This is a genomic window from Gordonia bronchialis DSM 43247 (genome assembly GCF_000024785.1).
Classification (GTDB): Bacteria; Actinomycetota; Actinomycetes; order Mycobacteriales; family Mycobacteriaceae; genus Gordonia; species Gordonia bronchialis.
Window position 1 is genome coordinate 3,550,154 of the sequence record NC_013441.1, and the last position, 922,746, is coordinate 4,472,899.

The following is a 922,746-nucleotide window of genomic DNA, read 5'->3' on the forward strand; positions in this document are numbered from 1 at the left end:
CTTGCCCGTCGGATTCGACGGCGAATTGATGAACATCAGCGCCGGCGCCGACGGTCCGAGTTGCAGAGTCGAATCGGCACGCACCGCGTTCGCACCGGCCAGCAACGCGCTGACCTCGTACGTCGGATAGGCGACTTCGGGGATCACGACGGTGTCCCCGGCCCCGATCCCCAGCAGCGACGTCAGCCCGGCGATGGCCTCCTTGGTGCCGATCACCGGGAGGATGCCGGACTCATCGAGACCCGTCACACCATGCCGACGCGCCAGCGACGACGCCGCGGCCCGCCGCAGTTCGACGGTGCCGATCGTCGTCGGATAGCCGGGAAACCCCGAACCGGCTGCCAGTGCGTCCCGGATCAGCGCGGGCACCGGATCCACCGGCGTCCCGACCGAGAGGTCGACGATGCCGCCGGGATGGGCGGCTGCCGCGGCCTTGGCCCCGGCGAGCGTGTCCCAGGGGAAATCGGGCAGGGATGCACTGACTCGACCCCTGAACCCGGCCTTCACGTCGGCCCCGGCCTTCACTGGAGTGTCAGTCCTCTTCGTTCATCGGCGGCAGACCCTTGATGAACGGGGCGTCGTAGTCGACCTTGCCGACCTTGCTCGCACCGCCGGGCGAACCGAGTTCGTCGAAGAAGTCGGCATTCGCGCTGACGTACGGTTCCCACTCGTCGGGGACATCATCCTCATAGAAGATCGCCTCGACCGGACACACCGGTTCACAGGCACCACAGTCGACACATTCGTCGGGCTGGATGTAGAGGGCGCGCCCGCCCTCGTAGATGCAGTCGACCGGGCACTCCTCGACACAAGCCTTGTCCATGACATCGACACAAGGCTCGGCGATGATGTACGTCACCACACTCTCCTTCGCTGGAAGACTCCGTGGGAGGCCGACGCGCTCTTCACCGCGACGACGCTCCGCTCGCGACACAAGGGCTGATTGCGCCGCAGTACGGACAGCCATCGACGTCGCCCGAGCCGAACGGGCCCTTCTGAGCGATGTGCATGGTGTCCGCCACCCCACAGTATCCGCCCAGGGGCTGCTCTCCGAAAAATCGGCCCGTCGCGACCAGGGCGAATGCAGCGCCTTCGTAACGTGGATCACACGGCACGCCCGAGCTGCCGGCGTCGGCGCTCTTTGCGATCAGCGTGCCGACAACCCTGGCCCAGCGCGACAGGGGGGTTCATCGTCGAGGCATGACCGCACACGCCGACCTGGGAATCGCGACGGCGACGGGCTCGCACTGTTGTCGGTGACGCCCACCGACCCCCTCCCGACCCCATCGCACCCAAGGAACCGTCGATGACCTCAACCCTCTCGCGTGTGCCGTCCGATCGTCTTCTGCGCGGCGGCCTCGACACCACCCGGCGTCGTAGCCATCTACCCACCCGGCTCCGGCCCGCCGACCTCCTGCGCATCACCGACCAGTGCGTCGCCGACGTCCTCGACGGCATGCACGACGCCCTCCTCCCGACGGAATGGGACCCGGTGCACCGGTGGGCCACCCGCATCCACACCGACAACGACGTGGACGTCTGGCTGATCAGTTGGACACCCGGCGAGTCGACCGAACTGCACGACCACGCCGGATCGCTCGGCGCCCTCACCGTGTTGTCGGGTTCGCTGCGCGAGTACCACTGGACGGGCGATGATCTGGCTGTGCGCATTCTCGGCGAGGGCGATCAGGCCGCGTTCCCACTCGGGTGGGTGCACGACGTGATGCGTAATCCGCCGCCGGCCGACGCCGCGCCCGCCGACGCCGAGATGTCGCCGGTCACCCTGAGCGTGCACGCGTACTCACCGCCGCTGACCGCGATGTCCTACTACGACGTCACCGAGGACGGCGCGCTTCGCCGCACCCGCACCGAGCTGACGGATCAGCCCGAATGAGCGCTCACACCTCGGTGGCGGCCGTGCCGCGGACCATCGATGACGTGCTGGCCGCCGCGCGCGCCCGGCTCCATCGTCTGCCCGCGAGCGAGGTGGCCGACGAGATCGCCGACGGCGCGATCCTGGTCGACATCCGGCCCGCCGCGCAGCGCACCGAGGAGGGTGCGGCGCCGGGCGCCGTCGTCATCGAACGCAACGTGCTCGAGTGGCGTTGCGACCCCACCAGCGATGCGCGCATTCCCGCCGCCGTCGACCACGACGTCCGCTGGATCATCCTCTGCTCGGAGGGCTACACCTCCAGCCTCGCTGCCGCCGCACTGCAGGAGCTGGGGCTGCATCGCGCCACCGACGTGATCGGTGGGTACCAGGCGCTGAGCAGACTCGACACCCCGGGCACTGCATCTGCCGATTGAGCCGGGTCGATCCCCCTGCGGGTGGAGCCGTCGCGTGCCGGTCAGGCGACCGCGGGCCAGGGCAGGCCCGCCGGTCGGGTGTCGGCGGCCAGACCTGTCGTCGGATCACTCAGTGCGGCAACGTGGTGTGCCAGGGCGGGATCGATCCACCGATCGCCGGCGAGGACATACGGCGGCTGGGCGGTGATCCGTTCGGTGAGAACGAAACCCGACGCGGCGGTGATGTCGGCCAGCACGTCGAGGTTGGGCCAGGGACGTTCGGGATTCACGTGGTCGGGTGTCAGCGGCGAGACACCGCCCCAATCGTCGACGCCGGACGCGATGAGTGCGGCACACTCCGCTGCCGACACCAGATTCGGTGGCGCCTGGATGCGCATGTCCGCACCGAGGACGATGCGTGCCACGGCGACGGTGGCGAGGAACTCGCTCATCTCGGCGTCGGGTGTACCGCGCATGGCGGTGTCGGGCTTGGCGCGGAAGTTCTGCACGATCACCTCCTGCACGTGCCCGTGGTCGCGGTGCACCTCGGCGATGGCCAGCAACGATTCCGCCCGCTCCACAAGGCTTTCGCCGATGCCCACCAGGATGCCCGTGGTGAACGGGACACCCACCGCGCCGGCATCGCGCAGCACCTGCAACCGCACCAGCGGGTCCTTGTCGGGGCTGCCGTAATGCGGCTGCCCCTTCTCGGTGAACAACCGGCGCGACATCGTCTCGAGCATCATCCCCATCGACGGCGCCACCGGACGCAGCCGGGTCATCTCGTCGGCGCTCATCACGCCGGGGTTCAGGTGCGGAAGCAGACCGGTTTCCTCGAGGACGGCCACCGCGGCGGCCCGCACGTACTCCAGCGTCGACGAGTACCCGCGCGCCGCCAACCAGTCGCCGGCCTGCCGCCACCGATCCTCCGGGCGATCCCCCAGAGTGAAAAGTGCTTCCTTGCAGCCCAGTTGCGCACCCCGGCGGGCGATGTCGACCACCTGATCGAGTTCGAGGTACATGCCCTCACCGGCGCGCGCCAGTTTGCCCGGCACCGTGACGAAGGTGCAGTAGTGGCAGCGGTCGCGGCACAACCGGGTCAACGGGATGAAGACCTTGCGCGAATAGGTGATCTGACCGGCCCGGCCGACCGCGGCCAGACCGGTGTCACGCAGATCGGCGGCGATCGCTTGCAGTTCCACCAGATCGGACCCCGAAGACGAGAGCAGCGCCGTCGCCTCGTCGAGCCCGATCGGTTCCCCGCTACGCGCCGCCTCGAGAGCGGCACGCACGGTCATCTGTTCACGCGTCATCGTGGGTCTCCCTCGTGACTCGACGTCGCCGGCACCCGATCGCCGACGCGGAACCCCCGGTGGAAAACGGTTCCGGATCGAAGGTGCCGTTGCGTTCGCGGAACGACTCCGCGGTACCCGGCCACAGCAGGGTGAGACGACCGCTGCGGGGGTCGACATACCAACTGTCGCAACCGGTCAGCCAGACCGTGGACGCGCTGCGTTCATCGATCTCCCGAGTGTAGGCCGCCTCGGCGTCGGCGCTCACCTCCAGCCATGTCGCGCCGGCGGCGTCGAGGTGATCGAGCGCGCCGAGCACATAGTGGAGTTGGGTCTCGATCATGTAGATGGCCGAGTTGTGGCCGAGCGCGGCATTGGGCCCGTCGAGTACGAAGAAGTTGGGGAATCCGCTGACGACGGTGGACGCATAGGACACCATGCCGTCGGCCCAGTGGTCGCGCAGCAGATGGCCGTCCCGGCCGGCGATACGTCCGGCGGCGGGCGGGCGGGCGGCTTCGAATCCCGTTGCCATGACCAGGATGTCGAGATCGTAGCGGCGCCCGCTGCGGGCAGTGGCCTTGCTCTCGGTGACCGAGGCGAGTGCGCTGGGCTCGAAGGTGACGTTCGGTTGTTGCAACGCCGGATAGAAGTCGTCGCTCAACAGGATCCGCTTGCAGCCGATCTCGTAGCCGGGGGTCAGCGCCGCACGTAGCTGCGGGTCCGCCACCTGGGTGTGCAGTTGTGTGTGCGCCCGGGCGCGGATCTCATCGATGTCGGGGTGGAGTCCGAGGCGCTGCCGGAAGGCTCGATCGGCGTCGCGAAGCATGTTCTCGCGCACCGCATTCGCAGTATCCGGGTCGAGCATCGCGGCACGCTCGGCGTCGGAGTAGGGGCGATCGTCCCGCGGCACCACATACGGCGGGGTGCGACTGAAGACGACGAGTTCCTCGGCAACCCGCGCGAGATGCGGAATGACCTGTACCGCAGACGCTCCGGTACCGACCACGCCGATCCGTGCGCCCTCGACCTCGAGCGCGTCATCCCATTCCGCGGTGTGCACGACCTGTCCCGGAAAGCTCCCGAGTCCCTCGATCTCGGGCAGCCGCGGCTCGGACAACCGGCCGACCGCCATCACCAGACTGCGCGCCCGGATCGCATACGTACCCGGTACCCCGGTGCCGTCACCGCAACCCGACGACGTCGTGGTGATCTCCCAAACATGCTCTGCCGCATCCCAGTTCGCGGCGCAGAGCGCGGCGCCGAAGCGGATGTGGGGCCGCAGTCCCTCGTCGTCGACGGTCTGCTCGAGGTAACGCCGGATCTCCGCCCCGCTCGGATAGACCGACCGCCAGTCGGCCGGCGGCCGGAACGAGAACGAGTACAGATGCGCGGGAATGTCACAGGCGATACCGGGATAGGTGTTGTCGCGCCATGTTCCCCCGACCGCATCGGCACGTTCGAGCACCACGAAGGATTCCCGGCCCCGCCGCGCGAGCAGGGTCGCCATGCCCAGACCGGCAAATCCCGCGCCGATGATCGCGACGTCGACCACCGGCGGCCGACGAGTCGCGGTCGCGGCCTGCACGTGCACTGCGGTCATGGTCGGACCTGCGGAATCTGCAGCAGCCGGTCCGCGGCGGGATCACCGTAACCGGTGGTCCGCTGTCGCGGCGTTCGTCCCGCGCGGTCGGCGATCGCCACGACGTCGTCGACGGTCAGCACCCGGCCGGCTTCGGCACCGGCCGCCGGATTCAGCTCACCGTCGAGTAGCAGCCCACCGATGTCGTCGGCACCACCGCGCAGGACACGGTCCACCACCGGGGCGTCGAGCTTGGTCCAGGCCACCTGCAGATGATCGATGTGCCCGAGAGTCATCAGCCGGGCGACCGCGTGCAGGGCGCGGGTCTCGCGTTCGCCGGGTCCGGCCACGGCGACACCGGCCAGATGCGGACCGGCATTGGCGGGCAGCATCGGCATCAGGATGAGTTCGGTGAATCCGCGGGTCCGTTCGGCGATGCGGTTGAGCAGGCGCAGATGGGCCACCTGCTGCGACGGGGTCTCCACGTGTCCGTACAACATCGTCGCGGTGGAGAACAATCCCGCCTGGTGAGCGGCCTCGATCGATTCGACCCACTGCGCCACCGACAGCGCCGGGGGGCCGCCGGCGAGAACGGCGCGGACCTCGTCGTCGAGGATCTGCGCGGCCGTCCCGGGAACCGAACCCAGACCGGCCGCCCGGGCGCGACGCAGATAGTCCGGCAGACCCACTCCCATCCGGGCGGCACCGTCGCGGATCTCGGCGGGACGGTACGCATGCAGATGCAGATCCGGCCCCTCAGCGGCGATCCGTTCGACGAGGCGCAGGTAGCCGTCCGGAGCTGCGTCGGCCGGGAGCGGGCCCTGCATGCAGATCTCGGTGGCACCGAGGTCGACCGCTTCGACGACGAGGTCCTCGAGACCGTCTCCGAGGGCGGCGACCGCCGCGGTGTCGAAGTTGCGGTTGACCACAAAGGTGAGACTCCGCCCGTCGGTCACCTCGGCGCGCACGGTGTCGGCGAGATCGCACAGGTCGTCGAGCTCGGCCTCGGCGGCACCGAGGAGCGTGATCGCATCCGCGTCATCGAGCGCCGACGGGTCCTGACGTGCCCGCCGCAACGCATTTCGGACATCGTCGACCGGGGCGCGGATGTCCGAAGCCCACGCACGCAGCACCATGCTCAACACCCTAGATGAGTGAATCCCGGGGATGTGACCGGCGTATTGTCCGGTGGCCCCGTCGCGTGTCCGATCCCGCTGCGTGGAGGCGCCTGTCGGAGTGTTGTTCGTTCTGAGTTCGTCGATGCGCATGGCCGCTGCTGCGCGTGCCGGCTCAATTTCAGGTGCGGTCATCTCACCTGCCGTCCCACGCACACGGACTTTCGGACAGTTCCCAGGCCTGGCGATCCCCGACGATTTCGACACGCCACCACCCGACGACGAACTGGCCGCCTGGGAAGCGCGCGGGTGAGCGCCGTCCTGCTCGATACCAACGCTCTCCTGTGGCTCGTCACCGCGCCCGAGCGTATCGCCGCACCCGCGCTGTCTGTGCTCGAGAATCCGGTCAACGAATTGTTCGTCTCCGCGGCGTCGGCATGGGAGATCGCGATCAAGACCCGACTGGGACGCCTCGACGGCACCGGAATCCTCTCGAGCTGGACGGACATGCTCGACACCACGACCGCGCACGAACTCGCGATGGATTCGGCCGACGCGATCCTGGCAGGCCGACTGACGTGGGACGACCGCGACCCGTTCGACCGCATGATCGTCGCGCTGGCAACGCTGCGCGGACTGGCGATCGCCACCAGCGACCGAACCATCCGTGCAGCAGCGATGACACCGGTCATCGTCACCGGATAGTCCACCCGATCCAGGTCAGCGCCGAGGACTCCGCGCCCGGTCGCCGGCCGGCAGCCGGCCCGACCAGATGAGTGCCGCCGGCAGTCCGCCACCCAGGAGCAACAACAGCATCGTCGGAATCGCGAGACCGGTGTCGGAGGCCAGCAAGACGTCGCCACCGGGTCCGGGTACGGCTCCGACGAACACGCCGAGCACCCAGCCGGCGAGCGGTGCGAATCGCCACGCCGACGCCGTGTACCCGGCCGCCAGCCAGAGCAGCACACAGTTCGCCAAACCGGCGAGCACTGCGGCCACCGGCACCGCCACCCCGCCGAACCGCAGGTAGGCGAACGAGAGCGAGAGAACACCGATCACCACGCCGTCGACGACGAGCAGCGCGAGCATGATCCGGTCGATCGGGCGCATCAGCCGATTCCGTCGAACAGATCCGTCTCGCGGGGACCGGCCACCGCGGCCGCATCGACCCGGATGAAGTGCTCGTGGCCGAAAATCGGCTGAACGATGTTGTTGGACAAGGCGTATTCGGTTCCCGACGGTGCGACGGTCACCTGGGTGGCGTGCGCGGCGAGCGCGGCCACCTTGCGGTCGTACTGTGTCCGCACGTCGATCTCGGCGGTCACCATCGCGTCGGGGTAGCTGGGTAGTTCGCCCGGTCCGGGCATCCGCCAGCCATCGGGTACGCGGCGGGCCGCCGCCACGAGCCCGGCCTGCAGAGCGGAGTGTTCGGTGACCGACTCGTAGACCTTGATCTGTTCCGGCCTCGACGCCGCCACCCGGGCGAGCGCGGCCGCGGTGACCTCGTGCACGAGTTTGTGGTCGGGGTGGCCGTAGGTGCCCGCGCTGTCGTAGGTGATCACGACCTGCGGGGCGAAGGACTCGAGAATGTCGGTGAGGACCCCGACCGGTTCGTCGAAGCCGGCGTTGACCAGGGCGCGCGGATGTCGGGCCGCCGCCGATCCGGCCATACCCGAGTCACGCCAGCGTCCGGCGCCGCCCAGAAACCACGGCTGCACCGGGGAACCACCGGGCGGGCTGAGCGCGGCCAGCGCACCGGTGAGCTCGCCGATCCGGAAACCACCGAGCTGATCGGCACCACCGTCGGCGACCAGTTGCGCCCACCGGTCCCCGATCACCTCACCCTCCTCACCCAGCGTGAACGTCAGCACCCGGACGTCGACGCCCTCGTCGAGGTAGCGGGCGATGGTGCCGCCGGTCATGATCGTCTCGTCGTCGGGATGGGCATGCACCAGCAACATGCGCCGATCGCCGGCCGCGGATGCGCTCACCCGATGTCCCAGGTGCCGGCCGTACCGAAGATCGAGACCTGGATCGGCCCGGACACCGGCACACCGACGACGCTCGGGGTGGTTCCGGTGACCAGGGAGTCCTGGTAGAGCGGCAGGTAGATGGCCGCACCGGCGAGCAATGGCTCGGCGATGGTCAGCGTTTCCAGCGGGTCCTCCTGCGAGAGCGCCTGACGGGCCAGCTCGATCAGCCGGGCATCACACAGTCCCGAGATGTTGCTCGCGTAGCTGTTGTCCGCGTCCGCATCGCTCGGCGCGACGCTGGTCGGGGTCGGCGGCGTGCTCAGCGACGGTTCGGTGCCCGGCTTGGGCTGGTCGCAATCCACCTGGGAGGCCAATGACGCGGCCGGCGGGACACCCAGCCCGTTCCACCCGACGACGACGTCGACGCGCTGCCGGGTCAGGGCGGTGCCGTACAGCTCGCTGTTGGGCATGGTCAACACCTGGCCGCGGATGCCCGCACCGCGCAGCTGGTCGACGATGCTCGCGGCGGCCGCTGTGGACCGCGGATCACCGCTGACCGCTCCGACGCGCACGACGAGGTCCCGGCCGTCCTTCTGGTACGGGGCGATACCCGCGGGCAGCGGACGGATCTCGCCGTCCTCGGTCGCCCCCTTCGGAGTGGGCACACCCTTGCGGTACCCGGCCTCGGCGAGCAGCCCGCCGAGCTGCGCGGGGGTCGGCCGTGGTCGGTTCACCGGGGTGTAGCCGGGATCGGACGGCGCGAACACGGTGTTGGCGTACTGGGTGACCGACCAGTCCCCCGCGCCGGCGTAGGTCGTCAGTTGCGGGTCGACCAGCCCGAGGATCGCGCGGCGGACCGGCAGCGAGGCCATCGTCGTCGTCCGGGCGTTGATGCTGATGCCCAGCGACCGCGCACTCAGATTGCGCTGGATCGTGAGGCCGGGAACCGCGGCGAGTTGGGCCTGGGTGCCCGGTCCGGCACCGAGCGCGACGACCGACGAGTCACCCGACCGCACCGAATCGAGCATCTGCGAGGTACTGCCCGCGCGGCGCAGCACGATCTGATCCAGACGCGACGGCGTCACCCAGTAGCGGTCGTTGCGTGCCAGCCGCACCTCGTCGCGGGTGGTGTCGATGCCGACGATCGCAAACGGGCCGGCCGAGACGGGCTTGCCGCTGTCCATACCGGTCTGGAATCCGGCCGGCGCGCCCTTGAGCACGTGACTCGGCAGCAGGCCGGTGAACAGTTCGCGCCACGCCGGGTAGGGCTGCGCGAAGGTCACGTTGACGACCTTGCCGCCCTCCCGGGACTGCACCGAGTCGATCAGCCGATAACCGGCCGGCGCAACCACATTGGGTTGCCGTGACATCTGCTGCCACAGGTAGCTGAAGTCGTCACCGGTCACCGGCAGACCGTCGGACCACTGGGCGTCGGTGTGGATGCGGTAGATGACGGTGAACGGACGCTGCGAGGTCACCTCCGCCGAGGTGACGAAGTCCTTCTGCAGTTCCCACCGCACACCGTCGGGCGTCTGCACGGGCGCGAATGCGCTGGGCAGCGTCATCGCGGCGATCGCGGTGGTCACCGGGCTCTGATCGGCGGCGATATGCGGATTGAACCCCGCGCCGACGGAGTCCGTCGCGACGTAGACGGTCTTCGCGTTCGGGTACTCGGTGGGCGTCGGCAACGGACCGGTATCGCGAACCGGCGGCGGCGGATCCGCCGTACACGCCGACAGCGCCAGCGAGAATGCCACCGCCACGACGGCCAGCGACCACCACCGTCGAGCGCCGGTCCTCTTCCCGGAGCGGCGCGCCCGTGTCCTCGACCTCTCCGCACGCATATCGGTCACCCCCATACAGCCTGTCCTGCGCCGCCCGGGTCCTCGGGTGCGCGGCGCACTCGCACACCCTCGCCGGACCCTGTCGCGGCGATCAGCCCACCGCCGCGTCGCGCGTCTTCGCACGCGACCGCTCGCGGGCCCGGGTCGACGCATCGAGGTGAACCTTACGCACTCGCACCACCTCGGGTGTCACCTCCACGCATTCGTCTGCGGCGCAGAACTCCATCGCACCTTCGAGGTCGAGCTGCATCGGCTTGGCCAGCGTCTCCATGACGTCGGCCGACGACTGGCGCATGTTGGTGAGCTTCTTCTCGCGGGTCACGTTGATGTCGAGGTCCTCCTGACGCGGGTTGATGCCCACGACCATGCCCTCGTAGGTGTCGGCGCCCGGCTCGACGAAGAAGGTGCCGCGATCGGCCAGCTGGATCATCGCGAACGGGGTGACCGTGCCGGTGCGGTCGCTGACCAGCGAGCCGGTGTGGCGTGCCCGGATCTCGCCGGCCCATGCGTCGTAGCCGTGGAAGACGGCGTTGGCGATACCGGTGCCGCGGGTCTCGGTGAGGAAGTCGGTGCGGAACCCGATGAGGCCGCGCGAGGGCACGATGAACTCCATGCGCACCCAGCCGGTGCCGTGGTTGTTCATGTGTTCCATCCGGCCCTTGCGGGCGGCGAGCAGCTGCGTGACGGCGCCGAGGTATTCCTCGGGGACGTCGACGGTCAGATGCTCGAACGGCTCGTGCACCTTGCCGTCGACCTTGCGGGTCACCACCTGCGGTTTGCCGACGGTGAGTTCGAAGCCCTCACGCCGCATCTGCTCCACGAGGATCGCCAGCGCCAGTTCGCCACGGCCCTGCACCTCCCACGCGTCGGGGCGACCGATGTCGAGGACACGCAGGGACACGTTGCCGATGAGCTCGGTGTCCAGACGCTGCTTCACCATGCGCGCGGTCAGCTTGTGACCGGACACCCGTCCCGCCAGCGGCGAGCTGTTGGTGCCGATGGTCACCGAGATGGCCGGCTCGTCGACGCTGATCCGCGGCAACGCCACCGGGTTCTCGAGGTCGGCGAGGGTGTCGCCGATCATGATCTCGGGCATACCCGCGACCGCGACGATGTCGCCGGCGACCGCCATCTCCGCCGGGGCGCGGTCCACGCCGACGGTGGCCAGCAATTCGGTGATCTTGGCGCGCTCCACAACCGCTTCACCGTCCACTTCACGACACCACGACACCTGCTGGCCCTTGCGCAGGGTGCCGTTGTGGATGCGGACCAGAGCGAGACGACCCAGGAAGGCCGACGCGTCGAGGTTGGTCACATGCGCCTGCAGCGGTGCCTCCGGGTCGCCCTTGGGCGCCGGCACGTGCTCGAGCAGGACGTCGAAGAAGGGGTCGAGGTTCTCCCCGGCCGGGACCTCACCGTCGGCTGGCTGCTCGGTGCTCGCGATACCGGCCCGGCCCGACGCGTAGAGAACGGGCAGTTCGAGGGCGAGTTCGGCGGCCTGCGCGGCCTCGTCGTCGAGGTCAGAGGCCAGGTCGAGCAGCAGGTCCTGACTTTCGTCGACGACCTCCTGGATGCGGGCGTCCGGGCGGTCGGTCTTGTTGACCACCAGGATCACCGGCAGCGACGCCGCGAGCGCCTTGCGCATGACGAAACGGGTCTGCGGCAGCGGTCCCTCGGAGGCGTCGACGAGGAGCACCACACCGTCGACCATCGACAGGCCGCGTTCCACCTCGCCGCCGAAGTCGGCGTGGCCAGGGGTGTCGATGACGTTGATGACGACCTCGGTGCCGTCGGGCTGACGCCGGTGCACCGCGGTGTTCTTCGCGAGGATCGTGATGCCCTTCTCGCGTTCGAGGTCACCGGAGTCCATCACCCGGTCGACGAGTTCGGCGCGTTCGCCGAAGACGCCGGACTGTCGGAGCATCGCGTCGACCAGGGTGGTCTTCCCGTGATCGACGTGCGCGACGATCGCGACATTGCGGAAATTGGGGGCAGCGGTCACTGGTTCTCTTTCGTGGATACGGCTGTGGCGGAGACTGGTGGCGGGGTCTGATCGGCATGACGTCGACGGCATGAAGTACCGACGCCACCGATCACCTGTGCATTCTCAACCAATCAGGGTATCGGGTCACCCGGTGAGAGCGCGATCACAGCACCCTTCTGGCGCGTGCTAGCCTGCCGCACATGGGCAAGGTCAATCCGGCCAAGGTGGGCTCGATGACCCCCAAAAAGAAGTGTTGTCGCTCGTCGAAGCGGTGTGTGCGCTGTCCTGTGGTGGTCAATCGGATGCGCAAGCTGGACACCTCGGACATGTCCCGCAAGCAGCTGGGCAAGGCGTTGAAGAAGGCTCGCGCGTCCTGAGCTTCGCCGAGGGCACCGCGTTTCCCCGCCGACAGCGGGTCAGCCGGGGTTCGGTGGCCCCTCGTCGTGCACGCCGCGGGCCTGAACCCCCACCGCGGCGGCGACCGCGACGATCCCGGCGAATTCGGCGGCATGCGGGACCTGAAGCAACGCCAGGAACCCGACAACGGCCGCGGTCACCGGCAGCAGCGCCAGCAGGATCGCGAATCGGGCCCGCCCGACCCGCCGCAGGATCACCTGGTCGAGGGCGTAGGGCACCGCAGTCGAGAGCAGGCCGAGCGCGAGGCCGATCCCGAGCAGACCGAGGGTTGGCGCGTCGGCGTCGAAGGCTGGCCGCAGGCCGATCGCCAGCGGCGAGGTCAGCACCGCCGCGACCAGGAACCCGGTTGCCAGGTCCTCCATACCCGAACCGCGCTGGGCCACCGCCTTTCCCAGCAGGATGTACCCCGACCAGCACGCGGCGGCGGTCAACGCGAAGCCCACACCGGCCGGCGAACCCGACCAGCGCACATCGACGATGAGCAGCACGCCCACGATCACCAGTCCCAGCGCCGCGACGTCACGTCGGCTCCGCGAACCCACCGCGGCCACCACGATCGGACCGAGGAACTCCAGTGCGACGGTAGTGCCCAGGGGCAGCCGGTCCAGCGCCTCGTAGAAAGCGATGTTCATCGCCGCGGTGATCACCCCGAACGAGCCGGCCAGCGCCAGCCGGTGCCCCGTGAACGCCGAGCGGCCGGGACGAACCCAGGCCATCAGAACCAGCGCCGCGCCCGCGATCCGCATCCAGGCCACCGCCGACGGTCCGAGCCGGTCGAACAGGACCACCGCCAGGGCGGCGCCCAGGTACATCGACACCCCACCGGTCAGCATCAGGGCGGGCGCGACCCACACCGACGAAGGAGTCCGCTGCGACGCCATCAGCCGATCACGGCAACCCGAGAACCATTGAGGCACACCGTGACGACGTCACCGACAGCCGGCAGCCCGGAGGTCATCACCTCGATCTCGCCGATGCCGGTCGCGACGCGGGCCAGGCGACCCGCCGGCAGGTCCGCGACGGTGAGCACGGTGGCCGCAACGCCGTCACCGGCCCCCGCGCCCAGTTCCACCGAGTCCGCCCGCAGCCCGATCCGATGATGTCCGTCGGCGACGTCGAGCCGCACCGAACCGAGGTCGGTGCTCGCCGTCGCGTCGACGACGTCCGCGTCGATGATGGTGCGGCACCCCAGGAATCGTGCCGTCCACTCGTCGGTCGGCTGCTGCCACAGATCCCGCGGGGATGCGGTCTGCACGATCACGCCCGCCCGCATGACCGAGATCTCGTCGGCCATCAACGCTGCCTCGGTGTGGTCGTGGGTGACGACGATGGTGGGTGTCGCGGTCTCCCGGACGATGGCGGCGATGTCGAGGGCCAGCTGGTCGCGTAGGCCACGGTCGAGGGCGGCGAGCGGCTCGTCGAGGAGCAGCAGACGCGGCCGCGGTGCCAGGGCTCGGGCGAGCGCCACCCGTTGTGCCTGTCCGCCGGAGAGTTCACCGACGCGACGATCGGCGAAACCCGGCAGGTCCACCAGGTGCAGCATCTCCTCGACACGTTCGGCGATCCGCGCCCGCGGCCATCGCCGCATCCGCAGTCCATAAGCGATGTTCGCCGCGACGGTCCGCCCGCCGAACAGTTGCCCATCCTGGAAGACCACGCCGAAGTCGCGCCGGTGCACCGCGACGTCGGCCAGGTCCTCCCCGTCGAACCGGATATGCCCGCGCGCAAGGGGTTCCAGGCCGGCGATGGCGCGAATCAGCGTCGATTTTCCGCATCCGGACGGGCCGAGTAGCGCACTCACCACCGGCCCGACCCGCCAGCGCAGTCCGTCGACCGCGGCCTCGGTGCCGTAGCGGACGGTGACGTCGTCGAGGTCGAGGAGCATCAGATCAGCACCCCGTTGCGCGGCCGGAACACCTCGACGCCGATCACCGCGATCGTCGTCGCGATCACCAGGATCATCGACGCCGCCATGGCGGTCGCCAGGTTGTCGGCTCCCGGACGACTCAATTCCGAGCCGATCAGGACCGGCAGCGTGGTGGTGTCCGCGCGACGCAGGAAGGTCGCCGCACCGAATTCACCGAGTGCCATGACGAACGCGAAACCCGCTGCGGCGCCCAGTGATCGGCCGATAATGGGCAGGTCCACGTCGACGAAGACACGCACCGGTCCGGCGCCGAGTGACGCCGCCGCGTCCCGTAGCCGCGGCGGAATGGATTCCAGCGCGGGCACCATCACCCGGATGACCAGCGGTGTCGCGATCAGCGCCTGCACGCACGGGATGACCGCGGGCGACGCCGCGATCTCGTACGGCATCGAAGCCAGGACGATCAGATAGCCGAAACCCAGTGTGACCGCGCTGATTCCGAGCGGAAACATCGCGATGACGTTGCCGGCTGCCCGGACCGGACCCCGGGACCGGTGCAACGCCAGGGCGGCCAGTACGCCGACGACCAGCGCGATGACCATCGCCAGCAGAGCGGTCGTCAGCGAGTACCGCAGGGTGTCCAGCGGCGTGATCCCGTTGACCGGGCGGCCCAGTGCGCGATATCCGGCGAGTGTCCAGTCGCCACCCGCCACCGGTCGCACCGACCGGATCGCGAGGACCACCAGCGGGCCGAGCAGGGCCACCGCCGTCCAGATCCACGCGAGGAGACTCGCCACCCGAACCCCGATGCCCCGCATCATGTTTCGGTCCGGGCCGAACACACCCGCCGAGCCCGTCCCGGCCGGGTCGGTGAACACGCGGGCCAGGATCAGCGCCGCGACGACGACCACGATCTGCAACATGGACAGGACCACCGCCTCCGGAATCCGGAAGTAGCCGATCGCCTGGGCGTAGATCTCGGTCTCCAGAGTGCGCAGCTGACCCGCGCCGAGGATGATGACCACGCCGAAGCTGGTGGAGCAGAACAGGAACACCAGCCCGCAGGCTCCCGCGATCGCCGGCAGCAGACGGGGCAGCACGACCGTCCGGAACGCGCGCAGGCGCCCGGCGCCCAAGGTGCGTGCGGCGTCGACGACCCGCGGGTCCAGTGAGCGCCACGCCGCCCCGACCACGCGCACCATCACCGCCGCATTCAGGAAGGCGTGCGCCAACACCACTGCACCGAGCCCGGATCCGATTCCGAGAAACCCCAGCGGACCGTCGAGCAGCGCACGGAACGTCACGCCCACCACGACGGTCGGCAGCACGAACGGAACCGTCACGACGACGGCGAGGATCAGTGCGGCCGTCCCACCGACTCGCGCATACAGCCAGACAATCGGGATGGCGACGACCAGCGCAACCAGCGTCGAGGCCGCCGCCTGCCCCAGAGTCATGCCGAGAAGTTCGAAAGCCTGTGTGCGCTGCAGCATTCCGGGCAAGTCACCGACCGACGACCCGCGCATACCCCGGCGGATCAGGGCGATCAGCGGCCAGGCGAACAACACCGCGATGAACACCGCCGGCACCAGCCGCAGTGCCACCGCTCCCGCGCCGCGCCCGATGCGCGCCGGTGTCACCGCCCCACAGCGGTACGCCACTGGTCCTGCCACTTCTCGGCGTTCGCCGCGATGTACTCCGGCGGCAGGCTCACCCGCCAGGCGGGCACCGGTGCCCGCTGCTGCCAACCGTCGGGCAGCGGTGTGCCGTTCTGCACCGGATAGACATACATCGAACTCGGCAGTTCCTTCTGCACCGTCTGGCTCAGCATGAAGTCGACGAGCTTGCGCGCACCGTCCGGATTGCGAGTGCCCTTGAGGATGCCGATGTACTCGACCTGTCCGAAGCAGCTGTCGAGCAACGCACTCGTGCCGGGCTGCGCGGCCGGCGACGACGCGTAGGACACCACGATCGGCTTCGGGCCGTGGCCGGTTCCGCCGGAGAACTGGTGCTCGTAGGCGTCGGTCCAGTCACCGGAAATCGTTGCCCCGCCGGCGACGACGGTCTTCCAGTAGTTCTGCCATCCGTCGCCGAGCACACCGATCGTGGTCAGCAGGAACGCCATACCGGGCGACGACGTCCGCGGGTCGAGGAGCACGGACTGCGCGGCGAACGTCGGGTTGGTGAGATCCCGGAAGCCCGTGGGCGGTGTGGCGCGACGGTCGGCGTACCAGGTGTCGTCGATGTTGAGGCATACGTCGCCCCGGTCCACCGCGGTCAGCTGATCGGCGGCACCCGGTATCGCGTACCGGGCGGCACCGTCGGCGGCGGCCGGTGGCGCATACGGTTCCAGCGCCCCGGCGTTGATCGCGCGGGAGGCGAGGGTGTTGTCGATGCCGTACACCGCGTCGGCCTTGGGCGAGCCGGGGGTGAGCGCCACCGTGGACGCCAGCTGGCCGGCATCCCCGGACTTGATGATCTTGAGAGTGAGCCCGGTCTGCTGCCGGAACGTGTCGAACACCGACTCCGGGAGTGCGAAGGAGTCATGGGTGAGCAGAGTGACCTCCGCACCCGACTGTGCGTCGTCGGCGCAAGCCGTCAGGCCGGTCACGGCCAGCACGGCGGTCGCGGCCATGATCATCGCGCCGCGCGCGGCCCGACCGGCGCGAACCCGGATGTACCCGTCGCTCATCAGACTCCTCCACGTAACGTGCCCCCACCGTCTACCGATCTAACCAGCCGTGCGGCTACCTGCACGACCTAGGCGCAGCCCGGTCACATAAGTAACAATTGCATCAATAACCTCAATAATCACAGCAACAACGTGGCACCTCTCTGGACAGTGAGCGTCGGCGGGTGCATACAATGACTCGCGACAACCCTCGGCCGGGTCCGCCATGTCAGGCGAACCGAAGCCGACGCTCCCCCGAACGTCCGGCGCCGATCGACCTCGAGCAGGTCTGGTGCCCCGACCGATAGGACAGACACCAGTGCGTTTCCCCGGGCTGCCCAGCCTGCGAACCGGCCGCGTCAACCGGTCCCGCGGGGCACGGATCGTCACCGCAACCGCCGCAGTCGCCGCCGCGTTCTCCCTGGTCCTGCCGGCCGCCGCCCACGCCGCGCCCGCGCCCCAGACACCCAAGGTGGACCAGCGCGTCCTGGACTCCCTCGGCGCCTTCGCACCGGCGATCATCGGTTCGGTTGCCACACCCGGCCCGGACGGCAAGATCAATGCCGGGCTGCTGCAGCAGGCCAAGACCATGGCCGCCACGCCGGGCCTGCCGCCGCAGGTGACCGCGATCTGGCAGTCGGTCATCGACTTCCTCGGCGAACCCGGACAACGCGTGGTGGCCCGCGAACTCCGTGCCGCCGAGCGCAAGCCAGGCGATCCGGAGATCCCGCAGGGACCCAACAAGCCGCGGATTCAGGAATTCCTGTATCCGACACTCGGTTTCGGTTGCATGGGTCCGGGCGGCAACTCTCTCGGCCGTGCCCTGGTGACCGCCGGCCCGCAGCAGGCACCGGCTCCCGGCCCGCGCCGTGGCGAGGCCGGATACGTCTACACCAGCCTCGGCACCGGCCCGGCGATCACCAACCCGGCGCGCAAACTCTGGGTGAGCTGGCTCAACATCGACACCGGCCGCACCGGCCAGACGCAGCTCAAGCGCAACCCCAAGATCAACGTCAAGGAGGGTCCGGGCACCTTCACCGCGATCGCCCGCACCGGCAAGGGTCGCGTCATCTCGACCATCTACGGCGACGTGACCACCAAGACCAAGGGTCGCGTGATCTCCTGCGGCATCGTGCCGACCATCGGTCTGGCCATCGTCTGACACTTTTCTCCATCGCGACACCCCGGCCGAACGGTCGGGGTGTCGTTGTTGTTGGTGGAGGGCGACGCTTCGGGACCGAGGATGATGGCTCGGTGATCTCCCGACGGTCGCACGCATGTCACAGCTCGGACTCACGACTTGCCGCGCACCGTGCGGCCGTGCTTCTTTTAACTTGAACAACATCTGTCACACCCGCCCCATGGGTCACGGGCGGGTTGTCTGGTTGAAGGAGACGTCATGTACAGCTGGTCGCGCCGATTCATGTCGGGGAGAGAATCGCACATCGGGTCCGTCGGGCGTCGCCGTGCCGTGCGCACGGGCGTGGCCGGGCTGGCCCTCACCGTGGCCGCCACCGTCGTACTGCCGCTTGCCGGTGGGGTTTCCGACGCCGATGCCGAACCGCTGATCCCACCCAATTCCCTGACGATGGAAGGCATCCCGTTCGATTCGGAGCTCGCCGCAGCGGTCCGCATGCTCAAGGCCGCGGGCGTGGACCAGATGGCGATGCAGGCGGCACAGGCTGTTCTGGACGCCACCGGAAAGCTGTCTCCGCAGGACATCGTCGACCGCGTCGGACAGCTGCCGCTCTCCAGCGCAGCGCGTACCCGTCCGGTTGCCACCACCGACCCGACCGCACTGCTCAAAGCGCTCGGCATCCAGACCCTCACACCGTCGGTGGCACCGTTCTGCGCCACCCCCACCGCCGACAACCCGCTCGGCCTGGTGACCGGCGGCGCCGGTGCCGTATCGGGACCGTGGCCGATGAAGCAGGACCCCCTGCAGCAGTTGGCGCCGATCCTCACCCTGATCCCCGGGGTCAAGCTGCCGGAGAAACTCAACCTGGTGGACAAGGGTGAAACCGCCTACGCCTTCGTCCCCGCGACGACCACCTTGGGCACCGGGGGCAAGATGCAGGTGGCGTGGTTCAACACGACCACGCTCCAGGGAGGCTTCGCCGACCTCGCACCCGTGACCGACAAACGCACCCTCACCGTCCTTCCCCTGCTGTCCGGCGTGCGACTGGCGCCGGTGAAGACCGGAAGCGGCACCATCTTGTCCGCGGTCTTCGGTACGGCACAGGTCGGTTCGGCCACCTGCGTCTTCCTGCCCGCCGTCGGCGTGGTCACTGCGTGAGGCTTGCGTCCGGTCACAGCGAAGAGCGAGGACGCCTACGCCGGGTGATCGCCGTGGGCCGTCGGCCGAGCACGGGCCGGGTCGCCGCGTTCGCGGTCGCCGCCGCGGCGGCCACCATCTGCGGAGCCCGCGGACCGCGGCGAGCGGCGGAGATCACCAAGCCGATCCCGATCGCGCTGCTCGCCCTCGAGGTCGCCCGCGGCACCCGGCAACGCCGCGCCGCGGACAGCCTCCTGCTGGCCGGTGTGATCGGCGCATCGGCCGCCGGTGACCGCCTCATGCTGCTCGAGGAGTTCGAGACCGAACCCGACGCCAAGGACCGCCATCTTCGTTGGGGTGCAACGCTGTTCGCCGCCGCACAGCTCTGTTACATCGCGTCGATGTGGCGGGCGGGTGCGCGGCCGGACGTGTACCTGTTGGCACCGCGACTGGCACTGCTCGGCGAATCGGCCGTCGTGATGGCGCGCCATCGGCCACGACTCCTGCCCGTCCTGGGACCGTACGGTCAGACGCTGGCGACGATGTCGGCGCTGGCCGCGGACCTCGATCGGCCACAGCCACGGATGCGGGCGGGTGGCTGGCTGTTCCTCGCCTCCGACCTGACGATCCTCAACCGCCGCCATCTGCTGGACGATCCCCGTTCGCGCACGGTCGCCGAGGCCTGGGTGCTGGCCAGCTACTTCGCCGCTCAGGGACTACTGGTCACCGGACTCGATCAGCTCACGCGTCGGGCGTGACGCGCCGGCTCAACCGGCTTTGCGGCCACCGGCACCGGGCAGCACCGCGGACAATCGGTCGGCGACGCCGTCCATCTCCTCGAGTTCCAGCCCCTTGGTCTCCTCGACCTTGCGCAACACGAACACGAACGATGCCGCCGCGCAGAAGGCGAAGAAGCCGTACACCACTCCGAGACCGAGGTTCTCCGACACCGGCGGGAACAGCATGGAGATGGTGAAGTTCGCGATCCAGTTGGCCGCGGTGCACACGCCGAGCGCCACGCCGCGCAAGCGGTTGGGGAACATCTCACCGAGCATCACCCACATCACCGGCCCCCAGGTCGCGGCGAAGAACACGACGAACAGGTTGGCGCCGATCAGCGCGATGACACCCCAGGGGTCGGCCAGCGTCAGGCATTCCTTGGTGGTGTTGCCCGCCGTGCACATGACATCGCCGACGCTGCCCGATTGCTTGTAGGTCGCCTGCGTGAACGCCACACAGGCCATGAGCAACCCGACGAACATGCCGACGGACCCGGCGAGCAGCAGCTTCTTGCGGCCGATACGGTCGACGAAAAGGATGGCCACGAAGGTCATCGCGACGTTGATGACAGCGGTGATGACCGAGGTCTGGAACGACGCGCTCTCGCTGAATCCGACGGACTGCCACAGCGTCGTCGAGTAGTAGAAGATCGCGTTGATGCCGACGAACTGCTGAAAGATGGCCAGCCAGATGCCGATCCACACCAACGGGTGCAGACCGAAGGAGTGGCCGCGGATGTCGCGCACCGATGCCGACGACTCCCGCTTGACCGTCAGTTTGATCTCTTTGACCCGCTCGAGCGGATGCGCCTCGCCGGTCACCTCCTGCAGGATGCGTGCCGCCTCCTCGTCGCGGTTGCGGCCCACCAGGTATCGCGGCGACTCCGGGATCGTCAGTGCCAGAAGGCCGTATACGACGGCCGGGATGACGCCGACGAGGAACATCCAGCGCCATGCCTCGAGTCCGAACCACAGTTCGGACGACGCGGTGCCGGCGGCGTCGGCGAGCAGAGCGTCGGAGAGCAGCGCCGCGAAGATTCCCAGGGTGATGGCGAGTTGCTGCATGGAGGCCAGCGCACCGCGATAGCGGGCCGGGGCGATCTCCGAGATGTAGGCGGGCGCGATCACCGACGCGATGCCGATACCGATGCCGCCCAGCACGCGCCAGAGGAGCAGGTCCCACACGGTCACCGTGAAGCAGGTTCCGATCGCCGAGACCACGAAAAGCACTGAGCCGAGCAGCATCACACGCTTGCGGCCCCAGACGTCGGCGAGCCGGCCGGCGAACCAGGCACCCAGCGCGCAGCCGAGCAGCGCGATGGCCACCGCGAAGCCGGTGAAGAAGCTGTTCAGGCCGAAGGTGTCCTCGATGGAATCGACGGCTCCGTTGACCACCGAACTGTCGAAACCGAACAGGAATCCGCCGACCACCGCGGCGATACTGACGCCGATGACCTTGGCCGTATGTTGTTCGGCCACTTCACGCTGATGTGCTTCCGACATGACGTGGACCTCGCCGTCCGCGGTCTCGGACTTCCCGCGAACCGGAAAGACGCAGTGCCCTTCAGGCTACTCACGCCGCGTCGTCGTCATGGCGACCTTGCGAATCGGCGTTTCGCCGGCCGACTGACGAGGTCGCGCAGCTCAGGCGGTCGCCCGTCCCCCACAGGTCGAGTACTGCGGATTGACCATCGGCACAAAGGCCATCGCGCCGATCTTCTGGTGAATGCGGAAGACCACCGGACCCGAGCCGGGATGCAGATCTGCCTGCCAGCGCACCGACGGCGCACGACCCGGGACCGTCACCGAGCCGGTGCGTCCGGTCCGCAGATTGCGCCAGGTGACCCTGACCTCGGCGCTGTACTCGAGCGCCTGGGGCTTGGTGAGGCTGTAGCCGATCAGCGAGATGGCCGGCCCGGGCAGCCCGTCGGCGGGGAACCGGATCTGGTTGAAGACGTCGACGCGCACCGGCAGCGGCCCCAGCGGCCACGGATTGGCGCTGCCGCACTTGAGTGTGGTGACCAGATTGGGTTCGGTGTACTCGGGGATCGCGCGCGCCTGCCCGCTTCCCGCAAGGGCGGCGACGGCCGCGATCAGCACACCGATCACGATCCCGATCGATCGTGTCCGCATCCGACGATTGCTATCCACCCCGTGAACCATGGAAGGAGTGTAGAAGGTCGTAGGCGCGGATCGGGCCGGGTCTGGGAGACTTGGCCCATGGCGAAACTGCAGATTGCCCAGGACGAAGCCGCCGACGAGCTGTTGTCCACCGACCCGTTCGCGCTGCTCACCGGCATGTTGCTCGATCAGCAGTTCCCGATGGAACGCGCCTTCGCCGGGCCGGCGAAGATCCGGGACCGCTTCGGCAACATCGACCCCGCCGAGATCGCCGACGCCGACCCGGACGCATTCGCCGACCTGTGCGCCACCCCGCCCGCCATCCATCGGTACGGCCGGTCGATGGCAGGTCGGGTGCAGGCGCTGGCCCGCGTCGTCACCGATGAGTACGGCGGCGACGCATCCCGTATCTGGACCGAGGCCACCTCGGGCGCCGATCTGCTGGCCCGGGTGCAGGCGTTGCCCGGATTCGGTGAGCAGAAGGCGAAGATCTTCACCGCGCTGGTCGCCAAGCAACTCGGCGTGACCCCGGCCGGCTGGACCAAGGTGGTCGGCGACTACGGCAAGAAGGGTTACCGGTCGGTGGCCGACGTGACCGATCCGGAATCCCTGCAGAAGGTGCGGGACTTCAAGAAGGCGGCCAAGGCCCGCGCCAAGGAAGCCGGTTCCCAGCGGGTGGGCAAATAACCTAGGGTCGGCTCATGAGTCAGAGTTCGTCGCACCTGCCTGCGGCCCGCCAAGGCGCCGACGCCGGGCGTGCCCTCGTCGAGGTTCCGTTCCGACTGGGTTTTGCGATCACCGGCGTCGTCCTGACGGCCGCGGAGTCGGCGGTGACCATCGCCCGCATCACCGCGAACAGCGTTCAGCACGAACTGAATCAGGCGATCGGCCTCGAGGGCGACGAGCTGGGCAGCGCCCGCACCCCGCTGGCCCTGCTGAGCCAGCTCGCCGAGCTGCTGGGCCCGGACCGTCCCTTCGGTCGCATCCTCGCCGCGGGTGGGCCACTCGAGCGGCTGCTCAACCCGGACGGGGTGATCGATCGCCTGACCGCCAAGGACGGCCTGTTGGAGAAGTTGACCGAGCCGGGCGGTCTCCTCGATCAGATGGCCGAGGATGGCGGCATCCTGGTCCGGCTGACCGCCAAGGACGGCCCGCTCGACCGCCTCACCCGCAAGGGCGGGGTGGTCGATCAGTTCACCGAGAACGAGGGCATCCTGGAGCGGCTGACCTCCGAGGGCGGGATCGTCGACAAGCTCACCGCACCCGACGGCGTGCTCGAGAAGGTGACCGCCCCCGGCGGCGTCCTGGACCGCCTCGCCGACGACGGCGGCCTGCTCGACCAGTTGGTCGGCGAAGGTGGCGCCGTGGAACGGGCGATCGCGCCCGGCGGCCCCCTCGATCGCATCAGCGAACTCACCGAGGTGATCGGCCAGCTCGCACCGACGCTGCTGGCCATGCAGGACACCGTCCACGAACTCGGTGAGACCGTCGACCTGCTCAACCAGACCGTCGCTCCGCTCGGCGGCCTCGCCGACCGGCTGCCCAAGCGCCTCACCCGCGCCAAAGGGTCGGGCGGCGCCGGCCACGGCGAACTCCCGCCGGGCGAGCGCAACGGTTATCCGCAGTCCTAAGTGGTTGCTCCGGTGGGACCACTGAGCTCGAATCGGTGGACGCTACGTCTCCGAGCCTGAACCGGGCCGCAGCGCGGCACCCACGTCAGTGATCGCGTCGGCCAATAGCCCTGCGTAGCGATCGACGTCCGGCATCACCGCGGGTGACGTGGTCACCGACAGAGCGACCGCGGTGCCGAGGCCGTGCACACCGTGGGTGAGCCCCTGAGCCGGGGACAGCGCCGGAAACCCGGTGCTGAACAACACTTTTCCGTCATCCTCGGCGTCGCCGATCGCGAAGTCGGCGGCACCGCGGTCGACGGAGGAGACGACCGTGATCCCGATGACCGTGGTCGGCCGGCGGGTCGGATCGAACTGGCGCAGTCCCCAGTGCGTCAGCAGCGGGGGCGTCGCCGCGCTCGCCTGCCGCGATGCACGGCGGGCGGGATCGGCGCCGGCCCGCCGGGCCGCGGCGATCCCATCGGCGATCCGGCGGGCACGGTCGCGCAGATCGCCCACATCGGTGTGCAGGTCGACACCGGTGTTGCGAAAGTTGTTGCGCGCCTCGGTCTCTGTGTCAGCGCCGATCGTGAGTTCGACGCCATAGGACCGATCGGGGTCGTCGAGATAGGCGGGCAGGGCGATCGAGATCGCGGTGAGAGCGGCCACGGTCACGCTGACGCCACCACCGGTCAGGTCCGCCCGGTCGACGACGAGCACGCGCAACGCTCGTCCGGCGTCCGGCTGCTCGTTGAGTGGACTCGGCGCGTAGCCCGGTGCCGTCGGCCCCCAACGGGTCGACAACCGCCAGGCGTACAGGCCGCGAGCGACCATCTCGGTGACCTGCAACGGAATTCGTGACAATCCCCAGACACTTGCGGCGATGCACGTGACCCCACGATGCACACCGGAGTCGCGGCGCAGGGCGCCGATCGGCTCGGGCGGCGCGGTGAACAACCGGCGCGCGATCTGCGCGGTGCGACGACCGTCGCCGAGTGCGTGTGCGATCTGCAACACCACAACAACGGCTCCGCCGTCACACCGCGGCGCGCCGGTCAGCGGACCGCAGACGTGCAGACGCCAGGCCGCGGCACTGGGCACCAGTTGGTCGGCCATCAGACCGGCGATATGCGTCAGGCACTCGGACCACGTCGACACCTCGGTGTGGGTACGGATTTGGCCGGCGTCGGGGTTGCGGGGAACCCAGTACGGGCGGTCGATGGTGCCGGGCAGGTCCAGGACAGCCAGGCGGAGGTCGTCGACGTGCCGGGCCTGCATGAGCAGCCGTTCGGCGATGGCGTCGAGTGAAAGTTGCGGCTCGGCAAAGCAATACACCACGAACTGGTCGTTGGAAATCGCCGACGCCGTCCAGTACGACATCGCGTCGGCAAAGGCGAGTCGCTGCATCACACCATCAGACCATGCGCCGCATACGACCACGCGGCGCGGGAAGCGTCCATTCCCGCGCCGCGTGTCGCCGAGGCGAACTCAGTTGCCGGTGAGCTTGTCCTTGATCTTGCCGGCGGCGTCCTTGACGTCCTCGACGCCATCCTTGATCGCCGAGGAGATCTGGTCGCCCTTGCCCTCGTTCTTCAGCTGGTCATCGCCGGTGGCCGATCCGGCGGCCTCCTTGGCCTTGCCGCCGAGATCCTCGGCCTTGTTCGAGATCTTGTCGTCGAGTCCCATGATGTTGTTTCCTCTCATTCTTCGGTTGTGCCGCGCCACACCAGCGGGGCGCGACGCCCATTCGGATCCTGATGGACCCGAAAAGCTTTCGGCCGCGACTTAGGCGGGTCAGCCTCGCCGGTTCTCCAGATGTACGAGCGCCTGGACGTGCAGATCCGAGCCGGGAACGGCCTTCCTGATGCTCTCCACGGCATCGCCGAGGACGCCGGCGATCTCGGCATAGGAGCGCGTCGGCCGGGCCGTGACGGTCAGCCGGATCAGTTTGCGCGCACGATCGTCCGTTGCCTTGACCGACACCTGGTCGAACATCGTGTGGCCGGCGAGGTCGTCGGCCACCGCGGCCGCGATCAATTTGGGAGCCACGGTGAGCGTGCCGCCGGCACCGCTGCCGTCCAGCGTGAGGTCGTCGACCCGACCGGGCCGGATCACCGAGGTCACCAGCCGCCAGCCCCAACAGAAGGCGATGATCGCCACTGCCACGAGCACCCACGGCCACCAGTCGGTCTCCACGAATCGAAGCACGGCACCGGCGTCGATACGCTCGACCCAGCCGGCGACCGGCGCGACGTCGGCCCGCCACAGGATGGCACCCAACCCCACGACCAGGCACAGCAGACCGACGATTGCGACCGAAACACGGTGCCACACCGCAGGTATCCGGTTCATGCGGCCACCCCTTTCACGTTGTGGGCACTGCGGCGCCGACGGCGGGTCAGGCGCACCTTGGCCGTCATCCGTCGATCCACTCCGGCCAGTACATGCTCGACGGCATGCACGACGTCGGCTCGACTCACCGCGTCGTCCCGGGTAGTGACGGTGACCCTGGCGCGCCGGCGACCGACGACCGTCGTCGCATTCTCGACGCCGGGCAGGTCGGCCACCACGGCACTGCAGCGTCGGGCGACATCGCCGGGTCGGGTCCACATGACCTCGTAGCCGGCGAGACTGATGTGAGTGCGGCGACGCGGTTTGACCGCGATCCACAGCATCACGAGGCCCGCCACCACCAGCCCGATCGCTGCCGGCCACATCCACTCCCACCAGGAGATATCGGCGATCCAGTCGGCGGCACTGTGCAGCCATTCGGCACCGTCGAGCCACCCGATGTGCACCAGCAGGTCGCGGACCGCGATCACCGCCACACCGAACAGCGCGACGCCGACGAAGGTTCCGGCGACCGCAGCACCGGGAGTGGTTGCCGGGACGAACACCGTGCCGCCGCTGATGTCGGCGGTCTTGTCGACCGTCGGCTTCGCCGTCGGCGCTTCGGTTGTCGCGGCGGGCGATGCTGTCGAGGTCGTCGAGTCGGTATCGTCTTGTAATCCGCTGGTCGTCATCGCTTCTCCCCTTCTCCATCGTCACCCTCGGTGGACGGGTCGGCGGGCGGGTTCGGAAGGTCAACGAACCCGGACCGTCGCCGTCGGCTCGCTTCTCGGGAAAGTATCTGCGCCACTGTCACATCCACGCGCGAGGGACGAAGGCCGGTCAGCCGTGCCAGTTCGTCCGCGACATGTGTCCGGACCCGGAGACAGACGTCGGTCACCGCACACGGCCATTGCAGGGCCACCGTGATCGCCACCCGCGGAGCGGCTTCGGACATGTCGACACTCGCCTGCGGATAGTCCGAACCCACCAGGGCCCGCCCGGGGGAACTCCCCCCGAGAAGCGAACCGACCGTGCCCTGATACTGCACCACGCCGTCGATGTCGAGAGCCGCAGCGGCAGCGATCTTCTCGCCGACCCGATCGGCGATCACCAATCCCCCGCGCGGATCATCGATCGCCGGAGCCGCCGTCGCGGCCGTCGCGGTGTCGATGGTGCCGACGCCGCGTTCGACGGTCGCCGGCTCAGCCACGGTTACGGCTCCGCAACAGCGCACCGAGGTCGATCGTTCCGTCGCGCTGCAGGCCCAAAGCAAGGCCGATACCACCGAGCAGCACGGCCAGGACGAACCCGCCGAAGCCGCCGGTGGTGGCGGCGATCGCCAGTAGCAGTCCTACCAACAATCCTAGAGTTGCGTTGTTGTTCATCGACTTTCACCTCGTGTTCGATCGACAATGCTCGACCCGCCGGGGGCGGCGGTGTAGGTATCGCGCTCGCCGGCGGTCTCGGTTGCGCGCGAGATGTCCTCGACGGTCACGTGCAGCGGAAAGCCGGCGACCTCCTCACCGGCCCGGCGGGCTGCGGTCGCGACCGCGCGCAGGTCACTGGTGAGGTCGACGATGATGTGCACCTCGCCGGACTCGTCGTCGAGGGCCACACCGCTCACCCGGCCTCCGGGCAGGTAGGTGGCCACCTCGCCGAAGAGACCCCCGTGTAGTCCGGTGACACCGGGTACGGCCAGCACGGCGGCCGCCACCTGCTCGGCCACCGAACCCCCGTCGGCTGAGGTCGCCGCACCGGCGACGTCCGCCGAGGCGGAGTCGTCACCGGTGCTGACCTCGTCGTTGGTCGACATCACTGCACGCGCGGGGTCTCGGAACCGGAATCGTCGTCGTCGAAGCTGATGTCGTGAACCGTGACGTTCACCTCGGTCACCTCGAGTCCGGTCATCTGCTCGATCGCGGAGATGACGTTGCGCCGGATTGCGGCAGCGAGTCGGTGGATGGCGACGCCGTAGTCGGCGACGATCGAGACGTCGACGGCCGCCTGCCGCTCGCCCACCTCCACGGTGATGCCCTGGGTGGTGCTGGCGGTGGTGCCGGGCAGCACGTCGCGCACCTTGCCGACGACGCGCTCGGTTGCGCCACCCAGATCGTGGACACCGTCGACCTCACGGGTGGCGATACCGGCGATCTTGGCGACAACGGTGTCGGCTATCGAGGTACGCCCGCGGTCACCGGCGCCTGACTCGTCGCGTCGTGCCAGCGCTCGACCCTTGGCGGTGGTCGCTTCCGCGCCCGCAGGAGGGGCATCGGTCGGGTCAGCGGCCTTCGTGGTGGTTGTGGTCTCGGACACCTGCGAACTCCTTCGTTCGTCGTATTCGCTTGCCGTCTTCTGTTGTTCGTTCGCATCAGCGCGAACTCCACGGCACACGGCGTCATGCCGATTGTCGATCCCGCATCTCCTCCGCGGTCCGTGTATAGAGTCAGTCGTAGTGAACACGAAAAGCGCACGCGTAAATTTACGTGATTCAGACCACAGCGGCGGGCTTGTTCTCGCCGAAATGAGCGACGACGATCTTGCCGGCGCCGCCGCTGTGGGCGACCAGGATGCCTTCGAGATCCTGGTGACGCGGCTGTCTCCCGGACTGCTGCGCTACCTGCGCCGGATGGTGACCGATCCGCAGATCGCCGAGGACCTGGCCCAGGACACCCTCCTGGATGCGTGGAAAGGGCTGCCCGACTTCGAGTTCCGCAGCACATTCCGCACCTGGATGTTCGGTATCGCACACCGCAAGACCGTCGACTATCGGCGGCGGCATCACGATGTGCCCACCGACGAGGAGAAGTTCGCCGATCTCGCAGCAACGGCCCCGCTGCCGGCCGACGAGGTGGAACGGCGAACCCTCATGGAGGCGCTACGCGCCGAACTGCCCAATCTGCCCGAGACCTCGCGAGCGGCGTGGTGGCTGCGCCATGTCGAAGGACTCAGCGTCGCCGAGATCTCGCGGGTGCTGCAGGTGAGCGAGGGCTCGGTGCGCGGCCATCTCCAGCGCAGCCGCAAGTTCTTGTCCACCCGGCTTGCTCCGTGGCGACCCTCGGATGGCGCGCCACCGGGCGCTCGCGAAACCGAACCCGCGAGAGACACCACGTCCATCGAGAGAGGAGGCCCCGGTGAGCAGTGACATCTACATCGAGGATTGCGACGACGATACCGATGCCTGGTTGATCGAGGCCGGGCGCTCGATCGACGAGCCGGAAGGCGACGTGCGACGGCTCGTCACCTCCATCTCCGCCGGGCTCGGCCGGGTCCGCAGGTCCGCCCGCATCCTGGACACCGACGACGAAGCCGTCGCGGTCAGTGACCGGATCGTGAAGCAGCTCATCGCGATCGGTGTCCGCAGAAGCGTCCAACGGCTCGTCGTGTTCGCGTCGATCGACGGCGACGGCCGCACGGTCGACGGTGTGCGAATCGGCCTCATCGCACGCTACGGCGACGACCTGGCCGCGCTCTCCGACAGCATCCGCGACGTGGTCGACGACGTGCTGATCGACACCATCGGCTCCGAGAGCTCAACGACGGCAAGACGCAACATCACCGTGCGATGGCAGGACGTGTACACCCGGGAGTGGCTGACCTGACCAGGCCAACCACGAGCCACCCCCCTGCTGGTTGAGCCGGCACGGTCGAGCGAAGCGAGACCGAGCCGTGTCGAAACCACCAGCGCGACAAGCCTATTCGCTTCGCCAGAGGCTTCCAGGCTCCTAGCTGCGTTCGTCGCATCTCGGCCGTCGCGCCATCAAGCAACCAAGGCCGCCACCAGCAGCCGCGGTAGCGTCTGGCTGGGTGCCGGTGACACCATCAGCGCTTGCCGGCACTCCAGGCATACGGGAGGTCGGCGCCGTTGAGCACGTGGTCACCCACCGCCTGCAGCTTGTAGATCAGCGGATTGTGCGCGGAGATGGTGCGGGCGTTACGCCAGTGCCGGTCGAAGCGGAGTCGCTCGGAGGTGATGGACGCGCCACCCACCTCGAAGAGTTCGGTCACCGCGGCGAGGACCAGTGGGATCACCACGCTCTGTGCTCGGGCGACATCGAATTCCACGCGGTCGAGCAGTTCCTCGTCCTGACCACCGGTAGCAAGCAACCGGTCGAGTTGGTCGGCGATGTCGAGAACAAGGGTTCGGGCGGCGTAGGCCGCACCGGCGGCCCGTCCGATCACCTGCTGTACCAACGGATCCTCGCGAGGCAGGTCGGCCGGGGCGTGGGTGAACGTCCGGTTGCGGTTGCGCACCCAGTCGGCGATGTCGTCGGTGGCGCGCTGCGCGATGCCCGCGACGACTGCGAGCTGCACGAGTTGCAGGTAGGACGTCGCATACGTACGGCCGGCCCCGCCGTAACCCGGCCCCAGGATGCGATCCTCGGTGACCGTCACATCGTTGAATTCGGTTGTGCCGCTGGCGGTCAGGCGCTGACCGAATCCGTCCCAGTCGTCGTGCTGGGTGACGCCGTCGGCTGCTGCGTCGACGAGCACCGACACCCGTTCGCCGTCCTTGTCGGCGGCGACGAGGATGTGGTCGGCGTACAGGCTGCCGGTGCTGTAGTACTTGGTGCCGTTCAGTTTCCACGACGACCCGTCCGGCGTGATCGAGGTCTGGTAGCGGCCGATGGCGCCGACGCCCGGTTCGGTGATCGCGTTGCCCACGAGTGTGCCGTCGGCAACGGCGCGTAGCCACTGATCGCGATCGGCACCGGGCTCGGCCAGCAGCTGGTCCTCGACAAACGACCAGTGCACCCGAAGTGCTTGCGGCAGATTGGATTCCGCGACCGCGAGGTCGATGAGCAGCCGGAACAACTGACGGACCGACGCGCCGAACCCGCCGAACTCCGCGGGCACCCGCAGCGCGCCGAATCGAGCCTCGCGCAACCAGCCCACCTCGTCGAAGGCCAGCGAGCGATCGTCCTCGCGCTGCACCGCTCCCTCGGCGATGCGCGCGAAGATGGGCGCGAAGATCTCGTCGAGCCGTTCGTCGGAGTAGCCGCCCGGTTCGGTCGACACCCCGGTGATGGCGGGGTCTGCGGATGGCGGGGTCGGGACGGTCGCGGTCACCAGGTGTCCTCTCGGATCGCTGTCAGGTCGCCGGTCAGTGTCGTCGCGGACCGGGCGTGCGACCACGGTTGCAACCGGGGTGATCACAACGTGAATCCCGCCATGATGTCGGGCTGGCGGGAAGTGTGGTCCGGTCACCGGGTAGATGTAGTGGTAACTCTCGACACTGTGCCGATGCCGGATGGCATCGTCGACATCTGGAAGGCGACATGGCAGAACTCGACTCCCTGGACCCCGACACCCCGGTCGTCGTCGGCGTCGGGCAGGCCTCCGAACGGCTCACCGACCCCGATTACGAAGCACTCGGCGAGGCCGCGCTCGCCGCGCGCGCCGTCGGGGCAGCGATCAGCGATGCGGGTGCGTCGACCGCCGCAATCGCCAACGCGGTGGACACCGTGGCCGCGATCCGGTCCTTCGAGATCTCCAGCCCCTTGTCCGCCTCACCCCTGGGGCGTCCGGACAATATGCCGCGGGCGGTTGCCGCGCGCACCGGACTGGACCCGCGGAAGGCGATTCAGTCGATCACCGGCGGACAGGCCCCACAGACCATGCTCGTCGAGTTGGCCGGCACGATCGCCGCCGGACGATCATCGGGTGCGGTCATCTTCGGCGCCGAGGTCATCTCGACGGTCCGGGACCTGATGACCAAGCCCGCCGACCAGCGCCCCGATTTCGGCGAGCAGATCGGCGGGCCGCTCGAGGATCGCGGCTTCGGGCTGCGCGGCATCACGAGTCTGCCTGAGGCGCGTCACGGCCTGCGCACGCCGATGCCGCAGTACGCCCTGCTGGAGAACGCCCGCCGCCATCGCCTCGGCCTCGACCGGGATGCCTACGCCCGCAGCATGGGCGAGCTCTTCGCGCCGATGACGCGGGTGGCGGCCGCGAACCCGCACGCGGCCGCCCCCACCGAGCGCTCGGCGGACGAGCTCGTGACCGTCACCGACTCCAATCGGCTTGTCGCCGACCCCTTCACCCGCCTTCTCGTCGCGCGCGATCAGGTCAACCAGGCGGCCGCGTGTGTGGTGATGTCGGTGCGGGCCGCCCGGGCCGCGGGTATCGACCCGAGCCGATGGGTCTTCCTGCACGGGCACGCCGCGCTGCAGGAACAGACGCTGATGGCACGTCCGGATCTCAGCACTGCTCCCGTCGCCGGCGCCGCACTCGACCATGCCCTCGCGGTCGCGGAGATCGGCCTCGACGACGTCGCCCACCTCGACATCTACAGCTGCTTCCCGATCGCGGTGTCCAACATCTGCGAGGCCACCGGCCTGCGGCCCGACGACCCCCGCGGCCTCACCGTCACCGGCGGCCTGCCGTTCTTCGGCGGCCCGGGCAACAACTACTCGATGCACGCGATCGCCGAGATCGTCACCCGGGTGCGGCAGTCTCCCGGCGACTACGGGGTCGTCGTCGCCAACGGCGGCATCCTCAGCAAGCACGCGGTCGGCGTCTACTCGACAACGCCCACCGGATGGCGCCACGACGACAGCGCCGGCATCCAGAAACGCCTCGACGCCCGCCCGGCCGTCCGTCGCCGCGACGACGCCGACGGGGACGCGATCATCGAGACGTTCACCGTGGTGCCGCACAAGGACGGACGACGCACCGGCATCGTCATCGGCCGGTTGGTCGACGCCACCGGCGCCGTCGGTGAGCGCTTTGTTGCCAACACCGACGCCGATGACACCGAACTCATCGACATCCTGGCCGCCGGCGACCCGATCGGGATGCCGATGGTCGCGCGGTCGACGCCGGAGGGGAACCGGGTCTACGCGAGTCGCGACACACTGCGCCGTCTGCACCCGCCGACACCGCCGGCGTTCCGGGATCACTACGAGCACATCGAGATCCGCCGCGATGGACACGTGCTCGAGGTGACCATCAACCGTCCGGAGGCGCGCAACGCATTGCATCCGGCGGCCAACGAGGAACTCGACTCCGTCTTCGACGCCTACTTCGCCGACCCCGACCTGTGGGTCGCGATCCTGACCGGAAAGGGCGACAAAGCATTCTCGGCGGGCAATGACCTCTCCGCCACGGCAAGTGGCGCCGCGTTCGCCGTCCCCAAGAACGGCTTCGCGGGTCTGACGTCGCGCGAGAGCCTGCCCAAGCCGGTGATCGCCGCCGTCAACGGGTACGCACTCGGCGGCGGTTTCGAGATCGCACTCGCGTGTCACCTGGTGGTCGCCGGTGACGACGCCACCTTCGGGCTGCCGGAGGTTCGGGTCGGGCTCGCCGCAGCCGCTGGTGGACTCGTCCGTCTGCCGCGCGCACTCGGCCCGGCGCTGGCCCGCGACATGATCCTGACCGGTCGCCGGCTGTCCGCGACCGAGGCAGCCGCAGCCGGCATCGTCAGTCGGGTCGCGCCGTCGGGCAAGACACTCGAGGTGGCGCGGGACGTGGCCGCCGAGATCCTCGCCGGTTCGCCTGCGGCCGTTCGGGGATCCCTGACCACGATGGAGAAGACCGCCACCATTGCCGACCCGATCGAGGCGATTCGCGCGAGCACCGCGGTGCTCGACGACCTCATCGCGAGTAAGGACACCCTCGAGGGCATCACCGCGTTCGTGATGAAGCGAACGCCCAACTGGTCGGGGACCTGAGCGGCGACGCTATCTACGCGGCCCGGTGGCCGGGTCGCGCCCGGTCAGGCGCAGGAGCAATGCCTCGGCGTCCGCTGCCGGCTCCGGGAGTAGGTGCCCGGATGCGTACTGACCCCCCGCAACGGCCTCCGGCGTGACGAGCCGCCGGGCGATGACGATCGCCGGACCGATTGCGCGCGAAGGCATCCGATAGTCGATACCGTTTGCCGCCGCGATATCCCAGGCGTGTACCAGCGCGTCCATCATGTTGATCGATGCCGCCTGGACGGCACTGAAGGTGCCGAACGGCAACCGACACCTGCGCGATCCATCACACGACGGCCACGCGTCGGCACTCGCCGCAACCGACTCGGCCAACGCACGTCGAAGTGGGGCCGGATCACCGCGCGGCGCCGGCGCTGTGCGCGGTGTATCGGTCTCGGCACGAGCGAACGACGTGAACTTGTCGGTCACGGCGATGATGTGGCCGACCACGTCGGCCACCGACCATCCCGCGCACCGCGACGGTCGGGGCCAGTCGCAGTCGTCGAGCACGTCGACGACGGCGACGAAGCCGTCGAGCGCCTCGGCCAACCGGGTTGCCTCGTCACGCATCGTCATCTCCGATCCGACCCTACTGGCTGATCGGCGCGAAATCCGACCACGCCTTCGGCGGCTCCTCCGCTCACCTGTCCCGGGTGGTTATGGCTCGTTGCGGCGGCATCAAGTCCGTTGCGTCGCTCGTCGGCCCGTTGTTCCTCGCGCTCATGCTCACGGTTGCCGTGGCCCCGATCCCGTCGTGGTTGCGCCGCAAGGGCTGGCCGACGTGGGCGTCGTTCCTCGTCACACTGGCACTGGTCTACGGCATTCTGATCGGTCTGTTCGCATCTCTGGTGTTCTCGGTCGCCCGGCTCGCGACGATCCTGCCCACTTACAGCGCCAAGTTCAACGATCTCGTCGGCGACTTCAAGAGCTTCCTCACCTCGCACGGGGTCAGCGAGGACAAGGTGCACGCCATCCTGTCGAACGTCGATTCCAGCAAGGTGATCTCGGTGGTCACCGACCTGCTGTCGAGCACGCTCAGCATCACCTCGGCACTGATCCTGATCCTCGCCCTGCTGCTGTTCATGGCCGCCGATGCCGTGGGCTACGACGACCGGATGGAGACGTTGCGGCGCACCCGGCCCGACATCGCGGCCGCGTTCTCGTCGTTCTCCCGCGGCACGCGCAGCTACCTGTGGGTGTCCACGGTCTTCGGCTTGATCGTCGCGGTCCTCGACACCGGTGCACTGGCGCTCATGTCGGTGCCGCTGCCGGTGCTGTGGGGGTTGCTGTCGTTCATCACCAACTACATTCCCAATATCGGCTTCGTCATCGGGGTGATTCCGCCGGCACTGCTCGCGTTGCTCGACGGCGGGCCGGACAAGATGCTGCTGGTCATCATCGTCTACAGCGTGATCAACGTGATCATCCAGTCGGTGATCCAGCCGAAGTTCGTCGGCGACGCCGTCGGGCTGTCGACGACGCTCACGTTTGTCTCGCTCCGTTTCTGGTCGTGGGTGATCGGCCCGCTCGGCGCGATCCTCGCCGTGCCCCTGACCATGATGGCCAAGGCACTGCTCATCGACATCGATCCGGCCACCCGATGGGCCGACGTCCTGCTGTCGTCGTCGAGTCCGCGAAAGCCCGACGACGACGCAGCCGAGAGCACGGCCACCGCTGACGATCCACCGGGTGGCGATCCAGACGTGCCGCCCGGGACCGTGGCCTCGACGCCGTGAACGCTCGCCGGTGACCTGGTTGACGGTGAGCAGACCCGGGGGTTCGCTTGTGGGGAGACATTGGGTAGATTTCTCACCACAGCATTCTGATCACACCCGTTTACAGATAGGCATCGCCCGCCATGGACATGAACTGGTCGGAGGCCGACACCGCGTTTCGCGACGAGGTCCGCGCCTTCCTCGACGAGAAACTGACGCCCGACCTGCGTGCCGCGGGCACCCTCCGGACGAGTGTCTACGCCGACCACGAGGCGTCGATGACCTGGCAGGCGATCCTGCACGAGCGCGGCTGGGCCGCACCGGCCTGGCCGGTCGAGTACGGCGGTTGCGATTGGTCGCTCACCCAGCACTACATCTTCAGCCGCGAGTCCATCCTCGCCGGCGCTCCTGCCCTGTCCCCCATGGGAATTCGCATGGTGTCGCACGCCATCATGGCCTTCGGCACCCAGGAGCAGAAGGACTTCTTCCTACCCGGAATCCTCGACGGCAGCGTGTTCTTCTGCCAGGGCTACTCCGAGCCGGAATCCGGCTCCGACCTCGCCTCGCTGTCGATGGCCGCGGTCAGCGACGGCGACGATCTGGTGGTGACCGGCAGCAAGATCTGGACCACCCACGCCGCCGAGGCCAATTGGATCTTCTGTCTGGTCCGCACCTCACGACTCGAGCGCAAGCAGCAGGGCATCACCTTCCTGCTGATCGACATGAACTCCCCCGGGGTCGAGGTGCAGCCGCTGGTGTTCGCGTCCGGTGAGCAGGTGCAGGCGCAGGTCTTCTTCGACGGTGTGCGCGTCCCCAAGAAGAACGTGCTCGGAAAGATGGACGACGGCTGGACCGTCGCGAAGTATCTGCTGGTCTTTGAGCGTGGTGGCGGCGCTGCGGCTCCGGCCCTGCAGGTCATGGCCGAGACCCTCGGACAGGACGCGGCACATGTGACTGCGCCGAACGGCGGTCCACTGTCCGAGGACCCTGCCTTCGTCCACAAGCTCGCCGACCTCAAGGTGCGCGCCAAGATCCTCGAGGTGCTCGAGTACCGGGCACTCGCCGCCATGAGTTCCGGCAAGGATCCGGGGTCGATCGCGTCGATGCTCAAGATCCTCGGAACCGAACTGAGCCAGGAGATCACCACCCTGGCGCTGGAGGCAGCCGGACCACACGGTCGCGTCTTCCAGCCGCATGCCACACGTCCGGGCGGCCCGATCTTCCAGTACACCGCCCCCACCGACGGTTACGTCAGTGGCGAAGCGTGGCAGGCCGTCGCCCCCCTGCACTACTTCAATGACCGGGCCGGCTCGATCTACGCCGGCAGCAACGAAATCCAGCGCAACATCCTGGCCAAAGCCGCTCTGGGTCTGTAAGAGGAGACGAGACTGATGGACTTCACACTGACACCCGAGCAGCAACTCCTCGCCGACGGGCTGGGCAAGTTCCTCGACGCCCGCTACGACCTGCAGGCCAGCCGTGAGGCGGTCAAGGTCGGAGCCGGATGGCAGCCCGAGATCTGGCGTGCACTCGCCGACGAACTCGGCGTCATCGGGGCCTGCCTGCCCGAGGCCGTGGGTGGCGACGACGGCGGACCCGAAGAGCTGATGGTGGTGACCGAGGCGTTGGGCCATGCCCTCGTCGTCGAACCGTTCGTCGACTCGGTGGTCCTCGGCGCACGCCTGTTGCACGCCACCGGCGCCGAGCCCGCCCTGGCCGCGGCCCGGCGGATCGCTGCCGGCGAGGCCGTGAGTGCCCTTGCCGCACTGGAGGATTCCTCCGGAGGCGTACTCTCCCGCATCGCCACGAGCGCCGACCGCGACGGCGACGGCTGGGTCATCAACGGCACCAAGGCCGTCGTCACCTCCGCACCGATCGCCGACTACCTGATCGTCAGCGCACGCACCGCGGGCGAACCCGATGACCCCGCCGGTGTCTCGCTGTTCCTACTCGAACTCGGCGACAACGCCCCGGCCGGCCTCACCTCACATCCGTTGCGCACCATCGACGATCGGGTGGCCGCCGACCTGGTGTTCACCGATGTCCGGGTACCCGCCGACGCGCTGATCGCCGAGAGCGCCATCGACCTTCTCGAACGCGCCTGGGACGAGGCGACCGCCGCGGTGGTCTCCGAGGCCGTCGGCCTGATGCGCAAGGTCTTCACCGACACCGTCGAGTACGCCAAACAGCGACAGCAGTTCGGCGTGCCGATCGGCAGTTTCCAGGCGCTGCAGCACCGCATGGTCGACATGCACCTCGAGCTCGAACAGTCGGTCGCGGCACAGTATTTCGCGATCCTGTCGCTCGACGACGCGCCCGCCGAACGTGCGGCTGCGGTCTCTGCCGCGAAGGCCACCATTTCCCGCGCGGCCCGCTTCATCGGCCAGAACGCGGTGCAGTTGCACGGCGGCATGGGCATGACCGAGGAACTGGCCATCGGGCATTACTTCAAGCGCCTCACCGCCGTCGAATACGAGTTCGGTACCGCCGACGCACATCTCGCGAGGTTCGCGGCGTCTTCCTGAGCTGAGGTTGCCCGCTGAGGTTGCCCGTTGACTCGCCTGGCGAGTCAATGGGCAACGCCCGGGCTCACCTGTCCAGCCACACCGGCTCTCGTTTCGCGAGGAACGCCCCGATTCCCTCCTGGGCGTCGCAGGTCACCGCATTGGTCGCCATGGTGTCCGACATGAGGTCGTACGCGGCATCCTCGTCGAGCTCGATCTGCCGGTAGAAGGCCTGCTTACCGATCGACACCGTCGACGCGCTCGACGATGCGATCCGGGTGGCCAGTTCGCGCACGGTCGATTCCAGCTCGTCGTCGTCGACGACGCTGCCGATCAGTCCCCAGTCCGCGGCGGTCTCGGCATCGATGGGATCGCCGGTGAGCAGCATGTGCATGGCCCGCTTGCGGCCGATCGCGCGGGTCAGGGCGACCATCGGAGTCGAGCAGAAGAGCCCGATCCGCACCCCGGGTGTGCTGAACCGCGCTGAGCGACCGGCGATTGCGAGATCACAGGTGGCCACCAACTGGCATCCGGCCGCGAACGCCATACCCGCCACCTCCGCGATCACGGGTTGCCGGATGCGGTGGACGGTCCGCATCATCTCGACACAGGTGTCGAAGACGGCCTTCTCGTCGTCGAGGGTGCGGTCGACGAGTTCGGTCAGGTCGTGTCCCGCGGAGAACGCGGGTCCCAGCGCGCGGATGATCACCACCCGCACCGCGGGATCGTCGTCGAATCCGGTCAGCGCCGCGGAGATCTCGCGCATGACCGCCGAGGACAGCGGGTTACGCCGCCGGGCCTGCGTCAGCGTGATGACGCCCAGCGGGCCGTCGACCACCGACTCAACCGCCGCACGTTCGCCGTTCGCCGTGTCGCCCGCTTCGCTGTCACTCATCGCGAGTCCTTCCAGTGGATGTCGGCCGTTATCCCACTGTGGCCCACCCGGCGGGCCCGCGTGGCCGATTCCGTGCACCCCATCCCGACCGCATCCGACGGCGACGGGAGTAGAGTGACGCGGGCCACTCGACGACCACAAGCGACGAAAGGCCACCGCGTATGACCGTCACCACCAAGCGACCGGACAGCGCCGACATCTCTTACGTCAGCACCGATCCCGACCTGCCCCCGGTCGCCATCATCGATCGCAGCCCGATGACGTTGACCAAGAAGATCATCTTCGCGGTCGTCGCTCTCATCGGTGCGGTTGCCTGGGCGATCGTCGCCTTCGTCCGGGGCGAGTCGGTCAACGCGGTCTGGTTCGTGGTCGCCGCGATCTGCACCTATGTGATCGCCTACCGCTTCTATGCGCGGCTGATCGAGATGAAGATCGTGCAGCCGCGCGACGACCATGCGACGCCGGCCGAGGTGCTCGACAACGCGCAGGACTACATGCCGACCGACCGGCGCGTGCTGTTCGGTCATCACTTCGCCGCGATCGCCGGCGCCGGCCCGCTGGTGGGGCCGGTGCTCGCCGCGCAGATGGGCTATCTGCCGGGCACCATCTGGATCATCATCGGCGCCGTCCTCGCCGGCTGTGTGCAGGACTACCTCGTATTGTCGATCTCGATGCGACGACGCGGCCGCAGCCTGGGCCAGATGGCCCGCGACGAACTCGGAGCAATCGGTGGGACGGCCGCGATCGTCGCCGTCTTCGTCATCATGATCATCCTGATCGCGGTCCTCGCCCTGGTGGTGGTCAACGCGCTCGCGGACAGCCCATGGGGCGTCTTCTCGATCGCCATGACCATCCCCATCGCGTTGTTCATGGGCGTCTATCTCCGTTTTCTCCGTCCCGGCCGGGTCAGCGAGATCTCGGCGATCGGCGTGGTCCTGCTGCTGGCGGCGATCGTCGCCGGCCGATACGTCGGCGAATCCTCGTGGGGCCACGACTGGTTCAGTCTGTCCCCGGTGGTGCTCAGCTGGTGCATCATCCTCTACGGCGTCGCCGCGGCGATCCTGCCGGTGTGGCTGCTGCTCGCCCCGCGCGACTATCTGTCCACCTTCATGAAGGTGGGCACCATCGCGCTGCTGGCGATCGGCATCCTCATCGTGCAGCCCGTGATGAAGGCTCCCGCGGTCAGCGAATTCGCGTGGAACGGCAAGGGTCCGGCGTTCTCCGGGGCGCTGTTCCCCTTCCTGTTCATCACCATCGCCTGCGGTGCCCTGTCCGGTTTTCACGCGCTCATCTCCTCGGGCACCACGCCCAAACTCCTGGCCAAGGAGGGACAGGCGCGGATCATCGGTTATGGCGGCATGCTCACCGAGTCGTCCGTGGCGATCATGGCGCTGATCACCGCGTGCATTCTCGATCAGCACGTCTACTTCGGCATGAACGCCCCCAAGAACCTCACCCAGGGCACCGCGCAGGGGGCCGCCGACTACGTGAACGGTCTCGGCGTGTCGGGTGAACCCATCACCGCCGAACACTTCGAGCAGGCCGCACAGGGTGTCGGTGAGGCCAGCATCGTGTCCAAGACCGGTGGTGCCCCGACCCTCGCGATGGGCATGGCGGACACTCTGCAGCAGGCGATCGGCGGAGAGTCGTTGCGCGCCTTCTGGTATCACTTTGCGATCATGTTCGAGGCGCTGTTCATCCTCACCACGGTCGACGCCGGGACCCGGGTGGCCCGATTCATGCTCTCCGACGGTCTCGGTAACCTGCCCGGGGCCAAGCGATTCAAGGATCCGTCCTGGCGCCCGGGGGCGTGGCTGTGCACCGTGATCGTGGTGGCCGCCTGGGGTTCCATCCTGCTGATGGGTGTCACTGATCCGCTCGGCGGCATCAACACGTTGTTCCCGCTGTTCGGCATCGCCAATCAGTTGCTCGCCGCGGTGGCCCTCACCGTTGTCACCGTCATCATGGTGAAAAAGACGCTCTACAAATGGATCTGGATACCGGCCGTACCTCTCGTCTGGGATCTGATCGTGACGATGACGGCGTCGTGGCAGAAGATCTTCTCGGCCAACCCCTCGATCGGCTACTGGGCACAGCACAGCGATTTCGTGGATGCCCGTGATCAGGGACTCACCACTTTCAAGACCGCCAAGAACGCCGATGAGATCGACGCCGTCATCCGTAACACGTTTGTGCAGGGAACCCTGTCGATCGTGTTCGCGGTGCTCGTCCTGATCGTCGCGATCGCCGGTGCCGCACTCTGTGTCAAGTCGATTCGTGCCGGTGGGCTACCGACCACCGAGGACGAGCCCGTTCCGTCGCGGATCTTCGCACCGAGCGGTCTCATCGAGACTCCCGCGGAGCGTGCCATCGAGAAGGAGTGGGCCGCTCATCATGCGCGGGAACGAACCCGAGGTGCCGATCCGCACGCCGAGTCCGCCGCCGGAGAATCCGGATGAGCCTCAATGTGCGCCGGCACGTCGCCGGAATCGGGCGCTACATCGGCGATCTGATGGGTGACCGGCACTACCAGTACTACCTCGAGCATCATCGTCGTCACCATCCCGACGATCCGCCGATGTCCGAGCGGGAGTACTGGCGCACCCGGCACGCCGCGCAGGATCGGTCGCCACAGGGACGATGCTGCTGATCGGGCTGCAAATCCTGTTGCTACTCAGGCACTCTCACGCTCGGCACGAACAAGCGCGACGCATGCCGTGACCGCCGGTTCGACGATGGCGGCAAGCGGTTGGCCGGCCTCCACCGCGTTGGCCGTCAACTCCCGGATGCCGCCCCAGAGAACGACGGCGATCTCGCGCGACATCGGCGTGATACCGGCGGCCAGCATCACCTCGGTCGAGGTGATGTCGGTGAACAGCGTGATCCACGATTCCATGGCCTCGGCCTTCATCTGCTGCACCGAAGACGTCGGCGTCGCCGCGGCACCCAGCGCCGGTAGGTCCCGAATCCAGCTGAGGGTCAAGGCGCGCCGGCTGTCGTTGATCGCCGCGTAGGCGGTCACCGCCTGACGGATCTGCGTCCGCCAGGGGGCCGCCGCGTCGATCCTGTCGACGATGTGGCGGATCGTCGCCTCGTTGGCCACGCGGAGGAGTTCGACGAAGCAGTCCTGTTTGTCGTCGAACTCCTGATAGAACGTTCGACGCGACGTCCGCGCCACCCGCACGACGTCGGCGACGGTGGAGTCGCGGTACCCGCGATCGCCGATGCAGGTGAGCATTGCGTCGAGAAGCCGGCCACGGACCGACCCATCCGTCGCCAGATCCAGCGGCGCGGCGGCTGACTCGATACTCGACATGCCTCGAGGATAAGGCCTTGTCTGCGGTGGTACATGAGCGTACCGTCCCTGGTACAGCCATGTACCAGGTGCGCGGTCCCCGAGCGCCCGTCGCACCGCGTGTCTCGCGCCCCGCCACGAGGAGAGCACCCGATGACCACCAGCACATCGACGGCCGGTCCGCAGACCCCGCCCACCGCCGCGCCGCCGGCGGTCCGGCTCCCCAAGGCGATCGCCGGCGTCGGATTCATCGCCTCCCGACGCCGCGTGCTGCGCTTCTGGCAGCGCCGCCTCGGCGACACCTTCTCCCTCGACCTCCCGATCTTCGGATCTTGCGTGATCATCTCCGATCCGACACTGGCCAAGCAGTTGTTCACCGCGGGCGACAAGGTGCACAACGTGCAACCCAACCTCGGCCGCGTTCTCGGCGACGGTTCGGTGTTCTCTCTCGAGGGCAATCAGCACCGGCTGCGCCGCAAGCTGCTCACGCCTCCCCTACACGGCAAACGGATCCGGACATACGAGTCGATCATCGAGGAGGAGACCCTCGCCGAGATCTCGACCTGGCCGACGGACCGCACGTTCGCCACTCTCGAGCCGATGATGCGGATCACGCTCAACGTGATCCTGCGTGCCGTATTCGGCGCTGCCGGAACCGATCTCGACGATCTGCGCCGCATCATCCCACCGCTTGTGGAAGCCGGATCGCGGGCTGCGACCCTACCGCCGCTGCCCCCGGTGCTGCGACGTGTCGATCCCTATCACCGGCTCGCCATCCGCCGGACGGAGTATCAGCGCGTCATCGGTGACCTCATCGCCCGCTCACGCGACGACGCGAATCTCGCCGACCGGGACGACATCCTCGCCCTCCTGGTGAGCAGCCGCTACGACGACGGTTCCCCGATGTCCGACGCCGACATCGCCGACGAGTTGCTCACCCTGCTCGCCGCCGGGCACGAGACCACGGCCACCACACTGGCGTGGGCCTTCGAGCGACTCTCCCGCAATCCCGGCGCACTCGACCGCCTGGTGGCCGAGGTCGACGAGGGTGGCAGCCAATGGCGGCATGCCGTCATCTCCGAGGTGCAGCGTTCCCGGCCGGTCATCGATCTGGCCGGTCGGCACGTGGTCGCCGACGCGCTCGAACTCGGTCCGTGGCGCATCCCGCGTGGTCGCAACGTCATCGTCGCCATCTCCCTGCTGCACGACGACAGCCGGGTGTTCACCGATCCGGAACGCTTTGATCCGAGCCGGTTCATCGACGCCACACCGTCGGCCGCCTGGCTGCCCTTCGGCGGCGGGACGCGCCGGTGCATCGGCGCCGCGTTCGCCACGATGGAGATGGAGGTGGTGCTGCGCACGGTGATGCGTGAGCTCGTGGTCGAACCGACCACCGCACGCTCGGAACGCTGGCATTCCCGCGGAGTCGCCTACGCCCCGCGCCGGGGCGGTCGCATCGCCGTCCGGCGCCGCTGACCCGGTCGCGCCGTCGACGCACCTTCTCGCAAGCCCCGGCACGGTCGCAAAGCCGGACTCGGCCCGACTTTCACGTGACGCACCGCACATTCTCGGTGTGACCTTCGTCATCTGACGCATCCCCCGCATGACCGCGAGTCAACGGCCCGACACGCCGCCGTGCGCAGGCGATTCGCCGAAACCTGCCAGCGTTATCACAGCGTTACAAATTCGGCCCAGGTCACGGATGCGACGTGACCTTTCCGTTACCAATCGCTAGCGTCGCCCTCGGTCCGAAGATCGATTGCCCGGCACCCGCCGGGTGGAGATAGGAGGAACGAAGACCATGAGCATGACGAAACTCGTCGCTCGCGCTGCCGTCGTCGGCGCGCTGACCGCTGCCCCGTTCGGCCTGCTGGCCACCACCGCCTCGGCGGACACCCACAACTGGGACGCCGTCGCCCAGTGCGAGAGCGGCGGCAACTGGGCCATCAACACCGGCAACGGCTACTACGGTGGCCTGCAGTTCACCCAGAGCACCTGGGAAGCCAACGGTGGTAGTGGATCCGCCAGCAACGCATCGCGTGAGGAGCAGATCCGGGTGGCCGAGAACGTTCTCGCCACCCAGGGACCGGGCGCATGGCCCGTCTGCGGCCAGTACCTCTGAGCATTGCTCGCACGAGCACAGCACTGAGGACGACCACCTCGGATTGACACCAGCCGGTGCACCGCCAGCCCGCGGTGCACCGGCTGTCGTCGCTTCAGCGGGTGCGATCCCCGGCAGCGGATGGAGATGCCGCGCCGGACCCGACGACGCGGGCCAGTAGCGGGAACAGCAAGACCGTGGTGGCACCGGCGGCAACCATCGTGGACGCGAGTTCGGCGTCGAGCAGGTTCCCCCGAACCGCGACATCGGTGACGGCGACGATGATCGGCAATCCGGTGGCACAATAGAGCGCCAGTTGCACCCGCTCGCGCGGGGACGCCAGATTCGCGCCGTGGGTGACGAATCGTTCGCTCAACCACACGGGTACGCCGCGCGCGAGCGCGATGGCGAGAACGAAACCGGCCCAGGTCCCGGGTTTGGCGAGGACCGCATGCACGTCGATGGCCATGCCGGACATGACGAAGAAATCGGGATGAACACCCCGAAGCCGATCACCTCCAGCGACTCGGACATCTCTGGGCCGCGCTCACCGATCAGGCGTCGCAGGATGATCCCGGCCGCGAACGCCCCCAGCACCACGTCCAGGTCGAACACCGCGGCCACCGCCATCAGCGCCACCAGCAGCAGGAACACCACGCGGACCGGGAGCTGGAAGGTCCCGCCGTTCATCTCGGTCAGCGATTCACCCAGGAACGGGATGCGTCGGATCAGACGTGCCGGCACCAACGCTGTGACCACCGCAGCAAGCCCGAACAGAATCAGCACCACCACGGCCGCCCCGATGCTGCGGCTGGTCAACAGCAGCGACATCGCCAGAATCGGGCCCAACTCCCCCACCGCACCGTTCGCCATCACCGCCCGACCGAGCGGCCGGTTCAGCAAACCGAGCTGTTTGATGATCGGCAGCAGAGTGCCCAGCGCGGTGGAGGTCATCGCGATGGCCACCCCGCGACCGTCGTGATCTCTGCCCCGGAGACCAACAGCGCGACGAATCCCGTTGCGAGTGCCAGACTCACCAGCCACGTGAGACCGGCAACCCGGGCGGGGCGACCCCCGAGCAGCCGAACGTCGAGCTCGAAACCGGCCAACAGGAACAGCATGCCGAGCCCGAGTTCCTTGAGGATCGAGAGCCCGTCGCCCGACGCCCATCCCAAAAGATGCGGTCCGATCACCATCCCGGCCACCAGAAGCAGAACCGTGTCGGGCACGTAGCCACGCGTGAGCCGGGCCGTGACGGGTGAGAGCACCGCGACGAGTGCGATCCAGAAGAGGGATTCGATCGCCGCGCCGTCGGCCGTCGCCGCAGTCGCCTCGGCCAGCACCGTCATGGGGTCATCCTGACATGACCGACGGGTACCGACAGCCCGTCCTGGACGCAAAAGTCGGGCGCGCTCGTCGGCGTTGTGCCTATCATCGGTCCCGATCGAGGGGGCGAAACGTCAGGAGCGCGGGCGCCATGGACACCACTGACACCACCGACACGACCGACACCACCGACGAGACGGCAGCTGCCACCACCGAGGACGGGGCGGTCCCGTCCACCGAGGCCGATCGCACCACTTTGTCCATGTCGCTTCTGATGACACCGGACATGGCGAACTTCGCCGGCAATGTCCACGGTGGCACTCTGCTCAAACTGCTCGATCAGGTCGCGTACGCGTGCGCGAGCCGCTATTCGCGGCGCTACGCGGTGACGTTGTCGGTGGACCGGGTCATCTTCCGCGAACCGATCCGGGTCGGTGAACTGCTCATCCTGTCGGCGTCGATCAACTACACCGGTCGCACCTCGATGGAGGTGGGCATTCGGGTGGAGACCGAGAACATCCACACCGGCGTGCGCCGCCACACCAACAGCTGCTATTTCACGATGGTCGCCACCGACGACGACGGCAAACCACATCCGGTACCGCAATTGTTGCCGCGCAACGACATCGAGGTGCGGCGCTACCAACAGGCGCAAGAACGCCGGAATGCACTGCGATCGGCACGCTGAGCACGGCGGCGCGGAATCAGCCGCTCGGCGATCGCCGCGATCCCGGCTGCTGGCGCGGCATCCGGTTCGGCGGAACCGGATACGGCACCCCGTGACCGAGCGTCCCGGTGGCCACGTTGGGTCCACAGACCAGGAGCGAATTCTTCGCGGCCGGAACCGGATCGCCGAATCGCGGACGAGCCGCATTCGGCCGCCGCGCGAAATCGAAGGCCGAGGACATATCACCGACGACGCGCCGGCGCCACGGTGTCAGGTTGGGGACCTCGACCCCGAACCGCTTCTCGATCAACCTCAACTGCGACGTGTGGTCAAAGGTCTCCGATGCCACCAGACCGCCGCGGCTGTAGGGCGAGATGACGAAACACGGCACACGATAACCGAGGCCGATCGGCCCGCGAATTCCCTTGGACGACTTCACCGCGTTGATATTGGGGACACTCACGTACTCCCCCGCGGTTCCCGGCGGCGCCGTCGGTGGCGTCACGTGGTCGAAGAAGCCGCCGTTCTCGTCGTAGCTGATGATCAGCGCGGTCTTCCCCCACACCGCGGGATTGGACGTGAGGATGTCGAGGAGTTGGACCACCCCGACGGCCCCGAGTGCCGCCGGCAGCGCCGGGTGTTCACAGGTGATGGCCGACGGGATGACCCAGGACACCTTGGGCAGGCGGTCAGCTTTGACGTCGGCGGCGAATCCCTGCGGGTAGACCGGGTCGATGCCGCGCCTCGCCAGTTCCGACCGCGGGTCGCGCGCCTGCCGGAAGCACCCCATCATCCCGTCCAGGATCACCGACGAGACCGGACCGATGTCGCGGTTGTTGTAGATCTTCCAGCTCACCCCGGCGTCGCGCAGATTCTCCGGCATGGTTCGCCACGAGTACACGAACTTCGGTATCAGCGTTGGTGTTTCGAGCAGGGGTCCACCGTGGTGACCGTCCGGGTCGATAGATGCGCTCATCCAGTACAGCCGGTTGGGATCGGTGGGCCCGAGCACCGAGCAACGGTAGTTGTCGCACAGTGTGAACGCTTCTGCCAGTGACCGGTGCACGGGGATGTCGGCGCGCTCGTAGTACCCCATCAGGCGGGCGCGTTGGCCGGGCCCACCGAGCGCACCGACATGGGCAGCCATCCGTCGTTGCGGCCGTGATTCCAGGCGGCGTGCATGCCCGCCCAGGAGTGGTCGGGGTCGTTGATGCAGTCCCCGTCGAGGTTGGCGTCGTGGCGGGTGTCGAGCCGGAACGGCAGGGTGTACCCGCTGCGGGTCGGGCCCTTGCCGGGCGCCCACCCGTACTGCTTGAACGCCGGCGACTCCTCGCCGAAACCCCGGACGCCGGAATAGGTTCCGAAGTAGTGATCGAAGGACCGGTTCTCCTGCATGAACAGGACGATGTGCTCGATGTCGGCGAGCGATCCGGTACCCGCGGGGTCGGCCGACGCGTAGGCCTTGTCGATGATCGGCGCAGCCCAGGACGTCAACAGCGCACCGCCGCCCGCGGCACTGACCGGGCGATGAACTCACGGCGGGACAACCCCGCGAACAACCCCTGCGACACGACGCGACCTCCCGCTCCACCCCGGTGCAGCGCACCGCCGGCGCGAGTCATCCTACGGTTAGCGGGCCGCTCGCACGTGCCGAACACCGCCGGCTCGTGTCAGAGCACTAGTGCGTGTCTGTTTCGCCCTTGTCGGTCTCGCCCTCGTCCGTCTTGGCGACGGGGGTGTCGAGGGCGCTCACCGCGATGCCGTACGGCAGGAATCGCACGCGGCGTGCCGGATCGGTGTTGGCCTGATTGGCGCGCAGGGCGTCGAGCTCCGTCGCGAAGACCTGTTCCACCCGGGCGCCACCGTCGTCGTCGATGACGAAAACCGCCCATACTCCCGAGCCGGTGTCGCCGGTGGTTTCCGGTTCGGCTCGGCGCCGCGTGCGGGTGCGACCGTCGTCGAAGAGCGCCGACCACGCACCCGCGCCCGCCTGTCCCTCGAAGAGCTTGCCGAACACGTCGCGCAGACCGTCGGACGCCTCCCGTGCGAATCGGTCGAAATCCTCCGGCCCGAAGTTGAACGGACCCCCGCCGGGACTGCCACTGTTGTCTGCCATCGGTCTACCTGTCTGTCGTGCTCGGATACCGCTGAACCCAGTGTCCCCACAATGCGGGTTGTGCGCCACCCACCACCGCCCACCTGCACCGTCCACCCATTCGGCGCGGGTGTCGTATTTGCACCCAGCCTGGGAGAAACCCGGCAACCGCGAGGAATGTCTGGCATTCTTCCCCGCGTGCATACGGGGGTTCGTGGTGCCGGGGTCGTCACAGCGGTGGCATGTGTGCTGTCGGTCCTCGCCGCCGTCGTCACGTCGGCGACCTGGTCACCGGCGGCCGCGGCGCCGACGACACGCGAGCGCATCGACGCCCTCGCGGGCACGTGTGTGTCGCTGCATCTGCCCGACGGCAGGCCCCTCGGCGACGCGAGTGCGCCGTTCTCGGTGCGCGCCGCCGGCGGTGGTCGTTTCCTGTTCTACGGGCGTGACGCCCGGCTGCTGACGGCCACCCCGTCGGGCCCGCCGACCCTCGTGAGGACCCCGACGATCCCCGCGATCTGGTCGGTGCGTCCGGCGTCACCCTGATCTCCGCCTCGCCGCGGCCGCGCACCCTGGTCGGCGTCCGCGTCACCCCTGCCCGTGGGTGCCGGCCGTTCCCCGACGCCGAACTCGGGGTCGTCGGCGCACCGTTCACCGGAACCGGGCCCGACGGCAACCTGCGCGGCTGCGTCGACGCGCACGCCCATCTCATGGCCGAGCAGTTTCTCGGTGGCGAACTGCACTGCGGCGCGCCGTACAGTCCGCTCGGGGTGGACGTTGCACTGCGCGACTGCCCCGACCACGGGCCCGCCGGGGTGCTCGCCGTCTCCGAACAGGTTTTGAGTCGTCCCGGCCCGCACGACACCGTGGGTTGGCCCACCTTCCGGGACTGGCCGCGGTGGGATTCCCTGACCCACGAGCAGACCTACTACCGGTGGATCGAACGCGCGTGGCGCTCGGGTCTGCGGATGATCCAGAACTACTACGTCCAGAACCGTGTGCTGTGCGAGAACTATCCGCTCCGCGATCAGCCGTGTGACGAGATGACGTCGATCCGCATCCAGCACCGCATGCTCCTCGGACTGCAGGACTACATCGACGCACAGGCCGGCGGACCGGGTCGGGGTTTTCTGCGCATCGTCGCCACCGCCGCCGACGCGCGACGGGTCATCGCGCAGGGGAAACTCGCCGTCACCCTCGGTATCGAGGTGTCCGAGCCGTTCGGCTGCCGGTCCGTCGACGGCCGGCCGCGCTGCGACCGTGGCGCCATCGATCGCGGTCTCGATGAGCTGAACCGGATGGGTATCCGGCAGGTCATCCTGACGCACAAGTTCGACAACGCGCTCGGCGGAACGCGTTTCGATCAGGGCGCCACGGGTGTCGCGCTCAACGCGGGCCAGTTGCTGTCCACCGGACATCCGTGGACCGTCGAACCGTGTCCGACGCATCAGCACGACAATCCGGTCGTGGGCTATCGGCGGGGCGTCTGCAATGTGTACGGCCTGACCGAACTCGGCGCGTACACGGTGCGCGGCATCATCGCCCGCCGGATGGTGATCGATGTCGACCACCTGAGTGTGAAGTCCGCGACGTCCGTCCTCGACATCGTTGCCCGCCAAGGGTATCCGGGGGTGGTGTCGTCGCACACCTGGACCGACAAGAGCAACTACCGTCGCATCCTGGCCGCCGGTGGGATCGTCGGTCTGTTCGCCACGCCGGCCGAGGCCGAGGCCGGCGAGGTCGGCCGCCACGGCGACATGCCACCCGATTTCATCTCGGCATGGAAAAACCTTCGTGACCAACGTGATCCACGCTTCTTCTTCGGTGTCGGATTCGGGCCCGATATGGGCGGACTCGGAAAGCAGGCGCATCCACGACCCTCCGCGTCGAGCAATCCGGTCCGCTACCCGTTCACCGGCGCCGACGGACACACCCGAATCGGCCGGCAGGTCACCGGCACACGCGTCTTCGACGTCAATCGGGACGGAACGGCCCATTACGGCCTGCTGCCTGATTGGATCGAAAGCCTACGGATTCAAGCGGGACCCGACGGTCCGCAGTTGATGTCGGACCTGTTCCGGGCGGCCGAGGCCTACGTGCGGATGTTCGCCCGCGTCGAGGCCTACCGGGGTCCGACCCGATGACGACAGGAGGGACGTCCGTGGCGGGCAGGGACATGACCGGGACGGGTCGGCAGTCATCCGCCGACGGCGCGTCGCCGGCGCGGCTGCCCACCGCGACCGTGGCGTCGTACGCGGCGGGCAGCGTCGGGACCGGCGGTTTCGGCGTACTGCCCGGACTCGTACTCGCCTACTACCTGACCGACACCCTCGCGGTTCCGGCCGTGCTGGCCGCGATCGTGGTCCTGATCCCGAAGATCATCGACGTCGCCATCAATCCGATCATCGGCGCGCGCAGCGATCAGGCGTTGGCGCACAGCGGAACCCGCAGTGCCGGCATGATCGCGGGCGCGATGGCCCTCGTGCCCCTGTTCATCCTCACCTTCGCCGCCCCCACCGCGCTGCCCATGCCCGTCGCCGCCGCATGGGTACTGATCTTCTTCTCGCTCAGCGCGGTGGCCTACAGCTTGTTCCAGGTACCGTTCGTCGCGCTGCCCGCCGAACTCACCCCCGACTATCACGAACGGACCCGGCTCGTGGCCACCCGCATCGTGGTGCTGGCCGCCACGATCCTGGTCATCGGGGCGGGCGGTCCCGCGATCCGCGACGCGGTGGGAGGTGCCGTCGGGTACCTCGCGATGGCAATCGCCGCCGTCGCGGTGATCGCGGGCGGAATGCTCGTCACCGGATTCGGTGCGGCACGCCGTTCCCGGCAGGTGACTGCGCGCCCGTCGTCGGGCGGTCACCGGGACGCGCTGGCGGCGATTCGAGAGACGCCGCGGTTCCGGAACCTGTTGGTGATCTACGTGATCCAGGCGCTCGCCAGCGCCATCATGCTCGCCGGCGCCCCGTACATGGCGACCTACATCTTCGACGACGCGACCGTGCTCACCGTCTTCTTCGTGGCGCTGGTGGCCCCGGCGATCGTGGTGATGCCGCTGTGGTCACGTCTGGGCCGGTCACGGGGCAAGGAGACCGGACTCACCGTGGCGTCGTGTCTGTTCATCGTGGGTGCGGCCGGCGCCATCGGCGCCGCCTGGGGTCCGGGATGGTGGGTGTTCGCGGCGGTGGCCCTGGCCGGCGTCGGTTACGCCGGAATGCAGACCTTCCCACTGGCCCTGTTGCCCGACGTGATCGACGAGCACGCGCAGCGTGTGGGCTCCGACCGGGGCGGTGCCATGTCCGGCCTGTGGACCGCGTGTGAGACAGTCGGACTGGCACTCGGGCCCGCGGTGTATCTGCTGATCCTCGCGGCCACCGGGTTCGTGTCATCGGCGGGTGAGGTGGCGGCTGATCAACCAGGATCGGCGCTGGTGGGCGTGGTGGTGGGATTCTCGCTGGTCCCGGCCGCACTCGTCGCGTCATCACTGCTGCTGATGCGGACGATCCGGGCCGGCGCACGGAAGGCCTTGTGACGGTGGCGAAGACGAGTTCGGGACGGACACCCGGCGACATCCTGCGCGCACTCGACACGTTGCGTGAGCAAGACGCCCCCACGCACGGCGGCCGCGTGCTGTCCTACGTCTACGATTCGGGACGGGCCGAACTCGATGAACTCGCCGCAGCCGCCATCGCGCGCGTGCAACCCGTGAACGGCCTCGATCCCACCGTCTTCCGTTCCGTCGCGGCACTGGAATCAGATCTGATCACCTTTGGCCGCAGCGTCTTTCACGCTCCCGACGCGGTGGGTACGGTGACCTCCGGCGGCACCGAGAGTTGTCTCCTGGCAGTGCGGGCGGCCCGCGACCACGCCGGTTATGCCCCCGGTAGCGGTTCGATGGTGGTGCCGACCACCGCGCACGCCGCTTTTCTCAAAGCGGCCGAGTTGCTCGGTGTCCGGCTCATCCGGCTCAGCGTCGACCCACACACCACCACGCCCACAGCGGAATCGGTGGCCGCCGCCGTCTGCGACGACACCTTCCTGCTGGTGGCCTCCGCCCCGAACTATCCGACCGGATGCATCGATCCCATCGAGGTCTTCGGTCGGGTCGCCCTCGACGCCGGTATCGCGCTGCACGTCGACGCGTGCCTCGGCGGTTTCGCCCTGCCGTGGTGGGGCGCGGACACCGAGCCCTTCGACTTCCGGGTTCCGGGCGTGACCAGTCTGTCGGCCGACCTGCACAAGTACGGGTACACACCCAAGGGTGCGTCGCTGCTGTTGCATGCCGATGCCGACCGGCATCGCGCCCAGTACTTCGCGACCACCGACTGGCCGGGCTACCCGGTGGTGAATCCCACACTGCTCGGCTCGCGCTCGGCCGCGGGGGTGGCGTCGTCGTGGGCCATCACCGAATACCTTGGTACCGAAGGCTTTGCGTCCCTCGTACACACCACGCGGGCGGTGACCGAACGCATCGGTGCCGCCATCGCCGCCATCGACGGTCTGCGCGTCCTGGGTGCGCCGACGGGACCGGTGTTCGCGGTGGCCGCCGATCCGGGTGGCGGTGACGCGGTGGATCCGCACCGATGGGCCGCCGCGGTGGCCCGTCGCGGTTTCGCCCTGCAGATGCAGCCGGCCTTCGTCCAGCCCGACGGGACCGCGCTGCCACCGACCACACACCTGACGATGACACCGGTGACCGCCACGGTCGCTGACGAACTCCTCGGCGCGTGCCGGGCCGCGGCCGACGAGGTACGCGGTGTGCCGGCGGCTCCACCGCCCACGGCATTGGCCGAGTTGGCCGCCGCGTTCGATTCCGGTGCGGTGACGGTGGCCGACGTCGCGGCACTGAGCAGTGACGAGGTGGGCGCCGCGCTGGTCGCGGCCGGGATCGACCCGGCCGATCACACCGGCGAGCTGGACATGTCGACGATCATGGCGGCGGTGGCGACGCTGCCGCGAGCGGTGACCGCCCGGATGCTGACCGAGTTCCTCGCCCGGTTCACCAATCCGTGAACGGCATCAGGCTTCTCGGCCCGCCGCCCAGTCCAGTACCCGCTCCGCCGACCACGTGGTCACAATCCGTTCGGGTGGGATCCCGAACTGTTCGGCGCGTTCGGCACCGAGCACCTTGAACTCGAGTTGCCCCGGGGCGTGGGCATCGGAGTCGATGGCGAACAGGCAGCCGATGTCGCGGGCCAGCTCGATGAGATCGTCGGGCGGATCGACCCGTTCCGGCCGCGAGTTGATCTCGACAGCGGTGTCGTGTTCGGCACAGGCCTCGAAGACCCGCCTGGCGTCGAACCGGGATTGCGCCCGCGCCCCGCGACCGCTCAGCACTCGTCGGCCGGTGCAGTGACCGAGCACGTTGACGCGCGGATCACTCACCGCCGCAGTCATTCTCGCCGTCATCGGGCCCGGCTCCATCTTCAGTTTCGAATGCACCGACGCGGTCACGATGTCGAGCCGGTCCAGCATCTCGTCGGACTGATCGAGGGAACCGTCGTCGAGGATGTCGACCTCGATGCCGGTCAAGAGCCGTAGCTCGTCGAGTTGGTCGTCGAGGGCCCCGATGTCGGCGATCTGCTGTTCGAGTCGTTGGGCACTGAGTCCGTTCGCGATCGTCAGCCGTGGCGAATGATCGGTGATCGCCAGCCAGTCCTGTCCGAACGCAGCTGCGGCAGAAGCCATCTCCCATAGCGGCGCGCCACCGTCACTCCAATCGGTGTGCGCATGGAGGTCACCGCGGAGCGCGGTGTAGATACCCTGCCCACGTTCGGTCACGGGCTTGGCGTCGGACTGCAGGACCGCCAGGTAGGACGGCAGGTCACCGGCGTCGGCCTCGACGATGACGCGCGCCGTCTTGTCCCCGATCCCGCGCACGTCGGTCAGCGAGCCGGCACGCGCCCGCTGCCGCAGTAGTTCCGGGTCCATCGCCGCGGCCACCGCGGCGGCGCGTCGGAATGCCTCCACCCGATAGGTACTTTCCCGTGCTCGTTCGAGCAGCCACGCGATCCGCGTCAGCGCCGTCACCGGGTCGACCGGCGCGGTGAGCGGGTCGAGGGGCTTCATTCCTGCGTCCTGTGCTCCTCGGATGTGCTGCCGGCGGATTCGTATCGTCGATGCAGCCGCTCGCGGACGTCGTCGGCGGTGTAGGCGTTGCGTTGTCGCTGATCGCGCACCACCAGGGCTCCTCCGGTGGCGACCCCGACCGCGCCGGCGAGTCCCAGCCATTTCCACACGTTGCGCATGTACCGAGCCTATCCCGGTGGACTACGCTGCATCCGTGCATCCCACCCGCGATTCGGCCGGTATCACGCTCGACGAAGCCCTCGACGCGACGCGGACCGGCGACATCTGGCTGTTCCGCGGACATTCGGGTCCCGACCGGGCCATCCGGACGCTCACCAACTCGCCGGTCAATCATGTGGCGATGACGGTCGGGCTCGATGACCTGCCGCCGCTGCTCTGGCACGCCGAACTCGGCGATCGGCTCACCGACGTGTGGACCGGCTCCAATCATCGCGGCGTTCAGTTACACGACGCCCGAGAGGCGCTGGAGCAGTGGATGATCCGTTACGAGCAACGTTGCTGGATCCGGCAGCTGACGCCGGAGGTGTCCGCGGCCGCGGAGGACGATCTGCTGCGCGTGATCGCCCGCCTGGACGGGACGCCGTTTCCGTCCACCGCGCGGCTCGCCGCCCGCTGGTTTCGAGGCCGGATTCCGACCAGCGTCGATGTGGTACGCGGTATCCCGTATCTCGACCGCAAGGCCCGCGAACGGCGCGCCCGCAAGGCCGGCGCCGAACGCGAACAGGTGGGTCTGGAAGCCGCCTACTGCGCGGAGGTCGTGGCGATCACCTACACCGAGATGGGCCTGCTCGACGCCGACAAGGAATCGAATTGGTTTGACCCGGGCCGGTTCTGGAGCGGTGATCGCCTTCCGCTGGCTGCACCGTTCCGGCTCGGCGACGAGGTCGCCGTGCACCGGTGACCGCGGGTCGCCCGGGTCAGGCCATCGTCGACTCGACCTCGGCGCGACTGCGGTGCGGGTCGCTTCCGAGCACGTACGACGGCAGCGTATGCGGCACGGACGTACCATCGGCCACACGTCTTCTGGCCGCAGTGAATTCGGGTGCCTCACCCATACTCGCGTGCAGACCGTTGATCGCACTCCACACCGCACTGCGCCGGGCTCGTCGTTCCACCGGGTTCGGTGGCCGGTACTGAACCAGCTGGGCGGCCCACCACGGCATGGTGTCGCGGATGGCCCAATCGACCGCGGCCTGAGCGGGATTGGTGAGATTGGCGCCGGTGGCCATCGCGCTGCCGTGGGTGAGCGCCAGGCGCGGGAGGTAACCTTCGAGACATTCGAGTGTCTCGGCCTTGGTGGCGGGGAGATCGGTACCGCCCAGAGCGTGTCCGACGCGGACGAATTCGCCGTAGTAGCAGTCCAGATCGTCGCCGCGCAACGGCCTCGGGTGATAGATCTCGTGGGCGGTGGCAATACCCCAGACGACGGTGGCGTAGTTCCAGCGCAACCAGTGCGGATCGTCGGCGTCATAGGGAAGTCCGTCGGGCCGAACACCTTTGATGGTGTGATGCATGGCCCGCACCGTGCGGGCCAGACGATCGGCGGTGTCGGTGGTGCCATAAGCGGTGCCGATGAAGAAGGCCAGCGAATGGCCCAGGCGGACATTGGCCCCCGCCGGGTCGATCCGCCCCATCGTCTCGATCCGGCCCGAACCATCCACCGGCGTCTTGGCCACCAGGCGCGAATGATGCATGCCCATCCAGAAGATGCTCGGGTCCAGACGTTCCATGTACGACGCGCACTGCAGCCCGAAGATGAGTGCGGGCGTGTGGGAATGCACGTACCAGGTCGCCGAGTCCGGGCCGAACCAGCCCGGATCGCCGACCGGGTCGTCGAAGCTCATCCCGCGGAAGAACTTGGATTTCACGTGCTCGTCGAACTTGTCGTTGAGCCACTTGCCGATGTACTGATGCGGCAGGTCGAACGGCAGCTGGATTCGGGGTCCGGGAATTCGGGGCGCGGGTATATGGGACACGGGAAGCCGGGGGGACGGGATTCTCACGACCGGCATGGTCAACGACATCGGACACCTCCTGGTGACGGGTGTCTCCAGAGTACCGTTTTGGGTACACCCGTGGCCAGACTTTGTTGGTGGCGTGCCGGATGAGCCGTATGCTGGGACGATGTCGTCGAGAGCCGATGCGGCGGTGCCCAGTACCTCCAGGTGGGCCGGGGTCCGGATGGCCGATCGTCGTGCCGAGCGCCGCACCGCGCTCATCAGAGCGGCCTTCGACCTCTTCGGCACCTCGGGCGTGTCGGCCCTCTCGGTCCGCTCGGTCTGCCGCGCATGCGGGTTCAACTCGCGCTATTTCTACGAGAGTTTCCGCGACACCGACGAGTTGCTCGGCGCGGTGTACGACGAGACCGCCGCCGAGTTGGCTGTCGAGATCGAACGCCAGACCAGCTCGGGCGACGGGACGGTCCGCTCGCGCACCCGCGCCGGCATCCGCGGCGTCCTGGAGTTCGGGTCGGCCGATCCCCGCCGCGGCCGCATCCTGTTCACCGAGGCCCGCGCGAATCCGGTACTGGCACAGCGCCGTGCGCAGACCCAGGATCTGTTGCGGGAACTCGCCCTGGCCGAGAATCGGCTCCATGAGGCCGATCCGATGACCAGCAGCGTGCGGGCCGCCCTGTTCACCGGAGCGATGGCCGAACTCGCCCAGCAATGGTTGGCCGGCAATCTCGGCGACGATCTCGACGCGGTGGTCGACGTCGCGCTGCGCCTGCTGCTCGACTGACTGCTCAGGCGGCCGGCGGGCGCACCCTGGCCAGTTCCCGGACCCCGGTCGGTCCCACGCCCCGATCGATCGCGAGAATCAGTGCGGCACATCCGATGCCAGACAGGACCAGGCTCGACGCGAACAGCACCGGATAGCCCGCCAGATCACCGACAATGCCGCCGGCGACGCCCGCGATCCCCTGCACCACCACCACAGCGCACGCCAGCAATGTGTAGTCGGCGCCGGCGTGGTCGCGTTCGGCGGCATCCATCATGAGCGTGAAGACCGCCACGGTGGCCGCACCGCCGAGGAGGTGCTCGGACAATGCGGCCGCCACGATGAGGCCGAGACCACCGGCTCCCGACGCCGCCAGCAGATACAGGCCGATACTCGCCGTCTGGGTGACACCACCGATGAGCAGTGCTCGGCGCCGACCGAACCGGTAGGCCAGCCAGCCGCCTAGGCCCCACCCAGCGCCCCCAGCGAACTCAACGCACCTTTGATCAGCGCGATCTGGCCGTCCGTGAGTCCCTCGTCGACCATGAACGGGCCGACCACCGCCGATCCCATGGAGTCGCCGAACTTGAATCCCCCGACCAGCACGATGAACACCAGCATCCCGGGCCGGCGTAGCCGGGCCCACCACGCCGGCCGACCCGACGACGTGGGTTGCGGTCGGCGTGAACCGCGGATCGAGGTCAGCCCGCGTAGCCACCACACCGGGATCGTGGCCGCCAGGAGCAGGATCGCCATCGCGATGAACAGGACTCGCCATCCGGCCAGCGAGAACAGCCAGAGCAGTCCGCCACCGCCGACGATCATCCCGATCCGGTAGGCCCCGACCTGAATCCCGTTGCCCAGCCCGCGTTGTGCCCCGGACAGCAATTGCACGGCAAGGCCGTCGGTCGCGACATCCTGCGTCGCCGAGAGCAGGTTGATCACCGCGATCCCGATGAACAACCATGTCATCGTCGACGAGAGGTCGAGCATCGCCATCCCCAGAGCGACCACCACCGAGGCGAGTTGCAGGACGATCAGCCACTGTCGGCGGGTGCCGTGCCGGTCGACGAAGGGAGCCCAGATGAACTTGAGCGCCCACGGCCCGAACAGCACGCCGGTCGCACTGATCTCGGTCAACGAGTATCCCGAGCGGCGCAACACCACGGGCACGGTCCCGGTGAAGAAGCCGTACGGCAGCCCCTGCGCGAAGTAGAGCGCACCGAGCGCGACGACAGTGCCGGCCGCGATGGTGGCCGGTCGCTGTGCGGAGGTCATGGCGACATCGTCGCAGACGGGTGGTGTCACCGCTCACGGCGCCGCGCCGGGCTCAATGATGGTCGTGGTCGTGGGAACCCGGCGCGGGGACCTCGGGGCCGTGACCGGCTCCCGGCCGCACCACCCGGATACGCTGCATCATCTCGTTGTCCTCATGGTCGGTGAGGTGGCAGTGCCACACGTATCCCTGCAGCTTCTCCCCGTTGAGACCGGTGAACACAACGTCCGGGTCGAACCCGATCTCATCGGCCCGCGGCCATCGAACGACGATGCGGGTGACCTGATTGGGCGGGCACCGCACCGTGTCCTTCCAGCCGAATTCGTAAGGGGCGGGGGCGAACATGGGGCTCGTTCGGTACCGGTCGGGGTCCGGCGTCCAGCGTGTGCCGAACAGCGGTGGCGGGTTCTCGGCGAGATAGCGCACCTTGTCGAAATCCCAGCGGCCCACGACGCGGAACTGCACGAGGTGCAGATGCATCGCGTGGGCCTGCATGGTGGCGTCGGCGTTCACCAGATCCCAGCATTCGGTGGTGCCCTGTTCGGCGTGCTCGAAGTCGCGGGTGTGGAACCCGACGTTGTTCAGGTTCATCGTGAGCACGCTCAGCCACGACAGATTCCGGGGATTGAGCGTCACGTTGAGTGTGGCCACACGGTGCCGGTCGTGGCCGGTGTGTCGTGGCGGCAGGACCGCCGGCCGGGCCGGTCCACCCCGCAGGCGCTGCGGCACGTGGCGGTAACGGCCCCGGCGCGGGCCGACGTCGAAGCGCATGACCGACCGGATCATGGTGGCGCCGTTGACCTGTCCGGCCCACGAGATCGGCATCGTGTTGATCAGCTCCACCCGCTCCCCCGCCGCCTTGGCGCCGAAGTCGACGAGGATGTCGTAACGCTCGGCAGCCCCCACGTTCAGCGCCCGCACGAGAATCGGCGCGTCCAGCAGTCCGCCGTCGGAGCCGATGACCCAGAACGGAGAGCCATCGGAGAGCGCGAGGCGGTAGTCGTTGAGCTGACTCGCACTCAGCACCCGGAACCGGTAGAGGCCGCGGTCGACACTCATCCGCGGCCAGGCTTTTCCGTTGACGACCATCGTGTCACCGCACATACCGCCCGACCAGTGGCCCGGTGCGACGGTGGGTGTGTTGTCGTAGCGCAGGTGCCCGTTGGGATAGAACAGCTTGTCGCACATGATGAGTGCGGTCTCGTACTCGCCGGCCGGAAGACCGAGTGGGTTGCCCGGCTCGCCGGTGTCCCACTCGTCACGCACGTGGTAATGCCCGGTCAGCCCGGCATAGATCGACAGCCGCGTGGTACCCATCGAATGGTCGTGATACCAGAGCGGAGCCGCATGCGGCGGATTGGTGAATGGATAGGTCACCGACCTGCCCAACCGGAACGGCGACGTCGGAAACCCGTCTTGGGCAGGATGATTCGGCGCAACGTGCAGATGAAGCACCAGCGGTGGGCGGTGCCGGTCGAGTTCGGACACCCCGTGCAGCGACGGGTCCACGTCGATGGCCATGGGATGGGTGCGCATCTGGTTGACGAAGGTGATCTGCGGCTGCTCGCCGGCACGGGTCTCGATCGTCGGCCCGTGGTGGGGCAGCCCGCCGAATCCGACGCTCGGCGCGGGGTCGAGATCACGATGGAAGCGGTGCAGCGCGCCGGCCGCCACCAGTCGTCGCGGGGACTCGATCCGCGGGAGACGCGGCAGTTCGTCGACGACGCGCGTCAGCGGCGGCGAGCGGTAGGTGAAGAACGGAATACCGGGAACCATCGGCTGCTCGTGGTTGAGCGGAGGCGAATATGGCTGCGGCACAGCCGATGCTGCACCCGGGACCACCGCCAGCACCCCGGCGGCCCCGGTTGCCTGCAGCAGCGCGCGTCGGGTGAGTGCACTGCGCAGTCCCCGGTCCGCGTCGGACCCCGTCTGTTCGCTCATCTGACCAACCATCCGCGGGCGGCGTGCGTCGTCACACCGTTGCTGACGAAGTGTAGGACAGGGTTACTGGTTCTGCTTTCAGTTTCAGGAATGGTCTCGGCGGCACACCGAATCCAGCAGCACGGCGGCGATCGCCTCGATGCCGGCCTGATCGGCGTCGTCGAACCGGGCGGGCACGGGACTGTCGAGGTCGAAAACCCCCAAGAGCTCGCCGTCCCGGATCAGCGGCACGACGAGTTCGGACCGGCTCGCGGCGTCGCAGGCGATGTGGTCGGGCACGGCAGGGCGTCGTCGACCCGCTGGGTGGTGGCGGTGCGTGCGGCGGCACCGCACACTCCCCGATCGAGCGGGATGCGGACGCACGCCGGCTTGCCCTGGAAGGGTCCGATGACCAGTTCAGTACCGTCGAAGAAATAGAAGCCGACCCAGTTGAGTTGCGGCAGTGAGTGATACACGAGTGCAGAGACGTTCGCGGCATTCGCGATCAGATCCGTCTCCCCGGCCACCAGCGCCTGGGCGGACTCGATGAGCTCGTCGTATCGATGTCTCGTCGAGCCGGCCAGCACAGGGATTTCGAAACTCATCCCACCAGTATTGCGGCTGCCGGCACCGTCCAGCGCCGGGACGCTGGGTTGCGCGCACGCCGATGCGAATATCGCCGCACCGTCACGCTCGACGGGCGATGCCCGGTCCGGGCAGGTGAACGCGCAGACCCGCGCGGATGTGTCACCATCACTATGACCGGAGCAGTCCGAAGAAAGTGCGGCGGTGGCAATCGAACGTCGTCTCAGCGCAGTGCTGTCGCTGCTCGCTGTCACCGCTCTGACGGTTCTGCTGGTGGTTATCCTGTTCCGTGGTGGCCTTCGATTCTCCTGGGTCTGGGTGGCCTTGCGCTCACCGTGGCGGGTGCTTGGTGGGCCATCACCGAGCGCACCTCCCGACGCACTGTCGGAATCATCGCCGGGCTCGCCGGGGTCGCGATCATCGGTGGGGCGCTGGCGCTCGTGCTGACGGGCGCCGAGCGGTTGCTGATCGGACTGGGCATCGCGGTGGTCCTGCTGGCATGTGCTACGGCGTGCGCGCGGTTCGCCGTGCTTCCCGATCTGCACGCACTGGATGCCGAACGCGTCGCTCGGCCGCCGTCGAAAGCGGTTCTCATCTGTAACCCCAGATCCGGCGACGGCAAGGTCGGCAAGTTCGGGATCATCGCCGCCGCAGCCGAACTCGGCGTGCGCACGATCGTCTTGGAGGCGGGCGACGATCTGGAACAGCTGGCCCGCGACGCGGTCGCCGACGGCGCCGACTGCCTCGGGATGGCCGGTGGTGACGGTTCGCAGGCCCTCGTCGCGTCGGTCGCCGTCGAACACGACCTCCCGTTCGTCTGCGTCAGCACTGGCACCCGCAACCACTTCGCGCTCGACCTCGGGCTGGACCGCGACGATCCGGTGTCGACGTTGCGCGCCTTCGCCGATGGCGTCGAACGCCGAGTGGACTATGCGACGGTCAACGACCGGCTGTTCGTGAACAATGTGTCACTCGGCGTGTACGCGACCGTCGTCGCCCAGGAGTCCTACCGCGCCGACAAAGCACGTACCGCGGCCTCGATGCTGCCCGAACTCCTCGGCCGCGATGCCCGGCCGTTTGATCTCCAGTTCACGACGCCGGCCGGCGACGAGGTCGACGGGGCGTTCGTGATCCTGGTGTCCAACAACCCCTATGCGACCAGCTTCTCCCCCGACGCGGCGACGCGGCACCGCCTCGACACCGGTCGGCTCGGGGTGATCGCCGTGTCGAGCGCCACCGGCGCCGACGCGGTCGCGCTGATGACGCTGTCGGCGATCGGCCTGCGTCGCTCGAGTCCGTTCTGGCACGAGTTCACCGCGCGAGCATTCGAGATCCGCTCGCGCGGCGGCCGCGCGGACGCCGGGATCGACGGCGAGGCGGTGCAACTCGATACTCCGCTGGTCTTTCGCAGCCATCCCAAGGGATTACGGCTGTTGGTCCCGGCCGGTAACCGGGCCGTCGCGGCCCGGCGGCAGGCGCGTGATGTTCATGTTCGTACGCTGGTGCAGATCGCCGCCGGCCGCACACCGGGCAGCCCGTGCCGGTGAGGCGGGTGTCAACTGCGTTCGCGCATCACCCCGGCGTGCCGAATGGTGCCGGAAAGACCGGGTAGTTCCTTCGGCGTCGTCCAGGTGCGCAACCCGTCGGCGCTGTCGGAGTACAGGTACTTGCCACGGGTGTAGGCGTCCAGATACATCCGCCAGCTGCCGTTGGGCAGTTGGACGACCGCGGGGCCTTCGACCAGGTGGCCCCAATTACCCGGCGCCACAAAGCGATAGGGTCCCGTCAACGACGCCGCGACGGCGTGCTGGATGGTCTTCTTTGTCTCGTTCTTGAGCAGCGCGTGATAGGTCGGCCCCACCTTCACGATGGTGGTGTCGATGTGGTCGGCCTAGATTCCGCCGAGCGGCACCGGCAGACCCCAGATCCGCAGTCCCGGGTCCAGAGCCGTCATCACGTAGGGAACAAAGCCGCCGCCCGTCGACATGGAGAGGATGACGCTGACCCGGCCACCCTCCACGAACCATTCGGGTGCCCACGCCTTGGTGGTGAACGGTGAGAGCGACGGTCCGTCACTGGAACCGGCCGACCCCGACGAACCCGGCCCGCTCGAGGAGCCCAGACCCCGTCCGTCACCCGTACCCGGCAGGAAGGCGCAGCACAGCGGCACCGGCCAGCTATAGAGGAACGTCCAGTTCACCCGATCCCGACTGCGCGCGAAGCCGATGTTCGCGCCGTCGACCGTGGTGTAGGTGATGTAGTACCACCCGTCGGTGTGGTGGAAGATGCTCGCGTCACGCACCCGCCCCGACGGCGGCGTGTAGGCGTTCTTCCGCAACACGCGGTAGTGGGTACCGTCGTCGGACTCGTAGACATCCATCGAACGATCGCTGGCGTTGCTGAAGGCGACCATGGTGTACCGCCAGCCCGTGGGGGCGGCGGCGCCGCTCCCCTGGGCGGGAATCATCAGTCCGGCGGCAGCCAGGAGTGCAACCATCACGACGGAGAAAACGACACGCCTGTTGAACTTCATGCGGGCAGTATGGCCGACATCAGGCGTATCATCCATCACTTCTGCCACTTGAGTCCCAGATTGTCATCGACGAGCAGGGCGTGATATCGATCGTCGACACCGATCTGTGCCTGGATCTCCCGAATCGCAGTGCCCAGGATGCCCCGCGACAGCAGGCCGATGCTGAGTGGGCCGGCGGAATCGGCGCCCAGGGGCGGGAGCGTTTGCAGGATCGACCGTTCGTCGTCGGTCAACTCGGCCAGCTGCCACCCGATCTCGGCTTCGACCGCTTCCCGGTCACCGGGGTGGGCCAGCGACACCGCCTTCACCGCGTAGGCCGCCGCCCCGAGCGCGTGCGCACCCATGTGCGCGACCGCGGACGCCTGGGCCACCGACCGTGCTGCCGCTGCTCCCGCCGCGGTGGTGGCGGCCCCGGCGGCCTTTACCGCGATCATTCGCTTGCCGATCTCGGCGGCGGCGGTGCTGTGCCCGGCGCTGTAGTCGCGCGTGCGTGCCACCGCATCCCGGATATCGGCCATCGCGCCGGCGTCGCCGTCGAACAGCGGGAGTACCCGCTCGGCACAGGCGATCGCCCACCGGGCGAGCACGCGGCGCTCGGCATCGTCGAGGGTCTGGATCGAGGTCATCAATCTATCGTCCCCTGCCGTCGCCCCCGCGTCTGCCGTGGCCACCAGTTCACGTCCAGGGTGATCGCGGCACACACGAGACCGCGTTGCTCGACGCCACGCGTCGGCGCCGATCGCCGGGTCACGGCAGTGAGAGGAAGTCTCGCAGCCACTGATCGACCTCTCGCATCGTGTCGCTGTCCACGACACCGATGATCGCGTGAATCCGTTCGCGCGCAATTGTTCTCGGCTGTTCGGTCATAGCGAATGTGGGCCGCTGCGGCGTGAACTCGTTCCCACGCAGGCGCACGTGATTCGGCCATCCGCGGTCCGTGGTGGTTGCGGGAAGAATGATCGCAAGACTATCGGCTTGGGCGAGAAAGATGTCGCTGGACACTACGAGCGCGGGACGGCGCCCGGCCTGCTCGCGCCCACGAGCGGGATCGAGTTCGACCCAGCACACCGTTCCTCGCCGAAGCTCAGCGGACATCGTCGTCGGCGCTCAGCGCGGTGTCCCAGCGGCGAAACTCGTCCCAGTAGTCGGCGTCCGCGCCGCGAAATGCGCGACCGAAAGCTTCCATTCGCTGACGACGTTCGTATCCATCGAGCAGGTTCTCGATCAGCCGGGCTGCCGTCATCCCACGCGCCTCGGCGTCACGGTTGATGCGATCACGCAGTTCAACCGACACTTTGATGGTCGTCGTCGCCATGCCGCACAGTCTACCGATTGGTAGACGACTGCGTCTACCAGACTTATCACCAGGGCTTGTTCATGGCCTCGACGGCAAGCTCAACCAGCAGGAGGTCAAGCCCTCAGTCGGGTCGGCCGCTGACCCGTGGTGCTCGAGTTCGGAGTTCAACTCGTCACGCAAAGCGTCCACGTCGTCTTCACGCCCGCTCGATCGGGAACCACAGCTCACACGTGGCCGTACTGAAATCCTCCGCACGCTCCAGGATCGCCACGATCGACGGTCCCGGGCGCAGTCGCCATGGGTTGGACGGGAACCACTCCGTCGCCGATGCCGCGTACGCTTCCTGCAGTCCGGCCGGGTGCGGCCCCGACGTGCGGAAGGCGACCCATGCCCCGGCATCGAGGTCGATCACGTCGAGATCGGTGGGAACCTCGGCGTCGGCGCCGACCGCCACGCCGAACAGATAGGTGAGCTCGCTACCCTCCCGATAATCGGGACCGCCGTACGCACCGCACTGTGGCGCGCCCTGCACATGCTGGTCGACCAGTCCCCACCCGTCCTCGCCGACACGCTCGGGCTGCGGATCGCCGATGTCGACGACTCGTGGAGGCAGCGTCCGGATATGGATCCGGTCCGGATGAGTACCAACCGGGCGTCGATCGTGGCCCGCTCGCGGCTGGCCAAGGATGTGGTAAGCGCTTCGGGGGCAACGCAATACGTCATCCTGGGGGCCGGGCTGGACACCTTCGCACAGCGGCACGACGGCCCGACGCAAGTCTTCGAGATCGACGCGCCCGCCACCTCGGCCTGGAAGCGGGACCGGCTCGATGCACTCGGACTGCGCGCCGCGGAACGGCTACACCTGGTGCCCGTCGATTTCGAGGCCGGCGAGTCGTGGCTGGACCAGGTGGTCACCGCGGGCCTCGATCCGGCGATACCCACCGTGGTGTCCATGCTGGGCGTGACGATGTACCTGAGTCGGGAGGCCATATCGGCGACGTTGTGCGCCGCCGCGACGCTGGCCGCGGGCTCGACGATGGTGTTCAGCTACTCGCGCCCGATCGAGATGGCACCGGCCTAGATCCGCCCGATCCTGCAGGGCGCAGCAGACGGGGCGGCGGCGTCCGGACACCCGTGGCTCAGCCTGCTGTCGCCCGACCACGCGGCCGCGCTGGCGTACGAAGCCGGCTTCGGCGACGTGGCGATCGTGACCTCGCAGGATCTGCACGACCGCTACTTCGCCGAGCGCGGCGATCAGCTCAGTCCGGTCGGCGGCGAAGACCTGGTGATCGCCACCGTGAGCACGGCGTGAGGGGTCGCCGGCCACCGATCGCGACCCTCGCCTGGACATCAGCCCGGCAGATCACACACCAGAAGATGGAAGGCGCCTCCGCCGTCCCCCCGCGCTTGTCGTCGATCTGAGGAAAACCCGCTGCGCGAATACCCGCTGCGAGTTCGTCGATGGGTCGCAACCGGAATCCATGCGTTCCGCAGCCGAACAGCCTCATGCGGTCGGCGCGACGTACTCAAACTGCAAGTCTGTCACCCGCGCTATGTAGCCAAAGTCATGGTCCGCCGCCAGGACTGTCGCGTCGTTAACGATGCCGTACCCCGCAATGATGATGTCTAACGATCCGGCCGCACGAACCATCCCCGCATTCCACAGCGCGCTTTGGATATCCAGTACCAGTGACTCGTCAGGGGCGCGTTCCAGGGGGAACCCCAATGAGATCTGCTCACGGTACCGAGCATGATCCTCGGGCGTACGGGCGCTATGACAAAACTCTAGGACCTGCGGCGGGCAGGTGACGAACAAGTCCGCGGGCGCACGCTCGATGCGCCGCAACCGGTCCGTGATCTTCGGGTCACCGGTGGCCAATCTCGCCCAGACGGAGTTGTCGACGAGGTAGTCGGTCATCAATGCTCGGGCTCGTCCGGTGGAATTACCGGCGCCCCTAGTCCTTCCGGCAAGTCATTGAGCGCGGCGATACCCTCGATCATGGTCCCCTTCTGCTTAGACGCGATGAGCCTCCTCAGCGCAAGGTCGAGCACAGCCCGATTGGATCGCTCCCCCGTCAGCTCCCTGGCCCGCTCGATCAATGCGGGGTCCAGATCGACACTTGTAACCGCCATGTGACACCTCCCCAGATCTTATATATCGAAGTATATACTTCTCGTGGTGGGAGTCGGCACCTGATCATGCTCGCGTGCCGTTGCCGCTCGGGAATCCCACGCTGGACGGGCCTACTATGCCCGCAAGGCGCTGGGAACCGTCGGCAGGCGTGCCCGAGTCGGCGAGACATGTATGTGTACAGCCTGATTGAGCCCACCGCCGCGCCATAGTGCGCCGACGCTGAACCGAGGTCAACTACACGTTGAACCGGAACTCCACAACATCCCCGTCGGCCATGACGTAGTCCTTGCCCTCCATCCGCACCTTGCCCGCGGCCTTGGCGGCGGCCATCGACCCGGCGGCGTCGAGGTCCTCGAAGGAGACGATCTCGGCCTTGATGAAGCCCTTCTCGAAGTCGGTGTGGATGACCCCGGCAGCCTTGGGCGCGGTGTCACCCCGATGGATCGTCCACGCGCGAGATTCCTTGGGGCCGGCCGTCAAATAGGTCTGCAGCCCGAGGGTGTGGAAGCCGGCGCGGGCCAGCGATCGGAGTCCGGGTTCGTCCTGCCCGATGGAGTCGAGCAGTTCCTGCGCGTCTGCATCGTCGAGTTCGAGCAGTTCACTCTCCACCTTGGCGTCGAGGAAGACGGCGTCCGCGGGTGCGATGGCGGCCTTCAACTCCGCCTTGCGGGCATCATCGGTGAGCACGCTCTCGTCGGAGTTGAAAACGTACAGGAACGGCTTGGTGGTCATCAGGTGGAGTTCGCGGACCGCCGTGTGGTCAAACGAATCCTTCTGCGAGAACAGGGTTTTGCCCGAGTTCAGGATTTCCTGCGCCTTCTGCGCGGCGGCCACGGTCTCGGCGAGGTCCTTGTTCTTGCGGGCGTCCTTCTCCAGCCGCGGCAGCGCCTTCTCCAGGGTCTGGAGGTCGGCAAGGATCAGTTCGGTCTCGATGACCTCGATGTCGGAGAGCGGGTCGACGCGGCCGTCGACGTGCACCACGTCGTCGTCGGCGAAGACGCGGACGACCTGACAGATCGCGTCGGCCTCACGGATGTTGGCCAGGAACTGGTTGCCCATCCCCTCGCCCTCGGAGGCGCCCTTCACGATGCCGGCGATGTCGACGAAGGACACCGTCGCGGGCAGGATGCGTTCGCTACCGAAGATCTCGGCGAGCCGCTCGAGACGGCTGTCCGGGAGCTCGACGACCCCGATGTTCGGCTCGATGGTGGCGAACGGGTAATTCGCCGCCAGCACGTCGTTACGGGTCAGCGCGTTGAACAGGGTCGACTTGCCGACGTTGGGCAGGCCGACGATTCCGAGGGTGAGACTCACGGGCGCCCAGTCTATCGGTCGGGGCCGCGGAGACTTCCGGGGACGTCGGCGTCAGGCCGGTTCGGCGGTGCCCGGGTCGCTACGAGGAGCCTCATCCGGCGGGTCCTCGTCGCGCACCTCACCCGCGTGGGCGGTCACCGGAGTGCCTTCGGGCGGCAGGGTTTCGCCTGCGCGCTCGGCGATCTGCTCGTTGAGGTAGCGCAGGACCACCGCGATGGCCGCCACCGCGGGAACGGCGAGGAAGGCCCCGGTGATCCCGAAGAGCGTGCCGCCCAAGGTGACCGACAGGAGCACGATCACCGCGTGCAGATCCATCGACTTGGACTGCAGCCACGGCTGCAGCACATTTCCCTCGAGTTGCTGCACGGCCAGGATGATGGCGAGCACGATCAGCGCCGAGGTGAGCCCATTGGAGACCAGCGCGATCAACACGGCCAGTGCCCCGGCGACGAACGCACCGACGATCGGGATGAACCCGCCGAGGAACGTGATGACGATCAGCACTCCAGCCAGCGGGATGTCCAGGATCACCAGGCCGATACCGATGAGCGCGGCATCGACAAAGCTGACCAGCGCCTGGGTGCGGATGAAGCCACCGAGGCTGGCCCACATCCGGTTGAGCACCTCGCCCACATGCGATCCGGTGGGCTTACCCAGGTTGCGGGCGAGCCACGGTACGAACTTCGGCCCGTCCTTGAGGAAGAAGAACACCAAGACCAACGCGCTGAAGATGGTGACCAGCAGCGAGGTCGCCGTACCGACGCCGCTGAAGACGCCCTGCGCGATCGTCGACGAACTGGACTGCAGCTTGTCGGTGATGGTGTGCACGACGTTGTCGAGTTGTTCGTCGCGCACGTTCAGCGGCGGACCCTGCACCCAATCCTGGAGCTTCTTGACACCGTCGGTCGCCCGGTTCGCGAGGTCCGGTGCCTGGTCGACGACCGACGGCACGATCGCGCCGATCACTCCCGCGAACACGCCCACCGCGACCAGCATCATGACCACCGACGCCGCTGCGGGCGGGACCCCGTGATTGCGCATCCAGCGCACCGGTGGCCACAGGATGGTGCACACGATGATGGCCAACAGAATGGGCAACAGGATCACCCACAGCTTGGCGAGCAGCCACATCACCACCCACAGCGTGGCCACGACGAGGATGATCTGCAGGCCGACGAGTGCACTCGAACGCAGACCGGCCATCATCACACTCGTCCGCGACGGGTAGGTGCGGGCGGAGTCGGGTGTGCCGACGGAATCGGTGGCGGAATCGGGAGCGTGCGCGTTGTCCGGGTTCTCGGATGAACCGAAACCGGCGGGCGTGTCTGTCACGACTCGATCCTCACACACCCGGGTCGATCACGGAATTCGTAGTAGAAGGTCATCCATGGCGTGACCATCTACTACGAGGTGCGGAACACGCGACGATCAGTGACGACGGAAGCGCTTCTCGAGGTAGCGCACCAGCGCGTTCATCGCCTCGAGTTCCAGCACGAGCGGAGTCGCGTCGGCCACCGACTCCGTCTCGGGCCGGTGGGCCGTCGGTGCGGGTTCGCCGGGCGCATCCTCGACGACAGCGCCGGAGCCCGATGGTGCGGCGACGAGTCGACGCCGCTGCAGCCGGCCGTCGGCGCGCTCGTCCGCGCACGCTCGTCTGATGGTGTCGGGCCCGTAGAGACCCATCATGAACTCCAGCCCCCACGCCGGGAACTCGGACAAAGGCAGGTCCGACGTGCGGCCGCCGTGGTGATTCGCCCCGAAAATCGGGCATCATATGGTGCCAGCGAATGTTATCTGCGTCACGATTTTCGTCCACTCGGTGGGACTCGCGGCGATGTCCGATTCCCGCCAGCACACAGGCGCGGCAGCTGACACAGTGGAGTCGTGACCATCGATCTGGAGACCACCGAGAGCGTCGCGCCGACCACGGACCTCGACTTCGACCGCTGCTACCGCGCGTTGTGCGCACGTGATGCACGATTCGACGGACAGTTCTTCGTCACCGTGTCCACCACCGGGATCTACTGCCGGCCGTCCTGCCCGGCACAGACCCCCCGGCCCCAGAACGTCTCATTCGTGCTCACCACGGCGACCGCGCAACAACGCGGGTTCCGGGCCTGCCGCCGATGCGCCCCCGACGCCGTGCCCGGTTCGCCGCGCTGGAATGCGGGCGCCGACACCGCATCCCGGGCGATGCGGCTCATCGCCGACGGCGTGGTGGAACGCGAAGGAGTCGGCGGACTGGCCGGACGCCTGCGCTACTCCCCGCGCCACCTGACGCGGGTCCTCACCGACAACCTGGGCGCCGGACCGCTGGCTCTGGCCCGCGCACATCGAGCGACCAACGCGCGCATCCTCATCCAGTGCACGACGATGCCGATGGCCGATGTCGCCTTCGCCGCCGGGTTCGCCAGTGTCCGCCAGTTCAACGACACCGTCCGCGCCGTCTTCGGCCTGACCCCCACGCAACTTCGGCGTCTGCGGGCCGCAACGCGTTCGGCCGCCGCGCCGATCGCCAGACCGGACGCGGACGGCATCACATTGCGGCTGGTCTATCGTCCGCCGTATCGGTGGTCGTGGATGCGTTGGTTCCTCGGATCGCATGCCGCTGCCGGCGTCGAATCCGTCATCGACGATGATCCCGACGCCATCACACCGGCGACGCGGTGGCGCTATCGGCGGGTGCTGGATCTGCCGCACGGGCCCGCCCTGGCCGTCGTCGAACCGTCGACCGAGGAGACCGGACCGCCCTTCGTCCGACTCACGTTGCACCACATGGACATGCGCGATCTCGGTGTCGCGGTGAACCGCATCCGACGCCACCTCGATCTCGACGCCGACGTCGCCACCGCCGAGGACGCCCTGCGGCATGATCCGGCGTTGCGTCCGCTCATCGATGCGGCACCCGGACTGCGCCTGCCCGGCAGCCTCGATCCGGCCGAGACGATCCTGCGCACGATGATCGGCCAGCAGATCAGCGTGGCCGCCGCACGCACCCACATCGACGCCCTCGTCGCCCGGCTCGGCACTCGTGTGCCCTGGCCCGACGAAGCCGACCTGCCCCCATCGGCCGTATTCCCTTCTGCCACATTCCCTTCTGCCACCGCCATCGCCGAACACGGCCATCAGGTTCTGCGCGGTCCGCGGCGGCGGATCGAGTCCATCGTCGCCGTGGCCGCGGCACTCGCCGACAAGACGGTGGAACCGCATCCGGGGTTGGCTGCGTCTGACTTACGTGCCCAACTACTCGAACTACCCGGCATCGGCCCCTGGACCGCGGCGCTCGTCGCGATGCGCGTGACCGGCGATCCCGACATCGCACTCACCGACGACCTCGTCGTCAAGCAGGCGATGACCGAGCTGGGCATCGACATCCGGTCGGTGCCGAGCTGGTCGCCGTGGCGGTCCTACGCATCGATGCATCTGTGGCGCCACCGACTGGCCGGCTCCGGCGCCGTGATCTGACCGGGCACACCGACAACCAACATCCCCCCAGAGGAGACCAAGATGACCGCAACCGAGCTCGACGACACCGCCACCGGATCGGACACCCGCGCCCGGACCGCAGACTGGGTGACGCTGTCCACCCCCGACGGCCCGTTCACCGTCATCGCCGACGACGCCGGACGGGTTCTGGCCTCCGGCTGGACCGACGACCCGGGCTATCTCGCGGTGCTCGTCAGCCCGTCGCTGCGCCCCGCCACCCTGCGCGCCGGACGTGATCTGAGCGCCATCACCGACGCCGTGACCGCCTACTACGACGGCGACCACGAAGCACCGGATGCCGTGGAGGTGGTGCAGCGGTCGGGCCCGTTCCTGGAACGGGCGTGGGAGGCGTTGCGGACGGTACGCCCGGGTGAACCCGTCACCTACACCGCACTCGCCGCGCTGGCGGGTGGGCCGCTGGCCGTGCGGGCCGCCGCCTCGTCATGTGCCCGCAACGCCGCGGCGCTGTTCGTCCCCTGCCACCGGGTCCTGCGCAGCGACGGCACCCTCGGCGGCTTCCGGTACGGACTCGAGATCAAGCAGTCGCTGCTGAACCGGGAGGCGCTGGACCGGGAGGCGTGAGCCCGCCCGACCGCTCGCCGCGGCCCTCGGCACCGAAACTGTCGGGGGTCGACGGCACCATCTACAGATGTGATCGCAACAGCTGTGGCTCTCGTGGTGGGTGTTCTGCTCGGCGCCGTCGTGGGTTGGTCGGTGCATGCCGCCCGAACCCACGGCGCCGTCGCGGCGGCGCAGGCCCAGGCCGACGCACTGCGACAGTCCCGTGAGGACGTGGCGCAGTCGTTGTCCTGGGCCACCGAGGACGCCGCCCGCAGGCAGTCGTCGGCGATCGGTTCGCAGGTGAACCACATCGTCGAGCCCCTCCGATCAACGCTCACCGCGCTGGCTGACGAACTGCGCCGGGTGGAACACAATCGAGTGGGCGCCTACGCCGGGCTGACCGAGCAGATGCGCGGCATGCACGCGGCGTCGATGGCCCTGGGTGACCAGACCCGCCAACTCGCCAACGCGCTGCACAGCTCGCACGCGCGTGGCCGGTGGGGTGAGATCGCCCTGGAGCGCGTGGTGGAACTGGCCGGGATGACCCGGCACTGCGACTTCAGCACGCAGGTGTCTGCGCAGTCCGCCACCGGAACGGTCCGCCCCGACCTGCTGGTCCACCTCGCCGGGGGCCGGACCATCGTCGTCGACGCCAAGGTGCCCCTTGACGCGTATCTGCGTGCCGCGGAGGTCACCGACCGCGCCGAGGCACAGCGTCTGCTGGCCGACCACGCCCGGGCGGTGCGCTCCCACATCACCAAACTGTCGGCCAAGGCGTACTGGACCGCCTTCGACAACACCCCGGAGATGGTGGTGCTGTTCCTGCCGGCCGAGGCGGTACTCGAAGCCGCCGCGCGCGCCGACGCCGAGCTGATCGAGTACGGCTTCGGACGCAACGTGGTCATCGCGACCCCCACCACTCTCGTCGCCCTGCTGCGCACCGTCGCGCTGGGCTGGCGGCACGATGCCATGGCGCGCGATGCCGCGGTCATCCACGAACTGGGTCTCACCCTGCATCAGCGCCTCCACAGCGTCCTGGGCCACCTGGAGAGTGTCGGCTCGTCACTGCGTAAGACCGTCGAGTCCTACAACAGTGCGGTCGGCGTTGTCGAGAACCGGCTGGGCGTCACCGCCCGCCGATTGGCCGAACTCGAGGGGCTCGGACGTGACGACGAGCCACCGGCACCGGCCGTGATCCACACCACGTGCCGGTCGCCGAGCACGACGCCGGACCCGACACCATCGTCGGGCGTTGAAGGATTTCCGCGCGCGAACCGGTAGCGTGACCATGTGCCTTCCCCACAACGAGCCGGAGCATCGCTGCCGCTGGATCAGCAGTCGGTGCTCCCGACCGTGCGCGGCCTGCCCTGGTGGGGCGCAGTTCTGCTGGCCACCGGCCCCACCGCACTCGGCGCCGTGATCGACGCGACCAGGAACGAGAGCCTGGGCGCCACGTACAACTTCTTCTACCTCGTCGGTTGTGTGGCTGCTGCGCTCGCAGTCCGGCGCCGTGCACTGTTCACGGCCGCCGCGCAGCCGCCGCTGATCGCGTTCGTGGTCAGCATCGTCACGCTGTATCAGCTGCATTCGCAGCAGGCGTCGTCGAACACCCGCAGTCTGATCGTCAAGGTGCTCATCCCGATCGCGACGAACTTCCCCTGGATGGCCGTCACCTTCCTGATCACCCTCGCCCTCGTGCTCACCCGCTGGTACCTGACCCGTAGTGAGGCCGAACGGGCCCGCCGACGACCCGGCACCCGTCGGGCCTCGAAAAGGTCGAAGCCGACGACCGCCGAGTCCGACGGTGAGACCACCGCCGGTAAGAGCCGTCCACGTTCGCGCACCCGCGGTGCCGGGGAACGACCGGCGCCGGGAACCCGCGCCAAGTCATCGACCGCGCAGCGGCCACGTAGCGCGGCGCGCCCCAAACGCATACCGCCTCGCACCGAAGCCGCCGACGCCCCGAGCGCCGGTCGGCCGGAGGACACGACCGCGGCCGGCACGCCGGTTCCCCCGCGTCCCAAGCGTGCGACCGCCGGGCAGGTGCTGCGCGAGGCGGGCCGTCAGATCGAGGGCGAGAACGCCCGTCCGTCGGTTGCGGCCGACCTTGCTCCCTACGAATCGAGCACCGAGGCCGCGCGCGGATACCCGAATACCCGGGCCCGGAACCGCAGCAGCTGAGCGGGAGTCAGGCGCCGCTCACCGCCCGGCCAGCCACTGCCCGAGTCGACGGGCGGCGGCATCCACCAGTTCCGGCCACTGCATCGCACCCTCGTCGGCACTGTCGGTGACGACCTTGACCAGCCGGCACCCCACCCCGAATTCGGCACTCACATGGGCGATGGCGCAGCCTTCCATGTCCACGAGGTCGGCGCTGCGGGCCAGTACCGCGCGATGGGCGGGATCGGCCACAAAGGTGTCGCCGGAGGCGAGGACCGTCCCGTCGCCGTCGGGTAACTCCCAGCGGTCGGTCATCTCGTAGCCCATCGCACGCAGCGCCGCGCTGCTGATGTCATGTTCGATCACCGCCGACGGTAGGAACAGCCCCGCGTGATGGTCGTGCAGCGCGCCCGCTGTCCCGATATTGATCACCTCGCGGACCGGGTCGCCGACCGACAGTTCACGGGCCAGCGCCGTCGCGGCACGGACCTTGCCGATCCCGGTGATGAGCAGACGCGAACCGGGGGGCACATACCGTGCCTCGCTGCGGGTTGCCGAGACGATCAGGACGCTGTTGACAGACACCGGCCGATTATCGCCTGCCGTCGGTCAATTGCGGCGCCCGGCCAGTTCCAGCGTGGCCCGCGCCGCACGGCCCAATTCGACTCCGTAGGACGGTCCGTGACCGGCAGCGTGCACGGCGAGCGGATGAAGCTGATGCAGGGGCACGCGGCCGCGCCACCCGTCGACGAGCGGACGGGCCGACGTGTAGGCGTCGAGAATGGTCTCGAGCAGCGGACACCCGAACAGGGCCAGCATCGCCAGGTCGGTCTCGCGATGCCCGCCGTGGGCAGCCGGGTCGATCATCACCACGCCGGCCGGCGTCCACATCACGTTCCCGCTCCACAGGTCGCCGTGTATGCGGGCGGGTGGGTCGTCGTCGTCGAAGACGCCGGCGGCGATCAGCTCGCACGCGGCCCGCACATCGTCGTCGTCGGCTGCGGTGAGGTTGCGTGCCCGCACCGCCGGCTCGCGATAGGGCAGGACTCGCTCATTCGCGTAGAACGCCCCCCAGCTGTCGTATTCGGTTGAGCTGAGCCGACGCCGGCCGATGAACTGCCGGCCGTGGTAACCCGGCGGCGGCGAACCGAACCGCGCCGCCCCGGCATCGTGCATCCGGGCCAGCGAAACCCCGAACCGTCGCGCGGCATCGACGGTCGGCCGCGCCCCCGACAACCGCACGAGTTCGATCGAGTCGTCGGTGACCGCGAGCACCTCCACCACCGGCGCCCCGGCCTGCGCCAGCCACCGCAAACCGGCGGCTTCGGCGGCAAAGAAGTCCGGATCGGCATCGGGCCGCCCGGACTTGCGGAAGGGTTCGCTCAACCCGCGTCCGTCGGGGTGGTGTCGTCGGCGGTCCGCGCGGCGCGCGCCTCGATGGCCCGGCCCGTCACCCGGGCGAGATGGTCGAAGCGGTCGTTGGCGATCCGCATCACGATCTCGTAGGGCAACGCGAATTTCCTTGCCCACCAATAGCCGAACCGGATGTCGAAGGATGTGTAGACGAGGAACCGATTCTTGCGGATGCCCTTGAGGATTGCCTCGGCGGCCTTGTCCGGGCTCACCGCGACCTTGTGGAACTGGTCGATCTGTTTCTTGACGCGCGGGTCCTCACGATCCACGCCCACGATGTCGACGGTGTTGACCAGCGGGGTGTCCACGCCGCCCGGGCACACCAGCGACACCCCGATGTGGTGGCGCCGCAGATCGAAGCGCAACACCTCTGAGACGCCCCGGATGCCGAACTTGCTGGCGCTGTAGGCGGCGTGCCACGGCAGCGCGAGCAGTCCCGCCGCCGACGAAACATTCACCAGATGTCCACCGTGTCCGCGTCGAACCATTTGCGGCACAAAGCATTCGATGATGTGGATCGGACCCATCAGGTTGACATCGACCATGGTGCGCCAGTGCCGGTGTTGCAGATTCTCCACCGTGCCCCACGCCGACACCCCGGCGATGTTCATCACCACGTCCATCGTGCCGACCTCGGCGTCGACCTGTGCGGCGAAGTTGCGGACCCAGTCGTAGTCGGACACATCACCGGCGAGGTGGTACAGCACGGTGCCGTCGGAGCGGTTGATGTCGGCGACCACCTCGTCGAGCCGGTCGGCATGCAGGTCGGTGAGCACGAGTTCGGCACCTTCGGCGGCCGCCGCGCGCGCGGTGGCCTCGCCGATTCCGCTTGCCGCACCGGTGATCAGCACCTTGCGGCCACGCAGTGTCGGCACCGGCGTGTCCATCACCAACAGATCTCTCACATGCAGATCGCGCAGTCGCATGGCCCGACCCTATCGCCTCGATGCCCGGCCGATCAGCCGATCGGGAGCTTGCCGCCGAAGAGTCCGTACACCACGGTGAGCATCGCCTTGAGCACCTGCGCGGACACGTCCTGACCCTGTCCGAGGAGCAGCGCGATGATGGCCGCCGGGTCCTTGGTGGCGAGCAGTTGCTGGATGAACGGGATGACCGAGGCCAACCCGTTGCCGTCGTCGGCCTGCGGGGTGGTGGTGGATGGCGGGGTCGTGGTGGAGCCGGGCGCGGGCGCCGCCCCGCCGCGCGCGTAGGTGAGAATGCCGTCGGTGATCGCCATTGCGTACTTCACCTGCCCGTCGCGCTTGGACAGGTTCGCCGCCTCGGTCGGATTGGACAGGTTGCCCATCTCGATGAAGACGGCCGGCGCCTTGGTGAGGTTCACCGCGGCGATGTCCGAGCGCGTCTGGATTCCGTTGTCGACACCGGCATAGTTGGCGGGCGGGAAACCCGCCTTGACGAAGGCGTCACGCATCGTCGTCGACGCCTTGCGTCCCTCGCCGGACTGCACGCGGTTGACCGTGGCATCCGGGATCGGCAACGACGGCACGATCATGTGGAAGCCCTTCTTCCCGGCGTCGGCCCCCACCGCGGTGGAGTCGGCGTGCAGACTGACCGCGACGACGGCGCCGGATCGGCTCGCGGCCGCGGCCCGCTGGTCCACGCAACCACCCCAGCCGGTGTCGTCGGGCCGGCTCAGCACCACTCGGGCGCCCTGGCTCTCCAGGCCGGCCTTGACCAGCTGGGTGATCTGCCAGTTGACGGTGTGTTCCTTGGCCCCGTTGACCCCGGTCGCGCCGCTGGTCTGGCAGTCCTTCTTACCGCCCCGTCCGTCGGGGACCTGGGCGCTGAGGTTGTGTCCGGCGGCCGAGCCCTGGTGGCCGGGGTCGAGGAAGATCGTCTTGCCGGCCAGCGCGGTCCCCCGGTCGGGGGCCGCATGCGCCGGTGAGGCACCGGTCACCGACGCGACGAGCGTCGTACCGGTCAGCAACGCGACGGTTGCGGCGGCGAGCGAGAGTCGGCGTGTGCGTCGTTTCTGGGTCATCGCAGTATCGGGCGACGGGCACGGCTACGCCCCTGGATCGCCCCACTCCCTTCACATCAAGAACATGGGCCACTCTAGCCACAGAATCAACAGTGAAACAGGGCGTGTCAGATTTGACGAATCGTCGACCAGGCACAACGGGATTTCGTTAGGGAGATGTGACCTGCGGTCGCGTCAGGCGGGCAGATACCGCGCGATCGACAGGATGCCGTGCTCGTCGTCGGGGTCGTCGGGGCCGACGACAACGTCCTCGAGCCGCCGCCGAACCTCGTCGGGGTCGAGTCCGCTCCCAATCGCCACCAGCGTCGACGACGGCGTCTCACCTTCCCATCGTTCGCGGTGGACCCGCACGAAGCCACCCACCGCATGCACCACGAACTTCTGGCGATAGCGCGGGACATCGAAATGCACGATTCCCTTGACGCGGAAACAGCCATACGGCGGACGTTCGAGAAACGCCGCGAGCCGGCGCGCGTTCATCGGCACCCGGGATTCGAAGCTCACCGACTGATAGTCCGCGTGCAGATGATCATGGCGGTGTTCGTCGACGATCAGCTCGTCGAGCGCCAGTTGTTGGGGCCCGTCGGCGTCCGCACGTCGCTCGGTCACGTCGAAGAGCAGAGCCGGATCGATCGCCGCGTCGACCGTGGCGACGAGCGGCGCCGACGGGTTCACCGCGCGCAGTTCGGCCCCGAGGCGGTCCAGGGTCGACCTATCGGCCAGATCGGCTTTGTTGAGCAGCACCAGATCGGCGATCGCGACGTGCCCGCCGAGTTCCGGGTGGCGGTCGCGGGCGGCATCGGCGTGTACCGCGTCCACCACGTAGACCAGCCCGCCGTAGCGCAGACGTGGGTCGGTGAGTCCGGTAACCATGCCGATCAACGCCTTGGGCTCGGCGATCCCGCTCGCCTCGATGAGAATCGCGTCGAGCTGCGCCGACGGCCGCGCCAGGGTGGCGAGCGCATCGGCGAGTCCGTCCCGGTCGACCGCGCAGCACAGACACCCGTTGCCCAGACTCACCGTCCCGTCGGCCTGCCCGGCGACCAGGAGGGCGTCGATGTTGACCGCGCCGAAGTCGTTGACCAGCACCCCGATCCGTGTGCCCTCGGCGCGCGCCGACCGCAGCACGTGGTTGAGCAGCGTCGTCTTACCCGAGCCGAGATATCCGGCGATCACCACCACCGGCACCGACGACGTCATCGGGCGTAGCAGTCCGGGCAGATCACCGCCAGCTCACGTCCCACGTGATCGGGATGATTGGCGATGTGCGAGGTCGGCTCCCCACATTCCGAACACGTCCCGATCACCTTGGCGTGATCGGAGAAGTCCACGCTCATCCGGTTGTCGAAGACATAGAGCGATCCCTCCCACAGACCGTCGTCGCCGTACTCCTGCCCGTACCGGACGATGCCGCCGTCGAGTTGATACACCTCCCGGAACCCGCGGAGGCGCATCAGCGAGCTCAACACCTCACAGCGCACTCCCCCGGTGCAGTAGGTGACGACCGGGCGGTCCTTGAGATGGTCGTAGGCGCCGCTGTCGAGGAGCGGCACGAAATCCCGGGTGGTCTGCGCCGGCGGGGTCACCGCGCCGGCGAACCGGCCGACCCGGGCCTCGATCTCGTTGCGCCCGTCGAAGAAGACCACGTCGTCACGGCGCTCGACGAGTTCGTGCACCTGCGCCGGCGTCAGCTTTGTTCCACCGTCGACCACGCCGTCATCGTCGACCTTCACCTCGTCCGGCACGCCGAAGGTGACGATCTCGGGGCGCACCCGCACGCTCAGTCGGGGAAAGTCGTCACCCGTTCCGTCGGACCATTTGATGTCGGCATCAGCGAACCCCGGATATTCGCGAGTGGCCCTGACGTACCGTTTCACCTGGCCGATGTCGCCGCCGACCGTACTGTTGATCCCGTGACGTGACACGATGATTCTGCCGCGCACACCGAGCGATGAGCAGACGCTGAGCTGCCATAGCCGGATCGCCTCTGGGTCGGGCAGCGGCACGAACACGTAGAACAACACGATCTTGGGGGTCGACACAGTGCAAGGGTACGGACACCCGTCGGGTCGTCGACGGCTGCGGCCGACCGTCGCTGCGAGGTTCCTCGGCGCATGCGTCGGGGCCGGCCTGGCCCTGTCGGCGTGCGGCCTGTCCACCGGAACCGACCCGTCCCGTATCGTGCTGCCGCCGACCGATGAGCTCTCGACCGAGACCGAGGCCCCCTCCACGACCAGCACGACGACGACCAGCCGCGAGGAGCGGGCCGCGAATCTCCCGAATTGGACGATCGGGCGCATCGTGTCGCTTGCACCCCGGGTCGAGAATTCGCGATTCCACCAGGGTGCGGTCACCGAGGGTTCGGCTTTGGAGGACACGTCAGGTTTTCATTTCTCGACTCCGGACGGCGCCGCGCAGTGTTCCACCGGAACCAACGGTATGGCGACACTCGCATGCCGGATCAACGGTGATCCGGCCGGGTCACGGCCGTCCGACGCGCCATCGAACTGCGACTGGGCGGGCAATCTCGTGACGCTGGACTCCGACGGTCCCGAACACGGAGCGTGTGCAAACGAGTATCCGGTGCTCTACCGCAGCACCATCGTGGACTACGGACACACCATTTCGATCTCCCGATTCTCCTGTCTCGTGGAGACGGCCGGTATGTTCTGTCTCGAATCCCGCTCTCAATCCGGATTCTCGGTCACCACAACGGGATACCACACGATTTTCGCCGCGGATCGCGCCCCGGAATCGCTCGTCGGTTTGTCCGACGACACCTCGTCGAGTCCTTCGGATGATTCGACGACGACCACCACGTCACCCACTCGCTGATCGAACACAATTCGTTCATCACCGCGAATTGGGCACCACTCTCAGCAATTGCTCATCTGAATGACGCTATGCTGTCATCCGTGCGAATGACCGCGCCCTGGGTATCGGGTTGTTCGCGTCGGGTGCCGGGGAGAACACCCTTCACGTACTTCAGGAAGAGGAATTCATGGCAAAGAAGGAAATCGTCCAGGTCATCGATGACATCGACGGCAAGGTGCTCGACCAGTACGAAACCGTCAAGTGGGGGCTCGACGGGAAGTCATACGAATTCGACACCTCCGCCAAGCATGCGCAACAGTTCCGCGACACTCTCGCCAAGTACATCACCGTGTCTCGTCCCTCCGGCCGTGTGCCGAAGAGGGTGACCGTCACCGGCGGACGGAACAAGGAAACCACCAAGGCAATTCGCGAATGGGCGATCCAGAACGGCTACGACGTCAGCGATCGCGGACGTATCCCGCAGAGCATCATCGAGGCCTTCGAAGCAGCACACTGAACCCGCGGTAGCCCGGTCACCGCGCCGGGTTGTCGAGGCTGATCCATCGAATAGGCCCGTCGCATCACGCGACGGGCCTATTCGCGTGATCGACCCCTCTGGTATCACGCGGCCGTACCTCACAGAATGGAGACATGGCATCTTCCACCTCGAGCACTGCCGCGTCCACGATCTCCACCCAGACCCGTCCCGAAACCGCCGAATTGCGTCTCGCCCTCGTCTGCTACGGCGGGGTATCGCTTGCCGTGTACATGCACGGCGTGACCAAAGAACTGTACAAATTGGTGCAGGCCTCGCGCGCCCTCGACGCTCGAGATGATCCGTCACAGGCGGAAAATCCATTCCCCTCCGACGACACCACCTCGGTCTACTTCGACACCCTGAAAACACTCGCCGACCGGCAGCATCCGTTGTCGGTGAGTATCGACATCGTCGGCGGTACGTCCGCGGGCGGAATCAACGGTGTTGCCCTGGCCAAGGGCATCGCGCTCAACGCCGACCAGGAGGGTCTGAAGAAGGTGTGGATCTCCGGGGGCGATCTACGACAACTCCTGCGGGCGCCCCGCCGGTTGCCACTCGTCCTGCAGACCGCGTGGGCGGCATGGAACAGCGCGCGGCATGGGCAGTCGCTGCTGAAGTCCGAACTCATGTCCGAGCTGCTCCGAAAAGCGTTGCTGGACATGGACCCCGACGATGACAAGCCGAACTCACCGGCGACGCTCATTCCGAAGGGCGGCAATCTGTCCCTGTATGTGCAGACGACCGATCGGCAGGGTTTCGACATCACGGTCCCCACCGGCATCGGCGGCGCGAGCCAGCGCGACCGGTGGTACTCGCAGGTCCTGCAGTTCTTCGCCTCCCACGAGGATCGCGAGCAGTTCGCCGCGCAGTACACGCGCACGTTGGCGTTCGCGGGACGCGTCAGTTCGTCGTTTCCGGCCGCCTTCGCCCCGGTCAGCGTCGAAGGGTTCGCTGGTGAACTCATCGCCGAATGCCGGCCGGGTGAGTGCACAACGGTGCACGGCCAGCAGGTGTTCCGTTACGACTATGCGGAAAACGGTTACACCGCCGACGAGCGCCTGTTTGTCGACGGCGGACTCCTGAACAACTCGCCGTTCGATCTCGTCATCGACACGATCGCCGCACAACCGGCGTCGCGGAAGGTGCTCCGCGAGTTGGTCTATATCGAGCCGGATCCCGCTCGACCTCTCGATGACGGTTCGGTCGACGATTCCAGCGGCGCCAAGTCCGGGTTCTTCGGAAATCTCTTCGCCCTCAAGGCTCCGGCGACCAGTCACAGCTTCGCCGGCGAGCTCATCGCGCTGCGTGACCTCAACCGGAAAATCGTGGAAATCGGCACGATCGCCGACCTGCAAATGGATGAGATCACCACCGACATCGTCGCCGAGATCGACGACGTCGCGCAGGACAACAACGTCGCCGACGCCGGCTTTGTCGAAAAGCTCGGCAATCAGGCGTTGGCCAAAGAGATCTCCGACCGCCTGCACTGCAAGAACGAAAAGGCCATGGGCGCAACCTGGAACACCTATCAGCGTCTCAAGGCCGTGTCGATCGCGCATCGGATCGCGACGGCGATCAACAAGAGTCAGAAGCTGCCTCCGCAATCGAGCACGGCGACCTTCGTGACCGCGGTGATCACCGAATGGGTTCATCAACTCCCCGCGTTTCGCGAGTCCAACGAGAAGGATCTCGGCGAGTTCCTGCAGGCGCTCGATACGCCCTACCGCGAACGACGACTGCTGTTCATCATCGCCGGGATCAACGAGCTCTACGGCACCGACGCCCCCGCGGATGTGCTCAACAAGCTGAAGGCGCAGGCCTGGGAGAAACTCTCCGCCACCAAGGCGGCGCCGGACACTGTGGTCGAGAAGCTCGCGGACTCCGGCCTCGTCGCCACGCTCAGTAGGTTCGTGACCGCAGTGCAGAAGGGCCGGCGAGCATCGGCACCTTTCGAGGATCCGGCCGCGTGGGCAGCGCGCGAATCTGCGATGATCGAAGACTTCGTCGGCAAGTACCGCGTGGCGATCGCCGCCGAGATCGGCGACGGCAGCACCGACCTCTGGCAGGCCTTCGCCAGCACTCTGGCGGGCGGCCCCATCGGCTCCACCGAGGAGAGCTCCGAGCAGAACCTGACTCGTCTGGCCAGCCGATACCTCGGGTTCCCCCGTTGGGACGCGATCCTGTTCCCCATCACCTCACTGTCCGAACTTCCGCAGTTCTCGCCGATACCGGTGTCGCAGTTCAGCCCGATCGCCGCGACCGCCCTGGCGCCCGAGGGGGAAGACGCGCGCAAGGAGTTTTTCGCGACCAAGCTCGCCGGGTTCGATCTCGCGCACTTCGCCGCCTTCCTCAAGACCGAGTACCGGGAGAACGATTACCTGTGGGGCAGGCTCGACGGTGCCGAACTGATTCTCGACCTGCTCAACCGGCGCATCGACGACGAGGGATCGCGGTATGTGCCGCTCGGCGACGCCTTCCGCGCCATCCTTGCCTCGGAGAAGGGACTCAAGGGGGTCGCGAAACTGCGCAAGGAGCTCGCCGGTCGCGTCGCCGAGAGATTCCCGTCCTGATCTGATCAGCGCGAGGCAAAGGGTGGTCGCGTCGGTCATCCGAGGCTTGACTGTGCGTGTTTGCATCCGAACTCGCACCAAAGGACTCATCGATGACCCGACAGCTCCACCTCGGCGGTTTCCTGATCGCCTCACCGGTCACCCATTCGCACGCCGCGTGGCGTCACCCGGTTCGGAGACAGACTATTTCGGCCCTGATCACTATCACCGGGTCGGCCGCATCCTGGAGCGTGGGAAGTTCGACTTCGCCTTCTTCGCCGACCTGCTCGCCGCTCCCGACCGGTTCGGGGGTGATCAGACCGAACCGTTCCGACGCGGCACCCAGGCCGCGGCCACCCTCGATCCCAGCCTGGTGGCGGCCAGCCTCGCCGCGGTCACCTCGCGTCTGGGTATCGCGGTCACCAAGTCCGCCACCTACTTTCACCCCTACGAACTGGCGCGGGTGTTCGGTTCGCTGGACCATCTGACCCGCGGTCGCATCGCATGGAACATCGTCACCTCCCTGACGCAGGCCGAGGCACGCAACTTCGGGCACGACGCTCACGTCGGGCACGAGGAACGCTACGCCCGCGCCGAGGAGTTCGTGTCCACCGCGATCAAGCTGTGGTCGAGCTGGGATGCCGATGCGGTGACCGCCGACAAGGAGTCCGGCATCTGGGCCGATCCGTCGAAGATCCATCCGGTGGATCACGCCGGTGCGCACTACCGCACCCGTGGTCCGCTGAATCAGCCGCGCTCGCCGCAGCATCGTCCGGTGCTGATCCAGGCCGGATCATCCGAGACCGGCAAGAACTTCGCGGCACGCTGGGCGGAGGCCATCTTCGAGATCGACCCGACGCCGGAGGGACGTCGCGCCTACTACGACGACGTCAAGTCACGAGCGGTGAACTTCGGCCGAAATCCCGACCACGTCAAGGTCTTTCCGTCGTTCATCCCGTTCATCGGGGAGACCGAGTCGATCGCCCGGGAGAAGCAGGCCTTCCACAACGAACTCGCCGACCCCATATCGGGCCTCATCACGTTGTCGGTGCACACCGACCACGATTTCTCGCAGTACGACCTCGACGCACCGGTCGAGGACGTGCAGGTCACCGGCACGCAGGGTCTGTTCGCCGTCGCCCGCCGGTTGAGCGAACGCGACAACCTGACCCTGCGCGACATCGGCAGACTGTACGCGCAGGGCGTGCTGCTCCCCCAGTTCGTCGGTACCGCAACGGATGTGGCCGATCAGATCGAGGCCTCGTTCACCGGGGGTGAGGCCGACGGGTTCATCGTGTCCAGCGCGCAGACGCCGGGAACCTTCAACGACTTCGTGGACTACGTGGTCCCCGAACTCCAGCGCCGTGGACTGTTCCGACGCGACTACGAGGGCTCCACTCTCCGTGAGCATCTCGGCCTCGGCGACGCGCACGACGACCTGCCCGCCGACATCCGTGGGGACGCCCACCAGATGGCCGGATAGCTCCTGACACCGACGAAAACTCGGGGAAGGGTTTCCTTCCCCGAGTTCTGGTTGCGTCCCCGAGAAAGTACTCGCCGACGAAACCAAGACTCGGGGAAAGAATTCCCTCCCCTGATTCTGGTCAACGGCTGGGCGACGACCCCAGGGCACTAACGATAACGGTTATCGTTTACACTAGGCGGCATGAAGGTACGCAACTCCGTCCGGTCCCTCAAGAACAAGCCCGGCGCCCAGGTCGTCCGCAGACGCGGACGGATCTTCGTCATCAACAAGAAGGAACCCCGGTTCAAAGCACGGCAGGGCTGAGCTGTCGCGGTCGATCAGACGCACGCTCGGCAAGCACGGGCAGCACCCCTTCGGCAAACCAGTACGCCTCCTCGACGTGCGGGTACCCCGACAGGATGAAGTGCGAGAAGCCCTGCTCCTCGTATTCGCCGACGAGATCGGCGACCTCGTCGTAGCTACCCACCAGGGCGGTGCCCGCGCCGCCACGGATCAGGCCGACGCCGGCCCACAGGCCGGGATGGATCTCGAGCTGATCGCGTCGGCCGCCGTGCAGTTCGGCCATTCGGCGCTGCCCCGTCGAATCCGACGCCGAGTGCAGCGCGAAGGCCGTGGCGATCTCGTCGTCGGAGATGCCGGCCAGGAGACGATCGGCCACCCGCCAGGCCTCCGCGGAGGTCTCCCGGGCAATGACGTGTAGTCGGACGCCGTATTCGAGTGTGCGTCCGCGTGTTTTGGCCCGGCGCGCCACCTCGTTGATCTTGGCGCCGGCCACCTGCGGTGGTTCGCCCCAGGTGAGGTACACCTCGGCGTGATCGGCCGCCACAGTCAGGGCGGGGTCCGATGAGCCACCGAAGAAGACCGTGGGACGCGGCTGGGGCGGCTCAGGGATGAAAGCGCCGTCGATGGTGTAGAACTCGCCGGCGAAGTCCACGGTCTCGCCGTCCCACAGCCGCGTGACCACCTCCAGGAATTCCGCGGTCCGGGCGTATCGCCGGTCGTGGTCGACGCGGTCACCGAATCGGCGTTGTTCGATCTCGTCCCCTCCGGTGACGATGTTGACATCGATTCTGCCACCGGTGAATCGCTGCAGCGTCGCAGCCTGCTGGGCGGCCAAGGTCGGGGAGATCAGCCCGGGCCGGAAGGCCACCAGAAAGCTGAGCTTCTCGGTGTGTTGAGCCGCCGCGGCGGTGGTGAGCCAGGCGTCCTCACACCATGTCCCCGTCGGTGTCAGCACGCTCTCGAAGCCGAGCCGATCCGCGGTCCGTGCGACGTCGACCAGGTAGGGCAGGTCGGGGGCGCGGTATCCCGGTGGACGCCGTTTGGTTGCCGACGCATGCGAGGCGCCGACGATGTCGCGGCTATCGCCGGCGGTCGGGAGAAACCAGTGAAAATGACTGTGCGACATGGTCGAATCCCGCCTCACGGTTGCTGGGGCGCCACGAAGTACGGCGTCAGTGCCTCGTTGTAGCGCTTGTCGGTGTAGTCGGCGAAGTTGATGCCACCCTGTATCTGGCCGGAGTCGGTGAACGCATCGGCGAGCTTCTGCTGAGATGCGATCACGGCGTCAGTCAGTTCGATCGCCGGCCGCAGACTGCGACCCTGTGCCGTCGCCGCTGCACGGGGATCGATGCCGATGGCCGCGGCGTATCGCCGAGCCCATTGCGCCGGGTTGGCCTTGGCCCAGGCGCTCGCCTTCGCGATGTGGATGACGAGCTCACGAATCGCGGTGTTGCGTTTGGGATCTGCCAGTGCACCGTTGGCCGCGATGCCGAATCCGTAGCCATTGGACACGCCCTGCGCGGTGATCAGCGTCTTGGCATGATCCTGTAGCTGCACGATGGCGGTGTAGGGATCCCAGATCGCCCAGGCGTCGACCGCTCCGGTGGTAAAGGCCGACCGCGCGTCCGCCGGTTGCAGGAACACCGGTTCGACGTCTTTGCCCGCTCCGAACATGAGATTGGCCTTCTGCAACTGCAGCAGGAGGTGTCCATGAGCCGAACTCCCCTTGGCCACGGCCACTTTCTTGCCCTTGAGGTCGGCGACCGAGCGCAACGTCGACGACGCGGGAATCAGGATCGCGTCCCCGGAGGCGTCGTTCGAGTAGGCCGACACGACCTTGACCTTGGCGTTCGACGCCGCACCGAAGATCGGCGGGGTGTTACCGGTGACCGCGAAATCGATCTTGCCCGCGGTGGCCGCCTCGATCTGCGGTGGCCCGGAGGTGAACGTCGAGAACTTCACCGCGAACGGCAGTTTCTCGAGTTCGCCGGATGCACGCAACAGAGCTTCCGTACCACCCTTCTGATCTCCCACCTGCAGGGTCAGATCGGCGAGCTGGCTGACATCGACCGTCGAGTCAGACACGGTCTCGGCGGCATCCTCACGCTGGACACAGCCGGCCAGGGTCAGGGCAATCAGCATGGTCGCGATCGCCGCGACGGCGGTACGCAGAGCAGACTTCATTGTCATCAATGGTCTTCCTTCAGAAGGGTGTTCACGAATCGGCTACGCCGAGCGCGATCAGGAGCTGGGCGCGCAGACCGGCCAAGTCGGTGCGGTCGTCGCCTCGCCGGGGCTCGGGAACGGCACGGTCGGAGACGATCCGTCCATCTGCGAGTACCACGACACGGTCGGCGAGGCGCAGCGCCTCGTCGACGTCGTGGGTCACCAACAGCGCGCCGAAGCCGTTGGTACGCCACAGGTTCAGCAACAGATCGTGCATGCTCCGTCGGGTCAGGGCGTCCAGCGCGCCAAACGGTTCGTCGAGAAGCAGGAGTCGTGGCCGCGTCACCAACGCCCGGGCGAGTGAGACTCGTTGTGCCTGACCACCGGAGAGCTGCGCCGGCCAGGCCTGCGCCTTGTCTCGCAGACCGACCTCGACAAGCGTCTGGAGGGCGCGTTCCCGGGTTGCGCTCTTGCCGACCCTCTCGCGCGTCAAGCCGAAGCCCACGTTCTGAATCACGGTGCGCCACGGGAACAGTCGGGGTTCCTGGAAAGACACCGCCGGGAAACCCGCGGTACGAACGGACCCTGCATCGGGTTCGGCGAGGCCGGCCAGCAGACGCAACAGCGTCGACTTCCCGCTACCGCTTCGACCGATGAGTGCGACGATCTCGTCGTTGCCGACCGTCAGCGACACGTCGCGCAGCACCACCGTCGAACCGTAGCTCAGGCCGACGCCGGTCACCTCCGCGGCTGGACCGGACACCGATCCGACGGAGGCGTCCTGTGTTGTGGCAGCAGCTGTTTCGTGGCTGATCGTCTGAGTCATCCCCGTTTGCCTCCTTCGCTCATTGTCGTCGGTATCGGGTGGTGTATCGCTCCAGTGCGCGCACGATGGCGTCGGTGATCAATCCCATTGCGGCATAGACGATCAGGCCGAAGATGACCTGGTCGATGCGCAGGAAGTCACGCGCGTTGTTGATCAGGTACCCCAGGCCCGAGGTGGCCGCGATCTGTTCGGCGACGATCAGGCTCAGCCATGCAATGGCCAGCGCCTGCCGCAATCCGACCAGAATCTGCGGCATCGCTGCCGGGATGATCAGCTCACGGATGGTTGTGATTCGCGAAAAGCCCAGTACCCGAGCAGTTTCCACCAGCCGCCTATCGATCTGGCGGATGGCACCGGAGGTGTTGAGATACAGCGGCAACATCGCACCCAACGCCACCAGCAGCACCTTGGGCACTTCGCCGATCCCGAACCACAGTATGAACAACGGGATCAGACCGAAGAGTGGCAGCGCTCTGATCGCCTGCATGTTGGGGTCGACCACGGCATCGGACAACCTGTTCAACCCGACCAGCACGCCGAGCCCGACGCCGACGATCACCGCGACGGCCAATCCGATTGCCGCGCGCTGCGCAGACGCCCCGATCGCGTCCACGAGTTGCCCGTCGACCAGCAGTTCCCATCCGGCCTGGGCGATCAGCGACGGCGCAGGCAACTTGTCCTGCGGCAAGATTCCCAGCGCGCTGCCCACCTGCCACAACACCAGGACCGCCAACGGTGAGCACACCCGGATACCGGTGTAGATGCGGTCGCGGCGAACCGATCTGTCGGATCGCGTGGCCGTGGACTGCGCACCGACCTCACCGACTGCAGTGGTCCCCGGGCTCGAAGTATGTTCGGCCATGGGGATCGACCGTATGGCGTCCCGGACCTCGAGCCCACCGTTGGATTCACGCTGACCGAATCGATCAGGACTACCGTTCGGTTCGCGTACCGGTGCGCGAACGCTGCCGCCTCGAACGGGCCGGTGGCCACCCCATAGGCTGGCTTCGTGACCGCCGACTCCCACCCGCAGGCGACCACCGGCACCCTGTGCGGCGTCGGCGCCTACTCGGTGTGGGGTCTGTTCCCGCTCTACTTCCATCTGCTGATCCCGGCAAGCGCGTGGGAGATCCTGGGCAACCGGATCGTGTGGACGATGCTGTGTTGCGTGGTCGTCCTCGCGGCGTTGCGCCAGTTCGGCTTTGTCCGTGGGCTGTTGGCCGACCGTCGGCGACTGGCCATGACCGCCGCGGCCGGTGTCGCCATCGCCGCCAACTGGGTCATCTACGTGCAGGCCGTCGTCACCGGGCACGTCACCCAGGCCTCACTCGGATACTTCCTCAATCCGCTGTTCACCGTCGCACTCGGCGTTCTCGTTCTCCGAGAACGGTTGCGGCCATTGCAGGTCGCCGCTGTCGTCGTCGGACTGGTCGCGTGTATCTACCTGGCCGTCGACGACGGACATGTGCCGTGGATCGCGCTGAGTCTGGCGTTCAGCTTCGGTCTCTACGGCCTGATCAAGAACCGCGTCGGCGGACACCTGACGGCGCTGCAGGGGCTGACCACGGAGACGGTGCTGCTCACACCGCCGGCGGCGATCATGCTCATCGTGCTCGCGGTACGTGATGAGAGCACCTTCACCACCGAGGGCTGGGGGCACACTCTGCTGTTGATGAGCACCGGAGTGGCGACCGCCATCCCGTTGCTGCTGTTCGCGGCTGCGGCCAGCCGCATCCCGCTGGTGTCGGTGGGACTGTTGCAGTTCATCACCCCGGTGCTGCAGCTGATCTGCGGCGTCGCAATCCTCGGTGAACACCTCAGCCCCGGACGATGGGTGGGGTTCGGGATCGTGTGGCTGGCGCTGGCCCTGCTCAGCATCGACGCCGTCCGCGAGGCAACCCAGACACGCCGTCTGACCCGACGGCGCATCGACGGCACCGCCATCTGAACCGTGGTCCCTTGACGGGTGACCCACACCCGTCCTACATTTAACCGAGTTGTTAAATGATCCGAAGGTGTCACATGGCCGCGACCGATCAGCTCAGCGTCGTCTTCTCGGCACTCGCCGACCCCACTCGGCGGGCGATCCTGGCCGAGCTGGCCGAGCGTGATGCCACGGTCACCGAGCTCACCGCACCTCTTTCCATCTCGATGCCGGCGGTCTCACGACATCTGAAGGTGCTCGAACACGCCACACTCATCTCGCGGTCACGGTCGGGAAAGTGGCGCGCGAGCCACCTCGAGGCGGCGCCACTGCGTGAGGCAGCCGACTGGATCGAGCGCTATCGGAAGTTCTGGGATACCTCCCTCGACCGCCTCGACGCCCATCTGGCCGCCATGCAGACCAACCGCGAGGAGACATGATGTACACCGGTCGCCCACAGATAGCGATATCGCGCGTCTTCGACGCGCCGCGATCGCTCGTCTATCGGGCCTTCACCGATCCGGACCACTTCGTGTCCTGGTGGGGTCCGACCGACAACGTGCTGCCGCGCAGCGAGATTGAGTTCGACATCCGCTCGGGTGGCTACCAGCGATGGACGGAGTTCTCATCTGCGGATCCCGACGTCCGGGTTCAGGTCCGCGTCGACCTCACCGACGTCACCGACGGCGAACTGCTCGACGGCCTGATGGCGGTCTCCGGCCGACTCCCCGACGGGTTCGCCCCGTTCGAGACCAGGCTCCGAGTGGAGTTCTCCGACGAGACCGACGGGCGAACCCGCCTGTCCATCAGTCAGTGGCTGCCCCGCCAGGTGACGGGCGGTGCCGAGCAGGGATGGCGAGAAGCGCTGACCAAGCTTGCAGCCGCGTTGAGTGCCACCCCCTCATCCCCTCAGAGCAATGGAGCGCAGTGACATGGCCAAGCTGATCTATGTGATCAACATGTCCCTCGACGGCTACATCGAGGACGCCACTGGCGCCTTCAACCTGTATCCGCACGACGACGAGGTGTTCGCGACCTACACCGAACTCACCAATCCGGTGGGTACGTTCCTCTACGGCCGTCGGCTGTACGAGACGATGGCGCCGTGGGAGACCGAGCCTGCGCTCGCCGCGCAGTCCGACCTCACCGCCGCCTTCGCGACCGTGTGGCAGGCAGCCGACAAGGTGGTCTACTCCACCACCCTGACCGCGTCGTCCACCACCCGAACCCGGATCGAGCCGCGCTTGGACCCGGCGTCGGTACGCGAGATGAAGCGAACGGCCACAGCCGATCTCACCATCGGAGGCGCCAACCTGGCCGGACAGGCATTCGACGCCGGGCTGATCGACGAGTGCCAGTTGTTCGTCTGGCCCAGCATCATCGGTGGCGGAAAGCCCGCACTACCGACCGGCACACGCCGGGACCTGGAACTCCTCCAAGAGCGCCGATTCGGCAACGGCGTCGCTCTTCTCCGATATCGTGTCCTGACCTGAGGCCACCACTGCTGTCAACCAGGAAGGCCGGTGTGACTCACTCTGACGCTTTCGACGAGATCACGGCGGCCATCAACTATCCGATGTTCGTCGTGACAACCCGACACCGCGCTGAACGCTCGGGCTGCCTCGTCGGGTTCGCGACGCAGACCAGCATCGACCCGCCACGTTTTCTCGTGGGCATCTCGCAGGCCAACCACACGCACGGTGTTGCCGCAAACGCCGAACATCTTGCTGTGCATCTGATTCCGCGGGACCATCTGGAGTTGGCGACTCTGTTCGGTGGCACCACCGGCGACACGACCGACAAGTTCGCCCGGTGCGCCTGGTCGGACGGGCCGCACGACCTACCGATCCTCGACGACGCCGCCATGTGGTTCGCCGGACGGATACTCGAGCGCATCGACATGGGCGACCACACGGGATTGCTGATCGAGCCCGACGCCGGCGAGGTCCGGACCGAGGCCCGCGGCCCCGAAGCCTGGGTTCGCTTCGCCGATACCAAGGACATCGAACCGGGACACGACGCGTGAATCACCCTGCAGCCGAACATCATCGCCGTATTTTTGAGCCACCTGGTGACTCAAAATACGGCGATCATGGCGTGTGCGGGTCGGCTGTTCGATCTCCGACACGAGACACTCGAATCAGGAGAAAGCGGTACGCACCAGACCTGCGATCTTCTCCAGGGTGACGTCATCGATCTCGTCGAGGTACCAGGCCGACGGTCGCAGCGTGCTGCCGGCTTCGCGTTCCACCGTGGCCTTCTCCGACAAACCCAGCGACATCACACCGTCGTCGAGCCGGAAGAACACCAGCACCGGTGTACTGCGCCCGGTGGCATAGCCCGGCATTCCGTACCAGATGCGTGGTTTGACCTTGGGTCCGGCGTTGAGAATCGTCTCGTGCAGACGCGCGCCGATCGTCGCATACGGTTCCGGAAAGGACGCGATCTTGTCCGAGACCGCCTTCGCATCCTTCGCGGTCTTGTCGGTCTTCACACTGGGCATGGTTGCCCACCTTTCTCTCGCGCCGCGTTCGCGGCATGGTGAACTCAACCGCCCCCGGTTGGGGCCGGTTGGGCAATCTCCAACGCGGACGTGTCCTGACCGTGATCAGTCCTCTCCGCGAATGTGTCAGACGAGCACTTCGTCATCGACTGCGCGAGGGCACCTATGGTGCCACCGACGAGGATATCAGGCGCTTCCGCGACACGGCCGGCATCCGGTGTTTGCGGCGCGGGCTACTCACCCCGCAACTCGGCGTGAGGAATGGATGAATCCTCGTGCAGCCAAGCATCATTGCCGTATTTCTGAGCCACCTGGTGACTCAAAGATACGGCGAACTCCTCACCGCTCGGTGACGCGCCCGCCCTCGACGCGCCAGTGCCGGTCGACGTGCACATTGGCCAGCATCCGACGGTCGTGTGTCACCAGCAGCAGTGCACCGTCGTAGGAGGCGAGTGCCGATTCCAGTTGTTCGATCGCGGCAAGGTCGAGGTGATTGGTCGGCTCGTCGAGCACCAGGACATTGGTGCCGCGGGCTTGCAGCAACGCCAACGCCGCCCTGGTGCGCTCCCCCGGCGACAGCTCGCTCACCGGCCGGTTGACGTGGTCGGCGCGTAACCCGAACTTCGCGAGCAGGGTGCGGACCTCGGCGCTGGTGAAGTCGGGGACGAACTCCTCGAAGCGCTCGGCGAGCGGCCGCGGACCGGTGAAGTGCCGACGCGACTGGTCGATCTCCCCGATCGCGACGTTGGCACTCAGACGCGCGTCGCCGCTGTCGGGTTCGAGATCGCCGAACAGCAGACGCAACAACGTCGACTTGCCGGCGCCGTTGGGCCCGGTGATCCCGATCCGCTCCCCTGCGTTGACCTGCAGCGACACCGGACCGAGAACGAAGTCTCCCCGTCGCACAACGGCATCGCTCAGCGTGGACACCACAGAACTGGATCGCGGCGCGGAGCCGATCGTGAACTCGAGGACCCACTCTTTGCGTGGTTCGACGACCTCCTCGAGCCGCGCGATCCGGCTCTCCATCTGCCGAACCTTCTGCGCCTGCTTCTCGCTGGACTCACTGGCCGCACGCCGGCGATGCTTGTCGCTGTCCGGGGCTTTGCGGATCGCGTTGCGCACGCCCTGACTCGACCATTCACGCTGCGTCCGGGCCCGGGCCACCAGGTCGGCTTTGCGTTCGGCGAACTCCTCGTATTCCTCACGCCGATGGCGTCGGGCGACCTCCCGTTCTTCGAGGAAGCTGTCGTAGCCACCACCGAAGACGGTGTTGGTGTGCTGCGCGAGATCGAGTTCGAGCACGCGGGTCACGCTGCGTGACAGAAACTCTCGGTCGTGGGATACCAGCACCACACCACCGCGCATCCCCTGCACGACCTCCTCGAGACGCGCCAGACCGTCGAGGTCGAGATCGTTAGTGGGCTCGTCGAGCAAGACGACGTCGAACCGCGAACACAGCAGCGCGGCAAGCCCGACACGCGCCGCCTGCCCGCCGGACAGGTCCGTCATGAGCGCGGATTCGGGTGCGGGCGTGCCGGTTTCGAGTCCGAGATCGACAAGTGTGGCGGCCAGACGTTCGTCCAGGTCGGGTGCGCCGGTCGCCAGCCAGTGATCGAGGGCGGCGGAGTACACGTCGGCCAGATCGTCGGGATGGGCACCGTCGGGCGGGTCGGCCAGCGCGGCGGCCGCCGCATCCATCGCCGCGGTGGCCGCGGCGCATCCGGTTCGCCGAGCGACGTAGGCGCCGACCGTCTCCCCCGTCACGCGGGCATGCTCCTGGGGCAGCCACCCGACGAAAGCATCAGCCGGAGCACGCGTCACGGTGCCCTCCAGCGGAGCGAGATCCCCGGCGAGGACCCGTAGCAGCGTCGTCTTGCCGGCCCCGTTGGCTCCGACGACGCCGACGACGTCCCCCGGTGCAACGGTGAGATCCAGATGGTCGAAGAGGACCCGGTGGGCGTATCCGCCCGCGACGTCTTTGGCGACGAGTGTTGCGGTCACTCACGCCACCTGCGGTCGTCGTCGTACCTGGCTGCGGTAGATGACGCAATCGAACAATGCCGACTGGATGATGACATCGGCGTGGAAGCTGTCAAGATCCAGCGGTCGCACATGCGGCTCGCGAATGAGGAAGTCATGCGACGCCGGACCGACGGTCTCGGCGTCGAGGACAAACGTGTCGCCACCGACCTCGGTGATGGTCGCCGTCGTCGCACCGTCCCAGGATCGGATGTGGGCCCAGTGCCGAATCCCGCAGCCCTCGATCGCCTCGATGAGGAGCCGGGCCACATACTCGTCGAAAACCTCAGTGGTGAGAGATCGCGCCGTCCGCACCGCAATGAGCGCGCTGCGATATGACACGCGGTGGCGTCGTGCATATTCGCGGGCCGCCCGCTTTTCGGCTGCATTGCTGGTCATGACCACGTAATCCGTTCTACGGCTCTGCCCGCGTTCGCACCGTATCGGATGAAAGCCACCAGACGGCAACGTCCTTCGCAGATCCGGCGGACCTTGCCCTCAACGCCGGTATCCGAAAGAACGCGGGTCTTCGGTATCCGGCTCGGGAGGCTATGCGAGTAGCACTGGGCCTGAGTCTAGCCCACCAGCGCAGGCGGACAGCCCCAGCACGGATGTGTGCTCTCCATCGGCCGAGGATTCACGAACGCTTGATGTAGAGGCCCGACCAACCCGAGATCGATCCGGTCACGGTGATGACCGGTCCTCCGCGCTCCGACGGGGCCCCGGCCTTGTCCTTGATGGAGGACCACCCCGACCGCGACAGATCCGGGTAGCGGATCTCCTGGGTGCGCCCTAAGCGGACCTTCACACTCGACGCCGAGACCTGGAGTTCCAAGTCCATGAGTGGCACACGAAACACGGCGTTGCTGAAGTCGAGGTCGGCGGTCCCCATCGAGCCGGTGACGAGTATGCGCGGCGGCACCTCCCAAACACCCCTGCGGCGCACGGTCTGCCAGTTCACGTCGAGCTGCATCGGCACGCTCGTCGCTGGTCGCGCGAGAGCTGCGGCCGGCTCGTCGGGAAACAGTGAGGCCGCGGTCGGCAGGCCGTCGACGGTAACGCGCAGCTGGCCGCGTGTGCGCGCGGCATAGACCGCACCCGACCGGTCCTCGAACGCGGTGACGTCGAGATACCCCGACGAGAAGGCATCGTTGAGCAGTCCGATGGCACGTTCCCGTTCTGGGTTCCCTACCAAGATGTCGTCTTTGTCGGTTTCGCCCATGGTCAACATGGTAGGGGTGGCCGGCACTGGCCGGCCGGGCTCATGCCGCGGGCAGAAAACCTGTCGCGGACGATGCCCGCAAACGACTACCGTCGCCGCCATGGGAACGCTCTACAGTGCGCCGTCGTCGGCGCGCAACACGAACATGGGTCGGCTGCGTCGCGCCTGACGGCGCGACGACTCATTGTCTTTCTCGCGCCGTCGACCGAGATGTCCATGCACCTCGGCCGCGAGATCATCGCCGTGTGCGGTTCATTCGCCGCTGCTGGGTTGCGCCACGTCACGATCCACGCTGGAGCGCACCGTGCCCACTTCCTCGTCACATGGCGGACGCCATGAGCTCGGACAGAACTTCCTCGTCCACCAGCCCACCATCCAACGCATCGTCGATCTCATCGACGCCACCGACGGGCCCATCCTCGAGATCGGCTCTGGCGGTGGCGCGCTCACCGCGCACCTGGCCGCCCTCGACCGGCCGCTGACCGCCATCGACATCGACGCACGCCTCATACATTCTCTGCGACAGCGGTTTCCACACATCAACGCGCTGCATGCCGATGTGCTCACCCACGTCATCGACGCGCCGGTGGTCGTGGGCAACATTCCGTTCCATCTGACCAGCGCCATCCTGCGACGACTCCTCGGCCATGACACGTGGACCGATTCCGTTCTGCTCGTGCAGTGGGAGGTGGCACGACGCCGAGCGGGGGTCGGGGGTGCCACCATGATGACGGCGCAAGCGGCGCCGTGGTTCGACTTCGCGCTACACGGCCGTGTTCCGGCCCGCGCCTTTCGACCGGCGCCCACCGTCGACGGCGGAATCCTCACCATCGCACGCCGTCGCCGGCCGCTGATCGATCCCCGCGACCGACGTCGCTACGAACGTTTCGTCGGTGACGTCTTCACCGGCCGGGGCCGTGGCATCGCAGCGATCCTCCGTCGCCACGCCGACGGCCGGCGGGTCGCCGACGCCTTGCGTCGCTCCGGAGTCGGACCATGGGCGTTGCCACGCGATCTTGATGTCGCACAATGGGTTTCGCTGTGGACCACCATCGGTAAACGATGATCGCGGGACCGTGCGGGTCACTTCAATGGGTCGGCCGCGTTGTTCTCACCGCGGAAAGGAGCACACGCTGTTCGGACGGCGCGATGCGATGCCACCGGGAAGTTGACGACGCGCTGCGCGTTCGGCCGCGGCGTGTGTCGGCTGGGCGCCGCGCGGAACGTAGACGTGGGTGTCGGGGCCGGCCTGCACATAGCGACTCTCGACGTCGGCCATCCGCAACCGCGGATTGTCCGCGAAGGGGTGGCCGGCCGGAACGGCGAGTCGCTGCGACTCGCTCATGAGTGGCTCGTGATCGAGACTCGTGGTGTCGAACGGTTCGACGACGATCGCCACGTCGGCGTCACCGGAACGCAGCAGCCCGGCCTGCTCGCGCCAGCCGGTGAACGCGATCTCGACGGGAACCGCCGCGTGCTCAGCGCGGTACACCGCGAGCACATCCTCCAGCAGGCCGCCTTCGACATCCGCTTTCACGGCGAGGACCAGTGGACTGTCCGCGGCGTCCGCCCGTCGTCGGGCACGGTTCGTCGCGGCGTCGAGTGCGAGGAGTGCGTCTCGCACATCCCCGAGCAACGATGCACCCGGCTCGGTGAGGACGACATGCCGGGTCGTGCGCTCGAACAGGCGAACCCCGAGTTCGGCCTCGAGTCCGGAGATGGCGCGGGACAGGGCGGCGCGATGCCCACCCGCTCGGCGGCCCGCGCGAAGTTGAGTTCCTCGGCGACCGCAACGAAGTAGCGCAGCGGCCGAGACTCCACCTGATTCATACCTTCAGGGTAATGACCAGGTCCGAGCCGGTCCTTCTCATCGTGACGCCGCCGCGCCAGCATCGAATCATGATCGTGATAGCCACTCCCACCGGCACCATCGGCGCCGCAGTTGCCGAATCCCTCAACGCCGCCGGCCAGGCGCTACGACTGATCGTTCGCGACCCCGCCAAGCTCCCGCCGCGCCTAACGCAGCACGCCGAGGTGGTGGTGGGCTCCCACAATGACCCGGCCGTGCTCGATCAGGCCCTCACCGGAGCCGATGCCTTGTTCGTCGTGGTACCGCCGGATTTCCGGGCCGACGACGTGACGGAGTACTACCTCGGCTTCGCACGGCCGATCGCCGACGCCGTCCGGGTCTCCCGCGGGTCGTCGCCGTGTCGTCGTTGGGTCGGGGCTTCACGCAACCCGCAGGCATGCTGTCGGCGGCCTGGGCGATGGACGGCGTCCTCGAATCCAGCGGCGCCGCCTACCGGTCGCTACAGGCGGCGTTCTTCATGGAAAACCTTCTCCACCAAAGCGATTCGATCACCACCGGAACGTTCACGATGACGGCCGATCCGGATTCCGAGGTCGCCACCGTGGCCTGCAGCGACATCGCAGACGCCGCGGCCACGTTGCTCAGCGATGCGACGTGGACCGGGTCGCAGGGCATACCGATCCGGGACCCGCACGATCACACGCCCCGTCAGCTGGGGCAGATCATGTCCGAGGCGCTGCGACGATCCGTCGTCTATCGGCAGAGCACGTTTGCCGAGTACCGCGAATCGTATGCAGCCCACGGGGCGAGCCCGGCAACCGTGCAGGGCCTCGTCGAGATGGCCGAGGCTCAAGCCGCCGGGGTGTATCCGCCCGCTGACGGCAATGGGAACGGCACGACGTTCGCCGAGTGGTGCGCGACGGTGCTGACCAGGGCGGTCACAGCTCCCGCGGCGTCGAGGTGACCGCACTCACCTTGTTGGGGCGCACTCGTGGCGGCACCGGCCACGGTGTCGATTCGCGCAGGTAGCCAACCGCCTGTTCACCGACCATTGCAGCACGGGATAAGTGCAACACTGGTCCAGTGGCAAACCTGACGATCACCGTCGACGATGAGACATTGAAGCGGGCACGCATCCGCGCCATCGAGCGCGGCGAATCGGTGAATCGGTATCTCGCACAACGCCTTGCCGAGTACGCGGCAAGCGCCAGACGCGAGCGCGCGGTAGCCGACTTCGTTGGCCTCTCGCGCGAGCTGAGCGGAACCTCGGGCGGTACCGGATGGACCCGCGAAGAGCTCTACGACGCCGCAACCGAAGCCGATCGGTGACCCTCTTCCTCGACACCAACCTCATCGCCTACCAATTCGACGACAGCCTTCCCGGGAAGCAGTTGCGCGCGCGAGAGGTGTTCATCGCGGATGCCACCAACGCCGTCACAGCGCCCAGGTCCTCATCGAGTTGCATTCGGTACTCACCCGCAAGCTGGGGCGGACGCGGGACGAAGTCGCGCGTGTCCTCGATGCTCGGGCAGACGGCGAGCGAATGACGCCAGGCCGTCGCCCGGATAGTCACCCCCCGCCCAGTTCGAGAAGCGACATGCCCTGCTGGGTGAGCCGAAAGCGCAACGGTTTCCTCGTCACCGTTTCAATGATCCCGGCGTCGTCCAGGCGCTGCAGCCGTGGGCGGGCGAACTGATTTGATCGACCCATCGCGTCGGCCAGGGTGCTCATCTTGACGGCGCGGTTTGGATCGATGTGGTGAGCCTGGCCCAGGGTGAACAGGATGGAAGCGATATCGCCGGACTCCACGGGCGGCGGCGACTCTCGATCGAGTCCGACGTTCAGCGGAAACTGTTCATCCTCGACCAGAACGCTGACCCGAACCGCAAGCGTCTCGATCTTCTGTCGACGTTCGGAAAGGTCCAGCAACAGGCGATGTTGCGCCTCGCCGATGAGCTCGAGCATCTCGATCAGGAATGGCGTCAGATCTCCGCGGTTCAGCGGATTCTCCGTGTCAGTGAACGCCCGGTAGTAGCGATCCTTGTTGTCGGCGACCGTCGCCGACAGCGCCAGGCTCGCATAGGGCGCCAATACCTGCCGGAGGTCCAACGCAAGGAGGTAGCGCCCGGTCCGGCCGTTACCGTCGTAGAACGGGTGCGTGTATTCGAAGATGAAGTGCGCGGCCACGGCCCTGATTAGCCGGGGAACCGACTCGTCGCGGCCTTGGCTCAGCATCAGCACGAGCGCGTCGTCGATTGCCGACTCGGGCACGACGCCGGTGTGCACGATTCTGGTTCCTGACTCGACCGACACCGAACCTCGCCGGAACCGAACCCCGTCGGGGGCGTCTTCGTCACGTATCTCACCCGCGGTTACCGCGTCATAGACAGTACGGACATCGTCGAGTGTCTGTGGGCTTTCGGCCTCGTCGTTACCGATGTCGAGGTAGAGCCGCACCATCTCCGTGAATCGCTTGCTCGCGGTAGGTCGCTCCGCCCGGACCGCCTTGATCGCCGCGCTGATCTCCTTCCGAGTAGAGCGGACCTGTTCGATCTCGTTGGTCGCCTGGATCTCGTCGATCACCATTCGCTGCAGGTAGTGGTGCTGCGCCCGGCCTGGTAACCCATCCCACTCGGCCTGGATCTTCGGTTCGAAGCTCATGATCCGTTCGATCAACGCGGCGACTTCAGGTGTCATCAGCGCGAACATCGAAGACTCGCCGATCATCATGTCCCAGTGGATCGAGGCGGGCGAGTCTCGGCGAGCTCGCTCCTCGGCGTCGGCACCGACCCGATCCCGTTGGTGAAAGATCGACTTCAACGTTCTATACGGCACCTGATGTGTCTCCGTATCCACCGTCGTTAACCGCGTGTCGTAGCTAACCTATTTTATGCAGAACCCAATCTAGATCAAATAGGCTTTGTGCAAGAGGCTGCTTGTATGACCACCATCGGCTGCGCATCGCCAGCCCGGGCCTCCCTGTATTGGCAGTCGTTGCTCCCGCGCGTTGGTGCATTCTCGGCACATTGCGGGAATTCGAAAAGACTAAGACCAGGTCAGAAACAGTGTCTGACCTGGTCTTTCGATTGTGGAGGTAGCGCGACAGTGCTCGAACCTTGCCCCCTCCCTGCAACGGGCCACATCGTCCCACCGGATGATTCGACGTCGGCCCAGGTCAGCGGCGACTTCGCGGGAGTTCGCGCAGCGTCTGCCGTGCCCGGTACCGCGTCTCACGGAGGCGATGCTGGACGAGGCGGAGCGCCGTTACAGGTCCGGTGAGATCCTGCGGTTGATCGCGGGCGATCTGGGGGTGAACCGTCCTGGATCGGATAGAGACCTGGTTCAGGCCACCTCCGCCACGGAGGCGACGCTGTCACGATAGCGCGTCTCGTACTCGACGGGTGAGCAGTAGCCCAGCGAGGAGTGCAGCCTCTCGGCGTTGAACCAGTGCACGTAGGCGGCGGTCTCTCGTTCGACCTCGCCGCGGTCCTTCCAGGCGCGGCCGGTGTCGATCAGTTCGGTCTTGTACAAGCCGATCGCCGACTCCATGAGCGCGTTGTCGAGCGCATCGCCGACCGATCCTATGGATCCGGTGATGTTGGCCTCGGTCAGCGCAGCGGTGAATGCCAACGATGTGTACTGACTGCCCGCATCGCTGTGATGAACCAAACCGGTTGCGGTGAAGTCGAATCCGGATCGGCGGCGGGCGAACAACGCTTGCTCGACAACACTCGTCACCAACGGTGTGTGCTTGCTCGCCATGACTCGCCACCCGAGGATGCGTCGCGAAAACACATCCACGAGGAACGCGACGTAGACAAACCCCGCCAATGTCCACACATACGTGAAGTCGGCCACCCACCACTGATCCGGATGTGTCGGTGTATCCCATTGTCGTTCAACATGATCAGGGAATCGTGACGCCCTATCGTCTCGGTGGGTCGTGGTGGTGCGATGGCTGCCGCGTACAGCACCGGAGATGCCGCAGATCCCCATCAGCCGGCCGACCTGATCACGACCCATCACGTGACCGGCGCGCCACATCGTGTGATACATCTTGCGCACCCCGTACACACCGCGATTCTTCTCGAACTGCTGGTAGACGGCATGAGCGGCGTAGGCCTCCTCGAGCATCGCTGCCGAGACCAGGCCACGCTGCTTGTGGGCATAGTAGGTGGATGGGGCAATCTGCATTCCGTACTCGGTGAGTACCCGGCAGATCGGATCGACCCCGAACCTGTCCCTGTGATCGTCGATGTACTCGACGCTCAACGAAGTCGGCGGTCGATCTCCGCCGCGGCGAAAAACGCCGACGCCGTCTTCAAAATCTCATTGGCTCTGCGCAATTCGGAATTCTCACGACGCAGCTCACGCACCTGAGCATCCAACTCCCCACTGGTCGTACTCACCCCCGAGGAGACCACCGGCGTGTCCTTCTCGATCCAGTTACGCAGCGTCGCCTGATTGATATCGAGCATCTCGGCGACATGCCGGCGCGCCGCCGACTTCGACCCGCCCACCTCGCCGAGCCGATCCTGATACATCCGCACGGCACGCTCACGCGTCTCCTGGTCAAACTTCCGTGGTGCTCCCATAACAGCATTCTCCTGGTGAGATCACGGTCTCCACCAGACCCAGGACGGTTCATACTCTCGGCGTGTACCCCGGCCAGTCACCCGAGAGGCAGCACAATGATCAACCTCAATCTTGTCGACAAGTACCCGGTCGGCCCAGGCACCCGCGTCGGCGAGGACCCGTCGATCTGGAACCGAACATGGGCGGGATACGACCCACACGCCACCGACGCCGTGAACTTCGAACAGAACAGGGGCGTGTGGAAGATCGCGCACAGCAAGGGCAATCGCGAGCGGATAACGACGATGAGCCTGAGCCACGTCATCAAGATCATCGCCGAGGTCGACCACATCGAGGACATCCCCCTTCACGGCGGCGGAGTAAAGCAGGCAGTGGTCGCCGCGCGCGTCCGCGGCCCCGGCGATCCCGACTACGACCGCCTCATCGACACCACCATCGACCCCTTCCGCAACCCCGTGCGCTACCTGCCCGACGACGCTGCCGACTCAATCTGCCTGTGCGGCTGCGGAGCTGAGCTATCACGAGGGCGGCGCTGGGTGCCCGGTCACGATCAGCGCGCGCTCCATGATCGCGTCACCCAGGGATGGGGCTCAGTCGAGCGATTCATCCGGTGGTACGACGACGAACATCGGCGACCGTCCACCGTCCACTGACTTGAACTCGACCGGCCCGTCGGCACCTGACTGTGACTCATCCCACCGCTAGCGAGTCGACAACCCCGAATATGTCGGTACAGACCGCGACAATGTGGGGCATCATGGGGCAGACCACTCGCGGAAGTGAGGGCAGACGTTGGCTGGCGAGGGTGACATCACCGTGGACCTGGAGGGCGAAGCGCTCGACCCCCGGGCGGTCGCTGATGCCATCGAACAGATCGAGAGTCTCGTCGCCAGCATCAACGACGGTGACGACGCACGGCTGATACTCACCAACCTGCGGGGCGGAAGCGCCCACATATCGATGGTGGCCGCAGACTCGCCGCTGGACACGCTCGCCGACGGTATCGAGGAACTGCGCGGCGGCCCTGTGTCTCCGCGCGGCTGGACTCGCGACACCCTCCTCGCAACGGTGGGGCTGGCCAAGGTGTCCGCGCGGCGCGGCGTGGAGTCAATCAGCCTGCGCATCGGTGACGCGGTATCCGCCATCGACGGGGTAATCCAGTCGAACGCCGAGGCCGCGCTCGCACCCTCATCGCGCGGGCTGGGCTCTGTGCGCGGCCACCTGTACCGCTACACCAATGACCGGGGCCGACGCTCTGCCGGTCTACGACGGGCCGATACCGGCGAAGCAATCGATCTCCGGTTCGCTGCCGAGGACGCAGATCAGGTCCGTAAGCACCTGGAGCAGCAGGTCGAGGCATGGGGAGAGATCGCCCGCGACGCAACGGGCCATATCGCGTACGTGACCGTCGAGGGCATCGAGCCCGTCGCCGGTCCACATGAGCCCGCGCCGACGAGCGAGGGCCGAGGGCTGTTGGGAAGTGACTGGCTCGGCGGTGCCGATCCGGCCGAGTGGGTGAGGATGATGCGTGGCTGACAAATTGACGCGGGTCGCGGTCGATACCTCGGTGATCCTCGACTTCCTGATCGCAGACGACAGGGCGAAGGCCGACCGTGCCGAGCACCTGCTCAAAGGCCACAATGACCGCTACACCGTCCTGCTACCCGCCATCGTCATCGCCGAGATCGCCGGTGCGCCAACAGTTCGCGGTCACCACCTACCCAAGGACGACCGCAAGGAGCGGATCGCCAAGGCGCTCGGCTGGATCAGACGCTCGAACTTCATGGTCGCCGAGCTATCAGAGCGTACCGCCCGGCGGGCCGCCGAGATTGCCGTCGAGCACCAGCTCAAGGGGCCGGACGCCTCAGTTCTCGCCACAGCAGAGCAATGGGGCTGCACCCACCTCTACGCTAGCGACGGTGACCACACGAAGTGCGACGGGAAGTCTGGCTTCAAGATCAGCGAGCCCGACGACCCTCCACCACCCGAGCTGACCCTGGAGACCGAACTCCAGCGTCGGGCCGACGAGGGTCAGGACGACGACTGACCAACCCCCGAACACACGAAGACCCCCATGGCCTCATGGGGGTCTTCGCATCGCTGCTTCCGCACAGCACACCGGTGAGGAGTAATCACCTGTGCCCGAGTCTATCTCGGTTCGAACACTGTGGGTGGGCTCTCAGACCTCAGCGCCGAGCATCTTGATCAGCGCCGCCGTGGGCACACGGACCCGGCGCGAGCCGAGCTTGATCACCGGCAACCGGCCCTCACGGGCCATCTCGTACCCGTAGGCACGGCTCACCCCGAGGTAGGCGGCGGCCTGTCCGACACTGAGAGTCGGCGGCCCACTACGCAATTCGTCAATCGTCGCCGTGCTGATCTGTTCACCGTGTGCGGTCATGTACATAAGCGTGAGGGCTTGCTCGCGGAATGTCCAGGTTATAGAGTTCGCATTCATGAGCACTCACCGAGAACTCCCCCAGCGCGGCGACGTGGTGTCCGCGCACCGAGGCGACGACGGCCGCACCGAGATTCGGCTCCACGACCTCCCGTTCACCTTCCACGTGCAATCCGGCACCGACGCCGACGGCCCGTTCATCCGCGAGCTGACTGTGACCGCCGATGAGGGCGCGGCCGTGGACTATCACGCGCTGCGGACGATCCCGGCCCGTCGGCTGGCCTACACAGCGGTGCAGACCGCCGCCCGCGAGCTGCTGTGTGACCTGGGCGTGGAAGCCGTCGGCTACACCCTCGATGAGTCCGCCCGGCCCGACGACGCCGACCCGCGCGTGTGGGAGGTCTCCCAGCGCGCCCTGATCGCGGTGTCAAACGGGCTCCCGGTGCGCGCCACCGTCGCTGAGGAGATGCATCTGACCAAGGCGACCGTCGACCGGCTCATCAAGAAGGCCAAGGACGCCGGATACCTCGACGCCGCCGACCTCCCCAAACGCCCCCAGCCACGACAGAAGGACGCCACACGATGAGCACGGAGAGCACCCGCAAGCGCCGCGCCGAACCGATCAGCAAGCGCACCGCCTCCAACGGAGCCGTGTCGTATGAGTTCCGCGTCGATGTCGGCGCGAAGCCGGACGGCTCCCGCGACCGGCGACGGTTCACCTACCGGACGCTGGCCGAAGCGCGCCGTGAGTACCGCCGGATCACCACTGAGGTCGCGGCGGGCACCTACTCCAAGCCCACCACGATGACCGTCGATGAGGCGTGCGACGCGTGGCTGGCCGGTCGTCGTGGAGTCAGGCCGGTCACCCTGGAGGGCTACGCCACTAGCCTCAAGCCCGTGCGACGGTTCCTTGGCGGGAAGAAGGTCCAGGCGCTCACCAAGGACGACGGCGACGCGCTGGTGTCGTGGATGCTCACCGGCGGCCGACAGAGCGTGAAACACACTGTGCCGCATAGCCTTCCTAGCCGGATCGTCGCGTTGGTCGAGAAGCATCCCGAGGGCATCACCGCCGCACAGATCGCGGCGGCGTTCCCCGGTCAGGACACGGCCACACGGCTTTCCGATCTCGCCCAGCGAGGGCGTGTGATCCGGCTGCGCCGCGCGGTCTACGGACCCGCTGAACCTCATGAGACCAACGACGAACCGCGCGGCGGGGTCAAGCCGGTGACGGTCCGCTCGACGCTCACCGTGTTCACCATGGTCGTGAAGTCTTACGTCGATCAGGGTGTCCTGCCGCGCAACGTCATCGCGTTGGTGGAGCGGCCCGCCGACCCCATCGGAGAGACCGACGATGAGGTAGTCACGGCGAAGTCGTGGGCGCTGACCGACGCTGAGGCGTTCCGCGCCGCCGTCGCCAATCACCGCCTGTACGCCTGCTGGCTGCTCTCGATCTACGGCATGCGCCGATCCGAGGTCCTGGGCCTGAGGTGGTCGGCCATCGAGGGCGATGTCCTCCATATTCGGCGGGGCCGTGTGGCGCTGGATTCGGGCCGCACCGACGAAGGGCTGCCGAAGTCGCGCAGGTCACGCCGGGACCTCCCGTTGCCCGCCGATGTCGTCGCCGCCCTCCAGGCGCTCAAGCGTCGGCAGAAAGCTGAGGCGCTGGCGTTGGGCACCGGGTGGGACGAGGACCAACTCGTCGCCACGCGCGAGGACGGCGCGCCGGTCTCACCGGAGTGGTGGAGCGATGAGTTCCAGCGCATCCGCGAGCGGGCCGGTCTGCGGCGCATCCAGCTCAAGGGCCTACGCAACACCTCGGTGTCGCTGATGCTCGACCGTGGGCTCCCGGTCCACGTCGTCGCCGCGTGGCACGGTCACTCACCGGCGATGAGTCTGGCCGTCTACGCCGACGCGAAGGCCGACGAGTTGCGCGCCGCCGGTGGTTCACTGTTCGGATGAGCAAGCACCCCAACGGCGGCGACCTGCCGTTTGAGATCGACCTCTCGCTGTTCTCGGGCTGGGTCCGATTCAGTGAACTGCCGAGCACCGACGTACCCCGTGGGCCAGGCGTCTATGTCGTGGTGCGGCCCACCGACACACCCCCTCAGTTCCTCGATGTGTCACCGGCAGGCCACTTCAAAGGCATCGACCGCACCGAGCCCGTCGCCGCCCTCCAGGATCGCTGGGTACCGGAGAGCCGTGTGATTTACATCGGCAAAGCCAACGCCGGAAAGACCGGGCGTCGCGGACTCCATGTGCGCCTGAGCGAGTACCGCCGATATGGGGCCGGTGAGCCCGTGGCGCACACCGGTGGCCGCCGTGTCTGGCAACTCGCCGATCACGCCGACCTTCTCGTCGGCTGGCGCGAAACATCGGACGCCGACGCCGCGCCGACCGAGAGCGCCATGATCGCCGCGTTCCGTGACCACCACGGCCGTCTGCCCTTCGCCAACGGGCGGCTCTGAGGCCCACTGTCGGGCCACTGAAACTCCTTGGCCCGCTGTTGGCCCACTGAGGCTCTGAGGCGGGCTACCCCGGGAACAACAAACCCCCTCCGACGCAGGTCGGAGGGGGTTTCTTCTTGTGGAGCTAAGGGGACTCGAACCCCTGACCCCCACACTGCCAGTGTGGTGCGCTACCAGCTGCGCCATAGCCCCGTATGCGGTTATCGAGTGCCGGTGACCGGCGCTCCGCCCTCAAGAAGGGCACTGGCGAAATTACACCATCGCAGCGATGGCAACCAAATCCCCAGAGCGGGCCGCAACCATGTTCGATGTCAGGAGTTGTTCGACCCGGTGATGTCGGTCAGCCAATTGGTGTTCGACGTGTCGACGGGTTTGCCGTCGTGCAGGACCGCCGGGGTGCCGGTCTGATCGCCGAGCACGGTGTGCAGCTGATTCCACGACTCCTCGCCCTTGGCGTGCGCTTCGTCGACCTTGGCGCCGTCGGCGATGCACTTGGTGGTGGCGGCGTCGGCGCCCTGCTCACCGGCAATGCGGGCGAGATCGGCGTTGCTGAGGTCGCTGCCCCCATTTTCCTTGGGCTGGACGGCGTAGATCGCCTCGAGGAACTTCCCGAACACCTGCGAGTTGCCGGTGGCGGCGACGCAGGTCAGGGCACCGCCGGCGCGTGACGAGTAGTTGCCCGACGCCGACGCCTCGTCGAGGAAGTGCAGCGAGTGGTAGCGGACACGCAGCTTGCCGTCGGTGATCGCCGTGCTGATCTGCGGACCGTAGGCCTTCTCGAACTGGGCGCAGTACGGGCAGAGTGGGTCGATGAAGATGTCGATGGTCGGCGCCGACTCCGGACCGGCGATCATGGTGGCGTTCGCGGCGAGCGCGGCCTGGTCGGCATCGCCCTTGTCGCGCTGGCTCCAGTACACACCGAAGATGACGAGCGCCGCGACCACCAGGATCGCGAGGCCACCGAGGATGTAGGTCGTCCGGCTCGAGTTGGCACTCGGCTGGTACTTCGACTTCGTCGTCTTGGGCACCGACGCCCCGGATTTCCGCTTGTCGCTCACTCACTACCTCGCTCTGACGACCCGATTCCGATGTCACGACACCGGCCCGTGTGGCCACGAGCCGGATAACCCGACTCTAACGCTCATGCTTAGGAAAACTCTGGGGACACGGGTCATGCCCGGGTGCACCGACGCCGGCGCCGGTGGGCAAGAATGTTCCGATGGGCTGGGGAACGACGATGCTGCGCCGCGCCATGACATCGACGGTGCTGATCGTCAGCCTGGTGGCCGTCGCCGCCTGCACCGTGGACGGGACACTTGTGCCGGTCGGTGCTGACGCAACCCAGCAGCCACAGGTGCCCGAGACCGCTGCCGCCGCGGCGACAGCGCCCGGCGCCCGCACGCTCATGGCACGTATTCGCGCGGCCGATCCCTGTCTCGGGTTGGACCAGACCTACCCTCGACGGTTCGGCAGCGTCGTCCGCGAGACGCAGCAGAAGGCTCAAGGATCTCACGGCCTGTCAGGTGGTTGCTTCCAACGATCCGGGGACACCGCAGGTGCGGTTCCGGGTGACCTTGGGTACCGACCTGGCGGTGCAGGACCGCGTCGGGATGATCACGGAGCGGGTGGGCTCGCACACGGTCTTCCGCGAGCCTCGACAGAACCCCGAATCCAATTCGTGCGCATATCGAATCCGTTCGAGGACAGCGGTTTCGGTGCAACAGTGGAGGTCACCAGGTTCATCGAGGGACGCGGCTCCGATCAGGCGGCGTGGCCACAGTCGTGCGCAAGCCTGAAGGAGTACCTGGGGATCACGGCGGACAAGATCGTCGCGCTGACGCCGCGGGGCGCCGTCCCGCCACCGCCGTCGTTGCTGGGTCGCGATCCCCGTGCGGACCTGGTCCTATCTGCGGTGAAAGCGAACTTCAACGGTTGGCGAATCCTTCCTGTCGCCTACTACCCCTACTCGTGCTACGTCACCGCGATGCGCACACCGACCCTCGGCGTGACCACCCGGCTGGCCTTCGAGCGAGACGCCGAGCAAGTCGGCGATTCCCGTGAGCGAGACCAGGTCGCCGGCCTACCCGCCCAGTTCTATGAGTCCACTCAGAGATGTTCGGTGGTCGTGCTGTTCCGCCGCGCGACCAACCCTGCGGCCTGGGATGCCCACAACATCTCGGTGGAGCTCGGCGACCCCCGGCCAGGTGGCGAGCCCGCTCTGGACCTCGATGCCGCCGACCTGCCGGACTACTGCGCACCGGTACGTGATATCGCGACGGCACAGGTGTTCTCGCTGCGGTGATGCCACGCACCTGAGGCGGGCAGTAGTACGATCACCACGTGAGCGAACCGGTGCCGCACCCCGAGCAGGTCAGCCACACCCACGCCGACGTCGCCGGCGGCCGAGTGCGCGCGGCGACCTTCGGCGCGATGGACGGTCTCGTCACCAACATCAGCCTCGTCGCGGGTGTCGGCGGTGCGGGTGCCGGCGCGCACACCATCATCCTGTCGGGCGTCGCAGGCCTCATCGCCGGTGCGTTCTCGATGGCACTCGGCGAGTTCACCTCGGTGTCGACGCAGAACGAGCAAGTCGACGCAGAGGTCAAGGTGGAGCGCGCCGAGTTCACCCTGCACCCACAGACAGAGCTCGACGAACTGATCGACGAGTTCGTGGGCATGGGGATGTCGGAGCCGACCGCGGCCGCGGCAGCCCGGGAGATCCACCGCGACATCGACCGTGCCGTCGAATTCCACATCACCCAGGAACTCGGCGTCGACCCGACCGATCAGCCATCCCCGTGGGTCGCCGCGTCGTCGTCGTTCGTGATGTTCTCCATCGGCGCGATCGTCCCGCTGATCCCCTACCTGCTGGGATTCTCCTCGCTGGCCGCCGGACTACTCGTGGGTGCCGTTGGCCTGCTCATCGCGGGCGGGCTGGCCGCACGCGTCACCGCCCACCCGGTCTGGCGGGGAGCGTTGCGGCAGTTGGCCTTCGGCGTGATCGCTGCCGGCGCAACCTATCTCGTCGGACTCGCGATCGGCGTGCCCAGCGCCGGCTGACCGACCTCAGCCGCCCAGTGCCGCGTCGACCACCTGCTGCGCCTCGGTCTGCACCTGCGCGAGATGCTCTGCGCCCTTGAATGATTCGGCGTAGATCTTGTACACATCCTCGGTTCCCGACGGCCGCGCCGCGAACCACGCGTTCTCGGTGGTGACCTTGAGACCCCCGATTGGTGCGCCGTTTCCGGGCGCCTCGGTCATGATGGCGGTGATCGGCTCGCCGGCGAGTTCGGTCGCGCTCACCTGCGACGCCGACAACTTGGCCAGCACCGCCTTCTGCTCCCGCGACGCGGGGGCGTCGACGCGCGCATAGGCGCTCTCGCCGTACCGCTCGGCCAGTTCCCGATACCGCTCCGACGGCGTCTTCCCGGTCACCGCAAGGATTTCCGACGCGAGCAGCGCCAAGATGATGCCGTCCTTGTCGGTCGTCCACGGACTGCCGTCGAACATCAGGAACGATGCCCCGGCGCTCTCCTCACCACCGAACGCGATACTGCCGTCGAGCAGACCGTCGACGAACCACTTGAAGCCAACCGGCACCTCCAGGAGCCGGCGGCCGATGCCTGCGACCACTCTGTCGATCAACGACGACGAGACCAGCGTCTTGCCGACGGCCGCGCTCTCCGCCCAGCCGGGCCGGTGCGTGAACAGATAGTCGATCGCCACGGCGAGATAGTGATTCGGGTTCATCAGGCCGCCGTCGGGAGTGACGATGCCATGGCGGTCGGAGTCGGCGTCGTTGCCGGTGGCGATGTCGTAATGCTCGCGCGCGGAGATCAGGGAGGCCATCGCGTTCGGCGAGGAGCAGTCCATCCGGATCTTGCCGTCGGTGTCGAGGGTCATGAACGAGAACGTCGGGTCGACCGTAGGATTCACCACCGTCAGGTTTTCCAGGTTGTAGCGGAAACCGATGCCGGCCCAGTACCCCACCGACGCACCACCGAGCGGATCGGCACCGATGTGGATGCCCGCCTCCCGAATCACATTGAGGTCGACCACCTCACCGAGGCCGTCGCAGTAGTTCATCATGAACGAGAAGTCATGCACGTAATCCCCGGAACGGGCCTGCTCGAACGGGATTCGACGCACATCGGCCAGTTTGTTCGCCAGGATCTCATTGGCGCGCGCGGCCACCACCGACGTGATGGACGTATCAGCCGGACCACCACTGGGCGGGTTGTACTTGAACCCACCGTCGCGCGGCGGGTTGTGCGACGGCGTCACGACGATGCCGTCGGCCAGCACACCGGGGTTGTCGCGGTTGAACGTCAAGATCGCGCGGCTGACCGCGGGGGTCGGCGTGAACGAGTCCCCCTCGGCGGTGTAGGTGCTGATCTCGTTGGCGGCCAACACCTCGAGCGCGGTGCGCCACGCCGGGATGGAGAGCGCGTGGGTGTCGAAACCGATGAACAGGGGCCCGGTGATCCCGGCGCCACGCCGATATTCGACGATCGCCTGCGTCGTCGCGAGGATGTGCGCCTCGTTGAACGCGTTGTCCAGGCTCGACCCGCGATGCCCCGACGTCCCGAACAGCACCTGCTGAAGCGGATCCGAGGGGTCGGGCACGTTGTCGTAGTAGGCGCGCTCGATCGCGGCCACATCGATGAGGTCTTCGGGCAGTGCCGGAGTGCCGGCTCGTGGATGCGCCATGGTTGGGATTCTGCCACCGATCGGTCCATCCGCCCGGTCTCTCGGCACGAACACTTCGTGTGAACCCACTCGCGATGCCTGGTCCCGGCCCCGCCCGCACCGGCCAGTACCCTGGGCAACCATGCTGAAGAAGGCTCCCGGTTCTCCCCGGCTGATCGTCCTGGTCGCGCCCGGCGGCACCGATCGCAGCTATCGCCCCTTCAGCCCCTGGCAGAGCTCGGCGCTGCGGATGTACCCGTTCACCTGGTCCATCCGGCTCCGATTCGGCCGGGCGGTGCTCGTCCGGCAACTGCAGTACCGGGTGTACGGCTGGAACGGCGGACAGGCCAGTCCGATGCCGTACGCCCGCGCGGCGCTCGACGAGGTGACTGCCGCACACCCCGGCGTCCCGGTGGTCGTCATCGGCCATTCGATGGGCGGTCGAGTGGCAGCCCATCTCGCCGCCGACCGACGGGTCATCGGCGTACTCGGACTGGCGCCGTGGTGGCAGTACGCGGACTGGCGGTTCATCAACCCGGCGGCGCAGGTACTGGCCGTACACGGCGACGCCGACGAACGTACCTTCGACCGTCGCACCCGCAAGGGGATCGACGAACTGCGGGCACGTGGCTCGCGGGCCGAATTCATCCCGGTCCCCGGCGGCGGCCACTCGATGCTGGATCACATCACGTTATGGCACGGTGCCGCACTGGATTTCGTCGGCGACATCCTGTCGGAGCTGCGCTAAGTCCTGTCACGCCTTCAGGTCACGACGTGGCGCGCCGGACAGCTCGTCGACGAACTCCGGATAGAACTCGACATAGCGCTCACCGCTGAGCACGTAGACCGGGTCGTCGCCGGTGCCGGTGAACGATGCGCGCCGTAGGTCGGCCCGCATGTTCTTGAAGGTCGACGTGTGATCGATCTGATCGACGATCCGCACGAACAGCGGAACGGCGTAGGCGGGCAGCCCGTCACGCACGTGGGCGGCGAAGCCCACCGGATCAAACCCCGCGCCGTCGATGAGGCTGATCGCGGCCATCCCGGCTTTGCCGTCCACGCCGGGCACCGGCACCCCGAAGACCACGGCCTCGGCCACCGACGGGTCGGCGTCGAGCACCGCCTCCACCTCCGTGGTGGCAACGTTCTCGCCCTTCCAGCGGAAGGTGTCCCCGATCCGGTCCACGAAACCGATGTGCGAGAAGCCCTGATCGCGGACCACGTCGCCGCTGTTGAACCACCGGTCGCCCTTCTTGCGGGCGTCGGTGATGATCTTCTTCTTCGACGCCTCCGGATCGGTATAGCCGTCGAAGGGAAGCCGCTTGTTGATCTCAGCGATCAGCAGCCCGGTTCCGTGCCTGCCCACCGGGATGACCCGCCCGTCCGGGCCGCGCAGGGGTTCACCGGTCTCCTCGTCGTATTCCACGATCGCGTACTTGAGTGGTGAGAAACCCGCGGTCTTGCGGAGGCCGAAGACGTTGATGAAACCGATGTTGGCTTCGCTGGCGGCATACAGTTCGACGATCCGCTCGATCCCGAAGCGCTCGGCGAACTCGTCCCAGATGTCGGGGCGCAGGCCGTTACCGACGGCAATGCGCACCCGATGCGCGCGGTCGCTCGGCTTGGGTGGCTGCGCCAGCAGGTAGCGGCACAACTCACCGATGTAGCAGAAGGCGGAGGCGTCGTTCTCGATGATCTCGTCGAAGAACGTCGACGCCGAGAAGTGGCGTCCGATGGCCAGACACGCACCGGACACCACCACCGACGACACCGAGATGGTGAGTGCGTTGTTGTGGTAGAAGGGCAGCGCCGTGTACATGACGTCGTCCGAACGCAGCCGGATTCCGAACCCGCCGATGCCGCCCATCGCGGCGAGCCAGCGATAGTGACTCATCTTGCTGGCCTTGGGATATCCGGTGGTACCGGAGGTGAAGATGTAGAACGCGGTGTCGCCGATCGGAATCGAGTCCGTCGCCCGCGGATTCGCCGGCGAACAGGTGGCCGACCGCCGGTGCAGTTCGGCGAACTCGATCTCGATGGCCGGTCGCGCGGCGTCGGGCACCGAGTCGAGGGCCTCGAGCAGATCATCCTGGTAGATCACGACTTTGGCGTCGATGAGCCCGAGGCTGTGCTCGAGCACCGCACCGCGCTGATGGAAGTTCAGCATCCCGGCGATCGCACCGATCTTGACGATGGCCAGCATCGAGATCACCACGTCGGGGTGGTTACGCGCCAGGACGGCGACCACGTCACCGCGCGAAACACCTTCGCGGATGAGGAGATCGGCGATCCGATTGGCCTGGGCGTTGGCCTCCCGATAGGTGATCGAGGTTCCTTCGAAGCGCAGGAAGTCGCGGTTCGGGTACTTCTCGACGGTCTGGACGAATCGTTTGCCGATGGACATCTTCGCGGTCGGTGGCTTCGGGATCATCGACGGAGCCGCCCGCAGGATGGTGCCGAGATCACTGCGCAACGACGCCACACCGCAGATCATGTCCTTGAGCCCGATGTCCGGCAGGATCCCGGTGGTGGTCGGTGCGGTGCCTGGCATGCAGTCCCCCTCGTTGCCGGTGATCGACCTGGTGGCAGGCGATCGGCTGCGCCGTGTCTCGGTCAGCGTGTGATCGACGATACTGATCTGCACTCTCGTCTCATCGTCGGGATCACTTCCCGGGGATCGGCGCGACTCCCCCACTGATGTCGCTGATCCGCCCGCCCTGCTTCTCGATGGTGATCGGGTACAGGGCGGTGGTCTTCACCCCGTCGGGCGACTTGCCCGAGCAGATCACGCAACGCGGGTTCACTGCTGGCGAACTGATTCGCGAGACGGTCGTTGACCCGGTCCATCCCCTCCGCGGGACAGCATGCCACGCTTTTCCAAAACTGTGTTCATTTTCAGAATCCTCCGCCGACGCGCGTTGCGGAGTGGCTTCGCGGCCCCGATTTCGACAGACTGAACCAATGGTCGACACGACACAATCGGGGACGACGGGCGCCCGGACCCCTACTCCGCCGGGCCCGTTGGACGGGGTGAGGGTCCTGGAACTGGGCACGCTGATCGCCGGTCCGCACGCCGCGCGACTACTGGGCGACATGGGTGCCGACGTCATCAAGATCGAACCGCCGGGCCGTCCGGACCCCATCCGCACCTGGGGACAGGCCGAGGTGGACGGGCACCGCTTCTACTGGACGGTGCACGGGCGCAACAAGCGGGCGATCACCCTCGACCTCCGCAGCGAGCGCGGTCGGGACCTGTTCCTGCGGCTCGCCGACGGTGCCGACATCATCGTCGAGAACTTCCGTCCGGGCACCCTCGAACGCCTCGGGATCGGCCCTGAGATCCTCTCGGCCCGCAACCCCGGCATCGTCGTCGTACGGGTCTCCGGATATGGGCAGTACGGACCCGATTCCACTCGTGCCGGCTACGCGTCCGTCGCCGAGGCGGCCAGCGGACTGCGTCACCTCAACGGGTATCCGGGTCAACTGCCACCCCGGCTCGCGCTATCGCTGGGCGACACCCTGGCCGGCATGTTCGCCGCGCAGGGCGCACTGGCCGCGCTGTATCGGCGCACCGTCACCGGCAAGGGACAGGTGGTGGACACCTCACTGCTGGAATCCTGTGTCGCGGTACAGGAATCAGCCATCGCCGACTACGACATGGGCGGCGTGGTGCGCGGCCCGTCGGGTACCCGACTCGACGGGATCGCGCCGTCGAATCTGTATCCCACCAAAGACGGCACGCACGTGATCATCGCCGCCAATCAGGACACCGTCTTCGCGCGGCTCTGCGCCGCCATGGGCACACCGGAACTCGCCACCGACCCGCGGTTCGCCGATCACGCCGCCCGCGGCATCAATCAGGACGAACTCGACGCGCTCATCGGCAACTGGTCGTCGCAGCACAGCGCCGACGAGCTGACCGACACCCTGCAGGCGGCCGGCGTCGTGGTGGGGCCGGTCAACACCGTCGCCGAGGTCGTCGACGACCCGCATCTACGCGCCCGGGGCATGATCGCCGAGCATTTCGACGAACGCATCGGCCGCACCGTCCTCGGGCCCGGCGTGGTGCCGCAGTTCAGTGAGACCCCCGGCGGCATCCGCAATGCCGGTCCGCCCGCGCCCGGGTCCGACAACGCAGCGGTCTACGGTGAGCTTCTCGGACTGTCCGACAACGAGCTCGACGAGCTCACGCAGGCCGGGGTCATCTGACATGGTCGCCACACCCAAGGGACGCCGCACCGAGGCCGCGTTCCATCAGGCAGCCCGACAAGTGTTCGCGGAAAAGGGATTTCTGAATGCGAAGATCTCCGACATCGCCGCCGTCGCCGGCCGCTCGGCGGGCTCGTTCTACAACTATTACGACAACAAACAACAGCTACTCGAGGCGCTGCTCGAAACCTTCAACACCGACGTCCTCGAGGGCACTCGCGAACGCCTCACCACCGATCCCCGCCAGAACGTCGAAGCCGCCGTGCGCGTCTACTTCGAGATGTACCGCAAGTACCTGCCGGAGATGATCGGCGTCTTCCAGCTGTCAATGACCGACGAGCAGTTCGCTGCTTGGTGGCGTCAGCGCCGCGCCGACGGCATCGACGCGGTTCTGAAGGTGGTCCGGTCCGTCGAGAAGCAGGGCGTGGCAGTTGATCTGGACCACGGCGTCTTCGCGTCGGCCATCGTGTCGATGATGGAGTCGTTCTGCTGGACCTGGTATGCGGCCGGCGGCGACCCCGGTATCGACACCCACGACGACGAGGTCGCCATCGCCACGCTGTCCGAGATCTTCCGGCGGGCGATGTACAACGGGCAGTGAGCGCCCCACCCATGCTGGTCGAGCCGCCCACCCCATATGCTGGTCTAGCCGCCCACCCCAATGCTGGTTGAGCCGCCCACCCCAATGCTGGTTGAGCCGCGACGGACGAGCTCGCGAGTCCGCCGCGTGTCGAAACCACCGGCGAGACAACAATGTTCGCAGCCACCCACGGTCGGCCTCACCGCCACGACTCCTCCGCCACACGCAAGAAGTTGCCGCCCAACACCTTCCGGATATCCTCATCACCCCATCCACGTCCGGCGAGATGCACTCCCAGGGTCACGAAGACCTCCGGCTCCATCCACCGGATCGGGCCCCATCGCGTGTACGACTCGTCGAAGGCATCGGGATTGGCGGCAACCTCGGCGTAGAAATCGTCCTGGTCGAACGAGTGGTCGGAGCTGACACCGACGTGCTCGATACCGACCACATCGACGGCGTACTCCAGATGCCGGGTCATCGCGTCGAGGGTCGGTGTGTTGGGACCCAGGAAGATTCCGACACCGGTGATGCCGACGACCCCACCGGTCTCCGCACACGCACGCGCCTTGTCGTCGGAGATGTTGCGCGGATGCTCCCACACCGCACGCATACACGAGTGACTGTAGATGACCGGCGCAGTGGAGATCTCACACATGTCGAGTCCGGTGCGAGCGCTGCAGTGTGAGCCGTCGGGCACCATCCCGACGCTGTTCATCTCGGCGACAAGTCTTCTCCCCCACGCGGTCAATCCGGTGTCGTCGGCGTCGAGGCACCCGCACCCGGCGGCGTTCGCGTGGTTGTAGGACGGAAGCATCGTGCGCACGCCGAGGTCGTAGAAGCGGCGCACGTTGTCGAGGTCGCCGTCGAGTGGGCCGCTGTCCTCGAGATCGAAGGCGACGGCGAGCTCACCGCGGTCGGTCGCTGCCACCACGTCCTCGGCCGTCGAGACCAGACGAGTTGCCTCCAGCCGCTCGATCCCACCCCGGAACGCATCGAGGAGTGCGAGCGAATCGGCAAGGGACTGGGGTGAATACCCGACGTTGACCGAGACATACGTACCCGCACCGTGACGGAAGCGATTCAGCACGGCGACGTCTGCGTCGGGCTGAAGCGGCAGACACGCGTGTTGGTCCCAGACCCGCGGCGCGGTGGACCGTCCGTCGACGCGTGAAGTCGTCACGTCGACGAGCGTACGCAAAACGGCTCGCGTACCACGGCGACCCGACGATAGGGTCGCGCAGATGAACTCGCCACTCCGCGCGGACGCCCTGCGAACAGTTCTGCCCGGCAGTATCGTCACCCGCTGCACCGACGACGACGTCCCCGAACTCGTCGTCGTGCAACGGTGTTGCTGGGTGTCGGAAGCCATTGCCAACGACACCCTCGACATCCCGCCGTTGCACGAGACCGCGGCGCAGGTGGTCGCACGAGTGGGAGACATACGTGGTTCGCCTCGGACCGCGTCTGGTGGGCGCCTTTCGCTACCGCGTGGACGGCACGCGATGCGACATCGGCCGACTGATGGTGGTCCCCGATCTCGCCGGTCGTGGCATCGGCACCGCCATGCTCCGGGCTATCGAGGATGCGGCGGCGCCGAGTGCCTCCTCATTCGCGATGTTCACCGGTGCACGGTCGACGCGCAATATCCGCACCTATGAACGCGCGGGCTACGCGGTGACTCGCAGAGAACGCGGTCTGGTGTTCCTCACGAAGAACCGGCCCCTGGACGAGGTGTGATTTTGGGGGTGCCCTGGGGTGGGGCATCGCGCTGAGAGCGATGGCCCTTCATCTCAAGACCCCCAAATTCGCATTCGTCCGGAGAGACCGGCACGCGAGACCAGAAAGGCCCGCCGCCTGAGTAGATCAGGGGGCGGGCCTGTCGTGGAGCTGCCGGGAATTGAACCCGGGTCCTGTGTCGAGTCAGTAGGGCTTCTCCGTGTGCAGTCCGCTATGTCTCTACTTGGATCTCCCGGTCACGCGAACAAGCCGAGATGACGATCCCAGTCGCTGTTTGCTGTCCCGTGTCCGTCCGCGACCGGCGAACACGGTGAGTTCCCTGAGATGATGCCGGCATCCGGGTTCGGGAACACAACCCGGGCCGACAGACTAGCCGTCGCTGATCAGGCAGCGAGGGCGTAGTCGCGCTGATTGGAATCGGCGCTTAATTGGTTGCCGCGACGCTTAACGGTGGTCTCCAGCCTGCACCGACACGCTTCCCCTACCTCGGCGCACACAGTCGAAACCGATCAGCCCCTTGGTAGTACCCGCCAAAACCCGATGGGTGTCGAACTTCGGCGAGCACTTCAGTCTAACAACGGGTGCAACCGGATTTGTTCCGGTGTTCACCCAGCCGTCAGCAGCGCCGTGTCATGGGCAGCGACCAAGACCGAGACCCACCCGTCGGTGGTCGAAACCGCCCGCCCCGACCACGCGTCGGTGAACGTCGTCGACTCCGGCAGATCCAGGTCAGAGAGGCGGACCGCCATGGTGCGCGGATGACTGTCGCGGTTGGTCAGGCTGACCGCGACGCCGTGCCGCAGGCCGCGCTGCCAGATTTCCGGGTTGTCGTCCACCGGTCGCCCGGCACGAACGTCGGCATCCTGGTCGAGAGCGATCACCGCCGCCGACCGCAGGGTGCGCAGCGTGTCCGGGCTCATGGTCGTCAGGTCGCATGACGCGATGAGCGGCGCGGCCAGCATCGCCCACATCGCCATCTGGGTTCGTCCCATCGCCGGCGTCAGGTTCCCCAGACCTACGACGAGCGCATCAGGGTCGAGGAACGCACCGGGTTGCACCCGGTCGGTAAGCGGTGCCGCGGCATCGATCTCGTCGACGACGCCCCGCTGACCGGCCGGACCGGCGCCGGTCTGCCAGGACGCGATGACATTGTTCGACAGCCGCGTCATCGTCGCCACGCCGCCCCAGTCGTACATCGCGCCGGGCACCGCACCGTCGGTGATCCCGCTGTTGGGGTTGATGTTGTAGACGATCGGCCGGCCGACCGACCGCAGTGCGTCGCGCATCGCTGTGAATGCCGTCAGCTGCCGATCGTGGTCGGCATCGGTGGCGCACCAGTCGTACTTCAGATAGTCGACACCCCATTCGGCGAAGGTGCGCGCGTCGATCTGTTCGTGGCCCTCGCTGCCGGTGCTCCCGGCCCGGTTGCCCAGCAACTGCGCACACGTCTGAGTGGCGGCACCGGCGTAGATCCCGAACTTCAGGCCACGTTGATGCAGGTAGCGTCCCATCGCAGCCATTCCCGACGGGAACGTGACCGGGTCGGCGACCAGGCGCCCCTGCCCGTCACGGGTCGTCGCCGACCAGCAGTCGTCGATCACCACATAGCGGTATCCGGCGTCACGCAGACCGCTGGAGACGAGGGCGTCGGCCTGGGCGTGCACGTCGGCTTCGGTGACGCCACAACCGAAGGTGTTCCAGCTGTTCCATCCCATCGGCGCAACATCGGGCAGCCCGCCGATCGCCGGTGCGTCACCGCCGAGACGCGACGTGGGTTCACCGCAGCCCGCGACCACCACGACCGCGACCACCACGAACAGGGCGACCGCGACCAGCCGGGACCACAACCGCCGAAGCAGGAGTCACATCCCCTTGACCCGACGACCGAGTTCGCGTTCCACCTCGCGTTGCGCCGTCCGGCGGGCGATGTCCTGGCGTTTGTCGTGGGCCTGCTTACCGCGGGCGAGCGCCAACTCCACCTTGACGCGACCGTCGTTGAAGTACATCGACAGCGGCACCAGCGTCAGATTCCCGTCGCGGATCTTGCCGATGAGGGTGTCGATCTCGCGACGATGCATCAGCAGCTTCCGCTTGCGCCGCACTGTGTGGTTGGTCCACGACCCGTTGCCGTACTCCGGGATGTGCAGCGCATGCAGCCACACCTCGCCGTCGTCGATGGTCGCGAAGGCATCCACCAACGACGCCTTTCCGGCCCGCAGGCTCTTCACCTCGGTCCCGACCAGCGCGATACCCGCCTCGAAGGTGTCCAGGATCGCGTAATCGTGCCGCGCCTTGCGATTGGTCGCAATCGCGGTGCGTCCCTTTTCTTTCGGCACGTCGCGCTCCTCTCTGGTCTGGTTACTCGCGGACGTAGACACGCAGCGTGACATATGCGGTCACGCCTGCCAACAGGATTCCGCCCAGCACCAGCCACGGCGACACGAACAGCACGTCGGTGTTCTCGATGCGGGACAAGAAGCTCACACCGTACAGTTCCCGCAGCGCATTGTCGAAGAAGAATTTCTTGGCCGCGAACAGCCCGCCGATGGCGAGCAGCGAACCGATGAACGCTGCCACCACCGCCTCGAGCAGGAACGGTAGCTGCGTGTACCAGCGGGTGGCGCCGACCAACCGCATGATCGACACCTCCGTGCGTCTCGTGAAGGCGGCCACCTGCACGGTGTTCACGATGAGCAGTATCGCCGCGATCGCCAGCACCAGCGCCACGGCGAAGGTCGCGTTGCGGGCACCGTCGAGCACGCTGAAGATGCGTTCGACCAGCTTGCGGTCGTCGCGGAAGGATTCCACGCCGAGGTCGACGCGACCCTGGAACTCGCTGGCCACCGAGTTGAATTGACTCGGGTCCGATACCCGCACCCGCATCGACGCGGGCAACGATCCCTCGCGGATGCTGTCGGAGAAGTCGGTGTTCTTGAATATCTCCTTGGCACGTTTGTACGCCTCGTCGCGGTCGATGTAGGTCACCGACGTCACGCCCGGGTCCTTCTCCAGCTCGCTGCGCAGCGTGGCGCACGGCGCCTGCTGGCACAGCGGATCCCGGTCCGTCACGGCGTCGTTGATGTAGAACTCCATCTCGACGCGGTCCAGGAAGATCTTCTGGCTCTTGTCGGCCATCTGGATCACCAGCAGACCACCGCCGAACATGCCGAGGGTGATCGCGGTCGTCAGGATCATCGCGATCGTCATCGTGAGGTTGCGACGCAACCCGTTGAGGACCTCGCTGATGATGAAATTGGCTCGCATGCTCGGTGGGGAGTCCTTCTGATCGTGGATGCGGTCGGGACTGCGGTGACGGGGGCCGGATCAGCCGATCCCGTACACACCCTGGGGGTCGTTGCGGACCAGCCGACCGTTGTCGAATTCCAGGACGCGCCGGCGCATCGCGTCGACGATGTGCCGGTCGTGAGTGGCCATCACCACCGTCGTCCCGCGACGGTTCACCCGGTCGAGGACGTCGACGATCTCCTCGCTGGTCTCCGGGTCGAGGTTGCCGGTGGGCTCGTCGGCCAACAGCACGAGCGGACGGTTGACGATGGCGCGGGCGATCGCCACCCGCTGCATCTCACCGCCGGACAGCTCGTAGGGCATCCGGTCGTGTTTGCCTTCGAGGCCGACGTATTCGAGGACCTCGGGAACCACCCGCTTGACCGTCGACTGCGGCCGGCCGATCACCTCGAGCGCGAAGGCGACGTTGTCGGCGACGGTCTTCTGCTGCAGCAGCCGGAAGTCCTGGAACACGCAGCCGATCGACTGGCGCAACTTGGGCACCATGCGGCCGCGCAACCGGTTGACGTGGAATTCGCCCAGGTGGACCTCGCCGGCGGTGGGCTTGTCCTCCTTGAGCAGCAGACGGAAGAACGTCGACTTACCCGATCCGGATGGCCCGATCAGGAAGGCGAACTCCCCCTTGTCGACCTGGAGGCTCAGGTCTTTCAGCGCAGGCCGACTGGAGGCCTTGTACTGCATCGTGACGTTCTCCAGCGTGATCACGAGAAGCCAGTGTAACCACGGCGCCTGAGAGCTCCGCTCAGGTGCACCTCGGCGTTTCCGCCCGGGTTCACCGGGTCGGTGTCGTGGTTTCGGTGGTGCCGTTCAACCCGGGAATCGGGATGGTGAACTGCGGAAAACCCGGCGTGGTGGTGGTCGTCGGAGCCGACTGCCCGCGTCCGGTGGTGCCGTTCTGACCGGGTGCACCCGACTCGCCGGACTCCCCCGACGGTCCGGTCGACGGCCGGCTCGACGACGTACTCGGCGAAGTGGTCGTCGTACTCGGTTCGACGTAGGTCGGTGCGGTGCGCGTCGGCGTGGGACGCACGGGTGCGTCCTGCGGGTCGACCACGCCGTAGCGCTGCGAGGTGTAGCCGTAGAGGATCATCGAGCCGATGAACAGCAGCGCGACAATGGCGGTACTGGTACGAATCCGGGTCTTGTAGATGTAGCGCTTTCCCCAGCCGAATCGGCGCCAGCGGGATTCCGGTTTGCCTGACCCCCGGCCGGTGAGCAGCGGTCCGGTCGCAATCGGGCCCGTGGCGGTGGTGCGCTCTCCCCCCGTCTCGTTGGCCCCCGTCTCGTTGGCCCCCGTCTCGTTGGCCCCCGTCTCGTTGGCCCCCGTCTCGTCAACCGACGGCCGGTCGTCGGACGCGCGGTGCTTGGGATCGGTCATCAGTCATTCCCGCTGTTCGTCGAGCCCTGGTCGGCCATGGTCGCGGGCGGCCCACCGGCCGCGGTGACGTCACGACCCGGCGCCACCGTGATGCCCTCCCGCGCCAGCGCGCGCACGACGTTGGCACGCAGCGCGCGGCCCACCTCGAACTGCTTGCCGGGCAGCGTGCGCGTCACCATCCGGACGGTGATCGAGTCGAGTTCGAGGTCGATCACCCCCAGCGACGACGGTGCGTCGAGCAGCAGATCGTGCCAGCGCTTCTGTTCGTAGAATTCGCGGCCCACCCGGTCGAGGGTGTCGTTGACCAGACCGATCTCGGCCTCGGCGGGCACCGGCACATCGACCACCGCGCGCGCCCAATCCTTGGACAGGTTGGTCGCCTTGATGATCTGCCCGTTGGGCACGGTGATCACCTCGCCCTCGCTGGTGCGCAGCTTGGTGACCCGCAACGTGACGTCTTCGACGGTGCCGTCGGCGTCCTTGCCACCGGTGACGGTCAGACTCACCACGTCGCCGTAGCCGTACTGCCTCTCGGCGACCACGAAGAAGCCGGCGAGGATGTCCTGCACGATGCGTTGCGCGCCGAAACCGAGTGCCGCACCGATGACGGCGGTCGGGCCGGTGAGGGCTCCGAGTTTGAACCCGTACACCGACAGCGCATGCAGGATGACGATGATCCCGACGATGACGATCAGGGTCCAGGCGACCACGTCGACGAGCGCGCGACGATGCTTGGCGTCCTCGGTCTGCACGATGAGGTCGCTGTTGGTGAACCGCGAATCGACGCGCGAGGCGTACTTGTCGGCCGACCACCGGATGAACCGGATGACCAGGATGGCACCGAGAATCCACACGAGGACCTCGAGGCCCTTGGTGGCCAGACTCAGGTAGAGCCGGTCGATGAGCAGTTCGGTCGGGTTCTGCTGCTCGGCGCCGAGCAGCCACGTGTCAGGCGTCAGCATCCGCCATCCGCCACCGGATTCCGGCTTCGATGAACTTGTCGAGCTCGCCGTCGAGCACCGCCGACGGGTTGTTGTCCTCCACGCCGGTCCGCAGGTCCTTCACCATCTGATATGGATGCAGGACGTAGGACCGCATCTGGTTGCCCCAGCTGGAACCGCCGTCGCCCTTGAGGGCGTCGAGCTCGGCACGTTCCTCCTGGCGTTTCCGCTCGAGGAGTTTGGCCTGCAGCACGCGCATCGCCGACGCCTTGTTCTGCAGCTGGCTCTTCTCGTTCTGGCAGGTGACCACGATTCCGGTCGGGAGGTGGGTGAGGCGCACGGCGGAGTCGGTGGTGTTGACCGACTGCCCACCCGGGCCCGACGAGCGGTAGACGTCGACCTTCACGTCGTTCTCGTCGATGTCGATGTGGTCGGTGGTCTGCACCACGGGCAGCACCTCGACCTCGGCGAACGACGTCTGCCGTCGGCTTTGGTTGTCGAACGGACTGATCCGCACCAGCCGGTGAGTGCCCTGCTCCACCGACAGGGTGCCGTACATGTACGGCGCCTTCACCGCGAAGGTGGCGCTCTTGAGTCCGGCTTCTTCGGCGTAGGACGTGTCGTAGACCTCGACGCCGTAGCCGTGCTGTTCGGCCCATCGGATGTACATGCGCATGAGCATCAGCGCCCAGTCTGCGGCGTCCACCCCACCGGCGCCGGAGCGGATGTTCACCAGGGCGTCACGCTGGTCGTACTCGCCGGCCAGCATGGTCTTGACCTCCATCGCCTCGATGTCGGCGCGCAGGGCGGCACGGTCGGCGTCGGCGTCGGCGAGTGCACTGACCCGGTCGTCACCCTCCTCGGCTTCGGCGAGTTCGTAGAGGACGGGGAGGTCGTCGAGGCGCTGGCGCAGCTCGGAGACCTTACGGAACTCCGACTGCGCGTGCGACAGCTCGCTGGTCACCTTCTGCGCGTGTTCCTGGTCGTTCCACAGATCGGGGTCGGAGGCCTGCATCTCGAGCTCATCGATCCGACGACGCAACTCCTCGAGGTCGAGGACTTTCTCGACCGTCGTCAAGGTGGCGTCGAGGGATTCGAGATCTGCGGTCACGTCGGGATGCACGGTTATCCAGACTACCGACCGACCGTGCGATCAGGGATGCTCGAGTCCCGTTACGTCAGAAGCCCGGACCGTCGGCCGCCGATCCGAGCGAGCCGAACCGCCACGAGGTCGCCGCCTTGTGCGGTTTGTAGAGGACGTCGAGGTCGTCACCGATCTGTGGCCACGGACTGTTCTCACCGAGCACGAGCGTCCCGTACACCTCGGTCGGCGTGGTCTCGGGCCCGACGATGGTGCCCGACAGCGTACAGAATCGCTCCCCGCTCTTGTCCCCTTCGTCGGGTCGCTCGCTGACGCCGGTGATGGTGAACGTGCCCTGCACGAAGTTGGCCGCCTGGCCGGGTGTCAGTGGTCGGGGGTTACGCCCACGCTGCCATTGCACGACCAACGCCACCACGAGCGCCGCCAACAGAACAGTGAAGGTCACCGTGAGCCACATGGCGCCACCCTACCGAGACGGATGCGACATTCGCGACGTCGCGCGGCCGGCCCCGTCCGCGGGGGCGATACGCTACCCCGGTGTCCACGGATTCCGCAGATCTCGACGCCGACCTCCAACTCGCCCTGTCCCTGGCCGCATCGGCCGACGAGCTGACCCTCGCCCGATTCGGCGCGCTGGATCTGCAGGTGGATTCCAAACCCGATCTGACTCCCGTGTCCGACGCCGACTTGGCCTGTGAAACCCTTCTGCGTCAACGTATCTCGGCCCAGCGCCCCGACGACGCGGTCCTCGGAGAGGAATTCGGCGGTGATCAGGTCCTGACCGGCAGGCAGTGGGTGATCGACCCCATCGACGGCACCAAGAACTTCGTCCGCGGCGTGCCGGTGTGGGCCACGCTGATCGCGCTGCTCGTCGACGGCGTGCCCGCCCTCGGCGTGGTGTCGGCACCGGCCCTGCGCCGACGGTGGTGGGCCGCAACCGGTCTCGGCGCCCACGCCGTCTTCGACGACGACGATCCGCGGCAGATCCAGGTGTCGGCCGTCGGCGACCTCGGGTCGGCGAGCCTGGCGTTCTCCAGCCTGTCCGGCTGGGCCGACCGCGGTATCCGCGACCGGTTCGTCGCACTCACCGATGACGTGTGGCGGGTGCGCGGCTACGGCGACTTCTACAACTATTGCCTCGTCGCCGAAGGCGCGGTGGACATCGCGGCCGAACCCGAGGTGTCGCTGTGGGATCTGGCGCCGCTCGACATCCTGGTGCGCGAGGCGGGCGGCCGGTTCACCGCGCTCGACGGGACCCCCGGGCCCGCCGGCGGCAGCGCGGTGGCCACCAACGGCCTGCTGCACGACGAGGTGCTCGCCGCACTCGAGACATCCTGAGCCGAGATCGCCGGGGCAGGGCCTGTGATACCTGTCCATTCGGCTGGGCCGGGCCGATTCCGCAACAATCGGGCGCCCCGTCGTCCTACCGTCGATTCGTCAGAACAACGTCAGTTCGACGAAAGGAGACGCCGATGTCCGCATTTCCCGGCCTCGGCCACGTGGCGATCACCGTGTCCGACCTGCCCGCGAGCACCCGATGGTATGCGGCCCTCTTCGACGCCGACCCGGTGCTCGACGAGGACGAGGAGTCGGGGACCTTCCACCACACCGTGTTCGCCCTCGACAACGGGATGCTCTTCGGTCTGCACACGCACACCGACCCAGCGCCCGCGCAGTCCTTCGACGAGCGGTCGATCGGCTTGGATCACATCGCCTTTGCTTGCGCCCCAGCCGATCTCGACGGGTGGGTCGCTCGACTGGATGCGCTCGGGGTGGCCCACTCGGGTATCAAACACGCACATTACGGCTCGGGGATCTCCTTCCGCGATCCCGACAACATCGCGTTGGAGTTCTTCTCGCCGCCGGCCTGATCGCCGGTCAGATCGTCGGTCAGATTTCCGCGGCGGATTCCTTCGGCAGGACCCGGAATTCGGTGTCCGGGTTGCGCATCTCGTCCAGGCGCGAATTGTGCACCCCCGCTCCGGCGTCGGAGAGCACCGCCTGGTGAATCGGCACCGCGACCCGCGGGCCGACGCCGCGCAGATAGTCGACCGACTCCGACAGCTTCATCCAGGGCGCCGCGGCCGGCAGGGCGAGGACGTCGATCTTCTCGAACGGGATGTAGAACGAGTCGCCGGGGTGCATCAGTTTCCCGGGTTCGTCGTCGGTGCCCAGGATGTAGGCGACGTTGTCGATGACCGGCAGTTCCGGATGGATGACCGCGTGCCGGCCGCCGGTGACGCGGGCGGTCACGTTCCCGATCGCCACAGTGGTGCCGCTGTGCGCGGCTGTCCACTCGCCGGCCACGTCGTCACCGTTGAGCTGGGCGGTCGTCTGCGGATCGGCGACCCGCAGCGCCTTCGGGTTGGCGGCGACGAGGTCGGGCAGGCGCGCGACGTCGCAGTGATCGGGATGCTGATGGGTGATCAGAATGGCGTCGAGGCCCTCGATGCCCTCGAAACCGTGGGAGAAGGTGCCCGGATCGAAGAGCACCCGCGTTCCGTCGATCTCCACGAGCAGGCAGGAATGGCCGAAGTGAGTGATCTTCATGTCACCACTGTGCGCCCCGAAGTGCGTCCACGTCGACCACCCGCGGCCGCAGCGTCGTCCTCACGTGATGGTCGGGAAGATTCCCCAACCGACCGCGGCGTCGACGGCACGGAAGATGCCATACGCGATCCACACGGCGGCGACGGCGATCACCGGCCGGGCCCGTAACAGCACGCGGGCACGGTCGATCGGCGCACTACTGCGGGTCACCAGCGACCACACCGCGATGACGACGGCGACGGTAGTCGCCGCCAACGCGAGCGGACCGAAGGCGTTGAACGAGAAGGCAGCCGACACGTCGCCGTGCATCAGTGACACCCAGCTGCGGGTGAGTCCGCAGCCCGGGCACGGCAGACCGGTGGCGAGGCGGAACGGGCAGACCTCGGGACCCGACGACGCCCCGGCGGGTGACCAGATGCAGGCGATCGCGATCGCGGTGGTGCCCACCCCGGCGACCACAGCCGCGCCGGCGAGGCCCAGGCTCGGCGGGGTGCGACGGCCCGCACCGGGAACGGGAGTACCGTCGGGAAACCCCAGTTCGGCGGGCGCATCGGAAGTCACTCGACCAGGGTAGCGACCTCGACTCGCGTATTCATCGGTCAAGTGCGTGACAAGCTTCTTACTGTGGAGTAAGGTTCGGACTTACTGCCGAGTAAGATCGGTGTTGATTCCCGTCCACGCCCGACCGGGGTACCCCGAGAACAGCTGGTGAACATGACAACGCACACCGAACCGCGCGACACCTCCGCCGTCGGAAAGACCAAGCATCCCCGTAACTTCATCGGCACCGCCATGCGGGTGCTGACCACCGTGACCGGTTCCGAGTTCGCCGAGAAATATCAGATCCGCGAACCCATCAACCGCATCGCCTACCAGGCCACCAAGACCGGCTTCCAGACGCTGGGCGCCGCCAACCGTGCGTTCAAGGCAGCCCAGGGCGGATCGGGCAAGGCCAAGCGCCTCACCAGCACGCCCAAGGACTACTTCAACCTCACCCCCGACGACGAGCAACAGATGATCGCGGAGACGGTACGCGAGTTCGCCACCGAGATCCTGCGTCCGGCCGCCTACGACGCCGATGCCGCCGCCACCGCCCCCGAGGACATCCTCAAGCGCTCCGCCGAACTCGGCATCACCATGATCAATGTGCCCGAGGAACTCGACGGCGCGGCCACCGAGCGTGGCGTGGTGACCAACGCGCTCGTCGCCGAGGCCATGGCCTACGGCGACATGGGCCTGGCGCTGCCACTGCTCGCCCCGAGCGGCGTGGCGACCACGCTGACCAATTTCGGCAGCGACGCGCAGCAGCGCACCTATCTGCCCGACTTCGCCGGTGAGAGCGTCCCGCAGTCGGCCGTGGTGATCGCTGAGCCCAAGCCACTCTTCGACGCCTTCAACCTGGACACCAAGGCCACCCGCGTACCCAGCGGCTACCGCCTCAACGGCGTGAAATCCTTTGTGCCGTCGGCAGGTTCGTCCGAACTGTTCATCGTCGGCGCACAGCTCGACGGTAAGCCGGCGCTGTTCATCGTCGAATCAGACTCCAAGGGGCTGATCGTCGAGGCCGATCCCGGCATGGGTGTGCGCGCCGCCGGCATGGGCCGGCTGCTGCTGCGCGACGTCGCCGTGCCCGAATCCGCGCTTCTCGGTGAGGAACCGGGCGACGCGTCGTTCGCGGCCTACCGTGACGTCGTGCGGCTGTCTCGGCTGGGCTGGTCGGCGCTGGCCGCCGGTACCGCCAAGGCCGTCCTCGACTACGTGATCCCCTACGTCAACGAGCGCGAGGCCTTCGGCGAACCGATCTCCAACCGGCAGGCGGTGGCCTTCATGGTCGCCACCATCGCCACCGAGGTCGACTCGATCCGTCTGGTCACACTGCGTGGCGCCGCCCGTGCCGAGCAGGGTCTCTCGTTTGCCCGGGAGGCCGCACTCGCCCGTAAACTCACCATCGACAAGGGCCTGCAGATCGGCCTCGACGGCGTCCAGCTCCTCGGCGGCCACGGCTTCACCAAGGAGCATCCGGTCGAGCGCTGGTACCGCGATCTGCGCGGTGCCGGTATCGGCGAGGGCATCGTCGTCCTCTGACGCGAGCGATCTTCAGGAGCAACTGACATGAGCATCAATCTCGAACTGCCCAAAAAGCTGGGCGTCACCATCGATCAGGCGCATCAGGCCGCGGCCGAGATCTTCCGGCCCATCTCCCGCAAGTACGACCTGCGCGAACACGCCTACCCCGTCGAACTCGACACGCTGGCAAGCCTGTACGACGGTCTGTCGGAAACCGGCCAGGCCGGAGCCGGTGCCGATGCGGGACGCAGCCGGGAGAAGACAGCCAAACCCAAGCCCGAGGGCGCGATCGTCAACGGCGGCAACATGCAGTCCGTCGTCAACGTCATGGAGACCTCCTGGGGCGACGTCGGCCTGATGCTGAGCATTCCGTATCAGGGACTGGGCAACTCGGCGATCGCCGCGGTGGCCACCGACGAGCAACTCGAACGCTTCGGCAAGGTGTGGGCCGCGATGGCGATCACCGAACCGAGCTTCGGCTCCGATTCGGCCGCGGTCACCACCACCGCCACCCTCGACGGCGACGAGTACGTCATCAACGGCGAGAAGATCTTCGTCACTGCCGGGTCGCGCGCCACCCACATCGTGGTCTGGGCGACCGTCGACAAGAACCTCGGCCGCGCCGCCATCAAGAGCTTCGTGGTGCCGCGTGAACACCCCGGTGTCGAGGTCGTACGCCTCGAACACAAACTGGGCATCCGGGTTTCGGACACCGCGGTCATCCGCTTCGAGAACTGCCGCATCCCCAAAGAGAATCTTCTCGGGTCACCGGAGGTGGACACCAAGAAGGGCTTCGGCGGTGTCATGCAGACCTTCGACAACACCCGGCCGCTGGTCGCGGGGATGGCCGTAGGCGTCGCCCGCGCCGCGCTCGAGGAGTTGCGCCGCATTCTCGAGGAAGCCGGTATCGAGATCGACTACGACCGGCCGGCCGCCGATCAGCACGCTGCCGCAGCGGAATTCATCCGCATGGAGTCCGACTTCGAGGCGGCCTACCTGCTGACCATGCGGGCGTGCTGGATGGCCGACAACAAGCAGCCCAACTCTCTCGAGGCGTCGATGGCCAAGGCCAAGGCCGGCCGCACCGGCACCGACGTCACCAACAAGACCGTCGAATTGACCGGCACGCTGGGCTATTCGGAGCGTCTGCTGGTGGAGAAGTGGGCCCGCGACTCGAAGATCCTCGACATCTTCGAAGGCACCCAGCAGATCCAGCAGCTGATCATCGCACGTCGCGTGCTGAACAAGAGCAGCGCCGAATTGAAGTGAGCCCCACCTGAACTGATCAGGGTTCACCGACCAGAAGTGGCATGCCGGAAAGAGGGACCGGCATGCCACTTCTGTCGTTTACTTCCTCTGCTGGTCGAGCCACCCCTCCTGCTGGTTGAGCCGCCACGAGCCGCCCCATCTGCTGGTTGAGCCGCCACGAGCCGCCCCATCTGCTGGTTGAGCCGCCACGAGGCGCCCCATCTGCTGGTTGAGCCGCCACGAGGCGCCCCATCTGCTGGTTGAGCCGCCACGAGCCGCTAGGCGAGAGGCGTGTCGAAACCACAAGCGACACAACAGTATCCGCAACCACCAACCGATCACTCCCCAGCCGGCACCAACAACACCGGAATCCTCCGCTGCCCGATCACGCGACGCGCAACCGACTGCCCGAGCAACGAATCCACGTGGGACATCACTCCCCCACGCGGACTCCCGATCACCACCATCAGCGCCGAATACCGTTCGGCAACAGCGGTGATGAGATCGGCAGCCGAGCCGTGGCCACTGTGATACGTCCATGATGCGGGCACCTCGTCGAGCAGATGCCGTGCGGCCAGGGCGTTTTCGTCGACCGTCGCCGCGAACTGCTCGTTCCAGTCGGGGGCGTCGGGGTCGAGCGGTTCGTCGTCGAGGTCGACGATGTGGACGACGTGAATGTGCGCAACGAGCCGGTGCGCGAGCATCACCGCGAACCGGACCGCGGCGACGCTGTCGGGGTGTCGGTTCCAGCCGACGACGAGTGCGGCCTCGGCTCGTGTGGTCGGTTCGGGTCCGCGCCGGTGCCGCCGCAACGGCCCAGAGTCGTCGTACTGTCCGAAGTCGGTGTGAAGTCCGGTGTGACGTCCCATGTCCATCTCCTCAGATGATCCAGGCCAGCGCGAGTCCGGCCGCGCACGCCACCACCGACGCGATCACCGATCCCACGGCGTTGGCCACCGCGGCCAGACCCTCACGGCGTTTGGCGAGCCGCATCGTCTCGACGGAGGCCGTACTGAAAGTGGTGTAACCGCCGCAGAATCCGGTCCCCAGGATGGCCTGCCACTCCGATGGCGCCGAATGGTAGATCACCAGACCAGCGAGGAAACCCAGCAGCAGCGACCCGGTCACGTTGATGACGAGGGTGGCCCACGGGAAGGTCGTCGCACGCCGATGCTTGATCGCACCGTCCACCACGAACCGCGCCACGGAGCCCAGGGCCCCGGCCAGCAGGATGGCGACCACCGTCATGACACCACCCCGCGCTGCGCGCGATACAGCCGGCCTGCCACGACGATTCCCGCCCAGGCGCAGATCACGCCCAGCACCACGTTGGATACCACGTAGGCGATCCCGAGCCCGACCGCGCCGTGATGGCCAAGCTGAGTGGTTTCGAGCGCGAAGGTGCTGTAGGTGGTGTAAGAACCACAGAACCCGGTCCCCACGAGCACCCGGACGTTGCGCCGCCATCCGTCGTCAGGCCCGGCGAGGACGAGCACCTCGAGCAACGCACCGAGAATGAACGACCCACTGAGGTTGATCCCGAAAGTCGCCCACGGCCAACCGGTCCCGTAGGTCGGAAAAAGTTCTTCGAGCGCGTACCGCAATCCGGTGCCGACGATCCCGCCGAGAAACACGAGCGCAACGGCCCGCCACTGCAAATGTAGCGGTAGCGGCGCGGCGGCATCCGGGTCCACCGGTTCGCGCGCCGGATCTGCGTTCCCTTCCACGCCCACGACAACATCCTCTCCGTCAATCGGAACAGGAGCCATCAGCCGACATCGGCGGTTCGGAGGAAACCCTCCGGGCGGAGATCCATCACCCGACGATCACCCTATACGTCAAGTGACGACGAAGTACAGGATGATCAGGTAAACGGGCACCACCACGTCGAAGAAGAAGATCGGCCCCGCGTTGCCCGGTGCGAAGTTCTTGTGCACGATCATCTCTCGTACATGCCCGATCGCGGCGCCGAGGTAGAACACGGCGAAGGCGATGATGGTGGCGAGCCAGAACTGCGTGCCGAAGCCCGACGCCATCACACCGAGCACACCGGTCGCGAGGCTGGCCAGCCCGACCTCCCACTGCCAGGGCGTCTTCGCCGGCCAACCGATCGACTCGGCGATCGGCTCACCGAAGAACATGTGCCCGAACCCGGTCATCCACCCCTGCACACCGATCATCCAGAGGATCGAGTTCTCCAGTAGATCCCGCCCCAGATCACCACCGGGAGTGGCCGCGTCGAGAGCCGTCGACACGATGGTTCCGGCGATCCCGACAAACGGGATCAGCCGGATGGACAGGCGCAGGACTCGATCGAGCGACGACACCGAACCCGCTTCGGCCATCGCGTCACTCCCCGAGTTGCTTGGCCAACGCGGACAACACGTCCGGGTCCTCGATGGTGGACGGCACCGTGTAATCCTCGCGGTCGGCGATCTGCCGCATCGTCTTTCGCAGGATCTTGCCCGACCGCGTCTTCGGCAGGGCAGGCACCACGGTCACATCCCGGAAGGTCGCGACCGCACCGATCTCGTCGCGCACCATCGCCACCAGCTCGCCGCGCAGCACATCGGGTTCGATCTCCACACCCGCCTTGAGAACCACGTACCCGCTGGGGCGCTGCCCCTTCAGGTCGTCGTGGATGCCGATGACCGCACACTCGGCGACCGCCGGGTGCGACGCCACCACGGCTTCGATGCTGCCGGTGGACAATCGGTGCCCGGCGACGTTGATGACGTCGTCGGAGCGCCCGAGAACGAAGATGTAGCCGTCGGCGTCGATGTAGCCGGAGTCGCCGGTCAGGTAGTAGCCCGGGAAGGTAGTCAGATATGAACTGCGATAACGTTCTTCGTCATTCCACAGTCCGGTCAGGGTGCCCGGTGGCAGCGGCAGCTTGATGACGATGTTGCCCTCTTCACCGGGTCCGAGTGTCGTGCCCTCGGCGTCGACGATGCCCACGTCGTAACCCGGCACCGGGACGGTCGGCGATCCCGCTTTGAGCGGCATCTGTTCCAGGCCACGAAGATTCGCGGCAATCGCCCAGCCGGTCTCGGTCTGCCACCAGTGGTCGATGACCGGGACGCCGAGCACCTGACCCGCCCACGCGAAGGTGTCCGGGTCAAGTCGCTCCCCTGCCGCGAAAAGTGCTCGCAGCGAAGAGATGTCGTAGTTGGCGAGTTCAGCCGCGTCCGGATCGGCCTTGCGGATGGCCCGGATGGCGGTGGGCGCGGTAAAGAGCGCATTCACCTTGTGCTGGCCGATGACCCGCCAGAACGCACCCGCGTCGGGGGTGCCGACCGGCTTGCCCTCGTACATCACCGATGTCGCGCCGGCGAGCAGCGGCCCGTACACGATGTAGGAGTGCCCGACGACCCACCCCACGTCGGAGGCCGTCCACCACACGTCCGGTTCACCGTTTCCTGAGCCCACCCCCGTGATGCCGTAGATGTTGCTCATCGACCAGGTCAGCGCCACCGCATGCCCGCCGTTGTCGCGGACGACTCCCTTGGGTTTCCCGGTGGTTCCCGAGGTGTAGAGGATGTAGAGCGGATCAGTGGCGGCCACCGGCACCGCGTCGACGTCTTCGGCGTCGGCGACCAGCGCGTCCCAGTCCAACCAGCCGTCGTAATCGCCTGCTGCACCGGTGATCTCCGGTCGGTCCTTGACGATGACGGTACTCGGCGGCGTCGCCGACAGTTCGATCGCTCGGGCCACCATCGGCAGGTACTCGACGGTTCGCCCCGGCTCGACACCGCCCGACGCGGTGACGATGGCCACCGGCTCGGCATCGTCGATGCGGGTGGCGAGTTCGGGTGCGGCGAACCCGCCGAACACCACCGAATGGACCGCGCCGATGCGAGCATCGCGATCGCCGCCTCCGGGATCATCGGCATGTAGATCACCACGCGATCGCCGGCCGACACACCGCGGGCGGCGAGGACCCCGGCGAACCGCGCGACCTCGTCCAGCAGTTCGGCATACGTATACCGCTTCACCTGCCCGACCATCGCCGAATCCCAGATCAACGCCGTCCGGTCGCCGTTGCCGGCCGTGACGTGCCGATCGAGCGCGTTGTGGCAGGTGTTCAGAGTGGCTCCCGGAAACCAGCGGTAGATCGGCGCGGCCGACTCGTCGAGAGCAATCGTCGGCGGGACAACCCAGTCGACTCCCTCTGCGGCATCCAGCCAGAATGCCTCCCGATCGTCTCTGGCCTGCGCAAATGCGTCCGCGTACCGACCCATCGTCTTCTCACTCCCTCAGTTGGCCGCACACCCGGCACGGTGCGTCGTATCGCTCTGAGGTTATCGATGTGACCGTTGCCACGGCGTTGGTTCGTGAGCGCCGCGACCCGCGTGCCGAGATGATCCGATGTCAGTTGCGGTACTTCTCGACAACGTCGGCCGGTCGAACCTGCGCATCATCCGGGTCGGCGCCCGCATCACGTTTGGCCTGCCGTTGCCGCAGAAGATCCCAGCACTGATCGAGCGCCACCTCAAGATCCTGCAACCGAGCGGTCTCGTCCTCGCGGGAGACCTCGCCGCGCTCGCGCCGGGCGCGCAGGTCCTTTTCCTCGGCGATCAGATCGGTGATGTGGGCGTGAATGGACTTGTCGGTGTCGGCCATGAGTCCACGGTAACCGCGCGCGACGAGTCGGCATCAGCTTTCTTGCCCGGGAGCCGCCCGGTCCACGGCGTGAGCGACGCTGCCGAGGAACCGTCGAACCGTGTCGAGTTCATCCGCGGAAAACTCTCTGGTGACGGCCAGGACCCCATCGATCAGAGGGCCGAAGAACGACCAGCCGAGCTCTCGGGCGTCGCCACTCACCGCGATGGTGATCTTCCGCCGATCGGTGTCGTGACGGGCGCGCTCCACAAGACCTGCAGATTCCATGCGGTCCACCAACGCGGTGGCCGAGGCGCTGCTGATGCCGAGGTGTGCCGCCAGCCATCCCGGCGTCGCCTGCTGGCCCGCCCGCTCGCGATCGAGGAGTGCGATGAGCGCGCGTACATCGGTTGCGTGCATCCCGTGGCGGGCAGCGAAGTCCCCGCCGTGGAGTTCGACGGCGACAACTACGCGACGCAGATCGTGAACCAACCCCATCGCATCGTCCGCACTGTCGCCGGAGTCTGCGCGACTTGATGGCATGCCCACAGTCTTCCATCATCAACCTTCATGATCTAGTCTCTCGATAGTCGAGCTATTAGATGATCGAGGGAATGTGGCTGACCACGATATCGCCGACTTCGTCACCAGCGCACGTGGCGAGGAGTTCTTCACCGCATACGACTCATTGCTCGCGCGCTGGCCTGGCACTCAGTCGGTAGACATCCGCACCGAGTATGGACTGACACGCGTAAACATCTGCGGCCCCGAGACGGGCACAGCGGCGCTGCTGCTGCCGGGGTGGGGCGCAACGTCGATGGTGTTCACCGCGAACGTCGGAGCTCTCGCCGCAGCCGGATACCGGCCGATCGCGCTGGACTACCCGGGTGACGCCGGACGCAGCGTCGCATCATCCCGACGGCCCCAGAGCACCGACGAACTCCTCGATTGGCTCGCCATCGTCCTCACCGGCCTCGGTCTCGACAAAGTGCACGTGGTCGCGCACTCCTACGGCGCGATGGTCGCACTGGCCTTCGCCCTCAGTCGCCATCGCGATCGCGTGGATGGGCTCGTATTGCTCGAGCCCACATCGTGTTTCGCCGGTCTGCGAGCTCGATATCTGATTCGCGCACTACCCACGCTGGTCGGCGGCACACCAACCCGACAGCGTCGGTTCCTCGAGTGGGAAACCGAATCCAGCGAGCTCACCTCGTCAGACGTCGGCCGCGAGTCGCTCGCCCTCGCCTGCGCCGCAGCCGCGTTCCCGACACGACGACCCGCCATTCCGCGCCGTCCACATTCCACCTCACTCGCCCTCCTGGACGACCACAGGACGACGGTAATCCTCGCTCCACGCAGCAAGGCGCACAACGCCGCGTCCATTGCCAACCGGATCACCGTCGAGCTACCCGGGGCGCACGTCCTGACCATGTCGAGCGGCACCCACCATTCGTTTCCGATCGCGCCCGCTGACGAACTGAACGATGCGCTGCTGTCGGCAATCGATGCGAAGTTCGGGGGTCTCTGAGGGTGGGGCATCCCATACGGAGCGATGCCCCATCCTCAGAACCCCCACAAATTCGCATCCCCGTAAAGACCGTCGAATCCACGGTCCCGATCGGGGGACCAGATCTCAGTACAGGTGCGGCCGGAACGACTCTTCGGTGTAGTCGTCGGGGATCTCATCGGCGATCTCGGGCATCAGTCGCTTGGTGAGTTGCGCGAGCGACGCCACCGCGTCGGGCCGCCACGTGTCCGGTTTCCACAGCTCAGAGCGCAGAAACGCCTTGGCGCAGTGGAAGTACACCTCGTCGGTGCTGATCTCGACGGCCAGGATCGGACGCTGGTCACGCACGGCCAGGTCGTCGAAGTAGGGGCCGTCGTCGACGATGCGGGCGGTGCCGTTGATCCGCAGCGTGTCACCGCGGCCGGGGATCACCGAGATCGTGCCCACCCGCGGGTTGCTCAGGATGTTGAGATATCCGTCAACCCGTCGGTTGCCGGGACGCTCGGGAATGGCGATGGTGCGGTCGTCGATGACGTGCGCGATCTTGCCCGCCGGGTCGCCCTTCGGCGACACGTCGACCCGGCCGTCGGCGTCCGAGGTGGCGACAAAGATCATCGGGGTGGCGGCCAGCCATTCGCGATGCACGTCCTGCAGCCGGGTCTTCGCCTTCTTGATGACCGTCTCATGCGGGTCCCCGACGATGGCCCGTAGCTGCTCTTCGCTGGTGATGTGCACGGTGTCCATCATGCCGAAGCGCCGTGTCCATCATGCCGACACGGCAGCGACGTCACGGATGGGCCAGTCCGACCTGCGGAATCGTCGCCGGCCGCCGGGTCGCCACGGCGCCGGCACCGCGGCGGGCGCGCAGGTGCGTGGTGCCGTCGGTGACAACGAGCCCGATGTCGTCGTCAATCCGGCGACGCAGCGCGCGGGCGAGCCAACTCGGGCGGCGGTTCATCCCGACGACCACCACTTCGGCGCCCAGACGCGCTGCGACACCACTGAGCACGGTCACCGGATCGCCGAGGTCGGTCACCACCCGGACCGACGTCGCGCCGGCGCGGAGCATCGCCTCCCGCGCCGATCTCAGATGCTCGTCGGTGATGGCGGCATCGGTCAGCAGGTAGGCGTCGGCCTTCAGTGCGTCGTGCATGACGGTGGAATGCCCGAGGCGGTGTCGGCCGGTCGTGGCGGTCACCAGCACCACATCGAGGCCGGTGACCCAGTCGCGGGCCGCTTGGATCGCCTGAGTTGAGGCGTCGGAACCGTTGCAGCCCAGGATGATCGGGCCGTTGCCGGGTGGCCTGATCCAGGGGCCGAAGCTCTCCCAGCGGCGAGAGTGGTGCGGTGGTCGGAATGTCATGATGCGCTCCTGACTGGCGTCGGTGATCTCCTACCGAAAACGCTAGGGACGCATCAGCTCCGTATCTCCATGCCGCAGAAGGAACCCGAATCCACCCTGGGGTGGAGGCCAACGTCCACCGCCGGATTGATGTCTGTGCCGGTCAGCGGCCTATCCTGGAGTGGTGACGGGCCTCACAAGCGAACTGCGCCATCGCCTTGAACTCGCCGGCGGTGACTATCCACCGCTCTACCCGGTGGTGATCTTGACCGCGAGCGTCATCGTCACGATCGTCGCTGCCGCACAGCGCTTCCCATTCGACCGGCCCTGGTGGGTGCTGGCGGGACTCGGCTGCGCGGTGGTGACCCTGATCCTGGACTTCACGATCGCCACCAAGACCACTGCGTGCGCCCTGATGATCGTCGGCACCTCGTGTTTCCTGATGGACGCGGTGCCGACCGACGCCGCGCCCGTCCAGTTGGCGATCATCACGGCGATCTCGGCGGCGATGCAGTCCCTCCGGACCGGCCTGATCGTGTGTGCCACGTCGATGTCTGTGGTGGTGCTCTTCGGGATCTACGGTGGGCTGCAGGTACCGGTCTTCTACCTGTCGGCGATCGCGTGCGGTTGGCTGCTCGGCTACATGGTGCTCATCCAGCAACGCCTCGCCGACAACCGGGCTCGTGTGCTGCGGTCCCGCGCCGAGAATGCCGCGATGCAGGAGCGTCGGCGCATCGCCCGCGAGATCCACGACATCATCGCCCACTCACTGTCGATCACGATGCTCAATGTGACCGGTGCGCGTCGCGCGCTGGAGCAGGATGCTGACATCGACGACGCGGTCGATGCTCTTCGGGATGCGGAACGCCAGGGACGTCAGGCGATGTCGGAGATCCGCAACATCGTGCACCTGCTCGGCAGCGACGAGTCCTCCCCCGCGCCGACGCCGGGCGCCGACGACCTGCAGTCGCTGATCGACGACTACCGAAAGGCCGGGGTCGACGTCAGTTTCGATGCCCGGGGCGACGTCAGCCGGGTGTCGGCGACCGTCGGCACCGCGGTGTACCGGATCGCCCAGGAGTCGCTGGCCAACGTGGTGAAACACTCTGCGGCCCAGCGGGCTTCGGTCACCGTGTCGGTCGGGGACGACACCGTGGTGCAGGTGCAGAGTCCGTGTCCCACCGACCCGCACCCGAGCCGGGACGGAACCGGTATCACCGGGATGATGCAACGCGCACACCTGCTCGGCGGCACGCTGGAGGCCTCACGAACCGGCGACCTGTGGTCGGTGCGCGCGGAGTTGCCCACCCGCGCCGATGCTTCGGAGGTGACGGCGTGACCACGACCCGGCCCGACGAGACAGCCGCACCGGCCATCCGCGTGCTGCTCGTCGACGATCAGGAGCTGATCCGCACCGGGCTGCGGCGCATCCTCCGCGTCCGCGACGGGTTCCACATCGTCGGCGAATGTGCCGATGGCTCCGAGGTTCCCGCGGCGGTCGCCGAGCACTCCCCGGACGTCGTGGTGATGGATCTGCGGATGCGCAATGTCGACGGCATCACCGCCACCTCGATGCTCGCCGCGCTCAACGATCCGCCGCCGGTGCTGGTTCTCACCACCTTCGACGACGACAAGTTGCTGTCGGGTGCGCTGCGGGCGGGCGCGGCCGGCTTCATCCTGAAGGACTCCCCCGCCGAGTCACTGATCTGGGCGGTGCGTGCGGTGGTGCGCGACGGCGCGTTCCTCGACCCCGCGGTCACCGGACGCGTCCTCACCGGGTACCGGCGCAGCACGACCGGTGACATCGCCACGCCCGACGAACTGACCGAACGGGAGACCGACGTTCTGCGGCTGGTCGCGCGGGGACGCACCAACGCCGAGATCGCAGCGGGGCTGGGCATCTCCGAGGTCACGGTGAAGAGCCACATCAACCACATCTTCACCAAACTCGATCTCCGGGACCGCGCTGCAGCCATCGTGTACGCGTTTGACCATTCGCTGGTCCTACCCGAATACGATTGACCGGTCCGCGAACCACTCACCGACGATCGGGGCCCGGGTGCCGAAAATCAACATCTATGTGCCGGACGACCTCGCCGAGGAGGTGCGTTCGGCCGGTCTGCCCATCTCCCGCATCTGCCAGCAGGCGCTGCGCGAAGCGCTACGGGCACCCGCCGGGGGTGCCGTCGGGACGACGACGTCGCCGTTGGTCGACGCCGAGGATGTTCCGGTGGGCCTGCACGTGGCCGCGATCCTGGACCTCGCGGCCGAATCCGCCCGAGCCCGCGGATCGGCCGAGGTGTCACCGGCCGACCTGTTGCGCGGAATCGCCACCGAGGGTGAGAGTCTCGTGCTGCGCACAATCGAACAGTGCGGTGTGACCCGCGAGGCGATCATCGGCGAACTCGACACAGCCGCGGACCCGGGCAGGACACAGCCCGCGCGTGGATCGCGGCCGTTGGCCCTCGATGCCGATGCGGAGCGAGTCGTCGAGCAGGCAGTGGGTGAGGCGCGCACCATGCAGACACCGATGCTCGACGGCGGGCATCTGCTCGCCGCGCTGCTCGATGACACGACGCCGGCCGGGGAGTCGCTACGCGCGCTGGGCGTGGACAGGATCTTCACCACCGAGGTGTCCGGCGCCCTGCGTGGGGCCGTCGAGTACAGCCGTGTGACCGAACCCCGCCAGGACGCCTACCTCGTGGTCACCCTGACCGCGTTGGCCGCGCGCCTCGACCGCATCGAGACCGCCGTCGGGGTGTCCTCCACGGCCTGCGCCGACCGCTCGTCGGACCCGGACTTCAACTCCGAGCGAATATAACCCCACGATATAACCCCAGGCGGGCGTTCAATGGGGACGTGACCGATTCAGCCCCCCGATCACACTCCGCCCGGCCGTCCGCCATCGCCTGGCCCACCGGAGTGTCGCGCCCCCGATTCGGCGTCTGGGCCCCGGTGTGGGGACCGTTCGCCACCCGCCACTATCCCGGCGATCCCTTCGACGCGTCGTGGGATCTCAACCGCCGCTATGTCATCGAAGCCGAACGCCTCGGGTTCGACGCCACTCTGGTGGCTCAGCACAACCTGAATCCCAACGGCGACGATCTCGACCACCTCGAGGCGTGGACCGGGGCCGCCGCGCTCGCCGCGGTCACCGAACGCATCGAGATCATCGCCGCCATCAAGCCCTATCTCTTCCACCCGGTTTTCCTGGCGAAGATGGCCTCACAGATCGCCGAGATCTCCGGCGGCCGGTTCGCGATCAACCTCGTGAACGCCTGGTACAAGCCGGAACTGGAACGGGCCGGGGTCGAGTTCGCAGACCACGACGAGCGTTACGCCTACGGAACGGAGTGGCTCTCGGTGGTTACCCGCCTGCTCGCGGGTGAGCGGGTTCGCCACGAGGGCAGGTACTTCCGCATCAGCGACTACGTCCTGCGGCCCGCGGACCCGGCACACACGCCCAGGGTCTACCTCGGCGGCGAGTCGGCACCGGCGCGGGACCTCGCCGCGTCGAGCGCCGACGCCTGGTTCATCAACGGCCAGCCGCTCGACGTCGTCGCGGGTCTCATCTCCGACGTGCGGGGCCGTCCGCGCGAGCGCCAGCCGCTCGACTTCGGCCTGTCGGCCTTCGTGATCGCCCGCGAGACCGAGGCGCAGGCGCTGGCCGAACTCGACCGCTTCTGGAAACTGACCGAGGCCGACGCCGCCGACCTGGCCAACCTGGTCGCCAATGCCGACCCGAAGGCCGTCATGTTCCACACCTTCGAGCGGTACCCGCACATCGGCACCAACGGCGGCACCGCCGCGGGTCTCGTCGGCAGCTACGACCAAGTGGCCCAACGCATCCTGGAGTTCGGTGACCTCGGCATCGAACTGTTCATGCTCCAGTTCCAGCCCGCGGAGACCGAGATGGCACGCTTTGCCCGTCACGTACTGCCGCGAGTGGCAGCCGCGATCGGCGCCTCGCCCGCCCGCTCACCGGAACTGGTGGCCGCGGCCACCGGCACCGCAACGGACGAGGTGTGAGATGACGTTGCAACTCGACCGAGTCCTGGACACCTCCGCCCCGGCACCGTCGTCGAATCCCGCCGTCGTCGATCCGGTGAGCCGGACCCGGCGCATCGCCGGCCGGCTGCGCCCCGGTGCGCGCACCGCACGGGCCGTCCGTCAGTCGGTGGGACTCGTACTGGTGATCGTGGTGTGGCAGCTGGGGGCTCGTGGATGGCTGGGGCCCACCACGCCTGCACCTACCGAAGTTGTCACCGCCGGTTGGGATCTCGTTCGCAGCGGGGAGATCTGGCAGCACCTCGCGGCGTCCACCCGGCGGGTGGGCATCGGGTTGGCGATCGGGATCACCATCGGCGTGGTGCTCGGCGCGGCGGCGGGCACCATCCGGATCGCCGAAGACCTCGTCAACGCCCCGATTCAGGTGCTGCGCATGATGCCGGCCGTGGCTCTCGTCCCGGTGTTCATCATCTGGTTCGGCATCGACGAGACGTTCAAGATCGCGCTCATCATCGTCGCACCGATCTTCCCGATGTACGTCAACGTGTTCGCCGGCATCCGCAACGTCGACCAGAAGCTGATCGAGGCCGCCCGGTCTCTCGACCTGACCCGAATCGAGATGTTGCGCTTCATCATCCTGCCCGGCGCGCTCCCCCAGACCCTGGTCGGTCTGCGACAGGCACTCGGTATCGGATGGCTGGTGCTCGTGGTCGCCGAGATGCAGACCACCACCGTCGGCCTCGGATTCATCATGAACGACGCCAAGGAGTATCTGCGCACCGATCAGATCTTCCTGGTGCTGGTCATCTACGCGATTCTCGGCCTGATCACCGACCTCGCCGTCCGCCTCCTCGAGCGCCATTTCCTCTCGTGGCGCAACGGATTCGAGGGTTCCTGATGACCCGGGTACTCAATCACGGTATCGAGATCAACAACAGCGTCGAGATCAGGCGCGCCGGGCGCAGCTTCGACGGCCGCGAGATCCTGCGCGACGTCGACCTGACCATCGCGCCCGGTGAATTCGTCGCACTTCTCGGCGCCAGCGGTTCCGGTAAGAGCACCCTGTTGCGCGCGATCGGCGGGCTCGACGACGGTTTCACCGGCGACATCCGCGCACCCGAGTCGAAGTCCATTGTCTTCCAGGAGCATCGGCTGGTGCCGTGGCTTCCGGTGTGGCGCAACGTCGCACTCGGGCTGCGCGGCCGGGACGCGAGGTCTGCGGCCGCCGATGCGCTCGCCGAGGTCGGTCTGCGTGACAAGGTCGACGCCTGGCCGTCCACCCTGTCCGGCGGTGAGTCCCAACGCGTCGCGCTCGCCCGCGCGCTGGTGCGTGAACCACGGGTGCTGCTGCTCGACGAACCGTTCGGTGCTCTCGACGCGCTGACCCGGGGCAACGCACAGCGCCTCGTCGAGCGGCTCTGGCAGCACCACCGTCCCGCGACGCTGCTCGTCACCCACGACGTCGAGGAGGCCGTCCTGCTCGCCGATCGTGCTCTCGTCCTGCGCGACCGTCACATCGCCGAGGACGTTCCGATCGACCTCCCCCGCCCGCGCTCGGTGGTCGACCCCGCTTTCGTCGCCCTCCGGCAGCAGCTGCTCTGCGCGCTCGGAGTCCAAGCACCCCAACCACATCGAGGAGCCAAGCCATGACCGCCACGGCCACAGACACGCTCACCCTGTCCACCGACGTCCTGGTCATCGGTGGTGGGCCGGCCGCCACCTGGGCGGCCATCAATGCCCGCGACAACGGCGCGGAGGTGGTGCTCGTCGACAAGGGCTACTGCGGAACCTCCGGGGCGACCGCACCGGCCGGCACCGGGGTCTGGTACGTGGCACCCGAGGCGCAGGCACGCGCGTCGGCGAAAGCGAGCAGGGAACGCCTGGGCGGGAATCTCGCCGACCATGATTGGATGGACCGCGTCCTGGATCAGACCTACGCCAACATGCACCGGCTGGGTACCGAGGGACGCTACCCGTTCCCGGTGAGCAAACGCACCGGGGAGGCCATCCGCACCGGGGTGCAGGGTCCGGAGTACATGCGCCGGATGCGGGCCTGGGTGCAGCGCCGTGGTGTCACGATCCTCGACCACTCCCCCGTCCTGCAACTCCTCACCGACCGCGACGGTCGGGTTGCCGGAGCCGCCGGACATCAACGACAGTCCGGCCGCGACTTCCGGATCTCCGCGCGCACAGTGGTTCTGGCGACCGGCGGCTGCGCGTTCCTGTCCCGCGCCCTCGGCACCAACGTCAACACCGGTGACGGTGCGTTGATGGCCGCCGAGGTGGGTGCCCACTTCTCCGGGATGGAGTTCGCGAACGCGTATGCGATCGTGCCGAAGGGCTCGACGGTGACCAAGACCGCCTACTACGGGTACGCCACCTTCTATCACGCCGACGGGCGGGTGGTCGACGGTGCCGGTTCCACCAAGGGCCGGTCGGTCATCGCTCGGACACTGCTCGACGAGCCGGTGTATGCCCAGTTGGACCGCGCCGACGACACCGTGGCCGCGCAGATGCGGCTCGGCCAGCCGAATTTCTTCCTGCAGTTCGATCGTCGCGGAATCAATCCGTTCACCGATCGCTTCGAGGTGGACCTGCTGGCCGAAGGCACCGTGCGCGGTACCGGCGGCATCGATCTCGTCGACTTCGATTGCGCCACCGTCGTTCCCGGCCTGTACGCAGCCGGCGACGCGGCGACCCGCGAACGCATCTGCGGTGGATTCACCGGTGGTGGCAGCCACAATTCGGCGTGGGCGATGTCGTCGGGCAGCTTCGCCGGCGCCGCCGCGGCTCGAGCCGCACTCCGGTCGTCGAGGCCGGCACTGGCCGACCTCCGAGGAGCCGGGACCGTCGCGCTCGCACCGGCCTCTGGCGGATGGCGCCCGGCCGAGGCACTCACGCAGGCCCAGTCGCACCTGATCCCATTCGAGAAGAACTATCTGCGGCACGGCGATCGGATGAGCAGCGCGCTCGCCGGACTCGATGATCTGTGGAACCAACTGTCCGCGAGCGACTTCGACGCACCAGATGCGGCCACCCGGTTGCGTGCGCGTGAGGTCGCCGCGATCACCGCGGTCGGACGGTGGATCTATTCGTCTGCCCTGTACCGCACCGAAACCCGCGGGATGAGCAAACGCGAGGACTTCCCGGGGCAGGACCCGGAGCAACGCGGCCATGTCCACACCGGTGGTCTCGACGACGTATGGGTACGACGGGCGCGGGCGCTGCCGCGGTCGCGGAAGTTCGACGCGGTCGGGGCCGTCGCATGATCGAACTCGTGTTGGCCGACGCCTGCATCGCGTGCGACAAGTGCGTGCTGGCTTGTCCCACCAACGTTTTCGACCAGGGTACCGATGGCATACCGGTCATCGCGCGACAGTCGGACTGCCAGACCTGCTTCATGTGCGAGGCCTACTGCCCCACCGACGCACTGTACGTGAGCCCTGATTCCGCCCCCGCCGACGAATCCTTCAGTCCACCGGAGCATCTCGTCGGCAGCTACCGCGAACGCCTCGGCTGGGGCAAGGGCCGCAGACCGGGCTCGCTCGTCGCCGTCGGGCCCGAGATCCCCCACGGTGATCCGCCACCACGCGTGCGCTGATCGTCTGACACCACCCACGTGATCGTAGAACCAGGACCACCACCCATGAAACGCTTTTCCCGCCTTGTGCTGTCCGCACTCCGCTTCTCCATGCTCATCGTCACGTTGGCCGCCCTGATGGGCATATCGGTGACCGCGTGCAGTGCAGGACAATCCGACAGCGCCGACCGCGACGTCATCGGCACCCTGCGGGTGGGTGTGATCGGGTCGGTCAATGTCATCAGCGGCCCGCTGGGCCTCGCGCACAGCCGAGGTGAGGTGCTGCGAGCCCTGAAGCCGCTCGGCGTCGACAAGATCGATGTGTACAACTTCCCCAACGGGCCGGACCTGAATCAGGCTCTGCTCGGCGGACGTCTCGACGTCGGGTTGTACGGCGACACCCCGGCACTCGTCGCCCGCGGCAGTGGACTGCAGACCCGGTTGCTGGCCATCTCGCAGTTCAACAACGACGCCGGTGTGGTCGTCAAGAATCCGTCGATCCGGACGCTGAAGGACCTGGCGGGCAAGAAGATCGGGGTCCCCAAGGGCTCCTACATCGACCGCTACCTGCAGGGTGCGCTGCAGCAGGCCGGGATCACCGCCCAGCTGATCCACCTGTATCCCGCCGATCAGGAGGCGCCGCTGAGCAGCGGTGAGATCGACGCCGCCGCGCTGCCCGGTGTGATCCCGTCCGTCGCGCTGCAGACGTTCCAGCGCAAGGGATACCGCCTCATCGACTCGGTGTACCGCAATCACCCCGACCTCGCCGGCACCAGCGCGGTGGCATCGGCGGCAGCGTTCCTGGACAAGCAGAAGGACTTCGGCGCCGCCTGGCAAAAGCTCCTCGCCGACTCGGTCACCTATGCCAAGGCGCATTGGGACGAGTACCTGGCCTTCGAGATCAAGAACTCCAAGGCCAACCCCGACGACATCCGCGCGGCCGCCAACCCCGACGGCTATGCCGCCGAACCCTTCCCGGCCGCCGGCGTCCGACTCCTGGAGGGAACCAAGAAGTTCCTGGTCTCCAGCGGAAGCATCAAGCAGGACTTCTCACTGGGCGACTGGGAGTACCGGACGTCCAACGCCTGATGCCCATTCCACCCGCTGGTTGAGCCGTGGCCGCAGCGCGTCGAAACCACCAGCAACCCAACCGTATTCGCAACCACCACACACCCCACCCCGTCAGTCGAGCATCCGCACCCCGTCATGTAATCGGGTCGCCACACCACCCGACAACGCGTCGTCGACCCGCACCCGGAACACCTCCGTGATGCGCGCGCGAGCCTCGTCGACGCCCATCCACTCGACCGCACTCGACTCGTCGGAAACACGAGTAGCACCACCGACCGGTTCACACCGATAGACCAGCGAGACCACCCCGCGAGCGACGTTCTTGTACACGCCGGTCAGATCTCCCACGCGCACAAGGACTCCGGTCTCCTCCTCGATCTCGCGTAGCACTCCGGCGGGGATCGACTCGGCCGGTTCGAGCACCCCACCGGGGATCTGCCACTCGCCGTTGTCTCGCCGTCGGATCAGCAGTATCCGTCCGGCGGCGTCGAGCACCACGCCGGCGACGCTGACGTAGTGCTGCGGCAGGGCCGGCGTCATGGGACGGGGCGGCCGGACTGCTGTGACCACAGCACCGGATCGTCGCGCAACAGCTTGGCACGCCCCTTCCGCCGGTAGCGGAAGATCTGGATGGCACCGATCCCCCACAGCAGATACTGCGCCGACATCGCCCACGTGAACGCGTCGGCCGTGTATCCGGCCACGCCGTCGGGCGTACGCCAGTCGAGGATCACCCCGATCATCGCGACCAGCGACAGGCTGGCGAAGAAGCCGCCCTGGTTGATGATGCCGGTGGCGCTGCTGACCCGGTCCACCGGATTCGACGTGCGGCCGTAGTCGAAGCCGATCATCGACGCCGGACCACCCATGCCGCAGACCATTACGAGGACCACGAGCACCCCGAAGGGCGGGTTGCCCGGCCAGGCAAGAACCAGCGTCCACATTCCGGCGATCAAGCCGACAACGCCGAGCACCAGAGTCGAACGATGCCACGGCCACCGTGTGATGAGGCCCGCGAACACCGGACCGAACGCGATGATGGAGAACACCATCAACGACAGCAACACGCCGGCGGCCGCGTCGCTCTGCCCGGCGCCCTGCACGAAGAACGGGAAACCCCAGAGCAATCCGAGCACCGTCGCACTGAACTGGGTCGAAAAGTGGGTCCAAAAGCCGAGTCTCGTGCCCGGATGCCCCCACGACGCCGACAGCGACGCCTTGATGCCGGCCAGCCCCAACAACGGGCCCGACGTGGTGCGCTTGTGCGGGGTGTCCCGGATGACGACGAGACTCACCACCAGCAATGCCGCACCGAGGACGGCGGTGGCGATGTAGGAGCGCGTCCAGCCCCATGCCGACAGCGCCCACGTCATCGGCGTCGCAGCGGCCACCGCACCCAACTGGCCCAGGACACCGGTCAGCTGGGTCATCAGCGGGATGCGCCGGACGGGGAACCAGGAGGTCACCAGTCGCAGGACGCAAACAAAGGTCATGGCGTCGCCGACGCCGACGAAGAACCGAGAGCCGAGCGCCCACATGTAGTTGTCGGCGAAGGCGAAGCTGAGCTGCGCGAGGGTGAGGATAAGGGTGCCGGTGAGCAACACCCGACGCGGCCCGAAACGGTCCACGAGGAGCCCGACGGGCACCTGCATCGCCGCGTAGACCAGCAGCTGTAGCACGACGAACGTGGACAGAGCCGACGCGCTGATGTGGAATCGTTCGGCCGCGAGTAGACCGGCGACGGCCATCGAGGAACGGTGCAGCACCGCCAGGAAGTAGACCGTCACGGCGACGATCCAGATCACCATCGGCCGTGCCGTCAGCGATCGTGCGACCCCAGACTGCGCGGTCACCGGACCGACCTCCTTCTCGTCGCCCCCGAATTGCGACCGCAAGCGGCCCCTCGCCGATGGATACCGTACGCCTGGATTCATGTGCCCTCGAAATCGAAACACGACACCGTCGGTGCACACAGCGAAACCCCCGTCCGGGATATCCCGGACGGGGGTTTCGTGTTGGTAGCGGGGACAGGATTTGAACCTGCGACCTCTGGGTTATGAGCCCAGCGAGCTACCGAGCTGCTCCACCCCGCGTTGGTGAACACAACGTTACACACACGTTCGGCCGCGGTGCAAATCGGTTCCGCAATCGCACCTGACCTGCGAAAACACGTGTGACCACGAACACGTTGGCTATCGCGCGTGTACGCCCATCAGCGCGGCGAGCTGCCGTGCCAGCGGGTTCAAGTCGAGTCGGTCCGGGTCCCTCTTCGGCGTGGTGTCCCAGGGCTGTGCGATCCGCGGATTCGCGTAGGGCGCGCGAGCCGCGCCGCGCACACTTGTGGGGTTTCCCTGCGGCACCGTGCACGCGGCCGCGGTGTTGAACGGGAAGTCGTCATATCGAAGATCGAAGGACGGATTGCGGCGGCGCATCTCGTCGATCATGCGCTGCGTGCTCTCGTACCCTCGGGTGCACGCGGGCGGATTGTTGGTCTCGAGCACCACACCGAAATGGATCTGTCCGTCTCCCGGCGCAGTGGCATGACTACTCGCCGACAACTGGCTGAGCATGGCGAAGGTCGGCGCGACGGCATACGAGGTCGGCGCGATCGTGCGAAGTGTCTCGCCGAGATCGTGCACCACCGCGGTCATGTCGCCGCCGTGACGGTCGATGAGCGCGGACAGCTGCGACGCCGAGGCCGTCCCGGTCGAGAGCAGTCTGCGCACATCGGGATCCGACGACGCGAGTTGCGCGGTGATGAGATCGAGCTTGCGCGACCAGGACAGGATCGCGTCGGACTGATCGGCCTGGGTAGCCAGCACGGACTCGGCATTCGAGAGCAGTGCGACGGTCTCCGAGATGTTGTCGACGCCGGCCCGCGACAGGTTGCTCAGTGACGTCACCAGCCGCGTCAGGTTCTCCCCCTGCCCGCTGAACGCGTTGCCCAGTTCGGTGACGACGGTGCGGAGATCCTCGACCGGGATCGAGTCGGCGAAGTCCAGGGCCGAGGACACCACGTCTTCGAGAGGCCGTGGGAGTTCGAACCTCTCGATGACCGACCCGTCGTGCAGGTAGGGACCCGACGTGGTGCTCGGCTGCAGGTCGACGAACTGTTCACCGATCGCGGATCGGTTGGCCACCACCGCCGTCGCGGAATCGGGGATCTGTGGTCCAACCGAGTCCAGCACCAGTTCCACGCTCACCCCCGACTTCGTGAGCCGCAGGGCGCCGACCCGGCCCGCCGGGACGCCGAGGTAGGTGACCTCGGCATTGGTGAAGATGCCACCTGAGTCGGCCATTGCGACGGTGACCGAGTACGCCCCGACGCCGACCATCTCATCGAGACGGACGTACCGAATCCCCGCATAGACGACGGCCAGCAATCCGACGACGATGACGACCGCGATCTGCCATCGTGCGAGCCGACTCAGTGGTGGCATAAGGACCCCGACCTCTTCTCCCTCCCACACCGGACACCGGTACGCGCGGAAAGTTACTCGGCAGTCAGGTATAGGGACAGGGGTTCGTGTCCAACCGAGCAGCAGGCGCAACCACCGCCATCGAGCACAGTCCGATAACAGAGTGGGAGCCACAATGACAGCGATCGAGAGTGATTTCCATCACAATGCGAGTAGACTCAGCGCTACCCCGATGATGAGGAGGCATCATGACCGCCCACCACATGCACCACCATCATGAGAGTCACGGCAACCACCCGATGAGCATTGTGGGTTTCATGCTCGTCCTCGGCGGTTTCGTCCTCGCCGCGCTGTGGTTGATCTCCATGGCCTCGGCGCACACCGGAACGGCAATCCTCTGCGGCCTGCTCATGGTCGCGGCGTTCACCGGCGCGGTCACCATTTTCACCTCGCTGATCCACCGCAATCACCACAGCCCGGTGGTGCCGGACAACACCCCCGACGAAGCCGAGCGCTACATGCGCAAGTACCGCGGCTGAGCCGCTACTCCCCACCGCCAACTGGGGCGTCCGGCCATGAGTTCCGTATGACGTTTGGCCCGGAATCCGGGCCAAACGTCATACAGGACTGAACTGGGTGCGTGTTCGGCGAAAGTGGTTGTGTCGCTGAGCCCTTCGTGGCGCTCGGCTGGCGTCTCGCGCACCTTAGGGGGCGTGTCAGCCGCCCTGCCCGGTCGCCTCGTACTGCGCCACAGCACGTTTCAGCTCCTCGAGCGCGGCACCGTAGGCCTGGAAGTCGCCGCTGGTCTGCGCCTGCTGCAGCTTCTGCAACGCCTGGTCGAGCGCCCGCACCGCGGAGTCGCGGGCAGCCGAGTTGGGCTGCTGGCCCTGCGGGGTCTGCGGTTGCGGTGTCGGCTGGGGCTGGCCGTTGTCGGTATCGGTGTCGGTCGGACCGCTCGGTACGCCGAGCGCGCCGGGATTGATCCCGACCTGCCGCAGCGCCTCGGCCGTCGTGTTGGCGTAGCCGATACTCGCCTGCCCGCCGGCCGGCTCGTAGCGGGTGATCACCCGGAACAAGCGCGGGAACGCCTCGGCCGCCTGGGCCTGTGCGTACATCGGCACCACATACAGGATCCCGTTGTCACCCACCGGCAAGGTCAGCAGGTTGCCGAAGGTCACCGTCGCGGTGGCCTGCAGATCACGCTGTGACTGGGCCACCCGCGGATCGGTCTTCATCGGGTTGAACGCCTGCACCGGACCCGAGCGCTGATTGTTGCCCGGCAACTCCTTCACGGTGATCTGACCGTAGTTGTCCGGGTCCGAGGACACCGTCACATAGGCACCGAGGATCGGTCGGTCGAGACGGTTGAGCACCGACGTCAACTGGAACGACGACTGTCCGTTCTCCGGGCTGGCCGCCACGAAGTAGTACGGCGGCTGATCCAGACCGCGCTGTGCCGCATCGGAATTGGTGGGGTCCGGCGGGACCGACCAACGATCGTTGCCCTGGAAGAACGTCTGCGGCGAATCGACGTGGTACTGGGTCAGCAGGTAGCGCTGGATCTTGAACAGATCCTCCGGATAGCGCACGTGCTCGCGCAGCGAGGTGTTCTTGTCGAAGTCGGCGCGGCTCTTGACCGTTCCCGGGAACACCTTCATCCAGGTCTTGAGAACCGGGTCCTGCGTGTCGAACTGGTAGAGCTCCACATCGCCGGTGTAGGCGTCCACGGTGGCCTTCACCGAGTTGCGGACGTAACCGACGGTCTTGTTCACCTGGCTGCGCCCGGTCTGTCCCGGGTTGAGGTCCTGAGCGTCGGCCGTCGCACTCTGCAACGACGTCGGCTGCGAGTACGGGTAGCTGTCAAGAGTGGTGTAGCCGTCCACGATCCACTTGATCGAACCGTCGGCCATCACCGCGGGGTATGTCTTGGAGTCGACGGTCAGCCACGGTGCCGCCTTCTTCACCCGGTCCCGCGGGTCGCGGTTGTAGAGGATACGCGAGGCGTTGGTGATCTCACTGGACAGGATGAAGTTGCGCTCGGTGAACTTCACCGCGTACAGGGCACGGGTGAACCAATTGCCCAGGCCCACACCGGCATCACCGGTGTAGGTGTAGCGGGCTCCGTCATCGTTACCGCCGTCGAACTCACGCGGCTGACCGTTGTCGGAGCCGACGATCGCGTAGTCGGGGTCGACCTTTGCGATGAGCTCGCCGAAGTAGATGCGCGGCTGCTTGACCTTGATCGGGGCCTCGCGCTGATGGTTCTCGTCGTTGACGTTGGTGGTGTCGGTGACGGTGTAGAGCGGATCGCCACCGCTGTCGATGTCGTTGTCGTCGGCGGCTTCCCGCACACGGTTGGCCGGCGCCGCGACGAACCCGTCGCCGTGGGTGAACACCAGATGCTTGTTGAGCCAGTTCTGCTGGTTGCCCTGGTACTGGCTCGGGTCGAGTTCGCGCACCGAGACGACGTAGTCGCGCAACTGCCCGTCCACCCGATAGCGGTCGACGGCCAGCTGGGTCGGGAAGCCGTAGAAGTTGCGACGCTGCTGCTGCTGACGGAAGGTCGGCGACACCACATTCGGGTCGAGGATGCGAATGTTGGACAGCGTGTTGGTGTCCGCGTTGACGGTCGCGGCATTCGCCGGCTGGGCAGTCCAGTCCCGCTCATAGGAGACGTGATCCGACCCGAGTCCGTAGGCTTGCCGCGTGGAGTCGAGCGCCCGCTCGATGTATTCCGATTCCTTCTGCGCCGCATTCGGTTTGACCGAGAATTGCTCCATCGCCAGCGGCCAGCCAACACCGATCAGCAACGCCGAGAACAACATCAGCACCGTGGCCAGGGCCGGGATACGCAGGTCGCGCAGGACCACGCCGGCGAAGAACGCCACCGCACAGATGATCGCGATGGACATCAAGATCAGCTTCGACGGCAGGACCGCGTTGATGTCGGTGTAGCCGGCACCCGGGAAAATATCCGCCTTACGGTCGCTGGTGAGCAGCGTGTATCGGTCGAACCAGTACGCAATCGCCTTGAGCAGCAGGAACGTTCCGGCCAAGACGGCCAGCTGGACCCGTGCCGCGGTGGTCAGCGATCCACCGCCGCCACCGAGCCGCAAACCCCCGAACAGATAGTGGGTCACCAGGTTCGCGATGAACGCGATGACGACCACCACGAAGAGCAGGTTCAGGATGAAGCGATAGAACGGGAGATCGAAGGCGTAGAACCCCATGTCCAGACCGAACTGCGGATCCTGGGTCCCGTAGTCGGTACCGTGCAGGAACATCTGGACCGTGGCCCACGACCCCTGGGCGACGAGACCGGCGAGCGCGCCGATGATCACCGCGGGCACGATCCCGAACCAACGCAACCGCCCCATGATCGCGGTGCGGTAGCGCGCGAGCGGATCGTTGGGGCCGGCGGTCGGCACGAACACCGGCCGTGACCGGTACGCGATCGCGATGGCGCCGAAGACGAGGCCGCCGACGAAGATCGTGGTGACCAGGAACAAGATGATCCGCGTCCAGGCGATGGTGGAGAACACCTGCGTGAACCCGATGTCGCGATACCAGAGCCAGTCGGTGATGATCGACACCAGCCGCGGCCCGACCAGCAACAGCACCAGGATGCCGACGCCGACCCCGATGGCGATCTTGCTCTTGCGTGACAGTGTCGGCATACCGGCCGGCCCGCGAACGCTCACCTGATCCACTCTCCAAAGTTCTCAATCCGGACATCGCGTCGTGTCAGGATTCCTCCGGCCGACTGCTGCCGAGCCTGTGTCGTGCCCACTGTACTGGCCGTTCGAACCGGCCCCGCCGACCCCATCCTGCCGTCCTGCCAACGACGTGACCGCCGGCCGGGTTCCCCGCGTCCCGTCACCCGCGAGGCAAGATGGCGGGGTGAGTTCTCCGCTGCACTCCCCCGACGCCCTCGGACGCGCGATGCGCGACGTGATCGGTCACGCCGACGACCAGGGCTGGGGACGCCGACCGGCCGTGTTCGGCCTGGTTCCCACCGCGGTGCTGGCTCAACTCCAGCCGGATCTCGTCGACGCCGACGACGCGTCGGAACTCAGTCCGGTCCAGCAGGAAGTCGCCGACCTCGACGAGTTCCTGGCGAGTGCCACCTGGCCCGACGCCGTCGTCGGTGTCGTGGTGACCACCGTGATCACCGTCGTACCACCCGCAGAGGGCGAGCCACCTGTCGCGCGGCGCGGCGTCGACGACGTGGCATCACACCCCGATGCCAAGGACGGGCGCCTGGCCGTCGGAGTGCTCCGTGACGGCGCACGGTTGGCCCTGCTGCAGATGCTCGGCTCCGAGGAGCAAGACCTGCTCACTCACCCCGATCTGGCCGCCGATCTCGTCGAGGCACTCGCGGCTACCTTCGAGCCCGACGACGCTTAGCGGTCAGCACTGCGCGACCGGGCGACCCTGCCCGAGCGCGTTGAGCGAGTCGACGGCCGACTGCAACGTGTCGACCTTCACGAGCTCGAGCCCGTCCGGCCGGTCCGAGGCGGCCTCGGTACAGTTGCCGTCGGGAACGAGGAAAACGGTGGCCCCGGCATCACGAGCCGCGCGCGTCTTGTGCGTGATCCCGCCGATGACGCCCACCTCACCGGTGTCGGAGATGGTACCGGTACCGGCGATGAACTTGCCATGGGTCAGTTCACCGGGGCTCAGCAGGTCGATCACGGCCAGCGACAACATCATTCCCGCCGACGGCCCGCCGATGTTGCCGACGTAGTAGGTGATCTTCAGGGCCGGATCGGCATTGACCACGCTGCCCTGCGCACCGATGTCGCCGGCATTCTGGTCGTCGGCGTCGCGACGCGGGGTCACCGTCACCGTCATCGGCGTGGTGCCGCGCACGATGTCGAGGGTCAGCGGTTGCCCCGGCTTGGCCTTGCTCACCGCGGTCGCGAACTCCTCGCTCGTCGACACCGGGGTGCCGGCCACGCGGATCACCTGATCACCGAGTTTCAGAACGTCCGACGACGGACCGCCACCGGTCAGCGAGCCGATCACCAGTTTCGTCGGCCGGTTCAGGAAGCGCAGAGCCGCCGCCGTCGCATCGTCCTCCGACCCGGTCATCTGCGCGACGTTCTCCTGCTGCACCTCCTCGGTGCTCTTGTCCGGGTCGTAGACGCGGTCGCGCGGCTGCAGCTGGTACTCACCGGACACCCACATCCCCATCGCCTCGAAGAGGCTGAGGTTGTCGGTCACCGACACGGTGGTCAGGTTCAGGTTCCCGGAGGTCTTGTCGGTCGGCACACCCTGGATGGAGACGATCGGACGTTCCTCGACCTTGCCGTCGGGTTCGCGCACCTTGGCGGTTCCCAGCGTGTTGAGGGTCGGCCCCGGCCCGAGGGCGACATAGGGCACCGGGACCCGGGTCCCGAGGAGCAGAAGCACCACGAGAACCACCGCGGTGACGGCGACCGTGGCGATCCGGCGATACCGTGCCTGCAGCATCATTCCGCACACCTTAATCGCCCGGATCGACGTGCCGTCGTGCGGCGTTGGCGAGAACGCGGTGCGTATTGAGCGCACTACGCTCAACGCGAACATCAGCGGGGTCTTGGAAGCCGTTTTGAACGGTAACGTGGAACCCATGACTGACCTGCCCTTCGGCTTCTCCGCGTCCGGTGACGACGACGATCGTCGTAAAGACCCCGACGGCAAGGGCGGCGGCGAGGGCGGGGGCAAGGGTGGTGGCGAACAGAAGCCCGGTACCGGCGACAATCCGTTCGGATTCCCGTTCGGCCAAGCAGGTTCCGGCGGGTTCGACCCCTCCTCCTTTGATCCGTCCGCGTTCGATCCTTCTGCCATGGACCCGGCCGCACTCGGCCAGATGTTCTCCCAACTCGGCAGCATGCTGAGCGGAATGGGCACCGGCGTCACCGGCGGAGCGGGTCAGGGCCCGGTCAACTTTCAGGTGGCCACCAATCTGGCACGCCAGCAGATCGGTTCGTTCACACCGGTTCTCGCCAAGGAGACCAACGCCGTCGCCGACGCGGTGCGACTCGCCGAGGTGTGGCTCGACGATTCGACGACCCTGCCCAGCGGGGTCGGCCGGTCGGTCGCGTGGACTCCGGTGCAATGGCTCGAGGAGACCCTGCCGACCTGGAAGGGGCTGTGCAATCCAGTCGCCGAACAACTCGCGCGGACCTGGCAGGACAATCTGCCCGCCGAGGCCGCCCAGTTCGCCGGGCCGATGATGGGCATGCTGACCCAGATGAGCGGGATGGCCTTCGGCACCCAGCTGGGTCAGGGTCTCGGCCAGCTCGCCAAGGAGGTGCTCACCTCCACCGACATCGGTCTGCCGCTGGCCCCCGAGGGCGTGGCCGTGCTGCTGCCCGAGGCCATCGCGAAGTTCGCCGAAGGGCTCGAACAGCCCGCCCAGGAGATCATCGTGTTCCTCGCCGCCCGCGAGGCCGCACACGTCCGGTTGTTCACCCACGTCGGCTGGCTGCGGCAGCGCCTGCTGTCGACGGTGGAGGAGTACGCCCGCGGTATCAGCGTCGACTTCAGCGGGATCACCGACGCCACCGCCAACATCGATCCCACCGAACTGTTCTCCAATCCGGCCAAGCTCGAGGAACTGATCAGCTCGTCGGCCTCCTTCGAGCCGACGACCACACCCGAGCAGAAGGCGGCACTCAACCGGCTAGAAACGTTGCTCGCGCTGATCGAGGGGTGGGTTGAGCAGGTCGTCGGACAGGCCCTCGGTGACCGTATCCCCAGCACCGGCGCACTCACCGAGACGATGCGCCGCCGGCGTGCGTCCGGCGGCCCGGCCGAGCAGACCTTCGCCACCCTGGTCGGGCTGGAACTGCGGCCCCGCAAGGTACGCGAGGCGTCGGATCTGTGGCGCAAACTCTTCGAGGCCGCCGAGAAGTCCGGCACATCAGGCATCACCGTGCGTGACGGGGTGTGGGCACATCCGGACCTGATGCCCGACGCCGACGACCTCGACAACCCGGCAGGTTTCATCGACCGCGTGATCGGCGGTGGCGACGAATCCCTCGCCGACGCGATCGCCGAACTCGAGAAATCCCTGGCCGACGAGGCGGGCGACACCACCGACACCACCGATTCCGACAACCCGGACGATCCACCGACACGACCCTGACCGGTCCGCCTGTGGATAACCCGGCCCGCGGGCCGGTGTGTGCCGCGCAACCCTGGCAGAGTCTGCTCATGGTGACGCGCCGTCCCCCGTATCCGATGATCCAGCCCGGCACACCGATCCTGGTGCGGCCCAGTAATCGGGTGCATGTGGGGACCGACCCGGCGTGCAGTCTGATCATCGACGTCGACGATCCGGTATCGGCGTCCGGCGTCGCCGACCTCCTGCGGTCGATGCAGCAACCGTGCCGGCCGGAGGACCTCGTGTTGCGGGCCCGCGCCGCCGGACTCAGCACCGCCGACCTCGACGCGATCCTGCACGAGCTCATCGACGCCGGCAAAGCGGTGACCACCGAGCCGCGCAGCGCCTCCCCGCTGCGGGTACGCATCCACGGCCAGGGGCCGCTGGCCGACCTGATCGGCGCCCTGCTGTCTGACACCGGGATCGCCACCCGCCACACCACGCGCCGTCCCGCGACCGGGGCCATCGAATCCTGGGACGCGAATCTCGTTGTCCTGACCGACTTCCTGGTGCACGACCCGAGTGTGGTCAGCACTCTCAACCGCCTGCGACTGCCCCATCTGCAGGTCCGGGTCCGTGATGGCATCGGCATCGTCGGCCCGCTGGTCCTGCCGGGTATGTCGAGCTGCCTCCGGTGCGCCGATCATCACCGCACCACCATGGACCCGGATTGGCCGCTGCTGGCCGCGCAGCTCGTCCGCCGGCCCGGCTACGGCAGCTCGGCCACGATCCGGGCGACCGCCGCACTCGCCCACGCGCAGATCGAGCAGCTCGCGTCGGCGCTGCTGGCCGCCGGCCACGAATCATCCAGCCACCCGCGGCCCCGGCTGCTCGACCACGTCCTGGAATTCCGTCCGGGTACCGGCAGACTGGAGACCACGTACTGGCCGCCGCATCCACTGTGTGAATGTCGCCCGACCACTGAACGTGAGGATCCGTCATATATTGTTGACGCGGAAAGGATGCTATGACCGACATCACCCGGGGGCAGGGTCGGCGCAACGCGAAGCTGGCGTCTCTCCCCATAGGAATGGCCGGCCGCGCTGCCGCAGGCTTCGGCAAGCGCATGGTCGGCAAGGACAAAGACCAAGTCAATCAGGAGTTGCTGGAGAAGTCGGCCGAGCAGTTGTTCTCGGTTCTCGGTGAACTCAAGGGCGGGGCCATGAAGGTCGGCCAGGCGATGTCCATCATGGAGGCCGCCATCCCCGACGAGTTCGGGGAACCGTTCCGCGAGGCGCTCACCAAGCTGCAGGCCGAGGCACCGCCGATGGGCGCCGACAAGGTCCACAAGGTGCTCGATCAACAACTCGGCACCCGCTGGCGAGAACGCTTCCAGGAGTTCTCCGACGTCCCGGCGGCATCCGCGAGTATCGGGCAAGTGCACAAGGGCGTGTGGTCCGACGGGCGCTCGGTTGCGGTGAAGGTGCAGTACCCGGGTGCCGATCACGCACTCAAGGCCGATCTCAAGACGCTGTCGCGGATGTCGGGTCTGCTGCAGAAGCTCTCTCCCGGAACCGATGTCAAGTCGATGATGGACGAGCTGATCGACCGGACCGAGGCCGAGCTCGACTATCTCGGCGAGGCCGAGAATCAGCGGACCTTCGCCAAGGGCTTCGACGGCGACCCGTCCTTCCAGATCCCCAAGGTGGTGGCAAGCGCTCCCAAGGTCGTCGTCTCCGAATGGGTCGACGGGATCCCGCTGTCGAAGATCATCACCACCGGCGATCAAGCCACCCGTGACGACGCCGCCGCGAAAATGGCTGAGTTCGAGGTCAGTTCGCCGTTCCGCGTCGGACTGCTCCACGGCGATCCGCACCCCGGCAACTTCTTCATCGCGGATGACGGACGCTTCGGCGTACTCGACTTCGGCGCGGTGGGCCACTATCCGGACGGTCTGCCGCCGGAGACCGGACCGATCCTGCGACTCGCGCGGGACAAGAAGTACGCCGAGCTCAAAGAGCTCATGGTGGAAACCGAGTTCATCCGCGCCTCCCACGCGCACAAGGTGGAGGCCGCCGACATCGAGGCATACCTCAAGCCCTATGTCGACCCGCTCTACTCCGAGTCCTTCCACTTCACCCGCAAGTGGATGCAGCGGGCCGCGGGCAAGGCGACCGATGTGCGCGGTGACGTGTACAAGACGTCACGAAACCTGAACGTGCCCAAGCGTTTCGTGATGGTGTTCCGGGTCCTCGGCGGCTGTGTCGGGATCGCCGCACAGCTCGAGGCCAACGCGCCCTACCGGGCCATCATGGAGAAGTGGGTTCCGGGTCTGGCCGACTGACCGACACGACGAACGGGCTGCCGCGAGGACAACTCTCGTGGCAGCCCGACTCGTCGAGCGCACATCGGCGTCACGCCGCCGTCTTACGCGGGCGGCCACGCGGCCGCTTGCGCGCGATGACGGTGCCGCGCTCGAAGATCTCGCCACCCCAGACCCCCCATGGTTCGGCGCGGTCGAGGGCTGCCTGCAGGCACTGCGCCCGCAGCGGGCACTGCGCGCACAACTCCTTGGCGCGCTCGAGATCACGGGGGTCTTCGGCGAACCACAGATCTGCGTCGGCGGCCTGGCAGGGCAGGTCCAACCGAGCGGCCGACGCGCGGTCCGCCGAGATACAGGATTCGAGAACGCATTCGACAGTCATTCTGCTGCTCCACATCTGCTCGTTGTTGTTGGTGTTCCAACCCGAGTCCTCGATGTGAGAGGCCGGAATGCCTCTCATCTGTGGCGATGAGAACCATTGCGGGACTTCACAAAAAGGGCCACGGGTTCGCCTCTGCGATTCGCCCGTGGCCCGAAACCTTCGGAGTGACTACTCCGGTGGGGTTCGATGTAGCACGGGGAACCGCTGCGACGCTCGCGCTGCGACGGTGCCTGCACCGGCAAGCGCAGCGGCGGCCTCGCCAAATGCTGCTACCGGATGCTCTGCCATCGGACGCGGTGCGACGACCGCCCAGGAGCGGTCGCGAGGAATCTGCATGGCGATGGCTGCGACACCGACGGGTGCCGCGCACGGCTTGACCACAGCGAGGCGTACGCCGCTGTTGATCAGATTGATTCCGTTCACTTTTCCGCTCCTTTCCTCTCCGATGACTCCCACATATGAGGGGCGATACGACGGACGCGCATCTGCCACCCCGTGCTGACCTGACCAGACTAGGCGCTGCCCCACAAATCGCACAACCTATTTTTGACCTGCGGTTTCTTCCCCGTCTTCGCACCCGGACAGAATCGTCAACTGCCGGGTGGCGCGGGTCATCGCGACGTAGCGGTCGACGGCCCCGGTGACACCGTCACCGAAGTCGTCCGGATTCACCAGCACCACCAGATCGAATTCGAGCCCCTTGGTGGTCGCCGGCGACATCGAACGCACCCGTGGCGTGTCCGGGATTCGCGGATCGCCGATCACGCACGCGATGCCGTCCGGGTTCGCCTCCTGCCACCGACCGATCATCGCAGTGAGATCGGCCCGGTCACCGTAGGTGACGGGTAGTCCACCGCGGCGGATGGACACCGGCACATTGGCGTCGGGGATCGCCGCACGAATCACCGTCTGCGCCTGCGCCATGATCTCTTCCGGCGTGCGGTAGTTGACCGTCAGTTCGGCGACCCGCACGTCGTCGACGCCCACCCGCAACAGGCGCTGCGCCCAGGTTTCACCGAACACGCGGCGCGCCTGCGCACGGTCGCCGACCACGGTCAGACTTCGCGACGGGCAGCGGCTCAGGATCATCGCCCACCGCGCGTCGGTCAGTTCCTGCGCCTCGTCGACCACGATGTGCGCGAACGGGCCGTCGGTCGAAGTCCGCTCACCACCTCCCATCGCATCGTCGGCCAGAACCTCACGCAGATCCTGCTGGCGCAGCATCGACATCAAGCCCTCACCGTCGTCGTGCACCCGGGATTCGAGGAGGTCGCCGATGACGAGATCCATCTGCGCTCGCTGCGCGATTCGTGCCGCCGCGGCGCGTCGTCGGCGGGCGTCGGCACGACGATCACCCAGACGCCGCCGCGCGGCGTCGAGCAACGGGAGGTCCGCCACGGTCCAGGCGTGGGCGTCGCTTCGCTGCAGGCCGGCCACCGCTTCCGCGGATAGCCACGGCGCACACATCCGGAGGAACGCCGGAACCGTCCACAGATCCCCGACGATGTCGGTCGCCTCCAGCATCGGCCAGTGCCGGTGGACCACCGACACCAGCTCGTCGTCGTTCATCAGCGACGAGCGAACCGTCCGAACGGACACCTCGTCCTCACCCCCACCACCGGTGACTCGGCGATGGACGATGTCGGCCAACGCATCCCAGATCTCGTCCCGCGCCTCGTTGTGCGCCGTCCCCGGATCGGGGGCACGGCAGACCTCGGCCCAATCCGATTGCGTCAGTGCGACATCGCCCCATTCCGTCTCGACGACGAAGCTCTCGCGGGGCGGTTCTTCGTACCAGGCCACCGCGGCCTGGACCACATCGATCATCTTGATCGACGATTTGTGTTCTGCCACTGCCGAATCCGGCTCGACTGCAGCCTTTTCCCCTTCCGGGACCAGTGAGCGCAGCGTGGTTGTGGCGACGCTGAGTTCACCGAGGCCGGGCAGCACATCGGCGATGTAGGCGAGATACGACTCGTGCGGACCGATCACCAGCACGCCGCCGCGGTTCCCGGCCAGCCGCGGGTCGGAGTACAGCAGGTAGGCCGCACGGTGGAGTGCCACAACGGTTTTCCCGGTCCCGGGACCACCGTCGACGACGAGCGCGCCGGCCGAGTCCGCACGGATGATGGCATCCTGATCGGCCGCGATGGTGCCCAGCACATCTCGCATCCGGGGTGAGCGACTGGCGGCCAGACTCGCGATGAAGGCCGAGTCGTCGTCGAGGAAGAGTGTGTCGTCGGCGGCGGAATCGAAGGCCTCATCCCAGTAGTCGACGATGTGGCCACGCCCCCAACGGTATCGGCGCCGGTTTCGCACGCCCAGCGGACGTGCGCGGGTGGCGGCGAAGAATGGTTCGGCGGCCGGGGCACGCCAGTCGATGAGCAGTTGTTCCCCGTCCGGGTCGGTGAGTCCGATCCGGCCGATGTAGTGTGGCTGTCCGGCCTGATCGACGATCCGTCCGAGGCACAGATCGAGGCTGTGCCTGCGCACCATGGCCAATCGCTGTGTGGTCTCGTGGATCTCGAGATCGCGATCCACCGCCTGCCGGCCCATCCGCGCGGGCGCGGACCGCAGTTGTGCGAGGCGACCGCTCAGCAGTTCCTGCGAGCGCACGAGAGCCGCTGTCATCGCCGCGAAGTGGCGTTCGTCGTCGGCGATGAGTTCGGGGGCGGCCTTGGCTGGATGTGCGGCGAGGTCGAACACGGTGGTGGGGACGGCAGGCACGGGCGGCTCCGACGGGTCGGTGGGATCGAGGCCACGATTGTGCGGGACGATGGGGGTCTTGCCGCAAGGCCCCCCACCCGCGTTATGGTGAAAGTGGCGGGGAGATCTTTCGCTATCCGTCGCGCCGGTTCTTGATGAGGCCGATGATGTCGTCGCCGTACTCCACGAGCTTGGACGCTCCGATCCCAGAAATCGACACCAGCGCAGCATTATCGGTGGGCCGCTGCTCGGCGATCGCGGTCAGCGTCTTGTCGGAGAACACCACGAAGGCGGGTACTTGCTTGGCCTGGGCGCGCTCACGCCGCCAGTCCTTGAGCGCGATCAGCAGTTCCTCGTCGAGATCCGACGGGCAGTCGGCACACCGGCCGAGCAGGGTGGCGGTGGAATCCATCAGCCGCGACCCACACACCCGGCACACCGGTCCGCGGCGGGGTTTGCGTTCGGGCGCCACCCGTGACGCAGGCGAATCGTCGGGAACCAGGTCGGTGAGGAAGCGGGAGCGACGTCGAGCACGGCCGCCCTCGTTGCGTGCCAACGGCCAGGAGATGTGCAGGTGCTCCCGCGCCCGCGTCACACCCACATAGAACAGCCGGCGCTCCTCTTCGACCTCCTCCCAGGACGCCTTGATCGCCTGGTTGATCGGGAGGGATCCGTCGATGAGACCGACGAGGAATACGGCATCCCACTCCAGGCCCTTCGCGGCGTGCAACGACGACAGCGTGACGCCCTGCACCGTCGGAGGATGACGAGCCGCCGCGCGGGCAGACAACTCGGCGGTCAGCTCGGGGAGGGTGAGTGCGGCGTTCTCGGCCACCAGGTCGTCGGTGAGCGTGGCCAGCGCGTTGAGCGACTGCCATCGGCTGCGCGCCTGGGCACCGGACGGTTCCTCTTGGGAGAGCCCCAGCTCACCGAGGACTGCGCGCACCACGGCGGCGACGTCGGCACCGTCGGGTAGCTCGCGCCCGGCCACCACGGTGAGCTGACGCATCGCCTGCCGGATCTCGGTCCGGGTGAAGAACGCCTCACCGCCGCGCACCTGATACGGGATGCCCGCCTCGGTGAGGGCCTGCTCGTAGGTCTCCGACTGCGCGTTGACCCGGTAGAGGATCGCGATCTCGGCCGGCAACACCCCGGCGTCGATGAGTTTGCTGATCTCCGCGGTCACCTCGGTCGCGGCCTTCGGCTCGTCGTCGTATTCGGCGAACTGCGGTTCCGGTCCGGGGTCGCGTTGCCCGACGAGTCGCAGCCGGGTCCCGGCGATCCGCCCGCGGGCCGCGCCGATCACCCGGTTGGCGAGGTCGACGACCTGCGGGGTGGACCGGTAGTCGCGGATGAGCCGCACCACCGTCGCCTCCGGGAACCGCCGCCCGAAGTCCAGCAGGTAGGTCGGCGTGGCACCGGTGAACGTGTAGATGGTCTGGTTGGCGTCCCCGACGACGGTCAGGTCATCGCGATCGCCGAGCCACGCGTTGAGCAATCCCTGCTGTACGGGTGTGACGTCCTGGTACTCGTCGACGACGAAGCATCGGTAACGCGCGCGGAACTCTTCTGCCACACCGGGATCCGCGACGAGTATCTGCGTCATGTAGATGAGCAGATCGTCGAAGTCGAGCATCCGGTCCCCGTCGGCGGAGACCTTGGCGTCCTCGTAGTGGGAGTAGACGGCAGCCACCTTGGCGGCCGGCGCGGGAGTGTCCCGATCGGCGCGGGTCACCGCCTCCACATAGTGTTCCGGGTCGATCAGCGAGGCCTTGGCCCACTCGATCTCCGACGCCAGGTCGCGAATGGTGTCGGTCGCGGTGTCCAGACCGGCGCGTCGGGCCGAGCGGGAGATGACCGGGAACTTGTTGTCCAGCAGTTCCCAGCGGGCGTTGCCGAAGGCGCGCGGCCAGAAATAGCGCAGCTGCCGCATCGCCGCGGCGTGGAAGGTTGCCGCGGCAACACTCTCGGTGCCCCGTGTCCCGCCGATGCCGAGCGATCGCAGCCGGCCGCGCATCTCGCCGGCGGCGCGGGCGGTGAACGTCACCGCGAGCACCTGCCCCGGGTTCACCTGTCCGGTGTCGATGAGGTGCGCGATCCGGCGTGTGATGGTGCGCGTCTTGCCGGTTCCGGCCCCGGCCAGCACACACACCGGCCCCCGCGGAGCGAGGACCGCCGCACGCTGTTCGGGGTCGAGACCCCCGATGATCGGATCGGCGATGATCGGGTCTGCGGCATCGGGTTCGGGGAACGGATCGGACACGCGATCCACTATGTCATCTGCCACCGACGACGATTGTCCGGCGGTTCACAGGCGCCGAGTATCGGCGCCGGACGCAGGTGAGCGAACGTCAGACGCCGAGCTTGGCCTTGACGTCGGCGATGGAGGGATTTGTCGCGGTGGTGCCGTCGGCGTAGAGGACGGTCGGGACCACGTGGTTACCGCCGTTGACGCTCCCCACGAACTCCGCCGCGTCGGGATTGAGCTCGATGTCGATCTCCTGCCAGGAGATGCCGTTCTGCTTCAGTCCGGTCTTGAGTCGTGCACAGAATCCGCACCACGAGGTGGTGTACATGGTCAGTTCGCCGGTGTCGGAGGTGCGGGCGCCGGCCTCGTCGTCGATCACATTGCTCATGACGTCAATAACACCACGGCCGGGGCGCCTGTTCCCGGCGAACCGGCGCGTGAGCGCCGGCAATGCTCAGGTGGCGACCCAGGCCTCGATCATGGCTCGGGCGATGGAGATGGAACCGGGCAGTCGCAGCCGGGGCCGTGGTTCGGTCGAGGGTTCGGTACCCGCGTCGGGCCGCACCCAGTCGTCTCCGCGGGCGATGGCCTCGCGCACCTCGTCGCGGTGAAACCACTGCGCGTCGCCGATCTCACCGTCGAGGTAGTTGAGCGGTTCGCGTGGATCGCCGATGGCGGCGAACCCGAGCATCAGAGACCGCGGGAAGGGCCACGGCTGACTACCCAGGTAGCGCGGTGCGGTGACGGTGATCCCGACCTCCTCGTGGACCTCACGGATCACGCACTGCTCCAACGACTCTCCCGGCTCGACGAAGCCGGCGAGGGTGGAGTACCAGCCGTCCGGCCACACCGATTGGCGGCCGAGCAGGATCTGGTCGGCACCATCGTGCACGACAGTGATGATGGCCGGATCGGTCCGCGGGAACTCGTCGCGTCCGGAGTCCACGCCGCGACGCACCCAACCACCTCGGGCGGGTACCGTTGCCGAACCGTCGACCGGCGAATAACGCGCGGTCTGATGCCAATTGAGGATTCCGAGGGCGGTCGCGAGCATGCCCGCCTCGTCGGCCGAGAGCCGCACCGCACCGCGGCGCGCATCGTCGGTGGGTCCGTCGATGTGGTCGACGCGCCGCGTCCACAGATCCCGGCTGCCGTCCCGCCCGAGGAACACCGCATCGCCCGGCGGGGAGTCGGCCAGGCGCGCCGCAGGCAGCCAGTGCAGGCCGCCCGCCTCGGTCACTGGGTAGCGGCCGTCGGCGTCGATGAGCAGCACACCGGCGCCGGCCCACCCGGCAGCCATCCGGGCGGGATCGTCGCGCACCTCGTCGGCGCGGTCGAAGACGGCGCGGGCGAGCAGGGGTGGCAGGTCGAGGGAGAAATCGGTCACTCGGGAGGCCCCTTGCGTACGTAGAGAAGCCGATCGCCCACCTCGATCTGTTCGACCTCGGCGTCGTCGACGCGGTGCAGTGTGCCGTTGCGGACCACGCCGAGCACGATGTCACGGGTGTGCGCGGGTGATCCGCCGGTCTCGGTGGGATCGACCTCGCGTTCGGCGATCGCGTACCCGGCGTCCGGGGTCAGCAGATCCTCGATGACCTCCACCACCGACGGCGTCATCGTTGCGATGCCCAGCAGCCGGCCCGCCGTCTCCGACGACACCACCACCGAGTTGGCGCCCGATTGCCGCATCAGATGGGTGTTCTCCGACTCGCGGATGGAGGCCACGATCTTCGCGCGCGGATTGATCTCGCGGGCGGTGAGGGTCGCGAGCACCGCGGTGTCGTCACGGTTGGTGGCCACCACGATGCTCGAGGCGTGCGCGACGCCGGCCAGCCGCAGCACGTCGGATTTGGTGGCGTCGCCGCGCACCGTGACCAGACCGTCGGCCGCAGCGGCTTCCAGCACGGTCTGGTCGGCGTCGACGACGACGATCTCGGCCGGCTTGATCCCGTCACCGACCATCGCGTCGACGGCGGTCCGGCCCTTGGTGCCGTAGCCGATGACAACGGTGTGATTGCGCACGCTGTTCCTCCAACGCTGGATCTTGAGGGCTTGCCGCGATCGCTCGGTGAGCACTTCCAGGGTCGTGCCGATCAACACGATCAGGAACAGCACGCGCAGCGGGGTGATGATCAGCAGGTTGATCAGCCGGGCGCTAGGTGTCAGCGGCGTGATGTCGCCGTAGCCGGTCGTCGAGAGGGTGACCGCGGAGTAGTACATGGCGTCGAGGAACGAGAGCGGATTCTCCTGGACGTCGCGATACCCGTCGCGGTCGAGATAGACGATGACCGAGGTGAGAAAAAGTGCGACGGTCGCGAAGATCACCCGTTTGCCGATGGCCCGGCCGGGGCTCTGCTGCAACTCGGGGATGCGGATGACACCGACGAGGTCGTAGTCGGGCCGGTCGGAGAGTTGCTCGCCGCCGCGGAAGCGCTGGCGCAGGCGATTACGCATCGACCCGCCCGGGCCTGAACCGTTCGCTCACACGAAGGAATCTATCTCATTGCGGTGCGCGGGCGAGCTTTGCGGCGAGTACCGACTCGTCGGGCAGTTCGTCCGCGGCCAGGGTGTGTCCGGATCGCACGTAGTGAAACGCCGCACGCACCCGGTCGACCGGCACGCCCGCGAGCTGTGCCCAGGCGATGCGGTAGGCGGCCAGCTGGATGAACAGGGATTCGCGCCGGGCGGGTTCGGGCACCACGCCGGTCTTCCAGTCGATCACCGTCCACCCGCCGTCGGGGTCGGCGAACACGGCGTCGATGCGCCCGCGCACCACGATCCCGGCGATCACCGTCTCGAACGGCACCTCCACCTCGCTCGGACTGCGGTTGGCCCACGGCGACGCCAGGAATGCATCGCGCAGCGCGTCGAGATCGGCGTCGGGGGTGGCGGTCGCGTCCGCGGCGCCCGGCAATTCATCGATGTCGAGGAGCCGCGTCGCGCCGAACCAGCGCTCCACCCAGGCGTGGAAGGCCGTACCGCGGCGCGCCGTCGGGTTGGGCCGAAAAGGTGTGGGACGCCGCAACCGCCGCGCGAACTCGGCTTCGTCGGCGTCGAGTTCGACGAGCTGACTCACCGACAGATGCGTCGGCAACTCCACCTCCACGAGCGCCTGATTGCTCGCCTCTCGCTCGACGAGCAGGGCGCTCACCTCGGCCTCCCACGCGGCGATCTCGTCGGACAGGTCTGGGTCGCCATCGCTCTCCGGCGCGCCGTCGGTGTCGAAGAGGGCCGGGGCGTCGCGCGCGGCGATCTCCGCGAGGACCAGATCCGCGGCGGCCCGGACCCCGTCCCGACGACCGGCCAGCGGGTCCGCAGGCCACGGCGCGGCGAGGACGCGTTCGGCCAGCGGGTTGGGCGCGCCGTCGTCGGGCTCGGGGGCCAGCACGTCGACGACGAGACCGCCGGACTCGACGGTGGGGTCGTCGACCGCGTCGCTGATCGCGGTCAGCAGTTCGGTGAAGAATTCCGATCCGCCGCGCGGTTTGTCGCCCGACTCCGACCAGTGGTGCGCCGAGATCAGCAGGTCGTGACGGGCCCGCGTGAGCGCGACGTAGAGCAGCCGGCGGTCCTCCTCGAGGCGACGATCGGCGATCGCCTCCTTGTAGGTCGCGATGGTGTCCTCGAGTTCCTTGCGGTCGGTCACGGCGTGCAGGTCGAGCACCGGATATCCCTCCGGGTGGGCACTGCCCTGCTCCGCTGCGATCGCCAGGTCACCGCGTAGTTCACCGGGCAGTTCCCGCGCGCTGCCGAGCCACGTGGTCTCGGCCTTACCACCGGGAAAGATGTTGTGGCACAAATGCGGAATGGCTACGACATCCCACTCGAGACCTTTGGCGGCATGCACCGTCAGGATCTGCACCCGTTGCTCGGCGACCTCGATGCGACCGGGCTCGAGGCCCTTCTCGATGGTCTCCGCGGTCTCAAGGAAGGCCAGCAGTCCGGGCAGATCAGCGCCGCGACGGTCGGCGTAGCGGGTGACGTACTCGGCGAAGGCGTCGAGGTGTTCGCGGCCGGTGATGGCCCCGCGCATGCGCCGCGCGCGGATCTGGGCCTCCACACCGACGCCGATCGTGTTCTCCACGTCGGCGACCAGTTCGGGTAGCGGCTGACCGATCCGCCGCCGCAGCGACTCCAGCTGGGCGCCGAAGGCGCGGATCCGCGCGTACCCGTCGGGACTGTAACGGGACGGATCGCCCGGGTCGACCACGGCGTCGGCGATACCCGCCCGGTCCACGACCTCGGTGGGCAGCACCGCGTCGAGCGCGGCGTCGAGCTGCTCACGGCTGGTCACCGCGCCCCCGGCCGCGGCGATCTCCTCGGCGGCGAGTTCGGCGGCGCGTCGCCACAGCGCCGCGAGATCGGCTGCACCGAGCCGCCATCGGGCACCGGTGAGCAGCCGCATGGCGGCGGTGCCGGCCATCGGGTCGGCCATCAGACGCAGCGTCGAGACCACATCGGTGACCTCCGGGACGTGCAGGAGACCACCGATGCCGACCACCTCGGCGGGGATGCCGCGCCGTTCCAGCTCGGCGGCCAACGGAGCCGAATCCTCGTTGCGGCGCACCAGGATTGCCGTGGTCGGTGGCGCCTGACCATCATTCTCGGCTGCGCGCCAACGGGTTTCGATGGCGTCAGCGATCCATTCCCGCTCGTCTACCACCGTCTCGGTGAGCGCGATGTGCGCGGAGCCGCTCGGCGCATCCGGCCGCGCGCGCAGCACACTGACCGGGATACCGCGCCGACGCAACTCGGCCGACACATGGTTGGCCAGTCGCAACACCACCTCCGCATTACGCCAGCTGGTGAGCAGTTCACGCCGGTCCGCGGGCGAGCCGTCGGCGGCTGGGAAGTCACCGGCGAACCGCGGCAGGTTGGCCGCCGACGCCCCGCGCCAGCCGTAGATCGACTGGATGGGATCCCCCACCGCCGTCACCGCGACCGGTGCGTCGCGCGACGTACCGCCGAACAGCGTCGACAGCAGCACCCGCTGGGAGTGTCCGGTGTCCTGATATTCGTCGAGCAGGACGGCGCGGAACGCCTTGCGTTCGGCAGCAACAACTTCCGGGTTGCCCACCACCAACCGGGCGGCCAGTGACATCTGACTGCCGAAGTCCAGTGCCGACTGTTCGCGCATCGCCTCGGCGAGTGCGGTCACCATCGGGATGAGTTCCCGGCGTTCGTCGATGACGTCACGGATCTTCAACAACGCCTGATTGGGTCCGCCACGCTGCTTGGGTCCCTTCGGGAGGGTGGGGATCATCTCGTAGAGGTCGCTGCCGGCGCGGGCCAGGTCGTCGATGTCCACGAGATGCTCGGCCATCTCGCCGTACAGCTTCAGCACCGCCTCGGTGACACTGGCGGGCACCTTGGTGGTGTGCAGTTCGTCGGGCCAGTTGGCGACCAGGGAGAACGCCAGCTGCCAGAGCTCGGTCTCGCTGAGCAACGTCGAATTGGGCTCGACCGGAAGCAGCAAACCGTAGTCGGAGATCAGCCGGCCGGCGTAGGCGTGATAGGTGCTGACCTCCGGGTCGGCACCCCGAAGTCGCGCTGCCAGTGTGCCCTCCGGGTCCCAGGACCGTAGCGCCGGCGATCCGGAGAGCATCGAGAGCCGGCGCCGGATGCGGGCGCCCAGTTCGCTGGCCGCCTTGCGGGTGAAGGTGAGGCCGAGGATCTCGTCGGGCCCGATGAGCTGATTGGCCACCAGCCACACCACGCGCGCGGCCATCGTCTCGGTCTTGCCCGCACCCGCCCCGGCCACCACCAGCATCGGTTCGATCGGCCCCTCGATGACGGCGGCCTGTTCCGCGGTGGGGGTGGGCAGGCCCAGCGCCGCGGCGAGCGATGTCGCGCTAATCATCGGTGACCGCCTTGCCCCGGATCTGCGCCGGGCAACTCGCCGCCAACGCGCAGTGCCCGCACCCCGGGTTGGGGGTGGCCGCGTACACGGGTCCGACGCTGGCCCGCGCGGCGTGGCGCACCACGGTGATCCACTCATCGAGCAACTCGGGTGACAGTGGCGCCTGAACTCGTTCGGCGGCACCGGAATTCCGGTTCGCCGAGGAGACGTACACCAGACGCGCCCCACCCGGCTCGGCGGACACCACGGCGTCGTCGGCGCCCGTCAGACCACCGTGGGCCAGCGCAACCTGGTAGGCGGCCAGCTGGGCGTGATCCTGCGCGTCGGCCTTGGAGATCGGGGTTTTGGCGGTCTTGACGTCGACCACCACCGGGCGGCCGGCACCGTCACGTTCGAGCCGGTCCATCCGGCCACGCAGACGGACCGCCGGGTCGTCGGGGGTCGCCGGGATGGTGGCGTCGACGGCCAGCTCCACCCCCACCTCATCGAGGTCGGAACGCGAGATCCGCAGCCACTCACGGAAATTGACGAGCATACTCTCGGCGCGTTCGAGCTCGCGAGCCGAGTACCAGCCCGCCCCGGTGTCCACGCGATCCCAGATGGCCCGGAGCGCCTCGGTGACCTCGGTGGGATCGAGTTCGCCCGCCACGGCCTGCACCAGGGTGTGCACCAGGCTGCCGGTCAACGCCGGGGTGCCGTCGCCGTCGCGGCCGCCGTTGCGTTCCAGCAGCCAGCGCAGCGAACAGCGGGTCAGCGCATCGACATTCGACGGTGAGAGCACCACCGCACCGTCGTCGGGGGTCCACAGCGGAGCGTCGGAACTCGGTGCGGCCAGCCCGTACCAGTCCCGGGGATGCGCGCCCGGGACGTCGGCGTCGGCCAGACGCGCCAGGAGCCGCGCAGCCGCCATCGTCCGTTCATCGGGCATCTCCCCGACACCGGCCGTGACCACCGAGCGCAGTGTGGCCACCAGCGACGGCAGAGACAGGACACGGTCGACGCCGGGATCGAGTGGCAGTTCCTCGGGCGCCGGGGTGTCGGCGTCGGCGTCCTGGGTGGAACCGGCCAGCGCGTCGGCGATCTCGCCGATGAACCGGGAGGGTGATGCCTCACCGCTGCCGTCCTCGACGGCGGTGACGAGCAGGCGCCGGCGGGCGCGGGTGCACGCCACCAGCAGCAGACGCCGCTCGTCGGCGATCGCCGCGGCCGGGCGCGCGAGTTTGTCGACGGCGTCCGGGTCCACACCGTCGAGCAGGTCGACGAGCTGCCCGGTGGCGAGCACACTTCCGCGGCTGCGCAACGAGGGCCACAGGCCGTCCAGCACGCCGGCCACGGCCACCACGTCCCATTCCCGGCCCACCGCGGCATGTGCTGACAGAACAGTCACCGAATCGCTTGCGGCAGTGGCTGTCCGGCTGTCCCGCGGGATCTGCAGCTGACCCAGATAGTGCACAAATCCGGCCGGACCGGCCGCCGGCAGCGTGTCGGCAAAGTTCGCGGCGGCCTCGAACATCGCCATCACCGCGTCCAGATCGCGGTCGGCCTGCTCACCGCCCGGCCCGCCTCGCACGGCTGAGGCCGCCCAGCGACGTTCCAGCCCGGTTGCCTGCCAGCCCGCCCACAGTGTTTCCTCGAGTCCCCGACCGGCGGTGTGGACTTTTTCGGCGGCGGCCACCACGTCGAGCACGCGGTCCAGAGGCGCGCGCTCGGCGTCGGTGAGATCCTCGCGGTAGCGTGCGGCGAGAAGCGGGTCGAGGATCGCCGACCGCAACGCGGTGAGCGAATCCTGTTGCGCGCCATCATCACCGCGTTTCTCACTGCTGCGGCGGACACCGCGGCGCAACCGGCGCATCGCGCCCGGGTCGGCGGCACCGATCGGTCCGGACAGCAACGCGGCGGCGTCCTCGATGTCGAAGTCGTCGGCCTGCGCGGGTGTGGTGCGGGCGGCGACGACGCGCAGCACGAGCATCAACGCCACCACCGCGCGCTGTCGATGCAGCGGCAACCCGCTGGCCGGCGTGGTCAGCGGTACCCCTGCCGAGCGGAACGCCCGGCGCAGCGGGGGCAGCGCCAGCGACACCGACCGGACGATCACCGCCATCCGCGACCACGGGACACCGTCGAAGAGGTGGGCCCGTCGAAGCAGGTCGGCCACGGCGGTGGCCTCCTTGGCCGACGAGCCGAAAACCCGCACCTGAACACCGCCCGCGCCGGTGGCCGGCGACTCCGCCGGTGCCTGTGGATAGGGATGCGGACGTGCCCCGGGCAGCCGGGAGGCAAGCACCCGGCCGACTCGTTCGATTTGTGCTTCGCTGCGGAAGTTGGTGTCCAGCAGTATGTCCCGGTCTGATCCCGGTTCGGCGAGATCGTCGGCGAAGCGCGGGTCGGCGCCCCGGAACCCGAAGACGGACTGGTCGGTGTCGGCCGCGATGAGGGTCGATGTGGTCCCGGTCCCGATCAGCTTCACCAGTTGCGCGGCCTGCGGGTCGAGGTGCTGGGCGTCGTCGACGAGCAGATGCCGGATCCGTGCCCGCTGCGCGATCAGCAGTTCCGGGTCGGTCGCGAACGCCGACAACGCCGATCCGACGAGTTCGGCGGCGTCCACCGCGGGCGCCGACGCGCCGGGGGCCTCGAGGCCGACGGCGCCACGCAGCAGCATGTTCTGCTCGTACTGGGCGTAGGCGCGTGCCGCGGCGACCCATTCCGGGCGACGATGCCGGCGGCCGAGGGCGGCGAGTTCCTCGGGCCCGGCCCCGCGTTCGGCCGCACGCATCATGAGATCGCGCAACGCCTGGGCGAAGCCGTCGGTGCCCAGCGCCGGACGCAGGTGCGCCGGCCAGTACCCGGCCCCGTCCTCGATGTCGCCGGCCAGCAGTTCACGCAGCACGACGTCCTGCTCGGAACCGGTGATCAGGCGCGGCGGCGGATTGTTGTGCGCCGAGGCCTGCAACCGCAGGATCGCGAACGCATACGAGTGCACCGTCCGCACCAGCGGCTCCCGAAGCGCGCCGCCGAGCGCGCGCCGTCCGTCGGTGGCGTCGGATCCGGCCAGCACGCGCCGGGTGATCTCCTCACGCAACGTTGCCGCTGCCTGGCGGCTGGATGCCAGCACCAGGACCGACTCAGGCTCCACATCGGGCGCCCGCAGTCGCGCGACGGCCGCGTCGACGATCAGCGCCGTCTTTCCGCTGCCGGGTCCGCCGTGGATGCGAATCGGCCGCCACGCACCCTGCTCGGTGTCCGCGGGCCGGGCGTCGGCGGCGATGATCCGCTCGACGTGCGGTGGCCAGTCGCGTTTCTCGTCGGCCACCGCCGACGACGCGACGAGCCGGGTGCGCAGCGCGCTCCCCCGGCCCGATGTGCCGCCCGGTGTGGTTGCCATGGTCTCCATCGAATCACGCACCGCCGACAGTCCGGTCCCGGGCCGAGTCCACCCGGCAGCGGTCGGTGGCCTCCGGCAGGATGGTGGCCGTGCCCTCCCTGAACACCTACGTCTTCGGCCCCGACGAACCCGGCGCCCGCGACGCGCCCACCCCGACGATCCTCGCCATTCACGGGCTCACCGGTCACGGTCGCCGGTGGGCGTCGCTGAGTGCCGAGCACCTGTCCGACGTGCGCATCATCGCCCCGGATCTGCTCGGTCACGGACGCTCACCCTGGCGGCCGCCGTGGAGCATCGAACACCACGTGCGGGCGCTGTCGCAGGTCATCGACACCCACATCCCCGAACCCGCGCAGCCGATCGTGGTGGTCGGTCATTCCTTCGGCGGTGCGATCGCCCTGCACCTGGCCAACTTCCGGCCCGAGGCGATCAAGGGGCTGGTGCTGCTCGATCCCGCGCAGGGCCTCGATCCGGAGTTCGCGCTCGAGGTCGCCACCGAGAGTCTGGACCATTGGGATTACCCCGACGCGGACACCGCGCGCAACGCCAAACGATCCGAGGGCTGGGCCGCGGTACCCGAGGCGATCCTCGAGGCCGAGATCGCCGAGCACCTCATCGGTCGCCCCCATGGTCGCGTCGGCTGGCGCGTCAGCGCACCCGCGGCGGCCGCGTCGTGGAGCGAGCTGACCCGGCCGGCGCTGCTGCCGCCACCCGGTGTGCCCACCCACGTCGTCGTCGCCGACCGCGTCGACCCGCCCTTCGTGCGGCCCGCCTTCCTCGAGGCCTGCGCCTCCGACCGCGCCGACACCGTCACCGTTCATCACGCCGACTGCGAACACATGCTGCCGTTCCTGGAGCCGGAACTGTGCGCGTCGTTGATCCGCTCGCTGTTGTGAACGTCGGTGACATGCTGATCGGTCGCCAGGGCAGCCGGTACGATCGGCGCCATGCCGGCGGTGAGTGACGACGATGTCGAGAGCGTGCGCTCACTCGTCGCGGCCATTCCCCTCGGCCAGGTGAGCACGTATGGCGATCTCGCTGCGGCAGCGGGACTCTCGTCGCCGCGCATCGTCGGGTGGATCATGCGAACCGACACCGCCGACCTGCCCTGGCACCGGGTGGTACCGGCATCCGGACGGCCGGCACCGCATCTGGCCCGGCGTCAGCTCGACCGGCTCCGCACCGAGGGCGTCCCGATCACCGACGACCGGATCCGCCTGCGTGAGTGCCGTTGGGACATCCCGCTCCCCCGTTGATCAACGGAGGGTGCGGGCGGTCCGCCGGTAGGGACTGATGGCCGCGCGCATACGGGTGACGATGAGGTCGACGATGCGCGGGTCCGCACCGAGAGGTGCCGAAAAAGCCTCGGCACCATAGGTTTCCAGCCGCTGATGGAAGAGTCCCGGCGCCAGGAGATAGCTCGCCACCATCACCCGTCGGCCGGTGCGGCGGGCGCGGGCGATGGCCTCGGGAACCGTCGGCGACGCGGTGGTGATGAAGCCGACCTCGATGTGCCCGCCGATCAGCGACTCGAGCTGACGGGCCGCGAGATGCACCTGGCCGCAAGCACTCTGGTCCGACGACCCGGCTGCCGCGAGCACCACGGCGTCACCCGGTCGCCAGCCGGCCTCGATGAGCCGAAGACGGGCCACCGCGGCGATGGCCGGGTCCGGACCCAGCGCCCGGGTGATGATGGTGTCGCGTCCGCCACTGGCGGCCACATGCTCCGGGATGTCGCGACGCACATGGTAACCCGACGCCAGGAAGGCGGGAACAAGCACGGCGCGACGATCGGCGTCGGCGATCACCTCACTCGGGGTAGGACCGAGAACGTCGACGAAAGCGGTTCGTACGGTGCCGATCCGCTTGCCGACCAGATCCGCGATTTCCGCGATCACATTGACACCATGCGGATTTCGCGTGCCGTGGGCCACCAGGACCGGACTCACATCGCGCAGCCGGTCCCCGAAGGGCAGGAAGCTGTCACCCATCTACGTTGTCTCCCCGTCGTATTCGAGATCCACGGCGAGCCGGTAGCCGCGCTTGACCACGGTCTGGATCATCTTGGGATCACCCAGCGCCGAGCGCAGCCGGGCCACCGCCACCTCCACCGCGTGGGTGTCGGAACTGTCACCCGGCAGTCCGCCGAGCAGTTCCTGGCGCGACACGACCCGCCCCGGGACCCCGGCCAGGATCTTCAGCAAGATCAGACTGGTGGCCGACAATTCGCGCACCGATCCGTCGACCAGCACGGCTTGTCCGCGGATGGCGGTGTCGTGTCCGGCCACCCGCAGAACGTGGCTGCGACGCGGCAGTTCGTCGGTGATCAGCCGGGCCAGCGCACCGAGCCGGAAGCGCCGCGGATAAATGGTCGGGATCTGGAGTGCCTCAAGGGGACTCGCGGTCACCGACCCCACACACATCACCGGCACCGCGGTGCGCAGCGCATGGATGAACTGCTGCAGTTTGCCGAGTTGCTTGGCCCGGGTGAGGATCGCCGCGGCGGCGGGGGCGCTGGTGAAGGTGAGGGCATCGAGATCGCCTCGCACCACCGCCATGATCATCTTGTCGATCGAGTCCACATCCGGATGCATGTTCCAGCGATACACCGGGATCGGGACGACCTGCGCACCCGCGGCACGCAGCACCGTGCAGAAATCCGGCAGCGGCTCCCACTCACTGGTGGCGCCGTGCAACTGCACGGCGATCCGCACCCCGTCGACACCCTCGGCGAGAAGCCGGTCGAGCACCTCCGACGATGATTCGCTCTCCGGCGACCACTCCTCGCGCAGCCCGGCGGCGCGGATGGCGCCTTTCGCCTTGGGGCCACGGGCGATCAGGCGACTCTTGCCCAGCGCCGCGAGCACGTCTTCGGCGTTACCCCAACCGTCGGCCGCCTCGACCCAGCCACGAAAGCCGATGCCGGTGGTGGCCACCATGATCTCGGGCGGATCGGCGATCAGCTCGGTGGTGACGCGTTCGAGTTCGGTGTCGTCGAGCAGCGGCAGAATGCGGATGGTCGGGGCGTGCATCACCTGCGCACCGCGCCGCACGAGCAGCGCGGCGAACTCGTCGGCCCGGCGGGCCGCGGTGACGCCGATGGTGAATCCGGCCAGCGGCAACATCGCCTCCGGCTCGTCGGGCCGCGTTGGGCCGGGTTGTCCCGGATCGGTTCGGCCGGGCTCTGCCGGTGGATTCGCCATCACGCCGGAAAGAACACCTCGACCACACGGTCGATCACGCGGACCCCGAAGCTGGGCACCGAGACGGACTCGTCGTCCAGACACACCCCGGTCCGCAGCGCGAAGACCTGCTTGCCGAGCGGGCTGGCGACCGTCGGCTCACCGGCACGATCGCCGGTCAGACCCCGCGAGAGCACCGCGGCGCGGCCGAACGGATCGATGTTGCCGATCGCGTACAGACGGGTACGGCCCGGAGCGGCTTCCCGGTCTGTCTCGACGGCCGGAATCCGGAACAGTGCGGCTTGCACGCCGTCGGGGCCCAGCACGGCCACCCCGCGTCCGACGATCAGATCGTCGATCGGACAGGCCGGTATCCAGGCGCCGGTGGTCGAGGTCTGTGTGGCAGGCATGGGTTCGACGCTCACGTCGGGGCTCCTTCCTTCATCGTCTCACTCTGCCGGACCGTCTCGGCGTGTGTTGCCGCGTCGGGCCGCACTGTCGGCAGGTCCAGCAACACCGGAACCTTGCGTTCGGTGTGACCGAACCGGATGGTCGGATCGGGCACCTCGGGCGCATTCACGAACGACACGAACCGTTTGAGCTTCTCCTCGTCGGCGAGTACCGCCGCCCACTCGTCCTGATAGCCGGCGACATGGGCCTGCATGGCGGCTTCCAGTTCGGCGGCCAGACCCAGGCTGTCGTCACACACCACCGATTTCAGATGATCGAGTCCACCCTCCAGGGATTCCAGCCACGGGGCTGTGCGCTGCAACCGGTCGGCGGTGCGGATGTAGAACATCAGGTACCGATCAATGTAGGCGACCAGCGTGTCATCATCCACTCCACTGGCCAGCAGCTGCGCGTGCTTGGGGCTCTGCCCACCGTTGCCGGCCACGTACAGATTCCAGCCGTGTTCGGTGGCGATGACGCCGACGTCCTTGCCGCGCGCCTCGGCGCATTCGCGTGCACACCCCGACACCCCGAACTTGATCTTGTGCGGCGATCGCAGCCCTCGGTAGCGGTTCTCCAGGAAGACCGCCATGCCCACCGAGTCCCCGACGCCGTAGCGGCACCAGGTGGATCCCACACAGCTCTTCACCGTCCGCAGACTCTTGCCGTAGGCCTGACCGGACTCCATGCCGGCGTCGACGAGTCGACGCCAGATCTCCGGCAGTTGATCGACCCGGGCACCGAAGAGGTCGATGCGCTGACCACCGGTGATCTTGGTGTAGAGCCCGAAGTCGCGGGCGATCTCGCCGATGACGATGAGCTGCTCGGGGGTCACCTCACCGCCGGGCATGCGCGGGACCACCGAATACGAACCGTTCTTCTGCAGGTTCGCCAGGAAATGGTCGTTGGTGTCCTGCAGTGCCGCCTGCTCGCCGGACAGGATGTGGTCGCTCGAGGTGGACGCGAGGATCGAGGCGACGGTCGGCTTGCAGATCTCGCAGCCCTGACCGGTGCCGTACCGCTCGATCAGCTCGGAGAAGGTGCGGATGCCGGTGACCGAGATGACCTCGAACAGCTCTGCGCGCGACTGCGCGAAGTGCTCGCACAGCGACTTGCTGAGTTCGACGCCGGAGGCCTCCAACAACGACTTGATGCTGGGTACGCAGCCGCCGCAGGTGGTGCCCGCCGACGTGCAGCCCTTGATGGCGGCGATGTCGCAGGCGCCCTCGGCGATCGCCGAGCAGATCGTGCCCTTGGACACACCGTTGCACGAACAGATCTCGACGTCGTCGGGCAGCGCGTCGAGGCCGACGCCCCCGGCGGCGCCTTCGGGGGCGATGAGAGCCGCCGGGTCGCCCGGGATTTCGCGACCCACCATCGGCTTGAGCATCGCGTACGCCGAGGCGTCGCCCACCAGGATTCCGCCGAGCAGGGTGGTGGCGTCGTCGGAGACGACGACCTTGGCATATCGTCCCGACACCGGGTCGTGGTAGACGATCTCGAGCGCGTTCTCGGTGGTGCCCATGGCGTCGCCGAAGCTGGCCACGTCCACACCGAGCAGCTTCAGCTTGGTAGACATGTCGGCGCCGGGGAAGGTTCCCTGCCCGCCGAGCAGGCGATCGGCGACCACCTCGGCGGTGCTGTAGCCGGGCGCCACGAGCCCGTAGCACCGGCCGTCGACCGCGGCCACCTCACCGATCGCGTAGATCGACGCGTCGTCGGTGACGCAGCTCGCGTCCACCAGCACACCGCCACGTTCGCCGACGGCGAGTCCGGCGTCACGGGCGAGCTGGTCACGCGGCCGGACCCCGGCCGAGAAGACCACCAGCGCGGCGTCGATGTGCGAGTCATCGCTGAGGGTCACCCGCAGGTCCGCGTCGTCGCCGTCGGCGATCTGGGCGGTCCCGACACCGGTGTGCACCACCAGGCCGAGATCGGTGACCAGTTTCTCCAGGACCGCGCCACCCCCGTCGTCGACCTGCATCGGCATCAGCCGCGGTGCGAACTCGACGACGTGCGGGACCATCCCCATCAGCTTGAGCGCGTTGGCCGCCTCGAGACCGAGCAGACCGCCGCCCACCACCACGCCGACCGCTCCGGGACCGGCCTTCTCGGCGGCCGCCCGGATGCCGTCGAGGTCGTCGAGGGTGCGGTAGACGAAGCACCGCGGGTGATCATGACCGGGCACCGGCGGCACAAACGGATACGATCCGGTGGCGAGAACCAGTGCGTCGTAACCGATCTCGCGTCCAACACTGGTCATCACCCGACGCCGATCCCGGTCGATGGCGGTGACCGTCTCGGCCAGATACGTCGTCACGTTCGCATCACCCGGGTAGGTGTTGCCGGCCAGTGCCAGCGAATCACGCTCCCAGGCACCGACATATGACGACAGCCCGACGCGGTCGTAGGCGGGGTCGGATTCCTCGCACACCACCACCACGTTCCAGGTGTTGTCGGTATCGCGATCACGCATCGCCTGGACAAAGCGGTGACCCACCATGCCGTGTCCGACGACGACAACCGTCTTGGATTCGCTGGTCACTGTTTCTCCTTACCTAACTTGCTGATTCGACGATCTGGGCATCGGCCCGATCAGGTGAGCGCCTTGTCGGTGGTACCGGCCCCGTCGTCGGCCGCAGTGGTGGCGGATGCGTGAGCGGGTCCGGCGACGAGCAGGTCGGTGGTCTCACCGGCCGCGAACTGATCGGTGGTGACCTGACGCCGGGCGTAGAACCACCAGGTGACCGCCGCGGCCAGCACGTAGAAGCTCATGAAGATCCAGAAGGCAAGGGTGGCAGACTGATTCGACTTGTAGCTGCTCCGTAGGACGAGGTTGATACCCACGCCGCCCAGGCCGCCGGCCGCACCGGCGATGCCGATCAGGGCGCCGGACATACTGCGCGACCACGTGGTCTTGCCCAGCGCATTCAGGCCGGACATCGTATGCACCTTGTGTTCCCAGATCGTCGGGATGATCTTGTACACCGAGCCGTTGGCGATACCCGAGATCAGGAACAGCAGAATGAAGCCGGTGATGAACGCGGCCAGGATTCCGCCGGAGATGACCTTGCCATTGGCATCGGCGATGCTACCGGCCACCACCAGGATAGCCGACGAGAAGATCATGGCGACAAAGCAATACAGCGTGACCCGGCCACCGCCGATCCGGTCGGCGAGCTTGCCGCCGTAGGGCCGGGCGAGCGAACCGAGCAGCGGGCCGATCCACGCGATCTGCGCGGCGGCCAGCGCCGGCTTGGCCGCCCCGGCGGAGGTGAAGCTGATGTTGAGCACCTGGCTGAAAGCGAAACCGAACCCGATGAACGACCCGAAGGTACCCACGTAGAGCAGGCAGATCAGCCAGGTGTCGCGGTATTTCAGGCAGTCGATCATGGCCCGCCCGCTCGCGGTCTGATGGTCCAGGTTGTCCATGTACAGCGCGGCACCCACACCGGCGACGGCGAGCGCGACAAGGTAGATGGCACAGACGATCTCGGGACGATCCGCGGCCAGCCAGATGACGGCCAGACCGATCAACTGAACGACCGGCACACCGATGTTGCCGCCGCCGGCGTTGAGGCCCAGCGCCCAGCCCTTGAGCCGCTGCGGGTAGAAGGCGTTGATGTTGGTCATCGACGACGCGAAGTTGCCACCACCGAAGCCGGTGATCGCGGCGACAGCGAGGAACCACCCGAACCCGAAATCACCGGGATTCATCATCAGCATCATGGTGAGTCCGGTGGGGATCACCAGCACGATCGCGGAGAAGATCGCCCAGTTGCGGCCGCCGAAGCGGGCCGTCGCCTGAGTGTAGGGGATGCGCAGACAGGAGCCGACGAGCGTGGCGGTGGCCGCGATGACGAACTTCTGGTCGAGGCTGATGCCGTATTCGGGACCCATGAACAGCGCCATCACCGAGAACAGCGACCAGATCGAGAAGCCCACGTGCTCGCAGATCACCGACCACACGAGGTTGCGCTTGGCGACGGCCGCGTTACCGCTGTCCCAGGCCGCCCGATCTTCGGGGTCCCAGGCGGAGATCGTGTGATCGCGTGTGAGGTTGTTCCTCAACCCTGCAAATGGCATGTGTGTACCCCGGTCCCTGATGTCGGAGGTCGTCGCGAGGCGCGACGAGGCTGGTGAGTGACGACACCGCAGACAGCGTTGTCGGCGACTGGGACCAAAGTTAGGGAACGCGTGTTGCGCGGATTGTCAGCGAGATGACCTGATCGTCACGTTGTGCTCACTTCGGCACGCCCGCGATGTGAGAAGACGAGAGGAGTGGTGACCAGCCGTTATACCAGGAGACGGACCTGATCGACGACCCGCGCGAGCCCCGGGAGAGCGCCCGAGGTCGACCGTGGGTGCAATGCGTGCACGGCCAGCCGGAACATCGTGGCACGCAGCATCATCTGTGGCCATTCGGGCTGATCGGCCCAGCGGTCGATCAATTCGTCGTCGGCGCCGCCCCAGGCCAGCGCATCCACCACGGCCACCGCGGCAGCCCACGGCGCCGGCCGCCAGTACGGCACGATGTCGGTGATGCCCGGCGCGGCGGCACCGGCGAACAACACGGTGCCGAACAGATCACCGTGCACCACCTGCGAGGGAAGGTCGACGGTCTTACGCAGGGTGGCAAGGGTTTTCAGTATCTCGACGCTGTGCACGCCGTCCGGCGAGGTGGGCTCCCCCATGCCGGCTGCGCGGGCCGCCCGCAGCGGCACGTCCTCCCACGCGGCACGGTCGGCGGCGGTGAACACGTCCACGTCGGTGTGCGGAGGTGCGGGCGGCTGCAGCAGGAAACGTGGACGGTCCAGCTTCGCGGTGGCCTCATGCAGCCGGTCGGCAACCGAGACCACCTCGTCGTGCCGCGGTTCCGGGGCACCCGCGATGTAGGTGTCGGCCCGCCACCCGGACACCACATACCGGCCGTCGGTGGCGCGGAACGGCCGAGCGATCCGCAGGCCCTCGACGTAGAGCGACTCACGCACCGACGCCGACCACGCGGCCCGCGCATGGTCGGGAACCAGCGACAACACGACTTCGCCCACGCGCCAGCCACCGATCCAGGAATCGCCCATCGGGATGGGCGGCTGGGCGGTCAACCCGAACGTGTTCAGGACATGCTCGGGCGGCGCGACGGTGTTCACACCTGCAGAGATTACCGACGTCGGTGGGCCGAACCGGTGAGCGACGCGGTGTGAGCTGCACCGACCGGCCGGGGGAGTCAGTAGACCGGCAGTTCCTTGTCCACCTGATTGGCCCAGGCGGTCACCCCGCCCTGCAGGTGCTTGGCGTCGGCGAAGCCGGCACGTTTGAGTGCGGCCAGCGCCTCGGCCGAGCGGACTCCGGTCTTGCAGTACAGCACCGTCGGACGGTCCTGCGGGATCTCGGCGAGACCGGCGCCAGCGAGGATGTCGCCCTTGGGGATCAGCGTGGCGCCGTCGATGTGGACGATGTCCCATTCCACGGGCTCGCGGACGTCGATCAGGGCCAGGTTCTCACCGGCGTCGAGCTTCTCCTTGAGTTCGACGGCGGTCAGCGTGGAGCCGACGGCGGCCGACGCGGCCTCGTCGGAGACCACGCCGCAGAACTCCTCGTAGTCGATGAGCCCGGCGATGCGCTCGCCTTCGGGGTCCTTGCGAATCCGGATGGTGCGGTAGGTCATGTCGAGGGCGTCATAGACCATCAGCCGGCCGAGCAACGGTTCCCCGATGCCGCAGATCAGCTTGATGGCCTCGGTGCCCATGATCGAGCCGATCGACGCGCACAGGATGCCGAGAACGCCGCCTTCGGCGCAGGAGGGCACCATTCCCGGCGGCGGTGCCTGCGGATACAGGTCGCGGTAATTGATGCCGCGCCCGTCCGGCGCGTCTTCCCAGAAGACCGACGCCTGTCCCTCGAAGCGGTAGATCGATCCCCACACATAAGGCTTGTGCGCCAGCACGGCGGCGTCGTTGACCAGGTACCGGGTGGCGAAGTTGTCGGTGCCGTCGAGGATCAGGTCGTACTGGGAGAACAGCTCGATCGCGCCTTCGGGTTCGAGCCGCTGGTCGTGGATGTTGACCGTCACGTACGGGTTGATCTCGCGAATCGAGTCGCGGGCACTCTCGGCCTTGGGACGGCCGATGTCGGATTGCCCGTGGATCACCTGCCGCTGCAGATTCGACTCTTCGACGACGTCGAACTCGACGATGCCGATGGTGCCGACACCGGCCGCGGCCAGGTAGAGCAGCGTGGGGGAACCCAAACCGCCGGCGCCGATGACGAGCACCCGCGCGTTCTTCAGCCGTTTCTGTCCGTCCATCCCCACGTCGGGGATGATCAGGTGCCGGCTGTACCGGGCGACCTCGTCATTGCTGAGTTCGGCTGCCGGTTCCACCAGCGGTGGCAGTGATCCGGATTGCGATGACACGACCGCCTCCATGGGAAGTTGATGGGTTCTGTCTACAAGCCGCTCAACGACCATCTCGGGCCGGTCATTCCCGCGCCGACGTGACGCCTATCGGCGTCAGCGGTCACTCATCGCTTGGGGAACGGCCACGGGTTCGGTTTGCACACATATGTGGGGTTGGCCTGCATGTCCGGGTCGAGGGCCATGATCTGTTTGTTGGCCACACCGAAGGACTGCTGCATCATCACCGGGGCGAGCGCGCCGTCGGCCTTGCACGGCTCATGCGCCTCGTAGCCGATACCGTGACCGGTCTCGTGATTGATCAGATACTGGCGATACCCCAGACCGTCGCCCTCGTAGGACAACGCACCGCGCAGCCACCGTGCCTCGTTCAGGATCACCCGCTTGTTGGGCGGGTAGAAACACGAGGTCTCCAGCTTGATCTGGTAGCCGCACAGCTCACGGGCAGTCGACGGCGAGGTCAGCGAGATCCGCAGGTCCGGCTCGCCGGAATCGATCCGACGGAAGGACACCTTGCCGTCGCCGATCCAGCTTCGGGGGTTGGCCAGCGTGGTGTCGACCATCCGAGCGAACATCGCGTCGCCGCCGTAGTCCGACGGCTGCAGTCCGTTCTCGATCTGCACCATGTAGGTGTATTCCTGGCCGCCGGTGCCCACCCGTTGTCCACTACCGCGGACCGTGCGGAAGGTCTCGCGACCCTTCTGGGTGTAGGGCCCGCCGTCGGGTAATGTCCCCGCGGGCAACGGCACCGAGATGTCGCCGACGGGCGCACCGATCGGGCGGGTCTCCTTGCTCACGTCGGTGTTGCGGGACGCTGCCGGACTGACCCCCTCCTCCGACGACATCGCCGAGGACCTGCTGTCCCGGACGGTCACGACGATCAGGACGATCGTGAGCACGATGAGAACGGGGATGGCATACGCCCGCCATCCGTAGGTCGACACGAAGCGGCCCAGCGCGGATTGCTTCTTCCGTTCGGGCTGTCCCTCCCGATCGACACGTGGACGTCCGGTGTCGTCAGTGGGATCCCAGCGCGCACGCAGCGGTTGATCCGGTTTCGGTCGCCCCGACGCTCTCGGGCCCACATCCCTGGCACGAACCCGACCGCTGAGCGGGTCGGGCGCACCGTCCTCTGTGCGGCTCACCCGACAACTTTCTCACAGCACACCGCAGATACCACGTAAGAGACGGCCACGAGTACGCTCTCATTCATGTCGACCGCCGCCAATGCATCCGCGCTACCCGGGCGCAACACCCGTCTGCCCCGCAGCGCACGTCGCATGCAGCTACTCGACGCCGCCAGCGAGATCTTTGTCGAACGCGGATACCATTCGGCCGGCATGGACGAGATCGCGGTGCACGCCGGGGTCAGCAAACCTGTTCTGTACCAGCACTTCCCGTCGAAACTTGACCTGTACATCGCGGTCGTCGACTCGCACGCGGAGAAGCTGGTGAACGACGTGAACACCGCGCTTCGCACTACCACCGACAACCGGCAGCGCGTGCGGGCGGCCGTTCAGGCCTTCTTCGATTTCATCGATGAGGACAACTCCGGCTATCGGCTCATCTTCTCCTCCGACGCCATGGACCCGGCGGTCATCCGGCGCATCGAAGGTGCCACCGAGGCGTGTGTGGATGCCGTTTACGGCCTGGTGATGCACGACTCGGGTCTCGACCCGTACCGCTCCCGCATGCTGGCCGCCGGTCTCGTAGGCGCCAGTCAGGTCAACGCCCGGTACTGGCTGGAGGCCAAACGTCCGGTGGACAAGCAGACCGCCGTCGACACCACGGTCGCCTTGCTGTGGGGCGGGCTCTCCCATGTGCCGCTGCAGGGTGACCCGATTTCCGCCGATTCGGACCTGACGGGTTCGGGTCTCGCGACCTCCGGTCAGACCGACAACGGCCAGATCGCGGGCGACCGGTAACCGATCCCCCGCGATCCGGCCGGACCATCCGGTGGTCCGGCAGGGACCACTCAGCTCCCGAAGCCGACCCGACGGTTCTCTGCGGCACCGACCTCGATGTAGGCGATCTTGGTGACGGGCACCAAGTAACGCGCACCCTTCTCGTCGGTCAACGCGAGCAGTTGTTCCTTGCCGCCGAGCGCGGCCTCCACAGTGGCGTAAGCCTTGTCGCTGGTCAGCGACGTAGCGATGGTCAGTTCCCGCGGGCTGTCGGTAATCCCGATCTTCACTTCAACGGCCATGGCCACCCTCTCCGATCTCCTCTGACGCCGGCTGCCCGTACATCCTCTGCGGCACCGGCACGCGCGAACGCCTGCGGCACAAGGCTAGTGCAGCCCTCCCGAGGACCGACAGGCACTCCGCTGACAGCGAAACACCCGACCGGAACCCGGTGGTCAGCCCAGCCCGAGATCGGCCATCCGCTGGGCGTGCTTGTTCGCAACCGAGTCGAAGAAGTTCGCGACGCCCTGCAACGAGGTGGCCCCGGCGAAGAGCAGATCGGTCACCTCTTCCTCGGCCGCGAGCACCCACTGCGCGTGGGTGATCGCCTCGCCCAGCAGCCGACGGCCCCACAGCGTCAGCGGTGACGCCAGCGACGGGTCGGCCTGCACCGCGGCCCGCACCTGCTCGCACGCGAACTGCGAATTCGCGGTCTCGGCCATCACCTCACGGACCACGGCGCGCGCCTCGGCCGGCAGACCATGGGCGAGCTCGTTGTAGAAGTCGGCGGCCAGGCCATCGCCCACGTAGGCCTTGACCAGCGCCTCGTACCAGGTCTTCGGCGTGGTCACCCGGTGGTATTCGTCGAACACCGAGCGGTAGCGCTCCACGGCCTCGACGGGGTCCACCCCGTGCGCACCGATCCGTTCGGCGAGCAGGTCGAAATGGGCGATCTCCGACGCCGCCATCCGCGCGATGGCGATGCGACTCGGGACGTCGGGAGCCATCGAGGATTCGTCGATCAGGCGATAAAAGGCCGCGAACTCACCCGCGAGAAGCACCGCGAAAAGCTTGGTGAGAGCCGGGTCCTCCGGGTCGATTGAACTGATCGAGGTGGGCTCGGACGAGGGTGCGCCAGGCGTCATGAGGCGATCGTAGGCGCGCCCACGGATGGAGACCAACCCACCGACCAACCGACCGACCAACCGCAACGGAGGACCGCGGATACCGGGTTCCGGGACGTCAGCACGTACAATTGAGCACGGTGTACCGGTGTGGCCACCTGCGCAGCTCGTGTGGCAGCTCATCTGAGCGCAGCCTTTCGAGCCGGGTGATCACCATCGAACCCCTCGCCCGCGACCAGCGGACGCGTGGGGGTTCACAGGATTTCCTCACCGACACCTGACATTGCGCGCGCACTTTCGACCTCGTCTCGTTCGTGCAGACACCTGGTGCGTGCAGAGACAACAGGCCAGAAGGGCACCAACCGCAGATGACCGACACCGACGTGCAGACACCCGACTCCGATGTGCACACCACCATCGTCGACGACACCCACAGCTCCCCCACCTTCGCCGAACTCGGTGTCGACGACCGCATCGTCGCGGCCCTCGCCGACGACGGCAAGACCCACACCTTCGCGATCCAGGAATTGACCCTGCCGCTCGCGATGGGCGGCGACGACCTCATCGGGCAGGCCCGCACCGGCATGGGCAAGACGTTCGGCTTCGGCGTCCCGCTGCTGCATCGCCTCGCCCACGCCGAAGAATCCGGCCTGCGCGCCCTCGACAACACCCCCCGTGCGCTGATCATCGTGCCGACGCGCGAACTGTGCATCCAGGTGACCGGCGATCTCGAAGTGGCCGCCAAGAAGCTCACCGACATCACCCTCGCCGACGGCACGGTGCGACCCCTGAAGATCACCTCGATCTACGGCGGCCGCCCCTACGAGTCGCAGATCGCGGACCTGCGCGCCGGGGTCGACGTCGTCGTCGGCACGCCGGGCCGACTCCTCGACCTCGCCCAGCAGGGACATCTCATCCTGGGCAAGGTCGCCGTGCTGGTGCTCGACGAGGCCGACGAGATGCTCGACCTGGGCTTCCTGCCGGACATCGAGCGCATCATGAGCGCGCTGCCCACGCCACGGCAGACGATGCTCTTCTCGGCCACCATGCCGGGCCCGATCGTGACGCTGGCGCGCACCTTTCTGCACCGTCCGACGCACATCCGCGCCGAGCACGCCGACGACTCGGCGATCCACGAGCGCACCACCCAGTACGTCTACCGCGCCCACGCCCTCGACAAGGCCGAGCTGGTGGCGCGCATCTTGCAGGCCGAGGGCCGCGGCGCGACGATGATCTTCACCCGCACCAAGCGCACCGCGCAGAAGGTCGCCGACGATCTCGCCGAGCGCGGATTCAAGGTCGGCGCCGTCCACGGCGATCTCGGTCAGGTGGCCCGCGAGAAGGCACTCAAGCGGTTCCGCGACGGCACCATCGACGTCCTGGTGGCCACCGACGTCGCCGCCCGCGGCATCGACATCGACGACGTCACCCACGTCATCAACTATCAGATCCCCGAGGACGACAAGAACTACGTCCACCGCATCGGCCGGACCGGCCGCGCGGGACGCACCGGCATCGCGGTCACCCTCGTCGACTGGGACGAGCTGCACCGCTGGGAACTGATCAACAACGCTCTCGGCCTCGGCATCCCGGAACCCGCCGAGACGTACTCGACGTCGGAGCATCTGCGCACCGATCTGTCCATCCCGGAGTCGACGACCGGCCGGATCGTGGCGCCCAAACGGGAGAGTTCCGAGAAGACCGAACGTGTGGAGCGCACACCGCGCGAACGCAACACCACCCGCAGCCGTCGCCGTACCCGCGGTGGGAAGGCATCGGAGGGCGAGGACAGCGACCACAGCGCGAGCACCGCTTCCGACGACGCGCCGGCCACCTCCGCTGACGCGACGTCGCAGTCACCGTCGGGCGAGGGGTCCGGTGAAGCCACTGCCACGGGCGCACCGCGCCGTCGTCGACGCCGGCGTGGCGGACGCGGCCGCGGCGGTGCGACCGGATCCGACGCCGCAAGCACGTCGGCGTCCCCGGCGGCCGCCGAATAACCCATCTCGCAGAACCGGGCAACGGACACCCACGTGACACGAGTGACCCCTGAGCGCAGGCGACCCGTCGATCTGATCATCACCGCGGTCATCGTGTTGATCGTCGTGGCCGTAGGGATCGTCGCCTGGGTCGTCAGCCCGGTCCGCAACACCGACAGCGCCCAGGCCGGCACCCCCGCCGTCGCCGTTGCCGAGGCGACGACGGTACCCGAGCGTATGGTGAGCCGCTGGCATGCCCGCTCCTCGGCCACCGACACCCCCGCGATCGGTGACGCCGTGGTGGCGACCGGCGACGGTGGTTCGGTGATCGGGCGCGACCCGCAGAGCGGGCGTGAGATCTGGGGATACCGGCGCGATCTGCCGCTGTGCACCGTCGCCGCGGCATGGCAGCACAGCACCGATTCGGTCCTGGCTGTCTACCGCAATTCGCGCGGCTGTTCCGAGGTGACCGCGCTTGACGGCAAGAGCGGCCGCCGCACCGCGGCCCGCAGCAGCGACGCCGACCCCACCCTCCATTTGGTCAGTGACTCGGGATACGTTGTCGCACAAGGGACCACACGTCTGGAGACGTGGGGTTCCAACCTGGTCCGCGGGATCGAGTACGGTCGCGTCGACGCACCGGTCAACCCGGACGTCCAACCCGGCCGGGTGGACTGCCGGTTGTTCTCGTCGGCGATCTCCGGCGATCGTGTCGCGGTCGTCGAGCACTGCGGAGAAGAGAGCGGTTACCGACTCACCGTGCTCGGCGCGCTGCTCAGCTCCGAGGAGAAGGTCACCGAGTACGGATCGTCGCTGATCACCATCGACACCGCCGGCCCGCCACCGGTTCTGGTCGCGATGAGTTCGTCGGGGATCGCGATCTACGACGGCGGAACCGACAACCCCGCCGCGCCCACCCCGGCACGGATCCGGTTGTTCAACCCCGACGGTGTACCCGGCGCCCTCCGCGATGTCGACGGCCTGCGCACGCCACCTCCGGACAACCCCCCGATCGCCGACGGCGACCTCATCACCTATTGGACCGGCAAGTCCACCGTGGTCCTCGACGCCGCGACCGGCGAACCCCGCTACCAGGTCCCCGGCGCACTTGGTCCCGGCGCGCAGATGGCAGGCAAACTGCTGCTGCCGAGCCCGTCGGGCATCAGCGTGCGCGACCCCGCCACCGGCCGGGAGCTCCACTCGATTCCGTTGTCGCGCACCGACTATCACGGCGGACCGATCAGCCTTCGAGTCATCGGCGGGGTTGTCGTCGAGCAGCGGGGAGACCTCGTGGAGGCCTTCGCGGGGGCTTGAGCCGCGACCGGCCCCTCTGCTGGTTGACCCGCTCTTCTTCTGCTGGTTGAGCCGCGACCGGCGAGCGCAGCGAGACGGCCGCGTGTCGAAACCTCCGCAACCCGACGATGCCCGCAACCACGGCAGCGCACCCGACGGGTCGCGAACATCGTTGTCTCACTGTTGGTTTCGACACGCATCTCGCCTAGCGGCTCGAGGCGGCTCAACCAGCAAAAAGGGGCGCTGCGGCTCGAGTCGGCTCAACCAACAGAAGCGGGTCACTCAACCAACTGAAAGAGGGGCCCGCTCACCGGCCAGGGGGACGCGCGCTCAGGCGATGTCGAGTGTCTGTACGGCCTGCCCGGCGTCCCAGTGTTTCCAGAGGTTCTCGGCCAGTTCGCGATAAGCTGTGGCGCCCTTGTTCTTTCGGCCGCGCATCACTGATGTCCCCGACGCTGACGCCTCGGCGAAACGCACCGTACGCGGAATGGGTGGCGCAAGCACGTCGAGGTCGTAACGATCGGACACATCGGAGAGCACATCGCGGCTGTGGGTGGTGCGGGCGTCGAACAGCGTGGCCACCGCGCCGAGCATGGTCAGCGACGGATTGGTGATCTGCTGCACTTCGCGCACCGTTCGTAGCAGTTGCCCGACACCGCGATGGGCCAGCGTCTCGCATTGCAGCGGCACGATGACCTCGTCGGCGGCGGTCAGGCCGTTGAGGGTGAGCACCCCGAGCGACGGCGGACAATCGACGAGGATCACATCGAAATCCTCGGACACCTCGGCGAGCGCGCGTTTGAGCGCGTACTCCCGACCGGGTCGCATGAGGAGCAGAGCCTCGGCGCCGGCGAGATCGATGGTGGCCGGCAGGAGGGTCACATTGTCGTCGGTGTCGAGGAGCACATCGGTGATCTCCTCATCGCCGAGCAGTACATCGTGTACCGACGACACGAGTTGATCGGGGTCGTGCCCGAGTGAAAACGTAAGGCACCCTTGGGGATCGAGGTCGACGACAAGTACCGAGACGTCGATGTCGGCGAGGGCCGCGCCGAGCGACTCAACCGTGGTGGTCTTGGCCACCCCGCCCTTCTGGTTGGCAATCGCGAGGATGCGCGTCATGGCCCTACTGTACGACCCGCACAGCCGCGCGGCGCGGTTACCCGCGCGATGAATCAGCCGTCCGACTCGATCTCACCCGCGAGCCATCGCACCGACGCCGGACTGAACAGGAAAGCCAGGACGGCGAGGGCGGCGAGACCCAGCGGTACCGCGAAGGCGGGTTGATGACTGGTGAACAGGTAGTAGGCGACCGGTAACAACAGGATCTGGGCGACCATCGCGATCGAACGGCCCCAGCGGCGTCCGGTCAGCAGTGCCACCCCGCCGAGCAGCACACCACCGCCGATGATCCCGAACCAGGCCGCCGTGCCGTATCCGCTGATGGCGATGTCCTCGTGCCCCAGTAGACCGCGAATCACCAGGACCACCGCGACCACCACTGCGATACCGCCCTCGACGGCCGTCACTGCGCCGGCGACCTTGATGGCGGTCGGCGGCCGGTCGACGTCGCCGGCCGGCGCGACGGGCCGTTGCTGCTCCTTGCTCACCCGCTCCAGCTTAACGGTCCTGTTCTCGGGCGATTCGCCACCTCGACGACCGGGCGCCTGCACGCTGCGGAGCGCGACCCCATATCCTCGGGTGTCGTGCGCGCCATGCTCATCGTCAACCCGTTCGCCACCGCGACCAGTCCGGCCGGTCGCGACGCGCTCGTGCACACCCTCAGCGCGCATTTCCACCTCGACGTCGAGCACACCACGCACCGCGGACACGCGGGCGAACTCGCGCAGCGCGCGGTGACCGAGAACGTCGACGTGGTGATCGTGCACGGCGGCGACGGTTCGGTGAACGAAGCCGCCAACGGCTTGCTCGATCCGCCGCAGGTCAGCGACCCCGCCCGGACGCGTCCGGCGCTCACCGTCATCCCGGGCGGCAGCGCCAACGTGTTCGCGCGGACCCTCGGCATCGACGGTGACCCCCTTCAGGCGACACAGCAGATCATCGGCCTGATCGACTCGGGCCGGCGTCGTCGCATCGGTCTGGGACACACCGAGGATCGCTGGTTCCTGTTCAACGCGGGGATGGGGATGGATGCCGTCGTGGTCCACGCGATGGAGGACAAGCGCCACGCCGGCAAGGCGGCCACCCCATCGCGCTACCTGTGGACCACCATCAGCAGCTTTCTGCGCAATGCAGGCAACTCGTCGACCTTCGACGTGCAGGTACCGGGCGGTCCGACCGTCACCGGCGCGCGATTCGGGTTCGTGTCCAACACGAGTCCGTGGACCTATCTCGGCAGCCGCGAGATCCGCACCAATCCGAACACCGGCTTCGACACCCGCCTCGGCGTCTTCGTCGCCACGTCGACCGGCGTGCTGCGCAATCTCCCCCTCGCGACCCGGTTGCTCGCCCAGGCCGACCCCAAGGCACGTCACCTCTTCCGCGACGACGACGTGGCCGCGGTGCGATTCACCGTCGCCGACGGTGCCGAGCCGATCGATGTGCAGATGGACGGCGACTACATCGGCGCCTTCACCGACATCTGCTTCGGTCACCGGCCCGACGCCCTCGACGTCATCGCGCCGGTACCGGACCGGATCGTCGCCGACCAGATCACCAGCGACAGCACCAGATAGGGCGTCGCGGCCATCGCGAAGAGCGCCGGCGGGGACAGCCACACCGACCCCAGCGCCCAACTCGCGAAGGCCAGAATCGCCACGGCCTCCTCGCCCACCCCGGCCACAGAGGTCACCGTTGCCCGGGAACGGGCCGACAATCGGTCCTGCAGCAGGGCGTCGGCGACCACCAGCGCCCAGCCGAAGACGCCGAAGGCGATGGCCACCAACACCATTCCGGCCGGCTGCCACACCACACCGGACATTGCCCCACTCGCCCACCACGCTCCCGCCAGCAGACACAGCGCTGCCACGCCGAGCCATCCGCCGAGGGTGCGCATCGTCACTCGCCGGTACGCGGCGAGACCTCCCACGACGTCACCGACTCCGACCACCAGCATCAGGACCGCAACCGATGCCGGCGAGGAATCCCCCTCTCCCAGAAAAGATTCCGCCAGAAACGGCAGATATTCCTCGAGTGCGCCCACCCAGGTGAGAGCCACGACCAGCACGAGCATTCGCCGCACGACCGGATGCGTCCTCAGGTGGCGCCGGGCATCGCCGACGATGCCACGCCAGCCCGGCGTCGCGGCGTCGGCGACCGTCTGGTCGTCGGCCCCCGGTGCGATGGCCCCCGGTGCAATGGCCACGGTTGGGTCGTCGGCCTCCGATCGCCTGCGGCGCAGATGCCGTGGCGTCTCCGGCAGGACCCAGGCGGCCGTTGCGGCCAGCAGGCAGGAAAGCACGGCGGCCACCCCGGCGGCCCGGTACCCCCCGACGGCGAGCAGCGGCCCGGCCAGCGCCGTTCCGGCGAGCACTCCGATCGCTTCCGCCGCTCGGACACGGCCGGCGACGCGCACGTACCGCGCGGCCAATCCGAGTTCGTCGAGTTCGTCGTAGAGCAGAGCCTGGGCGGTCCCGGACCGCAGCGACCCACCCACCCCCCACAGGACGAACCCCACGGCGAAAGCGACGAACGAGGGGGTGAAGGTCCAGAGTGCGAATCCGCCCCCGGTGATCACGGGCGAGATCATCAGCAGTCGACGACGGGAGAGCCGGTCGGCCACAATCCCGCTGGGCACTTCGGCCACGAACGAAGTGACCGACCAGATGATGAACAATGCCGAGATCTGCGCCGGATTCAACCCGGCTCCGGGCACCGTCGGGTCGGCGAACATCACCGCGTACACCGGGTACAGCGGAATGAGATCGGCGAAGAGAGCCGCTGCGACGGCGGCCACACTCAGGCGTCGTGATTTAGATCAACATCGTTTGCGCATGTGACCATCGTAGCCGCCCCAAGCGCGGCACGCTGGCCGTTCTGGGCCGATGAGGGCTCCACCTGCGAAAATCCCGGGCACACGATCGCGAAGAAGCGTAGACTAGTACATCGGTGAGTAACCCGGTGCACGTACCCCCCGCTTGGCCGTCACATGCGAGATGCTAGGTCAGCGACGTGATATTGCACACGTGTTCACGCCACACCATTGACTTCGGCTGGATTCGTGAAAGTATTCACAAGCAACAGCGCGGAAACATTTGGTGCGCCCGCGTGAACCAGGGGTTACAGCCAACAAGCATTCAACAGGTATCGAGTGGTGCGCGAAAACAACCGCGTACCTGAAGGAGAAGGAATGGACTGGCGTCACAAGGCCATCTGTCGCGACGAGGATCCGGAACTGTTCTTCCCTGTGGGAACCAGTGGCCCGGCCATCGCGCAGATCGCCGATGCGAAGCTCGTCTGCGCGCGGTGCCCCGTCACCGCCGAATGCCTCTCGTGGGCGCTTGAGTCCGGTCAGGATGCCGGCGTCTGGGGTGGGATGAGCGAAGACGAGCGACGTGCTCTCAAGCGGCGTACCGCGCGTACGCGCACGCGGAGCAGCGTCTAGAGCTCGGCCACGTCGCCGCAGCCCGGCGGCCATGAGAAACCCGGTCACCGGCCGGGTTTTTTCATGTCCCACAACAGGTTCCGGGCGCGCGCTCGCGCGCTCACACCCGTAGCGGGATGACGATCGCGACCTCGGTCCCCCGGCCCGCCGGGTTGGGTCCGACGACGAGCTCGCCACCGAGTTCGATCGACACCAGGGTCTGCACGATCTGCAGACCGAGGTGTTCGGACGTGACCAGGTCGAAGTCGTCGGGCAATCCAAAACCGTTGTCGCGGACCGCGATTCGCAGGGTACGTACGTCCCGTTGGGCGACGATGTCGATCTCGGCGTCGGCCTGCGACCCGTCGAATCCGTGCTCGAAGGCATTCTGGATCAACTCGGTGAGCACCATCACCAGCGGCATGGCGAACTCGGCGGCCAGGACGCCGAGCCGGTCCCGATGACGCACCGCGATCGTCTGGTCGCCGGAGGCCACGTCCACCAGGATCGGCACCAGCCGATCGACGGCCTCGTCGAGATCGACCTCTTCATCGACGCTGCCGGACAGCAACTCGTGCACCAGCGCGATCGATGCCACCCGCCGCACCGCCTCGGTGAGGGCGACCCGGGCGTCCTCGTTGGCCGTACGACGAGCCTGCAGGCGCAGCAGCGCCGACACCGACTGCAGATTGTTCTTGACCCGATGATGGATTTCGCGGATCGTGGCGTCCTTGCTGATGAGGGCGCGGTCCCGTCTCTTGACCTCGGTGACGTCGCGGATGAGGACCACGGCACCGGACACCTCACCGCGCGGACGCAGGGGCACCGCACGGATGAGGACGGTGGCCCGTCGGGCGTCGGCCTCCACCCGCATCCCGATGTCGCGGTAGGGCACCGTGGGTGGTGATGCGGCGCCCGCGGCGACGTCGATCATCGACGCCACATCCGTCGCCTCGAAGGCGTCGGTCAGCAGTTCGGTGATCACCTCCGACAACCGGGTGTGGGCGAGCTCGGCCGTCCAGCCCATCCGGTGGACGGCCGACAGGGCGTTGGGGCTGGTGTAGGTGACCAGACCATGCCCGTCGAGCCGGATGAAACCGTCGCCGGCGCGCGGCGTCGAGAGTCCGCGGGGATTGCCCTCTTCGTGGGGGAAGGTGCCGTCGGCCACCATCTGGCAGAGGTCGTTGGCGCTGTCCTGGTAGGCCAGTTCCAACGGCGACGGCAGCCGCGGATGCGTCAGGTCGGTGGCCCGGGTCAGAACGGCGATGACCGCGCCGTCGAAGCCCACCGGCACCGCCTCCCGGCGGATGGCCATGGCACCGACCCAGGTGGGGTCCTCGTCGCGCAGAATCCGCGCCTCGTCGAATGCCCGCCCGACCTGCGGGTTGACGTCGGCGTCGATGACGCGGCCCACCTCGTCGCTGGGGAACACCGTCGAGGCCGTGTTGGGGCGGCACTGCGCCACGGTGATCGCGGCACCGGAGTCGGTGCGTACGGAGAGCAGGAAATCGGCGAAGGACAGATCGGCGAGCAGCTGCCATTCGGCGACCAGCCGTTGCAGGTGCGCAGCGGCCGTGTCGGAGAGGGTGGTGTGCTCGGCGAGGAGATCGGCAAGGGTCGACATCAGGCGACGGCGACGACGGTGCGGCCGGCTACTGCTCGGCGTAGACGGCGATGACGTCGCCGGCCTGGATGACGTCGCCGACCTTCACCTTGACCTCCGAGAGCGTCCCGGATTCCTCTGCGAGAACAGGGATTTCCATCTTCATGGACTCCAGCAGAACGAGTTGGTCGCCGTCCTCGACCTGCTGACCGGGTTCGGCCCTGACCTCGAGTACGGTCGCGACGATCTCTGCCACCACGTCTTCTGCCATGCACTCAAAATAGCCCACCGCACAGCGGTCGGTGTCCGAGGACGCACCGGACGCGCGCAGGCACCGAACCCATGCGATTGGGGCGCAGGGCAGGCCTCGTGAAACAATGATGTGCCAGCACTGACGATGGTGTGCCGGCAACACCGCACACCAGCACTACCGAACGAGGAGATGCGTCATGGGAAAGCGTGGACGCAAGAAGCGCGCTCGCAAGAAGAACGCCGCCAACCACGGCAAGCGCCCCAACTCCTGAGCAACCTCAGGGAACGGGACCATCCGCCCGGGACCGGCCGAGATCACCCAGTGTGACGGCCGCCCGGGCGTTGTTGTGTCCGGTTGTCGTATCCGGCGTCGCTCAGCGTTCCGGATCTCCCGACGCGTCGGTGTGCACGGAGGTCTCGTGCACGATCACGGTCTTGCGGATCTCCACCCGCAACCGCTCCCGCAGGCCGGCCGGTGCCTGGTCACCACCGCATTTGCGGTTGATGAGCGCTTTGAGTTGCTGTTCGATGCCGTAGTGCGCCAGACAGGCCGGGCAGGCGTCGAGGTGCTCCTGAAGGCGCGCCCGGGCACCGGGGTCGCATTCGTTGTCCAGCAGGAGCCAGACGTCGGCGATGACCGCCGAACAGTCCATGCTGGTGAATTCGGGATCGAGATCGCTGGTCATCGTGCCACCCCCGCATCCGAGACCGTGTCGCTGGTGTCGTCGGCCCGTTTGCGATTGAATCCGCGTTCCCGCGCGACATCGGCGAGCAGTTCCCGCAGCTGCCGGCGTCCGCGGTGCAGGCGTGACATCACCGTTCCGATGGGCGTGTCCATGATCTCGGCGATCTCCTTGTACGGCAGACCTTCGACGTCGGCGTAGTAGACCGCCATGCGAAACTCCTCGGGGAGTTCCTGCAAAGCGGCCTTGATCTCGTCGTCGGGCAGTGCGTCGAGGGCCTCGATCTCCGCGGATCGCAATCCGGTGGAGGTGTGCTCGGCGGTCGCGGCGAGCTGCCAGTCGGTGATCTCGTCGGTCGGGTACTGCGCCGGCTGACGCTGCTTCTTGCGGTAACCGTTGATGTAGGTGTTGGTGAGGATCCGGTAGAGCCACGCCTTGAGGTTGGTGCCCTCCCGGAATGAGGCGAAGGCGGTGAACGCCTTCACGTAGGTCTCCTGCACCAGGTCCTCGGCGTCGGAGGGGTTGCGGGTCATCCGCAACGCAGCGCCGTACATCTGATCGAGCAGCGGCAGAGCGTCGCGCTCGAAACGTTCGGTGAGCTGCTCGGGTGTCTCGTTCGGATCGGCGCGCCGAGGCGCAGTGCGATCGGTCGACTCGGGTTCGGCCACTACGATCCCTTCGGTGAGTACCTGTGTACCGGCTTCCGGCAGGGAGTCGAACGACTTCAGCTGCAGGCGCTCCGACAAGTTTACCGATGCGGATCCGACGTGGCCGGGGGTCGGGGTCTCGGGGGTCGGGATCTCGGGTATCCGCACCGTCACGTCACCGATGGCTGCGGTGCCGATGGGCACAGCGCGCGCCGAAGCGTTCATCACCGGGGTGGTCATCGTCGACTCGCTCCTTCACGCCTTGTGTGTACAGGGACAACGCCGCCTTCTCGAGGACGGGCTGATGGGCTTTCGTTCCCCCTCAACAGCAGGATTCGGACAATTGTTCCGATCGCCGACCCAACCCGACTCGTGAGAGGACCCACACCATGGCCGCCGCCACCCCCGCGATCACCGCACTGGGCCGTGCCGGGATCGCACACGTCGTCCATCGCTATGCACACGACCCACGCACCGACGGCTATGGGGCCGAGGCGGTGGCCGCCCTCTCCGAATCGGTCGGCGTCGAGGCCGAGCAGATCCTGAAAACACTCGTCATCGAGATCTCCGGTGGCGGTTCGCGAGCACATCTGGCCGTCGCGGTGCTGCCTGTCCCCCGCAGACTGTCGCTCAAGGCGGCGGCAGCGGCCCTCGGCGGCGCGAAGGCGGTGATGGCCGCCGAACGTGACGTGACCCGTGCCACCGGTTACGTCCTCGGTGGCGTCTCTCCGGTCGGACAGCGGACCGCGCTGCCGACGGTTGTGGACGCGTCGGCCCTGGATCAGCCGCGGATTCTGTGCAGTGCCGGCAGACGCGGACTCGAGATCGAACTGTCGCCCACCGACCTCGTCACCGTGACCGGCGCGGTGACCGCTGACATCACCGGCTGACGACGAATGTCGGGGTGATCGGGCAGCATGGGTCCCATGTGCGGACGCTATGCGGTGACGACGGATCCGGCGAAACTCGCCGCAGAGATCGATGCGGTCAACGAGGTCGAGGCCACCGACGACGCCACCGACCTCGACGCACCCCGCGCACCCGGCCCCAACTACAACGTGGCACCCACCACCACCGTGATGACCGTGGTCAAACGCCACGACCACGACGGTGAGGGTCCGGACCGGGAGGCCACGCTGCGGGTGCGGGCGATGCGCTGGGGTCTGGTACCGCCGTGGGCCAAGGAAGTCGGCAAGGGGCCATTGTTGTTCAACGCCCGCGCCGAGAGCGCGGGCGAGAAGAACTCTTTCCGCGGTTCGGTGAAATCGCGACGCTGCCTCGTCCCGATGGACGGGTGGTACGAGTGGAAGAAGGGGCCGCCCGACGCCAAGGGCAAGCCCACCAAGATCCCTTTCTTCATGTCCCCCGCCGACGGCACCCGGCTCTTCATGGCCGGACTGTGGTCGGTGTGGCATCCCAAGGACGACGCCGACGCCGCTCCCCTGCTGAGCTGCTCGATCCTCACCACCGACGCCGTCGGCGACCTGCGCGAGGTCCACGACCGCATGCCGCTGGTCATGCCCTTCGACAGTTGGGACACCTGGCTCGATCCCGATCACCGCGCCCCGGACCAACTCTTCGCGCCACCCGCGCCAGAAGTAGCCGCTGCCATCGAGATTCGCGAGGTGTCCCCGCTGGTGAACCGTGTCATCAACAACGGCCCGGAACTGCTCAACCCGGCATGAGCCGGCAGATTCCATGAGCACCCGACAGATCGCCGACATCGCAGTGGATGTCGAGGCAGCGGCGGACTGCGTCTTCGACTACCTGACCGACCCGGCCCGCCGACCGGAGTGGCAGTCGAGTCTGCGTCGGGTGGACGACGTCGTCACCCTGGGCGATCGGCCGGGTGGGGTCGGCTCGAGCTGGACCGATATCACCATCGTCCCCGGCATCGCACCCCGCCTCGAGGTGATCGCCTGTGTGCCCCACGGGCATTGGGCCGAGATCGGCCACTGGCGAGGCGTCGATGCCCGGCTGACCCTTGACTTCGACGAGACCGGCGACGGCACCCGCGTACGCGCGCGCGCCACACTGACCGTCCCCTGGGTCGCCGCCCCCGCCCTGCCGGCCCTCACCCTGTTCACCCCACAAGCCTTGACGGCCGACCTTCGGCGTGCCGCCGGCCGAATCGGTGCGTTGTGACGCCACAATCGTTGTGTCACCGCGCCCTCCGTCGCTCCCGGCCGCACGCACCTCAGGAAGTGTGGTGGGGCCTATGGAGACAGGTGGTGGGCGCATGGGTCAGACCACCAGCACGGCCGCCCCGTCGAAGCGGCCCGCTTTGAGGTCGGCGAGCGCCTGCGGCGCGGAGTCCATCGGGTAGGCGTGTGTGGTCGCACGCACGCCGTGTCGCGCGGCGAGGTCGAGGAAGTCGGTGCCGTCTTGCCGCGTGTTGGCGGTCACCGACCGGATTTCTTTTTCGTAGAACAGCTCTCGTTCGTAATTGAGGGTGGGGATGTCGCTGAGATGGATTCCCGCTATGGACAGGACACCGCCCCGGTCCAGTCCGCGCAACGCAACCGGCACCAGCTTTCCGACCGGGGCGAACGTGATCGCGGCATCCAGCGGTACCGGCGGATCGTCGTAGACCTCCGCCACCGACGCGGCACCCAGGTCGCGAGCCAGCTGCCGCGACTTCTCCCCACGGGTGAAGACGTGTACCTCGACACCGAGTGCGATCGCCAGCTGTGCACACAGGTGGGCACTTCCGCCGAAACCGTAGAGACCCAGACGCTTCGGACTCTGAGCACCGCGCGTCGGATCGAGTATCCCCGTTCGTCGCAGGGCCCGGTAGCCGATGATGCCCGCACACAGCAGCGGGGCGAGATCCACATCATCGATGCCCTCGGGTAGGCGATAGGCGAACGCGGCGGGCACCGTCGTGTACTCGGCGTAGCCGCCATCGATGTCCCAGCCGGTGTACAGCGACGAAGGACAGAGGTTTTCGTCGCCGCGAAGACAATACCGACAGGCGCCATCGGTCCGGTGCAACCACGCCACCCCGACGCGGTCGCTCGGCGCGAAATCACTCACCTGCGAACCGGACTCGACCACCTCACCGACAACCTCGTGACCCGGGGTCACCCCTGACCGATGTACCGGCAGGTCCCCCTCGGCCACGTGCAGATCGGTGCGGCAGACCCCACACGCGCGGACCCGGACAAGCAACTCGTCCGGCCCGGGAAGGGGTTGGTCCTTGTCGCACAGTCGCATCGGGCCACGTTCGATTGGTCCCGGCTGCGTCACCGCCCATGCACGCACGCTCTGAGTGTAGTGGTTCAGCGATACGCGTAGGCGTCGAGCGGAAAATGCTCCATCTCCCGCAGGGTGCGCAGCGTCGAGGTGGGTCGCAGGAGTGTCGCCTCGCCGTGCTGGTTGAAGTAGTAGCTCCGCGAGGACGCGCAGTTCCCGTGGTAGAACACCGACGACTGCAGATGATCGGTCATCTCGTCGAGGAACTCGGTGTTGGCCGCATCGGTGACCTCGAAGGTATCGCTGCCACGACGTCTCAGCTCCCCGAAGAGGCGGGCGATGTGACGCATCTGCCCCTCGATGGTGGTGAAGTACGAGAGACCGCTGTACGAGTACGGGCTGTTCAGCGACAGCAAGTTGGGGAAATGCGGCATCGTGATGCCCTCGTACGCCTGAAAGCGGCTCTCCCGCCACCACTTTCCCAGATTGCGCTCTTCGCGACCGATGATCTCGAAGGCGGGGAAGTTCACGTCCCATAGGTTGAATCCGGTGGCGAGGACCAGCGTGTCGATCGCGGTCTTGGTTCCGTCGGCGGTGACGATCCCGTCGGGTTCCACCGCCATGATCGAATTGGTCTCCAGCTGCACATCGGGCCGATTGAAGGTCGCGAAGTAGCTGTTGGAGAACGTCGGTCGCTTGCATCCGAAGTCGTAGTCCGGGGTCAATTTCCGACGCAGCTCGGCGTCGGACACCTGAGCACGCAAGTGCGCCTTGCCGAGCAGTTCGGCGAATTTGTTGCCGAGCCTGGCCTCCTTGAAGTGCAGCACCCCGAACACCATCAGCGCCTCGAGCAGGGAGGTGTTGACCAGCCGTGCAGCCTTCTGCGTCAACGGGATTCGGCGGAACAGATTGCGCACCACGGGCGGGATGGCGAAATCGACCTTGGGTACCACCCAGATCGGTGTGCGCTGAAAGACGGTGAGTTCGTCTGCCTGCGCGGCGATCTCGGGAATGAGCTGGACGGCTGTCGCCCCGGTGCCGATCACGGCGGCGCGTTTGCCGGTGAAGTCGTAGCCGTCCTCCCAGGCGGTGGTGTGGATGACGTGACCGGCGAACGAGTCCATTCCGGGGAAGTCGGGGGTGTGTGGCTGGGAGAGGAAGCCGGTGGCGGTGACGAGGTAGCGTGCGGTCCGCGTCGACCCGTCGGAGGTGCGCACCGTCCAGACCCGGTCCTCGTCGTCCCATCGGGCCGTGGTCACCGAGGTCCCGAACTCCATGTGCCGCTTGAGATCGTACTTGTCGGCGATGCGGTGGGCGTACTGCTTCAGTTCCGCACCGGGAGCGAACAGGCGCGACCAGTCCGGGTTGGGCTCGAAGGAGAACGAGTAGGTCACCGACGCGATATCCACGGCGAGGCCGGGATAGTGGTTGACGTGCCAGGTCCCGCCGAGGTCGTCCTCACGCTCGAGGATGGCGAGGTTGTCCAGCCCGGCGCGTTTGAGTGCGATACCCGCGCCGATTCCGCCGAAACCCGCTCCGACGATGATCGCGTCGTGATCGGGTCGGGCCGGGGCTTGCTCGTCCACCATCTGGCGACTCCATTCGAGTTGTCCGTTACTGGTATGCACAGTAACTCAGATCACCCCGCCCCGGCCAGCACAGCTGCGCGGCGTCGCACCTCAGTCGATCGGCGATCCGTCCCACAGCACATCGAAGAACTGGGTGGCCACCAGCTCCTCCCGCTTGTTGCGATCGAGTCCGAGGACCTTGCGGTAGGCCAGCACGTGCTGCAGGGACAGCGCCGAGAAGAGCAGCGGTAGATGGTCGTGGGGTTGGTCGTATACCCCGCCGGCCCCCTTGGCGATCGCGGCGTTGCGTCGGGCGTGCGAGGGGTGTTTGAGGGCGTCACGCAGGACGGCCGCCTTGATCATCTTTTTCCGTCCCGCCGGAACCACCACGAGGTCGGCGGGCGCGAACAGTGCGGTGTCGAATTCCGCCGCGGTTGCGAGTGTGCACCCGGCCGTCGGACGCGGATTGCACTCGACCATGTGGTGCACCCCGTCGTCGGTGACGAGGTAGTCGAAGCTCAGCTGGCCATGCCAGTTCAGCTCGCGAGCGATCCGCTGCGCTGCGGCCAGCGATTCGGGTGAATCGACCGACTCGAAGACGATGCCGCCGCGGTCATCGATGGTGAGCGGGTGCTCGTAGCAGGAATGCAGCACCACCTCGCCGTGGTGGACCACGCTCCAGCTGCACCGGTCCACACCGGTCAGATACTCCTGCACCAGCCAGGGTTCCTGCCGACTGGGCGTGATCTCCTCGAGATCCGATTCACTCGCCAGTGGTCCGGTGTTGGTGGCGACGTCGAGTCCCCCACGCCCGAACGCCGCCCTCGCAAACCAGTGTGGCCAGCGCTGCGTGGCCGCCCGGAGTTCGGAGCGTGACGTCGCGGTCACCGACTCGGCTGCGGGCAGCCCCAGCTGACGGCAGAACTGCGTGAAACCGACCTTGTCGTGAACCTTGGCAAGGGTGTCGAAGTCGGGGAAGAAGAGTTCGAGGTCGTCCCCGCCGGCGTCGCGCAGCAGGTCGCGGTGGCGAGCGAGGTAGAAGACCTCCTCGAACATCGGTAGCAGCCAGGTGATCCGATCGCGGCGGATCACCTCCATGATCGCGGCGATGAACTCGGCGGTTCGCTGGGTGGGCGCCGGTATCGTCACGTGCCGGCGCGCCCCGCGTGAGTGGCTGCCCGGCGACGACCCGAAGGTGTCGGCCGCGGTCACCTCCCGGCCCATCTCGCCGAGCTTGTGGATCTCGTCCACCGCGAACGGCATTCGTGACGTGGTGACCAGCACATGGGGCGCGGCGTCGGGCATGGCGACGAGTCTAGATACCCAGGGGCCCGCCTAGACTATTCGTCATCATGCGCACCCGTCCCACCGCGGCGTTCTTCGCCGTCGTCTACGCCTTCGCGGTCGTCATGCTCGGCACGACGCTACCCACTCCCCTCTACGCCATCTATGCGGGCGACATGGGCTTTGGCGTCACAACGACGACGGTCATCTTCGCGGTCTACGCCGCCGGCGTGATCGTCGCGTTGATCGCATTCGGCCGCGCCTCCGACGTCCTCGGGCGTCGTCCGTTATTGCTCGCCGGCGCCGCGTTGTCCCTGGCCAGCGCGCTGGTCTTTGTCACGGCCGGACCCGAGTGGCAGCTCATCGTCGGGCGCGTGCTGTCGGGGCTCTCCGCCGGGATCTATGCGGGCGCGGCAACCGCCGCGGTGATCGAGTCGGCTCCGCCGGCGTGGCGGAACCGGGCGCCCGCGGTGGCCACGGCCGCCAACATCGGCGGGCTCGGCCTCGGCCCGCTGATCGCCGGTCTTCTCGCCCAATGGGGTCCGGCACCGCTGCGCACACCGTTCTTGCTCGACATCGTCTTGCTCGCCGTCGTCTTCGTCGGACTCTGGCTGATCCCCGAACCCAACGCACTCGTCCGGGATGCACCCGGCCGGGAGCGTGCCCGAATCTCGGTACAACGACTCTCGGTGCCGCCCGAGGTTCGCACCGTCTTCACCCGGGCCGCGATCGCGGCCTTCGCCGGCTTCGCGGTGATGGGGACGTTCACCGGTGTGACCCCGTCGTTCATGTCACATATCGTCGGCATCGACAGCCACGCCGCTGCCGGGCTGGTGGTGGCGCTACTGTTCCTGGCGTCGGCAACCACCCAGATCGTGGCCCGCGGGATGCCGACCGAGACCGCCCTGGTGGTGGGGTGCGCGATTCTGGTGGCCGGAGTGGGAGTGGTCGTCGGCGGACTCCTCGCCGCGTCGATGACGCTGCTCGTGCTCGGGGCGCTGATCGGCGGTGTCGGGCAGGGTATGTCCTTCAGCAAGGGTCTCGCCGCGGTCGTCGCGGCCAGCCCCGCCGCCCGGCGCGCCGAGGTCACCTCCACCTACTTCGTGGTGGCTTATGTCGCGATCTCCCTCCCGATCGTCGGGCAGGGCATCGCGGCGGCGCACTGGGGGCTGCGCACCGCCGGTGTCGCCTTCAACATCGGGGTGGCCGCCCTCGCGCTCCTCGCCCTCGTACTCACCGTCATCGAGGTCCGACGCACACCGGGGACCGCGAACCCGGCCTGATCCGCGCACGATCGACGCGAATGGGCGCACGATGAACGGGTCAGCGTCCGACGCCGGCCTCCTCGAGCGCACCCACCAGGTTGCGGAACCGGGCGACGCCGATGAGATCCTCCACCAGGACGACGTTTTGCCCGGAATCGGCGAGCGGGATACACCAATTGGGGTACTGGGTGGCGTCGGTGCCCGGCTGATTCTGAATCCGTCTCTCCCCCACCGCATCCACCAGTGCGACGCTCAGCAGCACCGACGGGCTGGCCGCGATCAGCGCATAGAGCGCATCGATCGTCGCCGGGATGTTCGCCGGGTCGGTCGGGTCGCCGTCGACATCGAGCAGGCCTCGCGCCCGCGCGAGGTCGATGATCGCGTCCCGGTCACGTTCGTCGCGCGCCCGTTCGGTCGCCTCGTCGGTCTCCAACAGGCCCAGGGCAGAACGCAATTCGATGTGATCACCTGCAAGGTAACCGGCCGTCGGCGGTAGGTCGTGCGTGGTGACCGAGGTCAGACACAGTTCGCGGTAGTCCTCGGGTGGGATCGGCGCGTACGGGCCGTGTTCGAACCACAGGATCGAGGTACCCAGGATGCCGCGCTCGGTGAGGGTTTGCTGCACAGTCGGCTCGAACACCCCGAGGTCCTCGCCGATGACCACGGCGTCGGCCCGTTGCGCCTCCAGCGCGAGGATGCCGATCAGCGCATCGTGGTCGTAGTGCACGTAGGTGCCGTGCGCGGGACCCCGGCCATCGGGAATCCACCACAACCGGAACAGCCCGAGAATGTGATCGACGCGAAGACCACCGGCATGGCGCAGTACTGTGCGCAGCATGTCCCGGTAGGGCTCGTAGCCGGCCTCGGCGAGTCGACGCGGATGCCACGGCGGCTGATCCCAGCCCTGCCCCTGCTGATTGAACGCGTCGGGTGGGGCGCCGACGGTGGCGCCGGCGGCCAGGACGTCGCCCAGCGTCCAGGTGTCGGCGCTGTGCCGGGCCACCCCGACGGCGAGGTCGGCGATCACGCCGACACTCATCCCGGCCGACAGCGCGGCCTGTTGGGCCGCGGCGAGTTGCTCGTCGCAAATCCATTGCAACCAGGTGTAGAACTCGATGCGGCGCTTGAGTTTTCTGCGTTTGGCCTTCACATGGTCCTTGTCGCGCAACTTCGTCGCCCACCGGCGGTCGCCCTCGGGATAGCGCTCGGCCAGCGCACACCACGTCGCGAACCGGCGCAGCCCCTTGCCCTCGCGGCGACGGAACTCGCGGTACGCGGCGCGGCGCCGCCCGCTGCGCGGCACCCCGAAGATGAGTTCCAGACATTCCATCTTGGCGGCAAAGGACTTGTCGCGCTTGATGAGTTGAGCCGACATGTTCTCGTCGAAGAAGGCGCGCTCGACCACCTTGCACCACTTGCGCTGTTGCTTGTTCAGGCCACTGATCTCGGGGATGTCGGTGACCCGGATGTAGAGCGGATTGACAAACCGCCGCGTGGTGGGAAGGTAGGGCGAGTTTTCCAGCGGCGGTTGAGGTTGCGCGGCGTGCAGCGGGTTGACCTGGACGAAGTCGGCACCGTAGCTGCTGCCCGCTACCTCGCAGATTCCCCGCAGGTCTGCGAAGTCACCGACGCCCCAGGATCGCGCCGAACGCACCGAGTACAACTGGACCGCGAGTCCCCATCGTTGGTGACCCAACAGGCGATCGGCAGTCGTGAGCCTTGCCGGCGTGACGATCAGGGAGGTGCTGGCGGTGGACGTGTCACGCAGATTGATCACCTTGATGCGGTGGTAGCCGGGCTCGAGATCAGCCGGCACCGCAAAACTGGCCCGTCCGATCAGGACACCGTCGATCTCACGCGGGTCCACCCAGATGTCGAGCTGCTCCGGTGTGCGAGCCTCGCCGGCCTCGGTGACGATGCCGACATCGACCGGATCACCGTGCGGCACATGGACTGTGAACGTTCCACCACCTTCGGTGACCACGACGACGGGTGGGAGGAACTCCCGCCATTGCCGCTCGTCGATCGCCACGATCGCCTTCTCGACGCGCTCGGCGTCCTGCGCCGCGACACCGAGCGCGTCGAGCACGGCGATCAGCGTCTCGGCGCTCACCCGATGGGTCAGCCGATCGGCACCGACGTACTCGGTCGCCACGCCCCACCGGCGGGCCAGTTCGGCCAGTCGGCCGTCGGGAACCGAGCCATCCACGTCACCGCCACCCACGTCACCGCCATTCACGCCTGCATCGTCTCAGGATTCCGGCGGATCCGCCGGACTTGCGATCGAGAAGAGCGATCTGCGTCAGACTTGGTTCATGACGGATTCACTGACCCTCAACCCGGCGACCACCGCATTGGTCCTCATCGAATACCAGAACGAATTCACCAGTGACGGCGGTGTTCTGCACGACGCCGTGTCCGAGGTGATGGACAAGACCGGCATGCTCGCCAACACCGTTGCCCTGGTCGAGAAAGCTCGCGCGGCGGGGGTGACGATCATGCACGCACCCATCACCTTCGCACCCGGCTACGGCGAACTGACCCGCCATCCGTACGGCATCCTCAAGGGTGTGGTCGACGGCAACGCCTTCGTCAAGGGAACCTGGGGCGCGGCGATCGTCGACGATCTCACCCCCGCCGACGGCGACATCCTCGTGGAGGGCAAACGCGGCCTCGACACCTTTGCCAGCACCAACCTCGATTTCATCCTGCGCAGCAAGGGAATCGACACGATCATCCTCGGCGGCTTCCTCACCAACTGCTGTGTGGAGTCGACGATGCGCTCAGGCTACGAGAACGGTTACCGCGTCATCACCCTCACCGACTGCACCGCGGCCACCTCGGTCGCCGAACACGACAACGCGATCAGCTTCGACTACCCGATGTTCTCCCAGCCGGTGGAGTCGTCCCAGGTGGCAGCCGCCCTCTGACGCGCCGCACACGGCCGGCGCAGACCCTTCACAGGTACAGATCGCGCTGCCGGATCAGAGCGGTCGCGACGACGCTGATCGCCGCGGTCAGGACCAGGTAGCCCGCTGCCAGCCAAGGAGAGTCGCCGCCGGCGCCGATGAGGGCGGTGAGGATCAGCGGGGTCAGGCCGGAGGCATAGATGCCGGAGAACTGATAGACAACCGAGAGTCCGGTGTAGCGCACGTTGGTGGATACAGGCCGGCGAAGAGCGTGCCCTGCGCACCGTAGAACAACGCATGGACGGCACCGAAGACCACCACCAGGCCGACGGTGAACCACAGCAGATCCGCCGTCCCGAACAGAGCGAAGACCGGGAACACCGAAACACCGTAGGCGAACATACCCACGAGGTAGATCCGCCGCGGCCCGAAGCGATCGGTCAGCAGCCCCGACACCGGCAGCAGGACCGCCATCACCAGAGCTGCGATACTCACCGCCACCAGCACCGGCACCTTCGCCAGGTGCAGGGTCGAGGTGGCGTAGACGATCGCGAAGACGCCCCAGGTGTTGAAGGCCGAGCCCTCACCCCACCGCGCCAGCAAGCCGAGCAGTGTGTTGCGCGTATGCGGCGGCAGCACAACCTCTTTGAGAGGTGCTGACGACTGCTGTGCGAGTTCGTCCACCTCGGTGAACGCGGGCGTCTCGTCGACCTTCAGGCGAACGACGAAGCCGATGACCACCAGCACGATGCTGACGAGGAAGGCGATGCGCCAGCCATAGGCGAGGAAGGCGTCGCCGTCGAAGACGACCTGCAGCAGCGCGAAGATCAGCGTGCCCAGCGCCAGCCCGAGGGCGAGTCCGATCTGCGGGATGCTGCCGAACAGTCCGCGCCGACGAGCAGGCGAATGTTCGACGGCGAGCAGCACCGCACCCGCCCACACGCCACCGAGGGCGAAGCCCTGAACGATGCGCAGGGCCAGCAGCAGGATCGGCGCGAGGATGCCCACCTGCGCCGCGGTCGGCAGCACACCCATCAGCGCGGTGGCCACCCCCATCAGCACCATCGTGAGGGCAAGCGTGCGTTTTCGTCCGATCCGATCCCCGATGTGCCCGAACACGACTCCACCGATTGGGCGCACCACGAATCCGACGGCAAAGGTCGCGAACGACAACAACGTCCCCACAAAGGAGCTCTGATCGGGAAAGAACGCCGTGTTGAAAACCAGGCCGGCCGCAGTGGCGTAGAGGAAGAAGCCGTACCACTCGATGGTCGTGCCGAGCAGACTGGCGGCGACGACCGTCCGGAGCCGCTTGCGTCGAGCGTCGTCGGTCTCGGATTCCGAGATCTGTGCGGTCGCCGTGATCTCGGCTGTTGAGGTTGCGACGGTTGGGGTGGACATGGGTGCCCGACGTTATCGGCGTCGGCACCTGCTGCCCAGCACCAGAATCGTGGTGATCGGAATTCCGGGTCAGCTGGGGGGCTCAGACGGGCGGGATCAGGCTGATCTCACGAAGCCGTCGCACGCACGGCGTCGGCGATCGGGGTGTCCCCGTCGTCGAACTCGATCACCTGACGGGCGGTGCCGGGTGTGTGCAGCACCTCGGCGATCACCTGCGCGACGTTTTCGCGACTCACCTCGCTGCCCTCGGTACGGCTTCCGCCCACGGCAATGCGGCCAGAGCCGGGTTCGTCGGTGAGCTTGCTCGGCCCGACGATGGTCCACTCCAGCGTCGTGTCTTTGAGGTAGGTGTCGGCGGCCGCCTTGGCTTCGGCGTAGGCATGGAACGAATTGTCTTCCGGCACACCGTGGTCAGGTCCGGCACCGAAGTACGACACCATCACATAGCGCGTCACGCCGGCCGACGGCGCCGCCTCGATCGACCGGATCGCGGCGTCGCGATCGACCGCGTAGGTGCGGGCCGGATCGCCACCACCGGCCCCGGCCGACCACACGACGGCGTCGTGTCCGGACAGCACGGAGGCGATGCCGGCGGTCTCCAGCTTCTCGATGTCGGCGACCAGGGGTTTGGCCCCGGTCGCCGCGACGTCGTCCTCATGGTCGGGGTTGCGGATGATCGCGGTCACCTCGTCGCCGCGCTCGCTCAGGATCGTCGCGAGTCGCAGGGCGATCTTGCCGTGTCCTCCGATGATGGCGATTCGGGTCATGCTGGGTTACCTCCGGTCGTCGGTTCGTACCGTCCGGGATCCAACGTACCGACGCCCCGGCTGCTTCAGACCCTGCTGTGTCAGACCCTGTTGCGTCAGACCCGGCTGCGCCCCCGGCCGCGGACGAGGCCGACGATCCACAGCAGGATGCACGACCCGGCCAGACAGGTGAGGAAGCTGAAGATCAACCCACCGCCCTTGACGTCCACCCCGAACAGCGAGAGCAGCCAACCGCCGAGCAGACCGCCGACGATGCCGACCACGATGTTCAGGAGAATGCCCTGCTGATCGTCGGTCTTCATGATCTTGCTGGCGATCCATCCGGCGAGACCGCCGATGATGATCCAGCCGATGATTCCCAGTCCGAGCATTGTTCCTCCTGGTGACGAGTGCGATCCCGACCACTGTCTAACCGACCCACGATCCACGCTACGCGTCACACCCGCCCCGTTGGCCGCACCGTGCACGGATCGAGACCTTGTCCCCGAACGCTTTACGATTCGATTACTTAGCACGACGCAACTAATAATCGAAGGTATGGCGAAGGAGATGACCGTGGGCAGCGGCGTCGTCAGTGGCGTCGGCACCGACGTGGCCACCGTCTACCACCAGCTCACCCAGATCAACCGCGCGTTGCGCACCCGCGGCGGTCAGGGCAGCCTCAGCGCCGGCGTGGCCGCGGCACTGTGGACCATCGCGAACCACTCCCCGATCCGGTTGTCGACTCTCGCACAACGCGAGTCGGTGACCGCGCCGACGATGTCCCGCATCGTCGCCACCCTCGAGGAACAGGGCTACGTGGAACGCATGATCGACCCCGACGACGCACGTGCCCGGTTGTTCACCGCGACGCCGGCCGGAATCGAATTGCTGAGTCACGCACGCTCACTACGCGCGCAGCTGCTCGCCGATGCCATCGACCGTCTCGACGCCGACGATCGGGACGCCGTCCATCGCGGGCTCGCCGCCCTCGCCGGTGCTCTCGACGTCTGCGACCGTCCCCGGCCGGACAGCTGAACCTCGCCCGCCCCACCACTTTCCGCTGCCGAAGCAAGGACCGACCACATGACCACCACATCTCGGACCGCTACCGCGCCCGACGCCCCGACCCACGACGGTTACAAGTGGATCGCCTTGTCCAACACCACCTTGGGCATGCTGATCGCGACGATCAACAGCTCGATCGTCCTGATCGCGCTGCCCGACATCTTCCGCGGCATCCACCTCAATCCACTTCTGCCCGAGAACACCAGTTACCTGCTCTGGATGATGATGGGCTTTCTGGTCGTCACCGCCGTCCTGGTCGTGAGTTTCGGCCGGCTCGGTGACATGTTCGGCCGCGCCGAGATGTACAATCTCGGGTTCCTCATCTTCACCATCTCGTCGATCTTCCTGGCGATCACCTGGTTCGACGGTTCCGAGGCCGCCATCTGGCTCATCTTCTGGCGGGTCGTGCAGGGTATCGGCGGCGCCTTCCTGATGGCCAACAGCTCAGCGATCCTCACCGACGCCTTTCCCGCCGATCAACGCGGCCTCGCACTCGGCATCAACGGAGTGGCGGCCATCGCCGGCTCATTCCTGGGTCTGCTCGTCGGCGGCGTCCTCGCACCGATCCACTGGCACCTGATCTTCCTCGTGTCGGTGCCGTTCGGTGTCGTCGGCACCGTGTGGGCCTATCTCAAACTGCGCGACACCGGAGTTCGCAAGCGCGCCCGCATGGACTGGTGGGGCAACATCACCTTCGCCGTCGGCCTCATCGCGATCCTCGTCGGGATCACCTACGGCATACAGCCTTACGGCGACCACACGATGGGCTGGATGAGCCCGATGGTGTTGAGCTGCCTGATCGGCGGCGCGCTGGTCCTGACGGCGTTCGTGTTCATCGAAACCCGGGTCGCGAGTCCACTTTTCGATCTCCACCTCTTCGCGAACCGCTCGTTCACCTTCGGCAACATCGCGAACCTGATGAGTTCGATCGGACGCGGTGGACTGCAATTCATCCTGATCATCTGGTTGCAGGGAATCTGGTTGCCGCAACACGGATACAACTTCGAGCAGACACCCCTGTGGTCGGCGATCTACATGGTTCCGTTGACGATCGGCTTCCTGATCACCGCACCGTTGTCCGGGGCGTTGTCCGACCGGTTGGGCACCAAGTGGTTCACCACCAGCGGAATGCTCATCACCGCAGGCACGTTCGCGGGGCTCATCGCCCTTTCGGTGGACTTCGCCTTCCCGGTGTTCGCGGTGATCCTGTTCCTCAACGGCGTCGGGATGGGTCTGTTCTCCTCGCCGAACCGGGCCGAGGTGATGAACAGTCTGCCGGTCGACGCCCGCGGCTCGGGTTCGGGCATGATGACGACCTTTCAGAACACCGCCATGGTGCTCTCGATCGGCTTGTTCTTCAGCCTCATGATCAGCGGACTGTCCGCGCATCTGCCCGCCACCATGAGCGCCGGTCTGACCGCGCACGGTGTGCCGGCCGAACAGGCATCTCAGATCGCCGGTCTGCCCGCGGTGGCCGTTCTCTTCGCTGCGTTCCTCGGTTACAACCCGGTGCAGGAACTGCTCGGACACCATTTGACGGGTCTGCCCCCGGCCGATCAGAGCACACTGACCGGGCTGGACTTCTTCCCGCGTTTGATCAGTGATCCGTTCGCCGACGGCCTGACCGCGGCCTTCACCTTCGCCATCGTGTGCTGCGTGATCGGCGCGTTCGCCTCGCTGTTCACCGGCGGGCGCCGCTCCGCCCGGATGCCGGTCGCCGCCGACGCGCAGTCGCACGACGAACCACTCGGCGCCGAACTGGCCGCTGTCGCGGCATCGGCCGGGGAGTCGCCCGCCGAGCTGATCGATCATCCGGCCCGACGCCCGCGAGCGTCACACCTCTGATCAGGGACAGGTGGCCTTCAGCTCGAAGGACTCGGTCTGCGGCGCGGTCGGATTCGCGGCGTTGACGCCGGTCAGCTCACCGCTGAGAGTGTAGGTGTTGCCGTCCTTGGTGGCCGTGACGTTTCCCCCGGTGCCCTTGGCCCAGCCATAGGTGATGCCGTTGGTGGCGGCGATTCCGACCTGCTCCACCTGGGGTGAGTCGCCCGCGGTAACCCGGGCGCCGATGGCCTTGCCGCCGGTACCCGAGCCGATGGCGATGTTGACGATGCCGTTCTGCTCGGTGCAGTACACGGTCTTGTCGGGGAGGTCCTGGGCCTCGCCGCCGATCGTGACCGACGCATTACCGCCCTCCGCGCTGTCGGAGGCGGAGACGGTGGTCGATGTCGCCCCCGATGTGGCCGACGATGAATCATCGTCGGAGCTACAGGCGGTGAGCGCGACGGCAAGGCCGAGAGCGCCGACGAATGAGACGATGGGTACTGCTCGCATGGGAACGCTCCTGGTCTGGACGGATCGTCGCGCCGGACGGCGTGCTGGGAGAACACGATAGTCGTCGTCGCAGGTCAGAGTGATGGCCTCGCCGTCATTCGAGTCATTCCAGCTTGCCCTGCACCTCGACGACGATCGCGCGGGTGAGGTCACGGAACTGTTCGTAGTGTCCGTGATAGCCATACTTGGCGTGCAGGGTCGCGACCGGCGCGTACTCCGCCGCGGCCCCGATGGCGTTGGCCTCGTGCAGATACACCGGCACGACGTTGTGGATGCTCGGATCACGCCGAAGACGCCGGACCGTCTCCTGATGCAGCGTCGACGACGCCCGGTACTTGGTGATCACCACACCGAGTTCCACTACGCTGCGCCCGATTTCGGCGCCGAAGTCGGCAACCTGCCGTTGAATGTGCGGAATGGCGTACGTGGACAACACATCCGGGATTGTCGGAATCAGATACGCGTCGGCCATGGCCAGCCCGTTGAGGCTGAACGGACCGACGTTGGGCGGGCAATCGATCAGCATGACGTCGTATCGATCCGCAACGGGGGCAAGGGCTTTGCGCAACAGCCCGACGGCCTCGGTGTGGTCGTCGGCCAGTACGCGGCGCGCGCTGAGTTCCTCCTGCAGTTCGATCAGATCGAGCGAGGAGGGCAGCAGATCGAGCCCGGTCACCTCCTCGACGGGCGACACGTCGCGCAGCACGGACGCGTCGAGATCGAAGACGGTGGTGTGGTCGAGGGCGTCGGCGAACAGGGTGGCGACGGTGTGGCGCCGCCGGTTGCAGTCGAGCCACCGGTCGGCGCCGATCATCATCGTCGTCAGGTTGGTCTGCGCGTCGAGGTCGACGAGCAGCACCCGCCGGCCGAACTCGGCGGCGAGGAACTCACCGAGCCCGGCGGTCAGCGTGGTCTTGCCCACGCCTCCCTTCAGGCTGATGGTCGCGATCACCGTCGGCATGGCGTCCCCGGGCTCGGTTGGCTCGTTGTCGGCGTCAGCCTAACCCGGGAACGTCCCGACCCGCCTCGCTACGGGGAGGTGCGTTTACTCGAGCGGAACAGCATGAGCCCGCCGTAGATCGCCAGTGCGATCAGCGCGAGCCAGAACAGTCCCTTGAGGAGTGGCCCGATGACGGCGAGGGCGATCAGCACGACGGCGATGATGCCCAGCACCTTCCAGAAGTTGAGGCCGTTGGTGGTGTGTGTCGGTGTGGTCATGACTCCACTGTGGACCCGTATCGACCATAAATCACCTGGTGAGCGACGATCTCGGGTAAAGATCAGGGATCCCCCTGACCGGCGCGGCGAGGCATCACCCCGAAGTTGCCGGCACAAACAGGCAAAATGGCCGATGTGCCCATACCCGACTTCATCCGCGACCTCCGTGAGCACATCGGTCACCGCCCGCTGTGGCTGTCCGGGGTGAGCGCCGTGGTCCTCGACGACTCCAACCGCATCCTGCTGACCCGGCGGGTCGACACCGGCCAATGGGCGGTCGTCTCCGGCGTTCTCGAACCCGGCGAGGAACCCGCGCATGCCGTCGTCCGCGAGATCGCCGAGGAGACCGGCGTGCGCGCCGAGATCGTGCGGATCACCAGCGTGGACGTCACCGGGCCGATCACCTACCCCAACGGGGACGTCACGCAGTACCTCGACCTGTGTTTCCTCGCGCACCATCGCGACGGCGAGCCGCATCCGGCCGACGACGAGAACACGGATGTGCGCTGGTTCGAGACCGACGCACTGCCCGACGATCTGGCGCAGACCTCGCGATTGCGCATCGAGAAGGCGCTCAGTGGGAGTCTGGAGGCGTGGTTTCGCCGGTGATCCGGGCCGATAGCGCGCGGTAGTACTCGCGCTGAGCCGGGTAGTAGTCGTCGAAGTTCACGGCGTCCGGGTCTGCGCCGGTCAGGGTTGCGCCGAGCCGGTCGAGGTAGTACTCCCACCCGGGTCCGGAGTTCTCGATGACCGACGGGTCTTCGTCGTCGAGGATCTGGGCGAATGTCAGGGTGGTGACGCCCTGCGACTCCTCGAGTTCGGCGAGCAGGTGCCACGATCCGTAGTCGTCGGTGGTCACGATCTCCAGCAGACGCGGCGGCTCACACCGACGGATGTCGTAGCGGTTGGGTGTCATGTTCTCCTCACCCTCCGCGTTCATGGTGAACTGCACATGTCCCTCGGCCGGGTCGCCGGTGAAGAAGCCGATCCACCGCGCGAGCCGGTCGGATTCGGTGATCGCGGCCCACACGACATCGATCGGAGCCGCGTAGCCGCGGACAATCCGCATCGCGTCGCGGCCGGAAATCGTGCCGTGGGTTCCATTGGGCGTACTCATGCCGTCTCCTCCGTTGTTGGGCTCGAGATCTCTTGGTGCCGAGTCAATCTGGCGCGATGATCGCGGCGCGTACGGGCGACCTCGGTGTCGAGGGCATCCAGCGCCGACGCCGCGATCGGCGGGCGCCGACGGCCGGACAGTTCGGCGACGAGACCCGACACGACGTCCAACGGGCCCACCTCGAGGCAATAGTGGCGTTCGCGTCCGCGATCCTCGCCGGCCACCAGCCCGGCCTCCCCCAGCACGCGCAGATGGCGACTGACGGCGGGCCGCGAGATCCGACGCGTCCGTGCCATCGCGGCGGTGAGATCGACCACCCGTTGCGGGTCGCCCGCGGCCAACGCCCGCAGGATGTCCCGGCGCACAGGATCCGCGATCGCGGCGAAGACGTCGGAATTCGCTGGCATGTGCAAATGGTAACCGATCGGTTACCATTTGCACAGTGAAAGCGCTCTCAACGCGGAAAGATGCTGGTCGTTGCGCGGCCGGAATACCGGGGATCGGCATGCGCCTTGAAACACCTATGACCCTTTCCACGCACATCGTGGCCACCGCCTACGGCGACCCCACCGAAGTCCTGTCCGCCGTCGAGGCCGAGTTGCCGTCGCCGGGACCGGGACAGGTCGCCGTCGAGGTGCGGGCGGCGGGCGTCAATCCGATGGACCTCAAGATCGTCACCGGATTCATGGGCACCGACGAATCCAAGCTCCCGCGGCGGCTCGGCCTCGAGGTCGCCGGGGTGGTCACCGCGATCGGTGACGGTGTCGAGCCGGCCGTCGGCGACGAGGTCATCGTGTATCCCGCGGCCGGCGGTTACACCGACCGGCTCATCGCCGAAGCCTCGTCGGTGCACACCAAACCCACCGAGCTCGACTTCGAGCATGCCGCCGGCCTGCTACTGGTCGGCGGTACCGCGGCCGATCTGGTCGCGACCGCGGGTGTCGGTTCCGGCGACGTGGTGCTGATCCACGGGGGTGCCGGCGCCGTGGGGACCATCGCCGTTCAGCTCGCGGTCCGCGCCGGGGCCTCGGTCATCGCCACCGCGTCTCCTGCGAATCACACATTCCTGGCCGGCCTGGGTGCCGTCCCCGTCGCCTACGGTCCCGGACTGCTCGACCGCGTCACCGATGCCGCGACCGGCCCGGTCACGGCGTCGGTGGACACCGTCGGCACCGACGAGGCCATCGACACCTCGCTCGCCTTGCATGCGGCCGACCGCATCGTCAGCATCGCCGCCTTCGGCCGCGCCGACGACGGCATCGTCCTGCTCGACGGCAGCACCGCCGACAGCAAACGACACCGCTCCGACGCCGCCGCCGGCCTCATCGCCGACGCCGCGAGTGGCACCCTGGTCACCGAGGTGGCCAAGACCTTCGATCTGCGTGATGCCGGCCAAGCGCTCGGCGAACTCGGCCGATCACATCCGCGCGGCAAGTTCATCCTCCTCCCCTGAGGAGTCCATTTCATCAACGAAAGGAGCGACATGGCAGTCCCCACAATCACTCTCAACAACGGTGTGCAGATTCCCCAGCTCGGATTCGGTGTCTTCCAGATCCCACCGGAAGACACCAAGGACGCCACCCTGACCGCCCTGGATGTCGGGTATCGCCACATCGACACCGCCGAGATGTACGGCAACGAGAAGGGTGTCGGTGAAGCCGTCCGCGAGTCCGGCATCCCGCGCGACGAGGTGTTCATCACCAGCAAGCTCAACAACGGCTTCCACGCCTACGACGACGCTCTGCGGGCCGCGGACCAGACCCTGGCCGACCTCGGCGTCGACGCCGTCGATCTCTTCCTCATCCACTGGCCGCTGCCCGACGTCGGCGACTTCGTCGAAACCTGGCGAGCCCTGGAGAAGTTCCATCAAGACGGCAAGGCCCGCGCGATCGGCGTCTCCAACTTCCAGCAGGCCCACCTGCAGCGACTGTTCGACGAGACCGACACCGTACCGACCGTCAACCAGATCGAGGTACATCCGTACCTGTCACAGAATCCGTTGCGCGCGTTCAACTCCGAGCACGGCATCGCCACCGAGGCGTGGTCGCCGATCGCACAGGGCGACGTACTCGACGACCCGGTACTCGGCAAGATCGCCGGCGAGAAGGGCAAGACGGTCGCACAGGTGACTCTCCGCTGGCACATCCAGCGCGGCGACATCGTCTTCCCCAAATCGGTCACCCGCTCGCGGGTGCAGGAGAACTTCGAGCTCTTCGATTTCGAGTTGTCACCCGAGGACGTGGCCGCCATCGAGGGTCTGAACAAGGATCGTCGCCGCGGGCCCGACCCCGACACCTTCAACTACATTCCGGAGAAGTGATCACCGGGGACTGACACCCGACACCCCCACCGGGCCCGGCGGAGCGCATGCGCACAATGAGTGGCATGAAGATCTCCCGCCGGGCCCAGCGCGTCGCTCCGTTCTACGCGATGGAATTCGCGAAGAAGGCCGGTGCCCTCGACGCGGCCGGTCACGACGTCATCCGGCTCAACATCGGCGAACCCGACTTCGGCGCACCACCCGCCTTCCTCGCCGCCGCGCGCGAACTCACCGATGGACGCCCGCTGGCCTACACCGACGCGCTGGGCACTGCGGCACTACGCGAAGCCATCGCGGGCTTCTACTCGACGCACTTCGGCGCCGAGGTCGATCCGGGTCAGGTCGCCGTCACCTCCGGTGCCTCCGCCGCGCTGCTGCTGACCTGCGCGGCGCTGATCGATCCCGGCGACGGAGTCATCATCGGGGACCCCTCCTACCCCTGCAACCGGCAGTTCGCGGAGAGCTTCGGCGCCGACGTCTCGTTGGTCCCGACCACCCCGGCCGGCCGCTTCCAGCTCACCGGAGAGCTCGTCGACGACGCGTGGACGGCGAACACCCGCGGCGTCATCGTCGCCTCACCGTCGAATCCGACCGGTACGTCGGTGCCCTACGCCGATCTCGTCGACCTCTGCGGCCGGGTGTCCGCACGCGGCGGGTGGAATCTCGTCGACGAGATCTACCTCGGACTCGCCGACCCGGGACCCGACGGTCACCCGCCACGCTCCGTACTCGCCACGCCCGGGAGCTTCCACGCGGACACCGTTGTCATCAACAGTTTTTCGAAGTACTTCGGTATGACCGGCTGGCGGTTGGGCTGGGCCATCCTGCCGCCGGATCTCGTCGAGGTCGCCGAGCGTCTGGCCCAGAACTTCTACGTCTGTCCACCCACGCCCGCGCAGCTGGCCGCACTGAGTTGCTTCACGCCGGAATCGCTCGCCGTCACCGAGGACCGCCGCCGCGAGTTGCGCAACCGGCGCCGCCTCGTCCTCGACGGACTCACCCGCATCGGGTTGCCCGTACCGGTGGAACCCGACGGCGCGTTTTACGTCTACGTGGATGTGTCGGGCTCGGGCCTCGGGTCGGCGGAGTTCTGCGATCAGGCGCTGGCCCGTGCGCATGTGGCACTCACGCCCGGTATGGACTTCGGGGTCGCCACCGCCGACGACCACATCCGGCTGTCGTATGCCGCGTCGACCGCCGAGCTCGCCGAGGCGCTCGATCGGCTGGAAGGTTTCGTTGCCGGCCTGCCCGGGTGAGCACCCCATTACGGTGAGGTCATGAGTACACCGAGCATCGATCCCGCCACGATCTCCGCCGCCGCGAACGAAGTGGTGGGCTCCGCGTCGGACGGCGGCCGGTTGCCGGGGGTGGTCGCCGGCATCACCACCGACACCGAGACCATCTACCTCGGCCATTCGGGTGTGCGTGCGCTCGACCGGGACCAGCCGATGACCGCCGACACGGTCTTCGCGATCTTCTCCACCACCAAGGCCATCACCGGCACCGCGGTGCTGCAACTGGTGGACCAGGGCCTGCTCGATCTGGCGGCCCCGGCCCGCGAGTACGTACCCGCGATCGCCGAACTCGAGGTCATCGACGGCTTCGCCGAGGACGGCACACCGCAGCTGCGGGCGCCGGCATCGGATATCACCACCCACCAACTCCTTACGCACACAGCCGGTTTCGGTTACGACTTCTTCAACGAGACCTACTGCCGCCTCGCCAGAGAGCACGGTCAGCCGGGCATCATCGAGGCGACGCGAGCGGCCCTGCGCACACCGCTGCTGTTCGATCCGGGCACACAGTGGGAGTACGGCAGCAACCTCGACTGGGCCGGGCAGGTGGTGGAGGCCGTCAGTGGGCAGCGTCTCGGCGACTACATGAGCGAGCACATTTTCAGCCCGCTCGGCATGTCCGACAGTTCGTTCGAGCTGTCCGCCGACACCCGGGACCGGCGCGCGACCATGCATCACCGACTGCCCGACGGCTCCCTCAAGCCGAATCATGCATGGGCTCTGCCGGCCGACCCCGAGGTCCACATGGGTGGTCACGGTCTGTACTCGACCGTCGGCGACTACCTGAAGTTCATGCGGATGTGGCTGTGCGACGGCACCTCCGACTCCGGTGAGCAGGTGCTGCGCGCGGAAACGGTCGCGATGGCCGAGCGCAATCACCTCGGCGATCTGCATGTGACGAAGCTGCCCGGCGTCATCCCGGCGATCTCCAACGACGCGGAGTTCTTCCCCGGACTGTCCAAGAGCTGGTCCTACACCTTCATGGTCAACGACGAGGACGCTCCGACCGGGCGTCCGGCCGGGTCCCTCGCCTGGGCCGGACTGGCCAATCTGTACTACTGGATCGATCGGCGCACCAAGATCGGTGGCTACTGGGCCACCCAACTGCTGCCGTTCGCCGACGCGGTGTCGCTGGGCGGTTACCTCGAGTTCGAGACGGCCGTTTACCGCGCCCTCGCCGGCTGAGTTCCCCGCTCAGGTGCCCGGAAGACGCTTACGCCACCGTTCGCTGCGGATGAGCAGTTCACCGCGTCCCGGCGCGTAGGCCACCACGTCGAGGCCGTGGCGCCCGACGGCCTCGACGACCGGCCCACCGACGTCACGCATCGATACGTCGTCGAAGGCCCCGAAGCTGAGCGGCAGCAGCCCCGGGGTTCCGGCGAGTTCGCTCGCCGATTCCTCGTCGAAGTACACGAACGCCCAGTGCCCCGGTACCCGTTCGGCCATGATCGCCTCGGCTGCGCACGCCCGGCAGCACCCGAAGTACATCCGGGTCACGAACCCCGACGCCGCCAGGTCGGCGAAGGCGCGGGTGAGTCGCTCATGATCGCCCGGCTGGTCCCAGGCCTCCTGATCGGCGAGATGCCGCAGCCACATGGTCTCGACCAGGTCATGTGCCGACTCCGCTTCCAGTCCACTGGACTCCAGCCAGTCCCGGACATCGGCCTCGATGTCGGCGCGGCCGAGGAATCCCGGGGCGAGTCGCCCCTCGATCAGCTCGCTGAGTTCCGCGCTCACTGCGTCTTCGTCTGTCTGCCCCATGGGGACCCCCTGTCCGTGGCGTGATGTGCCGTCACCCTCTGTCAATAGTCGGACGCACGCGGTCCCGTGTCGGTTCCACGCCGGTTCCGGTCGAGGAGATGACACCGCCGGCGGCGCCGGACTTGCCCGTCGTCTCACAGTGAGACGAATGTGTCGCACCTCACACGGTTGTATCAGTAGCGCCCCAGTCCCCCGGGCCGGTGCAACACCGGCTCACATCCCCAGGAGGCGCACCTTGAGCAGACAGAGCCTGACCAAGGCCCATGCGAAGATCACCGAACTGTCGTGGGAACCCACCTTCGCCACCCCGGCGACGCGGTTCGGTACCGACTACACCTTCGAGAAGGCCCCCAAGAAGGACCCTCTCAAGCAGATCATGCGGTCCTACTTCCCCATGGAGGAGGAGAAGGACAACCGCGTCTACGGCGCCATGGACGGTGCCATTCGCGGCAACATGTTCCGCCAGGTCCAGGAACGCTGGCTGGAATGGCAGAAACTGTTCCTGTCGATCATCCCGTTCCCGGAGATCTCGGCGGCGCGGGCGATGCCGATGGCCATCGACGCCGTACCCAACCCGGAGATCCACAACGGGCTGGCCGTACAGATGATCGACGAGGTTCGTCATTCGACGATCCAGATGAACCTCAAGAAGCTGTACATGAACAACTACATCGACCCGGCCGGCTTCGACATCACCGAGAAGGCTTTCGCCAACAACTACGCGGGCACCATCGGCCGGCAGTTCGGTGAGGGTTTCATCACCGGCGACGCCATCACCGCGGCCAACATCTATCTGACCGTGGTCGCCGAGACCGCCTTCACCAACACCCTGTTCGTCGCGATGCCCGACGAGGCCGCCGCCAACGGCGACTACCTGCTGCCGACCGTGTTCCACTCGGTCCAGTCCGACGAGTCGCGGCACATCTCCAACGGCTATTCGATCCTGCTGATGGCCCTGGCCGATGAGCGCAATCGTCCTCTGCTGGAACGGGATCTACGTTACGCATGGTGGAACAACCACTGCGTGGTGGACGCAGCCATCGGTACCTTCATCGAGTACGGTACCAAGGACCGCCGCAAGGACCGGGAGAGCTACGCGGAGATGTGGCGCCGGTGGATCTATGACGACTACTACCGCAGTTACCTTCTGCCGCTGGAGAAGTACGGCCTGGTCATCCCCCACGACCTCGTCGAGGAGGCATGGAACCGGCTGGTGAACAAGCACTATGTCCACGAGGTCGCCCGCTTCTTCGCCACCGGCTGGCCGGTCAACTACTGGCGCATCGACGCCATGACCGACACCGATTTCGAGTGGTTCGAGGAGAAGTATCCCGGCTGGTACAACAAGTTCGGACGTTGGTGGGAGAACTACAACCGGCTCGCCTACCCCGGCAAGAACAAGCCGATCGCCTTCGAGGACGTCGACTACGAGTATCCGCATCGCTGCTGGACCTGCATGGTGCCCTGCATCATCCGCGAGGACATGGTCACCGACAAGGTCGACGGCCAGTGGCGCACCTACTGCTCGGAAACCTGCGCCTGGACCGACAAGACGGCGTTCCGGCCCGAGTACGAGGGCCGCGAAACCCCGAACATGGGTCGTCTCACCGGTTTCCGCGAATGGGAGACCCTGCACCACGGCAAGGATCTCGCCGACATCATCAAGGATCTGGGCTACGTGCGCGATGACGGTGAAACCCTCATCCCGCAACCACATCTGGATCTGACCCCGGACAAGATGTGGAAGCTCTCCGACGTGCGGGGCATCCAGTTCAACAGCCCCAACATCCTGCTGAACGAGATGTCCGACGAGGACCGCAAAGCCCACATCGCCGCGTACATGGCGAACAAGAACGGCGCCGTCGCGGTCTGACTACTCGGTGACCGGTGGACGGCGCACCTCGCGCCGTCCACCGGTACCACCCACCCACTATCAGGAGATCTGAGTTGGCCGACACACACCGGATCAGCTTCGAACCCGTCGACATCGAGATGGAGGTCGACGAGGACGAGACCATCCTCGACGCCGCCTTCCGCCAGGGCATCCACCTGATGCACGGATGTCGGGAGGGGCGGTGCTCGGCGTGCAAGTCCTACATGCTCGACGGCGACGTGCAGATGGACGACTACTCGACCTTCGCCTGCAACGAGTCCGAGGAGGCCGAGGGGTACGTGCTGCTGTGCCGTACGTATGCCTACAGCGACTGCGAGATCGAGCTGCTCAACTTCGACGAGGACGAATTGCTCGGCGGCGCACCGATTCAGGACGTCACCACCCGCGTGGCGGCCATCGAGCCGATGACCGCCGACATCGTCTCGCTCACACTCGACGTCGTCGAACCGGAGACCATCGAATTCAAATCGGGTCAGTACGTCGACCTGTACATCCCGGGTACCGAGGAGAAGCGGTCGTTCTCGATCGCCACCACCCCGGCCACCCCGGACCGGCTCGAGTTCCTCATCAAGAAGTATCCCGGCGGATTGTTCGCCGGCATGCTGACCGACGGACTGTCGGTGGGTGACGAGATCAAGGTCAACGGCCCGTACGGCTCGTGCACCCTGCGCAGTGGTCACGTGCTGCCGATCGTCGCGATCGGCGGTGGGGCCGGCATGGCGCCGCTCCTGTCGCTGCTCCGGCACATCAGCGAGACGGGATTGCATCGGCCGGTCCGGTTCTACTACGGGGCGCGGCGCGCGAGCGATCTGTTCTATCTCGACGAGATCGCCACGCTCGGTGAGAAGATCGAGGACTTCACCTTCACCGCGTGCCTCTCGGACTCCACCGACGACGCCCCCGACGGAGTCACCGTGGCCGGCGGCAACGTCACCGACATCGTCAACGCCAACGAGGCGGACCTCGCCCGAACGGAGGTGTACTTCTGCGGTCCCCCACCCATGGTCGACGCGGCTCTCGCTCTCGCCGAACAACATTCGATTCCTCGAGACCAGATCTTCTACGACAAGTTCACCAGCCCGGCATTCGACTCCTGACCGAGATGATCTCGGCCGAGTCGGCCTGAACGACAGGAACGAAAGGTATGTCCGCACCAGCAGAACCCCGGGAGCGCAGTTTCCCGTCCATCGAGTTCACCGACGCCGAGGCCGGCGCGCGGGAGTTCCCGAGCAGCCGTAGCCGCAAGTACAACTACTACCAACCCGCCAAGAAGCGGGCCACGATGTACGAGGACGTGACCGTCGACGTCCAGCCCGATCCGGAACGCCATCTCACCCAGGGCTGGATCTACGGCTTCGGCGACGGCCCGGGTGGCTACCCCAAGGAGTGGACGGCTGCCCGGTCGGCCAACTGGCACGCCTTCCTCGATCCCAACGAGGAATGGGAACAGTCGATCTACCGCAACAATTCTGCGGTGGTCCATCAGGTGGATCTGAGTCTGCAGAACGCCAAGCGGGCACGGGCCTACGACGGGTGGAACTCCGCGTGGCTCAAGTTCATCGAGCGCAACCTGGGTGCCTGGATGCACGCCGAGAGCGGGCTGGGTCTGCACGTGTTCACCTCGATCCAGCGCTCGGCGCCGACCAACATGATCAACAACGCGGTCTGCGTCAACGCCGCCCACAAACTGCGCTTCGCACAGGATCTCGCGCTGTTCAACCTCGATCTAGCCGAGGCCGAGGAGGCCTTTGACGGATCGGCCCACAAGGAGGTGTGGCAGTCGGCACCGGAGTGGCAGCCCACCCGCGAGGCCACCGAGCGGCTGACCGCGATCGGCGACTGGTGCAAGTTGTTGTTCTGCACCAACATCGTCTACGAGCAGCTCGTCGGCTCACTGTTCCGTTCGGAGCTGGTGATGCAGGTGGCCGCCCGCAACGGCGACTACATCACGCCGAGCATCGTCGGCACCGGTGAATACGACTACGACCGTGATCTCAACTACTCGCGAGCACTGTTCCAGATGCTCGCACGTGACGAGAAGTACGGCGTCGACAACCGAAAGCTGTTCGCCGACTGGATGTCCGAGTGGGTTCCCCGCTGCCTGGATGCGGCTCACGGGCTGCAACCCATCTGGTCGCAACCGGCCGACAAGACCGTCACCTTCTCGTCGAGCCTGGACCACGCGAAGACCAAGTTCGCCGATGTACTGGCCGCCATCGATGTCGATATCCCAGAGGAGCTGAACAAGTGAGCACAATGCATTTCGGAGCAGACACCGAGTTCTCCAATATGTGCGGGGTGACCCTGATGAACACCCCCATCGGCCGGGTCGTGGCAAATGTGATGGGCGCCAAGGACGGTGTGGAACTCACCGAGTACCCGTCGATGATCCGCGTGGACGGTGTCAACCGTCTCGAATTCGACTACGACGAGCTGACCGACGCGCTCGGCCAGGAGTTCGACGGGTCGATCTTCGAGGAGATCAGCTCCACCCACTACGGCCGCATGGTCCACCTCGACGACCGCACGATCCTGTTCGCCAGCCCCGAGGACGCGGCAGAGTTCATCGGTTTCGACCTGACCGCCTCGTCCTGACACACTTCACCGCCGGGGTGCGGCTCCCCACCGCACCCCGGCGGTGACTCCACTTCACAGCCCAGAAGAGAGAGCGAGCCACCTGATGTACGAGAAGAACGGCGAAAAATACTTCATCGTCGATGCCCACGTCCACCTCTGGGACGGACGGGAATCCAATCACCGCAACATCCACGGCAAACAGTTCATCGACTGCTTCTACGACTACCACCGCAACCTCAGTCCCGAGGAAGAGGTCTGGGACTACGACACCTACTGCTACTACGGCGGTGAACGTCTCATGCGCGATCTCTTCGAGGATGGGCCCGCCGATCACGCCATTTTCCAGGCGACCATTCTGAAAGACTTCTACGTCAACGGATTCGCCCAGGTCGACGACTCGCTGAAACTGTGCCAGGACAATCCCGGCAAACTCACCTACAACCACGCCTACGATCCGCGCGACGGTGAGGACGGCCTGGAACAGCTGCGCCGCGACGCCGACACGATGGACCTCAAGGGGGTCAAGCTCTACACCGCCGAATGGCACGGCGACTCCCGCGGCTACAAGCTCGACGACCACTGGTCACGTCGCTACCTCGAGGAATGTATCGCCCTGGGCATCAAGAACATCCACGTGCACAAGGGACCGACCATCCGCCCGCTCGACCGCGATGCCTTCGACGTCGCCGACGTGGACAAGGTGGCCACCGACTACACCGATCTCAACTTCATCATCGAGCACGTGGGTCTGCCGCGACTGGAGGACTTCTGCTGGATCGCCACCCAGGAGTCCAACGTGTATGGCGGTCTGGCCGTGGCCATTCCGTTCATCCACACCCGGCCGCGCTACTTCGCCCAGATCATCGGTGAACTCCTGTACTGGATCGGCGAGGACAAGATCCTCTTCGCCAGCGACTACGCGCTGTGGACGCCGCAGTGGCTCATCGAGCGGTTCGTCGACTTCCAGATCCCGGAGGACATGACGGAGTACGCACCCATCACCACCGACCAGAAGCGAAAGATCCTGGGCCTCAACGCCGCAGCCCTCTATCCACACATCGAGGTGCCCGCCGAGCTCCGGATTCCCACCGACGCAGCCGATCCCGGAGTCGAGGTGGCGGCCGGCGCCAAGGACGCGGTGAACGCATGACCGTGGAACTCGTCCGCCAGACACCGGTGGTGTCCCCGGAATCGTTGTCCGTCGGCGCCGCGGTCATGGCCGCCCTGTCCACGGTCCGCGATCCCGAGCTCGACGAGCCGATCACCGACCTGCGTTTCGTGCGCTCGATCGAGATCGACGACACCGCCGTCAGTGTGCATCTGCGTCTGCCGACGTCGTTCTGCTCACCGAACTTCGCCTACCTGATGGCGTCGGACGCGCAGGACGCGCTCGAGGAGATCGACGGGATCGGTGAGGTCCACGTCCTACTCGACGATCATCACGACAGCGACAAGATCAACCGCGGTCTGGCCGCCGCGGCCGGTTACGTGGGGACCTTCGGCGTCGAGGCGGAGGAGAGTCTCGACGAGCTGCGGCGCACCTTCGCCCGCAAGGCGCATGTGGCGGCCATGGAGCGATGCCTGACCGGGTTGCTCCGCGACGGCACGGTGACCGAGGACCAGATCGGGCACGTGCTGCTGCGCGACCTGCCTGCCGGCCCCAACCGCTCCGCACTGTTGCGCCGCCGCGCCGACATCGGGCTGTCCCTGTGCCGCAACAGCCGGGTGCTGGTGGACGACGAGGGCCACCCCCTGCCCGACGACCAGGTACCGATGCGGTTGAGATTCGCCCGCTCCGTGCGGATCTCGATCGAAGGCAACGGGCATTTCTGCCGGGGCCTGCTGGCCACGCGGTACGCCGACGACCCCGACTGTGACGGCACCAGCGGTCCCACCGTCACCGATCTGAGAACTCTGAAGGAGACGCCATGAGAGCCGTCCAAGTGGTCGGATACCACGACAAACTGCAACTGAACGACATCCCGAAACCGGAGATCACCGGTCCGCTCGACGTCATCGTCCGGATAGGCGGGGCCGGGGTTTGCCGCACCGATCTGCACATCCTGGAAGGACAGTGGGCCGAGAAGTCCGGTGTCACACTGCCTTACACGATCGGGCACGAGAACGCCGGCTGGGTGGAGGCCATCGGTGATGCGGTCACCAACGTCACCGTCGGCGAGAAGGTGATCCTGCATCCGCTGATCACCTGCGGGCTGTGCCGGGCCTGCCGGGCCGGCGACGACGTCCACTGTGAGAACAGCCGATTCCCCGGGATCGACACCGACGGTGGATACGCCGAGTACCTCAAGACCACGGCGCGCAGCGTCGTCGGCATCGATGACTCGCTCGAACCCGCCGACGTAGCCGCTCTCGCCGACGCGGGTCTCACCGCCTACCACGCCGCCGCGAAGGTCGCGCGGATGACACGGCCCGGTGAGGTCTGTGTCATCATCGGCGCGGGCGGATTGGGACACATCGGAATTCAGGTACTCAAGGCGATCTCCGGGGTGACCCTCGTGGTCGTCGACCGCAATCCCGACGCGGTCGCACTCGCGGTGGATGTCGGCGCGGATCAGGGCATCGTCGCCGACGGTTCCCACGTCCAGCAGATCCTCGATCTCACCGGTGGTCACGGAGCCGAAGCCGTTCTCGACTTCGTCGGCGAGGGTGGGGCGACCGCCGAGGGAATCGCGATGCTGCGCCGTGCCGGCAACTACTTCGTCGTCGGCTACGGCGAGAACATCGACGTCCCGACCATCGACGTGATCTCCACCGAGATCAACTTCATCGGCAACCTGGTCGGTTCCTACAACGACCTCGGGGAACTGATGACGCTTGCCGCACAGGGAAAAGTGAAGCTGCACACCACCACCTACGCCCTCGACGACTTCCAACAGGCGCTCGACGATCTCGACGCCGGCCGGGTCAGGGGGCGCGCCATCCTCGTGCCCTGACCGCCACACAGCCCGAAATCCGCAAGAACACATGAGAGGTTGAAATCGATGGCCAAAGAGTTGCGCTACAACGCCGAAGCGCGGCTACGGCTGGAGCGGGGCGTCAACGCCCTCGCCGACGCCGTGAAGGTGACGCTGGGCCCCAAGGGCCGAAATGCGGTGCTGGAGAAGCTGACCGGACCGCCCACGATCACCAACGACGGTGTCACGATCGCCCGTGAGATCCAACTCCGGGACCCGTTTGCCAACATGGGCGCCCAGTTGGTCAAAGAAGTCGCGATGAAGACCAACGGGGTGGTCGGTGACGGCACCACCACCGCGACGGTGCTCGCGCAGGCCATGGTCCGCGAGGGTCTGCGTGCCGTGGAGCAGGGTGCCAACCCGATGCGGGTGCGCCGCGGCATCGAACGCGCGGTGGCCGCGGTGACCGACGCGCTGGCCGGCCAGGCCGTCCAGATCGGCGGGCGCGGCGACCTGGCCCGCATCGCGAGCCTCGCGGCCAGCGACGACGAGGTGATCGGCGAGGTGATCGCCACCGCCGTCGAACACGTCGGGAAGAACGGTGTGATCACCACCGAGGAGAGCGACACGCTCGGGCTGACCGTCGACGTGGTGGACGGCATCGAGTTCGATCACGGCTACACGTCGGGATACATGGTGACCAATCCCGAACGCATGGAAGCGGTTCTGGACAATCCGGTGGTCCTGCTGACCAACAAGAAGATCACCGCCGTCCAGGAGATCATGCCGGCCATCGAGTCGGCCAAACGCGCCGACCGGCCCCTGCTGGTCCTCGCCGAAGACGTCGACGGACCCGCACTGCAGTTGCTCGTCGGCGGCAACATGCACAAGACGATGCTCTCGGTGGTCGTGCGCGCGCCCGGCTTCGGGCATCGGCGGATCGCCGAACTCGAGGATCTCGCGGTCGCGCTCGGCGGTCACGTGGTCGCCAAGGACACCGGTATCGAACTGAGTGAGGTATCGGCCGAGCATCTCGGCACGTGTGACCGGGTGACGGTCACCGAGAACGAGACCACCATCGTCGGCGCCCACGGCGACCAGTCGCTCGTCGACGCCCGTGTGCAGCATCTGGAGGCCCAGCTGCAGCGGGCCCGGATCGATCACGATCGCGACAGTTTGGAGTTGCGGATCGCGCGGCTGACCGGCCGGGTCGCGGTGATCCGCGTAGGCGGCGTGACAAGCGTCGAACTGAAGGAACGGATGCTGCGGGTGGAGGATGCGCTGGCCGCCACCCGCGCCGCGGTCGAGGCCGGCATCGTCTCCGGCGGCGGCACCGCGCTGGCCCAGGCGCATCGTGCGCTCGAACCACTCGAGGCACTCGGCGACGAGGCCGTCGGCATCGACGTCGTCCGCCGGTCGCTGGCCGAACCACTGTTCTGGATCGCCACCAACGCCGGATTCGACGGCGACGAAGTGGTGAAGGTGGTGGCGGGTCTCCCGCTCGGACACGGATTCAACGCGCTGACCGGCGGATACGGCGACATGTTCGACGAGGGTGTCATCGACCCGTGCAAGGTCACCCGCGCCGCCCTGGAGAGTGCCGCCTCCATCGCCGCACTGCTGATCACCACCGAAACGGCAGTGGTCGAGGAGGTTTTGGGCAATCCGGGTGCGATACCCGCGCCCGCCGTCGGCGATCTCGCCGAAGGCATGATCCGTCCCTCCAACATCTACTGACCCGACCGGGCCGGCGGCGATCCGAGCTCCCCGGAGTTCACGGCGTTGATCGCCGCCGGCCCATCCCTACTCACGCAGGCATCCACCGGCAAATAGTGATGCCGGTTACACTCGGAGACACATGAGATTCCGGACACGATCACAAGGGGGTCCGCTGAATCGGTGAGATTGCAGCCCACAGCCCAGGCACAGCATTCGCCGCTCTATGTCGCGCGTGCGCGAGAACGCTTCCTCAGCGATGACGGTATCGACGACTCGGTCCGAGACACCATCTCCACGTCGTGGAAGCGGTCCCGCTCGTTCAACGTGCACGCCGATCGCCTCGAGCTTCCGTTCGTGCGCGAACCCAATCCGGACAGCTCACTCATGCGTGCTGCGCGTCCGATCCTCGACCAGCTCGCCGAGGACCTGTCCGCCGAGCCGGTCAGCATCATCCTGACCTCGCCGGACGGTGTGGTCCTGTCGCGTGCGACGGCTTCGCGGGAACTGCGCTCACGACTCGACGACGTGAGTCTGGCGCCCGGCTACAGCTACAACGAGCAGCATGCCGGCACCAACGGCATCGGCACCGCCCTCGAGGCGCAGCAACCGACGCTGGTCACCGGATCGGAGCACTACGCGGGCTGCCTGTCGCAGCTCTCCTGCGCCGGTGTGCCCATCCGCAATCCGTTCTCCGGTGGCGTCGTGGGCGCACTCGATCTGACCGGATGGGTCGACGATGGCGGTCCGCTACTGCTCTCACTGGCCAAATCTGCGACCGTCCAGATCGAACAGCAGATGCTCTCCCTGGCCAGCCAGCGTGAATCCCGGCTACTGTCCGCGTATCTCGCGACCTGTCGTCGGGCACCGCAGATGATGGTGCTCGCGATCGCCGCGGATGTGGTGCTGATGAACCGCAAACTCCGGCTCAGTATGGACCCGCTCGATCAGGTGGCGATGCTCGAGTACGCGGTCGACCACACCATGGACGCCGTCGGCGCTCGTCGCGTCAGCACCCTGCCCAGCGGCCGGGTGCTGCGATTGTCGCCGGTCGACGACCACTGGGACGACGCCGCCCAGATGGCCGTGTTCCATGTGCACCTGCTCGACGCCGAACCGTCGCGGCCGGCGCCGCGGAGTGATTCCACCGCACTGCCCGGGATCGTCGGGCGTAGTTCCTCGTGGCGGCTGTGCTGCGATCTGGTCGGCCGCTACGCCCGGGACGGCGAATGGGTGGCGGTCGCCGGGGAACCCGGGTCGGGCCGGACCGCACTGTTGCGCGGTGCTGCGGCACGACATCTACGGGGTGCCACACGGGTCTTCGACGCCGCCGATTTCGATGATCCCGACACGATGGAAACCCTTGCCGCCGAACTGGATCGGGACGAGTTCGGCATCGTGATACGCGACCTCGACCGTCTCGACGACGAGTTGGCCGCCGAGATCGCCGACCTGCTCCAGGGCCGGGAAGAGTACGGCTGGGTGGGGATCACGGTGAACACCGGCGATCTCGACCCGGGCCTGGGCGCCACGGTCCTCCCGTTCTTCGGGCACACCGTCGAGGTGCCCCCGCTACGCCACCGCATCGAAGATCTCCGGGAGTTGGTGCCGACGCTGCTGCGCCAGCTGACCCGGGGCCGGGAGCTGAGCGTATCGGCCGAGGCGATGCGCCAGCTGAGCAAGTACAGCTGGCCGGGCAACGTCGCCGAACTGCGCCAGACCCTTCGCGAAGTGGTGACCCATCAGCGATCCGGCATCATCACCGAACGCCAATTGCCACCCACCTGCCGCACCTCGAGCCGGCACACCCTCACCCGGATCGAGGCCCTCGAACGCGACGCCATCGTGCGGAGCCTCGACGAGAACGGCAACAACAGGATGGCCGCCGCCGAGGCTCTCGGCATCTCCCGCGCGACCATCTACCGCAAGATCAAGGAGTTCGGGATCGACATGTGACCCGGCCGGCCCCACCGGTTCACTCACGCCTTATGTCCTGCTGGTCGACCCGCACCAAGATTGCTGGTGAGCCGCCCCTATTGTGCTGGTTGCCCTCAGTCACCGGATGGGAGAGCGGTTCGGCCAGCGGAGAAGCGAGGCTCTCGGGGGACCGCGTTGGCTCGAAATCGCAGCGGTGGCTCACCGTACTCCTCGATGGCGTGGGCGATCCAGCCTGCGGTGCGGGCGATCGTGAAGAGTGCCTCGCCTGCGGCGACCGGCATGCCGGCGAGGAAACAGAGTGCCCCGAGTGCGAAATCGATGTTGGCGATGATTCCGGTGCGACGTTCCGCGGTCCGTCGCAGAGTGTGAATGCTCGATAGCGCAGCAGAATTCGCAAACTCGGCGTCCAGTAGGGCCAACAGCATCTTCCCCCGCGGATCGCCGTCCGGATACAAGGGGTGACCAAAGCCGGGCAGGTGCTCATGGGTCTCCAGAGCGCGAGCGATCGCACGCTCCGACCCGCGGTCGGCCGCATCGACCAGCATCGGATACACCAATGCGCTGGCCCCGGCATGAAGCGGTCCTGCCGTCGAGCCGAGGCCTGCCAGCACCACCGAGAACGGGTCCGCGCGCACCGACGCCGCCACCCGAGCTGCCATCGTCGACGACGCGAGCTCGTGGTCGGTGAGCAACACCAGCGCCGCGTTGACCGACGCGACAATTCCTTTGGTCGATAGTCGAGAAAGCAGACCGCCGCAGAGTACGCCCGCGAGACTACCGCTGATGGGTGCACCACCGGCCGGAAGATGCAGCCGGGGAACCCGGGTCGGCGGCCGATCCGCGGCAGCCACCACCATGGTCGCGATCACCGAACGCGCGCTCGTCGTGACTGCGGGGAGCGTGAGGTCCGCCCGGAACGGTTCGGCAGCTGCGGCCAGCACCACTGCCGCTCGCATGCGATCACGCGGATGTTCGAGGATGTCCGGGATGGTGACCGGGTAGGGCTGCCAACGGTTCTCGGGCTCCTCGTCGCCCGTCCAGAGCCACCCGGCGGTCTCCTCGAAAGAATGCGTGCGTGCCATCGCGCACGCATCCCGTCCTCGATAGCGAACACGCTGATCCGCGATGGTGGTCAGCCCCGTCTCGACGATCAGGTCGAGCGCCGACGGCCGGCTGGTGCGACGCGGACGCCCCCGGCGGGCCAGCTGCTCCACCTCGTCGCGGTCGAAAAGGCTGTTCCGAGAACCGGGCTGACGCGTCGCGGTGAGCACACCCCGACTCACGTAGGCATAGACGGTGTCGAGCTTGACGCCGAGCCTGGCAGCGGTCTCCCGGGCGGTCATTCTGGACATGACTTGATGATAATCAACCTTGATTTGCCGGTCGGCACATCACGATCATGGAGTCATGACACCGGTTGCGGATTCGATCAATGGAGCGGTCGAGGTACCGCGCGGACTCAAGGGCGTGGTGGTCGCCGACACCGCCGTCGGCGATGTGCGTGGGACCGAGGGCTTTTACCATTACCGGCAGTACTCGGCGGTGGAGCTGGCCACGACCCGTCCGTTCGAGGACGTCTGGCGGCTGATGATCGACAAGACGCTGCCGACGGACCTCGCCGAACGCGGCGCCTTCTGCGACGAGGTACGACCGCTACGCGCCATCCCCACGGCCACGGCGGGTGTCCTGCCCGCCATCGCCCGCGCGTCCGATCCGCTGACGGGGCTGCGCACCGCGCTGTCACTCGTCGGCGCCGAACGTGGCTTCCGGCCCGTCTACGACCTCGATCACACCGCCCGGCGGTCCGACGCCCTACTGACGGCGGCGGTGACACCGACCATCCTGACCTCGCTGTACCGCCTGCGCAACGGGCTCGACGCCGTGGCCCCCAGGGACGATCTGGACTACGCCGCCAACTACCTCTGGATGCTCACCGGCACCGAACCGGACCCCGGCCGGGCACGCGCGCTCGAGCACTACCTCGTCTCCACCGTCGATCACGGGTTCAACGCCTCGACCTTCACCGCGCGCGTGATCGCTTCGACCGGCGCCGATCTGAGCGCATGCATCGTCGGCGCCATCGGTGCCCTGAGCGGTCCGCTGCATGGCGGCGCCCCCTCTCGCGCATTGGATCTGCTCGACGAGATCGGTTCGATCGACAATGCCCGTCCGGTGGTGGTCCCGAAGGTGCAGCGCGGTGAGCGGATCATGGGATTCGGCCACCCCGTCTATGTCACCGACGATCCGCGGTCGATCATGCTCGGCGATGTCGCGCGGCACCTCGGCGGCGAGCTGGCGGATCTGGCGACCGGTGTGGAACGCACCGTGGTCGACGTCCTCGCCGAACTCAAGCCCGGCCGCCACCTCTACGCCAATGTCGAGTATTACGCGGCGGTGGTGATGTCGTTGTGCGGCGTACCGCGGGAGATGTTCACCCCGACCTTCGCCTCGAGCCGGGTCATCGGCTGGACGGCCAACGTTCTGGAACAGGCCGAGGACTCCAAGATCATCCGCCCCAGCGCACGCTACGTCGGACCACCGCCACCGCAACCGGTATCTGAACTGCCCTGATCCCGCTGCAGCGATGGGACCGCTGGGCACCGCCTCGGGTAGTACTGTCTAACCGTGCGATTCGTAGATGAACGCGCCGCCGTCGTCGCGGCCGCCCACCGGCTGGCGGCCCGGGGGCTCACCCACGGTACCGGCGGCAACGCGTCGGTCCGGGCGGGTGACCTCGTGGTGTTGACACCGTCCGGTTGTTACCTCGACACGGTCACCGCCGAGGACCTCGTCGTCGTCGACCTCGACGGAACCGTCGCCGAGGAAACCGAACAAGTGCCGACCTCGGAGTTGCGCATCCACCTCGACGTCTATCGCACCACGACGGCCCGTGCCGTGGTCCACGCCCATCCGATCGCATCGATCGCGGTGTCCAACACCAACGACGAACTGCCGGTGGTGCATTACACCGCGGCGATGATCGGCGGCACCGTCCGCGTGGCGCCGTATGCGGTGTTCGGTAGCCAGGAACTCAGCGACAGCGTCGCCGCCGCCCTACGCGATCGGACGGTCGCGCTCATGCGCAATCACGGATCCGTCGCCTACGGCGATGACATCGAATCTGCTTGCGACCGAATCGAACTCGTCGATTGGCTGGCACAGATCCACCTTCAGGCACCGGGCGGTTCGGTTCTCGACGACGCACAGGTCGGCGACGTCATCATGACCGCCGCCCGGCGACACTACTCACCATTTCGGAGTGCTACATGAGAGTAATCACCTTCGGGGCGCATGTCCTCGATGTCCTCGCCCAGCCGGTCGACGCCATCCCGGAGGGACAGGGGGCGACGCTGGTGCAGCACATGCGGATGTCGGCCGCCGGCCCCGCGGGTGGCACCGCCATCACGCTGGCCAAACTCGGGGTCGAGGTGTACACCGCCGGCGCGATCGGCGACGACGAGGCCGCCGACGTCCTGATCACCGCGCTCAACCGCCACGGCGTGGTGACCGACGACCTTGTGCGCGTTGATCTTCCGACGTCGATGAGCATGCTCCCGATACGCAGCAACGGTGATCGTCCCGCCATCCACATGCCCGGCGCCAATCTCGCCTACCCGCTTGATCGGGCTCCGCTCGAATTGTTCACCGGCGCAGACCATCTCCACCTCGGTGCACCCGAGCTGCTCAATCCACCCGAACTCGCACCACTACTCGCCGACGTCCGCGACACCGGCACCACGATCTCCGCGGACATCCTCGCCGATGGGGATCCCGGGGCGCTCGCCTGGCTCGAACCCGTTCTGCCACACCTGGATTACCTCCTACCCAACGACGAGCAGGTGCGCGGGCTCACCGGGCGCACCGACCTGATCGACGCCTGCCGCGCACTCATCGACACCGGCGTCACCTGTGTGGCCGTCACCGCCGGCGCCGACGGTGCGCACGTGGTCACCGCCGACGACGCCGAGCACGCCCCCGCAACGCCGGTGACCGTCGTAGACACCAGCGGATGCGGCGACGCCTTCTCAGCCGGCTTCATCGCCGCACGTGGCCACGACCTGCCGCTGCTGGAGTCGGCCCGGGTGGGATGCGCGGTGGCCGGCATCGTCGCCACCGGATTGGGCAGTGACCACGGCGATTTCACGTGGGGATCGATCACCGGAGGCTGACCGCACCTCCGCCGAACCGGCGGCATCCCAGAGTTGTGGGGTGCGGGGTCCCCAGCGTTCTGGTGACGATTCTCCCCGCACCCGGGGGATGGTGAACCTACCGCCCGCTCAACCATTCTCGTACCCGAGCACCCTCGAGCACGGGAGAGAAACAATCATGTCACTGACCACGGATCACGCAGCCTTCGCGAACTTCGACGACCTCGTCACGGCTGTCGGAGGACCGGTCCTCACACCCACCGACGCCGCATTCGGGGCAGAGCTCACCGGCTTCAATCTGGCCCGCACGCCCGCATCCGGGATCGTTGTCGGCGCCACCTGTGCCGGCGACGTCGCAGCAGCCATCCGATACGCGCGTGCCAACGGCTTGCGGATCGGCGTTCGTGCGACGGGCCACGGTCCGATCGTCGAGGGCGGCGGGCACCTCACGATCACCACGTCCCGGATGGACGACGTCACGGTCGACGCGGTCCGTCGGACGGCTCGCGTCGGCGCCGGCGTCCGATGGGCCGAACTGGTGGCGGCGACCGCACCACATGGGTTGACCGGACTCGTCGGGTCGTCGTCGGGTGTCGGGGTCGTCGGTTACACGCTCGGCGGTGGACTCAGCCCACTCGGACGCGAGTTCGGTTATGCCGCCGACCACGTCCGCTCGATCGAGCTCGTGACCGCGGACGGCATCATCACGACAGTCGACGCGGGGGCCGGTTCCGACCTTTTCTGGGCCCTGCTCGGGGGACGGGACGGACTGGGCATCGTGACCGCCATCGAGTTCGATCTGTTCCCACTCGCCACCGTGTACGGCGGCGGTATCTTCTTCGCCGGCGCCGCGGCCCACGACGTCCTGCACGCCTGGGGCCGCTGGGCACCGGATCTGCCCGACGAGGCCGGCACGTCGGTGGCCATCCTGCGGCTGCCGCCGGACCCCGCTCTGCCCCCGCCGCTGCAGGGACAGATCGCCGTCCACGTCCGGTTCACCTACACCGGCGCCGCAGCGACCGGCGAGTCGCTGTTGCGGCCGATGCGCGACGCGGGGCCCGTCCTGCTCGAGAACGTCGCGGTGCTGCCCGTCCCCGCTCTGGACGCGGTGCACATGGACCCGCCCGGGCCGATGCCCTCTGACGAACGCGGCGTCGGGTTGAGTGAGTTCTCCGCAGCAGCGGCCGACGCACTGCTCGCGGCTGCCGGACCCGCCGTACCCAGCCCGTTGGCGATCGTCGAGCTTCGCCTGCTCGGCGGCAAACTGCGCGATCCCCAACGACTTCCGAATGCCGTCGCCGGCCGGTCCGCGGCCTACAGCCTGCTGGCCATCGGGGTACCCGCAGGCCCGCTGGGTGATCAGCTCGATCACCACCTGGCTGCGGTCGTCGGCGCGGTCGCTCCGTGGGCGATCGCCGGCCCGCTCAACATGTCCGGACCACGATCGGCGATGCCCAGCGACCTCTGGCCGGCCGACGAACGCAGGCGTCTCGACGAGGTCCGCCGACGTCATGACCCCAGCGGTGTCCTCTCGCCGATCGACCCCAACAATCTGGGATAGACATAATCCCAGCACAACCCCACAATTGGTCAATGGCATCGAGTCTGACAGCCGAGCGTGTGCGCCGCGACATCGACGTGGTGGCCCACGCCGGCCTCGGGCTCGATGATTTCTTCGCCGAATCGGTGACGTCGATCAGTCGTGCCGTCCCCAACGACGCGGTGTGCATCGCCAGTCTGGACCCGGGTTCGCTGATCCTCACCGGTGCCCGCAAGTACGGCTCACTGCTCGGCCAGGACACCCGCGATCCCGATTGGGGACTCCTCGAGTACGGCAGCGTCGAAGAGTCGTCGTTTCGCGAGATGGCCACCGCCGGGATCGACGCCGTCGGACTCAGCGCCCTCACCCACGGTGATCCACGACGCTCGACGCGCATGGACGAACTCATGATCCCGACGTTCTCCTTCCACGACGAGGCGCGGGTGTTGTTACGCGACGGCCGGGGGGTCTGGGGCGGGATCTCGTTGTTCCGCAGTGGTTCCGGATGCCGTCCGTTCGACGACGACGAGATCGGTTTCCTCGCATCACTCTCGCGGACAATGGCCCACGGTGTTCGTGCGGGGTTGCTCAGTGCGGTCGTGGCCGAACCGCAGACCACCATCACCGGGCCCGCCGTCATCATCGTCGACCGCACCGATCGGATCGTGCAGATGAGCGCGGGCAGCCAGGAACGGATCGACGAGCTCAAGGCGGGCACCAACAGTGGCGCAGCCGTCAATCCGATATACGGATTGATCGGTGCCGCACGGCGTTACGGCCGTGGTGAGTCGAGTGTTCCACCGCGTCTGCGTGTTCGCGGTGCGTCGGGCATGTGGCTGGTCATCCACGCGTCGCCGCTCTCGTCGACCGACGGTCGTGTCGGCGAGGTGGTGGTCACCATCGAGGAGGCGCGTCCGCCGGACATCGTGCCGATCGTGGTGGATGCCTTCGGGCTGACCGCCCGCGAACGCGACGTCACGCAGATGGTGCTGCAGGGAGTGGCCACCAAGGACATCGCCGCCACCCTGCACGTGTCCGCGTACACCGTGCAGGATCACCTCAAGTCGATCTTCGCCAAGGCCGGTGTGCGGAGCCGCCGCGAACTCATCGCCCGGGTCTATTTCGACCAGTACGCGCCGCGGATCAATCAGCCTCTCGGCCCGTCGGGGACGTTCCTGGAGTGACCAGCCGCAGCGCGAGGCCCGCGTAGAGCGCACCGAGCGCCTGCGGGTCACGGTGCGTCCGGGACGGGAACCAGCGGCAGACGTCGACGCACAGCGACGAGATCGCGAGCACCACGTCGTCGACCGACTCCACGTCGAACTCACCGGTGTCCTCGCCGAGGCGAACGATCCGCGCGAGTACCTCGGTGGTGTCCCGGCGGATGCGGGCGATGGCCGCGTAGTGGGGCCGGGTGAGCCCGTGCAACTCGTACTGGACGACCTTGGCGAGGTCATGATGCTCGGCCTGCCACACCGTGAAGGCCGACACCACCGCCGCCAACCGTTCGGCGGCGCTGCGGTCCTCGTCGTCGACCGACCGCAGGGTGGTGAGCACGCCGCGGTGCCCCTCCTCGGCGATCGCGTAGAGGAGCTCTTCCTTGGAGCCGTAGTGCGGGTACATGGCCGCCGCACTCATGTTGAGCCGCTTGGCGATCTGCCGGGTCGAGGTGGCCCCGTACCCCACCTCTGCGAACGACGCGATGGCCGCACGCCGAATGCGCGCGGCGGCGACTGATTCCCGACGACGATCAGTGGGCATTGACCTCGATCACCTCCTCCGGCATTATAAGCAAGCGCTTAGGAAATGAGCGAGTGCTTATTACCGACGTCTCGACCTGAGGAGTGTCATGGCCGCACCGATGTCCAAGCGTGATCTCGAGTTCCTGCTTTACGAGTGGCTCGACGTCGAGGCCCTGACCACCCGCGAACGCTTCGCCGAACACTCCCGCGAGACCTTCGACGCCGTCCTCGAACTCAGTGCCGACCTGGCCGTCAAGCGCTTCGCCCCGGCGAACAAGGCGGGTGACCAGAACGAACCGTACGTCGGCGATGACGGCCGGGTGGTCCTGCCCGCCGAGATCGGCGCCGGCATCGACGAGTTCCGCAAGGCAGGGCTGCTGGCCGGCTCCTTTGACGCCGATCTCGGCGGCATGCAGCTGCCGACAGTGGTCAGTCGCGCATCATCGGCGTGGTTCCAGGCCGCCAACGCCGCCATGAGCTCATATGCGTTCCTCACCGTCGGCAACGCCAACCTGCTCGCCACCTACGGCACCCCCGAACAGATCGACACCTGGGTCCGGCCGGTGGTCGAGGGCCGATTCTTCGGCACCATGTGCCTGTCCGAACCCCAGGCCGGGTCATCGCTGGCCGACATCACCACCAAAGCCGTCCCGGCCGACGACGGCACCTACCGGATCACCGGCACCAAGATGTGGATCTCGGCGGGCGAACACGAACTGACCGAGAACATCGTGCACCTCGTGCTGGCCAAGGCCCCCGGCGGCGGGCCCGGCGTCAAGGGCATCTCGCTGTTCGTCGTCCCCAAGTACCTCGCCGACGGCACCCGAAACGACGTCGCCCTCGTCGGACTCAACCACAAGATGGGCAACCGCGCGACCACCAACACCCTGCTCAACTTCGGCGACGGAACCCACTCCCCCACAACCGTTCCCGGCGCTGTTGGTTATCTCGTCGGCGAGGAGCACAAAGGCCTCTCCTACATGTTCCACATGATGAACGAGGCCCGCATCGGCGTCGGATTCCTGGCCACCGCACTGGGTTACGCCGGTTACCAGGCATCGCTGGAGTACGCCCGCGTTCGCACCCAGGGCCGGCCGATCACCGCGAAGGACCCGTCGAGCAAGCCGGTCCCGATCATCGAGCACGCCGACGTCAAACGGATGCTGCTGGCCCAGAAGTCCTATGTGGAAGGCGCTCTGGCGCTGGGGCTTTACTGCAGCAAACTCGTCGACATCGAGGCGACCACCGACGGCGACGAACGCGCACGCACCACACTGCTTCTCGACGTGTTGACCCCGATCGCGAAGAGCTGGCCGTCGCAGTGGTGCCTGGAGGCCAACAGCCTCGCGATCCAGGTCCACGGCGGGTACGGATACACCAAGGAATTCGACGTCGAGCAGTACTATCGCGACAATCGTCTCAACCCTATTCACGAAGGGACACACGGCATCCAGGCGCTCGACCTCCTCGGGCGCAAGGTTGTCATGAGTGGCGGAAAGGGCCTGGCGCTGCTGGCCGAGACGATCGGTGCGACCATCGAGCGAGCCGAATCCGTCGAGGCGGCAACCGAATACGCGGCCGCACTGCGCACCGCCCTCGACCGACTGGTGGCCGTGACCGCCCAGGTCTGGTCGGCCGGCGACCCCGCCGTGTCCCTGGCCAACGCCACTGCCTATCTCGAAGCCGCCGGGCACATCGTGCTCGCCTGGGTCTGGCTCGAACAGTTACTCGCCGCCAACGGCAAGACCGGAGATTTCTACGACGGCAAACGCGCAGCAGGCCGGTACTTCTATCGTTACGAACTACCCAAGACCACGCCGCAATTCGATCTGCTGGCCGCGCTCGACCGCACCACACTGGACACCGACCCGGCTTGGCTCTGAGCCGGCACCTGACCTGACCCGATCTGACCCAATCTGATCTGACGAGGAGATCACCATGCCCGTTCTCGACCTGTTCGACTGCACCGGAAAAGTCGTCATCGTCACCGGCGCCTCGTCGGGGCTCGGGGTGTCGTTCGCCCGCGGCTTCGCCGAAGCCGGCGCTGACGTCGTGCTCGCCGCCCGGCGCGCCGACAAGCTCGCCGACACCGCAGCGATGGTGGAGGGCCTGGGACGCAAGTCGTTGGTCGTTCCCGCCGACGTCGCCGATCCCGCACGGTGCCAGGCCGTCGTCGACGCCGCGATGGACGCCTTCGGCCACGTCGACGTGCTGATCAACAACGCCGGTGTGGGCACCGCCTTCCCCGCCACCCGCGAGACACCCGAGCAGTTCCGCACGGTCATCGACGTCAACCTCAACGGCTCCTACTGGATGGCGCAGGCCTGCGGGCGGGTGATGCAGCCGGGCAGCGCGATCATCAACATCTCCAGCATCCTCGGCATCACCACCGCCGGACTTCCGCAGGCCGCCTACGCATCAAGCAAGGCCGGCGTCATCGGCCTCACCCGCGACCTCGCCCAACAATGGGGTTCACGCAAGGGCATCCGCGTCAACGCCATCGCCCCCGGATTCTTCGAGAGCGAGATGACCGACACCTACCAGGACGGCTACCTCGACAGCCAGCTCCCGCGCGTGGTGCTCGGCCGTACGGGCCGCGGCGAGGAAATCGCAGCCACCGCGATCTGGCTGGCCACCCCCGCTTCCGGCTACGTCACCGGCCAGACCGTCGCCGTCGACGGCGGCGTGACCATCACCTGATCGGCGAATCCGGTTTCCGACCCTGGACGACCGGAAGACCTGGATTATCAGGAAATGAACAGCCCTTTCGAAAAAGGTCTCGCAACCTACCCACCGGTGTCGGCCGCGCGTAACGTCGCGCTTGTCGGGATTCAGTCGCGAAGGAGGCCTGTGCGGTGTGTCTCGCCGTCCACCACATCGATTCCGCGAGTATCCGATGACCCTCACGGAGACCGATTGCACCGCACCCGTCGCCTCTATCCCGCAACCACCTCTCGACCTGCATCGCCTCGAGCAGTTCGTCGCCGTCGTCGAAACCGGGTCGCTCACCGATGCCGCCGTCCGACTCAGCGTCAGTCAGCAGGCACTGTCCGTTGCGATCCGCGCCCTCGAAAAGCAGGTGGGCGTCACCCTGTTCATCCGCGGCAAGGGAATGCGACCATCACCGGCCCGCCTGCACCTGTACGAGTCCGCCCAGATCCTCCTCGCCGCGGCCAGAAGGATGGTGCCGGAGTTGCGCGCCATCGGCGAGGCGCATACCGAACGGCTCCGCGTCGGCTATACCCCGTCTGTGTCCTCCATCGATGTCCTCGAGACGATCGGCAATCGGGTGCCGGCGACTGCACACCTGCAGGCGGAACGACTGTTCCACCGCACGTTGCGTGACCGGCTCCTCGCCGGCGAGATCGACATCGCGCTGCGGCGCGGCGGCGGCACTCCCCGTGGCCTGGGCAATGCCGTCGTCCGCTTCGATCGGCTCAACGTCGCAGTACGTACCGAACACGCAGAGTCCATCCGGAATCGACTGCGGCCCATCTCCGATCCGGTACAGCTGACCGATCTCGCCAGGCTCTCACTGATTCTGTGGGCTCCGGAATCACGGTCGAGGTACTCGACGTTTCTACTCGCACAATGCCGTCGCCTCGGCTTCGAGCCGACGGCCACGGTGAGTCGCTTCCAGGGCGTAGATCTCGTGGCGGCGCCGTTGGCCGTCGATCGGGGCTTCGCATTGGTCACCACGAAACCTGGAAGCCATCTGGACGGCCGGATCACCGTGATGCCGCTGCGCGAGGAAATCCTGGCACCACTGCAGGCGCTGTGGCTCCCGACGGAGGAGTCCGGTCTGGTCGGCGAGGTCGTCCGATCCATCAGCGGAGCCACCACGGACCCGGCGCTTTCCGACGCCGGCTGACCTCGACAGCGTGAACCTGGCGTCGGATCAGCGGTTTTCGGCGCGATAGGCGCTCGGCGAACACCCCACCCGCTGTTTGAAGGTGTTCGCGAAGTGACTGGAGCTGGAGAATCCGGCGACCGCACTGATCTCGGTCATCGTCAGCGCGGTCGAGGCGAGCAACCACTTGGCTTTTCGGATACGCAGATCGAGGACGAACTGATGCGGTGTGGTGTGGAACGCGCCGCTGAAGGCCCGCCGGAACGCGGACACCGACATTCCCACCAGGCCGGCAAGCGCGGGGAGCCACCGGGCCCAGCTTCTGAAACCCTGCGATCACCTCCGGATCCTGCAGTTCCATCCAGGCGATCACGTCCTGGTAGGTCGCACAGATCGTTTCCGGGTTCCCACAGACCTTGCGCATGAAGTCCCATGTCGCAGGATTGAACGCGTTGTTGTTCCAGTCATTGAAGTGGATGCGGTCAAGAATCTGCTGCACACGCACGGCGGCGGAACCATGTCGTGGATGACCACCTGGGACAACAACCAGTATCTGTTCGACACGGCGGACACGCCGACCAGTGTGGTCACCTATCAGCGGCATGCCGGCGTGCTCCTGGCCTTGACCGACCCGGTGTGTGCGCCGGATAGGCTTCGCGACGCGGCGCAGGGCTTCACCGGGTTCGCCGAATCGAGCGGTCTGGTGCCATGCTGGTTCTCCATCGGTAACGAGACGGCCGCCGTCGCCCGCGAAATGGGTTGGTGCACAGTACAGATCGCCGAGGATTCGATCGTCGACCTGCCGAACCTGCAGTTCAAGGGCAAGAGCTGGCAGCATGTGCGGACCGCGCTGAACAAGGCGAAGAAGGAGCAACTGACACATCGGCTCACCCATCTGTCAGAAGAGCCGTTCGCGGTACGCGCTCAGGTCCAGGCGATCTCAGAAGAATGGGTCGGCGACAAGGGTCTGCCCGAGATGGGATTCACGCTCGGCGGTGTAGACGAGGCACTCGACCCGGAAGTGAAGGTGTCGTTGGCCATCGACGCCGAGGGCAGCGTTCATGGCGTGTTGTCCTGGCTGCCGGTGTATGGTGCGGGCGGTGTGGTGCGCGGCTGGACGCTGGACGTGATGCGCCGCCGCACAGGCGGTTTCGGACCGGTGATCGAGTTCCTACTGGCATCGGCGTTCACTGCCTTCAAGAATGAGGGCGTCGAATTCGTCTCGTTGTCCGGCGCGCCGCTGGCGTCGTCGGACGCAAACGCGGATCGCACCGCGACCGACCGGCTGCTGGACATGCTCGGTGCGGCCATGGAGCCGTTCTACGGGTTCCGTTCGCTGCACGCCTTCAAAAGGAAGTTCAGTCCCCGGTACGAGAGCGTCTATCTCGCATACCGCGACGAGGGCGACCTACCGCGCATCGGGATCGCGATCTCCCGCGCCTATTTGCGCGACGCCACCCCGAGTCAGCTCACCCGGCTGGCGATGAGCCGCGACGGGGGCGGACGGTCCTGAATCGTCGTATTCCGCTACGAACCGAAGCAGATCAATGAACTGGTTTCTCGACCTGTCCCTCGTCGACGGCTGGCTGCTGCCGACGCTCGTCGCCCTCGGTCTGCTCGCCATGATCTGGCTGGTGTCGGTCTGGTCGCGACGTTTCCTCGTCCTGGTGGTACCGACTGTCGCGGCGGTCAGTGTTCTCGCAGTTCTCCTGGCACACTGGATCATCGATGGCGCACTGAAGATCTTCCCGGAGCCGGTGCCGACCATGATCTATGTCTGGTCGGGGGTGATTCTGTTCGGCGTCCTCCTGGCGATCGTCCGGATCATCGCGCCGCGCCCGGCGGGTGCCACCGCCTCACTGACCGGCCGGATCATCTCGGCTGTCGCCATGGTCGCCGTGATCGCGGCGGGGATGGCGCAGATCAACGCCGTGACCGGAAAGTATCCGACCATCCGGACGCTGGTCGGTGCTCAGCACGTGGAAACCACGGATCTTCCCGCGCGGCAGGGTTCGCACGCGGTTCGGCTGGAGAAGTGGCGCGCACCGTCGGGTCTGCCCGAGCACGGCCGGGTCGCCACCGTTCCGATTCCGGCCACCGCGTCCGGTTTCACGGCTCGCCCCGCCAAGGTGTATCTGCCGCCTGCATACTTCGCGGCGCAGCGGCCAGTGCTACCGGTGATCGTGTTGATCGCCGGGCAGCCAGGCTCGCCGGACGACTGGCTGCTCAGCGCCGGCATTGCCGACACTCTCGATGAGTTCGCGGCACGCCATCACGGCGTCACCCCCATCGTGATCGCCGCTGACGGTACCGGAACGGAGCTGGGCAACCCACTGTGCATGGATTCGCGGCTCGGTAATGTCGACACCTACCTGTCGACCCATCTGGCCGAGTGGGCCAGAAACAGTCTGGATGCGGAGACAGACCGGAAGAAGTGGGCGGTGGGTGGGCTGTCGTGCGGCGGAACGTGCGCGTTGCAGCTGGTGACCAACCATCCGGACATGTACTCGGTCTTCCTCAACATGTCCGGCCAATGGGAGCCGACGCTGGGTGACCGGAACCGGACCGTGAGCGCCGCCTTCGGCGGGAACGCAGCCGCGTTCACCGCGGTCAACCCCGTCGACCTCATGCGTACCCGGAAGTACCCGGACGTTGCCGGGGTCTTCCTCGTCGGCGCCGACGACCACGCTTACCGCCCCGGCCTGGAGCGCGTCTATCGGGTCGCCAACGAGTCCGGGATGAACGTCCGCTTCGACACCATTCCCGGTGGCCACGATTTCACCTTGTGGGACAAGGGTTTCCGCAAGGAGCTGCCGTGGCTCGCACAGCGGATCGGTATCGGGTGAGCGCCACTCATCCGGATCCGGCGCGCTGCCGGAGCAGACTGCTGCGGCCCCATCCGCCCCTGGTCTAGACTCGACGACGTGCCGTCCTTCAGCCCCCTGGAATGGCCGGTCGTTCGACAGCTGCGCTCCGGCGACGTGTTCGGGCGCGGTCCGGCCGTGACCTCGAAGCACACGCGTGCCGTCGAGCCACGTACCGCCACCGCCGATCGGATCGTGCAGAGCGTCTGTCCGTTCTGCGCGGTCGGATGCGGCCAGAAGGTCTTCGTCAAGGACGGACGCGTCACCCAGATCGAGGGCGACCCCGACTCACCGATCTCGCGCGGCCGACTCTGCCCGAAGGGTGCTTCCAGCGAGCAGCTGGTCAACAACCCGATGCGGCAGACCACGATTCGTTATCGACCGCCCTACGCCACCGACTGGCAGGATCTCGATCTGGACACCGCGATCGACATGATCGCCGACCGCTTCGTGGAATCCCGCGCCAACACCTGGCAGGAACGCGACGAGCAGGGTCGTATCCTGCGCCGAACCATGGGCATCGCGTCGCTCGGGGGCGCAACCCTCGACAACGAAGAGAACTACCTCATCAAGAAGCTCTTCACCGCGGCCGGCGCGATCCAGATCGAGAACCAGGCCCGGATATGACACTCCGCCACGGTTCCCAGTCTGGGGGCCTCGTTCGGACGCGGCGGCGCAACGCAACCACTACAGGACATGGCCAACGCCGATTGCATCGTGCTCATCGGCGGCAACATGGCCGAAGCACACCCGGTGGGTTTCCAGTGGGTGGCCGAGGCCAAGGCGCGCGGCGCACGGGTGATCCATGTCGATCCGCGGTTCACCCGGACCTCGGCGGTCGCCGACAAACACATCGCGATCCGCGCCGGTTCTGACGTGGTTCTGCTCGGCGGACTGATCAACTATGCGATCACCCACGAGCGCTACTTCCATGACTACGTGGTGGCCTATACCAACGCGGCGACGCTGATCAGTGAGGATTACCGCGACACCGAGGACCTGGGCGGACTGTTCTCCGGCTTCGACCCGGAAACCGGGCAATACGATCCGTCGACGTGGGCGTACGACGACCCATCGGACGACGCGGCCGGTGAGCAGGGCGGCGAGCACGGGGCGAGCGCATCGGACCGTGCTGCCGGCGACGAACACGGTTCGGGCGGACCGTCTCTGGGCCACGCACGGGTCCGGCGCGACGATACCCTGCAGCATCCGCGGACCGTGTTCCAAATCCTCAAACGGCATTTCGCGCGGTACACGCCCGAGATGGTCCGCGACATGTGCGGCATCTCCGTCGACGAATTCGACTATCTCGCGCGGTCGATCGTCGACAACTCGGGACGCGAACGGACGACCTGCTTCGGGTACGCGACGGGATGGACGCAGCACACCCTGGGCGCCCAGTTCATCCGTACCGCCGCGGTCCTGCAATTGTTGCTGGGCAACGTCGGGCGCCCCGGCAGCGGCATCATGGCGTTGCGCGGGCACGCGAGCATCCAGGGGTCGACGGACATCCCGACGCTGTTCAATCTGCTTCCCGGCTACCTGCCCATGCCGTCAGTCGGGCGACACGACACCTTCCCCGACTACCTCGACGCGATCGCGTCGAAGAAGCAGAAGGGCTACTGGGCCTACGCCGACACCTACGTCGTGAGCCTGCTCAAGGCCTGGTTCGGCGATGCCGCAACCGCCGAGAACGACTGGTGCTTCGACCATCTGCCGCGACTCACCGGACCGGCGGGTACCTACCAGACCACGGTGGCCATGCTCGCCGACGAGGTCGAGGGATACTTCGTCCTCGGCCAGAATCCGGCCGTCGGCTCGGCCAATGGCCGTCAGCAACGGCTGGCGATGTCGCACCTGAAGTGGATGGTCGTCCGGGATCTCAACATGATCGAATCCGCGACATGGTGGAAGGAGGGCCCGGAGATCGATTCCGGCGAACTGCGCACCACCGACATCGGCACCGAGGTGTTCTTCCTGCCCGCAGCGACGCACGTGGAGAAGGCCGGGTCGTTCACCCAGACCCAGCGGATGGTCCAGTGGCGTCACCAGGCCGTCCGACCACCGGGTCAGGCGCAGAGCGAACTCGACTTCTTCTTCGAACTCGGCAAGCGAATCCGGGCGCGGCTCAAGGACTCCGACGATCCACGCGACCGTCCGCTGCTGGATCTCACCTGGGACTATCCGCTCGACGAGCACGGCAACCCCGAGCCCGAGTCCGTTCTGTCGGAGATCAACGGCTACTACGTGTCCGGACCTGACGCCGGCAAGAACCTGACTGCCTATGGCGAGATGCGGGCCGACGGCTCGACGGCCGGCGGGTGCTGGATCTACACCGGTGTGTATGCGGGTGCGCACAATCAGGCCGCTCGCCGAACTCCCAACGGCGGCAACGGGATCGCCCAATCCGAATGGGGTTGGGTGTGGCCCGCCGACCGTCGGATCCTCTACAACCGCGCCTCGGCCGACCCGGCCGGCAAGCCGTGGAGCGAACGCAAACGCTACATGTGGTGGGACGCCGACGCCGGGCGCTGGACCGGGCCCGACGTGGCCGACTTCCCGGTCGACCGCGCACCGCACGCCCGCCCGGACCCCGATCTCGGTGGCGCCGAGGCGCTCTGCGGTGACGACCCGTTCATCATGCAGGCCGACGGCAAGGGCTGGCTGTTCGCGCCCAAGGGACTCGTCGACGGCCCGCTCCCGGCCCACTACGAGCCGCAGGAATCCCCGGTCGTGAACGCCCTGTATCCGCAGCAACAGGCGCCGGCCCGAATCATCTTCGCGCGTGACGACAACCTCGATGCACCCAGCGGCGACGACCCGGGCGCCGAGGTCTATCCGTACGTTTTCACCACCTACCGGCTGACCGAGCATCACACCGCCGGCGGAATGAGCCGGTGGTCGCCGTATCTGGCCGAGCTGCAACCGGAGATGTTCTGCGAGGTATCGCGGGAACTCGCCGCCGAACGCGGACTGGAGAACGAGGGGTGGGCGACGATCATCTCGCCGCGCGCCGCGATCGAGGCACGCGTGCTGGTCACCGACCGGATGAGCGCGCTGACCATCAACGGGCGGCGTGTCCACCAGGTGGGCCTGCCATATCACTGGGGCGTCGGCTCGCACGCCGTCGTCGCCGGGGACGCAGCCAACGACCTCATCGGTGTCACACTGGATCCCAATGTGCAGATACAGGAATCGAAGGTCGGATCCTGTGACATCGTGGCCGGCCGCCGACCACAGGGTGCCGCACTATTGGATCTGGTGCGTGCTTACCAGGAGCGCGCCGGAGTGACCACCCAGACCGACAACATCCGGATCACCGATCCCGATGCGGCCGAGGAGGAGTGACGATGGGACAACTGAGCGGCCCCACCGATCCCGGCGCCGATGCACGCTGGGGTGACGCCGAACGGCCCCGCAAGGGCTTCTTCACCGACACCTCGATCTGTATCGGCTGCAAGGCCTGCGAGGTGGCCTGCAAAGAGTGGAACCGCAATCCACGTGACGGCGACCTCGAACTCACCGGCATGTCCTATGACAACACCGTCGCCCTCGGTGCGAGCACCTGGCGGCATGTGGCGTTCATCGAACAGGATGGCAACCGGATCGAGAAGGCTCGCGAATCCGGCCGGGCGCTGGTCGAATTGGGGATGCCGCCGATCCCCGGGACACCGGATGCCGCCGAGTCTTCCCCGCCGGGGCACGCCCCGCCCGACACCCCCGAGTTCCGCTGGTTGATGTCGTCGGATGTCTGCAAACACTGCACCCATGCCGGCTGCCTCGACGTCTGCCCCACCGGGGCGCTGTTCCGGACGGAGTTCGGCACGGTGGTGATCCAGGATGACGTGTGCAACGGATGCGGAACCTGTGTTGCCGGTTGCCCGTTCGGCGTCGTCGAGCGCCGGGCAGATGGCACGGCGGCCCCCACCACCCGCGAAGGTCAGCGCAAGGGTGAGCAGCCGCCGGTTCCCAAACGCGGTGTCGCACAGAAGTGCACGCTCTGCTACGACCGGCTCGTCGACGACGAGACACCAGCCTGCGCGCAGACCTGCCCGACCACGTCGATCAAGTTCGGCGACCACGACGACCTCGTCGACGACGCCCATGCGCGCGTCGCGCAACTACACGAGCAGGGAATGACCGAGGCCCGTCTCTACGGCGCCAACCCCAGCGACGGTGTGGGTGGTACCGGTTCGGTGTTCCTGTTGCTCGACGAGCCGGAAGTCTATGGGCTGCCCCCGGATCCGCGGGTGTGCACAGCCGATCTGATGTCGATGTACAAGCGCGCTGGTATCGCCGCGGCCGGCATGGTCGCCGCGGCCGCACTCTCGTTTCTGCGGGGTTCCCGATGACCTCCGAATACGATTCGGTCCGTCCACCGGAGCCACCGCGGCGTCGTCGTCGGTTCGGAAAGCGACAGGACCGCCCGAACGTCGGCGCGGACGGCACCCGCGAGATGACGATGGTGCCCGACGTCGAGTTCACCTCGTATTACGGGCACAACGTCGTCAAACCTCCCCCGTGGGGCGACGAGATCGCCGCCTACCTCTTCCTCGGTGGCGTCGCGGGCGGATCGGGCCTGCTGGCTGCGGGCGCCCAGGTGACCGGACGAGAGGCGTTGCGCCGCAACGCACGTCTGGGTGCACTGGGTGCCGTGGGGGTAGGTGCGCTGGCCCTCGTCGCCGACCTCGGCCGCCCCGACCGCTTCTACAACATGCTGCGTACCTTCAAGATCACCTCACCGATGAGCGTCGGATCGTGGATTCTGACGGCCTACTCCGGCGGTATCGGCGTGGCGACGGCGGCCGAGGTGGATCGCCTCACCGGTGAACGGATTCCGTTGGGAACGCTTCGCCCGGTTCTGCGAGCGGTGGAGGCGCCGGCCGGGATCGTCGGGGCGGTGTTCTCGCCGCTGCTGGCGGTCTACACCGCGGTGTTGTTGTCCGACACCGCCGTTCCCACGTGGAACGCTGTGCACCGGGATCTGCCGTTCGTGTTCGTGAGTTCGGCGAGCCTGGCGGCGAGTGGACTCGCGATGATCACCACCGGGGTGGACGACGCCGGACCCGCCCGTACGCTCGCCGCGATCGGCGCCGCCTGTGACGTCGCCGCGACTCGGTACATGGAACACCGCGCCGACCCGGTCGCCACCGAACCGCTCCACGAGGGCACGCCGGGAACGCTGATGCGCACCGCCGAGCGGCTCGCCATCGCCGGCGGAGTGGGCGCCCTGCTGAGCGGCCGATCCCGTGTGGTGTCGGTGGCCTCGGGTCTCGCGTTGCTCGCGGCGTCGGCGTGCACCCGGTTCGGGGTGTTCCACGCCGGCATCGAATCCGCCAAGAACCCGCGCTACACCATCGAACCCCAGAAGCGTCGGCTCGCCGCGCGCCGGGCCGCCGGGATCGTCGACGATTCGATTACGACCGGTCAGTGATCTTCGCGTCGACCGTGCGCCCGAATCCGTCGATCGTGCAGGCAATTTCGTTGGTCAGCGGACGCTGATCCCCTGCCCGACGACGGTCTCGCCGATGACCGGATAACCCGGCACCTCCCCGATCAGGAGCAGTCCGCCGGAGGTCTGCGCGTCGGCGAGCAGCAGCAGATCGTCGTCGGTGACGCCGGGCGACGACTCGAGGTGCGGGCGGACCCAGTCGAGGTTGCGGCGCGTGCCGCCGGACACGTAACCGTCGCGCAGCGCGTCGAGTGCGCCCTCGACAGTGGGGACCGCGGAACGCTCGATCACCGCTCCGATTTCCGACGCCCGGCACAGCTTGTGCAGATGTCCGAGCAACCCGAAGCCGGTCACGTCGGTTCCGGCGCGGACCCCGGCCGCGAGCGCCGCCGACGACGCGTCGCGGTTGAGCGTGGTCATGAGTTCGATCGCCGCCTCGAAGACGTCGCCGGTCTGCTTGTGCCGATTGTTGAGCAGGCCGACGCCGATCGGTTTGGTCAGCGTGATGGGCAGCCCGGCCTGTCCGGCGTCGTTGCGGATCAACCGATCCGGATGGGCCGTGCCGGTGACCGCCATGCCGTACTTGGGCTCTGGGTCGTCGATGCTGTGTCCCCCGATGACCGGGCACCCGGCGGCGGTGCCCACGTCCAAGCCGCCGCGCAGGACCTCGGTCATCAGTTCCATCGGCAGCACGTCGCGCGGCCAGCCGACCAGGTTGATCGCCACCACCGGGTCGCCACCCATCGCGTAGATGTCCGACAGCGCGTTGGCCGCCGCGATGCGCCCCCAGTCGTAGGCGTCGTCGACGACGGGGGTGAAGAAGTCCGCGGTCGAGAGCACAGCCAGGTCATCGCGGATGCGGACGGCCGCCGCGTCGTCGCCGTCGTCGAGGCCGACGAGGATGTGGTCGCCGGTCTGTCCGGTCAGACCGGCCACCGCGGCCTCGAGTTCGCCGGGCGGGATCTTGCACGCACACCCGCCGCCGTGGGCGTAGCCGGTCAGTCGGGGTCGGACCTCGCGTGTGATGGTCATGAGTTCGAGCGTAACCACTAGGGTGGCGGGCATGGAGGCGTCTGAGTCCTGGTGGGCTCCCCGGTCTTCAAAACCGAGGAGATCGAGTATCTCGGTCTGGCGGGTTCGATTCCCGTCCGCCTCCGCCACCTGTCCGTCCACATGGGCCGGTCGGCCGATGGTCGAGGAGGTGAACCGGTGACGACCAGCGACGATCCACGCCGCCACATCCCCCGTACCGACGCGCTCCTGACCGTCCCGGAGATCGACGACGCCCGCATCCGGCTGGGCGACACGGTGGTCCGCACCGCCATCCGCGACGGTCAGGACGCCGCGCGACGTGGCGAGATCGCCCCCGACGACGTCCAACAGGCCGTGATCGACGACCTCGGGACCCGCCGCACCTCGTCGGTCCGCCCGGTACTCAACGGCACCGGCGTCGTCGTTCACACCAACCTCGGACGGGCTCCGTTGTCGTCGGCCGCCCTCGAGGCGGTGACCGCCGCGGCCGGCTACGTCGACGTCGAACTCGACCTCGAGACCGGCGCCCGGTCGCGGCGCGGGGCCGCCACCCGCGCCGCGTTGCTCGCGGCCTGCCCGGCGGCCGGCGACGCGCTGATGGTCAACAACGGGGCGGCCGCCCTGGTCCTGGCCACCACCGCTCTGGCGGCGGGACGCGCGGTGGTGATCTCGCGCGGCGAGATGATCGAGATCGGGGCGGGTTTCCGCCTCACCGACCTCATCGCGTCGACGGGTGCAAGGCTGGCCGAGGTGGGGACCACCAACCGGACCCACCTGCGCGACTACGCCGACGCACTCGGCGCCGACGACGTGGGCGCGATTCTCAAGGTCCATCCCAGCAACTTCCGGGTACAGGGCTTCACCAGTGAGGCCACCCTCTCGGAACTACGCGAACTCGCCGACGCGCACGACGTCCCGCTGATCGCCGACATCGGCAGTGGCCTGCTGCAGCCCGACGCCCTGCTCCCCGACGAACCCGACGCCACGACGACGCTGACCGCCGGCGCCGACCTGGTGATCGCCAGCGGTGACAAACTCCTCGGCGGCCCACAGGCCGGACTGCTCCTGGGCGACGCCGCCCTCGTCGGGCGACTGTCCCGGCATCCGCTGGCGCGGGCGGTGCGCGCCGACAAACTGGCCCTCGCAGCCATGGAGGCCACCCTCACCGGTCCCCCACCGCCGGTCCGGCTCTACCTGCACGCGGACCCGGCGGCATTGCGGGCCCGTACCGACAAGCTCGGTGCGGCGCTGGGTTGCGAGGTCATCGCACACGACGGTCGGGTCGGCGGCGGTGGTGCGCCGGGCGTGCCGCTACCCGGCTGGGCGATCCGTCTGCCCGAAACCCTGGCCGCCCCACTGCGACTGGGCGATCCGGCGGTGTTGACCCGCGTCCACGACGGGAGTTGCCTGCTGGATCTGCGCTGTATCCCCGAGTCCGACGATCAGCGAGTCGCCGAGGCCGTGTCTGCCGCACGTGGCGCCGCTGGTGTGCCATGAGGCATGTGGTGGCCACCGCCGGGCACGTGGATCACGGCAAGAGCACCCTGGTCCGCGCGCTGACCGGCATCGAACCCGACCGCTGGGAGCAGGAGCGTCGCCGCGGGCTGACCATCGACCTCGGATTCGTCTGGACCACACTGCCGTCCGGCGCCGACGTCGCCTTCGTGGACGTCCCCGGTCATGAGCGATTCATCGGCAACATGCTCGCCGGACTCGGACCCGCCCCCGTCGTGCTGTTCGTGATCGCCGCCGACGAGGGGTGGTGTGCCCAGTCCGCGGATCACCGCGACGCCGTTGCCGCCCTCGGCATCGAGCGTGGTCTGATCGTCCTCACCCGCGCCGATCGCGCAGCGCCCGAACAGGTCTCGTCGGTCGTCTCGGCAGCGCGTACCGAACTGGCCGGTACCGGCCTGGCCGGGGCGCCGGTGGTGGTGACCTCGGCGGTCACCGGTCGCGGTCTCGACGACCTCACGTCGACCCTCGACGCCGTGCTCGCCGCTGCGCCCGCCCCGGACATCTCCGCCCGGGTCCGGCTCTGGATCGATCGGGCCTTCACCGTCGACGGCGCGGGCACCGTGGTCACCGGCACCCTCGCAGCCGGCACCATCGCCCGCGACGATCGGCTCGAGCTCGTCGGCACCGGGCATCCGCGCACGGTCACGGTCCGCGAGTTACAGAGCGAGGGAAACCCGCAGCCGGTGATGACACCGGTGGCGCGGGTGGCGGTGAATCTGCGGGGTATCTCCACCGACGAGATCGCCCGCGGCGACGCCCTGATCACCCCGGCGAGCCGGCACCGCACACGTGTCGTCGACGTCGCCCGCGTCAGCGGACTCGAATTCCACGCGGCACCCGAGCACCTCACTGCGCACATCGGCACGGCCGCTCTTCCCGCCCGGCTGCGACCCTTCGACGCCGACCATGCCCGCATCACACTGGACCGCGAATTACCTTTGGCCGCAGGCGATCGCATCGTGTTGCGGGACCCCGGACGCCGCATCGTCGGCGGCGGTATGATCGTCGACGCCGAACCGCCGTCGCTCCATCGTCGCGGCGACGCCCGACGCCGCGCGATGACTCTGCGGGACCGTCCCGCCGACGGTGTCGCCGCGCAGGTCGCCCGGCGCGGCGCGGTCACCGTCGGACATCTCGTCGAGCTGGGTGTCCTCGACACCCCCGCGGCGACACCGCCGCCTGGGGTGCGCGTGGCCGGCGACTGGTGGATCGACGAAACCACCTGCACCACATGGTCGAACACCCTGCGCGACGCGGTCGAGGAAACCCTGAACCGGGATCCACTCAGCGCCGGTCCGACCCACGGCGCGGCCCGCGATCTCCTGGGCCTTCCCGACGCGTCGCTGCTGGCCACGATCATCGACGACGCCGGACTCGAGTCCACCGGCGGACACCTGACCATCCCCGGCCGGGTGTCCGGACTCGGTGACGCCGAAGACGCCATCGCCGCACTGGAGAGGCGGCTGACCGAGCACCCGTTCCGGGCACCCGAGGCCGACGACCTCGACGCACTCGGCCTCGGGAGTCGGGAACTGGCTGCGGCGCACCGACTCCAGCGCATCCTACGGCTCGACGACGGAGTGGTCCTGTTACCCACCGCACCGGCGCAGGCGATGCGCACGCTGTCCGGACTCGAGCAACCGTTCACCACCAGCTCCGCCCGCAAGGCGCTCAATTCGACGCGGCGCGTTGTGATCCCGCTGCTCGAGCATCTCGACGGCCGGGGCTGGACGCGTCGCATCGACGCCGGACATCGAGAGGTGGTTCGATGACATCCCCCTACGCGCCGACGCTCCGGGAGCCCGCGCACCGCGTCGATCCGCGCGCCAAGACGCTGTGGCGGATCGGACCGCTGCTGACCGGCATACCGCTGACGATCGCCGCGATCGTTCTCGCCGCCCTCGTCGAGGCGGCCCGCTGGCCCGCGGTCGGTGCGGCCGCGGTGATCATCGTGCTGACCGTCCTGTGGGTCACCGCGGTACCGTTGTGGCGGTATCGCTTTCACCGTTGGGAGGTGGCCGAGGAGGCGGTGTACACGCAGTCCGGCTGGTTCGTCCGGCACCGGGTCATCATCCCGATCGCCCGCATCCAGGTGGTCGATACCGAGGCCGGCCCGGTCGAGCAGATGCTCCGGCTGTCCACCCTGACGGTGACGACCGCGTCGTCGGCGGGCACCATCCGCATCGCCGGGCTCGACGCCGATCTCGCCCGGCAGGTGGCCGCCGAACTGACCGCGCGCACGCAGGCATTCCACGATGACGCCACCTGATCCCGGCCCCACCGAGCCCGACGAATCGACCCCATGGCGCCGCCTGTCCCCCGGCACCATGGCGGTCAAGCCGGTCGAGCAACTACCGCAACTGATCCCGGTCCTGATCGCGGTGGTCTTCGCCGGCCGCGGGGCGCCACTGTTCTCCTTCGCCGCGACGCTGGCCCTGGTCATCTTCGTGACCCTGGTCCCGTGGCTGACCACGCGCTATCAGGTGACCGCCGACCGTGTGCAGGTCCGGTCGGGGCTCATCACCCGCAAGGTCGCCACGGCCCGCCGCGACCGCATCCGCAGCGTCGACGTGACCGCCGGCCCCGTCCATCGTCTGCTGCGGCTGGCCAAGGTGAGCATCGGCACCGGCGGCGACAACGACTCTGCGACAGTGAAACTCAACGCGCTGTCGGCAGCCGACGCCCGGCTGCTGCACGGCACGCTGATGGCGACGGCACCGCGCACCCCGGTGGGCGCCACCACCTCGTCAGACGGCGGCGCCGTCGAACGCACCACACCGCCGGCAGTACTCACCCGCTTCCGTCCGGGCTGGCTGGTCTATTCGCCGTTCTCCCTCGCCGGCCTGGCGACCGCGGCCGCCGCGCTGGGCGTCGGAGCGCAGATCGCCAACGAGGCAGACCTTTTCGAGCGTGGCGTCGGCACCGCGGAACGTGCCGCCGAGGCGTTGCGCGATATCCCCGTGCTGATCATCGTCGCCGTCGCAGTCGTCACCATCGTGCTGGTGGGAGCGGTCCTGTCCGTCGTCGGCTACATCCTGAGCTACTGGAACTTCAGCCTGACCCGGCACGCCGACGGGACGTTGCGCACCGAGCGCGGCCTACTCACGACCACCGCGGTGAGCTTCGACGAATCCCGCATCCGCGGAACGCATCTGCACGAGCCGGTCCTGATGCGCCCGGTGCACGGCGCCCGCCTGCACGGCATCGCCATCGGTGGCGTCAAGCATCCCCTGTTGCTCCCACCGGCCCCGGTGGACGAGGCGATTCGGGTGGGCAATCTCGTCGCCCGCGAAGGCCGCGAGCTCACGATGCCGCTGACGCCCCACGGCCGCGCCGCCCGCGTGCGACGCCTCAATCGCGCCCTGATCGTCGGTGCGGTACTCCTCACCGCGGCCGGGGCGGCGGTGGCGGCCGGCGCGCCGAGGTGGCTGCTCGTCCTGGGAGTCCTTGCATTCTCGGCATCGGTGGCGCTCGGCGTGCTGCGCTACCGCCACCTCGGACACGCCCTCACCGACCGTTCGGTGGTGATCGCGCCACCACGTGTCGCCCGGCACCGCCACACACTCGACCGCGACGGGATCGTCGGCTGGACCACCCGGACGTCGTGGTTCCAGCGTCGAGCCGCGGTTTGCACGGTCACCGTCGCCACCGCCGCAGGCTCCGAGGGCTACGAAATGGTCGATGTACGCGACGATGCGGCTGCCGACTTCATCGTGGCCACCGCACCGCCGTGGATGAGTCAGTTCGTGGTCACCACCTCGACTGGGTCAGTTGACTGAGACCTTCTTTCGTTTTCGTCCCACCGCCACTCCGAACGTGGTAGACATCACACCCAGAAGAGTCAGCACTGACTGCTTCGATGTCGGGAATCCAAGGGGTGTGGGGACATGTCAGATCAACGTGCAGCACATGATCAGATCGTCGACGAGGTGCCGCGGCGGTCGGTTCTGAAGGGTTCGGCGGCCGCGGCCGTCCTGGCCGGTACCGCCGTGGCACTGCCCCATGTGGGTGTTCCGAGGGCCCGCGCCGTACCCCCGACACCGGTTCGGCGACGACGCGACGTCGCCGTCTTCGGGGGTGGCATGGCCGGGCTGTCGGCGGCGCACGAATTGATCGAACGCGGTTTCTCGGTCACCGTCTACGAGCCCGCCTACCTCGGTGGCAAGGCGCGGAGCCACGACGTTCCCGGCACCGCGCGCGGCGGTCGCAAGGCGCTGCCCGGCGAACACGGATTCCGGTTCTTCCCCGGTTGCTATCAGCACACCCCCGACACGATGGAACGCATCCCGCTGCCCGGCGGCGGCAACGTCAAGGACCGGCATCTGGTCAACGTCGAAGCGGCCATCGTCGCCTTCGCCGACACCGGTTACGCCCCCACCGCGGCACCGGCGTCCATCATGGGAGCGATCGATCACGCGGGCGCACTGCTCACCCTGGAGAACCTGCGCAACGCCTTCATGACCGGACTGCAGTTCGTCGTCGACATCCCGCCGCACGAGCTGGCCTACTTCATGACCCGGGAACTCATCATCGCGACGAGCTGCACCGAACGGCGCCTGGGCCAGTGGGAGAACCAGTCGTGGGTGGAGTTCGTAAAGGCCAAGGGCAAGTCTCCGGCCTATCAGAAATACCTGGCCGGCGCGTTGACCCGCGCACTGGTGGCCGCGAAGTCGCAGACCGCCTCGGCGCGCACCATCGGCCAGATCGGTTTGGCGCTGGCAACGTCGGCAACCGGACTGGTCGGACAGTACGACGCCGGTCTGGTGCACGGCGGTGTGGACCGAATCCTCAACGCGCCCACCAATCATGCGTGGATCGATCCGTGGGTGGCCTATCTCCGCTCGCGTGGCGTGCGGTTCGTGATGGGCGACGGGGTCACCGGCTTCTCGGTCTCCGGTGGCCGCATCACCGGCGCGCGGATGAGTTCCGGGCGCACCGTGGAAACCGACTGGTATGTGGCGGCGATGCCGATCGACCGGCTCCGGCCGATGCTCGGTCCGCTGGTCGGTGCCGATCCGGCCCTGGGCGGCATCCGGCATCTGCAGGACGACTGGATGGTCGGCATCCAGTACTTCCTGTCCCGGGAATCCGATCTGCCCCCGGGACATATCGCCTCGCTCGGCACGCCGTGGGCCCTGACCGGCCTGTATCAGGCCAAACCGTGGGGCGTCGACTTCGCCCGCACCTACGGCGACGGCCGGGTGCGCGACTGTCTGTCGATCGACATCTCCGATTGGGACAAGCCCGGAATTCTGTACGGCAAGACCGCCAAACAATGTTCCAAGCAGGAAATCGCCCGCGAGGTGTGGGCGCAGATGAGCCGCGCGATGAACTCGGGTGGTCGCCGAATCCTGCGCAATGAGGACATCGTGACGTGGTCGCTGGATCCCGGCATCACCTTCTCGCCGCGAATCACCAACGCGACCCCGCTGATGGTCAACACCGCCGGCTCCTACAAGCATCGGCCCACGGCGCACACCGCCATCGGCAACTTCTTCGTCGGCGGCGATCACGTGCGTACCAACATCGACCTCGCGACGATGGAGGGCGCCAACGAGGCCGGCCGACGCGTCACCAACGCGATCATCGCGGCCGCCGACAGCCCCGCCCGGCCGGCCACCGTCTTCCCCCTGTGGGAGTTGCCGATGCTCGAACCGCTCAAGAACAACGACCGCGATCGGTACCGCGCGGGTCTACCGCATTTCCTCGACGTGTGAGAGTCGATCGGCCACCGACGATTACGATGCGACCGTGAACGCGCAGTCCGGGGTCGCTCGCCCGACCCGCCAACATCGCAGCGACATCGCCCGCACCAGGGTGCTCGACGCCGCGATTCGCGTGCTCGTCGATCGCGGCTATTCGGGGGCGACGACGGTTGCGATCCAGGACGAGGCCGGGGTGAGCCGCGGCCGGATGCTGCACCATTTCCCGTCGCGCGACGCCCTGCTGATGGCCGCGGTCGGCCACCTCGCGACGACGCGGATCGAGGAACTGCCGGCCGCGGTCCGGTGGCCGTCGGATCCGATCGCGCGGATCTCGCTGGCCACCGACATCGGGTGGTCGACCTTCCACCAGCCCTATTTCGTGGCGTCGATGGAACTGCGGATCGCGGCGCGCACCAACGAACGCCTGCGTACGGCCCTGCTGCCCACCGAACGCGAGATCGGACTGACGGTCCGCCAGGCGGTGGCCGGGTTCCTCGGCGAGCATCTCACCGCCCGGCCCCGCTACCCGGAGCTGTATGCGATCCTGCTGACCAGCATGCGCGGCGCGGCGTCGACCTATCTGATCGATCGTCGCGACCCGACGACCGATCCGCATCTGGACCTGTGGAAGAAGATGATCAAGACCTATCTGCTCGACTGAAGGCCGAGGGCGTCGAGCAGCCGGTCGACGAAGACCCCCTGTGCCGGATTGAGTTTGCGCTTCGCGACCCCGGGCGCGCACCATTGCGCGCGGTCGATCTCCGGGAACTCCTGCAGACGACCCGATCGCGGCGGCCAGATCATCTCGAATGTGTTGCTGTGCAACGAATCCGGTTCGAAGTCGGATTCGACGGCGAAGCCGGTGACGACTTTGCCGCTCTTCAATTGCACCTCACCGAGATCGAGATGCTCACCGTCGGGCAGGGCGGTGCCGGTCTCCTCGGCGAACTCGCGCCGCGCGGTCTGCCACGCCGACTCCCCCGGTTCGGGCAACCCCTTCGGGATCGACCACGCGCCCTCGTCCTTGCGGGCCCAGAGCGGCCCGCCGGGGTGTGCGATCAGCACTTCGAGATCATTGCCGACGCGCCGATACAGGAGGATGCCCGCGCTGCGTTTCGGGTTCGATGGAGTCATGGGTTCATCTTCGCGGATGGCGGGGTGCCGGAGACGCCCGTGCGCGGGGTCGCCGCGCAGCCCGTGCGGCAGCCGAAGTCGGCCTATCGTTGACACATGTCTCCCAGCCCAGAGCATGTCCCCGCCGAGTCCACCCCCGACACCGACGATCCGGACATCCCGCACGAGTATCCGCACGAATCCGCGTTCGCCTTCGGTGACGCCCAGCCGGTCGGTGAGACCGATCGGATCGCGCGGGAAAAGGCGATCTACGAGGCCGCACGTCACGGCAACGACCTCAATCGGGGACACGCGCTCGGCGGTACCGACGGGACCACCGAGGGCCAATAGAGTGGGCGCGTGGAGATTCTGACCAGCCGGGTGCTGCTGCGTAGCCGCGATCCCGAACGGCTCCAGCAGTTCTATCGCCACCAGTTGCGCCTCGCGGTGGCCCGCGAGTACCCGGGCGGCATGGTCTTTCACGCGGGCAACGGACTCATCGAAATTCCCGGACATCGGTCCGACGAGGCCTCCGACGTCACTGGGGACATCCTGTGGCTGCAGGTCCGCGACGCCGCCGCCACCGAACGCGAGCTGCGCGCGGGCGGCGTCACGATCGCCCGCGAACCGGTGACCGAGCCGTGGGGGCTGATCGAGATGCATGTGACGGACCCCGACGGCCGGTTGCTGATCGTCGTCGAGATTCCTGCCGACCATCCGCTGCGCCGCGATACGCGATGATCGTCGCGCCGTGGACGTCGTGACAGACTGGTCTCCCATGAGTACCTGGAGTGCCCCGCGCGCGTCGGGCCCGCTGGACGCGACCGTTGAACTGCCCGGCTCCAAATCGATCACCAATCGTGCGCTCGTCCTCGCAGCTCTCGCCGACGGACCGTCGACCATCCGCGGCACGCTGCGCAGCCGCGACACCAATCTGATGCTGGGCGCACTCAGCGCGCTCGGGGTGGGGGTGCGGGTGGACCCGGCCCAGGAGACCACCGTCTCGATCGAGCCCGCAACGTTGCACGCCGCCGACATCGACTGCGGACTGGCCGGCACCGTGATGCGTTTCCTGCCGCCACTCGCCGCGCTCGCCGACGGGCCGGTGGTCTTCGACGGCGACGAACAGGCCCGCAGCCGCCCGCAGACCACCATTCTCGCGGCTCTGCGGGGTCTGGGGGTGCGCGTCGACGGTGACGCACTGCCGTTCACGGTGCACAGCACGGGCCGGGTGACGGGCGGCGAGGTCACCATCGACGCGTCGGGATCGTCGCAGTTCGTCTCCGGTTTGCTGCTCTCGGCGGCTCGCTTCGACGACGGACTCGTGATTTGGCACGTCGGCCCTCCGGTGCCGAGCACCCCGCACATCGACATGACGGTGGACATGCTCGCCACCGCGGGCGTCGAGGTCGACACGTCGCAGGCCGACACCTGGCGCGTGGCGCCCGGACCCATCAGTGCCGTCGACTGGACGGTGGAACCCGACTTGTCCAATGCGGCAGCGTTTCTCGCCGCCGCGGCGGTCACCGGCGGAACCGTGCGGGTGCCCTACTGGCCGGTGGTGACCACCCAGCCCGGGGCACGGATCGCCGACGTCCTCGCCGCGATGGGCGCCACCGTTGAACACCTCGACGGAACGTTGTCGGTGCGCGGGCCGGAGCGGCTGTCCGGAGTGACGCTGGATCTACGGGATATCGGCGAGCTCACTCCCACCATCGCCGCATTGTGTGCACTGGCCGACGGCGATTCGCGACTGAGTGGCATCGCCCACCTGCGGGGTCACGAAACCGACCGGCTGGCCGCGCTGACCACCGAGATCACCCGGCTCGGGGGTGTCTGCCGCGAGACCGACGACGGCCTGGCGATCACCGGGTCGACCCTGCACGGCGGGACCTGGGAGTCCTACGCCGACCACCGGATGGCGACCGCCGGCGCCATCATCGGACTCGTTACCCCGGGCGTGCTGGTCGACGACGTCGAGACCACCACCAAGACGCTGCCCGACTTCCCGAACATGTGGCAGCGGATGCTCGAGCAGACGTGAACCACCAGGACACCGTTTGACCCGCCGCACCAGCAGCTACGACGAATCCGACGTCCGGATCCGTCCCGGTAAGGGCACCCGGCCACGCACCAAGCAACGACCGAGCCACGACGACGCCGCCGATGCGATGGTGGTGTCGGTCGATCGCGGGCGGTGGGGTTGTGTGCTCGGCGGCGATCCCGACCGACCTCTGGTCACCATGCGCGCCCGCGAACTCGGTCGCACCCCGATCGTGGTGGGCGACAACGTATCCGTCGTCGGCGATCTCTCCGGCACGCCCGACACCCTCGCCCGTATCGTGCGTGTCGCCGACCGCGCCACCGTCCTTCGACGCACCGCCGACGACACCGACCCCTACGAGCGCATCGTTGTCGCCAACGCCGACCAACTGCTGATCGTCACCGCGATGGCCGACCCGCCACCGCGCACCGGCTTCGTCGAACGCGCTTTGGCCGCAGCGTATGTGGGTGGGCTGTCGCCGATCCTGTGCCTGACGAAATCGGATCTCGCCGATCCGGCCGAGTTCACTGCGGCCTTCGCCGGACTCGGTCTGCCGATCGTGCGCGCCGGCCGCGACGACCCGCTCGACGAGGTCCTCGCGATGCTGACCGGTCATCTGACCGCACTCATCGGACATTCCGGAGTCGGCAAGTCGACGCTGGTGAATCGTCTTGTCCCCGAAGCCGATCGGGCCACGGGCGTGGTATCCGGCGTCGGCAAGGGGCGGCACACCTCCACCCAGTCGGTCGCACTACCGCTACCCGGTGACGGCCTGCCGCGGAGTTGGGTCGTCGACACGCCGGGCATCCGGTCCTTCGGTCTCGCGCACGTCACCCCCGATGACATCGTCGACGCCTTCGACGACCTGCACGACGCCATCGAGCACTGTCCGCGCGGTTGCACCCACCTCGGACCGCCGGCCGACCCGGAATGCGCGCTCGATGAACTCGAGGGAAACTCGCATCGACGGGCGATGGCGGTCCGGCGGCTGCTGATCGCCGTGCGGCCCAATGTTTCTGCGGCCGAGCCGGACTCGGACACTTCCTGAGGCCGCAGTTGTGGTTGTCGGTCAGCGGAGCTCACTGCGTACTCGTTTCCGTCCCGCTTATTGGATCCAATAAGCGGGACGGAAACGGGTACGCGGAAGCTCAGCGGTCGACGACGGTCGTCTCGAAGAAGTACCGATCGGCGCGGTAGGCGTGCCGGCCGACCTCGACCACGCGCCCGGCGTCGTCGAAGGCGGTGCGCTGCATGGTGAGCAGTGGTGCGCCGACCTCCTCACCGAGCAGCGCGGCCTCGTCGGCGTCGGCGGCCTTGGCCCCGATGCGCTGACGGGCGAGACGGATGTGCACGCCGCGTGCGCGCAGGCCCTTGTAAAGGCCGCCGTCTTCGAGTTCACCTGCGGGCGGGCAGATATCGGCGGGCAGGTGATTGGTCATCACCGCGAGGGGTTCGCCGCCGGCGCTGCGTAGACGTTTGACGGTGACGGCCTCGCCGTCGGCGGGGAGCGCGAGTTCGCCGCGCAGTTCGTCGTCGGGGATGCCGATCCGGTATTCGAGCAGTTGGGTGGTGGGGTGCATCCCGGCGGTGGACAGGTCGTCGAAGAGGCTGGTCAGCTCGACGGAGCGGTGGACCGGGGATTGCACGACCTGCGTCCCGACGCCGCGCTTGCGGACCACCACACCCTTGTCGACGAGTTCCTGGATGGCTTGGCGGATGGTCGGCCGGGAGAGTTTGAGGCGTTTGGCGAGGTCGAGTTCGTTCTCGAGACGGTCGCCGGGACGCAGGTCACCGCGCACGATAGCGGATTCGAAGGCCTGCGCGAGCTGGTGATACAGCGGTATGGGCGTCGAGCGGTCGAGTTCTACGGCCAGCTGCGTCGTCGGGGACATGCTGTCATTATGTCATAACAAATCATGTCTGGTCGGGTTGTTTCGACCTCAACGTTCCGGCATGTTGTGCGGTGTGATGACTCCGATCGCCGAACGCCGCGGACGGAACTCCGGGATCGCGCCGTGGAAACTCATCACCACCCGGGCCATCGCGCGCATGTCCGACCGCAGATCGTGATGCAACACCGCGCTGAGATGGCCGCTGAGCAGCAGCGTCCGGTTTGCCTCGTCGAGGTCGTGGGCCACGAAGACCTCACAGGTCGCGCCGGCCGCGGCGAAGGCATCGACGATGCCACGGTTGCCGCCCCCGATCGAGTACACCGCGGTGATCCCCGGGTGCTTGGCCAGCGCCGTGGCGACGAGTCGACGGCATGTCACGTCCAGGCCGTCGGAATTCGACACCGCCACCACCGTCCGGCCCGGGTCTTCGACCCGCAGCGCCTCACGAAATCCGAGTTCCCGTAACCCCTCACCCTCGAAGGTGGTGCCACTGGTGATCACCAGGACATCACCGGCGACGTGGCGCATCCACCGCGCCATCAGATAGGCGGCTGTCGCTCCGACGGCGCGATTGTCCATCCCCACGTACGCGATTCGGGTGCTGCGCACCACATCGGTGACCAACGTGATCACTGGGATGCGCTGCGCGGTCAACCGTCGGATCGCCTCCTCGATCTCCGGTACGTCCGGTGCTTTGAGCACCACCCCATGGCTTCCGCGGCGTCCGATGGCGTCGAGTTCGTCGACCATCTCGGCCACGTCCCAGTGCTCGCGGACGTGATATCGCGCCCGCATCACCGCGGGCCGCAGGGCGGGCAGTTCGGCCTCGAGCGCCTCGGTGACCAGCTTCGAGAACTGTCGCGGCGTGTCCATCACGAGGTCGACGAGGAACTGCCGACCGGACAGCCGCAGTTGCGTGCGCTGCCGGTCGAGATCGGCGATGGCCTGTTCCACCTGCCGGATCGTCACCTCCCGCACGCCGGGCCGGCCGTGCAGCACCCGGTCGACCGTCGCGTCGCTCACCCCGGCCTGTCGGGCGATCTCGCGGACCGGATACCGATGTGGCATCGCACACTCCTGAGGGATTCTTGAGGGATATTCCGTCTTGTCCAGACAATAGGATATTGTGATCCTGATCTCGACCCCATCATCGTGGCGAGAGGAAGCAAACCGATGAGCACCCAGCAGATCAGCCCCGCCCCCACCGGCGCCCGTGCCGACCGGATCACCGCCGAGGAATGCCGGATCGACGACTTCGTCGCACTCACCAGCCGCACCACCGACCCGGCCGACTACCCGTACGCGTCGGGCACCGACCGCGGCGTCCTGTTCTACGACGCCGCCGCGGTCACCGGAACCGACGAGGCGACCCGCGAGCAGATCGGCGACGAACTGGCCCGCGCGTTGCTCACCGGACCCGGCATCGTCGTATTCACCGGCGCCTTCGACGAGCGGCACGGACTGCAGGAGACCACCGAGGTCTTCACCCAGATCATCGCCGACCAGTACGCGTCCGGTGTGACCGGTGGCGATCACTTCGCCAAAGCCGGTGCCAACGACCGCATCTGGAACGCAGTGCAGAAGCTCGCCGAGCGCGACCCCGAACTCTTTGTCCGCTACTACGCCAACGACGTCCTGGCGCTGGTGTCCGAGGCTTGGCTGGGCCCGATGTATCAGGTGACCTCACAGATCAACGTCGTCAATCCCGGTGGCGCCGCGCAGAATCCGCATCGCGACTATCACCTCGGGTTCATGGCCACCGCGACCGCGGCACGCTTCCGCAGCCACATCCACCAGTTGTCTCCCGCGCTCACGCTGCAGGGCGCCGTCGCACACGTGGACATGCCGATCGAGGCCGGACCCACGATGTACCTGCCCTACTCGCAGACCTACGAGCCGGGTTACCTTGCCTTCAATCTGCCCGAATTCCGGGAGTACTTCGAACACAACTACGTTCAGCTCCCGCTGAACGCCGGCGACGCCGTGTTCTTCAACCCGGGCCTCTTCCACGGTGCCGGACACAACGTGTCCGCGGCCACCAAGCGGATGGCGAATCTGCTGCAGATCTCGTCGGCCTTCGGCCGCGCCATGGAATCCGTCGACCGCTCGTCGATGCTGCGCGCGGTCTACCCGGCCCTGCAGAAGCTGGCCGCGGGCGGCAACCGCCGTGCCGTCGCCAACGTCATCGGTTGCGCCGCAGAGGGTTACCCGTTTCCGTCCAACCTCGATCTGGATGCGCCCATCACCGGACTCTCCGGTGAGACCCAGGCCGAACTCGTCGCCCGCGCGCTGGACGAGGGCTTCGACGCCGCCCGGTTCGACGCCGAACTGACCGCCCTCGACCACCGCCACGACCCGAACGGAGCAGTGTGATGCAGGCCCGACTCGACGACAAGGTGCTGCTGGTCAGCGGTGGTACGCAGGGTGTCGGGGCGGCTATCGTCCGGGCCGGCGCCGCTGCTGGGGCATCGGTGATGTTCACCGGCCGCAATGCCGAGAAGGGCAAGGCGCTGGCCGCCGAACTCGACGGCCCGACGCCGGTGCGGTTCACCGCCACCGACCTGTCCGATCCGGTTGCGGCGTCGGACACGGTCGCGGCGACGATCGCCGAATTCGGGCGCATCGACTGCCTGTGCAACGCGGCGGGCGCAACCACCCGCGGCAGCCTGCTCGACACCACGCCGGAACTTTTCGACCAGCACATCGCGCTCAACCTACGGGCGCCGTTCTTCACCATGCAGGCCGCCGTGCGCGACATGATCGCACGCGGCGCTGCGGGCACCGTCGTCAACATCATCACGATGTCGTCGTACGGCGGACAGCCTTTCCTCGCACCGTATTCCGCGTCGAAGGCCGGTCTCGTCGGGCTGACCAAGAACGCTGCGCACGCGCATCGGTCCGACCGCATCCGGATCAACGGACTCAACATCGGCTGGACCGAGACCGAGGGTGAGGCCGACATCCAGAAGCGTTTCCACGGCGCCGATGACACCTGGATCGACGAGGCCAATGCCTCGGTACCGATGGGCAAGCTCGGGCAGCCCGACGAGATCGCCGACTTCATGGTGCTGCTGCTCAGTGACCGCAGCGGCGTGGTCACCGGCTCGGTGATCGACTGGGATCAGATCGTCATGGGAGGACTCGACTGATGGGAATGCGAGTCGGCGTCGTCGGCCTCGGCCGGATCGGCGCCTTTCACACAGCTACCCTCGCGGGTCTCGACGAGGTCGACGAGCTCGTCGTCACGGATGCGTTCGGACCGGCCGTCGAGGCCGTCACCGCGGCGCACCCGACAGCCCGCCCGGCCGCCGACCTCGACGCCGTCCTCGCCTCCGGGGTGGATGCGCTCGTCGTCGCGACGGCAACACCCACCCATGCGGAGTTCATCGAAAGAGCCGTGGCGGCACGGATTCCGGTGTTCTGCGAGAAACCGATCGCGATGTCGTCGGTGCAGTCCGCCGAGGTGGCCCGCCGGGTCGCCGACGCCGGCATCCCGGTCGCCATCGGGTACAACCGCCGCTTCGACCCGGCGGTCAGTGCGGCCCGTGCCGCCGTCGCGTCGGGTGACCTGGGCTTCATCACCACGGCGCGGTCGACCACTCTGGACCCGGCACCACCCCCGATGGAGTACATCGCCACCTCCGGTGGCATCTTCCGGGACTGCGCGGTACACGACTTCGACACTCTGCGTTGGGTTGTCGGCGACGACGTGGTACAGGTGTATGCCACCGGCAGCAACCAGGGCGACCCGCGGTTCACCGAGTTCGGCGATGTCGACTCGGCGACCGTGGTGCTCCGATTCGCGTCGGGCACCATGGGGGTGGTGTCGGCGAGCCGCTACAACGGCCGCGGCTACGACTGCCGCCTCGAGGTCCACGGCAGCGCCGACTCGGTTGCCGCCGGCTGGGACGCCGGCACACCGATCCGCAATGTCGATGCCGCAGTGGACTTCCCGCCGGGTGCGCCGCATGGGTTCTTCATGGAACGCTTCGCCGAGGCGTACCGTCGGGAGCTCACCGCGTTCTGCCACCTCGCGACCGACAACTCCCCCGGCCCGGTGCCGCTCTGTACCGTCGACGACGCCCTGGCCGTCGCCGTGATCGCCGACGCCGCAACACTTTCCCTGACCGAGGGCCGTCCGGTGGCCACCGCCGACGTCGCCCCCCGACCGAATCCGAGGATCACATCATGACCAACACCACCACTCTTCGCGTCGCCGGTGCACCCATCTCCTGGGGTGTGTGCGAGGTTCCGGGCTGGGGATACCAGCTGCCACCCGAACGCGTCTTCGGCGAGATGCGCGCGCTGGGCATGACGTCCGCCGAGACCGGCCCCGAGGGCTTTCTGCCCACCGATCCTGTCGAGCTACGAGATGCGTTGGCCGCCTATGGACTCGGATGCGTGGGCTCGTTTGTCCCGGTGGTCCTGCACGACGCCGCGACCTATCCGCTCGACTCCGTGGCACCTGCCCTGGACCGCATCGTCACCAGCGGCGGCGACGTCCTCGTGGTTGCGGCCGCAACCGGCGTCGACGGCTACGACAGCCGGCCCGAACTCACCGACGATCAGTGGAACACCCTGCTGCACAACCTCGATCGCATCGACGCGATGGCCGCCGAACGCGGCGTGGTGGCCGCACTGCACCCGCACGTCGGCACCATGGTGGAGAAACACGACGAGGTGTTCCGGGTGATCGACGGCGCCCGGATCGGACTGTGCCTGGACACCGGGCACCTGCTCATCGGTGGTACCGATCCCCTCGAGGTCGCCCGCGCGGTGCCCGAACGGATCCGGCACGCCCACCTCAAGGACGTGCGCCTCGATCTCGCCAAGCAGGTCCAGGAGGGTGCAATCACCTACACCGAGGCGGTCGCCGGCGGGATGTACGTACCGCTCGGTGCCGGCGAGGCGCAGATCGGACAGGTCGTGGCGAGTCTCGTCGACGCCGGCTACACCGGCTGGTACGTGCTCGAGCAGGACACCATCCTCACCACCGAGGACGACGGCGATGCCGCCGCCGGGGACGTCGCCGTCTCACTTGCGTTCCTACGCAAGGCTGCTGCCCGGCCGGTGCGGGTATGAGCACCGCGCAGCATCCGGAGCCACTGCGCATCGGCGTCCTCGGTGCGTCGCGCATCGCCGAGTCCGCCATCGTCGGTCCGGCGAACACGCTGGGCCACCGCCTGGTCGCGGTCGCCGCCCGCGATCGCGGCCGGGCCGAGGTGTTCGCGCGCAAGTACGGTGTCGAGCGTGTCGTCGACGACTATCAGTCCCTCATCGACGACCCCGAGGTCGAGGTGATCTACAACCCGCTGGCCAACTCGCTGCACGCCCCGTGGAACCTGGCTGCGATCGCCGCGGGCAAGTCGGTACTCACCGAGAAACCGTTCGCGCGCAACGCGATCGAGGCGGCTGCCGTCCGCGATGCGGCACGTCCCGACGGACTGGTGGTGCTCGAGGCGTTCCACTATCTGTTCCATCCGATGATGAAACGCACCTTCGAATTGCTCGATGCCGGGACCATCGGTGACATCCGGAACGTCGACATCGTCATGGGCATGCCCGAACCCGGCCCCGACGATCCGCGCTGGCGCTACGACCTCGCCGGCGGGGCCATCATGGACCTCGGCTGCTACGGGCTGCACCTGTTCCGGATGCTCGGGCGCTACTGCGGTGGCGCACCCGGCATCACCGGCGCCCGCGCTCTGCTCCGCGACGCACAAGTCGACGAGGCGTGTTCGATCAGCGTCGAGTACCCCGGTGGCGCCTCCGGATTCAACACCAACTCGATGGTGTCCGGCGAATACGAGTTCACCTGCCACATCATCGGGTCCGACGGTGCGCTGTTCCTCCACGACTTCCTCGGCCCCAACCGCGACGACCGTCTCGCGGTGACGACCACCGAGCGCACCACCATCGAGAACATGGGTACCCGTTCGACCTACACCTATCAGTTGGAGGCCTTCGCGGCCGCCGTGCGCGACGGCACCCCGTTGCCCATCGGCATCGATGACGCCATCGAGAACATGGGCTACATCGACGCCGCCTATCGGGCCGCGGGTCTCGACCCGCGCTGACCCACCCTGCCCGCCGCACCGGCAGCACCGCGTTTCACGCCGACAGCACCGCGATTCTCGCCGACAGCACCGCGATTCTCGCCGACAGCACCGCGATTTTCGCCGACGGCACCGCAATCCACGCCCACAGCACCAGGACTTTCGACGAGCGCAACGCAACCCCGCCATGGATGCCGCTGCACCCAGATCGTTTGTGATTGTGGAGTTCGTCCACTGGTATTGGCATGCGCTCCACGACCTGAAATCCAAGCACCCGTTACCTCTGACCGCCGCAGTAACGGTGCCGCTGCGGAGGAGCGTGGTGCCGTCGGCGTGGATTACGGTGCTGTCGCCGGAAAACGCGGTGCTGTCGGCGCGAAACGCGGTGCTGTCGGCGCGAAACGCGGTGCTGTCGGCGCGAAACGCGGTGCTGTGGGCGCGGGTTACGGTGCTGTGGGCGCGAAACGCGGTGCGGTGGGCGCCGTGCGGGGCGGGGCTGTCGACTCCCGGACGGTGAGAGCGGGGTCGAGGGCGACCGAACCGTAGTAGCCGAACCCGCCGGTGTCCGCACTCTCCTCGCTGTCCCCGAGCAGCGCCGCTACGGCCGCAACGCCTGATTCGGCCAGCTGCGCGGTGTCCTGGCGCACCGAGGTCAGCGCGATGTGGGCCAGCGCGGCGTGCTCGGTGTCGTCGTAACCGACGACCGAGATGTCCTCGGGGACACGCACTCCTCGGCGTCGAAGTTCCGCGATGAAGCCGACGGCGATGCGATCGTTGGCCGCGAATACCGCGGTCGGCGGGGTACCGCCGTCGAGGATCTCGTCGGCCACCCGGGCGCCCGATTGTTCGGTGTAGTCACCGTCGAAGACGCGGACCTGCTCACGCAGGCCGGCGGCGGCCATGGCATCGAGGTAGCCCCGAAGGCGTTCCGCCGCACCGGAATTCTCTCCCCCGCCGATGTGGGCGATCGCGGTGTGCCCGAGGTCGATGAGATGCTGGGTCGCGATCTCGCCGCCGAGCCATTCGTCGGTGCCGATGGTCACCGCGTCCAGATCGGGAATGCGTTCGCCGATCACGACCAGCGGGCTGGTCAGGCGGTCGAGACGGTCGGCACGGTCGGGTCCGACGACGATGACCGCCGCACATCGCTCGGCGAGTTCGGCGGCCACCCGGAAGCGGCTGCGCCGCGGACTGTAGAGCCCCATGTCGAGGCGATAGCCTGCGGCATCGGCCGCGTCGTACAGATCGTCGACGAGGTCCCACTCGAATGGACTGCGCGCGCTGAGAACAACCCCGATTCGCTTGCGATCCATTGTTCCGCAGGTCCTTTCACATCAGAGTGGAAGACCCGCCCGCCCCGGTCCGGGGCGGGCGGGCCGCTCGGGTTCTCGGCGACGCAGTTCGTGGCTGAGGGTGTCGAGTTCGTCTCCGCCGGCCATCTGCTGGGTGAGCTCCTCGAGAGTGATCTCGTCGTAGGCGCAATCCAGCTTCTGCCGACCGCGGTTCAGGAGCACGAAGTGATCGCCGACCATGTGGGCGTGATGCGGGTTGTGCGTGATGAACACGACGCCGAACCCCTGGTCGCGCGCGGCGGAGATGTACCGCAGCACCGTTCCGGACTGTTTGACGCCGAGCGCGGCCGTCGGCTCGTCGAGGATGAGCACCCGGGCACCGAAGTAGATCGCCCGCGAGATGGCGACGCACTGACGCTGACCGCCGGACAGCGAGCCGATCGGGGCGTCCACGTCGGGCAGATCGATGCCCATCTTGAACAGCTCTTCTTTGGTGGTCGCCCGCATGGCCTGGATGTCGAGCATCCGGAACGGGCCCTTGCGGATCTCCTGACCGAGAAAGAAGTTGCGCCACACCGGCATCAGGCCGACGACGGCCAGATCCTGGTAGACGGTCGCGATGCCACTTTTCAGCGCGTGTTTGGGCGACTCGAAGCGGGTCTCCTCGCCGTCGACGAGCAGTTGTCCCTCGGTCTGCTGGTGCAGGCCCGCCATGATCTTGATCAGGGTCGACTTGCCGGCACCGTTGTCGCCGAGGACACAGGTGACCTCCCCGGAGCGGACCCGCAGGCTGATGTCGGAGAGCGCGATGATGGCGCCGTAGGACTTGCCGACGTTGCGGAGTTCGATCAGCGGCACCTTGCCGCCGTCACTGGATTCGGATTCGGGTCGGGTTTCGATCACGGAACTCATTGTCACATCACCTCTTGGCCGCGTAGTTGCGGAAACTGTTGTTGGCGATCACCGCGAACAGCAGCATCACGCCCATGAAGAACTTGAACCAGTCGGGATTCCAGCCGGCGTAGACGATGCCCTGATTGACCATGCCGTAGATGAACGCACCGATCGCCGCGCCGACGGCGGTACCGAAGCCACCGGTGAGCAGACACCCGCCGACGACCGCGGCGATGATGTAGAAGAACTCGTTGCCCACGCCCTGACCGGACTGCACGGTGTCGAAGGCGAACAGCAGGTGCATGCCGACGAACCACGCGCAGAACCCGACGAACATGAACATACCGATCTTGACGGCGGTTACCGGCACACCGACGGCGCGGGCCGAATCCTGGTTGCCACCGACCGCGAAGATCCAGTTGCCCACGCGGGTGCGCATCAGCACCCAGGTGGCCACCAGCGTGAACACGATCCACCACACCACCGTGATTCGAACCGACACACCGAAGAGGTCGAACGATGACGCGAACACCTTCTGAGCCGAGGCGAATCCCTGCATGTCGGAGATCGACGGGGTGGCGACCTGGCCGGTGACCATCTTCGTGACCGCCAGGTTCACGCCGGTGAGCATCAGGAACGTCGACAACGTGATCAGGAACGATGGGATCTTGGTCTTCATCACCAGGTAGCCGTTGAAGAAGCCCACCACCAGGGCCAGGCAGAGTGCGAGCGCCGCGCCCAGCCACACGTTCAGATGCAGGTTGTAGGCGAGCATCGACGCTGCCAGCGACGAAAAGGTCACGGCCACACCGGTCGACAGGTCGAACTCACCGCCGATCATCAACACCGCGACGCCGCAGGCCATGATGCCGATCGTCGAGCTCGCGTAGAGGATGGTGGCCAGCGCCTCGGGCGTCCGGAAGGTCGGGGCCACGATGCAGAAGAAGACGAAGATGGCGATCGCGCCGACCAGCGCGCCGACCTCGGGCCGGACCAGCAGACGCTGAATCGGCTTCTGCCGCTTCACACGCTCGTCGGTGACCGGTTTGTGGGTGCTCAGATCGAGATCTGCTTGCGTACTCATCGAATGTCCTTTGTCTCCGGCGCCCGCCTCAGCGGGTGCCCGCCTTCGCGTAGGCTGCGACCTTGCTGATGTTGCTCGAGTCGATGAAAGCCGGTCCGGTGAGCACGGCGTTTCCGCCACCGATGGTGTTGCCGTTGGTCAGGTAGAGCCACAGTGAGTCGACGGCCAGGTAGCCCTGCAGGTACGGCTGCTGGTCGACGGCCCACTTGACCTGTCCGCCTTCGATCAGCGGCACCAGTGCTGCGTTGGTGTCGAAGGTGACGATCTCGGTGTTGGAACCGGCGTTGCCCTTGGACTGCACGGCGGTCTGGGCGATCGGGGCGCCGAGGGTGACAACCGTGTCGATCGACGGGTCCTGCTGCAGCTTCGCCGTCATCGTCGCCTCCACGGACGGCATATCCTTGCTGTTGACGTAGAGGACCTGATACGTCCCGCCGGTGAAGCCCTGTTTGACTCCGGCACAACGTGATTCGAGCGCGACCTGGCCCTGCTCCTGAATCACGCAGAGCACGTTCTTGCGCCCTTCGCGGGTGAGGCGTTCACCAACGGCCCGACCGGCGATGGTCTCGTCCTGCCCGAAGTACTGCTGCACGCCCATCTGCTTCCAGTTGTCGAAACCGGAGTTGAAGGCGACCACCGGGATGCCGGCGTCGAGCGCCTTGCGCACGGCGGGAGCCATCGCGTCGGGCTTGGCCAGCGTCACGGCGATGCCGTCGACCTTGCTGTCGATGGCCGACTGGACCAGGTTGGCCTGGTTGGGCGCCTCGGGGTCCGACGAGTAGACGAGCTTCACGTTGTCTTTCTTGGCGGCCATCTCGGCGCCCTTGCGGACCAGATCCCAGAACGAGTCGCCGGGCACCTCGTGGGTGATCATCGCGATGGTGAGCTCACCGGTGCCGGCGTTGCCGACGTTGCCGCCCCCGGCGGAGTCGTCGGGCTTCCCCCCGCTGGACGAGCAGGCGGTCGCGACAACAGCGGCCGAGGCGACGATCGCGACCAGTCCTGCCAGTCGTCGCGCGCGAGGTCCGCGTCCGCGCCGTGTGGAGAACCCCTGTGTGGAGAACATCGTGTGTCGATCCCTTCGATCAGATTGTGGGAGTGTCGAAGGTGTCACTCCCATGAAAGAGATGTAATACCCGTCACACTCGTTCTGTCAAGACTTTGTCAAGACATTCGGATGAAACGAGTCATTGGTCCCGGCCGACGGCCGGGTCACCGGCCGTTGCCGCCAGCCGGAGAGCGCCGACGAGCAGAAGCAGGGTGACCACCGCGAGCACGACGAACGCGAGGCCGTAGGGGCCGGCAGGCAACACATCGGCGCCGTATCGCATACCGAGCGTCACCGCCACCGCCGCCCCGGCGATCCCGACCGCGGCGGCAAGTTCCTGGGCCGCCGCGTGCAGTGCGTTGGCATGCGGGAGTTCGGGACCGGTCACGTCGGCGAAGGCGAGGGTGTTGTAGGCGGTGAAGCCGATGGATCGCAACGCACCGGAGACGACGAGTAACCCGGCGATGATCCAGCTCGCGGTACTCGCTCCGAGACACGCGAGCGCGCCGAACGCGAGAACCGACAATGCGGTGTCGCACACCAGGACCCGGCGGATGCCGAGGCGCCGCATCAGTCCGGTGGTGAACGGTTTGATCATCAGGTTGCCGACGAACAATGCCGCCACCATCGCGCCGGCCGCCGTCGGCGACCACCCGAACCGCACCTGGAACATGATGGGCAGCAGAAAGGGCACGGCACTGATCACGGCACGGTAGACCGATCCGTTGGACAGTACCGAGGCGAATGAATGATGCCGCAGCGCTGACAGATCGAGCAGCGGATCGTCGACACGACGCAGATGGCGGACCGTCCAGGCACCCGCGAGGACGGCGGCCACGGCGGTGCCCGCCAGCACCGTCGGTCGTGGCGCCGTCGAGGTGAGTTCGTGGGTGCCCACCATGATCGCGGTGACCGCCAGCGAGGTACCGATCAATCCCGACAGATCGAGTCGGCGCGGCAACGCGGGTCGCGGTTCCGGACGGCAGATGACGCTCGCCGCCACCAGCCCGACGACGCCGATCGGGATGTTGATCAGGAAGATGGTGCGCCAGCCCGCATGGGTGACGATGAGACCACCGACGACCGGCGCGAGGACCGGTGCCACGAGTGCGGGCCAGGTCAGATAGGCGATGGCCCGGACGATCTCGGATCGGTCGACGGCACGCAGCACCGCGAGCCGGCCGACCGGGACCATCATCGCCCCGCCGGCAGCCTGTACGACGCGCATCGCGATGAGCCAGCCCAGACCGCCGGAAAGTGCGCAGCCCAGCGAACCGAGTGTGAACACCGCCATCGCGCCGAGGAACACCGGCCGCACGCCCCAGCGCTGCGCCGCCCAGCCACTCACCGGGATGACCACGGCGAGCGTCATCAGGTAGGCGGTCACCACACCGGTCGCGTCGAAGGTCGACACGCCGAGGTCGTCGGCGATGGCCGGCAGAGCCGTGATGACGATGGTCGCGTCCAGGATCTCCATGAACATCGCCGACGCCCCGAGTATGGCGAGCGCACGGGGAAAACTGCTGCGCGCCATCGTTTCCGACGATCTCACGGGTTGACGCGAACCGGCTCCACCCACCTGCCCGCCCGCACCGACTCGCCCATCGCGTCGAGGACCTCGGCGCTGCGCACCGCGTCGGTGACGGTCGCGCCGGTGGCCCGCTCGGGTCCGTTGGCGATGGCCTCGCAGAACCGGGCGGCCTCGATGACCTTGAGGTCGTCGTAGCTCATCGGGTTCGCCGATCCCGGCTGGAAGGCGGCGTAGTCGCCGGCGCCCGGGCCCACGTAGCGAGTGGCCACGGATTGATCCTGATAGGCACCACCGGTGCCGACCTCGAGTTCACCCATCCGGCGGTAGTCCCAGCGCACGACGCCCGCGGTGCCGTGGACCTCGAAGCCGTAGGAGTTCTGCTCCCCCACCGACACCCGGCTGGCCTCCAGCACGCAGCGCGCACCGGATTCCATGCGCAGCTGAGCGCTGACGTAGTCCTCGTTCTCCACCGGGCCGCGCTCGCCGCCGACCGCGAGCTGGTGACCCGCCGTCGCACCGGTCGGCTTGGACCGTTCGTCGATGAAGGTGGCGGTGTCGGCGACCAGCGACTCGATGTTCCCGAGCAGGTACCAGACCAGATCCGCACCATGCGACGCCAGATCGCCGAGGACGCCGTTGCCGCCGCGGTCGCGCTGGTAGCGCCATGTCAGGGCGCCATCCGGGTGGGCGGCGTAGTCACTGAGGAGGCGGAATCGGGCGTGGGTGATCTCGCCCAGCTCGCCGGCCGCGATCATCTCGCGCGCCGCCGCGACCGCGGGCACGTTGCGGTAGTTGAATCCCACCGCCGTGGCCACCCCGGCGGCTGCCGCGGCGTCGGCCACGGCGCGGGCGTCGGCGGCGGTGAGTCCCACCGGTTTCTCGATCCACAGGTGCTTGCCCGCCGATGCGACGGCGACGCCGATCTCGCGGTGGAGGAAGTTCGGGGCGGTGACGCTGACCGCGGCGATGCTGTTGTCCGACACCACATCACGCCAGTCGGTGACCACCGCGTCCACGCCGAACTGACGAGCGGCCTCACCTGCGCGATCGGCGAGTTCGTCGGCGATCACGGTGAGTTGGGGCACGGGACGAAGCGTCGGGAAGTGATGCCGGATACGGGCATACGCCTGCGCGTGTACGCGGCCCATCCATCCGAAGCCGACGATGGCGACCGGGATGGTGAGGGGGGTCTCGGACGCGGAAGTGGCGGTGGTGGCGGCAGTCTGGGCGGCGAGGTCGGTGGACATACTCGTCAGTCCTCTCGGGTGGGATCGTGGTCGTGTGACCGCGGACACTCACATCATGCCAGGTAATAATGTCCTAACAAAGTCTTGACTTTCGGCTGTGGTGTGACGCACAGTGGATGCCATGAGCGGTTCCACCACCCCAGCCACCCCCACTGACAACTTCGACGTGCTGGCGATCGGCCGAAGCGGCGTCGACATCTACCCGCACCAGATCGGCGTCGGCCTCGAAGAGGTCGAGAGCTTCGGCAAGTTCCTCGGCGGCAGTGCGGCCAACGTGGCCGTCGCCGCGGCGCGGCTCGGTCGTCGTAGCGCGCTGATCTCCGGCGCCGGCGACGACGCCTTCGGCCGCTTCGTGCGCGCCGAACTCGCCCGGCTCGGCGTCGACAACCGCTACGTGCGGGTCGACGAGCAGTACGCGACACCGGTGACGTTCTGCGAGATCTTCCCGCCGGACGACTTCCCGCTGTACTTCTACCGCAAGCCCACCGCACCCGATCTCCAGGTCCGCGCCGAGGAGATCGACACCTCCGCCGTGCACGACGCCCGACTGTACTGGTCCACGGTCACCGGCCTGTCCGAAGAGCCTTCCCGCGCAGCGCATTTCGCCGCCTGGGAGGCTCGCGGACGGCAGTCGCTGACGGTCCTCGACCTCGACTACCGGCCCATGTTCTGGAATTCGTCGTCCGAGGCGACCGAGCAGGTCCGCCGCGCACTGTCGCATGTCACAGTCGCCGTCGGCAACCGCGAGGAGTGCGAGATCGCCGTCGGCGAGACCGATCCCCAGCGCGCCGCCGACGCCCTTCTCGATCTCGGCGTCGAACTGGCCATCGTCAAGCAGGGACCGCGCGGCGTGCTGGGCAAGACCCGGCACGAGTCGGTCGAGGTACCCCCGATCCCGGTCGATGTGGTCAACGGTCTCGGTGCCGGTGACAGCTTCGGCGGCAGCCTCTGCCACGGCCTGCTCTCGGGCTGGCCGCTGGAGAAGATCCTGCGGCACGCCAACGCGGCCGGGGCGATCGTCGCCGGCCGCCTCGAGTGCTCGACCGCCATGCCCACCGCGATCGAGGTCGCCGACCTCGCCGATTCCGCCGGTTCACACGCTTCTGCCACCCAAGAGAGTGCACATGTCTGACCTCACCATGACCAGTCCCCTGTCCACGTCCCCGTCGGTGAACGCACCCCTGTGCACCACCTACGCCGAGGTCACCGCGGTCCGCACCCAGAACCCGGCGGCCATCGGCCAGGCCTGGGCGCGGCGCCGGCCGCGGCCCACCGTCGTCGGCGACGAGCGACTGATGATCGTCGCCGCCGATCACCCGGCGCGCGGTGCCCTGTCCGTCGGTGACCGCCCGACCGCGATGAACAGCCGCACCGATCTGCTCGACCGCCTGCGCACCGCGCTGGCCAACCCGGGCGTCGACGGTGTGCTGGCCACCTCCGACATCCTCGACGACCTGCTGCTGCTCGGCGCTCTCGAGAACAAGGTGGTCTTCTCGTCGATGAACCGCGGCGGCCTCGCCGGCGCCTCCTTCGAACTCGATGATCGGATGACCGCGGCTACCGCGCGCTGGACCATCGACGCCGGACTCAACGGTGCCAAGATGCTGTGCCGCGTCGATCTCGACGACCCCGGCACGCTGTCGATGATGACCGCGTGCGCCGCGGCCGTCGACGAGCTCGCCGCCGGCGGATCCATCGCGATGCTCGAGCCGTTCATGTCCAGCCGGGTCGACGGCAAGGTGCGCAACGATCTCAGTGCCGACGCCGTCATCAAGTCGATGCACATCGTGCAGGGCCTCGGTTCCACCTCGGCCTACACCTGGCTCAAGCTGCCGGTGGTCGACGAGATGGAACGCGTCATGGACGCCACCACGATGCCGACGCTGCTGCTCGGCGGTGACCCGCAGACCGCGCCGGACGAGACGTTCGCGAGTTGGGAACGCGCCCTGCGCATTCCGTCTGTTCGCGGGTTGATCGTCGGGCGCACGCTGCTGTATCCGTCCGACGGCGACGTGACCACCGCGGTCGACACCGCCGTCAACCTGGTCCGCTGAAGGGAGAGTCACACATGAACAGCAAGTGGTACATCCCCGCCCGGTCGGCCAAGGCGCCGCTCACCGTCGAGGTGACTCCCGCCTCCGCGGGCTGGAGCGAGTCGTCGCTGTTCGTCGCCGAACTGACCGCCGGTGAATCGCTGAGTTGGACCACCGGCCGCGACGAGATCATCGTCGTCCCGCTGTCCGGGTCGGCCAGTGTCACCTCCGACGGCGAGAAGTTCGAACTCACCGGCCGGGCAAGCGTTTTCGACGGACCGAGCGACTTCGTCTACGTCGGCCGGGACTCCACGTTCACGCTGGCCACCGCCGACGGCGGCCGCTTCGCACTGTGCGGTGCACGCGCCGGCAAGAAATTGCCGTTCCGCTACGTGCCTGCCGCCGATGTCGCCGTCGAACTCCGCGGAGCCGGCAACTGCAGTCGGCAGGTGCACAACTTCGGCACCGCGGACGCCTTCGAGGCCGATTCCATCATCGCCTGCGAGGTCATCACCCCCGGCGGCAACTGGTCGAGCTACCCGGCACACAAACACGACGAGAACTCCGACGTCGAATCGCAGCTCGAGGAGATCTACTACTTCGAAATCGCTGATGGCCCCGATGGCACACCGGGTTTCGGCTATCACCGGGTCTATGGCACACCCGAGCGGCCCATCGAGGTCCTCGAGGAGGTGCGCAGCGGTGACGTGGTGCTCGTCCCGCACGGGTACCACGGACCGTCGATCGCCGCTCCCGGCTACCACATGTACTACCTCAACGTGATGGCCGGACCGGGCGACGAACGTGCCTGGCTCATCTGCGACGACCCCGCTCACACCTGGCTGCGCGGCAGCTGGGAACGCCAGGACGTCGACCCCCGACTTCCGTTGCACGAGAATCCCTCCCAGGACTAGACCACCCACCCACCTGCACGAGAAAGAAGCAATCGTGGCACCGATCAATCAGGGACGCGCCGGCGGCCTCACCGGCGTCCGGACTCCCCACGGTGAGCCGACGGTCCGTCTGACCGTTTCCCAAGCGACCGTCCGGTTCCTCGCCAATCAGTACGTCGAACGCGACGGAGAACGCACCAAGTTCTTCGCCGGGTGCTTCGGCATCTTCGGCCACGGCAACGTGGCCGGCCTCGGACAGGCGTTGCTGCAAAACGAGATCGACGACGTCGAGGCAAACCGTGAGCCGACGCTCAAGTACGTTCTCGGGCGCAATGAGCAGGCCATGGTGCACTCGGCGGTCGGTTATGCGCGGATGAAGGACCGGATGGAGGCGTGGGCGGTGACCGCCTCGGTAGGCCCCGGCTCCACCAACATGCTCACCGGCGCGGCTCTCGCGACCATCAACCGGCTTCCCGTCCTGTTGCTGCCCGCGGATACCTTCGCCACCCGGGCCTCGGCCCCGGTCCTGCAGGAACTCGAACTCCCGTCATCGGGTGACGTCACGGTCAACGACGCCTTCAAGCCGGTGTCCCGGTACTTCGACCGCGTCTGGCGTCCCGAACAGCTTCCGGGCGCACTCCTCGGCGCGATGCGCGTGCTCACCGACCCCGCCGAGACCGGCGCGGCCACCGTCGCCATCCCGCAGGACGTGCAGGCCGAGGCCTTCGACTGGCCGGAATCGCTGTTCGCCGAACGCACCTGGCATGTCGCACGCCCGTTGCCCGAACGGCATGTGATCGCCGAGGCGGCCGAAATCATTCGCTCGGCCAAGCGTCCGCTCATCGTCGCCGGTGGTGGTGTCATCTACAGTGGCGCCACCGACTCGCTCGCCGAATTCTGCTCGCGCACCGGAATTCCGGTGGGTCAGAGCCAGGCCGGCAAGGGTTCGCTGCCGTATGACCATCCGCAGTCGGTCGGGGCCATCGGCTCCACCGGCACCACCTCCGCCAATGCACTGGCCGCGCAGGCCGACGTGGTGATCGGGATCGGCACCCGCTACAGCGATTTCACCACCGCGTCCCGCACCGCGTTCACCGGCGACGATGTCCGGTTCGTCAACATCAATGTGGCGTCGCTGGATTCAGTGAAGCAGGGTGGCTACAGCGTCGTGTCCGACGCCCGCGAAGCCATCGATGCACTCGACGAACTGCTGGCCGACTACCGCGTCGACGACGCCTACCGCGAGCAGGTGGCCACCCTGGCCCGCGAATGGGACGACATCGTCGAGGCCGCCTACTCACCCACCGCCGTCGGCACCAACGTCGCCACCGGCGAGGAGGCCCTCACCCAGGGCGCAGTGATCGGTCTGGTCAACGAGACCTCCGATCCGCGCGACGTGGTGGTGTGCGCCGCCGGCTCGATGCCGGGCGATCTGCACAAGCTCTGGCGCACCCGCGATTCCAAGGGTTACCACGTCGAATACGGATACTCCTGCATGGGATATGAGGTGGCCGGCGGCCTCGGCGTCAAGATGGCCTGCCCCGACCGCGACGTCTTCGTGATGGTCGGCGACGGGTCGTATCTGATGATGGCGACCGAACTCGTCACCGCGGTGCAGGAGAACCTGAAGGTGATCGTGGTGCTGGTCCAGAACCACGGCTTCGCCTCCATCGGCTCACTCTCGGAATCACTTGGCTCCCAGCGCTTCGGCACCGACTACCGATACCGCGCCGACAACGGCCGGCTCAGCGGTGCCACGCTGCCCGTCGACCTCGCGGCCAATGCCGCCTCGCTGGGCGCCGACGTCATCCGCGCCACCACCGCGGCCGAGTTCGCCGACGCGATCAAGACCGCCAAGGCGGCCGAGGTCACCACCGTCATCCACGTGGAGACCGACCCGTTGATCGGCGCTCCGGACAGCGAATCCTGGTGGGACGTCCCCGTTTCCGAGGTGTCGACGCTCTCGTCGACGCAGGCGGCCTACGACGTCTACGCCCAGTGGAAGGCCGTGCAGCGGCCCTACCTCAACCCGACCACCCCCGATACTGAAGGAGATCAGAAATGACCGACGATACTTCGACACGCTCGCAGGCTCGCGGCTCAGCACGAGACCTCCGCATCGCCGTCCTCGGCGTCGGCATGATGGGCGCCGACCACGTCGCCCGGATCACCGAGCGCACCAAGGGTGCTCGCGTGACCGTGCTCAACGACTACTTCCCGGAGAAGGCCGAGCAGCTCGCGGCGGGCATCCCCGGGTGCCGGGTCATCAACGATCCGCTCGACGCCATCGCCGATCCGGAGGTGGATGCGGTCATCCTCGCCACCCCCGGCCCCACCCACGAGAAGCAGCTACTCGCCTGCATCGAGCACGGCAAGCCCGTCATGTGTGAGAAGCCGCTGACCACCGACGTCGACACCTCCCTCGAGGTCGTCAAGCGTGAGGCGGCGTCGGGCCGCAAGCTGATCCAGGTCGGCTTCATGCGTCGCTTCGACGACGAGTACGAGCAGCTCAAGGGGCTCATCGACAACGGCACCTTCGGTCAGTTGCTCGTCGCGCACTGCGTGCACCGCAACCCGGCGGTCCCGCCGAACTTCGACTCGGCGATGATCGTCAAGGATTCGCTGGTCCACGAGGTCGACGTCACGCGGTTCCTGTTCGACGAGGAGATCGCCTCCGTTCAGATCATCGCTCCCGGATCCAACCCGAATGCGCCTGCGGGTCTGAAGGATCCGCAGATCGCGATCTTCACCACGGCCTCCGGACGTCACATCGACGTGGAGTGCTTCGTCACCACCGGTGTGGCCTACGAGGTCCGCACCGAGGTCGTCGGCGAATTCGGTTCGGCCTTCATCGGTCTCGACCAGGGTGGCGTCGTCCGCAAGCAGCGCAACCCCGTTCAGTCCGATACCGGCGACGGTCGCAAGATCGCCGGGATCTGGGGCGGTGACATCACCCCGTCGTTCGTGGAGCGGTTCGGCCGCGCCTACGACACCGAGATCCAGCGTTGGGTCAACGCCGTGCACGCGGGAACCAACGTCGACGGGCCCGGCGCCTGGGATGGCTACGCCGCCGCAGCGGTGTGCGCCGCCGGCGTCAAGGCTCTCGAAACCGGCCAGCCGCAAACTGTCGAGATGGTCGACCGCGCAAGCATTCCCGGCGCCTGACCCACCACACCCATCACACCTTTCACCCCCTTTCAGGAGTACCCCCATGTCTGCACCCGCCATCACCCGCACCGTCACCCACTGGGTGAACAACGAGGCCTTCGCCGGCGCCTCATCGAAGACTGCGCCCATCACCAACCCGGCGACCGGTGAGGTCACCGGTGAGGTGGCGCTGGCCGACCTCGCCGACGCCCGCGCCGTGATCGATTCCGCTGCGGCGGCGTTCCCGGCGTGGCGCGACACCAGCCTGACCAAGCGCACCGCGGTGCTGTTCCGCTTCCGCGAGCTGCTCAACGAACGCAAGGGCGAGTTGGCCGAGATCATCACCGCCGAGCACGGCAAGGTGCTCTCCGATGCCCTCGGGGAGATCTCCCGTGGCCAGGAGGTCGTCGAGTTCGCTTGCGGTATCCCGCATCTTCTCAAGGGTGGCTACACCGAGAACGCCTCGACCAAGGTCGACGTGCACTCGGTGTATCAGCCGCTCGGCCCGGTCGGCATCATCTCCCCGTTCAACTTCCCGGCCATGGTGCCGATGTGGTTCTTCCCCATCGCGATCGCCGCGGGCAACACCGTGGTCCTCAAACCCTCGGAGAAGGACCCGACCGCCTCGCTGTGGCTGGCGCAGTTGTGGAAGGAAGCCGGTCTGCCCGACGGTGTGTTCAACGTGCTGCAGGGCGACAAGGTCGCCGTCGACGAGTTGCTGACCAACCCGAAGATCAAGGCCATCAGCTTCGTCGGTTCCACCCCGATCGCGCAGTACGTGTATGCCACCGGCACCGCCGCCGGCAAACGCGTCCAGGCGCTCGGTGGGGCCAAGAACCACGCCATCATCCTCCCGGACGCCGATCTGGATCTGGCCGCCGATGCGATGGTCAACGCCGGTTTCGGCTCGGCCGGGGAACGCTGCATGGCCATCTCGGTCGCCGTGGCCGTCGGTGACATCGCCGACGACCTGGTCGCCAAGATCACCGAGCGCGCACGCACCATCCGCACCGGGGACGGCACCCGCGACTCCGACATGGGACCGCTGGTCACCGCCGCCCACCGCGACAAGGTCCGCAGCTACGTCGACGCCGGTGAAGCCGCCGGTGCCACCGTGGTTCTCGACGGACGCGGCGTCGCGGCCGACGGCGGGGCCGACGGTTTCTGGTTGGGCCCGACCCTGTTCGACCACGTCACCCCCGACATGAGCATCTACACCGACGAGATCTTCGGCCCGGTGCTCGCGGTGGTGCGGGTGGACTCCTACGACGAGGCACTGGAGTTGATCAACGCCAACCCCTACGGCAACGGCACCGCCATCTTCACCAACGACGGTGGCGCGGCCCGACGGTTCCAGAACGAGGTCGAGGTCGGCATGGTAGGCATCAACGTGCCCATCCCGGTCCCGATGGCCTACTTCAGCTTCGGCGGCTGGAAGGCCTCACTGTTCGGCGACACCCACGCCCACGGCACCGAAGGCATCCACTTCTTCACCCGCACCAAAGCCATCACCACCCGCTGGCTCGACCCGAGCCACGGCGGCCTCAACCTCGGCTTCCCGCAAAACGGCTGAGCCGCAGGGCTGGTCGGGCCGGGCTCTCCTCCTGCTGGTTGAGGCCCGGCCCTCCCCTCCCGCTGGTTGAGCCTGGCCCTCCCCTCCCGCTGGTTGAGCCGGGACCGCGAGGAACGAGCGGCCCCGCGTCGAAACCACCCGCAACACAACAATCGTTGCCTCAACCAGCAGAAATGGCGGCCCAGCCAACGGTGGAGGTTCAGCGGCGGGGCGGGCCGGTGGTGCCGCGGACCTTCAGGCTGGGTTCGAGGACGTGGTCGGGCCGGGCCGGCTGCGTCCCGTCGAGCATCTCGACAGCAAGGCGGACGGCGTTGCGCCCGATCGCTTCTGCGTCCTGATGGATGGTGGTGAGATCGATACGCGGGTTGTCGGAAAGTCGGCTGTCGTCGTATCCGACGAGGGAGACCTCACCCGGGATGTCGATCCCGGCTCGGGTGAACACGTCCAGGATGCCGAGGGCGCATCGGTCGTTGCCGGCGATGATGGCAGTGGGTAATCGTGTGCGGGACATGATCTCCCGCGCCGCATGTGCGCCCGCCGCCTCGTCGTGGGCGCCCGCGACGATGTCGATATGGTCGGGTAAGCCGTGGGCTCGCATGGCGGCACGGTAGCCATCGCGACGGTCGTCCGAGCCCGGCTCCCCGTTGCCGTCGACATGCAGGATGTCGCGGTGGCCGAGGTCGGTGAGGTAGTCGACGGCCCGGCGCAAGCCGTCGGCGTCGTCGGTGCGCACGGTGGCGATACGGTCGCCGAGCGGGGTGTTCGGGAGCCGCCTGCCCACGACAACGGTGGGAGCACGCCTTCCCAGTTCGGCCAGGTCGTCGTCGGATTGGGACGGTCCGAGCAGGATGAGCGCACCGCAACGGTGACTGAGCAGCGCTTCCACCGAGGTCACCTCGGACCGGCCCGGCACGTTGGCCGAGAGCAGTACCTCGTGGCCGAACTCCTCGGCCGCCGGATAGATGTTGGCCACCAACTCCGCCTCGAACAACTGCGAGACGTCGATCAGCACCCCCAGCGTCCGACTTCGTCCACGCGCCAACAAGCGGGCCGCCGCGTCCGGCCGGTATCCGATCTCATCGGCGACAGCGAGCACCCGACGCCGGGTGTCGTCGCTGGCCCCGGGCTTCCCGTCGAGGATGAACGACACCAGCGTCCGGGACACTCCGGCTTGCTTGGCCACATCGGCCATGGTGGGTTTGCGTGGGGACGCCGTGCCCGCTGCTCGCGCGGCCATTTCACACCCTCTTCCAAAAGTGACCGTTGACACATCTACTTTGTCAGTACATAGTAGACCTTACGCGCGTTACTAACGCGCGTTAGCTCCAAAGACTTGTCAGTTCCTCCCACGAAGAAGGTCCCCATGTCCGCACCGGCCACAGCTCCGTCAGCGTCCACCGGACGCTTTCTGACCAAGCTGACCGTCATCGCAACCCTCGGGGGGCTGCTGTTCGGTTATGACACCGGCGTCATCTCCGGCGCCCTGCTCTACATGAAAGACGACCTGCACCTGACCTCGGTGACCGAGGCGGTTGTGGTCAGTTCGCTCCTCTTCCCCGGCGCCGCGTTCGGCGCCCTCTTCGGCGGCCGGCTGGCCGACCGGCTCGGTCGCAAGCGCACCCTGCTCGGCTGCGGTGCGATCTTCTTGCTCGGCGCCCTCGGCTGCGCACTCGCGCCGAGCGTTGCCGCCATGGTGATCGCCCGCATCATCCTCGGCTTCGGCGTCGGCGCCGCAGCGGTGACCTGCCCGCTCTACCTGGCTGAGATGGCACCTGTCGAGCGCCGTGGACGGATGGTCACCATCAACGAGCTGATGATCGTCACCGGACAGATGCTCGCCTTCGCGACCAACGCGCTGCTCGACCACCTCATCCACGACCCGCACGTCTGGCGCATCATGCTGGCCGTTGCCTCGATCCCGGCCGTCGCTCTGCTCATCGGCATGACGGCACTGCCCGATTCCCCACGCTGGTATGCCCTGCAGAACCGGCTGCCCGAGGCCCGCTCTGTGCTCGGCCTGAGCCGCACTCCCGCCGAGGCCGACGCGGAGTACGTGCAGATCGTCGAACACACCGAACACATCACCGGCAGCAACAAGACGCCGATGTCCCTGCTGCGCGACGTGCCCTGGATCCGCCACATCGTGATGATCGGCTGCGGGCTCGCCATCATTCAGCAGGCAACCGGCATCAACACCGTGAATTATTACGCACCAACGATTCTCGAGCAGAGCGGCCTCGGCGTGAGCGCATCACTCATCGCCACCATCGCGGTGGGCGTGACCTCGGTGATCACCACCATCATCGGGATCATCCTGCTCGGCTACATCGGCCGTCGAACCATGCTGCTCATCGGCTTCGCCGGTGTCGCGGTGTCGCAGGCCGCCCTGGCACTGACCTTCCTGCTCCCCGAGTCGACAACCCGGAGCTACGTCATCCTCGGCTGCATGATCCTGTTCGTCGCCTTCGTGCAGATGTTCATCGGCACCTGCGTCTGGCTGCTGCTGTCGGAGATCTTCCCGCTCAGCGTGCGCGGGTTCGCGATGGGGATCGCGGTCTTCATCCTGTGGTGCACCAACGCCCTCATCTCGTTCCTGTTCCCCGTGCTCAACTCTGCCCTCGGTTCCACCGGAACGTTCGGACTGTTCGTCGCGATCAACCTGGTCTCACTGGTCTTCGTCTACCTGACGGTGCCGGAGACCAAGGGGATCAGCCTCGAAGATCTCGAAGAGCATCTCGAACTGCATCACCAGAACCGCACCGGACCGATCCCGGTCTCCACGGCCGCCTGACCGACGCCCTGACACGTGAACTCCCCGCCCACCCTGGGCGGGGAGTTCACGTGTCGGGTTCATCCCGGAATCTGAACCGTCCTGGGTCTGGTGGAGACCGTGATCTCACCAGGAGAATGCTGTTATGGGAGCACCACGGAAGTTTGACCAGGAGACGCGTGAGCGTGCCGTGCGGATGTATCAGGATCGGCTCGGCGAGGTGGGCGGGTCGAAGTCGGCGGCGCGCCGGCATGTCGCCGAGATGCTCGATATCAATCAGGCGACGCTGCGTAACTGGATCGAGAAGGACACGCCGGTGGTCTCCTCGGGGGTGAGTACGACCAGTGGGGAGTTGGATGCTCAGGTGCGTGAGCTGCGTCGTGAGAATTCCGAATTGCGCAGAGCCAATGAGATTTTGAAGACGGCGTCGGCGTTTTTCGCCGCGGCGGAGATCGACCGCCGACTTCGTTGATCGTCGAGTACATCGACGATCACAGGGACAGGTTCGGGGTCGATCCGATCTGCCGGGTACTCACCGAGTACGGAATGCAGATTGCCCCATCCACCTACTATGCCCACAAGCAGCGTGGCCTGGTCTCGGCAGCGATGCTCGAGGAGGCCTACGCCGCTCATGCCGTCTACCAGCAGTTCGAGAAGAACCGCGGTGTGTACGGGGTGCGCAAGATGTATCACACGATGTGGCGCGCCGGTCACGTGATGGGTCGTGATCAGGTCGGCCGGCTGATGGGGATCTGCGGCATCTCCGGTGCTGTACGCGGCAGCCATCGCACCACCACGACCCACCGAGACGATAGGGCGCCACGATTCCCTGATCATGTTGAACGACAATGGGATACACCGACACATCCGGATCAGTGGTGGGTGGCCGACTTCACGTATGTGTGGACATTGGCGGGGTTTGTCTACGTCGCGTTCCTCGTGGATGTGTTTTCGCGACGCATCCTCGGGTGGCGAGTCATGGCGAGCAAGCACACACCGTTGGTGACGAGTGTTGTCGAGCAAGCGTTGTTCGCCCGCCGCCGATCCGGATTCGACTTCACCGCAACCGGTTTGGTTCATCACAGCGATGCGGGCAGTCAGTACACATCGTTGGCATTCACCGCTGCGCTGACCGAGGCCAACATCACCGGATCCATAGGATCGGTCGGCGATGCGCTCGACAACGCGCTCATGGAGTCGGCGATCGGCTTGTACAAGACCGAACTGATCGACACCGGCCGCGCCTGGAAGGACCGCGGCGAGGTCGAACGAGAGACCGCCGCCTACGTGCACTGGTTCAACGCCGAGAGGCTGCACTCCTCCCTGGGCTACTGCTCACCCGTCGAGTACGAGACGCGCTATCGTGACAGCGTCGCCTCCGTGGCGGAGGTGGCCTGAACCAGGTCTCTATCCGATCCAGGACGGTTCAATCCTGCACAGCGACCGGTTGAACTCGCCCAGTACACCAGCCACGACATGGCCGCCGCATGCGGCAAGCATGGCTTGCGGCGCTCGATGGGCGCGACAGGGATCTGCTGGGACAACGCCGGCGCCGAATCACTGTGGTCGACCGTCAAGCACGAATACTCCAAGCGGCACGCGTTCACCACGTACGCGAATCTTACTGCGGGACTTGCCAATTACATCAGATTCTATAATCATGACAGGAGGCACAGCTCGCTGGGGATGATCTCGCCTATCGACTTCGAGATCACGTCACTGACAAGTCAGCAATCAAGCTAACCGTGTCCACTTTTTCGGGGGAGCCCCATTTGCGGAATCGGACGTCTTGGGTGCGGGCGGCATACGCGTGGCGGGCTTGTTCGGCGCGGTCGGGGTCGAGCGCGATGACCATCTCGTCGAGCTGTTCGGAGAGCACGCTGTTGGTGGTGGCTTCGGCGGCGTAGCCGAGGGCGGCGTCTTCGGCGGCGTCGTACTGATTCTCATCCAACGCGGTCAGGGCGTGCGCGATCAGTGAGGCGCGGGATTCGGTGAGGTCACCGGCCAGGAATGCGGCCCGCACGTTGGGGAGGTGGGAAAGCAGCTCCCCGAGGGCGAGCCAGCGTCCGGCGGTGGCGGCGGGGACGTCGAAGTGCCAGGCGACGTCGCGGACGGCGGCGTTGTCGGGCATCTTTTTGCGGTAGCGGTCGTAGTCGGCGGCCATGACGCGGTCGAACACTTTGCGTCCGAGGTGGTAGGCGGCCGAAATCTTGCGCGCCATGTGTTGGCGTTCACCGCGCGTGAAGTCCGAAGCGGCTGCGGCCAAGTCGGATTCACCGGCGCAGGCCAGGGTGGCCTCGTCGGTGTTCCGGCCTGCTTCGAACATGCCCTTATGATGTCAGAGGGGTCTGACAACTCTGGATTGTCGGCTATCGGGTGGTGGATTGTGTTGGGGCGCTGACATTGTCGGGTCGCGGATGGTTTCGACACGTGGCCGCTCGTTCCTCGCGGACACGGCTCAACCAGCGGGCGGAACGCGGACACGGCTCAACCAGCGGAAGGGGGGTGGCCGGCTCAGCCAGCGGAAGGGGTGGCCGGCTCAACCAGCCGGCGGAGGCGGCGGCTCAACCAGCCGGCGGAGGGGGCGGCTCACCCAGTAGCAGGGGGAGCCGGGCGTTGTGAGGGTGCGGGGAATGAGACTACTTCCCCACTGCCGGTGGCCTTTTGCGCGCCGTATTCCCTTCCGGGTTTGCGGCGTGTCCACCGCCTCTCGACGGTATCCACCATGCCCAGTGCCGTGCCGTGGCACCACGCGTTACGACGACCGCTTCTCCACCGCTTTCACGTCGAAGAGAGACTGGCCGGTCTCTCCGCTACCGCTACCGGCGCGTGAACACCCACCGAGCCTTGCGGGCTCGGCGCGTGCCCTGATTCCTCCTGCGAGGTCAGGGATTAGGACACTGTCGCGATGTCGTCGGGAAGAGGCTTTCGCTTGTGGTGGGAGACCACGCCGGAGTCGAACCGGCAACCTGCCAATTATCAGTTGACTGCTCTGCCATTGAGCTAGTGCGTCGTGCGACTGAGGATGTGCTCTTCCGTGCGGTTCCGATCCTTTTGGGATCAGAATGCCGCACACCCTCGACCGTTCAGATGTCAAGTCCTACTTGATCTCTCCTGCCTCCTCGAAGCCGCCACGCCCCGGGTCCGCATTCATGGAACACGCCCTCGACTGACCATCTCGGACTGATGTTCCTTCCCTCACCGCAACGCTCGTCGCTACTGACAACACCTGGCAGGTGTTGGGTCACCGATCGGCTCTCCCGGCTCTCGCCATCAGGTCGCTTCGACGTTGCCTCCACCCTGGGGTGAAGGTTCCGGCTCGGAGTGCATGGGGTACCGAGTATCACCCCGGCGACGGTTGTCACCCGCCTTTCACCGAGTCACCCCGGCTTATGCGCCATGCCGCACAAAGACTTTCGATTCAGTTATCAAGTGTCATGCCCCGATCGGTTCGGCGACCGATTGAGGCGCGAGAAGACACATTAAACAGACTCGCCCGAGAAGACAAGGACTTTTTCTGCCCGAACCTCGTCATCGATCCATCTCAAGGGGTTCCCTTTCGACAGCGACAGTTCTACTATCGGATGTAGTACTACTACGTGCCAACCTCGGAGATGAGGGTTCATGGCTCCATCAAGTCGTGCGAAAACTGTACTGGGAGAATTGGATTCGTGGTATCACCTCGCGCCCGGTACGCGTCGCCAGATCAACAAGGTCTTCCCGTCGCACTGGTCGTTCATGCTGGGTGAGGTTGCGCTCTACAGCTTCATCATCCTGCTGATCTCCGGGGTGTACCTGACTCTGTTCTTCGATCCGTCGATGAGCGAGGTCATCTACGACGGCGCCTATCAGCCGCTCAACGGTGTGATGATGACCAAGGCCTACGAGACCACCCTCAACATCTCCTTCGAGGTGCGCGGCGGTCTGTTCGTCCGCCAGATCCACCACTGGGCCGCGCTGCTGTTCGCCGCGTCGATCATCATCCACATGATGCGCATCTTCTTCACCGGTGCGTTCCGGCGTCCACGTGAGGCCAACTGGATCATCGGCTGCTTCCTGCTGATCCTGGCGATGTTCGAGGGCTTCTTCGGCTACTCACTGCCCGACGACCTCCTCTCCGGCACCGGCGTCCGCGCACTCACCGCAGGCGCCCTCGGGCTACCCATCGTGGGTACGTGGATTCGCTGGGCGCTGTTCGGTGGGGACTTCCCCGGCGAGATCATCATCCCGCGCATGTACGTGCTGCACATCCTGCTGTTCCCGGGCATCATCCTGGCGTTGATCGGCGCCCACCTCGCGCTGGTCTGGTACCAGAAGCACACCCAGTTCCCCGGCCCCGGCCGCACCGAGCGCAACGTGGTCGGCGTGCGCATCATGCCGGTCTTCGCGGCCAAGGGTGGCGCGATGTTCGCGATGACGACCGGTGTGCTGGCCCTGATGGCGGGTGTCTTCCAGATCAACCCGGTGTGGGTGCTCGGACCCTACAACCCGGCCCACGTCTCGGCCGGCTCCCAGCCCGACATCTACATGATGTGGACCGACGGACTCCTCCGACTCATGCCGGCGTGGGAACTCTATCTCGGCAAATACACTGTGCCGGCGTCGAATTGGGGCGTGCTGCTGATCGGCGCGGTCTTCATCTCGATGATGGTCTACCCGTGGGTGGAAAGGCGGCTCACCAACGATCGTGCCCATCACAACCTGTTGCAGCGTCCACGTGACGTGCCGGTGCGTACCGGCATCGGGGCGATGGCGCTCTCGTTCTACATCATCCTGACGCTGTCGTGCATGAACGACGTGATCGCCTACAAGTTCCACGTCTCACTCAACGCGACCACCTGGATGGGCCGCATCGGCCTGATCGTGGTGCCACCGCTGGCCTACTTCGTCGCCTACCGCTGGGCCCTGGCCCTGCAACGCAGCGACCGCGCCGTCCTCGCGCACGGCATCGAGACCGGCCTCATCAAGCGCCTGCCACAGGGCGAGTACATCGAGGTCCACCAACCACTGGGCCCGGTCGACTCCCACGGCCACCCCATCCCGCTCCCCTACCAGGGCGCGGCTCTGCCCAAGCGGATGAACAAACTCGGCTCCTCCGGCGCACCCGGCACCGGATCGATCCTCACCGCCGACCCGCCCGAGCAGCAGCAACACAACGCCGAGCGCGCGCGATCAGAGCTCGACGCCGAACTCGAGGCAATACGTCGGCTCAATTCCGGCTCCGACGCGCGACAATGAGGGGGTGGCGCTGCTGACCATCGTCCTCATCGCGGTGCTGGCACTGACCGGATGGTCGATGTCGGTACGACGCTGTGGTGCGCCGCGCCGTGACGCCCGGTTCTTCCTGCTCGCCTCGGTCGTCGACGACGCGCCACGTGCGGGCAGCGACCCGCGTGCCGAACTCATCGAGGAGAAGCACCATCTCGAACTACGCGCGGCCATTCCCGCTCTCGCCGTCGGTGCCGCCTCCGCGGGCGGCGCGATCTACATCGTGCTCGGCGACCTGCAGCCCACCCGCATCCCGGAACTGAGCCTGATGACCGCCGAACTCGCCGTCATCGCGCTCGCGTCGATCGCGGTGGCCGCGCTGTGTGCCCGGCGCACCGCACGAGTGGTGGTGCAACAGTCGCAGATCTACCGGGGCTCACCACACTGAGTCGGGCACCAGGTCAGCTTCGTGGCGCAGGTCAGCTTCGTGGCGGGCACCCGCCGACCAGGGTAAAGCGTTACGCCACAACGCAAGTCAGCGTCGCGTCCGACGACGTCGGGCCCGCAGTTCGGCAATCGCCGTCTTGAGTCCCCGAGTCTTGGGCATCCCGGCGAACCGTCGCTCCGAGGCGGTCTCCGGGGCGTCGTCGGCGGTGTCGCGCAGGAAGCGGTCGGGCAGCGCGAGTTTGTTGATGGTCCGCAGCGTCTGCATGTACTGCACCATCAACGAGCCCGTCGTATAGGGCAGGTCGTATTTGTCGCAGAGATCGCGGACGCGGTCGGCGATCTCGGCGTAGCGGTTGCTGGGCAGATCGGGGTAGAGATGGTGCTCGATCTGGTAGCAGAGATTCCCACTGAAGAAAGCCATCGCGGGGCCCGCCTTGAAGTTCGCCGTCCCGAGCATCTGCCGCAGATACCACTGACCGGGTGTCTCGTTCTCCAGCGACTCGACGGTGAATTTCTCTGCGCCATCGGGAAAATGTCCGCAGAAGATGACGACGTAGGCCCACAGGTTGCGAATCAGGTTCGCGGTCGCGTTGGCGGTCAGCGTGTGCACGAAGTTGGGACCGGTCATCGCCGGGAAGATGATGTAGTCCTTGCCGACCTGACGAATGATCTTGCGCGCGAACAGTTTGATCTTCGGGACGGTCACCTCTGGTGCGCGCTCACCCCGTAGATACTCACCGAGTTCGATGTCGTGCAGGCCGATTCCCCACTCGAAGGTGGCGGCGAGCATCAGGTTGGACAGCGGCTGGAACAGCCGGCGCGGTTCCCACGGCTCGTCGCGGGTGACCCGCAAGACCTTATAGCCGACGTCGTGGTCCATCCCGACGACGTTGGTGTACTTGTGATGGATGTAGTTGTGCGAGTGCTTCCAGTGGGGTGACGCGCACACCATGTCCCACTCGTAGGTGGTGGAGTGCACCTCGGGATCGTTCATCCAATCCCATTGGCCGTGCATCACATTGTGGCCGAGTTCCATGTTCTCGATGATCTTCGACAGCGAGAGAGCCGCGGTACCGAGCAACCACAGCGAACGCTTGTGGCTACCGATCAGTGCGACCCGGCCCACGACCTCGAGTGCCCGATGCGCGAGGATCGTCCGGTGCAGATACCGGACATCACGCATTCCCCGGTCGGCTTCGATGTCGCGGCGGATGGCATCTAGTTCGGCACCCAGTGCCTCGACGTCGGCTTCGGTCAGGTGTGCGTACTCGTTGATATCAGTGATTGCCATCGAGACCCATTATGCCCGCGTCCGTACGCGACACCCAACCGTTGATCGCCAGGTCAGTCCTCACGCAGCCTCACGCCGATTGTCCGCGGCGACGATCTGGCGCACGCGGGCACCCTTGCCCCGGCGACGCAGCGACGCGATCGCGGTGCGCAGCCCACGACGACGACCGGTGGTCGGGTCGACAGACGCCTGCAGCCGGGCACCCTCGGGCAGATCCGATTTGAAACGCCGCTCCGACGCCGTCTCCGGCGCGTCATCGGCGGTTGCCTTCAGGTACTTGTCCGGCAGGGACAGCTTGGCGATGGTCCGCCACGACTTCGCATACTGCAGTGGGAACGACCCCGTGGTGTAGGGCAGGTCGTACTTCTCGCACAGCGCCCGCACCCGGACGGAGATCTCGGCGAGGCGGTTACTCGGCAGATCCGGGAAGATGTGGTGCTCGATCTGGTAGGACAGGTTGCCGCTCAGGAAGGCCAGCACGAACCCGGAGTGGAAGTTGGCGCTGCCGAGCATCTGGCGCAGATACCATTCGGCCTGCGTCTCGCTGTCGACGTCCTGCTTGGTGAACTTCTCCGCGCCGTCGGGGAAGTGGCCGCAGAAGATGACCGCGTTGGTCCAAATGTTGCGGATGACGTTGCCCATGACATTCGCGGTGGCCGCCTTGCGGAAGGCCCGGCCGCCCTGTCGCAGGTCGCCGCGGCCCGCGACGAGACCGGCGAGAGCCGGATAGACCACATAGTCCTTGGCCATCTGCTTGCCGACCTTGGTCGCCACGTCGCGCAGATCGCGCTGGAACTGTGCCTTGGCCTCGGGAGTCCTGCGCTTCTTGCCCAGTTCGAGGTGCTGCGCGGCAACGCCGTACTCGAAGGCGAGCGCGAGCAGGGTGTTGTAGGCCAGGTTGCCCAGGTAGAAGGGCCGCCACCGCTGGTCACGGGTCACCCGCAGCAGTCCGTAGCCCACGTCGTCGTCCATCCCGAGCACATTGGTGTACTTGTGATGGATGTAATTGTGCGTGTGCTTCCAGTGCGCCGAGGGGTCGGTGTTGTCCCACTCCCACGTGGTCGAGTGCACCTCGGGATCGTTCATCCAGTCCCACTGGCCGTGCATCACATTGTGGCCGAGTTCCATGTTCTCGACGATCTTGGCCAGACCCAGTGCACCCGCACCGGCCCACCACATCGATCGCTTGGTGGAACCGAAGATCAGCCCACGGCCGAGCAGTTCCATGCCGCGCTGGAAGCGGATCGTGTTGCGGATGTAGCGCGCATCGCGCTCACCCCGATCCGCTTCGATGTCGGCTCGGATCGCATCGAGTTCGGCGCCGAGCGCCTCCACGTCGGAGGGAGACAGGTGTGCGTACTCGGGGATGTCGGTGATCGCCATCGAGGTCCTTTCGCCGAAGTCACTTACGCCTACGTTTCCGTAACTTACGACAGCGTAGGTTGTATTCGGCGTGCCTGTCCACCCCTTCGCGGCCGATGGCGCCAGGTGTGAGCCGACGCACAGTGCCGATGCGCTGCGCCGAGCGGCCGGTTAGGGCCGCCGATGCGGCGTCAGCGCCATTCGTGGAACAACTCGTAGCCGACCAGGTCTTCGAAGTCACCGTCGGACCGTGCGGCAAGATGCTGCGTGCCGAACTCGCGGAAACCGCACGAGCGGGCCAGCGCGCGACTGCCCTCGTTGCCGGCCGCGGCAAACAGCGTCAACCGGCGCAGGCCGATCTCGTCGAAGATGTGGTCGACGGCCCCCGCCATCCCCTCCCGCAGCACCCCGCGGCCACGCGCCTCGGGATGGGTGTAGAAACCGATCTCGGCTCCGGTCACCTCGTCGATGTCGAAGATGGAGACGTCGCCGAGGTACTCGTCGGAGTCTTTGTCGGCCACGGCCCACGTGCACGTCGAGCCGCACGCAGCGGTCCACCACTTGCGGATGCGCTCGGCCGCCGCGTGCTCGTCGAGCAGCGGATCGGGTCTCGCGAATAGATACCGGCGCGACTCGGCGTCGTCGAGAGTCTCTCTGATCCGCGGATCATCCTTCTCCTCGAGGGGCCGCAACCGGAACCGCTCGGTCTCGAAAGTGTCTGCATGCCAAGTGGTCTTCGGTGTCCGGTCATCGTCGCGGCGCAGTGAACCGACCCAGGCGGCGTGCGGTGTGCCGCGCAGTTCGACGCCGTCGGGGATCGACGCGTCCAGCCGGAATCCGCACGCGTGGGCGACGCGCAGGGCGTCGATGTTCCCGGCCAGTGCCGTCCAGCGGATCACCTCCTTGCCGGCCTGCGCAAAGGCGTAGTCGACGGCCAGCAACACCGCGCGGCGCATGATCCCCCACCCGCGCGCATCCGGGTGCAGATCGAAGCTCAGGTGGGTCAGCACTCCCTCACCGGCGATGTCGACGGTGCCGGCGAACCGTCCGTCCACGTCGACCGCCCACACCATCTCACTGCCGGTCTCCCAGCATCGGGGCGCGTACTCGAGTGCGAACCGCTCGGCGGCGGAACGACCGTAGGGCGCGGGTATGGGGGTCCAGCGGATCTTCGCCTGATCGGCGGCCAGCTCGACCATGCGGTCGATGTCGCCCCGCACGTGGGAGCGTAATGTCACCTCACCGTCCGTGAGGACGGGTACTTGCGATTCCTGTGACTTGGCGATCTCTGCTCGCATCCTTTTCACCCTAACGCCTCCGGCGACGACCGGCAGGACGGAACACCGATCTCCGGGCACAACAGGGCAGCACGCGGCTCAGACGTCGAGGGTGCAGTCCCCGGCGGCGGCGCTCACGCAGGTCTGGATGCGTTCACCTTCCACATGTTCGACGCCGGACCGCAGGTCACGCACGCAACCCTTGTCGATCATCACCACACAGCTCTGGCAGATCCCCATCCGGCAGCCGAACGGCATGATCGCGCCGGCCGACTCACCCGCCTCGAGCAGCGTCGTCGCGCCGTCGACCTCGGCGGTCTTACCCGAGCGGGCGAACGTGACGGTGCCGCCCTGGGCGCCGACATGCCCACGCTCGAGAGCGAAGCGCTCGATGTGCAGCAGGTCGGTGAGGTCGGCGTCGCTGTACATCTGCTGCAGCATGTCCAGGAATCCACCGGGACCGCAGGCCCAGGTCTGGCGCTCGGTCCAGTCGGGGCACAACTGCGCCAGGTCGACGGCGGTCACCTTCCCGTCGACGCGGGTGTGTTGGACATGCAGATCGATCGTGCCGTCCCCGGCCATCTCGGCCAGCTCGTCCGCGAAGAGGAGATCTTGGGCGCTCGGGGTCGAATGGACGACGCGAATGTCGGTGACCTGCTTACGTTGTCGCATCATGCGCAGCATCGAAATGATCGGGGTGATGCCGCTGCCGGCGGTGACGAACAGGATCTTCTCGGGCAGCGGGTCGGGCAGGACGAACTCGCCCTGCGGTGCCGCCAACCGGACCACGGTGCCCGGGGTGAGCCCATTGACCAGGTGCGAGGACAGGAACCCCTCGGGCATCGCCTTGACGGTGATCGCGATGGTCTTCTCACTCGCCGAGGTGTGCGGGGTGGAGGTCAGCGAATACGACCGCCAGGTCCAGCGCCCCTCGATCAGCACCCCGATCCCGATGTACTGGCCCGGCGTGTAATCCAGCGAAAAGCCCCAGCCCGGTCGGATGCGAATGGTCGCGGTGTCCTCGGTCTCCCGCGTCACCGACACCACCTTGCCGCGCAACTCGCGCGCCGACCACAACGGGTTGGCCAGATGCAGATAATCGTCGGGCAACAGCGGCGTGGTGATCCGCGTGACGGCGGCACGAACCCACTGCGCACCGCGACTTCGGGCGGCGACACCAGTCACCGGTTCCTCGAAACGCTCCAGAAATCCCATTCGACACCATCCTCACGGCTACTCGGACAAAGCCTAACCTACGCAACCGTAGGTTAGCGATCCGAGCAGGTCACCCCACCGGCGGTGACGTCAGAGGAGTTCGAGAAGGAACGGCAGTTCCTGAGTCGCATACCAGCCCAGGTCGTGGTCCTCGACGTCGCCGACAGCCAGCTCCGCGTCCAGATCACCGAGGTCAGCGGCATCGATGACGATCGTCGCAGCACGCACCTTGTCCTCTGCGTCGGCGCCATCGACATGGACCGAGGCGATCGCCGACAGCGGCACCGGCCCGGTGATCTTCACCACGGCGTCGTCCAGATCGGGTCGCAACGTCACGTCGTCGACATCCGCGGCGACGACCGCACGGCGCGGCGGAAGGCGCAGCGTGTTACCGGGCTTGGTGGTGGCTGCGTCGGCAGCCAGGTCGGCGGCGGCATCGGCGTCACCCTGTTCGGGGACCTCGCCGGCCAACAACCGCAGCGACGCCCGGGCCGCCTCGCGCATCGCCACCTCGGAGAGTTCCTCGTCGTCGCCGGACAGGAAGGCTTCGCGCAGCGCCGGGGTCAGCGCAAAGGCGGTGCCGCCGATCGCCCGGAACTCGCCGGTCTCGTTGAGCTCCATCAGCATCGCCAACGTCGCCGGGAGATACACCCTCATCGCGTCCCACTTTCCTTGTCCACAGGCCGACCGCAACAAACCCGGCCCAACACTACGCACGGCCGCGGGCTCATACGACGCTGGCGAGCTCCTCGTAGGACTCCGCCACGAAGTCGGCCATCACCGGGAGATCGCCGATGACACCACGATCGGCGATGAAACCGAACTGCAGGTTGTCGCCGTACTCGACGACGCTGATCGCCAGCGCTCGCTCGGCCACCAGCATCGGGACGGCGAACACCTCGTCCACCCGGTGGCCGAGCAGAAACCGGTCGGCGATCGGCGTGGTGCCCATCGCGACGGGCACGTTGTAGCCACGACTGTTGAGCGAACGGAAGGCACGCGAACTGAACTCGGGGAAAGGCACCACCCCCAGCTCGGGGAACAACGGCCGCGGACCCAGGCTGACCCGCCGCGAGGACTGCGCGTACCGATTGGCCAGTCCGGCCACCTGGGCCAGACGTACCGCCGGATTCGCTTCTCCCACAGGCAGATCCGTGACGAAGCTCGGTTTGCCGACGCTCACCCAGCCGGGATCGGTCTCGACGGTGCGCTCGACACCCGGGTCACGCGCCGACAAGGGGATCACCACGCGCACCGTGTCGGCCACCGACGCGCCCGGGTCGACCGACAGCAACCACTTGCGCATGACCCCGGAGATGATGGCCAGTTCCACATCGTTGACCGTGCAGCCATAACACTGGGCGATCTTGGCGCACCCGCGGCGGGGCACCGACGCGGTGATGAACATCCGCGTGGAGGTGCCGACGGCATTCAACGGGCTACTCGGAGCCGAGTCGGTGAGCTGCTGCACCACACCGCCGACCCGGCGCACGGTGGTCTCCACGGCCGACCGGATGTCGGAGACCAACCCGTTGCCGTTGGTCACGGTGTCGACGAGATCTCCCGGACGCGACAGCGCCTCACCGAGGGCGCCCATCAGCAGCCGCGTGCCGCCCGGCGGCGAACCCGGCATCCACAGATCCTCCGGCAGCGTCACGGGTTCGGGCTGCTCGTCGCAGATGACCTCACTGATCTCGGTGCCGCCGCCGTCGTCGAGTAGACACCGGTGCGACTTGGTCAGGATGGCCAGCTTGCCGTCGGCGAGACCTTCGATCAGGTACATCTCCCACAGCGGGCGCGTCCGGTCCAGCGGTCGCGACATGACGCGCGCGATGAGGTCAGCGAGATCACCGGGCCCGCCCGGCCGCGGCAACCCCGCGCGGCGGATGTGGAAGTTGATGTCGAAGTCGCGGTCGTCGACCCACACCGGCCGGGCCAGGCCGAGGGTCACCTCCCGCACCACCTGCCGGTAGCGGGGCACCAGCTGCAGCCGGTTCTCCACGAGCGTGACCAGACTCGGGTAGTCCAGCGTCGAGCGTGCCGACGCGTTCGACGACGCGCCCTGGCCCTTCGGCCCGGCATCCTCGGCGTTCTGCTCCTTCTGTGGCGACAAGATCAGCAACGCACCCAGATGAGTCGTGGTGCGCGACTCGTCCAGGAAATAGAACATCGCGTCACGCGGGGACAGACGGTTCACCACGAACCGATCGTAGGTCACACCGTGCTCCGGTGGCCCGGCCACTACTCAAGACCCGTCGGCTCAAGACCCGCCGGCACAAGACCCATCGGCGACTGCAACCCGGTGCAACTGTTGTCACCGGGCTTCGCACCCGGTGTGCTGGCCACAGCAGCACCATTCGGCAGCACCGGGTCGAACGGGCAACGTCTCGACAGAGGAGTGGGATCATGCGCGCGGCACGCTATTACGACCGTGGGGACATTCGCATCGAGAACATCGATGAACCCGAGGTGGCGCCCGGAACCGTCGGCATCGACGTCGCGTGGTGCGGCATTTGTGGCACCGACCTGCACGAGTACGCTGACGGCCCGATTTTCATCCCGCCCGCGGGGCATCCCCAGCCGATCAGTCACGAGAGCGCACCGGTCACCATGGGACACGAGATGTCGGGGGTGGTCTATGGCGTCGGCGAGGGTGTCGACGGTCTCTCCGTCGGTGATCACGTGGTGGTGGAGCCCTACATCATCCGCGACGACGTCGACACCGGCCCGGACAGTCACGACTACCATCTGTCGCCGGACATGAACTTCATCGGGCTCGGCGGCTGCGGCGGCGGACTCGCCGAGAAGATCGTCGTCAAAAGGCGTTGGGTACACCGGGTTTCCGATTCTGTGCCGCTTGATCAGGCCGCCCTCATCGAACCGTTGTCGGTGGGATTCCACGCCGTGCAACGCAGCGGTGCGAGTGCCGGCGACATCGCACTCATCACCGGGGCGGGACCCATCGGGTTGCTCACCGCGGCCGTATGCCGGGCCGAGGGGATCAGCACCATCATCAGCGAACCGAGTTCGTTGCGGCGGCGCAAGGCCGTCGACGCCGACGTTGCCGACCACGTCCTCGATCCCACCACCGACGACGTCGTCGGCCGGGTCCGGGAACTCACCGGTGGCCGCGGTGCCGACGTGGGCTTCGAATGCACGTCGGTGCAGCCCGCGCTGGACACGCTCTTCGACGCGCTGAAGCCGACAGGTGTGCTCGTGGTGGTGTCGATCTGGGGACATCCCGGCAGCGTGGAGATGCAGAAGCTCGTGCTCAAGGAGATCGACATGCGCGGAACCATCGCGTACGTCAACAATCATCCCGCGGTCATCGACCTTGTCGAGAGCGGCAAGGTGGACCTGTCGCCGTTCATCACCGGCCGTATCGGACTCGACCACCTCATCGACGAGGGCTTTGAAACCCTCATCCACCGCAACGAGACCGCGGTGAAGATCCTGGTGTCACCGTCCGGCGCCGGTCTCTGACCCGACGAACGGTCAGCTCAGCGCGAATTCGACCATTTGCCAACGGTATTCGGCTTTACTGAGTCCGTGTGAGCGCGGTGCGCGGACCGAGGGCAGTCGGCACGGGACCCGCTGAGCACGTCCGGCAAAAGCCCGAACACGACCGCCGACGGCGTAGGTACCGAACACCTCCGCGGTGCTCGGGTCACGCAACTGCACGTGCACCCGGCGAACGGCAGCAGCGGCGGTCGGATCGCCACTTCGTAGGACGTTGTGGCGCACCAGGACCGCGAGATGCTCGGCCACCGGTGGGGACACGATGCCGCTGAGCTGACCGGCGCCACGCCGGCGGTCCATCACCTCGAAGATCATCCGCGACGCGTGGATGGCGAACCGCCGGGCGTCGGCCGCCGCTGACGTCCGCGACTTCGGCGAGGGCGCCGACGGCCGCCTGGGTACCGATCCCGGCGGCCCGGACGTCGCGTCGGCGACGATCATCGATCCGGTGTGCTCGTACGGGGGCGCCGGGTGAATCCGGACTCTCGTCGTCTCCATGAAAGATCGGACGCAGCCGACCCCGATCCGGTTCCCGGTTTCGCGAAAAAACTTTCACGAAACCCCCTCGAGCACTTCTAGCTGCGCTTCTTCTTCGACTTCGGCGGCTTGGGACGCGAACCCTTGACACTGGCCCGCGCCGCGGCGCGCCGTTCCCGGCGACTCGCGGACTCGACAGCGGGGTCGGCGAGTTCCTCGGCCTCCGAGTGCACCTCGGTTCCGCCGCCCTCGCTCGGTCCGCTGAAGGTCATCGGGACATCGTCACCGCCCGCCCCGAGCGGCGCCGGGGCTCCCCCACCGGCGCGCAGCGCGGCCGGGACCTTCTGACGGGCTGCGTCGAGGTCCGGGTCGGCGCCGTTGGCCGACGCCCCGCGGACCGCCTCGCGCAACGCAGCCGCCGACGGCAGCGGCGGCTGTTCCGCCGGCTGGGTCTGCACCTGGGCGTTGAACAGGATGCTCAGCGTCTCCTCCTTGAGACCCTCGAGCATGCCGGTGAACATGTCGTAACCTTCGCGCTGGTACTCGACCACCGGATCCCGCTGGGCCATCGACCGTAGGTGGATACCTTCGCGCAGGTAGTCCATCTCGTAGAGGTGGTCGCGCCACTTGCGGTCGAGCACACCGAGCAACACACTGCGCTCGAGCTGACGCATGGCACCCTCGCCGGCGAGTTCGTCGATCTCCTTCTCGCGCCGGTCGTAGGCGGCGCGGGCGTCCGCGACGAGCGTCTCCTTCAGCTCTTCGGGCGAAATGTCGTCGCGCTCACCGTATTCCGTCTCACCGACGACCTCCTTGGCGTTGAGCTGGATCGGATACAGGGTGCCGAGCGCCTTCCACAGTTCGTCGAGATCCCAGTCCTCGCTGTATCCCTCGGCGGTCGCCCCGTCCACGTAGGCGCCGACGACGTCGTCGATCATCTGCTTGACCTGCTCGTGGTGATCCTCACCCTCGAGGATCTCGCGGCGCTCGCGGTAGATGATCTTGCGCTGCTCGTTCATCACCTCGTCGTACTTGAGGACGTTCTTACGGACCTCGAAGTTCTGCTGCTCGACCTGGGTCTGCGCGCTACGGATGGCCTTGGTGACCATCTTGGCCTCGATGGGCACGTCGTCGGGCAGGTTGACGCGGTTCATGATGGTCTCGAGCGCGGCGCCGTTGAACCGGCGCATCAGCTCGTCACCCAGCGACAGATAGAACCGGGACTCGCCGGGGTCACCCTGTCGACCGGACCGTCCGCGCAGCTGGTTGTCGATGCGGCGCGATTCGTGGCGTTCGGTACCCAGCACGTAGAGACCACCGGCCTCCTTGACGGCCTCGGCCTCCTCGGCGGCCTCGGCGCGCGCGAGTTCGATCGCCTCTTCCCAGGCCGCCTCGTACTCATCGGGGGTTTTCACCGGATCCAGGCCGGCCTTGCGCAGGCGGGTGTCGGCGATGATGTCGGGGTTGCCGCCCAGCACGACGTCGGTACCACGACCGGCCATGTTGGTGGCCACCGTGATCGCACCGGTGCGGCCGGCCTCGGCGATGATCTGGGCTTCCTGCTCGTGGAACTTCGCGTTCAGCACGTTGTGCGGGATGTCGCGCTTGCGCAACTGCCGCGACAGATACTCGGAGCGTTCGACGCTGGTGGTACCGATCAGGACCGGCTGGCCCTTCTCATAGCGCTCGCTGATGTCGTCGACGACCGCGGCGAACTTGGCCTCTTCGGTCTTGTAGATGAGGTCGGTCTGATCCTTGCGGATCATCGGCTTGTTGGTGGGGATCGGCAGTACGCCGAGCTTGTAGATCTGGTCGAACTCGGCCGCCTCGGTCTCGGCGGTACCCGTCATGCCGGCCAGCTTGTCGTACATGCGGAAGTAGTTCTGCAGCGTGATGGTGGCCAGCGTCTGGTTCTCCGCCTTGATCTCCACCCCTTCTTTGGCCTCGATGGCCTGGTGGAGCCCCTCGTTGAAACGGCGACCGTCCAGCACACGACCGGTGAACTCATCGACGATGAGGACCTCACCGTTGCGGACGATGTAGTCCTTGTCGCGGTGGAAGAGTTCTTTGACCTTGATGGCGTTGTTCAGGTAGCTGACCAGGGGCGAGTTGGCTGCCTCGTAGAGGTTGTCGATGCCGAGCCGGTCTTCGACGAATTCCACACCGGCCTCGTGCACACCGATGGTCTTCTTCTTGATGTCGACCTCGTAGTGCTCGTCGCGCTCGAGCAGCGGCGCGATCCGCGCGAACTCGACGTACCACTTGCTCGATCCCTCGGCCGGGCCGGAGATGATCAGCGGGGTGCGGGCCTCGTCGACGAGGATCGAGTCGACCTCGTCCACGATGGCGAAGTTGTGGCCGCGCTGCACCAGATCGTCGAGGCTGTGCGCCATGTTGTCGCGCAGATAATCGAAGCCGAACTCGTTGTTGGTGCCGTAGGTGATGTCGGCGGCGTAGGACACGCGACGCTGATCGGGACTCATGCCGGTCAGGATCACCGCGGTCTCGAGACCGAGGAACCGGTGGACGCGACCCATCCATTCGGAGTCACGTTTAGCCAGGTAGTCGTTGACGGTGACGACGTGTACGCCGTCGCCGGCGAGCGCGTTCAGATAGGCGGGCAGAACACAGGTGAGGGTCTTGCCCTCACCGGTCTTCATCTCGGCGATGTTGCCGTAGTGCAGTGCCGCGCCACCCATGATCTGGACGTGGAAGTGCTTCTGGTCGAGCACCCGCCACGCCGCCTCGCGGGCCACCGCGAAGGCCTCCGGGAGCAGCTCGTCGAGCGATTCTCCGTCGGTGTAGCGCTCTTTGAACTCGTCGGTCTTGGCCCGCAGTTCGGTGTCGGTGAGTGCCTCGATCTCATCCGACAGCGCTTCGACGTGCGATGCGATGGCATCGAGTCGCTTGACCATGCGGCCTTCGCCGACACGCAGCAGCTTGTTGAGCACTGTGGATCGCGTCCCTCACTATGTCGTCAACATACGAAATCCGGCCTACGCGTGGGCGTAGGCCGGATTCCATGATACTGACGTCGCCTGAGCACAGGCTGATCGGAGTCGCTGTGCGTCCTCCGATCGGCACTCAGGCCAGTCGGATGAGCCCGTAGTCGAAGGCGTGGCGGCGGTAGACCACCGACGGCTTGTCGGACTCCTTGTCGTGGAAGAGGAAGAAATCGTGCCCGACGAGCTCCATCTCGTAGAGCGCGTCATCCACTGTCATCGGCACCGCGGTGTGCTCCTTGACACGGACGACCTGGCCCGGTTGGTACTCCTGAACCCCGTCGTCCCAGGTCTTCTCGTCGGTCGCACCGTCGGCACCGACGAGACCGTCCACCGTCAGCTGGTTGTCACGCAGCGGGGGCGCGCCGATCTCGGTCGCCTCGGCCACCGAGATGGGTCGGCGGTTGCCGTGGTGCACGCGCCTGCGGTCCTTGACCCGGCGAAGGCGCGATTCCAGTTTGTCCAGGGAACCCTCGAGGGCGGCATAGAAGTTCTCACCGCAGGCCTGCGCGCGGACGATCGGCCCCTTGCCGGTCGCGGTGATCTCCACCCGTTGGCAGATCTTGGACTGCCGCCGGTTGCGTTCGTGATTCAGCTCGACGTCGAAGCGGAAGATGCTGGGATCGAACCGCTCGAGGCGGGCGAGCTTGTCGCCCACGTAGATGCGGTAGTGGTCTGGTATCTCGACGTTGCGGCCGCTGAACACGACCGTGGAACTGGGTTCGGCGGGCTCGTCGGAATCCGACGACCCGGCTGGGCGGACGAAGGCGAACCGTGGATCGAAGGGATCGTCGGCTCCGGTGGGCGACTCATTCGCCGCCGATTCGTTCTCGGTGGGCCGGGCGTCGCCGACCTTGGATTCTCGCTGACCCTTGCGGTGGATGACTGTCGACATTCAACTACCTCCTACAGTTGCTACCCGGCGCGAGGCGAATCGTCGTGATCTGTTGTCGCACTGACGAATTCGTCGCAACCAGGGATCGGGGCCATGCCAGCCGAGCGGCTGGCACCCATGTGCAGGGGCATCACCTCCACCTACCGCCGACGGTTGCCAACCGGGGCGGGGACAACAGCCCCCCGCGTGGCAACCTGCTCTACCACTGACCGTAGCCGGAAGTTCGCCTCGCGGCCACGTTTCCCGGCACTGACGCGCGGACTGATCACAAGTCGGGTCCAAGGTCCTCACCGGCGTCCACCGGCGTCCGCGGGTGCTTCTCGCGTGCCCATCTGTGCACAGTTCGGCGGGTGTCCACAGCCACGTCGACGACGCGACATCCGCACCCGGCACCCGTCGGCGAGCGCCTACGGTCGGTGGATGGATGCCGCCGGCCGGCGCGGTGCGCGATGAGCGGCGCGGGTCGGTACCTGCCGCGGGTGGTGCGCGCCGGCGCCGATCTGGTGGTCCCGCTGACATGCGGCGGATGCGATCGGCCGGGGACGCGCTGGTGCGCGCGCTGCGCCGCCCGGCTCGCCGACGACCCCCTCGAGTGCCGGCCGCGCCTGGCTCCGGCGGCACCGGTGTGGGCGCTCGGACGCTACCGCGGGTCACATCGTGCGGCGATCCTCGCGCTCAAGGAACACGGACGCCGGGACCTCGCGTCGCCTCTGGGTGATGCGCTGTCCCACGGAATCCGCACACTGGCCCGGTGGGGTGAGCTGCCCGACGCCCCGCATCTGCACCTCGTGCCCGCCCCCACCCGCACCCTCACGGCCCGGCGACGTGGTGGCGATCCGGTGACCGCCATCGCGACGCGCTCCGCGGATGTCCTCGGCAGGCGGGTCTCGGTGGCCCCGATGCTGTACACCGCGGGCGCCGCCCGCGACTCCGCGGGACTCGATGCGCGGGATCGGGCCCGCAACCTGCGTGGTGCAATCCGACTGCGCCCGGATCGGTCACTTGTCGACGGGTCCGTGGTGGTCCTCGTCGACGACGTGCTGACCACCGGCGCGACCGTCGCCGAATCGGTCCGCGTGCTGGCGACCGCGGGGGTCGGGGTCTCCGCGGTCCTCGTGATCGCGGCGGCGTGAGAAACCGGACTCGACGACCGGCGAGGTCAGCCCCGCAACACCGCCGACGGGCTCGCGCCATAACGGCGACGGTAGGCAGCCGCGAATCGGCTCGGACTGCTGAAACCCCACCGCGCGGCGACGTCGGCCACCGTGCCGGTTCCGGTCAGCAGGTCGGCGTGCGCCCGGGCGAGCCGGATGTCGGCGAGCGCCCGGGTCGGCGACCTCTCGAGGTACTCGGCGAATGCCTCCTGCAGCCTGCGCACGCTGGTCCCGGCGATGCCGGCCATCTCGGCCAACGACCAGGGTCGGGCGGGATCCTCGTCGAGGGCGTCGAGGACCCGTTTGACCATGCCGGGACGCAACTGCGGATCGGCCCGCTCGGGTTCCGGGCTCACCGACAACAGGAAGGCGGTACTGACGGCGCTGGCGAGTTGGGGCCCGACGAGCGGGTTGGCGAGCAGGTCGCCGGGTTCGCGCACCTGCGCGGAGAGTGCCTTGACCAGACCGAACCACGTTGCGCCGGAATCACTCTGGACATCGATCTGGTCGGGCAGCGTCAGACGTCTGCGCAGTGCCGTGGCGTGAATCCGGTCGGCTTCCCGCTCGAGATACTCGGCGTCGAACTTCACGCCGATGACCTCACAGTCGGCCGTCCAGTTCGTGATCACCGATGCCCGCCCGGCGGTGAACACGGTGCCCGTCCCGGGCGTGGAAACCAGTTCGTCGCGGCCGGACCGGGAGTGGAGTCGGCCGGTGAGCGGGATGTTCACCTCATAGGCGCCCGGATACTCGCAGGCGATGGAGACCGCCGTCCCCCACGTCAGGCGGCCGATGGTCACACCGTCGAGTTCCACGGTCCGCATCGTGAGGTCCACCTCGGTCCGGCCGTCGAGCGGCTTGAGCTCGTGCGGGAAGTAGGCGTCGGCGACGGCCCGGTGCGCGGTCTCCCAATCCTGGATTCCGTCGCCGCCGTCCGGTGCGGAGAGATTCGGTGTGGGCATAGGTGTGGTGACTCTCGGTACTTCCCCGGTCCCGACATCGGGTTCGTGTGCGCCGGTGGGCTTCGCCGGCGGCTACCTGTGTTCTACCCCATGGGGAGGAGGGGATGCGACCCAGCTCACAACTGTCTCGCGCAATCCGTGTCGCCGCCGCGCGAACTGTGTCGATCGTGCACCTGACCGGGCCTACCGTCTGACCCCACCGGCCGAACCCCTCGGCAGCCGATCACCGATACAACGAAGGAGTCGACAATGACGACCACGGTTTCCTGGCTCGACGACATCACCATGACCGAGCTGGAACGCAACCCGTACCCGGTATACGAGCGACTCCGCAGCGAGGCGCCACTCGCCTACGTCCCGGTCCTCGGGTCGTATGTCGCCAGCACCGCGGAGATCTGCCGGGAGATCGCGACCAGCCCCGACTTCGAGGCGATCATCACCAAGGCGGGCGGACGGACCTTCGGGCACCCGGCCGTCATCGGCGTCAACGGACCGATCCACGACGACCTGCGGTCCATGGTCGACCCGGCGCTGCAACCGCAGGAGGTCGACCGCTGGATCGACGACCTCGTCCGTCCGATCGCCCGCCGCTATCTGGAGACCTTCGAGGACGCCGGGAACGCCGAACTCGTCGCACAGTACTGCGAACCGGTCTCGGTGCGGGCGCTCGGCGATCTGCTGGGACTGCACGACGTCAGCTCGGACACACTGCGCGACTGGTTCCACAAACTGTCGCGCTCGTTCACCAATGCCGGAGTCGACGAGAACGGCGAGTTCACCAATCCGGAGGGCTTCACCGAAGGCGACGAGGCGAAGGCCGAGATCCGCGCGATCGTCGATCCCAAGATCGATCACTGGATCACCCACCCCGACGACAGCGCCATCAGCCACTGGCTGCACGATGGCATGCCGGCCGGGCAGACGCGGGACCGCGACTACATCTACCCGACGCTGTTCGTCTACCTCCTCGGCGCGATGCAGGAACCCGGCCACGCGATGGCGTCGACCCTCGTGGGGTTGTTCACCCGGCCCGAGCAGCTCGAGATGGTGGTCGACGAGCCGGGTCTCATCCCGCGCGCCATCTCCGAGGGCATGCGCTGGACGTCGCCGATCTGGTCGGCCACCGCGCGGATCAGCACCACCGACGTCGAGGTCGCCGGTGTCGCGCTCCCCGAGGGATCGGTGGTGTTGCTCTCCTACGGTTCGGCCAATCACGACCACGCCGTCTACGACGCACCATCGGACTACGATCTGACCCGACCACCGTTGCCGCACTTGGCCTTCGGTGCCGGAAACCATGCCTGCGCGGGAATCTACTTCGCCAATCACGTCTGCCGCATCGGACTCGAGGAACTGTTCGACTCGATTCCGAACCTCGAGCGCGACACCGAGTCCGACGTCGAGTTCTGGGGCTGGGGATTCCGCGGTCCGACGTCGCTGCACGTCACCTGGGAGGTGTGAACCGATGGACCGCACACATGCGATCGAGGTGGCCGGGTCGGCCACCGGGTCGGTACGCTGCGCCGACGACCAGCGATTGCTCGACGCGTTTCTGCGCAACGGCGTCTACCTGCCGAACTCCTGCAACCAGGGCACCTGTGGCACCTGCAAGGTGAAAGTGCTCGGCGGGATCGTCGATGCCCCGACACCCTCGGAGACGGTCCTGTCCATCGACGAGCAGACCGCCGGTTACGTCCTCGCCTGCCAGTCGACCCCGCGCTCGGACGCTCGCATCGAGGTGCCCCTCGGTGCGGCCGACGGTCCGCAGCATCGACTGCGTGATGTCACCGGTACGGTGCGGGCGATCGACACCGTCGCCGACGACACCCTCGCCGTCGACGTCGAACTGGATTCGCCGCTGGAGTTCTCGGCCGGACAGTACGTCGAGTTGACGGTGCCCGGCACCGATCAGGTGCGGCAGTACTCGATGGCCAACCCGCCCGGCGACGGCCGGTCGCTGGAGTTCCACATCCGCCGCGTCGACGGCGGCCTCGCCACCGACGGATGGATCTTCGACTCGCTCGCCCATGGTCACACCATCGACATCCGCGGGCCGTGGGGAGACTTCCTCCACGATCCAGGCCACGAGGGCCCGCTGATCCTACTCGCCGGCGGGACCGGGCTCGCACCGCTGAAATCCATTGCGCGCCATGCGTTGGACCTCGATCCAGACCGGGAGATCCATCTCTATCACGGGGTGCGCCGTGCCGGCGACCTCTACGACGTCGAGTTCTGGGAGGCGCTCGCCGCCGAGCGGCCCGGGGTGCACTACACGCCCTGCCTCAGCCGGGAAGACGGATTCGGCAGGCACGGATACGTCGGTGACGTCCTGCTCGACGATTTCGCATCACTGCGTGGTTACAGCGCCTATCTGTGCGGCCCACCGGCCATGGTCGACGCGGGGGTCAAGGCGTGCAAGCGCCGCCGCATGGCCGGTCGGCTGATCCATCGGGAGAAGTACACTCCGGTGCGCACGGCTGTCCCGGCGTGAACGATCACGCCCACTGCGGCAGCGTGGGCACCTCCCCGTCGATCTGCAGGTGATCCTCGACGCCGCGAGCCAACCATTGTGCGAGCGCCTCCCGGGTGCCGTGCACGCGACTCCCGCCGCCGTTGAGTTGCCAGACCTCACCTTCGAGGGTGGCCAGCGTGAGCGGCGGGATGTCGTCGTGTTGATCGATCCGTCGGATCATGGCTTCGAGCGCATCGAGCACCGAATCCGGGTCGGCCTCCTCGATCGTCCACACGGAGTCCAGGTTGTCGTGTGCGAGAACGACTTCGGCGATGCGCTGGGGTACCACCTCGGCGGGCCGCAGCGTCATCGCGCGGTACTCGATCGACGTGTCGGCGTCCATCGTCTCGAGGTCGCGGGCGGCCGCGCAGAAGGCGTCGAGGGCCGCCCGGAACCGCACCCGCACGTCGCCGGTGTTCGGTTGGCCGCCGTCGGATTGACCGACTTCCGTTGTGCCCATTGCGGATTGGATGGCCCGGGTCAGCGCGAATCCGTCGTCGGCGAGCCGGCCGATCACCTCGACCCGCGGGGTACCGTCGGCCGCGGGTCCGGCCAGACGGTCATCGCTCATCATGGTGATGACGGTCTCCAGCATCTCCGACTCCCGGACCAGTCGCCCCAGGTCTGAGGCCAGTCGTGATCCGAGTCATGCCGTTCCCTTCGTCGTGCCGGCCGATGGGTGCATTCTCCCACCACCGGGCGACCGGCCCTCGACATTCACGGAAGCAGCGGTATCGCGCCGGGGATCATCGCCGGTTCCACCTCGGTCCAGTACTGGTCGGGTTGACCGTTGGTGCTGCCCAGGCGCAGCACCCCGCGCTGATCGCCGACGTAGACGGTCGACGCGTTGGCCACCACCGCCCGCACCGGCGGAGAGAGGTTGCCGCTGAGCAGCCCGACCGCCGGTGTGCCGTTGATGGACAGTTGCACCACCGGGCTCTCCGGCGCCTCCCGCGCGATCATCAGTGTCGTCGGCGACGCCCAGTCCAGCGACACCGCCCGGTTGCCGATGTTGTAGGCAGCGATCCGCGGACTGGTCAGCGACACCTCACCGTCGGCGTTGGTCGACACCACCGCGAACACCACCTGCCCCCCGACCAGCAGGGCGACCCGCACGCCGTCGGGGGCGACCTGCAGTTCGGTGATCGCGCCGCGCGCCACACCCGGGATGGCCGATGCGTCGACGGCGGTCATCGCGGTCCCGTCGGCGTCACGGGTCCACCGCATCGGCCGGCCGTCGACCACCACCCAGGTGGTGTCGGCGTCGGCTCCGAACGAGGGCCGGGTGATGGAGGCGCCGGTGATGTATTGCGTTGTGGCGCCGCCATAATCACCGATGACGAATTCCATCCGCGGCCCGGGCCCGGAACGGTCCAGGGCGGCGGCGATCCGACGGCCGTCGGGCGAGATCGTCGCCCAGGCGACATTGCGGCCGGTGCCCAGCACCCCGGGCACCGGCGCGATCCCGTTGCCGGTGACGGCGCGCACCGCGCCACCGGTGATGATGTTGAGTCCGACGTCGGTCGGCGGGACGGCCGACGGGTCGAAGGTCTTGACGTCGGTGGTCTGCCATCCCGAAGCCCGCTCGGCCACCAGCGCGCCACCGTCGGCGTTGATGACGTACGGGCCGGGCACGTTGGCGCCGTCGAGAGTCCAGATGATCTGCGCGGCGAGCACGGTCCGGTCGCGGACCGACGGGGTGCCGATCCCGGTCAGCTCGATGCTCACCCCTCCACCGGCGAGTGCCGTGACCGGCCCGCGCAACGCCGCACCCGCCACGAAACCGGTGGCCACCGCCGATGCCAGATCGGCCGACGGCCCGGCGATGAGCAGGGAGACCACGGCGGTCGGATCGGTGTCCTGGCCGGCGTAGAGCCACCGCGGATCCGGCACGAGATGACGGCCGGTGCGGTCGGTGTAGTACAGCGACACCGATCGATAGGACGCCTCGAACTGATCGCGATCGATCAGCGTCTCGTCGGGTAGCGGGCCGTCTATCCGCCACTGCTCACCCACCCGCACCAGACTGATGCCCGTCTCCACCCGTCCGGTCGCCGGCAGCAACTGGCCGTCGGAACGCAGGGTGCCGTAGCTGTCTCCAATAAGGCGCATCTTGACCGAGTCCTCGTTGCGCTGGTCGATGAAGATGCTGATCTCGTCGAGAATGACCGCGTCGCCGCGGTCGTCCCACTGCTGCGACGACGGCCGGGTCATGAACTGGCGCGCCGCGCGATGATCGGACTCGGGATCGGCCGACGCCTTGAGGAACGCCCGCACCAGTGCCTCCGGATCCATGTCGGCCTGCGGGACCGGGACCTCGTTGGTGGCGCCCTCACGTTCGAAGGACTTGATCGGCTGCGGCGAGGAGTTGGTGGGGATGGCCCCGCATCCGGCGAGCAGCGCGGCGAGAACCGTCAGGACCACGCCGAGCACGCCGACGCGGCTACCGCTGATGCCGGCCGGGCTACTCACCGGCCGCCCCCGTGGTTCCAGACGTCCGAGTGGACGTTCGGGTGGTGGTGCGGTTGCCGGCGCCGACCGGCTTCAGCGGCAACGGGCTGCCGAGCACCTTGTGTCCACGCACCAGCGGCAGCGTCAGCCGGAAGCACGCGCCCTTGCCCGGTTCACCCCACGCCTCGAGGCGACCCTGGTGCAGCCGGGCGTCTTCGATGCTGATCGCCAGTCCCAGCCCGGTACCGCCGGACCGGCGGAACCGGGACGGATCGGACCGCCAGAACCGGTTGAACACCAGCTTCTCCTCCCCCGGTCGCAGGCCGATGCCCTGATCGCGGACGGTGAGCGCCACCGCATCACCGTCGGACCGCATGGTCAGCGTCACGGGTTTGCGTTCGCCGTGGTCGATGGCGTTGGCCAGCAGATTGCGCAGGATGCGTTCGACGCGACGCGGATCGATCTCGGCGATGACCGGCTCGGCCGGCAGATCCAGGATCAGTTCGGTGCCGGTCTCCTCGGCCAGATGGCTGACCGTGGCCAGCGCACCGTCGATCGGGATGGCCATGTCCATCCGTTCGGCCGCCAACTCGGCCATGCCGGCGTCGTGGCGGGAGATCTCAAGCAACTCGTTGAGCAACGTCTCGAAGCGATCGAGCTCCTTGTCGAGGAGTTCCACCGATCGTTTGCGCACCGGGTCGAGTTCGTCACGGCCCTCGTAGAGCACGTCGCTGGCCATCCGCACCGTGGTCAGCGGGGTCCGCAGCTCGTGGCTGACGTCGGAGGTGAACTGCCGTTGCAGACCGCCGAACTCCTCGAGATGAGTGATCTGCTTGGACAGACTCTCGGCCATGTCGTTGAACGACATCGCCAGGCGCGCCATGTCGTCCTCACCGCGGACCGGCATCCGTTCCTTGAGGCGACCGTCGGCGAAGCGCACCGCGATGCGCGACGCCGATCGCACCGGGATCACGACCTGCCGCGACACCAGCCAGGCGATGGCCGCCAGCAGGCCGAGGAGCACCACCCCGCCGGTGAGCAGCGTGCCGCGCACCAGGTCGACGGTGTTCTGCTCGTTGGTGAGCGGAAAGACGAGGTAGAGCTCGAGACCCGGTACCGACGAGTTGGTCGGCGATCCGATGATCAGCGCCGGTTCGGAACCACCCTTGCCGGTGGGAACCGAGGTGTACTGGTAGGCGACCTGGCCACCCTGCACCATGTCGCGCAGGGTCTGCGGGATCTCCGAGGTGGGTCCCACCCCCGAGGGTCCGCCGTCGGGATCGGAACCCGGCACCAGCAGCACGGTGTCGAAGGTGCCCACCGCACCCGAACTCTGACCGGTGTCGACGTCGCGGTCGGTGAGCAGCGACCGTGTCTGACGCAGCCGGTTCTGCACCGACATGTTGCCGTCACCACTGGACAGGTCGCGCTCCACCGACACCCGCGCGCGGTCGATCTCCTCGGTCGCGGCCTGCAACTTCACGTCGAGGAGACGGTCGGTGATCTGGCTGATGAGCACGAAGCCCAGGATCAGCAGCACCACAAAGGACAGCACCAACGTGGACACCACGATCCGCAACTGCAGTGAGCGGCGCCAGAAGTGGCCGAAGGTACGGCCCACACTGCTCGCCGTGCGGGTGAAGCGCCCGAAGGTGCTGTTGACGCGTCGCCGGGATCGACCGATCACGGCGGGCCGGCCTTGTAGCCGACCCCCCTCACTGTCAGGACGACCTCGGGGTTCTCCGGGTCGGTTTCGACCTTGGCGCGCAACCGCTGGACATGCACGTTGACGAGTCTAGTGTCCGCCGGATGCCGGTATCCCCACACCTGTTCGAGCAGGACGTCGCGGGTGAAGACCTGACGGGGTTTGCGCGCGAGAGCGACCAGCAGATCGAATTCGAGCGGGGTGAGCGAGATCGGCACACCGTCGCGGGTCACCTTGTGTGCCGGGACGTCGATCTCCACCGGACCGATGGACAGCAGCTCGGCGGGCTCCTCGTCGGTGCGACGCAGGCGGGCACGCACCCGGGCCACCAGTTCCTTCGGCTTGAACGGTTTGACCATGTAGTCGTCGGCGCCGGATTCCAGGCCGAGGACCACATCGACGGTGTCGGACTTGGCGGTGAGCATGACGATCGGCACGCCGGAGTCGGCACGCAGGACGCGGCACACGTCGATCCCGTTCATCCCGGGCAGCATGAGATCGAGCAGCACCAGGTCGGGCCGGATCTCGCGGACCGCGGTCAGTGCCTGGGTGCCGTCGCCGACAACAAACGGTTCGAAGCCCTCACCGCGCAACACAATCGTCAGCATCTCGGCGAGTGCGGCGTCGTCGTCGACGACGAGGATGCGGGGCTTCATGCTCCAATGGTGACACCCCTGTGATGAAACCGTGGTGATCGACGCGCCGATCGGTTCGCACCGGAGGGCTCAGGTGCCGATCGACGGCTCGGCTCCCGGGCAATAGAGCCATTGGCTGTTCTCTTTCAGGAAGCGGGCACTCGCCGGTTCCGAGGTGCTGCGCCTGCCACCTTCCTCGACGTGGACCAGCACCTGTGTGGAGGCATAGTCACCATCGATCTGAGTGGCGACGATGCCCTCGAGGATGATGTTGCCCGGCTTGGTCAGCAGCGTCACCTGTCGACGGTTCTCGCTGCACACCGCGGCCTGCATGCGGGCCAGGTCACGCGCATTGCCTGCGTTGATGTAGTTCTGCATGGCGTCGCGGATCGCGGTGACCTCGGCGTAGCTACCACCGGGCGTCGTCGTGGTGTCCGGAGTGGACGTCTGATACGTCGAATCCGGTGATTCGGTGGTCTGGGAGGTCTGGGTCGTCGATTCTGCGGTGGTGGTGGAGTCCCCATCCGAGGAGCCGGATTTCACGACGATCGTCACGATCAGCCCGGCGATCGCGAGCAAGGCGACCACACCACACACCACGGCCGCTACGGCCCCGTTACCCCGCGGGGGCCGGGGCGACGGATTCGGCGTGAACTGGGGCGGGCCCCCGTAGGGTCCCGGCCCGTACGGGCTTGTCGGAGAGCCGAACTGGTTGCCGAACCCGGTGTGTCCAGGCGGCGTCTGCGGGCCGTGCCCCCCGAAACCAGACGGTGCCGGACCAGATGGGGCCGGACCAGATGGGGCCGGACCAGACGGGGCCGGACCAGACGGGGCCGGACCGCCCGGGGGTGGTCCCATCGGCGGAATCGGGCGCCCCCCGAACGGCGGTGGCTGATACGTCATGGCGTCTCCTGCGCGGATGTCATCGTGACCAGGCTATCCAAGGTGCCCGGGCTCGTCGTCGGATGGTCATTCGGACGGCAGAACAGCGCGCTCATCCCGGTAACAGATCCCGTGCCAGCGCCGGGATGTCCGCCCCGTCGAACTCGTGCCACGCGGACTGCCACGAGGCATCGGCCAGACGTCGATAGACGGCGTCGACCCGGTGTTGCAGGTCGCTGTCGCGCTCATAGTGGTCGCGTGCCCGGGAGGCGTCGGCGCTCGCGCGGGACTCGGCGCGGGCCATGGCGGTTTCGGCCGGCACGCCCAGGAGGATCTGCCGGTCCGGTGCCGGTAATCCCAGCCGTCCGAATTCGAGGTCGGCGACCCAGCGCACCACCTCCCCGTCGGCGTCCTGATGCAGACGCGCCGCGCTGTAGGCGGCGTTGGAGGCCACATAGCGGTCCAGGATCACCACATCCGCGGCTTCTGCCGCCGCCGCGATCTCGGCGACGGCGGCGGACCGGTCGAGCGCGAACAGCAACGCCATCGCGTAGACACTCTCGCGCAGGTCACCGTGGTTGCCGTGCAACGCCTCCGAGGCGATGTCGGCGGTGAGGCTGCGCCCGTACCGCGGAAAGGTGAAGGTCGCGACCCGCGCGCCGCGTCGGGTCCACTCGTCGACGAGCCCGGTCACCAAGGTGTTCTTGCCTGCCCCGTCCAGCCCCTCGACCGCGATCAACTCGCCCACGAAGGCAGCATATAGAACGACCCGCGGCGCAACCGGTCGCGCCGCGGGCCTGTGGACAACTTGCTCAGTAGCGGTAGTGCTCGGGCTTGTAGGGCCCTTCGACGTCGACGTTGATGTACTCGGCCTGTTCCTTGGTGAGCCGGGTGAGCGTGCCGCCGAGCGCCTCGACGTGGATGCGCGCAACCTTCTCGTCGAGGTGCTTGGGCAGACGGTAGACCTCGTTGTCGTACTCGTCGTTCTTGGTCCACAGCTCGATCTGGGCGATCACCTGGTTGGAGAAGCTGTTGCTCATCACGAACGACGGATGTCCGGTCGCGTTGCCCAGGTTGAGCAGCCGACCCTCGCTGAGCACGATGATCGACTTGCCGTCGTCGAAGATCCACTGATCGACCTGCGGTTTGATGTTGATCCGCTTGGCGCCGGATCCCTCCAGCCCGGCCATGTCGATCTCGTTGTCGAAGTGGCCGATGTTGCCCAGGATCGCCTGATGCTTCATCTGCCGCATGTGGGCGAGGGTGATGATGCCCAGGTTGCCGGTGGAGGTGATGACGATGTCGGCGTCGGCGATGGCCTGTTCGACGGTGACGACGTCGAAGCCGTCCATCAGTGCCTGCAGGGCATTGATCGGATCGATCTCGGTGACCTGCACGCGCGCGCCCTGGCCGGCGAGCGACTCGGCGCAGCCCTTGCCCACATCACCGTAACCGCAGATCAGCACCTTCTTGCCACCGATCAGCACGTCGGTTCCGCGGTTGATGCCGTCGATCAGTGAATGGCGGGTGCCGTACTTGTTGTCGAACTTGGACTTGGTGACCGAGTCGTTGACGTTGATCGCCGGGAAGGCGAGGTCACCGGCCGCGGCGAACTGGTACAAACGCAGCACACCGGTGGTGGTCTCCTCGGTGACCCCCTGCACCGAGTCGGCGATGGTGCTCCACTTGGTCTTGTCCTTCTCGAAGCTCGCACGCAGCAGTTCGAGGAACACCTTGTATTCCGCGGAGTGGTCGTCCTCGGCGGGCGGGACCACGCCGGCCTTCTCGAACTCGGCGCCGCGCAGCACCAGCATGGTGGCGTCGCCGCCGTCATCGAGGATCATGTTGGCCGGCTTGTCGGCTTCGGGCCAGGTCAGCATCTGCTCGGCCGCCCACCAGTACTCCTCGAGGGTCTCCCCTTTCCACGCGAACACCGGCACACCCTTCGGCTCGTCCGGGGTGCCGTGGGGTCCGACGACGATGGCCGCCGCCGCGTGATCCTGGGTGGAAAAGATGTTGCACGACGCCCAGCGGACCTCTGCGCCGAGCGCGACCAGGGTCTCGATGAGCACCGCGGTCTGCACCGTCATGTGCAGCGACCCGGAGATGCGGGCGCCCTTGAGCGGCGCAACGTCGGCGTACTCTCGACGCAGCGACATCAGGCCCGGCATCTCGTGTTCGGCGAGTTCGATCTCCTTGCGGCCGAAGTCCGCAAGGGACAGATCGGCCACCTTGAAGTCGATACCGTTGCGTGTGTCGGCCTGCGGTGCGGCGCTCGTCATCTGTTCCCCTTGTCGTCAGCGTCGGAAATGCTGCATACGAGCAGCGTCGAATAGCGTTCGACCCAGGCTATCCGACGACGACGCACCGACCGGGTGGCAGGTATCACCACGTGTGGGCAGCCATCACGAACCCGGTGTGGTCTCGGCTTCCTCGAGCGGCGGGACTTCCCCGCGCTCACGTTTTCCGACCATCGAATGTCGTTGGCTGTACAGGAAATAGACGGCTACACCGATCACCATCCAGATGGCGAACCGGATCCAGGTCAGGGCCGACAGGTTCAGCATCAGCCAGATGCACGCGATGATCGCGAGTACCGGGATGATGGGTCCGCCCGGCACCACGAATCCGCGTTTGAGGTCGGGGCGGGTGCGCCGCAGCACCATCACACCGCCGGCGACCACGACGAAGGCGAACAGGGTTCCGACGTTGACCATCTCTTCGAGCTTGTTGATCGGGAAGAAGCCGGCGACGATGGCGACGACGACACCGATCAGGATCGTCAGACGCGCGGGTGTCCCGAACCGCGGACTGGTCTTCGAGATACCGCGCGGCAGCAGGCCGTCGCGGCTCATCGCGAACAGCACACGGGACTGCCCCAGGATCAGCACCATCACAACAGTGGTGAGACCGGCCAACGCGCCGAGTGCGATGACCTTCTCCGCCCAGAGCACGTTGTTGAGTGCGAAGGCGTCGGCCAGGTTCTTCGAATCGTCGCCGGTGCCGGCCAGGTCCTTGTAATTGACCATGCCCGTCACCACGATCGTGACCAGCACGTAGAGCACCGTCACGATGGCAAGCGAACCGAGGATGCCGCGTGGAACGTCGCGCCGCGGATCGCGGGTCTCCTCGGCCGTCGTCGCCACCACGTCGAAGCCGATGAACGCGAAGAACACGATCGAGGCCGCGGCCAGCACGCCATACCAGCCGTAGGAGGTGTCACCGGCTCCGGTCATCAGGGAGAACAGCGACGAGTCCACCGATTTCTCGGCGCCACCGCCGGATTCGGCAGGCGGCACGAACGGCGAATAGTTGTCGCTCTTGATGTAGAAGAAACCCACCACGATCACCAGGAGAACGACGGCCACCTTGATCGCGGTGATCACCGCACTGAACCGCGCGGACAGTTTGGTTCCGATCACCAGCAGGGTGGTGACGACACCGACCACGACGATCGCGCCCCAGTCGAAACTCCAGCTCCCGCCGAGAGATACCGAGTGGACCGTCTTGTCGAAGGTCCCCGGGAAGAACGAATGCAGGAAGTTGCCCAGATACGTCGACCAGCTCTTGGCGACGACAGCCGAACCGACCGCGAACTCGAGAATCAGATCCCACCCCAGGATCCATGCGAGGAACTCACCGAAGGTCGCGTACCCAAAGGTGTATGCCGAGCCGGCCACCGGGACGGTGGACGCGAACTCGGCGTAACACAACGCGGCCAGACCACAGGCGATGGCGGCCATCACGAAGGAGAGCGAGATGGCCGGGCCGGCATTGTTGCCGGCCTGCGAGGCGGTCACCGTGAAGATGCCCGCACCGATCACCACCGACACGCCGAAGACGATCAGATCGCGCCAGGTCAGGTCTTTTCGGAGCTTGTGGCCGGGTTCATCGGTATCGGCCATTGACTGCTCGACCGACTTGATGCGCGTCAGCGGATTGGCCATGAGTGGACCTCCGTACCCGGGCCAGTGCGCGATTGCCGCGGCCCGATCGTCGCGAATGTCTTCCAGTGCAGCGAGAACCTACGCTATCGGACTCAGCCCGGCCGGCACCCGTGATTCACGGCATGCGTGTCGCGCGGGTCAGCGAGTGCCACGGTCGATGTCGGGTTGGAGATATATGACCCGCGCCTGCGGGACCGCCGACCGAACCCGCGCCTCGGCGGAGTCGATGGTCTCGGCGATCCGCACCGCGTCGGCACCTGCGGGGATCGCGATCTTGGCGGCGACGAGCATCTCCTCGGGGCCGAGGTACTGGGTCTTCATGTGGATGACCCGATCGACGCCGTCGGATTGCAGCGCCGCCAACAGTTGTGCCTCCTCGTCTTCGGTGGCGCCCTCACCGATGAGCAGGCTCTTCATCTCGACGATGAGGATGACGGCGATGATGCCCAGCAGGATGCCGATGCACAGGGTGCCCACGCCGTCCCAGACGGCGTCGTCGGTGATCATCGTCAGTCCGACGCCGCCGAGAGCGAGCAGCAGACCGATGAGAGCGCCGGAGTCCTCGAGTAGCACCACCGGGAGTTCGGGCGTGCGGGAGTTGCGGATGAAACGCCACCAGCTCGTTGTGCCCTTGAGCGGCCTGGATTCCCGGTAGGCGGTGGCGAAGCTGTAGCTCTCCAAACAGATGGCGACGACGAGGATCACCACGGCAACCAGCGGCGATTCCAGGCCGTGGTCGTGGGAGTGCTGGATCTTGTGGATGCCCTCGTAGATGGCGAACAGCGAACCGAGGGTGAACAACACGAGCGCGACAACAAAGGAATAGAAGTAGCGGCTGCGGCCGTAGCCGAAGGGATGCAGTTTGTCGGCCTCACGTCCGGCGCGCTTCTGGCCGAGCAGCAGCATCCCCTGATTGGAGGTGTCGGCGACGGAGTGCACGGCCTCGGCGAGCATCGACGACGACCCGGTGACGAGGAAGCCGACGAACTTGGCGAGCGCGATCCCGGCGTTGGCCAGTAGCGCCGCGACGATCGCCTTCTTGGAACCTTCAGCCGACACGGTTCACTCCTGTTCTCGACGGTGACGAGGGTGGACACTACTGGGCGACAACCGTCTTGTCCGCTCTGCCGGGTTCTCACACCGCTCAACAGACCCGACGGGCCCACCCGGTCTTCCGGATGGACCCGTCGGGTCGAGGTGCCGACCGGGTCAGACCAGTCCGCGGAAGCCCTGGCCGATGCTGGCGTCGGTGTCGGACATGACGCGGCTGGCGTTGCTGACGCCTTGTTTGAGGCCCATCAGCTGATCACGCGAGGCGCTGAACACGCGGTCGAAGCTGTTCTGGGCGTCGGTGTAGGCCTGCTTGGCCTGCACCGAGTTCCAGTTGTCGTGCAGTGCCGCCACCTGTGTCTTGAGCTGGCCGTTGAGGTCCTCGAGACGGTTGAAGGCAGCGAGCAGTCCACCGCTCAGGTCGTCGAGCGAAGCGAAGTCGTAATTGATCTGTCCGGACATGGAGAGTTCCTTTCTTGTCGCCGGAAGGGTGGGTCAGACCGCGGTGCCGTTGCCGCCGAAGCCTTGCGACGCCGACGAATCCTGGTCCTCGTAGCCGGTGAAGCCGGCGCTGAGCTGGGTGCGGATCTGGTCGAGCAGGTTGTTCATCGTCAGCGCCGCCTTGTTCCAGTCGGTGTGCGTGCCGTCGAAGGCCACGCCGGCGCGTCCGAGCCAGGTCGGGGTCGCGTTCGACGCGTGCCGCGCGATGACGCCGATCGTGTCCTTCATCTCCTCGACGAGGCTCGCGACCGACTGTGCGGTCGCGTGCGCATCGCCGACGTTGAGGGTGACACCCGAACCGCCACCCGTTCCGGCTCCCGGAAGATTGAGCATGAGTTTTCCTCCTGTGTAACGGCACCGTCCGGCGATGCCCCCGTGTGTATCCGTGACACAGCTGCCCGCGCCGCAGATATCCTGACAGTTGCGTCCCACCAACACGTTTCGTGTCGAGAAGGAACCCCCCGGTCCGGATCGTCATGGGAACCATCGTCCGTCGGGCAGGGTCTCGATCAGCAGACCGATGGCCTGCGCGATCCGGTGACCCGACCCCGGGGACAGGGTGGTCCACACCCGACCGTCCGGAGACTTGCTGGGGCTGGACACGATTCGGCCCTTGTCGGTGTCGAGGATCGCGACCGCCCCAGAAGACTGGGTGAGAACGCCGGCATCGTGTGCGACGGCGACGATCTCGGTCTGCACCCGGCACGACGCGAAGGCGGCCGAGACCACCATCGCGTCGCCGGGTGACGCGCCCATGGCGTGCAGGGCGTCGGTCATGTCGAGGCCGGATCGGCAGCGTCCCAACCGATCCAGGAGTTCTGCTGCCGGATGGCTGATGGCGTCGAAGACGCACGGCGCGCGTTCCGGCAGCCGGGCGCGCAGCAGCGCACCGAGTTCGCCGACGCCGGTCGGCGAGACGACGCTCAGCTCGATGCGTGCCCCGTCCCGAACCGCGAGAACGTGGTCGTTGCCGGATCTGGCCAGGCAGATCCGACGAAAGCCGGCATCGGCGATGGTGCGCATCTCGATCATCCGCTCGGGCGCACAGAGAACACGTATCACGGTGTCGCACAGCGTGGTCGGCTCCCCGTCGGAGCACACCAGTCCGGTCTCGGCGATCCGCTGATGCAGTTCGGCGTGCGACAGTGCGGGACGAGCGGCGGCAGCGTCGTCGATGTCGAGAACACCCTCGATGTCGAGCACCACGGGCCAGGTCTGGGCGCCGAAGCGTTGTCCGAGTCCGCGCAGCACCGCGACATCCAGCATCAGTGTGTGACGGTCGGTGGACGTCCACATGGTCATCGGCCCCCGTCCGTGCCGAGCAACAGGGTTTCCGCGGTGTAACGCGGATCGACCGGGCCGGCGGTACCCGCCACCACGGGGCGGTCGGCGAGGGCCACCTCCGACCATGTCAGTGGCGTGTCGGATTCGCTTGCCGCCGAGTGCGTTCCGGAGCCCTCGGAGTGGTCGGCCGCGCGAACCACCACCCGGTCTCCAGACCCCATGGCGGTGGCCGGTGGCGCGACCGGCGGCATCGCCGACGTGGTGGTGGCAGCCGGGGACACGGTCGGCGTCACCGGAGCGACGGTCGGGCGACCACCGGCCAGCGTGGTGTGCGCGTACTTCTGCTTCTCGTAGGCCACCGGCACGTATCCACCCATCGGCGCCGCACTGTGCGGGTCCGATCGGGCGTGATCGGAGGCGTGGGCACCCTGGGCGGCTCGTCGCTCGGCGGCCTGTTCGGCGTTGAGGGGCCCGTCGGAGACCAGAGCGGGTGCGCGCGCCACACCGGCCCAGGGTTGCGCAACCGGCTCGCTGGCCGTCTCGTAGGCCTGCATGACACGCGCGGCCCGCATGCGCTGTTCGTGAACGGCACGTTCGAGCTGCGCGGTCGCGCCGGCGATGATAGGCACCACAGTGGTTGCCGCCGTGGCCATCTCGCGCATGTCGTCGACGAAGTCGATCTCGGCCAGGTTGGGCATGGTCAGTCGCGCCACCGCGACGGCCGCGGCCTGCGCCTCGGCACGACCCGCATTCTCGGCCGCCTCGGCCGCGGCCCGCCCCAGCCACGGAGCCAGCGCGGTCAGCTTCTCCAGCGCCGCATGCGAGTGCGACGACCGCCAGTGCACGCCCAGTCGAGCCAGGACCGCACCGTATTCCAGGGCGGCCTCACCCAGTTCCGCGGAGAGCTGTGCCCAGGCCAGGCCGGCGTCGACGAGCGGCGCCGGTCCGGCTCCGTGCCCGAGATCGGTGGCCAGTTGCTGGCTCGTGCGTGCGTCCCAGTCGACGCCGGTGAATCCGGTCACTGCTCCTCCTTCGGCCCTGGGTGCGGGTGGATGATGTTGTGCGGTGGACGTTGTGGGGTGATCAGGTTCGGATCATCGCCGACGCGTCGGCGTCGCCCTCGACGAAGCCGTGCGCCTGGGCGCGCAGCACCGCCGCGATCTTGCGTAGTTCGTGGACGCCCGTAGCGGTGTCCGCCGCGAAGTCCTCGGCCACTGCACTGAAAGTCGTTGCCGCGGCGACGGACACCTCGTCACGACCCTGTGGCGCGACGGGAAGGGCCTGTCCGGCGGCGAGCAGAGATCGTTCCACTCGATCTGCGATGCGGTCGATATCGGCGGCAGCAGAGAGCAATTCGGCCGGGTCGACACTGAGTTGGGAGTGGGTCATCGGGTCCTCGCTTCGTCCGGGATGGGTGTGGGTGCCGGCACCGGACTCTGCCGGCGCCGGAGTGGTCGGGTGGTCTAGGTGGTGGTTGGGCTGGTCGACGGTCCGAGCCGCAACTCGATGTCGGGAACGGGCTCGGGTTCCGGGTCGTCGTCGTGGCCGAGTACCGCGGGTACCGCTTCGGGTGTATCCCCCACGACGCGCTGACCGTTGACCTCGGTCACCAGGTAATCGGGGGTCGAATGTTGTTCGGCGGCACCGGCTCCGCGTCCCGCACCGGCTCCGGTCAGTGGCGCTCCGCCCATCGGCATCGGCTGGGTGGTCAGTTGCGCGCGGGCCGGCGACGTGGTGGTGTTGAGGGCGGCGTTCTCGACGGTGCTGAGCGCCGAGGGCACGGTTGCGCGGGCGCCGGCGAGGGTTTGCATCACGCCGAGCCCACCGACACCGCCGCCACCGAGTCCGCCCGGTTTGGCGCCACCACCCGGCCGCTTACCCGGGTCCGGGTGGGTGCGACGGGTGTTGTCGGCAGTGGTGGTCCGGGTGGTGTTGTCGCGGTTGGCGATGTCGAGCATCTTGCTGGCCGGTTTCAGCAGGGACACCGGCAATTCGGTGGCCGTGGACAACGCCGGCGACACCACACTCAACACCGAACTCGCGATGGCGAACGGCGATTGGGTCGTCGCGCCCCGCGCCGCCGACGGTGCGTTGGTGACCGGCACCTTGGCGCCGTTGACGGTCATCTTTCCGGTGGGACCGAGAAGAGCGGCGCGAGTGGCCGCCACGGCCGCGGTCGCCTGTGCGAGACCGACATTGGCGGCGGCGATGGCCATCGTGATTCCCGCGGCCCATCCCGGGCTCAGGATGATCGGAACGACCGCTGCGATGCTCGACACCGTGGCCACGATGATGCCCTGCACTGTTGCCAGACCCTGGCCGACGATCGCTGCGGCAGTGTTGATGTCGAAACTCATGCCGGTGCCCTGGGTGGCCAGCGCGCCACTGTTCGCACCCGCTTCCACCGTCTTGGCCGCGGCACTCGTCGACGCCTGACCGGTCCAGAGTTTGTCCCCGAGGTCGAGTGCGCCCTTGCTCATCGTCATCGTGGTCTCGAGGACCTTCGACAAACTCTGGAAGATGGCCGTCGGATCGAATCCCGCCTTGGAGAGATCGCCGGTTCCGAAGCCGCCCAACAGGTCCGTGATCGGTTTGATGAGGTGTTCGAGGTTGATCGGCGGCATCGGGGGCAGTCCCGGCATCGGCGGCAAGGCGGGAAGCACCGGTAGCGGCGGTAATCCGAGTCCGGTCAGGATGTCGATGACCGGGGTGTCGAGGATCGGCCCGAGCGGGGTCGCGTCGATCATGTCCTGCACCGACATGTGCGACATGGCCGGAACGTCCGGCAGCCCGGGGATCGGTGGGGGCGCCGGCGTCACAGCACCGACCTGATCACTGCGGCGCTCGCGGCGTCGACGCCCTCGAAGCCGGCCAGCCCGGCCACCGTCGTCGCGGCCGTCGCCGCGTGGACCGCGGCGAGTTCACCCACCGAGGTGAGATGGTTGGCTTGCGCGGCGATGAAGGCGGCCAGGAACTCCTGCCCGATCAGTCCGAAGACCGGGACCATCACCGCTGTGTTGGCCGCCGCGTTGATGGAGCCGGCGGCCCCGACCGCTGTCGCCATCGCGACGTTGGTGGCCGCGATGCCTTCGAGTACCTCGGGTGTCACTCGGACGTCGCTCATGTGGTCCCCCTGGGATGTGTGGTGCGTAGTGATGTGGTCGTGCGATCAGGTCTGGGCGATCAGGTCTGGGCAATCAGGTCTGGGCGATCAGGTGACCGGCCGAGAGGCCAGCAGTTCGGCAAACGATTCGTTGAACTCCTCGGTGATCGCCGCCCGTTTCGCGAAGGCGCGCTGGGCCGCCATCGCGGCCGTCGCGACGATCTGCTCACCGAGACGTGTCGCCCCGAGTTCGTTGGCACCCGGCGCCAGCCACAGGCCCTGCAGTGAGCCGTTGCCGTCGACCTCCGCGGTGACGAGATCATCGGGTGAGGTCTCCCGCACCAGGATCGCCGTCAGCTTCTCGTTGAACTCATAGAGACCGTCGAGCTGGGCGTTGGCCCGCGCCTCGAGTTCGTCCATCGCCCAACTCATGTCGCCACCCCCGGATTGCTCATCTGCTCGATCACCCGCGCCGCAGCCAGGACGCCGGGGCGTCGGCATCGGCATCGTCCTGATATTCGGCCCGAGCAAGGTCGTCGGGCGTCGGCAGATGCATCTGCTCGACGAGGTCGCGCGCCATCCCCGACGCCAGCAGATCCTCGCGCAACCGAATGCCCGCTGACATCGCCGACTGTTTGCACAGGCGCAAGATCTCCCCGGCCAACACTGCCGGGTCCTTGTCCAGCGTCGACGGCTCGATCCGCACCGACAGCGGCAGCCCCTGGTACGTGGTCGTCACCGCCAGTGCCCCCGACCGCGACCGTGCGTGCGCCGACTGGTGCAGCGCCTTCCACGGGCCGTGATCTGGTTCGTCCGCGTGAACCGTCGGTGCCGCCTCACCGTGATGTGCCGTCACCGCTCCCACCCCCTTTTCGTGTCACGGACGCTCGATCACGTGGATGTCGCCCCGCCTGGTTTCGGCCGATTCGCCCGAAACGATGAAAAAGATACTTTCACAGACTTCAGGGTTCGGCGAGAGCTTCTCCACAGGTCGAACCAGACGTGACCGCGAACCCCACCATCGTCGATTCACCAGCGCATTCACCCTCATGGACGGCCTCGGGCGCTCCGGACGGCGCACTCACAGCGGGGTCGGGCATGAGACCGAGCATCTGCGTCAGTCGTCCACCGTCGTTACGATCGGTCGGAACAGGCACCCTGCTATCGCGGGGGAAATTGCGGTCAGTACATTCACGACCGTGTGAGGGGGTAATGACTGATGACGCATGCACAAGGGTCGCGGCCCCCATCCTGGCTGCGCCCGGACACCGATGAGACTGCGGCGCCGGCTGCCGAGTCGGTCGCCCGGACACCCGAATCGGTGGTTTCCGCGGAGCCCGCAGCCGCACACGGTGAGCTGCGAGGACCCGAGCATGAGCCCGTCCTGAGGTCGGTCACACCGACCTCCGACCAGGACGACGTCGCCGCAGCTCCGGCCGAACCGCGGCCCGCAGAGGCCCCACCGACCGACCGCTTCCCGGCGTTGATATCCGCGGCGGTAGATTCGCAGACGCCGCCATCGGCACCCTTCCTACCTGCGGCTCCCCCGTGGGCCGAGCCGCAGCCCGTGTACCCGCAACCAGGTATGCCGACGGGGTCCTATCCACCTGCGGCGCCACCACCCCAGTGGGACGGCCCGCCCGGATACGGCGCACCCGTCGCGCCCGGGTTCGCTCCGTCGCCGGCCCAACCCCTGGCCCCGCCGCCCGGCCTCGATCCGCACCGGCTGGCCCCGCCGTCCGCCCCACCACCCCGCCGCGGATGGCGGCAGGCGCTGCATACCGCGACGGGCGGACTGATCAATCTCGGCGACTCGAAGTCGCAGCAGCAGCTCGACCACATGATCGCCCGCGTGCGCCAACCGATTCAGGGTGATTTCCGGCTCGCCGTGCTGTCCCTCAAGGGCGGTGTCGGCAAGACCACCACCACCATCGGACTCGGCAGCGCCTTCGCGTCGCTGCGTGGCGATCGGGTGATCGCCGTCGACGCCAACCCCGACCTCGGTACGCTGGCGAGCCGTGTGCCGCAGCAGACCGCGTCGACGGTGCGCACGTTGCTCGCCGATGAGCACATCTACCGCTACACCGACGTGCGGCGGCACACGAGCCAGGCCACCAGCCGCCTGGAAGTTCTTGCTTCCGAACGAGATCCGGCGATCTCGGAATCGTTCAGCGCCGACGAGTACCGGCGGGTCCTCGGCGTCCTGGAGAACTTCTACAACATCATCATGACCGACTGCGGGACCGGTCTGATGCACTCGGCGATGGAGGCTGTGCTCAGCACCGCCAACGCCATCGTGCTGGTGACGTCACCGGCCGTCGACGGCGCGCAGAGCGCGTCGGCCACCCTGGACTGGCTCAACGCGCACGGATATCAGCATCTGGTCAATCAGGCGATCGTGGTGATCTCGGCATCCAAACCCGGTGGCGCACCGATCGATCTGGACCTGCTCACCCAGCACTTCCTGGGCCGGACGCGTGCGGTGCAGGTGATCCCCTACGACGATCACCTCGCCACCGGCTCCTACGTCGATCTCGACCACCTGCACCGTCCCACCCGTACCGCGTTCCTCGAACTCGCGGCGACAGTGGCGGATTCGTTCATCAGTCCCGAGATCCCGCCCGCATCTGCAGCCCCGCACGCGTGGCAGGGCTGACCGACCCAGACAGGACCTCATGTACAACGACCCGTCGAAGGAACCACCACTGCCGAGCTGGATCCCGGAGGCCCAGGAGTCGCCGTCGGCGCCCGACGCGCAGACCCCGACGCCCGGCGCCGCACCAGCCCCCAACGCACCGGCACCCTACGGCGATCCGGCCGTACGTCCTGGCGCCTACCCGCCACCGCCCCCACCCGCCGGACAGTTCGCGGGACCACCGGCTCCCGGATACGGACCGCCGCAGGGGTATGGCCCACCCGCCGGCCCCGGACCGGCCGGCCCCCAGCAGCCGCAGGGAATGCCGCCAGGACCGCCGCAGGACCAGGGTCCCATGTCGCTCAACGATGTTCGCATTCTGCGACGCGCCAAACGCGCACCGGCCCGGGGCTGGCGTCGCGCCGTTCACACCCTCTCGGCGGGCACCATCAACCCCGGCGAATCGCACAGCGACATCGAGTATCAACAGCTTCTCGACCGCGTCCGCCGACCTGTCCGCGGCGACTACCGCATCGCGGTGCTGTCCCTGAAGGGCGGCGTCGGCAAGACGACGACCACCATCGGGCTCGGCTCCACCTTTGCCTCCCTGCGCGGTGATCGCGTGATCGCCGTCGACGCCAACCCGGACCTCGGCACGCTGGCTCAGCGCATCCCGCAGCAGACGCACTCCACAGTCCGCGACCTGCTCGCCGACGCAAACGTCTACCGCTACAGCGATGTCCGCGCGCATACCTCGCAGGCCCCGAGCCGCCTGGAAGTCCTTGCCTCCGAACGTGATCCGGCGATGGCGGAAGCGTTCAACGAGACCGAGTATCGCGGTGTCATCGCCATCCTGCAGCGCTTCTACAACATCATCATCACCGACTGCGGCACCGGCCTGAGCCATTCGGCGATGAACGGCGTGCTCGATCTGGCCAACGCACTCATCCTGGTCTCCTCTCCGGCGCTCGACGGGGCACGCAGCGCCGGCGCCACCCTCGACTGGCTGCAAGCACACGGATATGGACATCTCGTGAATCGTGCTGTGGTGGTACTGAGTTCGTCACGCCCCGGGTCGAGCACCATCGACACCAACCAGCTCGGACAGCACTTCCTCACCCGCACCCGGGCCGTACACCAGATCCCGTTCGACGATCACCTCTCCGAGGGTGCCGACATCGATCTCGAACTCATGAGCAAGAGCACCCGGCTCGCGTTCACCGATCTCGCCGCCACCATCGCCGACGACTTCGCCAACACGAGCACCCAGCGATTCGAGGATCCGTTCCTGGGGTGAGGCCTGCCTGTGGACAACGTCGGGATGGGTAATCGCTTGCGGTGATAGGTTTTTGCCCATGTCGAGATGGGGGATGCTGTGGGCGATCTGACCGTAGAGCCAACGGCCGTTGGGACGGCCGCCACCACGATTTCACGTTGCGCTTCACGCCTGTCCGGCGCAGAGTTCACCAGCACGTTCACTGTGCTCACCGGCGCATTCATCGGCGCCACGCAGACAATGTCCGACGTGGCGGGCAGCGGGGACAACAGTATCCGCACCGCGATGGTCAATGCGTCAGGCACGGTATCCGCGTTCTCCGAACTGGTCGCAGGATTCAAGAACACCACCGTCGAGCAGGACGCACAGGCCGCCAAGACGATCCGATCCGCAATTGGGTACCCGCGATGACCCCGACCTACAACCAGGTCATGGCGTGGAATCCGGGCGCGCTGTCGGAGGTCGCGCCGGGAGTCTCGGCACTGGCCAAGACACTCATGGACGAAGCCCCGAACGCCGGCAATCCGGTCCTGAACCTCACCAACGCACAATGGACAGGACGAGCCCGACCTCCCGCCGACGATCGTGCCGAGGCAATCACGAAGTGGCTCAGGAACACAGCGGCGAGATTCCAGTCTCTGGCGAATGCTCTCACCACCGGCTCCGACAACATCGTCGATGCCACGGCAGCTCTGGCGGCGCGCAAGATCTGGGCAGACGTCGAGGGCTACATCCTGAACCAGGATGACGGCAACTATTCCGTGTCATTCTCGCCGGCCAAAGCGCCGGAGGGCGCAGCATTCGATGCCAACACCGCGTTCGAACACCAGACCGCGCTGCATAATCTGGGCAAGGCGGCCGACGACGCTGTGACCACCGCCCGCAACGAGATCAGTGCGAAGCTCTCCGCGATCGGCAGGATGACCCCGGCGTCGATCGCAGCCACAAACGGAGCAATCGATCCCACGCTGGCGGCCGGAGACGTGACGGCCATCCGCAACGGAACGGCCACGCCTGAACAGCGGGGCCGCTACTTACGTGCGATGCGCTTGACGCCGAGCCAGCTGGCCCGGCTGCAACTCGGCGAGCGCATTGACATCGACCCGTCGAAACTCGCCTACATCCAGAACGCCATGAATGCGATCGACGCCGGCGATGGTGATCTCACAGGCGTCGACGCATTCGACAAATTCGGCACGGCGCCGGGTGATTGGCGTTTGCGAGTGGCAACAGCGAGCGGGCTGCAGGTGGTATCGAACTCGAATGTTCACGCGGGAAATCGTCAAGGCGGATTCGCCTTGTTACCGGATTCGATCAAAGATGTTGTCGCACAAGGTCAGAACCGTCCGCTGCAACTGGGCGGAGTCGCCCGGGACCAGATGATGCGAAACCTGGGTGGCCTCGGCAAACTGATCTCGGCTGGCGATGCCCGCTATCAGGCCGGGACCGATCTGGATCGCAGCCTCGGCAAGATCGCACGCAACTACGTCGGTATCCAGGTCGACGCCGAGCAGGATGGCATACCTTCTGGTCTCAGCCCCGACCACATCAACGGGCTGCAAGACCTGTTGAACGGCATCGGCCGCGACAAGATGTGGGTTCAGGACGCGTTCACTGCCGGTAACGGCGACGGCAAGGATTTCATCCACGACCTCCTGACCCTGCATTGGAGTGACGACGGCGAAGCCGCGGGACAACTGTGGCGGTTCAGTGCTCACGATGCCCAGCTGGCCCTGCATCCCTCCGGCGACGCGTTGACCGATCAACTCGACCTGGCAACGTCGAGACGAACGAGTTCGATCCTCGAATCCATGCTGCGCTACGCCGGGTCACCAGACGGCTACCACGAACTGATGAACATCGGTGGGGCTGCCGAGGATCAGTCAGTGGGGCAACTCAACCCGCGCGGTCTGCAGACCCTCGCCGAGTCCTTGAAGCCCTACGTCGCCGAGCTCGGCGGCGGACAGGACCTGCGGCTGCCCGGATTCAACGATGTCGATCCCAACAATGTCGGCGGGTACCAGAATCTCCTGCACACCCCGGGACATGACCCCAGCCACCCAACAAGCAATTACGAAGGGGCCTCGAGGATCTTCGGGTTGCTCGCCACCGACGAGACGGCAGCCAAGACCTTCTACGGGGAGGTGTACAAACAGATTGCGGCAGAGACCGTCGACTATGCGGCCAACCCCAATGCCGGCGACGCGGCACACCGACTGGCGCTGATCGCACACCTGCGTGGGCTCGCCGACGAAGGATTGCTCTACGCTGCACATGATCTGGCCACCAACGATTTCGACGCCGCCCAGAAGTCTTTTCAGCTGAAGAAGTTGATCATCGACGATGTGTTCAGCGCGTCGGATCTCCTCACCGGAAAGCTGACCGACAAGGCTCCCGGATCGGACATCCTGCTCGGACACGTCACTGAGAATCTGAAAGAGGCATTGCTCGGCGCGGAGCCATCGGGACAGGACTTTGCTCCGCAGGACTACAAGCAGCAGCTGCATGGTGATGCCAGCCTGACGGGCAGTCGAGTAGGCGACATTCGCGCCGCGATTCTAGCTGCCACGACCGGCGATGTGCGGTCGCAGCTCGACCCCGAGCTTGCGCGCAGACTCGGTGAAGCCTCCTGGTTCAATCCCGATGGCTCGTTGAGGACTCGCGAACAGATCCTCACCGCGGGGAACAATCCCGAGCAAATCGACATCGACATACGTACCGTTCTCGAGCAGATTGCCAAGCGAACGCATAACAGCAACCCGGCAAACATTCCCGCTGACTACGGGGCCGTGTGGGATGAATCCGAGGAGCTCGATCCGTCGAACTGGAGCTTGCGGCGATGAGGCGCCTCTGGTCGCGCGCCCTGGTCGCCCCTGTTGTCGTGCTCATTGCTGCGATGCTCCTGGCCGGGTGTTCCGGTGATTCTCCCGAACCTGTCGAGCCAACCCGCCCGGCCATCCCGTACACCATGATCTGGTCCGCCGCCGACGGCATCGACGTGCAGAAGCGTGCTGGCGAATTGGTGCGTGCCGCCTTCGATGGTGGTGAGATGGCCGCCTGGGCCGGCGTCGAGCATTCGTTCCCCGGCTTCGCCGATGCCGTCGCCGGCGCGCGCGCCTACTTCGGCTATTGGGGCAGCCCGCATCAACCCCCGAGCCCCGACAACCTCCCATCCATGGAAAACAAAGTCCTGTTTCGCCACATCGCCACGCTTCGAGCGACCGATACCCGCATCAGCGCCCGTGTCTGCACCCTGCAACGTGCCGTCAAACCACACTGGCCTCCGTTACCCGACACCGGCCCCGGCACCTTCATCGGTAAAACTCGGCCTCGTACTCTGGATGTGGAGTTGGTCAAGCCCGTTGATGCGTCGGCGGGTGCTGCCGGGCAGCGCGACAGGGCGTCCGATCGCCACGCCCCGGCCGGCAGCAACCAACCGTCCTGGAATGCGTTCGGCAACTGGCGTATTGACGCGATCTACGATCTGTACGGTAAAGACCGCGACGGCACCATCACCCGCAGGTTCGGCACCGAACCCGAATGCATGGCCTGGTGGCACCAACTCTTCCCCGGGTGGTCGGGCACCTCCGGACTCACATTCGGGCCACCGAATGCTCCCACCGATCAGTGGTCCTGGTACAACCAGATCGCCATCGACCCGCCCGCACCGCCGTCATTCCCGGAATGGATCTCCCCCAAAGGCGTCGACGCCTGAACGCGGCACACCACCCTTTTGCGCGGCCTGCACCGATTGGTTTCCCTCCCGCACATCTCACCGTAGTTTCGTCGCAGACCGCGGTCGCGCACAGTTCTCGCGCGGCTGACCAAACCTGCTGTGTGACAACAGTACCGAAGCCGAGCCCGTCGGCCTTCGGGGTTCACGCACGCGTCGACAGCACGAGGAGCCCACCATGACCCAGGTCCACGACTCGACCGCGACACCCGATCTTTCGAATTCCCCGACGTCCTCGCACGAGTCGCCGAGGGCGTCGTCACACGCGAGCTCGACAATGTCAACCCATTCGATCAGGTCAAGCAGATCGCCGAGTCCGGCTACGGGAAGCTCCGGCTGCCCGTCGCGGCGGGTGGTGCCGGATACTCACTGCGCCAACTGTTCTCCGCGATTATCGATCTCGCGGCCGCCGACCCCACTGTTGCCCACATCTACCGCACCCATTTCTGGCTCACCGAAGAATTCCTGCTCCTCGGCACCGATAACGCCAACAGATTCCTGAACCTGATAGCTGATGGCAAGGTCTTCGGCAACGCCACCAGTGAACGCGGCACCAAAGCCGCCGGTGACTTCCAGTTCAACACCACCCTCGCGCCGGTTGACGGTGCCGACCACTTCGTCCTCAACGGCGAGAAGTTCTATACCACCGGCACCCTGTTCTCCGACTACGTCAGCGTATGGACCGTCAAGGGCACCACCCTGACCTCCATCGTGATCCCCACCGACCGCGCCGGCGTAGAGATCCTCGACGACTGGGACGGTTTCGGTCAGCGTCGTACCGGTTCGGGCACAACCCGATTCACCGATGTCGCGGTCTATCCGGAGGACCTCCTGCGGGAGGTGCCGCTCGACGAGCCGCAGGCCAAGTCCACGCAGGGTGCGTTTGTCCAGCTCTACCTGCATGCGGTGATCGCCGGCATTCTGCGTGCCATCGTGGCCGACGCCAAGGCCCTCGTCGAAGGCCGCAGCCGCAACTTCACCCACGCATCCGCTCCGGTGCCCGCCGAGGACCCGTCGTTGCAGCAGGTGGTCGGCGAGCTCGCCTCACTGGCCTTTGTCACCGAGAGCACCGTGCTCATCGCCGCCGAAAGCCTTGATGCTGCAGCAGAATCCGCGGTCGACGGCATCCAGGACCCGGCGCTGGCACAGGCTGCGGCACTCGCCGCGTCCAAGGCCAAGGTGGTGCTCGACGACATCGGTACGCGTGCGGCCACCCTGCTGTTCGAGGCCGGTGGCGCGTCGGCGTCGAGCCGGAGCAAGGATCTCGATCGGCACTGGCGCAACATCCGGACCATCACGCTGCACAATCCCGCCCGGCTCAAGGCGCAGGCCGTCGGTGCCCACGTGCTGCTCGACCAGGACCTGCCCGCCAACGGATACTTCTGATCGCCTGTCACCTCTCACACCTCAAGGCAGGCAACCCATCATGTCCAACGAGATCGACGAACGTGATCCCGACAACCGCCGAGCCATCGACTCGGTCCTCGAGAAGCTCGACACCGACGGACTCGGCCGGCGACAGTTCATCAAACTGCTCGCGGGTACCGGCGCGGCGCTCGCCACCGGCGGCGCCCCTCGCGGCCGTCGGCCGGGGTGAAACCCATTCCGGCGCAGTCGCCTACACCGATGGCCAGTTCGCGCTACTGAACTGGTCGGCGACCGGCGACTACCAGGTCCAGTGGGCCGAGGCCTACCAGTCCGCCGCTGAACAGCTCGGGTACAAGTCGGTGGTACTGGACGGCAAGAGCGATGCGGCCGTGCAGTCCAACCAGTTCAACCAGCTCCTGACGCAGAAGACCACCGCGATCTTCGTGGGTCTCAACGACGCGGGCGCACTGCCGACACTGGCCCAGGGCGCCAACCGCAGCGGAGTGCTCTTCCAGGCGGCGTGGAACTCCCCGGCCTGGTCCACCCCTTGGGACAGTGATCAATACGGTCCCGACTACAACTCCTTCCTGATCCCCGACGAGTACGAATCGGTCGGCAAGGCCGTCGACGTACTCGCCAAACAGATCGGCGAAGAGGGCACCGTCGTGCGGGTCGGCGGCTACTACCCGTCGATCGACGGTTGTGAGGTCCAGCGCCGACTCGCCGTACACCACACCCTGGCCAAGTATCCCAAAATCCGCTTCGCCGGTGAACTGCACGCCAAGTACGACGCCGATCTGTCCCAGCGGGCGACCACGTCCCTGCTCACCCGATACCCGGACACCGTCGGAATCGTCGCCGTCAACGACGACGCGGCGACCGGTGTGGTCGCCGGAATCGAAGCCGCCGGAAAGGTTCCCGGCAAGGATGTCTTCGTGGTGGGCGCCAACGGCTCCACCGCCGGCATCGAACGCGTCGTGAGCGGCCGGCAACTCGTGACCACCGGTAACGTCCCGGCCTACCCGTCCTTCGTCACCGTCGCCCAATTCCACGATCGGCTGCGCGGATGGCGACCCGAGCCGGCCGAACGGATGTACGGCTGGCACGCCGAGATCATCACCCGCGACAACGTGGCGAAGTTCAAGGCCCGTTACGTCGACGCGCCGATCGGGCAGTCCTTCGACGTGAAGCTGCTCTCCCGCACCGAGCATCCGCGCGACTTCGACCTGCAGTTCGACGCCTATCCCATCGAGGACCTCGAGCACATCTGGCCGGGGGTACCCAAACCCGACGGCTACACCTATCCGGAGGCCTACCTCGCGGCGCAACGCAACGGCGACTTCGACCGCATCCGCGCCCTGTACCGCGACCACTACCGGTCCCCGGTACTGGGCCCCTCCCCCTATGGAAGGTACGCATGAACACCACATCGGGCACCGCGCGCCTCGAGGTGCGCGACATCGTCAAGTCCTTCGGCGCCAACCGCGCACTCAAAGGCGTGAACCTGACCGTGGGCGACGGCGAGGTCGTCGGCCTTATCGGCGAGAACGGGGCGGGCAAGAGCACGATCCTCAACATCGTGTCCGGCGTGCTGCCCTACGACTCCGGGACCATCACCCTCGACGGCACCGAGATCGCGCCCAAGACCTATCAGGAAGCCAACCGGCTGGGCATCTTCCGGGTGTTCCAGGAGGCCAACCTGATCGACAAGCTAGCCGTCTACGAGAACACCTTCTTCGGCTGGGAGAAGCTCTTCACCTCGCGCGGCTTCCTCAACCGGGGTGCGCTCATCCGCGCCACCGACGAGGCATTGGACGAGGCCGGCATCGACGGAATCGACGCACGCACCCCAACGGGTTCACTGTCGCCGGGACAGAAGCAGAGCCTGGACATCGCACGCGTCATCGCACTCGCCCGCACCCTCGAGATCGAGCGTCCGGTGGTGCTTTTCGACGAGCCCACCACCGCACTCGACCATGAACACGAGGACAACTTCCTGCGTCTGTTGCAGCGCCTCCGTGGGCAGGCCGCGGTGGTGTTCGTCTCACATCGGCTGCCGGAGATCCTCGCGACCACCGATCGGGTCACCGTCTTCAAGGATGGCGAGTCCATCGCCGAACGCGACACGACGGGAGCCGACGAGACCCAGCTGCACCGCCTGATGGTCGGGCGCGTCCGCACCGAGAACTACTACCGCGCGGGGGCACAGACGATCGTCGACGCCGGGCAACGTCCACGCCTGGCGGTTCGGGACCTCGCCGGTGCGGATGTGTTGCGGGAGGCCACCTTCGAGGTTCTGCCCGGTGAGATCTTCGGGCTCGCCGGCACCGAGGGCTCCGGAAAACGCGTCCTCGGCGAGATCGTCGCAGGTGCGGTGGCCCGCACCGAGGGGACCGTCACGGTCAACGGCAGCCCCGTCGACGGCGGCATCGCCGCGCATGTCGCGGCCGGCATCGCCTGCGTCCCACCGGACCGCGCCGAGAAGGGCCTCATCACCACCGCGTCGATCGTCGACAACATCCAACTCGCCTCCCTGCACGACAGATTCGCCACACGCCGGGTCGGATTGTGGGCGGTCGGGCGAGCCCGCAAGGTCGCGCAGGAGTACGTGGAGAGACTCGGCATCGTCGCCGAGAGCATCGACGCCCCGGTGTCGTCGCTGTCGGGGGGCAACGCGCAGAAGGTGTTGCTGGCCAAGTGGTTGCTGCGGCACCCTGACCTGCTCATCCTCGACGCCCCCACCCAGGGTGTGGACACCGGCGCCCGCGAGGGCATCTATGACCTCCTTCGTGCCGCGGCCGCAGCCGGCACCTCCATCCTGCTGGTCAGCGACGACCTGCCCGAGCTCATCGGCCTGTCCCACCGGATCGGCGTGATCACCAATGGCCGGCTCGTCACCGTCGTCGATGCCCCGGCCGATGCCAAACCGGCCGAGCACGACCTCGTCGCGCTCATGCTCCCCGGCACCCCCGCCCAGCCGGCCACCGGCTACGACGCCGGCACCTCCACGGCCACAACAGCTCCCACGACCACTGCTGCCACAACCACGAACGGATGACCCCGTGACCACCGAAGCTCAACGCCCCTCCACCCTGCCCGCCCTCGCACTACCGAAGCGAGAACAACTCATCGCGGCGCTGCGCAAACCGAATATCGCACGCGACGTGCTACCGCTCCTCGCGCTCATCGCTCTCATCGGCTACTTCTCCCTTCGCGCCGAAGCCTTTCGGAGTCCCGCCAACTTCGCACTCATCAGCGGGCAGGCCGGTATCCTGCTGCTGGCGTCCCTCGGCGCCACCCTGGTGATCGCCGGCAGCATCGATCTGTCCGTCGGCTCGATCGCCCTGTTGACCGGGACCGTGGTGGCCTATCTGATTCGCGAAGGCGTCGCGAATCCCGCGCTGGCCATCGCGATCGCGGTCGGCGTGGGCGCACTCATCGGTCTGCTCAACGGTGTGGTCTTCGCCTTCGGCCGGGTGCCGTCGTTCATCGCGACACTCGGAACACTGTCGCTGTTCGCCGGGATCGGACTGACCATCCTGGAGGGTTCCACGATCAACTTCACCGACACCGGAATTCGCAATCTCGCCGTCGGACAGCTGATCCCGAACCTACAAAACGCCGCACTCATCGCCCTCGTGGTGCTCGGAATCGTGTGGTTCCTCTCGCGCCGCACCCGGATCGGCCTGTACACCTATGCGGTCGGCGGCAACGAGCGCGTCGTCGCGCTCGCCGGCGTCTCCACCCGGCGGGTCAAGGTGTTCACCTGGTCATCTCCGGCATCACCGCCGGTCTCGCCGGTCTGCTGTTGACCGCACAACTCGGGGCTGCCGGACCGACACTGGGATCGACGATCCTGCTCGACTCCGTGGCGGCCATCGTCATCGGCGGCACCGCCCTGTCCGGAGGCGTCGGCAGCGTCGGGCGCACCGTGCTCGGCGTGCTCATCCTCACCGTATTGTCCAACGGGCTCAACCAGATCGGTGCCGCCGACTACACCCAGACCATCATCAAGGGACTCGTCATCGTGGTGGCCGCGGTCTTCACGATGGCCTCTCAGCGCAAGCTGATCATCAAATAGCCACTGCCCCATCCCCTACGCTTACGAGAACCGGATCAACCATGAACCAGCCGACGGCCACACCACTGCGCTTCTCCGCCTTCGTGATGAACACTACTTCCCATATCCTGCAGGGCCTCTGGCGGACCGAGGAGGCGCAGCAGACCAACTTCAACTCGCTCGAACACTGGGTGAGCCTGGCCCGAGAGCTCGAACGCGGGAAGTTCGACTTCATCTTCTTCGCCGACGTGACCGGCCTCTACGGCGACTACGACGGCGGCTATCGCAAGTATGTCCAGGCGGGACTGCAGATCCCGTCCAACGACCCGTCGGTGATCGCCTCGGCCATCGCCTACAACACCACCGATCTCGGCATCGCCATCACGAGTTCGGTTCTGCAAGACCATCCATTCAATTTCGCCCGCAAGATCTCGACCCTCGACCATGCTTCGGGCGGGCGCATCGCCTGGAACATCGTCACCAACGGCCTGGCCAACGCGTCCCGAAACTTCGGCTACGACGACCTCGAGGAACACGACGAACGGTACGTGTGGGCCGACGAGTACGCCGACGTCGTCTACAAACTGTGGGAGGGCTCCTGGGACGACGGGGCCCTGCTCGCCGACAAGGAACGCGGGCTGCATGGCGATCCGTCCAAGGTGCACAAGATCTTTCACGAAGGAAAGCGGTACCGGGTGGAGGGACCACACCTCGTGGCCCCGTCACCGCAGCGCACACCGGTGCTGTTCCAGGCCGGTTCGTCACCCGCCGGCCGCGAGTTCGCCGCGCGAAACGCCGAGGCACAGTTCATCATCACGCCGAACCCCGAAGCCGCACGCCTCCTCGTCGACGACACCCGCGCCCGGCTGCCGCGTTACGGCCGCGACCCGCATGACCTCACCTTCTTCCAGGGTCTGCACTTCGTCATCGGCAGTACCGAGGAGGAGGCGCGACGCAAGGAAGCCGAGCTCGAGGACAACATCGACCTCGACGCGATGATCGCGCATCTGTCCGGCGCGATCGGCATCGACTTCGGCAGCCATCCACTCGACACCCCGCTCGGCGCCATCGAGACCGAGGGCATCCGCAGCGTCCTGGACTGGGTACGCGACTCGGTCGACGGCCGGGAGGCGACCATCGAGGATCTCGGTCGGCTCCAGGGCCGCAATTCGCGGGTCGTCGGCACCCCCGAACAGATCGCCGACGAACTCCAGCGGTGGCGCGACGCCGGCGTGGACGGCATCAATGTCGTCAATGCCACCATCCCGGGCAGCTACGTCGAATTCATCGACCACGTGATGCCGGTGCTACAGCAGCGCGGTCTGGCCCAAAGCGAGTACGCGCCGGGAACCGCGCGCGCCAAACTGTTCGGTTCCGACCTGCTGAACCACCGACATCCGGCGGCGAAGTATCGCGGCGCCTTTGCCGAGGTCACCGCGGGAGTGTGACGACTCAGGCGCCGGCGCCCTCCGACGACGCCCGTCGCGAAGCACACCAGCGTCGGGCGAGATGGATGAACGTCGGCACGACGATCGTGAGCACCGAGGCGATGATGAAGATCTCGATGTTGTCGCGGATGATCGGGATGTTGCCGAGAAAGTAGCCGAGCAGGATGATCCCGGCGGCCCAGACAATGCTGCCCAGCACGCTGAACAGGGTGAAGAGCCGGTAGGACATGCCGCTGAATCCGGCCACCAGCGGTGTCAGGGTCCGCACGATCCCGATGAACCGTCCGAAGAAGACGGTGAGCGCACCGAAGCGGTCGAAGTAGGTGTGAGTGCGGGCGACGTACTCGGGGCCGATCGTCTTCATCAACCGCCCTTCGACGACACCCCTGCCCAGGCGACGGCCAATGAAGTAGCCGCATTGGTCGCCGAGGATGGCGGCCACCGGGACGGCCACGCACAGCAACCACACCGGGGCGTAGGGATTCGGCTGTGCCGCGAGCACGCCGGCGGTGAACAGGACCGAGTCGCCCGGGAAGATGAACCCGATCAGCAGGCCCGTCTCCACGAAGATCAGCACGCAGAGCCCGACGAGGCCACCGGTCGCCAGGAAGGTGTCGATATCGAACGGATTCATCACCGTCGAGCGTAGTCACCTTCGAACACGCCGATCGGTCCGCGACCTGGCCGGTTGGGGGGTTGTCAGCGGTTGTTCACACCCGGGACACTTGGTACCGGGTGCCCGGGCACGTTAACTCGATGCAACATGCCGGGCGAATCGTCCCAGTGTGCTGTTTACTCGGGGGTCAGGGCGTCGGCGCGACGTCCATGAACGAGTGCACGCCGTCGTGATGACCGAGGAGTGAGCCGTGTCGACCAAGCCCCCGGGGCCGGTACTGCGCCCGGTCACCGACACCGACGTGCGGACCGAGTACCACACCATTCACGGGTACCGGCGTGCCTACCGCATCGCGGGGAGCGGTCCGGCGTTGCTGCTCATCCACGGCATCGGCGACAACTCGTCCACCTGGAATGAGGTCATCCCGATCCTCGCCCAGCACTACACGGTGATCGCCCCCGACCTGCTGGGCCACGGCAAATCGGACAAACCGCGTGCGGACTACTCGGTCCCCGCTTTCGCCAACGGCATGCGCGACCTGCTGGTGGTACTCGGCCACACCAAGGTGACCGTCGTCGGCCATTCGCTCGGCGGCGGTGTCGCCATGCAGTTCTGTTATCAGTTCCCCCGCTTCGTCGAACGTCTCGTCCTTGTCGCCGCCGGCGGCGTCACCCGTGACGTGCACCCGGCCTTGCGTCTGATCTCGATGCCGGTGGCCCACCAGCTGCTGTCGATGCTGCGCGTCCCCGGGGTGGTTCCTGGTCTGAAACTCGCCGCCAAGGGCGTGGTCGGGGTGCCGCTGCAGACGGCACTGCCCGACTCCATCGCTCCCCGACGGGTCCTCAATGACCACGAGGACCTCATCCGGGTGCTCGCCGACCTCGCCGACGCCAAGGCGTCGGCCGCGTTCCTGCGCACGCTGCGGGCCGTGGTGGACTGGCGCGGACAATCGATCACGATGCTCGACCGCTGCTATCTGACCGAGCGGCTACCGGTGCTGATCGTCTGGGGCGACGACGACACCGTCATCCCCTACCACCACGCCGAACTCGCCCACGCCGCGATCCCACACTCGCAGTTGGAGACCTTCGTCGGCTCGGGACACTTCCCGTTCCACGACGACCCCGAACGATTCTGCCGCGTGGTCATCGACTTCATGCAAACGCACGAGCCCGTCGTCTTCGACCCGCTCAACTGGCGTCATCTGCTCTCCGAGGGCCAGCGACTCGACGAATTCGTCGGCGACGACGAGACCGTCGAGGCGGTACTCGAGGCGATCGAGGACGAACGCAGCGCCACCTGACACCGTCGGCACCCACCCGTCCCCGCCCACGAATGTGCCACCATGGGGCATGACGTATCCGTACGACCCGTACGCGGGATCCTCGTCGGCCTTCGGCGAATCGTCGTTCCCGGGAGCCGGTTACGGCGCGCCCGTCCCGACCGGCGGCGAGCCGGTCCTGGTCGCCATCGGACCCATCCAGTGCACGCAAACCCACGTGATCACCCCCGCGGGCACCGCACCCATCGCCGGCGCGCGCTGGACCTTTGTCAACCAGACCTACAACACGCGTGCCATACCCCAATGGGCGCTCATCACCGCGATCGTGACCGCGCTGCTGTTCTGCGGGCTCGGACTGCTGTTCCTGCTGGTCAAGGAGGACCGCACCCAGGGCTACGTGCAGATCACCGTCGAAGCCGAGGGCCTGCGTTACTCCACGTCGATCCCGGTGTACTCACCACTGACCGTCAGCGACCTCGGCCAGCGGGTGAACTATGCGCAGAGCCTCGGCTGAGCATGACATGATGCCGGGGTGACCTACCCCTCGCACCTACCGTTCGACGACGGGAACTCCGACCCGCTGGCGCCGACCTATCGCGCCCAACCCGGTTACCCGGCACCCCATCCCGGGATGCCGTCGGTGTACGGCGTGCCGCAGCCCGCCTACTTCGTGGCTCCGGTCCCGCCGGTCTATGGTCTCTACCCCGGCGCTGCCGATCCCCTGGCCCCCTTCGGCCGGGACCCGCTGACCGGTGAACCGTTGTCCGACAAATCGAAGGTCGCCGCCGGTCTCCTGCAGCTGTTTCTCGGCGGGTTCGGCGTGGGCAGGTTCTACCTCGGGCATGGCGGCGTCGGTGCCGCACAGCTGTGCTTGACGATCGTCGGGTGGCTACTCGCGATCTTTTTCGTCGGGTTCATCCTGCTGTTCGCGGTCAGCATCTGGGCACTCGTCGACGCGGTCATGATGTTCACCGGCAGCGTGCGCGACAGCCGCGGTTACAAACTGCGATCCTGACGACAATTCACCCGCCGCAACACCCGCCGGCCCGTCGCACGTCTCTGGTGACCGTATTGCGTTCGGCGAGTTCATCATCGGCCGGATAGTCGACACGCACCAGGCACAACCCGCAGGCATCGGCGACCGGGACCTGGCTGCTGCGCTGTGTTTCGGCGAGAAGTCCACGACACCAGTCGATATCGCGACGGCCATCGCCGACACTTGCGACCGCCCCGACCAGTGAGCGCACCATCGACCAGCAGAACGCGTCGGCGCTCACCTGCCCCACCAGCACCCCGCCGGCGTGCCGTGTCCACGAGAACTGCTGAAGATCCCGGATCGTCGTGGCACCCTCGCGACGACGACAGAACGCGGCAAAGTCGTTGAGCCCCAACAGTGAGGCTGACGCGGCGTTCATCGCATCGACGTCGAGCGGCCGACGCCACGTGGCCGTGGTGCGCGCGTGGATGGGTTCCGCACCCCAGCGGGCGTCGGTGAGCCGATACTCGTAGTGGCGCCGCAGGGCCGAGAACCGGGCGTCGAAATCGCCACTCACCGAGGCGATTTCCTTGACCCGGACATCGTCGGGCAGCATCTTCGCGAGGCGCCCGACCAACAGCGACGGGTCACCGCCGATACTGCGTGTCTGCAGCGCGGAGACGGGAATGTCGGTATGGCACACCTGCCCGGTGGCGTGCACCCCGGCGTCGGTGCGCCCGGCGACGGTCAGCCGCACCGGAATCCGCAGCACCGTCGCCAGGGTGTCCTCGAGAACGGCGCCCACCGTCCGTTGATCCGTCTGCCGCGCCCAGCCCGCGAAATCGGTTCCTTCGTAACCGACATCGAGGCGTAAACGACAGAACCCGCTGTCACCGGCATCGGTGACAGCGGGTTCTGTCATGAGTACGAGTAGCCCTGCGGACTACTTCTTGTCGTCGCCGTCGACGTCGGCACCCTCGGCCTCGGGAGCGGTGGCGGCGGTCGACTCGTCGTCAACAGCCTCGGCCACGGCGTCGGCGTTCTCGACGGCCGCGTCGTCGGCGTCGGCCTCAACGGCCTCGACGACGTTCTCCGGGGCATCCTCGGCAACGACCTCTTCGGTCGCGTCGAGCTTGTCCTCTGCGGCTTTCTTCGAAGCGGCCACGCGGGTTGCGCGGCTTGCCTCGCTCGACGCGGTGGACTCACGCACCAGCTCGATCACGGCCATCGGGGCGTTGTCGCCCTTGCGCGGCAGCGTCTTGATGATGCGGGTGTATCCACCGTTGCGATCGGCGAAGTGCGGGCCGATCTCGTCGAACAGCGTGTGCACGACGTCCTTGTCGCGGATCACCTTGAGGACCTCACGACGGTTGGCCAGCTTGCCGGCCTTGGCGTGGGTGATCAGCTTCTCGGCGTACGGGCGCAGCCGCTTGGCCTTGGCCTCGGTGGTGGTGATTCGACCGTGCTCGAAGAGCGAGGTGGCGAGATTCGCCAGCATTGCCTTCTGGTGGCTGGCCGACCCGCCGAGGCGGGCACCCTTGGTGGGCTTGGGCATTTCTCTTCTCCTAGAAGAACTTCCCGTCTCACGACGGCGAAGTCAGGGTTAGGGTGACAGCCTTTACAGCTGCTCGGTCTCTGCGAAATCCTCACCGGAATCGGCGTCGAAGGACGCGTCATCCGACCACGTGCCGGTGGCCGGGTCGTAACCGGCGACCTGCGACGGGTCGAAGCTGGCCGGGCTGTCCTTGAGGGACAGACCCAGAGCGTGCAGCTTGACCTTGACCTCATCGATCGACTTCTGCCCGAAGTTGCGGATGTCGAGCAGATCCGACTCGGTCCGGGCAACCAGCTCGCCGACGGTGTGCACACCCTCGCGCTTGAGGCAGTTGTAGGACCGGACGGTCAGCTCGAGATCTTCGATCGGCAGGCTGAACGACGCGATGTGGTCGGCCTCGGCCGGCGACGGACCGATCTCGATGCCCTCGGCCTCCACGTTGAGCTCCCGGGCGAGCCCGAAGAGTTCGACGAGGGTCTTGCCCGCGGACGCCAGCGCATCACGCGCGCTGATCGAGTTCTTGGTCTCCACGTCGAGCACGAGCCGATCGAAGTCGGTGCGCTGCTCCACACGGGTGGCCTCGACCTTGTAGGTCACCTTGAGCACCGGCGAGTAGATCGAGTCGACCGGAATCCGGCCGATCTCGGCACCCGACGCCTTGTTCTGCACGGCCGGGACGTAGCCGCGGCCCCGCTCGACGACGAGCTCGATCTCGAGCTTGCCCTTGTCGTTCAGGGTGGCGATGTGCAGATCGGGGTTGTGCACGGTGACGCCGGCCGGCGGCACGATGTCGGCGCCGGTGACGGTGCCCGGACCCTGCTTACGCACGTACATGGTGACCGGCTCGTCCTCTTCGGAGCTCACCACGAGGCCCTTGAGGTTCAAGATGATGTCGGTGACATCCTCCTTGACCCCGGGGACGGTGGTGAACTCGTGGAGCACACCGTCGATGCGGATGCTGGTGATGGCAGCACCCGGGATCGAGCTGAGCAGGGTACGACGCAGCGAGTTGCCGAGGGTGTAGCCGAAGCCGGGCTCGAGCGGTTCGATGACGAACTTCGACCGGTTGTCGGCGAGGATCTCCTCGGTCAGTGTGGGTCGCTGTGAGATGAGCATTTCGTTTTCTCCTTTGGCCAACCGCTATTTGATGGCCTCGAGGTGAACCGAGACAGCTGTTGCTGTTCGGCGGATTACTTCGAGTAGAACTCGACGATGAGCTGTTCTGTCAGCGGCACGTCGATCTGAGCGCGCTCGGGCACGTTGTGCACGAGGATGCGCAGCGTCGACGGAACCACCTGCAGCCAGCCCGGAACCGGACGATCGCCCTGGATCTCCTTGGCGATCTGGAACGGGACGGTCTGCAGCGACTTCGGCCGGACGTCGATGATGTCGTACTGGCCGACGCGGTAGCTGGGCACGTCGACCTTCACACCGTTGACGGTGAAGTGGCCGTGGCTGACCATCTGGCGGGCCTGACGACGGGTCCGGGCCAGGCCGGCGCGGTACACGACGTTGTCCAGACGGGTCTCGAGGATGCGCAGCAGCTCGTCGCCGGTCTTGCCGTTACGACGATTGGCCTCTTCGTAGTAGCGACGGAACTGCTTTTCCAGCACTCCGTAGGTGAAGCGGGCCTTCTGCTTCTCCTGCAGCTGCTGCAGGTACTCGCTCTCCTTGATCCGCGAACGGCCGTGCTGGCCGGGCGGGTAGGGGCGACGCTCGAACGCCTGGTCTCCTCCGATGAGGTCGACCCGAAGGCGACGGGACTTCTTGGTTGCGGGGCCGGTATAACGAGCCATTAGTTCAGTTCCTCCCTTTCCCGCTAGACCCGACGCCGCTTGGGCGGACGGCAACCGTTGTGCGGCTGCGGGGTGACATCGGAAATGGTGCCGACCTCGAGGCCGGCTGCCTGCAGGGAACGGATCGCGGTCTCACGACCCGAGCCCGGTCCCTTGACGAAGACGTCGACCTTCTTGACGCCGTGTTCCTGGGCCTTGCGCGCAGCGTTCTCGGCCGCGAGCTGAGCCGCGAACGGGGTGCTCTTGCGCGAGCCCTTGAATCCGACGTGACCCGACGACGCCCAGCTGATGACGTTGCCGTTGGGGTCGCTGATCGACACGATGGTGTTGTTGAACGTCGACTTGATGTGTGCGGTGCCGTGCGGGACGTTCTTCTTATCGCGACGGCGTGCGCCCTTCTTGGGGCCTGCGCTACGTGACTTAGGAGGCATTACTTCTTCTTCCCGGCGATGGTCTTCTTCGGGCCCTTGCGAGTGCGGGCATTGGTCTTGGTGCGCTGGCCACGGACGGGCAGGCCACGACGGTGGCGCAGACCCTGGTAGCAGCCGATCTCGATCTTGCGACGGATATCGGCCTGCACCTCGCGGCGCAGGTCACCCTCGACCTTCACCGAGGCCTCGATGTACTCACGCAGCTTCGCGACGTCTGCGTCGGTGAGATCCTTGGCGCGGAGGTCGGGGCTGAGCCCGGTCCCCTCGAGGATCTCCTTGGAGGTGGTACGTCCCACTCCATAGATGTAGGTCAGTGCGATCTCCAGCCGCTTCTCACGGGGGAGGTCCACACCTGCAACACGTGCCATGTGGCGGTTTTCCTTTACTTCTCAGAGGTCTGCTCCTGGTCCGTCCCGGAACTCTCGCCGGGCTCCGGCCTCTGAAACCGGAGGTGGGCGCCGACCCGTATGTCGACGCTGGTGCCAAGAGGGCTTCACAAAGATCTGATCAGCTCTTCTGGTCGTTATTCAGTTGTCGTCTCAAGCGATCCGTGGAGCGCTGATCAGCCCTGACGCTGCTTGTGGCGCAGGTTCTCGCAGATCACCATGACCCGACCGTTACGGCGGATCACCTTGCACTTCTCGCAGATCGGCTTGACGCTCGGCTGAACCTTCACGTCCGCTTCTCCTTGGGATGTCCGGGCACGACGAAGCCGCACCCGTGCTGCCCTCACCCGTGTTCGGGAGAGGAAGTCCTACTTGTACCGATAAACGATGCGCCCACGACCGAGGTCGTAGGGCGAGAGTTCCACGACGACCCGGTCCTCCGGCAGGATGCGGATGTAGTGCTGCCGCATCTTGCCGCTGATGTGAGCGAGAACCTTGTGCCCGTTCTCCAACTCAATGCGAAACATCGCATTGGGCAGGGGTTCGATCACTCGACCCTCGACCTCGATGGCCCCGTCTTTCTTCGCCATGTCCTCCGCGATCCTGGCTTCCGCCGCGACATTCCAGACGTCGGCGTCCGGTGTTGCCCGGTTGAATCCGTGCTTATCCGTTAGTGTGTTGGCACGTCGCTTGCGTCGCGCCATCGGCGCTGCTCGGGCCGGAAACCAACGTGAACCCACGGGGATACCCGGCACGGGACGCGCACCGACGTTCCATGTTACGCGAACTGCGGGAACACTCCAAACCGCCCGACGACGGGCTCACCGCCGAACAGCGAGCGGCAAACCCGGCCACTGTCATAACGTTGCTGCTGTGCACGAGTCCCTGGAGGCGTGGAGCGATTTCACCGTGGCCATGACCGGCGCCACCGCAGCCTTCGCGGGTCTCATCATCGTCGCGATGTCGGTGAACATCGAGCGAATCGTGAAGGCCCCGGTCGGTGTCTCGTGGGTCGCGCTGGTGGACATTCTCGGTGACACCGCACGCTGACCGAAGGAGATCGTGATAGGCACCGTGGATGACTATCTGGGCGAGTTGGGTACCGATGACCGGGCGGTGATCGAGCGCATCTACACGCTCGCGCGTGACGCCGTCCCCGGCACGGAGCAGGGCAAGGGTTACGGGATGCCGGCACTCATCTACAACGGCAAACCACTTCTCTCGGTGATGCGCGCCAAGAAGCACATCGGCGTCTACCCGTTCAGCCCGGCCGCCGTCGACGCGGTCGCACCCATGCTCGATGGCTTCGACATGGCCAAGGGCACCATTCGGTTCCAGCCCACCAACCCGCTGTCCGACGACGCCGTCCGCGCCCTCGTGATCGCCCGCCGCGTACCAGATCGACGGGGTTGCGCCGGCCGGTTGAGGGTGCGATTCATCTGCTCGGAGGCTATGGCGCACATCAGCAGCCGCATAACCTCACGTCATGATGCTGGAGCTGCTGGCCACCCTCGATCCCACATCCCTCTCCCCCGATTCGGTCGACACCGATGTCCTCGCCAAGGGTCGCGGCGGTGGCGGAAAGGGCTTCAAGGTCTCCGCTCCGATCGTGTTGATCATCATCGCGGCGATCATCGGCGCGATCGCCCGCTTCTGCTGGCCCCGGCGCGACCAGATCGTGGCGTACCTGCAGTCCGCCGCGTCCGGCGGACCAGCCGGGCCAGGCGGCCCGGGCAGGCGGGGCAGCCCGGCCCAGCCGTCACCTGGTGATGTCCAGGTCGCACTCGACCCGCGGACACCGTCGGACACCTTGGTGCACATGGTGAACAACGCGCCACCGTTGCGGCCCTACGTCGCAGCAAACCCGAGCACCGAGCCGGGGTTGCTGAATTACCTGGGCGGACTTGGCGATCCGGCGGTCAACCAGGCGCTCGCCGCGCGAGGTGGACCGGCCGGGATGGCGCCGGGGCCGGCGGCGCCCCAGACCGGTCGCCCCGGCCCGGTCCATGCAACCACGCCACCCGGGCTGGTCAAACAGTTCCCCGGGCACCAATCCCCTTCGGCCCCCGGCAGTTCTGGCCCGTTCCCCACCGGACCGGCTCACATACCACCCGGCGCGCCTGATCCCCGACGGATGCCACCTCCCGGTTCGATACCGCCCGGTCCGCCGCCACGCTGGTAGACCCGTAGCGCGCGACCCGATCCGAACGCCCCTGGCACACTATGCCCATGAAGGCGTTCGTGATTCAGACGGCATTCACCGGCTTCGCGCTGTGGATCGCCTCGCTCATCGTTCCTGGTGTCGACTTCGTCGGCGGTTCCAACAATTGGGAGAAGCTCGGCATCGTCCTGGTGGTCGCCGTGATCTTCGGCGTCGTCAACGCGATCATCAAACCGATCGTGCAGATCCTCGCGATCCCGTTCTACATTCTCACCCTCGGGCTGATCCACATCGTGATCAACGCTTTCATGCTGGAGATCACCGCGTGGATCACCCGGAACACCACGCACTGGGGCCTGGAGGTCGACGACTTCTTCTGGTCGGCGATTCTCGGCGCGATCGTCGTGTCGCTGGTTGGTTGGGGTGTCTCCATGCTGCTGAAGGAACCGGTCCGATGACCGTGCGTCGCGCCGGCATCGGCGTGGCAGCGATGGTCGGTGTCGCGGCGCTGGTGACCGGGTGTGGTGACGACGCCTCGGACACCGCGCAACGCACCGTCACCGTGGTGGGTTCGGGAACGGTGAGCGGCACGCCCGACACGCTGCGCGCCGACATCGGGATCGAGGCGACCGGCGCCGACGTGTCCGCCGCCCTCGACGAGGCCAACACCAGGGTCCGCGTGGTCACCGATGCTGTCGCCGGCGCCGGTGTCCCCCGCACGGACATCCAGACCCAGCAGGTCACGCTCAGCCCGCAGTACGCGTCGCCGGTTCCCGGAAGTGCCGGTCAGATCACCGGGTATCAGGCCACCAACACGATCCGAGTCATCATCCGCGACCTCCCCAAGGCCTCCGGCGTGCTGAAGGCCGCGGTCGACGCCGGCGGCAACAACACTCGCATCAGCAACGTCAGCTTCGCCATCGACGACAACTCGAACCTGATGAGCCGGGCACGCGAGGCCGCGTTCACCGACGCCCGCACCCGAGCCGAGCAGTACGCCACCCTCGCCGACGACTCACTCGGTCAGGTCATCACCATCAAGGAGACGACGAGCGGCGACGAACAACCCGCCCCCTACCAGCGGGACGTGGCGTCGTCGCCGGTTCCGCTGGAGCCCGGACAGCAGCGGCTCACCTTCTCGGTCACCGTGACCTATGCGCTGAACTGAACTGAACGGGTGGCGAGCGGGCGGTCGAGAAGGGCTGTCGACGCCCGCGGTCACGCCTTGATGATCGCGGCCAGTTGCTCGACGGGAGTCTCCGACCCTAGGACCTGCACCGCCACATGGTCGGCGCCGGCAGCAAGATGCTCGTCCACCTGCCGTCGAACCGCGGCCGCATCTCCGTGTGCCACCAGCGCGTCGATGAGCTCGTCGCTGCCGCCGTTCTCGATGTCGGCGTCGGTCCACCCGAGTCGCTTCAGGTTCGAGGTGTAGTTGCGCAGATGCAGGTACGGCTGATCCACCGGCGGGCGGCCGACCGCGCGCGCGGCCGCCGGATCGGTATCGACGACGACCTTGTGCTCAGGTGCCAGCAGGACCCCCTCGCCGAGGGTTTCCCGGGCGATCTTCGTATGCGCCGGCGGGGTCAGGTAGGGGTGCGCGCCGAGCGCGCGGTCAGCGGAGAGCCGCAGCATGCGCGGGCCGAGCGCGGCGAGCAACCTGCGTTCGGCGGGTACACCGTGCTCGTCGAGGACGTCGAGGTAGCGGCTCACCGCGTCGTACGGCTTGGTGTATTCGGCGGTGGCCTCCGGATGACCGGCGCCGATCCCGAGGTAGAAGCGACCCGGGAACTCATTTTCCAGATCGGCGTACTCGCCGGCGATCGTCGCGGCATCGGTGTTCCAGATGTTCACGATGCCGGTGGCCACAGTGATGTTCTGTGTCGCTGCGAGCACCTTGTGGACGGGCCGCAGATGTTTGGGCGAACCACCCAGCCAGATCGCGCCGTAGCCGAGTTCCTCGATCTGGGCGGCCTCCTCAGGGGAGAACTGACCGAACCAGCCCCACGTGCCGTGCGTACCGAATCGTTGGATGTGCGCAGACTTCTCCGATGATGTCGTCATGCTCTGGCCAACCCGGGACGTCCGGCAGCTATTCCGATCCGGTCAGTCCAGTCCGCGCAGCCGGTCCCGACGCCGGATTCGTAACGACCTCCTGATCGGCTCGAGCTGCGGCGGAACCGATTGCGCGTGGGGCTCGGCGTGCTCACGGACCACGTGCAGATGACGACGCCGAGCCTCCCCCTCGCGTGCCGACTGCTTTCCACGCCTCGCCTTCTTACCCATGGATGTAACCGTGACGAGTCGTCGCCGCTAACGTGTGGCCACATGCGAGCAGTGATCCAGCGCGTGAGTCAGGCAAGTGTGACCGTCGACGGGACCGTCGTCGGCGAACTCGAATTGGACGGCGGAACACAGGGATTGGTGGCGCTGATCGGAGTCACCCACGACGACACCACCGCCCACGCCGCGAAGCTCGCCGACAAGATCTGGCGTCTGCGCATCCTCGACGGCGAACGCAGCGCCGCCGACGTCGCGGCCCCCATCCTGGCGATCAGCCAGTTCACTCTCTACGCCAACACCGCGAAGGGCCGTCGCCCGTCGTGGAACGCGGCCGCGCCGGGTCCGGTGGCCGAGCCACTCGTCGAAGCAGTGGTGACCGAACTACGACGACTCGGCGCCACCGTCGCGACCGGCACCTTCGGCGCGCACATGCAGGTGTCGCTGGTCAACGACGGGCCGGTGACCATCATCGTCGACGTCTGACTACCGTGGAGACATGGGACGCATCACCGCACGCCGGCGCGTGATCCGCATGCGGCAGGGACACTCCCCGGTCGAACGCGCCGATGTCCTGGCCGTCGAGGAGCCCCTCGAGATCCGGGTCGGCGGGCAGACGCTGACGGTCACCATGCGTACTCCCGGCCACGACGTCGAGCTGGCCGCCGGATTCCTGGTCGCCGAAGGCGCCATCACCGGCGCCACCGACTTCTCCACCGCCCGCTACTGCGCCGGAACCGACGCCGACGGTCAGAACACCTACAACGTCCTCGACGTCACCACAGCCGCCGGCGTCGCGGCGCTCCCGTTGTCGGCGATCCGCCTGAACACCACGACCAGCGCGTGCGGGGTGTGCGGGAAGTCGAGCATCGACGCGGTTCACACGGCGTCGGCCTTCACGACAGCCGACGACGATGTCACGATCTCCGACGAGTGGATCCTCGGGTTGCCCGAGCGTCTGCGGGCGGGGCAGAAAGTCTTCGACAAGACCGGCGGCCTGCATGCCGCGGCACTCTTCGACGTCGGCACCGGCGAGTTGCTCGTTCTCCGCGAGGATGTCGGCCGGCACAACGCGGTGGACAAGGTTATCGGGTGGGCGCTCCTCGCGGACCGGCTTCCGTTGCGCGGCACTGTCCTTCAGGTTTCCGGTCGCGCGAGCTTCGAACTGGTGCAGAAGGCGTCGATGGCCGGAATCCCGATGTTGTGTGCGGTGTCGGCGCCGTCGTCGCTGGCGGCCGACCTCGCCGACGAACAGGGCATCACGCTGATCGGTTTCTCCCGCGGGGAGTCGATGGTGGTCTACACCCACGCGCAGCGCGTCGCCGGCGCGTCACCCTGATCCCGAGCACGTGGCGCGAAATCTCACGTTCACAGACCGACAATCCGGGCGAAACGGGCCGCTGATTGAGTACGGGCGTCCTACATAACGCCCTTTTCGATCTGGAGCACGACGCACACCCACAACCACACCCCCGTCACCGCGGCCGCTTTCATCAAACGGCTCGGTCGTCGTGACTTCCTCCGCGCCGTCGCGGTGGCAGGTGCAGGAGCAGGCGTCGCCGCAACGGCCGTGGCCTGTTCCACCGACAACGGGGCCGGGTCAACCGGCAGTTCGTCGACCACCCTGACCCTCGGAGACGGATCGATCCTGCAGCCCGGCAGCGGCGACCGCCCCGGTGATCTCTACCTCGCATCGGTCCCCGACCAGGGGTTGTGGGCTATGTCCCGAACGTGCACAGCACACCGGTCATCCGGATGCGCTCCGGTCAGACCATCACCATCGACGCCGTATCCCATGAGGGAATCCTCGAAGATCAAGGGCGAGATCCGAACACATGGTTCGGCAGCCACGGCGTCGCGTCGGACAAGATCCTCGACGACGTCAAGGCGGTCGCCGCCGAATACAACCGCACGCCACGCAATTTCGCCAAAGACGGCCCGCGCGTCGTGACGGGGCCCGTCTTCGTCGAGGGTGCCGAACCGGGTGACGTGATCAAGATCGAAACCTGGCCGCTGTTCCCCGCGTCCCCTACGGTGTGGTGTCGAGTCGACACGGCAAGGGCGCGCTGGCCCGGACCGCCGACGGCCCGCCCGCCGGGATCACGGCCGCCGAGATCATGCCGCCGGTGGCCACCGACAACAAGAATGCCGCCTCCCCTACCGAACTCGGCAACGTCTCCGTGTTCACACCGATCGAGGACGGCAAGGGGTGATGCCTGTCGGCACCACCGGCACAGCACGTTTCGGTCTGCGACCTTTCATGGGCATGATGGGTGTCGCCTACTCCACCGACCCTGATCCGACTGCCGCCGTGTCGAATTCGATTCCCCCGACGCTCGGAGGCGGCAACATCGACATCCGTCACCTCGGCGTCGGGTCGACGTTCTACCTTCCCGTCTTCGCACCTGGTGCGCTGTTCTACGTCGGCGACCCCCATATGGCGATGGGTGACGGCGAGGCAGCCTTGACCGCCATGGAGGGATCGCTTCGCGGAACCTTCCGACTCACGGTGTGCAAGAAGGGATCTGGCGACGCCCCGAGCGTCGCCTACCACTATCCCTTCGCCGAGACCGCCGAGGCATGGATTCCGATCGGTCTCTCGGATCCCGAAGGGTCCGGTGGCGGCGAGCAGAGCAGCGATCTCGACGTCGCGATGCGGCGGGCAGTGGTCAATGCGCTCGACTATCTCGAACACGACCAGGGCATGGACCGGGCGATCGCCTACGCCTACCTGTCGGCGGCGGCCGATTTCAGCGTCTCACAGGTCGTCGACCGCACCGTCGGGGTGCACGGCCAGATCTACAAGTCGCACTTCGCCTGACGGCACCCACCGCCCTGAGTCCCGACACACCCAGGACAGTTCCGTATGACGTTTGGACCGATACCGGACCAAACGTCATACGGAACTCATGGCCGGACGTTGTGATCCTGCGGCCGGGTCGTCAGAATCCGCGGACCGTCGGCGGTCACGGCAACGGTGTGTTCCCAATGCGCCGAACGTGATCCGTCGTCGGTGATGACCGTCCAGCCGTCATCGAGCTCGGTGGTCTCGGTGGTACCGAGGGTGAGCATCGGTTCGATCGCCAGCGTCGACCCGATGACGAGGTAGGGGCCACGTCCGGGTTCACCCTCGTTGGCCAGGAACGGATCCATGTGCATCTCACGGCCGATACCGTGCCCGCCATAGCCGTCGACGATGCCGAAGCTGCGCCCGAATTTCCGCTCGGCACTGCGGGTTCCCAGTTCGATGGCATGAGAGATGTCGGTCAGACGAGCACCGTCGACCATCGCCTCGATACCGGCTTCCAACGAGAGCCGGGTGACCTCCGAGAGGTCGGAATCGGCCTCGCTGAGTTCGCCGACGCCGAAGGTCCACGCCGAATCCCCGTGCCAGCCATCGAGAATGGCGCCACAGTCGATGGAGACCAGGTCACCTTCGGCGAGAACCACATCCGACGATGGGATGCCGTGCACGACGACCTCGTTGACCGAACTGCAGATCGATCCGGGAAAGCCGTGATAGCCCTTGAAGGACGGCACGGCGTTCGCCTCGCGGATGACCGACTCGGCCACTTCGTCGAGATCGAGTGTGCTCACCCCGGGTTTCGCCGCGGCGCGCACCGCGACCAGCGCAGCACCCACCACGGCGCCCGCGGCGGCCATCGCGTCGAGCTCCCCGGGACTGCGGAACGGGACCCGCTTCCGTTTGCGGAAACCCATGCGAGACAACGTGGTGACCGGTCAGGAAACCCCGGCGCCGAGGGCGCTCAGCACGCGCTGATGCACGTCCTGGATGTCGCCGACCGCGTCGATGGTCTTCACCTGATCGCCGTAGTAGGCGAGCAGCGGAGCAGTTTCCTTGGTGTACACCGCCATCCGGTTACGGATGACCTCTTCGGTGTCGTCCGCGCGGCCGCGGGCCAGCATCCGGTCGACCACGACGTCGGTGTCGACCTCGAAGGACAGCACCGCGTCCAGCGAACTGTCGAGCGACGCCAGAATCTCCTTGAGCGCGTCGGCCTGCTCGGTGGACCGCGGGAAACCGTCGAGGATGAATCCCTTGGCGGCGTCGGGTTCGCCGACGCGTGCGCGGACCATGTCGACGGTGATCTCCGAGGGCACCAGATTGCCGGCGTCCAGGTACTTCTTTGCCTCGACACCGACGGCGGTGCCCTGAGAGATGTTCGCGCGGAACAGATCGCCGGTGGAGATGTGCGGGATGCCGAGCGCTTCGCTCAGCAGTTCCGCCTGGGTACCTTTGCCTGCTCCGGGGGGGCCGAGAATGACGAGTCTCACTTGAGGAATCCTTCGTACTTGCGTTGCATGAGTTGACTGTTCACTTGCTTCATCGTGTCCAGACCCACACCGACCATGATCAGGACGGCCGTGCCCCCAAATGGCAGGTTCTGCACACCACCGCTGTTACCGATCTCGAGGAACAGGTTCGGCAGTACGGCGATGATACCGAGGTAGATCGAACCCGGCAGCGTGATGCGACTTAGCACGTAACCGAGATAGTCGGCGGTCGGTTGCCCCGGACGGATACCGGGGATGAAGCCGCCGTACTTCTTCATGTCGTCGGCGCGCTCCTCCGGGTTGAAGGTGACCGCGACATAGAAGTAGGTGAAGAAGATGATCATGCCGAAGTAGACGGCGATGTAGACCCAGTCGCTGGGGTTGGCTAGGTGATCGGTCACCCACGTCTGCCACGACGACACCTTCTCCGGGTCGCGGGTCAGTTCCACGATGAGCTGTGGCAGGTACAGCAGCGACGACGCGAAGATCACCGGGATGACGCCGGCCTGGTTCACCTTCAGCGGCAGATAGGTCGACGACCCGCCGTACATCCGGCGCCCGACCATCCGCTTGGCGTACTGCACCGGGATGCGACGCTGACCCTGCTCCACGAAGACCACACCGGCCACGATCAGCAGGGCGGCCACACAGACGAGCGCGAAGACCAGTCCGCCGCGGCTGTTGAGGATGGTGCGTCCCTCGGCGGGGATACGGGCGGCGATACCGGCGAAGATCAGCAGCGACATGCCGTTGCCGATGCCGCGTTCGGTGATCAGCTCGCCGAACCACATCACCAGACACGCACCGGCGGTCATCACCAGCACGATGATGGACAGGCCGAAGATGTTCTGGTTGGCCAGGACCTCGCTACTCGTCGAGCAGGTGCTGGGCAGCAACTGTCCGCGGTCGGCGAGGGCGACGATGCCGGTGGACTGCAGCAACGCGAGCGCCACGGTGAGGTAGCGCGTGTACTGCGTCATCTTGGCCTGGCCGGACTGGCCTTCCTTGCGCAGTTGCTCGAACCGCGGGATGACCACCGTCAGCAGCTGCACGATGATGCTCGCGGTGATGTAGGGCATGATGCCGATCGCGAAGACCGACAGCTGCAGCAGCGCACCACCGGAGAAGAGGTTGATCAGCGAGTACACCGAGCTGGAGTCACCACGCGAGACCTCATCCAGACACGTCCGCACGGCCTGGTAATTGACTCCCGGAGACGGGATGGTCGCACCGAGCCGATACAGGATGATGATGCCGATGACGAAGAGGATCTTCTTCCTCAAGTCGGGCGTCCGGAAGGCCGCGAAGAGGGGGGAAAGCACTAACTCCTCCTAGTAACGACCACGCGAGGTGCCTTCCGGATCAAGAGATCCGGCCCCCGTGTGCTCGGCAATCGACAGTGATCTATGGATGCGCCCAGAAACTGTTGCCGCAGACAACGCTTGAACTCTACAGCAGCGCCGAAAACCGCCATGTCGGGTGGCAGCCGGTGTGGCTGCCACCCGATGAGGCGGTCGAGCGTTCGTCAGAGTTCGGTGACGCTGCCACCGGCAGCGGCGATCTTTTCCTTGGCCGACGCCGTGAACTTGTCTGCGGTGACGTTGACCGCGACGCTCAGGTCGCCATCGCCGAGCACCTTGACCAGCTGGTTCTTGCGCACTGCACCGGCGGCGACGAGCTCGTCGACGCCGATGGTGCCACCCTGCGGGAAGAGACGTGCGATGTCGCCGACGTTGACGACCTGGTACTCGACCCGGTTGCGGTTGGTGAAGCCCTTGAGCTTCGGCAGCCGCATGTGGATCGGCATCTGGCCGCCCTCGAAGCCGGCGGGCACGTTCTTGCGCGCCTTGGTGCCCTTGGTGCCGCGACCGGCGGTCTTACCCTTGGAGCCCTCACCGCGACCCACGCGGGTCTTCTCGGTCTTCGCGCCCGGAGCGGGACGAAGGTGATGGAGCTTGATGGTCATTACTTAACCTCTTCGACTGTCACGAGGTGCCGGACCACGTTGATGAGACCGCGGTTGATCGGGGTGTCCTCGCGGGTGACCGACTTGCGGATGCCCTTCAGGCCGAGGGTCCGCAGGCTGTCACGCTGGTTCTTCTTGGTACCGATGGTGCCCTTGACCTGGGTGATCTTCAGCTCTGCCATGGTGATCAGACTCCCTGTCCGGCACGGGCGCGGAGCATACCGGCCGGTGCGACATCTTCGATCGGCAGACCACGACGTGCGGCGACCTCTTCGGGACGCTGCAGCATCTTCAGCGCGGCAACAGTGGCGTGCACCACGTTGATCGCGTTGTCGCTGCCGAGGCTCTTGGCGAGGACGTCGTGGACGCCCGCGCACTCCAGCACGGCACGCACCGCGCCACCGGCGATCACACCGGTACCGGGGCTGGCCGGGCGGAGCATCACGACACCGGCGGCGGCCTCACCCTGGACGGGGTGGGTCACGGTGCCGGCGATCAGCGGCACGCGGAAGAAGTTCTTGCGAGCCTCTTCGACGCCCTTCTGGATCGCGGCCGGAACTTCCTTGGCCTTGCCGTAGCCGACGCCGACCATGCCCTGACCGTCGCCGACCACCACGAGAGCGGTGAAGGAGAACCGACGACCACCCTTGACCACCTTCGAGACGCGGTTGATGGTCACCACGCGCTCGAGCTGGTTGCGGTCCTGGTCGCGATCGCGGCCACCACGGTCGTCGCGACGTCCGCGACCACCGCGACGGTCGTTGCCGCCTGCATTGGGGTTGTTGTTGTCGTTACCGGCGGGTCCGTTTCCGCCGTCACGCTGACGTCCGGGCATCAGAGGTTCCCTCCGGTCATGTGGGTATTGCTGGTGTAGATGGTCATCAGAACTGCAAGCCTCCCTCGCGGGCGGCGTCGGCGAGCGCGGCGATCCGGCCGTGGTAGTCCTTGCCGCCACGGTCGAACACGACCGCGTCGACGCCGGCAGCCTTGGCGCGGGCCGCGATCAGCTCGCCCACCTTCTTGGCCTGGGCGGACTTGTCGCCGCCGGCCGCACGCACGTCGGCCTCGATCGAGCTGGCCGCGGCCAGCGTCTTGCCGGCGAGGTCGTCGATGAGCTGGACGTGGATGTGGCGGCTGGAACGCTTCACCGCGAGGCGGGGACGCTCCGGGGTTCCGCTGACCTTCTTGCGCAGCCGGAAGTGACGGTTGACGGTCGCGGTGCGGCGACGGGTCGACACGTCCTTGCCGAGCGGCTTGCGGACTTTTTTGGTGGCTGTATCACTCATGGCTTACTTACCCGTCTTTCCGACCTTGCGACGGATCTGCTCACCCTCGTAGCGAATGCCCTTGCCCTTGTAGGGATCCGGACGACGCAGGCGGCGGATGTTCGCCGAGATCTGGCCGACTTGCTGCTTGTCGATACCCGAGACCGAGAACTTGGTCGGGGACTCCACGGCGAAGCTGATGCCTTCGGGAGCCTCGATCGGCACGGGATGGCTGTATCCGAGCGCGAACTCGAGATCGCGGCCCTTGGCCTGGACCCTGTAGCCCACACCGAAGATTTCCATCTTCGTGGTGTAGCCCTGGGTCACGCCGACCACCAGGTTGTTGATCAGCGAGCGCGAGAGTCCGTGCAGGGCACGGCTGCGACGCTCGTCGTTGGGGCGGGTCACCAAGATGGAGTTGTCCTCCTTGGCGACCGTGATGGGCTCGGACACGGTGAGCGCGAGCTCACCCTTGGGGCCCTTGACCTTCACGTTCTGGCCGTCGACGGTGACGTCGACACCGGAAGGGATCTCGATGGGGTTCTTACCGATACGCGACATGTCTTGTTACCCCTCCCTCACCAGACGTAGGCGAGGACTTCGCCGCCCACGCCCTGGTTGGCTGCCTGACGATCGGTCAGCAGACCCGAGGACGTGGAGATGATCGCCACGCCGAGGCCGCCGAGCACCTTGGGCAGATTGGTGGACTTTGCATAGACCCGCAGGCCCGGCTTGGAGACGCGGCGCAGTCCGGCGATGGAGCGCTCACGGCTGGGGCCGTACTTGAGGGAAACGACGAGGTTCTTGCCGACCTCCGCGTCTTCGGTGCGGTAGTCGGTGATGTAGCCCTCGCGCTTGAGGATCTCGGCGATGTTCACCTTGATCTTCGACGACGGGAGTGTCACCTCGTCGTGGTACGCCGAGTTGGCGTTGCGCAGACGTGTCAAGAAGTCTGCGATCGGATCAGTCATGGTCATGGTTGACCGTCAACCTTTCTCGTAGCGGTTCCCATACAGCGCCGACGAGGGAGAAATCTCCCTGACCTGCGGTGGGCCTTCTACGAAGTGGATAGTTGTGCTTAGGTTCTCGCCGCCGATGCCCTTGGCTTTTCGCCGGCACCGGAGACTATTCAGTTGTGTACTTGAGCGGCCTGCGGCACCTGAGGTGCACAGGCAACCGGTCTAGTGTAGAGAATTCCCAGCACAGACCCAAATCGGCCGCATCAGCCCAACCACGTCGCCGTCATCGCCGTCAGTCCGGCCCGACCAGCAACGCCGCTTTCCACATACATGCGAGGTAGGCGGCATACCGTTCATCGGACCAGCCGCGCTCCGCCACGAGCCGCTGCCACAGCGTCGGGTCGCTGGTCGCCCACATCAGGTCGTGGCACTCGGATTCGCTGATTGCCAGCCGGCCGGTTGCGGCCGCCTCACGGGCCATGTGGCCGATTCCCACGTAGCGTTGCCGATCCATCTCCGCGAGCATGTCGGCCGCAGCGGGTTCGGAGGCTGCTGCTCCGCGGACCGCGAGGACGAGCGGCGCGATGCGGCGCGCGACCGCGGTGGCCATACGTGCCTGCATGTCGAGTCTGCGTGCGAGGTCGGTTTCGCGGCGTATCTCGGCGATCATCGGCCGCTCGTGGAACACCACGTCCTCGTCGTCGCCACCGATGGTGATGTCCCACACCCGCGCGAGCACGGTCGCCTTGTTCTTGAAGATCGCATACACGCTTTCTTTGGAAACCCCTGCCGCCGTGGCGATGTCGACGATCGTCGTCCGGGCATATCCGCGCGAGACGAACAGATCGTGGGCGGCGCCGAGGATCTGCATGCGAGTGACCCGGGCCTGTTCTGCGCGACGGGTCGAGCGATAGACACGACCGGTCTGGACATCCTCACCCATCACGAATACACTCCAACTGTATTGAATACATCCGAAGCGTATCGAGGTGTTGAGATGGACACGAACATCACAGCGAATACAGCAGCGGCACTGTGGGACGTGGCCGCCGACGGGTGGGCGCGGTACGGTCCCACCATCGAGCGCATCGAGGCCGACCTGAGCGCCCTGATCTGCGCCGCCCTGCCGCCGCTGGCGGGCCTCGATGTACTCGAACTCGGTTCCGGCAGTGGAGAGTTCGCCCGTCTCCTAGCAGCGGACATCGGCCCCGACGGCCATCTGCTGGCCACCGATATCGCTCCGGCGATGACCAGGGTCCAGACCGCCCGATTGGCGGACCTGACCAATACGTCGGTCCGCGGCGGTGTCGATGTCACCGACCTACCGCTCGCTGACGACAGTGCCGACGTGGTCGTGTTTCGCATGGGTTTGATGATGTCACCGCAGCCCGACCGCGCCCTGCAGAGCATCAGATGCGTGTTACGCCCCGGCGGTCGTTTCGTCACCACCGTCTGGGGTCCGCTCACCGAGAATCCGTGGCTCACCAGCGTCGGGATGGCCGCGATGACCCAGGGCCTCGTCGCGGGTGGGCCGCCGGTGGGCCCTGGTGAACCCTTCTCGCTGCCCGATCCCGACATCCTGCGGGACCTGTTCGCCGCCGCGGGGTTCTCCTCTGTGTCGGTCGAGACCCACCGCGGGGTGCGTCACTACCGGGATGACGCCGAGCACGTCGACATGGTCCTCGCCCTGGCTCCGCCCCTGGCAGCTGCGCGCCGAGGATTCTCCGCGGAGCAGGATTCGGCACTGCGCTCAACGATCGCCTCACTGACCGAGCAGTACCGGAACCCCGACGGTTCCCTGGACATCCCCATGTGCGCTCACGTGGCGAGCGGGCGCGCCCCGGAACGGGCCTGACGGGCGTACCGTGACGTCGGGATGACGTCGAGGTTCTTGTCTGCCCCGAACCGTTGCACGCTGTCGAGCATGCGTGTCATCCGGCTCTCGAGTTCTGCCTGATCTCCCCCGCTGCCATAGAAGGCATGTATGTCGGTGATCGCAGCCATCGGGAACAGCTCTTCGACGATGGCGTCGACGTGCGGGGCATCCGGTGTGAGTGGTGCTTCGACGACGTTCTGGTAGTAGCCGAAGGTCGCCTGGGTCTCGATTGCCACTGTGGTGTGCTCCTCGAGCCAGATCCGCAGCCACTCCTCGCGGGACAGGTCCGCCGGCCGGCGCAGAAAGGCGATGTTGGCCAGCGCGTCGATCCGCGTGCCGTCGGCCGGGAGCCGCGGATCGAGCGGTGCGCGTTCGGTGACCCGCCAGGCGGCCACCCGCCCGGCCATCGCGGCCAGTGCACTGACGACGTCCTCGACCCGATCGGACCAGACACCGACCACGGCCTCGATGGGCGGGTCGAGGTGGCTGATCCGCATCGCGCCGGCGACCGCACCGTCGGAGACGTTTACCTGCACTCGGCTTGCTCCCGCATCGGCGAGGGCGGCCGCCACCGTGTCGGAGGTGAGGTCGACCTCGGAGTCCCAGAGCGCCGCGATGATCTTGGTGGACATTCGCGCAGAGTATCCGGCACCACCGGCCTCGCGCGGTCAGATGATCGACCTACCACGGGAAGTATCGGCACTTACGCTGTCTGCGTGAACTGGGAACTGCTGTCCTGCGGATTGCGCGGACACGAGACCTACGCGCCCGACGAAGCCGCGCTGGCCGCCCGGCTGCACGTCGACACGCCGGCCGGCGAATCGTGGCGGTGCCTGCGGTGCGGAACCTTCGTCCCCGGCGAGCCGCGTCGCAGCGGCCCGGCCGACCACGCACCCGAGGTGCCGCGCGGCGCACTGCTGCGTGACCTCGTCATCATGCGGCTGCTCGCGGCCGAACGCGCCGTGCGCGGGCTATTCCTCCTCGCCGCCAGGATCATCGTGATCTCGCTGCGCCACAGGCAGGAGTCGATCCGCACGAAGTTCGAGTCCGAGATGCCGCTGCTGCGTCCGCTCGCCGACCAGATCGGCTGGAACATCGACGATTCCAAGGTCGTCGAGTGGATCGAACGGTCCTTTTCGCTGTCCAGCACCACCATCGTCTGGGTGGGCACCGCGCTGATCGCTTACGCTGCAAGCCAATTCATCGAAGCGGGTGGCCTGTGGTTCATGCGGCGCTGGGGTGAATACTTCGCGGTCATCGTCACCACCCTGTTCCTGCCGATCGAGATCTATGAACTCACCGAACGCGTGACGGTGGTGCGGATTCTGCTGCTCGCCGTGAATCTTGCGGCGGTGGTGTGGCTGATCTGGAGCAAGCGACTGTTCGGGGTGCGCGGTGGCGGCGACGCCTACCACGCCGAACATCACGCCGAGAGTCTGCTGACCGTCGAACGTGCCGCGGTGTACGGACCGAACTGACGGGCCTCGGGCCGACTTCGGGCACCCTGGAAGGGTGAGCATCAATCGTCGCGCTTTCCTCACCGCGGGCGCCGTCGCCGGCTGGGCATGGTGGCCGGCTGCTCGACGGACGCCGAGCAGGCTGCGCCACCGTCGACGCCGCCGCCCGGCGTCACCACCGTGACCGGCGGGTTGAATGTGCCGTGGGCCATCGTTTTTCTCGCCGGCGGCGACGCCCTGATCTCCCAGCGCGACGACGCCACCATCGTCCGTGTCAGCCCCGACGGGACCGTCCGAACCGTCGGCGGCGTCGACGACGCGGCCCCGCGCGGCGAAGGCGGATTACAGGGCATCGCGCTCGCACCCGGCGACGAGAGCACCGTGTTCGCCTACTACACAACCGCTTCCGACAATCGGCTGGTTCGGATGGATTTCGACGGTCGGCGCCTCGGGCCCCCGCGTCCACTCCTGACCGGACTCGACACCGCAACCAATCATCACGGCGGCGCCCTGGTCTTCGGCGCGGATGGCAGCCTGTTCGTGGCGGTCGGCGATGCAGCCGAACCCGATGTGGCACAGGACGTCCGGGCGCGCAACGGCAAGATCTTGCGTGTCGATCGCGAGGGGCGGCCGTGGCGCGACAACCCGTTCGGCAACGAGGTGTACTCCTACGGTCATCGAAATGTCGAGGGACTCGCCTTCGATGGCGCGGGACGTCTGTGGGCCACCGAATTCGGGCAGAACGGCCGCGACGAACTGAACCTCATCGTCGCCGGCGGCAATTACGGGTGGCCGCAGGCCGAAGGCGACTCCGACGATCCCCGCCTCGTCGCACCGAAGGTCACGTGGTCCACCGCCGAGGCCTCCCCCGCCGGCCTGGCGATCGCCGGTGGCCGCGCCCATGTCGCCGCACTACGGGGTCAACGGCTGTGGAGTGTGCCGCTGAACGGGGACACCGTGGGCACCCCCACCGCGCGTTTCACCCGCACCCTCGGCCGGCTGCGTGCGGTGGCCCATGCCCCCGACGGCTCGCTGTGGGTTTCGACCAGTAACACCGATGGGCGCGGCAGCCCGATCGCCGGCGATGACCGCATCCTCCGCGTACCCGCCACCTGACCCCGTCAACAACGCGAGAACTCGCGACCGGAGTGGCAGAGTGAACACATGGACTCGACTTCTCTGCCCGCTCTGGTCGACGAACTGCTGAGCACGGCCCACTCCGCCCGTAGCGGCCGCGCCGCCCATACGCTGCACGGCAATTCACACAACAAGCTTCGGCAGACCGTCATCGCGCTGACCGCGGGTTCGGTTCTGGCCGAACACCAGGGGCCAGGTGAGGCTACCCTCCATGTTCTGCGCGGTCATGTCACATTGACCGCCGGGGACCAGTCGGCGGTCGGCATCGATGGCGATGTGCTCTCGGTTCCCCTTGAGCGACACGAGCTTTCGGCGCAACACGATTCCGCCGTACTTCTCACCGTCGTGAAAGACGGATGGTGAGGTAGGTCAACAACAAGTAACGGGGCCAACGGCGGGTCACCGGCAGGACAACACTCGCCCAATCGGCGGACACGCCACCGTGCGTGATCGTATAGTCGAGCCATGGGCCGATCACCTGGAGTTGACGGCAACGCGGCGAAGGCCCTCCTCGACATCGGCAGATTCTTCACCCGGTGGGACGAAAGTGATGACGGCCGTGCGGTGTTCCGCGATGGCGGCCGTGCGGGCGACGTCTTCTATCGCGACCGGTGGAGCCACGACAAGGTGGTCCGGTCCACACACGGCGTGAACTGCACCGGATCGTGTTCGTGGAAGGTCTATGTCAAGGACGGCATCATCACCTGGGAGACCCAGGAGACCGACTACCCGTCCGTCGGTGCCGACCGTCCCGAGTACGAGCCGCGGGGATGTCCGCGTGGCGCCGCCTTCTCCTGGTACACCTACTCCCCCACCCGCGTACGCCACCCGTACGCCCGTGGGGTTCTCGTCGAGATGTATCGCGCCGCCAAGGCCCGCGTCGGCGACCCGGTGCTCGCCTGGGCCGACGTGGTGGGCGACCCGGTCCGGCGCCGGGCATACCAGCAGGCCCGCGGCAAGGGCGGATTGGTGCGGGTCACCTGGGACGAGGCCATCGAGATCGCGGCCGCCGCGCATGTCCACACCATCAAGACCTACGGACCCGATCGGTGCGCCGGGTTCTCGCCGATCCCGGCGATGTCGATGGTGAGCCACTGCGTCGGCACCCGGTTCATCCAGTTGATCGGCGGGGTGATGACCTCGTTCTACGACTGGTACGCCGATCTCCCGGTGGCCAGCCCGCAGGTCTTCGGCGATCAGACCGATGTTCCCGAGTCCGGGGACTGGTGGGATGCCACCTACCTGATGATGTGGGGTTCCAACATCCCCGTCACCCGCACCCCGGATGCCCACTGGATGGCCGAGGTCCGCTACCGCGGTACCAAGGTCGTCACGGTCAGCCCCGACTACGCCGACAACACCAAGTTCGCCGACGAGTGGCTGCCGGCTGCGGCGGGTACCGACGCCGCGCTCGCGATGGCGATGGGGCACGTCATCCTCACCGAGTTCTTCGTGCGGGGGCGCACCGAGTTCTTCGACGACTACGTCCGGCGGTTCACCGACCTGCCGTTCCTGATCCACCTCGATGAGCACGAGGACGGTTGCGTACCGGGCAAATTCGTCACCGCCGACGAACTCGGTGCCCTCGACGCGTCGGCGCCCGAGGACGTCTGGAAGACGGTGGTGCTCGACGAGCAGACCGCGCAACCGGTGGTTCCCAACGGATCCATGGGCTTCCGGTACGCGGAATCCGGTGTCGGACGGTGGAATCTGGATCTCGAGGGCGTGACACCGGCGCTGAGCGCGGCCGGCGATCACGCCGAGCCGGTCGTCGTCTACTTCCCCGCCTTCGACGCACCCGACGGCAGTGGTTCGGTGCTGCGACGCGGCGTACCGGCACGACGCGTCGGCGGCCACCTGGTGACCACCGTCTACGACCTCATGCTGGCCCAGTACGGCGTCGCGCGCGTGGGCCTCCCCGGCGACTGGCCGCGTGACTACGACGACGTCACCAGTCCGTACACGCCGGCCTGGCAGGCCGAGATCACCGGCGTCCCGGCCGACGCGGCGATCCGAATCGCCCGCGAATTCGCCTCCAATGCAGACGAATCCGAGGGCAGGTCGATGATCATCATGGGCGCCGGCATCTGCCAGTGGTTCCACGGCGATGCGACCTACCGCGCCATCCTGACGCTGCTCATCCTCACCGGTTGCATGGGCCGCAACGGGGGCGGCTGGGCCCACTATGTGGGACAAGAGAAGTGCCGGCCGATCACCGGATGGATCTCGCTGGCCAACGCCTTGGACTGGACGCGCCCGCCACGAACCATGACCGGGACGTCCTATTGGTACATGCACACCGATCAGTGGCGCAACGACGGCTACTCGAGCGCCTCGCTCGCCTCACCGCTGTCGCGTGGTGTGCTCGACCACGAACACACCGCCGACGCCATCGCGCAGTCGGCGCGACTGGGGTGGATGCCGTTCTATCCGCAGTTCTCGCTCAACCCGCTCGACGTCGCCGAGCAGGCCCGTGCGGCCATCGATTCCGGAGCGGCCACCGACGCGGCGAGCTATGTGACCCAACGGCTTTCCGACGGGACACTCACGCCGGCCATCACCGATGTCGACGCGCCGGAGAACTGGCCCCGCACCTTGGTGCTGTGGCGCTCCAATCTGATGGGGTCCTCGGCGAAAGGCAACGAGTACTTCCTGCGACATCTCCTCGGTACCCACCACAACGTGTTGGGTACCGAGAAACCCGACACACCGCGCCCACGTGAGATCGTCTGGCACGAGCAGGCACCCGAGGGCAAACTCGACTTCCTGATGTCCGCGGACTTCCGCATGACGTCGACGACGCTGCTCTCCGACGTCGTCTTCCCAGCGGCCACCTGGTATGAGAAGCACGACCTCTCCTCCACCGACATGCATCCGTTTGTGCATGCGTTCTCGCCGGCGATCGACCCGCCGTGGGAGGCCAAGACCGACTTCGACCTGTTCCACCTACTGGCCGGCAAGTTGTCCGACCTCGCGCGCACGCATCTCGGGGTGCGTCACGATCTGGTGAGCGTCCCACTACAGCACGACACACCCGGTGAGACCGCGCAACCCCATGGACGGGTTCATGATTGGTCGCGCGCCGATGTCGCGGCGGTACCCGGACGCAACACGCCGATGTTCAGCATCGTCGAACGGGACTACACCACCATCGCCGACAAACTGGCCGCCGTCGGGCCGCTGGCCGATTCACTGGGCTTCACTGTGAAGAACGTCACCTACGAATTGTCCGGCGCCACAGAGCGACTCGCCCAGGCCAACGGCGTCATGCTCGGCGGAGCCGCCGACGGCCGGCCGGCCATCGACACCGACGCCAAACTAGCCGAAGCCATCCTCACCTTCTCCGGCACCACCAACGGCGAATTGGCGGTCCAGGGTTTCCAGACGCTGCAGCAGCGTGTCGGATTCCTGCTCGACGACCTGGCACGCGGTTCGGAGGAGAAGCACATCCGCTTCGCCGACACCCAGCAGGCGCCGGTCCCGGTGATCACCTCCCCCGAGTGGTCGGGATCGGAGACCGGCGGACGCCGGTATGCACCGTTTACGGTGAACATCGAGCGGCTCAAGCCTTTTCACACCCTCACCGGACGAATGCACTTCTACCTCGATCACGACTGGATGATCGACATCGGCGAATCGCTGCCCATCTACCGGCCTCCGCTGGACATGCATCGGCTGTTCGGCGAACCCCGTCTCGGTCCCACCGGGGAGCGGGAAATCACGGTGCGGTACCTGACGCCGCACTCGAAGTGGTCCATCCACTCCGAGTATCAGGACAACCTGTTCATGCTGTCGCTGTCACGTGGCGGCCCGACGGCGTGGCTGTCACCGCAGGATGCCGCCTCGATCGATGTCGCCGACAACGACTGGATCGAATGTGTCAACGCCAACGGCGTCGTGGTGTGCCGGGCCATCGTCTCCCACCGCATGCCCGCCGGGGTCTGCTACGTCCATCACGCCCAGGAACGCACCATCGACGTCCCCAAGTCGGAGGCGACCGGTCGTCGTGGCGGCATCCACAATTCGGCGACGCGGCTGCTGGTCAAACCCAGCCACCTCATCGGCGGTTACGCCCAGTTGTCTTATGCCTTCAACTATCTCGGGCCGGCCGGCAATCAGCGCGACATCGTGTCCACAATCCGTAAACGCAGCCAGGAGGTGACCTACTGATGCGTGTCATGGCCCAGATGGGCATGGTCATGAACCTCGACAAGTGCATCGGATGTCACACGTGTTCGGTCACCTGCAAGCAGGCGTGGACCAACCGCGCCGGCACCGAGTACGTGTGGTTCAACAATGTGGAAACCCGTCCCGGACAGGGATATCCGCGCCGCTACGAAGACCAGGAGACCTGGCGCGGCGGCTGGACGCTCAACAAGAAGGGCAAACTGCGGCTGCGCACCGGCGGACGTCTGCAGAAGTTGTTGACGCTCTTCGCCTCTCCGGTCCAGCCGACCCTCGACGACTATTACGAGCCCTGGACCTACGACTATCAGACGCTGGTGGATGCGCCCCTGGGCGACGACTTTCCCGTCGCACGCCCCAAATCGCTGATCACCGGCGAGGACACCAAGGTGGCATGGTCGGCCAACTGGGACGACAATCTCGGTGGCGCACCGGAAATGGGTGGACTCGATCCAGTGGTCGAGAAGCTGCGCCGCGAATCCGAGGACGCCATCAAGTTCAGCTTCGAGCAGACCTTCATGTTCTACCTGCCGCGGATCTGCGAGCACTGCCTCAATCCGTCGTGTATGGCGTCGTGCCCGTCGGGTGCCATCTACAAGCGTGCCGAGGACGGCATCGTCCTCGTCGATCAGGATCGGTGCCGCGGATGGCGTCAGTGCATCACCGGATGCCCGTACAAGAAGATCTATTTCAATCACAAATCGGGTAAGGCCGAGAAGTGCACGTTCTGTTATCCCCGCGTCGAGGTGGGGCTGCCCACGGTGTGCTCGGAGACCTGCGTCGGGCGCCTGCGCTACCTCGGCTTGTTCCTCTACGACGCCGACGCGGTCACCGCGGCGGCGGCCACCCCCGACGACAAGGACCTCTACGAGGCCCAACTCGACCTGATGCTCGATCCCGAGGACCCCGAGGTCATCGCTGCCGCCCGCGAGCAGGGCATCCCCGACGACTGGCTGACCGCCGCCCGGCGGTCCCCGGTCTACGCGCTGGCCAAGAAGTATCGGGTGGCACTGCCCCTGCATCCCGAGTACCGCACCATGCCGATGGTCTGGTACGTCCCACCACTTTCGCCGATCGTCGATCTGCTTGCCAAGCAGGGCCACGACGGGGAGGATCGCGGAAACCTGTTCGGCGCCATCGATTCTCTGCGGATTCCGTTGGAGTACCTCGCCGAATTGTTCACCGCCGGTGACACCGCAACGATCAGCCGGGTGCTGCACACGCTGGCCGCGATGCGCTCCTACATGCGGGATGTCACGCTTGGGCGAGAGACCGACGCGTCCATCCCCGCCTCGGTCGGACTGTCCGAACAGCAGATCTACGAGATGTACCGCCTGATGGCGCTGGCGAAATACGATGAGCGGTACGTGATCCCGACCGCCCACGTCGAACAGGCCCACGAACTCGAGGAGATCGGGTGCGCCCTCGACTACGACGAGGGGCCGGGCATGTTCGACTCGTCGGCCTTCGGCGAGGCGAGCGGACGGCCGGCGCCGGTGTCCGTGGAGACCTTTCACGCGCTGCGTCAGCGGCAGACCACCGACACAGCGGCCGGTTCTGAGAGCCTCGCCGGACGCACCAACCTGCTCAACTGGGACGGAAATGGAACTCCCGCAGGCCTTTTCCCCGACCGGACGGGCGAGCGGTGATCGGGCGGCGCAACCGCGGCGACGGCACCGCCACGTCGGTGATCCGCCAGGTGGCGTCGTGGTGTCTCACCTATCCCGATGACGAGATACTCTCGAGGACCGGACTTCTCGACGACGCGTTACGTCAGCAACGCCGCACACCCGCGATCGAACTCCTGCGTGGCTTCGTCGCACACCTGGATGCGAGTGAGCCGGATACGTTGCGGCAGGACTACACCGACACCTTCGATCTGTCCCGCAAACACACGCTGTACCTGTCGTATTGGACGGCCGGGGACACCCGACGCCGCGGGACGGTACTCGGCGAGTTCAAACAGCACTACCGCGACAGCGGGTTCCTCGTCGACCTGCATGGCGAGTTGCCCGATCACCTGCCGATCGTTCTGGAGTTCGCGGCCCGGGTGGACCCCGACGCCGGCGGCGCACTGCTGCAGGACTTCCGTCCGGCGCTGGAGTTGCTGCGATTGTCGCTGGTCGAACGGGGCTCACCGTATGCCGACGTGCTGGTGGCCGTGTGCGCCACCCTCCCCGGCGAATCACCGGCCGACCGGCGTGCGGTCGCCGCCATGCGGGAGTCGCCGGTACCGACCGAGAACGTCGGGCTCGAACCCTACGATCCGCGACTGCTGCCGCTGACGACAACGGGCACGACGGTGAGGTGAGGTCATGGACGTTCTGTTGTGGGGAGTACTGCCCTACGTCACATTGCTGCTGCTGATCGGCGGCACCATCTGGCGTTACCGCTACGACAAGTTCGGCTGGACCACCCGATCGTCGGAGCTCTACGAATCCCGGTTGCTCCGAATCGGTTCTCCAATTTTCCATTTCGGCATCCTGGTGGTGATCGTCGGGCATGCGATGGGCCTGGTGATCCCGGAGTCCTGGACGGAGGCCATCGGGGTCTCCGAGCACCTCTACCACATCGTTGCTGCCGGTTTCGGCCTGCTGGCCGGCGTCTTGACGCTTGGCGGTCTGGCCATCCTCATCTACCGGCGGCGCACGTCGGGCCCGGTGTTCATGGCCACCACCACCAACGACAAGGTGATGTACGTCGTGCTCACCGCCGCACTGGTTCTCGGCGTGTACATCACGCTGATCGGCACCGTCCCCGGTGCGACGGGTGTGAACTACCGCGAGACCGTGTCGCCGTGGTTCCGCTCGATCTTCTTGCTGCGCCCCGACATCGACGCGATGTCGGCCGCCCCGGCGCGTTTCCACATCCACGTCCTCGTGGGCATGCTCGTGTTCGCCATGGTGCCGTTCACCCGGCTCGTCCACGCCTTCACCGCGCCGGTGCACTACCTGTTCCGGCCCTACATCGTCTACCGCAGCCGCGACGCGGTGCCCACTGACGGTAGCCGTCCGACACGACGGGGATGGGCTCCCGTCGGGACCAGGGACCGGCAACGATGACCTCCGAGACGACGTCGACACCGGACCTGCGCACCGGCCAGGGCCTCAACCTCTTTCTGGCCACCCTCGCCTTCGGGATCAGCTTCTGGGCATGGAACCTGATCGGCCCGTTGGGAGTTCGCTACTCGGACATCCTGAACCTGTCGTCGAGCCAGAAGTCGATCCTGGTCGCGATCCCGATCGTCGTCGGGTCACTCGGCCGCATCCTCACCGGAGCCCTCACCGACCGGTTCGGCGGGCGCCTGATGTTCCCGATACTCCTGCTGGCGACGGCACCGTTCGTGCTTTTGCTCGCGGTGGCCGGCAACATCGGCTCCTACCCGATGATGCTGATCATCGGTTTCTTCCTCGGTATCGGTGGAACCACCTTCGCGGTCGGTATCCCGTTCGCCAACGCCTGGTATGCCAAGTCACGGCGCGGATTCGCCACCGGCGTCTTCGGGGTGGGCATGGGCGGGACGGCCGCGTCGTCGTTCTTCACTCCCCGATTCGTCTCCTGGTTCGGCTACACGGCAACGCATGTCATCATCGCGATCGCGCTTGTCGTCGTCGCCGGTGTCGTCTGGCTGTTCATGCGCGATTCACCGGCGTGGCACCCCAACCACGACCCGGTGGTTCCCAAACTCGTTGCCGCCGCCAAACTTCCGATCACCTGGCAGATGGGCTTCCTGTACGCGGCCACCTTCGGTGGCTTCGTCGCCTTCTCGACATACCTGCCGACCTACCTGAAGGACGTCTACGACTTCGACCTGCAGGCCGCGGGCACGCGCACCGCCGGATTCGCGATCGCGGCCGTCATCGCCCGGCCGATCGGCGGCGTACTCTCGGATCGATTCGGCCCCAGGCTGATCACCGCCATCTCGTGCGCCGGCGCCGCCGTGCTCGCCGTCTGGATGGTGACCAAACCAGGCCTGGAGATCCCCGCCGGCGTCGACTTCGTGCTGATGGCCGTGTGTATGGGCCTCGGGTCGGGCTCGGTGTTCAGCTGGGTCGCGCAGCAGGCACCCCAGAGCCGCGTCGGGGCGGTGACCGGCATCGTCGGAGCCGCGGGCGGGCTCGGCGGATTCTTCCCACCGCTGGTGATGGGCGCGACCTACGACGCCGCCACCCACAGCTACACCATCGGCCTCGTCCTGCTCACCGTGACCGCGGTCCTCGCCCTTCTCTTCACCCTCTTCGGCATCAAACACCGGGCCGCCTCTCCACCCGCTGGTTGAGCCGCGACCGGCGAGCGCAGCGAGTCGGCCGCGCGTCGAAACCACCCACCCCACCCGCTGGTTGAGCCGCGACCGGCGAGCGCAGCGAGTCGGCCGCGCGTCGAAACCACCCTCCCCACCCGCTGGTTGAGCCGCGACCGGCGAGCGCAGCGAGTCGGCCGCGCGTCGAAACCACCCTCCCCACCCGCTGGTTGAGCCGCGACGGGCGAGGAACGAGCCCGCCGCGCGTCGAAACCATAAGCGAGCCAACAGTATCCGCAACACCACCACCCCGACGCCAAACCTCACGGCACCGGTCTTCGCGTGTCATAACCGAGCCGATAGGGTATCGGCCCGGTGTCGTCGTGCATGACCACGAGCACCGTCCGCACGATGGCGCACAGCACCAGGAGACCGATCGCAATCGCGATGATGATGCCGGCCATGACGACCTCCACTGGACGGGCCCGACGACGCCGGGCGGGTTGATTCGATTCGGGTCGATGATCGCGTCGGCCACCCCGCCGGCGCCACTGGTTTTTTGCGCGCCGGAACTTGTCGGACCCCCGTGATTCCATGAGTTCACCCCTCGAACAAAGGAGCGAGCCATGTCAGACCACGCAGCAGCGATCCGAGGTCTGCCCCGGTGGCATCCCAATCCGTACATCCGCTCGGCGATCGAGACCATTCGACGGGACGGCTGGCAGGTCACCGCTGTCGACACCGTCTGCGCGTGCAGCTCGGTGGGCTGCAGCCGGCCGGATTGCGCCTTCGCCTACACCGCGGGACTGACGTTGCACGGCATCCCCGAACTGGCGGTGTACGGATTGCCGTCCAACACCTCGCGAGCCCTGCTCAACGAGCTCGCCGGCCTGTTGCACCAGCACGACTGGCGCACCCTGGTCCACTCCCACACCGAGGTGACATCTCGCACCATGGCCGCTCCGGTGCGGCTGATCGAGGCCATCGACACCGACGACATGCTGATGGCGAATCTCCTCTTCGCGGATTCGCCTGCGCTGCAGGTCGTCTGGCCCGACGACAACGGCCACTACCCCTGGCAGGACGAGTACACACTGCTCCCCCTGCATCAGCCACTCAAGGGGATCGAGGACCCTACGGCCGGCTACCGCCGAACCCTGCGAGTGATAACCACCGAGAGGGGTCCCGACCGCGCGCTGCCGCGGACCGCACGGCGCATGAAGGGACACTGACCGGGCCGTCGTACCCACCGATGCCGCACAGGTGTTCACGACAGGTTGTCGGACCCCCATGCTCTACTTGCTCCAGGTTCGAACAAAGGAGCGAATATGCCCGATCACGACCTCGCACTACGCGGCCTCCCGCGCTGGCATCCCGATCCGCTGGTGCGTGCGACCCTCGATCGCATCCGCCGATACGGCTGGGCGGTGACCGCGGTCGGCAACGAGTGCCAACACGACTCGCCGACCTGCGTTCCGCCGGAGTGCGCATTCGCCTACACCACGGGACTCCGCCTGCACGAGCTCCCGGAGATGGCGATCTACGGACTCGATGCCCGGACCGCCGGCGCCGTCCTCAACGAGCTCGGGCACCTCTTCCACCGGCACGACTGGCGGGCCGCGGTCCGGGGACGCGTCGCGGTGGAGCTGGACTCGCTGAACGTCCCGGTCACGCTGATCGAACTCGTCGACAAGTCCGACCTGCTGATCACCAACGCCGTGTACCCGGATGCCCCGGTCGTACAGGCGGTCTGGCCCGACGAACTGGGCAGCTACCCGTGGGAGGACGGCTACCTGCTGACGCCCGCCGACCAGCTCGTCCGGGGTGTCTACGACGCGGATTCCCGGCCCGAGCCCGGTCCGCGGATCATCCGCTCCGGTGCCGGCCTCAACCGTGCGCAGCGGCGTCGGGTGGCTCGGCGTCGGGCCTGACTCATCCGGCCGCCGCGCCGAGCGGTCGGCCCCTGCTCTGACCAGGGGGTCGACCGCTCGGCGGACACCGCCGTGCGGGACACAGCCGGCACACAGCGTCGTCGGTTACTCTCACCGGGATCGCAACGGAGCAGTTGGGGGAATGTCAGTGAAGTCGTCGTCGGGCCGCCGCGCCCATCTCAGTCGCCGATCGTTCCTGCTGGCCGCGGGAGCGGTTCCGATCGCCGTCGCGCTCGCTGGTTGCGAGTCGGAGTCGGCACCCAAACCGCTGGCCGGGCCCGACCTCTCCGGTCTCGATCCGACGATCCGCCCCCAGGACGATCTGTACCGGAACGTCAACGGCACCTGGCTGCGGACCTTCCAGCTGCCACCGGACAAGAGCTATTACGGCACCTTCTCCGAGGTGTCCGACCGCGTCCAGCAGCAGTTGCGCACGGTGATCGACGACATCCACGACCCCGAACCGGGCACCGACGCCCAGCAGATATGCGATCTCTACGACGCACGTCTGGACGAGGCGACGCTCGACCGCCTCGGCATCAGCCCGCTACAACCCCTGTTCAGTCAGATCGACGGCGCACGTACCAAGCCGGACATAGCCCGCGTCATGGGTTCGCTACCACTGGGCGGCATGATCGGACTCTCACTGGGCATCGACCGGAACGATTCCAACGCCTACCTGCCCAACATCAGCCAGTCGGGCCTGAACATGGGTGATCCGCAGTACTACCTCAAACCCGATTTCGCGCAGTACCTTTCGGCCTACCACACCTTCCTGCGCAAGCTCGCCAATGGAGCCGGACTGCCCGCCGGCGCCGCCGACCGCGCGCTCGCACTGGAGAAGCGCATGGCTCCCGCGTTCTGGGACAACGTGCGCGAACGTGACGCCGACGCCACCTACAACCCGATGTCGTGGAACCAACTCACCGCGCTGGGTCCCGGATTCGACTGGGAGCCATGGCTTGCCGGCACCACCGACCGGCCGAAGGAACTGTTCGCCACGGTCGTCGTCAACGAACCGTCGTATGTGACCGCAGCCGCGACCATCTGGCGCGAGACCGACATCCGCACACTGGGCGAATGGCTGAAGCTCAGCCTGCTGGTCAAGTACGCGCGGTTCCTGCAGCAGAGCCTGCGGGACGCCAACTTCGAGTACGTCAAGACCACCAGCGGCATCACCGAACGCCCCGAGCGCTGGAAGTCCGCAGTGAACCTCGTCGACGACAACCTCGGCCAGCAACTGGGCAAACTGTATGTCGCCCAGTACTTCCCGTCGAAAGCCAAAGATCAGGCCAAAGAACTCGTCGACAATCTCATGGCGGCCTACCGCGACAACTTCGCCGACTCGTCCTGGATGTCGCCGGAGACGCGCCGGGCCGCGATCGCCAAGCTGGACAAGATCACGGTCAAGATCGGCTACCCGGACAACTGGATCGACTACTCCGGGCTGACCATCACCCGCGGTCACCTCGTCGAATCCCTGCTCGCCGTCGAGGCTTTCGAGGCCAAACGCGCGATGGACAAGCTCGGCAAACCGGTCGACAAGACCGAATGGGGCATGTCTCCGCAGACCGTCAACGCCTACTACTCGGCGCCCTCCAACTCCATCAACTTCCCCGCCGCGATCCTGCAGGCACCGTTCTTCGACACCAACGCCGTGCCCGCGGTGAACTATGGAGCGATCGGCGCGACCATCGGCCACGAGATCGGGCACGGCTTCGACGATCAGGGATCGAAGTACAACGGCGACGGCAACCGCCAGGACTGGTGGACACCGCAGGACAAAGCCGCCTTCGAGGCCAAGACCAAGCAGCTCATCGCGCAGTACAACGTTCTTGTGCCAGAAGGACTTCCACCCACCGCGCATGTCAACGGGGCTTACACGGTCGGCGAGAACCTGGCCGACCTGCGCGGCCTGATGATCTCGCTGGCCGCCTACCGGATCGCCGAGGCCAAGGCCGGCAACAAGACTCCCGACGACACCGCGGTGTTCCAGTCGTGGGCCCGCAACTGGCGGGAGAAGCAGACCACGCAGACTCTCGAACAGCAACTCGCCAGCGACCCGCACTCCCCCGGCGAATTCCGCTGCAACCAGGTGGTGCGCAATCTTCCCGAGTTCTATGCGACCTTCCGGGTCGCGCAGGCGGACAAGATGTTCCTGGCACCTGATCAGCGTGTGACGCTCTGACGCTGCGTTCGGGTCGGGCCGCTCGCCGACGGAGTAGCCACCTCACTGTCGGTTCCGTATGACGTTTCGACCGGAATCCGGACGAAACGTCATACGGAACGATCGTCGCCCCTCGCCGAAGGCACCGCCACGGTCGGGCACAATGGACACATGAGGCAACTCGCCCCTGGGGAGAACGCTCCACTTCCGGCGCAGGTCGTGGCCGTATCGGTCCGATCCGCGACACCGGTGAACACGTCGGCGGTCCTGCTGGCGGCGAACGGGCGCGTCCGCTCCGACGCCGACCTCATCTTTTACAACCAGCCGTCCGGCCCCGGTGTGTCCTATCGCTCCGCGGGAACTGCCGACGTCATCTCCATCGACACCACAAGACTGCCTCCCGACGTCGAGACGGTCGCGATCGCGGCCAGCCTCGACGGTTCCGGCCCGGTGTCCTTCGCCACCGCGGGCCGGCTCGAGACCAGCGTCGCCCCGGCCGGCGGCCCAGAAGCGATCTCGTTTGTCCCAACCGACCTCACGAGCGAGGCCGCAGTGGTCTGCGTCGAGATCTACCGTCGCAACGACATCTGGAAGGTGCGTGCCGTCGGCCAGGGCTATGACGCCGGGCTGGCCGGACTGGCAACGGCTTTCGGCATCGACGTGGACGACGACCCTACCCCGTCGAGCGCCGGCCCACCGGTGACCGACCCGCAGCCGTGGCCGCCGACACCGCAGCCACCGACACGGCAGCCATCCACTCCGAACCCACCCATCCAGGGAGCACCCATGCACAGCGATCTGTTCGCACCCAACCACGCCGAGGTCTCCGGTCAGGGCATTCAGAAGCAGGGCAGCAAGATGTGCCGGATCGCGCTGGCCGGGGACGTGATGGCGCGGACCGGCTCGATGGTCGCCTACCAGGGCGACCTGAAGTTCGAGGCACTCGGCTCCGGTGGCGTCGGACGCATGATGCGCCAAGCACTTTCGGGCGAAGGCGTCCCATTGATGAAGATCAGTGGACGTGGCGATCTCTTCCTCGCCAACGCCGCCTCCGACGTCCACCTCATCGACCTCGACGGCACCGACGGCCTCACCATCAACGGCGCCAACGTCCTCGCCTTCGACTCCACGCTGAGCTACGACATAGGCCGTGTCCAGGGCGCCGGCGCGCTGGGCAACGCCGGCATGTTCAACTGTGTCTTCACCGGCCGTGGGCGCATCGCGATCACCACCGACGGGACGCCGGTCGTGCTCAACGTCGACGCCGCCACCTACGCCGACCCCAACGCGGCGGTGGCGTGGTCGTCGAGTCTGCGAACCTCGATCAAGAAGAACGACTCGATCAACTTCGGGACCCTGATCGGCCGCAGCACCGGCGAACGGTTGACACTCGCGTTCGCCGGACAGGGCTTCGTCGTCGTGCAACCCTCCGAGCTGCCGCCCGGCGGATTCATCGGCGGCACGGGTGAGGGTTCACAGGCCGGGGTGGGCGGAATGCTCGGGGGCATCCTGGGGCGCTGAGGTTGGTGATGAGCCAATCCAACGCCGTAGATCCGTGCCGCGTCGATGCACGGATCTACGGCAAATGCGAAAAGGATTGTCGCAGCCTGTGGATGGCCGCGCAGGCCAACCAGATTCGGCGCACACAATCGCACCATGAAACCGGACGAGCCGCGATTGGCCGACCTTCTGGAACTCCAATGCGGCGTGATCTCCCGAAAGCAGGTGCTCGCGTCTGACTTCCGGCCGACCTTCATCCGCAGCAACCTGCGCTGTCGTCGGTGGGCACCGGTCTTCCCCGGCATCTATGTGAACCACACCGGGCCGCTGACGTGGGAGCAACGGGCGTGGAGCGCAATCCTCGACGCAGAACCTGCCGCGCTGAGTCACTCGTCGGCGCTCCGGGACGCCGATGCGTCGGATACCGAGCCGATCCACATCATCGTCGATCGCACAAGACTCGTGACACGTCGGACCGGCGTCGTCGTGCACTACGGCTCTCACCTCGACTCCCGAGTCCTCTGGAACACGAGTCCGCCGCGGATGCGATCCGAGGAGGCGGTGCTGCAACTGGCTGCGGCCGCGTCGTCGGAAACACGTGTGATCGCGATCCTCGCAGATGCGGTCGGCGCCCGTCGCACCACTCCCAAGCGCTTGCTGACGGCGATCGAGACGCGGCCGAAGCTGGCACGCCGCAAATTCATCGCTGACGTCCTGGCCGACATTCGGGACGGCACCTGTTCGGTTCTCGAACACCGCTACCTCACGAAAGTCGAACGCCCACATGCTTTGCCGACCCCGACGCGGCAGGCCCCGACCAACGTGGGCCGCCGGGGCCTTCGCGATCTGGACTATCCCGACTTCGGTGTCGTGATCGAGCTGGATGGCCGGATGGCGCACGACAACGCGAACGCACGAGATCGCGACATGGAACGTGATCTCGACGCGTTGGTGGAGGCAGGACGGCGAACCATCCGTCTGGGGTGGGGGCAGGTGTGTGAACGCCCGTGCGTGACGGCAGGCAAAGTGGCCGCAGTCTTGCTCAGCCATGGATGGACCGGCTCGTTCACCCCGTGCTCGACCTGTCTGCCGTAGATCCGTGCACCCTCGCGGCACGGATCGACGGCAAACGACCCCGCCTCCCAGCGGGAGACGGGGTCGTCGTTGGTGGTTCTTGCGGAAGTCAGCTCACCAGCTCGACTTCTGCACGCCCGGCAGCTCGCCGGCATGCGCCATCTCGCGCAGGCACACACGGCACAGGCCGAACTTGCGGAACACCGAGTGCGGGCGACCGCACTTGTTGCACCGGGTGTAGGCGCGCACGGCGAACTTGGGCTTCTTGTTGGCCTTGTTGACCAGAGCCTTCTTTGCCATATCAGTTGTCCTTCACGTTGTTGTCCTTGAACGGGAAGCCCAGGGCACGCAGCAGCGCGCGGCCTTCCTCGTCCGTGGTGGCCGACGTGACGACGGTGATGTCCATACCGCGCGGCCGGTCGATGTTGTCGATGTTGATCTCGTGGAACATCGACTGCTCGTTGAGCCCGAAGGTGTAGTTGCCGTTGCCGTCGAACTGACGGTCGGACAGACCACGGAAGTCGCGGATACGCGGGAGCGCGATGGACACCAGACGGTCCAGGAACTCCCACATGCGATCGCCGCGCAGGGTGGCGCGGGCACCGATGGGCATGCCCTCACGCAGCTTGAACTGCGCGATGGACTTGCGGGCCCGGCGGATCTCCGGACGCTGACCGGTGATCTTGGCGAGGTCCTCGACGGCGCCGTTGATCAGCTTGGCGTCGCGGGCGGCGTCACCGACGCCCATGTTCACGACGACCTTCACCACGCCCGGGATCTGCATCACGTTGGCGTAGTCGAACTCTTTGTTGAGCGCGTCCTTGATCTCCTCGCGGTAGCGAGTCTTCAGGCGCGGCTGAACCTTTTCAGTGGTGGTCATGTCAGATGTCCTTCCCGCTCTTGCGCGAGATCCGGACCTTCTTGCCGGACTCGTCGTCGACGCGGTAGCCGACGCGGGTCGGGTTGCCGTCGGAGTCCACGACCATCACGTTGGACACGTGGATGGGGGCCTCCTGGGTCACGATGCCGCCCGAGGAGGCACCGCGCTCGTTCGCCGACGCGGCGGTGTGCTTCTTGATTCGGTTGACGCCCTCGACGAGAACCCGCTGCTCCTTGGGGAAGGCCTGGATGACCTTGCCCTTGGCGCCCTTGTCCTTGCCCGAGATGACGATCACGGTGTCACCCTTGTGCACCTTCATGTCAGATCACCTCCGGTGCCAGCGACACGATCTTCATGAACTTCTTCTCACGCAGCTCACGGCCGACCGGGCCGAAGATGCGGGTACCGCGGGGGTCGCTCTCACCCTTGAGGATGACGGCGGCGTTCTCGTCGAAACGGATGTAGCTTCCGTCCGGACGACGGCGCTCCTTGGTGGTGCGCACGATGACGGCCTTGACGACCTCACCCTTTTTGACGTTGCCGCCGGGGATGGCGTCCTTGACAGTGGCGACGATGGTGTCACCAATGCCGGCGTAGCGCCGCGAGGAACCGCCGAGCACGCGGATGCACAAGATTTCCTTGGCTCCGGTGTTGTCGGCGACCCGCAGGCGAGATTCCTGCTGAATCACTCGTTGGTCTCCTTGACCTGGTATTTCTGTCCGCCGGATTTCCGACCCGACGCACACGGTCCGTCACCATCGGACACACGCCTGCCTGGGCTTTTCCGCTTGCGCGGTCCTCCCCAGTGGGTTCGTGAGCCGATTCGCGACACCGCAGTGCCGCAGGCAACTGGTCCAGTGTAGGTGAAGCCGCAGGTGGGAGCCAAATCGACGGGTATGACCGATATCCCCGATTGGTGCGTGCGCCACCATCGGATTCTTTACCGTTACGGATAGGGGCGGCCGTCGTGATGGCACGAGACGCGTGACCGCCGCCGCCGCCCGACGAAGGGCGGTTTTTGACATGAGGGGCGTTCACTCACACACGCACTGATGGTGGGAACTTTGTGCGCTGGGTTCACGGTGGCCGGGCTCGCCGGGGCCGGCACCGCACACGCCGCCGGAAGCGGAATCAGCCTCACCGCCGTCGACAACAAGAACTGCACGGCCACCTTCACCCTCACCAATCACACAAACTCGACGTGTTACCAGCCCGACTGGTGGTTCGCGCAAGAAGCAAACGAAGCGTGGATCAACGCCGGCGCCAATGACACCAGCCTGCCCGTCACCGCACCGTGGCGGTATGTGAGCGGCGTACCGTGGCCGGTCGCCCGGTGGGTCGGTAGCCCTTCGCTGCACTCCGGCGTAGCCGAGGGCATCCCGGTGTTCCCCGGCAATACCTACAAGTCCAACGCTCAGCCCGAGGGCTATGTCACGACCGGCACGATCAACCTCAAGACGGTCACCAACCCGGCACCACCCAAGCCGGCGCGGAACCACACCCAGACCATCTATCACCGCGTCAAGACCGGACCCGTCACCGCCGACCGGCTTCCCACTCCCGTGAAACTGGTGGTCACCGGCTGCAAGAAGAGCAGCGGAAACGGCTCCCTGGACTGGGGATCGTCCACCGGATCGCTGGAAGGCATCCTGCCGCGCTGATCCCCGCGGGTGCTGATCCGCTGAGTTCGGCTCCCCTCTCCTGATCCTCGCCCGCGACGCGGGAAACAGCGCCATGCGCACTGCGCGGCGTTGCGGTGTTGCCTGGCCGGAATCGCCTCCACAAGAAATCCGGCCACATCTCTGCTGGTCAACCCGGATCTGGACAACTGATCCACATCCGCACCCATCCGCCCCCATCGCTCACGCGAAGCACTCACAGACGTCCGCCGGGTGAAGCCATCGCCTGAAGGCATTCGACGCAAGGAGGCTCGCGTGACTGCCGATAGCACTCTTGACCAACTCCAGGACACCGACCGGTCGATCCCACTGACCGCCGCCCAGCGGGGCATCTACTACGCGCAACAGATCGACCCCGATGTGCCCATGTCCGTGGTGGCCTACGCGGAGTTCCGTGACGACGTCGATGCAGACACCATGCGTCGTGCCGTTCTCGCGACCAGCACCGAGACCGAGTCGGGACTCTTACGTCTGGTCGCCGACGGCGACGACGAACCCCGTGTGATCGTCGACCACGACCGCGCGATCGAGTTGGGTTTGCGCGACTTCTCCGACGCCGACGACCCGCGATCGGCGGCGGTTGCGTGGATGGATCACCATCGCTCCAAGGCCACCGACTTGTTTGACGATCCGCTGCTCGAGACGTACCTGCTGCGTCTGGGACCGCGACATGTCATCTGGTACTGCTGGGGCCACCATCTGGCGTTCGACGGCTATGCCGCGATGTACATGATGGTGCGCGTCGCCGCGCACTACACCGCGATCAGTGCGGGCACCGACGCCGGCGAAGCGCACACGGCGACGATGAGCGAGATCGCAGATCTCGACCACCGGTACCGTTCGTCGGACCACTTCACCGACGACCACGACTACTGGATGCGCCGCCTCACCGACGACGGAACGCCCGAGAACACCTCACTGTCAACGCGCGCCGAGCCCGCCGCCCCGATCACCACAGTCCGCTCCGCTGACCTCGATGATGCTCTGGTACAGAGCATCCGCGACATCGCAGCCGAACACGGTATCCGCCCGGCGTCGGTCATCACGGCCGCCGTCGCCGCCTATCTCGCCCGCCTCAACGATCGCTGTGAGTCGATGCTGAGCCTGCCGGTGGCGGCACGCGATCGTGACATCCTGCGCACCTCGGCGGGCCTCACCTCCAATGTGGTGCCGATCCGCGTGCGCATCGACGAGTCCACAACGAGCGTCGCGCAACTGATGTGTGACACCAACGCCGAGATCAAACAGGCTGTCCGCCACCAGAAGTACCGCCACGAGGACATCACCGCCGAGATCCTGGACTCCCCCGGCGGCCGACGCGGCTTCTTCGGGCCGATGGTCAACGTGATGTTGTTCTTCGAACACATCGACTTCGGTTCGCTGCGTGGCGAACTCAACGTCCTGTCCACCGGACCGGTCGAGGACGCGTCGATCAACGTCTATGACGGGTTCACCGGCGGTATGCGGCTCGATCTCGAGGCCAACCCCAATGTGTACGCGCCGTGGGAGATCGACACCCATCACGAACGCATCATCGACTTCCTCACCCGCTTCGTCCAGGCCGACCCCCAGCGGCCGGTGGTGGATCTGGAATTGCTGACGGCCGACGAGACCGCTGCGCTACCTGCGAGGAGCGCAGGTACCGTCGTCGCGACCGGCGAGGTCACGCTCGTCGACATGCTCGACGAGGCCGCGTGGGCCTTCGCCGACGAGACCGCCATCATCGACGCCGGAAGCACCGCGAAGCTCACCCATGCCGACCTCGCAGCCCGGGCCGACACCGCGGCCGCAGCACTCGCCGCGCGCGGTATCGGACCGGAAAGCGTTGTGGGAGTTCAGCTGGCGCGCAGCACCGATCAGGTGATCGCCCTGCACGCGGTGATCCGGGCGGGCGCGGCGTTCCTGCCCCTCGATCCGGCCGAACCGGCCGAACGACTGGGTCACATCCTCGGCACCGCCCAACCGTCACTGATCATCGCCGACGAGCCATCGCACGGCACCGTGACACTGGCCGGTCTCCTCGACGAGTCGGCGACCGTCATCCCGCACGCCCCACACCCCGACCACGCGGCCTACGTCCTGTTCACGTCGGGCTCCACCGGCAAGCCCAAGGGTGTGGTGATCACGCACCGCGCCATCGTGAACCGCCTGCGCTGGATGCAGGCGCGCTATCGGCTCACCACCGCCGATCGGGTCCTGCAGAAGACACCGGCCACCTTCGACGTGTCGGTGTGGGAGTTCTTCTGGCCCTTCGTGACCGGCGCCGGACTCGTGGTCCCCACCCCCGACGGCCATCGCGATCCGTGGTATCTGCGTGACGTCATCGACCGGTTCGGCGTCACCACCACACATTTCGTCCCGTCCATGCTCACCGCCTTCGCCGCCGCACTGACATCGGATGCCATCGACGCGCACTCGACAGACTCGGACACAACTGCGGCTCCGCTGTCCTCGCTTCGGCAGATCTTCACCAGCGGTGAGGCTTTGACCCCGGCGACCGTCGGCGCAACCGCGCTGCTGACAAGCGCTCCCGTGCACAACCTGTACGGCCCCACCGAGGCGGCCATCGACGTCACCTATCACGATCACTGCTCGGCGGCCGGGGCCGTCGTGCCGATCGGGCGGCCGGTGTGGAACACCAGTGTGCGCGTCCTCGACCACCGGCTGACACCACAGCCCGACGGTGCCGTCGGAGAACTGTATCTCGGCGGAATTCAGCTCGCCCGCGGCTACCGGTCACGCCCCGATCTGACCGCGGCCCGGTTCGTCGCCGATCCCGCCGGTTCCGGCGAACGTCTCTACCGCACCGGCGATCTCGTGCGCAGGCGTGCCGACGGCGAACTGGAGTACCTGGGGCGCACCGACTCCCAGGTGAAGATCCGCGGCCAGCGGGTGGAACTCGGCGAGATCGAGGCCGCACTCAGCCGGCTGCCCGGCGTGCGCGCGGCCGGCGTCGTACTCCGCGATGACGTCGTCTCCGATTCGAATGCCGTCGTCGGCTATGTCGCCGGCGCATCGCTCGACGAGCGTGATCTGCGGTCCGAGCTCGCCGACCAGCTGCCCGACCACATGGTTCCGACCGTCGTGACCGTGCTCGACGAGCTACCCACCACCAGCAACGGCAAGCTCGATCGACGCGCGCTGCCTGCCCCGCCGCGACCCGACACCGCGACCATGGTGGCGCCGGCCGACGCCCTCGAACGTCTCGTCGCCGACACCGTCACCGCGGTGCTGGGAATCCCGCAGATCTCCATGTCCGCCAACTTCTTCGAATCCGGTGGCAATTCGCTGTCGGCCACCCGCGTCGCGGCGCGTCTGTCGCGTGCCACCGGGCACAAGGTGGGGATTCGTGCCGTCTTCGACAGCGCCGACCTCACCGGGCTGGCGGCCGGCCTGCGGACGATGGGTGTCGACGCCGGTCCCGGGACCCCCGCCACCGGCACCGCGGCACTCCCGGCGAGCACCGGTCCGGTGCGGCTGTCGCCGGCACAGCATCGGCTGTGGCTGTCGGCCCGGCTCGACCCCGGCGCAGCGGCCACCTACAACATCCCGTTCACCGTCCGCCTGGTCGGCGGGCTCGACACCGATGCCCTGCGAAATGCGCTCGCCGATGTCGTACTCCGCCACGAGCCGCTGCACAGCCTCGTCGAGGAACGCGACGGCACACCGTACATCGCGCCGCTCGACCCGCAGGCGGTGCATATCGAACTTCCCGTCGGCGACACCGACGGCAACCAGAGCGATCGCGACTTCGCCTCGCTACCTTTCGATCTCGCCACCGACCTACCCATCCGGGCACGACTGATCCGCACGGGTCCCGACGACCACCGGCTCACCATCGTCATCCACCACATCGCCGCCGACGGCTGGTCCCTGGCCCCGCTCGCGCTCGACCTCGCCACCGCCTACCGCGCCCGACGCGACGGCGTGACCCCCGACTGGTCGCCACTGCCTGTCACGTACTCGCAGGTCAGCGCCGCTCGGCACGCCCACACGACGACCGAGTCAGTTTCCCCCGACGACGCAGAGCTGCAGTACTGGGGCCAAGTCCTCGCCGACGCGCCGGCGGAAACCGAACTGCCCCTGGACCGTCCGCGTACCCGCACCGCCGACGCGGCCGGCGCGACCATGCACACCACGCTGTCGGCCCAGACCCATCAGGCGGTGCGCGCGATCGCCGCCGAATACGACGTCACCGTGTTCATGGTGCTGCACGCCGCCGTTGCGTCGTTGCTGCGCACCATGTCCCAGAGTTCCGACATCGTGGTGGGCACCCCGGTGTCGGGCCGTGGTGATGCCGACGTCGACGGTCTCGTCGGCATGTTCGTCAACACCCTGGCGCTGCGCACCGCCGTCGACAAGGATGCCGGGTTCACCGAGCTGCTGAAGCAGGTCCGCGACACCGACCTCGGCGCCTTCGAACACGCCGACGTCCCGTTCGACCGGATCGTGGAGCGGCTCAATCCGGAACGTTCAGCCACCCTGCACCCGTTCTTCCAGGTGTCGGTGGCCCTCGAGGACAACTCGGCGATCGAGCTCGACTTCGCCGGGCTCACCGCGACCGCCGCCCGGATCGACACCGGCCACACGAAATTCGATCTGCAGTTCACCTTCGCCGAGAGCATCTCCGGCGGCGACACCGACGGCGGTGGTCTCAGCGGCATCGGCCTCGAGATCAACTACGCCACTGCACTGTTCGACCCGGACACGGTGCGCGGACTCGCCTCCCGCCTGGGCCGGACCATCGACGCGGTGACCGCCGACCCGCACCGGGCCGTCGGTGACATCCCGATGCTGGACCTCCACGAACGTCTCGACCTGGTCCCCGCAGTCGGGGCCGGCCGGCGTCCGGTGGAACACCTGTCCCGGCTGCTGTGCTCCGCGGTCGACTCCGAGCCGCACCGGGCCGCGATCTGCGATGGCGATACCGTCCTGACCTACCGTGAACTCGACACGGCCGCCAACCGGCTGGCCCGGTTGCTGATCGACCACGGCGCCGGACCGGAAACCTTTGTCGCCGTGGCACTACCGCGCGGGGTGGACTGGATGGTCACCCTGTGGGCCATCGCGCGCACCGGCGCGGCATGGGTCCCGATCGACCCCGACTACCCGGTTACCCGCATCACCCATATGCTCACCGACTCCGGCGCCCGGCTGCTGATCACCGACGGACCTTCCGACCCCGGTGCCGAGCTGTCCACCATCCGGCTCGACGACGCCGACGTGATCGCCACGCGGGCAGCGAAATCCGGTGGCCGCATCACTGATGCGGAGCTGCATTCGCCCCGTGAGGTCGACCATCCGGCATATCTGATCTACACCTCCGGAACCACCGGCACCCCCAAGGGTGTCGTGGTGGGCCACCGCGGGATCGCCGACTTCGCGGCACAGCAGGTGACCGACTTCGGCATCACCCCCGACAGTCACACCATGCACATGGCGTCGCCGAGTTTCGACGCGTCGATACTCGAGGTCCTGATGGCGGTGGCCGCCGCGGCGACCATGCACATCGTGCCCCCGGGTGTGGTGGGCGGTGTCGAGCTCGCCGAGCTGATGCGGGCGCGTCGCATCACCCATGCCTTCCTCACCCCGTCGGTGCTGACCACCATGACACCCGACGAGGTGCCGGATCTGCAGGCCCTGGTGATCGGCGGCGAACACCCCAATCCGGCTGTGGTACGCCAATGGTCGGCCGGCCCGGCGTTGTTCAACGCCTACGGCCCCACCGAGACCACGGTGGTCGCCACCGTGTCGTCGGCGATCAGTCCCGACTACTCGACCCTGACGATCGGCCGCCCCATCCGCGGGATCGCCGCAATGGTCCTCGACGAGCGGCTGCGACCGGTGATGCCGGGCGCCGTCGGCGAACTCTACATCGCCGGTGACCATCTGGCGCGTGGCTACCACGGCGTGCGGCCGTTGACCTCTAAACACTTCATCGCCAACCCGTACGGCCATCCCGGCGAACGGATGTACCGCACCGGCGATCTCGCCCGGTGGACGGCCGACCACGAACTCGAGTTCCGTGGGCGCGCCGACCATCAGACCAAGATCCGGGGGCACCGCATCGAGCTGGGCGAGATCGACGCCGCCCTCGCCGACGACGACGCCGTACTCGCGGCGGTGACCACCACGCACGGCAGCGGGTCGCAGGCCCACCTGGTCTCCTACGTGACCACCGTCGGCGCCGGTGTGTCGACTCAGGAGATCCGCGGCCGGCTCATCGATCGCCTTCCGCGCCACATGATCCCGTCGGCGATCATCGAACTCGACGAGATCCCGAAGACCCCGATCGGCAAGGTCGATCTGCGTGCGCTTCCCGAACCGGATTCGCTTGCCACCCTCGGTGGCGAGATCGCGTATGTGTCACCGCGTTCCGACACCGAGCGACGTGTCGCCGCGGTCATCGCGGAGCGACTCGGACTCGATGCCGGGACCGTCGGACGTGACCACGACTTCTTCGATCTCGGCGGCAACTCGCTGCTGGCCACCCAGATCGTCGGCGCGCTCGAACACGTCGCCGGCCGACGGATCACAGTGCGTGAGGTGTTCGAGCATTCCACCGTCGCCCAGCTCGCCCGGCTCGCGGACGGAGGCGTCGGGCCCGAGGGCACCGACGATCCCCGACCGCTCGCCGACCTGTATCACGACCCCGACGCAGAGGTGTTGCCCGGACCGGCCCAGCGGCAGCTGTGGTTCCTCAACCAGCTCGACGGCCGGGCCGAGAACAGCGACCCGCACAATGCCGCCTACGCGATCGCCTTCGCTCTCGACCTGCGTGGCGAACTCGACGTCGACGCCCTCACCGGAGCGCTGCGCCACGCCATTGCGCGGCATGAGCCGCTGCGCACCGTCTTCGACGAGGCCGACGGACAGCCGACGATGCGCATCCGGTCGGCCGACGAGGTGGGTCTCGACCTCACCCCTACCGACGCCGACGACACCGGCTGGGCGCAGGAGGCGCACCGGCTGGCGACCCTTCCGTTCGACCTCACCTGCGAGGTACCACTACGTGTGCGGCTACACCGGATCGACGGTGACCCAACACATCACAAGCTGACCATCGTCGTGCATCACATTGCCGCCGACGGATGGTCGATGGCGCCACTGGGGCGAGACATCGCCGGCGCCTACGCAGACCTGAAGGCCGGTCGATCACCGGCCCAGGATGCACTCCCGGTCGGCTACCGCGACTACCTGCGCTGGCAGGCCGAGAACCTCGGTCTCACCGGCGACGGGTCACGGATGGCCGATCTCACCGGGTGGTGGCGTCGAGAGCTCGGGGGCCTCGACGTCACTCCCACCCTGGTGGCGGACGTGAGCGGGCACGAGGACACCAACCGCGCCGCCGGCGTGGTGGAGGTGGACTTCGACGCCGACCTACGTCGCCGGCTGCTCGCCCTCGCCGACGGCAAGGCCACCGAATTCATGACCGTGCATGCGGTATTCGCCGCGCTGCTGCACCGCCTGCACGGCGACGCCGACGTCCACCTCGCCGGCGAGGCCTCCGACATCGTCATCGGCACACCGGTTGCCGGCCGTAACGATCCGCGGCTGTCCGACCTCGTCGGCATGTTCGTCAACTCGGTGGTACTACGCACCCCGGTCGACGGGGGTGCCGGGTTCTCCGCCCTCCTCGACGAGGTCCGCCACCGCGACCTCGAGGCGCTGTCGCAGGCCGACATGCCCTTCGCCGAGATCGTTGCGATGCTCAATCCCCCGCGGACGCAAAGCCATCCGGTCTTCCAGATCGCTCTGGCCTTTGATGCCGCGGTCTCCGACACCGCCTCGGTGGCGCCGGATATCGCGATCGACGGACTCGACGTGCGAACTCAGGAGATCGACACGGGCGCAGCCCGCTTCGACCTGGAACTGCGGATACGCGGAGACGTCGCCCGATTCACCTACGCCACCGACGTCTTCTCGCACACGCGCATCAGCGGGCTCGCCGATACCTTTGTGCGGTTGGCGAACTCGATCGTCGACGATCCCGACACACCCATCGACCAGCTGCCCGTCCTCGCCGCCGACACGAACACCGGGCCGGTCGCCTTTACCCCACCGGCACACCTCGCCGACATCCTGGAAGGCACCGTCCGCGCCCATCCCGACACCATCGCCGTGGACGACGGCACCGCCACCATGACCTACGCGGAACTCGACGCAGTGGCCGACGAGTGGGCGTCGCGGCTGCACGCCCTCGGTATCGGTACCGACGACGCCGTCGCGGTGGCGCTGGACCGTTCGATCGAATCGATCGTCGCGGTGTGGGCCATCACGAAGGCCGGGGCCGCTGCGGTACCCATCGACACCCGCTATCCCGCCGACCGTGTCGAACACATGATCGCCGATTCCGGTGCGCTGCTGGGCATCACGTCGAGCGACCGCTTCGACCGGGTGCCGCGCGGGATCTGGTGGTTGTCCACCGAATCGCTTTCGAGCGTCGGCCACAACGACTCCGGGCACCGCGACCCGGCACTGGCCCGGCACACCGATAGTCTCGCCTATGTGGTCTACACCTCCGGGTCCACCGGAAAACCCAAGGGCGTCAGCGTCTCCCATCGTGGACTGGCTGCCTTCGCGGTTGCTCAACAGAAGCGCTACGAGGTGTCGCCGGGTGATCGCACCCTGCACTTCGCCTCACCCGCCTTCGATGCCACGATGCTGGAGTTCCTGCTGGCCTTCTCGGCCGGCGCGACGATGGTGATCGCACCGTCGACCATCTACGGCGGCGACGAACTCGTCGACTTCATGGCCGAACAGGCGGTCACCCACGCCTTCATCACACCCGCCGCACTTGCCGCCGCGACCCCGCGGGACCTGCCGTACCTGCGGACCCTCGGTGTCGGCGGCGAGGCGTCGAGTCCGGAACTGGTGGCGCGCTGGGCGCCTGGCCGCCGATACGTCAACTGCTACGGCCCCACCGAGACGACGATCGTCGCCACGATGTCGGAGCCACTGCAGCCCGGTGACAACATCACGATCGGCGCACCGATCGCGGGGTGCACCGCACTCGTGCTCGACCGGCACCTGCAGCCCGTCCCGGATCATGTTCCCGGCGATCTGTACCTGTCCGGCCCCGGCGTGGCCCGCGGCTATCTGAATCGACGCGGGCTCAGCGCAACCCGCTTCGTCGCCACACCCACGAGCCACGTCTCGAGCACGCCGGGCGGCGTGATGTACCGGACCGGCGACATCGTGCGCCGGAGGACGGACGGAGCCCTGATCTATCAGGGGCGCACCGACAACCAGGTGAAGGTGCGGGGGTTCCGGATCGAACTCGACGAGGTGTCGGCCGTGTTGTCCGCGGTCCCCGGCGTCGACTTCGCCACCACCATCGTGCGCGGTCGCGGCGCCGACGCCACCCTCGTCGGCTATGTGACGCTCGATGACGTGACCCCCGATGGCGGGCCCCGTCCCGATGCCGAGCATATTCTCACCGCCGCCCGGCGCACGCTGCCCCGGCACATGGTGCCCGCCGCGGTCGTCATCCTGGATTCGATCCCGTTGACCGGCAACGGAAAACTCGATCATCGGGCGCTGCCTGACCCCGCACCGCAACGCGACCACACCGTCGGCCGGGCACCGCGGTCGCGGACCGAAGCCGTCCTGATCGCCCTCCTCGCCGATGTCCTCGGCATCACCGGCGACGCCATCGGCGCCGACGACGACTTCTTCGAGCTCGGCGGCACCTCGTTGCAGGCCACCACAGTGGTGAGCCGGCTCAACCGTCACCACACCGGCGACCGAATCCGGGTGCGCGATCTGTTCGAGCATCCCACCGCGCAAGCCCTCGCCGAGTTGGTCTCGCTGCCCGCCGACATCGACCCGGATGCGACGGCCCGGCCGGTCGTCGTGCGTCGGGAACGTCCCGACGAGGTGCCGCTGGCACCGGTGCAACGACGCCTGTGGTCGATGGCCGCGGCCGCACCGGATTCCACCGAGTACGCGATGCCCTTCGCGCTGCGCCTGCACGGACGGCTCGACCATGACGCGTTACGTGCCGCCCTGAGGGACCTCGTCGCGAGGCACACCTCCCTGCGCACCGTCTATCCGATGCGGGATGGCACTCCGTTCGCTCGCGTCCTCGACGACCCGGCGGCAGTGATCGGTGATCTGTCGGTGCGCGAGACCTATGACCCTCGTGCCGCCATGGCCCGCACGGTGGCCCGTCCCTTCGATCTCGCCGCCGACGCCGGCCTGCGGGCGTCGCTGTGGCGCGACATCTCAGATCGAGGTGTCGCCGACGAGCATCTGCTCCTGCTCGTCGTCCATCACATCGCGGCCGACGGTGCGTCGTTGCCGATTCTCGTCGGCGATCTGATCGAGGCGTACCGTTCACGGCGCGCCGGTCGCTCCGAGGACTGGTCCGCGGCCGACGTCGACTACCGCGACTACGCGCTGGACATGGCCGATGACACTGCGGCACCGGAAGATCTGGAATTCTGGACCGACCTGTTGGCCGATGCGCCCGCGGAGACAACCGTCGCCCCCCGGCACGGGTCGGCCACCGCCACCGGCGCCGGTACCGCCGGATCGGTCAGCATGCGGATCGACGCCGATCTGCGTGCGGGACTGCATCATCTCGCGCGGACACACTCGACGACACCGTTCTCGGTGCTGCACACCGCCCTCGCGGTGCTGCTGCACCGGATCGGCTCCGGCCGCGACGTGGTGATCGGGACACCGGTGGCCAATCGCGCGGCCCCCACGGGCTCGCCACGCGAGTACGACGGCGTGATCGGCATGTTCGTCAACACGCTCGCGCTGCGGACCGCGGTGGCTCCGACACAGGCGGTCGCAGACCTGCTGGCCGCGACCCGGGATGCCGATCTCGCCGCCCTCGACCATCGTGCGACACCGTTCGACGACGTGGTCACCGCTCTCAATCCCGAGCGCGAGTCCGGTCGGCATCCGTTGTTCCAGATCGCGCTCTCCGTCCACGACCATGCCTCCGGCATCGACGGCAACTCCATCCCCATGGACGACGACCTTTGGCTCTCGGCGGCGGAGATCGATTCCACGACAGCCAAGTTCGACCTTCAGTTCACCGTCACCGGTATCCATGACGAAGCCGCGAAGCCGGCCGTGAGTCTGACCTACGACACCGATCGCTACCGCCACGAGGACGCCGAACTGCTGATCACCCGCCTGTTGCGGGTGGTGCGGGCGATGCTGCGCGATCCGGGCAGTGCGGTCGGCGACGTCCGCATCACCGACCCGCTCGAGGTCGCCGCGCTCGCGCCGGCCACCGGACCCGAACCCGGCAGCCCGATGACCCTCGGCGCGTTGCTCGACGCGGCGGTGCGCCGCAACCCCGACGGCGTGGCCGCGATCACCGACACCGGGTCGATCACCTACGCCGAACTCGACGCACGATCCAATCGGCTGGCCCGGGTACTACTCGGCCGCGGGGTCGCCGAACGCGATGCCGGGGCGCCCGAGCCGGTGGTCGCCATGGCGATCGGACGTTCCATCGAAGCGCTGGTGGCGATCTGGGCGATCGTGAAGTCGGGGGCGGCCTATGTGCCCGTCGACCCCACCTATCCGGCCGACCGCATCGCACACATGCTCTCCGACAGCAGCGCCCGCCTGGTGGTGACCACCACCGCCGACGCGGAACGCCTGCCCACCGGGTTGCCGATGCTGGTGATCGACGACCGGGCGGTGCGCACCCGCATCGGCCACTCCTCACCCGCGCTGATCACCGACGCCGAACGGCCGGCCACCGTGCATACCGACCAGCTCGCCTACGTGATCTACACCTCCGGCTCCACCGGCACCCCCAAGGGTGTGCTCGTGCCGCATGCCGGTCTGCGTGCCGTACACGACGAGCTGCGCGAGCGGCTCACACCGGGAACCACCTCGCGCGTATTGCATTTCGCGTCACCGAGCTTCGATGCCTCGGTGCTGGAGTTCCTGCTGGCGGCATGCGGTTCGGCCACGCTGGTGATCGCGCCGACCGATGTCTACGGCGGCACGGCGCTGTCCGACTTCATCGACCGCCACGGCGTGACGCATGCGTTCATCACCCCGGCGGCCGTCGCAAGTATGGATCCGGCGCGGGTGCCATCGCTACGGGCGCTGGCCGTCGGCGGCGAGGACTACGGTCCCGAGCTGGTGCGACGCTGGGCGCCGGGACGCACGCTGGTCAACGTCTACGGCCCCACCGAGACCACCATCATCACGACCGGAAGCCAACCACTCACGGCGCGAACCGAACTCACCATCGGTACCCCCAACAACGGAGTGGGTGCCATCGTCCTCGACGAGCGCCTGCATCCGGTACCGGCGGGGGTCGTCGGCGAGCTCTACCTCATCGGCGCCCAGGTGACCCGCGGCTATCACCGCCGGCCGGGCCTGACGTCGGTGCGGTTCCTACCCGCCCCGATGGTCACCGGGCCGCACCACGCCGGCAGCCGGATGTATCGCACCGGCGACCTGGTGCGGTGGACCGACGACGGCCGTATCGTCTACGTCGGACGCAGCGACACCCAGGTGCAGATGCGGGGCTTCCGAATCGAATTGGGTGAGATCGACGACGCCCTCGCCGCCCATCCGTCGGTGGACTTCGCGGTCACCGTCGTCGACGACTCCGGTTCCGCCGCCACGTTGCGTAGCTATGTCACTGCCGCACAAACGGATTCGTCAACACCGGAACCGGCTGCGTTGCGCCGTCACTTGTCCCGGTCGCTGCCGCGGCACATGGTGCCGTCATCGGTCACCGTGCTCGACGAGATCCCGCTGACGCCGGTCGGGAAACTGGATCGTGCCGCACTCCCGGCACCGTCCGCCGATCCCGGGGGTCGCCCACCGGCCCCGGGTACCGAGACGGCGGTTGCCCAGGTGTTCGCCGAGGTGCTCGGTGTGGATGCCGGCACCATCGGCGCCGACGACGGGTTCTTCGACCTCGGCGGCAACTCGCTGATGGCCACCTCGGCGACGACGCGACTGAACGAGACCCTGGGCTGTGACATCCGAGCCCAGATCCTGTTCACCGCACCGAGTCCCGCCGAGCTGGCCGCGTTGCTGGCCGAAGACGCCACCGAGCAGTCCGATGCGCTCGGTCCGGTACTGACGCTGCGACGTCATACGCCCGGCGGCCGCGCCCCGCTGTTCGTTGTTCACCCGGCGATCGGGTTGTCTTGGAGCTTCACCTCGCTGCTGCCGCATCTGCCGGCCGACCGGGGCGTGTACGGATTGCAGAACCCGATGCTGTCGGGAGGCGACGCCCCCACCTCCATCGCTGAGCTGGCCGCCTTCTACCTCGACCGCATCCGCGAGATCTCCCCGGACGGGCCTTATCACCTGCTCGGCTGGTCCCTCGGCGGCCTCATCGCGCAGGAGATGGCAGTCCAGCTGGCCGAGGCCGGCGAGCAGGTCGGTGACCTCATCCTGCTCGACTCCTTCGTCATCGCCGATCGTCCCGGCTTCGACGCCGAACCGTCGATGGTCGAGCTGATGAGCGAATTCGGGCTGGCACCGGCCGAATCGGACGCCGAACCGACTCTGCACGAGGTGTGGCAGGCCATCGCCGAGGACGGTGGCATTCTGGGCGGGGTCACCGAGGAGGCCTTCGGTGCGGTGCACCGCACCTTCCGGGCAGCCACCGCCCTGGCCGCCGACTGGCGTCCGCGCACCTACGACGGCGACGCGACCTTTGTGTCCGCCACCGTCGATCCCCCGGCCGGAGCACCGGCCGCCGACGACTGGCGCACCGCCGTCGCCGGTCGGCTCACCCGGGTCGAGGTCGATTGCACCCATGCGCGGATGCTGTTGCCGGAGAACGTGACCGGCTTCATCCACAGCATCCGCTGACCACCCCTCACCCGCTCACCCATCCCCCTCACCACCGAACAGGAGGAACCATGACCAACCCATTCGACAACACCGACGGTGTCTTCCGGGTACTCGTCAACGACGAGAACCAGCATTCGCTGTGGCCCGACTTCGCACCGGTCCCCGACGGCTGGCGCAGCGTCCACGGACCCGCCGGGCACGACGACTGCCTGGCCTACGTGGAGGAGAACTGGCGAGATATGAGGCCGGCCAGCCTGATCCGCGCCATGGAACAGGCCGGCGGCCGATCCGCCCCGACCGGAGGAGGCGTCGATGGGACGACACCGAATGACTGACCCGGACCAGACCGACACCGCACCAACCGAACTCGCTGCAGAGGAATCCTCCCCAGAAGAATTCTCACCAGAATCCACGCAGCAATCCGCGCGACCGGCACTCGAGATCCGCGGGTTGCGTAAGACCTTCGGCACCGGACTCCTGCGCCGCGGACCCCGCGTGCACGCGCTCGCCGGCCTCGACCTGACGGTCCCGGCCGGCACCGTCCACGCACTGCTGGGGCCCAACGGCGCGGGCAAGACCACCACCGTCCGTGCGGTGGCCACCCTGCTGACCCCGGACGAGGGCACCGTGCTGGTGGACGGCCGCGACGCCCGCGCCGACCCCGACGGGGTACGCGAGATCATCGGCGTGTCAGGACAATACGCGGCCGTCGACGGAACCCTGACCGGCTTCGAGAACCTGCGCCTGGTGGCTCAGCTCTACGGCATGTCCAGATCCGAGGCCGCCTCGCGCGCCCGCGAACTCATCGCCGAGCTGGGACTGTCGGAGGCCGCCGACCGGCCGATGCGGACCTACTCCGGCGGTATGCGCCGGCGCCTCGATCTGGCCGGTGCGCTCATCAACCGGCCGCGGCTGCTGATACTCGACGAACCCACCACCGGACTCGATCCGCGTGGCCGCCGGCAGATCTGGGATGTGATCGCCGACCAGGTGGCGGCGGGCACCACCGTGCTACTCACCACCCAGTACCTCGAGGAGGCGGACTCGCTGGCCGATCAGATCACCGTCATCGACCACGGTACGATCTGCGCCCAGGGCACCGCGGAGGAACTCAAGGCCGCGACCGGCGGATCGATCATGACCATCGAGATCGACGACACCGCAACTGATGTCGAGGACGAACTGATCGCGACAACCCTGGCCGAGATCGGTACCGGGATGCCCGAGGCCCTCGATGCCCGCCGCTGGTCGCTTCCGGTACCCGACGGGACACGCAGCGCGGTCGCCGCGGTCAAGACGCTCGAGCAGATCCAGGTCGACGTCGTCGACGTCACCGTCACCACTCCGAGCCTCGACGACGTCTTCCTCGCGCTGACCGGCCGAACCCATCCGGACGCCGGTGCGGATTCGAATCCCGCCGAGACAGACCCCGCCGACGCATCCGAGAAGGAGCACGCCCATGCTGGCTGACACCGCAGTCCTTGTCGAACGAAATCTGCTGACCGTCAGGCGGATTCCCACACTACTCATCGGTGCGACCATTCAGCCGCTGATGTTCGTGTTCCTGTTCGCCTACGTCTTCGGCGCGACCTTCGGCGGCGGCGAGTACCGGGAGTTCCTGATGGCCGGTATCTTCACCCAGACCGTCGTGTTCAACGCGGCCTTCACCACCGTCGGGCTCGCCAACGACACCGCCGACGGCATCATCGACCGGTTGCGTTCGTTGCCGATGTCACGGCTCGGGGTGATCGCTGCCCGCGTCACCTCCGACATGGTCCTCGGCGTCGTCGGGCTCGCCGTGATGGTGTTGTGCGGACTCGCCATCGGCTGGCGGGTACAGGGCAGCGCCGCCGACGCGGCCGCCGCGTTCGGGGTGATCATCCTGTTCGCTCTCGCCATGGCGTGGGTGGGCGCGGTCACCGGACTCATCGCACCCAATGTCGAGGCGGCCCAGAGTATCGGCTTCCTGTGGATGTTCCCGGTCACGTTCCTGTCGAGCGCGTTCATCTCCGCGCAGAGCCTGCCGGGGCCGTTGCGCGCCATCGCCGAATGGAATCCGGTGACCGCGGTCGCCACCGCGAGCAGGGACCTGTTCGGCAACACCGCACCACCGGATTTCCCGCCCGCCACCGGCTGGGTCGCCGATCACGCGGCCGGGTACGCCGTCGCGTCGAGTCTGGTGATCCTGGCGATCTGCGTGCCCGTCTCGCTGTTCCTGTACCGCCGTGCGGCCCATCGCTAGCGGGGCGGATCAGCGATGACCACCGAACCACCGATATGGCCGCGGGCGGTTGGCTACCGTGGAGGAGTGACATCGCGCCGTGGCTCTGCCCACATGGGAGGCCCCGCCCGCATGGGAGGCTCCGCCCATTCGGGTACAGCCGACTCCGGGCGCGCCGCCGACGAACTCGTCGCGCTGCTCACCGGCGCCGCCGGCGGTGACCGTGGCGCGTTCGCACGGCTCTACGACCTGACCAGCTCACGGATCTACGGCCTGGCGTTCCGGATCGTGCGCGACCGGCACTACGCCGAGGAGATCGTGCAGGAGGCCTACCTGCAGTACTGGCAGAAGGCACCCGAATACCATCCCGCACGCGGATCGGTCATCAGCTGGATGATGACCATCGCACATCGCCGGGCCGTCGACCGCGTGCGATCCGAAGAATTGCAGCAGCGCAAGGTCGCCGATTACGGTGCCGCCAATGTCTCTCCGCCGCAAGCGGTTCCGTTGGAGATCGTGGTCGCCGACGACGAGGCGGCAACGTTGCGCAGCTGCATGAACGAGCTGACGGATCTGCAACGCGACTCGATCGAGATGTCCTACTTCAACGGACTGAGCTATCCCGAGGTCGCCGCGGAGACCTCGACTCCCCTCCCGACCATCAAATCCCGCATCCGGGATGGCCTGCGCCGGTTGAAGAACTGCCTGCGGAGTGAGATCGATGGCTGACGACGACCGGCCGGGCGAGAGCCCGGTAGACGCACCCGGGGGCGACTGGCTCGACGACCACGTCGAGTTGTACGCAGTCGACGTCCTCACCGCCGACGAGGCAGCCCGTGTGGAGACCGAGCTCGAGGCCCTGCCCGCGGTGGCCCGCACCATCTACGATGCGCGGATCGCCGACACGCGGCAGGCCATCGCCCGGATGGCGGCCGGCTACGCACTCGATGCCCCCGAGGAGTTGCGGGCCCACGTCCTCGAGCGCGTCTTCAGCGAAGACACCGCAGATCCCGCCGAGAGCACCCCAACCCGCGCCGAGAGCACCACAGATCCCGCCGACGGCACCACTTCGCTCGCCCGACGACGGGAGGAGCGGGATGCCCGACGGCGCCGGCTGCTCACCGCGGGCGCGGCAGCGGCCGTCGTCGCGGCGGTCGCGTTGGGTGCCGGTGTCCTCATCGGCCGCACCACCGCTCCCGAGCCCACCCCGCCGACCGCGGTGTCCCAACCCGATCAGCAGGTCGTCGATGTCCTCGCCGCCCCCGACGCCAAGGTATCCTTCGCGCAGCTCAGCGACGACCGTGGGTCGATATCGGTGGTGACCTCGCGGTCGGCGAACCAGGCCGTCGCGGTGGTCCGGGATCCGCGCAATCCGCTCGCGCAGGGTCAGACCTTCCAGTTGTGGCTGGTGGGCAAGGCGGCCAGCCCGGTGTCCGCCGGTCTCGTCGGGACCCAGGGTCTGCGCTCGCCCGTCCTCGTCGACCAGCTCGATGCCTCGCAGGTCCTCGCGATCACCATCGAACCCGACGGTGGGTCCCCGCAACCGACAACTCCGATCCTCGCCCAGATCGCCCTGTGACCCCAGATTGACTGTGACCCGTTCCCCTACACTGTGTGACGTTGCCCGGCCCCGCCCTGTGCGGGGCCTGATGTTCGCAAGGATCTCGAGGTGAAGATGACCCGTCGATGGTGGATCACGTTGCTGACTGTCGGCACGGCCCTCGCCACCCTCACAGCCGGCCTGCTCACCCCGGGCCCCGTCCAGGCGGCACCGGCCTCGCGGATCACCGCGACCTACCACGACGACGCCCAGCAGGTCACCCTGATGGTCTACTCGGCGGCGATGCGCAAGACCATCCCGGTCACCGTGCTCACCCCGCGTGACCGCACGCGGCCCAGCCCCGTGCTCTACCTGCTGAACGGCGCGGGCGGTGGCGAGGATTCGGCGACCTGGGATGCCCGTACCAACTACAAGCGCTACTTCGCAGACAAGAACGTCTTCGTGGTGACGCCCATCGGCGGCGCGTTCTCCTATTACACCGACTGGCAGCGCGACGATCCGGTGCTCGGCCGCAACAAGTGGACGACGTTCCTCACCGACGAGCTGCCGCCGCTCATCAACAGCGCATTCGACACCACGCGGGTCAACGCGATCGCCGGCATCTCGATGGCCGGCACCTCGGTGCTCAATCTCGCGATCTCCGCTCCCCGCCTGTACCGGTCGGTGGCCGCGTTCAGCGGATGCGCCCGCACGAGTGACCCGGTGGGCCAGGAGTACATCCGCTTGGTCGTGCAGCACCGTGGCGGCGGCAACATGGTCAACATGTGGGGTCCGCTCAACGGTCCCGGCTGGCGGGCCAACGATCCCTACCTCAACGCCGAGAAGCTACGTGGCGTCAAGGTCTACATGACCACCGGCAGCGGGCTCCCCGGCGCCCATGAGCGCCTCGACGACAAGAACATCGAGGGCGATCCGCTCACCCTGGCCAACCAGGCGGTCCTCGGTGGCGGTATCGAGGTCGCCATCGACATCTGCACCCGGCAGATGGTGGATCGGATGCATCAGCTCAAGATCCCGGTCCACGTGAACTTCCGGCCCAACGGCACCCACTCGTGGGGCTACTGGGAGGACGACCTGCACCAGACCTGGCCGAAACTCGCCCGTGACCTGCGGTGAGGGTCACCAGCGGTCGAGGCTGGTGTAACCGTCCTGCAGGGCCCGCGCGAAGAGGTGGGTCTTGGTGGGTGCCGGACGTCCGACGGCGTTGTACTTGGCGCGAATCCGCGCGAGGTGGGTGCTGACCGTCGACGCCGAGATGAACAGCACGCCGGCCGCCTCCTCCTTGGACTCGGCCGCGAGCCAGGCGAGCAGCACCTCGACCTCGCGGTCGGAGAGATTTGGGCGCGGCAGCGGCGTGGGCATCGAATCGCCGTGCCGGTAGTCGGCGAGTCGGGTGACGCCCGCGGGGTGCCCCAGCTGGACGCGGACCGGCGCCGTCGACGCGCCACCCGGCCGGGCAGCCCGGATGGAATCCGCCGCGCCGTAAGGAAGTTCGGTACTGGCCGTCACTGGTCGATCCCCTTCTCGAAACGCGGGGCAACTGCGGGGTGGGAGCCGCAGACGTCTCGCATCACTACTGATGTGTACTTCACGCTAGGTGCCTGTCTCGTTACCTGGTAGACCCAGAAATGGGGACTCCCGATCACATTCGTCTCACAGCTCACGGTGGTCATCGTTGGCCTCCGTTGAGTGACGAGGTCCGGCCGCGCCGACGATGCGGAACGGGTAGCCAGCCGTCCTCCACCGCTCGTTTGAAGAGGTCGATCTTGGTCCTTGTGGGCCGACCGGCGTCGGCGTATTTCTGCCGGATGCGTTTCAGATACTCGTTGACCGTCTCCGCGGAGACACCGAGGGCGGCTCCGACGCGCGCCGAGGTCTCCCCGGATGCGTAGAGCGCCAGCACCTTCTGCAGTTGCGGCGAGAGATCGACCGCCGCGAGTTCGGGGTCGCCGTCGATCGCGGCGGCCCACTCGGTGGTGAGGACCTCCTGTCCGCGCGACGCCGCCCGGATGGTGTCGACGATCATCGACTCATCCGCCGACTTGAGCACGATGCCGAGCACCCCGGCCCGGGCGGCCGACCGCAACAGCGAGGGATCCTCGCCAGAGGTGTAGACAACGGTCGCGATGCCATGCTCGGTCAGGGTGGTCACGTTCTCCCGCGGCGTGGTGCCGTCGTCGAGGCGCAGATCGAGCAGCACCACGTCGAGTGGCTTCTCGGTGAGCACGCCGGCCACCGTCGGCGCCGCACACACGAAGTCCATGTCGGGTATCGGATCGAGCACGCGCTCGATTCCCCAGATCGGGGACCGGTGGTCGTCGACCATGCCGACGCGCAACGGTGTCAGCCCCAGTTCGTCATCCACCCGTCCTCCTTTCCACCCATGTCGTTGTCGCGTTGTCTGTCCGGTTCAGCGGATAGTCCTCGTCGCCCACACTGGTTCAATACGCCAAACCTGCGGGTACGTTAGCCCAGCCGACCGACATCGGCCGGTTGACCGACCTCCACACCGTACTGTCCCGCATTGTCGCAGGTGACGACGGTATTCACGTTGTCCTCGCTTCTGTGGACAACAGGACCATCGAATTCACGGTTCTACATGTCGATCCACCCCCATGGGGTATCGATCGCCAGATGCGCCCACCGCACTCCAAGGTGTGCGAAACTAGAACACGTTCTCGTTTTGATCCTCGTGAAGGGAAAGTGCGTGACCGCTCCGTCGACCCATGACGTCCTGGGCACAACCGTGACCATGCCCGTCGAGATCCGCGATGCCCGCTGCTTCGTCGCCGGCTTCAGCGCCGACGCGGCGGCCGTGCAGCGAGCCATCGACTCGGCCGCCCCGCGCGTGGGCACGCTGCGCCCGCTGCGTATCCGGCCGGGCCGCGCGATGTGCATGATCGTGTTCATCGACTACGTCGACGGCGATCTCGGCCCCTACAACGAATTCGGCGTGTGCTTCCTCGTCGAAGACCCCCAGGCTCCCCCGACGTCGCCGGTGGCGGCGATGCGCAAACTGATCCGCGGCGATGCCCGCGCCCTGATCCACCGGTTGCCCGTCGACGGCGAGTTCACCCTCGCCGCCGGCCGCGGCATCTGGGGTTTCCCCAAGACCCTCGCCGAGTTCGACGTGGATCACGATTCCGCGACCAAACACGGCAAGGTCCGCGTGGACGGGCGGACCGCCGTCGGCCTGCGCGTCCGGCCGGGAATCCCGGTTCCGGGATCGGCCGCCGACACCGTCCTCAACGCCTATTCGCAGCTCGACGGCGTCCTGCGGTTGACACCCTGGCGACTCACCTCCACCCAGGACACCCGCACCCGGGTCGGCGGCGCGCGATTGACCCTGGGGCAGGGACCCATCGCCGACGAACTGCGCTCACTGCGCCTGAGTCGGCACGCGCTGATGAGTTCGTCGGTCGGCCGGCTCACCATGACGTTCGAGAACCCGACCGTCGTCCAGCGCCGCTGAGACACGACGGCAGTACCGTGGGGTGATGAGCAACCTCGAGATCAGGCCGTCCGAAGTCGATTGCCGTCCCGGCGCCGCCGCGTCCGACGACGGTCTGCTCGTCGAGGTTCTCACCGCCCGCGACGTCCCGCTGGGCGGGCCGCGCGCGATGACGGTGCACCGCACGTTGCCGCAGCGTCGGCGATCCCTCATCGGCGCCTGGTGTTTTGCCGACCACTACGGGCCCGACGACGTGTCGGTGACCGGCGGGATGGATGTGCCCCCTCATCCGCACACCGGATTACAAACGGTCAGTTGGCTTTTCACCGGTGAGATCGAGCACCGCGACACCATGGGCAATCATGCGATGGTCCGTCCCGGCGAACTCAACTTGATGACGGCGGGCCATGGGATCGCGCACACCGAGGTCTCCACCGCCGACACCACCGTCCTGCACGGCGTCCAGCTGTGGGTGGCCCTGCCCGGCGAAAGCGTGGACACGGCACGCGATTTCGCGCATTACGTACCGGATCCGGTGAGTCAGGACGGGGCGAGTGTCCGGGTATTCCTCGGCGAGCTGCTCGGGTCGTCGTCGCCGGTGCACACGTTCACCCCGTTGCTCGGCGCGGAGCTCATCTGCGAGCCGGGCGCCCGCGTCGACCTTCCGGTGCGATCTGACTTCGAACACGGAATCCTCGTCGACGCCGGGCGTTTCGCCATCGGTGACGAGACCGATGTGGTGGTCGAACCCACCGATATGGGCTATGTGGCGCCGGGAGTGTCGACGCTGCCGCTGACCAACACCTCCGATTCGCCGGGGCGGGTGATCCTCCTCGGCGGCGAACCGTTCGGCGAGGAGATCATCATGTGGTGGAACTTCCTCGGCCGCACCCACGACGACATCGTCCGCTACCGCGACGAGTGGATGACGAGCGGGCCGGGGTTCGAGCGCTTCGGTCAGGTGCAGGGGTATTCCGGTGACATCCAACATCTTCCGGCACCCGAGCTACCGAACACCCGGCTCAAGCCGCGGCACAATCCCCCGGCCACGCGGTAACCGAACCCCGGCTCAGGTTGCCGAATTGCCCAGCAACCGGGCGAAGTTCGCGATACCTGCGGCCTCGACGGCGACCTGCCTGCGGTCGGTCGGAGCCGTGTTCCCGCCGGACTCGGTGGCGTCGTCGGCGACGGCGACCGCCCGCGGGCTCAGCAGGGCCACCAATTCTTCTGCGGCCCGGTCGATCCGGCCGGACAGGGTTGCGGTATCCCCCGACGTTCCGGCCCAGTCCTCGGCAGCCGCGTAGACACCGGTCGGTATCACCACGGTGCGCAGGTAGGAGAACAGCGGTCGCATCGCGTGATCGAGGACCATCGAGTGCCGCGGGCTGCCGCCGGTGGCACCGATCAGGACCGGCTTACCGGCCATCGCGTCGACGTCGACGAGGTCGAAGAACGACTTGAACAGGCCACTGTAGGAGGCGTTGAACACCGGCGACGCCACGATCAGGGCGTCGGCGGATTCGACGGCGGTCACGGCGTCGCGCGCCGCACCGGCGGCGAAACCCGTCGTCATCGACGCGCCGATGTCGACGGCGAGGTCGCGCAGGTCGATGACCTCGACCTCCGCCGCCGATCCCAGGCGGCGCGCCACCGCCTCGGCGATCCGGTCGACCAGCAATCTGGTCGACGACGGATCGCCGAGACCACCGTTGACGGCGACGACCCGCGGGGCACGGGTGGTCATGCGTCCACCTCCTCGGTGACGGCTTCGGTGCCGGCCTGGGCGCCGCCGGTGACGGCAGCATCCCGAGCGGCCACCAGCGACGCATGCGTCGGGGCATCGGGGACGTGGGCGGGGCGGCCCTCGTCGAAGCCGGCCCGCAGGTCCGGCAAGACCTCACCGAGCAGATCGAGCTGCTCGAGCACGATCTTCAGCGGCAGCCCCGCGTGATCGACCAGGAATAGCTGGCGTTGGTAGTCGCCGAAGCTCTCCCGGAAGGTCAGCGTCTTGTCCAGGAACTCCTGCGGGCTGCCGACGGTCAGCGGGGTCTGGTCCGTGAAGTCCTCGAGGGACGGGCCGTGTCCGTAGACCGGCGCATTGTCGAAGTAGGGCCGGAACTCGTTGATCGCGTCCTGCGAGTTGCGGCGCATGAAGAACTGTCCGCCGAGCCCCACGATCGCCTGATCCGCCTGACCGTGGCCGTAGTGCTCGTAACGCTCGCGGTAGAAGCCGATGAGGCGCTGGAAATGCTCCTTGGGCCAGAAGATGTTGTTGGCAAAGAAGCCGTCGCCGTAGTAGGCGGCCTGCTCAGCGATCTCGGGGCTGCGGATGGAACCGTGCCAGACGAACGGCGCGACACCGTCGAGGGGCCGCGGCGTCGAGGTGAATGAGGTCAGCGGCGTACGGAACTGCCCCTTCCAGTCCACCACGTCCTCGGTCCAGAGCCGGTGCAGCAGATGATAGTTCTCGATGGCCAGCGGGATGCCCTGCCGGATGTCCTGACCGAACCACGGGTACACCGGGCCGGTGTTGCCGCGTCCGAGCATCAGGTCGACGCGGCCGTCGGCGAGGTGCTGCAGCATCGCGAAGTCCTCGGCGATCTTCACCGGGTCGTTGGTGGTGATCAGCGTGGTCGCGGTGCTCAACTGCAATGTCGAGGTCTGTGCAGCGATGTAGCCCAGCGTCGTCGTCGGCGACGACGAGAAGAACGGTCGGTTGTGGTGCTCGCCGATGGCGAAGACGTCGAGTCCGATGTCCTCTGCCTTCTTGGCGATCGCGACGATGGCCTTGATCCGCTCGTACTCGGTCGGCTCGATGCCGGTCGTCGGGTCGATGGTGATGTCACTGACACTGAACAGTCCGAACTGCATGTCGGCCTCCTGGTCTTGTTGGTCTCACTCCACTTAACCGGACCATGGTCCGCTTAATTCCCCGGGTTGATCCATGCGCCGCAACGGGTGGGTTAGTGTTGGCTTACCCGATCAAGAGGAGTCGCCCAATGAAGCTTCGCAAATCCATCGGCGCCGCAGCACTCGCTGCAGCAGCCCTGTTCGTCGTCGCCGGTTGCTCGGAAGAGAGCACCGAGAACGCCAAGAACGCCGCCAGCAGTGCGGTCGAGAACGCGGGCAGCAAGGTCACCAGCGCTGCGCAGTCGATCAGCAGCAAGGTCGCCCAGGAGGTGGCCGGCCTCAGCAAGTCCGACGCCCAGGGCATCCTGGACAAGGCGACCAACCCCGACACCTCCGACGCCGACCTCGAGAAGGTCGTCGACACCAGCAATCCTGCCACCAAGACCACACTGAAGGCCTTCGCGACCGCCGCCAAGGGCGCCGGATACACCTTCACCGTCAACGAGGTGTCCGCGGACGGCACCGACAAGGCGAACGTGAAGATCGCCGTGAAGAGCCCGCACATCCCCATGCCCGACGGCGCGCCGATGACCCTCGGCTACGTCAAGGTCGGCGGCGACTGGAAACTCAGCGCCGCAGCGGTGGATGCACTCGCTGCCCAGGGCAGCCAGCACGGCGGTCACTGACCCGGTACGGATAGAAGCGAGGCCCGAGATCGCTCTCGGGCCTCGCTTCTTGCCTTTGTCCGGATGGGGTCAGCCGACAGCGCGGAGATGTCCGCGACCCTCGTCGCCCCGGGGGATATCTCGTCCGAGCCAGCCGAGGATCTCACCCATCGCGCCGGCCACGGCGTCGGGGGAACCCAGGTTGCCGACATTGGGCAGACAATGCAGCACCGACGCCGGCAGCGCCGCCTCGGCGTTGATCGAATGCTTGGAGGCGACCTGCTCATATCGCTCGAAGGCGGTGGCCAGGGCGCCGTAGGTGGTCGCTTGACCGCTGTGACGCACCGCGGTCAGGCTCGGCGTGAGCTCAGCCTTGGCGAACACGTTGTCGATGATGGAGCGTGTTCGCTGCTGCTCCCAGGAGTACTCCGAGTTGTTCATAGCTTCCTCGCCCCGGACTCCCCCTGAGCCGGTTGGATCACAGTCTGTCATTCGGTATGAGGACTTGACTTCGATCTCCTCATAATTGTCGCGCAGATCACAGCAGATTTCGAGCTGACCCGCAGGCTCTTATGCTACGGGCGTGCTATGCGTGACGAAAGAGGCCAGTGTGGCAGATGTGAATCGGCAATCGGTTTGACGCTCCACGGTGATCCTCGCGATACCCACTCAACGGGTCACCCCTGATCTGGGTTCCCGCCGGCCTTATCCGCCTCCATCGCCTCGATGAGACTCTTGGGCCGAAGATCCGTCCAGTTCTGCTCGACGTACTCCAGGCAGGCCGCCCGCGAGTCCTCGCCGAACACCTTGGTCCAGCCGGCCGGGATATCGGCGAAGGTCGGCCAGAGGGAATGCTGATTCTCGTCGTTGACGAGGACGTAGAAGCGACCGTTTTCGTCGTCGAAGGGGTTGGTCATGGTTAGTGTCTCCTTACTTTCTTTCCATACGTTAGTGGTTTCGAATCAATCCTGGTTCGTGGGTTGGGTCACCCCGCCCTCGAGTGCCGCTTCGATCTGTGGTCCGATCGTGCGCAAGGAAGCCTCGTCGGTCATACCGAGATGATGCGTGTCGACGTCGACGTTGATCACCTGTCCGCTGACAAGCGGCCGCCAACCATCGGCGATCACCGACGGATCGACCTTGCCGCGAATTGCGGTGAACACTTGCACGGCACCGTTGAACACGCCGGGCACGAACCCCTGCGCGATGTCGGGCGCCGCGTCGAAGCTCTCCATGATGCGGTCCACGACGTCCTCATCGAGCAGACCCATCCCGGCGATCTGTTCCCGGATGATCGCGGCCACCTCTTCCTCGGTATCCGCATGTACCGTCGCGTCGAGGTCGAAGAGTTCACGCCAGCCGCCGAGAACATCGGAAGCATTCTCCTCGGCCGCCCCGTCCCTGCGCAGTTCGGCTTCGGTGTCGACACCTTGCGGGGTCGAGTCCATGATCCCCAGGTAGGCGACCTGCTCGCCCGCCGCCTGCAGACGCGTGGCCATCGCATGGGCGATGACTCCGCCGACCGACCACCCGAGCAGGTGGTACGGACCGTTCGGCTGCACCCGACGAATCTCGTCGACGTAGCGGACGGCGAGGTCGTCGGCGTCGGTCAGAGCCGGCTCGCCATTCACCACGTGCGGATCCTGTAACCCGAACAGAGGACGGTCCACGATGAAGGGTGCCAGTCCGCCGTAGAACCAGGCGAGGCCGCCGGCCGGATGCACGCAGAACAGCGGGGGGTGTGCACCGTCCCGGCGAAGCGTGATGAGCACGTCGTCGCCGGCTCCGCCGCCCGCGTCGATCCGGGCCGCGAGGTCGCGCACCGTCGGATCGCTGAAGATCCATCGCAGTTCGAACGGGAGGCCGGCGTCGCGAACGCCCGCCATGACACGGGTTGCGCTGAGCGAGTTTCCACCGAGATCGAAGAAGGATTCGGTCACGCTGACCCTCTCGAGCCCGAGGACGGAGCCGATCGTCTTCGCGACGATCTGTTCGGTCTCGGTCTCGGGAGCAACGAAGCGGGTGCGGACGATCTCGGTGTCGGGGACCGGCAGCGCCTTTCGATCCAGCTTGCCCGACGACCCGAATGCGAATTCCTCGACAACCATCCAGACGGTCGGGCGCATGTACTCCGGAAGTGTGTCGGCCACGAATCGTCGCACCGCCGCCAGATCCACCATGTCACCGGTACCGGACACGTATCCGACGAGCTGATCGCCTGTCGCGGTGGGCATCACGGCTGCGGCCGCATGTACCACCCCCGGCGCCGCGGACAGCGCCGCCTCCACCTCGCCCAGTTCCAGTCGCTGACCCCGGATCTTCACCTGGAAGTCGGTGCGACCCAGGTATTCCAGCTCACCTTCCCGATTCCATCGAACGAGATCCCCAGTGCGATAGAGGCGTTCACCCGGCGCGCCGAATGGGTCTGCGACGAATCGATCGGCGGTGAGGTCGCCCCGGGCCGCGTAACCGCGCGCCAGTTGGACGCCACCGAGATACAGCTCGCCGGGCACGCCGACGGGTACCGGTTGCAGCCACGGGTCGAGCACCAGGGTGGACGTATTCCATATGGGGCGCCCGATCGGAACGGTGGGTTCGCCCGAGACCACCTCGTGGTAGGTCACGTCCACGGCCGCCTCGGTGGGACCGTAGAGATTGTGCATCCGAGCCGACGCCAACCGGTCGATCGCCTCGTGGGCCGATCCGGCGGGCAGCGCCTCGCCGGAGGCGAAGACGTGACGCAGCGATCCGAGGTCGTCGGTGGCCGTCCGGCCCACCATGTCCATGAACAACGCGAGCATGGACGGCACGAAGTGGACGACCGACACCCTCTGTGCACGAATGAGTTCGGCGAGGTACAGCGGATCGCGATGACCTCCCGGGGAGGTGATCGCCAACCGCGCACCGACCATCAACGGCCAGAACAACTCCCATACCGACACGTCGAAGGTGGTCGGAGTCTTCTGCAGCACGACGTCCTCGAGATCGAGCGGGTAGGCCGCCTGCATCCACCGCAGTCGGTTCAGTACCGCGCGATGGCAGACCGTCACCCCTTTGGGTCGCCCGGTCGAGCCGGACGTGAACAGGGTGTAGGCGGCGTGGTCCGGGGTGAGGGGTGTGTTGCGATCCGTATCGGTCACTCGCGACGCCCCCGACCATTCGAGCCCCGATGATTCGAGCCCCGACTCGTCGACAACCATGACGGGTATTGCCATCTGCTCCGCGACCTGGGCTGCCCCGACGCGCGCCGATTGCGTATTCACCAGCACGACAGCCGGAGCAGCGATCTGCAGCATGTAATGCGCACGCTCGTCTGGGGTTTCGGTGTCGATCGGTACGTACTGTCCGCCCGCTGTGATGACCGCATGGATCGCGACCATCATGTCGATCGAACGGTCGATGCAGATCGCGACCGGGACATCGGGGCCGACGCCCATCGAGATCAAGGTGCGCGCATAGTGATTCACGCTACGGGAGAACTCGGCGTACGACCGCACCTGCCCGGCACAGGAGATCGCCACCGCTTCTGGGTGGGTATCGGCGCACGCCGAGAGTGCGTCCGCGAGAGTCTCGTGCGGGTCGAGATCGACATCCACGCCGACCGAGGCCGCCAGGACCTCGGTGCGTTCGGATGCCGATATCAGGCGAGTTGCTCCGACGGGCCCGTCAGGTGACGCCGACAACGTGTCGAGCAGCCCGAGGAAACGCGATACGAAACCCAACACGGTTGGTTCGTCGAACAGGTCGATCGCATAGACGAGCGATCCGTGCCAGGTCGCACCCGCCTCCGTCGCGTCGATGATGACGTTGACGTCCAGCTGCGCCGGCGGCTCCTCCACCCCGACCGGAGTGATCGTGAGTCCGGCTACCGGCTCGGGTTGCGCTGTCTGGTCGCGCTGGCCGAATCCGAACATCACCTGCGCAAGCGGTGAAAATGCCTCTGATCGAATAGGGTCGACACGTTCGACGATCACCTCGAAGGGGACGTCCGCGTGGGCGAAGGCCTCGATGTCACCGCGGCGCGTCTCCTCGACGAGTTGCCGGAAGGACATCGCCCCGTCGACCCGGGAACGCAGCACGAGGGTGTTGACGAACATCCCGACCAACGGTTCGAGCTCCGGTCGGCCCCGGCCCGCCACCGGGGTGGCGATCGCGATGTCATCTGTTGCCGACGACCTGGCCAACAGCACCGACAACGCCGACTGCACGACCATGAACGGGGTCGCCCCGAGATCTCGGGCGAGATCGACTATTCGCGCGGTGACCTCTGCCGGGATCTCGAAGTCCACCGCCGCACCACGGTGACTGGCAACCGGCGGCCGGGGGCGGTCAGCGGGCAGTTCCAGCACGTCCGGCAGCCCGGCCAGACGGTCGGTCCAGTAGGTGATCTGTTGCCCCGCAGCCGAAGTCGGATCGTCGAGATCACCGAGCACACTGCGCTGCCAGAGCGCGTAATCGACCACCTGGACATCCAGGGGCACGAGATCGGGTTCGGCTCCGGATCGACGCGCGCCATACGCTGCCACCACGTCGGTGACGAGCGGGCTCAGCGATTCACCGTCGACGGCGATGTGGTGTGCCACAACAGCGAACACCGCGGTGTCCGCATCGATCCGGTACAGGCGGAATCGGATCGGCCATTGCCGTGTGACGTCGAATCCCTGGCTTGCGGCACGCTCGACGTCGGTCCGCGTATCCACTGTGGCCCAGTCCATCCGGTCGGCGACCTCGCTCGCGGCGGATACTGCCTGATAGGGAACGCCGCCGGGCGCGGGGAATGTGGTCCGGAGCACTTCGTGGCGCCGCACCACATCCTCGGCGGCCGCACGCAGCGCGTCTGAGTCGAGATCGCCGCTCAACCGCAGGACGGCGGGAACGTTGTACGTCGACGCTTCCGGCTCGAGCTGGTTGATGAACCACATTCGTTGTTGCGCAAAGGACAGCGGCGGATGCTCCGGTCGCGGCGTCACGGCGACCACCGGCGGCAACCCACCGCTACCGATGTCCACCGCCGAGGTCAGTGCGCGTACCGACGGCGACGCGAAGACGTCCCGCACGGATACGTCGGCGTGCAATTCGTCGGAGACGCGTGCCGCCAGTCGGGTGGCGGACAACGAGTTGCCGCCAAGGTCGAAGAAGCTGTCGACCACAGAGACCCGGTCGAGTCCCAGCACCTCGGCGAAGACAGCGGCGACCGCGATCTCGGCCCCACCGACGGCCTCGACGTGGTCGGCAGACTCGATCTCCGGTGCGGGCAAGGCATTCTTGTCGACCTTGCCGACCGGGGTCAGCGGCAGTGTGTCCAGTACCGTGATCGACGACGGAACCATATGCGACGGAAGGCTTTCCGCGAGGAAGCTCCGGAGCTCACCCGGGTCGGTCCCGGCGGGGGCCGCCACATAGCCCGCGAGAGCGGTGGCGACGGATCCGCCGATGCCGACGACAACGGCGGAACTCACCTCGGGGTGAGCCGCGAGCGCGGACTCGATCTCGCCGAGTTCGATGCGCAGACCACGCAACTTGATCTGATCGTCAGTTCTGCCCGTGTACTCGACGACGGTGTCCCCCGCGTTGTCGCGAACCCACCGCACCACGTCACCGGTGCGGTACATCCGCTCACCCGGCGCGCCGTGCGGGTTGGCGACAAACCGCTCCGCGGTCAGCGCCGGACGGTCCAGGTAGCCGCGGGAGAGCGCGCGGCGCGTGACATACAGCTCGCCGGGGATGCCGACCGGTACCGGTCGCAGTCGCCGGTCGAGAACGAGCAGGCCGACACCGGCCAGCGGGCCGCCCAGCGTCACCGGCTCACCGGCCCCCATCGGCGCACCGATGGTCACACCGATCGTGGTCTCGGTGGGGCCGTAGAGGTTCTGCAGCCGACGTCCGGCGGACACCCACCGGTCCTTGAGCGGGCCGGGCACGGCTTCGCCGCCGGCATAGATGACGGCCATACCGGGAACCGCGGCCGGATCCATGGTGGCCAGCACGCTCGGCGTGAGGAAGGTGTGCGTCACCCCGTGCTCAGAGATGAAGCGTTCCAGGGCTTCTCCGCCCACCACGTCGGACGGCCGGTACACGATCCGCCCGCCGGACACGGTCGCGAGCAGGTACTCCAGGACGGAGGCGTCGAAGCTCGGTGATGCGAAGCCGAGAACTCGAGCGTACTCGTCCGCGCCGGACCGGGCGATCTCCTCGGTCGCGAAGTTGAGCAACCCGTTGTGGGTCACGGCGACGCCCTTCGGGCGACCGGTCGACCCGGAGGTGTAGATGACGTACGCCAGGTTGTCCGGGTGTACCGGTGCCCGTCGTTCTTCGGACTTCACCGGAGCGTCGGAGAACTCGGATACCTCGCCCGCGAGGATGTCGTGCAGATCGAGCCAGGAGATGTCGGCCGCGGCCTCACCCCGTCCGGTCAATCCCCCACTCGTCAGCCCGAGATCGGCGTGGGAATCCGCCACCATCATGGCGACGCGATCGGCAGGATAGGTGGGGTCGATCGGTACGTACGCTCCGCCCGTTTTCGCGACCGCCCAGATCGCGGTCAACAACTCAACCGATCGTTCGATCGCCAGTGCGACCTTGGATTCGGGTCCCACACCTGCGTCGATGAGGAAGCGCGCCAACTGATTCGACTGTGATTCCAGCTCCGCGTAGGTCCAGTCACCGGACTCGTCGACCACGGCGATGTTGTCGGCGAATCGCCCTGCCGCGTGTGTGAAGATGTCGGCCAGGACCTCGGGTTCGGTGCCCGGGCCCCCGGTGGCGGGCACCAGCGGGCTCAGGTCCGACAGTCGCGCCAACGGAAGGTCGGCCGTGGCGGTCTGCGGCGCGGTGACGCTCGCACGGATGATCTGCTCCAATGCCCCGGCGAATACGTGGACCTGCTGTTCGTCGAAGGCACCGCTCAGATACTTCAGAGTCAGTTTGAGCTCATCGCCATGTGGTGCACCGGCGAGCACGAGTGGATAGTGCGTGGCGTCGAATGCCTCCGCGTCCAGCACGCGAAGTCCGCCGGACGCGTCGGTGCCCGATCCCCCGGTGCCCGATCCCCCGGTACTCGAACCTGTTGCGCCCGAACCCGTTGCGCCCGAGCCCGTGGTGTCGATCTGGGACAAGGATTTGGTGTCCACCGGATACGACTCGTAGACCGTCAGCGTGTCGAACAGGATCTGTTGCCCGGTCAGCGCGGAGAGTTCGGCGAGTCCGAGGTGCTGATGATCCAGGGTCGCGACCTTGTCCTCGCGCATCGCGTCCAAGACGTCGTCGACCGACGCGTGTGGGTCGACGTCGACGACGGTCGGCACTGTGTTGATGAACAGCCCCACCATGGTCTCGATCCCGTCGAGTCCGGCCGGGCGACCCGACACCGTCTCCCCGAAGACAACGGTTCGATTGGTCGTCAGCCGCGACAGCAGCACCGCCCAGGCGAACTGCAGCACCGTGGCGCGGGTGATGTCCCGTGCTCGAGCGAATTCGTCGATCTCGCCGGTCAATTCGGCCGACAGGTGCAGGACGTGATCGGCGGGCAGACTGTCGCCGCCCACGTGCGATCCGCGGGCGACGAGGGTCGGTTCACCGATCGGCTCGAGCACTCGCGTCCAGGCCGCAACACCTGCCGCGGGATCGGTGTCGGCGATCCACCGCAGGTATGTGCTGAAGTCGGGAGCGCCGGCCTGCCTGCCGAACGGCGATCCGGTGGCGTAGAGCGCCAGCAGATCGGCCAGGACGAGTGGTCCCGACCAGCCGTCGAGCAGGATGTGATGGTTGGTGATGATCAGGCTGGCGGTGTCGCCATGCCGGATGAAGGTGAACCGAACCAACGGGGGCCTGGCCAGGTCGAAGGGCGTCAATCGTTCCTCGCGTGCGATCCACGCCACCCGCGAGGAGTCGTCTGCATCGAGTTCGATTGTCCGCCAAGGCACCTCGACCGAGGGTGGAATCACCGCGACCACCGAGCCGCCGGCGGTGCGGACATATCCGGTCCGCAGGACACGGTGTGTGTCGAGCAGGGCGGCCGCCGCCGCCCGCAGTCGTTCGACGTCGATTCCGGCGTCGAGGGTCAGCACTGCCTGCGTGAGATAGGCATCCACGTTCTCCGCGGACGCGTCTGTACCTGCGCCGCAGAGAGCTCGGCTCGCCTCGACGTAGAGGCCCTGTTGTAGCGGGGTCAGGCTCCAGACGTCGGCACCGGGGTACACCGAGGCCAGGCGGTCGAGGTCATCCTGGCTCACCACCACGCCCGGCACGTCGGCGGGGCTGAGTCCCGGATCGCCACCGCGCACCACGAATTCGACGATCGACCGTAGTTCGCGCTGCCACTCAACGGCGATCTCGGTGACCTCATCTTCGGTCAATACCCCGGGCGCGTAGGCGAAGTCCGCCACCATGACGCGACCGCCGTCGGCGCCGGGAGTGGCACTGGCGTTAATGCTCAACGCGTTCGGCGCCACTTGGGCACCACGCACCGTGCCGGGCAGGGCCGGCGGGTCTTCGGCGGGTAGCAGTACCCCACCGAGCCCCTCACCCAGGGACTCGTCCGGCCGCGCGGTCCCGCCGATACTGCCGAAATAGTTGAAGCCGATGTCAGGTAGCGACGGGGTCCGTAGCGCAGTCCCGGTCTGATAGCGCAGCACGCCGAACCCGATTCCCCGATCCGGCAGGCCGAGTAGCTCCTCCTTGGCCGCCTTGACGGCCGCGACCGTACCTCCCTCGGGTTCGATGAGTACCGGTGCGACAGTGGTGAACCAACCGACGGTGCGCGACAGATCCGCGATCCGTCGAGACACCTTTCGGACCGCGTCCTCCTCTCGGCCATGTCCTTCGAGCAGGATCGCCACCGGGCCGGTGGCCCGCACGCTGTGGTAGCGCTGCCACGTCCGCACCGCGCGCGCCAACGCAGCCAGCAGCGCGTCCTGCACACTTCCGCCGAAGGCCTCGGGAACCACGGTCAGCAGCGATGTCGACGTCGCCTCGTCGATGCGCAACTGCACCGATCGCATGGTGTGCAGGCGATCACGTTGCCGGTCGATGGTTCGGGGGAATGCCGGCTGCTGCCCGAGTCGTCGGAGCCAGAAGTCCAGTTCCGGGGTTCGGGCCTCGGCCTGCTCGGCCAGCGCCGCCGCCCAGCGCCGCATTGAGGTTCCCTCGGACCGCAGGGTGATCGCTTCGCCTGCTTGCAGCTGAGCCCACGCGACCGCGATGTCCTCGATGAGGATCTGCCACGACACTGCGTCGACGGACACATGGTGCACGGCGAGCACGACGCGGCCATCTCCGCCGGACGCATCGCGTATGACGACGGCCCGCAGCACCTGTCCGGTCGACGGGTCCAGTCCGGCGAGCGCTCGCCGATGCGCTTCACGTACCGCGTCTTCCGACCCCGGCGTGTCGCTGGTGACCTCCTCGACGGCGATGTCGGGATCAAAGGGTTCACCCGCGTACAACGACGGTGCCCCGGCACCGGTATCGAGGCGCGCACTCAACATCGGGTGGATGTTCACGACGGCCGTGAGGGTCCCGCGAACCTCGGCCGCCCCGGTGCCCGCCGGCAATCGCAGCACCAGCGACTGGGAGAAGTCGGCGTAATCGTCCGGCGTATCGGCATGTTCGAGCATCCAGCCGACGATCGGAGTGACCGCGACCTCGCCGGTCGGGCCACCGGCAAGTTCCTCGAGCTGCAGCACATCGACGTCGCCACCACTGGTTGCTGCCCGTGCCATCGACCGAATGGTCTTGTGCTCGAATATCTCTCGTGGCGTCAGGGTCAGTCCCGCAGCTTTTGCCGACGACGCGAGCTGGATCGACATGATCGAGTCACCGCCCAGTGCGAAGAACGACTCGGTCACACTCACCTGCGGACGGCCCAGCAGCGAGGCGACGATGGCGGCCAGCTGCTGCTCTGCCTCGGACTCGGGCGCGACGTGGTCGGCGCTCACCTGCGCCGTGGGCAGCGGGAGTGCGCGACGGTCCAGCTTACCGGCCGGCGTCAGCGGTACGGCGTCGATGACGATCAGCCGCGAAGGAACCATGTGTGCGGCAAGCCGTTCCGCCGCGGCGCGCTCCACGGCGGCCACATCGACATCACCGGTGGCCACGAGATACCCGATCAGGCGGGTACGTCCGCTGTCATCGTCGGTGACGCCGATCGTCACTGCCTGACGAATGCCCGGCTGATCGCGCAGAACGGACTCGATCTCGCCCAGTTCGACGCGCTGGCCGTTGATCTTGACCTGGTCATCGGAGCGGCCGGCGAATTCGAGATCACCGGATGCGGTGACACGAACCAGATCCCCGGTGGCATACATGCGACTGCCCGGCTGCCCGTGGGGATCGGCCACGAATCGGGCCGCGGTGAGGCCGGGCCTGCCCAGATAGCCCCGCGCCAGTCCCGGTGCCGCCAGGTACAGTTCGCCGACGACCCCCTGCGGCACCGGGTGCAGACGCTGATTGAGGACGTACGCGGTGAATCCGCCGATCGCCTTGCCGATGGTGACCGGCTTGTCCGGCAACATGCGCGCACGGGTCGCCCACACCGTCGTCTCCGACGGCCCGTAGAAGTTGAACAGTCGCCGTCCGCGTGCGTGCCAGCGCGAGACGAGTTCGGGCGGGCAGGCCTCCCCCGCCGTCGCCAGGTTGCGGATCGTGTCTCCGTGCACGGGATCGACGGTGGCCAGCACCGACGGGGTGATGACGAGGTCGGTCACCTCGCCGTCGGCGAGAACGGTGCCCAACGCCTCGCCCGCGTAGGCGGCGTGCGGTGCGATCACCAGCGTGTGTCCGGCCGCGACCGCCCAGATCATCTCGAAGAACGCGGCATCGAAACTCGGCGATGCGACGTGCAGGATGCGCGTATCCGGGTCGTCATCTCGCGAGCGCGTCACATTGGCGTGCGCGGCAACCAGATCCGCGATTCCGGTGTTGCTCACGCCGACCGCCTTGGGACGTCCGGTGGACCCGGAGGTGTAGATCAGGTAGGCGAGACTCTCGAGGCGGACCGAGCCGTTACGTTCATCGTCGCCGACGGGTTCGCCGGACACCGCGGGCGATTCGAGTGCGGCGAGTTCGAGCCACTCGCCGCGCGGTCCGCTGTCCGATCCGCCGAACTGCGCGGCCCAAGAATCGGTGTCTCGGAACGCTTCTCCCGCGATACCCCACTGCACCGCGGAGTCATCGAGCATGTACGCGATGCGATCGCGCGGATAGGCGGGGTCGATGGGCAGATAGGCGGCACCTGATTTGATGATGCCCCAGACGGCGACCACCGAGTCGACGGATCGTTCCAGGGCAACGGCGATGACATCGTCGGGCGACGCCCCACGCGCCAGTAGCGACCTGGCCACGCGATTGGTGCGCTCCTCGAACTGCTCGTAGCTCACCTGCTCCGAGCCGCAGATCAGAGCCGGATGCGTCGGGTCGAGATCACGTGCGGCCAGGATCGCGACGAGTGTGCCGGCCTCTGGAGCGACCCCGGCTGCCGGGCGACGAGGGCCGGCCGCCGGTGCCGGCACCCCGGCCGGCTCGGGTGTACCCGGTTCGAGGACGGCCTCCTCGAGCGCGATGTCCCCGATGGCTACCGACACGTCGTCGAACATCGCCGTCAGCACACGTCGATGTACCTGCGCCAGGCGCGCAACGGTCGGCTCGTCGAACAGCGCTGTGGCATAGACATATTGCGCGCGGGTCGGCTCGCCGGGTACACCTTCGGAGATTCCCAGGGTGAGATCCACTTTCGCTTCCACGTCGCCGGAAGCCGTGTCCGACACGGTGATCCCGGCGGTATCGGCGGCGGGAGCCGCGGCGGTACTCGCGAAATGTGTCAGAGCGATCTGGAACAGCGGCGCATGTGACAGCGACCGTTCCGGTGCGAGCACCTCCACCAACTGTTCGAACAGGACATCGGCGTGGGCGAAGGCTTCCAGATCGGTCGCACGGACCGCACCGATCACATCGGCAATCGTCATCCCCGACTCCACGCGTGTCCGCAGGACCAGGGTGTTGACGAACATGCCGATGAGGTCGTGGAGCGCGGAGTCGCTGCGGCCCGCAATCGGGGTCCCGATGACGACATCATCTGTCGCGGCCAGCGCCGCAACCGTGATCGCGAGCGAGGCGTGCCAGATCATGAAAGTGGTGACCCCGAGTTCCGCGGCCAGCTCGCGAAGGCGGTCCGCGTCCTGGGCGGAGTAGGTGACTTCCAGTGTGGCACCGGAAGTTTCCAGCGTCGCCGGACGAGGGCGATCCATCGGAAGGTCGGTGACGGCCGGGATACCGGCCAGCGTTCGGGTCCAATGGGTCAGCTGCCGGGACATCTCCGAGCCGGGGTCGTCGCTGTCGCCGAGCACCTCTCGTTGCCAAAGGGCGTAGTCGGCGTACTGCACAGCCGGCGGCTCCACCGATGGTGCGGTGGGGTCGGTGCGTCGAACGTATGCCGCTAGGACATCCCGCACGAACACCTTGCCCGATTCGCCGTCGAACGCGATGTGGTGGATGGTGGCCAGCACCTCGGTCGCCTGGTCGCCGGCCCGCCACACCCGCACGCGCAGCGGTAGCTGTTCGGTCACGTCGAAACCGCGTGCCGTACTGACTGCCAGTTCCCTCTGGTCGTCGGACACTGCCCAGTCGAGCATCTGGACGGCAGCATCGAGCGGCAGGATGTGCTGATAGGGCTTACCGTCGTGGGACGGGTAGATGGTGCGTAGCACCTCGTGACGCTCGATGACATCGGTGAGTGCCGCGAACAGGACATCGAGGTCGACATCCCCTGGGAGCCGCAATGGCAGGGGAATGTTGTAGAGCGCCGAACGGGTGTCGAACTGGTTGATGAACCACATCCGCTGCTGAGCCGCCGACAACGGCACATGCACAGGCCGCACCATCGGCCGCAACCGCGCCACCTCGCGGCCACCCACAACCAGACGATCAGACAACTCGCGCACCGACGGCGCCTCGAACAACTCCCGCACACCCACCGCCGCGTCGAACTCGTCGGCCACTCGCGCCGCCAACCGCATCGCCGACAGCGAATTACCACCGAGATCGAAGAAGCTCGCCGTGACACTCACCTGCTCGACGCCGAGCACCTCGGCGAACACGTCGGCAACCCGCCGCTCGAGATCAGTTGCCGGGGCAACCACATCATCGACACCGAACTCCGGAACGGGCAACGCCTTACGGTCGAGCTTGCCTGCGCTGTTGAGGGTGACGTCGTCGAAGGCCACCCACGTCGTCGGGACCATGTACACGGGCAACGTGTGAGCGGCCGCGGCCTGGACGGCCTCGAGATTCACCGACGACGGCGAGATGTAGCCCACCAACTGCTGCCCACCACCAGGCGCCTCCACCACCGTCGCCGCCGCGTGCACCACACCCGGCGCCGCCGCCAGCACCGCCTCGATCTCACCGAGCTCGATCCGCTGACCACGAAGTTTCACCTGGAAGTCGGTGCGGCCCAGATACTCCAGCACTCCATCTGCCCGTCGCCGGACCAGATCACCGGTTCGATACAGCCTCTCGCCGGACCCGAACGAGTCGGCCACAAACCGTTCCGCCGTCAGATCCGGACGCGCCGCATACCCGCGCGCCAACTGCACCCCACCCAGATACAACTCACCGGCCACACCGACAGGCACCCGATGCAACCGCGCATCCAACACAACTGCACTCGAATTCCACACCGGCACACCAATCGCCACCGACGACGCACCATCGTCGACCTGCTCGATGCGCTCATAGGTGATCTCCACCGCCGCCTCGGTCGGACCATACAGGTTGTAGAACAACGCATCCGGAAGTGCAGCCCGCAACTGCGCGGCAACCGCAGGCGCAAGCGCCTCCCCCGTGGTCGACACGATCCGCACCGACGACAACGATGCCATCCGATCGTGACCGACCACATCGCAGAACACCGACAGCATCGACGGCACGAAATGCACCATCGTGGCGCCGGTCCGCTCGATCTCCTCGGCCACGAACGACGGATCCAGATGACCGCCGTGCGCCAGCACCGTGACGCGCGCACCCACCATCAACGGCGCGAACAACTCCGGCACCGACACGTCAAAGGTGTACGGCGTCTTCAACATCACCGTATCCGTGGCATCGATCGGCAACTCCGACAAACCCCACCACAACCGGTTCAACACCGCCGCATGCGACAACGTCACACCCTTCGGCCGACCCGTCGAACCCGACGTGAACAACGTGTACACCGCATCGTCGGACCGCAGAGGTGCCAACCGTTCCGCACCGGCGAACAGCTCGGCCGCCTCATCGACGGCGCCCGAGCAATCGACCTCGGTGACGGGGATGCCGCGGTCGGTCGCGGCACCCACCACACCGTCGACGAGTGCCGGGTCGGTGACCAGCAGAACCGCGACGTCCGCGGTGTCGAACATGTAGCCTGCCCGCTCCGCGGGAGCCGACACGTCCACCGGCACATACTGGCCACCGGCGGCGACGACGGCATGGATTGCGACCATCAGCTCGACCGAGCGCGGCATCGCCAGTCCCACCGCGACATTCGGACCGACACCGATGGCCACCAGATCGCGTGCGAGCGCGCTGACGCGGGCACCGAATTCGCGGTAGCACACGGAACGTCCGGTGAACTCCAGCGCAGGCGCTTCGGGCGAGGCCGCCACCTGCGCGGCCACCACACCCCAGATGTCGTTGTCCGCAGGCACATCGACGTTCGCGCCCTGCTCACTGTCCTGAATTCTCCGTAGCGCCGACGGCCCGACCAACTCGATGTCACCGACCGGCTGGGCGGGATCGGACACGGTGGCCTCGAGAACCCGGCTCAGGATGCCGACAAAACCTTCGACGGTTTCGGCGTCGAAGGCTGCGGGCAGATACTTCAGGGTCAGCGAGAGTCCGGCTCCCGCCGGAGCGGTGCTCAGGTACAGGGGATAGTGCGTCGCGTCGCGCGCGTCGACTCCCTCGATGGTGATCCCGCCGGCCGGGGTCTGCCCGGAGGCCGTGATCGAGTTCGTGTCGACCGGGTAGGACTCGTGGATCACGAGAGTGTCGAAGAGGTGGTGAATCCCCAGTCCGGCAACGATGTCCGGGAGCCCGATGTGCTGGTGGTCGAGAACCGACACCTTGTCCGCCTGCAGGTGTGTCAGGACCTCCACGATCGGCGACCCCGGGTCGAGCACCACCACCGCCGGGAGCGTGTTGATGAAGAGCCCGACCATCGACTCGGCCCCTTCGAGATCGGCCGGCCGCCCGGCGACCGTCTCACCGAACACCACCGTCCGATTGCCGGTCAGTCTCGCCAGCAGAACCGCCCACGCGAACTGCATGATCGTGGAGACAGTCACCCCATGGGTGCGGGCGATGCGGTGGATGCCTGCTGCCAGCGCGTCGTCGAGGACCACCGAGTGCTCCCGCGGCAACGTGTCCGCGGTCGCCTCCAGGCTGGTGGAGACCAGCGTCGGCCCCTCCAGCGGAGCGAGGACCGCCCGCCAGGCCGCCAACCCGGCCGCCTTGTCGGCTCGCGCCAGGGCGATCACGTGATCACCGAAATCGGTTGTCCCGGAATGCAATGTGCCGGTGTAGGTGGCACCGGTGGTGTAGAGCGCCAAGAGATCGGCGAGGACCAACGGCCCCGACCACCCGTCGAACAGGATGTGATGGTTGGTGAAGATCAGAGCGGCGCCGCCACGGTAGGTGACGATGACCAGACGCAGCAGCGGCGGATCACCTGTGTCGAAGGGAATGATCCGCTGCTCGTCAGCGATCGAGGTGACCCGGGCGGCGATCTCGCTCTCCGGGGCATCCGCGAGCTCCACCACCTCTATCGGTACCGGCACATCGCGGGGCACCACGGACACCACTGCCCCGCTGCCGGTGCGTACGAATCCGGCTCGCAGCGCGCGGTGGCGGCGCAACAGTGAGTCGGCCGATGTCCGCATTCGGTCCACGTCCAGATCACCGCCGAGACGGATGACCGCCTGGGTGACATAGACGTCGACAGCACCCGCGTCGCTGCCGGCGGCGAGTTCGGCCTGGAAGTACAGGCCCGCCTGCAGCGGCGACAGCGGCAGCACGTCGGCACCTGGCCACCGTTCGGCGAGATCGTCGAGATCTGCTTGGGTGACACCGGATCCGGGTACGTCGCTGGGCGAGAGGCCCATCTGCTGTCCGTCGGCGACCGCGGTCGCGAGATCGGTGAGCGCACTCGACCAGTAGCCCACCAGTTCGTCGATGTCGGCAGTTCCGAGAACAGCCTGCGGGAAGGTGAAATCGGCGACAACACGGCGGCGGTCGCCACCCACACCACGCACGTTGACGGTGAGCGGCGCGGCGACCATACCTCCCCGGACCGTGCTGCCCAGGGCCGGTGCGTCCGGGGCTGCCCCGAAGGCGAAGCTGTCACCGGCACCGCCGCCGGCCGTGCCGAGATAGTTGAACACCAGTGCCGGCAGCGGCCGGGCACCGAGTTCACCGTCGCGATAGCGCAGGGCGGCGAACCCGATGCCGTTGTCGGGCATGGTGAGTCGTTCTTCCTTGGCCGACTTGACCGCTCCGACGATGCCGGCGCGGGTGTCGATGGCGACCGGTGCGATACGGGTGAACCAGCCGACGGTCCGGGACAGATCGGCGTGATAGGGGTTGTCCCCGCGAGCCAGCAACTCCTCGTAGCGGCCGTGACCCTCGACGAGTACCGGCAGCGGTTGGCTCTCATCGACTCCATGGGCGTGCTGCCAGTGGCGGAAGGCGACCGCCAGCGCGGCGACAAGGACGTCGGCGACGGTGCCGCCGAACGCCTCGGGAACGGTCGTCAATATCGCGACCGAGGTCTCGGTGTCGATATCGCGTACGACTTCGGCTGTGGTGTACACGCGATCTCGGCCTCGATCGGGCATCACCGGGAACCGGGTGGGCGTCCGCGGTGACCGCTCGAGCCAATGACGGAGTTCGTGGGTCCCGATGGTGTGCTCGCCGAGCGCCACTGTCCACGCCCGCAGAGACGTCGACTCGGCCCGCACCTGTACTGGTTGCCCCGTGGCATGCCGCGCCCAGGCGGTGACGAAGTCCTCGATGAGAATCGGCCAGGACACCGCGTCGACGGCTATGTGATGGATGACCACGACGATGCGTCCGGCGCCCGCGGGATCGACGACCACTTCCAGCTCCACCAGCCGGCCGAGCGCCGGGTCCAGTCGACCCGCGGCTGCGGCGTACGCTGCCACAACGGAATCCGCGAACTCCGCACCTCCGGCTTCGGCCTGCACGTTGCGGATCCGCACTGCCGCATCCGCGTCGAAGTCGATGCCCGTCTCCAGCACCCAATCGTCGTCGCCCGCGGCCGAATCCGGTTGGGACAACCGAGCAGCCAGCGCCGGATGAGCGGCGACGACCGTGGCGAGGACGGTGACCAGGTCACTGCGGTCGAGTTCCGGTGGGGCGACGAGCACCGCGGATTGCGAGTAGTCGGCGAAATCGGCGGCGCTGTCGGAATTCTCGATCATCCAGCGCACCACCGGCGGGAGCGGTAGCCGCCCGCGTCCGTTGCCGTCCGGTTCGGGCAGCGAGGGCAGTTGCCGGGACTGCGTTGCCGCCGCGGCGAGCGCACGGATCGTTCGGTGCTCGAAGATGTCTCGTGGCGTGAGCGCCAGACCCGACGCACGTGCTGCCGAGGCGAGTTGGATCGACATGATCGAGTCACCGCCGAGTGCGAAGAAGGACTCGGTGACGCTGACGGCGTCTGCGCCGATGATCGCCCCGACGATGCCGGCCAGCAGCTCCTCGGTCGCGTTCGCCGGTGCCACGACGTCCGCCACCGAGCGGCCGAAGTCGGGTTCGGGCAGGGCGCGTCTGTCGAGTTTGCCTGCCGAGTTGAGTGTGACCGAGTCCAGCGTGGTCCACACCGTCGGCACCATGTACGACGGGAGTGTCTTGCCGAGCATCTCTCTTGCCAGGTCGATGTCGACGCCGGAGGGTGCGACGTAGGCGACGAGATGTTGCGCGCCGGTCGGCGCGGTCGCGACCGTGGTGGCCGCGTGTACCACACCCGGAACGCCGGCGAGCGCGGATTCCACTTCACCGAGTTCGATCCGCTGACCACGCAGTTTGACCTGGAAGTCGGTGCGCCCCAAGTACTCCAGCTGACCTGACTTGTTCCATCGCACCAGGTCCCCGGTGCGGTAGAGCCGGGAACCGGGCGGCCCGGCCGGATCGGCGATGAAGCGCTCGGCCGACATCCCGGGCTGATGTGCGTAGCCGCGGGCGATCTGCACACCGCCGAGATAGAGTTCGCCGGGAACACCGGTCGGCGACATGCGCAGACGCGGATCGAGCACACGCAGCGACGTGTTCCACACCGGGCGGCCGATCGGAACGGTGCCGTTGAGGTCGGTCACATCGGCGTAGGCGACCTCGACGGCTGCCTCCGTCGGACCGAACAGATTGTGGATACCCACCCATGGCAGTTTGTCCCGCACCTGCGCGACCACCGTCGCGGGCAGGGCCTCCCCCGAAGCGAACAGCCAGCGCAGCGACGTCAATCGCGCGAGCACATCGTCGGGTACGAAATCGAGGAACGCCGACAGCATGGACGGTACGAAGTGCACCGAGGTCGCCGCGGTGTCCTCGATCAGCGCGGCGATGTAGTCGGGGTCGGTGTGTCCGTCGGGGCGAGCGAGCACCACCTGCGCGCCCACCATCAACGGCGCGAAGATCTCCGGAACCGACACGTCGAAGGTGTACGGCGTCTTCTGGATCACCCGGTCCGAAGGTCCCCACGGGTACTCGGCCAGGCCCCACCGCAGACGATTGAGCACTGACCGGTGGGACACGGTCACCCCTTTGGGACGGCCGGTCGAGCCCGAGGTGAACAGGGTGTAGGCCGCATTGTCGCCACGCAGGGGTGCGATACGCTCGGCATCGGTGACCGGTTGAACCGTGAAATCGACTGCGGCGTCGGCATTCACGTCCACGACCGGGACACCGAGGGCGCCGGCGGCCGCCTCGACCCGAGACACCGGCGACGATCCGGTTCGGTTCAGCCCAGATCGGTTCGCTGCTGTCAGCAGGATCATGGCGTCTGAGGTCTCGAGAATGGTGGATGCCCGGTCCACGGGTGCTTCGGTGTCGATGGGCACGTAGTGGCCGCCGGCGGCGACCACCGCATGAATCGCGGTCATCATCTCGATCGACCGCGGAATACACACCGCCACTGCACGATCGGGTCCCACACCCCTACCGATCAACTCGCGGGCGAGAACCGCGACCCGCGCGTCGAACTCCGCGTAGGTCACGACCCGATCCTCGAAGCGGATGGCAGCCGATGCCGGATCCACGCGAGGTCCCGAAACCAGTGATGCGGTCACCGACGATCCTCCATTCCCGACGCGAGAGTGCTGTCCGGAATATCCACCGAACGCCCGACCGCCCACGAATTGATCTGCGCCTTCTCCTCGGTCGACGTCAGCTCGACGTCGGCGGCGACGATGCCCGGCCGGTCGACCATCGCGCGCAACAGCGTCACGAGCCGCTCGCCGAATTCGCCGATGGTGGCCCCATCGAACAGATCGGCCGCATAAAGTACCGAAGCCGGCCAGGGCGCTGCGTCGTCGGACACGGCGACACTCACGGTGAGGTCGAGCTTCGCCGGCAACTGCGGTGTCTGGACCGGTGTGATCACCAGTCCGTCGAGCACGATCTCCGATGCGGCCGAGCCCAATTCGGGCAGTGCGGACTGGTCAAAGGTCAACATGACCTGGGCGAGGGGGGCAAAGGCTTCCGACCGGCTCGGAGCCAGCGCATCGACCAGCGACTCGAACGGGATGTCGGCGTGGGTCAGCGCATCGAGGTCGCCGACACGGATCTCGTCGAGCAGTTCGGCGAAGGTCATCGTCGGGGTCACCTCGGTCCGCAGCACGAGTGTGTTCACGAACATGCCGACCAGCGGATCGAGCACCTCCTGCCCGCGGCCGGCAACCGGCGTCGAGATCACCACGTCGTCGGTGGCCGAGAGTCTGGCCAGCAACACGGCGAGGGCGGCGTGCACGACCATGAACGGCGTGACGCCCCGGCTGCTGGACAACTCCCGGATACCCTCGGCGACGTCGGCCGGGATCTCGAAATCCCTCGACGCCCCGCGCTGGGACGCCACCAACGGACGCGGACGATCAAACGGCAGGTCGATGACCTCCGGAAGCCCGGCCAGCCGGTCCACCCAGAACGCCAGCTGACGTCCCACAAAGGAGTCTTGATCGTCGGGCGAACCGAGCTCACGGTGCTGCCACAGCGCGAAGTCCGCGAACTGCACAGACAGCGGCCTGAATTGGGGTACAGCACCGGACCTACGCGCGGTGTAGGCGGTGACGATGTCGGTGAGCAGCGGTGCGACGGATTCGCCGTCTCCGGCGATGTGGTGGACCACCACGGCCAGCACGTGTTCACGCGCCACGTCGTGGGTGTCGGACGCCTCGGGCCAGAGGCGCGCACGGATCGGCCATTGCCGCGCCACGTCGAAGCCCGTGATGACCGCGTCCTCGACGGCCCCGCGGGTGTCGACGATCTGCCAGTCGAAGTCGGCGTCGACGTCATCGGGATCGGAGATCACCTGACGCGGTCGTCCATCGACAGCCGGGAAGGTCGTACGGAGGACCTCGTGCCGGACCACGACGTCGACCAGCGCGGCACGCAGGGCATCGACGTCGAGGGTGCCGCTCAGCCTGACCACGGTCGGGATGTTGTACGCCGAAGATGTGGGATCGAACTGATTGATGAACCACATTCGTTGCTGGGCAAACGACAACGGAATGTGATCGGGCCGGGGAACCACCGCGGTCACCGGTGCCAGGCCGGCGACACCGCTGTCCACGGTGGCGGCGAGGCCGCGCACCGTCGGCGTCGTGAAGAGATCGCGCACCGAGACCTCGGCGGACAGGGCGTCCGACACTCGGGCGGCAACGCGGGTGGCCGACAACGAGTTCCCGCCGAGATCGAAGAAGGACTCGGTCACGCTGACCTGTTCGGCGCCCAGCACGTCCGCGAAGATTGCCGCGATCACCCGCTCGGCATCGGTGTCTGCCGCCACGACGCCGGCCTCACCGGTGTCCGGCAGTTCCGGCACCGGCAGTGCCGAGCGGTCCAGCTTGCCGTTGGCGGTGAGCGGCAATCGTTCCACCACCACGATGCGGTCGGGCACCATGTAGCCCGGCACCGCTCGGGCCACGCGCTCGCGGATGGCGTGCACGTCCAGATCGGTTCCGGCATCGGCAAGCGCGTAGCCGATCAGTTGCTCGTCACGGTTGTCGGGCCGGATGACGCGTGCGGCGGCCGCGGTCACACCGTCGACGGTGAGGATCGCCGCCTCGATCTCGCCGTACTCGATGCGGAAGCCGCGCAACTGAACCTGGGCGTCAGCCCGGCCCATGTACTCGATGTCGTCGCCGATCCGGCGGGCCAGATCGCCAGTACGGTACATCCGGCCCCCGGCTGCTGAGTACGGATCGGCCACGAAACGGGTCGAGGTCAGACCCGGCCTGTTGAGATAGCTCTGCGCCAATTGTCCGCCGAAGACGTAGATCTCACCGACCACCCCGGCCGGTACCGGCCGCAGGCGGGCGTCGAGGATATGGATGCCCAGCGAGGCGAGCGGACGACCGATGAAGCTCGGATCCGCGGCGCCGACTTCGTGCGGATTCAGTGCCCGGAAGCTGACGTGCACCGTGGTCTCGGTGATGCCGTACATGTTCACCAGACGCGCCGGATCACCCGGATTGTCGTCGAACCAGCGGCGCACCTGATCGAAGCTGAGCTCCTCACCGCCGAAGACGATATAGCGCAACGACAGCGTCATCGCACGGCGCCGACGGGCCTCGGCAAGCTGATAGAACGCCGACGGTGTCTGGGAGAGCACCGTGACCCCCTCGGCCTCCAGCAGCGCGCCGAATGCCGACGGGTCCCGTGCCAGCTCCCGGTCGACCACCACCAGACGGGAACCGGTGACCAGTGGACCCCACAGCTCCCACACCGAGAAGTCGAAGGCGTAGGAGTGGAACATGGTCCACACGTCATCGGGACGGAAGTCGAAATCGACTGCGGCGGTGTCGAGAAGCGTCACCACATCGCGATGGCTGATCTCCACCCCCTTCGGTCTGCCGGTGGAACCGGAGGTGTAGATCACGTACGCGCGGGCATCGGCCGGGATCCGTACCGGAGCGAATCCCGCTGAGGCGGTCCCCTGCACGGGATCCGCGGCATCGGCGAGGGCGGCGACGTCGACGATGCCGGTGGTCTCCGGCAACCGTTCCCAGACCTCGAGCGAGGCGGTCGACGAGTCGACGACCACCACCGGCGGGGATGCATCGGCAACGATGAACGCGAGCCGCTCGGCGGGATTGGTCGTGTCCAGCGGCAAGTAGGCAGCGCCGGCCTTCAGCACGCCGACGATCGTGGCGACCAGATCCGACGTGCGCCCGGTCGCCACTCCCACCAGATCACCGGGCCCGACGCCGCGTGCCATCAGCCCTTCGGCGATCGCCGACGACCGCTCATCGAGGGCACGATAGTCGACGGTCCGGACCACCCCATGGTGGCCTTCGGGAGCGGTGACCGCCTCCCGATCTGCGTATGCGGCAACGGAATCGGCGAAGAGATCGATCAGAGTGCGGTTCGAGTTCGGCGTCGCCACGACCGCGGGGATCAGCGCGCTTCGATACGCCGCGGTATCGGCGAGCGCGATGTCGGCGGTCCGCTCGTCGGTGCGATACACGGTGGCGTCGAGGATGCGCAGCACCGATGCGGCGAGCCCGGCGACCTGGTCGTCGCCGAACGCGGCGGGCAGGTACTTCAGCTTGAGTTCGTAGGAGTCCCCGCTCTCGGCGGTCACGAAAGTCAGTGGATAGTGCGTTGCGTCGCGCGTCCAGACGTCGGCGACCGTGAGGTCGTTTCCGAGCGCCGAGTTCGCGGTCGTGATGGAGTCGGTGTCCACCGGGTAGGACTCGTGAACCGCGAGAGTGTCGAAGAGCGCCGGCACCTCGGCCATCGCGGTGATCTCCGGCAGGCCGATGTACTGGTGGTCGAGTACCGACACCTTGCTCGCATAGAGGGCTTCGAGCACCTCTCCTATCGACGCGTCGGGATCGACGTCGACGACCACCGGCAATGTGTTGATGAACAGGCCGACCATCGCGTCGGCTCCCTCGAGGTCGGCCGGACGGCCCGACACCGTCTCACCGAACGCGACGACCTGATTGCCGGTGGTTCGCGACAACAGTGCGGCCCAGGCGAATTGCATGATCGCCGCGACGGTCACGCCACGCCGGCGGGCGGTTTCCTTGATCGCGGCGGCCAATTCCGGGTCCACGGTCAGCGTGTGGTCACGCGGGAGGAGATCGGAGCTGGCCTCCAGTCGCGGGGATACCAGGGTGGGTGTGGTCAGCGGCTCGATCACCGTGCGCCAGGCGTCCAGTCCCGCTGGATCGTTCGGCGCGCCGACGTGGGTGACGAAGTCTCCGAAGTCGTTTCCGGACGTGTTGATCTGCCCGGTGTAGGTGGTGCCCGTGACATACAGGGACAGCAGATCGGCGAGGATGAGTGGTGACGACCATCCGTCGATCAGGATGTGGTGACTGGTGATGACCAGTTTCGCGACCTCATCCGCCCGCACCAGCACAAAGCGAATCAATGGCGGCGCAGCCAGATCGAACGGTCTGATCTGCTCCTCGTCGACGATCTGGGTCACTCGTTCGTCGGCGGCGGCCACCGGAATCGCGCCGAGATCGATCTCGGCCCACGGCACCTCGACCTGTGGGGGCACCACCGCGACCGATTCACCGCCACGAGTGCGGACGAAACCGGACCGCAGTGCACTGTGGTGGCCGATGAGAGCTTCGGCTGCGGCTCGTAGCCGGTCACCGTCGACATCTCCGGTGAAAGTCAGCACCGCCTGTGTCACATAGACATCGACGGACCGATCGTCGGACGCGGCCAGTTCCGCCTGGAAGAACAGGCCCCGTTGCAGCGGCGCCAGCGGCGCGAGGGTGCTTCGCGGGTAGCGCGCGGCCAGTTCGTCGATCTCGGCCTGCGTGAGCGAAACACCGGCGACGTCGGAGGGAGACAGTCCGGGATCGGCCCCGCTGCGGACGTATTCTGCTGCGGCATCGAGTTGTTGAGCCCAGCCCCGGGCGATCTCGGCCACGTCGTCCGCGTTCAGCATCGCCTGGGGGAAGCTGAAATCGGCGGACAGTACACGGCCGGCCCCGGCGTCCCCCGCGTCGACGGCCACGTTGACCACCAGTGGAGTCATCGGCGCCATCGTGCCCGATGGCGAGGGCACCAGCGGTGGAGCGCTCACCGGGAAAACTCCGTCGGCCACTGAGTCTACGGAGCGGTCGGCATCGATCCCCATCGACCCGCTGCGGTTACCGAAGTAGTTCAGCGCGATCGACGGGAGTGGGCGGTCGGCGATCTCGGTGTGCAGGTCGTGACGCAGGAATCCGTAGCCGAGGCCGTGGTGCGGCTGGCCGAGACGTTCCTCCTTGGCGGCCTTGATCGCGTGAACGATGTCCTCGGCCGGGTCGAGGGCCAACGGCGCGATGCTCGTGAACCAGCCGACGGTTCGGGACAGGTCGGCACGATATGGCGACGACCCGTGCTCGAGGACGTCGTCGTACCGTCCGTGCCCCTCGGCGAGGATGCCCACGGGCTCGGTGTCGGCGATGCCGCGGTTGAGTTGCCACACGCGAACGGCGCGTGCCAGCGCGGCGCGCAGGACGTCGTCGACGGTGCCGCCGAAGGCCGTGGGCACGTCGCCGAGGATGCCCTCGGACACCGTTTCGTCGATGCGGCAGAAGATCGTGTCGGTCGAGGCATAGGTGTCGCGCGCCGGTTCGAAGGTCTCACCGAGGTCGGTGGGGCGGCGTGGGGATCGCGCGAGCCAGTAGTCGATCTCGTCGGCATGACCCGTGGCGCGATCGGCGAGGGCGGTCGCCCATGCTCGTTGGGTCGTCGACTCCGCGCGCACCGCGACCGGATGGCCGGCACTGCGCTGGAACCACACCGTGTTGAGGTCTTCGATGAGGATCGGCCAGGAGACGATGTCCACACCGAGGTGATGAATCACCAACACGATGCGTTTGACTCCCCCGGCGGCGGTGATCAGCACTGCATGGGCCAGAAGACCGCTCGACGGGTCGAGTTCCGCAGCCGCGTCAGCGTGGGCGTCGAGGATCACCTGTCCGAATTCGTCTGCACCCACCCGGTTCTCGCTTACGACCTCCGACACGCAGCGACTCACGTCGATCTCGTTACCCGCCGTCAGAACCGCCTGCCCGTCGACGGTGGTCAGCGACGCCGTGAGCATCGGATGCGCGGTCATGACCGCCCCGAGCATGATCTCGAGTCCGGCGCGGTCCAGCGTATCGGGGGCGGTGAACACCATGGCCTGCGAGAAGTCGTCCGCCGCACCGGAGGCCGCCGAGTTCTCCACGAGCCAGGACACGATGGGCGGCAGCGGCACGACACCGCGTCCGCCACCGGGCAGTTCAGGCAGCGTCTCGACCCGAGCGGACTCGTCGGTGGCCAGCGCGGCGATAGCGCGGATGGTCTTGCCCTCGAAGATGTCTCGCGGAGACACCGCGAGTCCGGCGGCCTTTGCCGACGACGCCACCTGAATCGAGGAGATCGAATCGCCACCGAGAGTGAAGAAGGAATCGGTCACACTCACGCGCGGCAGTCCGAGCAGACCCCCGATGATCCGTGCGAGGTGTTCCTCGGCCGAGGTTGCCGGCGCCTCGTAATCGTCGGCGGAGGCCTCCGTCTCGGGCGCGGGGAGCGCCGCCCGGTCGAGTTTGCCGCCGGGAGTCAGGGGTAACTCGTCGAGTAACACCACATGCTGTGGAACCATGTGTCCCGCAAGCCGTTCCGCGGCCGCAGCGAGCAGATCACCGCCATCGACACGGCCGCCCCCGGTCCTGTCACCCACGACATAGGCGACCAGTCGTTCGCGTCCCAGCGAATCATGTCTGCCCGCGACGACAACCGAATCCACTCCCGGTACCGATGCGATGACCGCCTCGATCTCGCCGAGTTCGACTCTCTGTCCGTTGATCTTGACCTGGTCATCCGCACGCCCGGCGAACTCGATCTCACCGTCGGCAGTGAGTCGAACCAGGTCACCGGTGGCGTACATACGTGTCCCGCCACCGCGGAACGGGTCGGCCACGAAACCGGTGGCCGTCAGCCCCGGCTTGCCGAGATATCCCCGGGCGAGTGACTCCGTCGCGAGGTACAACTCGCCGACCACGCCGGGCGGCACCGGGTGCAGTCGCGCGTCGAGTACGTAGGCGGCGAATCCGCGGACGGGCCGGCCGATGGTGACCGGTGCATCCGGCACGGATCGGGCAGCGGTGGCCCAGACCGTCGCCTCTGAGGGGCCATAGAAGTTGAACATGCGCCGGCCGGGGCGTGCCCACCGCGCGATGAGTTCCGGCGGACACGCCTCGCCGCCGGTCACGAGGTTGCGGACACCATGCGCCGCTGCGGGATCCACGGTGGCCAGGACGGTCGGGGTGATCAGCGTGTCGGTGACCGCATCTCGGCGCAACACCTCTTCCAGCGCAGGCCCGGCGTAGCTCGCCGCAGGAGCCACCACGAGTGTGTTGCCCTGGCCGATCGCCCACATCATCTCCAGGACCGAGGCGTCGAAACTGGGTGAGGCGACGTGCAGTACCCGCGCCGACTGGCTCGGCCCGGACACCTCGCCCAGGGCGGCGATGAAGTTCGCGATGCCACGCTGGGTGACCCCGACCGCCTTGGGGCGGCCGGTGGAACCCGATGTGTAGACCACGTACGCGAGGCTGTCCAAGGTCAGCACACCGCGTCGTTCGGCTGCGGTCAGTTGGGCGTCGGAGCTGGGCGAGGCCAACAGATCGTCGACGTCGAGCCACGTACACCCCGAGTCGCCGAGGCGAGATCTGTTCGCGCCGTTCGTGATCCCCCAGCGGACGCCGGAGTCGGCAACCATGTAGGCGATGCGGTCGGGCGGGTACGCCGGGTCGATCGGTACGTAGGCAGCCCCGGCGGTGATCACCGCCCATACCGCGACGACCGAGTCGACGGACCGTTCGAGGCCCACGGCGACGATGTCGTCGGCGCCGATGCCACGGTCGATCAGCTGGCGCGCCACCCGGTTGACGCGGCCGTTGAACTCGCCATAGGTCAGCTCGGTGCCGTCACAGACCAGTGCGGCATGGTCAAGGTCCACGTGACGACGGTCGAGCACGTCGACGAGTAGCGCCGGTTCGGTGACCCCACCGTCGGGCGCCGGGTCTGTGGCACCCAGAGAGTTGCGGCTCAACACGACGTCATCCAGACGGCTGTTCGGGTCGAGGATGTCGATGTCACCGACCGGCTGGCCGGGATCGGCCACCATGGCGCCGAGCACCCGCAGATAGATCTCGGCGATCTGCACGATCCGCGGCTCGTCGAACAATGCTGTCGCATAGACCAGGTCGATCGTCATCGGTCGATCGGCAGATCGGTCGCCGACGGTCACGGCGAGGTCGAACTTCGCCGAGGGTTCGGCGACATCCAGCGGCTCGGCATCGATCTCGCCGAGGGCGGCGGTCGGAAGGGATACACCCGCTGTCACCGCGGCGTGATTGAACATGATCTGCACGAGCGGCTGATGAGCGGTCGAGCGTTCCGGTGCCAATTCCTCGACCAGGTCATCGAATTGGACGTCGGAGGCTGCGAAGGCGTCGAGATCGATGCCACGGACCACCGAGACGAAATCGGCGATGCTCTGCTCGGGATCGATCGGAGTACGGAGCACGAGCGTGTTGACGAACATGCCGACCAGGTCGAGCAGGGCTGCGTCGGTCCGGCCGGCTATCGGCGATCCGATGACCACATCGGTGGTCGAGGCCAGTCGACCGACCGCGATGGCCAATGCGGCGTGGGTGGCCATGAAGGTGGTCACCCCGTAGCGACGGCCGAAGTCTTCGAGCGCGGCGGCGAGGTCGTCGGGGACCGGCATCGAGTACTGGCGGGCGGCGGTGTCCAACACCGCGGGCCTGCTGCGGTCGAACGGGAGGTCGGTGACCACCGGCAGCTCTTGCAGATGCGTACGCCAGTAGGCGAATTGCTGTCCGAGGGGGGTGTTCTCGTCGGCTGTCGAACCCAGGACATCGCGTTGCCAGAGTGCGTAGTCGGCATACTGCACCGGCAGTGGTTCGGGGATCGGGGCGCCCTCCGGCGTCACTCGTCGAATGTAGGCGGCGAGCAGGTCGCGTACGAAGACGGGTGACGACTCCCCGTCAAACGCGATGTGGTGGACCACGACCACGAGATCCATGAGGTTCGCACGGGCGTCTGGACCACCGGTCAGCAGCGCGCGTACCCGGATCGGCAGGTCGTGTGCGACGTCGAACCCGCTGGATGCGGCATCGGCCAAATCGGCTGCGGCGTCCACGATCTGCCAGTCGAGTAGCTCTCGCGCCTGGGCCGGCTCGAGGGCGACCTGGTGCGGCTTCCCGTCGTGGGAGGGGTAGATGGTGCGTAGCACCTCGTGACGCTCGATGACGTCGCCGACAGCCTGAATCAGGGTTGCGGTGTCGACGTCACCGCGCAGCCGCAACGCCATCGGGATGTTGTATGCCGGTGAGGCGGTGTCGAACTGGTTGATGAACCACATCCGCTGCTGAGCCGCCGACAGCGGCACCCGCACCGGCCGGACCATCGGCCGCAACCGCGCTACCTCACGGCCACCCACCACCAACCGCGCCGCCAACTCACGCACCGACGCAGCCTCGAACAACTCCCGCACACCCACCGCGGCATCGAACTCATCGGAAACCCGCGCCGCCAACCGCATCGCCGACAGGGAATTGCCGCCGAGATCGAAGAAGCTGTCGACAACACTCACCCGCTCGGTACCGAGGACCTCGGCGAATACATTCGCCACGGCTTGCTCGATGGCCGACTCGGGTCCGACGTAGGAGTCCGATCCGAATTCCGGAGCAGGTAATGCCTTACGGTCGAGCTTGCCTGCGCTGTTGAGGGTGACGTCGTCGAAGACCACCCACATCGACGGCACCATGTACACCGGCAGTGAGTCGGCCGCGGCGGCCTTGACGGCTTCGACGTCCACACCCGACGGTGACACGTATCCCACCAACTGTTGTCCACCGCCAGGCGCCTCCACCACCGTCGCCGCCGCGTGCACCACACCCGGCGCCGCAGCCAGCACCGCCTCGATCTCACCGAGCTCGATCCGCTGACCACGAAGTTTCACCTGGAAGTCGGTGCGGCCCAGATACTCCAATACACCGTCCGGCCGACGCCGCACCAGATCACCCGTCCGGTACAGCCGGTCCCCCGATCCGAACGGGTCGGCCACAAACCGTTCCGCCGTCAGATCCGGACGCGCCGCATACCCGCGCGCCAACTGCACCCCACCCAGATACAACTCACCGGCCACACCGACAGGCACCCGATGCAACCGCGCATCCAACACAACTGCACTCGAATTCCACACCGGCACACCAATCGCCACCGACGACGCACCATCGTCGACCTGCTCGATGCGCTCATAGGTGATCTCCACCGCCGCCTCGGTCGGACCATACAGGTTGTAGAACAACGCATCCGGCCACGCCGATCTGATCTGTGCGGCCACTGCGGGCGGTAAGGCCTCACCGGTGGCGGACACGATCCGCACGGACGTCAACGATGCGATTCGGTCGCGTCCGACGACGTCGCAGAACACCGACATCATCGAAGGGACGAAGTGGACCATGGTCGTCTGGGTCCGTTTGATCTCCTCGGCAACGAGGACCGGATCCAGATGACCGTCGGGTGGCAACACCGTCACGCGCGCACCCACCATCAACGGCGCGAACAACTCCGGCACCGACACGTCAAAGGTGTACGGCGTCTTCAACATCACCGTATCCGTGGCATCGATCGGCAACTCCGACAAACCCCACCACAACCGGTTCAACACCGCCGCATGCGACAACGTCACACCCTTCGGCCGACCCGTCGAACCCGACGTGAACAACGTGTACACCGCGGAATCCGGTCTGAGGTCGGTGGCGACTCGCAGACCGTCGGGCTTCACCGCCGTGTCGACGGCCCCGGACTCATCGACGGTGAGGACTTCGGCACCCCGCTCGAGGGCCGCCGATGCGACGTCACCGACGGTTCGGTCCTCCGTGACCAGCAGCAGCACCACGCCTGCGGTGTCGAACATGTAGCCGGCACGCTCTGCGGGAGCCGACACATCCACCGGCACATACTGACCGCCCGCGGCAACCACGGCGTGAATGCCCACGACCATCTCGATCGAGCGCGGCATACACACCGCCACGGCCACATCCGGCCCCACACCCCTCGATCGAAGGGTACGGGCGAGACGGGCAACCCGAGCACCGAACTCCCCGTAGGTGAACTCACGGCCCGCGAACTCGAGTGCCACAGCCGAAGGGGAACGCATGACCTGACGCGCCACCGCGTCCCAGACATCGACTTCCGGAGGTGTGTCGACGTCGGAGCCGTTCTCCCTGTCACGCTCTCGTTCGATTTCGCCGTCGAGCAGCATCTCGACGTCACCGGAGGGGATCGCAGGGTCAGTGCAAGCGGCTTCGAGGATTCCGACGAGCCGGTCGAGCATTGTGGCGACCCTGGACGCGCCGAAGAGATCGGTGGCATAGACGACGTCGAGCGCCCACGGCTCATCGGGCGGGGCGGGCATCACGGTGAAGTACAGGTCCAGCTGCGCGGCCAGCACACCGGGATCGACCTGATCGATTGCGACGCCGGCGATCTCGACTCCCGTTCCCGCGCCCGAGCCCGGGTCGAAGGACAGGATGACCTGTGCCAGCGGGGCAAAGGCTTCTGATCGCACCGGATTCAGTGCCTCGACGACGGTTTCGAAGGGCACATCTGCGTGCGCGAAGGCCTCCAGGTCGACTCCCCGGACCCGACCGAGCAGATCGGCGAACGACTCACCGGGATCGATCGGCGTACGCAACACCAGCGTGTTGACGAACATGCCGACCACGGGGTCCAGCACCGCCTGACCGCGTCCGGCGACCGGTGTCGCGATCGCGATGTCCTCCGTCGTCGACAATCTGGACAGCAGGGTCGCCAACGCCGCATGCAGCACCATGAACGGTGTGACACCGTGCGCCGCTGCGACTTCGGTGATACGCGAGGCCACGGCGGCCGGGATCTGTCTGGTGACGCGTGCGCCGCGCTGCGTTGCGACCGTCGGGCGCGGATGATCTGCCGGGATTTCGAGCACATCCGGCAGGCCCGCCAGATTCTCCCGCCAATATGCCAGTTGCGTACCGATGATCGATGACTCGTCCTCCGGGTCACCGAGGACCCGATGCTGCCAGATCGCGAAGTCGGCGAACTGCACAGGCATGGGACTGAATTCAGGGGTGCTGCCGACGGCGCGCGCCGCGTAGGCCGTCACCACGTCGGTGATCAGGGGTGCCATCGATTCGCCGTCCAGCGCGATATGGTGCGCAATCACCGCGAAGTGATGTTCGGAATCGTTGCCGTGAATCCGGAACCGGATGGGCAGGTCGGTGGTGACATCAAAGCCGGTCATCACGGCCGCCTCGAGTTCGGCGAACGACTCGACGATTTCCCAATCGAGCTGATCGGCAACGTCTTCGACGCCGACGGCCACCTGAGACGGAACACCATCCGGAGCGGGGAATCTCGTCCGCAACACCTCGTGCCGCGCGACGACGTCGACCACCGCAGCGCGTAGCGCGGCCAGATCGAGGTCGCCGACCATCCGGAAGACCGCCGGGATGTTGTAGGCGGGGACACCCGGATCGAATTGATTGATGAACCACATCCGCTGCTGGGCGAAGGAAAGCGGGACGTGGTCGGGTCGTGGCCGGACCGGTTCGATCCCGGGAAGCGTGCGCACTCCGGCCGTCGCCGTCACCGCGGCGAGTTCACGCACGGACGGCCTGTCGAACAGGTCGCGCACCGTGACATCCGCCTCGAGTTCGGCACCCACACGCGCCGCAAGGCGCATCGCGGACAAAGAGCTTCCACCCAGATCGAAGAAGCTCTCGGTCACACTGACTCGCTCGAGGCCGAGGGTCTCGGCGAAGACATGCGCCAGTCTTTCCTCGACTGCCGTCGCCGGCGGTTCATACTCGTGGGTCGTGCTGTCGAAGGTGGGTGCCGGGAGCGCACGTCGATCCAGCTTGCCCGCCGAGTTGAGGATCATGTCGTCGAGCACATTCCATACGGAGGGCACCATGTACGACGGAAGCGCTTGTTCGGCAGCGGATCTGACGGCATCGACGTTCACCGATGAGGGCGAGACATAAGCCACGAGGTGTTCGGCCCCGGTGGGTGCCGCCGCCACCGTCGCGGCCGCATGGACCACTCCCGGCACGCTCGCCAGCACCGCCTCGATCTCGCCGAGTTCGATTCGCTGCCCGCGCAGCTTCACCTGGAAGTCGGTGCGGCCGAGGTACTCGACCTCTCCGTCGGTGGTCCACCGCACGAGGTCACCGGTGCGATACATGCGTTCACCCGGTGCGGCACCGAACGGGTTCGCCACGAATCGATCAGCGGTCAGGTCACCACGCGAGGCATAGCCACGTGCGAGCTGTAGGCCACCCAGATAGAGCTCACCGGGGATACCGGGCGGCACCGGACGCAGTCGAGGGTCGAGGACCAATAGCGCTGTGTTCCAGACGGGCCGGCCGATCGGCACAGCAGACTCTCCGCGCCGAACTGCGTGGTGACTGACGTCCACTGCTGCCTCGGTGGGCCCATACAGGTTGTGTAGCACGGCGGCAGGAAGCGCATCGGTAACGTGTTGTGCGAGGGCTGCTGGCAGAGCTTCGCCAGAGGCGAACACCAACCTCAATGAATTCAGAGAACGCAACGTGTTTGCGTCCAAGATGTCGACGAATACAGCGAGCATCGATGGCACGAAATGGGTGATCGTTGCATTCGAACTCACGATGGTCCGGGCTATATACGCCGGATCTCGATGGCCGTCGGGCACAGCGATTTCAAGCTGTGCACCCGCCATGAGCGGCCAAAACAGCTCCCAGACCGAGACATCGAATGTTGTGGGTGTCTTTTGGAGGACGACATCATCCTCGTCGATCGGGAACTCGGATTGCATCCACAGAAGCCGGTTGAGGACCGCCTCATGCGATACCGTAACACCCTTCGGCCGGCCGGTGGAACCTGACGTGAACAGTGTGTATGCGGGATGTGCGGGGAGGAGACCACGCCGCTCGCTCTGTGCGACCGGTTCGATCTGCTCGCTACCTGCCGCAAAGCCATCAGGTTCGATTTCGACCACCTTGACCGGCGACTGGGTTGTATGACCGACAGCCGCGGCTTCGGATGAAATGCTTGTTCCGGCAACCAACATGACACGAACGCCAGCCGTGTCCAGCATGTACTCCACCCGGTCGGCGGGTGCGGTCGTGTCCACCGGTACATACTGTCCGCCCGCCGCGATCACCGCGTGGATCGCCACCACCATCTCGACCGATCGGTCGATGCAGATCGCGACTGCGGTCTCTGGGCCTACACCGATCGAGATGAGTTCACGCGCAAGGTGGTTCACGCGATCACCGAACTCGCCGTAGGTGACTTCCCGACCCGCGAATGTCATCGCCGTGGCATCGGGCGATCGTCGGTAGGCGCTAGACAACTGGTCCGCCAGGGTCTCCTCGGTGTCGGCATCCACCCGGGCACCGGTGGACCATCGATCGATGCGCGTGTTGTCGGTGGCAGAGAGCAGCGAGATGTCCGCGGTCGCTGTGTCGGGCGAGCCGGCCACGGTTCGCAGGATCGCCTCGAGCGCGCCGACGAGGACCTCGGCCTGCTCATCCGAGAATGCCGCGGGCTGGTATTTGAGTTTGAGCTCGAATCCACGGTCGGTGGGAGTTGTCAGCAGTGTCAACGGGTAGTGCGTCGCGTCACGTGCCTGCACGTCGGCCAGCACGACGCTGCCCGGCATGTCGACGCTCGAGAGCGAATCGTTGTCGACGGGATAGGACTCGTGAACGGTCAGGGTGTCGAAGAGCACCGATACTCCGGCGGCCGCCATGATCTCGGGCAGTCCCAGATGCTGGTGGTCGAGCACCGATACCTTGGCCGAGGCGAGCGTCTCCAGGACTTCGCCGATCGTGGCCTTCGGATCGACGTCGACGACAACGGGCAAGGTGTTGATGAACAGGCCGACCATCGCATCGACGCCGTCGAGGTCTGGGGGCCGGCCTGAGACGGTCTCGCCGAAGGCCACGACCTGGTTCCCGGTCAGCCGGGACAACAACACCGACCACGCGAACTGCATGATCACCGAGACGGTGACCCCACGGGCACGTGCAGTGTCCTCGATCGCCGTCGACAGTCCCCGGTCCAGGATGACCGCACGATCGCGGGGTAGGTATTCGGTCGTCGCCTCGAGGTCCGAGGACACCAGGGTCGGTCCCTCGAGCGGTGCCAGCAGCTCACGCCAGGCGGCCTCGCTGTCCGCATCGTCGGACACCGACGGAAGCGAGAGGTAGTCGGCGAAGTCGTTGCCCGAGGTGTTGATTCGTCCGGTGTAGGTATCACCGGTCGCGTACAGGGCCAACAGATCCGCGATCACCAGGGGTGAGGACCAGCCGTCGATGAGGATGTGGTGGCTCGTGACAACGAGCCGGACCCCGGCGTCGGTGCGGACCACGACGAACCGGATCAGCGGCGGCGCGCTCAGGTCGAAGGGGTCGACCCGCGCAGCGTCTGCGATCCCCGCGACACGTTCGGCGACAAGCTCATCGGCCAGACCCGTGAAATCGACTACTTCCCAGCCGATCTCGCCCCCCGGCGGCACCACCGCCACAACGCTGCCACTCGGCACCCGGACGAAGCCCGATCGCAGGACACGATGATGCTCGAGCAACCCTTGTGCCGCGCGGTGCAGGCGCGCGATGTCGACGTCACCGTCCAGTTTCAGCACAGCTTGCGCGACATATACATCCACTGCCGAGTCGACGCCGGCGACCAGTTCGGACTGGAAGACGAAGCCGCGCTGCAGTGGTGAGAGCGGCCACACAGCCGCACCCGGATACCGCTGCGCGAGCACGTCGAGGTCTTGTTGGGTGACCTCGACTCCCACCACATCGGATGGCGACAGGCCCGGATCGTCCACTGCGTCCACATGGTCGACGATCGCGGACAACTCATCGGTCCAACGGCGCGCGAGGTCGGCGATCTCCGGTGCTGCGAACAGCGCACTCGGGAAACCGAAGACGGCCGAGAATCGGCGGCCGGTCTCATCGAGAACGGTACCGACGTTCACGGTCAACAGGTTGGACGCGACCATCGCCCCGCGCACCGTGCCCGGGAGCCGGGGCGCATCCACGGCCGGGAGGAGGTCGCCAACCGACTCGTCACCTGTGACATTGCCGAGGTAGTTGAAGCTCACCGTCGGAAGCGGTCGTGCCGCGAGTTCGGGACTTCCGCCGAATCGTAAGAGCCCATACCCGATGCCGTTGTCGGGCACGCTGACTCGTTCTTCCTTCGCGGCCTTGACCGCATGTGCGACGTCATCGGACGGATCGACGGCGACCGGCGCGATCGTGGTGAACCAGCCGACGGTCCGCGACAGGTCGGCCCGTACCGGCTCTCGGCCGGCGGCGAGTACATCTTCGTAACGGCCGTGGCCCTCGACGAGGATCGACACCGGCGCATCGTCGATGATGCCGCGCGCATGCTGCCACCCCCGGACCGCCCGGGCGAGCGCTGCCACCAGCGGATCGTTCACCGCACCGCCGAAGGCGGCAGGCACACGGGTGAGGATCGCCTCGGTGATGTCGGCCGGTATCTCCTCGACGACCGTCACCTCGGTGTGCGCGCGATCGCGGAACCGGTCGAATTCCACGCCGAGATCGGTGGCCCTCGAGCGTTCGAGCCAATAGTCGACCTCGGCCGCGTGGTCCTGCGTTCGGGCGGCCAACGCGGTCGCCCACGCGCGCATCGACGTCGCCTCTGGCCGGAGCGAATACGGCTGTCCGGCAACGTGTTGAGCCCACGCGGTGACCATGTCCTCGACCACGGCACGCCAGGACACCGCGTCGACGACCAGGTGGTGGATGACCAACACGACGCGCGCCGGCCCGTCGGCGTCGTGGACGAGCACCGCCTCGACGTTGCGCCCGACGGCGGGATCGAGTCGTCCCGACGCCTGCTCGAAGGCACCGATCAGGTCCGCGGTGAAGTTCTCATCACCCGCACGGTGGCCGGATCTGGTCTCGGCCACTCCGGCGTTCCCGGCGCCGGTCCGCAGCACCCAGCCGGCATCGACGGAGGTGAGGGCCGCGCTGAGCATCGGGTGAATCGCGACCACCGCTGCCAGGATGTCCCCGAGCGTCTCGACCCTCAGCGCGGAGGGCGCGACGAGGACCACCGACTGCGAGAAGTCCGCGAAATCACCGGCTCTGTCACTCAGTTCGAGCATCCACGACATGATCGGCGTCAGCGGGACCCGCCCGGCATCGCCGTCCGGCTCGGCGAGATCGGCGAGGCGGTGGTCGGAATTCACAGCGGCAGCAGCAATCGAGCGAATCGTCTTGTGCTCGAATATCTCTCGTGGGGTCAGCGTGATCCCGGCAGCCTTCGCCCCGGATGCCAGCTGGATCGACATGATCGAGTCGCCACCGAGGGTGAAGAACGACTCGGTCACGCTCACCCGCTCGACCCCCAGGAGACCGCCGACGATCGCCGCCAGCTGTGCCTCCGCGTCGGTGCGCGGTGGTTCGTAGTCGGCCGACACACCGACTTCCGGGGCGGGCAGCGCTCGCCGATCGAGCTTGCCCACCGGTGTCAACGGCAGTGAATCGAGTTCGGTCAGACTCGCCGGAACCATGTACTCCGGTAGACGATCGACGAGCGAGGCCCGCAGTTCGGCCATCTCGATCGCCTCGGTGAGCACCACGTAGCCCGCAAGCCCGGAGATCACCGACTCACCGGACTCCACCAGCCCACCGTCGGCGCGAATGCCGACCACGACAGCTGATTTCACCGCCGGATGGTCGGTCAGGGCGCTCTCGATCTCGCCGAGTTCGATGCGCAGCCCGCGCAACTTGACCTGATCGTCGCTACGGCCCGAGTACTCAAGGACGGGTTGACCGGTAGCATCCTGCCGCCACCGGACGATGTCGCCGGTCCGATACATGCGGGCACCCGCGGCTCCGAACGGGGTCGCGACAAACCGGTCCGCGGTCAGCCCAGGCCGATCCAGGTAACCACGGGACAGGGCACTCCCGAGCACATACAACTCACCCGGTACTCCCACCGGCACGGGCCGGAGCCGGTGGTCCAGGATCACCACACCGACACCGGCGATGGGCCCGCCCAGGGTCACTGCCTCCCCCACCACCATGGGGGTGCCGATGGCGATACCGATGGTGGTCTCGGTCGGGCCGTACAGGTTCTGGATGCGACGGAACGGTGCCCACTGATCCTTGAGCGCCTGCGGGACGGCCTCGCCACCGGCGTAGACCACGCGCAGTGCGGGAAGCGCCGCCGCATCGAGGGTGGCCAGCACGGTCGGCGTCAAGAAGGTGTGCGTCACCGCCTGGCGCATCATGTAATCCGAGAGCACCTCTCCACCGACGGCATCCGAGGGCCGATACACGAGCACACCACCGGTGATGGTGGCAAGGAGATACTCCAGCACCGACGCGTCGAAGCTCGGCGAGGCGAAGCCCAGTACCCGTGAATACTCGTCGGCGCCGGAGCGTCGCATCTCCTCGGTCGCGAAATTCGCGAGGCCACTGTGCGTGACGGCGACGCCCTTCGGCCGGCCGGTCGACCCGGACGTGTAGATCACGTAGGCCGTGTTGTCGATCCGGGCCTGCCGCAGTGGCTCATCGGCGCTGAGCGGAGCATCGGAGTATGTTGCGATCTCGGCGGCGACGGCATCGTCGTCGAGTCGCAGCCATCCGAACCCGTGCTCGGGCAGATCTCCCGCGTCCGTGATCGATACCCCGAGAACCGCGCGAGAGTCCTCGACCATCGTCGCGACTCGCTCGGGCGGATAGTCGGGGTCGATCGGCACGTATCCGGCACCGGTCTTGGCGACGGCCCAGATGGCGGTGAGCAATCGGGCAGAGCGCCCGATGGCCAGCGCAACCAGGTCCTCGGTGCCGATGCCCCGCCGGATGAGCCAGCGCGCCAGCCGATTCGAGCGTGCGTCGAGTTCGCTGTAGGTGAGCACCTCGCCGCTGGAGTCGATGACCGCCTGCCGCATCCCATGCCGGCGTGCGGCGGCCGCGAACAGATCGGCGAGCAGCACCGGCGCGGCACCCGGTCCGCCGGTGACGACGGCCTTGGCCAATTCTTCGTCCGCCACCCGGCCCGGCGCCGCGGGCTCGGCCTGCACCGGCGGCGACGTCACTGCGAGAGCGGAGATGTCGACGGCGTCGTCGAGCGTGATGTCGCCGACCGTGATGTCGGCGTCGGCGACGACGCTGTCCAGCACACACACGAATCGCTCGGACATGGTGCGAATCGTGGTCTCGTCGAAGAGGTCGGTGGCGTAGATGATCGAACCGCGCCAGACGCCGGAATCTGCGGGGACGATGTTGACCAGAAGATCGACGCGCGCCGGAACCGTCTCGGGCACAACCGGACTCACTTGTAGTCCGGCCACCTCACCGGTGGTGAGTTTTGCCCCGGCCAGTTCGGGGACCGTCGTCTGGTCGAAGGTCAGCCACACCTGCGACAGTGGGGCGAAAGCAGCCGAGCGCGTGGCGCCGAGGGCTTCGACGATCGTCTCGAACGCGACATCGGCGTTGCCGAAGGCATCGAGGTCGACGGCCTTGGCGTCGTCGAGCACCTCCGCGAAGGACCGGTCGGCGTCGACGCGGGTGCGCAGCACCAACGTGTTGACGAACATCCCGATCAGCGGATCGAGCACGGGCTGGCCACGACCGGCGATGGGGGTTCCGATCGCGATGTCGTCCCCCGCGGTGAGGCGGGACAGCAGCACGGCCAGCACCGCGTGGACGACCATGAAGTTCGTCGCACTCGCCCGCTGCGCGAGTGCCCCGATCCCGGTGGCTGTATCGACGGGGATCTCGAAATCCACCTGTGCGCCGCGTTGGCTGGCGACGGCTGGGCGAGGCCGGTCGGTCGGTAGATCGATGACCTCGGGCAGCCCGGCCAGCTGCTCGGTCCAGTAGGCGAGCTGGCGGCCCACGATGGAATCCGGGTCGTCGACGCTACCGAGGACACGGTGCTGCCACAACGCGAAGTCGGCGAATTGCACTCGCAGCGGCTCGAGTTCGGGAGCTCGACCGTCTCGACGATCCTCATATGCGGTGACGAGATCGCTGATCAGCGGCGCCATCGACTCGCCGTCGGAGGCGATGTGTTGGGTGACGACGGCGACAATGTGTTCATCGGGGGCCGCTTCCCAGAGTCGAACTCGGATCGGATACTCGGCGGTCACGTCGAAACCGGTCTCGACGGCTCCAGCGATGGCCGCTTGCGAGCCGACGATTTGCCAGTCGACGTCGGCCCCGTCGGCCGCGGCGATCTCCTGCTGCGGTTGTCCGTCCGTCGCGGGGAATCGCGTGCGCAGAATCTCGTGACGCCTGATCAGATCGACAACCGCTGCGCGTAACGCCGGGACGTCCAACGGGCCGGAAAGCCGCAGCACGATCGGGATGTTGTAGGCCGCCGATTCGGTGTTCACCTGGTTGACAAACCACATCCGCTGCTGTGCAAAGGACAATGGGATTCGATCCGGACGAGGATCCACTGCCGTGATCGGCGGACGAGTGGCGTCGCCGCTCTCGACCGCTGCGAGTTCTCGGACCGACGGGTGGGCAAAGACGTCACGCACGCCGATCTCGCGGCCGAGCACTTCTCCGGCACGCGCCACCACTCGCATGGCTGACAGTGAGTTGCCGCCGAGGTCGAAGAAGCTGTCGGTGACACTGATCTCGTCGATGCCGAGAACGTCGGCAAACGCGGCGGCAAGGCTGCGCTCCACTTCTGATGCGGCAGCGACGAATTCGTCGGACCCGAACTGCGGCTCGGGTAGCGCCTTGCGGTCGAGTTTGCCGGCCGAATTGAGGGTGACGTCGTCGACGGGCACCCACACCGACGGCACCATGTACACCGGCAACGCCTGGGCGGCAGCACGCTTGATCTCGTCGATGTCGACGGTTGACGGACTCACATACCCCACCAGATGCTGGCCACCGGCGGGTGCATCGAGTACGGCGGCGGCCGCATGGACCACACCGGGCGCCGCGGCGAGGACCGACTCGATCTCGCCGAGCTCGATCCGCTGACCACGCAACTTGACCTGGAAGTCGGTGCGGCCCAGATACTCCAGGACGCCATCCCGGCGTCGGCGAACCAGATCGCCGGAACGGTACAGCCGAGATCCCGGCGGGGCGCCGGCAACGCCGACGAACGGGTTGGCCACGAATCGCTCGGCGGTCAGATCGGCGCGCGCGGCGTAACCGCGTGCCAACTGCACACCGCCGAGATACAGTTCTCCGGCAACGCCGTCGGGCACCCTCTGCAGTCGCGAGTCGAGAACGATGGCACTCGAATTCCACACCGGCACACCGATGGGCACGGCCGACTCGCTGGTCGCAACCTCCCCGATCTGCTCGTAGGTGATCTCCACCGCCGCCTCGGTCGGACCGTAGAGGTTGAAGAACAGCACATCGGGCAACGCCACACGCAACTGTGCCGCCACCGCCGGCGGTAACGCCTCTCCGGTCGTCGAGACGATCCGCACCGAGGACAGCTCCGAGATCCGCTGCGGTCCGACGACATCACCGAACACCGACAGCATCGACGGCACGAAATGGACCATCGTGGTCTGCGTGCGTTCGATCTCGTCGGCCACCACACCCGGGTCGAGATGCCCATCGGCCGGCAGCACCGCGATCCGGGCGCCCACCATCAGCGGCGCGAACAATTCCGGCACCGATACGTCAAAGGTGTACGGCGTCTTGAGCATCACGGTGTCGGTGCCGTCGATCGGCAGGTGCTCGATACCCCACCACAATCGGTTCACCACTGCGTGGTGCGGCAGGGTCACTCCCTTGGGGCGACCGGTGGAACCCGAGGTGAACAACGTGTAGACCGCATTGTCGGGAGACAGTGGCGCACGTCGGTCCGCTGCGCCGACAAGGGTTTCGGCGCCGTCGGATGGGAGGTCCGAACTCGCATCGACGACGACGATCGCGACGCCGCGTTCATCGGCGGCGGCCGCCAGTTCGGCCACCTCGGCACGATCGGTCACCAGCAGCAGCGTGACCGCCGCGGTGTCCAGCATGTATCCGGCGCGTTCGGCGGGTGCGGAGACATCGACCGGCACGTACTGCCCACCTGCGGCGACCACCGCGTGGATCGCCACCACCATCTCCACAGATCGCGGAACAGCGACGGCCACAGCGGTTTCCGGTCCCACTCCGTGAGCGATCAGGGAGCGCGCCAGACCACTGACCCGCGTACCGAATTCGCGATAGGTCACTGTGCGACCAGAAGACTCGAGGGCGGGCGCATCCGGGGTCGCGAGGATCTGCCGTGCGACCGCGTCCCACACGGTGTCCCCGGACGTGAGTTCGACGAGATGTCCGGATTCCCGTTCGGCTGCCGCCCGGGCCTCCTCCGTCGACACCAACGAGACATCACCGACGGCCTTGGCCGGGTCGGCGGTCAGCGCGTCGAGGACGGCGACGAAACGTTCCATCATCGTCGCGACCGTCGAACCCTCGAACAGGTCGGTCTCGAAGATCACCGAACCCGCCCACGCCTCACCGGGGGGCGCTGTGGACACGGTGATGTAGAGATCCAGCTGCGCGGGAACGTCTTCCGGGTGCACCGGGGATACGTGGAGCCCGGCCACGGAAGTGTCCACGGAAGACGCGGATGCGCCCGGATCAAAGGACAACAGCACCTGCGCCAACGGCGCGAAAGCCTCCGAGCGCACCGGATTCAGTGCTTCGACGACGGTCTCGAACGGCACGTCCGCGTGCGCGAAGGCCTCGACGTCCACCGCCCGAACCTGGTCGAGCAATGCCGAGAAGGGCGTCCCGGAAGCGACATCGGTGCGTAGCACCAGCGTGTTGACGAACATGCCCACCATCGGGTCGAGCACAGTCTGACCGCGTCCGGCCACCGGTGTCGCGATCGCAATGTCATGCGTCGACGACAGTCTCGCCAGCAGTGTCGCCAACGCGGCATGAACCACCATGAACGGTGTCACGCCCACGGATTGCGCAAGCTCGGCGATCCGGCCCGAGACGGGCGCCGGCACAGCGAATTCCACTGACCTGCCGCGGTGCGACGCCATCGTCCGTCGCGGACGATCGGCCGGCAACTCGAGGACGTCGGGCAGGCCGGCCAACTGCCGGACCCAATAGTCGAGCTGTTGGCCGACCACCGAATCCGGATCGTCGGGCGAGCCCAGCACCCGGCTCTGCCACAACGCGTAATCGGCGTACTGAACCTCGAGGGGCCGAAACTCGGGCGATCTGCCGGCACTGCGTGCGAGATAGGCGGCGAGCAGATCCGTGATCATCGGTAGGGTCGACTCGCCGTCGGCCGCGATGTGATGGGTGATCACGGCGAGCACGTGTTGGTCCCCATCGCCGCAGAGCAGCACCCGCAACGGCCATTCACGCGAGATGTCGAACCCGACCATCAGTCCCGCGAGGACGTCCTCCTCGGACTCCACTACCTGCCAGATGCCGCGTTCGTCGAACTCAGATGAGGGACCGATGAGCTGTTGCGGCAGCCCGTCGACGGCCGGGAACACGGTCCGGAGGATCTCGTGACGCTCGACGACGTCGCGCACCGCTGCCCGTAACGCCGACTCGTCGAGCTGTCCGGTGAGCCTGAGGACCGCGGGCAGGTTGTACACCGGTGACCGCGGTTCGAATTGGTTGATGAACCACATTCGGCCCTGTGCGAAGGACAGTGGGATTCGATCCGGACGGGGCGCCACCGCGGCGATCGGCTCGAGGCCCGATTCATGGGAGCGTCCGGCCAGGGCGATGGCCAGACCTCGGACGGTCGGAGACTCGAAGATCTCGCGCACGCCGAGGTCGACGGCAAGCGCCTGCGACACGCGGGCATTGACCCGTGTCGCCGACAGCGAGTTGCCGCCCAGGTCAAAGAAGCTGTCGGTCACCGAGATACGTTCCACGCCGAGCACATCGGCGAAGACGCCGGCGATCACATACTCGACCTCCGATTCCGGTGCGACGTACTCACCGGCCGAGAACTCGGGCGCCGGAAGGGCATTTCGGTCCAGCTTGCCTGCGGAATTGAGCGGTGCCTCATCGAGCACCATCCACACCGACGGTCGCATGTACTCCGGCAGTGACTGCGCCACTGATGATTTGACCTCAGCCAGGTCGATGCCTGCAGCACCGCCCGAGCCCGACCCCGCCACGTAGGCCACCAGGTGCTGGCCACCGTCGGGTGCCGAGGACACCGTCGCCGAGGCGTGCACCACGCCGGGCGCATCCACCAGCGCGGCTTCGATTTCGCCCAGTTCGATGCGCTGCCCGCGGAGCTTGACCTGGAAGTCGGTGCGTCCAAGATATTCGATCTCACCGGAGATGTTCCACCGCACCAGATCACCCGTGCGGTAGAGCCGCGAACCCGCCGGCACACCGTCGAAGCCGGCATAGGGGTTGGCTACGAAGCGCTCTGCGGTCAGGTCGGGGCGGGCAGCGTATCCGCGGGCGAGCTGGATGCCACCGACGTAGAGTTCACCCGCGATTCCGGGTGCCGTCGGGCGCAACTGTGCGTCAAGGACATGCGCCGACGAATTCCACACCGGGACGCCGATGGGAACGACGTCGAGGTCGCGGATCTGTTGCGCGATCTCGGTGGCGGCGGCGCGCGGGTCGGCACCGCTGGCGCCGGAATCGAGCCGCGCATAGGTGATCTCGACCGCAGCCTCGGTCGGGCCGTAGAGATTGTAGAAAAGAGCCTGCGGGAAAGCCGAGAGAGCGTCGGCCGCCAGCGCGGGCGGCAACGCCTCGCCGGTAGTGGAGACGATGCGGACCGAATCCAGGCGCGCGAGCCGTTCGGAGCCGACGACCTCCAGGAACACGGCGAGCATCGAAGGGACGAAATGCACCATGGTGGCGCGATGTTCGGCGATCAGGTCGGCCATGTACAGCGGGTCGAGATGCCCGTCCGGTTCGGCCACGAGCAATCGTGACCCGCGGATCAGTGGTCCGAAGATCTCCGCGACCGAGCAGTCGAAGGTGAACGGTGTCTTGAGCACCACGAGGTCGTCGGGCCCGATGGGCAGTTCATCCAGACCCCACCGCAGTCGGTTGACGACGGCGTCGTGGGGCAGGCTGACACCCTTCGGACGACCGGTCGAGCCCGAGGTGAAAATCGTGTAGGCACAGTGAGACGGCCGCAACGGGGCCCGACGTTCCTCGTCGGTGATCGGCGGCGTCGACCCGTCGACCGGGGACGTGGCATCCACCCCGATCACCCGGGCATCGGTGACAGCGACCGCGTCGGGGACGGGCAGCGTTTCATCCACCAGGATCACGTCCGCACCGGCCGTCGAAAGCATGTACTCGACGCGCTCGGTGGGCGCGGACGGATCGACCGGGACGTACTGACCGCCCGCGGCCAGCACCGCATGGATCGCCACCATCATCTCGACGGACCGCGGGATACACACGGCGACAGCCACGTCCGGGCCCACACCGGCCGCGATCAGTTGACGACCGAGCAGCGCGACCCGCGCACCGAACTCACGGTAGGTGATGGTGCGGTCGCCGGAGATCAACGCGGTCCGCTCGGGCGTGCGGAGTACCTGTTCGCTGACCAGCGCGGCAAGGTGTTGCCGGGTGACCTCAACCGTCTGCCCCGTCGACCAGGTCTGCACGGAGTGTCGATCGACCTCGTCCACAGCGGAGAGCTCTGCGGTGGCGATGTCGACGTCTGCCACAGCACCCCGGATGATCGTCTCAAGCACCCGGAGGAAGACCGCGACCTGTGCGTCGTCGAAGGCGGCAGGCAGGTATTTGAGCTTGATCTCGATGCCGTCGGCCGTGGGGGCGGTGAACATCGACAGGGGGTAGTGCGTGGCGTCGCGGGCGGTCACGTCGGTCACGGCCAGCCCACCGGTCAGTCCGGGGTCTCGTCCCGACAGTGCGTCGGTGTCGACCGGGTAGGACTCGTGAATGGTCAACGTGTCGAACAGGATTCCGGAGCCGGTGAGCGCGATGAGTTCGGGGAGGCCGACATGCTGGTGGTCGAGAACGGAAACCTTGGTCGCCTGGATTCGGTCGAGTACCTCGCCGACGGACGCCAGCGGGTCGACGTCCACCACCGCGGGGAGCGTGTTGATGAACAAGCCCACCATCGCGTCGGCGCCCTCGAGATCGGCCGGGCGGCCCGACACCGTCTCGCCGAACGCGACGATCCGGTTGCCGGTCAGTCGCGACAGCAACACCGCCCAGGCGAACTGCAGGATCACCGACACCGTCACACCGCGCGTACGAGCCAGTTCCTCGATCGCGGCGCTCAACTGTGGATCGAGTAGCGTCGCGTGGTCGCGCGGTAGCGACGCCGTGGTCGCCTCGAGACCGGAGGACACCAGCGTCGGCCCCTCGAGCGGCGCGAGAACCTGACTCCAGGCCGCTGTTGCAGCTTCCCTGTCCGCCTTCTCGAGGTGGGTGAGGAAATCCTCGAAATCGTTGCCGGAGGTGTTGATCCGGCCGGTGTAGGTCTCACCGCCGGCGTACAGGGCGAGCAGGTCGGCGATGACCAGGGGTGATGACCAGCCGTCGATGAGGATGTGGTGGGTGGTGACCACCAGCCGGACGTCGGAGTCCGTGCGCACCGCGACGAACCGGATCAGCGGTGGCACCGCGAGATCGAATCGCTCGACCCGCTGTTCGTCGGCGAGATCGGATAGTCGTTGCGCCACAGAGTCTGTGTCGACGCCGGTCAGGTCGACCTCGGTCCAGCCGACCCGGACCTCGGGTGGGACGACCGCCACCACGGCTCCGCGGCTGGTCCGCACGAAGCCCGATCTCAGGACGCGATGATGATCGAGCAGCGATTGCGCAGCGTCGTGGAGGCGATCGAGATCGACCTCGCCGGCGAGACTGAGAACGGCCTGCGCGACATAGACGTCGACGGTGTCGTCGAGTCCGGAAGCCAGTTCGGCCTGAAAGGCGAAGCCTCGCTGGAGTGGCGAGAGCGGCCACACCGCCGCGCCCGGGTACCGATGTGCCAGAGTGTCCAGGTCGTCCTGCGTGATGTCCACCCCGCCGACATCCGACGGGGATAACCCCGGGTCACCGACATCGGCGACGTGGGCGGCGATCGCGTCAAGTTCGGCGCTCCAGCGTCGCGCCAGATCGGCGATGTCATCGGTGGCGAAAAGTGCCCGCGGAAAAGAGAACTCGGCAGAGAATCGCCTTCCCCGCTCGGTGCGCAGGGTGCTGACGTTGACCACCAGGACGTTGGGGGCCACCATGGCCCCGCGCACGGTCCCGGGCAGCCGGGGAGCCTCAGGTATCGGCAGGAATTCACCGCTGGAATCGCCGCCGCCGGCGATATTGCCGAGATAGTTGAAGCTGATGGGTGGGAGCGGCCGGTCCATCAGCGCACTCCCGGCGGCGCCGAACCGCAGGAGTCCGAACCCGATTCCGTTGTCCGGCTGACCGATGCGCTCTTCTTTTGCCGACTTGACCGCGTGCTCCACGTCGACCCCCGGGTCCACGGACACCGGCGCGATCGTGGTGAACCAGCCCACCGTGCGCGAGATGTCGGCACGCGCGGGGTCATCTCCGGCGGCGAGGACCTCCTCGTAGCGACCATGACCCTCGACCAGGACCGACACCGGTGCGTCGTCGACGATGTCGAGATGTCGCTGCCAGGACCGCACCGCGCGGGCGAGCGCAGCCAGCAGCGGGTCGTTGACGGTACCGCCGAACGCTTCCGGGACGACCGTCAGGATTGCTTCGGTGACGCTTTCCCGGACGGTTTCGACAACCGTCTCCACGGTCGCTTCCCTATCCCTGCCCCTGTCGATCACCGCGCCCAGATCGGTTGTGCGGCGGGGCAACCGGTCCAACCAGTAATCCACCTCGGCCGCACGATCGACGATCTGGCGATCCAGCGCCGCCGCCCACGCGCGCATCGAGGTCGACTCGGGCCGCAACGACAACGGATGCCCGGCACGATGCTGGGCCCACGCCGAGGCGAGGTCTTCGATGATCGCCCGCCACGACACGGCGTCGACGACCACATGGTGGATGACCAGGACGACACATCCCGTGCCGGAGCGGTCGCGGGCCAGAACGGCCTGGACCATCTGTCCGGCCGCGGGATCGAGGCGGGTCGATGCCTGTTCGAAGGCTCCGATCAGGTCTGCGTCGAAGCCGCTGTCGCCCAGCTCATGGACGGACTGGATCTCGGTCACCACACATGCATCGCGGCCGGGCGTGGCACCGACGTCGAGGTGTCCGTTCCCGCCGTCGACACTCAGCACGGAGCCGAGCATCGGATGCACCTCGACGAGCTTCGCCAGCAGTTCGGCGAGGGTGCCCGCGGTCAACTCGTCGGGTGCGCGCAGGACCAGTGACTGCGAGAAGTCGGCGAAATCCGCTGCCGTGTCCCCGAGTTCGAGCATCCAGGACATGATGGGCGTCGGTGCCATCGGTCCGGCGCCCCCGCCGACCGGCTCGGCGAGTTGCGGCAATCCCGCGGAACCCCTGGTCGCGGCATTCGCCATCGCACGGATGGTCTTGTGTTCGAAGATCTCTCGGGGGGTGAGCGGGATATCGGCCGATCGGGCCGCGGATGCCAGCTGTATCGACATGATGGAATCGCCGCCGAGTGCGAAGAACGATTCGGTGACGCTCACCTGGTCGACACCGAGCAGGGCCGCGACGATGCCGGCGAGCTTCTCCTCGGCGGCCGACCGTGGCGCGTCGTAAGCGTCGACGACGATCGGTGCCGGTGCCGGGAGAGCGCGCCGATCCAGTTTCCCGACGGGCGTCAGCGGCAATGAGTCGAGGACCGTCACCGTGGCCGGGATCATGTACAGCGGAAGATGTTCGGCCAGGGCGTCACGCACGGCCGACGGCTCCACCGGCTCATTGACGACCACATATCCGGCGAGCGCGGAGATCACCGACTCACCGGATTCGACCACCTGACCGTCCGCGTGGACGCCCACCACGATGGCGGTGTCCACCCCGGGATACGCGGCCAACGCCGCCTCGATCTCACCGAGTTCGATCCGCAGACCGCGCAGCTTCACCTGGTCGTCGCTGCGACCGCCGTAAGTCAGTGTGAGACCGCCGGTCTCGGTCGATGCCCAGCGGACGACGTCGCCCGTGCGGTACATACGTTCCCCCGGGGCGCCGTACGGGTCGGCGATGAACCTCTCCGCGGTCAGACCCGGACGGTCGAGATAGGCGCGCGACAGACCGACGCCGGTGACATAGAGCTCGCCGCGGACTCCGACCGGGACGGGGCGTAGCCGGGCGTCGAGAACGGCGAGGCCGACGCCCGCCAGCGGCCCACCAAGCGTGACGGGCCTGCCCTGTGCCATCGGCGGGCTGATCGTGATACCGATCGTCGTCTCGGTCGGACCGTACAGGTTCTGAATTCGAACATGCGGTGCCCAAGAGTCTTTGAGCGATTCACCCACCGCCTCACCACCGGCGTAGACGACGCGGAGCGCAGGCAGATGGGCGGGGTCCAGCGACGCGAGAACGGTCGGCGTGAGAAAGGTGTGGGTCACGGCGTGCTTGCGCATGATCGCCTGCAGTTCCTCACCACCGATCGCCGCCGCCGAGCGGTAGACCAGCGTGCCGCCGACGGTGAACGCCAGCAGATACTCCAGAACCGACGCGTCGAAACTCGGAGACGCGAACCCGAGGACGATCGCATCGGGTCCGGCATCCGCGCGGCGGACCTCTTCGACCGCGAAGTTGCGCAGGCCGCGGTGGGTGACCGCCACGCCCTTCGGTCGGCCGGTGGATCCCGAGGTGTAGATGACATAGGCCACGTTGTCCACGCGAACCACGCCCAGCCGATCGGCGGCGGTCACGGTGATCGGCGGTTGCGCGTCCACATCCGCGCGGACGGTGTCGTCATCGAGCGCGATCCACTCGAAGGAGCCGGGTAACCGGTCGGTCAGCCCGGATGTAGTGTGTGCCCCGGCGATCGTGAGGCCCAGGCTTGCCCCGGAATCCTCGATCATGCTGGTGACACGCTCGGCTGGATAGTCCGGGTCGACCGGGACATAGGCGCCGCCGGTCTTGGCAACCGCCCAGATCGCGGTCATCAGGTCGGTGGAACGAGGAAGCGCCAGCGCGACGAGCGTCTCGGGACCCACACCTCGGCCGATGAGGTAGTGCGCCAACCGGTCCGATGCCTCATCCAGTTCGCGGTAGGTGAGTGTCCGCGAACCCGACACGACCGCCGGATGATCCGGACGAACCGTCGCGGCGTCGACGAAGATGTCGGCCAGGAGCGCGGGTTCCGCGGCCCGCCCAGAGGTCACCGGTACGAGGCCGGCCGACTCCTCCCCGATCATCAGCGAGACGTCGCCGACCGGCCGGACGGTGTCGAGAGTGAGTTCGTCGAGTAGTTGGACGAATCTGGCCATGAACAGCGCGACGGTGTCGGCATCGAAGAGATCCGTCGCGAATTCGACTGACCCGGACCAGTTCTCGCCGGCATCCCCGCTGTGTACGACGATGGTCAGGTCGACCCGGGCGGCGACCTCCGGCGGATCGAGCGTTTCGAAGGACACCCCATCGATGACCGCACGGTCCGGCCGGGCCGAGGCAGCCGGATCGAAGGAGAGTAGGACTTGGGCAAGCGGGGCGAATGCCTCCGACCGGGTCGGCGCGAGCTCGTCCACGACGACTTCGAACGGCACATCGGCGTGCGCGAAGGCATCGAGGTCGGTTTGCCGGATCTGGGCGAGCAGGTCATCGAAGGACCGGCCGGTGTCCACCACCGTGCGCAGCACGAGCGTGTTGACGAACATGCCGATGAGATGATCCAGTACCGCCTGACCGCGACCCGCGATCGGCGTACCGATGGTGATGTCGTCGGTGGACGACAGCCGGGCGAGAAGGACAGCGAGGGCGGCGTGGGTGACCATGAACGGCGTCGTGTCGCTGTCGCGTGCGACGGTGACGATTCGGTCCCCGGTGTGCGCGGGAATCTCGAATGTGATCCGATCGCCGCGATGGGACGCCACATTCGGACGCGGACGATCGGTCGGCAGGTTGAGCAGATCGGGTGAACCGGCCAACTGGTCCCGCCAGTAGGCCAGCTGCCTGCCGATCACCGACTCGGCGTCGCGTGCCGAGCCGAGAACGGCGTGCTGCCAGATCGCGTAGTCGGCGATCTGAACCGGGAGTGGCTCGAAGTCGGGTGCACGGTTGGCGGTGCGCGCCGAGTAGGCGGTCAAGATATCACCGACCAGCGGCAGCATCGACTCACCATCGGCGGCGATGTGGTGGACGATCAGCGCGAATCCGAATTCTGGTGCCTGCGTTGACCATCGGTCCGACGGAACCGGCCAGATCCGTGCGCGCAGCGGCCACCGGGCCGCCACGTCGAAACCGCGGACCGCAGCCGCGAGCAAATCGGCCTCACTGTCCACCTGATCCCAATCCAGTTCCTGTGCAACCGAATCCGGGCTCGAGATGACCTGCACCGGCGCACCCTCGACCGAGCGGAACACGGTACGGAGGACCTCGTGCCGGGCGACGACGTCACCGACCGCGGCGCGCAACGCCGCGATGTCCAGTTCACCGCTCAGCCGCAACAGGGCCGGGAGATTGTAGGTGGGGTCCGTCGGATCGAACTGGTTGATGAACCACATGCGGGTCTGCGCAAAGGACAGCGGGATGTGCTCCGGCCGCGGGTCGGCCGCCACGATGGGCGGCAGGCCGGGAGCCACGTGCCCGGCACGCTCGGCCAGGGTTCGCACGGTCGGCGCGTCGAACAGATCGCGCAGGTTGAGTTCCACGCCCAGTTCGTCACACGCCCGCCCCACGATGCGAGCGGCCAGCAGCGAGTTCCCGCCAACGTCGAAGACCGACTCGACGACGCTGATCCGTTCCAGACCCAACACGTCGCAGAACACGTGGGCGAGGATTCGTTCGGTATCCGTTGCGGGCTCGACGAACTCGGTGGTCGCGCTGATAACCGGCTGCGGCAAGGCTTTTCGATCCAGCTTGCCGTTGACGTTGAGCGGCAGCTGCTCGAGTGTGACGATGATGTCCGGCACCATGTAGTCGGGCACCTTGGTGGCCGCCGTCCGGCGGATGTCCGCCGGATCGAGTTCGGTACCGTCAGACCGCTTGCCGACGACGTAGCCGACGAGCTGATCGGGAAAACCGGGCCGGGACTTGATCGCGGCGGCAGCCGCGTCGACGCCGTCGGCCGCGAGCAGCCCGGCCTCCACCTCGCCGAGTTCGATACGGAATCCGCGCAGCTTGACCTGTGCGTCGGCGCGGCCCAGGAACTCCAGTGCACCGTTGCGCACGATCGCGAGGTCGCCGGACTGATACATCCGGTCCCCCGGTGGGCCGAACGGATCGGCCACGAAACGCGTTGCGTTGAGCGCAAACCGGCCTGCATACCCGCGGGCGAGCTGGTCACCGGCCAGGTAGAGGTCACCGGGGATTCCCTCAGGGACCCGGGCAAGACGTGAATCGAGCACATAAACCCGCGATCCGGGCAACGCGACACCCACGTCGCTGGCCGCCGTGGCCGCCACGAACTCCGGCGTCAGAATGCGTCGTGTCATGTACACGGTGGCCTCGGTGGGGCCGTACATGTTGTTCAGTTGCGGCCCGTCGTTACCGTCGTGTGTGCGCCGGTCCGCATGCCAGCGACGAACCTGTTCGAAGTCCAGTGCCTCGCCGACGAAGATCATGTATCGGATGCTCTGGGCGAGCCGTCCGGGAGCAGGCGGGCGAACAGCGCCGGCGAGCTGGTAGAAGGCCGACGGGGTGAGGTTGACCACGGTCACCTGTTCGCGTTCGAGAACATCGACGAAGTCGGCCGGCGATCGCGTGGTGTAGTAGTCGAGCACCACGAGCCGGCCACCGAAGGCCAGAGCCACCCAGATCTCGCCGACCGAGACATCGAACGCGTAGGACTGGAACATCGTCCACACGTCGTCGGGGGTGAAGTCGTACTCCTCCCCCATCGCCGACAGCAGCGTCACCACATCGGCATGGGTGACCACCACTCCCTTCGGCTTGCCGGTGGAACCGGAGGTGTACATGACGTAGGCGGGATGGGCCGGGTCGATGTGGTCGGGGATGGCGGCGACACCGTCGGCATCCGACCGTGCGGCGATCTGCTCGGGGGTGGCCAGCGCTGCGTTCAACGCATCCCAGGCACCCACGGTCTCGTCGTCGGTGAGGACGAGGACCGGTCGGGCGTCATCGACGATCGACGCGAGGCGATCGAGCGGATGCGAACGGTCCAGCGGAAGATACGCGGCCCCGGACTTGATGATCCCGAGCAGCGCGACGATGAGTTCCGCCGAGCGCGGCAGCGCCACGCCCACCCGACTCTCGGGTCCGGCGCCCGCTGCGATGAGTCCGGCGGCGAGCGCGGTGGATCGCGCGTCGAGTTCCGCGTAGGTCAGCGAGGCGCCGTGCTCGTCGGTCAGTGCCGTCCGATCCGCACCGCGATGGACCGACGACCGGAAGAGACCGGCCAGCGACCCGAGGTCGGATGTACCGATGACCGCATGCGCGGCGGAGCGCACTCGCGCGACGGCCTCGCTCGTGGCCGTCGCGATCTGTTCCGGCGACTTGCCCGCGTTGTCGAGGTGCCCGGTGAGCGCGGCACCCACGGCTGCTTCGGTATCGATTCCCTGCGCGGCCAGCACACCCGCCGTCATGGAGACCTGCGCATGCAGTTGGGCAAAGGTGACCGGTCCGGCGAGGCCCTCGAACGCGACACCCTCCGGATCGGCGGTCGCCGAGTAGGAGATGAGGTTCACGGTCGACGGCGTCGACCCCCAGTTGCGCGAGATGTCAGCACCCGAATCGACAGCTGTCACGTCCGGTTGTTTCCTTCGACGGGGTCAACCGCAGTTCCGAGAACGTCAGATGCGTTGTTACGCAAGGTGCTGAGGGCTTCGTCCAGCGCCTCCGGTCCGGCGGCGGCCAATCCCGGCACGGTGCTCATCAGTGCCATCGTCAGCGCGGCGTCGGAGTCCGGGAGGGTGGCCGCCATCGCCGCGGTGACGGCGGCGAACTGCCCGAAGGTGCTGCCCGGCCCGATTGCCCGCGCATCCGGAGCCGCGGCGGCCGCGAGCGCGACCAGTTCCGAAAGGCTTCTGGTGCTCGCCTCGGTCTCTGTCGATCCGAGCTGTTCGTCTGCGGTGAGGATCACAATGTCACCAACGATACAGTCGGCGTCGGCGGCAATGGCCTCCAAGACACGCAGGTACCGTGCAGCGATGGTCTCGACCGAGGACGCGTCGAACAGATCCCGCGCGTAGATCAACTCACCACGCATCGTGCCGCTGTCCGCACCGTACCCGGCGGTCGGATCATTCGGGTACAGCGTCATCTGCAGATCGACCTTCGCCGGAGTCTCCTCCTCGGGGACCGGCGCCACCGTGAGATCGCCGAGATCGAGGGTGGGGAAATCGATGTTCTGGAACCAGAACATCACCTGGAACAGCGGGTTGTGGGCGCTGGTGGGTTTGGCGACGGTTTGTGCCACGACAGATTCGAATGCGACATCGGCGTGTGCCATGTCGGAGAGGTCATCTCGCCGCACGTGGGCGAGGAGGTCGGAGAACCGTTCGCCGGGCTTCACCTCTGTCCGCAGCGCGAGACTGTTGACGAACATACCGACGATGCTGTCCAGCGCCCGTTCGCCCCGTCCCGCGTACGGCGTGCCGATCACCAGATCCGTCCGGCCCGACAACCTCGCCAACAACACCGCATATGCCGCGTGGGTGACCATGAACAGGGTCGTGTTGTGAATGCGGGCAACCGATTCCAGCGACCGAACGAGTTCGGCGGGGACCTCGAAGTCGACTCGGCCGCCTCGGAAGGTCTGCGCTTTGGGCCGGGGCCGGTCGGTGGGCAGATCGATGGTTTCCGGAGCACCGGCAAGTCGCTGTGTCCAGTAGTCGAGCTGACGCTGCGCCTCGGTGACCCCGTCGGAATCCGTGGCGTTCAACCGGTCCGACTGCCACAGGGTGAAGTCCGCGTACTGCACCTGCAGCGGACTCCACGCCGGCGCGACGCCGTCGCGCCGGGCCGTGTAGGCGACCATCAGATCGCGGGCCAGCGGGGCCATCGACGCGCCGTCGGCACTGATGTGGTGGATGACGAACACGATCACGTGTTCGCGCTCGGAGACCTGCAGCACCGCAAGCCGCACGGGTGCCGACGTCGTGACATCGAATCCGCGCCCGGTCACCGCGGCGATCGCGTCGTCGATGTCGCCGGTCACCGGCCGCGGGGTGATGTCGAGTTCGGCGGCGACGACCTCTGCCGGGATGATGACCTGGATCGGTTCGCCGTTGATCATCGGATAGCTGGTGCGCAGCGTCTCGTGCCGGTGCACCAGATCGCGGACCGCCGCACTCAGCGCATCGAGATCGAGTTCGCCGGTCAACCGCAGCGCGAGCGACACGTTGTAGGCGGGTGAGGCCGGGTCGGCCCGGTTCAGCAGCCACATACCCCGCTGAACAGCGGACACCGGCACGATCTCGGCGCGCTTGCGCGCCATCAGCGGCGGCGAGGAATGTCCTGACAAGGACGTCGCGATGTATTCGGCGAGCTTGGTGACCGTGGACGCCTCGAAGATCTCCTTCACCGGGATCTGGCGATCCAGGGCTGCCGACAGTCGGGCGGCGACCTTGGTCGCCGAGAGCGAGTTGCCGCCCAGCTCGAAGAAGCCGTCCAGAACGCTGACCCGCTCCACTCCCAGTACCTGCGCGAAGACCTCGGCGACAACCGATTCCAGCTGGGTACGGGGGGCGATGAACTCCTTGCTCGCCGAGAAGTCGACGGCCGGCAGCTTGCTCCGGTCGATCTTTCCGACCGTCGTCAGCTCGAACTCGTCGATCACGCTGATCGTGTGCGGCACCATGTACGGCGGGAGCAGCCCCGCGGCATGTTCGATGAGCTGTTCGGGAAGCAGAGTCGACCCCGGCACAGCGGTCACATAGGACACGAGCACCGTCTCACCGGCAGGCCCGTCCACACCGATGCTCAGCGCGTTCGACACCTTGGCGTGTGCGGTCAGCGCGGCGTCGACCTCGCCGGGCTCGATGCGCAGGCCGCGCACCTTGAGCTGGAAGTCGCTGCGACCGTGGAAAACCATGCGCCCGTCGGGTAGCCGCATCACCCGGTCTCCGGTCCGGTACATCCGCGCACCGGTTGCGAACGGATGCGGCACGAATCGCGTCGACGTCAGATCCGGCCGGTGAAGGTAGCCCAGGCCGAGTTGCTCACCGGTGAGGTAGAGCTCGCCGATGACGCCGGCCGGGGCCGGCCGCAACGCGTTGTCGAGGACCAGGGCGCCCACCCCGGTGTTCGTGTAGCCGATGGTGACCTCACCGTCGGCCGGCAACGGTCCGTCTGTGGTTGCCCAGATGGTGACCTCGGTGGGACCGTAGAGATTGAGGAAGCGTCGATGCCTGTCGGTACCGACCCAGCGCCGCGCCAGATCCGGGGGACATGCCTCACCGGCGGAGAGCACCGTCGTCAACGAGGGCACGGCACCGGGGTCGAGGGTGGCGAGGACCGACGGGGTCATAACGGCATGTGTGACACCGTGATCGGCGATCAGTCGCTCGAGTTCGGTCCCGGCGTAGGTGTTCACGTCGGCGATCACCAGCAGCGCCCCGGACCCGAGCGCCATGGTCATCTCGAACACCGACGCGTCGAAGCTGGGCGATGCGACATGCAACACCCGCGATGATCTGCTCAGCTGCAGCAGTTCACGCTGGTTGGTCATCATCCCAGCTAGTCCACGGTGGGTCACCGCGGCGGCCTTGGGCAGGCCGGTCGAACCGGATGTGTAGATCAGGTAGGCGACGTCGTCGACGTACTGGTGTCGCGTCAGTTCGTCCTCGGCGATCGGTGCGCCGCTGTGCCCGGCGAGCCGCAACTCGGTGGTCCCGTCGTCCAGCGTGACCCAGTCGATCTCACCCGTCACCGGCTGGGCGCGGTCGACGACCGCGCTCACGGTCAATCCCACCCGGGCACCGCTGTCGGTCAGCATGGCACTGCGGCGATCGACGGGGAGTCTGGGATCGACGATGACGAACGCCGCGCCGGTCTTGGCCACCGCCACGGTCGCGAGCACCGACTGGCGAGTTCGCGGTGCGCTCACGACCACCACGTCGCCAGGCCCGATACCGCGCGAGATCAGCTCGCGGGCAATCTGATTGGTCTGAGATGAGAACAGGCCATAAGAGACCGATCCGTCACTCGCGGCCAGCGCAGGCGCCGTCTGCGCGGCCATGCTCTCCCCTGCCGCCAGCAGGTGACGCAGCGTGTCCGGCTCGACGGCGCTGTCGCCGGTGGTGAGGTCGGCGATCTCCGCGTCCCCGAGCAGATCGATCGACCCGATGGCCGACGTCGGTCTCTCGGTCATCCCGCACAACACGGCCCGCAGATAGGAGGCGAACCGCTCGACCGTGGACTGGGTGAAAATGTCGGTGGCGTACGAGAATTCGAGCTCGATCCGCCGGCCGTCCGCGGATTCGGTCGCCGACAGAGACAGGTCGTATTTGGCCGCGGGCACCCGAGCGTCCACGATCTGGGCACCGAGCGTGCCGTCGAGCCCGGACGTGTGGTCTCGCTGCAGACTCAAGGACACCTGGAAGAGTGGGCTGTGTGAGAGCGAGCGATGCGGGGCAACCCCCTCGACTACCTGCTCGAAGGGGACCTGCGCATGCGCCAGGGCCTCGGCCCGTATCCGATGGGCGGTGTGCAACAGGTCGATCACCGAATCCGCCGGCGAGATGCGCTGCCGCAGAACCACTGTGTTGACGAACATTCCGACGAGATCGGACAGCTCCGGCTCGCCCCGACCGGCGACCGCCGTACCGATGGATACGTCGTCGGTGCCGCCGAGGCGAGCGAGCACGGTGGACAGGGCCACCTGGAACACCGTGAACGTGGTGACCCCGTGACGACTGGCGAGATCCCGCACCCGGGAGACCACAGTACCGTCGAGCACGGCGTCGACGTAACCACCGTGTCCACTGGGTACCCGGGGGCGGGGATGATCGGTCGGCAGTGTGAGCAGTTCGGGCGCGTCCCCGAGTTGCCGCTTCCAATAAGCGATCTCACGGCTCAACAGGGATTCGTCATCGTCCGGCTCACCGAGCAGGCGGCGTTGCCATAGCGCGTAGTCCGCGTACTGCACCGCGAGTGGTTCCCAGTCCGGCGCCAGGCCGTTGCGCCGAGCCGAATAAGCGAACAACAGATCGGCGATCAGGGGACGCAGGGACGCGCCGTCTCCGACGATGTGGTGCAGCACGACCACCAGCACGGTCTCGACGCATACTCCGGCTCGCATCACCCGCAACAGTGCTGTGCGGATTCCGGTCTCGTTGACGAGGTCGAAACCGGTGGATGCCTCCTCGGCCACGGAGGCCACCACTGTCTCGTGATCCACGTCGGTCACCCGCAGGAGTCCCGCGCCGCCCAATCCGTCGGAGTCGAGGATTTCCTGGACCGGCTCACCGTCGACAGATGGGAAGCGGGTGCGTAGGGACTCGTGGCGCATCAGCAGATCGTGCACGGCCTCGGCCATCGCTGTGGTATCGACATCCGGGCCCAACCGCACGGCACCAGGCATGTTGTATGCGGGCGAGCGCGGATCCATCCGGTTCACAAACCAGAGCCTGGTCTGCGCGTAGGCGGTCGGGACATGGTCGGGCCGCGCGATCGGATGCAGCGCTTCATGATCCGGACGACCATCGGCCTGATCGACAACGTGAGCGAGATCCTCGACATTTCGACGGTCGAAGACTTCGCCGAGAGGAATCCGCCGGTCAAACTCCTTGCTCATCCGCGAAGCCAGACGCGCCGCCGAAAGCGAGTCCGCCCCTAGCGCAAAAATATTGTCCTGCAGGCCAACCCGGTCGACCTGCAGAAGTTCTTCAATCATCTCAGCGAGACGCAGCTCAATCGCAGAGCGCGGTGCAACGTACTCGGTTGCCGCGGTCGACCCGTAGGTCGGGGCGGGCAAGGCTCCACGGTCCAGCTTCCCCGACGAGTTGGTCGGGAACTCCGTCAGCCCGACGATCGCGTTGGGCACCATGTATTCGGGAAGACGAGCGCGGGCGACGCCGAGGAGGCGCTCGGCCAATTGATCATCTGCCGACGTTCCCTGATTCGGACGGACGTAGGCGACAATCCGGGCGCCATGACCGTCGTTGCGCACCACGACGGCCACCGCTGCAACATCGTTGTCCGCAAGTAGTGTTGCCTCGATCTCGCCCAATTCGACACGCTGGCCACGGATCTTGAGCTGAAAGTCCGAGCGACCGATGTAGATCAGTTCGCCGCGCGCGTTCCACCGCACGAGGTCGCCGGTCCGGTACATACGGCCACCGGCGACAAAGGGATCGGCAATGAATCGTTCAGCGGTGAGGGCGGTATTGCCCACGTACCCGTCGGCGAGCTGAATCCCCGAAAGGTATAACTCACCCGTCACCCCGATCGGCACACGCCTCAGGCCGGCGTCGAGGACGTAGACGTCAGTATTGGCTACCGGCCGGCCAATCGGCACGTCGGTGTCCCCCGCCTGGACGCGGTACTCCGTGACGTCAACGGCGGCTTCTGTCGGACCGTACAGATTGACCAAGTCGGTTGTTGATTCCGACACCACGTGTGCGGCCAGCGGGCCGGCAAGGGCCTCACCGGAAGTGAAGATGCGGCGCACAGTCGCCGGGACCACCGGCTCGCCATCCGGGGCAGCCTCGAGGAAGACGTCGAGCATCGACGGGACGAAATGTACAACAGTGATGTCCATGTCGATCATGAGGCTGCGAACGTACTGCGGGTCCCGATGGCCGCCGGGCGCGGCGATCACCAAACGCGCGCCGCGCTGGAGGGGCCAGAACAGTTCCCACACCGAGACATCGAAAGTGATGGGCGTTTTGTAGAGCACGGAATCATGTGCGCCGACTCCGTAGTTCTCGTCCATCCACGCCAGACGATTCAGGACGGCGGCGTGGGACACCTGCACGCCCTTGGGCACACCGGTAGATCCCGAGGTGAAGATCACGTATGCGGCGCCGCGACCACCCCCCGACAGCTCGAGGGGTGTCTGCTGCGGTCCATGGTCATCCGCGCGTTGCGCACTCTCCACGAAGCTCGCATCGATCACCAGCGATGGCTGAGCGACGTCGAGTACCAATTTCCGACGTGAGGCAGGCTGGTCAGGATCCAGCGGCACATACGCTGCGCCGGCCATCACTGTGGCGTACACGGCGGCGACCTGATCAACACTGCGGGACAGGCACACCGCTACCTTGTCGCCAGGCCGGACGCCCGCAGCGATGACCGCGGTCGCCAGCTCCCTGCAACGATGAGCGAACGCACCGTAGGTGAGGGCAGTGTCGCCGTCCGTGATCGCGATGGCGTCGGGAGCACGCGCAACTTGATCACAGAATCCCGCCAATAGGTGATCAGCGACCGCCTGAGTACCTTTCCAGCTACGCGACGGCCCCTGCTCGAAGAGGCGAAGGCTCTCCACCTCCCCCGCGGCGAGAAGGGCGAGACTGTCTACCTGCGAGTCAAGATTGTGAATGGCCTGCTCGAAGAATTCGAAGAATCGCTGATGGTGTGAGGCGATCTCGGAATCACTGTAGAGGTGTGGATTTCCGTGGATGTCGACGACGAGGGGCGCACCTGGGCTGGCCTGATAGTAGTTGATCAGCAGGTCTTCGAGGATGCCGGAGGTCAGAATACGGTAGTCGACAGTCGCGCCGTCAATCGCAATGGCCTCGTCGAAAATGACGATGTTCACCGTCGGACCGAATGAGTATGACCCGCCGTCGAGTCCCGCGTCTCGTCGGATGTCATCGGATCGATAACGCTGGTGACGCAGTGCTCCGGTCAGCTCCACCTGCGTCGACTCGATCAGTTCACGAACCGTTTTTTTCGTCGTCTCACGTAATCGAACCGGGAGGACATTGGAGAGCATCCCGCCACCGCGCTTGATACGCGCTGTGGCGCGACCTGTGACCGGCAGGCTGAGCACGACATCGTCGGTGCCGGACATGCGGGCAAGGAAGGCTCCGAATGTGGCGGTCAGTAGCACCGCGAGTGAGCTACCGAGTTCCGTGGCGGTCCGTTCTGCCGTGGCCTGCAGTTCCGCCGGCAGTGGGCGACTCGCCACCACGTTGTGAGCAGAGAGGTCTGCCTGGCCCGATCGCTGCGAGAGCGTCACTCGGGCGGGCAGATCCGACGCACGCTCCAGCCAGTGAGCCCGGTCGTTCGCGAAGCGCGTACTGGTCCGGTACTTCTTCTCATCCGCGACGATCTCGGCCATCGTGGCGGCTGGCTTCTCCACCACCGCGACGCCACGGCGGTGCGCGTTATAGCGGTCGACGGTCATCCTGATGAGTGTCAGTGCCGAGAACCCGTCGACGATGATGTGATGCCCCCGCGTATACCAGAACGTGCGGTCGTCGGCCACACGAAGCAGGACACTGACAACCAGCTGATCGCCGAGGAGATCAACCGGGCGCGTGTAGTCGTCCCGCATCCACGCCATCGCGGCAGCGACCGGATCACCTTCGGCACGGAAATCAACGATGTCGACGTGCTGGCCGTACTCCGTGTCGACCACCTGGCCAGGGATCCCGTCGTTCTCGACGATCCGCAGGTATGGCGACTCAGCAGCCTTGCCCGCCTCCTCGTTGCACAGAGCGAAGAGTTCGTGATCCAGCGATCCCGCTGGGTAACGAATGTCAAGGTACTGGGCAAGGTTCACGGAATAGTCGGATGACAGGTGCTCGGCGAACCACATCCCGCGCTGTGCCGCGGTCAGATCGAGCCGTTGCAGCCCGCCCGGTGCGCGCTCGGAGGGCGCTGCCGCGTCGACGGCCGGCTCCTCTGGGCGAATCTCGGGTGATTGCATCGCTTCTTCCTGGTCGGTGGCAGCACGCTCAACTGATGCCATGAGCGTGCCATGTCCTTGACAGCACCCATGAACGCAGGACCCCCGGACGTACCGAGAGTCCGTACCCGCAGTGCCCCAAAGGGCCCCCGACCTGCGATTCCTCGGCCATTGCAGCGAACCGGAGAGTCGTTCCCGACCCTGCATCAGCGTATGGATATTCGGCGAGTCAGCGATCGACGTTACGAGGACGGTCGCCTGCGCACAAACACCGCCTTCATCTGTCGCATCTTCAATGGTGCCCTAACCCTGCTCCCCGGGTCATGAGTAGTGCACTACGTGAGGCGGAATTACCTCAGTCGGTGGACGCCGTGTAACCGACGTGCCGCCCCTGGCGATGTAGGCAGGAAACCCGAGTGACCCGCCCGCAGGGGCGGGTCATCGCCGATGCCGCATTCACGCCGTATGTTGAGAGTCGGTTCGGTCGACGCCGGACCTGAGTGTCCGGCGATGCGCATCAGTCGCGCGACATCATCGTCGGGGTCTGGCGTCCGAGGAGCACACGTGAGGAGCGGTATGGCCGAGGCGTCCGGCGGTCGCCACAGAGCACCCGACCCACCGGGTGGCCTTGAGCCCGTGTATTCAGCCGCGGGTGATTCCGGGCGGTGGCGGGTGCCCGTGTCTGGCGAGAGATCCCCACGCCATGCCCGCCGCGAAGGGACGACGACCGCCTGGGCGGCCGGCCGACACGATGAGCCGCGTGCGACCGCAGCCTCCGACGCGGTGACCCGCTCGTTCCCGTCGTCCCCCATCGATGAGCGCCCCACCGGACCGGCCGACCCTGGACACGTTCCGTCGCCGTACCCCCCGCCCGCGTACCCCCCGTCGCCCTACCCAGACCATGCCGGTCAGCCGGACGGGTGGGTCGAGCACACCCCGATTCCTGTCGTCGACCATCCGGCGCACACAGAACGAATCCCGCCTCGCGGTGTCGCCGTCCCGGCAACACCGGCGATCGAGGTCTCGGGACTTCGCAAGGTCTTCGGCGACCACGTGGCCGTCGACGACGTCAGCTTCACCGTCGACAAAGGGTCCATCTTCGGCCTGCTCGGACCGAATGGCGCGGGCAAGACGACAACAGTGAACATGCTGTGCACGCTCCTGCGTCCCGACGCCGGTACCGCCTTGGTCAACGGGCACGACGTGGTCCACGACGCGGCGGCCGTTCGGCGGTCCATCATGCTGACGGGCCAGTTCGCTGCACTGGATGAAGCACTGACCGGCCGTGAGAACCTCGTCCTGTTCGGTCGGCTGCTCGGGCTGGGCAAAGCGGCGGCGGGTCGCCGAGCCGATGAGCTCCTCGAGTCCTTCGGACTCACCGACGCGGCATCGCGTCGGGTCCGCGAGTACTCCGGAGGCATGCGCAGGCGAATAGACATCGCGTGCGGATTGGTCACCGCGCCGCAGGTCGTGTTCTTGGACGAACCCACGACCGGACTCGACCCCCGAAGTCGGCAGGAGGTGTGGCGGCTCGTCGAGAGTCTGCGCGAGCAGGGCGTGACCACGCTGCTGACCACGCAGTACCTCGAAGAGGCCGATGTCCTCAGCGATCGCATCGTCGTCATCGATCAGGGCCGGGTCATCGCCAACGGCACCGCCGCCGAGTTGAAGGCGAGTATCGGCACCGCGTTCTACGAGGTCACTCCGAGCGATCCCGACGATGTGGTCCGGGTTCGCGATGTACTCGCCGATCTCGGCGCACGAATGGCCGAATCACCGGATGACCCCGATTCACCCGCAACCGGACTGTCCATCAGTGTGCCTGCGCCCGACGGCGCCAACGCACTGGTCGAAATCGTGCGCCGCACAACCGACGCACGACTGGAACTCTCCGATGTCGCTCTCCGGACACCGACATTGGACGAGGTCTTCCTCGCCCTGACCGCGCCCAACGGCAGCGCGTCGCGGGAGGAGACCGGCGCGGCACCCCCGATCCGAGTGGATGCCCTGTGACCACAGAGCATCTGCTCGACGCACCGCACATCACCTCCCGTCAACAATGGTGGGCACTGACCGCCCGCGGCCTCGGCAGTCTGCTGCGAAGCGGTGAGGTGATTCTCGCGCTGATCGCACCGGCATTCCTGGCGGTGTGTTTCTACCTGCCGCTCCGCTCGATCATGAATCAGTACCCGGGGATGAACTATGCGCAGTTCCTGATGCCGATCATCACCCTGCAGTCGATTTCCTTCGTCGCGTCGTCGGCGGCGATGCGCTCGTCGTTTGATCGAGCGCACGGCATCAACACCCGCTTCCGCACCATGCCGATGCACATCAGCATTCCCGCACTTGCCCGAATCAGTACCAGCCTGGTCCTTCTCGCGATCGCGCTGTGCTGTGCGACTGCGGTGTGCCTCGTGATCGGCTGGCGCCCGCAGGGAGGCGTGTCGGGCACCGTGGGCCTCTATGCCATCGCGGTGGCCGTGGGAGCGGCGGTCGCGCTCATCGCCGACGGCATCGGCCTGCTCGCGAGCAGCCCGGAGGCCACCAGCCAGGCGTTGGCCCTGCCCGTCCTGATCCTGGGCATGCTGTCCACCGGTTTCGTTCCCGAGAGTCAGTTTCCCGATTGGATCGCGCCCTTCGCGCGCAACCAGCCGGTCTCGCAGTTCGCGAATGCGATGCGGGCCTTCAACGAGAACACCGCGACACCCAGCGTGATCCTGCCCGCGGTGTGGTGGTTTATCGGTCTGTTCGTCCTGGGTGCGGTGCTGCTCTATCTGGGCATGAGGAAGGCGCAGCGATGACGTCGATCCACGCGAGCGCACCGACACCGTCACCGGTCCGCCGCACGCCGACGCGAGCGGCCGCCGCCGCACCGCCTCCCCCACCGGACACCGCTCTGCCCGAGGGCTCACCCAAGTCGTGGTACACGCAATCCCTGGTCCTCGCGCGTCGGCAGTTGGTGGTGTTGCTGCGCGACCGGGCGACCGTTCTGCAGATCCTGCTGATTCCCGCGCTCACCATGATCATGTTCAAGGTGGTCCTCGGCGATGCCGTGGGTAAGGCAACTGGCCAGGACAGCGCGTACGGCACCGTTCCCCTGGTCATCCTCGTGAGCGCCATGTTCGGTTCGATCGCAGCAGGTGTGCGGCTTAACCTGGAACGCGGCACCGGGCTGTTGGGACGCCTTTATGTCCTGCCGATCAACCGCGGCGCAGACCTGACCTCGCGGATCATCTGCGAGATCGCCCGCGTCACGCTGACCACGGCCATCCTGCTGGCGGCGGGAACCCTGATCGGCTTCCGCTTCACACAGGGGCCGCTGGCGGTGCTCGGTATCCTCGGCGTTGCTTTGCTGTTCGGTATCGCCTTCTCGATCTTCGTGCTGGCATTGGCGGTCAACGCCCGTCCGACCGCGCCGATCGTCCCGCTGCTCTCCCTCATCTCGAGCCTGTTGATGTTCTTCAACTCCGGCTTCAGCCCGCTCGACGCCTACCCGACCTGGCTGCAGCCGATCGTCGAGCACCAGCCGATGACACCGGCGATCGAGGTGATGCGTTCCTTTGCTGCGGGGGGTCCGATCACGGCTGACCTCATCGCCGTGTTCGCCTGGGCGGCCGGATTGATCATCTTGTTCACCTACCCCGCACTACGGGGCTACCGGAAAGCTGCGACCAGCCGCTGACTCAGACAGTGTCCGCTGGACGCGGCCGGCCCGCTGTCGCCAACTGACCAAACACCGCCCAAGGTCAATTCCTATGGCACTCTGATCGCCATGAGGCGAGGTTGGTTACCACAAGACGGGAGCTGAGTGTGATGAGCGGTCTGACGGTGGTGATTCCGGTCTACAACGAACAGGACACCATAGGCCAATGTCTGGAACGACTGATGTGCCAGACAATGCCGGTCGATGAGGTCATCATTGTTGACAACAACTCCACGGATGACACAGTCGCGGTTGCGAAAGCATTCGCTGATCGCATGCCGTTGCGGGTTCTCGAAGAGACTCGTCAGGGTGTCGGCTGGGCACGGCGGACCGGCTTCGACCACGCCAACAACCAGTTCATCGCGAGAATCGACGCCGATACGCGAGTTGATGTCGACTGGAATGCTGCGATCACCAAGTACATGCGGGACCATCCTGATGTGGCTGCCATCGCCGGCCACAGTGGGTTCTACGATGTGCCGCTGGAGAACTGGTTCCGCTCCAAGCGTCACGGCCGCCGCGACAACCCGCCACGCAAGGCCCGGGCCCTCGGCGGTGCAAATATGGTGATTCGGCATGACGCATGGCTTCTGGCGCAGGACCGCCTACTGGACCAGCCCGGCACGCACGAAGACCTCGACCTCTATTTCGCAATACAGGATTCCGGTGGATCCGTCGACGAGGTGCCGTCCGTTCAGGCCGAAATGTCGCCCCGACGTCTCCTGGTCAGCCCGTGGGGTAACCGCGCGTACCGCCAAGCGGCGTTCACGACGTTTCGTGGCCATGGCCGATCCCGGGAAGCGCGGATGCTGCGGTTGCTGGACCCCGTCTTGTACACCCAGCTGACGATCGCCTGGATCGTGCTCAAACCGTTCGACCCGGACACCCGACGTTGGCGGCCTGCACGATTGTGGACCGTCACCAGTCGTGACTCGCCTCTATCCGCATGAGGCAGTGTCTGGCCCGACAACGGTTTTCGTTCTGGGTGAGGCACTTTCGACCGTCGTGAGTCTCGCCACGGGTAGTCTAAACCCGTGCCCACAGACAAGACCGGAGCCGAAGCCGACGTCACCCACAACCCCGACGAGCAGCGCTACGAGATCAGCGTCGGCGGCCGTCTCGCCGGTTTCACCGAATACCGCGACCGCACCGGTGACGACGCCGTGGAACGCGTCTTCTTCCACACCGAGGTCGCCGAGGAGTTCGGCGGTCGCGGGCTGGGCACGATCCTCGTCCGCGAGGCCCTCGACGCCGCCCGTGCCGCGGGCCTCACGATCGTCGGGGTCTGCCCGCTGGTTGCCGCGTTCCAGAAGAAGAACCCCGACTATGTGCCGTCGACACATGCGGTGACCCCGGAGATCCTGTCCTGGCTCAGAGGCGAAGTCCGCTCGTAGCCCATCCTTCACTGCGGGAAGGCCGCGTCATCGGCGGCCGTCCGAGGTCATCGCCTCGATCAGGCTCGCCGGTCGCAGATCGGTCCAGTTCTCTTCCACATAGGCGAGGCAGGCGGCACGGGTATCCTCGCCGAACACCGTTGACCACCCGGCCGGCACAGGCGCGAAGACCGGCCACAGCGAATGCTGGTTCTCATGGTTCACCAGCACGTAGAACCTACCGTTGTCGTCGTCGAACGGGTTGGTCATCTCTGATCCTTTCCTCGTGATCCTCTGTTGTGTTCGTGCGCGGCGAGCGCGGCCCCGATCTCGGGACCGATCACCTCGAGCGCACGTTCCTCGGCCATCCCCAGGTGGGTGGCGTCGACATCGACATTCCGGACCCCGCCGTCCACGACCGCCTCCCAGCCGCGCGCGATCCGGCCGGGCTCCGATTTGTCGCGGGTGGCCGTGAACACGACCATCGGCACCGACAGACCAGTACGTGGATCGTGATCGGCCACGATCTGTGCGGCGTGCTCGAAGCTGTTCATCACACGCGCCACCTCATCGGCGCCGAGCAATCCGGTGGCGGCGATCTGCTCGCGCACCACTTCTGCGACCTCTTCGGGGCCGGAGGCGACCACGTCGGGTCCCAGGTCGAAGAGATCGCGCCAGCCGGCCAGAGCGTCGGCGGCCACCTGACCTCCGGGGTGAATCCGGCCGGCCTCCAGGTCGGCAGCACCCGGGGACGCATCCATCACTCCGACGAAGCCGACCTCTTCCCCTGCTGCCTCCAGCCGGACGGCCATCTCGTGGATGACGTATCCGCCGAGCGACCAGCCGAGCAGGTGGTAGGGGCCGTGTGGCCTGACCCGCCGGATCTCCGAAAGATACCGCTGGGCAAGCTCTTCGACGCTACCCGCCTGCTCGTCGCCGGACACCACGTAGGGGTCCTGCAGGCCGTATACCGGGCGGTCGGGCAGGTATCTGACGAGACCGCCGTAGAACCAGGCCAGACCGCCGGCCGGATGGACGCAGAACAGCGGTGCGCGACGGCCCTCGGAACGTAGGGTCAGCAGCACATCACGCCGCGCACTGTGGGCTGTGCTGTCAGCGGCCAGGAGACCGGCCAACCCGCGTACCGTGGGCTCGCGGAACACCCACGACACCTGCATGTCGGGGTGATGTGGGCGTAGGTGTGCGAGCACCTGGGTCGCCGCCAGCGAATTGCCGCCGATCTCGAAGAACGATGACGTGACCGACACCCGCTCCAGACCGAGGACGTCACCGAAGGCCTTTGTCACTCGCGCCTCGAGCTCCGTTGCCGGGGAACGGTATTCAGCGGCCTCCACGACGGGTTCGGGTAGCCGGCGCCGATCCAGTTTGCCCACCGGTGTCAGCGGCAGAGCATCCAGAACGGTGATGGTCTCCGGCACCAGATGTGCGGGCAGCCGAGACGCGAGCCATATCCGCAGCTCGCCGACCTCGACACAATGGTCGGGATCGACGACCACATAGGCCGCGAGTGAACTTGTCATCCCGGCCCCGACGGCGATCACCGCGGCCGCGTCGACCGACGCGTTCTCGACCAACGCCGCCTCGATTTCGCCGGGTTCGATGCGGAGACCACGAACCTTGATCTGGTCGTCTTCGCGGCCCTCGTACTCGATATGAGCTCCGCCTTCATCGTCGGGCCACCACCGCACCACGTCACCCGTGCGATACATGCGGTCACCCTCATGACCGAACACGCCCGCGACGAAACGCGAACCGGTGAGGCCTGGGCGGTCCAGATACCCGCGCGACAACGCCGGTCCGCTCACATACAACTCGCCCGGCACGCCGGCGGGCACGGGGTGCAGCCGCTCGTCGAGCACCATCAGTCGCACCCCGCTCACCGGCGAGCCCAGGCGGACCCGGTCGCCGGGCATCAGCGCGTTGCCGATAGTGACACCGATGGTGGTCTCGGTGGGGCCGTACAGATTTCGGACCGAAGTGTGCGGCGCCCAGGTATCGACCACAGCCCGGCCCACGGGCTCGCCGCCGACCGCCAGCGAACGCAGGGACGGCAGCTTCGACGGGTCGAGCGTTGGCCAGCACCGACGGTGTCAGGAAGGTGTGGGTGACTCGTTGCCGGGCCATGAACTCGGCCAGCGGCGGACCGCCCAGCGCTTCGGCGGGTCGGTACACCACCGTCCCCCCGTTGGTCGTCGCCAACAGGTACTCGAGAACCGAGGCGTCGAAACTCGGCGACGCGAATCCCAGTACCACCGGCGCATCCCCGGCTTCCAACCGCACCGGACTATCCGCAGGAACGGGTGGCGAATATGGTCGCCGACTCCGGTGCGATCCTCGGATTGTGCGTTGGTGAGTCCGGCGCGTTGCCCGACAACGGTTTCCGCTGGGTCCCCATCGATGCACCGGAGTTCGTCGCCGGCATCGCCCGACGGCCGCAGGCGGTCCCGGACACCGGGCCGGTCCGTCCGGACAACGTCGCCTACGTCATCTACACCTCCGGGTCGACGGGACGTCCCAAGGGGGTCAGTGTCTCCCACAATGGTCTCGCCGATTTCGCCGCCTCCCAATTTCTCTTCGACCCCATGGGGGTCGAGGTGTCGGTCCGTGACGTCTTCGAGCATCCGTCGGTGCGCGGGCTGGTCGATGCGGTAGGTGACCGCGCCGGAACGTCGATGGCACTGTCTCCGGTGGTCCCTCGCCCCGAACGGATTCCGCTGTCACCGGCGCAGCAACGTATCTGGTTCATCAACCACTTCGACCCGTCCTCGGGCACCTACAACGTGCCGATGGTGCTTAGGTTGTCCGGAGCGCTCGAGGTGAGCGCGCTGCGGGCTGCGGTGATCGATGTGGTGATGCGCCACGAGATCCTGCGCACCAGATTCCCGGCGCCGGACGGCATTCCCGTACAGATCGTCGATGATGCCGATCTGGTCGACCGCCGACTCGACTGGGCCGTCGTCGGTTCCGACGAGGAACTCGGTGGCGCGGTCAGCGAGGGATTCGACCTCGCCCGTCGGTGGCCGATCCGGGTGCGGATCCGACGCATCGAGGCCGACGACCATCTCCTCGCGGTGGTGATCCATCACATCGCGACCGACGGGGAATCGCTGCGGCCGCTACTGGCCGACCTGGCGGCAGCCTATGATGCGCGTCGCCGTGGTAGGAAGCCGGACTTCGCGCCGCTCGCGGTACAGTTCGCCGACTTCGCGCTCTGGCAGCGTGCCGTCCTCGGCGAACCCGACGATCCCGCGTCGGTTCTCGGCGGTACGCCGAACTCGACCGGGAGTCCGGTCGGCTAGCACACTGGCTCGTCGAGCGTGGCATCGGTCCGGAATCGTTGGTGGCGTTGGCCATCGGACGATCGGTGCGGTTGTCCGTCGCCATCTGGGCGGTGGCCAAGACAGGGGCGGGCTACGTCCCGATCGATCCCCCTTCGGTCAGGCGACCGTGCGGCTGGTGGTGGAGACCCGTGGTGGCGGCGACGCACAGAACATGTGGGGTCCCTTCGGGGGGCCGGCCTGGCGTGCGCATGACCCGGTCCTCAACGCGCAAAGACTGCGCGGTATCGCGCTGTATATCGCGAACGCCGGTGGTCTGCCCGGGGCCCATGACACGCCGCGATATGTGCGCGATCCATCGACGCTTGCCGACCAGATCGTTGTCGGCGGGGGTATAGAGGTGGGGACCATGGCGTGTACCGTGCAGCTACTCGACCGTCTCGGGCGACTGCGCATCCCCGCCACCGTTGATCTGCCGCCCACCGGAACGCATTCGTGGCGGTATTGGCAGGACCAGTTGCGTCGGTCATGGCCGGTCTTCGCCAAGGCCCTGGCCGGACGCTGATCTGCCGGGCACGCGGGGCCATCCAACGCCGAAGACCCCAGACGGATGTGCCGTGGGGACCACTAAGCTGACTGTCATGTGCCGACCTGAAGCCGCACCTCACCGATCCCACGACGGTCGGCCCCACGACCTTCGCCCCCACAACTCTCGCCACGGGCGGCTCTGACATGCCGCTGCTGCCTGGCCAGTCCTTCGCCGGCTATCGCATCGTCCGCCAACTCGGTGCCGGCGGGATGGGCGAGGTCTATCTCGCCGATCACCCGCGCCTCCCCCGCCAGGACGCGCTCAAGATCCTGCCACCGGGACTCTCCGGCGATCCGATGTTCCGCAAGCGGTTCACCCGTGAGGCCGACGTCGCAGCCACCCTCGATCATCCCAACATCGTCAGCGTCTTCGACCGCGGTGAGGCCGACGGTCAGCTGTGGATCACGATGAAGTACGTCGACGGCACCGACGCGTCGTATCTGCTGAACTCGCATCCGCGCGGACTTCCGGCCGGCGACGTGGTCGCGGTGATCTCGGCGGTGGCCGACGCGCTCGATTACGCCCACGGCCAGGGCCTTCTGCACCGCGACGTGAAGCCGGCGAACATCCTGATCGCCGGCGCCGCCGACAAACCGTCGGTGAAGCGTCGAATCCTGTTGGCCGACTTCGGAATCGCACGACCCATCTTCGACGACACGCACATCACGTCGACCAATCTGACGGTGGGGTCGGTGGCCTACACCTCCCCCGAGCAACTCTCCGGCACCACGCTCGACGGCCGGGCCGACCAGTACTCGCTTGCCTGCACCGCCTACCAGTTGCTATGCGGGGCAACCCCCTTCGCCAACAGCAACGCCGCGATGCTGATCCACCAGCATTTGTCGGTCAGTCCCCCGCCCGTCTCCGAGAAGCGGCCCGATCTGTCCGGGCAGGTCGACCGGGTTCTCTCGCGCGCACTCGACAAGGAGCCGGCGCGCCGCTACAGCTCGTGTGAGCACTTCGCGAACGATCTCGCGTCGGCCCTGCGATCAGGTGCGGCGGGCGCCACACTGTTGTCCAAACCGACTCCGGCACAACCGGCGTCGCGTCCACCGCAGCCGCGGGTCGAGACGTCGCAGCCACAACGGTCGGCGCCGCACGCACCCGGCCCGCGATCGACTCCCACGCCCGCGTCACGCCCGGCCTACACGCCGCCTTCCTACACCCCGTCGCCCTACCAGGGGCCGACGATGCCGCGATCGGACGGGAAGGCCACCGCCTCACTGGTTTTGGGGATCGTGTCGTTGACCATCGGCTGGTGCGGGTTCGCGTTGCTGACCGGGCCGGCGGCGATCATCCTCGGGCTGGTGGCCCTGCGCTCCAGCGACCGCGCATCGGTCCCGATCACCAACCGCGGCGCCGCCACCGCCGGCGTGATCACCGGCATTCTGGGGACGGTCGCGATGATCGCGTTCTTCATCCTGGCAATCGTCTTCGGAGACTCCAGCAGCACCACCTGAGTCTCACGATTCGGTACGTACCTCACCGTCGAGCCCCACCTCGATGCGCTCGGCGTGATCTGCTGCGTCGATGGTGATGGTGGCCAACAGGTCTCGGCCCGGCGGTAGAACTCGCGCCGTCACCCGGCCCGCCGTCGCCTGCGCCAATGCGGACACCACCACCTCGTTCAGCCGGTCGCCGATCGTGCTCCCGTCGGTCGCCGCCACGAGAGCGCCGTCGTCGAGCAACACCACGGTGACGCCGCGTCGTCGCGCCTGCCAGGCTGCCGCCCGGACGACGGGATCGTCGAGTCCGGGCGCCCGGATACCGTCGCGCAGTTGGGCTTCCAGTAGCCGCGCGTCACGTACCTCGGAGTCGGAGAATTCACGGCGTTCGATGATCGCGGTCAGGGTGGGCCGGGCGCGGCGCTCGAACTCCATCAACTGCTGCTCCCGAAAGTCGGTGGTCGCCGCGACCGCCGCCTCCCGCGCGACCCGGTCGGCGTTGGCACTGCGCAGGGCATAGATCTCACGGGTCATGGGCCGCAACATGACCGAGAACAGCGACCCCATGATCATGATCGCGTAACCCGACACGGTGATCGCGAAACCCCATGCCGCGCCCATCCCGGCGTGTGCGGCCCACAGCGTGGAGATCACCGAGATCGCCCCGCTGGCCAGCCACGCTGCCAGTGGCCGTCCACGCACGGCCAGGAACGCGAGCATGATGACCGAGGCGCCGAGCGGCGGACCGGTCTGCATCACATGATCCGGCGGACTCGGCAACGACGTCACCGCCAACGCGAACGCCACCACCGAACCCGCCGCGACGAAGATGGTGTGCCGCAACGGGAGCGGGTCGTCGACCACCCCGATGATGACCAAGCCCACACAAACGAAGACGCCGAAGGCGGCGGCCAGCCCCAGCCATCCGACCGGTGAGGTGATGGTGGCGCCCGAATACACGGTCACCACCACGTAGACCACCGCGAACACCAGCATCGTGGCCACCAGCGGGCGCGACCGGATGCCGAAGGTGTCGGTGATGCCGGCGGCGGGCGCCGGGGAGTCGATCACGGCCGCTCCCATACCAACTGGACCGTGGTGCCTCGACCCACCTGGCTCTGAATTCGGGCGTCACCGTCGATCTGCGCCATCCGTTTCCGAATGCTCACCGCGATGCCCAGACGCCCCGCGGGCATCGCCGCCGCGTCGAAGCCGCGTCCGTCGTCGACGACGGCCATGCTGATGACGCCTTCGCCAAGCTGGGCGATGACCGCGCACGCGGCGTCGGAACCCGCGTGGCGCACCACGTTTCGCAGCGCCTCGGCCATCGCCTCGGTGACCGCGCGGATGACGTCGGCCGGGTAGTCGCCGTCGCCGGGAGGGTCGTCGGGATCGGGTTCCAGCGTGACGATCTCCACCTCGACGCGGTCGGTGACGTCGGCTGCCGTCGAACGGATCCGACGGATGGCCTCGTCTCGCGCCACCGTCTCCGACGACGGGCTGAGATCGCCGGTTGCCATCCGGGCGACCTCGTCGAGTGCCGAGTGTGCCTGGTCGGCGAGGCGCTGGTCGGGGATGCCCGGCCGCACGGCGAGCAGCGACGCGATGATGCGGTCGTGGATGATCCCGTCGAGTCGTGCCTTCTCCGCTTCTCGAGCCGCGCCGGCCGCGGCCTCGGCGACACTGCGGTAGGTGTCGGCACGCGTCTCGTCCAGGGTGCGTCCGGTCCGTACCGCAACATGTGCAACGGCCAGGAACACCCCGGTGAACGCGCACGCCCACAGTATCTCGACGGGCAGGTCGGCATTGACGTCGCCGAATCGTCCGAGTTGTTGTGCGGTGTTCACCGCCGCGCAGGCGACCACGAGGTTCACCACACCCCACCGTGGCGCGACGATGGTGAGCACCATGCTCGGCATGCCCGGGAAGGAAATGAGCCAGACGGCCGCATCTTCGGGACCGGGGGTGGTGGCCCCCGTCCAGGCCACGAACCACAGAGCCACCGCCAGCAGGTAGCCGAGCGCGGTGATCACGGCCAGGGGCATCAGCCAGGCGGTGCCGGGACGGAAGCTCGCGACGATCAGCGCCAGCCCCGGCCCGATACACAGCAGCACACTCACCGGCGGCCACCAGGGCGCGGTCAGCGAGGTGGTCGCGGTGATCGTCCCGATCGACACGAGCAGATACCCGACGAGACCGGCACCGAGGAATCTCGCCCCGATCCGCTGAACCCGGGCCCGATCGCCTTCGGTCTCATCCCCAACGAACAGCACGCGGGCGGCCGCACCGGCCCGCGCCGACAGCGACCGCGACACCTCGACCGCGCCACCATCGGCCGCCGAAGGCACCCCCGCCGCACTGATCACGCTCACGGCTCACCCTGGCATCCGGCCCTGACCAGGGTCAATCCCTCGGTAGAACTAATCCGATCGGCCGACAGGTGCCGCACCGGACCCCGGCCGGGCCCGGTAAAGCTGCCAGCCCCACGCCATCAGCGAAACCGCGAGCACCCCGTCCGGCGACACCCGGACCTGCTCGCCGGTGAGCGGGCTCTCCACAACCGGTACGTCGGCGAAGCCCGCCAGGGTCAGGGTCGCCGGCCGGTCTCCGACATTGACGGCGACGACCCAGCGGGTCTGGCCGGCCCGCTCCCACGCGACCACCGCATCCGACGAGCCGCGCACGTCGCACAGCCGCCACTCACCGTGGGAGAACACCGGATCGGCCAGCGCCGCGAGCAGCGCACGGTAGAAGACTGCGCGGTCGGCGTCGACGGGTTCATCGCGAAACCGCCTCAGCTGCACCGGGACCCGGGCCCGACGGCCCTCCATCTGCCCCTGATGCACCAACCGTGCCCCCGCCTGGGTCAGCGCGGTGACCGCGGCCATCCGGTCACGGTCGGAGAAGACGACCGCGGCCCGGTCCTCGTCGTGGTTCTCGATGAACCGCACCAGTCGCTGCGGTGTTCGCCCGTCAGCTCCGAGCGTCGGCCGTAATCGAGCCGGGTCGTGGGCGAGCACGTCGTAGAGCGTCTTGTCGTAGCAGAAGTCGAATCCCTGTGCGGCCAGCGCCGCCTCGGTACCCCAGTACGCCTCGGCGATGAATACAAAACCTGGGTGCCCGGCCCGGACTGCGTCGATGATCGGCGGCCAGTAGTCCGCGTCGGGGATCGCGCCGGCTGCCTCGCCCCAGGTCCGCGCGACGATGTCGTTCATCATGAGCATCGCCATGTCGCAGCGCACCCCGTCGCATCGTCCGGCGATCTGCCGCAGCGTGTCGGCCGCGGCCGCGCGCAGACCGGGCGCATAGGCGTTCACCTGAACCACGTCCCGCCACGCCGGGAAGTGCGGGTCACGCCCATTGGCCAGCACCGCACCCCCGTCGACGGTCACATACGAGTGCGGATCACGCTCCAGATCGTCGGCGCTGCCACGGATGAACCACTCGGGCTGTGCCGTCCAGGGATGGTCGAGGGCAACGTGATTGGGGACGAAGTCCAGGATGAGCCCGACGCCGCGCCGGGCGAGTTGCTCTCGCGCGACGGCCAGCGCGTCATCACCGCCGAGATGATCGTCGACGACGTAGTCGCACACGCAGTACGGCGATCCGACGACGTCGTCGTCGGTGAAGTCGTCCAGCGACCGCGCGAACCACTCCATCAGCAGCTTGTCGGCCCGCGCGATCGCCACCCCGGCCGGGCTGCGCCGCCACACCCCCATCAGCCACACCGCGTCGAAGCCGAGTGCAGCGATGGCGTCCCACTGATCGTCGGGTACGGACGCGAGATCGACCGGGCGGCCGGTGAGCCGCGCCAACTCGGTCAGCCACGGCCAGGTGTTGATCTCGTAGATGAGCGGGGACGGCGGAAGCTTCACACCGACCAGTCAACCAAGTCACGAAGACGACGAAGCGGCCCGCTCCCCACCGGGGAACGGGCCGCTCGAGAATCTCGCGTCGGAGAAGGGCTTACTTGGCCTTCTCCAGCACCTCGACCAGACGCCAGTGCTTGGTCGCCGACAGCGGGCGGGTCTCCATGATCCGCACGCGGTCACCGACACCGGCATCGCCGTTCTCGTCGTGGGCCTTGACCTTGGACGTGGTCCGGATGATCTTGCCGTACAGCGCGTGACGCGTACGATCTTCCAGCTCGACCACGATGGTCTTTTCCATCTTGTCGCTGACGACGTAACCGATCCGCTCCTTGCGGGAGTTACGAACTTCAGTCTGGGTCACTTTCTGGTCCTCACTCATGCGTCATCACCATCCGGTCCCGACGCCAGGCCCAGCTCACGCTCACGCATCACGGTGTAGATACGCGCGATCTCGCGACGCACGGTCCGCAGACGACGATTGTTGTCGAGCTGGCCGGTGGCCATCTGGAACCGAAGGTTGAACAGTTCTTCCTTCGACTCTTTCAAGCGATCGACCAGATCAGCGTCATTGAGCTCACGCAGCTCGTTCGCAGCAACTCCGAGTGCCATCAGAACTGCTCCTCTCTGGTCACGATCCGGGTCTTGATGGGGAGCTTGTGCTGCGCGCGACGCAGGGCCTCGCGAGCGATCTCCTCATTCGGGTAGGTCATCTCGAACAGCACGCGACCCGGCTTGACCGGGGCGACCCACCATTCGGGCGAACCCTTACCCGAACCCATGCGGGTTTCGGCCGGCTTCTTGGTCAGCGGACGGTCCGGGAAGATGTTGATCCACACCTTGCCGCCACGCTTGATGTGCCGGTTGATGGCGATACGAGCGGACTCGATCTGCCGGTTGGTGATGTAGGCGCTCTCCAGAGCCTGGATGCCGAAATCACCGAACGTCACCTTGGTGCCGCCCTTGGCCTGACCCTTCAGGCTCGGGTGATGCTGCTTGCGGTGCTTGACCCGCCGTGGGATCAGCATGAATCAGCCCTCCTGCTTCTCGGTGCCCGCACCAGCAGTGGCCCCCGCATTTGCTTCTGCCGGAGCTTCCGCCGCGCGACCCGCGTCGGTGCTCGTGGCAGTGGTACCCGAGGCACCGCTGCGGCGAGGCCGGCTGGGCCGGCGCGGACGACGGTCCTCGGCTGCCGGAGCGGCCGCGGCCAGCTCACGACGTCCACCGACGATGTCGCCCTTGTAGATCCACACCTTCACGCCGATCCGGCCGAAGGTGGTCTTGGCTTCGTAGAGTCCGTAGTCGATGTCGGCGCGCAGCGTGTGCAGCGGCACCCGACCTTCGCGGTAGAACTCACTGCGGCTCATCTCGGCGCCGCCCAGGCGACCCGAGCACTGCACCCGGATGCCCTTCACGTTCGGCTGACGCATCGCCGACTGGATCGCCTTGCGCATCGCACGGCGGAACGCCACACGGTTGCTCAGCTGCTCGGCAACGCCCTGGGCCACCAGCTGGGCCTCGGACTCTGCGTTCTTCACCTCGAGGATGTTCAGCTGAACCTGCTTGCCGGTCAGCTTCTCCAGGTCGCCACGGATCCGGTCGGCCTCGGCGCCACGGCGACCGATGACGATGCCCGGACGGGCGGTGTGGATGTCGACGCGAACACGGTCACGGGTGCGCTCGATCTCCACCTTGGCGATGCCGGCCCGCTCGAGCCCCTGCGAGAGGAGCTTGCGGATGGCGACATCCTCTTTCACGTAGTCCGCGTACTGCTTGTCGGCATACCACCGCGACTTCCAGTCGGTGGTGATGCCCAGACGGAAGCCGTGCGGGTTGATTTTCTGGCCCACTGACTAGGCTCCCTTCTTCTTCGGCTGACGCGAGCGGGTACGGCCGGGGGCGGCCTTCTCCGGCAAGGACTCCACGACCACGGTGATGTGGCTGGTGCGCTTGCGGATTCGGAACGCGCGACCCTGCGCACGCGGCTGGAAGCGCTTGAGGGTCGGGCCCTCGTCGGCGAACGCGGTGGCGACCACCAGGGTCCGACGGTCGAGACCGTCGTTGTTCTCCGCGTTGGCGATGGCACTGGCCAGCACCTTGTAGACCGGCTCCGAGGCGGACTGCGGCGCGAACCGCAGGATGTCGAGCGCCTCGTCGGCGTTCTTACCGCGGATCAGGTCGAGCACGCGACGCGCCTTCATCGGCGTGACGCGAACGAACTTCGCGGTCGCCTTTGCTTGCGGGTTATCTGTCTGCGTAGTCATTACCGGCGCTTCGCTTTCCGGTCATCCTTGATGTGACCTTTGAACGTGCGGGTGGGCGCGAACTCACCCAGCTTGTGGCCGACCATGTTGTCCGAGATGAACACCGGAACATGCTTGCGGCCGTCGTGGACGGCGAAGGTGTGTCCGATGAAGTCGGGGATGATGGTCGAGCGGCGCGACCAGGTCTTGATGACCTGCTTGGTGCCCTTCTCGTTCTGGGCGTCCACCTTCGCAAGGAGGTGGTCGTCGACGAACGGGCCCTTCTTGAGGCTGCGTGGCATTCTCTAACTCCCTCCTGTGCTTATCGCTTGTTCTTGCCGGTACGACGACGCCGGACGATCAGCTTGTCGCTGGCCTTGTTCTTGCGGGTGCGGCCTTCCGGCTGACCCCACGGGCTGACCGGGTGGCGACCACCCGAGGTCTTGCCCTCGCCGCCACCGTGCGGGTGGTCGACCGGGTTCATCACGACACCACGAACGGTGGGGCGCTTGCCCTTCCACCGCATGCGGCCGGCCTTGCCCCAGTTGATGTTGCTCTGCTCGGCGTTGCCGACCTCGCCGACGGTGGCGCGGCAGCGCACGTCGACGCGACGGATCTCGCCGGACGGCATACGCAGGGTCGCGTAGGTGCCTTCCTTACCGAGCAACTGGATCGAGGCACCCGCGCTGCGGGCCATCTTGGCCCCGCCGCCCGGACGCAGCTCGACGGCGTGCACCTGGGTACCGGTCGGGATGTTGCGCAGCGGCAGGTTGTTGCCGGGCTTGATGTCGGCGGTCGCACCGCTCTCCACCACGTCGCCCTGGTTGAGACCGCGGGGCGCGATGATGTAGCGCTTCTCGCCATCGACGTAGTGCAGCAACGCGATCCGCGCGGTGCGGTTCGGGTCGTACTCGATGTGAGCGACCTTGGCGTTGATGCCGTCCTTGTCGTTGCGACGGAAGTCGATCAGACGGTAGGCACGCTTGTGACCGCCACCCTTGTGACGAGTTGTGATGCGGCCGTGCGCGTTACGACCACCGCGACCGTGCAGCGGACGAACCAGCGACTTCTCCGGATGATCACGGGTGACCTCGGCGAAGTCGGCGCCGCTGGCACCGCGACGACCGGGTGTCGTCGGCTTGTACTTACGAATAGCCATGAGTTCTCAGTCCTTCTCTGAAGTCCCGGTCAGCTGACCGAGCCTCCGAAGATCTCGATGGGCTTGCTGTCTTCGGTGAGCGTCACGAACGCACGCTTGGTGGACTTCCGCTGGCCGTAGCCGAAGCGGGTCCGCTTGCGCTTGCCCTGCCGGTTGGCGGTGTTGACGCTCGCGACCTCGACGCCGAAGATCTGCTCGATGGCGATCTTGATCTGCGTCTTGTTGGAGTCCGGGTGCACCACGAAGGTGTACACGTTGTCCTCCATGAGTCCGTAGGACTTCTCGGAGATCACCGGGGCCAGAACGATGTCGCGTGGGTCTGCCTGGGTAGCCATGCTCACGCCTCCTTCGCATCTGTCGTATTGGCAGCGATGAACGCGTTGAGCGTCTCGACGCTGAACACCACCTCGTCCGAGTACAGGACGTCGTAGGTGTTGAGCTGATCCGGCGCGATCGGCAGCACGTTGCCCAGGTTGGCGACGCTCTTCCAGGCCGTCAGGTCCTCACGGCCGAGCACGACCAGGAACTTGCGGCGATCCGAGAGGCTCTCCAGGAACTGGCGGGCCGACTTGGTGGACGGGACCTGCCCGGACACCAGCTCGGTGATCACGTGGATGCGCTCGTTGCGAGCACGATCACTCAGCGCGCCGCGCAGGGCGGCCGCCTTCATCTTCTTGGGGGTGCGCTGGCTGTAGTCGCGCGGCTGCGGGCCGTGCACGGTGCCACCGCCGGTGAACTGCGGGGCGCGGGTCGAACCCTGACGGGCGCGGCCGGTTCCCTTCTGGCGGTACGGCTTTGCGCCACCACCGCGGACATCGCCGCGGGTCTTGGTGGCGTGCGTGCCCTGGCGTGCGGCGGCCTGCTGGGCCACCACGACCTGATGCATCAGCGCGATGTTGGCCGGGGCGTCGAACAGCTCGGCGGGCAGGTCAACGGTTCCGTTGGTCTTGCCGTCGGCGGTCTTGACGTCCAGCGTCAACTTGGTCGCTGCGTCGGTGCTCATGCTTTCGCACCACCCTTCACTGCGTCGCGAACCACGACGATGCCGCCCTTGCGACCCGGGATCGCTCCCTTGATCAGCAGCAGGCCGGCCTCGGCATCCACCTTGTGGACGGTGAGGTTCTGCGTGGTCACCTTGTCGTTACCCATACGTCCGGCCATCCGCATGCCCTTGAACACGCGGCCCGGGGTGGCGCAGCCACCGATGGAACCGGGGGCGCGGTGCACACGGTGAGCACCGTGGCTGGCACCCAGACCGGAGAAGCCGTGCCGCTTCATGACGCCGGCGAAGCCCTTGCCCTTGGAGGTGCCGGTGACATCCACCAGCGAACCCTCGGCGAAGACCTCGGCGGTCAGTTCCTGACCGACCTCGAACTCGCTGACGTCGTTGACGCGGATCTCGGCCAGGTGGCGGCGCGGCGTGACGCCGGCCTTGCTGTACTGGCCGGCGACCGGCTTGGTCACCTTGCGCGGGTCGATCGCACCGTAGGCGAGCTGCACGGCGGTGTAGCCGTCGCGGTCCGCGGTACGGAGCTGGGTGATCACGTTCGGTCCGGCCTGGATGACGGTGACCGGAACGACGCGGTTGTTCTCGTCGAAGACCTGGGTCATGCCGAGCTTGGTGCCCAGGATGCCTTTGGTCGCAGATTGGTTGCTCATGTTTTCTCTCGCCCCCCGCCTACTGGATGTTGACGTCGACGCTGGCCGGCAGGTCGATGCGCATCAGCGCGTCAACCGTCTTCGGCGTCGGGTCGAGGATGTCGATGAGTCGCTTGTGGGTACGCATCTCGAAGTGTTCGCGGCTGTCCTTGTACTTGTGCGGCGAACGGATGACGCAGTACACGTTCTTCTCGGTGGGCAACGGCACCGGGCCGACGACGCGTGCACCCGTACGGGTCACGGTCTCCACGATCTTGCGCGCCGAAGCGTCGATCGCCTCGTGGTCGTAGGCCTTGAGCCTGATGCGGATCTTCTGTCCCGCCACGCTGTGTCCTCTTCCGTCAGTTGTTCTCGACAGACAAACACCGCGTGACCAGGACCGGACGTCTCGCCGGCTGAGCACATGACCACCCGCGTGAGTCGGGGGATCGACGCTGTTCATCTGTCGTTGTACGTTTGGTCCGTCGCTGAGACGAACCAGTTTTGCTCCGGCACCCGCGGTCGGGCGTGTCGTGCCATGGCCTCTGATTCAGGGCATGAGTTACACGCCCAGTTCCCGCTTTCCGGGCCTGGGAGTCATATTCACCTGAACGAGGCCGCAGTGAACTTGCGCCACCCGGTCAAGGCAACCCGACAAGTATGCACCAGGCGGGGGTCGGGATTCAAATCCGAGGTCGGAGCAGCTCTGGCCTGCCGAAAACTGTACGACCGAGCGTCGCCACCTGCACTACCCGTCGCGCAACGCTCCCACGTACAGATTTCATCTGCGGACTCGCAAGTGCGACCGCGCGGCCGGCACCTGCAGCCCGTCCACGTTGGCCATCGTGGTCGGTCCTGCCGCAGCGGGGGCATACTCATCGCCATGACCGTGCGGCACTGTCGTCCTTTCGCATCATCAGCGGTTCATTGCGCACTCGCCACCACGTCATGACGTCCGATCCGGCGCCGGACGACACCACCGCGAGTCCGTTCGACGAGCTTCAACGTCATGCAGAACTGATCGAGGCCGCGGGCGAGCAGCGCGGTCGGATCACCGCCACGGCCACCGACGAGGACGCGACGGTGTCGGTGGCGGCCAACGCCGACGGCGACCTCGTGTCGATCGAACTATCGGCAGCCGCGCTATCGCTGGATGTCACTCACCTCGGTCGCTGCATCACCGACACCGCCAACGAAGCACGGCGCGGAGCACACGCACTCGCCGAACGTCACATGGACGACCTGTTTCGCGCGCAGGAGGACATTGTCGCCCGCATACACGCGACGCAAGAGCTGTGGCCGACCGTCGACGACAACCAGGCCGTCGCCGACGGCGGCGGTTCATCATGGCCCGACGTCGACCTCGCCGAAGAGGCGATCAACAGCGAGGTCGGACCCGACGGAATCATGCCGCCGCTGGCGCCGCACCGCAGGCCACTGAGGCGTCCGTTGGTGATCACCAACGGGATCGTCACGAGTGTCGATGACCACTCGTACTCGACCGGTCCGGACGCTGAGTTCCTGGCCTCCCTGGCCGGCGGCCTGGTGGCCTACGGCGCGACGGATGTACCGATCTACCCCTACACGCGTGAGCTGCACAGCGCTGGACAGATCCCCACCGGACGCGAGGTCCTCCGGTCGCTGGGCGTAGCCCGGTTCTGCAGCACACAAACCGCCGACCTCGACGCCACGTCCATGCCGTACCCCGGCTACACCCCATCCGTGAGCAGCGGACCGGAGCCCGACAACGATCAGATCCACACCGACCCCGAGGGTCAGCACCTGTTCCTCACTTACGAGGACAACGGCGGCATCCCCGACGACCGACACCAACGCCTCAAGTCTCACGTCATCGACGGGCACCTGACCTATGTGCTGATACACGAGCCCCGGGAGCAACACGACGACTTCTGGTTCAGCGAGTGGGTCATGCTCTTCGCGGTCGGCGTCTCCCCGGTGACCGGAAACCTGATCGGCGTCGTCGGCCACCAGGTATGCCACAACCTCTGCGACTGAAGGCGGATGGCCGCTCGGCTGTAGGGGTATCGGCTTCGGTCGTTCATGGCCCGCCTGCGCTACTCGCGGACACTGTCTCGCCATCGTTGGAGAAATCGACATCATGAGCGCCGCCGACGACCGTTAGCGAACTCGTCGGCAGCCATGCACCGGGGAATTGCCAGCTGTTCGCCAGCCCGGGCCGTGCAACCACTCAGCGATCGGCGGAGGAGGTTGCGCCGACAGTTGCGTACCCTGGCTATGGTTCGCCATTTAGCCTGTGCAGCAACATATTTCACATACACGGCGAATCAGACATCCCCGGCGTGAGCCGAGTCCGAACGGAGCAGCGACACGTGAGCGATCTGACCTACCCGCAGGCGGTGGCGATGGGACTGTTGCAGGGCGTCACCGAGTTGTTCCCGGTCTCCAGCCTCGGTCACTCCGTACTGGTCCCGGCGTGGATCGGCGGTGACTGGCAGACCCTGGTCACCCAGTCGGCATCCGCGGGACACACACCGTTTCTCGCCTTCGTCGTCGCTTTGCACGTGGCGACCGCGGTCGCGCTGATCATCTTCTATCGACGTGACTGGGTGCGCATCGTCTCCGGGTTGGTGTACTCGATCCGCGCCCGGCGCATCGATACCGCCGACTCCCGGCTCGCCTGGCTGATCATCATCGGGACCATCCCGGTGGGAATCGTCGGGCTTGTCGCCGAGAAATCGCTGCGCACGCTGTTCGCGACCCCACTGGCCGCGGCGATCTTCCTGTGCATCAATGCACTCGTCCTCCTCGCGGCCGAACTGCTCCGACGTTCTCAGACCGCGTCGTCGGGCCGGCACGCGCGGTCCGGGACCCACGCGGACCTGAAGCAGCTGCCTTTGCGTGACGGCGCGATCATCGGCGCCTGCCAGATCTTAGCCCTGTTGCCGGGCATCTCGCGGTCCGGTGTGACCATCTCGGGCGGCATCCTGCGTCACCTCGACCACGAGGACGCCGCGCGGTTCGCCTTCCTGCTCGCCACCCCGGTGATCCTCGCGGCCGGTGTCCTGAAGATCCCGGAGCTGTTCGGCCCCGACGGTGCCGGCATCGGCGGGCAGGTGGTGGTCGGGTCGATATGCGCATTCCTCGCGGCGCTGGCCTCGGTGGCGTTCCTCGCGCGCTGGTTCCACACACGGACGCTCTATCCCTTCGCGGCCTACTGTCTTGTCGCCGGCGTCGTGAGCATCGTGCATTTCGGCTGACGCCCCTTCGGCCCGACGTACCGAACGGCCGATCCGCCGCAAGGCCGACCGAATCTCACCGGTTTCCCTCGCACCGTTTTCCCGGGGGCCTCATCTGAGGTTCGGCGGTCCCGATGAAGGAGGCTGACCACGGTACGGCGGTGGCGGACCCGCGCTCCGGTACGGCGCGTTGGGTGGCCCCGGCCACCGGCCGGTCGGCGGAGGGCCGGGCCACTGTGAGCGCACCGGCGGCACGTATGAATCGTGGCGAACGGGTGAATCGGTTGGTGAACCACCCGTCCGGATCAGCGCAACAAGTGCGCCCACCGCACACAGAACGGCAATGACCGAGGCCGCGAACACCACATAAAGTGCGTAGTCCCTGCTGAACTCGTAGTCGAGCGAGTCGTCGCCACCGCTGTCGAGCATTCCCGCGGACGACACGAGAATCGCCGAAACCCCGACGATCGCCAGCACCCCTGCCGGCAGCACCGCGAACACTGCCCACTGACCCCCCACCGCAGCATCAGCGCAATCGATGCCACGATCAGCAGAACACCGAACACCAGAGTCCATATCCCGCGCGCTGTCGCGGCCTCTTCGGTCACAGCTTCGCGACGGTTCTTCGCCATGTCGAAACGTTCTTGGGCCTCGACCCGGTCGTCCGCCGTCAACGCTGTGGCGTTCAATGACACAGACGTATCGCCCAGACCGCTGATCTGCACCGTGAAGTCGGCGCCGTTGAACAGTTCTCAAGGCGGAGATGTTGCCGAAACCCAAGTCAGACAACTGAACACGATCAACACGACACCGAGTACGGCCATCCCCGCACCCAGGAAGGCATACGGTCGTCGGTTGGCCGGACCATCGACGAATCGACTCACCATGTTTGGTTGTCGCGCGGGCCGCCCAGGATCCGACCATTTCTGCTGCGGCGGAGCCATATTCGATTGCGGATTCCACCCGGGTGGGGGTTGCGGGACCATGCGTGGGTGCCCTCCGTGAGACGTACTGTCACCTCGCGACCGAGCGAGCGGGCCGATCTCTGGTGAGGTTCCCGCCACCACGTCGGGTTTGCCGTTTTCCCGCAAGTTCACGCCGATACGACGATCGCCCCGCGGCTCTGAGGCCACGGGGCGATCGAGCGACGAGATGATGGTCTGGCGAGTTACTGCTGCGGCGGACCCGGGTTCTGCCACCCCTGCTGACCCTGCGAGTTCTGCGGCGGCTGATTGAACTGCCGCGTGGCATCGTTCGGATACCCGCCGCCCGGCTGCTGCTGTGTGTCCCAACCACTTTGCTGAGCCGGCGGGGTGTAACCGCCCTGGGCCTGGCCGCCCGGCTGACCGCCGAATCCGGACTGACCCCAGCCACCGGCGGCCGGGGCGGGCTTCTGCGGGAGGAAGAGCAGGACCAGCGCGCCCACGGCGACGAAGAACGCGAGCAGAGCGGCGATGAACACGATCCACAGGCCGTAGCCGGCGCTGGATTCGCTCTCGTCGATGCCGTCAGCGTCGACCACCGACGCCACCGGCGAGGCGAAGAACACCGACGCCGTGATCAGTACTGCCAGGCCGATGAGCACCGACGCCAGCACTCCCCATTGCACGAACTTGCGCACGATCAGCGGGATCGACGCGCCGATGAGAAGTACGCCGAAGATCAGCGTCCACACACCCGGGGCCGATGTCTCCTTCTCGAGTTCCTTCTCGATCTCGTCGACCTGCGACTTGTCGATACCGCCGCCCGCATCAAGTGACACCGACCCGAACCCGCTGATGGAGCCGCCCCCGTCGCCGTCCTCGCTCACCCAGCTCAGGAAGCTGAACACGATCAGTAGCAGGCCGAGGAAAGCGAGCACCGCACCGATGATGGTGAACTTCGACGCGTCGGACGGCCCGGAGAGGAATCGGTCCAGAATCGCCGGCCGCGGTTTCGCAGGCGCCGGTGACGCCGGATATTCACCCTGGGCCGGCTGCTGACCGAACTGTCCCGGCTGACCGTACTGTCTCGGCTGACCGAACTGTCCCGGCTGACCGTAGTGGGCCGACTGACCTTGGGGCGCCTGCTGGCCCTGCGGTCCCTGCTGACCCGGCGGTGGTGGCGGGAAGCCTTGTCCCTGACCGCCTTGCGGATTGTTCCAGTCGCCCGGCGGTTGCTGGTAGGTCATATCTGCCTTTCATCGCAGCGCATCGTTGCGCCCTCGTCTCGACATATCCGACATTGCCCGGGCAGCATAACCGGATCGACCGACCAACTGTCGGCATCGGCTCGGCCTGATTCCGGTAGCCATCTGGTGCGTTACTACTGGGGCCACTGATTCTGGCCCGGATACTGCCGGCCGTACCCGCCCTGCTGATTCCCGTAGCCGTAGCCCTGGTCGCCGGTGTTGTAACCGGGCTGCTGATATCCGGATTGCTGGTAGCCGTCAGGTTGTTGATATCCGGTCTGCTGGTAGCCGGACTGCTGGTGGCCCGGCTGTTGGTAGTTGCCGCCCTGGTACCCACCCGGGTATCCGCCGTAGACGGCACGACGCGGTTGCTGCGGGATCAGCAGCAACACGAGTGCGGCAACGGCGACGAAGAAGGCGATCAGTGCCGCGAAGAAGACGATCCACAGCCCGTACCCGGCACCCCAGTCGCTGGTGTCACCTTCCACATCGGAGTCAGCGACGGCCGATACCGGATCGGCGAAGAACACCGACGCCGTCACCATGACGGCAAAGCCCACGAGGACCGCGGCGACCACTCCCCACGGGGTGATCTTGCGGAAGAAAAACGGCACCGCCGACCCGATGAGGAGCAGTCCGAAGATCAGGGTCCACACCCCGGGGGCGCTGGTGTCCTTCTCGATGCCGCGCTCGGTCTTCCTGACGTCGCCGGAATCGGTGAAGCTGCTGTCGACGTCCAGTGATACCGAACCCAATCCGGTGATGCTCACACTGGATTTGACCGTGTAATCACCGGTTCCGCCTTCGTCGCTGGCCGTCGCCCACGACAAGCAGCTGAAGATCACCAGCAGCACGCCGAGGAACGCGAGCACCCCACCGAGGATGGTGTAGAGCTGCGGGTTGGCCGGTCCGGCAAGGAAACGTTCGACGATCACCGGGCGTGGGGCGCGCGGCTGCTGCGGGTAGCCACCCATCTGCTGCCCCGGGTAGCCGCCGGGCTGCGGCTGGCCGGGGTATCCGCCCTGCTGGCCCGGGTAACCGCCCACCGGCTGCTGCCCGTACGGCTGGCCCCCCGGCACCGGACCGCTGGCTGGATTGTTCCAGCCACCAGTAGGTGGTTGGTAAGTCATCGAGTTCCCCTTTACCGCGGCGACTGAGGCCACACTGAAAACAATTTCAGGCGCAGCATAGCGAATCGTCACGTGGCCGTATGACCTCCGAATGCCCAACGCAGAGCACGGGCGCGGCCGCGCCGTCCGTACGTCAGTGACTCACGCCCGGACCAGCCGGCAACTGACCGGCCGGTAAGGTAGCGCGCATGGCCACCTCGCCGCGCGTCAGCGCCACCTATGCCCTGCGGAAACGTTTGCCGTCGAATGTCATTGGCAATGCCCTCTTCTCTCTCGGTATGGTCGCGCCCGAGTCCCCTACTTCGGGACCGTGCTGCCGCTGGTGCAGGAGATGGAGCCCGGATACTGCCGGGTGAGCGCACCCAACTGGTTCGGCGTGCACAACCACATCGGCACCTTCCATGCCATCGCCGCCTGCAATCTGGCCGAGGCCGCCATGGGGATGCTCATGGAGGCCACCACCCCGACCACGCACCGCTGGATCCCCAAGGCCATGCAGACCAGCTACCTCACCAAGGCCACCACGCGACTCACCGCCGAGGCCCGACTGGCCGAACCCATCGACTTCGACGCCATCACCGAGGGCACCGACGTCACCGTGTCGGTGGCCATCCACGACACGCACGGCGTCGAGGTGGTGCACTGCGACATCACCACCTGGGTCACACCGAAGTGACGCGCCGCTGCACCTGATCGAACCCGACTCGGCCTGCCTGGCCGCGGAGAACCTCCTAGGGTGGATCGAAACCCCTCGCCGAGCGAGTGCCGAAGAGAAAGGCTGTGCGTCATGTGCGGAATCTGCGGAGAGATCCGCTTCGACGGCAGCGCGGCCGATGTCGCCGCGGTGGACGACATGACCTGCTCGATGACGCGCCGCGGGCCCGACGCCAATGGCGTGTTCGCCAAGGGGCCGGTCGCCCTGGGACATCGGCGCCTCAAGATCATCGACCTGTCCGAGCGCGGCAGCCAGCCGATGGTCGACCCCGAGTTGGGACTCGCACTGGTCTTCAACGGCTGCATCTACAACCACCGCGAACTGCGTGCCGAGCTCGAGGGCAAGGGTTACCGCTTCTTCTCGCATGCCGACAGCGAGGTGATCCTCAAGGCCTTTCATGCGTGGGGAGCCCATTGTGTGGATCATCTGCTCGGGATGTTCGCCTTCGCCGTCGTCGAGACCGACACAGGCACCGTGACCCTGGCGCGTGATCGTCTCGGGATCAAACCGCTCTATCTGGCCGAGCGTCCGGGCCGATTGCGGTTCGCGTCGTCGTTGCAGGCGTTGCTGCGCGCCGGTGAGGTCGACACCAGCATCGACCGCGTCGCCCTGCACCACTACTTCAGCTTCCATGCCGTGGTACCGGCGCCGCACACCATCTACAACGGTGTCCGCAAACTGCCCCCGGGCACCGTCCGCACCATCACACCCGATGGCCGATCCACCGAATTCCGTTATTGGACACCGTCGTTCGAGCCCCATCCGGATCGGGCGGACTGGGATGAGCGGCGCTGGCAGCACGAGCTGGTGGATTCGCTGCGCACCTCGGTCCGCCGCCGCATGGTCGCCGACGTCCCGGTGGGTGTTCTGCTCTCCGGCGGCATCGACTCGTCGTTGGTGGTGGCGTTACTCGCCGAGCAGGGGCAGACCGATCTGGCCACCTTCAGCATCGGATTCGATTCCGTGGGAGGCGAATCCGGCGACGAGTACGCCTACTCCGACATCATCGCCGACACCTTCGGCACCGACCACCACAAGATCCACATCGGCACCGAGCGCCTCCTGCCCGCGGTTCCCGACGCCATCGCCGCCATGAGTGAGCCGATGGTGAGCCACGACTGTGTCGCCTTCTATCTGCTCTCCGAGGAAGTCAGCAAGTCCATCAAGGTGGTCCAGTCCGGGCAGGGCGCCGACGAGATCCTCGGCGGGTACAGCTGGTATCCGCCGTTGCGCAACACTCCGCGGGAGGAGACCACCAAGGCGTACGCGAATGTGTTCTTCGATCGCACGCACGCCGAGATCGGCGCTCTGCTCGACGACGCCTACCTGCTCAGCGACTCCGACTACGATCCGAGCTGGGAATTCGTGCGCGCCCACAACGCGGCGCCCGGCGCCGACACCGCCGTCGACGCCGCCCTGCGCCTCGACACCACCATCATGTTGGTCGACGACCCGGTCAAACGCGTGGACACCATGACGATGGCGTGGGGGCTCGAGGCGCGAGTTCCGTTCCTGGACCACGAATTCGTCGAACTCGCGGCCACCTGCCCACCCGACCTGAAACTCGCCCACGGCGGCAAGGGTGTGCTCAAGGAGGCCAGCCGAAAGCTGCTGCCGTCGGCGGTGATCGACCGCACCAAGGGCTACTTCCCGGTGCCCGGCATCCGCCACCTCGAGGGTGGCGTCTTCGATCTGGTTGCCGATACGTTGAACTCGCAGTCCGCGCGCGACCGCGGTCTCTATCGGGGGGCCGCCCTCGACCGTCTCTTTGCCGACCCCAATGGATACCGAACCCCGTTGGGCGGCAACGAACTCTGGCAGGTCGCCCTCCTGGAGATGTGGCTGCAGACCATGGAGTCGTCGCGCAGATGACCCTGGCCACCGACCCCGATCGCGACCCGGGCGCCGACGACGGCGTTCGGCGCGCCCCGGTCCGATTCGACGAGCGGAGCTGGCACACTTACGAGCCGTCGGTCTCGCCGGACGGCAGTGCCTTTGCCTACATCGTCGACGACGGCACCGGATATCCACGGGCCGCTCAGCGTTCCCTCTCGCGGGACGGTGTCGGCGAACTGCGCTGGGTCCGCATCCCCGCGAGCGGCCCGGTCCGCAAACTGGTGCACTCCACCGATGGCCGGTGGCTGGCGGTGGAGATCGCGCCGGGCGGCGGTGAGCACCACCAGGTCTGGGTGGTCACCACCAGCCCCGACGATGACATCGCCCACCGGGTGGGCGCGGTACGGACCGACTCCGACCCCAACCGTTCCTCCCGGGCACCTTCAGGCACCGGACGCTCCTTCGGGACGGTCTCCCTCGTCGGCTGGGACACCGACTGGGTGCTCATCACCGCCACCGAACCCGACGGCACCGCACATGCCCTGCGCGTGCACCCGGGAACCGGCAGCGTGATGACTCTCGATGTGCGGGTCGGCGGTGCCCTCATCGACTCGTGGAAGGGTGCCACCCTGCTGCGCGTCGGACCACGCGGCTATCAGGACATGCTGCTCATCCGCCGCCCCATCGACGATCCCGACTCCGACGCGGCCACCATGACCCCGCTGCTGCCCAACGATCCCGGCTCGGTGACCGATGCCGGCTACATCCTCGATCAGGGTTACGACCATCCGTCGCTGGTCTTCCTCGGTCCGCCGCAGGATCACCAGCGCGATCTCGATTCCGTGCAGGCCTTGGTGATCAGCGACTTCGACGCCAAGTATCCGCGTCTGCTCGGCGTGGAGGTCGGGGTGGAGGGCAAACGGTTCCGCGTCTTGGCCGAGCGGCCCGACGCGGGACTCGACGAGTTCGCCGTGTCCAACAATCAGTCGACCGTCGCCATGCTGTGGAATGTTCGGGGCCGCAGCGAGTTACAAATACTCACTCTGCCCGACCAGACACTGCACGACCCCATTCCACTGCCCGGAGAGGTCGGCCATCACCTGTCGATCAGCGCGGCGGGAACCCTGGTGGCGCTGACCGTGTCGAGTCCGCAGCACTCGCCGCTGGTGCATCTGGTGAACACCGCGACCGGCGAAGTGACCGCCGTCAGCGACGACGTCGTGATCAGCGGCGGTCCATCCACCTCGCTCCGGCCCGAACGCGTCGAGTTCTCCGCGCGCGACGGGATGCCCTTGTCCGGGTGGCTGTATCGCGCCAATCGGCACCGCAGCCCGGACGAGGACGAGACGCCGCCCCCCTGCCTGATCTACTTCCACGGCGGCCCGGAGGGTGAGACCCGCCCCGACTACCAGTTCTTGTTCGGCCCCCTCGTCGACGCCGGGATCACCGTCTTCGCGCCGAATGTCCGCGGATCGTCCGGCTCGGGCCGGTTGTTCTCCCACGCCGACGACCGGTATGGCCGCTACGCCGGGATCGACGACGCCGCCGACTGCGCACAGTTCGTGTGCGACAACAACATCGCGAGTCCTGACTCGGTCTACTGCGGTGGCCGGTCCTACGGCGGCTACCTCACCCTGGCCTGTCTGACCTTCCATCCCGAGGTATTCGCCGCCGGCATCGCCATTTGCGGCATGAGCGACCTGGAGTCCTTCTTCCGCAACACCGAGCCGTGGATCGCGGTGGCCGCCTACACCAAATACGGTCACCCCGAATCGGATCGGGAACTCCTCGCAGACCTCTCCCCCATTCACCGCATCTCCGAGGTCCGCGCACCGCTGCTGGTCATCCACGGCGCCCACGACACCAACGTCCCGGTCAGCGAATCGCAACAGATCGTCAACGAGCTGCGGGCACTCGGTGCGACGGCCGAGATGTTGATGTTCGACGACGAGGGCCACGAGATCGTGAAGCGGGCCAATCAACAACGTCTCACCGCTGCCGTCGCCGACTGGATCCGGCGCCACCCGAGCCGTTCGGTCGCGCACCCGGCGCTGCCCGTCCGATGGAGCAGGTGAGGTCGTGATCCGCCGGGCATCCAACCGGGTGCTTCGTACGGCACAGAACCACCACGCACGACTGAAGGCGCGATCGGTCAGGACGGCTGCCTGAGCTCAGTGACGCGGTGCGAAAACCCTCCCACCATCAGTAGGGAGGTGCGGGGCCGGCGCTGTTGCGGCGGCGGTTGCGCATGCGTTCCTGCTGTCGGCGTGCGTGTTTGGCCGCGGTTCGTGGAGTACGACGTGATGGCAGTGGGGTGCCGGGACCGACGATGACGCGTGGTTTCCCGACCCGTGAGCTGGTGTCGGCGGGTCGGAAGCGGATGGTGCCGAGGGCAGGGATGACGTCGACGACCGAGTCGGCGCGGCCCGGCAGCACGAGGCCGTCAGGAGTGGTGAAGGTGGTGTGCGGGCGACCGTCGGGCCCGATCGTCATGTCGTCGAGGAAATCGGTGAACGTCTTGAGCAGATGATGGAAGCGGCACTTGTCGGCGATTCCGGACGGCTCGGTCTGGCCGCCGCCGGCAGGATCGTCGTGGTTGTACTCGCAGACATGGTCGAGGTCGCACAACCAGGCCGACCGGGTGCACCCGGGTACGGTGCACATGCCGTCGCGGGAGTGCACGTATACGGTCAGCGCGGTGCTGGGCCGGTAGGGATCCGATTCCAGGTGCGGTGCCAGACCTGAACGACGGTTCGGTGATGGTGATGGTGGTGGTGGGGCTTGCGGTGCCGGTTCCGGAGATGCGGGTTTGCCTGTGCTGGAATCAGATTCGTCCGCGCGGGTTCGATGGGCTCGAGGTAACCGTCGCGGTCTTCAACGGCATCGTCGGCAGCCGACTCCGCGCAGTACTTGATGTCGGTCGCGTCATCGCTGACCGGCTGATCGCTGACCGGCTGGTCCGTGCCCCGCTCGTCCGGGTCCGGATCGTCCGCGCGCGGCTGGTCGGGGTCCGACTCATCCTTGGCAGGGGGCACGGTGGCCGGTTGTGGGTTGATCGGTCGGATCAGAGTATCGGGACGCTCGGCCAGGTCCCGGACATGGTCGGCGGAGACCACGCCGTAACCGTCCAGGTAACCGGGTGTGGTGTCCTCGGGATCGATCAGCGTCGCCTCGTCGCAGACGACGTGCAGCACGATGCGCGCATACTGCGGCGGAAGTGTGCCGGTCTCGGGGATTTCGGCATCACAATCGCCACGGCCGCAGAGACATTCGAACCGGGTACCGGACAGCAACGCGAACGCCGCGTCCGAACCGCGCGCCCGCTTGGTTCGCGGATCCTCCGTACAGACCGCATCGGCCAGCGCCCGGACGGTTGCCTGCGCGATCGCGGCGTCCTCGGCCGACATCGACGCCGCGATGACAGCCATACCGTCCCCGTCGTCGTCGACCCACAGCGCCCGGTCGTCATGGGCACGTTTACGCCGTTCCCGCACCGCGGCCGGGTCACGACGGAACACGATGCGATCGGTCAGATCACGAATGGCCCGTCGCGACCACACCCCCTCGCGGGTGCGGATCGCCGCGGCGATATCGCGATCGACCTCGGCGGCATAATCCTGTCCGTCACACAGATCCGTCCCGGTGATGATGGTGGACACCTTCGGCCTGGTGAGCAACCCGTCGCGCAGACACAACGCCACCTGCGGCAACCGATCGCGCAACGCGACTGCCTCCCTCAACAGGGTTTCTGCCGCAGCATGGGAGATCGCATGAGCGATCGCAATACGCGGCACACTGTGCATAGGCGTCGATTCCGTTGAGGTCGTCCTCGGCGGTCGGCTCCACCAACGTGGTGTGCAACGCGGCAGCAGCCTGATAGGTGTACCAGGACAGGTAGGACTGCCCACGCTCGCAATGCCCCAGCGACAGCAGCACTTCGGACACCGGCGTGTTCACGAGAGCACCGGTATCAGGCAACCCAGCGTTGCTGATGAAATGTCCGGCCAACTCGCCGTCATGGCTGCCCTCTTCCCCGATGGTCGTTGTGGCGTCCCGTCCCAACCGACTGCCCTCACGATAGGGCACGGCACCGACAATCCTGTTCGCCCGAATTCGGTGCGCACCATCGTCGCATCCGACAGGACCCATCGATGGCACTCCCCTCCGAGAGGTCGACCAAGCCGGACACGGGCCGACGCCTCACAGAGCCACGAACACCGTTGTCCTGAGCCAGGTTTCGATCTTCCTACAGGGTAATGCCGGCCACCGACAACTCGGGAACACCGCACATGGCACCGATTGCGGCCGGCGAAAATATATCTGGCCGGTAATTCGTGGGTAACACAACGTTCCTACCTTGTGTACATCGCACGCTCGCCGCCGATGGCCTCTGGGCGTACCGATACCCCCGAACCCGAGGAGACCCCATGTCGGCATCCACCTTCGACGCCGCAGCCGCGACGTCGCATCACAGCGCAGCGGGTGAGAGCATCATCAAGGCTGACTACGACCCGCAGCTCACCAACGAGGACCTGGCACCGCTCAAAGAGCAGAAGTGGACCTGGTACAACATCTTCGCCTTCTGGATGTCGGATGTGCACAGCGTGGGCGGGTATGTGTTCGCCGGCAGTCTGTTCGCGCTCGGTATCGCGGCGTGGCAGGTGCTGATCGTGCTCCTCGCCGGCATCGTCGCGGTCTACCTGCTGTGCAACCTGGTCGCCAAACCCTCCCAGCAGGCCGGGGTGCCCTACCCCGTGACGACGCGCGTGTCCTTCGGGGTCAAGGGAGCCAACATCCCCGCCATCATCCGCGGTCTCATCGCGGTGGTCTGGTACGGCATCCAGACGTATCTGGCGTCGGTGGCCTTCGGGCTTCTCGCACTGAAATTCTGGCCGTCGCTGGCGCAGTTCGGTGAGGACGGATCGCATTTCTTCCTCGGCCTGTCTCCGGTGGGCTGGGGTGGCTTCATCCTCATGTGGATCCTGCAGGCCTTCGTGTTCTGGAACGGCATGGACACCATCCGGAAGTTCATCGACTTCTGCGGTCCCGCAGTCTATGTCGTGATGATCGCACTCGCGGCATACCTCATCGTCAAAGCGGGCTGGGACAACGTGCACTTCGATCTGTCCGAAGGAACCGGCAAGAGCGGCTGGGCGTCGGTCACCGCGATGATCAGTGCATTCGCGCTCGTGGTGTCCTACTTTTCGGGCCCGATGCTCAACTTCGGCGACTTCTCCCGCTACGGCAAGACCTTCGGTGAGGTGAAGAAGGGCAACTTCTGGGGCCTGCCGGTGAATTTCCTGTTCTTCTCGATCCTGGTGGTGTGCACCGTTTCTGCCGCCGCCACCGTCATCGGACGCGATGCCGACGGCAAGTTCATCACCGACCCGGTGCACATCGTCGACAAGATCGACAACACCACCGCCGCCGTACTCGGCGTGCTCACCTTCGCGATCGCGACCATCGGAATCAACATTGTCGCCAACTTCGTCTCACCCGCCTTCGACTTCTCGAATGTCGCGCCCACCAAGATCTCCTGGCGTACCGGCGGGATGATCGCCGCCGTCGGCTCGGTCCTCATCACCCCGTGGAACCTGTTCAACAATCCCAGCGCCATCCATTACACGATGGATACGCTCGGCGCGGTGATCGGACCACTCTTCGGCATCCTGATCATCGATTTCTACGTCGTCAAGAAGCAACAGATCGTCGTCGACGATCTCTTCACCACAAGACCGGACGGCGCCTACCACTATCGCAATGGATGGAACCCGGTAGCGGTGGCGAGCGTCATCCTTGCCTCGATGCTGCCCATCTCCTTCGTGATCTGGGGCACCGCCTACGAGGCCAGCTTCACCTGGTTCATGGGCGCGGGAGCTGGTGCGGTGATCTACTGGCTGGGTATGACATTCGTTCCCGCACAGTTCATCTACGGCGTGCCGAAGGTCTCCGAGACCACCGACATCGCGGTAGCGGCCGACGGTACTGCCCTACCGGAGAACGACGGCACCACCACTGTTGCCGAGAAGACCGACACCGCAGTCGCCCAGCCCGATCCGACCACGGCATGACACCAGCGAGGGATGACCGGCCCACGTCATGAAGATCTGCGTCATCAATCCCAACACGACGTCGGCGATGACGGCGGTGATCTCGGCGGCGGCGCGCTCGGTGGCACGACCCGACGCCGAGATCGTCGCGGTCACCTCCCCGATGGGTCCGGCATCCATCGAAAGTCACTACGACGACGCACTGGCCGTCCCGGGGATTCTGCGCTGCATCGACGGACACCCCGGGATGGACGGCTATCTCGTGGCCTGTTTCGGCGACCCCGGACTCGAAGCCGCACGCGAGGTCGCCGACGCCCCGGTCCTCGGTATCGCCGAGGCGGCCATGCACCTCGCGGCCCCTCTCGGACGCGGATTCTCGATCGTCTCCACCTTGAGCCGAACTGTCGGGCACGCGCACGATCTGGTGCAACGGTATGGTTTTCGACGCAGTTGTCTCGGCATCCACGCCTGCGAGGTGCCCGTCCTGGAACTCGAGTCGAACCCGGCAACCTCCGACATCCTCGTCACATCCTGCCGGGACGCACTGCTGGCCGATCGATCCGACGCCATCGTCCTCGGCTGCGCGGGAATGGCTGACCTGGCCGCGCACATCAGTTCCGAGATCGGCGCCCCCGTCGTCGACGGTGTCGCGGCCGGCATCGGGATGTTGTCGGCGATGGCAGCGATGCATCTGCGTACCGGCACCGCTTCCGGCGAGTTCGCAGCGCCTCCGGCCAAGCCGTACACGGGCGCGCTCGCACGGTTCGGTCGTCCGATGACCGAGGCGGGCGTTCGCCGAGCCACTGGTTGAAACGTGCGACCCTCCTGCTGGTTGTGCCGCCCCCGTCCCCTCCAGCCGCGGGCCTCAAGTCGGGAAGGTCACCCGGGCGCGTTGTCGGATCTCAGGCAGTCATGTCGAGACTGGCGATCACCTTGGCCGGTTCTATCCAGACGACGAGTTCACCGGGGACACCGTTGCGGGCGCCGAACTCGTCGGCCCGGTCGGCGCCCATGTAGCGGCCACCGCACAGGGTCGCGATCCGACGCACCTCGGCGAGGTCCTCGCTCACCACCGCACGTCCCTGGATCTGCACGAAGCCGTACGGCGGGCTCGGCAGGTCCACCGAGAGCGTGACGCGTGGGTCACGAAGCACTGCACGGCCTTTGGCGGTCGACGCGCCGGTGTTGAAGGCGATCCGGTCGCCGTCGAGGACGAACCAGATCGGAGCGACGAGAGGCCGGCCATCGGCGGCGAGGAAGCCGAGGTGGCCGGTCCGGGTGCCGGTTGCCAGGAACTCGCGAATGTCACTGTCGTGGAGGTCAGAGGTAGCCATGAGGCCAGGATACGTCTCAGCCGTCGGCCAGTCGGGCGCCAATGCGGCTCGCGACCATCATGATGGTGGCGTGCGGCCCGCTGCGGCCCCCGGTCGGCAGGATGGAACCGTCGACGATCCGTAGCCCCTTGGTGCCGTACACGCCGCCCAGCCAATCGGTGCGCACCCCCATTCCCATGCTGCCCCACGCGTGCTGTGAGATACCGAAACCGTCTGCGACACTGACGGACCCAGGCTCGACGAATGATGCGAATCCGGGGCTGCGCAGCATCTCGGAGACCTCACCGGCGGTTGTGCGGAGAGCCTCCGCGGTGGCGGCGTCGACCGGCTCGAAGTCCACCTCGACGTCGCGGCCGCGGAGCGTCAACCGCGCCGCACCGTCGCGCATCGCGGCAATCCCGATCTCCGGCCCGGTGGGTGCCAGTCCGCGGATGTAGGACGCGAAATCATCTCGGTAACAACGTATTTCCAAAGCGCCCGGGGTATGCACAACACTGGGGAGCAACGGCCCGGGCGTCACCGGGCCGCGTCGGCGATAGCTCACCGCCAGGCTTCGGTGTTCAGACACCACCAGCCCGGCGGACGCGTCGAGCGTCTCGAGTCCGGTCCGAAGCAGAATGCCCGCGGTGCCGAGCGTGCCGGCCGACAGGATCACCTCACCGGCTCCGGTCACCGCCGTTCCGGTACGCACGCCGGTGATAAGGCGACCGCCGGTCACCACCAACTCATCCACGTCGCACCCGGTCAGCACCCGCAGGTTGGGCCTGGCCGACGCCGGACGCACAAAGGCCTCGGCCGCCGTCATCCGCAGGTCGCCCGACCGGTTGCTCAGGACCCGGTTGACACCGATCGTCGGCCACCGCTGCCCGACATCCCGCACGGGCATACACGCCGCCCAATACTCCTCGAAAGCACTTGCGGCATCGCCGAGTTCATTGTCGCCCACAGGTTCGACACCCATCGGGCCGCCGGGGCGATCGAGTTCGTCGTAGGCGGCGTCGATCCGGTCGATCTCCCACCCGCTGGGCCACCGCGTGAAGTCGTCGCGGTGCCAGCGCAGGAAGTAGCCGCCATTGATCACCGACGATCCCCCGAGACCACTCCCCCGCACGACGCCCCCACCGTTCGTGCTGCCGTGCGCCACCGCGTGGCGCGCCCCCGCTTCGACGGGCAGGCGACGCACATCGCGGTCCTGCGCCGCCGGCCATCCGGCCGGCCCCCGCTCCAGGACCAGCACCGAACGGTCCGGATTGCGCGAAAGTTGCTCGGCCAACACACATCCAGCGCTCCCCGCGCCGACGATCACCACATCGGCCCCCGACGAGAGATCCGGCGGCTTGGCGGTCATGAGAATGCGGTCATGCGGACGCGGTCACCGCGCGGCGATCATGGCCGCAGCACCGGCCGCAGTGCGCCGACGTCGCGCGCAGTGACGACGCCCTGCCACAGTCCCGTACCGTAGGCCAGGTCGTCGAGCCGGTGCATGAGTAGATAGCGCACCGGACCGAGCGTCGGCGTGGCCGGATCGGCGATCACCTGACGCACCCAGGAGACCACGCCCTCGGCGACCGCCACCTCGATGGCGAGCCTGCGGAAGCGGGCCGAACAGATCGCGAGGATCACCGCGACCGGCCAATAGTGGCGACAGATCGCCCCGGCGGCCTGCAGCAGACCGAATCCGGCCGCGCGCCCGGTCATCTGGGCCGCCACCAACGGAGCCGACGGCAGATCACCCAGTCTGCGGCGCAGTCGGATGGCGACGCCGCTCAGGATGATCATCGCGATCGCCGCGCCGATCCGGGTGCGCGTCAGGAGCGCGGCCACCGCGACGGCCATGGGGATCGACATGACCACCGGAGCAGCGCGATCACCGTGGCGTTGCGCAAGGTGCGCCGCGCCGGTCCCGTAGAAGCGGCGACGCGACAGCACCGAACGCATGTCGGTGCGGTGGTCGTGGGCGACGCGGGCAACCGGGTCGTAGCGAATCCGCCAGCCGGCCGCGTGCATGCGCCAGCACACGTCCACGTCCTCGGCGACCCGCAGCGACTCGTCGAATCCACAGAACACGCTGCGCCGCACCACCATTGCGGCACTGGGCACATAGGGGGTGGCGGTCGCGGGCACCACCGCGGACTCCTCAGGCCCCATATCCAGCGACGACCAGCCGTTCTCGTACCGCTCGGCCAGTCCTGCTCGAGCGCTCGCCGTCTCCGACGCCGCGACGGTCCAGCTGAGCCCCACGATGCGCGGCGCCACGACCGCGACGGTGGGATCGGAGAAGTGGCCCAGCAGCACGGTGAGCCAGTCGACACTGGGCACCACGTCGGAGTCCAGGAACGCCACGAACTCGGTGGTCGCGGCGGCCGCTCCCGTGTTCCGGGCCGCGGACGGACCGCGGTTGACCTCCGAACGGATGACCGTCACGCCGGGGGCATCGACGCTGATGGGGCGCGCCGAACCGTCGTCGACGACGATCACCCGCATCCCCCGCACCGCATGAAGGAGCCGATCGACCCCGGCCTGATTGTCACGGACCGGCACGACGATGGTCACATCGTCGGCCTGCGGTCCGAACATCGGCCGCGGATTCGCGATCCCGGCATCCAGCAGTGACCGGGCCAGGCGGCGAGTGGCGTTGTCGCACACCGCGATACGTCCGTCATCCGAGGTCATACCGAGGGCCGCGTCAGACATCCGCAACAGACGCGTCGGTGAGCCACCGACGAGGTAGCGGAGGTCTCCGTCGCGTGCGCAGCGCATGTCGATCTGCACCTGGAAGCCGTCGGGCAGTCCGTCGCTCACCGGCGGCGCATCGGCCGGCTTCTCGTCGAGGGCCGTCATCCGAGCCGACCCTGCTCGTCCACGTTCCACGCGTCCAGCGCCGCCTCGCAGCGCGCGATCGTCGCCGCCAGCAGACGAGTGCCGTCCTCGGCGGATGCGGTGGTCGGGTCGCCCAGGACACCGTTGGCGCTCACTGCGGCAACCCCGCCCTCACGCATGGCGGGCAGCAGGGTGGCCACCGATGCGCGATTGCCGGCCTCGAGTCGGTCCTGACGTACCAGCTGCGGTGAAAGTGACAGCAGCACAGAGGTTTCGGTGTATCCGGCGTGCGCGTCGGCGCGGGCACCGTCGAAGACGCACGGGAACCACGCCACGTCACGACCCTCGTAGCGCAACCGCGTGACCGCCGACCGCAGTGTCGGACCGTTGCCGCCGTGCCCGTTCACGAAGACCAACCGGTCGGCCCAGCGGCAGGCGCTTCGTCCATATTCCAGCAGTACCTGATACAGCGCCTCATGACCGATCGACACCGTCCCCGGAAAACCCTCGTGCTCGCCGCTGGCCCCGTAGGCGAGTTCCGGTGCGCGGTACAGCGTCGCATCGCCGTGGCCGCGCACACCGTCGACGACGGCGGTCGCGATACGGGTGTCGGTGTCGAGCGGAAGGTGCGGACCGTGCTGCTCGAGCGCCCCGAGGGGCACGAGCACGGTGACCGATCGTCCATCGAGGTCTGGCCAGCACTGCTGCCCCAGCACCGACGAACCTGTCATTCGGTCCATGCTAGCGATGCGCGCGGTGAGGCGTAACCGCGTCGGACCGAAAACTTCGGGTGGATATCACCGACGGGCCGCAATCCCGGCCAGTCGACCACCACTTTGACGAGCGTTCGATCGGTTATGGGATGCTGGGACACACGCGTGACGCCCGACACAGCGGGCAGCAGATCTCGATCGGGAGGACCACATGACCACGTCGACTTCACACCACAGCGGAAAGAACGGACCGCTCAGCGCAATCCGCGTCATCGAGTTCGCCGGCATCGGTCCCGGGCCGCACGCCGCGATGATGCTGGCCGATCTGGGCGCCGACGTGGTGCGGGTCCAGCGTCCCGGGTCACTTCCCGCCGAGGGACGTAACGCCGACGCTCTGCTGCGCGGTCGCCGCGTCGTCGAGGCCAACCTCAAAGACCCCGCCGACCGCGAGACCATCCTCGGACTGATCGCCAAGGCTGACGTCGTCATCGAGGGTTTCCGCCCGGGCGTCATGGAGCGCCTCGGTTTCGGCCCCGACGATCTCGAATCGGTGAACCCGGGACTCGTCTACGGGCGGATGACCGGCTGGGGTCAGGAGGGCCCGCGCGCCAACCTCGCCGGCCACGACATCAACTACATCTCGCTGACCGGGATGCTGCACGCGATCGGCCGCAAGGACGACCGCCCGGTGCCGCCCCTGAACCTGGCCGGCGACTTCGGTGGCGGCTCGATGTTCCTCGTCATGGGCGTCCTCGCCGCCCTGCTCGAGCGCCAGAGCTCGGGTCGCGGCCAGGTCGTCGACGCGGCCATGGTCGACGGCGCTTCCGTTCTGGGACAGATGATGTGGGCGTTCCGCGGCACCGGCCTGTGGAGTGATGTGCGCGGCGTCAACATGCTCGACACCGGCGCTCCGTACTACGAGGTGTACGAGACCTCGGACGGCAAGTACATGGCGGTTGGCGCCATCGAACCGCAGTTCTACGCCGAACTCCTCAACGGCCTCGGTCTCGCCGGTGCCGATCTGCCCGAGCAGAACGACATCGCGAACTGGGGCAAGCTGAAGGAGGTCTTCACCGAGACCTTCAAATCACGCACCCGCGATGAATGGACCAAGATCTTCGACGACACCGACGCCTGCACGTCGCCGGTCCTCACCTTCGCCGAGGCACCCGAGGACCCACACATGTCGGCCCGCTCCAACCTCGTGGAGATCGACGGGGTGATGCAGGCGCAGGTCGCGCCGCGCTTCTCGCGGACCCAGCCGGAGACCCCGGAGGGACCGAGCCGCGCGGCCACCGATCCGTCGACCCTCTGGACCGACTGACTGACACCAAAGCCCCGCCCCCGGGCTCAGGGGGCGCGGTTACCGTCGCGGGGATCGGTCAGACCTTGGAGTGACCCATGTCGATCTGGAATTCCGCACCGGTGATCGCCTTGGCCCCGTCGGAGGCCAGGTAGAGCACGGCGTCGGAGATCTCGTCGGTCGAGGCCACCGGATGGTAATCCAGCATCGACGGGAAATATCGTGCCGCCCATGGGGTTTCGAATGCCTTGAAGGCCTCGGTGTCGGCGACACCCATGGGTGTGTCCACGGCATAGGGATGCACTGAGTTCACCCGGATGCGGTAGCGGCCCAGTTCTTTGGCAGCGGTCTGCGCCAGCCCCCGGACGCCGTACTTCGACGCGGCGTAGGAGGCCTGCAGGGGCATCGCCTTGAGCCCGCCGACCGAGCTGATCACGGTGATCGAACCGCCGTTGCGCGCCTCGATCATCGGGGGCACGGTGGCCTTGATGGTCTTCCAGGTACCCACCAGGTTGATGTCGACGACCTCGGAGAACTGCTCCTCGGTGAGCTCCCACACCGCGCCCCAGGTGAGGACGCCGGCGTTGGCGACCACGTGGTCGATCCTGCCGAACTGCTCGATCGCGTCCGCGACGAGTTGCTGCTGGAATGCCAGATCTCGGGTATCACCCTGGCGGGCAAGGATTTTGCCGCCCTCCCCCTCGACCAGACCGATCGTCTCGGTGAGATCGTCGGCGGTGGCCGACGGATAGGTCGCGTGATCGATCGCCGGCCCCGCGATGTCGAGGCCGACGATCGCCGCACCCTCCCGGGCGAAGCGGATGGCGTGATTACGGCCCTGGCCGCGCGCCAGGCCGGTGATGTAGACGACCTTGCCGTCGAACTGTCCCATGGCAGAACTGTAACACGTTCTAGTTCTGCCCAGCAGCCACTTCTCGGCGACTACTCGCCGAAGCTGCGCGTGAAGTCCGCCGGGATGAACAGGTCGTCGCGGGAGAGTTCGTGAACGCTCTTGTGGCCCAGTCCCATCACCACGCCGTCGAGCCCCATCCGGAGCAGGTCGAGGACGTTCTCGACGCCGGTCTGGCCGTTGGCGGCCAGGCCCCACAGGTAGGCGCGGCCGATCATCACCGCGCGCGCACCGAGGGCCAGCGCCTTGGCGACGTCGCTGCCACGGCGGATACCGCCGTCGAGCAGGACCTCGATGTCGTTGCCCACCGCGTCGGCGATGGCGGGCAACAACCGGATGGCGGCCGGGGTGCCGTCGAGGTTGTTGCCGCCGTGGTTGGAGACCGACAGCGCGGTGGCACCGATGTCGACGGCCCGTTTGGCGTCGTCCACGCGGGTGATGCCTTTGACCATGAACGGCCCGCCCCACTGCTCACGGAGCCACTGCAGGTCTTCCCAGGTGGGCGGTGCCGTGTTCATCCACTCGCCGTAGGCGCCGAAGAACGTCGGACCGGTCTCACCCTTGGCCGGCAGGTTGGGTGCGGTCAGATCGGGGATGATGATCTTGCCGTCCCGAATCCAGCTGAGCGCGTATCGCGGTTTGACGGCGATCTCCGGCCCGAGGCGTAGCAGCGCCCGCATGTCGACCTTCTCCGGGATCTCCGGGCTCCCCCAGTCGCGGCCGACGTTGAACACCCAGTCGGTGGTCACGATCAGACCCTTGGCGCCGGCTTCCTTGGCGCGCATTGCCCGGGCCAGGATGTCGTCGCGTGATCCGAGCCAGTAGATCTGGAAGAAGACCTTGTCGTTGACCTCGGTCACCTCTTCGACGGGGTGGCTGGCGAAGCTCGACAATCCCATCGCGGTGCCACGCGCGGCGGCCGCCCGCGCCACGGCGACCTCACCGTCGGGATCGACCGCCTGCACACCGGTCGGCGAGATCATCACCGGAAACGAGATCTCCTGTCCCATCACCGAAGTCGATAGTTCGCGGTCTGGTTGCGCACCCACCACGTGGGGTGCCCAGCCGAGTTCCCCGTAGGCGTTCATGTTGTCGTTGACCGTGATTCCGGCCTGGGTGCCCGCGACCAGTGACGAGTACACCGACCTGGGCAGGCGCTTGCGGGCTCGACGCTGCGCCTCGACCACCGTCTCGAACCATGGGTTGCGCGCCCATGGATTGGCGGCCTTGATGGCGTCCTTGTTGATCTTTGCCATTGGTGTTCCTACCTTCGTGGCCCGGCGCGGGCGCCGATATCTGTTGTGCGCAGCGATGTCTCACCGGTCCGTCCGGACCGGTGAGCGCTGCCGTGCGGGTGGTCGGGTGCCGGTCGGTCAGATCCCGGCCGGCGAGAATCCGGCGAGCGGGTTCTCGTCGCAGCTCTTCGACGGCGGTGCACCGATCGGCAGCAACACCCCGTCGGGTTTGCGGGTCATCAGCGTGAGCGGGGTCCCGCGCGAATGATCCTTGTTGGCAGTGGGTTTGGTGCGTTCACCGGCGAGCAGTTCCTCGCCGTAACCCTGCACGCACTCGGGGTCCGGGCCGGCCAGCGGAAGTCCGGTGAAGAACTTCGCCGCCATGCATCCGCCGCGGCAGGCGTCGAAGTGGGCGCACTTGGTGCAGGCACCGGCGTTCTGCGGTTCACGCAGTTCGGTGAACAGATCCGAGTTCTGCCAGATCTCCTGGAATCCGCCGCCGCTGACGATGTTGCCGGCGAGGAAGTTCTCGTGGATCGCGAACGGGCACGCATAGACATCGCCCACCGGATCGATGAGGCAGACCACGCGGCCGGCACCACACAGGTTGAGCCCGGGCAGCCCACCGCCGTTGCCGCTGCCGAAGGCGGACAGATGGAAGAAGGAGTCACCGGTCAGCACCCGATCCCCGTGTGCCACAAGCCAGTTGTAGAGGTCGCGCTGCTGAGAGGGCAGCGGATGCAGGTCGTCCCACACATCGGCGCCCCGCCCGGACGGACGCAGCCGCGTGATCCGCAGCGTCGCGTTGTACCGATCGGCGAGTGCCTTGAACTCATCGAGTTGTTCGACGTTCTGCCGGGTCATCACGACACTGATCTTGGCGTCGCGGAAACCGGCCTCGTGCAGGTTCTCCAGGGCGCGCACCGCCATGTCGAAGGAGCCGGGACCGCGGACCGCGTCGTTGACCTCGGCGGTGGCACCGTCGAGCGAGATCTGCACGTCCACATAGTCCGATGCCGCCAGCCGGGCGGCGACCTTCTTGTCGATCCGCAGCCCGTTGGTGGAGAACTTCACCCCGACCTGGTGGCTGGTCGCATAATCGACGAGCTCCCAGAAGTCCGGCCGCACAGTGGGTTCGCCGCCGCCGATGTTGACGTAGAACACCTGCATCCGTTGCAGCTCGTCGATGATCGACTTGCACTGTTCGGTGGAGAGCTCCCGCGGATCACGCTTACCCGACGACGAGAGGCAGTGCACGCACGCCAGGTTGCAGGCGTAGGTGAGCTCCCAGGTGAGGCAGATGGGGGCGTCGAGGCCCTTCTCGAACTGATCGACCAGACGCCCCACCTTGGGTACATCACCGGCCGGCTCGGCCACCGGGCGTGTTGCGAGTTCGGTTGCGGTGGGCGGCATCTCGAGAGTGGTCATCGCGACGACTCCTTCTTGGGTGGCTGGGGGTGCACATCCGGATCGTGCGGATGCGGCTCGGCTGTATGGGGTTCAGGCGTCGGGGGTGGCCGGCTCGCGGCGGATGATCATGCCGGACTCGGCGAGCGCGCCGAGCGCCTGCAGGTAGAGCGGCCGCTGCGCCGGCGTGATGCCGGCGGCGAGCAGCGCGGCCTCGGCGCTGTCGGCCTCGCGCAGCGACTGGACGATACCGACGACGGTCAGGTTCTTGAGGAAGGAGAGCTTACGGGTGCCGAAGTGGTAGAGCAGCGCACCGAACGGCTCAGGCCGCAGGGCGACCTTCGGATTGAGTTCCCAGGCGTCGAGCGTGTCGAACTCGACCGGCCGGTGCCCGGCGGCCGCATCAGCGCGGCCGCCGGTCACCGTCGAAGCGGTGGGGGCGGACATCAGTAGACCCCGCACATCCCGTCGATCGACACCTCTTCCACGAGCGACTCACCCACGAGATCGGTATCGGCGTCGGCCGGAACCGTCGACACCTTGGCTTCCTGCGCGGACGTGGCTGACTGATCTGCCATGATCTGGACCTCCTGTTGGTGCTGTAGTGATGCGGGTCACCGAATACTATAATGGCACTCGGTGCATGAAAACCACCCCCAGCGAAAACTACCCACACGGACAGGTACGTCAATGACGGATCTTCGGCACGACGGCACGACGGCCACCCCCGGGCGCAAGAGTGCGGCCGGTCGGCGGCCGCTGACCTCCCGCGCCCAGATCAGCACCATCGCCATCGACCTGTTCACCGAGCGCGGCTTCGACGAGACCAGCGTCGACGACATCGCCGAGGCGGCCGGGATCGCCCGGCGCACCCTGTTTCGCTACTACCCCTCCAAGAACGCCGTGCCCTGGGGTGACTTCGACGGACATCTCGCGCAGATGCGGGAGTTGCTGGCGCGAATCCCGTCGGACCTGTCGATCGCCGACGCATTGCAGATGGCCCTCGTCTCCTTCAACCGGGTCCCACCCACCGAGCGCGACAGCCATCGCCGACGGATGGCACTGCTCCTGGGTGTTCCGGCGCTGCAAGCACATTCGATGCTGATGTATGCGGAGTGGCGCCACGTCATCGCCGATTTCTGCGCGGCGCGACTCGGACTCGACGAGCACGATCACCTGCCGCAGACCATCGGCTGGCTCTGCCTGGGGACCGCACTGGCCGCCTACGAGGCATGGCTCGCCGATCCGGGCTCCGACCTGGAGAATCTGATCACCGTGGGCGCACGTACGCTGGCCCAGGGAGTCGCCGCGCTATCGTGACCAGCCCGCGTAGGCTAAACTCCGAATTAGAACGTGTTCTAGTTTTCCCTGAGTGTGGAGAATGGTGAGATGCCCGACCTGACACCCCACGGCTCGCGCAGTGTGATCCTGACCGTGGCCGAGGTGATCGACGAGACCGCGGACGCCAAGTCCATCGTCTTCGACGTCCCGGACACGATGGCCGAGTCCTTCACCTCCTACAAGCCGGGGCAGTTCCTCACGCTGCGCATCCCGAGCGAGCAGACCGGATCGGTCGCGCGCTGCTACTCGCTGGCGTCGGCGCCGGCGACGGACAAGCAGCCCAAGGTGACGGTCAAGCGCACCGTCGACGGGTACGGTTCCAACTGGGTGTGCGACAACCTGACCCCGGGCACCCAGATGGAGGTGCTGCCCCCGTCGGGTGTGTTCACACCCAAGGCCTTCGATCAGCCGCTGCTGCTCATCGCCGCGGGCAGCGGCGTCACGCCGGTCATGTCGATCCTCAAAACCGCTCTGGCGACCAGTGATTCGCAAATCGTCTTCTTCTACGCGAACCGCAGCTCCGACGACGTCATCTTTGCCGCCGAACTCCGCGAACTCCATGCGGCACACGCGGACCGGCTGACCCTCATCCATTGGCTGGAGAACCTGCAGGGGTTGCCGACCGCGCGCGCGTTGGCCACCCTCTTCGGGCCGTTCGCCGCCGGCCACACCGCCTACATGTGCGGTCCCGGCCCGTTCATGGACGCGGTGCACAAAGCCCTCGCCGACGCCGGATTCCCGCACCACAACGTGCACACCGAGGTGTACAACTCGCTGTCCGGTGACCCGTTCGCCGACGTCGAACTCGAGGAACTCTCCCAAGACGATCAGGCGGAGGCGGCCGCCGTCGACGTCGAACTCGACGGCGAGACACACACCCTGAGCTGGCCGCGTAAACGCACCCTGATCGACATCATGCTCGCCGCCGGACTCGACGCCCCGTATTCCTGCCAGGAAGGCGAGTGTGGCTCCTGCGCGTGCACCCTGACCGAGGGTACGGTCGAGATGGACAATCCAGGAGCGCTCGATCCCGAAGACATCGAGGACGGTTACATCCTGGGCTGCCAGGCCCGCCCGACCTCGGACTCGCTGAAGATCGAGTTCTGAGCTGTCGCAGAGGCTTTCGCAGAATACATCGAGAGGACACACTGCCATGTCGGGACCGCCCCGGACACGAATCCGCCCCGGACGCGGGCTGGACCGGTTCACCCCCGAACAGACCGCCCGTGGCCTCGCGGGCATGCTGGTCACCATCGGGATACTCCATTTCGTGGTCCCCAAGCCCTTCGACGAGATCATCCCCGAGGAGATCCCCGCCGACCCCCGCACCCTGACCTACGCGTCGGGTGTCGCCGAGGTCGCCATCGGTTCCGGCCTCCTGGCACCGGCGACCCGCAAACCGGCGGCCGGGCTGGCCGCGGCGCTGTTCATCGCGGTGTATCCGGCGAACATCAACATGGTGCGGCTGTGGTGGCACAAACCGTTGCCCTACAAGGTGATCGCCCTTGCCCGGCTCCCCTTCCAGTTCCCGATGATCGCCGCGGCGCTCAAGGTGGCGCGGGCCTGAATACGGCGGTTCGCGCACCGTGCGGTCTCACCGTAGGGAGCGGTAGTGCGCGCGGCTCTCTGATGAGAGTCGCTCGATCGCGTAACTCAATGCGGTGCGGCCCATCTCGGCGGCGTGGTCGTCGAGGTACCGGACCAGCAGAGTCGCGTCGACGCGTTTACCCATCTCCCGCAGCATCCAGCCGAAGGCCTTCTGGATGAGGCCTCGCCGGTCGTCGACGACCAGTGGCGCCACCGCGAGAATCGCCTGTGCATCACCATGTTTGATGAAGGCGAAGGTCCCGATGATCCCGACCCGTCGCCGCCACAGATCAGGGTCGGCGGCATGGTCGAGCAGCAGTTGGTGATCACCGAGCCGGTGCAGGTGCTCGCCCAGAATCGGATCGGCCGACGAGTCCACCAGATCCCAGTTGTTCACCCGGCCGCGGCGCACCGCGTCGAGGTAGAGGCCCACCCAGCTCTCGCGCTCGGCGGCATCCCGTGCGCGGTCGAACTCGCCGCGCAGTAGGAACAACCCGATCAGGCGATGCTCGTGCACCCCGGAATCCAGCAGGTCGCGTACCGCGTCCAAGCCGATCCCCTTGAATCGCTTGGCGATTCGACGCTGAACCGGGACCGTCAGGCCGATGAACTCGTCACCTTCGCCGTATCCGCCCGGCTGGGTCTGGAAGAACCGGGCCGAGTTGGCGGCGCGCTCCGGATCTGCCTCGGCCGCCGCGGCGGCGATCACGTCGGCCGCGGTGTGCGCGTCCGAATCCATCCGAACTCAGATGAGCTCGGCGATGGGCGTTCTCGTCTGTAGTTTGGCTCGCGTCTTCATCACCGCGCCCACCTTCCCGGCGCCGATCACGGCGGTCAGGAAGCCGTCACGGCTGTAATAGGCGAGGAACTTCTTGCCGTCGTCGTCGGCGATGTGTACTTCGTCGCCGGCGCGCGGGCTGCCGAGGACCTGGATCTTCAGGTCGAACTGGTCGCTCCAGAAATACGGGACCGACGCGGTGACAACCTCACCGCCGACGATCTGCTGCGCGACGCTCGCGGCCTGCTCGACCGTGTGGTTCCAGTGCTCCATCCGGCGCGGTACACCGTCCTCGTCCTGCCAGTTCGCCACGTCGCCGAGCGCGTACACATCGGGCGCACTGGTGTGTCCCCGTGCATCGCAGGCGATTCCGCCCCCGGCCTCACGCGGCGCCGACTCGATCCCGGAGCCGTCGAGGTAATCGGTGACCGGTGTGGACCCGATCCCGACCACCACGATGTCGGCGGACACCTCGGTTCCGCCGGTCAGGCGCACCGCCCGCACCCGGGTGTCCCCGACGATCTCGCTGACCCCCACCCCGGAGCGCACGTCGATGCCGTTGTCGACGTGCAGGCGCGCCACCAGCGCGCCGATCTCGGTGCCGAGGGCGACTGCCAGCGGGGTCTCGGCCGGCTCGACGAGCGTGACGGACAAGCCACGGGCGCTCAGGCTCGCCGCCACTTCGCATCCGATGAATCCGGCCCCGATGACCACCGCGGTCCGGGCCGCGTCGATCTCCGCGCGAAGCGCCACCGCGTCGTCGTAGGTGCGCAGCAGGTGCACGCCGCCGAGGTCGGCGGCACCAGGGAACGGTCGTGGCGCGAGTCCGGTTGCCAGCACCAGGGTGTCGTAGCCGATGGTCTCGCGCCGGGCCGGATCGTCCAGGCGTTCTGTGGTGACGGTTTTGTCGGCCGGGGAGATCGCCGTGACCCGGTGGCCGATACGCAGCTCGATGTCGTTGTCGGCGTAGAACTCTGCCGGTTTGAGGTCCACCCGGTCGTCCTTGCCCAGGAGCACCGACTTCGACAGCGGGGGCCGGTCGTAGGGCGGGTGGCCCTCGGCGCCGATCATCGTGATCGATCCGGCAAAACCATTGGTGCGCAGGTTCTCGGCGACCCGGATCGCCCCGAGCCCGGCCCCGACGATCACCACTGCGCCCGTTGTGTCACTCAACTCGTCTGTCTCCTCTTCCGACGAACCCGCCCGGCACGGTGCCACCGACGACGGTGCGTCCGGCACGCTGGTCAGCGGGTGATGTCGCCGACCGGTTGGAGGTCGGCGAGCAGCCAATTCCCGTCGACCTTACGCATAGCGGCCCACCGAGCGGTAGGGGCCGTCCCACTCAGATCCCCGTCGGGCTCCGCGGCGCCACGGCCCGGTCTCAGCTGCTGGTCGAGAAAGACGAGGACGCGGGCCCGCTCGTCCGAATAGGAATGCAGCCCCGCGCCCACCACCCGGGATTGCACCCGCACACCGGTGGCGATGGCCCCACCGACCATTACGTCGTAGCCGCGTGCGCGGAAATCGAGGGCCAACGGGTCGGCCAGCAGTGCGCCGGTGCGGCGGGCGTCGTCGGGGGTGGTCTCCGGCCCGAAGTTCATCAGCGCGGTGATCGCGGTCTCGGCGGCTCGCAGAACGGTGGTCCGCTCGCTCTCGGTCACCCCGTCGTCGACGCGGGAGGTGCCGATCGCGGCGATCAGGGCCACCACGAGCGCGACGACGGTGACCGCCGCGGCCACGGTGAGCAGGCGGCGCTGCCGGGTGGTGAACCGTCGGGCGCCGACGAGGGAACCCGTCCCCCCCTCGCCGGATTGACGACCTCGACGCCGCGCGTTCGTCACAACGCCCTCGCATCGGCGATGAGCCAGCCGTCGCCGGTCTTGACCATCGTGAGCGCGACGGTGATCCGCTGGGCGGTTCGATCCTGTCCCGGTGCGGGCGCGGTGCCGCCGAGTAGAGCCGGATTGGTGGCGTCGGCGACGGTGAGCAACTCGACGCGCGAACCGTCGGCAGCGTCGTCGGGTGGGTCGGTGACCAGTCCGGTCGAGATCACCTGTCCCACACTCGGTCCGGGTTGGGCGGCCACCTCGGCGGCCAGCGCCTCACGGATCGACTCGATGCGCTCGCGGCGCGCGCCGGTGCTCACCGCGACGACGGCGTCGACATAGGCCTGCGGGGCGGCCGGATCAGCGGACAGCATGGTGATCACCGCCGCATCGGCCGCCGTGATCACCGCCGCGCGCTGCTCGCCGCGCGTATCCGCAGCCCGGACCTGCAGCCCCAGGATCACGGTGGCGACGACGAGCGTCAGCGCCACCAGCGAGAGCGCGACCATCGACCACCAGAACGTCCGGGTGCGACGGCGGGCCCGCTGACGAAGCACCGGGGCGGCAGCGATCCGCGCGGCCCGCGCGACGCGGGTCGCCTCGTCGACGCGCGCCTGCGCCCGCGCGAGACGTCGCTCTGCGTTCGACGTGTCGGTGGTCATCCGATCACCTCCGCCCGGTCGAGAAGCCAACGGTCCCCGGTCTTCACGAACCGGGTCAGGACCGACTGCCGGATCGTCGTCGGCTCGGGGCGGGCGGTGCCGCTGGTGGTCACCGCCACCCGGATCAACACCTCACCCGAGTGGAGTGCCACGTCGACGAGCCCAACCGCCTCCGGACGCCACACGATCGCCACGGTCCCCGCTGCGGGTGCCCGGTGGAGTTGTGCCCCATAGCTTTCGGCGAACTCCGGACCGACCAAGCCGCGCGCCCGGGCGCGGTCGGCGGACCAGTGCCGCGCGTCGACGGAGAAGACGTCGGCCAGGATGCGGCCCGCCCGGGAGCGCAGCTGGTCACGGTTGGCGGCGATGGCGTGCTCGGTGTTCACGGTCCGGGCGAGTGCCGCCACGCCGACGGCGAGGACCGCGACGAGGATGAGCACGACGAGACCGAGCACGAGGCCCCGGGTGCGGGAGAGAACGGTCGTCACGGCAGGTACTGCACCGCCCCGAGCTTGAGCACACCGTCGTCGGGTTCCACGAGGACACGTAATCTGAAGCGGCGCACCACATCCGAGCTGTCCGCGGGTTTCGGCCCGGAATCGAAGGTGACGGTCGCCGCGACGAGGACCGACGCCGCCTCGCCCGAGCGGGCCGCCACCCCGGTCCCGTCGATCGACGACTCGGTCACCGTGCCGTTCGCACGGACGAACGTCGTGTAGGCGTCCGCGGACTGCGCGAACTCGTCATAGAAGGTGCCCGTCGCGCCGGCCAGGATGCGCCGGACCTGCGCGGGATCACGATGATTGGGCGAGAGCAGCACCGCCGCCCGCTGGGATGCGGCGCGCTCGTAATCGGCGTCGGTGTAGCGATCCGAGGCATGCACCCACCCGGTGACCGCAACGGCGGCGAGTGCGATCGCAGCGATGACGAGAAGACCCGTGAGGAGCCAGATGCTGCGACGGACCGGCGACCGCTCACCGGCGTGCACCTGCGCGGCGTGCAGTTCGTCGAGGGCGTCGCGGAGCTCACGCCGGGCAGCACGGTCGGCCGCGAGCTCCGACACCCGTGCCGACATGCGCGCTCCTCCCGACCGCCGGCCACCGTGGCCTACGTCTGTCGTGATTACCCTAATCGGTCGACTTCGGCGTTCGGCGCGCGTGCCGGGATGGGGCGGGGCAGAATCGGGGCCACCGTGGTGAGGAGACGCCGATGACGCAGCCGCAATCGAAGGCAGCTCTGCTGTTCCGCCGCAAGCCTGTCGAAGGCCAGGGCGCACCCAGCAGCCAACCCGACGAACCCGAGCTCAAGCGCAGCATCGGGACCTTCCAGCTGACTCTCTTCGGTGTCGGTGCGACCGTGGGCACCGGAATCTTCTACATCTTGCCCGAGGCGGTACCGCAGGCCGGGCCGGCGGTCATCGTCTCCTTCCTCATCGCCGGTCTCGCAGCCGGACTGGCCGCCATCTGCTATGCGGAAATGGCTGCCGCGGTGCCGGTTTCGGGTTCCAGCTACTCCTACGCCTACGCCACCCTCGGGGAGGTGGTGGCCGTGGGGGTCGGCGCCTGCCTGCTGCTCGAGTACGGGGTGTCGGCCTCGGCCACCGCGGTGGGCTGGGCCCAATACGTCAACCAGCTGCTCTACAACGTCTTCGACTACCGGCTGCCCGCCGAACTCACCGCCACCCCCTGGGACAGCACCCCCGGCTGGTTCAATCTCCCTGCGCTCGTGCTCGTGTTCCTGTGCTGTGTGCTCCTGATCCGCGGTGCCAGCGAATCCGCGCTGGTCAACACGGTCATGGTGATCATCAAGCTGGCCGTGCTGGTGTTGTTCATCGCGATCGCGTTCACCGCCTTCACCGCCGACCATTTCGCCGATTTCGTGCCTGCCGAAACCGGATTCTCCGGCATCACCTCCGCGGCGGCCGTCATCTTCTTCACCTTCATCGGCCTCGACGCCGTGTCCACGGCGGGCGACGAGGTGAAGAACCCGCAGAAGGCCATGCCCCGGGCGATTCTCGCCGCGCTGAGCATCGTCGTCACCATCTATCTGCTCACCGCGATCGCGGCGATCGGAGCCCAGTCCTGGCAGGAGTTCGGCGCCCCCGATCAGCAGGAGGCGGGGTTGGCCAAGATCGTCGAGAATGTCGTCGGCGCGAGCTGGCCGGGCACCCTGCTGTCCATCGGGGCCGTCATCTCCATCTTCTCGGTCACCCTCGTGGTGCTCTACGGACAAACGCGCATCCTGTTCGCGATGGGCCGGGACGGCCTGCTGCCCGCGATGTTCGCCAAGGTCAACCGCAAGACGATGACCCCGGTCAACAACACGATCGTCGTGTCGGTGATCGTCGGGCTCCTGGCCGCCATCGTGCCGCTCGACAAGCTCATCGATCTCGTGTCCATCGGCACGCTGGTCGCGTTCATCGTCGTCTCGGTGGGCGTGATCGTGTTGCGGCAGACGGCGCCCGATCTCCATCGCCCGTTCCGGGTGCCGCTGTACCCGGTGACGCCTGTGCTGGCGGTCGCGGCGTGTATCTGGATTCTGTCCGGGCTGCACTGGTACACCTTCGTGTGGTTCGCGCTCTGGGTGGGCGTGGCGATGCTCTTCTACGTCTTCTGGGGACGTCACCACAGCAAGCTCAACCATCCGCCCACCGACACCGTCCGTTTCGAGAAAGGCGTGTCGTGACCATCCTCGTCGGCTACGTCCCGGGCGAGGGCGGGGCCGGTGGGGTTCAGCTGGGCGCCATGCTCGCCGAGAGCCTGCACACCGATCTCGTCGTCGCCACCGTGGTCCCCAGGCCGTGGACCACTCCGTCACCGGCCAAGGTCGACGCCGAATTCGTTGCCTGGACGGACAATGTCGTCGAACGGGCGCACGCCGAGGTCACCGAGTACATGCAGATCTACCCGCCACAGCTGCGCTGGCGATTCACCCGGCTCGATCACCGCACCGCATCGTCGGCGCTGCTGTCGTATGCCCAGGAGATCGACGCCGACGCACTCGTGGTGAGTTCCACCGGCGACGGCCAACCCGGCCAGATCGTCGTCGGCTCCACCGCCGACTCCCTACTGCATCGCTCCACGGTGCCGGTGGGGATCAGCCCACGTGGCTATCGCTCCCCCAAAGACGGCCTCTTGAAACGGGTTACGGTGGCAACGGCAGCTGCGGGCAGCGCCGACGTGTCGGTGATCCAACGGGCCCGCGAGCTCTCCGACCGCATGGATGCCGAACTGCGGGTGGTCACCTTCGCGGTACGCGGCGGTGCCATGTACCCCCCACTGGTCGGGATCAGCACCGAGGACGCGGTGGTCGATCAGTGGAAAAGCCAAGCCACCGAAGCACATCGGCAACTCGTCATGGACGGCGTCATCGACTCGCGAACCCCGTGCATGGTCGCATCCGGCCGCGGCTGGCGGGAGGCCGTCGACGCCGTGGACTGGCTCGACGGCGAGGTCCTGTTCATCGGCAGCACGCGCGAGGGGCTGCTCGCCCGCGTCTTCATCGGGACCCGCGCGACCAAACTGATCCGGCACTCGCCGGTTCCGGTAATCGTGCTGCCGCGATGACCGTCGGCGCCGCTTCTCCCGGCTGCGGTACCCGCCCCCTTCCGCTGGTTGAGACGCGACCGGCAGGCGGGACAGGTCAGTCGGACCTCTCGCCCCGGATGCGGCTGGTGTAGGCGGCGCGCACCTGCTGGTCGGGGTTCAGGAAGATCGAGTCGAGTTTGGTCAGCTTGCGCGACATGCGCTTCATCGCCTGCGGGAAGAGCGCACCGGATTCGGCCCACTTCATCGAACGTGGCGCGTACACACGGACTTTCGGACGTGCGATGGTGGCGACCACGATCTCGGCAACCTCCTCGGGGCCGACGGTCTGCACAAAGGCGTTGGTCTTGAGCCCGGAGATCAGGGCGGTGCGGGTGAACGTCGGGAGGATCGAACTCACCTTCACGCCCTCCGGCGCGAGCTCGGCACCGAGGGCTTCGGAGAACTCGATGACCGCGGCCTTGGCACCGTTGTAGATCGTCAGGCCCGGCGTCGGGATACGTCCGGCCGTCGACGCGATGTTGACGATGTGACCACCGCCGCGCGCGACCATCCGCTCGGCGATGAGCTGGCTGCCGAGAATCACACCGATCACGTCGATGTCGAAGGTGCGACGGATGATCGTGTCGTCGTAGGAGAGGAACGGCCCCACCGGCATGATCCCGGCATTGTTGACGAGAACGTCGATCGGCCCGAGCCGTGACTCCACCTCGTCGAGGAAGGCCTTGAAGGATGCCCGGCTGGTGACGTCCACCTCGATGCCCTCGATCCCGAGGTCGGCGGCGGCCTTGCCGACGGCGTCACCGTCGATGTCGCCGATCGCGACCTTGGCCCCGGCCTGGAAAAGCTGTGTGGCGGTTTCGAATCCGATCCCGCGAGCACCACCGGTGATCACCACCACCTTGTCGGCGATCGCGGCTCGCAGCGCCTCGTGGTCGGTTTTTCCGGACAGCTTCTCACGCAGACTCATGGTGCGTCCCCCTCGGGTCGATCGATTTCGATGGTGGTGCCGGTGGCGCAGAGATCACCAGATCATCGGCGCCAAGAACTTGGTGGCGAACTCTCGCACGTACTCGGGCTGCTGACGCGATTCGTCCGAGGACGGGGTCTCCAGATATGAGATGACCAGGCGCACATGAATTTCCACCGCCTGCAACAGGTCATCCTCGGGCATCTCGGCGCCCTCGGTGCGGAGTGTCGCGGCAACACGCTGGGTCACCATGTCGATGAACAGCGACGTCATCGACGCAGTGATGGACTTCATCTCGAGATCCGTCATCACGATGCGATGCAGCAGCGGATCCTCGACGATCATCGACGCACCCAGCGCAAAGGCCTCCACGAGCGCGGCTTTGGGCCCCAGCCCGACCGCGGCCTCTTCCAGCTTCACCATGCCGCGCTCGTAGGCGTCGTTGGCGACGGCGAGCAGCAGGGCCTCCTTGTTGGGGAAGCGGCGATAGAGCGTGCTGCGGCTCACGCCCGCCCGCGCGGCGACCTCGTCGACGTTGGCCCGCCGAACCCCCACCGCGGTGAACTCCTCACCCGCGGCGGCCAGGATCGCCGCCTCCTGCGCCTCCGGACTGTCGGTGTTACGGACCTTTCGGCTCGACACCGACGACGCCTTGGCCCGGACCGTGTTGCCGCTCATCGGGTCACCGCCGCCGGAGCTCGACGGGGAGCTTGTCCTTGGGGACCGGCAACGAGCTGTAGTCCATCGGGATCCGATATCCCTCCGGAACCGACCACTCGTAGCCGCGCAGCAGATGGTGCAGGATCGTCTTGATCTCCATCTGGCCAAAATACAGGCCGATGCATTTGTGGACGCCACCACCGAAGGGCATCCACGCCATCCGGTGCCCCTTGTCCTCGGCGCGCGACTTGGTGAAGCGTTCCGGGTCGAACATGTCGGGGTTGGTGTAGAACTCGGGGTCGCGGTGATTGGTCAGCTGCGACACCGAGACGATGGTGCCCTTCGGGATGAAGAACCCCTGGACGGAGGTGTCCTTGATGGCCATCCGCGGCTGCGCCGGCACCGGCGGACACATGCGCAGCGATTCCTTCATGACCAGGTCGAGCGCCTCGAGCCGGCCCAGATCGTCGTATCCGAGTTCGGGATTGAGCTCGAGCGACTCCGCCCGGGCGCGCTCCTGCCACTCCGGGGACTTCGCCATCCGGTAGGCCATCTGGGTCATGGTGATCGTCGAGGTGTCGTGCGCGGCCATCAGCACGAAGATCATGTGGTTCACCACGTCCTCGTCGGTGAACCGGTGCCCCTCTTCGCTTTCGGCGTGGCAGAGCACCGAGAACAGGTCCGGGGTCTCGCGGGCACGCTTGGCGGCGATGTTGGCGTAGAAGAACTCCTCGAGGACCTTGCGTCCGCGCAGGCCCTTCCACCAGCGGCCACCGGGAACGGGCTTGCGCACGTAGGCAACTCCGGCGCGGACCGTGTCGATGAAGGCCTTGTTCAGCTTGTCGGCCTCGTCCTTGGGGAGTTCGAGACCCAGGAACACCTCGAGTGCGACGTCGAGGGTGAGTTCTTTGAACTCGTTGAACAACTTGACGTCTCCGGTCGGCAGCGCGGCGACCCGGTCGGCGATGATGGGTTGCATCTCCTGCATGTAGCCCTTGAGGACGGTCGGGGTGAACGCCTGCTGCAGGATGTGCCGGTGGTGGCGATGCTCGTCGAAGTCGAGCAGCATGATGCCGCGATTGAAGAAGGGGCCGATGAAGTAGCTCCACGCCGGCCCGTTGGCGAAGGCGCGGTCCTTGTTCATCAGGATCTCGTTGGCGGCACGCGGACCGCCGGCCACCACGAGCTTCAGGCCGAGCGCATTGAGCCCGGAGATGTTGCCGAACTGTGCCTGCCGCTTGTCCGCATAGGTGAACGGATCGCGACGCATCTCCATCATCTCGAGAATGCCCGGGCGATTCGAGCAGGGCACGGGGCGCAGATCGCTCTCCTGCGGAACCGGTGCGAACTCCGTTGTCGTCATGGCACTCTCCCTCCATTGGCCGGGCACGCCGGTGGCCTGTCATCCACAGGCGTCCCCGGCGCGCTGTGACCCACATCGCAACCATAACGCATGATGGAACAGATTGGCCAATGTGTTCCTACGTGTCCTGCCCGTTCCGCTGGAGCAGTGCATGGCACCGGCGAAGCCGCGCACGCCACCACCGGTCACGATCGGGTGGGGCCACGAATTGATCATCGACGCTGATCAGCGACGATCCGGCGTCGAACCACCGCGGGTGCACGCGACCGTCGTCGGGCAGGAACGACGGTCCGACGTCGGCGGTGAACAATGATCCCGTCCCCAGTCCGCACGCGAGATCGAGACGTGGCAGCGCCGCGGCGGCCGCGACGCCGGCAGCCATCCCGACGGCACTGTCGAGCGCACTCGAGACCACCACGGGCAGGCCGATGGCCTCTGCCGTCGCCAGCGTCGCACGCATACCACCGAGCGGGGCCACCTTGACGATCGCGACATCGGCGGCGTCGGCGGCCACCACCCGCAGCGGGTCGTGCGCCTTGCGAATCGATTCGTCGGCGGCGATCGGCACGTCAACCGCACGACGCACCTGCGCCAGTTCTTCGACGGTGGCGCAGGGCTGCTCGGCGTACTCCACCGGCCCGATCGCCCGCAGAGCCGTAATCGCCTGGGCCACCGACCACTTTCCGTTGGCATCCACGCGCACCCGGTCGACCACCGCACGGGCGGCGGCCACCCGTTCGACGTCGTCGTCAAGGTGCTGGCCGGGCTCGGCCACCTTGACCTTGGCGGTGCGCGCGCCCGGGTATCGGCTCAGCACCTCGGCGACCTGGTCGGCGGGAACCGCGGGAACGGTCGCGTTGACCGTGACGGTCGAGCGGACCGCCGGCAGCGGACCGAGGTAGGCGGCCTCGATGCCGGCGCGCAGCCAGTTCGCCGCCTCCGCGTCGTCGTATTCGACGAAGGCGCCGAACTCCCCCCAGCCGGCGGGTCCGGCGAAGATCATCACCTCGCGGGCGAGTAGTCCGCGGAACCGTGTGCGCATCGGCAGACGGACCACCACCGCCGACTCGAGCAACTCCTCGACCGGCGGGATTCCACCCGGGATCGCGACCTCGTTGTCCATCCGACCTCCGTCCGACGTTGAAACAAATCTTTTCAGACGTTCCAAACTGCGCTAATCTCGCGTCATGACAGTGAACCAGGGATTCGAGCACGGTATCCGTGAGGCCGAACCGGTCATCGTCGACGACACGCCGGAGACCGCAGCCGAACTGCCGTCCCCTCGTCTCGGCGCGGAGTCGCTCATCTGGAAGTTCTACGGTGATTCGCGCGGGATTCTCGGCTTCCAGCGTCTGGCGGGGACCGAGAACTGTATCGAGCAACTCGGGCAGGCCGTCCTCGACCACTCGGTGATCTTCGACGATTTCCTCGGCCGCGCCCGGCGCACCGGGCCGCCGGTGATGAAGACCGTGTACAGCACCGAACCCCAGAAATGGGGTCGTACCGTCCGCGATTTCCACCGCGACATCAAGGGCACCATCAGCGACGGGTCGCGCTATCACGCCCTCAATCCCGAATTGTTCTATTGGGCCCATGCGACATTCGTCGATCAGGTCCTCTACATCACCGACACCTTCATCCGTCGGTTGTCGTATGCGGAGAAGGTCCAGATCTTCGAGGAGAGCAAGATCTGGTATCAGCTCTACGGCGTGAGTCCACGCAGCCAGCCGCAGACCTACGACGAGTTCGTCGCCTACTGGGACGACATGCTGGATCGCTTTGTGCCGCACAAGACCATCGTCTACGCGACCGGTTACATCCGGCAGGGCCTGCCCCGGCCCAAGCGGATACCGGCGCCGATCTGGCGGATTGTCTCTGCGCCACTGAATGCCTTCATCCGCACCGTCATCGTCGGCACGCTGCCGCGCCAGATGCGCGAGGTCTGCAACCTGGAATGGAATGACAAGCGGGAAAAGAACTTCCAGCGCTTCGCCGCATTCATGCGAGCCATCAACCCGCTGGTCAACCGGCTGCCGCTGAAAGCCCTCTACGTGCCGTGGGCCTACGACGCGTGGCAGCAGGTGGGCGTCGATCCGCGTCCGCTGCACAACAAGCCGGCTGCCTGACGCTCAACCCGATCTGCCGATTGAGCCGCGACGAGCGAGCTCGCGAGCCCGACGCGGGTCGAAACCACAGGTGAGACAACACTGCGCCCCTGGCCCAGCGGCTAGCGGCCGAGGAAATCGGCTACACAGTCGATGAATTCGCGACTCCGGTCGCGATGCACGCTGTGGCCGGCATCGATGGTGACGAACCGTCCGTCGGGCAGTGTCTGCGCCAGGGTGGCCAGATGCCGGGGCGGGAGAAAGCTCTTCGGGCCACCGGAGATGACGAGCGTCGGGGCGCTCACCCGTGACAGGCGCGCCCACCAGTCCGGAGCGCTCTGCTCGAACTCGGTGGCCACCGCGGAGGCCATCCGCCGGTCGAAGCGCACCACGGGATACGGATTGCGGGCCAGCCACACGACGCCCCGGATTCGCTCGCCGAAACTCGCGCCCACGGTGATCTGCTCGGCCAGATCGGCCTCGTCGCGCGGCATCGGCGGAACCTCCTCGAGAACCAGACGATGCACCCGGTCCGGCCGGTTCATCGACAGCCGCAGCAACGCATGCGCCCCAAGGGAATGCCCGACTGCGTCGACGTCGTCGAGCCCGAGCCGCTCGAGCACGAACGACACGTCGTCGGACAGGTCGTCGAGCTGGTAGGGCCGGCCGTCCCGCCCGCTACGACCGTGCCCACGCAGGTCCATGCTGATGACCGGTCGGTCGAAGGACCGCAGATGCGCCGCAAGTGGCCGCCACGTCGAGTGATCTGAGGCCATCCCGTGCACGAGCAGAACCGGCCGCTCGGCGTCGAGGTTGCCGGACACCCGGACGGCCAGGTCCGGCGCGGATGATCGGCGGAGGATGCGCATCACCGCGGGCAGGGCGGATCGTAGGGGACGTCGGGCAGGTAGTTGCGCCACTCCGCCTTGGTGATCTGATCCCCCGGGCGGGCACACAGCTCATCCATGACCCGCGCCGCGTCGATCTCCCAGGAACGCAGAACCCCACCCTCGCCCGAGGCATACAGCCGGCCGTCGGGGGTCAGCCGGACGTCGTAGACACGTCCCGGGAAGGAGCGCAGCACCGCGACCCGCTTGGGCCCGTTGTCGCCGATGTCCCAGACCCAGACCTCGGCGTTGCTTCCCCCGGCGACGACGCGACGACCGTCGGAAGAGAATGCGGCGCTGTACAGTTCGCTGGTCGGCCCGGACATCTCCGCGACCGTGTGCGGATGACGTGGGTCGGTCACGTCGACGACCGCGACCCGCTTGTTCTCCGAAGCCGCGATCAGTCGCGTGCCCGACGCATCGAACCGCACCGAGAGTGCGGCGGTCTCGAATCGATGGACGACGCCGAGCAGACGCGGCGTCGACGGCGTGGACAGGTCGTACACGAGGACCGCCCCGGATACCGTCGCGACGGCAACGCGGCGGCCGTCGGGGCTCAGCGAGACCCACCACGCACCGTCACCGGCGTCGAACTCGCCGACCACTCGCGGATTGCTCGGGTCGGAGGCGTCGAGCACCGTCGCCTTGCCGAGATCGGTGGCCCCGGTCACCGCGATCCCGGATCGTTCGCTGTAGTCGACCGTCTCGTTGAGACTCGACTGGGCGGGGACCCGGGACAGGATTCGTGGTGCGGCGGGATCGGTGTAGTCGGCGAAGACCACGGCGCCGCTCACCGTCCCCATGACGGCGATCCGGCCCGTACCGGACAGCACGGCGGCGCCGGAGAAGACCTCGTCGGGTGGTGGCAGCAGATCCGGCCCGGCTCTGCGCATGGTTCCCGACGACACCGCCCACTGCGTCACCCGGCCGTCGATCGTCGTGTCCGAGGCCAGGATCCGAGTCCCGAGCCGATCCGCCGGAATCTGGTACACCGCGCCCGTCCCGATGGTGACGACCGACCGCGACGGCGGCCAGTCGACGACGATGCCGTCGGCGCCCGCCATGATCACGTGCGTACCGGCGAAGAGCACCGAGGTCACGTTGGCGGGGACGGGTAGCGACCGCGCCGGCGCGGCCGGGTCGCGCAGGTCGATGATCCGGACCGAGTTGTCGGCGCCCCCCGCGGCGAGCTGGGTGCCGTCGGCGCTCACCGCGAGGGTCGAGATGTAGTCGTTGAAGCCGCCGTGCTGCCCGGTCCGGCGTGGTGCGGCGGGATCTCCGACGTCGAAGACGTCCACGGTGCGGCTGCGCAGTCCGGCGAACAGCGTCCGATCGTCGGGCCCGAAGGTCAGATCCTCGGCGCGCTGATTGTCGGCGCCGGCGGCGAGGTGGACCTCGCCGGCCCGGGCCAGCCGATCACCGAGGTTGCGCCACAGCTCGATCCGTCGAAACGCGGTACTCGTCGCCACCAGCGCACCCGACGGCGAGACGGCCACCGCACCTCCTTCCTCGGCAGCGGCGTCGGCCGGCATCGCGATCTGCGTCCACGAGCCGGGCCCCCACGGCACCGCGGACGAGTCCGCCGGCGTCGTCGCCGGGAGAGCCGCGGGCCGGGTCCACACGACGGCGCCGACACCGCCTACCCCGGCCACCACCAGACGGCCGTCGCGGCTGACGGCGAGGGATTCGACTTGACCGCGCACGCCCGGCAGCTCACCGATTCGCGTGGGGGCGGCCGGGTTGTCGAGCCGCCAAGCGGACACCGAGTTGCGTCCGCCCGCCAGCAACGTCGAGGTGCCGGGAACAAAGGTGACCGCACCCAGCGCCCCCTCACCCCGCCGCGTCACCTCGAAGGTGCTGGTCTGGCCGGTCACACCGTCGGGGCCCAGGCCGAACACCCGGACGTACCCCGACTGGCTCACGGCAGCGAGAATCGTCCCCCGGTCGTCGGTGGCCAGCCGGACCGGGCCGGGCCCGGCGATGAAGCGAGTCGGGACCGGGTCCCCCGCGGCCTCGATCAACCGCGACCGTGCCTGCAGGGTGGGGGCCTGCCGATAGGCCACCATCGCACGTTGCGCGGCGAGGGCGGGGTCGCGCCGGCTCATCTCCGAGGACTGCACCGCCAGCTGGCGGCTCAATGCCTCGTTGCGGACCTCCTCGGCCTGTTGCCGCTGTTGGACCGCGTTGACCCCGGCGAGGACCGCGGTGATCGCGGCCAGCACGGCCACCACCCCGAACACCACCGCCGAGACGGCCACCCGCCGCAGCTGACGGGCCCGGTTGCGCTCGGCCTCGGTGGCCGCCTCATGCCGCGCCTGACCGGCCTCGAGGAACTCCCGGCTGCGCTGGTCGAGCGACACCGAGCCGGAGTCGTCGGCGAGCGTGGCGAACATCGCCAGCGTCGGGCCACCGGGCAACAGATCGTCGCGTCGCCCGTTGTCCTCCCAGTGCTCACACAGTGTGCGCAGCCGACGTGCCAGCAGCAGGCGTTCCTGATCGGCCTCGATCCATTCGGTCAGCCGGGGCCACGCGGTGAGCAGGGCCTCGTGGGCCACCTGGGCGTACGAATCGGTGATCGTGATCAACTGGGCATCGGCGAAACGCTCGAGAACCCGGCTCGGTGTCCACTGCGGCAGCACCGCGTCGTCGGCGACCGGTTCCTCCGTCGCGAAATCGGCCAGCGCGACCGTGCGCCTGGTCACCGAATCCTCGTCGACGTTGATCATCTCCAGGATCAGGCGCCGGGCCAGGTCCTGCGCGGTCGATGGCAGTGCCTGGTAGACGCGCTCGGCGGTCTGCTCCACTGCGCCGCCGATGCGTCCCGTGGCGAGATAGTTCCCGACGGTGAGTCGTCGACAGTCGGATCGGTCCCAGGTTGCGCGCAATGCGTGCGAGAGCAGCGGCAGCACGCCGGGTGCAGCCGCGGCCCCTGGTGGTACGACGCCCGGGGACAGTTCCTCGAGGAGCATGTCGACCAGGTCGTCGTCGACGGTGGCGCCGACGGCCTCGGCCGGACGCACGATCACCTCGCGCAGCTGATCCATCGTCATCGGCGGCACGACGATCTGACTGTGTTCGAGAGCGCCGGTCAGCCATGACACCGCGGCCACCTGACCGTAGAAGTCGGCACGCAACACACCGGTGGGCAGGACAGTCCGCGACACCGCCAGTTCCGCGATGCGGCGGCTGAACTCGAGCCGCCGTTCACGGCAGTTCTGGGTCCACAGTTCTTCCACCTGGTCGACGACCAGAACCGCCGGGCCCGACGCGCCGGCCAGATCGGCGATCGCACTGTCGAGGGCGGCGGTCGGGTCCTCGCCGGGGACCATGACCACCCCGCGCCAGGCGGAGAGGTCGATGCCGGGCGTATCGGGGCCGGTCTGGTCTGAGTCGGTGAGGGGGCGGCCGATCCGGCCGAGCAGACCGGAGCGGACCAAGGAGGACTTGCCCACCCCGGAGGCTCCGACCACCATCACCGTCGTCGGCCCGTCGGGTCCCCGGTGCCAGGAGTCGACCAGGTCCAGCAGACGCGCCAGGAGGTCGTCGCGACCGAACATCAGATGTGAATCCGATTGGGAGAACTCGACGAAACCGCGGTAGGGGCAGGCGGGCCGGGTACGCCGGGAGGGGCGACGCGAGACCCGGGTCACCGCGGCCCACCACTCGGGATGCTCTGCGGCGGGTACCCCGCACACGGTGAGCACGCTCTCGAACATCTCGCGGCTCGCGGCCGTCGGCGCGTGTTGCCCGGCGAACCAGCCGGCGACGGTACCCAGTAGTGCGTCGGCCTCGCTCGCCACGTCGCGCACGCTGAGCCCGGCGCGCTGCCGGAGTTCAGTGAGCGCGACCCCCAACTCATCGCGCGAGTGCACGCTGTCTGGACCCATTCTCCTTGTCCCCTACCCTGCTGACATTCGCTGGTGTTGCTGCAGGTCAGCGTATCGACACACGTATCGACTTATGTCTGAACCCCGTCGTGGGGGAACGCCGGCTGCCGCAACGGCGAAGATTCAGGTGTCGCGACGCTCCCCCGCCGCGATTCACGCGCCGCCGAAGCCGCGGCCTCATCCGGAGGATGCAATGAGTTCTACCCCGCCGTCGATCGCCCCCGTCGCATCAGCGCCGATTGCGCACCAACCGATTGCCCCCGCCGGCCGCAGTCCGCTCGGCCCGCGGCACGGTGTGGTCCATCTGCGCAATCGCGACGTGCGACGGCCGGATCTCTCGGCGCGGGAGATCGAGGTACTGCTGGCGTGGTTGCGGGCCGAGTCCAAGGAGCAGGCCGCGAGCGAACTCTTCATCAGTGCGTCGACGATCGCGACTCACGTCGCCCGGATCCGCGTCAAGTACGCGGCTGTCGGGCGTCCTGCGCCGTCGAAGTCGGCGCTGTTCGCCCGCGCCATCCAGGACGGATACACGACCCTCGCCGATTGGTGAGGTCAGCGGTCACCGATCGTGGAACCACCGGGCATTCTTGGCCCGCCACACCATGTCCTGCCAGTAGTCCCACTGATGTGTGCCGACATTGGGGAAATCCGTGGAGATCGGTATGCCCTGCATCGCGGCAGCGACCTCGAAGGCGCGCGTCTGCGCCAGTGAGATCATCTCCAGCGGCGTGCCCTTCACCGAGGCGACCGCGTCACGATTGTGCGCACCCCAGGTCGCCGAGCCGGACGCGACGCGGATCTTCATCCCGCGCATCCTCGGCAACTGGACGAGCGCGTCGTTCTTGGTCCATCGGTCATTCCACGGTGGTCCCCACATGGCGTCGGCGCTGAACGGGCCGACGCCGGCCTCCACCCCGGCATCGATCAGCGCCAGCCGGACGGCCTCGCGCATGGTCGGGGCCGAGAGATTCACGTATCCCGACATCGAGAAGACATGTGAGATCCGCGCCCGGTGGTAGGCACCGTAGATCAACGCGGCGTTGCCGCCCATGGAGATCCCCATGATGGCGTATTTGCCCCACGGTCCGACGGCCAGTCCGCGCGCGTCGAGCTCGCGGATGATCGTGTTGAGCCGACAGGTCCAGCGGTACCGATAGCGGATCTTGTTGCCCGGGCTGGCGGTCTGCCAGTCGGTGTAAAAGCTCCCGAGCCCGCCGACCGGTTCAACGACATTGACACCGGAGTCGGCGATCCGCGCAACGCGTGTCTCATGCCGCCACCCGCTCATGTCGCTGGTGGCCCGCAGACCGTCGAGCGCGATGACGGTCTTGTAGTTGCCACCCCTGGTCCACATGTCAACGGGGCTGGCGGGCATACCGCATCCGTTGACGTAGAACCGGCCGAACGACGCCGCATCGGCATCACCGACCTCGACGGAACCGATGCCGACGACGGCGAGGATCACTACCAGCGAGACGATGAATCGACGCCGGCGCCGCATGACGCGGGGGCGCCCCTTGAACAACTGCACCGACGAACAATATTTCGCCGGCGATCGGCGATGCTACGGCTGTGATCACAGGGCGCCGACATCGATACCGGCGTGTTACCAATGGTGCTGGTGTTACACAAGTGACCAGGATGTTTGCAGTCTGTCTCAGATCGAGCCGAGGATGCGCTGCCGGGCTGCGGTGTACTCGCTCTCACTGATCGCGCCCCGCCGTCGAAGATCGTCGACATCGGCAAGACGCTCGGCGACCGGGCGCGACGCGACGTCGGGACCGGCTACCGCGGAATCGGCTCCGGCACCAGCAGGTGCCGTGGTGGTGGCTGATGTGGTGGTGGCTGATGCGGTGGTGGCGGTGAACCCACGCACCACGTCGAGTACCTCCTCACGGGCCGCCGGATTCGATCGCAGGTCGATCGTCCCGCCGGCGGGCACCCCGTACCTGTGCAGGATGGCAATGATCTCGGCAAGCGGCTCGGGCTGCCCGGTGATGTCGTAGGTCTTTCCGTCGGCCACGGAGGTGAACCGCGCCGGTACGGATCCGGCCAGCAATGCGGTTGCCTGCCAATCGATCTCGAAGTCGTTGGAGACGGGGTCGACGAGCACGGACAACCGTCGTGCGTGCAGCAGTCCCTGCTGGAAGACGGGGACTACGACGCGCTTCTCGACGTCGAAGGCGACCATGTCGTCGCCGTGGATGTGCAGGCCGAGCTTCATCAGCGGCTGGTCATTGATCTGCACCGAGGTCTGTTCGATCGAGATGATGTCGGCGATCGCCACCCGGCCGGTCGCCTTCAGCCGCGACGAGCGTCCCTGTCTGCCGGCCGCCGCCCAGGCCACCGCGACGCCGATCGTCACGTCGAGAAGGGTGACACCCAGACCGGTCCACAACATCCACTCGATTCCCGACAGCCCGGCCCGCAGTACCAGCCGAATCCGGCGGCACCGAAGTTCTACGCGATCCGCAAGGGCGGCGACAGCAAGGGGTACAAGGACGACTTCCTACTCCTGCCCACAAATCGCATCAAGGGCATCGAATGCCCGTTCCTCGAGGACGGTTCCCAACTGAACCTGTGGAGCGCCGCCTGGTTCCAGATTCCCAACTACGTGGCCACCAATCCCGCGAAACCCTTTGCCCTCGGCGTGAACTCGGCACAGAGCCGCGGCCAGGACCAGCTGCACATCCATCTGGCGCAGGTGTATCCGCCCACCCTCGCCGACCTCAAGGCGATCCCGAATCCGCAGACCAACCTCAACAACTGGATGTCGACGGACGTCAGGCTGCGCATCAACCCGCATTTCAGCGGCGGCACAAGGCATTTCCGTGTGGTCAAGTATCGCGGGACGATGCCCGATCTGTTCAAGCAGCTCAAGCGTGTACTACCGGCGGGCGAGACGATGGACATCCAGTCGATCGGCGTCGTCTACGCCGGCACGCCCAACACCTGGTACTTGCTCAACAGCACCCGCAAGTTCGCCAATGACGGCACCGGCCTGATGGACGTCATCTACGGCTGGAAGCACAAGTAGCCAGCCCGAGTACGTCGAAAGACAACGGCGCCCGGTCACTTTCGTGACCGGGCGCCGTTGTGAACTCAGTGAGTCAGTTGATCACTTGTTGATCCGTGACGCAGGCCCACGCCCACCGGACAACGCTCTCACGTCACCACAGCGGGCGTGGGAAATCGTCACTTGTTGATCTTCGTGACTCGACCCGCACCGACGGTGCGGCCACCCTCGCGGATGGCGAAACGCAGGCCCTCGTCCATGGCGACCGGCTGGATGAGCTTGACGCTCATCTCGGTGTTGTCGCCCGGCATGACCATCTCGGTGCCCTCGGGGAGGGTCACGACGCCGGTCACGTCCGTGGTACGGAAGTAGAACTGCGGACGGTAGTTGTTGAAGAACGGGGTGTGACGGCCGCCCTCGTCCTTGGACAGGATGTAGGCCTGGCCCTCGAACTCGGTGTGCGGGGTCGTGGTGCCCGGCTTCACGATGACCTGACCGCGCTCGACGTCCTCACGCTTGAGGCCACGGAGCAGCAGACCGGCGTTGTCGCCCGCCTGTGCCGAATCGAGGAGCTTGTGGAACATCTCGATACCGGTGACGGTGGTCTTGGTGGACTTCTCGCGGATGCCGACGATCTCGACTTCCTCGTTCACGTTGACCTCGCCGCGCTCCACACGACCGGTGACCACGGTGCCGCGGCCGGTGATGGTGAAGACGTCCTCGACGGGCATCAGGAACGGCTTGTCGGTCTCGCGAACAGGATCCGGAATCGACTCGTCGACCGCATCCATGAGCTCTTCGACGGACTTGGTCCACTCGGGGTCACCCTCGAGGGCCTTGAGCGCCGACACCTTGACGACGGGGGCTTCCTCGTCGAACTCCTGGGCGGCCAGCAGTTCGCGGACCTCCATCTCGACGAGCTCGATGATCTCTTCGTCGTCGACCATGTCGGCCTTGTTCAGGGCGACCAGGATGTAGGGCACACCGACCTGGCGGGCCAGCAGCACGTGCTCACGGGTCTGCGGCATCGGACCGTCGGTGGCGGCGACCACGAGGATCGCGCCGTCCATCTGAGCCGCACCGGTGATCATGTTCTTGATGTAGTCGGCGTGACCAGGGGCGTCGACGTGCGCGTAGTGGCGCTTCTCGGTCTCGTACTCAACATGCGAGATGTTGATCGTGATACCGCGAGCCTTCTCCTCGGGAGCCTTGTCGATCTGGTCGAAGGCCGAGGCCTCGTTCAGATCCGGGAACTTGTCGTGCAGCACCTTGGTGATGGCCGCGGTGAGGGTGGTCTTGCCGTGGTCGACGTGACCAATGGTGCCGATGTTCACGTGCGGCTTGGTCCGCTCGAACTTCGCCTTCGCCACTTGATTGTCCTCCTGGACTGTTGTTGCTCTGCTGGGCGGATCCCAGCAGGGATTTTCTTCTTACGTTGTTGCGCCCGCTTGTGGTGTGGCCAGCGCTGTCGCCGAGGCGACCGAGAGCAGCGAACTACTCGCCGGTCGCCTTGGCGATGATTTCCTTCGACACGTTCGCCGGAACCTCGGCATACGAGTCGAACACCATGGAGTAGTTAGCCCGGCCCTGGGTCTTCGACCGAAGGTCTCCGATGTAGCCGAACATCTCCGACAGCGGCACCTGTGCCTTGACGACACGTGCACCGCTGCGCTCCTCCATGGCCTGGATCTGGCCACGGCGGGAGTTCAGGTCGCCGATCACGTCACCCATGTAGTCCTCCGGAGTCGTGACCTCGACGGCCATGATCGGCTCCAGGATGACCGGGTTCGCCATCTTCGCAGCCTCCTTGAGGGCCTGCGAACCGGCGATCTTGAAGGCCATTTCCGAGGAGTCGACGTCGTGGTACTGACCGTCGAGCAGGGTGACCTTCAAGTTGACCAGCGGATAACCGGCGAGCACACCGTACTGCATCGCGTCCTGCGCACCGGCATCCACCGACGGGATGTACTCGCGCGGGACACGACCGCCGGTGACAGCATTGTCGAACTCGTAGGTGGCGCCGTCTTCGGCGTCCACCAGCGGCTCGAGCTTGATGATGACCTTGGCGAACTGCCCCGATCCACCGGTCTGCTTCTTGTGGGTGTACTCGTGCTTGTCGACGGTGCGGCGGATGGTCTCGCGGTAGGCGACCTGGGGCTTGCCCACATTCGCCTCGACCTTGAACTCCCGCTTCATCCGGTCGACCAGGATGTCGAGGTGAAGCTCACCCATACCGCCGATGACGGTCTGGCCGGTCTCCTCGTCGAGCTGCACCGAGAACGTCGGGTCCTCTTCGGCGAGCTTCTGGATCGCGGTACCGAGCTTCTCCTGGTCGGACTTGGTCTTCGGCTCGATCGAGACGTTGATGACCGGGTCCGGGAAGCTCATCGACTCCAGCACGATGGGCGCGCTCGGATCGCACAGGGTGTCACCGGTGGTGGTGTCCTTGAGGCCGATCATCGCGTAGATGTGGCCCGCAGTCGCATCCTCGACCGGGTTCTCCTTGTTGGCATGCATCTGGAAGAGCTTGCCGATGCGTTCCTTCTTGCCCTTGGTGGCGTTGAGCACCTGGGTGCCGGCGTTGATCTTGCCCGAGTAGACGCGGACGAAGGTCAGCTTGCCGAAGAACGGGTGAGCCGCGATCTTGAACGCGAGCGCCGAGAACGGCTCGTCGGCCGACGGCTTGCGCGAGAGGATCTCCTCCTCGTTGCCGACGGCGTGACCCTCGACCGAGGGGACGTCGAGCGGCGACGGCAGGTAATCGATGATCGCGTCCAGCATCGGCTGAACACCCTTGTTCTTGAACGCGGAGCCGCAGATCACCGGGTAGTACTCCCGCGCGATCGTCAGCTTGCGGATGGCGCCCTTGATCTCCTCGGTGGTGAGCTCCTCGCCACCGAAGTACTTCTCCAGCAGTGCCTCGTCGGTCTCGGCGACGGTCTCGAGCAGCTTCTCGCGGTACTCGGCGGCCTGGTCGGCCAGATCCGCGGGGATCTCCTCGAAGGTCGGGGCAGCACCGATCTCGACGGTGCCACGCCAGGTGATGGCCTTCTGCTCGATCAGGTCGACGACGCCGTCGAAGTTGTCCTCCGCACCGATGGGCAGCTGCAGGACCAGCGGCTTGGCGCCCAGACGATCCTCGATGGTCTTGACGGTGAAGAAGAAGTCGGCACCGAGCTTGTCCATCTTGTTGACGAAGCAGATGCGCGGGACGTCGTACTTCTCGGCCTGTCGCCAGACCTGCTCGGACTGCGGCTCGACGCCTTCCTTGCCGTCGAAGACGGCCACGGCACCGTCGAGCACGCGCAGGCTGCGCTCCACCTCGACGGTGAAGTCGACGTGCCCGGGAGTGTCGATGATGTTGATCTGGTTCTTGTTCCAGAAGCAGGTCACCGCCGCGGAGGTGATGGTGATACCCCGCTCCTTCTCCTGCTCCATCCAGTCGGTGGTCGAGGCACCGTCGTGGGTCTCACCGATCTTGTAGTTCACACCGGTGTAGAAGAGGATCCGCTCGGTGGCGGTCGTCTTGCCGGCATCGATGTGGGCCATGATGCCGATGTTGCGAACCTTGTTCAGGTCGCTGAGCACTTCCTGTGCCATCAAGTTCCCTTCGGGAAGTAATTCGGGTGGTTACCAGCGGTAGTGCGCGAACGCCCGGTTGGCCTCGGCCATCTTGTGGGTGTCCTCGCGACGCTTCACCGAAGCGCCCAGTCCGTTGGAGGCGTCGAGCAGCTCATTGGCCAGACGCTCGACCATGGTCTTCTCGCGACGCTGCCGGCTGAAGGTCACGAGCCAGCGCAGCGCCAGGGTGTTGGCACGGTTCGGCTTGACCTCGACCGGGACCTGGTAGGTGGCACCGCCGACGCGGCGGCTCTTGACCTCGAGGGTCGGCTTGACGTTGTCGAGGGCGCGCTTGAGGGTGACGACCGGGTCGGTGCCGGTTTTGTCGCGAGCCTGCTCGAGGGCGCCGTAGACGATGCGCTCGGCGGTCGACTTCTTACCGTCCAGCAGGATCTTGTTGACCAGCTGGGTCACCAGCGGCGAACCGTAGACGGGGTCGTTGATGAGGGGGCGCTTGGGTGCGGGTCCTTTACGTGGCATCGCTTATCAGTTCCCCTTCTTGGCGCCGTAGCGGCTGCGGGCCTGCTTGCGGTCCTTGACACCCTGGGTGTCGAGCGACCCGCGGATGATCTTGTAACGCACACCCGGGAGGTCCTTCACACGACCGCCGCGGACGAGCACCATCGAGTGCTCCTGCAGGTTGTGACCCTCACCGGGGATGTAGGCGGTGACCTCGACCGAGCTGGTCAGCCGCACACGGGCGACCTTGCGCAGCGCCGAGTTCGGCTTCTTAGGGGTGGTGGTGTAGACGCGCGTGCACACTCCGCGACGCTGCGGGCTGCCCTTGAGGGCCGCGGTCTTGGTCTTCGCAGCCTTGTCGTGACGGCCCTTGCGGACCAGCTGATTAATGGTTGGCACTAGGTGTTTCTTCCTTGTTGTCGTCTCGTCGTGGTTGGTGCTCCGGGCAAGCAGTCAGCGTCGAGAATCCCGATTCTGGTTGCTTCCACAACTCGCCCCACCAGCGCATTTGCGCTGGTCAGTACATTTATCGCTACCCCGAGGTCGGGCGTGTCTAACACTCGACAGCGGATTCGCCTGTCAGTCCGTGTGGTTCCGGCCACCCGCGATCCGCCAGGCAGATCCCGGGTCCGCGAGGGCCTGTGGCCGGGCATGCGGACTGGCCCAGCATGTGCCGGGCACCGACGATCCACTCTACCGACCGAGTTTGTACAGGTCAAAAAACGGATTGCGCGAGGTGCTGCGCAACTGACGCGCAGGCGAACAGCGGGTGATCGGTCGATGTCGTCAACTCATCCACGAGCACGTTTGTTCCCGATCCGGCCAGCAGGTCGGGAGGAACAACCCCGGGTGGGGTTACAACTGAGTCATGGCGTCGCGACGAAGTCTGCTCATCCCCCAGACCGCATCCCCGCGGATCGTCGTGGCCGTCGTATGTGGCGTCGTCCTGGGATTCGTCGTCGGTGCCTTCGGCGGGGACGGCGCGCAGGGCGTGCTCGTCGGCATCGCGGTCACCGCCGGGGTGTTCGTCGTCCTGGGATGGGCGGCACTCTGGCCGATGGACGCCGACGACACCGAACGCCACGTCGGCCGCGAGGATTACCGGCCCGGCGTCGACGAACTCATCGTCGTCGCGGCCGCGGTGTGCGCTCTGGCCGGCATCGTGGTCCTGCTCATCGAGGGCGGATCGCACGCCCACCGCTTCCCGGCCGCGGTCGCACTCGCCGGGGTCTTCCTGTCCTGGGCCGCACTGCACCTCATGTATGCCGCCCGCTACGCCCATCTCTACTACGCCGGCGAGAAGCCGGGCGGCATCGACTTCAATGCGCAAGCGCCACCGGCATTTCGGGACTTCTTCTATTTCAGCTACAACCTCGGCATGACCTATCAGGTCTCGGACACCAGCGTCTCGGACCCGACGATCCGGTCGATCACCCTGCGTCATTGTCTGCTGTCCTACGCTTTTGGCGCGGTGATCCTCGCGACGACGATCAACCTGGTCGCGGGGATCGTCACGGGTTAGGGGTCCGACGCTCCATCAGCGTCGCCTGCTGTTCGAGATTGGCCGTCTCCCAGGTCGTGTCGGCGTCGAGCGCGTATACGTCGTCGCCTAAGTCGTAGCGGGCCTGCAAAGCCATCGCCTCGGCCAGGAAGTGCGCCGACGACGCGGCCCGTTCGATCTGTAGGGCATGCGTCAGCTCGTGGATCAGCAACCGTCGGGCGGCCCAGCTGTCCAGGTGGTCGAACCTGGCGCCCAGGTTGCAATAGACGCGGCCGTCGACGCCGGGCACCGTGAACGCCCGCCCGTTGCGGCCGGCCAGGTCGGTGATCGCCACCCGCTCGAGCCAGTGCGCGTCGGCACCGAAAACGCAGCGGGCCATGGCGAATTCGGCCTCGTCGAGCCCGCGGTGCCGAATCCTGCGGCGGGCCTCGCGGCTCGACGCGAGCGCCACGACGATCGCCAGGACAACCGAGGCCGGGCCCGTCCACGCCATCAGGACAAGAACGTGGACACCGATGATCACCCCGATCGTCGACGCCGGACCGGATGGTCGCGCGCGTGGACCGAGCACCCGGACGCCCGCGGCGATCACGGCGCCCAGCAGCCATCCGTACAGACGCGCGGCCGCCGTGGCGCACCGAATCACCACCGCCGAGCCGCGACCCGGGTCAATGTCCGACATAGGTCTTCGCGACCACGATCACCGCGGCAAGGGCCGCGGTGACGAGCCCGGCGACCAGCACCCGAAAGGTCAGCCGGTTGCCCCGGACACGCTCGGACACGATCTCGATCGACGCTATGCGAATCACCACGATCCCACCGGCAACCAGCTGCGCTACTTGCGTCGGCACCGCGTCGAGCCAACCGAGAGCCAGGATGATCGCCGGCCACGAGGCCGACGAGACGATCGGCACCGCGTCACGCAGCTCGTCGAGCACCGACTCACGAAACTCCTCCGGATCGGTGTCCGCACTCTGGCCATGCCCTTCCGGGATCGTGGCGTGCGCGATGACGTCGGCAAAGACGTGTGCGATGTAGGTGGTGATGCCAGTGCCCACCACCAGCAGCGCGGCCGTCCCCTCATCGATGGTGTGTGCGTTGGCCACGGCCACCGACGCGAGTACCAGGATGTTGCCGTACACGTAGGCCGACAGGCGCGAGGCGGCACGATGCGGCGGGAGAGGTCCGCCCCTGCGTGTGGTGACGATGCCGTACCAGACAGGACGGCGTCGCCGGCGGGAGTCAGCTTTCATGAGACGTCTGCGGCAGCTTCACCTTCGACGATCCACGCTTGGCCGGATTCGACGGCGGCGGGACCACTGGCCCGATGTCACCGTCCGGCGCCTCGTCGAGGTCGACGATCACCGGTGCGTGATCGCTGGGCTTGGTCCCCTTGCGCGCCTTGCGATCCACCCACGCCGCGGCGACCCGGTCGGTGGCACTTTCGCCGGCGAGGATGAGATCGATGCGCATGCCGAGATCCTTGTGGAACATCCCGGCGCGGTAGTCCCAATAGCTGAAGACACGGGAGTCCGGCCACCGGTCACGGACCACGTCGTGCAGACCGAGCTCGGCGAACGCGGACAGCGCCGCCCGCTCGGGCTCGGTGACATGGGTGTGCCCCACGTAGGCGTCGGGGTCGAAGACGTCGGCGTCGGCCGGCGCGATGTTCATGTCGCCACACAGCAGCGTCGACGACGGTTCGCTGATCGACTTCGCCAGTGCCGCAAGCCAGGTCAGTTTGTAGCGGTAATGGTCGGAATCCGGAACGCGGCCGTTGGGCACATAGAGGGAGTAGATCCGCAGGCCCCCGCACACGGCGGACACCGCCCGCGCCTCCAAGGTGGCGGGATCGGGGTAGCCCGGCATGTCGTCGAATCCGGTCGTCACGTCGTCGAGGCCCACCTTCGACAGCAACGCAACCCCGTTCCACTGCCCCTGTCCGTGATGGGCGATGGCATAACCGCGTTCGGCGAGGTCGGCGCCGAGTACGTCGTGAAATGCCTCGTCGGACAGCTTGGTCTCCTGCAGACACACCACGTCGGGTCGACGCTCGTCGAGCCACGGCAACAACCGCGGGATGCGCTGCTTCACCGAGTTCACATTCCAAGTCGCGACACGCATGTCGTCGAGCGTAGTAGCCGCATGCGCTTCTGCCCCGCCACCGGTGGCTGGTGGCGGGGTGAGTGCTGACGGTGGGGCGGGGTCAGGGTCCGGCTCGGAGGCGGTCGTCGTTGTCGAGGTTGATGCGGCGGATGGTCCAGCAGCCGGCGATCATCCGGCGGATACGACGACTGTCGGGGGTGTCCCGCACATCCCGGATCAGCGGGGCGGTCGTCGCGGCCCGGGATTGTTGGTCGTGTTCGCGTTGGACACGAATGACTTTCAGGTAGGCCACGATCTGCGGGCCGATGTCATTGACCCGATTGATCCGCGCCTCATTCGGCGGCATCCCGTCCTCGGTGTTCAACCGCCACGCCGTCCGCCCGGCATCCGGCCCGTCGGTGAGGACGCTGGTGGTGTACTGGCCGGGTTTCGGGCCGACCATCCGGTTGTGCGGCCCGCACGCGGTGGTCAGGGTGTCGATGTCGGTGGTGCCGCCGTCGGCCCAGTCTTTGTCGGCGTGGTGGATTTCGCTGTAGGCGGTCGAGGTGGTGCAGCCCGGGCAGGTGCAGCCGGGTTGGTGAGCGAAGATCATGTACCGCTGATCGCGTGATGCCAACCGTTCCCCATGCCCCAAATACAAGGGCGCTTCGGTGTGATCGGCGAACACCGCCAAATGCTGCTGGGCTTCGGCTGCCAAGGCGATGACATCGGAGATCGGCAACATCGCGCCGGTGGTGGTTTCCCCGACCCCGGCCTGCTCGCGCAACTCGGAGTCGGTGATCTTCACAACCAGATGCGGCGGCAGGCCGCGATGCGACGCACCCAACACCCCACCATCCAACGCCGCGCGCAGGATCGCCTTCAACGCATCATGGTTGCGTTGCTCCGGGCTGCGATCATCACGCCCGGCGGCCTCGGCCACCTGTTGTTCGTCGACCCCGTCGACCGGTCCTACCAACGGGACTTCATCGGCCGGGTTGTTCATGCCCTTCGCAGCCCAGGCCGCCAACACCATGTCGAACATGGCCCGGGTGACCGGATCCAGATGCCCGACGATCTTCGACATCAACTGCGAATCCTGCGGCGACAGACGAATCCCGCGCCGCCGAGCCCGGTCGCGGTCCTCGGTCAACGATCCATCCGGATCCAGATAGCCCAGGATCTTCTGCCCCACCTTCCCGATCTGGGTGGGCGTACACGACCGGGCCGCATCGACCAACAGCATTTCCGCGGCCTGCTTCTTCTCCGGAATCACTGCGGCGGGAATCTTGTCGAGCGCCTCCAACACCGCAGTCACATGACTTGGCCCGAGAGCGCCCTCAGCCACCGCGTCGGCCAGATACGGATGTTTCGGGGTGAGTCGTTCACCCTGCATCGAATACTTGGCACAGATCGCGTCCATCGCCGCGACCCGACCACGCAGATCAGTGATACGCAGCCGGTCGTCCATGAACTGGCGGATCGACTTATGGCCGGTCTTCGTGAACGCACCACGGTCCGAGATGTCCATCACCCGCCGATGCCCCAACCCCCACAACCGGCGAGCGATCAGCTCATGGGCTTCGGCCACCTCCACGACCTGCGCATCCGACAAACCCGAGGACTCCGCCACCGCGATCTGATCGACCACCTGCCCCAACAACGCATACAGAGCCGGCAGATCACCGTCGGGGCCCGACGACTCCGCAGACTCCACAGTCGGTGCCGGATCGCGCCCGGTCGCGATCCGCGCGGCCATCAACGCCGCATACGACTGCGGCAGATCCGGCTCCCACCCCTGACCCGGCCGCCACACCTCCCACGACTCGAACCCCGCCGACGAACGCGAGTCATCCGGCAACGGCTGATCGCCTGGCTGAACGTTGTACTTGTTGTCGGCCACCGAACCCCCTCCCCGCCGTATCGAATCTATGTTCGACAGTACCGAGCGGTCGTGGTGGGCGCAAGGGGAATCGCACACAATTTCGAACTAATCTGAAACGTATTGCGGTCCAACCATATTCGGGCCCCCTACGCGACACGTGCCGAGCACTCAGACCACGGATCACGCACTCCGGATACCCGGCATGCAAGGATCGTGGACATGGTGGTTGCGACTTCCGACGACCCCGGACAGACAACCGACCGCTCGCGGCTCTGGTGGGCCCGTCTGCTCCGACTCGCCTTCGCCGCCCTCGGGTGCGCCGCCCTGATCGCCCTGCCGGTGTACCGATGGGGCGCAGCCGGCTTCACCCTCGCCAACTACTTCAGCTACTTCACCGTGCTCAGCAATGTCGCCACCGTGATCGTCCTCCTCGTGGGTGCGCTGATCGCACCGAACTCGCCTTCCTGGCAATGGGTTCGGGGCGCGGTCACCACGATGATGGTCATCACCGGGATCGTCTACGCGCTCCTGCTGTCGGGGATAGACGTCAACCTGAACATCGACTGGATCAATGACGTCATGCACCGCGTGATGCCACTGGTGATCCTGATCGACTGGATCGTGTTGCGCGCCTGGCGACTACCCGATCGCAGCTGGCTGACCTGGATGGCGATCCCGCTGATCTACGGCGTCTATACCCTGAGCCGCGGCCCGGTGGTCGACTGGTATTTCTATCCGTTCATCGATCCGCGCACGCAAGGCTATGTGTCGATGACGATCTCGCTGGTCGTCGTGCTCATCGGCATGACGCTGATGTCCTTCGGCGTCTACTGGCTCGGTACCCGCGGGCGCAACGGCCGATAGGACACGATCCCGGCGGCCTCCGGCGGGGCCTGCGCGCCCAGGTCCTCGCCACGGATGAATCGTCCCCAGATGGACCGCAGGACCCGCCCGTCGTCGGCGATCTGTGACCACGGCGCGCCGGTCAGCAGGGTTGCCGATTCCCAGTCGGCCTCCGAGCCGAAGAGCAGCGGTAACTCGATGCAGTGCGCCGCGCCGTAGGCGCTGGTGGGGACGTGCCAGTCGATGCGGTACCGGATGGCCGTCCCACCCGCGGCTGCGTGATCGCGGGCGAATCGGTCGATGTCGCGGCTGTAGACGATGCGGGTGACCGTCCGCGACACCAGCCGACGCACCAACGGGCCGACGATCGGTACCCGCTCGACAACGTCCATCCTCGGGACCTGCGGCAGAAAGTAGTCGGTCTCGTCGCGGTTGTACCCGATGAGCAGTTCGATGCCCGAAGCGCCTCGCGTCCAGGCCTTCTCGATGTCCTCGTCGGCGGGTAGCGGGTCGTGTCCGTACTGCGGACCGAAGGCCATCAAACCCTTGAGACCGTAGCGCGGGCCGTCGGCGATCAACTCGGCCTGGATGTCCAGGATCTCCGCCACCGACGACGACGCGTCGAGGTGGCGGGTCCGGTCGAACATCTGGGTGGTCATCGCAGTCCGGTTGTGACGCAACCCCAACGGGGCGCTCTGCACGATCGCCCGGCGAAACAGACGCCGCTCGGCCGGCACCGCCAGCAGATGCGCGATGGCATCGCCGCCGGCGGACTGGCCCATCATGGTGATGCGGTCGGGATCGCCGCCGAACGCTCCGACGTTTTCCTGGACCCACTCCAACGCGGCCATGATGTCGAGTAACCCCAGGTTGGCCGGCCGCTCGGGACTGCCGTCACCCAGGAAGCCGAAGATGCCCAGCCGATAGGTCACGGCGACGAAGACGATGCGTTCCTCGGCCACCAGCGCGTCGGGGTCGAAGTGCGGGTCGTCACCGGCGCCGAGCACGTAGGACCCGCCGTGCACCCACACCACCACCGGCAGTGGGTCGCCGGTGTCGTCGGTGGGCCGGGTGACGGTCAGGCGCAGGCAGTCCTCGTCGGGGGTCTGGGTGGTCACCGGGCCGCCGAGCGTCTCCACGAGATACGGGCTCGGGAGCTGCGGGCACGCCGGTGCGGGCGAGGTTGCCTCGTGGGGCTCGATCCATCGGTCGACACGCTCGGGCAGGGCGAAGCGGTCGGCCCGGGCGTACCGGATGGATCTGGCGCGGACGACCAGCCCGTCGACGACACCGAGGACCGGACCGCACGGCGGCTCGAACCGGCGTCGGCCGGCATCGCCTACGGTCGAGTCGGATGAATTCACCGCGTTGTCCTGCATGGCCTCCGACGTTACCCATCACGGGCGGCGACGCCCCGCAGGTGCGCGGTCGATGTTCCGGCGGTTTCGCGATAGGGCTGCAGATGACGCCGGATCGCGCTGTACCACCACCATGCGTACGTCCGTCGTCATGATTCTCGCCGCAATGCTGACCGCCACCGGTTTCGTGATCGGAGCAGGCGCAGCAGAGGCGGCTCCCAGCTGGAACGGCCAGTGGACCCTGACGCGCTACGCCGCGTCGAAGACCGGCACCAGCCTCGCCGCCCGGCAGCGCGAACCCGATTTCTCCAACGTGTACACCTTCGCCACGCGCTGTTCGGCAGGGAAATGTGTGGCCACGGTGGTCGACGGTCCGCCCGCTGCGAACCCGACGATCCCGCGTCCGCCTCGCTACACCTGGAACGGTGCCACGTGGATGGAACAGTTCGACTGGCAGTGGGACTGCTACATGGGCGCGGGCAAACCCAAGGTCTGGGCACCGGCACACTCGGTCGCCTGGTACACCCCGCAACGCGACGGAACCAAGACGGGTACGTGGCGCACCGTCATCGACAGCGGCCCCTGCCGCGGGACGGTCGTGATGGCGGTGAAGGCCACCCCCAAGACAGCGGTCCCGGGCTTCCCCGGATCATGACCTGACGTTCACGCTCTCCCCCGCGCACTCCGGTAGCCGGTCACCAGCCACCGCCCGGAAGTCACGGGAGAAGTCGACGCCGCGCATCTGCCCGACGTACTGCGATGCGAATCCCGGGTACATCGTCGCGTTGAATCCGTCGTCGGTGAGATACCAACTGCGACATCCCGAATTCCAGGTGGTTGCGCGCAAGCGGCGTTGAATAACGGCGTTGTAGGCGTCCTGCGCCGGACGATGGACGTCGAGTTGTTTGAGTCCGCGAGCACGAATCGTCGATATCGCGGTGACGATGGCGTCGATCTGCGCCTCCATGTAGACCAGCGCCGAATTGTGTCCGGGACCGGAATTGGGCCCGAAGGTGAAATAGAGATTGGGGTAGCCCGACACCGCGAAACTCTTGTAGGCGTATGCACCCCTGGCCCATTCGTCGGCCAGCACCCTTCCGTCGCGGCCGGTGATCGGGAGGGGCGTGCCCTGTTTGGAGACCTCGAATCCGGTGGCGAACACCAAACAGTCGAATCTGCGCTCCACCCCTTCGACGGTGCGGACCCCCTGCGCGGTGATGTCGACAATCGGCCAGGTGACCAGGGCGCAGTTCTCCGCTTGCAGCGACGGGTAGTAGTCGCTGGTCATGAGCAGCCTCTTGCAGCCGGCCCGGAAGTCGGGCGTCAGTTGCCGCCGCATCCACGGATCATCCACCTGGGCACGAAGATTCAGCTTGGCCACACCCTCGATGACACGGGTGAACGGCGTATTCCACACCGCGCCGAGTGCCACCGACTCGTGTCCGAGGTACCACAGGCCGCGTGAGATGCTCTGGGTCAACGGCAGGGTGCGATACACACGCCGAACCGGTCGGGAGATCCGACGGTTCAGTCGGGGCAGCACCCAGCCCGGGGTTCGCTGATAGACGGTGACCTCGGCGCCGGCGCGGACGAGTTCGGGAATCAACTGCACCGCACTGGCACCCGTGCCGATAACGCCGACCTTCTTGCCCGCGAAGTCGTAGTCGTGATCCCAGGCCGCCGAATGCATCCGATGGCCGGTGAACTCCTCGAGTCCGGGGATCTCGGGATAGCCGGGCGTGGACAGCGGTCCCGAGGCGACCACCACTGCTCGGGCGATGATCGGCTCGCGGTCGGCCACCTGCACCTGCCAGGTTCCGTCCGTCTCGGCGAACCGTAAACCGGTGACCAGATGTGAGTACCGGATGTGCTTGTCGAGATCGTGATCGTCGATCATGCGGTCGATGTAGGCGAGGATCTCGTCGCTACCCGAGTACGTGTGTGACCAACCGGCGTTGGGCGCAAAGGAATACGAGTACAGGCGCGACGGAATGTCGCAGGCGGCTCCCGGATAGGTGTTGTCGCGCCAGGTACCACCAGGACGCACATCGCGTTCGAGGATCACGAAGTCGTCGATGCCGTTCTGCAGCAATCGGATCGCGGTGCCGATTCCCGCGAATCCCGCACCGATGACGACCGTCGTCAACGCCGGATCGGTGCCGCTCATGCGACCGGCTCGTACGTCACTTCCTTGGACCACGTCGGTTGTGGACGCTCGGGGACCTCGTCGTCGGCCAGCATGCCCCATCGACGCATCAGGGCGAGCTCGGCGTTGGCGTGCTTCTGCTCCTCGGCATGAAAGTAGCGGTAGATCTCGGCCAGCGTCGGGTCGGGGGTTTTTTGGCCAGCGCGGCGAAACCGCGTGCACCCACGTTCTCGATCCACACCAGGTCGGCCATGAACGCCCCGAGCTTGGGCTTCTGCTCCTCGGTGATCAGCTCGGCACCCGGTGCGTCCCAATCGATGTCGCCGAGCGTCCATTGACGATCCTTGATGGTCTGCAGCATGTCTTCTGCGACGATGGGCATGTCACGCTCCTGTCGTGGTGGTGAGTCGTTGCGCGTCGACACCGGCGGTGTTGCCGACGCCGGGGAGAAGCCTCCGCAGAATTCCCGCACCGACGGCATAGCTGCGCGGGAACATCCGTTTGGCCAACCAGATCGCGCGGGCGTCGATCTGCGGGATCACATACAGGCGACCGCGGTCGTGCGCGTCGAGGGTGTCGCGGGCGACCGCGTCGGCCGACCGGCCGGTGTGACGCATGAGGAACTCCGCGATCCTCATCGCCTCACCAGTGATCCTGCCGTCGGTGGCCACGTTGGTCTCGACAAAGGTCGGGCACAACACGGTCACCGCGAGGTCGCTACCGGACAGCTCGGCGGCGATGGCCTCCGACAAGGCCAGCACTCCGGCCTTCCCGACGTTGTAGGCAGCCATCCCCGGAGCGGCCGAAAAGGCTGCGGCAGAAGCGACATTGATCAGTCCGCAGTGCCCCGATTCGCGCAGTTGCGGCAGGAAGAGCTCCGAGCCGTAGACCATCCCCCGCAGGTTGATCCCGAGTGCCCACTCCCAGTCGTCGATGCCGATCTCACCGACCGGCGGCCCGCCGATCCCGACGCCGGCGTTGTTGATCATGAGACTCGTCGGGCCACCCAGGAATTCTCGTGCGCGAGCGGCAAGTGCGCGCATGTCGTCGACGTTCGCGACATCGCAGAAGATCGCCTCGGCGCGTCCGCGCCCCTGCTCCTCGATCAGCGCGACGGTCTCGGCCGCGCGCTCGACGTTGATGTCGGCACACAGGATCGTCGACCCACGACGGGCGAGTTCCCGCGCGAAGGCGCGTCCGATGCCCGAACCCGCCCCGGTCACGACCGCACGGGCCTCCCGACTTCTTCTGCTGCTCATGCAATCACCTGGTCGGTCCGGTGCCGATCTCGTCGCCGCCCGGCTCCCCGGCTCGCGGGAGCTTCTGAGCCGACGATGAAGTCGGCGGCCACAGCCAACGCGGGTGCCGCCTCAGGGATCAGCGTCGGCAGCGCCTGGAAGACATGCATCTGCCCCAGCCAGACCTGCAGTTCACAGTCGGCGCCCGCCTCGATGAGCATCCGGTGTGCCTCGCGGGCGTCGTCGACAAGCACCTCGGCACCACCGGCGTGGATCATGGTGCGCGGCAGATCATCTGAACGGTCGAGTGTCACGGCGATCCGGGCCAGATCGTCCGGTTGCCCTCGCGTGTAGTTGCGCACGAGCCGGTGGGCGGCGCGAGCGGAGATGAGCGGGTCTGGTCCCGCCCGTTGTTCGCGACGCCGGGCCAGACCGAGCGACAGATCGACGAGCGGGGACATGAGAAACACCGCGCGAGGCTGCCTCCGGCCGTGGCGCGCATTCTCCGCGAGCAGATCCAGGATGAGGTGTCCGCCCGCGGAATCACCGGCAACCGTGATGTTCTCCGCCCGGTATCCGATGTCCTGCAGCCAGGAGTAGGCGGCTTCCACATCGTCGGCGGCGGCCGGGAATCGATGCTCGGGCGCCAAGCGGTAGTCGACACTGAACACGGGCATGCCCGTCAATCGCGACAGGCGTGCAACCAGGCCCCGGTGGGTCCGCGCCGAGCAGATCGCATATCCGCTGCCGTGGACGTAGAGGATCATCTGCCGGGAGGCGCGGGCGTCGGGCGGATAGACCCACTCGCCACGGAATGTGCCGGTGTTGAGCCGATCCACCCGAACGCGGTAGGGCGGCGGAGACCCCACCAGCATGGCTGCGGCGACGAGCGCCCGCGACACGGGGACCTGAAACGACGACAGCACCTCGTTCAGCGGTCGCAACGTGCGACGCAGTGCCGCGGTCGCCGCGCCAGATCGCAAGGAGTTCTGAGACACACCCACATGCCATCACTCACAGTGCCAGTTGTCAATGGCGCAGTTTTCGTTGGCAGACCGGCGCTATAAAGTGCACGCACACGGGAGGTGATCGGATGGCAGGTACGTCGTCGTATCCGCGCCGGCAACTCGCCGCGCTCATCGCGCACATCTCGGCAACCCCGGCCGCGCTGGGCAGACGATCGCGCGACCTGGAGATCTCGGTCGCAAAGCTCGTGTCCAAAGCCGGCCATCAAGCCCTCGGCGAACCGGAATCCGAGACCTACCGCATCGACGACCTGGCGCGATTGACCGGGGTGACCACCCGCAACATCCGGGCGTATCGCGAACGCGGACTACTCCCGGCACCACGGCGTGTCGGGCGCATGACGCTGTACACCGAGGCACATGCGGCACGGCTGCGGATGATCAGTTCGATGCTCTCGCGCGGGTACACCATCGCGCATATCGATGAGCTCATCGGCGCGTGGGAGAACGGACAGCAGATCGCCGACGTGCTCGGTCTGCCCGCCGACCTGACCGACATCCCCGTCACCGAGAGCACGCGGGCCACGACGATGGATGAACTCCTCCGCCACGGCATCGATGCGAGTGCGGCCGAGCGACTCACCTGCCTGGGGCTACTCGTCGTCGACGACGGAGCGGTCCGCATCGACGAGCCGTCGGTCTTCGATGCGATCGTTGCCCTGATCACCGAATCCCGGCCCGCCTCGGCGGTGATCGACGTCGTCGAGGAGGTCACGCCCGCCCTTCTCGCCCTGGGTCGCGCGATGACGGCCGCGGCCGCGACCCTCACCGAAGGCAACGACACGCGCCGGCCGGCAGGCCCCGCCGACGATGATCTCGTCACCGACGTGACCCTGACCCTCATCCGGCTGCGGACGCTCGCCGAGGCCGCGACCCACGCAGCCCTCGCCCGGTCAACCGAAGCTCTTCTCGCACAATCACTCTCCGGTCCAGACGAGGAACGTGACGCCGAACCATCGTGACGATCGGGTGCGGCCACGATCCTTCGGCCTCGCAGGCCCCCTTTCCCCCCGCGAAGTTCTGTGCCACGGTAGGTGACCATCGACACACTGACGGAATCCGACCACACGCCGCAGCGCCCGGTGATCGCGCACTCGTGGCGGCGGTCGAAGCTGTGCGGGATCAATCCCGACGACGCCCCGCCGACCACCGCCGTCGACATCGCGGCGGCCGACCCATTGCTCGACGCCGCGCGCCCGGTGCTCGACGCCGCCGCTCATCGCCTCGCCGATACCGACTTGTCACTGCTGCTCGTCGACCACGAATGTCGCATGGTCTCGCGAGTCGCGTTCGGCAGCACCGTGGAACGTACCCTCGATGCGCTCGGCGCCACCCCGGGCATCCCGTTCGGCGAGGAAGCGGTCGGAACCACTGCGCTCGGGACTCCCGCCGAGGTGCGCGGACAGGTCATGGTCAACGGCTCCGAGCACTACCTCGAACAGTTCAAACACCTCAGCTGCCTCGGTCAGCCGATCATCCATCCGGCCACCCGGCGGCTGGCGGGCATCCTCTGCATGACCGAGGTCGCCGACCGCGTCAACCCGCTGTCGGTGCCGTTCGTGTCGGGGATCGTCGCCGACATCGCCGACCGCCTCCTCGACCGCTCCCGCGCCCACCAGCGTTGCGTCCTCGACGCCTTCCAGCGCGCCGCACCTCGCCGCGATGTGGCCGTCGCCGCCGTCGGTGACGACCTCCAGCTCACCAATTCGATGGCGGCAGAACTACTCTCGGCGACCGACATCGGGATGCTCCGTGCCCTGAGCGCTGACCCCGCCCTGTCCGCGGGAACCATGCGGCTGACGCTGGCGTCGGGTGTCGACGTCGAGATGCTCGTCGAACCGATCGACGGAACCCTCGGGGCGGCCATGTTCCGGTTCCGGCCCGCACCGCCCGCACCGGTCGCCGACGCACCGAGTCCCCGCCCGGCCGCACCGGCACGCGCGGCGAGTATCGCCGTCACCGGTGAACCCGGCACCGGCCGCAGCACGCAGGCGCTGTCGCTCGCCGCCGAGCACGCCGGCGATCCGCTCGTCGTCGACGTCGCCGATGACCTCATCGCCGGCACACCGCCCGACGTCGTCGGCCTGATCGCGACAGCGCGGACCGAGCACCGACCGCTCGTCATCGACGGCGTCGACCTCCTCGACGACCGGACCGCTGTCCTGCTCGGCAAGGCCGCGGCCCTGGCCACCGACGATCACCCACTCATCCTGGTCAGCGGACCCCCGACGCAGGCGGGTGCGGCGGTCTCGGCGCTGCTGGCCCGCTGCGCCACCCGCGTCGACCTCCCGCCGTTACGCCACCGGACCGCCGAGTTGCCTGCGCTGGCCACCACGATCCTGTCCTCGATCGATCCGGACCTGGAACTGTCCGGCCCGGCGGCCGACGCGCTGATCTGCCAGGAATGGCCGGGCAACCTCACCGAACTCACCGCCGTCCTGCATCACGCGGCCGACGATTGCGCCGCCCGTCGGACCCGGGTTCTCGACCCGGCCGCCCTGCCCGAGCGATACCGCACCACCAGTCGTGCCGCGCACCTCTCCGGTCGCGAGCAGGCCGAGCGGCAGGCGATCATCGACGCCCTGGATCGCCATGGCCGCAACAAGGTGCACGCCGCGCGCGACCTCGGCATCAGTCGCACCACGCTGTATGCCCGGATGCGGGCGCTGGGGATCGGCGGCTGACCGGCCCGATGACATCGGCCGAGATCAGGGAGTGGGGGCCGGCTGCAACATCTGCCGTGCGAGGCCGGCGATGAGGTCGGTGCGGGTCACGATGCCGACGATGCGGGGTCCGTCGAGCACCGGCATCGCGTCGCAGCCGTGCCCGCCGAGCTGCGGGAGCAGCGCGCCCACCGACGAGTCCAGGGCGGCCGCCGGGAGGTCGACGTCCATGATGTCGGCGGCCCGGATCGCGGTTCGCCGACGTCGCAAGCGCGCGCCCGGACCTCGACCCGACGAGTCCCGGATGGCCAACAGGAGATGGATCTGAGACCATCCCGGCAAAGGTCCCGTCCGGGCGGACCACCGGTAGCGAGGTGAAACCGTGCTCGCCGAACAATGCCGCCAGCTCCGACGCCGTCGCCTCGGGACCGACGGTGATCAGGTCGGTCGACATGATCGCGGCGGCATCGAGCGGCTCCACGCGGTGCCCCGCCGCCTGGAGTTCGGCCGCACCGATGAGCCGCGCGAGGTCGGCGACGCCGAGGTTCAGTGACTGGCGGTATCGGGCCAGGATGTCGGTCAGCTCGGCCTCGCTCAGGCCGAGGCGATCCTCGGCGGGCGGTTCGGCGTCGAACTGACGGAACGGATAATGCCGGCCGGTTGCCCGGCCGTACGCGGTCGCCGGCACGGCCAGTACGCAGGCGCCGACGGCGACCGGCGCGAGCACGAACCAGAAGCCCAGCGCGTGAATGGTTTCCGGTGCCAGCGCGGCACTCATCGCGACGGCACCGGCCGGCGGATGCACCGCCCGGCACAGGATCATCGCGCTCACCGCGAGACCCACCGCCACGGCGACCCGGATCGTGGGCTGGCCGATGAGCAGGGTCACGGCCACCCCGATCGCCGCCGAGAGCGCGCTACCGACCACCGTCGGCCACGGCTGGGCGAGGGGGCTGCTCGGCGCCGCGAAGACGAGCACGGTGGTCGCACCGAACGGTGCGATCAGATACAACCCCAGGTGCAGATGCACCCCCGACGCGACCAGCAGGCAGCCGAGGACGCCGAGCCCGAACGTCGCCCCGACACCGGCGCGGATCGCTTCCCGGGGCGACGACGCCACCGACGACGGACCGAGACTGCGGAGGATTCTGCCCAGCAGCGGCCGGCCGATTCGCGCGGACATGACTTTCTCCGGGGACGTGAGCAACAACGCCCACACGCTATCGGGGTCCGTCGGACAAGCCGCATCTGCCCATCGCCTCACGAGTGTGCAGCGAGGTGTTCAGTTTCTGTACACGCCGATCGACCGACGCGATGGCAGAAATAGCAGCGGGCCCGCATGTATGGCCCAGATCACATTTCACCTAAGATCGAGCAGGAGACCACATGACCGCCGTCGCCACCGAATTGCTCCCGAGGATCCGAGACTTCATCTCCGCCGACCGATCCATGCTGATCGGCGGGGAATGGGTCTCGGCCGCCTCCGGGCGCACCTTCGAGACCATCGACCCGGCCACCGCTCGGCCGATCACCTCGGTGGCGCACGGCGAGGCCACCGACGTCGACCGCGCGGTCCGAGCCGCACGCCGCGCCTTCGACGAAGGTCCCTGGGCGTCGATGAAGCCGAACGAGCGGGAACGACTGCTCTGGCGGGTCGGCGACCTCCTCACCGAACGCGCCGCAGAGTTCGGGCAGCTCGAGGCGCTCGACAACGGCAAGGCCGCGACCATCGCCTCCGCGGTCGACGTGTCGTGGTCGGCGGACATCTTCCGCTACAACGCCGGCCTGGCCACCAAGATCACCGGCTCGACGGTCGACGTGTCGATGCCGTTCGTGCCGGGCGGCGAGTTCCACGCGTACACGCTGCGGGAGCCGGTCGGCGTCTGCGGGCTCATCGTGCCGTGGAACTTCCCGTTGCTGATGGCGGCGTTCAAACTGGCACCCGCGCTGGCCGCCGGAAACACGGTGATCCTCAAGCCCGCCGAACAGACACCGCTCACCGCACTGCTGCTCGGCGAGATCTTCGAGGAGGCCGGATTCCCGCCCGGTGTGGTCAACATCGTCACCGGTTTCGGCGACGCGGGGGCCGCGCTGGCCGCCCACGACGACGTCGACAAGATCGCATTCACCGGTTCCACCGAGGTCGGCAAGAAGATCGTCGAGGCCGCCAAGGGCAATCTGAAGAAGGTCTCCCTGGAACTCGGCGGGAAGAGCCCCAACATCGTGTTCGCCGACGCCGACTTCGAGAAGGCGGTCGCCGGTTCGGTGGCCGCGTGGATGTTCAACCACGGCCAGTGCTGCGTGGCCGGCACCCGACTTTTCGTGGAACGCCCGATCTTCGACGACTTCACCGCGGCAGTCGCCGAGGCCGCATCGCAGGCCAAGATCGGCCCGGGCCTGGACCCCGCCACCGAACTCGGTCCGCTGGTCAGCCAGGAGCAGTTCGACCGCGTCAGCGGCTACCTGTCGGCCGGACTCGCCGACGGCGCCCGTGCCCTGACCGGCGGAAAGCGTTGGGGCGATGAGGGATTCTTCATCGAGCCGACCGTCTTCGTCGACGTCGAGCCACATTTCTCGATCGTGACCGAGGAGATCTTCGGGCCCGTCGTCGCAGCACTGCCCTTCGACGCCGACACCGGCGTCGCGGCCGCCGCCAACGACTCCATCTACGGTCTGGCCGCGGGCATCTGGACACAGGACCTGTCCAAGGCGCACAAGACCGCGCGGGCGATCAAGGCCGGTTCGGTGTGGGTCAACCAGTACAACGGCTTCGACACCGCCATGCCCTTCGGCGGCTACAAGCAGTCCGGCTGGGGACGCGAACTGGGGTCGTCGGCCATCGACCTGTACACGCAGACCAAGGCCGTCAACATCGCCCTCTGACCCAGCCCATCATCACCGAGACACCAAGGAGCACAAACCATGTCGATGACCACCAAGGCCGCTGTCCTGACCGCACCCGGCAAGCCGTTCGAGATCGTCGAACTCGCCCTCGACGAGCCCCGCGAGGGTGAGGTCCTGATCAAGTACACCGCTGCCGGGCTCTGCCATTCCGACCTGCACCTCACCGACGGCGACCTGCCACCGCGTTATCCGATCGTCGGCGGCCACGAGGGGTCGGGCATCATCGAGGCCGTCGGCCCGGGCGTCACCAAGGTCAAGCCGGGTGACCACGTGGTGTGCAGCTTCATCCCCAACTGCGGCACCTGCCGCTACTGTTCGACCGGCCGGCAGAACCTGTGTGACATGGGCGCCACCATCCTGGAAGGCTCCATGCCCGACGGTACCTTCCGCTTCCATTCCGGCAGTGATGATTTCGGTGCGATGTGCATGCTCGGCACCTTCGCCGAGCGCGCCACCATCTCCCAGCACTCCGTGGTCAAGGTCGACGACTGGCTGCCGCTGGAGAAGGCCGTCCTGGTGGGCTGCGGCGTCCCGTCCGGTTGGGGGACCTCGGTATACGCCGGGGGTGTTCGCGCCGGCGACACCGTGGTCATCTACGGCATCGGCGGACTCGGCATCAACGCCGTACAGGGCGCCGTGTCGGCCGGGGCCAAGCATGTCGTCGTCGTCGATCCGGTTGCTTTCAAACGGGATACCGCACTCAAGTTCGGTGCCACGCACGCCTTCGCCGACGCGGCCGAGGCTGCCGAGAAGGTCAACGAACTGACTTGGGGTCAGGGTGCCGATCAGGCGCTGATCCTGGTGGGCACCGTCGACGAGGAGGTCGTGCAGAACGCGACGGCCGTCGTCGGCAAGGGCGGCGTGGTGGTCATCACCGGTCTCGCCGATCCGACGAAGCTGACCGTGCACGTCTCGGGCACCGATCTCACCTTGAACCAGAAGACCATCAAGGGCACGCTGTTCGGTTCGGCCAACCCGCAGTACGACATCGTGCGACTACTCCGTCTGTACGACGCCGGGCAGCTCAAGCTCGATGAGCTGATCACCCAGACCTACACGCTGGACCAGGTCAACGAGGGGTACCAGGATCTCCGTGACGGCAAGAACATTCGCGGTGTGATCATCCACGACAGCTGACTCTGCGCAGTCACCCCGAACCCCGGTCCCGGGCGCGCACGTCCCCAACGCGTCCGGGACCGGTTCCATCTCCAGAACTCGTCGGGTCAGAACTCGAATTGCACACGCGCGACGTCCACGCACAGTTTCGGATCATCCCGTCATCAGCACACGTCCCCGGAGACCGAATCCGAGGATCGCCTCGGCCGCACGACGGTAGAGTCGGGCAGTGTGAGGCCGTTCTTGCTGATCAGCATTCGTGCCGACGACGACGCCGCCGACAACGAGTACGAGGCGTTCGTCCGATTCAGCGGACTCTCCCACCGAACTCTGCATCGCCTGCGGCTCGAGCAGGAATCGTCAGGCGATCTCGATCCCGCCGACTACGCGGGCATCATGCTCGGTGGCGGCCCGTTCAACGCGAGCGATCCGTACGAGTCGAAGTCGCCGGCACAGATTCGTGCCGAAAAGGAGCTCGCCGCACTGCTCGGGACGGTGATCGATGAGGACTCGTGGTTCCTCGGTGCGTGTTACGGCATCGGCACGATCGGCACAGCCATCGGCGCCGTCGTCGACCGGCGCTGGCCGGAACCGATCAGTGCAGTCCCGGTGGCCCTGTCCGACGCCGGACTCGCCGACCCGCTGATGGGTGTGCTGCCCCCGCATTTCGACGCCTTCGTCGGCCACAAAGAAGCCATCAGCTCACTACCACCGCACGCGGTTCTCCTCGCGTCGTCACCCGCCTGCCCGGTACAGGCCTTCCGCGTCGGAAACCACGTGTATGCCACCCAGTTCCATCCGGAACTCGACGTCGAGGGCCTGTGCACGCGGATCACCGCCTATCGCCACCACGGCTACTTCGACCCCGCCGAACACGATTCCCTGATCGCGATGGCGCGGCGCAGTGTCGTCACCGACCCGCCGAAGCTGTTGCCGCGCTTCGTCGAACTGGCCCGCGCGGGCTGACCCGCCCGCCCATGTGCTGGTTGAGCCGCGACAGGTGAGCGCTCAGCCGAGCGAGGTTCGCAACATCTCCGACCAGGTGGCGACCACCTGCGCGCGACGCGCCGAGTCATCGGACAGCGTGTCGGCAAGACCGAGACCGCGCGCGAGGTCGAGTGTCGCCTGCACCGCGCGGTAAGCCTGCTCGTCATCGGGGTCGGCACCGAGGGTGGCCATCGTCATGCGGTGTGCCGCTCGCGCGAACTTGGCCTCCAGCGGCAGGATCAGCCCACGCAGTGCGCTGTCCGACGCCGCGGCGGCCCACACCTGCAGGGCCGCTTTGAACTCCGTGCCGGTGTAGATCTCCACCGCGCGATCGACCGCCACCCGCACCCGATCCTGTCCTGCCGGGACGGCCGCCGCCGTTGACATCCGGACCGTCAGATCGTCGAAGACCTGCTCGAGCGTGGCGGTGATCAGCTTCTCGCGTGTCGGGAAATGGTGTTGGGCCGCCCCGCGGGAGACGCCGGCACGCTCGGCCACCGCCGCCACCGTCGCAGACGCCCAGCCGTCGTGGGCCAACGCGTCGATCGTCGCGGCGAGGAGGCGTTCGCGTGTCAGCCGCGACCGCTCCTGTTGTGGCTCACGCGAACCGGCGCCGCGCGTGGTTGTCGTCACGACGGTTCGGCCGCTGCGGTGAGGTCCCACGGGGGCGCCTTCTTGGACAGAAATGCGGTCATCCCCGCGCGCGCCTCATCGGAGGCGAACAACGCCGCTGACTCCTGCGCACGTTGATCGGCCGACGCCGCGAACGACGCCAGAAGTGACGCGGTGGTCAGCGCCTTGGATGCCGCCAGACCCTGGGGCGATGCACGACGAACACCGTTGAGCACCGTCGCCACGCCGTCATCGAGCGCGTCGGCGGAGTCGAACGCCTCGGTGACCAGCCCGATCTCAACCGCTCGCGCCGGGTCAAAGGTCTCACCGGTGAGGAAGTATCGACCCGGGGCGCGGCCGGACATCTTGGGCAACAACGCAAGTGAGATCACCGACGGAGCCACGCCGAGTCGTGCCTCGGTCAGCGCGAAGGTGCAGCGCGGGCCGGCGAGCACGATGTCCGACGCGCCGATCAGGCCGAAACCACCGGCGCGCACATGGCCGTCGATGCGGGCGATCACCGGCTTCGGCGTCTCGATGATGATGCGCATCAGGTCGATCATCGAGCGGGTGCCGGCCGACGATGCATCCTCCACCGACATTCCCGACGCCAGTGCCTCACTGAGATCGGCTCCCGCGCAGAAGGTCCCGCCGCTGTGGGTGAGCACGATCGCGCGTACCTGTGGGTCGTCGGCCGCCCGGCGCAGACCCGACTGCAGTTGTCCCACCAGCGTGGCCCCGAGTGCGTTGCGCTTCTCGGGCGCATCGAGTTGCACCGTCGCGACCCCGGCGTCGATGTCGACCCGGACCTTGACCTCACCGTCGACCTCACTCATGACACTCTCCCGCTCAGTACGACTTCGGCAGACCGAGGCTGGTCTGCGCGACGAAGTTGAGGATCATCTCCCGACTCACCGGGGCGATCCGGGCGATGCGGGCGAGGCTCAGCATGGGCGCGAGTCCGTACTCGGTGGTGAGCCCGTTGCCGCCCATCGAATGCACGGCCTGATCGACGATCTTCACACACGCCTCCGCCGCGGCGTACTTCGCCATGTTGGCGGGTTCGGCTGCGCCCCAGTCGTCTCCGGCGTCGTACATGGTGGCGGCCTTCTGCATCATCAGCTTGGCCATCTCGATCTGCACCTTACCTTCCGCGAGCGGGTGGGCGATCGCCTGATGCGCGCCGATCGGCGTCTTCCACACGGTGCGATCGTTGACGTAGGCGACGGCCTTGCCGAGTGCGAAGCGGCCCATACCGACAGCGGATGCGGCGGCCATGATGCGTTCCGGGTTGAGCCCGGCGAACAGCTGACTCAGCGCGGCGTCCTCGGAGCCGACCAGCGCGTCGGCCGGCAGTCGCACATCGTCGAGGAAGAGCTGGAACTGCTTCTCCGGGTTCTGCAGTTCCATGTCGATCATGGTCCACTCGAAGCCGGCGGCGTCGGTGGGCAGGATGAACAGAGCCGGCTTGAGTTTGCCGGTTTTGGCGTCCTCGGTGCGGGCCACGATCAGCACCGCCTGCGCCTGGTCGACGCCAGAGATGAACACCTTGCGGCCGTTGAGGATCCAGTCGTCACCGTCGCGCCGGGCGGTGGTGGTGATCTGATGGGAGTTGGAGCCGGCGTCGGGTTCGGTGATGCCGAACGCCATCGTGATGGTGCCGTCGGCGAGCCCCGGGATCCATCGCTGCTTCTGCTCGTCGGTGCCGAAACGCGCGATGATGTTGCCGCAGATCGCCGGGGAGACCACCAGCATCAGCAACCCGGTGCCGGCCGCGGCGATCTCCTCCATCACGATCGACAGCTCGTACATCCCCGCTCCGCCGCCGCCGTACTCCTCGGGCAGATTGACGCCGATGAAGCCGAGTTTGCCGGCTTCCAGCCACATCTCGTCGGTCTTGCGTCCCTCGCGGGCGCATTGGCGGAAGTACTCCTGTCCGTACTTCGCGGCGAACGCGGCCACCGACGACCGCAACGCGGCACGCTCGGGTGTCTCCACGAACGGATTGGTGACGTGATCGATGGTCTCGGTCATCAGTGGGTCTCCTCGTGTGTGGTGGTTTCGGTTGACGCGGAATCGGTCTCATCATCGGAGCTGATGACCGCGAGTACATCGCCGACGGACAGTTGCTGACCGCTCTGCACGGCCAGCGTGGTCACCACACCGTCGGCGGGCGCGGCCACGGTGTGTTCCATTTTCATGGCCTCGAGCCAGAGCAGTGGCTGTCCCGCGCTCACCCGGTCGCCCTCGGCCACCGCGATGCGGATCACCGACCCGGGCATCGGGGCCAAGAGCGACCCGGGACGTTGTACGGCGGCCGGATCGACGAACCGTGGCGCCCGGCGCAGTGCGACCGACCGGCCGGGCCCATCGACAAAGACCTCGTCGCCGTAGCGGTGGACATCGAACGTCGTTCGCACACCCGAGATCTCCATGGTCACCCGGTCCGCGGCGACGTCGACGACGGCGACCTCGGCAAGGTCCGGCAGTTCGACGCCGGTGCGGGTCATGCGGTAGCGGACGTCGAGTTCCGTGCCCTGCCCGGTGGTGTAGCGCTTGACCTGGAATCCCGACGGCAGGTTGCGCCACCCGGCCGGCAGCCCACGCTGGACGGCAGCCGCCGCGCGGGCCGCTGCCGCGTCGGCCAACGCTGCCGCTGCGGCGCCCACGGCCACATCGTCATCGTCGACGAGTGGTGCGGAGAGTACGTCGAGGCCCACCGTGTCGATGAACCCGGTGTCGGTGTCGCCCTCCCCGAAGGCCTTGCTACGCAACGTGTTGACGAGCATGTCCCGGTTGGTCAGCGGACCGTGCAGCCGCGCGTCGGCCAACGATCGGGCAAGCATCGCCGCCGCCCGCCGCCGATCCGGGGCCCAGGCGATGATCTTGGCGAGCATCGGATCGTAGAAGGTGGAGATCTCGCTCCCGGCTTCGATGCCGGCGTCGACCCGGATGCCGGGGCGCTGCAACGGACCGAACCGGACATCGGCAGCGATGTCGATCGCGTGGACGGCACCCGATTGCGGCTGCCAATCGGCTGACGGATCCTCGGCGTAGAGCCGCACCTCGATGGCATGGCCGCGCGTACCGGGTTCGGTGACGTCGAGATGCTCGCCCATCGCCACGCGCAGTTGCCACTCGACGAGATCGGTTCCGGTGGTCAGTTCCGTCACCGGGTGCTCCACCTGCAGGCGGGTGTTGGTCTCCAGGAAGAAGAACCGGCCCGACGCGTCGGCGAGGAACTCCACCGTCCCCGCACCCGTGTAGCCGATCGTCGACGCCGCGGTGCGGGCCGCGGCGAACAGCCGCTCTCGCAGGTCACCGCCGATCCGTTCCACGAGCGGTGCCGGCGCCTCTTCGATGATCTTCTGATGCCGCCGCTGGATCGAGCATTCCCGCTCACCGACGGCCCAGACGGCCCCGTGCGCATCGGCCATGATCTGGACCTCGATGTGGTGTCCGCTCTCCACGTAGGGCTCGCAGAAGACGGTGGGGTCGCCGAAGGCGGACTCCGCTTCCCGGGCCGCCGCCGAGATGGCCGCGTCGAGCTCGTCGAGGCTGCGCACGATCCGCATACCGCGGCCACCGCCTCCGGCCGACGCCTTGATGAGCAGTGGGAGATCGTCGGCGCGCACCGCGGCCGGGTCGATGTCGCCGAGCACGGGCACCCCGGCATCGGCCATCAGCTTCTTGGCGTTGACCTTGGAGCCCATCGATGCGATCGCGGCGGGCGGCGGACCGATCCAGGTGAGCCCGGCGTCGATCACCGCTTGCGCGAATTCGGCGTTCTCGGAGAGGAACCCGTAGCCGGGGTGGATGGCGTCGGCACCTGCGGCGCGGGCGGCGGCGATGACGGCGTCGCCCCGCAGATAGGTGTCGGCGGACGTGGAGCCGGGGAGCCGGACCGAGTTGTCGGCCATCGCGACGTGCGGAGCGTGCGCGTCGGGGTCGGAGAAGACCGCGACGGTCCGCAATCCCATCGCGCGGGCGGTGGTGAACACGCGACAGGCGATCTCGCCACGGTTGGCCACGAGTACAGAGGTGATGGTCATGTCCGCCTCACATCCGGAAGACGCCGAAGTTGGACGTGCCCTCGACGGGCCCGCTGTGGATCGCCGAGAGACACAGCCCGAGAACGGTTCTGGTATCCCGGGGGTCGATGACGCCGTCGTCGTAGAGCATTCCGGACAGGAACGCGGGGACCGACTCGGCCTCGATCTGCGCCTCGATCATCTGCTTCATCGCCGCGTCGGCGGCCTCGTCGACCGTCCCGCCGCGCGCCTCGGTGGCCGCACGCGACACCAGCGAGATCACCCCGGCCAGCTGAGCGGCACCCATGACGGCGGATTTCGCACTGGGCCAGGCGAACAGGAACCGCGGATCGTAGGCGCGCCCGCACATCCCGTAGTGTCCGGCGCCGTAACTGGCACCCATGAGCACCGAGATGTGCGGCACGGTGGAGTTGGACACCGCGTTGATCATCATCGAGCCGTGCTTGATGATGCCGTTCTGCTCGTACTCCTTGCCGACCATGTAGCCGGTGGTGTTGTGCAGGAACAACAATGGGGTGTCGCTGCGGTTCGCGAGCTGGATGAACTGGGTCGCCTTCTGCGATTCCTGGCTGAACAGCACGCCCTGCGCGTTGGCGAGGATGCCGATCGGGTACCCGTGGATGCGCGCCCATCCGGTGCACAGCGACGCCCCGTACTCCGGTTTGAACTCGTCGAAGTCGCTGTCGTCGACCACCCGGGCGATCACGTCACGCGGATTGAACGGGATCCTCAGATCCGACGGCACGATGCCGAGGAGTTCCTCGGGGTCGAAACGCGGTTCGATCACGTCGGCGACCGGTCCCGGCCCCTTCTTACGCCAGTTCAGTCGCGCGACGACGCGCCGTCCGATGCGGATGGCGTCCTGCTCGTCGGCCGCGTAGTAGTCGGCGAGCCCGGATTGCCGAGCGTGCATCGCAGCGCCGCCCAGCGATTCGTCATCGCTGTCCTCGCCGGTCGCCATCTTGACCAGCGGCGGTCCCCCGAGAAACACCTTCGACTGGTTCTCGATCATCACCACGTGATCGCTCATCCCCGGCACATAGGCACCGCCGGCCGTCGAGTTCCCGAAGACCAGTGCGACGGTGGGGATTCCGGCAGCAGACAGACGGGTGAGGTCACGAAACATCCGGCCACCGGGGATGAACACCTCCTTCTGCGTCGGCAGATCAGCCCCGCCGGACTCCACCAGCGACACCACGGGAAGGCGATTCTGCAGGGCGATATCGTTGCAGCGCAGTATCTTCCGGAGTGTCCACGGGTTGGAGGTGCCACCCTTGACGGTGGGATCGTTGGCAACGATCAGGCATTCGACACCCTCGACGACACCGATACCGGTCACCACCGATGCCCCCACCTGGAAGTCGGAGCCGTAGGCGGCCAGCGGGCACAGTTCGAGGAACGCCGAATCCTCGTCGACGAGGAGTTCGATCCGCTCGCGGGCGGTCATCTTGCCGCGCTTACGATGTCGGGCAACGTATTTCTCACCGCCGCCGGCCAGCGCCTTGTCGAACTCGCCGGCCAGTTCGTCGAGTTTGGTCTGCATCGCATCGGCGGATGCGACGTACTCCGATCCCGCCGGATCGAGAGTGGATCGTAGCGTTGTCACCTGCTGACTCCCGTCACTGCTGATACCCCAATCGTTTGGCCGCGAGACCGGACAGGATCTCGGTTGTCCCGCCGCCGATCCCGATGATGCGCATGTCCCGGTACTGCCGTTCCACCTCGGTGCCGGTCATGTAGCCGAGGCCCCCGAAGAGTTGGACGGCCTTGTCGGCCACCCATTCACCGGTTTCGACGGCGGTGTTCTTGGCGAAGCAGACCTCGGCGATCAGATCGTCGCCGGAGGTCACCTTGCGTTCGACGACCGCCCGGGTGTAGGTGCGTGCGATGTCGATGCGACGGGCCATCTCGGTGAGTGAGTCCTGTACCGATTGCCGTGCGATCAACGGCTTCCCGAAGGTCTGCCGGTCCCGTACCCAGGCCAGCGTGAGGTCGAGGCACCGCTGCGCACTCGCGTAGGCCTGCACGGCCAGCCCCGACCGTTCGGTTACGAAGGCGGCGGCGATCTGCGCGAAACCCGAGTTCTGCGCACCCACCAGATTGGTGACCGGCACCCGGGCGTCGACGAACGACAGTTCGGCGGTGTCCGAACTGCGCCAACCCATCTTTTCCAGCCGTCGGGTGACGGTGAAACCCGGTGTGTCCTTGTCGATGACGAGAAGCGAAACGCCACCGGCACCCGGGCCGCCGGTACGGACCGCGGTCACCACGAAGTCGGCGCGGACGGCGGAGGTGATGTAGGTCTTGGCGCCGTTGACTACGTAGTGGTCGCCGTCGCGGACCGCGGAGGTCCGCAGGTGGCCGACATCACTGCCACCATCGGGTTCGGTGATCGCGAGGCTACCGATCTTTTCTCCGGCCAGAGTGGGGCGTACCCACCTGTCGATCTGATCGGGGTCGGCGGCACCGATGAGATGCGGCAACGCGATCCCGTGGGTGAACAGCGACGCGAACACCCCGCCCGCCGCACCCGCGTAGTGGAACTCCTCGGCAAGGATGCTCGAGTCGATGAGATCGCCACCTGAGCCGCCGACGTCCTCGGGCACCCCGAGTCCGAAGAGGCCGAGCTTGGCCGCTTCGCGGTGCAGGTCGCGTGGCAGCAGTCCGTCCCGCTCCCAGGTATCCTGGTACGGCAGGATGTGACGTTCGACGAATCCGCAGACAGTGGACCGTAATTCACGCCGTTCCGGGCTGTCCCAGACGGGGCTGGTGATGGGCACCGCTACTCCTCTTCGTTGCTGTCGGATGAGGCAGAATCGAGGAACGACAGCGGGACCGGCACCGGCCGCGCCCGCAACCACTCCCCCATCCCCTTGGCCTGCGGATCGAATCGCACGTTCTCGGCGACACCGCGCCCGAGAACCCCATCGATCACGAAGTTCACCGCGGACAGGTTCGGCAGCCGGTAGCGACGCACCGGCAGGTCGGCGACCTCGGGGAGCAGCCGCTTGAGCAGCACCACATCGAGGGTCTCGTCCAGCCACGCGAAGTGCGCCGGATCACGAACCCACACACCGATGTTGGCGCTGCCGCCTTTGTCGCCGCTGCGTGCGCCGGCGATGGTGCCGAGCGGGGTCAGCGCGGTGGGACCCCAGTCGCCTCTTGCCCCGCCCGTCACCGCGGGCCCCTCGTCGGGCTCGTCGGGAGTTACGGGGGCGCGGACCGGGCTCGGATCGATCGTGGCGACGACACCGGTGGGCAGCGCGACGCGGTGTTCGATCCGGGCGGCGTCGACGTATCCGGGTTCGAACACGCCGTAGGGGGTGCCGTTGCCGGGCGGCGACGTCATGGTGAACCCTGGATAGCTGGCGAGTGCGAGTTCCACCGCGGTGGCGCTGAACGCCCGGCCGACCTGTTTGGCGTCGGGATCGCGTGCGACACAGCGCAACAGCGCACTCGCCTGCTCTTCGGTGTCGGCATCGGGGCGGTCGAGTCGGGACAGCTCCCAGGTGATCTCGGCGGGGCTGGTGGGTAAGGCGGCGAGGAACTGTTGTTTGAACAGCTCGGCCTTGGCCTCGATGTCGAGTCCGGTGAGGATCATGGTGATCTCGTTGCGTACCCCCGCAAGGTGATTGAGCGAGACCTTGATGCTCTCCGGCGGCGCCTCACCACGAACGCCGCTGATCCGCACCCGGTCGCGGCCGTCCTCGGCGAGGCGGATCGTGTCCAGTCGGGTAGTCACGTCTGGTCCGAGGTAACGCGGTCCGCCCACCTCGTAAAGCAACTGGGCGGTGACGGTTCCGAGGGTGACCGCGCCGCCGGTGCCCTCGTGTTTGGTGATCACCGACGATCCGTCTGCCGCGATCTCGGCGATCGGGAAGCCGAGGTGACCCATCCGTCCGGCGTCGACGAGGTCGGTGAAGAACGCGTAGTTTCCACCGGTGGCCTGCGCCCCGCATTCGATCACATGGCCGGCGACGACAGCACCGGCGAGTTCGTCGAGATCGGCCCGCCCCCAACCGAAGACACTGGCGGCCGGTCCGACGGTCAACGACGCGTCGGTGACCCGTCCGGTCACGACCACGTCCGCACCGGCATCGAGGGCGGCCGCGATTCCGAAACCGCCGAGATACGCATTCGCCGTCAGTGGCGACCCCAGCCCGAGTTCGCCGGCCCGGTCGACGAGGTCGTCACCGTTGACGAAGGCGATGTCGGTGGGTACACCGAGTTTCTGGGCGAGTTCACGCAGCGCCACGGCCAGCCCGTGCGGATTGAGACCGCCGGCGTTGGCGACGATCCGTACCCCGCGGTCCATCGCCAGGCCGAGACACTCCTCCATCTGACGCAGAAAGGTCTTGGCATAGCCCAGGTTCGGGTCCTTGAGCCGGTCCCGCCCGAGGATCAGCATGGTCAGCTCGGCGAGGTAGTCACCGGTGAGGAAGTCGAGTTCACCGCCGTCGAGCATCTCGCGCATCGCGGTGAATCGGTCGCCGTAGAATCCCGAGGCATTGCCGATTCGGATGGCGGGCTTGGCTTCTGGGCTCATCAGGCTCCCTGCTCGGTGTCGGTGGTCGTTGCGGCCGGTCGCCCCGTTCCCGGCGGGCCGGCGAAACACTGTGCGATACGCACCCATTCGGTGGCGTCGGACCCGACGACGTCGAGATCCAGGTCAGCGGGATGACGACGCTGTGTGACGAGCTGACAGAAGTCGACCGCCGGACCGCGCACGATGTCGGTGGCGTCGTCGGGTCCCCAGCTCCACAGTTCGCCGGACGGAGCGGTCAGCTCATAGCGGAAGGGCTGCGACGGCGGCGTCGCGCCGTTGACCAGGTAGGCGTAGTCACGGGTGCGGACACCGATGTGCGCGACCCCCCGGATGCGGTCGGTCACCGGCAGCGCCACACCGAGCGCATCGGCGACGTCGAGGCCGTGTGCCCAGGTCTCCATCAGTCGCGCGGTGGCCATCGAGGCCGCCGACATCGGTGGCCCGAACCACGGGATCTTCACGCCGTCGGGTACGGCGATCAGCACCTCGGCGAGGCCGGCGCGCACCTCCCGCCAGTGCGTCAGGATCGCGGTCGGCGGCTTCGCGGCCCCGGCATCGGCGGCCGCGTCGACAAACCCTTCCGGATTCGTGGCGGCGACCTCTAGTTCCTCGGCAAACCGGTCCGGATGGCGGGCGGCGAGCGCGGCCGCTTCGTCGGTCCAGGCCAGGTGGGCGATCTGGTGCGCGATGGTCCACCCCGCAGCCGCTGTGGGTGTCGCCCAGGCAGAGTCGTCGAGTCCGGCGACGAGAGCATCGAGTTGATCCGACTCGGCGGTGAGATCCGCGACGAGCGCTTCCACGATCGACATGAGAGCAGCCTCACACGCGAGCATAGAAAAAGCAAGCGTGCATGATTGTTTCATTTCGGGGCGCGGTCCCCATCCGGAACGCGACGCCCGGCTCAGCCGTACCTGACGTCGGCAGTTCCCCGACTCAGCAGCATCCCGTCATGCGCGGTGAGCGTCACGTCGAAGGACCCGATGCGCCGCCCGAGTTTGATCGGAACCACCTCGGCGATGACCTCCCCGCCATGGACCGCCGGCGAGCGGTAGAACCCGACGGCGAGGTCGGACACGGAATAGTCCTGCCCCGGGGCGGTGTGCACCTGTCCGGCAAGCGATGCGGCCTGCCCGACGATGGTGGCGATCACGCCGCCGTGCATGGTGCCGAACATGTTGCCCATCCAGTCCTCGGTCCTCGCGCGCAACCGCAGGACGGCGTCGGCCCCGGAACCCTCGATCTCGACGCGACAGTTCAAGAGGTCCACCAGCGGTCCCGCGTCGCGGGTGCCGTTGGCGATCTCGGCCACGATGTCGCGTCCGGCCAGCTTGGGGTCGATGACCTCTGGCAGGCGTATCCCGTCGGCGTCGGCGCCGTCGGGAATGTCGCCGCCGGCCTCACCGTCGGCCGAGATCGGTTCACCGGAACGCCCGACGACCACGTTGCGCGCGGTGCCCACGCAGCACACGGTTCCCGACGAGGTACGGATCTCCACGGATGTGGTGGCGTAGTTGTCGTCGTGGGTGGCGATCTGCGCGCTGCTGGTCAGTCGTTCCCCGATGCCGACGTGGCCCTGCGCCGAGATCGACAGTCGCGCTTGGATGGTGAACCCACCGGTGTCGAGGTTCATCAGCTGGAAGGGGATGCCACCGAGATGGTCGAACAGGACGCCGAGCGCAGGCAGATCGATGCGTCCACGGTGGTCGGCCAAGCGCGCGGACAACTGCTGCTCGCCGGTCGCCGAGGCATGACCGGTACGTTCGAGGTGTCCGACCTGAAAGGTGGCGAGGGGTTCGCGAAGCGGACTCATGGGATTCTCTCTATCAGCCCAGGGGCCGTGAGCTGCAATCGTGACGACCTTGAGGAGACGCAGCCCACTCACGTACCCTGGATCCGAATTGTGGCCAGAGTGACAGGAGATACTCATGGGATTTAAACCGATATCCGTCGCCGGCGCGTGCGCAGCCACTGTGGCATTGTCCGCAGGCCTGGTGGGGGCCGGCCTGCTCGGCGCCGGCACCGCATCGGCGGCACCCGAGAAGCCGCGTCCGATTCTCGTGACGCAGACACCGAACGCCGGCATCACCGTGTCCGGTGCGGGCATCTCGGGCGGGTTCTCGGCACCGCTCGCGGCGTCGGCCGTCCGCCCCGGCGTCACCCGGATCGCACTGGAACCGACCCCCGGCAATGCCTGTGCCACCAGCTTGCGCGATGCCCGCGTGGGAGTCACCTGGCGCAACACCACCACCCACAAGACCAACGACGTGGTGTTCCCTGCCTGCGCGGGCGGTCGTCCCTCCGCGGGCGCGGAGATCACCACCGGCCCGGGACGGATCACGTTCACCACGACGGTGCTCGGCAAACATGGCAATACCTTCACCGTCGTCCCCGGCAGCGGGTCGTTCCAGGCGCGCTGACGGCGTCGTCGGCCCGGCGCGGGCACCAGAGAGTAGACAATTCTCGAAATCTGTACACACGGAGTGAGAACACGTTCTAGATTCGGTGCATGGCCGACACGGTGACCCAACTCCTCCACGCCCGCGCCGACGACGACAACCTCGCGATCACCTACGAGGGAACCACCTGGACGTGGCGCGAATACATTCATGACGCCGGGCGCATGGCCGCCGCCGTCCTCGGTGTCGCCGACCGCAGCAGGCCGATGCACGTCGGAACGTTGCTCGGCAACACCCCGGACATGCTGATGGCACTGGCCGCCGGTGCCCTCGGCGGTTACGTCACGGTCGGCGTGAACAACACCCGACGTGGCGAGGGCCTCGCCGCCGACATCCTCCGCGCCGACTGCCAGATCCTGCTCACCGACGCCGAGCACCGGACACTTTTGGACGGACTGGATCTGCCTGGCGTCAGCATCTTCGACACCTCGACGTCGGCCTGGACCGACCTGCTGGCGAATGCCGGTGAGCTGACACCACATTCGGTGCCCACCGCCACCGACACATTCATGCTGATCTTCACCTCTGGCACCAGCGGCAACCCCAAGCCGGTCCAGTTCGCGCACATGATGATCCCGTTCGCCGGTCCGGTGCTCGCCGACAAGTACAACATCGGCCCCGGCGACGTCTGCTACCTGTCCATGCCGCTGTTCCACTCCGCGGCACTCATGGGCGGCTATTGCGTGGCCCTGTGTGGTGGCGCCGCCATCGCACCGGCCAAGTTCTCCGCCTCGACGTTCCTGTCCGACATCCGACGCTACAACGCCACCTACATGAACTACGTCGGAAAACCGTTGGCCTACATACTGGCCACCCCCGAACAACCCGACGACGCCGACAATCCGCTGCGGGTGGCGTTCGGGAACGAGGCGACCGATCGCGACATCAACGACTTCGCCCGACGGTTCGGGTGCACCGTCTGGGACGGATTCGGATCCACCGAGCTCGCGATCATCATCACCCGGGAACCGGGAACCCCGCCCGGATCCATCGGCCGCGGCTTCCCGAACGTCGCGGTCTATCACCCGGACACCCGGACCGAATGTGCGCGTGCAGAATTCGACGCCACCGGCGCACTGACCAACGCCGATGCGGCAATCGGTGAACTCGTCAACGTGGACGGCGGGGGCATGTTCATGGGCTATTACAACGACTCCGAGGCGACCGGTGAGCGGTTACGCGACGGCATGTACTGGTCCGGCGACCTGGCCTACAAGGACGCCGATGACTGGATCTACCTGGCCGGGCGCACCGGGGACTGGATGCGCGTCGACGGCGAGAACATCGCGGCCGGCCCCATCGAGCGCATCCTGTTGCGCATACCCGAAATCAATCGCGTCGCGGTGTACGCAGTACCCGACGAGCACGTCGGCGACGCGGTCATGGCTGCGATCGTGCTGCAGGATGACGCCGTCCTCGATCCCGAACGCTTCGCCGAACAGCTTGCTGCACAAGCGGATCTGTCGCCGAAGGCCTGGCCACGTCACGTCCGGATCGCCGACGACCTGCCCACCACCGCGACCAACAAGATCCTCAAGCGCGCGCTGAAGTCGGAAGGAATCACCGCGGGCGACGGGACCCTGTGGACCATGCAGGCCCGTTCCCGGACCTACCGGGTGGCCGCCACCGACGCGGTCACCACGGTCTGAACCGCACGTGCACAGCCCCTCCGAGCAACTCACCGAGCTCGGCTACTACGCGCTCTCCCGGCATCCGGTCACCCCGGCCGAGCTCGTCGCCGAGGCGCAGCTCGCCGATGAACTCGGTTTCGGCACCGCCTTTGTGTCCGAACGCTTCAACATCAAGGACGCTGCGGCGCTGTGCGGTGCCCTCGGCGCCGCCACCAGCCGCCTCGGGATCGCCACCGCGGCAACCAATCACAGCACGCGTCACCCGATCGTCACCGCCACCATGGGAGCCACCCTGGCCGAACTGACCGGTTCCCGGTTCGCCCTCGGACTGGGCCGCGGGATCACCGCGCAATGGCAGATCCTCGGGCTGTCCACCATCACCGGCGCCCAACTCGAGGACATCACCGTCCTGTTACGCCGCTTGTGGGCCGGTGAGATGGTAATCGGCCACGACGGTCCGGCCGGGAGCTATCCGCTGCTCAATCTCGGTGTGACACTGCGTCCGCCGCCGCCGATCATGGTCGTCACGATGAGTCCGAAGACACTCGAACTCGCCGGCCGCATCGCCGATGGTGTTGTCCTGCATACCTTCCTCACCGATGACGCCACACGATCTGCGGTGCGCACAGTACGCGAGGCGGCCGAGCGGGCGGGCCGCGACCCGGCCACTGTCCGGATCTGGTCCGTGCTCGCGACGGTGGGTGATCATCTCGATGACACCGATCGGCTGCGCCGCCTCTACGGGCGGCTGGCCACCTACCTGCAGGGCTATCCGGAACCGCTTATGGCCGTCAACGGCTGGGCCGCCGGCGATCTGGACCGGGTCCGGGCGACCCAGGCCTTCACGGGGGCCCGCGGACCGATCGACGCCACCGCACAACCCGATGAACTCGCCGAGCTCGCCGCGGCCATTCCCGCCGGCTGGATCGCCGACTCGGCAACCGGCAGCACCACAGAATGCGCGAAAGCAGTTGCCCGCCAGTTCGATCTCGGTGTCGATTCGGTGATCCTGCACGGCGCCACACCCACCGAGCTCGCCCCCGTCGTCGAGGCGTACCGAGGTCGGCGACCCGCCGGCCTCACCACCCGTCCGGTGAATCCGGGAAGGATGGACCCGTGACCGAGATCCCGGTCAGCGCAGAAGATCTGACACCGCAATGGCTGACCGCCCTGCTGGTTGAGCACGGGCGCGACGACCGGATCACCGACGTGCGGATCACCCCCGTCGGTACCGGCCAGATGGCCGGATCGTTCCGGCTGGATCTGACGTACGCGAAGCCCACCGACCTTCCGCGCTCGATGGTCGCGAAACTGGCGATCGGCAACGCGGATCAGCGCGCGTTCGCGTCCGGAGCCTTCCGCAACGAGGTCCGCTTCTACCGCGGCCTCGTCGCCGGGTTCGAGGTACCCACGCCCCGCTGCTTCGCGTCGACGATGTCGGAGTCGGGCAGCGAGTTCGTTCTGCTGCTCGAGGACATGGCCGCCGCCCGGCAGGGTGACCAGATCTCCGGATGCACTCCGGCACAGGTCGAATCGGTTGCGGTGGCCGCCGCCGGACTGCATGGCCCGCGCTGGAACGATCCGGGTCTGCTCGAGCAGTTCCCGCTGCCCACCGCCGATGACCGCATCCTGATGGATTCGGTCCTCGAACCGATGGCCGAGTTGTATCGGGAACGCTTCCGTCCGGGTCCACTGGAGTCGGCCACCGTCGACTGGCTGGTCGATCGTGCCGGTGACTGGCTGACCACGCCGATCACCGACGTGGCGCTCATCCACGGTGATCTGCGCGTCGACAACGTCCTGTTCGGTCCCGACGACGCAGTGACCGTCATCGACTGGCAGACCACCACCTCCGGACATCCCTTGCGTGACATCGCATTCCTGCTCAGCACCAGTCTCACCGTCGACGACCGGCGAGCCCACGAGCACGGCATCGTCGAGACCTATCACCGGGCACTGCTGTCCTACGGCGTCAGCGACTACACGTGGCAGCAGTGCTGGCAGGACTACGTGGACAACCTCATCCAGGCCCCGCTCATCGTGGTGTTCGGGTCCGGGGCTGCCCAACCGACCGAGCGCGGCGACGCGATGTTCGCGACGATGCTCTCCCGAAGCGCGACCGCGATCGATGACCTGATCCCCGACGCACTCACGAGGACGACATGACCACACTGGTGGTGGGCGGCAACGGTTTTCTCGGCTCACATCTCGTCCGGCAGCTATGCGACCGAGCGGACCGTGTCCGCGTCCTCACCCGCGCCACCAGCGACCTGCGCCCGCTGGCCGGACTCTCCTACGAGCACGTCGTCGGCGACATCTTCGATGCACCGTCGATCGAGTCCGCCATGCGGGGAGCCGACACCGTCTTCCACTGCGCGGTCGACACCCGAGCCTGGCTGACCGATCCCGCACCGCTGTTCCGCACCAACGTCGAAGGTCTCGGTGTGGTCCTCGACGCCGCGGCCACCGTCGGTGTCGAGTCCTTTGTGTTCACCAGCACCATGGCCACCATCGGTCGTCACCCGGGTCGGGTGGTCGACGAGTCCGACGAGTTCAACTGGCACGCGAGCGCCACCGACTACGTACGGTCGCGTGTCGCCGGCGAAGAACTGGCCCTCCGCTACGCGCGCGAGGAACGCGTGCCGGTGGTGGCGATGTGCGTGTCGAACACCTATGGCGCGGGTGACTGGCAGCCGACGCCACACGGATCGTTCGTTGCCGCAGCCGCATTGGGCAAGATGCCGTTCGGGATCCGTGGTATGCGCGCCGAGGCGGTGGACGTCGACGACGCCGCGCGAGCACTCATCGCGGCCGCAGATCGCGGCCGCACCGGCGAGCGCTACATCGTCTCCGAACGATTCATCGACCTCGGTGAGGTGATCACCACGGCAGCCGCGGCCGCCGGCGTCGCCCCACCCCGGCTGGTTCTCGGCAAACGTTCGCTCTACGCCGCCGGCGCCGTCGGCAGTCTCCGCGCCCGCCTCACCGGCCGCTCACAACGCCTGCGCATCGACACCGTCCGGCTCATGCACCACATGTCGCAGATGAGCCACGCGAAAGCCGAGCGCGAACTCGATTGGCATCCCCGACCCGTGACCGACGCCATCGCCGAAGGGGCCCGATTCTGGGTCGACCGCAGACGGCAGCGAACCCCATCCGCTGATTGAGCCGAGACACACCGGGCTTCGATACGCCTCCGCCAGCGCTCCGGCTACTCAACAAACCGAAGGGTCACCGGAGGATCTCGGCCAGTTCCACCAGGCTATACGGAGCGCTGTCCTGGTGGTCGCGGTAGGCCACGAAGCTCGCCTGCTGTGGTTCGAAGCGACCGATGAATCCGCCGGAGGCGCTGAAGATCTGGCCGGAGATGTGGTCGGCGGCGTCGCCGGCAAGGAAGGTGTAGAGCGGTGCGACGTACTCCGGGGGTGCGGGGTCCAGAGCCAGGTCGCGGGTCATTTCGTCGAGGATGCCACGCGTGTGGAGACTCTCGATGTGCCGTTTGTAGTCGTCCCCGCTCGACAGTCTCGACTTGGCGCCCGGCATGACGACGTTGATCCGTACCCCGCGGGGCGAGAGGTCGGCATTCGCCGCGAGGGCGAGAGCGTTGACTCCCCCTTTGGCCGCCGGATAGCCACTGCCACCGAACATTCCGAGGGAAGCGGCCGAGCCGGTGAGGACGATGGAACCCGACCCCTGCTCGACCAGCACCCGGCCCGCCGCCTGGGTGAGGTGGAAGGCGCTGAGCAGATGGGCGTCGAGTTGCGCGCGAAAGTCCGCACTCGAGATGGTGAGGACCGTCGCACCGGCCGGCTCGGCGATGCCGGCGCAGTTGATGGCGATGTCGAGCGCCCCGAAGTGCTCGAGTGCGGCCTCGACCATCTCTTCGGCCACACCGTCCGATCCCGCCGAACCACACACTCCGACCGCGTATCCGCCTCCGCCACGCACCTCGGCGACCGTATCGTCGACGGCTGCCTTGTCTCGGCCGTTGACCACGATCGACACTCCCTGGCCGGCGAGGGCGTAGACCACCGCGAGACCGATGCCCCGAGTGCCGCCGGCCACCACGGCGACACGTCCGGACAGGCCTGCGCTGGTCGGTGCCCGGCCCTCGGTGGCTCCGGTCACGCCGAGATACCCACCGGCGTGATCGGAATGGAGCGCCCGCGATCGGTGAACTCGAAAGTGGCCCCGGAACTGAACCGGGCGATGGCAACCTCACCCGATTCCTTGTGGGACCGCTCCCCGAGGCGGAAGCGCACCGTCAGCCCGTCGGCCGTGGTCTCCGAAGACGCGATCTCCCAACGATTGTCGACGGCGACGCCGATGGCCTGCAACGGCTCGAGGTGTTCGGCGTCGATCAGCGAGAGCCATCCGCCGTCGGCGGTGGCCGCCGACGATGCCGGGATCGTGACGGCCACGGCGTCACCGTCGACCTCGGCCCGGACCCCGGTGTACTGCACGGGTCCCAGGCAGGGGTGAACGGCAATCACCGCGGCCAGCCCGGCCGCGTCGGAGGGAAGGTCCAGCGCCTGACGCAGCCGGTCGGCCGCCAATCCTGCGATCCCGATGAGCTGTTTGCGGAAGATGTCGCGCACCTGCTCGTCGTCGCCGGCGTGTCGTCGAACACTCCACAGGAACCCCAGGGAGAGCAGATGATGTTGCACGGCAACCTCTTCGGCGATCCGCACCAATGCCGATCGCGACCATTCACGGAACTGCAGGTCGGCGAACAGCGGGCCTCGATAGTCCACGTGACCATCGGTCGCCGACGCATCGATCGGCGACAGCTGCACGTCACCAGCCCGGGTGGTGAACATCTCCACCGAATCGGGCGGCAACGGAAGTTCTTCGCGATCCGGTTCGATCGTCACCGTCCACGCACAGTGGGGGTGCCGATCGGCCGGCCGTCGGGGTGGACGGTGGATCGGCCGGATACGGGCCCGGCGGTTGGTGGCGATGGCGGTGGCGTCGAAGGTGGGGTCCTCGATGTCGTGGCACATGGTGGTGACGTAGTCGTCACCCATCGGTTCCACATCCATCAGTGCGCCACAGTGATTCAGCACGAAGGCACCGTGGTATCGATCGGTGATCTCGTAGCGGAAGTCCATGAACTGCGGGGGCGCACCGATGTCGAGCTGAAGACACTTGAACATGTCCTCCACACCGTCGCCGTCTATTCCGAGAGCGGTCCGCATCCGGTGCGTGTACACCGGGCTGGCCGCCATCCACTCCTCGATGGCGATCTGTCCCATCACCTCACGCCCGAAGGCACTGATGAGATGGGCCATGCCACTGCGGTCGATCATCTGACCCGACAACAGGAGTTCGGGAACGAGGACGGCGAGCTGTCGCTGACTCAGACCTGCATAGGTCGGGGCTGGGAGAGTCATGTCAGATCACCAGAACGGAACGGGCGCCTTGCCGAAGGGATACCACCCGGGCAGATCCCCCGGCGCCGACTTCTCGATCCGCTTGAGCATGCCGTCGCTCATCGCGTTGTTCTTCAGCAGTTCGACGAACAGCGCCGAGACATTGCCGAAGTCGAAGAAGTCACGCTGCCACGAGAACTGGAAGTTGCCCGCATACTTGAACCAGCTGCCCTGAATGCCCTCGAGCGCGTAATTGGTGCCGTCGTCACGGGTGCGCTCGTACACCTGCTTCCACAGCCCGATCATGTCGCCGGTGGTCTCGTCGATCACCCACGCCTGATACGGGTAGGTCCAGCCTTCCAGGCCCTCCATCTCCTGGCCGAGGGCCAGTTCGCGGATCTCATCCCGACCGACAGCCATGAAGTCCTTCTCCGGGCCGTAGTTCCAGCCGTAGGTGGCGTCCTCGGTGTAGAAGTCGGCCAGCGGCTTCCAGTCGCCGGCCTTCTCGGCCTCGACGTTGGCGTCCAGCCAGCGCTGTTTCATCTCTTCGAGTTCGGCACGATCAAAAGACATGTCACTCTCATTCACTCGTTGTCGTCGACAATTCTCAAAGCTTGGGTAGGGCAATACATCACTGCGGCCTCGACCTCGGGCCGCAGGCCTTCGTCCGGTTCTTTGTCGAGGATCTCCACGTGATCGGAATGTGCGCGGAAGACCTCGGGTGCCTCCATCTCGCACATCCCGTGGCCCTGGCACAGATCCAAGTCCACCTCGATGCGCATCACCGCACCCCACTCCGCCTGCGATAGGCGACGCGGCACGGTTGCTGCAGTTGCACCACCATCTTGGTGTGATCGTTGCGGTAGGACTCCGACGGTTGGAGCATCTCGAACTCGTAGTTCTGAAACAGCACCGAGAAGATCGCCTTGAGCTGCATGATGGCGAATTGTGCTCCCACACAGCGGTGCCGGCCGGCCCCGAAGGGGATCCACGTCCAGCGGTTCACCAGGTCCTCGGTGCGCGGCTTGTTGTACCGGTCGGGGTCGAAGACATCCGGATCCGGGAAGTCCTCGGGTATCCGGTTGGACACCGCCGGTGACACCGCAATGGTCTGCCCGGCCTTCACCTCGAAGTCCTCGACGTGAAAGTCCTGCTGTACCAATCGCATCAGGATGATGAGCGGCGGATGCAACCGAAGCGCCTCCTTCAGCGCATTCTCGAGCTGCGGCATCTGCCGGGTGTGGGCGAAGGTGTATTCCGGCCGTTCCCCCGCCGGGGTGTCGCCGTAGATCTCGTCGAGTTCGGCGTAGACGCGCGCCATGTAGTCGGGGTTACGTAGCAACTCGATCAGCGTCCAGGCGGCGGTGCCCTGGGTGGTGTGATGCCCGGCGAACATCATCGAGATGAACATGCCGGTGATGGTGTTCGCGTCGAAGCCCACCTGGATGAGGATGTCCATCAGGTCGCGATCGTCTTTGTCCTCCACCGGATTCGCGATCCTGTCGTTCATCACCCCCTGGATGAACTCGACGAGTTCGGCGCGCGCGGCGTCGCGTTTGCGGAAACTCTCGATGTCGGCGTGGGCATCGACGTAGGCGATCGGATCGGTCCCCTTCTCCAGATCGTGGAAGAGTTCCGACACCCGCTTGTCGAGCTGCTCACGGAATTTGCGGCCGATCAGGCAGGCCGACGACGTGTAGAGCGTCAGCTCACCGAAGAACTCCAGAAGGTCGATCTCACCCTCGTCACCCCACTGCGCGATGATGCGTTCCACCTCATTGGGGATGGTCACCGCATGTTGTTTCATGTGCGGGCCTTTGAGGGCCGAGTTGTGAATCGCCTTGGACCGTTCCTCGGGACTCGCGTCGAAGACCACCCCCTCGCCGAAGACGGGCGTCATGAACGGATAGGCGGCCGCCTGGTCGAGGTCTTCCTCAGGTGCGCGGAAGAACTCCTCGTTGGCCGCCGCGCCGGAAACCAGGACCACCTCTCGGTCGGCGAGCTGAAACAGCCCCACGTCGCCGCATTCGTCCCGGACCCGCCAGAACAGCGAGATGGGGTCGGTGGCCAGTTCGTCGAGGTGGCCGTGTTCTCCGTCACCGCCGGAGACAAGTCTGGGCTTGGTCAACGCCGTCATTGTCCGGCTCCTTCCGGTTCGATCTGCTGTTCTCGTCGGGCGCGCGGGACGGCACCTTCGGCCTCCACCTCGACGGCGCGCATGTGCGCACCGCGCGGCATGGTGACCATGGCGGCGACGGCCTGCGCGATGTGTTCGGGCGCAAGGAAATTGCCATGCCGGGCCAGTCCGTGTTTGATCCAGTCGTTGAGCATGGCCTCGGTGTCGTGCGGATCGAGGTTCATCCCCATGCCGGTCAGTGTCTGTCCGGGGCGGACCACGCCGGCGCGCACACCGGTGCCCTCGAGTTCGAGCTGGATGGTGGCGACCAGACCGTCGATTCCGGCCTTGGCGGCGACATACGCCGACGACCAGGGTCGCGGCCGGATCGCGACGTCGGAACCGATGAACACGAAATCGCCTCGAGCACGGTCGATCATGCCACCGATGACGGCCCGGAAGATGCGGTAGGCACCGGTCAGATGAATGTTGATCTGGTCGGCAAAGGTCTCGGGCGTGGTCTGATACGAGAGTCCGACGGCCAGGTCACCGGCCCCGGCGACAACGATCTCCAGCGGACCCAGTGCGGCTTCGGATTTGGCGACGCAATCGAGGACCGACTGTTCGTCGGTGACGTCGAGCGGTACGGCGACGGCTTCACCTCCGGCGGCGGTGATCTTGTCGGCGAGTTCCTGTAGCCGCTCGACGCGCCGCGCGGCCAGCGCTACCGGATAACCCGCTGCGGCAAGCCATTCGGCCGTGACGGCACCGATTCCCGACGACGCACCCGCCACGAGGACCGGACGCCGATCCGGATGGGGAATGAAAGCCATCAGCGCACCTGCACCTTCACCGGCAACTCGGCAAAGCCGCGTACGTTCACCGAGTGCACGCGGACCGCTGCGTCGATGTCGATGTCGACCGCGCTGATCGTCTTGACCACCTCGGCGAGACCGATGTTGGCCTCGAGTCGCGCGAGGTGCGCACCAAGGCAGAAGTGCGCTCCCATACCGAAACTCATCAGGGCCTGACTGCAGTCACGTCCGATCCGGTACCGGTCGGCGTCGGCACCGAAGACCTCTTCGTCGCGGTTGGCCGAGCCGACGAGCAGCAGCACGCGATGCCCCGCGGGGATGACCAGGTCCCCGTACGGCGCGTCCTGCACCACGCGACGCAACACCATCTGGGTGGAGTTGTCGTAACGCAGCGTCTCTTCCGTCCAGTCCGGCACTGCCGCCGGGTCGGCGAGCACCTTGGCCAACTCGTCGGGATTGCGCCAGCCCCAATAGAGGGCGTTGGCAAGGAGTTTGGTGGTCGTCTCGTTGCCCGCGACCACCATGAGGACCATGAACCCGACGATCTCGTCGTCGGTGAGCGCGGTCTTCTCCCCGGTCTCGTCGTCGACGATCTCGGCCTCGATCAGAGCGGACACGAGGTCCTCACCCGGATTCTTGCGGCGGTCGGCGATGAGTGCCGTGTAGTACTTGTGCAGTTCGATGTAGGCATAGATGGCGGCCTCGGGAATGTCGAGAACACCTTCCTCCCGGTGCAACAGCAGATCGGACTGGGTGCGCAGATGCGCGCGATCCGCCTCCGGGACACCGAGGAGTTCGGAGACCACATCCATCGGCAACAGGCCGGCGAAGTCGGCGACATAGTCGAATTCACCCTTGTCCAGACACGCATTCCAATGCTGTTCGGTCAGCGTCGTGATCCGTTCGGTCAGTTCGTTGACCCGACGCGGGGTGAACCCCTTGGACACCAGCTTGCGGATGCGCATGTGCTTGGGGTCGTCCATCGCCAGGAACGACATCGACTTGTGCGCGTCGGGTCCGTAGGACGACGGGTCCATCGAGACACCCCAGCTGTTGGACAGCCGCACGGTGTCCCGGAAACCCGCCCGGACGTCGGCGTGCGAGGCGAGCGCCCAGAAGTCCATGTCCGCGTTGTAATACACCGGCGCCTCGTGACGCAGCCGGAGGTAGGTGGGATACGGATCCTCGTGGAAGTCATAGGCATAGGGATCGAAGGGGATGCGTTTCTCCATCCCCTCGGTCCCCACGGCGATCTCGGTCATCACTTCTCCATCAGTAGATGTGCGGCTGCGACAAGACGTTCCGATGTCTGCTCATAGGTCATGTGCCCCATACCCGCGTGGACCAGGCCGCCGGCGTAGATCATCTCCAGGGCATCGAGAAGCGGGCCGGGATGCTCGGGGTCGGTTTCGAGGGCCTGCGCGAGGCGTCGGCGGATGAAGCCACCGATGCGCAGTCGCAGGTGCTCGACGTCGGGGTCGGTGCCGAGCAGCGCCATGGTCACCGCACCACCGAGTTGCCCCTCCCCGGCCACCACCATCGACACCTCACGCAACACCTGCGCGACGCGTTCGGTGTGGGTGGCCTGCGGATCCGGATCGGAGACCCCCGCCGAGAGCCGGCGCCAGAACACCTCGGCCACCAGATGACTCTTCGACGAGAAATAGGTGTAGGCCGTCGCCGGGGCCACCCCGGCGAGTTTGGCCACCGAACGCACCGTCAGACCGTCGAATCCGTCCTGGTTGAGGATGTCGACGGCGGCATCGGTGAGCCGGGTGACGGTCTCCGCCTGCTGCTGGGTCAGTCTCCGGCGAGTGGATTCCTGGGATACGGGACTGGACATGTGAGCGAGGCTACACTAGGTTTGAACGCGAGTCCAGACACCTGTCCAGATAGTCTTCCAGTCATTGGAGCCGATCACATGCCCCTTCGTCCCGCATCCGCGTCCGATCTGCTGATCGACGGCAAGCAGGTCGCCGGTTCCGGCAGCACCTTCGACATCGTCAACCCCGCAACCGAGGAGATCGTCGGCCAGGCCGCCGACGCCACCGCCGAGGACATGTCAGCCGCGATCGCGGCCGCCCGCAACGCTTTCGACACCACCGACTGGTCGCGCGATCACGCCCTGCGTGCCCGGTTCCTGCGTCAGCTGCGCGATGCCCTGCTCGCGCACGCCGACGAGTTCCGCGAGATCACCGTCGCCGAGGTGGGTTGCCCCGTCTTCCTCACGCACGGACCACAACTCGAGGGTCCGATCACCGATCTCGGCTACTTCGCCGACCTCGCCGAGACCTACGAGTGGACCCGCGATCTCGGCGAGGCGAAGCCGATGGGATTGAAGAACCGCCGCGAACTACGTGCGGAGGCCGCCGGTGTGGTCGGCGCCATCACTCCCTGGAACTTCCCGCACCAGATCAACTTCGCGAAGATCGGACCCGCGCTGGCGGCCGGGTGCACCGTGGTCCTCAAACCCGCGCCGGACACCCCGTGGTGCGCGGCACTCGTCGGCAAGGTCATCGCCGAGGAGACCGACTTCCCGCCGGGCGTGATCAACATCGTCACCTCCAGCGATCACGCTCTGGGCGCCCAACTCGCCACCGACCCGCGGGTCGACATCGTGTCGTTCACCGGTTCCACCGCCACCGGCAAGAAGGTGATGGCCGCGGCGTCGGAATCGCTGAAGAAGGTGTTCCTCGAACTGGGCGGCAAGTCCGCGTTCATCGTCCTCGACGACGCCGACCTCGCATCGGCCTGCTCGATGGCCGCCTTCGCCGTGGTCACCCACGCCGGCCAGGGATGTGCCATCACGACCCGGCTGCTGGTGCCGCGCAGCAAGCTCGACGAGGCCACTGCCATCACCCGCGACTCGCTCGCCGGACTCGCGGCCGGCGATCCCACCGACTCCGGAACCATCTGCGGCCCCGTCATTTCCGCGGCCCAACGCCAACGCGTCGAGTCCTACATCGAGCTCGCGCGCTCCGAGGGCGGCACCATCGAGATCGGCGGCGGCCGGCCGGCCGGCAGGGACAGGGGGTTCTTTGTCGAACCCACCCTGATCTCCGGCCTCGACAACACCTCCCGGGTCGCACAGGAGGAGGTCTTCGGGCCGGTTCTGGTGATCATCCCGCACGACGGCGACGACGACGCCATCCGCATCGCCAACGACTCGCCCTATGGCTTGTCCGGACAGGTGTGGGGCACCGATGAGGACCGGATCAACAAGGTCGTCAACGGTGTTCGCACCGGCACGATGGCCATCAACGGGGGCATCTGGTACTCGGCCGACGTCCCGTTCGGCGGCTACAAGCAGTCCGGCATCGGCCGCGAGATGGGCGTCGCCGGCTTCGAGGAGTACCTCGAGACCAAGGCCGTCGCCCGGCCCGCCTGACCCAACACTCACACAGAAAGCAGCACAATGACTTCCGAACGTTTCAAGGACAAGACCTACATCGTCACCGGCGCTGCCGGGGGCATCGGTGAGGCGTATGCGCGCGGCCTGGCCGCCGAGGGCGCCAACGTGGTGATCGCCGATCTCGCCGGCGAGAAAGGCAAGCAGGTCGCCGCCGACATCGGTGGCCTCTACGTCAATGCCGACGTCTCCGACGAGGCGTCGGCGAAGGCCCTGGCCGCGGCCACCGTCGACACCTACGGCACCATCCACGGCCTGGTGAACAACGCGGCGATCTACGGTGGCATGAAGCTCGACTTCCTCATCACCGTGCCGTGGGACTATTACAAGAAGTTCATGAGCGTCAACCTCGACGGCGCGCTCAACGTGACCCGCGCGGTCTACCCGCACATGACCGACGGTGGTGCGATCGTCAACCAATCCTCAACAGCCGCATGGCTGTACAGCGGTTTCTACGGACTGGCCAAGGTCGGCGTCAACGGGCTCACCCAGCAGCTCGCCACCGAACTCGGTGGACAGAACATCCGCGTCAACGCGATCGCCCCCGGCCCCATCGACACCGAGGCCACCCGGACCACCACCCCCAAGGAGATGGTCGACGACATCGTGAACCGGTTGCCGCTCAAACGATTCGGCACACCTGAGGACCTGGTCGGCATGTGCCTGTTCCTGCTCTCCGACGAGGCCGGGTGGATCACCGGGCAGATCTTCAACGTCGACGGCGGTCAGGTCATCCGGTCATGAGTGGCGCGCGTCTGGGCTATGTCGGCCTGGGGAACATCGGCGGCCCGATGGCCGCCCGGCTGGCGAAGTGGCCGGGTGGACTCAGCGTCTTCGACCTCGCCCCGCAGGCCGTCGCCACTCTCGTCGACCAGGGTGCCGGCGCCGCACAATCCCTGGCCGACCTGGGATCACGGGCCGACATCATCGGCATCTGTGTCGTCGACGACGATCAGGTCCGTACCGTCGTCGCCGGTGACGGCGGCTTGCTCAGCACCGCCGCCCCCGGAACCATCATCACCGTTCACTCGACGATTTCCCCGGACACGGCAACCGAATTGGCCCAGACCTGCGCGGCCTCGGGTGTGGTGTTGCTCGACGCGCCGATCTCCGGCGGTGCGCCCGGCGCCGAACAGGGACGGCTCGCGATCATGGTCGGCGGCGACCGTGATTCCTACACCCGGATCAAGGAGCCGTTCGCGCTGACCGCCGACATGATCGTGCACGCAGGCAACGACGTGGGCGCCGGGACGAAGATGAAGCTGGCCCGCAACCTGCTCCACTTCATCTCCTTCACCGCCACCACCGAGGCGGCGCGACTCGCCGAGGCGGCCGGAATCGACATCGCCAAACTCGGCAAGGTCGTCCGCCACACCGACGCGATCACCGGCGGTGCCGGTGCCATCATGTTGCGCGACACCACCGCTCCGATCGATCCCGACGATTTCTGGTACGGCATCTTCACCCACGTCCGTACCCTGGGGGAGAAGGACCTCGGGCTGGCGCTCGGCCTCGCCGAGCAGCTCGGCGTCGACCTCCCCTTGGGACAGATCGCACTACGCGACCTCGCCGACGGACTCGGCGTCGGCCACGCGCACAAAGGAGAATCATCGTGACATCCGGATCGGCCATCGGAGGCGAGGGTACCGAGCAGCGCAAGCGTGGCGTCGAGATGATGTCGAAGGTCTACGGTTGGGAGATGTCCGACGGCCCCGGTCTGCACTTCGCGCACACGGCTGACCAGTTGTTCGCCGAGGTCTGGTCCCGTGCGGGGCTGTCCATTCGGGATCGGCGTCTGCTGTTGTTGGGCGCGCTCGCCGCGGGCGGGCTGGTGGACGTCGCCGAGATCCAGGCGCGCGCCGCACTGGGCAACGGTGAATTGACACCCGAGCAACTCGAGGAGATCGCGCTGTTCCTGTGTTACTACGTCGGCTGGCCCACCGGAACCAAGATGAACATGGTGTTCGGTGAGGTGATCAAGAAACACCGCAACGCGCAGAAATGAGTCCACACATGAGCTTTCGTGAGCTGACCGGCGGCAACGGCTGTTCGATCCTCAGCGCAACCCCGGGTCCGGACCTGGCCGCCGCAGGATACGACGAGACCGAGTACGCGTTCGACGGGACCGTCGGGGGTGTCACGGCCGACGGCGTGGTGGCCCCTGCGGAGTTCACCACCCGCGTTCTGGTGCGCCGCCCGGTTGCGCAGGAGCGCTTCAACGGCGTCCTCGTCGTCGAGTGGCTCAACGTCAGCAGCGGCAGCGACGCCGCACCCGAATACACCTATCTCGCCGAGGAACTCGTCCGCGGCGGCTATGCCTGGGCGGGTGTGTCGGCGCAGTACACCGGGATCGAGGGCGGTGAGGGGTCGGTCGGACTCGCCGATGCCGGCGCGCAGGGCCTGGCGGGCAAGGACCCCGAACGCTATGCCGGTCTCCGCCATCCCGGCGACGCCTACTGCTTTGACATCTTCGCCGCAGTCGGCCGGGCTTTGAGCCCCGACGCCGACGACCCGGCGCACCCTCTGGCCGGGCTGTCGGTACATCACACCCTCGCCGTGGGTGAATCACAATCGGCGATGGCGTTGACCACGTACACAACACGTTTCGCCGCCGAGCACCGAGTCTTCGACGCGTATCTGATCCACAGCCGGGCCGCTGCGGGACTACCGCTCGGTGAGCCGGACTCCGGTATCGACGTCGGCGCGACCTTCCTCGGTGAACCCACGCCCCTGCGGACGGATCTCGACGTGCCGGTGTTCACCGTGCAGACCGAGACCGACGTACTCACCAACTTTCGCTTTTACCGCGCGCAACAGCCGGATACCGACCGGATTCGGACCTGGGAGATCGCCGGCACCTCCCACGCGGATCTGCATCAGATCGGCCCTTACGAATCCATGCTCGGCTGTCCGCAACCGGTGAACCGAGGCCAGCAACGCTTTGTGCTGCGCGCCGCTCTACGCCACCTGCACACCTGGGTGAGCGAAGGCACGCCACCGCCGACGGCCGAGCCGCTGCTGCTCGATCACACGAATCCCGAAGAGCCGCAACTGGTGACAGACGAGCTCGGCAACGCTCGCGGCGGAGTCCGTACCCCGTGCGTCGAAGCAGCCACCCAGGTCCTCAGTGGCGTGGTACCCGACCCGGTATCGCGTATCTGCCTTCTCTTCGGATCCACCACACCGATCCCCAGCGATCTTCTCGCGGCCCGCTACGGTACCCGGGAGAACTACCAGCACCTCTACGACAAGGCTGCCGACGCCTCGATCGCCGATGGGTTCACCCTCCCCGAAGATCGCGCGGAGCTGCGAGCCGACGCCAATCCCGACCTGATCCCCTGATCCGCGCGCTTCCCATCTCCTGGTTGGGCCGCGTCATACTCGGCTGGTTGAGCCACGTCATATTCAGCTGGTTGAGCCGCGACGGACGAGCGAAGCGAGACCGCCGCGTGTCGAAACCAACAGTGAGACAACACTGTGCAGAAAAGCCAACGCACGACAGTCTCGCTACGCTCGCCTCGTCGCGACTCAGCCGGCCGGCGGTGTCAGGAAGGCGTCGGTCGCGCGGCGAATGTCCCCGGAGATCGCGTGGCCCACATGACTTCCTGGATACCAGTGAATGTGCCCCGACCAGTGGTCACCGAGGCGCTGCGCGGCGGTCACGGAGGTCACGCGGTCGTTGAGGGCGGCGACCACCATGCGTCGGTCGGGCACCGCCTGTGGCGTCACCGACAGCGGATCGATCGCCGAGGAGATCGCGCGCACGGCGTCGGATCGCATGAGTGTGGCCAGGGCCTTGCCCTTGGACCCACCGCGCGCCATGTGGTGCGCGAGGGTGGCGTGCATGTCGAGCATCGGGACCACGGCGAGTACCGAGGTGACGGCCGGCTCCAGCGCCGACACCAGCGCCGCGATCGGTCCGCCCAATGATGTTCCGGCGATGGTGATCTCCGATGGTTGATGCGTGTCTATCCACCGGATCAGCGAGCGTATCTCGGCGACCGCGCGCATCGTCATCAACACGTTGCGCAGCGGATCGAAGCCCGGGTAGGCGATCTGCTTCATCCGGCGCGATCCGTGTGCGGGCAAAACCGGGAACACGACGTCGTAACCGAGGCGGGAATGCAGGTGCGCCGCGCGGAATGCGTAGAGGTCGTCGGAGCGGCCCTGCGCAGCGCCGTGCACCCAGATGAGCCACCGCCGTCCGGTGCCGCCGCGGGTCAGCACCCGTACCGAGGCGATACCGTCCGCGTAGGGGTCGGCATGCGCGGCCGACAGCGGCAGACTCAATGCCACCCGATAGTCGATGTGGTGGAAGCCGGTGGTCCCGAATACTTTTCGTCGACGATCCAGGATCGTCGGCGGTCCCGGCGCAACGTTGAGCTCAGCGGTGTTCGACGCCACGAACTCGTCGGCGACCCCCGCACATCGCGCTACCGCGGCCTCGACCTCCGACAACGGCGGGATGTCGCGGATCACCGAGTTGATGGCGATGAAGAACTCGTCGATGGCGGTCTCCCCGACCGCTCGAGCGCCGCAGTCGGCGGCCGGGACACCCGATGCCGGGTCACCGTGGCCGGCATTGCGGACGGCGCCGATCGCGCGTGGCATCACCCCGGCGAACAGACCCAGTCGGGCCAGGCCGGATTCCCAGTCGGTCACCCGGCTTCCCTGGCCAGTCCCGGCGCCCCGACCGTCTCCTGGTCGGCCAGCGCTGCCGCGACCTCGTCGAGCGCCTCTCGTACCCGCTCGATGAACCCGGCCGGGTCGGGCATGGATTCGGGTGTGGCGATGAGCCCCATGCTGATCCGTCCTGCGTAGCTGTAGGCGGTGAGATTGACGTCGGCCGGCGCGATCGCCAGAGCGAACGAGATCCAGTCGACCACCTCGATGTCACCGATCCAGCGTGTCTCCCGCGGCCCCGGCATGTTGGCGGTGGTGATGTTGTTCATCACCAACGGTGCCCGATGGGCGGCGAGCGACCGGAACACCGGCCCCAGTCGTCCGGTGTAGGTGGCGAGTTTCGCGGTGAGGTCGAAACCGATGTCGCGTCGTCGTGCCACGGCCGCCGCGCAACTCGCTGAGGTCTCCACCACCCGCTCCACCGGGTCGGCCAGGTCGCTGCGGAGATAGGCTGCGGCGGTCGCGATCTCGTTTCCGTGGGTGCGTGTCGACGCGAGATCCCGGCACACCCCGAAGACGGTCACCGAGACACCCGGGTCCTCCCCGCGGGCCACCAGCTCAGCCCTGGTCGCACCCGCGATGATGCCGTGCAGGGCGCCGTTGACGGTGGTCCCGGTGGCCAGCGCGATCCGTTGCACCGCCGCCAAGCTGATGTCGCCGCTCGCGCAGACCCGACGCGCTCCGCTGCGTGCGTTGAAACTGGTGCGACGTACGGTCAGCGGCTTGGGAATTCGATGCCCCTCCGTCGACTGCCGCTTGACCTGTGTCGCCCGGGCGAAGTCACCGACCACGGTCGGCACACCACGCAACAGCCGCCAGGATTCGGCGCGCGCGGCTCGCCACAGGTGGCGCGAATCCCCTTCGGCGGCTGATGTTGCGGCGGCAGATGGTGACACGGGTGCCGGCCGCACGGTCTCCCCGCGCGGCGCGGTGGCGGCCATGAACGTGTTGAGGGCGGCGAGTCCGTCGGCGACGGCGTGATGCACGCGCACCACCACCGCCTGCCTTCCACCGGCCAGCCCGTGGACCAGTGTCAGCGCCCACAGCGGCCGGCTCCGGTCGAGTTGACGGACCGCGAGATCGGCCAGCACCGCGTCGAGTTCGTCACGGCCGCCGGGCGCCTGCACGCTCATCTCGTCGAGGTGTGCGTCGACGTCGAAGTCGTTGTCGGACACCCAGAACGGCCGCGCCCCATATCCGGCCAGCCATTCGAGCCGCTGCGTCGCACGCGGGAACATGCCGAGGTATCCGGGCAAGACCGAGCGCACCTCGGCGAGGCTGATCGCGCGGCCGCGCTCCGCGGTGTCGAGCACCGCGACCTTGAGCGTGTGCATCGGCGTACTCGGCGTCTCCATGTTGAGCATCAGCGCGTCGGGTCCGGTCATCCGCTCACCACGGATGTGTTGTGCCGCACTCGCGTTCATGTCAGCCCACCTTCCGGTCCGGCGTGGGCTCCCCCGACTCCACGAGTTGACGTTTGAGCACCTTTCCGGTGGCGTTGCGCGGTAGCTCGTCGATGAAGTGGACATCGCGCGGGACCTTGAAACCCGCGAGCTGCTCGCGTACGTGATCGCGCAGCGCTTCGGCGCCGACGATGGTCTGCGGGGCCCGGACGACGTAGGCGGCCAGTCGCTGGCCGAACTTCGGGTCGTCGACGCCGATCACCGCGACCTCGCGGACCGCGGGATGGGCGCCGATGACCTGCTCGACCTCGAGTGGGTAGACGTTCTCGCCTCCCGAGACGATCATCTCGTCGTCACGCCCGACGACGAAGAGCAGTCCGCGCTCGTCGACGCGTCCGACGTCACCGGACACCATGTGCCCGTCGGCGAATGCCTTGGTGTCACTGGAGGTGTAACCGTCGAAGCCGGAATTACTGGCGACGACGATCCGCCCCACCTCGCCGGTGGGCACCTCCCGATCGGCGTCGTCGAGTAGCCGGACGCTGGTGCCGGTCAGCGGGCGGCCCGCCGTGTCGGGGGCGAGACGCAGGTCGGCGGGGGTGGCCGTACTGATCAGTCCGGCCTCGGTGGCGTTGTAGCTGTTGTAGACGACATCCCCGAAGCGATCCATGAACCCCAGCAGCGCGTCGGTCCGCATCCGTGAGCCGCTGGCGGTGACGAACCGCAGCGACGGCATCTGATGCGCGTCGAGGACGTCGTCGGGCAGATCCATGATCCGCTCGAGCATCACCGGCACCACCGCGAGACCGCCGGCGCCGTGCTCGCGCACGAGTTCGAGGGTGGCCACCGGATCGAACCGACGGCGCATCACCATGGTGCAGGTCATCGTCGCCGAGATCGCGACCTGCCCGAATCCCCACGCGTGAAAGATCGGGGCGGCGATCACCGTGGTCTCGCCGGCGCGCCACGGAATGCGATCGAGCATCGCGGCGAGCGAACCGATGTCGGTGGAGCCGCCGCGACGTGCCCCCTTGGGGGTCCCGGTGGTGCCCGAGGTGAGCAGCACGATGCGGCCGGCCCGCTCGGGTACCGGGGCGCGGCGGCCGAGGTTGGCCTCGATCAGTCCGTCGACGGTGTCACCGGTGGCGGTCCCCTCCACCCACGCGCGCACGTGCCGCAACTGCGGGTTGCGTCCGAGCGCGTGAGCGATGAGTCCGTCGAACTCGTCGTCGGCGATCACCAGGTCCACGTGTTCGCGGATGAGGACATCGGCCAGTTGCGGTGCGGCGAAGCCGGTGTTGAGCAGGACCGAGTCGAGGCCCAGACGTGAAGTGGCGGCGAGAGATTCGATGATGCCGCGGTGGTTGCGGCACATGATGGCCACGGTGGTGACCCGATGGCCGCCGAGATCGGCGAGGGCGGCCGCCAGCGCATCGCAGCGATCATCGAGTTCTCGCCAGGTGAGGTGGCCGGCGTCGTCGAGAAGAGCACGTCCGTGCGGGTCACGTGCCGCGGCGAGCCCGATACCGCTGACCGGTGAGGCGCCGCCATGACGCCGCATCGCCAGTCCCATCCGGACGTACCGGTCGAGCCGGAGACTGCCGAGGAAACCGCTGCCGACGAGGGTGCGGATCAGCCAGCACACGTACGCGCCGCGCTCGCGAAGGTGATTCATCAGAAGAGTTCCTCTCTGCTCAGCCGAGGACCGGGAAACGACGACGGCGGGCGAGGTCGTCGAGGGCGTGCTGCATTCGTTTGCGCACCATCTCGTCGACGTCGGCGATCTCCGGGTTCGTCCCGAACTCGGCGGTGATGTCGATGGGGTCGAGAACCTCGGTCACCAGCTTGGACGGCAGCGGGATGTTCGGCGGGAAGCCGGGTGTGATGCCGAACGGGAATCCGAACCCCAGTGGGGCACTTTTGATCCGCAGCAGTCGGTCGACGCCGAGGAACTTCGCGAGGCCGTCGCCGCGGTTGATGAAGAACTGGGTTTCCTGACCGCCGATGGTGACGATCGGCACAATCGGCACGCCGGCCTCCAGGGCGGTCCGGATGTAGCCGGTCCGGCCGTGGAAGTCGATCTGCGCACCCTGTGAGCTGGGGCGCATCGCCTCCCAGTCGCCACCGGGGAAGACGATGGTCGCGGCTCCGGACCGCAAGGCCTGCACCGCATTGCGTGGGTGAGCCGGCAGGAATCCGACCTTGCCGAAGATCTGCCTGCCCAGGCCGGTGAACATCAGGTCGTGGGCCAGTGTGTACAGCGGGCGGCGCTCACCGAACTCCTCGGCGAAGGCCACCGCGATCACCGGCACGTCGAAGGCCATCAGCCCGCCGGAATGGTTGGAGACCAGCAGCACACCACCGTCGGGGACCTTGTCCATGCCGCGCACCTCCGAACGGAAGTAGGTCTTGGCGACCATGCGCAGCACGGGCAGCACCCGCCCGACCCAGGTCTCGTCGCGGGCGGTGAGGTCGATGGTGTCGGCGCTCATGTCACTCCTGACAGCTGTGTCCGCCGAGTGGACGAATCACCGCGCAGCGTTGGTCGGTGTTCGCGATTCCGGCAGAATGAGAACGTGTTCTAGTATTGAATTAGAACACGTTCTAGTTTTCGTGGCCACCGGAGGTGGCGAAGACCACAAGGTGGGGAGTCGCATGGAGTTCACCCTCGAGGACATATCGGAGGCCGAGGTCGCGCGGCGGCGGGACCTCTACGCACCGCTCGCCGACACGGTGCGCGATCTGATCGACGCGGTCATCCGCACCGAAGTCGGCGACGACGCCATCGACGACGCCCGACGACGCATCGCCGCCGTCGTCGACGACCTGCGTGCCGAACAGATCGACGGGCCCTACGGTGTGCGCTACACCCGCGAATACACCGGCATGCCCTGGGGCAACGCCGTCATCGGACTGCGCAACGCCATCGCCCCGCCGATCCGCACCGAGCGTGTTCCCGAGGGCGTACGCGCCTCGTTCACCCTCGGCGCCGCCTACGAGGGTCCGGGCGGACATGTCCACGGCGGGGTGTGCGCGATGATCCTCGACCATGTGCTCGGCGAGGGCGCCAGCTCCGACGACGTGCCCTGCTACACCGGCACCATCACGATGCGCTATCTGCGGCCCACACCCCTCGGCGAGCTGACCGCGGCGTCCTGGATCACCGAGCGCGAGGGGCGCAAGAAGATCGTGCGCGGCACGCTGTCCGACGCCGCGGGTGTCACCGTGGAGGCCGACGGGATCTTCATCGTGCCTAAGAGCTGGGACGGCCCCATGCCCCGTAAGTCGCGGGACTGACCCGGTGCGGGCCGCGGTCACCGCCGAGGGCGGTTTCGAGGTCGTCGACGTCGACGATCCCCGGCCGGCTCCCGGCGAACTACTGCTGCGGGTGGCGGCCAATGGGATCTGCGGATCCGACGTGTCCACCGCACCGTTGCTCCCGCCGGGAATCATCATGGGCCACGAGTTCGCCGGCGAGGTGATCGGTCACGGCAACGGTGCCGATCACGATCAGTGGCCGGCCGGTACGCCGGTGGCGGTCATGCCGGTCGCCGGGTGCGGACACTGCCGGGCATGCGCCGTCGGCGACATCGCGCGGTGCGCCTCGGCTCAGACCCTCGGGCTCGGGCTGGGTGCCGGCGCACTGGCCGAATTCGTTTGTGTGCCGGCCGGTTCCTGCGTCCGGCTCGACACCCTGGCCCCCGCCGGCGCCGAGGTGGATCTGGTGGGTTCCGCGATCACCGAACCCCTTGCCGTCGGCCTCCACGCGGTCAGCGCAGCCCGGGTCGCACCGGGTGACCGGGTTCTGGTGATCGGCGCCGGGCCGGTGGGATTGGCTGTCCTGCACTGGTTGTCGAGGTCCACGGCGTCGACGGTCGTCTGCTCGGACAAGGCCGCCCACGTCGCACCGCCGCCGCGGACAACGGCGCGACGACGTCCCTCGACCCGGCCGACGTGCCGTCCGGGGCTTTCGACGTCGTGATCGAATGCGCGGGCAAACCCGGGGTGATCGCCGCGGCGATCGATGCGGCCGCGCCCCTGGGCACCGTCGTCGTCGCGGGCGTGTGCCTGTCCGCCGACAGCTTCCTGCCGGTCGCCGGCGTCGTCAAATAGCTGACCCTGCTGTTCGTGTCCTATTACACGCGAGCCGAATTCGAGGCCGCCGCCCGCGCCGTCGTCACCGGGTCGGTGGCATCCGACGCCTTCGTCAGTGAACGAGCCGGACTCGATTCGGTCGGACGGGTGATCACCGAACTCGGCTTACCGGGCGACCAACGCAAGGTGCTGATCGTCCCGGGTCACGGCTGACCGGTCGGGGGTTGCCACTCAGCCGGGCGCGGCGGCCGACTCACCGAGGTAGGCGCGTTCGATTCGCCTGGGGTCGGCGGCGAGCGCGGCCGCATCGTCGGCCAGCCGGATCTCCCCGTGCACCAGCACGATCGCGCGGTCGGCGACCTCGAGCGCCATCCGCACATGCTGTTCGACGAGGACGATCGCGGTGCCGTCCGTCGCGGCGACGGCCCGCAGCACCGGCAGGATCGACTCGACGACGATCGGCGCGAGACCCATACTGAGCTCGTCGATCAGCAACACCGCGGGACGCTGCAACAGGGCACGGGCGATGGCGAGCATCTGTTGTTCGCCGCCGGAGAGCTGTCCGGCATCGACTTTGAGCCGCGGCCGCAGCGCCGGAAAATGGTGCAGCACCTCGTCGATGGCACTCTTGCGGCCACCGCGCTTACGGACCGCCAGCGCGAGGTTGTCGGCCGTGCTCAACCGCCGGAACAACGCCCGGTCATCGGGAACCAGCACCAGGCCGGCGCGAACGGCTGCGCGGGTACCACCGGCGGCAAGCTCGTGTCCGGCCACCGACACCGTCCCACCCAGCCGGGGCAGCAGCCCGGCCAGCGTGGTCAGCAGCGTCGTCTTCCCGGCTCCGTTGGGTCCGATCAGGGCGACGATCTCACCGTCGTCGACGGTCAGATCCAGCCCGCGCACACAGGGACTCGTCCGCGTGTAACCGGCGTCCAGAGCGTGGCATTCGAGGGCCGTCACGTCGTCATCTCCTCGGGTATCGACGCCTGCGCGTCTCCTGGTTTCGATCCACCTGCACCCACCGGTGCGCCGAGGTAGGCCGCGATCACCCGATCGTCGCGCCGGATCTCCTCGGGTGTGCCGGTCGCGATCACGGCACCGAGATCGAGCACGATGACGCGGTCGCAGATGCCGAGCACCAGATCCATGTCGTGGTCGATGAGCAACATCGTCATGCCGGCTGCCCGCGCAGCCAGCAATCGTTCACCCAACCAACCACTTTCCGAACTGTCGAGGCCGGCGGCCGGCTCGTCGAGCAACGCGATCGTGGGACGGCGGGCCAGCACCCGCGCCACCGACACCAACTGCCGTTGTCCCTGCGACAGGTCGGCGGCAGGCACATCGGCGAGGTGACCGATGTCGAGGAGAGCCAGCACGGAACCGACAGTCCGGGCAGCGTCTTTCGGCGGGCCGGCGGCCCCGGCGAGGAGGTTCTCGGCGACCGACAACTCGTCGTAGAGCTCGATGTCCTGGAAGGTTCGCCCGAGGCCGGCACGGCTGCGCCGATACGCCGAAAGGCCGCCGATGTCGGTACCGCTCAGCAGGATTCGTCCGCGGGCGGGGACGAACCCGCCGATGGCGTCGATCAGGGTCGTCTTGCCGGCGCCGTTGGGGCCGATCAGTCCGACGATCTCACCGGCCCGGACGTCGAAACTCACCGCATCCAGCGCGTTCACGGCACCGTAGCGGACACCGACGTTCTCGACCGTGAGTACGACCTCACCCGCTGGTGCGCGCTCGGCCGGTGGCGGCGCGAGCGCGTCGTCGGCGTCCGACGGTTCGGCCGAAGACCGACGGTCCCGCTGCAGCAGGCGGGGGACCGGGATGCGCGTCAGATGGCCGATGAGCCCGTCGGGGCTGGTGATCACCGTGAGCACCAACAGGATTCCACTGATCAGGAGGTAGTAGTCACCGAAGCTGCCGAAGCGGTCGGACAGGTAGTAGAGCACTCCGCCGGGCGCGAGGAGACCGGCGAGCAACGCACCGGACACCGAGGTCACACCTGCCACGAAGAACACCGCGAACAGGGCGAGTCCCGCGAACACCGCATAGCTGCCCGCAGTGGCCAGCGTCTGCTGATAGGCCAGCAGCGACCCGCCGAGTCCGGCCAGGAACGCGGCCGCCGCAAAGGCGACGAGTTTGGTGACGCCGACGTTGATGCCGGCCGCCGCTGCCGATCGTTCATTGGCCCGCACGGCGAGCATCGATGCGCCGTATCGGCTGCGCCGCAGGGCGGCCACCGCCAGTGCCGCGAGCGCCAGCACCACCAGACAGACGATGCCGAAGGCGATACGTGGGTATCCTTCTCCCGCACCGATTCCCAGGTCCACACCGAAGATCGACGGGCTGTCCACCGGCGCGCCCTGCAGACCGCCGTTGACCGACGGATTGCGAAACCAGAACGCCTCGCAGAACACCGCGAGCGCCAGCGTCGCGACCATCAGCGGCAAACCTCGGACCCGCAGCGCGGGTAGGCCGATCACCACCCCGACGACCAAGGCCACGAGCGCGGCGAGCAACGGGGCCACCGGGAACGGCACACCCAGGTCCGCGGTGAAACGGCTCAGCGCGTACGCGCCCACTCCGGCCAGGGTCAGCTGGGCCAGCGACACCTGACCGGCGTATCCGGTCACCACCACCTGCGAGAGCGCGATCACGGCGAAGATGATGGTCAGGATGACCGCCAGGCGGGCGCTACCCGTGGTCGCCAACAGGGCCAGCACCCCGATGACGAGTCCGATGATCGTGCCCGCGAACAGATGTCGGGGTCGTGGTGATCGGCCGAGGTCCTGTGCGACCACCGCCCCGCGTCCCGGTAGCGGCTTGCCGCGGATGAGGAGGAATCCGATGATCAGCACCAGCGGAATGGCTTCTGCCAGACCGGCGTCGGGCATCCAGTCCACGAGCGACTGCAGATTGGTGGCCTCCGCCTGCAGCATGCCGATGACCAGACCGGCCGACACGGTGAGTGCGATACTCGCGAAGTTTCCGACGAGCGCGGCAGCGAGTGCGGGCACGATGAACATCGAGTACGCGACCGGGTTGAGCGGCACGATCGGCGCGATCACCACCCCGCCGATCGCGGCGGTCCCCGACGACAACGCCCAGTTGCTGATGGCGATGCGGTCGGGCGAGAGGCCGGTGAGCAGAGCACCCTTCTCCGATTCGGCCGCGGCCTCGGTTGCCACACCGAACCTGGTGTAACGCAACACGAGTCCGGCGCAGACCGCCAATCCGACGACGACCGCTGCCAGCCAGATCCGGTCGGTCGGCACGGTCGCGTCGCCGACCCGGAAGGATTGGGGCGCGAAGATGGGCCCGACGGTGGGGGCATCGGCTCCCACCCGTAGCGCCAGCAGTGCCTGGATGACCAGCATCAGACCGATCGACGCGACCGCCTTGGCCAGCACCGGAGCCGAGCGCATCGGCCGAAAGACGATGAGGTAAAGCAGAATTCCGAGAACGGATGCGATCACCACCGCACCGGCGAGTGCCGGTCCCACCCCCAGCCGGCCACCGAGATCGATTCGTGCGTCGAACCCGGGGATCGGGTGGAGCAGGACACCCTGCCGTAGGAACGCATAGGTGTAGGCGGCGTAGAGCGCGACGGCTCCGGTGGCGAAGTTGACCACGCCGGAACTCTTGAAGGTCATCACCAGGGCGAGTCCGAGCGCCGCGTACACCGCGCCGTTGCCCAGTCCCAGCAGAAAGAAGGCGAGATGATCGGTCATTGCACAATCCCCACGATGAACCCAGAACCCGGGGGCGTCCGCGGACGCCCCCGGGCACGGCTGACATGAACCCGCGTCAGTTGTTGACGACGGTGGTGTTGATCAGCTTGACGTCGTCGTCGACGTCGCTGACCAGAATTGCCTTGCTGCACAACGCTCGTAGCTGCGGGATGGCCTTGCCGTTGCAGGTGAACGTCAGTCCGGGTGCGGCCGGCAGCGGCACATCGGTGGCCGTGGACAGCGCCGTGGCGAAGGACTGCGGCGTGACCGGCCCGGTCAGCGACTTACCGACCTCACCGAGCGCCGCGACGACCTGATAGCCGAGGTATCCCAGACCGGACGGATCGGTGTTGGGCGCGTACTTGGCCATCACCGAGCGGTAGAGCACCACACTGGGGTCTTCTGAGGTCGTGTTGACCGTCGTGAAGGCCTTGGACCCCGCGACCGCAGGCTTGCCCACCGCGTCGAGCACGGGCTTGTCCAGGCAGCTGGCGATGAGGTACTTCTTCACCGACGGGGCCGCCGTCTGGAGTGCCTTGAGCGTGGTGATGCACTGCCGCGTGTCGCCGAGAATCGTAACGGCGCCCGGGTTTCCGGCCAGCGCTGCGGTGATCTGCGGCGTCGGGTCGGCTGCACTGGTCGGGATGGTGACCACGTCGAGTTCCACACCGGCGCGCTGGAACATCGGCGTGCCCAGGGCCTTCACCGAGGCGGCCGCATCGCCGCTGTCACCGATGAAGACGGTCAGCTTCTTGACGCCTTCACGTGCGGCCGTGGCGGCCTCACCGCCGAGGACGGCGACGATTCCGCCGGTGAGCATGAAGGATCCCGGCGACGCCATCTCCACCTGGGAGACCGGCGCCTGGGCGATGTAGGGGATTCCCGCGCCGGCGATGATCGGCAGCATCACCGCACCCTGTGCGCCGAGCGGGGTGACCACCGCGGCGACCTTCTGCTCGACCATCTGGTTCGCACAGCGGGTCGCCGAGGCCGGTTCCTCCTGTTGCTTGCACACGACGAGGTCGATCTTGTGCCCGCCGATGCCGCCACCGTTGTTGTTGAGGTACTGGGCGGCTGCCTCGCCGCCCTCCCGCACCATCGGCAGCGTGACCACGCCACCCTCGGGCGCGATGAAGCCGATCTTGATCGGATCACCCGTCGCGGCGTTGCTGGGCAACGCGGTGGTGGTGCCCGCGGCACTCGAGTCGTCGGAGGTGCTGTCGTCGGCGCACGCGGTGATCCCGCCGAGCATGAGCAGAGCCGCGGCGCCGAGAATCCCGGTGGATCTCAGTGCACGCCGCAGCAGTGGTGATGTGGTCAATGTGGTCCCTTCGACACTGATGACACGACACGGCAGATTCCCCCGATGACCAGCCGAGAAGCGAACCCGAAGTGCCAACTGTAAGGCTCACGGTATGGCTTCTGGGAGCAAGGTAGCCCGCCCGTGCGGCGAGCGTGAGGGGATTCGCCGGATTCGATGGTGGGTAACGATTCGGTCCATGCCATCGCGGGCGTCGGCGGTGTTAGGTTGTGGTGCGGCCCAGACCGTCCGAGAATGCAAACCGGGTTGCCCAGGTGGGCAACCCCCGAGCGAGGAGACATGGCCAAGGCGCAGAAGGTGTCCGGAGGGCGGCGTGCCCGCGGGTCGATCTCGGCCGAGGAGATCATCGCGGGGGCCTTCGATGTCGCCGGCAGGGTGTCGCTCAGCGAGTTCAGCATGCCGATGCTCGCCAAACACCTCGGCGTCGGCGTCACCAGCATCTACTGGTACTTCCGCAAGAAGGAGGATCTCCTCGACGCAATGGCCGACAAAGCCAACGAGGAGTACCACGCCGCAACACCGTTCATCGGCGCCGACAACTGGCAGGACGGACTACGACGCCACTTCCGACGGATGCACCAGGCCTTCCGGACGCAGCCGGTTCTCGTCGAACTCACATTGCTGCGACCCTATCCCCACTCGGCGGATCGGACCTCGATGCAGGCGACCGCCGCCAAGCTCGATTCCATGGTCGCGGCGATGGTCGGCGCCGGATTCACCGCCGAGCAGGCCCTCGAGATCTATCTGTCGCTGCTCGCGCACGTGTGCGGTGCGGCGATGGTCGAACACCAGGGCATCTTCGCCACCTACGACGGCGGGCTGCCCCGCGGGGCCGACGAAACCGCCTCGGCGGTGCCGCTTCTCGCTGAGCTGGCCGCCAAGGGGCACCGGATCGACAACGTCGAGGACGCCACCTTCGAGTTCACCTTCGAGGCGATCCTCGCGCAAGCGGAGAGGAGTTTGGGTCATGAGTGAACCGACGACGTCGGGGCCGGCACCGTTCAGCACCGGCGAGGCCGACGATGTGCGGCGCGTCTGGCAGCAACTGGGTCTGCCCGGATTGATCGACGTGCACACGCATTTCATGCCGCGCTCGGTGATGGACAAGGTGTGGGCCTACTTCGATTCCGTCGGACCGCTGGTGGGACGGGAGTGGCCGATCACCTACCGTGCCGATGAGGAGACCAGGATAGAGGCGTTGCGCGCGTTCGGGATACGCGCCTTCTCGTCGCTGGTGTATCCACACAAACCCGACATGGCGGAGTGGCTCAACGGATGGGCTGCCGACTTCGCGTCACGGCACCCCGATTGCCTGCGCACCGCGACTTTCTACCCGGAGGAGCAGGCCAGGACCTACGTGTCGCGCGCCATCGCGTCCGGCGTCCAGGTGTTCAAATGCCATGTGCAGGTGGGTGATTTCTCTCCGCTCGACTCACTGCTCGACGGGGTGTGGTCGCAGATCGCCGACACCGGGGTCCCGGTCATCATCCACTGCGGCTCCGGTCCCGCGCCGGGCAGGTTCACCGGTCCGGCACCGATCGAGAAACTGCTGCAACGCTTTCCGTCGCTGCCACTCATCGTTGCGCACATGGGCACACCCGAGTACGCCGAGTTTTTGGACCTGGCCGCGCGGTTCGAGAACGTCCGCCTGGACACGACGATGTCGTTCACCGACTTCTCCGAAGAAGGCGCCCCCTACCCTGCCGAACTCGTCCCGCGACTATCGGACCTGCGTGCGAAGATCCTCTTCGGCAGCGACTTCCCGAACATTCCCTACGGGTACACCCACGCCCTCGATGCCGTCATCCGCCTCGACCTCGGCGACGACTGGTTACGCGCCGTCCTCCACGACAACGCCGCGCGGCTGTTCGGGATCCCCCCATCCGCTGGTTGAGCCGGGACGGACGAGCCTGCGAGTGGAGAAGCCGCCCCCATCGGTGAGCGTCAGTACACCACACCACCGAGCACCCGATATGCCGCGCGCACCTCGGCCGGTGACTCGAGCACGTCACGCCACGCCCGGTCCGCCATGACCAACTCCCCGGGTTCCCCGACCGCGATCCGCCGCGGCCGACGCAGCGGATCATCCGCCGGGGTGCAGTACCGGTCGATGGCCTGCGACACCCCGATCCGCTCATCGGGGGTGCCGACACGGCGTCCGGAAGCCGTACGGCGTTGCGTCGCACCGGCTATCACCGTCCACGGATTCAGCGGCCCGTACGGCGCGTCGCTGGACAGGGCAACGGGCACACCCGCATCGATGAGTGACCCGCACCGGTACAGATCGTCATGATCGGCGCGATCGCTGTCGTCGAGGAAATCGTCACCGCGCTCCGGCAAGAATCCCGGCTGGGTGACGACGACGATGCCGCGTCGGGCCAGTTCGGCGCACGTGTCGGCGGCGACGACAGCGGCGTGTTCGATGCGGTCCCCCACTCGGACACCCACCATGTCCCACGCCGCCAACAACAGGGCAAGCGCGACGCGACTCACGCAGTGCACCGCGACGCACCGATCAGACCGGTGCGCGGCGTCGATCCGCGCCGCGAGATCATCCGGCGACGGCAGATCGGAATCGGCGATCACGATCTTGTACGGGCCCACGCCCACCCGCGGATGATCGACCTCGACGCCGAGCGGCACCCCGAGCAGATTCACCCGGCCGCTGATCGTCGAATCATCGACCGCCGCAACCACTGCGCCGATGTAGGTGTCGTCAATATCCGGTGTGGCGTCGGTCATCTCGGCGATTCCATCAGACCGCAGACGTTCCCCGACTGCGGCCAACGAGGGAAATCCGTCGTCGGGCAGCCTGGTCCGGAGCCAGTCGTCGGCACGCCATAGTCGGCCGGTGGGCCGGCCGGCCGGATCGCGCTCGATTCCGGGGTGGGTTCCCGACTCGAGTCCAACCCGCTCGGCCGCCACCGAAGCGAGCATCCACAGTGCGCCGCTTCGGTGTTGAATGCGCACCGGCCGAGCGGATTCCACGGCGTCGAGGTCGGCGCGAGTCAGCTCACCGGCAACCGATTCGGTGTATCCCACGCCCCGCACCCAGCCCGAGGCGGTCTCGGGGGCGTGCGCGAGGGCGTCGGCCAGGGACGCACGGTCGGTGACCACCGGCGGACCGCAACGGATGGACTCACCGGCGCGCGCGCGAGAGCGGCCAGGTGCAGGTGGTGGTCGGAGAAGGCCGGTATGACGGCACATCCGTCGGCGTCGATCACCTGTGCGCCGGCCGGATTCAGCGAGTCGGCCACCTCCGCGACGGTTGTGCCACCCGACGACGCGTCGAGCCGGACACGGATGTCCTGGCGGCGGCCGGCACCGACGTCGGCCCCCAGGATCACGATGTCGGCGTTCATTGGCCGTATCCTACGGAACGATGCGGCGTCAACGTGTCCGTGCCGCGGGCGGAGGTGATGGGATGATCGTCGACGACTGGGCGCAGTCAGGATTGGCAGCGCTCACCGGCGAGGCCACCGGTCGCCCCGACCTCACCCGCGCACCGGTCCTCGCCCGGGCACGTCGTACGCTCGCCACCTTCGTCGACATCACCGACACCAGCCCCGACGACCGGAGGCCCCCTCTCGATGCCGCCGAATTCCTCAGCGGGCGTTCGGCTCTCACCGGGCACACCCGCAACGGTGGCGTGTCCGCCGGGGGAGCCAGCCGGTTGATCGAGGCGGCCGACGGATGGTTCGCCCTGTCGCTGGCGCGCCCCGACGATCACGAGACAGTGCCCGCGCTACTGGAATCCGACATCACCATCGACACCTGGGCCGCAGTCAGGCAGGCCGCACCTCGGAAGCCGGCCGCGGACTGGGTGGCCCGGGCACGCCTGCTGGGACTCGCCGCGGCCATGCCCGGCGAATGTGCCCCGGTCGAGCCGATCGTGGTGCCGCGCGGGACGAGCACCGCACCACCGGCCTGGGCGGACCTGCTCGTCGTCGACCTGTCGTCGCTGTGGGCGGGGCCGCTGTGCACTCATCTGCTGATGCGGGCCGGGGCCACCGTCGTGAAAGTGGAGAGCCGCGTCCGGCCCGACGGCGCACGACGCGGCAACCGGCGCTTCTTCGACTGGATGAACTCCGGAAAACTCTCCTATGCAGCCGATTTCAACGAAGACACCCCTCGTCTTCGCCGCCTGTTGATGGCAGCGGACGTGGTGCTCGAGGCATCCCGGCCGCGTGCCCTGCGCGCGCATGGGCTCTCCGCGGACGACCTTCCCGCCCGGCCCGGCCAGGTCTGGGCGCGGATCACCGGCCACGGCAGCACGGGCCCCGGCGCCGACTGGATCGGGTTCGGCGACGACGCCGCGGTCGCCGGGGGCCTGATCGCCGGGACCCCGACCGCGCCGATGTTCTGCGGCGACGCCATCGCCGATCCGCTCACCGGACTCGAGACCGCGACCGCGGTGGCCACCGCCCTGCGTACGGGCGGCGGGGTCCGCATCGACATCGCACTGGCCCGGGTGGCGGCGACCTACGCCGCACTCGGCGTCATCGACCTTCCCGCCGACCCGCCCGCCGAGCCACCGGCGGTGTCGCCGCCACGGGCGCCCACCGAAATCGACCTGATCCCGCCGGCGTCCGAACTCGGCGCCGACAATCCCGCGGTCGACGCCATCGTGTCGCGCCGGCTGGGTGGATGACCGATACCGCCCGAAGCTCACAACACCTGCGACAGGAACGCCCGCAATCGTTCGGACTCAGCCGCGTCGAAGATGCGCTCTGGTTTCCCCGTCTCGACCACCACGCCGTGGTCCATGAACAGCACGTTATCGGAAACGTTTCGGGCATAACCCATCTCGTGTGTCACGACCACCATCGTCATGCCCTGACCGGCGAGGTCGGCCATGAGCGCGAGAACCCCTTTGACCAATTCGGGGTCCAGCGCCGAGGTCGCCTCGTCGAAGAACATGACCTGCGGTTCCATGGCGAGGGCGCGTGCGATGGCGACGCGTTGCTGCTGGCCGCCGGAGAGGTTACCCGGGCGGGTTTCGGCTTTCGCGGTGAGCCCGACGATCTCGAGTTGCCGCATCGCGACTGCTCTGGCTTCCTCCTTGCTCAGACCCCGGAGTTTGCGCGGGCCGAGTGCGATATTGTCGACCACCGACTTATGCGGAAACAAGTTGAAGTGCTGGAACACCATGCCGATTCGGCGCCGCAGCTCGTCGGGATTGTCACCCAGGACGGAGCGACCGTCGATGAGGATGTCCCCCTCATCCGGTTCGTGTAGGCGGTTCAGCACGCGCAGCAGCGTCGACTTTCCGGATCCGGACGGGCCGATGACCGTGGTCGTGGTGCCGGCGTCGACGTGAATGTCCACACCGCGCAACACATGATGCTTGCCGAAGGACAGGTGCAGACCGGAGCCGGTCAGCGAGACCGCTTCGCGGGCGACGATGGTGTCAGGCACGGCGCTAGCCTTTCTCGACGGCGGTGACGGGCAGCGGATCGTCTTCGACCTCGGCCGGCCGGCCGGTACGGAGCCGATTGTCGATGTGGTTCACCAGGTGGGTCAGCGGGATGGTCAACGCCAGGTAGACGATGCCGGCAGCGACCAGTGGGGAAAGATTTCCGGTCTGCGCGTTGAGGTCTCGGCCTACCGCGAACAGCTCACGCTGGGTGGCCAGCAGTCCGAGGAAGTACACCAGCGAGCTGTCCTTGATGAGGCTGATGAACTGATTCATCAGCGCCGGCAACACCCGGCGCACACCCTGGGGTACCACCACCAGACGCATCGATTGCCGGTAGGAGAACCCGATGGCGCGCGAGGCCTCCAACTGCCCGGAGTCGACGCTCTGAATGCCGGAGCGGAAGATCTCCCCGATGTAGGCCGCGGCCAGCAGCGCCAGCGCAACCGCTCCCAGCCAGTACGGATTGTTACCGGTCAACCCCTTCACCACCGGGCCGATACCCAGGCCGACGATGAGGATCACGACCACCGCAGGCAGACCGCGGAAGATGTCGGTGTAGATGCGCGCAGGCCAGCGTAACCAGCGCGAGCGCGAGATCCCGGCGACGGCGAGCAACATGCCCAGGATCGTGCCGAGCACCCCGGAGACCAGCGACAGGATCAGCGTGTTGACCAGTCCGGTCTTGATCAGGTCCGGAAACGACTGCTGGTAGAGGTCCCAGTTGAAGAACGTGTCGCCCAGCTTCTGCAGCGTGCTCTTGGAGTCCGCACTCTCGCCGGCGTCGGACTTCTGCTCGGCATTGGCCTTGGCGATGGCGGCGATGTCGGGCAGCTGCGGTGGCGGGGCGGCTTTGCTGCCCGGCTTCCAGCCGGCCGGCAGTTCACGGGGCACCCAGTCGGTGTAGAGCTTGGCGTAGGTGCCGTCGGCGATGATGGCGTCGAGCCCGGAGTTCAGTGCGGCCACCAGTCGCGGCTTGTCCCTGCCGACCGCCCAGGCCACGAAGTTGTTGAGGCTGAAGGTGTTCTCGACGATGGCGGTGCCGTCGCCCGGACGGACCGCACCTTCGGCCTGCTGCGACGGGGCCACCCACGCGTCGATCTGGCCGCTCTTGAGATTCGCGTATGCCGTCGCGTAGTCGGGGAACTTCACCGCGTCGAGATGCAGTGTGTTCAGGACGTAGTCGTCCTGAACGGTGCCCTGCACCACCCCGATGCGGGTGGACGGCGACAGGTTCGCGAACCCTTTGATGGGACCGTCGGCGGGGGCGACGAGCGAGAAGTACCCGAAGTCGTAGCCGTTGGTGAAATCGACTGTGCGACGACGCTCGTCGGTGGTGGTGATCGACGACGACCCGACGTCGAACCGGTCGTTGGCCACCTGCGACAGCAGACCCGCGAACTCGGTGCCGGAGAACGTGATCCGAAGTCCGAGTTTGGCTGCGACGGCCTTCAGGAGTTCGTTGTCGAAGCCGGTGAAGACGCCCTTGCTGTTGACACAGATGCTCGGACCGGCGTCGGAGAGCGTGCCGACCGAGATGGTCCCGGGTGTGAGCAGTTCGAGTGAGCGCACATCGATCTGATCGACCGGTGTCGTGGTGGGTGTGGTGTACCGGTCGACGCCGCCCTGCTGGGCAGCGGCCAGGTTGACCGGGGCCGCGGAGGCCGAGGCCAGGCCCGGCGGGGCGCAGCTGTCGCCACTCGAGGTGGAGCCGCTGCCGCAGGCGCTCAGCGCTCCGATCATCGCGACTGCCATCACGATGGCGAGGAGCCGCAGCGGGCCGGGGGTGCGCGTACGCGGATTCGCGCGCGTTGATCGGCTGGTCACTTCAGCACACTAGCCAGTGGTGTCGTCGGAGAACCAACACTTCTGCTCACCGGCGGGCGAAATGCAGGTCAGCGGCCTGTTGCGCTGTTGATCAGGTTCTCGCCGCGATGCGCGCCGCTACCTCGGGACGCCGGAGCGGCGGGACCGTCTTCGGTGGTTGACGGCGCTCCGGCAGTACATCGAGCAGCGCGCGAGTAGCGGCGGTGACCGCGACCACCGCCGCCTCGAACGCCTCCTCGCTGGCCGTCGACGGATGCCGGATTCCGCTCACCTTGCGGATGTACTGACGGGCGGCGGCTTCGATCTCGTCCTCGGTCGCCGGCGGCTCGAGACCACGAAGCTCGGTGATGTTGCGGCACATGGCGCGTCCTTCCATGGCCGCACGTCACGGCCGAGGGGTCAGTCGGCGATCTTGACGACCGCCTTCCCCAGGATCCGTCCCTGCGCCAGATCCGTCAACGCCTGCGGCAGCTGATCGAGGGTGTAGGTCGTGTTCACCATCGGGCTCAGCCCCTTGGCGATCATCTGCGCCAGCTCGTCATGCAGCTTGGCCGGAAGGTCGGGATGAGTGCGGACGTACTCACCCCACGCGGCGCCGACGACTGCGATGTTGCGGAACAGGACCCGATTGAGTTTCACGGTCGGGATGCCGCCGGCGGCGAAACCGATGACCACGTAACGGCCGTCGGGGGCGACCTGGCGCAGCGCCTCGTCGAACACGTCGCCGCCCGAGGGGTCGATCATCACGTCGACGCCCTTGTTGGCGATCTTCTTTAGCTCGTCGCCCCAACCCTCTTCGAGCTGGACCACCTCGTCGGCGCCCGCGTCCCGCAGCAGCTGATCGGCGCCCTTGCGGTGCACGATGGCGATCACCTTGGCGCCCAGCGCCTTTGCGACCATGATCGACGCGGTTCCGACACCACCGGCGGCGCCCAGCACACCGACTGTCTCGCCGGGTTCCACCTTGGCGCGGGTCTTCAATGCGAAGAGCGCCGTCTGGTAATTGATGCCCATCGCGGCGCCCTGCTCAAAGCTGAGTCCATCGGGCAGCGGAAGAAGTTGCTCGGGTGATGCCGCCACCTGTTCAGCGAAACCACCGATGAACGATGCAACGAGAACCTTGTCGCCGACCTTCACCGACGAGCCTTCGGGAGCCTCTCGGACCACACCCGCCACCTCGGTGCCCGGCGTAAACGGCAGCGGCGCCCGCATCTGGTACCTGCCCTGACTCATCAGCAGGTCGGGGAAACAGATTCCGCATGATTTGATGTCGACGAGAACCTGCCCGTCAGCGGGCGTCGGATCTGCGACGTCGGTCAGTTCGAGGCCTTCCGGCCCGGTCTCGGCGGTGAGCACTTGAGCTTTCATGACCCCAACCCTACTTTGCCGCGACCGAGCGTTCGATAGGATCTCCCACCATGACCTCATCGCGCGTTTCGACCTCCGACGGACTCACCCCGCAGCGCCTGGCCGCGGCCGAGGCGGCGCCCGGGTTCATGCCGACCGACGAGGCGATGACGCTGTTCGAGATCGCCGAACAGATTCTGGCGCAGCCCGATTCGGTGGGCCTGGGTATCGAGATCGGCACCTATTGTGGCAAATCGACGGTCTTCCTGGGATCGGCCGCGCAATCGCACGGCGCCGCCATCGTCACCGTCGACCACCATCGCGGGTCGGAGGAGCATCAGCCCGGCTGGGAGTACCACGACCCCGAACTCGTCGACCCGCACACCGGAACCCTCGACACCTCGGCACGGTTCCGACGGACCATGTTCGACGCCGGGCTGGAGCAGACCGTGATCGGCGTGCTCGCACCGTCGACGTTGGCGTCGAGGATCTGGGGGTCGCCGGCCGACTTCGTCTTCATCGACGGTGGTCACAGCATGGAGGCGGCGCAGAACGACCTCGACGGCTGGGCGCCCTGGGTGCGCGTCGGTGGTTGTCTGCTCATCCACGACGTCTTCCCCGATCCGGCCGATGGCGGCCGCCCACCCTACGAGATCTACTCTCAGGCCCTCGAGACCGGTCAGTTCACCGAGATCCGCGCCGAGGGTTCCCTGCGAGTCCTGCGCCGGGACAGCGGGGACGTGGGGCAGCCGCTTGCTGTCGCGACCGACTGATCGATCCCGCCTATCTGCTGGTGTGAAAGCGCCTGCTCAGCCGGCAGGCGGGGTCGCCATCATGGCACGCACCCTGCCGAGCACGTCGGGATACCTCTTGAGGTGCGCTCCACCGTTGAGATCGAGTGCGGCACCCGTCATCCAACGCGCGTCGTCGGATGCGAGAAAGACTGCGGCCGCGGCGATCTCGTCGGGCTGGCCGGGCCGGCCGAGAGGTGTGTTCTCCAGGTACTCCTCGTGCAGGCCCGGTACGTAGGCGATTCCCGCGGTCAGCGGTGTCTCGACGAGGCCGGGTGAGATGGCGTTGACGCGGATGCCGCGCTCGGCGAGTTCGAGTGCCGCGACCTCCACCAGCATCAGAACACCGGCTTTGGCTGCACAGTATGAGGCCATGCCGGCGCCCGGTTGCCGCCCGTTCAGCGACGCGATCACGGTGATGCTGCCCCCGTCCACGACGCAGCGACCGGCGTGTTTGAGAACCAGGAAGCTACCGGTGAGGCAGACGTCGATGGTCGTCTGCCAACCCGACAATTCGAGCTCGGTGATGGCGCCCGGCACGGACAGACCGGCACAGTTGACGACGGCGTCGACGCGGTCGAGACCGTCGAATCCGGCGGCGACGGAGCCCTCGTCGGTGACGTCGAGATGCAGCGATGTTGCTGATTGCCCCAGTTCGGCGGCAGCAGCGGCCGCGGCGTCGGCGTTGACGTCGGCGATCACCACCCGATCGTTCAATGCCACAAAGCGTCTCGCGGTCGCGAGCCCGATTCCGGAGGCGCCGCCGATCACGACGACGGTCCGGCCACCCCCGGTCATGCCGTCACCTCCGGCGTGCCGGCCGCTGCCACCGCGAGATGCCTTGTCAGGAAGTCGATCTGATGGCGGACGGCGGGTTCAAACCACTCCCGGCCGGCGAAGATGTCGAAGTGATCGCACGGATAGTGCCGCACCTCGGCGTGAGCTTTGAAAGCCGCGTCAGCGGCCGCGTGCGGCGGTGCGCCACGGTCGAAGTCGGCGATCTGCACCAGCACGGGCGCACCGATCCGATCGGCGTGCTTGTCCGCCCGAAAGCTGCCGAGTTCCAACCCGATCGACGCGTCGACCTCGTTGCGCCAGGTGGGCCCGGCGATGGACAGGTAACTCTCGTAGTACCCGTCCGCGGTCAGCGCCGCGCGCTCCCCTTCTCGCCCGACGACGGGCATCATCGTCGCGTCGCGCCCCAGCCTGGTGGCCAGCGCGCTGCGCACGCCGAGGACCGTCGACCGGGCCATCGACGCCGCCCCGACCTGCGGATAGGCATGCCGACCGGCCGCGATGCCGTTGACCAGGGGCACCATCGAGATGACGGCCGCGATGTCGTCGCGGTCGGCGGCCACGATCAGGGCATGACCACCCGACTGGGACAGCCCCCACAGGATGATGCGGTGCGGGTCGACGCCGGTCTGCCGCTGCGCCGACGCAATCGCGGCACGATAGTCATCGGCCTGCCCTGTCATCGAGATACGTTGCCGTGGTTCACCATCGGATGCGCCGAAGCCTCGGTAGTCGAAGGCCAGCACCGCAAGTCCCGCGTCGGCGAGTCGTTCGGCAAATGGCTCGAGACCGGAGTCCTTGGTACCGGCGAAGCCGTGTGCCATCACCACCGCGGGCCGCCCGGTGGGTGTGTCGAAGGGTGAGATGTCGCATCCGGGGTAGAACCAGGCGTCGCATGTCGTGCCGTTCGAGGTGAAGGCGACGTTGTGTCGAACACTCACTGCGCACCGCCTGTCGCCGTGGCGAATTCGGATGTCGGATGCACTCCGGCCCACGTCGGTGGACCTTCGGCGCGAGCGCGGACGAGGCCCGCGGGTATCTCTCTGGTCCGCATGTCGTACTCGTACAGGGAGTAGTCGAGTTGCTGGGTGTGCCGCGGCCGGTCGAGCATGTGCCCGGTGTAGTACTCGGTGTCCGCCTTGATGGTTGCGCGCATCTGCTCAACCGACGGCAGCCGATAGCGTCCCACCGCGTAGGCCCCGATCAGCCGGGATTGACATTCGACGAACGGGAACAGTGTGGGGACCGCCTGTGCGAAACCCGCGAAGACAAGGTCGTCGATTCCGGGATAGAACATCCGCTTGTAGAGGTCGATCCGGTTGTCCGGAGCGCTGATGAAATCGGGATCGAAGAACGGGAAGGTGATGTTGTAACCCGTTGCGTAGATGATGATGTCGAAGTCGTCAGAGGTGCCGTCCTCGAAATGCACGGTGGCCCCGTCGAGTCGGCTGATGTCGGGCTTGGCCACGATGTCGCCGGAACCGAGACGCAGCGGCAACTCCACCGACTGTGTCGGATGTGCTTCGAAGAACTTGTGATTGGGCGTCGGGAGACCGTAATCCTCGGGGCGCCCGGCGGTCATCGGTTGCATCACCTGCATGAACTTGCGCTGCCAGGCCACCGGAATGTGTGGCGAGAGCTTGTAATACTTGTCGGCGGGCTTTCCGGCGAAGTACTTCGGCACGATCCACGCCCCGGACCGCGTGGACAGGGTCAGTCGGGTGTCGAGGGCCTTCGACGAGAGTTCGACGGCGATGTCGGCGGCACTGTTGCCCAGCCCCACCACCAGGATTCGTTTACCCGAGAAGTCGTGCGGTGTACGGGGATCGATGTAGTGGTGTGCGTGCATCGTCGTGCCGGAGAACTCGCCGGGGAAGTCCGGATAACGGGGATCCCAGTGATGCCCATTGGCGACGACGAGGAGGTCGAATCGTCGGCGTTCACCCCGCTCGGTCTGCAGTTCCCAGCCACCGCCGTCGAGACGCTCCGCGTGCGTCACGCCGTTGGTGAACTCGATCGGTTCGAGCAGCCCGAAGGCGTCGGCATATGAATCGAGGTACTGCTTGATCTGGGTGTGGTGCGGAAAATCCGGGTACTCGTCGGGCATGGGGAAATCCCGGAACGACAGTTGATGCTTGGAGGTGTCGATGTGTAGCGATCGGTACGCGCTGCTGTGCCCGTTCGGATTTCCGAACGCCCAGTTGCCGCCGATGCGGTCGGAACTCTCGAAGCATGTGTACGGCACCCCGTAGTCGGCGAGCATCTTGCCCGCAGTGAGTCCGCTGATTCCGGCGCCGATGACCGCCGTGGTGGGCTTGTTCATCCCCATCCCCGTCTGTAGACACTATTCACATTGTGTCTACACCACACCGTTCGGCTTGTATACAGATTCCAAGAACTGTCCACTCCTTTGTTACAGTTGGTCTTCGACATCGAGATGGGGAGGCGGCAGCAACGTGAGTGACCTCCCGGCCACCGATACCCCCATTTCCGGCGTTCACGAACGCCTCCTTGCCGCGACGGAGAAATTGCTCGCCGACAAGGGGATTCGCGCGACCACCATGCAGCAGGTGGCCGAGGTGGCGGGCGTGTCGAGGGCCTGGCTCTATCGTCACTATCCGGACAAACCGGCCATGATCGGAGCCGCCATCGTCCGCCTGAACGAGACGTTTTGGTCCGACGCCCGCGGCGAGTTGGAGTCGATCGAACACATCTCCGGCCAACTCGCGGCCGGCGTCCGGATCGGGCGCGGAGCATACGACGATCCCGGAGCCCTGCTGCTGCGCCTACGTACCGAGGAACCCGAAGAGTTCGCCGCGTGCGCCGGAGCCGGTATCAGCGGCCTGATCCCCGACCTCGCTCTCTTCTGGCGCCCCTACCTCGACGACGCCGTCGCCCGGGGTGAAATTCATCCCGACCACGACATCTCTGAGGTCACCGAATGGGTGGCCCGTGTCCTGATCAGCCTGGGGACCATGCCCGGTGACACCGTCGACCCCGACGACCCCGAGCAGGTACGCCGGTACTTCGACCGATACGTGATGCCCGCCCTCACCGCGCCGCCCGTGGCCTGAGCCGCCACGCGCGAGCGCCCGCGTGGATGTCAGCCGACAACGGCGGGCGCGATACCCAGCTTGCCGGCGAGCTTGGCGAGGTAGCCACTGGCGCGCTCGACACTGTCGTCGGGTAGCCCGTAAAGAACTGTGGTCACCCCGATCTCGCGCCAGCGCTCCAACTTCTCCGGGACCGGCTTGAAGTCGAGCACCACGATGTCCGGGTCGCCGTCGCGGCCGGCGTCGGACCAGATCTGTTGGAGCAGCCGCACCGATCCCTCGATGTCCTCCTCGCCGGGGGTGGTGATCCAACCGTCGGCGCTGCGCGCGATCCACTTGAAGTTCTTCTCGTTGCCGGCGGCTCCCACCTGCACCGGAATGTGGGTCTGCGTCGATTTGGGCCACGCCCAGCTGGGGCCGAATTGTACGAACTCACCGTCGAATTCGGCTTCCTCCTCGGTCCAGAGGGCGTGCATTGCCTCCAGGTACTCGCGCAACATGGTTCGACGACGCTTGGGCGGCACCTTGTGATCGGCCAATTCGTCGAGGTTCCAACCGAATCCGACGCCCAGCGTCACACGTCCACCGGAGATGTGGTCGAGCGTGGCGATGGTCTTGGCGAGTGTGATCGGATCAGACTGCACCGGAAGCGCGACGGCCGTCGCGAGACGGATGCGCTCGGTGACGGCGGCGGCCGCGGCGAGCGAGGTCCAGGGGTCGAGAGTGCGCATGTAGCGGTCGTCGGGCAGCGAGGCGTCACCGGTGCGCGGGTGCGCAGCGTCGCGCCGGGTGGGGATGTGCCCGTGTTCGGGCACGTAGTAGGACGCGAATCCCGCGGACTCGATGAGCGGGGCCAGGATGTGTGGCTTGAGCCCTCGATCGCTGGTGAACTGCACGATTCCGAAATCCATGGGCCCTCCAGTGGCGCATCATTGCTGCCGTCCTGCGATGCCAGACGGTTGACTGGACACTAGTCTAGTTGATTCGGCGCGCGGTGAACAGAGGGTTGTCATGGCTTGGCGGGTTGCAGAGACCGCGCCGGTTTGAAAAGCGTTGCCGCGGCGGGTCAGCGCGCGAGGGTGAGGCGTTGCCGGACGTCGCGGAAGATGCCGTTGGCGACGCTGGTGCGGCTCACGGCATCGGCGGCGAGGATGACCGCTGCCGATGTCCAGCAACTCTTTTCGACTGGCCACCGTTTGCCGTCGGCGAAGACCAGTCCCGTCCAGTAGGAGCCGTCGGGGTCGCGGAGGTGCTGGATGGAGGCGATGAGCTCGATGGCGTCGGCGGTGTCCCCCAACGCATCCAGCGCCAGCGCCAGCTCACAGGTCTCGGCGCCGGTCACCCAGGGGCGGTGGTCCACGCACCGCACACCGCGCCCGCGAACCACGAACTCGTCCCAGCGTCGGGCGATGAGCTCCTGTCCGGTCCGGCCGCGGACCGCGCCGCCGAGCACCGGGTAGTACCAGTCCATGGAATGTTCTGAGGGCGGCGTGAAGATCTGCCACTGCTCGCGCGCCATGTCGGCGCGGATCGCGTCCCCCAGGGCGGCGTGCGCATCGACCCAGTCGTGATCGGGCTGATCCATCTCGACGGCGATGCGGATGGCGCAGTCGAGAGCGTGAAAGATACTGGCATTACCGGTGATCTGCGCCTCGGCGAACATGGCACCGGTGTGGTGGTCGCCGCCCCAGCGGAACGCGCCGTCGGGCCGGCGGAACCGGAGCACGCAGTCGATGGCCGACCAGACGACCGGCCACATGCGCTCGAGGAATCGGGAATCACCGGTGATGAGGTAGTGATGCCAGACGCCGACAGCGATGTAGGCGCAGAAGTTGCTGTCCACGCCGTCGTCTTCGATGCGCCCGCACACCGTGCGAATCGGCCACGACCCGTCGGCCCGCTGCGTCCGCCGCGACCACTCGTAGGCGGCCTCGGCCTCGGCGTGGAAGCCGGTGACGGACAACGCCATTGCCGATTCGATGTGATCCCACGGGTCGGTCTGTCCGCCCGGGAACCACGGCAGTGCACCGCTGTCCTCCTGCATTCCGACGATCGCCGCACCGGTGGCGAGCATCTGCTCGGCGCTCACCACACCCGGGATGTGCGGGGCCCCCGGATCGGCGTCCGGGTCCGACGGGAGGGCCGTCATGAAGACGCGTCGAGCGGCTTGCGCAGATACAGGGCAACCGATTTGCCGATCACCGGGTTGAGCACCTGCTCGCCCACCCGCGTCAGCCACGGCTTGCTCATCATGTCCCAGACCAGCAGTTGGTGGTATCCCTTCACCAGAAGATTGTTGTTGTTCTCCACGCCGACAGCACATTTGAGCCACCAGTACGGTGCGTGCAGCGCGTGGGCGTGATCGGTGCCGGTGACCTCGAGGCCCGCGCGGGTCAGTTTGTCCGCCAGCTCGGAGGCCTTGTAGATGCGGACGTGGCCACCCTCCACCTCGTGGTACTCGTCCGACAGTGCCCAGCAAACCTTCTCCGGCCAGTAGCGCGGCACCGTGACCGCGGCGAGCCCGCCCGGCTTGAGCACCCGCACCATCTCGGCCATGGCGGCCTCGTCGGACGGCACGTGCTCCAGGATCTCCGACATCAACACCACGTCGAAGCTGTTGTCTGCGTAGGGAAGTCGTAGGGCGTCGCCGACCTCGGCACGCGCCTTCGCCGACGCGGGCACGTGACCTTCGGCCATCATCGCGTCAAACATCTCGCCCACGTCGGCCATATCCGACTCGGACATGTCGAAGGCGATGACGTCTGCGCCACGCCGGAACATCTCGAACGAGTGCCTGCCCTGTCCTGCCCCGATGTCGATCGCCTTGGTGCCAGATCCCACGCCCAGCCGGTCGAAATCTACTGTCAGCACTCGGTTATCCCTTCGGTTGCCTGTCCTGCGATGGCCGGTCCAGATTCGGTTCGTCCGGTCTTGGCCAGCACTGTCTCATAGTGAGCCGCGGTCTTCGCCGCGACTGCCGCCCAGCTGTAGTTCTCCTCGGCGCGCCGACGGCCGCCGTCACCGAGCCGTGCACGTAATGCGGCGTCGTCGAGCAGACGTCCGATGGCCTGGGCGAGGCGCCCGGAATCCCTGGGCGGCACCAGGATCGCGGCCTCCTCGTCGGTTCCGACGACCTCCGGGATGGCACCCGCACGGGTGGCGACGAGCGGTGTCCCGCAACTCATGGCCTCCACCGCGGGCAGCGAGAACCCCTCGTACAGCGAGGGCACACATGCCACCTCGGCCGACGCCAGCAGATCAGCGATCTCCGAATCCTCCAGGCCGGACACCACCGACACCCGGTCGCCGATCGCAAGATCCTCGATCATGATGGCGGACGGGCCATTCGGGTCCAGCTTGGACACCAGTACCAATTCCACCTCGCGCTCGGCCGACAGTTTGGCAACCGCCTCGAGCAAGTAGGACACCCCTTTTAGTGGGGCGTCGGCGCTGGCCACGCACACGATGCGTCCGGCGACCCGATCGGGCCGCGGCCGGAACACCTCGGTGTCGACGCCGAGCGGGATGGTGGTGATGCGGCCCGACGGGATGTCGAAGGCCTTGCGGATGTCGACCTCGCTGCTACGCGAAACCGTGAGCAGCTCCGGAATCCGTCGCGACACCCGGCCCTGCATGCGCAGGAAGGAATGCCAGCGCCACGCGGTGATCTTGCGCCAGCCCTTGGCGGCCTTGACCGCGAGTGTGCGATCACGGGTGATCGGATGGTGGATGGTCGCGATCAGCGGGAAGCCGGCCTTCTGGATGTCGAGCAGACCGTAACCGAGGCACTGGTTGTCGTGCACGATGTCGAAGTCGTCGCGCCGCTTCTTGAGCAACCGCGCCACCCGCAGGCTGAACGTCAGCGGCTCGCCGAAGCTCGCGGTCCACATCGATCCCACCTCGAGTAGGTCGATCCAGTCGCGGTACTCCCCCGGCCGTGGTGTGCGGAACGGGTCTGGCTCGTCGTAGAGGTTGAGGCTGGGCACCTTGGTGACCGTGACGCCGGCGTCGATGGCCGACTGGTCGAGTTCCGGGTACGGGGCACCCGAGAAGATCTCCACCTGATGGCCGAGCAGCGCGAGTTCGCGGCTGAGGTGACGGACGTAGACTCCCTGCCCACCGCAATGTGGCTTGCTGCGGTAGGACAACAATGCGACCCGCATCCCTACCGGCCCGTTCCGGCCGCAGCGGCCTCGAAATCGGTGATGCTCACGAACTTGAGACGCTTCTTGCCCGCGTCTCGTCCGGCGGCTTTCTCCGCGGCGTCGATGGCCTTCCAGCCGTCGAGTGCGATCCGGTGCGCGCCCCGATCGGCGACGAGGTCGGCGACGTCGTCACGCGAGCTCGACGGGTCGGCGATGCTCCCGTTGATGAAGTCGGCCAGCACCGACTCCGCGGTTTCGTGCCCGCACATCCGATTCATGCCGATACCTCCGGTGGCTCCGCGTTTGATCCAGCCTGTGACATACAGACCGGGCATGACATCACCGTCGGCGGCATCCTGTACCCGCCCCTCGGTGTTGGGCACGACTCCTCGACCCTCATCGAAGGGTAGATCGGTGACCGGCACCCCGCGATATCCGATGGCCCGCAGCACCAGCCCGGTGTCAATGTCGAAGCGCTCCTCGGTGGGTGTCACCGCGATCCGCCCCGCGACCCCGTCGGCGTACGCGTTCTGGACACAGGTCAGCCTATCGACCTGTCCATCTCCGCCGATCTCCACCGGCGACGTCAGGAACTTGAAGACGATCCGCTTGTTACCCGGGGTCTGCGGACGTTCGGAGAACTCCCGGGCCAGCCGGATCTTGGTGGCGATGGTCGAATCCAGGGTGTCGTCGTCGAGGGCGGCGGCGGTGGCGTCGTCGAGGATCAGGTCGTCGGGATCGATCACCACGTCGACGCCGTCGACGTCGCCGAGGGCGAGGAACTCGCTGTTGGTGAACGCGCCCTGGGCCACGCCGCGCCGGCCGAGCAGGATCACCTCGGAGATGTTGGACTCGCGCAGCGCCGCGACGGCGTGGTCGGCGATGTCGGTCTTGGCCAGCTCGTCCGGGTCGGAGACCAGGATGCGCGCGACGTCGAGTGCGACGTTGCCGTTGCCGACCACCACGGCCCGCTCCGACGACAGGTCCACGTCGAGGTCGGCGTAGTCGGGATGGCCGTTGTACCAGGCGACGAACTGCGTCGCGGGCAACGAGTTGCGCAGATCCTCGCCCTCGACGCCGAGCCGTTTGTCGGTGGACGCACCGACCGCGTAGATGACCGCGTGATAGCGGGCCACCAGTTCGTCGTGGCTGATGTGCTTGCCGACCTCGACGTTGAGGAAGTACTGGAAGTTCTTCTTGGCCGCGACCGACGCGAAGGTCTTCTCCACGCCCTTGGTGGCGGCGTGATCGGGTGCGACGCCGGCCCGCACCAGGCCGTAGGGCGCGGGCAGACGCTCGAACATGTCCACCTTCACCGACTGCTTGCGGACGAGTTCCTCGGCCGCATAGAACGCCGCCGGACCGGCCCCGACGATGGCGACGTGCAGTTCCTTGTCGGGAAGCTGCGGGGCCTTCTTCGGCGGGACCAGCCCGCCCTCAACGTCGTGGTCCTTGTAGTAGTCGGCGTTGATCTGCAGGTAGGGCTCGTCACGTTCCTCGAGCGAGTCGTCGGGGATGATCGCCTCGACGGGGCATTCGTCGATGCACGCTCCGCAATCGATGCAGGTCTCCGGATCGATGTACAGCGACTCCGCGGTGAAGAACTCGGGTTCGTCGGGAGTGGGGTGGATGCAGTTCACCGGACACACGGCAACGCAACTGGCATCGTTGCAACATGGTCGGGTAATCACGTGCGCCATCTGCTGTTTCCTCGGAATCCAACACGTGGAACGTGTTCTAGTTTCGGGCCTGAATGTATCTTAACCAGAAAGCCGTCCACGTCCTAGGAGAGGTCCCGTGCAGTGAAAGCCCCGAGCCCTGACCAGTCGATGTACACGCCCGCCTGGCAGTCGCTGTCCGAGCGCAAGGAGGGTGCCCGGTACTTCGAGGCAGGTTACCGGGTACGCACCGGCGATGTGGATCAGCAGATGCGGGTCCGCCTCGATGCCGTCGCACGATATCTGCAGGACGTGGCCAACGACAACATCGAGGTCACCGAGTTCCGGGACACCGACCCGTTCTGGATCGTGCGGCGCACGGTGATCGACGTGATCCGGCCGATCTCGTGGCCCGCCGGCTTCACCGCGCAACGCTGGTGCGGGGCGCTTTCCACCCGCTGGACCAACATGCGAGTCCGGCTGACCGCCGATCATGAGACCAACCGGTTCAATCCGGAACCGCGGGAGCCGGGACTGATCGAGAGCGAGGCGTTCTGGATCAACGTCAACGATCAGGGCATGCCGTCGCGGCTGACCGACGACGCGTTCGAGATGCTCTCGTCGATGACCGATGAGCATCGGCTGCGGTGGAAGTCGATGAACCCGGACAAGGCACCCTCGGCGGCCGACGTGGACCTGCCCGACCGCGTGCATGTACTGCGCAGCACCGATTTCGATCCGTTCAAACACCTCAACAACGCCGCCTACCTCGAGGCGGTCGAGGACGAGCTGATCGATCACCCCGACCTCGTCGACGTCCCGCACCGCGCGGTCATCGAGTATCTGCGCCCGATCGTGCCGGGCACGACGCTCACGCTGCGGCGTCTGCGCGACGGTGACCGGCTGCTGATCTGGATGCTCATCCCCGACGACGCCGGCGAGCAGCAGGTGGCGGCGACGGTGTCGGTATCCAAACTGCCCGGGTCCGAGCTGCCGGCCTGAGCGGATACCACCCCGACCGATCCAGTTCAGCGTCGCAGGGTAACCGCGTAGACCGCCCCGTTCTCACTGGTCACCGCGAGCTGTCGCGGACCGTTCGGGCGCACCGCCACCGCGGTGAGGGGCGCACCGAGCATGACGCCACACCTCGTGCCGGTGCGCAGGTCCACGACGTGGAGTTGCCCGAGCGTCGAGGTGACGACAAGCGACCGAGAGCTACCGGAGTCGAGCACCGTCAGGTCGTCGAGCACACCGGGCAGCGGTGCGGTGAGGTCGGCGGCGACGCGGACGCGGTCGGGATGATCGAGCGGCACCGCAAGGACCCGGCCGGTCAGGCTCGTCGTCAGCGTCACGTACAGGGTGTCGCCGACGACGACGGCCCCGTTGACGCCGGTGCCGTTGACGGTGGCGGTGGGTGTGAGGTTCTGGGGAGCCGACCGCGACCATCGCCGGTCGACGCTGCCGTCGGGTCGTAGCCGGATCACGCCGAGCGCGCCGTCGGCGATGTAGGCGTTGCCCCGCGCGTCGAAGGCGAGCCCGTTGGGCATGCCGAGTCCGCGGATGACCGGGCGGGCCACCGGGCGCGGGGCAGCGGGGTCGATGCGCAGCAACGCCCCCGTGCGTGGGCTTCCGGGAATCATGTTGACCGGCGAATCACCCGAGGTGACATACAGTGCGCCACCCGGTCCGGGGCGGATGGCACCCGGCGACGCGACGGGCACCGTGGCGGTGAGACGGTTGTTCCGGTCGTAGCGCTGCACCGTGTTGTCGAGGGTGCGGGTCACCCAGAGGCCACCGGTGGCGTCGTAGGTGATGTTCTCCGCCCATCCGGTGGGCGACGGGCTCGGTATCAGCGTCGAGATGGTTGCCGCGCAACGCGGTTCAGCTGTGGCCGGACCCCCGGACACGGCGGTGGCGATCGTCGCCATCGCCGTGCACGTCACGGTCGCAGCGACGAATCGGCGGATGCGGCGCACCCCGTCACTGGCCACCGGTCAGCACCAGTTCCATCAGTTTGATCGGCGCCGCGCAGGCGTCGCCGCCGGCTGCCGCGGCCCGCGGTTCGACCCACCAGGTGACGATGCCGCGACTCGGCGCGCGGGCCGTCACCCCGCAGACCGCCGGGCGTCGTGGGTCACGCTGGGTGAAGGCGGTCTGGCTGGAGATGCGGATGTTCTCCGTCTCGTAGCCGAGGCGTTTGGCGGTGTCCTTCTCGACGTTCAGGTTGTTCCATTCGAACCAGTTGAACGTCACGTTCGTGATGACCGGCCCGCTGACCACCCAGCGGCAGATCGCGCCGTTGAACGTGCTGAACGCCGACGTCCCGCCGACCGCCTTGGCGATCTGATCCGGGGACAGGATGTTGCATTCCAGAAGCACCTGGTCGTAGCGGTCGGTGTCGACGCGGCCTTCGGTCTGACTCTCCGACGGTGTGGTGTCGGAGTCCTTGTCGCCCGAGCAGGCGGCCACTGCGGCGAGCACGACGATAACGGCCGCGATGGTGGCCCACAACCGGGCCGAGCGGCGTGTCCGAACCGGCGTGGTCATGATGCGCGCTCGATCGAGTAGCGGGACAATTGCTTTGTGGCCGAGCAGATCTGATCGATGGTCGGTCCCCCTTCTGCTTGACGACGACCCGCCCGCACCGACCATTCGAAGAAGTCGGCGCCAAAGGCGATCCCGACCTCGCAGATCGTCGGGCTGGAGGCGATGAAGCCGCGGTGGCCGTTGATCTCGATGTCGACGACGGTGTCCTTGGTCAGTTGGACGGTCGCGCGTTCCCGCTCGATGGGTGACCCGCGATACCAGTTGAACGAGGCGACGGCGCCGGTGCCTCTCTCGTCGGATCCCCAGACGCATGACGAGGTGTTTTCCACGGTGACGGCCATCGGGCCGAAGCCGGTAACGGCGACGACCTCGTCGGTGCTCACTCCGCCGCACGAGCCGAAGAAGGGTCCGTCGCCGGCGCGGCCGGGTGAGCTCGGTCCGGCAGGTGCGCCCGGGTCGGCGGTGTCGTCGGAGTTCGATGTACAGGCACCCAGCAGGACCGATGCGGCTGCCACCGCTGCCACGACCGTGGGTATCCGCAGTGCGCGCCGGCCGGTCATGACGCCCGCTCGATGGACAGCCGGGACAGTTCGCGAGTCGCGTCGCACACCTGCTCGATCGTCAGCGGCGAGTTGCTGCCCGCACTGACCGACCATTCGAAGAAGTCGGCGCCGAACTCGATCCCGACCTCGCAGATGGCGGTCGCGTCGTGCGCGATGAACCCGCGGTGGCCCTTGATCTCGATGTCGGTGGTCGAGGCGCGGGACAGTTGCTCGGTGGCACGTTCACGGCCGATCGGCGATCCCCGGTACCAGTTGAAGGACGCGACGGGCCCGGTGCGGGTGCCGGTGCTGTCCCACTCGCAGACGGACGGATTCTTGATGGTGTTGGTCAGCACGCCGAGACGAGTGATGGAACTGACCTCCTCGGTGGTCAGGCCGCCACACTCGCCGAAGAACGGGCCGTCACCGGCGCGGCCGGGAGCTTGCGGGGTGGGCGGTTTGGCCGGGTCCGACGGTGTGTCGTCGCTCGAGCACCCGGCGACGATCAGCATCAGGGCGGCGATGAGGGCGATGAGGAAGCCGCCGCGCAGCTGATCCAGTTGTCGCCGTTCACGTTTGGTGGGCCGGCCGGCTCCCCGATCGCGGCGGGGTTGGCTCGCGACGACTTCTCGGGGCGGCGGGGGCGGACTGCGGTCGATGTAGCATTCGGCGGCCATCGGCGCCGACACGCGTTTGCTGATGGTCTTGGTGACCTCCACGACGCGTTCGCGACCGCTGAGACGAACGCGGACTTCGTCGCCGGGGACTACCGGCTGGGCCGGTTTGGCGGTCGCGCCGTTGACGCGGACATGCCCACCCCGGCAGGCGGCGCCGGCCGCCGAGCGGGTCTTGGTGAGGCGAATTGCCCAGATCCAGGCGTCGACGCGGGTGGACATGGTCAGGCCCGCCGCATCTTCACCCGTGTGGGTGTCCCCGCCATGGACCTGCTCCCTTCCCCGATCAGTGACCCCACTGTAGCGGCACTGTCGGCGGGAACCGGCGAACTCGACACCGTCGAGCAGTCAGCTCTTCCGCGTCAGGAGGTAGTAGCCGACGCCGCCGGCGACAACGGCCAGGATGAGGGCGAGCCAGAAGCTCGTCAGCCACCAGACGACGCCGAAGACGACGATCCCCGGCGAGATGGCGACCAGACTCATGCCCGGATGCTGGCGGACGACCTGTGTGACGGCGTTGCTCTTCTGCCGGTCGATCTCCATGGCGCGCTCCTTGCGTAGGACCTCGTGGGGCGGTGGTCTCCACTGTAACCGGGCGACAGACGACGACCGACCCACCACTTTTCTGCAGATCCACCGGGTGGAGGGGTGGTGGATGTGCCGAAAAGTGGTGGGCCGGCCGGTGGGCTCCGCTAGCTGCCGTCGCCGGAACCGCTGTTGCCCGAGCCCGAACCGCTGTTGCCCGAGTCGCCGTCACCGGAGCCGCTGCCGTTGCCTGAGTCGCTGCCGTTGCCTGAGTCGCTGCCGTTGCCTGAGCCGCTGCCGTTGCCTGAGCCACTGCCGTTGCCTGAGTCGCTGCCGTTGCCCGAGCCGCTGGTGTCGCTTGAGTCCTTGTTGCCGCCGGACCCACCGCTGTCATTGGAATGATCGGTGGACGTGCTCGTGTTCTTGGTCGAGTTGTCGGAGGTGGCGTCGTCCGACTCGTGGGCACGGTGCCGACCCCGATAGCCGGACCCGTCGTGCTTGTTGTCGGCACGGTGCCGACCGACGTATCCCTCGGTTTGATCCGTGCAGTCGCTGTCGGAGGTCGAGGTGTCGGTGTTCGTGATCGTCGGCTCGGGGGTCGGCGTCTCGGGGGTCACCTCCGGTGTTCCGGTGGTTTCCGTTGTGTCCGTTACTGTTTCGGCGACCTTATCCGTGTTCGCCACCCCGCGCAGCAACGACGGGGAGTCGGTTTCCGAGGTCGTGGTGGACAACGCGTTGACGGTCGTGGTCGTGGTGCTCGGGATGACGTACGGACCGACGGACGGGATGCCGAAGGGGAACGTGGACTTGGGGAGTTGGAGGACGGGGATGATCTCACCGGTGTCGAGCGTGCTGAAGGTGATCTGTGGCAGCCCAAGGTAATTGGGGCTCGTCGCACCATTGACCGTCGTCTCCGGATACAGCGTCAGCTTCTGACCCAACCAGTCGATGGTGATCAGGTCGGTGAGTCCGTAGGAGCTCGTCAGGCGGAGGAAGTCGCCGTTGAGCAACTCTTCGGGAGAGATGGTCAGGCGTGCGAAGTCATCGCTCAGCAGATCACTCAAATTCAGATCCTGGCCACCGATGAGCTTTGTGATCAACTCCCCGACGACACCAGTCGGATCGAACAGCACTTTGGTAGGGTCGGTCAGGCCGAACTGCACCTGATTGTTGGTTGCGTCCCACCGAAAGTCCAGCGTCCCCAGCACGTTCGCGCATGCGCCCACTCCCTCCGCGTACGCGCCGGTGAGACCTCCATAACACCCGACGGACTGCACTCCGGGGATGCTATCGATCTCACTGCCAAGCACAGTCACGGGTAGGTCTCCGGTATTCCAGGCGTTCGCAACACCAACGATGGCGAACGCATATGCCTTCTTCCCGTCGCTAGCGCCCGCCGTTGCCAGACTCACCGGTAGGTACGAAATCGCGGTGGCTTCACCGCCGCGGTATGCAACCGCGAACTGGAAGCCTGACCCGATAACCGTTGCGGTTCCGGAGGTTCCGGGCCCAGGGGGCACCACATAGTAGATGCCAATCAGGTGAAGGGCACCCTGCACAAGAGCACTGTTGATCACCCCTCGGGCTGGGCCGTATACCGAGTTAGGCACGACCTCTAGAGAATCGGGAAGGACCAAAGCGATACCGGTCCCGGTCGAGCTACTACAGTCAGCCCCACCAGACGCGCCGCCCGATGCGCACGCCTGGATACGCCATTGATCCAGCAGCCCTTGCGAAGCCGGATTATTGATGATCGTCCCGAGAAGGTCACCCAGATTGGCGGCCGGATCAAGACTGATATCTCCATATGTATCAAGCTTGTCCAGTAACTGGTTCACAACGGACTGAGGTGCCGCCTGAGCAGGCGCATGCGACATCGCCTGCCCCGCGCCCACGGCAGCCACCGTCGCCAACGCGGCGACGCTCGCTGCAACCCGCCGCCCACGCTTCTCCTGGCGGTTGCGACGGCGTGCATCTTTCTCCGCGTGCCGAATCGCGTTGCGCCCCAACCTGGTCATTCGTCCAACTTTCCTTAAAGGAACATTAACGAAAGCTAGTTAAGCTCCTTCACCGCAAGTTGTGACTGGCAACACAATTTTGGTTCCCAATCCCCCGGCCGGACTACAGCGACGGCATGTGGGTCGGTCGACCAGCTACGTCCTTCGCAGGTACGCAGGCTCAGGGGTAGGTGATGATGATCTTGCCGGAGTCGACGTGTCGCCAGATGATCGCCCGGCCGGTGGCCATGGTGGGTATCCAGATACCGAGGTGTTTGAATTCGTGGCACGGGATGCGCAGCGGGTGCAGGTTCTCGGCGATGGTCCAGCCACCCGCGAGGGGATCGTCGTGGTTGAACGGCACGATGTGGTCGAGGTGGCATTGATCCACGGGTCGGCCGCAGTAGGGTCCGCGGCAGTGGTGGTCGGTGTGAGCGATGGTGCGCCGCAACGCCTCCGCAGGAGCGTAAACCAACGCCCCGGGTGGTGGTGTGAGGAGTCCACCGTGTCCGGTGGTGTCGATGGGGGTCGGGTTGGGTGGGCGTGAGCGTACGACGATGCTGCCGGTGCCACCGCCGTCGGTGCTGGTGAGGTGGGTGGGCACGATGATGGTTCCGCCCTGTCGCGGCCGCCCGGGACGGAGCAGACCGCTGGTTGATTCGGGAGTGGTGGGGTCGGTGCGGTGGGCGAAGCGTTGGCTTTCGCGGTACATGCCTTGCCAGGTGGCATCGGTAGCGAGTTCGCGGGCGTGGACCGGGGTGATGACGCCGTAGCCCTTGATGTAGGGCACCATCTGCCCGGTCATCCCAGCCAGGGTCAGGGCATCGGTGACCACTTCGACAACCACCCGCACCGGCATCCGCGCGACCTCGGTCGACGGCACGGGCTCGGACTCGGGGCCAGGTTCGGGCTCGGTCGGCTCGTCGGGTTGGGGTGCGTCGGGATCGACGTCGAGGGTGGGTGTGATGACGTCCACGTCGGCATCGATATCCACACCGTCGTCGGCGACGTCCTCGTCACCGGGCGTCTGCGATTGCGGTTCACCTGGTTCGGGTTCTTCGGGTGCAGGTGGTCGGTTGGCCGGGGCAGCGCAGTCAGGTGAGCCGCAGGTGCAGTCCATGGTGGTGCGGTCATGAATGAGCGCAACCAGGGCATCGGCGCGTTGCTGACTGGCTGGGCGCTTATCGTTGCGGCACAGGAAGACCGCGACCAGCGCACTGATACGCGCCTGCAGGGTCCGGGCATCGACGAGGTCGAGGGTGGCCGAGATGTTGACCTGGCCATACAGGTCTTTGCGGAACCGGACGTCTTGGGTGCGGGCGGCATACGCGTGGCGGGCTTGTTCGGCGCGGTCGGGGTCGAGCGCGATGACCATTTCGTCGAGCTGTTCGGCGAGCACGCTGTTGGTGGAGGCTTCGGCGGCGTAGCCGAGGGCCGCGTCCTCGGCCGCGCCGTATTGCGTTTCGTCGAGTGCGATCACGGCGTGCGCAAGAAGCGACGCCCGCGATTCAGAGAGGTCTCCGTCCAGGAATGCGGCCCGGATCTTGGGTAGTGAGGACAGTAGTTCGCCCAATGCCATCCAGCGTCCGGCGGTGGCCGGCGGGACCGCGAAGTGCCAGGCGACGTCACGGACGGCGGCTTTGTCGGGCATCTTTTTGCGGTAGCGGTCGTAGTCGGCGGCCATGACGCGGTCGAAGACTTTCACCCCGAGGTGATAGGCGGCCAGAATCTTGCGCGCCATGTGTTGGCGTTCACCGCGCGTGAAGACCGAAGCGGCTGCGGCCAAGTCGGATTCACCGGCGCAGGCCAAGGTGGCCTCGTCGGTATTCCGGCCCGCTTCGAACATGCCTTTATGATGTCAGAGGGGTCTGACAATTCTGGATTGTCGGCTATCGGGTGGTGGATTATGTTGGGGCGCTGACATTGTCGGGTCGCGGATGGTTTCGACACGTGGCCGCTCGTTCCTCGCGGACACGGCTCAACCAGCAAATGGAGGCGGCGGCTCAACCAGCGGAAGGGGGGTGGCCGACTCAACCAGCAGAGGGGGCGGCGGCTCAACCAGCAGGAGGGGTGGCTACCAGCGCGTGCGGTCCAACCGCTCCCCCGCGTTGCCGGCGTCGGCCGCGCAGCCGAAGCCGACCACCCAACGACCGTCGGACAGTTCCACTTTGCCGAGCATCATCGGCTCGGGCAGGTCGGTCAGGAATGCACCAAGAGCGGTCGGCGAGAGCGACCAGATCTCTCCGTCGATGGCGCGGCCGGCTGCCGGGTCGCGAATCAATCCCGGCTTGGGAGGCGTCGTAGCCAGGGCCACAAGACGATACGACGGGGTGGTTGTCACCTCAGCGACCCACCGTGCACCACGGCCGGTGAGCTCGTGAGTGAGAGGTCCGCCGCGCATGTGTGCGCCGAAGACGGCGAGTTCGACGGCGTCGGAGACGGTTTCGGGCCAGCTGGCGCACGCCGGAGCAGTCGACGCCGCGAACCGTCGGGCCAGATCGACCACCACCGCATCCTGGTGCGCCCGGGCGAGCAGGGTGATGCCGAATTGCGCTTGGCTGCCGTCACTCTCGCCGACGACACCCGCCGGAACCGCGACGCCGCACAGGTCGAAGATGTTGCAGAAGTTGGTGTAGGTACCCATCGTCGAGTTGATGCCGACCGGATCGGCAGCCACCTCGGCCTGCGTCGGATGCATCGGCGCGGTGGGGACCATCAGGGCCGTCGCATCACCCCATTCAGCCATTGCCTCCTTCTGGAGCTCTGCCAGCCGGCGCCGGGTGTGGAGCAGGTCGACCGCACTGAAACGTTTGGCAGCGGAGATGATCCCGGCCACCGTGGGGTCCAGGCCGGCCTCGACGGGATCGGCAGCGTCCACGAAATCGCCGACAGCGGCGTGACGTTCGGCGACCAGTGCATCGTCGTAGAGGAGTTTGGCCGCCGCGAGGAACGGCGCGAGGTCGATGGGCTTGATCACCATCCCCGCGGCTTCCGCCTGTGACACGGCGTCGGCGAACGCGGCACGCCACCGATCATCGAGTCCGGGTAGTTCGGCGGGAACGGCGATCACCGGGCGTTCAGGTGCGGCGAATAGTGTTGCCGGACCGAAAGGTCGCGGACCGGTGGCCGCGGCCATCGCACTCGTCGCGGCGTCGGCCAGGTCGAGGGTGGCAGCGAAGATCGTCACCACGTCATAGCTTGCGCAGGCCGGGACGACGCCCGCTGTCGAGACCACCCCGAGGGTCGGTTTGATCCCGACGATTCCCTGCAGCCCGGCAGGCACACGACCCGAGCCGGCGGTGTCGGTACCGATGGCGATGTCCGCAAAACCCAGTGCCACCGCCACCGCCGACCCCGAACTCGAGCCACCGGAGATCCGGTCCGGCCGCCGCGAATCACGCACCGCCCCATAGGGACTGCGTGTTCCGACGAGTCCGGTGGCGAACTGGTCGAGATTGGTCTTACCGATCACCACCGCACCCGCCGCCCGGAGCGCCGCCACCACGTCGGCATCGACCACTGGCGTGTAGGCGTATCCCGGGCAGGCGGCGGTGGTGGGCAGGCCCGCCACATCGACGTTGTCCTTGACCGCCAACACCATTCCGGCGAGCGGGCCACCCGTGGCGACGGACCGCTCGTAGTCGGCGGCCACCTCATCGCGCGGACGCACGGTGATGAACACCTCGGGCCGACCCGCCGCGTCGATCCGAGCGAAGATCTCGTCGATTCTGCTCATGCCACTTTCCCTTCGACAGTATCGTCGCCCCGGACCGCGAACTCGCCCTGCAGCGACCAGCGCCGACGCTCCTCGGCGCGCGCAATCTCCATGGCCTCCCGTGTGACGACGATGTCGTCGGCATTGGCGTCGAGGAACCGCTGGTGTTCCGCGAGCGAGAACGTACCGTCGGTGATCCGGGTCGACTCACCACGGCCGGCCGCAACGTCGGCCCGCATGTCCAGCAACTCCTCGGCACTGACCGGATACCAGCGGATCTGGTCGAAGAAGCGCAGCAACCACGGGTGCTCGGGGTCGAATCCCGGTGCGGGAAGCGGATGCCGGTGATTCCACACCTGGGTGGTGCGGCCGACGAACTGGTAGCCGCCCGGGCCCTCCATGCCGTAGATGCACAGGTACGCGCCGCCGATCCCGACCGCGTTCTCCGGTGTCCAGGTGCGCGCCGGATTGTACTTGGTGGTGATCAACCGGTGCCGCGGGTCCAGCGGAACAGCCACCGGCGCACCGAGATACACATCCCCGAGGCCCAGCACCAGATAGCTGGCGTCAAAGACGGTGCGATACACGTCGTCGACGGAACCCAGTCCGTTCATCCGGCGGATGAACTCGATGTTCCACGGGCACCACGGCGCGTCAGAACGCACCCCCAGCATGTATCGCTCGATGGCCTCCCGGGTGGCCGGATCGTCCCACGACAACGGGAGATGCACGGTACGGCTGGGCACCACCAGATCCTGCGCGGCAGGCAGTTGGGATTCGCACTCGCGCAACCACTCCAGCATCTGCTGCTGTGACCACACGTCCGGGTCGGCCTTGACCTGCAGAGACCGGATACCGGGCGTCAGATCGATGAGCCCCCTGGGCTTCTCGGCCTCGATTCGCTCACTCAGTGCATGGACACGGGCCCGCAGCGCGAGATCGAGACGCATGTCGCCGTACTCGACGAGGATGTTGTCGTCGCCGCTGCGCCGGTAGGTGACAGCCGTGTCACCGTCGGCCGTCGACGAGGTGCCGAGGATGCCATTGTCCTCGTCACCGCCGGTGGACAGCACGGACGTGAACGTTGCCCGACGACCGAGCCCCACCTGCTGCGGCGACGCCGCGTGCTCACTGCGCACGGCGACGAACCTGACCGTGTCACCGGGCTTGAGCTGACCGAGCTTCCACCGCTCCGCGCTGGCCACCGTCACCGGGCACACGAACCCACCCAGACTCGGACCGTCGGGCCCGAGCAGGATCGGGGTGTCGCCGGTGAAGTCCAGCGCACCAACCGAATACGCGTTGTCGTGGATGTTCGACGGATGCAGACCCGCCTCACCCCCGTCGGTCCGCGCCCACCGCGGCTGCGGTCCGATCAGCCGCACACCCGTGCGGTCGGAATTGAAGTGCACCTCGTACGCGGTGGCGAACAGATCGTCGATGTCCTCGGGGGTGAAGAACTCCGGCGCACCGTGCGGGCCGACGGTGACGCCGAGCTGCCATGCGTTGGAGAATGCGGGCTGCTCGTCGAAGAGGATGCGGCGACGAGTTCGCACCTCCGGGAGCGAGGTGGTGCTGAGCCGATCGCCGTCTTCCAGACGCCGACCGTCCTTGCCGCCGAACCGCCCCATGGTGAAGGTGGATCGGCTACCCAGGTACTCCTCGGCGTCGATGCCGCCGGCGACGGCGACGTAGACCCGCATGCCCAGCGATCCGACGGCTCCCACGTCGAGAACCGAGCCCGCGTCGACTGTGAGCGGAACCCATTGGGGCACCGGCTTTCCGTCGATGGTCACCGGGGCCGGCGCACCGGTCACGGCGACCACAGCCGTGTCGTCGAAGCGCAGCGCTGGGCCCGCCATGGTGACCTCGAGGCCGGCGGCGGATGCCGGGTTGCCAACCGCGATGTTGGCGAGCCGGAACGAGAGGTCGTCCATCGGACCCGACGGCGGCACACCGACTTTCCAGTAGCCGATGCGGCCGGGCCAGTCCTGGATGGTGGTCAGCGCACCCGCGCGTAAGACGGTGATTGCCGTGCTGGTGATTGTCACAGCGGACAGAGCTCCTGAGGTGAGGGCAGGGTGATCAGGACGGACGGGTGACGATGACGCGCACCGCGGTCGGGTCGAAACCGTTGCAGGGGTTGTTGACCTGTGGGCAGTTGGAGATCAGCACCAGGGTGTCCTGGTCGGCGCGCAGTGCCAGACGCTTACCGGGCGCCGACAGGCCGTCGACGATGCCCAGCGAACCGTCCGGATCGACAGGCACATTCATGAAGAAGTTGATGTTGCCCACCAGGTCGGCCTTGCCGAGTCCGTGGCGGCTGCCCTCGATGAGGAAGTTCTCCACGCAGGCGTGCTGATGTTTGGTGTGATGCCCGTAGCGCAGTGTGTTGGATTCCTGCGAGCACGCACCGCCCACCGTGTCGTGGTTGCCGACCTCGTCGGCGACGATTGTCATGAGCGGCAACGACTCCTGGTCGCGGATAACGCTACCGGTGGTCAGGAAGATGTTGCCCTGGGCGGCGATGGTGGCCTGCGCCGAGTAGCGGATCGTGTGGTCGTGCGCACCGTAGAACAAGGTGTCGACTGCCTGATTGCCGTGGAGGTCGACGATGGTCAGCACGTCACCGGCGGCGACGACACCGGACCAGGGTCCGCGGTCGCCGACCTCTGCGTCGTAAACGACGGTGCCGGGCACCAGGGCGAGCTCATCGGCGGGCGCGTGGGCGAAATCGGTGGTTATGGTCATGATGGTTCCTGTCTTTCGAGATGGCCTGCTCAGAAATGGCTTGCGGCCCAGATGTCTTCGGAGTTGGCGACGGCACGCTGATACTCGGGATCGGTCTGGGCGACGCCGGCGAGCAGTTCATCGAGGTCGGCGGCGGCCCTCCAGGCCAGGACCTCGAGCGGTCCGGTGTCGAAGGTCGGGGACGGATCGAGCGGATGTGCGGTGTTGGCGATCGCGACCACACAAGGCAGATGCAGGATCAGGTCGACCGACTTGTCGTGTCCCGCAGAACCTTTGGAGGTGAGCGTGCCGTCGGACTCGACGACGACGCCGTGGAAGAAGGACAGCGACGGCGCGACGTCGGCCGGCGTCAGTCCGTGCTTGGCGGCCGCGAGCGTGAACATCTCGCGACCGGCCGGGCTGGTCGAATGCACATGACCGGAACCATATTTCGCAGTATTGCCAGCCAGCGTCGACGTCCCGCACAGGGCGTCGTGATGCCCGGAATCGTCGGCGACGACGGTGGCCAGCGCCCGACCCTGATCGCTGAGCAACGGATGGCCCGACGACAGGTACGCCTGCCACGGGACCTTCACGGTGTCAGCGACGTTGAGCCGCTCCCACGGTGCGTCGGCGCGCCACAGCAGCATGTGCGCACACGCCGAACCGGTCACGTCCCGCAGGCGAATCCGCGTGCCGCGGGCCAGGACCTTGCCGGTGTAGCGGCCTCCCGGAACGGTTTCGGCCCAGGTGAGGGACGCCGGGTCGACGTCGGCGGGCGGGTTGGGCCAGTTGCTTGCCGGAACCACCGGCATCGAATCGGTGATCGTCCCGGCCTGTGCACGGGCGTGCTCGCGGGCGCCGGCGGTGGTCCCGGTTCCGGCCGCGTTCTGGGTTTCGGTGATGGTGGACATGGTGGTGGAACTCCTTGGTGGGGTTTGAGATAGGCCGGGTGCACTCAGGCGCCGACGACGACCGGCTTGGGGTGCTGCTTGCCCCGCGGGTAGCAGGCGATGCCCACGAGCACGGTGGCGGCGATGCAGATCGGGCCGGCCCAGCGCAGGATCGGCATCTCGCCGGTCGGGTCGAAGACCTCGGCACGTGGCCAGGCCAGATTGACGACCATGAGCGTGCCGTAGACGACCGCCAGCAGGTTGACCACGATCCCGAACCGACCGAGCCCGAAGAGCTTCTTGCCCTCGGCATCCACGGCAACACCCCCGCGGGGCCAGCCCTGGAAGCGGCGGTACAGCATCGGCGCGGTGACCGCCAGATAGGCGAGGTAGATCAGGATGATGCAGACGCTCGCCAACGTCGCGAAGATCGCCGAGTTGCCGACGTTGACCAGCAGGATGCCGATGCACAGCAGACCGATCAGGACCGACGGGAGGATCGGGGTGCCGGTACGGCTGTTCACGTGGGCGAGTTGCTTGGAGAACGGGAGTCGGCCATCGCGCGCCATCGAGAACATCAGCCGCGAACATGCGGTCTGAATTGCCAAGGTGCAGATAAAGATCGCCACCGCGACGTCGCATAGCAGGACCTTGCCCCAGAAGCTGCCGAGGACCGATTCCAGCACGTAGGGCAGGCCGCCGGTGGCGAGCTCCTCTCCCAGCGTCGGCGCGGCCATCAGCGCACCGAGCAGCATCAGACCGCCGCCGATCGCGGAGACGGTGAGCGCCATGCGGATGGTGCGCGGCGCCACCCGGCGCGGGTTACGGGTTTCCTCGGCGAGCTCACCGGCAGAACCGAATCCGACCATCACGTAGGCGGCCATCAGACCCGACACGATGAACGCCCAGATGTAGCCGGGCTGCTGGCCGGGGAGGCCGGTGTCGAACACCACGTCCGGGCCGCGCTTGGCATGGGTGAACAGCGCCAGCACCACAGCGACGACGCCGACGAGTTCGCAGGTCACGCCGATGCTGTTGACCCGGCTCATCCAGGTGACGCCGATGCAGTTGATGGCGGTCACGACGACCAGCAGGATCGACCCGAGGAGTACCGCGTTGGCGGCGCCGCTCGTGCTGGTGAGGGTCGGGTCGTCGCCGATGAGCTGGAAGCCGGTCCACACCGTCGGCAATACCACCTGCAGGGCGATGGCGGCCGCGGCGGCGGTGACGATCTGGGCAATCATCATGAACCAACCGCCGAACCAGCCGATCACCTCGCCGCCCATTCGGCGCGACCACTGATAGATCGCACCGGAGATCGGGTAACGCGCGGCGATCTCGGCGAAGCACAGGGCCACCAGGAACTGGCCGCCGTAGACGATGGGCCAGGTCCAGAAGAAGGCCGGGCCGCCGAATCCGAAACCCAGGCCGAAGAGCTGGAAGATCGTGGTCAGGATGGAGACAAAGGAGAACCCGGCGGCAAAGGACGCGAACTTGCCGAGCGAGCGGTGCAGTTGCTGGTCATAGCCGAACTCCGACAGGTCGTTGGCGTCATGACCGGCGGTCGGGGGCACGGGCGGCGACGTTACGCCGGGCGTGGCCGGTGTGGAAGCGGTGGAGGTCATCGGTGGGCGGTCCTAACTCGTGGGGCTCCCCGTTGAGCGTTCTATCTGTCAGTCGATAGATAACCGCTGCGCTATTTCTATCGAGTGACAGAATTGTTTCTCTCGTGGAAACGCGTGCTACCGGTGTGTTACATATCCGAGGTCAGCCGGGCCGATGCACAGGCGGGCGTCCCACGCGGACCCCTCACCGGCGATTAGACTGGCCCGACGACGTTCGGCTGGGCGTCGAGAGCCGATTCGGAAGGCAGCAGACCATGGCGTCGAGCGTCGCGCGCCGTACCACCCCCGGCCCCGGCCGACCACGACTGGTGGAGCCCAAGCGCCGCGGTGAGACCGCCCGCGAGGAAATCCTCGACGCCGCAGCCGAATTGTTCACCAGCCACGGCTACACCGGAACGTCGACCCGGATGATCGCCGACGCCGTCGGCATCCGCCAGGCGTCGATGTATCACTACTTCTCGACCAAGGACGACATCCTCGCGACCCTGCTCGAGACGACGGTCATCTCCCCCCTCGAACGCGCTCGGCACCTGCTGACCGAGGACGGCCCCGCACTCGAGCGCCTGCTCGATCTGGCTCGCTTCGACGTCACGCAACTCGCCGCGTCGCGCTGGAACCTCGGTGCGCTGTACCTTCTTCCGGAGTTACGCAACGACAGATTCAGCGAATTCCGCACAGCGCGAACCGAACTCGCCGACGCCTATACACAACTGGCCACCGAGGTGCTGGGCACGGCGTCGGACCGGCGAAATCTGTTGCCGTTTCGCCTCGTGGAGTCCGTGATCATGATGCGCGGCGACGAACAGCGCGGCGAACTCGGCGAGCACACGGCGGCCGGCCTGGTGGACACCATCATCGGCGCGATCAAGATGCTGCTGGAGCACGATCGGACGCAGTGATCCGACGGGCCGCCGTGGCGGTCGCCCGGCCCACCGGCTCCGCGCCGACCGCAGCCGCGAGACCGAACGGCGGCATTCCGCTGCTGATGCTCTCGTGGCGTCCGATCTCGTAGGTCTCATGCCAGATGCCGACCGCGTTCGCGTCGGCGAGATGCTTGTTGAACCACCGCCACGCCGGTAGGTGCGGTGCGGCCGAGTCCGCGGCGAAGCGACGGATGTCTTCCGGCGAGCGCCAGTAGGACACCACCAGCGGCGACGGCACGAGATAGACGTGATGATGCAGCATTCCGGCGTCGCGGTAACGCGTCAGATGTCTGAGCATCCGCGGCATCGCGAAAAACACGTAGGTCCAGGCGCGCACCCGCCAGGGTTTGGTGACCCGCATACCGATGAGGAACAACGCAGTCCCCTCGGGCGGTGTCCGGTTGGTCATGCGTGCGGCGATCGGCTTGGACATGACAGCTCCCTCAGGTTTTGAAACGCTGTTATATAACAACGTTATGCCACAATGGGCAGTGTGGCAAGACCCAAGGTGCACACCGACGATCTGCGCGACCGGCTGCTCGACGAGGCCATCGCGATCGTCGCCGAGCGTGGGATCGGAGCGCTGTCGGTACGCGACGTCGCCCATGCCGCCGGCACGTCGACCACCGCGGTGTACTCGTTGTTCGGCAACAAGGAGGGCCTGTCCCGCGCGGTACAGGTGCGCGCCTTCGAATCGTTCACCGAGGTGGAGACCGCGATCTCCACCAGTCCGGATGCCGCTGCCGACCTCGGCTCGCTCGGCACCGCCTACATCGGCTGGGCCCTGGCGAATCCGCGACTCTACGAGCTGATGTTCGGCGACGCACTGACCGGCATCGAACCCACCCCCGAATCCCTCGACGCCGCCGCGCGCGCCATCGCACCGCTGCGTGACGGCGTCGCCCGCGCCATCGAGACCGGGGCGTTCCGGCAGGCCGACGTCGGGACGGTCGCGGCGTCGCTGTGGGCGCAGGTGCATGGCATGGCGCAACTCCTGTTGTCCGGGCACTATCCCGCCGACGCCGACCCCATCGCGGCGGGCGAGGCGATCATCGAGGGGTGGCGACGCGGCATCCTGCCTCCCGACGTCGAGCCACTAGGCTGACCCTCATGGCAGGCCGCAGCATGAGTTTCGACCCGATCGCCGAGGCCAAGGCGAACTGGACCCAGGCTGGATGGGGTGATGTGGCCGATGGCATGGTCGCCGTGACCTCGGTGATGCGGGCCCACCAGATTCTGCTGGCCCGCGTCGAATCCGCGCTGCGGCCCTACGATCTCAGCTTCTCGCGCTTCGAACTTCTACGCCTGCTTGCCTTTTCGCGCAACGGTCAACTCCCCATCACCAAGGCGAGTGATCGTCTGCAGGTCCATGTCACCAGCGTCACCCACGCGATTCGACGCCTGGAGGAGAACGGGCTGGTCCGCCGCCTTCCGCACCCCACCGACGGCCGGACGACGCTGGTACAGATCACCGAACTCGGCCGTTCCACCGTCGAGGACGCCACCACCACCCTCAATGCCGAGGTGTTCGCCGATGTCGGGATGACCGACGACCAGATCACCGGACTCGTGGACGCGATCCATTCGCTGCGGCATCACAGCGGAGACTTCTGATACCGCTCAGCGCGGATCCAGGCCGAACGGCAGGCCGCGCCCGCGCGCCCAGGCGGCGTGCGCGCGGGTCAGCTCCGAACGTGGTTCGCTGACCCCGTCGAGGACGTCGGCCTGCTCGCGGGTGTCGAACGTCGCGCCGAGTTCGGTCAGCACCGCATTGACCCCGAGGTTGATCCGCGCGAGCATCACGTAGTCGCTCGGGATGGTCATCTGCCGAAACGCCGCGCTCGCCGCGGTCTCGCCGAGGAAGGACCGCATCGCCTCGGTGCTGTCGTCGGCGGTGAAGGTATGCGGCTGATCGGCCAGCGCGGCGGCGCTCATCATCGACCACCAACCGTAGACGTCGTCGACGGTGAGCTCCGACCCCGGTTCGAGAAATCCGTGTAGCCGGGCAAGCCGGTACACCTCATCGCGGTCACCCTCGCAGGTGGCGCGGAAGGTGTGCACGATTCCGGCCCGAACATGCTCGGGAAACTGTTTGACACAACCGAAGTCGACGAAGCCAACGGTCCCGTCGGCACTGAACCGGTAATTGCCGGGATGGGGATCGGCGTTGAACAGGTTGCTGTGCCGGTAGGCGCCGAAGGCGAAACACGCGATGATGCTTCCCCACCGATCCCGCAAGTCCTTATCGGCCACGAGCGCCTCCGACCAGCCGACCCCGTCGACGTAGGTCATCGTGAGCACCCGCTCCGTCGAACATTCGGGCACCAGTTCCGGGGTGCGGATGAAGGGATGCCCACGGTAGAGCTCGGCGAAGCGGGCGATGCTGCGGGCTTCGTGTCGGTAGTCGACCTCCTCGGCGATGCGCTCGGCCAATTCGGCGGCCGCAGCACGCTGATTGGTACGAAATGCCCTGGGGGTCAGAGACATTCCGAGCTTGAGAAAGGTCGCGAGGAGTTCGGTATTGGCGAGGTCGTCACGGATCGCGCGTGCCACACCGGGATACTGGACCTTGACCGCGACGTGCCGGCCATCCGGTAACCAGGCCTCGTGCACCTGTCCGATCGAGGCCGCGGCCATCGGCTCGGCGGTGAAGGTGGCGAACAGTTCGTCGATCGGCTTCCCGAGATCGGCTTCGACGACCTCGCGGGTCGTCTGGAAATCCATCGGCGGGGCGTCGGCCTGTAGGCGGCGCAACGCCTGCTGATATACCCCCATCGGGCCGGCGGCCGCGGGGTCCGACCCGATCGTCGACATCAACTGCCCGGCCTTCATCAGAACGCCTTTCGAATGGCCGAGAAGGTCGGCGTACCGATCCGCCGTGCGACGGTGGAAATCGTCGACGGCATTCACATCACCCGCGCGTTCCCGCAACCCGGCAACCAGGCGCCCGCCTGCCGATCGCGCGGCGAAGCCGACCACCGGGATCGTCCGGCGGACCCGCCCGGACCGGACTTCGCCGAAACGGTCGGCGACCGGGGAGGATTCCTCCGTCATGACGGTTGTCCTTTCCGAAAGAGAATCGGCACCTCGTCGAATCCGCGGAGTATCGCGGTATCGCGCACCACGGCGGTCCCAGCGAGCTCCGGGTCACGAAGAATCAAGGCGCGCAGCATGATCTGCACCTCCAGGCGAGCGAGGGCAGCGCCCAGACAGCGGTGCGGCCCGTGCCCGAAAGCGAGGTTGGGCAACCGCTGGTCCCGGTCGATGCGAAAACGATCGGGGTCGTCGAAGATGTCGGGATCGCGGTTGGCGGCAGCGATCACCACCACCGCACGCTCCCCCGGTTCGACGGCGTGCCCGGCGATCTCGTGGCGCTGAGTGGCGACGCGGAACACCGCCTGCGCCGGGCCGTCGAGCCGCAGCACCTCGTCGACGACGGCGGGATCGTCGACGTCGACACCATCGACGAGGCGCGTCCCGCCGGTGTCGTCGAGCAGTCGGGATACCGCACCGCCCAACAGGTTTGCGGTGGTCTCGTGGCCGGCGACGGCCAGCAGGATCGCGTTGACCACCACCTCGTCGAGGTCGAGTCGCGGGTCAACGGCCAGTAGGCTCAGCAGATCGTCCTGCGGCTCGGCTCGGCGCCCGGCCGCCAGCGGCAGGAACTCGCCGATGAGGGCGGTGAAGGCCGACGCGGCTGCGGGGGCTGCGTCGACGTCGGCCAGACCGTCGAGAGCCGGCGCGATGGCCGCGGCCTCCGCCCACAGGACCCGCGCGGTCGGTAGGTCCAGCCCCAGCCATTCGGCGATGACCGCGATCGGAAATGGTTGGGCCACCTCGGTCATCAGGTCGACGACGGTGCCGGCGGGGATGGGATCGAGTATGTCGTCGGCGATCACCTCGATACCCGCGGCCAGCTGTGCGACGTAATGTGGCGTGAATACATCGCGCACCGAACCACGTTGGCGCACATGGTCATCGCCGTCGAGTAGGAGCATGGTGCGTGCGAGCGGGGGTTCGGCGAGTCCGATCGCGGCGAGCGCGTGGCGGTTGGCGACGGCCGCCATCGGGTCGCTGGTCCATCCGCGTCCGGAGAGCACCGTGCGCGCCGCGTCGTAGCCGAGAACCAGCCACGCGTCGAGTTCGGCGTCGAAGCCGATCGGTCCGTACCGGGCACGCAGTGTCGCGTAATCGCGCGGGGCGGCGTCGGCAGTCCAGGGCAGCCGGACCGGCGTGACCGCGGAATCGGGTGCACCCATCATGCCCGTCCTTCCCAAGTGACCACTTAGGTCGCTACACTTGCCACACTAAGTGAGCACTTGGGAGGTGTCAATGAACACTTGGGAGCGCCGATGACGACATCGACCCGGGATCGCCTGATCGACGAGGCGATGCGGCTCTTCGGCGAACAGGGTTATCGCGCAACGAGTGTGGCGCAGATCGAGGCGGCCGCCGGTCTGGCGCCGGGGTCCGGTGGGCTCTACCACCACTTCCGTTCCAAGGAGATGCTCCTCGAAGCGGGCATCGACCGCCAACTCGACCGGATGAACGCACTGCACGACATCCGGCAGATCTTCGAGGGACTCACCGACCTGCGCTCGGAGCTGACCGTCCTGGGCCGCTACACCCTCGGCGTCATCGACGAAGAAACCCAGTTGCTGCGCATCATCTCCTCCGAATTGCGCGACCGCCCACGCAAACTCGCCGATACCTTCGCCGCCCTGATCAACGGCTCGTATGCCGGCATGGCCGACTGGGTGATGCGCCACGCGACCGGCGTCACGCGCGAGGAGGCCGAAGCGATCGCGGCGGTGGCCCTCAACGCGCTCTACGCGCACCGGACGATGCCACAGTTCCTCGGCGTCGAACCGCTCGTCGCCGACGATGAGCGGTTCATCTCCGAGTGGGTGGTGATGGTGGCGGGGCGGGTGGAGACGGAGCCAGGCTCTGTATGACGTTTGGTCCGGATTCCGGTCCAAACGTCATACGGATCATGCGGCCACCGCCTCGAATGCGGCGTTGACCTCAGCAATCACCTGCCCAGGCCGGTCGATGAGGTCGGCCCACGTGAAGTTGACAACATTCCACTTGGCTCTGCCAAGGGCGTTGCGCTTGGTCCGGTCGCGTTGAAAGCTCTTCGCATCACGGTGGTACGCAAGTCCATCGATCTCCACGGCGACCTTCTGGTCAGGAAACGCGAAGTCGATGACATACCCGCACGCGGGGAGGTTCGCGATCCAGCCGGAGATGCCGGCCGACTCGAACAACTCGACGGTGAGGCGCTCGGCTTCCGAACGTGCACCACTGCCGATGAGCCGCAGGTAGGCCGACGCCTTTGTGGCGCCATGCCGCTTGGGGTAGCGAGCGTGGGCGGCTTCCAGCGATTCGGGGGTCACGCGACCCGACAACAATGCCGAATCGATCAGCGTCAAACCGAGATCCACCGACGCGTCGAGCACGGTGAGCGCCTCCCCCGTCGTGCGCAACCCGTCGCAAACGACGATGTCCTCCGCTTTGAGCACTCGATATCGTGGCACCGCCGTCGCCGACGACCGTCGCGACCGGCCTCTGGTGTGCGTGAAGACCAAGTGCTTTCGTGGTTCTTCGGTGTGCAGCCCCAACCACCAGGCGGCGGCGACACCACCGAGAACTGCGCCGCGATGTACGGAGAGCACCGCGATCCGGGCTTGCGCCCGAGCCGAGCGCGCGTGTCCGGCAACGAGATAGACCCGCGGTGCCACCACCCTCCACACACCTGCTGCCACCCGCCGCTTGATCGTTGATGTGCTCAAGCCGCACTCCAGCGCCTCTTGCGTGGTGAACACGCCATCGCGGCGAACTGTCAGCTCGTGGATGTCCATGCAGGTTTGGACGCACCCGACCAGCGTTCGGTTCCCCTCAGATCTGTATGACGTTTGGACCGGAATCCGGACCAAACGTCATACTGATCGGCAGGAAACCCTCAGTGCAGCGACGTGATGATGGCGCTGAAGTCGAGGTCGGCGTGCTGTTCGGCGAAGTTGCGGTACAGCTGGGCGGCGTGGGTGCCGAGCGGGGCGCGCGACCCGGTGCTCGCGACGGCATCCATCGCCAGGCCGAGGTCCTTGTTCATCAGGGCCGTCGCGAAACCCGGCTTGAAATCGTTGTTGGCCGGCGAGGTGGGGACCGGTCCGGGGACCGGGCAGTTGGTCTGCACCGCCCAGCAGTTGCCGGTCGCGCCGGTGATCACGTCGTAGAGGGCCTGGTCGGCGAGCCCGAGTTTCTCGGCGAGCACAAAGGCCTCGCCGACGGCGATCTGCTGCACCGCGAGCACCATGTTGTTGCACACCTTGGCCGCCTGGCCGGCACCGGCCGCACCACAGTGAATGATCTTGCCCGCCATGGGCTCCAGGGTGGCGCGTGCAGCCGAGAACGCCTCGTCCTCACCGCCCACCATGAACGCCAGGGTGCCCGCCGTCGCCCCCTTGACGCCGCCGGACACCGGGGCGTCGAGCTGCGCGAAACCATGGTCGAGAGCCTGACGGTGGATCTCCCGGGCGTCGTCGACGGAGATGGTGGAGCTGTCGATGAACAGGGCTCCGGTGGGGGTGGCCGGCAGGATGTCGGCGTAACACTTCTTCACGATCTCCCCGCTGGGCAGCATCGTGATCACCACCTCGGCGGCACCCACCGCCTCCACCGCGGACGGAAAGGTGCTGATCCCGTTGGCCTCCGCGGCCTTCACCGCGTCGGGAACCGGGTCGAAGCCGTGGACGGTGTGGCCGGAGGAGACCAGGTTGGCCGCCATCGGGCCACCCATGTTGCCCAGGCCCAGAAACGCGATCGTCGTCATTGTCGATTCTCCTGTTGTTCGAATGCTGTGCGGGCGGGCGGCTTTCAACTATCCCGGAAGCGGGTCGCGATGGACCGGCCCAGGACCACCCGCATGATCTCGTTGGTCCCTTCCAGGATGCGATGGACCCGGAGATCGCGGACGATTTTCTCGATTCCGTATTCGGACAGATACCCGTAGCCGCCGTGGAGTTGCAGCGCCGAGTCGGCGACGGTGTAGCAGGTGTCGGTGACGAAACGCTTGGCCATCGCGCACTGCTCCACCTTGTCCGGGGAGTCCGCGTCGAGGGCTGCTGCCGCGTGCTCGAGCATGAGGCGGCTCGCCTGCAGTCCGGTGGCCATGTCGGCGAGGGTGAACCGGATGGTCGGCTCGTCGACGAGCGCCCCACCGAAGGCCTTGCGCGAGGCCACATAGGCGGCCGCCTTGTCGAAGGCGGCCTGTGCCCCACCGAGCGACGACGCCGCGATGTTGATGCGGCCGCCGTTGAGACCGTTCATCGCGATGCCGAAGCCGATACCCTCCTGCGCGCCGAGCAACCGGTCCGCGGGCACCCGCACCTCGTCGAAGATCACCTGCGCCGTCGGCTGGGCGTGCCAGCCCATCTTGTGTTCCTGCGCACCGAAACTCAGTCCCGGCGAGTCCTTGTCGACGAGGAAGGTGGAGATGCCCTTGGGGCCCGCGTCCCCAGTGCGTGCCATGACGACGTAGAGGTCCGACGACCCGGCACCGGAGATGAACTGTTTGACACCGGTGAGGACGTACTCGTCGCCGGAACGCACCGCCTTGGTGGACAACGCGGCGGCATCCGATCCGGCCCCCGGTTCGGTCAGGCAGTAACTCGCGATGGTCTCCATCGTGGCGAGCCCCGGCACCCACTCGGCGCGCTGCTCGTCGGTGCCATAGGCATCGACCATCCACGTGCACATGTTGTGGATCGACAGGAAGGCGGCGACGGCCGGGTCCGCGTAGGCGAGCTGAGCGAAAATGCGCACCCCGTCGAGGCGACGTAATCCGCTGCCCCCCACGTCCTCCGAACAATAGATGGCACCCATCCCCAGTTCGGCCGCCTCACGCAGCTCGTCGACCGGGAAATGGTTGGACTCATCCCATTCCAGCGCGAAGGGGGCGAGTTTCTTGGCAGCGAAACCCGCTGCGGTCTCGACGATCACACGTTCGTCGGCGTCGAGACCGCCCGCGGGGGCGCTGTCGGCGAAGATCGACATCGAGGCGTCAGTCCATCGTCGGGATGACGAACTCGGCACCGTCCTTGATGCCCGACGGCCAGCGCGAGGTGATGGTCTTGGTCTTGGTGTAGAACTGGATCGACGCCGGACCGTGCTGGTTGAGGTCGCCGAAGCCGGACCGCTTCCATCCGCCAAAGGTGTAGTACGCCACCGGGACCGGGATCGGGACGTTCACCCCGACCATGCCGACGTCGACGCGCGAGGTGAAGTCGCGCGCGGCGTCGCCGTCCTGGGTGAAGATGGCGACACCGTTGCCGTACTGGTGATCCGACGCCAGCGCGAGGGCTTCCTCGTAGTCGTGGGCACGCACGATCTGCAGCACCGGGCCGAAGATCTCGTCGGTGTAGGACGTCATTCCCTTGGTGACGTGGTCGAAGAGGGTCGGGCCGATGAAGAAGCCGTTGGAGATGTCCTCGTCGCCGAAGGTCTGCTCGTCGCTGGTGCGTTCGCGACCGTCGATGACCAGTTCTGCCCCTTCTTCCGCACCCTTGGCGATGTAGCCACGGACCCGCTCGAGTGCCGCGGCGGTGACCAGCGGCCCGTAATCCGCCTTGGGGTCCAGGCTGTGTCCGACGCGTAGCGCATTGACCTTGTCGACCAGCTTGGCGCGCAAGCGTTCTGCGGTTTGCTCACCGACCGGCACGGCCACGCTGATGGCCATGCAGCGCTCGCCGGCACTGCCGTAGCCGGCGCCGATGAGCGCGTCGACGGCCTGATCCAGATTCGCGTCCGGCATGATGATCATGTGGTTCTTCGCGCCGCCGAAGCACTGCGACCGCTTGCCGTGGGCGGCGGCGGTCTCGTAGATGTACTGCGCGATGTCGGAGCTGCCGACAAAACCGAGCGCCTTGACGTCCGGGTGGGTCAGCAGCGCGTCGACCGCCTCCTTGTCACCGTGCACGACCTGGAAGACGCCGTCGGGAAGCCCTGCCTCGGTGAACAATTCGGCCAGACGCACCGGCACCGACGGGTCCCGCTCGCTGGGCTTGAGGATGAACGCGTTGCCACATGCCAGCGCGGGGCCGGCCTTCCACAGCGGGATCATCGCGGGGAAGTTGAACGGGGTGATGCCGGCGACGACGCCGAGGGGCTGGCGGACCGAGTGGACGTCGATACCCGATCCGGCGCCCTCGGTGAACTCGCCCTTGATGAGGTGCGGGATGCCGATGGCGAACTCGATCACCTCGAGGCCGCGCTGGATGTCGCCCCTGGCGTCGGCGTGGGTCTTGCCGTGCTCGAGAGAGAGTTGGGTGGCCAGTTCGTCGGCGTTCTTGTTGACCAGGTCGACGAATCGCATCATCACCCGGGCGCGCCGCTGCGGGTTCCACGCGGCCCACTCGCGCTGAGCGGCCTTGGCGGTCTCGACCGCGGCGGCGACCTGATCGGTGCTCGCCAGCGGGACCTGCGCAGCCACTGCTCCGGTGCTGGGATTGAAGACGTCGGCGTATCGATGCTCACCCGGCAGCTGATCGGCGCTGACGCGCTTGCCGTCGAGGTAGTGCGGAATGGTGGTGGAGGTTGCGCTCACCGGTGGATCACCTGCATTCGGATCGGAAAAAGTCGTGACACCACTAATAGTAGGACATCCAAGTAAATCGTCAAGGACTTTGTGCCCTCGTTTGCCGAGCAACCGGCTAGTTAGGGTAGCCTTGGTCTGATTTCCGGCCTGCCGCCGGACACCCGACCTCACCCGCACGTCTCGAAAGGGGACCATCTTGTCGGTCGTCATCCTCTACGGAACCGAAACCGGTAACTCCGAGCTCGTCGCCGACGCGATCGCCGACGTCCTCGCCGCCGATCACGATCCGTCGGTCTACGACATGAGCGAATACGCCGTCGAAGACCTCGACCCGCAGGACTTCGTGGTCATCGTGTGCGCGACCTACGGCGAAGGCGAACTGCCCACGGGTGCCGAGCCGTTCGCCGAGGAACTCGACGAGGTCGACCCCGACCTGACCGGTCTGCGCTTCGCGGTCTTCGGCCTCGGCGACACCATCTACGGCGAGACCTTCAACCGTGGCGGCGAGATCATCGCCGAGATGCTGACCAAGCGCGGCGCCGTGCAGGTGGGCGAGCATTCCCGGCACGACAACTCGTCGGCCGTGAAGCCCGTCAAACAGGCCGAGGAGTGGGCGCAGACCATCTCGCCGATCATCGACCCGGTCACCGCGTCCTGATCTGGCGCACCGTCATCTGACACAACCACATCCGACGACGGTCTCGGCTCAGGCCGCTGACCGCTCGTCGTCGATGGTCGGACCGGCCGCGGCGAGCTCCTCCTGCTGGCCACGGACCGCCGACAGCTTCGCGAGTTCGATGACCGCTCGCACCATGATCGCGAGCACGATGCCGAGGAACATCGCCGTCGGCACCGACACCTTGAGGTTCTCGCCGAGCAGCAGCACGCCGAGAACCATCGCGACGGCAGGTTCCATCACCGTCATCGACGGGAACGACGTCTGTAGATCACCCGCGCCGAAACCCTTTTGCTGGGCAACCACGGCACAGACCACCACCACAACGAACAGATAGATCTCCGGGTGGGCGAAGACGCCCAGCAGGAAATGCGTGGTCTGGTACACGATGGCCTTGATGAGCAGCGCCGACACCCCGAACAGGGTGCCCGCGACCAGACCGTAGAACAGCGCCTTGTAATGCGGACTCGACCGCTCCGCCGCCCAGACGCATCCCAGGACCACCGCGATCACCGCACCCACGGCGGCCCACAGCACGATCTCGTCGGGCCGACGCATCGACGGTTCCGGACGTGCCACCAGCAGGAACGTGACGACGCAGGCCACCAGGACGGCGCCCCACGCCCATTCGATCGCGGCCGGGTGCCGATGATCGGCCCACGCCTCGAAGGGCAGGGCGAACAGCACCGCGAGGACCACCAGGGGCTGCACCAGCAGGATTGACCCGAGGCCGAGTGCCGAGGCCTGCAGCGCGAACCCGCATAGCGCGATACTGGCCCCCAGCCACCAGCCGGCAGTGATCGCGCCACTGGCACGGGACGCGCGCTGCCGCAGAACCGTGCCACCGGCGATCAGGAACGCTGCCACGATGGCGAGCAGCGCGGGGACCCAGGTATGCACGTCCACAAGGCTAAGACATGGTCGCCGTCGAATGCCGGTCGCCAAGTCAGGAAGACAGGACTCGACGGTGGTGAGATCGCCGAAGGCGGTGTCGCAACCCCCGCGTGTCGGTCCCGGCACGTACATTTCAACCATGCGGTATCGATCAGATCTGGAGCGCCTGGCGACGCTCGATGCCGCGACGATCGAGATGGCCTGCACCGATTCCACCGCGGTGGCCGACCTCATCGCCCATGGCGTCGACGAGTATCTCGAGTACGACCTGCACGCCGATGAGGCGGAGGCAGCCGGTGACACCGACCTCGCCCATTTCTACCGCCAGGAGGCCTCGGCGTGGCGGTCAACGGTGGCGACGCTGCGCATGATGGCGGTCGAGCCGGCCGATCGTCGGGCAGCGCGCAGCGCATGAACCGTCCGCGCACGCTCGTCCTGATGCGGCACGGCAAATCGGGCTATCCGCCGGGCACCGGCGATCACGGACGCCCACTGGCGCAGCGCGGCCGGCGGGAGGCCGCGCTGGCCGGGCGATGGATGTCCGACGAGGGTCTGCACATCGACGCCGTTCTCTGCTCGAGTTCGACGCGTACGCGGGAGACGTTGCAGTACACCGGGATCGACGCGCCGGTCACCTACCTCGACGAGATCTACGGGGGGACGCCCTTCGACGTCCTCGAGGCCGTCCGCGTGTACGCGCCGACGCAGGCACGCACCGTTCTCGTCGTCGGACACGAGCCGGGTATGCCCGAGACCGCGCTCACGCTCGACCCCGACGGCGAGATCGACAGGTTCCCCACCTCGGCCTACGCCGTGGTCGCCGTCGGCGATCCGTGGGCCGAACTCGGCACTGCGGCCGTCGCCGACGCACACCTCGTCGGCGTCCGCGTCCCCCGCGACGGTGCCGCCGGCCCACAGAGCTGACCCCGGTAGCGCGCGCCTGGCCGGCCGCGATCTGGACGTCGTGCCGCTATCCGCGGCGATGAACTGGACCCGACTTTGGTATCGACGGCCCCTCGGAGTAGCATCCACTTGACGGATTGAGTATTCGTTCAATCCATAGAATCGCCAAGGAACCCCATGCCACACACCGTCGGAGATGCCGAGCGGCCTCTCTACGAGATCAAGGCCAATCTCTTCAAGGCCCTGGCCCATCCCGCGCGCATCCGGGTCCTCGAGGTGCTCAGCACCAACGACGACCCGACCCCGGTCAGCGCACTCCTCGAGATCACCGGGATCGAGGCGACGCTGCTCTCCCAACATCTCGCCGTCCTCAAGCGACATCAGGTGGTGCGCAGTCAGCGCGTCGGCAACGCCGTGTTCTACGAACTCGCCCACCCGAAGATCTCCGAGTTGCTGGTCATTGCACGCACCTTCCTGGCCGACACGCTGGGAGCCCGACGCGATCAGCTCGACACGCTGGCGTCGCTACCGCCGGTCGGCCGGGCATGACCGGCATGACCGCCGCCACCGCCGTCCGCCAGGCCCGCACACGGCTGACGCGGCTGCTGCCCGCGGCGGCCGACTATCGCGACCTGCGGTCCTCGTGGAAGGGCGACGTTCTCGCCGGGGTCACCGTCGGCGTGGTGGCCTTGCCGCTCGCGCTGGCCTTCGGCATCAGTTCCGGTGTCGGCGCGGCCGCCGGGCTCATCACCGCCGTCATCGCCGGCCTCGTGGCCGCGGTCTTCGGCGGCTCCCACGTTCAGGTGTCCGGGCCGACCGGTGCGATGGCGGTGATCCTGGCGCCGATCGTCGCCGCTCACGGCCTGGGCAGTATCGCCCTGGTCACCGTGCTCGCCGGGCTGATCGTGCTGGTCGCCGGGGCGGTCGGCCTCGGGCGTGCGGTCACCTTCATCCCGTGGCCGGTCATCGAGGGATTCACCCTGGGCATCGCGGTCATCATCTTCTTGCAACAGGTGCCGGCCGCCTTCGGGACCACCACACCGGCCGGTGAACGCACGCTGCCCGCCGCGGTCGACGTGGTGATCCATGCCGACTGGCCGGTCGCCCTGCGCACCTTGGGTGTGGTGGCACTGGTCGCCGTGCTCATGGTCGGGCTGCCTCGCATCCACCGCGGTATCCCGGAATCGCTGACGGCCGTCGTCGTCGCGACGGTTGCGGTGCTGGTGTTGCACGTCGATGTCGCGCGGATCGGCGAACTGCCGTCGCATCTGCCCGCACCCGTCCTCCCCCATGTGGATCCGTCGGCGCTCTCGTCGTTGCTCGGTGCCGCGCTCGCCATCGCCGCGCTCGCCGCCATCGAGTCGCTCCTCTCGGCTCGCGTCGCGGCCACCATGTCACCCACCGGCCCCTACGATCCCGACCGCGAACTCACCGGCCAGGGCCTGGCGTCGGTGGCGTCGGGGATGTTCGGCGGGATGCCGGCCACCGGGGCCATCGCGCGCACCGCGGTCAACGTGCGCTCCGGCGCACGGACGCGCGTGTCGGCGATCGTGCACGCACTGTTCCTGCTGGGCGTGGTCTACCTGGCGACCGGACCGGTGGCCGAGATCCCGCTGGCCGCGCTGTCGGGCGTGCTGATGGTGACGTGTTTCCGGATGATCTCGGCGAGCACCATCCGCAAGATCGTGCGCTCCACGCGTTCGGATGCGGTGATCTTCGTGGTGACCGCGGTGATCACGGTGACCTTCGACCTCATCGAGGCGGTACAGATCGGCATCGTCGTCGCCGCGTTCTTCGCGTTGCGGCAGGTCGCGAAGCGGTCGAGCGTGACCCGTGAACCGATCCCAGGACCACCCCGGCGCGGCGACGAGCAGATCGCCTTGCTGCGCCTCGATGGTGCGATGTTCTTCGGTGCGGCCGAACGTATTTCGAGCACCATCTCCGCGGGCGCGGGCAATTCGACGGTGACCGTGGTGGTCATCCGGATGTCGCATCTGGGCATGCTCGACGCCACCGGCGCCCACACGCTGGCCGAGATCGTCGCCGACCTCGAGGCGCGTGGCATCACCGTCATCATCAAGGGGGTGCAGCCCGAGCATCGCCGACTCCTCGACGGCGTCGGGGTGTTCGACTCGTTGCGCCACGAACGGCATCTGATGGACACCCTCGATGAGGCGATCGAGCACGCCCGCGACCATGTGGCGCGGGTCGAGCACTGACCTCGACCGCCCACCGTCGAACGAGACAGTCGATAGGCTGGGACCGTGTCTGTTCACGCCCACGGGTTCGTCCGCGTCGCCGGCGCGGTCCCCGTCCTCTCGCTTGCCGATCCCGCCACCAACACCGCCCGCACCATCGAACTGATGCGACAGGCCGCCGATGAGGGGGCCCGGCTCGTCGTCTTCCCCGAGCTCGGTCTCTGCGGCTACAGCGCCGACGACCTGTTCCACCAGGACGCGCTGATCGATGCGTGCCACACCGGACTGACGGAGATCATCGCCGCCAGTGCCGGCGTCGGTGCCGTGGTGGTCGTCGGGCTGCCGATGCAGGTCGGCGACGGGTTGTTCAACTGTGCGGCCGTCGTCTACAACGGGCGGCTGCTCGGCGTCGTACCGAAGTCGTATCTGCCCAACTACCGGGAGTTCTACGAACAGCGCTTCTTCTCTGCGGCCCGGGACGCCATCGCGACCACGGTGACCATCGGCGACACCGAGACACCGTTCGGGACCGACCTCATCTTCGACGCTGCGGATCTGCCGGGTTTCGCGTTGCACGTGGAGATCTGCGAGGACGGCTGGGTGGCGATCCCGCCGAGCACCTGGGCTGCACTGGGTGGCGCGACCGTGCTGGCCAATCTGTCCGGCAGCCCGGTCACCGTCGGCAAAGAGGGTTACCGAAAGGCGTTGTGCACCAGCCATTCCGCACGACTGCTGGCCGCCCATCTGTACGTCGCGGCCGGATACGGTGAATCGACCACCGACCTCGCCTGGGATGGTGACGCGCTCATCACCGAGAACGGGACGCTGCTCGCGCGCAGCGAACTGTTCACCATGTCCGATCAGGTCATCAGCGCCGACGTCGATCTCGACCGGCTGCGTCAGGAACGGATGCGGATGATCAGCTTGCGTGACCAGGCGGGTGATTTCGCCGACGATCTGAAATCGCTGCGGCGCATCCGTTTCGAGTTCGGAAGCGTCGAGACCGCGGCCCGCGACGACGACCTCTTGCGTCGCGTCGTCCCCCGATTCCCGTTCGTGCCGGCCGATTCCGCCGACCGCGACGAACGGTGCCGCGAGGTCCGCAACATACAGGTGCAGGGCCTGGCCGCGCGCCTGCGCGCCACCGACATCGACAAGATCGTCATCGGTGTGTCCGGCGGGCTCGATTCGACGCTCGCGCTACTCGTCGCGGTGGACACCTTCGACCGACTCGGCTTGCCGCGCAGCAACATTCTCGGCTACACCATGCCCGGCTTCGCCACTGGTGGCGCGACATTGCGGCGTGCGCACGCGCTGATGGACACCCTCGGCGTGAGCGGAACCGAGCTCGACATCCGGCCGTCGTGTGAACAGATGCTGGCCGACCTCGATCACCCGTACAGCCGGGGCGAGAAGGTCTTCGACGTCACCTTCGAGAACGTGCAGGCCGGTGAGCGGACGTCACATCTGTTCCGGCTGGCCAATCACCTCGGGGCGATCGTGCTGGGTACCGGCGATCTGTCCGAACTCGCCCTCGGCTGGTGCACCTACGGCGTCGGCGATCAGATGTCGCATTACAACGTCAACGGTTCGGTCCCCAAAACCCTTATCCAGCATCTGATCCGGTGGATGATCGCCGTCGGCGAATACTCCGAGGACACCACGTCGACGCTGGTGGAAATCCTCGACGACGTGATCACCCCCGAACTCGTGCCCCCCGGCGAGGACGGCGCCATCCAGAGCACCGAGGACACCGTCGGCCCGTACGAACTCCACGACTTCTTCCTCTACTACCACACGCGATTCGGATATCGGCCGGACAAGATCGCGTACCTGGCCCGGCAGGCGTGGGGCGATCGGGAACGCGGCCCGTGGTCGGACATGATCGCACCGGAACGACGCAATCAGTACGACGCCGCGACCATCGAGCACTGGCTCGGCGTCTTCCTCAAGCGCTTCATGGCCAATCAGTTCAAGCGCACCGCGATGCCCAACGGCCCCAAGATCGGTTCCGGTGGGTCGTTGTCGCCGCGCGGCGACTGGCGGTCCCCGTCGGACGCCTCGGCCCGGGTCTGGCTGGACCAACTCTCCGACTCGCGGTAGGTGCGATCGGCGTCAATCGCAGGCGGCGAGTAGTTGTTTGAGCTGATCGTCGAAGGCGTTCGCGATGGCCCACGGGTCGGGGGTCTGATCGGTGCAGGACACGATGCCGATGTTGAGGTGCCCGTCGGCGGAGAACACCGTGATGTTGAGGCCGAGCCCGTGGAAGATCGGGCCCAGCGGGTACACCGCGGTGACCCGCGCGCCCAGGAAGTAGAGCGGGAAATCGGGTCCGGCGACATTGGACACCAGCACATTGAACACCGGCGGATGCATGGTGGCGAGTTTGCGGTCGCCGTAGAGCTTCATCAGCGTCGCCATCGTGGTGCCGGGCGCGAACTGCGCCCAGCCACGCAAGATGTTGGCGTCGATCTCGGCGTGATGCGCCTTGCTCTTGCGGCTGAAATCAGCGGCCTTCTCCACCCGCGCGACGGGATCGTCGATGTCGGTGGGCAACAGGGTGAACATGCCGGTCACCTTGTTGGTGCCCTCCACCACCAAGTCCTTCTCGTCGGCGTCGTGCACCGACACCGGGACCATGCCGACCAGCGGCTGCTCGGGCAACTCGTCGTGCTCGAGCAGATAGGTGCGCAACGCGCCGCCGACCATGGCCAGCACCACGTCGTTGATCTTGACACCGAAGCGATTCTTGACCCGCTTGACGTCCTCGAGCGACAGCTGACTCAGTCCGATGCCACGGTGCGGGGTGATGGGTCCGTTGAATCGCGTACGCGGCGCGCGGAACGGCGCGGGCATCGCGGAATCCGCACGCGCCCGCCGTAACCATCCCAAGGGCACGCCGAAGGTCTGCGGCAACAGCTTGGCCATCGCCACCGGACGCCCGAGGAAATAGTTCATCGCACCGGTGACCGCGATGGTGGTGCGCGACGACGGGCCGGCTGATTCGAGAAGTTTGTCCGGATCGAGATCGGGGGATTCCGGTGTCAGAGTGCACATCTGGGCAAGCATCTCGGCGCTGGTGACACCATCGGTTCCGGCATGATGCATCCGCAGCATCGCGGTGATCCGACCGTCGGACGACCCCTCGATCACCCACAGCTCCCACAGGGGCTTACCCCGGTCGAGGGTCTGCCCGGCGAGATGGCCGACCAGTTCGGCCAATTCGCCCGCACCACCGGGCGCCGGGACGGCCACGTGATGTACGTGCCGATCGATGTCGAAGTCGTCGTCCTCGATCCACACCGGGTGGTCGATGTTGAAAATCGAGTTGTCGAGCTTTCGGCGGAACGCCGGCATCGCCGACACCCGTCGTTCGAGTTCGCTGCGCAGCTTGGCAAACGTGTAGCCGCCGGCGATCGTGCTCGGGTCTATCTCGACGAGCCCGATCACGTGCATCAACTGCGCCCTGGTCTCCAGATACAAGAACGAGGCGTCCAGTCCGCTCAGTCGTTCCATGCACTCACTCGCATCTCGTCCTCCCGGTAGATCGCGGTACACCCGCGCCCTGTTGACATGATGCCGCATCGATTGGGTCATGCGGTCGGGGTTGGCCGAGTAGATTCGCCGCCGAGCATCGTCGCCCGGGCGACGGGCGGTTTCACGCACCGAGCCGGATGTTCAGATCGGCATCGAGTTGACGAAGTCGAGGATCTGACGGTCGGTGAGGTGGACACCGGATGCCACCACGATCATCGCGAGTTCTTGTTCGGGATGATCTGCGATCTTGAACACGCCCCGGCCGGCCTGGGAATCGATCCGTCCGGTGCCGTGTGCCCAGCCCACCGGGTGACCGCCTTCGGTCTGCTCGGTGAAGGCGGCGTTGAGCCCGTCGCGTGAGGCATACCAGAACACCCCGAAGCTGTGCGTCAGGTTCTCCGTCGCGCAGCGGATGCGCATCACGGTGCGCACCTCACCGCTGCCGGCGGCCGACGGGCCGAGCTCGTCGGGCGAGGCGCCGAGCAGCCACACACACCGGGTGGCCTGCCACGGCGAGGCGATGTCCGGTGCCTGTGGCAGCATCCGCGGGAACTGCGCGATCAGCGGCGCATAGAGTCCCCAGCCGCGAGTGGCCTCGACCTCCACCGGATCGCTTGGCGCCGAATCCATTCCGCCGCTGACGGCCCGCACCTGATAGTGGTGACGTCCACCGTCGACGGTGTCGTCGCGCGCGGTGGTGGCCGGACCGCTGTAGACCACCGTGGTGTCGTCACGCAGCAACTGATACGAGGTGGCGCCGTCGACCGCATCCCACCGCGCCGAGACGTGACCGGCGCCCGCGGTCACCGCCAGCCCCCCGGGCGCGGGCGGCGCCCCGGCACCGGTGAGGGCACGGGCCGCCAGGAAGGCGCCGACGAGTGCCGCGACGGCGAGCACCGCGATCAGCGCGAGCCCCAGCGAATGCCTGGTGGACCGGGTTCGGGACATCAGATCGGCAGCCTGGCCATGACGTCGGCCGCCTGGCGGCCGGTTCCGTTCTGGAAGGTGACGCTGATGTAGGTGCGGGTCCGCGGTCCGGAACCGAAGGTGAGCGTTGCCATTCCACCCCAGGTGTCCCGTTGGTGCAGCGTTCCGGCGTTGCCCTGCGTGGTCGTGAACGGGGTCCCGGGCGATCCTGCGGCGGCGATGTCGGCATCGGCGGACGCCTCGGCCGCGGTCGCGAAGGCGAAGACCGATACGCGGTACACGCGGTTCCCGGCCGCGTCGTCCTTGTCGCAGTCGATGGAGGTCTGGGTGCTGTCCGGAAAGGCCAGGCTGCCACCTCCGCCCGAGCAGATCATCCCGTCGAAGGAGTTGGTACTCAACGGAGTAGCCGGCACCAGATCCGGGTAGAGGTCGGCCACCCACTGCAGTCCGCGCCAGGTGAGAAAGACAGTCACCGTCTCCGAGGTCAGCGAGAACTCCGACCCGGGCGCCGTATCACTGCGCGCGGCAACGGTATACGTGTACGTTCCGGGCAGTGGCAACGGTGCGGTGTAGCCGGTCCCGGGTCCCGCGAAGATCTCCGCGCCGTTCTGTCGCACCACGTACGAGTCGGCCCCGTCGACGGCGTTCCAGGTGATCTGCACCGCCTCCTTGATCACCTGCGCGTCCGGACGTTCCGGGGTGGGCAGCGTCCGCGCCGACGACTGCGGCAACCCGGCCACGCCACCGATGATCGCCGCCACCAGCACGACGACGAACCCCAGAGCCGGGAGCCGGCGGAACCACGGCTGCCGTGGCGGATCGACACTCGGTGTGCGGCTTGCGGCCGGGTCGGGGGGCGTGGGTGCAGGCGCCCGCGTCGGCGACGGGCCGACGAGTGTTCGACGGGTGTCGAAGGCGTCTGCGAACGCGGCCGCGAAGTCACCCGCGGTGGCGAAGCGATCGTCAGGGCTGGTGGCCATCGCTTGTTGCAGCACCGCATCCACCGCGTCCGGCAGCGACGGGTTGCGCTGCGTGGCGCGCGGCCGCTCGCCGAACATATGCGCAGTCATCAGTCCGTGCAACGATGTGGACTCGAATGGTGGTGCGCCGGTGAGCAGTTCGTAGGCGGTCGCACCGAGGGAGTATGTGTCACTGCGGATGTCGACGCGTCGGCCCTCGATCTGCTCGGGTGACGAGTACCGCAGGGTGCCGACGGTGGTGCCGGTCCCGGTCAGCGAGGTCACCTCGTCGAGTGCCTGCGCGATGCCGAAGTCGGTGAGCTTCACCGCATCCGGCACCATCGGGTCGAGGCCCGGCGTGACCAGGATGTTGCCGGGTTTGATGTCCCGGTGCAGGATGCCCCGAAGGTGCGCGGCATCGAGGCCGGCGGCGGCACCGGTGATGATGGCGATCGCCAGACGCGGGTCGAGCGGACCGTCGGCGTCGACGATGAGGCCGGCGTCCCTCCCCGGCACGAATTCCATTGCGATCCAGAGGCGGTCGTCGTAGATGCCACGGTCGTACACGGCGACGATGTTGGGGTGATGCAGCGGCGCCACGAGGTCGGCTTCCCGCTCGAAACGCGCCCGGAAGACCGGGTCGGTGGCGTGCGCCGAGCGCAGCACCTTGATCGCGTCGGCCCGCGGTAGACGTGGATGAGCGGCCTGGTAGACCTCACCCATACCGCCGTGACCGAGCACCTGGAGCACTCGGTAGCCCGCAATCAGGTCCCCAACCTGGTACATCACCCTTCCCAACGGTCCGTTTGTGCACGTCACCGCATGCTAACGCACCAGCACCGCGACGGATGGCGGGCGCAGACCTGCGATCACCCGGGCGGACGGCGAAGGGACGCCGGCAACGCCGAGGCGCCCTGCGCTCGTCGACGCTGCTTTGCTAGCCTCTGCGCAGACATTCCGGCGCACCACGCGACTCTGCTGGGTCCAGAGGCATCTGTGCGCCGATGGCTCGCGTGCCATAACGGGGGGATTTGACATGACAGATCGGCAGCGACGTGGACGTCACCGGCGCAAGCGCCCGCCGAACGCTGCGCTCGTGGGCGTGACGTCGGCGATCGTGGCCACGTCGATCGCCGCGGGTGCGGGCGCCGCCTACGCGGTGCCCGAACAGGGCGGGACCACTCCGCAGGGTGACGGCCAGGAGCAAGGCGGCACCGCTCCGGACACCACGGGGACCCCCGAGGGTACGGCGCCGATCGCACCGATCGCGGTTCCCGGGCCGGGTTCGATTCCCGCACCTCCGCAGGAAGCGCCGTACCAGCCGTAGGTGCCACCGCAATCCCGTGATTACGACACCCAGTACGACCCGATTGTCAACCGACCACACACACCACGACCCGCTGCCCCGGTCCGCCCGATCGCACCGCCGGAGAACAAGATTCGCGTCGGCAACGTCGTCGCCGACATCCCGGCCGGAATGTCGCAACGTGACGTCAACTCGATCAACGCATGGTCGGCCTACGGCGAAGCGAAGATCGCGCAGGGCCTGATCTCCCTCGGCGTACCCAAAGACGAAGCCAGCCGACGCGCCGCCGCCACCATCATCGGTGTCATGAGCGGCGGCGTGGCCGGGGCCGCCGTCCTCGGTATCCCGGCAGCCGTCGTCGGCACGGTCGGCGGTGCCGCGGTCGGCGCCGGCGTGGGAGCCGTGATCGGGTCGCTCCCACCCTTTGGTCCCACGGGCACCGTCCCAGGCGCACTCATCGGCGCCGGCGTCGGTGCCGTCGTCGGAGGCGTCGGGCTGGGAACAGTCGGCGCGGTCACCGGCGGCGTCATCGGCGGAACCATGGGCGGGCTACTCGCCTACGCGCTCGGCGCCGGCGACCCGGGCGCACACCCCACCGAACCCTGGAAAGCACCGCCGCGAGACCAACCTCAGACACCTCGGCAGCGAGCCGGCCACCAGCCAGATCAGTTCCGCTACCAACTACCCGCCGAACACGCCCGCCGCGCAGGACTACCCGCCGTGGAGTACACCGTCAACTACCGCGGCGACGTCCACATCGAACTCGGCGCCACAGCCTTCGGCTGGTCTGTCGAACAAGCCCTGGCCCCCTACGCCCTCATCGGCGGCCCACAAGCCGAGCAGAACAGCCGTGAGAGAACACGCCGGAACTCAGAGTCCATCGAGAACATCATCCCCGGAGCCCACATCGACTGGCCACAAGAGCATCCCGGCCCACGACACCGCGCCTGAGTCTGCCGCCATGGTCACACCGATACAGCGTGGACGACGCACCCGAGATAGTCATTCCACAACACAGCGAGGACTCATGAACCGCACCCGCGCCATCACCATTGTTGCCGCAACTCTGATGATCGCCCTCACCGGTGGAGCCATCCATGCGGCACCCACCCAAGCTGCACCGCAATTGCAGCGATTGTCGTTCTACGGCGAGACCGTCGGGACTTTCGGCGATCATGCGTTCTGCCGCGGCGCATTGCACGTCAGTATGACCGCAACCCCTGGCAAGCGTGGCTGGGTGCGCCTCGGTTTGATCTCAGCCGGCTTCATCGGCAACGGCGCCGCTTGGGCTCGCGACCCCCATTGCCGGGTCCTCATCGGCGCGAACGTCACCAGCGCCCGCAGCTATGCCGTCGACCACTTCTTCCGCGGGACATTCGGGCCTCGCCCGGGGCAGCGATTGATTCGCGACCTACCGGCCAGTTCAGGGCTCACCTACATCACGGTGATCGCCTATTCAATCAACAGCCCTGTGCGAACCCCACAATCCCTCGGGACGTCACACTACGTACTCGTTCGGTGATCGCACACCACGAATAGTCGAACCGCACGTGACGGAGCAGCCATGAAACGAATTGCAGCGCTGCTGATCGTCGTCACGGCGGTGCTCACCGGTTCGATCATCGGAACCGGAACCGGCCTGATGTTGTTCAACGTCAACACCTTCGCGATCAACAACCCCGTGCGCGTCCTCCAGGGTTACGGCGCCGGAGCGTATCTCCTCGTTCCCTGAACCCGCGCGTCAACCCAGCTGTGCATCGGAAGACACACCCGCCGATCTAGAACACGTTCTAGTATCGCCTCCATGACTGCACAGTTCACCGCCGCCGAACTCGACACCGCCTTCCGCGACTTCCAACACACGGTCGCCGAGATCGCGGTCTCCCGCGATTGGGACCGCTTTGCCGACCTGTTCACCCCCGACGCCGACTACATCGAACACGCGCTGGGCACCATGCACGGCCGCGAGGAGATCCGCGCGTGGATCTGGAAGACGATGACGGCGTTCCCGGGCAGCCACATGGTGGGCTATCCCTCGTTGTGGCATGTCGTCGACGCCCCGACGGCCCGGGTGATCTGTGAGGTCGACAACCCGATGCGCGATCCGGGTGACGGCTCGGTGATCACCGCCACCAACATCACGATCCTCACCTACGCCGGCGACGGACTGTGGTCGCGCGAGGAAGACGTCTACAACCCGATGGAGTTCGGCCAGGCCGCGATGCGGTGGTGCGAGAAGGCCCGCGAGCTGGGCACCCTCGACGACGCCGCCGAGGCCTGGATGTCCTCGGTGGGCGCCATGTTCGCCCGTCGGCCGCGCGCCTGAGACAACTGTCAATCGGCTGTGAAAGCCACGGACCACTGGCCAAGCGCCGTCGTCGTCGGCCACACTGGACCACGGCCCAACAAGTTAGGGTGACCTAAGACACCCGCACGATGGACACCCGGGGCGTAACGTCGACACCACGAGCTACGACACCGTAGGTACCGACTTGGGCATGCCGCCCAGGTGTCGTAGGCTTGACAGTTGATCAGTGGCGGCCGGGGGGCCACCGGGGGCGACGCCCCCGAACGCCGGTCGGCCGTTGCACACGAGATCACGGCGACAGACCGGCCACACGACAGCTCGAGACACGCGAAACCGTTCGGAGGACATCAATGGCACGCGCGCTCACCCAACTCGAACTCCTCAAGGAACTCGAACCGGTGGCCCAGGACGAGGTGAATCGACACCTCAAGACCGCCCGGGATTGGAATCCCCACGACTACGTGCCCTGGGACGAAGGCAAGAACTACGCCGCACTCGGCGGCGTCGACTACGACCCGGAACAGTCGCAGCTCGACGAGGTGGCCAAGGCCGCCATGATCACCAACCTGCTGACCGAGGACAACCTGCCCTCCTATCACCGGGTGATCGCCGACAACTTCTCGATGGACTCCGCGTGGGGCCACTGGGTCGGTCGCTGGACCGCAGAGGAGAACCGGCACGGCATCGTCATGCGCGACTACCTCGTGGTCACCCGCGGGGTGGATCCGACGGCCCTCGAAGAGGCCCGCATGATCCACATGACCAACGGCTACGACCCGATGCTGGCCGCGGCCGGCCGCACCGAGGAACTCGAGCAGTACGCCGACGAACTCGGCATCCTGCACTCGGTGGCCTACGTCACCTTCCAGGAACTCGCCACCCGCGTCAGCCACCGCAACACCGGCAAAGCGTGCAACGACCCGATCGCCGACAAGATGCTGCAGCGCATCGCCGCCGACGAGAACCTGCACATGATCTTCTACCGCAACATCTGCGGTGCGGGTATGGACATCTCGCCCGACCAGACACTGCGCGCGGTCACCGACATCGTCACCAACTTCCAGATGCCCGGCGCCGGCATGCCCAACTTCCGCCGCCACGGCGTGTTGATGGCCAAGCACGGCATCTACGACCTGCGCCAGCACCTCGAAGAGGTCATCCAGCCCGTTCTGCGCAAGTGGAAGGTCTTCGAACGCGAGGACTTCACCGCGGAGGGTGAGAAGACCCGCGAGGAGCTCGCCGCCTTCCTCGAGCAGCTCGAGAAGGACACCGTCCGCTTCGAGGAGATGCGCGACCGCGCACTCGCCCGCGAGGCCAAGAAGCGGGAGCAGCAGGCGTCCTGAGTACCGCAACGACCATGACCGCACCGGCGCCCTCGATCACCGAGGGCGCCGGTTCGGCGTCTGCGCTGCGTATCGGGTCCATCGAACTGGCCAGCCCGGTGGTGCTCGCACCGATGGCCGGGGTCACCAACGTCGCCTTCCGCACCCTGTGCCGCGAGTTGGAGATCGCCCGGACCGGGACGGTCTCGGGCCTCTACGTCTGCGAGATGGTCACCGCCCGTGCCCTCGTCGAACGTCACCCGGTGACGATGCACATGACAACCTTCGCGCCGGAGGAGTCGCCGCGGTCGATGCAGCTCTACACCGTCGACCCCGAATACACCTATGCCGCAGCCAAGATGATCGTCGACGAGGATCTCGCCGACCACATCGACATGAACTTCGGCTGCCCGGTCCCCAAGGTGACGCGCAAGGGCGGCGGGTCGGCCATCCCGTACAAGCGGACCCTGTTCCGCAAGATCGTGGCCGCCGCCGTTCGCGCCACCGAGGGCACCGACATCCCGGTCACCGTGAAATTTCGTATCGGCATCGACGACGAGCATCGCACCCACCTCGATGCCGGGCGCATCGCCGCCGAAGAGGGCGCCAAAGCCGTTGCGCTGCATGCCCGTACAGCGTCGCAGCGGTATTCCGGGCAAGCCGACTGGGATGAGATCGCCCGCCTGAAGGACCACGTCACCGACGTCCCGGTGCTCGGCAACGGCGACATCTTCGAACCCGTCGACGCGGTGGAGATGATGCGCCGCACCGGATGTGACGGCGTGGTGATCGGACGCGGCTGCCTTGGTCGCCCGTGGTTGTTCGCCGAACTCGCCGCCGAGATGAACGGCGTCGAGGCGCCCACGCCACCGACGCTCGGCGAGGTCGCCGACATCATCGTGCGGCACTGCGAACTCCTCGTCGCCCATCACGGAGAGATGAAGGGCTGCCGCGAGATTCGCAAGCATGTCGCCTGGTATCTGCGCGGCTTCCCCGCCGGCTCCGAGCTCCGGCGGCAGATGGCACTCGTCGAGACCGTCGACCAACTCCGCGAACTCGTGGCCACGCTGCCCGCCGACGTCCCCTTCCCCACCGACGGGCACGGGCCGCGCGGCCGACAGGGTTCGCCGGCCAAGGTCGCGCTACCCGACGGCTGGCTCGACGACCCCGACGAGGACGTCGTTCCGGAGGGCGCCGAGATCATGCACTCTGGCGGCTGACCGCTTTACCAGCGCGAACGAGTGTTGCGACGGTCGTCACACACCGCTTTGGCTGAGATGGCTTCTCAGGTGCGATCAGTACTATGTCCCGAAGGTCCCGGCCGACGGGACCATGCCATGGTGCGCACCGCAGCGTTCAGCCCGATGCGAGGTGCCACAGGCATTCGGGGTTAAGAGGAATCACGTGAGTCGTTGGACATCAGGACCGGACGGTCCGGAGCCCGGTGCCGGGGACAAGCGTCCCCGTCGTAGCCGGCGCGCCGGGCGTGACCGGGACGCCAACGACTTCCGCGAACGCTTCGGTGACGCGCGAGAAACCGGCGAGAAGCCGACTACCGCCGCGGGTGACCCGCCGGCATCCGATTCGCCTGCCCATCCGAGCCTTCGGGAACCGCGGGCGGCCGACCGCTATGTCCGTGGCCGCACGCGATTGACCGTGCGCGAGCTCATGGAGCAGATGAATGCCGAGGAGCCGCCCGCCCGACGGGGCCTGGCTCCGGCAGCATCGCGGCAACCCGCACCCGACGAACGCCCCACCGCGGTCCACCACTTCGACGTCGCCTCGCCCGACTCCCCGGCACCCGCACCCGCCCCGGACATCGAGGCAACCCAGAAGATCCCGCCGATCACCAGCACGTCCGGCGTCGACCTCTCCGATGCGGCCACCGCCGAGCGCGCCTTCGAGGAATCCCGCGCGCAGGAAAGCCACGCTGCCCCGCCTCCCACGACCCCGCCGCCCGCGACACCGGTTCCGCCCGCGCCGCTGGAACCCACCCCCGACCTGACCTCTCGGATCGCCGCGCGTCCCACCCCCGAGCATCACCCGGAGAAGACTGCCCAGCGTCACTCGGTGCGCCGCCGAGCCACCGTCACCGGGCGGGTCCTGGTGGCGCTCGCGTGCGTGACCGCGCTGGTCGGCACCGGTTTCGTCTGGGGATACCTCAAGAACTGGAACGGCGCGTGGCGGACCATCACCGCCGTCGACCCCGACGACGCGAACATCCGCAACAAAGAGGGACAGTACGGCGACGAGACCTATCTGATCGTCGGCACCGACACCCGCGGCGGCAACAACTCGCGCGTCGGTGCGGGTGACACCAGTGAGGTGGAGGGCGCGCGTTCCGACACCGTCATCCTGGTCAACATCCCGGCTAACCGCAGCCGTGTGGTCGCGGTGTCCTTTCCGCGCGACCTGCAGGTCGACCGTCCCGACTGCAAGCAGTGGAACAACGACGCCGGTTCCTACGGCGACACCCTCTACGGCGCCACCGGGGTCAAACTCAACAGCGTGTACGCCGACGGCGGACCGCAGTGCCTGGTCCGCACGCTGACCGCGATGAGCGGGCTGAACATCAACCACTTCATCGCGATGGACTTCTACGGCTTCGAGAAGGTCGTCAACGCGGTCGGCGGTGTGGACGTCTGCTCCACCACCTCGCTCTACGACTACGAACTCGGCGACATCCTCAAGCGCCCCGGCCACCAGACCCTCAAGGGCCGCAAGGCACTCAATTACGTTCGTGCGCGGACCATCGCGTCGGAGGGCAACGGCGACTACGGCCGCATCAAACGCCAGCAGCTGTTCATGTCGTCGCTGCTGCGTTCGGTGCTGTCGAACAACGTGCTCTCCAACCCGGCCAAGCTGAACACGATCGTCAACACCTTCATCCGCTACAGCTACGTCGACGGCGTGAACACCGAGTCGCTGCTCGACCTCGCCGAATCGATGGAGGGCATCGACGCCGGCAAGGTCTCCTTCATCACCGTGCCCACCACCGGCACGGCGACCGACGGCAGCAACAACGAGCTACCCAACACCGAGGGCATCGACGCGATCTTCAACGCGATCATCGACGATCAGCCCCTCCCCCGTGAGGGCGGCCGTAAGGCCAGCACCCCCGGCAGCAGCACCACCACCAGCACCGACGACTCGTCGAGCACGCCGCCACCCACCACCCCGGAAACCCCCACCCGGGTGTCGGCAACCGCACAGAACGCGGCCAACGTGGGTGTGCGGGTCCTCAACGGCACGGGCCGTACCGGGCTCGCCGGCGAGGTGTCGCAGCAACTCGCCAACAGCGGCTTCGACGTCCGAGGCGTTGCCGACGCATCGGAGAGCCGCACCGACACCGTCGTGCGGTACGGCCCCGGACAGCAGGACGCCGCCGCCACCCTGGCCGCCACCATCCCGGGTGCGACGATCCAGTCCGACCGCACCGTGCGGTCCGGCGTCGAGGTGATCCTGGGCAGCGGTTTCACCGGTTCCATCGGCTCGGTACCCGAGGTCGGCAGCGCGGTGTCGGTGGATCAGCTGCCGCCGTCGGTCCGCGCGAACAATCTGCCCAACGACCTGGCCATCACCAACGCCGGCGACACCACCTGCTCGTAGTCCGGCCCGTCGGAATCAGCGCCGGGAGATCGTCGACCAGCAACGTTCACCCCTGTTCACGGTGTGTTCATCGCGCCGGATCGGGTTACCTCCACCACACGCCGGTATCCTGGTTCCATGCGTACCGCGTACCACGAGCAGCTCGACGCGCTCAATACGATCCTCGGCGACATGTGTGAACTCGCCGGTGCCGCCATGTCCCGTGCCACCCAGGCGCTCCTGCAGGCCGATCTGTCGGTCGCCGAGTCCGTGATCACCGACAACGACCGGATGAGTGAGATGTCGGCGCGTGCCGAGGAGCAGGCCTTCGCGTTGCTCGCCCTGCAGGCGCCGGTCGCCGGTGACCTGCGCGGTGTCGTCAGTGCCTTCCAGATCGTCGCCGATGTCGACCGGATGGGCGCGCTCGCGCTGCATGTCGCCAAGGTGGCGCGTCGTCGCCACCCGGCCAAGGCCCTCCCCGAAGAGGTCAACGGCTACTTCGCCGAGATGGGCCGACTGGCTGTGAAACTCGCCCACAACGCCCGGGAGGTCCTCGAGACCCAGGACCCCGAGGCCGCCGTCCACCTGCAGGAGGACGACGACGCGATGGACGATCTGCACCGGCACCTGTTCACCGTCCTGATGGACCGCGAATGGAGTCACGGCGTGGCCGCGGCCGTCGACGTCACTCTTCTCGGCCGCTACTACGAGCGCTTCGCCGATCACGCCGTCCTCATCGGTCGGCGCGTGGTTTTCCAGGCGACAGGTAAGACGCCGGAGCAGTTCCAGCAGGTTTCCTAGTCCCCCACATCACACCGCCGGCCGAGATGCTGTGTGCATCTCGGCCGGCGGTTGTGGTGGCACACTTGGCGAGATTTTTCCCTCGGCTCATCTGCCGTTAGGTTTGCGAATATGGGTCTCCACCATCCCACCGAGCCCGATGTGCGGGCCGTCGTCGAGCATGACGAAGCCGCACATCGCCGCCAGATCCTGACCTACCTGGCCATCACCACGGCGCTTGCCGCGCTCGTGGTGCTCCTGCTCCTCGGTCTCTGAGCGCGAGCATCAGCCGAAGCGACCGGAGATGTAATCCTCGGTCTCGCGCTTGAGCGGGTTGGAGAACATGGTCTCCGTGTCGTTGATCTCGACGAGCTGCCCGGGCTGGCCTATGCCCTCGAGATTGAAGAACGCGGTCTGGTCACTCACGCGCGCGGCCTGCTGCATGTTGTGGGTGACGATGACGATCGTGTATTCCTTCTTGAGCTCGCCCATCAGGTCTTCGATGGCCAGCGTCGAGATCGGGTCGAGCGCCGAGCACGGCTCGTCCATCAACAGCACATCCGGCGACACCGCGATCGCCCGGGCGATGCACAGGCGCTGTTGCTGGCCACCGGAGAGACCGCCGCCCGGCTTGTCGAGGCGGTCCTTGACCTCTTCCCACAGGTTGGCACCGCGGAGGCTGAGTTCGGCGGTCTCGTCGAGCTGCGCCTTGTTGCGCACGCCCTGCAGTTTGAGGCCGGCGACGACGTTGTCGCGGATCGACATCGTCGGGAACGGGTTGGGGCGCTGGAACACCATGCCGATGGTCGAGCGCACGCTGACCGGGTCGACGCCCTTGCCGTAGATGTCCTCGCCGTCGAGCAGCACGCTACCGGTGGCGTAGGCGCCGGGGGTGACCTCGTGCATGCGGTTGAGCGTGCGCAGCACCGTCGACTTACCGCAGCCCGACGGGCCGATGAAGGCGGTGATGCAGCGCGGCGGGACCTCGAGGGTCACGTCCTTGACGGCGTGGAAGCTGCCGTAATGGATGTTCAGGTCTTTGATGTCGAGACGCTTGGCCATGGTGGGGTTCCGATCTGTGTTGTCCGCTCCCCGCGGCGTGGGCGGGGCCGGGCCGCGAAGGGGTCAGAGGGTCTTGGTGGGCGCGGGCGCGGAGGACTTCCGCAAGGTCTTGGAGATGTGGACGGCGAACCCGACCAGCTTGGGCAGGAACTTCGCGCCGAAGTAGACGAGCGCGACGAGGATCACCAGCGTCAGTGCGGCCCCCCACACCTTGTCGAAGGCGCTGGGACCGTTGTTGTACTGCTGCACCATCATCAGCGGAAGCGACTGCTGGTTGCCTTCGAAGGGATTCCAGTTCATCGCACGGGTGGAGCCGACGAGGATCAGCACCGGGGCCGACTCACCCATCACGCGCGCGATCGCGAGCATGACGCCGGTGATGATGCCCGACAATGCGGTCGGCAGAACCACCCGCGCGATGGTCTTCCACTTCGGGATGCCCAACGCATACGACGCCTCGCGCAGATCCTGCGGGACGATCTTCAGCATCTCCTCGGTGGCCCGAACCACCAGCGGAACCATCAGCAGCACCAGGGCGATCGCGACGACGAACCCCGACCGGGGCAGACCCAGGGTGGTCCGCCAGACCGCGTAGACGAACAGCGCCGCGACGATCGACGGCACGCCGGAGAGGATGTCGACCATGAAGGTGGTCGCCCTTCCCAGCCATGAGCGGCCGGTGCTGTATTCGACCAGGTAGATCGCCACCATGATGCCGAGCGGGATGGAGATCACCGCGGCCAGCGCGGTCTGGATGAGCGTGCCGACGATAGCGTTGAACGCGCCGCCCTTGATCTCCGGCGAACCCCACCAGTCGGGATCGAGGATGGGGCCGATGCCGTTCTGCACCAGGGTGATGACCAGCCAGAACAGCGGTACGAGCGCGATGACGAAGGCGGCGACGGCCAGTCCGCGCACGGCGACGTCGGAGAACCGCCGGCGACCGGCGATCGGCTGAAAACCGGATGGCCGCTTCTTGACCGGCTCGACTGAGTGAGAATCGGTGATTGCGGTCATGTCACTTCTTCCTTCCGACGACCGCACGGGCCGCGGCGTTGACGATGAAGGTCAGCACGAAGAGAGTGAGACCCGCGGAGATGTAGGCGCCGGTTTTGGCGGGTGAATCGAACTCCGCCGCATTGTTGGCGATCTTGGTCGCGAACGTCTCGCCGCTCTCCATCAGGTTGAAATTCATCGGGCCGACGGTCGAGATGATGAGCAGCAGCGCCATCGTCTCACCGAGCGCGCGACCGAGACCGAGCATCGCACCGCTGATGTAGCCGGAGAATCCGAACGGCATCACCGCGAGCTTGACCACCTCGAACTTGGTGGCACCCAACGCAAGTGCGGCCTCCCGATGCCCCTTCGGGGTCTGCATGAACACCTCGCGGGTGACCGCGGTGATGATCGGCAGGATCATCACCGCCAGCACGATGCTCGCGGTCAGGAGCGTGCCGCCGGTGGACATGTTGGCCACCTGGGTCGGCTGCTGGAAGAACGGCAGGAATCCGAGGTTGCCGACCAGCCATTCGTTGACCGGGACCAGCGCCGGACCGAGGACCAGGATGCCCCAGAGGCCGTAGACGATGGACGGCACCGCGGCGAGCAGGTCGACGGTGTAGGTGATGGGTCCGACGAGCCGCTTGGGTGCGTATTCGGTGAGGAAGATCGTGATGCCGAGGGCGATGGGCATCGCGAGCAACAGCGCGATGACCGAGACGACGACCGTGGCGTAGAACAGCTGCGGGATGCCGAAGGTCAGTTCGGTACCCGAGGTCACCCACGGACCGGTGTAGGTGAAGAAGTTGGCGGTGTTCTTCGCCAGCGACGGGATCGCCTGGGCCAGAAGGAAGATGGCGATCAGGGCGATGACCAGCGTGATCAGGAACCCTGAGCCGACGGCAAGGGATCGGAAGACACGGTCGGCGATCTGGTGACGGGCCCCACCGTGCAGGCTGCTCGAACCCGGTTCGCCAGGCGCGGCGGGGGCACCGTCCGGCGTCTCACCGGGCGGGATGGTGCCGCTCTGTTCCTGGCCTGCTGTGGAGGTCATGCGTCCTTCTGTTTCGGCTCTGGTCACTTTGGCCACTTCCCGCGGTCTCGTGGACACGCCAATCTCGTTTCAGTGTGTCAACCACGAGCGCGGAACCGCAAACGACTCCAGGCGGTTCCGCGCTCGGGATCGAGGTGGCTATCAGGCGTTGCCGCCGCTGCCGGCCAGCGCGTCGACGGTGCCCTGGACGGTGGTCTTGAAGCCCTGCGGGAGCGGCACGTAACCGATCTCGGCGAGGCCGTTCTGACCGTCGGACAGGATCTTGGTGAAGGCTTCCTTCAGCGTGGTGCTGGTGGCCTCATCCGAGTAGCCGGTCGAGCAGACGATCTCGTAGGTGGTCAGCAGCAGCGGGTAGGCACCCGGGGTCTTCGAGGCGAAGAGCGCGTCGATGTCGACCACGAGGTCCTTGCTGCCCGGCGTCTTGAACTTGACGGCGTCGAGCGCCTTGCCGGCCGAGTCGGCGTTCAGCTCAACCGCACCGGCGCCGAAATCGATTGCGGCGGTACCGAGCTGGTTCTCGGTGACGAAACCCCACTCGACGTAGGTGATGGAACCGGGGGTCTTCTTCACGGTGTCGCCGACGCCGGTCGACTTGGCGGCCGCCGAGCCGCCCTTGCCCTTGAAGCTCTTGTCGTGCTCGTAGGGCCAGGCCTGCGGGGCCGAGGCCGAGAGGAACCGCTGGAAGTTGTCGGTGGTGCCCGACGAGTCGCTGCGGTGCACCGGGACGATGTTGGTCGACGGGAGGTTCACACCCGGGTTGAGTGCGGCGATCTCCGGCGCGTTCCACTTGGTGATGCGCGAGTCGAAGATGCCGGCGAGGACCGTCGGGTTCAGCTTCAGGTTCTCCACGCCGCTCAGGTTGTAGGCGATCGCGACGGGACCGGCCACCAGCGGGATGTGCCAGGCATCGTTGCCGTTGCAGCGCTGCTTGGCCGCGGCGGCCTCGTCGGGCTTGAGTGCCGAGTCGGAGCCGGCGAAGTCGACGTCACCGCTGTTGAACTTCTTGATGCCGTCGCCGGAGCCGCTGCCGGTGTAGTCGAGCACGATGTCGGTGTTGTCGGCGAGCAGGTTGGAGAAGTGCTCGATCGCCTTCTGCTGGGCGGTCGACCCCTCGCCGCTGATGGTCTTGGTTTCGTCGCTACCACAGGCCGTCATGACCAGGGCCAGGGCCGCCAGGCCCGAGACCGCAGCAAGGGCAGGTTTCCGATTCATGTTCACCGCAGGGATTGCCTTTCATCCAGGAATCACACTCGTCGGGCGCACCGGTGAGCCCGGAGTGTCCGAATTGAAGTTAGGGGCCAGCGGTGGACTGATAGTCGACAGCAGGTGAACGAGAGATGAATTGGGCAAGCCATCTCCACGGTGGGCACGTGCGGTGGTTCACACGCCACAGCGTTACCGACGATCCAGACATAAGGTAAGCCTTGGTATAGCTGCGAAGCTCTCATGACCACCATTCATCGCTCCCGCCAGACGACCGGCCCGGTGCGTGTCGCACCTGTCGACATCGCGCACAGCAGGCACCGGTCGGCCTTCGTCCTCGGTCCGGTCCCGATACCCGACGCCGAGGTGGCCACCGATCGCATCCGTCGGCTGGCCGCGGTCGGCCCCGCTGCGCGCATCGGGTTGCGACCGTCGACCGTCCACGACCGATGGATCTTCGATCCCGCCGGACTCGACGACGCCGTCTCGTCGGCGCCTCAGATCGACGATCACTCCGAGCTGCTGCGCATCGCGCGCGAGGCGCCCGGCGAGCAGTTGCGCGTCGTGCTCGCCGGTGACCATCTGGCCTTGGACTACGACCACGGGCTCGGGGACACCGCACTGCTCAACGTCATCGCCGAGGTCCTGATGGGCGTCCGCGATCCCGCCGATCCCGATCTGTGGCGCGGCCATCGCCTCGTGGTCCCTCGCCGGGGCCGTCGCCACCCTGGCCGCCGACCCGCGCCGGCTGATTGCGCTAGCCCGATTCCATCGACGCCGGCCTCCCCCGCCGCCTGTCGCGGCCACGCGGCCGATCCCGCCGATCCCGCCGATCCGCCCGATAGTGCAGACCGCGCGGATCGCCCGCGACCACTGCGCCGCGCTACGCGCCGCACGCGACCGCAACCTGCCCGGGGTGAGCATGTTCGCGCTCACCACCGTGCGCTGGTCTCCGCGCTCGCCGAGGCCGGAATCACCCTCAACCCGATGGTCACGCTGCCCTTCGATGCCCGCGGCTACCTCCCGTCCGGGGTCACCACTCTCGCGAACTTCTCCGCGGGACTCGTCTTCGACGTGCGGCCCTCGACCTCGCCACGCGAACTGCAATCCGAGCTGTCCACGTCAGCGCGGATGGGCAGGCCGGCGGCGAACCTGCTTGTCACGACCGTCAAAGCTCGCCGACGTCTCCGCGAAACCGGTACGCTCGATCACCCACCCGGCCTGCCGTGCGGCGATATCCGGGTCGCCGACCTGCTGCACTCGAGCGTCGGTGTCATCGGCGGGCCCGACAGCCGCTGGCAATTCACCGACGCCGAGCGCGCGACGGTCGTGGGCGCCGCCGACCCGCCATCACCGTCGGGCATCACCGTCACCTCGGCCATGGTGGCCGGCGGCATCATCCTCTCGGCGACCCTGCGCGACGACGTCTTCGAGGCCGACGTGGTCGGCACTGCACTCGATCGTGTCGCGTTCCACGTCGAGCGGCTCGTCGGCGCTCGTCCGCAGTCTGCATGATCATCACCGCGTGATCTGAACCACAAGCGCACCCGGCGTGCATACTTTGGTTAGCCTTTCCTAATGTCACTGGGTTAGGCTGCAGGCTGCATACCCGCCCCGACACCGCTGTGTCACCGCCCGGAAGATTCGCCTGTTGTCCCCGACATCCCTTCCCGCGACCGCACATTCCGCGTCGACGAACCGCACCGCCGTGTCGCTGACCGTGGTCGTCTGCTGCTACACCGACCGGCGCCGGCCGCTGCTCGACCGCGCAATCGCCTCGGCCCGTACGCAACTCGGCAACACCGACCGACTGATCGTCGTCGTCGACCACAACCCGGATCTGCTCGCCGACCTCACCGCCACGTACCGCAGCGCCCCCGAGGTCACCGTGGTGCCCAATGTCGGCGTCCAGGGGTTGTCCGACGCCCGCAACAGTGGAGTCGCCGAAGCCTCCGGTGACGTGGTGGTCTTCGTCGACGACGATGCCGCCCTGCGGCCCGACGCCCTCGAGGCCCTGCGACGCCGCTTCGTCGACGAGGACGTGAGCTGCGTCGGCGGCGCGGTCGAGGCGGAGTGGGCGGCCGGCCGCCCACCCGCCTGGTTCCCCGACGAGTTCGGCTGGGTGGTGGGCTGTGACTACCGCGGCATCGCCGACAACGGTGCCGATATCCGCAATCCGATCGGGGCGGCAATGGCGGTGCGGCGCAACTACATCCACGAGATCGGGGGGTTCTCACCGCATCTCGGCCGGCGCGGAACCTTCCCGGCCGGCTGCGAGGAAACACTGATGGGCATCTCGCTACGCGAGCACCATCCGGGAACCCGGATCGTGCGTGATACCGATTTCGCAGTGCGGCACAGTGTTCCGTCCGACCGCGCCCGGCTTCGCTACTTTCTCCGCCGGTGCTATCAGGAAGGCCGCTCCAAGGCCGTGCTGTCGCGCCTGACGACCACCGGCAACGCACTGGCCAGCGAGCGCCTCTACACCACGCGGGTCCTGCCCAGCGGCGTCTGGCGGCATCGCCGGAAACGGCCGGGTCATCGCCCTGAGCGCCGGATTCCTCGTCACCTGCACCGGATTCGCGGCCGGACGACTCACGGTCGGAAAGGACCTCGCATGAACCGACTGGGCACCCTCATCGGTGCGCGTCAGACCGCACGCATCAGTGCCCTGACGTTGCTGGTGTACTTCGCCGCCGAGTGGGTCGTATCGGCCACCTGGCGTGGACATTACGGCTATCGTGATGTCACCGTCGGACCGCTCGGCGTCCCGTTCTGCGGTCCGAGCGGCACCTGGCCGTGCAGTGCGCTGTCACCGGTGATGAACGTCGCACTGGTCATCACCGGACTCGCGATCGCCGCGCTGGCCTGCGCGTGGATGGCACGGACCCGCACCGCCTGGCCGCATGCGCTCATGCTGGTGATCGCCGGTGCCGGCTTCGCCGCCGCGGGCATCATCACCGAGAAGATCGATTACCCACTGCACTCGCTCACCATGAACGTGTTCGGGGTGCTCGGTGCGCTCGGTTGCGTTCTGATCGGAGTGTCGTCGACGACGCGCCTGCACTCGACGGTGCGTTTGGTCCTGACGGCCGGTGGAATCCTGTCGACCATCGGATACTTCTGCTACACAGCAGGTTTCACCGGCCTGCTCGGGGCGGGCGGAACGCAACGCCTCATCATCTACCCGATCCTCATCGCCCTGCTGATCGCCGGCCTCAGCGGCGGCACCGCCTCCGACCCCGCGGCACCGGCGCCCGGGGACACGTCGCGTGATTCACGTGACGAGCGCACCGTAGCGGCATGAATCCGCGTTCGCTCCGCGACGCGCTACGCATCGCGGTGATCACCGCGATCCTCGCCGCGTCTTCGGCGTGCACCTTCTCCCCCGGCAGCGCCGCGGGAGATCCCTACGGGCCTGCCTTCGTCGACGAATTCGACGGCCCGGCACGGCCGGTCGGACGTCCGTGGGTTCACGACCGGGGTGCGGGGGGCTGGGGTAACAACGAAACCCAGCTCTACACTGACGATCTCGCCAACTCACGGATCGACGGGCAAGGTCATCTGGCGATCACCGCGCGGCGATCGGGGAACACCGTGACCTCGGCGCGGCTCACCACCCACCACACCATGTCAATCACCTACGGTCGGGTCAGTGCCCGGATCTCGATGCCCGCCGGGCAGGGACTGCACTCGGCGTTCTGGATGCTCGGCGACAACGTCGACGACGTCCAATGGCCCACATCCGGCGAGATCGACATCATCGAGACCATCAACCACGGCCGCGCGTACCACACGGGAATCCATCTGCCGCAGGCTTCTTCGGTGCGCGGCCAGACGCTGTCGGCGTCGGCGCCGTTCGGTACGCCGCTGGCCGGACAGTTCCACGTGTACTGGGTGAACAAGACGCCGGGCCGGATCGAAACGGGCATCGACGACCGGACCCTGTTCGTCGCCACGCCGGCCGACCACGCCCCGGACGCGCGCTGGGTCTTCGATCAGCCGTTCCATCTCCTGCTCACACTCGCCGTCGGCGGCAACTGGCCGGGACCGACGGATTCGACCACGCCGGCATCGGCGACCATGCTCATAGATTGGGTTCGGGTGATCAAACTGTGAACGCACCAACTGCTCCGCTGTCCCTCCCGCCGGCGATGCCGATCGACGGCGTTCCCGAATGGACGGGCGCCACCTGGGTCGGGATGCTCGACGTCGGTGCTGTGGGGGCCGGCGCTGACCCGGAGGTCCTGTGTGCCCCCGAGCAGATCGATGGCTATCGCCGGGCGCGGGTGCTGCTGCGTGCCGGTCTCACCCCGCTCGAGTTCGTCGACGTCGAGGTGGTCGACGGACTGATCCGGGTGCCCATCCCGGAACTCTTAGTGCCACAAGATCATTCCGACGTCGAGCAACCGCCGATCTCGGTGGTCGTGTGCACCCACGAGCGTCCCGAGCAGCTCCGGGTGGCGCTCGCCTCACTCCGCACGGTCGACTACCCCGACTTCGAGGTGATCGTCGTCGACAACGCGCCGCAGGGACCGGCCACCGCCGACGTGGTCGAGGAGATCGACGATCCGCGGTTCCGTCGCGTGGTGGAGCCGGTCGCCGGGTTGTCGTCGGCGCGCAACCGCGGACTCACCGCCGCCCGGCACCAGATCGTCGCCTTCACCGACGATGACGTCGTCGCCGATCCCGGCTGGTTGCGCGGTCTCGCACGCGGATTCGCCCGCGACACCGACGTCGCCTGCGTCTGCGGCATGGTCCCGAGCGGCGAACTGCGCACCCGGCCCCAGGCGTACTTCGACTGGCGGGTGTCCTGGGCGGACACCATGAGCACCCGGGTGTACTCCCTCGACGACCCGCCGCATGACTTGCCGCTCTTCCCCTTTCAGATCGGCGCCTACGGTACCGGAGCCAACTTCGCCGTCCGCCGCGAAACGATCCGGCGCCTCGGCGGCTTCGACGAGGCGTTGGGTGCGGGTACCCGAACGCGCGGGGGAGAGGACATCGACATGTTCTTCCGTGTCCTGACAGCCGGATACGCGCTGGCCAACGAGCCGTCGTCGATCATCTGGCACCGCCATCGCAGCGACACCGACGCGCTGCTGGTGCAGGCACGCGGCTATGGCCTGGGCCTCGGCGCCCGGCTGACCAAGGTCGCGGTCAACCGACAGCATCGTCGGCTGGCGTTCTCGGTGCTGCGACGCCGTGCCCGCGCCGTCGCCCGGGCCAGTGCCGACTACGGCGCGATCACCAAGCCGCCCAGGGAGTTCGCCGAGGAGATGTCGTCGGCGGTCGGACGCATCGAGGTGTTCTCCGTGCTCGGTGGCCCGGTCGCGCTGGCGCGTGAGCGGATGCGCGGGCGCCGCGCCACCCCCCTACCCGGAGCATCCACATGAGTGCGGTGATCGATGCCGCCGCCGACACGCATCCGGTCGCCACGCCGCCACGGTCGCGCGGGCCGGTACGCCGACAGCCCGTGTCGATGCCCGACGTCGCACTCGTCGCGGGACTCACCGGACTGGCCGCCACTGCCCCGCTGCCGGCCGTGCTCCGGGCACTTCTGGTGGGCGCCTTCGTGTTCGTCGGGCCCGGCGCCGCCTTCTGCGCGTGGGTTCGTCTACCGCGCGCGGCCCGAGCGGCCGCCGTTCCGACCCTGGGCATGTCGGCGATGACGCTCGTCTCGCTGACCGCGATGTGGTCCTATCGCTGGTCCACCACCGGCATCCTGGTGCTGTCCGCGCTGGCCGTGATCGCCGCGAGTCTCGGGCACTATCAGTGGCGATCGGGGTGGCCGAATCCACGCACGTGGGGACGAACCGCCTGGTCGGTGGTGCGCGACACCGTCGCCGCGCCCGGGATCAACGCGGCCACCCTACTCCTGTTCGCGGCGCTGATCTGCTGGGCGGCAGCGATTCCCGGCCTGCCCGGCGTCGACGCGAGCTTCTACGGTCTGTTGTTCAGTGGGCGCGCCATCCTGTTGATCCCGGCGATGGCGCTGACCACGGCCGCCTTCGTCGTGGCGACGGTGAGCGGGCGCACCGCGGCCGCCGCCGCAGCCGTCGGGGTCGCCATCGTGGTGGCCCGGGTGACCACCTGGCTGGGCACCGAGATCCCGGTCTACGACTGGACGTACAAGCATCTCGCCGTGGTCGACTACATCCTGGCCCATGACCTGATCGCGCCAAACGGCACCGACATCTACGCCCAATGGCCCGCGTTCTTCGTCACCGCCGCCTGGTTCTGCGAGGTCACCGGCCTGCCGGTGACGACGCTGGCACATGTGTTCGCCCCGATCATCCACATCCTCATCGCCATCGTCGTCTACTCGGCCGCGCGCGTGATCGGGTTGTCGGCACGTGTCGCGGTGGCCGCCGCGTTCATCGTGGAGACCGTGAACTGGGTTGGGCAGGACTACTTCTCGCCGCAGGCGTGGTCGCTGGTGATCGCCTACGGCCTGATCACCCTGCTGCTGGCCTCACGTGGTGCGCCGCGCACCGCGGCCGTCGCCATCATCCCGTTCGCGGCGATCGTGCCGACCCATCAGCTCACGCCGTTCTGCTCGCGGTGTTCTGCTCACGGCGACCGCTCGTCGCCGTCGATCCCGAGCTGCCGGCGCAACGTCTCGACACGATCATCCGGCAACTCGAACTGCACGGCCGACGCGCGGGTCTGCTGATCTCCGACGCCGAGCACCTGCGCGAGTCACACGCGGTGGCCGACACCCACGGACTCGAGGTCGTGACCATCACCGAGGGCATCGGCCTGATCGACGGGACCGAGACACCCGCCACACCTTCGACTGTGTCGGTGGCACATCGTGTTCGGGAGAACGCGCCGGCGGACCCCGGTTTGGCGGTAACCAGTATCCAGTTCACCTCGGGATCGACCGGCACCCCAAAAGGCGTTCTGCACCCGAACACGATGTGGCTGTGCGACGCGGAGTTGATCCGCGACGGGTTCGGGGCGCGTCCCGGGCGGCGAATCGCATTGTCTGCCGATCAGCTTCGGCGCGGGACTCAATGTGTTGATCGGCTCGCTGCTCGCCGGTGCGGATGTGCTCGCCGTCGATCCCCGACAACACGATCCGACGGCCGTCCTCGACAAACTCGCCGCCCACGACATCGACGTGGCATTCATGACGCCCGCACTGCTCCGCGCGCTCACCACGGCACGGTCACACGACCGTGGCGCCGCTCATCGCGCGTGGTCGGTCATCGAGCGGATCATCACCACCGGCGAGCCTCTTACCGGTGAGATCGCCGCTGCGACACTCTCGCCCCGCAGGCCACCGTCACCAACTGGGTCGGGTCGTCGGAGACCTCGGCGATCAGCTATCACGACGTGCGCGCCGCGACGCCCCGGTCGCCGGGGAATCTGCCGGCCGGGATTCCCGCGCCGCACAAGATCATCACGATCGACGACGACGGACGGGTCCTGGTGTCGTCGCGTCACCTCGCTCTCGGCTACCTCGACCCCGCCGCGGATGCCGGGCGCTTCATCCGCGACGCCGACGGTCTCACCACCTTCCGTACCGGTGATCGTGGCGCGTGGGAGGGCCCCGGTCTAATTTTGCACGGCCGGATGGACGATGCGGTCAAGGTCCGCGGTTATCTGGTTGAGCCGTCGGAGATCCGCGAGGCCCTGCTGCGTTCCGGTGATCTCGCCGACGCGGCGGTCATCACCCGCGTGTCCGATTCGGGTGCAACCGAACTCGTTGCCTATGTGGTGCCGGACGGACGGGTCCGCACCCCACCGACATCGGTGATCCGCGCGCGCCTGCGTGCGAGTCTGCCCAGCTGGATGGTGCCCGCCCACATCGTGGAGTTGACCGCGCTCCCCCGTACCGGGCGAGGCAAACTCGACCGGGATGCGCTGCCCGACCCTCCGGCGCGCCGGCCGCAACCGCCCGTCGATGCCTTGGAGAGCGCGCTCGCCGAGGTGTGGGCGTCGGCGCTGCGACTGGATTCGGTGGGACGCAACGAGAATGTGTACGCGCTCGGCGCCGACTCGCTCACCGTCGCCCAGATCCTGGCCGACGTCACCCGGTCCACCGGTGTGCGCCTCACCGAGGCGGAAGCGGCCGCCGCACCCACCGTCGCCGAGATGGCGGCCACCATCGAGAGCAGGAGGGTCCGCGCACAGCGCGCGCGCCTGTCCCCGACAACGGTAAGACTCCATGATGGGGCGAAACTCAGTGGTGGCGAGGGTGTTCCGGTGTTCTGCTTCACCGGGGCCGGCGCCTCGGCGTTGACCTTTGTGCCCTTTGCCCACCAGATGGCGGGCACCGCGGGCATCGGCGCCATCCACGCGTTCACTCCCAACGGGCTGGACAATCGCGGACTCCCCGACTGGACGGTGGCCGCGGCCGCCCGCCGTCATCTGCGCGATCTGCGACGCATCGCGCCGAACGGCCCGTACGTCCTCGTCGGGCATTCACTCGGTGGTTTCATCGCCCTCGAAGCCGCCCGCCGGCTGCGTGCCGACGGCGGCGACGTCCGGCTCGTCGTCGCGGTGGACACCTTTGTGCCCGCACGCATCCGAGGGGAGGTGCGCCGCACCGACCCGGCGGTCACCATGACCCCGGAACGCCCGCCGCTGCCCCGACGCGAACTCTGGCGACGACGCCTGCTGGTCCCGTTCGCCGGTCTCTACCGCTCACCCGCCCGGGCCGCGCAGGCCATGGAGGAGATCGGTGTGCGGGTGGGCCGGTTGCACCGGCCGAAGCCTTACGACGGTCCAGTGCTCCTCGTGCAGGGCAGTGACAACGTCGACGACCCCCACTTCTGGGAGACCACCATCGCCCGAGGCGAATTCACCGTCGCCCGAGTCGATTCCGATCACGTCTCCATCGTGCGCGAACCCCACATCAACGAGGTGGTATCCCTCATCCGCGACCACCTGCATCCACTCGCCGGTTGAGCCGACTCGAGCCACCCCCATGGCCGAGCGAGCCACCCACCCCCGGGCTCACGGCCGGACGGTCGCCACCACACCCCGGTGGTCGGAGCCGGGAAGATCGACGGCGACGAAGCTCGTCGGGACCGGGCCCGCGCGGGTGAGCACACGATCGAGGGCGAGCATCGGGGAAATGGTCCGGTCGGCCGGATAGGTCGCGACGATGCCGGTGCCGAGATGCTCTGCGGCATCGGTGAGTTGCGGAGATCCCGGACTCGACGATCCGGACAGCAGATCACGGAACCTGCGGTGATCGTAGGTCGAATTGAAATCGGCACCGATGATCAGCGGCAATTGTTCGGCGCGTAGAGCACCGGCGAGACGCCGAAGTTCCAGATCCCATTTCCAGGCGGGCTCCGGGTACGGCGGGATCGGGTGCAGGACGTAGAGCGCGCGACGTCCCACACCCGGAACATCGGCCACCGCACGCAGATTCGCATGCTCCATCCCGGCGAGCGCGTGCCGATCCGTCAGCGGGAAACGCGAATAGATGCCGGCGCCGCTGCCACCGTCCCGCGGATCGAGGTAGACGAACGGCAGCCGGGCACGCAGACCTGAGCGGTCGATCCGGCCGACGGCGTCCGGGGTCAGTTCGACGACGGTCAGCACATCGATCCGGCGGTCGGCGACCGTGCGGGCCAGATCGGCGGTATCCGCCTGTCCGAGATAGATGTTGGCCTGCATGACACGTAGATCGGAATCGGCCACCACCTCGTCGGCTCCCACGAACAGGGGGAGCTGGGTGGCGATCCCCGCCACGACGACGACCAGTGCGACCGCTGCCGAATACACTCGCCGCGCGGCGCCCAGGACGACCAGCCCGACCATCGCGCCCAGAACGAACACCGGGGTGAACGAAGCCAGCCGCGACAGCGTCGAGCTGACCAGCCCCGAGACATGCGCTACGACACCGAGTATCCCGGCACCCACCAGTCCCCAGCCGCCGAGCATCACCACGGTCCGCACCACCCGGTGACCATCCCAGCGTCGCGCGGCGCGTGCGGTCCCCGCACGAACAGTGTTGTCGGACAACGCGTCAGTCGCCCTCGGGCCTACCGTAGGCGACGTCGATGGCGTAGCGGCCGAAGCCGAGCCGCTCATAGGTGTGCAACGCCGCGGTGTTGTCACCCTCGACGTAGAGATTGACCTCGGAGCGTCCGGTGGCGGCAAGATGATGCAGACCTGCGAGAGTGAGTAGCCGGCCCAGCCCGCGACCCTGTGCGGCCGGATCGACGCCGACGATGTACACCTCGCCCAGCTCGGTGTCGTGTTGCTTGGTCCAGTGGAATCCCAGCAGCCGTTCGGGATTCGCCGCGTCGAAGGCGAGAAACAGACCCTCGGGGTCGAACCACGCGGCCCCGACCCGTTCCGCGATCTGCTCGGCTCCCCAGCCGCCCTGCTCCGGATGCCAGTCGAAGGCGGCGTTGTTGACCCGCAGGATCTCCGCATCGTCGGCCGAACCGGCATAGGTGCGCAGCCGCACCGAGTCGTCGACGATCAGCTCGGGCAACGCCGGCGCCCCGGTTCCGAGACCGCGCCGCAGCTGCAGCAGTTCGCGTCGTCGGACCAATCCCATCGACGCTGCGAGCGCCTGCGCGCCGGGCAGATCGCCGTGCGCCCACACCCGCGCGTCACCGGCGCGTTCGGCTTCGCCGAATGCGGTGGTCAGCAGTGCCCGTCCGTGTCCACGACGACGCAGCTGCGGATCCACCACGGCCTCGATCATGGCCGGCTCGTCCCCGCGCCCGGGACTGATGTTGGCATACCCGGCGGCGGAGATGACGTGCCGGACGCCGCTGCCCGCTGCCGCGTCGATCGCGGCCACCGCCTGCTCGGACAGTGGCGAGATCCCGTCGGCCGCAGCAGCACCGTCCACCATCAGTCGGGCACGGGCGACGTCGTGCTCGCCCAGCGAATCGGTGACGGTGATGTCCGGGTGATCAGTTCCCGTTGGCGCTGGCACTGAACTCCTCGTCGAAGGGGTCGGATTTGGGCAGGTCGGCGAAGTCGTCGGCAGCGTCGTCGAACTCGTCGTCGACGGCCGGCGAATCCCCCAGGGCGGCATCCGATCCCGCCGACCGTCCGCGACTGGGGCGGACCGCCTTGTAGCCGACGTTACGCACGGTACCGATCAACGACTCGTGCTCGCTGCCCAGTTTGGCCCGCAGGCGACGTACGTGGACGTCGACGGTGCGGGTGCCGCCGAAGAAGTCGTAACCCCAGACCTCTTGAAGCAGTTGAGCTCTGGTGAACACGCGCCCGGCATTCTGGGCGAGGTACTTCAAGAGCTCGAACTCCTTGTAGGTGAGATCGAGCGGGCGTCCGCGCAGCCGGGCGGTGTAGGTTCCCTCGTCGATGACCAGCTCACCGAGGGGCACCTTGCCCGACGCCTCCTCGGTACTCACCCCGCGCGTGCGCGCCAGCAGCAGCCGCAGCCGGGCATCGAGTTCGGCCGGTCCGGTTCCGGGCAGCAGGAACTCGTCGATCCCCCAGTCGGCGTTGACGGCGACCAGGCCGCCTTCGGTGAGCACCGCGGCGACCGGCGCGGCCGACCCGGTGCTGCCCAGCAACCGGCACAGTCCGCGGGCGGCGGCCAGATCGGTGCGGGCATCGACGATCGCGACGTCGGAGTTACCGGCCTCCATCAGCGAGGACACCTCGGTGGGTGCGACCCGGACCGTGTGCGCCAGCAGAGACAATGACGGTAGTACCGATTCCGGATTGGGGTCCGCCGTCAGCAACAGGAGATCCATGGTCACTCCGATCTTCCTCTGTGTCCCCACCCAGGGCTGCCCGGTATCCACGGTGGACGAGATACTCCTCGTTGAGCGCCTCACGTGTGAGCAGCCCCTCGCGTGGGAGCAGCCATTGTCGCGCACACCCCGGCTCTTGTTTACGACGGCTTACCAACGTGTGCGCGATAGGTGACAGAATAGCGCCAATGGCGGGGTTCGCAGTTAACAAGGCAGGCACAGAGGTGTCCGAATCGGGTCCGGAGCGTTCGTCGCAGGGGGATTCCCGACGGGGCCGGCGGAACCGCCGCGGCATCGTTCTCGCGGTCGTCGTGGTCGTCGTTGTCGCTGCGGTGGCCGCCCTGGTCGACACCGGACTGGCCGTCCGGGGCGAATACCAGATGTCCCGGGCGATCGCCGCCTCACCGCGGGTGACCTTCGATCCCGAGGTGACGCTCAAGGGATTTCCGTTCACCACCCATGCTCGCGCCGGCGAGTTCGACGGCGCCGTCATCGCCGCTCGGGACGTCACTCTGGACGGCTGCGCGGGCAGAGGCGGCTGCCGGGGCGAACTCGGCGCCACCCTCGGCGCGTTCAGCGTCGGCGACGGATGGCGATTCCAGCCGGGTGATGTTGTGCACACCGCGTCGGTATCGGCCTACACCAAGCTCGATGCCATCGCGATGGCCCGCTATCTCGGCATCACCGATCTCACCGTCAGCACCCCGGCGCCGGACGGCAAGGCCGGTGGCGGCGGCCCCCAGGACGGGGCACCCAGCCGGGAATCGGGCGTGGTGTTCACCGGCACCGTCGCCCTTCCCCCGTCTGCGGGCGACGACCCGCATAACCCGCCGTCGGCGTCGTCCTATGAGGGTCCCAAGGTCAAGGTCAGTGTGGCCGTGGACCTCGCCATCGTCGACGGACGGCTACAGGTGCGGGCCACCCGCTACTACACCGGGCCGGAACGGCACGAGGACGACGACGTTCCGGCGGAGATGCGCACGGCTGTCCTCGACCGATTCAGCACGGTACTGCCCACCATCCCGCTCCCGTGGGGTCTGGTTCCGCAGCGCGCGGCCAGCCTCGGCGGCGACATCCGGCTGCTCGCCGACACCGGGCCCACCGACCTGGTTCTCGACGAGTTCTGAGCGGTATCGGCAGAACAGGCCCGGGCTTTTCGGGCCACCGGCGGGCTGTTGTACCCTCGTGGGCATGCAACAGCGCCGTGAGTTCCTGCTCACCCGCCGCCGGGCGATCGACTTCTGTCGCGTCGCCGATTGTTGCTGTCGCCCGCACCTCTAGACGGTGTTCGGGTCATTTCTCCAACTGGCACCACACCGTCGATGACGACCGGATCGTCATCACACGTCTGAGACCCTCTGCGTCTGACGACTGTGTGCCGACATCGCGTCGTTCATCTTCCCCCGAGGCGAGATCTCCTCATCCTCATCCACCAACGATTCACCCCATCCACACATCTGGGAAGGACCCCACCATGGCACGTTCCGACGTCCTGGTCAGCGCCGATTGGGCTGAGCAGAACCTCAACACCGATGGCGTCGTCTTCGTCGAGGTCGACGAAGACACCAGCGCCTACGACGGCGGCCACATCGCCGGCGCCGTCAAGCTCGACTGGAAGACCGACCTGCAGGATCCGGTCCGACGCGACTTCGTCGACGCCGAGCAGTTCTCCAAGCTGCTCTCCGAGCGCGGCATCGCCAACGACGACACCGTTGTTCTCTACGGCGGCAACAACAACTGGTTCGCGGCCTACGCGTACTGGTACTTCAAGCTGTACGGCCACAACGACGTCAAGCTGCTCGACGGTGGCCGCAAGAAGTGGGAGCTCGACGGACGTCCGCTGTCCACCGACGCGGTCAGCCGCCCGGCCACCAGCTACAAGGCGGGCGAGCCCGACAACACCATCCGCGCATTCCGCGACGAGGTCGTCGCCGACATCGGCGTCAAGAACCTCGTCGACGTGCGCAGCCCTGACGAGTTCTCCGGCAAGATCCTCGCGCCGGCGCACCTTCCGCAGGAGCAGAGCCAGCGTCCCGGCCACATCCCCGGCGCCATCAACGTGCCGTGGAGCAAGGCCGCCAACGAGGACGGCACCTTCAAGAGCGACGAGGAGCTCAAGGAGCTCTACACCGAGGCCGGCCTCGACGGGTCCAAGGACACCATCGCCTACTGCCGCATCGGTGAGCGCTCGAGCCACACCTGGTTCGTGCTCAAGGAATTGCTCGGCCAGCAGAACGTCAAGAACTACGACGGCAGCTGGACCGAATACGGCTCGCTGATCGGTGTCCCGATCGAACTCGGAGAAGGAAAGTAATTCACTATGTGTGCTGCACCCAAACAGGGACAGAAGCTGCCTGCGGGCGTCGACGTGGAGAAGGAGACCGTCCTGACCGGACAGGTCACCGACGGCTCGGGTAACCCCGTGGCCGGCGCCTTCGTGCGTCTGCTCGACTCGACCGGCGAGTTCACCGCCGAGGTCGTCGCGAGTCCCACCGGCGACTTCCGGTTCTTCGCCGCACCGGGCACCTGGACGCTGCGTGCGCTCAGCTCGGTCGGCAACGGCGAGAAGACGATCAACCCCGACGGCCCGGGCGTGCACGAGCACGACATCACCGTCAGCAAGTAGTCGTCACGACAACAGGGCCCGGTCACCGCAAGGTGACCGGGCCCTCGTCGTCGATCGTCCCCCCGAACACGTTCACCGTGGGCCCGGTTTCGTCGATCGTGCACCGGATTTCGTTGATCGTGCACCGGCCGTCGGTTCAGCCGCGCTCCGCGATCGCGGCCAGCCGCTCGATGGATGCGGCAAGTTTCTCGGCCGTGGTTGCCCGCGCGCGTTCGAGCCGCGACGGATCGTGCAGATCGGTCCAGTCGTAGGTGTGGACGACCACGGTTCCATCGCCGTCGGGCTCGAGCTCCCAACGCCACAGGTGTCCCACGGGCTCACGTCCGGGTTCGGCCGGACGCCAGGCGATGAGGCGGCCCTCGGCGAATTCGACGACGTGGTTCTCCCGGATCGCACCCTTCTTGGTCAGTCGCATCGAGAACACCTGCCCGGTGCCGGTGATCCGCTGGCCGTCGTCGGCGTGCGCGAGGTTGTCGTTGCCGTCCCATTCGGGCTGCCGTGCCGGATCGGCGATCAGCTCGAAGACGGACTCTGCAGGTGCGGCGATCCGCCGTGACGCCGACACGATGCGCGATGACTCAGCCATCCGCCCATCATCGCTCAGCAGGCAGCGCCGGGGCCAGGACCGAGCGAAGAGACCAGGACCATGCGGCGGAGGCCGATGCGCGAAGGGTCGACGGCCGGCGGTAGAATCGTCCACGTGGTGCTCTTCTTCGAAATTCTCCTGGTGCTGGCGGCGGTGCTGATCACCTGGTTCGCCGTGTACGTGCTCTACCGACTGGTCACCGACGAGTCGTGAGCGGCGACCCCGGCTCCGAAGCCGGTGGCAGCGACCCTGACGTGACCGGACCCCGACGGTCCGGCGATGAGGCGATCAATCAGGCCGACGCCCGCGCCGCCGAGTCCGGCAGCCGCGAACGCAACGTCCCCACCTGGGAAGACCTGCCCCTTCCGGCCGACACCGCCAACCTCCGGCTGGGCGCTGATCTCCATCCCGGTCTCCTGGCGCTGTTGCCGATGGTCGGTGTCTGGCGCGGCGAGGGTGAGGGCCACAATCCACACACCGGTGAGGACTATCACTTCGCGCAGCAGATCGTCGTCAGCCACGACGGTCAGAATTTCCTCAGCTGGGAATCACGGTCCTGGGTGATCGACGACGACGCCAACTTCGTCCGCCCGGATCTGCGCGAGACCGGTTTCTGGCGGATCACCGAAGACGACAGCATCGAATTCCTCCTCGCCCATGCCGAGGGCTGGATCGAGCTCTTCTACGGCCGCCCGCTCAACCAGACGTCGTGGAACCTGACCACCGATGTCGTCATCCGCAGCGAGACCGGACGCCACGCCGGCGGTGCCAAACGGCTGTACGGCCTCGTCGAGGACGGGGACTTCGCCTACGTCGAGGAGCGCGTCGACCCCGACGGTGAGCTCGTCCCACGCCTGTCGGCCAAGCTGCGCCGCCACGTGGGCTGAGTATCGGGCACGCTCACGCGCGGCGTCGGCAACCGACGCGCAACCGCCGCCGGTCCGACCATGCAAGGTACAGATTGCGCTTCGGCAGCGCGCTGTAGACCACGGTGCCCAGCATGATCACCACCGAACCGTAGTGGGTGGCCGTTCCCGGACGCCCGGGCCAGCCGGGATGGATCGTGCCCGACGCCGATCGGTACGGCGCGCGGCCGGGGGAACCGCCCTCGCGCCGGCCCACCACCGAGAACACCTGGCCGGTGTTGGCGGTGACCGACACCGGGAAGCTCACCTGCGATCCCGGCGCGAGCTCGGTCACCGAACGCGTGTGACCATCCTTGTGCAGCACGGCCATCCACTCGGTTCCGGTGTTGCGCATGGTGATCGACGATCCGCCGGTGCGGTACTGGAAGGACAGACCGTCGGCGTCGGCATCGCGGTGATCCTGATGGGTGTACCCGCCGTTCCAGTCCGCACTCCACGGTGTCAGGTAGTGCTGATCGAGAAACTCGCGGCGGGTCGGCACCGGCAGCGTGCTCGGCATCGACCGGCCGTCGGACATCCACACCACACCGAACACCCTGGGCGAGCCGTGAACTCGGGCGCCCTGAACGTAGCAGAGCAGGTCGACGGCCGGCAGTTGCGCCGAGGTACCCGGGGCGAGGATCTCCAGACCCAGCGGGACCTCGGTCCCGAGCGTCAGTAGCGCCACCACCTCGTCGCCGCGGTTATGGATCGTCGCCGCACCGTCGTCGACGCTGTGGAAGATGCCCGCTGCGTGCGGGTCGCCGAAGGTGAAGTCCGGTGTGCGACGACTCCCGAAGTCCGCATGCCCCGGGCGCCAGTACCTGCCACCGGGATCGATGTCCTCGAAATCTGCTGGTGCGCAGGAACTCTGCGGCAAGTCGAGTTCGGCGGTCGCGGGCGCGACGACGTCGACGGCCGGCTCCGTCCGCCCGATCCACGACACCGGCCGGTGAACGGTGGCCCGCTGTGTCGCTGGGGTACTCATCGCTGTCTCCTCTGTCGAAGCGGCTGATGTACACGATTTCACTCGTCTTCGACGCCGAACTCACGAGTAGTGCACTACGCGAACCGCACCCTCGGACCACCCGAACACCGACTGGGATCGCAGACCGCAATCGCAGACCGGGATTACCGGGCCCCGACATGGAACGACCCCCGCACCGCCCCGGATGGGGCCCGGCCGACCGGACGGGTCGGGGTGCGGGGGTCGGGTGACCATCGGGTATTCGCAGGCGCCGGGTGTGTCCACCACGGTGCGACACGAATGCCACACGGTCAGCGTCTAACGGATGGTCACCTCACGTGTCCGTATGTCAATCAACTTCAGACCACCTCCTTCCTTGTGTACCTGCGAACCTACGCCGGGTGTCCAGAGACGGGCAACGGATTTTCTGCACCGGGTTTCCCACCGGACGATCCGGGACGCACGATCAACGACTTCGGGCGCACGGTCAACGGCACGTGGTCACGGGGTCGGGACGGGAGCGCCGGTCTGCGGTGCGGGTAGCGCCGGCGGTACCGAACCGGTCGGTGACTGCGAGGTGGGCAGGCCGGGAACAGGTTTCGCGCCCGGTGGCACACTGCCGCCGACGTCGATCTTGCTGCGGAACGACTCGTCGGTGATCACGTCGATCCCATTGACGAGCCAGCGGTCCCCCGACCGCTCCATGCTGTAGGTCAGGCGGCTCGGGTTGATGCTGACCATTTCCTTGTTCCCGTTGCGGGTGACGGACTGATTGATGAACAGCAGCACCGTTGCCGTGTCGCGCGTGTTGGTGACCACGCCGGCGTCCTGGATCGTGACCTCGGAGACGATGTCCTGCTTGCGTACCTCGGCGGCGAGACTCGCATCGGTGACGGTCTTGTCGTACTCCGGCTTCGCCGCCCCGGTCAGGATGTTCATCGACCGGTCGATGTGGTCGCTCACGTTCTTCGCGTTGTAGCCGAACATGTCGACCGCGTACTCCTTGGCCGCCGCGAGTGACGACTCGCGCGCCGATTCCGTCGCCCGGCCATCCCAGTAGCGGTAGCCGAGGAACCCGGCCGCGACCGCGGACCCGAGCAACAGCACCACCAGCACCGACCCGATCAGCACCGGGCCCATCGACCGGCGCGTCGTGCCGTCACGGCCGCCCATCACGCCACCCACTCGAAGTTCGTGACCTTGAGGTCACCGTTGATCCGGGTCATGTCCACCCGCCAGCGGAAGGTCTGCACCTGCGTCGGGATCTTCCCGTCCAGCGATCGCTGCTCCCAGCCGAACACCATGATCACCGAGCCCTCGTCGGGTTCGGCCTTCGTCACGGCCTCGGACAGGATCGACGTCTTGGTCTCGACGTTGGTGTCGCGGACCAGTCCGACCGCCTGCTGCGTGGAATCCTGCAGCTGCTGTTTGACGCGACCGCTGGTGTCCTCCTGCACGGTCTTGAGCACCTGGTCGACGTTGGACGGGTTCATGCTGGTCATGTTCACGATGAACTGCGACGCGAACGACGAGTACTCACTGCGCAGTTCGTCGAGGTCCTGCTGCCGGTTGATCCCGATCGCGAAGACCGCCGCGGCGACCGCGAACGCGATGGTCGCGATGACGGCGACGACGGCCAGCGCGATCCGGCGGGTGGAGCGTCCCGACGATCCGCGGTAGCGCACCCGTCGGCTGCGGGGGACGTCGCCGGTGGCCACCCGGGCCCGACGACGCTCCCGGTAGCTGATCGTCCGTTCGACGTCGGCGGGGTCGGGTTCGATCGTCGTGGTCGCCTCGACGCCGGATTCGTGTGCGGGATTCGCCGGGGTCTTGGTCAGGACCACCGTCGTCGGCCCATCCTGCGCGGGGAGCGCCGCGTCGTCGACGCCGGTCCACTCCTCGTCGCCGCTGTCGGGAACCCCGGTGCCGGAGGCGGGTTGATCGGTCTCGCTCTCGGCCGGGTCGCTCTGGGTCGGGGCCGACGACGCCGGGGAGGGTCGACGTACCGGCTTGCCGACCGCACGGCCGCCACGCCGCATCGGTGCGGTGCGCACCGGCCGGGTCCGGGCACGCGAGCCCCGCGATGCGGCCGGATTCTCGGCAGCCGAGTCATCAGCGGTCGGGTTCTCAGCGGTCGGGTTCTCAGCGGTCGGGTTCTCAGCGGTCGGGTTCTCAGCGGTCGGATTCTCGTCGGTCTTCGGGGTCATTTGCCCACCGTCCCGGTGATCAGGGACTGCCATGAACCACCTTGTCCTTGCGATTTGGTCCCGGTGCCGGCGTTGTAGGTCTTGCCGTCGGGACCGATGAAGTCGCCGGAAACCGGATCGTATGTGGTCGCGTACACCGCGGGCTCCGGGCTGTAGCTCGACGGGGTACCCGGCGTCACGTTACCCGAGCGCTGTGCCTCCCATTTGAGGCCGAACGGCAGCCCGTGCTGGAACGGGTCGACGGAGCCGGGTAACGGCTTGTACCCGGTCCGGCACTCGGCAGGCGTCGGGGCACGACGTCCGGGGAACTCCACACACGGGTAGTTGCGGGCACCGCGGACGGCCATGTTGGAGTTCTGCGGCACCCGGCACAGCATGCCTGGTGGCAGTTCACGGGCGTTCTGCGCCGACGGGAAGCGCCACTGATCGGCCGGCAGGAAGCCGATGTTGCACGGCGGACGGTCCTGGAAGCCGAGCGAGAAGTTGACGTTGGGTCCGTAGCGGACACTGCCCGAGTTCAATGCGGTGATCAGCGCGGCGATCAGGCGCGGATAGATGACCAAGATCTGGCGCATGTTGGGCAGATACACCGCCTGCGTCTTCGCGACCACCCCGAGGTTGGAGACCAGCATCGGCCACGACTCGTTCATCGAGGCGAACAGTTGCTCGCTGTCGGACACCGTCGTCGGACCCTTGTCGAGGATGTCGGTGATCTCCGGTCTATTAGCCCGCAACTGGTCGGTGAAGGCGGTGACGTCCCGGGTCCAGGCACGAATGTCGTCGGCGGTGCGTGACTGTGTCGCCAGCAGCTGACCGCCCTGGTCGACGAGACTGATGGTGGTGTCGGTGTTCTTGTTGGCCTCGTCGACGAACAGCGCCATCGAGTCCAGAAGTCGTTGCAGCGCTTCGCCGGTGCCGTTGAACGCGGTGAACGCCTCATCCATCAGCGAGCGCAGCTTGGTGTCACCGACCTTTTGCAGGAGCGCATCGGCCTGATCGAGCATCGACGAGATCTCTACCGGCACATCCCGACTGGAGACCTGCGAACCGTCGTGCAGAGTGGCACCCTCCCCGCCGCCGGGCGGCGGTGTGAATTCGACGAACTGCTCGCCGATCGCCGAGACGCTGCGTACCGACGCCTTGGCGGACTCGGGGATCTGGGCACTGTTGTCGATGGTGAGTTCGGCCTGCACTCCCTCGTCGGTGAGCCGGACGGCCTTCACCTTGCCCACGTTGACGCCACGGAAGCTCACGTTGGCGTTCTCGTAGAGTCCGCCGCTGCTGGGCAGGTTGAGTTCGACGCGGTAGCTGCCCACGCCGAACATGGACGGCACGCGGATGTAGTAGATCGCCATCGCGACCATGGCGATCACCGTGACGATGGCGAAGATGATGAGCTGGATGCGTACGAAGCGGGTGATCTTCATCAGTTCTCGCCTCCCGGAACCGTCGGCGCCGGCGTGCGGGTCGCACCCGCGGGCAGCATCCCCGGCGCGGGTACCGGTTCGTCGGTGTCCCTGGGCCGTTCGCCGCCCAGCTGCAGCGGACCGATGAACGGATCGAGTCCTCGGGCCGCAGCGCCGGCCCGACGCCCCAGCACGCCTTCGGGTCCGGTCAGTCCGATGCTGGCGAACATGCTCTTGTTGAGCCGGGCGAAGGTGAGGTCGAGGACGAGGTCGGAGTTGACGTAGTCACCCTTGACGATCTTGCCGATGGTGGGCTCGTAGAACGGGAATGTGAGCAGGATGTTGAGCGACTGCGACAGCGCCGGTCCGGTCGCCGCGAGCTGCTGGAGTGCGGGCCGCAATCCGCGGACGAAGCTGCGGATGTCGTCGCTGTTGGCGGTCAGGATGTCGTTGGTGGTCCGGGACACCTTGTCCACGGCGGCAAGCGAATCGGTCAGGTGTTTACGCTGATCGACCAGCAACTGCAGGATCCGCGGGCCGTCACTCAACGCCTTCTCGATGGTCGGCGACTGCTGATTCATCGTCGCCGACAACCGGTCGAGTCCCTCGGTGGCCCGGATGATGTTGTCCTTCTGGGTGTTCAGGTCGCCGACGAGGGTGTTGAGCCGCGGGATGAGCGCCCTGATCGCGTCCTGATGGCCGGAGAAAACCTGATCCATCTCGTGCACGATGTCACCGAACTGGCTCAGTCCCCCGCCGTTGAGCACCACCGACAACGAGCTCAGCACCTGTTCGGTGGACGGATAGGTACACAACGCAACCTGTTGCGCGGCATTGATGTCCGGCACCGTCGGGGCATCCGGGGCGGCGATGTTCTGCTGCTCGGGACACTTCGTCAGCGGAATCCGCTCACCGGCGTGCATCATCGTGCCGCTGGGATGTTCGGGTTGCACGATCTGCAGATGCATCGACCCCAGCGCACTGGTCATGCCGACCATCACATGCGATCCCTCCGGCACCATGGTGCCGCGGTTGAGGCGCATGGTGATCAGCGCATTCCAGTCTTCGACCTCGATGTCGCCGATGCTGCCGACGGTCGCGTCATCCATCAGGATGGGTGCGTTGTTGACCAGCCCGGCCGCCGTCGGGATCACCGCCGTGATCTCGTAGGAGCCCCCACCGGTTCCCTCGGCCCCCGGGACGGGCAGCGAGTTGGGTCCGTCGAACGAACACCCGGCGAGCAGGACCGTCGCCGCGACGGCGATCGACGCGAACCACTTGTGCCGCATACTATTTCGGGTTTGGCTTGCCCACCATCTCATCGCTGGGCCTCCCACGGGACAAGGAGATTCTTCAGCGGTGTGTTGCCGTTGTCGCGCCGGGTCTCGTCGTCGATGCGTTGCTGGTTGCCGCGTGCGCGGGCCCGCACGTCGGCGTTCTGGTAGACGATCTGATCGCGGTTGGCGTTCTTGCCCTGCACCGGATTGGCGAGGAACGGCGGATAGTTCATGGAGATCGTGGACAGGATCGGCGCGAGGACGTCAACGCAGTGATCGACATCGGCGCCGGAGAAGCCGGGACGATTGTTGGCGTCCATGGTGCCGCACAGCAGGGTGATCAGGTTGGTGCCCATGCCGAGGCCGAACACACCCGACAACGACCCGGACAGCGGGTTGTAGATGTTGTAGGTGTTGGCCAGCTGGCTGGGCGCCGAGTGCAGCAGTCCGCGCAGTTGTTCGTCCTTGTCGGCGACGATCCGCAGGGTCGTGGCCAGCCGCTGACTCGATTCGGTGATCGCGGCGCCGTTGCGTTCGATGAAGGTGCGAACCTCCGTCATGGCGTCCGACACCCCGTGCAACGCGTCGTTCAGTTCGGTGGTGTTCTGCGCCAGAATCGAACTCACCGAGGCGATCCGGCCATTGAACTGCACCAGCTGCTCGTGACTCTGGGAGAGTGCGTCGGTCAGCTTTTGGAGGTTCTGGATGGTCGCGAACAGATCTCCGCGCCCGGCGGCCAGGGTGCCGAGCACATCGGACATCTGGGTGATCGAGTTGTTGATCGCGGCGCCGTTGCCGGCCAGGTTGGCGTCGAAGGTGTTGATCGCCGCCACGGCCGCACCGTCGTTGTCGGCCTGCGGGCCAACCGCTTTGGTCAGCCGCGTCAGCTGCTTCTTGATGTCGTCCCACTCCATCGGCACGGCGGTGCGTTCCATCGGGATGGTCGCGCCATCGGCCATCTCCCCGCCCTTGGAGTAGACCGGGGTGAGCTGGACGAACCGCCCCGACACCAGGCTCTGCGCGACGATCACCGCCATCGCATCCGACGGGATGGGAACGTTCTTGTCGACCTGCAGGACCACCTTCACATCACCGCGACGGGGCGTGATCTCGTCGACCTTGCCGACGTTGACGCCGAGGACCCGTACCGGGTCGCCCTTGTAGAGGCTGGTGACCGAAGCGAAGTAGGCGGTGAAGGTCTTGGTGGTGGCGCGGGTGAACACGGTGTAGCCCACGACGATCAGCGCAACCGCGAGCACCGCCGCCAGGCCGGCCAGGATGAGACGACGTCCCATGGTCATGGTCAGCCTCCTGGACTCGGTGTGGGTGACGGATAGGTCGGTGCGGGCGCGGGCGGGCGTGGCGGGTCCGATCCGGCCGGTGGGGCGGCGCTCCACGCGTTGGGCAGCAACGGGAATCCGGAGTTCATGATCGCCTTCCACAACTGCGGGTACTTGCCCTGCAGCGCAGACATGAAGGCGGCCGTGTAGTCACCGAAGGTGCTGACGCCGACCAGTGAGTCGAAGTTGGGTCCCGAGGCGACGGCCTCGCCGAGTGCGTTGGCGTAGGGGCCCATACGATCGATGGTGGCCTTGAGGTCACGTTCCTTGTCGGACAGGATCGTCATCAGCCGGTTGAGTTTCTCCAGGCTCGGCTTGAGCTGCTCGTTGTTCTCGGCGATGAAGCCGTTGAGCTGCGTGGTCACGTCCCGCAAGCCCGAGATCAGCTGTTGCAGAGCAAATCTACGCGCCTGCACCTCGCCGACGAGCGTGTTGGCATCGAGCAGGAGTTGGTTGATCTGCTGGTTGCGGTCCCCGACCACGCGGCTCACCTGATTCGCCTTGGACAGCAACGCGCGCAAGGCGTTGTCGCGGTCGGCAACCGTCTTGGACAGTCGGGCGACGCCGTTCACGGCGCCCTGCACCTGCGTCGGCGTGGACTGGAAGGTCACCGTCAGGGTCTGCAGGGCCTCATTGAGCTGATCGGTGTCGGTCTCCGACAACGTCGACGTGGCCCCCTCCAGCGCGTCCTGCAACGAGTAGGGAGAAATGGTCTGCGACACCGGAATCGAGCCGCCGGGCTTGATCCGCCCGCCCGGATGCGGGATCACCGTCAGGTTGCGCCGGCCGAGGACGGTCTCGGTCTTGATCGCGGCCTGGGACTGATCGCCGATCTCGACGGTGTCGGCCATCCGGAAATCGACCCGGACCTTGGTGCCCTGGTCGGTGTCGGCGAGCGCGATCTTCTCGACGGTTCCGACGTTCACCCCCGACACCGAGACGATGTCGCCCTTCACCAATCCACCGGCGTCGTCGAAGTAGGCGCTGTAGGTGCTGATCGGCGACAGGTAGGGCAGCTTGTCCATCTGCATCGCGGTGATCACCACGAGCGCGGTGACGACCAGTCCTATGACCCCGATCTGCACCCGGCCACGGCCGCCGCGTTTGGCCTCACGGGCCACGTCGGCCTCGTCGGATCCGCTTCTGCGGCTGGCGAACAGCCCTCCGAACGGCAAGCTCATGACGCACACCGCCCGCCGGCCCGCGTGGTCTTACCCATCACGTCGTTGGAGGTGAAGAACACCTGCTGTCCGCCGGGTCCGGGCAGCAGCAGCCGGATCCGGCAGAAGTACAGCTGCAGCCAGCCACCGTAGCTACCCAGGTTGGACAGCTTGAGATAGTCGTTGGGCAGCCGCGAGATGAGCTGGCGGATATACGGTTCGGCGTTGAGCAGGTTCTGCGACGTGGTCCCGGTCGCGCTGATCGTCTGTTTCAGATCCGAGCGGGTGGTACTGAGCAGGTCGGCCAGCCCGTTGGTGACCCGGGAGGTCTGGGTGATGGCCGATCCGATGGTCCCGCGCTGCTCGGCGAGTCCGCTGACGAGCTGTTGCAGCAGGTTCACACTGCTGTCGAGGCCCGCGCGGTCACCGTCGATGGTGCCCAGGGTGGCGTTCAGATTATCGATGACCTGTCCGATCAGCTGATCGCGGTCGGCGATCGCGTTGGTGAACTGCGCTGTGTTGCTGAGCAATTCGGTCAGCGCCGCGGTCTGGCCGTCGCCCTGGAAGACCTTGATGAGCGACGCGGTGAGATCGTTGGCCTCGTCGGCGTTCAGCGTGCGGAACAGCGGCTTGAACCCGCCGACGAGTTTGTCGAGATCGAGCGCCGGTTCGGTCTGGGCGATCGGGATGCGCCCACCGTCGGAGAGCGTGTCGCTGACATCACCGGTGCCGCGTTCGAGTTCCAGATAGCGGTCGCCGGTCAGGTTCTCGTAACGGATGAGCGCACGTACCGACTTCGGCAGCGGATACTTGCGGTCGACGGTGAAGTCGACCTCGGCCTCGTTGTCCCGGTTGAGCGAGACGCCGTCGACGGAGCCCACCTCCACGCCGGCGATCTTGACCTTGCTGCCCGACTTCATGGCCGACGCACTGGTGAACACCGCGGTGTAGTCGTTCGACGAGCCCGACCGGTAGCGGCTGAACACGACGACGAGGGCGGCGAACACCAACAACATGACGACGGTGAAGGCGCCGAGTTTGATCAGGGTCGCGCGAAACGCGCGGGCACGGTTATCCACGGGGCGGCTCACCGAACAATAGCTGGAAGAGCTTCTGCGAGTTCACCTTCGGCGTCGTCCTCGGCTGGTACGGGTAGTTGGCGTTGTCGCTCACATAGAACTTGACGTGTTCGGTGGACGACGGATTACCCAGTCCTGCCTCACACGTCGGGGGTCCGTAGGCGCGGACCTGCGGCAGATCGTACGGGTACTGATACGGGTCCTTGCCGGGCAAGATGCTCGCGTCGAGCATGAGGGTGCCGTTGTTGCCGCCGAGGTAGGGTTCGGCGACCTGCGCGGCCGACGCGGTGGAGGTGATGAAGCATTTGATGCCGGGCGCGTTGTAGCCGAGCAACTGTGCGACGGGCCCGATGTCGGTGAGCGCCGAGATGAGCGTCCGCTTGGTCGGTGCGATCACGCCGTCGATGGTGTTCGCCATCCCGGTGGTGTTGATCAGCAGCGCATCGAGGTTGGTGGACTTGTCCACCAGCGTGTTGCCGACGGTGGTGAAGTTGTCGACGGTCCGCAGCAGGTCGGGCATCGAGTCGGCGTACACGTTGGTGACGGTGGCCCCCTCGCGGAACAGCCGGTTCAGCTCGGGCAGGTGCGGATTGGTCTTGCCCAGCAGACCCGAGAGCTGATCGAGCGCGACGCCGATGCGGGCACCCTGGCCGGACAGTGCGGTGTTGATGGCACCCAGCGTCGCGTTCAGTTTCTCCGGCTGCAGTTGGGCGAGCACGGAGACCAGCTGCTGGTAGACGGTGTTGAGTTCCACCACCACCCGGTCGGCGGTGATCTCGGCACCGGCGCTCAGATGCCCCTGCGGACCCTGCGGCGGGATGTCCAGACTGACCGCCTTGGCACCGAAGATGGTGTTGGACTTGATGTCCGCGGTCACGTTGCCCGGGATCTTGGACATCGAGGCGTCGTCGATGTCGAGGGTGAGCACGGCATGACCGTCGCGTTCACTGATCTTCTGGACCCGGCCGACCTCGACGCCCCGCAGCTTGACCTTGGCGTCGGGATTCATCACGAGACCGGCGCGCGGCGCCACCAGGGTCACCTGCTGAGTGCCGCTGAACCAACCCAGGAACTGCGCTGTCGCACCGATGATCAGGGCCAGCAGCAGGCCGACCATCACCACTGCTGCCGTCCGTCGCACCGCCCGGGTGCGCTCCTGTCTCCGAGACATCGCCTACCCCGCCAGATTGAATTTGCCGTCGGCGCCGTAGATGGCGAGCGAGGTGAGCAGAGTGATGACGACGACGACCACCAGCGAGGCCCGGACCGCGTTGCCGACCGCGACGCCCACGCCGACCGGGCCGCCCGAGGCGTTGAAGCCGTAGTAGGTGTGGATCAGCATCACCGCGACCGCCATACAGATCGCCTGCACAAACGACCACAGGATGTCCGAGGGGATGAGGAAGGTGTCGAAGTAGTGGTCGTAGACGCCGGGTGACTGCCCGTAGATGAAGACCGTGGCGAACCGGCTGGCCAGGAAGGACGCCAGCGAGGCCAGCGCGTAGAGCGGGATGATCGCAATCAGCCCGGCCACGATACGCGTGCTGACCAGGTAGGGGATGGAGGAGATGGCCATTGTCTCCAGCGCGTCGATCTCCTCGCTGACCCGCATCGCGCCGAGCTGCGCGGTGGCACCGGCGCCGATGGTCGCGGCCAGCGCGATACCCGAGATGACCGGCACCGCGATGCGCACGTTGATGAATGCCGAGAAGAAGCCGGTGAGGGCCTCCACACCGATGTTGGCCAGCGAGCTGTAGCCCTGCACGGCGATGGTGCCGCCGGTGAACAGGGTGAGGAAGCCGACGACCACCACGGTGCCGCCGATCATCGCCAGCGCACCGGTACCCATCGAGATCTCGGCGATCAGCCGCAGCGTCTCCTTCTTGTACAGACGGAGCGCGCGCGGGATCGCGACGATGCTGTCCCAGTAGAACAGCGCCTGGTCGCCGACCTGGTCCCAGTCCTCACCCGCGCGTTTGATCGCGACGCGGGCCGTTTGGAAGCGCGTGGTGAACGGAAGAACCATCGCTCAGCCCGCCGTTGCCTTGAGACCGACCGCGGTGACCACCACGTTGACCACGAACAGCGCCATGAAGGAGTAGACCACCGTTTCATTCACCGCGTCGCCGACGCCCTTGGCGCCGCCCTTGACGTTGAGCCCCTGATAGCAGCCCACCATGCCGGCGAAGAGCCCGAACAGGGCCGCCTTGACCATCGAGATCATCAGTTCACCGAAGCCGGTCAGCAGGGTGAGGTTGGCGATGAACGCGCCGGGGTTCACGTCCTGCAGATACACCGAGAAGACGAAGCCACCGCCGATGCCGATCGTGCAGACGAGGCTGTTCAGCAGCACCGCCACCCCCGTCGAGGCGATGATGCGCGGTACCACCAGCCGATGGATCGGGTTGATGCCGAGGACCTTCATCGCGTCGATCTCTTCGCGGATCGTCCGGGCGCCGAGGTCGGCGCAGATGGCGGTCGCGCCGGCACCGGCGACGATCAGCACGGTGACGATCGGACCGATCTGGGTGATGGTGCCCAGGGCCGCGCCCGCACCGGAGAGATCCTGTGCGCCGATCTCGCGCAGCAGGATGTTGAGGGTGAAGCTCACCAGGACCGTGAACGGAATGGCGACCAGCAGCGTGGGCACCATGGAGACACGGGCAATCGCCCAGGACTGCTCCACCGTCTCACGCCACTGAAAGGGGCGATGGAAGAGCTCTCGGGCCGAGTCGACCCCGAGTGCGACGAAATCTCCGATCCCCCCGAGCGGCGTTGCCAGCTTCCCTAGCACCAGCACTCCTCACCGTCGGACCACCGCGAAACTATCACGCAGATACCTGCCGGTTAGGTCAGTTGACCAACGACGCGGCCGAGAAGCTCCGCCCCGGTTCGCGACTCGCGAAATAGCTGGTCAGCACTTTGGATAGATCCTCTGGCTGCCACGCGTCACCGTCAGCCGTGAACACCTCGTCGATCGTAGGCGCGGCCATCAACGTCACCTGAGGACCGTAGACCACGAAGACCTGTCCGGTCACGTCGTCGGCGTCGGGCCCGGCGAGGTAGGTCACCAGACGCACCACGTGGGCGGGGTCCAGCGGATCGACGCCGTCGGCCGGCGCCTCCCCGAAGACGTCTGCGGTCATCGCCGTCCGCGCTCTCGGACAGATCGCGTTGGCGCGCACCCCATAGCGCCGTAGCGCGCGGGACGCCGAGAGGGTGAGGGCGGTGATACCCGCCTTCGCCGCGCCGTAGTTCGCCTGCCCCTCCGGACCGAGCAACCCGGCCTCCGACGACGTGTTGATAAGCCGGCCGTAGACCGGGCCGCCGGCCTGCTTGGACGCGGCCCGCCAGTGAGCGGCGGCGTTGCGGTTGAGCAGGAAATGTCCACGCAGGTGGACCCGGATGACCAGGTCCCAGTCGTCGTCGGACATGTTGAACAACATCTTGTCGCGCACCACGCCCGCGTTGTTCATCACGATGTCGAGGCCGCCGAGTTTCTCGGTGGCGGTCGTCATGATCGCGGTTGCGGTGGCGGATTCACCGATATCACCGGGAAGGGCATGCGCCGTCCCGCCGGTCGCGGTGATCTGCTCGATCACGTCGCTGTCGTCGAGTGCGCGCGGCAGATCGTTGACGATCACCGTCGCGCCCTCCGCGGCCAGGCCGATGGCCTCAGCGCGGCCGAGGCCCGCTCCGGCACCGGTGACTACGGCGACGCGTCCTTCGAGAGTGTGACCCACCGAATTTCCTCCCTGAGCTGAAAACTAGAACCTGTTCTAGCATGATCCCCGCCCGGATGGAAACGAATGCGCGAATCGGCGTCCCTCAGTCCTCGTCGATCGACAGTGCCGACTTGGGGCAGTTGGCGACCACCTGGCGCAGTTCCTCTTCGCGCCCTTCGGGCACCTCGTCTTTGAGAATCACCAGGTAGTCGTCGTCATCCAGGTCAAAGATGTCTGGTGCCATCCCGACACAGATCGCATTCGACTCGCATAGGTCGAAATCAGCCTTGATACGCATGGCAACCTTCTCCTCATCGACTCACGACCGGTTGACGGGCTGTCGTCAAACAGGTTAGAACGTGTTTCAGAACTTGACGATACCGGGCGCCGGATCGCCTGGCCACAGCCATTGAAGAGTACGGAGTCCCGATGCGCATCGCCTACACCGATCAACAAGCCGAACTGCGGCGAGAACTCCGCGCCTACTTCTCCGGGCTGATGACCGACGAGCGTCGTGCGGCGTTGCAGGGCGGTGACGGCGAGCTCGGTGAGGGCGACGCCTATCGCGACGTGGTTCGCCAGATGGGCAGCGACGGGTGGCTCGCACTGGGCTGGCCGACCGAGTTCGGCGGGCAGAACCGCTCGATGATGGACCAGCTCATCTTCACCGACGAGGCCGCCATCGCCGGCGCACCGGTCCCCTTCTTGACGATCAATTCGGTGGCGCCGACGATCATGCACTACGGCTCCGACGAGCAGAAAGCATTCTTCTTGCCCCGTATCGCCACCGGTGAACTGCACTTCTCGATCGGCTACTCCGAGCCGGGCGCGGGTACCGACCTCGCCGCGCTGCGCACCACCGCGGTCCGTGACGGGGACGACTTCGTCATCAACGGACAGAAGATGTGGACCTCGCTGGTCGCCTACGCCGACTACATCTGGCTTGCCTGCCGCACCGATCCGTCGACGCTGGAATCCGGCGGCAAGAAGCACCACGGCATCTCGGTGCTGATCGTGCCGACCTCCGCCGAGGGATTCAGTTACACCCCGGTGCACACGATGTCCGGCGTCGACACCAGCGCCACCTACTACCAGGATGTGCGGGTCCCGGCGACCGCCGTCGTCGGGGAGGAGGGTCGCGGCTGGGCGCTGGTGACCAATCAGCTCAACAACGAGCGTGTCGCACTGTGCAGTGCCGCCCCGATCCAGACCGCGCTACGCGAGACCATCGAATGGGCGCAACACACCAAAACCGGTGACGGACAACGTGTCATCGACGCGCCCTGGGTGCAGGCCAATCTGGCCCGTGTGCACGCCAAGGTGGAGTTTCTCAAACTCATCAACTGGAAGATCGCGTCGGTCGCGGCGTCGGGCGGGTCCCCGAGTCCGGCCGACGCCTCGGCCACCAAGGTGTTCGGCACCGAATTCGCCACCGAGGCATACCGGTTGCTGATGGAGGTCGTCGGACCGGCCGCGACGCTGCGTGCCGGTAGCCCCGGCGCCCACCTGCATGGCCGCCTCGAACGTTTCGCCCGTACCTCACTCATCCTCACCTTCGGCGGGGGTACCAACGAGATCCAGCGCGACATCATCGCGATGCTCGCCCTCGGACTCCCCCACCAGCGCCGCTGACCCACCCCGCCGACCACAGGACCAGATCATGGATTTCACTCTCCCCGAAACCGCCTCCGACGTCCGGGGTCTCGCCCGCGACATCGCCACCAAGATCAGCACCGACGACCGCATCGCCGAACTCGAACACAACGATGCCCCGCTCGACACCGACCTGTGGCGTGAGCTCGGCGCCGCCGGTCTGCTGGGCCTGGAACTCTCGTCGGCTGTCGCCGGTGATTCCGGCGGTGATCTCACGGCCATCGAGAACTGCGGCGTCGCCGAGGAACTCGGCCGGCACCTGGCGCGTGTCCCGTTCGGTCCGCACGCGCTGGCCGCGCTGCCGGTACTCGCCGAGCGCGGCAGAGACGAACTGCGCGAGCGCCTCCTCGGCGCCGCGGCGGCCGGCACCATCGTGCTCACCGTTGCCTTCGAGGAGGATCTCGGCGCCGGTGCGACCGAGCCCGGTGCGACGCTGAGCGCCGACGACGTCCCCGTTCTGCGCGGCGCAAAGGTCAACGTGCCCTATGGAATTGCCGCCGACGTGTTCCTCGTCAACGCGACCGGACCGTCCGGCACCGTGGCGGTCGCGGTCTTCGCCGACGACCCGGGTGTCCGCGTCACCCCGACCACCTCCACCGGGCTGGTGCCCACCGCCGAGGTCGACTTCACCGATGTCCCTGTGAGCGCCGATCGGATCTTGAGTGGCGGCGCGGACACGGTGGCTGACATCTCCGACCGGCTCACCCTCGCGGTGTGCGCCGAACAGTCCGGAATCGTCTCCCGCGCACTAGAACTCACTGCCGAGTACGCGCGGGAACGCGAACAGTTCGGCCGGGCCATCGGCTCGTTCCAGGCGGTCGCCCAGCGCCTCGCCGACGGGTACATCGATGCACAGGCACTGTCGCTGACCACCACGCAGGCGGCCTGGCTGCTGGCCAACGCCGGCGCGGACACCGCCGATTCCGAGCTGCACACCGCCATCGCCACGGCCAAGTTCTGGGCGGCCGAGGCCGGACATCGTGTCGCCCACACCACGGTTCACGTGCATGGTGGCGTCGGGCTGGACACCAGCCATCCGGTCCACCGGTACTTCCTGCGCGCCAAGCAGAACGAGTTCACCGCGGGCAATGTGCCGGCGACCCTACGGACCATCGGGGCGGCGCTGGCCGCGACGCCCGCCTGAACGTTGACGACTCCTGAGGTGCGCGGAGCGTCGGCGACCAGCCAACCCCCGTCCCGGCCTCCCCATCCGGAAACCCTTGCCGCTCTGCTGCTCTCACTGCGGTCCGTTGCTGATCGCGGTGTCCACCACGGTGAGCGGCGCCTCTCCTGGCGCGACCATCTGGCAGCGTCGACCACGCGGGGCACCGCGCTGCGCAGCCTGCTCGACGACGATCGCCCGCCGCACGTCGGTGTGCTGATGGAGAACACACTCGAATTCAGCGTGCTGCTGGGCTCGGCCGCTCTCGGCGCATTCGTCATGGTCGGACTCAACACGACGCGACGCGGGGAGGCGCAGGCCGCCGATATCGCGCGCGCCGACTGTCAGGTGGTGCTCACCCACTCCGCCACCAGGCATCTGCTCGACGACGTGCCGCTGCCCGGGGTCCGCGTCGTCGACGCCGACACACAGGAGTGGGCCGATCTGATCGACACGGCGCCCGAGGCGTTCATCGACCCCGGTGACGTCTCGCCCGACGACCTGATGATGCTGATCTTCACCTCCGGCACCACCGGTGATCCCAAAGCGGTCCGTTGCACGCAGCGCACCTTCGCGACGAGTGGCGCGATGCTCGCCGAGCGGTTCGAGATCTGCGCCGATGACGTCGTCTACCTCTCGATGCCGATGTTCCATTCCAACGCGGTGATCGCCGGGTGGTCGGTTGCGGTAGCCGGCGGCGCGTCCATCGCTCTGCGCCAGCGGTTCTCGGCGTCACGGTTCCTCCCTGACGTCCGCCGGTTCGGGGTGACGTTTGCCAATTACGTCGGCAAACCACTGCACTACATCCTCGCCACCGAGGAGGCGCCGGACGACGCCGACAACACCTTGCGGATCATGTACGGCAACGAGGCCACCGCGCGCGATCGCGAACGGTTCGCCGCCCGATTCGGTTGCCGGGTGGTCGACGGTTTCGGGTCCACCGAAGGCGGCGTGGCCATCACCCGCACCCCCGATACCCCGCCGGACGCGCTCGGTCCACTACGGGCACCGACGGCCGTCGTCAACCCAGACACCGGCACACCCGTCGGCGTCGGGGAGATCGGCGAGATCGTGAATTCGTCTGGTCCCGGCCTGTTCTCGGGCTACTACGGTGACGAGGACGCGACCGCGGACCGGCTACGCGGTGGCGTCTACCACACCGGCGACCTCGCCTGGGTCGACGACGCCGGTTACCTCCACTTCGCCGGCCGGCTCGGCGACTGGATGCGCGTCGACGGCGAGAACCTCGGGACCGGGCCCATCGAACGGATCCTGCTGCGCCATCCACGGATTCACCAGGTGGCAGTCTTCGGCAGACCAGTCGAGATCGGCGACGAGGTGGAGGCGGTGCTGGTGGCCGACGATCTCGACGCCACCGCCTTCGGCGAGTTCCTCAGCGCACAAACCGATCTCGGACCCAAGCAGTGGCCCGCCCGGGTGCGCCTGGTGTCCGAGCTCCCGACTACGGCCACCTTCAAGACCGTCAAACGTCACCTTCGCGACACGGACGCCCCACCCACCTGGGTGCGTGACGGCCAGATTTATCGCCACGCCTGATTGCAGGCGTACCGAAAGTACACCGCTGAGCTCCTCGACCTGCACCGGCACATGTCGGCACGTTCAGGGGTGTACTTTCTGGATAGATATCCGCTCAATCCAGCGTCGACCCCAGCCGCTTGACCGCTTCCTCGTATTCGGCGACCATACCGGCGATCATGTCGGCCACCGGGACGATCTCGTTGCAGCGCCCGACGATCTGGCCGGCGGGCATGGCGACCACGTCAGGGTTGTCCGCCTGGGAGATCCGCGCGTGTGCCTGTGCGACAAGAAGATTCTGCAGCGGCATCGGCAATGGTTCGGGCGCGCTCTCGGCGTCCCAGGCGTCGGTCCAGCGGGTCTTGAGCAGTCGCGCGGGTTTGCCCGAGTAGATGCGGCGACGCACCGTGTCGCGCGATGTCGCCTTCAGTAGCGCCTGTTGGACGGTCGAGGGCCCCTGCACGCCCTCCGCCTTGCCGAGCTGATATTCGGCAGCGGTCAACCAGTAGGTACCCATCCACACGCCCTGCGCACCGAGAGCGATGGCTGCCGCAATCTGCCGACCACTGCCGACGCCACCGGCGGCCAGCACGGGCGCGGAATCGCCGACGGCGTCGACGAGTTCGGGCCACAGGATCATGGAGGTGACCTCGCCGGTGTGGCCGCCGCCCTCGTAGCCCTGCGCGATGACGATGTCCACGCCGGCCTGCACATGGTGCAGCGCATGTTCTTTCGCCCCGGCCAACGCCGCGACCAACACACCGTTGTCGTGCGCGGTGGCGATCACATCGTCGGGCGGTGATCCCAGGGCATTCGCGATCAGCTTGATCTGACCGTACTCTCGGGTGTGCTCCATCGCGACGTCGACGTGCGAGCGCGCGACGGAATGCAGCCAGCCGAGCACGCCCGCGTCGACGCGATCGCCGTCCGGCAACGGTGGCACACCGAGGTCGTCGAGCGTCCGCTCCACAAAGGCCCGGTGCTCGGGCGGGATCATCGAGTCGAGATCCACCTTGCTTCCCTCGGTGGGGATCTTGGCAGGCATCACGACGTCGACGCCGAAGGGCTTGCCGTCGGTGTTCTCGTGCATCCATTCCAGGACCGCGTCGAGTTCTTCGGTCTCGTTGAACCGCACACACCCGAGGACCCCGAGCCCACCGGCCCGGCTGATGGCCGCAGCCACATGCTGGCTCGGTGTGAACCCGAAGATGGGGTAGTCGATGCCGAAACGGTCGGCCAGTTCGGTACGCATGTCAGCTCTTTCCCGGCGCGGGCTGCGCCTCGTCGGCGGGACGTTCCTGGGTCACCGTGACACCCCAGCGGTAATCGGGTTTGCCCGCCGGGGACCGTTTGATCTCGTCGACGAACCACACACTGCGCGGACACTTGTAGCCGGCAAGTTCCTTGCGGACGACGTCACCGAGATCCGTCAACGACGGTCGTGCGCCGTCACGCGTCGCGATGACCGCCGCGACCCGCTGACCCCAGCGCTCGTCGGGTACCCCGACGACCACGGTGTCGAAGACGTCAGGATGCGCCTTGAGTGCGCCCTCCACCTCTTCCGGGAACACCTTCTCCCCACCGGTGTTGATCGACACCGATCCTCGCCCGAGCATCGTGATCGTGCCGTCGGCCTCGATCTGCGCGAAATCGCCTGGCAGGGAATAACGCACGCCGCCGAACTCGCGGAACGTCTTGGCCGACTTCTCCGGATCGTTGTGGTAGCGCAGCGGGATGTGCCCGGTACGCGCCAACATCCCGATCTCGCCACTGCCCGGCTCGATGCGGGTGCCGTCCGCACGCAGGACGTGGGTTTCGCTGTCCGCCTTGACCCGTGGGCCGCCGGTATGAGGTGCCCCCTTGGCCACCACACCCAGTCCCCCGAAGCCGGTTTCCGACGATCCGATGGCGTCGATGACGATGGCGTTCGGGAACCGGTCCAGGAATTGCTCTTTCACGCTCGGCGAGAACAGTGCGGCCGACGACGCGACCGTCACCACGCTGCTCAGATCCAGCTCGCCGGCGTCGGCGAGGGCCTCGATCATGGGGCGTCCCATCGCATCTCCGGTGATGAAGATGACGTTGACACCGTGCCGCGCGACCGCCTCCCACGCGGCGCGTCCGCTGAATTCGGGGTATACCACGGCTTTGCCGCCGGCGAACAGCGACTGGAAGATCGCCCACTGCGAGCCGCCGTGGATGAACGGCGGAATCGGGAAACGCACCAACTGGCCGCCGGCGGCGCCATCGCGGGCGAGCTTCCACTCGTCGGTGACGGGTTCGCTGTTGAACCAGTCGATTCCGCCACCGAGCACCCGCCAGATGTCCTCCTGCCGCCACACCACGCCCTTGGGTTTACCCGTGGTTCCGCCGGTGTAGAGCATGTAGAGATCGTCCGAGGACCGCGCCTCGAAGTCGCGTTCGGCGGGTGCTCCGGCAATCGCGTCCTCGAAGCCGATCGCATCGGAGTGGCCCGCACATCGCAGGTCGGCGTCGGAGTCGTCGTCGATCACGATCCTGGCGCGCAGGTCGGGTGCATTCGGCAACGTGTTACACACTCGCTCGCAGTACTGCCGCTCGTGGATGAGCACCGACATCCCCGAGTCGGTCAAGATGTGCTCCAGCTCGGATTCCACGTAGCGGTAGTTGACGTTCACCATGACCGCGCGGGCCTTGAAGATGGCGACCATCGCCTCGACCGCTTCGATGGTGTTCCGGCTGTACAGGCCCACCCTGTCGCCGGGTTGCACACCGAGGCCGCGCAGCGTGTGGGCGAGCGCGTTGGACCTCGCCTCGAGGTCGGCGTAGGTGCGCGTCGTCGCGCCGGACTCCAGTGCCACGCGTTCGGGCATCAAGTCGACCGCATGCTCGATGAGGTCGGCAATCGTGTAGGCCATGGCATCAAAATTAGAACGTGTTATCGTTTTGGGCAAGCAGCAATCACCACGGATTCCCAGGGGACGACGATGACCACTCTCACCGACTCCGCGAGCGCCACCGAGAAGGCACCCGAATGCCTCGTGGAGAAGCGCGGACACATCCTGATCGTCACGATGAACCGGCCCGAGGCACGCAATGCGCTCTCCGCCGAGATGATGCGGATCATGGTCGAGGCGTGGGATCAGGTGGACTCCGACCCCGACATCCGCGTCGCCATCCTCACCGGCGCGGGTGGCGCGTTCTGCGCCGGCATGGATCTCAAGTCGATGGCCAAGAACTCCCCCGGCGACACCGTCGATGCCGGCACGTGGAATCCCGCGTCGCTGCCGGCCCTGCTCAAGGGCCGTCGGCTCACCAAACCGCTGATCGCCGCGGTCGAGGGTCCGGCCATCGCCGGCGGCACCGAGATCCTGCAGGGCACCGACATTCGGGTGGCCGGCGAGAGCGCCAAATTCGGTGTCGCCGAGGCCCGTTGGGGCCTGTTCCCGCTCGGTGGCAGCGCCGTCCGGCTCCCCCGGCAGATCCCGTACACCATCGCTGCCGACCTGTTGCTCACCGGACGCCACATCACCGCGGCCGAAGCGAAGGAGTACGGCCTCATCGGATACGTCGTCCCCGACGGCACCGCACTCGACAAGGCGATCACCATCGCCGAGTCCATAGCCGCCAACGGTCCGCTTGCCGTGCAGGCCATCCTGAAGACCATGCGCGACACCGAGGGCCTGCACGAACTCGACGCCTTCGAGATCGAGTCGAAGCTCGGCATCGCCGTGTTCAAGAGCGAGGACGCCAAGGTCGGTCCAAAGGCGTTCGCCAACAAGGAAAAGCCCGTCTTCACCGGCGAATAGTCGTCTCATCATGGAGATCTGGACCGCGTTGTTCGGTCCTCTCGACGCACCCGCCCGCACCGTGGCCCTGCACGAGGCCGGAGTCAACGGCGTCTTCACCTTCGAAGGTCCGCACGACGTCTTCACCCCCCTCGTACTGGCGGCCGGCTCCGCACCGGTCCGGCTGCTCACGAATGTGGCGATCGCGTTCCCGCGCAACCCGATCCACGTCGCACATCAGGCCAACGATCTCGCGCTGATCTCCGGCGGCCGGTTCACCCTCGGCCTCGGCACCCAGATCCGGCCGCAGATCGAGAAACGATTCGGCGCGCAGTTCGATCACCCGGTGGATCGGATGATCGAGTTCGTGGGAGCTCTGCGGGCCATCTTCGACTGCTGGCAGAACGGCACCCGGCTCGACGTCGACGGCCGCTTCTACCGGCACCGGCTCATGACCCCCGCTTTCAACCCGGGCCCCGATCCGTATGGGCCGCCGCCCATCCACGTCGGCGCATTGGGTCCGCGACTGACCCGGGCGGTGGCCACCCACTGCGACGGATTGCTGGTCATGCCGTTCACCACCGACCGTTTCGTGCGGGAGTCGGTGCTACCCCTCGTCGACGCCGGACTCGCCGCCGCACACCGCACCCGGGCCGAGTTCACCATCACCCCGGAGATCATCGTGGCCACCGGCCGCGACGAGGCCGAGTACACCGCCGGACTCGATGCCGCCCGGCGGCTGCTGTCCTTCTATGGCTCCACCCCTGCCTACCGGCCGGTCCTGGATCTGCACGGTTACGGCGAGCTGCAGCCCGAACTCAACGGCCTGTCCAAACAGGGACGCTGGCAGGATATGGCGGGCCTCATCGACGACGCGCCCCTGGACCTCATCGTCGCGCACGGCACCCCGCAACGGGTGGCCGCGACCATCACCGCCCGCACCGCAGGGATCTCCGACCGCGTGGCGCTCTATCAACCGTTCCCGATGGCCGATGCAAGCCTTGCCGAGGTCTGCGCGTCGCTGAACCCCTGATCGCCCGCGCGGCGTCGCACGCCTATCACCCGCCGGGCGGGTGTCCGATTCTGTACCCAGGGGGTACGACTTGGGCAAACGTCCGGCATAATGGTTGCCGGTCTCGGCTCGGCGCGAGGCTGCGAGACTCGGGGTGACGACGACGGGGGTCGACAAGTGGTTCGCAAGTCGATGCCGACCCTCCGCGCTCGTTGGATCCGCAACAGCTGGTCCGGGCATCAATTCCCGCATCCCGGTAAGCGCAGACCGTTCATCGGCGACCTCGGCGTCTCCGACCCGCGCAACCCGATTCTGAGCGTGCTCGCACTGGGTACCCAATTTGGCGGCATCTACGAGCTGAAGGTCTTCCGACAGAAGTTCGTCTTCGTGGCATCGGCGGAACTGACCGCCGAACTCTGCGACGAGACCCGCTTCTGCAAAACCCTGCCGCCGGCCATCGCGGCACTACGCGACTACGGCGGCGACGGTCTGTTCACCGCGTACACCACCGAACCGAACTGGCAACTCGCCCACGATCTGCTCATGCCCGCGTTCACCAAACCCGCCATGCGCAGCTATCACCGCATCATGCTGGACACGGCTGCCGAACTATTCGCCTACTGGGACGCGATACCCGGCGGGCGGGTCGATGTCACCCGCGACATGACCAAGCTGACCATGGAGACGCTGAGCCGGGCCGCGTTCAGCCGCGACTTCGGCTCGTTCACCACCCCGCGCCCGCACCCGTTCGTGCAGTCGATGATCACCGCCCTGCGGACCTCACGCCGCAAGGGCGCGTTACGGACCGCCCCCGGCGGCCGGCTCTACGGGCGCTACCTGGCACACCGCGCGGCGCCGGTGACCGATTACGCCTACGAGATGGTCGACGAGATGATCGCCGACCGGGTGGACGGTCCTCATCGCGACGACCTCCTCGGCATCATGCTCAAGGTGCGCCACCCGGAGACCGGTGAACGGCTCTCGCGTCTCAACATGCGCTATCAGATCCTCACCTTTCTGGTGGCCGGGCACGAAACCACTTCCGGCGCACTGTCGTTTACGCTCTATTTCCTGTCGCAGAATCCCGAGTGCCTGCGACGGGCGCAGCGGGAGGCCGACGAGATCCTCGGCACCGATCCCGATGCCGAACCGACCTTCGAGCAGGTGTCGAAATTCCGCTACATCCGTCGCTGCCTCGACGAGTCACTGCGCCTGTGGCCCACCGTGCCAGCCTTCTCCCGACGGCCCGTCGCCGACACCGTCCTGGCGGGCAAATACCCTATGCGCAGCCAGGATTGGGCGCTCATCATGCTCGGGCAGGTACACCGCGATCCGGCCGTATGGGAGAACCCCGAGACCTTCGACCCGGATCGCTTTCTCCCCGAAGAGATCAGGAAGCGGCCCGCGCACAGCTACAAACCGTTCGGCACCGGGATGCGGGCCTGCATCGGACGGCAGTTCGCGCTGCACGAGTCGGTACTGGTGCTCGCGCGCCTCGTGCATCGCTACGACATCACCCCCGACGCCGACTACCGGCTCGACGTCACCGAGCGTCTCACCATGGCGCCCAAGAACTTTCACATCAATCTGACTCCCCGCCGGGCTACACCAGCGTCCCGAGCATGCGGATCTGCGCCGGGTCACGCGCGGTGACCATCAGCATGGTGACCCCGGCCGCCTCCCACTGCTTGATCTGCTGACGCACTTCGTCCTCGGTGCCGACGATCATCGTCTCGCGCACCATGTCGTCGGGCACCGCGGCCAGCGCCGCCTCCTTGTCGCCGGACATGTACTTGGCCACGACCTCGCCGACGACCTCGCCGTAGCCCATCCGGCGGTACAGCTCGGCGTGAAAGTTCTTCTCCTTGGCGCCCATTCCGCCGACATAGAGTGCCGTCGACGGCCGGTAGGCGTCGAGGACGGCGCCGACGTCGTCGGTGACGACCACCTGCGCCGTGGCGGCCACCTCGAAATCCGCACGGGTCCGTCGCGCCCCGGGACGCGCGAATCCCTCGTCGAGCCAGGCGTTGTACTGATCGGCCAGTCGCAGGCTGAAGAAGATCGCGAGCCAGCCGTCGGCGATCTCGGCGGTCTGCGCAACGTTTTTCGGTCCCTCCGCGCCGAGCCAGATCGGGACGTCGGAGCGCAGCGGATGGGTGATCGGCTTGAGCGCCTTGCCCAGTCCGGTCGCGCCCGGGCCGTCCGCAGGAAAGGGCAACGGGTAGTGCGGGCCGTCGTTGGTAACCCGACTCTCGCGCGCCAGGACGTCGCGCACCACCTGCACGTACTCACGAGTGCGGGCCAGCGGCTTCCCGAAGGGCTGCCCGTACCAGCCCTCCACCACCTGCGGTCCGGAGACGCCGAGCCCGATGATGTGCCGGCCGCCGGAGAGATGGTCGAGGGTCAAGGCGGCCATCGCCAGTGACGTTGGTGGCCGCGCCGAGAGTTGGGCGACGGCCGTTCCGAGCCGCACCGACGACGTCGCCGCGCCCCACCAGGCGAGCGGGGTGTAGACATCTGATCCCCACGCCTCCGCGGTGAAGACGGCGTCGAAGCCGCTCTCCTCGGCAGCGGCGACGAGATCTGGCGCGTTGGCGATGGGTCCGGCACCCCAGTAGCCGAGTTGTAGTCCGAGCTTCACGATCCTCCAGAAGATCCTGCTCGCCGCACCCTGTCGGCGAGTCCGTGACGTGCATCTTGTGCCCAATTCTAGAACGTGTTCTACTCGATGGTGTGAGCATCAGTGCAACCACCTCGCCTGGCCACGCGTCGCCAGTGGCCGCCGTCGCGGAACCCGAAGCCCCGATCCTGACCGCCCCGCTGACCAACTCCTTCGACTACACCCGGTCGCTGGGCCCGGTGCTCAGCCAGTTCGCGCTCGCCTTGCGCGACGGTCGGATCGTCGGCTCGGCGAACAGCGACGGTACGGTGTCCGTCCCGCCCGTGGAGTTCGATCCGACGACCGGGGCACCGACGTCCGAGCTGGTCGACGTCGCCACCACCGGAACCGTCACCACCTGGTCGTGGCAGCCGGAACCGGTTGCGGCACAACCACTCGACCGTCCATTCGCCTGGGCGCTGATCCGACTCGACGGCGCCGACACGGCGATCCTGCACGCCGTCGCGGTCGATTCCGCCGACGCCATGAACACCGGGATGCGCGTGCACGCCGTCTGGTCCGCCGCCCGCACCGGCCGCATCGACGACATCGCCCATTTCGCACCCGGGGACACCGCGCAGACCGCTCCGGACAACACCGCCGAGAACTCCGAGGACACCGACGTCATCATCACCACCCCGATCACCACCGAGATCATTCACTCGGCCAACGAGGAGGAATCGGTCTACCTCGAAGGTCTCAAGGCGGGCAAGCTGATCGGCAGCCGGATCGGCTCGGGAGTCGACGCCGGGCGCGTCTACTTCCCGCCGCGCGCGGTGAGTCCCGCCGACGGCTCGCGCAGTGTCGAACGCGTTGAGCTGCCCGACACCGGAATCGTCACCACCTTCTGCATCGTCAACGTCCCGTTCCGTGGCCAGCAGATCAAACCGCCCTACGTCGCCGCCTACGTCCTGCTCGACGGTGCCGACATCCCCTTCCTGCATCTCATCCTCGACTGCGAGGCCGCCGATGTCCGAATGGGCATGCGGGTCAAAGCCGTCTGGGCTCCCGAAGACGAGTGGGAGTACTCCATCGGCAACATCAGCCACTTCGCGCCGACCGGCGAGGACGACGCCGACTACGAGACCTATAAGGATCACCTCTGATGACCGGATCCTCGACCGCACTGCCGCGCATCGCGATCATCGGGTTCGCGCACAGCCCCAACGTCGTCGGCACCCACGGCACCACCAACGGCGTCGAGATGCTGATCCCGTGCTTCGACAAGCTCTACGCCGAACTCGGCATCACCCGCACCGACATCGAGTTCTGGTGCAGCGGATCGTCGGATTACCTTGCCGGTCGCGCCTTCTCCTTCATCTCCGCGATCGATTCCATCGGCGCGATGCCGCCGATCAACGAGTCACATGTGGAGATGGACGGTGCATGGGCCCTGTATGAGGCGTGGGTCAAGATCGCCACCGGCGAGGTCGATCTGGCACTGGCCTACGGCTTCGGCAAAGCGACTGCAGGCTACTCGGATCTGACACTCGCGTTGCAGACCGATCCGTACACGGTGGCCCCGCTGTGGCCGGATGCCGCCTCACTCGCCGCATTGCAGGCGCGCGCCGGTCTCGATGCCGGCGTCTGGACCGAGGCGGACATGGCCGCCGTCGCCGCCCGCACGACCGGCACGTCGGCAGATGAGCTGCTTAGCGCCGACTACGTCGCGAATCCGCTACGCGCACATGACATCGCGCCCTACACCGACGCCGCCGCAGCAGTGGTGATCGCCAGTGAACGCAAGGCCCGCGAACTCGTCGCCAACCCTGCCTTCGTCACCGGTTGGGACCATCGCATCGACACCCCCAACTTCGGGGCACGCGACCTCACCGTCTCACCGTCGACGACCCTGGCCGGTGACACCGCCTTCGGTGAGGCCAGTCGGGCCGTCGACGTGGCCGAGATCAACGCCGCCTTCACTCACCAGGAGCTGATCGTCCGCAACGCACTGCGTCTTCCGGACACGGTGCGTATCAATCCATCCGGGGGTTCACTGACCGGCAACTCCCTGTTCTCGGCGGGTCTGCAGCGGATCGGATACGCCGCACACGAGATCCTCACCGGCAACGCCGGTACCGCCGTCGCACATGCGACCAGCGGACCGCTGCTGCAACAGAACATGGTCGTCACACTCGCGGGAGAAGACAACTGATGGCACACCGTAATCGCGCGGCAGTCCTGGGTACCGGACAGACCAAGTACGTCGCCAAACGGCACGACGTGACGATGGCCGGCATGTGCCGCGAGGCCATCGACGCCGCCCTCGCCGATGCCAAGGTCGGCATGGACGACATCGACGCCATCGTCATCGGCAAGGCACCGGATCTGTTCGAGGGCACCATGATGCCCGAACTGGCGATGGCCGAGGCGATCGGCGCCGTCGGAAAACGTCTGATCCGCGTCCACACTGCCGGCTCGGTCGGCGGGTCGACGGCCAACGTGGCCGCATCACTCGTCTTCGCCGGAGTCCACAAGCGTGTGCTGGCCGTGGCCTGGGAGAAGCAGTCCGAATCGAATGCCATGTGGGCGTTGTCGATTCCCGTTCCCTTCACCAAGCCCGTCGGCGCGGGGGCGGGCGGCTTCTTCGCCCCGCATGTGCGCTCCTACATCCGCCAGTCGGGGGCGCCCGATCACATCGGCGCGATCGTCGCCGCCAAGGACCGACGCAACGGCGCCCGGAACCCGCTCGCCCACCTGCACCAGCCGGACCAGACGGTGGAGAAGGTGATGAGCTCCCAGATGCTGTGGGACCCCATCCGATTCGACGAAACCTGCCCGTCGTCGGACGGGGCGTGCGCGGTGGTCATCGGCGACGAGCAGACCGCCGACGACGCGGTGGCCGCCGGCGACCCGGTGGCATGGGTACACGCCACCGCCATGCGCACCGAACCCCTCTCCTTCGCTCACCGCAACGTGGTCAGCCCGCAGGCCGGACGCGATGCCGCGGCAGCACTTTGGAAGGCCGGTGGCGTCAGCAACCCGCTCGACGAGATCGACGCCGCCGAGGTCTACGTGCCGTTCTCCTGGTTCGAACCGATGTGGCTGGAGAACCTCGGCTTCGCACCGGAGGGTGAGGGGTGGAAGCTCACCGAGGCCGGCGAGACCGAGATCGGTGGGCGTATCCCGTTCAACGCCTCCGGCGGTGTGTTGTCGTCGAATCCGATCGGTGCGTCGGGCATGATCCGCTTCGCGGAGGCGGCGATTCAGGTGATGGGCAAGGGTGGCGATCACCAGGTCCCCGACGCCCGCAAAGCCCTCGGTCACGCCTATGGTGGTGGCTCACAATACTTCTCGATGTGGCTGGTGGGCGCGGACAAGCCGCAGCACTGACCGTCGTCGCCGATGCGAAAGTGGGGGAAGGTTTTCCTTCCCCCACTCTTGGTCCCATGCCGGAGTAGTTTCTCGGGGACAGAACCAAACGTAGGGGAAGGATTTCCTTCCCCTACTTTCAGCCCACGGGTCCGCACCCTGTGGACAACGCCCCGACGACGAGCCACGCAGGCCGCATGATCGGGTGATGACCGATCCCGACGAGTTCGACTTCACCCGAAGCCATGCCGCAGACCGCCTGATCCTGCGCCGCGAGGTGCTGCCGACGGGCGTCAGCGACGCGGAGATCCGACGGAGCCTGCACGACAACGCCATCGAACGAATCTGGTGGGGCTCGTATGTCCCGGCCACCGGGGCCGACAATTCGATTGCGCGCCGTGCGCAGCTGTATGTGGAAAAGGTGCACGCGGCGATCCGCACCGGCGGGCGCACCCGCCATCCGAGCCACCAGTCGGCCGCTGCTCTCCTAACCATTCCTCTGCTGCAACCGGATTGGTCGACGGTGCACTTCACCTCGACGAAGTCGGGGCGCAAGTCACCCGGCCTGACCATCCATCAGGCACCGCTCCCCGACGATCATCTCGTCGACGTCGACGACGGTCTGGTGATAACCGGCATCGGACGTACCGTCTGCGACGAGGCACTGAAAGGGACCCTGCGCCAGGCGGTCTGTGCGCTCGATTCAGGGCGCTACCAGGCCCGACTACGCAACATCGAGGTCGACCTCGAGGCGATCGCGTCGACGATGGGTGGCCGGCACGGAATCGACAGGTTGCGCACCGCCATCCCACTGTCCACCGATCTGTCCGAGAGCATCGGCGAATCGTTGAGTCGCTGCGTCATTGCCGAAGTCGGGCTGCCGACTCCAGAGTTGCAGGTCGTGGTCGTCGTCGACGATGGTTCGGTGAAGCGCTGCGATTTCGGGTGGCGTGACGAGAACGGCAAGGTACTCGTCGTCGGCGAATTCGATGGTCGGTTCAAGTACCACCGGGAATCGGCGGCCTCCGGAGAACGGCTCGCCGAGGACGTCATCTATGCCGAGAAGCTCCGCGAGGATGCCATCCGCGACTGCGACATCATCGTCGTGCGATGGACGTGGAGTGAGCTCCAGGATCCGCAGAAGTTCGCTGCCAAGATCCGACGGGCGTTGCGCCGCGCCGGCATCGTCGCCGCCTGAAATTGGGGGAAGAATTTCATCCCCTGGTCTTGGTTCCATCCCCGAAGAATTTCTCGAGGATGAAGCCAGACCTCGGGGAAGGTTTTCCTTCCCCTACTTTCAGCCCACCGCCGGACGCGTCTCCGGCAGCGCACAGGCCGCTCCGTCGGACATCCCGGTCGGCCGCACCCCGAGTCCCTGGTTGAGCCGGGCGCGCTGGTTCTCCCAGGCGATGGTGGCGGCGAGTTCGGTGATCTGCTTCTTCGAAAGATGTTGAGCGAGTTCATCTCGGATGCGGGCGAGGTCGTCGGCGACGGCGGGTGTGGCGGTCATCGCCGCGGCGAAGGCGAGTACCAGCTTCTCGAGATCGTCGTAGGCGGCGCTGTCGGCGAAGACCGGTAGATCACGCATCTGGGCCTCGGTGACACCGGAACTGCGTGCGAGTGCCGACCCGATGTCGAGACAGAATTCGCAACCCACCAGACCGGCGGTCTTGAGTTCGGCCAGCTCCTTGAGTTTGGGGTCCAGCGCGTTGCTGAACAACAACGCCGATTCGTAGACCCCGGTGCCCACCAGCACCTGAGGCCGTCGGCCGAGCCAGCCGACGAGATCGCTCCGATGTCGTCGCGCCGACCCGAACGCCCGCACGAACCCCCGAGTCCGATCCACTACTCGCATCGCTCCACCTTTGCAGCCCACGGAATGGAGCGGAAACACGTCCACCCCACCTGACCTGTCCCACCCTTCTCCGAGAGAGGGGCGAAAACAAGGGGTGGGGTGGATTCGTGTCCGGCCTCTCAGGCCCGGCGCACCGAGTTGATCGTCGCCTCGACCTCCCAGAACGCCCGCAGCGCAACGAGTTTGCCGTCGTCGTCGGCTCGATAGGTGAACACGCCACGGGCTTGCGAGACATGCCCGGCGATGTGCGTCACGATCTTGCCGATGTAGGCGACCTCGTTTCCGCAGATGATCTCCTCGTCGAAGACGAACTCGATGCTCTCGGTGGTGGCGATCGATTTGTCCCAGAAATCGGCGATCTCGGCGTGGCCGTGAAAACCCTTGCCCTCCGGGTCGAACATCGACGGCCCGACCGGATCCTCCACCGACCCCTCAGCGGCGAAGTTCTCGACCCAGGACTGCTTGTCACGCGAGGCGACGAACTCGCGCGAACGCCGCCCGGCCACAACGGCCGGATGGTTGTCGCGGTCGATGTTCAGATACGCGGGTGTGTCACTGGTGGCAGTCACACTCGATCACTTCGTCCCGTAGTCGACGCGGAGCTCCTTGACGCCGTTGATCCACCCGTGCCGCAGACGACGCGGGGCGTCGAGCTTGGTGATGTCGGGCACGATGTCGGCCAGGGCGTTGAACATCAGGTTGATCTCCATCCGCGCGAGGTTGGCGCCGACGCAGAAGTGTGCACCGTTGCCCCCGAAGCCGACATGCGGGTTGGGGTCGCGCAGGATGTTGAAACTGAACGGATCGTCGAAGACTTCCTCGTCGTAATTGGCTGAGCCATAGAACATTCCGACTCGTTCGCCTGCCTTGATGTCGACGCCGCCGACCTGCGTGTCGTTCTTGGCGGTGCGCTGGAAGCAGTTGACCGGGGTCGCCCACCGGACGATCTCGTCCACCGCCGTCGCCGGCCGCTCCTTCTTGAACAGCTCCCACTGATCGGGGTGATCGAGGAAGGCATTCATGCCGTGGCTGATGGCATTTCGCGTCGTCTCGTTGCCGGCGACGGTCAGCAGGATGAAGAAGAAGCCGAACTCGGTCTCGTCGAGGGACTGCCCGTCGATGTCCGCGTTCACCAGGGTGGACACGATGTCGTCGACCGGACACTTCCGACGTTCCTCGGCCATGGTGTAGCCGTAACCGAGGATCTCTGCCGAGGCCATCTGCGGGTCCTCGCCGAACTCGGGATCGTCGTAGTTCATCATGTTGTTCGACCAGTCGAACAGCTTGCCGCGGTCGGCTTCCGGCACCCCGAGCAGGTCGGCGATGGCCAGCAGCGGAAGGTCGACGGCCACGTCGTGGACGAAGTCGCCGGATCCCTTGTCGGCAGCGGCACGCACGATGGTGCGGGCCGCGTCGTCGAGCTTGTCTTCGAGGGCCTGCACCGCGCGCGGGGTGAAGGCCTTGGAGACGAGCTTGCGCAGACGGGTGTGCTCCGGCGGGTCGTGGTTGATCAGCAACGCCTTGGTGACGTCGAGCTGGTCCTGGGTCATCTCGTCGTCGAAGCGCATGATGACGCCGTTGGTCGCGGTCGCCCAGTCGGCATTGTTCTTGGAGATCTCCCGGATGTGCTGATGCTTGGAGATCACCCAGTAGCCGCCGTCGTGGAACCCGCCTCCCTTGCCGGGCTCCTGCGCGTTCCACCAGACCGGGGCGGTCTGGCGCAACTGCGCGAACTCCTGAACCGGGATACCCCGCTCCAGCAGGTCGGGGTTGGTGAAATCCCACCCGTCCTGCTGCATGAACGGGCACTTCGCGACACTGTCCGAAGTGCTCGTACCCGCCGCTGCCGATTCGCTACCGATCGGGGCGCTCTGGGCCTGGGTCACGTCACACCACCTCGCTGTGAGAACTCACTGAGACTAGAACCTGTTTCAAATCTCATTAGAGCACATTGTGACGCGAATGACAGTCCTGGATGAGAACTTGTTCTAGTTTTTCCAACCGCCCCACGGTTCGACGTGGGAAAACTCTACCAATATTCGTTGGCAAATCGGCGATACGCGCTCGTCGGACCCCCGCAGGCGCCCCTCCACAGCCCCTGGACCGGCCATCGAGAACACGTTCGGCGAACTGCATCCCCAACGGGCATGGACGCAAACGAGAACTTGTTCTAATTTTGAGAGGTCACGAAGTGGATCGAGAGGAAACGCACATGGGTGTGCCGGTAATCGTCGAAGCGGCCAGGTCGCCGATCGGCAAGCGCGCAGGGTGGTTGTCGGGCCTGCACGCCGAGGAACTGCTGGGCATCACCCAGCGCGGACTGGTCGAGAAGGCCGGTATCGACCCCGCCCTCGTCGAACAGGTCATCGGCGGGTGCGTCACCCAGGCGGGCGCGCAGGCCGGCAACGTCACGCGCAAGGCATGGCTGTCGGCCGGGCTCCCCGAGACCGCCGGCGCGACCACCATCGACTGCCAGTGCGGGTCCGCACAGCAGGCCAACCATCTGATCGCGGGACTCATCGCCACCGACGCCATCGAGGTCGGCATCGCCTGCGGGATCGAGATGATGTCGCAGGCCGCGCTCGGCGCCAACGTCGGCACCGAAGCCGGGCCCTACCACGCCCCGTCGTGGCAGGTGGAGATGCCCGATCAGTTCACGGCCGCCGAGCGGATCGCGCAGCGACGTGGCATCACCCGCGCCGACGTCGACGAACTCGGTGTGCGCAGCCAGCAGCGGGCACGCCAGGCGTGGGACGAGGGACGCTTCGACCGTGAAGTCCTCACCCTCAAAGCACCCGAACGCACTCGCGAGGGCGAACTCACCGGCAACGTCCTCGACGTCAGCCGGGATCAGGGATTGCGGGACACGACGCCGGAATCCCTTGCGGCACTGAAGCCGGTCATCGACGGTGGCATCCACACCGCGGGCACGTCGTCGCAGATCTCCGACGGCGCGGCAGCCGTGCTGATCATGGACGAGGCCAAGGCGCGCGCGCTGGGCCTGACACCGCGGGCGCGCATCAAGGCGCAGGCGCTGGTGGGTGCCGAGCCGTACTACCACCTCGACGGACCGGTGCAGGCCACCGAACGGGTGCTCGCCAAGGCGGGAATGTCGTTGTCGGACATCGATCTCGTGGAGATCAACGAGGCCTTCGCGTCAGTGGTGCTGAGCTGGGCACGCGTGCACGGCGCCGACATGGACAAGGTCAACGTGAACGGTGGTGCCATCGCGCTCGGACATCCGGTGGGCAGCACCGGTTCCCGGCTGATCACCACCGCCCTGCACGAACTCGAGCGCAGCGACTCCCAGACCGCCCTGGTGACCATGTGCGCCGGCGGGGCGCTGGCCACCGGCACCATCATCGAGCGGATCTGAGGATGGGCAAACCCCACCTCGATCCCGAGAACCGTCCCGCGCAACTGGATTCACCCGTGGTGGCCGCGCTCATCAAGTGGGGCTCGCGGGCAAACACGGCACTCTACAAAGCCACCGGCGGCCGGCTGGGCGGCACGTGGCGAGTCGGCGCCGCGGCACGCAATCCGGTGCCTGTCGCGCTGCTCACCACCATCGGGCGCAAGAGCGGAAAGCCGCGCACGGCACCGCTGCTCTACCTGCGCCGCGGTGACGACTTCGTGGTCGTCGCGTCTCAGGGCGGCAGCGCCACACATCCCGCGTGGTACCTGAATCTGCGGGACAACCCGGACGTCAGCATCCAGGTCGGCAAGGACACCTACGAGTTGCGGGCCCGTACCGCAACGGATTCCGAGCGCGCACAGATCTGGCCGGAACTCGTGGATCACTACCCCGACTTCGACACCTACGCCGCCTGGACCGATCAGGGACCCACCAAACGCATCATCCCGGTGGTGATCTGCGAGCCGCGCTGACGGATCGCATCCCGCCGGGTCAGGTTCCTCCACGGCCGATCTGACGGATCGCCGATCCTGTCCACACGTCGAGGAATCGTCGGAGCCCGGCACCGGTTCGTGGTGGTGTGCCCGGATCGATCACCATCGACTGCACTGTGCGCAGCACGATCTCGGCAACCGCGTCGAGCTCGGCCTCGCCGTAACCCGCACCCGCCCAGTCGACGTCCATGCGCTCCACCATGGAGCGGGCGAATCGTCGACCCAGATCTGAGGTCATCTCGCCGAGCACCGGCAGACTGATGTGTTCGGGCTGCAGTAGCAGGCCGACGTAACTGTCCTCGTGCAGTTCTTCGAGCACGGCGGCAATTCCCTCGATGAGCGCGGCGTCGGGTGCCGTCATGCCGCGCAGTCGCTGCGCCATGCGGTCGAGCAGGTCGTCGACGGCCCCGAGTGCAGTGGCGGCCAGCAGCTCATCGGTACCGGCGAAGTACCGGTACACGGTCTGCCGGGTGACGCCGAGTTCGCGGGCGACGTCGGCAAGGCTGGTGGATGAACCACGACGGTCGATTGTCGACCTCGTCGCGGCCAGGATCCGCGCCACTGCCTCGTCGTCGTTGACCGGGACCCGGCCACCCCATCCGTGCGTACGCATCAGCGTTCCTCGTGCACCACTACCCCCAACGGCCCCATGGCTGAAAACCCTACGACACCGGCACGAGGCAGGCGGCATCCTCGCGCCCCACGTCGACCATACGGATCAACCAAGGGTGTATGGTGTGGTGACAACGACCACAGTGGCGGATGGAAGGCAGCGACAGATGACAGCTCCCACCAGGGCATGCCCCTTTCCGCACGGCTTCGACTTCACCGACCCCGACCTCATCGAGCGCGGCATGCCGATCAGCGAGTTCGCCGAGTTACGACGGACCGCGCCGGTGTGGTGGAACGCCCAGGAGCCCGGCACCGGCGGCGGTTTTCACGACGGCGGGTACTGGGTGATCTCCAAACACGCCCACATCCGCGAGATCTCGAAGAACAGCGGACTGTGGTCGACCAACGCCAACGGAGCGATCATCCGCCTGCCGGAGTACGTGACCCCCGATCAGATCGAGTTCACCAAGGCGCTGCTGATCAACCACGACCCGCCCGAGCACACGCGATTGCGCAAGATCGTGTCGCGCATCTTCACGCCGCGAGCCGTGAACTCCCTGCACGACCGACTCCGCGACAGCGCCGCCCGCATCGTCACCGAGGCCGCAGAGAAGGGGGCGGGCAACTTCGTCGACGACGTCGCGATACACCTACCCCTGCAGGCGATCCTCGACCTGATCGGTGTACCCGAGCCCGATCGTCCGCGCATCCATGAGCTCGTCGACGCCATCATCAACAGCGACGACCCCGACCAAGCCATCGACCCGACCACCGCCAATGCCGAACTGCTCGGTTATGCCTACGCGATGGCCGAGGATCGGCGCGCCAATCCCACCGACGATGTCACCACCACGTTGGTGCAGGCCGACATCGACGGGGAGTCGCTCAGCGAGATCGAGTTCGGCTTCTTCGTCATCCTGCTCATCACCGCGGGTAACGAGACCACCCGCAACGCAACAACACACGGCATGAATGCGTTCTTCGACCGGCCCGATCAATGGGAACTCTACAAACGCGAACGGCCCGCCACCGCCGTCGACGAGATCCTGCGCTGGGCGACACCGGTCCACGCATTCCAGCGAACGGCGTTGTCCGACACCGTGGTCGGCGATGTCGAGATCACCAGGGGACAGCGCGTCGGCCTGTTTTACAGTTCGGCCAACTACGACGAAGACGTCTTCGACGACCCCTTCACCTTCGACATCTCCCGAGACCCCAATCCGCACTTGGCCTTCGGTGGAAACGGTGCACACTTCTGCATCGGCGCCAATCTCGCGCGCCTCGAACTGAAACTGATCTTCGACGCCATCGCCGACAATCTGCCGGACATCTCGCGGGTCAGCGAGATGCGTCGGGTCCGTTCCGGGTGGCTCAACGGGGTGAAAGAACTCGGCGTGCGCTACTGATTCGTCACACGTGTCACCCGACCGACCGACGGTGCGCCGCCGCCCGATCGGGATCGTGGTTTGATCGTCGGATGTTCGGGATTCTCGCGCCGTGCCGCCATACCTTGGACGCCGACCTGGCCGATCAGTGGCGCGCTCATCTCTGCGGACTCTGTCTTTCGCTGCGCGACAACCATGGCCAGGCGACACGACTGACCACCAACACCGACGCGGTCATGGTGTCGGTGCTCCTCGCCGCCCAACGTGCGGAATCCCCGGTGTCGGCCCGGGCAGGACGTTGCCCGCTGCGAGGTATGCAGTCGGCCGACGTGGTGGTCGCCGAGGACCCCGGAATCCGGCTCGCCACCACCGCGTCGCTGACTCTCGCGGCCGGGAAGGCCTACGACACCGTCGCCGAGCAGAAGTCGGGGCTGGCGGCGCCGTCGCGTTCACGCCGCATGATCGCCCGACACCTCGGTGGTCGTCTGCGCGCCGGTGCCGCCGCCGACACGACCGTCGCGGACGTCCTGGGCGTCGACGGCATCCTGCTTCGGCTGTCCCGCCAGCATGTCGTCGAGACGCAGTCCGCCGGCCTCGATGAGCTGACCCGCGCGTCGGCGGAAGCGGCCGCCGCGGTCTTCGCCTCCGCAGCCGACCTCGCCGGCGCAGATCAGAATCGGAATACCCTGGCCGCCATGGGTTTCGACTTCGGTCGCGTCGCACATCTGATTAACGCCATCGACGATCTGGATGACGACCGGCGCAGCGGCTCATTCAACCCACTGGACGCGACCGGCACCACGGTCGCCGCCGCGCTGGCCGACTGCCGACGACTCGTGTCGGCCATCCGCCGCCGCTACGACACGCTGGCTCTCCACGACGACCGGCTGCTCCGTGCGGTCCTTCTCGACGGCTTGACTCATGCAGTCTCGCGCCGGACCCCGAATCACGGTCGCTGCGGCGGCCATCGAACACAGGCACGCCAGCCCGTCATCTGGCCCGGACAGCGGCCACCGGACTTCCCCACCAACTGGCCCTACCCGCCACCGTTTCAGCCGAATCGACGACTGCACCAACGACTTCTGCGGTTCGCGGGAGTCGCCTGCACGGGCCGGGCATGCTGCGCCGACCACTGGAATCACTGCTCGGACAAATGGAAATCACCAGTGTGCGACGCCAACACGTGTGACAACTGCGACGATTGCTGCGACTGTTGCGATTGCTTCAACTGACGGTACTCAGCCGACGCCGCGGTCGCTGCCCTCCCAGTACTGTGCCCGCAGCGCCTTCTTGTCCGGTTTGCCCAGCGCGGTCAACGGTAAGGCGTCGGTGAAGATGACCTGTTTGGGTGACTGGACCGAACCCTTGCGCTCCTTGACGGCCTCCTGGATCTCGGCGGCGATCGTCGCCTTCGCCGCATCGTCGGCCGCGACGTCGGATCGCAGCACGACGACCGCGGTCACCATCTCACCCCACTTCTCGTCAGGTACTCCGATGACGCCGACCTGACCGACCGACGGATGTTCGGCGACAACGTCTTCCACCTCACGAGGGAAGACATTGAAACCACCGGTGACGATCATGTCCTTGGTGCGGTCGACGATGTACCAGAATCCGTCCGCGTCTTCGCGAGCCACGTCGCCGGTGCGTAGCCAACCGTCGCGGAAGGTCTCGGCGGTCTGCTCGGGCAATCCGAGGTACCCGCCTGCGAGAAGTGGTCCGGCGACGCAGATCTCGCCGGGTTCGCCCGGTTCGACCGGTTTGTCGTCGGGACCGAGCAGAGCGGTCCGCAGGAACGCCGACGGGCGGCCGCAACTGCTGAGCCGACGCTGGTCCTCACCTTTGCGCGGGTGGGCGTCCTTGGGCAGGTAGCTGATCACCATCGGCGCCTCGGACTGTCCGTAGTACTGCGCGAAGATGGGTCCGAAGCGGTCGATCGCCTCGGCGAGACGAACCGGATTGATCGGTGACGCACCGTAATACACGGTCTCCAGTGACGAGAGGTCACGCGTCCGCGAATCCGGGTGGTCCATCAGGGCGTACAGCATCGACGGCACCAGCATGGTGGCGGTGATCTTCTGCTCCTCGATGGTACGCAGCACCTCGGCGGGATCGAACTTCGCGAGCACCACCATCGACCCGCCCTTCATCAGGGTCGGGATGAAGAAGGCGGCACCCGCGTGTGAGAGCGGGGTGCAGAGCAGGAATCGCGGATGTTGCGGCCATTCCCATTCGGCGAGCTGGATCTGGGTCATGGTGGCCATGGCACGCGCGGTACCGATGACTCCCTTGGGTTTCCCGGTGGTACCACCGGTGTAGGTGATCGACACGACGTGTTCGGGCGGCAGCTGCGCCGCCACAAGCGGTTTGGGTGCATACGTGTCGGCCTCGGCGATGATGTCGCGTCCGTGCGCCGCCAACGCCTCCGGCACCGGCCCCAGCGTGAGGATCTGCTTGAGACCGTCGACGCGGTCGAGGAGCGCGACGGCACGTTCCACGAACATCGGCACCGGGTCGATCACCAGCGTCGTGACCCCGGCGTCGGAGAGGACGTAGGCGTGGTCGTCGAGGGAGCCGAGCGGGTGCAGCGCGGTACGCCGCCACCCCTGCGTCTGCCCGGCCCCGATGACGAACAGCACCTCCGGACGGTTGAGGGCGAGCAGCCCCACCGCGGTACCCGTGCCCGCGCCGACCGCCTCGAAGGCCTGGATGTAGCGGCTCACCGCCGCGGCCATCTCACCGCCGGTCATCTCGGTGTCGCCGAGCACGAGTACCTTGCGATCCGCGTGACGGCGAAGTGCGGCGACCATCAGGTCGCCCATGTGGGTTCCCCCGCGGAGATGGTCGAAGTCGGTGGCCTGCTGCGCAACGTCGGTCATGCAACCAGACTAGGACGTGTTTCAACTCCAGGGAAGTCAATCGATCGGAAACCGCGTTCACATGCACATACCGCGTCCGACACCAAAGTGGAACGTGTTGCATTTTCGACACTCACCGGCACTGCGGTGCAGTGCGGCGTAGCGGGGCGGCACCGGCGCACGTCCATTAGGATCGTCCTCATGACTGATCTTGACCAGGCAACCACCCGTCGTGACATCGCCGACGCCCTACTCACCGCGCTCGAGCGCCGTCACGAGGTGCTCGACGCCATCGTCGACGCCGAGAATCACGACGAAGCCGTCGCGGCGATCGTCGACTTGCTGGGCAAGTCGCAGCTCGGTGCCCGGGCCATTCTCGACATGAAGCTCGATCAGCTCACCAAGGACGAGCGTCGCAAGAATCAGGCCGAACTCGACGACCTGAACTCGGCGTTGACCTTCACCCTGAGCGAGCGCCCGGCCAGCAGCGGCGACAACCTGGAACTGCGGCCCTTCTCCTCCGACGCCGACGCCGATCTGTTCAAGGTGCGCACCGAGGAGCTCGGCGTCGCCGGCGACGGATCCGGCCGGCCCGCCGGTGACCTCAGCGACGAGATCACCAAGGCGACGAGCCGCGTGGACAACGAGGAAGCCGTCTGGCTCGTGGCCGAGGAAGGTTCCGCCAAGGTCGGTTTCGTCTTCGGCGAACTCACCGACGGCGAGGTGGACGTCCGGATCTGGATACATCCCGAGCACCGCAAACACGGTTATGGCACTGCGGCGCTACGCAAGTCACGCTCGGAGATGGCAGCCTACTTCCCGGGCGTCCCGATGGTGGTCCGCGCTCCGGGCGCCTGACGGCGAACGTCAGTCCCGTAGCCGGCGCGGCACCCCGAACCGCGCGACGATCGCCCGGATGCGGTCGTCCTCGTCGATGACGAAGGTCTCCGACACCGGAGCCGCGAGTCCCAGCGGTTTGGGGTGCACGTGCACGAAATACCGCGTGGTGACGGTGTGCCCGTCGACCTCGGCCTCGAAACCGCTGATGCGGTGGATGAGCCGGAACTGCGGTCCACGGGCGAGACTCCGCGCGATGTGCGGCCCGTTGCGTCCGGTCTTGATACCGAATTCCACACGGGTGCAATCCGGATGCAGGGACACGTCACCGGATCGATGGCTGACGAGCGCATCGACGTAGGCTTTGGCCGCCGCAATCCGGGCGGTCGCCACCGGGTCCTGGGCGCGGTCGTCGGTCACCGCGCTCCGTACACGGGCACGGGTTCGGGGGTCTTGGCCAGCAACTCCTCGACGACGGCGCCGAGTTCCGCAGGCTCCCAACGACTTCTCTTGTCCCGCTCCACGCTGCGCTGCCACCCGTCGAGCGCGGTGATACGTCCGCCCTCGACCTCGAAGACCCGGCCGGTGACAGCCGACGACTCAGGCGAGCCCAGCCAGACGACGAGCGGTGAGATGTTGGCCGGGTTCATCGCGTCGAAGGAACCGTCGGCGGGTGCAGCCATCTGGGCGGCCATCGCGTCGCCGGCCCCCATCGTCATCTGAGTGCGCGCCGCCGGAGCGATCGCGTTGGCGGTGACGCCATAGCCGCGGAGTTCGGCTGCGGCCTGGATGGTGAGGCCGAGGATGCCGGCCTTGGCGGCCACATAATTGCCCTGACCGACCGAACCGAACAGTCCCGCACCGGAACTCGTGTTGACGATGCGCCCGTCGGGCTGCCGTCCGGCCTTGGATTCGCTGCGCCAGTACGCGCCGGCGTGCCGCAGCGTCACGAAATGCCCTTTGAGGTGCACGCGCACCACGGAGTCCCACTCATCTTCCGAGAGTGACACCAGCATCCGATCGCGGACGAATCCGGCGTTGTTGACCAGGATGTCGAGCCGGCCGAATTCGGCGACGGCGGCCTCGACCATGGCAGCGCCGTGATCCCAGTCGGCGACGTCGCCGACCGATGCCACCGACGAGCCGCCACTCGCACGGATCTCCTCGACCACCGCATTGGCCGCCTCTGCGGCGTAGTCGTTGACCACCACCGCGGCCCCGTCGGCCGCCAGGGCCAGCGCGTGCGCCCGGCCGATGCCCTGTCCGGCACCGGTGACGATCGCGACTCGACCCTCGTTCAGCTTGTCTCCCACCACTTTCCTTTCACCCAGTGCTCACGGATTGCTCGTTGTTGACCGTCGCCGCGTCGAGGAAGGCCGGTCGTTCTCCCCCACCATGCACCGTCAGCGTCGACCCGGTGATGTAGCCCGCCAACGGTGACAAGAGGAATGACACCGCATTGCCGACGTCGGCCCCGGTGGCCATCCGACCCATCGGGATGGTGGCCCCCACGGCGGCCACGCCGGCGTCGTCGCCGTAGTGCAGATGCGACTGCTCGGTGACCACCGGCCCGGCGACCACCGAGTTCACCCGCACCCGCGGCGCCCATTCGACGGCCAGTGACGACATCGCGTTGTCGAGTCCGGCCTTGGCCGCTCCATAGGCGGAGGTACCCGGCGACGGGCGATGCCCGCTGACGCTGGACACATTGACGATCGCGCCACCGCTGTCCTGTTGCTGCATCGCGGCGTTGGCATGGCGGGCCACCGACATCGGTGCCAGGAGATTCAGTTCGACGATCTTGCCGGTGAATCGCGCCGATGCGTCTGCGGCCAGCACGAACGGTGATCCGCCGGCGTTGTTGACCACCCCGTCGAGGCGCCCGTGTCGCTCGACGATCTCCGCGATCATCGCCTCGACGGCGGCGTCGTCGCGGACGTCGCACGAGATGAACTCGACGGCGCGCAGGTCGTCGACGACGTTGTCGGGCGTGCGGCCGCAGATCACCGGCCTCGCGCCGAGCGCGATCAGCGTCCTGGTGATGCCGGCGCCGACCCCTCGTGCACCACCGGTCACCAGGACCACCCGCTTCGTCAGGCCGAGTTCGGCCTGTGACTGCCTGTCCATGGGTGATACCCTACCAAACAACCAAGCACTTGCTTGGTTGAATCTGGATCGCGCTGCGATCGACGAGAGGAGCACGGGTGCCGATCACCACCACACGCACCGCATCGGGGATCGTGACGGTGACCGTCGACTATCCCCCGGTGAACGCATTGCCTTCGGCGGCGTGGTTCGAGCTGGCCGACGCGATCACCGCCGCCGGCGAGGACACCGAGACCCACGTCGTGGTCTTGTGCGCCGAGGGGCGCGGCTTCAACGCCGGCGTCGACATCAAGGAGATGCAGGCCACCGAGGGTTTCGACGCCCTCATCGGTGCCAATCGCGGGTGCGCTGCGGCCTTCTCTGCGGTGTACGACTGCGCCGTGCCGGTCATCGTGGCCGTCAACGGTTTCTGCGTCGGCGGTGGCATCGGGCTGGTCGGCAACGCCGACGTCATCGTGGCCTCCGACGACGCCGTCTTCGGTCTGCCCGAGGTGGACCGGGGCGCACTCGGTGCGGCCACCCACCTCGCCCGACTGGTGCCACAGCACATGATGCGCACGCTGTACTACACGGCGCAGAACGTTACCGCCCAGCAACTCGAACACTTCGGCTCGGTCTACCGCGTGGTGCCACGAGAACAGTTGCGCGACACCGCGATGGAGGTCGCCGAACAGATCGCCGCCAAGGACACCCGCGTGATCCGCGCGGCCAAGGAGGCCATCAACCACATCGACCCCGTCGACGTGAAGGCCAGTTACCGCCTCGAGCAGGGATTCACCTTCGAACTCAATCTCGCCGGGGTGTCCGACGAACACCGCGACGCCTTTGTCGCCACCGGAAAACCCGTCAACTCCGCCGGAGGCCGTGCCTGACATGACAACCGACAAGACCAGCACTCTCGACGACGTCATCGCCGAACTGCACGACGGCATGACGATCGGCATCGGCGGCTGGGGTTCACGCCGCAAGCCGATGGCCCTCGTCCGCGCCCTCGCCCGCTCCGACGTCAGGGATCTCACCGTGGTCACCTACGGTGGACCGGATCTCGGACTCCTCTGTGCCGCAGGCAAAGTGAAACGCGCCTACTACGGGTTCGTCTCGCTGGATTCGGCGCCGTTCTACGACCCGTGGTTCGCCAACGCCCGCACCACCGGCGCCATCGAGGTCCGTGAGATGGACGAGGGCATGGTGAAGTGCGGCCTCGAGGCCGCTGCCGCCCGGCTCCCCTTCCTGCCGATCCGCGCCGGCCTCGGGTCCGACGTCCTCTCCTTCTGGGAGGGCGAGTTGAAGACTGTCGAATCCCCGTATCCGGACACCGACGGTCGCACGCAAACCCTGGTGGCGATGCCGGCACTGCGTCTCGACGCGGCATTCGTGCACCTCGATCTCGCCGATAGCCGTGGTAACGCGGCATACACCGGCGTCGACCCCTACTTCGACGACCTGTACTGCGCTGCGGCCGACCGCCGCTATCTGGAGACCGACCAGCTGGTCTCCACCGAGGTGCTGGTGAAAACCGTTCCCCATCAACGACTTCTGCTGAATCGAATGAACGTCGATCGGGTTGTGCACACACCCAACGGGGCGCACTTCACGTTTGCCGGCGAGTACACACGCGACGAGCGTTTCCAACAGTTCTATGTGGCCTCGGCCAAGGAGCCGGATACGTGGAAGACCTTCTCTGAGCGCTTCCTGCAGGTCGACGAGGAAACGTATCAGCGCGAGGTGACGACGTGGCAGGCCGAGCAGGAGGAGAAGAACCAGTGACCACCACCAAGTCGGCGACCGAGGTCACCCGCGCCGAGTACTGCGTTCTCGCGTGTGCCGAGATATTCTCCGGCGCAGGCGAGATCATGGCGTCGCCGATGGCGCCGACGCCCCTGCTCGGCGCCCGGCTGGCCCGGCTGACCACCGAACCCGACCTGCTGATCACCGACGGCGAGGCGCTCATCCTCGCGGATACGCCCGCAATCGGCAAGACCGGACCGATCGAGGGCTGGATGCCGTTCCGCAAGGTGTTCGACGTGGTCGCGTCGGGTCGGCGCCATGTGGTCATGGGCGCCAATCAGATCGACCGTTATGGCAACCAGAACCTGTCGGCATTTGGTCCGCTGCAGCATCCGACCCGCCAGATGTTCGGTTCGCGGGGCGCTCCCGGCAACACCATCAACCACCCGACGAGCTACTGGGTGGCCCGCCACTCCAGCCGCGTCTTCGTCGACACCGTCGACATCGTGTGCGGCGTCGGTTACGACAAGGCCGACCCCGAGAACCCCGCCTTCGACGATCTGGACATCCACCGCGTGGTGACCAATCTCGGCGTGTTCGACTTTGGCGGTCCCGACCACACGATGCGCGCGCTGTCGTTGCATCCCGGGGTGAGTGCCGACGATGTGGCCGAGAACACCTCCTTCGAGATCAACGGCCTCGCCGACGCTCCCGAGACGCGTCGGCCGACGGACGAGGAACTCGCCATCATCCGAGATGTGCTCGATCCCAAGGGTGTTCGGAACAAGGAAGTTCGATGACCGCCGCAGGCCGCGCCGCCGGGATCGCGACACGATTCACCGAGTTGGTCGGCGTCGAGTATCCGGTCGTGCAGACCGGGATGGGGTGGGTGTCGGGGCCGGCGCTGACGTCGGCAACATCCAATGCCGGCGGTCTGGGCATCCTGGCGTCGGCGACGATGACCTATGCCGAGCTCGAGGCGGCGGTCGCGAAGACGAAGTCGTTGACCGGCAAGCCCTTCGGCGTGAATATCCGGGCGGACGCGACCGACGCACCCGAGCGGATCGACCTGCTGATCCGTGAGGGAGTCAGGGTGGCCTCGTTCGCCCTCGCGCCCAAGAAGGAACTGATCGCCAAACTCAAAGACCATGGGGTGGTGGTGATCCCGTCGATCGGCGCGGCCAAGCATGCGGTCAAGGTGGCTTCCTGGGGCGCCGACGCCGTCATCGTGCAGGGCGGTGAAGGTGGCGGACACACCGGCCCGGTCGCCACCACTCTGCTGCTGCCGTCGGTGCTGGATGCGCTCGGCACCGATGGCATTCCGGTCGTCGCCGCCGGCGGGTTCTTCGACGGGCGGGGGCTGGCCGCGGCACTGGCCTACGGGGCCGAGGGGGTGGCCATGGGCACCCGCTTCCTGCTGACCTCCGACAGCGCCGTCCCCGACGCCGTGAAGCAGGAGTACCTGCAGCGCGGTCTCGGCGACACCGTGGTGTCGCTCAAGGTCGACGGCATGCCGCACCGCGTGCTGCGCACACCGCTCGTCGAGGCGCTCGAGAGCGGCAGCCGCGCGAAGGCGCTGTACGCCGCAGCGCGAAACGCCAACGAGTTCAAGCAGATGACCGGTATGCGCTGGACCACGATGCTGCGCGACGGGCGGTCCATGCGTCGTTCCGGTGAGCGCACCTGGCAGCAGATCATCATGGCCGGCAACACCCCGATGCTGCTGAAGGCCGGCCTCGTCGAAGGTGACACCCGCGCCGGTGTGCTGGCCTCGGGCCAGGTGGTGGGCATGATCGACGACCTACCGAGTTGCGACGAACTGATCCAGTCGATCATGACCCAGGCACATGAGAGGCTGAAGGTACTCGGGTCGTACGGGTGAGTGGCGCACATCTCTAAACCCTGTCCGACCTGGCGGGAATGTCACGCCGAGACCTCTGCGTTGACGCCACCATGAGCAACATTGTGATCTTTGGTGGAACCGGATACGCGGGCGGCCACATCGCCGCCGAGGCCGCACGACGTGGGCATGGCGTCGTCTCCTACAGCAGGCACGGCGCGCCGGAGAACCCGGTCGACGGTGTGACCTACCGGACCGGGAGCCTCACCGACCCCGACACCGTCGCCACCGCGGCCGCCGACGCCGACGACCTGGTCATCGCCGTGCACGGCGCCGACGTGGACGGAAGTCCACTCGTCGACCTGGTTCCGTCCATCGTCGACGCCGCTATCTCGAACAGCGCGCGACTCGGCGTCGTCGGCGGTGCGGGCAGTTCGCTCGTCGCCGAGGGCGGGCCGCGTCTGGTGGATACACCCGAGTTCCACGACGACTGGAAGCCCGAGGCACTCGCCCACGCCAAGGTCCTCGATGCCCTGCGCGACGCGCCCGCCGAACTCGACTGGTTCTATGTGTCGCCGGCTGCGCTGTTCGGTTCGTTCGCGCCGGGCGAGGCCACCGGCTCCTACCGCACCGGCGGCGACGTCCTGGTCACCAAAGACGATGGCAGTTCGGAGATTTCGGGTGCCGATTACGCCCTTGCCTTTGTCGACGAGATCGAGCAGCGCAACCACGTCCGGGAACGGTTCACCACCGGGCACTGATCGTCGCCGGCGCTCAGCTCGTCGGGAGGGTGTTCTTGTAGAGCTTCCCGTCCTTCATCACGACGTCGAAGTTCTTGCGCGGGTCGGCAATCAGGTTGATGTCGGCCAACGGATCTCCGTTCACCACGATGAGATCGGCGAGCGCTCTCGGTTCCACCACGCCAAGAGTGCCTGCGTAGGGAACGCGCGGACCGCTCAGCGCGAGCAACTGCGCATTGTCGTAGGTGGCCAGACGCAAAAGCTCAGCGGAACTGAACCATTCAGTCAGAGAGAGCAGCATCTTGTTCTGCTGAGGGTTCAGGTCGGGTTCGAAGAGGAAGTCGGTGCCCCACGCCAGCTTGACACCGGCTTCCTTCGCCATCGGCCACACGCGGGCATTGCCCTCCAAGATGCCCTGCCGCTTGGCCTTTCGTTCCGCGGGCATACTCGGCGTGTTGGGGACCAGATACTGTCCGGAAAGCCAGATCCCGCGCTGGGCGAGCAGATCGACCGTCGGGCGATCGAGAAGCTGGCCGTGTTCGATGCAGAGCACTCCGGCGTCGACCGCACGTCGTACCGATTTCGGCGTGTACGCGTGCACTGTCACATAGGTGTTCCAGTCGGCCGCGGCAATCACCGCCGCCTGCAGTTCCTCCGGTGTGAACTGCGTGACATCGATCGGGTCATAGGCCGAGGACGTACCACCACCGGCGGTGACCTTCAGCTGGCTCGCGCCCATCCGTAGATTCTCGCGTGCCGCGGTCAAGACCTCGTCGTGGCCGTCCACGATGAAGGCGGCACCGATCTTCTCGGCGCGCGATTGCTCACCGGTGAGGCGCCGCGAGAGTTCTTGTGGGGTGCGGAAATCGCCGTGGCCCCCGGTCTGCGAGATCCATGCCTCCCGACGGCCACACCCGCGGGCCTTTCGCCCGCCCGCTGTCGATGGCCGCCTTCAGCGGGAAGATCGGACCACCCACATCGCGGACCGCAGTATATCCACGCAGCAACATGGCCTGCGCGGAGGCGAGCGCGGCGGCCGCGTAATCCTCTGGCGCCCTGTTGGAATCGGTCAGCTCGGTCATCGTGGAACTACCGAACATCAGGTGGACGTGGTTGTCGATGAGACCGGGCATCAGGGTTCGTCCGCCGCCATCGACCACCGCAGTCTGAGGGTTGCCCTGTTGTCCGGGACCGATGGTGGTGATCGTGTTGCCACGCACCAGTACGTCGGGCGGGTCACCCAGGCGTCCGGCCCGGACATCGAGCACCCGCACACTGCGAAACAGCGTGTCCGGCTTGGGCGGTGGCGCTGGGGTCGATGACGCGGTGGTGGTCTCCGACGACGAACAGCCCGCGAAGAGCACGCTACCGATCGAGCCCTCAGTGCGAGGCGATATCCGCATGCTAGGTGCGCAGATCCTTCTTGAGAATCTTCCCCGATGGGTTCTTGGGCAGGGCGTCGGCCAACACCACGTACTTGGGCCGCTTGTAGCCGGCGAGAATCCCCTCGAGATGCGCCTCGACGTCCTCCTCGGTGATCGTCGCCCCTTCTTTGGGGACCACCACCGCCGTCACCGCCTCGATCCACTTCGGGTGCGGCACACCGAAGACGGCGACTTCGGCGACACCGTCGAGCTGGTAGATGGCCTCTTCCACCTCACGTGAGGCGACGTTCTCGCCGCCAGTTTTGATCATGTCCTTCTTCCGGTCGACCACCGACAGATATCCGTCGGCGTCGATGATGCCGAGATCACCGGAATGGAACCAGCCGTCGGCGAACGCGGCCGCGGTCTTCTCCTCGTCGTTGCAATAACCCAGGCACGCATGTGGGCTGCGGTGCACGATCTCCCCGACCTCACCGGTGGGCACCGGGTTGTTCTCGTCGTCGACGACGCGGGTCTCCACATTCAGGGCCGCCCGCCCGGCCGACCCAGCGCGCTCGATCTGCTCGTGCGGCAACAGGATCGTGGCCAACGGCGACATCTCGGTCTGGCCGTAGAAGTTCCACAACGACACCTGCGGAAGTCGTCGCGCCATCTCGCGCAACACTTCGACGGGCATGGCGGACGCACCGTAGTAGCCCTTTACGTAGCGACGACAGGTCGCGGCGATCAAAGTCGGGATGACGCAATAGCGAGATCCACACCGTCGGTGGACAGAACAGCTTGGTCACGCCCTGGGTCTCGATGGTCTCGAGTACTGTCGCCGGATCGGGCCCCGGCAGGATGATGCTGGTGGCCCCCAAGAAGACGTCGACGGAAAGGAAGCAGTCGAGCTGTGCGCAGTGAAACAGTGGGAGGGAATGGATTTCGACGTCGTCGCCGGCCATGCCACCGTCGATCACGCACGAAACATACTGGTTGATCAGCGATTTCGACGAGAGCAGCACACCTTTCGGGCGTGACTCGGTGCCCGAGGTGTACATCAGGCGCAGCGGGTCGTCGTCGGCGATGGAGACCTGCGGCGGGGTCGAGTCGCCGTCGAGCATCCAGGTGTCGACGTCTTCCCAGTCGGCGTCGGGTGCGAGGCCGCCGGCGTGAATGCAACCACGCGCCGACAGCGTGAGATCCGCGATCTCAACGGCCTTGGCGACCGTGGGGACCAGGGTGTCCTCGGCGACCACCGCAGTGGCCCCGGAGTGCTCGAGGATGAAGGCGATCTCGTCGGCCCCCAGACCGAAATTCACCGGCACCAGGATCACGCCAAGCCGGGCGGTCGCGTAGTGCAGCGTGGCGAACTGCCAGTTGTTGTGGCTGACCAGTGCAAGCCGGTCGCCCTTCGTCAGCCCCTTGGCGGCCAGCATGTTGGCGCACCGGTTAACTGCGGCATCGAACTCGGCGAACGTCAGCGTCCGCGGGCCGTTGATGATGGCCACCTTCTCCGGAACACGCAGCGCGGTGCGTCGGAGCAGGTCACCGAGGGTCTGCTGACGCGCGATCGCAATCGCGGAGCGGGTGGACTCGGTGAACTGTGCGGTCATTGTCAGCCTCTTTCCTGGTGTTACACCCGTCACACTAGCAACCCGTTGTTGAGCGCAACGAACCGCTGTGATCGGATGGCAGGAAGGGTGACGGCGTTGCCCAGCCGTCGCTCCCCCGACTCCGCCGTCGGCCCGCAGGAGGTTCAGATGCACACGATCGAGGTGACCGGACACAGTCAGCGGGAGGCGTGGGCGGCCAAGGTCCTGCCGCCCGTCGAAGAGGTCCGCCCGGGCCTGTGGTCGATCCCGGTGCCGATGCCGGACAATCCGCTGCGGTACATCCTGGTCTACGCGCTCGCCCTGCCTGACGGTCTTGCCCTCATCGACACAGGCTGGAACGCCGAGGAATCGTGGCAGGCCCTGGTCGACGGCATCCATGCCACCGGGCACGACATCGCCGATGTCCGGCACGTGTCGATCACTCACCTACATCCCGACCACTTCGGGCTCGTCCCACGACTTCTGGAGCACGCCGACCCGGTGCTCGCGATGCACCGCAACGATGCCCGTCATCTGCGTTTCCATTCCGACGCCGAGGTGGAATCCCAAATCGCCGCCGAGGCAGCCGAATCCGAAGCCCTGGGCGCTCCGCCGGTCGACCCCGACCGCAGCGGCCTGCGTGTCTTCGTCCGGCTCCCCGACGGCCGGTCCGTCGACGTCGAGCTCGAACACGATGCGCCACTGAATCTCCCAGGATGGAATGTGCGTGCGCTGTGGACACCGGGCCACACCGCGGGGCATCTGTGCTTCGCCGACGACGACGCCGGCGTCATCTTCACCGGCGACCATCTGTTGCCGCGGATTAGCCCGAACGTGTCCACCAGCATCTTCGGCTCCGCAGATCCGCTCGCCGAATACCTTGTGTCACTGGCGAACACCGAGCGCATCGGCGATCTCGAGGCGCTGCCGTCGCATGAGTACCGGTTCCGCGGTCTCGCCGAACGTGTCACTGCGCTGCTCGGCCATCACGAGACGCGGCTTGACGAGATCACCGCGGCCGTCCATGCACATCCGGAGTCGACCCCGTGGGAGATCACCCGCTCGGTGACGTGGTCGCGACCCTTCTCGGATCTGTCAGAAGGACTGGCCTATATGGCTTTACGGGAGACCAACGCGCACCTCATCGTGCTCGGTGAGCGCGGCGTGCTCACGTCGACGCCGGGACCTCCGGTTCGGTGGTCGCCGGCGGTCGCACCGAACTGACGTCCAGTGCTCGCTGCACCATCGGCTGGAACGATTCGGCCAGGTCTCCACGCACCGCGGTCACGCTGTGTCGCAAGCCGTAAATGTGCACGGCAACAATGCCTTCGAGAACAGTGATCAGATCGGCGGCAGCCCTGGTGGCGTCCGGCGCCGACAGTGCCACCATCAGCCCCTCCGCAGCCGGCGACGAGAACAGGCAACGCGCCAACGCACCGCGCGCGTCAGCGTCAACGGCCGGGTCCTGCATCAGCGCGAGCCGGGCGAGGACATCGCTGCGCCGCTGCGTGAGCAACTCGTCGAGGTAGTCGGCGATGAGCCGATCCGGCTGCATCCGATCGCCCGCCAACCTGGACTCGAAACTGTCCCGCGACCGCTCGACCAGTCGATCCACCGCCGCCGCGATCAGCGCTTCTCTTGTCCTGAAGTAGTACGACGTGGATCCGCGCGGTAGGTCGAGGTGTCGATCAATGCCCTGATGGGTGACCGCATGGTTGCCTCCCGTCGCGGCCAGTTCGATCGCGGCGTCGCAGATCACGGGTCGACGGCTGGGACGTGGCATGGCTACAGCCTATCTAAACTCTAGGATGATAGAGTTAATCGTGGGGCTCTTTCGAAACCGCTCTCTCCGGGTGTCGCCCCGGGTGTTCGACGATGCGGCGTTGACCGCCGGAATCGAGCTCGATGACTCACAGCGCGTGGCAGTGACCGCCCTGTGCTCACCGGATGGCTGGGTGTATCTCACCGGGCCGGCCGGACGCGGTAAGTCCTGGTTGATGGACGTCTACACCGGCGGGTTGCCCGCTGACGCCGTGGCCCGCCTGACTGGCATACCTACATCCGCGACCTGCACAGGGCCATCGATACATTCGGCGGCATGAAGCGAGCCGTACGTCACCTGCTCGGCAATGCCCGGGTCCTGTGCTTCGACGAACTCGACGTGGACGATCCGGCCGACGGCATCTTCGTCATGACGCTTCTGCGAGCCGCTGATGAGCACGGGATACGCGTGATCATCACGTCCAACCACGTGCCGGATGCACTGATGCCCAGCCCGCTGTTCCACGACTCCTTCCTCCCGAGCATCCACTTCATCGAATCCCACTGCACTGTCATCGAATTGGACGCAGGCATCGATTACCGCACCCGCTCGGCCCACGTGACGGGGTTCGGTGCAGGCCGGTGGGTGACGAACACCGACAACCGCGAGCCCGCCTCCCGACCCGTCGACATCGTCGTCGCGGGACGAACAGTGCGCGCCCGATATGCCGACTCCGACCGTCTTCACGTCGAGTTCGTCGATATCTGCGGCACACCCCTCGGCGCCGCGGACTACCTCGACCTCGCCGGTCGTTTCACCCGCCGGGTCATCACCGGAATCCCTGACCTCGCGAATGCCGGCCGCGAACCCGCACAACGGTTCCTGCATCTCGTCGATGTGCTGTATGACAACGACATCCGGACGACTTTCATCGCCGGGGTCCCCCTGGCAGGATTCGGCCGTGCACACCCCAGACCGGTAGCAACTGCACGATTGCTCAGTCGATTGAGCGAACTCTCGTCACACGCGTAGTGGATGAATGCTTCGAGGGTAGGCGCCGGCCCGATGCGAGTTCCTGGACTCAGTCAGCGCGGCAACAGCCCGTCGAGCACCACCGTCAGGTACTGATCCGCGATGGCCTCGACGGTGAGCGACCCGCCCGGCCGGTACCACCGCACGGCCACCCAGACGGTGTCGCGCAGGAACCGGTACACGAGGACGACATCGAGGTCGGCACGGAACTCGCCGTCGTCGACGCCACGCTGCAGCACCGCCTGCCACAACTGCCGAAACTCGACGTTGAGGGTGTCGATATAACCGAAACGGGCTTGTCCCGCAAGGCGTTTCGCTTCGTCCTGATAGATCGCCACGGCATTGCGCTGCGCGTCGATCGATTCGAAGGAGGCGATCACCAACTGCCGCAGCGTCTCGGTGGCGGAGAGTCCGGCAGCGGCGATCGCCCGGTAGCGGTCGAAGAGGTCGTCGAGGAAGCCGCGGAGGATCTCGTCGACCATCGCCTCCTTGGAGTCGAAGTGGTGATACAGACTTCCGGAGAGAATGCCCGCGGCGTCGGCGATGTCACGCACCGTGGTGGACCGCAGGCCCTGTTCGGCGAACATCTGCCCGGCCGTGGCCAGCAATTCGTCGCGACGGGTCGATTGCGCACTACGTGGTGACACCACTCCTCCTGAGGTCTGTGGTTCACCCTAGCAAGCGCTTGGCCGGGACCGCGTCGAACGGTCCCGGCCAAGCGTGTCGATCGAACTCAGTGCCCGAGGCGCTTACGCACCTTCTTGGCGGCCCGGTTGTTGAAGAACTTCCAGAGCTTGAGCTGGTTGTTCGTCATCTTGGTGTCCTTCGGAAGGAACGGCGGCGACATCATCTCGGCGACCGAGATGGGCAGGGTCGAGAACGCCACCGCGCGTGCGTGGCTGAAGGTCTCGAAACCGGTCTTGCCGTGGTAGCCGCCCATTCCGCTGCGTCCGACGCCACTGAACGGCAACTCCGCGCCGAACAGGTGGATGGCGAAGTCGTTGGCGTTGATCGACCCGCTGCGGGTGCTGTCCGAGAGCTCCTGGAACCGCTCGTTGTCGTCACCGCTCCAGTACATGGTGAGCGGATGCGGATGCGAGGTGATGTGGCTGATCACCTCGGACAGATTCCGGTAGGGATAGACCGACAGGACCGGCCCGAAGACCTCGTCCTCCTCGATCTTCATCCCGGCCTTGACGCCGGTGAGCAGGGTCGGCGGGATCTTGCGCTGTTCGGCGTTGGGCAGCGGCTCACCGGCCGGGATCACCTGACGCTTGGTGGCGCCGAGCTGCTCGGCATCGTCGATCAGGTCGAGGATGCGCTCGTAGTTCTTCTGGTTGATCGTCGCGGTGTACTCGGGGTTGCCGACGATCGAATCGAAGTTCTTGGTCCAGCGGGCGATCACCTTGTCGGTGAACTCGCCGAGCTTGGCTTCGGGCACGAACACGTAGTCGGGGCACAGGCACACCTGGCCGCCGTTGACCAGCCGGGCGTCGGCGAGGAAGTTGGCCGCCTTGTCGATGTCGGCGTCGATGTCGACAACTGCGGGGTTCTTGCCACCGAGCTCGAGGGTCACCGGGATCAGGTTCTTGGCCGCCTCGGCCGCCACCGACGCCCCCACCTCGGGCGACCCGGTGAAGAACATGTGGTCGACCTTGAGCTTCGCGAAATCCGAACCCGAGCCATGCTTGGGCGTGACCACCGCGAACTCCTCGAGAGAGAAGTAGTCGGGTGCGTGCTTGGCGATCACCTCGGTGGTACGCGCGGTGATCGACGACGGGCGCATCAGCACCCGGTTACCGGCGGCGAAAGCCGATCCGGCGGGCACGAAGGTCAGCTGCAGCGGGAAGTTCCAGGGCCCCATGATCGCGACGACGCCGAGCGGATCGTGCCGCACACGCTGCTTGAAGCCGAGCATGCCCTGCACCTTGGCCGTCTTGGTCTCGGCCATCCATTCTTTGACGCCGCGACGCTGATGGGTCAGGTCGATCATGCAGCCCACGACGTCGGTCGCGATCGACAGGTCACGAGGGCGCGAACCGAAGTCCTCGGTGAGCGCCTCGGCGATCTCGTCGGCGTTGTCGAGCAGCAGTGCACCCAGCCGGGTGATGCGATCGATGCGCACGTCGGCACTGGGGATTCCGTCCCGCAGGAAGGCCGCGCGCTGGATCTCGACCAGCTCGGTCATCGTGTGCTCTTCCGACGACACGCGTGCGTTCTTGGTCGCACTGGTCGCCCCTGCGTTCGCCGCCCCAGAATCTGCCTTTGCAGGTTTGGTCATCGAGATCCTCCGATTGATGTCGTAAGCGGTTGAAACGAAATGCCCCGCTTGTCCCACACCATAGTATGCGCCACATCACAGACATGTGGCCACACCCGTTGTCAGAAGGTCTCGACAGTCAGAAGATCTCGACGAGGCCGATCAGCCCAGACGCTCGATGATCGTCACGTTGGCGGTGCCACCGCCCTCGCACATGGTCTGCAGGCCGTAGCGTCCGCCGGTGCGCTCGAGTTCGTTGAGCAGGGTCGCGAACAGTTTGGCGCCGGTCGCGCCGAGCGGATGACCGAGCGCGATGGCTCCGCCGTTGGGGTTGACCTTGGCCGGATCGGCACCGATCTCCTGCAGCCAGGCGAGCACCACCGGCGCAAAGGCCTCATTGATCTCGACCACGTCGATGTCGTCGATGCTCAGTCCGGTCTTCTCCAGTGCGTACCTGGTGGCCGGGATGGGTGCCGAGAGCATCATCACCGGGTCGTCGCCGCGGACCGACATGTGATGGATCCGGGCCCGCGGCGTGAGCCCGTACTGCTTCAGTGCCCGCTCGGAGACGACCAGCGTCGCCGAGGCGCCGTCGGCGATCTGGGAGGCGACCGCGGCGGTCAGCAACGATCCCTCGGCCAGCGGCTGCAGACCGGCCATCTTCTCCATCGACGTCTCGCGGGGGCATTCGTCGACGACGCAGTCACCCAGCGGGATGTTCTCGTTGTCGAAGCGTCCGGCTGCGATGGCGGCGCGGGCCCGCTCATGCGACTGCAGCGCCCAGCGTTCCATGTCCTCGCGGCTGATGTCCCAGCGCTTGGCCATCATGTCGGCGCCGATGAACTGAGAGACCTGCGCGTCGCCGAAGCGTTCCCGCCAGCCGACGGATTCCGCTGTCGGAGTGGTGAATCCGAACTCCTTGCCGGCGATCATCGCCTGCGAGATCGGGATGGCGCTCATGTTCTGCAGACCGCCCGCGACGACGACGTCCTGGGTTCCGCTCATCACCCCCTGCGCGGCAAAATGGATGGCCTGCTGGCTCGAGCCGCACTGCCGATCGACGGTGGTGCCGGGCACCTCGAGCGGCATCCCGGCGGCCAGCCATGCGGTGCGGGCGACGTTGCCGGCCTGTCCGCCGATGGTGTCGAGGCAGCCGAAGACCACGTCGTCGACGACGGCCGGGTCGATGCCGGTGCGCTCAACGAGTGCGGAGATGATATGCGCGCCGAGGTCGGCGGGATGGGTCTTGGCCAGCGATCCGTTGCGCTTGCCGACCGGAGTCCGGACGGCGTCGACGATGTAGGCCTGCGGTGTGGACATGTGTTCTCCTGGTGGATGATCAGGGTCAGGCTCGCTGGCTGGAGATGGAGACCACCTCGCCGGTGAGGTAGGTGGTGTAGTCGCTGGCGAGCATCGCGATGGTCGCGGCCACCTCCCAGACCTCGGCCGCGCGGCCGTAGGCCTCGCGCGAGGCGAGTTCGTCGAGAAGGTCGTCGCTGGTCACCTTCGCGAGGAAGGGGTGCTTGGCGATCGAGGGTGCCACCGCGTTGATGCGCACCCCCACATCGGCGGCTTCGACTGCGGCACAACGCGTCAGCGCCATCACGCCCGCCTTGGCGGCGGCGTAGTGGGCCTGTCCGCGCTGAGCGCGCCAGCCGAGGACGGACGCGTTGTTCACGATGACACCACCCTGCTCGACCGACTCGAAGTAGCGCAACGCGGCACGGGTGGCCCGGAAGGTGCCGGTGAGGGTGATGTCGACGACGCGGTCCCATTCCTCGTCGGTCATCTTCGCCACCGGTGTCTCACCGCCGAGTCCGGCGTTGTTCACCAGCACATCGATACGACCGAGTTCGCTTGCGGCACGGTCGATCAGGGCGTCGACCTCGGCGGTCGCCTGGACATTGCAGGCGGCCTGGGTGATGGTCTGCTCGGGGAACTCCTCGGCGAGTTTCTGCGCCGTCTCTCCCAGTCGGCGCTCGTGCCAGTCGCTGACCAGGACGTCGGCGCCTTCGAGCAGCGCCCGCCGTGCGGTGGCGAATCCGATGCCGGTACCCGCGGCCGCGGTCACCACCACCTTCTTGCCGAGCAGCAGACCGTGACCGGGAGTCTCGGCGGGCGGGGTCGCCAGCGGCGAGACGACGGGTTGTTGGGTCTGGGTCATGGCTACCGGGCCTCCCGGGGTAGGCCGAGCACCCGCTCGGCGATGATGTTGCGCTGCACCTCATTCGAGCCGCCGTAGATGGTGTCGGCCCGGGTGAAGAGGAACAGTCGTTGCCAGTCGTCGAGTTCGACGTGTTCGGGGTCGGTGATGTCGTTGACCTGGCCTTCGACTGTCGTATCCGGACCGATCAGCGACGGCGCGCCGACGACGTCCATCGCGAGCTCGCCGAGATCGCGATGCCAGTTGGCCCACAACAACTTCGACACCGACGCAGCACCCGCCTGGGAGGTCACGTCACGGTCGAGCGTCCGCTGGGCATGAGCGCGCATCACGTTCAGGCCGATGCCGGCCCGGGCCAGGCGACTCGCGATCTCTGGATCATCGATCGCACCAGTGCCTTTCGCCACCTCGACGAGGTTGTCGAGCTCGCGTGCGAAACCTACCTGCTGACCAAGGGTGGACACGCCGCGCTCGAATTGCAGCAGCCCCATCGCGACTTTCCAGCCCTCGCCCGGTTGACCGACGATGAGGTCGGCGTCGGTGGCCGCGTCGTCGAAGAAGACCTCGTTGAATTCCGATGTGCCGGTGAGCTGCTGGATCGGGCGGACGGTGATGCCCGGCTGATCGAGCGGTACCAGCAAGAAGCTGAGACCGGCGTGACGAGTGGAACCGGGTTCGGTCCGGGCGATCACGAACACCCATTGCGCCACATGCGCCAGCGACGTCCAGATCTTCTGGCCGTTGATGATCCAGGTGTCGTCGTCGAGGCGGGCGGTGGTGGAGACGCCGGCCAGGTCCGACCCGGCGCCCGGCTCGGAATAGCCCTGCGCCCACAGCTCGGTCACGTCGACGATGCCCGGAAGGAAACGCTGCTTCTGCTCCTCGGTGCCGAACTCGATGAGCGTCGGGCCGAGCAATTCCTCGCCGAGGTGATTCACCCGGGCGGGTGCGTTGGCGCGGGCGTACTCGCGGTGGAAGATGATGCGCTGTTCGAGCGTCGCACCACGACCGCCGTGGCGCGTCGGCCAGCCCAGACACGTCCAGCCCGCGGCGGCCAGGTGACGGTCCCAGGCCAGCCGACGCTCGAAGAACTCGTGCTCGCTGCCGGGACCGCCGCGCCCCTTCAGGTCGGCGAACTCGCCGACGAGGTTGTCCGCCAGCCAAGTCCGCACCGCGGCCGCGAACTCGTCGGCGGCCTGCGGGGTGGCTGCCGCCCATTCGCCGAGGTCGACGGCCCGATCGGCGAGGTTGATCGAGGTCATGTCCGCTAGCATAACGCACCAAGCAAGTGCTAGGTTGGGGGCATGGAGCAGCCTCCGACGACGCCCGCTGCAGACTTTCCCGAGACCACCCCGGCGGCCCTGCGTCGTGCCGCGGCGACCTGGCCGGACCTGCCGGCCATCGTCGATGGGCAGTGGTCCGACCCGCTGGAACTGACCTGGACGCAACTGCACGACGCTGTACGTGGCTTCGCCGCGTCACTGGCCGCGTCGGGTATCGGTGCGGGCGACCGGGTGGCACTCTGGTCGCCCAACAGCTTTCACTGGCCCATCGCCGCCCTCGGCGTGCACTACGCCGGCGCGACCCTGGTTCCGCTGAACACCCGCTACACCGCCGGTGAGGCCATCGAGATCATCACACGGTCGAAGGCGAAGGCCGTCGTCGTCTCCGGTGAGTTCCTCGGTACCGACCACCTGGCCGACCTGCTGCGCGACCATGCCGACGCGCTACCCCGGGTGATCGTGCACGTGCCGCTCGCCCCGTCTGCGTCTCCGGCTCCCGCAGTCTCCTGGGGCGAGGTTCTCGCCCGAGCCACCGACGAGAACCTCGCCGAGGCCGATCGTCGTGCCGACTCGGTCTCCCCCGAGGACATCTCCGACATCCTGTTCACCTCCGGAACCACCGGAAAGTCCAAGGGGGTGTTGGCAACTCACCGTCAAACCGTCGCCGGATCGCATGCGTGGGGCGCCAACGGCCGACTACATCCAGGCGAGCGCTACCTCATGGTGAACCCGTACTTCCACACCTTCGGCTACAAGGCGGGCATCCTGCCGTGTGTGCTGTTCGGGGTCACCATGCTGCCGCTGGCGGTGTACTCGCCGCCGGCGGCGATGGAGCTGGCCGCCGACCAACGGGCCACCATCTTCCCCGGCGCGCCGACCATCTTCCAGACCATCCTCGATGCCCCCGACCGCGCGGAGTTCGACCTGTCGTCGCTGCGCCTGGTGGTCACCGGCGCCGCAATCGTGCCGGTGGTGCTCGTCGAACGCATCCAGCGCGATCTCGGCGTCGACACCGTCATCACCGCCTACGGCCTCACCGAATGCAGCGGTTTCGTATCCACCTGCACGCCCGACGACGATGACGAGACGGTCGCCAACACCTGTGGACGCGCCTTCGACGGTATGGAGATCCGGCTCTCCGACGAGGGTGAAGTCCTGGCGCGCGGAAAGATGGTGATGGCGGGCTACCTCGATGATCCCGACGCGACCGCGGCGACCATCGACGCCGACGGCTGGCTGCACACCGGCGACATCGGCACCCTCGACGAGCACGGAAACCTCAAGATCACCGACCGCCTCAAGGACATGTACATCTGCGGCGGGTTCAACGTCTACCCGGCCGAGATCGAGCAGACCCTCGCTCGCCTCGATGGGGTCACCGAGTCCGCCGTCGTCGGAGTCCCCGATGAGCGTCTCGGCGAGGTCGGCCGCGCCTACCTCACCCTGCGGGACGGTGCGGATCTCGACGAGGAACGCGTCATCGCCTATGCACGTGAACATCTCGCGAACTTCAAGGTGCCGCGGTCGGTGGTGTTCGTGGAGGCGTTCCCGCGCAACGCGGCCGGGAAGATCCTCAAGCGCGAGTTGACCTGAGCCCTCACCTGCTGGCCGACCCGCCTTGTCCGCTGGTTGAGCCGACTCGAGCCGCTAGGCGAGAGGCGTGTCGAAACCACCTGCGACACAACCACATTCGCAACCACCCCGCCCACCCACCACACCTGAGAAGACCATTGATCAACCCGGGTCGTGTCCGTAACGTTCGCCCTCACGTACCACCGACGGCATATTGCCAACGGAACACACCGAGGACGACCCGTTCGGACACGCAGACCCGACGCCATCCCGCCGCGTGCGTTGGTGAGCCGTAGGATCGAACCGAATCGCCGAGTACGGAGGGGTGGTTGCGCGGTGTCGACCATGCATCCGGGTGACGACGTCGATGACGGGATCCTCGGATCGGTGGGCGTGTTGCATCCCGATCTCCCCACCACCCGCATCGTCACCCACGGCGCGGTGATCTACCTCAACGGCGATCGTGCCTGGAAGATGAAACGCCCTGTCCGACTACGCTTCTTCGATTTCTCGACACCCGACCGCCGGCATGATGTGCTGGCCCGCGAGCTCGAATTGAACCGTCGGTTCGCGCCGGAAGTCTATCGCGCGGTGCACGCGATCCGCCGGGACGCCGACGGCTCACTGCACCTCGATGGCGCCGGCGAAACGGTGGACTGGGTACTCGAGATGACCAGGTTCGACGACGACGCACTGCTCGTGACGCGCGCCGAACCCGGCCGGCTCGACGATGCGTTCCTGCGGACACTCGCCGAGACCGTCGTCGACCTTCATCGGGATTCTCCGATCAGCGACGATCCGCATGGGGCGGACCGGCTGCGCGAGGTTGTCGACGGCAACCTCGCGAGCATGTCGGCTTTCCCCCACATTCTCGATCCCGATGCGGCCGAACATCTGACGCGACGCATCGGCGCGATGATCGACGAGAACGCCGACCTCCTCGACCACCGCGCACGGACCGGACGGGTGCGCCGAGTGCATGGCGACCTGCATCTGGGCAACATCGCGATCATCGACGATCGCCCGGTCCCGTTCGACTGTCTGGAGTTCGACGAGGAGATGGCCACCACCGACGTCCTCTACGATCTTGCCTTCCTGGTGATGGATCTGTGGGCGCGGGAATTGCGGCATGAGGCGAACACGGTAGTGAACCACTATCTAGATCTGTCCGCCGACGACGAGGACGCGTACCGGCTGCTGCCGATCATGCTGGCCATTCGTGCGTCGGTTCGCGCCCACGTGAACGCAGCCGCCGACAACCCGGCGCAGGCGCGCCGATACCTGGCTCTCGCAGAAGGTTTCACCAATCCGACCACACCGCGGCTGATTGCGATCGGCGGCGGGTCGGGTACCGGCAAGACCACTGCGGCCCGCGCGATGGGCGGCGACGTTGACCCCGCACCCGGGGCACGCATCCTGCGCACCGATGTGCTGCGCAAGCGTCTCGCCGGAGTCGGGATGACTGAACGACTACCTCGCAGTGCCTACACATCGCAGGCGCGAGCCGCCGTCTACGAGGAGTTGAATCGGCTTGCCGGCATCGATCTCGCGGGAGGGATGAGCGTCATCGCCGACGCGGTGTTCGGCAGCCATGCCCAGCAACGCGCCATCGCCGACGTCGCTGCCGGACGCGGCGTCGAGTTCACCGGCTATTGGCTGGAACTCGATGAGGCAGAACGCATCTCCCGAATCGAACACCGCGGACCAGATGCATCGGATGCCGATGCCGCCGTCGCCCGACACCAGACGGGGACCCTTGAGACACCGGTGGACTGGATCCGCGGCGAATGGCCCGAGTCGCCGTAGTTCCGCCTCAGTCCCGTCCAACCCGATCGGGCACACCGTCGAGCGGGACGGCATCCGGTATCGGCGCCGCGGAGTCCTTCTCCCCCATCTTGGCGGCGACGACGCCCGCGATGATGAGCACGCCGCCGACGATCTGCATCGGGGCCGGGATCTGCCCGAGAAGGGCTGCGGCCCAGACGATCGCAGCCACGACCTCCATCAGTGCGCACAACGACGCCAACCGGGCACCGAGTCGTCGTGCCGCACCGATACCGGTCAGATAGGCGGTGGCCGCGCTGATCAGCGCCAGCCCGAGCAACACCGCCCAGGCCGGCGCCGCGAAGCCGTCGAACTGTATCCGTGATGCGCCGGCAGTCATGGGCATGAGTCGGGCCGCGCCGAGTGCGAGCAGGAGTATGGCGGAGAAGATCATCCCACCCGCGGCGAGTACCGACGGTGGCAGCGCGCCGTCGCCGTGTGCCGAGATCAGGAAGTAACCGGCCGCGCCGATCATTGCCCCGAAGGACCACAACACGCCACTCGTACTCAGTGACGAGCCGCCAAAGATGTTGAGCACCAACACCAAACCGGCGGCGGCAATTGCGATACCCGCGAATGCCCAACCACTCGGTCGCTGCCGATGCACCACCCACATCCAGCACACGACGACCACCGGTGCGGTGTACTCGATCAGCAGGGCCGGACCAACATCCATCGTCTGGATGGCGGAGAAGTAGCAGAACTGGGCGGCGGTGATCGCGAGCAGCCCGTACAGCATGATGATGCGGCCATGCTCGCGCACGAGCCGAGCAAGGTGATGCGCCCGCAGCGACGACCATCCGCCCTGGTCGCGGATCGCGAAGGGGAGCAACGCAACACCGCCGAGGCCGATTCGGATGGCAACCACCGCTCCGGGACTCCACCCCGACGCCATGAGCGGCGTGGCCAGCGCGCCCGATATGCCGAAACTCGCGGCCGACACCACGGCGAGCACGAGCCCACCTCGCACGGACGGATTCGCCACCGCCCTGTCATTAGCCACAGACGTCATGGTGAATGACACTAGGGTCGCGCTTGGTAATGTGTCAATGTGATTTTTGCTGATGACATCGACGGGGCACTGCAGGCTGCGGTCGCCCTGGTGAACTCGGCCGAAGGCCACGCGCCACTCGACACTCCCGCCGACCTCGACGACTTCTGGACGCGGTACGGCTACACCGGACGCCACGACGGGAATGCCGATGAGGTGGCGTCGGTCCGCGGCATTCGCGCACAGCTACGCACCCTGCTGCTCGCCGACCGCGACGACGCGGTGCCGCAGGTCAACAACATCCTGCGACGACACCAGGCGCTCCCGCAGCTGGTCCGGCACGGCGACACCGACTGGCATCTGCACGCCATCGACGACGATGCGCCATTGGCCGATCGCATCATGGTCGAGACGGCGATGGCGATGATCGAGGTGGTCCGCGCCGACGAGACCTCCCGCCTCGCCGTCTGCGCCGATGACTCCTGCAACGCCCTGGTCGTCGACCTCTCGCGCAACCGATCACGCCGCTACTGCTCGACGGCCTGCACCAACCGCAACGCCGTAGCCGCCTACCGGGCGCGGCAGGCGACCGGCGGGAATGCGCTACAGAAAGGTCACCGCTGAGGGGGTCGACCTGCACCGGTGCAGGTCGACCCCCTCAGCGGTGACCTTTCTGGACACCAATCCTCAGTTGATCGGCTTGACCAGCGGGAACAGGATCGTCTCGCGGATGCCGAGGCCGGTGAGCGCCATGAGCAGCCGGTCGATGCCCATGCCGGTGCCGGCGGTCGGGGGCATCCCGTACTCCATCGCGGCCAGGAACTCCTCGTCGAGCGCCATCGCCTCGTCGTCACCGGCAGCGGCCAGGCGGGCCTGATCGACGAACCGTTCCCGCTGAATGATCGGATCGACGAGTTCGGAGTAGCCGGTGGCCAGCTCGAACCCACGGACATAGAGGTCCCACTTCTCGACGACGCCGGGCACGCTGCGGTGCGCCCGCACCAGGGGCGAGGTCTCCACCGGGAAGTCCCGAATGAACACCGGCTGCGTGAGCTTCTCGCCGACCATGTGCTCCCACAGTTCCTCGACGAGTTTGCCGTGGCCGTAGCCCTTGTCCTTGGGGATCTCGAGGCCGACCTCGGCGGCGATGGCCAGCAGCTCGTCCACGCTCGTCCCGCCGCCTTCGCTCATCGGCACGATCTCGCGTCCCAGCGCCTCCGACAGCGACGGGTACATCTGAAGCGAGGTCCATTCACCCGACAGGTCGTAGGTGGTGCCGTCGGGCATCTCCGGGGTGAGAGTGCCCAGCGCCGCCTGTGAAACCTCTTGCACGAGTTCACGAGTCATCGTCGCGGCGTCGTCGTAGGTGCCGTAGGCCTGATAGGTCTCGAGCATCGCGAACTCGGGTGAGTGGGTGGAGTCGGCGCCCTCGTTGCGGAAGTTGCGGTTGATCTCGAAGACACGCTCGATGCCGCCGACCACGCAGCGCTTGAGGAACAGTTCGGGTGCGATGCGCAGGAACAGATCCATGTCGAAGGCGTTGGAATGCGTCACGAACGGCCGGGCCGCGGCGCCGCCGTGCAGGGTCTGCAGCATCGGCGTCTCGACTTCGAGGAAGCCGCGACGGCCCAGCGCGGCACGGAGTTCGGCGATCACCGAGATGCGCGTGCGGGCGATCGAGCGGGCTTCCGGACGCATGATGAGGTCGACGTAGCGCTGCCGGACACGCGTCTCCTCGTTCATGTCCTTGTGGGCGACCGGCAACGGCCGCAACGACTTCGATGCCATCTCCCAGCGCTCGGCCATCACCGACAGCTCGCCGGTGCGCGAGCTGATCACTTCGCCGGAGATGAACACGATGTCGCCGAGATCCACCTCGGCCTTCCACCGCGCCAGCGATTCCTCGCCGACGCCGTTGAAGCTGACCATCGCCTGCAGCTGGGTGCCATCCCCCTCCTGCAGCGTCGCGAAACACAACTTGCCCTTGTTGCGCAGGAAGATGACGCGTCCGGCGACGCCGACGTGTTCACCGGTCTCGGTGCCCGCCTCGAGGTCCGGGTGGTCGGCGCGGATCTGCGCGAGCGTGTGGGTGCGGGGGATGGACACCGGGTAGGCGTCGCGGCCCTGCGCCAAGATCCGTTCCCGCTTCTCGCGGCGGATGCGGAGTTGCTCGGGGGTCTGGTCCTCGGTGTCGGTAGCGCGCTCACTCACGCTGTGCAGCGTATCGGTGCAGCTGAACCAGCCCCAAACCCGCGGTCCGTCCGGTCTAGTGTCCCGTGTTGGAAATTCGTTGGCGCGAGTCCGGCGATCCAGGAGGATGCATCGCAAGGCGGCGGAGGACGCAGCTACTGGTTGTACCTGCGACGACGCCAACGCAGCGAGGCGCCGCCTGGGCGTCGGGATCGTCAACGAATTTCCAATACGGGACACTAACTGTCGTGTGAGGCGATGATGGCTAGTTCGTCGTCGCGGATGGTGCCGTTGATGCCGACCTGCCGCAGTCGGCGATATCCGCCGACGACGAACACCGCTCCACGCACACCGCGGGCCTGCAGATGCCAGGCCAGCCACTCGGCTTCGTGGCCGTCCTCGCTGACAAGGATCCAGCGGGCGTCGGCAGTGGCCGAGCGCAGCGCGCCGGGTGCGCCCGGGGTGAGCCGTTCGAGGACCTCGACGGCCTCGATGGCGAGCGCGCCGAGCAGGGCGCCGTCGGTTTGGCGTCTACGATGACTGCGCAGGTCAACTGGGGTGGCGCCGGCGTCGACGGCGCGGAAGTAATCGGTGACCTGTAGGGAGAGCGGGGCGTCGGGGGCTGCGGCCGAGACGGGTGCGAGAACCTGGACCGATGCGGTCATGATGAGAAACCTCGATAGTGATCAGAAGTGAGCGGGGAGCGCGAAGGAGGGCAGCCGCAAATGCGGACTCAGCCCTGACAACACTCCAGACAGCTCTTGATCACGGCGAACAGTTTGCCACAGTGCACCGCTGCTGGTCCAGAGTCGGCGGGGTTTCGTGCGCCCGGTGCGCAAAAGTCGGCGCGTAGTCTCGCAGCCGGTCGCGGGGATGCGACGACGACGTCAGGAGGCAGTATGGAAACGCGCATTCTGGGCCGGACCGGGCGACCCGTATCGGTGATCGGGCTCGGGACCTGGCAACTCGGCGCCGACTGGGGCGACGTTCACGAAGACGACGCCCTCGGGGTACTGCAGGCCGCCTACGACGAGGGCGTCCGATTCTTCGACACCGCCGACGCATACGGAGACGGGCGCAGTGAAGAGCCCATCGGCCGCTTCCTGGCAGAGGGCGGCCACACCGATGTGTTGGTCGGCACCAAGGCCGGTCGACGGGTGATGCCCCAGACCGCCGACATCTACACGCTCGACAATCTGCGCGCCTGGACCGACCGGTCACGTGAGAAGCTCGGCGTCGACACCCTCGACCTGGTCCAAGTGCACTGCCCGCCAACCTCGGTCTACTCCGACGGCGCGACCTACGAGGCTCTCGACACGCTGGTCGACGAGGGTCGGGTCGCGAACTACGGGTTCAGCGTCGAGACGCGTGCCGAAGCGCTGACCGCCGTCGCCCGGCCGGGTGTGGCCAGTATCCAGTTGGTGTTCAACATGTTTCGGATGGGTCCGATCGCCGAGGTGCTTCCCGCTGCACGCGAGGCCGGTGTCGGGATCATTGCCCGGGTTCCGCTCGCCAGTGGTCTGCTGTCCGGCAAGTACGACGAGAACACCCAATTCGCGGCGAATGACCATCGCACCTTCAACCGCGACGGTTCGGCCTTCGACATCGGCGAGACCTTCGCCGGCGTCGACTTCGAAACGGGTCTACAGGCCGTGCGGCGCATCGCACCGCTGGTGCCGGCCGACGCGACGATGGCGCAGTTCGCGCTGCGGTGGATCATCGACCAGCCGAGCGTGACCACCGTGATCCCCGGTGCGCGCAATACCGAGCAGGCGCGTGCGAATGCGGCAGCCGCGGGGCTCTCCCCGATCGACGCCGACGCGGAGGCCGCGATCGCGGACGTCTACGACGAACTCATCGCGCCGCAGATCGGTGACCGGTGGTGAGTGGGGCCGTCCGATCAGCCGCAATCCACAGCCGTATTCGGGAGTGCCGGTGCCATGACCGAGGATGAGTTTTTTCGGGATCTGCCCGACCCGCCACCCTTCCAGTTCGCGTACATGCCCCGCGGACCCGAATGGTTATCCAACCCGCCCCCTCGAATCAAAGATGGACAGGGCGGCGTGGATTTCCGTCTGGTTCGCGACCTTGCACGTGTCGGCTACAAGACCTACTACCTTGACCCTTTGGTGTACCTCTACAAAACAATGCCTACCGCGATTCCGGTGTTCGCGGACTGAGCACATCGACGAGCGCATCCCGGAACCACGGAGAACAAGAGCCGAACGCGACCACAAAGACGGCATCTGGATCTGCCTCAACAAGAACCTCATCGACCCGGCCGCCAAGGGCAACCGCAACGCCATCGACGCCATCTTCGGCCAGTTCGGCAAGCCGTGGTGTCCACTTGGGGTTCGCCACTATGGAGCGCGTGCACTCGACTACATCGCTACCAAGGCCGACTACGACCGGATGGTCTCCCTGCTAGACAATCAGCACGCGGGCGTCCGTGGCCCAGTCACCCATTATCTGGGCCGCTTCCGCAGCGACCGTAGTCATGATCTTCTCGTCCATCTGCTCAAGAATGATCCTGAAGTCACCCAGGAGGCGATGACCGCTCTGGCCCGGATGAAGCGACCCGACGAAGACATCCCCCTCCTCCGCCCCTACCTCGAAGATCCTCGCGAACTCATCCGACGAGACGCCCAGCGCGCCATCACGAAACTCGAGAAGGGAATGAAGCGATGAGTGACGCCGATGAGCGCTCCCTGGAACTCGTCGCCGAATTGCAGCGTCAGTTTCGCTTGTTGGAGGAATCGCGTGCCGCGACCGAAAGCATCACCGCGACTGCAACCGCACGCGACCGGTCGGTCGCGGTCGAGGCCAACGCTGCCGGCCACATCGTCAACGTGGACATCCTCACCCGCGCACTCGACCGGGCGGCCCTCGGCGCCGCGATCACCGTCTATGCCAACCAGGCACTACAGGCCGCGCAGGAGGCTGCCGAGAAGCGGATGGCGGAATTCTTCGAGGCGCAGACCGCCGTGCTCGGCGATCTCACTGCCCGCACAGGTGTGGACGTGGCAGATACGGTTCGCCGCGAGAGTCGTCCGCCCGCAATACCCGACCATCTGCTGACCGAGGAAGCCTTCCGCCGAAGTCGCGGCTGGCCGAGATCGGTTCTTCGGTGGGCGCGACTGTTGTTGTGTAGCAGTTGGTTTCGACACGCCTTTCGCCTAGCGGCTCGAGTCGGCTCAACCAACAGGTGGTCACTTCCGTCGCGGATTCGCTTTCGCCCGTTCGTGAACCAGGCGCAGCCCCTCGAGGGTGAGGTGGGTGTGGTGGTCGGTCAGCGAACGGCATTCGTCGAACATCAGCGGTGCGAGATAACCGGTGGCGACCACCGGGACGTCGTCGTCGTCGAAGCCGTCGACGGTGTCGCGGACCCGCTCGACGAGGCCGTCGACCTGACCGGCGAAGCCGTAGAGGATGCCCGACTGCAGGGCCTCCATCGTGTTCTTGCCGAGCACGCTGCGCGGCGGCATGAGCTCGACCTTGCGCACCGTGACGGTGTGTTCCGAGAGCGCCTCCACCGCCAGGTTCACGCCGGGGGCGATGGCGCCGCCGAGGAACTCGCCCTTGGCCGACACGGCGTCGACGACGGTCGCCGTCCCGAAGGCCACCACAATGCACGGTCCGCCGAACTCATGGTGTGCGGCAAGGCAGTTGGCGACGCGGTCGGTGCCGACCTCCTTGGGATTGTCCACCAGCAGCGGCACCCCGGTGCGCACCCCCGGTTCCAGAAGGACGTGCGGGCCGGAGCCGAAGTAGCGGGGCACCATGACCCGCAACTCACGCAGTAATGACGGCACCGTGGACAAGGCGGCGACGCCGGTGACCTGATCGATGTCGGAGCCCAGCATCCCGCGGAACGCCCAGGCCAACTCATCGGAGGTGTAGTGCGGGTCGGTGTGAATCCGCCAGTCCCGCACCAGTTTCGCGTTGTCGCCGAGTCCGGCGAACACTCCGAGGTGGATGTTGGTGTTCCCGACGTCGACGGTCAGCAGCATGGTGTGGCGGGCCGCTCAGGCGTCGGCGAAGGCGTGGTTGTCGGCATGCCGTGGGTCGAGCAGACCCGACCCCTCGGGGGCACGGGCCGGGTCGGTACCCGACTCCTGCACCCGGTTGTGCTCGTCGACGAAGACGACGTGCGGCGCGTAGTCGCGCACCTCCTGCTCGTTGAGGATGCCGTAGGCGATGATGATCACCAGATCTCCGGGATGCACGAGATGGGCTGCGGCGCCGTTGATCCCGATGACGCCGGTACCGCGCTCGCCGGCGATGGCGTAGGTCTCGAGGCGGGCACCGTTGGTGATGTCGACGATGGTCACCTGCTCGCCCTCGAGGAGATCGGCGGCGTCGAGCAGGTCGGCGTCGATGGTCACCGACCCCACGTAGTGCAGGTCGGCCTGGGTGACGGTGGCCCGGTGGATCTTCGACTTCATCATGGTGCGCAGCATCGTCAGTGTCCTGTCGTTGGGGTTGCGGTGGTATCGGTGTCAAGCCGGTCGGCTTCCTCATCGGGATAGCCGCCGATCATCACACCGACGTTGTCGATCAGTCGCGCGGTACCGAGACGGGCGGCGACGAGCAGTCGGCCTTCGCCACGCTCCGGTGGTTCTTCGAGCTGACGCCCGCGCAGCGCCAGATATTCCACCGCGATCTGCGGCGTGGTCTGGAGAACCGCTTGGGCCGCACCGAGAATGGCCTCGGCGCCACCCGGCGCGGCATGGGCGCCCGCCACCAGGGCGGCCGACAGGGTGGTCGCCAGCTCGCGCTGCTCCGCGTCGAGATACCTGTTCCGCGATGACATCGCCAGCCCGTCGGACTCACGCACCGTCGGAACACCCACTATCTCGATATCGAGGTCGAGATCGGCGACCATCTGATTGATGAGAACCAGCTGCTGGTAATCCTTTTCGCCGAAGTAGGCGGCATGCGGGGCGACGATGTTGAGCAATTTGAGCACCACGGTGAGCATCCCGGCAAAGTGCGTGGGACGCGAGATCCCGTCCAGGACAGCACCGGCCGGACCGGGATGGACCATCGTGCGCTGGCCGTTCGGGTACATGGCGGCGGCGGTGGGCGCGAAGACCAGTTCCACGCCCAGCGGTTCGAGGAGCGCACAGTCGGTGTCGAAGGTGCGCGGATAGGCGTCAAGATCCTCGTTGGCACCGAACTGCAGCGGATTCACAAAGATCGACACAACCACCACCGCATTGCCCTTGGCCTTGGCGGCGCGGACGAGTTGGAGGTGACCGGCATGCAGTGCGCCCATGGTGGGCACCAGCACCACACGCTTTCCCGTCGCCCGCAGCGCACGCGTCACCCGGCGCAGGTCGGCGGGTTCGCGATGCACCGTGAGCTGTCCGGGTGTATATCCGACCGCGGCTCGGCTGGTCGAGGGCGCTGCGTTCACCGTGCCTCCAGGACGTCGAGAAGCTCGGCCGGGGCCGAGATGTAGGTGGCCGCGCGGCGGGCCTGCGTGCGATATGCCTCGGCTATGCCGTCCCGCCCGGGGCCGCCACGGATGGTGCGCAGGGCGTCGAGGTGCCGGGCCACCGCCCCCGCATCCCCGCGGGCCACCGGACCGGTCAACGCAGCCGGCCCCATCTCCAGTACGTTCTGCAGTGCGGCCGTGACCAGCGGGCCCAGGATGCGTTCGGCGAGCAACGACGTGTTGCCGTCGATGGTCGCGGCGTCGCGCCCGGACTTGTCGATCGCGGCGTCGAGCACGGCGACCGCGTCTGCGATGAGCGCGACGAGGTGATTGGCACCGTGGGCGAGGGCGGCGTGATAGAGCGTGCGGTCGGCCTCGGCGATCCGTACCGGCTCGCCACCCATCTCCAGCACCAGCGAACTGACGATGGCATCGCCCACCTCGTCGGCTGCGGTCACACCGAAGCAGGCGTGGTGCAGGCGGGCCGTGTCGTCGTCGGAGCCGACAAAGGTCATGGCCGGGTGCAGGGCCATCGGCACGGCGCCGAGCGCCGTGAGCAGGTCCAGGATGCCGATGCCGTGAGCACCTGCCGTGTGCGCGACGAGCGTGCCGGGACGGAACGCACCGGAGGCGGCAATATCGCCGATGACCCGGGTGAGCACCGCGTCGGGCACGCTGATCAGCAGCAGCTCCGACCGCGCGATCACCGCGTCGAGGTCGAGGATCTCCGATTCACTCAGCCGCGCACGGGCGCGCGCACGAGACTCCGGTGAACGCGCGACGACGCCGGCCACAACGTGCCCGGCCTTCTCGAGAGCCTCACCGAGAGCGGTACCGACGCGGCCGGCGGACACGATGCCGACGGTCAAGCGCGCAGGGGTGGGGAGGTTGGACACACCGGACGGATACGGGGAATCAGCGCCGTGCACCGGACCCGACGGCATGCGCGGGTCATCGCTCGGTGAGGTCACCGGTGTCCTCCAGGGGTTCGTTCCAGTCCCGATGCGGGTACCAGACGTGCTCTCCCAGGGTAGGACGTCACGCCCGCCGCTGGCCAACGCCTGTGACACGCTTCACGATGTGCGCGCTCGGTGCAGGGTCGTTCGACCGACCGGCACCCCTCGTGACCTGCACGAAACCGGCGTAGGCTGACGTGCGCGCACCATCGTGGAGGTCAGCATGAGCCTCACCGCAGGCACCGAGTTCGCCGGCTACACGATCGTGCGCAAGATCGGCGCCGGCGGCATGGGCGAGGTGTACCTCGCCGACCATCCACGGCTTCCCCGCCAAGACGTCATCAAGGTGCTCAGCGAGCACTTTACCGACGACGCGACCTTCCGCGCCCGCTTCATCCGGGAGGCCGAGCTCGCCGCGGGCCTCGACCATCCGTCGATCGTCAACGTCTACGACCGCGGCGAATCCGACGGACGGCTGTGGATCGCGATGCAGTACGTGCCGGGCATCGACGCCGCCGCGCTCCTCGAACGGTCGCCGAACGGCTTGCCGGTGACCGATGTGTCGGCGATCGCCGCCTCGATCGGTGCCGCCCTCGACTACGCCCACCGGCATGGATTGCTGCACCGCGACGTCAAACCCGCCAACATCCTCATCAGCGGCCACTTTGCCGGCGCCGACGCCGCCGATCTCCGAATCCGGCTGGCGGACTTCGGGATCGCACGGCAGGCCGATGCCGGAACGTTGCTGACGTCGGCGAACCTGGTGATCGGGTCCTTCCCCTACTCGTCGCCCGAGCAACTATCGGGTGAACCGCTCGACGGCCGCAGCGACGTCTACTCCCTCGGTTGCACTGTCTACGAATTGCTTACCGGCACACCACCATTCGTTGCGCGCAGCCCGGCCGTGCTGATCCATCACCACCTCAACGAGATCCCGGCGCCGCTGTCGGCTCGCCGCGGTGACCTCCCGCGCGCCGTCGACGACGCCGTGCAACGTGCGCTGGCGAAGCAGACCGCCGAGCGACCCGATACGGCAAGTGAATTCGCCGCCGAACTACAGCTGGCGTGTGCGGTGCGTCCGACGGTGGCGGAGTCGACACCGGGATCGACCGTCCAGACGCTGCGTATCCGCGCCGGCGCGCCACACACCCAGCGCAGCCCCACCCCACCTCCGCGGCCCCGGGCGCGACCGGCGCCCACCGAACCGCCGACGACCCCGGTGCCCGGTTTCCCGGCGCAGTCGCAGGCATACTCGGCGCTCCCGAACTACGACGTCACCATGCGCGCATCGGCCGACTTCCCCGCCCCCACCTTCGACGAAACCCGCGCCCGGGACCACGATGCCGCGCGATCAAGGCAACAATCTGCCACACCCGAAAGACACAGTGCCACTGGCGCATTGGTATGTGGACTGCTTGCGATTCCACTGAGCGTGGTCGCCGGGATCGGTGTCGGCGTCGGGGCGCTGGGACTCTATCTCGGCGGACGACCGAGCCGGCCGTCGGCGGTGGCGAAGGTGGCCCAGACCCTGAATCTGCTGGCGATCATCCTCGGGATCGGATTCGTGGCGTTCGCGATCGGCTATGCCTGGATGAATCCCTGATCGCGCGACCGTCGGGAGAACACCGCACCGAAACCGGCGTCGATTGCCCACAGCGCGACGATGCCGGCGATCAGATCCACGAGGTCGCCGTAGGTTTCATGCGTGCTCGGCCAGAACGGACTGTTGATCCCCTGCTCGACACCGAGACTCTTGATCACGACGTCGGTTGGACCGATCTGGCGGAATTGCGCAGCCACCACAGCGACGTAGACGATCACCGGAATTCCCATGAGCCACCATAGATGTCGGCGGCGCGCGATGGACCACGCCACGATCATCAGACTGACGGCCAACGGTGCCCACCGCGCCAGCGTCGTGGCGAAGTTGCTGCCCTCGGTGACGAGATAGGGAACCTGTCCACCCCAGAAGACCGCCGCGCCTATGGCCGCGACCGGCAGCGCGACGAGCGCCCGCGTACGGCTGCGCGCCCAGATCACGATCACCGCGACGAAATACACGGCGATCAGGACGGTGAGTACCCAGCGCAACTGCAGACTCATCGACGGCCCGTGGGCTTCGACGTAAGCGACGCGCTCAATCACTTTCATCGAATGCGTCGGATCGAAGCGGAACAACAACAGCGACGTCGGCCACCACGCGACGATCGGGACAAAGAGTAGCCCGCTGATGAGCGTCTGCTGCCACGGGGCGCCCCGCTCACCCAGACGCGAGGAATACCGTTGCGCGACGGCACCTCTGTGGACCGGAGCGTCACCGACGTCCGGCAACCGGGCGTCTGGAGCCACCGACATGCATCGAGTGTAGTGCGCAACACACGCGACCGGAACCGCGAATCAGCAGGTCAGGGGCCGCTGTCGGTTGTCGAACCGACGACACGATATCGATCAGTCGGCTCGCCGACGGCGACCCCCGCCGGCCGAGTCAGCCTGGCGGAGTTGGTTGAGCAACTCCGAGACCGGGAGTCCGTTGGAATGGGCGCTGTCGGCGTCGTCATCGACACGCCTGCGACGCCGGCCGTACGTCGAAGCCGGAGTGGCGTCGGGCCCGGCGCCCTCATGCCGGCCGGCGCCGGATTCCGCGTCGGCAGTGGCGGTTTCGGCGTCACCCTCGGTCTCGGTTTCGGCCTGATCCCGGGTATCGGTCTGGGTGGCGCCCGCCTGTGCCTCGGCCGCGGCCGCAGCGACCGCCTCCCGAGCCCATTCGTCCGTGGGCGTCTCGTCGGTGAACACCGGCGTCGGCCGGACGGGCTGGGGCTGAGACTGGGGTTGCGACTGGGGCGGGGTTGCATCGTCGGCTCCGGCGGAGCCGCCGTAGAACCCGCCGGCGAACGGCCGCGCGACACTCGGTTCGGCCGCGACGGTCGGTTCGGGCCGGGATTCTGGTTCTGCAGCGGTCTCGACGATCTCGGCGTCCGAGACCGTATCGGCACCCTGGTGCGGTTCGTGCGACCCAGTTGCGTCGGGCACCTCGTCGAGCGGCACCTCGGTCGCGATGCGGCCGGAGATGGGGTCGTCGGTCACCACCGGGATGACCTCGGTCATCTCATTGGGATCGACCGGCTCCGTGTGCCGGCCGTCGTCGGCGACCGGTGCCGTCGCCGCGAAATCCCGGGCCGCCACTGCCCCGTCGTCGGCGAACCCCGCCGCCCCGTACGACGGCGCCGGACCACCGAACGACGAACCGAACCCCTGACCCGCATAGCCACCGGGACCGCGCCCCCCTGACCCCTGACTACCGGCCCCCTGACTACCTGACCCCTGACCACCCGGCCCCAGCCCCGAGGCCAGTTCACGCAGCTTCTCGTTGGGCAGGGCCGCCCGCTGATCGGGCAGGGGCTCACCGATGAGCAATTCCAGACTGGACCGCAGGGCGAGGACCTGCGCCTTCAGCTCGGCGAGCTCCTCGTTGGCCTCGGCACTGACCTCTTTGCGAATGGTGGTCTCGACGTCGAGCTCGTACTGACGGCGCGCGGCGATCTCGCGTTCGAGCTGCAGTTCGTAGACGAGCCGCAGATCGCGGCTCTTGGCTTCGGCGCTCTCTGCCTGCCGGCGGAACTTGGTGACCAGGATGGCGCCTATCACCGCAGCCCACAGCGCGGCGATCACCGCCAGCGAACCGGTGATCGTCAGCGAATCGGTGAAGACCATCAGGATGCTCGCCGCCAGCGCCAGCACGATCAGCAGGCCGAGCAACCACTGACTGACCGACCGACCGGAGCGTCGGGAATCGGCGGAACGGCCGTTCGAGGTCGTCATGCCGGTGAACTTACCGGTTGGGCACGCTTTCGTCGGCCAACCGTGCCGGAGAGTCACGAATCCGACGCGTGCGGTGGCGGCTCTCAGGTCAACGACGGCGGTGTCTGGTCGGCGGTCGGATCGTCGGGCGCACGGCAGCAGTACTCCAGCCACAGAGCCGCGCCCGCCAGCAGCACACCACCGACGAGACCGATGATGGCGCCGGGTTTGTCGTGGTCGGCGGCCGCCAGATCGTGCTGGTTGAGCAGATACACCAGCAGACCGACCCAGACACCGATGGCGATCGCGGCCAGGATCGCCGACGCCTTCGCCAGGGCCAGTACCCGCGCGGCGGTCAGCGGATGCAGCTGGCCACGGGCGGCTCCGACGTCGCGGTCGGCCACCCTGGAACGCACCACAAAGGCGATCACGACCTCCAGGGCCGCGAGCACGTAAAGCACCACCCCGGCCAGTAGCGGCAGCGGCGGAAACTCAGAGTAGTTGTAGCGCACCAGAATCCACACCGCGATCGCCACCACGCCGGCGATGATCAGCAGATCACGCACCCGGGTGGGGCCCATCTTGTCCTCGTCGCCCTTGCCATCGTCGCCGTGTGCGGAGTTACCGGTGCTCATGACCGCTGTCCGATCGTGTCGACGGCCCGGACGTCGCGGCGTTCGGCGTCGTCGAGCCGCTCGACGAGCTCGGCGACCGGGATCTCACCCGCGGGCGTCCACAGCGTGGCGTCGGGGTCGATCTCCAGCCACGGGATCAGCACGAAAGCGCGTTCGGCGGCGCGCGGATGCGGCAGCGTGAGGTCCGGGTCGTCGGAGATCACCGGCCCGTCGGGTCCGATGACGCTGATCACGTCGACGTCGAGAGTCCGTGGACCCCAGCGGACCTCGCGCACGCGGTCGGCGGCCCGCTCGAGTCGCAACCCGCGCGCCAACCACTGTGCGGGCGTGAGCGGGCCGTCGACGATGAGAGTGATGTTGTGGAAGTCGTCCTGCTCCACCCCACCCCACGGCGGGGTGGCGTAGACGTGTGAGACCGCGATCAGCTCGTCGGCGAAGCCGGACACCACCGAGGCCAGATGGGCGTTGCGGTCGCCGATGTTGGAGCCGGCCGAGAGCACCGCGCGGGTCATCGCGCCCCCATCGCCTTGCGCGAACGTCGGGTGATGACGGCCACGTCGTCGAAGGTGAGCGGGATCGGGGCCGACGGTTTGTGCACGGTGACCTCGCACGCGGAGATCCGCTGATCGGCCATCACCCGGTCGGCGATCTCGGCACCGACCGTCTCGATCAGATTGCGCGGCTCGCCCGACACGATATCGGCGACGGTCTGGGCCAACGCGCCATAGTCGACGGTGTCGGCCAGATCGTCGCTGGCCGCGGCGGCCGACAGATCGAGCCACAGCACGACGTCGACAAGAAAGTCCTGACCGTCCGCGCGTTCATGGTCGAAGACGCCGTGATGTCCGCGAATCCGCAAGCCGCGCAACTCGATTCGGTCAGCCATGAGCGCCGTCCGGAGTGGAGCGCGACCCACCGGCGCGCCAGGCCGCCGCCACCGCGACCGCGTCGCGACTGGCCGCGACATCGTGCACGCGCACGCCCCACGCGCCGTTCATCGCGGCCAGCGCGGAGATCGACGCGGTGGCCACGTCCCGCTCCTGCGGCGGGCGGACGGTGCCGTCGTCGCCGGCGAGCAGCGTACCGAGGAAGCGTTTGCGCGACGCCCCGACGAGCACCGGGAAACCGAGTCCGACGAGGGTCGGCAGCGCGTGGAGCAGGGCCCAATTGTGTTCGGCTGTCTTGGCGAACCCGAGTCCCGGGTCGAGGATGATGTGGTCGGGGTCGACCCCGGCCGAGACCGCGGCGTCCACCTGCGCGAGCAACTCGCCGCTGACCTCCGCGACCACGTCGCGGTAGCCGCCAACGTCACCGATGCGGTGGGTGAAGTGACGGTCGGTGCTGTCACCGGCGGGCCGCCAATGCATGAGAATCCAGGGCAGGCCGGCGTCGGCGACGACCTTGGCCATGTCCGCATCCGCCCGGCCGCCCGAGACGTCGTTCACGACCGTGGCTCCCGCGTCGATGGCAGCGGCCGCGACGGAGGCGCGCATGGTGTCCACCGAGATGCGCGCGCCGTGCCCGGAAAGTGCGGAGATCACCGGTGTCACCCGGGCCGCCTCGAGATCGGGGTCGACGCGGATGGCGCCGGGCCGGGTCGACTCGCCGCCGACGTCGATCAGATCGGCTCCCTCGGCGCGCAGGGCGAGCCCGTGCTCGACCGCGGCCGCGGTGTCCAGGTAGCGACCACCGTCGGAGAATGAGTCGGCGGTCACGTTGATGACGCCCATAACCAGGCAGCGCCCATCGCCGGCCCCCTGAGGTGCGAGGAGCGAGCCTCGGTCGGCGCTCACCGGGTGATCAGGTCGAGGGCTTCACCACGGGACACCGCGCTGGTCTTGAACAGCCCGCGCACCGCGGACGTGGTGGTGGTGGCCCCGGGTTTGCGGATTCCGCGCATCGCCATGCAGAGATGCTCGGCCTCGATGACCACGATGACGCCGCGCGGATCGAGGCGACGCACGATCGCGTCGGCGATCTGGCTGGTGAGACGCTCCTGTACCTGCGGACGTTTGGCGTACAGATCCACCAACCGCGCCAGCTTCGACAGGCCGGTGACCTGCCCGCTGACCCCGGGGATGTAGCCGACGTGGGCGACGCCGTGGAAGGGCACCAGATGGTGTTCGCAGGTCGAGTACATCGGGATGTCCTTCACGAGGACCAACTCGTCGTGGTCCTCGTCGAAGGTGGTGGCGAGCACATCGTCGGGTTCGGTATAGAGCCCGGCGAACATCTCCCGGTAGGCGTTGGCCACGCGGGTCGGCGTGCGGAGCAGGCCTTGCCGGTCCGGGTCCTCGCCGACGGCGAGCAACAACTCGCGAACCGCGGCCTCGGCGCGCGCCTGATCGAACCCGGCCCGCTGTGGCACGGCCCTCGCGTCGACGTCGGCGGCCGTGTCGACGTCGGCCGCCGTGTCGAAGTCGGCCTCGTGACGTTCGCTGATCGTCATCTCCCCTACCTTGCCGTCGCCTGCGCCGCTACTGTCCGGACCCGCTGCCGCCGGAGTCGGTCCCGTTGGGTCCGGTCCCGTTGGGACCCGTGCCGTTGGGTCCGTTGCCATTGGCTCCGGTTCCGTTGGTCCCCGGACCCGGCTCCTGCGGAGGCCAGCCCGGTGCCGACCAGTCCCGGGGCGCACCATAATCCGGCCGGGTCCCGCTGCCGGAACCGGGGTGCGGTTCGGGGTACTGGGGATTGGGGTACTGGGGGTTCGGATACTGGGGATTGGGGTACTGGGGGTTCGGGTACTGGGGGTTCGGATACTGGGGATTCGGGTAGTGCGGGTACGGCGCCCCGCCCTGGGGTCCGCCCGGATACGCCTGCCCGGGACTGCCCGGCGGATACGACGGAACCTGGCCCGGCACCTGCGGCCCACCCGGATAACCGGCAACCCCCACCGGCTCGGGAACGGGTTCGGGTTCGGGCGGCCACGGCTCGCCACGCTCGATCGCCAGCTCACCGGGCGTCTTGACCGGCGGCTTGTCACTCGGGGTGCGTTCACCGAACTCGTTGAACGCGGTGATCCGCGGACGCTTCTGCACCTCGGAGAAGATCTTCTCCAGGTCCTTGCGCGTCAGCGTCTCCTTCTCCAGCAACTCGGTGGCCAGCACGTCGAGGGTGTCGCGGTACTCCGAGAGGATCGCCCACGCCTCGGTGTGCGCGGCCTCGATGAGACGGCGCACCTCGTCGTCGATCTCGCCGGCGATCTCGGCCGAATAGTCGGTGTGCGACCCCATCGAGCGGCCCAGGAAGGGATCACCCTGATCCTGTCCGTAGCGCACCGCACCGAGTTTGGCGCTCATGCCGTATTCGGTGACCATCGCCCGGGCGATCTTGGTGGCCTGGTCGATATCGGACGACGCGCCCGTCGTCGGCTCGTGGAAGACCAGTTCCTCGGCGGCCCGGCCACCCATCGCCATCACCAGACGCGCGATCATCTCCGACCGCGTCATCAGGTCCTTGTCCTGCTCGGGCACGGCCAGCGCGTGACCCCCGGTACGGCCGCGGGCCAGGATGGTGACCTTGTAGATCGGATCCAGATCGGGCATCGCCCACGCGGCCAGCGTGTGGCCGCCCTCGTGGTAGGCCACGACCTTCTTCTCGTGCTCGCTGATGATGCGGCTCTTGCGGCGCGGTCCACCGATCACGCGGTCGACGGCCTCTTCCAGCATCTCGGCGGTGATGGTCTGCTTGTTCTCGCGCGCGGCCAGCAGCGCGGCCTCGTTGACCACGTTCGCCAGGTCGGCGCCGGACATACCGGGGGTGCGCTTGGCCAGACCGTCGAGGTCGGCGTCGGCGTCGATCGGCTTGCCCTTGGCGTGCACCCGCAGGATCGCCTTGCGGCCGGCCATGTCGGGGTTGCCGACCGGGATCTGCCGGTCGAAGCGACCGGGACGCAGCAGGGCGGGATCGAGGATGTCGGGGCGGTTGGTGGCCGCGATCAGGATGACACCCGAGCGGTCGCCGAAGCCGTCCATCTCCACGAGCAGCTGATTGAGCGTCTGCTCGCGTTCGTCGTGTCCACCGCCGAGACCGGCGCCACGCTGACGACCCACCGCGTCGATCTCGTCGACGAAGATGATGCACGGGCTGTTGGCCTTGGCCTGCTCAAACAGGTCACGGACACGGGAGGCACCGACACCGACGAACATCTCGACGAAGTCCGAACCGGAGATGGTGAAGAACGGCACCCCGGCCTCACCGGCGACCGCGCGGGCCAGCAGCGTCTTGCCGGTTCCGGGCGGACCGAACAGCAGGACACCGCGCGGGATCTTGGCGCCGAGCGCCTGATACCGCGTCGGATTCTGCAGGAAGTCCTTGATCTCGTAGAGCTCCTCGACCGCTTCGTCGGCTCCCGCGACGTCGGCGAAGGTGGTCTTCGGCATGTCCTTGGTGAGCTGCTTGGCCTTGGATTTGCCGAAGCCCATCACGCCACCGCGACCACCGCCCTGCATGCGGTTCATCACGAAGAAGAACAGACCGAACAACAGGATCATCGGCAGCACGAAGATGAGGATCTGCCAGAACACCGACTGCTCGTTGACGTTGGTCGTGTACGGCGCGCCGGTCGTCTTGACCGCGTCGAAGATCTGCTCACCGGCCTGCGCGGGATATTTGGTGGAGATCTGGGTGACGTCTTTGTCGTCGTGTTTGATCGACTTGTTCAGCTCGATGCGCAGCTGCTGTTCGCGGTCGTCGATGCTGATGAACTTGGCGTTCTTGTCGGCGAGCTGACTCAGCGCCACCGAGGTGTCGACGGCCGTGTACTCGCGGTCCGAGTCGCGCAACACGCTCCAGCCCCACAGGGCGAGCAGGATCAGCGCCAGGATGGCGAGGTTTCGGAAGACTGTCTTACGGTTCATGCCTGTTGGTGGGAGTCGATCCGCCGCGCGCTTCGTGACTGCGGACTACGGTGGCCGTTCCCATGTCCTTCCCACGGGTTCGTGAACGACTCTCGCGGGTTCGCGACGTCGTTCGTACACATTGAGGCTACCGGTGAACGATCACGCTGGTGAAACCGTTCCCACCGACACTTGTCCCCCGGTGGCCGCCGAACCTGGATACGCCGGACGCCGACTCTCGATCGCAGCGCTTACCGACGCCGCGATGACGACCACGCCGGGTCCCCGAAAGCGATGTCGTTCGATTGGACGACATTTCTCGATAAAGGAACCTTAATCGATATCGCACTTAGCAAATATTACGCGCACAAAGGTCACAGATCCATTTCGAATCGCAACATCCGTTTCTCGCAGCGTGTTTTTGATCCGCATATTCCCGAGCATTTGCGATAGTGCAGTCGTGTTTCCGATCCCGCTTTCGATCGGTGAGACACTCCCTCCCCCGTCGTCTCGTCGAGCCCGTGCGAGCCGGTTCGAAAGGTCCTGTCGATGCCCCTTTGCGCAGCCCCCTCCTCGCCACCCCCCTCATCGTCACCGCAGCACCCACGCCGCACCACCATGTGGCTGCTGGCCGTGATTTCCCTTGCGACCATTGCCATTACATGCGCAGCCGGGACCGTGCGCGCGGCGCCGGCTGCATCCGGGACGGTCCAGGCGCTGCTCTCGATGTCGTCGAACTCCGTTCTGCTCGACATCCGCGATGGGTCGGCCTCGGTCGATTCCCGCGGATTGTCCATCCGGAACACGGCAGGTCAAGAGGTGCTGCGGATGCCTTTGCATTACCGGGTCGAGAATCGTCAATTTCCCATCGACCCGACCCTCAGCGGAAATCGGGTGCACCTTACCCCGTCGAAGAACGTAGCGCGGTCGACTCTGATAGATCCCGTACAGATCAATCCCCTACGCGCTCAAATTCGCCACCTCGCGGCCGGACCGGTGACCCGTCAAGAGCGCGATGACCAGGCGTTGAACCGCTTTTCTCAGCAGTTGTCGGCAGGAATGACCGTGTCCTCGCTGATCGGCACAGCCATCGGTGCCCTGCTCGGGGGCTTCATCGGATGTGCCCTGGGCATCGTGGCCGCCGTCGTCGGCTGTCTGGTGGGTGTTGCGCCGGCGGCCGCCATCGGCGGGATCATCGGGATGTCCCTCGGCGGGGGCGGCACGGTCATCATCGCCGGTCTGCAGTACCTGCAGACGATTCAGAGCCCGTTCAAACCCCCTCGGAGGTGAGGAGCGGCCGACCGGCTCAGCTCGAGTACACCGACGGCTTCAACCGCCCGATGTAGGGCAGGTCGCGGTATCGCTCGGCGTAGTCGAGGCCGTAACCGACGACGAACTCGTTGGGGATGTCAAAGCCGACGTCGGCGACGCGCACGGGTGAGCGCACCGCTTCGGGTTTGCGCAGCAGCGTGCACACCTCGAGGCTGCGCGGCGACCGGGTGGCGAGATTCTTCATCAACCACGACAAGGTGAGTCCCGAGTCGATGATGTCCTCGACGATGAGCACGTCGCGGCCCTCGATGTCGCGGTCGAGATCCTTGAGGATGCGCACCACGCCCGACGACGAGGTCGACGACCCGTAGCTCGAGACCGCCATGAACTCCATCTGCGACGGGATCGGCAGCGCGCGGGCAAAGTCCGTCATGAACATGATGGCGCCCTTGAGGACCCCGATGAGCACCAGATCCTCATCGATGTCGGCATACCGCGATGCCACCGAGGCAGCGAGTTCGGCGGTGCGTTCGCGGATCTGGTCCTCGGTGATCAGGATCGCGTCGATGTCGTCGGCGTACGGATCTGCGACAGGGAGATTGGCGGCCACGGCAACAAGGGTGCCACGTCGGCGATGGGTCGCGATACCCGGCGTCCGCGGAATCCCGTCCACGGGGTGGGCACGCGTCACCGACCCTTGCAAGGTCACCGCCGCAGCGTCGTCCGCAAGGTCAGCAACCCGGCGGTGCGCACCACCTCCCGGCGTGCGGTGTCATCGCCCCCGATGGCCACTGCACCCTGACCGTGCCAGCGCGTCACCAGATCGTCCACGGCGGTGATGACCCGCGTCGTCGGTTCGGTGGCACCGACGTCGAGCAGCCAACGACGGATCACCCTGGTACGCACAGCAGCCGGCGCCTCGGCGAGTACGGCGATCTCGAGCCCCGCGTCGACGACAGCGCCCGCACCCAGATCGGCAGCCAGGCCGTCGAGCGCATCGTTGTCGGCTCGCAGCGATGCGGCGGTCCTCGCGAGCGCTTCCACCACACCGCCGTTCAGGACATCGTCGAGGAGCGGGAGGACGTCGGTCCGCACCCGCACGCGAGTGAAGCGCGGGTCGCGGTTGTGCGGATCGGCATACGGGGTGAGCCCGAGTTCGGCGCACATGGCCGCGGTCTGCGTGCGTCGTACGCCCAGCAGCGGGCGGCCCCACGGCGGCGTCCACGTCCGCATGCCGGCGATCGATCGGGCGCCAGAACCCCGGGCCAGACCCAGCAGCACGGTCTCGGCCTGATCGTCCATCGTGTGGCCGAGCAGTACGGGGCTGCCATCGCGGGCGGCGTCGAGTGCGGAGTAGCGGGCGGCGCGTGCGGCAGCTTCCAGACCCCCGTCGCGCCCCACGCGTACCGGCAGGATCACCGCTGCGGCGCCCAGAGCTCGCGCCGTCGCCGCGGCCGTCGAGGCGACATCGGCCGAATTCGCTTGCAGCCCATGGTCGACCACGAGCGCGGTCACCCGCAGCCCGGCCCGCACCGCGGCCGCCGTCAGCGCCAACGAATCCGGCCCACCGGACAATCCCACGCAGACGTGCTCGGCGTCGGGAAGGTACTCGGCAGCGAAGTCGGTGACCGCGCGGGTTACAGCACGCGCCGAATCCATGCCGACGGCTCGTCGATCTCCTCGGGCAACGGCATCGTCTCCGGCGAGGTCCAGATGGTGTTGAACCGGGCCATCCCGGCCTCGGCGACCACGGCGTCGACGAACGCCTTGCCCCGGATGTACTGGGCCAGTTTGGCATCCATCCCGATCAGGGCACGAATGATGCGCTGCACCGGATTTCGCGGTGCGGTGCGCCGCTTGTCGAAGGCGGCACGAATGCTCTCGACCGTCGGCACCTGCGCCGGCCCGACGGCATCCATCACATGATCGGCATGCCCCTCGAGCAGGGTGCCGAGCACCATCATCCGACGGAAGGCGTCGTATTGCTCGGGTGTCTGCAGCAGTTGCATCGCCCCCAGCACCCCCTTCTCGCGTGGCTGATCGCTCTTGAGCGCCTTGGTGAGTCGCCCGATCACATCGGTGGCCGACTCACCGGCGTCGGAGGTGAGCACCTCGATGTTGTCGAGCATGTACTGGCGCAGCCAGGGATTCGCGGAGAACTGCACACGGTGGGTCACCTCATGCAGACAGACCCAGTAGCGGAAGTCCGACGGCACCACCTTGAGCGCCCGTTCCACCGCAATGATGTTGGGCGCCACCAACATCAGGACTCCCGGGTCGGACGCGTCGGAGCCGGCGGTGAACGGATCGTACTGGCCGAGGATCGCGGTGGACAGGAACGCCAGCAGACCACCGGCCTGCAGACCCCCCACCTTGGCGGCGGCACCGGCGAGGAAGCCGTCGTCGTCAACCTCCGAAGCCTCGCCGCTCCCACCGGTCAGCATCGACCGCATCGACACCGACGACGCATCGATCCATCCCTTGCGGTCCAGGATGCGGGCGGTCGGGATGGGCAGTCCGTCGGCGAGTCCGGTAACCGCGCGAACCGGGCCCTCGGCGCTGCGCGCCGCCTCGTCGAGTTCGGCGTAGGCCGCGTCGCGGGTGTAGGCGGTGATCTTGGGTCCGGGCCGGGTCAGGCGTTTGCCGGTCGAGGCCGCCAGATCCCAGTCGATCCGCGCACCGATCGGGTCGACGTCGCCGCGCCCTTCGTCATTCGATGCCCTGTCGTGCACTGCCACCTGGGTTTCACTCACCGACATCCACACTCCCTCAGTTGGCCGATCACCGCATCGAGTGCGGGCCGCGCGGCGGCCGGCGAGGTGCCGCCCGACATCATGGCGAAGGACAACACGCGGCCGTCCACTGTCTGCACTATGCCGGTCAACGAACTGACCCCGGTGAGGGTTCCGGTCTTGGCCCGCACCCAGCCGGCACCCGGATTGGTGCGCGGATCGAACCGGTCGGACAGGGTGCCGGCCAATCCGGCCGCGACGGGCAGCCCGTCGAGCATCGGCCGCATCTTCGGCTGGGCGGGACCGCTGGCCGCGGTCATCACCACATCGAGCAGCTCGGCGGGCACCCGATTGGCGTAGGAGAGACCCGATGCGTCGTGCAGGCTGGTGCCCTCCCACTGCTGAGCGAAGGTCTGTTGCAGCGTGTTGCGCACCGCACTCACCCCGGATTCCAGGGTCGGGGACAGCCCCTGGTGCACAGCAAGCTCGACGGACAGCGTCTCGGCCAGCACGTTGTCGCTGTAGCGCAGCATGTCGTTGACGCGGGTGACCAGCGGCGCCGACTGCACCGACGCGATCACCTGACCGTTGACCGGCGCGGTGGCCTCGGCGACGTCACCGTCGACGTCGAGGGCTTTCGCCAGGGCGCGGCCGGCCGCGAGACCCGGGGTCGGCGTGCGCGGCGAATACTCGTCCAGCGGTTCGACGCGGGCCCCGTCGACCATCAGCGACTCGATGGGCGCGATGTCGCCGCCGGCGATGTCACGGCGATCCCAGGTCGAGTCCATGGTCGGGCCCTCGAACGCACTCAGGTCGATCGCGACCGACCGCACCGGGACACCCGAACGCCGGATCTGCGTCGCCAGGTCGGCGATCCGGCCCGGGTCGGTGTAGAAGGTGTCGGCGCCCACCGGCTGCGCCGAGAGAGTCGGGTCACCGGCGCCCTTGAGGATGATCTGCCCGTTGGTGCCGGCCACCACCGAGGTGGTCAGCCGCTGATCGTGCGGCAACGCCAGCAGCGCGGCGGCCGCGGTCAGCACCTTGTCGTTGGACGCCGGAATGCGCGGGGTGCCCGCGTTGCGCGACCACAACACCTGGCCGGTGATCGCGTCACTGATCTGGCCGGTCAGGGCGCCCAGCGCCGGATCGCGCAGTTCGTCGGCGATCTCGCGGGTGACCCCGGCCGGCGTCGGCTCCGGTGCGTTCGCTGCCACCGGACGGACCTGCGGGTCGGGCGTGACGAGCGCGGGCTGCGGCGGGATCCCGGCCGGCAGCGGCTCGTCGGAGGTGTCGTCGAGTTTCAGTGCCACCACCACGGTCGCGGCGGCGACAAGCGCCAGGATGGTGACCGCGAGAAGCGTCCACAACAACAGCCGGCGACCCCGGCGCGGAGCCGGCTGGGCGGGTGCGGACACAGAACCTCCGGGTCAGTGATGTGTGGGCGGTGCGACTAACAGTATCGTTGAAGCCGCGCGCGACCCGCCGAGCACGGCGGGCGCCTGACCCCATGATCAAGACTGCCAGGAGGAACCGTGGAATTCGATGTGACCATCGAGATCCCCAAGGGTGGCCGCAACAAGTACGAGGTCGACCACGAGACAGGCAAGGTCTACCTGGACCGCTACCTGTACACCTCGATGGGCTACCCCGCCGACTACGGCTACATCGACAACACCCTCGGCGAGGACGGCGACCCACTCGACGCTATGGTCCTGCTGCCCGAGTCGGTGTTCCCCGGCATCATCGTGCGTGCCCGGATCGTCGGCATGTTCACGATGACCGACGAGGCCGGCGGCGACGACAAGCTGCTGTGCGTCCCGGCCGGCGACGTCCGCTGGGATCACATCCAGGACATCACCGATGTCTCCGAGTACGAACTCGGGCCGATCGCGCACTTCTTCGAGCACTACAAGGACCTCGAACCGGGTAAGCACGTCGACCCCGGCAAGTGGGTCGGCAAGGCCGAGGCGGAGAAGATCGCGCAGGAGGCCATCGACCGGCTCGCGGCGCAGCCCGAAGAGGCCAACGAGCCCTCGCGCGGCTGACGTCGCCGACGCACATCAGGCGCTAAAAGTAGGGGAGGAAGCTTCCTCCCCTACTTTTGGTGTCGTCCCCCGAAAACTTCGCGGGGAGGGAGCCAAAAGTGGGGGAAGAGAACTCCTCCCCCACTTTCAGCGCGTCGTCGTCAGACGGTCGTCGTCGACTCCGGGTTCCCGACGGGCCTGCCGCTACGCAGCGGGAGTTCCGGCCAGGTGAGAGTCCCGATCACCGCCAGGATCGACATGATCGACACCGCGAGGAAGACCCGGTCCATCGAGTTGGCGAAGCCGCGTTTGATCGGGTCACCGAGTTCCGGCGGCAGTTTCTCGATCACCGACGTATCCGACATCACGCTCTCCGACGACGACGCACCACCCTTCTCCGGGTTCTGCGCCGCCGCGATCAGTGACTGAGCGAAACCGCTCACCTGCGTGTCGTGACTGCGAGCGGCCTCCATCACGGCGGCCCGATATTCGGGAGTCTGTGCGGCTGTGACCATCTCGTCCTTGATGTTGGGGCCCATCAGCGAGAACAGCAGTGAGAAGAACACTGCGACGCCCAGTGTTCCGCCGATCTGCCGAAAGAAGGTCGCTGTCCCCGTGGACAGCCCCATGTCCTTGGGCGGCAGGATGTTCTGCATCGCGAGCATGATCGGCTGCATCATGTTGCCCAGGCCCACACCGAGTCCGAAGGCGTAGAGCATCACCACGGCGACCGGTGTGTCGATGCCGACGGTGTGCAGCAGGAACGTCATCGCCGTGATCAGGATCGACCCGATGATGGGGAAGATCTTGTATCGACCGGTGCGCGAGATGATCTGGCCCGATGTGATGGACCCGAGCATCAGTCCCAGCACCATCGGCAGCATTTGCAGCCCGGCGACCATCGGGCTCGACCCGCGGAGCACCTGGAAGTACTGCGGCAACATGGAGATTCCGCCGAACATCACCGCACCGACGACCACCGAGATGACGATGCCCTGGGTGAACACCCGGTTGTTGAAGACCCGCAACGGGATCAGCGCATCGTCGCCCATCAGGTGCTCGATCCAGATGAACGCGGCGATGCCGGCGACCCCGATTCCGTAGCACAGCAACGCAAGTCCCGATCCCCAGCCCCATTCGCGGCCTTGCTCGGCGACGATCAGCAGCGGGGCGACGGCGACGGCGAGAGCAGTGGCACCCCAGTAGTCGGTACGACCGCCGACACCCTTCTGCTGGTCGTAATTCAGGACCCGGTAGACCACGCCGAGTGCGATGATGCCGATGGGCACATTGACCAGGAACACCCAGCGCCAGCCGGAAACCCAGAGGATCTCGGCGTGCCCGGCGAACAGTCCGCCGAGGACCGGTCCCAGCACACTCGAGGTGCCGAAGACGGCGAGGAAGTAGCCCTGATACTTCGCGCGTTCGCGGGGCGGCACGATGTCGCCGATCGTGGTGAGCGCCAACGTGAACAGACCACCCGCGCCGAGTCCCTGCAGTGCGCGGAACGCGGCGAGTTCGTACATCGACGTCGCCATGCTGCACAGCAGCGAACCGACGACGAAGATCGAGATCGCCACCAGGAAAAAGGGTTTGCGGCCGTAGAGGTCGGAGAGCTTGCCGTAGAGCGGGGTGACGATGGTCGAGGTGACCAGATAGGCGGTGGTCACCCAGGCCTGCAAGTCATAGCCCTGCAGATCGTCGGCGATGGTGCGGATGGCCGTGGACACGATGGTCTGGTCGAGGGCAGCGAGGAACATGCCCATCATCAGGCCGCCGAGGATGGTCAGGATCTGCCGATGCGGGAGACCCGCTCCCGCATGCTCCGTGTGCGCTGTGTGCTCGGTCATCGGGGTCCTTTCGAACAGTCTTGGCCGGTACCCGTCGGGAGGATCACCGTCTCAGCCGCGTCGACGAACCTGCCGAGGAGCCGGACCAACGTCCACAGCTCGTCGTCGGTCCAGTCGCCCATCGCATCGTTCAGAGCGGTCCGTCGCAGGGTCCGCATCGCCTGCACCCGTTCCATCCCGGACTCGGTGAGCACGAGTAGCGTCGCGCGACCGTCGTCGGGATCGGCCTCACGGCGAACGAAACCCTGCGCGACGAGCTGCGCCACGTATCGGCTGACCGTCGACGGGTCGGCGTGCAGCGCCTCGGCGAGCTCACTGGACCGCATCGACTGCCGGGCGAGATGGAACAGTCCTTTGTAGGCAGCCGTCTCGATCTCGCCGTCACCGGTGCGAAAGGTGGTGTGCACGGCCTTGTCCCGGATGCGCAGATATCGGGCGAGCGTGTCGAACAGCTCGTCGATGGCCGCTCCGTCCAGCATCGGAAACTCCTCCGAGATTGTTTACTTACCGCAACTAGTTTCGGGCTGCAATTAGTTGCAGTGGCCAAGTATGCGCGCGGAGAGCGGGATTGGCAAACGCCGATAGGATCAGAACCCGTGACTCCTCAACCGCCACCCGTCGCCACCGGTACCCGACCACACTTCACCTCCATGCCCGACCTGGCACTTCGAGATCTCGGCGGCGCGGTTGTCTGGACCAGCGACGAGCTGTTCGCCGAGAGTCAGAACCTCATCAAGACCTCGCCCGCCCAGTACCAACCGGCCACTTTCGGGCACAAGGGTCAGGTCTATGACGGCTGGGAGACGCGGCGGCGCCGGGGGGCGGGGGTCGATCAGGCCATCGTGCGGCTCGGCGCTCCCGGTGTGGTCTACGGCGTCGTCGTCGACACGTCGTGGTTCAAGGGCAACTATCCGCCCTTCATCTCGGTGGAGGCCACCGCGGTGGAGGGCGTGGTGTCTGCCGAGGAACTCGTCTCCGACGCGGAGTGGGTCACCATCGTCGAGAAATCCCCGGCCGAGGGCGACACCCGCAACCCGTTCACCGTCGACGCCACCAACCGATTCACCCACGTGCGGCTCACCATGTACCCCGACGGCGGCGTGGCCCGATTCCGTGTGCACGGTCGTGGTGTGCCCGACCCGCACTTCTTCCGTTACGGGCACTTCGATCTCGCCGCACTGGAGAACGGCGGCCTGATCACGGCCTGCTCCAACATGTTCTACAGCTCCCCCAACAATCTGCTGATGCCCGGACGGGCCCGCAACATGGGTGAGGGCTGGGAGACCTCGCGCCGACGCGACGACGGCAACGACTGGGTCCAGGTGCGTCTCGCCGGCCAGGGCCGGGTGAGCCTCGTCGAACTCGACACCAGCTACTTCCTCGGCAACGCACCCGGCGCAGCCACCGTGCGCGGCCGCGACGGCGACGGCGACTGGTTCGAGGTCTTGCCGCGCACCGACTTACAGCCCGACACCCGGCACCGCTTCGTCATCGACCTCGACCGCCCGATGACCGAGGCCCGCCTGGACATCTATCCCGACGGTGGAATGGCGCGCCTCAAGCTGTATGGCACGCTCACCGAGGAAGCCGAGTCGCGGCTGATCGAACAGTGGGAGCGTGGCGAGGCCTGATCGGCCTGGCCAGAGTATCGGGGAGAAGCAGTGCCGTTGGTCATTGGTTCGACGTTTGCGGGATACCAGATCAATGCCGAACTCGGCAGAGACCGGACCGGAAGACATTTCCTCGTGGACCGACCCAGCGAGGACCGTGCCCGGGTCCTGAGTGCGGTCGGCTCGGCCGGGCCCGGCGTGAACGATCGGTTCTTCGCCGATGCCCGGGTCGCCTCCGCACTCGATCATCCGGCGGTGCTTCGCGTCGAGGACTACGGCATCACCGAGGACACCTGCTGGGTGGTGACCCGGCATCTCGCCGGAACAGATCTGACCGAGCAACGTCTCACCGCCGCCGAGATCACCATGATCGTCACGCAGATCGCCGATGCCCTCGACCACGCCCGCGGCCAAGGCCTGGACCGCGGCGACTTCGACGCCACCGATATCTTCGTGACCCGCACCGCCTCGGGTGCGCTCAACAGCGTCGCCCTGCGTGGGTTCGGTTTCACCGCAACCGAACCCACCGCAGACTCGACGGCACCGGCCTCCGATCAGCGCACGCTGGCCACCCTGGCGGGGCAACTCATCGCCGACGAAACACCGTGGGCCGCGGCAGCCACCCTCGATGCGCGCGACGCTGCGACCGCCCTCCGCTTTCCCGACTGCCGCGCCTTCGCTTCGGCTCTGGGCACCGCACTCGACGGCGTCGAGCACCCCGAGGCGGATGCCACGCCATCGCCGGTAGGTCCACCAGCGATCCGGCCGCACAAGAGCAAACGCGGGTGGGCGGCCATCGGCGCCGCCATCGTCGGCGTGCTCGCCCTCGTCGCGGCCCTCGCCTTCGCCTTCGGATTCACGGCGACCACTGACGGCAGCCCCGCCGCGGACCCGCGGCCCATGCCGCCCGCGCTCGTCACCGCCGCCTCGGACACGACGTGTGTCGTCGTGACCGGTTTGGCCTACTGTTCGAGCCTGAACGGCTGGGGTGAACTCGGGAATGGCACCACTGCGCAGAGCGGAGCCAACATCTTGGTGCGGAGGTTGACCGGGATCACCGCGATGAGCGTCACGTTGGATACGGTCTGCGCTGCCGCACGCGGCGAAGCCTACTGCTGGGGTATGAACTGGAACGGCCAGGTCGGCACGGGCAGCGACGACGAGGGGCGCATCGCCACGCCGACAAAGGTTCTCGGCCTGAGCGACGTCACCGACGTATCCGCAGGGCTGGCCGGCACATGCGCTGTTGCGGGCGGGTCGGTCTACTGCTGGGGCGACAATCAGTTCGGCCAGCTCGGCGACGGAACCACCACGGACCGTCTCACGCCGACGCGGGTGGTCGGACTCGACCATGCCACTTCGGTTTCCATCAACGGCAACAACGGAAGTGCGGCGGCGTGCGCGGTGTCCGACGGGCGGGCCCACTGTTGGGGTGACAACGCCGTAGGCCAACTCGGCAACGGGACGGCCACCGGCGAAAGCAACCGCCCCACACTGGTTCCCGGCCTGAACAATGTCACCGCCATCTCGACCAACGGCATTGCCGTGTGTGCGGTCGCCGATGCGAAAGCCTATTGCTGGGGTTACAACTACGACGGCCAACTCGGCGATGGGACCGCGAAGCGGAAGTTCACACCTACCCTGGTCCCCGGCCTGACGGACGTGACGGCCATCTCCACCGGGGGTGTCGGGTTGAGCGGCAACACCACCTGCGCGATTGCCGGTGGCACGCCATACTGCTGGGGCACCAACAACTACGGGCAGCTCGGCGACGGGACCACCGTCGAACGCCGCTCTCCCGTACCCGTGAAGGGCGTCACCCGGGCCGGCACCATCACGACTTCGGGCGACAACGCCTGCGCGGGCACCGCCGACGGTCCATTCTGCTGGGGACTGAACCACGCCGGCCAACTCGGCGTCGGAACCGAGGACCGGAATTCTCCCCCGACGCGGGTCAGGTACCCCTGAGCACGGATTCTGTGTGATTCGTCCAGACGTGCGACGCCGACCGCCCAGGCGAGGACCGACTCATCGTCGGTGCGGCCACGTCATTGGCTGGTGAGTCGGTAGAGTTCGGCGGCCAGGCGTGTTTCGACGACCGAGGACGGGGGGTGGATCGTCTCGGTGAGGTGTAGGCGCGCCGGTGGTGGTCCGTCGTCGGCGGGTGGGCCGTGGATCGCCTCGCGCGCGCGTCGCAGGTTGTGTTCATACAGCGTCACGATGTCGGGACGTGTGTTGAGTCGTTTCGGGTTCGGCGGTGCTCCCGGCCGGTTGTTGCGTCGCCACCAGGTGCGTCCGGCATGCGGGCCGTCGCGGTAGACCCCGGTGGTGAATTCCCCGACTGTGTGACCCACCTTGCGGTTGTGGAACGGACACGCCGGGGCGAGGTCGACGATGTCGGTGGTGCCGCCCTCGGCGTAGTCGAGGGCGGCGTGATGGATCTCCACATTGGTCGCCGGCTGATCACAACCAGGCGCTGAGCACACCTCCCCATCGGTGCGGGCCAGCGACGCCAACCGCTGCGCCAGGGTGGCCAGTCGTTTGCCGCGACCGAAGTACAGCGGAATCTCGGTGGCATCGGCGAAGATCGCCAGGTACGGCTGAATCTGCCCGGCCAGCCCGATCAACTCGGGGATGGGGATGACCGACCCGGTCGCGGTGGTCGCCAACCCCGACTTCCCGGATCAGATCCGCCAGGTTGGCCTTGATGATCAACGACACCGGCAACCCACGATGAGTCTTGCCCAACAGCCCGTCAGCGAACACCGCCGTCAACAGCGCGTTGAGCGCATCGTGGTTGCGTTGGGCCTGTGAACGCGAATCGCGGGCGGCGGCGGCCTTGACCTGTTCGATGTCGGCGTCGTCCTCACCACCCGAGGGTGAGTCCGGGTCGTCGGGGTTGTTCATCCCCGGTTTGGCCCACACCGCCAACATCATCTCCAGCAACGCACGCGTCTGCGGGTCCAGGTTGGCGGTCAGCTTCGACATCTTCTGCGCGTCCTGCCGATTGAGCCACAGATTGCGTCGCCGTGCCCGATCCTTCGCATCGGTCAGCTCACCGTCGGGGTCGAGATGGGCCAGTAGCCGCATCCCCAGCGTGGTCAACTCGGCCGGGGTGTGTTCACGCGCCAACTCCGCCAGCGTCTTCTCGGCGGCGACCTTACGGTCGTGCGGCAACCGGTGCGGGATCTTGTCCAAGATCTCGGCGACCTTACGCACATGCGCCGCCCCGACGGCACCTTCGGCAAACCCGGCAGCCAGCGTCGGATACTTGGGGTCGGACACCTCCCCGGACAGCTGGCGGAAACAGGCCGTCGCCTCCATCTGATCTGTGCGGCGGCCCGGATCCGACACCCGCAACGCCACATTCATGAAGTTCGTCAGACTGCGATAGCCCATTGCGCGGGGCACACCCCGATCCGAGAGAGCCACGATCTGCCGATCCCCCTCGAACAACATCCGGTTGATCAACTGCTCATGGGTACGCGCAACGTCCACCAACTCAGCATCGGTGCACTGCGACACGTCAGCGGCGGCAAGGCGATCGAGCACCCCACCGAGCTCGGCGAGCAACGCCGGAACCACCGACAACGACTGCTCGCCCGATGACTGCTCGTTCATGCTCACCCCCGGCCCCTCCGCCGTCTCTCGAATGCATGTTCGAGAGTATACAACTTCGGCCGGGTGCGCAACCAGTTCCGAAAGAAGGAGCTTCAGGTGGCGTGCTTCGCGTGAAACCTACTGCCCCACACATGATTTCGACCGGCCGACAGCGATCACCCCGTGAACTCGACTCTCGTTCGGTTGGGGCGCGGGTCAGGTCCACTGAGCCGGCTCCTGTGTGATCTTGTGCCCGGATTCGGGGCGCAAGATCACACGGAAACCGATTCGTCTGAACATGCGATGCCGGTCAGCCCGTCGCCTGCAATACGATCAGCTATCTCACATCGGTGACCCACCGAGACATCAAGCCCGCCAACATCATTGTGACGCGCGACCCGGATACCAACGAGATCGACCGTGTCGCGGTGCTGGATTTCGGGATCGCGAAACTCGCCAATGGCACCGACCTCACCGCCACCAACTCGCTGGTTAGAAGCCTCGCCTACCTTGCACCCGAGATCATCAATGCCCAGCCCGCGCGTCGATCGTCGGACGAGTACGCGTTCACCCTGGCTGTTGAGAGGAACCCCCTACGCCACCCGACGATCAACCTCACTGACGTACGGCAGAACCTGTTCGCGCACACGACGTTCGGAGGCCGAACCGTCGATAGGCACGATGATCACCGCGTCGGCGACCTCGGCGGCGTAGATGTCGCGGATCAGGGTGATGAGTCCGTGGGCAGTACCGATGTAACGGATGGTCTCCGATGCCGTCGGGTCCCGGTCGACGTCGGCATGTTCCACCGCCGCCCGCGCCGACGCGGGATGTGGTGCGATCGCAACTTCGATCTCCAGTGCCACAGCGAAATTCGCCGGGTCGTGGCTGCCGGCACGCAGCAGCGACCGGGCGCGCTGAGCGTCGCGGAGATGCTCGCGCCGGACGACGATCGGCAGCGTTCGGGCCACCGCGTCGCCGGCCACCGCGACGCGCAGCGCCGGCCGTCCGATGCTGACGGTCGCGCGAGAGTGTGTGGTGACGGTCATTGCGTTGTCCCTCTTGTCAGTTCGATCGGGTCAGTTCGATGAGTGCATCCAGCAGGCGGTCGATGTCGGCGGCGCAGCTACCCGCGCCGAAGCTGGCCCGTACGGCTCCTGCAGGATGCCCGAGGCGTTTGAGAAGTGGATGGGCACAGAACTTTCCGTCGCGCACACCGATTCCGTGGTAGTCGCTCAGGTACTCGGCGACCGCACGGGGTGCCACCCGTCGACGACGAAGCTCGCGATGCCGACCCGGTTGCGCACATCATCGAAGATGCGCAGTGGCGTCACCCCGTCGATGGCAGCCAGTCCGGCGTCGAGCCGTGCGCGCAGTTCCTCTTCGTGCAGTCCCAGAGCCTCCGGCCCGATCGCCGTCAGTGCGTCACAGGCCGCGGCAATCGAGATGGCGCCCAGCACATTCGGCGAACCGGCTTCGTGCCGGGCAGGCCCGGTGTGCCAGGTTGCGGTGACGCCACCCGCGGATACGTCGCGGGTGGCACCACCGCCGGCAAGGTACGGCGTTGCCGCGTCGAACCAGTCCGGACGCCCGATGAGCACGCCCGCACCGAACGGCGCGTAGGTCTTGTGACCGGAGAAGGCCAGGTAGTCGATGCCGTGGCTCACGACCGAGATCGGCTGATGCGCAACGAGTTGCGCCGCGTCGACGAGGATGCGTGCACCGTGGCGGTGGGCGATCGAGGCCAGACGGCCGATCGGCAGCACCTCGCCGGTCACATTCGATGCGGCGGTGACCGCCAGTAGCGCAGCCGGTTTCGACGCGAGCTCGGCGTCGAGAGCCGCCAGGGTGTCGGCGATGGAATCGCGCGCCTCGACGACCCGTCCCCGCACCTGCGACGCCGGGTTCACCGCGGTGGTCCACGGCAGCAGGTTGGCGTGATGCTCGATGTCGAGGACCACCACGTCGCCGGGGGTGATGTGGGCAGCCAGGTTGATGGCGTCGGTGGTGTTGCGGGTGAAGACGACGGTGTCGTCGGTGCGTCCGCGGACGAAGCGGCGGACGGTCTCGCGGGCCGACTCGTACCGCTCGGTGGTGACCTGCGAGAGGTAACCGGCGCCGCGGTGGACGCTGGCGTAATCGCCGAGCGATCGTGCGACCACGTCAGCCACCGCGGTCAACGCCGGGGCGCTGGCCGCGTAGTCGAGGTTGGTGTAGCGCACGGCATCGCCGGTGATCAGCGGAACGCAGGTATCGGCGCCGACGACGGGGGCGAGGGGAGCCCTAACAGCAGAACCGGCCTCGCGACCAGCAGAAACAGGGATGACAGCAGTCATGACGGTACTCCTAGTGATTCCACGCTTGCCGTATTCACTCCGAATACGGCCGGGTCGTCACCCGGAGCACCCCACCGCGGAGGAGGGTTGCCGACCAGCGAGCCGGGGCTTGTCACTGGCACTCATGACCCGCATCAAGATTCACCCATCGCGCCCGAGGGTGTCAATTTTCACTCAGCGTGAGTCAAAGTTAGGACACGCTTACCGGTAGCGTGTGGGTGTGTCCACGTCCGCAGCTGGCCCGAGCCCCGACGATGTTGCCGGGAGTGTCCCCGGGGATGTCTTCGTCCTCTCCCGTCCGCACGGTACGGTCCGCGCCCGTGGGGTGCGAGAGGTGTTCACCACCGCCGACGCCGCCTCCGACGCCCTGCGCGCAGGCCGCGTCACCGCCCTGACCGGCGCGATCGGCTTCGACGCCACCGAGACCGTGGCGCTAACCGCCCCCGAAGAGCTCACGTTTTCCGACGAGCCACTCGCCGGCCGAGCGCCGTTGCAGCAGCGCGTCGTGAGCACCACGTTCCGTCCCGACACCGCCGAACACCGCGACCGGGTTGCCCACGCGATCAAGCGGATCGCGGCCGGCGACGTCGACAAGGTGGTGCTGGCGCGGGCCGTCGACCTCGTCGTCGAACCGCGTGTCGATCCCGCCGAGATGCTCGGCGCACTGGCCGCCGGCAACTCCGAACACAACGCCTTCGGCGTCGACCTCGGCACCGGGGCGTGGTTACTCGGCGCGTCGCCGGAGTTGTTGTTGCGCAAGCGAGGTCGCGAGGTGACGTGCTATCCCTACGCCGGCTCCGCCCCGCGTCATCCCGACCCGGCCACCGACCGCGCAACCGCCGAGGCGCTGGCCCGCTCCGCCAAGGACCACACCGAACACGCCTTCGTCGTCGACTATCTCCGCGAACGCCTGGAAACCCTGTGCGACGACGTCGAGGCACCGCCCGAACCGCTGGTCCTCTCCACCGGGGAGGTGTGGCACCTCGCGACCCCGATCCGCGCGACCCTGCGCGATCCGCACGTCACCTCCCTCGACCTCGCGCTGCTGCTGGGCCCGACCCCCGCGGTGTGCGGTACGCCGAGCGAGGTGGCCGCGCAGATCATCACCGAGGTGGAGGGCGACCGCGGTTTCTACGCCGGCTCGGTCGGCTGGTGCGACGCCAACGGCGACGGCGAATGGATGGTCACCATCCGCTGTTTGCAACTCGAAGCCGACCGTCACCACCTGACCACCTGGGCCGGTGGAGGCATCATCGCCGACTCCGACCCGCAGGCCGAACTCGACGAGACCGCCGTCAAACTGCGGACCGTGCTGCACGCGTTGGGTGTCGACGACCTCGACTGATCGACCGCACAGTTCATCGCCGCTGACGGAACTCGTGTGCTGCTCTGGGAGCGACTGGAGAACTCGCTGAACTATCGGCTCATCGCCTGCGGCCCCGATGGCAGCGGCTGGACCCTCGACACCGAGAGGCTCGAACCCACCGCCTTCGGCGGCAAGGTCTACGTGGGCACTCGCCGCATACTCTGAAAACCTCGCGCCTCAACCCAACGCGCGGTCGAGATCCTCGAGCAGATCGTCGGTGCCCTCGAGCCCGACGGACAGCCGCACCACCGAGTCGGTGAGTCCGATCGATGCGCGACCCTCGGGCCCCATCGCGCGGTGGGTCGTGGTGGCCGGGTGGGTGATCAACGACTTGGAATCACCGAGATTGTTGGAGATGTCGATGACGTGCAGTCCGTTGAGTACCTCGAAGGCGCGCTTCTTGCCGTCGACGCCCCCGCGGTCGTTGAGCTCGAAGGTGACCACCGTGCCGCCCGACGACATCTGGGCGGTCGCGAGGTCGTACTGCGGATGTGATTGCAGGAACGGGTATTTCACCCAGCGGACGCGAGTGTCGGATTCCAGGAACTCGGCGATGCGCTGCGCTGAGGCGACCGAGGCGTCCAGGCGAAGCTGCATGGTCTCCAGCCCCTTCACCAGCGTCCAGGCGTTGAACGGGCTCATCGCGGGGCCGGTGTGGCGCATCAGGGTCTGCACCGGGCCGTCGATGTACTCCTTGGTGCCCAGCACCGCGCCGCCCATCACCCGGCCCTGGCCGTCGATGTGTTTGGTCGCCGAGTACACGATGACGTCGGCCCCAAGGTCCAGGCCACGCTGGCCGAGCGGAGTGGCGAAGACGTTGTCCAGCACCACCTTTGCGCCCGCGGCATGGGCGAGCTCGGACACCTTGGCGACGTCGACGAGAACCTGCATCGGGTTCGACGGCGTCTCGAAGAACACCGCGTCGGCCGGGGTGGCCAGCGCGCGCTCCCACTGGTCGAGATCCTCGCCGTCGACGAATTCGGTCTCGATCCCCCACCGCGGCAGGATCTCGTTGCAGACCACGAAGCACGAGCCGAACAGGCTGCGCGCGGCCACCAGGCGGTCGCCGGCCTTCAGCAGCGCGCCGAGCGCCACGAACACCGCCGCCATGCCGCTCGCGGTCGCGAAGCACGCCTCGGCGCCGTCGAGCAGGCGCAAGCGCTCCTGGAACATCTCGACGGTGGGATTTCCGTAGCGCGAGTAGACAAATCGCTCGTCCTCGCCGATGAAGGCCCGCTCGGCGGCCTCCGCCGAGTCGTACACGTATCCGCTCGTCAGGTACATGGCCTCCGACGTCTCGAAGAAGCCCGACCGCGCGAGCCCGCCCCGAACCGCCAGCGTCTGCGGCGAAACCCCCTCGGGCAGTTCGTAATCGTCGATTCCGTGTGTCACGACTGCCTCCATGGCAAGTTCTCGGCGCGCCAACCCGCACGCCCGCGGTGATCGTTCTCGTCGAGGGCGCCCTCGAAGCCGTCGAGGATGTTGTAGGCAGCCTTCACGCCGTCGGCGGTGGCGGCCTCGGCGGCTCCGATGGACCGGTGACCCGAGCGGCAGATGAAGATGACCTCGTCATCGTCGGAGATCCCGGCATCGCGCAGCTCGGCCACGAACGACTCATTGTGCGAGCCGTCGGGGAAAGTGTTCCATTCGACGAAGATCGTTCTCTTGCCGAGTATTTCGAGGTCGGGAACACCGACGAAGGACCACTCCGCGCGGGTCCGACAGTCCACCAGCACGGCCTTGGGATCGTTCTCCAGCTTCTCCCAGGCCTGTCGCGGGGTCAGATCTCCGGCATAGGTCACGAGGTGCACACCTTCCACTCGCCGTTCTCGCGCACCACGACCGTCGGCACAGTGTGCTTCTGATCGGATGAGTTCTTGAGATGCCAATGTACTTGTGCTTGCGCGCGATCGCCGTCGACGGTCAGGTCGGTGATGTCGATCTGGATCGGGTTGTCGCGCCGGTCGCGGTTCTGCTCGCTGAAGACCCGCTCGGTGATGAACGACGGCGATGCCAGATCCGCCGCGCACGTGTGCTCGCGGTAGGCGGTGTAGTCCGACGCGTTACGCGCGGTGTAGTGGTCGTTGATCGCGTACTGCACACGTGTCGAGTCGGTCACCCGCTCCTCCGCCGGCCGCAGTAGGTAGGAGAGCCCCAGCCCGACGACGGCGACCACGATCACGCCGAGCGCGACGAGAAACGGCCACGCGTCTTTCCACGACCGTGGCGCGGCGGGGGTACCGTCCGCATCGTCGCCGGAGCCACGTGCGGGTTTCCGGGTTCCACCTGCTGCCATGGCGCGCAGTCTATCGACCGTCTTCGGCACCTCCCGTCAGTAAGGTGAGCCTTAGAGACATTTGACCCCGACGATGAGGATTCCCATGCGCACCACCCGTCGCCCCTCGCGCCCACTGCCGGCACTGCTAGGGGCCGTTGTGATCGCCGGTCTTGTCGCCGCGTGTTCGCCGCCCGACGAAACCGACGAGGTCGGCCCGCAGGTGGCCCCGGAGGCCGGAGCGCTGCCGGTGACCCTGGAGCAGGTGTACGCGCCGGTCACGGTCGAGAACGGCACCGCGAGGATCGCGGCGATGGGTGTCGGCGACGCAGACACGCTGCTCGCGCTGGGGATCAAGCCGACGGCGATCGCCACCTTCGGCGACCCGAAGCAGACCACCTCACCGTGGAACGCCGAACTCATCGGCGACAGCTCACCCACCTACCTGCCGACCGTGTCCAGCGACTTCGGCACCGCGATCGACACCACGCTGGCCACCGACCCCGGCCTGATCACCGCGATCGGCGCGGACCCGTCGCGCGAGCAGTTCAACAGCCTGCGCAAGGTCGCCCCCACCGTGCTGCGACCCGCGCAGTTCTCCGCCTGGCAGGTCCCGTGGGAGGCACAGGCAACCCAGGTCGGCAAGGCGGTCGGTCTGCCGAAGGCGACGGCGGCCAAGATCGCCGAGACCAACGCGCTGCTGGCCGGGATCCGACGCGATCATCCGCAGTTCGCCGGCAAGACCGCCGTGGTGGTGACCGGGGCGCCCGACGGCACCGTGTCGATCTACAGCGGCGGCGACGGCCGCGGCCAGACCCTCGCCGGTTACGGCTTCACCTTCCCGCCCGCGTTGCAGCCGGCACTCACCAACGGGTTCTACGGATCGCTGTCGGCCGAGCGGCTCGACCTGCTGGATTCCGCCGACCTCGTCGTCGCCGTCGACTGGCAGGGCTCCAATGATCAGCTGCGGCGCAATGCCGCCTTCACCAGCCTCGATGTGGTTCGGTCCGGGCGCGTCGCCTACCTCGATCAAGAGGTCGGGACCGCGATGTCGGTGCCGACGGTCCTGACGATCCCATGGGTCGCCGGCAAGGCACTCGACCCGATCACGGCCTCGGTCCGCTGATCGGAGCAGCGCCAGAAGTGAGGTGAGCCTCACAGGTGATTTTGGTGCCAGGCCGTCAGCGCCTACCGTAGAAGGGATAGGCAGCATCGAGCCTGCACTTCAGACCGATCTATACAGCAGAGTCAGGGAAGCCACTCCATGAGCGACAACAGCCGCCCCTTGCGGGTTGCCATCGTCGGCGCAGGTCCGGCCGGGATCTACGCAGCGGATGCATTGATGAAATCGGACACCGCGAAAGATCGCGGCGTCAGCATCGATCTGTACGAGCGTATGCCGGCCCCGTTCGGGCTGATCCGTTACGGCGTGGCACCCGACCATCCGCGCATCAAGGGCATCATCACCGCGCTCCACAAGGTCCTCGACAAGCCGCAGGTCCGCCTGCTCGGCAATATCGACTACGGCACCGACATCACGCTCGAGGAACTCAAGGCGCACTACGACGCCATGATCTTCTCCACCGGCGCCACCGATGACCGCGCCCTCGACATCCCCGGCGTCGACCTCGATGGCAGCTATGGCGCAGCGCAGTTCGTGGCCTGGTACGACGGCCACCCGGACTTCCCGCGCACCTGGCCGCTCGACGCCGAGAAGGTCGCCGTGATCGGCGTCGGCAACGTCGCACTCGACGTCGCCCGCGTGCTCGCCAAGACCGGCGACGAACTGCTGCCGACCGAGATCCCGGCGAACGTCTACGAGGGACTCAAGGCCAACAAGGCCGTCGAGGTCCACGTCTTCGGCCGCCGCGGACCGGCGCAGGCCAAGTTCACGCCGCTCGAGCTCAAGGAACTCGACCACTCCCCCAACATCGAGGTCGTCGTCAACCCCGAGGACATCGACTACGACGAGGGATCGGCCGTGGCCCGACGCGGTTCCAAGATCACCGACCAGGTCGCCACGATCATCGAGAACTACGCGATCCGCGACCCCAAGCAGGGCGCCATCCACAAGCTCTTCCTGCACTTCTTCGAGAATCCCGTGGAGATCCTCGGCGAGAACGGCAAGGTCGTCGGCCTGCGCACCGAGCGCACCCAGCTCGACGGCACCGGCAACGTCAAGCCGACCGGCAAGACCACCGACTGGGAACTCGGCGCCGTCTACCGCGCCGTCGGCTACCTGTCGGACAACCTGCCGCAGATTCCGTTCGACAGCCAGGCCGGCGTCATCCCGAACGAGGCCGGACGCGTCTTCGACGAGGGTGAACACCTCACCGGCGTCTACACCACCGGCTGGGTCAAGCGCGGTCCGGTGGGCCTCATCGGCCACACCAAGGGCGACGCCAACGAGACAGTCGACTGCATCCTCGAGGACATGGCCAACGACGCCCTTCTCAAACCGGCGCATCCATCCGAGGACGCCGTCATCGAGCTGCTCGAATCCAAGAGCATCCCGTTCACCACCTGGGACGGCTGGTACCGCCTCGACGAGCACGAGCGCGCACTCGGCGCGGCCGAGGGACGCGAGCGCGTCAAGGTGGTCGAGCGTGAGGACATGCTCGCCGCCTCCGAGCCGGACAAGGTGTCGCGACCGACGGCTTAGTGGTTGCGGTGGGGACCACGTAGACAGCAAAGAGCGGCGACCGGACATCTCCAGGTCGCCGCTCTCTTCGGCTGCGCCGGACGGTGTCAGCAGGGGCGTCCTCCCTGCCGGCCCGCCGGGCGCGATGGTCAGTTACCCGTGTTGTTGCCCTGGGGAGGGTTGTCGGCTCGACGCCAGTTCTGCCAGTAGCCGAAGTTGTTGGTCAGGTTCTCGGCCTCGGCGCCGATCGTGTAGCCGGTGATGGAACTCGGCCAGCAGCCGGTCCAGCGGGTCTCGATCGGGCGGACCCAGCGGTTCTCGCGGGCACTCCACTTGGACATCGTCTGTCCCGGCTTGAGTTCCTTGATGAACACGGATCGGCCGTTGATCTCCTGCAGGGTGACGTTGTGCATGGTGCTGCCGCCGACGTTGCGCACCGTCATGTAGCGGTACATGTACCAGGCCTTGTTCCACGGCTGGCCCCACTGCCCGAAGTGGCACTCGACGTTGCCCTGGATCTGCAGGTCGCCGGGAGCCGCGGCCTGCGATGGTGCCGTCCCCGCGACCGTTCCGGCCGCGATGCCCGCGGCAACCAGAACCGCGGTGGTTGCTCGTTTGAGAACGCTCATTCGATGTGCCTTCCTTGATTCTCTGTCGCTTCTCGAACTTTCGAGGGTGTACCGGGACTATCGACCAACACTTGGCGAAGTGTTACGCACTCCACAGCACAATCCCAGGAAACCAGATCATTCGTTATGCAAACTTCATGCGCCGGCGCCACACCGAGGTGACAACACGACGGTTGGTAAGGTGACCCTATGTGCGCCGACTTGCGGGAATTCCCCTGCTCATGGCCGTCTTGGCGCTGCTGCTGTGCGGTTCGGTCGCCATCGGCACCCTGGAGGCACCGTTTGACGACGTCTGGGCCAGCTTCACATCCGGGTGCTCGCAGATCTGGGCGGCACTGACCGATCTGCGCATGCCTGCGGTGACACGTGAATCCCGCCTGGACGGCATCGTCTGGGATCAGCCCGTCCCGCGGACCCTGCTCGGTCTGTTCGTCGGACTCGCCGTCGGTGCCGCCGGCGCCATCACCCAGGGGCACACCCGCAACCCGATCGCCGATCCCGGCATGCTCGGCGTCAACGCGGGTGCCGCCTGCGCGGTGGTCGGCGGCATCTATCTCCTCGGCATCCAGAGCCCCATCGCGTTCACCTTCTTCGGGTTGATCGGCGCGATCATCGCCGCGTCGGCCGTCTTCGGATTGTCGGCGCTGAGCGGTGCGAGTCCGTTGACCCTGGTCCTGGCCGGTACCGGACTGACCGCGACGCTCACGGCGGTCACGTCGGCGATCGTGCTGGTCGACTCCAACTCGCTCGACGCCTGGCGGTTCTGGAGTGTCGGTTCCACCGCCGGACGCGGCTTCGACGTGTTCTGGGCCAGTCTTCCGTTCATCGTCGTCGGACTCGTCCTGGCGCTGGCCAGCGGCTTCTTCCTGAACGTGTTGAGCCTGGGCGACGACATGACCAAGGCGCTCGGATCGCGGGTGGCGATCATCCGGGTGGTCGGCATCGTGGCGATCACCTTGCTCATCGGTGCGGCTACCGCGGCGTGCGGCCCGATCGTGTTCCTCGGACTCGTCACCCCGCACATCGCGCGGGTCTTCACCGGCTCCGACTACCGCTGGATCATTCCCTATTCCGCGCTGCTCGGCGCCATCCTGCTGGTCGGCTGCGACATCCTCGGACGCGTGATTGCCCGCCCCGGCGAGGTGCAGGTGGGCGTGATGCTCGCCTTCATCGGCGCACCCTTCCTCATGTACATGGTCCGCAAACAGAAGTTGTCGAGCGTATGAGCACCAAACGCCTGGCGGCGTCGCGCACGATCAGTGGCCGGCGGATCGAGGTCTCGTGGCTGCTACGTCCCCGCATGCTGCTGGTCTGCGCCGGGGCCGCCGTACTGGTCCTGCTGCTGTTCCTCATCAACATCGGTACGAGTGACTACCCGCTGACCCCGATCGATGTCATCCGTATCCTCCTCGGCGGCGGACGCCGGGTGGAGAACGTGGTGGTCTTCGACGTCGCGCTGCCCCGGGCACTGGTCGCGCTCCTCGTCGGATTCGGACTCGGCCTGTGCGGCGCGCTGACCCAGTTGATCGCGCAGAACCCGCTGGCCACCCCTGACATCCTCGGCATCACCGCGGGTGCGAGCGCGGCCGCGGTGGCCGCAATCGCCTTCGCCACCAGTTGGGGCGCGGTCTTCGCCGACATCGGGGTGCCGACCTCGGCGCTCATCGGTGCGCTGGCGACCGCACTGGTGATGTATCTCCTGGCGTGGCCGGGCCGCAAAGGTGGCGCCGGCGGGCTGTCCACCCGGGGAGTCAACCCGTTCCGGTTGGTGCTCATCGGTGTCGGCATGACGTGGATGCTGCAGGCCGCGACGAGCTTCCTGCTCACCCGGGCCGAGATCAACGACGTCGCGCGCGCCCAGGTGTGGCTCGTCGGCTCGGTCTCCAACGCGACGTGGTCCAAGGTGTGGCCGGTGGCCGGTGGGGTGGCCGTGGCGATCGTCGTCGTGATCGCACTCTCCCGGCAGATCGATGCGCTGAGCCTCGGACCCGATCTCGCGCGCGGCCTGGGGATCCGCACCGGGGCCGTCTCGACGGTCGTGCTGCTGCTGGCCGTCGTCGTCAGCGCGTTGTCGGTGTCGGCGGCCGGGCCGATTGCCTTCGTCGCCCTGCTCGCCCCGCAGATCGCGATGCGCGTCACGGGGTCGGCGATACCCACCCCGCTCGCGTCGGGTCTGCTGGGCTCGATGCTCGTCGTCGGCGGCGATCTGCTGTGCCGCTCGGGCCTGCCCGACGTGATCCCGTGGTTCGGCGACATCGGCTCCGCCGGAGTTGCGGTGCTGTCCCTGCTCGCCGTCGTCGGCGGTCCGGTGATGATGGTCGCGGTCCTCGTGGCGCCGCTGCTCGCCGGGGCCGCCGACATGCTCAACGGTCTTCCGGTTGGCATCGTCACCGCCGCGCTCGGCGGCCCGTTCCTCATCTACCTGATGGTCACCATGTCCCGAAAGGCCACCGCATGAAAGGCATCACATGAGCCGCCTCGTCGCCGAGGGCCTGTCCGTCGGATACGACGATCGGATCGTCATCGCCGACCTCGATCTCGCCATTCCCGACCATCAGATCACGACCCTCATCGGCCCCAACGGATGCGGAAAGTCCACGCTGCTGCGCTGTTTGGCCAGATTGCTGCCGCCCCGCGCGGGCACCGTCCTTCTCGACGGCGTCGACATCAATCACGAGAAGCCCAAGAAGGTGGCGCGCACGCTGGCGATCCTGCCCCAGAACCCGGTTGCCCCAGACGGTTTGACGGTCACCGATCTGGTTCGACGCGGCCGGCATCCGCATCAGCGGTGGTATCAGCAGGCCTCCGACGCCGACGAGGCCGCCGTTCGCGAGGCGATGGAGCTGACCAACACCCTCGATCTCGCCGACCGTACGCTCGATGCACTCTCCGGCGGTCAGCGGCAGCGCGTGTGGATCGCACTCACCCTGGCCCAGGGCACCGACCTTCTGCTCCTCGACGAGCCGACGACCTATCTGGACCTCGCCCATTCAGTCGACATCCTCGATCTCGTAGCCCGGCTCAAACGCGAACACGGCAAGACCGTCGTCATGGTGCTCCATGATCTGAATCTCGCTGCGCGCTACTCGGATTCGCTGATGGTGATGAAGAACGGGACGATCGTCACCCAGGGCGACCCGACCGACATCATCGACGCCGGTCTCTTGTCGGACGCCTTCGGCCTGCGCGCACATGTGATGACGGACCCGGTCTCGGGTGGACCGTTGATCGTGCCGCTGTAGCCGTGATCGGTTGAGCAAGACGACGATCGGGCCGGACCGATGTTGGCCCGACCCGATCTGTCGCACAGCGATCTTCGTCTTACGGTGTGTTCCACCACGTCCAGAACGCGCGGACAGTCTCGCCCCGCTTGCTGCCCTTGCCGCAGTTGCCGTAGCCCATGTTGGCACCGACGACCGCGCCGATACCGGCACCGAGAATCCAGCCGACGATGAAGAACAGGCCGATGAGGCCGCCGATCACCGCACCGGCGATCACGGTGGGAGCGGCGCAACTCCAGTTGTTGTTCGCCTTGGCGACCATGTCGTTGTAGGCCTGCGCCTTGGTCAGACGCTGCTTCTTCTTCGCCACGTTGTGCCGGGCGACCTGCGGAACCAGCTCCACCGAGGTGCCCTCGGCCGACACCTTCGCCGTCATCGGCACCACCCGGTCGGCGGCCTTGACGTGGCGCAGGTCGATGCGCTCGGTCGTCACGCCCGACGCGTCGACGACCCGCAGCACGTCACCGGTCCGGGCGAAAACGCTTCCGTCGGTGAGCTTTACCAGAATGGTCCCGTAGTCGGCCCCGACCAGCGAGACCTTCGCGACACCCGCATCGAGTGCCGGGCGTGATGTGGTGTCAGCCGGTGCCGCATAAGCGGTCCCAGTAGGAATCACCAGTAGCGCAATCACACCCGCCGCGAGCAAACCCAGAATCGAAGCGAAACGCTTCATGTTTTCCCCTTCCCATGACCTGCAGCCATATCTGCCGCAGCCTCGCTACTACATCACAGGTTGCTCTCAGATTCACAACCGGAGGTCACAGTTCGTCCGATCGGAGGACCGAGACGCCCCAGAAAACGCAGAAAAGGCAGGGCGGCTATCGGTACGAGCACTCCCGCGGGAATCCACAACGCGCCCACCCTGATCCATCCGTCACCACGCGAAAGCTCCGGATGTCCAGATGCCGGTCGCGATCAGCGCCGCCAGCAGCTCGATGCCCATCGTGATCGCGGCAGCCTTGATCGCCGCGACCGTCCCCCGCCAGGCCGCGCGGCCGTCACGGGTACGGACGAGTTCGGTTGCCGCGGCGCCGACGATGAACCCGAGAAACAGACCGATCACCGGGACGACGAAGAAGCCCACGATCCCGACCAGCCCACCCACGATGATGGTGATGTTGGGGATGCCGCCGGACCGCAGCGTGCGACCGGCGAGAAAGTACTTCACCACCTCGCCGATGGCGAGCACCACCGCCGCGACCGCGAACACCGCCCACGCCCAGCCGCCGACGATCACCGCCCACACCAGGATCGCGCCGCCGACAAGCAGCGTTCCCGGCAGGATCGGGATGACGATACCGAGGAGTCCGATCAGGATCGCCGCGGCGACCAGCAACTCTCCGTAAAGGGGCACCGGCGCAGGGCGTTACGCGCTCGGGGCCGGCGGCGACGCCGAACTGTCCGGCTTGCGCAACGAGGGCGCGGGCCGCTCGGGTGCGGGTGCGCCGTCGACGGCGGCTTCGGTCCGATCGGCCGCACCGACCCGGATGCCGGGCTGCCGGCCTGCGGCGGGTGGTCGAGCCGGGCCACCGGGGCCACCGGGGCCACCGGGAGCAACGGGAGCGCCGGGCCGGACGGGCGGCGGCACCGGCGGACGACCGGGCGCCGGCCGGGGTCCGGGTCGGGCGGAACCTGGCCCGGGAGGTGGCGGTCCGGCAGGTCCGGGAGGTGGCGGTCCGGCAGGTCCGGGAGGCGGACCGACGGGCGGACGTCCACCACCGACGGGCGCGCCGGGACGCACCGGAGGCGGAGGGCCCGGTCGGCGAGGCGGCATCGGCGGCGGAACCACACGACGCTGCGCCGGACGTCCGGAGACGGGCGAGACGATCGACGCCGCACGGACAGCACGCTCGCGGGCGGTCTCGATGTCATCGGCGGTGGCGGTGACCACGCCCATCCGCCGGCGGTGGTAGCTCTCCGGTTTGCCGAAGAGCCGAATGTCGGTCTCCGGCACGGTGAGTGCCGCGGCGACATTCTCGAAGCCGATTGCCGGCTCGTCGATCTGACCGTAGATCACCGCGGAGGCCCCCGGGGAGGCCAGCGTGACGTCGACCGGCAGGCCGAGAATGGCACGGGCGTGCATCTCGAACTCACTCAGTCGCTGGGTCGCCAGGGTCACCAGCCCGGTGTCGTGCGGGCGGGGACTGACCTCGGAGAAGTAGACGTCGTCGCCCTTGACGAACAGTTCGACGCCGAAGACGCCTCGGCCACCCAGCTTTCCGTCACCGAGCCCGGTAGCGATCCGCGCCGCGATCGACGTCGCCGCGGCCATCGCGTCGGAGCTCATCTCGTGCGGTTGCCAGCTCTCCACGTAGTCGCCGTTGACCTGCTGATGCCCGATCGGGGCACAGAACACGGTGGTCATCCGCCCGGTCCGCGGGTCCACGCAGCGGACGGTCAGCAGGGTGATCTCGTAGTCGAACTCGACGAAGCCCTCGACGATCACGCGTTCGCTGCGCACCCTGCCGCCCGAGGCGGCGGTCTGCCACGCGCTCTCGAGGTCGTCGGGAGATTTCACCACCGACTGGCCCTTGCCCGACGACGACATCACCGGCTTCACCACGCACGGATAGCCGATCTGCTCGGCGGCGACCCGAAGTTCGGCGAGCGAGTCGGCGAACAGGTACGGCGAGGTGGGCAGCCCGAGTTCCTCGTCGGCCAGGCGGCGGATGCCCTCCCGGTTCATCGTCGCCATCACGGCCGACGCGGTGGGTATCACCTCGGTGAGCCCCCGTTCGGCGGCGCTGACCAGGGCTTCGGTGGCGATCGCCTCGATCTCGGGCACCACGTAGGCGGGCTGGTACTTGTCGATGACCGCGAGCACGGCGTCCGGGTCGGTCATGTCGATGACCTCGGCGTGGTGGGCGACCTGCTGCCCCGGTGCGTTGTCATACCGGTCGACGGCGATGACCTCCACCCCGAGCCGCTGGAAGGCGATCACCACCTCTTTGCCGAGTTCACCGGCGCCGAGCAGGAGCACCTTGGTGGCCGTCGGGCTCAGCGGTGTGCCGAGAATGTCGGGCGGGCCGACCGTCGCAGGCGGGACCGGTGGCGCCGACGGAGCAGGCGGGACCGGCGGGGGCGCCGGCGAGGATGCCGGTGAATCCGCATCGGGCGCAGGGGTGGCCTCGACGTGTCGCGCGGCGCCGTCACCGGCCGCGTTGTCGCTGTTCGACGTCATTCCCAAATCCTACTTTCCTCGTGACCGCTCACCCCATCACCTCGTGCCGGTAGCACCAACGCCACACCTCACCCGGTTCGGCCGACCGCATCACCGGATGCCCGGTTTGCTGGAAGTGGGCGGTGGCGTGCCGGCGCGGGCTGGAATCGCAGCATCCGACGTGACCACACGTCAGGCACATCCGCAGATGTGCCCAGTGATGTTCGCCGAGTTCCACACATCCCTCGCAGGCGCGAGCGTCGCCCGACCGGGGCTGCGGGTCGCCCGCCGGGTCGATGCCGATCTCGCCGAGCTCGGCGCATCTCGCGGTCGGGGTCGTCCCCGAACTCGCTGCGCGATCCGACGCCGATGCACGCTCTCTGCGGAAGATCTTCATGGCGACCATTATTGCTGCCCGTTACTGTTCGACGAGTGAGTGCAGAGCTGCTGCTCGTCGCGGTCGCGGCAGTCCCGATCGCGGCGCTGTGCCGACGCTACGGGTTGTCGGCCCCCCCTGATCCTGGTCACCGTGGGTCTGGCGGTGGGCTGGATTCCGGGGATGCCGGAGGTGATGCTCGACCCGGATCTGGTGTTGTTCCTGATCCTCCCGCCGTTGCTGTACTCCGCGGCCCAGGACAGCTCGTACCAGGCCATCCGCGCCAATCGCCGGGCCATCGGGCTGCTCGCCGTCGGGCTGCCGCTGGTGACGACGGTCGTCGTCGGGCTGGTCGCCTGTCTGACCGTGCCGCACCTGCCGTTGGCCGCCGCGATGGTGCTCGGGGCCGTCGTCGCGCCACCGGACGCCGTGTCGGCGCAGGCCATCGGACGTCGCCTCGGCCTGCCCCGACGGATCATGACGCTGCTCGGCGGGGAGAGTCTGCTCAACGACGCGACCGCGCTCACCGCGTTCCGGATCGCGCTCGCGGCCGCGGCCGGCGTCACCGCCTCCCTTGCCGAGGGCCTGTTCACGTTTGCCGCCGCAGCGATCGGCGGGGTCGTCGTCGGACTTGTCATCGGCGTCGCGGTGTCCTGGCTGCGGACCTGGCTCGACGATCCGCCGATGGAAACCGCGATCGGCATCATGGTGTCCTTCGCGACGTACTTCGTGGCCGAACACGTCTACGCCTCGGGTGTCATCGCAGTGGTCACCGTCGGATTGTTCCTGGGTCAGCGCTCGGTGCGCCTCGGCTACGCCACCCGACTACAGGACGAGGCCGTACGCAAGTCCATCGACGCCATCCTGGAAGCCTTCGTCTTCCTTCTCATCGGCTTGCAGTTGCCGTTCCTCATCCGCGGGCTGGCCGGCGAGTCGTGGGTTCAGATCGCCGTCGACGCAGCCGCCGTCCTCGTGGCAACCATCCTCGTGCGGTTCTGCTGGATCTATCCGGCGACATATCTGCCACGCCTGTTCTCCGCGAAGATCCGTGCGCGCGAACCGCTTCCCAAGCCAGGCTGGGTGTTCGTGGTGTCCTGGTCGGGTATGCGCGGGGTGGTGTCGCTCGCAGCCGCCTTCGCCATCCCGCTGACCGTCGATTCCGGCGACGCCTTCCCGGCGCGCCCGGAGATCCTGTTCCTCACCTTCGTGGTGGTAGTCGGAACACTGCTCATCCAGGGCACCACCCTGCCGTGGGTCATCCGTCGGCTCGGCGTATCCACCGACGACGATGCCGCCGATCGACTCGCCTTCGCCGCCGCGCAGGACCGGGCCACCCGGGAGGCCGATCAGATCCTCGACCGCTACGCCGCCGAGATCGACGACGACGATCCGCGCCGCCTCCAGGTGGTCATGTTGCGCAAATGGGTGATGACGCAACGCAATGCGGCATGGGAAGAACTGGGGCCGGGATCCGAGACCGTCGGTGAGAGCCCCACCGCCGCCGGCCTTCGCATGCGGCTCGAGATCCTGAAGACCCAGCGGAAGGTCTTCCTCGAGGAGCACGCGCAGGGCCGCATCGACGACGATGTTCTACGAATGGCGTTGCGGCAGCTCGACTTCGCCGAAGCGCAGACCGACCGGGAGGCATGATTGCAGTGGCAGCAGAGCACGAGACATCGCCGTATGGGGCACAGTGGTATGGGCGGCGGGGTGCTGCTGCTGTCGCTGGTGGTGTGGGTCGTCATCGACGCGGTCATGATGTTCACCGGCGCGGTCCGCGACCGGAACAGCCGCCCGCTTCGGTGATCCGCGCGTTCGGCGCGGTCGTCCGGCGCGTCGCCGCGTCGTCGACGGTTCAGCGGTCCTTCCGATGACTGACGACGGGCCGCTGACGGGTGTCCTCTGGAATAGTCCCGAGGTGACGTGTCCGGGGCCCATTTTCAGTCATCCGCGTCGCGCCCCTGGCCCAGGCTCTTGATCTGCGCCAGCCGCGCCGCGAAGTCGGCCATCCCGTCGATGACCGAGAAGCGGCCGCCGCGGAGCCCGAGTGGACGATCGCGCAGACGGCACCATCGGGACCTGTCCCCACGTCGTTCGACCGACCGACGAAGCTCTCGGTTCTGTCGTAGGCCCTTGTTACGTTCAGCGGCTTCGCATCCGTCGGACAGGGAGAACGACCATGACCACACACCACACCGAATCGCCTGAGCTGTGTTTCAACCTCTGGGCCTTCGCCGACGAGAAGACGAGCGTGATCCGCCGGATCAGCGGCAAGCCGTACGTGCTCGACGGCACCGACATCGAGAAGACGGCGCTACTGCGCGCGCTGTCCGCGTCGGATTTCCTGTCCGTCGCACAACGACCGGTGCCGGCACGACATCACATCGTCGGCCCGGCCGGCCGAGCCATGGACGGCGCCGTCCTGCCTCATCAGCTCGACGACGTCGCCGGCGTCTTCGGACCGTTGCTCGACGAACTGTCGGTGCTCCCGATCCACCTGCGTCATGTGAACGGGCGCCACGAACAGTGGCGCCTGCCCCACGTCGATGCACCTCTCTACGTGCTGACCGTGATCGTCGAAGGCGCCGACGGCAGACGGGAACCTCAGCTGGAGGCACACAGTGGTTGATCGACGGCCTCAGACCACCGCCGCATACACCACCGTCTCCTCGGTACGTCCGCGAAGTGACGTGGATTCCTGTCTTTCCCAACGCTTGTCCTCGTCACCAGACGCGGCCTCGACCGCTCGCCCCGACGCCAGCGGACGGCGCGGGTCCCGCTTGGCCAGCTCCGAGAGCCGCGCGCTCTCGTTGACCGGGTCACCGATCACGGTGTACTCGAATCGTTCGATGGCGCCGACGTTTCCGGCTACGACATGCCCGTGGCTGACGCCGATACCGGCGGAGAGCTCGGGTACCTCCGACGCCAGATCTGCGGCGATCTGGCGGGCCGTCGACAATGCCGCCCCCGCCGCATCGTCGAGGGTGATCGGCGCGCCGAAGATGGCCAGCACCGCATCGCCCTCGAATTTGTTGACCAGCCCCCGGCGTTCCTCCACCGCGCGCACGATCACCGCGAAGAATTTGTTGAGGATCTCCACGACTTCCGTCGGACTTCGTTCCGTGGCAAGGGTTGTGGACCCGATGACGTCGACGAACAGGGTGGCGACCACACGTTCGGTGCCGCCCAGTTCGGGGTCGGAGGTGAGCGCGGCCTCGGCCACCTCGTGGCCCACGTGCCGGCCGAACAGATCGCGCATCCGTTCGCGCTCGCGCAGACCGCTGACCATCGCGTTGAATCCCACCTGCAGGTCACCGAGCTCGGTGCCGTCGTAGACCACGATCTCGGCACCCTCGAGATCACCGGCCCGCACCCGGTTCATCCCGGCACGCACGCTGCGGATGGGACCGGTGATGCTCAGACTGGACAGGAAGGTGAGCAGCAAGCCGGTGAACAGCGCGGTGAGACCCAGGACGGTGACACCGATGAACAGATCCAGTTTGGTGGTTTCCCGGCGGCCGAGTCCGAAGGCCACCACCAGCAGGATGCCGACGATCGGGATACCCGATCCGACACTCCACGACACGATGGACCGCGACCGCACGCCGCTGCGTTTACGGCGGTGGTAACCGGCGCTGATGATGTCGGCGGCGACCGGGCGCAACGTGAAATCGATGAGAAGGTAGGCGATCGCCACTACTACGACGCCCGACATCCCCACCACGAAGACCGTCTTGGGGATCAGCTCCGGCTCCACGATCCCGTACATGATGGTGAACATGACGGTGGCGATGAGCCACAGCGCGCCCTGCACCGCGGTGAGCCGCCAGGGCACCCGCTGCGCCTCGCGGGCATCGCGTGCGGTGGGCGGCCGGTCCCGAATGGCCCACTGCAGGTCACGGACCACCACCACCGTGCCCCAGCCGATGCCGACCACGAACGCGGCGGCGACATAGATGGGCAGCGCGATGAAGTTGACCCACCACAGGTCGGCCCTGAACACCGACGGCTGGGGGATGCCCACCGCGGCCAGCGCGATGGCGACGATGGCGCCGAAGAGATTGGCGACCACGATCGAGGCGGTCAGCAGCGTCTGGATTCGAACACGCTGCTTGACGCTGCTCTCGTCGGCTGACCCGAGCAGGATCGACCCGTAGTCGCGGCTGCCCCTCCTGGCACGCATGGATGCAAGCTTCTCACGCCCGACGCTCGCCAACCGCCATTACCTGCGGCCGATTGGACCGGAACGCTCAATCGCACAACTACCCTGAGTTCATGGCCGCGCCGGATTCCGCCGATCGACGCACCGTGGTGGCGCAGTTCGAGACCGCGCTCACGCGAGCACGATCCGACGACGACGCGCCGGGCACCCTGGTCCTCACCGCCGGTCCCGGCACCGGAAAGACGCACACATTGCGCGCGCTGATGCCACGCCTCGGTTCGACGGTACGTTTTGCCGGGGCCGACGAGTTGTCGTGGCGTCAGCCCTTCGCGGTGGCCGTCGACCTCCTCGGCGTGGATCTACCGCAACCGATTCCGGACGGATTCGCCGATGACCTCTACGCGCGGGTCGACGCGTTGTGCGCCTCGGGGCCGGTGGCCCTGATCGTCGACGACGCCCATCACGCCGACGCCGCCAGCCTCGATCTGGTGTTCCGGCTGGCCGGCGCCACCCGCCATCTGCCTCTGACGGTGATCCTCGGTCGGCGCCGGTTGCCCGAGCGGGAGTTGCTGACCCGCCTGCTCCTGCGGCCCGGGGTGTCCGAATGGTCACTGCCACCGATGTCCGACGCCGAACTCGAGCTCGTCGCGCGCGAATTCCTCGGCGCCGCACCCGATCCCGCATTGCAGTCTCTGCTGCAGACGTCGGGTGGCAACCCGATGCACGCCATCTCGATGCTGCGTTCACTCCGCCAGTCCGGGCAGTTGCACGTCGAATCCGGAACGGCCACCGTCGAACCCGAAGCCGGGACCGCCACGTCGTCGGACACCACCGAGATCAACGAGGGCCATCTGGCGCTGCTCGACGCCGACGCGCGGGCGCTCACGCAGAAACTAGCGGTGGGGCGGACCGGCAACCCTGACCGATCTCGCCGACCTCGACGGGACGAGGGCGGCCGCGCTGGTCGGGGCCGCCCAGACCTGCATCGACGCCGGCATCCTCGCCACCGACGACGCCGGAGCGCTCACCTTCACCCACGACCTCTACGCCGAGGTGACCTATCGCCGACTCGCGCCGGCGTTGCGTACGGTGCTGCACGACGCCGTCGCCGACCATCCCTCGACCCGAACCAAACCGCAGGTCATCGCCCATCACGCCATCGCAGCGGGTGGCGACGGCCCACGGGTCACCGCAGCCGTCCGCCGTGCCGAATCCGACCTCGGCGCCACCCCGGCAGTGGCCGTCGACCTGCTCGACAGCGTCGCGACCCACCACGCCCCGGCGGCCTACGGCCTGCACGTCGACCTGGCCACCGCACTGGCCCGGTCCGGGCAGCTGACCCGCGCATCCCAGGTCGCTGCCGAGGGACTGGCGATCGCCACCGACGTCGACGAGATGAGTCAGCTGCTGAGGATCAGGCTCTTCGCGCTGACCACCAAGGGCGACACCGAGCGCGCCCGCGAACTCATCGACGAAACGCTGCGGCTTCCCGTCGGCGACGATGTGGCGCAGGCCCTCGACGACCTGCGCTCCTATCTCGGGGTCCTCGACGGCGCGGCGCCGGTGCCGCAGACCCCGTTCTTCGACGTCGCGCGGGAGGCGGAGACCCGTTCGGTGCCGGGTCTCATCGGCGAGGGTCTGCGCCGCTTCGTGCTCGGCGACGGCGACGAAGCGTTGCGCCTGACCCTCATCGCCTCCCGCCGGCAGGACGCCGAAGCCGAGTCGCCGGTATCGGCCAACTCGTCGGCCTACATCTGGCCATCGCTGGTCCAGAACTATGCCCACGGTCCGGCCGCGGCCGCCGCGCTGCTGTCCACGGTGACCGGCCTGCGCACGCGCCGGGGTGCGGACTGGATGACCGCATTTCACGAATTCACCCAGGGCGGAATCGAATTCGACCTCGGCCACCTCGACGACGCCGCCGCCACCTGGAACACCGGACTGGAGCGGGCCGCCTCCGCGGACCTGGGCTGGACATCGATGGTGGAGGGTGGTCAGGCCATGCTCGAGGTACTCCGCGGCGATCTCGCCGCCGCGGCCAACCGCCTCGACGACTGGGAACGCGGCGGCCTACCCGATCAGTTCGGCTGGCCGGTCACCATCGCCGCCCGCGCACTGTTGCTGGAGGCGACCCGCAAGTTGCGCCCCGCCGCCGAGACCGCGACCACCGCCTGGGAGCGGGCGGTGTCGCGGCGGGTGTACGTGTGGCTGCCATCCGTCGCCGTGGCCTGCGCCCGGATCGGTATCCGGGCCCGCGACCACGACCTCCTGCGCAGCATCGTCGACGGCCTCGACGCGATGCCGCACCCGCCCAGCCAGGCAGCTGCCGGTCCGGTGGCGCTGGCCCGCGCCATGTGCACCGTCACCCTCGACGACGCCGATCCGGCCTCGATCGTCACCGCGGCGACCCGCGCCGCCGACCAGGTGCACGACCTCGGCGACGTACCTGCGCAGGCCGCTGCCCTCGAGGAGGCCGCCTGCGCGTCGGCGCTGCTCGGCGACAAGGTCTCCGCCCGGTCGTCGGCGTTGCGCGCGCTCACGCTCACCCAGGGCATGTCGGCACAGACGGCGACGACGCGCATCACCTCGCGGCTGCGGCCCCTGGGGCTACGGCTCGACCCCACCGTGGTGCGCGAACGTCCCCGGCACGGCTGGGAGAGCCTCACCCGGACCGAGGTGACCGTCGCCGAACTCGTCGCCGCCGGCCTCTCGGGTGCGCAGATCGCCGAGCGGTTTGTTCATCTCCACCCGCACCGCGCAGACCCACGTGTCACATGCACTGGCCAAGCTGGGACTGCGTACCCGCGTCGAGCTGGCCGCCCACGTCGCCGGGCGCTGACCGGCCAGGTTGCGTTGGCTACCGGTCGACCGCGCGCACGCGCCGATGGCACCGAAATCTCCGTCATGACGCAGATGATCGCGCCACCGCGGCGGGCGAAGGTGGATACACCCCCACTTCACCCCGTCCCGAGGAGAACACCATGAATCCCATGTCGATGCTGCTGGGCCTGGCACCCTGGTTCGTCTTCGCCTTCGTCGCCGAACGCCTCGGCGCCGACCACGTCGCCATCGCCGCCCTGGCCGCCTGCGCCCTGGCACTCGCCATCACCCTGTACGGGGTGGTGCGCGGCACCGGTTGGAAGATCCTCGACGTCGCCGGCGTCATCCTGTTCGGCGTCATCGCGGTCGTCGGATTCGCCGGCGGTCCCGGCGTCGATGCGGCTCTCGTCTTCTTCGGACGTGGCGGTTCGGCCTTCGTCCTCGCCGCGGTGATGGCGGTCTCCGCGTTCACCGTCCCCTTCACCGAGCAGTACGCACGCGAGACCGTGGACCCGCAGTACTGGGGATCGCCGATCTTCCGAGCCAAGAACCGGCAGATCTCGTTGCTGTGGGCCGGAGCCGTCGCGTTGATGGGCTGTGCACATGTCGTCGCCGGCGTGCTTGCCGACGCCGCGTCGGTCTCCGGTGCGCATCCCGGCAACGTCCTGCTCAACTGGGTGATCCCGATCGCGCTGATCGTGTTCGCCGCCAAGCGGACTCGCGTCATCGCCGAACGGTCGAACCCCGAGCCGGCACCGGCCACCGCTGCCTGATCCCACCCGAATCCGCTCTGCCTTACCCAATCACCACACCAGTTACCAGGAACCCTCATGACCACCACGCACGTACCCGCCCCCGTCGATCTCGACCGATCCCCCTATCTGACCGGCGTTTTCGCACCACAGCGCACCGAGACCGACGCCGTCGACCTGCCGGTGACCGGACAACTGCCCGACGATCTGCGCGGCAGCTATCTGCGCAACGGCCCCAACCCCCGCTTCGACCCCATCGGCTCCTTCGTCTACCCCATCGACGGTGACGGCATGGTGCACGAGATCAGCTTCGACGGTGGGCGGGCCTCATACCGCAACCGGTTTGTCCGCACACCGATGGTCATCGCGGAAGAGGCTGCCGGACATGCCATCTGGTCGGGTATCACCGACGGCTACACCCCGTCCGCCGACCTGGTGGGCCCGGCGCTGGCCGGCACCTTTCGCGAACTGCCCGACATCAACATCGTCCGCCACGCCGGCCGCCTGATGGCGATGGCCGAGTCCGACCGACCGTACCTGCTGGACCCGGCCGACCTCGCGACGCTGGCCAAGACCGACTGCGACGGTTCGATGCTGGTGGGCTCGACGGCCCACCCCAAGATCGACCCGGCGACCGGTGAGATGGTGCTGTTCAACTACGCCCTCGAGGCCCCGTACCTCACCTGGTCGGTGGTGGGCGCCGACGGTCACACCACCCGCACCCCGACGCCGGTGGACGGTCTGACCGAACCGGTGATGATCCACGACATGGCACTCACCGCGCGCTACATCGTTCTCTTCGTGTGCCCGTTGATCTTTGACATCCCGGCCATGCTGTCCGGCGGGTCGCTGCTGGACTGGCGCCCCGACGACGGCACCCGCATCGCCCTGATCCCCCGCGACGGCGGACCGGTCCGCTGGGTGCACACCGACCCATTCTGGGTGTGGCACTTCGCGAACGCCTTCGACGGCGACGCGAACGCGCCGGATGTCACCGTGGATTACGTCGAGTGGACCTATCCGGGTGGTTTCGCCGATCAACCCCGGCCGGCGGAGTCGGCGTTGACGCGCGCGGTGATCCGCCCCGACGGCACCATCAGCCGAACAGTCCTCTCCGACAACGCGATCGACATGGAGTTCCCCCGCGTCGACGATCGCCTGCTCACCCGCGATCACCACCGCATCGCCTCGGTGGCCAAGGGTCCCCGCGACCGGGGTGCCGCCGACAGTCTGTGGTTCCACGACCTCGCTGCCGACCGGGAGGAGTGCTGGAGCCCCGGCGTCGCCATCGGTGAGCCGATCTTCATCCCGGGCGGCTCCCGCGACTACTGGGGAGCGATCGGCACCGACCCCACCGACATGAGTTCGCGCTTCTATCTGCTTGCCGCCGACGACCCGTCGTCGGGCCCGATCGCCACCGTCGACCTGCCGATCCGGGTACCCGCGGGGCTACACGGAACGTGGGTGGCCGACCGGTGACTCAGACGATCTCGCGGCGCACGATCGTCTGATCCCGTCCGGGTCCCACGCCGATACACGAGATATGTGCTCCGGCAAGGTCTTCCAGTCGCAGGATGTAATCCTGGGCGTTGCGGGGCAGATCGTCGAAGCGCGTGCACTGCGAGATGTCCTCCCACCAGCCGGGCATCTCCTCGTAGATGGGCTTGGCGTGATGGAACCCGGTCTGCGTCATCGGCATGTTCTCCACCCGCTCGCCGTCGACCTCGTAGGCCACGCAGATCGGGACGGTGTCGAGGCTGGAGAGCACGTCGAGCTTGGTGAGGAAGTAGTCGGTGATGCCGTTGACGCGGGTCGCGTATCGCGCGATCACCGCGTCGAACCACCCGCAGCGCCGGGCGCGGCCGGTGGTGACGCCCACCTCGCCACCGGTCTTGGCCAGGTAGGCACCCCATTCGTCGAACAGTTCGGTCGGGAACGGTCCCGACCCGACCCGCGTCGTGTAGGCCTTCAGGATGCCGAGCACGGTGGTGATCTTGTTGGGCCCGATCCCGGCGCCCACCGCGGCACCGCCGGCCGTCGGATTCGACGACGTCACGTACGGATAGGTGCCGTGGTCCACGTCGAGGAGGGTGCCCTGCGAACCTTCGAGCAGCACCGTCTCACCCGCTTCGAGGGCCTGGTTGAGGAGCAGCCGGGTGTCGGCGATGCGGTGCTTGAAGCCTTCGGCCTGGCCGAGTACCTCGTCGACCACCTGCGCGGGTTCCAGCGCACGACGGTTGTAGATCTTCACCAGGATCTGGTTCTTGAGCTCAAGCGCCGCCTCGACCTTCTGGGTGAGGATCTTCTCGTCGAGCACGTCGGCGACCCGCACCCCGACGCGGGCGATCTTGTCCTGGTAGCACGGGCCGATGCCGCGCCCGGTGGTGCCGATCTTGTTGTTGCCGAGAAAACGTTCGGTGACCTTGTCGATGGCCACGTGGTACGGCATGAGCAGATGCGCATCGGCGGAGATCATGAGGCCGCTGGTGTCCACGTCGCGGTCCTCGACGCCGCCCAGCTCGGTCAGCAGTACCCCCGGGTCGACGACGACGCCGTTGCCGATGACGTTCTTGACGCCGGGAGTGAGAATGCCCGACGGGATCAGGTGCAGCGCGAAGGTCTCGCCGCTGGGCAGCACGACGGTGTGCCCGGCGTTGTTGCCGCCCTGATAGCGGACGACCCAGTCGAGTTTGCCGCCCAGGAGGTCGGTGGCTTTACCCTTGCCCTCGTCGCCCCACTGGGCTCCGATAAGCACGATCGCGGCCATGTCGGGTGCTCCTTTGATGTGACGCCCACGAATAGTCAGCGCTGAACGCAGCGCTGGACAACCTGATCAATCCTACTGGTTGGGGGCGGTGGATACGCTATCCGCGTGTCCTTCGTGCTCATCACCCAGTCCGCGCCCGCCGACGACAAGGCGGCCGCCAAGACCGCTGTCACGGCTGCGTTGCAGGATTCCGGGGTCACCCGGCTGATCGTCGAGCCCCGGGTGTCGACGCGGGTGGCCCCAACCATAGCCGACGAGGCCGACGCCTTCTTCGCGCACGTCCTGGCGGCCCTGATGATCGCCGACCGTCTCGACGTCGAGGTCGCGTTCACCCCGGCCGAGGCCACGACCGCCACCCGACGCTACGGGTTGCCGCACGGCCCGGCGGCGCGTGAGCTGGCCGAACACGGCACGGCCGACACCCTCCCGCTGATCCGCGACGACGCCGCAACCGTCGTCGTCGGCCGGGCACGGCACCTCGGCGCCGAGGGCGCGAAGCTGCACGGCGAGACCTACGTCGACAACGAGCGCCTCTTCGACGGCGAGGTCAAAAGCGTCCTCATCGAGCCGACCGTCGACGAGCCGGGCGTGCGGGCTCAGGTGGAGCGGCTGCTGCTGCCCGGGCGGTGGGTGCACGGCCGGGCCGCCCAGACCGGCGGCACCAATGTGATCGTCGAGCGTGAGGGCATCGTGACCCCGCGTGTGGTCAAGCGTTCCACGTTCTACCGTCATCACGTCGATCTGCGGCTGGTGCGTCCGTGACCGCGGCGCCGATCCGGCCCGGGCTGCGCGACATCGCCCGTGCCGTGCGGCCGGGCCCGATCTTCGTCGGGCTGGTCGCCGTCGCCATCCTCGGTGGCTGGCTGTGCGCACAGGCCGAGCCTGGGCGTAACGCGGTGTCGGTCGGCGGGTCGCTGCTGTTGGTGCTGAGCGGCTGGGTGATCTCGCTGTGTCTGCACGAGTTCGCGCACGCCGTGACTGCCTTCCGCTTCGGCGACCGCAACACCGAAACTCGCGGCTACCTGACGCTCAACCCGATGCGCTACACCCACGTCGGTCTGTCGATCGTGCTGCCCATGCTCATCATCCTGTTGGGCGGCATCGGTTTTCCCGGCGGAGCCGTCTACGTGAATCAGGCCGGGTTCACCCGCGCGCAGCGGACCGCGGTGTCGCTCGCCGGGCCGCTGACCAACATCGTTCTCGGCGCGATCCTGCTCGCCGTGGTTCGCGTACTCGGCGCCGACGCCGGCTACGGGACCGTCGGCGGTCTATGGGTAGGAACCGACGGGATCAATCTGTGGGGCGCGTTGTCGATGCTGGCCTTTCTGCAGTTGACCGCCGCGGTGCTGAACCTGCTGCCGGTACCCGGCTTCGACGGTTATGGCGCCATCGAGCCATATCTGTCCGATCAGACGCGGGCCGCCGCCGCCAAGATCGCGCCGTACGGATTCCTGATCCTGATCGCGCTGCTGTTCATCCCGGTTCTCAACCAGGCGTTCTTCGACGTCGTCTTCTGGATCTTCGGGCTGTCGGGGGTGCCGTCGGCGCTGGCGTCCTACGGCTGGAATCTGTTCGTCTTCTGGCGCTGAACACCAGTGTCCCGTGGGCCCAAATCCTCTCTCCGCCCGGCGCACACGGCGATAGGGTCGAATCGACACCCACGTGCAGGAGGCAGAGAAATGAGTACCCACGACGTTCGCATGGTCGTGCTCTCGACCGACGATCTCGACGAGTCGATCAAGTTCTACAGCGAGACCCTGGGCATGGGCCTGAAGTTCCGCGACGGCACGCATTTCGCGGCTCTCGACGGCGGATCGATCACCCTGGCGCTGGCCACCGCGGTCGACCATCCCATCCACGGGCAGGTCGTCGTCGGGATCAAGACCGATGACGTCGACGGCGCGGCCAAGGCGATCGAGGCCAGCGGCGGCGGCATCGTCAAAGGCCCCTACGACGATGCGCACGAACGTCGCGCCGTCGTCTACGACAACAAGGGCAACGGGCTGGTCTTCTACAGCCCGCTCAACCGCTGACCTCCACCCCACTCCCGAAAAACTAGAACACGTTCTACTATCGGTCGGTGAATACGAGCAGCTTCGTGGATATGGACAAGAAGTCGGTTCTGGTGACCGGGGGTGGCAGCGGCATCGGTGCGGGCGTGGCCGCCACGCTGGCGCAGTGCGGCGCGAGGGTGACGATCGTCGGCCGCAACGCCGAACGCCTCGGCGACACGGCCGAGCGCATCAACGCGCGTACCGGGCGGACCGCGGTACACGCGCATGCCGCCGATGTGACCGACGAGGAACAGATCGCCGCGGCGGTCGCCGCCGCAGCCGGTCACGGCGACGGCCTGCACGGCGTGGTGGCCTGTGCCGGCGGTAGCGAGACCATCGGGCCCATCACCGCGATGGACACCGAGGCCTGGAAGCGCACCGTCGACCTCAATGTGAACGGCACCATGTTCACGTTGAAACACGCAGCGCGCGAACTGGTTCGGGCCGGTGGCGGCAGCTTTGTGGCGATCTCGTCGATCGCGGCGAGCAACACGCACCGCTGGTTCGGCGCCTATGGGGTCACCAAGTCGGCGGTCGATCATCTGGTCGCGCTCGCCGCCGACGAACTCGGCCCGAGCAACGTCCGGGTGAACGGCATCCGGCCCGGACTCATCCGCACCGACCTGGTCACCGCGATCCTCGACGACGAGACGCTGAGCGCCGACTACCGGGTCTCCACGCCACTGCCGCGGATCGGCGAGGTCGACGACATCGCCGCGATGAGCGCGTTCCTGCTCAGCGATCACGCGAGTTGGGTCACCGGGCAGGTCCTCAACGTCGACGGTGGTCAGATGTTGCGCCGCGGACCGGATTTCAGTTCGATGCTCGAGCCGCTCTTCGGTGCCGACGGCCTACGCGGCGTGGTGGCCGAGTAGCACTCACCAGGTGAGCTCGTCGCGGCAGTCATGCTGACGCGCAACCGGATCCACCTGGATGGTGGCGTGGTCGAGGCCGTAGCGCGACAGCACCCCCTGCGCCGCGGCGAGCACCTCGGCGTTGGGACAACTGCTACCGAGGTGCACCGTGGCGACGTCCATGCCGGTGGTCAGTGACCACACGTGCAGGTCGTGCACGTCGTCGACGATGTCGAGTTCGGCGAGGTCATGGCGTAGCGCCTCGACGTCGACGTGGGCCGGCGCCTGCTGATTGAGGATGCGCAGGGCGTCGGTCGCGAGTCGCAGCGCGCGCGGCACCACCCACAGGGCGATGAGGACGGCGACGATGATGTCGGCGTATCCCCAGCCGGTGGTGAGTGCGACGATGCCGGCGATCAGGACACCGACGCTGCCGACCGCGTCGGCGAGCACCTCCAGATAGGCACCGCGCACCGCGATCGATTCCTTGGCGTCGGCCGCCAGCAGCAGCATCACCCCGAGGTTGACGGCCAGGCCGATCAGCGCGACGACGATCAGCGTCAGCCCGGGCACTTCCGGGTAGGTGCCGATGCGCCGTACCGCCTCGTACAACACGAAGGCTGCCACGCCGATCAGCAGGACCGCGTTTGCGACGGCGGTGAACACCTCGGCGCGATACCAGCCGAAGCTGCGCGCATCCGTGGTGCGGCCATGGCGGGCCAGCAGGAGTGCGGCCAGCCCCATCACCAGTGCGACGACGTCGGTCAGCATGTGCCCGGCGTCGGCGATCAGGGCCAGCGAGTTGACCAGGATGCCGGTGATCAGCTCGACGACGAAGAAGCCGCCGATCAGCCCGACGGCAACCGCCATCGGCCAGATCCGACGCGTTCCCGGCGCCGACGCCGCGCCGTGTGAGTGTCCGTGCCCATGCGAATGACCCATAACCACCTCAATATATGCATGGTTTCGCATACATGGCAACAGTCGAATTTAGGTTGGCCTAATACGAGTGGTCAGCGCAGGGTGGCGATTGCCGACGCCCGCCGCATCCCGGCGACCATCATCAGATCGACCAGCAGTGACCGGATCTCGGCCAGCAGTGCCGTCTCGGAGAGATCGGCGTCGGCGACGAGCTCGGCGCGGGCCTTGCGCACGATGGTCCGCAGCAACCTCGTCGCGTCGGTCTCGTCGGGTTCCTCGCCGGGATCGGCCATCATCATCTCGCGCAGGATCTCGAAGGCGCCGGCCAGATCGGACACGATCTCGATCATCTCCGGCCGAACCGGCTCGCCGCGCTGCACCTTCCCCAGTGCGCGCCGGGCGATGATGCGGAAGTTGCGCACGGCGTTGTCGATGGGATCGGCAGTGGCCGAGATGCGCTGGATGCGCATCCGCGAACCCCAGTACAGCGGCGACACCCGCGACACCTCGCGACCTCCCCGCATGTCCGAACGCATCGTGTTGATCGCACCCTGGGTACCGCGAGCGGCCTCCAGCGCCGCGAACACCTCTTTCTCGTCGCCGGTACGGAGACCGACGGCCAGGTGGCGCGCCGCGTCGCGCACCGTTGCGAGGACACCGGCCGCGTCGCGTCGGGCCCGCGATGCCGGGTTGACCGGGAGCAGAGCACCGACCAGGATTCCGATGACCCCACCGATCAGGGCGTCGATCGCACGGTGGAACCCTGCGATACCGCCGGGCGGGAGCAGCGTGGCGACCAGCGCCGCCGACGACCCCGCCTGCATCGGGATGAGCGGTCCGTCGTCGAGGAACACCGCGACTGCCATGGCCAGCGCGACCACCACGACGATCTGCCACGTTCCCGACCCGACCTGGGAGATGAACAGGTCACCGACGAGGATGCCGATGGTCACCCCGCCGACCAGCTCCACCGAGCGTCGCCACCGTTGACTCAGGGACAGGCCCAGCGAGATGACGGCGGCGATGGGCGCGAAGAACGGTAGCTCGTGGTCGAACACCTGCACGGCCACCCACCATGCCGTGCCCGCGGCCAGCGCGCACTGCGTGATCGGGACCAACGACAACCACAGACGCCGGATGCGCTGCCGCAACGGGGCGGGCAGCGTGTTGAAGTACTTCCGCAGCCGGCTGGTCACACCAATCCGAGGTGACCGGCCGCCGTCGGATCACTGTCGTTGAGGAGATCCAGGCAGCGCAGGTATTCGTCCTCCTCGCCGATGGCCTGGGCGGCACGGGCCAGCGCCCCGACGGCGCGCAGGAAACCCTGGTTGGGCTCATGACTCCACGGCACCGGCCCAAAGCCCTTCCAGCCGTGTCGACGCAGTTGGTCGAGCCCGCGGTGATACCCGGTGCGCGCGTAGGCGTAGGCCTCGATCACCTTGGCGATGTCGGGCTCGCCGGTGCCGGCCGCGTCCAGCGCGGCCTCGGCCAGGTGCGCCCAGGCAATGGAAGCGGTCGGATGGGCGGCCGCGACCGTGGCCGCCGCCGCGCCGTTGAGCAGGTCCGATTCGGCCTCGTCGTCGCCGGTGAGTAGTACCGGTTGCGGGCCCAGAAGATCTCCGAATGACGTCACGGTTCCATTCAATCACCGCCGCCCGGCCACCGGACCTGCCTGTATCGACCGGAAGGTCCGATATCGGGCGAACGCCCGAATGCTGTATCACGCCCGCATTCGCTAGGGTGAAGGTCGCAATCGGTCCGTGCGCTCGACGCCGGGGCCTGTCCAGGGTGAGGCGCACCCGAAACGTGGGAAGCGGGGTGGTGAGGTCATGTCGAGAGCCGACGAGCCGAAGGCGGCCGTCACCAAGGCTTTTGCCGCTATCCGGCGCTATGGCGAAGAGCGCCGCAGTCGTCGCACCACGGGTCCCGCACGTCCGGGTGAACACGGTACTGCGCGTGCCGAGGACACCACATCCGACACACCGACGCCCACCACGCCGTCGGCCGCGGAGACGGTGCAGTTCGTCACACCACGGACGCCACCTCCTCCCCACTCATCCACGACCGACACCGCCGCCGATCCGGACGGTGACCGCAGAGAGGGCAACGACCCAGCCGTGCACGATCCCCAGACCGACTTCGCTCCGGACGACACCGCGACAAACGACGCCGCAACAACCGGCACCGACGGCGAGAACACCACCGCCAACGGCACCAAGAAGAGCGCATCGTCCGATGACGCCGTGGCACGCCCGAAGCCCAAGGGCGGCCGGGGCATCGACAGTGCCACCCAGGTGATCCGTCGCGACGATCTACCCGCCGCGGCGGATCTCGACGACCTCGACGACATCGATCCGCTCAGCGATTCCGAGGAAAGCGACAGCTCCGAGAAGCAGTCGCGTCTGGGTCCGAGCGATTCCAAGACGACCGTCATCCGCCGCGAGGACATGCCCGACACGAGTGAACTCGACGATCTCGAGGACATCGATCCCCTCGCCGAGGACGAGGCGGCCGAGGTTGACGAGTCCGCTGACGCCGGTGCCGACGAATCGGATTCGACGAAGACCGCCGCAGTGGCGACCGGGGCGGCCGTGGCCGCCGGTGCCGGTGTCGCCGTCGCAGCGGCTGCGGGTGATGACGAGAAGGCCGACGAGGACGACGGCGCGGAGTCGGCGACCGCCGAGTCCGAGACCACAGATACCGAGACCACAGAGCCCGAGACCGCAGAGTCGGACACCGCAGAAACCGAGACCGCCGACGACACCGGGACTGCCGAATCGGAGACTGCCGAATCGGAGACTGCTGAGGCCGACGCATCGGAGGTCGAGGCGGACGAACCCGCCGACGACGAGACCGCGGACCAGGATTCGGCCGACACGGAGTCCACGGAGGAGGCATCCACCGCGGAGGCCGAGGACGATGAGACTGCGGCTGATGAGACTCCCGCCGAAGACGTCGTAACCGAGGCCGACGCCGACGAGGCCGGTGACACCGACGGCAGTGACACTGACGGCGATGAAGCCGAATCCGATTCCGCCCCAATGGAATCGGAATACGCCGAATCCGCCGCCGACACCCCCGCAACCGCCGAGACAGACACTCCGGACGCCGCCGACGCCGACACGAAGACCGCTGTCATCGAACGCCCTCAGGCGACCGACACCACAGAGCCCGACACCACAGAGCCCGACACCGACAGCGACGCTGACACCACCAAGATCGTGGCCGCAGCAGGTGCCGCAGCCGCAGCGAGCAACAAGACAGACACCACCAAGACAGGCCAGACCGACAAGAGTGCCGGCACCGACGAGCCGGAGTCATCGGACACCGCCACGACGGTCATCAAGCGCCCGCAGGTCGCACAGACCGACACCAAGCCGCAGCCGGAGTCCGCTCCCGCCGACGCGCCGGCGGTTTCCGAGTGGTCGACCGTCGCGCACGAGCCCAAGGTCATCCCGGGAACGTCGACCAAGGCCGGCGAGAAGCGCAATCGCGGCCGGATCATCGCCGCCACCGTCGCGGCCGTGGTGGTCGTCGTCGCGGTGGTCGGCGGCATCTTCGCATTCGTCGCCCTGCGTGAACCGGCCCCGGCCGACGAGGCCGCCGACGCGGCCAACCGGTACATCAGTGCCCTGTCGTCGGGCGACCTGAACACGCTGCGCGAGGTGACCTGCGGCCGTGAGCAGGCCTTCTACCAGAGTCAGCAGCCCGATCAGTACCAGAAGATCTTCAACGCACAGCGCGACCGCAATGAACTGATCAAGTTCGGCGAGATCAAGGCCGTTCGCGTCGACGGGAACACCGCCGTCGTGGAGCTGCCGGTCGCACCCGGTAATCGTCCGCAGGAACAGGAACTCACGACGATCAACCTGCAGAAGTCCGGCGACGACTGGAAGGTCTGCACGCCTCAGTGAGCAAGGGTGCGGCCGATCCCGGCGCAGTCGATCCCCGCGCGGCCCATCCGGGCCCGGTGAACAACCGCGTGGTGGACAGCAGCCCGCCACGCAGCGGCGCGCCGCATTACGAGGCGCGTCCTGTCGACCCGCGACCACTTCCCGCGCGTCCGGCCGCGAATCAGCCCGGACCTCGCCCGACCGGACCGCCGGTGGGGCCGTGGGCCGGCCGGCAGCCACCTCAGCAGCCGGCTCCCCCGCGAGGCCGGGTGTTCACACCACCGCCGCCCCGTCCCGATGCCCGCCCCCCTCAGCCCAATCCCGCTCCCGCACGCCGGGCCGACACCCCGGCCCGGTCCCGCCGGGTCCGCCCGACGACACGCGGTCGGCGGCGCGTCGACCCCGAGGTCGTCGTCGCTGCACTGGTGCTGATCGCACTGGCGGTGGCGGTCATCGTCGGCCTGGCCACCCTCTGACTCGACAGACCGAAACCAAGCGGGCCGCCACGACGATGTCGTGACGGCCCGCGTTGACGGCTGCTGATCAGGCGCTGATCGACTTACCCACCGACTTGAGGTCGGTGCACGCCTCGACGACGCGCTCACTCATGCTGGCCTCGGCCTTCTTGGACCAGACCCGCGGATCGTAGGTCTTCTTGTTGCCGACCTCGCCGTCCACCTTCAGCACACCGTCGTAGTTCTCGAACATGTGCCCGGCGACGGGGCGGGTGTAGGCGTACTGGGTGTCGGTGTCGACGTTCATCTTGACGACGCCGTAGCTCAGTGCTTCCTCGATCTCGCTCTTGAGCGAACCCGAACCGCCGTGGAAGACGAAGTCGAAGGGCTTGGAACCCTCGGCGAGCCCGAGCTTCTTGACCGCGACCTCCTGGCCGGTCTTGAGCACGTCGGGACGCAGCTTGACGTTGCCGGGCTTGTACACGCCGTGCACGTTGCCGAAGGTCGCGGCCAGCAGGTAGTGGCCCTTCTCACCGGTGCCCAGCGCGTCGACGGTCTTCTCGAAGTCCTCGGGCGTGGTGAACAGCTTGTCGTTGATCTCGGCTTCGACGCCGTCCTCCTCACCGCCGACGACGCCGATCTCGCACTCGAGGATGATCTTGGCCGCGGCAGCCTTGGCCAGCAGGTCCTGGGCGATCTCCAGGTTCTCGTCGAGGGGCACGGCGCTGCCGTCCCACATGTGCGACTGGAACAGCGGGTCCTTGCCGGCGTCGACGCGCTCCTGCGAGATGGCGAGCAGCGGACGCACGTAGGTGTCGAGCTTGTCCTTGGGACAGTGATCGGTGTGCAGCGCGATCGTCACGTCGTACTTGGCGGCGATGACGTGCGCGAACTCGGCCAGCGCCACCGCGCCGGTCACCATGTCCTTCACCCCGAGGCCGGAACCGAATTCGGCGCCACCCGTGGAGATCTGGATGATGCCGTCACTGCCGGCGTCCGCGAAACCCTTGATCGCGGCGTTGATCGTCGACGAGGAGGTGCAGTTGATCGCCGGAAACGCGTAGCCCCCCTCCTTGGCCTTCTTGAACATCTCGGAATACTGATCGGGGGTGGCAATAGGCATTTCACGTCCTCCAACCGGATGGGTGTGTAGGTGGATTCACGCGGCTGCACCGCTTGGTTTCGCCGTGTGGGTTCACGCTGCGAGTTGGTCACTCCTGTTCAGTATGTCAAGACCGTTGCGCCGCCGCGCACACACCGTCGCCTCGCACCAAGGAAACCCTCAGGAACCGCCAGGTACCCTTGGGTCCCGTGACAGACTTCGCTTTTGCCGCAAATACGACAAACCTGGCTTTGCTGCCGGGTTTCCTGGATCCGGTCAACCTCCTGAACTCCTTCGGCACCTGGATCCTGGCCGGATTGCTGCTGGTCGTGTTCATCGAGTCGGGACTACTGTTTCCGCTGCTTCCGGGTGACTCGCTGCTGTTCACCGCAGGCCTGATCGTGGCCGCGAAGTCCGCCGACATCGAGCCGTTCGCACCGCTGTGGCTGCTGCTTATCACCATTCCGATTGCCGCCTTCTTCGGCGATCAGGTGGGGTATCTGATCGGCAACCGCGTCGGATACTCGCTGTTCAAACCCAATGCGCGGGTCCTCAAAGAGCGCTACATCATCGAGGCCCACGAGTTCTTCGAGAAGCACGGCCCCATCACCATCGTGCTGGCCAGATTCGTGCCGATCGTGCGGACCTACGCGCCGCTGGTCGCCGGGGCGGCCAAGATGCGCTACCCGGTGTTCCTCACCTACAACATCGTCGGCGCGGTGGCCTGGGGTGCAGGTGTCACGCTGCTCGGCTACTTCCTCGGCCAGATCGCGTTCATCCGCGACAACGTCGACTACATCTTCCTGCTCATCGTGTTCGTATCGGTCCTGCCGATCATCTCCGAGGTGGGCAAACGCATCATCCGGTCGCGCCGCACCCCGGTCGAGGAGCCGCTCGATCCCGCCCCGCAGTCGGCTCCGACGAATCGGTGAATGGCAAACTCACAGGCTGACCGCGTAGCCTGATGAGCCGTGATCGAAACAGCGCTGCCCACTGCGTTGGCAACAACGACGACCGATGTCGCCCTCATGCCGGGTTTCATGGACCCGGTCACCCTGCTCGGATACTTCGGCGGCTTCGCGTTCTGGGGTCTTCTGCTGGTCATTCTGATCGAATCGGGTGTCCTGTTCCCCGTTCTGCCGGGTGACTCTCTGCTGTTCGTCGCGGGCATGGTGGTCGCGGCCGGCGGCAAGGACGGCGTCGAGAGTTTCGCGACGCTGTGGCAACTGCTGATCTTCATCCCGATCGCCGCGATCATCGGCGGGCAGATCGGCTACTGGATCGGCCGTTACGTCGGCACCAGCATGTTCAAACCCGACGCCCGGTTCCTCAAGGAGCGCTATCTCACCGAGGCGCACGAGTTCTTCGAGAAGCACGGACCCGTCACCATCTTCCTGGCGCGTTTCGTGCCCATCGTGCGAACCATCGCACCCATCGTCGCCGGCGCGGCTCGCATGAAGTACCCGGTCTTCTTCATCTACAACGTTCTCGGTGCCATCGTCTGGGGTGCGGGTATCACGCTGCTCGGGTACTGGCTCGGCCGGTTCGAGATCGTGCAGAAGCTCATCGAACCCATCTTCATCCTCATCGTCGTGCTGTCGGTGGCGCCGATGTTGATCGAGTGGTATCGCCGACGCCGCGCGGCCAAACGGCTGGCGGCCATGCATCCCGACATGGTGTCGCCGGCCGAGCGTGAACCCAAGACCGACACGGTCTGACATGCGCGTCTCGGCGCTGTGGCGCTACCCGGTGAAGTCGATGGCCGGGGAGTCGGCAGATAACCTCGATCTCGATCGGCAACGCCCTCGTGGCGATCGGCTGTGGGCGCTGCACGACGTGGAACGCGACGTCACCGTCACCGCCCGTCGCCTGCCCGGTGTCCTGCTGTGTTCGGCACGATACGCGTCGCAGCCGACCATCGATTCCGGCCCTGGCAACGTCCCGCCGGTGATCATCACCCTGCCCGACGGAGCCGAGGTGCCCAGCGGCGACCCGGGTGTCCATGCGGTGTTGTCGTCGGCGCTCGATCATGACGTCCGCCTCGTCGCCCTGCCCGCGGACCCCAAAGCCCACCGGATGTCGTGGCGGGAGCGGGTGGCGGCCGCCCGCGGCCTCACCACCGATCTCGGGATCCGCGCCGACGAGCAACTACCCAAACTCTCCGACATGGACCCGCGCGCACTGCTGACACTGACCCGCAACGCCACCCCGCCGGGCAGCTTCGTCGACCTCTGCCCGGTGCATCTGGTCACCGAATCCAGCTTGGCGACCGTCGGTCGCGAGTCCGATTGTGAGGTACCGGATGCGCGGCGCTTCCGCCCCAACATCCTCGTCGCCGACGCCCCCGAGGGACTTCCCGAGGCCGAGTGGGCCGGATCGACCGTTGCCCTCGGCGACAGTGCACGCCTGCACATCGTGATGAAGACCGTTCGCTGCGTGGTCCCGAGCCGCCAACACGACGGCCTACCTCTGGAGAAGGGCCTGACCCGCGCGGTCGCCACCGTCGGCGGTCGCTACCTCGGCGCCTACGCCGACATCGCCCGAACCGGCCGGATCACCGTGGGCGACCCGATCCGCGTGACCGGGCCCCGCGAACCCGGTCGGCTCGGCAAGGCCGCCGCGACCGCCCGGACCGCGACGCTCGACACCCTCAACCGTCTGGCCGAACTCCCCCGCCGAGGCCGCCACCCCGTCGGCTGAACCTGGCAGGTGCCCGAGCAACCGATGTCGGGCACAAACCACACGAATACAGCCCGGGGCGTTCATATGTCGTATGCCGGAGGCTATTGGTGGAGTTTGTGCCCACGGTGACCCGGCACCCGGCCGGGGAGTCGAGAGGAACGGACTGCGGCGTACCGAAACCGCTCGAAAGCCGACAATGTCAGCGCCCCAACATCATTCACCAAGCCGACCCGAGATCGGCATGCTGCCGAACCCAGCTGTGCATGGCGATCCCGGCGGCCACCCCGGCGTTGATCGAGCGGGTCGATCCGAACTGCGCGATGGACACCGTCAGGTCGGCCTGCGCCTGCGCATCGTCGCTGACACCAGGCCCCTCCTGACCGAACAGCAGGACACACTCTCGAGGCAGCTCGACGGTCTCCAGCGGCCGCGCGCCCGGGGTGTTGTCGACGGCCACCACCGACAGCCCCGCCACGCGCGCCCACGCGAGGAGATCACTCACCGTCTCGTGATGCATCAGATGCTGATAGCGGTCGGTGACCATCGCGCCGCGCCGGTTCCAGCGTCGTCGTCCGACGATGTGCACCGCAGCCGCGGCGAAGGCATTGGCGGTGCGCACCACGGTCCCGATGTTGGCGTCATGCGCGAAGTTCTCGATCGCGACGTGGAACGGATGGCGGCGGGTATCGAGGTCGGCGACGATGGCCTCCCGCGTCCAGTACCGGTAGGCGTCGACCACGTTGCGGGTGTCGCCCTCGGCGAGAAGCTCCGGATCGTAATGCGCGTCGGTGGGAGCCGGCGTGCCGTGCTCGAGTTCCCACGGTCCGACGCCGACCTTCGGGCCGGTGGCCGGCTGCCACTCGGTCGGTCCCGGTTCGGACGCGTCGTCAGGCAAGACCGAGATCGCCCAGCCCCAGCAACGACCGATAGGGCACCCCGAGCCCGTTGATCACCGCGTCGGCCCCGGTGTCCCGGTCGACCACGGTGGCCACCCCGACGACAGTCGCGCCGGCCTCGCGTGCCGCCTCGACGGCGGTCGACGGGGAGGCCCCCGTCGTGGAGGTGTCCTCGACCACCAGCACCCGACGGCCCGCGATGTCGGGTCCTTCGATTCGCCGTTGCATACCATGGGTTTTCGCACTCTTGCGCACCACGAAGGTGTCGATCGCGCGGCCGTCGGCATGCATGATCGACGTCGCGACCGGATCGGCTCCGAGCGTGAGCCCGCCGACGGAGTCGTAATCCCAGTCGGCGGTCAGCTCGCGCATCAGCCGACCGATGAGCGGCGACGCCTCGTGGTGCAGGGTGGCCCGCCGGAGGTCGACGTAATAGTCGGCTTCCTTGCCCGACGACAACGTCACCTTCCCGTGCACGACGGCCAGTTCGCGCACGAGCGCGGCGAGTCGCTGACGAGCGGATTCGTCCGGCACCGCACTCGGCGCCGACGACGGGGTGGCGGGCATGTCAGACCTACTCACTCTCGATGGTTGTGCGGGACGGAATCCGGGATGCAGCCGTCAGCCCCGGTGGCGGTTGGGTCGGTCCTCGCCGGCCTCGCCGCGTTCGGTGCCGCGCCGTACCGGCATCGGACGGGGGCCGCGCGCTCCTCCGGTCGGACCCGCCGCCGGTCGGGGCGCCTCGGTTCTGGGCGTCTCGGTTCTGGGCGCCTCGACCCGGGAGTCCGTCCGCGGCGCGTCGGTGCGCGTCTTCTCGGCGCGCCCCTTTGCCAGGTCCGGTGGCGGGGTGCGGACCGTGGCGGGCGCCGCCGCGGTCGGCTCGTCACCACCCGGAACGGCCGCGGCGCGGGCGCGACGCCCACGCTCTTTGTCACGCATGTGATCGGTCTTCTCGTCGGCCAGCTCGGCGCGCGTCGGCCCGTGTGGGTCCCGCGGATCCGGGGTGTCCTGGGGGTCGCGCATCGGCGGGAGCACCCGCAGCAGGTCGGCGAAGCGGCGCACCACGTCGAGGCCGGTGTTCAGTTCGCCGACGTCGTTGGTGAGCGGCATGGAGCCCAGTGCCCAGTTGCCCTCGTTCCACAGCACCTCGACAAAGGCCGGCGCCTTGTTGGCCAGCGCCACCATCCGGCGGTCGCACACCCGGCGGGCCACGTCAAGGTTGTTGGAGAACATCACTCGCGGTCCCATCGCACCGAGGAGTTCCACGTCTTCCTCGATCGGGGCGAGGACGTCCTCGTGGCGCAGGTCGATCACCACCGGTGACGGCCCGGCACGTCGAACGGCGACGACGGTGGCCGTGTCGACCAGGTCGAACACCACCGCCTCCACACCACCGTAATGCCCGAATGCGACATCGCGCACCGCGACGTGATCCGGCACATTCATGGTTGCGCGGTGAAAAACCTTGCGCAGCTTGGTATCCGACTCCCGGAACTTGAAGTCGTGCTCATCGCCCCACACCGCTCGCTGGTGCCGGGCAACATTCGATCGCTGCCGGTCCAGCCACAGCAGGACGACCGCACCGGCGAGGGCCAGTGCAGCTATGACGAAGTAGACGATGGTGGTCATCGCGCTACAGCCTACTATCGACGCCGCTCTCAGCTGCGCCGACGACCCGCCGAACTCAGCGGGTCACATACCCGCGCTGTTTGTCCACAACATTGGACAGCGCCCGATCGAGTCCGATCCCGCCGGATTCCCGGTATTTCCGCAGGTTGTCGAGTACCTGGTCGGCGAGGGAGTCGCGCCAGCCGAGGACATCGCCACTCATGTGTGCCGAGATCGCGACGTTCGGCAGGTCCCAGAGTCCGCTGTCCGGCGACAGCGGCTCGTCGACGAACACGTCGAGCGACGCGGCCGCGGGCGTGCCCGCTTTCAGTGCCGCCACCAGCGCCGGCTCGTCCACCAGTTGCCCCCGGCCGACGTTGATCAGGTGCGCCCCGGGTTTCATCGCCGCCAGTACCCGGGCGTCGACCATCTGATCGGTCTGCGGCGTCAGCGGGGCCAGCAGGATCACGTTGTCGAAGTCGCCCACATGCGCGGCCAGATCGGCGGTTGCGATGACGTCGCCGAAGTCCGGGTCGCCGGTCCGTGCGGTTCGGCCCGCCCCGGTGACGCGCATCCCCACCGCGGTCAGCAGCCGTGCGGTCGCCCGGCCGATCCCGCCGGTGCCGACCACCAGCGCCGAGCTCTGCCCGGTCAGCGTCGTCTCGCGATGCCGCCACCGATGCTCGCCCTGCAACGCCATCGACTCGTGTAATCGCTTGTCCCGCGCCAGGATCGACGCCAGGACGAATTCCGCGATCGGCTGGTCGAAGACGCCGCTCGCGTTGGTGACCACCACATCGGAGGACACCAGATCGTCGAAGAGCAGCGAGTCGACACCCGCCGCGCACACATGTACCCACCGCAACGACGCCGTGGGATCACCCCAGTTCTCGGCGAGGGAGCGCGAGAAGAAGTCCCACAAGACGAGGATGTCGGCGCCGGGAAGCTCATCCGCCAGCGTGTCGGCGGTGGCATGCCGAACCCGGGCAAGGTCCTCGATGTAGGCCAGGTTGCCCGGGGGCGCCACTTCGTCGGCGCCGAGAAGGACCAGAACGGGATCTGCGTCGGAAGCCATCACGGCCCACTGTAGCCAACGGTCCATTGACAGCATTCGGTCAATTATGACAGAATGCTGTCATATCCGATGAAGGAGCGCATCATGCCCACCGTTCACCTCGCCCTGTACGACACACTCGCCGACTGGGAGTTCGGGTTCGTCGCCGCCGGCATCAACAACCCGCAGTACCAGCGCGAACCGGGATCACATCGCATCGTCACCCTCGGAGTCTCCCGCGCCCCCGTGCGCACCATCGGCGGTCTGACGCTGGTCCCCGGCGTCACGCTCGACGACGTCGATCCCACCGAGAGCGCCATGCTGGTCATGCCCGGCGCCCAGAGCTGGGAGGACGGCAACGTTGAGTTCGTCGACGCGGCCCGCCGCTGGGCCGACGCCGGGGTGCCGGTGGCCGGCATCTGCGGCGCGACCCTCGGCCTCGCACGCAGCGGACTGCTCGATGATCGGCGCCACACCAGCAACGCACCGGAACAACTCACACCGACGGGGTATGCGGGTGCCGACCACTACGTCGACGCCCCGGCCGTCACCGACCGCGGGGTCATCACCGCCGCCGCCGTCGCGCCGGTCGAGTTCGCCCGCGAGGTCTTCGCCCTGCTCGACATCTACGAGCCGGCTGTCCTCGACGCCTGGTGGCGGCTCTATGGCCTCAAGGATCCGTCCGGCTTCTACGCACTGGCTGCCGATCGATGACGGAACACCAACGCCTGCTGTCTGATTCGGCACTCACCGTATTCCGGCTCAACGGACAGTTCCTCGCGCTGGCGGAGAGTCTGGCGCAACCGGTCGGACTCACCGCAACCCGCTGGCAGGTGCTCGGTGCAGTCATCGACACCCCGCTGACCGTCTCCGACATCGCGCGCTCCATGGGCATCACCCGCCAGAGCGTGCAGCGCACCGCCGACCTCCTCGTCGCCGACGGGCTCCTCACCTACCGCGACAACCCCGCGCACCGACGCGCCAAACTCGTCGCGATCACCGACGACGGCCGAGCCGCCAACGACGCCATCGGCCCCGCCCACCGGATCGTCGCCGACCGCCTGGCCTCGATCCTCGGGGACCAGCGATGGCAGCAGGCCCTCGATGCTCTGCACGACCTCAGTGCGGCCCTCGACGCCCACCCAGTAGCGTGAGCCGCTACCCCCTCCCACCTGCACCGACGTCGAATTGTTGACAATCCGACAAACTAGCGTCACCGTGGACCCATGACCGCCGGCCTCCGCGAACCGAATCCGCGTGTCACCGACACCGCACCCAGCCACCGCCAGACCGCATCGCTGAGTCCGCTGCTCAAACAGGCGACGCCGGTGGTCGTCGACCATGCGCTGGGCTCCTGGATCCACGGCACCGACGGCAACGATTACCTCGACTTCACCACCGGGATCGGCGTCACCAGCACCGGGCACTGTCACCCACGGGTGGTTGCGGCGGCACAAGCCCAGTGCGCCAAAGTGATTCACGCGCAGTACACGACGGTCATGCATCCGCCGCTGCTCGAACTCACCGAACGCCTCGGTGGCGTCCTGCCCACGGGACTCGACTCGGTGTTCTACGCCAACTCCGGCTCCGAGGCGGTCGAGGCCGCGATCCGTCTCGCGCGGATGGCAACCGCCCGGCCCAACATCATCGTCTTCCAGGGCGGATTCCACGGCCGCACGGTCGCCGCGGCAAGCCTCACCACCGCCGGCACCCGCTTCTCGGCCGGCTTCTCACCGCTGATGGGCGGTGTGCACATGGCCCCGTTCCCCTACGCCTTCCGGTACGGCTGGGACACCGATACCGCAGTCGACTTCGCGCTACGCGAGCTCGATTACCTCCTGCAGTCGCGCGTCGCCCCCAACGACACCGCGGCCTTCCTCATCGAACCCGTCCTCGGCGACGGCGGCTACCTGCCCACCCCGCCGCGCTTCCTCGCCGGCCTCCGTGAGCGCGCCGACGCCCACGGCATCCTGCTGATCCTCGACGAGGTGCAGGCCGGTTTCGGACGCACCGGCCGCTTCTGGGGTCATCAGCACGCCGACGGCCTGATCCCCGACATCCTCATCACCGCAAAGGGACTCGCCTCCGGCTTCCCCATCTCCGCGATCGCCGCGCCCGCCGAGATCATGAGCAAGGCGTGGCCGGGTTCACAGGGCGGCACCTACGGCGGTAATGCGGTGGCCGCCGCCGCGGCGATCGCCACCCTCGACGTCATCGAGGACGAGGGACTCGTCGAGAACGCCCGCATCCGCGGGGAGCAGATGCTCGACGGTTTACGGACGGTCACAGCACCTTTCGCCCAGATCGGCGACGTCCGCGGCCTGGGCCTGATGGCCGGGATCGAGTTCGTCACCACCGACGCGACCGGCGTCCGGACACCCGACGCCGCCGCGGCGCTGGCCGTCCAGCAGGCCACCACCACACACGGCCTGCTGACCCTGACCTGCGGGCCGGCCGGCAATGTCGTCCGCCTGATCCCGGCACTCGTGGTCACCGCCGACGAAATCGACCTGGGCGTCTCACGTTTCGCAGCCGCACTCGCGACAGTCCTCGGCTAGGCTGCGGTGGGCATCGCGACCGACCTGCGCGACCTCGGCGTCGACGCCGACGATTCCACTCGACGCCTCGCCGAATACTCCTACGACGCCTCCAACTACCGAATCCCGCCACAAGCGGTGGTGTTTCCGCGGTCGACCGCAGATGTCGTGACCGTCCTGCGCCACTGTCATGCGCACGAGGTGCCGGTGACCGCACGCGGTGGGGGAACGTCCATGGGCGGCAACGCCATCGGCCCCGGCGTCGTCCTCGATCTGTCCCGGCACATGAATCGAGTGCTCGACGTCGATGCCGAAACATGTACCGCAGTGGCCGAAACCGGCGTCGTCCTCACCACCCTGGCCGCACATGCACGCGCGGTCACCGGCGACGCGCTCACCTTTGCGCCCGACCCGTCGTCGGCGTCACGCGCGACGCTCGGTGGCGCGATCGGCAACGACGCCTGCGGAAATCACTCGGTCCGGTACGGACGCACCAGTGATCATGTGATCGAACTGGACCTCGTCACCGCCGACGGGCATGCGCTGACCGCCACCCGCACCGGACTGCATGCCACCGACGCCGACGACCGGGCCGCCGTCACCCGGGCCACCGAGATCACCACGGCACTCCGGGAACTCACCGCGGCCAATCTCGCGATGTTCCGCACCGCTCTGGAAACCATTCCCCGCCAGGTGTCCGGCTACCATCTCGGTAAACTGCTGCCGGAGAACGGCTTCGACGTCGCGCGAGCCCTCGTGGGGACCGAGGGGACCTGTGCCGTCATCATCTCGGCCCGCGTCCGCCTGGTTCCGGTGGCCACCTCCGCGCTGTTGTTGTGCGTCGGCTATCACTCACCGTCGGACGCCGCGCGGGACGTTCCCGCCATCCTGCCGTTCGCGCCGTCTGCCATCGAGGGCATCGACCGCAAGATCGTGGCCACCATGGCCGCGCGCCGCGGACCAGACACGGTGGCCGGCCTCCCCGACGGCTCGGCCTGGCTGTTCATCGATGTCGACGAACAGAGCGCCGCAGCACAATCCGAGAACGATGTATCGGCCACCGCGAAACGTCTTCTCGACCATCTGCGCGGCGAGGGCCGGATGATCGAGGCGACCGTGGTCGACGACCCGGTGCGCCGCAAGGCGCTCTGGCGGGTCCGCGAAGACGGCGCCGGCCTGTCCTCGCGGCTCGCCGATCCCGACGACGAGAACGTCGGCAGCGGTTACGAATCGTGGCCCGGTTGGGAGGACGCCGCCGTCGCGCCCGACCGCCTCGCCGACTACCTCGACGACTTCGCCGAACTCCTCGACGCGCACGGCCTCGAAGGGGTCATGTACGGGCATTTCGGCGCCGGGTGCATGCACGTCCGCATCACCTTCGATCTGCGCACCGCGGCAGGTCGTGCCGCAATGGGCAGATTCTGCACCGAGGCAGCCGAACTCGTGGTCGCCCATGGTGGCTCGCTCTCCGGCGAACACGGTGACGGCCGCGCCCGGTCCGCGCTGTTGCCGATCATGTACTCCCCCGAGATGCTGCGTGCCTTCGCCGAATTCAAGCGCATCTGGGATCCGCGCGGCACTCTCAACCCGGGCAGCATCGTCGACCCGCCTCCCATCACTGCCGACCTCGCCTTGGCCGACGTTCCGAACCGCCACTGGCCCACCGCATTTCTGGGAGTGCCGGCGACGAACCCACCACCGCCCCCTGAGCTGCGAGGAGCGCCAGCGACGAGCCTCGAAGGGCCCGACCCCTTCGTCCACGCCGTCCAGGGCTGCATCGGGGTCGGCCGGTGTCGCACCACCTCCGGCGGCGTGATGTGCCCCAGTTACCGCGCGACCCGGGACGAGAAGGACTCCACCCGCGGCCGCGCGCGGGTACTGCAGGACATGGTGCGCACCGCGCCGACGGTCGAGAAGGGCTGGCGGTCAGCCGACGTCGCCGACGCACTGGACCTGTGCCTGTCCTGCAAGGCGTGTTCGAGCGACTGCCCCACCGGTGTGGACATGGCCACCTACAAGTCAGAATTCCTCGATCACCACTACCGTCATCGGCTTCGGCCGCTGTCGCACTATTCGCTGGGCTGGATGCCGGCGTGGTTGTCGGCGGCGAGCCTCGCCGCACCGCTGATCAACCGGACACTGTCGTCCCGGCTGGGTGTGCTTTCGGCCCGTGCGGGCGGGATCGATCCGCGACGTTCCATGCCGCACTTCGCTTCTCGCGCCGATCGTCGGGTACTGCGGGAGCTGACACCGTTGTCTCCAGAGGCCGACACGGTGCTGTTCGTCGACTCGTTCACCAAGGCGTTCCGGCCACACGTCGCGACCGACACTGCTTCGGTGCTCGGGTCCACCGGAGACAGCGTCGGCTGTTCGCCCGACAACTGCTGCGGGCTCACCTGGATCTCCACCGGACAACTGCACCATGCCCGAAAAGTACTCCAGCGCACCGCAACAGCACTCGACGACGGCACCGACCGTCCCATCGTCGTGCCGGAACCGAGTTGCGCCGCGGCGCTGCGCAAGGATCTGCCGGAACTGGTCAAGACCGATGCCGCACACCGCGTGTCCCGACGGGTCCACAGCTTCGCGTCCTACCTTCCGACGCTGATCGCCGCCGGCTGGCAGCCCACCGACCTGCCTCGGGAGGTCACCCTGCAAACGCACTGTCACGAGTACGCCGTCTTCGGCGCTTCGACCGGCCGGGCGGCACTCGAGTCCCTCGGCATCGCGGTCCACAACGCCGAGGGATGTTGCGGTGTCGCAGGCAACTTCGGCTTCGAGCGCGGCCACTACGAGGTGAGCATGGCGGTCGCCGAGAATGCCCTCGCACCCGCGCTGCGCGCCGACCCCGCCCGCCCCGTCATCACCGACGGCTTCAGCTGCGCCATGTCAGTCGACCATCTGAGCAGCGTCGAATCGGCCCTCGCCGACACCCGCGGCGTCCACCTCGCCGAGCTCCTCACCTCCTTCGCCACAACGCAATCCCTCACGAAAGGACCCCGACCATGACCACCGTCGAGTCCCGCACCGTTCCCTCGATCGAGAAGATCCACCCCGACCTCTACATCGACGGCGCCTGGACCCCGGCCGCGTCGGGCAAACGCTTCGACGTGGTCAACCCCGCCACCGAGGAGGTCCTCGCCCGGGTCGCCGACGCCGACGCCGCCGATGCGCGCCGCGCCCTGCAGACCGCGGCCGATCATCAGGCGCAGTGGGCGGCCACCGCCCCCCGCGCACGCAGCGAGATCCTGTACCGCGCACATCAACTCATCATGGGCCGCGTCGACGAGATCGCCTCGGTGATGACCGCCGAGATGGGTAAACCCCTCGCCGAGGCGAAGGGTGAGGTGGCCTACGGCGCCGAGTTCTTCCGCTGGTTCGCGGAGGAAGCCGTTCGCATCGGTGGCGACCACACCACCACCGGCGACGGTGGCAACCGCATCATCGTCACCAAACAGCCGGTGGGGCCGTGCATCCTGATCACTCCGTGGAACTTCCCACTCGCGATGGGCACCCGCAAGATCGGCCCGGCCATCGCCGCCGGTTGCACCATGGTGTTCAAGCCCGCCGAGCTGACCCCGCTGACCTCCCTGGTGCTCGCCGACATCCTCACCGAGGCAGGGCTTCCGGCCGGTGTCCTCAACGTGGTGACCACCACCGACCCGTCCGCGGTGGTCACCGAATGGATGGACAGCGGACTGGCCCGCAAGGTCAGTTTCACCGGCTCCACCGAGGTCGGCAAGACCCTGCTGCGTCAGGCCGCGGGCACAGTGATGCGCACGTCGATGGAGCTCGGCGGCAACGCACCGTTCATAGTGTGCGCCGACGCCGATCTCCCGCGTGCCGTCGACGGCCTGATGATCGCGAAGATGCGCAACATCGGTCAGGCCTGCACCGCGGCCAACCGGGTCTTCGTGCACCGCAGCGTCCTCGACGAGTTCACCGGCCTGCTGAGCGACCGGATGGCCGCGTTGGAGGTCGGTGACGGCGCCACCGAAGGAATCCAGGTCGGGCCGCTCGTCGAACCCAAGGCCGTCGCCAAGGTGGAAAGTCTCGTCGACGACGCAGTGTCCCGCGGGGCGTCCCTACGTTGCGGCGGCACCCGGCCGGACGGTCCGGGCTACTTCTATCCGCCGACCGTGCTCGCCGACGTCGATCCCGCGGCCGATCTGATGTCCACCGAGATCTTCGGACCTGTCGCGGCGATCGTCGGCTTCGGCGACGCCGGGCACCCCACCGACCCGGCCGCCGACGACGAGGTCCTCGCCCTGGCCAACGACACCCCGTGGGGTCTCGTCGGCTACCTGTTCAGCCAGGACGCCGACCGGCTCGAGCGGATGTCGGCAGCACTGGAAGTGGGTATGGTCGGGATCAACACGGGTTTGGTGTCCAATCCGGCCGCACCCTTCGGCGGGATCAAGGAATCCGGTCTGGGTCGCGAGGGCGGTCGACTGGGAATCGAGGAGTTCCTCGACGTGAAGTACCTCGCCGTTCCCGTCCGACGCTGACACTCAGCTGCCAAACATCCATCAGTCCAGAGACTTTCGAGCAAGGACATCCGAGCAGGCTAAGGAGAGAGCATGTACCTCGGTGCTCAGCTGTTCACCGACAGCGAGTACGAACAGCGCCTGATCCGGGTCCGTGAACTCATGGACCGGCAGGGACTGTCGGCGATCATCGTGACCGATCCGGCCAACATCTTCTACCTGATCGGCTACAACGCGTGGTCGTTCTACACCCCGCAGATGCTGTTCGTCCCCATCGAAGGCGAGATGGTCTTCTTCGCGCGGGAGATGGATGCGCATGGCGCACACCGCACCACGTGGTTGCCCGAAGATCAGATCGTCGGCTACCCGGAAAGCTATGTGCACCGGCCGCATGTCCACCCGTTCGACTGGGTCGCCTGGTCACTACGCCAGCGTCATCTCATCGCACCGGCATCCAAGGCCGGCTCGGTCGGTCTGGAGATGGACTCACACTTCTTCTCCCCCAAGGCCTATCGAGCGCTCTACAACGCCATCCCGGAGTGGAAGCTCGTCGACGGCTTCGAGCTGGTGAACTGGGTGCGATCGGTCAAATCCGACGCCGAGATCCAGTTGATGCGACAGGCCGGGATGGTGTGCTCCGAGGCGATGCGCGCCGCGATCGACACCATCGATGTGGGTGTGCGCCAATGCGATGCGGCCGCCGCCATCTCACAGGCGCAGATCACCGGTACCGATGAGTACGGCGGCGACTACCCCGCCATCGTCCCACTGTTGCCCACGGGTGCCGCCGCCGACACCCCACACCTCACCTGGCATCAGGGCACCTTCACCGAGAACGAGGCGGTGGTGGTCGAACTGACCGGCGCGCACAACCGCTATCACTGTCCGCTCGCCCGTACCGTCACCCTCGGCGCACCGTCGAAAGACCTCGACTATGTTGCGCAGGCGACCGCCGAGGGGCTCGAGAACGTGCTCGACGCCATCCGTCCGGGCGTCGCCACCCGCGAGCTCGCTTCCACCTGGAACTGGACACTGGCCAAGTACGGGCTCGAAAAGCCCTCTCGCCTCGGCTATTCCATCGGAATCGGGTATCCGCCGGACTGGGGTGAGCGCACCATCAGCATCCGCTCCGAGGACGAGACCATCCTGGAGACCAACATGACCTTCCACATCGTCTGCGGAATGTGGATGGACAACTACGGTTTCGAACTCTCCGAGTCGGTTCGGGTCAGCCCGAGCGGTGTCGAGACCTTCACCGCCTTCCCCCGCGAACTCATCCAGAAATGACCACAACACAGCAGGCGAGGTGACGATCATGACCACAACCGAATCCATCCACCAGGCACGCAACACGGCACCCACCATCCCACTGGCCGGGCGCGCAAAGGATCTCGTCGGGTCGATGATCGACTCCTCCACGTCGCTGCTCGCATCCCAGTCACACGACATCGTGCGCTTCGCGATGGGGTCACCCGCCGACGAGGCCGTACCGGCCGACGAGTTCCGCGCGATCGCCGGCGAGATCCTCGACAACTCGTCGTTCACCTACGGCGCCACCGAGGGTGAGCCGCGACTGCTGCAGTTGCTCGTCGACTACCTCGCCACCACACCGGACCCGTCGAGTCATGAACGGCTGGTGATCACCACCGGCGGTATGCAGGGACTCGACCTGGCGTGCAAGCTGTTCGTCGACCCGGGCGACCTCGTCGTCGTCGAATCCCCCACGTACACCAACGGAAGCGCTACTGCACTCTCCTACGGGGCGCAGCTGCTGGAAGTACCGGTGGACGACGACGGCATGCAGGTGGACCGCCTGGAAGAACTCGTGGCACATACGCATCAAACACCCAAGGCCATCTACACCATCCCCACCTTCCAGAACCCGTCCGGTGTGACGCTGTCCGAAGAGCGACGACGAGAACTGCTGCGACTGGCCCACATCTGGGGTTCGGTCATCATCGACGACGACCCGTACGGGTTGCTCCGCTTCGCCGGCACCGATCTGCCCACCTTCCAAACACTGAGTCCCGCAGACCCCCTGGTCTTCTCGGTGCGCACCTTCTCCAAGATCCTCGCCCCGGGTTGGCGGGTCGGCTGGGTCGACGCCGATCCGTCGTTGCGGCAGTTGCTGATCAACGGCAAGCAGGCGATGGACACCTGCACCAATGTGCCCAATCAACACATCGTCGCCGAGTACATCGCACGCGGCGGTCTCGAGGACCATCTCACCGGCATCCGGGCGCTCTACCGCGAACGCAAGGATGCGATGCTCGATTCCATCGCCCGGCACCTCGGCGACCGGGTCGTCACGACCAACCCGGAGGGCGGCTTCTTCCTGTGGGTCACGTTGCGTGCGGAGTTCGCCGAGATCGACACCCGCGAACTGTTCGAGGTCGCCCTCGCCGACGGGGTCGCGTTCATCCCCGGACCCGCCCTGTCGCCGGGTGGGCGGTTCCGCAACTCGATGCGGTTGTGCTTCGCGTCGAGCACACCGGAACGAATCGACGAGGGTATCCGACGGCTGACGGCAAGTCTTGAGAAGATGGCAGGGTGAGCGGTGCGGACGACAACGACAGAGCAGACGGCTATCCGGGCGGATACTCGCAGCTGACAGAGGCTGAGGAGGGCGTCTGTGGCCACATCACCGCCGACACCATCGCTGCGCTGACCGCCGCGCTGGTGGAGGAGCCCAGCGAGAATCCCGGCGGCACCGAGGCCGCCACGGTGGAGGTCCTGGCGGGGGCCTGCCGTTCATCGGGCCTGTCGATCAGCACGCACGAGGTGGCGCCGCAGCGTCCCAACCTGGTTGCCACGCTCAACGCAGGCTCCGGCCCGGGAGTGATGTTGATCCACCCCGGCTTTTCCGGAGAGCTCAGGTTGTGAGTGCCCCCTCCGGATTGAGGGTGCGCATGTGATCGTAATGGAGTCGCTCAGCGTGGTCGGGGGTGAGGTCGTCGCAGTAACTGTGTGGGCGTTCACGGTTGTAGAACGCCACCCATTCGGCCGTGCCCAGTGACAGTTCGGTCGCGCCGTGAAATCGCGGCTGGTTGTCGACGAGTTCGTTCTTGTAGTCAGAGTTCACCGACTCCGCGAGCGCGTTGTCGTAGCTATCCCCAACGCTGCCAATAGAAGCCGCGATGCCTTCCTCGGCCAACCGCTGCCCGAACACAATCGCTGTGTACTGCGATCCCGCGTCTGAATGGTGTATGAGTCTCGTTAAATCAACTACACCGCAACGCTTTCGGTTGTCTATCGCGTTGTTGATGGCATCGGTAACCAGGTTCACTGTCATTTCCGAGGCCACTTTCCAGCCGACAATCTTGCGGGCGAACACATCGATGACGAACGCCGTGTACGCCCACCCCGACTTGGTGCGGCAGTAGGTAAAATCGGCTACCCACAACCGATTTGGTGCCGCAGCATAGAACTGTCTGTCGACCAGATCCGCCGGCCGCGACGCTGCCGCATCAGGGATGGTCGTACGCACTCGCTTCTTCTTACTCGCGCCATGCCATCCCATCTCCCGCATCACTCGTTCAACAGTGCATCGAGCAACATCAATACCACTGCTGCGCAATACTATCCATGTCTTGCGTGAACCCAGAACCCGCATCAGCGGTCGCTTCCGGCGCAAAGCGAAGATCGCATCGATGACCTGCGCATCGGCGAACATGCGGGCGCTCGGCCCGCGGTTGATGTGATCATAGTAAGTGGACGGGGCGATGTGGATACCATGCTCGCAGAGCACGGCGCACATCGAATCGACGCCCCAGACAAGGCCATCCGCACCCACCTGGTGTCCCTGGTGAGTGCGGATGAACTCCACAATTAGCGGTGTGGCCGGTCGATCTCGGCCGCGAAGAAAGCCGACGCCGCCTTCAGGATCCCGTTCGCTCGTTTGAGCTCGGCCACCTCGCGCTTGAGTCGTCGAATCTCCTCGCTATCGGCCTTGGCTGGCGCGCTGGCGGCGCCCGACGGCGCCTTGCGCACCCACTGGCGAACCGTCTCCGCCGAGCCGACTCCGAGCAAATCCGCAGTCTTGCCCATCGCCGCCCACTCGGTGGACCCCTGAGCCACCAACTGCTCGACCATGTCCACCGCGTCGCGCTTCAACTCATCCGAGTATCGCTTCGATCCTGCCACTGCCATAGGTTTCATTCTCCCTTGAGACGAACCCTCCGGAAACACCGGGACGGATCATGTTCCTCGGGCACTCCGACGTGGTCCCGGCCGGCCCCAATTGGACCGCCGATCCCTACCGGGCACGCTATGCCGATGGCCGCATCTACGGTCGCGGCGCCACCGACATGAAGGGCGGACTCGCCGCGGTGGTGGCCGCCATGCAGGCGCTGGCCCACGCCCCGGCCTACGGCGTCGAGTTGTCCGGCCCGGTGCGGCTGGTGTGCACGGTCGACGAGGAAGAGCACGGCATCGGAGTCCGCGACTTCGTCTCCCGCCCAGCCGATCACGATTTCCTGGGGTGCATCGTCGCCGAACCCACCGACATGCAGGTCGTCCGTGGTTGTCGCGGCGCGTCGTACCTCGAGGTCGACGTCTTCGGGCGCGCCGCCCACTCGGGACGGCCGTCCGACGGACGCAGCGCGATCAATGCCGCCGCGTCGATCGTCGACCTCATCCGCTTCGATCACGAGCAACTCGCGATGACCCTCGACGATCTGTTGGGTTGCGGCACATGGAATGTCGGCACGATCACGGGTGGTCAGGGCATCTCCGTCGTCGCCCCGACCTGCTCACTCGGCGTGGATCGTCGCCTCATGCCCGACGAGGATCCGCACGTCATCGCCGAGCAGTTGCGCTCGGCCATCGCGGCCTCCGGAATCGACTCCGACGGCATCACCGTCGACGTTCGGGTCACCATGGAGATGCCCGGATTCGCCACCGCAGCAGACCATCCCGTGGTCACCACGTCGGTCGGCGCGGTCACCGACGCCGGCGGCACCACCTCGGTCGGCGGCTGGAGCGCCGCCTGTGACGGTGGATTCATCAGCCGCGACCTGGGCATCCCGGCGATCGTGTTGGGCCCTGGCAACATCAACACCGACGCCCACCAGCCCGACGAGTCGGTGGCCGTCGCCGACCTCGTCACCGCCGCCCGAACCTACGCCCTGGCCGCCCTCCGCCTCCTCGGCACACCGATCTCACCAGCAGGTTGAGCCACCACGCCCCACCCGCTGGTTGAGCCGCCGCCCCCTACCGCTGGTTGAGCCGCGACGGTCGAGCGAAGCGAGACCGCCGCGGCGTCGAAACCACCAGCGACACAACACTGTCCGCAACCGTCACCAGGTTTCGATACGCCCTCCGCTAGCGCTCCGGGCTACTCAACCAACAGAAGAAGGCCCCGGGCTACTCAACCAACAGAAGAAGAACCACCAGAGAACATCACCCAGTCAAGAAGGGGAGACTCAGCTGCCGCCACCCACCTTCATTCCCTGGATCTCCCGAAAGTCGTTCTCGCGGCTGGGAATCTCCGTACCGCGGATCGAGCATCCAGCCGTCTCCTTGAGGAATACCAGTGCCACCATGCCGATCGCACAAGCGCCCATCATGTACGCCGCCGGGAACAGACTCCACCCGGTATTCTCCACAACCGCATCGTTCACCAATGGCGCGGTACCACCGAAGGCCGCGGTCGCCACGTTGTAGGAGATGGCGAACCCGGCGTAGCGCACCTGAGTGGGGAACATCGCGGGGAAGGTCGCCGAGATGGTGGCCAGCTGCGGGATGTAGAGCAACCCGAGGATGACGAATCCGATGATCGCCCAGGCGAATCCCTGTCCCATCAGCCAGTACAGCGGCAACGACAGGACGAACAGGCCGATGAGCGACCCCCACCACATCGGCTTTCGTCCGGTGCGGTCCGACATCGAACCGAAGAACGGGATCATCACCATCATCGCGAGCTGCCCGATGAGCACCACCGTCGAGCCCGAGGTCTCTGACAACCCGATGGTGTTCTTCAGGTACGTCGGCTGATAGGCCAGCAGCGTGTAGTTGGCGACGTTCAGCGCGATCACCATCCCGAACATGATGAGGATCGGTCGCCAGTAATTGGACAGCAGGTCCTTGAATCGGGTCCAGGCCGTGCCTTCGATCTCGTCTTCGTACTCGAGTTCCTTGAAGACCGGGGTGTCCTCCATCTGCGAACGCAGATACAGCCCGATCAAGCCCATCGGTAGTGCCAGCAGGAACGGGATGCGCCAGCCCCACGTGTACATCGCATCGTCGGAGAGCAGCAGCTCCAGCAAGAGGACCATTGCCGTGCCGCCACAGAAGCCGGCCAGCGTGCCGAACTCGAGGAACGATCCGTAGCGGCCGCGCTTGTTGTCCGGTGCGTACTCGGCCATGAACGTGGCAGCGCCACCGTACTCACCGCCGGTGGAGAAGCCCTGGATCACGCGGAGCAGGATCAACAGTACGGGAGCCCACACGCCGGCAACCGCATGCGTGGGGAGCAGACCGATCAGTGCCGTCGCGCCGGAGATCAACAGAATCGTCATCGCCAGAACCGATTTGCGGCCGATCCGGTCCCCGATGGGACCCCAGATCATCCCGCCGAGCGGCCGTAGGACAAAGGAGATCGCGAAACCCAGCATCGTGCCGATGGTTCCGAGATCTCCTGGGAAGAATGCGTGCGTCAGATACGTTGTGGCCGCAGCGTAAACACCGTAGTCATACCACTCCGTCGCGTTACCGATCGCCGAGGCGCCGATGGCCTTGCGGAGCAGCTTCTTTCCTTCTGGCGATTCCGGATCCGGTGCCAGTTGTTCGTACACGTCCTTCGACGATGATGCCTCGGTCATCTGTGCCTCCTGAAAGTCGTTCGGCCAGTAGTCGTCTGCTGCGTCGGTGGGGTGCCTCACCGCTCCCTGATCTGCGCCCACTCCCTGAGGTGCGAGCTTGCGAGCCTCCCGCTCCCTGAGGTGCGAGCTTGCGAGCCACGAAGGGTCAGCCGACGGTCTCGACGCCGACGTCATCAACAACCAGCCGTCGAAGGCCGTCGGCCATGTGCTCCTTCATCAGTTCGTCTGCCGCCTGTGCTTCTCCAGCGGCTATCGCGTCCACCAACGCCTGATGTTCGTCGATCCGTTCCTTTCCCGAGGCATACGTTCCCCGCATGGCTCGCAAACACATTCGCGTCTCCACGAGAATGGTCTCGTGCAGACGCGACAACCGCTGACTTCCGGCAAGCTCGACGAGGGTCTGGTGAAAGCGCATGTCCGCCTCCGCCATCCCCGCGCCATTGGGTTCGTCGACATACGCACGCATGGCGTCTACCGCCGCGGCCAGCTCGCTCATCGCATCCGGATCACGTTGTGCGATCACCTGTTCGACGGCGGCACGTTCCACCGCGGTACGCGCGACGTACATGTCTCGGATGTCGTCGTCATCCATCGACACCACGAACAGCCCACGGTGACGGTGGCTGACCAGCAATCCCTCGGCCGTCAGGCGTTGCATCGCCTCCCGCAGCGGACCACGACTGACCCCAAGGTCCGCGGCGAGTCCCGATTCGGTGAGCTGTGCACCGGGCGGAAAGTCGCCGTTCGCGATGGCATTGTGCAACTTACGCGCAATGATTGCCGGTGTCGACTCCTGCACGAGGGGGGTGAGCACCCGACGACGCCCCCCCGCGCGACGTTCGCGCTGGTGAGCCGAGGTTCCATCACCACCCGGAGCTGAGCCGGGAGAAGCCACTCCGATCGCCACCGTCATTACCTTCTTTCTTACCCTGGATACCGGGCGTACGACAGCTTTTCGCCTCGTGCGCCCCCCATCCAGATGTCGTTGCAGGCCGTAGCGAACGCATCCAGCCCCTCGGTGATCGTCGCGAAGACGTTGCCGGGCACCCACCCGACATCGCCGTTGATCAGGAGATTGTTGCGGCCGTAGAACACTGCCAGATCGATCAGCAAACGATGTTCTGCGGGTGCGGAATCCGGCTGGTAGCCGTACGCCGGGTTGTCCAGCACGCCGTCGAAGGTGAAGTAGCAGAGGTCGCCGGGAATGGGTGTCACCGTGGTGTTCTCAGGACCGGGTTCGGTGGCCGCGAAAGACGGGAGTAACGTGTAGATCTCATTACGTGCGAACTTGCCGTGGTAGACCTGACCGCCCAGTGGCAGGGCATCCCACACGACGCCGGCGGTGCGTGGAGCCTCGTCGTCGAGCAGACGCGCGGTCGCGGTGACGCCCCGGGTTTCCAGGGTCACGCTGATGAATCGGTCGGTCATGGCCGTTGCTCCAGGGTCGCAAAGCCGCCGACCGCATTCTCGTAGGTGGCGGCCACGCGGAGGACTGTCGCGTCATGGTGACGCGCGCCGACGATCTGCACACCCGTCGGTAGCCGACCGTCGAATCCGCTGGGCACCGTGATGGCGGGCTGCCCGGTCAGGTTGAACGGGTAGGTGTACGGCGACCACGACGTCCATTCAGGCGATTCCCACCCGTCGGGAACAGTGCGGCCCGCCTCGAAGGCAACCGATGGCATCGATGGCGTGATCATGACGTCGAACTGCTCGTGCAGCCGCCCCATCTGGGTGCCGAGTTCCATCCGCAACGCCACCGCGTCGAGGTAGTCGGCCGACGTGATGTCGCGATGCCGTTCGATCGCCTCCAGCAACAGCGGGTCCACCCGCTCGTCGGCCGCCGGCCCCAAAGCTCCGACGACCGCCGCGGCGCCCGCGTACCACAGCACGTGGTAGGCCCACACCGGGTCCTCCCAGCCCAGGTCGACCTTCTCCACTTCGGCGCCGAGTTGTTCCAGTACTGCGACGACCTGGTCGGTATTGGCGTGCACCCCAGCATCATTCGTCCCGAACGTCAGGTCGGGACTGTACCCGATCCGCAAGCCGGCCAGGTCGGTTGTCGAGGCCACAGCGGCTGCGGCGCTGTCCGCGGGCGTGGGCAGCGCCGCCCAGTCACGCGGGTCGAATCCGCTGATCGTGTCCAACAGCAGCGCGACGTCGGCGACGGTCCGGGCCATCGGGCCCACATGCGCGACCGGCGCGAACGGGCTCGGCGGGTACATCGGCACCCGCCCGAGAGTTGCCTTGAACCCGACGATTCCGCAGAAGGCGGCCGGGATTCTGATCGAACCGCCGCCGTCGGTGCCCACCGACAGGGGTCCTAGGCCGGCCGCGACCGCCGCGGCGCTGCCGCCGCTGGACCCGCCGGAGGTTCGGGTGGTGTCCCACGGGTTGCGGGTGATCCCCGTCCGGGGGCTGTCGGTGACGCCCTTCCAGCCGAACTCCGGTGTCGTCACCTTGCCCAGCAGGACGGCGCCCGCCTCCCGCAGACGAGCCACTGCAGGGGCGTCGACGTCCCACTCGAGATCGTCGGGCTCGATCATCAGCGACCCGCGCAGGGTGGGCCACCCCTTGGTGAGCAGCAGGTCCTTGATGCTGACGGGCACGCCGTCAAGCGGTCCGAGCGGATTCCCGGCCGCGAAGCGTTCCGCCGACGCCCGGGCGGCAGCGACGCTGGCGTCCGCATCTACCAGGCAAAACGCGTTGATCTCCGGATCGACGGCGTTGATCGTCTCGAGGAGTCCTCCGACGATCGACTCCGGCGACACCTCGCCCGAGCGATAACCCGCGGCGAGCTCTGTCGCCGACATCCAACGAGCCCCGTCCGGCATGCGCCCCCTCCACTCTGGTTGGTAGATTGTTGACAATCTACTCGGGAGGTGACGGAGTGACAACCACGGTGGCGATGCTCTACCCCGGTCACGCGGCCGAAGACGACTATCCGCTCATCGAGGCGGCCGTCAATGCCGCCGGTGGGGATGCCGAGGGGGGTTCGAGGGTCCGGCTGCCGGTCGTCATCACCGACATCGACTCCGACGACCACACCGTCGACGCCATGCTCTCGGTCGGCGAGGAACACCGACTCATCGGCGGCGCCCGGCTGGCCACCGAGCAGCAGCCCGACGCCTTGATGTGGGCGTGCACATCCGGGAGCTTTCTCTACGGCTGGAAGGGCGCACGCGAACAGGCCCAGCGACTCGCCGACGCCACCGGCCTTCCTGCCTCCTCCACCTCGCTCGCCTTCGCCGCCGCCTGCGCAGCCATCGACGTGTCCCGGGTCGCGATCGCCGCCACCTATCCCGAGCCGGTCGCCTCCCGTTTCACCGATTTCCTCGGCGACGCCGGCATCGAGGTCGTCAGGCTGACGTCACACGACATCGAAACCGCTACCAAGGCAGGAGAACTCGACGGCGACGGCCTCTCCGCAATGCTGAACCGCTCGGATTCTCCACGCGCACAGGCGCTTCTCATCCCCGACACCGCACTCCACACCGCCATGTGGGTGGCCGATCTGGAGAGGAGAGCAGCCAAACCGGTTCTCACCGCCAACCAGGTCACCGCCTGGATGGGTCTGCGTCTGGCCGGCAACACGCCTGCCACACCAGAACTGGGCACCCTCTTCACTGTCCGACCCGCAGCCGGGTAGCCGGTCAGTCCATCACGGCCTTGGCCACCGCGATACACGTGGTGATCCACTCACGCTCCGACGACGTCAAGGCCCGCGACATCCGCTCGGCATCTTCGATCGCCCAGTGCGCGTTGAGGATCATCCGCACGATCACCCAGTCGCGGGCCCGGTCCGGATCGAGGCCGGCTCCGTCCACGATGGTGTGAAACCTGGCCCGCACCACCTCCCGCACGTCTCGTCGGCCGTGGGTGTCGAGATGATTCCACAGCATCGGGGCAGGCTCGTAGTGGGCGTCACCGGACAGCGGCTTCGGATCGATGATCACCCACTCGGAGCCGCCGCGCCGCAAAACGTTCTCGTGGTGCAGATCCCCGTGGATCATCACTCCGATGCTCGACGCATCAGCCACCAGATCTCCTCCCAGGGACAACGCCTGTTCGACCAGCCGCCGCGGAATCGGGGCATCGCGTGGCACGTCCGCCAATGCGTCGATCCATCGCTGGACGTAGGAGGTCAACGTCGCCAGCCGGCGTGGTGCCGGGATGTGCAGGCGCCCATACAGTTCGCCCACCACAGCGCATGCCTCGAGGTCGTCGACGCCGGTCAGGTCGTGCCGCTCCAACCGTTCGAGGAGAAGGGCACGACGACGCGGATCGGCACGCATCAGTGTCACCGCGCCGCGACCACCCCAGTGTTGAAGCCCCAAGGCTTCGTGGACCCCCTCGTCGTCGCCGTCGAAGGCGACCTTGAGCACTGCCTCACCGCCCGCCGAATCCCGTACCGGGATGACCAGCGATTCGAATCCGTGCCACAACGTCGCCCCGTCACGGCCGAGGTCCCAGTCTCCCAGCAGATCTGACGCGAGCCTGGGCAGGCGATCCAGCCAGTCGGCCCAGTCCGGACCGAGCTCTGCCTGCGCCACGAGCCCCGGCGGCAGTTCGTCGGCCGTGACCGTCACGGCGAGCCGCTCATGTCGCGACAAACCGGTATCCCATCCCTGCCTCGGTGATCAGGTGTCGTGGATGCACCGGGTCGTCCTCGAGCTTGCGGCGCAGACTCGCGAGGTAGACCCGCAGGTAGTTGCTCTGCCCAAGATAGGTCGGACCCCACACAGAATTGAGGATCTCCTTCTGCGACACCAGCTTTCCCTCGTTGCGCACGAGGATCTCCAGAATTTCCCATTCCGTGGGTGTCAGATGAATCCGTTCGCCGTGTCGGGTGACCTGTTTGGCCGCGAGATCCACCTGGAACGATCCGGCGTCGACCATCGGGACCTCGGGCAATCCCGAGGACACCGCGCCGCGTCGCACCGCAGCCCGAAGACGCGCCAGGAACTCCTCCATCCCAAACGGTTTCGTCACGTAATCATCGGCACCGGCGTCGAGGGCCGAGACCTTGTCGGCGGCATCGGAACGTGCTGAGAGCACGATCACGGGCACCGTCGTCCACCCCCGCAGTCCCTCCAGGACGGTCAGCCCGTCCATGTCGGGCAGCCCCAGATCCAGCACCACCACATGCGGATCCATCCGCGACGCCGCCGTCAGCGCCTCACGCCCGTCCGCGGCGGTGGTCACCGCGAATCCTCGCGCGTTGAGATTGATCCGCAACGCCCGCAACAACTGCGGCTCGTCGTCGACGACGAGCACGCGGACCTGGGGCTCCATCACAGCTCACCGGCCTCGGCCGGTGATGCGAACATCGGCAGCGAGACCTCCATGGTGGTCCCGCCGCCCGGGGTCCCCGACACCGAGATGGATCCGCCGACGGCGCGCACGAACCCTTGCGCCACCGAAAGACCCAGTCCCACACCGGTACTCGATCCATTGCGGTCGCCGTACTGCTGGAAGGCGGTGAACACGCGCTCGCGCTGCTCCGGCGGAATCCCGCGCCCGTGGTCGATCACCCGGATGACACAACGGGTCCCGTCGGGCCGCGCCTGCACCCGCACCTCGTCGCCGCCGTGGCGTACCGCGTTGTCGACGAGGTTGGCCAGCGCGCGTTCGAGCAGCCCGGCGTCGGTGTAGGCCCACTCCTGCTGGAGGTCCACGGTGACGTCCGGGGTGTCCACCGAGCGCCGGTCCACCGCGTACAGGGCACGGTGGATGACCTCGGCCAGATAGGTGCGGCGTAGTTCGGGCCGCACCACCCCGGCCGCCAGCCGCGACGAGTCCAGCAGGTTGCCCACCAGCGCCGACAGTTGATCGGTGGACTCCTCGATGGTGGCGAGCAATTCCTCGGTGTCCTCCGGGCTGAAGGTGACGTCGGTGCTGCGCAGACTCGACACGGCCGCCTTGGCCGCGGCCAGTGGGGTCCGCAGGTCGTGGCTGACCGCCGACAACAGCGCTCGCCGAAGTTCGTCGGTCTGGGCAAGCGCGGCCGCCTCGGCCGCCTCGGATTCCAGTTGCCGGCGTTGTACCGCTCCCGCCGCCTGGGTGGCCACACTCGTCAGCACCCGACGGTCACGGCCCCCGAGTTCCGGTCCGGTGAGCCACATCTCGAACTCACCGCCGGGCACCGGGCAGACCGTGGTGGCCGCCTGTTCATCGGCCGGCGGCTCGGTGCCCACCTTCGACTCGATCACCGGCGCACCGCGTTTGGGCCGCCGGATCAGCGTGACCCCGCGCTGATCGTAGGTTTCGCGCACCTTCTCCAGCAGGGCCGGGACATCGGCGCCGCCGAGGACGGTGGTGGAGAACAGCGACAACAGCTCGGCGTCGCGCCCGGCGCGCTGTGCCTGCGCACGGCGTACCGTCGCCGAATCCACCAGCACCGCAACGGCGATCGCGATCATCAGCATCACCATGATGGTGATCAGGTTGTCCGGCTCGTCGATGGTGAAGGTGTAGCGCGGATTGGTCAGGAAGTAGTTGAGGAGCAGACCCGACACCACCGCCGACAGTACGGCCGGGGCGATACCGCCGAGCATCGACACCGCCAGGACTGCGACGAAGAACAACGCCGACTCGCTCGAGAACCCCAGCCAGGGATCGAGGAGCATGAGTATCCCGGTCACCGCGAGCGGCACGAGAACCGCTGCGGCCCAACTGAGCGGCCGATGAAACCGCGTCTCCCGGATGTCGAGGCGATGGCGGCGCCTGGTCTCCTCGTGGGTCACCATGTGGACGTCGATACGTCCGCTCTCGCGCACCACCGTGGCGCCCACCCCCTCGTCGAGGATGCGTTGCCACCGTGGCCGCCGTGACGTACCGAGGACCAGCTGGGTGGCGTTGACCCCGCGGGCGAACTCCAGCAGTGTCGCGGGAACGTCGTCGCCGACGACGGTGTGGATCTTGGCGCCGAATCCCGCCGCCAGGTCGCGCAGCGCCGTCATGTCGATCGGTGTCCGCTGCGCCAGTCCGTCGCCGCGTACCACGTGGACCACGACGAGTTCGGCGCTCGACCGCGACGCGATGCGACTGGCCCGGCGGATCAGTGCCGCGGACTCCGGTCCGCCGGTGATGGCGACGACGACGCGTTCCCGCGCCTCCCACGTGGCCGTGATCGCGTTGGCGGCCCGATAGTCGGCCAGCGTGTCATCGACCCGGTCGGCCAGCCACAACAACGCCAGTTCCCGCAGCGCGGTGAGATTTCCCTGCCGGAAGTAGTTGGTCAGCGCCCCGTCGATCCGACGGCCCGGGTACACCTTGCCGGCGGTGAGGCGCTGCCGCAGAGCCTGCGGATCGATGTCGACGAGTTCGATCTGGTCGGCGGCGCGCACCGCCTCGTCGGGCACCGTCTCGCGCTGGGTGACACCGGTGATCTGGGCGACCACGTCGTTGAGACTCTCCAGATGCTGGATGTTGATGGTGGTCAGCACATCGATACCGGCATCGCGCAGGACCTCGATGTCCTGCCACCGCTTGGTGTTTCGAAGTCCGGGTGCATTGGTGTGGGCCATCTCGTCGACGAGGGCCACCTGCGGGTGCCGCTCGAGGACGGCCTCGAGGTCCATCTCCTCCAGGGTCGCGTCCCGGTAGGCGACGCTGGTCCGCTCGACCACCTCCAGCCCCTCGACGAGGGCCGCGGTGGCGGAGCGTCCATGCGACTCCACCACCGCGACAACGACATCGGAACCCTCGTCGATCAACCCCCGGGCCGTCGCGAGCATCTCATAGGTCTTGCCGACCCCTGGTGCGCATCCCAGGAATACCTCGAGCCGACCCCGGCCATCACCAGCTCGGCCATCACCGCTGTCGGCCATGACCGTCAGTGTATCGCGCGCTCCCCGGCCCGGCCGTCATGACCGGCAGGTCAACGGTCCGAGACCGAGAGCGAGGTTGACGTCGAGGACGTTGACCGTCGGCGACCCGAGAACTCCGAGCTGGCGGCCGTCGGTGTGCTCGGCGATGATCTCCCGAACACGCTGCTCCGACAGCTTGTTGACCCGGGCGATCCGCGGCACCTGCAGGGCCGCATAGGCCGGGCTGATGTCGGGATCGAGACCCGATCCCGAGCCGGTCACCGCGTCGGCGGGCACGCGGGCCGGGGCGACCCCTTCCCGCGTGGCGATGATCGTGCGGCGGGCGTTGATCCACTCGACGAGATCGGAGTTGTTGGGCCCCTTGTTACTCGCGGCCGACGCGGCCGGGTCGCCGGTCGCCATCGGCTCGCCCGACCCACCGAGAACTCGTGCATGCAGATACGGGTCCGGTTGACCGGCAGCGACATTGGGGTCCAGACCGATCAGCGACGACCCGACGTCGCAGCCGCGCGCGTCGGTGACCTGCGACCCTTCTGCGGAGTTCGACCCGATCCGGGACACGGCCCACACCGCGGCCGGATAGGCCACGCCGAGCAGCAGGGTCAGCGCGACGATCACGCCCAGTGCCGCAACACATTGCCGGACAAAGCCGGTGACAGTCATGTTCATCTCTCACTCACCCCATTCCCGGGAGAAAACGCACCACGAGGTCGATCAGCCAGATCCCGATGAACGGTGCGATCACCCCGCCCACGCCGTAGATCAGCAGATTGCGTCCGAGCAACCGTGAGGCCGACGACGGACGGTAACGCACACCCCGTAGCGACAGTGGGATCAGCGCGATGATGATCAGCGCGTTGAAGATCACCGCCGACACGATCGCCGACTGCGCCGAATGCAGGTGCATGACGTTCAGCGCATCGAGTTGCGGATAGATCCCGGTGAACATCGCCGGCAGGATCGCGAAGTACTTCGCCAGATCGTTGGCCAGCGAGAACGTGGTCAGCGCACCACGGGTGATCAGCAGCTGCTTGCCGATGGCGACCACATCGATGAGCTTGGTGGGGTCCGAGTCCAGATCCACCATGTTCCCGGCCTCTTTGGCCGCCGAGGTCCCCGTGTTCATCGCCAGACCGACGTCGGCCTGCGCCAGCGCCGGGGCGTCGTTGGTGCCGTCGCCGGTCATCGCGACCAGGCGTCTCCTCGACTGCTCCTTGCGGATCAGTGCCAGCTTGTCCTCGGGGGTGGCTTCGGCGATGAAGTCGTCGACGCCGGCCTCCGAGGCGATCGCGCGGGCGGTCAGCGGATTGTCGCCGGTGACCATGACAGTCCGGATGCCCATCGCCCGCAACTGCGCAAACCGCTGCGCCATACCGGGTTTCACGACGTCGGAGAGCCGGATGACACCGAGCACCCGGGCCGGCTCGCCGGCGGTACGCATGCCGACCATCAGCGGGGTGCCACCTTGGGCCGCGATCGCGCTGACCTCATCGGTGACCTCCGGATCGACTTGTCCCCCATTGGCATTCACCCAGCGCGTCACCGCGTCGGCGGCACCCTTGCGGTATTCGACGGTCCCAGTGCGCTCTTCGGCGTCGACACCACTCATGCGAGTCTGTGCGGTGAACGGCACCACGCGGTATCCAGGATGGATCTCCGCACGTGCTGCGGCCAGCTCCTCGCCATCGAGTTGTGCCACGCCATGATCGCGGACACACAGGTCGACGATGCTACGCCCCTCGGGGGTGTCGTCGGCGAGGCTGCACCGGTAGCTGACCGCGGCCAGCTCGGTCTCGTCGACTCCCGGCGCCGGCGCCAGAGCGGTGGCCCGACGGTTGCCGAAGGTGATGGTACCGGTCTTGTCCATCAGCAGGGTGTCGATGTCACCGGCCGCCTCGACCGCGCGACCCGACATGGCCAGGACGTTGCGCTGCACAAGCCGATCCATACCGGCGATGCCGATGGAGGACAGCAGCGCGCCGATGGTGGTCGGGATCAGGCAGACCAGCAACGCGATCAGTTTCACCGGGTCCGGCGACTGGCCCGCGTACTGCTGCATCGGCCCGACGGCCACCACCGCCATCAGGAAGATGATCGTGAGACTCGTGAGCAGGATGTCCAGGGCGATCTCGTTGGGTGTCTTCTTACGGGACGCTCCCTCGACGAGGGCGATCATCCGGTCCACAAAGGTCTCGCCGGGCGCGGTGGTGATCCGCACGATGATCTTGTCCGAGAGCACCACCGTGCCACCGGTCACCGCCGACCGGTCGCCACCGGATTCGCGTACCACGGGGGCGGATTCGCCGGTGATCGCCGACTCGTCGACCGTCGCGATGCCGTCCACCACATCACCGTCGCCGGCGATGATCTCGCCGGCCTCGACGACGATGAGGTCACCGATCTTCAGGTCCCCACCGGGCACCTCGACGATCTCGCCGTCTGCGGACAGACGACGGGCCATCGTGTCACGCTTCAATTTACGTAGGCTGTCGGCCTGCGCACGACCTCGCCCTTCGGAAACCGCCTCGGCGAGGTTCGCGAACACGACGGTGAACCACAGCCACACCGCAACCGTCCAGGAGAACCACGACGGATGCCACACCGCAAGAACCGTGGTGACGATGGCTCCGAGATAGACCACGAACATCACCGGATTGCGGGCCTGCGCACGCGGGGTGAGTTTGCGCAGGGCCTGCGGGATGGAGGTCACGAGCTGCCGGACGTCGAACGCCCCGGTGGTCACCAACTCCGGACCGGCGTCGTCGGCCGGAACCCTTGGGTGCGATGGTGGCCCGTCCGGCGTCGGAGACGTCGGGCCGCCGAGAAGAGGGGTCACAGTACTGCCTCCGCGATCGGTCCCAGCGCCATCGCCGGGAAGAAGGTGAGCCCGGCGACCAGCAAGATCGTGCCGAACAGCAAGGCACCGAACAGAATTCCATGAGTGGGTAGGGTCGCCGCATCATCGGCCGGGCCGGTTGCGCCGTGAGTGGCCACTGCCATGCCACCGGCGGCAGGTTGCGCGCCGGCACCGCCCTCGACGACCGCGGACACCGCGACCGGCGACGTGTCGGTGCTCGCCGCGTCGGCGGTCGACCCGCGGGGACGCTGCCGCGCCAGCAGTCCCGCGAGCGCAAGGACGAAGACGATGGGCAGGAACCTGCCCAGTAACATGGCCAGCCCGAGTGAGGTCTGGAACCAGTCGCTGGTCACCGTGAGTCCGCCGAAGGCGCTGCCGTTGTTGTTGGCGGCCGAGGCGAAGGCGTAGAGCACCTCACTGAACCCGTGGATCGATCCCGGAGAGCCGGGATCGCCGCTGTTGCCCTGGAATCCGATGGTGCTGCTCAGTATTGCCGTGATCGCGGTGCCGGTGAGCACCAGGGCCGGCATCACCAGGATGTACAGCGCAGCGACCGTGATCTCGTTCTGACCGATCTTCTTGCCCAGGAATTCCGGGGAGCGGCCCACCAGGAGTCCGCCGACGAAGACGGTGACGATGGCCATGATCAGGATGCCGTACAGTCCCGATCCGACGCCGCCCGGCGCCACCTCCCCGAGCAGCATGTTCCAGATCAGTGCTCCACCACCGACGGCGGAGAAGCTGTCGTGCGCGGAGTTCACTGCGCCCGTGGAGGTTCCGGTGGTCGACACCGCGAACAGTACCGAGCCGGGGATACCGAAGCGCTGTTCTTTACCCTCCATCATGGCACCGGCCGCCTGACCCGCGATGCCGTCGGTGCGTGATTCGAAGATCCAGACGATCGCCAGCATCGCCGACCAGATGGTCGCCATCACGCCCATCAGGGTGAGACCCTGGCGCCGGTCACCGACCATCGTGCCGTACGTGCGCGTCAGACACACCGGGATGATCAGCAGGGCAAGGATTTCCACCAGATTCGACAGCGGCGTCGGGTTGGAGAAGGGGTGTGCCGAGTTGGCCGACAGCGTTCCGCCGCCGTTGGTACCAAGTTCCTTGATGGCCTCCTGCGAGGCGAACGGGCCGAGGACGCTGTGCGCCTGTTCGCCGCCGAGGGTGGTGAAATCGAATCCGGTACCCAAGGACTGTACCGCCCCCTGGGTGAGCAGGATGAGCGCCACGATGAAGGCCATCGGGAGCAGAATCCGTACCGTACTGCGGATCAGGTCCACCCAGAAGTTCCCGACCTCCCCGCTGCCGCGACGATTGACGATACCCCGGACCAGTGCCATCGCGACCGCGAGACCGACTGCGGCAGAGACGAAGTTTTGTACCGCCAGGCCGAGCATCTGGGTCAGGTTGGACATCACCACCTCGGGTGAGTACGACTGCCAGTTGGTGTTGGACACAAAGGAGATGGCCGTGTTGAACGACATCGACGGCGACACACCCGGTTTGCCGTCCGACCAGGGAAGAACGCCTTGAAGACGTTGCAGTGCATAGAGAAACAGGAAGGAGATGAGCGAGAAGGCCAGCACCGCAAGGACGTAACCCACCCATGTCTGCTCACGCCGAGAATCGATGCGGCCGATGCGGTAGACCACCCGCTCCACCCGCAGGTCGCGGCTCGACCCGTAGACCCGTGCCATGTAGTCACCGAGCGGGACATAGGCGAGTGCCAGCACCAGAATGAGAATGCCCACCTGGATCAGTCCGGCTGTCGTGGTCGACACGATGTCAGAACCTTTCCGGGGCGATGAGGGCGACCACCAGGTAGAGGACGACCCCGGCGGCCAGCGCCACCAGCAGGATGTTGGTGATCCCCGCCCCGGTCATCGTCCGACTCTCGCGTCGATCGCACGGACGGCCAGCAGGCACACCACAAAGCCGGCCACCGCCACGAGCAGAAACAGCACGTCTGACACTTGCACTCCTCATCCGATCGCAAACCCGCCCAGCCTGTCGTTTCGGCTGCGCGCGAGGTCAGCATCGCCCCACGTCGGGCCGGGAGGAAGGGGTCTTAACGCGATCCATACGCGCCGGCCGCACAATTTGACGCCCGTTCACGCATCGGCTGCGGGGTGTGTCAACATCGCGTCACCATGGGGGTGACCGCCGTACCGATCGCGTTGCCGGGTCCTGATCATCGGCGGACGACGGCGTACCGCGCCGATGGTGGCCTGCGAACCGGGGCGATCAGCCCGGTGAGTCACGAATCGAGCTGTGCGCGAGCCTATTCCGCGTCGGAACCGATCACCGAAATGACGTCGCGTCGGAGCCTGCAGTGATCGCGATCCCGATGGTGCCGTCTTTGCCTCGGCGTAACAGACTCGCCTTGATGAGCAACCAGCCGAGCAGCCCGTACTTCTTGCTGATCGCCGATCGTGTTCGCTCGGTGCCGGCGGCATCGAGGATCGCGCCGGTGCCCTCGACCCGATCGCCGGTGACCTTCTTCCCGCGGGCGTCGCAGGCCTGAACCACAACACGCGGGTCACGCCGGAGCCGCTTGACCTTCCAGGCCTCGGTCTCGGTCCAGACCAGCAGCCGCCCGCCGTCGAGCGCGGCCCACACGGGCGTTGCAACGGGTGTCCCGTCCTTGCGGAACGTGGTGAGCTGCACGTACTTTGCGGTGCCAGCGGTACCGAAACCGGCGGCCGACGAGTCCTGGGTCATGCCGCCATGTTACGTGCGAACAACGATTGCCGGTGGGCGGTGTGTGTTGCCGCCATCGGAATTCGCTCCCCACCGATAACCCCGGCGTCGACGAGCGTCGCCCATGCGGTGACCTGATTCGCCGAGAGGACCGGCTTGCCGAGCTCGGCCTCCATCTCGGCGAGGATGTCGTAGGTCCACAGGTTGGTGCAGGACACGAACACCGCGTCGGCTTCGGGATGATCGGCGGCGCGGATGAGTGCGGCGGTCACCTCGTAGGGGATCGTCCAGATCCGGTGGTCGCGGCCGAGTCCGGCCTGGCTGACCACTGAGCGCCCGGATTCGGCGAGAAAGTCACACAGCAGTCCGGTCAGTGACGACGTATAGGGTGTGGCCACCGCGAGTCGGCCGATATTCATCGCGTCCAGGGCTCGCAGCAGGGCCTCCGAGGTGGTCACCGCCCGTTCAGCCCCCGCGGCCCGCATGCAGTTGGAGATCTCGACGGCCCCGGCCAGCCCGTAGACGAAGCTGCCCGACGCACACGCATACCCGAAGGCTTGCGGCCCTACTGACGCGACCGCCCGCACCGCCGCGGTGATCTCGGCGTGGTTGTTCAGATCGCGACACAACTCGACGTCGACGGGGGCATCGATGAACCCGGTGCGCGTGAAATACAGCGACACCGCGTCGGGCATCCACCGCCACAGCTCACGGTCGAGTGCCATGTCGAAGGGACACACCATCCCGATGCCGATCTGAGCCTCCATGCAGGAATGGTGACACATTGTCGGATTGTCAACAATCCCGCCGTTGTGACGATTGCGTTAACGTGATCAGGGCCCAATCGGCGTGTTCTGGCCCGCTGCCACCCACCAGCGACCGCCGCGCTCCACCAGCACATACATCGCCATGTCGGAGAAGCCGCCACCCCGCGCATGACGGCCGATCTGAACGACGGCCACCCCGGGCGCGGGGTTGGTCGCCTGCGCAACGGAGAAATCCGAGGGCGGTGCAACCTGTTGGGCAAAGAGTCGATGATGAATCGCGTTGAGGGACGCAAACCCTTGCAGCACAGCCCCTTTGGGCGTCCCCCACAGGATGTCGTCGGCGAACAACGCGTCGTAGGCATCGGCGTCGGAGTCGTCCACGCCGGATTGCAGGGCATCCACGAGCGCATCGACCGCCGCGAACGCCTCCGGCTGCCGCAGATTCAGGACCGGACGATTGCGCGAGTCACTCATACCGTCGACGGTAGGAGTTCAAGTCACGTTGAGGTCAAGCGTTGCGGAGATGCGCAGCCGTGACCTCGTCCCGAATCACACAATCGACGGCGTGATCGTTGACCATCCCCGTCGCCTGCATGAGCGCGAACATCGTCGTCGGGCCGACGAAACGCCACCCACGCTTCTTCAGATCCTTGGATAGTGCAACCGATTCCGGCGAGGTCGTCATCGACCCGGGTACGTGATCGTCCGCGGGTGCATAGCGCCAGAAGAACGACTCCAACGATCCCTCCGCGTCGATCAGATCCAGCGCGGCGCGCGCATTGTTGATCGTCGCCTCAATTTTCCCGCGATGCCGAATGATCCCCGCGTCATCGAGCAGCCGGCTGACGTCGGCGTCTCCGAACCGTGCGATCTTCTCGAAGTCGAAGCCGCTGAACGCGGCCCGGAAGTTCTCCCGCTTGGTGAGGATGGTCCGCCAACTGAGCCCCGACTGGAATCCCTCGAGGCAGACCCGCTCGAACAGCGCCACATCCCCGGCGAGCGGAAACCCCCACTCCGTGTCGTGGTAGGTGGTCTCGGGCTCCTTGGCCGCCCACGAACACCGCGACCGGCCATCGGCTCCGACTACGACATCGGACATTGAGCGCCTCCTCGATTCGATGCCGGAAGACTACCCACGCACACCGACACAACTCCTGCCCCTTCCGCCGGTTCAGCCACGCCCCGCCCGCCGATCGAGCGCGCCCCCTGTCCACCCGCTGGTTGAGCCGCGACCGACGAGCGAAGCGAGGCGGCCGCGCGTCGAAACCCACCCCACCCGCTGGTTGAGCCGCGACGGCGAGGAACGAGCCGCCGCGCGTCGAAACCACACGCCACCCAACCATGTCCGCAACCACCGAAACCCACCCAAACCGAAACCGAAACCGCCAAGGAATTGTCAGACCGCGTTCGTACCATGGGCACAAAGGTTCGAAGAGAACCCCAACACCCTCGGGGGAGGTGACCACCACGACCACACCACCGGCAGCCGCATCGGCTGCCACCAGCGGGTTCAACCGAGGGCGACGATCGGCATCGCGAGTTCGGTCAGCCAGGCATCTTCCGGCTCGGGGTACCCCACCAGGTACGTCTCCCGAGCAGTGCCGTCGGTCCGGTACCCGTTGTCCTCGATCCATGTGGCCAGCGCTTGATAGCCCTCACCGATGTCTGCCATCCGGCCGTGATGCACATAGGTGGCCGCCTGCTCGGTGCCCGGCAGCGTCACCACGTCCAGACCGTCGACGCAGCTCACCGTCGGACCGTCGTCGATGGGACACGCAGCCGTCACGATCAGCGCGTCCCCGCCGGCGGGTGCGTACGTGGCCACTGCCGGGCCCGCCGGCACGCCGCCACTGCCCATGACCGCCTCGTACAGGGTGGCGAACAACCGGCTGATCACCGGACCAATGACGTCGCTCGTGGTGCTCTCCGCGGTGTCGGACAGCGTCGCGGCCCGAACCGCCGCGAGACTCTTCACGGTCACATTGTTGGTACTCATGGTGCCTTCCTTCTCGATCATTCGGAGTCTCGCCTCGATACGGGTCAGCCGATCCTGGTCGGCCGTGATCTGCTCGGCCACCTGGGCTCGACGCAGACGTAGCATTCCGCGCAGTTCGGCGGGCGCCACGTCGGCGTCGAGGATTCGGGCCACCTCGGCAAGCGTGAACCCCAGATCCTTCAGCGCGACAACACGATTCAGTCGACGCAATTGGTCGGCGGTGTAGTACCGATACCCGGTGAACTCGTCGACCCGAGCCGGCGGCAACAGGCCGATCCGGTCGTAGTGCCGAAGCATCCGGATCGACACCCGACCCATTGTGGCGAAATCTCCGATGGTGAACATGACGGCACTCACGCTCCTGTCTCACACCGTGTCAGGGTCAACACTCTCATCACTCGCCACGATCGTCGTTACCGACTCGTGATCATCGGTTGCGATCGCATCCCGGTCATGCGCGCGCCCGTGAGATGTCGCCCCGAGGCTCCTAGCGTCGATGACAACGACGACGTCACCGTGCGCCGTCCCACGACCCCCGAGGTCGGGAGAGGACCGACGATGACCATTTCCGCGCACCCCACAGCCGGCCCCGACGACCTGGGCGCATTGCTCGACCGTGTCGGCAAGGGCGATGCCGCCGCCTTCGCCACCTTCTACGACCTCACCGCGCAGCGCGTGTACGGCATGGCGCTACGGGTCATACGCGACCGCGGCTTCAGTGAGGAGATCACCCAGGAGGTGTACCTGACGGTGTGGCGGACCGCGAACACCTTCGACGGCTCGTCGGGATCGGCTCTGTCGTGGGTGCTGACCATGGCGCATCGCCGGGCCGTGGATCGCGTCCGGTCGGAGGTCGCCAGCCGCCGTCGCACGCTCGCGCATGGTCAGGCGGCGATCACCCCTCCGTTCGACGAGGTCACCGAGATCAGTGAGCGGCGCGAGGCCGCCCGACTGGTGCGCTCCGGCCTGCAACGACTCACGCCTGCGCAGCGAGAGTCCATCGAGCTTGCCTACTTCGACGGACTCACCTATCGCGAAGTGGCAGAACGACTTCAGGTTGCACTTCCCACGGTGAAGTCACGAATCCGGGACGGTATGCGGCGTCTGCGGCTCAGCGTCGCCGACACCGCGGCCTGACGTCCGAAGCCGAATCCTGACCCACGGGCGTGGTTACGGTGGAGTGGTGAGCACTCGCCCGTACGTCCTGAACAGTCCCGATTCCTTCATCACCGACGCACTGCGCGGCCTTCTCGCCGCCAATCCGGCGATCGTCTGGCAGGCAGATCCCGGTTTCCTCTACCGCCGCGACACGGACGATGATCGCGTGGCCGTCATCTCCGGCGGCGGATCGGGTCACGAACCCATGCATTCGGGGATGATCGGCGCGGGAATGCTGGATGCGGCCTGCCCCGGCCTGGTGTTCACCAGTCCCAACGCGCTGCAGATCGCCGCGGCCACCCGCCAGGTCGACCGCGGGCGCGGTGTTCTGCACATCGTGAAGAACTACACCGGCGATGTGATGAACTTCCGCATCGCCCGGCACATGCTGCGCGACGAGGTGACCACTGACCACGTCGTCGTCGACGACGATGTGGCGACCGAGTCGGAATCGGGTCCGGGCCGACGCGGCACCGGAGCGACGATCATCGTCGAAAAGATCTGTGGCGCAGCAGCTGCGCGCGGTGACGAGCTCACCGAGGTCGCCGAGATCGGTCGTCGCGTTGGCGCCGACGCCCGGAGTTTCGCGGTGGCCTACCGCGCCTGCACCACCCCCGGGTCGTCCGCACCGAGCTTCGAACTCGACGACGAGGAGATGGAACTCGGGGTCGGTATCCACGGCGAGGCCGGCGAGGACCGGACCACGATCGTCGGAGCGCGCGAACTGGTCGGCCGGATGCTCGACCGCATCGTCGACTCGCTGTCGCTGACCTCCGACGAGCAGGTGATCTGCCTGGTCAACGGCCTGGGGTCGGCGCACCCGCTCGAGTTGTCGCTGGTCTTCGGCGAGGTGATCTGCAATCTCGACGAGCGTGGTGTCACGGTCGAACGCGCGATGGTCGGCACCTTCGTCACCGCCCTGGACATGACCGGCTTCTCCATCACCCTCGTCCGCGTCGACGACGCCATTCTCGAGCTATTCGACGCCGAGACCTCGGCTCCCGCATGGCCTTCCGTCATCGCCCGGCCGACACAGGTCGACGAGGTCACCTTTGCCGAGCCGGCCGACACAGCCGCCGACGGACCAGAATGCGGCTGGCTGTCCGACTTCGTGAGCCGCGTCGTCGATTCCGTCGACGATCTGACCGAACTCGACAAGCAGGCCGGCGACGGTGACTTCGGCACCAACATGACTGCGGCCCTCGGCCACTTCGACCTGCCGTTGCGTGGCTCGGACACCGCGGTCCTGCACGCCATCAGCACCTCGTTCTTTGTCCGGGCGGGCGGCACCTCGGGTGCTGTCTTCGGCGTCCTGTTCCGATATCTGGCAACAGCTTTCGAGGACGCGAACAGCTTCGACGAGGCACTTGGAGATGGTGCGTCGTCGGCACTCGGGGAGATCGGCGATCTCGGCGGCGCACAGGTGGGCGACAACACGATGGTCGACGCCCTTGCTCCGGCCGTCGACGCCCTGCGAGACGGACGATCACTGGCAGAGGTCGCCGATGCCGCCGAAAGCGGAGCCGAATCCACTCGTGACACAACGGCTTCCAAGGGACGCGCGAGCTACGTGGGCGAGAACGCCCGGGGCGTCGTCGATCCGGGTGCGCTGGTCACCTCGTGGCTGTTCCGCGCCGCCGCGCAGAGTCAGGCCCGATAGATCTCCACGTGCGTGCCGGTGACGACGCCGACGTTCAACAACGAAGTGCGCCAGCTGGTCCTGCGGTTGCTCGCGGCATGGCCGGTCCGGGGGGGACCAGCGACTGGATTGTTCACAGGGGCCCACTTCATAGAGCGGAACCTGTTTGGGCCGACCGTGGACACCCCAGCACTCGACGGTCAGGACATACTCGCCGCTCTGCGGAGCATAAGTGTCGTGGCAGGTGGTCGAGGCGTCCCACCGGACGTTGCAGTTCCCCGTGCCGGCGTAGGCGGCGACCGTCGCGCAGGAGACTCCGACACGCACGTGGCCGCGAGCTTTGCCCAGGTCCTCGTGCTCCTGGTCATGGCGGCTCCGTTGCACGGCACATCGGAATTGTCGTTTCAGCGGCGACGAACCTTAGCCCTTGCCCACCGCAGTGACTGAGGACGGGCCCCTGAGCGACCGGATCGGGACTATTCCCGAGGACAGCCGTCAGGGGCCCGTTCTCAGTCATCTCGGCCGAGCACCGACGGCTCGGTCGGTACCGGACACCGACGTGATGGGCTGCTCCACCAGGTGGGACAGCCCATCACATCAATCAATTCAGCCGAGCACCAACGACTCTCCGTCGGCGCTGACGTTCACCGGCACCACATCGCCGTCGCGGATGTCGCCGGCCAGCAACGCCTTGGCGAGGCTGTCGCCGATGGCCTGCTGCACCAGCCGGCGCAGTGGCCGCGCACCGTAGAGCGGATCGAATCCGCGCTCGGCGAGCCATTCCTTGGCCTTCGGCGTGACCTGCAGTTCCAGCCGACGCTGTGCCAGCCGCTTACCGAGCTGGGCGAGCTGGATGTCGACGATGGACACCAGTTCCTCGGGGCTCAGCGCGTCGAAGATGATGACGTCGTCGAGCCGGTTGATGAACTCCGGCTTGAACCGGCTGCGGACCGCCGCCATCACCTGATCCTTGTCGCCGCCCGCGCCCAGGTTGGACGTGAGGACGAGGATGGTGTTGCGGAAGTCCACCGTGCGACCCTGACCATCGGTCAGGCGACCCTCGTCGAGGACCTGCAGCAGCACGTCGAAGACGTCCGGGTGGGCCTTCTCGATCTCGTCGAACAGCACCACCGTGTACGGCCGACGCCGCACCGCCTCGGTCAGCTGACCGCCGGCCTCGTAGCCGACGTAACCGGGAGGGGCACCCACAAGTCTTGCCACGCTGTGCTTCTCGCCGTACTCGCTCATGTCGATGCGGACCATCGCCCGCTCGTCGTCGAACAGGAACTCGGCGAGCGCTTTGGCCAGCTCGGTCTTGCCGACGCCGGTCGGGCCGAGGAACATGAACGAACCCAGCGGCCGGTTGGGGTCGGCGACCCCGGCACGGGCGCGGCGCACGGCGTCGGAGACCGCGACCACAGCCGCCTTCTGGCCGATGACCCGGTGTCCCAGTTCCTCTTCCATGCGCAGCAGCTTGGCGGTCTCACCTTCGAGCATGCGCCCGGCAGGGATTCCGGTCCACGACGACACGACCTGCGCCACGTCGTCGGGGCCGACCTCCTCCTGGAGCATCACGTCTTGCCCGGGATCGGTGCCGGTCTTCTCGATCGCGGCCTCGAGGTTCTTCTCGAGTCCGGGGATCTTGCCGTACCGCAGTTCGGCCGCACGGCCCAGATCGCCGTCACGCTCGGCCCGATCTGCCTCTCCGCGAAGCCGTTCCAGCTCTTCCTTGAGGTCGCGGACCGCGTCGATGGCGGTCTTCTCCGATTGCCAGCGGGCGCTCAGCTCGTTGAGCTTTTCCTTCTGGTCGGCCAGTTCCTGACGCAGCTTCTCCAGCCGCTCCTTGGATGCGGCGTCCGTTTCCTTCTGCAGCGCAACCTCTTCGACCTCCAGACGGCGAACAATGCGCTCCACCTCGTCGATTTCGACGGGGCGCGAGTCGATCTCCATCCGCAGTCGCGACGCGGCCTCGTCGACGAGGTCGATGGCCTTGTCCGGCAAGAAGCGGGAGGTGATGTAGCGGTCGGACAGCGTTGCCGCGGCCACCAGGGCGGAGTCGGTGATGCGCACACCGTGGTGCACCTCGTACCGATCCTTCAGGCCACGCAGGATGCCGATGGCGTCCTCGACGGAGGGTTCACCGACGTACACCTGCTGGAAGCGGCGCTCGAGGGCGGCGTCCTTCTCGATGTACTTGCGGTACTCCTCGAGGGTGGTCGCGCCGACCAGCCGCAGCTCACCGCGAGCCAGCATCGGCTTGATCATGTTGCCGGCATCCATCGCGGAATCGCCTGTCGCGCCGGCACCCACGATGGTGTGCAACTCGTCGATGAAGGTGATGACCTGCCCGGCCGATCCCTTGATCTCGTCGAGGACGGCCTTGAGTCGTTCCTCGAATTCGCCGCGGTACTTGGCGCCGGCCACCATCGAGCCCATGTCCAGGGAGATGACGGTTTTGCCGCGCAACGATTCCGGGACGTCCCCGGCGACGATGCGCTGGGCCAGCCCTTCCACGATGGCGGTCTTGCCGACGCCGGGCTCACCGATGAGCACCGGGTTGTTCTTGGTACGGCGACTGAGCACCTGCACGACGCGCCGGATCTCGGTGTCCCGGCCGATGACCGGGTCGAGTTTGCCCTCGCGGGCCGCGGCGGTCAGGTCGGTGGAGTACTTCTCCAGTGCCTGATACGTCGATTCGGGGTCCTCCGAGGTCACCCGGGCGTTGCCGCGCACGGCGACGAAGGCCTCGCGCAACGCCTGCGGGGTGGCCCCGGCGTTGTGCAGCAGTTTGGCGACGTCGGAGTCGCCGGTCGCCAGACCGACCACCATGTGTTCGGTGGAGACGTACTCGTCGTCGAGCTCACCGGCAAGCTGCTGAGCGGCACTGATGGCCGCGATCGACTCGCGGGAGAGTTGTGGCGTCGAGCTGGCACCGGACACCGTCGGCATGCGATCGACCATCGCCTGGGCCTGCGCACGAACATTCGACGGGTCCACCCCGACCGCTTTGAGCAGCGGCGACGCGATGCCGTCGGACTGATCGAGCAGGGCCACAAGGATATGGGCCGGTCGCACGTCGGGATTTCCAGCGCTGGCCGCCGCCTGCACAGCAGCACTCAACGCTTGCTGTGTCTTGGTGGTGGGGGTGAAGCTGTCCACTCGCGTGCACCTTTCTCTTTAGTCCAACAGGCTCAAGTATGAGCCATTCGAGAGGTGCAACGCCAGTAGAGTTGAGTCCATTCCGCTCAACTTAGATTTACGAGTGATCCCGGTCACATTAGCTGGGTGCTGCGCGTATGAGGGATCGCCAGCAGTGCGACGACGGGAGTTCACCCACCACTGCGAGTGTTTGTCACCTGTCTCCACGGAGTATCCCGACGTTGAGCCGCTGATCTCCAGTCCGTGTGGACCATCGGTCACCATCAACCGAAGCCAACTCCACCGCCATCCCCTGACGCGGCCACCCTCGATCACCTTGTGCGGTCGTCGGCTGCCGTCCGGCGGGTGTTCGGGGTCACCGGAGGAACGCCATGTACTTGCACACCCAGCAACTCATCAACGAAATCGCCGTCGACGAGCCGGACCCCGCCGCGGCCAACGCGCTGCAGGAGGGACTCGGCGGCCAGTTCGGCGAGATGCGCACGATGATGCAGTATCTGTTCCAGAGCATGAACTTTCGCGGCGATCCCACCTCGAAGCCCTACAAGGATCTGCTGCAGGGCGTGGGCACCGAGGAGATCAGCCACGTCGAACTCATCGGCACCACCATCTCGCGACTGCTCGACGGGTCGCCCGAGTACTCCGGCAAGAAGACCGATCCGGGTGGACAAGCCGGGCGCCAAGGGTGCGACGCCGCTCAAGATCGCGTTGGATACCAGCAACATTCACCACTATCTCGTGGGCGCTCAAGGCGCTCTGCCGGTCGACGCGGCCGGCAACCCGTGGTCGGGGTCGTACGTGTACAACAGCGGCAACCTGGTTCTCGACCTGCTCTACAACCTGATGCTGGAATCGACCGGGCGCCTGCAGAAGTGCCGGATCTACGAGATGACCGACAACAAGACCGCACGGTCGACAATCGCCTACCTCATCGTCCGCGACCAGGCACATGAGAACGCCTTTGCCAAAGCACTGGAGAGTCTCGGTGTGGATTGGGGCACCGTTCTGCCGATCCCCAAGACCAACGCGGAGAAGTTCCCCGAGGTGAAGAAGCTGCTGGACAAGGGTTTACAGAGCATCCAGTACACCTTCAGCTCCGACGACCAGAGCCAGGCGGCCAAGCTGTACCGCGGTGCCTCGCCGTCGAACGTCGGGACCGAACTGAGCACCGCGGTGATGCCCGAGGGCTTCCCGATGACGATCGCACCGGATCGTCGTGAGGAGTTCGCTCCCGGCCTGGACAAAGATCTGCTGGCACTCATCCAGGCGACCGCGGAAGTGGAGATCGCTGAACAGAAGTGAGACCACGCAGTTGACCGGGATGACACCGGACAGCGCCAGTATGCGGATAAACGCATCTGGTGGCTGACCGGTGTCATCTGGGTCAGCGGCTCGCAGATATCTGGGTCGGCAGAGCCGAAACCTCTAATGGCCCAATTCTCTCAGCGGTTCAAATCAATCCGTAGGTCCCACGGCTCTGCGGGGAATGGGCGCGGGGCCACCATCCGGACGCCCTCCTGGAGTTCGGTATGAACGTCGGCCATCTCGCCGAGGTCGCGCCAGTCATCGAGCGACATCAGCCGAGGACCAGGAGTTGCGGTCATGGTGCACGAGTCTACGAACGCGGACGCACGACCACGAGTGCAAAATTCACAGCGCCGAAGACGATCGTGCACAGCCACGCAGCATCCACCACTGCCACAATGGCCTCATGGCCGACGACATCCGCTTCTACTTCGACCCCGTGTGCCCCTTCGCCTGGATGACCAGCAAGTGGGTGCGACAGGTACAAGCGCAACGCGACTATTCCGTCGACTGGCGATTCATCTCCCTGCGACTACTCAACGCCCACATCGACTACGCGTCGCACTTCCCGCCGGAGTACGAGGCCGGACACACCGCCGGACTACTCCTCCTGCGTGCGGCAACAAGCATCCGCCGCGAGCACGGCCGCGCGCCGCTCGGTCCGCTGTATCAGGCCTTCGGGACGCGAATCTTCGAGCAGCACAACGGAACCTATCTCGTCGACGGCACCGACTTCCGTGGCACCGAGGGCTTCCTCGGCCCGATCCTCGACGAACTCGGACTCCCCCGCCAGCACATCGCCGCGCTCGACGACGAGTCCCTCGACACCGAGATCCAGGCGGAGACCGACGAGGCGCTCGCCCTCACCGGCCGCGATGTGGGCACCCCGATCATCCACTTCGAGCCACCCGAGGGTGTCGCGTTCTTCGGACCGGTGATCAGCCGGCTGCCCGACGACGAGCACGCCGCGCAACTGTGGGACCACGTCATCGGACTCGCCCGCTTCCCCGGATTCGCCGAACTCAAACGCAGCCTGCGGGAGAAGCCGCAACTCAAGGCATTTGGCGTCGACGCCGACGAGACCGGTGAACAGGAGGACTGGCACGGGGGAAGCCGACGCACCAAGCACTGAGCCCGACAATACTGAGCCCGACGCTCAAAGCTCGTGCCGCACAAGGAACTCCTCGATGGCACCGGCAAAGACCTGGTTGTCATCTCCGGCCACCATGTGCCCGGCCGCACTCACGTCGGCCACCTCGGCCTGCGGAATCAGCGCCTTCATCGAGGCAACTCCGGCTTCACTGACGACGTCGGACTGACCACCACGGACGATCAGGGTGGGCACGACGATCTTGCGTGCGGCCGCGGTCAGCCGAACCGGGTCGGTGTGGCGGGGCTCGTCCTCGCCGGACCGGATGAACGCCGGGTCCCAATGCCAGTACCACCGACCGTAAGAACTGATTGCCGACGACCCGGGCATTGCTGAACATGCCCGGCCGCGGCGGTTCGTCGACCTCGGGATGAGTCACGGCGGTCATGCCGCGGCTCCGGCGCGTCGGTCGTCGGATTCGCGGGTGAGACGTTCGCGGACCGGGAGGAAGTCGTAGGTCGGGTAGAACTCGGTGTGGAAGGTGCCCCACGCCCGACGTTCCAGTTCGACGTTCACCGCGGCCAGCTCGTCGGCCGGCAACCGCAGCGTGACGATCTGCCCGATCCCCATGGCGACCACCCCGTTGCAGCGCAGGAACGCCATCTGGCGCTCGGACCAGTCCGAGATCCGCATGCCGAGCACCTGGGTGTAGAAGCGAGCGGTCCGTTCGATGTCGGTGGTGTTGAGCACGACATGGGCGATCTTGCGCGGAATGGCCTGGCGTCCGGCGGGTTCCAGCTCGGGCACGGCGAAGGTGTCGGCGGACAGTTCGATCGTGCGGCCCTCCGGGTCGACGAACCGCAGACCGTAACCGCCGCCGGCGTCGTCGAGCGGGCCGGGCTCGGTCAGCATCGGCACGCCGATCGCGACCAGCGCGCGGGCGGCGTCGTCCACCTCACGCGGGGTGGCGAGCGCGAAGCTGATGCCGCCCAGTGAATTCACATCGTTGCGCCGCAGGTCCAGGACATGGTGTTCGGAACCGTTGGCACGCAACCAGAATCGGTCGCCGTCCTCATCGACGGTGTGCAGGCGCCACACCTCGTGGTAGAAGTCCCGGGAGGCCTGCGGGTCGGCGACACCGAGGGCGACGGAACGCAGTCCGCGCAGCCGGCACACCGGAGCGTCGCAGAGTGGGGGAAGCTGGGAGTAGAGCACGGGAATCCTTGGGTTCGAGGTGACGATCAGAGGTCGAGGACGAGTTCGGCCGAGCGGCAACGTGATACGCAGGGGAACATCGTGGTGTTGGCGGCGTGCTCGTCGGGGCTGAGCAGGAAGTCGCGGTGGTCGACGTCGCCCTTGATCACGCCGACCTCGCAGGTGCCGCAGATTCCCTCGGTGCAGGAGCTCGGGACATCGATCCCCGCGTCGAGCGGGGCATCGAGGACCGACACGTCCGGGCCGACCGGGATGCGGTCACCGGTGCGGTCGCAGACCACGTCGAAGGCGGTGTCGTCGCCGGTGGGTGCGGGTGCCTCGGGTGCGGCGAACCGTTCGGTGCGCAGCGTGACCCCCTAGGGCACGCGGGCACTCACGGCGTCGAGCAGCGGCGCGGGGCCGCAGCAGTACACCACCGCGCCCGGTGTCGCCGAGCCGAGGAAGCCGTCGAGGTCGGGCAGGCAGCCGCGTTCGTCGTCGGCGTGCACGACGGCCGTGATGTGCCCGGTCACCTCGTCGACGAAGGCCATACTGTGCCGCGAACGGCCGGCGTAGAGCATCCGCCAGGTCTGACCCTGTTCCCGCAGCCGCCGCATCATCGCGACGATGGGGGTGATGCCCACACCACCGGCGACCAGCAGGTGCTCGGTGGCGTCGGGGTCGAGGGCAAAAGCGTTGCGGGGTCCGGAGATCTCGATCTCCGCACCGACCGACAACCGATCGTGGACCAGTGTGCTGCCACCACGGGACTGCTCGGCTCGCAGCACCGCGACGGTCCACCGCGAGGTGTCCTGTGGGTCCGAGCACAGCGAGTACTCACGGACCAGCCCGCCGGGCAGGTGCAGGGCGATGTGCGCGCCCGGCTCCCACGTCGGCAGCGGCGCACCCGTCGGGTCGACGAAGGTGACGCTGGTGATGCCGTCGGCCTCCCACGTCTTCTGCTGGACGCGAAGCACTCTCGTGTCTGTCGACATCGCTGTGGTGGACATCGCTGTTCCTTTCCGATCGGTTGTCGGTCCGCAGACGTCAGCGGGTGACGCCGTAGATCTCCGAGCTCGGCGGGTAGGTGGGCAGCTCCGGCTTCTTGGAGCCGATGATCACGCAGAACAGTGCGTCGGTGTCACCCACGTTGGCCAGGCTGCGGGGGACGCCGGCGGGAACCCGGATGAGGTCCCGGTAGCCAAGGCGCCGAACGGCTTTGCGATTGCCGTCTTCGACGTCGTGAACGGCGACCTCGAGCTCCCCTTCAAGGACGAAGAAGACCTCTTCGACGTCGTGGTGGGTGTGCTCGGGGCCCACGGCGCCGACGGGCAGCCGCATGTTGGAGAAGGTGAAGTGGTCCGATCCCAGGGTGCGGTTGTCACCCTCGTGGTTGCCGGTGGCGCCGGACCCGATGTAGCGGATCTGGGCCCGCTTGAAGCGGTCTCCGCCCGCGGCAGCCTGGAAACCCAGGGTGTCCCAGTCCTCGTGGCGGGTCTCGCGGCTCGCGATGCACGAGTCGATGAGCTGGTCGAGGTCGACGGCGGTCTTCTTGGGAGCGGTCATGATGGTGTCCTTTCGGTGGGTGGTGCGGTTGGGGGTCTGCGGATCACGCGCGGTGCGCGATGGCTTCGATCTCGACGCTCGCGCCGTAGGGCAGCGCGGCGACCTCGACAAACGAGTGTGCGGGCCGAGGAGCGTCGAAGATCTTCTCGTAGTGACGGTTTGCCGCGTCACGCAGCGAGACGTCGGTGACGAAGTAGGTGGTCTTGACCACGTCGGTCAGCGCCATGTCGATGGTCGCGAGACGTTCGGTCAGCCGGGCGACGGCCGCATCGAGGGCGGGTTCGACGCCGGCGACGGCCTTGCCGTTCTCGTCGACCGACAGTGCGCCCGAGACGAATCCGAAACCCGCCGCCTCGTAGGCGGGGCTGTACGGATGTGCCGCGGGGGCTGTGGTGTCGGCGGTGATGGTCATGGTGTTCCTTTCCGGTGGAGTCGAGAGGTGCTGTGTCACTAGTGCTTTCCCCAGGCGATGGGGGCGTCGCTGCGGTCGAGGTAGATGCTCTTCTGGTCGCAGTACGCGCGGACGGCGTCGCGGCCCTTCTCGGTGCCCAGCCCGCTGTCCCGCAGGCCGGTGAACGGGGTGGAGATGGAGAACTGCTTGTAGGTGTTGACCCAGACGGTGCCGGCGTCGACGGCCTCGCCGAGGCGCAGTGCGCGGCGATAGTCCTCGGTCCAGATGCCGCAGGCCAGTCCGTAGACGGTGTCGTTGGCCTGGGCGATGACATCGGCTTCATCGTCGAAGGGCAGGATGACGGCGACAGGCCCGAAGACCTCCTCCTGGCAGATGGTGTCGGTATTGGCGACGCCGGTGAGGATGGTCGGCGGATAGTAGTTGCCGTCCGCGAGCCTCGGATCGTCAGGAATGGCTCCACCGCACAGGATTCGGGCTCCGGCGGCGACGGCGTCGTCGACCATGGCGGCCACCGAGTCACGGTGGGCACGGGCGATCATGGGGGCGACGTCGGTGCCGGGATCGGTTCCGCGGCCCAGCCGCAGCTGCTGCGCACGCTCGACGAGGTCGGTGGTGAACGCATCGAAGATGCTGCGCTGCACAAAGATCCGTGATCCGGCGATGCAGCTCTGCCCGGAGGAGGAGAAGATGCCGAACAGCACTCCCGCCACGGCGCGCTCGATGTCGGCATCGTCGAAGACGATCGTCGGGGACTTGCCGCCGAGTTCCAGGGTGATGGGCATGAGTTTGTCGGCGGCCACGTGGGCGAGGTGACGTCCGGTGGCGGTGCCGCCGGTGAAGCTGACCTTGGACACCAGCGGGTGGCTCACCAGCGCTTCGCCGACGGTGCGGCCCGGCCCGGGCAGTACCGAGAGCACGCCGGCGGGCAGGCCCGCCTCCTCGCACAGCTGGGCGAGCAGCAGGGTCACCCACGGCGCCCACACCGGCGGCTTACTGATCACGGCGTTGCCCGCAGCGAGCGCCGGCGCGAGCTTCTGCGCGTCGGAGGCGATGGGCGAGTTCCACGGGGTGATGGCGCCGACCACCCCCATCGGCCGGTGCGTGGACATCGTCAGCCACGGCCCGCGTGGCGTGGTCAGTGCCGAGTCCATGGTTTCCAGTGCGGCAGCCATGTAGCGAAAGGTGTTGGCGGCACTCATCGCGAGTGCCCGCGTCTCGGTGAGGGTCTTGCCGGTATCGAGGGTCTGCAGCGCGGCGATCCGGTCACAGGCATCCTCGACGGCGTTACCGATGCGGTGCAGCACGGCGGCCCGCTCGTGCGGCAATGCCGATGCCCATCCGGAAGCCCTTGCGGCGGAGAGACCTTCGCGCACTGCGGTGTCGACGGTGTCGGCGGTCGCGCCGTGCAGGGTGGCGAACACGGCGCCGGTGGCCGGGTCGATCGACTCGATGAGGTCTCCGGTGCCGATCTCCCACCGGCCGGCGACGAAGATCCGGTCACGCAGATCCCGGGCGGGGTCGACGGTCGGCGTCGAGGCGCAGACGGGGGAACCGTCGTGAAGGTGTGCTGGACTCGTGGCGAGCGACATGCGTGGGGTCCGTTCAGACGAGAGGCGCGACCGGGGCTGTGGTCCGCGCTGACGATTTATCTTTGCGCTAAGACAGTTGTAAAGCCTTAGCGCAAAGACGTCAACCTCGGAAATGCCTGGACAGACGTCCGAAACGGGAGTTACGCCCAAGAAACTGCTGCGACGCAGGTCACATGGGGTGTGTCGGCGAACACAATTGCCGCGAAAATTTTCTGGTGCGCGCCTCAGCCGATGGTGATCGGGTCGGTTTCGCCCGGATCCAGACCGTCCTCGAGCACCGCGGAGCGCGAGGAGTGCTCGAGCCGGCTCAACAACGAGGCGAGCTCGGCGGCCTCCTCCTCGGAGAGTTCGCCGAGCATCGACGCCAACTTGGCGAAGTGGTCGTCGGCAATGCGGTCGACGAGTGCCGCCCCCTGTGGGGTCAGCGTCACGTAGACGACGCGGGCATCGCCGGCATCACGGGACCGGGTGACGAGTCCGGCGTCTTCGAGACGTTTGACGCGCAGCGAGAGACCGCCCGTGGTGACCAGGGTCTGTTCGGCCAGCTGACCGGCGGTGAGTCGATGGTCGGGCTCGGCGCGGCGCAGACAGGCCAGGACGTCGAAGCCTGCCTCACTGATGTCGTAGGCCTCGAAGGTGCGCGCGATGCGGGCGCGATAAACCAGAAAGCTGCGGTGCAGGCGGCCGAAGACCTTCAGCGCGGAGACGTCCAGTTCCGGACGCGCGACCGCCCAGTGGGACACGATGACGTCGACTCCATCCATGATGGGCCGTAGCCTACCTGCACCGGCCTACCTGCCCTGCGCCGACGACTGTCGCGGGCGCGCCGCCCTTCGGACGCACCCGCGACAGTCGATGAACCCTTATGCGAAGTACGGCCGGTGCTTGCGCTTGTTCTCGACGACCTCCCGGGCCATCGCCAACGCCACGCTGACCGTGTCGGCCTGGGTGGAGGCCGATCGGGCCAGGATGTCGCGGGCGGTGTCGGCGATGGCGTCGACGCGCTCGGTGAGCCCGTCCTCGGCGTCGTGGATCTCGGCTTCCACCGCGAGTAGCCCACCCGCGTTGGCGACAAAGTCCGGGACGTGAATGATGTTGCGCTCGCGCAGGTCCCGCGCGAGCGCGTCGTGGCTCAGCATGTTGTTGGCGGCACCCACGAGGATCGAGGCGCGCAGTCCTGCCACCACCCGCTCGTCGATCACCCCACCACCGGCACACGGCGCGACCACGTCGACATCGGCCAGCAGAACATCATCGAGATCGACTGCGACCAGGTCGATCTCGTCCACAGCGCGGCGCACCCGTTGCGGATCGATGTCGGCACCGAAGACCTGCGCACCGGCTTGCGCGAGCATGCGCGCGGCATGCAGCCCGACGTTTCCGAGCCCCTGGATGGCCACCCGTGCGCCCGCTACCGCGCGGTCAGCGGCCTCGAGCGCGACCTCGATGCTGCGCACCACACCACGAGCGGTGAAATACGACGGATCGCCGCGCTGGCTCGAGGCCACCGGCACGTGCCGTCCGATCAGTTCGAGGTCACGCACCGAAGTGCCCATGTCCACACCCGGGATGTACCGGCCACCCAGCGACGCAATGTATTTCGCGTGTGCCACCAGGATCTCGTCCCGATTGGCCACGCGCGGGTCGACGTTGATGACGCTCTTTCCGCCACCGAGAGCCACTCCGGCAAGGGCTGCCTTGTAGGTCATGGCCTGCGCGAGGTTCATCGCGTCCGCGACTGCGTCCGCCCGGGTGGGGTACGCCCGCATGCGCACCCCGCCGAGCGAGGGCCCCAACGTCGTATCGTGCACGGCGATAACGGATTCGAGTCCCGCCTCCGGGTCGCGGCAGAGCACGATCTGCTCGAAGTCGCGGTTGGTGAAGTCGTCAAGGATGTGGGTATCGGTGAATGTCGTCATGCCGCAGGACGGTACGAGTGTCGCGGGTCACACCACAAGGACTTGGCGTGGACCAGGGTGCGATACGCAAATCTTTGTTACTGGATTCTCGCCTGCGCTAAATTGTTGCGCATGGTTGAGCTCGATGATGTTGATCTTCAATTGTTGGCACTGCTGTCCGCGGACGGTCGGGCGACCTTCTCCGACCTCGCCTCCCGCGTGAACCTGTCGGTGGCCGCCACCAAACGACGCGTCGACCGGCTCCGCGCACAGAAGGTCATCACCGGTTTCACCGCCACCGTCGACCAGACCGCACTCGGCCGTCCGGTCGAGGCGTTCACCGAGGTCCGCTACGTCGGCACCTCGCAGCCCGAGGAGATGATGGCCGAGATGACCCGCATCCCCGAGGTCGAGGCCGTCTACACCATCGCGGGCGACCCCGACATGCTCGTCAAGGTGCGCGCCCGCGACCACAGCCACCTCCAGCAAGTCATCAACCATCTCCGACGCGGCGGCAAGGCCACCGGCACCAAGACGATGATCGTCCTCGGCTCCTGGCACCGCTGAGCGAGCCGTCCCGGCCATCAGCATGTCCGCAACCACTCTCCCCACGCAAAGAAGTCCGCAGTCCCCGGAGAGATCGCGCAGAACTTTGCGTTCCTCACCCGCTCTCCCCACTTTTCCTCGACGTGTCCCAGGTCACACTGCTTGCATGAACGGCGTTGCCGATCCGCCGACACCCACGGCCGGACCGGAACGCAGCGAAACCCCGCTTTGAGGAGACACACCCATGCCCGGAACCGGGATATGGCGGACAAAATCCGTCGAGCAATCGATCGCCGAAACCGATGAACCACGCAGCAAGCTGCGCAAAGACCTGACCACCCGAGATCTGACGGCCTTCGGCGTGGCCGTGGTCATCGGTGCCGGCATCTTCACCCTCACCGCACGCACAGCCGGCGACCTGGCCGGCCCGTCGGTGTCACTGGCCTTCGTTATCGCCGCGGTAGCCTGCGGCCTGGCCGCGCTGTGCTACGCGGAGTTCGCGTCCACCGTGCCGGTCGCCGGCAGCGCGTACACCTTCTCCTACGCCACCTTCGGCGAGTTCATCGCATGGATAATCGGATGGGATCTGATCCTCGAATTCGCCTTGGCCAGTTCGGTTGTCGCGAAGGGCTGGTCGCTGTACCTGGCCGACTTCCTCGGCTCGGCGACCACCCTCGACATCGCCGGCGTCAAGGCCGACTGGGGCGCGGTCCTGATCATCGGTGCCATCACCCTCACCCTGGCGTTCGGGGTGAAGCTGTCGTCGCGGGTCTCGGCGATCATCACCGCGATCAAGGTGGCGGTGGTGCTGCTGGTGATGATCGTCGGCGCATTCTTCATCAACACCGACAACTACAAGCCGTATGTTCCTGCCGCCGAACCGAACACCGATTCCGCGTCGGGCCTGCACCAGACGCTGTTCGCCATGCTGACCGGCTCCGACGGCAGCAACTACGGCGCCTACGGGCTGCTCGCTGCGGCGAGCCTGCTCTTCTTCGCCTTCATCGGATTCGACGTCGTGGCCACCACCGCCGAGGAGACCAAGAACCCGCAGAAGTCCATCCCGCGTGGCATTCTCGGTTCGCTCGCCATCGTGACCGTCCTCTACGTCGCGGTGACGGTGGTACTGACGGGCATGGTCAGCTATCAGCAGCTGCGTACCGGCAGCCCACTGGTCGGCGAGGGCAGCGCTACTCTCGCAACGGCTTTCGAATACCACGGCATCACCTGGGCGCAGACGGCGATCAACGTCGGTGCACTCGCGGGCCTCACCACGGTCGTGATGGTGATGATGCTGGGCCAGACCCGTGTCCTGTTCGCGATGTCACGCGACGGTCTGATCCCCCGCACCTGGGGCACAACCAACAAGTCCGGAAATCCGGTGCGTATCACCATGATCGTCGGTGTCGTGGTCGCCGTCATCGCAGCGATCTTCCCCATCGAGACCCTCGAGCAGATGGTCAACATCGGCACCCTGTTCGCCTTCGTCCTCGTCTGCGCCGGTGTACTCGTGCTGCGCAAGACGCGCCCCGATCTCAAGCGCGGCTTCCGAGTTCCGGGCAGCCCCGTCGTACCGATCCTGGCGATCGTGGCCTGCGGTTGGCTGATGATCAACCTGTCGGTGGAGACCTGGGTTCGGTTCCTCGTGTGGATGGTCATCGGTGTCGTCGTCTACGCGCTCTACGGTCGCCGGCATTCGGTCCTGCGGCTGCGATTGCGTTCTGCCGCGCAGGTACCGGATCAGGAGGTCATCGATCCGGACGCCACCGCCGAGAAGGTGCCCGTCCGAGACTGAGTGACCCTTCTGGTCGATTCAGTGTGATGTTGTGCCCGGTTTCCGGCCACAACATCACACTGGTCTGTTGGGGTTCAGGGCCGGCCGATTCCCCACGGACCGTTCACCCGATCCCGACCAACCGTTCCGACGCCGACCACAACCCGTCGATGAGTTCCTGCTTCCTGGCCTGTGGATTCTCCCGGCCGTCGGCCTTGAACCGGCTGTAGTACTTGCCGTTGATCGCCGGATCGGCGCCGCGATTGGCCAACGCGATGAGCGGAGCCGCACCTTTCTCCGGGGTGATGGTGCCGATCCGCTTCAGCGGCGTCCGGTACAGCAGGCCGACGAAGAAGGAGTCGCGCCCGAACTTGGTGGCCGCCGGACCGGGATGCACGGCGGCCGAGACGATTCCGTCGTCGGACCATCGCTGGGCGATTCCGCGGGTGAACAGGATGTTCTCCAGCTTGCCGGTGCCGTAGCACCGCAACTCGAGGGCGCGCCGACGCTCCCAGTCGAGATCGTCGAGGTCGACGCTGCCGGCGAGGTTCCCGACGCTGGAGGTGTTGAGCACCAGCGCACCCGAACCGGCGGCGAGCTTGTCGCGCAGCAGATTGGTCAGCAGGAAGCTGCCGAGATGGTTGATCTGGAAGTTCGGTTCGTGTCCGTCGGATGTCCGCCGCTTCGGGTCGAAGGTGCCGCCCGCGTTGTTCATCAGGACGTCGATGGACTCAACACGCGCACTGATCTTCTCGGCCAGCGCGCGGACGTCGTCGAGCTTGGCGTAGTCAGCGGTGAAGGCGGTCGCCCCGGTCTGGCGGGCCACCGCATCGGTCTTCTCCTTCGATCGTCCGACGATGATGAGATCGGTTCCTGCTCCGGACAATTCACTCGCGGCGATCGCACCGATGCCGTCACTGGCGCCGGTGATGACCACTGTTCGGGTGGGTGCCATGGTCGTCTCCTCGTTGAGTCGTGTGGTGGGTGGGCGGTCAGAGAACCTTGTCAATGTCGCCGGTCATCTTCTCCGGCTTCACCGTCGGGGCGAATCGCCCCACCACCGCACCCGACTTGTCGACCAGGAACTTGGTGAAGTTCCACTTCACGCGGCTACCCAGCAGTCCCGACTTCTGTTGGCGCAGCCACTGATACAGCGGATGCGCGTCACCGCCGTTGACGTCGACCTTCGCGAACATCGGGAAGGTGACGTCGTAGGTGAGTGAGCAGAAGTTCTTGATCTCCTCCTCGTCGCCCGGCTCCTGATGCGCGAACTGGTCGCACGGGAAGCCGAGCACCACCAGGCCCTTGTCGGCGTACTCGCGGTGGATCTTCTCCAGACCCTCATACTGCGGTGTGAACCCGCACTTGGATGCGGTGTTCACGATCAGTAGCGGATGTCCGCGGTAACGCTCCAGGTCGACGGGATTTCCGTCGATGTCGGTCGCGGTGAAGTCGTATGCCGTGGTCACTAACGCCCCGTTCGTCGTCCCCAGGCCGGTACCGCTCGGCACCGACACCGCAGAGCCTACGCGCCGCGGCACCGGTACAGGGCCGGTCAGCCCCACTCCGCCTCCACGACGAAGCCGCGGGCATCTGGCCGTGGGCCGGCCGTGAACGTCCCGCCGGTGGCGACGACGCGCTCACGCATGCCGATCAAGCCGAGTCGCGAACCCGGCGGCCGTATCGCCGAATCCGGGCTGCCCCCGTCGTCGGACACGATCACCCGCACCGCACGCGGTTCGGCAACCATCACCGAAACCTCCACTCGGGCAGCCCGTCCCGCGTGTCGGACGACATTGCTGAGTGCTTCCTGCACCACCCGGTACGCAGCACCGGAGATCGCGGTCGCCACCGCCGCGAGGTCACCCTCGGTACCGAACACGACCTCCAGGCCGTCGGCACGGGCCCGCGCGACGAGTTCTTCGACATCCGACAGTCGTCGTGCCGGCAGTCGCTGCGCGCCGCCTTGTTCGTCGCGCAGGGCGGTGAGAATGCTGCCCAACTCGTCGAGGGCGTCGGCACCGGCCTGCCGGATGGCGCCGATCGCGGCACGCGCCTGCTCCGGTCGACGGTCGAGCAGTTTCGCGGCAACATCGGCCTGCACGGTGACGGTGACCAGCGCGTGCGCGACGGAGTCATGCAGATCGCGGGCAATCTCCAACCGTTCTCGGTCCGCCGCCTGCCGCTGCATCAGTCGCACCCTTTCCCGTTGTGCCGCAGCGTGTTCGGACCATATCGCGAGGAGCTGCCCGGCGAGCATCAACGCGAACGCCCAGGCCGGCCCCGCGATGGCGATGGCACCCGGCTCACCGGTCCCCAGTATCTGACCCGCCACCACCGCCACCGATATGGCGAAGGCCGCGCCCAGCGCCACCCACCACGAGGCGGCGTAGCCCACCAGCGCCATCGCCACGGGCCCGAGGAGCAGAACCGGTCCACCCGCATAGCCCAGGGCCAGGTAGGCGAGAACAGCGATGGCCGCGCCAGATGCGGCGAGCACGGGCATCCGACGCCACGGCAGTAGGGTGAGGGCCCCGGCGACCCCGATGAGGATGGCGACGAGATCGGGTTGCCGGGCAGAAGTACCGCCGCCGGCGTGCGGCGAGCCGAGCGCGATCACCACCACGAGCGCGGCGATCAGCACGGCGTCGTACCACCTGATTGCGATCTGCGTACTGCGGGACATGACCCGACGTTAGGACGCAGCACCCCGGTTTCGCGTCGTACCAGTGTTGAGATGTCCGCTACTGTGGCACGGTCGAGACGTGGCGTCCACGATCCGCGTCCTGCTCGCCGACGACCAGCCGCTTGTACGGTCGGGTTTCGGTGCGCTGCTCGACGCCGAAGACGACATCGACGTCATCGCCCAGGCCGGTGACGGTGCCGAGGCGATCGAACTGGCCCGCTCCCATCACCCCGACGTGGCCATCCTCGACATCCGGATGCCCGGCACCGACGGACTCACCGCCACCCGCACCATCACCGCCAACCCGGACCTGGCGGAGGTGAAGGTGCTGATCCTCACCACGTTCGAGCTCGACGAGTACGTCTTCGAGGCGGTGGCCGCCGGGGCCAGTGGATTCCTGGTCAAGCACACCCAGCCCGAGGAACTGGTCCGCGCGGTCCGGGTTATCGCGGCCGGCGACGCACTGCTCTCGCCCAGCGTCACCCGTCGCCTGATCAGCCGATTCGCCGACGCCGGACGATCCCCCACAACACCCGTGACACCTGGTGGCGGCCCGGTGTCCGCACTGACCGAGCGGGAGACCGAGGTCGTCCGGCTCGTTGCCGACGGGTTGTCGAATGAGGAGATCGCACAGCGCTGGGTGGTCAGCAACGCGACCGTTCGCACCCATGTGAGTCGTGCGATGACCAAGCTCGACGCCCGCGACCGTGCCCAGCTCGTGGTGTTCGCCTATCGCCTGGGTCTGGCCACACCGCCTCAACATCTGACGTAGCACGATCTCCACACCAGGCCGACGACGCGAGAGCTGCTGCGCGGCATCGTTGTCCACATGACTCACTACACCTCGCACACCGCACTCCGACCCACCCTCCGACCCGCCGTCACCGACACGTCAACCTGCGTGCGCGCCGTCGACCTGACCAAACGATTTCGCGGACGCACCGTGGTCGACGCGGCCACGTTCTCGATCCGAACCGGCTCGGTGACCGGGCTCATCGGCCCCAACGGCGCGGGCAAGACCACGCTGATGGGCATGATGCTCGGCCTGGTCCGCCCGTCCGCGGGTTCCATCGAAGTGCTGGGACACACTCCGGCGCACCGTGATCGATACCTCCCGCGGGTCGGCGCACTCATCGACACACCTGCCTTTCACCCCGGGGTGTCGGCTCGCGCCAACCTCGCCGCGATCGCCGCGCTGGCCGGCCAACGCGGCGACGACATCGACGATCTCCTCGAAGTCGTCGGACTCGCCGACTGGGCCGACGACCGCTTCGGCACCTATTCACTCGGCATGAAGCAACGGCTGGGCATCGCAGCGGCACTACTGGGGGACTCTGATCTGGTGATTCTCGACGAACCGGCCAACGGCCTCGACCCCGTGGGCATGCGCGAGATCCATCGGGTGATCACCGGTATCGCTCGCGAAGGCCGCAGCGTGGTGGTCTCCTCCCACCTGCTGCACGAACTCGAAAGCTGCTGCGACGACCTGATCGTCGTGGAGAACGGCCGGATTCGCTATGCCGGCGGGACGGAGGATCTGGGCCTAAAGGCGGCTGCCCTCACCATCCGGCCGACCAGCGAGAGCGAGCTTTCCAGATTGACACGCCTCATCACCGGGGTCGTCGATGCGGCCACGCCGGCCGACGGCGTCGTCCACGTGCCCGTCCCCGCCCACCTTGACCCGTATGCACTTTCGGGACAGATCAATTCGAGCGCGCACGACGCCGGGATCGTCCTCACCGAGATCTCCGGCCATCACCACGATCTTCAGTCGCGCTACCTCGAACTCGTCTCCTCAACCCACTGATCCTGCTTTCCCACAACAACTGTCACCTCCAAGGAGAGATCATGTCCACCATCACCACCTTCCGGCGATCCTTTGTCTCGGAATGGATCCTGCTCGGCCGGCGCCGCCTGTGGATCGGCGTGTCGGCCACCGCGATCGGACTCGCGGCGGTGATCACCTGGCTGCTCGTCGCCTCGTCGACGACGATGGGCCGCGGACAGACCGCGGTGACGCTCGACTCGCACGCCATCACCGGCAGTGGTGGGGCCACCGCGGCGGCCATGCCGGCCATGGGCTTCACGGCACTGCTCACCGTCGCCGCGATGGGCAACGACATCAGCCGCGGTACGTTGCGGACCGCTTTCCTCCGACAACGCAGCCGGGCGATGCTGATCACCGGAAAACTCGGCGCGCGGATCGTCATGGCGCTGACGGTGTTGGTGGCGGCGATGATCACCGCCGCGGTGACCACCCAGATGATCGACCTGGCCCGCGGGCTCGACACCAGTGACCGGGCGTCGACAGCCGCCCTGGGCACGACGGCGGAGAATCTGCTGCGGCTCATCGTCTTCGTGACCATGTACGCAGTGATCGGCACCGCCGTCGCGGTCGCCATCCCCTCGACCCCGATCGCCCTCGGCGCGCTGCTGGTGTGGTTCGGTCCGGTGGAGAACATCATCGGCGACGGGCGGACGTGGGCCCAGGAATGGTTCCCCGGCCTGGTGCTCCGTGAGGTCCTGGCGCCCACGCCCACCGGCCCGTCCACCACCCACGTAGCCATCGTGCTGGCCGCCTACGCGCTGGTTGCGATCGCCACCATCACCGTACTGACCAGGCGTGACGTCACCGAATGACGATGCGACGTCGCTCGCGAGTGGCCGTGCCCTGTCATAGGGCGCGGCTATCGTGGCAGCAAATCCGCCAACCGAGGAGGTATCGATGACCGACGACCGGCACGCGATCATCGACACCACGCTGTGCTCGATCGCCCTGGCCGCGTCCGGTGAGAACCTCGTCGGCCTCGCCTTTGAACTCGACGGCCACTACTCGGCCGGCGCCACCATCGGACCCGTCGTCGACTCCGCCCACGACCCCCTGCTGCGCGCGGCGCACACACAGCTCACCGAGTACCTGACCGGGGACCGTCGCGACTTCGACCTCCCGCTCGCGACCCACGGCGACGCGTTCTCCGAGCAGGTGTGGGCGCTGCTGCGGGAGATTCCCTACGGCGAGACCACCACCTACGGTGCGATCGCCACGGCACTGGGCAACCCGCGGTTCGCGCAGCGCGTCGGTCAGGTCGTCGGTCGCAACCCGATCGGCATCATCATCCCGTGTCACCGCGTGATCGGCGCCGACGGCACGCTGACCGGTTTCGGCGGCGGACTCGACCGCAAACGCCGCCTGCTCGACCTCGAGGAACCCGCAGAGCGCAGAGCCGAGCGGCTGTTCTGACGACGGCCCTGACATAGATGACACCGCTGAGCGGCCAGACGCACAATATGCATCTGACGGCTGCCGTGGCATCTATGTCAGCGGTCGCCGCCCGAGGGGTCGGGTCCCCACTGACTTCCCGGATGCCGCACCGGACCGGATTGGCCCGGCCACGGCGCCTGCCCCATCGGAGGCGGCACCTGTCGCGCACGTGTCGACTTCACCACCACGACGACGACCGTCACGATCGTCCCGACGACCACGGCCAGAAACGCCAAGAGAACCAGCAGGTGCCAGGGCTGCAGCATTGCCATCACGCACGCACAGTAACGCACACCCCGACGTGTAGCGTCGACGACGCAGTCAACCGTTCGTCAGGGGGTCGGGATGTCGAAGATCGTGTTGTTCGGGGCCACCGGGTACACCGGACGGCTGACCGCCGCGGCGCTGGTGGCCCGCGGGATCCGGCCCGTCCTGGCCGCACGCAACGCCACCACACTGGCCGGCCTGTCCGACGAACTCGGCGGGCTCGAGACCGCCGTCGCCGATGTCACCGACCCGGCGTCCGTGCGGGCACTGCTGAGTCGCGATGACGTGATCGTGAGCACCGTGGGGCCGTTCCTGCGCTACGGGCAGCCCGCGCTCGACGCCGCGCTGGACGCCGGAGCACATTATCTGGACTCGACGGGTGAAGGTCCGTTCATCCGTGCGGTTTTCGAGCGTGACCGGGCAGCACGCGAGGCAAACATCGCCCTGCTCACCGCATTCGGCTTCGACTTCGTTCCCGGAAACCTCGCCGGCGCGTTGGCACTGCAGCATGCACCAGACGCCGTTGGACTCGAGATCTGTTATGGCATCGTCGATCCCGGAGCCAGCGGCGGAACCCAGGCGTCGATCGCCGGGATGATCTTCGAGAAGGGTTTCGCGTTGCGCGGTGGCACGCTCGCCCCGGCACGCCTCGGCGGACGCATCCGCGACTTCGATGTCGACGGCAAGCCGCGCACCGCGGTGTCGGTCCCCGGGTCCGAGCATCTGACTCTCGTCCGCACCCATCCCGAGCTGCGGGACGTCGACGTCTACCTGGCGATGCCCCGAAACCCAGCCCGCGCAATGCAATTCGGCACACGGATCGCTGCTCTGGCGGCGCAGGTCGCGCCCCTGCGGCGGGTCGGTGACGCGATGGTCAGCCGCGCGGTCAAAGGTTCCACCGGCGGCCCCAGCTCCGACGAGCGCGCCCGCACCACCACGTGGATCGTGGCCGAGGCGCTGGACGCCCAGGGACGCGTCCTGCACACCACGCGACTCGACGGCGTCGATCCCTACGGCTTCACCGGCGCGATGCTCGCCTGGGGTGCCGACAAGGCATTGACCGGCGCCCTGAGATCCGACGGCGCCCTCGGGCCGGGGGAGGCCTTTGGTCTGGCCGAACTCACCGCCGGCGCGACCGAGGCAGGCCTGACCGTCAGGGCGTGATGGTCACCGTCGTGCCCACCGACACCCAGCGGTAGAGTTCGGCCATCGTCGGTCCCGGTACACGGATGCACCCGCGGGAACCGTTGGTCTTGTATTGCGTCCGGTCGCCGTACGGGAACCGTTGCCAGGGCGAGTCGTGGAATCCGAAGTCGCGAAAGAACGGCAACCAGTACCGCACGAACACCCGGTAGTCGGGTCCGTTCAGATACCGGTTGGTCTCGCGGCTGACGATATGCCACGTGCCCAGTGGCGTGCCGTGCCCACGAGCGACGCTGCCGCTGGTGATAGCCGATGACTCGACCAGGCGGTCACCCTCACAAAACCACATCCACTGATCACCGAGGCTGACCTTGACCAGCCGCTGTTCACCGACGCCGGCACAGGCGAGCTGGGCTTCGCTGGGCGCCCTCGTCGAAGGTGCCGCCACCACGTAGCCCTGGTCCGGGGCGTTGGCGATCGGGGCGGCATCGGAGCGACCTGTGACGAGTTCGGTCACGAGCACGATGGTGACACCGAGCGCGGCGACCACCAGGACCAGCAGCCACCACTGGTCGCGCAAAGCCGCGACCCCCTCGGAGACGTGCCGGATCGCCACGACGATCAGGGCTCGCAGCTCGGACGGTTCACCGCGTCGATCTTACGCGTGTCGAAGAATGCCTCCGACGGCGTCGTCTCTGACCGCCTCAGTTGTGATCAGGCGTCGCGCAACTGCCGCCGCAGGATCTTCCCGCTGGCAGTCTTCGGAATCTCCGGCAGCAGCACCACCTCACGTGGCACCTTGTAGGCCGCGAGTCGCTCCCGCGCGAAACCGATGAGCTCGGCGGGCGTCGCACCGGCATCCCCACGAAGCGTGACGAACGCCTTGACCGTCTCCCCACGGTAGGAATCGGGAACCCCGACCACCGCGGCTTCACGGACCGCGGGATGCTCGTACAGCACGTCCTCGACCTCACGCGGCCACACCTTGAAGCCGCTCGCGTTGATCTGGTCCTTCTTGCGGTCGACGATGTAGAACCAGCCGTCGTCATCCACATATCCCACATCCCCGGTGTGCAACGCACCCTCGGGGATCGCAGCACCCCTGCCGAATCAGGTAGTCGGACGGTTATCGACGGCGACCCCATCGACGAGAGTGATGGGGACCACACGGTGATACCCGCCCGATCGAGAGGACCTCACATGACTCAGCAGAACGCCGAAGCACTCAAGAAGGCCTTTGCTGCCGCCGACCAGGGCGATCCCGTCCCCCTCGTCGAGTTGTACGACGACAACATGACCTGGGCCGGATTCACCCTCGACGGCACCCAGCGGCTGTACACCAAGGGCGAGTTCCTCGAGGCGTTCGGTGTGCTGGCCATGCTCGACGAGTCCCGCAACGAGGTTCTCTCGTGTGACGTCGTCGGCGATGAACTGGCCAACGTGCGCGCCTACCGTCGGCTCGGCGATCAGGAACTCGACATCACGATGGTCATGACCCATCGCTTCGTCGACGGAAAGGTCACCCACGGAACCGACATCGTGCCGTCGTCCTTCGAGCGGTTCTGGTCCGATACCGGCATCACGGTCTGAGGAGGACAACTCTCATGAGTGCCACCCTCGCCGCGCCCACCAGCCTCGACGCCGCCTTCGCCGCGCTGGGCGCGGCGAGCCGGTACTGACCGTCGATGACATCGACGGAACCGGAACCGACATGATCGTCCTCGCGCGGGACGTGCACATGCCGGTGGTCGCCGAGATGATCCGGCTCGGCTCCGGATTCCTCTGTGTCACAATCGATCCCCGACGAGCCGAGAAACTCGCCCTGCCACCGATGACGTGGGCGTCCGCGGTCCGGACCTTCGGCGGCCGGATGTGCGTGTCGGTGGACGCACTCGGCACCACCACCGGGATCTCGGCGCTGGACCGGACCACCACCCTGCGCACCATCGCCGACCCCGACGCAACGGTCACCGACTTCACCCGTCCCGGACACGTGATCCCGGTACTCACCGACGACGCGGTCATCGACCGTCCCGGCATCCTCGCCCGGGCCGGTCTGCGGTGCGGCGACGACACCACCTCCCCGGTCGCCTTCGTCTCCCTGGTGTCCGAGATCGACCCCGTGCGAATCGCCGGCACCGCCGAGGCGGGCGATCGCGGGCTACCCGTGCTGCGCTATTCCGATCTCCTCGCGACCTGGACCTGACCTCGACGCCCGCCCGGGGATGCCGTCGAGCCTCCTCGCGGCCGTCGCATCGTCGAGTACTACCGTGTGTGGGTATCACTCGAGCGGGAGGTTGACTGTGCAGCAGATCGGTGTCGTCGGCGGCGGAACGATGGGTGCGGGCATCGCGGAGGTGTGCGCGAAGGCCGGCAGCGACGTCATCATCCTCGAGGTCAAACAGGAGTTCGCCGACGCCGCGCGGCAACGTGTCGAGAAGTCTCTCGCGCGGGCGGTCACCAAGAACAAACTCAGCCAGGACGACGCCGACGCCGCACTCGGCCGGCTGCGCGTGACCACCGACTACGCCGACCTCGCCGACCGCGACCTCGTCATCGAGGCAGCGCCCGAGATCGAGGATCTCAAGCGCGAGATCTTCACCCGGCTCGACGAGGTGGTCGGCGAGAACACCATCCTGGCGACCAACACGTCGTCGATCCCGGTCATCAAGGTGGCCACCGCCACCAAGCGCCCGGAGCGCGTGGTGGGTGTCCACTTCTTCAACCCGGTCCCGGTGATGCCGCTCGTCGAGATCATCTCCACCCTGGTGACCGCCGACGAGACCGCCGACGCGGTGAGCACCTACGTCCGCGACACCCTCGGCAAGAACCCGGTCCGCGCGGGCGACCGCTCGGGCTTCATCGTGAACGCGCTGCTGATTCCCTATCTGTGTCAGGCGATCCGCATGTTCGATTCCGGCTACGCCTCCGCCGAGGACATCGACACCGCGATGAAGGGCGGCTGCGGATACCCGATGGGCCCGCTGACGCTGGTCGACACCATCGGTCTCGACATCACGCTCGCCGCAGCGCAATCGCTCTACGACGAGTTCGCCGAACCCCACTTCGCTCCCCCGGCACTCCTGCGCCGCATGGTCGACGCCGGGCACCTGGGCAAGAAGTCGGGACGCGGGTTCTACACCTACTGACGTCGTGCGATCGGGCGAAAACTTCCGCTGCTGACCAGCGGACGAGTGACAATGGGTGGCAACCGTCAGGAGCCGCTCATGAACACACCGGACGCTTCGCCATCCGACGCCCCACCATCGTGCGTGCCGAACTGTGCATCGTCGGCGCCGGAATCGCCGGGATGAACGCGCTCTTCGCGGCCACCCGCTACCTGTCGCCGACGGACACCGTCGTTCTCGTCGATCGGCGATCGGGGCCGGGCGGTATGTGGCGCGAGACGTATTCCTATGTGCGCCTTCACCAACCGCATGCGATGTTCACCGCCGGGAACATCGCCTGGGAGTCCCGTTGCGATCGTGCCCACCTCGCGACCGGCACCGAGGTCCTCGCACACTTCGACACCATGGTCCGGGTGATGAGTCAGCGGGTCGCCCTCGATGAACGCTACGGCTGGTCACTGGACTCGGCCACCGAGGCCGACGGAGTGGTCACGGCAACGATCACCGACCACGACGGCCATCGGCTGATCATCCAGACGCCCCGCCTGATCAAGGCGTATGGGTTTGCGGTGCAATCGAATCCGCCACTGGAGCTGTCGAGCACACATGTCACGTCAGTCTCGCCGGACTCCTGGAATCCCCATACCGACGCCCCCGATGCGCCGGTGTGGATCATCGGCAGCGGTAAGACGGCGATGGACACCGCGCACCTGCTGATCACCGAGCAACCCGGCCGCGAGGTCAACATGGTGACCGGCGCCGGCACCTACTTTCTTTCCCGCGACACTCTGTACCCGACCGGCCGGCGCCGCTAGTGGGGCGGAACCCCCATCAACGCGGCCGCAACCGAGATGGCGCTGGCGTTTGACGGGACCAACGAGCGCGAGATCACCGAAGTATTCCGCCCCCGCTACGCCATCGCACCCATCCCGGATGCCCCCAACAACATGTTCGGCATGCTCTCGACCGCGGAGTCGGCCACCATCGTCGGCGGTGTCACCACGATGGTGCGCGATCACCTCATCGACGTCGTCGACCGGGGCGACGCCACCGAACTCGTCCTGCGCAGCGGTGCGTCGACCCCGATCGCGCGTAACAGCCGCGTCGTCAACTGCACCGGTTATCTCGGCCGCCGCCTGGACCCGTACGAGCCGTATCTCTCCGATCAGGGCGGCGTGGTCACCATCAGCGACCGGTCCGCGGTCATGCATCTGACCACGTACGGGGGCTACTTTCTCGCCCACCTGATGTTCCTCGACAAACTCCGCGACGTAGCGCTCTACGAGATCGATCTGGCCGACCTGCGTGCCAAAGGGCCGGCGACCGTACCTTACGTCCTGGTGACACTCGCCCAGCACAACCTCGGCCTTATCGCCGATGCGGTGCCGTTCAAGGTGCTCGGTGAGACCGGCTTCGATCTCAACCGCTGGTACCCGTTACCGCGCCAGCTGGCCGGGGTCGTGGGGTTCACCCTCACCCATCGCCGGCGGCGCCCGCACCTGCAGGCAACCCTCGACACGCTGCGCGACCGATTCGACGTCCGCTGCGGGCCGCTGACACGCCATACCGCCACCACCGCGTAACGACGAATCAGCCGTCGAAATCGGTCAACCCGCCGCGCGTACCGGCGAATTCTTCAACTCGCGCAACGCCGTTCGCAATCCACGTCGCTTCCCGGTTGCCGGATCGACACCGAAATGCGACGCCATCCCCTCGCGCACCGCGAACCGTAACTCCGACGCGGTTTCCGGGGCGTCGTCGGAGCTCGCCTTGAGCAGTGCGTTCGGCAGCGCCAGCTTGGCGATCGTCCGGAACGACTGGAAGTACTGGTGGACAAGCGATCCCGTGGTGTAGGGCAGATCGTACTTCTCGCACAGCTCGCGCACCCGCACGCCGATCTCCTCGTACCGGTTGCTCGGCAGGTCGGGGAACAGGTGGTGTTCGATCTGGTGACTCAGGTTGCCACTCATGAACCGCATGAGCTTGCCGGCGCTAAAGTTGGCCGACCCCAACATCTGCCGTAGGTACCACCGCGGCTGATCCTCGTTCTCGTACTCCTCGACGGTGAACTTCTCGGCGCCGTCGGGGAAGTGCCCGCAGAAGATCACCATGTAGGCCCAGTAGTTGCGGATGATGTTGGCGGTGAAGTTCGCCGCGATCGTCGTCTTCCAATTGGGCCCGGACAGCGCCGGGAAGATCAGGTAGTCCTTGGCTGCCTGTTTACCCACCTTGCGGCCGATGACCTGGAGGTCCTTGGCCGCCTGCCGGTAGGTCTTCTCCTTGTTGCGTAGCTTCTCGGTTTCCAGATGATGCAGTGCCACACCATATTCGAAGAACGTCCCGAGGGTGAGGTTGTAGATCGGGTTACCGATGTTCCACCACTCCCAGGGCTGGTCACGGGTGACCCGCAGGATTCCGTAACCCACATCGTCGTCCATCCCGACGATGTTGGTGTACTTGTGATGCACGAAGTTGTGCGAGTGCTTCCACTGCACGCTGGGACAGGTGGTGTCCCATTCCCAGGACGACGAGTGGATCTCCGGGTCGTTCATCCAATCCCATTGGCCGTGCATCACATTGTGGCCGAGTTCCATGTTCTCGATGATCTTCGCCAGCGACAGCATCGCGGTACCCAGCACCCAGGCGGGTTTGCGGTTGCTGAACAGCAGCGCCGCCCGCCCGCCGGCGGCGAGTCCCCGCTGCAGCGTGATGGCCCGACGGATGTAGCGGGCATCCCGCTCGCCTCGGGCCTCTTCGATATCGGTTCTGATGGCATCGAGTTCGGCGCCGAGTGCCTCGACGTCGGCGTCGGTCAGATGTGCGTACTGGTCGATGTCGGTAATGGCCATCCGGCCCCCTACAGCTCGATTGTGCATTCTCCGGACACGGCGCTGATGCATGTCTGGATTCGGTCACCTTCGCGGTGCTCGTCGCCGTTGCGCAGGTCGCGCACGTATCCGCCGGCGAGCGGCACCACACAGGTCTGGCAGATTCCCATCCGGCATCCGAAGGGCATGGTGATGCCGAGCTCCTCGCCTGCATCAAGGAGCGTTGTGGCGCCGTCGATCTCGGCGCTCTTACCAGTCTTGGAGAAGGTCACGGTACCGCCCTCGCCACCGTGGTCGGTGCGGGCGATCGCGAACCTCTCGATGTGGAGTTGCTCGCGCAGCCCCTCGTTCTCGTAGTGTTGCTCCACCGCGTCGAGCATGGCGACCGGGCCGCACGCCCAACACGAGCGGTCACGCCAGTCGGGGATCTCCGAATCGAGCGAGGCGACGTCGAATTTGCCGTCCGCCCTGGTGATCTGGAGTTGCAGATCGTAGGTCGGCAGCTCGCGGTTCATCTCCTCGATCTCGTCGAGGAAGATCACCTCGTCGCGGGTCGGTGCCGAATGGACGTGCACGATGTCGGGCTGGGTGTCACGGGTTCGCAGGGCGCGCAACATCGACATGACCGGTGTGATGCCGCTGCCGGCGGTGAGGAAGAGGATGGAATCCGGCGCCGGCTCGGGCAGATGGAAGTCCCCTTTGGGCGCGGCCAGACGGATGACGGTCCCCGGTGTCACGCCTTCCACGAGGTGGCTGGACAGGAATCCGTCCGGATTGGCCTTGACGGTGATGGTGATCATCTTGTCCACGTTGCTGCCGAACGAGGTCAATGAATACGACCGCCAGTGCCAGCGGCCACCCACCTGCAGTCCGATGCCCACATACTGGCCCGGCTTGTACGAATCGGGGAATCCCCAGCCGGTGCGGATGGTGACCGTGGCCGAGTCCTCGGTCTCGCGGATCACGTCCACGACGCGGCCGCGCAGTTCACGGGCCGACCACAACGGATTGATCAGGTGCAGGTAATCGTCGGGCAACAGCGGCGTGGTGGCACGCGCGATGAGACCGCGCAGGATGTTCACTTCGGGCTTGCGGGCTTCGACATCGGCTGCCGGCCGCTTGCTCCACTTCAGCAGATCCACTCGGCTCCCCTCGGGCTGGTTCGGATCTCCCCCTGGACCATTGGTGCACGACTGTACACCGAATGTGTGTCTGGCGTCACAGGTACTGGTGAGAGCACGTTATCGGCCCGTGACCGTCGGTCGCGATCCCGTTGCAGCAGGCGCTCGGAGGCTGCTTGCCGGGCCGTCACGCTGCTAGCGTCGAAGCATGTCCTCAGTGGTTGATTTGTCAGTGGTTGACTCATGAGAGTCCTCGTCACCGGCGCCACCGGCTACGTCGGGTCGCGTCTGGTCGAGGCGCTGCTCGACGCCGGGCACGACGTGGTCGTCACCAGCCGCCGGCCCGACTCTCTGCGCCGATTCTGCTGGTTCTCGGCCGTGACGGCCGTGGAGATGGACGCCACCGACGACGCGTCGGCGCGGGCGGCCTTCGACGAGGCCGGCACCCTCGACGCCGTCTACTACCTGGTGCACGGCATCGGTGCCCAAGACTTTGACGACGTCGACGTGTGCGCGGCCACCAACGTCGCCCGGGCCGCCCGCGACGCCGACGTACCCCGCATCGTCTACCTCGGCGGCTTCGTGCCCGACGGCGATCGCGCCGATCTGTCCAACCATCTGCGCAGCCGCGCCGAAGTCGGTGAGGCATTGAGCCTTCCCGACGGCCCCGAGGTGGTCTGGTTGCGGGCGGCGGTGATCCTGGGTGCCGGGTCCACGTCGTTCGAGATCATCCGCTACGTTGCCGATCGGCTCGCCGTCATCCCGGAACCGACCTGGACGACCAATCCGATGGACCCGATCTCGGTGCGCGACGTGCTGCACTATCTCGTCGCGGTCCTCGACCCCGCTATCCCGGCCGGCACCTACGACATCAGAGGCCCCGACGACGACCTGCGCTACCGATCGGTGCTCACCGCCTATCTGCGCGCCATCCACCAGCCCCGCCTGCGCATCCGACTCCCGCATGTGAGCACCCGTCTGGCCGGCATGGTGACCGGCCGGATCGTCCCGGTCCCCACCGCGCTCACCACCGACCTGGTGACCTCACTGAGTCAGCCCATGGTGGCCGCCGAACAACACATCCGTGAGCTGGTGCCCGACCCGCCGGAGGGGTTGACCCCGATGCGGGCGGCGGTCGCTGCGTCGGTGCGCAGCCCGTATCCACGGCCACTGTGTGAACTCGCCGACCCCCACCACCTCGCCGACACGGACCCCGACTGGGCCGGTGGCGACCTCATGCGCGTCCGACGCCGGGTCAACGCGGTGGTCGGCTTCGCGACGCACCGCGTCCGAAACGTGGTATCCCTGCTGACAGGATGAACTCAGCACTGACCGAACTCGTCGAACGATTCTCCGGACCCGCCCCGGACGCCGTCGACGACGATCCTCGACAGTCCCGCAGACGCCGGATCGTCGTGGCCGTGTTCCTCATCGCCGGCGCCGTGATCCTCGGATTCTCGCTGACCGCGCAACCCGGCGACTCGTCGTTCTATCCGCTGACCGCCGCGCTGGCCGCGACCTGGATCGTCGGCGGCCTGGCCTCCGGGCCGATCCGGCTGGGCCACTTCGCGTTACGCGGTACACGCACCGCATCCGACGCCGCCGTCTTCGGAGTGCTCACCGGCGCCGCGGTGGGCCTGGTGTTCATCGTGGGCGCGCTGATCACCCGCGAGATCCCGGCGCTCTCGGACCTGGTGAACAAGGTCCTCGCGTTCAGCGACCAGGGCAGCATCATCGTCATCACGGTGATCACCCTGGGCAACGGCCTGGCCGAGGAGGTGTTCTTCCGGGGCGCCGTCTACTCGGCGGCACAGCATCATCGACCCATCGTGGTGTCGACGATCCTCTATGTGATCGCCACCCTGGCCAGCGGCAACCCGATGCTCGGTTTCGCCGCGATCATCCTCGGCGCCGTGTGCGCGCTGCTCCGGCGCAGCACCGACGGGGTGCTCGCGCCGATCTGCTGTCACGTGGTGTGGGGTGCGATCGTGCTGTTCGGACTGCCGCCGCTGTTCGCGTGACCCGAGCGCCCGGTGATACTCAGCCCCGGCAGGCGGCCCGGATGTTCTGCTTGGAGTAGTACTGGTCGAGCGTGACCACACCGCCCTGAGCCAGCTCGACGAGCTGACCACCCTCGTACTGCACCGCCTCATTCGGATACCGCTGCGCGACCCTGCCGAGGTTCTCCACGAGCTCCAGATACTGGGTCCCGCCGACGTCGTTGATGATGTTCACCGGCCCGGTGAAAATGTCTGCGACCTTCTTGTTCGCCGCGCAGAGTTCGGTTTTCGTCGCCACACCCGAATTCCCCGTCGGTGCACCCGACGACTCGTCGGGCAGGCAGCGGCACAGCACGATCGAGCGCACGGTGCCGTCGGCGACACTGCCCTGACAGCCGATGCGCAGCGCGGTTCCCCGGGCCTTGTCGGCGGCGAAGTAGGCGGTCGACGACGCGGTGTCGTCGCGAACCGGCTGCCCGAACAACTCCACGACCCGCGTCATCGGTGTCCCGACGGTGATTCCGTCGACCGTCGCGCTGGTCGAGCCCAGCGGACGGATCTCCACCAGCGTCCCGTTCTGGAAGACCCAGTCGCATTCCCTCCACCGCACGACTGTCCGGTCCCCCTCGGAAGTTCCCGTCGTCAGTCCCGGGACTGCCGGATGTGCACCGGTGATCTGCGAATGTGTCTGTCCCAGTTCCACTCCGGCAAGACCGGTGTTGGTCAGCTTCGACGACGCGGCCTCGGCGTCGCGGGCCGCGTCGATCCGCGCCGACAACTGTGCCGTATTGTCCGCGGTGACGAACACACCTCCACCCTCCCGGGCCACGCACTGCAGTTGTGCGGCATCGGATTTGAAGCCGACGGTGCTAATGGTCAGATTCGGGTTCTGCTCGCGCAGCGAGCGGGCGGTCGCACACGGATCCGGCAGGCAGTTCGCCTCACCGTCGGAGACCAGGACCACCGAACCGGCCTCGGTGCCGAGCATCTCGGCGGCTCGGGTGAGCGCCGCCGACAACGGCGTCCACCCCTGTGCCCGCACGCCGTCGATCGCGCTGCGTGCCGCCTCCTTGTCGATCGGGCCGAGGCGGGCCAGCGTCGACACGTCCTCGCATCCGACCGCCTGGGGTGTGGTCTTCGCACTCTCGGTATTGCCGTACGCCACCAAGCCGAAGGGTGTACCCGAGGTGAGGTCGCTGATGAACGTCGACACGGCGTTGCGTGCGGCGTCGATCCGCGGACCGGGCGCGTCGGCGATCTGCATCGACTCCGATCCGTCCAAGATCACCACGACCGGCGTAGTCGGCTTGTCCGCGGCAGTAGACAAGCCACCGGCACCGGTCGGCGTGCCGTCGGAGGTGGTGCATGCCGCGAGCATCATCGACACTGCGGACAACAGGACCAGCACGGAACGACGCAGACGCATTACGGCATCCTAACGACCGATTTGCCGGATATCGCTCCTCGGAGCGGACCATTCTTGGGGTCGCCTCTGCCCGATCTGTCCGATTGATCGTCGATCCTGTTTAATCCGAGCCTTGGTCAGGACTAGCCGATCACCCAGTGTGATGCCACGCACAATCTCGGATGGTTGATATGCAGCCCACAGCCATCTACCAGGAGCGCGCATCCCCATGAGTCCGACCCCCACCCCCTCGTCGCCGACCAGCGTCGACAAGCAGCGAACCGACGCCAAGTACTCCAGCACCGTGAAGTGGACCGTCGCACTGGCCACCCTTGCCATCCTCTTCGACGGCTACGACCTGGTGGTCTACGGCACCATCCTGCCTCTCCTGATGGACGATCCCGGCCAGCTCGGCAACGTATCCGCCGGCCAGGCGGGCATGCTGGGCTCCTACGCGCTGATCGGCGTGATGGTCGGCGCACTCGTGAACGGGGCGATCGGCGACTACCTCGGCCGTCGACGCCTGATGCTGATGAACATCGTCTGGTTCTCCGCCGGAATGGCAATGGCCGCCATGGCGACCTCGGTCGAGATGTTCGCGGTACTGCGTTTCGTGACCGGTATCGGCATCGGTGGGCTGCTCGCAACCACCGCGGCTCTCGTCGCCGAGGTCGTCCCGGCCGCCAAGAAGAACCTCTACAACGCCATCGTCTACAGCGGTGTCCCGGCCGGCGGCATCCTGGCATCGGTGCTCGCGATCGCGCTGCGCGACGTGATCGGCTGGCGCGGACTGTTCTGGATCGGCGCCCTGCCGGTGGTGCTCCTGCTGCCGCTGGCGCTGGCCAAACTGCCCGAATCACCGCGCTGGCTCGTCTCTCGCGGACGTCTCGACGACGCTGCCCGGGTCCACGCCGCCACCGGCATCCCGCTGCCGTCGGAGGCCGACCTCGACGCCGAACGCGACGTCACCAAAGTCGGCTTCGCCGCCCTCGCCACTCGCCGCTACGCACTGGGCACCGCGCTGCTGGGCGTCATGAGCTTCGTGGGCCTCATGCTCACCTACGGCCTGACCACGTGGCTGCCGAAGATCATGCAGGACGCCGGCTACAACGCGAAGGGCTCGCTGCTGTTCCTGGTGGTTCTCAACGGCGGAGCGGTGCTCGGCACCATCATCGCGTCCCGGATCGCCGACCGGCGCGGACCACAACGCGTGGTGGCCACCACCTTCGGCCTGGCCGCCCTCTCGCTGATCCTGTTCACCATGGGCTTCCCGATCACGGTTCTGCTGGCGCTCGTCGCCGTCGCCGGGACCGGAACCATCGGAACCCAGGTGCTCATCTACGGATTCGTGTCCAACTACTACTCCACCTCGGCGCGGGCGGCCGGTGTCGCGTGGTGCGCCGGATTCGGCCGGCTCGGTGGGATCTTCGGACCCATCATCGGTGGCGCCATCGTCGCCGCGGGACTCAGCAACAGCGTGACCTTCTACATCTTCGCCGGTGTCGCGATCGTCGGCATGGTGGTCACTCTCCTTGTGCCACATGTCCGTAGCCAGTCCGCGGCCACCGGCGCCGCACCTGCGGCGGTACCCGCGGTACCCGCCACCGCCTGACCAGAAGCGACGAGGTGCGCCACACGGATGCCGTGTGGCGCACCTCGATCTATCCGTCTGCGTCTATCCATCTGGGTCTATCCATCTGGGTCTATCCATCTGGGTCTATCCATCTGCGGCCGCGCGCCCGTCGACCGCCGAGGACACCAGATTGCCCTTAGCCAAGGCGGTTCCGGCCTTCACCGCATCGATCCACTCCTCGGTCGGCGCGACCGCGGCGAAGTTGGAGTTGAACAGCACCATCAGCGTCTCGTGCACCTGCTGGGCCGTGACACTACCCGCCGAGTTCGCGAGATTGATGGCACCCGTTGCGTCCGAGAGGACCTCGGCCGTGAGCCCGAGCGTCTCGGCCTGTGCGGCGGTGGCCAGGTCACAGTTGTTGGTCATGAACCCGACGATCGTCACCGTGTCCACGTCCTGGGCGGCCAGCCATTCGGCGGCGTCGGTCCCGGCGAAGACCGTCCCGAACTGCTTGGTGACACGGTGCCAGCGATCGGTTACCCGTGCGGAGATCTCCGGGTGCAACTCCCATCCCGTCGAACCCTCGGCGAAGACCGGCGCCTCGGCCGGATATGTGTGCTGTGCAAAGAGAATCGGCATCTCGGCGGCCTCGGCGGCATCGATGGCCCGGGTGATGTTGGACAGCGATTCGTCACGGGGCGGATAGGCGATCTCGAGCGGGCCCGAGAAGTACTCGTTCTGGACGTCGACGACGATGAGCGCGCGGCGCGGTGTGGTCACGATGTTTCCTTCCGTTGGTCACAATCGATGCTTCCCCGCGACTCGTGTGTGCGACAGTGGCCTATATGACCACTTTCGATGGTTTCGGGCCACGGCGATCCTGATGGAGATCGCGATCTATGCCTTCGACGGAGTGACGATGTTCCATCTCGCCGCACCGGAGATGGTGTTCGGCGAGGTCGCCCGGCTGGCCCCGGAGGCGGGCTGGCGCACCACACTGTGGTCGGACGAACCCGGCGATGTCGAGGTCTCCGAGGGGTACCGCATCGGACCCGTCGCCGGTCCCGACGTCGCCGACGACGCCGACATGATCGTCATCCCATCCTGGCCCGAGCACCTGCCGCCGATCACCGATGACCTCGGCGATCTGCTGCGACGAGCCCACCGGCGCGGCGCGACGATCGTGGGGTTGTGTCTGGGTTCGGTCGCGGTCGCCGACGCCGGGCTGCTTCGCGGACGCTCCGCGGTCACCCACTGGGCCGCGATCGAGGAACTCCGGGCGCGCCACCCCGACGTGTCGGTGGATTCGGGAGGCCTCTACGTCGACCACGGGGACGTCCTCACCGCCGCCGGCACCGCATCCGCACTCGATGCGTGCCTGCACCTCGTGCGGTCCCATCTCGGTGCGCGAGAGGCCAATCGGGTGGCACGACGGCTCGTCGTCGCACCCCATCGCGACGGCGGGCAGGCGCAGTACGTGGATCGGCCGTTGCCGCCGGCGACCGGCGCCGACCCGATGAGTGCGGTCTGCCACTGGGCGCTGGCACACCTGTCCGAACCGCTGTCCGTGGATCGGATGGCCGCCCAGGCCCAGATGTCGCGACGGCACTTCGTGCGGAAGTTCCAGGAGGCCAACGGAATTGCCCCGGCCCGCTGGGTTGTGCTCCAACGTCTGGAAAGCGCCCGCACACTGCTCGAGAGCAACGACTGGGACATCGACCGGGTGGCCCACACCTGTGGTTTCGCCAGCGTGGTCACCTTTCGGCAGAACTTTGCGGCCCACTTCGCCACCACACCGTCGGCGTATCGGCGCCGCTTCCGCACCACCGGTGAGGTGTCCCATGTCTGAAGAGTTGCAGTTCCCGGCACGTGCACGGGCCTCCATCGTCGTCACCGGCGCCTCGGTCCTCCTCGGTGCCCGCCGCGTGCTCTACGACGTCGACATGACGGTGTCCCCCGGTTCACGGATCGCTGTCGTCGGCGAGAACGGGCGAGGCAAATCGACGCTGCTGCACGTACTCGCCGGCACGGTGGAACCCGACGCGGGCAGCGTGACCCGCATCGGGACCGTCGGTGTCGCCGAACAGGAGATGTCCACCGGCACCGACGACACCCGGACGGTCGGCGACGCCGTCGCGGAGGCGATCATCGACTCACTCACCGCGTTACGCGATCTCGACGACGCCTCAGTGGCGTTGGCCGGCGAACAGGACGAAGCGGCCGACGCCTACGCCGATGCGCTGCATCGCGCTGAGATGCTCGACGCCTGGGATGCGGAGCGCAGGGTCCAGATCGCTTTGGAAGGTCTTGATGCCGAACAGGATTGGGATCGGTTGCTCGCGTCGCTCTCGGTGGGCCAACGCTATCGGGTCCGCCTGGCCTGCCTGCTCGGCGGTGACACCGACTTCCTACTCCTCGACGAGCCGACCAACCATCTCGACCGTAGCGGTCTGGATTTCCTGACCGAGCGGATCAGTTCCTGGCCGGGCGGCGTCGTGGTGGTCAGCCACGACCGGGTGCTACTCGCCGACGTCGCCGAGACCCTGATCGACCTCGACCCGTCACCAGATGGCCGGCCTCGGGTGTACGGCGGTGGTTACCAAGGGTTTCGGTCCGGCCAGGTCGCCGACCGGCAGCGGTGGGAACACCAGTACTCCCGCCAGGTGGCGCAGCGGAACCGGCTCGAGGCGGATCTCGCCGTCGCCCAAGACCGACTGGAGGACGGCTGGCGGCCCGAGAAGGGCGCCGGACGGCACGAACGAGCCACCCGCGCACCGGGTTTGGTGCGCAATATCCATCGCCGGCAGGACGCCCTCGAGGCACATGCCGTCGAGATCCCCGAACCCCCGCTGGCGCTGTCCTTTCCCGATCTCGCGGTCCCCGCCGACGAGGCGTTGCTCAGCGCCGACGACATCACCGTCTACGAACGCCTGAGCACGCCAGTGTCACTGCGGGTTGCCGGGGCCTCGCGTCTGGTCGTGGTGGGCCCCAACGGCGCCGGCAAGTCGACGCTGCTCGGCGCACTGGCCGGCGAATTGCCGATCACCACCGGACATCTCGAACGTTCCGACCTTGCCCGGGCGGGCCTGCTCCACCAGGAATCGACTCTGCCACAACACCTTCGCGCCGCCGATGCCTACCGGGGCCACGTCGACCGCCTGATCCTCGCAGGTGTCATCGGCGACGACGACACGGTGCCGTTGCCCTCCCTCGGCCTGCTGCGCACCGACGAGGAAGACCAACGGGTGGGTGATCTGTCGATGGGACAGCAGCGTCGCCTGGAACTCGCCATGACCCTGGCCGCCCGACCGAATGTCCTGCTCCTCGACGAGCCCACCAATCATCTCTCGATCAGCCTCGTCGACGAACTCACGGACGCGTTACAACTGACGCCGGCCGCGGTTGTCCTGTCCACCCATGATCGTCAACTGCTGCGCGACGTCGCGAACTGGCCGCACCTGCCGCTTCAAGCGAGCCCACCCCCGTGACCCGTCCATCGTGCGCCCAATCCCGTTGACCGTGCGCCCGGGCTACCGCGCGGCCGCCTTGTCGTCGGCCTCCACGAGCGTGGCGAGCGCTTCGGTCACCGCACCCCAGCCCTCGAAGAAGCCGAGCTCTTCATGACGCGCCCGGTCGCGCGGATCACCGTGGCGGACGACGGCCCGGTATGCGGTGCCGTCCGGATGATCACCCAGCGTGATCTCGGCGGTCATCGTCACCGGCGCGGGCAGCGCGGGACGCCAAGCGCTGTCGACCGCATTGGTGAAGACCAGGCGCGAATTCTCCTCCGCAACAAGGAAGATCGCGTCCATATGCGGTACGAAGTCCACGCCGTCGTCGCTCATGCGCGTGACGAGGGCACCACCGGGCCGCGCCTCGAGACGGTCGACGCGAGTGATGGTAGGGGCCGGCGTCCACCACTGGGCGAACAGGTCCGGAGTGGTCCAGTGCCGCCAGACCGCGGCGGGCGGGGCATGGATCACCCGGTCCAGCTCCAGGTCGAGCTCCGTATCAATCGGGTTGTCGCTCATGATGTTCGCTCCTCGTGATCGGCTGATTCCACCAGCGATTGCAGACGGTCGGTGCGCTCCGCCCAGATTCGACGCTGCTCGGTGAGCCAGTCGTCGACGAGCGCCAGTCGCTGCCGGTCAAGGGTGCAGATACGCACTCTGCCCGCCTTGTGGGTGTCGATCAATCCGCTCGCCTCGAGCTTTCCGACATGCTTCATGAACGACGGCAACGTGATCGAGTACTCGTCGGCCAGGTCACTCACACTCGCCGGACCGCGACCCAGGCGCCGCACGACGGCGCGTCGGGTCGGGTCGGCGAGTGCGACGAAGATGCCGTCCAGCTCCTCCGAATACTTTGCCACATGGCTAAGTATTGCAGGCGGCCGCACGAGGCGCAACGTCCGTCACTCGAAGTAGCGGTACACCGCCTCCACCACGGCCGCCGGCCGATCGCTGCCCTCGAGTTCGATGAGACCGTCGACGACGACCTGAACACCACCCTTGGGTAGGTTCTCGAGCGACTTCAACGTGGCCGCCAGCCGGACCCGCCCACCCGCAGGCACCGGATTGGTGAAGCGCACCTTGTTGAGCCCGTAGTTCACACCCATCTTCAGACTCTCGACGGTGAGCACCTCCCCGAACATCGGCACGATGAGCGAGAGCGTCAGGTAGCCGTGGGCGATCGCCCGCCGAACGGGCTCTCCTTGACAGCACGTTCCGGGTCGATGTGAATCCACTGGTGGTCCCCGGTGGCGTCGGCGAAGGTGTTGATCCGCTCCTGGGTGACGGTCAGCCAGGAGCTGGTGCCGAGTTGGGTGCCGACCAGCGGTTCGAGTTCCGCGATTCCGGCCACGCGAGTCGTGGTGGCCTCGTTGCTGCTCATGGGTTCCTCCATTTCGATGGTCATCGTCGCCGGGCTCACTGCTCGATACCCAGGACGCGCAACGCATTCTCCCGGAGGATCAGCGGTGCCACCGCGGGTTTGATGTCGAGTGTCGCGAAGTCCGTGCGCCAGCGGTCGACTCCGATGACCGGGAAGTCCGACCCGAAGAGCACCTTCTCGCGCAACATGGAGTTGCTCGCCCGGACGAGTTGTGGCGGAAAGTACTTCGGCGACCATCCGGACAGATCCAGGTACGCGTTGGCCTTGTGGGTCGCGATCGAGATCTGCGCATCCACCCACGGCACCGCCGGGTGGGCCATGACGATGGTGAGATCCGGGAAGTCGGCTGCGACGTCGTCGAGCAACATCGGGTCGGAGTAGCGCAGCTTGATGCCGTGCCCGCCGGGCAGCCCGGCGCCGATGCCGGTCTGCCCGGTGTGGAACAGCGCCGGCACCCCGGCCTCCTCGATCGCCGCGTACACCGGGTAGAAGCGACGATCGTTGGGCTCGAAGCCCTGCATGCTCGGGTGGAACTTGAATCCCTTGACCCCGAAGTCGTCGACAAGCCGGTGGACACGACGGACCGCGGCCTTGCCCTGCCACGGGTCGACCGAGCCGAACGGGATCAGCACATCGTTGAATTCGGCTGCGCGCTCGGCGATTTCCTCCACGTTGTTGGGTTGGTGACCCGACGCCGACGACGCGTCGACGGTGAACACGACCGCCGCCATGTTGCGCTCGCGATAGTGTTGCGCGATCGACCCGATCGTCGGGGTTCGTTCCTCACCCGACCGGAAGTACTTCTCCGACGCGGCCATGAGTTCGTCGTCCATCGATCGGTGTCCGCAGCCGTCGATCTCGACGTGGGCGTGAAAGTCGATGGCCTCGACGGACCCGAAGTCGATGCCGTATTCGTAACGGGCGCTCATCACTTGGCCCCGGTCAGTTCGGCGGGGAACTCCTCGCCGACGGTCTCGAGTTCGTCGGCGAAGGTGACCGGCGTGACCGGCCACTGCGCGGCGGCGGCGTCGGAAGCGAGGAACGCGATGACCGCGTCGAAGTCGTCATCGGTCATCTTCCACAGCACCTTGTCACGCAGGATGCCTGCGTTGGTGACGATGACGTCGAGTCGCCCGAACGCCCCGACTGCCCGCTCGACCAGCGCTTTCGCAGTTTCGGTGCTGCCCACCGGGGCAACGACGGACACCGCTCGCCCGCCGCTGCGAGTGATGTCGGCGACTGCCTGTTCGGCGGTCTCGGCGCGGACGTCGTTGATGACGACCGAAACACCGCGGGCGGCCAGTTCCCGGGCGTAGGCGAGGCCGAGCCCCTGTCCACTGCCGGTGACGATGGCGACCTTTCCACTGAGATCCATGGCGTTCACTCCTGTCGAGATGCGTACAAATTAGGTCTATATGTAAATTGTTGAGTTTGTCAATCATTTGGGTCTGCTAGTCTTCGCCGGGAAGGAGGGCGATGAGCAAACGGCGAATCCTGGAGGAGGACCTCGGCTTCCTCGTCTCCCGAGCCGGTGCACAACTGGTCCGGGCGACCAATCGCGCCCTCGCCCCATTGGGCCTCAAGGTGCGCGCCTACAGCGCCCTCGCGGCCGTCTGCGACGAACCCGCCGGGATCACCCAGCGCCGGCTGGCGGCCGACGTCGGACTCGATCCGAGTCAGATCGTGGCCCTCGTCGACGAACTCGAGAACAAGGAACTCGTGGTCCGCGAGCCCGATCCCAGCGACCGGCGCAACAAGCTGATCGTCGCCACCCGGGCCGGTCGCGAATTGTGCGCGCGGGCAAGGAAAGTGTCGGCCAAGGTGGCCGACGAGGAACTCGGACACCTCGACGACGTGCAACGTGAGACGCTGCGTGCCGGCCTCTACCGGTTCACTTTTCCCGACCGCGCATCAACCGACGAGACCCGCCGACACTGACGGGGTACACATGGCGCGCAGGCGGTCCTTGCGGATCTTGCCGGTCGCGTTCCGCGGGATCTCGTCGAGCACGACGAATGATCGGGGAATCTTGTAGCGCGCCAACCGCTCTCCCGCCCACGCCGCGATGTCGTCGGCCGTTACCGACGAACCCTCAGCCAGAGTTACTGCGGCACAACCCACCTCACCCCACTTCTCGTCGGGAATACCGAAGACGCCACACCCGACGACGCCCGGGCAGGACAGGATGACGGCCTCGATCTCGGCCGGATAGATGTTCTCTCCACCGGAGATGATCATGTCCTTGAGGCGGTCGACGATGCGCACATAGCCCTCATCGTCGCGCACACCCACGTCCCCGGACCGGAACCACCTGTCGTCGACGAAGGTGGCCTCGGTGGCATCCGGACGATTCCAGTACTCGCGCATGACATTCGGGCCCTCGAAGAGGATCTCACCACGCTCGCCGGGTGCCGCCTCGGCACCGTCGGCGTCGACGACCCGGACGTCGGTGAAGAAGTGCGGGACACCCGCGGACCCGAGTTTGCGCTCCGCCTGAGCCGGTCTGAGGATGAGCGCGCCGGGACCGGTCTCGGTCAAACCGTAGGCTTGACACAGTGCGACCCCACGTTCGGTGTAGGTGTGCAGAGTGTGTGGTGGTACCGGCGCGGCCGCGACGATCAGGCGTCGGATCGAGGACAGATCGGCGTGTGCCCAGTTCGGATGCGCGCTCATGGCGTCGAGCATCGTCGGCACACAGAAGGAGTACGTCACGCGCTGCTCGTCGATGACACTCAGCGCCCGACCCGGGTCGAAGGTCTCGTGGATGATCAGTGTGCCACCTTTGAGGATGGTGGGCAGGGACACGAAATTCATTGCTGCCGTGTGGAAGAGCGGCGCCACCACCAGCGACACCTCATCGGAGGCGATGTCGAGGTCGAGGATCGGGTTCAGCACCGCGAAGGTGACACCGCCGTGGGTGAGCACCACCCCCTTCGGGTTTCCCGTGGTCCCGGAGGTGTACATGATGAAACACGGTTCCTCGTGGCCCACCGGGATGTCGATGCGTGCGGCGTCGGCATCCGCGATGAGCTGTTCGTATCCGAGGGCGTCGTCGTCGGGGTCGCCGTCGACGACCACGCGACGGGAGGTACCGGCGTCGTGCGCGGCGGCCGATGCCACCGGACCGAGGTCCGTGGAGTGGATGAGAACCGTTGCGCCCGAGTCGGTGAGCGCGTACGTCACCTCGGCGCGGTGAGGCGTGCGTTGAGTGGCACGAGGATGGCGCCGAGTAACCCGGCAGCGAAGAGCGCCTCGAGATAGACGGGATGATTGGCGCTGAGCAGCGCCACCCGGTCGCCGCGATGCACACCCAGGTCGGCCAGCGCGTGCGCGAGCCTCGTCACCCGATCGTCGAGTTCCCGATAGGACATCCTCTGATCCCGGAAGACGATGGCGGTCGCATCCGGTGCCTGCCGCGACGCGCGATGGGGCCAGGTCCCGACACCTTGATTCTGCACGATCACTCCTCGCTGATGTGGTCGCGATCACCATACTTTTCAATGATTTAGATTGCCAACGATTATGGTGGAACATCCCGGCGAGGTGCACTGTTGCACCGAGCATGAGTGTGACCGTGGACATCTGGACCGACATCAACTGCCCGTTCTGCTACCTGGGGAAGAAGCGATTCCTCGACGCACTGGACGGCTTCGACCATCGCGACGACGTGCACGTCATGCATCGCTCCTTCGAACTCGACCCGACGCTCGGACCCGAGGACACCGGCTCGGTGGAGCAGCACATCGCCGGCAAGTACGGCATCAGCGTCGAGCAGGCTCGTGCCAACGAAGACCGGATCGGGGCGCAGGCCGCCGAGATCGGGCTGCCCTACCAGACACGTGGACGCGACTTCGGCAGCAGCTTCGACATGCACCGACTGCTGCACCATGCCCTCGCCGCGGGCAGGCAGGACGAGCTCCTCGACGCGCTCTACGACGCCAACTTCGGGACCCCGGAACCGCTCTTCGGCGACCGGGAACGACTCGTCGCCGTCGCCGTGGCGGCCGGGTTGGACGAGACCGACGTTCGCCGCGTTCTCGCCGACCCCGACGTCCATGCCGAGGCCGTCCGCCGCGACGAACAGCAGGCCGCCGCCCTCGGCGTGACCGGCGTCCCGTTCTTCGTCATCGGCGGCAAGTACGCGGTGTCCGGCGCGCAACCCACCGAGGTGTTCGGCCGGGCCCTGCAGATGGCCTGGGCCGACCAGCCCACCCTTGTCGACGTGAGCGCCGACGACGCCACCACCTGCGGTCCGGACGGGTGCGAGATTCCCGCGGCCCGTTCCTGACCGCGCGCAACGAGCCGAAGGAAGTGCACCTCAACCAGCAGGAGGCGTCTCAGTGGACGTTTCCACCGGCCGGTCCGGATCCGACGACCACTGCGAGAACGATCCCGGGAACAAGCGTGCTCTGACGCCGGCGATCTCCAGCGCCGCAACGGCATGGGCGGCATTGATGCCCGAACCGCAGTAGGCGATGACGTCGGAGCCTTCATCGACGCCCACCTCGGAGAACAGCTTTCGCAACTCGCCGGCCGGCCGGAAATACCCGTCGGCGTCGAGGTTGGCGGTGGTCGGTGCGTTGCGGGCGCCGGGAATGTGGCCGGCACGCGGATCCACCGGTTCCACCTCACCCCGATACCGTTCGGCCGCACGGACATCCAGCAGTACCGCCGTCGAGTCGGCGACCTCGTCGATGTCGGCGACCGGCAACTGCCCGGGACGCAGGGTGACCGAGCCCGCGCGCGCGATGCCGCCGTCGCCCTGCGCGGTTCGTAAACCGGCGGCCCGCCATGCCCCGAGACCGCCGTCGAGCATCCGCACGTCGGTGATACCCGCCCAGCGCAGCAGCCACCACGCCCGGGCCGCCGCGAGGTTGCCGTAGTCGTCGTAGACCACCACGGTGACGTCGTCGTCGATCCCCCACCGACGCGCGGCGGCCTGCAAATCGTCGACGGCGGGCAGCGGATGACGTCCACCCGCCGCGCCGGCCGGTGGGGCGGCGAGTTCGCTATCGAGATCGACGTAGATGGCACCCGGCAGATGACCGTCGCGGTAGTGCTGACGGCCGTCATCGTCACCGAGCTGCCAGCGGACATCGAGAATCACCGGCGGCGTCGGCGACAGCATGAGTTCGGCGAGATCGGTCGCGGTCACCAGCACATCAGCCATGCGCCGAGCATACCGAGACACCGCCGGCGAGCAGATCGCGTCCGGAACGTCAGGCGGTCACGAACTGTAGGCCCGGATCCAGTCGACCAGCAGGTACGACGGGTTGGGGGTGGTCGCGTCGGGAGCACCAGGCCAGTTGCCGCCGACCGCGAGGGTGAACAGCACATAGGTCGGTTTGTCGAAAACCCACTGCTGTCCGCTGCTCAGCTGCGACGACGTGAACGTCGCCACGGTCCGGTCGTCGATCTTCATCACGAGCCGTCCACGCGACTTCGTCACCGAGTAGACGTGATAACCGGCGGCCAGGTCGACGCCGAGCGAACCGCTCACACCGCGCTGCCAGTGTCCGCCACTCGTCGTCGGCCCGTGGACCGTCGTGTTGTAGCGCAGCGCGTTGTTGGGCGCCTCGATGACGTCGATCTCCCCGGACTTGGGCCAGCCCGCGCTGTAGATGTCGGTACCCATCAGCCAGAACGCCGGCAACAACCCTTGTCCGGCAGGAAGTTTGATACGCGCCGAGACGGTACCGAAGGTCAGCGAGAACTTGCCGAAGGTGTTCATGCGGGCCGAGGTGATGCCGGTGGTGTCACCGCGGACCGCGATCACCAGGCGCCCGTTGCCGTCGAGGTAGGAGTTCGACCGCGACGAGGTGTAGGTCTGCCATTCGTTGTTTCCCCACCCACCTCCGCCGGTCTCCCAGTTCCACTTCGACGACGCCGGGGACGCCCCGGACGGGCCGGTGAACTCGTCGGACCACAGCAGCGTCGCGCCGCGCGCGGGATGCGGTACGACCGTACCGATGGCGGCCAGAGTCACCGCCGAGATCAGGATCACGAACCATCGTGAGAACCGCCGAACGTGGAGCATGTGAAACACCTTCCGTCGCAGTCATGTCCCCCGTGTCGCTCCTCCTCCCGCATTGACCTACCGGTCAACTCTGCCAGGTCGCCCGAAATGACCGGTTCGTTACCGAAACGTTCACCTCGGAGTGCGGGTGCTTGAATGGATGCAAGGGTCCGGCGAATCGGACGGACCGAACACGAGGAGGCAACTGTGGCGGTGTTCGCTGCCGTCGCATTGGCGCTCATCACGTTCTGGCTCCACCGGCGCCTCGTCCGCGCGACGCGCCTGTCGCGACCGTGGTCATGGATCGTCGACGGGGTGCTGGTCATTCTGTGGGCACTCGCCGTCATCGGGGCCGCGTCGGGCAGCTATCTCGATCCCTCCTGGGCGCGCGCACCGGCGTTCGCGGGTATGACGTGGCTTGCCGTGGTCCTCTATCTGGCTCTCGGCCTGGCATTCGTGGGCATCGGCTCGCTGATCGAGCGGCTCATCCGCCGGCTGCGCAGCACCGAAGCCGACGACGCCTACCGGGTCCGCCGCCTCCTGGTCCTGCGTACCGCGACCGTTCTGGTGGTGATCGCCTCGGTGGTGACCGTGGGGTACGGGCTCGTCGAGGCGGCCCGACCGCGCGTCGTGGACGTCGACGTCGCGCTGCCGCGCCTGCCGGCGGGATTCGACGGGGTGCGCATCGCGGTCATCTCCGATCTGCACGTCGGCCCCACCCGCGGTGCCGCCTTCACCCGGCGCGTCGTCGACCAGGTCAACAGCACGCGTCCCGACCTGATCGTCATCACCGGTGACCTGCTCGACGGAACCATCTCCCGGGTCGCCGACGATCTGACCCCACTGGCCGAATTGTCCGCTCCGCTGGGCGTTTTCGGAATCAGTGGCAACCATGAGTTCTACGCCGACGACGGCGGACGATGGCTCGACGTGTGGGACCGCCTCGGTGTCCACACCCTGCGCAACCAGCGAGTGGAGATCCACCGCAACGGCGACACCATCGACCTCGCCGGCATCCAGGACTACACCGCGCCCGCCCCCTACGAACCGGATCTGCCGGCGGCACTCGCCGGTCGGGACCCCAACCGTTTCGTGCTCCTGCTCGCCCACCAGCCGCGGCAGGCGAAGCAGGCCTCGGATCTGGGTGTGGACCTTCAGATCTCCGGTCACACCCATGGCGGCCAGATGTGGCCGATCCGCTATCTCGTTCCGCTGCAACAACCCTCACTCCAGGGTCTGGACCAGGTCGGCAACACCGCGCTGTACACGACGCGCGGTGCCGGCGCCTGGGGACCGCCGGTGCGCGTGGGCGCGCCACCCGAGATCACATTGATAAAAATCATGTCTCAATGAGGCCGAATCGGTTTCTGGTGCATGCCCAATCAGGTCGATAACCTGGAGGAATGCTTGTTGCACCCACCACCCTCGTAGCCGCCACATCGTCGGATGATCTGGCGGCCGCGCGCCGACAAGCCCAGTCCTGGCGATCACCGGAGATCGGTATCGCCGACCGCGATCTCACCGACGCCGCGCTCGACGACCTGATCGCCACCGCGCAGGCGGCATCCGAGGATTCCTTTGCCCGGGCGGTCACGGCGATCGCCGCGGCTCGCGCCGGACGCTTCCCGGTGATCCCCCACATCGACGCGGCGGGCGAGATCTTCCGCAGCTTCCTGCGCCACGATCGCATCGACGGCTGGCTCTACATCCGCGAGTCCGACGGGTATCTGCACCCGTACCTCGTCATGGACATCACCTCCGAGCACGGCGACCGCACGCACGGCCCCCGGATCAAGTTCACGATGGAGGCAGACAACGCGACGGTCAAACGTCCCTCCCGCAAACCGCGGGTGCTGTATTTCGAGGAAACCGAGATCGTCGGGAAGACGCCCGGAGATGTCCTGGTGGCCGCCGGCGCGTACAAGGAGACCCCGGACCTCAAGGCGGAGTACCAGGCCCGTCGCGACACCTACCAGCAGATCATCGACCACGGATTCGGCCGGCAGTACACCTTCACCGGACGTGTGATCCGTACCGACGACTACCGGTCACCCAACAAGCGCGAGAACCGCAAGGTGGTCCATGATGTCGCACCCGGTGAGGTCGCCGCGCTGCGCATGGTCGCGCCGTCGATCCTCTTCGACAGCGACGACTTCGAGCAGCCCGACGCCGACGAGTACGGTCCGGTCCCGGTGATCACCGCCGTCCGCGTCTTCGACCTCGGGGCCCAGGATTTCCTCGACGTCAACACCGGTGACCTCACCCCCTATGTCTACGATCCGCATCTGCAGGACAAGCTGGTGTTGCCCGACGAGCAACGCGAACTCCTCAACATCCTCACCACCGACATCTCGGTGTTCACCGGCGACATCATCGACGGCAAGTCCGCCGGCAACGTGATCCTCGCGAAAGGCCGTCCGGGCGTGGGTAAGACACTCACCGCCGAGGTGTACGCCGAGGTCACCGGGCGCCCCCTCTACTCGATCCACTCCGGATCTCTGGGCATCACAGCCGAACTCGTGCGCAAGAACCTCGAGGTCATCTTCGACAGGGCCAAACGCTGGGATGCCGTCCTGCTGCTCGACGAAGCCGACGTGTTCGTGATGGAACGCGGCATGGACCTCGGCCAGAACGCCATCGTCGCCGAATTCCTGCGCACCCTCGAGTATTTCGACGGCCTGCTGTTCCTCACCACCAACCGCATCGACGGCGTCGACGAGGCCATCCTCGCCCGGTGCGCCGCCGTCATCGAATATCAGCCCCCGGGCCCCGACGACGCTCGCGAGGTGTGGCGAATCCTCGCCGCCGGCAACGACGTCGTGCTCGACGACGATCTGCTCGACGACCTGGTGGCCGGTTTCCCCGGCATCACCCCACGCGACATCAAGATGCTTCTGCGCCTTGCCCTCCGGATGGCACGACATCGTGGCACCGACCTCGACACCTCGGTCTTCGCCAGCAGTGCGGCCTTCCGCGGCCTGCACTACCTGCCGCCCGAGGCCCGGTAGTCGCGACCGAGGGGCCCGAAGAGTACTGACTCGGCAGCGAAACCACCCTATTCTCGCGTCATGCCATCACTCGCGCGGTCCTGGTGGTCTCGCATCGAACCCGACGACGCCCGGGAGCGGATCACCGACGTCAACGACGGGATCGTGGCGGTCGCCTGGATGGGGCTCGGGCCTCGCCGGAGCGGAGGTGAGCGCGGCCACGTCGTACATGGTGATCAGCGTGAGCACGCTGGTGGGCGCGATGTCGGTCTTCGGCGCCAAGCTCGGCGAGAGCTTCGCCGACCGAGAGGCGCAGCAGGCCACCGTGGACTACGAGCGCAGCCGGATCGAGCGCACCCCCGAGGAAGAGATCGCCGAACTCGCCGACTGGTTCGAGGCCAAGGGAGTCACCCCGCAGACCGCCAGGGCCGTCGCCGAGGAACTATCGGAGGCCGACGCGCTCTCGGCGCAGCTGGAGATCGAATACGGGATACGCGATCTCACCACGCCATCCGATGCCTGGCAGGACGGTCTGTGGGCTGGACTGGCGTTTGTCCTCGGCGCCCTCGTACCGCTTCTCATCGCGGTCCTGGTCCCGATCAACTGGCGCTCGGAATGGACGATCCTCGCGGCAACCCTCGCCCTGATCCTGACCTCGGTCGTCCTGTCGGTGCTCGGCCGGTCCCGAATCTGGATGACGATCGCGAGGTCGGTGATCGTCGGCCTCGGAACGCTCGGCGTTTCCTACGCGCTGGGCGACTGGCTGCTCTGATCGTCTCCGTGACAGAGACACCCCACAGACACCCCACCGCTCCCCGGAAGGTGCCGCGGGGAGCGGTGGGGTGAGCAGCAGAACTCGAAGTGGTCAGGCCTCCGGGTCGAGAACGAAATCGTAGACCGTGACGAAGCCCTCGCCGTTCGGGTTCTCCTTCACGTCGAGCATCAGTTCCGGCTTGACGGCCGAGGCGATGTCGTCCTCGTTGTGCGGGTCCCCGGGGAAGTACAGCTGCGAGGTGATGAGCTGATAGCCCGGTGCACTGACCTTGAAGTGCAGGTGCGCAGGACGCCACGCGTGCCAGCCGGCGGCCTCGATGAGCTGGCCACACGCGCCGTCGGTGGGGATCATGTAGGGCGCCGGACGCAGGGTGTGGATCTCGAAGTTGCCGTCCTCGTTGGCAATCCAGGTTCCGCGCAGGTTCCACTCGGGCAGTCCGGGGGCGAACTGGGAGTAGAAACCGAGGTCGTCGGCATGCCACAGCTCCACCTTGGCACCGGCGAGCGGGGTACCGTCCACGGCACGCACCTGACCGGAGAACACCAGCGGGTCACCCGGCTCGTCGTCGCGCATCGGGATCGTGCCGTTCCACGGCAGTTCCGGCGAACCCTCGATGTAGTAGGGGCCCTCGATGGTGCCCTTGCTGCCCTCGCGGTGCTCGTTGGCCACCTCTTCCACCGAATGCTCGAGCCACACGTCGAGGAACAGCGGCCACTCACCGTCGTTGCCGACCTTGATGAGCCACGCCTTGAGCGCGTTGTATTCCTCGTAGCTGACCTTGTCCTCGAGGACGATCTCGTTGAGACCCTTGATCACCTTGGACGCAAGGTAATTGACGCGGGCGGTATCGACGACGCCGGCGCGCTTGCCCGCCGACGCCCTGCGCTCGGCGAACCGTGCCGAGGCGTTGGCACCGGACTCGGCGGCCTTCGCATTCACCTCAGAATCAAAGCTGGTGGTCATGATGAGTACTCCTTCTGTGTAGGCCTGGGGGGGCTGACGATGCGGATGAGGGCCTGCTCAGCCCGCAGCGATATCTGAGGGATGGGTGGCCAGGGGGGTCACCCGGATGGTCATGTAGGGAAACAACGGCAGCCCGGACAGGATGTCGTGCAGCTCGTTGTTGTCCGCGACATCGAAGATCGAGAAGTTCGAGTACTCGCCGACGATGCGCCAGATGTGTGGCCACTTGCCGGAGCGTTGCAACTCCTGCGAGTACGCCTTCTCCCGGGCCACGGTGTCGGCGCGGACATCCGGGTCGAGATCGTTCGGGATGTTGACGTCCATGCGAACGTGGAACAGCATCCGCTCAGCTCCGTTCCTGATCGATGCGGTAGTGGGCCAGTTTGTCGGGATCGATCTCGATCCCGATTCCGTTGCCGGGCAACCGATGCAGGAATCCACCACGGATCTGCAGCGGCTCCGTGAGCAGGTCGTCACTCATGTCGAGGAAGTTCGAGAGTTCCCCGGCGTAGTGCGACGTCGACGAGTAGGCACATCCGAAGGCCAGCGTGCAGGCCGAACCCACCTGACCGTCGATCTGGTTGCCCATCACCACCTCGATGCCGAGTCCGTCTGCAAGATGGTGTACCCGTTGCGAATTGGTGAAGCCGGTGCGTGCGGTCTTGATGTTGATCGCGGTGGCCGAGCCGCCCAGGATCTCGCGGGTGACGTCGGCCGGTGTCGGCACCGACTCGTCGGCGATGAAGGGCACCGGGGTCTGCCCGACGAGCCACCGGCGTCCCAGCACATCATCTGCGGGACAGAGCTCTTCGGCGAACAACAGGTCCAGGTCACTCATCTCGCGCATCGCCCGCGCCGACTCCGCCGGCGACCAGCCGCGGTTGCCGTCGACGTACAGTTCCACCTCACCGCCGAAATGCGCTCGCAAAGCCCGCACCACCGCGGTGTCGAGGGTCACCGGACGGCGTCCCACCTTGACCTTGAAAGTGGTGATGCCGTAGGTATCTCGCATCTTCTGGGCCTCGGCGACCATCACTGCCGGCTCGTCGAAGCCGAGCATGTGGCTGACCTTCATCCGATTGGTGAACCCGCCGAGCAGATCCGAGACGGAGACGTCGAGCGTCTTGCCCAGCGCGTCCCAGATCGCCATGTCGATGGCGCATTTCGCGGTCGGGTTCCCGATGGTCCGGGCCATCCGGTCGCCGGCGACCTCACGTTCGAGCAGCGTCAGGCCGACGATCTGCGGGGCGAAGACATCCTCGATGACCGCGACGATGCCGCGTTGGGTCTCGCCGTAGGTGAACGGGCGCGGGGGTGCCTCCGCGACACCGACGACACCGTCGTCGGTGTGCACACGGACCAGCACGTGCGACGCCACCCGGACCTCACCGGAAGCGAAGACCAATGGTTTGCGGTACGGGATGGCGAACGGGATCGCTTCGATCCTCGTGATTTTCACAGCAAGTCTCCTGAAACAGAGGCGAATTCGGCTTCGATGACACCGATCACGGCGTCGACGACGGGATTGTCCTCGGAGGCACGGCGAGCCAGCGCGAGCTCGACGCTGCCCGCATCGACGAGGTCACGGATCACGATGCCCTCAATCGGCAGCGACCGCACCGACGCCGGGACCACCGCGATACCGAGGCCCGCCGCGACGAGCGCGAGCAGCACCGCGGTGCCGGGCGCCTCGTGATCGCGGCGTGGGACGAAATCGGCTGCGCGACAGCTACGTAACACGGCCTCATTGACTGCCGAGTCACGGCTGCCGTACATCACGAAGGACTCGTTGCGCAGGTCGGTCATCGACACGACAGGTTCGACGGCGAGCCGATGATCGGCACTGACCGCGAGCACGAGCTGCTCGGAGTCCAGGGTGCGGACCTCGATGTCCTCACCAACCGACGGTGGGCGCAGCAATCCGAGGTTGGTCGCACCGCTGCGCAGCGCGTCGCACTGTGCCGGGGTGAGCATGTCCGCCGAGATGGCCACGCCCACGTCGGGCAGCTCGCGGTTGACCGCGCGCACAATTCGCGGCAGATGCGAGAAGGCGGCGGTGCCGGTCAGGCCGAGCCGGACCAGGCCGCTGCGGCCGGCGGCGATACGACGTACCCCGCGCACCGCGTCGTCGACGCTGCCGAGGATGCGCTGTACCTCGGTGTAGAGGTACTCGCCGGCGGTGGTGGGCGTGACGCGACGCGTCGTCCGGGTGAACAGCGGGACATCGAGTTCGGCCTCGAGCTGCCGGATCGCGTAGGACAGCGCCGGCTGCGCCACATGCAATTGAGCAGCCGCCTGCCCGAAATGACAGGTCTCGGCCACCGCTGCGAAATAGCGGAGGTGACGCAGTTCCATGAGTTCGGCCTTTGGTGCGAGCGTGTGGGCTGTTGCTCGACCCACCTCGGTGTGACGCGCAACACGTACTCCCAGGGTAGGACCGCCATACATAACTGACAAGGACTTGGTTTTGTCCCATTAATCGCTGCTGTTTATCAATAGAGCCCTCATCTGGTACTAGGTATTTGCCTAGTGTGATCGGTGGCACACAGTGGGAAAGTGCAAGAGACAGCCCACAGGAGGACTCTGCACATGACCACTTCTCTGCCCCGCCCGGCCCAGCACCAGACGCCCCTTCCGACGCACCTGGGACATGTGTCGTCGGTCCTGTCCGACGCCGTCATCGACGACCGCGACGCGGGTGTCTACCGGGCCAACCGGAGGATCTTCACCGACGAGGAGATCTTCGAGTTGGAGATGAAGCACATCTTCGAGGGCAACTGGCTCTACCTGGCCCACGAGAGTCAGGTGCCCGAACCCGGCGACTACTTCACCACCTACATCGGTCGCCAGCCCGTCGTCATCACTCGCGGCAAGGACGGCGAACTCAACTGCCTCATCAACGCCTGCGCGCACCGCGGCGCGATGATCTGCCGCCGTAAGACCGACAACCGGACCACCCTCACGTGCCCCTTCCACGGCTGGACCTTCCGCAACGACGGCACCCTGCTCAAGGTGAAGGATCCCGATGATGCCGGCTATCCGGAGACCTTCAACGTCAACGGCTCGCACAACATGACCAAGGTGGCCCGGTTCGACAGCTACCGCGGCTTCCTGTTCGGCAGTATCAACCCCGACGTCGTCGACCTGACCGAGCACCTCGGTGACACCACCAAGATCATCGACATGCTCGTCGACCAGTCCCCCGAGGGTCTCGAGGTGTTGCGCGGGTCGTCGACCTACACCTACGACGGTAACTGGAAAGTGCAGGCGGAGAACGGCGCCGACGGCTATCACGTGACAGCCACACACTGGAACTACGCCGCGACCACCTCACGCCGCAACACCGGCGAATCCAAGAACGACACCAAGGCACTCGACGCCGGCGGCTGGGGCAAGTCCGGTGGTGGATACTGGTCCTACCCCAACGGCCACCTCTGCCTGTGGACCTGGGCGGCCAATCCGCAGGACCGTCCGCTCTGGGACAAGATGGATCTGCTCAAAGAGAAGTTCGGGGATGCCAAGGGCGAGTTCATGGTCAAGGGGTCACGCAACCTCTGCCTGTACCCCAACGTCTACCTGATGGATCAGTTCTCCACCCAGATCCGCCACTTCCGGCCCATCGCCCCGGACAAGACCGAGGTGACGATCTACTGCATCGCTCCCAAGGGTGAGAGCGATCAGGCACGCGCACACCGGATCCGCCAGTACGAGGACTTCTTCAACGCATCCGGCATGGCCACCCCGGACGATCTCGAGGAGTTCCGTTCCTGCCAGCTCACCTTCCGCGCCGAGGCCGCACCGTGGAACGACATGAGTCGCGGCGCCCAGCACTGGCGAAACGGGCCCGACGAGGTCGCCGAATCCCTGGACATGCCCGGGGTGATCTCATCCGGGCGCAAGAACGAGGACGAGGGGCTCTACCCCGTCCAGCACGGCTATTGGCTGACCGCGATGGAGGCGGCACTGCAGGCCGAGGAAGCGGCCGAGGCCCACGCGAACGGCAAGGCAGGAAACTGAGATGACCACCACTGACATGACCCCCACCGGAACTCAGACACCGGTCTCGGCAACAAAACTCATCACCCAGAACGCCATCGAGCAGTTCCTCTACCGCGAAGCCCGCTACCTCGACGACCGCGAGTTCGAGAAGTGGCTCGACTGCTACGCCGACGACGTCGTCTACTGGATGCCGTCGTGGGATGACCGCGACAAACTGGTCGAGAACCCGCAACGCGAGATCTCGCTGATCTACTACCCCAACAAGGGTGGCCTCGAGGACCGGGTGTTCCGCATTCGGACCGAACGATCCTCGGCGACCTCACTTCCCGAGCCGCGGACGAGCCACAACATCAGTAACGTCGAGGTCATCGAGCGTCGAGGAGACCTCGTCGACGTCCGATTCAATTGGCACACCATGTATTTCCGATACAACACGGTGGACCCGTACTACGGCACCTCGTTCTACACCATCGACTTCTCCGGTGATCAACCACTGATCCGCCGCAAGACCGTCGTCCTGAAGAACGACTACATCCACCACGTGGTGGACATCTACCATTTCTGAGGGATGACCATGACAGTCACGACCGACCGGTCGGCAGGTCCCCCGTCCGCCGAGGAAGCCACCGCCCATCAGGTGGCGCTCACCTTCGAGGACGGCGTCACGCGATTCATCACCTGCCGCGACGACCAGACCGTAGCCGACGCCTCCTACCGACAGCGCATCAACATTCCGCTCGACTGCCGCGACGGTGCATGCGGAACCTGCAAGGCGTTCTGCGAATCCGGCGACTACGACGGCGGAACCTACATCGAGGACGCGTTGACCGACGCCGAATCCGCCGAAGGTTATGCGTTGCCGTGCTGTATGAAACCGAAGTCCGATCTCGTCCTGCAGATCGCCGCGACCTCGGACATCGCCAAGACACAGGCGGCCACGTTCACCGGGAAACTCGTTGATCTCGAGCGTCTCTCGGAGTCGACGGTGCGGATCTCGGTGGACATCGAGAACCGCGGCGCCCTGGCGTTCCTGCCCGGCCAGTACGTCAACTTCGCCGTACCCGGAACCGACGACGGTGCCGGCAAGCCGATCACCCGCTCGTACTCGTTCGCCAACGGACCGCACGAGTCGCGACTGCAGTTCCTGGTGAAGCTCACTCCCGGCGGCGTCATGTCGACATATCTCACGGAGCGCGCCACGGTCGGCGAGGCGGTCAGCTTCACGGGCCCGCACGGATCGTTCTTCCTGCGTGAATCCTCGCGTCCCGTTTTGCTTCTCGCGGGCGGAACCGGGCTGGCACCGATCCTGTCGATGCTGCGCAAGTTGCACGACGATGACAGTCCTCGCAAGGCGCACCTGATCTACGGGGTGTCCACCGACACCGACCTGGTGGCACTCGACGACATCGAGTACTTCGCTCGCGAACTCCCCGGCCTCACCTGGGATCACTGTGTCTCCGACCCGAACTCGTCGGCGACCAACAAGGGCTACGTGATGAGCCTGATCCGCGATCAGCACCTCTATGACGGTGACGTCGCCGTGTACCTGTGCGGTCCGCCGCCCATGGTCGAATCCGTCCGCAGCCACATCAGCGAGGCCGGCATCGAACCGACCGGCTTCTACTACGAGAAGTTCGCCCTCGCCGGGGCCGCGGCGGCCAAGACGACTACCTCCTCACCGGCGGCCGAGGCCACCGACGCACCGATGTCGACCGCGGCCGGCAACCCCGAACCCGCTGTCGCCGAATCTGTTGTCCCCGAATCTGTTGTCCCCGAATCTGTTGTCCCCGGATCTGTTGTCACCGAGTCGGCCACCACCGTCGACGTCGACACCGACGAGCTCATCACCGCCCCGGACGCCCGCGCGATCGCCGGCCAGGTGACCTTGCCGTCGGCCGAGATCGACCCGTTGGGCCTGTCCGTCGGCACCGGCCCCGACAGCGATTCGCTGCTCCGCATCGCTGGTCAGCAGGTCTGGTCGGACATCACCGGCGACGGGGATCCACTCGACTCCGATACCGGTGCGCTGCTGCCACATCCGGCCCGCGCGATCGCCGGCCAGGAGGTCTTCACCGCTGCCGAGGTGCAACCGCTCGTCGCCCCGGCTCCTCTGCCGACGGAAACTGTTGTGCCGCAATCCGTGCAGGCGCCCACTCCGGCCGTCGCGGCCGGCGCGCCGACCGTCGGCTCGCAGGGCTACGAGATCGGTGAGGAACATCCGGGTGTGCACGAGTCCGACGCGCTGTTCGAGGCACGGGCCGCGCTGGAACTCGGTGCGCTCGAACTGACCTTCGGCCGGCTCAGCACCGGTCAGCTCACCGGTTACCGACTGCTCGCCGAAGCGACCCTGCCCTACGTCGAGGATGACCACTTCGTGGACGCCGCCGAGTACACCGAGACCAACGCCAACTTCCACGACTATCTGTTCACGCTCACCGGCAACAGCCATCTACTCGAGGCGTATTCGGCGCTCGGCGTCAAGGGCCGCATGGGGGAGGTCCTGCGCAACGCCACCTGGTGTCACCCGCTGTGTGCACGCGATCACGTCGACATCGTCGACGCCTTCGAGTCGGGTGACCGGGACAAGGCGCGTGCTCTGATCAGTGCCCATGCCGACCGCTCCAAGCAGACCATGCGTCGGGCGATGGCCGACGAGATGGCCTCACGCAGACCACGTTTCGTCACTCCCGGTCGGTTCTCCGGCAAGGTCGTGGTGGTGACGGGGGCCGCTCAGGGCATCGGCGCCCAGACCGCACGCCGCATCGCGGCCGAGGGCGGCACCATGGTGCTCGCCGACCGGTCCGACCTCGTCAACGAGCTCACCGACGAATTGCGGGCGGATTCATCGGCTCTCGCGGTCGTCTCCGACCTCGAACGCTACGACGGCGCGACGGCGATCGTCGAGAAGGCGCTCGCCACCTTCGGCCGGGTGGACGTGCTGATCAACAACGTGGGCGGTGCGATCAACTTCAAGCCGTTCACCGAGTTCACCGACGACGAGATCCGCGCCGAGATCGACCGGTCGCTGATGACCACCCTGCACATGTGCCGGGCGGTCCTACCCGGCATGGTGCAGCGCGGTAGCGGCGTCATCGTCAACGTGTCCTCGGCGGCCACCCGCGGTATCCATCGGATTCCGTACTCGGCCGCTAAGGGTGGGATCAACGCGATCACCGCGTCACTGGCGGTGGAGTACGCCGAGCACGGCATCCGGGTGGCGGCAACCGCCCCCGGCGGCACCGAGGCACCACCGCGGCGGATCTCTCGTGGCACACCCGAGCCGCGCAACGAGACCGAGTCGCAATGGTTCCAGGCGCACATCGACCAGACGCTCGACTCGTCGCTGCTCAAACGGTACGGGACGCTGGACGAGCAGGCCGCCGCGATCTGCTTCCTCGCCTCCGACGAGGCGTCCTACATCACCGGGACGGTGCTCCCGGTGGCCGGCGGTGACCTCGGGTGACCTCCGACCGCCCCATCTGAACCGGCCCGCGCAATACGATGAAACGCGTGGTGAACAGGGCGCGGTGCATCGGGCGGCAACCTGAACTCGACGTACTGGCCGAGGAGGTCCGCCACGCCGAGCGCGGCGGAGTTCGCCGCGTCGCGGTCATCGGTCAGCCGGGCGTCGGCAAGAGCGCACTCCTGCGCGCCGCCGGCGACTACCTCTCCGCAGATCACCCCACTGCGGACCGGAGCGCCGAGGTGCTGTTCGCGACGGTCCCGGCGGATCGGTCCGCGGCGCCCGGCGCGATGCTGGCCCAACTCCTGCAAACCGAGCCGGGCCCCATTGCGGAGATGACCGACGCGCTGCTGTCGCGGTTGTCGGGGGCGGGTCCGGTCGTGGTCCTCGTCGACGATGCGCATCACGCGGATGACGAATCACGCTCTGCGCTCGCCGGTCTGCTCGCCCGTCATCGCTCATCACCCGTCGTGGTCGTGGAGGCGGTGAGCGCCGAGACGTCGTCACCGCTCGCAGACACCGAGTTGCGCCTGGGTGGTCTCGATCCCGAGTCGGTGGGTGAGCTGGCCCGCGATCGCGGCATCATCCTGCATCCGTCGATGCGTGATCATCTGTGGCGGCACACCGCCGGCGTACCGCGCGACGTCCTGGGCCTTCTCGACGAGGCACCCCGGACGTTGTGGTCACAACCCGGGGGCGATCTTCCGGCACCGGCACGCACCCGGGACGAGACGGCCCGGCACCTTGCTTCCTGCCCCGCCGACGGGCGCGCACTCATCGAAGCGATCGCTGTCCTGGGCGACGAGGAAACGCTCTCTCTCGCAGCAACTCTCGCCGAGGTTACCGATGCGTTCACGGCCGCCGATCAAGGTCTGGCGACGGGGCTGCTGATCCGCTCGGCGGATCTCGCGCCGGGGCAGGTGAGCATCCGCCTGCGCAGCCCCATCATCCGTGCCGCAGTCATCGAATCGATGGGGCTGCAACGGGTCTCGGCAGCACATCGGCGGGCTGCCGAGTTGGTGACCGACCCGGTGACTCGACTGCAGCATCGGGTGGCGGCCACCGTCGGCACCGATGCGGCGCTGGCTGACGAACTCGACGCACTGGCCCGCACGCGTGCCGCCGACGGCGCCTGGCGGGAGGCGGCCAGCCTGTTACGACAGGCCGGGCGTCTCACCGACGAGGGACTGGTGCGCGACGAGCGTCAGACCCGTTCGGTGGATGCCCTGCTGTCCGCGGGCGACTGCACCGCCGCGGCGGCACTCATCCCGGCGATCGAAACACTCCGCGAAACCGCCTTGCGCAATGCGACTCTCGCCTATCTGGCCATCCTGCGGGGACGATCCGCCGAAGCCGAGGTACGGCTGGATCGCGCCTGGTCGATCGTGAACACCGAACGCGACCCGGACGTGGCATCACTCATCGCCGCACGCCGGGTGCTTCACGCGCTGATCCGCGGACAGGGAGCCGATTTGATCGAATGGGCCGACCGAGCCGTCGAATTGACCGGCCCCACATCACCTACCGGGGTGGAGGCCACCGTCATCCGCGGTCTCGGCGAGGCGTGGTCGGGCCATCCGCAACGCGGTATCGACACCTACCACACAGTGTCCGAGGCCATCCGGCACGGCGCACAGGCCCAGCGGGCCACGATGGGCCGCGGCTGGCTCCAGCTGGGTGTCGACGAGTTGGATGCCGCGCGTACCAGTCTGGAAACGGCGGTATCGATGGCCCGGCTCGGCGGGTCCGACCGAATCACGTTGTGGTCGTTGGCGTGGCTCGCGCGCGTCCGGTTTGCGATCGGCGAGTGGGATGCCGCCGTGCATGCCGCGCGGGAGGGACTTGCCCTGGCGGCCACCAGCGGGATCACCATTGCCACCGGTCTTCTCGAATGGACGCTGGCCCAGATTCTGTCGATGCGCGGCGACTGGGATGGCGCACACGAGGCGGTTCGGCACGCCGAGTCGGCCGGCGCTGATTATCCGACCATGGAGATCCCCGCCCGACTCGCCCGCGCGCACGTCGCCGAGGCTGCTGCCGACTACGCAACGGTCATCCATGCCCTGAGTCCGCTGGTGGGCCTGTCACGTTCGGTCCCCGCACTCGTCGAACCGGGATTCTGGCCGTGGGTGGACGTTCTGGCCAACGCCCTCATCGTCGAAGGACGGCTCGACGACGCCGAAACGCTACTCGCCGGCCATGAGCAGCGCGCGGCCGACCGCGCTCATCCCTCCGCGCAGGCCCGCCTCGGTTATGCCCGCGGACGCCTCCTCGGCGCGCGTGGCGACATCAATGGTGCGCGAGGTGTTTTCGAGCGTTCCGTCGGGCTCGTCCAATCCAGCCCCAACCGGTACGACTCCGCCCGGGTCAACTTCGCCTACGGCCAGACATTGCGCCGGGCCGGTAAACGTCGTGATGCCGACCGGGTGATGACGGCGGCCCGCGACATCTTTCTCGCCCTCGGTGCCCAGACCTACGTCGACCGTTGCGACCGCGAACTCAAGGCCGGCGGCCTCAACACCTCCCCCGGCCGACGCGACGACGTCCACCTCACACCCCAGGAAGAGTCTGTCACAGCGCTTGTGGCACAGGGCCTTTCCAACAAAGAGGTTGCAGCCGAACTGTTCATCTCCACCAAGACGGTCCAGTACCACCTCACCCGCATCTACGCGAAGCTCGGATTACGCTCCCGCGCCGAGCTCGTCGCGGCCCGGCGGTGACCGCGCACCATCTGCCGGCCGAGCAACCCCAGCTGCCGGTTGAGCCGGCCCCCAACTGCTGGTTGAGCCGGGACCCCCAACTGCTGGTTGAGCCGGGACCCCCGTCGGCCAGTTAAGCCGGCCCCCCAACTGCTGGTTGAGCCGGGACCCCGTCGGCCAGTTAAGCCGGGACCCCCAACTGCTGGTTGAGCCGGGACCGTCGAGCGAAGCGAGACGGACCCGCGTCGAAACCACCCCCGACCAGGGACTGTCCGCGACCCGAATATTCAGGCGTGTGGACAATATCCGGGAGATCATCACCCGATCAGGGATAGTCACCACATGGCCGCCCACATGTACATCCTCGAATGCTCCGACGGAAGCTTCTACGTCGGGAGTACCCGAAATCTCGACGAGCGGATCGCTCAGCACCTGAGCGGTCGTGGCTCCGCGTACACCAGCCGCCGGATGCCGGTCAAGCTTGTCTACTCAGCCGAGTTCGAGCACATCGGAGAAGCGTATGCCGCCGAGAAGCGCGTCCAGGGATGGTCACGCGCGAAGCGGTTGGCGTTGATCAACAATGACTTCGGCGCGCTTCGGCGTCTTTCGGTGAAAGGTGGCGACAGGTCCCGGTGAGTTGCGTTCCCGACTGCGCTGTCGGTACGGACATGTTTGGCTCGCCGATGGTTTCGACGCGGGGCCGTCACGCTATCGCTCGACGGTCCCGGCTCAACCAGCAGGCGGTGGCGCGGTTTCGACGCGGGGCCGTCACGCTACCGCTCGACGGTCCCGGCTCAACCAGCAGGCGGTGGCGCGGTTTCGACGCGGGGCCGTCACGCTACCGCTCGACGGTCCCGGCTCAACCAGCAGGCGGTGGCGCGGTTTCGACGCGGGGCCGTCACGCTACCGCTCGACGGTCCCGGCTCAACCAGCAGTAGGGGATGCCGGCTCAACCAGAGGAACGCCGGTCCCGGCTCAGCCAGCAGAGGCGACGGTTTCGACGATCGGTGCATCCGTCTTGGCGCGCACGTCGTCGAGACTGACCTCCGGAGCAAGTTCGACCAGGTCGAAACCTGTTCCGTTGGTGTCGAAGACGCCGAGATCGGTGATGACACGGGACACGACGGCACGTCCGGTCAGCGGCAGGGAGCACTCGGCCACCAACTTGGCATCGCCCTTCTTGGTGACGTGTTCCATCAGCACGATCACCTTGCCCGCACCGTTCACCAGATCCATGGCGCCGCCGATGCCCTTCACCATGGCACCGGGAACCATCCAGTTGGCGAGGTCGCCGTTGGCGGCCACCTGCATACCTCCCAGGACGGCAACGTCCACATGGCCACCACGGATCATGGAAAAGCTGGTGGCCGAGTCGAAATACGACGCACCGGGAAGTACGGTCACCGTCTGCTTACCCGCGTTGATCAGGTCGGGATCGACTTCTTCGTCGTACGGGTACGGCCCGACACCGAGGATGCCGTTCTCGGCATGCAGGGTGATTCCCGAGTCGTCGGGCATGTAATCCGGGATCAGGGTCGGCAGGCCGATACCGAGGTTGACGTACTCCCCTGGTTGCAGTTCGCGGGCGGCGCGGGCGGCCATTTCCTTACGGGTCCAGCTCATGACGGTCTCCTCATCAAGTCCGTGGTCACCGTGTCCGCACGGTGCGTTGTTCGATTTCCTTGCGCGCGGCCTGTTCCGGTGTCAGTTCGACGATGCTCTGCACGAAGATCCCGGGCAGGTGCACGTCGTCGGGGGCGATCTCACCCACCTCGACGACCCGCTCGGCCTCCACGATGGTGTACCTGCCCGACATCGCGGCCGGCGGATTGAAGTTGCGTGCGGCGGCGTGGAATCGGCAGTTACCGGCACGGTCGACCACGGCGGCGCGGATGAGCGCGAAGTCGGTGATGATGGACTCCTCGAGCACCATCTGCTGCCCGTGGATCTCGCGAACCTCCTTGGGCGGTGAGCTTTCCGCGACGGTACCGTCGGCGTTGTACCGCCAGGGCAGTCCGCCCTCGGCGACCAGAGTGCCGACGCCGGTGGGAGTGAAGAAGGCCCCCACACCGCTGCCGCCGGCGCGCATCCGCTCGGCCAAGGTGCCCTGCGGGGTCAGTTCCACGGTGACCTCGCCGGCGAGGAACTGCCGGCCGAACTCCTTGTTCTCGCCGATGTAGGAGGCGATCACCTTGCGAATCTTGCGAGCCTCCAACAGGAGTCCGAGACCGGCGCCGTCGACGCCGCAGTTGTTGGAGACGATCGTCAGGTCCCCGGCACCCTGATCGAGCAGAGCCTCGATCAGGAACCAGGCAATGCCGGCGAGACCGAACCCGCCGACGGCGATGCTCGCGCCGTCCGGGATGTCGGCGACCGCTTCGGCCGGGCCGGCGGCCAGTTTGTCGAGGGTCATGACTGCTCCAGGTGTTCGATGATGGCGGGTGTGATGATCTGCGGCTGTTGCGCATTGGCGAGATGGGCGGAGTGGGGCACCACGAGGAGCCGTCCGTGCGCGACGTTGTCGGTGATCTCGGCGAGCTTGGGCGGCGGGGTGGCCGGGTCGTCGGCGCCGGCGATGGCCAGCGTCGGCGCGGTGATCTTCGGCAGATCGGCGCGCTGGTCCATCGTCGCGATCGCCTCACAACACGATGCGTACCCCTCGGCCGGGGTGGCGGCCACCATCGACTCGTAGTACTCGCGTGAATCCTGGTGATCGGCAAGATAATCGGGAGTGAACCACCGTGCCACCACGGCCTCGGCGACAGCCGCGGTCCCCGCGGACCGAACTGTCGCGGCGCGGTCGGTCCACGCCGACGACGGGGTGAGTTGAGCTCCGGTACACAGCAGCGCAACCCGGTTGACGCGATCGGGATTGCGCGCCGCCACCCGCATCGCGGTCATCCCGCCCAGCGAGAGTCCGACGAGGTGCGCCGAGGAGATGGCCAGCCGGTCGAGGAGTGCCACGACGTCGTCGGCCAGATCATCGATGCTGTACGGACCATCGGGAACCGGCGATTCGCCATGTCCTCGGGTGTCGTACCGGATCACCCGGAAGCGCTCTTCCAGGGCGGTGAGCTGTGCATCCCACATGCGGTGAGTCGAGCCGAGCGAATTGGACAGCACCACCGCGGGCGCGTCGTCGCGGCCGGTGACGACGGCGTGGACGTCGAGGGCGCTCATCGGGTGGCCTCGAAGACGGCCGCGAGTCCCTGTCCGCCGCCGATGCACATGGTTTCCAGCACATAGCGCGCATCACGACGACGGGCCTCGTGCGCCGCGGTGGCGAGGATCCGACCACCGGTCGCACCGATCGGATGCCCGAGCGAGATGCCCGAGCCGTTGGGGTTGAGCCGCTCGTCGTCGGCGTCGATCTTCCACTCGGCCAGCACTCCGAGGACCTGGGCTGCGAAAGCCTCGTTGAGTTCGATCAGGTCGAGGTCTGCCAGAGTGAGGTCGGCGCGGTCGAGCGCGGCGGCGGTCGACGACACCGGCCCAAGGCCCATCGTCTCCGGCTCGCACGCCGTGACCGCCCAGGAACGCAGGGTGAGCATCGCGTCGAGTCCGCGCCGGTCGGCTTCCTCGCGGGTGGTGACCACGCACATCGCCGCCCCGTCGTTCTGGCCGGAGGCGTTTCCCGCGGTGACAGTGGATTCGGGATCGACCTTCAGTCGGATCGGCCGCAGCTTGGCGAGACTCTCGGCGCTCACATCGGCGCGGGGATGTTCATCCCGGTCGACGACGACGTCGGGCTTGCCGCGCTTGCCCGGCACGGTGACGGCAACCATCTCGTCTGCGAAGCGGCCACTCTCCTGGGCGGCGATCGCCCGCTGGTGCGAGCGCACCGACAGTGCATCCTGCTCCTCGCGACCGATCCGGTAGCGGGCGCGCACGTTCTCGGCGGTCTCGATCATGCCGCCGGCTATCGGATGCGACGACCCGCCCGCCGTCGCTCGTCCACGGTCGAGGCGGTCCATCAGTTCGATCCCGCCGTGTCGCACCCCGGTGCGCAGACCGAGCGCATAGTGCTCGACGTTCGACATCGATTCGGCGCCACCGGCCACGACCACCCTGGCACCTCCGGTGGCGACGGCCGCGGCACCGTTGATGATCGCCTGCAGTCCCGACCCGCACCGACGATCGACCTGCATGCCGGGTACCCCGATGCCCAGACCGGCGTCGAGTGCGGCGATCCGGCCGATCGCCGGTGATTCCCCGTTCGAGTAGCCCTGGCCGAGGATCACGTCGTCGATGTCGCCTTCACCGAGACCGGTGCGGGCGGCCAGTTCGCGCAGCAGTCCGGTGGCCAGGTCGGTGACGCTGAGCGGCGCCAGGGCGCCACCCATACGTCCGACCGGGGTGCGCAGAGGCGAACAGATCACGATGTCGGTGGAGGAAGCCATGTGTTCCACCGTAGGCACCTGCGTCGATAGGCGGAAGTATCGATATCGGAGCGATTGATATGTGACAAGTATCAGTAGGATACGCTGGCCGTCATGGAACTCCGGCACCTTCGGTACTTCCGCGCGGTGGGCGAGGAACTGCACTTCGGCCGGGCCGCACAGCGCCTGCACATCGCACAGCCGCCGCTGTCCCAACAGATCCGACAGCTCGAAGACGAGCTCGGTGTCACGCTGTTCACGCGATCGACGCGACGAGTGGAGCTCACCCCCGCCGGCGAGGACTATCTACGGCGGGCGGTGGCGATCCTCGACTCCGTCGACGCCGCCGGACGTCAGGCGCAGCGCATCGCCGAGGGCCGGCACGGACACCTGTCGATCGGCTGCGTCGGCTCCGCCACCTATTCGCTGCTACCGGCGCTTGTTCGCGCGATCGGTGACGAGCTGCCTGACATCGAGGTGAGTGTGCGCGGCGAGATGCTCGCCCCCGACCAGATCTCGGCGCTGAAGTCGCGCGACATCGACATCGCGCTCCTGCGTCCACCACCGGACACCGAGGAACTCCACGTCGAGACGATCCGCAGAGACCGGTTGATCGTCGCGCTGCCCACCGGTCATCGCCTCGCGTCAAGATCCGCGATCGATCTGGCGCAGCTCCGCGACGAGAACTTCATCGCACACGCCGGCGGGGGCAAGTCGGTGATGAGCGGGGTGCTCGCAACCACGTGCGCCCGAGCCGGATTCGTTCCCCATGTCCGTCACGAGGTGGAGGAGACCTCCACGCTCATCACGCTCGTGGCGGCCGGCCTCGGCGTCGCCGTCGTGCCCGAACCCACCGCCGCACTCGGTATCGCCGACGTCGTCTACCGTCCGCTGTCCGGTCAGCACGAGCGGATCGATCTCGCCGTCGCATTGATCGAGTCGAGGCGCACCGCTCTCACCGACAACGTTTTGGCGATACTCCACGCGATCTCGCGAACGTGATGACGCGAGATGTGTCACCGTTGGACGGTGAGCTCCACCGAGTTCGACGCCGACAAACTCTTCCCGGGCAAGTTCTTCATCAGCACTGTGCTCGACGTGCTCGAGTCCAAGAAGAAGATGACCGGCCATATGCGCCGCCGGTATATCCAGCGAGCGGCGATGGCGGGCATCATCATCGCGATCTTCTACGTCATCGACTACACGATGATCGGCGCGTTCGACAGCATCGGTGACGACCAGCAGTTCCACGTCATCGGCAAACTGCTGGGCTCGCTGACCTTCGGCTGGGCTCTGGTATTCATCTACTACTCGAAGTCCGAGCTGCTCACCTCGAACATGATGATCGTGGCGATCGGCACCTACTACCGGCGAATCACACCACTACTGATTCTGCGGATTCTCGTGTTCTGCTACGTCGGCAACATCATCGGAGGCCTGCTCATCGCCCTCCTGCTGCGCGGTTCGACGCTCGTGGAGGGCGGGACGCTCGACGCGATGAACCATGCGGTCGAGGTCAAGACGGCTATCTGGGCGAGGGGTGGACGGGCTGGCTCGATCTGTTGGTGCGAGCCATCTTGTGCAACTTCATGATCAATCTCGCCATGCTGGTGGTCTACAACGGTTATCTCCACGAGGATCTCGCCAAGTGTCTGGCGATGATTGTCGCCGTTTTCATCTTCGCGTTCCTCGATTTCGAGCACTCGGTGGCCAATACGGTCCTGTTCATGATCGTCTGGCTTCAGGACGGCATACCGGTGGGCGCGGCCCTGGGAAATCTCGGCATCGTGTTGCTGGGCAACCTGATCGGCGGCGGTGTGCTCATCGGTTTCTACTACGCGTGGGTCAATGACGAACGCGATACCCATTTCCCGAACCTCCGGCGGACGCACAAGCGGTGAGTTGCCGGCGGGGATGTCCTGACCGATCAACTCCCCTGTCGCGCAGCCAGGTACGCCGTCGCCGCGCGGGCCGCATCGGCCGCGGCATCATGCAGGTCGGCCCCACCGGCCAGCGCGGCGGCCAGAATCCCGGCGAAATGGTCTCCGGCGCCGGTGGTGTCGGCCACCGGCGTACGGTCCACGGTGACACGGGAGACCTGGGCGCCGTCGGCGGCCACCACACCGTCGGCGCCCAGGGTGATCACCACGGACTTCGCCGTCGCGCAGAGTTCCCGGGCGACCGCTTCCGCATCGGCGTCCACATCGCCCGACGAAGCATCAGCGTAGTAGGCTGCTTCGATCTCGTTGACCACCAATGGATTCGACGCTGCGATCACCTCCGAGCGCAGTGGCGCAACCGGACTCGGGTTCAGCACCAACCGCCGATCACGCCGGCCACACCACTCCGCAACGGCAGCCGTCACACGCTCCGGTGACTCCAGTTGCGTCATCACCACGGCCGGATCGACATCATCCAGCGCACCGATCACCATCTGCGGCGTGAGCAACGAATTGGCCCCGGAGACAACGACGATCCGATTGTCACCGGAATCATCGACCTCGATGATCGCTCGCCCGCTCACCTCACCGGTCACCGCGACATGCCGGACGTCGACGCCACCTGCACGCTGCGCATCGAGCATGCGACGACCGGTGTCATCGTCGCCGACCACACCGATCAGACTCGCCGGTGCCCGACCCGCCGCGGCCAGAGCCTGATTGGCACCTTTGCCACCGGGCCGTTCGGTCAGCGATTGCCCGATCACCGTCTCGCCGATGTCGGGCCGACGCTGCACCCGTACCACCAGATCCATGTTCAGCGTGCCGACCACCGCTACCCGATGGGTCACAAAAGCTCCTCTCCCGGTTGTAATTCCACGGCCATCAGCCCGTGACTCCGGGCCTGCCGAACGAACTCGGCACCCGGGTCGTCGAACATGGTGGGACGTACCCGGCCGAAACCGATGGGCCACAGCGTCCCGAAATGGATCGGCACCGAGCACCGCGCACCCACCACCCCGGCGGCGACCGCGGCCCGTTCGGGGTCCATGTGACCGTGGCCGAGCGTCGGGCCCCAGCCGCCGACCGGCAGGAGCGCGAGGTCCACATCGTGGACCCAGTCGTGCAGATCGTCGTAGACGTCGGTGTCCCCGGCGAAATAGGTGACCGCATCACCGGCGATCAGATACCCGAGCGCGGGGACGCTGCGTTCGCCGTGCCGCCATCGCCGGCCGTCGTGGTCGGCGGGTACCGCGTGAATCGTCAGCGAGCCGATCCTCACCTCGTCACCCGGGCTCACCTCGATCAGCTCGTTGCCGAGCCGCCGCAGCGCCCGCACCGCGTCCGGCGCACCGCGCGGCACCACGATCGGTGACTGTTCATCCAGCATCCGCAGTGAGGGCAGGTGGGTGTGGTCGGCATGCAGGTGCGACAGCAGCACCACGTCGGGATCGTGGACGCCCACACCGGCGGGCACCCCACCCCGACGACGCCGCAGATGTGCCACGCGGGACGTCAGCACCGGGTCGGTCAGCACCGTCGTCCCGCGATCCTCGATCAACACCGTCGCGTGCCCCAGCCAGCGTAATCGGGGCAATCGCGAATCCACACCAGTAGTCTCCCAGACGAACGAGAGGAATCCATGCGAACCACCGCGGCCGTCATCCGGGGCCTGATCGAGTTCCTGATCCTGTGGATCAGCTCCGCCGTGGCGATTCTCGCACTTGATGCCGTGCTCGACGGCATCACCCTTGAACCGATCGATATCGGCCTGCGGGGACCCTCCGTGCTGCCCGCAGCCCTTGCTCTCGCACTGGTTTTCGGCGTCCTCAACGCGGCGCTCTGGCCGCTGGCGATGCGCCTGATGTCGTGGGTCGGTCCGGTCTTCCTGTTTGTGCTGGCCTTTGTCACGGGCGGTCTGATCCTGGTTCTCGCGCTGTATCTCGTGCCGGTCGCCGAGATCGACCATCCCGTCACGGCGTTCCTGATGGCGGCACCGCTGTCGCTGTTCAGCTCCATCATCGGCGGCGCGGTGGCGTCCCGCTCCGACACCGCCTATCGGCTGATGCAGGTTCGGCGACAACGCTTTCGACTCCGCCGGGCAGCGCGACCGATCGGTGAGACCCCGGGTCTGCTGTGTATCCAGATCGACGGACTCGGGCACGGCGTGTTACGCCGCGCCATCGCCGACGGGGTGACCCCCACCTTGGCCAAGCTCGTTCGTGAAACCCACACGCTCATCGGCTGGTCCACGGACTGGAGCAGCCAGACGGGTGCAACCCAGCTCGGAATCCTCCACGGCAACAATCACAACGTGCCCGCGTTCCGCTGGTACGACAAGTCCGACGGCCACACCGCTGTGTTCAGCAATCCGCGTGACAACGAGATACGGGAGGAAGAGCGCGCCGACATCGTCGGTCTACTCGCGAAAGACGTTGCGAGCCGCGGGAATCTGTTCACCGGCGGGGCTGCCGACAACGTCCTGGTGGTCAGCCGTATGCGCGGTGCACGACTCGGCGGCGGGTCCGGATACACGTCGTACTTCCTCGACCCGTCCAGTGCGCTCCGC

819 protein-coding genes, 4 tRNA genes, 1 other RNA gene, 38 pseudogenes, 2 riboswitches and 2 other annotated features (2 of these 866 only partly in view) are annotated in these 922,746 nt (G+C 67.1%); of the genes and pseudogenes, 384 read left to right on the plus strand and 478 right to left on the minus strand.

The genetic code is table 11. The features are described 5' to 3' along the window. Positions 1 to 525: the 5' end (the start) of a succinyldiaminopimelate transaminase gene (dapC, locus tag GBRO_RS16525; protein ID WP_012835039.1), read on the minus strand. Its footprint begins 606 nt before the window's first position; only the first 525 of its 1,131 coding nucleotides appear in the window; it begins with the start codon at positions 523 to 525; its stop codon lies off the left edge, out of view. A 7-nt stretch (positions 526 to 532) separates the two neighbouring features. Continuing rightward, positions 533 to 862 (minus strand): ferredoxin, encoded by a 330-nt coding sequence (fdxA, locus tag GBRO_RS16530; protein WP_041919948.1) that lies wholly within the window; start codon positions 860 to 862, stop codon positions 533 to 535. Positions 863 to 1,306: 444 nt separating this feature from the next. Between fdxA and GBRO_RS16535 the strand changes: the two genes are divergently transcribed. Next, on the plus strand, positions 1,307 to 1,894 hold the full coding sequence (locus GBRO_RS16535) for a cysteine dioxygenase (RefSeq protein WP_012835041.1): 588 nt from the start codon (positions 1,307 to 1,309) through the stop codon (positions 1,892 to 1,894). Then, complete coding sequence (locus tag GBRO_RS16540; protein ID WP_012835042.1) at positions 1,891 to 2,307, plus strand: rhodanese-like domain-containing protein; 417 nt, start codon at positions 1,891 to 1,893, stop codon at positions 2,305 to 2,307. Before GBRO_RS16535 ends, GBRO_RS16540 begins: the two co-directional genes overlap by 4 nt. 41 nt (positions 2,308 to 2,348) lie before the next feature. Here GBRO_RS16540 and cofG read toward each other — a convergent pair whose 3' ends face one another. Genes cofG through GBRO_RS16555 form a run of 3 tightly spaced genes read right to left on the minus strand, consistent with a single transcriptional unit; the run spans position 2,349 to position 6,293 of the window. Continuing rightward, positions 2,349 to 3,599 (minus strand): 7,8-didemethyl-8-hydroxy-5-deazariboflavin synthase CofG, encoded by a 1,251-nt coding sequence (cofG, locus tag GBRO_RS16545; protein WP_012835043.1) that lies wholly within the window; start codon positions 3,597 to 3,599, stop codon positions 2,349 to 2,351. Beyond that, on the minus strand, positions 3,589 to 5,178 hold the full coding sequence (locus GBRO_RS16550; RefSeq protein WP_012835044.1) for a flavin-containing monooxygenase: 1,590 nt from the start codon (positions 5,176 to 5,178) through the stop codon (positions 3,589 to 3,591). The genes cofG and GBRO_RS16550 overlap by 11 nt, the downstream gene beginning before the upstream one ends. Beyond that, positions 5,175 to 6,293: an FO synthase gene (locus tag GBRO_RS16555; protein WP_012835045.1), complete on the minus strand. Its 1,119-nt coding sequence runs from the start codon at positions 6,291 to 6,293 to the stop codon at positions 5,175 to 5,177. The genes GBRO_RS16550 and GBRO_RS16555 overlap by 4 nt, the downstream gene beginning before the upstream one ends. A 288-nt stretch (positions 6,294 to 6,581) precedes the next feature. Here GBRO_RS16555 and GBRO_RS16565 point away from each other — a divergent pair, with 288 nt between their 5' ends. Beyond that, on the plus strand, positions 6,582 to 6,977 hold the full coding sequence (locus GBRO_RS16565; protein WP_012835046.1) for a type II toxin-antitoxin system VapC family toxin: 396 nt from the start codon (positions 6,582 to 6,584) through the stop codon (positions 6,975 to 6,977). A 15-nt stretch (positions 6,978 to 6,992) separates the two neighbouring features. On the opposite strand, the gene GBRO_RS16570 is transcribed toward GBRO_RS16565, so the two are convergent. The 4 genes from GBRO_RS16570 to typA all read right to left on the minus strand — a co-directional run bounded on the left by GBRO_RS16570 (position 6,993) and on the right by typA (position 12,091). Next, the gene (locus GBRO_RS16570; RefSeq protein ID WP_012835047.1) at positions 6,993 to 7,382 is read right to left on the minus strand and encodes a hypothetical protein; all 390 of its coding nucleotides are present in this window, start codon (positions 7,380 to 7,382) and stop codon (positions 6,993 to 6,995) included. Then, positions 7,382 to 8,233 carry an N-acetyl-1-D-myo-inositol-2-amino-2-deoxy-alpha-D-glucopyranoside deacetylase gene (mshB, locus tag GBRO_RS16575; RefSeq protein ID WP_012835048.1) on the minus strand — a complete coding sequence of 284 codons (852 nt, stop codon included), beginning with the start codon at positions 8,231 to 8,233 and terminating at the stop codon, positions 7,382 to 7,384. Before mshB ends, GBRO_RS16570 begins: the two co-directional genes overlap by 1 nt. A gap of 26 nt (positions 8,234 to 8,259) precedes the next feature. Beyond that, complete coding sequence (locus tag GBRO_RS16580; RefSeq protein WP_012835049.1) at positions 8,260 to 10,104, minus strand: ABC transporter family substrate-binding protein; 1,845 nt, start codon at positions 10,102 to 10,104, stop codon at positions 8,260 to 8,262. A 76-nt stretch (positions 10,105 to 10,180) separates the two neighbouring features. Further along, the gene (gene typA, locus GBRO_RS16585) at positions 10,181 to 12,091 is read right to left on the minus strand and encodes a translational GTPase TypA (RefSeq protein ID WP_012835050.1); all 1,911 of its coding nucleotides are present in this window, start codon (positions 12,089 to 12,091) and stop codon (positions 10,181 to 10,183) included. A gap of 182 nt (positions 12,092 to 12,273) precedes the next feature. Between typA and GBRO_RS26370 the strand changes: the two genes are divergently transcribed. Further along, a complete protein-coding gene (locus tag GBRO_RS26370; protein WP_012835051.1) occupies positions 12,274 to 12,450 on the plus strand; it encodes a hypothetical protein in 177 nt (58 codons plus the stop codon). Between the two features lie 39 nt (positions 12,451 to 12,489). Here GBRO_RS26370 and GBRO_RS16590 read toward each other — a convergent pair whose 3' ends face one another. From GBRO_RS16590 to GBRO_RS16605, 4 genes are read right to left on the minus strand one after another with little or no spacing between them, the layout of a single operon-like run. Further along, the gene (locus GBRO_RS16590) at positions 12,490 to 13,371 is read right to left on the minus strand and encodes an EamA family transporter (RefSeq protein WP_012835052.1); all 882 of its coding nucleotides are present in this window, start codon (positions 13,369 to 13,371) and stop codon (positions 12,490 to 12,492) included. Continuing rightward, positions 13,371 to 14,375 carry an ABC transporter ATP-binding protein gene (locus tag GBRO_RS16595; protein WP_012835053.1) on the minus strand — a complete coding sequence of 335 codons (1,005 nt, stop codon included), beginning with the start codon at positions 14,373 to 14,375 and terminating at the stop codon, positions 13,371 to 13,373. Before GBRO_RS16595 ends, GBRO_RS16590 begins: the two co-directional genes overlap by 1 nt. After that, the gene (locus GBRO_RS16600; protein WP_012835054.1) at positions 14,375 to 15,997 is read right to left on the minus strand and encodes an ABC transporter permease; all 1,623 of its coding nucleotides are present in this window, start codon (positions 15,995 to 15,997) and stop codon (positions 14,375 to 14,377) included. The genes GBRO_RS16595 and GBRO_RS16600 overlap by 1 nt, the downstream gene beginning before the upstream one ends. Then, complete coding sequence (locus GBRO_RS16605) at positions 15,994 to 17,049, minus strand: thiamine ABC transporter substrate-binding protein (protein ID WP_012835055.1); 1,056 nt, start codon at positions 17,047 to 17,049, stop codon at positions 15,994 to 15,996. Before GBRO_RS16605 ends, GBRO_RS16600 begins: the two co-directional genes overlap by 4 nt. A 298-nt stretch (positions 17,050 to 17,347) precedes the next feature. Here GBRO_RS16605 and GBRO_RS16610 point away from each other — a divergent pair, with 298 nt between their 5' ends. The 3 genes from GBRO_RS16610 (at position 17,348) to GBRO_RS16620 (ending at position 20,061) form a co-directional block, all read left to right on the plus strand. Next, positions 17,348 to 18,190 (plus strand): Rv1157c family protein, encoded by an 843-nt coding sequence (locus GBRO_RS16610; RefSeq protein WP_012835056.1) that lies wholly within the window; start codon positions 17,348 to 17,350, stop codon positions 18,188 to 18,190. Positions 18,191 to 18,427: 237 nt separating this feature from the next. Then, the gene (locus GBRO_RS16615) at positions 18,428 to 19,324 is read left to right on the plus strand and encodes a hypothetical protein (RefSeq protein ID WP_012835057.1); all 897 of its coding nucleotides are present in this window, start codon (positions 18,428 to 18,430) and stop codon (positions 19,322 to 19,324) included. Positions 19,325 to 19,368: 44 nt separating this feature from the next. Then, entirely contained in the window at positions 19,369 to 20,061 is a 693-nt protein-coding gene (locus GBRO_RS16620; RefSeq protein WP_012835058.1) for a lysoplasmalogenase, read from the plus strand. Positions 20,062 to 20,070: 9 nt separating this feature from the next. Here the strand turns inward: GBRO_RS16620 and GBRO_RS16625 are convergent, their stop codons facing one another. Then, positions 20,071 to 21,585 carry a sugar porter family MFS transporter gene (locus tag GBRO_RS16625; protein ID WP_012835059.1) on the minus strand — a complete coding sequence of 505 codons (1,515 nt, stop codon included), beginning with the start codon at positions 21,583 to 21,585 and terminating at the stop codon, positions 20,071 to 20,073. Positions 21,586 to 21,726: 141 nt separating this feature from the next. Beyond that, positions 21,727 to 22,215: a hypothetical protein gene (locus GBRO_RS16630; protein ID WP_012835060.1), complete on the minus strand. Its 489-nt coding sequence runs from the start codon at positions 22,213 to 22,215 to the stop codon at positions 21,727 to 21,729. Between the two features lie 87 nt (positions 22,216 to 22,302). Between GBRO_RS16630 and GBRO_RS16635 the strand changes: the two genes are divergently transcribed. Beyond that, positions 22,303 to 22,890 carry an HhH-GPD-type base excision DNA repair protein gene (locus GBRO_RS16635; protein WP_012835061.1) on the plus strand — a complete coding sequence of 196 codons (588 nt, stop codon included), beginning with the start codon at positions 22,303 to 22,305 and terminating at the stop codon, positions 22,888 to 22,890. Between the two features lie 14 nt (positions 22,891 to 22,904). Next, on the plus strand, positions 22,905 to 23,834 hold the full coding sequence (locus GBRO_RS16640) for a hypothetical protein (protein WP_012835062.1): 930 nt from the start codon (positions 22,905 to 22,907) through the stop codon (positions 23,832 to 23,834). A gap of 42 nt (positions 23,835 to 23,876) precedes the next feature. On the opposite strand, the gene GBRO_RS16645 is transcribed toward GBRO_RS16640, so the two are convergent. From GBRO_RS16645 to GBRO_RS16680, 8 genes are all read right to left on the minus strand, one after another. Further along, on the minus strand, positions 23,877 to 25,220 hold the full coding sequence (locus GBRO_RS16645) for a hypothetical protein (RefSeq protein ID WP_012835063.1): 1,344 nt from the start codon (positions 25,218 to 25,220) through the stop codon (positions 23,877 to 23,879). An 81-nt stretch (positions 25,221 to 25,301) separates the two neighbouring features. Continuing rightward, positions 25,302 to 25,499, minus strand: coding sequence for a CsbD family protein (locus tag GBRO_RS16650; protein WP_012835064.1), 198 nt, complete (start codon positions 25,497 to 25,499; stop codon positions 25,302 to 25,304). A 108-nt stretch (positions 25,500 to 25,607) separates the two neighbouring features. Further along, on the minus strand, positions 25,608 to 26,165 hold the full coding sequence (locus GBRO_RS16655; RefSeq protein ID WP_012835065.1) for an Asp23/Gls24 family envelope stress response protein: 558 nt from the start codon (positions 26,163 to 26,165) through the stop codon (positions 25,608 to 25,610). Further along, positions 26,162 to 26,836: a DUF6286 domain-containing protein gene (locus GBRO_RS16660; RefSeq protein WP_012835066.1), complete on the minus strand. Its 675-nt coding sequence runs from the start codon at positions 26,834 to 26,836 to the stop codon at positions 26,162 to 26,164. The genes GBRO_RS16655 and GBRO_RS16660 overlap by 4 nt, the downstream gene beginning before the upstream one ends. Then, positions 26,833 to 27,354, minus strand: a complete 522-nt coding sequence (locus GBRO_RS16665) for an Asp23/Gls24 family envelope stress response protein (RefSeq protein ID WP_012835067.1) — start codon at positions 27,352 to 27,354, stop codon at positions 26,833 to 26,835. The genes GBRO_RS16660 and GBRO_RS16665 overlap by 4 nt, the downstream gene beginning before the upstream one ends. After that, positions 27,347 to 27,529, minus strand: a complete 183-nt coding sequence (locus GBRO_RS16670; RefSeq protein ID WP_012835068.1) for a hypothetical protein — start codon at positions 27,527 to 27,529, stop codon at positions 27,347 to 27,349. The genes GBRO_RS16665 and GBRO_RS16670 overlap by 8 nt, the downstream gene beginning before the upstream one ends. After that, the gene (locus GBRO_RS16675) at positions 27,526 to 27,957 is read right to left on the minus strand and encodes a hypothetical protein (protein ID WP_012835069.1); all 432 of its coding nucleotides are present in this window, start codon (positions 27,955 to 27,957) and stop codon (positions 27,526 to 27,528) included. Before GBRO_RS16675 ends, GBRO_RS16670 begins: the two co-directional genes overlap by 4 nt. Beyond that, positions 27,957 to 28,457 carry an Asp23/Gls24 family envelope stress response protein gene (locus tag GBRO_RS16680; protein WP_012835070.1) on the minus strand — a complete coding sequence of 167 codons (501 nt, stop codon included), beginning with the start codon at positions 28,455 to 28,457 and terminating at the stop codon, positions 27,957 to 27,959. The genes GBRO_RS16675 and GBRO_RS16680 overlap by 1 nt, the downstream gene beginning before the upstream one ends. 208 nt (positions 28,458 to 28,665) lie before the next feature. Between GBRO_RS16680 and GBRO_RS16685 the strand changes: the two genes are divergently transcribed. Both GBRO_RS16685 and GBRO_RS16690 read left to right on the plus strand, forming a co-directional pair. Then, positions 28,666 to 29,286 carry an RNA polymerase sigma factor gene (locus GBRO_RS16685; protein ID WP_012835071.1) on the plus strand — a complete coding sequence of 207 codons (621 nt, stop codon included), beginning with the start codon at positions 28,666 to 28,668 and terminating at the stop codon, positions 29,284 to 29,286. Further along, complete coding sequence (locus GBRO_RS16690) at positions 29,276 to 29,743, plus strand: hypothetical protein (RefSeq protein ID WP_012835072.1); 468 nt, start codon at positions 29,276 to 29,278, stop codon at positions 29,741 to 29,743. Before GBRO_RS16685 ends, GBRO_RS16690 begins: the two co-directional genes overlap by 11 nt. Before the next feature lie 220 nt (positions 29,744 to 29,963). On the opposite strand, the gene GBRO_RS16695 is transcribed toward GBRO_RS16690, so the two are convergent. Next, entirely contained in the window at positions 29,964 to 31,211 is a 1,248-nt protein-coding gene (locus tag GBRO_RS16695) for an acyl-CoA dehydrogenase family protein (RefSeq protein WP_012835073.1), read from the minus strand. 209 nt (positions 31,212 to 31,420) lie between these two features. Here GBRO_RS16695 and GBRO_RS16700 point away from each other — a divergent pair, with 209 nt between their 5' ends. Then, complete coding sequence (locus tag GBRO_RS16700) at positions 31,421 to 33,814, plus strand: acetyl-CoA acetyltransferase (RefSeq protein ID WP_012835074.1); 2,394 nt, start codon at positions 31,421 to 31,423, stop codon at positions 33,812 to 33,814. A gap of 9 nt (positions 33,815 to 33,823) precedes the next feature. Here GBRO_RS16700 and GBRO_RS16705 read toward each other — a convergent pair whose 3' ends face one another. After that, positions 33,824 to 34,408: a TIGR03086 family metal-binding protein gene (locus GBRO_RS16705; protein WP_012835075.1), complete on the minus strand. Its 585-nt coding sequence runs from the start codon at positions 34,406 to 34,408 to the stop codon at positions 33,824 to 33,826. Positions 34,409 to 34,497: 89 nt separating this feature from the next. Between GBRO_RS16705 and GBRO_RS16710 the strand changes: the two genes are divergently transcribed. From GBRO_RS16710 to GBRO_RS16720, 3 genes are all read left to right on the plus strand, one after another. Beyond that, entirely contained in the window at positions 34,498 to 35,574 is a 1,077-nt protein-coding gene (locus tag GBRO_RS16710; protein ID WP_012835076.1) for an AI-2E family transporter, read from the plus strand. Between the two features lie 122 nt (positions 35,575 to 35,696). Next, complete coding sequence (locus GBRO_RS16715; RefSeq protein WP_012835077.1) at positions 35,697 to 36,929, plus strand: acyl-CoA dehydrogenase family protein; 1,233 nt, start codon at positions 35,697 to 35,699, stop codon at positions 36,927 to 36,929. A gap of 15 nt (positions 36,930 to 36,944) precedes the next feature. Further along, positions 36,945 to 38,078, plus strand: coding sequence for an acyl-CoA dehydrogenase family protein (locus tag GBRO_RS16720; protein WP_012835078.1), 1,134 nt, complete (start codon positions 36,945 to 36,947; stop codon positions 38,076 to 38,078). A gap of 64 nt (positions 38,079 to 38,142) precedes the next feature. On the opposite strand, the gene GBRO_RS16725 is transcribed toward GBRO_RS16720, so the two are convergent. After that, positions 38,143 to 38,952 (minus strand): enoyl-CoA hydratase, encoded by an 810-nt coding sequence (locus tag GBRO_RS16725; protein ID WP_012835079.1) that lies wholly within the window; start codon positions 38,950 to 38,952, stop codon positions 38,143 to 38,145. A gap of 161 nt (positions 38,953 to 39,113) precedes the next feature. Between GBRO_RS16725 and GBRO_RS16730 the strand changes: the two genes are divergently transcribed. Both GBRO_RS16730 and GBRO_RS16735 read left to right on the plus strand, forming a co-directional pair. Further along, entirely contained in the window at positions 39,114 to 41,411 is a 2,298-nt protein-coding gene (locus GBRO_RS16730; RefSeq protein ID WP_012835080.1) for a carbon starvation CstA family protein, read from the plus strand. After that, positions 41,408 to 41,602: a YbdD/YjiX family protein gene (locus tag GBRO_RS16735; RefSeq protein WP_012835081.1), complete on the plus strand. Its 195-nt coding sequence runs from the start codon at positions 41,408 to 41,410 to the stop codon at positions 41,600 to 41,602. Before GBRO_RS16730 ends, GBRO_RS16735 begins: the two co-directional genes overlap by 4 nt. A gap of 24 nt (positions 41,603 to 41,626) precedes the next feature. On the opposite strand, the gene GBRO_RS16740 is transcribed toward GBRO_RS16735, so the two are convergent. Then, entirely contained in the window at positions 41,627 to 42,268 is a 642-nt protein-coding gene (locus GBRO_RS16740) for a TetR/AcrR family transcriptional regulator (RefSeq protein WP_012835082.1), read from the minus strand. 132 nt (positions 42,269 to 42,400) lie between these two features. On the opposite strand from GBRO_RS16740, the gene GBRO_RS16745 reads away from it, so the two are divergent. Both GBRO_RS16745 and GBRO_RS16750 read left to right on the plus strand, forming a co-directional pair. Continuing rightward, the gene (locus GBRO_RS16745; protein WP_012835083.1) at positions 42,401 to 43,723 is read left to right on the plus strand and encodes a cytochrome P450; all 1,323 of its coding nucleotides are present in this window, start codon (positions 42,401 to 42,403) and stop codon (positions 43,721 to 43,723) included. Between the two features lie 325 nt (positions 43,724 to 44,048). Further along, on the plus strand, positions 44,049 to 44,369 hold the full coding sequence (locus tag GBRO_RS16750) for a transglycosylase family protein (protein WP_012835084.1): 321 nt from the start codon (positions 44,049 to 44,051) through the stop codon (positions 44,367 to 44,369). A 94-nt stretch (positions 44,370 to 44,463) separates the two neighbouring features. On the opposite strand, the pseudogene GBRO_RS16755 reads toward GBRO_RS16750, so the two are convergent. Beyond that, a pseudogene (locus tag GBRO_RS16755) lies at positions 44,464 to 45,697 on the minus strand (cation:proton antiporter). A 128-nt stretch (positions 45,698 to 45,825) separates the two neighbouring features. Between GBRO_RS16755 and GBRO_RS16760 the strand changes: the two are divergent. Beyond that, entirely contained in the window at positions 45,826 to 46,362 is a 537-nt protein-coding gene (locus tag GBRO_RS16760) for an acyl-CoA thioesterase (protein WP_012835085.1), read from the plus strand. A 16-nt stretch (positions 46,363 to 46,378) separates the two neighbouring features. Here GBRO_RS16760 and GBRO_RS16765 read toward each other — a convergent pair. Both GBRO_RS16765 and GBRO_RS16770 read right to left on the minus strand, forming a co-directional pair. Further along, positions 46,379 to 47,912 (minus strand): annotated as a pseudogene (locus tag GBRO_RS16765) (phospholipase C). A 107-nt stretch (positions 47,913 to 48,019) separates the two neighbouring features. Further along, positions 48,020 to 48,457: a hypothetical protein gene (locus GBRO_RS16770; protein ID WP_012835086.1), complete on the minus strand. Its 438-nt coding sequence runs from the start codon at positions 48,455 to 48,457 to the stop codon at positions 48,020 to 48,022. A gap of 177 nt (positions 48,458 to 48,634) precedes the next feature. On the opposite strand from GBRO_RS16770, the gene GBRO_RS27560 reads away from it, so the two are divergent. The 4 genes from GBRO_RS27560 to GBRO_RS16790 all read left to right on the plus strand — a co-directional run bounded on the left by GBRO_RS27560 (position 48,635) and on the right by GBRO_RS16790 (position 53,452). Continuing rightward, on the plus strand, positions 48,635 to 48,982 hold the full coding sequence (locus tag GBRO_RS27560; protein WP_267615866.1) for a hypothetical protein: 348 nt from the start codon (positions 48,635 to 48,637) through the stop codon (positions 48,980 to 48,982). A gap of 164 nt (positions 48,983 to 49,146) precedes the next feature. Beyond that, positions 49,147 to 50,580 (plus strand): amidohydrolase family protein, encoded by a 1,434-nt coding sequence (locus GBRO_RS16780; RefSeq protein ID WP_012835088.1) that lies wholly within the window; start codon positions 49,147 to 49,149, stop codon positions 50,578 to 50,580. Between the two features lie 17 nt (positions 50,581 to 50,597). After that, a complete protein-coding gene (locus GBRO_RS16785) occupies positions 50,598 to 51,971 on the plus strand; it encodes an MFS transporter (protein ID WP_012835089.1) in 1,374 nt (457 codons plus the stop codon). Then, the gene (locus tag GBRO_RS16790) at positions 51,968 to 53,452 is read left to right on the plus strand and encodes a pyridoxal phosphate-dependent decarboxylase family protein (RefSeq protein ID WP_012835090.1); all 1,485 of its coding nucleotides are present in this window, start codon (positions 51,968 to 51,970) and stop codon (positions 53,450 to 53,452) included. Before GBRO_RS16785 ends, GBRO_RS16790 begins: the two co-directional genes overlap by 4 nt. A 6-nt stretch (positions 53,453 to 53,458) precedes the next feature. Here the strand turns inward: GBRO_RS16790 and GBRO_RS16795 are convergent, their stop codons facing one another. Further along, entirely contained in the window at positions 53,459 to 54,508 is a 1,050-nt protein-coding gene (locus tag GBRO_RS16795) for a PHP domain-containing protein (protein WP_012835091.1), read from the minus strand. Next, a complete protein-coding gene (locus GBRO_RS16800; protein ID WP_012835092.1) occupies positions 54,505 to 54,687 on the minus strand; it encodes a hypothetical protein in 183 nt (60 codons plus the stop codon). The genes GBRO_RS16795 and GBRO_RS16800 overlap by 4 nt, the downstream gene beginning before the upstream one ends. Before the next feature lie 35 nt (positions 54,688 to 54,722). On the opposite strand from GBRO_RS16800, the gene GBRO_RS16805 reads away from it, so the two are divergent. Beyond that, positions 54,723 to 55,430, plus strand: coding sequence for a hypothetical protein (locus GBRO_RS16805; protein WP_041920627.1), 708 nt, complete (start codon positions 54,723 to 54,725; stop codon positions 55,428 to 55,430). Positions 55,431 to 55,446: 16 nt separating this feature from the next. Here GBRO_RS16805 and GBRO_RS16810 read toward each other — a convergent pair whose 3' ends face one another. Next, positions 55,447 to 56,541, minus strand: coding sequence for an oxygenase MpaB family protein (locus GBRO_RS16810; RefSeq protein WP_012835094.1), 1,095 nt, complete (start codon positions 56,539 to 56,541; stop codon positions 55,447 to 55,449). A gap of 136 nt (positions 56,542 to 56,677) precedes the next feature. Here GBRO_RS16810 and GBRO_RS16815 point away from each other — a divergent pair, with 136 nt between their 5' ends. After that, on the plus strand, positions 56,678 to 57,268 hold the full coding sequence (locus GBRO_RS16815) for a TetR/AcrR family transcriptional regulator (RefSeq protein ID WP_012835095.1): 591 nt from the start codon (positions 56,678 to 56,680) through the stop codon (positions 57,266 to 57,268). Positions 57,269 to 57,272: 4 nt separating this feature from the next. Here the strand turns inward: GBRO_RS16815 and GBRO_RS16820 are convergent. From GBRO_RS16820 to GBRO_RS16830, 3 genes and pseudogenes are all read right to left on the minus strand, one after another. Further along, a pseudogene (locus GBRO_RS16820) lies at positions 57,273 to 58,525 on the minus strand (MFS transporter). A gap of 52 nt (positions 58,526 to 58,577) precedes the next feature. Next, positions 58,578 to 60,464, minus strand: a complete 1,887-nt coding sequence (locus GBRO_RS16825) for a multicopper oxidase family protein (RefSeq protein ID WP_012835098.1) — start codon at positions 60,462 to 60,464, stop codon at positions 58,578 to 58,580. 84 nt (positions 60,465 to 60,548) lie between these two features. Then, positions 60,549 to 61,048 (minus strand): annotated as a pseudogene (locus tag GBRO_RS16830) (GAF domain-containing protein). Between the two features lie 315 nt (positions 61,049 to 61,363). Between GBRO_RS16830 and GBRO_RS16835 the strand changes: the two are divergent. Then, positions 61,364 to 62,575, plus strand: a complete 1,212-nt coding sequence (locus GBRO_RS16835; RefSeq protein WP_012835099.1) for a diacylglycerol/lipid kinase family protein — start codon at positions 61,364 to 61,366, stop codon at positions 62,573 to 62,575. An 8-nt stretch (positions 62,576 to 62,583) separates the two neighbouring features. On the opposite strand, the pseudogene GBRO_RS16840 reads toward GBRO_RS16835, so the two are convergent. The 5 genes and pseudogenes from GBRO_RS16840 to GBRO_RS16860 form a co-directional block, all read right to left on the minus strand. Next, positions 62,584 to 63,561 (minus strand): annotated as a pseudogene (locus tag GBRO_RS16840) (arabinofuranosidase). Positions 63,562 to 63,596: 35 nt separating this feature from the next. After that, a complete protein-coding gene (locus GBRO_RS16845) occupies positions 63,597 to 64,187 on the minus strand; it encodes a putative immunity protein (protein WP_012835100.1) in 591 nt (196 codons plus the stop codon). A 121-nt stretch (positions 64,188 to 64,308) separates the two neighbouring features. After that, positions 64,309 to 64,656: a type II toxin-antitoxin system PemK/MazF family toxin gene (locus tag GBRO_RS16850; protein ID WP_041919952.1), complete on the minus strand. Its 348-nt coding sequence runs from the start codon at positions 64,654 to 64,656 to the stop codon at positions 64,309 to 64,311. Next, the gene (locus GBRO_RS16855) at positions 64,646 to 64,876 is read right to left on the minus strand and encodes a hypothetical protein (protein ID WP_012835102.1); all 231 of its coding nucleotides are present in this window, start codon (positions 64,874 to 64,876) and stop codon (positions 64,646 to 64,648) included. The genes GBRO_RS16850 and GBRO_RS16855 overlap by 11 nt, the downstream gene beginning before the upstream one ends. A 178-nt stretch (positions 64,877 to 65,054) precedes the next feature. Then, positions 65,055 to 65,390 (minus strand): GyrI-like domain-containing protein, encoded by a 336-nt coding sequence (locus tag GBRO_RS16860; protein ID WP_223374734.1) that lies wholly within the window; start codon positions 65,388 to 65,390, stop codon positions 65,055 to 65,057. Between GBRO_RS16860 and GBRO_RS16865 the strand changes: the two genes are divergently transcribed. Next, the gene (locus GBRO_RS16865) at positions 65,391 to 65,939 is read left to right on the plus strand and encodes a class I SAM-dependent methyltransferase (RefSeq protein ID WP_231140551.1); all 549 of its coding nucleotides are present in this window, start codon (positions 65,391 to 65,393) and stop codon (positions 65,937 to 65,939) included. It begins immediately after the preceding gene. 423 nt (positions 65,940 to 66,362) lie between these two features. Here GBRO_RS16865 and GBRO_RS16870 read toward each other — a convergent pair whose 3' ends face one another. The 5 genes from GBRO_RS16870 to GBRO_RS16890 form a co-directional block, all read right to left on the minus strand. Continuing rightward, positions 66,363 to 66,776, minus strand: a complete 414-nt coding sequence (locus GBRO_RS16870; protein WP_012835103.1) for a PIN domain-containing protein — start codon at positions 66,774 to 66,776, stop codon at positions 66,363 to 66,365. After that, positions 66,776 to 66,991 carry a type II toxin-antitoxin system VapB family antitoxin gene (locus GBRO_RS16875; RefSeq protein ID WP_012835104.1) on the minus strand — a complete coding sequence of 72 codons (216 nt, stop codon included), beginning with the start codon at positions 66,989 to 66,991 and terminating at the stop codon, positions 66,776 to 66,778. Before GBRO_RS16875 ends, GBRO_RS16870 begins: the two co-directional genes overlap by 1 nt. A gap of 235 nt (positions 66,992 to 67,226) precedes the next feature. Further along, on the minus strand, positions 67,227 to 68,306 hold the full coding sequence (gene ychF / locus GBRO_RS16880) for a redox-regulated ATPase YchF (RefSeq protein ID WP_012835105.1): 1,080 nt from the start codon (positions 68,304 to 68,306) through the stop codon (positions 67,227 to 67,229). 51 nt (positions 68,307 to 68,357) lie between these two features. Next, a complete protein-coding gene (locus GBRO_RS16885; RefSeq protein WP_012835106.1) occupies positions 68,358 to 69,638 on the minus strand; it encodes an AI-2E family transporter in 1,281 nt (426 codons plus the stop codon). 96 nt (positions 69,639 to 69,734) lie between these two features. Next, entirely contained in the window at positions 69,735 to 70,025 is a 291-nt protein-coding gene (locus GBRO_RS16890; RefSeq protein WP_041919953.1) for a hypothetical protein, read from the minus strand. Between the two features lie 165 nt (positions 70,026 to 70,190). On the opposite strand from GBRO_RS16890, the gene GBRO_RS16895 reads away from it, so the two are divergent. The 4 genes from GBRO_RS16895 (at position 70,191) to GBRO_RS25390 (ending at position 74,534) form a co-directional block, all read left to right on the plus strand. After that, positions 70,191 to 71,771, plus strand: coding sequence for an AlkA N-terminal domain-containing protein (locus GBRO_RS16895; RefSeq protein ID WP_012835108.1), 1,581 nt, complete (start codon positions 70,191 to 70,193; stop codon positions 71,769 to 71,771). A 42-nt stretch (positions 71,772 to 71,813) separates the two neighbouring features. Continuing rightward, positions 71,814 to 72,374 (plus strand): methylated-DNA--[protein]-cysteine S-methyltransferase, encoded by a 561-nt coding sequence (locus GBRO_RS16900; RefSeq protein ID WP_012835109.1) that lies wholly within the window; start codon positions 71,814 to 71,816, stop codon positions 72,372 to 72,374. Positions 72,375 to 72,443: 69 nt separating this feature from the next. Beyond that, the gene (locus GBRO_RS16905) at positions 72,444 to 73,634 is read left to right on the plus strand and encodes a DNA recombination protein RmuC (RefSeq protein ID WP_041919954.1); all 1,191 of its coding nucleotides are present in this window, start codon (positions 72,444 to 72,446) and stop codon (positions 73,632 to 73,634) included. A gap of 9 nt (positions 73,635 to 73,643) precedes the next feature. After that, positions 73,644 to 74,534 (plus strand): DUF6542 domain-containing protein, encoded by an 891-nt coding sequence (locus GBRO_RS25390; RefSeq protein WP_012835111.1) that lies wholly within the window; start codon positions 73,644 to 73,646, stop codon positions 74,532 to 74,534. 18 nt (positions 74,535 to 74,552) lie between these two features. On the opposite strand, the gene GBRO_RS16915 is transcribed toward GBRO_RS25390, so the two are convergent. The 6 genes from GBRO_RS16915 to trhO form a co-directional block, all read right to left on the minus strand. Next, the gene (locus GBRO_RS16915) at positions 74,553 to 75,098 is read right to left on the minus strand and encodes a nucleosidase (RefSeq protein ID WP_012835112.1); all 546 of its coding nucleotides are present in this window, start codon (positions 75,096 to 75,098) and stop codon (positions 74,553 to 74,555) included. Between the two features lie 24 nt (positions 75,099 to 75,122). Continuing rightward, positions 75,123 to 75,899, minus strand: a complete 777-nt coding sequence (locus tag GBRO_RS16920) for a fructosamine kinase family protein (protein WP_012835113.1) — start codon at positions 75,897 to 75,899, stop codon at positions 75,123 to 75,125. Beyond that, positions 75,896 to 76,852 (minus strand): SDR family oxidoreductase, encoded by a 957-nt coding sequence (locus GBRO_RS16925; RefSeq protein ID WP_012835114.1) that lies wholly within the window; start codon positions 76,850 to 76,852, stop codon positions 75,896 to 75,898. Before GBRO_RS16925 ends, GBRO_RS16920 begins: the two co-directional genes overlap by 4 nt. A 32-nt stretch (positions 76,853 to 76,884) precedes the next feature. Beyond that, the gene (locus GBRO_RS16930) at positions 76,885 to 77,928 is read right to left on the minus strand and encodes an N-acetylmuramoyl-L-alanine amidase (RefSeq protein ID WP_012835115.1); all 1,044 of its coding nucleotides are present in this window, start codon (positions 77,926 to 77,928) and stop codon (positions 76,885 to 76,887) included. Positions 77,929 to 78,102: 174 nt separating this feature from the next. Continuing rightward, on the minus strand, positions 78,103 to 79,128 hold the full coding sequence (locus GBRO_RS16935) for a CobW family GTP-binding protein (protein ID WP_012835116.1): 1,026 nt from the start codon (positions 79,126 to 79,128) through the stop codon (positions 78,103 to 78,105). Beyond that, positions 79,125 to 79,970 (minus strand): oxygen-dependent tRNA uridine(34) hydroxylase TrhO, encoded by an 846-nt coding sequence (trhO, locus tag GBRO_RS16940; protein WP_012835117.1) that lies wholly within the window; start codon positions 79,968 to 79,970, stop codon positions 79,125 to 79,127. The genes GBRO_RS16935 and trhO overlap by 4 nt, the downstream gene beginning before the upstream one ends. On the opposite strand from trhO, the gene GBRO_RS16945 reads away from it, so the two are divergent. The 5 genes and pseudogenes from GBRO_RS16945 (at position 79,957) to ykgO (ending at position 85,618) form a co-directional block, all read left to right on the plus strand. Then, positions 79,957 to 80,763 (plus strand): hypothetical protein, encoded by an 807-nt coding sequence (locus tag GBRO_RS16945; protein ID WP_317629995.1) that lies wholly within the window; start codon positions 79,957 to 79,959, stop codon positions 80,761 to 80,763. The two genes, trhO and GBRO_RS16945, sit on opposite strands and share 14 nt — an antisense overlap. A gap of 166 nt (positions 80,764 to 80,929) precedes the next feature. Further along, complete coding sequence (locus tag GBRO_RS16950) at positions 80,930 to 81,259, plus strand: histone-like nucleoid-structuring protein Lsr2 (RefSeq protein WP_012835119.1); 330 nt, start codon at positions 80,930 to 80,932, stop codon at positions 81,257 to 81,259. A 134-nt stretch (positions 81,260 to 81,393) separates the two neighbouring features. Then, the gene (locus GBRO_RS16955) at positions 81,394 to 83,850 is read left to right on the plus strand and encodes a patatin-like protein (protein ID WP_012835120.1); all 2,457 of its coding nucleotides are present in this window, start codon (positions 81,394 to 81,396) and stop codon (positions 83,848 to 83,850) included. Positions 83,851 to 83,942: 92 nt separating this feature from the next. Beyond that, positions 83,943 to 85,312, plus strand: a pseudogene (locus GBRO_RS16960) (LLM class flavin-dependent oxidoreductase). A gap of 183 nt (positions 85,313 to 85,495) precedes the next feature. Continuing rightward, complete coding sequence (ykgO, locus tag GBRO_RS16965) at positions 85,496 to 85,618, plus strand: type B 50S ribosomal protein L36 (protein WP_012835121.1); 123 nt, start codon at positions 85,496 to 85,498, stop codon at positions 85,616 to 85,618. Here ykgO and GBRO_RS16970 read toward each other — a convergent pair. From GBRO_RS16970 to GBRO_RS16985, 4 genes are read right to left on the minus strand one after another with little or no spacing between them, the layout of a single operon-like run. Beyond that, positions 85,599 to 86,723, minus strand: a complete 1,125-nt coding sequence (locus GBRO_RS16970; protein ID WP_012835122.1) for an LLM class flavin-dependent oxidoreductase — start codon at positions 86,721 to 86,723, stop codon at positions 85,599 to 85,601. The genes ykgO and GBRO_RS16970 overlap by 20 nt on opposite strands. Positions 86,724 to 86,737: 14 nt before the next feature. Further along, complete coding sequence (locus GBRO_RS16975) at positions 86,738 to 87,787, minus strand: ABC transporter substrate-binding protein (protein ID WP_012835123.1); 1,050 nt, start codon at positions 87,785 to 87,787, stop codon at positions 86,738 to 86,740. 25 nt (positions 87,788 to 87,812) lie between these two features. After that, entirely contained in the window at positions 87,813 to 88,589 is a 777-nt protein-coding gene (locus GBRO_RS16980) for an ABC transporter ATP-binding protein (protein WP_012835124.1), read from the minus strand. A 19-nt stretch (positions 88,590 to 88,608) separates the two neighbouring features. After that, positions 88,609 to 89,451 carry an ABC transporter permease gene (locus tag GBRO_RS16985; protein ID WP_012835125.1) on the minus strand — a complete coding sequence of 281 codons (843 nt, stop codon included), beginning with the start codon at positions 89,449 to 89,451 and terminating at the stop codon, positions 88,609 to 88,611. 147 nt (positions 89,452 to 89,598) lie between these two features. Between GBRO_RS16985 and rarD the strand changes: the two genes are divergently transcribed. The 5 genes from rarD to GBRO_RS17010 all read left to right on the plus strand — a co-directional run bounded on the left by rarD (position 89,599) and on the right by GBRO_RS17010 (position 92,539). Then, positions 89,599 to 90,537, plus strand: coding sequence for an EamA family transporter RarD (rarD, locus tag GBRO_RS16990; protein WP_012835126.1), 939 nt, complete (start codon positions 89,599 to 89,601; stop codon positions 90,535 to 90,537). 74 nt (positions 90,538 to 90,611) lie between these two features. Further along, positions 90,612 to 90,953: an ArsR/SmtB family transcription factor gene (locus tag GBRO_RS16995; protein ID WP_012835127.1), complete on the plus strand. Its 342-nt coding sequence runs from the start codon at positions 90,612 to 90,614 to the stop codon at positions 90,951 to 90,953. After that, a complete protein-coding gene (locus tag GBRO_RS17000; RefSeq protein WP_196775873.1) occupies positions 90,950 to 91,444 on the plus strand; it encodes an SRPBCC family protein in 495 nt (164 codons plus the stop codon). Before GBRO_RS16995 ends, GBRO_RS17000 begins: the two co-directional genes overlap by 4 nt. After that, positions 91,431 to 92,006, plus strand: a complete 576-nt coding sequence (locus GBRO_RS17005; protein WP_223374766.1) for a dihydrofolate reductase family protein — start codon at positions 91,431 to 91,433, stop codon at positions 92,004 to 92,006. Before GBRO_RS17000 ends, GBRO_RS17005 begins: the two co-directional genes overlap by 14 nt. Before the next feature lie 83 nt (positions 92,007 to 92,089). Then, the gene (locus GBRO_RS17010) at positions 92,090 to 92,539 is read left to right on the plus strand and encodes a flavin reductase family protein (RefSeq protein WP_083775705.1); all 450 of its coding nucleotides are present in this window, start codon (positions 92,090 to 92,092) and stop codon (positions 92,537 to 92,539) included. Positions 92,540 to 92,653: 114 nt separating this feature from the next. On the opposite strand, the gene GBRO_RS17015 is transcribed toward GBRO_RS17010, so the two are convergent. The 4 genes from GBRO_RS17015 to GBRO_RS17030 form a co-directional block, all read right to left on the minus strand. Then, on the minus strand, positions 92,654 to 93,016 hold the full coding sequence (locus tag GBRO_RS17015; RefSeq protein WP_012835131.1) for a DUF1801 domain-containing protein: 363 nt from the start codon (positions 93,014 to 93,016) through the stop codon (positions 92,654 to 92,656). 339 nt (positions 93,017 to 93,355) lie between these two features. Then, positions 93,356 to 95,020: an ABC-F family ATP-binding cassette domain-containing protein gene (locus tag GBRO_RS17020; protein WP_012835132.1), complete on the minus strand. Its 1,665-nt coding sequence runs from the start codon at positions 95,018 to 95,020 to the stop codon at positions 93,356 to 93,358. Continuing rightward, complete coding sequence (locus GBRO_RS17025) at positions 95,021 to 95,437, minus strand: hypothetical protein (protein WP_012835133.1); 417 nt, start codon at positions 95,435 to 95,437, stop codon at positions 95,021 to 95,023. A 238-nt stretch (positions 95,438 to 95,675) separates the two neighbouring features. Then, entirely contained in the window at positions 95,676 to 96,269 is a 594-nt protein-coding gene (locus GBRO_RS17030) for a DUF1707 SHOCT-like domain-containing protein (protein ID WP_012835134.1), read from the minus strand. 295 nt (positions 96,270 to 96,564) lie between these two features. On the opposite strand from GBRO_RS17030, the gene erm reads away from it, so the two are divergent. Continuing rightward, positions 96,565 to 97,326, plus strand: a complete 762-nt coding sequence (gene erm / locus GBRO_RS17035; RefSeq protein ID WP_012835135.1) for a 23S ribosomal RNA methyltransferase Erm — start codon at positions 96,565 to 96,567, stop codon at positions 97,324 to 97,326. Positions 97,327 to 97,371: 45 nt separating this feature from the next. On the opposite strand, the gene GBRO_RS27095 is transcribed toward erm, so the two are convergent. Together GBRO_RS27095 and GBRO_RS27760 are read right to left on the minus strand one after the other, a co-directional pair. Beyond that, on the minus strand, positions 97,372 to 97,884 hold the full coding sequence (locus GBRO_RS27095; protein WP_223375357.1) for a LysR family transcriptional regulator substrate-binding protein: 513 nt from the start codon (positions 97,882 to 97,884) through the stop codon (positions 97,372 to 97,374). A 78-nt stretch (positions 97,885 to 97,962) separates the two neighbouring features. Next, a pseudogene (locus GBRO_RS27760) lies at positions 97,963 to 98,153 on the minus strand (helix-turn-helix domain-containing protein); the annotation flags it as partial. 6 nt (positions 98,154 to 98,159) lie between these two features. Between GBRO_RS27760 and GBRO_RS27765 the strand changes: the two are divergent. The 3 genes and pseudogenes from GBRO_RS27765 to GBRO_RS17050 form a co-directional block, all read left to right on the plus strand. After that, positions 98,160 to 98,375: pseudogene (locus tag GBRO_RS27765) on the plus strand (NAD(P)H-binding protein); the annotation flags it as partial. Positions 98,376 to 98,467: 92 nt separating this feature from the next. Then, positions 98,468 to 99,034: a Rossmann-fold NAD(P)-binding domain-containing protein gene (locus GBRO_RS24775; RefSeq protein ID WP_227892977.1), complete on the plus strand. Its 567-nt coding sequence runs from the start codon at positions 98,468 to 98,470 to the stop codon at positions 99,032 to 99,034. A 119-nt stretch (positions 99,035 to 99,153) separates the two neighbouring features. Next, positions 99,154 to 99,399, plus strand: coding sequence for a hypothetical protein (locus tag GBRO_RS17050; RefSeq protein ID WP_012835136.1), 246 nt, complete (start codon positions 99,154 to 99,156; stop codon positions 99,397 to 99,399). A 240-nt stretch (positions 99,400 to 99,639) separates the two neighbouring features. Here the strand turns inward: GBRO_RS17050 and GBRO_RS17060 are convergent, their stop codons facing one another. Both GBRO_RS17060 and GBRO_RS17065 read right to left on the minus strand, forming a co-directional pair. Further along, positions 99,640 to 100,890: a Fic family protein gene (locus GBRO_RS17060; protein ID WP_233424868.1), complete on the minus strand. Its 1,251-nt coding sequence runs from the start codon at positions 100,888 to 100,890 to the stop codon at positions 99,640 to 99,642. Positions 100,891 to 101,412: 522 nt separating this feature from the next. Continuing rightward, a protein-coding gene (locus GBRO_RS17065) for an IS3 family transposase (RefSeq protein WP_085950374.1) occupies positions 101,413 to 102,665 on the minus strand; the annotation gives its coding sequence in 2 pieces (ribosomal slippage) (positions 101,413 to 102,371 and positions 102,371 to 102,665; 1,254 coding nt in all). Beyond that, positions 102,250 to 102,381, minus strand: a sequence feature (AL1L pseudoknot). (Overlaps the previous gene by 132 nt.) A gap of 96 nt (positions 102,666 to 102,761) precedes the next feature. Between GBRO_RS17065 and GBRO_RS17075 the strand changes: the two genes are divergently transcribed. The 3 genes from GBRO_RS17075 to GBRO_RS17085 all read left to right on the plus strand — a co-directional run bounded on the left by GBRO_RS17075 (position 102,762) and on the right by GBRO_RS17085 (position 104,713). Then, positions 102,762 to 103,319 carry a hypothetical protein gene (locus tag GBRO_RS17075; protein WP_012835141.1) on the plus strand — a complete coding sequence of 186 codons (558 nt, stop codon included), beginning with the start codon at positions 102,762 to 102,764 and terminating at the stop codon, positions 103,317 to 103,319. Between the two features lie 139 nt (positions 103,320 to 103,458). Next, positions 103,459 to 104,202, plus strand: coding sequence for a hypothetical protein (locus GBRO_RS17080; RefSeq protein ID WP_012835142.1), 744 nt, complete (start codon positions 103,459 to 103,461; stop codon positions 104,200 to 104,202). After that, complete coding sequence (locus GBRO_RS17085) at positions 104,195 to 104,713, plus strand: type II toxin-antitoxin system VapC family toxin (protein WP_012835143.1); 519 nt, start codon at positions 104,195 to 104,197, stop codon at positions 104,711 to 104,713. Before GBRO_RS17080 ends, GBRO_RS17085 begins: the two co-directional genes overlap by 8 nt. Before the next feature lie 132 nt (positions 104,714 to 104,845). Here the strand turns inward: GBRO_RS17085 and GBRO_RS17090 are convergent, their stop codons facing one another. Further along, positions 104,846 to 105,067 (minus strand): helix-turn-helix domain-containing protein, encoded by a 222-nt coding sequence (locus GBRO_RS17090; protein ID WP_115311834.1) that lies wholly within the window; start codon positions 105,065 to 105,067, stop codon positions 104,846 to 104,848. A gap of 55 nt (positions 105,068 to 105,122) precedes the next feature. Here GBRO_RS17090 and GBRO_RS17095 point away from each other — a divergent pair, with 55 nt between their 5' ends. Genes GBRO_RS17095 through GBRO_RS17105 form a run of 3 tightly spaced genes read left to right on the plus strand, consistent with a single transcriptional unit; the run spans position 105,123 to position 107,529 of the window. Continuing rightward, positions 105,123 to 105,650, plus strand: a complete 528-nt coding sequence (locus GBRO_RS17095; protein ID WP_012835145.1) for a hypothetical protein — start codon at positions 105,123 to 105,125, stop codon at positions 105,648 to 105,650. Then, positions 105,647 to 107,023: a site-specific integrase gene (locus tag GBRO_RS17100; RefSeq protein WP_012835146.1), complete on the plus strand. Its 1,377-nt coding sequence runs from the start codon at positions 105,647 to 105,649 to the stop codon at positions 107,021 to 107,023. Before GBRO_RS17095 ends, GBRO_RS17100 begins: the two co-directional genes overlap by 4 nt. Further along, the gene (locus tag GBRO_RS17105; RefSeq protein ID WP_012835147.1) at positions 107,020 to 107,529 is read left to right on the plus strand and encodes a hypothetical protein; all 510 of its coding nucleotides are present in this window, start codon (positions 107,020 to 107,022) and stop codon (positions 107,527 to 107,529) included. Before GBRO_RS17100 ends, GBRO_RS17105 begins: the two co-directional genes overlap by 4 nt. Before the next feature lie 119 nt (positions 107,530 to 107,648). Here the strand turns inward: GBRO_RS17105 and GBRO_RS17110 are convergent. Continuing rightward, a tRNA-Ala gene (locus tag GBRO_RS17110) sits at positions 107,649 to 107,721 on the minus strand. Between the two features lie 119 nt (positions 107,722 to 107,840). Then, complete coding sequence (locus GBRO_RS17115; protein WP_012835148.1) at positions 107,841 to 108,587, minus strand: DsbA family protein; 747 nt, start codon at positions 108,585 to 108,587, stop codon at positions 107,841 to 107,843. 620 nt (positions 108,588 to 109,207) lie between these two features. Between GBRO_RS17115 and GBRO_RS26010 the strand changes: the two genes are divergently transcribed. Both GBRO_RS26010 and GBRO_RS17125 read left to right on the plus strand, forming a co-directional pair. Continuing rightward, complete coding sequence (locus GBRO_RS26010) at positions 109,208 to 109,831, plus strand: hypothetical protein (RefSeq protein WP_147290662.1); 624 nt, start codon at positions 109,208 to 109,210, stop codon at positions 109,829 to 109,831. A 38-nt stretch (positions 109,832 to 109,869) separates the two neighbouring features. Further along, positions 109,870 to 110,589, plus strand: a complete 720-nt coding sequence (locus GBRO_RS17125) for a VIT1/CCC1 transporter family protein (protein ID WP_041919959.1) — start codon at positions 109,870 to 109,872, stop codon at positions 110,587 to 110,589. Between the two features lie 6 nt (positions 110,590 to 110,595). Here the strand turns inward: GBRO_RS17125 and pgm are convergent, their stop codons facing one another. Then, on the minus strand, positions 110,596 to 112,239 hold the full coding sequence (gene pgm / locus GBRO_RS17130) for a phosphoglucomutase (alpha-D-glucose-1,6-bisphosphate-dependent) (RefSeq protein ID WP_012835151.1): 1,644 nt from the start codon (positions 112,237 to 112,239) through the stop codon (positions 110,596 to 110,598). Positions 112,240 to 112,360: 121 nt separating this feature from the next. Here pgm and GBRO_RS17135 point away from each other — a divergent pair, with 121 nt between their 5' ends. Then, the gene (locus GBRO_RS17135) at positions 112,361 to 112,966 is read left to right on the plus strand and encodes an alpha/beta hydrolase (protein WP_012835152.1); all 606 of its coding nucleotides are present in this window, start codon (positions 112,361 to 112,363) and stop codon (positions 112,964 to 112,966) included. A gap of 6 nt (positions 112,967 to 112,972) precedes the next feature. Here the strand turns inward: GBRO_RS17135 and GBRO_RS17140 are convergent, their stop codons facing one another. Together GBRO_RS17140 and GBRO_RS26375 are read right to left on the minus strand one after the other, a co-directional pair. Then, positions 112,973 to 114,769, minus strand: coding sequence for a long-chain-acyl-CoA synthetase (locus GBRO_RS17140; protein ID WP_012835153.1), 1,797 nt, complete (start codon positions 114,767 to 114,769; stop codon positions 112,973 to 112,975). 112 nt (positions 114,770 to 114,881) lie between these two features. Continuing rightward, positions 114,882 to 115,022: a hypothetical protein gene (locus GBRO_RS26375; protein ID WP_169309847.1), complete on the minus strand. Its 141-nt coding sequence runs from the start codon at positions 115,020 to 115,022 to the stop codon at positions 114,882 to 114,884. Positions 115,023 to 115,179: 157 nt separating this feature from the next. On the opposite strand from GBRO_RS26375, the gene GBRO_RS17145 reads away from it, so the two are divergent. Continuing rightward, positions 115,180 to 116,427 carry a CaiB/BaiF CoA transferase family protein gene (locus GBRO_RS17145; RefSeq protein WP_012835155.1) on the plus strand — a complete coding sequence of 416 codons (1,248 nt, stop codon included), beginning with the start codon at positions 115,180 to 115,182 and terminating at the stop codon, positions 116,425 to 116,427. A gap of 1 nt (position 116,428) precedes the next feature. Then, on the plus strand, positions 116,429 to 117,028 hold the full coding sequence (locus GBRO_RS17150) for a TetR/AcrR family transcriptional regulator (RefSeq protein ID WP_012835156.1): 600 nt from the start codon (positions 116,429 to 116,431) through the stop codon (positions 117,026 to 117,028). Between the two features lie 178 nt (positions 117,029 to 117,206). Here the strand turns inward: GBRO_RS17150 and GBRO_RS17155 are convergent, their stop codons facing one another. Further along, the gene (locus GBRO_RS17155) at positions 117,207 to 118,190 is read right to left on the minus strand and encodes a dipeptidase (RefSeq protein WP_052298425.1); all 984 of its coding nucleotides are present in this window, start codon (positions 118,188 to 118,190) and stop codon (positions 117,207 to 117,209) included. A 263-nt stretch (positions 118,191 to 118,453) separates the two neighbouring features. Here GBRO_RS17155 and GBRO_RS27100 point away from each other — a divergent pair, with 263 nt between their 5' ends. Further along, entirely contained in the window at positions 118,454 to 118,747 is a 294-nt protein-coding gene (locus GBRO_RS27100) for a GNAT family N-acetyltransferase (RefSeq protein WP_052298294.1), read from the plus strand. Between the two features lie 142 nt (positions 118,748 to 118,889). Here the strand turns inward: GBRO_RS27100 and ssrA are convergent. The 9 genes from ssrA to GBRO_RS17200 form a co-directional block, all read right to left on the minus strand. Beyond that, positions 118,890 to 119,264, minus strand: a transfer-messenger RNA (tmRNA) gene (gene ssrA, locus GBRO_RS25410). An 88-nt stretch (positions 119,265 to 119,352) separates the two neighbouring features. Continuing rightward, entirely contained in the window at positions 119,353 to 120,594 is a 1,242-nt protein-coding gene (locus GBRO_RS17165) for a glycoside hydrolase family 27 protein (RefSeq protein ID WP_012835158.1), read from the minus strand. Positions 120,595 to 120,609: 15 nt separating this feature from the next. Beyond that, entirely contained in the window at positions 120,610 to 121,083 is a 474-nt protein-coding gene (gene smpB / locus GBRO_RS17170) for an SsrA-binding protein SmpB (protein ID WP_012835159.1), read from the minus strand. A gap of 22 nt (positions 121,084 to 121,105) precedes the next feature. Then, positions 121,106 to 122,011, minus strand: coding sequence for a permease-like cell division protein FtsX (ftsX, locus tag GBRO_RS17175; protein WP_012835160.1), 906 nt, complete (start codon positions 122,009 to 122,011; stop codon positions 121,106 to 121,108). 60 nt (positions 122,012 to 122,071) lie between these two features. Continuing rightward, entirely contained in the window at positions 122,072 to 122,758 is a 687-nt protein-coding gene (ftsE, locus tag GBRO_RS17180; protein WP_041919960.1) for a cell division ATP-binding protein FtsE, read from the minus strand. 67 nt (positions 122,759 to 122,825) lie between these two features. Then, complete coding sequence (locus GBRO_RS26560; protein ID WP_012835162.1) at positions 122,826 to 123,431, minus strand: hypothetical protein; 606 nt, start codon at positions 123,429 to 123,431, stop codon at positions 122,826 to 122,828. Next, complete coding sequence (locus GBRO_RS17190) at positions 123,431 to 124,393, minus strand: mechanosensitive ion channel family protein (RefSeq protein ID WP_012835163.1); 963 nt, start codon at positions 124,391 to 124,393, stop codon at positions 123,431 to 123,433. Before GBRO_RS17190 ends, GBRO_RS26560 begins: the two co-directional genes overlap by 1 nt. Next, on the minus strand, positions 124,380 to 125,495 hold the full coding sequence (gene prfB, locus GBRO_RS17195) for a peptide chain release factor 2 (protein ID WP_012835164.1): 1,116 nt from the start codon (positions 125,493 to 125,495) through the stop codon (positions 124,380 to 124,382). Before prfB ends, GBRO_RS17190 begins: the two co-directional genes overlap by 14 nt. A 55-nt stretch (positions 125,496 to 125,550) precedes the next feature. Beyond that, positions 125,551 to 125,931 carry a hypothetical protein gene (locus GBRO_RS17200; protein WP_012835165.1) on the minus strand — a complete coding sequence of 127 codons (381 nt, stop codon included), beginning with the start codon at positions 125,929 to 125,931 and terminating at the stop codon, positions 125,551 to 125,553. Between the two features lie 80 nt (positions 125,932 to 126,011). Between GBRO_RS17200 and hisN the strand changes: the two genes are divergently transcribed. Together hisN and GBRO_RS17210 are read left to right on the plus strand one after the other, a co-directional pair. Further along, positions 126,012 to 126,812 (plus strand): histidinol-phosphatase, encoded by an 801-nt coding sequence (gene hisN, locus GBRO_RS17205; protein WP_012835166.1) that lies wholly within the window; start codon positions 126,012 to 126,014, stop codon positions 126,810 to 126,812. Positions 126,813 to 126,946: 134 nt separating this feature from the next. After that, entirely contained in the window at positions 126,947 to 127,345 is a 399-nt protein-coding gene (locus GBRO_RS17210) for a VOC family protein (protein ID WP_012835167.1), read from the plus strand. A 19-nt stretch (positions 127,346 to 127,364) separates the two neighbouring features. Here the strand turns inward: GBRO_RS17210 and GBRO_RS17215 are convergent, their stop codons facing one another. Next, positions 127,365 to 128,024, minus strand: a complete 660-nt coding sequence (locus GBRO_RS17215) for an MBL fold metallo-hydrolase (RefSeq protein WP_012835168.1) — start codon at positions 128,022 to 128,024, stop codon at positions 127,365 to 127,367. A gap of 60 nt (positions 128,025 to 128,084) precedes the next feature. After that, complete coding sequence (locus GBRO_RS17220; RefSeq protein WP_012835169.1) at positions 128,085 to 128,585, minus strand: DUF2752 domain-containing protein; 501 nt, start codon at positions 128,583 to 128,585, stop codon at positions 128,085 to 128,087. A gap of 153 nt (positions 128,586 to 128,738) precedes the next feature. On the opposite strand from GBRO_RS17220, the gene GBRO_RS17225 reads away from it, so the two are divergent. Continuing rightward, positions 128,739 to 130,109 (plus strand): acyl-CoA dehydrogenase family protein, encoded by a 1,371-nt coding sequence (locus GBRO_RS17225; RefSeq protein ID WP_012835170.1) that lies wholly within the window; start codon positions 128,739 to 128,741, stop codon positions 130,107 to 130,109. Positions 130,110 to 130,136: 27 nt separating this feature from the next. Then, positions 130,137 to 131,360 carry an acyl-CoA dehydrogenase family protein gene (locus tag GBRO_RS17230; protein ID WP_012835171.1) on the plus strand — a complete coding sequence of 408 codons (1,224 nt, stop codon included), beginning with the start codon at positions 130,137 to 130,139 and terminating at the stop codon, positions 131,358 to 131,360. Positions 131,361 to 131,677: 317 nt separating this feature from the next. Here GBRO_RS17230 and GBRO_RS17235 read toward each other — a convergent pair whose 3' ends face one another. From GBRO_RS17235 to GBRO_RS17265, 7 genes and pseudogenes are all read right to left on the minus strand, one after another. Beyond that, positions 131,678 to 132,208, minus strand: a complete 531-nt coding sequence (locus GBRO_RS17235; protein ID WP_012835172.1) for a universal stress protein — start codon at positions 132,206 to 132,208, stop codon at positions 131,678 to 131,680. A 10-nt stretch (positions 132,209 to 132,218) separates the two neighbouring features. Further along, positions 132,219 to 132,587 carry a fluoride efflux transporter CrcB gene (crcB, locus tag GBRO_RS17240; protein WP_012835173.1) on the minus strand — a complete coding sequence of 123 codons (369 nt, stop codon included), beginning with the start codon at positions 132,585 to 132,587 and terminating at the stop codon, positions 132,219 to 132,221. Further along, positions 132,584 to 133,108, minus strand: a complete 525-nt coding sequence (crcB, locus tag GBRO_RS17245; RefSeq protein WP_052298295.1) for a fluoride efflux transporter CrcB — start codon at positions 133,106 to 133,108, stop codon at positions 132,584 to 132,586. The genes crcB (GBRO_RS17240) and crcB (GBRO_RS17245) overlap by 4 nt, the downstream gene beginning before the upstream one ends. Further along, positions 133,092 to 133,168, minus strand: a riboswitch (Fluoride riboswitch). (Overlaps the previous gene by 17 nt.) A gap of 9 nt (positions 133,169 to 133,177) precedes the next feature. Beyond that, positions 133,178 to 133,684, minus strand: coding sequence for a DUF6790 family protein (locus GBRO_RS17250; protein ID WP_012835175.1), 507 nt, complete (start codon positions 133,682 to 133,684; stop codon positions 133,178 to 133,180). A 4-nt stretch (positions 133,685 to 133,688) separates the two neighbouring features. Continuing rightward, a pseudogene (locus GBRO_RS17255) lies at positions 133,689 to 135,580 on the minus strand (propionyl-CoA synthetase). Positions 135,581 to 135,710: 130 nt separating this feature from the next. After that, positions 135,711 to 135,962, minus strand: a complete 252-nt coding sequence (locus GBRO_RS17260) for a DUF2630 family protein (protein WP_012835176.1) — start codon at positions 135,960 to 135,962, stop codon at positions 135,711 to 135,713. 33 nt (positions 135,963 to 135,995) lie between these two features. Further along, complete coding sequence (locus GBRO_RS17265; RefSeq protein ID WP_223374794.1) at positions 135,996 to 136,484, minus strand: MarR family winged helix-turn-helix transcriptional regulator; 489 nt, start codon at positions 136,482 to 136,484, stop codon at positions 135,996 to 135,998. Between the two features lie 73 nt (positions 136,485 to 136,557). Between GBRO_RS17265 and GBRO_RS17270 the strand changes: the two genes are divergently transcribed. Then, complete coding sequence (locus GBRO_RS17270) at positions 136,558 to 137,469, plus strand: alpha/beta hydrolase (RefSeq protein WP_012835178.1); 912 nt, start codon at positions 136,558 to 136,560, stop codon at positions 137,467 to 137,469. Positions 137,470 to 137,574: 105 nt separating this feature from the next. On the opposite strand, the gene GBRO_RS17275 is transcribed toward GBRO_RS17270, so the two are convergent. Together GBRO_RS17275 and GBRO_RS17280 are read right to left on the minus strand one after the other, a co-directional pair. Further along, a complete protein-coding gene (locus GBRO_RS17275) occupies positions 137,575 to 138,183 on the minus strand; it encodes an MSMEG_1061 family FMN-dependent PPOX-type flavoprotein (RefSeq protein ID WP_041920640.1) in 609 nt (202 codons plus the stop codon). Between the two features lie 52 nt (positions 138,184 to 138,235). Further along, complete coding sequence (locus GBRO_RS17280) at positions 138,236 to 138,811, minus strand: universal stress protein (RefSeq protein WP_012835180.1); 576 nt, start codon at positions 138,809 to 138,811, stop codon at positions 138,236 to 138,238. A 160-nt stretch (positions 138,812 to 138,971) separates the two neighbouring features. Here GBRO_RS17280 and GBRO_RS17285 point away from each other — a divergent pair, with 160 nt between their 5' ends. The 9 genes from GBRO_RS17285 to GBRO_RS17325 are packed head-to-tail and all read left to right on the plus strand — an operon-like array spanning position 138,972 to position 147,467. Beyond that, positions 138,972 to 140,129, plus strand: a complete 1,158-nt coding sequence (locus tag GBRO_RS17285; protein WP_012835181.1) for a sensor histidine kinase — start codon at positions 138,972 to 138,974, stop codon at positions 140,127 to 140,129. Then, entirely contained in the window at positions 140,126 to 140,812 is a 687-nt protein-coding gene (locus GBRO_RS17290) for a response regulator transcription factor (RefSeq protein WP_012835182.1), read from the plus strand. Before GBRO_RS17285 ends, GBRO_RS17290 begins: the two co-directional genes overlap by 4 nt. A 37-nt stretch (positions 140,813 to 140,849) precedes the next feature. Then, positions 140,850 to 141,611, plus strand: coding sequence for a Clp protease N-terminal domain-containing protein (locus GBRO_RS24780; RefSeq protein ID WP_012835183.1), 762 nt, complete (start codon positions 140,850 to 140,852; stop codon positions 141,609 to 141,611). Between the two features lie 38 nt (positions 141,612 to 141,649). Further along, entirely contained in the window at positions 141,650 to 142,819 is a 1,170-nt protein-coding gene (locus GBRO_RS17300; RefSeq protein WP_012835184.1) for an LLM class flavin-dependent oxidoreductase, read from the plus strand. A gap of 1 nt (position 142,820) precedes the next feature. After that, positions 142,821 to 143,696, plus strand: a complete 876-nt coding sequence (locus GBRO_RS17305) for an ABC transporter permease (RefSeq protein WP_012835185.1) — start codon at positions 142,821 to 142,823, stop codon at positions 143,694 to 143,696. Beyond that, positions 143,696 to 144,448 carry an ABC transporter ATP-binding protein gene (locus tag GBRO_RS17310; protein WP_012835186.1) on the plus strand — a complete coding sequence of 251 codons (753 nt, stop codon included), beginning with the start codon at positions 143,696 to 143,698 and terminating at the stop codon, positions 144,446 to 144,448. Before GBRO_RS17305 ends, GBRO_RS17310 begins: the two co-directional genes overlap by 1 nt. After that, positions 144,445 to 146,067, plus strand: coding sequence for an FAD-dependent oxidoreductase (locus tag GBRO_RS17315; protein ID WP_012835187.1), 1,623 nt, complete (start codon positions 144,445 to 144,447; stop codon positions 146,065 to 146,067). The genes GBRO_RS17310 and GBRO_RS17315 overlap by 4 nt, the downstream gene beginning before the upstream one ends. Continuing rightward, positions 146,064 to 146,399, plus strand: coding sequence for a 4Fe-4S dicluster domain-containing protein (locus tag GBRO_RS17320; protein ID WP_012835188.1), 336 nt, complete (start codon positions 146,064 to 146,066; stop codon positions 146,397 to 146,399). Before GBRO_RS17315 ends, GBRO_RS17320 begins: the two co-directional genes overlap by 4 nt. Before the next feature lie 45 nt (positions 146,400 to 146,444). After that, positions 146,445 to 147,467: an ABC transporter substrate-binding protein gene (locus tag GBRO_RS17325; protein WP_012835189.1), complete on the plus strand. Its 1,023-nt coding sequence runs from the start codon at positions 146,445 to 146,447 to the stop codon at positions 147,465 to 147,467. 93 nt (positions 147,468 to 147,560) lie between these two features. Here the strand turns inward: GBRO_RS17325 and GBRO_RS17330 are convergent, their stop codons facing one another. The 4 genes from GBRO_RS17330 to GBRO_RS17345 all read right to left on the minus strand — a co-directional run bounded on the left by GBRO_RS17330 (position 147,561) and on the right by GBRO_RS17345 (position 150,889). Then, on the minus strand, positions 147,561 to 147,989 hold the full coding sequence (locus GBRO_RS17330) for an NUDIX hydrolase (protein ID WP_012835190.1): 429 nt from the start codon (positions 147,987 to 147,989) through the stop codon (positions 147,561 to 147,563). Then, complete coding sequence (locus tag GBRO_RS17335) at positions 147,986 to 149,257, minus strand: MFS transporter (protein ID WP_052298429.1); 1,272 nt, start codon at positions 149,255 to 149,257, stop codon at positions 147,986 to 147,988. The genes GBRO_RS17330 and GBRO_RS17335 overlap by 4 nt, the downstream gene beginning before the upstream one ends. A gap of 208 nt (positions 149,258 to 149,465) precedes the next feature. Continuing rightward, positions 149,466 to 149,542, minus strand: a tRNA-Met gene (locus GBRO_RS17340). A 99-nt stretch (positions 149,543 to 149,641) separates the two neighbouring features. After that, on the minus strand, positions 149,642 to 150,889 hold the full coding sequence (locus GBRO_RS17345) for an MCE family protein (protein ID WP_012835192.1): 1,248 nt from the start codon (positions 150,887 to 150,889) through the stop codon (positions 149,642 to 149,644). 227 nt (positions 150,890 to 151,116) lie between these two features. Here GBRO_RS17345 and GBRO_RS17350 point away from each other — a divergent pair, with 227 nt between their 5' ends. Continuing rightward, the gene (locus GBRO_RS17350) at positions 151,117 to 151,407 is read left to right on the plus strand and encodes a hypothetical protein (RefSeq protein ID WP_012835193.1); all 291 of its coding nucleotides are present in this window, start codon (positions 151,117 to 151,119) and stop codon (positions 151,405 to 151,407) included. A 177-nt stretch (positions 151,408 to 151,584) separates the two neighbouring features. Here the strand turns inward: GBRO_RS17350 and GBRO_RS17355 are convergent, their stop codons facing one another. Then, the gene (locus tag GBRO_RS17355) at positions 151,585 to 154,569 is read right to left on the minus strand and encodes a UPF0182 family protein (RefSeq protein WP_012835194.1); all 2,985 of its coding nucleotides are present in this window, start codon (positions 154,567 to 154,569) and stop codon (positions 151,585 to 151,587) included. 199 nt (positions 154,570 to 154,768) lie between these two features. Here GBRO_RS17355 and GBRO_RS17360 point away from each other — a divergent pair, with 199 nt between their 5' ends. After that, positions 154,769 to 155,275 carry a PPA1309 family protein gene (locus tag GBRO_RS17360; RefSeq protein WP_041919961.1) on the plus strand — a complete coding sequence of 169 codons (507 nt, stop codon included), beginning with the start codon at positions 154,769 to 154,771 and terminating at the stop codon, positions 155,273 to 155,275. 3 nt (positions 155,276 to 155,278) lie between these two features. Here the strand turns inward: GBRO_RS17360 and GBRO_RS17365 are convergent, their stop codons facing one another. After that, a complete protein-coding gene (locus GBRO_RS17365; protein WP_012835196.1) occupies positions 155,279 to 156,346 on the minus strand; it encodes a YlbL family protein in 1,068 nt (355 codons plus the stop codon). Between the two features lie 136 nt (positions 156,347 to 156,482). Between GBRO_RS17365 and GBRO_RS17370 the strand changes: the two genes are divergently transcribed. The 3 genes from GBRO_RS17370 to GBRO_RS17380 all read left to right on the plus strand — a co-directional run bounded on the left by GBRO_RS17370 (position 156,483) and on the right by GBRO_RS17380 (position 160,305). After that, a complete protein-coding gene (locus tag GBRO_RS17370) occupies positions 156,483 to 158,003 on the plus strand; it encodes a zinc-dependent metalloprotease (RefSeq protein WP_012835197.1) in 1,521 nt (506 codons plus the stop codon). Between the two features lie 68 nt (positions 158,004 to 158,071). Then, positions 158,072 to 158,992, plus strand: a complete 921-nt coding sequence (locus GBRO_RS17375; protein WP_012835198.1) for a TOMM precursor leader peptide-binding protein — start codon at positions 158,072 to 158,074, stop codon at positions 158,990 to 158,992. Next, the gene (locus GBRO_RS17380) at positions 158,989 to 160,305 is read left to right on the plus strand and encodes an ABC1 kinase family protein (RefSeq protein ID WP_012835199.1); all 1,317 of its coding nucleotides are present in this window, start codon (positions 158,989 to 158,991) and stop codon (positions 160,303 to 160,305) included. Before GBRO_RS17375 ends, GBRO_RS17380 begins: the two co-directional genes overlap by 4 nt. Before the next feature lie 70 nt (positions 160,306 to 160,375). On the opposite strand, the gene GBRO_RS17385 is transcribed toward GBRO_RS17380, so the two are convergent. From GBRO_RS17385 to GBRO_RS17425, 9 genes are all read right to left on the minus strand, one after another. Further along, positions 160,376 to 160,666: a WhiB family transcriptional regulator gene (locus GBRO_RS17385; protein WP_041920645.1), complete on the minus strand. Its 291-nt coding sequence runs from the start codon at positions 160,664 to 160,666 to the stop codon at positions 160,376 to 160,378. A 168-nt stretch (positions 160,667 to 160,834) separates the two neighbouring features. Continuing rightward, positions 160,835 to 161,089: a hypothetical protein gene (locus GBRO_RS17390; protein ID WP_012835201.1), complete on the minus strand. Its 255-nt coding sequence runs from the start codon at positions 161,087 to 161,089 to the stop codon at positions 160,835 to 160,837. 117 nt (positions 161,090 to 161,206) lie between these two features. Further along, a complete protein-coding gene (helR, locus tag GBRO_RS17395) occupies positions 161,207 to 163,393 on the minus strand; it encodes an RNA polymerase recycling motor ATPase HelR (protein ID WP_012835202.1) in 2,187 nt (728 codons plus the stop codon). A gap of 112 nt (positions 163,394 to 163,505) precedes the next feature. Continuing rightward, entirely contained in the window at positions 163,506 to 165,635 is a 2,130-nt protein-coding gene (locus tag GBRO_RS17400) for an ATP-dependent DNA helicase UvrD2 (protein WP_370452914.1), read from the minus strand. An 88-nt stretch (positions 165,636 to 165,723) separates the two neighbouring features. Next, positions 165,724 to 166,008: a mycoredoxin gene (locus tag GBRO_RS17405; RefSeq protein ID WP_012835204.1), complete on the minus strand. Its 285-nt coding sequence runs from the start codon at positions 166,006 to 166,008 to the stop codon at positions 165,724 to 165,726. A 66-nt stretch (positions 166,009 to 166,074) separates the two neighbouring features. Beyond that, positions 166,075 to 167,007, minus strand: coding sequence for an NAD(+) diphosphatase (nudC, locus tag GBRO_RS17410; RefSeq protein WP_012835205.1), 933 nt, complete (start codon positions 167,005 to 167,007; stop codon positions 166,075 to 166,077). Further along, positions 167,004 to 168,074: a potassium channel family protein gene (locus GBRO_RS17415; RefSeq protein ID WP_012835206.1), complete on the minus strand. Its 1,071-nt coding sequence runs from the start codon at positions 168,072 to 168,074 to the stop codon at positions 167,004 to 167,006. Before GBRO_RS17415 ends, nudC begins: the two co-directional genes overlap by 4 nt. Before the next feature lie 46 nt (positions 168,075 to 168,120). Beyond that, entirely contained in the window at positions 168,121 to 171,480 is a 3,360-nt protein-coding gene (locus GBRO_RS17420) for an ATP-dependent helicase (protein ID WP_012835207.1), read from the minus strand. After that, positions 171,473 to 174,862, minus strand: a complete 3,390-nt coding sequence (locus GBRO_RS17425; protein WP_012835208.1) for an ATP-dependent helicase — start codon at positions 174,860 to 174,862, stop codon at positions 171,473 to 171,475. Before GBRO_RS17425 ends, GBRO_RS17420 begins: the two co-directional genes overlap by 8 nt. Positions 174,863 to 174,951: 89 nt before the next feature. Between GBRO_RS17425 and GBRO_RS17430 the strand changes: the two genes are divergently transcribed. Both GBRO_RS17430 and GBRO_RS17435 read left to right on the plus strand, forming a co-directional pair. Continuing rightward, positions 174,952 to 175,758, plus strand: coding sequence for an alpha/beta fold hydrolase (locus GBRO_RS17430; RefSeq protein ID WP_012835209.1), 807 nt, complete (start codon positions 174,952 to 174,954; stop codon positions 175,756 to 175,758). A 51-nt stretch (positions 175,759 to 175,809) separates the two neighbouring features. Further along, a complete protein-coding gene (locus GBRO_RS17435) occupies positions 175,810 to 176,118 on the plus strand; it encodes an MGMT family protein (RefSeq protein ID WP_012835210.1) in 309 nt (102 codons plus the stop codon). On the opposite strand, the gene GBRO_RS17440 is transcribed toward GBRO_RS17435, so the two are convergent. The 8 genes from GBRO_RS17440 to GBRO_RS17475 form a co-directional block, all read right to left on the minus strand. Further along, complete coding sequence (locus GBRO_RS17440; protein ID WP_012835211.1) at positions 176,119 to 176,853, minus strand: sirohydrochlorin chelatase; 735 nt, start codon at positions 176,851 to 176,853, stop codon at positions 176,119 to 176,121. Then, positions 176,854 to 177,987, minus strand: a complete 1,134-nt coding sequence (locus tag GBRO_RS17445) for a uroporphyrinogen-III synthase (protein WP_012835212.1) — start codon at positions 177,985 to 177,987, stop codon at positions 176,854 to 176,856. It lies immediately after the preceding gene. 77 nt (positions 177,988 to 178,064) lie between these two features. Beyond that, the gene (gene nirD, locus GBRO_RS17450) at positions 178,065 to 178,454 is read right to left on the minus strand and encodes a nitrite reductase small subunit NirD (protein ID WP_041920647.1); all 390 of its coding nucleotides are present in this window, start codon (positions 178,452 to 178,454) and stop codon (positions 178,065 to 178,067) included. An 11-nt stretch (positions 178,455 to 178,465) separates the two neighbouring features. Next, entirely contained in the window at positions 178,466 to 181,039 is a 2,574-nt protein-coding gene (gene nirB / locus GBRO_RS17455; RefSeq protein WP_012835214.1) for a nitrite reductase large subunit NirB, read from the minus strand. Positions 181,040 to 181,089: 50 nt separating this feature from the next. Beyond that, a complete protein-coding gene (locus GBRO_RS17460) occupies positions 181,090 to 182,580 on the minus strand; it encodes an MFS transporter (protein WP_012835215.1) in 1,491 nt (496 codons plus the stop codon). A 209-nt stretch (positions 182,581 to 182,789) separates the two neighbouring features. Next, the gene (locus GBRO_RS17465) at positions 182,790 to 183,644 is read right to left on the minus strand and encodes a TIGR02569 family protein (RefSeq protein WP_012835216.1); all 855 of its coding nucleotides are present in this window, start codon (positions 183,642 to 183,644) and stop codon (positions 182,790 to 182,792) included. A gap of 77 nt (positions 183,645 to 183,721) precedes the next feature. After that, positions 183,722 to 184,921, minus strand: coding sequence for an adenylyltransferase/sulfurtransferase MoeZ (moeZ, locus tag GBRO_RS17470; protein ID WP_041919962.1), 1,200 nt, complete (start codon positions 184,919 to 184,921; stop codon positions 183,722 to 183,724). Positions 184,922 to 185,016: 95 nt separating this feature from the next. Beyond that, positions 185,017 to 186,054, minus strand: coding sequence for a DUF3152 domain-containing protein (locus GBRO_RS17475; protein WP_012835218.1), 1,038 nt, complete (start codon positions 186,052 to 186,054; stop codon positions 185,017 to 185,019). 66 nt (positions 186,055 to 186,120) lie between these two features. Between GBRO_RS17475 and GBRO_RS17480 the strand changes: the two genes are divergently transcribed. Continuing rightward, on the plus strand, positions 186,121 to 186,834 hold the full coding sequence (locus GBRO_RS17480; RefSeq protein WP_012835219.1) for a TetR/AcrR family transcriptional regulator: 714 nt from the start codon (positions 186,121 to 186,123) through the stop codon (positions 186,832 to 186,834). Positions 186,835 to 186,884: 50 nt separating this feature from the next. Here GBRO_RS17480 and GBRO_RS17485 read toward each other — a convergent pair whose 3' ends face one another. Further along, entirely contained in the window at positions 186,885 to 187,115 is a 231-nt protein-coding gene (locus GBRO_RS17485) for a DUF3107 domain-containing protein (protein ID WP_041919963.1), read from the minus strand. Positions 187,116 to 187,268: 153 nt separating this feature from the next. Next, positions 187,269 to 187,958: a ferritin-like fold-containing protein gene (locus tag GBRO_RS17490; RefSeq protein ID WP_041920649.1), complete on the minus strand. Its 690-nt coding sequence runs from the start codon at positions 187,956 to 187,958 to the stop codon at positions 187,269 to 187,271. Positions 187,959 to 188,305: 347 nt separating this feature from the next. Between GBRO_RS17490 and GBRO_RS17495 the strand changes: the two genes are divergently transcribed. Together GBRO_RS17495 and GBRO_RS17500 are read left to right on the plus strand one after the other, a co-directional pair. Next, positions 188,306 to 189,937, plus strand: coding sequence for a DEAD/DEAH box helicase (locus GBRO_RS17495; RefSeq protein ID WP_012835222.1), 1,632 nt, complete (start codon positions 188,306 to 188,308; stop codon positions 189,935 to 189,937). A 33-nt stretch (positions 189,938 to 189,970) separates the two neighbouring features. Then, a complete protein-coding gene (locus tag GBRO_RS17500; protein WP_012835223.1) occupies positions 189,971 to 191,230 on the plus strand; it encodes an Rv3212 family protein in 1,260 nt (419 codons plus the stop codon). A 309-nt stretch (positions 191,231 to 191,539) separates the two neighbouring features. Here the strand turns inward: GBRO_RS17500 and GBRO_RS17505 are convergent, their stop codons facing one another. Together GBRO_RS17505 and GBRO_RS17510 are read right to left on the minus strand one after the other, a co-directional pair. Further along, complete coding sequence (locus GBRO_RS17505; RefSeq protein ID WP_012835224.1) at positions 191,540 to 192,331, minus strand: ParA family protein; 792 nt, start codon at positions 192,329 to 192,331, stop codon at positions 191,540 to 191,542. Between the two features lie 53 nt (positions 192,332 to 192,384). After that, positions 192,385 to 192,819 (minus strand): hypothetical protein, encoded by a 435-nt coding sequence (locus GBRO_RS17510; protein ID WP_012835225.1) that lies wholly within the window; start codon positions 192,817 to 192,819, stop codon positions 192,385 to 192,387. A gap of 105 nt (positions 192,820 to 192,924) precedes the next feature. Here GBRO_RS17510 and GBRO_RS17515 point away from each other — a divergent pair, with 105 nt between their 5' ends. Continuing rightward, entirely contained in the window at positions 192,925 to 193,905 is a 981-nt protein-coding gene (locus tag GBRO_RS17515; RefSeq protein WP_172491698.1) for a diacylglycerol/lipid kinase family protein, read from the plus strand. On the opposite strand, the gene GBRO_RS17520 is transcribed toward GBRO_RS17515, so the two are convergent. Further along, positions 193,821 to 195,125 carry an MFS transporter gene (locus GBRO_RS17520; RefSeq protein ID WP_012835227.1) on the minus strand — a complete coding sequence of 435 codons (1,305 nt, stop codon included), beginning with the start codon at positions 195,123 to 195,125 and terminating at the stop codon, positions 193,821 to 193,823. The genes GBRO_RS17515 and GBRO_RS17520 overlap by 85 nt on opposite strands. A gap of 393 nt (positions 195,126 to 195,518) precedes the next feature. Here GBRO_RS17520 and GBRO_RS17525 point away from each other — a divergent pair, with 393 nt between their 5' ends. After that, a complete protein-coding gene (locus tag GBRO_RS17525; protein WP_005170735.1) occupies positions 195,519 to 195,773 on the plus strand; it encodes a WhiB family transcriptional regulator in 255 nt (84 codons plus the stop codon). Between the two features lie 100 nt (positions 195,774 to 195,873). Here GBRO_RS17525 and GBRO_RS17530 read toward each other — a convergent pair whose 3' ends face one another. Next, positions 195,874 to 197,376 (minus strand): sensor histidine kinase, encoded by a 1,503-nt coding sequence (locus GBRO_RS17530; protein ID WP_012835228.1) that lies wholly within the window; start codon positions 197,374 to 197,376, stop codon positions 195,874 to 195,876. Positions 197,377 to 197,404: 28 nt separating this feature from the next. Then, the gene (locus tag GBRO_RS17535; protein WP_012835229.1) at positions 197,405 to 197,626 is read right to left on the minus strand and encodes a biotin/lipoyl-binding carrier protein; all 222 of its coding nucleotides are present in this window, start codon (positions 197,624 to 197,626) and stop codon (positions 197,405 to 197,407) included. Positions 197,627 to 197,804: 178 nt separating this feature from the next. Between GBRO_RS17535 and GBRO_RS27770 the strand changes: the two genes are divergently transcribed. Then, entirely contained in the window at positions 197,805 to 197,879 is a 75-nt protein-coding gene (locus GBRO_RS27770) for a 50S ribosomal protein bL37 (protein ID WP_370452957.1), read from the plus strand. Between the two features lie 102 nt (positions 197,880 to 197,981). Here the strand turns inward: GBRO_RS27770 and rsrA are convergent, their stop codons facing one another. Next, the gene (rsrA, locus tag GBRO_RS17540; RefSeq protein ID WP_012835230.1) at positions 197,982 to 198,293 is read right to left on the minus strand and encodes a mycothiol system anti-sigma-R factor; all 312 of its coding nucleotides are present in this window, start codon (positions 198,291 to 198,293) and stop codon (positions 197,982 to 197,984) included. After that, positions 198,290 to 199,177: a sigma-70 family RNA polymerase sigma factor gene (locus tag GBRO_RS17545; RefSeq protein ID WP_012835231.1), complete on the minus strand. Its 888-nt coding sequence runs from the start codon at positions 199,175 to 199,177 to the stop codon at positions 198,290 to 198,292. The genes rsrA and GBRO_RS17545 overlap by 4 nt, the downstream gene beginning before the upstream one ends. A 149-nt stretch (positions 199,178 to 199,326) precedes the next feature. Here GBRO_RS17545 and GBRO_RS17550 point away from each other — a divergent pair, with 149 nt between their 5' ends. The 3 genes from GBRO_RS17550 to GBRO_RS17560 are packed head-to-tail and all read left to right on the plus strand — an operon-like array spanning position 199,327 to position 201,082. Further along, a complete protein-coding gene (locus GBRO_RS17550) occupies positions 199,327 to 199,827 on the plus strand; it encodes an aminoacyl-tRNA deacylase (protein ID WP_012835232.1) in 501 nt (166 codons plus the stop codon). Between the two features lie 36 nt (positions 199,828 to 199,863). After that, positions 199,864 to 200,622, plus strand: coding sequence for an SOS response-associated peptidase (locus GBRO_RS17555; RefSeq protein WP_041919964.1), 759 nt, complete (start codon positions 199,864 to 199,866; stop codon positions 200,620 to 200,622). Positions 200,623 to 200,635: 13 nt separating this feature from the next. Beyond that, positions 200,636 to 201,082 carry an SRPBCC family protein gene (locus tag GBRO_RS17560; RefSeq protein ID WP_012835234.1) on the plus strand — a complete coding sequence of 149 codons (447 nt, stop codon included), beginning with the start codon at positions 200,636 to 200,638 and terminating at the stop codon, positions 201,080 to 201,082. Positions 201,083 to 201,181: 99 nt separating this feature from the next. Here GBRO_RS17560 and GBRO_RS17565 read toward each other — a convergent pair whose 3' ends face one another. From GBRO_RS17565 to GBRO_RS17575, 3 genes are all read right to left on the minus strand, one after another. After that, a complete protein-coding gene (locus tag GBRO_RS17565) occupies positions 201,182 to 202,201 on the minus strand; it encodes a zinc-binding alcohol dehydrogenase family protein (protein WP_041919965.1) in 1,020 nt (339 codons plus the stop codon). Between the two features lie 17 nt (positions 202,202 to 202,218). After that, a complete protein-coding gene (locus tag GBRO_RS17570) occupies positions 202,219 to 203,721 on the minus strand; it encodes a flavin-containing monooxygenase (RefSeq protein WP_012835236.1) in 1,503 nt (500 codons plus the stop codon). Between the two features lie 90 nt (positions 203,722 to 203,811). Beyond that, positions 203,812 to 205,005: an ATP-grasp domain-containing protein gene (locus tag GBRO_RS17575; protein ID WP_012835237.1), complete on the minus strand. Its 1,194-nt coding sequence runs from the start codon at positions 205,003 to 205,005 to the stop codon at positions 203,812 to 203,814. 47 nt (positions 205,006 to 205,052) lie between these two features. On the opposite strand from GBRO_RS17575, the gene GBRO_RS17580 reads away from it, so the two are divergent. Further along, positions 205,053 to 206,267, plus strand: a complete 1,215-nt coding sequence (locus GBRO_RS17580) for an MFS transporter (protein ID WP_012835238.1) — start codon at positions 205,053 to 205,055, stop codon at positions 206,265 to 206,267. Positions 206,268 to 206,307: 40 nt separating this feature from the next. Here the strand turns inward: GBRO_RS17580 and malQ are convergent, their stop codons facing one another. After that, positions 206,308 to 208,488 (minus strand): 4-alpha-glucanotransferase, encoded by a 2,181-nt coding sequence (malQ, locus tag GBRO_RS17585; RefSeq protein ID WP_227892953.1) that lies wholly within the window; start codon positions 208,486 to 208,488, stop codon positions 206,308 to 206,310. A 76-nt stretch (positions 208,489 to 208,564) separates the two neighbouring features. On the opposite strand from malQ, the gene GBRO_RS17590 reads away from it, so the two are divergent. Continuing rightward, the gene (locus GBRO_RS17590; protein WP_012835240.1) at positions 208,565 to 209,179 is read left to right on the plus strand and encodes a cysteine hydrolase; all 615 of its coding nucleotides are present in this window, start codon (positions 208,565 to 208,567) and stop codon (positions 209,177 to 209,179) included. 28 nt (positions 209,180 to 209,207) lie between these two features. On the opposite strand, the pseudogene GBRO_RS17595 reads toward GBRO_RS17590, so the two are convergent. The 3 genes and pseudogenes from GBRO_RS17595 to GBRO_RS17605 form a co-directional block, all read right to left on the minus strand. Further along, positions 209,208 to 210,559, minus strand: a pseudogene (locus GBRO_RS17595) (MFS transporter). A 107-nt stretch (positions 210,560 to 210,666) separates the two neighbouring features. Continuing rightward, positions 210,667 to 211,326 (minus strand): SDR family oxidoreductase, encoded by a 660-nt coding sequence (locus tag GBRO_RS17600; RefSeq protein WP_012835241.1) that lies wholly within the window; start codon positions 211,324 to 211,326, stop codon positions 210,667 to 210,669. Between the two features lie 95 nt (positions 211,327 to 211,421). Further along, a complete protein-coding gene (locus tag GBRO_RS17605; protein WP_012835242.1) occupies positions 211,422 to 211,697 on the minus strand; it encodes a GlsB/YeaQ/YmgE family stress response membrane protein in 276 nt (91 codons plus the stop codon). A 166-nt stretch (positions 211,698 to 211,863) separates the two neighbouring features. Between GBRO_RS17605 and GBRO_RS17610 the strand changes: the two genes are divergently transcribed. Together GBRO_RS17610 and GBRO_RS17615 are read left to right on the plus strand one after the other, a co-directional pair. After that, the gene (locus tag GBRO_RS17610) at positions 211,864 to 212,343 is read left to right on the plus strand and encodes a MarR family winged helix-turn-helix transcriptional regulator (protein WP_227892954.1); all 480 of its coding nucleotides are present in this window, start codon (positions 211,864 to 211,866) and stop codon (positions 212,341 to 212,343) included. A 48-nt stretch (positions 212,344 to 212,391) separates the two neighbouring features. After that, positions 212,392 to 214,218, plus strand: a complete 1,827-nt coding sequence (locus GBRO_RS17615; protein WP_012835244.1) for an MFS transporter — start codon at positions 212,392 to 212,394, stop codon at positions 214,216 to 214,218. On the opposite strand, the gene GBRO_RS17620 is transcribed toward GBRO_RS17615, so the two are convergent. The 3 genes from GBRO_RS17620 to GBRO_RS17630 all read right to left on the minus strand — a co-directional run bounded on the left by GBRO_RS17620 (position 214,219) and on the right by GBRO_RS17630 (position 215,925). Beyond that, positions 214,219 to 214,707 (minus strand): lipoprotein LpqH, encoded by a 489-nt coding sequence (locus tag GBRO_RS17620; protein WP_012835245.1) that lies wholly within the window; start codon positions 214,705 to 214,707, stop codon positions 214,219 to 214,221. A gap of 103 nt (positions 214,708 to 214,810) precedes the next feature. After that, positions 214,811 to 215,668, minus strand: coding sequence for a ParA family protein (locus GBRO_RS17625; RefSeq protein WP_012835246.1), 858 nt, complete (start codon positions 215,666 to 215,668; stop codon positions 214,811 to 214,813). 68 nt (positions 215,669 to 215,736) lie between these two features. Beyond that, a complete protein-coding gene (locus tag GBRO_RS17630) occupies positions 215,737 to 215,925 on the minus strand; it encodes a hypothetical protein (RefSeq protein WP_012835247.1) in 189 nt (62 codons plus the stop codon). A 135-nt stretch (positions 215,926 to 216,060) separates the two neighbouring features. Here GBRO_RS17630 and GBRO_RS17635 point away from each other — a divergent pair, with 135 nt between their 5' ends. After that, positions 216,061 to 216,534, plus strand: coding sequence for an NUDIX hydrolase (locus GBRO_RS17635; RefSeq protein WP_041920653.1), 474 nt, complete (start codon positions 216,061 to 216,063; stop codon positions 216,532 to 216,534). On the opposite strand, the gene GBRO_RS17640 is transcribed toward GBRO_RS17635, so the two are convergent. Continuing rightward, on the minus strand, positions 216,500 to 217,042 hold the full coding sequence (locus GBRO_RS17640) for an SRPBCC family protein (protein WP_012835249.1): 543 nt from the start codon (positions 217,040 to 217,042) through the stop codon (positions 216,500 to 216,502). The genes GBRO_RS17635 and GBRO_RS17640 overlap by 35 nt on opposite strands. Continuing rightward, positions 217,039 to 217,449 carry an ArsR/SmtB family transcription factor gene (locus GBRO_RS17645; RefSeq protein ID WP_012835250.1) on the minus strand — a complete coding sequence of 137 codons (411 nt, stop codon included), beginning with the start codon at positions 217,447 to 217,449 and terminating at the stop codon, positions 217,039 to 217,041. Before GBRO_RS17645 ends, GBRO_RS17640 begins: the two co-directional genes overlap by 4 nt. Before the next feature lie 116 nt (positions 217,450 to 217,565). On the opposite strand from GBRO_RS17645, the gene GBRO_RS17650 reads away from it, so the two are divergent. The 4 genes from GBRO_RS17650 (at position 217,566) to GBRO_RS17665 (ending at position 221,842) form a co-directional block, all read left to right on the plus strand. Further along, positions 217,566 to 218,495 carry an NADP-dependent oxidoreductase gene (locus GBRO_RS17650; protein ID WP_227892955.1) on the plus strand — a complete coding sequence of 310 codons (930 nt, stop codon included), beginning with the start codon at positions 217,566 to 217,568 and terminating at the stop codon, positions 218,493 to 218,495. Between the two features lie 30 nt (positions 218,496 to 218,525). After that, positions 218,526 to 219,362 carry an aldo/keto reductase gene (locus tag GBRO_RS17655; RefSeq protein WP_012835252.1) on the plus strand — a complete coding sequence of 279 codons (837 nt, stop codon included), beginning with the start codon at positions 218,526 to 218,528 and terminating at the stop codon, positions 219,360 to 219,362. Positions 219,363 to 219,427: 65 nt separating this feature from the next. Further along, positions 219,428 to 220,618: an aminotransferase class I/II-fold pyridoxal phosphate-dependent enzyme gene (locus tag GBRO_RS17660; RefSeq protein ID WP_041920655.1), complete on the plus strand. Its 1,191-nt coding sequence runs from the start codon at positions 219,428 to 219,430 to the stop codon at positions 220,616 to 220,618. A gap of 21 nt (positions 220,619 to 220,639) precedes the next feature. Continuing rightward, positions 220,640 to 221,842: a serine hydrolase domain-containing protein gene (locus GBRO_RS17665; protein ID WP_012835254.1), complete on the plus strand. Its 1,203-nt coding sequence runs from the start codon at positions 220,640 to 220,642 to the stop codon at positions 221,840 to 221,842. A gap of 9 nt (positions 221,843 to 221,851) precedes the next feature. Here the strand turns inward: GBRO_RS17665 and GBRO_RS24785 are convergent, their stop codons facing one another. Continuing rightward, on the minus strand, positions 221,852 to 222,394 hold the full coding sequence (locus GBRO_RS24785; protein ID WP_147290663.1) for a DUF6891 domain-containing protein: 543 nt from the start codon (positions 222,392 to 222,394) through the stop codon (positions 221,852 to 221,854). A gap of 259 nt (positions 222,395 to 222,653) precedes the next feature. Here GBRO_RS24785 and GBRO_RS17675 point away from each other — a divergent pair, with 259 nt between their 5' ends. From GBRO_RS17675 to GBRO_RS17715, 9 genes are all read left to right on the plus strand, one after another. Further along, the gene (locus GBRO_RS17675; RefSeq protein WP_012835256.1) at positions 222,654 to 224,291 is read left to right on the plus strand and encodes an aromatic/alkene/methane monooxygenase hydroxylase/oxygenase subunit alpha; all 1,638 of its coding nucleotides are present in this window, start codon (positions 222,654 to 222,656) and stop codon (positions 224,289 to 224,291) included. 74 nt (positions 224,292 to 224,365) lie between these two features. Continuing rightward, positions 224,366 to 225,409, plus strand: a complete 1,044-nt coding sequence (locus GBRO_RS17680; protein WP_012835257.1) for a 2Fe-2S iron-sulfur cluster-binding protein — start codon at positions 224,366 to 224,368, stop codon at positions 225,407 to 225,409. Between the two features lie 47 nt (positions 225,410 to 225,456). Further along, the gene (locus tag GBRO_RS17685; protein ID WP_012835258.1) at positions 225,457 to 226,563 is read left to right on the plus strand and encodes an aromatic/alkene monooxygenase hydroxylase subunit beta; all 1,107 of its coding nucleotides are present in this window, start codon (positions 225,457 to 225,459) and stop codon (positions 226,561 to 226,563) included. A gap of 5 nt (positions 226,564 to 226,568) precedes the next feature. Then, a complete protein-coding gene (mimD, locus tag GBRO_RS17690; RefSeq protein ID WP_172491699.1) occupies positions 226,569 to 226,907 on the plus strand; it encodes a propane 2-monooxygenase effector subunit MimD in 339 nt (112 codons plus the stop codon). Positions 226,908 to 226,992: 85 nt separating this feature from the next. Beyond that, positions 226,993 to 228,039 (plus strand): amidohydrolase family protein, encoded by a 1,047-nt coding sequence (locus GBRO_RS17695; protein ID WP_012835260.1) that lies wholly within the window; start codon positions 226,993 to 226,995, stop codon positions 228,037 to 228,039. Positions 228,040 to 228,104: 65 nt separating this feature from the next. Beyond that, the gene (locus GBRO_RS17700; protein ID WP_223375369.1) at positions 228,105 to 228,821 is read left to right on the plus strand and encodes an iron-sulfur cluster assembly protein; all 717 of its coding nucleotides are present in this window, start codon (positions 228,105 to 228,107) and stop codon (positions 228,819 to 228,821) included. Beyond that, a complete protein-coding gene (locus GBRO_RS17705; protein WP_012835262.1) occupies positions 228,818 to 229,843 on the plus strand; it encodes an NAD(P)-dependent alcohol dehydrogenase in 1,026 nt (341 codons plus the stop codon). Before GBRO_RS17700 ends, GBRO_RS17705 begins: the two co-directional genes overlap by 4 nt. A gap of 48 nt (positions 229,844 to 229,891) precedes the next feature. Further along, positions 229,892 to 231,541 carry a chaperonin GroEL gene (groL, locus tag GBRO_RS17710; protein ID WP_012835263.1) on the plus strand — a complete coding sequence of 550 codons (1,650 nt, stop codon included), beginning with the start codon at positions 229,892 to 229,894 and terminating at the stop codon, positions 231,539 to 231,541. A gap of 162 nt (positions 231,542 to 231,703) precedes the next feature. Further along, entirely contained in the window at positions 231,704 to 233,476 is a 1,773-nt protein-coding gene (locus GBRO_RS17715; protein ID WP_012835264.1) for a sigma-54-dependent Fis family transcriptional regulator, read from the plus strand. 95 nt (positions 233,477 to 233,571) lie between these two features. Here GBRO_RS17715 and GBRO_RS17720 read toward each other — a convergent pair whose 3' ends face one another. Further along, the gene (locus tag GBRO_RS17720; protein WP_012835265.1) at positions 233,572 to 234,810 is read right to left on the minus strand and encodes a citrate synthase; all 1,239 of its coding nucleotides are present in this window, start codon (positions 234,808 to 234,810) and stop codon (positions 233,572 to 233,574) included. Between the two features lie 55 nt (positions 234,811 to 234,865). Between GBRO_RS17720 and GBRO_RS17725 the strand changes: the two genes are divergently transcribed. The 5 genes from GBRO_RS17725 to GBRO_RS17745 all read left to right on the plus strand — a co-directional run bounded on the left by GBRO_RS17725 (position 234,866) and on the right by GBRO_RS17745 (position 240,330). Beyond that, positions 234,866 to 236,029, plus strand: a complete 1,164-nt coding sequence (locus GBRO_RS17725; protein WP_012835266.1) for a citrate/2-methylcitrate synthase — start codon at positions 234,866 to 234,868, stop codon at positions 236,027 to 236,029. Positions 236,030 to 236,083: 54 nt separating this feature from the next. After that, positions 236,084 to 236,728 carry a class II aldolase/adducin family protein gene (locus tag GBRO_RS17730; RefSeq protein ID WP_012835267.1) on the plus strand — a complete coding sequence of 215 codons (645 nt, stop codon included), beginning with the start codon at positions 236,084 to 236,086 and terminating at the stop codon, positions 236,726 to 236,728. Next, positions 236,725 to 237,627 (plus strand): carbohydrate kinase family protein, encoded by a 903-nt coding sequence (locus GBRO_RS17735; RefSeq protein WP_012835268.1) that lies wholly within the window; start codon positions 236,725 to 236,727, stop codon positions 237,625 to 237,627. Before GBRO_RS17730 ends, GBRO_RS17735 begins: the two co-directional genes overlap by 4 nt. A gap of 157 nt (positions 237,628 to 237,784) precedes the next feature. Next, complete coding sequence (locus GBRO_RS17740; protein ID WP_012835269.1) at positions 237,785 to 239,167, plus strand: FAD-binding oxidoreductase; 1,383 nt, start codon at positions 237,785 to 237,787, stop codon at positions 239,165 to 239,167. A gap of 32 nt (positions 239,168 to 239,199) precedes the next feature. Then, positions 239,200 to 240,330: a helix-turn-helix transcriptional regulator gene (locus tag GBRO_RS17745; protein ID WP_012835270.1), complete on the plus strand. Its 1,131-nt coding sequence runs from the start codon at positions 239,200 to 239,202 to the stop codon at positions 240,328 to 240,330. On the opposite strand, the gene GBRO_RS17750 is transcribed toward GBRO_RS17745, so the two are convergent. Next, positions 240,290 to 240,907, minus strand: a complete 618-nt coding sequence (locus GBRO_RS17750; protein WP_012835271.1) for a TetR/AcrR family transcriptional regulator — start codon at positions 240,905 to 240,907, stop codon at positions 240,290 to 240,292. The two genes, GBRO_RS17745 and GBRO_RS17750, sit on opposite strands and share 41 nt — an antisense overlap. A gap of 88 nt (positions 240,908 to 240,995) precedes the next feature. Between GBRO_RS17750 and GBRO_RS17755 the strand changes: the two genes are divergently transcribed. From GBRO_RS17755 to GBRO_RS17765, 3 genes are all read left to right on the plus strand, one after another. Then, a complete protein-coding gene (locus GBRO_RS17755; RefSeq protein WP_012835272.1) occupies positions 240,996 to 242,771 on the plus strand; it encodes an acyl-CoA dehydrogenase in 1,776 nt (591 codons plus the stop codon). Positions 242,772 to 242,826: 55 nt separating this feature from the next. Continuing rightward, positions 242,827 to 243,588: an SDR family NAD(P)-dependent oxidoreductase gene (locus GBRO_RS17760; RefSeq protein ID WP_012835273.1), complete on the plus strand. Its 762-nt coding sequence runs from the start codon at positions 242,827 to 242,829 to the stop codon at positions 243,586 to 243,588. A gap of 196 nt (positions 243,589 to 243,784) precedes the next feature. Then, complete coding sequence (locus tag GBRO_RS17765; RefSeq protein ID WP_012835274.1) at positions 243,785 to 244,759, plus strand: LysR family transcriptional regulator; 975 nt, start codon at positions 243,785 to 243,787, stop codon at positions 244,757 to 244,759. 27 nt (positions 244,760 to 244,786) lie between these two features. Here the strand turns inward: GBRO_RS17765 and GBRO_RS17770 are convergent. Then, positions 244,787 to 245,044 (minus strand): annotated as a pseudogene (locus tag GBRO_RS17770) (helix-turn-helix transcriptional regulator); the annotation flags it as partial. 166 nt (positions 245,045 to 245,210) lie between these two features. Between GBRO_RS17770 and GBRO_RS17775 the strand changes: the two are divergent. The 5 genes and pseudogenes from GBRO_RS17775 to nrfD form a co-directional block, all read left to right on the plus strand. Continuing rightward, positions 245,211 to 246,251: pseudogene (locus GBRO_RS17775) on the plus strand (bifunctional lysylphosphatidylglycerol flippase/synthetase MprF); the annotation flags it as partial. Between the two features lie 34 nt (positions 246,252 to 246,285). Continuing rightward, positions 246,286 to 247,584: an alpha/beta hydrolase gene (locus GBRO_RS17780; protein ID WP_012835276.1), complete on the plus strand. Its 1,299-nt coding sequence runs from the start codon at positions 246,286 to 246,288 to the stop codon at positions 247,582 to 247,584. A gap of 78 nt (positions 247,585 to 247,662) precedes the next feature. Beyond that, positions 247,663 to 250,950 (plus strand): formate dehydrogenase, encoded by a 3,288-nt coding sequence (gene fdh / locus GBRO_RS17790; RefSeq protein ID WP_155825201.1) that lies wholly within the window; start codon positions 247,663 to 247,665, stop codon positions 250,948 to 250,950. 2 nt (positions 250,951 to 250,952) lie between these two features. After that, positions 250,953 to 251,954: a 4Fe-4S dicluster domain-containing protein gene (locus GBRO_RS17795; RefSeq protein WP_012835279.1), complete on the plus strand. Its 1,002-nt coding sequence runs from the start codon at positions 250,953 to 250,955 to the stop codon at positions 251,952 to 251,954. Next, complete coding sequence (nrfD, locus tag GBRO_RS17800) at positions 251,951 to 253,036, plus strand: NrfD/PsrC family molybdoenzyme membrane anchor subunit (protein WP_012835280.1); 1,086 nt, start codon at positions 251,951 to 251,953, stop codon at positions 253,034 to 253,036. Before GBRO_RS17795 ends, nrfD begins: the two co-directional genes overlap by 4 nt. Positions 253,037 to 253,090: 54 nt before the next feature. Here the strand turns inward: nrfD and selD are convergent, their stop codons facing one another. Further along, complete coding sequence (gene selD, locus GBRO_RS17805) at positions 253,091 to 254,086, minus strand: selenide, water dikinase SelD (protein WP_012835281.1); 996 nt, start codon at positions 254,084 to 254,086, stop codon at positions 253,091 to 253,093. 33 nt (positions 254,087 to 254,119) lie between these two features. Here selD and GBRO_RS17810 point away from each other — a divergent pair. From GBRO_RS17810 to GBRO_RS17830, 5 genes are all read left to right on the plus strand, one after another. Beyond that, positions 254,120 to 254,214: transfer RNA gene (locus GBRO_RS17810), tRNA-Sec, on the plus strand. Positions 254,215 to 254,227: 13 nt separating this feature from the next. Beyond that, positions 254,228 to 255,583: an L-seryl-tRNA(Sec) selenium transferase gene (selA, locus tag GBRO_RS17815; protein ID WP_052298297.1), complete on the plus strand. Its 1,356-nt coding sequence runs from the start codon at positions 254,228 to 254,230 to the stop codon at positions 255,581 to 255,583. Then, complete coding sequence (gene selB, locus GBRO_RS17820; RefSeq protein WP_012835283.1) at positions 255,580 to 257,373, plus strand: selenocysteine-specific translation elongation factor; 1,794 nt, start codon at positions 255,580 to 255,582, stop codon at positions 257,371 to 257,373. Before selA ends, selB begins: the two co-directional genes overlap by 4 nt. Then, complete coding sequence (locus GBRO_RS17825; protein WP_012835284.1) at positions 257,370 to 257,870, plus strand: PH domain-containing protein; 501 nt, start codon at positions 257,370 to 257,372, stop codon at positions 257,868 to 257,870. Before selB ends, GBRO_RS17825 begins: the two co-directional genes overlap by 4 nt. Then, entirely contained in the window at positions 257,857 to 259,380 is a 1,524-nt protein-coding gene (locus tag GBRO_RS17830) for a PH domain-containing protein (RefSeq protein WP_012835285.1), read from the plus strand. Before GBRO_RS17825 ends, GBRO_RS17830 begins: the two co-directional genes overlap by 14 nt. Here the strand turns inward: GBRO_RS17830 and GBRO_RS27775 are convergent. Then, positions 259,369 to 259,449, minus strand: coding sequence for a hypothetical protein (locus GBRO_RS27775; protein WP_115311719.1), 81 nt, complete (start codon positions 259,447 to 259,449; stop codon positions 259,369 to 259,371). The two genes, GBRO_RS17830 and GBRO_RS27775, sit on opposite strands and share 12 nt — an antisense overlap. Before the next feature lie 39 nt (positions 259,450 to 259,488). On the opposite strand from GBRO_RS27775, the gene GBRO_RS17835 reads away from it, so the two are divergent. Both GBRO_RS17835 and GBRO_RS17840 read left to right on the plus strand, forming a co-directional pair. Further along, entirely contained in the window at positions 259,489 to 261,318 is a 1,830-nt protein-coding gene (locus GBRO_RS17835) for a hydroxysqualene dehydroxylase (protein ID WP_012835286.1), read from the plus strand. A 34-nt stretch (positions 261,319 to 261,352) separates the two neighbouring features. Beyond that, positions 261,353 to 261,967, plus strand: coding sequence for a TetR/AcrR family transcriptional regulator (locus GBRO_RS17840; RefSeq protein WP_012835287.1), 615 nt, complete (start codon positions 261,353 to 261,355; stop codon positions 261,965 to 261,967). Here GBRO_RS17840 and GBRO_RS17845 read toward each other — a convergent pair. Beyond that, positions 261,952 to 262,440 (minus strand): NUDIX domain-containing protein, encoded by a 489-nt coding sequence (locus tag GBRO_RS17845; protein WP_012835288.1) that lies wholly within the window; start codon positions 262,438 to 262,440, stop codon positions 261,952 to 261,954. The genes GBRO_RS17840 and GBRO_RS17845 overlap by 16 nt on opposite strands. 96 nt (positions 262,441 to 262,536) lie before the next feature. Here GBRO_RS17845 and GBRO_RS17850 point away from each other — a divergent pair, with 96 nt between their 5' ends. The 4 genes from GBRO_RS17850 to rsgA are packed head-to-tail and all read left to right on the plus strand — an operon-like array spanning position 262,537 to position 265,511. Further along, positions 262,537 to 262,770 carry a hypothetical protein gene (locus GBRO_RS17850; RefSeq protein WP_012835289.1) on the plus strand — a complete coding sequence of 78 codons (234 nt, stop codon included), beginning with the start codon at positions 262,537 to 262,539 and terminating at the stop codon, positions 262,768 to 262,770. A gap of 9 nt (positions 262,771 to 262,779) precedes the next feature. After that, on the plus strand, positions 262,780 to 263,160 hold the full coding sequence (locus GBRO_RS17855) for a VOC family protein (protein ID WP_012835290.1): 381 nt from the start codon (positions 262,780 to 262,782) through the stop codon (positions 263,158 to 263,160). Positions 263,161 to 263,197: 37 nt separating this feature from the next. Continuing rightward, a complete protein-coding gene (aroA, locus tag GBRO_RS17860) occupies positions 263,198 to 264,463 on the plus strand; it encodes a 3-phosphoshikimate 1-carboxyvinyltransferase (RefSeq protein ID WP_012835291.1) in 1,266 nt (421 codons plus the stop codon). Positions 264,464 to 264,479: 16 nt separating this feature from the next. Next, a complete protein-coding gene (gene rsgA, locus GBRO_RS17865) occupies positions 264,480 to 265,511 on the plus strand; it encodes a ribosome small subunit-dependent GTPase A (RefSeq protein WP_012835292.1) in 1,032 nt (343 codons plus the stop codon). Positions 265,512 to 265,611: 100 nt separating this feature from the next. Here the strand turns inward: rsgA and GBRO_RS17870 are convergent, their stop codons facing one another. Further along, entirely contained in the window at positions 265,612 to 266,355 is a 744-nt protein-coding gene (locus tag GBRO_RS17870; RefSeq protein ID WP_012835293.1) for a GntR family transcriptional regulator, read from the minus strand. A 48-nt stretch (positions 266,356 to 266,403) separates the two neighbouring features. Next, complete coding sequence (locus tag GBRO_RS17875) at positions 266,404 to 267,423, minus strand: LacI family DNA-binding transcriptional regulator (protein ID WP_012835294.1); 1,020 nt, start codon at positions 267,421 to 267,423, stop codon at positions 266,404 to 266,406. A 105-nt stretch (positions 267,424 to 267,528) separates the two neighbouring features. Between GBRO_RS17875 and GBRO_RS17880 the strand changes: the two genes are divergently transcribed. From GBRO_RS17880 to GBRO_RS17900, 5 genes are read left to right on the plus strand one after another with little or no spacing between them, the layout of a single operon-like run. Beyond that, positions 267,529 to 268,728, plus strand: a complete 1,200-nt coding sequence (locus GBRO_RS17880) for a phytanoyl-CoA dioxygenase family protein (RefSeq protein ID WP_012835295.1) — start codon at positions 267,529 to 267,531, stop codon at positions 268,726 to 268,728. Beyond that, on the plus strand, positions 268,728 to 269,504 hold the full coding sequence (locus GBRO_RS17885; RefSeq protein ID WP_012835296.1) for an SDR family oxidoreductase: 777 nt from the start codon (positions 268,728 to 268,730) through the stop codon (positions 269,502 to 269,504). The genes GBRO_RS17880 and GBRO_RS17885 overlap by 1 nt, the downstream gene beginning before the upstream one ends. Next, positions 269,504 to 270,547 carry a Gfo/Idh/MocA family protein gene (locus GBRO_RS17890; RefSeq protein ID WP_012835297.1) on the plus strand — a complete coding sequence of 348 codons (1,044 nt, stop codon included), beginning with the start codon at positions 269,504 to 269,506 and terminating at the stop codon, positions 270,545 to 270,547. The genes GBRO_RS17885 and GBRO_RS17890 overlap by 1 nt, the downstream gene beginning before the upstream one ends. Beyond that, on the plus strand, positions 270,544 to 271,437 hold the full coding sequence (locus tag GBRO_RS17895; RefSeq protein WP_012835298.1) for a sugar phosphate isomerase/epimerase family protein: 894 nt from the start codon (positions 270,544 to 270,546) through the stop codon (positions 271,435 to 271,437). Before GBRO_RS17890 ends, GBRO_RS17895 begins: the two co-directional genes overlap by 4 nt. Beyond that, positions 271,434 to 272,432, plus strand: coding sequence for a Gfo/Idh/MocA family protein (locus GBRO_RS17900; protein ID WP_012835299.1), 999 nt, complete (start codon positions 271,434 to 271,436; stop codon positions 272,430 to 272,432). The genes GBRO_RS17895 and GBRO_RS17900 overlap by 4 nt, the downstream gene beginning before the upstream one ends. Positions 272,433 to 272,466: 34 nt before the next feature. On the opposite strand, the gene GBRO_RS17905 is transcribed toward GBRO_RS17900, so the two are convergent. The 7 genes from GBRO_RS17905 to GBRO_RS17935 all read right to left on the minus strand — a co-directional run bounded on the left by GBRO_RS17905 (position 272,467) and on the right by GBRO_RS17935 (position 279,507). After that, entirely contained in the window at positions 272,467 to 272,658 is a 192-nt protein-coding gene (locus GBRO_RS17905; protein WP_147290664.1) for a hypothetical protein, read from the minus strand. A 196-nt stretch (positions 272,659 to 272,854) separates the two neighbouring features. Further along, positions 272,855 to 273,724, minus strand: coding sequence for a LacI family DNA-binding transcriptional regulator (locus GBRO_RS17910; protein ID WP_012835301.1), 870 nt, complete (start codon positions 273,722 to 273,724; stop codon positions 272,855 to 272,857). Between the two features lie 21 nt (positions 273,725 to 273,745). Continuing rightward, the gene (locus GBRO_RS17915) at positions 273,746 to 274,615 is read right to left on the minus strand and encodes an ATP-binding cassette domain-containing protein (protein WP_012835302.1); all 870 of its coding nucleotides are present in this window, start codon (positions 274,613 to 274,615) and stop codon (positions 273,746 to 273,748) included. 7 nt (positions 274,616 to 274,622) lie between these two features. Further along, positions 274,623 to 275,681, minus strand: coding sequence for an ABC transporter permease (locus GBRO_RS17920; protein WP_012835303.1), 1,059 nt, complete (start codon positions 275,679 to 275,681; stop codon positions 274,623 to 274,625). Between the two features lie 28 nt (positions 275,682 to 275,709). Continuing rightward, positions 275,710 to 276,747, minus strand: coding sequence for a sugar ABC transporter substrate-binding protein (locus GBRO_RS17925; protein WP_012835304.1), 1,038 nt, complete (start codon positions 276,745 to 276,747; stop codon positions 275,710 to 275,712). 121 nt (positions 276,748 to 276,868) lie between these two features. Continuing rightward, positions 276,869 to 278,263 (minus strand): MFS transporter, encoded by a 1,395-nt coding sequence (locus tag GBRO_RS17930; RefSeq protein WP_012835305.1) that lies wholly within the window; start codon positions 278,261 to 278,263, stop codon positions 276,869 to 276,871. Between the two features lie 14 nt (positions 278,264 to 278,277). After that, on the minus strand, positions 278,278 to 279,507 hold the full coding sequence (locus GBRO_RS17935; protein ID WP_012835306.1) for a Gfo/Idh/MocA family protein: 1,230 nt from the start codon (positions 279,505 to 279,507) through the stop codon (positions 278,278 to 278,280). A 121-nt stretch (positions 279,508 to 279,628) separates the two neighbouring features. On the opposite strand from GBRO_RS17935, the gene iolC reads away from it, so the two are divergent. From iolC to GBRO_RS17965, 6 genes are read left to right on the plus strand one after another with little or no spacing between them, the layout of a single operon-like run. Next, positions 279,629 to 280,639, plus strand: a complete 1,011-nt coding sequence (iolC, locus tag GBRO_RS17940; RefSeq protein ID WP_012835307.1) for a 5-dehydro-2-deoxygluconokinase — start codon at positions 279,629 to 279,631, stop codon at positions 280,637 to 280,639. After that, entirely contained in the window at positions 280,632 to 281,561 is a 930-nt protein-coding gene (locus GBRO_RS17945) for a Cgl0159 family (beta/alpha)8-fold protein (RefSeq protein ID WP_012835308.1), read from the plus strand. Before iolC ends, GBRO_RS17945 begins: the two co-directional genes overlap by 8 nt. 14 nt (positions 281,562 to 281,575) lie before the next feature. Then, positions 281,576 to 282,454 carry a 5-deoxy-glucuronate isomerase gene (gene iolB, locus GBRO_RS17950; protein WP_012835309.1) on the plus strand — a complete coding sequence of 293 codons (879 nt, stop codon included), beginning with the start codon at positions 281,576 to 281,578 and terminating at the stop codon, positions 282,452 to 282,454. 34 nt (positions 282,455 to 282,488) lie between these two features. Next, complete coding sequence (gene iolD / locus GBRO_RS17955; RefSeq protein WP_012835310.1) at positions 282,489 to 284,498, plus strand: 3D-(3,5/4)-trihydroxycyclohexane-1,2-dione acylhydrolase (decyclizing); 2,010 nt, start codon at positions 282,489 to 282,491, stop codon at positions 284,496 to 284,498. After that, entirely contained in the window at positions 284,495 to 285,598 is a 1,104-nt protein-coding gene (locus GBRO_RS17960) for a Gfo/Idh/MocA family protein (protein WP_012835311.1), read from the plus strand. The genes iolD and GBRO_RS17960 overlap by 4 nt, the downstream gene beginning before the upstream one ends. Before the next feature lie 46 nt (positions 285,599 to 285,644). Continuing rightward, the gene (locus tag GBRO_RS17965) at positions 285,645 to 287,153 is read left to right on the plus strand and encodes a CoA-acylating methylmalonate-semialdehyde dehydrogenase (protein ID WP_012835312.1); all 1,509 of its coding nucleotides are present in this window, start codon (positions 285,645 to 285,647) and stop codon (positions 287,151 to 287,153) included. Positions 287,154 to 287,352: 199 nt separating this feature from the next. Here GBRO_RS17965 and GBRO_RS17970 read toward each other — a convergent pair whose 3' ends face one another. After that, positions 287,353 to 288,390: a LacI family DNA-binding transcriptional regulator gene (locus GBRO_RS17970; RefSeq protein ID WP_012835313.1), complete on the minus strand. Its 1,038-nt coding sequence runs from the start codon at positions 288,388 to 288,390 to the stop codon at positions 287,353 to 287,355. Between the two features lie 126 nt (positions 288,391 to 288,516). Between GBRO_RS17970 and GBRO_RS17975 the strand changes: the two genes are divergently transcribed. From GBRO_RS17975 to GBRO_RS27780, 3 genes are all read left to right on the plus strand, one after another. Then, on the plus strand, positions 288,517 to 289,944 hold the full coding sequence (locus GBRO_RS17975) for a sugar porter family MFS transporter (protein ID WP_012835314.1): 1,428 nt from the start codon (positions 288,517 to 288,519) through the stop codon (positions 289,942 to 289,944). Positions 289,945 to 290,068: 124 nt separating this feature from the next. Further along, positions 290,069 to 291,321 (plus strand): IS3 family transposase gene (locus GBRO_RS17985; RefSeq protein ID WP_085948627.1). Its coding sequence is split into 2 segments (ribosomal slippage): positions 290,069 to 290,363 and positions 290,363 to 291,321, totalling 1,254 coding nucleotides; the frame shifts between segments, so codons are not numbered across the junction. Then, positions 290,353 to 290,484, plus strand: a sequence feature (AL1L pseudoknot). It overlaps the preceding gene by 132 nt. Before the next feature lie 78 nt (positions 291,322 to 291,399). Then, complete coding sequence (locus GBRO_RS27780; RefSeq protein WP_115311720.1) at positions 291,400 to 291,666, plus strand: integrase core domain-containing protein; 267 nt, start codon at positions 291,400 to 291,402, stop codon at positions 291,664 to 291,666. Here the strand turns inward: GBRO_RS27780 and GBRO_RS17990 are convergent. Both GBRO_RS17990 and GBRO_RS17995 read right to left on the minus strand, forming a co-directional pair. Continuing rightward, positions 291,635 to 292,249 carry a hypothetical protein gene (locus tag GBRO_RS17990; protein ID WP_012835315.1) on the minus strand — a complete coding sequence of 205 codons (615 nt, stop codon included), beginning with the start codon at positions 292,247 to 292,249 and terminating at the stop codon, positions 291,635 to 291,637. The two genes, GBRO_RS27780 and GBRO_RS17990, sit on opposite strands and share 32 nt — an antisense overlap. Before the next feature lie 612 nt (positions 292,250 to 292,861). Next, a tRNA-Ile gene (locus tag GBRO_RS17995) sits at positions 292,862 to 292,937 on the minus strand. 610 nt (positions 292,938 to 293,547) lie between these two features. Here GBRO_RS17995 and qcrB point away from each other — a divergent pair. Both qcrB and GBRO_RS18005 read left to right on the plus strand, forming a co-directional pair. Then, positions 293,548 to 295,161: a cytochrome bc1 complex cytochrome b subunit gene (qcrB, locus tag GBRO_RS18000; RefSeq protein WP_012835316.1), complete on the plus strand. Its 1,614-nt coding sequence runs from the start codon at positions 293,548 to 293,550 to the stop codon at positions 295,159 to 295,161. Between the two features lie 4 nt (positions 295,162 to 295,165). Then, positions 295,166 to 295,579 (plus strand): hypothetical protein, encoded by a 414-nt coding sequence (locus GBRO_RS18005; RefSeq protein WP_012835317.1) that lies wholly within the window; start codon positions 295,166 to 295,168, stop codon positions 295,577 to 295,579. An 87-nt stretch (positions 295,580 to 295,666) separates the two neighbouring features. Here GBRO_RS18005 and GBRO_RS18010 read toward each other — a convergent pair whose 3' ends face one another. The 6 genes from GBRO_RS18010 to GBRO_RS18035 all read right to left on the minus strand — a co-directional run bounded on the left by GBRO_RS18010 (position 295,667) and on the right by GBRO_RS18035 (position 302,923). Continuing rightward, positions 295,667 to 296,869: a fatty acid desaturase family protein gene (locus tag GBRO_RS18010; RefSeq protein WP_012835318.1), complete on the minus strand. Its 1,203-nt coding sequence runs from the start codon at positions 296,867 to 296,869 to the stop codon at positions 295,667 to 295,669. Between the two features lie 60 nt (positions 296,870 to 296,929). Next, complete coding sequence (locus tag GBRO_RS18015; RefSeq protein WP_012835319.1) at positions 296,930 to 298,252, minus strand: fatty acid desaturase family protein; 1,323 nt, start codon at positions 298,250 to 298,252, stop codon at positions 296,930 to 296,932. A gap of 170 nt (positions 298,253 to 298,422) precedes the next feature. Next, positions 298,423 to 299,529 (minus strand): GNAT family N-acetyltransferase, encoded by a 1,107-nt coding sequence (locus tag GBRO_RS18020; RefSeq protein ID WP_041919966.1) that lies wholly within the window; start codon positions 299,527 to 299,529, stop codon positions 298,423 to 298,425. A 78-nt stretch (positions 299,530 to 299,607) separates the two neighbouring features. Then, positions 299,608 to 300,723, minus strand: a complete 1,116-nt coding sequence (locus GBRO_RS18025) for a ferredoxin reductase (protein ID WP_012835321.1) — start codon at positions 300,721 to 300,723, stop codon at positions 299,608 to 299,610. Between the two features lie 90 nt (positions 300,724 to 300,813). Next, positions 300,814 to 301,380, minus strand: a complete 567-nt coding sequence (locus tag GBRO_RS18030; protein ID WP_012835322.1) for a DUF6912 family protein — start codon at positions 301,378 to 301,380, stop codon at positions 300,814 to 300,816. Between the two features lie 70 nt (positions 301,381 to 301,450). Further along, entirely contained in the window at positions 301,451 to 302,923 is a 1,473-nt protein-coding gene (locus tag GBRO_RS18035) for a wax ester/triacylglycerol synthase domain-containing protein (protein ID WP_012835323.1), read from the minus strand. A gap of 206 nt (positions 302,924 to 303,129) precedes the next feature. Between GBRO_RS18035 and GBRO_RS18040 the strand changes: the two genes are divergently transcribed. Beyond that, positions 303,130 to 304,206: a 2,3-butanediol dehydrogenase gene (locus GBRO_RS18040; RefSeq protein ID WP_012835324.1), complete on the plus strand. Its 1,077-nt coding sequence runs from the start codon at positions 303,130 to 303,132 to the stop codon at positions 304,204 to 304,206. A gap of 12 nt (positions 304,207 to 304,218) precedes the next feature. On the opposite strand, the gene GBRO_RS26030 is transcribed toward GBRO_RS18040, so the two are convergent. From GBRO_RS26030 to hpf, 3 genes are all read right to left on the minus strand, one after another. Next, positions 304,219 to 304,740 (minus strand): Rv3235 family protein, encoded by a 522-nt coding sequence (locus GBRO_RS26030; RefSeq protein ID WP_041919967.1) that lies wholly within the window; start codon positions 304,738 to 304,740, stop codon positions 304,219 to 304,221. Between the two features lie 77 nt (positions 304,741 to 304,817). Beyond that, entirely contained in the window at positions 304,818 to 307,670 is a 2,853-nt protein-coding gene (secA, locus tag GBRO_RS18050) for a preprotein translocase subunit SecA (RefSeq protein ID WP_012835327.1), read from the minus strand. Positions 307,671 to 307,803: 133 nt separating this feature from the next. Then, positions 307,804 to 308,616: a ribosome hibernation-promoting factor, HPF/YfiA family gene (hpf, locus tag GBRO_RS18055; protein WP_012835328.1), complete on the minus strand. Its 813-nt coding sequence runs from the start codon at positions 308,614 to 308,616 to the stop codon at positions 307,804 to 307,806. 449 nt (positions 308,617 to 309,065) lie between these two features. Between hpf and GBRO_RS18060 the strand changes: the two genes are divergently transcribed. Beyond that, complete coding sequence (locus GBRO_RS18060) at positions 309,066 to 309,749, plus strand: ComF family protein (protein WP_012835329.1); 684 nt, start codon at positions 309,066 to 309,068, stop codon at positions 309,747 to 309,749. Positions 309,750 to 309,775: 26 nt separating this feature from the next. Here GBRO_RS18060 and GBRO_RS18065 read toward each other — a convergent pair whose 3' ends face one another. Then, positions 309,776 to 310,732, minus strand: a complete 957-nt coding sequence (locus GBRO_RS18065; protein WP_012835330.1) for an AraC family transcriptional regulator — start codon at positions 310,730 to 310,732, stop codon at positions 309,776 to 309,778. Positions 310,733 to 310,981: 249 nt separating this feature from the next. Between GBRO_RS18065 and GBRO_RS18070 the strand changes: the two genes are divergently transcribed. Continuing rightward, a complete protein-coding gene (locus tag GBRO_RS18070) occupies positions 310,982 to 312,193 on the plus strand; it encodes a cytochrome P450 (RefSeq protein WP_012835331.1) in 1,212 nt (403 codons plus the stop codon). A 4-nt stretch (positions 312,194 to 312,197) separates the two neighbouring features. Then, on the plus strand, positions 312,198 to 313,223 hold the full coding sequence (locus GBRO_RS18075) for a 2Fe-2S iron-sulfur cluster-binding protein (protein ID WP_012835332.1): 1,026 nt from the start codon (positions 312,198 to 312,200) through the stop codon (positions 313,221 to 313,223). Between the two features lie 4 nt (positions 313,224 to 313,227). Here the strand turns inward: GBRO_RS18075 and GBRO_RS18080 are convergent, their stop codons facing one another. The 18 genes from GBRO_RS18080 to GBRO_RS18165 form a co-directional block, all read right to left on the minus strand. Beyond that, positions 313,228 to 313,839, minus strand: coding sequence for a DinB family protein (locus GBRO_RS18080; RefSeq protein WP_012835333.1), 612 nt, complete (start codon positions 313,837 to 313,839; stop codon positions 313,228 to 313,230). Between the two features lie 122 nt (positions 313,840 to 313,961). Beyond that, entirely contained in the window at positions 313,962 to 315,716 is a 1,755-nt protein-coding gene (gene lpqB / locus GBRO_RS18085) for an MtrAB system accessory lipoprotein LpqB (protein WP_012835334.1), read from the minus strand. Further along, positions 315,709 to 317,382, minus strand: a complete 1,674-nt coding sequence (mtrB, locus tag GBRO_RS18090; protein WP_012835335.1) for an MtrAB system histidine kinase MtrB — start codon at positions 317,380 to 317,382, stop codon at positions 315,709 to 315,711. The genes lpqB and mtrB overlap by 8 nt, the downstream gene beginning before the upstream one ends. Then, on the minus strand, positions 317,379 to 318,056 hold the full coding sequence (gene mtrA / locus GBRO_RS18095; RefSeq protein WP_004023513.1) for an MtrAB system response regulator MtrA: 678 nt from the start codon (positions 318,054 to 318,056) through the stop codon (positions 317,379 to 317,381). Before mtrA ends, mtrB begins: the two co-directional genes overlap by 4 nt. Before the next feature lie 69 nt (positions 318,057 to 318,125). Further along, positions 318,126 to 318,623 carry a hypothetical protein gene (locus GBRO_RS24795; RefSeq protein WP_147290666.1) on the minus strand — a complete coding sequence of 166 codons (498 nt, stop codon included), beginning with the start codon at positions 318,621 to 318,623 and terminating at the stop codon, positions 318,126 to 318,128. Between the two features lie 406 nt (positions 318,624 to 319,029). Next, positions 319,030 to 319,665 carry a dTMP kinase gene (locus GBRO_RS18105; RefSeq protein WP_012835337.1) on the minus strand — a complete coding sequence of 212 codons (636 nt, stop codon included), beginning with the start codon at positions 319,663 to 319,665 and terminating at the stop codon, positions 319,030 to 319,032. A 64-nt stretch (positions 319,666 to 319,729) separates the two neighbouring features. Beyond that, the gene (gene ahcY, locus GBRO_RS18110) at positions 319,730 to 321,199 is read right to left on the minus strand and encodes an adenosylhomocysteinase (protein ID WP_012835338.1); all 1,470 of its coding nucleotides are present in this window, start codon (positions 321,197 to 321,199) and stop codon (positions 319,730 to 319,732) included. A gap of 123 nt (positions 321,200 to 321,322) precedes the next feature. Then, on the minus strand, positions 321,323 to 322,864 hold the full coding sequence (locus GBRO_RS18115) for an APC family permease (protein WP_012835339.1): 1,542 nt from the start codon (positions 322,862 to 322,864) through the stop codon (positions 321,323 to 321,325). A 138-nt stretch (positions 322,865 to 323,002) separates the two neighbouring features. Continuing rightward, complete coding sequence (locus GBRO_RS18120) at positions 323,003 to 323,923, minus strand: cation diffusion facilitator family transporter (RefSeq protein WP_012835340.1); 921 nt, start codon at positions 323,921 to 323,923, stop codon at positions 323,003 to 323,005. A 150-nt stretch (positions 323,924 to 324,073) separates the two neighbouring features. After that, entirely contained in the window at positions 324,074 to 324,376 is a 303-nt protein-coding gene (locus tag GBRO_RS18125) for a WXG100 family type VII secretion target (RefSeq protein WP_012835341.1), read from the minus strand. Between the two features lie 33 nt (positions 324,377 to 324,409). Next, the gene (locus GBRO_RS18130; protein WP_012835342.1) at positions 324,410 to 324,748 is read right to left on the minus strand and encodes a WXG100 family type VII secretion target; all 339 of its coding nucleotides are present in this window, start codon (positions 324,746 to 324,748) and stop codon (positions 324,410 to 324,412) included. A gap of 141 nt (positions 324,749 to 324,889) precedes the next feature. Beyond that, a complete protein-coding gene (locus GBRO_RS18135; protein WP_012835343.1) occupies positions 324,890 to 325,717 on the minus strand; it encodes an ESX secretion-associated protein EspG in 828 nt (275 codons plus the stop codon). After that, positions 325,714 to 326,721 (minus strand): PPE domain-containing protein, encoded by a 1,008-nt coding sequence (locus GBRO_RS18140; RefSeq protein ID WP_012835344.1) that lies wholly within the window; start codon positions 326,719 to 326,721, stop codon positions 325,714 to 325,716. The genes GBRO_RS18135 and GBRO_RS18140 overlap by 4 nt, the downstream gene beginning before the upstream one ends. Before the next feature lie 61 nt (positions 326,722 to 326,782). After that, positions 326,783 to 327,088: a PE family protein gene (locus GBRO_RS18145; protein ID WP_012835345.1), complete on the minus strand. Its 306-nt coding sequence runs from the start codon at positions 327,086 to 327,088 to the stop codon at positions 326,783 to 326,785. 74 nt (positions 327,089 to 327,162) lie between these two features. After that, the gene (locus tag GBRO_RS18150; RefSeq protein ID WP_012835346.1) at positions 327,163 to 328,470 is read right to left on the minus strand and encodes a hypothetical protein; all 1,308 of its coding nucleotides are present in this window, start codon (positions 328,468 to 328,470) and stop codon (positions 327,163 to 327,165) included. Between the two features lie 44 nt (positions 328,471 to 328,514). Then, on the minus strand, positions 328,515 to 328,823 hold the full coding sequence (locus GBRO_RS18155) for a type VII secretion target (protein ID WP_012835347.1): 309 nt from the start codon (positions 328,821 to 328,823) through the stop codon (positions 328,515 to 328,517). A gap of 87 nt (positions 328,824 to 328,910) precedes the next feature. Further along, the gene (locus tag GBRO_RS18160; protein WP_172491666.1) at positions 328,911 to 329,234 is read right to left on the minus strand and encodes a YbaB/EbfC family nucleoid-associated protein; all 324 of its coding nucleotides are present in this window, start codon (positions 329,232 to 329,234) and stop codon (positions 328,911 to 328,913) included. Between the two features lie 31 nt (positions 329,235 to 329,265). Then, positions 329,266 to 329,658 (minus strand): hypothetical protein, encoded by a 393-nt coding sequence (locus GBRO_RS18165; RefSeq protein ID WP_012835349.1) that lies wholly within the window; start codon positions 329,656 to 329,658, stop codon positions 329,266 to 329,268. A 363-nt stretch (positions 329,659 to 330,021) separates the two neighbouring features. On the opposite strand from GBRO_RS18165, the gene GBRO_RS26040 reads away from it, so the two are divergent. From GBRO_RS26040 to GBRO_RS18190, 5 genes are all read left to right on the plus strand, one after another. Beyond that, a complete protein-coding gene (locus GBRO_RS26040; protein ID WP_012835350.1) occupies positions 330,022 to 331,458 on the plus strand; it encodes a MinD/ParA family ATP-binding protein in 1,437 nt (478 codons plus the stop codon). Then, positions 331,430 to 332,734, plus strand: a complete 1,305-nt coding sequence (locus GBRO_RS18175; RefSeq protein ID WP_407636625.1) for a MinD/ParA family ATP-binding protein — start codon at positions 331,430 to 331,432, stop codon at positions 332,732 to 332,734. Before GBRO_RS26040 ends, GBRO_RS18175 begins: the two co-directional genes overlap by 29 nt. A 78-nt stretch (positions 332,735 to 332,812) precedes the next feature. Then, positions 332,813 to 333,124 (plus strand): hypothetical protein, encoded by a 312-nt coding sequence (locus GBRO_RS18180; protein WP_041919971.1) that lies wholly within the window; start codon positions 332,813 to 332,815, stop codon positions 333,122 to 333,124. Further along, the gene (locus tag GBRO_RS18185) at positions 333,121 to 335,556 is read left to right on the plus strand and encodes a TPR repeat region-containing protein (protein ID WP_012835353.1); all 2,436 of its coding nucleotides are present in this window, start codon (positions 333,121 to 333,123) and stop codon (positions 335,554 to 335,556) included. Before GBRO_RS18180 ends, GBRO_RS18185 begins: the two co-directional genes overlap by 4 nt. A gap of 125 nt (positions 335,557 to 335,681) precedes the next feature. Next, the gene (locus tag GBRO_RS18190; RefSeq protein WP_227892956.1) at positions 335,682 to 336,428 is read left to right on the plus strand and encodes a hypothetical protein; all 747 of its coding nucleotides are present in this window, start codon (positions 335,682 to 335,684) and stop codon (positions 336,426 to 336,428) included. Positions 336,429 to 336,812: 384 nt separating this feature from the next. On the opposite strand, the gene GBRO_RS27785 is transcribed toward GBRO_RS18190, so the two are convergent. Further along, complete coding sequence (locus GBRO_RS27785) at positions 336,813 to 337,061, minus strand: hypothetical protein (RefSeq protein WP_370452918.1); 249 nt, start codon at positions 337,059 to 337,061, stop codon at positions 336,813 to 336,815. Here GBRO_RS27785 and GBRO_RS18195 point away from each other — a divergent pair. The 6 genes and pseudogenes from GBRO_RS18195 to GBRO_RS18215 all read left to right on the plus strand — a co-directional run bounded on the left by GBRO_RS18195 (position 336,954) and on the right by GBRO_RS18215 (position 343,322). Next, positions 336,954 to 337,832: an acyl-CoA dehydrogenase family protein gene (locus GBRO_RS18195; protein ID WP_370452958.1), complete on the plus strand. Its 879-nt coding sequence runs from the start codon at positions 336,954 to 336,956 to the stop codon at positions 337,830 to 337,832. The two genes, GBRO_RS27785 and GBRO_RS18195, sit on opposite strands and share 108 nt — an antisense overlap. Positions 337,833 to 337,872: 40 nt before the next feature. Continuing rightward, the gene (locus GBRO_RS27110) at positions 337,873 to 338,043 is read left to right on the plus strand and encodes a twin-arginine translocation signal domain-containing protein (RefSeq protein WP_012835355.1); all 171 of its coding nucleotides are present in this window, start codon (positions 337,873 to 337,875) and stop codon (positions 338,041 to 338,043) included. A gap of 46 nt (positions 338,044 to 338,089) precedes the next feature. Then, positions 338,090 to 339,235 (plus strand): sugar ABC transporter substrate-binding protein, encoded by a 1,146-nt coding sequence (locus GBRO_RS18200; protein ID WP_227892968.1) that lies wholly within the window; start codon positions 338,090 to 338,092, stop codon positions 339,233 to 339,235. Further along, on the plus strand, positions 339,232 to 340,872 hold the full coding sequence (locus tag GBRO_RS18205) for a sugar ABC transporter ATP-binding protein (protein WP_012835357.1): 1,641 nt from the start codon (positions 339,232 to 339,234) through the stop codon (positions 340,870 to 340,872). The genes GBRO_RS18200 and GBRO_RS18205 overlap by 4 nt, the downstream gene beginning before the upstream one ends. Before the next feature lie 244 nt (positions 340,873 to 341,116). Next, positions 341,117 to 341,895: pseudogene (locus GBRO_RS18210) on the plus strand (ABC transporter permease). 41 nt (positions 341,896 to 341,936) lie between these two features. Further along, a complete protein-coding gene (locus GBRO_RS18215; RefSeq protein ID WP_012835358.1) occupies positions 341,937 to 343,322 on the plus strand; it encodes an LLM class flavin-dependent oxidoreductase in 1,386 nt (461 codons plus the stop codon). A gap of 4 nt (positions 343,323 to 343,326) precedes the next feature. On the opposite strand, the gene GBRO_RS18220 is transcribed toward GBRO_RS18215, so the two are convergent. After that, a complete protein-coding gene (locus GBRO_RS18220) occupies positions 343,327 to 343,956 on the minus strand; it encodes a DedA family protein (protein ID WP_012835359.1) in 630 nt (209 codons plus the stop codon). 232 nt (positions 343,957 to 344,188) lie between these two features. Here GBRO_RS18220 and GBRO_RS18225 point away from each other — a divergent pair, with 232 nt between their 5' ends. From GBRO_RS18225 to GBRO_RS18235, 3 genes are read left to right on the plus strand one after another with little or no spacing between them, the layout of a single operon-like run. Further along, complete coding sequence (locus tag GBRO_RS18225) at positions 344,189 to 345,241, plus strand: alpha/beta fold hydrolase (protein ID WP_012835360.1); 1,053 nt, start codon at positions 344,189 to 344,191, stop codon at positions 345,239 to 345,241. A 49-nt stretch (positions 345,242 to 345,290) separates the two neighbouring features. Further along, positions 345,291 to 345,734, plus strand: coding sequence for a hypothetical protein (locus GBRO_RS18230; protein ID WP_012835361.1), 444 nt, complete (start codon positions 345,291 to 345,293; stop codon positions 345,732 to 345,734). An 18-nt stretch (positions 345,735 to 345,752) separates the two neighbouring features. Then, positions 345,753 to 346,235 (plus strand): TM2 domain-containing protein, encoded by a 483-nt coding sequence (locus GBRO_RS18235; protein ID WP_012835362.1) that lies wholly within the window; start codon positions 345,753 to 345,755, stop codon positions 346,233 to 346,235. A 7-nt stretch (positions 346,236 to 346,242) separates the two neighbouring features. Here GBRO_RS18235 and truA read toward each other — a convergent pair whose 3' ends face one another. From truA to infA, 8 genes are all read right to left on the minus strand, one after another. Beyond that, a complete protein-coding gene (gene truA, locus GBRO_RS18240; protein WP_012835363.1) occupies positions 346,243 to 347,118 on the minus strand; it encodes a tRNA pseudouridine(38-40) synthase TruA in 876 nt (291 codons plus the stop codon). 21 nt (positions 347,119 to 347,139) lie between these two features. Further along, positions 347,140 to 347,751, minus strand: a complete 612-nt coding sequence (gene rplQ / locus GBRO_RS18245) for a 50S ribosomal protein L17 (RefSeq protein ID WP_012835364.1) — start codon at positions 347,749 to 347,751, stop codon at positions 347,140 to 347,142. A gap of 63 nt (positions 347,752 to 347,814) precedes the next feature. Continuing rightward, a complete protein-coding gene (locus GBRO_RS18250; protein WP_012835365.1) occupies positions 347,815 to 348,867 on the minus strand; it encodes a DNA-directed RNA polymerase subunit alpha in 1,053 nt (350 codons plus the stop codon). A 74-nt stretch (positions 348,868 to 348,941) separates the two neighbouring features. Then, positions 348,942 to 349,547, minus strand: coding sequence for a 30S ribosomal protein S4 (gene rpsD / locus GBRO_RS18255; protein WP_012835366.1), 606 nt, complete (start codon positions 349,545 to 349,547; stop codon positions 348,942 to 348,944). 23 nt (positions 349,548 to 349,570) lie between these two features. After that, the gene (gene rpsK / locus GBRO_RS18260) at positions 349,571 to 349,978 is read right to left on the minus strand and encodes a 30S ribosomal protein S11 (protein ID WP_012835367.1); all 408 of its coding nucleotides are present in this window, start codon (positions 349,976 to 349,978) and stop codon (positions 349,571 to 349,573) included. Further along, complete coding sequence (gene rpsM / locus GBRO_RS18265) at positions 349,978 to 350,346, minus strand: 30S ribosomal protein S13 (protein WP_006338093.1); 369 nt, start codon at positions 350,344 to 350,346, stop codon at positions 349,978 to 349,980. Before rpsM ends, rpsK begins: the two co-directional genes overlap by 1 nt. Positions 350,347 to 350,540: 194 nt before the next feature. After that, positions 350,541 to 350,654: a 50S ribosomal protein L36 gene (gene rpmJ, locus GBRO_RS18270; protein ID WP_005207978.1), complete on the minus strand. Its 114-nt coding sequence runs from the start codon at positions 350,652 to 350,654 to the stop codon at positions 350,541 to 350,543. Positions 350,655 to 350,732: 78 nt separating this feature from the next. Further along, positions 350,733 to 350,954 (minus strand): translation initiation factor IF-1, encoded by a 222-nt coding sequence (infA, locus tag GBRO_RS18275; RefSeq protein ID WP_005170487.1) that lies wholly within the window; start codon positions 350,952 to 350,954, stop codon positions 350,733 to 350,735. A 283-nt stretch (positions 350,955 to 351,237) separates the two neighbouring features. Between infA and GBRO_RS26380 the strand changes: the two genes are divergently transcribed. The 5 genes and pseudogenes from GBRO_RS26380 (at position 351,238) to GBRO_RS18295 (ending at position 353,693) form a co-directional block, all read left to right on the plus strand. Further along, entirely contained in the window at positions 351,238 to 351,414 is a 177-nt protein-coding gene (locus GBRO_RS26380) for a hypothetical protein (protein ID WP_012835369.1), read from the plus strand. Positions 351,415 to 351,480: 66 nt separating this feature from the next. Next, positions 351,481 to 351,732 (plus strand): annotated as a pseudogene (locus GBRO_RS27565) (iron chaperone); the annotation flags it as partial. Between the two features lie 118 nt (positions 351,733 to 351,850). Then, complete coding sequence (locus tag GBRO_RS26390; RefSeq protein ID WP_012835370.1) at positions 351,851 to 352,546, plus strand: variant leucine-rich repeat-containing protein; 696 nt, start codon at positions 351,851 to 351,853, stop codon at positions 352,544 to 352,546. A 47-nt stretch (positions 352,547 to 352,593) separates the two neighbouring features. After that, positions 352,594 to 352,983, plus strand: coding sequence for a phage holin family protein (locus GBRO_RS18290; protein ID WP_041919973.1), 390 nt, complete (start codon positions 352,594 to 352,596; stop codon positions 352,981 to 352,983). After that, positions 352,980 to 353,693: an SIMPL domain-containing protein gene (locus GBRO_RS18295; protein WP_012835372.1), complete on the plus strand. Its 714-nt coding sequence runs from the start codon at positions 352,980 to 352,982 to the stop codon at positions 353,691 to 353,693. Before GBRO_RS18290 ends, GBRO_RS18295 begins: the two co-directional genes overlap by 4 nt. Before the next feature lie 50 nt (positions 353,694 to 353,743). Here the strand turns inward: GBRO_RS18295 and GBRO_RS18300 are convergent, their stop codons facing one another. Beyond that, a complete protein-coding gene (locus GBRO_RS18300; RefSeq protein ID WP_012835373.1) occupies positions 353,744 to 354,589 on the minus strand; it encodes an LLM class F420-dependent oxidoreductase in 846 nt (281 codons plus the stop codon). A 264-nt stretch (positions 354,590 to 354,853) separates the two neighbouring features. On the opposite strand from GBRO_RS18300, the gene dtd reads away from it, so the two are divergent. The 3 genes and pseudogenes from dtd (at position 354,854) to GBRO_RS18315 (ending at position 357,626) form a co-directional block, all read left to right on the plus strand. Continuing rightward, entirely contained in the window at positions 354,854 to 355,291 is a 438-nt protein-coding gene (dtd, locus tag GBRO_RS18305) for a D-aminoacyl-tRNA deacylase (RefSeq protein WP_012835374.1), read from the plus strand. Between the two features lie 13 nt (positions 355,292 to 355,304). After that, positions 355,305 to 356,144: a formate dehydrogenase accessory sulfurtransferase FdhD gene (gene fdhD, locus GBRO_RS18310; RefSeq protein WP_012835375.1), complete on the plus strand. Its 840-nt coding sequence runs from the start codon at positions 355,305 to 355,307 to the stop codon at positions 356,142 to 356,144. Positions 356,145 to 356,339: 195 nt separating this feature from the next. Further along, positions 356,340 to 357,626: pseudogene (locus GBRO_RS18315) on the plus strand (acetamidase/formamidase family protein). A gap of 86 nt (positions 357,627 to 357,712) precedes the next feature. Here the strand turns inward: GBRO_RS18315 and map are convergent. The 10 genes from map to GBRO_RS18365 all read right to left on the minus strand — a co-directional run bounded on the left by map (position 357,713) and on the right by GBRO_RS18365 (position 364,234). Then, the gene (map, locus tag GBRO_RS18320) at positions 357,713 to 358,525 is read right to left on the minus strand and encodes a type I methionyl aminopeptidase (RefSeq protein ID WP_012835376.1); all 813 of its coding nucleotides are present in this window, start codon (positions 358,523 to 358,525) and stop codon (positions 357,713 to 357,715) included. 21 nt (positions 358,526 to 358,546) lie between these two features. Further along, positions 358,547 to 359,101: an adenylate kinase gene (locus tag GBRO_RS18325; protein ID WP_012835377.1), complete on the minus strand. Its 555-nt coding sequence runs from the start codon at positions 359,099 to 359,101 to the stop codon at positions 358,547 to 358,549. After that, complete coding sequence (secY, locus tag GBRO_RS18330) at positions 359,098 to 360,423, minus strand: preprotein translocase subunit SecY (protein ID WP_012835378.1); 1,326 nt, start codon at positions 360,421 to 360,423, stop codon at positions 359,098 to 359,100. The genes GBRO_RS18325 and secY overlap by 4 nt, the downstream gene beginning before the upstream one ends. A gap of 203 nt (positions 360,424 to 360,626) precedes the next feature. Next, a complete protein-coding gene (rplO, locus tag GBRO_RS18335; RefSeq protein ID WP_012835379.1) occupies positions 360,627 to 361,067 on the minus strand; it encodes a 50S ribosomal protein L15 in 441 nt (146 codons plus the stop codon). Continuing rightward, positions 361,067 to 361,249: a 50S ribosomal protein L30 gene (gene rpmD / locus GBRO_RS18340; protein ID WP_012835380.1), complete on the minus strand. Its 183-nt coding sequence runs from the start codon at positions 361,247 to 361,249 to the stop codon at positions 361,067 to 361,069. The genes rplO and rpmD overlap by 1 nt, the downstream gene beginning before the upstream one ends. Positions 361,250 to 361,254: 5 nt before the next feature. Continuing rightward, entirely contained in the window at positions 361,255 to 361,902 is a 648-nt protein-coding gene (gene rpsE / locus GBRO_RS18345) for a 30S ribosomal protein S5 (RefSeq protein ID WP_012835381.1), read from the minus strand. Positions 361,903 to 361,948: 46 nt separating this feature from the next. Further along, on the minus strand, positions 361,949 to 362,353 hold the full coding sequence (gene rplR / locus GBRO_RS18350) for a 50S ribosomal protein L18 (protein ID WP_012835382.1): 405 nt from the start codon (positions 362,351 to 362,353) through the stop codon (positions 361,949 to 361,951). A 3-nt stretch (positions 362,354 to 362,356) separates the two neighbouring features. Continuing rightward, positions 362,357 to 362,893, minus strand: a complete 537-nt coding sequence (rplF, locus tag GBRO_RS18355) for a 50S ribosomal protein L6 (RefSeq protein WP_012835383.1) — start codon at positions 362,891 to 362,893, stop codon at positions 362,357 to 362,359. A 17-nt stretch (positions 362,894 to 362,910) separates the two neighbouring features. After that, positions 362,911 to 363,309, minus strand: a complete 399-nt coding sequence (gene rpsH, locus GBRO_RS18360; RefSeq protein WP_004023571.1) for a 30S ribosomal protein S8 — start codon at positions 363,307 to 363,309, stop codon at positions 362,911 to 362,913. Between the two features lie 274 nt (positions 363,310 to 363,583). Further along, on the minus strand, positions 363,584 to 364,234 hold the full coding sequence (locus tag GBRO_RS18365) for a TetR family transcriptional regulator (RefSeq protein WP_012835384.1): 651 nt from the start codon (positions 364,232 to 364,234) through the stop codon (positions 363,584 to 363,586). A gap of 54 nt (positions 364,235 to 364,288) precedes the next feature. On the opposite strand from GBRO_RS18365, the gene GBRO_RS24800 reads away from it, so the two are divergent. Then, the gene (locus GBRO_RS24800; RefSeq protein WP_012835385.1) at positions 364,289 to 365,146 is read left to right on the plus strand and encodes a class I SAM-dependent methyltransferase; all 858 of its coding nucleotides are present in this window, start codon (positions 364,289 to 364,291) and stop codon (positions 365,144 to 365,146) included. On the opposite strand, the gene GBRO_RS18375 is transcribed toward GBRO_RS24800, so the two are convergent. Next, entirely contained in the window at positions 365,110 to 365,799 is a 690-nt protein-coding gene (locus GBRO_RS18375) for an EthD domain-containing protein (RefSeq protein WP_012835386.1), read from the minus strand. The two genes, GBRO_RS24800 and GBRO_RS18375, sit on opposite strands and share 37 nt — an antisense overlap. An 84-nt stretch (positions 365,800 to 365,883) precedes the next feature. On the opposite strand from GBRO_RS18375, the gene GBRO_RS18380 reads away from it, so the two are divergent. The 8 genes from GBRO_RS18380 (at position 365,884) to GBRO_RS18415 (ending at position 376,225) form a co-directional block, all read left to right on the plus strand. After that, positions 365,884 to 366,645 carry a DUF2127 domain-containing protein gene (locus GBRO_RS18380; RefSeq protein WP_012835387.1) on the plus strand — a complete coding sequence of 254 codons (762 nt, stop codon included), beginning with the start codon at positions 365,884 to 365,886 and terminating at the stop codon, positions 366,643 to 366,645. An 87-nt stretch (positions 366,646 to 366,732) separates the two neighbouring features. After that, positions 366,733 to 367,740: a PQQ-dependent sugar dehydrogenase gene (locus GBRO_RS18385; RefSeq protein ID WP_012835388.1), complete on the plus strand. Its 1,008-nt coding sequence runs from the start codon at positions 366,733 to 366,735 to the stop codon at positions 367,738 to 367,740. Positions 367,741 to 367,788: 48 nt separating this feature from the next. Continuing rightward, entirely contained in the window at positions 367,789 to 368,124 is a 336-nt protein-coding gene (locus GBRO_RS18390) for a cupin domain-containing protein (RefSeq protein WP_012835389.1), read from the plus strand. A gap of 102 nt (positions 368,125 to 368,226) precedes the next feature. Beyond that, positions 368,227 to 371,931 (plus strand): nitrate reductase subunit alpha, encoded by a 3,705-nt coding sequence (locus tag GBRO_RS18395; RefSeq protein WP_012835390.1) that lies wholly within the window; start codon positions 368,227 to 368,229, stop codon positions 371,929 to 371,931. Further along, on the plus strand, positions 371,931 to 373,595 hold the full coding sequence (gene narH, locus GBRO_RS18400) for a nitrate reductase subunit beta (protein ID WP_012835391.1): 1,665 nt from the start codon (positions 371,931 to 371,933) through the stop codon (positions 373,593 to 373,595). Before GBRO_RS18395 ends, narH begins: the two co-directional genes overlap by 1 nt. Continuing rightward, a complete protein-coding gene (narJ, locus tag GBRO_RS18405) occupies positions 373,592 to 374,257 on the plus strand; it encodes a nitrate reductase molybdenum cofactor assembly chaperone (protein ID WP_012835392.1) in 666 nt (221 codons plus the stop codon). The genes narH and narJ overlap by 4 nt, the downstream gene beginning before the upstream one ends. Before the next feature lie 4 nt (positions 374,258 to 374,261). Next, a complete protein-coding gene (gene narI / locus GBRO_RS18410) occupies positions 374,262 to 375,008 on the plus strand; it encodes a respiratory nitrate reductase subunit gamma (RefSeq protein WP_012835393.1) in 747 nt (248 codons plus the stop codon). After that, a complete protein-coding gene (locus tag GBRO_RS18415; RefSeq protein WP_012835394.1) occupies positions 375,005 to 376,225 on the plus strand; it encodes a nitrate/nitrite transporter in 1,221 nt (406 codons plus the stop codon). The genes narI and GBRO_RS18415 overlap by 4 nt, the downstream gene beginning before the upstream one ends. Before the next feature lie 284 nt (positions 376,226 to 376,509). Here GBRO_RS18415 and GBRO_RS26395 read toward each other — a convergent pair whose 3' ends face one another. Then, positions 376,510 to 376,650, minus strand: coding sequence for a hypothetical protein (locus GBRO_RS26395; protein ID WP_012835395.1), 141 nt, complete (start codon positions 376,648 to 376,650; stop codon positions 376,510 to 376,512). Between the two features lie 162 nt (positions 376,651 to 376,812). Here GBRO_RS26395 and GBRO_RS18420 point away from each other — a divergent pair, with 162 nt between their 5' ends. The 5 genes from GBRO_RS18420 to GBRO_RS18440 all read left to right on the plus strand — a co-directional run bounded on the left by GBRO_RS18420 (position 376,813) and on the right by GBRO_RS18440 (position 382,879). Continuing rightward, entirely contained in the window at positions 376,813 to 377,418 is a 606-nt protein-coding gene (locus GBRO_RS18420) for a DUF4262 domain-containing protein (RefSeq protein ID WP_012835396.1), read from the plus strand. A gap of 96 nt (positions 377,419 to 377,514) precedes the next feature. After that, on the plus strand, positions 377,515 to 378,117 hold the full coding sequence (locus GBRO_RS18425) for a DUF4262 domain-containing protein (protein WP_012835397.1): 603 nt from the start codon (positions 377,515 to 377,517) through the stop codon (positions 378,115 to 378,117). A gap of 142 nt (positions 378,118 to 378,259) precedes the next feature. Next, positions 378,260 to 380,305 carry a M13-type metalloendopeptidase gene (locus GBRO_RS18430; protein ID WP_012835398.1) on the plus strand — a complete coding sequence of 682 codons (2,046 nt, stop codon included), beginning with the start codon at positions 378,260 to 378,262 and terminating at the stop codon, positions 380,303 to 380,305. Between the two features lie 150 nt (positions 380,306 to 380,455). Next, entirely contained in the window at positions 380,456 to 381,805 is a 1,350-nt protein-coding gene (locus GBRO_RS18435; protein ID WP_012835399.1) for an AIM24 family protein, read from the plus strand. Between the two features lie 135 nt (positions 381,806 to 381,940). Beyond that, positions 381,941 to 382,879, plus strand: coding sequence for a hypothetical protein (locus GBRO_RS18440; RefSeq protein WP_012835400.1), 939 nt, complete (start codon positions 381,941 to 381,943; stop codon positions 382,877 to 382,879). Positions 382,880 to 382,972: 93 nt separating this feature from the next. On the opposite strand, the gene GBRO_RS18445 is transcribed toward GBRO_RS18440, so the two are convergent. The 4 genes from GBRO_RS18445 to rplN are packed head-to-tail and all read right to left on the minus strand — an operon-like array spanning position 382,973 to position 384,427. Then, positions 382,973 to 383,158: a type Z 30S ribosomal protein S14 gene (locus GBRO_RS18445; protein WP_012835401.1), complete on the minus strand. Its 186-nt coding sequence runs from the start codon at positions 383,156 to 383,158 to the stop codon at positions 382,973 to 382,975. A 1-nt stretch (position 383,159) separates the two neighbouring features. Continuing rightward, on the minus strand, positions 383,160 to 383,738 hold the full coding sequence (rplE, locus tag GBRO_RS18450) for a 50S ribosomal protein L5 (RefSeq protein WP_012835402.1): 579 nt from the start codon (positions 383,736 to 383,738) through the stop codon (positions 383,160 to 383,162). Position 383,739: 1 nt separating this feature from the next. Next, positions 383,740 to 384,057 carry a 50S ribosomal protein L24 gene (gene rplX, locus GBRO_RS18455; RefSeq protein WP_012835403.1) on the minus strand — a complete coding sequence of 106 codons (318 nt, stop codon included), beginning with the start codon at positions 384,055 to 384,057 and terminating at the stop codon, positions 383,740 to 383,742. 1 nt (position 384,058) lies between these two features. Then, complete coding sequence (gene rplN / locus GBRO_RS18460) at positions 384,059 to 384,427, minus strand: 50S ribosomal protein L14 (RefSeq protein WP_012835404.1); 369 nt, start codon at positions 384,425 to 384,427, stop codon at positions 384,059 to 384,061. 363 nt (positions 384,428 to 384,790) lie between these two features. On the opposite strand from rplN, the gene GBRO_RS18465 reads away from it, so the two are divergent. The 8 genes from GBRO_RS18465 (at position 384,791) to GBRO_RS18500 (ending at position 404,115) form a co-directional block, all read left to right on the plus strand. Continuing rightward, positions 384,791 to 385,399: a hypothetical protein gene (locus GBRO_RS18465; RefSeq protein WP_012835405.1), complete on the plus strand. Its 609-nt coding sequence runs from the start codon at positions 384,791 to 384,793 to the stop codon at positions 385,397 to 385,399. A 273-nt stretch (positions 385,400 to 385,672) separates the two neighbouring features. Further along, complete coding sequence (locus GBRO_RS18470; RefSeq protein ID WP_012835406.1) at positions 385,673 to 399,235, plus strand: non-ribosomal peptide synthetase; 13,563 nt, start codon at positions 385,673 to 385,675, stop codon at positions 399,233 to 399,235. A gap of 50 nt (positions 399,236 to 399,285) precedes the next feature. Next, positions 399,286 to 399,552: an MbtH family protein gene (locus GBRO_RS18475; protein ID WP_012835407.1), complete on the plus strand. Its 267-nt coding sequence runs from the start codon at positions 399,286 to 399,288 to the stop codon at positions 399,550 to 399,552. Next, positions 399,545 to 400,687 (plus strand): ABC transporter ATP-binding protein, encoded by a 1,143-nt coding sequence (locus tag GBRO_RS18480; RefSeq protein WP_012835408.1) that lies wholly within the window; start codon positions 399,545 to 399,547, stop codon positions 400,685 to 400,687. The genes GBRO_RS18475 and GBRO_RS18480 overlap by 8 nt, the downstream gene beginning before the upstream one ends. Further along, the gene (locus GBRO_RS18485; RefSeq protein WP_012835409.1) at positions 400,677 to 401,459 is read left to right on the plus strand and encodes an ABC transporter permease; all 783 of its coding nucleotides are present in this window, start codon (positions 400,677 to 400,679) and stop codon (positions 401,457 to 401,459) included. Before GBRO_RS18480 ends, GBRO_RS18485 begins: the two co-directional genes overlap by 11 nt. A gap of 111 nt (positions 401,460 to 401,570) precedes the next feature. Further along, the gene (gene sigK / locus GBRO_RS18490; RefSeq protein ID WP_012835410.1) at positions 401,571 to 402,167 is read left to right on the plus strand and encodes an ECF RNA polymerase sigma factor SigK; all 597 of its coding nucleotides are present in this window, start codon (positions 401,571 to 401,573) and stop codon (positions 402,165 to 402,167) included. Then, on the plus strand, positions 402,160 to 403,017 hold the full coding sequence (locus GBRO_RS18495) for an anti-sigma factor (protein WP_012835411.1): 858 nt from the start codon (positions 402,160 to 402,162) through the stop codon (positions 403,015 to 403,017). Before sigK (GBRO_RS18490) ends, GBRO_RS18495 begins: the two co-directional genes overlap by 8 nt. A 96-nt stretch (positions 403,018 to 403,113) precedes the next feature. Continuing rightward, entirely contained in the window at positions 403,114 to 404,115 is a 1,002-nt protein-coding gene (locus tag GBRO_RS18500; protein WP_012835412.1) for an alpha/beta hydrolase, read from the plus strand. 3 nt (positions 404,116 to 404,118) lie between these two features. Here GBRO_RS18500 and GBRO_RS27115 read toward each other — a convergent pair whose 3' ends face one another. Further along, on the minus strand, positions 404,119 to 404,508 hold the full coding sequence (locus GBRO_RS27115; RefSeq protein WP_012835413.1) for a response regulator transcription factor: 390 nt from the start codon (positions 404,506 to 404,508) through the stop codon (positions 404,119 to 404,121). 160 nt (positions 404,509 to 404,668) lie between these two features. Continuing rightward, complete coding sequence (locus tag GBRO_RS18510) at positions 404,669 to 405,325, minus strand: helix-turn-helix transcriptional regulator (RefSeq protein ID WP_052298434.1); 657 nt, start codon at positions 405,323 to 405,325, stop codon at positions 404,669 to 404,671. 381 nt (positions 405,326 to 405,706) lie between these two features. Here GBRO_RS18510 and GBRO_RS18515 point away from each other — a divergent pair, with 381 nt between their 5' ends. Together GBRO_RS18515 and GBRO_RS18520 are read left to right on the plus strand one after the other, a co-directional pair. Continuing rightward, positions 405,707 to 406,471, plus strand: coding sequence for an acetoacetate decarboxylase family protein (locus GBRO_RS18515; RefSeq protein ID WP_012835416.1), 765 nt, complete (start codon positions 405,707 to 405,709; stop codon positions 406,469 to 406,471). Positions 406,472 to 406,496: 25 nt separating this feature from the next. Next, positions 406,497 to 407,507, plus strand: coding sequence for a pirin family protein (locus GBRO_RS18520; RefSeq protein ID WP_012835417.1), 1,011 nt, complete (start codon positions 406,497 to 406,499; stop codon positions 407,505 to 407,507). Between the two features lie 12 nt (positions 407,508 to 407,519). Here the strand turns inward: GBRO_RS18520 and GBRO_RS18525 are convergent, their stop codons facing one another. Next, the gene (locus GBRO_RS18525) at positions 407,520 to 408,194 is read right to left on the minus strand and encodes an FMN reductase (RefSeq protein WP_012835418.1); all 675 of its coding nucleotides are present in this window, start codon (positions 408,192 to 408,194) and stop codon (positions 407,520 to 407,522) included. After that, entirely contained in the window at positions 408,191 to 409,321 is a 1,131-nt protein-coding gene (locus tag GBRO_RS18530) for an LLM class flavin-dependent oxidoreductase (protein ID WP_012835419.1), read from the minus strand. Before GBRO_RS18530 ends, GBRO_RS18525 begins: the two co-directional genes overlap by 4 nt. Positions 409,322 to 409,449: 128 nt before the next feature. Between GBRO_RS18530 and GBRO_RS18535 the strand changes: the two genes are divergently transcribed. Then, positions 409,450 to 409,986: a Nif11-like leader peptide family natural product precursor gene (locus GBRO_RS18535; protein WP_012835420.1), complete on the plus strand. Its 537-nt coding sequence runs from the start codon at positions 409,450 to 409,452 to the stop codon at positions 409,984 to 409,986. Between the two features lie 69 nt (positions 409,987 to 410,055). Here GBRO_RS18535 and GBRO_RS18540 read toward each other — a convergent pair whose 3' ends face one another. The 6 genes and pseudogenes from GBRO_RS18540 to GBRO_RS18560 form a co-directional block, all read right to left on the minus strand. Further along, positions 410,056 to 410,406: a hypothetical protein gene (locus GBRO_RS18540; protein WP_012835421.1), complete on the minus strand. Its 351-nt coding sequence runs from the start codon at positions 410,404 to 410,406 to the stop codon at positions 410,056 to 410,058. Positions 410,407 to 410,642: 236 nt separating this feature from the next. Next, positions 410,643 to 410,882: an MbtH family protein gene (locus GBRO_RS18545; protein ID WP_012835422.1), complete on the minus strand. Its 240-nt coding sequence runs from the start codon at positions 410,880 to 410,882 to the stop codon at positions 410,643 to 410,645. A 45-nt stretch (positions 410,883 to 410,927) separates the two neighbouring features. Then, positions 410,928 to 426,458: an amino acid adenylation domain-containing protein gene (locus GBRO_RS18550; protein ID WP_407636626.1), complete on the minus strand. Its 15,531-nt coding sequence runs from the start codon at positions 426,456 to 426,458 to the stop codon at positions 410,928 to 410,930. Positions 426,459 to 426,476: 18 nt separating this feature from the next. After that, a pseudogene (locus tag GBRO_RS27790) lies at positions 426,477 to 429,365 on the minus strand (amino acid adenylation domain-containing protein); the annotation flags it as partial. Continuing rightward, positions 429,296 to 463,057: a non-ribosomal peptide synthase/polyketide synthase gene (locus GBRO_RS18555; RefSeq protein ID WP_041919974.1), complete on the minus strand. Its 33,762-nt coding sequence runs from the start codon at positions 463,055 to 463,057 to the stop codon at positions 429,296 to 429,298. The pseudogene GBRO_RS27790 and the gene GBRO_RS18555, both read right to left, overlap by 70 nt. Further along, positions 463,054 to 471,171 (minus strand): amino acid adenylation domain-containing protein, encoded by an 8,118-nt coding sequence (locus GBRO_RS18560; protein WP_227892957.1) that lies wholly within the window; start codon positions 471,169 to 471,171, stop codon positions 463,054 to 463,056. Before GBRO_RS18560 ends, GBRO_RS18555 begins: the two co-directional genes overlap by 4 nt. Positions 471,172 to 471,891: 720 nt before the next feature. Here GBRO_RS18560 and GBRO_RS18565 point away from each other — a divergent pair. The 5 genes from GBRO_RS18565 (at position 471,892) to GBRO_RS18585 (ending at position 476,205) form a co-directional block, all read left to right on the plus strand. Continuing rightward, positions 471,892 to 473,121: an ATP-binding cassette domain-containing protein gene (locus GBRO_RS18565; protein WP_370452919.1), complete on the plus strand. Its 1,230-nt coding sequence runs from the start codon at positions 471,892 to 471,894 to the stop codon at positions 473,119 to 473,121. Next, positions 473,118 to 473,909 (plus strand): ABC transporter permease, encoded by a 792-nt coding sequence (locus GBRO_RS18570; protein WP_012835427.1) that lies wholly within the window; start codon positions 473,118 to 473,120, stop codon positions 473,907 to 473,909. The genes GBRO_RS18565 and GBRO_RS18570 overlap by 4 nt, the downstream gene beginning before the upstream one ends. After that, on the plus strand, positions 473,906 to 474,790 hold the full coding sequence (locus GBRO_RS18575) for an ABC transporter permease (RefSeq protein ID WP_012835428.1): 885 nt from the start codon (positions 473,906 to 473,908) through the stop codon (positions 474,788 to 474,790). Before GBRO_RS18570 ends, GBRO_RS18575 begins: the two co-directional genes overlap by 4 nt. A 131-nt stretch (positions 474,791 to 474,921) precedes the next feature. After that, the gene (locus GBRO_RS18580; protein WP_012835429.1) at positions 474,922 to 475,761 is read left to right on the plus strand and encodes a glycosyltransferase family A protein; all 840 of its coding nucleotides are present in this window, start codon (positions 474,922 to 474,924) and stop codon (positions 475,759 to 475,761) included. Between the two features lie 84 nt (positions 475,762 to 475,845). Further along, the gene (locus GBRO_RS18585) at positions 475,846 to 476,205 is read left to right on the plus strand and encodes a GNAT family N-acetyltransferase (protein ID WP_012835430.1); all 360 of its coding nucleotides are present in this window, start codon (positions 475,846 to 475,848) and stop codon (positions 476,203 to 476,205) included. A gap of 27 nt (positions 476,206 to 476,232) precedes the next feature. Here GBRO_RS18585 and GBRO_RS18590 read toward each other — a convergent pair whose 3' ends face one another. Next, positions 476,233 to 476,454, minus strand: coding sequence for an MbtH family protein (locus tag GBRO_RS18590; protein WP_012835431.1), 222 nt, complete (start codon positions 476,452 to 476,454; stop codon positions 476,233 to 476,235). Beyond that, on the minus strand, positions 476,451 to 478,220 hold the full coding sequence (locus tag GBRO_RS18595; protein ID WP_083775627.1) for a thioesterase domain-containing protein: 1,770 nt from the start codon (positions 478,218 to 478,220) through the stop codon (positions 476,451 to 476,453). Before GBRO_RS18595 ends, GBRO_RS18590 begins: the two co-directional genes overlap by 4 nt. Before the next feature lie 252 nt (positions 478,221 to 478,472). Between GBRO_RS18595 and GBRO_RS27795 the strand changes: the two are divergent. From GBRO_RS27795 to GBRO_RS27570, 4 genes and pseudogenes are all read left to right on the plus strand, one after another. Continuing rightward, positions 478,473 to 478,772, plus strand: a pseudogene (locus tag GBRO_RS27795) (AMP-binding protein); the annotation flags it as partial. Positions 478,773 to 478,898: 126 nt separating this feature from the next. Beyond that, positions 478,899 to 479,635 (plus strand): annotated as a pseudogene (locus GBRO_RS27800) (condensation domain-containing protein); the annotation flags it as partial. Next, positions 479,635 to 480,048, plus strand: a pseudogene (locus GBRO_RS18605) (esterase family protein); the annotation flags it as partial. The pseudogenes GBRO_RS27800 and GBRO_RS18605, both read left to right, overlap by 1 nt. A 167-nt stretch (positions 480,049 to 480,215) precedes the next feature. Next, positions 480,216 to 481,532, plus strand: a complete 1,317-nt coding sequence (locus GBRO_RS27570) for a protein kinase domain-containing protein (protein WP_012835433.1) — start codon at positions 480,216 to 480,218, stop codon at positions 481,530 to 481,532. A 3-nt stretch (positions 481,533 to 481,535) separates the two neighbouring features. On the opposite strand, the gene GBRO_RS18615 is transcribed toward GBRO_RS27570, so the two are convergent. From GBRO_RS18615 to rpsJ, 14 genes are all read right to left on the minus strand, one after another. Continuing rightward, on the minus strand, positions 481,536 to 482,588 hold the full coding sequence (locus GBRO_RS18615) for a hypothetical protein (RefSeq protein ID WP_012835434.1): 1,053 nt from the start codon (positions 482,586 to 482,588) through the stop codon (positions 481,536 to 481,538). Beyond that, the gene (locus GBRO_RS18620) at positions 482,585 to 483,889 is read right to left on the minus strand and encodes a sensor histidine kinase (protein ID WP_012835435.1); all 1,305 of its coding nucleotides are present in this window, start codon (positions 483,887 to 483,889) and stop codon (positions 482,585 to 482,587) included. Before GBRO_RS18620 ends, GBRO_RS18615 begins: the two co-directional genes overlap by 4 nt. A 48-nt stretch (positions 483,890 to 483,937) precedes the next feature. Beyond that, on the minus strand, positions 483,938 to 485,392 hold the full coding sequence (locus GBRO_RS18625; protein ID WP_012835436.1) for an alpha-amylase family glycosyl hydrolase: 1,455 nt from the start codon (positions 485,390 to 485,392) through the stop codon (positions 483,938 to 483,940). Between the two features lie 91 nt (positions 485,393 to 485,483). After that, on the minus strand, positions 485,484 to 485,768 hold the full coding sequence (gene rpsQ, locus GBRO_RS18630; RefSeq protein WP_012835437.1) for a 30S ribosomal protein S17: 285 nt from the start codon (positions 485,766 to 485,768) through the stop codon (positions 485,484 to 485,486). Then, positions 485,765 to 485,998, minus strand: a complete 234-nt coding sequence (gene rpmC, locus GBRO_RS18635) for a 50S ribosomal protein L29 (protein WP_004020547.1) — start codon at positions 485,996 to 485,998, stop codon at positions 485,765 to 485,767. Before rpmC ends, rpsQ begins: the two co-directional genes overlap by 4 nt. After that, entirely contained in the window at positions 485,998 to 486,414 is a 417-nt protein-coding gene (rplP, locus tag GBRO_RS18640) for a 50S ribosomal protein L16 (RefSeq protein WP_012835438.1), read from the minus strand. Before rplP ends, rpmC begins: the two co-directional genes overlap by 1 nt. 3 nt (positions 486,415 to 486,417) lie before the next feature. Next, the gene (gene rpsC, locus GBRO_RS18645) at positions 486,418 to 487,236 is read right to left on the minus strand and encodes a 30S ribosomal protein S3 (RefSeq protein WP_012835439.1); all 819 of its coding nucleotides are present in this window, start codon (positions 487,234 to 487,236) and stop codon (positions 486,418 to 486,420) included. Between the two features lie 3 nt (positions 487,237 to 487,239). Beyond that, entirely contained in the window at positions 487,240 to 487,650 is a 411-nt protein-coding gene (gene rplV / locus GBRO_RS18650) for a 50S ribosomal protein L22 (RefSeq protein WP_012835440.1), read from the minus strand. After that, positions 487,650 to 487,931 carry a 30S ribosomal protein S19 gene (gene rpsS, locus GBRO_RS18655; RefSeq protein ID WP_005193585.1) on the minus strand — a complete coding sequence of 94 codons (282 nt, stop codon included), beginning with the start codon at positions 487,929 to 487,931 and terminating at the stop codon, positions 487,650 to 487,652. Before rpsS ends, rplV begins: the two co-directional genes overlap by 1 nt. A 20-nt stretch (positions 487,932 to 487,951) precedes the next feature. Continuing rightward, positions 487,952 to 488,788: a 50S ribosomal protein L2 gene (rplB, locus tag GBRO_RS18660; protein ID WP_012835441.1), complete on the minus strand. Its 837-nt coding sequence runs from the start codon at positions 488,786 to 488,788 to the stop codon at positions 487,952 to 487,954. Between the two features lie 29 nt (positions 488,789 to 488,817). After that, entirely contained in the window at positions 488,818 to 489,123 is a 306-nt protein-coding gene (gene rplW / locus GBRO_RS18665; protein ID WP_012835442.1) for a 50S ribosomal protein L23, read from the minus strand. 2 nt (positions 489,124 to 489,125) lie between these two features. After that, complete coding sequence (gene rplD / locus GBRO_RS18670; RefSeq protein WP_012835443.1) at positions 489,126 to 489,791, minus strand: 50S ribosomal protein L4; 666 nt, start codon at positions 489,789 to 489,791, stop codon at positions 489,126 to 489,128. After that, positions 489,788 to 490,447, minus strand: a complete 660-nt coding sequence (rplC, locus tag GBRO_RS18675) for a 50S ribosomal protein L3 (RefSeq protein ID WP_012835444.1) — start codon at positions 490,445 to 490,447, stop codon at positions 489,788 to 489,790. Before rplC ends, rplD begins: the two co-directional genes overlap by 4 nt. 19 nt (positions 490,448 to 490,466) lie before the next feature. Continuing rightward, the gene (gene rpsJ, locus GBRO_RS18680) at positions 490,467 to 490,772 is read right to left on the minus strand and encodes a 30S ribosomal protein S10 (RefSeq protein ID WP_003938093.1); all 306 of its coding nucleotides are present in this window, start codon (positions 490,770 to 490,772) and stop codon (positions 490,467 to 490,469) included. 602 nt (positions 490,773 to 491,374) lie between these two features. Here rpsJ and GBRO_RS18685 point away from each other — a divergent pair. Together GBRO_RS18685 and GBRO_RS18690 are read left to right on the plus strand one after the other, a co-directional pair. Next, a complete protein-coding gene (locus GBRO_RS18685; RefSeq protein ID WP_012835445.1) occupies positions 491,375 to 492,442 on the plus strand; it encodes a YbaB/EbfC family nucleoid-associated protein in 1,068 nt (355 codons plus the stop codon). Positions 492,443 to 492,777: 335 nt separating this feature from the next. Continuing rightward, positions 492,778 to 493,665, plus strand: coding sequence for an undecaprenyl-diphosphate phosphatase (locus tag GBRO_RS18690; RefSeq protein ID WP_012835446.1), 888 nt, complete (start codon positions 492,778 to 492,780; stop codon positions 493,663 to 493,665). A gap of 1,147 nt (positions 493,666 to 494,812) precedes the next feature. Here GBRO_RS18690 and GBRO_RS18700 read toward each other — a convergent pair. After that, positions 494,813 to 495,814 (minus strand): hypothetical protein, encoded by a 1,002-nt coding sequence (locus GBRO_RS18700; protein ID WP_012835448.1) that lies wholly within the window; start codon positions 495,812 to 495,814, stop codon positions 494,813 to 494,815. A gap of 134 nt (positions 495,815 to 495,948) precedes the next feature. Further along, positions 495,949 to 496,944 (minus strand): hypothetical protein, encoded by a 996-nt coding sequence (locus GBRO_RS18705; protein ID WP_147290668.1) that lies wholly within the window; start codon positions 496,942 to 496,944, stop codon positions 495,949 to 495,951. A gap of 188 nt (positions 496,945 to 497,132) precedes the next feature. Here GBRO_RS18705 and GBRO_RS18710 point away from each other — a divergent pair. The 3 genes and pseudogenes from GBRO_RS18710 (at position 497,133) to GBRO_RS18720 (ending at position 501,570) form a co-directional block, all read left to right on the plus strand. Then, a pseudogene (locus tag GBRO_RS18710) lies at positions 497,133 to 497,620 on the plus strand (hotdog fold domain-containing protein). A 111-nt stretch (positions 497,621 to 497,731) separates the two neighbouring features. Continuing rightward, positions 497,732 to 499,531: an N-acetylglutaminylglutamine amidotransferase gene (locus GBRO_RS18715; protein WP_012835450.1), complete on the plus strand. Its 1,800-nt coding sequence runs from the start codon at positions 497,732 to 497,734 to the stop codon at positions 499,529 to 499,531. Then, positions 499,528 to 501,570 (plus strand): alpha/beta hydrolase family protein, encoded by a 2,043-nt coding sequence (locus GBRO_RS18720; protein ID WP_012835451.1) that lies wholly within the window; start codon positions 499,528 to 499,530, stop codon positions 501,568 to 501,570. The genes GBRO_RS18715 and GBRO_RS18720 overlap by 4 nt, the downstream gene beginning before the upstream one ends. Positions 501,571 to 501,697: 127 nt before the next feature. Here the strand turns inward: GBRO_RS18720 and GBRO_RS18725 are convergent, their stop codons facing one another. Both GBRO_RS18725 and GBRO_RS18730 read right to left on the minus strand, forming a co-directional pair. Next, the gene (locus tag GBRO_RS18725; protein ID WP_052298299.1) at positions 501,698 to 502,159 is read right to left on the minus strand and encodes a hypothetical protein; all 462 of its coding nucleotides are present in this window, start codon (positions 502,157 to 502,159) and stop codon (positions 501,698 to 501,700) included. A gap of 26 nt (positions 502,160 to 502,185) precedes the next feature. Next, positions 502,186 to 503,235 (minus strand): DUF222 domain-containing protein, encoded by a 1,050-nt coding sequence (locus tag GBRO_RS18730; protein WP_231140545.1) that lies wholly within the window; start codon positions 503,233 to 503,235, stop codon positions 502,186 to 502,188. 687 nt (positions 503,236 to 503,922) lie between these two features. Here GBRO_RS18730 and GBRO_RS18735 point away from each other — a divergent pair. Both GBRO_RS18735 and GBRO_RS18740 read left to right on the plus strand, forming a co-directional pair. Beyond that, positions 503,923 to 505,566, plus strand: a complete 1,644-nt coding sequence (locus GBRO_RS18735; RefSeq protein ID WP_012835452.1) for an NCS1 family nucleobase:cation symporter-1 — start codon at positions 503,923 to 503,925, stop codon at positions 505,564 to 505,566. 28 nt (positions 505,567 to 505,594) lie between these two features. Continuing rightward, a complete protein-coding gene (locus GBRO_RS18740; protein ID WP_012835453.1) occupies positions 505,595 to 506,356 on the plus strand; it encodes an aspartate/glutamate racemase family protein in 762 nt (253 codons plus the stop codon). 91 nt (positions 506,357 to 506,447) lie between these two features. On the opposite strand, the gene GBRO_RS18745 is transcribed toward GBRO_RS18740, so the two are convergent. The 4 genes from GBRO_RS18745 to mftE are packed head-to-tail and all read right to left on the minus strand — an operon-like array spanning position 506,448 to position 510,430. Further along, on the minus strand, positions 506,448 to 506,879 hold the full coding sequence (locus GBRO_RS18745) for a PPOX class F420-dependent oxidoreductase (RefSeq protein WP_012835454.1): 432 nt from the start codon (positions 506,877 to 506,879) through the stop codon (positions 506,448 to 506,450). A gap of 16 nt (positions 506,880 to 506,895) precedes the next feature. Continuing rightward, entirely contained in the window at positions 506,896 to 508,227 is a 1,332-nt protein-coding gene (mftG, locus tag GBRO_RS18750) for a mycofactocin system GMC family oxidoreductase MftG (RefSeq protein ID WP_012835455.1), read from the minus strand. A gap of 38 nt (positions 508,228 to 508,265) precedes the next feature. Next, entirely contained in the window at positions 508,266 to 509,720 is a 1,455-nt protein-coding gene (gene mftF, locus GBRO_RS18755) for a mycofactocin biosynthesis glycosyltransferase MftF (RefSeq protein ID WP_012835456.1), read from the minus strand. Next, a complete protein-coding gene (mftE, locus tag GBRO_RS18760; RefSeq protein WP_012835457.1) occupies positions 509,717 to 510,430 on the minus strand; it encodes a mycofactocin biosynthesis peptidyl-dipeptidase MftE in 714 nt (237 codons plus the stop codon). Before mftE ends, mftF begins: the two co-directional genes overlap by 4 nt. A gap of 193 nt (positions 510,431 to 510,623) precedes the next feature. On the opposite strand from mftE, the gene GBRO_RS18765 reads away from it, so the two are divergent. Then, the gene (locus tag GBRO_RS18765) at positions 510,624 to 511,736 is read left to right on the plus strand and encodes a CaiB/BaiF CoA transferase family protein (protein ID WP_012835458.1); all 1,113 of its coding nucleotides are present in this window, start codon (positions 510,624 to 510,626) and stop codon (positions 511,734 to 511,736) included. A 58-nt stretch (positions 511,737 to 511,794) separates the two neighbouring features. On the opposite strand, the gene GBRO_RS18770 is transcribed toward GBRO_RS18765, so the two are convergent. The 5 genes from GBRO_RS18770 to mftA form a co-directional block, all read right to left on the minus strand. After that, a complete protein-coding gene (locus GBRO_RS18770) occupies positions 511,795 to 512,607 on the minus strand; it encodes a mycofactocin-coupled SDR family oxidoreductase (RefSeq protein ID WP_012835459.1) in 813 nt (270 codons plus the stop codon). Positions 512,608 to 512,657: 50 nt separating this feature from the next. Further along, complete coding sequence (gene mftD, locus GBRO_RS18775; protein WP_012835460.1) at positions 512,658 to 513,881, minus strand: pre-mycofactocin synthase MftD; 1,224 nt, start codon at positions 513,879 to 513,881, stop codon at positions 512,658 to 512,660. 117 nt (positions 513,882 to 513,998) lie between these two features. Beyond that, the gene (gene mftC, locus GBRO_RS18780; protein WP_012835461.1) at positions 513,999 to 515,288 is read right to left on the minus strand and encodes a mycofactocin radical SAM maturase; all 1,290 of its coding nucleotides are present in this window, start codon (positions 515,286 to 515,288) and stop codon (positions 513,999 to 514,001) included. A gap of 72 nt (positions 515,289 to 515,360) precedes the next feature. Next, on the minus strand, positions 515,361 to 515,714 hold the full coding sequence (gene mftB, locus GBRO_RS18785) for a mycofactocin biosynthesis chaperone MftB (protein ID WP_012835462.1): 354 nt from the start codon (positions 515,712 to 515,714) through the stop codon (positions 515,361 to 515,363). Then, complete coding sequence (gene mftA, locus GBRO_RS25445) at positions 515,714 to 515,806, minus strand: mycofactocin precursor MftA (RefSeq protein ID WP_227892972.1); 93 nt, start codon at positions 515,804 to 515,806, stop codon at positions 515,714 to 515,716. Before mftA ends, mftB begins: the two co-directional genes overlap by 1 nt. Before the next feature lie 151 nt (positions 515,807 to 515,957). Here mftA and mftR point away from each other — a divergent pair, with 151 nt between their 5' ends. The 3 genes from mftR (at position 515,958) to GBRO_RS18800 (ending at position 518,175) form a co-directional block, all read left to right on the plus strand. After that, positions 515,958 to 516,587: a mycofactocin system transcriptional regulator gene (mftR, locus tag GBRO_RS18790; RefSeq protein ID WP_012835464.1), complete on the plus strand. Its 630-nt coding sequence runs from the start codon at positions 515,958 to 515,960 to the stop codon at positions 516,585 to 516,587. A 69-nt stretch (positions 516,588 to 516,656) separates the two neighbouring features. Then, positions 516,657 to 517,715, plus strand: coding sequence for a ferredoxin--NADP reductase (locus tag GBRO_RS18795; protein ID WP_012835465.1), 1,059 nt, complete (start codon positions 516,657 to 516,659; stop codon positions 517,713 to 517,715). 46 nt (positions 517,716 to 517,761) lie between these two features. After that, positions 517,762 to 518,175: a DoxX family protein gene (locus GBRO_RS18800; RefSeq protein WP_012835466.1), complete on the plus strand. Its 414-nt coding sequence runs from the start codon at positions 517,762 to 517,764 to the stop codon at positions 518,173 to 518,175. Between the two features lie 27 nt (positions 518,176 to 518,202). Here GBRO_RS18800 and GBRO_RS18805 read toward each other — a convergent pair whose 3' ends face one another. From GBRO_RS18805 to GBRO_RS18830, 6 genes are all read right to left on the minus strand, one after another. Further along, the gene (locus tag GBRO_RS18805) at positions 518,203 to 518,934 is read right to left on the minus strand and encodes a DNA alkylation repair protein (protein ID WP_012835467.1); all 732 of its coding nucleotides are present in this window, start codon (positions 518,932 to 518,934) and stop codon (positions 518,203 to 518,205) included. A 6-nt stretch (positions 518,935 to 518,940) separates the two neighbouring features. Beyond that, positions 518,941 to 520,146 (minus strand): NAD(P)/FAD-dependent oxidoreductase, encoded by a 1,206-nt coding sequence (locus GBRO_RS18810; RefSeq protein ID WP_012835468.1) that lies wholly within the window; start codon positions 520,144 to 520,146, stop codon positions 518,941 to 518,943. Positions 520,147 to 520,217: 71 nt separating this feature from the next. Continuing rightward, positions 520,218 to 520,814: a hypothetical protein gene (locus tag GBRO_RS18815; RefSeq protein ID WP_012835469.1), complete on the minus strand. Its 597-nt coding sequence runs from the start codon at positions 520,812 to 520,814 to the stop codon at positions 520,218 to 520,220. Further along, positions 520,811 to 521,461 (minus strand): hypothetical protein, encoded by a 651-nt coding sequence (locus GBRO_RS18820; protein ID WP_012835470.1) that lies wholly within the window; start codon positions 521,459 to 521,461, stop codon positions 520,811 to 520,813. Before GBRO_RS18820 ends, GBRO_RS18815 begins: the two co-directional genes overlap by 4 nt. Then, entirely contained in the window at positions 521,458 to 521,949 is a 492-nt protein-coding gene (locus GBRO_RS18825) for a hypothetical protein (protein WP_012835471.1), read from the minus strand. Before GBRO_RS18825 ends, GBRO_RS18820 begins: the two co-directional genes overlap by 4 nt. Next, complete coding sequence (locus GBRO_RS18830; protein ID WP_012835472.1) at positions 521,946 to 522,536, minus strand: hypothetical protein; 591 nt, start codon at positions 522,534 to 522,536, stop codon at positions 521,946 to 521,948. The genes GBRO_RS18825 and GBRO_RS18830 overlap by 4 nt, the downstream gene beginning before the upstream one ends. Before the next feature lie 134 nt (positions 522,537 to 522,670). Between GBRO_RS18830 and GBRO_RS18835 the strand changes: the two genes are divergently transcribed. Both GBRO_RS18835 and GBRO_RS18840 read left to right on the plus strand, forming a co-directional pair. Further along, positions 522,671 to 524,146: an amino acid permease gene (locus GBRO_RS18835; RefSeq protein WP_012835473.1), complete on the plus strand. Its 1,476-nt coding sequence runs from the start codon at positions 522,671 to 522,673 to the stop codon at positions 524,144 to 524,146. Next, positions 524,143 to 525,027: a universal stress protein gene (locus GBRO_RS18840; protein WP_012835474.1), complete on the plus strand. Its 885-nt coding sequence runs from the start codon at positions 524,143 to 524,145 to the stop codon at positions 525,025 to 525,027. The genes GBRO_RS18835 and GBRO_RS18840 overlap by 4 nt, the downstream gene beginning before the upstream one ends. A gap of 76 nt (positions 525,028 to 525,103) precedes the next feature. Here GBRO_RS18840 and GBRO_RS18845 read toward each other — a convergent pair whose 3' ends face one another. The 4 genes from GBRO_RS18845 to GBRO_RS18860 all read right to left on the minus strand — a co-directional run bounded on the left by GBRO_RS18845 (position 525,104) and on the right by GBRO_RS18860 (position 529,122). Further along, positions 525,104 to 525,976 (minus strand): SDR family oxidoreductase, encoded by an 873-nt coding sequence (locus tag GBRO_RS18845; protein ID WP_012835475.1) that lies wholly within the window; start codon positions 525,974 to 525,976, stop codon positions 525,104 to 525,106. Between the two features lie 54 nt (positions 525,977 to 526,030). Then, positions 526,031 to 526,654 (minus strand): TetR/AcrR family transcriptional regulator, encoded by a 624-nt coding sequence (locus GBRO_RS18850; protein WP_012835476.1) that lies wholly within the window; start codon positions 526,652 to 526,654, stop codon positions 526,031 to 526,033. Between the two features lie 4 nt (positions 526,655 to 526,658). Then, a complete protein-coding gene (locus GBRO_RS18855) occupies positions 526,659 to 527,999 on the minus strand; it encodes a cytochrome P450 (RefSeq protein ID WP_012835477.1) in 1,341 nt (446 codons plus the stop codon). A gap of 118 nt (positions 528,000 to 528,117) precedes the next feature. Next, the gene (locus tag GBRO_RS18860) at positions 528,118 to 529,122 is read right to left on the minus strand and encodes an o-succinylbenzoate synthase (protein WP_012835478.1); all 1,005 of its coding nucleotides are present in this window, start codon (positions 529,120 to 529,122) and stop codon (positions 528,118 to 528,120) included. A gap of 64 nt (positions 529,123 to 529,186) precedes the next feature. Here GBRO_RS18860 and GBRO_RS18865 point away from each other — a divergent pair, with 64 nt between their 5' ends. Then, positions 529,187 to 530,125: an oxygenase MpaB family protein gene (locus GBRO_RS18865; protein ID WP_012835479.1), complete on the plus strand. Its 939-nt coding sequence runs from the start codon at positions 529,187 to 529,189 to the stop codon at positions 530,123 to 530,125. A gap of 101 nt (positions 530,126 to 530,226) precedes the next feature. Here GBRO_RS18865 and GBRO_RS18870 read toward each other — a convergent pair whose 3' ends face one another. Both GBRO_RS18870 and GBRO_RS18875 read right to left on the minus strand, forming a co-directional pair. After that, complete coding sequence (locus tag GBRO_RS18870) at positions 530,227 to 530,973, minus strand: alpha/beta fold hydrolase (protein ID WP_012835480.1); 747 nt, start codon at positions 530,971 to 530,973, stop codon at positions 530,227 to 530,229. After that, positions 530,973 to 534,878, minus strand: a complete 3,906-nt coding sequence (locus GBRO_RS18875; RefSeq protein ID WP_012835481.1) for an nSTAND1 domain-containing NTPase — start codon at positions 534,876 to 534,878, stop codon at positions 530,973 to 530,975. The genes GBRO_RS18870 and GBRO_RS18875 overlap by 1 nt, the downstream gene beginning before the upstream one ends. A gap of 193 nt (positions 534,879 to 535,071) precedes the next feature. On the opposite strand from GBRO_RS18875, the gene GBRO_RS18880 reads away from it, so the two are divergent. After that, a complete protein-coding gene (locus tag GBRO_RS18880) occupies positions 535,072 to 535,428 on the plus strand; it encodes a LuxR C-terminal-related transcriptional regulator (RefSeq protein ID WP_012835482.1) in 357 nt (118 codons plus the stop codon). A 9-nt stretch (positions 535,429 to 535,437) separates the two neighbouring features. On the opposite strand, the gene GBRO_RS18885 is transcribed toward GBRO_RS18880, so the two are convergent. Both GBRO_RS18885 and GBRO_RS18890 read right to left on the minus strand, forming a co-directional pair. After that, positions 535,438 to 536,379 (minus strand): alpha/beta hydrolase, encoded by a 942-nt coding sequence (locus GBRO_RS18885; protein ID WP_041919978.1) that lies wholly within the window; start codon positions 536,377 to 536,379, stop codon positions 535,438 to 535,440. A gap of 156 nt (positions 536,380 to 536,535) precedes the next feature. Further along, entirely contained in the window at positions 536,536 to 537,243 is a 708-nt protein-coding gene (locus GBRO_RS18890; protein ID WP_223375529.1) for an SHOCT domain-containing protein, read from the minus strand. Between the two features lie 102 nt (positions 537,244 to 537,345). Between GBRO_RS18890 and GBRO_RS27130 the strand changes: the two genes are divergently transcribed. Further along, positions 537,346 to 537,915, plus strand: coding sequence for a CDP-diacylglycerol diphosphatase (locus GBRO_RS27130; RefSeq protein ID WP_223375390.1), 570 nt, complete (start codon positions 537,346 to 537,348; stop codon positions 537,913 to 537,915). 158 nt (positions 537,916 to 538,073) lie between these two features. Here the strand turns inward: GBRO_RS27130 and tuf are convergent, their stop codons facing one another. The 4 genes from tuf to rpsL all read right to left on the minus strand — a co-directional run bounded on the left by tuf (position 538,074) and on the right by rpsL (position 542,373). Next, positions 538,074 to 539,264: an elongation factor Tu gene (tuf, locus tag GBRO_RS18900; RefSeq protein ID WP_012835485.1), complete on the minus strand. Its 1,191-nt coding sequence runs from the start codon at positions 539,262 to 539,264 to the stop codon at positions 538,074 to 538,076. A 124-nt stretch (positions 539,265 to 539,388) separates the two neighbouring features. Beyond that, the gene (gene fusA, locus GBRO_RS18905) at positions 539,389 to 541,494 is read right to left on the minus strand and encodes an elongation factor G (RefSeq protein ID WP_012835486.1); all 2,106 of its coding nucleotides are present in this window, start codon (positions 541,492 to 541,494) and stop codon (positions 539,389 to 539,391) included. 30 nt (positions 541,495 to 541,524) lie between these two features. Further along, positions 541,525 to 541,995, minus strand: coding sequence for a 30S ribosomal protein S7 (gene rpsG / locus GBRO_RS18910; protein ID WP_012835487.1), 471 nt, complete (start codon positions 541,993 to 541,995; stop codon positions 541,525 to 541,527). A 6-nt stretch (positions 541,996 to 542,001) separates the two neighbouring features. Further along, complete coding sequence (gene rpsL / locus GBRO_RS18915; RefSeq protein ID WP_004020596.1) at positions 542,002 to 542,373, minus strand: 30S ribosomal protein S12; 372 nt, start codon at positions 542,371 to 542,373, stop codon at positions 542,002 to 542,004. A gap of 469 nt (positions 542,374 to 542,842) precedes the next feature. On the opposite strand from rpsL, the gene GBRO_RS18920 reads away from it, so the two are divergent. Next, positions 542,843 to 543,496: a DUF1345 domain-containing protein gene (locus GBRO_RS18920; protein WP_012835488.1), complete on the plus strand. Its 654-nt coding sequence runs from the start codon at positions 542,843 to 542,845 to the stop codon at positions 543,494 to 543,496. Here the strand turns inward: GBRO_RS18920 and GBRO_RS18925 are convergent. The 4 genes from GBRO_RS18925 to GBRO_RS18940 form a co-directional block, all read right to left on the minus strand. Further along, positions 543,486 to 544,157, minus strand: coding sequence for a hypothetical protein (locus GBRO_RS18925; protein WP_012835489.1), 672 nt, complete (start codon positions 544,155 to 544,157; stop codon positions 543,486 to 543,488). The genes GBRO_RS18920 and GBRO_RS18925 overlap by 11 nt on opposite strands. Further along, positions 544,144 to 544,728: a hypothetical protein gene (locus GBRO_RS18930; protein ID WP_012835490.1), complete on the minus strand. Its 585-nt coding sequence runs from the start codon at positions 544,726 to 544,728 to the stop codon at positions 544,144 to 544,146. Before GBRO_RS18930 ends, GBRO_RS18925 begins: the two co-directional genes overlap by 14 nt. Next, positions 544,718 to 545,599, minus strand: a complete 882-nt coding sequence (locus GBRO_RS18935; protein WP_012835491.1) for an exodeoxyribonuclease III — start codon at positions 545,597 to 545,599, stop codon at positions 544,718 to 544,720. Before GBRO_RS18935 ends, GBRO_RS18930 begins: the two co-directional genes overlap by 11 nt. An 82-nt stretch (positions 545,600 to 545,681) precedes the next feature. Then, positions 545,682 to 547,463 carry an HNH endonuclease signature motif containing protein gene (locus GBRO_RS18940; protein WP_012835492.1) on the minus strand — a complete coding sequence of 594 codons (1,782 nt, stop codon included), beginning with the start codon at positions 547,461 to 547,463 and terminating at the stop codon, positions 545,682 to 545,684. Positions 547,464 to 547,664: 201 nt separating this feature from the next. Between GBRO_RS18940 and GBRO_RS18945 the strand changes: the two genes are divergently transcribed. Continuing rightward, positions 547,665 to 548,309: a Pr6Pr family membrane protein gene (locus GBRO_RS18945; protein ID WP_012835493.1), complete on the plus strand. Its 645-nt coding sequence runs from the start codon at positions 547,665 to 547,667 to the stop codon at positions 548,307 to 548,309. On the opposite strand, the gene GBRO_RS18950 is transcribed toward GBRO_RS18945, so the two are convergent. Further along, positions 548,273 to 549,652 (minus strand): carboxylesterase family protein, encoded by a 1,380-nt coding sequence (locus GBRO_RS18950; protein WP_012835494.1) that lies wholly within the window; start codon positions 549,650 to 549,652, stop codon positions 548,273 to 548,275. The genes GBRO_RS18945 and GBRO_RS18950 overlap by 37 nt on opposite strands. Positions 549,653 to 549,779: 127 nt before the next feature. Between GBRO_RS18950 and GBRO_RS18955 the strand changes: the two genes are divergently transcribed. Further along, the gene (locus GBRO_RS18955; protein ID WP_012835495.1) at positions 549,780 to 550,301 is read left to right on the plus strand and encodes an Rv2253 family sensor-like surface protein; all 522 of its coding nucleotides are present in this window, start codon (positions 549,780 to 549,782) and stop codon (positions 550,299 to 550,301) included. Here GBRO_RS18955 and GBRO_RS18960 read toward each other — a convergent pair. The 4 genes and pseudogenes from GBRO_RS18960 to GBRO_RS18975 form a co-directional block, all read right to left on the minus strand. After that, the gene (locus tag GBRO_RS18960) at positions 550,296 to 551,813 is read right to left on the minus strand and encodes a flavin-containing monooxygenase (RefSeq protein ID WP_012835496.1); all 1,518 of its coding nucleotides are present in this window, start codon (positions 551,811 to 551,813) and stop codon (positions 550,296 to 550,298) included. The two genes, GBRO_RS18955 and GBRO_RS18960, sit on opposite strands and share 6 nt — an antisense overlap. Before the next feature lie 47 nt (positions 551,814 to 551,860). Next, a pseudogene (locus GBRO_RS18965) lies at positions 551,861 to 552,174 on the minus strand (ferritin-like domain-containing protein); the annotation flags it as partial. Between the two features lies 1 nt (position 552,175). Beyond that, positions 552,176 to 553,051 carry an SDR family NAD(P)-dependent oxidoreductase gene (locus tag GBRO_RS18970; RefSeq protein WP_012835498.1) on the minus strand — a complete coding sequence of 292 codons (876 nt, stop codon included), beginning with the start codon at positions 553,049 to 553,051 and terminating at the stop codon, positions 552,176 to 552,178. Continuing rightward, positions 553,048 to 554,028, minus strand: a complete 981-nt coding sequence (locus GBRO_RS18975; RefSeq protein WP_052298438.1) for an alpha/beta hydrolase — start codon at positions 554,026 to 554,028, stop codon at positions 553,048 to 553,050. Before GBRO_RS18975 ends, GBRO_RS18970 begins: the two co-directional genes overlap by 4 nt. A gap of 95 nt (positions 554,029 to 554,123) precedes the next feature. Here GBRO_RS18975 and GBRO_RS18980 point away from each other — a divergent pair, with 95 nt between their 5' ends. Both GBRO_RS18980 and GBRO_RS18985 read left to right on the plus strand, forming a co-directional pair. Continuing rightward, positions 554,124 to 555,017, plus strand: coding sequence for a MerR family transcriptional regulator (locus GBRO_RS18980; protein WP_012835500.1), 894 nt, complete (start codon positions 554,124 to 554,126; stop codon positions 555,015 to 555,017). Between the two features lie 72 nt (positions 555,018 to 555,089). Continuing rightward, entirely contained in the window at positions 555,090 to 556,739 is a 1,650-nt protein-coding gene (locus GBRO_RS18985) for a sigma-54-dependent Fis family transcriptional regulator (RefSeq protein ID WP_012835501.1), read from the plus strand. Here the strand turns inward: GBRO_RS18985 and GBRO_RS18990 are convergent. Next, the gene (locus tag GBRO_RS18990) at positions 556,687 to 557,901 is read right to left on the minus strand and encodes an HPP family protein (protein WP_012835502.1); all 1,215 of its coding nucleotides are present in this window, start codon (positions 557,899 to 557,901) and stop codon (positions 556,687 to 556,689) included. The two genes, GBRO_RS18985 and GBRO_RS18990, sit on opposite strands and share 53 nt — an antisense overlap. A 203-nt stretch (positions 557,902 to 558,104) precedes the next feature. Here GBRO_RS18990 and GBRO_RS18995 point away from each other — a divergent pair, with 203 nt between their 5' ends. The 3 genes from GBRO_RS18995 to GBRO_RS19005 all read left to right on the plus strand — a co-directional run bounded on the left by GBRO_RS18995 (position 558,105) and on the right by GBRO_RS19005 (position 561,704). Continuing rightward, on the plus strand, positions 558,105 to 559,601 hold the full coding sequence (locus tag GBRO_RS18995; RefSeq protein ID WP_012835503.1) for an aldehyde dehydrogenase family protein: 1,497 nt from the start codon (positions 558,105 to 558,107) through the stop codon (positions 559,599 to 559,601). A 39-nt stretch (positions 559,602 to 559,640) separates the two neighbouring features. Continuing rightward, positions 559,641 to 560,759 (plus strand): NDMA-dependent alcohol dehydrogenase, encoded by a 1,119-nt coding sequence (locus GBRO_RS19000; protein WP_012835504.1) that lies wholly within the window; start codon positions 559,641 to 559,643, stop codon positions 560,757 to 560,759. Positions 560,760 to 560,969: 210 nt separating this feature from the next. Continuing rightward, positions 560,970 to 561,704: a glutamine amidotransferase gene (locus GBRO_RS19005; RefSeq protein WP_012835505.1), complete on the plus strand. Its 735-nt coding sequence runs from the start codon at positions 560,970 to 560,972 to the stop codon at positions 561,702 to 561,704. Between the two features lie 42 nt (positions 561,705 to 561,746). On the opposite strand, the gene GBRO_RS19010 is transcribed toward GBRO_RS19005, so the two are convergent. From GBRO_RS19010 to GBRO_RS19050, 9 genes are all read right to left on the minus strand, one after another. Then, on the minus strand, positions 561,747 to 562,358 hold the full coding sequence (locus GBRO_RS19010) for a TetR/AcrR family transcriptional regulator (RefSeq protein WP_012835506.1): 612 nt from the start codon (positions 562,356 to 562,358) through the stop codon (positions 561,747 to 561,749). Continuing rightward, positions 562,355 to 563,173, minus strand: a complete 819-nt coding sequence (locus tag GBRO_RS19015; protein WP_012835507.1) for an enoyl-CoA hydratase family protein — start codon at positions 563,171 to 563,173, stop codon at positions 562,355 to 562,357. The genes GBRO_RS19010 and GBRO_RS19015 overlap by 4 nt, the downstream gene beginning before the upstream one ends. A gap of 13 nt (positions 563,174 to 563,186) precedes the next feature. Beyond that, complete coding sequence (locus GBRO_RS19020) at positions 563,187 to 564,371, minus strand: acyl-CoA dehydrogenase family protein (RefSeq protein ID WP_012835508.1); 1,185 nt, start codon at positions 564,369 to 564,371, stop codon at positions 563,187 to 563,189. Next, positions 564,371 to 566,389 (minus strand): acetyl/propionyl/methylcrotonyl-CoA carboxylase subunit alpha, encoded by a 2,019-nt coding sequence (locus tag GBRO_RS19025; RefSeq protein ID WP_012835509.1) that lies wholly within the window; start codon positions 566,387 to 566,389, stop codon positions 564,371 to 564,373. Before GBRO_RS19025 ends, GBRO_RS19020 begins: the two co-directional genes overlap by 1 nt. A gap of 7 nt (positions 566,390 to 566,396) precedes the next feature. Next, on the minus strand, positions 566,397 to 567,995 hold the full coding sequence (locus tag GBRO_RS19030) for an acyl-CoA carboxylase subunit beta (protein WP_012835510.1): 1,599 nt from the start codon (positions 567,993 to 567,995) through the stop codon (positions 566,397 to 566,399). Positions 567,996 to 568,008: 13 nt separating this feature from the next. After that, positions 568,009 to 569,169 carry an acyl-CoA dehydrogenase family protein gene (locus GBRO_RS19035; protein WP_012835511.1) on the minus strand — a complete coding sequence of 387 codons (1,161 nt, stop codon included), beginning with the start codon at positions 569,167 to 569,169 and terminating at the stop codon, positions 568,009 to 568,011. A gap of 2 nt (positions 569,170 to 569,171) precedes the next feature. Then, entirely contained in the window at positions 569,172 to 570,935 is a 1,764-nt protein-coding gene (locus GBRO_RS19040; RefSeq protein ID WP_012835512.1) for an acyclic terpene utilization AtuA family protein, read from the minus strand. Next, a complete protein-coding gene (locus tag GBRO_RS19045) occupies positions 570,935 to 571,744 on the minus strand; it encodes a TIGR03084 family metal-binding protein (RefSeq protein WP_012835513.1) in 810 nt (269 codons plus the stop codon). Before GBRO_RS19045 ends, GBRO_RS19040 begins: the two co-directional genes overlap by 1 nt. A gap of 92 nt (positions 571,745 to 571,836) precedes the next feature. After that, positions 571,837 to 572,745 carry a PaaI family thioesterase gene (locus GBRO_RS19050; protein WP_012835514.1) on the minus strand — a complete coding sequence of 303 codons (909 nt, stop codon included), beginning with the start codon at positions 572,743 to 572,745 and terminating at the stop codon, positions 571,837 to 571,839. A 115-nt stretch (positions 572,746 to 572,860) separates the two neighbouring features. Between GBRO_RS19050 and GBRO_RS19055 the strand changes: the two genes are divergently transcribed. The 5 genes from GBRO_RS19055 (at position 572,861) to GBRO_RS19075 (ending at position 578,189) form a co-directional block, all read left to right on the plus strand. After that, positions 572,861 to 573,352, plus strand: a complete 492-nt coding sequence (locus GBRO_RS19055; protein ID WP_012835515.1) for a hypothetical protein — start codon at positions 572,861 to 572,863, stop codon at positions 573,350 to 573,352. Between the two features lie 89 nt (positions 573,353 to 573,441). After that, complete coding sequence (gene fadD1, locus GBRO_RS19060; RefSeq protein ID WP_012835516.1) at positions 573,442 to 575,040, plus strand: fatty-acid--CoA ligase FadD1; 1,599 nt, start codon at positions 573,442 to 573,444, stop codon at positions 575,038 to 575,040. 7 nt (positions 575,041 to 575,047) lie between these two features. After that, on the plus strand, positions 575,048 to 576,142 hold the full coding sequence (locus GBRO_RS19065) for a TIGR03857 family LLM class F420-dependent oxidoreductase (RefSeq protein ID WP_012835517.1): 1,095 nt from the start codon (positions 575,048 to 575,050) through the stop codon (positions 576,140 to 576,142). Then, entirely contained in the window at positions 576,139 to 577,188 is a 1,050-nt protein-coding gene (locus tag GBRO_RS19070; RefSeq protein WP_012835518.1) for a phosphotransferase family protein, read from the plus strand. The genes GBRO_RS19065 and GBRO_RS19070 overlap by 4 nt, the downstream gene beginning before the upstream one ends. Beyond that, complete coding sequence (locus tag GBRO_RS19075; RefSeq protein ID WP_012835519.1) at positions 577,185 to 578,189, plus strand: NAD-dependent epimerase/dehydratase family protein; 1,005 nt, start codon at positions 577,185 to 577,187, stop codon at positions 578,187 to 578,189. The genes GBRO_RS19070 and GBRO_RS19075 overlap by 4 nt, the downstream gene beginning before the upstream one ends. Before the next feature lie 64 nt (positions 578,190 to 578,253). Here the strand turns inward: GBRO_RS19075 and GBRO_RS19080 are convergent, their stop codons facing one another. The 8 genes from GBRO_RS19080 to GBRO_RS19115 are packed head-to-tail and all read right to left on the minus strand — an operon-like array spanning position 578,254 to position 585,168. Then, the gene (locus GBRO_RS19080; protein WP_012835520.1) at positions 578,254 to 579,150 is read right to left on the minus strand and encodes an SDR family NAD(P)-dependent oxidoreductase; all 897 of its coding nucleotides are present in this window, start codon (positions 579,148 to 579,150) and stop codon (positions 578,254 to 578,256) included. Further along, positions 579,147 to 580,415: a hypothetical protein gene (locus tag GBRO_RS19085; RefSeq protein ID WP_012835521.1), complete on the minus strand. Its 1,269-nt coding sequence runs from the start codon at positions 580,413 to 580,415 to the stop codon at positions 579,147 to 579,149. The genes GBRO_RS19080 and GBRO_RS19085 overlap by 4 nt, the downstream gene beginning before the upstream one ends. A gap of 6 nt (positions 580,416 to 580,421) precedes the next feature. Beyond that, positions 580,422 to 580,967 (minus strand): Cif family virulence factor, encoded by a 546-nt coding sequence (locus tag GBRO_RS19090; protein WP_012835522.1) that lies wholly within the window; start codon positions 580,965 to 580,967, stop codon positions 580,422 to 580,424. Between the two features lie 11 nt (positions 580,968 to 580,978). After that, positions 580,979 to 581,176: a ferredoxin gene (locus tag GBRO_RS19095; RefSeq protein ID WP_012835523.1), complete on the minus strand. Its 198-nt coding sequence runs from the start codon at positions 581,174 to 581,176 to the stop codon at positions 580,979 to 580,981. Then, entirely contained in the window at positions 581,176 to 582,531 is a 1,356-nt protein-coding gene (locus GBRO_RS19100; protein ID WP_012835524.1) for a cytochrome P450, read from the minus strand. The genes GBRO_RS19095 and GBRO_RS19100 overlap by 1 nt, the downstream gene beginning before the upstream one ends. Then, entirely contained in the window at positions 582,528 to 583,343 is an 816-nt protein-coding gene (locus GBRO_RS19105; RefSeq protein WP_012835525.1) for an SDR family oxidoreductase, read from the minus strand. The genes GBRO_RS19100 and GBRO_RS19105 overlap by 4 nt, the downstream gene beginning before the upstream one ends. After that, positions 583,343 to 584,587 carry a cytochrome P450 gene (locus GBRO_RS19110; RefSeq protein ID WP_012835526.1) on the minus strand — a complete coding sequence of 415 codons (1,245 nt, stop codon included), beginning with the start codon at positions 584,585 to 584,587 and terminating at the stop codon, positions 583,343 to 583,345. The genes GBRO_RS19105 and GBRO_RS19110 overlap by 1 nt, the downstream gene beginning before the upstream one ends. Next, the gene (locus GBRO_RS19115; protein WP_012835527.1) at positions 584,587 to 585,168 is read right to left on the minus strand and encodes a TetR/AcrR family transcriptional regulator; all 582 of its coding nucleotides are present in this window, start codon (positions 585,166 to 585,168) and stop codon (positions 584,587 to 584,589) included. The genes GBRO_RS19110 and GBRO_RS19115 overlap by 1 nt, the downstream gene beginning before the upstream one ends. Positions 585,169 to 585,246: 78 nt before the next feature. On the opposite strand from GBRO_RS19115, the gene GBRO_RS19120 reads away from it, so the two are divergent. From GBRO_RS19120 to GBRO_RS19140, 5 genes are read left to right on the plus strand one after another with little or no spacing between them, the layout of a single operon-like run. Next, a complete protein-coding gene (locus GBRO_RS19120; RefSeq protein WP_012835528.1) occupies positions 585,247 to 586,713 on the plus strand; it encodes an aldehyde dehydrogenase in 1,467 nt (488 codons plus the stop codon). 27 nt (positions 586,714 to 586,740) lie between these two features. Further along, a complete protein-coding gene (locus GBRO_RS19125) occupies positions 586,741 to 587,478 on the plus strand; it encodes an SDR family oxidoreductase (RefSeq protein ID WP_012835529.1) in 738 nt (245 codons plus the stop codon). Continuing rightward, complete coding sequence (locus tag GBRO_RS19130) at positions 587,475 to 588,350, plus strand: NAD(P)-dependent oxidoreductase (protein ID WP_012835530.1); 876 nt, start codon at positions 587,475 to 587,477, stop codon at positions 588,348 to 588,350. Before GBRO_RS19125 ends, GBRO_RS19130 begins: the two co-directional genes overlap by 4 nt. 56 nt (positions 588,351 to 588,406) lie before the next feature. Beyond that, positions 588,407 to 588,739, plus strand: coding sequence for a carboxymuconolactone decarboxylase family protein (locus GBRO_RS19135; RefSeq protein ID WP_052298439.1), 333 nt, complete (start codon positions 588,407 to 588,409; stop codon positions 588,737 to 588,739). A gap of 8 nt (positions 588,740 to 588,747) precedes the next feature. Continuing rightward, the gene (locus tag GBRO_RS19140; RefSeq protein ID WP_012835532.1) at positions 588,748 to 590,076 is read left to right on the plus strand and encodes an alpha/beta hydrolase domain-containing protein; all 1,329 of its coding nucleotides are present in this window, start codon (positions 588,748 to 588,750) and stop codon (positions 590,074 to 590,076) included. Between the two features lie 186 nt (positions 590,077 to 590,262). Here the strand turns inward: GBRO_RS19140 and GBRO_RS19145 are convergent, their stop codons facing one another. Genes GBRO_RS19145 through GBRO_RS19160 form a run of 4 tightly spaced genes read right to left on the minus strand, consistent with a single transcriptional unit; the run spans position 590,263 to position 595,312 of the window. Next, a complete protein-coding gene (locus GBRO_RS19145) occupies positions 590,263 to 591,396 on the minus strand; it encodes an alpha/beta fold hydrolase (protein ID WP_012835533.1) in 1,134 nt (377 codons plus the stop codon). Then, positions 591,393 to 592,841, minus strand: coding sequence for a wax ester/triacylglycerol synthase domain-containing protein (locus GBRO_RS19150; RefSeq protein WP_041919981.1), 1,449 nt, complete (start codon positions 592,839 to 592,841; stop codon positions 591,393 to 591,395). The genes GBRO_RS19145 and GBRO_RS19150 overlap by 4 nt, the downstream gene beginning before the upstream one ends. A 1-nt stretch (position 592,842) precedes the next feature. After that, positions 592,843 to 594,498 carry an AMP-binding protein gene (locus tag GBRO_RS19155; protein ID WP_041919982.1) on the minus strand — a complete coding sequence of 552 codons (1,656 nt, stop codon included), beginning with the start codon at positions 594,496 to 594,498 and terminating at the stop codon, positions 592,843 to 592,845. A 16-nt stretch (positions 594,499 to 594,514) separates the two neighbouring features. Continuing rightward, positions 594,515 to 595,312 carry a lysophospholipid acyltransferase family protein gene (locus GBRO_RS19160; protein ID WP_012835536.1) on the minus strand — a complete coding sequence of 266 codons (798 nt, stop codon included), beginning with the start codon at positions 595,310 to 595,312 and terminating at the stop codon, positions 594,515 to 594,517. A 163-nt stretch (positions 595,313 to 595,475) separates the two neighbouring features. Here GBRO_RS19160 and GBRO_RS19165 point away from each other — a divergent pair, with 163 nt between their 5' ends. From GBRO_RS19165 to GBRO_RS27585, 4 genes are read left to right on the plus strand one after another with little or no spacing between them, the layout of a single operon-like run. Beyond that, the gene (locus GBRO_RS19165) at positions 595,476 to 596,117 is read left to right on the plus strand and encodes a hotdog domain-containing protein (protein ID WP_012835537.1); all 642 of its coding nucleotides are present in this window, start codon (positions 595,476 to 595,478) and stop codon (positions 596,115 to 596,117) included. Positions 596,118 to 596,121: 4 nt separating this feature from the next. Continuing rightward, positions 596,122 to 596,802, plus strand: coding sequence for an alcohol dehydrogenase catalytic domain-containing protein (locus tag GBRO_RS19170; protein ID WP_321573998.1), 681 nt, complete (start codon positions 596,122 to 596,124; stop codon positions 596,800 to 596,802). Further along, on the plus strand, positions 596,775 to 596,933 hold the full coding sequence (locus tag GBRO_RS27580; RefSeq protein WP_321573999.1) for a hypothetical protein: 159 nt from the start codon (positions 596,775 to 596,777) through the stop codon (positions 596,931 to 596,933). The genes GBRO_RS19170 and GBRO_RS27580 overlap by 28 nt, the downstream gene beginning before the upstream one ends. A 15-nt stretch (positions 596,934 to 596,948) precedes the next feature. Then, complete coding sequence (locus GBRO_RS27585; protein ID WP_321574000.1) at positions 596,949 to 597,128, plus strand: hypothetical protein; 180 nt, start codon at positions 596,949 to 596,951, stop codon at positions 597,126 to 597,128. A gap of 18 nt (positions 597,129 to 597,146) precedes the next feature. Here the strand turns inward: GBRO_RS27585 and GBRO_RS19175 are convergent, their stop codons facing one another. The 3 genes from GBRO_RS19175 to GBRO_RS19185 all read right to left on the minus strand — a co-directional run bounded on the left by GBRO_RS19175 (position 597,147) and on the right by GBRO_RS19185 (position 601,898). Then, positions 597,147 to 597,875 carry an ATP-binding cassette domain-containing protein gene (locus GBRO_RS19175; protein ID WP_012835538.1) on the minus strand — a complete coding sequence of 243 codons (729 nt, stop codon included), beginning with the start codon at positions 597,873 to 597,875 and terminating at the stop codon, positions 597,147 to 597,149. Continuing rightward, positions 597,872 to 600,646, minus strand: coding sequence for a branched-chain amino acid ABC transporter permease/ATP-binding protein (locus tag GBRO_RS19180; RefSeq protein ID WP_012835539.1), 2,775 nt, complete (start codon positions 600,644 to 600,646; stop codon positions 597,872 to 597,874). The genes GBRO_RS19175 and GBRO_RS19180 overlap by 4 nt, the downstream gene beginning before the upstream one ends. Before the next feature lie 76 nt (positions 600,647 to 600,722). Then, positions 600,723 to 601,898, minus strand: coding sequence for an ABC transporter substrate-binding protein (locus GBRO_RS19185; protein ID WP_012835540.1), 1,176 nt, complete (start codon positions 601,896 to 601,898; stop codon positions 600,723 to 600,725). Positions 601,899 to 602,246: 348 nt separating this feature from the next. Between GBRO_RS19185 and GBRO_RS19190 the strand changes: the two genes are divergently transcribed. Together GBRO_RS19190 and GBRO_RS19195 are read left to right on the plus strand one after the other, a co-directional pair. Then, positions 602,247 to 602,942: a TetR/AcrR family transcriptional regulator gene (locus GBRO_RS19190; RefSeq protein ID WP_012835541.1), complete on the plus strand. Its 696-nt coding sequence runs from the start codon at positions 602,247 to 602,249 to the stop codon at positions 602,940 to 602,942. Then, the gene (locus tag GBRO_RS19195; RefSeq protein ID WP_012835542.1) at positions 602,935 to 603,861 is read left to right on the plus strand and encodes an amidohydrolase family protein; all 927 of its coding nucleotides are present in this window, start codon (positions 602,935 to 602,937) and stop codon (positions 603,859 to 603,861) included. The genes GBRO_RS19190 and GBRO_RS19195 overlap by 8 nt, the downstream gene beginning before the upstream one ends. A gap of 50 nt (positions 603,862 to 603,911) precedes the next feature. Here the strand turns inward: GBRO_RS19195 and GBRO_RS19200 are convergent, their stop codons facing one another. Both GBRO_RS19200 and GBRO_RS27135 read right to left on the minus strand, forming a co-directional pair. After that, positions 603,912 to 605,084: an amidohydrolase family protein gene (locus GBRO_RS19200; protein ID WP_052298303.1), complete on the minus strand. Its 1,173-nt coding sequence runs from the start codon at positions 605,082 to 605,084 to the stop codon at positions 603,912 to 603,914. Continuing rightward, the gene (locus GBRO_RS27135) at positions 604,976 to 605,329 is read right to left on the minus strand and encodes a hypothetical protein (protein WP_227892958.1); all 354 of its coding nucleotides are present in this window, start codon (positions 605,327 to 605,329) and stop codon (positions 604,976 to 604,978) included. Before GBRO_RS27135 ends, GBRO_RS19200 begins: the two co-directional genes overlap by 109 nt. Positions 605,330 to 605,391: 62 nt before the next feature. Here GBRO_RS27135 and GBRO_RS19205 point away from each other — a divergent pair, with 62 nt between their 5' ends. Continuing rightward, entirely contained in the window at positions 605,392 to 606,618 is a 1,227-nt protein-coding gene (locus GBRO_RS19205) for a CoA transferase (RefSeq protein ID WP_012835543.1), read from the plus strand. A gap of 17 nt (positions 606,619 to 606,635) precedes the next feature. Here the strand turns inward: GBRO_RS19205 and GBRO_RS19210 are convergent, their stop codons facing one another. From GBRO_RS19210 to GBRO_RS19225, 4 genes are all read right to left on the minus strand, one after another. After that, the gene (locus tag GBRO_RS19210; RefSeq protein WP_012835544.1) at positions 606,636 to 607,385 is read right to left on the minus strand and encodes an amino acid ABC transporter ATP-binding protein; all 750 of its coding nucleotides are present in this window, start codon (positions 607,383 to 607,385) and stop codon (positions 606,636 to 606,638) included. A gap of 4 nt (positions 607,386 to 607,389) precedes the next feature. Continuing rightward, complete coding sequence (locus GBRO_RS19215; protein WP_012835545.1) at positions 607,390 to 609,138, minus strand: ABC transporter substrate-binding protein/permease; 1,749 nt, start codon at positions 609,136 to 609,138, stop codon at positions 607,390 to 607,392. Between the two features lie 163 nt (positions 609,139 to 609,301). Continuing rightward, entirely contained in the window at positions 609,302 to 609,571 is a 270-nt protein-coding gene (locus GBRO_RS19220; protein ID WP_012835546.1) for a DUF2277 domain-containing protein, read from the minus strand. 38 nt (positions 609,572 to 609,609) lie between these two features. Next, on the minus strand, positions 609,610 to 610,578 hold the full coding sequence (locus GBRO_RS19225) for an NADPH:quinone oxidoreductase family protein (RefSeq protein ID WP_012835547.1): 969 nt from the start codon (positions 610,576 to 610,578) through the stop codon (positions 609,610 to 609,612). A 50-nt stretch (positions 610,579 to 610,628) separates the two neighbouring features. Between GBRO_RS19225 and GBRO_RS19230 the strand changes: the two genes are divergently transcribed. Then, positions 610,629 to 611,330 carry a class I SAM-dependent methyltransferase gene (locus GBRO_RS19230; RefSeq protein WP_012835548.1) on the plus strand — a complete coding sequence of 234 codons (702 nt, stop codon included), beginning with the start codon at positions 610,629 to 610,631 and terminating at the stop codon, positions 611,328 to 611,330. A 36-nt stretch (positions 611,331 to 611,366) separates the two neighbouring features. Here the strand turns inward: GBRO_RS19230 and GBRO_RS19235 are convergent, their stop codons facing one another. Genes GBRO_RS19235 through GBRO_RS19245 form a run of 3 tightly spaced genes read right to left on the minus strand, consistent with a single transcriptional unit; the run spans position 611,367 to position 614,466 of the window. Continuing rightward, positions 611,367 to 612,146 (minus strand): SDR family NAD(P)-dependent oxidoreductase, encoded by a 780-nt coding sequence (locus GBRO_RS19235; protein ID WP_012835549.1) that lies wholly within the window; start codon positions 612,144 to 612,146, stop codon positions 611,367 to 611,369. Further along, a complete protein-coding gene (locus GBRO_RS19240; RefSeq protein WP_012835550.1) occupies positions 612,143 to 613,084 on the minus strand; it encodes an alpha/beta hydrolase in 942 nt (313 codons plus the stop codon). Before GBRO_RS19240 ends, GBRO_RS19235 begins: the two co-directional genes overlap by 4 nt. Further along, positions 613,081 to 614,466: a flavin-containing monooxygenase gene (locus GBRO_RS19245; RefSeq protein ID WP_012835551.1), complete on the minus strand. Its 1,386-nt coding sequence runs from the start codon at positions 614,464 to 614,466 to the stop codon at positions 613,081 to 613,083. Before GBRO_RS19245 ends, GBRO_RS19240 begins: the two co-directional genes overlap by 4 nt. Before the next feature lie 133 nt (positions 614,467 to 614,599). Here GBRO_RS19245 and GBRO_RS19250 point away from each other — a divergent pair, with 133 nt between their 5' ends. Further along, positions 614,600 to 615,217 carry a TetR/AcrR family transcriptional regulator gene (locus GBRO_RS19250; protein ID WP_012835552.1) on the plus strand — a complete coding sequence of 206 codons (618 nt, stop codon included), beginning with the start codon at positions 614,600 to 614,602 and terminating at the stop codon, positions 615,215 to 615,217. A gap of 29 nt (positions 615,218 to 615,246) precedes the next feature. Here the strand turns inward: GBRO_RS19250 and GBRO_RS19255 are convergent, their stop codons facing one another. The 5 genes from GBRO_RS19255 to GBRO_RS19275 form a co-directional block, all read right to left on the minus strand. Further along, positions 615,247 to 616,107, minus strand: a complete 861-nt coding sequence (locus GBRO_RS19255) for an LLM class F420-dependent oxidoreductase (RefSeq protein ID WP_012835553.1) — start codon at positions 616,105 to 616,107, stop codon at positions 615,247 to 615,249. A 155-nt stretch (positions 616,108 to 616,262) separates the two neighbouring features. Further along, entirely contained in the window at positions 616,263 to 617,345 is a 1,083-nt protein-coding gene (locus tag GBRO_RS19260) for a prenyltransferase/squalene oxidase repeat-containing protein (RefSeq protein WP_012835554.1), read from the minus strand. Further along, positions 617,342 to 618,067 (minus strand): class I SAM-dependent methyltransferase, encoded by a 726-nt coding sequence (locus GBRO_RS19265; RefSeq protein WP_012835555.1) that lies wholly within the window; start codon positions 618,065 to 618,067, stop codon positions 617,342 to 617,344. The genes GBRO_RS19260 and GBRO_RS19265 overlap by 4 nt, the downstream gene beginning before the upstream one ends. Next, positions 618,061 to 619,359, minus strand: coding sequence for a glycosyltransferase family 4 protein (locus GBRO_RS19270; protein ID WP_012835556.1), 1,299 nt, complete (start codon positions 619,357 to 619,359; stop codon positions 618,061 to 618,063). Before GBRO_RS19270 ends, GBRO_RS19265 begins: the two co-directional genes overlap by 7 nt. Positions 619,360 to 619,361: 2 nt before the next feature. Continuing rightward, positions 619,362 to 621,041, minus strand: a complete 1,680-nt coding sequence (locus GBRO_RS19275) for an FAD-dependent oxidoreductase (protein ID WP_012835557.1) — start codon at positions 621,039 to 621,041, stop codon at positions 619,362 to 619,364. A 129-nt stretch (positions 621,042 to 621,170) separates the two neighbouring features. On the opposite strand from GBRO_RS19275, the gene GBRO_RS19280 reads away from it, so the two are divergent. Next, entirely contained in the window at positions 621,171 to 622,001 is an 831-nt protein-coding gene (locus GBRO_RS19280; protein WP_041919984.1) for an acyl-[acyl-carrier-protein] thioesterase, read from the plus strand. Between the two features lie 26 nt (positions 622,002 to 622,027). Here GBRO_RS19280 and GBRO_RS19285 read toward each other — a convergent pair whose 3' ends face one another. The 12 genes from GBRO_RS19285 to GBRO_RS19340 all read right to left on the minus strand — a co-directional run bounded on the left by GBRO_RS19285 (position 622,028) and on the right by GBRO_RS19340 (position 636,247). Beyond that, a complete protein-coding gene (locus GBRO_RS19285) occupies positions 622,028 to 622,990 on the minus strand; it encodes an SMP-30/gluconolactonase/LRE family protein (RefSeq protein WP_012835559.1) in 963 nt (320 codons plus the stop codon). After that, the gene (locus tag GBRO_RS19290) at positions 622,980 to 623,546 is read right to left on the minus strand and encodes a DUF3558 domain-containing protein (protein WP_012835560.1); all 567 of its coding nucleotides are present in this window, start codon (positions 623,544 to 623,546) and stop codon (positions 622,980 to 622,982) included. The genes GBRO_RS19285 and GBRO_RS19290 overlap by 11 nt, the downstream gene beginning before the upstream one ends. Next, entirely contained in the window at positions 623,543 to 624,106 is a 564-nt protein-coding gene (locus GBRO_RS19295) for a DUF3558 domain-containing protein (protein WP_012835561.1), read from the minus strand. Before GBRO_RS19295 ends, GBRO_RS19290 begins: the two co-directional genes overlap by 4 nt. Then, complete coding sequence (locus tag GBRO_RS19300) at positions 624,103 to 624,984, minus strand: DUF3558 family protein (RefSeq protein ID WP_012835562.1); 882 nt, start codon at positions 624,982 to 624,984, stop codon at positions 624,103 to 624,105. Before GBRO_RS19300 ends, GBRO_RS19295 begins: the two co-directional genes overlap by 4 nt. A 126-nt stretch (positions 624,985 to 625,110) precedes the next feature. After that, complete coding sequence (locus GBRO_RS19305; protein WP_012835563.1) at positions 625,111 to 625,305, minus strand: hypothetical protein; 195 nt, start codon at positions 625,303 to 625,305, stop codon at positions 625,111 to 625,113. A 149-nt stretch (positions 625,306 to 625,454) separates the two neighbouring features. Then, positions 625,455 to 627,305 (minus strand): hypothetical protein, encoded by a 1,851-nt coding sequence (locus GBRO_RS25455; RefSeq protein ID WP_012835564.1) that lies wholly within the window; start codon positions 627,303 to 627,305, stop codon positions 625,455 to 625,457. 160 nt (positions 627,306 to 627,465) lie between these two features. After that, on the minus strand, positions 627,466 to 629,130 hold the full coding sequence (locus GBRO_RS19315; protein WP_012835565.1) for an HNH endonuclease: 1,665 nt from the start codon (positions 629,128 to 629,130) through the stop codon (positions 627,466 to 627,468). Between the two features lie 228 nt (positions 629,131 to 629,358). Then, the gene (atzF, locus tag GBRO_RS19320; protein ID WP_012835566.1) at positions 629,359 to 631,020 is read right to left on the minus strand and encodes an allophanate hydrolase; all 1,662 of its coding nucleotides are present in this window, start codon (positions 631,018 to 631,020) and stop codon (positions 629,359 to 629,361) included. Beyond that, positions 631,017 to 633,050 (minus strand): 5-oxoprolinase/urea amidolyase family protein, encoded by a 2,034-nt coding sequence (locus tag GBRO_RS19325; protein ID WP_012835567.1) that lies wholly within the window; start codon positions 633,048 to 633,050, stop codon positions 631,017 to 631,019. The genes atzF and GBRO_RS19325 overlap by 4 nt, the downstream gene beginning before the upstream one ends. A 34-nt stretch (positions 633,051 to 633,084) precedes the next feature. Further along, a complete protein-coding gene (locus tag GBRO_RS19330) occupies positions 633,085 to 633,750 on the minus strand; it encodes an urea amidolyase associated protein UAAP2 (RefSeq protein WP_012835568.1) in 666 nt (221 codons plus the stop codon). A 29-nt stretch (positions 633,751 to 633,779) separates the two neighbouring features. Then, a complete protein-coding gene (locus GBRO_RS19335) occupies positions 633,780 to 634,643 on the minus strand; it encodes an urea amidolyase associated protein UAAP1 (RefSeq protein WP_012835569.1) in 864 nt (287 codons plus the stop codon). A 44-nt stretch (positions 634,644 to 634,687) separates the two neighbouring features. After that, entirely contained in the window at positions 634,688 to 636,247 is a 1,560-nt protein-coding gene (locus GBRO_RS19340) for an amino acid permease (RefSeq protein ID WP_012835570.1), read from the minus strand. A gap of 254 nt (positions 636,248 to 636,501) precedes the next feature. On the opposite strand from GBRO_RS19340, the gene GBRO_RS19345 reads away from it, so the two are divergent. After that, a complete protein-coding gene (locus GBRO_RS19345) occupies positions 636,502 to 637,146 on the plus strand; it encodes a TetR/AcrR family transcriptional regulator (protein ID WP_012835571.1) in 645 nt (214 codons plus the stop codon). Here GBRO_RS19345 and GBRO_RS19350 read toward each other — a convergent pair. After that, positions 637,112 to 637,603, minus strand: coding sequence for a DUF4188 domain-containing protein (locus GBRO_RS19350; RefSeq protein ID WP_012835572.1), 492 nt, complete (start codon positions 637,601 to 637,603; stop codon positions 637,112 to 637,114). The genes GBRO_RS19345 and GBRO_RS19350 overlap by 35 nt on opposite strands. A 51-nt stretch (positions 637,604 to 637,654) precedes the next feature. Between GBRO_RS19350 and GBRO_RS19355 the strand changes: the two genes are divergently transcribed. After that, a complete protein-coding gene (locus GBRO_RS19355; RefSeq protein ID WP_012835573.1) occupies positions 637,655 to 638,275 on the plus strand; it encodes a TetR/AcrR family transcriptional regulator in 621 nt (206 codons plus the stop codon). A 5-nt stretch (positions 638,276 to 638,280) separates the two neighbouring features. After that, positions 638,281 to 638,784, plus strand: coding sequence for a MarR family transcriptional regulator (locus GBRO_RS19360; protein ID WP_012835574.1), 504 nt, complete (start codon positions 638,281 to 638,283; stop codon positions 638,782 to 638,784). A 6-nt stretch (positions 638,785 to 638,790) separates the two neighbouring features. Here GBRO_RS19360 and GBRO_RS19365 read toward each other — a convergent pair whose 3' ends face one another. Next, positions 638,791 to 640,224, minus strand: a complete 1,434-nt coding sequence (locus GBRO_RS19365) for an ABC1 kinase family protein (RefSeq protein ID WP_012835575.1) — start codon at positions 640,222 to 640,224, stop codon at positions 638,791 to 638,793. After that, positions 640,221 to 641,432, minus strand: coding sequence for a cytochrome P450 (locus GBRO_RS19370; protein WP_012835576.1), 1,212 nt, complete (start codon positions 641,430 to 641,432; stop codon positions 640,221 to 640,223). The genes GBRO_RS19365 and GBRO_RS19370 overlap by 4 nt, the downstream gene beginning before the upstream one ends. Before the next feature lie 90 nt (positions 641,433 to 641,522). On the opposite strand from GBRO_RS19370, the gene GBRO_RS19375 reads away from it, so the two are divergent. Then, entirely contained in the window at positions 641,523 to 642,125 is a 603-nt protein-coding gene (locus GBRO_RS19375; protein ID WP_012835577.1) for a TetR/AcrR family transcriptional regulator, read from the plus strand. A gap of 36 nt (positions 642,126 to 642,161) precedes the next feature. Here the strand turns inward: GBRO_RS19375 and GBRO_RS27805 are convergent, their stop codons facing one another. From GBRO_RS27805 to GBRO_RS19395, 4 genes are all read right to left on the minus strand, one after another. Continuing rightward, positions 642,162 to 643,031: a type IV toxin-antitoxin system AbiEi family antitoxin domain-containing protein gene (locus GBRO_RS27805; protein ID WP_012835578.1), complete on the minus strand. Its 870-nt coding sequence runs from the start codon at positions 643,029 to 643,031 to the stop codon at positions 642,162 to 642,164. A gap of 101 nt (positions 643,032 to 643,132) precedes the next feature. Next, the gene (gene mmsB, locus GBRO_RS19385) at positions 643,133 to 644,002 is read right to left on the minus strand and encodes a 3-hydroxyisobutyrate dehydrogenase (RefSeq protein ID WP_012835579.1); all 870 of its coding nucleotides are present in this window, start codon (positions 644,000 to 644,002) and stop codon (positions 643,133 to 643,135) included. A 44-nt stretch (positions 644,003 to 644,046) separates the two neighbouring features. Then, entirely contained in the window at positions 644,047 to 645,225 is a 1,179-nt protein-coding gene (locus GBRO_RS19390) for an acyl-CoA dehydrogenase family protein (protein WP_012835580.1), read from the minus strand. A gap of 7 nt (positions 645,226 to 645,232) precedes the next feature. Further along, positions 645,233 to 646,774 (minus strand): CoA-acylating methylmalonate-semialdehyde dehydrogenase, encoded by a 1,542-nt coding sequence (locus tag GBRO_RS19395; protein WP_012835581.1) that lies wholly within the window; start codon positions 646,772 to 646,774, stop codon positions 645,233 to 645,235. 187 nt (positions 646,775 to 646,961) lie between these two features. Here GBRO_RS19395 and GBRO_RS19400 point away from each other — a divergent pair, with 187 nt between their 5' ends. Next, the gene (locus GBRO_RS19400) at positions 646,962 to 647,423 is read left to right on the plus strand and encodes a flavodoxin domain-containing protein (protein ID WP_012835582.1); all 462 of its coding nucleotides are present in this window, start codon (positions 646,962 to 646,964) and stop codon (positions 647,421 to 647,423) included. 48 nt (positions 647,424 to 647,471) lie between these two features. Here the strand turns inward: GBRO_RS19400 and GBRO_RS19405 are convergent, their stop codons facing one another. Next, entirely contained in the window at positions 647,472 to 648,341 is an 870-nt protein-coding gene (locus GBRO_RS19405) for a DMT family transporter (protein ID WP_041920701.1), read from the minus strand. 133 nt (positions 648,342 to 648,474) lie between these two features. Between GBRO_RS19405 and GBRO_RS19410 the strand changes: the two genes are divergently transcribed. The 5 genes from GBRO_RS19410 to GBRO_RS19430 all read left to right on the plus strand — a co-directional run bounded on the left by GBRO_RS19410 (position 648,475) and on the right by GBRO_RS19430 (position 653,539). After that, positions 648,475 to 648,750 (plus strand): hypothetical protein, encoded by a 276-nt coding sequence (locus tag GBRO_RS19410; RefSeq protein WP_041920702.1) that lies wholly within the window; start codon positions 648,475 to 648,477, stop codon positions 648,748 to 648,750. Beyond that, positions 648,747 to 649,259: a SixA phosphatase family protein gene (locus GBRO_RS19415; RefSeq protein ID WP_012835585.1), complete on the plus strand. Its 513-nt coding sequence runs from the start codon at positions 648,747 to 648,749 to the stop codon at positions 649,257 to 649,259. Before GBRO_RS19410 ends, GBRO_RS19415 begins: the two co-directional genes overlap by 4 nt. Before the next feature lie 156 nt (positions 649,260 to 649,415). After that, the gene (locus GBRO_RS19420) at positions 649,416 to 649,787 is read left to right on the plus strand and encodes an ArsR/SmtB family transcription factor (RefSeq protein WP_012835586.1); all 372 of its coding nucleotides are present in this window, start codon (positions 649,416 to 649,418) and stop codon (positions 649,785 to 649,787) included. Positions 649,788 to 649,792: 5 nt separating this feature from the next. After that, entirely contained in the window at positions 649,793 to 651,457 is a 1,665-nt protein-coding gene (locus GBRO_RS19425; protein ID WP_052298440.1) for a SulP family inorganic anion transporter, read from the plus strand. A 45-nt stretch (positions 651,458 to 651,502) separates the two neighbouring features. After that, positions 651,503 to 653,539: an NAD(+) synthase gene (locus GBRO_RS19430; RefSeq protein ID WP_012835588.1), complete on the plus strand. Its 2,037-nt coding sequence runs from the start codon at positions 651,503 to 651,505 to the stop codon at positions 653,537 to 653,539. Positions 653,540 to 653,551: 12 nt separating this feature from the next. On the opposite strand, the gene GBRO_RS19435 is transcribed toward GBRO_RS19430, so the two are convergent. The 3 genes from GBRO_RS19435 to GBRO_RS19445 all read right to left on the minus strand — a co-directional run bounded on the left by GBRO_RS19435 (position 653,552) and on the right by GBRO_RS19445 (position 657,645). Next, positions 653,552 to 654,952, minus strand: coding sequence for a WS/DGAT/MGAT family O-acyltransferase (locus GBRO_RS19435; protein WP_012835589.1), 1,401 nt, complete (start codon positions 654,950 to 654,952; stop codon positions 653,552 to 653,554). A 162-nt stretch (positions 654,953 to 655,114) separates the two neighbouring features. Next, a complete protein-coding gene (locus tag GBRO_RS19440; protein WP_012835590.1) occupies positions 655,115 to 655,921 on the minus strand; it encodes a hypothetical protein in 807 nt (268 codons plus the stop codon). Further along, the gene (locus GBRO_RS19445; RefSeq protein ID WP_012835591.1) at positions 655,921 to 657,645 is read right to left on the minus strand and encodes a protein kinase domain-containing protein; all 1,725 of its coding nucleotides are present in this window, start codon (positions 657,643 to 657,645) and stop codon (positions 655,921 to 655,923) included. Before GBRO_RS19445 ends, GBRO_RS19440 begins: the two co-directional genes overlap by 1 nt. 250 nt (positions 657,646 to 657,895) lie before the next feature. On the opposite strand from GBRO_RS19445, the gene GBRO_RS27590 reads away from it, so the two are divergent. From GBRO_RS27590 to GBRO_RS26405, 10 genes are all read left to right on the plus strand, one after another. Beyond that, positions 657,896 to 658,186, plus strand: coding sequence for a hypothetical protein (locus GBRO_RS27590; protein WP_012835592.1), 291 nt, complete (start codon positions 657,896 to 657,898; stop codon positions 658,184 to 658,186). After that, a complete protein-coding gene (locus GBRO_RS19450) occupies positions 658,187 to 659,116 on the plus strand; it encodes a glycine zipper 2TM domain-containing protein (RefSeq protein ID WP_012835593.1) in 930 nt (309 codons plus the stop codon). It abuts the gene before it with no gap. Positions 659,117 to 659,192: 76 nt separating this feature from the next. Continuing rightward, entirely contained in the window at positions 659,193 to 659,687 is a 495-nt protein-coding gene (locus tag GBRO_RS19455; RefSeq protein ID WP_012835594.1) for a hypothetical protein, read from the plus strand. 42 nt (positions 659,688 to 659,729) lie between these two features. Next, positions 659,730 to 659,897 carry a hypothetical protein gene (locus GBRO_RS26400; RefSeq protein WP_012835595.1) on the plus strand — a complete coding sequence of 56 codons (168 nt, stop codon included), beginning with the start codon at positions 659,730 to 659,732 and terminating at the stop codon, positions 659,895 to 659,897. A gap of 72 nt (positions 659,898 to 659,969) precedes the next feature. Then, complete coding sequence (locus tag GBRO_RS19460; RefSeq protein ID WP_012835596.1) at positions 659,970 to 660,491, plus strand: nuclear transport factor 2 family protein; 522 nt, start codon at positions 659,970 to 659,972, stop codon at positions 660,489 to 660,491. Positions 660,492 to 660,823: 332 nt separating this feature from the next. Further along, positions 660,824 to 661,816, plus strand: coding sequence for an acyl-ACP desaturase (locus GBRO_RS19465; RefSeq protein WP_012835597.1), 993 nt, complete (start codon positions 660,824 to 660,826; stop codon positions 661,814 to 661,816). Positions 661,817 to 661,830: 14 nt separating this feature from the next. Beyond that, positions 661,831 to 663,015 (plus strand): tRNA dihydrouridine synthase DusB, encoded by a 1,185-nt coding sequence (gene dusB / locus GBRO_RS19470; protein WP_012835598.1) that lies wholly within the window; start codon positions 661,831 to 661,833, stop codon positions 663,013 to 663,015. 184 nt (positions 663,016 to 663,199) lie between these two features. Beyond that, positions 663,200 to 665,404, plus strand: coding sequence for an LCP family protein (locus GBRO_RS19475; RefSeq protein WP_012835599.1), 2,205 nt, complete (start codon positions 663,200 to 663,202; stop codon positions 665,402 to 665,404). Positions 665,405 to 665,521: 117 nt separating this feature from the next. After that, entirely contained in the window at positions 665,522 to 666,184 is a 663-nt protein-coding gene (gene phoU / locus GBRO_RS19480; protein ID WP_012835600.1) for a phosphate signaling complex protein PhoU, read from the plus strand. Positions 666,185 to 666,295: 111 nt separating this feature from the next. Then, a complete protein-coding gene (locus GBRO_RS26405) occupies positions 666,296 to 666,439 on the plus strand; it encodes a hypothetical protein (protein WP_012835601.1) in 144 nt (47 codons plus the stop codon). Positions 666,440 to 666,448: 9 nt separating this feature from the next. Here GBRO_RS26405 and pstB read toward each other — a convergent pair whose 3' ends face one another. From pstB to pstS, 4 genes are all read right to left on the minus strand, one after another. Next, on the minus strand, positions 666,449 to 667,225 hold the full coding sequence (gene pstB, locus GBRO_RS19485) for a phosphate ABC transporter ATP-binding protein PstB (RefSeq protein ID WP_012835602.1): 777 nt from the start codon (positions 667,223 to 667,225) through the stop codon (positions 666,449 to 666,451). A 63-nt stretch (positions 667,226 to 667,288) separates the two neighbouring features. Beyond that, complete coding sequence (pstA, locus tag GBRO_RS19490) at positions 667,289 to 668,242, minus strand: phosphate ABC transporter permease PstA (protein WP_012835603.1); 954 nt, start codon at positions 668,240 to 668,242, stop codon at positions 667,289 to 667,291. Between the two features lies 1 nt (position 668,243). Continuing rightward, positions 668,244 to 669,278: a phosphate ABC transporter permease subunit PstC gene (gene pstC / locus GBRO_RS19495; RefSeq protein ID WP_012835604.1), complete on the minus strand. Its 1,035-nt coding sequence runs from the start codon at positions 669,276 to 669,278 to the stop codon at positions 668,244 to 668,246. A gap of 141 nt (positions 669,279 to 669,419) precedes the next feature. Beyond that, positions 669,420 to 670,490 carry a phosphate ABC transporter substrate-binding protein PstS gene (gene pstS, locus GBRO_RS19500; protein WP_012835605.1) on the minus strand — a complete coding sequence of 357 codons (1,071 nt, stop codon included), beginning with the start codon at positions 670,488 to 670,490 and terminating at the stop codon, positions 669,420 to 669,422. A 234-nt stretch (positions 670,491 to 670,724) separates the two neighbouring features. Here pstS and GBRO_RS19505 point away from each other — a divergent pair, with 234 nt between their 5' ends. The 8 genes and pseudogenes from GBRO_RS19505 to GBRO_RS27160 all read left to right on the plus strand — a co-directional run bounded on the left by GBRO_RS19505 (position 670,725) and on the right by GBRO_RS27160 (position 679,400). After that, positions 670,725 to 671,996, plus strand: coding sequence for a hypothetical protein (locus tag GBRO_RS19505; protein WP_012835606.1), 1,272 nt, complete (start codon positions 670,725 to 670,727; stop codon positions 671,994 to 671,996). A gap of 136 nt (positions 671,997 to 672,132) precedes the next feature. Further along, positions 672,133 to 673,788, plus strand: a complete 1,656-nt coding sequence (locus tag GBRO_RS27145; protein ID WP_227892960.1) for a glycosyltransferase — start codon at positions 672,133 to 672,135, stop codon at positions 673,786 to 673,788. Beyond that, positions 673,785 to 674,600 (plus strand): glycoside hydrolase family 16 protein, encoded by an 816-nt coding sequence (locus tag GBRO_RS19520; RefSeq protein WP_012835608.1) that lies wholly within the window; start codon positions 673,785 to 673,787, stop codon positions 674,598 to 674,600. Before GBRO_RS27145 ends, GBRO_RS19520 begins: the two co-directional genes overlap by 4 nt. Positions 674,601 to 674,635: 35 nt before the next feature. After that, positions 674,636 to 675,877 (plus strand): glycosyltransferase family 2 protein, encoded by a 1,242-nt coding sequence (locus GBRO_RS19525; RefSeq protein WP_012835609.1) that lies wholly within the window; start codon positions 674,636 to 674,638, stop codon positions 675,875 to 675,877. Then, complete coding sequence (locus GBRO_RS27150; RefSeq protein ID WP_052298306.1) at positions 675,874 to 677,157, plus strand: hypothetical protein; 1,284 nt, start codon at positions 675,874 to 675,876, stop codon at positions 677,155 to 677,157. The genes GBRO_RS19525 and GBRO_RS27150 overlap by 4 nt, the downstream gene beginning before the upstream one ends. Further along, a pseudogene (locus GBRO_RS27595) lies at positions 677,046 to 677,387 on the plus strand (AMP-binding protein); the annotation flags it as partial. The gene GBRO_RS27150 and the pseudogene GBRO_RS27595, both read left to right, overlap by 112 nt. Positions 677,388 to 677,502: 115 nt before the next feature. Next, positions 677,503 to 677,682: pseudogene (locus tag GBRO_RS27600) on the plus strand (hypothetical protein); the annotation flags it as partial. Between the two features lie 140 nt (positions 677,683 to 677,822). Next, entirely contained in the window at positions 677,823 to 679,400 is a 1,578-nt protein-coding gene (locus tag GBRO_RS27160) for an alpha/beta fold hydrolase (RefSeq protein ID WP_052298308.1), read from the plus strand. A 48-nt stretch (positions 679,401 to 679,448) separates the two neighbouring features. On the opposite strand, the gene GBRO_RS19540 is transcribed toward GBRO_RS27160, so the two are convergent. The 3 genes from GBRO_RS19540 to GBRO_RS19550 all read right to left on the minus strand — a co-directional run bounded on the left by GBRO_RS19540 (position 679,449) and on the right by GBRO_RS19550 (position 682,189). Then, positions 679,449 to 680,405 carry an endonuclease/exonuclease/phosphatase family protein gene (locus tag GBRO_RS19540; protein ID WP_012835610.1) on the minus strand — a complete coding sequence of 319 codons (957 nt, stop codon included), beginning with the start codon at positions 680,403 to 680,405 and terminating at the stop codon, positions 679,449 to 679,451. Between the two features lie 67 nt (positions 680,406 to 680,472). Then, complete coding sequence (mshD, locus tag GBRO_RS19545) at positions 680,473 to 681,399, minus strand: mycothiol synthase (RefSeq protein ID WP_012835611.1); 927 nt, start codon at positions 681,397 to 681,399, stop codon at positions 680,473 to 680,475. Next, entirely contained in the window at positions 681,377 to 682,189 is an 813-nt protein-coding gene (locus GBRO_RS19550; protein WP_012835612.1) for a response regulator transcription factor, read from the minus strand. Before GBRO_RS19550 ends, mshD begins: the two co-directional genes overlap by 23 nt. Positions 682,190 to 682,377: 188 nt before the next feature. On the opposite strand from GBRO_RS19550, the gene GBRO_RS19555 reads away from it, so the two are divergent. From GBRO_RS19555 to GBRO_RS19565, 3 genes are all read left to right on the plus strand, one after another. Beyond that, positions 682,378 to 683,316 (plus strand): LmeA family phospholipid-binding protein, encoded by a 939-nt coding sequence (locus GBRO_RS19555; RefSeq protein WP_012835613.1) that lies wholly within the window; start codon positions 682,378 to 682,380, stop codon positions 683,314 to 683,316. A gap of 347 nt (positions 683,317 to 683,663) precedes the next feature. Beyond that, positions 683,664 to 684,503 (plus strand): sulfurtransferase, encoded by an 840-nt coding sequence (locus GBRO_RS19560; protein ID WP_012835614.1) that lies wholly within the window; start codon positions 683,664 to 683,666, stop codon positions 684,501 to 684,503. A gap of 6 nt (positions 684,504 to 684,509) precedes the next feature. Beyond that, entirely contained in the window at positions 684,510 to 684,815 is a 306-nt protein-coding gene (locus GBRO_RS19565) for a DUF1416 domain-containing protein (protein ID WP_012835615.1), read from the plus strand. 136 nt (positions 684,816 to 684,951) lie between these two features. On the opposite strand, the gene GBRO_RS19570 is transcribed toward GBRO_RS19565, so the two are convergent. Continuing rightward, positions 684,952 to 685,401: an SRPBCC family protein gene (locus GBRO_RS19570; protein ID WP_012835616.1), complete on the minus strand. Its 450-nt coding sequence runs from the start codon at positions 685,399 to 685,401 to the stop codon at positions 684,952 to 684,954. Positions 685,402 to 685,610: 209 nt separating this feature from the next. Between GBRO_RS19570 and GBRO_RS19580 the strand changes: the two genes are divergently transcribed. Next, positions 685,611 to 686,288: an FABP family protein gene (locus GBRO_RS19580; protein ID WP_012835618.1), complete on the plus strand. Its 678-nt coding sequence runs from the start codon at positions 685,611 to 685,613 to the stop codon at positions 686,286 to 686,288. Between the two features lie 13 nt (positions 686,289 to 686,301). On the opposite strand, the gene GBRO_RS19585 is transcribed toward GBRO_RS19580, so the two are convergent. From GBRO_RS19585 to GBRO_RS19650, 13 genes are all read right to left on the minus strand, one after another. Beyond that, on the minus strand, positions 686,302 to 687,294 hold the full coding sequence (locus tag GBRO_RS19585; protein ID WP_012835619.1) for a hypothetical protein: 993 nt from the start codon (positions 687,292 to 687,294) through the stop codon (positions 686,302 to 686,304). A gap of 480 nt (positions 687,295 to 687,774) precedes the next feature. Beyond that, entirely contained in the window at positions 687,775 to 688,446 is a 672-nt protein-coding gene (locus GBRO_RS19595; protein ID WP_012835620.1) for a hypothetical protein, read from the minus strand. Then, a complete protein-coding gene (locus tag GBRO_RS19600; RefSeq protein WP_012835621.1) occupies positions 688,446 to 689,480 on the minus strand; it encodes a hypothetical protein in 1,035 nt (344 codons plus the stop codon). Before GBRO_RS19600 ends, GBRO_RS19595 begins: the two co-directional genes overlap by 1 nt. Further along, positions 689,477 to 690,907 (minus strand): MCE family protein, encoded by a 1,431-nt coding sequence (locus GBRO_RS19605; protein ID WP_012835622.1) that lies wholly within the window; start codon positions 690,905 to 690,907, stop codon positions 689,477 to 689,479. Before GBRO_RS19605 ends, GBRO_RS19600 begins: the two co-directional genes overlap by 4 nt. Beyond that, a complete protein-coding gene (locus GBRO_RS19610) occupies positions 690,907 to 692,175 on the minus strand; it encodes an MCE family protein (RefSeq protein WP_041919990.1) in 1,269 nt (422 codons plus the stop codon). Before GBRO_RS19610 ends, GBRO_RS19605 begins: the two co-directional genes overlap by 1 nt. Positions 692,176 to 692,204: 29 nt before the next feature. Continuing rightward, entirely contained in the window at positions 692,205 to 693,464 is a 1,260-nt protein-coding gene (locus GBRO_RS19615) for an MCE family protein (protein ID WP_012835624.1), read from the minus strand. Positions 693,465 to 693,466: 2 nt separating this feature from the next. Then, a complete protein-coding gene (locus GBRO_RS19620) occupies positions 693,467 to 694,684 on the minus strand; it encodes an MCE family protein (protein WP_012835625.1) in 1,218 nt (405 codons plus the stop codon). Then, a complete protein-coding gene (locus GBRO_RS19625; RefSeq protein ID WP_012835626.1) occupies positions 694,681 to 695,742 on the minus strand; it encodes an MCE family protein in 1,062 nt (353 codons plus the stop codon). Before GBRO_RS19625 ends, GBRO_RS19620 begins: the two co-directional genes overlap by 4 nt. Next, positions 695,735 to 696,859: an MCE family protein gene (locus GBRO_RS19630; RefSeq protein WP_041920715.1), complete on the minus strand. Its 1,125-nt coding sequence runs from the start codon at positions 696,857 to 696,859 to the stop codon at positions 695,735 to 695,737. Before GBRO_RS19630 ends, GBRO_RS19625 begins: the two co-directional genes overlap by 8 nt. A 57-nt stretch (positions 696,860 to 696,916) precedes the next feature. Continuing rightward, a complete protein-coding gene (locus GBRO_RS19635) occupies positions 696,917 to 697,768 on the minus strand; it encodes an MlaE family ABC transporter permease (protein ID WP_012835628.1) in 852 nt (283 codons plus the stop codon). 3 nt (positions 697,769 to 697,771) lie between these two features. After that, positions 697,772 to 698,536 (minus strand): MlaE family ABC transporter permease, encoded by a 765-nt coding sequence (locus GBRO_RS19640; protein ID WP_012835629.1) that lies wholly within the window; start codon positions 698,534 to 698,536, stop codon positions 697,772 to 697,774. Between the two features lie 58 nt (positions 698,537 to 698,594). Next, positions 698,595 to 699,485 (minus strand): 3-oxoacyl-ACP reductase, encoded by an 891-nt coding sequence (locus GBRO_RS19645; protein ID WP_012835630.1) that lies wholly within the window; start codon positions 699,483 to 699,485, stop codon positions 698,595 to 698,597. 85 nt (positions 699,486 to 699,570) lie between these two features. Then, complete coding sequence (locus tag GBRO_RS19650; protein ID WP_012835631.1) at positions 699,571 to 699,765, minus strand: ferredoxin; 195 nt, start codon at positions 699,763 to 699,765, stop codon at positions 699,571 to 699,573. A gap of 131 nt (positions 699,766 to 699,896) precedes the next feature. Here GBRO_RS19650 and GBRO_RS19655 point away from each other — a divergent pair, with 131 nt between their 5' ends. The 3 genes from GBRO_RS19655 to GBRO_RS19665 are packed head-to-tail and all read left to right on the plus strand — an operon-like array spanning position 699,897 to position 703,839. Beyond that, on the plus strand, positions 699,897 to 701,099 hold the full coding sequence (locus GBRO_RS19655; protein WP_012835632.1) for an acyl-CoA dehydrogenase family protein: 1,203 nt from the start codon (positions 699,897 to 699,899) through the stop codon (positions 701,097 to 701,099). A gap of 28 nt (positions 701,100 to 701,127) precedes the next feature. Then, positions 701,128 to 702,264, plus strand: coding sequence for an acyl-CoA dehydrogenase family protein (locus tag GBRO_RS19660; RefSeq protein ID WP_012835633.1), 1,137 nt, complete (start codon positions 701,128 to 701,130; stop codon positions 702,262 to 702,264). An 18-nt stretch (positions 702,265 to 702,282) separates the two neighbouring features. After that, positions 702,283 to 703,839: a long-chain-fatty-acid--CoA ligase gene (locus GBRO_RS19665; RefSeq protein ID WP_012835634.1), complete on the plus strand. Its 1,557-nt coding sequence runs from the start codon at positions 702,283 to 702,285 to the stop codon at positions 703,837 to 703,839. Between the two features lie 94 nt (positions 703,840 to 703,933). Here GBRO_RS19665 and GBRO_RS19670 read toward each other — a convergent pair whose 3' ends face one another. Further along, positions 703,934 to 705,070: an NAD(P)H-dependent flavin oxidoreductase gene (locus GBRO_RS19670; RefSeq protein WP_012835635.1), complete on the minus strand. Its 1,137-nt coding sequence runs from the start codon at positions 705,068 to 705,070 to the stop codon at positions 703,934 to 703,936. 1 nt (position 705,071) lies between these two features. Further along, a complete protein-coding gene (locus GBRO_RS19675) occupies positions 705,072 to 706,715 on the minus strand; it encodes an acyl-CoA synthetase (protein ID WP_012835636.1) in 1,644 nt (547 codons plus the stop codon). Positions 706,716 to 706,784: 69 nt separating this feature from the next. Between GBRO_RS19675 and GBRO_RS19680 the strand changes: the two genes are divergently transcribed. The 3 genes from GBRO_RS19680 (at position 706,785) to GBRO_RS19690 (ending at position 710,250) form a co-directional block, all read left to right on the plus strand. Further along, entirely contained in the window at positions 706,785 to 707,606 is an 822-nt protein-coding gene (locus GBRO_RS19680; protein ID WP_012835637.1) for a crotonase/enoyl-CoA hydratase family protein, read from the plus strand. Positions 707,607 to 707,616: 10 nt separating this feature from the next. After that, positions 707,617 to 708,618, plus strand: coding sequence for a TIGR03617 family F420-dependent LLM class oxidoreductase (locus tag GBRO_RS19685; RefSeq protein ID WP_012835638.1), 1,002 nt, complete (start codon positions 707,617 to 707,619; stop codon positions 708,616 to 708,618). A 171-nt stretch (positions 708,619 to 708,789) separates the two neighbouring features. Beyond that, entirely contained in the window at positions 708,790 to 710,250 is a 1,461-nt protein-coding gene (locus GBRO_RS19690; RefSeq protein ID WP_012835639.1) for a cytochrome P450, read from the plus strand. Here the strand turns inward: GBRO_RS19690 and GBRO_RS19695 are convergent. Then, on the minus strand, positions 710,201 to 711,238 hold the full coding sequence (locus tag GBRO_RS19695; RefSeq protein WP_012835640.1) for an LLM class F420-dependent oxidoreductase: 1,038 nt from the start codon (positions 711,236 to 711,238) through the stop codon (positions 710,201 to 710,203). The two genes, GBRO_RS19690 and GBRO_RS19695, sit on opposite strands and share 50 nt — an antisense overlap. Positions 711,239 to 711,372: 134 nt before the next feature. Between GBRO_RS19695 and GBRO_RS19700 the strand changes: the two genes are divergently transcribed. From GBRO_RS19700 to GBRO_RS19715, 4 genes are all read left to right on the plus strand, one after another. Continuing rightward, positions 711,373 to 712,362, plus strand: a complete 990-nt coding sequence (locus GBRO_RS19700) for a Zn-ribbon domain-containing OB-fold protein (RefSeq protein WP_012835641.1) — start codon at positions 711,373 to 711,375, stop codon at positions 712,360 to 712,362. Next, on the plus strand, positions 712,362 to 713,411 hold the full coding sequence (locus GBRO_RS19705) for a thiolase domain-containing protein (protein ID WP_012835642.1): 1,050 nt from the start codon (positions 712,362 to 712,364) through the stop codon (positions 713,409 to 713,411). Before GBRO_RS19700 ends, GBRO_RS19705 begins: the two co-directional genes overlap by 1 nt. After that, the gene (locus tag GBRO_RS19710) at positions 713,411 to 714,589 is read left to right on the plus strand and encodes a thiolase domain-containing protein (RefSeq protein WP_012835643.1); all 1,179 of its coding nucleotides are present in this window, start codon (positions 713,411 to 713,413) and stop codon (positions 714,587 to 714,589) included. The genes GBRO_RS19705 and GBRO_RS19710 overlap by 1 nt, the downstream gene beginning before the upstream one ends. Before the next feature lie 187 nt (positions 714,590 to 714,776). Beyond that, complete coding sequence (locus tag GBRO_RS19715) at positions 714,777 to 715,766, plus strand: hypothetical protein (RefSeq protein WP_012835644.1); 990 nt, start codon at positions 714,777 to 714,779, stop codon at positions 715,764 to 715,766. A 99-nt stretch (positions 715,767 to 715,865) separates the two neighbouring features. Here GBRO_RS19715 and GBRO_RS19720 read toward each other — a convergent pair whose 3' ends face one another. The 3 genes from GBRO_RS19720 to GBRO_RS19730 form a co-directional block, all read right to left on the minus strand. Then, positions 715,866 to 716,423, minus strand: a complete 558-nt coding sequence (locus GBRO_RS19720) for a carboxymuconolactone decarboxylase family protein (protein ID WP_012835645.1) — start codon at positions 716,421 to 716,423, stop codon at positions 715,866 to 715,868. 119 nt (positions 716,424 to 716,542) lie between these two features. After that, the gene (locus GBRO_RS19725; protein WP_012835646.1) at positions 716,543 to 716,992 is read right to left on the minus strand and encodes a nuclear transport factor 2 family protein; all 450 of its coding nucleotides are present in this window, start codon (positions 716,990 to 716,992) and stop codon (positions 716,543 to 716,545) included. 6 nt (positions 716,993 to 716,998) lie between these two features. After that, positions 716,999 to 718,309 (minus strand): cytochrome P450, encoded by a 1,311-nt coding sequence (locus tag GBRO_RS19730; protein WP_012835647.1) that lies wholly within the window; start codon positions 718,307 to 718,309, stop codon positions 716,999 to 717,001. A gap of 326 nt (positions 718,310 to 718,635) precedes the next feature. Between GBRO_RS19730 and GBRO_RS19735 the strand changes: the two genes are divergently transcribed. Next, complete coding sequence (locus tag GBRO_RS19735; protein WP_012835648.1) at positions 718,636 to 719,799, plus strand: steroid 3-ketoacyl-CoA thiolase; 1,164 nt, start codon at positions 718,636 to 718,638, stop codon at positions 719,797 to 719,799. Positions 719,800 to 719,801: 2 nt separating this feature from the next. Beyond that, positions 719,802 to 720,311: a nitroreductase family deazaflavin-dependent oxidoreductase gene (locus GBRO_RS19740; RefSeq protein ID WP_012835649.1), complete on the plus strand. Its 510-nt coding sequence runs from the start codon at positions 719,802 to 719,804 to the stop codon at positions 720,309 to 720,311. A gap of 19 nt (positions 720,312 to 720,330) precedes the next feature. Here GBRO_RS19740 and GBRO_RS19745 read toward each other — a convergent pair whose 3' ends face one another. Further along, positions 720,331 to 720,945, minus strand: a complete 615-nt coding sequence (locus GBRO_RS19745) for a TetR/AcrR family transcriptional regulator (protein ID WP_012835650.1) — start codon at positions 720,943 to 720,945, stop codon at positions 720,331 to 720,333. Positions 720,946 to 721,111: 166 nt separating this feature from the next. On the opposite strand from GBRO_RS19745, the gene GBRO_RS19750 reads away from it, so the two are divergent. Further along, positions 721,112 to 722,350 carry a cytochrome P450 gene (locus GBRO_RS19750; RefSeq protein WP_012835651.1) on the plus strand — a complete coding sequence of 413 codons (1,239 nt, stop codon included), beginning with the start codon at positions 721,112 to 721,114 and terminating at the stop codon, positions 722,348 to 722,350. A 71-nt stretch (positions 722,351 to 722,421) separates the two neighbouring features. After that, positions 722,422 to 723,561: a DUF5685 family protein gene (locus GBRO_RS19755; RefSeq protein WP_012835652.1), complete on the plus strand. Its 1,140-nt coding sequence runs from the start codon at positions 722,422 to 722,424 to the stop codon at positions 723,559 to 723,561. Positions 723,562 to 723,567: 6 nt separating this feature from the next. Here the strand turns inward: GBRO_RS19755 and fadD8 are convergent, their stop codons facing one another. Next, complete coding sequence (fadD8, locus tag GBRO_RS19760; RefSeq protein WP_012835653.1) at positions 723,568 to 725,208, minus strand: fatty-acid--CoA ligase FadD8; 1,641 nt, start codon at positions 725,206 to 725,208, stop codon at positions 723,568 to 723,570. A 180-nt stretch (positions 725,209 to 725,388) separates the two neighbouring features. On the opposite strand from fadD8, the gene GBRO_RS19765 reads away from it, so the two are divergent. Beyond that, positions 725,389 to 726,045 carry a GNAT family N-acetyltransferase gene (locus GBRO_RS19765; protein ID WP_012835654.1) on the plus strand — a complete coding sequence of 219 codons (657 nt, stop codon included), beginning with the start codon at positions 725,389 to 725,391 and terminating at the stop codon, positions 726,043 to 726,045. A 9-nt stretch (positions 726,046 to 726,054) separates the two neighbouring features. Here the strand turns inward: GBRO_RS19765 and GBRO_RS19770 are convergent, their stop codons facing one another. Genes GBRO_RS19770 through GBRO_RS19780 form a run of 3 tightly spaced genes read right to left on the minus strand, consistent with a single transcriptional unit; the run spans position 726,055 to position 728,151 of the window. Further along, positions 726,055 to 726,444 (minus strand): hypothetical protein, encoded by a 390-nt coding sequence (locus GBRO_RS19770; RefSeq protein WP_012835655.1) that lies wholly within the window; start codon positions 726,442 to 726,444, stop codon positions 726,055 to 726,057. Then, the gene (locus GBRO_RS19775; RefSeq protein ID WP_012835656.1) at positions 726,441 to 727,337 is read right to left on the minus strand and encodes an SDR family oxidoreductase; all 897 of its coding nucleotides are present in this window, start codon (positions 727,335 to 727,337) and stop codon (positions 726,441 to 726,443) included. The genes GBRO_RS19770 and GBRO_RS19775 overlap by 4 nt, the downstream gene beginning before the upstream one ends. A 10-nt stretch (positions 727,338 to 727,347) precedes the next feature. Then, complete coding sequence (locus GBRO_RS19780; RefSeq protein WP_012835657.1) at positions 727,348 to 728,151, minus strand: SDR family oxidoreductase; 804 nt, start codon at positions 728,149 to 728,151, stop codon at positions 727,348 to 727,350. Positions 728,152 to 728,228: 77 nt separating this feature from the next. Between GBRO_RS19780 and echA20 the strand changes: the two genes are divergently transcribed. The 5 genes from echA20 to GBRO_RS19805 all read left to right on the plus strand — a co-directional run bounded on the left by echA20 (position 728,229) and on the right by GBRO_RS19805 (position 732,459). After that, entirely contained in the window at positions 728,229 to 729,002 is a 774-nt protein-coding gene (echA20, locus tag GBRO_RS19785; protein WP_012835658.1) for a (7aS)-7a-methyl-1,5-dioxo-2,3,5,6,7,7a-hexahydro-1H-indene-carboxyl-CoA hydrolase, read from the plus strand. A 1-nt stretch (position 729,003) separates the two neighbouring features. Further along, positions 729,004 to 729,897: a CoA transferase subunit A gene (locus GBRO_RS19790; protein WP_012835659.1), complete on the plus strand. Its 894-nt coding sequence runs from the start codon at positions 729,004 to 729,006 to the stop codon at positions 729,895 to 729,897. Next, positions 729,894 to 730,658, plus strand: a complete 765-nt coding sequence (locus GBRO_RS19795; RefSeq protein ID WP_012835660.1) for a CoA-transferase subunit beta — start codon at positions 729,894 to 729,896, stop codon at positions 730,656 to 730,658. Before GBRO_RS19790 ends, GBRO_RS19795 begins: the two co-directional genes overlap by 4 nt. Then, positions 730,655 to 731,740: an NAD(P)H-dependent flavin oxidoreductase gene (locus GBRO_RS19800; RefSeq protein ID WP_012835661.1), complete on the plus strand. Its 1,086-nt coding sequence runs from the start codon at positions 730,655 to 730,657 to the stop codon at positions 731,738 to 731,740. The genes GBRO_RS19795 and GBRO_RS19800 overlap by 4 nt, the downstream gene beginning before the upstream one ends. Before the next feature lie 71 nt (positions 731,741 to 731,811). Further along, positions 731,812 to 732,459: an NAD(P)-dependent oxidoreductase gene (locus GBRO_RS19805; protein ID WP_012835662.1), complete on the plus strand. Its 648-nt coding sequence runs from the start codon at positions 731,812 to 731,814 to the stop codon at positions 732,457 to 732,459. A 13-nt stretch (positions 732,460 to 732,472) separates the two neighbouring features. On the opposite strand, the gene GBRO_RS27165 is transcribed toward GBRO_RS19805, so the two are convergent. The 3 genes and pseudogenes from GBRO_RS27165 to GBRO_RS19815 all read right to left on the minus strand — a co-directional run bounded on the left by GBRO_RS27165 (position 732,473) and on the right by GBRO_RS19815 (position 735,418). Next, on the minus strand, positions 732,473 to 733,177 hold the full coding sequence (locus GBRO_RS27165) for an amidohydrolase family protein (RefSeq protein WP_324608855.1): 705 nt from the start codon (positions 733,175 to 733,177) through the stop codon (positions 732,473 to 732,475). Between the two features lie 85 nt (positions 733,178 to 733,262). Further along, a complete protein-coding gene (locus GBRO_RS27170) occupies positions 733,263 to 733,841 on the minus strand; it encodes an amidohydrolase family protein (RefSeq protein ID WP_227892963.1) in 579 nt (192 codons plus the stop codon). A gap of 1 nt (position 733,842) precedes the next feature. After that, positions 733,843 to 735,418 (minus strand): annotated as a pseudogene (locus tag GBRO_RS19815) (acyl-CoA synthetase). A gap of 147 nt (positions 735,419 to 735,565) precedes the next feature. Between GBRO_RS19815 and GBRO_RS19820 the strand changes: the two are divergent. After that, complete coding sequence (locus GBRO_RS19820; protein ID WP_012835663.1) at positions 735,566 to 736,621, plus strand: MBL fold metallo-hydrolase; 1,056 nt, start codon at positions 735,566 to 735,568, stop codon at positions 736,619 to 736,621. Here GBRO_RS19820 and GBRO_RS19825 read toward each other — a convergent pair. Continuing rightward, positions 736,566 to 737,180, minus strand: coding sequence for a TetR/AcrR family transcriptional regulator (locus GBRO_RS19825; RefSeq protein ID WP_012835664.1), 615 nt, complete (start codon positions 737,178 to 737,180; stop codon positions 736,566 to 736,568). The genes GBRO_RS19820 and GBRO_RS19825 overlap by 56 nt on opposite strands. 315 nt (positions 737,181 to 737,495) lie before the next feature. Here GBRO_RS19825 and zapE point away from each other — a divergent pair, with 315 nt between their 5' ends. Continuing rightward, complete coding sequence (gene zapE / locus GBRO_RS19830; protein ID WP_052298310.1) at positions 737,496 to 738,191, plus strand: AFG1/ZapE family ATPase; 696 nt, start codon at positions 737,496 to 737,498, stop codon at positions 738,189 to 738,191. 53 nt (positions 738,192 to 738,244) lie between these two features. Here the strand turns inward: zapE and GBRO_RS19835 are convergent, their stop codons facing one another. From GBRO_RS19835 to GBRO_RS19855, 5 genes are all read right to left on the minus strand, one after another. Then, a complete protein-coding gene (locus GBRO_RS19835) occupies positions 738,245 to 738,838 on the minus strand; it encodes a TetR/AcrR family transcriptional regulator (RefSeq protein WP_012835665.1) in 594 nt (197 codons plus the stop codon). A gap of 86 nt (positions 738,839 to 738,924) precedes the next feature. Further along, positions 738,925 to 740,472: an aldehyde dehydrogenase family protein gene (locus tag GBRO_RS19840; protein WP_012835666.1), complete on the minus strand. Its 1,548-nt coding sequence runs from the start codon at positions 740,470 to 740,472 to the stop codon at positions 738,925 to 738,927. A 141-nt stretch (positions 740,473 to 740,613) separates the two neighbouring features. Continuing rightward, positions 740,614 to 741,771 (minus strand): acetyl-CoA C-acetyltransferase, encoded by a 1,158-nt coding sequence (locus tag GBRO_RS19845; protein WP_012835667.1) that lies wholly within the window; start codon positions 741,769 to 741,771, stop codon positions 740,614 to 740,616. Positions 741,772 to 741,796: 25 nt separating this feature from the next. Then, a complete protein-coding gene (locus GBRO_RS19850) occupies positions 741,797 to 742,615 on the minus strand; it encodes an SDR family oxidoreductase (RefSeq protein WP_012835668.1) in 819 nt (272 codons plus the stop codon). A 2-nt stretch (positions 742,616 to 742,617) separates the two neighbouring features. After that, the gene (locus GBRO_RS19855; protein WP_012835669.1) at positions 742,618 to 743,877 is read right to left on the minus strand and encodes an acyl-CoA dehydrogenase family protein; all 1,260 of its coding nucleotides are present in this window, start codon (positions 743,875 to 743,877) and stop codon (positions 742,618 to 742,620) included. A gap of 42 nt (positions 743,878 to 743,919) precedes the next feature. Between GBRO_RS19855 and GBRO_RS19860 the strand changes: the two genes are divergently transcribed. Beyond that, positions 743,920 to 745,491: a FadD3 family acyl-CoA ligase gene (locus tag GBRO_RS19860; protein ID WP_012835670.1), complete on the plus strand. Its 1,572-nt coding sequence runs from the start codon at positions 743,920 to 743,922 to the stop codon at positions 745,489 to 745,491. A gap of 324 nt (positions 745,492 to 745,815) precedes the next feature. Then, positions 745,816 to 747,276 (plus strand): bifunctional aminoglycoside phosphotransferase/ATP-binding protein, encoded by a 1,461-nt coding sequence (locus tag GBRO_RS19865; RefSeq protein WP_041919991.1) that lies wholly within the window; start codon positions 745,816 to 745,818, stop codon positions 747,274 to 747,276. A gap of 7 nt (positions 747,277 to 747,283) precedes the next feature. On the opposite strand, the gene GBRO_RS19870 is transcribed toward GBRO_RS19865, so the two are convergent. Then, complete coding sequence (locus tag GBRO_RS19870) at positions 747,284 to 748,279, minus strand: EamA family transporter (RefSeq protein WP_041919992.1); 996 nt, start codon at positions 748,277 to 748,279, stop codon at positions 747,284 to 747,286. A gap of 66 nt (positions 748,280 to 748,345) precedes the next feature. On the opposite strand from GBRO_RS19870, the gene GBRO_RS19875 reads away from it, so the two are divergent. Next, positions 748,346 to 748,909 carry a CGNR zinc finger domain-containing protein gene (locus GBRO_RS19875; protein WP_012835673.1) on the plus strand — a complete coding sequence of 188 codons (564 nt, stop codon included), beginning with the start codon at positions 748,346 to 748,348 and terminating at the stop codon, positions 748,907 to 748,909. Between the two features lie 63 nt (positions 748,910 to 748,972). Here the strand turns inward: GBRO_RS19875 and lysS are convergent, their stop codons facing one another. Next, complete coding sequence (lysS, locus tag GBRO_RS19880) at positions 748,973 to 750,496, minus strand: lysine--tRNA ligase (protein ID WP_012835674.1); 1,524 nt, start codon at positions 750,494 to 750,496, stop codon at positions 748,973 to 748,975. Between the two features lie 218 nt (positions 750,497 to 750,714). Continuing rightward, the gene (locus GBRO_RS19885; RefSeq protein WP_012835675.1) at positions 750,715 to 751,140 is read right to left on the minus strand and encodes a hypothetical protein; all 426 of its coding nucleotides are present in this window, start codon (positions 751,138 to 751,140) and stop codon (positions 750,715 to 750,717) included. A gap of 234 nt (positions 751,141 to 751,374) precedes the next feature. Here GBRO_RS19885 and GBRO_RS19890 point away from each other — a divergent pair, with 234 nt between their 5' ends. The 3 genes and pseudogenes from GBRO_RS19890 to GBRO_RS27810 form a co-directional block, all read left to right on the plus strand. Beyond that, complete coding sequence (locus tag GBRO_RS19890; RefSeq protein ID WP_012835676.1) at positions 751,375 to 752,361, plus strand: aldo/keto reductase; 987 nt, start codon at positions 751,375 to 751,377, stop codon at positions 752,359 to 752,361. 163 nt (positions 752,362 to 752,524) lie between these two features. Further along, complete coding sequence (locus GBRO_RS19895; RefSeq protein WP_147290672.1) at positions 752,525 to 753,163, plus strand: HEAT repeat domain-containing protein; 639 nt, start codon at positions 752,525 to 752,527, stop codon at positions 753,161 to 753,163. Beyond that, positions 753,160 to 753,432: pseudogene (locus GBRO_RS27810) on the plus strand (YbaB/EbfC family nucleoid-associated protein); the annotation flags it as partial. The gene GBRO_RS19895 and the pseudogene GBRO_RS27810, both read left to right, overlap by 4 nt. A 252-nt stretch (positions 753,433 to 753,684) precedes the next feature. Here the strand turns inward: GBRO_RS27810 and GBRO_RS19900 are convergent. The 4 genes from GBRO_RS19900 to GBRO_RS19915 are packed head-to-tail and all read right to left on the minus strand — an operon-like array spanning position 753,685 to position 756,886. Then, complete coding sequence (locus tag GBRO_RS19900; RefSeq protein WP_012835678.1) at positions 753,685 to 754,485, minus strand: type III pantothenate kinase; 801 nt, start codon at positions 754,483 to 754,485, stop codon at positions 753,685 to 753,687. A gap of 15 nt (positions 754,486 to 754,500) precedes the next feature. Then, positions 754,501 to 754,935 (minus strand): aspartate 1-decarboxylase, encoded by a 435-nt coding sequence (panD, locus tag GBRO_RS19905; RefSeq protein ID WP_012835679.1) that lies wholly within the window; start codon positions 754,933 to 754,935, stop codon positions 754,501 to 754,503. A gap of 2 nt (positions 754,936 to 754,937) precedes the next feature. Then, complete coding sequence (panC, locus tag GBRO_RS19910; RefSeq protein ID WP_012835680.1) at positions 754,938 to 755,894, minus strand: pantoate--beta-alanine ligase; 957 nt, start codon at positions 755,892 to 755,894, stop codon at positions 754,938 to 754,940. Next, positions 755,891 to 756,886, minus strand: coding sequence for a Rossmann-like and DUF2520 domain-containing protein (locus GBRO_RS19915; protein ID WP_012835681.1), 996 nt, complete (start codon positions 756,884 to 756,886; stop codon positions 755,891 to 755,893). Before GBRO_RS19915 ends, panC begins: the two co-directional genes overlap by 4 nt. Before the next feature lie 208 nt (positions 756,887 to 757,094). On the opposite strand from GBRO_RS19915, the gene GBRO_RS19920 reads away from it, so the two are divergent. Next, the gene (locus GBRO_RS19920) at positions 757,095 to 758,474 is read left to right on the plus strand and encodes a serine/threonine-protein kinase (RefSeq protein ID WP_012835682.1); all 1,380 of its coding nucleotides are present in this window, start codon (positions 757,095 to 757,097) and stop codon (positions 758,472 to 758,474) included. Here GBRO_RS19920 and GBRO_RS19925 read toward each other — a convergent pair. The 8 genes from GBRO_RS19925 to ftsH form a co-directional block, all read right to left on the minus strand. Beyond that, positions 758,453 to 759,226 (minus strand): hypothetical protein, encoded by a 774-nt coding sequence (locus tag GBRO_RS19925; protein WP_012835683.1) that lies wholly within the window; start codon positions 759,224 to 759,226, stop codon positions 758,453 to 758,455. The two genes, GBRO_RS19920 and GBRO_RS19925, sit on opposite strands and share 22 nt — an antisense overlap. 93 nt (positions 759,227 to 759,319) lie before the next feature. Next, a complete protein-coding gene (locus GBRO_RS19930) occupies positions 759,320 to 760,690 on the minus strand; it encodes a DUF6779 domain-containing protein (RefSeq protein WP_012835684.1) in 1,371 nt (456 codons plus the stop codon). Between the two features lie 83 nt (positions 760,691 to 760,773). Beyond that, the gene (locus GBRO_RS19935; RefSeq protein ID WP_041919994.1) at positions 760,774 to 761,304 is read right to left on the minus strand and encodes a DUF3180 domain-containing protein; all 531 of its coding nucleotides are present in this window, start codon (positions 761,302 to 761,304) and stop codon (positions 760,774 to 760,776) included. Beyond that, positions 761,301 to 761,816, minus strand: a complete 516-nt coding sequence (gene folK, locus GBRO_RS19940) for a 2-amino-4-hydroxy-6-hydroxymethyldihydropteridine diphosphokinase (protein ID WP_012835686.1) — start codon at positions 761,814 to 761,816, stop codon at positions 761,301 to 761,303. Before folK ends, GBRO_RS19935 begins: the two co-directional genes overlap by 4 nt. Beyond that, complete coding sequence (gene folB / locus GBRO_RS19945) at positions 761,813 to 762,190, minus strand: dihydroneopterin aldolase (protein WP_012835687.1); 378 nt, start codon at positions 762,188 to 762,190, stop codon at positions 761,813 to 761,815. The genes folK and folB overlap by 4 nt, the downstream gene beginning before the upstream one ends. Then, entirely contained in the window at positions 762,183 to 763,034 is an 852-nt protein-coding gene (gene folP, locus GBRO_RS19950; RefSeq protein ID WP_012835688.1) for a dihydropteroate synthase, read from the minus strand. The genes folB and folP overlap by 8 nt, the downstream gene beginning before the upstream one ends. Positions 763,035 to 763,093: 59 nt before the next feature. Continuing rightward, positions 763,094 to 763,753, minus strand: coding sequence for a GTP cyclohydrolase I FolE (gene folE / locus GBRO_RS19955; RefSeq protein WP_012835689.1), 660 nt, complete (start codon positions 763,751 to 763,753; stop codon positions 763,094 to 763,096). Between the two features lie 28 nt (positions 763,754 to 763,781). Next, positions 763,782 to 766,163 (minus strand): ATP-dependent zinc metalloprotease FtsH, encoded by a 2,382-nt coding sequence (gene ftsH, locus GBRO_RS19960; protein ID WP_012835690.1) that lies wholly within the window; start codon positions 766,161 to 766,163, stop codon positions 763,782 to 763,784. A 597-nt stretch (positions 766,164 to 766,760) separates the two neighbouring features. Here ftsH and GBRO_RS19965 point away from each other — a divergent pair. Beyond that, complete coding sequence (locus tag GBRO_RS19965) at positions 766,761 to 767,432, plus strand: glycine zipper family protein (RefSeq protein ID WP_012835691.1); 672 nt, start codon at positions 766,761 to 766,763, stop codon at positions 767,430 to 767,432. 16 nt (positions 767,433 to 767,448) lie between these two features. Here the strand turns inward: GBRO_RS19965 and hpt are convergent, their stop codons facing one another. From hpt to dacB, 4 genes are all read right to left on the minus strand, one after another. Continuing rightward, positions 767,449 to 768,024 (minus strand): hypoxanthine phosphoribosyltransferase, encoded by a 576-nt coding sequence (gene hpt / locus GBRO_RS19970; RefSeq protein ID WP_041919996.1) that lies wholly within the window; start codon positions 768,022 to 768,024, stop codon positions 767,449 to 767,451. A gap of 95 nt (positions 768,025 to 768,119) precedes the next feature. Beyond that, positions 768,120 to 769,073, minus strand: a complete 954-nt coding sequence (gene tilS, locus GBRO_RS19975) for a tRNA lysidine(34) synthetase TilS (RefSeq protein WP_012835693.1) — start codon at positions 769,071 to 769,073, stop codon at positions 768,120 to 768,122. Then, on the minus strand, positions 769,052 to 770,173 hold the full coding sequence (locus GBRO_RS19980) for a zinc-dependent metalloprotease (protein ID WP_012835694.1): 1,122 nt from the start codon (positions 770,171 to 770,173) through the stop codon (positions 769,052 to 769,054). Before GBRO_RS19980 ends, tilS begins: the two co-directional genes overlap by 22 nt. Then, positions 770,164 to 771,561 (minus strand): D-alanyl-D-alanine carboxypeptidase/D-alanyl-D-alanine endopeptidase, encoded by a 1,398-nt coding sequence (gene dacB / locus GBRO_RS19985; RefSeq protein WP_012835695.1) that lies wholly within the window; start codon positions 771,559 to 771,561, stop codon positions 770,164 to 770,166. Before dacB ends, GBRO_RS19980 begins: the two co-directional genes overlap by 10 nt. Positions 771,562 to 771,678: 117 nt before the next feature. Here dacB and GBRO_RS19990 point away from each other — a divergent pair, with 117 nt between their 5' ends. Further along, positions 771,679 to 772,191, plus strand: coding sequence for an inorganic diphosphatase (locus GBRO_RS19990; protein WP_012835696.1), 513 nt, complete (start codon positions 771,679 to 771,681; stop codon positions 772,189 to 772,191). A gap of 140 nt (positions 772,192 to 772,331) precedes the next feature. On the opposite strand, the gene GBRO_RS19995 is transcribed toward GBRO_RS19990, so the two are convergent. Beyond that, positions 772,332 to 774,020 carry an MDR family MFS transporter gene (locus GBRO_RS19995; RefSeq protein WP_012835697.1) on the minus strand — a complete coding sequence of 563 codons (1,689 nt, stop codon included), beginning with the start codon at positions 774,018 to 774,020 and terminating at the stop codon, positions 772,332 to 772,334. Then, positions 774,017 to 774,499 carry a MarR family winged helix-turn-helix transcriptional regulator gene (locus GBRO_RS20000; RefSeq protein ID WP_012835698.1) on the minus strand — a complete coding sequence of 161 codons (483 nt, stop codon included), beginning with the start codon at positions 774,497 to 774,499 and terminating at the stop codon, positions 774,017 to 774,019. The genes GBRO_RS19995 and GBRO_RS20000 overlap by 4 nt, the downstream gene beginning before the upstream one ends. A 171-nt stretch (positions 774,500 to 774,670) precedes the next feature. Between GBRO_RS20000 and alc the strand changes: the two genes are divergently transcribed. Beyond that, positions 774,671 to 775,651 carry an allantoicase gene (gene alc, locus GBRO_RS20005; RefSeq protein WP_218565807.1) on the plus strand — a complete coding sequence of 327 codons (981 nt, stop codon included), beginning with the start codon at positions 774,671 to 774,673 and terminating at the stop codon, positions 775,649 to 775,651. 30 nt (positions 775,652 to 775,681) lie between these two features. Beyond that, the gene (locus GBRO_RS20010; protein WP_012835700.1) at positions 775,682 to 777,598 is read left to right on the plus strand and encodes a chromosome condensation regulator RCC1; all 1,917 of its coding nucleotides are present in this window, start codon (positions 775,682 to 775,684) and stop codon (positions 777,596 to 777,598) included. 80 nt (positions 777,599 to 777,678) lie between these two features. Here GBRO_RS20010 and GBRO_RS27605 read toward each other — a convergent pair whose 3' ends face one another. Both GBRO_RS27605 and GBRO_RS20015 read right to left on the minus strand, forming a co-directional pair. Further along, entirely contained in the window at positions 777,679 to 778,116 is a 438-nt protein-coding gene (locus tag GBRO_RS27605; protein ID WP_321574001.1) for an HNH endonuclease signature motif containing protein, read from the minus strand. Next, the gene (locus GBRO_RS20015; RefSeq protein WP_321574002.1) at positions 778,094 to 779,251 is read right to left on the minus strand and encodes a DUF222 domain-containing protein; all 1,158 of its coding nucleotides are present in this window, start codon (positions 779,249 to 779,251) and stop codon (positions 778,094 to 778,096) included. Before GBRO_RS20015 ends, GBRO_RS27605 begins: the two co-directional genes overlap by 23 nt. Before the next feature lie 311 nt (positions 779,252 to 779,562). Here GBRO_RS20015 and GBRO_RS25475 point away from each other — a divergent pair. Continuing rightward, a pseudogene (locus GBRO_RS25475) lies at positions 779,563 to 779,793 on the plus strand (protein kinase domain-containing protein); the annotation flags it as partial. Between the two features lie 30 nt (positions 779,794 to 779,823). Here GBRO_RS25475 and GBRO_RS20020 read toward each other — a convergent pair. Together GBRO_RS20020 and GBRO_RS20025 are read right to left on the minus strand one after the other, a co-directional pair. Continuing rightward, positions 779,824 to 780,279 carry a hypothetical protein gene (locus tag GBRO_RS20020; RefSeq protein ID WP_012835701.1) on the minus strand — a complete coding sequence of 152 codons (456 nt, stop codon included), beginning with the start codon at positions 780,277 to 780,279 and terminating at the stop codon, positions 779,824 to 779,826. Between the two features lie 16 nt (positions 780,280 to 780,295). After that, positions 780,296 to 781,566: pseudogene (locus GBRO_RS20025) on the minus strand (aminotransferase class V-fold PLP-dependent enzyme). A 16-nt stretch (positions 781,567 to 781,582) separates the two neighbouring features. Further along, positions 781,583 to 781,696: riboswitch (SAM riboswitch) on the minus strand. Between the two features lie 90 nt (positions 781,697 to 781,786). Here GBRO_RS20025 and GBRO_RS20030 point away from each other — a divergent pair. Together GBRO_RS20030 and GBRO_RS26410 are read left to right on the plus strand one after the other, a co-directional pair. Continuing rightward, entirely contained in the window at positions 781,787 to 782,911 is a 1,125-nt protein-coding gene (locus tag GBRO_RS20030; RefSeq protein WP_052298443.1) for an isochorismate synthase, read from the plus strand. 36 nt (positions 782,912 to 782,947) lie between these two features. Further along, positions 782,948 to 783,097 (plus strand): hypothetical protein, encoded by a 150-nt coding sequence (locus tag GBRO_RS26410; protein WP_012835703.1) that lies wholly within the window; start codon positions 782,948 to 782,950, stop codon positions 783,095 to 783,097. A 12-nt stretch (positions 783,098 to 783,109) separates the two neighbouring features. On the opposite strand, the gene GBRO_RS20035 is transcribed toward GBRO_RS26410, so the two are convergent. The 3 genes from GBRO_RS20035 to GBRO_RS20045 are packed head-to-tail and all read right to left on the minus strand — an operon-like array spanning position 783,110 to position 785,228. Then, positions 783,110 to 784,336, minus strand: coding sequence for an O-succinylhomoserine sulfhydrylase (locus GBRO_RS20035; protein WP_041919997.1), 1,227 nt, complete (start codon positions 784,334 to 784,336; stop codon positions 783,110 to 783,112). Beyond that, positions 784,321 to 784,734, minus strand: coding sequence for a rhodanese-like domain-containing protein (locus GBRO_RS20040; RefSeq protein WP_012835705.1), 414 nt, complete (start codon positions 784,732 to 784,734; stop codon positions 784,321 to 784,323). The genes GBRO_RS20035 and GBRO_RS20040 overlap by 16 nt, the downstream gene beginning before the upstream one ends. After that, positions 784,731 to 785,228, minus strand: a complete 498-nt coding sequence (locus GBRO_RS20045) for an Rv0361 family membrane protein (protein ID WP_012835706.1) — start codon at positions 785,226 to 785,228, stop codon at positions 784,731 to 784,733. The genes GBRO_RS20040 and GBRO_RS20045 overlap by 4 nt, the downstream gene beginning before the upstream one ends. Before the next feature lie 85 nt (positions 785,229 to 785,313). Between GBRO_RS20045 and GBRO_RS20050 the strand changes: the two genes are divergently transcribed. Together GBRO_RS20050 and GBRO_RS20055 are read left to right on the plus strand one after the other, a co-directional pair. Further along, positions 785,314 to 786,333: an ABC transporter substrate-binding protein gene (locus tag GBRO_RS20050; protein WP_012835707.1), complete on the plus strand. Its 1,020-nt coding sequence runs from the start codon at positions 785,314 to 785,316 to the stop codon at positions 786,331 to 786,333. Between the two features lie 138 nt (positions 786,334 to 786,471). Then, positions 786,472 to 787,869 carry an FAD-dependent oxidoreductase gene (locus GBRO_RS20055; RefSeq protein ID WP_012835708.1) on the plus strand — a complete coding sequence of 466 codons (1,398 nt, stop codon included), beginning with the start codon at positions 786,472 to 786,474 and terminating at the stop codon, positions 787,867 to 787,869. A 128-nt stretch (positions 787,870 to 787,997) separates the two neighbouring features. Here the strand turns inward: GBRO_RS20055 and GBRO_RS20060 are convergent, their stop codons facing one another. After that, positions 787,998 to 788,477 carry a hypothetical protein gene (locus tag GBRO_RS20060; protein WP_012835709.1) on the minus strand — a complete coding sequence of 160 codons (480 nt, stop codon included), beginning with the start codon at positions 788,475 to 788,477 and terminating at the stop codon, positions 787,998 to 788,000. Between the two features lie 221 nt (positions 788,478 to 788,698). Here GBRO_RS20060 and GBRO_RS20065 point away from each other — a divergent pair, with 221 nt between their 5' ends. The 3 genes from GBRO_RS20065 to GBRO_RS20075 are packed head-to-tail and all read left to right on the plus strand — an operon-like array spanning position 788,699 to position 791,719. After that, complete coding sequence (locus tag GBRO_RS20065) at positions 788,699 to 789,703, plus strand: FecCD family ABC transporter permease (protein ID WP_085950379.1); 1,005 nt, start codon at positions 788,699 to 788,701, stop codon at positions 789,701 to 789,703. Then, positions 789,700 to 790,935, plus strand: a complete 1,236-nt coding sequence (locus tag GBRO_RS20070; protein WP_012835711.1) for a FecCD family ABC transporter permease — start codon at positions 789,700 to 789,702, stop codon at positions 790,933 to 790,935. Before GBRO_RS20065 ends, GBRO_RS20070 begins: the two co-directional genes overlap by 4 nt. A gap of 10 nt (positions 790,936 to 790,945) precedes the next feature. Then, positions 790,946 to 791,719, plus strand: coding sequence for an ABC transporter ATP-binding protein (locus GBRO_RS20075; protein WP_012835712.1), 774 nt, complete (start codon positions 790,946 to 790,948; stop codon positions 791,717 to 791,719). A 79-nt stretch (positions 791,720 to 791,798) separates the two neighbouring features. On the opposite strand, the gene GBRO_RS24830 is transcribed toward GBRO_RS20075, so the two are convergent. The 4 genes from GBRO_RS24830 to GBRO_RS20095 form a co-directional block, all read right to left on the minus strand. After that, entirely contained in the window at positions 791,799 to 792,431 is a 633-nt protein-coding gene (locus tag GBRO_RS24830) for a DUF1269 domain-containing protein (RefSeq protein ID WP_012835713.1), read from the minus strand. Between the two features lie 201 nt (positions 792,432 to 792,632). Beyond that, complete coding sequence (locus tag GBRO_RS20085; protein ID WP_012835714.1) at positions 792,633 to 793,112, minus strand: DUF456 domain-containing protein; 480 nt, start codon at positions 793,110 to 793,112, stop codon at positions 792,633 to 792,635. 12 nt (positions 793,113 to 793,124) lie between these two features. Next, positions 793,125 to 794,939: a formate-dependent phosphoribosylglycinamide formyltransferase gene (purT, locus tag GBRO_RS24835; protein WP_012835715.1), complete on the minus strand. Its 1,815-nt coding sequence runs from the start codon at positions 794,937 to 794,939 to the stop codon at positions 793,125 to 793,127. 28 nt (positions 794,940 to 794,967) lie between these two features. After that, the gene (locus GBRO_RS20095; protein ID WP_041920727.1) at positions 794,968 to 795,315 is read right to left on the minus strand and encodes a UBP-type zinc finger domain-containing protein; all 348 of its coding nucleotides are present in this window, start codon (positions 795,313 to 795,315) and stop codon (positions 794,968 to 794,970) included. Between the two features lie 35 nt (positions 795,316 to 795,350). Here GBRO_RS20095 and GBRO_RS20100 point away from each other — a divergent pair. The 3 genes and pseudogenes from GBRO_RS20100 (at position 795,351) to GBRO_RS24840 (ending at position 797,923) form a co-directional block, all read left to right on the plus strand. Further along, positions 795,351 to 796,944 (plus strand): annotated as a pseudogene (locus GBRO_RS20100) (Na+/H+ antiporter). Positions 796,945 to 796,977: 33 nt separating this feature from the next. Next, entirely contained in the window at positions 796,978 to 797,100 is a 123-nt protein-coding gene (locus tag GBRO_RS27405; protein WP_256596538.1) for a hypothetical protein, read from the plus strand. A 373-nt stretch (positions 797,101 to 797,473) separates the two neighbouring features. Next, positions 797,474 to 797,923, plus strand: a complete 450-nt coding sequence (locus tag GBRO_RS24840) for a hypothetical protein (protein WP_012835718.1) — start codon at positions 797,474 to 797,476, stop codon at positions 797,921 to 797,923. A gap of 9 nt (positions 797,924 to 797,932) precedes the next feature. Here the strand turns inward: GBRO_RS24840 and GBRO_RS20110 are convergent, their stop codons facing one another. Further along, positions 797,933 to 799,477 carry an adenylate/guanylate cyclase domain-containing protein gene (locus tag GBRO_RS20110; RefSeq protein ID WP_012835719.1) on the minus strand — a complete coding sequence of 515 codons (1,545 nt, stop codon included), beginning with the start codon at positions 799,475 to 799,477 and terminating at the stop codon, positions 797,933 to 797,935. Positions 799,478 to 800,509: 1,032 nt separating this feature from the next. On the opposite strand from GBRO_RS20110, the gene GBRO_RS27880 reads away from it, so the two are divergent. From GBRO_RS27880 to GBRO_RS20125, 3 genes are read left to right on the plus strand one after another with little or no spacing between them, the layout of a single operon-like run. Then, positions 800,510 to 802,441 carry a hypothetical protein gene (locus GBRO_RS27880; protein ID WP_012835720.1) on the plus strand — a complete coding sequence of 644 codons (1,932 nt, stop codon included), beginning with the start codon at positions 800,510 to 800,512 and terminating at the stop codon, positions 802,439 to 802,441. Next, the gene (locus GBRO_RS20120; RefSeq protein ID WP_012835721.1) at positions 802,438 to 803,049 is read left to right on the plus strand and encodes a hypothetical protein; all 612 of its coding nucleotides are present in this window, start codon (positions 802,438 to 802,440) and stop codon (positions 803,047 to 803,049) included. Before GBRO_RS27880 ends, GBRO_RS20120 begins: the two co-directional genes overlap by 4 nt. 57 nt (positions 803,050 to 803,106) lie before the next feature. Continuing rightward, entirely contained in the window at positions 803,107 to 804,507 is a 1,401-nt protein-coding gene (locus tag GBRO_RS20125; protein ID WP_012835722.1) for a carotenoid oxygenase family protein, read from the plus strand. A gap of 1 nt (position 804,508) precedes the next feature. On the opposite strand, the gene GBRO_RS20130 is transcribed toward GBRO_RS20125, so the two are convergent. Beyond that, on the minus strand, positions 804,509 to 805,795 hold the full coding sequence (locus GBRO_RS20130) for an adenylosuccinate synthase (RefSeq protein WP_012835723.1): 1,287 nt from the start codon (positions 805,793 to 805,795) through the stop codon (positions 804,509 to 804,511). A gap of 105 nt (positions 805,796 to 805,900) precedes the next feature. Between GBRO_RS20130 and GBRO_RS20135 the strand changes: the two genes are divergently transcribed. From GBRO_RS20135 to GBRO_RS20150, 4 genes are all read left to right on the plus strand, one after another. Continuing rightward, positions 805,901 to 806,557 carry a hypothetical protein gene (locus GBRO_RS20135; RefSeq protein ID WP_012835724.1) on the plus strand — a complete coding sequence of 219 codons (657 nt, stop codon included), beginning with the start codon at positions 805,901 to 805,903 and terminating at the stop codon, positions 806,555 to 806,557. Next, the gene (locus tag GBRO_RS20140) at positions 806,554 to 807,384 is read left to right on the plus strand and encodes a site-2 protease family protein (RefSeq protein WP_012835725.1); all 831 of its coding nucleotides are present in this window, start codon (positions 806,554 to 806,556) and stop codon (positions 807,382 to 807,384) included. The genes GBRO_RS20135 and GBRO_RS20140 overlap by 4 nt, the downstream gene beginning before the upstream one ends. A gap of 90 nt (positions 807,385 to 807,474) precedes the next feature. Then, a complete protein-coding gene (locus tag GBRO_RS20145; RefSeq protein ID WP_012835726.1) occupies positions 807,475 to 807,828 on the plus strand; it encodes a VOC family protein in 354 nt (117 codons plus the stop codon). Positions 807,829 to 807,899: 71 nt separating this feature from the next. Further along, the gene (locus GBRO_RS20150; protein WP_012835727.1) at positions 807,900 to 808,724 is read left to right on the plus strand and encodes an SDR family oxidoreductase; all 825 of its coding nucleotides are present in this window, start codon (positions 807,900 to 807,902) and stop codon (positions 808,722 to 808,724) included. A 3-nt stretch (positions 808,725 to 808,727) separates the two neighbouring features. On the opposite strand, the gene GBRO_RS20155 is transcribed toward GBRO_RS20150, so the two are convergent. The 3 genes from GBRO_RS20155 to GBRO_RS20165 all read right to left on the minus strand — a co-directional run bounded on the left by GBRO_RS20155 (position 808,728) and on the right by GBRO_RS20165 (position 811,257). Further along, on the minus strand, positions 808,728 to 809,645 hold the full coding sequence (locus GBRO_RS20155) for a cation diffusion facilitator family transporter (RefSeq protein WP_012835728.1): 918 nt from the start codon (positions 809,643 to 809,645) through the stop codon (positions 808,728 to 808,730). Positions 809,646 to 809,716: 71 nt separating this feature from the next. After that, positions 809,717 to 810,820 carry an FUSC family protein gene (locus GBRO_RS20160; RefSeq protein ID WP_012835729.1) on the minus strand — a complete coding sequence of 368 codons (1,104 nt, stop codon included), beginning with the start codon at positions 810,818 to 810,820 and terminating at the stop codon, positions 809,717 to 809,719. Next, positions 810,817 to 811,257 (minus strand): DUF3151 domain-containing protein, encoded by a 441-nt coding sequence (locus GBRO_RS20165; RefSeq protein WP_012835730.1) that lies wholly within the window; start codon positions 811,255 to 811,257, stop codon positions 810,817 to 810,819. Before GBRO_RS20165 ends, GBRO_RS20160 begins: the two co-directional genes overlap by 4 nt. A 196-nt stretch (positions 811,258 to 811,453) precedes the next feature. On the opposite strand from GBRO_RS20165, the gene GBRO_RS20170 reads away from it, so the two are divergent. After that, complete coding sequence (locus GBRO_RS20170) at positions 811,454 to 813,538, plus strand: Rv0361 family membrane protein (RefSeq protein ID WP_012835731.1); 2,085 nt, start codon at positions 811,454 to 811,456, stop codon at positions 813,536 to 813,538. Further along, entirely contained in the window at positions 813,535 to 813,993 is a 459-nt protein-coding gene (locus GBRO_RS20175) for a hypothetical protein (protein WP_041919998.1), read from the plus strand. Before GBRO_RS20170 ends, GBRO_RS20175 begins: the two co-directional genes overlap by 4 nt. A gap of 67 nt (positions 813,994 to 814,060) precedes the next feature. Here the strand turns inward: GBRO_RS20175 and fbaA are convergent, their stop codons facing one another. After that, positions 814,061 to 815,095, minus strand: coding sequence for a class II fructose-bisphosphate aldolase (fbaA, locus tag GBRO_RS20180; protein ID WP_012835733.1), 1,035 nt, complete (start codon positions 815,093 to 815,095; stop codon positions 814,061 to 814,063). 188 nt (positions 815,096 to 815,283) lie between these two features. On the opposite strand from fbaA, the gene GBRO_RS20185 reads away from it, so the two are divergent. The 3 genes from GBRO_RS20185 (at position 815,284) to GBRO_RS20195 (ending at position 817,774) form a co-directional block, all read left to right on the plus strand. Then, positions 815,284 to 816,006 (plus strand): VTT domain-containing protein, encoded by a 723-nt coding sequence (locus tag GBRO_RS20185; RefSeq protein WP_012835734.1) that lies wholly within the window; start codon positions 815,284 to 815,286, stop codon positions 816,004 to 816,006. A 96-nt stretch (positions 816,007 to 816,102) separates the two neighbouring features. Beyond that, entirely contained in the window at positions 816,103 to 816,792 is a 690-nt protein-coding gene (locus GBRO_RS20190) for a DedA family protein (RefSeq protein WP_052298312.1), read from the plus strand. A gap of 1 nt (position 816,793) precedes the next feature. Next, a complete protein-coding gene (locus tag GBRO_RS20195; RefSeq protein ID WP_012835736.1) occupies positions 816,794 to 817,774 on the plus strand; it encodes an MOSC domain-containing protein in 981 nt (326 codons plus the stop codon). A gap of 199 nt (positions 817,775 to 817,973) precedes the next feature. On the opposite strand, the gene GBRO_RS20200 is transcribed toward GBRO_RS20195, so the two are convergent. The 4 genes from GBRO_RS20200 to GBRO_RS20215 are packed head-to-tail and all read right to left on the minus strand — an operon-like array spanning position 817,974 to position 821,335. Continuing rightward, entirely contained in the window at positions 817,974 to 818,651 is a 678-nt protein-coding gene (locus GBRO_RS20200) for a TrmH family RNA methyltransferase (RefSeq protein WP_012835737.1), read from the minus strand. Continuing rightward, positions 818,644 to 819,219, minus strand: coding sequence for an orotate phosphoribosyltransferase (gene pyrE / locus GBRO_RS20205; protein ID WP_012835738.1), 576 nt, complete (start codon positions 819,217 to 819,219; stop codon positions 818,644 to 818,646). The genes GBRO_RS20200 and pyrE overlap by 8 nt, the downstream gene beginning before the upstream one ends. A gap of 54 nt (positions 819,220 to 819,273) precedes the next feature. Then, positions 819,274 to 820,281, minus strand: coding sequence for a type III secretion system chaperone family protein (locus GBRO_RS20210; protein ID WP_012835739.1), 1,008 nt, complete (start codon positions 820,279 to 820,281; stop codon positions 819,274 to 819,276). A gap of 55 nt (positions 820,282 to 820,336) precedes the next feature. Continuing rightward, the gene (locus GBRO_RS20215) at positions 820,337 to 821,335 is read right to left on the minus strand and encodes a D-2-hydroxyacid dehydrogenase (protein ID WP_041920732.1); all 999 of its coding nucleotides are present in this window, start codon (positions 821,333 to 821,335) and stop codon (positions 820,337 to 820,339) included. An 84-nt stretch (positions 821,336 to 821,419) separates the two neighbouring features. On the opposite strand from GBRO_RS20215, the gene GBRO_RS20220 reads away from it, so the two are divergent. The 8 genes from GBRO_RS20220 to GBRO_RS20255 all read left to right on the plus strand — a co-directional run bounded on the left by GBRO_RS20220 (position 821,420) and on the right by GBRO_RS20255 (position 831,221). After that, positions 821,420 to 822,028 (plus strand): DJ-1/PfpI family protein, encoded by a 609-nt coding sequence (locus GBRO_RS20220; RefSeq protein WP_012835741.1) that lies wholly within the window; start codon positions 821,420 to 821,422, stop codon positions 822,026 to 822,028. After that, complete coding sequence (locus GBRO_RS20225) at positions 822,025 to 822,468, plus strand: MarR family winged helix-turn-helix transcriptional regulator (RefSeq protein WP_012835742.1); 444 nt, start codon at positions 822,025 to 822,027, stop codon at positions 822,466 to 822,468. Before GBRO_RS20220 ends, GBRO_RS20225 begins: the two co-directional genes overlap by 4 nt. A 72-nt stretch (positions 822,469 to 822,540) precedes the next feature. Continuing rightward, positions 822,541 to 823,872 carry an aspartate aminotransferase family protein gene (locus GBRO_RS20230; protein WP_012835743.1) on the plus strand — a complete coding sequence of 444 codons (1,332 nt, stop codon included), beginning with the start codon at positions 822,541 to 822,543 and terminating at the stop codon, positions 823,870 to 823,872. A gap of 6 nt (positions 823,873 to 823,878) precedes the next feature. Beyond that, positions 823,879 to 826,860 (plus strand): FAD-binding and (Fe-S)-binding domain-containing protein, encoded by a 2,982-nt coding sequence (locus GBRO_RS20235; protein WP_012835744.1) that lies wholly within the window; start codon positions 823,879 to 823,881, stop codon positions 826,858 to 826,860. Continuing rightward, a complete protein-coding gene (locus GBRO_RS20240; RefSeq protein ID WP_012835745.1) occupies positions 826,857 to 828,359 on the plus strand; it encodes an NAD-dependent succinate-semialdehyde dehydrogenase in 1,503 nt (500 codons plus the stop codon). Before GBRO_RS20235 ends, GBRO_RS20240 begins: the two co-directional genes overlap by 4 nt. 72 nt (positions 828,360 to 828,431) lie before the next feature. Further along, complete coding sequence (locus tag GBRO_RS20245; protein ID WP_012835746.1) at positions 828,432 to 829,625, plus strand: M24 family metallopeptidase; 1,194 nt, start codon at positions 828,432 to 828,434, stop codon at positions 829,623 to 829,625. Between the two features lie 28 nt (positions 829,626 to 829,653). Beyond that, a complete protein-coding gene (locus GBRO_RS20250; RefSeq protein WP_012835747.1) occupies positions 829,654 to 830,892 on the plus strand; it encodes an aminotransferase-like domain-containing protein in 1,239 nt (412 codons plus the stop codon). Then, positions 830,889 to 831,221: a hypothetical protein gene (locus tag GBRO_RS20255; RefSeq protein ID WP_041919999.1), complete on the plus strand. Its 333-nt coding sequence runs from the start codon at positions 830,889 to 830,891 to the stop codon at positions 831,219 to 831,221. Before GBRO_RS20250 ends, GBRO_RS20255 begins: the two co-directional genes overlap by 4 nt. Here the strand turns inward: GBRO_RS20255 and GBRO_RS20260 are convergent. After that, positions 831,211 to 832,481, minus strand: a protein-coding gene (locus GBRO_RS20260; RefSeq protein ID WP_085950389.1) for an IS3 family transposase whose coding sequence is annotated in 2 segments (ribosomal slippage) — positions 831,211 to 832,205 and positions 832,205 to 832,481 — 1,272 coding nt in all. Because the reading frame shifts where the segments join, the coding sequence is not laid out codon by codon here. The genes GBRO_RS20255 and GBRO_RS20260 overlap by 11 nt on opposite strands. 44 nt (positions 832,482 to 832,525) lie before the next feature. On the opposite strand from GBRO_RS20260, the pseudogene GBRO_RS20270 reads away from it, so the two are divergent. Continuing rightward, positions 832,526 to 833,512, plus strand: a pseudogene (locus GBRO_RS20270) (M20 family metallopeptidase); the annotation flags it as partial. A 249-nt stretch (positions 833,513 to 833,761) separates the two neighbouring features. On the opposite strand, the gene GBRO_RS20275 reads toward GBRO_RS20270, so the two are convergent. From GBRO_RS20275 to GBRO_RS20290, 4 genes are all read right to left on the minus strand, one after another. After that, the gene (locus GBRO_RS20275; protein WP_012835748.1) at positions 833,762 to 835,159 is read right to left on the minus strand and encodes an MFS transporter; all 1,398 of its coding nucleotides are present in this window, start codon (positions 835,157 to 835,159) and stop codon (positions 833,762 to 833,764) included. A gap of 145 nt (positions 835,160 to 835,304) precedes the next feature. Continuing rightward, on the minus strand, positions 835,305 to 836,072 hold the full coding sequence (locus GBRO_RS20280; protein WP_041920000.1) for a GntR family transcriptional regulator: 768 nt from the start codon (positions 836,070 to 836,072) through the stop codon (positions 835,305 to 835,307). A gap of 11 nt (positions 836,073 to 836,083) precedes the next feature. Next, positions 836,084 to 836,587 (minus strand): DUF3830 family protein, encoded by a 504-nt coding sequence (locus tag GBRO_RS20285; protein WP_012835750.1) that lies wholly within the window; start codon positions 836,585 to 836,587, stop codon positions 836,084 to 836,086. Then, the gene (locus GBRO_RS20290; RefSeq protein WP_012835751.1) at positions 836,584 to 837,993 is read right to left on the minus strand and encodes an amidase; all 1,410 of its coding nucleotides are present in this window, start codon (positions 837,991 to 837,993) and stop codon (positions 836,584 to 836,586) included. The genes GBRO_RS20285 and GBRO_RS20290 overlap by 4 nt, the downstream gene beginning before the upstream one ends. Positions 837,994 to 838,049: 56 nt before the next feature. Here GBRO_RS20290 and GBRO_RS20295 point away from each other — a divergent pair, with 56 nt between their 5' ends. After that, on the plus strand, positions 838,050 to 838,808 hold the full coding sequence (locus GBRO_RS20295; protein WP_012835752.1) for a maleate cis-trans isomerase family protein: 759 nt from the start codon (positions 838,050 to 838,052) through the stop codon (positions 838,806 to 838,808). A 4-nt stretch (positions 838,809 to 838,812) separates the two neighbouring features. Here GBRO_RS20295 and GBRO_RS20300 read toward each other — a convergent pair whose 3' ends face one another. The 12 genes from GBRO_RS20300 to GBRO_RS20355 form a co-directional block, all read right to left on the minus strand. Next, entirely contained in the window at positions 838,813 to 839,748 is a 936-nt protein-coding gene (locus GBRO_RS20300; RefSeq protein WP_012835753.1) for an aminoglycoside phosphotransferase family protein, read from the minus strand. Between the two features lie 10 nt (positions 839,749 to 839,758). Next, positions 839,759 to 840,454, minus strand: coding sequence for a response regulator (locus GBRO_RS20305; protein WP_012835754.1), 696 nt, complete (start codon positions 840,452 to 840,454; stop codon positions 839,759 to 839,761). Continuing rightward, the gene (locus GBRO_RS20310; protein WP_012835755.1) at positions 840,454 to 842,991 is read right to left on the minus strand and encodes a sensor histidine kinase; all 2,538 of its coding nucleotides are present in this window, start codon (positions 842,989 to 842,991) and stop codon (positions 840,454 to 840,456) included. Before GBRO_RS20310 ends, GBRO_RS20305 begins: the two co-directional genes overlap by 1 nt. A 36-nt stretch (positions 842,992 to 843,027) precedes the next feature. Continuing rightward, entirely contained in the window at positions 843,028 to 843,660 is a 633-nt protein-coding gene (locus tag GBRO_RS20315) for a potassium-transporting ATPase subunit C (RefSeq protein ID WP_012835756.1), read from the minus strand. 7 nt (positions 843,661 to 843,667) lie between these two features. After that, positions 843,668 to 845,734: a potassium-transporting ATPase subunit KdpB gene (gene kdpB / locus GBRO_RS20320; RefSeq protein ID WP_370452924.1), complete on the minus strand. Its 2,067-nt coding sequence runs from the start codon at positions 845,732 to 845,734 to the stop codon at positions 843,668 to 843,670. Positions 845,735 to 845,823: 89 nt separating this feature from the next. Further along, entirely contained in the window at positions 845,824 to 847,638 is a 1,815-nt protein-coding gene (gene kdpA, locus GBRO_RS20325; protein WP_012835758.1) for a potassium-transporting ATPase subunit KdpA, read from the minus strand. 4 nt (positions 847,639 to 847,642) lie between these two features. After that, positions 847,643 to 847,741, minus strand: coding sequence for a potassium-transporting ATPase subunit F (locus tag GBRO_RS20330; RefSeq protein WP_012835759.1), 99 nt, complete (start codon positions 847,739 to 847,741; stop codon positions 847,643 to 847,645). Positions 847,742 to 848,158: 417 nt separating this feature from the next. After that, entirely contained in the window at positions 848,159 to 848,578 is a 420-nt protein-coding gene (locus tag GBRO_RS20335; RefSeq protein WP_012835761.1) for a PPOX class F420-dependent oxidoreductase, read from the minus strand. After that, positions 848,575 to 849,324 carry a maleate cis-trans isomerase family protein gene (locus tag GBRO_RS20340; RefSeq protein WP_012835762.1) on the minus strand — a complete coding sequence of 250 codons (750 nt, stop codon included), beginning with the start codon at positions 849,322 to 849,324 and terminating at the stop codon, positions 848,575 to 848,577. The genes GBRO_RS20335 and GBRO_RS20340 overlap by 4 nt, the downstream gene beginning before the upstream one ends. A gap of 66 nt (positions 849,325 to 849,390) precedes the next feature. Next, a complete protein-coding gene (locus GBRO_RS20345; protein WP_012835763.1) occupies positions 849,391 to 849,798 on the minus strand; it encodes an SgcJ/EcaC family oxidoreductase in 408 nt (135 codons plus the stop codon). A gap of 34 nt (positions 849,799 to 849,832) precedes the next feature. Continuing rightward, a complete protein-coding gene (locus GBRO_RS20350) occupies positions 849,833 to 850,423 on the minus strand; it encodes a DNA-3-methyladenine glycosylase I (RefSeq protein WP_012835764.1) in 591 nt (196 codons plus the stop codon). Positions 850,424 to 850,834: 411 nt separating this feature from the next. Next, positions 850,835 to 851,677 (minus strand): MerR family transcriptional regulator, encoded by an 843-nt coding sequence (locus GBRO_RS20355; RefSeq protein ID WP_223372616.1) that lies wholly within the window; start codon positions 851,675 to 851,677, stop codon positions 850,835 to 850,837. A 201-nt stretch (positions 851,678 to 851,878) separates the two neighbouring features. Between GBRO_RS20355 and sigK (GBRO_RS20360) the strand changes: the two genes are divergently transcribed. Together sigK (GBRO_RS20360) and GBRO_RS20365 are read left to right on the plus strand one after the other, a co-directional pair. Then, entirely contained in the window at positions 851,879 to 852,457 is a 579-nt protein-coding gene (sigK, locus tag GBRO_RS20360; RefSeq protein WP_012835766.1) for an ECF RNA polymerase sigma factor SigK, read from the plus strand. Between the two features lie 46 nt (positions 852,458 to 852,503). Continuing rightward, complete coding sequence (locus GBRO_RS20365; protein ID WP_012835767.1) at positions 852,504 to 854,138, plus strand: dihydroxyacetone kinase family protein; 1,635 nt, start codon at positions 852,504 to 852,506, stop codon at positions 854,136 to 854,138. Between the two features lie 585 nt (positions 854,139 to 854,723). On the opposite strand, the gene clpB is transcribed toward GBRO_RS20365, so the two are convergent. Continuing rightward, positions 854,724 to 857,276, minus strand: coding sequence for an ATP-dependent chaperone ClpB (gene clpB / locus GBRO_RS20375; protein WP_012835768.1), 2,553 nt, complete (start codon positions 857,274 to 857,276; stop codon positions 854,724 to 854,726). Between the two features lie 371 nt (positions 857,277 to 857,647). Here clpB and GBRO_RS27410 point away from each other — a divergent pair. Together GBRO_RS27410 and GBRO_RS20380 are read left to right on the plus strand one after the other, a co-directional pair. Then, positions 857,648 to 857,866 (plus strand): annotated as a pseudogene (locus GBRO_RS27410) (manganese catalase family protein); the annotation flags it as partial. A 73-nt stretch (positions 857,867 to 857,939) separates the two neighbouring features. Continuing rightward, positions 857,940 to 858,578 carry a manganese catalase family protein gene (locus tag GBRO_RS20380; protein ID WP_256596541.1) on the plus strand — a complete coding sequence of 213 codons (639 nt, stop codon included), beginning with the start codon at positions 857,940 to 857,942 and terminating at the stop codon, positions 858,576 to 858,578. Between the two features lie 140 nt (positions 858,579 to 858,718). On the opposite strand, the gene GBRO_RS26415 is transcribed toward GBRO_RS20380, so the two are convergent. Next, positions 858,719 to 858,880 carry a hypothetical protein gene (locus tag GBRO_RS26415; RefSeq protein ID WP_155825195.1) on the minus strand — a complete coding sequence of 54 codons (162 nt, stop codon included), beginning with the start codon at positions 858,878 to 858,880 and terminating at the stop codon, positions 858,719 to 858,721. A 107-nt stretch (positions 858,881 to 858,987) separates the two neighbouring features. Between GBRO_RS26415 and GBRO_RS20385 the strand changes: the two genes are divergently transcribed. Then, positions 858,988 to 859,713, plus strand: coding sequence for a mycothiol-dependent nitroreductase Rv2466c family protein (locus GBRO_RS20385; RefSeq protein WP_012835770.1), 726 nt, complete (start codon positions 858,988 to 858,990; stop codon positions 859,711 to 859,713). A gap of 24 nt (positions 859,714 to 859,737) precedes the next feature. Here the strand turns inward: GBRO_RS20385 and GBRO_RS20390 are convergent. The 9 genes and pseudogenes from GBRO_RS20390 to GBRO_RS20425 form a co-directional block, all read right to left on the minus strand. Next, a pseudogene (locus GBRO_RS20390) lies at positions 859,738 to 860,034 on the minus strand (alpha/beta fold hydrolase); the annotation flags it as partial. An 81-nt stretch (positions 860,035 to 860,115) separates the two neighbouring features. Further along, positions 860,116 to 860,310: pseudogene (locus tag GBRO_RS26645) on the minus strand (hypothetical protein); the annotation flags it as partial. Further along, positions 860,311 to 860,886 (minus strand): annotated as a pseudogene (locus GBRO_RS20395) (VOC family protein); the annotation flags it as partial. A gap of 26 nt (positions 860,887 to 860,912) precedes the next feature. Beyond that, positions 860,913 to 861,860: pseudogene (locus GBRO_RS20400) on the minus strand (PDR/VanB family oxidoreductase). Between the two features lie 52 nt (positions 861,861 to 861,912). Then, on the minus strand, positions 861,913 to 862,431 hold the full coding sequence (locus GBRO_RS20405) for a cupin domain-containing protein (protein WP_012835772.1): 519 nt from the start codon (positions 862,429 to 862,431) through the stop codon (positions 861,913 to 861,915). Positions 862,432 to 862,474: 43 nt separating this feature from the next. Continuing rightward, on the minus strand, positions 862,475 to 862,843 hold the full coding sequence (locus GBRO_RS20410) for a RidA family protein (protein ID WP_012835773.1): 369 nt from the start codon (positions 862,841 to 862,843) through the stop codon (positions 862,475 to 862,477). 38 nt (positions 862,844 to 862,881) lie between these two features. After that, on the minus strand, positions 862,882 to 864,432 hold the full coding sequence (locus GBRO_RS20415) for an aldehyde dehydrogenase (RefSeq protein ID WP_012835774.1): 1,551 nt from the start codon (positions 864,430 to 864,432) through the stop codon (positions 862,882 to 862,884). A 224-nt stretch (positions 864,433 to 864,656) separates the two neighbouring features. Continuing rightward, positions 864,657 to 865,196, minus strand: a complete 540-nt coding sequence (locus GBRO_RS20420) for a MarR family winged helix-turn-helix transcriptional regulator (protein WP_012835775.1) — start codon at positions 865,194 to 865,196, stop codon at positions 864,657 to 864,659. A 99-nt stretch (positions 865,197 to 865,295) separates the two neighbouring features. Then, a complete protein-coding gene (locus GBRO_RS20425) occupies positions 865,296 to 866,351 on the minus strand; it encodes a Glu/Leu/Phe/Val dehydrogenase dimerization domain-containing protein (protein ID WP_012835776.1) in 1,056 nt (351 codons plus the stop codon). A 111-nt stretch (positions 866,352 to 866,462) separates the two neighbouring features. Between GBRO_RS20425 and GBRO_RS20430 the strand changes: the two genes are divergently transcribed. Together GBRO_RS20430 and GBRO_RS20435 are read left to right on the plus strand one after the other, a co-directional pair. Then, positions 866,463 to 866,897: an Lrp/AsnC family transcriptional regulator gene (locus GBRO_RS20430; protein WP_012835777.1), complete on the plus strand. Its 435-nt coding sequence runs from the start codon at positions 866,463 to 866,465 to the stop codon at positions 866,895 to 866,897. 223 nt (positions 866,898 to 867,120) lie between these two features. After that, positions 867,121 to 868,671: an APC family permease gene (locus tag GBRO_RS20435; RefSeq protein ID WP_012835778.1), complete on the plus strand. Its 1,551-nt coding sequence runs from the start codon at positions 867,121 to 867,123 to the stop codon at positions 868,669 to 868,671. 103 nt (positions 868,672 to 868,774) lie between these two features. Here the strand turns inward: GBRO_RS20435 and GBRO_RS20440 are convergent, their stop codons facing one another. The 3 genes from GBRO_RS20440 to GBRO_RS20450 form a co-directional block, all read right to left on the minus strand. Beyond that, complete coding sequence (locus tag GBRO_RS20440) at positions 868,775 to 869,605, minus strand: SDR family NAD(P)-dependent oxidoreductase (protein ID WP_012835779.1); 831 nt, start codon at positions 869,603 to 869,605, stop codon at positions 868,775 to 868,777. Positions 869,606 to 869,642: 37 nt separating this feature from the next. Continuing rightward, positions 869,643 to 870,119, minus strand: a complete 477-nt coding sequence (locus GBRO_RS20445; protein WP_041920003.1) for a glutathione peroxidase — start codon at positions 870,117 to 870,119, stop codon at positions 869,643 to 869,645. Positions 870,120 to 870,205: 86 nt separating this feature from the next. Next, on the minus strand, positions 870,206 to 871,336 hold the full coding sequence (locus tag GBRO_RS20450) for a sensor histidine kinase (protein WP_012835781.1): 1,131 nt from the start codon (positions 871,334 to 871,336) through the stop codon (positions 870,206 to 870,208). 79 nt (positions 871,337 to 871,415) lie between these two features. Here GBRO_RS20450 and GBRO_RS20455 point away from each other — a divergent pair, with 79 nt between their 5' ends. The 4 genes from GBRO_RS20455 (at position 871,416) to GBRO_RS20470 (ending at position 874,577) form a co-directional block, all read left to right on the plus strand. Beyond that, positions 871,416 to 872,108 (plus strand): response regulator transcription factor, encoded by a 693-nt coding sequence (locus tag GBRO_RS20455; RefSeq protein ID WP_012835782.1) that lies wholly within the window; start codon positions 871,416 to 871,418, stop codon positions 872,106 to 872,108. Positions 872,109 to 872,165: 57 nt separating this feature from the next. After that, complete coding sequence (locus GBRO_RS20460) at positions 872,166 to 873,143, plus strand: ABC transporter ATP-binding protein (RefSeq protein ID WP_012835783.1); 978 nt, start codon at positions 872,166 to 872,168, stop codon at positions 873,141 to 873,143. A gap of 41 nt (positions 873,144 to 873,184) precedes the next feature. After that, on the plus strand, positions 873,185 to 873,976 hold the full coding sequence (locus GBRO_RS20465; RefSeq protein WP_012835784.1) for a hypothetical protein: 792 nt from the start codon (positions 873,185 to 873,187) through the stop codon (positions 873,974 to 873,976). 85 nt (positions 873,977 to 874,061) lie between these two features. After that, the gene (locus tag GBRO_RS20470) at positions 874,062 to 874,577 is read left to right on the plus strand and encodes a methylated-DNA--[protein]-cysteine S-methyltransferase (protein WP_012835785.1); all 516 of its coding nucleotides are present in this window, start codon (positions 874,062 to 874,064) and stop codon (positions 874,575 to 874,577) included. Positions 874,578 to 874,654: 77 nt separating this feature from the next. Here the strand turns inward: GBRO_RS20470 and GBRO_RS20475 are convergent, their stop codons facing one another. Further along, the gene (locus GBRO_RS20475) at positions 874,655 to 874,873 is read right to left on the minus strand and encodes a hypothetical protein (protein WP_041920004.1); all 219 of its coding nucleotides are present in this window, start codon (positions 874,871 to 874,873) and stop codon (positions 874,655 to 874,657) included. Positions 874,874 to 874,943: 70 nt separating this feature from the next. Between GBRO_RS20475 and GBRO_RS20480 the strand changes: the two genes are divergently transcribed. Further along, a complete protein-coding gene (locus GBRO_RS20480; RefSeq protein ID WP_012835787.1) occupies positions 874,944 to 876,029 on the plus strand; it encodes a saccharopine dehydrogenase family protein in 1,086 nt (361 codons plus the stop codon). Here GBRO_RS20480 and GBRO_RS20485 read toward each other — a convergent pair. Continuing rightward, the gene (locus GBRO_RS20485) at positions 876,019 to 876,624 is read right to left on the minus strand and encodes a L,D-transpeptidase (RefSeq protein WP_012835788.1); all 606 of its coding nucleotides are present in this window, start codon (positions 876,622 to 876,624) and stop codon (positions 876,019 to 876,021) included. The two genes, GBRO_RS20480 and GBRO_RS20485, sit on opposite strands and share 11 nt — an antisense overlap. Positions 876,625 to 876,722: 98 nt before the next feature. Further along, a pseudogene (locus GBRO_RS20490) lies at positions 876,723 to 877,103 on the minus strand (AMP-binding enzyme); the annotation flags it as partial. 105 nt (positions 877,104 to 877,208) lie between these two features. Here GBRO_RS20490 and GBRO_RS20495 point away from each other — a divergent pair. The 5 genes from GBRO_RS20495 (at position 877,209) to GBRO_RS27620 (ending at position 880,719) form a co-directional block, all read left to right on the plus strand. Then, complete coding sequence (locus GBRO_RS20495; protein WP_012835789.1) at positions 877,209 to 877,598, plus strand: nuclear transport factor 2 family protein; 390 nt, start codon at positions 877,209 to 877,211, stop codon at positions 877,596 to 877,598. Next, positions 877,579 to 878,214: a 3,4-dihydroxy-2-butanone-4-phosphate synthase gene (locus GBRO_RS20500; protein WP_083775635.1), complete on the plus strand. Its 636-nt coding sequence runs from the start codon at positions 877,579 to 877,581 to the stop codon at positions 878,212 to 878,214. The genes GBRO_RS20495 and GBRO_RS20500 overlap by 20 nt, the downstream gene beginning before the upstream one ends. 97 nt (positions 878,215 to 878,311) lie before the next feature. Next, a complete protein-coding gene (locus GBRO_RS20505; protein ID WP_012835791.1) occupies positions 878,312 to 879,157 on the plus strand; it encodes a 3-hydroxybutyryl-CoA dehydrogenase in 846 nt (281 codons plus the stop codon). Between the two features lie 119 nt (positions 879,158 to 879,276). After that, positions 879,277 to 879,951, plus strand: a complete 675-nt coding sequence (locus GBRO_RS27615) for an NAD(P)-binding protein (protein WP_012835792.1) — start codon at positions 879,277 to 879,279, stop codon at positions 879,949 to 879,951. A gap of 36 nt (positions 879,952 to 879,987) precedes the next feature. Then, complete coding sequence (locus GBRO_RS27620; protein WP_012835793.1) at positions 879,988 to 880,719, plus strand: hypothetical protein; 732 nt, start codon at positions 879,988 to 879,990, stop codon at positions 880,717 to 880,719. Positions 880,720 to 880,743: 24 nt separating this feature from the next. On the opposite strand, the gene GBRO_RS20515 is transcribed toward GBRO_RS27620, so the two are convergent. Then, a complete protein-coding gene (locus tag GBRO_RS20515; protein ID WP_012835794.1) occupies positions 880,744 to 881,985 on the minus strand; it encodes a fatty acid desaturase family protein in 1,242 nt (413 codons plus the stop codon). 8 nt (positions 881,986 to 881,993) lie between these two features. After that, positions 881,994 to 883,106 carry a ferredoxin reductase gene (locus GBRO_RS20520; protein WP_012835795.1) on the minus strand — a complete coding sequence of 371 codons (1,113 nt, stop codon included), beginning with the start codon at positions 883,104 to 883,106 and terminating at the stop codon, positions 881,994 to 881,996. A gap of 222 nt (positions 883,107 to 883,328) precedes the next feature. Here GBRO_RS20520 and GBRO_RS20525 point away from each other — a divergent pair, with 222 nt between their 5' ends. After that, positions 883,329 to 884,405, plus strand: coding sequence for an NAD-dependent epimerase/dehydratase family protein (locus GBRO_RS20525; protein ID WP_012835796.1), 1,077 nt, complete (start codon positions 883,329 to 883,331; stop codon positions 884,403 to 884,405). Further along, a complete protein-coding gene (locus GBRO_RS20530; protein WP_012835797.1) occupies positions 884,402 to 885,106 on the plus strand; it encodes a CPBP family intramembrane glutamic endopeptidase in 705 nt (234 codons plus the stop codon). Before GBRO_RS20525 ends, GBRO_RS20530 begins: the two co-directional genes overlap by 4 nt. Positions 885,107 to 885,125: 19 nt before the next feature. Here the strand turns inward: GBRO_RS20530 and GBRO_RS20535 are convergent, their stop codons facing one another. Then, positions 885,126 to 886,511, minus strand: coding sequence for a vWA domain-containing protein (locus GBRO_RS20535; protein WP_012835798.1), 1,386 nt, complete (start codon positions 886,509 to 886,511; stop codon positions 885,126 to 885,128). Positions 886,512 to 886,719: 208 nt separating this feature from the next. On the opposite strand from GBRO_RS20535, the gene GBRO_RS20540 reads away from it, so the two are divergent. Further along, positions 886,720 to 888,102 carry an MFS transporter gene (locus tag GBRO_RS20540; RefSeq protein WP_012835799.1) on the plus strand — a complete coding sequence of 461 codons (1,383 nt, stop codon included), beginning with the start codon at positions 886,720 to 886,722 and terminating at the stop codon, positions 888,100 to 888,102. Positions 888,103 to 888,207: 105 nt separating this feature from the next. Here the strand turns inward: GBRO_RS20540 and GBRO_RS20545 are convergent, their stop codons facing one another. Then, a complete protein-coding gene (locus GBRO_RS20545) occupies positions 888,208 to 888,843 on the minus strand; it encodes an isochorismatase family protein (RefSeq protein ID WP_012835800.1) in 636 nt (211 codons plus the stop codon). 103 nt (positions 888,844 to 888,946) lie between these two features. Between GBRO_RS20545 and GBRO_RS20550 the strand changes: the two genes are divergently transcribed. Both GBRO_RS20550 and GBRO_RS20555 read left to right on the plus strand, forming a co-directional pair. Further along, the gene (locus GBRO_RS20550; RefSeq protein WP_012835801.1) at positions 888,947 to 889,912 is read left to right on the plus strand and encodes a GlxA family transcriptional regulator; all 966 of its coding nucleotides are present in this window, start codon (positions 888,947 to 888,949) and stop codon (positions 889,910 to 889,912) included. Further along, positions 889,905 to 891,551 carry an ABC-F family ATP-binding cassette domain-containing protein gene (locus tag GBRO_RS20555; RefSeq protein WP_012835802.1) on the plus strand — a complete coding sequence of 549 codons (1,647 nt, stop codon included), beginning with the start codon at positions 889,905 to 889,907 and terminating at the stop codon, positions 891,549 to 891,551. Before GBRO_RS20550 ends, GBRO_RS20555 begins: the two co-directional genes overlap by 8 nt. 42 nt (positions 891,552 to 891,593) lie before the next feature. Here GBRO_RS20555 and GBRO_RS20560 read toward each other — a convergent pair whose 3' ends face one another. The 5 genes and pseudogenes from GBRO_RS20560 to GBRO_RS20580 all read right to left on the minus strand — a co-directional run. Then, positions 891,594 to 892,094 carry an SRPBCC domain-containing protein gene (locus GBRO_RS20560; protein ID WP_012835803.1) on the minus strand — a complete coding sequence of 167 codons (501 nt, stop codon included), beginning with the start codon at positions 892,092 to 892,094 and terminating at the stop codon, positions 891,594 to 891,596. Further along, on the minus strand, positions 892,091 to 892,435 hold the full coding sequence (locus GBRO_RS20565) for an ArsR/SmtB family transcription factor (RefSeq protein ID WP_012835804.1): 345 nt from the start codon (positions 892,433 to 892,435) through the stop codon (positions 892,091 to 892,093). Before GBRO_RS20565 ends, GBRO_RS20560 begins: the two co-directional genes overlap by 4 nt. 42 nt (positions 892,436 to 892,477) lie before the next feature. Further along, positions 892,478 to 892,956: pseudogene (locus GBRO_RS20570) on the minus strand (MaoC family dehydratase). Between the two features lie 35 nt (positions 892,957 to 892,991). After that, positions 892,992 to 893,885, minus strand: a complete 894-nt coding sequence (gene couO / locus GBRO_RS20575; RefSeq protein WP_012835805.1) for a 4-hydroxyphenyl-beta-ketoacyl-CoA hydrolase — start codon at positions 893,883 to 893,885, stop codon at positions 892,992 to 892,994. Positions 893,886 to 894,001: 116 nt separating this feature from the next. Continuing rightward, positions 894,002 to 894,331 (minus strand): annotated as a pseudogene (locus GBRO_RS20580) (SDR family NAD(P)-dependent oxidoreductase); the annotation flags it as partial. A 101-nt stretch (positions 894,332 to 894,432) separates the two neighbouring features. Here GBRO_RS20580 and GBRO_RS20585 point away from each other — a divergent pair. Further along, complete coding sequence (locus GBRO_RS20585; protein ID WP_012835807.1) at positions 894,433 to 894,894, plus strand: MarR family winged helix-turn-helix transcriptional regulator; 462 nt, start codon at positions 894,433 to 894,435, stop codon at positions 894,892 to 894,894. Here GBRO_RS20585 and GBRO_RS27815 read toward each other — a convergent pair. Then, complete coding sequence (locus GBRO_RS27815) at positions 894,868 to 895,323, minus strand: AMP-binding enzyme (protein WP_370452960.1); 456 nt, start codon at positions 895,321 to 895,323, stop codon at positions 894,868 to 894,870. The genes GBRO_RS20585 and GBRO_RS27815 overlap by 27 nt on opposite strands. Before the next feature lie 45 nt (positions 895,324 to 895,368). Beyond that, a pseudogene (locus GBRO_RS27820) lies at positions 895,369 to 896,327 on the minus strand (AMP-binding protein); the annotation flags it as partial. Between the two features lie 191 nt (positions 896,328 to 896,518). Between GBRO_RS27820 and GBRO_RS20595 the strand changes: the two are divergent. Beyond that, on the plus strand, positions 896,519 to 897,244 hold the full coding sequence (locus GBRO_RS20595; protein ID WP_012835808.1) for a DsbA family oxidoreductase: 726 nt from the start codon (positions 896,519 to 896,521) through the stop codon (positions 897,242 to 897,244). A 30-nt stretch (positions 897,245 to 897,274) separates the two neighbouring features. On the opposite strand, the gene GBRO_RS20600 is transcribed toward GBRO_RS20595, so the two are convergent. Both GBRO_RS20600 and GBRO_RS20605 read right to left on the minus strand, forming a co-directional pair. After that, positions 897,275 to 898,126 carry a sulfurtransferase gene (locus GBRO_RS20600; RefSeq protein ID WP_012835809.1) on the minus strand — a complete coding sequence of 284 codons (852 nt, stop codon included), beginning with the start codon at positions 898,124 to 898,126 and terminating at the stop codon, positions 897,275 to 897,277. Between the two features lie 57 nt (positions 898,127 to 898,183). Then, positions 898,184 to 898,993, minus strand: a complete 810-nt coding sequence (locus tag GBRO_RS20605; RefSeq protein WP_012835810.1) for a glycoside hydrolase family 16 protein — start codon at positions 898,991 to 898,993, stop codon at positions 898,184 to 898,186. A gap of 186 nt (positions 898,994 to 899,179) precedes the next feature. Here GBRO_RS20605 and GBRO_RS20610 point away from each other — a divergent pair, with 186 nt between their 5' ends. From GBRO_RS20610 to GBRO_RS20620, 3 genes are all read left to right on the plus strand, one after another. Continuing rightward, a complete protein-coding gene (locus GBRO_RS20610) occupies positions 899,180 to 900,325 on the plus strand; it encodes a metallophosphoesterase (RefSeq protein WP_012835811.1) in 1,146 nt (381 codons plus the stop codon). Between the two features lie 50 nt (positions 900,326 to 900,375). Then, entirely contained in the window at positions 900,376 to 901,980 is a 1,605-nt protein-coding gene (locus GBRO_RS20615; protein WP_012835812.1) for an AAA family ATPase, read from the plus strand. A 187-nt stretch (positions 901,981 to 902,167) separates the two neighbouring features. Further along, positions 902,168 to 902,731 carry a VIT1/CCC1 transporter family protein gene (locus GBRO_RS20620; protein ID WP_012835813.1) on the plus strand — a complete coding sequence of 188 codons (564 nt, stop codon included), beginning with the start codon at positions 902,168 to 902,170 and terminating at the stop codon, positions 902,729 to 902,731. A gap of 93 nt (positions 902,732 to 902,824) precedes the next feature. Here the strand turns inward: GBRO_RS20620 and catA are convergent, their stop codons facing one another. The 4 genes from catA to GBRO_RS20640 are packed head-to-tail and all read right to left on the minus strand — an operon-like array spanning position 902,825 to position 906,052. Continuing rightward, the gene (gene catA, locus GBRO_RS20625; protein WP_012835814.1) at positions 902,825 to 903,697 is read right to left on the minus strand and encodes a catechol 1,2-dioxygenase; all 873 of its coding nucleotides are present in this window, start codon (positions 903,695 to 903,697) and stop codon (positions 902,825 to 902,827) included. A 57-nt stretch (positions 903,698 to 903,754) separates the two neighbouring features. Further along, positions 903,755 to 904,039, minus strand: coding sequence for a muconolactone Delta-isomerase (gene catC / locus GBRO_RS20630; protein ID WP_012835815.1), 285 nt, complete (start codon positions 904,037 to 904,039; stop codon positions 903,755 to 903,757). Positions 904,040 to 904,043: 4 nt separating this feature from the next. Next, on the minus strand, positions 904,044 to 905,156 hold the full coding sequence (locus GBRO_RS20635) for a mandelate racemase/muconate lactonizing enzyme family protein (protein ID WP_012835816.1): 1,113 nt from the start codon (positions 905,154 to 905,156) through the stop codon (positions 904,044 to 904,046). Continuing rightward, complete coding sequence (locus GBRO_RS20640) at positions 905,153 to 906,052, minus strand: LysR family transcriptional regulator (RefSeq protein WP_012835817.1); 900 nt, start codon at positions 906,050 to 906,052, stop codon at positions 905,153 to 905,155. Before GBRO_RS20640 ends, GBRO_RS20635 begins: the two co-directional genes overlap by 4 nt. Positions 906,053 to 906,286: 234 nt before the next feature. On the opposite strand from GBRO_RS20640, the gene benA reads away from it, so the two are divergent. The 5 genes from benA to GBRO_RS20665 all read left to right on the plus strand — a co-directional run bounded on the left by benA (position 906,287) and on the right by GBRO_RS20665 (position 914,494). Then, positions 906,287 to 907,714 (plus strand): benzoate 1,2-dioxygenase large subunit, encoded by a 1,428-nt coding sequence (gene benA, locus GBRO_RS20645; RefSeq protein WP_012835818.1) that lies wholly within the window; start codon positions 906,287 to 906,289, stop codon positions 907,712 to 907,714. A gap of 1 nt (position 907,715) precedes the next feature. Beyond that, positions 907,716 to 908,261, plus strand: coding sequence for a benzoate 1,2-dioxygenase small subunit (gene benB / locus GBRO_RS20650; protein ID WP_012835819.1), 546 nt, complete (start codon positions 907,716 to 907,718; stop codon positions 908,259 to 908,261). Between the two features lie 9 nt (positions 908,262 to 908,270). Beyond that, positions 908,271 to 911,159, plus strand: coding sequence for a benzoate 1,2-dioxygenase electron transfer component BenC (benC, locus tag GBRO_RS20655; RefSeq protein WP_012835820.1), 2,889 nt, complete (start codon positions 908,271 to 908,273; stop codon positions 911,157 to 911,159). A 38-nt stretch (positions 911,160 to 911,197) separates the two neighbouring features. After that, the gene (locus GBRO_RS20660; protein ID WP_012835821.1) at positions 911,198 to 913,879 is read left to right on the plus strand and encodes a helix-turn-helix transcriptional regulator; all 2,682 of its coding nucleotides are present in this window, start codon (positions 911,198 to 911,200) and stop codon (positions 913,877 to 913,879) included. 321 nt (positions 913,880 to 914,200) lie between these two features. Further along, entirely contained in the window at positions 914,201 to 914,494 is a 294-nt protein-coding gene (locus tag GBRO_RS20665; protein ID WP_012835822.1) for a GIY-YIG nuclease family protein, read from the plus strand. 339 nt (positions 914,495 to 914,833) lie between these two features. Here the strand turns inward: GBRO_RS20665 and GBRO_RS20670 are convergent, their stop codons facing one another. Genes GBRO_RS20670 through GBRO_RS20685 form a run of 4 tightly spaced genes read right to left on the minus strand, consistent with a single transcriptional unit; the run spans position 914,834 to position 918,258 of the window. Continuing rightward, complete coding sequence (locus tag GBRO_RS20670) at positions 914,834 to 915,481, minus strand: 3-oxoacid CoA-transferase subunit B (protein WP_012835823.1); 648 nt, start codon at positions 915,479 to 915,481, stop codon at positions 914,834 to 914,836. A 25-nt stretch (positions 915,482 to 915,506) separates the two neighbouring features. Beyond that, positions 915,507 to 916,271 (minus strand): CoA transferase subunit A, encoded by a 765-nt coding sequence (locus GBRO_RS20675; RefSeq protein ID WP_012835824.1) that lies wholly within the window; start codon positions 916,269 to 916,271, stop codon positions 915,507 to 915,509. Beyond that, positions 916,268 to 917,038 carry a 3-oxoadipate enol-lactonase gene (pcaD, locus tag GBRO_RS20680; RefSeq protein ID WP_012835825.1) on the minus strand — a complete coding sequence of 257 codons (771 nt, stop codon included), beginning with the start codon at positions 917,036 to 917,038 and terminating at the stop codon, positions 916,268 to 916,270. Before pcaD ends, GBRO_RS20675 begins: the two co-directional genes overlap by 4 nt. Then, positions 917,035 to 918,258 (minus strand): acetyl-CoA C-acetyltransferase, encoded by a 1,224-nt coding sequence (locus tag GBRO_RS20685; protein WP_012835826.1) that lies wholly within the window; start codon positions 918,256 to 918,258, stop codon positions 917,035 to 917,037. The genes pcaD and GBRO_RS20685 overlap by 4 nt, the downstream gene beginning before the upstream one ends. Before the next feature lie 93 nt (positions 918,259 to 918,351). Here GBRO_RS20685 and GBRO_RS20690 point away from each other — a divergent pair, with 93 nt between their 5' ends. The 3 genes from GBRO_RS20690 to GBRO_RS27420 are packed head-to-tail and all read left to right on the plus strand — an operon-like array spanning position 918,352 to position 920,138. After that, positions 918,352 to 919,239 carry a LysR substrate-binding domain-containing protein gene (locus GBRO_RS20690; protein ID WP_012835827.1) on the plus strand — a complete coding sequence of 296 codons (888 nt, stop codon included), beginning with the start codon at positions 918,352 to 918,354 and terminating at the stop codon, positions 919,237 to 919,239. Positions 919,240 to 919,266: 27 nt separating this feature from the next. Continuing rightward, positions 919,267 to 919,830, plus strand: coding sequence for a formate/nitrite transporter family protein (locus GBRO_RS27415; protein WP_256596546.1), 564 nt, complete (start codon positions 919,267 to 919,269; stop codon positions 919,828 to 919,830). Continuing rightward, the gene (locus GBRO_RS27420; RefSeq protein ID WP_256596547.1) at positions 919,827 to 920,138 is read left to right on the plus strand and encodes a formate/nitrite transporter family protein; all 312 of its coding nucleotides are present in this window, start codon (positions 919,827 to 919,829) and stop codon (positions 920,136 to 920,138) included. Before GBRO_RS27415 ends, GBRO_RS27420 begins: the two co-directional genes overlap by 4 nt. A 26-nt stretch (positions 920,139 to 920,164) precedes the next feature. Here GBRO_RS27420 and GBRO_RS20700 read toward each other — a convergent pair whose 3' ends face one another. Both GBRO_RS20700 and GBRO_RS20705 read right to left on the minus strand, forming a co-directional pair. Next, a complete protein-coding gene (locus GBRO_RS20700; RefSeq protein WP_012835828.1) occupies positions 920,165 to 921,028 on the minus strand; it encodes a ribokinase in 864 nt (287 codons plus the stop codon). Next, a complete protein-coding gene (locus tag GBRO_RS20705; protein ID WP_012835829.1) occupies positions 921,025 to 921,786 on the minus strand; it encodes an MBL fold metallo-hydrolase in 762 nt (253 codons plus the stop codon). Before GBRO_RS20705 ends, GBRO_RS20700 begins: the two co-directional genes overlap by 4 nt. A gap of 33 nt (positions 921,787 to 921,819) precedes the next feature. Here GBRO_RS20705 and GBRO_RS20710 point away from each other — a divergent pair, with 33 nt between their 5' ends. Continuing rightward, positions 921,820 to 922,746, plus strand: the beginning of a protein-coding gene (locus tag GBRO_RS20710; protein ID WP_012835830.1) for a phage holin family protein. The gene runs 1,041 nt beyond the window's last position; 927 of the gene's 1,968 nt are visible here — the first part of the coding sequence; the start codon lies at positions 921,820 to 921,822; its stop codon lies beyond the right edge, outside the window.

Excerpts from the sequence above, each read along its gene's own strand:
- GBRO_RS18590 (WP_012835431.1), bottom strand. The coding sequence starts at position 476,454 with ATGACCAACCCGTTCGACGACGACAACGGTAGGTTCTACGTGCTGGTG.
- GBRO_RS16655 (WP_012835065.1), bottom strand. The coding sequence starts at position 26,165 with ATGAACCGGATACCTGCGGTGTGGCACCGTGTTTCGGTCGCAATCGTC.
- GBRO_RS18970 (WP_012835498.1), bottom strand. The coding sequence starts at position 553,051 with ATGAGCAGCAGAAGAAGTCGGGAGGCCCGTGCGGTCGTGACCGGGGCG.
- benC (WP_012835820.1), top strand. The coding sequence starts at position 908,271 with ATGACAGTCACGACCGACCGGTCGGCAGGTCCCCCGTCCGCCGAGGAA.
- GBRO_RS16740 (WP_012835082.1), bottom strand. The coding sequence starts at position 42,268 with ATGTCGAGTATCGAGTCAGCCGCCGCGCCGCTGGATCTGGCGACGGAT.
- GBRO_RS19085 (WP_012835521.1), bottom strand. The coding sequence starts at position 580,415 with ATGACTCTCCCAGCCCCGACCTATGCAGGTCTGAGTCAGCGACAGCTC.
- GBRO_RS18475 (WP_012835407.1), top strand. The coding sequence starts at position 399,286 with ATGACCAACCCATTCGACAACACCGACGGTGTCTTCCGGGTACTCGTC.
- GBRO_RS18725 (WP_052298299.1), bottom strand. The coding sequence starts at position 502,159 with ATGTGCACCGTACCCGGGTGCACCCGGTCGGCCTGGTTGTGCGACCTC.
- GBRO_RS17990 (WP_012835315.1), bottom strand. The coding sequence starts at position 292,249 with ATGTTCGAAGCAGGCCGGAACACCGACGAGGCCACCCTGGCCTGCGCC.
- GBRO_RS19715 (WP_012835644.1), top strand. The coding sequence starts at position 714,777 with ATGACCGATCCCGACGAGTTCGACTTCACCCGAAGCCATGCCGCAGAC.
- GBRO_RS17695 (WP_012835260.1), top strand. The coding sequence starts at position 226,993 with ATGTACGAGAAGAACGGCGAAAAATACTTCATCGTCGATGCCCACGTC.
- rsrA (WP_012835230.1), bottom strand. The coding sequence starts at position 198,293 with ATGACCAGCGATCTCGATCCCGAATTCACCAGCATGGACTGTTCGGCG.
- GBRO_RS19885 (WP_012835675.1), bottom strand. The coding sequence starts at position 751,140 with ATGACCGCATCGGTCCAGGTTCTCGCACCCGTCTCGGCCGCAGCCCCC.
- GBRO_RS17920 (WP_012835303.1), bottom strand. The coding sequence starts at position 275,681 with ATGAGTACGCAAGCAGATCTCGATCTGAGCACCCACAAACCGGTCACC.
- GBRO_RS27150 (WP_052298306.1), top strand. The coding sequence starts at position 675,874 with ATGAGTGCGGTGATCGATGCCGCCGCCGACACGCATCCGGTCGCCACG.
- pcaD (WP_012835825.1), bottom strand. The coding sequence starts at position 917,038 with ATGAGCGCCCTCGACGTCCACGCCGTCGTCACCGGCCGCGACGACGCG.
- GBRO_RS17530 (WP_012835228.1), bottom strand. The coding sequence starts at position 197,376 with ATGTCGACCCTTGCCGATCTCCTCGCCGAGCACACCACCCTCTCCGAC.
- GBRO_RS20195 (WP_012835736.1), top strand. The coding sequence starts at position 816,794 with ATGCGCGTCTCGGCGCTGTGGCGCTACCCGGTGAAGTCGATGGCCGGG.
- GBRO_RS18220 (WP_012835359.1), bottom strand. The coding sequence starts at position 343,956 with ATGAATCCGTTCGATATCGACACCTTCCTGGCGACCGGTGGCCTCGTC.
- GBRO_RS17910 (WP_012835301.1), bottom strand. The coding sequence starts at position 273,724 with ATGGATCGCAAGCGAATCGGGGTTGTTCTCAGCGCGCGCAGTCCATTC.
- rpsD (WP_012835366.1), bottom strand. The coding sequence starts at position 349,547 with ATGGCTCGTTATACCGGCCCCGCAACCAAGAAGTCCCGTCGCCTTCGG.
- mftR (WP_012835464.1), top strand. The coding sequence starts at position 515,958 with ATGACGGATCTTCGGCACGACGGCACGACGGCCACCCCCGGGCGCAAG.
- GBRO_RS19440 (WP_012835590.1), bottom strand. The coding sequence starts at position 655,921 with ATGTCCCGAACCCGGTCCACCAGGCATTCGCTGGGGCTCGCGCTGATC.
- GBRO_RS18020 (WP_041919966.1), bottom strand. The coding sequence starts at position 299,529 with ATGCGAGCAGAGATCGCCAAGTCACAGGAATCGCAAGTACCCGTCCTC.
- GBRO_RS17460 (WP_012835215.1), bottom strand. The coding sequence starts at position 182,580 with ATGCCATTTGCAGGGTTGAGGAACAACCTCACACGCGATCACACGATC.
- GBRO_RS19615 (WP_012835624.1), bottom strand. The coding sequence starts at position 693,464 with ATGACCATGGGACGTCGTCTCATCCTGGCCGGCCTGGCGGCGGTGCTC.
- GBRO_RS17350 (WP_012835193.1), top strand. The coding sequence starts at position 151,117 with ATGACCGCCCACCACATGCACCACCATCATGAGAGTCACGGCAACCAC.
- rpsK (WP_012835367.1), bottom strand. The coding sequence starts at position 349,978 with ATGCCTCCTAAGTCACGTAGCGCAGGCCCCAAGAAGGGCGCACGCCGT.
- GBRO_RS20530 (WP_012835797.1), top strand. The coding sequence starts at position 884,402 with ATGAACTCAGCACTGACCGAACTCGTCGAACGATTCTCCGGACCCGCC.
- GBRO_RS19600 (WP_012835621.1), bottom strand. The coding sequence starts at position 689,480 with ATGACCCCGAAGACCGACGAGAATCCGACCGCTGAGAACCCGACCGCT.
- GBRO_RS18980 (WP_012835500.1), top strand. The coding sequence starts at position 554,124 with ATGGCAGGTACGTCGTCGTATCCGCGCCGGCAACTCGCCGCGCTCATC.
- GBRO_RS19140 (WP_012835532.1), top strand. The coding sequence starts at position 588,748 with ATGAGCTTTCGTGAGCTGACCGGCGGCAACGGCTGTTCGATCCTCAGC.
- GBRO_RS19000 (WP_012835504.1), top strand. The coding sequence starts at position 559,641 with ATGTCGATGACCACCAAGGCCGCTGTCCTGACCGCACCCGGCAAGCCG.
- GBRO_RS16780 (WP_012835088.1), top strand. The coding sequence starts at position 49,147 with ATGGCCGAGCAGTTTCTCGGTGGCGAACTGCACTGCGGCGCGCCGTAC.
- fdhD (WP_012835375.1), top strand. The coding sequence starts at position 355,305 with ATGGGACGCATCACCGCACGCCGGCGCGTGATCCGCATGCGGCAGGGA.
- GBRO_RS18185 (WP_012835353.1), top strand. The coding sequence starts at position 333,121 with ATGACCCCGACCTACAACCAGGTCATGGCGTGGAATCCGGGCGCGCTG.
- GBRO_RS19555 (WP_012835613.1), top strand. The coding sequence starts at position 682,378 with ATGGCGGGGTTCGCAGTTAACAAGGCAGGCACAGAGGTGTCCGAATCG.
- GBRO_RS26405 (WP_012835601.1), top strand. The coding sequence starts at position 666,296 with ATGGGTCTCCACCATCCCACCGAGCCCGATGTGCGGGCCGTCGTCGAG.
- GBRO_RS18520 (WP_012835417.1), top strand. The coding sequence starts at position 406,497 with ATGAGCAACCTCGAGATCAGGCCGTCCGAAGTCGATTGCCGTCCCGGC.
- GBRO_RS16550 (WP_012835044.1), bottom strand. The coding sequence starts at position 5,178 with ATGACCGCAGTGCACGTGCAGGCCGCGACCGCGACTCGTCGGCCGCCG.
- GBRO_RS17105 (WP_012835147.1), top strand. The coding sequence starts at position 107,020 with ATGAGCAAGCACCCCAACGGCGGCGACCTGCCGTTTGAGATCGACCTC.
- GBRO_RS16570 (WP_012835047.1), bottom strand. The coding sequence starts at position 7,382 with ATGCGCCCGATCGACCGGATCATGCTCGCGCTGCTCGTCGTCGACGGC.
- GBRO_RS20065 (WP_085950379.1), top strand. The coding sequence starts at position 788,699 with ATGGCCGTCTTGGCGCTGCTGCTGTGCGGTTCGGTCGCCATCGGCACC.
- zapE (WP_052298310.1), top strand. The coding sequence starts at position 737,496 with ATGAAGCGAGCCGTACGTCACCTGCTCGGCAATGCCCGGGTCCTGTGC.
- GBRO_RS18030 (WP_012835322.1), bottom strand. The coding sequence starts at position 301,380 with ATGAGGGTGTATCTCCCGGCGACGTTGGCGATGCTGATGGAGCTCAAC.
- GBRO_RS20215 (WP_041920732.1), bottom strand. The coding sequence starts at position 821,335 with ATGGCTTCCGACGCAGATCCCGTTCTGGTCCTTCTCGGCGCCGACGAA.
- GBRO_RS18540 (WP_012835421.1), bottom strand. The coding sequence starts at position 410,406 with ATGAACAACTCGGAGTACTCCTGGGAGCAGCAGCGAACACGCTCCATC.
- GBRO_RS17535 (WP_012835229.1), bottom strand. The coding sequence starts at position 197,626 with ATGGCAGAAGACGTGGTGGCAGAGATCGTCGCGACCGTACTCGAGGTC.
- GBRO_RS18385 (WP_012835388.1), top strand. The coding sequence starts at position 366,733 with ATGGTGGCCGGCTGCTCGACGGACGCCGAGCAGGCTGCGCCACCGTCG.
- GBRO_RS16950 (WP_012835119.1), top strand. The coding sequence starts at position 80,930 with ATGGCAAAGAAGGAAATCGTCCAGGTCATCGATGACATCGACGGCAAG.
- GBRO_RS19660 (WP_012835633.1), top strand. The coding sequence starts at position 701,128 with ATGGATTTCACTCTCCCCGAAACCGCCTCCGACGTCCGGGGTCTCGCC.
- GBRO_RS20230 (WP_012835743.1), top strand. The coding sequence starts at position 822,541 with ATGACCGCCGGCCTCCGCGAACCGAATCCGCGTGTCACCGACACCGCA.
- rplV (WP_012835440.1), bottom strand. The coding sequence starts at position 487,650 with ATGACTACGCAGACAGATAACCCGCAAGCAAAGGCGACCGCGAAGTTC.
- GBRO_RS19980 (WP_012835694.1), bottom strand. The coding sequence starts at position 770,173 with ATGTCGGTGAGTGAAACCCAGGTGGCAGTGCACGACAGGGCATCGAAT.
- GBRO_RS16685 (WP_012835071.1), top strand. The coding sequence starts at position 28,666 with ATGAGCGACGACGATCTTGCCGGCGCCGCCGCTGTGGGCGACCAGGAT.
- GBRO_RS17445 (WP_012835212.1), bottom strand. The coding sequence starts at position 177,987 with ATGTTGCCGCTGGCCGGATTCACCATCGGCGTCACCGCGGCCCGCCGG.
- GBRO_RS18960 (WP_012835496.1), bottom strand. The coding sequence starts at position 551,813 with ATGAGCGGCACCGATCCGGCGTTGACGACGGTCGTCATCGGTGCGGGA.
- GBRO_RS19445 (WP_012835591.1), bottom strand. The coding sequence starts at position 657,645 with ATGTACCAGGTTGGGGACCTGATTGCGGGCTACCGAGTGCTCCAGGTG.
- GBRO_RS19125 (WP_012835529.1), top strand. The coding sequence starts at position 586,741 with ATGACTTCCGAACGTTTCAAGGACAAGACCTACATCGTCACCGGCGCT.
- GBRO_RS18510 (WP_052298434.1), bottom strand. The coding sequence starts at position 405,325 with ATGGTCGACGACCACCGGTCCCCGATCTGGGGAATCGAGCGCGTGCTC.
- GBRO_RS17605 (WP_012835242.1), bottom strand. The coding sequence starts at position 211,697 with ATGCTCGGACTGGGAATCATCGGCTGGATCATCATCGGCGGTCTCGCC.
- GBRO_RS17935 (WP_012835306.1), bottom strand. The coding sequence starts at position 279,507 with ATGTCCACCGACCTCGCCGCCCAGACTGCCGCCACCACCGCCACTTCC.
- GBRO_RS19630 (WP_041920715.1), bottom strand. The coding sequence starts at position 696,859 with ATGGTCGGCCTGCTGCTGGCCCTGATCATCGGTGCGACAGCGCAGTTC.
- couO (WP_012835805.1), bottom strand. The coding sequence starts at position 893,885 with ATGAGCGCCCGTTACGAATACGGCATCGACTTCGGGTCCGTCGAGGCC.
- GBRO_RS19205 (WP_012835543.1), top strand. The coding sequence starts at position 605,392 with ATGATCGTCGACGACTGGGCGCAGTCAGGATTGGCAGCGCTCACCGGC.
- GBRO_RS27815 (WP_370452960.1), bottom strand. The coding sequence starts at position 895,323 with ATGCGCGAGTACTGGAATCGTCCGGATGCCACCGAGGCCACCTTCGTC.
- GBRO_RS20670 (WP_012835823.1), bottom strand. The coding sequence starts at position 915,481 with ATGAGCTGGACCCGTAAGGAAATGGCCGCCCGCGCCGCCCGCGAACTG.
- GBRO_RS20480 (WP_012835787.1), top strand. The coding sequence starts at position 874,944 with ATGTCGAAGATCGTGTTGTTCGGGGCCACCGGGTACACCGGACGGCTG.
- GBRO_RS18830 (WP_012835472.1), bottom strand. The coding sequence starts at position 522,536 with ATGTCGGCACGGGTGTCGGAGCTCGCGGCCGACCGTGCTGCCCGGCGT.
- GBRO_RS19350 (WP_012835572.1), bottom strand. The coding sequence starts at position 637,603 with ATGTCCAAGCCGATCGCCGCACGCATGACCAACCGGACACCGCCCGAG.
- GBRO_RS17970 (WP_012835313.1), bottom strand. The coding sequence starts at position 288,390 with ATGGCCGCGCGAGCAGCGGGCACGGCGTCCCCACGCAAACCCACCATG.
- GBRO_RS18795 (WP_012835465.1), top strand. The coding sequence starts at position 516,657 with ATGCCCGACCTGACACCCCACGGCTCGCGCAGTGTGATCCTGACCGTG.
- GBRO_RS26390 (WP_012835370.1), top strand. The coding sequence starts at position 351,851 with ATGATGCTGGAGCTGCTGGCCACCCTCGATCCCACATCCCTCTCCCCC.
- GBRO_RS17580 (WP_012835238.1), top strand. The coding sequence starts at position 205,053 with ATGCGCACCCGTCCCACCGCGGCGTTCTTCGCCGTCGTCTACGCCTTC.
- GBRO_RS18925 (WP_012835489.1), bottom strand. The coding sequence starts at position 544,157 with ATGTCGGACATTGACCCGGGTCGCGGCTCGGCGGTGGTGATTCGGTGC.
- GBRO_RS20350 (WP_012835764.1), bottom strand. The coding sequence starts at position 850,423 with ATGTCCGATGTCGTAGTCGGAGCCGATGGCCGGTCGCGGTGTTCGTGG.
- GBRO_RS19390 (WP_012835580.1), bottom strand. The coding sequence starts at position 645,225 with ATGTCGATCTTCGCCGACAGCGCCCCCGCGGGCGGTCTCGACGCCGAC.
- GBRO_RS19675 (WP_012835636.1), bottom strand. The coding sequence starts at position 706,715 with ATGGCCTACACGATTGCCGACCTCATCGAGCATGCGGTCGACTTGATG.
- GBRO_RS20210 (WP_012835739.1), bottom strand. The coding sequence starts at position 820,281 with ATGACCACCATCGTCTACTTCGTCATAGCTGCACTGGCCCTCGCCGGT.
- GBRO_RS24840 (WP_012835718.1), top strand. The coding sequence starts at position 797,474 with ATGACCACACACCACACCGAATCGCCTGAGCTGTGTTTCAACCTCTGG.
- rpmC (WP_004020547.1), bottom strand. The coding sequence starts at position 485,998 with ATGGCACTCGGAGTTGCTGCGAACGAGCTGCGTGAGCTCAATGACGCT.
- GBRO_RS18990 (WP_012835502.1), bottom strand. The coding sequence starts at position 557,901 with ATGTCCGCGCGAATCGGCCGGCCGCTGCTGGGCAGAATCCTCCGCAGT.
- GBRO_RS19220 (WP_012835546.1), bottom strand. The coding sequence starts at position 609,571 with ATGTGCCGCAACATCACCGAGCTTCGTGGTCTCGAGCCGCCGGCGACC.
- GBRO_RS20055 (WP_012835708.1), top strand. The coding sequence starts at position 786,472 with ATGAGCGACAACAGCCGCCCCTTGCGGGTTGCCATCGTCGGCGCAGGT.
- GBRO_RS20015 (WP_321574002.1), bottom strand. The coding sequence starts at position 779,251 with ATGAACGAGCAGTCATCGGGCGAGCAGTCGTTGTCGGTGGTTCCGGCG.
- GBRO_RS19410 (WP_041920702.1), top strand. The coding sequence starts at position 648,475 with ATGCGGTATCGATCAGATCTGGAGCGCCTGGCGACGCTCGATGCCGCG.
- GBRO_RS17720 (WP_012835265.1), bottom strand. The coding sequence starts at position 234,810 with ATGTCCAGAATGACCGCCCGGGAGACCGCTGCCAGGCTCGGCGTCAAG.
- GBRO_RS19280 (WP_041919984.1), top strand. The coding sequence starts at position 621,171 with ATGTACACGCCCGCCTGGCAGTCGCTGTCCGAGCGCAAGGAGGGTGCC.
- GBRO_RS19095 (WP_012835523.1), bottom strand. The coding sequence starts at position 581,176 with ATGCGCATCGAGGTGGACTTGGATCTGTGCCAGGGCCACGGGATGTGC.
- GBRO_RS20045 (WP_012835706.1), bottom strand. The coding sequence starts at position 785,228 with ATGGCAGCAGGTGGAACCCGGAAACCCGCACGTGGCTCCGGCGACGAT.
- GBRO_RS20690 (WP_012835827.1), top strand. The coding sequence starts at position 918,352 with ATGGAACTCCGGCACCTTCGGTACTTCCGCGCGGTGGGCGAGGAACTG.
- GBRO_RS19420 (WP_012835586.1), top strand. The coding sequence starts at position 649,416 with ATGCCACACACCGTCGGAGATGCCGAGCGGCCTCTCTACGAGATCAAG.
- GBRO_RS16850 (WP_041919952.1), bottom strand. The coding sequence starts at position 64,656 with ATGTCCGCTGAGCTTCGGCGAGGAACGGTGTGCTGGGTCGAACTCGAT.
- GBRO_RS20125 (WP_012835722.1), top strand. The coding sequence starts at position 803,107 with ATGACCACCACGCACGTACCCGCCCCCGTCGATCTCGACCGATCCCCC.
- GBRO_RS19270 (WP_012835556.1), bottom strand. The coding sequence starts at position 619,359 with ATGCGGGTCGCATTGTTGTCCTACCGCAGCAAGCCACATTGCGGTGGG.
- GBRO_RS20585 (WP_012835807.1), top strand. The coding sequence starts at position 894,433 with ATGAGCAAACGGCGAATCCTGGAGGAGGACCTCGGCTTCCTCGTCTCC.
- GBRO_RS17590 (WP_012835240.1), top strand. The coding sequence starts at position 208,565 with ATGACGGATTCACTGACCCTCAACCCGGCGACCACCGCATTGGTCCTC.
- GBRO_RS18135 (WP_012835343.1), bottom strand. The coding sequence starts at position 325,717 with ATGACCATGTGGACGTCCACCGACCGTCACACACTGATGCTGGATGTC.
- GBRO_RS19890 (WP_012835676.1), top strand. The coding sequence starts at position 751,375 with ATGGAAACGCGCATTCTGGGCCGGACCGGGCGACCCGTATCGGTGATC.
- GBRO_RS20465 (WP_012835784.1), top strand. The coding sequence starts at position 873,185 with ATGTCCACCATCACCACCTTCCGGCGATCCTTTGTCTCGGAATGGATC.
- GBRO_RS16980 (WP_012835124.1), bottom strand. The coding sequence starts at position 88,589 with ATGACTCAGACGATCAGCCACGAAACAGCTGCTGCCACAACACAGGAC.
- GBRO_RS17015 (WP_012835131.1), bottom strand. The coding sequence starts at position 93,016 with ATGCCCAGTGTGAAGACCGACAAGACCGCGAAGGATGCGAAGGCGGTC.
- GBRO_RS17765 (WP_012835274.1), top strand. The coding sequence starts at position 243,785 with ATGACCCTCACGGAGACCGATTGCACCGCACCCGTCGCCTCTATCCCG.
- GBRO_RS18290 (WP_041919973.1), top strand. The coding sequence starts at position 352,594 with ATGAAGGCGTTCGTGATTCAGACGGCATTCACCGGCTTCGCGCTGTGG.
- GBRO_RS17280 (WP_012835180.1), bottom strand. The coding sequence starts at position 138,811 with ATGACATTCCGACCACCGCACCACTCTCGCCGCTGGGAGAGCTTCGGC.
- GBRO_RS17210 (WP_012835167.1), top strand. The coding sequence starts at position 126,947 with ATGTCCGCATTTCCCGGCCTCGGCCACGTGGCGATCACCGTGTCCGAC.
- GBRO_RS16735 (WP_012835081.1), top strand. The coding sequence starts at position 41,408 with ATGAGCCTCAATGTGCGCCGGCACGTCGCCGGAATCGGGCGCTACATC.
- GBRO_RS17645 (WP_012835250.1), bottom strand. The coding sequence starts at position 217,449 with ATGCCAGCGAATTCCGACGTCTTCGCCGCGATCGCGGATCCTGTGCGC.
- GBRO_RS20120 (WP_012835721.1), top strand. The coding sequence starts at position 802,438 with ATGAATCCCATGTCGATGCTGCTGGGCCTGGCACCCTGGTTCGTCTTC.
- GBRO_RS20035 (WP_041919997.1), bottom strand. The coding sequence starts at position 784,336 with ATGGAGGCAGTCGTGACACACGGAATCGACGATTACGAACTGCCCGAG.
- GBRO_RS16825 (WP_012835098.1), bottom strand. The coding sequence starts at position 60,464 with ATGAGCGAACAGACGGGGTCCGACGCGGACCGGGGACTGCGCAGTGCA.
- GBRO_RS17740 (WP_012835269.1), top strand. The coding sequence starts at position 237,785 with ATGTCACTGACCACGGATCACGCAGCCTTCGCGAACTTCGACGACCTC.
- GBRO_RS18535 (WP_012835420.1), top strand. The coding sequence starts at position 409,450 with ATGAAGCTTCGCAAATCCATCGGCGCCGCAGCACTCGCTGCAGCAGCC.
- GBRO_RS17880 (WP_012835295.1), top strand. The coding sequence starts at position 267,529 with ATGAGCACCCAGCAGATCAGCCCCGCCCCCACCGGCGCCCGTGCCGAC.
- GBRO_RS17900 (WP_012835299.1), top strand. The coding sequence starts at position 271,434 with ATGAGCACCGCGCAGCATCCGGAGCCACTGCGCATCGGCGTCCTCGGT.
- selD (WP_012835281.1), bottom strand. The coding sequence starts at position 254,086 with ATGACCATCACACGCGAGGTCCGACCCCGACTGACCGGCTACGCCCAC.
- GBRO_RS18500 (WP_012835412.1), top strand. The coding sequence starts at position 403,114 with ATGACCCGTCGATGGTGGATCACGTTGCTGACTGTCGGCACGGCCCTC.
- GBRO_RS19850 (WP_012835668.1), bottom strand. The coding sequence starts at position 742,615 with ATGACCCAGACCCAACAACCCGTCGTCTCGCCGCTGGCGACCCCGCCC.
- tilS (WP_012835693.1), bottom strand. The coding sequence starts at position 769,073 with ATGGATTCGGCGCGTGCTGTAACCCGCGCGGTCACCGACTTCGCTGCC.
- GBRO_RS18770 (WP_012835459.1), bottom strand. The coding sequence starts at position 512,607 with ATGGGACAGTTCGACGGCAAGGTCGTCTACATCACCGGCCTGGCGCGC.
- GBRO_RS17370 (WP_012835197.1), top strand. The coding sequence starts at position 156,483 with ATGACTGACCTGCCCTTCGGCTTCTCCGCGTCCGGTGACGACGACGAT.
- GBRO_RS17375 (WP_012835198.1), top strand. The coding sequence starts at position 158,072 with ATGGTGACGCGCCGTCCCCCGTATCCGATGATCCAGCCCGGCACACCG.
- GBRO_RS18545 (WP_012835422.1), bottom strand. The coding sequence starts at position 410,882 with ATGACCAACCCCTTCGACGACGAAAACGGTCGCTTCTACGTCCTCGTC.
- groL (WP_012835263.1), top strand. The coding sequence starts at position 229,892 with ATGGCCAAAGAGTTGCGCTACAACGCCGAAGCGCGGCTACGGCTGGAG.
- GBRO_RS18935 (WP_012835491.1), bottom strand. The coding sequence starts at position 545,599 with ATGCGTGTCGCGACTTGGAATGTGAACTCGGTGAAGCAGCGCATCCCG.
- GBRO_RS19160 (WP_012835536.1), bottom strand. The coding sequence starts at position 595,312 with ATGAGCGCCGACACCATCGACCTCACCGCCCGCGACGAGACCTGGGTC.
- GBRO_RS26370 (WP_012835051.1), top strand. The coding sequence starts at position 12,274 with ATGGGCAAGGTCAATCCGGCCAAGGTGGGCTCGATGACCCCCAAAAAG.
- GBRO_RS17655 (WP_012835252.1), top strand. The coding sequence starts at position 218,526 with ATGGCAGTCCCCACAATCACTCTCAACAACGGTGTGCAGATTCCCCAG.
- GBRO_RS16725 (WP_012835079.1), bottom strand. The coding sequence starts at position 38,952 with ATGAGTGACAGCGAAGCGGGCGACACGGCGAACGGCGAACGTGCGGCG.
- GBRO_RS17760 (WP_012835273.1), top strand. The coding sequence starts at position 242,827 with ATGCCCGTTCTCGACCTGTTCGACTGCACCGGAAAAGTCGTCATCGTC.
- GBRO_RS20535 (WP_012835798.1), bottom strand. The coding sequence starts at position 886,511 with ATGCGTCTGCGTCGTTCCGTGCTGGTCCTGTTGTCCGCAGTGTCGATG.
- GBRO_RS16845 (WP_012835100.1), bottom strand. The coding sequence starts at position 64,187 with ATGACCTCGATCCAGACCCTCGACGATGCCGAGCGCCGCGTGCTCGCC.
- GBRO_RS20095 (WP_041920727.1), bottom strand. The coding sequence starts at position 795,315 with ATGAAGATCTTCCGCAGAGAGCGTGCATCGGCGTCGGATCGCGCAGCG.
- GBRO_RS16640 (WP_012835062.1), top strand. The coding sequence starts at position 22,905 with ATGAGTCAGAGTTCGTCGCACCTGCCTGCGGCCCGCCAAGGCGCCGAC.
- GBRO_RS17885 (WP_012835296.1), top strand. The coding sequence starts at position 268,728 with ATGCAGGCCCGACTCGACGACAAGGTGCTGCTGGTCAGCGGTGGTACG.
- GBRO_RS19015 (WP_012835507.1), bottom strand. The coding sequence starts at position 563,173 with ATGAGTGAGGTCGACGGTGAGGTCAAGGTCCGGGTCGACATCGACGCC.
- GBRO_RS16870 (WP_012835103.1), bottom strand. The coding sequence starts at position 66,776 with ATGACCGACTACCTCGTCGACAACTCCGTCTGGGCGAGATTGGCCACC.
- GBRO_RS20130 (WP_012835723.1), bottom strand. The coding sequence starts at position 805,795 with ATGGCCGCGATCGTGCTTATCGGAGCCCAGTGGGGCGACGAGGGCAAG.
- GBRO_RS16555 (WP_012835045.1), bottom strand. The coding sequence starts at position 6,293 with ATGGTGCTGCGTGCGTGGGCTTCGGACATCCGCGCCCCGGTCGACGAT.
- GBRO_RS20440 (WP_012835779.1), bottom strand. The coding sequence starts at position 869,605 with ATGGCACCCACCCGAACAGTGGTCATCACCGGCGCCAGTGACGGCATC.
- GBRO_RS19165 (WP_012835537.1), top strand. The coding sequence starts at position 595,476 with ATGGAGTTCACCCTCGAGGACATATCGGAGGCCGAGGTCGCGCGGCGG.
- GBRO_RS17145 (WP_012835155.1), top strand. The coding sequence starts at position 115,180 with ATGGTCGACACGACACAATCGGGGACGACGGGCGCCCGGACCCCTACT.
- GBRO_RS18215 (WP_012835358.1), top strand. The coding sequence starts at position 341,937 with ATGAACCAGCCGACGGCCACACCACTGCGCTTCTCCGCCTTCGTGATG.
- benB (WP_012835819.1), top strand. The coding sequence starts at position 907,716 with ATGACCACCACTGACATGACCCCCACCGGAACTCAGACACCGGTCTCG.
- GBRO_RS17235 (WP_012835172.1), bottom strand. The coding sequence starts at position 132,208 with ATGGGACGTCACACCGGACTTCACACCGACTTCGGACAGTACGACGAC.
- GBRO_RS18145 (WP_012835345.1), bottom strand. The coding sequence starts at position 327,088 with ATGACCCACTCCCAACTCAGTGTCGACCCGGCCGAATTGCTCTCTGCT.
- GBRO_RS19040 (WP_012835512.1), bottom strand. The coding sequence starts at position 570,935 with ATGAGCCCAGAAGCCAAGCCCGCCATCCGAATCGGCAATGCCTCGGGA.
- rplW (WP_012835442.1), bottom strand. The coding sequence starts at position 489,123 with ATGGCTACCCAGGCAGACCCACGCGACATCGTTCTGGCCCCGGTGATC.
- GBRO_RS19365 (WP_012835575.1), bottom strand. The coding sequence starts at position 640,224 with ATGACGGAGGAATCCTCCCCGGTCGCCGACCGTTTCGGCGAAGTCCGG.
- GBRO_RS19790 (WP_012835659.1), top strand. The coding sequence starts at position 729,004 with ATGACAACCGACAAGACCAGCACTCTCGACGACGTCATCGCCGAACTG.
- GBRO_RS17610 (WP_227892954.1), top strand. The coding sequence starts at position 211,864 with ATGGCGAAGGAGATGACCGTGGGCAGCGGCGTCGTCAGTGGCGTCGGC.
- GBRO_RS16715 (WP_012835077.1), top strand. The coding sequence starts at position 35,697 with ATGGACATGAACTGGTCGGAGGCCGACACCGCGTTTCGCGACGAGGTC.
- catC (WP_012835815.1), bottom strand. The coding sequence starts at position 904,039 with ATGCTGTTCCACGTTCGCATGGACGTCAACATCCCGAACGATCTCGAC.
- crcB (WP_052298295.1), bottom strand. The coding sequence starts at position 133,108 with ATGGCTCCTGTTCCGATTGACGGAGAGGATGTTGTCGTGGGCGTGGAA.
- GBRO_RS18765 (WP_012835458.1), top strand. The coding sequence starts at position 510,624 with ATGACCACGTCGACTTCACACCACAGCGGAAAGAACGGACCGCTCAGC.
- GBRO_RS18040 (WP_012835324.1), top strand. The coding sequence starts at position 303,130 with ATGCGCGCGGCACGCTATTACGACCGTGGGGACATTCGCATCGAGAAC.
- GBRO_RS19505 (WP_012835606.1), top strand. The coding sequence starts at position 670,725 with ATGACCACCATTCATCGCTCCCGCCAGACGACCGGCCCGGTGCGTGTC.
- GBRO_RS17425 (WP_012835208.1), bottom strand. The coding sequence starts at position 174,862 with ATGGCAACCACACCGGGCGGCACATCGGGCCGGGGGAGCGCGCTGCGC.
- GBRO_RS19305 (WP_012835563.1), bottom strand. The coding sequence starts at position 625,305 with ATGGAGATCGACCGGCAGAAGAGCAACGCCGTCACACAGGTCGTCCGC.
- GBRO_RS19135 (WP_052298439.1), top strand. The coding sequence starts at position 588,407 with ATGATGTCGAAGGTCTACGGTTGGGAGATGTCCGACGGCCCCGGTCTG.
- GBRO_RS20660 (WP_012835821.1), top strand. The coding sequence starts at position 911,198 with ATGAAACGCGTGGTGAACAGGGCGCGGTGCATCGGGCGGCAACCTGAA.
- GBRO_RS19655 (WP_012835632.1), top strand. The coding sequence starts at position 699,897 with ATGCGCATCGCCTACACCGATCAACAAGCCGAACTGCGGCGAGAACTC.
- GBRO_RS17150 (WP_012835156.1), top strand. The coding sequence starts at position 116,429 with ATGGTCGCCACACCCAAGGGACGCCGCACCGAGGCCGCGTTCCATCAG.
- GBRO_RS17515 (WP_172491698.1), top strand. The coding sequence starts at position 192,925 with ATGCTCATCGTCAACCCGTTCGCCACCGCGACCAGTCCGGCCGGTCGC.
- GBRO_RS20310 (WP_012835755.1), bottom strand. The coding sequence starts at position 842,991 with ATGGCCGACAGCGGTGATGGCCGAGCTGGTGATGGCCGGGGTCGGCTC.
- GBRO_RS19550 (WP_012835612.1), bottom strand. The coding sequence starts at position 682,189 with ATGGATCTCCTGTTGCTGACGGCGGACCCCAATCCGGAATCGGTACTA.
- GBRO_RS19045 (WP_012835513.1), bottom strand. The coding sequence starts at position 571,744 with ATGTCGATCGTGGAAGCGCTCGTCGCGGATCTCACCGCCGAGTCGGAT.
- GBRO_RS20315 (WP_012835756.1), bottom strand. The coding sequence starts at position 843,660 with ATGAACATGACTGTCACCGGCTTTGTCCGGCAATGTGTTGCGGCACTG.
- GBRO_RS17700 (WP_223375369.1), top strand. The coding sequence starts at position 228,105 with ATGGCCGCCCTGTCCACGGTCCGCGATCCCGAGCTCGACGAGCCGATC.
- GBRO_RS17005 (WP_223374766.1), top strand. The coding sequence starts at position 91,431 with ATGGAGCGCAGTGACATGGCCAAGCTGATCTATGTGATCAACATGTCC.
- GBRO_RS19340 (WP_012835570.1), bottom strand. The coding sequence starts at position 636,247 with ATGACCTCCACCGCTTCCACACCGGCCACGCCCGGCGTAACGTCGCCG.
- GBRO_RS20305 (WP_012835754.1), bottom strand. The coding sequence starts at position 840,454 with ATGGAGCCCCAGGTCCGCGTGCTCGTCGTCGACGACGAGCCGCAGTTG.
- GBRO_RS18080 (WP_012835333.1), bottom strand. The coding sequence starts at position 313,839 with ATGCTGGAGACCGTCATCACCATGATGAGCGATGACCGTCTGGCCGGA.
- GBRO_RS16590 (WP_012835052.1), bottom strand. The coding sequence starts at position 13,371 with ATGGCGTCGCAGCGGACTCCTTCGTCGGTGTGGGTCGCGCCCGCCCTG.
- GBRO_RS17495 (WP_012835222.1), top strand. The coding sequence starts at position 188,306 with ATGACCGACACCGACGTGCAGACACCCGACTCCGATGTGCACACCACC.
- GBRO_RS18720 (WP_012835451.1), top strand. The coding sequence starts at position 499,528 with ATGACCCTGGCCACCGACCCCGATCGCGACCCGGGCGCCGACGACGGC.
- GBRO_RS16855 (WP_012835102.1), bottom strand. The coding sequence starts at position 64,876 with ATGGCGACGACGACCATCAAAGTGTCGGTTGAACTGCGTGATCGCATC.
- GBRO_RS18860 (WP_012835478.1), bottom strand. The coding sequence starts at position 529,122 with ATGGACAACGAGGTCGCGATCCCGGGTGGAATCCCGCCGGTCGAGGAG.
- GBRO_RS19690 (WP_012835639.1), top strand. The coding sequence starts at position 708,790 with ATGCCGACCCTCCGCGCTCGTTGGATCCGCAACAGCTGGTCCGGGCAT.
- mftB (WP_012835462.1), bottom strand. The coding sequence starts at position 515,714 with ATGTCCGCCCCCACCGCTTCGACGGTGACCGGCGGCCGCGCTGATGCG.
- GBRO_RS19620 (WP_012835625.1), bottom strand. The coding sequence starts at position 694,684 with ATGAGCTTGCCGTTCGGAGGGCTGTTCGCCAGCCGCAGAAGCGGATCC.
- GBRO_RS18875 (WP_012835481.1), bottom strand. The coding sequence starts at position 534,878 with ATGGGTCCAGACAGCGTGCACTCGCGCGATGAGTTGGGGGTCGCGCTC.
- GBRO_RS27420 (WP_256596547.1), top strand. The coding sequence starts at position 919,827 with ATGATCAATCTCGCCATGCTGGTGGTCTACAACGGTTATCTCCACGAG.
- GBRO_RS20560 (WP_012835803.1), bottom strand. The coding sequence starts at position 892,094 with ATGAGCGACAACCCGATTGATACGGAGCTCGACCTGGAGCTGGACCGG.
- GBRO_RS17330 (WP_012835190.1), bottom strand. The coding sequence starts at position 147,989 with ATGACGCCGGCCCTGCCGCAGCACTACGTCAGCGTCGCCGGCGTGGTG.
- GBRO_RS17230 (WP_012835171.1), top strand. The coding sequence starts at position 130,137 with ATGAGCATCAATCTCGAACTGCCCAAAAAGCTGGGCGTCACCATCGAT.
- GBRO_RS19050 (WP_012835514.1), bottom strand. The coding sequence starts at position 572,745 with ATGAGTCCGCTTCGCGAACCCCTCGCCACCTTTCAGGTCGGACACCTC.
- rplC (WP_012835444.1), bottom strand. The coding sequence starts at position 490,447 with ATGAGCAACCAATCTGCGACCAAAGGCATCCTGGGCACCAAGCTCGGC.
- phoU (WP_012835600.1), top strand. The coding sequence starts at position 665,522 with ATGCGTACCGCGTACCACGAGCAGCTCGACGCGCTCAATACGATCCTC.
- GBRO_RS20285 (WP_012835750.1), bottom strand. The coding sequence starts at position 836,587 with ATGACCGACCGATTCATCAGCGTGACCCTGGAAACCCGGGGCGTCACC.
- pstS (WP_012835605.1), bottom strand. The coding sequence starts at position 670,490 with ATGAATCGGAAACCTGCCCTTGCTGCGGTCTCGGGCCTGGCGGCCCTG.
- rplX (WP_012835403.1), bottom strand. The coding sequence starts at position 384,057 with ATGAAGGTGCACAAGGGTGACACCGTGATCGTCATCTCGGGCAAGGAC.
- GBRO_RS18015 (WP_012835319.1), bottom strand. The coding sequence starts at position 298,252 with ATGGCGATCACCGACATCCCCGAGTACGCACACCTGTCTCCCTCCGAC.
- GBRO_RS17795 (WP_012835279.1), top strand. The coding sequence starts at position 250,953 with ATGGGACAACTGAGCGGCCCCACCGATCCCGGCGCCGATGCACGCTGG.
- GBRO_RS20420 (WP_012835775.1), bottom strand. The coding sequence starts at position 865,196 with ATGGATGGAGTCGACGTCATCGTGTCCCACTGGGCGGTCGCGCGTCCG.
- GBRO_RS20605 (WP_012835810.1), bottom strand. The coding sequence starts at position 898,993 with ATGCTCCACGTTCGGCGGTTCTCACGATGGTTCGTGATCCTGATCTCG.
- GBRO_RS20675 (WP_012835824.1), bottom strand. The coding sequence starts at position 916,271 with ATGACCCTCGACAAACTGGCCGCCGGCCCGGCCGAAGCGGTCGCCGAC.
- GBRO_RS26415 (WP_155825195.1), bottom strand. The coding sequence starts at position 858,880 with ATGACCGCAACTCCTGGTCCTCGGCTGATGTCGCTCGATGACTGGCGC.
- GBRO_RS17480 (WP_012835219.1), top strand. The coding sequence starts at position 186,121 with ATGTCGACCGCCGCCAATGCATCCGCGCTACCCGGGCGCAACACCCGT.
- GBRO_RS19100 (WP_012835524.1), bottom strand. The coding sequence starts at position 582,531 with ATGACGGCGTTGACCAAGCCCAGACTTGTCTCCGGCGGTGACGGAGAA.
- GBRO_RS17095 (WP_012835145.1), top strand. The coding sequence starts at position 105,123 with ATGAGCACTCACCGAGAACTCCCCCAGCGCGGCGACGTGGTGTCCGCG.
- GBRO_RS19825 (WP_012835664.1), bottom strand. The coding sequence starts at position 737,180 with ATGCCACGTCCCAGCCGTCGACCCGTGATCTGCGACGCCGCGATCGAA.
- GBRO_RS19230 (WP_012835548.1), top strand. The coding sequence starts at position 610,629 with ATGACCTCATCGCGCGTTTCGACCTCCGACGGACTCACCCCGCAGCGC.
- GBRO_RS19375 (WP_012835577.1), top strand. The coding sequence starts at position 641,523 with ATGACGACATCGACCCGGGATCGCCTGATCGACGAGGCGATGCGGCTC.
- GBRO_RS16970 (WP_012835122.1), bottom strand. The coding sequence starts at position 86,723 with ATGTCGCACAGTCATTTTCACTGGTTTCTCCCGACCGCCGGCGATAGC.
- GBRO_RS17560 (WP_012835234.1), top strand. The coding sequence starts at position 200,636 with ATGAGCACCCGACAGATCGCCGACATCGCAGTGGATGTCGAGGCAGCG.
- GBRO_RS20495 (WP_012835789.1), top strand. The coding sequence starts at position 877,209 with ATGACTCAGCAGAACGCCGAAGCACTCAAGAAGGCCTTTGCTGCCGCC.
- mftF (WP_012835456.1), bottom strand. The coding sequence starts at position 509,720 with ATGACGGCCCTCGACGAGAAGCCGGCCGATGCGCCGCCGGTGAGCGAC.
- GBRO_RS18845 (WP_012835475.1), bottom strand. The coding sequence starts at position 525,976 with ATGAGTCTGCGTGAGAAGCTGTCCGGAAAAACCGACCACGAGGCGCTG.
- panD (WP_012835679.1), bottom strand. The coding sequence starts at position 754,935 with ATGCTGCGCACCATGATGAAGTCGAAGATCCACCGGGCCACCGTCACC.
- GBRO_RS17545 (WP_012835231.1), bottom strand. The coding sequence starts at position 199,177 with ATGACCACCCCGGTGATGAACGCTTCGGCGCGCGCTGTGCCCATCGGC.
- GBRO_RS20470 (WP_012835785.1), top strand. The coding sequence starts at position 874,062 with ATGACCGACGACCGGCACGCGATCATCGACACCACGCTGTGCTCGATC.
- GBRO_RS20335 (WP_012835761.1), bottom strand. The coding sequence starts at position 848,578 with ATGACCCAGGACTCGTCGGCCGCCGGTTTCGGTACCGCTGGCACCGCA.
- ftsX (WP_012835160.1), bottom strand. The coding sequence starts at position 122,011 with ATGCGAGCCAATTTCATCATCAGCGAGGTCCTCAACGGGTTGCGTCGC.
- GBRO_RS16900 (WP_012835109.1), top strand. The coding sequence starts at position 71,814 with ATGACCGCAACCGAGCTCGACGACACCGCCACCGGATCGGACACCCGC.
- sigK (WP_012835766.1), top strand. The coding sequence starts at position 851,879 with ATGACCATTTCCGCGCACCCCACAGCCGGCCCCGACGACCTGGGCGCA.
- GBRO_RS17630 (WP_012835247.1), bottom strand. The coding sequence starts at position 215,925 with ATGACCACACCGACACACACCACCAACGGCCTCAACTTCTGGAAGGTG.
- GBRO_RS20225 (WP_012835742.1), top strand. The coding sequence starts at position 822,025 with ATGACGGAACACCAACGCCTGCTGTCTGATTCGGCACTCACCGTATTC.
- mftE (WP_012835457.1), bottom strand. The coding sequence starts at position 510,430 with ATGACAGGTTCGTCGGTGCTGGGGCAGCAGTGCTGGCCAGACCTCGAT.
- GBRO_RS16615 (WP_012835057.1), top strand. The coding sequence starts at position 18,428 with ATGTACAGCTGGTCGCGCCGATTCATGTCGGGGAGAGAATCGCACATC.
- GBRO_RS17250 (WP_012835175.1), bottom strand. The coding sequence starts at position 133,684 with ATGGCCGAAGCGGGTTCGGTGTCGTCGCTCGATCGAGTCCTGCGCCTG.
- GBRO_RS18060 (WP_012835329.1), top strand. The coding sequence starts at position 309,066 with ATGAGCGGCGCGGGTCGGTACCTGCCGCGGGTGGTGCGCGCCGGCGCC.
- GBRO_RS19150 (WP_041919981.1), bottom strand. The coding sequence starts at position 592,841 with ATGAACGCGAGTGCGGCACAACACATCCGTGGTGAGCGGATGACCGGA.
- GBRO_RS19735 (WP_012835648.1), top strand. The coding sequence starts at position 718,636 with ATGGGTGTGCCGGTAATCGTCGAAGCGGCCAGGTCGCCGATCGGCAAG.
- GBRO_RS17975 (WP_012835314.1), top strand. The coding sequence starts at position 288,517 with ATGTCCGCACCGGCCACAGCTCCGTCAGCGTCCACCGGACGCTTTCTG.
- GBRO_RS18880 (WP_012835482.1), top strand. The coding sequence starts at position 535,072 with ATGAGTTCTACCCCGCCGTCGATCGCCCCCGTCGCATCAGCGCCGATT.
- GBRO_RS19570 (WP_012835616.1), bottom strand. The coding sequence starts at position 685,401 with ATGGCTGAGTCATCGCGCATCGTGTCGGCGTCACGGCGGATCGCCGCA.
- GBRO_RS20070 (WP_012835711.1), top strand. The coding sequence starts at position 789,700 with ATGAGCACCAAACGCCTGGCGGCGTCGCGCACGATCAGTGGCCGGCGG.
- GBRO_RS19195 (WP_012835542.1), top strand. The coding sequence starts at position 602,935 with ATGAGTGAACCGACGACGTCGGGGCCGGCACCGTTCAGCACCGGCGAG.
- GBRO_RS18130 (WP_012835342.1), bottom strand. The coding sequence starts at position 324,748 with ATGCTCAATCTTCCGGGAGCCGGAACGGGTGGCGGTTCGGGTGTCACC.
- GBRO_RS17325 (WP_012835189.1), top strand. The coding sequence starts at position 146,445 with ATGAAACGCTTTTCCCGCCTTGTGCTGTCCGCACTCCGCTTCTCCATG.
- GBRO_RS18025 (WP_012835321.1), bottom strand. The coding sequence starts at position 300,723 with ATGGGATTTCTGGAGCGTTTCGAGGAACCGGTGACTGGTGTCGCCGCC.
- crcB (WP_012835173.1), bottom strand. The coding sequence starts at position 132,587 with ATGACGGTGGTCGCCATCCTGCTGGCCGGGGCCCTGGGCTCCGTGGCG.
- GBRO_RS20515 (WP_012835794.1), bottom strand. The coding sequence starts at position 881,985 with ATGGCCATTACCGACATCGACCAGTACGCACATCTGACCGACGCCGAC.
- GBRO_RS16925 (WP_012835114.1), bottom strand. The coding sequence starts at position 76,852 with ATGCGACTGCGCGATCTGCATGTGAGAGATCTGTTGGTGATGGACACG.
- GBRO_RS19020 (WP_012835508.1), bottom strand. The coding sequence starts at position 564,371 with ATGACCGAGACCATCGATCACGTCACCAATCCGTTCGTGGAGACACCC.
- GBRO_RS16670 (WP_012835068.1), bottom strand. The coding sequence starts at position 27,529 with ATGAACAACAACGCAACTCTAGGATTGTTGGTAGGACTGCTACTGGCG.
- GBRO_RS19345 (WP_012835571.1), top strand. The coding sequence starts at position 636,502 with ATGGCGTCGAGCGTCGCGCGCCGTACCACCCCCGGCCCCGGCCGACCA.
- rplQ (WP_012835364.1), bottom strand. The coding sequence starts at position 347,751 with ATGCCCAAGCCCACCAAGGGTGCCCGCCTCGGCGGGTCGGCCAGCCAC.
- GBRO_RS18705 (WP_147290668.1), bottom strand. The coding sequence starts at position 496,944 with ATGACTTACCAACCACCTACTGGTGGCTGGAACAATCCAGCCAGCGGT.
- GBRO_RS20540 (WP_012835799.1), top strand. The coding sequence starts at position 886,720 with ATGAGTCCGACCCCCACCCCCTCGTCGCCGACCAGCGTCGACAAGCAG.
- GBRO_RS19860 (WP_012835670.1), top strand. The coding sequence starts at position 743,920 with ATGGAGCAGCCTCCGACGACGCCCGCTGCAGACTTTCCCGAGACCACC.
- GBRO_RS18065 (WP_012835330.1), bottom strand. The coding sequence starts at position 310,732 with ATGCCCACACCGAATCTCTCCGCACCGGACGGCGGCGACGGAATCCAG.
- GBRO_RS18440 (WP_012835400.1), top strand. The coding sequence starts at position 381,941 with ATGAAACCGGACGAGCCGCGATTGGCCGACCTTCTGGAACTCCAATGC.
- GBRO_RS20595 (WP_012835808.1), top strand. The coding sequence starts at position 896,519 with ATGAGTGTGACCGTGGACATCTGGACCGACATCAACTGCCCGTTCTGC.
- GBRO_RS19635 (WP_012835628.1), bottom strand. The coding sequence starts at position 697,768 with ATGGTTCTTCCGTTCACCACGCGCTTCCAAACGGCCCGCGTCGCGATC.
- GBRO_RS27805 (WP_012835578.1), bottom strand. The coding sequence starts at position 643,031 with ATGGACATCCACGAGCTGACAGTTCGCCGCGATGGCGTGTTCACCACG.
- narH (WP_012835391.1), top strand. The coding sequence starts at position 371,931 with ATGCGTGTCATGGCCCAGATGGGCATGGTCATGAACCTCGACAAGTGC.
- GBRO_RS18480 (WP_012835408.1), top strand. The coding sequence starts at position 399,545 with ATGACTGACCCGGACCAGACCGACACCGCACCAACCGAACTCGCTGCA.
- GBRO_RS18375 (WP_012835386.1), bottom strand. The coding sequence starts at position 365,799 with ATGTCCACCAAGATCATCGCGGCGCTCTGGGACTCCGAGGTCGACCTC.
- GBRO_RS17960 (WP_012835311.1), top strand. The coding sequence starts at position 284,495 with ATGACCGACGATACTTCGACACGCTCGCAGGCTCGCGGCTCAGCACGA.
- GBRO_RS27620 (WP_012835793.1), top strand. The coding sequence starts at position 879,988 with ATGGCGCTGGCGTTTGACGGGACCAACGAGCGCGAGATCACCGAAGTA.
- GBRO_RS20415 (WP_012835774.1), bottom strand. The coding sequence starts at position 864,432 with ATGTCGCTCGCCACGAGTCCAGCACACCTTCACGACGGTTCCCCCGTC.
- GBRO_RS18735 (WP_012835452.1), top strand. The coding sequence starts at position 503,923 with ATGTCGGCATCCACCTTCGACGCCGCAGCCGCGACGTCGCATCACAGC.
- GBRO_RS17575 (WP_012835237.1), bottom strand. The coding sequence starts at position 205,005 with ATGCCCGACGCCGCGCCCCATGTGCTGGTCACCACGTCACGAATGCCG.
- GBRO_RS16810 (WP_012835094.1), bottom strand. The coding sequence starts at position 56,541 with ATGCCGGTCGTGAGAATCCCGTCCCCCCGGCTTCCCGTGTCCCATATA.
- rpsQ (WP_012835437.1), bottom strand. The coding sequence starts at position 485,768 with ATGAGTGAGGACCAGAAAGTGACCCAGACTGAAGTTCGTAACTCCCGC.
- GBRO_RS18295 (WP_012835372.1), top strand. The coding sequence starts at position 352,980 with ATGACCGTGCGTCGCGCCGGCATCGGCGTGGCAGCGATGGTCGGTGTC.
- GBRO_RS17260 (WP_012835176.1), bottom strand. The coding sequence starts at position 135,962 with ATGGCCGACACCGACAAGTCCATTCACGCCCACATCACCGATCTGATC.
- GBRO_RS20345 (WP_012835763.1), bottom strand. The coding sequence starts at position 849,798 with ATGAGTGACTCGCGCAATCGTCCGGTCCTGAATCTGCGGCAGCCGGAG.
- mftG (WP_012835455.1), bottom strand. The coding sequence starts at position 508,227 with ATGACCGCCAAGCCGCCGGATCTCTCGTCGGGGGCCGATGTGGTGATC.
- GBRO_RS16605 (WP_012835055.1), bottom strand. The coding sequence starts at position 17,049 with ATGAGCGACGGGTACATCCGGGTTCGCGCCGGTCGGGCCGCGCGCGGC.
- GBRO_RS18465 (WP_012835405.1), top strand. The coding sequence starts at position 384,791 with ATGGTGGGAACTTTGTGCGCTGGGTTCACGGTGGCCGGGCTCGCCGGG.
- GBRO_RS19845 (WP_012835667.1), bottom strand. The coding sequence starts at position 741,771 with ATGTCCACACCGCAGGCCTACATCGTCGACGCCGTCCGGACTCCGGTC.
- GBRO_RS16795 (WP_012835091.1), bottom strand. The coding sequence starts at position 54,508 with ATGAAGCCCCTCGACCCGCTCACCGCGCCGGTCGACCCGGTGACGGCG.
- GBRO_RS20110 (WP_012835719.1), bottom strand. The coding sequence starts at position 799,477 with ATGCGTGCCAGGAGGGGCAGCCGCGACTACGGGTCGATCCTGCTCGGG.
- GBRO_RS20220 (WP_012835741.1), top strand. The coding sequence starts at position 821,420 with ATGCCCACCGTTCACCTCGCCCTGTACGACACACTCGCCGACTGGGAG.
- GBRO_RS19290 (WP_012835560.1), bottom strand. The coding sequence starts at position 623,546 with ATGACCACGCCGGTTCGGACACGCCGCTCGGCCCGGTTGTGGGCCACC.
- GBRO_RS18125 (WP_012835341.1), bottom strand. The coding sequence starts at position 324,376 with ATGTCCGGACAGATCAATTACGACTTCGCTTCGCTCGACGACCTGAGC.
- ftsH (WP_012835690.1), bottom strand. The coding sequence starts at position 766,163 with ATGAACCGTAAGACAGTCTTCCGAAACCTCGCCATCCTGGCGCTGATC.
- rplO (WP_012835379.1), bottom strand. The coding sequence starts at position 361,067 with ATGACCATCAAGCTCCATCACCTTCGTCCCGCTCCGGGCGCGAAGACC.
- GBRO_RS19130 (WP_012835530.1), top strand. The coding sequence starts at position 587,475 with ATGAGTGGCGCGCGTCTGGGCTATGTCGGCCTGGGGAACATCGGCGGC.
- rpmD (WP_012835380.1), bottom strand. The coding sequence starts at position 361,249 with ATGGCAGAGCTGAAGATCACCCAGGTCAAGGGCACCATCGGTACCAAG.
- GBRO_RS16995 (WP_012835127.1), top strand. The coding sequence starts at position 90,612 with ATGGCCGCGACCGATCAGCTCAGCGTCGTCTTCTCGGCACTCGCCGAC.
- map (WP_012835376.1), bottom strand. The coding sequence starts at position 358,525 with ATGGGTTTCCGCAAACGGAAGCGGGTCCCGTTCCGCAGTCCCGGGGAG.
- GBRO_RS18420 (WP_012835396.1), top strand. The coding sequence starts at position 376,813 with ATGTCAGACCACGCAGCAGCGATCCGAGGTCTGCCCCGGTGGCATCCC.
- GBRO_RS19225 (WP_012835547.1), bottom strand. The coding sequence starts at position 610,578 with ATGAAAGCTCAAGTGCTCACCGCCGAGACCGGGCCGGAAGGCCTCGAA.
- GBRO_RS19855 (WP_012835669.1), bottom strand. The coding sequence starts at position 743,877 with ATGACCTCGATCAACCTCGCCGATCGGGCCGTCGACCTCGGCGAATGG.
- GBRO_RS17965 (WP_012835312.1), top strand. The coding sequence starts at position 285,645 with ATGTCTGCACCCGCCATCACCCGCACCGTCACCCACTGGGTGAACAAC.
- GBRO_RS16770 (WP_012835086.1), bottom strand. The coding sequence starts at position 48,457 with ATGGCAGACAACAGTGGCAGTCCCGGCGGGGGTCCGTTCAACTTCGGG.
- GBRO_RS16705 (WP_012835075.1), bottom strand. The coding sequence starts at position 34,408 with ATGCGTGACGAGGCAACCCGGTTGGCCGAGGCGCTCGACGGCTTCGTC.
- GBRO_RS17725 (WP_012835266.1), top strand. The coding sequence starts at position 234,866 with ATGACACCGGTTGCGGATTCGATCAATGGAGCGGTCGAGGTACCGCGC.
- GBRO_RS18870 (WP_012835480.1), bottom strand. The coding sequence starts at position 530,973 with ATGCGCATCCTCCGCCGATCATCCGCGCCGGACCTGGCCGTCCGGGTG.
- GBRO_RS19025 (WP_012835509.1), bottom strand. The coding sequence starts at position 566,389 with ATGACCATCACCTCTGTACTCGTGGCCAACCGTGGCGAGATCGCCTGT.
- GBRO_RS18150 (WP_012835346.1), bottom strand. The coding sequence starts at position 328,470 with ATGTCGCACATGTCGGTGCAGGACATGATCGACGCGACCCCGCTCGGG.
- GBRO_RS19900 (WP_012835678.1), bottom strand. The coding sequence starts at position 754,485 with ATGCTGCTGACCGTCGACGTCGGGAACACCAACATCCACCTCGGAGTG.
- GBRO_RS17345 (WP_012835192.1), bottom strand. The coding sequence starts at position 150,889 with ATGCCACCACTGAGTCGGCTCGCACGATGGCAGATCGCGGTCGTCATC.
- GBRO_RS16535 (WP_012835041.1), top strand. The coding sequence starts at position 1,307 with ATGACCTCAACCCTCTCGCGTGTGCCGTCCGATCGTCTTCTGCGCGGC.
- GBRO_RS17925 (WP_012835304.1), bottom strand. The coding sequence starts at position 276,747 with ATGTTCTCCACACAGGGGTTCTCCACACGGCGCGGACGCGGACCTCGC.
- GBRO_RS17830 (WP_012835285.1), top strand. The coding sequence starts at position 257,857 with ATGACGCCACCTGATCCCGGCCCCACCGAGCCCGACGAATCGACCCCA.
- GBRO_RS18495 (WP_012835411.1), top strand. The coding sequence starts at position 402,160 with ATGGCTGACGACGACCGGCCGGGCGAGAGCCCGGTAGACGCACCCGGG.
- rplR (WP_012835382.1), bottom strand. The coding sequence starts at position 362,353 with ATGAGTGATACAGCCACCAAAAAAGTCCGCAAGCCGCTCGGCAAGGAC.
- GBRO_RS18075 (WP_012835332.1), top strand. The coding sequence starts at position 312,198 with ATGGACCGCACACATGCGATCGAGGTGGCCGGGTCGGCCACCGGGTCG.
- GBRO_RS20020 (WP_012835701.1), bottom strand. The coding sequence starts at position 780,279 with ATGACCGTCACCACACACTCTCGCGCGACCGTCAGCATCGGACGGCCG.
- GBRO_RS17620 (WP_012835245.1), bottom strand. The coding sequence starts at position 214,707 with ATGCGAGCAGTACCCATCGTCTCATTCGTCGGCGCTCTCGGCCTTGCC.
- mimD (WP_172491699.1), top strand. The coding sequence starts at position 226,569 with ATGCATTTCGGAGCAGACACCGAGTTCTCCAATATGTGCGGGGTGACC.
- GBRO_RS17615 (WP_012835244.1), top strand. The coding sequence starts at position 212,392 with ATGACCACCACATCTCGGACCGCTACCGCGCCCGACGCCCCGACCCAC.
- GBRO_RS16675 (WP_012835069.1), bottom strand. The coding sequence starts at position 27,957 with ATGTCGACCAACGACGAGGTCAGCACCGGTGACGACTCCGCCTCGGCG.
- pgm (WP_012835151.1), bottom strand. The coding sequence starts at position 112,239 with ATGGCGCATCCACGAGCCGGCACTCCGGCACTGCCCGAAGACCTCATC.
- GBRO_RS19740 (WP_012835649.1), top strand. The coding sequence starts at position 719,802 with ATGGGCAAACCCCACCTCGATCCCGAGAACCGTCCCGCGCAACTGGAT.
- GBRO_RS18230 (WP_012835361.1), top strand. The coding sequence starts at position 345,291 with ATGACGTATCCGTACGACCCGTACGCGGGATCCTCGTCGGCCTTCGGC.
- GBRO_RS20340 (WP_012835762.1), bottom strand. The coding sequence starts at position 849,324 with ATGGAGGCTCAGATCGGCATCGGGATGGTGTGTCCCTTCGACATGGCA.
- GBRO_RS18920 (WP_012835488.1), top strand. The coding sequence starts at position 542,843 with ATGGCGTCGCGACGAAGTCTGCTCATCCCCCAGACCGCATCCCCGCGG.
- qcrB (WP_012835316.1), top strand. The coding sequence starts at position 293,548 with ATGGCTCCATCAAGTCGTGCGAAAACTGTACTGGGAGAATTGGATTCG.
- GBRO_RS16760 (WP_012835085.1), top strand. The coding sequence starts at position 45,826 with ATGGACACCACTGACACCACCGACACGACCGACACCACCGACGAGACG.
- GBRO_RS18930 (WP_012835490.1), bottom strand. The coding sequence starts at position 544,728 with ATGAAAGCTGACTCCCGCCGGCGACGCCGTCCTGTCTGGTACGGCATC.
- GBRO_RS19335 (WP_012835569.1), bottom strand. The coding sequence starts at position 634,643 with ATGTCCACCATCACCGAAACCCAGAACGCGGCCGGAACCGGGACCACC.
- GBRO_RS17490 (WP_041920649.1), bottom strand. The coding sequence starts at position 187,958 with ATGACGCCTGGCGCACCCTCGTCCGAGCCCACCTCGATCAGTTCAATC.
- GBRO_RS19680 (WP_012835637.1), top strand. The coding sequence starts at position 706,785 with ATGACCACTCTCACCGACTCCGCGAGCGCCACCGAGAAGGCACCCGAA.
- GBRO_RS19525 (WP_012835609.1), top strand. The coding sequence starts at position 674,636 with ATGCCGATCGACGGCGTTCCCGAATGGACGGGCGCCACCTGGGTCGGG.
- fusA (WP_012835486.1), bottom strand. The coding sequence starts at position 541,494 with ATGGCACAGGAAGTGCTCAGCGACCTGAACAAGGTTCGCAACATCGGC.
- GBRO_RS18560 (WP_227892957.1), bottom strand. The coding sequence starts at position 471,171 with ATGGCATCAGTTGAGCGTGCTGCCACCGACCAGGAAGAAGCGATGCAA.
- benA (WP_012835818.1), top strand. The coding sequence starts at position 906,287 with ATGACCACTTCTCTGCCCCGCCCGGCCCAGCACCAGACGCCCCTTCCG.
- GBRO_RS17385 (WP_041920645.1), bottom strand. The coding sequence starts at position 160,666 with ATGACTGTCGAATGCGTTCTCGAATCCTGTATCTCGGCGGACCGCGCG.
- GBRO_RS19930 (WP_012835684.1), bottom strand. The coding sequence starts at position 760,690 with ATGACGACCTCGAACGGCCGTTCCGCCGATTCCCGACGCTCCGGTCGG.
- GBRO_RS19190 (WP_012835541.1), top strand. The coding sequence starts at position 602,247 with ATGGCCAAGGCGCAGAAGGTGTCCGGAGGGCGGCGTGCCCGCGGGTCG.
- GBRO_RS18865 (WP_012835479.1), top strand. The coding sequence starts at position 529,187 with ATGACAGTGAACCAGGGATTCGAGCACGGTATCCGTGAGGCCGAACCG.
- GBRO_RS17705 (WP_012835262.1), top strand. The coding sequence starts at position 228,818 with ATGAGAGCCGTCCAAGTGGTCGGATACCACGACAAACTGCAACTGAAC.
- GBRO_RS19565 (WP_012835615.1), top strand. The coding sequence starts at position 684,510 with ATGTGTGCTGCACCCAAACAGGGACAGAAGCTGCCTGCGGGCGTCGAC.
- GBRO_RS27170 (WP_227892963.1), bottom strand. The coding sequence starts at position 733,841 with ATGCGGATATCGCCTCGCACTGAGGGCTCGATCGGTAGCGTGCTCTTC.
- GBRO_RS26395 (WP_012835395.1), bottom strand. The coding sequence starts at position 376,650 with ATGGCCGGCATCATCATCGCGATTGCGATCGGTCTCCTGGTGCTGTGC.
- GBRO_RS20600 (WP_012835809.1), bottom strand. The coding sequence starts at position 898,126 with ATGGCTGATGTGCTGGTGACCGCGACCGATCTCGCCGAACTCATGCTG.
- GBRO_RS18685 (WP_012835445.1), top strand. The coding sequence starts at position 491,375 with ATGACGTCCGATCCGGCGCCGGACGACACCACCGCGAGTCCGTTCGAC.
- rpsE (WP_012835381.1), bottom strand. The coding sequence starts at position 361,902 with ATGCCCGGACGTCAGCGTGACGGCGGAAACGGACCCGCCGGTAACGAC.
- GBRO_RS16730 (WP_012835080.1), top strand. The coding sequence starts at position 39,114 with ATGACCGTCACCACCAAGCGACCGGACAGCGCCGACATCTCTTACGTC.
- GBRO_RS18390 (WP_012835389.1), top strand. The coding sequence starts at position 367,789 with ATGGACTCGACTTCTCTGCCCGCTCTGGTCGACGAACTGCTGAGCACG.
- GBRO_RS17870 (WP_012835293.1), bottom strand. The coding sequence starts at position 266,355 with ATGTCCCCGACGACGCAGCTGGCCGTAGAACTCGACCGCTCGACGCCC.
- GBRO_RS19710 (WP_012835643.1), top strand. The coding sequence starts at position 713,411 with ATGGCACACCGTAATCGCGCGGCAGTCCTGGGTACCGGACAGACCAAG.
- iolC (WP_012835307.1), top strand. The coding sequence starts at position 279,629 with ATGAGCGGTTCCACCACCCCAGCCACCCCCACTGACAACTTCGACGTG.
- GBRO_RS20450 (WP_012835781.1), bottom strand. The coding sequence starts at position 871,336 with ATGTCCCGCAGTACGCAGATCGCAATCAGGTGGTACGACGCCGTGCTG.
- GBRO_RS17025 (WP_012835133.1), bottom strand. The coding sequence starts at position 95,437 with ATGACCAGCAATGCAGCCGAAAAGCGGGCGGCCCGCGAATATGCACGA.
- GBRO_RS17650 (WP_227892955.1), top strand. The coding sequence starts at position 217,566 with ATGACCCTTTCCACGCACATCGTGGCCACCGCCTACGGCGACCCCACC.
- GBRO_RS19925 (WP_012835683.1), bottom strand. The coding sequence starts at position 759,226 with ATGTCGGTGGCTCCAGACGCCCGGTTGCCGGACGTCGGTGACGCTCCG.
- GBRO_RS18945 (WP_012835493.1), top strand. The coding sequence starts at position 547,665 with ATGGTGGTTGCGACTTCCGACGACCCCGGACAGACAACCGACCGCTCG.
- GBRO_RS18575 (WP_012835428.1), top strand. The coding sequence starts at position 473,906 with ATGACGTCGATCCACGCGAGCGCACCGACACCGTCACCGGTCCGCCGC.
- GBRO_RS17265 (WP_223374794.1), bottom strand. The coding sequence starts at position 136,484 with ATGCCATCAAGTCGCGCAGACTCCGGCGACAGTGCGGACGATGCGATG.
- GBRO_RS16800 (WP_012835092.1), bottom strand. The coding sequence starts at position 54,687 with ATGCGCAACGTGTGGAAATGGCTGGGACTCGCCGGCGCGGTCGGGGTC.
- GBRO_RS19605 (WP_012835622.1), bottom strand. The coding sequence starts at position 690,907 with ATGAAGATCACCCGCTTCGTACGCATCCAGCTCATCATCTTCGCCATC.
- GBRO_RS17825 (WP_012835284.1), top strand. The coding sequence starts at position 257,370 with ATGACATCCCCCTACGCGCCGACGCTCCGGGAGCCCGCGCACCGCGTC.
- rplF (WP_012835383.1), bottom strand. The coding sequence starts at position 362,893 with ATGTCGCGTATCGGTAAGAACCCCATCGAGATCCCTTCCGGTGTCGAC.
- rplP (WP_012835438.1), bottom strand. The coding sequence starts at position 486,414 with ATGCTGATCCCACGGCGGGTCAAGCACCGCAAGCAGCATCACCCGAGC.
- GBRO_RS17090 (WP_115311834.1), bottom strand. The coding sequence starts at position 105,067 with ATGACCGCACACGGTGAACAGATCAGCACGGCGACGATTGACGAATTG.
- GBRO_RS17320 (WP_012835188.1), top strand. The coding sequence starts at position 146,064 with ATGATCGAACTCGTGTTGGCCGACGCCTGCATCGCGTGCGACAAGTGC.
- GBRO_RS18550 (WP_407636626.1), bottom strand. The coding sequence starts at position 426,458 with ATGCCCGACAACGGCATCGGGTTCGCCGCCCTGCGCTATCGCGACGGT.
- GBRO_RS17200 (WP_012835165.1), bottom strand. The coding sequence starts at position 125,931 with ATGTGGCTCACGGTGACCTTCACTGTTCTGTTGGCGGCGCTCGTGGTG.
- GBRO_RS16595 (WP_012835053.1), bottom strand. The coding sequence starts at position 14,375 with ATGCTCCTCGACCTCGACGACGTCACCGTCCGCTACGGCACCGAGGCC.
- GBRO_RS27405 (WP_256596538.1), top strand. The coding sequence starts at position 796,978 with ATGGGGCACAGTGGTATGGGCGGCGGGGTGCTGCTGCTGTCGCTGGTG.
- GBRO_RS19090 (WP_012835522.1), bottom strand. The coding sequence starts at position 580,967 with ATGTCTTTTGATCGTGCCGAACTCGAAGAGATGAAACAGCGCTGGCTG.
- aroA (WP_012835291.1), top strand. The coding sequence starts at position 263,198 with ATGAGTACCTGGAGTGCCCCGCGCGCGTCGGGCCCGCTGGACGCGACC.
- GBRO_RS18820 (WP_012835470.1), bottom strand. The coding sequence starts at position 521,461 with ATGACCACCGACACGTCGAACGCAGAGCGACGTCTCGCGCGGGCGCAG.
- GBRO_RS20665 (WP_012835822.1), top strand. The coding sequence starts at position 914,201 with ATGGCCGCCCACATGTACATCCTCGAATGCTCCGACGGAAGCTTCTAC.
- GBRO_RS17750 (WP_012835271.1), bottom strand. The coding sequence starts at position 240,907 with ATGCCCACTGATCGTCGTCGGGAATCAGTCGCCGCCGCGCGCATTCGG.
- GBRO_RS17380 (WP_012835199.1), top strand. The coding sequence starts at position 158,989 with ATGACCGACATCACCCGGGGGCAGGGTCGGCGCAACGCGAAGCTGGCG.
- GBRO_RS20555 (WP_012835802.1), top strand. The coding sequence starts at position 889,905 with ATGTCTGAAGAGTTGCAGTTCCCGGCACGTGCACGGGCCTCCATCGTC.
- GBRO_RS16700 (WP_012835074.1), top strand. The coding sequence starts at position 31,421 with ATGGCAGAACTCGACTCCCTGGACCCCGACACCCCGGTCGTCGTCGGC.
- GBRO_RS19180 (WP_012835539.1), bottom strand. The coding sequence starts at position 600,646 with ATGACCGATCATCTCGCCTTCTTTCTGCTGGGACTGGGCAACGGCGCG.
- GBRO_RS19745 (WP_012835650.1), bottom strand. The coding sequence starts at position 720,945 with ATGCGTACGCACGGATGGGGTGGCCGGGTCCCGGTCAACGACGACGAG.
- GBRO_RS18430 (WP_012835398.1), top strand. The coding sequence starts at position 378,260 with ATGTCAGTGAAGTCGTCGTCGGGCCGCCGCGCCCATCTCAGTCGCCGA.
- GBRO_RS16985 (WP_012835125.1), bottom strand. The coding sequence starts at position 89,451 with ATGGCCGAACATACTTCGAGCCCGGGGACCACTGCAGTCGGTGAGGTC.
- moeZ (WP_041919962.1), bottom strand. The coding sequence starts at position 184,921 with ATGGAGGCGGTCGTGTCATCGCAATCCGGATCACTGCCACCGCTGGTG.
- GBRO_RS27135 (WP_227892958.1), bottom strand. The coding sequence starts at position 605,329 with ATGAACGCCGACATCGTGATCCTGGGGGCCGACGTCGGTGCCGGCCGC.
- alc (WP_218565807.1), top strand. The coding sequence starts at position 774,671 with ATGCCCGACCTGGCACTTCGAGATCTCGGCGGCGCGGTTGTCTGGACC.
- GBRO_RS16635 (WP_012835061.1), top strand. The coding sequence starts at position 22,303 with ATGGCGAAACTGCAGATTGCCCAGGACGAAGCCGCCGACGAGCTGTTG.
- GBRO_RS27110 (WP_012835355.1), top strand. The coding sequence starts at position 337,873 with ATGTCCAACGAGATCGACGAACGTGATCCCGACAACCGCCGAGCCATC.
- GBRO_RS19895 (WP_147290672.1), top strand. The coding sequence starts at position 752,525 with ATGGACAGGGCGGCGTGGATTTCCGTCTGGTTCGCGACCTTGCACGTG.
- GBRO_RS19260 (WP_012835554.1), bottom strand. The coding sequence starts at position 617,345 with ATGACGGCCCTCCCGTCGGACCCGGACGCCGATCCGGGGGCCCCGCAC.
- GBRO_RS16650 (WP_012835064.1), bottom strand. The coding sequence starts at position 25,499 with ATGGGACTCGACGACAAGATCTCGAACAAGGCCGAGGATCTCGGCGGC.
- fadD8 (WP_012835653.1), bottom strand. The coding sequence starts at position 725,208 with ATGACCGACGTTGCGCAGCAGGCCACCGACTTCGACCATCTCCGCGGG.
- pstC (WP_012835604.1), bottom strand. The coding sequence starts at position 669,278 with ATGACCTCCACAGCAGGCCAGGAACAGAGCGGCACCATCCCGCCCGGT.
- GBRO_RS20245 (WP_012835746.1), top strand. The coding sequence starts at position 828,432 with ATGTACCTCGGTGCTCAGCTGTTCACCGACAGCGAGTACGAACAGCGC.
- rplD (WP_012835443.1), bottom strand. The coding sequence starts at position 489,791 with ATGAGCACCGACGCAGCGACCAAGTTGACGCTGGACGTCAAGACCGCC.
- GBRO_RS18715 (WP_012835450.1), top strand. The coding sequence starts at position 497,732 with ATGTGCGGAATCTGCGGAGAGATCCGCTTCGACGGCAGCGCGGCCGAT.
- GBRO_RS19995 (WP_012835697.1), bottom strand. The coding sequence starts at position 774,020 with ATGACCGAGCACACAGCGCACACGGAGCATGCGGGAGCGGGTCTCCCG.
- GBRO_RS16865 (WP_231140551.1), top strand. The coding sequence starts at position 65,391 with ATGCTGGTCGACCAGTCCCCACCCGTCCTCGCCGACACGCTCGGGCTG.
- GBRO_RS27590 (WP_012835592.1), top strand. The coding sequence starts at position 657,896 with ATGACAGATCGGCAGCGACGTGGACGTCACCGGCGCAAGCGCCCGCCG.
- GBRO_RS18700 (WP_012835448.1), bottom strand. The coding sequence starts at position 495,814 with ATGACCTACCAGCAACCGCCGGGCGACTGGAACAATCCGCAAGGCGGT.
- GBRO_RS19595 (WP_012835620.1), bottom strand. The coding sequence starts at position 688,446 with ATGGGCGGCCGTGACGGCACGACGCGCCGGTCGATGGGCCCGGTGCTG.
- GBRO_RS20550 (WP_012835801.1), top strand. The coding sequence starts at position 888,947 with ATGGAGATCGCGATCTATGCCTTCGACGGAGTGACGATGTTCCATCTC.
- GBRO_RS20060 (WP_012835709.1), bottom strand. The coding sequence starts at position 788,477 with ATGAGCGTTCTCAAACGAGCAACCACCGCGGTTCTGGTTGCCGCGGGC.
- GBRO_RS16630 (WP_012835060.1), bottom strand. The coding sequence starts at position 22,215 with ATGCGGACACGATCGATCGGGATCGTGATCGGTGTGCTGATCGCGGCC.
- GBRO_RS16580 (WP_012835049.1), bottom strand. The coding sequence starts at position 10,104 with ATGGGGGTGACCGATATGCGTGCGGAGAGGTCGAGGACACGGGCGCGC.
- GBRO_RS19610 (WP_041919990.1), bottom strand. The coding sequence starts at position 692,175 with ATGCGGCACAAGTGGTTCGCGTCGATCGCCGTCGCGGCGACGGTCCTG.
- fadD1 (WP_012835516.1), top strand. The coding sequence starts at position 573,442 with ATGGCCGACACGGTGACCCAACTCCTCCACGCCCGCGCCGACGACGAC.
- GBRO_RS19560 (WP_012835614.1), top strand. The coding sequence starts at position 683,664 with ATGGCACGTTCCGACGTCCTGGTCAGCGCCGATTGGGCTGAGCAGAAC.
- pyrE (WP_012835738.1), bottom strand. The coding sequence starts at position 819,219 with ATGCCCGCCACCCCGTCGTCGGCGCCGAGTGCGGTGCCGGACGAATCC.
- GBRO_RS17505 (WP_012835224.1), bottom strand. The coding sequence starts at position 192,331 with ATGACGCGCATCCTCGCGATTGCCAACCAGAAGGGCGGGGTGGCCAAG.
- mmsB (WP_012835579.1), bottom strand. The coding sequence starts at position 644,002 with ATGACGACGATCGCGTTTCTGGGCCTGGGCAACATGGGTGGCCCGATG.
- GBRO_RS27165 (WP_324608855.1), bottom strand. The coding sequence starts at position 733,177 with ATGGGCGCGAGCCAGCTGAAGGTCACCGCCGGTGGTGGTACGTCCTCG.
- GBRO_RS24800 (WP_012835385.1), top strand. The coding sequence starts at position 364,289 with ATGGACACGAACATCACAGCGAATACAGCAGCGGCACTGTGGGACGTG.
- GBRO_RS17735 (WP_012835268.1), top strand. The coding sequence starts at position 236,725 with ATGAGAGTAATCACCTTCGGGGCGCATGTCCTCGATGTCCTCGCCCAG.
- GBRO_RS18425 (WP_012835397.1), top strand. The coding sequence starts at position 377,515 with ATGCCCGATCACGACCTCGCACTACGCGGCCTCCCGCGCTGGCATCCC.
- GBRO_RS18580 (WP_012835429.1), top strand. The coding sequence starts at position 474,922 with ATGAGCGGTCTGACGGTGGTGATTCCGGTCTACAACGAACAGGACACC.
- GBRO_RS20685 (WP_012835826.1), bottom strand. The coding sequence starts at position 918,258 with ATGGCTTCCTCCACCGACATCGTGATCTGTTCGCCTCTGCGCACCCCG.
- GBRO_RS20275 (WP_012835748.1), bottom strand. The coding sequence starts at position 835,159 with ATGACCGAGGCATCATCGTCGAAGGACGTGTACGAACAACTGGCACCG.
- dtd (WP_012835374.1), top strand. The coding sequence starts at position 354,854 with ATGCGAGCAGTGATCCAGCGCGTGAGTCAGGCAAGTGTGACCGTCGAC.
- GBRO_RS19330 (WP_012835568.1), bottom strand. The coding sequence starts at position 633,750 with ATGACCATAACCACCGATTTCGCCCACGCGCCCGCCGATGAGCTCGCC.
- selA (WP_052298297.1), top strand. The coding sequence starts at position 254,228 with ATGGGCCGGTCGGCCGATGGTCGAGGAGGTGAACCGGTGACGACCAGC.
- narI (WP_012835393.1), top strand. The coding sequence starts at position 374,262 with ATGGACGTTCTGTTGTGGGGAGTACTGCCCTACGTCACATTGCTGCTG.
- GBRO_RS19820 (WP_012835663.1), top strand. The coding sequence starts at position 735,566 with ATGCACACGATCGAGGTGACCGGACACAGTCAGCGGGAGGCGTGGGCG.
- mshB (WP_012835048.1), bottom strand. The coding sequence starts at position 8,233 with ATGTTGCTGGTGCATGCCCATCCCGACGACGAGACGATCATGACCGGC.
- GBRO_RS19780 (WP_012835657.1), bottom strand. The coding sequence starts at position 728,151 with ATGGACAGGCAGTCACAGGCCGAACTCGGCCTGACGAAGCGGGTGGTC.
- GBRO_RS19685 (WP_012835638.1), top strand. The coding sequence starts at position 707,617 with ATGGAGATCTGGACCGCGTTGTTCGGTCCTCTCGACGCACCCGCCCGC.
- GBRO_RS17215 (WP_012835168.1), bottom strand. The coding sequence starts at position 128,024 with ATGAAGATCACTCACTTCGGCCATTCCTGCCTGCTCGTGGAGATCGAC.
- folK (WP_012835686.1), bottom strand. The coding sequence starts at position 761,816 with ATGACCCGCGCGGTGCTCTCGGCCGGCTCCAACATCGGCGACCGCAAC.
- GBRO_RS18740 (WP_012835453.1), top strand. The coding sequence starts at position 505,595 with ATGAAGATCTGCGTCATCAATCCCAACACGACGTCGGCGATGACGGCG.
- GBRO_RS18855 (WP_012835477.1), bottom strand. The coding sequence starts at position 527,999 with ATGACGACAACGGAGTTCGCACCGGTTCCGCAGGAGAGCGATCTGCGC.
- GBRO_RS19110 (WP_012835526.1), bottom strand. The coding sequence starts at position 584,587 with ATGACCGAGATCGCCGTGGGGACCGAGGGGATGGAGAAACGCATCCCC.
- GBRO_RS18745 (WP_012835454.1), bottom strand. The coding sequence starts at position 506,879 with ATGGCTACCTCTGACCTCCACGACAGTGACATTCGCGAGTTCCTGGCA.
- GBRO_RS17315 (WP_012835187.1), top strand. The coding sequence starts at position 144,445 with ATGACCGCCACGGCCACAGACACGCTCACCCTGTCCACCGACGTCCTG.
- GBRO_RS19055 (WP_012835515.1), top strand. The coding sequence starts at position 572,861 with ATGGGATTTAAACCGATATCCGTCGCCGGCGCGTGCGCAGCCACTGTG.
- GBRO_RS17570 (WP_012835236.1), bottom strand. The coding sequence starts at position 203,721 with ATGGTGGACGAGCAAGCCCCGGCCCGACCCGATCACGACGCGATCATC.
- GBRO_RS27570 (WP_012835433.1), top strand. The coding sequence starts at position 480,216 with ATGCCGCTGCTGCCTGGCCAGTCCTTCGCCGGCTATCGCATCGTCCGC.
- GBRO_RS19275 (WP_012835557.1), bottom strand. The coding sequence starts at position 621,041 with ATGGCGCACGTGATTACCCGACCATGTTGCAACGATGCCAGTTGCGTT.
- GBRO_RS18485 (WP_012835409.1), top strand. The coding sequence starts at position 400,677 with ATGCTGGCTGACACCGCAGTCCTTGTCGAACGAAATCTGCTGACCGTC.
- GBRO_RS17335 (WP_052298429.1), bottom strand. The coding sequence starts at position 149,257 with ATGGTGATCTGGATCGTCGCCGTGACGGTCTACTTCCTGGCGGTGCTG.
- GBRO_RS20615 (WP_012835812.1), top strand. The coding sequence starts at position 900,376 with ATGCTTGTTGCACCCACCACCCTCGTAGCCGCCACATCGTCGGATGAT.
- GBRO_RS17075 (WP_012835141.1), top strand. The coding sequence starts at position 102,762 with ATGATCAACCTCAATCTTGTCGACAAGTACCCGGTCGGCCCAGGCACC.
- GBRO_RS18530 (WP_012835419.1), bottom strand. The coding sequence starts at position 409,321 with ATGCAGTTCGGACTGTTCAGTGTCAGTGACATCACCATCGACCCGACG.
- rplE (WP_012835402.1), bottom strand. The coding sequence starts at position 383,738 with ATGACCACCACTGAAAAGGTTCAGCCGCGCCTGAAGACTCGCTACCGC.
- GBRO_RS20405 (WP_012835772.1), bottom strand. The coding sequence starts at position 862,431 with ATGACCGCTCCCAAGAAGACCGCCGTCGACCTCGACCAGCTCATCGAC.
- GBRO_RS19805 (WP_012835662.1), top strand. The coding sequence starts at position 731,812 with ATGAGCAACATTGTGATCTTTGGTGGAACCGGATACGCGGGCGGCCAC.
- GBRO_RS19670 (WP_012835635.1), bottom strand. The coding sequence starts at position 705,070 with ATGCGTACCGAACTGGCCGACCGTTTCGGCATCGACTACCCCATCTTC.
- GBRO_RS20075 (WP_012835712.1), top strand. The coding sequence starts at position 790,946 with ATGAGCCGCCTCGTCGCCGAGGGCCTGTCCGTCGGATACGACGATCGG.
- GBRO_RS19705 (WP_012835642.1), top strand. The coding sequence starts at position 712,362 with ATGACCGGATCCTCGACCGCACTGCCGCGCATCGCGATCATCGGGTTC.
- purT (WP_012835715.1), bottom strand. The coding sequence starts at position 794,939 with ATGACGTCGAACAGCGACAACGCGGCCGGTGACGGCGCCGCGCGACAC.
- GBRO_RS17030 (WP_012835134.1), bottom strand. The coding sequence starts at position 96,269 with ATGTTGACCATGGGCGAAACCGACAAAGACGACATCTTGGTAGGGAAC.
- GBRO_RS20460 (WP_012835783.1), top strand. The coding sequence starts at position 872,166 with ATGACTCACTACACCTCGCACACCGCACTCCGACCCACCCTCCGACCC.
- GBRO_RS18850 (WP_012835476.1), bottom strand. The coding sequence starts at position 526,654 with ATGAGCGGCAACACGGTCCGGGCCAAGGCGTCGTCGGTGTCGAGCCGA.
- GBRO_RS18190 (WP_227892956.1), top strand. The coding sequence starts at position 335,682 with ATGATCTGGTCCGCCGCCGACGGCATCGACGTGCAGAAGCGTGCTGGC.
- GBRO_RS19765 (WP_012835654.1), top strand. The coding sequence starts at position 725,389 with ATGACTGATCTTGACCAGGCAACCACCCGTCGTGACATCGCCGACGCC.
- GBRO_RS19425 (WP_052298440.1), top strand. The coding sequence starts at position 649,793 with ATGACCGCCGCCACCGCCGTCCGCCAGGCCCGCACACGGCTGACGCGG.
- GBRO_RS19920 (WP_012835682.1), top strand. The coding sequence starts at position 757,095 with ATGAGCCTCACCGCAGGCACCGAGTTCGCCGGCTACACGATCGTGCGC.
- GBRO_RS17010 (WP_083775705.1), top strand. The coding sequence starts at position 92,090 with ATGTTCGTCGTGACAACCCGACACCGCGCTGAACGCTCGGGCTGCCTC.
- GBRO_RS19360 (WP_012835574.1), top strand. The coding sequence starts at position 638,281 with ATGGCAGGCCGCAGCATGAGTTTCGACCCGATCGCCGAGGCCAAGGCG.
- GBRO_RS19465 (WP_012835597.1), top strand. The coding sequence starts at position 660,824 with ATGGCACGCGCGCTCACCCAACTCGAACTCCTCAAGGAACTCGAACCG.
- GBRO_RS16745 (WP_012835083.1), top strand. The coding sequence starts at position 42,401 with ATGACCACCAGCACATCGACGGCCGGTCCGCAGACCCCGCCCACCGCC.
- GBRO_RS20190 (WP_052298312.1), top strand. The coding sequence starts at position 816,103 with ATGCCGGGTTTCATGGACCCGGTCACCCTGCTCGGATACTTCGGCGGC.
- GBRO_RS19865 (WP_041919991.1), top strand. The coding sequence starts at position 745,816 with ATGCATCCGGGTGACGACGTCGATGACGGGATCCTCGGATCGGTGGGC.
- nrfD (WP_012835280.1), top strand. The coding sequence starts at position 251,951 with ATGACCTCCGAATACGATTCGGTCCGTCCACCGGAGCCACCGCGGCGT.
- GBRO_RS17555 (WP_041919964.1), top strand. The coding sequence starts at position 199,864 with ATGTGCGGACGCTATGCGGTGACGACGGATCCGGCGAAACTCGCCGCA.
- GBRO_RS19215 (WP_012835545.1), bottom strand. The coding sequence starts at position 609,138 with ATGGCAGTCGCGATGATCGGAGCGCTGAGCGCCTGCGGCAGCGGCTCC.
- GBRO_RS17420 (WP_012835207.1), bottom strand. The coding sequence starts at position 171,480 with ATGATTAGCGCGACATCGCTCGCCGCGGCGCTGGGCCTGCCCACCCCC.
- GBRO_RS20170 (WP_012835731.1), top strand. The coding sequence starts at position 811,454 with ATGTCGAGAGCCGACGAGCCGAAGGCGGCCGTCACCAAGGCTTTTGCC.
- GBRO_RS19120 (WP_012835528.1), top strand. The coding sequence starts at position 585,247 with ATGCCCCTTCGTCCCGCATCCGCGTCCGATCTGCTGATCGACGGCAAG.
- GBRO_RS19370 (WP_012835576.1), bottom strand. The coding sequence starts at position 641,432 with ATGATGGGTGCACCCGATTCCGCGGTCACGCCGGTCCGGCTGCCCTGG.
- GBRO_RS18435 (WP_012835399.1), top strand. The coding sequence starts at position 380,456 with ATGAGGCAACTCGCCCCTGGGGAGAACGCTCCACTTCCGGCGCAGGTC.
- rpsH (WP_004023571.1), bottom strand. The coding sequence starts at position 363,309 with ATGACCATGACTGATCCGATCGCAGACTTCTTGACACGTCTGCGCAAC.
- GBRO_RS18885 (WP_041919978.1), bottom strand. The coding sequence starts at position 536,379 with ATGCGGCGCCGGCGTCGATTCATCGTCTCGCTGGTAGTGATCCTCGCC.
- selB (WP_012835283.1), top strand. The coding sequence starts at position 255,580 with ATGAGGCATGTGGTGGCCACCGCCGGGCACGTGGATCACGGCAAGAGC.
- GBRO_RS17930 (WP_012835305.1), bottom strand. The coding sequence starts at position 278,263 with ATGGCGCGCAGCAGTTTTCCCCGTGCGCTCGCCATACTCGGGGCGTCG.
- GBRO_RS17550 (WP_012835232.1), top strand. The coding sequence starts at position 199,327 with ATGGCCGCCGCCACCCCCGCGATCACCGCACTGGGCCGTGCCGGGATC.
- GBRO_RS20425 (WP_012835776.1), bottom strand. The coding sequence starts at position 866,351 with ATGACGACATTCACCGATACCCACATCCTTGACGACTTCACCAACCGC.
- GBRO_RS18205 (WP_012835357.1), top strand. The coding sequence starts at position 339,232 with ATGAACACCACATCGGGCACCGCGCGCCTCGAGGTGCGCGACATCGTC.
- GBRO_RS16540 (WP_012835042.1), top strand. The coding sequence starts at position 1,891 with ATGAGCGCTCACACCTCGGTGGCGGCCGTGCCGCGGACCATCGATGAC.
- GBRO_RS20410 (WP_012835773.1), bottom strand. The coding sequence starts at position 862,843 with ATGACCATCACCGCCGACACCACAGCCCCCGCGGCACATCCGTACAGC.
- GBRO_RS19355 (WP_012835573.1), top strand. The coding sequence starts at position 637,655 with ATGGGCAGTGTGGCAAGACCCAAGGTGCACACCGACGATCTGCGCGAC.
- GBRO_RS17135 (WP_012835152.1), top strand. The coding sequence starts at position 112,361 with ATGCTGAAGAAGGCTCCCGGTTCTCCCCGGCTGATCGTCCTGGTCGCG.
- GBRO_RS17915 (WP_012835302.1), bottom strand. The coding sequence starts at position 274,615 with ATGAGTTCCGTGATCGAAACCCGACCCGAATCCGAATCCAGTGACGGC.
- GBRO_RS18955 (WP_012835495.1), top strand. The coding sequence starts at position 549,780 with ATGCGTACGTCCGTCGTCATGATTCTCGCCGCAATGCTGACCGCCACC.
- GBRO_RS16955 (WP_012835120.1), top strand. The coding sequence starts at position 81,394 with ATGGCATCTTCCACCTCGAGCACTGCCGCGTCCACGATCTCCACCCAG.
- GBRO_RS17625 (WP_012835246.1), bottom strand. The coding sequence starts at position 215,668 with ATGCCGACGGTGATCGCGACCATCAGCCTGAAGGGAGGCGTGGGCAAG.
- GBRO_RS18835 (WP_012835473.1), top strand. The coding sequence starts at position 522,671 with ATGACGCAGCCGCAATCGAAGGCAGCTCTGCTGTTCCGCCGCAAGCCT.
- atzF (WP_012835566.1), bottom strand. The coding sequence starts at position 631,020 with ATGAGCAGAATCGACGAGATCTTCGCTCGGATCGACGCGGCGGGTCGG.
- GBRO_RS26560 (WP_012835162.1), bottom strand. The coding sequence starts at position 123,431 with ATGACCGATCCCAAGCACCGCGCGTCCGACGACCGGCCGTCGGTTGAC.
- rpsM (WP_006338093.1), bottom strand. The coding sequence starts at position 350,346 with ATGGCACGTGTTGCAGGTGTGGACCTCCCCCGTGAGAAGCGGCTGGAG.
- GBRO_RS19840 (WP_012835666.1), bottom strand. The coding sequence starts at position 740,472 with ATGACCAAACCTGCAAAGGCAGATTCTGGGGCGGCGAACGCAGGGGCG.
- GBRO_RS17890 (WP_012835297.1), top strand. The coding sequence starts at position 269,504 with ATGGGAATGCGAGTCGGCGTCGTCGGCCTCGGCCGGATCGGCGCCTTT.
- GBRO_RS16660 (WP_012835066.1), bottom strand. The coding sequence starts at position 26,836 with ATGACGACCAGCGGATTACAAGACGATACCGACTCGACGACCTCGACA.
- GBRO_RS16625 (WP_012835059.1), bottom strand. The coding sequence starts at position 21,585 with ATGTCGGAAGCACATCAGCGTGAAGTGGCCGAACAACATACGGCCAAG.
- GBRO_RS18300 (WP_012835373.1), bottom strand. The coding sequence starts at position 354,589 with ATGACGACATCATCGGAGAAGTCTGCGCACATCCAACGATTCGGTACG.
- GBRO_RS17440 (WP_012835211.1), bottom strand. The coding sequence starts at position 176,853 with ATGGGTGACAGCTTCCTGCCCTTCGGGGACCGGCTGCGCGATGTGAGT.
- cofG (WP_012835043.1), bottom strand. The coding sequence starts at position 3,599 with ATGACGCGTGAACAGATGACCGTGCGTGCCGCTCTCGAGGCGGCGCGT.
- GBRO_RS17845 (WP_012835288.1), bottom strand. The coding sequence starts at position 262,440 with ATGACTCCATCGAACCCGAAACGCAGCGCGGGCATCCTCCTGTATCGG.
- GBRO_RS19295 (WP_012835561.1), bottom strand. The coding sequence starts at position 624,106 with ATGACCGGCCGGCGCGCACTGCGGATACCCACGGTCGTGGCAGCGGTG.
- GBRO_RS16975 (WP_012835123.1), bottom strand. The coding sequence starts at position 87,787 with ATGACAATGAAGTCTGCTCTGCGTACCGCCGTCGCGGCGATCGCGACC.
- GBRO_RS20385 (WP_012835770.1), top strand. The coding sequence starts at position 858,988 with ATGGCCGACGACATCCGCTTCTACTTCGACCCCGTGTGCCCCTTCGCC.
- GBRO_RS18525 (WP_012835418.1), bottom strand. The coding sequence starts at position 408,194 with ATGACCACCCGTGCCCCGCGGGTCGTCGCCGTCAACGGTGGTCTCGGC.
- folB (WP_012835687.1), bottom strand. The coding sequence starts at position 762,190 with ATGGCTGACCGAATCGAGTTGCGCGGCTTGCGGATTCGCGGACATCAC.
- GBRO_RS26030 (WP_041919967.1), bottom strand. The coding sequence starts at position 304,740 with ATGGAGACGACGAGAGTCCGGATTCACCCGGCGCCCCCGTACGAGCAC.
- ahcY (WP_012835338.1), bottom strand. The coding sequence starts at position 321,199 with ATGACGAGCGCCGCACCGCAGGCCGACACACGCAACGGTATCGACTTC.
- GBRO_RS20280 (WP_041920000.1), bottom strand. The coding sequence starts at position 836,072 with ATGACGGTGGCGATCGGAGTGGCTTCTCCCGGCTCAGCTCCGGGTGGT.
- folE (WP_012835689.1), bottom strand. The coding sequence starts at position 763,753 with ATGACGATCAGCGAACGTCACGAGGCCGACTTCGACACGGCGGCCGAC.
- mftD (WP_012835460.1), bottom strand. The coding sequence starts at position 513,881 with ATGGCAAAGATCAACAAGGACGCCATCAAGGCCGCCAATCCATGGGCG.
- rpsG (WP_012835487.1), bottom strand. The coding sequence starts at position 541,995 with ATGCCACGTAAAGGACCCGCACCCAAGCGCCCCCTCATCAACGACCCC.
- GBRO_RS17945 (WP_012835308.1), top strand. The coding sequence starts at position 280,632 with ATGTCTGACCTCACCATGACCAGTCCCCTGTCCACGTCCCCGTCGGTG.
- GBRO_RS19800 (WP_012835661.1), top strand. The coding sequence starts at position 730,655 with ATGACCGCCGCAGGCCGCGCCGCCGGGATCGCGACACGATTCACCGAG.
- GBRO_RS16645 (WP_012835063.1), bottom strand. The coding sequence starts at position 25,220 with ATGCAGCGACTCGCCTTTGCCGACGCGATGTCGTACTGGACGGCGTCG.
- ykgO (WP_012835121.1), top strand. The coding sequence starts at position 85,496 with ATGAAGGTACGCAACTCCGTCCGGTCCCTCAAGAACAAGCCCGGCGCC.
- GBRO_RS20150 (WP_012835727.1), top strand. The coding sequence starts at position 807,900 with ATGGACAAGAAGTCGGTTCTGGTGACCGGGGGTGGCAGCGGCATCGGT.
- GBRO_RS17415 (WP_012835206.1), bottom strand. The coding sequence starts at position 168,074 with ATGCGTAATCGCCTGCGCCAGCGCTTCCGCGGCGGCGAGCAACTCTCC.
- GBRO_RS26040 (WP_012835350.1), top strand. The coding sequence starts at position 330,022 with ATGACGCATGCACAAGGGTCGCGGCCCCCATCCTGGCTGCGCCCGGAC.
- GBRO_RS20430 (WP_012835777.1), top strand. The coding sequence starts at position 866,463 with ATGGTTGAGCTCGATGATGTTGATCTTCAATTGTTGGCACTGCTGTCC.
- rplB (WP_012835441.1), bottom strand. The coding sequence starts at position 488,788 with ATGGCTATTCGTAAGTACAAGCCGACGACACCCGGTCGTCGCGGTGCC.
- GBRO_RS19115 (WP_012835527.1), bottom strand. The coding sequence starts at position 585,168 with ATGTCCAGTCCCGTATCCCAGGAATCCACTCGCCGGAGACTGACCCAG.
- pstA (WP_012835603.1), bottom strand. The coding sequence starts at position 668,242 with ATGACCGCAATCACCGATTCTCACTCAGTCGAGCCGGTCAAGAAGCGG.
- GBRO_RS18070 (WP_012835331.1), top strand. The coding sequence starts at position 310,982 with ATGACGACCACGGTTTCCTGGCTCGACGACATCACCATGACCGAGCTG.
- GBRO_RS19300 (WP_012835562.1), bottom strand. The coding sequence starts at position 624,984 with ATGTCCACCCGCGTCGACGCCTGGATCTGGGCAATTCGCCTCACCAAG.
- GBRO_RS19650 (WP_012835631.1), bottom strand. The coding sequence starts at position 699,765 with ATGCGTATCAAGGCTGATTTCGACCTATGCGAGTCGAATGCGATCTGT.
- GBRO_RS17100 (WP_012835146.1), top strand. The coding sequence starts at position 105,647 with ATGAGCACGGAGAGCACCCGCAAGCGCCGCGCCGAACCGATCAGCAAG.
- GBRO_RS20145 (WP_012835726.1), top strand. The coding sequence starts at position 807,475 with ATGAGTACCCACGACGTTCGCATGGTCGTGCTCTCGACCGACGATCTC.
- folP (WP_012835688.1), bottom strand. The coding sequence starts at position 763,034 with ATGGGCGTCATCAACGTGACCGCCGACTCATTCTCCGACGGTGGTCGC.
- GBRO_RS18800 (WP_012835466.1), top strand. The coding sequence starts at position 517,762 with ATGTCGGGACCGCCCCGGACACGAATCCGCCCCGGACGCGGGCTGGAC.
- GBRO_RS19185 (WP_012835540.1), bottom strand. The coding sequence starts at position 601,898 with ATGCTCGGCGGGATCACCGCGTGCGCCGACGACAGCACCTCCGACGAC.
- GBRO_RS19415 (WP_012835585.1), top strand. The coding sequence starts at position 648,747 with ATGAACCGTCCGCGCACGCTCGTCCTGATGCGGCACGGCAAATCGGGC.
- GBRO_RS17140 (WP_012835153.1), bottom strand. The coding sequence starts at position 114,769 with ATGCCAGGCACCGCACCGACCACCACCGGGATCCTGCCGGACATCGGG.
- nirD (WP_041920647.1), bottom strand. The coding sequence starts at position 178,454 with ATGCCTGCCACACAGACCTCGACCACCGGCGCCTGGATACCGGCCTGT.
- GBRO_RS19075 (WP_012835519.1), top strand. The coding sequence starts at position 577,185 with ATGACCACACTGGTGGTGGGCGGCAACGGTTTTCTCGGCTCACATCTC.
- GBRO_RS17660 (WP_041920655.1), top strand. The coding sequence starts at position 219,428 with ATGAAGATCTCCCGCCGGGCCCAGCGCGTCGCTCCGTTCTACGCGATG.
- GBRO_RS19255 (WP_012835553.1), bottom strand. The coding sequence starts at position 616,107 with ATGGATTTCGGAATCGTGCAGTTCACCAGCGATCGAGGGCTCAAGCCA.
- GBRO_RS16930 (WP_012835115.1), bottom strand. The coding sequence starts at position 77,928 with ATGACCCAGAAACGACGCACACGCCGACTCTCGCTCGCCGCCGCAACC.
- GBRO_RS20290 (WP_012835751.1), bottom strand. The coding sequence starts at position 837,993 with ATGCCGGACGGGGCTCGTTGGATGTCGGCGACAGAGCTCGCCGCGGGT.
- GBRO_RS18155 (WP_012835347.1), bottom strand. The coding sequence starts at position 328,823 with ATGAGCGACGTCCGAGTGACACCCGAGGTACTCGAAGGCATCGCGGCC.
- GBRO_RS17895 (WP_012835298.1), top strand. The coding sequence starts at position 270,544 with ATGACCAACACCACCACTCTTCGCGTCGCCGGTGCACCCATCTCCTGG.
- GBRO_RS27780 (WP_115311720.1), top strand. The coding sequence starts at position 291,400 with ATGGCCGCCGCATGCGGCAAGCATGGCTTGCGGCGCTCGATGGGCGCG.
- GBRO_RS20240 (WP_012835745.1), top strand. The coding sequence starts at position 826,857 with ATGACCACCGTCGAGTCCCGCACCGTTCCCTCGATCGAGAAGATCCAC.
- GBRO_RS20000 (WP_012835698.1), bottom strand. The coding sequence starts at position 774,499 with ATGCTGGACGGAGCGGCCATCGACGAGCTGTTCGACACGCTCGCCCGA.
- GBRO_RS18395 (WP_012835390.1), top strand. The coding sequence starts at position 368,227 with ATGGGCCGATCACCTGGAGTTGACGGCAACGCGGCGAAGGCCCTCCTC.
- GBRO_RS17485 (WP_041919963.1), bottom strand. The coding sequence starts at position 187,115 with ATGGCCGTTGAAGTGAAGATCGGGATTACCGACAGCCCGCGGGAACTG.
- GBRO_RS16710 (WP_012835076.1), top strand. The coding sequence starts at position 34,498 with ATGGCTCGTTGCGGCGGCATCAAGTCCGTTGCGTCGCTCGTCGGCCCG.
- GBRO_RS17745 (WP_012835270.1), top strand. The coding sequence starts at position 239,200 with ATGGCATCGAGTCTGACAGCCGAGCGTGTGCGCCGCGACATCGACGTG.
- GBRO_RS19455 (WP_012835594.1), top strand. The coding sequence starts at position 659,193 with ATGAACCGCACCCGCGCCATCACCATTGTTGCCGCAACTCTGATGATC.
- GBRO_RS19460 (WP_012835596.1), top strand. The coding sequence starts at position 659,970 with ATGACTGCACAGTTCACCGCCGCCGAACTCGACACCGCCTTCCGCGAC.
- GBRO_RS17850 (WP_012835289.1), top strand. The coding sequence starts at position 262,537 with ATGTCTCCCAGCCCAGAGCATGTCCCCGCCGAGTCCACCCCCGACACC.
- GBRO_RS17310 (WP_012835186.1), top strand. The coding sequence starts at position 143,696 with ATGACCCGGGTACTCAATCACGGTATCGAGATCAACAACAGCGTCGAG.
- dusB (WP_012835598.1), top strand. The coding sequence starts at position 661,831 with ATGACCGCACCGGCGCCCTCGATCACCGAGGGCGCCGGTTCGGCGTCT.
- infA (WP_005170487.1), bottom strand. The coding sequence starts at position 350,954 with ATGGCGAAGAAAGACGGGGCCATCGAGGTCGAGGGTCGAGTGATCGAA.
- catA (WP_012835814.1), bottom strand. The coding sequence starts at position 903,697 with ATGACCACCAGCTTTGATTCTGAGGTGAATGCGAAGGCCGCCGAGTCC.
- GBRO_RS19245 (WP_012835551.1), bottom strand. The coding sequence starts at position 614,466 with ATGAACAAGCCCACCACGGCGGTCATCGGCGCCGGAATCAGCGGACTC.
- GBRO_RS18415 (WP_012835394.1), top strand. The coding sequence starts at position 375,005 with ATGACCTCCGAGACGACGTCGACACCGGACCTGCGCACCGGCCAGGGC.
- mftC (WP_012835461.1), bottom strand. The coding sequence starts at position 515,288 with ATGACCACTCTCGAGATGCCGCCCACCGCAACCGAACTCGCAACACGC.
- GBRO_RS17435 (WP_012835210.1), top strand. The coding sequence starts at position 175,810 with ATGCCGGCGGTGAGTGACGACGATGTCGAGAGCGTGCGCTCACTCGTC.
- GBRO_RS18365 (WP_012835384.1), bottom strand. The coding sequence starts at position 364,234 with ATGGGTGAGGATGTCCAGACCGGTCGTGTCTATCGCTCGACCCGTCGC.
- GBRO_RS19935 (WP_041919994.1), bottom strand. The coding sequence starts at position 761,304 with ATGAGCACCGGTAACTCCGCACACGGCGACGATGGCAAGGGCGACGAG.
- iolB (WP_012835309.1), top strand. The coding sequence starts at position 281,576 with ATGAACAGCAAGTGGTACATCCCCGCCCGGTCGGCCAAGGCGCCGCTC.
- GBRO_RS25455 (WP_012835564.1), bottom strand. The coding sequence starts at position 627,305 with ATGACCAGGTTGGGGCGCAACGCGATTCGGCACGCGGAGAAAGATGCA.
- GBRO_RS19755 (WP_012835652.1), top strand. The coding sequence starts at position 722,422 with ATGTTCGGGATTCTCGCGCCGTGCCGCCATACCTTGGACGCCGACCTG.
- GBRO_RS16935 (WP_012835116.1), bottom strand. The coding sequence starts at position 79,128 with ATGACGTCGTCGGTGCCGGTGGTGGTGATCGCCGGATATCTCGGCTCG.
- GBRO_RS17225 (WP_012835170.1), top strand. The coding sequence starts at position 128,739 with ATGACAACGCACACCGAACCGCGCGACACCTCCGCCGTCGGAAAGACC.
- GBRO_RS18115 (WP_012835339.1), bottom strand. The coding sequence starts at position 322,864 with ATGGCCAATCCGCTGACGCGCATCAAGTCGGTCGAGCAGTCAATGGCC.
- GBRO_RS20525 (WP_012835796.1), top strand. The coding sequence starts at position 883,329 with ATGAGAGTCCTCGTCACCGGCGCCACCGGCTACGTCGGGTCGCGTCTG.
- pstB (WP_012835602.1), bottom strand. The coding sequence starts at position 667,225 with ATGGCCAAGCGTCTCGACATCAAAGACCTGAACATCCATTACGGCAGC.
- GBRO_RS20330 (WP_012835759.1), bottom strand. The coding sequence starts at position 847,741 with ATGACCGGGGCGGGGATCACCAACATCCTGCTGGTGGCGCTGGCCGCC.
- truA (WP_012835363.1), bottom strand. The coding sequence starts at position 347,118 with ATGACAGAACCCGCTGTCACCGATGCCGGTGACAGCGGGTTCTGTCGT.
- GBRO_RS20250 (WP_012835747.1), top strand. The coding sequence starts at position 829,654 with ATGACCACAACCGAATCCATCCACCAGGCACGCAACACGGCACCCACC.
- GBRO_RS17000 (WP_196775873.1), top strand. The coding sequence starts at position 90,950 with ATGATGTACACCGGTCGCCCACAGATAGCGATATCGCGCGTCTTCGAC.
- GBRO_RS16720 (WP_012835078.1), top strand. The coding sequence starts at position 36,945 with ATGGACTTCACACTGACACCCGAGCAGCAACTCCTCGCCGACGGGCTG.
- GBRO_RS19965 (WP_012835691.1), top strand. The coding sequence starts at position 766,761 with ATGTGGCTGCTGGCCGTGATTTCCCTTGCGACCATTGCCATTACATGC.
- GBRO_RS16750 (WP_012835084.1), top strand. The coding sequence starts at position 44,049 with ATGAGCATGACGAAACTCGTCGCTCGCGCTGCCGTCGTCGGCGCGCTG.
- GBRO_RS17665 (WP_012835254.1), top strand. The coding sequence starts at position 220,640 with ATGAGTACACCGAGCATCGATCCCGCCACGATCTCCGCCGCCGCGAAC.
- GBRO_RS17875 (WP_012835294.1), bottom strand. The coding sequence starts at position 267,423 with ATGCCACATCGGTATCCGGTCCGCGAGATCGCCCGACAGGCCGGGGTG.
- rpsS (WP_005193585.1), bottom strand. The coding sequence starts at position 487,931 with ATGCCACGCAGCCTCAAGAAGGGCCCGTTCGTCGACGACCACCTCCTT.
- hpf (WP_012835328.1), bottom strand. The coding sequence starts at position 308,616 with ATGTCGACAGTCATCCACCGCAAGGGTCAGCGAGAATCCAAGGTCGGC.
- GBRO_RS18160 (WP_172491666.1), bottom strand. The coding sequence starts at position 329,234 with ATGAGTTGGGCGATGGACGAACTCGAGGCGCGGGCCAACGCCCAGCTC.
- GBRO_RS24830 (WP_012835713.1), bottom strand. The coding sequence starts at position 792,431 with ATGAAGCGTTTCGCTTCGATTCTGGGTTTGCTCGCGGCGGGTGTGATT.
- GBRO_RS17405 (WP_012835204.1), bottom strand. The coding sequence starts at position 166,008 with ATGAGCAATGTGATCGACGACGAGGCCGGCGCCCGCACCTCCGACACC.
- sigK (WP_012835410.1), top strand. The coding sequence starts at position 401,571 with ATGGGAGGCTCCGCCCATTCGGGTACAGCCGACTCCGGGCGCGCCGCC.
- GBRO_RS20050 (WP_012835707.1), top strand. The coding sequence starts at position 785,314 with ATGCGCACCACCCGTCGCCCCTCGCGCCCACTGCCGGCACTGCTAGGG.
- GBRO_RS19315 (WP_012835565.1), bottom strand. The coding sequence starts at position 629,130 with ATGTTCGAAGCGGGCCGGAATACCGACGAGGCCACCTTGGCCTGCGCC.
- GBRO_RS17685 (WP_012835258.1), top strand. The coding sequence starts at position 225,457 with ATGTCCGCACCAGCAGAACCCCGGGAGCGCAGTTTCCCGTCCATCGAG.
- GBRO_RS20640 (WP_012835817.1), bottom strand. The coding sequence starts at position 906,052 with ATGGAACTGCGTCACCTCCGCTATTTCGCAGCGGTGGCCGAGACCTGT.
- GBRO_RS17190 (WP_012835163.1), bottom strand. The coding sequence starts at position 124,393 with ATGCTGACGCCTGACACGTGGCTGCTCGGCGCCGAGCAGCAGAACCCG.
- GBRO_RS18805 (WP_012835467.1), bottom strand. The coding sequence starts at position 518,934 with ATGGATTCGGACGCGCACACCGCGGCCGACGTGATCGCCGCCGCGGCG.
- GBRO_RS19520 (WP_012835608.1), top strand. The coding sequence starts at position 673,785 with ATGAATCCGCGTTCGCTCCGCGACGCGCTACGCATCGCGGTGATCACC.
- GBRO_RS18010 (WP_012835318.1), bottom strand. The coding sequence starts at position 296,869 with ATGGCAATCACTGATATCAACGAGTACGCACACCTGACCGAAGCCGAC.
- GBRO_RS19585 (WP_012835619.1), bottom strand. The coding sequence starts at position 687,294 with ATGAGTACCCCAGCGACACAGCGGGCCACCGTTCACCGGCCGGTGTCG.
- GBRO_RS18995 (WP_012835503.1), top strand. The coding sequence starts at position 558,105 with ATGACCGCCGTCGCCACCGAATTGCTCCCGAGGATCCGAGACTTCATC.
- GBRO_RS20155 (WP_012835728.1), bottom strand. The coding sequence starts at position 809,645 with ATGGGTCATTCGCATGGGCACGGACACTCACACGGCGCGGCGTCGGCG.
- GBRO_RS18445 (WP_012835401.1), bottom strand. The coding sequence starts at position 383,158 with ATGGCAAAGAAGGCTCTGGTCAACAAGGCCAACAAGAAGCCCAAGTTC.
- GBRO_RS19105 (WP_012835525.1), bottom strand. The coding sequence starts at position 583,343 with ATGGCTTTCATTCCCCATCCGGATCGGCGTCCGGTCCTCGTGGCGGGT.
- GBRO_RS17600 (WP_012835241.1), bottom strand. The coding sequence starts at position 211,326 with ATGACCCGAATCGCCATCATCGGAGGACACGGCAAGATCGCCCTGCGA.
- GBRO_RS17305 (WP_012835185.1), top strand. The coding sequence starts at position 142,821 with ATGACGTTGCAACTCGACCGAGTCCTGGACACCTCCGCCCCGGCACCG.
- GBRO_RS18250 (WP_012835365.1), bottom strand. The coding sequence starts at position 348,867 with ATGCTCATCTCACAGCGACCCACACTGACCGAGGAGATCCTCGCCGAC.
- GBRO_RS19720 (WP_012835645.1), bottom strand. The coding sequence starts at position 716,423 with ATGCGAGTAGTGGATCGGACTCGGGGGTTCGTGCGGGCGTTCGGGTCG.
- GBRO_RS19435 (WP_012835589.1), bottom strand. The coding sequence starts at position 654,952 with ATGGAACGACTGAGCGGACTGGACGCCTCGTTCTTGTATCTGGAGACC.
- GBRO_RS16875 (WP_012835104.1), bottom strand. The coding sequence starts at position 66,991 with ATGGCGGTTACAAGTGTCGATCTGGACCCCGCATTGATCGAGCGGGCC.
- GBRO_RS19750 (WP_012835651.1), top strand. The coding sequence starts at position 721,112 with ATGACAGCTCCCACCAGGGCATGCCCCTTTCCGCACGGCTTCGACTTC.
- GBRO_RS17755 (WP_012835272.1), top strand. The coding sequence starts at position 240,996 with ATGGCCGCACCGATGTCCAAGCGTGATCTCGAGTTCCTGCTTTACGAG.
- GBRO_RS19235 (WP_012835549.1), bottom strand. The coding sequence starts at position 612,146 with ATGACCGGGGGTGGCCGGACCGTCGTCGTGATCGGCGGCGCCTCCGGA.
- GBRO_RS17905 (WP_147290664.1), bottom strand. The coding sequence starts at position 272,658 with ATGCCAATACCAGTGGACGAACTCCACAATCACAAACGATCTGGGTGC.
- GBRO_RS20435 (WP_012835778.1), top strand. The coding sequence starts at position 867,121 with ATGCCCGGAACCGGGATATGGCGGACAAAATCCGTCGAGCAATCGATC.
- GBRO_RS17835 (WP_012835286.1), top strand. The coding sequence starts at position 259,489 with ATGTCAGATCAACGTGCAGCACATGATCAGATCGTCGACGAGGTGCCG.
- GBRO_RS17525 (WP_005170735.1), top strand. The coding sequence starts at position 195,519 with ATGGACTGGCGTCACAAGGCCATCTGTCGCGACGAGGATCCGGAACTG.
- mtrA (WP_004023513.1), bottom strand. The coding sequence starts at position 318,056 with ATGAAGCCCCGCATCCTCGTCGTCGACGACGACGCCGCACTCGCCGAG.
- GBRO_RS17780 (WP_012835276.1), top strand. The coding sequence starts at position 246,286 with ATGAACTGGTTTCTCGACCTGTCCCTCGTCGACGGCTGGCTGCTGCCG.
- GBRO_RS17640 (WP_012835249.1), bottom strand. The coding sequence starts at position 217,042 with ATGAGTACGCCCAATGGAACCCACGGCACGATTTCCGGCCGCGACGCG.
- fbaA (WP_012835733.1), bottom strand. The coding sequence starts at position 815,095 with ATGCCTATTGCCACCCCCGATCAGTATTCCGAGATGTTCAAGAAGGCC.
- GBRO_RS26400 (WP_012835595.1), top strand. The coding sequence starts at position 659,730 with ATGAAACGAATTGCAGCGCTGCTGATCGTCGTCACGGCGGTGCTCACC.
- GBRO_RS17365 (WP_012835196.1), bottom strand. The coding sequence starts at position 156,346 with ATGATGCTGCAGGCACGGTATCGCCGGATCGCCACGGTCGCCGTCACC.